This window comes from Mycolicibacterium wolinskyi str. Jessa 2025 (assembly GCF_049241375.1).
Lineage (GTDB): Bacteria > Actinomycetota > Actinomycetes > Mycobacteriales > Mycobacteriaceae > Mycobacterium > Mycobacterium wolinskyi.
In genome coordinates this window covers 3454579-4368220 of sequence record NZ_CP185960.1, presented here as the reverse complement: position 1 = coordinate 4368220, position 913642 = coordinate 3454579, and the positions used below count along the sequence as shown (strand labels likewise).

Genomic DNA, 913642 nt, shown 5'->3' with positions numbered 1-913642 from the left:
GGCACCGCCCGGTCGAGACCGAGCAGCAGTGCGTCACCGGCCAGCGGTCGATCCGAGAAGCAGCGGAATTCGTTGCCGCCCACCTCGTTGCGTTGCGTGACCGGTTCGCCGCCCTCCGCCATTGTCGCGACCCGGCCGCCGTCGAGTGAACACGGGATGATCTCGAGTTTCTCGGTCGTCGAGAAGACGATCGGTTCGTCGAGATCGGTGCGGTCGGTGCTCACCTCGGATTCTTCGCGCACGGTGATGGGCTGCTGTTGCGGAGCCGACAACCAGAAGGTCGCCTCGCCCTGCGCGGCCCCGGGCGGGCGTAGTTCCAGGCCGAGCAATTCGAGGAACTTGATGTAGTTGCGATCCGGAACCCGGTTGAGCCGGTAGATGAGCTGGTCGACCATCATGGCGAACGTTTCGATCAGCGTGATGCCCGGATCGGAGATGTTGTGGTCCGACCACTCGGGACAGCGTCGGTGGACCAGCCGGCGGGCGTCGTCCACCAGGCTCTGGAACGTCCGGTCGTCGAGATTCGGTGCGGGCAGCATCGTCACGCCTCATTCAGCTGGTAGACGGGTGGCAGTTCGCCGGCCCCGGGAGCGCCGGCCTCGTCGGGGATGACGTAGAACGGGAACACCAGGTTGCGTTCGTCGTTGTAGCCGCGGATCCGGTACCCGACGTCGATATGGGCCATGCCGAGATCGCCCCGGTCGAACAGAACCTTGACGTCCTCGACGTCGATGCGTGGTTCCCACACTTCCAGGGCCCGGCGAACGTCGTTGGCAATCGCCGCGAGTGTCGCATCGTTCATCGGTGAGAACAGGTGATCCTGTATGCGACAGCCGAATTCCGGACGCATGGGCCGCTCGCCGGGAGCTGTCCTGATGATGATCTCGATGGCCTGTTCGATGTCGCGGACATGGGTGGCCAGGCCGATCGCATTGGTCGGGTCGATCTGCAGCGGGAAATTCCAGCCCGCCCCGATGAAATCGTTGGTGAGATCACTCATTGTCAGCCTCCGATCAGGACGGTGGGACAGCCGGGTGGAAGGATCGGCGCGCCACATCCGGTCATGTCTCCGACGCGGGCGGCCGGCATCCCACCGATCAACACCGTCGGGCAGCCCGGCGGGAGGACCGCGTTGGGCGGGTGGGGTACGACCCCGGGAAACGCGCATGCATGAGTGGTTCCGACGACTGCGGCAGGCATGCCGCCGATCAACACGGTCGGAACGCCCGGCGGACCGATGGTGCCGGGGTGTGCGGTCAGATCGCCGACGCGTGCGGCTGGTGGCATGGCCACTGCTCCTCTCAGTTGATCTTGACCGGTGCGCCGGTGATGACAGTGGGCCCACCGGCTTTGAACTCGCCGGCCGCCTTGGCCGCGACCTTTACCGTGGTGCCCTTGAGCGACAACGCCACCTGCGTCTCGACATCGACGGCTCCCGCCCCGCCCGACACCGCGACGCCGTTGGTCGCCGTAATGGAGATCTTCTTGCCCTTGAGTTGCAGGTCAGAAGACGCGGCGTCGACGACGATGCCCTTCTTGCCTTCGATCAGGATGCTGCCGTCACTGTGTACGACGATGCGGGTGCCCACCGAGTCCAGGGTCAGCTTGAGCTTGCCGTCGCCGGTCTCGGCGGTGATGCCTTCGGTCTTGCCGTCCTCGTCGAGAAGATCCAACCGGTGACCGTTGCGCGAGATGAGCGAGCGGCGGTTGACCGCCCCGGATCCGGAGTCGATCAGACTGGGCCCCTTGGTGTTCACGGTGTCGACACCGTTGTAGAGACCGCCGAGCACATACGGCCGTTGCGGATCCTGTTGTTCGAACGCCACCAGCACCTCGTCGCCGACTTCGGGGATGACCATGGCGCCGCGGTCCTTGCCGGCACCGAGTTGCACGGTGCGCGCCCAATCGCTGACGTAGTCATCGGACAACCAGGGGAACGTCAACTTGACTCTGCCCTGGTGGGTGGGATCGTTGGCGTCACTCACCACGGCGACGGCCACCCCCGCCGCCGTCGAGGCGCGCCCGCCCGCCGCGGTCAGGCCGTACAGACTGCGTTCCTGGCGGCCCGTCACCGAGAACGCCGTCGTGTAGCCACCATTGGCCGGGTCATAGCGGTGCCGCGCCGAGGTGATGGTGTACTTGCCGTCGAACGGTTGCCCCGCGTTGTCGATCTTGATGCCGACGTTGGCTCGCAGCTTCGGATTACCCCTTGCGACGGCGTCGATCTCGGCGAACGAACTGCCGATCTCCTCGGTGAGCGCGGCCGCGGCGGTGTCGGCCTCCGACTGCGTACGGTATGCGACGTCGGAGGCGACATAGCGCGGATCGCCGAACGGCTTGGCCACGTCGGCGGGCTTCATGGACGGCAGTTCAACGCTTTTCGTGCCCGCAGGCACGGTGCTGACGATCTTGCGTTTCTGCGCGACGTCCCAGCCGCGCACCTCGACCTCGGCCACTTGTTCGGCGGCGGTGATCACCGAGCGGAACCGCAAGAGGTCGGTACCCAGCCTCAGCACCAACGGATCGGTGTCGTGGGCGTCCTGCGACGGCGCCCGGTTCGCCTCTTCACGCGGACGGAAGCTCAGCTTGTTGTCGCGCACCGTCAGCTCGTAGCCGATGCGCCGGGCCATCGAGTCGAGAAACTCCCAATCGGTCTGGCCGAACTGTCCCAGGTGGTCGAAAACCGTTTTACTGGATTCGATTTCGCCCGCCGCGATCTTCGTCCGCTGCGAGATCTGAGTGACGGCATCCGACGCCGTGGTCTGGGTGTACGACTTGGTGTGGCGGCCACGGAACAACCGGTGCGCCGGATCGTAACCGCGGATGACCGTGAACGATCCAGGCCCACCGACCTCGGCCTCCAGCGATGTCACCTCCGCCTCGATCAGCTTCTCCGGCGTCTCGGTCTGTGTGCTGGAGATGGTGATCTTGACCTTCGTGCCCATCTTGACCTTGGACTTCTCGATCACGATCCGGTTGGGGTCGCGGAACCGCAACATGAACGCGTCCGGAAGCCGCAGGCTCGAATCGACGTATGCCGACGTGAGCAACGGGCTGATGTCGTCGGGCAGTGCGGTGCCGTCGAATTCGATCAGGAACGACGCTGCGGTGGCCATGCCGATCAGCCCGCCCTGGCCGCGAGCGCTTCGAGCCGCGGCAACTTGAGCCGGGTTCCGTTGGGCACCCGCATCGGGTCGTCGATGTCGTTGTAGGCCGCCAGTGGCCGCCACAGTTGCGGATCGCCGTACTCCCGGTAGGCGAGCAGTGCCAGCGAGTCGCCGGTGACCATCGTGTGGACGTCGTCAGCCCATTGCGAACCCGACGTGGGGTTCTGCTTCGGATCCGGCGTGACGTCGATCTCCTCCAGGTTGATCGAGCAGGTCGCACGGATCGGGACACCGTTGGCGGCGAAGCGGGTGTACTTGGCCTGCACCTGGCTGATGTATGCCGCGAAGCTCTTCACCTGGCCCCAGTTGAAAACCACCAGAAACGGCATGGCCTTATCGCCTTCGGTGCACGGGACACAACAGCTGAACAGTTTGTCCACCGATGCGACGACATCGACGCCGTCTTTCGCGGTGGCGTCGAAGTACAGCTCGAGGCTTAGCTTGCACGGTTCGGACCCAGAGAACTCGGGCGGTCCGGCTTTCTTCTCCTTGGTCGGCTTGCGTTCCCACTTGGCCGATTTGGTGATCGAGACCTCTTTGGGGTTGAACTGAAAGGTGACCTTGTCCTTGAGCGAACCCAGCTCCGGCTTGCCGCCCTTGACATGCTTGGGTTCCCAGAGCTCCAGGAATGCGTACTGCGGTTGCGCCCAGGTATCCGGAGCGCTGTCACCCTTACGCTCGGGCGGCGGCGCCTTGAGCGCGATCGTCTTGTCAGCCATTGGCCGTGCCCTTCTCCGGAGTGAAACCGTGGTGGGCGATTTCGAGGGTTTCGGTGAACACCTTGGGAGAGTCCAGGTTCAGGCTGGGCCCGGTCCATCGGACCGGTACGACACCTTCGAGTTGCCAGGTCATCACCGGATTTCCCGCGGCGTCCATGGCTTTGATCTCACCGGTGGTCGGCTTGAGGCCGTTGAGTGCCTTGACGATCCATTTGGTCAGCTTCTCGCTGTCAGGACCGATGGGTCGGGTCAGCTTGATGTTGCTGTACTTCATCCGCGTCGGCAGTTGCCAGACCAAGCCGTTGTTTCCGCCCTCCTCGCGCTGCTCCATGACCACCTCTAGACCGAAACCCTCGCAACTGCTGAACTTTCCGACATCGGTCTTGTCGAACTTGACCGCGAAGCAGACGCCGACGAAAACCTCGTCCTTATCCTCGGGCGGCAGTTTTGGTGGGCTCATCGGTCCGGTCTCCTCTCCCCACAAGCGCTCATCGGCCGAGGTCCATGAGGACACCGGCCCGCTCGCGGTCCAACCACAGTTCTGCGCGCAACCGTGCGGCCAGCGGGTCGTAGAGCCGGTTCACCAACTCGTCGACGTCGGGGGCGGCCGCCGCCGGGGCGCCGAGCGCCGGGGCGGCCGTCAGTGTCGGCGCGGCGGCCGGCGCGGCGGTCGAAAGCGGTTCGGGATCGACTACCGGTGCCGGCTCAGGAGCAGATTCCGTGGTCTCTCGTTGCACGCTCGGCGGCGCGAAGGTGATGGTGTTCGTCGTGGCGTCATAGCTCGGCCCGTCGGGCGGTGCTGTGCTGAAATGTTTTTCATGTGACGGAGCATCGCCGGACTGCCGGCCGCCGTGTGCCGTGACCGTGGGTGCGCGCTCGAATCGGTCCGGTGACGTCCCGAACATCCGCTGCAGGCCGACCGGGCGAGGGCTGTGGAAGACGTCTGAATGTTCCCGCGCCGGTGCCGGATCGGCGTTGCGCTGAACGTCACTGCTTCGGCGGACGGGCGGCAGCACCACGAGGCGCCTGCCTGCGGCAGTCGACCGCTGAATCACCGGCGGCGCCGGGAACCGAGTCGCACTGCTGTGCTGCGGGGCGGCCGCGGGCTGCGGCGCGGGGTGAGCGACGGGAAGTGTCACACGTTGTACGACGTCGGGTTCGGTCACGCTGGAGGCGCGGGGCGCGGGGTCTGGCCGATCGGCTGCGAGAAACTCTGGCGACTCACTTTTTTCGGGTGGGTAGTCGATGGGCGCCGAGGGCAACGGGAGCTCTACATGGACATCAGCGGGCGTTGGCAAGGGCTGGACGGATGACTGCTCGCCCGCGGTGGGGAGCGGTGGACGTGCGGGCGCTTCGGTTGCGGACCGTTGCACGGTCGGCGATTCGAGACGTGCCGCGGCGGTCGGCTCCTTCCGGCTCATCGGGCGGGTCTGGACGACCGGAAGGCGCTGCACAGGGACTGAGGAAGGCTGCGCGGCACGCGGCGAAGCACCCCCCGAAGTCGTTGTGCTGCGCGGCTCATCCGGTGCGGCGGCGATCCGGTGGACGGCGACCGGGGGCGGTGCGCTTGTGGGGTCCGGCGCAGGCGTGGCCGCAGTGACCGGTAGTGCGGAATGCTCGGCGGCCGGTTTCGCGGGCGGGCCGGCGTCGATCGATACCACGGGCGGCGGCGAAGGCGCCGGCGTGGCGGGTTCGGCGGGCGCGTTCTCGACGGCGTCGGGTATCGGGGTGCGCTGGATCGCCGCGACGTCCCGGATCGTCGGCGTGCTGTCGGGTGGATCGCCGGACACACCGATGGATACATCCTCGGGTGCCGTCACGGCGGGACGGGTGGCGGTGACGGGTGGGTTCGGCTCAGGCGAGGTCAGTGTTCGGAGCACCGGCAAGGGCGAACGGGTGGTGAGGCGCTGGACCGAGGACAGAGTCCGCAGCGGTGGGGCCGCCGCGGTACGCGGATGCGTTACCGGAAGTGGCTGGACCACAGGAGAACTGACAGCGCCATCGGATGGCGTCCGCTGAACCCGCGCCGACGGGACGGACGGTGTGGCGTCGGGCGCGCTCACCGCCGGAGGTTCAGGTTGCGGACCGGCCGGCACTGCGGGCTCGTCGGCCACGCCCAACGTCCGGCGGTCGTCGGGATCGGTGGCCTCGACCATCGTCTTCGGCTCCGCATGGGCAACGTCGGTGGCGTCGACCGGATATACGTGCGCCGCAGGCTCATCGGTCGCGGCGACATCATCGGCGGCGCGCTGCACAGCCGCCACGGTGCCGACTCGGGCGCGCTGGACGGACGGCAACCTGGGGGCCCACGTCCTGGGCGCCGATTGTGCCGGTGTCGGCGCGTTCGGGGTGTTGACCGCGCTTCGTGCCAGCTCCAGTACGGGCAACCCGTCGGTGTTCTCCGCCGCCAGGAGTTGGACCGGCCGGGTGAATCCGGGGTTCTGGGAGGTGGTCAGTGACTCGGTGAATCCGGCGAACTGTGCGGTCGATTCGAGCCCGACGGTGCGTTGCATGGGCGCCAACCGTTGCCAGGACGGTGTCGGAGGTGTCGCTGCCGGGGGCGGGACGGCGGCCTGCGCCGCAACCGAATCCGCCGATCTCTTCCAGGGCCACCACTTGGGCATCGGTGCCTCCCTTCAGTTCTGCGTGGCGAGGTTGCACGTCAACTGCACGAATCTGCGACGGTCCGCATGCTCCAGGTCGAGTACCGCGTCGAGTTGCCAATGCAGGTGATAGGCGAGGTAGGAGACTTCGTTGTAGAGTGCGTCGACCCCGCACGTCACGATTCCCCCAGGCGACTCCCGGCAACATCGACGGCGAAGTCGTTGCTGCAGTGCGGGCATGTGACTCTGGCGTGGGTGTGGCCGTCCTGATTGATCCGGCGGTACAGGTCTTGCAGGAAGGCCAGGTCTGACGCGAACAGGTTCTCGATCACTCCGCCGTGGACGTCCTCGATCTCGCCGATGCGGGTGACCACGCGGCTGATCAGTACCACCGCAAGGTAATTCGGGCTCTCACGAACGCGGTCATCGCGTTGTGAAACCAGCTCGTCCCTGGCGGTGGCCAACCGCATGACGCCGTGGCGGTGGACGGCGCCTGCCGGGTCGACATAGCCGCGGGGCAGTACGAACGGGAATTCGGTTCGCAGTTGGGTTGTCTCGTCGGCGGAAGGCATCTGCCCCGGCGCGTCGGCCAGGGCAGAAGTCCCGTGAATGTTGCCTCTGCGCATCAGGCCGGTTCGCACTTCTCGTACGTCAACACGAGCTTCTCGGTCATGACGCTCGTGTCGCCGGCTTTCATCGAACTCAGCTCGAGGCTCTTCGGCCATGCCGCGGTGAGGTTGTAACGCTTGACTTCCTCACCCTCGTAGTCGAAGACGATGATGGAACCGCCCTTGCGAGCGTCCTTCATCTTGCCCAGCTGTGAATCCTTGACCCACTTCTCGAAACCGTTGTCCTTGGTCAGCGGGCGGGTCAACGTGCATTCGCCGGCTTTCCATCGTCCCGGCAGCTTCTTCACGTTGTATTTGCCGTCCTTGGCCATGTTCGATTTGTATTCGATGACGTCCTGCTCCATCTTGAGGCCGGTCACCTCGGTGATGGCCTTGATCTGTATGCCGTCGAACTCGAGTCCGAATGAGTGGCCTACCGAGCTGTCGTCGTCCTGTAGCGCCATGGTTGTCTACCCTTTCCTTCGGTGTGGCTTACTCGGCGACCAGGCTGGTTCCGCCGGAGTACTGCGACAGGCGGAAGATCACGAACTCGGCGGGTTTGACCGGCGCGACGCCGATCTCGCACACCACCTCGCCGGCGTCGATGCCTTCGGCCGGGTTGGTCTCGTCGTCGCACTTGACGTAGAAAGCCTCGTCCGGAGTCAGACCGAACAGCGCCCCTTTACGCCATTCGTTGACCAGGAACGCGCTGATGGTGCGGCGGATCTTGGCCCACAGCGAGTAGTCGTTCGGCTCGAACACCACCCAGTCGGTGCTGGTGAGGATCGACTCTTCGAGATAGTTGAACAGCCGCCGGATGTTGATGTACCGCCAGGCCGGATCCGACGACAGGGTGCGTGCGCCCCAGACTCGGATACCACGACCGGGAAACGCGCGAATGCAGTTGATGCCGACCGGGTTCAGCAGATCGTGTTCCCGGCGGGTGATCGAGCTCTCGACATCGATTGCACCGCGGACGATTTCGTTGGCCGGAGCCTTGTGCACGCCGCGAGTGTCGTCGTTGCGGCCCCAGATGCCCGCCACGAACCCCGAGGGCGGCAGGTACGTGCCGCCGCCGGTGGTGACCCATGGCCAGTACAGCGCCGCGAACTTGGAGTCGTAGCGTGCCTTGTCCACTCGCCATTCCTTGATCTGCTGCGCGTTGAGGCCCGGCGGCGGGTCCAGGATCGCCATCCGGTCACCCATCAGCTCGCAGTGGGCGATCATCGCCGTCTGCACCGATTGCACGGTGTCCAGATCGATTGCGCCGCGCTGGTATGCGCTCAGCAGGTCCGGCATGCAGACCATGGTGATCTCGTCGATGGTCTCCAGGCCCGCGACACCGCTGCGTTCTTCGACGTTGCCCACATAGTCGTCGCTGCTGAGCCGCTCGGGCGCAGTGGCCACGGCAACGTCCTCCGGTGCCGCCAACGCGATCTGCATACCTGCGTGCAGGTCTTCGGCCGGCTTGCCGGGGATCTGCTCGACCTTCACCGTCTGCGACGCGGCGTTGACGACGGTGGCGACGTTGTTCTTACCGCGCGCCGTGGTGACGTTGGGGAACTCCTCGACGACCTGACCGTCGCGATGCACGACGAGCTTGACCCCGCTGGGCTGTTCCTCGCCCTCGTTGTGGAAATTGCTGATCTCGACACGCAACCGGTCGGGCGGTGTGCTCGGGTCGAGCGCGAGAATGCGGTAGTTGGCCAACACGGCCTGCGGAGTCGCTTCCAGCTGCGGTTGGTTTCCCGCCGAACCGTTTTCGCCTTCGCCGTCCCCGATCCGGACGATGTACGAATTGCCACCGCCGTTCTGGAAGTAGGCCGCGACGGACTCGGCCAGGCAGGCGCCCTCGATGGCGTTGCCGAAGGTCTTCTTGTACTGGGTCCAGTTGCTGATCAGCGTGGGCTTGTTGAACGGACCTTTCTCGGCAAGGCCGATGAACGCCGCAACAGCGGTGCCCACGCCTTCGATAGGCCTTGAGCCGGAGTCGGTTTCCTCGACATAGACACCCGGCGACAGATACGTCGGCATTGCGCCTCCTCGGTGGTCTCGATGGGCTGGCCACGATCGTGCGCTGGTTCGGCGGGCGAGACGAGGAGCGCGGGGACTGCCGCTTGGGCACCGCATCGTGCACTTTGAGGCAGTCCCGCGTTCGCGCCTTGCCAACCACCACCGCACACCGGATCGTTGACGTACAGACGCGAGGGAAGCGGGGCAGCATGCGAACCCACGACAGCGATCACACCCATGCATCGGAGTTGCGCCCGAAAGCATCTCGGCTGGAGGAGCCGGAATCGGTGATGGCGATGCGGGCGGCCTTGTCGGGCCGGCTCGACGTCGCAGGCCCGGCCGGCGTGGCCGGGCTGCAGCGGGTGGCGGGCAACTCCGGTGCGTCCGCGTTGATGGATGAGGACCGCTCACCGGTGCACAACGTCATCGGCTCGGGCGGTTCGCCGCTTCCGGCCGACCTGCGCACCGACATGGAGGGCCGCTTCGGCCATGACTTCGGTGACGTGCGCGTGCACCATGACGGCGCGGCACACGATTCGGCCAAATCGGTGAACGCCCAGGCGTACACCGTGGGGTCCGACATCGTCTTCCAGAGTGGGAAATACGATCCGGCCTCGGACGCGGGCAAACACATGATTGCCCATGAGCTGACGCACGTCGTTCAGCAGCGCAGCGGGCCTGTCGACGGTACCGACGCAGGCGGCGGCGTCAAGATCAGCGATCCGTCGGACCGCTTCGAGCGCGAGGCCGTCGCCAATGCGGACCGCGTGATGGCGTCGCCGGCACCGGCCGCCGCACCCGCCGGTGCGCAACGGGTCGCCGAGAACGGCTCGGTACAGCGCCAGGAGGAGCCGGCCGAGGAAGAAGAGACGGCACAGACCTTCGTGCAACGCCAGGACGAAGAAGCCGAAGAAGAATCGGCCTGAGCAGAGTCGGCGAATCGAACATGACGGAGCCGGCTCGGGCCGCACGGCCGGTCAACGACGCACTGACGGAGGGCCGTAGGCGAGCGGGGCCTGCGCGACCCAACGGCGGTCCGGCCGGTCTGGCGGCGCTGCAGCGGGCGGCCGGGAATGCGGCGGTCAACGCGCTGCTGATGGGAAAGCTCAGGGCACCGGGCAAGGGCGAAATCGACGCTGCCCTCAAGGAAATGCGCCGTGACGAGCCGGCCATCGACACGGTCGAGAAAGGTCTCAAGGCGGCCAGAGCGGTCGGGGTGCCCGTCGAACTCGAAGGTCCGAAACCGCCGCCGTCGGCGCTCGCGGTCACGACGACGGGTTTCGGGCCGGCCGCGGTGGCGCCGAAGAAACCGGTGCCGCCGCCCAAGCCCGTACCCGCCAAGAGTCCACTCGGCAAGGCCGCGGCGAAGCCCGCCAAGCGGACCGGCGGGGGAGGTGGGGCTCGCCCGGCGGCGGCGCCGAAGGCTGCCGCGGGTACCGGCGCATCGGGTGGGGCGACTCTGTCTGCCGATCAACTGCTGCAACCGCCGGTGGCCCCGAAATCGGTCAAACCGGGTCAGGATCCGGCGTTCACCGCCGTGACCGCGAACGTGAAGTCCTTCGCCAACGAGAAGCGCGCGCATCCGCCGGCGGCCGCCAAAGCCAAAGAGGCACAGGACGCCGCGCTCGCGCCGACCGACGACATCGCCGGCCAGGCGAAGGCCGCCAAGGTCGACACGATGGACGCCCAGCAGGCCGGTTCGTTCGACAAGAAGGCGTTCATCGCGGCGGTGTTGGCGGCGATCGAGGCCAAGTCTCCGAAGACGCTGAGCGAGGCCGACAACTACGCGAAGTCAGGCAAGGCCGGCGAAGTCAAAGGCGATGTCAAGGGATTGGTGACCCAGGGCAAGGAGAGCCAGGAAAAGGACATCGAAACGGCCACCGCGGCAGCGCCGGACACGTCCAAGGCTGTCGCGAAACCGGTCACGCCGATGGGACCGGAACAGCAGGGCCCGGCACCGGCCATCCCGGCGAGCGGTGCGGTGCCGAAACCGGCGCCGCCCGAACAGCTCAACCTCGAAGCCGGCAAGCAGCAGGCCAACCAGGAGATGGCCGACGCCCAGGTCGACGAGAAGCAGCTCGCCGAGTCCAACGAGCCGGACTTCCAACAGGCTCTGGCCGACAAGAAAGAGGCTGCCGCACACGCCGATACGGCTCCGGGCGCGTTCCGCAAGCAGGAGGCCGACGTCATCGCCCAGTCGAAGACCGAAGCCGCCGCGGAGACGAAGGCCGGTGTGGCCGGTATGCAGGGTTCGAAGGCGGCCGCGTTGGCCAAGCTGGTCGCCGACAAGGGCAAGACGAAGTCGAAGGACGAGGCGAAACGCGCCGAGGTCACCGCCCGTGTCCAGTCCATCTTCGCCGCGACCGAAGCCGACGTGAAGAAGATCCTGGACGGCATCGACCCCAAGGTCGAGAAGGCGTTCGAAACCGGCGAAGCCGACGCCCGCAAGACGTTCGAGACCTACGTCGCGGCGAAGATGTCGGCCTACAAGAAGGACCGCTACAGCGGGTGGCTCGGCGGATTACGTTGGGCCAAAGACAAATTGGTCGGCATGCCGGACAAGGTCAACAAATTCTACGAGGCCGGCCGCGAGCTCTACCTCAAGCAGATGGACAACGTCATCTCGCGGGTGGCCGACATCGTCGGCAACGACCTCACCGCGGCGAAGAAGCGCATCGCCACCGGCAAGGCCGAGATCGCCTCCTACGTCAAGAGTCTGCCCGCCAATCTGCAGAAGGTCGGCGCCGAGGCATCGAAAGAGATCAACGACCGCTTCGAACAACTCGAAGACGACGTCAAATCCAAGCAAGACGCCGTCGTCGACACCCTCGCCACCAAGTACGTCGACGCCCGCAAGGGCCTCGACGAACGCATCGAGGAACTGCAGGCCGAGAACAAGGGTTTGGTCGACAAGGCGATCGGCGCGATCAAGGCCGTCATCAACACGATCCGCAAGCTCGCCGCGATGCTCATGGACACCTTGGCACGGGTTTCCAGTGTGGTCGGCGACATCATCAAGGCCCCGGTCCGCTTCCTGGGCAACCTGGTTGCCGGCGTCAAGGGCGGCATCATGCGGTTCAAGGACAACATCCTCGAACACCTGCGCAAAGGCCTGATGACGTGGTTGTTCGGCGCGTTGGCCGAGGGCGGCGTCGAGCTCCCCGACAAGTTCGACCTGCAGGGCATCATCAAACTCCTCGCGTCGCTGTTCGGCCTGACCTGGCGCAACATCCGCAACCGGCTGGTCAAGCAGATCGGTGAGCCGGCGATGGCCGCGATCGAGAAGGGCGTGGAGATCTTCCGCACGATCGCCACGGCAGGTGTCGCCGGCCTGTGGCAGATGCTCGTCGACAAGCTCGGCGACATCAAGGAGATGATCCTCGAACAGGTCAAGGACTTCGTGATCACCCGGATCATCACCGCGGGCATCACGTGGCTGATCGGTCTGCTGAACCCGGCTGCGGCATTCATCAAAGCCTGCAAGCTGATCTACGACGTCATCATGTTCTTCGTCAACAACGCCGAGCGGATCATGAAGTTCGTCAACACGGTGATCGACTCGGCCGTCGACATCGTCAAGGGCAACGTCGGGGGTGTCGTCGCCAAGATCGAGGACGTCCTCGGTCAGATGGTGCCGATCCTGATCGGCTTCCTCGCCAGCGTCATCGGCATCGGCGGCATCGGCCAGAAGATCCGCGAGATCATCGGCAAACTTCAGAAACCCGTCAACAAGGCGATCGACTTCGTCATCAAGACCGGACTCAAGCTTGCCGGCCCGATCATCCGCGGGCTCAAGGGGATTGGCGGCAAGGTCAAGGCAAAGGTCGCCGCCGGTAAGGCGTGGGTGAAGGGCAAGGCCGAGGCGGGGAAGAAGTGGGTCAAAGGCAAGGTTGAGGCTGGCAAGACGTGGGTGAAGGGGAAGGCTGAGGCTGGGAAGAACTGGGTCAAAGGAAAACTGGTTCCACTGAAGGAAGTCGCTCCGTTCAGTGCCAAGGGCAAATCTCACGAGGTGATGGTGCAGGCAGACAAGCCGGAGTCCATCAAAATCACGGTTGCTTCGGCTCAGCGACGGGCGGTAGGTCGAGCCATGGACATCGCCATGGAGGTCACCGACATTGATACCTTGGCGGCCGCCAGAGACAGAGTCGCGGCTGCCCGAGGTGACGTCGATGCCAGAGAGAAGGCGCTCCGTAACCTGGCGCGCGAGGTAATGCTGAGATCCGCTAGCGGAGACCGTTTGCCACGGGAACTTCTGCCGGCGGCGCGGGGTTTGGCCGAGGCGATCGCGAAGTGTTGGGACATCATCGGTTACGACGGTGAAGCAGTGAGGCGCCAGGATCGTCGCGATGAGGCCGGAGAGGTCGGTGATGTGCACCGGCATTCGAGGAAGGGAAGCGAGTACGACCCTGCCAAGGCAGGACGGTTGCACGACGTTTCTCGCCTCGAAAGCGAACACGTGGTGCCATGGTCGTGGATCCAGCGCATCGTCGGCACATTGTTCCGGCTCGGGGCAGTTCCGCCGCAGGCAACGCAAGAGGCCCGCGCTGCGGTCCCGGCACGCCCTGCGACTGCGACTCGTCCCGCCACTCCTGCTCGTCCGGCCACACCGCTCGTCGAGGGTTCATTGGTGTATCCAAGGATGACGACCGTGATGATCTATGAGCGGGCGGCCGAGCTCAAGACCTCCCAGCTCGAGAACAACGATAGGGCCTTCCACGACTGGATCGGGAGCATTGACGCGGCGGAGGCGCGTCGCACTCTAGCTGAGCACTTGCCCGCGTTGGTGAAATCGCGTATGCAAATCATTTCAAGCGCAACCACTGTCTACGTTGCAAAGGTACTGCGCGAGGATGGGATTGCCATTCCCGAGCGGCCGGACCAACGTACTGTCACGCGTGCGGCGGCAGCGCAGTTGGCCGAAATCTTTGCCGCCGTCCGAGAGGCGCGGAGCAGGTCGTAGTCAGAACTGAGCGGGGTTGTGGGATCATCTTCCGAACGTGATTGGTGTATTACTCGGGGAACTCGATAGTGGGATATCCGTCGAACCGATGCCGAAGCACCATACAAAGTGCTCTCGATTCCACACTGACCCATTCTCCATACGCGATATCGCCGCCGACACTACTTTCCGAGAACGGGTGGCACTGCCTTAACTGACACACCGCACGCCACACTCGTCGACGCCACGCCGAACTACGCTATCCAGCCTCGCGCCTGGCCTGATACCCAAGCGTCATGGGGCGCTGCAAACTCGCGACGCGTTGCTCCGCTCGACCTGCGCTGCGATGACTGCGATGGCCCGCAGCACGTCGAGGTGGTGCGGAATGAAACTCCATGAGGTGGTCGCCTTATCCGGTTTGCGCTGGCACTGCACTGGACAGATCGTCACTCGCGGAGTCCACTGGAGCGATGAGGCGACATAAGCGGGTGCCGGCGGCGGGCCGATCGGTGAACCGCCGATCGGCGGTGATGGCCGCGGCGGTCCGCATTCCGGGCACGTTTTCTTGGCAGGCCGGACTGCTTGCCCGAGGACCGTCGCGAACGCAGACGCGGCTCGTGACGGATCTGCAACGTACCGTCGGCAACGCCGCCACCGGCCAACTGCTGACCGCGTCACCGGAGCCGATCCCCATCGTCCACAACGGCGGCCCGAGCGTCTCCCTGCATGGCGACACAACTGCGGCGTTCGACGGCGGAACGTCGAAGTGGACGCCGAAATCGATGAAGCGTGCGAAGAGTTGCACCGAATGCCCCGAGGACGACCCATGTCTGCATGCCGTCGGCACCTTCAACGTCACGTACAAGGCCGACGTGACGATCAAGATGCCCGACGTCCCCGACGGCCTCACCGCGTGCCAGGAACGCCGGGTCCGGGCGTTCCTGCGTGACGTGCTCGGTCCGCATGAGCGTGAGCATGCCCGCCGGTTCCGCACGTACGACGGCACCACGACGCATCGCATCGACTTCACCGGCTGCGGAACCACGGCGCTACAGGAGCACCTGCAGGAGACCCACGACAAGGAAGAGGCCAAACGCCACACCGATGCCGAATCACTCTCCGCGGCAATCGATCCCTTCAACAAGCCGATCGATCTCGACTGCACCGACTAGTTGTCCTGAGGTGTGATATCGCCGGTGATAGCGCACTTCCAACACGAACTAGGACCGCCTCCCGCGACACGCCCGAAAGCTCAAGAAACAAGGCCCGGCTGCGCCATGACCCGGCCCACAAAGGCCTTACGTTGCGTGGCCACAACGTAGGGGCAGGGCATCGACACCTCGTAGCTCACCTGCTCGATCCGCGGTCCTGGTGGCGGCGGCCCGGCACCGACGTAGCTGCCGCACCCGGTTTCGGGTGTGCCGGTGTAGCCGGGCGGACACACGCACGTGCCGCTGGCGTTGCGGCTGCTGATCCCCGGACATGGGCTCACGCAACTGCCGTTGTAGAGTTCGGTCCCCGCCGGGCAGCCACAGGTGCCACCGGCGCCGCGCACCTGGTCCGACGGGCACGGGCTCACGCAACTGCCGTTGTAGAGTTCGGTCCCCGCCGGGCAGCCACAGGTGCCGCCGGCCCCGCGCACCTGGCCTTCGGGGCAGGGTGAGACGCAGGTGCCGTTGTAGAGCTCGGTTCCGGCGGGGCAGCCGCACGTTCCGTCGCTTCCGCGGACCTGTCCTTCGGGGCAGGGTGAGACGCAGGTGCCGTTGTAGAGCTCGGTTCCGGCGGGGCAGCCGCACGTTCCGTCGCTTCCGCGGACCTGTCCGTCCGGGCAGGGTTCGGGTTGGCAGGTGCCGTCGCTCCCACGCACTTGACCGTCGGGGCAGGGTTCGGGTTGGCAGGTGCCGTCGCTGCCGCGCACTTGGCCGTCCGGGCACGGCTCCGGCTGGCAAGTCCCGTTGGCGTCGCGAACCTGTCCTTCCGGGCACGGCTCGGGTTGTGGCGACGTCACTTTCGGCCCGGTGGGGCACGTGGCATCGGCCGCAACTGTGCTGCCGTCCGGGCATTGCCTGGTGCGTGGCGCGATCCTCGGCTCGGGGCACATCTGATCGGGTGCCACGGTGGTGCCATCGGGGCACTGTTTCGGTGGCGGAGGCGGATTCGGCGCACACGGGCCGTCGGGAGGCGGCTGGTGCGATTGTCCCGGCGGGCAGACCTGCGTGCGGAACTCGTTGACGGGGAAGAACGAGATCTCCTCGACACGCCAGCCCTCAGGGCTCTTCTTGGCGACCACCCGCTCGATTCGCATCGTATTGCTTTCGAGCTCTTTGCCGTCCGGCGTCTTGACCGTCTGTGTGACCACCACGGCGCGCTGCACGGTGTCCGGCTTGTCGGCGGGATGTTCCCCGGCAACCAGCAGCGCATCGGCGGTGACCTCGGCCTTCTTGGCCTTCCACTCCTGCCACCAGACGCTGTTGCCGCGTTCGAGGGTGTCCTTGCCCGCCCGAAGTTCAGCCCCGAAGTACGGCAAGGCACGGTTGTACGCGTCCAGCGTCGACCCGTCCCGCACGGGGTACCAGGTGAACATCGTCTCGAGGCCGTTGACGATCGCGTCTTGAGCCTCGGCGGGAGCGGTCTCGTCGGAGTCGGTACCGCCCGGCTCAGGTGCGTCGCCGGACGGGCCGCACGCGGCGACCACGAACACCGCGGCAGCAAGCAGGACGGCAAGAATTGCCTGCCCGCGCCGCCGCCTGCGGTGCCGACAATCCGCGTGGCGTCCCATGCCGTCTCCTCGCACCGGTATGTGTGCTGTCCCATCATTGTTCGGTCTGGTGTCAGTCACCGCGACGTCCGTTGGTGCGGTCGTGGTCGGCTGGTAGGGCAGTACTGGTTGACCGATCGGGCAAACCCGTCCCGCGGGCGATGACGAATCGTCGCATGCGGCGGGACACTGCTCAGTGCAGCCGTACATCCGTGCTGCCGTTGCCGCGACGAAAGATGAATGATGACAGCCCTCGTCACGATCTCCAGGAGAGCTTTCCTGATCGCGTTGTGTGTCAGCGTCGCGGCCATGCTGATCACGCCCGCACCGCCGGCCTGGGCGGCCGGTGTGTGTGCACGCAACGGAAAACCGTTGGCGGACGGTACGTACACCACCACGTCGGGATTCGGGCCACGCGGCAACTCCATCCACCAGGGCGTCGACCTCGCGGGCAGTGACGGCACCGATATCTTCGCCGCGATGGACGGGACGGTCGCGGCCGCCGGGCCGGCCAGCGGATTCGGTCAATGGATCGTGATCGACTCACAGACCCGCACCGGCCTGGTCTCCACCGTCTACGGGCACATGTACCCCGACGGCGTACTGGTGCGCCAGGGAGCGCCCGTCCGCGCAGGCGACCACATCGCCGAGATGGGCAACAACGGCCAATCCACCGGCACCCACCTGCATTTCGAGTACTGGGAGGGCGGCCGGCTCAGCCACGGCCAGGCGGTGGATCCGGCGTTCATCCTGAGCGGTCAAGCGGTGTCGGCGAATCAATCGACCGCACAACAGGCTTCGTCCGCGGCAGACTGCCGAACCGGCGTCCTCAAGCCCGGCCTGGTTCCCCCGGCGTTCGTGCCCTGGCTGCTCAAGGCCGGTGTGATGTGTCAGGGCATCACCGCCCCGCTGCTCGCGGCGCAACTCGAGGCCGAGAACGGATTCCGGCACGGCCCGACGGCACCCGTCTCGTCGACCGGAGCGCAGGGGCCTGCGCAGTTCATGCCAGGGACGTGGAAAACCTGGGGTAAGGACTACGACAACAGCGGCCCGCCGCCGGATGTCAACAGCATCGCCGACGCGGTGATGTCGCAGGGCGCGTTGATGTGTGAGAACTACCGGTTGTGCGCCGCAGGAGTCGCGGACGGTTCGCTGGCCGGTGATCCCGTTGCCCTCGCGCTGGCCGCCTACAACGCCGGATTCGGTGCGGTGCAGCGCAACGGCGGCATGCCGTCGGGAGGCGAGTACACCACCCAGACGCAGCCCTACGTCTACAAGATCATGCAGCGCGCCAAGGCATTTGAGGCGAGCCCCGGTCTCGGCGGCATGCCGCCCGAGTCGGTGCCGATCACCGGTGGCCCGACGACGATCGTCGACGCCGCTACCGAATTCAAGGGCAAGAAGTGGGTGTGGGGCGGAGGCGGGGTGGACGGGCCGACTCGAGATGGTTTCGACAGTCCGGGGTTGACCTACTACGCCGTCGTGCGTGGTACGGGCGGCAAGGAGGTGCTGCCGCGCACCGCCGATGAACAGTGGAACGTGGGCAAGGAGATTGCGCTGGCCGAGGTGCAGCCCGGCGACTTGATCTTCAGCGGCTGGGACCGGCATGACCGACCCTCGCACGTCGGGATCGCCCTCGGAAACGGCGAGATGATCCACGCGGACCCGGCTCGCGGGGTTGTCATCGCCGAGTTCTATCCGGAGTCGAAGGCGCGGCGGGTGTCATGAAAAAGCTAGTTGCCGTAATTGTCTGCCTGACCATCGTCGTCATCGGGCCGGTCACCGGCTGCCGGCTGGATCCGCTACCGATCGATCAGGTGGCCAGCGTCGACCTCAGCGACCCTGATCAGGTCATCGCCGATGCTCTGACCACGATGTTCACCTGGCGCCCGACCCAGGACGAGTCTCCCGACACGGCCTATCGGCGCGCGGCGGCCTATCTTGCCGGTGATCTTGCCAAGCAGGGCGAGCAGACGACCACACCGGGACCGGGATCGCAATGGGATCAATGGCGTTCCGATGGTGCGAACGTCACCGCCAAGGTCTATTTCCTGGCCGACGAAACACCACCGAACTCAACCGATGTCACCCACCGGGTGGTCGTGGTGGTGCAGTCGATCGCGACGTTGGACAACCGGCTCATCGACGAGATACGCCACACCGCATGGGTGACCGCGAAGCGGTCGAACAACGGTTGGCGCGTCACCAGTATCGAGTTCTGAGGGGGAATCCCGGTGTTGTTCAGTGGTGGACGGATTGTGGTGGCGGCCGCGGGCGCCATTGTCCTCGTGATCGTCGCGATCTACGCGGTCCGTTCGGTGTGGTGGGATCCGACCTCGAAATCGGCATCGATCACTCCGTCGACGTCGGTGTCCGGCAGTGGCGCGAGCACGTCCGAAACCGACGGCTCGGGCGGCGGTGACGGCTCAGGTGACGGGTCGGGTGGGGGATCAGGTGGTGACACGGGCGGCGGCGGTGACAGCGGCGCAGGCGGGGGAGACTCCGGTGGCGGGGACAACTCCGGTACGTCGAGTGGGCACCCGCCTTTCACCGCGACAACCGAACAGGTGAAGCGGTTCCTCGGCACGGTTTTCGTGGATGCCGAGGTGCCTCGTGTGGAGGGTGGCAATCCCGAGGTGGCCGCGGTTTTCAATGACGAGATGGATGCGGCGCTGCAGGCGCAGGCGGACTCGGTGACGGGCGGAAGCCTGGAGGGCCGTCCCGGTAGCGAGGTGCGGATCGGCGAGCGGGTACTCAGTGGTGTGCTGCGGACCGCGGCCGTCGACTTGGCCGAGGCGCAGTCGATGCCGTTGGCCAGCACCGTCGTGGTCGATTCGGAAAGCGGGAGTCTGATCACCTTGTCGTCGCTGTTCAACGACCTCGACGAAGGCTTGGCCCGCTTGCAGGAGGAGTCGGAGACGCTGGGGCCGAGCACCGACCTGGGTGACAGCTTCGATGCCTCCGGTTTGGAGCCGACCGAGCAGATGTTCGGGCGATGGTCCGCCGAATCATCCGGCATGCGGGTGTTTTTCGAACAGGGCGTGGTCGGTCCGATGGCCGCCGGCATCGTCGAGTTGACCATACCCTGGGACAACCTCAGCGACATCATGAAGCCGGGTGTGGCCGATATCGTCGCGAGCTGAATCCAGATCGCTCCCGGCCTACGCCGTACTGCGTTTGATGCAGAACCCGCCGATGATCCCGATGATCGCTCCGACCACCACCAACGGCACACCGTAGGCGGGACCGCCCGATTCGAGCCTGCTCATCGCAAACGCGACGTAGAGCACCGTCAAGGCGCCGGCAAGGAACCCGGACACGATCGTATAGCGGCCTGAGGCACTGAGGATTCCGAGGAGCATCACGCCGGCCAGCACGAGGATCAGTGCCCGCGTCACGGGTTGGCTCACCATCATCCATGTTTCGATGGTTGTCGGTGCGATCTGGCCCTTGTCGTCGAAGATATCCTGCAACCGCCCCAATTCACTGGCGGCATAGTTCCTTCCGCTCAGGAACCAGGGTCGGAACGCACCCAGCACCATGATGAGCCCGCCCAGCAGGGTGGCGGCCAGCCGGATCAACGGCAGGATCTCCGACATGGACTGGGTGAAGCGGCCTTGATCTTCGACGGCTCCGGTGCCGTCTTCGGCGCGAACGGTGAATTCCCGGGAAACCTCTTTCCCGGCCCCGGGCAGGTTGCCCCAGAGCCGAAGGGCTGCGGTTGCGATCGACCCCGGTGCGACGTCGAGGCGCGAGGGGGTGAAGGTGAAGCGCAGCGCCGCTTCGGGATCGGTTCCCGACAGCCAGGCGCTCAGCGGCAGCGCGCCTTTGGTGTTGTCCAACGTCACCCGGAACCGGCCCCGCCGGCGGTTGCGGACCGACACGTGTTCGGGCTCCAGGCGCAGCTGCGCCGTGGTGATCGGAGAGGTGCTGGCGGACTGCACGAGAGACCCGGTGGCTTCGCTCTCGTCGGTGCCGTCGTTGCAGAGCACCACGATGGGGCGTTCGGCTTCCTCGCCCGGATGGGGCAACGGTGCGCGCACGCTGGCCAAGATGCGGGCCTGCTCGCCTGCCCGCACGTACAGCTGCGGTTGGGAGAAGGAGAAGCGCACCACACCTTCCGGGTCGCGCCCGGCGAAGACCAGCCGCCGGTCCTTGCTGCCCCGCCGGTTGTCGACGAGGATCGCGATCTCGGCCGACGTGGCGTCCCGGATGCGGGTCACGGTGCGTTCCAACCGTAGCCGCACGGGGCTGTCGGCCGGGGCCTGGGAGCGTTCCTGGACGACGTTGACGATCGTTTCCACGATCCCTTGGTCGCTTGCCGCGGTCAGTTTGAGCGAACGGGGCGCCTGCTGCCCGTAATCGATCGGTGGCGCGTCGAATCGGACATCGACGAACATGAACCGCCGTGGCGGGACTTCGACAGTGGTCTGCCGGAAATTGAACCGCACCACACTCTCCGGGTCGGTTCCCGTCAGTGAATACCGCTGAGGGTAGTTGCTTCCACTGTTGTCGAGCCGCAACCGGAACCGGCCGCTGGTGTGGTCACGCAACCGGACCACTTGGGGCTCCGCAGTCATCGTGATGGGCCCGCCGATCCGTGGCACCGTGATGACGAGTTCGGCATCGGCCCGCTTCGCCGGATCCTCGACCGAACAGATCTGGATGTGAAGCCGGAAGCGTTGCACATAAACGTCGAAACCGTCGCGGATGGTCAACGAGACCGTGGTGACGCTTTCTTCGTCGGTCAGCACCCGGATCTCGGGGTGCTTGATCTCAAGCCATTCCGGTGCTCGCGGCGCGACGACGGTGTAACCGTCCACGATCGACGACCGGTTGCGGATGCGGATGTCTACAGTGCCGCCGGTGTGTGGATCGAGTTCGACATCGGGACTTTCGACCGTGACCGTCGGTGCTTCGGCGGGCCGTCGATTCGGTGTGGTTGGGCGCCTCGGGGTGGGCGGCGATGCCGTGTGCCGGAGTTGGTCGCGTGACACGGCGGGGAACTTCTGGCTGTGCGTCTCACGGACTATGGGTGTCGACGCCGTGAGCGGTGCGCCGTCGAGTGAGGCGACCCCGGCGTCCCATCCCAGGTAGAAGTCGCACTTGGTGCAGAACTGTGCGTCGGCGGCATTCTCCGCGCCGCACTGCTCGCAGTGGTGCTCAGTCATTGGCGGTCCCCTTCGCATTCTCGCCGCGCTCGTGGGTGGGCAGTAGCCGGCCGAGTTTCCGGTACTCCTGATGGATGGCTGCGCCGATGTGGTCGGCGCCGATGGCCGAGCCGGACTCGGCGGCCAGGTAGGCAGCCGTGATAGCCGCCGATCGAATATTGCCTCCGGACAACGGAAATGAGTTCGCGTAGCCGTGCAGCCCGAGGTCACCGTGCGTGGGAACCGGTGCGGCCAGGCAGTGTTGCCACAGCGCGAGTCGCGCCGACTCGTCGGGAAGTGGGAAGTCGACGACCATGTCGAGCCGTCGTGTGAAGGCGTCGTCGAGGTTGGCCCGCAGGTTCGTCGCGAGAACCGCCAGGCCGTCGAACGTCTCCATCCGCTGGAGCAGGTAGGCGCTTTCGATGTTGGCGTAACGGTCGTGCGCGTCGCGCACCTCGCTGCGCTTGCCGAATATCGCGTCGGCCTCGTCGAACAACAACACCGCGCTCACCCGCGACGCCTCGGTGAATATCCTTTCGAGGTTCTTCTCGGTCTCGCCGATGTACTTGTCGACGACCGTCGCGAGGTTGACGGTGTAGAGGTCCAGACCGAGATCGCCCGCGATGACTTCGGCAGCCATCGTCTTGCCGGTGCCGGAGTCGCCGGCGAACAGTGCGGTCACGCCGGTCCCACGCCCGCCGCCCGGGCGCATACGCCACTCCGACAACACGATCTCGCGCGTGCGTGCCCGGGTGGTCAACTCCCGCAGTTGTTTGAGCGTCTTGTCCGGCAATACGAGATCGCGCCACGATACGGCCGGCTCGATACGCCTGGCGAGGTGTTCGAGACCCGCCGCGTTCTGCGTGCGGGCGCCGCGGCGCAGCTCGCGGTCGCTGGGCACGCCGCCATTGGAGCGGGCCAGCGCTTCGGCGGCCGTGATCGCCGCTGACACCTGGCGAGGCCCGAAGACATACTGTGCCGCGATATCGGCGACGTCGACGGACCCGACGAGCGGACCGAGGGCACGCCGCCAGAGTTCGCTGCGTTCACCGACCGTGAACCTTGCGGCCTCCGCGATCAGTGGTACGCGATCCGACCAGTTCGGGTCCCAGGCCGACGTCCCGGTGAGCACAACCGGCACCGGCATCCTGGCCAGCTGGAAGACGACGTCGGCGGTATCGGCGCCGAGCGCGTCGATCGGGGAGACCACGAGCGCCGCGCCGCGCAACAGCGCTTCGCGGCCCAGCACGGAAATGGCGTCGTGCACGTCGCCGTTCGCGGCCAATCGTGCTGCGTCGCAGACCATCACGCTCAAACCGGCCGCCCCAAGTGCGTCGGTGGCGATCGCCGCACCCGAATCGTTCACCGTCTCGCGCAGATAGCACAGTCGCACGCCGGACTTGAATGCCTGTGCCAGTTCCCGGGATTGTGCGCAGTGATGGCCTTGAGGCGTGACCAGGACGCCGGACAGCGCCGCATCGGGCGTGTCATCGCCGAGCAGATACGCGGTCACGCGGTCCGGCACCCGCATGGCGCGGGTCAGGAACGGCCGGTCGGCGTCGTCGATCACCACGAGCGAGTTGTCGACGAGCGCCGATCCCGGCGACAGCATCGCGCGGGCCGCGGCATCGAGTGGCGAGAGATCCGAGAGCTCCAGTGCCAGGCCTACGGTCGCGCGGCGGCGAGTCACATCGTCGTTGAGGTAGCCGTACAGCTTTTCGAAACGAGTGTCGAGATCGGGCAACTGGCAGATGATGAGGAACTCGACCTCCAGCTCGCACAGTCCGGCCGAGCGGGCCAGCACCCGCAGCCGGAGTTCGACCCCGGCGGCTTCCGCGGCATCGGCGCGCTCCTCCAGGGCGTCGCGCAGCGACTCACTCACGGGTGGCGGGGCGGGCGTGGGGGAGAGCAGCGCGTCGACGACGTCGTCGCTGAGGTACAACCCCCGGAACGGATCGTCGGGCGCCGGATCGTGGCCGCGGCGGTGCGCGACCAGGGTGCGCACGCGTTCCTCCACCAGCATTGCCCGGCCGAGCAGGTAACGCGTGCTGTCCAGAGGCATGTCCATCGGCGGACCTACTGCCTACGCTGACGCTTGCGGACCCGCACGGCGCCGGGTGCGGGTTCCTGACCGAAGGCCGGGTCGCCGACGGCACGGCGCTGCGTGGATTCCTGGCCGACCGAGGCATCTATCCGGTTGGTGCGCAACCGCGGTGGACGCTCGACCGGAGGCCCGGCGACGAACGAGCGGCCGGTGTCGGTGGGTGCCGTGACGACGATGTCGAGTGACGGCTTCAACTCGCCGCCCAGCGCAGTCCACACGTCGGCGAAAGAACGGTCTTCCGGTGGCGGGAGGGCCACCGTGACCGGAACCGGAAGGCCGAGTGCGGCAATCGAACCGGTGAGGACGTCGGCCGGCAGTGCCTCATAACGCAGAAAACAGCTCAGCAGGGCGGCCAGCAGTTGGTGTTCGTCCTCGGGGCGCTGTGTCCAGGCCGCCACGAGATAGGACAGTTTGAAGTATCGCGGTGGCAGATGGCGTGCGGTGACCCGGTTTCCGTCGTACTCGTTGAGCAGGCCGCGCTCCCGGCGCCGCAGGTCCTCGCGGATGTCGTAGAGATACACCCCGATCGTGGGGGCGTTGCGGCGGCTCGCCCAATCCTTGGTCGGCGCATCGAATTCTACGTCGACCTCGGTCGGGTCGACGGCTTCGCGCTCGATGAGGGTGCGCAGCGCGTGATCGACTTCAGGTATCACTTGCCCATCGTTCCGTGGAGTCGGTTGTCGGCCTACGAGCGTGTGTTCCGTTGGGAAGGCACTGGTTCCTGCCCCATGGGGCAGGGCTCAGCGCACCACCATGCATCGGATCAGATGAGACCTTCACGTACCGCGTACGCGACGGCGTGGGAGCGGTTGCGCAGCTGCAGCCGGGTGGTGACATCGTGCAGGACGTTTTTCACCGTGCGCTGGCTGTAGCACAGCTGGCGGGCGATCTCGTTCGTGTCGTGGCCGTCGGCGATCAACCGCAACACTTGGATCTCCCGATCCGAAAGCCCGGTGAACGTCAATCCGCGTGGCGAAAGCACTTGGCGCTGAAGCCGTCCCACCTGGCCGAGCAGATTGCCCAGGAGGTCGGGCGGAATGACACCCTCACCCGATGCGACCTTCTGGACGGTGCGCACCAGCAGATCCGGCGTCGCCTCACCCCGGCGAAGCAGACCGCTCACCCCGACCTCCGCGGCGCTGACGACGGTGCTGTCGTCGATCGTGCTCATCACGAGGACGGTGTGGGCCACCCCAGCTTTCTTGAGTGAGCGCAGAATTCGGATGGTCTCGTCGTCGAGGGCGTCGGCGACGGCGATGCCGACGTCGACACCGGCGAGATCACCGGCTTCGACGACATCGACTTCAGGGCGCATCCGTAGCTGGCTGATCACCCCCGCCTGCAGGATGGGATCGTCGGCGTAGACATATGTGGACACTCGGCGCTGCATGGCAGTTCCCCTTCGGGCGGACGGTCAGTTGCCGATGAGTATCCGGAAGGGCATCAACGCTGACTCAACAAGATTCACGCGATTTCTCAACAAACGCTCAACGGGATCTCGGCCATACGTCATCGACGTCAGGCATCGACGCAGGAACATGCCCGGTTCCGGCGGGGCCGAGGGCGCACGCCCATGTCGCGGCACGCGTTGTCCGCGTTGGTTGTTCGGCGTCGGGCAGACCGGCGGACCCACTCAGTAGACCGTGTCGATGGTGCTCGACAGGCCGTTGTCGCAATTCACGGTGACGCGGAACGTCGAGCCTGTCGCGGGTCCGTCGGGCGCGATCCGCGTCTCCGCCGAACCGGCCACGGTGAAGGGGTAATCCCGCCGGTAGCCGATCGCCGTGGCGGTACCCGACACGGCAACGGACGTGAACATGCAACCCACCGGCTTGTCGCTGTTGACAATCGCCACGGTGGCCGTGCCCGGTTGGTCGAACCTGAACACCAGCTGGGGCGGTGGCGGAGGTGGTGGCGCCGGCGGCGGTGCCGGAGCGGGAGCGGGCTGCGGTGCCGGGCGGGGTACCGCACGGCGCGGCGCGGGCGCTGGGGCGGGCGCCGGTGCGGGTGCCGCGGCCGGGGGCGGCGGTGCCGGCGGCGGCGGTTCCCACCACTCGCTCGTCGCAATGAGCGAGAAGCTCGACGACCCGGCGCTCGCGCCGGTCGTGACGCCGGGCGCGGTGCCAGGCTCGCCCGGATCGGTTACGACGCTTCCGACCGCGGCGATCAACGCCGCGAAGCCGGCCGCCATGCCGACGCGCCGGCACCACGGCGGGAGCAGCAGTGTCTTCCCCGGCGCGAGCTCGTCGTCGATTTCGGCGTCCATGGCTACTCCTTCGGTGCGTACGCGGTGGTGTGGGCGGCCGGCACGAGAACGTGACGCGGACGCGCTGCACCGCACTGGGACGACATGTCGAAAGTGTGCGCGCCGGGAACCACGCCGACGCGAGTAGCGCAATACTCGAATTTCGATCCGCTGCTCGCGCCGGGCGCATGTTCCTGGGAGTTCACGGCTTGATCGCGGTCTTCTGGACGATCACGCCGGTCGCGGCCTTCAACGCATCGGCATCGGCCTCCGGCCCCTCGGCATTGAGCTGCAGTACGTAGAAACCGCTCGCGTTCTCGATGACCACGGTGTTCTGGGCGATCATTCGGGTCACGCCGTTCTTGGTGTACGAGCCGCCGAGCCTGGACGCGGGGTAGCCACTGAGGGTACTCACTTGACCGTCTCCGCCCTTGTAGCCTGGCAGGTTCCTGACCTCGCCGGGCGCGACCGACAGCAGCTTGTACGGGTCGGCATCGCCCGTCAACTTCACGAGGGTCGCGATGATCTTGGGCGGATCGTTGGGATCGGTCGGTGCTTTGGCCACGATCCCGCCGTACAGGCCCTCGGCACCTTCGGGAATCGGTGTCCAGCCATCGGGTACCGGCAGGTCGATCGTCGGCGCTCCCGGTGTGCCGCGGGAGACCGTCGTTTCCTGGAGGTTGCTCTTCGCGATGTAGTCGGCGATCGTCTCGTTGCCCGAATCCTGGACGGGTGTCGCGGGCGTCGATGTGGGTGCCGCCGGCGTCGACGTGTTCGGCGACTTGGAGCTTTGAACCACGGTGAACACGATCAGGCCACCGATGAGGATCACACCGATGATCGCGACACTGGCGAACCAGGTGCTGGTTTGCCAGCGTCTTCGCAGCCCTGCAATGGCGGCCGAGATTCCGGTGGCCTTGCCTCGCGGCGACGGTTGCGGTGCCGATTCTCCTTCTGCCGGCGCGGGGCCCGATGAAAGAAACTGGGGTGCTTGGCGATTCGGATTGGTGGGGGAGCGCCTGTGGGTGGCCGCCGCCGGATCGAGGTGGGCGCCCCGCCGCTTCGGCCGATCGTGTTCGGTCGGGGGAACGCTGAGCGGTCCAGACTCGGTGGGCGGCAACGGCGGCTGCGGCAGGGGGCGAGTCATCGGGGTCGTGATGGCGCCCTGGGCGGCGCGCGCCAAGTCCACCGTTGTCGGGTACCGCTTCTCGGGGTCTTTGGCCATCCCGGTGGCGATCACCGCATCGAATTCGGCCGGCACACCCGGGTTTGTGCTCGACGGCCGCGGCGGCGGCGCGGTGAGGTGGCCGGCGACTTGGCTTTCCACGCTGTCACCGGGAAAAGGCCGACGGCCGGTCAGGCTCTCGTACAACACGCAGGCCAACGCATAGATGTCCGCGCGGGCATCAACGTCTGACACCCCCAACCGTTCCGGTGCCATGTATTGCCACGTGCCGATCACTGCACCGGTGGTCGTCAACCCCGTCTCGCCTGCGGCGCGCGCAATCCCGAAGTCGATCAGGTAGGCGAAGTCGTCCTCGTCGAGCAGGATGTTGGACGGCTTGACATCTCGATGCACCAACCCGATGCGGTGCGCGGCGTTGAGTGCCTTGGCGACTTCTCCGATGATCCGCACCGCACGTGCGGGCTCCAACGGGCCGTCCGCGGCGATCACGCTCTGCAGGTCGCGCCCCTCGATCAGCCGCATGTCCACATAGAGGCGTCCCTCGATCTCGCCGAATGTGTGAATCGGGATCACATGAGGGTTGTTGAGTCCGGCGGCCGCGAAAGCCTCCCGGCGGAAACGCTGCTCGAACGCGGGATCGGAGGCGAGGTGCGCCGAGAGAACCTTCACCGCGACCATGCGGTTGGTCACGGTGTCGAAAGCCCGCCACACCTTGCCCATTCCGCCGCCGCCGAGCGACTCGAGCAACCGGTAGCGGCCGAACGGGGTACCTTCCTCCATCAGCCACCTCCCCGTCGACAGAGCACCGGACGAGGCGGGGCAGGTAGGGCTCTGTACGCCCTACTGCGGCTCATCGTGGGCCTGCCACGGCCGAGGTCAGAATTCAATGCTGGTCACCCGCCAGCCGTCGTCCGATTTGGTGGCGGTAACCCATGCGGTATGGCGGATCTCGTCGATCAGCCTGTTGTCCTCGGTCAGCGCGGACTGCACGACCACGACGACGCGATGCATCTGGTCGGTCTCGTTCGGCGGTGTTTCGTCGACGACGAAGTAAGCCTGCGCGGCGACGGTGGCGTTGTCGAGGCGCCACTGATCCCATTGTGATCCGGGACGGGGCTCGGTTGCGGTATCGGCCTGTTCCACCAGATCGTCCGAAAGATAGATTGCCGCCCGCTGATACGCGGCGTTGGGGGAGGCATCGCGACTGGGATGCCACGTGAACATGGTCTGCACGGCATTCGCGATGACCTGATCGGGGTCGCTGAGGTCCACGTTGGCCGAGCTGGCGACCGGCAACGGGTCCAGTGCGCACCCACTCGCCGGTACGAGGACGAGGAGCGCGGCGAAAACGCCTGCGAGGATTCGGCGTTTCATGTCGCCCGCCGAGCGCGCGACCCCGGGTAGAAGTCGGCTGTCACGACTCCGCGATCCGGATCGGCGTGAATCATCTGGCCGTTGCCGATCGCGATTCCGACATGGGACGGCCGCACCCGGGCGTCGCCGAGAATGCCGCCCAGACGCGTTTTCCCGATGCCCCAGCCACTGAACACCAGATCACCGGGCTGGACCTGGTCCAAGGGCACCTCCTTGCCGAAACTCCACTGCTCGTCTGTCGTGCGCGGCAGCACCACCTTTCCGTCGGTGCCTCGATTGACCGCGAAGAACGTCAGGCCCGCACTGTCGAACCCGTCACGGGTCGGACCGTCGAAACTGCCGCCGCCCCAGACCCACTTCTTTCCCTTGAACTTGGTGGCGGCCTCGACGATCGCTCGGTTGCCCGGTGTCGGTCCGGCCGGAACTTGGATCTGAGGCGCGCCGCCGAACGACGGTGAGGCCTCAAACGCCCTGGCGCGCTGCATGATCGTGTACACGTAGGGCTGCGTCTGGATGGTGTAGTCGCCGCCGGACGGCATGCCATGGTTTCTCTGGACTGCCCCGAAACCCGCGTTGTATGCGGCAAGCGCGAGCGCGACCGGGTCGCCGGTGATCGAACCGCTCTTTATCCCGTCCGCGCAGAGTTTGTAGTTCTCGCACATCAGCGCACCCTGGGCCATCACCGCATCCGCGATGCTGTTGACGTCCGGCGGCGGGCCGCTGTTGTCGGCATCTTTGCCCCACACCGCCCACGTGGCGGGCATGAACTGGGCCGGTCCCTTGGCGCCGGTCGGCGATATGGGGGCGTTCGCCCCGTGCCGGAAACCGTTCTCCGCCTCCAATTGTGCGGCCAGCAGCGGCGCCGTGATCCCCGGGCACAACGCGCCCGCCCTGAGAAGCCACGGGACGAACTCCGGTGGAACCACGCCCGGCTTGCGTACTCCGGTCTTGCAATCCGCCGCGGCAGAGACCTGCTGGCCCGCCGTCGCATCCGCGGGCAGGCTCGGCCCGTCCAACACGAACGACGGGTCGACCGCCTGGCCCTGGGTCAGGCGGCCGCCCTCCCAGTACTCGAAATGCAGGTGCGGGCCGGAGGATTGGCCGTTGTTACCGACCTCGCCGATATGTTGGCCTTCCTTGACGGCCGCGCCTGGCTGTACCAACACACCGTCGGCGTACATGTGGCCGTAGACGGTCGACACCTTGCCGGTGCGGGTTTGCGAATCGACGACGATCCACTCGCCGAACCCGCTCGCCGGACCGGCCGCCGCAACGGTGCCGTCCATGGCGGCGAAGATGTCGGTACCTTCGCTTGCCGCCAGGTCCACGCCCTGGTGCATCGAACTTCCGCGTGGCCCGAACGGTGAGGTCAGGGTGAAGGTTCCGTCGGCGAGCGGCTTGCCATTGGATGCGCAGACTCCGGCGGCCCATGCCGAATTCGGCGGGGTGACGAACACCGTGACCAGACACACGCAAAGCGCGACCGGCATGATCCGCGTGCGCATCGTGAGCCGGACTGTCATGGTGAATCTTTCGTCGCCGTCAACGAATTCGACAACACGCCAGTGCGGCGTGCATGAAGTGAGTGTCGCGTCGCGTCGACGGCGTGTCACCCACCCGGCGGGGGTTTTGCCCGTTAGGTCAGCCAGAAGTGCCCGTGTGGCCGTCGCCCAGCGTCGATACAAGCTGAACAATGAGGGACACCGTGCGCCACGAGGGTGTTCGACGTGAGGAGCGCGAGGAGGCGGTATGAGGCAGCGACGCGTCCTGCTGGCCATTGCCGTGCTGTTTGCGGCGATCTCGCTCGTCGTCGTCGGTTGCGGTGGGTCCCAACCGGATTCGGGCTCGGAGCACACCGGTACCGACAACGATGAGCTCGTCCTGTCCGAGGCGGAGAACGTCATCCTCAAGGCGATCAAGACCATGTTCACGTGGTCGCCGGCCCGCGACGATTCGCCGCTGGACGGCTACAACCGTGCGCTGCCGCTTCTCGGCGGTGAACTCCTGGACATCAACATCGAACTGGGCAACAGCGTGCGGGTTCAGGAGTGGAAGGACGCGAAACTGGAGGTCATGGCCGACGCACTGCTCGTGCCGAGCGAACACCCGAAGGACACCCCGGACACCGTCGAGCGTGCCGTGATGCTGACCCTCACAGCGACGGCGCCCGACGGCAAGCTGATCTCGTCCATCACCATGCGAGTCGAGCGGGTCGTGGCCAAGAAAAGTCCCGAGGGTTGGCGCGTCGAGGATGTCAGCTTCTTCCCGGAGAAGGAGATTCGTACCCAGGCGCAGATCTGCCCGCCGGGGCAGTCGAACCAGCCACCGCCCGATGGGCCTTGTGTACCGAACCCGCCGCCCCCCGCCAAGCACTGCCCTGACGGCGCCACAGTCGCCCAGGATGAGGTCTGCCCGCCTCCACAGGGTGGACCGGAAACCAAGCAGTGCCCCGACGGCACGTCGGTCCCGGCGAGTGGGCCATGCCCGCAACGACGACGACCGAAGCGTGCCCCGAGGGTGCACCGGGGTCTTCGCTCGAGGTCAGGAGTATGACGGAAGTAGCGGACCAGTAAGACAATTCGTCAACGCAAACGGCGGACCGGATGGTATCCGGTCCGCCGTCTGAACGAATGGTGATCTAGTCGAGGTAGTCGCGCAGTACCTGCGAACGGCTCGGGTGGCGCAGCTTCGACATGGTCTTGGACTCGATCTGGCGGATGCGCTCGCGCGTGACGCCGTAGACCTGGCCGATCTCGTCGAGCGTGCGCGGTTGCCCGTCGGTGAGGCCGAACCGCAGCCGCACCACACCGGCCTCGCGCTCCGACAGCGTCTCCAGCACCGACTGCAGCTGATCCTGCAGCAGGGTGAAGGAGACGGCGTCGACAGCCACGACGGCTTCGCTGTCCTCGATGAAGTCGCCGAGCTGGCTGTCACCCTCGTCGCCGATGGTCTGGTCGAGTGAGATGGGCTCACGCGCGTACTGCTGGATCTCCAGCACCTTCTCCGGCGTGATGTCCATCTCTTTGGCGAGTTCCTCAGGGGTGGGCTCGCGGCCCAGATCCTGCAGGAGCTCGCGCTGGATGCGGCCCAGCTTGTTGATGACCTCGACCATGTGCACCGGGATACGGATGGTGCGGGCCTGGTCGGCCATCGCGCGGGTGATGGCCTGCCGGATCCACCAGGTGGCGTACGTCGAGAACTTGTAGCCCTTGGTGTAGTCGAACTTCTCGACCGCGCGGATCAGACCCAGGTTGCCTTCCTGGATGAGGTCGAGGAACGCCATGCCGCGGCCGGTGTAGCGCTTGGCGAGCGAGACCACGAGGCGCAGGTTCGCCTCCAGCAGATGATTTTTCGCGCGATCGCCGTCGCGGCAGATCCACTGCATGTCGCGGCGCTGCTGGACCGGCAGCTTCTCACCCTTTTCCGCGAGCTCGGCCAGCTTCTGGGTGGCGAACAGGCCGGCTTCGATGCGCTTGGCGAGCTCGACCTCTTCCTCGGCGTTGAGCAGTGCGACCTTGCCGATCTGCTTGAGATAGGCGCGCACCGAGTCCGCGGAGGCGGTGAGCTCGGCATCCTTGCGGGCCTGCCGCAGCGCCTCGGACTCCTCCTCGTCCCACACGAAGTCGCCGGACGCCTTGTCCTTCTCGGACGGCTCGGCGATCTCGTCGTCGGCGGCTTCCGGCTTGGCCGCGGCAGGGGCATCGCCCTCGGCAGCGTCCTCTTCGCCCTCGTCTTCGTCGTCGGAGTCCTCGACGGTCTCGTCGTCGGTGTCGAGGTCGTCGAGTTCGAGATCGGTGTCCTCGACATCAAGATCCTCGCCGGGCTCAGCTTCGAGGTCGTCGGTCACCTCAAGGTCGTCGGTGGCGGCGTCCTCGGGCTTGGTGCCGGGAGCCTTGGCCGCCCGCTTGGCCGGGGCCTTCTTGGCGGGCTTGGCGCCTGGCGTCTTGGCCGCAGTGCTCTTGGCTGCCCGCTTGGCTGGGGCCTTCTTTGCGGGGGTCTTGGTAGCGGTGCGCTTCACCGGCTCGTCGGTTGCCGGGCTTGCCTTTGTCGCTGCCACGTACACCCTTTCGGTCTTGCGTATTTCCGATGGGCATGGGCATACACCACCGGAAGCGTCGTCTGTCGAATGTTGGCGTTGTTATCGGCTGGGATACTCGCCGCTATTCGGTAGGCGGCCGCCGATGACCATTGTAACGACAGTGTGTGGTTTCACCGCGCCGAGCGGCAAATTTCGGCACGTCGGCCGGCCGTCGAGCCGTTGCTACTGCGCGGTAGCCGTGACGTCGACAGCCGAGGCCATGGCGGCACCGACGATGCCCGCGGAGTTCTGCAGCGCCGCGGCCACCACCGGCGTCCGGTTCTTCAGCAGGGGCAGCCACTTGTCGGCTTTGCGGCTGATGCCACCGCCCGCGATGAAAAGATCCGGCCAGATCGCGTTCTCGATGGCGATGAGGACCTTGGTTACCTCTTCGCTCCAGCGCTCATAGCTCCAGTCCTTGCGCTCCTTGACCGAGGAGGCCGCCCGGTGCTCGGCTTCCTTACCCCCGACTTCGAGGTGACCAAACTCCGTGTTGGGCAACAGAACACCGTTGTGGATCACGGCCGATCCGATGCCGGTGCCGAACGTGAGCAGCACGATGACACCGGTGTTGTCCCTGCCTGCGCCGTGTTTCTCTTCGGCGAGGCCGGCGGCGTCGGCGTCGTTGAGCACGGTCACCTGCTGCCCGTCGAGCGCCTTGCTGATGACCTCTGCCGCGTTCACCCCGATCCAGCCCTTGTCGACGTTGGCGGCGGTCCGGACGATCCCTTCGGTCACGACGCCCGGGTAGGTGACACCGACTTTGCCGGTCCACCCGAACTCACGGACGACGGACACCACTGTCTTCGTGACCGCTTCCGGCGTTGCCGGCTGCGGCGTCTCGAGCTTGAACCGCTCACCGATCAGCTGGCCGGTGTGGAGGTCGACGATGCCGCCCTTGACGCCGCTGCCACCGACATCGACACCGAATGCGCGGCGTCCGGGGTCGCCGTCGGTGGTGGGATCAGCCGCGGTCGACTCGGGTGCAGTCATGGGATGCTCCTTTGTGGGACAGGCAATTGCGTGGCTGGTGAGCAGGCTCGGGGGTGAACTGGGGCGACGCGCCTCACCCTAGTTGTTCGTGAACGCTCGTGCGGGCGGTCCCGCATCCCGGCGAGCGACTTTTCGGCGCAAACGTGTTGCGATAGTGCGGTGACTGAAAACAGTGCCGACTCAGCCCGCCTGCGTGATGTTGCCGAGCAGCTGGCAACCGAAGCCGCAGAATTTGTCCGACGCCGTCGTGGCGAGGTGTTCGGTGCCGCGTCAGCCGCGCCCGAGTCGTCGGAGGCGGGGGATGGCGCGGGTCCGATTCGTTCCAAGAGCACTCCCACCGATCCGGTGACCATCGTCGACACCGAGACCGAACGGTGGCTGCGGGAACGGCTGGCGGTACTGCGCCCGGGCGAACACGTGCTCGGTGAGGAAGAGGGTGGCGAGGAGGACGGACGGGACGGTGTGAGTTGGGTCATCGACCCGATCGACGGCACCGTGAACTTCGTCTACGGCATCCCGGCGTACTCGGTGTCCATCGCCGTCCAGCGCGACGGCCGATCGGTGGCGGGCGCCGTCGCGAACGTCGCCGCGGGTGAGGTGTTCTCCGCGGCGTTGGGTCACGGCGCTCAGGTGCGCAGGGGTGATGTCAGCACGCCGCTGCGATGCAGCGCGGCCGACGATCTGTCGATGACGCTCGTCGGCACCGGCTTCTCGTATGTCGCCGACAAGCGCAGGCGCCAGGCGCAGGTGCTGGCCGAGATTCTGCCGGTCGTGCGCGATGTGCGCCGGTTCGGCTCGTGTGCCCTCGACCTGTGCATGGTTGCCGCGGGTCAGCTGGATGCCTATTACGAGGAGGGCGTCAACGTCTGGGACTGGGCGGCAGGCGCGCTGATCGCGGCCGAGGCCGGGGCGACGGTGTGGTTGCCGACCGGATCCGGGCCGGGACGCCTCGGGGCGTGCGCGCCGGGCGTCGCGGACGCGTTGCGCGCCGCCTTAGCAGGCGCCGGTATGGATCTTTGACAGCAGCTCGGTGTCGGCGGGCGCGGTGGCGTCGGGCCGCAGGCTGGCCAGTACGGCGTTGATGTCGTCGCTGCTGCTCAGTTCGGTGAACTCGGTGCCCAGCGCCAAATCGACTGTGGCGTCGGGCCTTTCATCCTGGAACAGCTCGGTGCACGGGGCCACCAGCCAGACGGCGGCAGCGGCGGCGCGCCCGGTCGGACCGAACCGGATCTGGCCCTGGCATTCCAGCCGGACGCTGGAGTAGATCGCGTCGTTGGCCGCCTCGGGCTGGGCGAAGCCGAGGTCGCGCAGTTGACCGGCGATCTCGCCGGCCTGCCCGCCCTGGCCGCTGGCGTTGAGCACCCTGATCTTGGTGTCGGCGAGCGGGGCCGGAGTGACTTCGATCATGTCGGAGCCGGCCACCTGCTGACCCAGTTTCGGGGTTGCCGGATCCGTCGCGGGTGGCGGCGCGTTGCACACCGTGGCCTGCTGGACATCGGCCGGCTGGTTGAGGGCGATGATCCAGACCATCAACGTCACCACCGCAAGTGCGATGAGCAACACAATGCTGGGGGCAAAGTTGCGCCGACGGAACGGTCGACCGTGCCGGTCGAAAGCGGTGCCTTCGGTGATTTGCGAGACCACCCCTGCACTCTAAGGCCAAGGTCGCCGGGTGCGGCGCCGGAGCTCAGGCCGTAATGTGATGTAAATCACACTGAAACGTGTGGCAATACGGGCACGAATCATTTGGGGAATGCGTTCGACGCTGGTACAAAGCTCTGCTGCAAGGTAAGGGAGGGGACACAGACGATGGCTACCGACTACGACGCCCCGCGGCGCACTGAGACCGACGACGTTTCCGAGGACTCGCTCGAAGAGCTCAAGGCGCGGCGTAACGAGGCGCAGTCCGCCGTGGTGGACGTCGACGAGTCCGAGACCGCCGAGTCATTCGAGCTTCCGGGTGCCGACCTGTCCGGCGAGGAACTGTCGGTTCGGGTGGTCCCGAAGCAGGCCGACGAGTTCACCTGCTCCAGCTGCTTCCTGGTGCATCACCGGAGCCGGCTGGCCAGCGAGAAGAACGGTGTGATGATCTGCACCGACTGCGCAGCCTGAGGGCTGCTCAGCCGCTGCAGCCAGATTCGCGGCTCAGCCGCTGCAGCTAGATTCGCGGCTCAGCCGCGGAGCGCCGAGAGCAACCGGTCCGGATGTCTGGTACTGACCAACCAGTACGGGGTGGGGTCATCCGGATCGTCGAGAACCAACAGCACCATCGGGCCGACCCAGGCCCGGTGCACGACGTAGGCAGCGGGATCCAACTGGCGGCCCAGCGCGGCGGATTTGGCCGACCGCGGCACCTCGGCGGTGCGCGAGATCACGCTGGTCGGCAGGTGTGCCTGGCCGACCCAAACCTCGGTTTCGCCGCCCGGTCGGCTGACCACGCGCAACTCGGTCTTGCTGAACCACATCAGCACAGCCGCCGCGACCGGGAACAACACCGCGTAGGGCACCCATTTCGGCATACCCGACACGCCCATGCCCACCTCAAGAGCGATGATTCCCGCCAGGATCGCTGCGGGCAGCGTCCACCACCAAGGCACCCACAACCGCTCGCGATAGCGCACGGTTTGGGTGGTTGCGCGCGTGTCTGACACGCGGCTCAGAGTAATCTGTGACGTCGTGTCCAACTCTCTGGCGGTCGTCCGATTGGATCGCGAACTCCCGATGCCCAGTCGCGCGCACGACGGCGACGCGGGCGTCGACCTTTACAGCGCGCAGGATGTCGAACTGGCTCCCGGGCAGCGGGCGCTCGTGCCCACCGGGGTTGCGGTGGCGATTCCGCACGGCATGGTGGGGCTGGTGCATCCCCGGTCGGGTTTGGCTGCGCGCGTGGGACTTTCGATCGTCAACAGCCCGGGCACGATCGATGCCGGGTACCGCGGTGAGATCAAGGTTTCGCTCATCAACCTCGATCCGGAGACGCCGATCGTGGTGAACCGTGGCGACCGGATCGCCCAGCTGCTGGTGCAGCGGGTGGAACTGCCCGAACTGGTCGAGGTCACCTCGTTCGACGAGGCAGGCCTGGCCGACACCTCCCGTGGCGATGGTGGCCACGGTTCCTCCGGCGGACATGCGAGTTTGTGATGGCATTCGGAAAACGCAAGAGCAATGAAACGACGAGCGACCAGGGCAGTGACACGCCCGGCAACGAACGAATCGAGCCTGCTGTGACGGACGAGACTGACGAGGATTTTGACGGCCCGTTCGACATCGAGGACTTCGACGACGCGGCCGTCGCCGCGCAGGGCCGGCTGGACCTCGGATCGGTCCTGATCCCGATGCCCGACGGCGGCCAGGTGCAGGTGGAACTCAACGAGGCCGGCGCGCCGAGCGCGGTGTGGGTCGTGACGCCCAACGGCCGGTTCACCATCGCGGCCTACGCCGCGCCCAAGAGTGCGGGGCTGTGGCGGGAGGTCGCCGGTGAGCTGGCCGATTCGCTGCGCAAGGACGCCGCGTCGGTGGCCATCCAAGACGGCCCGTGGGGCCGCGAGGTGGTCGGCGCCGGCAATGGTGGCGTGGTCCGGTTCATCGGCGTCGACGGTTACCGGTGGATGGTGCGCTGCGTCGTCAACGGTTCGCCCGAAACCATCGACGCGCTTGCCGAGGAGGCTCGGGCATCGTTGGCGGACACCGTGATCCGGCGCGGCGACACGCCGATGCCGGTGCGCACGCCGTTGCAGGTCCAGCTGCCCGAGCCGATGGCCGCGCAGCTGCGCGCCGCCGCCCAGGCCGCGGCGCAGCAAGGGCAACAGCAGGCGCCGCCACAGGAGCAGCCCCCGGCCGAGCCCGCGGCCCGGCGGAGCGCGCAGGGTTCGGCGATGCAGCAGCTCCGCACCATCACCGGGGGATAGGGGCGCCGCTCACGCCTCCTGCAGGGCGGCGACGCACGCGGCGCCGAGGACGCCGGTGTCGACGCCCATCTGCGCCAGGGTGACGGTGCGCAGCGCCGCACGAGGCACTGCGGCGACCCATTCGAACCCGACCTCGGCCGGGTGTACCGGATCGTCGGTGGCCACCGCCACCCCCATGGGCACGGCGAGCCGCTCCAGCTCGGCGCAGCTGGGGGCGTCGTACCCGGCGGCCTCATCCATGGCCTGAGGCAACGTGGGCCACTGGCCCACCCACGAGCGGGTCAGTTCGTCGGCCAGCCAGGCCGGGCTGGACTCGCGCATCTGCGCGACGGTGGCCGCAAGCCCGTCCCGGCGCAGTAGGTGGGCCGATTGACGCGCCAGCAACGCCGCAGGAGCGTTCTGCGGGGAACCCATCCAGGGCGGCAGTGCGGCCAGCACGGCCACGGCCCGGCTGGGATGATCCAGTGCCCATCTGGTGGCGACGACGGCGCCGATGGACACCCCGCCCACCGCGATCGGACCCGACCGGGCCGCGTCGTCGAGCGCGTCCAGGTAGCCCGCTACGAGCCGGTCCGGCTGTGGCGGCGGAGTCACCACCATCGCGTTGACGTCATGCAGCGCAGCCGAAAACGCCCGGTAGACGTAGTCGTCGTCGGACCCGGTTCCGGGAAGTAGAACGGTGGTGACACCGCGCAGAATGACGCTCATCACATGATCGTGCCTGGCTCGTCAAATTACCGGCGTGCCGACACACACCCCGCGTGGCATTCGGGGAATAAGAGGTCTACCGTGGCGTTGGTTGGGTGGATCCACGGTGGATCCGCGAAAGGTCAGGAGAGGACCATGGCTACGGCCGAAGGGTATCTGCGCCGGCTGACGCGACGCCTGACGGAGGACCCCGAGCAGCTCGATGTCGAAGAGCTCAGCGACGAAGCGGCCAACACCGGCGCGCAGAAGGCGATCAATTGCCAGCGCGGCCAGGAAGTGACGATGGTCGGGACCCTGCGCAGTGTCGAATGCAACGGCAAAGGCTGTTCTGGCGGCGTCAAAGCCGAACTGTTCGACGGGACGGACACGGTGATGCTGGTCTGGCTGGGACAGCGCCGCATCCCCGGTATCGAATCGGGCCGCACCCTGCGGGTGCACGGCCGCGTCGGCAAGTTGGAGAACGGTACGAAAGCGATCTACAACCCGCACTACGAAATTCAGAAGTGAGCCAGGCCGAAAACGGCCCAGGTAACGCACCCCCAGGCCCCACGAGCGAGCCGGAACCGACATCCGCGCGGCCGAGTACCGGGGGCCGGGCGATCCTCGACCAGATGGGCGGCGTGAGCGGCCTCATCTACTCCACGCTGCCGGTGGTCGTATTCGTGCCGGTGTCATCGGCATTCGGGCTGATGCCCGCGATCGCGGCCGCCCTCGGCGTGGCCACCCTGATCCTGATCTGGCGCCTGATCCGCCGGGATTCGGTGCAGCCCGCGATATCCGGCTTTTTCGCAGTGGGCATCAGCGCGCTGATCGCCTATCTGGTGGGGGAGTCGAAAGGCTATTTCCTGCTTGGCATCTGGACATCGCTGCTGTGGGCGGTGGTGTTCGGTGTCTCGGTGCTGATCCGCCGGCCGGTGGTCGGATATGTGTGGGGCTGGGTCAATTCGCACGACCGGGGCTGGCGTGACGTCCGCAAGGCGGTGCTGGCCTTCGACATCGCCACCATCACCTGGGTGCTCGTGTTCGCGTCGCGGTTCCTGGTGCAGGAGTACCTCTACGACGCCGACGAAACGGGTTGGCTGGGTTTCGCCAGGATCGCGATGGGCTGGCCGCTGACGGCAGTCGCCGCATTGGTGACGTATCTGGCCATCCGCACCGCGCAGCGTGCTCTGCATGCCCACCAGGCGGCTCAGACCGCCGACTGAGTGGCTTCAGCGCGACGCGGGGCGCAGCAACAGTTCCCGCAGTTGGTCTTCCACCTCGGTGACCGCCACGAACAGGAGTTCGTCGCCGCCCTCGAGCGGTTCGTCGGATTCGGGCACGATCACCCGTGCCCCGCGCAGAATGGTCACGAGCGCCGCGTCGCGCGGCAGCTCCAGGCGCTTGACCGGCTTACCGCCCCACGGGGTGTCGTCGGGCAGCGTGATCTCGACGAGGTTGGCCTGGCCCCTGCGGAATTCCATGAGCCGCACCAGATCGCCGACGGCGACAGCCTCTTCCACGAGTGAGGCCAGCATGCGCGGCGTGGACACCGCGACGTCGACACCCCAGTTCTCGTCGAACAGCCACTCGTTGCGCGGATCGTTGACTCGCGCGACCACCCGGGGCACCGCGAATTCGGTCTTGGCCAACAGACTCACGACGACGTTGACCTTGTCGTCGCCGGTGGCCGCGATCACGACGTCGAATTCCTCGAGCCGTACCGACTCCAGCATCGTGAGCTCGCATGCGTCGCCCAGGCGCCAGTGCGCGGCGGGGATGGCATCGACATCGATGTGGTCGAGGTTGCGCTCCAGCAGCGTCACCTCGTGATTGCTCTCAAGGAGTTCGCGGGCGATGGAGCGGCCGACGGCCCCGGCCCCGGCGATCGCTACCTTCATCGACGCCACTCCTCACGTTCGTGGTCGGCGCTCATCGTTCGGACTCCAGGTCTTCACTCGGCGGCAGTGCCGCGATGGCGAGTGCTTCGGCGATGTGACCGGCGACCGCCGCGACATAGACCTGATCGCCGGCCTGGATGACGGTTTTCGCGTCGGGAAGATGGCCGCTGCCGAACCGGATCATGAACGCCACGCGCCCGCCGGTGGCGGCCTCGAGGTCGGTCACCCGTCTGCCGGCCCAGCCCTCGTGCAACGGAAGCTCGGCGACGCCGACACTGCCCGAGGGATCACGCCATTTGGTGGTCTCGGTTTCCTTGGTCAGCACGTTGAGCAGGCGGTCGGTGGTCCAGGGCACGGTCGCGACGGTCGGGATGCCCAGCCGCTCGTAGACGGCCGCACGTTTGGCGTCGTAGATGCGCGCCACGACACGTTCGACGCCGAAGGTCTCGCGCGCGACCCGCGCCGAGATGATGTTGGAGTTGTCGCCGGAGGACACCGCGGCAAACGCGCCGGCCTCTTCGATCCCGGCCCGCAGCAGCACATCGCGGTCGAAACCCATGCCCAGGATCCGCTCGCCGGGAAACTCGGGGGACAACCGGTGAAATGCGGTGCTGTCCCGGTCGATTATGGCGACGTCGTGGCCAATTCTGGCCAGGCTGTCTGCGAGGGATGCGCCCACGCGGCCACATCCCATGACAACTACACGCACCAGACGGTCCTTTCCGGCAGCAGAAAGATCAAGCTATCTCAACCCGTGCACTGACGAACGCTACAGCTTTCTGACACCCGTTCGCCTTCGGGCTTACTCTTGGCACTCGTGTCCAAGCTTTCGACGGCAGCGCGCCGGTTGGTCCTGGGGCGGCCGTTCCGCAGCGACAAGCTGTCCCACACGCTGCTGCCCAAGCGGATCGCGCTGCCGGTGTTCGCCTCCGACGCGCTGTCCTCGGTGGCGTACGCACCGGAGGAGATCTTCCTGGTGCTGTCGGTGGCCGGGCTGACGGCTTACTCGATGTCGCCGTGGATCGGCCTCGCGGTCGCCGCGGTCATGCTCATCGTGATCGCGAGTTATCGCCAGAACGTGCATGCCTACCCATCAGGCGGCGGCGACTACGAGGTCGTGACCACCAACCTGGGTCCGACCGCCGGCCTGACGGTGGCCAGCGCACTGCTCGTGGACTACGTGCTCACGGTCGCGGTCTCGATGTCGTCGGCGATGTCGAACATCGGTTCGGCGGTACCCTTCGTGGCTCAGCACAAGGTGATTTTCGCGGTCGTCGCGATTCTGTTGCTGGCGTCGATCAACCTGCGCGGAATCCGGGAGTCCGGCACCGCATTCGCGATCCCCACCTACGCATTCATGTTCGGCATGTTCATCATGCTCGGCTGGGGCCTGTTCCAGATCTATGTGCTCGGCCATCCGTTGCGCGCGGAGTCGGCCGGATTCAAGATGCACGCCGAACACGGCGAAGTCCTCGGTTTCGCGCTCGTGTTCCTGGTGGCGCGCGCGTTCTCGTCCGGTTCGGCCGCGCTCACCGGCGTCGAGGCGATCAGCAACGGCGTGCCCGCGTTCCGCAAGCCCAAGTCCCGCAACGCGGCCACCACGCTGCTGCTGCTCGGCCTCATCTCGGTGACGCTGTTCATGGGCATCATCATGCTGGCCAAGGCGACCGGCGTGCAGATGGCCGAACGTCCGCACGAACAACTGGTCGGCGCGCCGCCCGATTACCACCAGAAGACGCTCATCGCGCAGCTCGCCGATGCGGTGTTCCACGACTTCCCGATCGGCCTGTACCTCATCGCCGGTGTCACCGCGCTGATCCTCGTGCTGGCGGCCAACACCGCGTTCAACGGGTTCCCGGTGCTGGGCTCGATCCTGGCGCAGGACCGGTTTCTGCCGCGGCAGCTGCACACGCGAGGGGACCGGCTGGCATTCTCCAACGGCATCCTGTTCCTGGCGTTCGCCGCGATCGCGTTCGTCGTGGCGTTCCGCGCCGAGGTCACCGCACTGATCCAGCTCTACATCGTGGGCGTGTTCGTGTCGTTCACGCTCAGCCAGATCGGCATGGTGCGGCACTGGACCCGGCTACTGCGCACCGAAACCGATCCGGCGGTCCGCAGGCACATGATGCGCTCGCGGATCATCAACGCCATCGGGCTCACCGCGACCGGTGCGGTGCTCGTCGTCGTTGTGGTGACGAAGTTCCTCGCCGGGGCCTGGATCGCGATCCTGGCGATGACGGCGCTGTTCGTGTTGATGAAGGCCATCCACAAGCACTACGACACCGTGGCCCGCGAACTCAACGCGCAAGACGAAGGCGAAGAAGGCGACATCGTGCTGCCGAGCCGCAACCACGCGGTGGTGTTGGTGTCGAAGCTGCACCTGCCGACCAAACGCGCGCTGGCGTATGCGCGTGCCACCCGGCCCGATGTGCTGGAGGCGATCACGGTCAGCGTCGACGACGCCGAGACCCGGGCGCTGGTGCATCAGTGGGAGGACAGCGATATCAGTGTGCCGCTCAAGGTCATCGCGTCGCCGTATCGCGAGATCACCCGTCCCGTGCTCGATTACGTCAAGCGGGTCACCAAGGAGTCACCGCGAACCGTGGTCACGGTGTTCATCCCCGAATACGTCGTCGGGCATTGGTGGGAGCAGGTCCTGCACAACCAGAGTGCGCTGCGGCTCAAGGGCCGCCTGTTGTTCATGCCGAACGTCATGGTGACATCTGTTCCGTGGCAGCTGAATTCGTCGGAGCGGCTCAAGGCGCTGCAGCCGCAATCGGCGCCGGGGGATGCTCGCAGGGGATTCTTGGAGTGAACGAACTGACACTCACCACCGGGCCCGCGGCCAACGGTGGCAGTTGCGTGGCCCGCCACGAGGGCCGGGTGGTGTTCGTGCGGTACGCGCTACCCGGTGAGACCGTGCGCGTTCGGGTCGTCGACGAGCGCGGATCTTATTGGCGCGCCGAGGTTGTCGAGGTCATCGAGCCATCGCCGGATCGCGTCGATTCGCTGTGCCCGATCGCCGGCGTGGACGGTGCGGGCTGCTGTGACCTGGCGTTCGCCGATCCGGCGGCCACACGCCGGCTCAAGGGCGCTGTCGTCGCCAACCAGCTGGAGCGGCTCGGTGGGTACCACTGGCGTGACGAGGACGCGGCCGCCGCCGAATCGGTTGGTGCGTCCGGGGCGACGGGGTGGCGCACCAGGGTCCGGCTGGACACCACGGCGGACGGGCGCGCGGGTTTTCACCGGTATCACAGCGCCGAGCTCGTCACCGATCTGGGCTGTGCGCAGTTGCCGGACGGTCTGATGACGGGTTTGGCCGACACCCGGTGGGCCGGCGGTGCGCAACTGCACATCGCGCTGGATTCCGATGGCGTACGACACGTGGTGCAGTCGGGGCCCAAGAACGGCCGCAAGAGCCCGACGCGCGTGGTCGAGGGCGATTACGAGGCCGTGCAGCGGGTCGGGCAGCGCGTATGGCGCGTGCCGGTGACGGCGTTCTGGCAGGCGCACCGCGATGCCGCAGCGCTCTACAGCGAGCTGGTGGCCGGCTGGGCGCAACTGCAACCGGGGATGACCGCGTGGGATCTGTACGGCGGCGCCGGGGTTTTCGCCGCGGCATTGGCCGAGCGCGTGGGCGAGAGCGGTCGCGTGGTCACCGTCGACACGTCGCGTGGCGCATCGCGCTCGGCGCGCACCGCGCTGGCCGACCTGCCGTGGGTCTCGGTCGTCACCGACTCGGTGCGCCGGGCCCTTTCCGGGCAGGACCGGCCCGCCGATGTCGCGGTGCTCGACCCGCCGAGGACCGGGGCCGGCCGTGAGGTGATCGACCAGCTCGCCGGCGCCGCGGTGCGCAGGATCATCCACATCGGTTGCGAGGCCGCGTCATTCGCCCGCGACGTCGGGCTGTACCTCAGCCACGGTTACGCCGTCGAGGAGATCCGGGTGTTCGACTCGTTCCCGCTCACCCACCACGTGGAGTGCATCGCGGTGCTGACCCGTTAGCCGACAGCGCCCCGGTGCGAGCGATGCCTGCGGCGCAGGACCGGACTGTATGGCGTGGGGTCGATGTCGGGTCGCCTGCCGTCCATGAGGTCGGCGAGCATCCGGGCCGAACCACACGCCATGGTCCAGCCGACGTTTCCGTGCCCGGTGTTGTAGTACAGGTTGTCGTGGCGGCCCAGCCCGATCAACGGTGGGCCGTCGGGCGTCACGGGACGTAGCCCGGTCCGGTAATGGGCACCGGCCCAATCGATCGCGCCCGGGAACAGGCGGTCGCCCGCGGCCAGGATGCGGGCGTAGTCCGCGGGCGCCGCGCTGCGGTCGTATCCGACGAACTCCGCAGTGGCCGACATCCGCAGCTCGCTGCCGAACGGTGACCACGCCACCATGTAGCGCTCGTCGATGCCGCCGAGCGCCGGCGCCCGGTCCGGGTCTTTGATGGTCGCGGTGACGCTGTAACCCTTCGCCGGATACACGGGCAGGTACACCCCGATGTCACGGGCCAGTAGCGGGCTGGCCGATCCGGCGGCCAGCACGACGGCGTCCGAGCGAACAACACCGTCTGCGGTCCGCATGCCGTTGATGGTCGACCCGTCGGTGGTCAGACCGTCGATCGCGGTGGACAGGTGGAACTCGACGCCCTGTCGGCGAGCGGCAGCGGCCAGCGCCGTGGAGAACTTGTGCGGGTCTCCGGTGCCGTCGGACGTGTCGTGGATCGCCCCGGCGAACTCACCGGCGGCGTGGCGCAGGGCCGGTTCGACCGCGGCGATCTGCTCGGGATCGAGCGCCTTCTGCTGACGACCGTGATCGCACAGCAGCGCCGATCTGCCTACCGCGTCGGCGAATTCGGGCTCACTGCGGTACAGGTGGAGCACGCCCTTGTCGGTCTGGTTGAACTCAAGCCCTTCGCGATGGGCGATCTCGTCGAGCAGTCGTTGGCTGTAGCGCGCGAGTTCGAATTTCGCCAGCGTGTTGGCACGTGACCGAGACGGTGTGCACTCACGCAGGAATCGAAGTCCCCACCGGGCCAGGGCGGTATCGGCCCGCCGCACCCTGATGGACGTCTCCCGGCCCGCCAGCGAGCGCAGCAGCATCATCGGCGCACCCGGCGATGCCCACGTGTATGAGTGTCCCGGCGCGATCAGACCGCCCGTGCTCGCCGAGGTGTCGGTGGCCACTTGGGGTCGCCGGTCGTAGACGTGGACCTCATGCCCACGCTCGGCCAGTGCGTGCGCGGTCGCGACGCCCACCACTCCTGCCCCGATGACAGCTACCTTCACTTCGAACTTCCTCCTTCGACTGCACTTTGGTCAGAACTGTTGTCGCGCAGCACCTCCTGGACGTAGAAGCGCCAGCCGAGAAATCCGACCCACAGGGTCACGACGATGACCAGGACGGGTATGCCGTAATACAGCAGGTTGAGCATCATGCGGGTTCTCCTTGTGCGACGAGGGCCGGTTGGTGCCGGCGTGGATAGCGGTTGGCGGTCGCCGCGGCGACGACGATGTAGACGACGAGATTGGCCAACACGCCGGGGATGAGGCCGTCGGCGAGTCCGAACGGTGCGTCGAGCCCCCACTGCCACACCGCGGTCACGAGAGCACCCGCGGCGATCGCCGACAGGGCGGCGGGCGCCGAGCGGATCCCGAACAGGACCGCACCGAACAGCGGCACGATGATGGTGGGCGCCCACAGCGCGTAGCTGTAGAGCAGCGCGTCGACGATGGACGGCACACTCAGCGCGAAAGTCGTTGCGGCGGCGCCGACTATGACACTTGTGGTGCGTTCGACCGTGAGGCGCCGTTTGGGCGGCAAGGGGTCGACGCGCATCGGCTGGTAGACGTCCTTGGTCAGGACGACGGCCGTGGAATTCAGATAGGAACTCGCGGTGGACATCACGACGGCCAGCAGCGCCGCGATGACCAATCCCAGGATGCCGACCGGCATCAGTTGCATCACCACGGTCGGCAGCGCTTCGTCGGTCTTGATGTCGGGGTAGAGCACGAGCGCGATCAGCCCGATCGACGCGGCCGTGAAGTAGAAGCAGAACGAGAAGAATCCGGCCATGGTGTAGCCGATCTTGGCGTGGCGCGAATCGGGCGTGGAGAACGTGCGCTGTGCGTACGGCGGCACCAGCGTCTCGCCGAGCAGTAGCGCCACGAACAAGGTGAGGAATTTCAGCGGCGTGTAGTCGCCGAGCAGCGTGAGATGGTCGGCGGGCACCTGGTCCAACAGCGAGGCCGGGCCGCCCACCGCGTGCAACCCGATCAGCAGTGCGACCGGCAGGAAGACGCCGAGGAAGACGAACTGCAGCATGTCGGTCTGGATCACGGCCCACGCCCCGCCGAACGACGAGTACAGCACCACGACGCCCATCCCGATGATCACCGCCGGGCCGGTCGGGACGTCGAGGGTCGCGTTGACCACGGTTCCGATCGCCAATGCCTGAGCGCCCAGGATCCCCGAACACAACGCGAGGGACAGGATTCCGGTGACCACCCTGGCCGCCTTGCCGTAGTGCTCGTCCATCACGTCGCCGAGAGTGTGGGCACCGCGGTAGTTCTTCAGCCGAGGGGCGATGAACAGCCCGACGAGTACGGTCTGAATTCCGAACGCGCAGAACGCGAACATGTAGACGTAGCCGTCGCGCATCGTCGCACCGGCGACGCCGATCGATGCGCCGCCGCCCAGGAATGCGGCCGCGAGGCTGCCGAAGAACACCGGCCAGACGATCCGGTTGCCGGCGACCGCGAAGTCGTCGGGATCCTTGATCCGCTTCATGGTCTGCAGCCCGATCACGACCAGCAGCGCGAAATAGCCTGTGAGCAAAGCCCAGTCGAGTGGTGTCATGTGAACTCCTTGCCGAATTCGCACCATCGTATGGAGCAAACGTGACCTACGTCTCTAGGCGATGTGCCTAAACTGTCGTTAACTCTGGGAGAGCAATTAGGCGGATTGCCTAGTGTGGTGAGTGGGAGGTCAGGTGCTCGGCCAAGCTCTGGCGCAGCAGATCGCCAACGAGATCACCGACGTGATCGGTTACAACGTGATGATCTCCGACGAGTCGGGGATCGTGGTCGGTAGCGGTGACACCTCGCGCATCGGGCAGTTCCACGAGGCGTCGGTCGAGGTGATCCGCAGCCGCCGGACGATGACACATTCCAGCGCAGACGTCCAGAATCTGGTCGGTACGTTGCCCGGGGTGACCACCCCGCTCGTCATCGACGACGTCGTGGTGGGCACTGTCGGGCTGTCCGGCCCGCCCGAGGAGGTCGAGCGATTCGGCCTCGTGGTGAAACGGCAGACCGAGATCCTCATGCAGGAGGCCGCGCGCATCGGTTCCCGGGTCACCCGCGAGCGCGCGGTGACCGAGCTCTTGCGCGATGTGTGCGAGTGGCACCACTCGCGTATTCCGGCTGCCCAATTACTGCGTCGGGCAAGGACTCTCGGCCACGATCTGACGCTGCCCCGCCGAATGGTGTTGGTCGCATCGGAGGATCCCGACGGTTCGCGGTATGAAGTCGATTCCGCCCAGCTGATGCGGCACACCGAGGCGGTGTTCAACTCCACGGCCGATCTCATCGCGCCGCTCGCGGGTACGGTGATCGCGGTCGCGACTCCGGATGATCCGGACGGTGGCGAGCGATCCGTGCTGGAGCGCTGTGAGGAACTCGTCGCGGTGACCCGCACTCAGCACCTCGGCACCCGGGTGGCGATCGGGTCGGCGGCTTGCGGCGTCGAGGAGCTGAACGTCTCCGCCCGCGACGCCTTCGACGCCATGCAACTCGGTTCCGTGGTCACCGGTCAACAGCCGATCCGTCACATCGAGCACTTCCGGCTGCAGCAGGCGCTGTCGGTCGTACCGATCGATTCGCGCACGCGACTGACCGAGAGCCTGCTGCGTCCCCTACTGCACGACCGCGAGTGGCCCACCTTGCGCGCAACGCTGATCAGTTGGGGCGACTGCGCATTCAACGTCACCAAAGCAGCGGCGGCCATGCATGTGCACCGCAATACACTGATCTACCGGCTCGACCGAGTGGCACGACTTCTCGGGCGCTCGCTCGACGAGGCGGGCCTGGCGGTGGCGCTCTACGTGACGTGCATGATGGACCAACTCGGCCGGGGCCCCAACGCCACTCGGCTGTGACGTGCCGCGCGCCCGGCTCGTCGGTTCAGTCCTGGTTGTTCGGCCCGATGGTCGGGGTGGGGTAGTGGGCGTAGGTGGTCTGATTGCCGCCCGCGGCACGGGACTGATTCATCGCCTTCACCGCGAGGTCGACGAGGGCATCGACGACCTGTTCGGCCGGAAGTTCGGTCAGCGGCCGCAGCGGGCTGCACGCGGTTCCGATGCTCGCGGTCAGCCGCATGGGCGTGGTGCTTATCGCGATCCGGATCCGATTCACCAGGGGCGAGGGGTCATTGGTCTTGAAGACGTCGGCGATCAGGAACTCGCTGTCGGACACATGCGCGAGCGGGACCCGATGGCGCACGGTTTCCCGCATCGCCTGCCCGACCGCGACGCGCGCGTGCAACGTACTGTGCGTCCCGTCCATGTCGCTGAGCAGCGACATGTCGTCGATGCCGACCGCGAGGATCACGACATACTGGTCATCGTGGCGGCTGTGCGAGCCCAGCATCGTCGCCGCGTGGATGTCGAACGCCTCCCGGTTGAGCAGGCCCGTCAGCGGATCGATCTCGTCGGGGTGCTGAACGTTGTCGTGGTCCATCAGCCCGACGGCCATCCGGCACATCGCCGACGTCGTCACGATGACGAGCGCCGACACCACCGCTCCACAGATGCCCAACCAGATATCAGTCATCGCCACCCGGACGGCCAGGTAGACGACGACGATGCCCGAGGCCAACCAGGTCAGGATCAGCACGCGTCTGCTGTGTAAGAACGCCGCATACGTGGTGATCAGGCTGAACGCGGCGGTCCCCAACAATCCGACGACCGGATCGGCCAGCAATGTGCAGATCACTGCGATACCGCCCGTGCCGATCCCCACGACCAGCCAGGACTGCGTCCGACTCGGCCACTGTCTGCGCCACCACCACCAGGCCATCAGCAATCCGCAGGCGCTCACCCCGATCTCGAGGTAGCGCCCGACGCCTGTCGGGCCGGCCGGCGTGCCGAGCAGCAACAGCGGGACGACGCCCAAGCTGATGATCGTCACCGCCACGATGTGACGCATCCGGGTGCGCTGGCCCTGCGCGGCAAGCAGGGCAGTACGCGCGTAGTAGTTGTCGAAAGGACTCAATCCGCACCCCGGAGTAATCGATTTCGTAGTACACCCTACGTAATCACGACGCGATCGGTTTATTGCCCTTTTGGCTTCGTCCAACCGATTTCGTAGGCGCCGAATTTTTCGCGCCGGTAAATCAACGCAGCGACGCGGTCACCTCTTCAGGTTTGGGCTGCTCAGCCACCAGCCGCCGGATCGGTTTGAGCGCGATATCGACGCTCACGATCCGCATTGCGAGCTCGCGCAGCACGGCGAGTCCGCGGCTGTGCTTGAACATGAGTCTGGCCAACTGACGGGAGTTGTCCTGGGCCGCCTGCACGCGCGGGCGTTGCGTGCGCTCGTAGGCGCCCAATACGTCGGCGAGCCGGTGACCGTCGATGTTGTTCAGCATCCGGCACAGGACCCACGCCGATTCCATCGCCATGCCGGCCCCGATGCCGGCGGTGGGCAGGAACCCCGCCGCGGCGTCACCGAGCAACACCGTGCGCCGCGTCGTCCAGACCGGGGCCCGGCAGTCGGACAGCGACCAGTAATAGGGATCGCGTGCGGCGGCGACGGCGTCGAGCGCGGCATCGATCGGCGCGTCGACGACACTCAGCGTCTTGCGGAATTCTCTGACGAACGCGGCCGGACCGGCATCGGTGTCCGACCGGGGACCGCCCAGGAACACCCCGACCGCCCCGGCGACCGGGTAGAGGCCCGCGAAACGGCCTGCGCCCCAGAGTTCTTCACCGCGCGACGGCGGAACGGACCGTTCCGGTGCCCAGGCCACCCAGCCGCCCCATCGCGTGTCGACCACGTCGACCGGCGGCCGGCCAGCACCAGATCGCGGGTTCGTGAACGGATGCCGTCGGCGATGACGACGAGATCGAATTCGAGACGGTGGGTGTCGCCCGCTTCGGCGATGGTCACGTGCGCGGCCGATTCCGTCTCGGCGATCGCCGTGACGGTGGAGTCCAGCGTGACCGGACACTGCGCGCCGCTGAGCACATCGATCAATGCCCCGCGAGAGATGCCCCGATAGTCGCCAGAGCTGCCGAGCACGCGGCTCATCGAGTCGACGCGCATGAGCCGGCCCGTGTGGGCGCGCATCCCGTAGTCCTCGAACGGCACGCTCGCGGCGCGGTATGCCGCCCGTGCGCCGAGGTCGTCGAGTGCGGAATCCGCGATCGGCATCAGGGCCAGCATGTACCCGGGCGGTGCGCCGTCCGGTGCGCGCTCGATCACCACCGGATGATGACCGGCTCTGCGCAGCAGGCCGGCGGCGGTGAGCCCCGCGATGCCCGCTCCGACGATCAGGATTCGCAGCTTGTCCGCGGTGGCCGAACGATATTGCTCTTGGAGCGTTGTGGAGGTGAGCACAGAAATCCTCTCGAATCGTTCGAGCGCGACGCTACCATTCTGTGTACCAGGTGGTCCAGTCTAATATTGGCTCGTGCACAGTGGTCGGTTGAACCGGATGTCCGGCGAGCGACGCCGCCGTTTGGTCGATGTAGCAGCGGCAGAGTTCGCGTCGGCCGGCTATCGCGAGGCCTCGTTGAACCGGATCATCGCGAAATGCGGCATGAGCAAGAGTTCGTTCTATTACGTCATCGAATCCAAGGACGAATTGTTTGAATTCGTCATGGCCGAATTACTCGGCGGGCTCGCGAATGCCGTCGAGATCCCGGAACCCGAGAAATTCCGCGGGCCGGACTACTGGCCGCGGGTGGAGGCTTTCTTCGCCCACCTCGTCACGGTGTCGCAGCGTGAGGAGTCCGCGCTGACGCTGGGCCGGATGTTCTACAGCGACGCGCCCGGCGGCGATGCGTCGGCAGGAATGCTCGCGGCGGTGCGGCAGTGGGTGGAAGAGGTGCTGCGGGTCGGCCGAAGCTGCGGCGCCGTCCGCGCGGATTTGCCAGAAGCATTGCAGTGCAGCGTCGTTCTGCGGATTCTGCAGGTCTTCGACGAGTGGACCGTGGCCCATTTCGACGAGGTCGGCCCGGAAAATCTCGATGGGCTCGCGGCCGCGCAGTTCGCGACGGTCAGGCGCGTACTGGAGTCGTCCGCCTGTTAGCGTGATCGGCAGGGTGTGCCGGGAAGCCTGGTCGGCGCCATTGCACGCTGCCTACGGGAGCCCGCCATGACCAGTCCACCTGACCGCACTCGTCCCAGGCTGCTCACCCGCACGACGTGGCCGGAGTGGCAACGCGTCTCCGAGCTGCTGCGTGCTGAAACGGTCGGCGGCGCACTGCTGCTCGCCGCCGCTGCCGCCGCACTGGTGTGGGCGAACTCGCCGTGGTCTGCGTCCTATGACCGGTTGTCGAATTTCGTCATCGGTTGGGAGTCGCTGCATCTGGAACTGAGCGTCTCGGCCTGGGCGGCGGACGGTCTGTTGGCCATCTTCTTCTTCGTCGTGGGTCTTGAGCTCAAACGCGAGTTCGTCGCGGGGGATCTGCGCGACCCGGCCCGCGCGGCGCTGCCGATCGCCGCCGCTGTCGGCGGTATGGCGGCGCCCGCCGCGATCTTCATCGGGATCAACCTGTTCGCGGGCCAGCCGGAGAACATCGACGGCTGGGCCGTGCCGATCGCCACCGACATCGCGTTCGCGCTCGCGGTGCTGGCCGTCCTGTCCACCCATCTGCCGTCGGCGCTGCGGATCTTCCTGCTGACCTTGGCCGTGGTCGACGATCTGCTGGCGATCATCGTCATCGCCGTCTTCTACACCGACCACCTGTCCGTCGGGCCGCTGCTTGGCGCGGTCGTGCCGATCGCGCTGTTCGGCCTCGCAGTCCAGCGTGGACACCGGCAGTGGTGGATCCTGGTACCTCTCGCGGTGGTCGCGTGGGCGCTCGCGCATGCCAGCGGTGTGCACGCCACGGTGGCCGGGGTGCTGCTCGGCTTCACCGTGCCGGTGCTGGGCCGACACGCCGCCGCCGAACGCTTCGAGCATCGGCTGCGGCCGCTCTCGGCCGGGGTGGCGGTCCCGGTGTTCGCGTTCTTCGCTGCCGGGGTGACCGTCGGAGGCCTGTCGGGATTCGCTACCGCGCTCACCCATCCGCTGACGATCGGCGTGATCGCCGGCTTGGTGCTCGGCAAACCCATCGGCATCTTCTGCACGACCTACCTGCTCGCCAGATTCACCAATGCGAGCCTCGACGAGGACCTGGCCTGGCGCGATGTGTTCGGCGTCGCATTGCTCGCCGGCATCGGCTTCACGGTGTCGCTGTTGATCGGCGAACTCGCGTTCGAAGACAGCCCGGTCGCCGACGCCGACGTCAAGATTGCGGTGCTCACCGGGTCGGTGGTTGCCGGTCTGCTGGCCGCTGTCGTGCTGATCTCCCGCAATGTCGTTTACCGGCGCATCCACATTCTGGAGACCACCGACGCCGACAGCGACGGAGTGCCCGACATCTACCAGCCTCGGCAGGACTGACCCCGTGATCCGTGCGTAGACTGACGGGATGCTTGAACAGGTCCGCGGCCCCGCAGATCTGCAGCACCTGTCGCAATCACAGCTAAGTGCATTGGCGCAGGAGATCCGTCAGTTTCTGATCCACAAGGTCGCTGCAACCGGTGGGCATCTCGGCCCGAATCTGGGCGTCGTCGAACTCACTCTGGCGTTACACCGGGTGTTCGATTCGCCACACGATCCGATCATCTTCGACACGGGGCATCAGGCCTACGTGCACAAGATGCTGACCGGCCGCAGCCAGGATTTCGACACGCTGCGGATGAAGGACGGTTTGTCGGGCTATCCCTCGCGTGCCGAGAGTGAGCACGACTGGGTGGAATCCAGCCACGCCAGTGCCGCGCTGTCCTACGCCGACGGGCTGGCCAAGGCCTTCGAGCTGACCGGGCACCGCAACCGGCACGTGGTGGCCGTCGTCGGCGACGGTGCGCTCACCGGCGGCATGTGCTGGGAGGCGCTCAACAACATCGCCGCCGCAGGCCGGCCGGTCGTCATCGTCGTCAACGACAACGGCCGCAGCTACGCGCCGACCATCGGCGGGTTCGCCGACCACCTCGCGGGCCTGCGGCTGCAGCCCGGCTATGAGCGGCTGCTGGAGGAAGGCCGCAAGGCGGTGCGCGGCCTGCCCGTCGTCGGCGAGTTCTGCTACCAGTGCATGCACAGCATCAAGGCCGGTATCAAGGACGCGATCGCCCCGCAGGTGATGTTCACCGATCTCGGCCTGAAGTACGTCGGGCCGATCGACGGCCACGACGAGCACGCCGTCGAGAACGCGCTGCGCCACGCCAGGGGTTTCAACGCGCCGGTGATCGTGCACGTGGTCACCCGCAAGGGCATGGGTTATCCGCCTGCCGAGAACGACGAAGCCGACCAGATGCATGCGTGCGGCATCATCGACCCCGAAACCGGGGTGCCCACCAAGGCGGCCGGGCTCGGGTGGACCTCGGTGTTCTCCGAGGAACTGATCAAGACCGCCGCCAAGCGTCGCGACATCGTGGCGATCACCGCGGCGATGCCGGGGCCGACGGGGCTGAGCGCGTTCCGCGAGAAGTACCCGGACCGGTTCTTCGACGTGGGTATCGCCGAGCAGCACGCCATGACGTCGGCGGCCGGCCTGGCCATGGGCGGCCTGCATCCCGTCGTCGCGATCTACTCGACGTTCCTCAACCGCGCGTTCGATCAGCTCCTGATGGACGTCGCGCTGCACAAACTGCCGGTCACCCTCGTGCTCGACCGCTCCGGCGTCACCGGCCCGGACGGCGCCAGCCACAACGGCATGTGGGACCTCTCGGTGCTCGGCATCGTCCCGGGTATCCGGGTCGCTGCGCCCCGGGACGGTTCGCGGCTGCGTGAGGAACTCGGCGAGGCGCTGGCCGTGAACGACGGGCCGACGGCCATCCGGTTCCCCAAAGGCGATGTCGGCGAAGACATCCCGGCCGTCGAGCGCCGAGGTGGAGTCGATGTGCTCGCCGCACCCGCGGCCGGGCTGACCGACGATGTGCTGCTGGTCGCGGTGGGCTCGTTCGCGAAGATGGCACTCGCCGTGGCCGAGCTGCTGCGCAACCAAGGCATCGGCGTGACCGTGGTGGACCCGCGCTGGGTGCTGCCGGTTCCCGAGGCCATCGCCGAACTGGCCCGCGCGCACAAGCTCGTGGTCACGGTCGAAGACAACGGTGTGCACGGCGGTATCGGCTCGTCGGTGTCGGCCGCGTTGCGCCACGCCGAGATCGATGTCCCGTGCCGAGACCTGGGCCTGCCGCAGGAATTTCAGGACCACGCCTCGCGCGGGGAGGTGCTCGCGGAGGTCGGCCTGACCGATCGGCACATCGCCCGTCAGATCACCGGCTGGGTTGCCGCGATCGGCGCACCGGTGGCCGAGGACGAAGTCAGCAACCGTCTCGACTAGCGGCGGGCAGTCACCGACCACATGCACATCAGCAGATTGGTCTTCCCGACGGGCGGCCTCGACACGTTCGTCGACGACATCGTCACGTGCGAACAGACCGGCTTTCACGGTGCCTGGGTGCCCCAGATCTTCGGTTGGGACGCGCTGACGGCGCTTGCCATGGCCGGCGGAAGAACCACGTCGTTGCGTCTGGGGACGGCGGTCTTGCCGGTCTACCCGACGCATCCGGTGGTGCTGGCGCAGTCGGCGATGACGACGCAGGCCGCGGTGGGCGGCCGGTTCACGCTGGGGCTGGGAACATCGCACCGGTTCGTCGTCGAGAACGTGTGGGGCATGGACTTCGACCGGCCCCGGCACCGGATGGCCGAGTTCCTCCGGATCGTGGTGCCCGCCATGGCCGGCGACGATGTCGAGTTTCGTGGTGAGGAGCTCAGCGCCACCACGCTGCGGCCGCTGGAGCTACCGGGCATCGAACCACCCGACATCGTGCTGGCCGCGATGGGCCCGGCGATGCTGCGGCTGGCCGGTGCCCACGCCGACGGGACGGTGACCTGGATGACCGGGGTGCGCACGATCACCGAGCACATCGTGCCGACCATCGCCGCGGCCGCCGAACACGCGCAGCGTCCGGCGCCGCGGGTGATCGCGGGACTGCCGGTTTGTGTCACGGACAACCCAGCCGCGGCCCGCGACGCGGCACGCCGGGAGTTCGCGGCCTACAACGACGTGCCGTCCTATCGCGCGATGCTCGACCGGGAAGGCTTCACGCATGCCGGAGACGCGGCGCTGATCGGGTCGGCGGATGAAGTGCTCGACCTCATCGGGGAAGTGGCCGGCGCAGGCGCTACGGAGTTGTGCGCCAACATCTTCGGCAGTCCCGACGAGCGGGCCGCCACGATCGAGGTGCTCGGCCGGGGTCTCGGCTAGGCGTCGTCGGGTTTGTCGCGCATGTGGTCGGCGTTGCGGCGCTGCAACCGCAGTACGAAGATGGCGGCCGCGAGCACGAGCACCAGACCGCCGAGCACACCGACCTGAACGATGGCCCGGGCGAACTCCGGGCCCTTGTCGAGCAGCTTGGCCGCGTCCACCGACAGCACGACGATCTCCTTGATGCAGGCGAGTATGCCGACGATCAGGAACGGCTCGGCGACGAGTTCGCGCGACCGCAGCGATGTGCGCACCGCGTAGAGAAGCTCGACGAAGATGAAGACCAGCAGCAGGCCGTCGAGCAGCTCCAGCATGATGGTCGTCGCCGGGTTGTCGCGCAACCGCAGGATGACGTTGACCTGAGCGACGATCAACACGACGCACCCGGCAAGCAGGAGCACGGCGATCGACCAATAGACCGTGTCCTCGGCGATCCTCAACACGCGGTCGGCGAACCGCTCCCGCTCCTGTTCGCCCTCGGTGTCTTCGCGCGTCGCCACCACACAGACGTTATTGCAGTCCGGTGGTCGCCATACCGGAATTGACGCCCGTGCCGACGGCCGGTGGTTCAGTCGGTCTTGAGTGCTGACGACAGCACCGGCACCGTGAGTTCGCGTTGCCACGGCCGGACCTGATTGGCCACCAAGAATTCCTCGATCGCCGTCGCGACGTCGGCCACGGGTTGCCAATCCCAGCACAGGCGTCGAACCACCTCGGGCGTGATGAGGTTCTCGGTCGGCACCGACACCCGTTCCGACAGTTCGGCAAGCGCCGCCCGCGCCGCCTCAAGCCGCGCCGCGGCTTCCGGTTTGCGCCGCGCCCAGCGCGCCGCCGGGGGCGGTCCGTTCGGGGCCTCCGCGGTCTGCGGCGGGTCGGGATTCTCGCGCGCCCGCTTCAGCGCGTCCAGCCAGATCTGGGCGCTGCGCCGTTGTTTGGACCCACCGAAGATCGGCAGCGCCGTCAGTTCGTCCACGGTTTTGGGATCGACGGTCGCGGCGTTGACGATCGCGGCGTCCGGCAGGATCCGGCCGGGCGCGATGTCGCGGCTGCGGGCGATGTTGTCACGTGTGGTCCAGAGCTCGCGTACGGCCGCCAGCGCCCGGGGGTTGCGGACCTTGTGGATTCCTGACGTGCGCCGCCAGCGGTCCCGCCGGGTGGGTGAGGCGACGTAGGTTCGCAGATACTCGAATTCCTGTGCCGCCCAATCGGTTTTGCCCTGTTCTTCGAGCACGGCGGCGATCGCGTCACGCAGTTCCAGCAGGACCTCGACATCCAGTGCGGCGTAGTTCAGCCATTCCGCGGGTAGTGGCCGCTTCGACCAGTCGGCGGCGCCATGGCCTTTCATCAGCTGCAGGCCCAGCAGGCGCTGCACCATCGCGGCCAGGTTGACCCGCTCGAATCCGGCGAGCCGGCCCGCCAACTCGGTGTCGTACAGTTTGCCCGGGCGTAAGCCGATCTCGGCCAAGCACGGGAGGTCCTGGTCGGCGGCGTGCAACACCCATTCGTCCTGGGCGAGCGTCGCCGAAACCGGCGCGAGTGCGTCGATGGGGGAGCCGCCGTGATTGACCGGGTCGATCAGCGCGGTGCCTGCCCCGGAACGGCGGATCTGAACGAGGTATGCCCGGTTGGAGTACCGGAAACCTGACGCGCGTTCGGCGTCGATGGCGAACGGGCCGCTGCCGCGGGCGAGAACCGCTGCCGCAGAAGAGATTTCCTCGGCCGTGACGCACACGTCGGGCACGCCGTCGGCCGGCGCCAGCAGCGGGGTCGCGTCGGCCTCGACAGGCTCGGTCTGCTCGGTGTCCCCGTCGGTCATCTCACGCGCGGGTGCGGGAACTCAGGTCGGTCACGCCGGCCGGCGGCAGGCCGGCGGCGTGCTCGAGAACTTCACAGAACGCCTCCACGTGCGGGCCCAGCTCCAACGTGGTGGCCGTCCACGACGCGCGCAATTCCAGCTGATGCGCTCGCGGCGGGCCGGAGATGTCGCCGTAGCGCACCGAGGTGGTCGCGGTGACCGTTCCGCCGAGCGCGGTGACGTGCTCGGCTCGGGTTTCCAGGGCATCCACCAGCCAACTCCAGGCCACCTCCGGCAGCAGCGGGTCGACAGCTTCGCTGGAATCCAGGTCGGCCTGGATGTAGGCGACCAGTCGCATGGTGCCGTCCCAGGCTTCGGCCCCGTCGGGGTCGTGCAGCAAGATCAACCGGCCGAATGCGTCACCTTCGGACCGCTCGGGAACGATCGTGGTCTCCGGATGCCGGACCTCGGCGCCCAGGGCGTAGCTGTAGGGCGCCAGCCGCTGCGGCGGACGGATCGGGCCCAGCTCGATTTCCGGCCGCACGGTGGTGGCATTCATCGCCGCCACCGCCGTCCGGAACTGAGCCGGTTCGGCAGAGGTCACGGCGTTTGACGCTAGCCGATGTGGCCAGGACCGTGGGCAGGCGCGCCGTAATAAGGCGCCTCAGAGCGCACAACAGCCCCCGAAATGGGCTCATGGCACCATAGGAGCCGATGAATACCCGCCGGGAGCTGCCCTCCTCGCCCTATTTGGCCGCCGTCAGCGGCCGCACCCCGCACCGTGTGCCGGTGTGGTTCATGCGCCAGGCCGGCCGGTCTTTGCCGGAATACCGGGAGCTGCGCGCGCAGCACCGGATGCTGCAGGCCTGCTTCGACCCCGAGCTGGTCTGCGAGATCACGCTGCAACCCGTGCGCCGCCACGGGGTGGATGCGGCCATCTTGTTCTCCGACATCGTGGTGCCGCTCAAGGCCGCCGGTATCGGGCTGGACATCGTGCCCGACGTCGGGCCGGTCATCGACAACCCGATCCGCACCATCGCTGACGTCCAAGGCATGAGGCCGCTTGAACCGCAGCAGGTTTCACCGATTTCCGACGCCGTGAAGCTTTTGGTCTCGGCACTGGGCGACGTGCCGCTGATCGGATTCGCCGGGGCGCCGTTCACCCTCGCTTCCTATCTCGTGGAGGGCGGCCCGAGCCGTCACCACGAGCGCACCAAGGCGATGATGCTCGGTGAGCCGGCGACCTGGCACGCCCTGATGTCGGCGCTCACCGACCTCACCATCGCGTTCCTGCAGGCCCAGGTCGACGCCGGCGTGGATGCCCTTCAGGTGTTCGACTCCTGGGCGGGGACGCTCTCGTTGGCCGATTACCGCAGCTACGTGTTGCCGCACAGCAGCCGGGTGTTCGCCACCATGGCCGCCGCGGGGGTGCCGATGACTCATTTCGGCGTCGGAACCGCCGAACTGCTCGGCGCGATGTCCGAGGCGCTGGGTTCGGCGCCCGCCAAGGTGGTCGGCGTAGATTGGCGGACCTCCCTCGTCGACGCCGCCGCACGCGTCGTGCCCGGCACCGCACTGCAGGGAAATCTCGACCCGGTCGTGTTGCTTGCCGGCTGGCCCGTGGTGGAGCCCGCGGTGCGCCAGGTGGTCGAGGACGGCAGGCGTGCGGTCGCGGCCGGGGCCGCGGGTCATGTGTTCAACCTGGGGCACGGTGTGTTGCCGGCATCCGATCCCGGCATCATCACCGAGGCGGTGACACTGGTGCACTCACTGTGAGTGCCGCGTATTGCGTTGTCGGCGGCGGCATTTCCGGGCTCGTCGCGGCCTACCGGTTGCGGATGGCGGCGGGGCCGCACGCCGACATCACGTTGTTGGACCCGGCCGACCGCCTCGGTGGCGTGCTGCGCACCGAGCGGGTCGGCGGACAGTCACTCGATGTCGGTGCCGAGGCGTTCGTCGCCCGGCGCCCCGAGATGCCGGCACTGCTCGCCGAGCTCGGCCTGGCCGGCCGCCAGATCGGCACCACGGGCGTGCGCCCGCTCATCTACAGCGGCGCTCGGCTGCATCCTTTGCCGCAGGGCACGCTGCAGGGCATACCCGCGCAGGCCTCGTCGGTGCTCGGGTTGGTCGATGACGCGACCGTGGCCCGCATCCTCGACGAACGCGCCCGGCCATTCAGCTGGCGGCCCGGCGCGGACCCAGCGGTCGCCGAACTTGTCGGCGACCGCTTCGGGCAACAGGTCGTGCAGCGATCCGTCGATCCGCTGCTGACCGGGGTGTATGCCGGCTCGGCCGCGACCATCGGGCTGCGGTCGGCGGTTCCGACCCTGGCCGCCGCGCTCGACCGGGGCGCGCGCAACCTCACCGAAGCCGTGCGCGACGCGCTCGGGCCGCCGGTCACCGGTCCGGTGTTCGGTGCGCTCGACGGCGGCTACACCGTGCTACTCGAGGAACTGCAGCGGCGGGCCGGCGTGCGGTGGGCGCAGGTGGCCGCCGTCCGCGTCGACCGTGGAACCAGAGGCTGGGAAGTCCTCGACGACGAAGGCACCAGATGGCGCGCCGACGGGGTGGTCCTGGCGGTCCCGGCGCCCGGCCTGCCCAGGCTCATCGAGCACGTCGCGCCCCGCACCGCGGCGGCGGCCCGGCGGATCCGCGTCGCGTCGGCGGCCGTCGTGGCCCTGGCCCTGCCGGGAGGCACGCCGTTGCCGCAGCAGTCAGGGGTGCTGGTCGTGAGTGGAGAGCGCTTGAACGCCAAGGCCGTAACGCTGACATCGCGTAAATGGGGACGGCGCGGAAACGTCGAACTGCTGCGGTTGTCGTTCGGCCGCTACGGCGACGATCTCGCGCGCAGTACCGGCGACGAGGACCTGCTGGCGTGGTCGATGCGCGACCTCCAGACCCTGTTCGGCATCGCCGTGGAACCAGTCGATTGCCACGTGCACCGCTGGATCGATGCCATGCCGCAATACGGTCCCGGGCACGCCGATCTGATCGCCGAGCTACGGGCCGGCTTGCCGCCGACGCTCGTGGTCGCGGGCGGTTATCTCGACGGCATCGGGGTGCCGGCCTGTGTGGGGACGGCCACCCGAGCGGCCACCGCACTCGTGAACAGCGGCGTGGCACGATAGGCGTATGGCCAAGCTCGACTTCGACGCACTCAACTCCACCATCCGCTACCTGATGTTCTCGGTCTTCACGGTGAACCCGGGAGAGCTGGGCGAGGACCGCGCCGACGTCATCGACGAGGCCGCCACCTTCTTCAAACAGCAGGAGGAACGCGGCGTCGTGGTCCGCGGCCTCTACGACGTGGCCGGGTTCCGGGCCGACGCCGACTTCATGATCTGGACACACGCCGAGAAGGTCGAGGCGCTGCAGGCGACGTACTCCGACTTCCGCCGCACCACCGCGCTCGGCCGAGCCAGCGACCCGGTGTGGAGCAACGTCGCACTCCACCGGCCCGCCGAATTCAACAAGAGCCACATCCCGGCATTCCTGGCCGGCGAAGATCCGGGCAACTACATCTGCGTGTACCCGTTCGTGCGGTCACTGGAGTGGTACCTGCTCGAAGACGAAGAACGCCGCCGCATGCTCGCCGAGCACGGCATGGCCGCCCGCGGCTACAAGGATGTGCGCGCCAACACCGTGCCTGCGTTCGCGCTCGGCGACTACGAGTGGATCCTGGCCTTCGAGGCGCCCGAACTGCACCGGATCGTCGACCTCATGCGTGACCTGCGGGCCACCGACGCCCGCCGCCACGTCCGCGAGGAGACGCCGTTCTTCACCGGCCCGCGCGTAAGCGTCGAAGACCTCATCGCCAAGCTGCCGTAGTTTCGGCGCGGGCACGCGCCTGCGGTTGCTGCGCTGCTGGGCCGGCGTTTGTCACGCTAGCGTGGCTGTTGGCCTCGGTTGTCACGCTGGAGCAGCGGTGGGTGCGTGGGTCTCCGCACGCATCCCACGCTGGGCCGCGTTTGTCACGCTGGCGTGGCTGTTGGGCTCGTTTGTCACGCTAGAGCAGCGGCGGGGCTGTGGGTCTCCGCACGCATCCCACGCTGGGCGGCGTTTGTCACGCTAGCGTGGCTGTTGGCCTCGGTTGTCACGCTGGAGCAGCGGTGGGGCCCTGATTCTCCGATGGCATCCCACGCTGGGCCGCGATTGTCACGCTAGCGTGACGCTCGGCGTCGACAGCCACGCTAGCGTGACAAAGGCACGCCCCAACGCACGCACGCCCCCACGCACACGCACGCGAACGAAGGCCCTCAGCCCTCGGCAGGCACCAGCTTCAGTGAGATGGAGTTGATGCAGTAGCGCTGATCGGTCGGCGTCGGGTAGCCCTCGCCTTCGAACACGTGCCCGAGGTGGCTGTGGCAGTTGGCGCACAACACCTCGACACGGCGCATTCCCAGCGAGTTGTCGGACCGCAGAATGACCGCGTCGGAGTTCGCCGGATCGAAGAACGACGGCCACCCGCAATGGGATTCGAACTTCTCGCTGCTGCGGAACAGCTCGGCACCACAGGCCCGGCATTCGTAGACGCCCTCGGTTTTGGTGTCGGTGTACTCCCCGGTGAACGGCCGTTCGGTGCCGGCTCGGCGCAGTACGGCGAACTCTTCGGGGGTGAGCTTCGCACGCCATTCGTCATCGGTCAGTTCCAGCTTGGGACCGGGAATCGTCATATCCCCAAGTTACGTCCGGGGACTGCAGCGCGCCAGATCGGCCGGCGATAGCCTGCGGTATGCGCGGTGCATGGATCAGCCGGCCCGGTGAGATGGTCGTGGCGGGCTCGTTCGGGGACATCGCGGTGCACCACCATCCCGCGGTTCAGCTCGCGGTAGGGCTTGACGGCGCGTTGTCGATGGTCGCCGACGACGGTTCAGCGCAGCAGTGCCGGGTTGCGGTCGTCGCCGGTGGTGCCCGGCATGCGCTGCGGTCGGCCGGAGCGAGCGCCGCCTTGTCCGTGTATCTGAGCCCGCAAACCCCTACTGCCGCAGCGCTTCACGCGCTCAGCACCGCCAACGGCGCGGTGCCGGGAGTTTGGGCGATCGACGACGACGAACTCGTCGAATCGGTCGCAACGGCGGTACACAACGACGACCTGTCCGCAGCCGCCGACCTCGTGATCGCCGACCTGCTGGCCCGGGCCGACGCAGAAACCGGCAACGCGGTGCACCCGCAGGTGCGGCAGGCGATCGAACTGCTCGCGGCCAGAATGCCGAACCGTACCGACCTGAGCTCCGTCGCCGGCGAGGTGGCGTTGTCGCCCGACTACCTCGGGCGGCTGTTCAAGAAGCAGACCGGGGCCTCGTTCGCGGCGTCGGCCCGCTGGACGCGGTTGCTGGCGGCGCTCGAGCACTTGTCGCAGGGGGCTTCGATCACCGATGCCGCGCACCGGGCCGGTTTCGCCGACGGCGCCCATGCGACGCGGGTGTGCCGCGAGCTCACCGGAATCGCACCCAGCGATGTGTTGCGCGCGTTGACCGCACGCTGATCGGACGGATCTGTTCAAGCGCCGGGCGCTCGGGCGCGTGATGCTCGATGTCGAACACCGACAACCGGGAGCCGATATGCCAGCGATGTCACGAGTCGAGCGTGCGTTCTGCAAGGGAATGTTGTGGCGGGGCAGCGGCAATGCCGTGCTCGGCAGCCTGCCGACCGACCGGCTGGGGCGTGACGTGCTCGAAATCGGTTCGGGCAGCGGCGATATCGCAGCCCGACTGCGTCAGGCGCGCCCAGATCTCGCCATCACCGCGACCGATTTCGATCCCGTCATGGTCCGGGCCGCGACCGGGCGCCTGCGCCGGTATCCCGACGTCACGGTCCAGACCGCCGATGCCACCGACCTACCGTTCGCCGACGCTTCGTTCGATTCGGTGCTCAGCTGCCTGATGTTGCACCACATCGTCGAGTGGGAGAAGGCGATCGCCGAGATCGCCCGCGTGCTGCGCCCGGGCGGGGTTTTCGCCGGCTACGACCTCGTGCGCAGCCCGCTGGCCACCACGATCCACCGGCTCGACCGCTCGCCGTTCCGCCTCGTGAATCCCGGCGAACTCGAATCCGTGTGTGCCGAACACGGATTGACGATGCGGACGCAGACCCGGCTGGCCGGCCAGGTCATGCAGTTCGCGTCACACTGACTCGGTGGCGCGGGCCCGGCTCAGCCACGGCGGATCGATTCCCTCGTCGAGCCGGCCGTCCTGTTTGGCGTCGAGGTAGCGGAAGTACAGCACGCAGAACACCACCACGAGCATCAGCGACCAGCCGTAGGTGATCTTCATGTACTCCAGGAACCGCCCGGTGGTCGGCCAGTGCCCGAGCAGCCAGCGGTCCATCGTCATGAACCCGTAGATCGCGAGCCACGCCGGCCAGTTGCGGATCACCGAGTTCGGCAGCACCACCGTCATCAGGAACGGGAACAACATCATCGAGTAGTAGCCCTGGCCCAGGGACAGCACCAGGAACGACGCGATCAGCAGCACACCCGAGGACGTCAGCATCCAGAACAGCGGATCGCGTTCGCGGTAGTGGCGGTACAGCAGCCACAGGCTGCCCACCGCCAGCAGCAGGAAGACGATGCGCAGCAACAGGATCAGCCACATGGGTAGCCCGTAGTAGATGCCGTTGCCCAGGATCGAGCTGTTGAAGTAGTCGCGCGTGGACAAGATGTAGGGGACGGTGTTGCGCACGAACCCCATGGGGTCGGAGACCAGCGGCCAGGCCACCGCGTTGAACAACACCGGCACACCCAGGGCCGTGATGAACGTGTAGAACTGCCGGTTGAGCAGCGGCAGCAGCAGTAGCGGCGCCAGTGAGGGTTTGACCACGAGCGTCAACCCGATCGCGACACCGGCGAGGAGCTCGTTGCGAACGCCGCCGGCCAGCAGCCAGCGGAAGAACAACACGCCGCACAGCAGGATGCAGCCGTTGATGTTCGTGAACACCAGGGTGTTGGTCACCGATTCGGTGCAGAACATGGCCAGCAGCAGCGCGGGCATGGCCACCGAGGTGAACGAGTACTTGAACAGCCGGACGAGGAAATACGCCGCGAGGATGATCGCGACGGTGTTGAAGAAGATGAACCAGTACCGCGACGCGTCGACGGGCAGGTAGCCGAACGGTGCGAGCAGCAGCGTCCCGCCGGGTGGGTACAGGTAGTGCGGATCGACGTACTCGAAGTGCTCGTTGTAGATGTCGAGCCCGAGCTTGAAGTTGATCACCGCGCGGTACACCGGTCCGAAGTCGTCGGTGATGTATCCGTTGGTCGCCAGCACGTAGCTGCGATGAATGATCGACAGAATCGCGACCGGCCACAGCACCGAGCGCAGCACCGTGGCGATGCCGGGCGGGGAGGTGCGTGGACGGAACGCGTTCAGAAGACCGGTACTCATGCGATTAGTCGTGGAATCTGTCGCCGCCACCAGCGAACCGTACACCGACCGATATTCGGCCAGGCGTCAGGCAGGACAGTACGTGTCGGTCTCCGGAGCTTTGCCGCTTTCGAGGTATGCGGTCACCGGCGGCAGCGCACACGGGCTGTAGATGGATGCGCCGTGGCCGATGCCCTGCCACATCACGCGCCGGTTGGTCGCGCCCGCGTTGATGATCGTCGCCGCGACGGCCGCGACGCCTTCGTTGCCGACGATCGGGTCGTTCTGCACACCGAGCAGCAGCACCGGCGTCTTAAGATCCTTGGGTTCTTCCGGAGCCGAACCGCTCGGCCAGTTCAGGCACTTGACGAGATTGAGCGCACCGACGGCACCGAATTGCGGGTAGAGCTTGCCCCAGGCGACGACGAGCTCGCGGACGCGGTCGGGGGTGGGCCGGTTCAGCGCGTCGCTGCAACTGTTGACGAACTGACCGTCGGTCTGGCGGAGATCTTCGGCCTTGGTGATCAGGTCGGTGATCGGGTTGGGGTCGCCGTCGCGGGCCGCGGCCAGCGCCGCGGCGAGGTTGTTCGTCGCGGCGACGCGGTCACCCTGCGGGAATCCCAGGCTGGTCGCGATGGCCTCGGCCAAGGTGGCCACCGAAGCCCCGCCCGGGCCGCGGCCGGCCCTGGCGTCCGCGAGCAGCGAGTCGACCACACCCTTCGGGTCGGGGCCGAGCGGGCAGTTGGTCGCGATGCACTGTGCGGCGAACGCGTCGAGCGCGGCCTGCTGGCCCTTGACGCGCTGTTCGGCGGCGGCCTCGGCGCCGATGGCGAGCGGCAGGGGCGAGTCGAGGATCAGGCGCGAGACCTTGTTGGGGTGCGAGCCGGCATAGGCCAACGCCACCTGTGCGCCGTTCCCGACGCCGAGCAGCGCCAGCGTGGGGACGTCCCAGGTGCTGCGGAGCCGTTCGAGATCCTCGGCGGCGTGCGCGTTGTCGTAGGCGGAGTCGCCGGGGGCGATGGTGTCGGTGCAGCTCGTCGTGGCGGTCACGGTGATCGCGCCCAGATTGGCGACCGGATCGTCACCGGCCTGGAACTGCGCCTGGTCCAGCATCTCCTGGCGGTCGTAGAGGTCGCGGCAGTCGATGGCACCGGACATGCCCATCCCGCGGCGATCGACGGCCACGATCGGATGGGCTTTGAGCACGTCGCTGCCCGAACGAGACAACCACACCGGCAGCTGGGCCGACGACGGCAGGTCGGAACCCGTCGTCATCACCAGCGGTCCGGCGTCCTGCGGGGTGTCGGCGGACCGCGCCTGCACCACGCCGATCGGGAGCGTTCCGGTCGCGCCTTCGATGGGGTCGAGATCGGCGTCGTAGGTCGCGCACTCCAACGTCACACCGGGCACCGGCTGGACACCGGCGCCGCCGAACAGTCGCGACGTGCAGTCCTGCCACCCGGTCAAATCGTTCTTGGGCTTCTCGATGGCAGGCGGTCCGGCCGGGGCGTCGGAGGTCGTCGCGGGCTGGCCCTGCGGGTGCGCGCCGGAATCGGTGGCATACCTGGGGTCGACGGCGAACATCGGCGTGCATGCGGTGAGCAGTGCCGACACGGCAACTGTCGACACGCTCAGGGCCCTCACCAGCTGATGACGCATGCTGACCACAGTAGCGACAGGTCTCTGTTCGTCAGCTCCGGACGTAACGCGTGTACAGATAGCCGTCGTCGTCGGTCAGCAGGTGCGCCGGCCGCATCCGGGTGTGTGTCTGACCGGGGCCCGTGGCGATCCGCCGCGCGACGCCACCGACGAGCACGGGCGCCATCGTCAGGCACAACTCGTCGAGCAGGTCCTCTTCGATCAGCAGGCTCAGCAGCTGCGGGCCGCCCTCGGTGAGCACCCGAAGCAACTTGCGCTCGGCCAGCACGCGCAACGCCGTGGCCGGGTCGACCCGGCCGGGGTCGGAGCCGGAGGCGTCGATCACCTCGGCGACCGCACCCAGTCGGCGCCGCGCGTCGGCGACGGTGTTGGCCGCGGTGAGGATGAGCGGCGCGACCTCGGTGCGGGTGAAGAACTTGGCCTCGTGGTCGAGGTCGGCGGACGCGGTGACGACCGCGATCGGGGGCACCTCGGCCTGGCCGCGGCGTTGGCGGGCCTGGCGTTGTTCGACGCTGAGCTGTGCGCCCGAGTAGTTCTCGATGCGCACCGTCGCCGCGCCGACGAGGATGACGTCGGCGGCGTCGCGCATGAGGTTGAACACCGCGCGGTCGCCGGCGCCGGCCAACCCGCCGGCCTTGCCGTCATCGGTGGCCCCGCCGTCGAGGCTCGCGATCATGTTGCCGCGTACCCAGCAGCGTTGCAGGTTGTCGGGATAGGCGTAGAAGTCGCGCAGGCGGCCATCTGCGGCCGAATCGACGGCCCCGAGCACTGTGAGCTGTGTCCCAGCGGCGTCGTCGGACATAAACAGAATTTGAGCACGTGGCTACGCTGCCTGCATGCACGGGTCCAGCGGCGTCGCCCATCTCGCCGATCGTCATCCCACGGTCACGCCGGAGCGGTTGGTCGCACAGCTAATTCCACCGCCGACCTTCGCCGACGTCAGCTTCGACAGTTACCGGCCCGATCCGGCCGAGCCGTCGCAGGCCGCGGCGGTGCAATCGTGCCGCCGGTTCTGCGAGCAGGCGGCCGAGCGCCGGGCGGGCAAGAAGAAGCTGTTCGGCAAGCGCGAGGTGCTGCCCGGCGTCGGGCTGTATCTCGACGGCGGGTTCGGTGTCGGCAAGACGCACTTGCTGGCCTCGACGTACTACACGCTCTCCGCGGCGGGCGATGCTCCGACGGCGTTCGCGACGTTCGGTGAACTCACCCAGCTGGCCGGCGTGTTCGGTTACAACGAGTGCATCGACCTGCTCGCCGATTACGTGGTGGTGTGCATCGACGAGTTCGAACTCGACGACCCCGGCAACACCACGCTGATCTCGCGGCTGCTGTCGGCGCTCGTGGAGCGCGGCGTGTCGATCGCGGCAACGTCGAACACGCTGCCCGAGCAACTCGGCGAGGGACGGTTCGCGGCGCAGGACTTCCTGCGGGAGATCAACACGCTCGCGCAGATCTTCACCACGGTGCGCATCGAGGGGCCCGACTACCGGCACCGCGATCTGCCGCCCGCGCCCGAGCCGCTTTCCGCCGACGCGGTGGCCGAACGCGCGGCCGCGGTCGACGGTGCGACCCTCGACGACTTCGACGCGTTGTGCACGCATCTCGCGACCATGCACCCATCGCGCTATCACGCGCTGATCGAAGGGGTGACCGAGGTGTTCATCACCGGCGTGCATCCGATCGAGGACCAGAGCGTGGCCCTTCGGCTGGTCGCGCTGACCGACCGGCTGTACGACGCGGGCATCCCGGTGTTGGCGTCGGGCACGAAACTCGACACGATCTTCAGCGCGGAGATGCTCGCCGGTGGTTTCCGCAAGAAGTACCTGCGGGCGACCTCACGGCTTCTGGCGCTGACGGCTGCGGCGCAGCAGGCCAATTAGAGCGTGCGCACCATCACGTAGTCGTTCTCGACACCGGCGCCGAGCTGAAAAGTCTTGGTGCCCTTGATGTTGAAGCCGTGCTTGGCGTAGAACCGCTGAGCCCGCACGTTCTGCTGGTTCACGCCGAGCCACACACAGCTCATGCCCGCGTCGGCGGCCCGCTTCAGCGTCTCGGCCATCAACGCCGCAGCCGCGCCCGCACGGTGGTGATCGGGCAGCACGTAGATCTTGGACAGTTCGAGCGCCGGGCGTTCGGTGACCGCACGCTGCACATCGTCGTCGGCAGGCACGCCGTGAATCAGCATGGCGTAACCGGTGATCGCGTCGCCGTCACGCGATACCAGCACGATCCGCTCGGGGTCGGACAGATAGCCGGCGAAGCGTTGCGCCGAAAGGTTCTCGGCGATGAACGCAGCGATGTTGTCCGGTGTCGCCGACGGGGGACAGGCCAGCGGGAAGGTGGCAGCCGCGACGGCGGCGAGTTCGGGAAGGTCCGCGCGCGTCGGAACCTCGACCGTCACCTCACACAGACGCTCATCGGTCACGCCCCTACGGTAGCGGCGTACCCGGCTGCCACAGATTCCACTGCGCGAGGTGCTCACCGGTCTTCGTGTTGACGAGCACGACGTTCGTGACGAGCGCGCGGTAGACGTCCCAGTACACGTCACCGCTCACGGTGGCTCCCGGCGGGGCGTTGCGCAAGGCGTCCTCCAACGCGTTCGGCGCGTCGGTGTGCTTGGGCGGGTAGGCGTCGGCGTAGGGCGTGACGCCGTTGAAGGTGAACGCCAACGCCATCACGTACGGGTTCGGGGCCTCGATGGTGGTGATCGTGACCGGCGCCCGCCACGGGCTGCCCTGAGCCCGCCAACGGGGCGAGCCGTTCCAGCCCCAGCCGGGCGGAACCTCACTGGCAAGCACGTCGTGCACGGTGACGTCGGCGACGATGCCCTTGAAGTCGACCCGCAGCGTTTCGCCGATCCGTCCGATGGGGGTGGCATCGGCGGCGGCCGACGGCGCCGCCAGCAGGCCGGCGGCGACCGTCAGCACAGAAACCATGAGTGCGAACCAGCGAGGCATGCCAGGCATGATCGCACAGACTGAAACGTGTTACAGCCAGTTGGCCGTCAGGCCCATGGCCCCACGCCGCCGACCTTGTCGATGCGGATTCGCGTGAGCCAGCCGTCCGGCGCGTCGTCGGGCGGGAACTTCGCATCGGGGTTGGCCAGGGTCTGGGCGAGGTTCTTGAGCAATTCCTTCGCTCCACCCTCGACGACGCGTGCGGTGCCGTTGATCGCCAGGTACGGCCGCATCACCTGCCCGACCTTGCCCGGGTCGACGATCGTGACCGCGACCCGAGGATCACGGCGGACGTTGCGGACCTTCTTGTGCTCGGCCAGGTGTGCGGTGACCAACTCGTCACCGTCGGGTGTGGACTGCAAGGCCACCCACACGAGGGTGACCTGCGGGCTCCCGTCCGGATTGAGGGTGACGAGGGTGGCGTCGGCTCCCGCTCCGATGAACTCGCGCGCGGCGTCGTTGAGAATCACGCTTCCTTCTACAGATGCGTCCGTGGTTTCATTCCCCTTCTTTTTTCATGAACGGTTCCAGCGCCGCGGCGAGTTCGGTCTCGAAACGCTCGGCATCCACGCCCAGTCGGTGAAGCGGGCCGTCGTCGGGTTCGGCTTCCATCAACGCCAGCAGGATGTGCTCGGTGCCGATGTAGTTGTGGCCCAAGCGAAGTGCCTGGCGGAACGTCAGCTCCAGTGCCTTCTTGGCGGCGCTGCTGAAAGGGATGAGTGCGCCCGCGTCTCCGGTCGACGGCGGCAGCGTGACCGTGGCACGCACGGCGTCGGCTTCGATGCCCTGGTTGGACAACAGCTTGGCCGCGAGCCCGTCGGGTTCGGCGAACAACGCCAACAACAGGTGATCGGGCGTGATCTCGGGGTTCCCGGCATCGTGGGCCAGGTTCTGCGAGACGACCACGACGTTGCGGGCCCGCGGGGTGAAGCGGCCGAATCCGGCGTTGGGATCGAGTGCGGCGGGATCGAAGTCCGGGACTTTGGGCACGAATCGCTTCTGGGCGGCCTGCTTGGTGACGCCCATGCACTTGCCGATCTCGGTCCATGACGCTCCGGAGCGCCGGGCCTGGTCGACGAAATGTCCGATGAGGTGGTCGGAGATCTCGCCGAGTGCGTCGGCGGCGATGACGGCGTCGACGAGCTGTTCGAGGGGTTCGGTGTGTGCCTTCTTGATGGCGCTGATCAGGTCATCGAGGCGGACGGGATTGCTGATTTTCACGGGTTCGACCATGTCGTCAACTTTAGGTTGACGATCATATTTCGTCAACCAAAAGTTGACGCTCGTGCGTCGCTCCGGTCGATCCGGCGGATCGGGCAAGATAGCGCCGGTGAACTTCGAAGAGCGCGTGATACAGCTGCTGAGGCCGGTGCTTCGGCCGGTGATGCGGGTGCTGTCGCTGCGCACCATCGTCATCGTCGCTGCGCTCTCGGTGGTCGTCACGGTGCTGACGCTCGGCACCTGGGTGTGGATCGGTGTCACCAACGACCAGTACAGCCAGCTCGATCGCCGGCTGGATTCCCTGAGCAGCCTCGGCGACGTGAGCACCCTGCTCAACACCGCCAGAGTCGACACCGACGAGTCGACGCCCGACGACGGCGGCCTGGTCCGCACCGCGCACATCGGCGGTATCACCGTCTCGGTACCCAGCGACATCGTGCTGCCGCAACTCGAGAACGGCTACGCCAACACCACGATCGACGGCGTCGAGTACCGCGTCCGCACGTTCAACGCGGGCCCGGCGTCCATCGCGCTCGGCGCGCCGTTGGCCGAAACCCAGCGCCGCATCGACGAACTGCACCTGCGGGTGGTGTTGATCTGTGCGGGCGTCATCGGCAGCACCGTCGTCGTCGGCTGGGTGATCTCGCTGGTGATGATCAATCCGTTCCGGCTGCTCGCCCAGCAGGCCCGGGCGATCAACGCGCAGTCCAATCCCGACGAGGTCCAGGTGCGCGGCGTCCGTGAGGCGGTCGAGATCGCCGAAGCCGTCGAGGGCATGCTCGCCCGGATCGGCAACGAGCAGGAACGCACCAAGGCCGCACTGGAATCGGCGCGCGACTTCGCCGCCGTCGCGTCCCATGAGCTGCGTACGCCGCTGACCGCGATGCGCACCAATCTGGAAGTGCTGTCCACGCTGGACATGACCGCCGAGCAGCGCCAGGAGGTGATCGGCGACGTGATGCGGACCCAGAGCCGCATCGAGGCCACGCTGACCGCGCTGGAGCGGCTCGCCCAGGGCGAGCTGACGACGGTCGAGGACTTCGTGCCGATGGATGTCACCGAACTGCTCGACCGTGCCGCGCACGACGCGCTGCATACCTACCCGGGTCTGCGGGCCACGCTGATGCCGTCGCCGACCGTGCTGATGCTCGGCATGCCCGCCGGCCTGCGTCTGGTGATCGACAACGCCATCGCCAACGCCGTCAAGCACGGCGGCGCGACCGAAATCCGGCTCAGCGCAGTGAGTTCCGCCGACGACGTGCAGATCGTGGTCGACGACAACGGGTCCGGGGTGCCGGAAGCCGAACGTGCCGAGGTGTTCGAACGGTTCGCGCGCGGGTCGACGGCGTCGCGTTCGGGCTCGGGCTTGGGCCTGGCCCTGGTGGCGCAGCAAGCCGAATTGCACGGCGGCACAGCTTCGTTGGAGGCCAGCCCGCTCGGCGGCGCGCGGCTGTTGCTGCGGCTGCCGATCATCCGATCGCGCGTGGAGGACGCCCCGTTCTGAGCCGGTCTCAGCAGTCCTGGTTGGGCATCCGCGCCAGGAGTTCGTCGAGGAATCCACTGGCCTCGCGACCGGCCCGCTCGACGTCACCCGCCGCGATCGCCTCGATCAGCTCGTCGTGCGAGTACCGTCCGGCGGGCACGGCGCTGGCCGTCGCGACGCTCGCCATGATCACCTCGGTCAATCCGCGGTAGAGCTCGATCAGCACGCTGTTGTGCGAGGCCTGCACGACCGCGAGGTGGAACTCGGTGTCGGTGCGGGCGAATTCGTCAGGGTCCGACGTGTCGCGGCGGTCCCAGTAGGCGCGGAGTTCGGCCAGATCCTGCTCGGTGCGCGCCTGTGCCGCGAGCCGCGCGCCCTCCATCTCCAGGCAACGCCGAACCTGCAACACCTCACGTAGCTCCGAGCCGCACAGCCGCCGCAGGGCTCCGGATACCTCGCTCGTCGCGCGTACATAGGTGCCATCGCCTTGACGAACTTCCAGGATCCCGCTGTGGGCGAGCGCGCGGACGGCCTCGCGGACGGTGTTGCGCCCGACGCCGAGCGCCTCGACGAGTTCGGGCTCCGTCGGGATCTTCGCGTTGACCGCCCATTCGCCCGAGCTGACCAGGGCGCGGAGCTGTTCGATCACCTGGTCGACCAGGCCGGTTCGGCGGGTAGTGACGAGGGGCACGTCAAAAGCCTTTCATCCAATCATGGGATGTATGGCACCATAGCCGAGTGAATCGGAACGTGCGCAGCGAATCCCTGGACAGCTACGAGCACGATCTCGAACTCGAGCTCGACGGGGCCGCCGAGCTCCGGCCCGGCGCGATGGCGGCGGGCGGGGCCCTTCTCGTCGTCGCCGTGGTCCTCACCGCGCTCAACCTGCGGCCGGCCATCACCAGCGTCGGGCCCGTGTTGGGCGAGATGCGAGAGTCGCTCGGCGCGTCGGCCGTATGGGCCGGCGCGCTCACGACGCTGCCCGGGCTGTGCTTCGCCGCCGCCGGGCTCGCCGCACCCTGGCTGGCGCACCGGATCGGTTTGGGTCGCGCGATATCGGTGGCCATGGCCGTCCTGAGCGTCGGCCTGCTGGTGCGGGTGCTCGACGGCCCCTATGTCGTGATCGGCGGCACGCTCGTCGCGACGGCCGGGATCGCGCTCGTGAACGTCCTCATCCCGGTCGTGATCAAAGGGTCGTTCCCGGCCCGGATCGGTCTGATGACCGGCATCTACACCGCCGCTTTGCAAGGCGGTGGCGCGCTTGGCTCCGCCGTGACCCCGCCGCTGGAGTCGGTGTTCGGCAGCTGGCGCGGTGCGCTGGGCAGCTGGGCGACCCTGGCCGTGCTGGCGCTGGTCTTCTGGCTGCTCGGCTCGCGTGGCATCACCACCGCGAGAACCGCGGACTCGTCGTCGGGCGGATCGGCCCGATCCCTTATGCGCAGCTCACTGGCCTGGACCGTGACGTTGTTCTTCGGCTGCCAGGCGTTCTTGGCCTACGTGGTGATGGGCTGGTTGCCCGAGGTGTTCATCGACAACGGTGTGAGCAAGAGCGATGCCGGGCTGCTGGTCGGATTGGCCTCTGTGCTCGCGGTGCCGATCAGCCTCTTCATCGCGCCGCTGGCCGCACGCCAGTCGAACCAGAGCTGGTGGATCGTCGGCCTCGGAGTGGTCGGGTTCGCCGGCATGATCGGCCTGCTGGTCGACCCCGGTGCGGCGCCCCTGCTGTGGAGCGTGCTGGTCGGGCTCGGCATGAGTGTGTTCTCGTTGGCGCTCACCGTGATCGCGCTGCGGGCCCGCAACGCCGAGGACACCGCCCGGCTGTCGGGAATGGTGCAGGGCTTCGGCTACCTGCTGGCCGGTATCGGCCCGTTCCTGTTCGGGTTGCTGCACGAAGCCACCGGCGGCTGGACCGTGCCGTGGGCGATGGTGCTGGTGGTGTATCTCGTGCAGATGGTCGCGGGCGCGCTGGCGGGCCGCAACCGCTACGTGTGAGCCACAAGCCTGGCTTGTGAGCCCACAACGACGTCGTGACTACCAGCCACCGGGTTACCGCAGCAGCATTGACGAGGTGAGCACCGAACTCGCCCTGCGTCCCTTCCATACCGCGCTGTATGCCGAACTCGACGACACGAAGACGGCGTTCGGCCATATCACGCCCAATTGGTTCGCGTCGGTCATGGGGACGGGCATCGTCGCGACCGCCGCCGCCACCCTGCCGGTGCACGTGCCGGGTCTGCATGAGTTCGCCACCGCGGTTTGGCTTCTCGCGGCCGTGGTGCTGGTCGCGTTGACCGCGGCGTTCGCCACACACTGGATACGCCACCGCGAGCAGGCGAAAGCCTATGCGGCCCATCGGATCATGGGCCAGTTCTACGGCGCGCCTGCCATGGCCCTGCTCACTGTGGGTGCCGGTGCCATGCTGCTCGGCCCGCCCGTGATCGGCGAATCGGCGGCGCTGGCCGCCGGCGTGGCACTGTGGTTCGCCGGGACGACGCTGGGACTGGTTGTGAGCGTGTGGCTTCCATTCGTCATGATCACCGGCCACGATCACGCTCAGGTGGACGCGGTGCCCGCGTGGATGATGCCGGTGGTTCCGCCCATGGTGTCGGCCTCCACCGGGTCGCTGCTGCTCGGTCACCTCGGTGCCGGGCAGGCCGGGATGACCCTATTGGTCGCGTGTTACGCGATGTTCGGCCTGAGCCTGCTGGCCGGCTTCATCACGCTGACGATGGTGTATTCGCGGCTCGTGCACGGGGGCATCCCCGAGGTGCAGGCCATTCCCACGGTCTGGATCGCGCTCGGGGTCGTCGGTCAGTCGATCACCGCCGCCAATCTTCTTCCCGCGCATGCCGGTTCGGTGCTGACCGACCCGTCCGCGCTGTCGGCACTGCATGCCTTCGGCGTCGTCTACGGACTGGTGATGGGTGGGTTCGGGGCGTTCGTGTTCTGTCTGGCCGCGGCGTTGACCGTGCACGGCGCGCGTCGCGGGTTGTCCTTCACACTGACCTGGTGGAGCTTCACATTCCCGGTCGGCACGTGCGTGACGGGTGCGTCCGCGCTGGGAGTGGCCACCGGCGCGGTGGCGGTGTCCGGGCTCGCGGTGGCGCTGTACGCGCTGTTGCTCGGTGCATGGGCGACGGTCGCGACGCAGACGCTCAAAGGCGTGGTGTCCGGGCGGCTACTGCGGGGCTGAACTCACCGCGTCGCGGCGATATGGCTGAGCAGATCGCGCACGGCTCCGGCGGGTGGCGTGCGCCCGCCCAGCCAGATGGCGCGCAGTTCGCGGCGCAGATCGAGCTCGGCGACCGGCACCGCGCGCAGCCGGCCAAGGGTGAGGTCGTCCTCGACCGCGAGCCGGCTCATCACGGCGGGGCCCGCGCCGGCCAGCACCGCCGCACGCATGGCTGCCGCAGACGACAATTCGATCGCGGGATCCGCTTGCTGCACATCGTCGCCCAGCGCTGCGCGTAACGCGGTGCTCAGCGCATCCCTGGTGCCCGAACCGACCTCGCGGGACACCAGGGGAGTGCCGTTGATCTCCTCCGCGCCGACCGCTGAGCGGCGGGTCCATTTGTGGTTGGGAGGGACCACCACCACGAGCTCGTCTCGCGCCACCACACGGCTGTGCAAACCCTTTGGGGTGCCCGGAGATTCGATGAATCCCAGCTCGGCCGAGCCGTCCCGGACCGCTGCGATCACCTGATCGCTGTTGGCTGCGGTGAGGATCACCTCGGGTGCCCGAACACCACGCCGTTGCGCGTCGGCCTGCAGCGACACCAGCCAACGAGGCATGAGCTGTTCGGCGATGGTCAGACTCGCGGCCACGGTCAGCCGATTGTGGCTCTCGGTGCGCATCGCGGCCAAGCCGGCGTCGACTCGTTGTGCCACGTCGAGCAACTGGTCGGCCCATTCGGCGACCACCACGCCCGCGGGGGTGAGCTGCGATCCGCGCGTGCTGCGCCGGACGAGTTGAACACCGGTCTGAGCCTCGATCGAGGCCAGCCGTGACGACACGGCCTGCTGGGTCAGTCCCAATTCCCGCCCCGCGGCGCCCAGGCTGCCGGTCCGCGCAATGGCCAACAACACCTCGAATGCCGCCAACTCGGGCATTCGCGCACTCAGGGCCACGGCTCGAATCGTAACGCAGGTCACAAATCCGGCTTGTGACGAAGGGGAGGTTGTCACCGATGGTGAACCGTGGTGTAGTCTCGCCGTCGTGACTATCGGTGTGTGTGCCAGCTATTGGCGCTTTATCAAGGCTCCGGGCGGAGCCGATAAAGCGCAGCACTAAGCACGCATCCACCCGGAGCCCAGGCAGTGACCACCAGGTTGCTGCCTTTCGTCATTCAAGGGCGCCGGACATCCACCCAGGTGCCCACCACCAGGAAGGCACCCGAACATGAATCTGGCGCAGATCGCCAACCCGCCCGCGACGTCGGATCGGCGAATCCGCAGCTTCAGCGCCATTCCCAGCCCGCACGACGTGCTCACCGAGTTCCCGCTGGGCGCCCGGCGCGCCGAACGGGTCGCCCGCGACCGCGACGAGATCGCCGACATCCTGGCCGGACGCGACGACCGACTGCTGGTCGTGGTGGGGCCGTGCTCGGTGCATGACCCGGCCGCGGCGCTGGAGTACGCGAGCCGCCTGGTCAAGGTCGCCGACGAGCTCAAGGACCGGCTCAAGGTTGTGATGCGGGTGTACTTCGAGAAGCCGCGCACGACGATCGGTTGGAAGGGCCTGATCAACGATCCGGGCATGGACGGCACGTTCGACGTGGCCCGCGGTCTGCGTATCGCCCGCCAACTGCTGCTCGACATCATCGATATCGGACTCCCGGTCGGGTGTGAGTTCCTGGAGCCGACCAGCCCGCAGTACATCGCCGATGCCGTGGCGTGGGGCGCGATCGGCGCCCGCACCACCGAATCCCAGGTGCACCGGCAGCTGGCGTCGGGCCTGTCGATGCCGGTCGGGTTCAAGAACGGCACCGACGGCAACATCCAGGTCGCGGTGGACGGTGTGAAAGCCGCTGCCGCTGAACATGTTTTCTTCGGGATGGACGATCTCGGGCGCGGCGCCGTGGTGAGTACGGCGGGTAACGAGGACTGCCACGTGATTCTGCGCGGCGGGACCGACGGGCCCAACTACGGCACCGAATCCGTGTCCGATGCCGCAGCGAAGCTGTCGAAGGCCGGGTTGCCCGGTCGCGTCGTGATCGATTGCAGCCACGCCAATTCGGGCAAGGACCACGTGCGCCAGGCTGTCGTCGCCACTGAGGTCGCCGCCATGGTGCGCGACGGTGCGCCGGTCAGCGGCGTGATGCTGGAGAGCTTCCTCGTCGGCGGAGCCCAGGCGCCCGAGGCGCGGCCGCTGACCTACGGGCAGTCGGTCACCGACAAGTGCATGGATTGGGCGACAACGGATCTGGTGTTACGCGAGCTCGCCAAGCGGCCTTAAGTACCGCTCGGCTGCGCGTATTTCGCGGCGTTACGGTCGAATTTCGGCGGTTTGGTGAAGTCGAGTTCGATGAGCACCTCGCCGTGCGGGTCGTGCGGCGCCCGGGTGACCACTACGGCGGTACCCGGGCGCGGCACCCGCTTCGTGGTGGTGACCATGTTCGCGGTGACGCGCTGCGCACCGGATTCGGCGGCGAATTCGACCACCACCGTGAACAGCGGCCGGCTGTCACTCCAGCGCTCGAGAAAGGTGACATCGCGCAGGACACCGGGTATCCGGATGCCGTGTTGGCGCATCGAGGCCATCCACGCCTGACGTCTGCGGGTGTAGCGGATGCCCGCCCACGCGCTCGTCGTGGCGATCGCCGCGCCGGCCCAACACACGACGCTCGCCACGGCGATGATCCCGCCATCGAATCCACCGACCCACAGCGCCACGATCAACAGGCCGACGCCGACCCCGGAGAACGCGGGTATCGCCGCGATCCGATTCGCCGTGGTTCGCTGCCCGAATCTGTCGCGGGCCTCGTCGGCGGTCAGGCCGATGAGCAACCCGGGCAGGAAGGTGTACAGCACAGTGGCGACCCACTGCCACACCGCCGGGGGGTTCTGCTCCCGCACACCGTAGAAGAACAGTGCGGCACCTGCGCCGGACGGTATCCACAACACGAACGTCACCACGGCGAAAAAGCCCAACATTCCCGCAGCGTCGAGGGGGGGTGCGGTGATCCGGTTGCCCTTCTCGCTGACGGAGAAGTGCGGCAGGGTGTCCTCCCAAGCGGGACTCTCGATCGCGGAAGAGATCTCGCTGGTCATACGCGTCTCCCTTCACTTCCGATGGATGAGCCACCCACCTTGCCAGCAGCTGCGGCAACCGGAACGCCGCGACCGCCCAATCCCGGCGATTCTCACGAAAAGCTCACAGGTTCAACATAGTTCGCTGCAGGTATGCGGCCGAAGGTGTGAGCACTGTGGTGAGGAAGAGACGAGAACGCGAGTGGCCGGGCCGGCCGCGCGACGTGTGGGCCGAGGCCTCCCGGCGCCACGGCGTGCCATCGCTGCCGCGACCGGAGGTCCCGAATTGGCGCGATATCGAGGTGTTCGGCAGTCGCGTGCTGCTGCATCCCGCGACGCCGTCACCGCCGGCCACGGTGGGATTCGGTGCTTTCACGGCGTTGCTTGCCCTGCTCGCGTGGTGGAAGGGCCATCCCACACTGCTCGTCGGCGCGCTCGGGGTCACCGCCGCGATACTCGTGTCCGTCGGCTGCTTTTGGATGTGGTGGGTACCGGCCCGCCAGGAACGACGGCTGTCTCGTACCCACGCTCGCGCGTTGGACTACGGCGTCGGCGCCCACGCGTACCGAACGCGTTTCACGCGGCCGGAGGAAAGCAGTCAGCCGAGAACGACGTCCTTGCTGATCGACGAACGCCTGCCTACTTTCGCCGCGAGCCGCCTGCAGCATGCGGTCCGGGATTGGCTGGCCCGCGTCACGGCGGACGCGGCGATGAACGCCGAGGCGGTGCACCTGCTCGGCCGCCGATGGGTGGTCCCGATCACCGAGATCTTCGGGCCCGACGCGCACGGCGGCTGGTTGGTGATCGACCAAGGTGAGGACGACACGCCGTGGCGGCTGCTGATCGATCGGCCGGACGGCCCCGAGGAGTACTTCTACGACGAGGTCATGGCGATCGACGGGCCGCCCGGGCGGCTTTATCTCGACGGGTTTTAGCGGTCGTCCGACGGTGCGTCGGTGTCGGCGCTCCATGTGCCCGGCATCATCGGGACCGCGGTACCGCTGCCGTACGAATCCTCGGCCAGTGTCGTCAGCCCGGCCGGGTTGGTGGCGGTGGATTTGGTTGCGGTTCCGGTGAATCCGAGATTGCCCGCGCCCCGGCTCGACGCGGCGGCAGCGGCCCGCTCGGGCGGGGGAGCAGAGCCGTCGTCGTCCATGCTCAGGTACTCGTAGCGGTAGCCGCGTTCCTTGACGTCGGCGCCACGTCGCTTGCGGCTCTTGGACCTGTCGCGAGCGACCGCCGACGCCGCCGCTGCCGCGGACGCGGCGGCGCTGTTCGAGGAATGCGCCACATCGACTGCGCTGCTTCGCATCGACGGGCCGAACCCGAAGCCCGGACCGTCACCGCCCACGGCGTACGCACTGGTTTCCACGCCGGTGACTGTCGAGGTCGGCGCCGGGGCGGTGGCGACCGTGGGCGATGCAGGCGACGGAGGGGCCGGCGCGCTCGCGGGCACCGACGGTGACGAGGGCCCGGGCAGCGCGGCCACCGGGGCCGGCTCAGCGGGCTGGTTGACCGCCTCGGGGGCCGGCGCGTCGATCGGTATGTTGTAGTTCTGCGCAAGGCCGATGAGCCCGAGCAGGCCCAGCATGGCCGGAGACACCGCGCCGATCACCGCGGCATACAGCGGGGTGCCCAGCACGGCGAAGGTTGCCGCGTACGCACCGAGGAAGAACACGTTGATGTACGTGGTGAACAGCAACGACGGATCGGCGATGATCTCGGCGAGGATCTGGGGAATCCGCCACGGCTGCAAGATCAATTCCTTGAGCTGGACATACATCCCGTGGAAATGCTCGGAGTTCTCGGCGAGCCACTTCTCGATGGGGTCCTCGAAGGTCAGGGCAAGCCCCGACTCGGTGGCCCGCGCCTGTGCGGCCGTCTGCATCAAAGTGGCTGATGCCGTTGCCGTTTCGCTGACACCGGGGGTCAGCACGAACGGCGCCACCGTGGTCTGTGGTGCCGACGTCACAGCCACTTGCGAGGTGGCCTGGTACACGGTCATCGTCGTCGCGGCCTGAATCCACATCCGGATGTAGTCGGCCTCGTTGACCGCGATCGGGATCGTGTTGATTCCGAAGAAGTTGGTTGCCACCAGAACGCCGAGGGTGGCTCGATTGGCCGTGAGTTCGGCCATGGTCGGCATCGCAGCCAGCGCCGCGCTGTAAGACGCTGCCGCGGTTTCGATCTGGGCCGCGACACCGGCGCTCGCCGCGCTGGTCTGCGTGAGCCACGCCAGGTACGGGACGTGTGCCGCCGCGTATCGCTCGGCGCTCGGACCCTGCCACGCCCCGGCTTGAACCGTGCCCAGCACAGTGCTGAGTTCGGCTGCCGCGGAGGCATATTCGGCGCTCAGTGAATTCCAGGCGCCGGCCGCGGCCAGGAGTGGGCCCGGCCCCGGCCCGCTGCTGAGGAGCGTGGAATGTACTTCGGGGGGCAGCGCCATCCACACCGGGGCGGTCATCGCCGGTCTCCTCTCCATCGCTTTAGCTAGTGCAACTCAACAAAGTTCGGTTAGCGTAAGCTAACTTACCGAAATTTGCGGAGAAATTGGCTCCTCCGCAAATTCACACGTAGATCAGCGTCGGTATGTCGACAGGTTGTGTGCGAGTTCGTCGAACAGCGCGTGATTCAGCCGGAACGCGACCTTGACCTCATTGACGACGGCTTCAGCCTCGCCGGCGCTCAGGGCGAGGCCGTCCAGGCGAGCCCGGTAGGCGTCCTTGTACGGCTTGGGCCGCATCGGGAAATCGTAGAAACTCAGGCCGGCCCCGTTCAGGCCGAACGTGCGGTCGAGTATGCGGCCGATGGCCTGTCCGCCCGAGAGGTCGCCGAGGTAGCGGGTGTAGTGATGGGCGATGAGTGAGCCGGCCCAGGAACTTTCGGCAATTCGGCCGCAATACTCGCGTGTTGCAGGTGAGTCGACCACGCGTTCGGTGTCGGGCGCCCAGTGGTCGAGGTCGGCGTCGATGGCGCTGAGCCGCTCCAGCGCCGGGTCGTAGACGGCGGCAACCAAGGGGTCGGCGTGGTGGGCGCGTACGGCGTCCTCGAGTGCGCCGTAGATGGCGCGCAACCGCACCAGGTAGTCGACGTAGCCCTGTTCGTTGACGCGGCCGCTCAGCAATTCCGACATGAACGAAGACTGCTCGGCGGCGTCGTGCTCGGCCTGTGAGTTCTCGCGCATCGCGGCGGACAACGATCGGATGGCCTCGGGGACAACGGCGCTCGGCATGCTTCGCTCCAGGTGAGTTTTAACGACAGATTGTCAACATGATGCCGACAATCTGTCAGAAAACCTAGCACCGCATCGCACGGCGTGGGGGTTTACCTTTTCGCGCCCAACGCACGCAGGACGAATCGTTCGATCGCCGCCACCGGCAGATGCCGTGGCGCAAGGCAGGCGTGGATCAGCGACATCGTGGCGGTCTCGTCCTCCACGACGAACTCTCCCGCGGCCACACCTTCGGTCAAGATCTCCCGGAGTACCTCTTCCACCACCACCACGTGCTCGCGGATCGCCAGCATCGCGTCCTCTGACAGGGCGCCGTAGAGGTGAACGCCCATGCCCATGTGGAATTGCTGCCCGGCGTCGAGCTGGTGGCGGATGTAGACCGACAGGCGTTCCCGCGGATTGTCGGCCTCGGCCAGCGCGGCCCGAAGTCCTTCGAGATACCGGCTTGTCTCATGGGACGCGAACGCGACCACCACGGCGTCCTTGTCGGGGAAGTGGTGGTAGATCGCCGTGCGCCCGATACCGGCCACGGCGGCGAGCTTGGCCATCGTGATGGCGTCGAAACTGTGGTCGGCCATCAGCGTGGCGAACGCGGCGAAAACACGCCGCTGGACCTGCTCGCGGTGTTGTTCAACCGATGCGGCGCTGATCCTGGGCACGCTCGACTCTAACGCCGGCCGCAGCCCGTGAAGCTGTGGGTTCGACACGCCGCCCGGGCGTGTCGTGGGTCCAGCCCGACAACCCTGTCTTCGTTGCGATAACGCACTTACGACTCCGGCGTGATCCGCGCGGCCAGCATGGTCGTCCACTCGGTGAGGTACTCGTCGTCCGGGGTGTCCGCGGCCTGGAAGAACATGGCCGTCGCACGCTTGCCGAGCAGTGCGTTGATGCCGAGGGTGGCGATGGTTCGGCTCTGCGCGGGCTCCAGATCGGCGGCCCACCCGTGGATCCAGTCGTCGAGTTCGGTGTAGAGCCCGTCGACGAGCGCGGCGTAGGCATCGTTGAGGCGCGACGAGCGATCCGATGGTGTGCGCGCGGCGATCTGCAGGAGCTGGCTCTCCTCATCGATCACATTGAGCAGGTATCTGCCGAGCAGGGTCAGCTCGGTTCGCAGATCGCCGAGTCCGGCGAACATCGCCCGGATGTCATGCATCGCTCGCCTGCGGTCCAGCTGGCGGTCGATGCCCGCCTCGAGAAGGGATTCCTTGGATTTGAAGTGGTGATAGAGCGCGCCCGAGCCCGCCGCCAGGCCGGCGGCCGCTTCGATCTGCGCGACGCTGGTCGCCCGGTAACCCTGCTCGCTGAACAGCCGCATCGCCTCGGTCACCAGGCGGTCCCGGGTCGTCGTCTCCGTCATTGACCGCCCCAAAGTGTTCACTTAGTATCGTCAAGTGAACACTTTAGCAGGGTGAGGGAGGCTCGATGGCGGATCCAGACCGCGCGGTTCCCCGGGGGCGGGTCCGTCGCACGATGCCGCTGGCGGGCTTCACCGCTCGCGCTGCCGGAGGGCGCGTGGTGGCGGCGCTGCGCAAGCAGGCCGGCGATGCCGGCGCCGTCGACCGCTTCCACGAACGCACGGCCGAGCGGTACGCCGAGTTGCTCGGGCATTCCAAGGGCGTCCTCATGAAGGCCGGTCAGATGGTGTCGATGGTCGACGCGACCGCGGTGGGTTTCGGCGAGCTGTCGCCCTACCAACGGGCGCTGACCCGGTTGCAGGGCGACGCCCCGCCGATGGATGCCCGGTTGGCTCGCGAGGTGGTCGAGGCCGAACTGGGCCGCGCTGTCGCCGACGTGTTCGCCGACTTTTCCGATGAGCCGATGGCCGCGGCGTCCATCGGCCAGGTGCACCGCGCGACGATGCGCGACGGGCGTGAAGTGGCCGTCAAGGTTCAGTATCCGGGTGTGGCAGAAGCGATTCGCGACGATCTCGCCAATGCCGAGTTGCTGACCACCTTCGTCCGCTTCATGAACTCGACGGTCCCGGGATCCATGCCCGATCTGCGCCGGGCGTCTCAGGAGCTCACCGAACGGATCTCCGAAGAACTCGACTATCGGCACGAGGCCGCCAACATCACTGCGTTCAGCGAGCTGTACCGCGATCACCCGTACATCCGGATCCCCGAGGTGGTACCGGAGGCCTCGGGCGACCGGGTGCTGACCATGACGTACCTGGATGGCATGGACTGGGCGGAGGCGCTGACTGCGGACCAGGACCTGAAAAACTGCTGGGCTGAGGTCATCTCACGGATGCTGACCGGTTCCTATCGCCACTCGAACCTGTTCCATGCCGATCCGCATCCCGGCAACTATCGGTTCCGCACCGACGGCACGGTGGGGTTCGTCGACTTCGGTTGCGTGAAAGTGCTTCCATGCCAACGTCGCTGGCAGATGTTGCGGATGGCCCGCGCCGTCGTAGAGGGCCGCAAGGAAGATCTGCGCGACGTAATGGCCGAATCCGGGTTCCTCGCCGAGGATTCCACGTTGACCGCCGATGAGGCATACCAGTGGTGGTCGACGCTGATGCACGAGTTGCTGATTCCCCAGCCCGTCACCTATACCCGGGAGGCGTCTGAACGTTCGGTCCGGTCGCTGCTCGATGTGCGCGCCACCGATCATCCCGTGCGTCGCATGTCGGTGCCGGCGGACTTCGTGTTCTTCTCCCGGCTGAACCTGTCGATGAATTCGATCTTCACCGCATTGGGAGCGACGTTCTATGCCCGAGCATCGCTCGATGACATGGACGGCGTGATCGAACCCGTCTCGGACCTGGGCAAGCAACACATTGCCTGGGTCCGCCAGCGCGGCTTGCCGTTTGGGATGGATCACCATGACGAGCAGTGAGGTGGTCACGGCCCGGCTGCCGTGGGATGCCGCGGACCCGTACCCGTTCTACGAGACTTGCCGCGGCCGCGGTGACGTGGTGTGGGACGATGTCGCCCACGGCTGGCTGGTCCTCGGGTACGAGACCGCGCGACAGGTGCTCGGTGGCGAGGCGTGGACCAGTGACCCGATGGCGAACCCGATCGCCCGCGCCAACATGGATCCGATCAGCCTGCAGTTCTCGGGCCGGTCCATGTTGATCGCCGACGGTGCGACCCACCGAAGGCTGCGGGGATCGGTACGTGACGTGTTCACGCGTACGTTCGTCACCGGGCTCGCCGAAGGGGTCGACGCGATCGCGTCCGCGGTCATCGACGAACCCGCGCCCGACACCGAATTCGACTTCATGTCCCAGATCGCGCTGCCGATCCCGATGGGAGTCGTCGCGGAATGGCTGGCGCTGGATCCCCGCACCGCGGACTTGCTCGCCGAGCTCTCACCGGCGATCATCCGGATGCTCGGCACCTTGGCCGACACCGACGAGACCCGGGCCGGAGCGGCCGCGGCCGCCGAACTGATGGGGGAGTTCCTGCCGCTGGCCGCCGACCGCAGGCAACATCCCGGCGACGACCTCCTGAGCTTCATCGCGGGCGATCCCGATCTCGAACTCGAGGACGTCGTCATCACCGCGATCCTGATCGCCGTCGCCGGACACGAAACCACGGCAAACCTCTTGGGTGCCGGGCTCATTCGCTTACTCACCGAACGCCCAGACGGAACCCGGCTGGCCGACCACATCGACGCTGCCGATCCGGCAGTCATGACCGAGCTACTGCGCCTTGACAGCCCCGTCCAAGCGGCACTACGTACCGCGACAGAAGGCACCCAGATCGGTGACGTCACGATCGAGGCGGGGGCGACGGCACTCATCGTGGTGGCCGCCGCCAACCGCGATCCACAGGTGTTCGACGATCCCGGTGAATTTCGTCTCGACCGAACCGGGCCCGCCCCATTGACTTTCGGCTACGGCGCGCACCACTGTCTCGGTGCGAGCTTGGCCCGGCTGGAGATCAGCACAGCGCTCCCGAAGATCCTCGCCCGTCGGCCCAGGCTCGTTGGCGCGCCGGTCTGGCGTGATACTCCGGCGATCCGCGGGGCACTGCGCATTCCGATGGTGTTTGACGCGTAGGTTTTCCCGGACTCGACGAAGTCGGTCAATCGGCGGCGCTTTCCGAGCTGGATTCGGCGCCCGGTCGGATGATGAAGATCAGGACCACTGCGTCGTTCTCGCCGACGTTGCGCAGTGAGTGGTTCTGCGCCCCGGATATGGTGGCAATGTCCTTCGTGCTGAGATTGAGGGTGCCGCTCTCGGTTTCGATGGCGATCGTGCCTTCCAGCACGACGAATACTTCTTGGCTGGTCGGACCATGCGACGCAAACGGACCGGCACCCGTCTTCGGTGGAAAAGTGAATCTGACGATTTCCACGCCCGGCGTAGTCGGAAACAGCGACTCCCGTCGCACACCGGTGGATCGTTCGGTGATCCCGGGCTGAGGCCCGCGTGCCACATCTGCGCCGCTCGCTGTCTGGGCATTGCCGATCATCTGACCCAGACTCGTCCCGAGTCCGTCCGCAATCTTGACCGCGATCTCCAGGCCGGGTGTTCTCTCGCACCGTTCGATCTTCGACAACGCCGCGCGGGACACCCCGCTCTTCGCGGCCAGGGCATCGAGAGTCAGACCAGCGCGGAGGCGCATCTTGCGGACCTGCTGGCCAAAGGCGACGTCGTCGTCCATCAGATGCGCCGCTTTTCGCGCGCCCAGCTCGTCGGCGCGACACTCGCCGGCCGGCATAGGTGCTCGGGATGGAGATCGGGCATGCTCGGATAGTAAGCGGTCGCACGTGTCACGCGGCACGGGGAGCACCGGGTGTGTGTCCGCTGACCGACACTGTGGAAGTGCCGGGTCTCAGTCACGGCGCTCGATGCCCGAAGCCAGTGCAGGTGCTGAGGCCGGTACATCGGCCGGGATCGCCTGTGCCGGAACGGGCTTGCCGGTATGGGCTACTCCGCTTATCCGTGGAGCGACCACCCTGGCGCCGACCAACAGCGCGGTAACACCGCAGTACGCCAGGGTGAGTGAGCCCGGCAAACCGAACTCTGCCGCCACCCGATTGAGCGCGATCGCGGACACGGCTGCGGCGGCCGCGCCGATGATCCCGAACAGTGCTGAGCCGAGCGAAGGCCTCGAAACGAACACTCCTCCGAGGGCGACACATGTCAAGAAGCCGTTCAAGCCGAACAGTCCCAGGCTGATCTGCATCGGGTCCACTCCCACCGCGATCGCCGTGAGTGTCGCGGTCGCTGAGCCGAGTACGGCCAGCACAGCGTTCTGCCAGCAACAAAGAACGATGCCCGTGAGCACCAGGGCGGCGGCGGCGAGGTGCGGGGCAAAGAGGACTTGGCCGATGCCGTGGCTGACGGCGGTGGTGAATCGGGTGTCCACATCGGCGTCGTAGGGCAGCGCCACGACTTCCTCGACGCCGGGCGTCGACGCACTCAACGGACCGTCCTTCATCGATTGCGCAGCGAGCAGAAGGCCAATCACCAGGATATTGAACGGAAGTGCGACGGGCGGCAATCCCCAATGGTTCGCCATCAGGTGCATCAAGGCGGCCATGAGCACCGTCGAGAGCGCCGCGCCGCAAACGATATAGCCGACGACGACGAGGCTCCAGTTCGTCGAGAGGAAGATGGCGAAGCCACCGCCGACCAATGCGCCGTTGTAACCATAGAGGCCGGCTCGAATGTCGTCCCTGGCGATGCCGAGCACCAGCGCGGACAAGGTCGCTGCCAGTCCGCCGACGCCGACAGCGAGCGCCAGCCAGGGCGACACGGTGAATGCGGCTGTGGTGAAAAGCAAGCCGCTGAGCGGGTTGTTGGCGAAGCCCGTCATACCGATGCCGCGTAGGGTGGCGTCGCAGCAGCCAATGATGGGATGGTGAACCAGTCGTGCGGTCAGCGCCGGCATCGTTCCCGTACACGCCGAACCCATCGTGACGGACCGTTTGCGCAGGGCGGTGATGGAGCTCATCACGAATCCTCCGCATGAGCGTGCAGAAGTCGGCCATCACGTTCGAGAACCACTTCGCACAGCCGGCCGACCTGCGTGAGAAAGACGTCGGCGAACGGTGCGCCAACCAATTGGACACCACGAAAGTCCGTCGTCGACAGCTTGTTCGGCGAGACGACCAGGGCCGGGTGACCGGTGTGGTTGAACAACGACGTCAGCCGAACCATCGCCGTAGTCGCGAACGTGGGGGCACCGTCGAGGTCGATTTCGTATTGCGTCGCGCCGGGGATGTCGACGAGCAAGGTCGGGAGCACCAGGACGTCGCATCCGGACAGCTGGGCGTCGATGTCGCGGGTGATCTGCGCTCGCTGCGATTGTGCCTGCAGATAGCGGCGCCGGGTCTGGTCGGTCTCTGCGTTCCACAGAAAGTCATGTAGCCCAGGGCCATAGCGCGCTTCCTCGCTGCCGAAGCGCATCCCGTGGTAGGACGTCATCTCGCTGAGCAGCACGACGCTGTGGATTTCTGCCACTCGATCCAAATCGGGTAGTTCGACGTCGACCCGGCGCATCCCCGCATGTTCAAGGGCCGCAACCGATTCCTGAAACCGGGCCTCGGCGTGGTGGCCGAAGAATCGCAGATTGGTCGGCACGCCGATCGTGATCTGCTCGGGCCGGGGCAACCCTTCGTCGGCGATCAGATCTATCCCCGGCACCAATGCGTCCAGCACGATCGCTGTATCCGCGGCATGGCGGGCGAGGATGCCGACATGGTCGAGCGTATGCGCAAGCGGCACCACCCCGTCGAGCGGCAGGAGCGACCGGGTGGGTTTGAGGCCTGCGACCTGGCAGCAGTGCGCCGGGATCCGGACACTGCCGCCGGTATCGGTGGCGATATCGGCGAAGGACAAGCCGCGCCGGACCGCAACCGCCGAACCGCAACTGGAACCGCCGGCGGTCAGGGATTCGTCGACGGGGTTGCGCACCGGACCCGTGGTGGTCAGGGCGAATTCGTCCAGCGCGGTCTTTCCGACGATCACCGCCCCCGCCTGTCGCAGTTGTCGCACCACGGGTGCGTCCTCGGTTGCGCGGTGACCGCGCAGGACCGCCGATCCCGCCTCCCATTGCATCCCGTCGACGGCGATGATGTCTTTGACGGACATCGGTACGCCGTCGAGCAACCCGCGGTGGGCTCCGTTCTCGAACCGTGTGGCCGATCGCTCGGCAGCAGCTGAGGCCGTTTCGGCATCGGTGGCCACGAATGCACCGAAGCGGTTGTCTGCTTGGATGCGTGCCAAGGTGGCTCGGGTGATGTCAACCGGCGACACGCGACCCGACAGGTAGGCCTGGTGCAGTTCGGCGATCGAAACCTCGAGAAACTCGTCGGCGCGAGCGTTTTCGGTCATCGATTCACGTCCTCTCCGGATGCGGCCCAGACTTGCCTGCCCCCGACCCAGGTTTGGCGCACCGAAGCCGTCGCGACGGCGCTCGGTTCGTCGATGATGTCGGCGTCGAGAACCGTGAAGTCAGCGAGCATTCCGGGTTTCAGCCGCCCCTTCAGGTGTTGTTCGCCGCAGGCAGCAGCGGAACCGGCCGTGTAGACCGTGACGGCTTCAGGAGCCGAAAGTCGTTGGTTCTTACCGTGAATCGTGCCGTCGGTGGCCGAGGCGCGGGTCAACATCGATTCCAGCGCGACGAGTGGGGACGCGGGCGTCGTCGGGTAGTCCGAGGAGCCGCCGATCGTGACCCCGGCGTCGAGGAACGCTCGGTGCGGCAGGATCTGTGCGGTGCGGTCGGCCCCGTAGTACTTGACCATGTGGCTGGCATGTTGGCGGATAGCCCCGCTGAACGGCACAGCGATGGTGCCGGTCTTCGTGAGCCGCTTCAGAAGTTGGTCGTCGACCATGCTGCAGTGCTCGATCCGGTGGCGGATCGGGCTCTCCGGGCTCTCGGACCGGGCAGCCTCGATGGCGTCGAGCACCTCGGCGATGGCCCGGTCCCCGTTGGCGTGGACACAGATGCGGTTCCCCGAACGGTGTACGTCGCTGACCAACTTGTTGAAGGCCTGCCGGTCCACCAGTTGCAGTCCGTTGTCGCGGCCGGTTCCGCTGGCATAGCGCTCACTGCACAGGCATGTCCCGCCGCTGAGTGCGCCGTCGTACATCACCTTGATCCCGACAAGGCGCATATGTTCGTCGCCGAATCCGGAACGCAATCCGAGCTGCCGCACCGATTCGAAATACGTGCTCCACAACAGCATTCCCACCCGCGGCGTCAGACGACCGGTTTCCCGGGCAATCGCATAGGTCTGCCATATCCGCGGCGTGACGATCGCGTCGCAATACGACGTGATGCCCAGCGAGTGTAGGTAGGTGTTCTCCTCGACGAGCGCCGCGACGAGCTGCTCTTGATCCAGGTCCGGGATGAACGGTTGCTGTCCGGTTCCTGCCCAGTACGGGTTCAGGAAGGCCTGCTCGATCAACCACCCATCCAAGCGGCCGGCCGCATCACGGCCGTACTCTCCACCGACCGGATCGGGCGTCGTCTCGTCGACCCCCAGCAGTTTCAGCGCAGCACTGTTCACCACGGCGATGTGCCAGTTGAACAGCACGACGGTGATCGGTTTGGTGGCCGAGATCCGATCGAGCATGTCTCGGTCGAGTCGCGGTGCACCGGCCGGCAATCGGTTGGGGTTGAAGCCCTGCGCGAAGATCCACTCTCCATCAGGTGTGGTCTGCGCCCGTGAGCCGACGATGGCGATCAAGTCATCGATGCTGTGCACGACGGCGGGGGACACGTCCAGCCGCAGCCGCGTCTCGGCGGTGACCGAAGGATGGCAGTGCGCGTCGTTGAAGCCGGGGAGGATGTAGCCGTCGGCGATCTCGATGACCTCGGCATCCGGGTGCGCGGTGCGCAAATCCGCAAGCCGCCCGGTGGCCTGGATGCGGTCCCCGACGATCGCCATCGCCTCCGTGTCGGGACCGTCGAGAGTGGTGATTTTCTGTGCGGCGACGATGAAGGGCCGCAAGCTGTTCGTCAAGATGTCTCGTCCTAAGGTCGTCGGTCTGTCAGGCGTTGTGGCCGTGCTTCGGTGCGACTGCGACAGCGTCGATCTCAACGGCCAGGCCGCCGAGCAGCGCGCTCACCTCGATCGTGGCGCGGGCGGGTCGAAGTTGTCCGAACGCCGCGCGGTAGGCCTCATTCATCGATGCGTAGTCATCGAGCCGCGCGAGATAAACGGTGGTACGCAGGACGTCGTCGAACGTGGCGCCGAATCCGTCCAGCACGGTGCGCAAATTGTCGAGCACGACCGTGGTCTGCTCTTTGGCGCTCAGGTGCGTCAGCGGCTCCGAGGTGGCGGGATCGAGCGCGAGCTGTCCGGCGCAATAGATCAACCCGCCCCCTACCTTGGCGTGACTGTATGGCCCCAGCGGAGTGGCGATTTGGTCGGTGGACATGACTCCTCCTCGATGCTGCGATTGGTGACACTTCAGAATTCTTCTATTGGAGAATCACCATACTGGAACGTGGTGATGGTTCCAAGGGGATTCCGTCAGTTGGTGTCGAAGCAATCATGTTGTCGGCGATATGCGCCGTCAGTTCAGCATGATTCGCGACGGATGCACGCTGCCGCCTCGGGGTGTTGGTGAGGTTGACGGTCCAACCGCGCGAGCAATAGTCTCCAAAAGAAGAAACGACGATGGCTGTGTGCCAGGGCCCGCACCTATCAACGAAGCAGCGTGGCCGTCGACGAAGGGACTGAACTGTGGACAGGCTGACGATGCGCACATCCGAACGGCGCTCCGGGATCACCGTGCGGCCCGTGGCAGCCGCGCTGTGCTTGGCCGCGGGTCCCGTGATCGCGCTTGCCTTCACCAGGTTCGCCTATACCTTGCTGCTTCCGCCCATGCGCGCCGATCTGGACTGGAGTTTCACGGTGGCCGGGGGAGTCACCACCTCGAATGCCGCCGGATACCTACTCGGTGCCGCCACGACGGGATTGGTCGCCCGCAAACTCGGCGAGGTTCGCAGCTTCGCCGCCGGCATGGCGCTGGGTGCGGTCACGCTCTTGTTGACGGGACTGACCGCGAATTACCTTGTGCTCACGGTGATCAGAGCCGTCGGTGGCTATTCGACAGCTGTCGTGTTTGTCGTCGGTGCCACGCTTGCCGCGAGGATACGCGTGTCTTCGCCCAAGGAGGGCTCGCGCATGGTCAGCATCTACATGTCAGGTGTAGGCGCCGGAATCGTGTTGTGTGGCATAGTGATCCCGCTTCTGCTCGCTCGCTTGGGCGATGCCGGCTGGCGTGTGGGTTGGCTCATTCTAGGGGCTGTCGGAATCGTGTTGGTGCCGTTGGCCGTCTACGGCACCCGTCAGTGTGAACTCGTCGCAGCCCAGCCGGCCAGGATCGGCCCGGTGGCCTTGGGATTGGGTCGGCTTTTCTTGTGGTACGCGCTCTTTGGTGCCGGTTACGTCACGTATATGACCTTCGTGGTCGCCCTTCTCAAGGAAGCCGGGCTGTCCGGCAGGGCGATCGCAGTGTTCTTCGTTCTCCTGGGCGTTGCGTCCATCGTCGGGAGCCTGTTCGTGTGGGGCCGGGTCATTCATCGGTTGAGCACGCACGCCGCGCCCGCCGTGGTGAGTGGCGTTGTCGCGGCGGGCATCCTCCCGGTGCTGTTCACTGAGAGCATCGCGGGTGCGTTTGTGTCGGCGGCCGTATTCGGAATGGCCTTCATGGCCGGCCCTGCTGCAGTGACCGTCGTCGTGAAACGCACACTGCCTGCCTCCGTCTGGACAGCGGCCATCGCCGCGCTCACGGTGGCATTCTCGCTCGGGCAGGCCGTCGGGCCGGTGGTCTCGGGGATGGTTGCCGACAGCAGATGGGGGATCGAAGGTGGACTGTGGAGTTCGTTCGCGCTGCTGATACTCGCTTCCGTCGGAATGCTGACGCGTCGGCGGGCTCGCGCCAACGGCGTCCGGTGAATGCTCAGACGGTCGCTACGGTCTCGGCCTCTCGGCGTGCTTGATGAAGTCGGCCATCAACGCTGCCGCCTGCGCGGCAACGGTTTCGAGATGGAAAAGCTCGCTGTGATATCAGCACCCCTGTTGTCGGCGGCGGCAGTCACGGGTTTCTCTGCGCTCAGCGGGCCGGTACGTGGTAGAGCACGATGTAGGTTGTGCGGCCTTCGGCGCGGGGGACCAGAACGTCGATCTTGCGGCCACCTTCGTATTGGTAGCAGGAACCGTAACTCGCTCTGTCTATTTCGACACCTGCAAAACTCAGGATGTCGTCGTCATAGCCGCCCATCAAAGGTGGGGAGTCGAATGTCTTGGTCTTCACGTTCTTGCATGTCTCGTTGATTACTTGTTCGCGAGGAGCGGCAAAACTCACCAGGGCTTTGGCGCGGAAGCGTTCCAACGGCGGTTTCACCACCTGCACATTCTGGGCGTCAGCAGGCAGCTTCAGGTTGAAGTAGCCCATGATGTCACGGGCTTCGTCTAACGACGACAGTTCCGCGGATGTGGTCGTTGTCGGCGTGCTGGTCGGAAGATCCTGTGCACCCGTGCATCCGGCCAAGACCGTGAAGGCGACCAAAAGCACGCCGGTCACCAGTCGTGCTCTATCCCTCACGGTGAATCCCGGTGCTGCCAACCATAGTGAACTCCTGCGCGTATCCGATGAGGTGCAAACGTGCCAACTGTGCGTCGGTGATGGGCGTCCCCATGATCTGCGTTTGTTTCCCGATGTCCCAGTTATACCGGTCCCGAATGTTCACGTCGGTGTCCATTGAGTACGTCCATTGCCCACCGGGCTCCGTAGGCGGATAGACGGTTACTTGGCCCGTCAAGTTGTAGTCGAAGTTGCCGCAGGCCAGGAACCAATCATGCTCGGCGCCAACACTGTTCTCTCTGGCAGAAATGCTGTTCCAATCGGTGTTGGCGGGGAATGTCAGCGGGCCCAGTCGTGCGACCCATTTCCCGCCGGTTAGCTGCACGCAGCTTCTCAGCCAACACTTCTCCCACGTCCGCCAGGTTTGCTGGCCGTCGCGGTTCGTGCCGGTCGTCGCGTCCGAGCTGGTCAGTGCACTTGTTTGGCAACGTTTGTCAACGTAGTCAGTAGAATTTACATCCATTGTCTAGCAACTACTTTCGGCGACGTGCAGCGGCCTACATTAGGGGTTATGAGGAAGGCGCGCACCGCCGGTCAGGCTCTGCGTGCGCCGCTTGACGCCGATCTGGCGGCGCGTGGTCCTGGCTGGGAATGGACTGCGTTTGACCTGGAGGTGGTGGAGTCGGCTGTCCGCCATGCCGACGCGCCGCCCAGCTGCAACGCGCGTATGACCGGGAGTTGGCTGGGAGTCACCGTCTGTGTCGGCGTTGGCGCGGCTGGCTGCTGAGGTAGGTCATCAGGAGCGGCGGGTGGTGGAGTTGGTGGCGCAGTTGACGGTACCGGATGAGGCGCCGAAGGCGCGCCAGCAGTAGGCGGCTGCGAATGCCCGGTGGAGCCGGACGCGTCAGCGAGAGGCGGCGCGGGTGGGTCCGCGTCCGGTGCGGCACCAATGCCAGATCCGAGGGCCCCGGTGCACCGTCACCGCCACCCAGGTCGACTACATCGCCAACGTCGCCAACGGCGGCACCGACGACCTCGACAACCTCCAATCCGCATGCAAGTCATGCCACGACGACAAGACCGCACGCGAAGCACGAGGAGCACGCGCATGAACAGGGGTGGGGGAGCCCTCCCCCTGGGGTCGGCAGCCGGCCGGTAGGCACTGCTGAATCTGCTGGCCGCATGCATAAACGCACCGATTTGATTGGAGGACATCACGGCTAGATCAGCCGCCGCCCGGCGCGTACTGCGTGAACTGGGCAAAGAGCTTGAGGAGGCTAGTGAGCAGGTCGGCGAAACGGTCGAGTTGAGTGCCTCAGAACGGGCTGTTTTGGACCTGATTTTGGACGATTTTGACCGAATTTCGGACCTGAAAGAGGCGTACGCGGCGGCGGTCGAGTCTGGGGAGACGAAGCTGCAGATCAAGGTCTCGACGGAGCTGCGGTTGCTTGAGCAATCCGCGGCGCGGCTGTTGAAGCAGATCGAGACGGACTTGCCGGCGGCTGAAGACCAGACGACGGTGAAGCAACGCGCGGCGGCGAATGTTCGGTGGGAGCGAGATAGGTTCCGGCGTGGCGCGCGTTAGGCGGGGTGCCGGTGCGGCCGGCCCTAAGCGGTATGTGTTGCCGGGGTCGTATGAGGTTGGGTTGCGGTGGCAGTGTGAGCGGGCGACGGAGCCGGACCCGCGGCTGTTCTTGGGGATCGATGATGAGTCTCGGCGGCGTTGGGACCGGATGGTTGAGGACGGGCTGGACGCGGCTGACAAGCTGTTCCGGGAGCGCTGCAGCTGGGGATCCGGTGGTTGTGCCGGCGACGCTGATCGGAGGGCGGTCTATCCCGCTGCCGCGGAACCATCCGATTCACCGGGCGGCCGCGAAGGCATTCACAGTCCACCCGGACGACACTGTGGAGCCTGCTTAGTCGCTGGGTTCTCCAAAGTTGTGGCCCTTGGCGCGCAGCAGTCCCGCGAGCCTGCCTTCCCAGCCAGGGCGGTGGATAACGCGGTCATAGCGAGCTCCGGAATCGGCGAGCAGATCAATGCGGGTGCGCTGGCTGAGTTCCCGCCAATCGTCGTACATCAAATAGAGCGCGTTGCCGTAGTCGAGGCACTCCAAAGCCATCAGGTTGTCACGGAATTGGAAGCCGAAGTAGCGGCTAAATTCGCCGGCGCCAACAACAACCTTTTTCGGCTTCATCGCGAACGCGAGATCGTAGCGCTCGGACATTCGTCGAGCCCGGGTTGTGCTCGGGTCAATTTGGAGGCGTCGGGCGACTTCAGCGAAGGTCAGCGGTTCCCGTTCCCCGACGGGCAGGAATTCCCAGTCGATCTTCTGCTGGCGTAGCCAGTCGGCGGCGGGGATGTCGGTCGGGACAATTGAGACGTGGCCGCCGACGTTTTCCCTGAGTAGCGAGCAGGCCATCAGTAAGTCTCGTTCGGCTAGGTCGTCGCGGTCGAACACTCGGTCCACGAAGAAGCCCAGGCGCACCCGGTCGGAGGTGGGCTCCCCAGCAGCGATGTCGATCGCAAATCGTTGGTTGTACCACGTTTCCCGCTGATACACCTTCCGCACGCTGTAGTAGGTGTGGTAACCCCTATTCGGGTCACCGAAATTCGGTGTGCTCCAGGCGCTTACGGTCTTTTCAACCTTTGGCAGGTCTCTGCGAATGACGGCTCGGCCTTCGACGTTGTACTTGGACCAGCGGCCTTGTCCGGGTGGCGGGATCACCGGCTCACTGGGGCATTTCAAGCCGTGGTGGTCCCAAGTGACGCCGAGGTGGTTGAGCGCTCCGGACCCGATGTCGGCGCGGGAGTAGTCTCGGCTCTTTCCCACTCTGAAGTTGGTCGATGCGCTGCCGCGAATTTGATCACGGATGAATGTTGGCACTTCTTTGTAACCCGACATGTTTGCCTGTCGCCCCCCGACTAGCGTGTCGATTTTGTTTGCGGTGCAGCCTAGCGGTGATGGCAATCAGCGGTGGGCGGTTTCCCCGAAACAGACCGCTCCAGCTATCGCGCAAGGCTGGAGGAAAAAGCCGCGACGCCGACGTCCCCCGGCGCGGCTGAGGGTCGATAATGCTCAACTATGTCGCCGACGCCGAGCCCACCGTCACCAACAATCCCACCGCGGGACCCGAACGTCGTCGTCTCACTTTCCCCGCCACCACCTGACTTGCCGGCAACGGTCGACATCTCGATCCCACCGGAAACTTGGGACAGGCTACTTCCCGCTCCAGAGCCGTCGAAGTGCCCAACGGAGGGACTCGGACGCTTCTTCTGCGAGCATGGCGAAACTTTCAGCCACTTAACAGGTGGCGTGTCGAGCATCATCACGGCAGTGGCCGTGATCGTGGGCGGAATTTGGGCATATCGCCGGTACGTTCGCGGCCGCATCTACAACCCACGATCTGCGATTGAGGTTAAAGCCCAGTGGCATATTCTCGACAGCGTTGGCCACGTCCTCCAGGTGCGGATAGGTGTCACCAATATCGGTGCATCCAAGCTAGAGCTCGTACCATCCGAGACCGGAGTAGAGATCGACTTTCCGGCCGAGTCGCAGACGACCGCAGAGCACCGGACGTCGGATGAGTGGTGGGCCGATATTCGGTGGGATCCCGTGAAAAAGTTGGAGGGCCAGGACCAGGCCCGAGCCTTCACGATTCTCACCAACCATGCGTTCATCGAGCCCAGCGAGCGGGTTTTCGATGACCTGCTGCTCAATTTGGGTCGCGAACCGACGATCGTGAGGATTCGGGCCCAGCTGTGCTGGGAGGGCTCCGGATTTCTATGCCAAAATAGGTGGTTATACGACTATGTAGACCAGATCGTCCCGCCAGGGACGGCAATCTACGACGATTGCAGCGGCACTGACAAAGTTGATGTTGGGTCAGGAGGTGACCGAGTTGAGTGATAAGACACAGCGGGAATACGAGATCCGCAAGCGGACAGACGCCGTGATCCCGAACATCAGCGCCGGTAAGCCGCAAGGTAAGGGGCCGGAGCCCGTAGACAAGAAGGCGCGAACGCCCAACCGCGCCTGACGCGGCCCACGAATCGCAACTGGCTAATGCGCGATTTCTGCGCAGAATCGTCCTGAACTGTGTGATGCCATCACACAGTTCGCCGCGTTAGTAGCTCGACAGCCTTGGGCCTGGATGGCCGACCATTGCCGCTCCAGTTGTAGCTGCCAGATGCTCTCCCGGGCAACCTCGTCGTAGTGATCGCCCAGGAGTTCTCGGTCAACTTGAGTCGCGCGTTGATAGTCGGCAGCGTCACCGTCACGATTGCGAAGCCACGCGGCGGCGATGTAATCAGCGAACGTGGCTCCGTCGGTATCCTCACCGTCAAGGATTGGCAGAGGCCACTGTGCACGGGCTTCGGCCCACGGCCCTGCGAAGGTGATGAATGCGTTGTCGCACGGTTTGCCACACCATCGCGTATACCCAAGGTGTCCGTCAGTGGGCTCGATGGTGACCGAAACAGGTTCACTGCCGCCGCGCATAGACGCGGCCACGGCATGCCCAGCTTCGTGGTGGGTGGTGATCGCGCGTTCGTCCACGCCGACCATCATCTGCCAGGTTCCGCCGGCACTAGCGGCACTAGCTTGAGCACCCTACCCGGGGGCCGGCGGTCATCCATGACTCGCTCGTACGCGGGCCGCAGCGCCGCGGCGAGTGCGATCACCTCATGGGTTGTGAGGTCGGAAAACCTGACCATGCTGATGAGCTTCTTGGCCTCATCCTCGACGCTGCTGCGGGCCAAACCAAGCATCTGGTCGACGTTCAGATCGGACATCGCTCACACCACCTCCTTTGCACGATGATTCGCCGAAATAAGACTGAGGACCGGCCTATCTGAATCTGGTCGCTCCGGGTGGCCATCCGGTGGCGGCTCGGATGCGCGACGAGTTCGGCAGCGCTGACATCGTCGAAACACAGGTTGTCGGTAGAAGTCGACCTCGCACATAAAGTCTTCGCGCACAAGGCCAAGCAACTGGTCGGGGCTCATAGGTCGGGCTCTTCCCGGACAAGCCGAAGCTTTGCGAATGGCTGCTGGGCGGTGCTGGAACGGCCGACGACGCGGCTAAAGGGCGGCGCAAGCACGGCGACCACGCCCATAAGCTCGGGCATCTCCAGATTCCCGTACGTGAGTGCACCGAGGAACTGTTTAAGTTGAGTGGTTAGCCATGGGCGCAGGCGCTCGGCCGCGTCGGCGTCGTCGGGCAGATACGCGAACATGGAGCCGATCTGCGCCAGAGCCCTCTGCTTTTCAGCGGCCAATGGTGACAACCCATCTGGACGCCTCATAGCCGCACCGCCGTGTGTGCGTCTTGCCAGCTACTACGGAACGTGCAGTGCGTGCATTCCTGGACCCTCCAACGCTTCTCCCGTGCTTCACACGCAGCCGAATATGCCCGGTAGTGATGAGTGCATGTGGTGATTCGTTCACAGCCGTGAATGTTGAGCAACAGGGTCGCTGGTCGCTTGCAGGCTGCTCCCGATTTTGTGTGCGCTGGCATGGAATGCGACGGTCCCACGCGGCAATAATGTCGTCGAAAGCCGTTGTGTCGTTGGCAGGCTGATTGCTCATCACTGCACCCAACCGTCGATCAGTGCTGCGGACTCCAAGAGCAGGGCGGCGAGCTCGCGCGCCTGGTCACTGTTGAGCCCGCCTTCATCGGCCCAGTCGATGTCGATTCGGACATGAGGGTCAATGATCCGTCCGTCGCCGGCTGTTGCGCGTCGCACCAGAGGACTAGTTCGTGATCTGTCACGCCGCAACTGGGTGCGGACACAACACGGATCGGTAGTCCGTCTTTGGCGGTCTCCCAGATATCGCCGAAGTCAGCGCTGAGGGGCAAGAATGTCTGGCGCGGTGATTGATGTGGTGGCGGTCATGGCGTGCACTCTCCTCGGTGGGTGTGACACCGAGACGCCTTCGACGATTTGGCACGCCGCCCAGATTGCGGACCTGAAACCGCTGGTAGAACGTGGTGCGCGATACTGGGATTGAACCAGTGACCTCTTCCGTGTCAGGGAAGCGCTCTCCCGCTGAGCTAATCGCGCTGGTCGAAACTTTTTGGAGGTGGAGACGGGAATCGAACCCGTGTGCACGGCTTTGCAGGCCGTTGCCTCACCACTCGGCCACTCCACCGCGGGGGTTGATGCCTTTCGCACCTTCGAGCGGATGACGGGATTCGAACCCGCGACCCTCACCTTGGCAAGGTGATGCGCTACCAACTGCGCTACATCCGCGCGCCACGAGCGAGATCGTCGCCCGTCGCGAAGCAGAACACTAGTCCACTGAGGCGTGCAGACACAAATCCCCATTACGGGCGGGGAACGAGCGCCCAAAATCAGTGTTTCAGAACCGGTCGTACCCATCGCGGGAATTCGCAAAACCACGGCCCGTCACCGAGTCCCGGCCGGCGATCCCGGAAGCGGAGGTTTCGCACCGCAGTGCTCCGGCCGTCCGTGGGTCGCCGTACGCGACGGCTCGCTGGCGCCGAGGATGCAACCCACGGGCGGCGGCGTGAAGGCCGGGAGTTCGTCGTTGTGGCGTTCGGCCGATGTCGGGCGCCGGGCCCTGACTGCCACTGGGGGCGCGGCCCGTCGGATCGGTCGAGCTGTGGCACCCCAACACGAGCGGGGGAGCAACCGATGAAGGGCGAGGCGAGTATGAGAAACGCCATTTCGGCGGGTCTTCGATGCGCGGCGACGTTCGTGCTTGGCAAACCGTATGACATGGCCTCGCGGATATCGATTCTGGCCGCGCCGGTCAAGCGTGCTAGTCTTCGACGTCGTTCCCCGGTCTCGTAGCTCAGTGGGAGAGCGTCCGCCTCACACGCGGAAGGTCGCTGGTTCGAACCCAGCCGGGACCACTCAGTTCGCCTCGATCACCTGCCACTCGGCAGGTGTGATCCCTCGTTTCATGCAGTGCGATATCGCATGTGATATCGCACTTCAAAGTCGTATGCCGCCTCGAAAACTCGCCTGAAGACGACGAAGCCAAGCCAACGACACACAGCGCTTCCTGACGGAGCGTTGTCGGCCGGATTCGGTAGGGTCCTCCGACGTGACTCAGAGCTTGCCCGTCGTCAGATCCGTTACCGCCCGCCTGGCCGAGGAACTCGCCGTGGGGGAGCGTCAGGTCGCGGCGGCCGTCCAGTTGCTCGACGAGGGTTCGACCGTGCCGTTCATCGCGCGGTACCGCAAGGAGGTCACGGGCAGCCTCGACGATGGTCAGCTGCGCACCCTGGAGGAGCGCCTGACTTACCTGCGTGAGCTCGATCAGCGGCGTGAGGCCGTGCTGGCTTCGATCGAGGAGCAGGGCAAGCTCACCGACGAGCTCAAGGCCGCGCTGCTGGCCGCCGACACCAAGGCCCGGGTCGAAGATATCTACCTGCCCTACAAGCCCAAGCGGCGCACCAAGGCCCAGATCGCCAAGGAGAACGGGCTTGAGCCGCTGGCCGAGCGCCTGCTGGCCGACCCGACGCTGGTACCCGATGAGGTCGCCGGCGAGTTTCTCAACGAGAACGTCGCCGATGCCGCCGCGGCGCTGGAGGGCGCACGTCACATCATCATCGAACGGGCCTCCGAGGATGCCGAACTCGTGGGCGCCACCCGCGAGAAGTTCTGGGCCGACGGTTCGCTGCGCACGGCGCCGGCATCCGACGAGGCAGCGAAAAGCCCTGCCGCCCAGAAGTTCCGCGACTATTTCGAATTCTCCGAGCCGCTGGAGAACATGCCGTCGCACCGCGTGCTGGCGGTTCTGCGCGGCGAGAAGGAAGAGGCGCTGTCGCTGACCTTCGACGGCGGCGACGACGAGACGTACCAGGCGATGATCGCCCAGTCGCTGGGCATCGACATGACCAAGAACGCCCCGGCGACGCCGTGGCTGGCCACCACCGTGCGGTTGGCGTGGCGCGCCAAGCTCATGATCTCGGCCTCCGTCGACGCGCGTATCCGCCTGCGGCAGCGCGCCGAGGAGGACGCCGTCGCGGTGTTCGCCCGCAACCTCAAAGACCTGCTGCTGGCCGCGCCGGCGGGCACCCGCACCACCCTCGGGCTGGACCCGGGCTTCCGCACCGGGGTCAAGGTGGCCGTCGTCGACGCCACCGGCAAGGTCGTCGACACGTGCGCGATCTTCCCGCACCAGCCGCAGAAGCAATGGGATCAGGCGAAGGCCACGCTCGCCGCGCTCGTCGCCCGCCACAACGTCGAACTGATCGCGGTCGGCAACGGCACGGCCTCGCGTGAGACCGACGCCCTGGCCGCCGAACTCATCTCCGACATTCGGGCCGCCGGTGCCAACGCCCCGGTCAAGGCCATGGTCAGCGAGGCCGGCGCGTCGGTGTACTCGGCATCGGAGTACGCGGCCCGTGAGCTGCCGTCACTCGACGTCACGCTGCGCGGCGCGGTCTCGATCGCGCGCCGCCTGCAGGATCCGCTGGCCGAGCTCGTGAAGATCGACCCGAAGTCGATCGGCGTCGGCCAGTACCAGCACGACGTGACGCCGGGCTCGCTCGCCCGCAGCCTCGACGCCGTCGTCGAGGATGCTGTGAACGCGGTGGGCGTCGATCTCAACACCGCTTCGGTGCCGCTGCTCTCGCGGGTGTCCGGCGTGACCGAATCGCTCGCCGAAGCCATCGTCGCGCACCGCGAGAAGACCGGCGCGTTCCGCAGCCGCAAGGCGCTGCTCGACGTTCCACGTTTGGGCCCCAAGGCATTCGAGCAGTGCGCAGGCTTCCTGCGGATCCGCGACGGCGAGGACCCGCTCGATGCATCGGGTGTGCACCCGGAGTCCTATCCGGTGGTGCGGCGAATCCTCGACCGCTCGAATGTCAGCCTCGCCGAACTCATCGGCGACGAGCGAACCCTGCGGTCGCTCAAGCCTGCCGAGTTCGCCGACGACCGGTTCGGCATCCCGACCGTCACCGACATCTTGGCTGAGCTCGAGAAGCCGGGACGTGACCCGCGTCCCGCGTTCTCGACCGCGACCTTCGCGGCGGGCGTGGAGAAAGTCGCCGACCTCAAGGTCGGCATGGTGCTCGAAGGCGTCGTGACCAACGTCGCGGCCTTCGGCGCCTTCGTCGACGTCGGTGTGCACCAGGACGGCCTCGTGCACGTCTCGGCGATGGCCGATCGTTTCGTGTCCGATCCGCACGAGATCGTGAAGTCCGGCCAGGTGGTCAAGGTCAAGGTCGTCGACGTCGATGTGGACCGCCAACGGATCGGGCTGAGCCTGCGGCTCAACGACACCCCGGAACGCGGCCAGGGCAAGCGCCCGGACCGCAACGACCGTGGCGGTCAGCCCCGGCGCGACGGCGGCGGCAACCAGGGCCGCGGGGACCGGCGTAACCAGAACCGCGGCAACAATTCCGGCCGCCGGGAGTCGAACAAGCCGATGGGCTCGATGGCCGAGGCGCTGCGCAACGCCGGTTTCGGCAAGTAGCGGCTACGGCGTGGGTTCCGGAGTGTGGTCGCGGTTGCGCCACGACCGGTAGCCACGGTGCGCGGCGAAGGCCCCGATGATCGCGGTGACGCACCACACTCCGATGGCGGTGTAGGCCAGCGGGGCTGACAGGTCGCCGATCGACGCGCCGAGCGCGGTATAGACGAACGCCCGCGGTACGGAGCCGATGAACGCGCCGACGGCCATCTGCCACAACGGAACCCCGAACGCGCCGAACGTGTAGGACGCCAGCGCATCGGAGATGCCGGGAACGAAGCGCTGCCCGACGACGGCCCACAGCCCGCCCCGTTCGATCTGGCGGTCGAGACGGTCGGCCCGCTCGGCCCCGAGCAGTGCCCGCGCGCTGTCACGGCCGGCCCGCCTGCCGATGAGGCTCGCGATCACCGCCGTGCCCACCGTCGCGCCCAACGTCACAAACGTGCCGAGAACCGGTCCGAACAGCACACCGCTGCCCGCCGCCAAGATCGGGCCCGGCACGAACAGTGCGCCCAGGACGGCCGACACGAAAACGTAGGTCAGCGGTGCGACCGGGCCGGTCGCCGCAACCGTGGCGCGAACGTCGTCGACATCGACCACTCGCGCCACGGCAACCAGGTAGAACAGGCCGAGCAGAAACGCCGCGAACGCCGCCAGGCGCAGGATGTGGCGCCGTCGGTCGATGGGCGCGGATTCGTCGGTGTCAGACATGCTGCCGACGATTCTTCCGTATCGGCCGAATCAGTGCGGTGTGGCCAAGCCCAGGTGGTCGCGCAGGGTCGTGCCCTCGTAGTCGGTGCGGAATACCCCGCGTTCCTGCAGCAGCGGCACCACCTTGTCCACGAACGGGTCGAGACCGCTGGGCGTGACGTGCGGCACCAGGATGAAGCCGTCGCTGGCGTCTTCCTGCACGAGCTTGTTGATCGTCTCGGCGACGGTCGCCGGAGAACCGATGAAGTTTTGCCGCCCGGTCACCTCGATGATCAGTTCGCGCGTGGTGAGCTTCTCGGCCTCGGCCTTGGCCCGCCACTCGTTGGCGACGGCGATCGGGTCGCGATGCATCCGCACGCTCGCCCGGCCCCGCGCGATCGTGTTCTCGCCGACGACCGGATCGACCGACGGCAGCGGACCGTCGGGGTCATGGTCGGACAGATCGCGGTTCCACAGCTGTTCGAGAAATTTGATCGCCGTGGCGGGTGACACCTGTGCCAGCCTCACCTCGTGCGCGATCTCGGCGGCCTCGGCGTCGGTGTCGCCGAGCACGAACGTCGCGGCGGGCAGGATCAGTAGCTGATCATGGCGGCGGCCGTACTTGGCGAGCCGCCCCTTGACGTCGGTGTAGAACTGCTGACCGGCCTCGAGCGTGCCGTGCCGGGAGAAGATCGCATCGGCGGCGCGGGCCGCGAAGTCCCGGCCGTGGTCGGAATCCCCGGCCTGGAAGATCACCGGCCGGCCCTGCGGACTGCGCGGAACGTTGAACTGCCCGGCGATGTCGAAATGCGCGTCGCGGTACGAGAATTTCCCCGCACCCGGGTCAGAGAGGAAGACGCCGCGATCCTTGTCGACGACGATCTCGTCGCCGTGCCACGAGTCGAACAACGTGTGCGCGGCGGCCAGAAAACTCTCGGCACGTTCGTAGCGCTGCTCCTCGGCGAGGTATCCGCCACGCCGGAAATTCTCCCCGGTGAACGCATCCCATGACGTGACGACGTTCCAGGCGGCCCGCCCGTCGGAGAGATGGTCGAGCGAGGCGAACTGCCGTGCCACTTCATAGGGCTCGTTGAACGTCGAGTTGATGGTGCCGGTGAGGCCGAGCCGGTCGGTCACGGCGGCCAATGCGGCAAGCACCGTGAACGTGTCGGGCCGGCCCACGACGTCGAGGTCGTAGATCAGCCCGTTCTGTTCGCGCAGCCGAAGCCCTTCCGCCAGGAACAGGAAGTCGAACTTGCCGCGTTCGGCGGTCTGCGCGAAGTGCACGAACGAGCTGAACTCGATGTGGCTGCCCGATGCCGGGTCGCTCCATACCGTGGTGTTGTTGACGCCGGGAAAGTGCGCGGCGAGGTGAATTTGCTTGATGGGCTTGCTCATCGGTTGTCCTAGGCAGTGGCGTAGCGGTTGGCGGGGCGAGGCAAGCCGAGCAGGCCGCGCAGGGTCGGGGCGTCGTAGGCTTCACGGAAGACGTTGCGCCGCTGCAGTTCGGGCACCAGGGCCTCGGTGATCTGACGCAGATCGTGGGGGAGCGTGGCGGGGCGTAGCCGGAAGCCGGTCAGCCCGGCCGCATGCCATTCCTGCAGTAGATCGGCCAATTGTTGTGGAGTGCCCGCGAAGATCTCGGCGTCACTGCGGTATTCGGAACCAGCGAGCTCATCGAGCCGGGCTCGTCGCGCCGCCGCGTCCGCGGCGGTGGCGTCCAGGAACACCACCAGATCGGCGAACACCCGGACCGGATCGGAAGCCGCTCGCGCCGAGCTGATTTCGTCGACAAGAGCAGCCGTCTCATCGGCACTGTGCGGCGTGATGAAGCCGACGTCGGCGCTCGACGCGATGAGCCGGTAGGCGTGGTCGACGTGACCGAGCGCGGCCACGATCGGCTGGCCCTGCGGCGGGCGCGGGGTGATCGAGGGACCCTTCACCGAGAACTTGGCACCTTCGAAATCGATGTAGTGCAGCTTGTTCCGGTCGATGAACCGGCCGGTGGCGACGTCGCGAATCTCGGCGTCGTCCTCCCAGCTGTCCCACAACCGGCGCAGCACCTCCACGTAGTCGGTGGCCTCGCCGAACAGTTCCTCGGACAGCTCGGGCGAACGCTCGGGGATGTCGCGTCGTCCGAAATGGGCGGCCGCATCGCGGCGGGCCGATACCTGCACCCGGATGCCTGCGCGTCCCGTGCTCACGTAGTCGAGCGTCGCGATGGCCTTCGACAGATGAAACGGCTCGGTATGGGTGACGATGGCCGTCGGGATCAACCCGATGTGGTTCGTGCGGGGTGCCACGCGTGCCGCGATCAGTACCGCGTCCAACCGGCCGCGCACCCGGTCGGTGCGGTCGTCGGCTCGCCACGGGTGGTCGGACTGCAGCGTCAGACCGTCTTCGATCGTGACGAAGTCGAGCAGGCCACGTTCGGCCTCGGCGACCAGATCGGTCCAGTAGTCGTGCTTGAACAGGTCTGCGGGCCGGGCGTCGGGCTCGCGCCAGGAAGCTGGGTGCCAACCCGTGCCGTCGAGTGCGACGCCGAGGTGGACCGGAGGGGATTCTGACACAGCCGTTCCTCGCTTTCGTGCGTGGTTTCAGCGGCAACGTGTGTGGTGGCGGGCCCATTCCCGCGCCATGTGCCCGATCTGTCCAGTCTGGCGCGATGTGCTGGGCTTTCAAGAGATCAACGCATGGTGATTCAGTTCGAGCGCGGTGCGGCCGGGTCCGCCGCGGCGGCGATCACGCTGTCGAGCACCTCACGCGAGGTGATCAGCTCGCGGATGGACCGGTCGAGGCGCGTCCGCTCGGCAGAGAGCTCGGTGAGCAGGCGCGGGGTGGCCTGAGGTGCCGGGCCGCCGTCGTCGCGCATACACGGCAGCAGCGACGCGATGGTGCGGCTGGTCAGGCCCGCGGCATACAGCTCCTGGATGCGGATCACCCGATCGACGGCCCGTTCGGAGTATTCGCGTTGCCCGCCGGGCGTCCGGTCGGAAGCCAGTAGGCCTTGCTGCTCGTAGTAGCGCAGAGACCGCTGGCTCACCCCGGTTCGACGCGCTAGTTCGCCGATACGCATACGCCAGTTATACCGCCGCGGCTTGACTCTCACATTGGTGTCAACTCGTACCGTGCGGCATGACCACACCGCCTTTCGACTACAGCCCCATCACCGAACGCGCGCCGATCACCTGGCCCAACGGCGCCCGCGTCGCGGTCTACGTAGGCCTCAACATCGAGCACTTCCTCATCGACCACCCCTCCACGAGCATTTGGCCCGGAACCGCCGATCTGAAGCCGGATGCGCTCAACTACGGCTGGCGTGACTACGGCGCCCGCGTGGGCATATGGCGCACGATCGAGAGCCTCGACCGGCACGGCGTGCGTCCCAGCGTGCTGCTGAACTCGGCCGTCATCAAGCACCATCCGCAGATCGTGGCCGCCGGCCTGGAACGGGACTGGGCGTGGCTGGCGCACGGCCGCACCAACTCGATCCTGCACACCGATCTGGATGTCGACGAGGAACGCCGGGTCCTGGCCGAGATCGCCGGCGACATCGCGGATGCGACCGGCCGGCAGCCACGCGGCTGGATGGGGCCCGGCCTGACCGAGACGCACAACACGCCGAAACTTCTGGCAGAGTTGGGTTTTCACTATGTGCTCGACTGGACCAACGACGACCAGCCCTATCCGCTCACCACGCCCGGCATGATCAGTGTGCCGTACTCAGTCGAGCTCAACGATCTGCTGATCTTCGGCAAGGGCATCACCGGACCCGAATTCGAACAGATGGTGATCGACCAGTACGAACAACTGCACGCCGATTCCGCCACCAGTGGCCGCGTGTTGGCGTTGGCGTTGCACCCGTTCGTGATCGGCCAGCCGTTCCGGCACAAGTACCTCGACCGGGTGCTCAAATACCTTGCCGCGCAACCCGACGCCTGGCTGACGACGAGCGACGAGATCGCAGCACACGTCCGGCCTAGCCTGCTGAGCTGACGGCGTCCACGCTCGCCGCGGAGAAGCGGCCGCGCCAGTAGCGGGCCGGATGCCGATCGGGAAGGGCAGGGCCGGCGCCGAAGAGCCTGTCGCGCAGAGTGCCTGGCGCATACTCGGTTTGGGCCAAGCCACGAGCCTGCAGCTCGGGGACCACATGGTCGATGAAATCCTCGAAGCTGCCGGGTGTGGTGATGTAGCGGATGTTGACCCCGTCGACGCCCGCGTCTTGCCATTGCTCGAGCGTGTCTGCGATCTGCTCCGGCGTTCCGATGATCCTGGTCGATTCCTGCTGCTGGCGCACCAGGTCGGCGATCGTCGGATTGGTGCCGGGCGGCGCGGCCGCGATCAGCGCTTCGATGGTGCTGCGCGTGCCCTGGACAGTGGGGGCCAGGTCGCCGATCGGGGTGTGATGATCCAGGCCGCCCAAGTCGACGCCGATACCGCCGCTGCGATGCGCGATCAGCCCGTCGACGCTCAGGTAATCGTCGAGGTCGGCGGCGCGGGCCTTGGCCTCGGCTTCGGTCGAGCCGACCACGAAGGACAGGCCCTGGAAGAACTTGATGTCATCGCGGCGCCGCCCCGCCGCGACCGCCCGGTCGCGGGTGTCGTCGATCACCACACGAGCCCCTTTCGGTGACACCGCGTTGATGAACACGCCCTCGGCGTGCCGGGCCGCGAACGTGCGCCCGGCCGTCGAGGTTCCGGCCTGGAAGATCACCGGTGTGCGTTGCGGTGACGGAAAACTCAGGTGCGGACCTTCGACTCGGTAGCGCTTGCCGACATGATGGATCTTGTGGACCTTGTCGGGGTCGGCGTGTACGCCACGTTCACGGTCCCGTATGAGCGCACCGTCATCCCACGACCCTTCCCACAATTTGTAGACGACTTCGGTGTACTCCTCGGCCCACTGGTAGCGCTCGTCGTGTTCCTCACGTTCGAGCAATCCGAAGTTGCGCGCCGAGTTCTGCAGGGCGCTGGTGACGACGTTCCAACCGATCCGTCCTTTCGAGGCGTGATCCAACGTCGATATCTTGCGTGCGAACGAGAAGGGATGGTCCTGCAGCACCGAGCTCGTGATGACGAGGCCGAGATGTTCGGTCGACAGTGCCAGCGCCGAGATGATCGCCGACGGATCGTGGTTGGGAATCTGCAAGCCTTCGCGCACATACGTTTCCCACCCGCCGCGGTAGTCGTCATAGAGTCCGACGACGTCGGCGAAGAACACCGAGTCGAACTTCCCGCGTTCCAGTAGTTTGACCAGATCCACCCAGACATCGAGCTGGTCGAATTCGATGCTGCGGTTCTCGGGGTTGCGCCACGAGCCGTATGAGACATGGGTTGCGGTGTTCATGGTGAAGGCATTGAGGATCAGCCGCGGTCGGGTCATGTTGTCCGACACTAGGAGCCGGTGTCCCACCCGGGAACGGTTTGTCTCAGCGGGCGTCAAACATGTCGGGAAGCGCCTGCGGCGCTGTTCTCCCGCACGCGGTCGTAAAAGGATTTCGGTGTGGTCCCGTTCAGGACGAAATCGCCGATGATTCTGGGCTTGTAGATCACCGGGTTGTGTGAGGCCAGTGTGCGGGCGTTACGCCAGTGCCGGTCGAGGCTGGTGCCCTCGCGGATGGCCGACGCGCCGCCCGCGTTGAAGATCTGGGCGCCCGCGTCGAGCACCGCCTCGATGATGGTGACCTGCGCCGCCGACACGTCGATGAAATTCCGGGCGTAGGCCTCCTCGGCGTCCAGCCCGGCGGCCGCCACCTGGTTGGCACGTTCCAGACTGTTGGCGACCGACACCAGCAAGGCGTCGGCTGTCTGCGCGTGGCGGTAGAGGTGGCCGAGCACGGCGAGCACCTCGGGGTCCTCGGTGGGTTGTTCCGACAGCGCATGCAGGTTGGTGCGGACCCGGGAGCGGATCAGCGCGGTCGCGTCGTCGACGACGTTGCGGGCGATGCCGGTCAGGTTGGCCAGATGCACGAGCTGCACGAACGCCTGTATCGAGCGCAGGTTCTGTTTGGAGCGGCCGAGTCTGCCGTTCTCCTGCACCGGCACCGCATCGAAACGTGTTGTCCCGCTTCCGGTGAGACGCTGTCCGATGCCATCCCAGTCGTCGTCGTGGGTGACGCCGGGGTCATGGGCATCCACGACCGCGAAGGTGACCTTGCCGGCGTCGGCATCGTCGGGATCCTCGACCGCGACCGCGACGCGGATGTAGTCGGCATAAAGCGCACCGGTCGAGTAGTACTTCACGCCTGAGACGACCGGCCGACCGGCGACGTGGTGCAGCTTGGTGGTCGGCAGGAAGTCCGGGCTGTCGTCGGCCGGCTCGGACTGTGCGTTGCCGAAGATCGCGCCGTTGGCGATGCGGCGCAGCCAGTGGGTGCGTTGTTCGGGGGACGGGGACTGCCGCAGAATCTCGACGGTGGTGAAATGGCCACGCAGGATCTGCGGCACATTCGAATCGGCCCGGCCGGCCTCGGCGAGCAGTTCGAACAGCGTGGGCAGGTCGACCCCGAAGCCGCCGTGTTCCACCGGGACCCGCAGCCGCCCGAATCCGGCGGCAGCGAGTGCCTGAATCTCCTCGTACACCGGTTCGTCGGTGTGGCTGCGGGAAGCGGCCTTACCGGCCAACTGGTCGAAGATCCGGCGGAACTGGGTGAGGCTGGACTGAAATGCTGCGGACACGGTGCGCCTTTCGATCGGAGGGTGTTACGACATGAGTCAGGCCACGACCGATGCGGCCGCCGCAGTCCGTGGATCACGCAGTCCGAGGCGTTCGCGGATGGTGGACCCGTCGTAGGCGGTGGGAAAGGCTCCGGAGTGTTGCAGTAGCGGCATGACCGTACGGTTGAATTCGGCGATGCCGTCCGGCAGCACCGGGATGTGGATGTTGAAACCGTCTACGGCACCCGCGCTCCACCAGTCCAGGATGGTGTCGGCGACGTCTTCGGGAGTACCGATGGCCAGCCGGTGCCCGCCCTCGACCCGGCGCACCAGCTGCCGGGGAGTGATCTCCTCTGCGGCAGTCAGTTCGGCGAACGATCGCACGAATCCCACAGGCCGAGACTGATCTTCGGTGTAGTCGAACAACTTCGGATCGAGCGCGCGGTCGGGGTCGAGCCGGTCGGTGATATCGAACAGCGCCGCCCGCTTGAAGAAGTCCGCGATCAGTCCGTCTTCACCGTCGGACCCGTGCAGTGCCTCATGCTTGCGGTACGCCTCGTCGCGCGTGTTGCCGATGATCGCCGTCAGACCGGGCATCAAGCGAATGTCGTCCGGATCCCTACCGTGTACGGCAGCCCGGTCCCGTAGCTGTGCCTTGTAATCGAACGCGGCCTGCTTGTGCAGCAGTGAGGCATAGACGATGTCGGCGTGTTTCGCGGCCAGATCGACTCCGGCCTGCGACGCACCGGCCTGAGAGATCACCGGGTGGCCCTGGGGTCCGATCGGCACATTCAACGGCCCTGCCACGTCGAAGAATTCGCCGTGGTGGTCGATGCGGCGTGCGGTGGTCGAATCCCAGACGGTGTCTGATGGCGCCGCGCCCCCGGGAGTGTCCCAGCTGAGCCAGAGCTTCTTGACGACCTGGAGAAACTCGTCCGCCCGACGGTATCGTTCGGCCCGAGGCGGTAGCGGCGCGGCCGAGAAGTTCGCCGCGATGTCCGGATTGAAGCTGGACACCACATTCCAGATCACCCGGCCACCGGAGATGTGGTCCAGCGTCGCGAGGCGGCGCGCGAGGTTGTAGGGCGAGTTGTACGACGAGGACGCGGTGAGCAGGAATCCGATGTCGGGCACCGCTGCCGCGATCGCCGAGAACAGCACTGTCGGATCGAAACTGTGCAGCGGCCGTGCCGAGTTGTCGCGTTGCAGCGCAGGGTGATCAGACACGAACACGATGTCGAAGACGCCGTCGTGCGCCAACTGGGCCGACCGGAGATAGTGGTCCCAGTCGCTGAACCGACTCCATTTCGTTCCCGGCCATGCCCATGACCGCGCTGCCGATCCGGTGCTGTTGACGGCCACGCTGAGGAACAGTCGTCGCTGGGTCACGAGATTCTCCTGTCGGACAGCGCGGCGAGTTGACTGCGCAACCGGTGTCCAGGTGTCGCATCGAGCAATGCGCGGGTGTAGTCCGAACCCGGGGCGGTGAAGATCCTGTCCGTCGGCCCGGTTTCCACGACGCGGCCTCGTCGCATCACCGCAACATGGTCGGATATCGAGCGCACGACTTCGAGGTCGTGGGAGATGAACAGATACGTCAACTCGAGCTCGCGTTTGACCTCTTCGAGCAGATCGAGAATTCGCCCTTGGGTCACCACGTCCAGCGCCGACAATGCCTCGTCGAGCACCACGATGGGGGAGCGAGGCGCCAGGGCACGCGCGATCGCGACGCGCTGCTGTTGCCCGCCGGAAAGTTCGCGCGGCTTGCGGGCGGCGAAGGAACCGGCCAGTCCCACCTGATCGAGCAATTCGGCGACTCGGCGTCGGCGGGCCGCACGGTCGCCGAGCCCGAACGAGCGCAGCGGCTCAGCCACGATCTGCTCGACTGTGAGCCGAGGGTCGAGCGCCACCTGTGGATTCTGTTGTACCAGCTGGATTTTGCGCCATACTCGGCGCTTGGCCTGCCGGCGGAGACGGGTTACCTCGTTGCCCTCGATGAAGACCTGCCCGGAGTCGGGACGGGAGAGCCCGAGGATCAGTCGCGCCGTCGTCGACTTTCCCGATCCCGACTCGCCGACCAGTGCGAAGGTGCTGTTTCTGGTGAGGGCGAAAGTGACGTCGTCGACAGCCTTGAAATGTCCGTTCGGTCCGTGTGTGAAGGTCTTGGTGAGATTTTTCACCTCGACGAGAGGTGCCGCAGGTTCGACCGGCACATTGGGAACCGGTGTGTTGGCGTCGCCGAGACCGAATGCGCCGCCGATGAGTTGGCGCGTGTAATCGTGCCCCGGCCGCAACACCAGATCATCGATCGGCCCGTTGTCGAGCACCTCGCCGTCACGCATCACGATCGCGCGGGTGGCGTGATCGGACGCGACGGCCAGATTGTGTGTCACGAACAGCACTGCCACCCCGGTCTGCCCGGTGAGCCGGTCGAATACCTCGAGGACCTGCTTCTGCACGGTGACATCGAGGGCCGAGGTGGGCTCATCGGCAATAAGCAGCGTGGGGTGCAGCCCGAAGGCGATGGCGATGAGCACCCGTTGTTTCATGCCACCGGACAATTCATGCGGGTACTGCCGCAGGCGTTGTGCGGGGTTATCGATTCCGACCAGATCGAGTAAGTCGACGGCCTTGGCCCGCAATTCCGCCCGCGACAACCGCTTTCCGCCGGGGTGCAGCCGGAAGACCTCGGTGAGTTGGCGCCCGATCGGTTGTACGGGATCCAGCGATGTGGCCGGGTCCTGGGGTACCAGGGCCACAGCCTTGCCGCGGAGTTTGACCAGATCGCGTTCGCGCAGGCCGGTGAGCTCGCGGCCGGTGACCCGGACCGATCCGCTGTCGACGCGGGCGCTGCCCGGCAGCAGGCCGATAGCCGCCTTGCTCAAAGTTGTCTTACCTGACCCCGACTCACCGATCACCGCGACCACTTCGCCGGGTTGGATTCTCACGTTGACTCCGCGTACCGCGGGTTGCGACGCGCCGTGATATGAGATAGTCAGGTTCTCGATCTCGAGCACCGGCTGCGCGGCTGAGTCGGCGGTGTGTTCGGCAGCGACCGGCAAGGTGGTCGTCATGTTGTTCTCCTCGTCAGATCCGGAAGCGACGCTGCAGGATTCGGCCGGCGCGTGATACTGCCAGGACTGCGATCAACACGACGATCCCGGGCAGGGTGGTCAGCCACCAGGCGTTGGCCAAGTAGTCACGCCCCTCCGACAGCAGGGTGCCCCACTCCGGTGTCGGCGGTAGTGCGCCGTACCCCAGGAAGCCCAGGCCGGCGATGTTGAGGATGGTCGAGCCCAGTTCCGTCGGGATCAGGGCAACGATGGGTCCGGCCGAGTTCGGTAGGACGTGGCGGAACAGCACCGCCGCCGGTTTGGCGCCCGAAACCCGTGCAGCCTCAACATATTCGAGCTGTACGACGCGTAATGCCTCCCCTCGGGCGACGCGCGCGAACGGGGCAACCGCGGCGATGCCGACGCCGATGGCGACGTGCGTCGTACCGGGGCCGAAGGCTGCGACCACACACAGCGCCAACAGAAATCCCGGAAGCGCCAACAGAACGTCGACCAGTCGCATGACAACCGCGTCGACCGCGCCGCGCAGTACCCCTGCGGCCACTCCCAAGATGGTGCCGACGACAAGGCCGATCGATGTCCCGATCAGAGCACCGTGCACGGTGTTGCGGGTGCCGTGCACCACGCGAGTGAAGGTGTCGCGGCCGGCTCGATCGGTGCCGAACCAATGCTCAGGGCCGGGTGGAAGGAACTTCTGGCTGCCATCGCCGACGAGGGGGTCGTGGCTGGTGAACCACGCCGGGAAAAAGGTCCACAAGAGGACCGTCGCCAGTACGGCGACAGCCAATATGGTGGCAAGGTTGTTGGCGCTGAACCGAGTTCGGCGATTGGTCGCCGACGGTCGGGTCGGCGGAGAGAAGGTTACCGTCATCCTCGCGCCCCGCCCGTCGTCAGCAGGATCCGCGGGTCGAGCGCGGGGTAGAGCAAGTCGATCACCAAGTTCACCACGACATAGACCCCGGCGATGATCAGGATGAAGCCCTGGACGAGTGACACGTCTTGTTGCGATACCGCCGTCTGCAGTACGCGTCCGATCCCTGCCCGTGCGAATACCGTTTCGGTGACGACCGCACCGCCCACCAACGTGCCCAAAACCGTTCCCGCCACGGTCAGTCCGGGACCGGCGGCGTTACGGACCACATGTCGCCAGAACACCCAGTGCTTGCCCGCGCCCTTGGCGCGTACCACATCGACGAAGTCGCTGTGCGCTACGGTCTCGACGCTCTTGAGCAGCACCTGCGCCAACGCCGCAGACAGCGGCAGACCCAACACGAGTGACGGCACCAGAATCGACAGGAACGTGCCATCCGGAAATGCCGAGATCCAGCCCAGCCGGAAGGACAACACATTCAACACCACGATGCCGACCCAGAACACCGGCGCGGCCGCGAACAGCGGCGGAAGCAGGACAACCAAGGACCGCAGCCAGCGGCGACTCGTCAAGGTCGCGGTGGACACGATCGCCGTCGCGATGAGCACGGCCGCTGCGAACGCGGTCACGGTCAATCTAAGGGTCGGCAACGCCGCCTCGCCGATCGCCTGCGTGACGGTTTGACCGGTGCTCATCGAATATCCCAGAGTCCCGCGAACGACGTGACTCAACTCGATGAAGTACCGCTGCAAGACTCCGTGGTCGTAGCCGTAGTAGAGCTTCATCTGCTCGACGGTCTGCGGGTCGATCACGCCGGTGTCATCGGCGGCGAACATGTCGATCGGATTGGACGGAAGCAAAGTGATCGCAACGAAGGTCAGGGTGTAGGCCAGCCACAGCACAACCACCGCTTGCGTGATACGCCCGACGAGATACCGGGCGAACAGACGCGTGCGCGGGCTACTCAAGCCGGCCAATGTGGTCTGGCCCCGGCCGAGGACTTCTTCGACCTCCTGGACGGCCGTCATCCGGCTTTCCAGGCGTTGTAGAAGTCCGGGTACGTCTGCGTCTGAAATGTCACGTGTACGTTCGGTGACGCGCCGAAGGTCTGGGCCTCCTCGAAATAGGCGATCACGTAGGAACCCTTGATCAGCGCCTTCTGCTGTTCGATCTGAACGGCTTTGAACTCGGCGTCGTCGCGGGCCTCGAGCTCGCGGGCGTAGAGCGCGGTGAGCTCGGGCGACGATCCGAGCAGCGCCGTATTGCCCTCACCGCCGAAGCTCTGCCCGAGGGAAATGATCGACGTCCGGCTCACCACGATCGGGACGGTGACGTCGTTGTTCGCGGCCGCCGCGAACGACGGGTCGTTGCGGACATCGAGCACGATGCCGAGTTCCTTGCGCCACTGCTGGGCGATGTACTCCCACGCCGGTCCGAGTGCCACCTGCTGGGCGCTCTGGGGCACCGTCAGGTGCAGTTGCTTGCCGTCCCTGGCGCGGATGCCGCCGGGCCCTTGACGCCACCCCGCCTGCTCCAACAGGTCACGCGCCTTATCCGGGTTGTAGGAGAACTCGCCGGTGAGGTCGATGGCATTGGCATTGTTGACATTGAGGATCGATATCGGCGGAGGATAGCTCGGGGTGAGCGCGTCACGACTCAAACCGTCACGATCGATACCCAGCACCAGTGCCTGCCGCACCAGCGGGTCCTTCGTGAACTCGTTGTCCACGCGCAGGCCAGCGTAGTTCGACGTACCGAGCGGGGGACGGTAGAGCAGCAACTGGAAGCCGGCCGCCTGGATCGCTGCCTCGTCGGACGGCTGGATCCCCCGAGCCACATCCACTTGGCGAGACGTCAAAGCGCCGGTGCGCAAACCGCTTTCGGGAAGAACTTTCCAGACGATCTCGTCGAGGTAGGCCTCGCCCTGATTCGGTGAGCTCGCCGGTGCCCATTTGTAGCCGGGGCGCCGCACCAGCACCGCGGACTGGTTCGGTACCTGCGACTTGAACACGAACGGTCCTGCGCCCACATGGTTTTCCGGCCTTCCGGCCTCCTCGAGTTCCAAGCCGACGGTCTTGGCGCCGAGGATGGGCGAGTTCAGTCGGGTGGTGTCGATCAGAAACTGCTGATTGGGTTTGGACAGGACGACGGTGACCGTGTCGCCGTCGACCTCGACATGGTCGTATCCGCGGGAGAGCTGCTGGTGCACCGGAATCCGCAACTTTTCGTTGCCCCGGCCGTAGAGTTCGTAGTTCTGGGCGACGATCTCCGGGGTGAGCTCCGTGCCGTCGCTGAACGTGATGCCCCGGCGGATCTTGAAACTGAACCGCGTATTCTCGTCGTTCTTGGTCCACGACTCGGCGACCCACGGCTGCAACTGCTTCTTGTACGGATCGAAGTAGAGTAGGAACACATTCGTGTGGAAGGTCAGATTGCCCGCGCTGTAGGTGCTCAGTTTCTGGGCCTGCCAGCTGGTCACCGCTTCGGTATCCGAAAAGGTCAGCGTGCCACCGCGAACCGGATCGCCCGAAGGTCCGGTGGGGCCTGCGCCCGACTGAGAGGTTCCGCTACCAGGTCCACCGCACGCGGCGAGGAGGCCGGATCCGAGGGCGGCGGCGCTTAATCCGAGAAATACTCGGCGGTCGAAGAGCAAGGTCATCGGATCGGCGTTCCTAATCTGCGTTGATGGCGGTCGGTTATGCGGCCACGACGGGCCGCGCGAAGCGCGCACAACAACATGGACCGGTCACAGTGCACAGTCTTTCGGCGTGGCCGACCGCAAACAACGCACTCTCGCTACGCAATTGATTGACCTCAACTTAATTGTGGTCGGGTGCATCATCCACGCCGGCTTACCGCGCGAGGTCGGCCAGTTGGGCGTTTCGGACATCGGCGCTCTGGCCTTGGACGAGCAGGAAAAGCGCTGAAAGCGCGTACAACTGCGCGGTGTCGTCGAGCGCGATCGCGTGCCCGGACCTCGCCACGACGAGGGCGCGGGTGATGGTGGCGAGTGCCTCACCGACCGCGACCTTGGTCCCGACTCGCTCTGTGATGCGGTGCCGCTCGTCGCCGGCCGCCTTCGCCTCGTCGGCAAGCCCATAGGCGTCGGCGCGCAACGCGTCGACACGTGGACGCCAGACCTGGCCGATTCGCCGTACCTGGGGATCCGGTGCACCGTCGAGTTCGTCGAGCACGGTCGCCGCCAGGCCGAAGTACTGCGGACGGGTGTCACCTGAGTTGGCGAGATCCTCTGTGCGCCAGTCTGTGAGCGATTGCGTGAGGATCACTTCGGACGATGGGACGAAGACCTCGTCGAGCGTCACCCGCTCGGTGCGGCTCCCGGCGACCGCACCGAGTTCGAGACGGGTCGCTCGGACCCGGTCACTGATCGGGACGAGGGCGGTGACCACGGTCTCGGTCGACGCTTCGACGGCGGCGACCGCGAGCACCGTGTTCAGTCCCCAACCGCTGACCCACGAGATCGTGCCGGTGAACGTCCAGCCACCGTATGTGCGCGAGGCGGCGATGTAGGAGCGCGGGTACCGCCGGACGTCGCTGATCGCCGCGCCCAGCAAGACGCGTCCGGCGAGCGCGTCGCGCGACAGGTCGGACAGTTCGGCACCCTTCTGGTAGGCCAGGGTCAGGCGTCCGACCATGGGTGCGTGTTGTGCCCACACCAGCCAGGTGTTGAAGCATGATCCGGCGATGATCTCGTGAAGCCGGCGGTCGCCCGCCGTCCCGATTGCCGCACCGCCGAACTCCGTAGGCGCGGAATGATTGAACAGACCCAGGCCGGCGAGTTGGGTGAGCTGCGCGGAGGTGACGCCGTCGCGGTCGGTTTGCAGCGCGGCGGGGCGAAGCACGTCATCGGCGTGCGCCTTGACTCGTGTGATGAACGGGTTCGCGTCGCTGGCGGTCACCGCGTCTGCCGATGACGTCACGGTGGATTCGACGGAAGTCACTCATGTCCTATCTGTGTGCGTCGGCGGATTCGGGTGGACGGTTCCCAGTGCAAGAAATCTACCGCGGACGAAATCTGTTGATGTGCTTGTGATCAGCGTGAACCGAATCGGTGTATCGCGGGTCGTGGTCTGGTTTACTACTCGAAGTATCGGGGTGGCTGGTGCGTGCTCACGTCTCGACGCTGCTGCATGTCTTGCCAGACGGGATGAAGCTTGGCCGGCATCGGTCTGACCATCGACGGTATCCGCGATCGAATCCGCCCTGCCGGCCTCTTTTGCGCGCTCCACAGCCGAACACGAAAGGCACCAGACACCCATGTCCTACGGAACGTTCGAATCGACGTACGCCGCGGCCGACGCGCGGTACGAGAACATCCCGTATCGGCGGTCCGGTCGGTCGGGTCTCGACCTGCCGGCGTTCTCGTTCGGACTGTGGCAGAAGTTCGGCACCGACTATCCGTTCGAAACGCAACGCGAAATCATGCTGCATGCTTTCGATCTCGGCATCACCCATTTCGACAATGCCGACCGCTACGGTCCGCCGCATCGCGCTGCACAACAGAACTTCGGTAGGGTGCTTGCGAAGGACCTGTCGAGGTACCGCGACGAACTCATTCTCTCCACGAAGGCCGGCAACGCCATCGGCCCGAGTCCGTACCTCAAAGGTGGGTCACGCAAGTCGTTGTTGACGTCGCTCGACCACAGCCTGCGCGACCTCGGCACCGATTACGTCGACATCTTCTACAGCCACAGCCCTGATCTCTCGACACCGATCGACGAGACTGTCGGAGCACTGGTATCGGCGGTCAACCAGGGCAAGGCCCTCTACGTCGGCATCTCGAACTACACGCCGGACCGGGCGCACGAGGTGGCTGTGCTGCTCGCCGACGCCGGTGTGCCGCTGCTGATCCACCAGCCGCGGTATTCGATCTTCGATCGTCGCATCGAACAGAACGGCCTGCTGCAATTGGCGGCTGACGATGGTTTCGGGCTGGTCGTGTATTCGCCGCTGGCGCAGGGTCTGTTGACGAACAAGTACCTGGAGTCCATTCCGGCGGGTGCACGCGCGGTCAACAGCACCTTCCTCAAACCCGACGTGATCACCGATACCTATCGGCAGCGCACGTCCGAACTCAACAAGATCGCCGAGTCGCGTGGCCAATCACTGGCCCAGCTCGCGCTGCAGTGGGTGTTGAGGAACCCGACTGTGACCTCGGCGCTGGTGGGCGCGAGCTCGACGTGGCAGCTCGATCACAATGTCAAGGCGCTCGACTTCCCGGCGTTCACCGACGAGGAGCTGGCCCTCATCGACGAGCATGGCGTGCACGGAACCGGATTGAGCCTGTGACCATGCCGAAACTGGTGCTGAACTCAGTGATCCGGCCCATCGGATTCACCCAGGGCGGCTGGCGGCACCCGGACGCCACACCGCAGCGCGCGCTCGACCTGAGCTATTACCAGGAGTACGCGCGGATCTCGGAGCGAGGTTTGTTCGACGGCCTTTTCGTGGCGAACACCCCTGCCGCCAGAAGCAATGACTGGACCACGCTGTTCTCGCCGCTCGAACCGGTTTCACTATTGTCGGCGCTGGCATCCACCACCAGCCACATCGCGCTGATACCGACCCTGTCGTCGACGTTCAACCACCCTTACAACGTCGCGCGCCAAATAGCCACGTTGGATCACCTGAGCAGCGGGCGTGCCGGCGTCAACATCGTCACGTCCGGATCGCTCGACGCTGCGCAGAATTTCGGGTACGACGAGTTGCCCGGACATGGCGAGCGATATGACCGAGCCCATGAGTTCCTCGATGTGCTGTATCAGCTGTGGGACAGCTGGGATGCCGACGCGCTGGTTGTCGACAAGGAAGCGGGTGTGCAGTCAAAGCCGGGCAGCGTCCGACCGATCGGCCACCGCGGCAAACACTTCGCCGTTCATGGCGCACTGGATGTGCCGAGGTCTCCGCAGGACCGGCCGTTGGTCTTTCAGTCCGGTTCGTCCGCGCCTGGCCGCCGACTCGCCGCGGCCTACGCCGACGCGGTCTACACCGCGCAACGCACCATTCCCGAATCCAAGGCGTTCCGCGACGAGTTGCACCGAACCCAGACACGGCTGGGCCGCATCGGGCCGCTCGTGAAGGTGCTGCCCGGGCTCATCCCGATCGTGGCCAGCACCGACACCGAGGCGCACGAATTGCACGACGAGATTAGCGCTTTGAACCCGCCTGAGCGCTCCATCGGAATCCTCGAAGAACGGCTCAAGGTCGACCTGACGGGTATCGAGCTCGATGAGCCGTTCCCGGTTGACCGGCTTCCACCGGTGGACAGCCTGGCTGGGGAGCGCAGTTTTCACGAGATCGTGCGCAGCCATGCCGATGCCGGGGCGACCCTGCGCGACATCCTGCGTATCACTGATTCGGGCAACGGGCATCTACGTTTCGTCGGCTCCGCCGAACACGTCGCCGACGAGATCGAACAGTGGTTCACCGACGGCGCGGTCGACGGTTTCAACGTCAATCCGGCGATCACGCCAACCGGGCTGACGGACTTCGTCGATCACGTCATACCGCTGTTGCAGACCAAGGGAATCTACAAGCGCGAGTACGCCGGCGGTGGTGCACGGTCGGCATTCGCCTAGACACGCGCGTTCATGGCTTGAGCTGCTTTCCGAACTTGAATTGCCATGCGAGCCATCCACTGAGTGCCACGGCCGCCGCGACGACGATGGATAGTGCGACCGGTGCTGCCAGGTCGGCTTGCCCGACCATTCCATGACGCATCGCTTGTACCGCGTAGAACACCGGGTTGAAGTAGTTGAGTACGCGCCAGGCCGGAGCGAGGTCGTGTACTGAGTAGAAAACGCCACCCAGAAAGCACAACGGCTGCACCACCAGTGTCTGCATCGCGGCGACATGTTCCTGGGTTTTGGCGGTCAGGCCGGCTTGTAGCCCGGCTTGTGCCGCGAGAACCAAAACCGCGATCGCGGCTACGGTGAAGTATCCCGGGCGTGCCAAGTGGATTCCGGTGAGCAGCAGGCCCACGATCAGGATCGCCGCCGCGATCAGAGCCCCGCGCACCATTGAGCCGAGCAGCAGGGCAAGCTGCATCTCCCACCAGCGCAACGGACTGGCCAGCACGGCGTTGACGAATCGGTCTTTGCGCGCCTCGAAAAGCGAAGCGGTGCCTTGGATGTAGCCGGCGGTGACGACCGCCAGGACGACCAGGCCCGGCAGGATGAACTGGTCGTAGGTCAGCCCGCGCACGTCGTCGATACGACTGCCCAAGGCGACACCGAAGACGAACAGGAACAGCAGCGCGGCGAGCACCTGTCCGAGGATCGTGTAGTACCAAACCTTCAGATATCGGACTATCTCGCGCTCCAGCAGCCAGGTGAACGCCGGACGTTGCGCCTGATAGGCCCGGTCATACGGGGTGAGTGGGGTTGACACCAACCAGTTCTCACTCACTGTGCGCCTCGGCCGAGCGATGCCGACATCGCCCGGTTGTAGACCTCGGCCAGATCGTTGGCACCGAACTCCGCGCGCAGCCCTGCCGCGCTGTCGCGCGAGATCACCCGGCCCGCTCGGATCAGAGCAACTTCATCGCACAATGCCTCGGCTTCTTCCAGGTAGTGCGTGGTGAGCAGAATCGTGTGACCGATCCGGTGCAGATCCCTCATGTAACCCCACAAATCCGACCGCAGTTCCACGTCCACACCGGCGGTCGGCTCGTCGAGGATGAGCAGTCGCGGTCGGTGAATCAACGCCCGTGCCACCAAAAGTCGGCGCTGCATACCGCCGGACAGCGAATACGGGCGTTGACGCGCCTTGTCTGCCAGTCCGAGCAGCTCGAGCAGGTCGTGTGCGCGTCGGGTGGCCTCACGGCGTCCGAGCCCGTAGTAGCCGGCGTGGTAGATGAGAACTTCGATGTTGGTCAGGAAGCGGTCCAGGTTCACCTCTTGCTCGGCCAGGCCCACCAAGGCGCGTGCAGTGCGAGAGTCGTTCGGATGACCGAAGATCCGGATCTCGCCAGCGGTCGGACGCAGCAGGTTGCAGGTCGCCGAGATGAGTGTGGATTTGCCTGCACCGTTGGGGCCGAGCAGTCCGAAGAACGCGCCGTCGGGAATGTCCAGGTTCAGATCATGTAGCGCGGTGAACCCGGAACGATAAGTCTTGCGTAGGTTTCGGACTTCGAGAGCAGGTGACACAGAAGCAAACTACCCGCACCGGCGGGGACCTGTCGCATGGATATAGCCCGAACTACAAATCTCGATGATCGAAACCCGTGGCAACGAATAGTTAAGCCACAGCACACTATTCCCGTAGTCGAACCTGGTTGATCTGCGGTCGGTCCGGACTCAGACTCGTGCCGAAGCATCACGACTCCTAAGGACCGCCGATGACGACAGTCGAAACAGCCACCATCACCGCCGACGAACTGCACGATCTGGTTGGTGGGGAAGCCGAGTACGCGCTTCTCGACGTCAGGGAACCGGCTGTGACTGCCGCGCAGGGCTCGATACTTCTCGCGGTGTCGGTTCCGTTGAGTGTGCTGGAGCTGCGGGTGCACACACGGATTCCGCGATTGTCGACGCCGGTGATCGTGTACGACGGGGGCGATGATCATCTTGCCGACCGTGCCGCGGGACGGCTGGCCCAGTTGGGTTATACCGATGTCCGCGTCCTCGACGGCGGACTCCGGGCCTGGGCCGCTTCCGGCCACAAGGTGCAGTCCGGAGGTGACCATGTCATCGGGCAGGCCTTTGGCGAGTGGATCGAACACGTCTATCAGACACCGCATATCACGGTCGCCGAGTTCCGTGAACGCGTCGCGGCGGGGGAGGATGTCGTGCTGCTCGACAGCAGGCCGATCGGCGAGTTCGAGAACCACAGCCTGCCGGGGGGCGTCTCCATCCCCGGCGCCGAGCTGGTTTACCGGGCTGCTGAGGTGGTGAAGTCTCCCGATTCGTTGGTGGTGGTCAACTGCGCGGGCCGCACCCGCAGCATCCTCGGGGCACAGGCGCTGATCAACGCCGGGTTGCCCAACCGGGTCGTCTCACTCGAAGGGGGTACCCAGTCCTGGGTGCTGGAGGGCCACCAGCTTGATCACGGTGCCTCCGTGGCGGTTCCCGCTCCGGGCGATGGGGCCGCTGAACCAGCCAAGCAGGCGGCGGCCCGATTCGCCGAACGGTTCGACATCAAGCGCATCGACAAGGGCACCCTGCAGCAGTTCCGGGACGAGGCCGATACGCGGTCGTTGTACGTGCTGGACGTGCGCACACCGGAGGAGTTCGACGCGGGCCATCTCGCGGGTTCGCGTTCGGCTCCCAGTTGGGACGTGGCGCCGTGGACGTTCCGTCATGTCGGGACCCACAATGCCCGCATCGTGTTGGTCGACAACGACACCGTACGCGCGACCGTCGCGGCCTCCTGGATCACCCAGATCGGATGGGGTGACGTGTTCGTGCTGGACAACGCCTTCGACAATGAGCCGCTCGAAACCGGTCTGTTACCAATTGCTTTCGACATTCCGCAGGACGGCTACCGCGTGATCGATGCCGCGGCGCTCGACGCTGCCCTCGGCGATTCCGCCGTCGTCGACCTGTCCTTGAGTCCGGCTTACCGCGCAGGCCACATCCCCGGTGCGCATTTCGCGATCCGGGCACGGTTGGCCGCTGCGGACATCCCGGGCACCGGGCCGATCGTGCTGACCTCCGAGGACGCGGTGCTGGCGCGATTCGCCGCCGCGGACCTGGCGGCCGAAACCGACCGCGATGTGGCGGTCCTCGATGGCGGTACGCAGGCCTGGCGGGCCGCTGGGCTGCCGCTGGAGTCCAGAACCGAGAGCTGGCTGCACGACGCCGACGACGTCGTGCCGTCGGGTTGGCGCGAAACCGACCCGGAGCGACGCAAGGCCGGTTTCCGCCGCTACCTGTCCTGGGAGCTGGGGTTGGTCGCCGAACTCGAGCAGGACGACACCGTGCCGTTCCGGAAGTTCGACTGACGTGCGTAATCCTAGGCGCGTATTGGCAGCGGCCCTCCTGGCTGCGGTGACGGTGATTACCGGCGCGTGTGGCGGTGGTGGGACCGTTGCCGGCAAGAGCGCCGAACTGAAATGGGCCATTGGCATACCGACCAGCTGGGATCCGGTTACCTCGCAAATCGGCTGGGACATCTTCGGTTTGCCGCTGGCCTACGAGGGCCTCACGGAGATCGACCAGGATGGCAAACCCAAACCCGGCCTGGCGGAACGTTGGGAGTACAACGCCGACGGCACGCAGGTGACATTCCATCTGCGGCCTGGCCTGAAGTTCAGCGATGGCACGACGGTCAACGCCGAGGCGGTGAAGTTTCACTTCGACCGTGCAAAGACCCAGAAGAACTCCCGGTCCAAGGATCTGATCGAGACAATCCAGTCCGTCGACGTCGTCGACGACCTCTCCGCCCGTTTCAATCTGGCGCAGACCGACTACCAGGTGCCACTGCTCGTCGCGGGCCGTCCGGGGCTGATCGCGAGTAAGCAAGCGGCCGGCAGTGATCCGGCAGCACTCGACACCAAACCTGTCGGCGCGGGGCCGTTCGTGCTCCAGGAGTTCATCCGAGACGACCACGCAACCCTGGTGAAGAACCCCGATTACTGGAACGCCGACGCGATCAAGATCGACAAAGTGACGATCTACGAGAAGCCCGACCAGGCAACCGTCGTGGCATCGGTGCAGACCGGGGTCTACAACGTCGCCTACGCACTACCCGCCGCTGCCAAGAACGCCGAATCGCAGGGACTGCCGGTCGAGTACACCCAGACCGGCCAGGTGTACGGGGTGATCGTCAACAACAACAAGGCTCCGTTCACCGATCCGAAGGTGGTAGAGGCCCTGCGGTACGCCTTCGATCGGCAGGAATTCGTCGACAAGAGCACCTTGGACACCGGCCAGGTCACGAATCAGCCGTTCCCCCTGCGGTACCCGCAGAACGACAACGGCTTCGCAGAAGCTTGGCCCTATGATCCGGAGAAATCCAAACAGCTTCTGGCCGAAGCCGGTTATGCTCCCGGCGAGGTCAAGGTGCAGCTGTACAGCCAGGACGCAGGCGGCGTCCCTGAGCTCCTGCAGGACCAGCTCGCGAAGGCGGGATTCGACACCACCATCAAGATGATCACCTCGGCGGAGAGCAACCAACTGGTCCTCGTGAAGCGAGAGCCCGCGCTCGCACTGAACACCTCGACGGGGCGTGAATCGCCAGTACAGGCTCTGTTGTCCTTCTACGGTCCGGCCGGACTGATGAATCTCAGCGCGCCCTATGCCACGCCTCGCTTCGAGGACGCTCTTGACCGGTTGCGCAGCACCCCGCTGGACGCACCGGATTACGACACCGTGCTCAAGCAGACGGTGCGGATCGCGGCCGAAGAATCGCCGCACAACTACCTGTTCGACATCCCGTGGACGTTCATCAAATCCGACGGGGTGTCCGCGCTCGACGCGCGGCAGGGGCAGATCCGCTGGGAGGGCGTGACGATTCAGTGATTGGAGCTAGCCGCTGGCTGATGCGGCCGGTCCGGCTGCTGGCCATCGCTGTCGTGGTGTTCCTGTTGGCCAGCATCGTCACCTACGCGCTCGGGGTGGTCAGTGGCATCAGCCCGGCCGCGTTCGTCGCCGGCGACGACGCGACAGCCGAGGACCTGGCCCGGATCAGTCACGAATGGGGGCTGGACCGCCCGATCGTCGTGCAGTACTTCGACTGGTTGACCGGTCTATTCCGCGGTGACCTCGGAACGTCATGGTCGAACGGGCAGTCCGTGTCAGAACTGCTGGCGCAGAAGGCGCCGATCAGCCTGAGCGTGGCGCTGCTGGCCCTGGCGATCGGCATCGTCGGTGGCGTGGGGCTCGGTGTCGTGGCCGCGTTTCGTCAGCACGGCGCCGTCGACCGCGCCATCACCTGGGTGGCCTCGGTCGGCACCGCGGTTCCGGCGTTCGCGATCGGCGTGCTGCTTATCCTGGTGTTCGCTGTCGGATTCAAGTGGTTCCCCGCCGGGGGATACGTTGCCTTCCAGGACGATCCCGGCCAATGGTTGTGGACCATCACCCTGCCTGCGCTCGCATTGAGCTTCGACACCATCGGCGATCTGGCGAGGCAGGTGCGTACCGGCCTGATCGGTGCGCTGGACGGCAACTACGTGACCGGGGCGATCCTGCAGGGCTTCTCGCGCCGCCGGATCGTCTTCGGTCAGGTGTTCCGCAACGGGATCGGCCCGGCACTGAGCATCCTAGGATTGAAATTCCCCACATTGCTGGGCGGGGCGGTCATCACCGAATCGGTGTTCTCCATGGCCGGTTACGGTGCCTACACGGCCAAGGCTGCTCAGGGCGGCGATCTGCCGGTGGTCCAAGGCGCCCTGATCATTTCAATCGTGGTGGTGCTCGTGTTCAACACCCTGGTGAACATGCTGCTTGATCGGTTCTCCCCGGATCGACGGGGAACGTTATGACGTGGCGCGCCGCGCTTCGCCGGGCAGACCGCACTCTTGGCGTGTTCGGCTGGACCAGTGTGGGTATCTGTGCAGCAGTGCTGGTCCTGGCGATCTTCGGGCCTGCGTTGGCACCACACGATCCGCTCGCGCTGGCCGACGACATTCTGGCAGGCCCGTCTGCCCAACATCTGTTGGGCACCGACTATCTCGGACGTGATGTGCTGAGCCGAATCCTGTACGGGTCGCGACTGTCGGTGTTTTCCGCACTCGAGGTCGCCGTTGTCGCGTTCCTCGTGGGCGTACCCGCCGCGGTACTCTCCGTGTACTCGCATCGGGCGGTCGAGTGGATCAGCCTGCGCGTGATCGACACGCTCATCGTGGTTCCGTTCCTGGTGTTCGCGGTGGCGGTGACCCAGTTGGTCGGCAATGGCCTGCATCAGGCGATGATCGTCGTCGGCGTCCTGACCGCACCCCTGTTCTACCGGGTGACGCGGGCAGCCTGCCTGGTGGTCGGCCAGGCGGACTACGTCCAAAGCGCAAGGCTTTACGGTGCGTCCACGGGCTATCTGGTTCGAGCGCACATCCTGCCGAAGATCATCCAACCGGTACTGATCGCGGGCGCCAACACCGTCGCGACCGGTCTGATCATTGTGTCGAGCTTGACGTTCCTCGGGATCGGCATCGTTCCACCGGCGCCGACCTGGGGCGGTGCGATTTCCAGCGACCTGGGGTATCTGGGCCAGCGGCCGTATTCGCCGATCGTGCCGACGATCCTGATTGCGGCGACCGTCGTCGCGCTCAACGGGCTCGCCGATATCGCCCGTCAGCCCGGCGGCCGGGGGCAGGTGTCGAGCGGGCTGCATCTGATGCGGGCCCGGGGCAGTGTGCGGCTGGCAACGAAAGAAGAGGTGGCGCATGGCTGATCCGCTGCTGTCTGTCAACGGACTGGCCGTGACCACGGTCGGCGGCGAGCCGGTCGTGTCCGACATCGGATTCAGCGTGGGTCCCGGTCAGATCGTTGGAGTGGTCGGGGAATCGGGCAGCGGAAAATCGGTGACCTGCAAGGCTATTCTCGGCCTTCTGCCGCAAGGTCTGCAGATCGGCGCGGGCGACATCAACCTGGCCGGACACCACGTCCTGACGTACGGTTTCGACGAGTGGCGCTCGCTGCGCGGCAGCTTGATCGCGGCGGTATTCCAGGACCCCGGATCGTATCTGAACCCGAGTGTGCCAGTTGGCAGGCAACTGGCGACCGCGCTGCGGGTGCGCTATGGGTTGCGTCGGCGCGAAGCGGCTGCCCGTGCGCAGGAACTGCTGACCGAACTGGGCCTGGGGCCTGAGTCGGGGGCGGCGGCGAAACTGCCCCGCGAGCTTTCGGGCGGCATGCTGCAACGGTCGGTGCTGGCCATCGCGCTGTCGGGGCGGCCGGCGTTGCTGATCGCCGATGAAGTGACGACCGCGCTCGACGTGTCCGTGCAGTCCGAGGTGCTGCAGGTGTTGTCCGCGCGGCGCGACGCGACCGGGATGAGTGTCGTGTTCGTCTCACACGATCTGGCTGTCGTGAGCTCGATCTGCGACACCGTACTGGTCATGCGGGACGGCGGCATCGTCGAATCCGGTGCGACGGCAGCCGTTCTGCGAAATCCGCAGCACCCCTACACCCGACTGCTGATCGATGAGCACCGACGGTACGGGATCGAGCGCTACACCACCTCCGAGGACGCCGATGAGCCGCGTTACGCCACTGCTTGAAATCTCCGACCTGGAGGTGAGTTACGGCCGGGACAACGTGTTGAACGGGATCGGGCTGCGGATCGGACCGGCCGAGATCGTCGGTCTCATCGGTGAGACCGGATCGGGGAAAACCACACTGTGCCGCGCCATCCTCGGATTCGCCAAGGCACGCGGCGGCGCGGTGCGATTCGATGGGGTCGAGATCAGTGCGCTGGCCGGTCGCCGATTGCGGAAGTTCCGCTCGAGCGGGGCAATTCAGTACGTCTATCAGGACCCGCTCGCCAGTCTCGACCCGGACTGGACGGTCGGTCGATCTGTGGTCGAACCACTCGTGCTGGGTGCGCCGATACCTACCGGAACCAGCCGCCGGGAACGAGCCGAGCAGGCATTCACCGAAGTCGGGCTCGACATCGCACTGCTCGGACGGAAACCCGCGGAGTTGTCCGGCGGCCAGCGCCAGCGAGCGGTTATCGCCCGTGCCCTGACCACCCGGCCGCGGTTACTGTTGTGCGACGAGCCCGTGAGCGCGCTCGACGCGAGCAACCGCATCCTCGTACTCGAACTGTTCACGGTCCTGCGTGAACAGTACGATATGTCGATCGTGTTCGTATCTCACGATATTGGATCGATCGCCGGTACCTGTGATCGCCTGGCTGTGCTGCACGACGGGGTGATCGTCGAAGACGGTCCAGCTCGAGATGTCGTCCGGTCCCCGTCAAGTGCCTATGCGCGCAGGCTGATCGCCGACGTGCCAGCGCTGCGGTAGTTAAGTCCTCGGTGAACAGTTCTCGTAGACCGAGACCGTTGTTCAGTGTGGTGACGGCGTCGACTGTGATCGCATGACGATCGACATTCCAGTCCGCAACGACTCGGCGCCAGTCGTATTCGGATCACCAGCCCTGTATGAGCTCATCGAGCAGATCGGCGACGGCGTCATCGAGCGCGACGACCGTGACGAACCACCTTTTGCGAAGTTCGAGCTGATCCGTCAGGCTCGTTTGGGCGCGTTGCGGTTGCCTGTTGATGCCGGCGGTGGTGGTGCAAGCCTGCGTGAGCTTTTCGAGGTGGTCATCAGTCTTGGCGAGGCCGATCCCAATGTGGCGCACAGCCTTCGCAATCACTTCGGCACGGTAGAGAACCTCATCCGGCGTCCGCGGGTCGAGGACGAGCGTTGGTTCGACCGCGTCCGCGCCGGCGATCTGTTCGGCGTGTCGGCAACGGAGCTCGGTACGGCCCAAGCCGGTAGTCCGGACTACCGGTATGCCACCGCTATCGCCGAGACGCCGGACGGATTGCGCCTGTCCGGCACGAAGTACTACAGCACGGGGAACCTGTACGTTGACTGGCTCGTGGTCGCAACCACCGACCAGCACGGCAAGACTGTGCGGTTCATCATTCCGGCCGACCGTGCGGGCGTCATCCTCGAGAATGACTGGGACGGTATCGGTCAACGGTTCACCGGCAGCGGGACAACACGTTTCGTCGACGTCGAGGTTTCCGACGACGATTTCTTCGCGCCAGGCGGTTTCGGTGGTGACCTACCGTACAAGGGCACGTTCCCGCAGCTCTACCTCACCTCGGTGATTGCGGGCATCCTGCGCCGTGTCGTCCGCGACGCCGCAGAGCTGGTCCGGGCAAAACAGCGGACGTTCTATCACGCGGCCGCCGACAACCCGGTCGATGACCCGATCCTGCAGCAGAGCATCGGGCTTCTCTCCAGTCAGGCGTTTGCCGCGCAAGCGCTCGTGCTGTCGGCGGCCGAGGCTCTCGGCGCGGCCACCGACGCACATGACCGTCTCGACGCGGAAGAGGCGCTGTCGTTGGAGGCGACCTTACAGGCGGCGAAGGCCAAGGTCGTCGTCGACGAGCTGGCGAACCGCGCAGCATCGGAGCTGTTCGATGTCGGTGGTGGATCGGCCGTTCGCCGCAGCGCTCACCTCGATCGGCACTGGCGCAATATTCGCACCATCGCGGCCCACAACCCAAAGACGTATAAGGCGAAGGCCATTGGGGCACATGAGATTACCGGTGAGCCGTTGCCGCGCGGCGGGTTCTTCTGATGGCGCCGAGGCGTGAGTACCTGAACCTGGTGTTGTTCGATCGGCCGAACGGTTGGTCAGACAAACAGCGGGCGTACGGTTCGTCGCCTGGTTCGGCCTTCGCCCGGATCGTGGATTACGCCCAGCAGGCTGAGCGCGCGAAGATCGACGCGTTCTTCAAGGCTGATTTCCTCGGGTTCAACAAGAACAACATCATCAATGATCCAAGCCTGCTCGGTGAACCGCTTGCGGTCTCGGCGGCACTGGCCTCCGTCACCGAGCGGATCGGGTTGGTGGTCACGGCCTCCACGTCGTTCTTCGAGCCGTACAACGTCGCCCGCCAGATCGCGACCCTGCACAACGTCAGTGGCGGCAGGGCCGGTTGGAACGCCGTCACCTCGTTTAACGGCGAGGTGAATTTCGGTCCGGCCACGTTACTTCCACCGACCGAGCGCTACGCGCGCGCGGCCGAGTTCATCGACGTGGTGATCAAGCTGTGGGACAGCTGGGCCGTGGACGCGCTGTCGTTCACCGATGGCCAGGCGCCCGTCGTGGATCCTACGAAGATTCGTGACATCGAGCATGTCGGCGAGTACTACTCGGTCGAGCAGGCGCTCGACGTGTCGCGACTCGTCGAGGATCTGCCGGTCGTATTCCAGGCCGGAGCATCCGACGACGGTATCCGTTTCGCGGCAAGGTTCGGCGAGGCGGTCTTCGTGGCAACACCCGACCTGCCGCACGCCCGGACCTACTACGACAAGATCAAGGAACTGGTCGTGGCGGGCGGCCGTCATCCCGACTCGCTCAGAGTACTGCCAGGCATCCGCACCTATGTCGCCGACAGTGAGCAAGCGGCGCTCGATGAGTACCGGGAGGTGTTCTCCGAGCCGAACTTCTATGCCGACCGGTTGAAGTTCCTCAATCGCGAAGCGCCGTTCTTCGATTTCGACGGTCTCGATCTCGACGATGTCATTCCGGCAGAACGGATTCCTTCCCGGGAGACGCTTGCCACCAGTAACCGACGGGTCAGCCGCGGGTTGCTGTTGCACGACCTCGTCACCGAGGTGGACAACATCACACTGCGTCAGTTCCTCCAACGCATCCGTGGCAGTGGGCATTTGGATGTCATCGGCACACCCGAACAGGTCGCCGACGTGTTCGCGGAGTGGTTCACGTTGCGCGCCAGTGACGGGTTCACCCTCCACGGTGGCAATTCCTTCGACCGCTTGACCGACGAGGTGATCCCGCTACTACGGGACAAAGGTCTGGTGCGCAACGATTATGAAGGCCATACCCTGCGCGAGAACCTCGGGCTGGAGCCTTACCACGTCAGACTTGGTTGAGCGCGGTGGCGCCGATGGCCTCGAGGACGGCGTCGGTGTTGGGCGGGTGAAGTGAACCCGTCCGCACGTCGCGGAACAGACGCTCGAGTTCGTGGCGCTTGGACACGGACGCAGCACCGACCACCTGCACGGCGATGTCGACGACCTCCCTGGCGGTCGCGGTGACGAACTCTTTCGCGGCCAGCGCGCGCAACGGCGCCCACGTACCTTGTACATCGTCGGGATCGCTCACCGACTCCACGAACGCCGCGGCGGCTTCGAGTTTGATCTCGGCCTGCGCAACCTGGCGCTGCACTGCCGGTTTCTGGGCATGTCGGGAAATATCCTCTCGCAGTGAGGTTCTCGCCTGCGCACCCAGTATCGCCAGATCGAGCGCGCGACGTGCGATGCCCAGGTAGACATTCGACAACAGCGGCAGATACCAGGCCAGCAGCAGTCCGATGTAGTCGGGGTAGACCGGTCCCACCGGGTGTACGGCGACGGTCTTGTGGGCCGCGGCACGCGCATCGTCGAACACGGTGTCGTGGCTGGCGGTTGCGCGTACACCCAGTGCATTCCAGGTCTCCTCGACGTGGACGCCGGGGTCGTCGCGGTTGACGAAGGTATGCACGATGACCGGGTTGTCGGGATCGGAGTCGTCACGGGCATGAATTCCGATCTGGTTCCATACCGGCGACAACGAGGTGAACACCTTGCGGCCGGTGATGAGGTAGCTACCGTCCGCCTGTGGGACCGCGCGGACTTGGGCGTCGTCGAGGCCGACATCGTTACCAGGCTCGCCGTGGCCGGCGGCGAAGATCTGTCCTGCGGCGATGTCGGCAAGCAGCCATTCCACGTCCGCGACGCCACGCGCTGTCGCGGTGGTTGCGGACCCCGCCCAGTACAGATGCATGTTGACGGCAAGGGCCGTGGCCGGCGCCCAGTACGCGAGCCGGCGTTGCTCGCGGGCCACGTCCCGCAGCGTCAGCGCAGACCCGCCGAACTGCTCAGGTAGCGGAGCCTTGAGATAGCCGACCTTGGTCAGCTCGGCGAAATCTTCGGAGAAAAAGACGTTCTCGGCGTCGTAGCGCGCCGCGCGGGTGTGGAACCGGCGGTAGTCCTCGCCGGTGAAGAAGCGACTCCGGAAGTCGTCGGCCAGCGGGCTCGTACCGCTGACCACGATGGGCTCCGCCGCGGGGTGGTCGGTGCTCGGCGCAACGGTATGCGGGTCGGTGACGGTCATAGTTTCGATGATGTCGACACCCGGCGTGGGCGCCAGGTTTGCGGTCGCACAGATTGTTAGTTGGGTGGGTGGGTGGGCCACGGCCGAAGCCGCTGCGCAGTGTGAGCTCGCAGCGTCGATGCGCTGCCTGCGCTGCCGCTCCCGATAATTATGTCCAGCCTGATACCGGCAGGCGGTTCATCGATTGTCCAATTCCGGCAGGACCCTCTGACAGTGGCTGCAGTGGCCGAAATCCTATGGTCAGAGCACAGTTCGGAAGATCGGCGCACGGTGGATTTAAGGGCTATCCGGGCTGCGAAGCGTTGTTAGTTTCGAGCGGTCTGCGACAAAGACAGGAGGTCGACATGTCACATCCGACGAACAGTGACGACGGTCTTTCGGTCATCACGTCCGCCGTAACCGATCGGAGCTCACGCGGGATCGCCAGCGCTGTTGAGCATCTCATCCGGAATGGCGCACTGCCACAAGGCATACGCCTGGCCACGGTTCGCCGGATCGCTCGAGCACTTGAGGTCAGCCCGGCGACGGTGTCGATCGCGTGGACCGAATTGCGCCATGGTGGCTGGCTTCACACCGACCGGCGCCGCGGCACCTTGGTCAACACCCTCTCGGCCGGATGTGAGCGTCCCTGGTCGGACTACCCGTTCGACGAGCACCTGCCGGACCCGCTGCTGTTGCCATCGATCGATGATGCGTTCGCCGCGGCCGCTGCGTCCCGGCGAGCCGATCATGACACTGAAGCGGTCGAGCCCGTACTTCTCGCCGCGGTCACCGCAACTTGGCCCTTCCCAGCGCCGAGGTATACCGTCGCCAACGGCGGTTACGAGGGCACGCTTCTGACGTTGCGAGCGACGGTGCGACCTGGCGGTGCGGTCGCCGTCGAATCGCCGACAGCACCCCGTATCCTCGAAACACTGCGGGCGGTGCGCGCGACCGCCATCCCCGTGCGGGGCGACGCGCACGGTCCCCGGCCGGAGGCGTTGCAGCAGGCGTTGTTCAGCCGACCCGACGCCGTCCTCTATCAGCCACGGTCCCAGGTGCCGACCGGGTCCGCGCTCACCCGCGACCGTATCGGCGAACTAGCGGCGGTTCTTGCCTCCGCTCCTGAGGCGGTAACGGTCATCGAGGACGACAACATCGGGCCCGCCAGCAGCCAGCCCGCCCGGACTCTGGCCGGCAGTCATCCGCATCGCCATGTCCTCATCCGCTCCTATTGCAAGGCCTACGGCATCGATATTCGGACGTGCGTCATCTCAGGACCAGAGGAAGTCGTCGCACGCATCGACCGCATCCGCAGCCTCGGCATGCTGGCCACCAGTCGCATGTTGCAAGGCGCCCTGGCTCACCTCATCGGCGACGAGAACACCGAACGACAACTGCGTATAGCTCGCAGGCGTCACCGTGACCGCCGAAGCATGTTGGCAGAGGAACTACGCGAGCACGGCGTGGACGCTCGAGGTGGGGGAGATGGACTGGCGCTGTGGATCCCGGTCCACGACGAACGACATGCGCGCCGTGAACTCGCCGATCACGGCATCAGGAGCGGATCCGGTGCTGCGTGCGGCCCTGGCAGGGACGCACAGCCACACATCTGGATCGGCACGGGCCAACTGCCCGATGCCCCAGCACGTAACGCCGAACTCGCGGCGCTGCTGGCCGCCGCTGCGCACGGTCGGGGAAACCGACTGGCCACGGCCAACTGAGTAGAGGAGACATGTTGCCACTCAACAGCATCCGTGACTACCTTCCGTACAAGCGGGCTGCCCGCAGTCGGCTTGTCGAGCAGATACGCAGCGGTGGCACCGATCCGGTCGGCATATCAGCGCGCGTCACCGTCGCGGGGGCCACCGGAGTCAGGCGTATCGTCATTCGGCAGCATCAGGTCATAAGCGACAGCTCACCGGATTACGCGGGCTACGACCTCGGCCCAACATCCCCAGAACTTCAGCTGGGTGTACTGGGCAGCTGCATCGCGCACACCGTGCTCATTCATGCCGCTGAGCGGGGCGTACTGCTCGACTCCGTCGACGTGGATGTCAATGCCGAGTTGGATCCCCGTGGCGGAGTCGACGGCTTCGACGACGCGACAAAACAACCCACGAACCTGCGCTACGTCGTGCATGTGGAGTCGCCGGCCGCCGCAGCGGAGGTGCAAGCACTGATCGCTCACGTCGACGCGGTGTGTCCGGTGCTCAATTTGATACGAACACCGGCCCGCGTGGAGAGCCGGTTACGGCTGACCACGAGTGGAGCGTCGTCGTGACCCTACGGCTGGGATTCCTCACCCACGTCACATCCGGGCGTACTCCTGCCGAGTCGCTGCACATCGCGCTCGACTTGTTCCAGGCGGCGGACGAACTCGGCTATGACACCGGTTGGGTGGCCCAGCATCGATTCGGCGATCCCGATGGTTCCCTGCCCACACCGCTGACGTTCCTCGCCGCCGCCGCCGCGACGACCAGCCGGATCAACCTCGGCACGGCGGTCGTGGTGCTGCCCACCGACGATCCCATTGCGCTCGCCGAACAGGTGTACGTGGTGGATCAGATCTCCGGCGGACGCGTGGAGCTCGGAGTCGGAACTGGCGGACACGTGGAGACATTCGCTGCAGTCGGTGCTGATATCTCGCACAAGCAAACGGCTTTCACCGAGAAACTCAGCACGCTCACCTCAGTGCTCCGTGGTGACCCGATCAACGCCACTACCGCGCGCCTACACAGCTCCGCAGCGGCGATCACCGGCCGGATATGGGAGTCGACGACCAGCACCGCCGGTGCCCAGCGGACCGGGCGCAACGGCAACGGGTTGTTGTTGGCGCGCAGCGTGTACTTCTCCGACACCGCCACCGACGAGCATCAATTACCGGTCGTCACGCAGTATCGCGACGCGTTGACCGATGCCGCGCCTCGTATCGGAGTCTCGCGAACCGTGTACCCGGCAGCCGATAGGCGCACGTCGACAGCTGACCTCGCAGATGGTCTGAATCGATATGTGGCCCAGATGGTCCGAGAAGGACACTTCCCGGCCAACCGGAGCACTGAGGATTACTTTTGCCGATCGCTTGTGCATCACGGCCACCCCGACGAAGTTGTCGAGAGCCTGGTGGCCGACCTGATCGTGCCGCATGCCACGGAGCTGATCTGCCAGACCGCTCCGGGTACCGTCCATCCCGACAAGGTTCTGGCCGCACTGGAACTCACCGCGGTCGCGGTGGCACCGCAGTTGCAGCAGCGGCTCGTCGACAAACGGCCGGCGGTGACGCCGTGACCGCGCCCCGGCTCGGATTCTTGACCCATGCGTCATCGGGTAGCACGGACCACGAGATCATCGCCAACACCATCGAGGTGTGTGTGCAGGCCGAACGTCTCGGATATCACTCGGTGTGGTTGGCGCAGCATCATTTCGGTGCCGAACGGGGCGTCGTGCCCTCGCCGTTGGTGTTGCTCGCGGCGATTGCCGCGCGTACACAACGGATCCGACTGGGCACCGCGGTCATCACCCTGGCCTTGGAAGACCCCATCAGGGCGGCCGAAGATGCCGCGCTCGTCGATCTGATCAGCGGTGGGCGCGTCGAACTCGGCCTCGGTTCGGGTGCGCATCCGCCGACGTTCACCGCAATGTCGCGCGATTTCAGCAGGCGCGCTGACGATTCCAATGTCAATGCCGGTGTTCTGGTCTCCGTGCTGTCGGGTGATGAGCTTCCCGGAGGGGCCGTGCTCACGCCGCGGGCGCCGTCGCTGGCGCACCGCATCTGGCGCGCCACGACGACCAGGAAGGCGGCATGCGCTGCCGCGCAGCTGGGCCAGGGTATCTTGCTGGCCCGGTCCTGGCCGTTGGACAACCGGCCGGTCGGAGAATTCCAGCGTCCGATCGCAATCGAGTACCGGCACGTCAGCACCGTGAACGGCCACGTTCCCCGCCTGGGCGTCAGCAGAACCATCCTGCCCGATGCGGACGCGGCCGCCCGCGCCCGCGCGGCCGCCGACGTGCGTGACTGGGCACGAAATGAGAACCTGCCGCCCGAACTGAACGATTGCGACGACGACGAGGTGTTGGCGCGTCATGGTGTCATCCACGGTTCGCGCGAACACATCAGCCAGGCGCTGGCCGCCGATCCCACGGTAGGTTTGGCCACTGATCTGCTGGTGCAGTTCCAGCCCACCCATCTGACTGTCGAGGCTTCGATAGCCGCGTTGGCCACCATCGCCGACGCGGTTGCGGCATTGCAGGCATCGGTGACGTCGTGATCGACATTCAAAGCGTCAACAAGGTTTTCGCTCTCGGCTCTTCGACCGTCGACATCCTCGACGACGTCTCCCTACAGGTTCCCCGCAGCTCCATCACCGGCGTCATCGGGCCCAGCGGTGCAGGAAAGACCACCTTGTTGCGTTGTGTCAACCGGCTTGAGACTCCCGACAGCGGCGACATCGTCGTCGACGGCACGACCGTCACCGGTCCATTGAAGAACCGTGAGGTCATCGCGTTGCGTCGCAAGATCGGGATGGTGTTTCAGTCGTCCAGTCTGCTGGCACATCGCACCGCCGCAGGCAACATCGCCTATCCGCTTGAAGTGCACGGCGTGGACAGGGCCCGGCGCCGGCGGCGCATCGATGAACTGCTCGATCGGGTGGGATTGAGCCGCCATGCAGGTTCCTATCCAAGCGAACTGTCCGGTGGACAGCGTCAACGCGTCGGCATTGCCCGTGCTCTTGCCTTGAATCCTCCTGTCCTGCTCGCCGATGAGGCGACGTCGGGGTTGGACCCGACGACAACCGCTTCAATTCTTTCGTTGCTGCGAGAGTTGCGGGACGACCTCGATCTGACCATTCTCCTGATCACGCACGAGATGGACGTCGTCCGCCGTGCCTGTGATCGGGCGACTCTGCTGCGCGACGGGCGGGTCATCGATGGCGGCGTGGTTTCCGACCTTGCCGCGGACCCCGACTCCGAACTCGGGCGCCAGCTGTTCGCAGAGCCCATGACCAGGCTCGGCGACGACGATGAGGTCGAACTGTCGGTTCGACTGGGCCGGTCGTCGACCGGCGAGGAGTGGTTGGCCGAGTTGACGGTCGCGGTCGGGGTGCGCCCCAAGCTCATGGCCGCCTCGATCGAGGCGATTGGCGGTCGCACGGTGGGTGTCGCGCGGATCACCGTCCCGGCCGACGCGGAACGTGATTGCCGCAAGTGGCTGTGGGCCAACGGGATACATGTGCAGGAGATGTCGGCATGACCGAAGTGGTGGCTTTGGCGCTGGGCTCCACTCCCATTCAAGAACTACCAGAAGTGTTGTGGCCGGCGTTCGTCGACTCACTGGTCATGACTGGTGCATCCTTCGCGCTTTCGGTGATCATCGGCGTTCCGCTAGCGCTCCTCCTGGTGGTCACTGCGCCTGACGGGCTGCGCCCGTCCCGCGTGACCAACGCCGTACTCGGTTGGGTGATCAATGTCGGCCGGTCGCTACCGTTCATCATCCTGCTGATCGCCCTGATCCCGGTCACCCGACTGTTGGTCGGCACCGCCATCGGGGTGGCGGGTGCGCTCGTCCCGCTTACGGTGGGTGGCGCTGCGTACTTCGCGCGCTTGGCCGAGGCCGCGATCCGTGAAGTGCCGCGCGATGTTGTCGATGTGGCGCTTGCATCGGGGTCGACGCTGTTACAGACGACGCGAAAAGTGCTGCTGCCCGAGGCGCTTCCCGGGCTGCTGTCGGCGGCGACGGTACTGGCGGTCGGAACGCTGGCCTTCTCGGCGATGGCCGGCGCGGTGGGTGCTGGCGGCCTCGGGGACCTCGCGATCGCCTACGGTTATTTGCGATTCGACAACACCGTCATGTTCGCCACCGTCATTCTGCTGGTCCTGATAGTGCAGGCCATTCAAATCAGTGGCGACTTCGCCGTGCGCCTCGCTTCCGCTCACCGTTGACGTTTCTCCTCATACTGAAAGGCACAACACATGTTTCGTCAAACCACGAGATTCGCCGTAGCGGCCATCGCGATCACCCTCGCTGGCAGCCTCGGCGCATGCGGATCCGACGGCTCGGAGCCAGGCACCGCAGCACTGAGAGTCGCCGCGGCGCCGGATCCCAAGGGCGACATCACCAAAAAGGTCATCGAGCTTGCCAAGTCAGAAGGCATCGACCTGGAACTGGTCACCACCACGAACTCGGTCAACGATCACCAACTACTCGAAGATGGTGACGTCGACATAGACTTCAACAGCCATGTGCCGTGGTTCAACGACCAGGTGGCCACCAACCACTTCAAGCAGACATTCGTCGAGACTGTGTTCCTCACGCCCACGGGTTTGTACTCGGACAAGCACAAGTCGCTGGCCGACCTGCCCGATCACGCCAAGATCGCCATCAGTAAGGACGTACCCAATCAGGCTCGGTCGCTTGGGTTTCTGCAAAGTGCCGGCTTGGTCACGCTCTCGCCGGGCGGTGACTTGAGTACTGTCACGCTCGAGAACGTGGCCGCCAACCCGAAGGACCTTCAGTGGGTGCAGGTCGATCTGGAAGCGACACCTCGCACCTTGCCCGATGTCGACGCCGCGGTCATTCTGGGAACCGTGGCGACCGCATCGGGCCTAAAGCTCGAGGACGCCCTCGCCAAAGAACCCGCAAACAATCCGCTGTGGGCGATCGGTGTGGTGGCGCGTACCGAGGACATCGAGAAGCCGCAATACAAGCGAGTTTTTGAGCTCTACAACTCAGACGAGGTCAGGCAGTTCATCCTCGACACATACCCTGACGGTCAGGTGATCCCGGCGTTCGGCGCACCGGTGGGCGGTGCATAGCGAAGACCAGTTCGCTGTCCTCCCGACGTCACCTCGGTCCTGCCACCAGATTCGGCGGGATACCGCCGTCGGCATACGCGGTGAGTTGCCGCAGCGCGATCGCCCACGCCCGGTCCCAGGCCCCGCCGGTGCTCCCGCCAACGTGCGGAGTCAGCAGCAAGCCCGGTGCCGACCACAGCGGATGATCTTTCGGCAACGGCTCGGGATCGGTGACATCGAGTGCGGCACGCAGGCGCCCGGCTTTCAGTTCCGCCAGCAACGCCTCGGTGTCGACGGCGGCGCCCCGGCCCACGTTGACGACCACCGCACCATCGCGCAGCGCGGCGAGGAATTCGGCGTCGATGATGTGATAGGTGGATGCGTCGGCGGGCAGCATGGACACCACGACGTCGGCGCGCGGCAAAAGGCGCTCGACGGCGTCGTACGCGTGCACGCCGGGTCTGGCGCGGCGGCCGACCAGCGCCACGTCGGCGTCGAACGGTGCCAGTCGGGATGCGAGATTCACCGCCAAGTCGCCGGCACCCAGCACGACAACCCGTTTGCCGATCAAGGTCTCGGTGACCTTTGGCTGCCAAATGCTCTTGGTCTGTTGTTCTAAGAAGAACGGCAGGTCGCGGTAGATGGCCAGGAGCGCGGCGACCACCCATTCTGCCGACGACCCGCCGTGCGCCCCGCGCGCGTTGGACAGCATGACGCCGTCGGGCAGGTGCGGCAGCCACTGGTCATATCCGGCGTTGAGAGTCTGCACGAGCCGCAGGTCGGGCAACTCTACGAATCGGGCACCGACAGCGGCGGCCGATTCGTAGCCGACCACGACGACCGTGGCGTCCGCGTGCCCGGCCGGCCACGGTTGGCCGGGCTCGTAGCGGATCGCCTCGAGATCTGTCGCGGTCTCCAGCACCTTGACCCCGAGGTCGTCTGGAACAAGAACTTTCACGGTTCTTCCTGACGGAGCGGTCACCAGCGGCCTCGATGCACGACCTCGTCGAACGGACGACGATCGGGTTTTTCGATGGGCTTGAACGGCCGGTCGGCTGGATACCCGACGCCGAGCAGATAAGAGACGATGTGATCTTCGGGGACTCCGAGGATCACGCGCGCCTTGTCCTGGTCGCCCACCGAGGAGTGGCCGGTACCGATGCCGAGATCGGTCGCGGCGATGGTCATCGCGAGCGTGGCCTGCCCGAGGTCGTACTGGTCGATGAGTTTGGTGCGTTCGTCAGGTGGTTGTGGGACGACCAACGCGATCGCAGCGGGCGCCGACGCGATGTGGCCTGCGCCGCGCCACACCGTCGAGAGTTCCTGGAGTTGAGCGCGATCCGTGACGATGACGAAGTCCCAGTGCTGGCGATTGGATGCCGACGGTGCTCGCCATCCCGCCTCGACGATCCGGTCCAGATCATGGTCGGCTATCGGGTCCGGGAGGTAGGTTCGTACATTTCTCCTGGCGCGTATCGCATCCCACGTTTCCATTGCATCCTCCGTAGTGTGATTTATCGCGGATTCTTCTCGCCGGCCTCGACGGCGACGGTCAGTCGGTTCTCGGCGGGCGCCACCGGGCACGTCGCGTAGTCGGTGAACGCGCACGGCAGATTCGAAGCCCGGTTGAAGTCGAGTTCCACTGTCCCGTCGGCATCGGGCGGGGCGATCGACAGCGACCTGGCCGCGGGATAGGTCGTCACCCCGCTGGTGGCGTCGGTGAACAAAACCTGAAGGTCTCCCGATGGGCGACCGAACGCGACGACTCGGTGGACCGCACCTTCCAACTCGAAATCGATGAATCCGACGGCGTTGTGGTGATGCTCGAGCCCTTCTACCACGGCGCCGGTGGTGATCGTTTGCGACTGCGGATACGGCGTGAAGGTGCCGGTGACCTGCCAGCGCGGGCTCGGCGGGTAGGTCGGAATGCCCCGGTAGGACTGCAGATGTGGCGACTTCGGGTCGTGGACCCGCAGCGCGACCGATCCGGTGCGGCGGATCACCTCGATGCGGCGGTCGCCGGCCTCGACGAGAAGACCCGGGGCGCCCTCGGCCGGTTCGAGGCGGTCGGTGCCCTCGACCCCTTCGACGAATACCGCGTCGGCGTCGGCGCGCCAGCGACCGGGGAGATCTCCGATCTCCTCGAATTCATCGGTGAGCCAGTACAAACCGGTCAGGCTGACCCAACCGAGTGGATCGCCGTAATAGCGTTCGCGCTCGGCATGCCAGTCCTTCCAGGCGGTCTCGAATGTCGTTGCTGCTGTCATGGTTGGTACGCACCTTCCTTCACGTGGTGTTGTGCTGCCAGGGGCCGGCTGGGGATCTTCTCGCGGAGCACCGGCGCAACATCGGCCTGGAACAGTTCGAGGCTTTGCCTCTTCTGCGCCGCAGTCACCCCGTCGGTATCGGCGCTCAGATGGATCACCTCATGCCCCAGCTGTTCGTGGTAGCGCCCCACCTTGTCGATGACCTGCTGTGGGCTGCCGACGAGCGCCGAGCTCCGGTCGATGAAGTCCTCGATCGATTCGAACACCACCGGAAGCCCGGCCCGCCGCGCGAAGGCCAACCGGGTCTCGAACACGGGTCGGTACTCATCGGCGGCCCGCTGCGATGTCGGCGCGATGTGGAAGCCCGCGGTGCCCGCTCCGATGAGTGCGTCCTCGGGGTTGTGACCGTAAGACGCCCATTGCCGGCGGTAGTGACGTACGAGTTCGGCATAGGGCTCGATCGGGTAGGTGACGTTGGCCGAGAAGAGGGGATCACCGTGGCGTGCAGCGAGGTCGACCGAATCCCGGCTGGTGGCGCTGCCGTGCCAGATACGGATCTTGCGCTGCAGCGGCCTGGGAAGTGCCTTCGCGTCGGCAAGCGGAGGACGGAACCGGCCCGACCACGTCACGTGCTCGCTGTCCCACAGCGCGCGGAACAACTCGTAGCCCTCACGGTTGCGGTCCCACTGATCGGCGGTGGTCACCTGGAACAGTTCGGCTTGTGCTGCGCCGTTGCCTTTCCCGATGATCAGTTCGAGCCGCCCGCCGGACAAGTTGTCCAGCGTGGAGTAGTCCTCGAACGCGCGCACCGGGTCGAGCAGGCTCAACGTCGTCACCGCGGTGAACAACCCGATCGTCGAGGTTTTTGCCGCGATGTTGCTCAACACCACCGGCGGTGAGGACGAGATGAACGGATCCTCATGACGCTCACCGACCGCGAACCCGTCGAAACCCAGTTCTTCGGCGAGTACCGCGGCGTCGATGACTTCGCGCAGCCGATCCGCCGGGCTCTTTTTCTCACCGGTGACCGGGTCGGGGTGATGCGCGATCAGGGTGAGCAGCAGGAACTTCACGGATGACCTCCCGCTACGGGCAATCGCACAACCATGTGTGATTCAACGCCTGCGGCGGCGTCTTAGTCCCGCAGCGGCGAAGTGCCGAATGTGGACAGCTCGCGTCACTTGTTCGTCAATCCCCGCTGCCAGCCGGTGACTCGCCATTCGACGCCGGTCATCACGGCGTTGACAAGCACCCCGATCAAGCCGAGGGCGAGGATCCCGGCGTACATCTGCGGTGTCTGATACCGCAGCGCGGCGTTGTTGATATATATGCCGATGCCCTGCGCTCCGCCGACGAGTTCGGCGGCGACAAGGGCCGTGAAGGCATTGGCCGACGCCAGTCGGATGCCCGGGAAGATCGCCGGGACCGCGGCGGGCAGGATCACGTGAACGAAGGTGTACCACCGTCCCGCACCGAGCGCTCGGGCCGAGTTCAAGAGTTGCCGTTCCACGCCACCGACCGCGCCGACAGCGTTGACGAAGATCGGCCAGAAGCACGCCCAGACGACGATGGCGATCTTGGATTCCTCGCCGATTCCGAGGAATACGACGAACACCGGCAGCAACGCCAGAAGTGAGAGATTCCTGAAGAACAACAGGACCGGTTCGGCGAGCGTCTGAAAGAACTTGAACGAACCCACGACGATGCCGAGCCCGATGCCCGCAACCAGTGCGATCGTGAATCCGGTCAAGGCGCGTTGCACGCTGGGCAAGATCTCTGAGCTCAGCGTGCCGTCTACAAGTCCGTCGACGAAGGCCTTGACCGTGTCCTGCGGCGTCGCCAGGTACATGTCGCTGACATAGCCGGTCGCAACGACCAGCCACCAGACGAACAGGAACGCCGCCAGCCCGATTGCGCCGCCGATGAACCTGCCGTACTTGGTCAGCCACGGATTGGGCGTCTTGGCGTCGTCCTGGTCATCCTGGGTGCTCGCCTCGTCAAGAACCGCTGCCAATTCGCACCTCCTCTTCCAGGATCCGCGACACACGCGCCCGGATATGCGCGAAGTCCTCCGAATTGCGTACATCGCTGTCGCGCGGACGAGGTAGGTCGATGTCCACCAACGTTTTCACCTTGCCCGGGGCCTGCGTCATGACCGCGATCCGGTCGGATAGGAAGATGGCTTCGTCGATCGAGTGGGTGACGAACAGGATGGTCTTCTTCGTCTCGCCGCCCTCCCATATGCGTAGTAACTCGTCTTGTAGGAATTCGCGGGTCTGCGCATCCAACGCCGCGAACGGCTCGTCGAACACGAGGATTTCGGGCTCGTAGGCGAGCACACGCGCGATCGCGACGCGTTGGCGCATGCCGCCGGAGAGTTGATGGGGGAGCCGGTTCGCGGCGGCTTCCAGACCCACGGTTCGTAATACGGTGGCGGCCCGTTCGCGGCGTTCTACCTTCGGTACCCCGCGTATCCTCAGGCCGGCTTCGACGTTCTTTTGCGCTGTCAGCCAAGGGAATAACCCATACCCCTGAAACACGACACCGACGGTCTTGTTGACGCCATCGACCTTCTTGCCGTCGATGAGGACTGTGCCCCTGTTATAGGTATCCAGGCCGGCCAGGATGTTGAGGAACGTGGATTTGCCGCAGCCGCTCGGCCCGAGCAGTGAGACGAATTCACCGCCCTTGATCTTGAGGTCGAACCCGTCGAGCACAGTGGTGCGTTCCGCGGCCGGGCCCGAACGAAGTTTCGGGTAGCGCTTGGTGATTCGCTTGGCTTCGATCTTCCAGGTCGTGTCGACCGGCTGCGGGGCATTCGGTTCGGTACCCGGTTTGGTGAGAACGTGCTGGGTCATGTCAGGTGACTTTCCTAGAAGGGATCACTTCTGGTCTTCGAGCCCCGAGATGTCGACCAGGTGTGTCTTGAAGACCCCGTTGTTCTGCTCCTGGTCGAGGATTGTGGTGTTGTGGTCCTGCGTCTCCAGCAGGTCGGCGGACTTCGCATAGGGGTTGAACGCGTTGGTCGCGATGTCTTCGGGCTTCAGCTTTTCCGATCCCGGCAGTGGTTCGCCCACTTCTTCGACGAGATCCCACCACAACTGCAGGCTGGCCTTGTCGAGAAGCGCGTTGGGCGCGTAGTGCCAGTTGGTGGTTTGTTCGACGGGGTATCCGGTTGTCTTGCCTGCGATCTCGGCGGATTCCTTGGGATGGGCGTTGGCCCAGTTAGCCGTCTTAGCGATGATGCCGACGAGCTCACGAGCGGCCTCGGGGTGCTTCTGCAGCCACGCGTTGCTCGCGACATATGGGGCCTGGCCGCCCAGCGGCCCCCAGTCATCAAAGGAGGTGAAAGCCTGGGTGAACTTGTCGGGCTGGCTCAGCAGAACTCCGACCAACGGTGGGTGGAACACACCGAGGTCGACTTCACCGCGTTCGATCGCCGGGGCGATGAGTTCGTTCTTGAGTTGCAGGAATTTGACCTTGCCGAGGTCGACGCCGTTCTTCTTCAAGTAGCGCTTGATCACCAGGTCGGTGCAGCTGTTGAAGTCCGATAGGCCAATGGTCTTGCCCTCGATGGCTTTCAGATTACTTTTCGTGATGTCCGAGCCGGCTTTGGTGAAGTAGGCCATATGAGGCTCGTCGGGGAGATCGAGCATGCTCGATGCGATCGCGGTGAACTTGAAGCCCTTCACCTTGCCGTCGATGTCGTTGTTGAACATGCCGGTCGCGATATCGATGGCGTTCTGATCGAGCAATTGCACGGCGGGAACCGCGGTCGCGGGCCCGACGTATTCCGGGCGGACACCGGCGTTCTCGAAATACCCCAACTCGTCGGCTATTCGGACCAGCGACAGTTCGGTTGTCGATTTGGCGAATCGGAACTTCACCACGCCGTCGTCATTCTTACCGCTGCAGCCGGACAGCAGCACAGGGGGGACAAGGGCAGCTGCCCCCAGCGCGATCGCCGATTTGCTGAATAGGCGCTTGATTCCGGATATCACGCGCGCACCTCCGCTGTACTGTGACCGCTGATCGGGACTATGCGGCCAATGCAATTGCGACGCTAAACTTCCCGGCAATTGCCAGCTACGGATTTATTCAGCGTGAGCGCAGCTGTGCCGGCCGAACCGCCGGCGATGAGCCGGATATCAAGCGCTGCCAGGCGAACCGTTTCCGCGAAGGTCTCGGACAAGCTCGGCGAGGTCAGCGCGCTGGATGGCAGCCGGATCGTTGCACACCGCGCGCAAGTGCCCGTACACCTCGAGGGTGATCAGCCCGTGGATGCGGCCCCACACTCGCAAGGTGAGCGCGGCCAGCGCCGGCGAGGCGTCGGGTATCTCGGCGCGCACCTTCGCCACATAGTCGGGCGGGAACTGGGACCACCTCGCGGTCCTGGACAGGTCCGGGTGTGCGGGCGAAACCTCTTCTGCGACCAGACGGTTGAGCCCACCGCAGATGCGTCGAGCCGCTCGCACTCCTGGCCCGTCGAGTGGCGGTACGTAGCCGGGAACAGGGTCGCCGTAGATGAGTCGGAACTCGGCGGGATGGGTCGTTGCCCACTTACGCAGGGCAATACCCCAAGCAACGAGCCGCGAGCCGCCGCTCCGCTGACTGTCCCGGGCGCTCTCAAGCGTGTGCGCCAGGTCGGTGGTGATGTCATCGACCAGCGCGGTGATCAGGTCATCGCGGGTGGGGAAGTAGGTGTAGATGGCTCGGGCAGTCATGCCCATTTCGGCTGCGATCCCACGCAGTGAGATGCCACCGGCGCCGTATCGGGTCAGCTGTTGCAGGGCGATCGTCTTGATCTCCCCGGAGGTCTCGGCGCGGAGACGCTCGCGCCGTGTCACTGGTTTCGGTCGGCTGGTCGGCACCCGCTGATCCTAGCCGTGACATAAAGAAGCTGCGATGCAGAAGTACACGGCGTGTACTAGCGTGATGGGTGAAAGGAGTTCGTATGATCATCAGCGCCCAGCGTTTCAGCTTCAAACCCGGCGTCTGCGAGAACGACAAATCTCGGGCTTTGGCGGCGGTAGCCGCTCTGGCAGAGGCGGAGCCGGTCGAGTTCGCTTTCGTCGGAAGGGATCTTGGTGATCCTGCCGACGGTTTCACCCACGGTTTCAGCATCGGGCTCGCCGATCTCGATGCGCTGGAACGCTACTTCGACCATCCACTCCACGCGGCCGCGGACCGGGCTTTGCTGCCACTGTTGCAGAAGACGGTCGGCACCGGACTCTCCGACGACGATGATGCCGATCTGAGAGCGAAGATTGTCGAACTGCATCAGCGCAGGGTGCAACGTGATCCGGAGTACCTCGCGCTCCTGAGTGCGATCCCCGAGATCGCACTACTTCACCAAACGCGGTCGGTGAAGTAGTGGCCTCCGCCTATCTCATTCACATCGATCCGATCGGTGGATACGGCAACCCGGACGGTATGGCGCAGTACGCCCAACGTGTCCGGGAGATCGTTGAAGCGTTTGGTGGCACCTACCGCCTCAGGCACCGGGAAATCCGTGTCCTGGAGGGCCCTTGGGACCGAGACTATATGACGCTCATCGAGTTTCCTTCGATGAGCCGCTTGATGGAGTTCTACGAGTCCGAGGAGTATCGGCCGTGGCTGGAGCTTCGGAAGAACGCGGGCGAAGGGGATCTCATCGCCGCCGAAGGCTGATACCCGGTCATGAAACCGTGGGCGGCCGCCCAATCAGTAGTTGATCGCACCCAGCAAGCCACCGCCTGCGGCGACCGCGTCCCCGGTGATGCTCACGCTGCGCGGCGAAGCAAGGAAGGCAACGACGTCAGCCACCTCGGCCGCTTCGACCACCCGCCCGATCGCGTTGTTCGCGATGCGCTTCTCGTATTCACCGACCGCCAGGCCAGCCTTCTCCGCGGCCGCCAGATAGTCCAGTGACTTGCTCTCCGTGCGGGTCTGGCCCGGGTGTACGACGGTGACGTTGATCCCGTGCGGCCCAAGCTCGTCGGCAAGGTTCTTCGTCAGCGCAGCGACGCTGACGTTGCGAATGCTGCGTACGATCGAGTGCGTCTGTCGGTAGCCCAGGCCGCTGATGTTGATTATCCGGCCCCAGCCCTGATCGATCAGATGTGGGGCCACTGCCCGCGCGGTCCGCAGGTATCCGACGACTTTCACGTTGACGTCGCCCCAGAAAGCCTCGTCGGTCGTACCTGCCAGGTCGGGGAATGCCGAGCCGATTGCCTGGTTGGACGCATTGTTGACCAAAATGTCCACGCCGCCGAGTTCGGCGACGGCATGGGCCACCAGCGCCTTGACCGATTCGTCGTCGCCGGTGTCGGCGACAACCGGAATGGCCCGCCTGCCACTGCGTTCGGCGACTTCGGCGGCGGCCTTCTCCAGGGGGTCCCGGGTGCGTGCGGCGAGTACGACGTCGACTCCCTCGGCCGCCAGTGCATGGGCGATGGCAAGCCCGATTCCCTTGCTGCCACCGGTGATGATCGCCCGCTTGCCGGTCAGCTGTAAATCCATCATCTCTCCTTGTTGTGCGTTGGTTGGGTTTTCACCGGGGAGTCAGAGGTGTCGGCCGCGATACTCAGAAGAATGCTCCGTTCGGGAGCGCTGCACCGGTCAGCTCGTGGGCGCCGATGGCCCTGGCCTTATAGGTCTTCGGATTGTGCGCGGCGAGCGTACGGATGTTTCGCCAGTGCCGGTCCAGGTGCGAACTCCGTCGCGCGGCCGTCCCGCCGCCGACGTCGAACAGGTCACCCGCGGCACGCAGGGCCACTTCGTCGACGACCACTTTCGCCTTGGCGGCACGCAGCGCAGCGCGCAACGACAGATCGGGCTCGGCGGCCGTGCCGTGTGCGCCATAGGCCTCCGAGAGCGCATCGGCGGCCGACGTCACCAGGGCTTCGGCCGCGAAGGCCTGGCTGGACAACAGGCCGACGGTCTGCTGCAGGATTGGATCATCGACGGGATTGTCAGATGCGGCGTGATAAAACGTCCGCTGCTTGTTACGGACGAGAGTTGCGGCGTCGCGTGTCACCCGACGCAGGATCCCGGCGATCACAGCGGTGAGATACAGCTGGGGAAACGTCGCCGAGTACGGAAGCTCGCCGTACAGGGTGCCGCGGCTGAGGAAGTCCTTGTGGTCGACGGAAACGTTGTCGTAGTTGGTCGTACCGCTTCCGGTGAACCGCTGACCGATTCCGTCCCAATCGCGTTCGAGGGACACACCTTCGCGATCGGAGGGAACGACCACTCGAACCGGATTGCCGTCGGGGCCAGTCGCGCTGACGACAAGGTAATCGGCGTACAGGTTGCCGGTGCTGTAGAACTTCGTGCCGGTCAGACGCAGACCGTCGGGGCCGTCGAGGATTGTGGTCTCGAACTCCCGGTTGCGCCGGCCGGCCTGCTTGCCGCTGAGCTCGGTCGTCGATGTCCCGAACAGCTTGCCGGCTCGTATTTCGTCCAGCCACCTGCTGTCCGAACCGCCGTTCTGGCGCAGTAGGCCCTCGGTGAAATTGAAATGATTGCGCACACTGTGGGCGACATTGGGGTCGGCCTCCCCGAGCGCGATGACCGTTTGAAACAGCTGGGTCAGCGTCGCGCCTCCACCACCCGCCGCTGCCGGAAGCCGCAGCGCGCCGAGTCGCGCCGCGCGGATGGCTTCGAACTCCTCGAACGGATGCCGATCCGCCTCGTCACGTTCGACGACACCGGCATCGAGGTAAGTCAGCAGCGCTTCCAGCCCGGCTGAACCGACGGTCACGGGTTCGTCGAAAACCGGTGACTGGGTGGGTTTCTCACTGACAGCGGGTGCGGTGATGGTCATCTATGGTCTCTCTCGTCGTCGAATGGGCATCAGGGTTCGAATGGCACCTGGGCCGAGATGAATTTTCCGTGGTACGTGGTCGTCAGGTACTGCGCCACCTCCTTGCTCTCCAACGCGTGTGCCAGCGCCGACACGCGGGGGTCACCCGCCAGCCGTGACGGGGCAACGAGGACACGGGCATACGGGTTGCCGGGCCCCGGCTCGATGGCCAGTGCGTCCCTGGCCGGTACCAGACCGATGGACGTGGCAGTGGTCGGGTCGAGCACGACGGCGTCGTAGTTGTCGTATATGTCCTTTGCGAACTCGGTGAAGTCGAGTCCCCGGATGGCCAGGTGCCGTTGTGATTCGAGAATATTGGCCTCCGACACCGACAGGTCTGCGATCGTCAGCCCGCCGAATCCACGATCGAGCTTCACGAGATCCACCGTTTGCAACAGATACAGACTCCGCGCGAAGCCGGCCTTTGTCTGAGGCACCGCGACTTCTGAACCGTGCGGCAGGCTCGTTCCGGTGATCTGGTCGGCGACCAGATTCGAATTCACCCAGTCCTCGGTGGGTTCGAGGTCCTTGAACTTCGAAGAATAGAGAGCATATGGTGCGACGTCGACCCTGGAGACGATGCTGAGCGTGTTGTGGCCGTTGCTCTCCTGGTTGCCGAGAAAGGCCGGTTGGGTCTGGTAAAAGGCAAGATCGGCCTTGCCGTCGACGACCTGGCCGTTGGCGTCAGCCGGAGCGTCCAGCAATTCGAGTTTGACATCGCCCGCCAGCTTGACATTCGTGATGAACTCCAACACGTCGCGGTAGCCCTCGCCGCCTACCTGAACCCGTAACACATCACCTGAGGTGCTCTCGGAGTACGTGACCGGTGTACCGTCTGCGCATCCAGCGATCGCCGCGGCTACCGACACCGTGGCGACGAGTGCCGCAACCTTGCGAAAAGTCCCCTGTAGCAATGTCATTGACTCTCCATCGGGCCGGGTCTAGAACACCTGGTAGAAGAATGACGCCAACTTCGGCCCGCTTCCGTCGTCGAAGCGGATTGTCATCTTCCACCGTCCTGGGGCAGGCACGATAAGGCCCGAGCTCCGCCACACCACCGTGCCGTCCGCACTGCGCCCCTCCCTGAGTTCCACTGGTAATCGCGCGACATTGGCTTGAGTCGAGGACAATTCGGCGCTGACCTCCGCATCTGGCACTGCGGCGGGTTTGGTGATCGCCACCACCTGACTGCCGCGACGGATGGTGTCGATATCAACCTCCAGCACAGCCGATTCGCCGAAGTCGAGCCTCGTGGCCACGTTCCTGGTGTAGCTGTCGCGGGCCGGCGTCAATGATGAGAGCAAGGACGTCGCACCGATGATCGAGACGGCAAGTGCGGTTTCGATCAACACGACGGGCGTGCGGCCGGCAGGCCGTGTGCGCAATGAGCGATACGCGATATAGCCGACGGCGATAGTGACTGCCACCAGACCGACTTTCACCAGAAGTGCGATGCCGTAAGACGTGGTGAACAACGCAGCGACCGGCCGCACCTGCAGGGTCGTCAGGACGGCGCCCGCGATGAGCGCCACGACGACATGGCCGGCGGCCACCCGATGCCACTGCCTCAGTTGCCGAACAGTACTCTGCCCCACAAAGATCAGCGTCAGGCCGCCGAGCCAGACGGCAATCGCGTACACGTGTACTACGGTGGCCATGAACGGCAACGGCCACAGGTTGGTCGAGCCGCCGTGGCCGCCGAGGGTGACCGCGATGAGAGCCGTTGCGGCCTGCAGGTATCCGAGAGTCAGGGCCAGATGGCCGCGGCTGGGTGGGCGAACGAACGTGGTCACCGCAAGGACGGCCGCAAGTACCAGGGCAATCCCGAACGGTGTGCGTGCGATCGTCGAGAACGCGGACCAGGAGATGTCGGTGAGCGCCCCGGCCTGCTCGGTGGCCAGCACGGCGAACCGGCCGATCAGTCCGACTGTCAGCAGGCCGGCGCTGACTCGGTACACGACCCGGAATCGCGGTGTCCTCAATGTGTCCGGCCATGCCCAAGAGGCGGCCAACAACAGGCCTGCCGAACCCGTGGTGCCCAGATACACCAGTATTTTGATCGGAAGCAGTACCGATCGACTTATCGCCGATGTCGGACCGGCCTGCGACCAGTCACCCTGTTCGGTCACCGAGCCGACCGTGAACCGGATCGACAGGGATACGACGTGAGTGTCGGGGGACACCACCCGTGCGGTGGCCAGGTATGCGCCGTCGGGCAGTGTCTCGGGCAACTGCACCACGATGCGTTGGTGTCCGGCTTCCAGGTGCGGCGACGCCAGCGGGTACCGCGTGCCGTCGACGTCGATGACTTGCACGGAGCCTTCGACGAGGGTGACGGGTTCATTGAGGTCGAAGGACAGCACGAGCGGGGACGAATCCAGTTGTGCTCCATCACTTGGTGCGCTCCTCACCACGCTGGCGTGTGCGGAAGCAGGGCCCGCCGTCCACAACAGACCCACGGCCACCGCGACCATCACCAGTCCCCACACGACGGTGCGATAGGTGCAACGATGCTGATATCCGGTTCCCATACGCCCGTCACGTGCCCGCGGCACACTCCTAGGACCTGGTGCGGCGCGCCGTGACCACCAACGCGGCGGCGGTGGCGAGCGCGATCAGGAGGCTCGCCACCGACGTGGCATGCCAAGCCCACGATTCCTGGCCGGATGACTGTGCGGCCACCAGGGTGGTGTCTGCCGACGCGTCGTGATGGCCGGGACCGGCCTCGGCAGAAGTCGCGCTCGTCGCCGATTCCGGTGGGGCACCGTGCCCGTCGCCCGCATGGCTGTGGCCGGCTTCCGCGGGCGCCAGAGCCACCACAGGAGCAGGTTTCTCCGGTTCGCTGTCATTGTCGACGGCGATCTCGTTCCACGACACCACCGAGCCGTCGCTGTAGGTCTGATCTGACAGCAGCGCAACGGAATCCACATTCTCCGGCCATGGTCCTGCCGAGAAGGCGAACTCACCGAACTCCGACGGCCGCAGGCCGCCTGCCTTGTCGATCGCTTGCCAGGTAATCCTCGATACCCGCTGTCCGTCGCCCGACGGCGTGGTCTCCACGGCGGCCCTCCATCCGGGAATCGGCAAGGTACGGGCCGAGGTGAGGTGGACGTTGTCCGGCAGGGTCACTGTCAGACCGGTGGTGGACGCCTGTGCCGACTCGCTCGGCACGATCAGCCGCACGATGCCGTAACCACCCTGTGGTGGCTGTTGTCCTTCGTCCACCCGGACATGTGCTGCCGCCGGAGCGGCGGACAGGACGGCGCCCACGCCGACAAGTGCGCAAACGACAAGTAGGCGAAGCGTTTTCGGTGTCTTCGGCATGGTGTTCCGATCTGGTTATTTGTTGGTGAGGCCGAGTTGCCAGGCGGTTACTCGCTTTTCGACGCCGGCGAGGATGAGGTTCAGCGTGACCCCGATGAGGCCCAGCACCACGATCCCCGAGTACATCGCCGGGATCTGGTACCCCTCTTGACTCGATCGGATGTAGATGCCGATGCCCTCGGTGGCACCGAGGTACTCGGCGGCGACCAACGCGGTGAATGCGTAAGACGCGGCGAGCCTGATGCCGGGGAAGATATTGGGGACCGATGCCGGCAACACCACTCGGGTGAAGATGTAGGCACGCCCCGCGCCGAGCGTGCGTGCGGCATTGAGCAGGATATTCTCGACGCCCTTCACTGCGTTGACGGTGCTGATGAATACCGGCCAGAAGGCCGCCCATGTGACGATCGCGACTTTCGACTGTTCACCGATGCCGAAGAACAACAGGAATACCGGGAACAAGGCGAGGATGGACAGACTCCGAAAGAACAGGAGAACAGGGTCGAATGCCTTCTCCAGGAACCGTACCGAGCCGACCAGGATGCCCGACACAACGCCGAGGCCCACCCCGATGAGGAAACCCGACAGGCCGCGGCGCAGGCTTGGCCACACCTGCTTGCGGAGATCGCCGTCGGCAGACAGGCCTTCGACGAGCTGCTCGAAAACCTTCTGCGGCGGCGTGAGGAACTTCGGATCCAGCAGTCCGGCAACAGTTGCCAACCACCAGGTGAACAGGAACAGTGCGACACCGACAGTCCCGTAGAGGTACTTGTCGTACTTGGCCAACCATGCCCTCCACAGCGGGGGAGGCGGCGCGCCGGAGGCGGACGCGGTACGGGGCGGCCGTGACTCTGCGTCCGGTGGCGCAGCAGTTTCAGTTGTTACCAACTTCAACCTCTTCCTTGAGGATTTGGGCGACCTGCCCGCGGATCCGGCCGAATTCCGCGCTTGCGCGCGAGTCGTCATCACGCGGTCTCGGCAGGTTCACGTCAATGAGGTCCTTCACCGCGCCCGGACGTTTGGTCATCACCGCGATGCGGTCCGAGAGGAAGATCGCTTCGTCGATCGAGTGGGTGACGAAGAGAATTGTCTTCTTGCGCGCACCCGATTCCCAGATCCGCAACAGTTCGTTCTGCAGGAACTCGCGGGTCTGGGCGTCCAATGCGGCAAACGGTTCGTCCAGGACGAGGACTTCGGGGTCATACGCCAGCGATCGCGCGATGGCAACCCGCTGGCGCATACCGCCGGACAGACGGTGTGGAAGGTGATGGGCGAAGTTCTCCAACCCAACGGTTTTCAGGATGCGGTCGGACGTCTTCTTGCGCTCGGCGGCGGGAATCGAGCGCACCTTCAACCCCACCTCGACGTTCTTCTGGACTGACAGCCACGGGAACAGGGCGTAGCTCTGGAAGACTACGCCGACGTTCTTGCTGACCCCTCGGACCGGGGATCCGTCCAGCTGCAGCTCGCCGCCGTCGTAGCTCTCCAGGCCGGCGAGAATGTTGAGGAATGTCGACTTCCCGCAGCCGCTCGGACCGAGCAGCGAAAGGAACTCGCCTTCGCGGATATCGAGGTCGAAGTCCCGGAGGACCTCGGTCGCGGTGGTTCTGGTGTCCCCGGAACCCTTGCCGATGTGCGCGAATTCCTTGTGAAGCCCGCTGGCCTGAATCTTGACTGCGGGCTCGCGAACCTCATCACCGAGAAGATCGGGCTGTGCCATATCTACCTCTACTCGATCAGATTTCGGTGTCCGTGAGGACCTCGGTGTTGTCGGCCTGCGACTCGATCAGGGCCGGCGACTTCGCGTACGGGTTGTACTCGTTGGTCGCCACGTCCTCGGGCGTCAGCTTCGCCTCTTCGGGCGTCAGCGTGCCGACGCGCTCGGCAAGGCCCCACCAGAATCCCGTCTGTTGTTTGTCGAGGATGAGGTTGTTGGCGTAGTAGTGCTTGGTGACCTGTTCTTTCGGTAATCCGGTCAGCTGAGCGACTTTGTCGCGGTACTCGTCGGGATGGGCGTTGGCCCAGTTGGCCACCTTTGCGAGGATGCCGACGAACTCCTTGGTCTGTTCTGGGTATTTCCGAATGAACTTGCCACTGGCGCTGATCGGTGCGAGTCCGCCGTCCTCGCCGGAGTTGTTGAAGTCGGAGAAGGCGACTTTGAGCGCCGAATCGGTGCGTAGCGCACCGTTGAGTGGCGGATGTATCACCGCCAGATCCACCTCGCCCTGCTCGAGGGACTGCGGCATCTGGCTCTCGGACTGCGTCAGGAATTTCACCTTGGTGATATCGACGTCGTTCTTGACGAGGTAGTCCTTGAGAATGAACTCAGCGCAGCCTTTGAGGGAATTCAGCGATACGGTCTTTCCCTCGAGTTCCTTCAGATTGTCCGGTCCGATCGCGGAATCCGCGCGGGTGAAGTACTCCATGTGCGGCTCGTCTTTGGTCGTGTAGGTGCGCGACGCGATGACCTTCAGATCCACCCCAGCTGCCGCAGCCGACAGCGATCGGTTGAACATGTAGGACGCGAATGTGATGTCCCCGGTGCCGAGCAGTGCAGGTATCTGCCCCGAGTCGATCGCGCCGACATATTCTGGACGGATACTGGCCTTGTCCCACAGTCCGAATTCGTCGGCCAGCTTCACCAGTGACGGCGCCTTCGGATCCTCGGACCACTTGAAGTAGACGGGGTTGTTCGGGTCGGCCGGCACGACCTGTTCGGCTTGCGCCGACTCAGCGGAGTCACTCGACGAGCACGCCACAAACGTGGTCGCCGCCAGCGTCGCAGCGATGAGCGTGATGGCGCCGCGGCGGAATCGGCCGTACAAAGCGGCCTGTGCCTTGAGCATGGGTACCTTCCCTGAGCTGATGGGTTGTGTAGGATTCATGGTCGAGCGGGTATCGCTGGGCGACAAGAAATTTCGGCTACCGAAACGCTTAAGTTCAGCTTCAGTATCGGGTGATCGTGCAGAGCGAGCTGCGAGTGTGCCGAGAGTCCGGTGCGGCAGATGATCCGCCATTGTCACGAAACAGCGCCGGAGTCAGGGTTCTCAACGAGGGTCTCGCGGCGATGCACTCATTCAAAATGCGCCTCTGTCCGTGCGCGTGTGATGAGTTCGTCGGCGTGGGGCCCAGGCCGGTCGTCAGTGTGCAGGCGCGGGCTGTCGCAGAAGCGGTAGTAGTAGGTCACCGATCCTGCCGACTTCGGACATGTACGGCGTATCCGACAGGACGAAGTGGGTGACACCGAGTTCGGCGTAGCGCTGCAGTGCGGCACCGACATCGGCGGCCGAACCGACGAGCCAGGTGGTTCCGGCGCCGCCTCCGCCATAGCGGCCGGGCGTGGTGTAGAGGCAGGTGTCGAGAACCTCGCCGCGTTCGGCGAGGTCGAGAAGACGTTGTTGCCCCACGGCAGCACCCTGCCTGCGGCCGTGTAGATCGGGCCGCCCCGCGATCGAGGCGATCTTGGCTTCGGCGTCGCGCCAGGCCTGCTCGGTGGTGTCGCGGATCAGGGTGGTCACCCGTAATCCGAATTCGAGCGGAGCGTGTTCACGACCGACCTTGTCCGACAGCGTCTTCAACCGGTCGATACGCTCGGCGATCCCGTCGAGGGCTTCGCCCCAGAACAACTGCACGTCCGCTTCGGCAACCGCGACGTGTTCAGCGGCAGTCGAGGCGCCACCGAAGTACAAACGGGGGTGGCGGCCCTGCTCGGCACCGAATACTCGGGGGGCCACCGTCGAATGTTCGACGCGGAAGAACTCGCCGTCGAAACTGACATCTTCCTCACGCCACAGGCGGCGAACCACCTGTAGGAACTCTCTGGTGCGGTCGTACCGACGGGACTTGTCGAATTCGCCGTCACCGTATGCCGCCAGGTCGTCGGTGCCGCTGACGATGTTGATGAACAGCCGACCACGGCTGAGCTGATCGAGTGTTGCCGCCGCACTGGCGAAGTGGGCGGGATGCCAGTAGCCCGGCCGGATCGCCACGAGTGGGGTGAAGGTGGTGGTGCGTGCCGCGATCGCGGTTGCGACGGTGAAGGTGTCGGGCCGACCCCATCCCGTGCCGATCAAGGCGCCTGCCCAGCCGTGCTGCTCGGCCCGGAGCGCGAGATCGACCGAGTAGTCCAGGGTTCCCCAGCCGTCAACCGTGTCGTCGCCGCGATGCCCGGGCTCGACGGTGTTCGGGACGTACCAGAGAAATTCGTGGCCGAGCCCGTCGGTCGTCGTCATCAGGCTCCCTTCGCGGCATGGAGATCGGCAAGAACGAGGTCTCTGGTGATCGCCTGAGACAGCCGTGGCACGCCATCCGCAAGCTCGGAATGTCGCCGACGGGGCGGCCGAAACTGACGTTCGCGCCGATGCTGAACACATGGATGTCGGCGAGCCACGGCGCCGATCCGGGAAGCTTTTCGGTGAACTCGTATCCGGGCCCCAGATACGGTGCCACTCCGAGGATGTCGTTCTCGAGTCCTTCCGGTGGTGTGTAGACGTCCCTCCACAGCGCGATGTGCGGCGCGATGGTCGCGAGTTCGGGACGTGTGGACGGGTTCTGCTGGTAGCCCGTTCCGGCGATCACATAGTCGAACGTGCGCACGCCGTCGGCCGCGTCCACTCGTACGCGGCCGCGGTGCTCGGAGGCAGATGACCACGCGGCCGACACGTGTAGGTGGTAGTTGTCGAACGCTGCTGCGCGGGTGACCGAATCCTCCGGGACGTTTGCGCCCTGCCGGGCCGCCTTGACGCGCTGCTCCCAACGCTCGGCGTCACTGAGGAGATGGAACACGTCCTGTACCAACGGGTTGGGTCGGTTGGCGAGATTGGCGACGACGACAGCGGGCCGGCGGGTGTACACGTGCACCTCGCCCGCACCCGCCTCCAACGCCGTCGCCGCGGCGTCAAAGGCCGAGGCCGCAGCACCGAGCACGGCGACACTCTTGCCGCGCAGTGAGTCGAAGTCGATCGCGTCGGCGGTGTGTGCCCACAGCGCCGGGGGCAGGTCGCGAAGTTCGGCGGGGACGTAGGGACCCCCGGTGCCGGACACGCCTCCGGCGAGGACCAGTTTACGGGTGGTTTCGGTCCATCGATGGCCGTCCTGCTCCAGAGTCAGACGCAACCCCGTCTCGCCGGGTGCGATGTCAGTGACGCGGACGCCGCGGCGAACCTCCACACCGACCTGCTCACGGAACCAGCTCAGGTAATCCGCCCAGTCGGATGTGGCGATGCGGTCGATGTCGTCGAAAGCCGCTGTCCCGTAGATGCTTTCGAACCAAGCGCGAAACGTCAGTGCGGCATTGCCCAGCTCGGGACCCGAGATGGTCTTGCCCGTCCGCAGCGTGCGCATCCGTGCACGGGACTGCCAGGCCAGATCTGACTCCTGTCGGCCCGCGTCGATGACGGTTACGTTCGCCACCCCGGCCCGTAGCAGGGCATGAGCCGTGGTGATGCCGGTCTGTCCGCCACCGATGATGGCCACATCGTGGTCGACGTCCTCGCGCGCCGCGATCCAGTTGTTGCCGTCGAGCCCGAGTAACCGCAACGATTCCTTCGCCGCGATATCCGCGGTCGCAATGCTCAGATCCTGTGTGGTCATCGGGACACCGCCTCGGCGAGTAGATGGGAATTGGAAGGCCGGGCGAGCCCGTAGTGTCCACGCAACGTCGAAGCGGAGTACTCGGTGCGGAAAAGGCCGCGCGCCCGGAGAATCGGTACGACATGGTCGACGAACAATTCCAGGCCGGACGGCAGCGTCGGCGGCATGATGTTGAAGCCGTCGGCCGCACCTCCCTGGTACCACTCCTCGATCGTGTCGGCCACCTGCTCGGGTGTGCCCACGAATGTGCGGTGACCGCGGCCCCCGCCGAGACGTCCGATCAATTGCCGCACGGTGAGGTGTTCCCGACGGGCTAACTCGACCACCAGCGTGTAACGGCTCTTGGCGCCTTCGATCGCGTCTTCGGGTAGCAGCCGGTCGGGCAGTTGTTTGTCGAGTTCCAGATCATCGAGCGGGATCCGCAACGTGTTCGCGAGTTGCCGGTGCGCGTACTCGGGCACGATCGCCTCTTCGAGCTCGCGGTCTTTGGCTGCTGCCTCGCCCTCGGTGCTGCCGATCACCGGGACGATACCCGGCAGGATCTTGACGGTGTCGGGGTCGCGCCCGGCCGCGACGGTACGGGATTTGAGATCGGCGTAGAACGCGCGGCCTTCCTCGATCGTCTGCTGCGCGGTGAACACCGCCTCGGCATACCGTGCGGCGAATCCTTTGCCGTCCTCGGACGAGCCTGCTTGGACCAGAAGAGGATAGCCCTGGGGCGAGCGGGGAATGTTCAGCGGGCCTTCGACCGAGAAGTACTCGCCGCGGTGTGCGGGCGGGTGGATCTTCGATTGGTCACCCCACCGACCTGTCGATTTGTCTGCGAGGATCGCATCGTCTTCCCAGCTGTCCCAAAGCTTTTGCGTCACCCGTACGAACTCGTCGGCCCGCGCATACCGGGACGCGTGATCGGGCAACTCGCTCAGTCCGAAGTTGCGAGCCGCTTCCACGGTCGCGGTGGTGACGATGTTCCACCCGGCACGCCCGTTGCTCACGTGGTCGAGCGAGGCGAGCCGACGAGCGAGGTTGTAGGGCGAGTTGTATGACGTCGACGCGGTCGCGATGAGGCCGATCCGCTCCGTGACGCCTGCCAACGCGGTCAACAGGGTCAGTGGTTCGAGCACGCCGAGCGGCCTGCGCCCGACGTCACCGTTGAGCTGCGGACTGTCGGCAAGGAAGAGCGAATCGAAGGTGCCGCGTTCGGCGATGGTGGCCAGCTTGACGTAGTGCGAGACCGTGGTCGCCGCGAACGGGTCGCTCTCTGGCAGACGCCACGACGCCTCGTGGTGGCCCGTGCTCATGAGGAACGCATTCAGGTGTAGCTGACGTCCGCTCATTTAGGTGACCTCCAGACCGGATATGGTGAAATCTGTTGACTGGTCACAAGTTATCGACTCGATGCTGATTAAGCTCCTAACATTCGCTACGAGAATGGTGTAGCGGAACTGCGCCTATGCCGCGTGGCACCCGGCGTCAGGAGGCGACGCTCAGTGCCTCGTCGGATTGTGCATGCATGGCCTCGTCCGCGATCGTCCGCAGTGTCCGCAGGATCAGCGCGATGTTGGGGTCACGTTGCCGCCCGGCGCGGACCACCGCACTGACGGTCCGCCCGCCGAGATCCAGTCCCGGCAGGATGAGACCTGCCAACTTCGCCGGGACCGACAGGCGGGGCACGATCGCCGACGCGACCTCGGTTGCCGCGAGGTCACAGATGTTCTGCGCTCCGATCAGCCGGTGTTTGACCTGTGGTGTGAAACCGGCGCTTTCGCCTGCCCGCATGACCGCGGCGCCGAGGCCGGAATTCTGGGGGCCTGTCACCCATGGTCCGTCGGCCAGTGCTGCAAGACCGTTCTTGCGAACCCTCAAGTGGGTATGCGTTGGCGCCAACAGCACGAGGGGCTCGAACAGCAGCGGCACGGCATTCAGACCGCCTGGTGAATCCTGACCGACGAAGTCGTACTGGCAGGTGATCGCGACGTCCACCTCGCCTTGGCGGAGCAGGCGGATGGCGGCCGAACTCGACTCTTGCTGCACCTGCACCCGTAGATCCGGCGCTTCGCCACTGAGCCGTTGCATGAGCGGAACAGCCAGTGTCGGAATCCCCATGTTGAACGTGGCGATCGCGACCTGCCCGGAGACCCTGTCCCTGGTTTCGGCGACGGCGCTCATGGCTTCGTCGACCGCGACCAGAACACGACGCACGTGCTCGGCGAGCACCTGGCCACTACGGGTCAGCCCCAGAGTTCGGCCGTCGCGCCGGAACAGGACCGCACCCGCCTCTTTTTCGAGCACGCGAAGTTGTTGAGAAACGGCAGAACTCGTGATGTTGCGCCGCTCGGCCACGGCGGTGACCGAACCCAGGTCAGCCAGGTCGGACAGCAGCATCATGCGGCGTAGATCCAACATCAAACACTCCCCGCGGTGGCTTTTGCCCGGAGTGGGTTGGCGATCGGCGCGATTGACATGGGAACCTCATCAGCTTGATGCGAGACTTGCGGCTGGACACAACTGCCCGGCAGCGTGTCGATCAGAGTGGCGCGCGCACAGCTTGTGACGGGCGGGCCCGAAGCAGGGTCAGCGACAACAGATCGCGCTACAGTCGCGCATGAGATCGACGTGCAGTGACGTGATGAGGTCCGTCGAGTTCACAAGACGAAATGATGGCAGACAAACATTGGCGGGCGCAGCCGCGCTACGCCCACCTCTTACATGGTCGGCGGCCTGAACTGGGCTTATGCCGTTGCACCCGCAGGAATCACAGCGGTTGTAATTCCAGCGTCATCAAGGCACGTCGCGTCTCGACAACTGCGGGATTGCGGCGACGTTAAGCCGCGCTGAAACGTTCCGGTAGCAGAAGACGGTTGTTTGTGCTGACGGCCGAACCGACGCTGACCAGAGCGAGGCGGACCGCCGCTCGCCAGACAACACCTCGACACAGGAGTCAGCCCAGATGACCGACCTCTCCGAACGAGCTACCGCAACCAGCCCCCGCACCGACACCGGCCTGGACGTCGTTCCCCTTGCCGGCTACATCGGCGCAGAGATCCGCGGGGTCGATCTCCGTAGCGATCTGGAGCCCAGTGTGGTCGAGGAGATCCGGAGTGCGCTCCACACCCACAAGGTGATCTTCTTCCGCGACCAGGAGATCGGCCACGCCGAACAGGTCGCGTTCGCGCGGCGGTTCGGCCGCGTCACCCCGGCCCATCCGCATGAAGAGGAGCCGCCGGAGGGTTTTCCGGAGATCCTTCCGATCGACAGCCGTCGCTACGAGCGTCACCTCGGCCGCAAGCGTACGTCGTACGACAACAGCTGGCATACCGACGTGACGGCACTGGTGAACCCGCCCGCGGCCTCGATCCTGCGTGCCCACATCCTGCCCCCGTACGGCGGCGACACGGCATGGACCAATCTGGTCGCCGCATACGAGAACCTGCCGAAGGAACTGCGCGACTTCGCCGACAAACTCGACATCAAACATCAGTTCAACACCAGGGCGGTTGCGGGCAGCCAGCGCGACCGCAAAGTCCGGGAGGCCAACCTCGTCGCATACCACCCCGCCGTCAGGGTGCACCCCATCACCGGTGAGCGGGCCCTGTTCGTCAGTCCCGGGTTCACGCGTGGTGCCCGGGAGATCCGTGGCTTCAGCCCATCTCAGAGCGAGGCGATTCTCAAGCTTTTCTGGGAGGAAGCCACCCGAACCGAATTCACTGTGCGGTTCCGTTGGGCGCCTGGCAGTGTCGCGTTCTGGGACAACCGGGCGACGGCACACCTGGCCATTCCGGACGCCGGCCATCTCGATTACGACCGCGTCCTCTACCGTGTGACACTCGAGGGGGACATACCCAAGGGCGTCGACGGCCGCGAATCCGAACTGGTGTCCGGCGAACCGTTCCACGGCTCCTGAATCCACCTGCCTGCAAAGAGAAACGGATCATAATGTCAGTCGCGCTACCCAGCACAGACCATCGACAACTAGGCGCGTACGGGCCGGTCGTCTCGCCAATCGGGCTCGGCTTCATGAGCTTTCGCACGGGCGCCGGCCCCGAAGACGAGAAGCAGGCCAAAGAACTCGTCGACACGGCCATCGATCTCGGTGTGACCCTGTTCGACACCGCCGACGTCTACGGTCCCGAGTTCAGCGAGATCCTGCTCGGCAAGGCGATCCGCGGACGACGGGATTCCCTCGTCATCGCAACGAAGTTCGGTAATGCCCTCGACCGGGACACCAACCCGGATGCCCGTGCGCTCGACGGCAGGCCGGAGTATGTGCGCACCGCGATCGAGGGCTCGCTGCGCCGCCTCGGAATCGACCACGTCGACCTGTACTACCAGCATCGCGTGGACCCCGAAGTGCCCATCGAGGACACCGTCGGCGCCCTCAAGGAACTCGTCGACGCGGGGAAGATCCGCCACATCGGATTGTCGGAGCCCGGCCCGCAGACGTTGCGACGCGCGCACGCCGTACATCCGATTGCCGCGATCCAGAACGAATGGTCACTGTTCACCAGGGATATCGAAAAGGACACCGTGCCGATCGCGCGCGAACTCGGCATCGGCATCGTGCCGTACTCCCCGCTGGGGCGCGGCTGGCTGACCGGTCGGGTGCGTACCACTGCCGACGTCAAGGGCGTCCAGAGCCGGCACCCACGGTTCGGTGCCGACGTGTTCGACCGTAACCGTGCCCTGGCCGACAACGTCGCCGCCGTCGCGGCTGAGATCGGGGTGCAACCGAGCCAGGTTGCCCTGGCCTGGGTACTGTCACGCGGACGGGATGTCGTGCCCATCCCCGGTACCCGGCATGCCGAGTACTTACGGGAGAACATCGGCGCCTTGAGCGTCGAGCTCACCGCAGAACATCTCGAACGGCTCGACACCATTGCCGAAGGGGTGGGTGGCCACCGGTCCATCCGGCCCGAGCACCTGGGCACCGAGGCTCCGGCCGCGCCCTGACCTCGTGCCGAACGTGAAGAAGATGGCGAGATTCCCGAGAAATCCCGCCATCTTCTTCACACTGGGCGCCGACCGAATCAGAAGAATCCGCTGTCGGGAAGCGGCGCCCCGTTCACGGCGATATCTCCGAGGACGCGGGCCTTGTACACGGTCGGGTTGTGGGAGAACAAGGTCCGCAGATTGCGCCAGTGCCGGTCGAGGTGTGCCGTCGAGCGGGCTGAGGATGCCCCGCCGACGTCGAAGATCCGCGAGGCCGCGCGCAGCGCAGGTTCTTCGATCGCGACCTTGACCCGTGCGGCCGCGATCGAAGCCTTGGCCTCCAGCGCAGCGTCGATTCCGTTGACCCGGGCGGCGTCCAGCGCGGGTGCCAGTTCTGTTGCGGCGCGCAGAACCACCGCCTCGGCGGCGTACGCGGCCGCGTCGATCTCGCCGACGATCTCGAGCAGTTGCGGGTCGCGCGCGGGGGCGTCGGCGGTCGCGAATGTGTAGGTACGGTGCCGCTCTCGTACGAGTGTTGCCGCCTCGGACGCGACGCTGCGCAGGATCCCCGCCGCGATCGCGTGCAGGTACAACTGCACCAGGGCACCACGCGCCCGGTCGACACCCACGTTGGTACCCAGCGCCAGCACCTCGTCGTCAGACACCGCGACATCCTCGAAGAGGGTTGTCCCGCTACCGGTATGACGTTGGCCCACGCCGTCCCAATCGTCGAGATGAACGACCCCGGTGCGGTCTGCGGGGACCACAGCCGCAACCGGCGCACCGTCTTCGTTCTCGGCCGTCACCCGAAGATAGTCCGAGAACTGAGCGCCGGTGCTGTAGAACTTCCGGCCGCGTAACCGCAAACCGCCGGCTTCCCGAATCAGTTTGGTGTCATAGCTCTGGCCGCCGACGCTGCGTGTGCTCTGTTCGGAGCTCACCCCGCCGATCAGGCGGCCCTCGGCTATCACGGAGATCCACCGTTGCTTGGCCGCGGTGACCGGGACACGCTGCAGCTCTTCGACGTTCGCGAAGTGCACGCGCAGAATGTGGGCCAGGTCGGGATCAGCCTCGGCCAGAGAGATCAGGAACTCGAAGAACTGCGGCACCGTGTAGTCACCGCCGCCGTACTCCGCGGCCAGGCGCACCGCGCCCAGTCGGTTCTCACGCACGAGTTTCAGCCCGAGGCCGGGTGGTTCGTTGCCACCCTCATTCAGACGGCGGCGGTAGTCTGCGGCAATCTCGCCGAAAACGGTCATTGTCAGTCCTTTCCGGGGCCGGCAGGCGCGGACCCATCGATCCAGGTGTCGTAAAACCACGGCACCGAGTTGGCGGCGTTGGCGAATCCCCGCACCCGCGGCGCGACGGCGAAGATCTGGGTGTCCTCCAGCAGTGGAATGGAGTACGCGTTGTCGATCACGTAGTTGTTGTATTCCTGCAGCAACTTGAGCCGTTGCGCCGGGTCGGTGGCGCTGATCTGGGCCCGCAGCAGGCGGTCGATCGTCGGGTCAGAACCCTCCAGCGCATACAGATCACCGCCCTCGCTGTCGTAGTTCTGCCACAGACGCACCGGGTCGGCGGTAGGCCATCCGTTGCGGCGCAAGCCCACTGAGTCCTCGATGCTGGCGGTCGGATAGTTGGCGAAATCGGTCTGGCGGATCACCAACCGGATGCCGATCCGTCGGAGCTGGCGTTGGATCAGCTCGTACATCGGTTTGGCCGTGTGGTCGTAGACGTCGACATAGATCTTCACGGCGAGTTCCTGGCCGTCCTTGGTCCGGTACCCGTCGTCGTTGATGTGCGTCCACCCGGAGGCCTCGAGCCGGCGAACGGCCTCGGCCGGGTCGTAACGCACCGCGTCGCTGCGGTCGGTGTAGCCGGGAAAGTTCTTGGTGACGATGTTCTGGGCGGGCTTCCAGTTGTCGGTGTAGAGGGTGTTCAGGATCTCGTCACGGTCGATGCCGAAGCCGATCGCCTTGCGGACGTTGGTGTCCCTCAGAAACGGGGCAGTCTGGCGGACGTCGAGAGTGTTGGCCAATCCCGGTGTTCGCAGCCCGCGCACGTCGAAACCTTCTGCGGCCAGCAGGCGTTCGTCCGGCGGCTGGGAGTAGCGGATCGCATCTGCTTGACCGGCCCGCAAAGCGCCGACCCGCACACTGTCCTCGGTGACCGGAATGACGGTGATGGTGTCCAGGTACGCCTCGCCCTGGTGAGGCGCGGTGGCTGGTGCCCAGTTGTAGCCACGTCGCTTCGACAGGACGATCTGCTTGTCCGGGATCTCGGAGGTGGCATAGAACGGTCCGGATCCGATCAGGTTGGTGACGACCGACTGCTGCTCCTTGCTGGCGTCGATCGTGGCGTCGGCGACCAGCCCGGCGGTGTTGAGCGTCAGGACGGCGATGAACGGCGCGTAGGGCTCGGCCAGCGTGACGCGGACGAGGCGGCGGCTGTTGTCGGCCGTGACCGATTTGACCTTGGGAAAGTAGGTATTTCGCGTGATACCTTTGGCTTTGTCGCCGTTGGCCTGCCAGTCCAGGTTCCGCCGCACCGACTCGGCATCCAGCACCTGGCCGTCGCTGTAGGTGACGCCCTCGCGGATGGTGAACTCGTAGATCAGGTGGGAATCGTCGACGGTCCAGCGTTCGGCGATCCAGGGTACGAACTCGAAGGTCTTCGGATCCTGATACACGAGTCGATCCAGCATCTGGTCTTTGAGCAGGCTGTTCTGCCAGTAGCTGACCTGGATCTGAAGGGATGCCGGGGCTTCCGCGTCCAGATAGGTCAGGTGGCCGCCGCGGGTGCCCGCCGGGGCCGGCTGTTGATCGGGGTCGGAGCCGCAGGCGACCAGCCCGGACGTGACGACCGACACCGCCGCCACGAGGGCGGCCACTCGTCGCCGGGTGCTCATGCCGCTCGCGCCGGCGCGCCGGGAATCGCGTCGAGCAACCGCCGGGTGTAGGCCGCGGCCGGTGCGCTGAAAACCTGTGCGACAGGCCCGGTTTCCACCAGCCGTCCGTGCTCGAGCACGCTGACGGTGTCGGCGATCTGACGCACCAGGCTGAGGTCGTGCGAGATGAACAGGTAGGTGAGTGCCAGTTCACGCTGAAGTTCGATGAGCAACTCCACGACCTGTGCCTGCACGGTGACGTCCAGCGCCGAGGTGGGCTCGTCGAGTACCAGGATCGGCGGATGAAGTATCAGGGCCCGGGCCAGAACAACGCGTTGGCGTTGGCCGCCGGAGATCTCGCGTGGCTTGCGGTCGGCCAGTGTCGCCGGGAGCCCGACTCGGTCGAGTGCGTCGGCCACCTCGCGGCGCCGTTGCGACCGCGACCCGATGCGGTTGATGCGCAATGGCTCTGCGACGGCCTCACCGATCGTGAACCGGGGGTCGAGTGCTGCCAACGGATTCTGATGCACCATCTGTAGCGTGCGGGCCTGTGCTCGCTGCCGCACCGGATCCAGCGGGCTACGCGGCTCCCGCACGACGCCGTCGACCCGGACCTCACCTGAGTCGAAGTCGGTGAGGCCGGCCAACACCCGCGCGGCCGTGGTCTTACCGGAACCGGACTCTCCGACAAGCGCGTGGATCGACGCGGTTTCGACGTCGAAGGATACGGAGTCCAGTGCGCGAGTTTCGCCGAACTGTTTGACCAGTCCACAAACTTTCAAGATGGGTTCGGCGGTAGGTTGTCGCGAGATGGAAGATCGGGCGTACTTGTCCGGGGACAGTGCCGGTGCGTCGGCGATGAGCTGACGGGTATAACTATCCTGTGGCGCGACCAACACTGTTGTCGTCGGCCCGGTTTCGCGGACCTCACCGTCACGGAGGACAACGACGTGATCGCTGTGATGCTCGGCGAGGGCCAGGTCATGCGTGATGAACAGAACCCCGAGCCGGCGTTCTCGCCGGAGCTCGTCGAGCAGCTCGAGGATGCGTTGTTGCACCGTGACGTCGAGGGCAGAGGTCGGTTCGTCGGCAATGAGGAGACGGGGTTCGCCGGCGATGGCGATGGCGATGAGCACACGTTGCAGCTGCCCACCGGACAGCTGATGCGGGTAGTGCCTGGCCCGCCGCTGCGGCTGCGGGATACCGACGCGTTCAAGTAGTTCGACCGCGCGCATCTGTGCGTCGCGGCGGTCGGCGATCCGGTGGACCGTGAGCACCTCCGCGATCTGGTCGCCGACCCGCTTCAAGGGGTCGAGTGAGCCGAGCGGATCCTGTGGCACGAACCCGATCGTGGTGCCGCGTAGTTCCCGCCACTTCCGTTGGGAGAGTGCGGTCACGTCCTGATCGCCGATGCGGATCTCCCCAGCGGCCACCCGGCCGTTGTCGGGCAGGAGTCCCTGGACGGCGCGCGCGATGGTCGACTTGCCCGATCCCGATTGGCCGACCAGGGCGACAACCTGGCCGGCTCCGACGTCGAGCGAGACATCGCGCACCACACCCGATTTGGTGCCGTAGTCGATCGTCAGCCCGGAAACCGCCAACAACGCAGTGGAACTCATATTTCAGCCAATCTTTATTCGGACGAGGTGGGCGAGCCTGGACAGGCTCATGACCGTCAGCACGATCGCGATGGAAGGAAAGAACACCAATCCCGGTGCCGAGTTGATGTAGTTGCGGCCCTCGGAGATCAGCAATCCCCATTCGGGCTCCGGGGGCTGAGCGCCGTAGCCCAGGAAGCTCAGTGACGCGATGGCGAGGATGGCGGTGCCGAACTGCAGCGCCGCCAGGGACAGCACCGCCGAGTAGGAGTTGGGCAGGACATGGCGGAACAACAACGCCAGGTGCCCGGCCCCGAGGTGTTCGCTCGCCTCGACGAACGGCAGGTTCCGGATCTCGAGCACCTCGGACCGGGCAAGCCGCGCGAACACCGCGATCGAGGAAACGCCGACGGCGATAGCGGCGTTCACCGTGCCGAACCCGAGCGCGACGATGATGGTGATCGACAGCAGCAGCGTGGGAATCGACAACAGGACGTCGACGATGCGGCTGATGACGCTGTCGGTGGCGCGCCCGAAGTACGCGGCCAGCAGGCCGAGGATCGTTCCGACCACCAAGCCGATCACGACGGCGATGAAGGAACCTGCAATGGTCGCCCCGGTACCCGCGACGACACGGCTCAGCAGGTCTCGGCCGATGTAGTCGGTGCCGAACGGGTGGGCCAGGCTCGGACCCGCGAGCGGCAGTTCCGGATTCTCCTGCAGTGGGTCGTATGGGGCGATAGCGCCCGGGGCGACGATCATCGCGGCGACAAGCACCAGGAAGAGCAGGGGCACGAGGTCGGCGATCCCGACGTCGATGCGCCTGATTCGGGGGACCCGAATTGCGGGGAGTGCCTCGGTGAGTGTCATGCGGCGGCCAACCGTGCCGCGCGCGGAATCGACCGCTCGATACGGGGATCGATCAGCGGATAGAGCAGATCCACAATGAGATTGACGACGACGAACGTCACCGACACCGTGATGACCACGGCTTGGATGATCGGTGTGTCCTGGTTTCGCACTGCGGTTTCGGTGAGGTATCCGATACCCGTGCGGTTGAAGATGGTTTCGGTGATGACTGAGCCGGCCAACAGTTCACCGACAGTGATAGCCACGATGGTCACGGTGGGAATAGATCCGTTCTTGAGAAGGTGTCCGAAGACGATGCGGTCGTTGCCAAGGCCTTTGGCCCGCAGCACCTCGACGTAGGGTTGGCCGGCTGCATTGCTGAGCCCCTGAATCAGGACCTGGGCGATGGGAGCGGCCACGGGTAACGCCAACGGGAGCGCCGCGAGCACCGTCGACGCGAGGCCTTCGTCGCGCACTGCCGAGACCCAACCGAGGCTGAACGAGAAGACCTGCAGGGCAACGAGTCCGGTGACGAACACCGGAATGGACAGAAACGCCGGCGGCAGCGCCCGGGCTGCTTCGCGAACCGGTGGCCAGGGTGCGAACACCGCGCCGAGGGCGATCGCGAAGCCGAGCAGCGCAGCGAGGACGAAAGCCACGCCGGCAAGTGCCAACGTCGACGGCAGCGCATGGGCCATCAACCGCGACACGGACTGCCCGCTGTTGAGCGAGTAGCCGAGATCGCCGGTGAACAAGCGTTGCACCGACACCCCGAACTGCACGATCGCCGGGTCGCTGAGCCGATAGTAGTCACGCAAAACCTGTGCGTCCTGGTCGGAGATGGGGTTCTCCGGATTCGATATCTGCTGCTCGATAGGATCGCCCGGCAGCACGTTGAGGACGAAAAACACTGCCGTATACGCCAGTACGATCACGATGACGGACTGGGCGATGCGCCGCAGCGTGAAGGTCAACACCTCGGGAAAGCTATTGCCGCGATCGCCCGCCGGCAAGGATTCATACCTTTAGGAACTTTAAGCCGACGCTTCAGCTGAGCTTAACTGTCGTGCGGCAATTGAATTTTCGTTGATCGCAACGGTTGTCCAGGCCGACCGGGTCAGTAGCGTATGCGCCATGGCTGTCTCACTGTCGGTCGGAGTCGAGGTCACCGGGGACGGGCTCGATGACCCAGGTTCCGACACCACGACACGCGGTATCGCCGCACTGGCCCGACGACTGGAATCCGCGGGGGTGACCTACTGGGTGATCGGCGCGCAACGTGGTGAGGCGCCCGACGCCGCCTCGGTGAGCCTCGACCCGTCGCTCATTGCCACGGTGGCAGCACGCCATAGCACCACGCTCGGACTGGTCGTCGCGGCCGCGGGCCATCGCGACCACCCGTACAACCTCGCCCGGCGGTTGGTCTCGGTCGACCACGCAGCGCAGGGCAGGGTCGGCTGGTTGGCGCTGGACTTCGACCACACCATCGCACTCAACGCGGCCACCGACACCTGGACGGACGCCCGACTCGATCGACACCACACCGCAGATGTGATGTCGGCCGTGCGAACCCTTTGGCGCACATGGCCATTGGATTCGGTCGTGGGGGACCGGGTGAGCGGTGTCTTCACCGACGTGACGCGGATCCGGCGCGCAGATGTGCGACGCGGATATGACATCGCCGGGCCACTCAACGTCCCCGGTTCGGTGCAGGGCGACCTGCCGGTATGGCGGCAAGCGCACGCCGGTGAGGCCGCCGAGGGCGCGGATCTGCTCGTGGTGGAAGACGGTGAGCCCATCCCGCGCGACCGCGCCACAGTGGTGCGGCTGCGAACGGGCGACGGCATCGGTGCGGCACTCGATCGGCTCGCACGGTCGGCGGTAGCAGCCGGCGCGATACTGCGCCTGACGCCCGACGAACTGCCCGACGTTCTCGACCGCGTGCTGCCCGATGCGCGGGCGCGGGGGATCGTCGGCCCGGCCGGTGGGGCCACGCTGCGCGAGCGGCTGAGATTGCCAGTGCCGGTGGCCCCGGATCTGAGCGGCCACCCCACCGTATTCGCCACCGTTCCCAATCCGGGAGGACGCCTGTGACTCGCATCGACCGTGAGCTGATCCTGAACGTCAACGTGCTCAACGTCGGCATCCACACCGGCTCGTGGCAGCGCAGCAGCGAAGCGGCGACCGCGTTCGCCGATCCGGGCTACTACGTGCGGATGGCACACATCGCCGAACGGGGACGGCTCGACGCACTGTTCCTCGCCGACGGCCCGGCCCTGCGGGAACACCCGGCGCTGCGTCCGTCGCAAGCGTTGGAGCCCAGTGTGATTCTGGCTTCGGTAGCGGCCGAGACCGAACACCTGGGTCTCATCGGAACCCTGTCCTCGACGTTCAACGACCCGGTCGAGCTCGCCCACCGGCTGCTGGCGCTCGACGACCTGTCCGGCGGGCGTCTGGCGTGGAACATCGTCACCACGTACTCACTGCCCGCGGGGGGAAACTTCGGCCTCGCCGACTATCCGGACCGGCCGACGCGATACCGGCGGGCCGCGGAGTTCGTGGACGTGGTGCGTGCGCTGTGGCGAGATGCCGCCGATCCGAGTGGACGCGGTATCGATCACCACGGCGAGTTCTTCACTGTCGTGGGGTCCTTGCCGCAGGGGCCGTCACCGCAGGGATACCCGCTGCTGGTGCAAGCCGGCGGGTCACCGCAGGGTCGCGAGCTGGCCGGCCGGGTCGCCGATGCGGTGTTCAGCGCCGAACTCGACCTGGGCGCGGGCATCGACCACTACCGGTACGTGAAGGACGTCGCCGTGGCGCACGGCCGCCGGCGCGGTGACGTCAAGATCCTGCCTGGACTCATCACCACGATCGGCAGCGACCGCGCCGAGGCCGAGCGCCGCTACGACGAACAGAACGCGCTTCTACCGGTCGGCCACGATCTGGAGCGGCTGTCGCAGGTACTCGGCGAGGACCTCTCGGCACATCCGCTCGACGAACCGGTTCCTGCGCGCCTGCTCGGTGAGGTTGCCGATCCGGCGAAATTCGGTGCCTCGCTGGGGTTCCGGGAATCGGTGGTGCGGCTGATCGAGAGCCGCAACCTCACCCTCCGCGAAGCGGTCCGGGAGTTCAGCGGCGCCGGGCACCGGGTGATCGTCGGGTCACCTGCCGACGTCGCGGACACCATCGAACGATGGTTTCTGGCAGGCGCGGCCGACGGCTTCAATCTCATGCCCGATGTCTTTCCCGACGGTCTGGAGATATTCGTCGACGAAGTGGTCCCGCTACTGCAACGGCGCGGGGTGTTTCGCACCGAGTACACGGAATCGACTCTGCGGGAACGGTTCACCGGCTACGCCTATCCTGTCGGCGTGCCCACCTTGGTGACAACGCGCTTCGCGTAGTCGTCCGGCGCGGCCGGCGCTTTGGCTTGCGCAGCCCACGTCGTAAGTTGGTGCCCATGGACACGCCTGTCGCCGTCGTCACCGGAGCAAGCCGCGGGGCGGGTCGCGGGATCGCCGCGGCCCTTGTCGCCCGAGGCTGGCGGGTCTATGGCACCGGCCGCACGGTGACCGATGCCGGTGGGGTGGTGCCGATGCAGGTCGACCACGCCGACGACGAAGCGGTTGGTGCGATGTTCGATCGTGTCGCCGCCGAATCCGGCCGACTGGACCTGTTGGTCAACAACGCCGCCGTGATCAGCGACGACCTTGTCGACCCGAAACCTTTCTGGCAGAAGCCGATCGAGCTCGCCGACGTGCTCAATGTCGGGTTGCGCTCGGCGTACGTCGCGTCGTGGTTTGCCGCGCCGCTGCTGACTGCCAACGACAGAGGGCTGATCGCGTTCACGTCGTCGCCCGGTTCGGTGTGCTACATGCACGGGCCGGCGTACGGCGCCCAGAAGGCCGGTGTGGACAAGCTCGCGGCCGACATGGCCGTCGACTTCCGCGGCACCGGGGTGTCCACGGTGTCGATCTGGATGGGCATCCTGCTGACCGAGAAACTGCGGGCCGCGTTCGCCGGCCATCCCGACGCGCTCGCCAAGACCGCAGAGCACGCCGAAACCCCGGAATTCACCGGCTATCTGATCGATGCGCTCTACCGCGATCCGGAGGTGTCTGACCTGTCCGGGCATACGGTCATCGGCGCCGAACTCGCGCACCGCTACGGCCTCACGGACGAGGCTGGGCGCGTGCCGCCGTCGCACCGCGACATGCTCGGCGCCCCGCGCGAACCCAGCTCCGTCGTGGTGAGGTGAGCGCCCGTGGCCCAGCGTGATCGCGACGAATCGGGGCGTCCCCGCAGCGCACGTCCGCGCGACGCCCTCGGCCGGCCGCTTCCACCCGGAAGCGAGGGAGTTCCCCGTATCCCGGACGATCTGGAACTGGAGCCGGCCGAGACGCTCGCGTACGCCCAGGACCTCCTGAACCGCGGATTGGCGTTCAACGCGCACGAGGTACTCGAGGCGGCCTGGAAGAACGGCCCCGACGACGAGAGAGCGCTGTGGCAGGGACTGGCCCAGCTCATGGTCGGCGTCACACACGTTCAGCGCGGCAACGTCAACGGGGCGATCGCGCTGCTGCAGCGCGCGGCTGACCGACTTGCGCGCACGGGCCTGCCCGCGCCGCACTCCATCGACGCGGCGGGTTTGATTGCCTACGCCCGCGCACTCATCGACGATCTCCGGGCCGGCATCCCGATCGCGCCGACCCGCCTGCGGCCGCCGCTGACCGTCGACTAACCCCGCCGAAAACCGGTGTGGCTGCGGATCAGCGGCAACGTCGCCAACGTCGCGAAGCCGGGCGCGGCCTCACACACCTCTGGAACGGCGTTGAGCACCTGCATCGCGGTCGCGACGTTGGCCGCCCGGACATGCTCGGCCATCGTCGCCTCACGGGTGAAGCTCGCCAGACTGAAGAAGTGCGTCTGCATGGACGGGTCGCCTTCGATGGTCAGCGTCCAACCGTGCTTGGGGCGCGGCCAATGATCGGGATATTCGTTGCCGACCGTCCACAGCGTCTCGATCTCCACGAGCGGTTCACCGGCACGCACCCCCACCCAGTTCCACCGTTGTCCGGCCGTCGTCCCCGCACGCAGCACATGGTCGAAGATCTGGTGGTCGGCGCGTGCGGCCACCGCGTCCACCGACGACGTCACCTCGTCGATATCGGCGCCCAGCGCATCGGCCAGCAACCACACCTGTTCGGTGAACAGCTCGTTGTTGAATGCCAGGAACTCGGTGGCGTCAACGCTGATGTCCTCGACCGGCTGCCCGAACGACATGTTGTCGAACGTGATCGACGTGCTGTCGTAATCCGACCAATCCGCACGCTCCTGCAGCGTGATCTTGTCGATCGTGCGGCTCATACCCGACAGCACCAGCGGCAGCGCCCCGGACAGATTGCCCGGGTTCAGTCCGCTGCCGTGCACCGTCGTCCCGCCCGCCGTGCAGGCGGCCAGCAGCCGGTCCCGGTCGGCCTGCGGCAGCCGCCGTGGATGGAACAGAAACGCGGTCGTCACCACGTTCTTGCCGCTGGCCAGGATCGCGCAGACGTCATCGAGGCTCGTGATCCGCGGGGTGTATACGACGCAGTCGGCGTCCAGCGCGAGGATCGCCTCGGTGTCGGTGGTCGCCGCGACACCGACGGGAGCGCCGCCCAGCAGCTCACCGGCGTCCATCCCGTTCTTGCCCTCGGAGTACACGCGCACCCCGACCAGCTCCAGATCCGGTCGGTCGTGAAGCGTCGCCGCGAGTGTCTCGATGCCCACCGCACCCGTGCCCCACTGAATCACCCGGTATGCCATACGTTTCCGCCTCCGATGCCGCCGCCCTGCGATAGTTCGACAGGCTAGCCAATTTCGGTCGCGGTGTGGGCCGGTCTGAGGAATCCGGCGATTACGTGCGGAGTAATCGAACATCGGCGCCCGGCCCGGGCATACTGACGCCGTGGCCGACAGTCATGCCAAGCCCCCGATTCTGTTCCTTCACGGTGTTTTCGGCAGGCCGGCGCTGCTCGCGCCGTGGACCCGGTTCTTCGAAGCGGCCGGATACGAATGTCATACGCCGACGCTGCCGGGGCGTGATCCCAGTGACGACGCCGTGCTGACCCGCACCGGAATCCAGGACTGCTACGAGGTGGCGCTGGCAGCCTATGACGAGTTGTCCGAGCCGCCGGTGGTGATGGGGCACAGCATGGGCGGGCTGCTGACCCAGAAGATCGCCGAGGCACGCAGCCCGCGTGCCGCGGTACTGCTGGCCTCCATCCCGCCCGGCACGTTGTGGCCGCAACTGCGCCCCCTACCGCACCTGTTCCCACTGATGCCGAAGATCCTGGCCGGAAAGCCGTTTCTCCCGTCGCCGAGAACCATGCGCGAAGTGCCCTTGAGCACGCTGCCCGCCGCCGAACAGGAGGAGCTGATTCCGCAGCTCGTACGTGACTCCGGGCGCGTGTTCCGTGAAATGTCGATGGGCGCACCGGTGACCAAGGTCGACGCGAGCGCGGTCACCTGCCCGGTGCTGTGCGTCAGTGCGGGATCGGATCGCAATGTGGCCCAGTGGATTTCGCGTCGTATTGCCGCCCGTTACGGGGCTGAGCACCAGATCCATCCCGACAAGCCGCACTGGATCATCGCGCAGTCCGCGCTCGACGAGGTGGCGCCACCGGTGTTGGCGTGGCTGCAACGGACCCTGCGGGTGGCCGCATGAGTATTCGCGGCACCCGACGCGGTCTGGTCACGCGCAGTGCGGTGGGCCTGAGCGCGGCGGAGGCGTTCGTCCTGATCGCGATCGCCACCATCCTGATCACGCGGCTCTACCTGGAATTGACCGGCTACCCGCAGATCGGCGGCGGCAACCTGCACATCGCCCACGCGTTGTGGGGCGGCGCGTTGATGATGGTGGCCCTGCTGATCGGGTGGATGATGCTGGGCTTCGGCGCCCGCATCGTATGTGTTGTATTGGGCGGCATAGGGTTTGGCCTGTTTCTCGACGAAGTGGGCAAGTTCGTCACCAAGGACAACGACTACTTCTACGGCCCGGCCGCGGAAATCATGTACATCCTCGTGATCCTGATTCTCGTCGGGGCGCGCGTGTTGCGCGGATTCCGGCCGCTCACCGCGCGGGAATGCCTGGCGTCGGCGGCCTCGATCGCCGCCGACGGGGTCGCGCGGGGACTGGCCGATCACCGTCGGGAGATCGGGTTGACGCTCGTCGAGCAAGCGCTGACGCGCGGCGCCACCGCGGCCGAGGTCGAACACATCCGCGCACTACTGATCGCGGCCGATCACGCACCCGACCGCCTGTACCGGTTGCAGCGCCGGCTGCCGCAGCTCGTGCCCGGCTTCTTCCGCAGCCCGCGCTGGGTGCCGGTGGTGGGCTGGCTGATGGTGGCCGGTGCCGTCGCGGGTGTGTTGTTCGGCGCGCTCGGCCTCGTCGTCGGCGACTACTTCTACGACGACCACAACATCACCTTCCGGCTCGCCGGCGCGAGCCCCGCGTCCATCATCCTGTTCGTCACCGCGGTGCTGACCGCGATCCTGGCCGTGCCCGCGATGATCGCGCTGCCCCGCACCGACGCCATCTGGCCCTTGCGCTGGCTGCGCAACGCCGCGCTCACGTTCACTTTTCTCAACGCGCTCGTCGACTTTGCGACAGAAGGATTTGGTGCCCTGCTCAACATGTCGATCGGGCTGTTCACGCTGGCGATCCTGTCGTATCAGCTGGACCGCGCCGTCGTTGCTCGCGCGCCACGCGAGCCGGTCGCTGCGCCTTGACCGCCGTTGTCACGTTGGAGTGGCGGTCGGCCTCGAATGCCACTCCAATGTGACAATGAGGCCCGGTTCAAGCGTGCGGGGCTGCGGTCGACGCCGCTGACAAGCGGGCTACGGTATGGATATGACCGGCCACGGACTCCTCGTGGGCCGCTACGAACTGCGCCGCGTCTTGGGCTACGGCGGAATGGCCGAAGTCTGGGACGGCTGGGACCATCGACTGGACCGCGCCGTCGCCGTCAAGATGATGCATCGAGCGGTTGCCGCGCAACCCGACACCCGGCGACGTTTCGAAAGTGAAGCTCGTGCGGCCGCGAGGTTGTCGCACCCGAACATCGTGGCAGTGCACGACTTCGGCGAACAGGACGGAACACCGTTCATCGTGATGGAGCGGTTGCCGGGCCAAACGCTCGCTGACGTCATCGCCCAGGGACCGCTTTCGCCGCAGCGCGCGGGGGCGGTACTGGTCGACGTGTTGTCTGCACTCGCGGCTGCCCACGGCGCCGGCGTGCTGCACCGCGACATCAAGCCGGGAAACATCCTGGTCGCTGCCAACGGAAGTATGAAGGTCGCCGACTTCGGCATCGCAAAGACCGCCGGCGACGTTCAGACGATGGCGGGCCAGGTGGTCGGAACGATGGCCTATATGAGTCCCGAGCGCATCACCGGTGCACCCGCGTCGGTGAGCGACGACCTGTACGCCGTCGGCGTGATGGGCTACGAGGCGCTGGTTGGCTTCCGAGCCTTCCCGCAGGACACGCCCGGTGCCGTGGTGCACGCGATCATGGACAACCCGCCGCCACCGTTGAGCGTCGTTCGCCCCGACGTCGACCCCGCCCTGGCCGGGACGATCGATCGAGCCATGGCCCGCGATCCCCGACATCGGTTCGGCAGTGCCGAGGACATGCGTTCGGCCCTCGCCGGCAATGCCGTGGCGGCCTTCGCGGGCCCGGCCATCGCCGGCGGGCCACCTCGCCCGGCCACCAAGGTCTTCACCCAAGCTCCGATGGCTCCGGCCGCCACCTACTTCGTGCCTGCGGCGCCGAAGCGCAGAATTCCGGCCAGGACGCGCAAGATTCTCGCCGCCGCGGCGATCATCGCCGCCTTCACGGTGTCGGTGCTCGCCGTCGCGATGGACTCGTCTTCCACCCAGGCGCCTGACCCCGTCAGCACCAGCACCTCGGTGCCGACTCCGAGCAGCGCTCCGCCTGCGCCTCCGCCTCCGGCACCTGTTGTCGATCACCCCCGAAATGAGGGCAACGGCAAGGGCGAGGGCAACAAAGACCACAAGAAGAATCCTGGCCATGGCGGCGGAAACGGCAAGGGCGACAAGGAGAAGCGCGAATAGCGTTTGTCCCGTCATTGTCACGCTGGAGTAGCGCGCGGGCTCGGTAGTCACTCTGGTGTGACAATCGTTGGCGCGCATGGGTTTCCCGCTCGTCATTGTCACGCTGGAGTGGCGTGCGGGGTTGGCGGTCACTCTGGTGTGACAGTCGCGGGCGCGCACGGGTTTCTGCCCACCATTGTCACGCTGGAGTGGCGTGCGGGGTTGGCGGTCACTCTGGTGTGACAGTCGCGGGCGCACACGGATTCCCGCCCACCATTGTCACGCTAGAGTGACGCCCGGCTTCGGCAATCACTCTGGCGTGACAATCATTGGGGCACGCGGAAGCCACAGCCCACTCAGTCGCGCACGCTGACCCGGCCGACTCCCCAGATGTCGTCGCAGTACTCGGTGATGGCCCGGTCCGACGAGAATTTGCCGCTGCGCGCCGAGTTCAGGATCGACATTCGCGTCCAGGCATCGGTATCGCGCCACACCGCCGAAACCCGGTCCTGGCAGGCGATGTACTCGGCGTAGTCGGCCAACACGAGGAACGGGTCGGAGTTGCGCAGTGAGTCCACGATCGGGCGCAGCACCTCGGTGTCCCCGCCGGAGAACTGGCCGAGTTCGATGAGCCCCAGGACGGCCGCCAACTCGTCGTTGGTGGTGATGTAGTCGGCGGGACGGTAGCCCTGTGCCTTGACTCGTGTGACGTCGGCTTCGGTCAGGCCGAACAGGAAGAAGTTCTCGGCTCCGACCTCGTCGCGCATCTCGACGTTGGCGCCGTCAAGCGTGCCGATCGTCAACGCGCCGTTGAGCATGAACTTCATGTTCCCGGTGCCCGACGCCTCCTTGCCCGCGGTCGAGATCTGCTCGGACAGATCGGCGGCGGGGTAGATCAGCTGGGCGTTCTGCACGTTGAAATTGGGCACGAACGCGACCTTGATGAACTGGTTGACGGCCGGGTCGGTGTTGACCGTGTCGGCAACGGCGTTGATCAGCTTGATGATTCGTTTGGCCAGGAAGTAGCCGGGGGCCGCCTTGCCGCCGAAGATGAAGGCGCGCGGGCTGATTGCCAGGCCGGGGTTCTGCTTGAGCCGGTGATACAGCGTGATGATGTGCAGGACGTTGAGGTGTTGGCGCTTGTATTCGTGGATGCGCTTGACCTGAATGTCGAACAGCCAGTCGGGGTTCAGTTCCACGCCGGTGGTGGCGTGCACGTAGTCGGCCAGCCGAGCCTTGTTGGCGCGCTTCACCGCACGCCAGCGCGCCCGGAACGTCGCGTCGTCGGCGTACGCCTCCAGTCCCCGCAGCTTGGTCAGATCGGTCAGCCAACCCTGGCCCACGGTCTCGTCGAGCAGGTCGCGCAGCCCCGGATTGGACAGCGCCAGGAACCGGCGCGGTGTCACGCCGTTGGTCTTGTTCGAGAACCGCTCCGGCCACAGCTCGTAGAAGTCTTTCAGCACACTGGCTTTCAACAATTCGGAGTGCAGTGCCGCGACGCCGTTGATGGCGTGGCTGCCGACGGTGGCGAGGTGGGCCATCCGCACGCTCTTGCCGTTGTCCTCACCGATCAGCGACATGCGTCGCACTCGGTCCTCGTCGCCGGGGAACGCGGCCCGCACCTCGTCGAGGAAGCGCCGGTTGATCTCGTAGATGATCTCGAGGTGGCGGGGCAGGGACTCGCCGAACATCGCCAGCGGCCAGGTTTCCAGGGCTTCCGGTAGCAGCGTGTGGTTGGTGTAGCCGAAGGATGCGACGGTGATGGCCCACGCCTCGTCCCAGCCGAGGCCGCGCTCGTCGACGAGCAGCCGCATCAGCTCGGCCACGCCGATCGACGGATGAGTGTCGTTGAGCTGCAAGGCGAACCGATCGGGCAGCTCGTGCACGGAGACGTCGGCCAAATCATCGAGGATGTGCAGGACATGTTGCAGCGAGCAGGACACGAAGAAGTACTGCTGGAGGAGACGCAGCCGCTTGCCTGCCTCGGGCTCGTCGTTGGGGTAGAGCACCTTGGTGACGGTCTCGGAGTTGACCTCGTCTTCGACGGCCCGGTAGTAATCGCCGGTGTTGAAGGCGTCGAGGGCGAACGACTTGACGGCCCGAGCGCTCCACAGCGTCAGCACGTTGCACGTCTTGACGCCGTAGCCCTGGATCGGGGTGTCGTATGCGACGCCTTTGAGCACCCGTCCCGGCACCCACCGGACGCGGTCGTGACCGGCGTCGTCGACGTAATGCTCGGCGTAGCCGCCCCAGTAGACGAGGTAGCTGACGTCGGGTTTGGCGATCTCCCAAGGGTTTCCGGCGTCGAGCCAGTTGTCGGTCTTCTCGACCTGCCAGCCGTCGTGGATCTCCTGGTCGAAGATGCCGAACTCGTAGCGGATGCCGTAGCCGATCGCCGGGCGCTCAAGCGTGGCAAGGGAATCGAGGTAGCAGGCGGCCAGTCGCCCCAGACCGCCGTTGCCCAGTCCCGGTTCCTCTTCGCACGCGAGCACCTCGTCGAGGTCCTGGCCGAGTTCGGCCAGGGCGGCGCGCGCGGCCGATTCGATCTGCAGGTTGAGCAGGTTGGCGCCGAGCTGCGGACCCATCAGGAACTCGGCCGACAGGTAGCAGGTCACCTTGCGGCCGAGATCGAGTGACGTCTGCGTGGATACGACGCGGTTGTCCTGCATGCGGTCGCGTACGGCGAGCGCGAGTGCCCGGTAGTAGTGCTCGGGCCGCAACGCGGCAGCCGGGCGGCCGATCGAGTAGCGCAGATGGTCGACGATGCCGCGGCGTAACGCGTCAGCCGACAGGCCCGTGCGGCTGTGTTCGTGAACGGGTGCGGAAGGCGCGACATCGGTCATAGCGCGCAGCTTGGCAGTGCCGAGTGCACGCCAGGCGGGGGATGGGCATCAGGCAGATGAACGCCGTTAGACCGCCGTCAGATATCTGCCGGTGACGACGCGTTGCGCGAGCCGGGTGACCGGCCCACCAAGCTTGCTCCACCACGTCGCAGGCCGTGAGAACGCCGCGATCTCGGCATAAACCGTGTCGGTCGCGGGGTCGTAACGCACCGAGAACAGTTCTTCACCGGATTCCGGATGGCCTGGCAACGTGCCGTACGCGAAGCCGCGGCGGTCGGGCTCAGGACCTGATTCGGAGAGTACGTAGACCACCCGGCACGGCGCCGGGATCGGCCCGAGCCGCACCAGCAGTTCGGTGCCCACCTCCGCCACGTCGCTGGTGGTCTGCACGCCGAGTCCGGCTCCGCGCTGCATACCCCAGCGCAGCACCGAGTCGCCGGCGCGCTCGAACCGCTCCCGGCCGGATCCGATCACCGCCGAGGCACGAGCGTGGTGGTAACCGTCGGGCATCACACCGGCGGTGGCCCCCACTTCGGGATAGGTCAACGCCAGCCCGGCGAGGTCGCTCAGTTTCACACCCACCACCATGGCACTTCGCGCGTGGTCGGCGACAGGCAATACGGTGGCGGTGTGGCCTCCGACTCCGACCTCGCCGGCAACCATCCTGGCGGCGGCTTCAACCCGCCCGAGCCGACCGATCGTGGCGGACCCGATTACGGCCGGTTCGTGGAGGCCGTGCGGACCCTGCAAGACCATGCCAGGGCAGCCGATGCGCCCGACGATGTGATCACCGAGGCCGCCAACCTGATCGAGAAGGTCTCGGCGTTGCTGGCCCCGTACGATGCCGACGAGTGGAACTCGCCGTCGGGCCGACGCATGGACCTGCCCAACCGCGGCAACGTCAGCTCCGTGCCGGTGCACCTGGACGTGACGGCCGACAACCAAGTCACCGGAACCGCGTCGTTCCGGCGGTTCCACCTCGGCCGCAACGGTGCGGTACACGGCGGCTGGCTGGCCCTGCTGTTCGACTCGCTGCTGGGTTTCACCACTGCCAAACTGACTCGCAGCCCGTATCAACGCACGGGTTATCTGCACGTCAACTACCGCAAGATCGCGCCGATCGAGAAGGAACTGCAGGTGGAGGCTGGTATCGACCGGATCGAGGGTCGCAAGATCTTCGTGACGGGCCGGTTGTGCGACGGCGCTGACGTGCTCACCGAGGCCGAGGCCCTGTTCGTGCGGCTCAAGCCGGGGCAGCCATGAACATCTCGGAGGCCAAGCGCGCGTGGGCGAGCTGGCGTGACCGGCTTCGCGAGCGGCGGATGGTGAACTTCGCCTATCGCATCGTCGTCGGCGTGGTGGGCACGGTCGTGCTGTGTGCCGGCATCATCGCCATTCCGTACCCGGGGCCGGGCTGGGCCATCGTGTTCCTCGGGCTCGCGATCCTGGCCACCGAGTTCCGCTTCGCCCAAGTCGCGCTGCATCACGTCCGGCTCCGCTACGACGCGGTGATGGAGTGGTTCGGCCGGCAGCACATCGCTGTCAAGGCGCTGAGCGCGGCTTTCACCGCACTGGTCGTGGTCGTTAGTTTGTGGGGATTGGGCGCCCTCTATTTCATGGGCGACCTCGTCGGGTTCGAACCGCCGTGGCTCAAGAGCCCGCTGGGCATCGGGTCGTAGCGGTAGTACCTGGCAGAAGTACGTCGATAACCCCCGATAGCATTAGTCGCGATCACCCGATCTTTCGAAGTCCGCGCACCGTACAGGAGAGTTCCGATGACCGCCGTCGCCAGTTCCGCCCCAGCAGCCCCTATCCGGGTGCCTGCCGGGACGACCGCGGGCGCGGCGGTTCGCGAAGCGGGGCTGCCCGGCCGTGGCGCCGCCGACGCCATCGTGGTCGTCCGCGACGCCGAGGGACGGTTGCGCGACCTATCGTGGGCGCCTGACAGCGACGTCGAGGTGACGCCGGTGGCCGCCGACACCGAGGACGGCCGCAGCGTCATCCGGCACTCCGCGGCCCACGTCCTGGCGCAGGCCGTGCAGGAACTGTTCCCGCAGGCCAAACTCGGCATCGGCCCGCCCATCACCGACGGCTTCTATTACGACTTCGACGTCGCCGAGCCGTTCACGCCCGAGGACCTCGACAAGCTCGAGAAGCGCATGCGCCAGATCGTCAAGGACGGTCAGCTGTTCTCGCGGCGCGTCTACGAGTCCAAAGACCAAGCGCGCGAAGAGCTTGCCAACGAGCCATACAAGCTCGAACTCGTCGACGACAAATCCGGTGACCCCGACGTCATGGAGGTCGGCGGCGATGAGCTGACCGCCTACGACAACCTCAACGCCCGCACCAAGGAACGGGTCTGGGGAGATCTGTGCCGCGGGCCGCACATCCCGACCACCAAGTACATCCCGGCGTTCAAGCTGACCCGCAGTTCGGCGGCGTACTGGCGCGGGAACCAGAACAACGCGAGCCTGCAACGCATCTACGGCACCGCATGGGAGTCGCAGGAGGCCCTCGACCGCCATCTCGAGCTCATCGAGGAGGCGCAGCGCCGCGATCACCGCAAGCTCGGCGTCGAACTCGACCTGTTCAGCTTTCCCGACGAATTGGGTTCGGGCCTACCGGTTTTCCATCCCAAAGGTGGCGTGGTGCGCCGCGAGCTCGAGGACTACTCGCGGCGCAAACACCTTGAGGCGGGCTACGAGTTCGTCAACACCCCGCACATCACCAAGGAAAACCTGTACATCACGTCGGGCCATCTGGAGTGGTACGCCGACGGCATGTTCCCGCCCATGCACATCGACGCCGAGTACGACGCGAACGGCGAGGTGCGCAAGCCGGGTCAGGATTACTACCTCAAGCCGATGAACTGCCCGATGCACCACCTGATCTTCCGCTCGCGGGGGCGGTCGTACCGCGAACTGCCGTTGCGGCTCTTCGAGTTCGGCTCGGTGTACCGCTACGAGAAGTCGGGCGTGATCCACGGCCTGACCCGCGTGCGGGGCATGACGCAGGACGACGCGCACATCTACACCACGCGCGAGCAGATGCGCGACGAGCTGAGCTCGCTGCTGCGCTTCGTGCTGGACCTGTTGAGCGATTACGGCCTCGACGACTACTACCTGGAGCTGTCGACCAAGGACCCGGAGAAGTACGTCGGCTCCGATCAGATCTGGGAGGAGGCCACCGAGACGCTGCGTGAGGTCGCCGAAGCCTCCGGCCTCGATCTGGTGCCGGACCCGGGTGGCGCGGCGTTCTACGGACCGAAGATCTCGGTGCAGGTCAAGGATGCGCTCGGGCGCAGCTGGCAGATGTCGACCATCCAGCTCGACTTCAACATGCCCGACCGGTTCGAGCTGGAGTACACCGCCGCCGATGGCAGCCGGCAGCGCCCGGTGCTGATCCACCGCGCACTGTTCGGGTCGATCGAACGGTTCTTCGGCGTGCTCACCGAGCACTACGCGGGCGCGTTCCCGGCGTGGCTGGCACCGGTCCAGGTCGTCGGGATCCCGGTCGCCGACGCGCACGTGCCCTACCTGGAAGAGGTTGCGGCGCAGTTGAAGTCGCGTGGCGTCCGGGTCGAGGTCGACTCCAGCGACGACCGGATGGCGAAGAAGATCGTCAACCACACCAACCAGAAGATCCCGTTCATGTTGCTCGCCGGCGACAAAGACGTCGAGGCCGGCGCGGTGAGCTTCCGATTCGGTGACCGCACCCAGATCAACGGCGTGCCGCGCGACGAGGCCGTCGAGGCCATCGTGAACTGGATCGCCGGCCGGGAGAACGCGACGCCCACCGCCGACCTGGTGAAGGTAGGCGCTCCCGAGTGACCGAGGACGAGCGCACGATCGTCGACCGCGGCGTCGGCGACCCCGACCACTTGCAGCGCCTGTGGACCCCGCACCGCATGAGCTACATCGCCGAGGCCCCGATGAAAAAGCGCGGCGAGGGCGGTGGTTCGGCCAGTTCGTCTCAGCCGTTCACCGACATCCCCGAGATGTCCGACGAGGACGGCCTCATGGTGGCGCGCGGTGAGCAGGTGTATGCCGTGCTCAACCTGTACCCGTACAACCCGGGCCATCTGATGGTCGTGCCGTATCGGCGGGTGTCGGAGCTGGAGGATCTGACCGACGCCGAGAGCGCCGAGCTGATGGCGTTCACGCAGAAGGCGATTCGCGTGATCAAGGCGGTGTCGCGCCCGCACGGTTTCAACGTGGGCCTGAACCTGGGGACGTCGGCGGGCGGGTCATTGGCCGAGCATCTGCACATGCACGTGGTGCCGCGATGGGGTGGTGACGCCAACTTCATCACCATCATCGGCGGCTCCAAGGTGATCCCGCAGCTGCTGCGCGAGACCCGTGAGCTGCTCGCGACGGAGTGGGCTCGTCAGCCGTGAGCAATTTCTACCTCATGACCCGCGCGGCCTACGTCAAACTGTCCCGGCCGGTGGCCAAGGCCGCGCTGCGTGCCGGGTTGACGCCCGACATCGTGACGTTGGCGGGCACCGCGGGGACGGTGATCTCGGCGCTCACCCTGTTCCCGATCGGGCAGTTGTGGTGGGGCGCGTTCGCGGTCTGGATCTTCGTGCTCGCCGACATGCTCGACGGTGCGATGGCCCGCGAACGCGGCGGCGGCACCCGCTTCGGGGCGGTGCTCGACGCGACGTGTGACCGCATCGCCGACGGTGCGGTGTTCGCCGGGTTGCTGTGGTGGGCCGCGTTCGGGCTCGACAGTGCGACGCTCGTGGTGGCGACGCTGATCTGCCTCATCACGTCACAGGTGATCTCCTACATCAAGGCCCGCGCCGAGGCCAGCGGGCTGCGCGGCGACGGCGGCCTCATCGAACGTCCGGAGCGGTTGGTCATCGTCCTCGTGGGCGCCGGGCTCTCCGGGGTTCCGTTCCTGCACATGCCATGGCTTCTGCACGTCGCGATGTGGCTGCTCGCCGTGGCCAGCGTCGTCACCCTGCTGCAGCGGCTGCACACCGTGCGGATCTCACCGGGCGCGATGGACCCGCTGCAACCGGCGTCACCCAACAACGGCGAGAAGCCGGAGACGAGCGAGCCGTGAACACCCCCGGCCGCATGCCGCTCGGCGAGCACGTGACGGACTTGGGCTACGCGGCTGGTTGGCGGCTGGTGCGGGCGCTCCCGGAGCGCATGGCGCGCAACATGTTCGGGGCGGGCGCCCGGTACGCCGCACGCAACGGCGGACCGGCACAGCTCCGGAAGAACCTCGCGCGGGTGACCGGTGTTTCGCCCGCCGAGGTGCCCGACGCGCTGATGCGGGCTTCGTTGGCCTCCTACGCTCGCTACTGGCGGGAGGCGTTCCGGCTGCCGACCATGGATCACCAAGTTCTGGGCAAGCAACTCGATGTGCTCGATATCGAGCTGGTGTGGGCGGCGATCGAAGCCGGCCGCGGTGCAGTGCTTGCCCTGCCGCACAGCGGCAACTGGGACATGGCCGGCGTGTGGCTCGTGCAGAACTACGGCACCTTCACGACCGTCGCCGAACGACTCAAACCCGAATCCCTGTACCACCGGTTCGTCGCTTATCGGGAAAGCCTCGGATTCGAGGTGCTGCCCCTCACCGGCGGCGCGCGGCCGCCGTTCGAGGTGCTCGCCGAGCGGCTGACCGACAACCGCGTGATCTGCCTGATGGCTGAACGCGACCTGACCCGCAACGGCGTGCCGGTCGATTTCTTCGGCGAAGCCACCCGCATGCCCGCCGGCCCGGCCAAACTGGCCATCGAAACCGGTGCCGCGCTGCTGCCGGTGCACTGCTGGTACGAGGGCGACGGGTGGGGGATGCGCGTCTATCCAGAACTCGATACGTCGTCGGGGGACGTCATGGTGGTGACGCAGGCGCTGGCGGACCGCTTCGCCGACAACATCGCCGCCTATCCGGCCGACTGGCACATGATGCAGCCGCAGTGGCTCGCCGATCTGTCCGATGAACGACGCGCCCGGTTAGGCACCTGAGCGATGCGTATCGGGATGGTCTGCCCATATTCGTTCGACGTCCCAGGCGGCGTGCAGTCCCACGTCTTGCAGCTGGCCGAGGTCATGCGCGAGGGCGGGCACTACGTAAGCGTGCTTGCGCCGTCATCGCCCCACGTCAAACTGCCCGACTATGTCGTGTCGGGTGGCAAGGCCGTACCCATTCCGTACAACGGCTCGGTGGCGCGGCTGCGGTTCGGCCCGGCCACGCATCGCAAGGTCAAGAAGTGGATTGCCGATGGTGCGTTCGATGTGCTGCACCTCCATGAGCCCAATGCCCCGAGTCTGTCGATGCTCGCGCTGCAGGCCGCGGAGGGCCCGATCGTCGCGACCTTTCACACCTCGACCACAAAATCGTTGACGCTCAGCGTATTTCAGGGGATCCTGCGCCCGTACCACGAGAAGATCGTCGGCCGCATCGCGGTGTCCGATCTTGCCCGCAGGTGGCAGATGGAGGCGCTCGGGTCCGACGCGGTGGAAATCCCCAACGGCGTCGACGTCGGATTCTTCGCGGAAGCCCCGCTGCTCGACGGTTATCCCCGGCCTGGTCGCACCGTGCTGTTCCTGGGCCGGTTCGACGAACCCCGCAAGGGGATGGCGGTGCTGCTGGGGGCGCTCCCGAAACTGGTCGAACGGTTCAGCGACGTCGAGATCTTGATCGTGGGCCGCGGCGACGAGGACGAACTGCGCGAGCAGGCCGGTGAGCTCGCCGGGCATCTGCGGTTCCTCGGCCAGGTCGACGATGCCACCAAGGCCGCAGCAATGCGCAGCGCCGACGTCTACTGCGCGCCCAACCTCGGCGGGGAAAGCTTCGGCATCGTGCTCGTCGAGGCGATGGCGGCGAGAACTGCCGTCGTGGCAAGCGAATTGGATGCGTTCCGGCGGGTTCTCGACGACGGTGAGGCCGGCAGGCTCGTGCCGATCGACGATGCCGACAGCCTGGCAGGCGCGCTGATCGAGATCCTCGACGACGACGCGGTGCGCGAGCGCTACATCGCACGGGCGGCCGATTGCGTGCACCGCTACGACTGGTCGGTGGTTGCCGGGCAGATCATGCGGGTCTACGAGACCGTGGCCGGCTCCGGAGTCAAGGTGCAGGTGAGCGACTAGATGTCGGCGTGGATCGTGATCACCGTCCTGGTGGTGCTGCTGGTCGTGCTCCTGCTGATCGCCGGCTGGGCCTACCAAACCGCCAACCGCCTGGATCGCTTGCACGTCCGCTATGACCTGTCCTGGCAGGCACTCGACGGCGCACTCGCCCGCCGCGCGGTGGTGGCGCGGGCCGTCGCCACCGATGCCTATGCCGGAGGTCCGGAAGGCAAGCGGTTGGCCGCACTGGCCGATGCCGCCGAACGTGCGCCCCGGTCGGCGCGCGAGGCCGCCGAGAACGAACTGTCCGCGGCGCTGGCCGGAGTCGATCTCGCGGCGTTGCCGGTGGCGCTCGTCGCCGAATTGGCCGACGCCGAGGCGCGGGTACTGCTCGCTCGTCGCTTCCACAACGACGCCGTGCGCGACACCCTGGCACTTCGGGAGCGCACCGCGGTCCGCATGCTGCGCCTCGGCGGAAGGGCAGCGCTACCAACCTATTTCGAGATCGCCGAGCGTCCAGAGGCGCAGGCGGGCCCGAACCCGGTCAGCCGCCGCACATCCGCGCGCGTGGTGCTGCTCGACGAAACCGGCGCGGTGCTCCTGCTACGCGGCAGCGACCCGGCCCACAACGATCCGCACAACCCGGCGCCGCGGTGGTGGTTCACCGTGGGTGGCGCCGTGCAACAGGGCGAGGACCTGCCGGCCGCGGCGGCCCGCGAACTGTTCGAGGAAACCGGGCTCAAGGTGCAACCGGCCGACCTGATCGGGCCGGTGTGGCGGCGCGACGCGGTCATCGACTTCAACGCATCGGTGATCCGCAGTGAAGAGCTGTTCTTCATCTACCGCACGCACCGGTTCGAGCCCTCGGCATCGGGCCGCACCGCACTCGAGCGGCACTACATTCACGGTCACCGCTGGTGCGATGCGACAATGATCGCCGAGTTGGTTGCCGGCGGGGAGACTGTGTATCCGCTTCAACTGGGTGAGCTGCTGGCTTCGGCCAATGAACTGGCCGAGCAGTCGCTGGTGAACGCGCGTGGATCCGCGCTGCAAGCCATCCGGTGATTGCGGATTTAATGGATTTGGCGGCTCCACTACACTGAATCAGTAGAAATCTGGAGGAGATAGCAGTGGAAACCGCGGCGCAAAACGGTTCAAACAACCAGACCGGAACCGCGCGTGTTAAGCGTGGCATGGCTGAGATGCTCAAGGGCGGCGTGATCATGGACGTCGTCACTCCGGAGCAGGCTCGCATTGCTGAGGGTGCGGGTGCGGTGGCGGTGATGGCGTTGGAGCGGGTGCCTGCCGACATCCGCGCCCAGGGCGGGGTGTCGCGGATGAGCGATCCGGACATGATCGAGGGCATCATCGACGCGGTCACCATCCCGGTGATGGCCAAGGCCCGCATCGGCCATTTCGTGGAGGCCCAGATCCTGCAGAGCTTGGGTGTGGACTATGTCGACGAGTCGGAGGTGTTGACCCCGGCCGACTACACCAACCACATCGACAAGTGGAAATTCACCGTGCCGTTCGTGTGCGGGGCGACCAATCTGGGTGAGGCGTTGCGCCGGATCACCGAGGGCGCGGCGATGATCCGCTCCAAGGGCGAGGCCGGCACCGGCGATGTCTCCAACGCGACGACGCACATGCGCAAGATCGGCGGCGAGATCCGCCGGCTGACCTCGATGAGCGAGGACGAGTTGTATGTGGCGGCCAAGGAACTGCAGGCCCCCTATGACCTGGTGGTAGAGGTGGCGCGGGCCGGCAAGTTGCCGGTCACGTTGTTCACCGCCGGTGGCATCGCCACGCCGGCCGATGCGGCGATGATGATGCAGCTCGGTGCCGAGGGGGTGTTCGTCGGGTCGGGCATCTTCAAGTCGGGCAACCCCGCGCAGCGGGCGGCCGCGATCGTCAAGGCCACCACGTTCTACGACGATCCCGATGTGTTGGCCAAGGTGTCGCGCGGTCTGGGTGAGGCCATGGTCGGCATCAACGTCGAAGACATCGCCCAGCCCCACCGCCTCGCCGAACGCGGCTGGTAAACAACTCACGTGGCGATCGAAGAGATCCTCGACCTGGAGCAGCTCGAGGTCAACATCTATCGCGGTGGAGTGTTCAGTCCGGAATCCGGCTTCTTGCAGCGGACGTTCGGCGGCCATGTCGCCGGACAGTCGCTGGTGTCGGCCGTGCGGACGGTCGACCCGACGTTCCAGGTGCATTCCCTGCACGGCTATTTTCTGCGGCCAGGGGATGCCAGGGCGCCGTCGGTGTACACCGTCGAACGCATCCGCGACGGCGGCTCCTTCTGCACCCGCCGGGTGAGCGCGATCCAGCACGGCGAGACGATCTTCACGATGTCGGCGTCGTTCCAGACCGACCAGACCGGGATCGAACACCAGGACGCCATGCCCGAGGCTCCGGCACCCGACGATCTCCCGGGCTTCCGGTCCGGGGGAGCGTTCGACGACGCCGGGTTCGCGCAGTTCGCCGAATGGGACGTCCGGATCGTGCCGCGCGACCGCGTGCAGCGGCTGCCGGGCAAGGCGTCACAACAGCAGGTGTGGTTCCGGCACCGCGACCCGCTGCCCGACGATCATGTCCTGCACATCTGCGCATTGGCCTACATGAGCGACCTCACGCTGCTCGGCTCGGCGCAGGTGAACCATCTCGACGTGCGCAAGCACTTGATGGTCGCCTCGCTCGACCACGCCATGTGGTTCATGCGGCCGTTCCGCGCCGACGAGTGGCTGCTCTACGACCAGTCGTCGCCGTCGGCCTGCGGGGGCCGCTCACTGACGCAGGGCAAGATCTTCAACCGGTACGGCGAGATGGTCGCAGCGGTCATGCAGGAGGGGCTGACCCGCTTCAAACGAGACTTCACACCCGAGGCCAAATGACCGCCCACGTGGGGGTGCTCGCGCTGCAGGGCGACACCCGCGAACATCTGGCCGCGCTGCGCGAGGCCGGCGCGGAAGCGTCGACCGTGCGTCGGCTCGCCGAACTCGAGGCCGTCGACGCGCTGGTGATCCCCGGCGGGGAGTCCACCGCCATGAGTCACCTGCTGCGTGAGTTCGACCTACTCGAACCGCTTCGGGCCCGCATCGCCGAGGGCCTGCCGTGCTACGGGTCGTGCGCCGGGATGATCCTGCTGGCGACCGAGATCGCCGATGCCGGCGTCGAGGGCCGGGCCGCACTGCCGCTCAAGGGTATCGACATGACCGTGCGCCGCAACGCTTTTGGCCGGCAGGTCGACTCGTTCGAAGGTGACATCGACTTCATCGGGCTCGATACCCCGGTGCACGCGGTGTTCATCCGGGCGCCGTGGGTCGAGCGCGTCGGGCCCGACGTGCAGGTGCTCGCGCGCGCGGCCGACCACATCGTCGCGGTGCGCCACGGCTCGATGCTGGCCACGTCGTTTCACCCGGAGATGACCGGCGACCGCCGGATCCACAAGCTGTTCGTCGACTCGCTCTGAGTTTCCCGGCCGGGGCGGACCGAGGAGTGACCATGAGGCGCTACGCCAGCAGCGGCAGGTATTACTGGAAGACGCCGGGGGAGGGCGCCTGGCTCCCCAGGGAGTGGTCCTACACGCCGGACGAGTTCGATTCGGTGTCGGTTCTGACCACCACGGAGCGGATGAGCCGGTGGTTCATGAGAACGCTTCTTCGCGCCGATGCCTTTGCCGAGCGCGTTGCGAGAGAGCGGCTCGCGATGACGGCAGTGCGCCGCCACGAGCAGGCACATGCCCTGAGCCGCGCGGGCAGTCGGACCCGTAACGCCACTGTGGTCACCGTTCACGACTCCGGGATCGCCGTGGATGCACGCTCGTCGCCCACGGCACAGGCGATCGCGGACGCCGCCGTGGTCACGGTGGGGATCGAGATCGATGGCACACGGCGGGACGCGGTCACGCTTCTTCCGCGGACGGTTGCGATCGCACCTGCGCAGGAGTTCCTCGTGGTCGATCACCCCGATGACCCGATCCCGCTCTGGGTCGGCCGATAGCGCCGAGGCCGACGCAGTGGTCGATCCGCGGCTCGTGAGCCGACCCTTGTGTCGGTTTCGACGAGTCAGGGCCGGGCGCCGCGTGACCAGCCACGTAGACTGGTCAACCGGAGTTTCAGCAGAAAGAGGAGCACTACCTGCATGAGCGGCCATTCCAAGTGGGCCACCACCAAGCACAAGAAGGCCGTCATCGATGCCAAGCGCGGCAAGATGTTCGCCAAGCTGATCAAGAACATCGAGGTCGCGGCCCGCGTCGGTGGCAGCGACCCAGCCGGCAACCCCACGCTGTACGACGCCATCCAGAAGGCCAAGAAGTCTTCGGTGCCCAACGACAACATCGAGCGGGCGCGCAAGCGTGGCGGCGGCGAAGAGGCCGGCGGCGCCGACTGGCAGAACATCACCTACGAGGGCTACGGCCCCAACGGCGTCGCGGTTCTCATCGAGTGCCTCACCGACAACCGCAACCGCGCGGCCGGCGAGGTGCGCGTCGCGATGACCCGCAACGGCGGCAACATGGCCGATCCCGGTTCGGTGGCCTACCTGTTCTCCCGCAAGGGCGTCGTGACGCTGGAGAAGAACGGTCTCACCGAGGACGACGTCCTGATGGCGGTGCTGGAGGCCGGTGCCGAGGAGGTCAACGACCTCGGCGACTCATTCGAGATCATCTCCGAACCCACCGACCTGGTGGCCGTGCGAACGGCTCTGCAGGACGCGGGCATCGACTATGAGTCGGCGGAGGCGAGCTTCCAGCCGTCGGTCACCGTTCCCGTCGACCTTGAGGGCGCACGCAAGGTGCTCAAGCTCGTCGATGCGCTGGAGGACAGCGACGACGTCCAGGACGTGTACACCAATATCGACATCCCGGACGACGTCGCGGCCCAGCTCGACGAGGAGTAACCGCTCAGCCGACGGCCTCGGCGATCGGCGTCGACCCGGCGATGAGCTCGAATGTCCGTCCGGCGGTGTCCGGCGCGTCGAGGACCGCGAGCAACACCCGCGCGACGTCTTCGCGGGCGATGCTGCCGCGTCCTGTCGACTCTGCGATCGTCACGTTCCCGGTGCCGGGCTCATCGGTGAGCGAACCCGGACGCACGATCGTCGTGCGTAAACCGCTGCGCGCGCGGACATTTGCGTCGGCATCCGACTTCGCCCGCATGTACGCCCGGAACACCTCGTCGTAACTGTCGTCGAGCGATCGGTCGTCGGCCGAGATCGCCGAAACCATCACATACCGCTGCACCCCGGCGGCCTCGGCGGCATCGGCCAGCAGGATCGCGGCGTCCCGGTCGACGGTCTCCTTGCGGGCCGCCCCGCTGCCCGGCCCGGCGCCCGCCGCGAACACCACGGCATCGGCGCCGCGCACCGCCTCGGCCACCTCGTCGACCGAGGCCTGCTCCAAGTCCAGCACGACGGCCTGCGCGCCCGCCGCTTCCAGATCGGCGACCTGGGCCGGGTTACGGATGAGCCCGGCCACCGAATCACCCCGCTCGGCCAGCAGCCGCTCGAGGATCATGGCGATCTTTCCGTGTCCACCAGCAATCACGACGCGCATTGGACCGAGCCTACATAGACGCGTGTCCCTGCCACGGGGCGTCGCCCGGCCACGCTAGGCTCTCGAACAGATGTTCTGACGAAGGGGTATGCGTGCGGGTGATGGGTGTCGATCCCGGGTTGACGCGCTGTGGTCTCTCGGTGATCGAGAGCGGCAAGGGCAGGCATGTCATCGCGCTCGACGTGGACGTGGTGCGCACCCCTGCGGACGAGCCGCTGCAGAAACGCCTGCTGGCGATCAGTGATGCCGCCGAATATTGGATGGACACCCACCGCCCCGACGTGATCGCCATCGAGCGGGTCTTCTCGAACCAGAACGCCAACACGGCGATGGGTACCGGGCAGGCCGGCGGGGTCATCGCGCTCGCCGCCGCAAAACGCGACATCGACGTGCACTTCCACACGCCGTCCGAGGTCAAGGCCGCCGTGACGGGCAACGGGCGAGCCGACAAAGCTCAGGTGACCACAATGGTCACGAAAATCCTTGAGCTGCAGCAGAAGCCGACTCCTGCCGACGCCGCAGACGCCCTCGCTCTTGCCATCTGCCATTGCTGGCGCGCGCCCATGATCGCGCGGATGGCCGCCGCCGAGGCCATGGCCGCCGAACAACGGCGCAAGTACCAGGCCAAACTGAAGGCGGCCCGATGATTGCCTCGGTGCGCGGCGAAGTCATCGACATCGCCCTCGACCATGCCGTGATCGAAGCCGCGGGCGTGGGCTACAAGGTGATGGCCACCCCGTCGACGTTGGCGACGCTGCGGCGGGGCACCGAATCGCGGCTGGTCACCGCGATGATCGTGCGTGAGGATTCGATGACGCTCTACGGCTTCGCCGACGGCGACGCCAGAGACCTGTTCCTGACACTGTTGGGGGTCTCGGGGGTGGGGCCCAAGATCGCGCTCGCGACGCTGGCGGTCCACGATCCGCAGGCGTTGCGACAGGCGTTGGCCGACGGCGACGTGACCGCGCTGACCCGGGTGCCCGGCATCGGCAAGCGTGGCGCCGAACGAATGGTGCTCGAACTGCGGGACAAGATCGGCCCGGTCACCCCGGGCCCCGGTCTCGCGGCCGGTGGCCATGCCGTCCGCGGCCCGGTCATCGAAGCGCTTGTGGGGCTTGGCTTTGCGGCCAAACAAGCGGAGGAGGCCACCGACAAGGTACTGGCCAACGATCCCGAGGCCACCACGTCTGCGGCGCTGCGTGCGGCGCTGTCCATGCTCGGTAAGAAGTAGCTCATGGGTCGCTTCGAGGACGATGACGCCGCCGCCGAGGACCGCGAGGTGTCCCCGGCGCTGACCGTCGGTGAAGGCGATATCGATGCGAGCCTGAGGCCGCGGTCGCTGGGGGAGTTCATCGGCCAGCCGCGCGTGCGCGAGCAGCTGCAGCTGGTTCTCGAAGGTGCCAAGAACCGCGGTGGCACACCCGATCACATCCTGCTGTCCGGTCCGCCCGGCCTGGGCAAGACATCGCTGGCCATGATCATCGCGGCCGAACTGGGCACGTCGCTGCGGGTGACCTCCGGGCCCGCGCTGGAGCGGGCGGGCGACCTGGCCGCGATGCTGTCCAACCTGGTCGAGCACGACGTGCTGTTCATCGACGAGATCCACCGCATCGCCCGGCCCGCCGAGGAGATGCTGTACCTCGCGATGGAGGATTTCCGCGTCGACGTCGTCGTCGGAAAGGGTCCCGGCGCCACGTCGATCCCGCTCGAGGTTGCCCCGTTCACCTTGGTGGGCGCCACGACCCGGTCGGGGGCGTTGACCGGCCCGCTGCGCGACCGCTTCGGGTTCACCGCGCACATGGACTTCTACGAGCCCGCCGAGTTGGAGCGCGTGCTGGCCCGGTCGGCGGGCATCCTCGGGATCGAGCTCGGGGCCGAGGCCGGTGCGGAGATCGCCCGGCGCTCGCGCGGAACACCGCGCATCGCCAACCGGCTGCTCCGCCGGGTCCGCGACTATGCCGAAGTACGCGCCGACGGTGTCATCACCCGCGACATCGCCAAGGCCGCGCTGGAGGTCTACGACGTCGACGAGCTCGGCCTCGATCGGCTCGACCGGGCCGTATTGTCGGCGCTGACAAAAAGTTTCGGTGGCGGGCCGGTGGGCGTCTCGACGCTGGCGGTTGCGGTCGGGGAGGAAGCCACCACGGTGGAGGAAGTGTGTGAGCCGTTCCTGGTGCGTGCGGGGATGGTCGCCCGCACGCCTCGCGGCCGCGTCGCCACCCCGTTGGCCTGGACTCACCTGGGCATGCGGCCACCGGTTACCGGGCTCGGCCAGGCCGGCCTGTTTGAATGACGAGCATGGTCATCGCCGGATTGGTGTTCGCCGCCCTCGCCGCGCTTCTGCATGTCTACATCTTCGTGATGGAGTCGCTGACCTGGACCTCGCCGCGGACACGGGCGACGTTCGGCACAAGCCGGCAAGAGGCCGAGGCCACCAAGGAACTCGCGTTCAATCAGGGCTTCTACAACCTGTTCCTGGCGATCGTCACGGCAATCGGCATCGTCGCGGTCACGTCGGGTCATGACGCGGTCGGCGCGGCACTGGTGTTCGCCGGTGCCGGGTCGATGGTGGCCGCGGCCCTGGTGCTATTGACGACTTCGCCCGACAAGGCCCGGGCCGCGATCACGCAAGGCGCACTTCCGTTGATCGCGGTCGTCCTCGTCGCCGTGGGACTGGCCGTCTAGCCCAGCCCTGATTCTTGCGTGGAAGCTGTTGTGGCAAAACCGAACACATACTGATTGGCCGCGGTCCTGGTGGGACCGCGGCCGCTCAGGGGGAACTTCCCTTGTGGGGAAGGCTGTTACAGCAGGCCGAGCTGCTGCAGGTTGGTGATGTACTTGACGATGATCGGCGCCGAGATGTGCGGGATGTCCTTGTCTGGCCCGATCTTGGCTTCCTGCACGGCAGCCCGGAACACGTCGGTCGGTGCGCCGGCACCGAGCATCGGATGTGACGGCTGCTGGTAGTTGTGCAGCAGCGGCAGCAACGATGCCTGACGTTGCTTGTCCGGCAAGGCGCGCAGCGCCGTCTCGAACCGCTCCAACCACGTGGCGTAGTCGTCGATCCGATGCACCGGGTAGCCCGCCTCGATCAGCCAGTCCACGAACTCGTCGAGGCCGATGCCGTCGTCGTAGGGGTTCATGACGTGGTAGGTCTCGAATCCCGTCGTGACGTGGGAGCCGAGCGTCGAGATCGCTTCGGCGACGAACTCGACCGGCAGCCCGTCGTAGTGCGCGCGTTGCCGGTTGCCAACCAATCCACCTGGGCCGTCGAGTTCGTAAAAGGACTTCGGCGCGATGCCGGTGGCGACGAGGCTCAGCATCATCCTGGTGAACATGTCGGGCAGGTTCAGTTGGCCGGAATACGTTGTGTCCGCGAGGATCATGTCGCAGCGGAACACCGAGACGGGCAGCCCGCAGAGGTCGTTGGCCTCGCGCAGCAGGACCTCGCCGGCCCACTTGCTGTTGCCGTAACCGTTGGCATAGGAATCGTCGACCTGACGCGTCGGGCTGATCACGCGAATGTCGGCGTCCTCGACGAACTCACCGGGCTTGATACCCCAGCCCACGCCGATCGTCGAGACGTAGACGAACGGCTTGATCTTGGTGGTGAGCGCGATGCGGATGAGTTCTGCGGTGCCGAGCGCATTGGGCCCGAACAGCTGGCTGTAGGGCAGCACGTGGTTGACGAGCGCGGCCGGGTCGACGATCAGGTCGACGGTGTCGGCCAGCCGCTGCCACGTGTCGTCGTCCAGCCCGAGGTTGGCCTCGCCCTTGTCGCCGGCGATGACCTCCAGGTGGTCGGCGGCCAATTCGCGGTAGTGCGCAAGCAGTTTCGGATCGCCGCTGTCGAACGTGGCGTCCAGGCGGGCGCGTGCGTCCTCATCACTGCGGGCGCGGACCAGGCAGATGAGCTTGCCGTCGACCAGGTCCATGCGCTCGAGCCATTCCAGGGCCAGATAACGGCCGAGGAATCCGGTGGCGCCGGTCAGCAGGACCGTGCGCACCTCGGTGCCGGCCTTCGGCAGGTTGGTGGCCTCGGCCAGCGTGGCCGCGTCGATGAACTTGTCGAGGGTCAGATCCCGTGCGTGTACCTCGGTCGCGTCGCGGCCGTGCACCGACGCGTAGGTCGGACGCTTCGAGCCGTGGCGTTCACCGTCGATGTAGGCGGCGATCCCGGCCAGATCGGTGGCCGGGCTGACGATCACGCCGACCGGCACGTCCACGTCGAAGATCTCGTGCAGCAGATTCGAGAAGGTCAACGCCGACAACGAATCTCCGCCCAGATCGGTGAAGTGCGCATCGGGCTGCAGGTCGTTCGCGGCAGCACCCAGCAGGGCGCCGGCGGCGCGGCTGACGGTGTCGATCACCGGTCCGGTGGCGCCGTTGCGGCGCAGTTCGCGCAGTTCGTTGGCCTGCCCTTCGGCGAGATCGGTGTAGAGCTGTTCGAGCCGATCGCCGTAGTGTGCCTTGAGTTTCGGCCGGGCCAGCTTCCGGATGCCGGTCAGCAGGCCGTTCTCCAGCGTGAAAGGCGTTGTCTCCACGATGAAGTCACGCGGGATCTCATACGACTGCAGACCGGCGGCACGCGCCGCATCCTGCAGGGAGTCGCTGATCGCGGCCTTCGGTGTGGCCGGGTCGGTCGGGACCACGACGGCCAGCAGGTACGGCCGGGCACTGTTGCCGTAGATGTAGATCTGGCGGACGAGCGGGCTGTCGCCGAACACCGCCTCCAGCTTGGACACCGTGACGAACTCGCCCTGCGACAGCTTGAGCACGTTGTTGCGTCGGTCCAGGTACTCGACCTGGTCCGGGCCGAGCTCGGCAACGATGTCGCCGGTGCGGTAGTAGCCGTCCTCGTCGAACATCTCGGCAGTGATGTCCGGACGCTTGTAATAGCCGGGGAACATTTGCTCGGACTTGACGAGCAACTCACCGCGCGGGTGCGGCCGGTCGGTGCGGAAGTAACCGAGATCGGGCACGTCGACCAGCTTGTAGTCGATCACCGGCGGGCGCTGGATGTGGCCGTCGACGAACACCGATCCGGCCTCGGTCGAGCCGTAGCCCTCCAGCAGATGCATGTCGAGCAGGGTTTCCACCCAGGTCTTCATCTCGGCGGAGATGGGTGCGGAGCCGGTGAGTGCGGACACGAACCGGCCGCCGAGCAGGTTGTCGCGCACCTCGGCCAGAACCTCGGCCTCCGAGCCTGCGCCGCGCTGGTCGACCCGGCTCTGATATTCACCGAACAGCATGTCCCAGATGCGGGGCACGAAGCTGAGCTGGGTGGGGCGGACCAGGGCGAGATCTTCGAGGAAGGTCGAGAGGTCGCTGCGCGCGGCGAAGTATGCGGTGCCGCCGGTGCTGATGGTGCCGTACAGGATGCCGCGGCCCATGACGTGGCTCATCGGCAGGAAATTCAGTGTGATCGCCGGCAGGACGGATTGCTTCTCGTCCCAGCTGGCCTTCGAGGCCATCCGCCACATGTTGGCGACCTTGCTTTCCGGGTACATGGCGCCCTTCGGCGTGCCGGTGCTCCCCGACGTGTAGATCAGCAATGTCAGCGGATCGGCTTGACCCGACACGTACAACGGAGCATCGGCGAGCGAGCGCCCGCGGTCCAGCACATCGGCCATCGTTTCGACGACGATGTCGGTCCCGGCCAGCTTGGCCTTGGCCGCCTCGAATGCCTCCCGCTGGTCGTCGACCTCGGGCCGGTAATCGAAGACCACCAGGCGCGCCGGTGCGGGCCCGGCTTGGATGAGTTCGACTGCGTCGTCGAGGAAGTCGACACTCGACGCGATCAGTTTGGGCTCGGTTTCGGCGACGATCGGGCGCAGCTGGGCAACCGGCGCGCTGGTCTGCAGCGGCACCGACACCGCGCCGAGCTCGATGAGCGCGACGTCGATGGTGGTGTAGTCCACGCTGGTGAAGCCGAGAATCGCGACGCGATCGCCGGGCTTGACCGGATGGTTGTGCCACGCGTTGGTCACGGCCTGGATCCGCCCACCGAGCTGGCGGTAGGTGATGGTCTCGAAGCGGGGCAGCAGTTCGGCCCGGGTGCGGCCGTTCGGTTCGGTGACGAGTTCGACGGCGCGCTGACCCAGCGCGGGGCGGTCGGCGTAGCCGGCCATGATCTCTTTGACGACGGCGGGCAGCCGGAGGTTCGGATTGTCGGCCGCCGCGGTCACGGCCTCGCTGGGCCTGGCCTCGGCGAACTGTTGATCGGTGCGGTAAAGGTCGGCGAGCCGGCGTTCGTAACGCTCTTCGCGTGTTTCGATCGACATAATTGGTCCCCTGAGCAAATCAACTTTTATGTGTCGGCGCTTCGCGGCGCCTATGAATTACTACGTTAGTAAAACTAAATATATTTCGAGATGCCAGTTCCGATGCTGCGAGATGCGTCACGCCCGCCGTGGCTGCTCGACTCTGCGGTGAAGGCGGGAGAATCCGAGGGGACCGCACCCTCACCGCAGAGTCGAAGCAGACCGTGCTCACAGCAGGCCGAGCTGCTTCAGGTTGGTGACGTACTGCACGATGACCGGAGCGGTGACGTGGGGGATGTCTTTGTCCGGCCCGATCTTGGCCTCCTGGACCGCGGCCCGGAACCGATCGGTCGGGGCCAGTGCGCCGAGGACCGGATGCTCCGGCTTCTGGTAGTTGTGCAGCAACGGGAGCAGCGAGGCCTGACGCTGCTTGTCCGGCAGTGCCCGCAGCGTGCTTTCGAAGCGCTGCAACCACTCGCGGTAGTCGGCGATGCGCTCGATGTGGTAACCCGCGTCGATCAGCCAGTCCACGAACTCGTCGAGGCCGATGCCGTCGTCGTAGGGGTTCATGACGTGATAGGTCTCGAATCCCGTCGTGACGTGGGAACCGAGCGTGGAGATGGCCTCGGCGATGAACTCCACGGGCAGTCCGTCGTAGTGCGCGCGTTGCCGGTTGCCGTCGGTGTCGAGTTCGTAAAAGGACTTCGGCGCGATGCCCGTGGCGACGAGGCTCAGCATCATCCTGGTGAACATGTCGGGCAGGTTGAGCTGGCCGGAATAGGTCGTGTCGGCCAGGATCATGTCGCAGCGGAACACCGAGACGGGCAGCCCGCAGAGGTCGTTGGCCTCACGCAGCAGCACCTCGCCGGCCCACTTGCTGTTGCCGTAACCGTTGGCGTAGCTGTCGTCGATCTTGCGAACCGGGCTCATCACGCGGACGTCGGCGTCTTCGACGAACCTGCCCGGTTCGATCTGATCGCCCACGCCGATGGTCGACACGTAGGTGTATGGCTTGATCTTCGTCGTCAACGCGATGCGGATCAGCTCTGCGGTGCAGAGCGCATTGGGCCCGAACAGCTCGCTGTAGGGCAACACGTGGTTGACGAGCGCGGCCGGGTCGACGATCAGATCGACGGTGTCGGCCAGCCGCTGCCACGTCTGCTTATCGAGGCCGAGGTCTGCCTCACCCTTGTCGCCGGCGATGACCTCCAGGTGGTCGGCGGCCAGATCGCGGTAGTGCGCAAGCAGTTTCGCGTCGCCGACATCGAACGTCGCGTCCAGGCGCGCTCGCGCGTCCGCGTCGGACTTCGCCCGCACGAGGCAGATCACCTTGCCGTCGACAAGGTCCATGCGCTCGAGCCATTCCAGGGCCAGATAGCGGCCGAGGAAGCCGGTCGCGCCGGTCAGCAGGACCGTACGGACCTCGGTGCCCGCCTTCGGCAAATGCGGTGCGGCCGCGAGCGACTGGCCGTCGATGAACTTGTCGAGCGTGAGGTCGGCCGCGGCCACCTCGGCCGTGTGCCTGCCGTGCACGGAGGCGAAACTCGGACGCTTGGTGCCTTGACGCGCCGACTCGATGAAGGTCGCGATGGCGGCCAAGTCGTTGGCCGGGCTGACGATCACGCCCACCGGCACGTCGACGTCGAAGATCTCCCGCAGCAGATTCCCGAAAGTCAACGCCGACAGCGAATCACCGCCCAGATCGGTGAAGTGCGCATCAGGCTGCAGATCACTCGCCGCCGCACCGAGCAGGGCGCCGGCCGCACGGCTCACCGTTTCCAGCACCGGGGCGTCGGCACCATTCGCGCGCAACGCGCGCAGTTCACTGGCCTGGCCATCGGCGAGATCTGCGTAGAGCTGCTCCAACCGGTCGGCGTAGTGTGCCTTCAGTTTCGGCCAGGCGAGTTTGCGGATACCGGTCAGCAGTCCGTTCTCGAGTGTGAAAGGTGTTGTCTCCACGATGAAGTCGCGTGGGATCTCATACGACTGCAGGTCCGCTTCACGCGCCACCTGCTGCAGTGACTCGGCGATCTGGCTCTTGAGCTCTGCCGGCTCGTAGCGGTTCACGGCGGTTTCGGTCGGCACGACGACCGCGAGCAGATAGGGCCGGGCGCTGTTGCCGTAGATGTAGATCTGGCGCACGAGCGGGCTGTTGCCGAACACCGCCTCCAGCTTGGCCAGTGTGACGAACTCGCCCTGCGCGAGCTTGAGCACGTTGTTCCGCCGGTCGACGTACTTCAGCTGATCGGGCCCGATTTCGGCCACGATGTCGCCCGTCCGGTAGAAGCCGTCCTCGTCGAAGACGCCTGCGGTGATCTCCGGGCGCTTGTAGTAGCCGGGGAACATGTTGTCGGTCTTGACCAGCAACTCGCCCCGCGGGTAGGGCTGATCGGTGCCGAAGTACCCCAGGTCCGGCACATCGACGAGTTTGTAGTCGATCACGGGCGGGCGCTGCACCTGGTCGTCGAAGAAGACCATGCCCGCCTCGGTCGAGCCGTAGCCCTCCAGCACATGGATGTCGAGGAACGTCTCCAGCCAGGCCTTGAGTTCGGGTGAGATGGGCGCCGAGCCGGTCATGGCCGAGATGAATCGGCCACCGAGCAGATTGTGCCGCAGGTCGTCCATGACCTCGGTCTCGACCGCGGCACGGTCGCCGTCGTCATGGAGGCGGGAGTCCACCCGGCTCTGGAACTCGCCGTGGATCATCTCCCAGACCCGCGGGACGAAGTTCAGTTCGGTGGGCCGGACCAACGCCAGGTCTTCGAGGAACGTCGAGAGGTCGCTGCGCGCGGCGAAGTAGCAGGTGCCGCCGGCCGCGAGTGATGCGTAGAGGATTCCGCGGCCCATCACGTGGCTCATCGGCATGAAGCTGAGGTTGATCGAGGCCGTCGTGGGGCCGAACCAGGCCTTGCTGTTGCGGCGCCAGAACCTCGCGACGGCGCTCTGCAGGTACATCGCCCCCTTGGGCGCGCCGGTGCTGCCGGAGGTATAGATCAGCAGTGCCAGCGGATCGGCCTCGTCGGACTGCGGGGCAGGCGCCTCGGGCAGGGCGCGGCCACGCTCTTCGAGGTCGGACAGGAGGTCGATGGCGACCGGGCTGCCCGCCGCGGCGAGCCGGGCTTTGGCGGCAGCGAGTGCGTCGCGATGGTCGTCGACCTCGGGATGATGGTCGAACACGATGAGTTGGGCCGGTGCATGGGCGGTCAGGGCCAGTTCGACGGCGTCGGCCACATAGTCGACGCTCGCCGCGATCACGCTCGGTTCGGTTTCGACGACGATGGGCGCCAGCGCGGCGGCCGACGAACTCGTCTGAAGAGGCACCGAAACCGCGCCGACCTGTCCGAGCGCGGTGTCGATCGCGGTGTAGTCGGCGCTGGTGAAGCCCAGGATGGCGACCCGGTCGCCGGGTGCGACACCCGACGCGTGTAGTGCCGCGGCAAGCGCGCTCACCCGACTCCACAGTTCGCCGTAGGTGATCGTGTCGAACCGGGGGAGAAGCCGCGCGGTCGTCCGCCCACTGGCCGGGTCGACGACGAACTCGACGGCCCGCTCACCGAGGGCGGGCCGGTCGGAATACCCCTTCAGTACGGTCCGGACGATCTGTGGCAATCGCAGCCCCGGTTTGTCGACTGCGGCAGTCACCGACTCGCTCGGGATGGCGGCAGCGAACTGCGGGTCGGTGGCGGTCAATTCTGCAATGCGGCGTTCCAGCCGCTCTTCACGCGTATCAGTCGACATCACAAAGTCCTCTTGGAAACAGCTAATTTTGAACGGCGCGACGCTGCGCCCAACGTCTACTACGTTAGTAAAACTAAACTTATTTCCAGATCTGCTGCCACGCGGCTGTCAATGTGCTGTGAATTCGGGCCGATCTCGAGCGGGATCGCAAATGTCCTGTTAGGCAGCCGAATTCGGTTGAACCGGATGGCGTCAGTGGATTGCCGGCACCGCCCCCGCCGGGCTCCGGCGCCCGGCTAGCGCCTCGACTGCCGCAACCGGATCGGGCACCGCGATCAGCAGATCGCGCGTCGCGGCTAACGCTGCCGGCGACGGCTCGACACCGCCCACCGCATCGGCAAAGTCCAGCAGGTGCACGGTGGCCTCCATCATTGCGACCTCGGCCACCACCGCAAGCGTGGTGCTGCCGACGATCGGATATCCGATGACGGTCTGCGCGGGACGAGACATCTCGGGCATCTGCCGCAGCCTGCTCGCGCACTCGGCGAACCGGGCGGCGGCGACCCGCGGTGTCAACGCCGACGCCTCGGACACCGCTCGGTCCGCGATCTGATCGGCCGTGGTGTTGGCAACGCCGTCCGGCTCGTTGAAGATCCGCAGCATCGCGGCAGCGTCGGTGACCGCCGCAGGCCCCGCCACGGTGGCGGCCGCGAGCGATTCGAACGTGGTCGGCTCCGGGCAGACGTGTGCCACGAGCGCCTCGACCTGCCACGGGACACACCGCGTGGCGGTGCGCCACTGCGCGTCGGTGAGTTCGGCGCACCGACGGCCCCAGCGTTCCCAGGCGTCGGCGAGCACATCGCGCAGTGTCACATCAGCGAGGCGCATTTCTCCAGCCTAAGAGCGTTACGCCTCGGTTCGGTGTGGGTACCCAGCCGTACGACAAAGGAGGCATCATGACCGAATTCGATACCCGTCGTGGCGGCAGGATGCGGATGCCGCGCAGCCGTGGCGCCGCGAGCGGGTTCCTGCTGTTGGTGCTCGGAATCTGGGGAGCGTTGATCCCCTTCATCGGACCGTACTTCGACTTCGCCTTCACCCCGGACCAGCCGTGGACCTGGACGATGGGGCGCGGTTGGCTCGAAGTGCTGCCTGGTGTCGCAGCTGCCGTCGGCGGACTGTTGCTGCTGGCCTCGGGTAACCGGGCGACCGCCATGCTCGGCGGCTGGCTCGCCGTGGCGGCCGGCGCCTGGTTCGTGATCGGTCGGGCATTGGCCGGACCGCTCGGCCTGGGCGACGCGGGCATGCCCGTCGCGGTCACCGAAGCCAAGCAGGTGTCACTCGAGTTGGCCTACTTCTCCGGCCTGGGTGCGCTGATCGTGTTCCTCGGTGCCATGGCGCTTGGTCGGTTGTCGATCCGCAGCATCCGTGACATCGAGTACGCGCAGCGGCCCGTCGTGACGGAGCCGGTGCCGGCAGCGGCCGTTCCGGCCGGCGATGCGGCGCCCACGACCGCGGTGCCCGCTGCGCCGAAGCGTCGCGGGCTGGGCGGCCTGTTCGGTCGGCGCCACACCCACGCGCACTAGAGGTCGCGCAGGATCAGCTCGAGCACATCGAGCCCTTCGATGAGCAGCTCGTCGCTGATCGTGAGCGGCGGCAGGAACCGCAGCACATTGCCGTAAGTGCCGCAGGACAACACGATCACCCCGGCGGTGTGGGCGCCCGCGCACAACGCCTTCGTCAGCTCGGCATCGGGTTCGGTGGTGCCGGGCTTGACGAGTTCCACGGCGATCATCGCGCCGCGTCCACGTACGTCGCCGATCCGGTCGTCCTCGGCCTGCAGGCGCCCCAGCCGGTCCTTCATCAGCTGCTCGATCTGCTGCGCCCGGGCGACGAGCCCGTCGGATTCGATGGTCTCGATAGTGGCAAGTGCGGCCGCACACGCGAGCGGGTTGCCGCCGTACGTGCCGCCGAGGCCCGACACGTGCGGCGAGTCCATGATCTCGGCGCGTCCGGTGACCGCCGACAGCGGCAGTCCGTCGGCGATGCCCTTCGCCGTGACGATGAGGTCGGGGTCGATGCCTTCGTGTTCGCAGGCGAACATCGCGCCGGTGCGGGCGAACCCGGTCTGCACTTCGTCGGCGATGAACACGACGTCGTTGCGACGACACCAGTCGAGGAGCGCGGGCAGGAATCCGTCGGCCGGGACGATGAAGCCGCCCTCGCCCTGGATCGGCTCGATGATGACCGCGGCCAGGTTGTCGGCGCCGATCTGCTTGTCGATCACGCTGATCGCGCGGCGCGCCGCGAGCTCACCGTCCGTGGCGAGTTCCTTGCCGAACTCGGCATCGCGGAACGGATAGGACAGGGGAGCGCGGTACACCTCGGGCGCGAATGGTCCGAAACCATGCTTGTAGGGCATCACCTTGGCGGTGAGCGCCATCGTGAGGTTGGTGCGGCCGTGGTAGGCGTGATCGAACGCGACGACGGCGGGTTTGTGGGTGTGTGAGCGGGCGATCTTGACGGCGTTCTCGACCGCTTCCGAACCCGAGTTGAACAAGGCCGAGCGTTTCTCGCCGCGCACCGGGGTGAGCCGGTTGAGGTGCTCGCAGACCGCCACATACTCCTCGTACGGCGTCACCATGAAGCACGTATGGGTGAAGTCGCCGGCCTGTGCGCGCACCGCCTCGACGACTCGTGGCGAGGCGTTGCCGATCGTGGTGACGGCGATGCCGGAGCCGAGGTCGATCAGCCGGTTGCCGTCGACGTCCTCGACGATGCCGCCACCGGCCCGCGCGGCGTAGACCGGCATGGTGGTGCCGACCCCGCGGGCGACGGCCGTGGTCTTACGGTCGATGAGGGCCTGGGAGTTCGGGCCGGGGATGGCGGTGGCCAGGTGACGGCTCTGTTCTAGATGGCTCAACACTGACTCCTGCGAACGGACGGCGGCGCGGTGAGATGGAGCGCGTTTCGAGCCTAGTCGCCACCGTTCGGCATCAATCGGTTTTGCCTTCGATCATGATTAGGCACCGGCCAGGCATGGCGATTAGTGTCGCTAACAGCTGCTCAAGGAGACGGGGCCCTCGGCGCTGCGCTGGGGCAATGGCAGACTGGACAACTACGAGGTGTTGGGCCCGCGCGTCCGGACACCGTATATACGACTCGAAACGAAAGACAGTGCTGCCATGGATCTGGTCATCTTCCTGCCCCTGCTGATCATCATGGGCGCATTTATGTTCTTTGCGTCGCGCCGGCAGAAGAAGGCGATGCAGGCCACCATCGACCTGCACAACTCGCTGCAGATCGGCGACCGGATCCACACCACGTCCGGTCTGCAGGGCACCATCACCGGCATCACCGACGACAACATCGATCTGGAGATCGCTCCCGGGGTCGTCACCACCTGGATGAAGCTCGCGGTCCGGGACCGCATCGAGTCCGACACCGACGATTCCTATGACGACGATGACGCGACTCCCGCGGCCACCGAGCTGACCGAAAGCACCGGTGTGACCGACACGGACGGTCTGAAGAAAGACTGACAGCAGACCACACAGGACAAGCACGTACCCTTTGCGGTGCTGACGAACTGATCTCAAGGAGACCTAAGCAACGTGGCATCGTCTTCGGCGCCGGTGCACCCTGCCCGCTACCTGACGCTCTTTCTGGTGCTGCTTGTCGGCGTCTACCTACTGGTGTTCCTGACCGGTGACAAGCAGGCCAAACCCAAACTCGGCATCGACCTGCAGGGCGGTACCCGGGTCACGCTGACCGCGCGCACCCCGGACGGCTCGGCGCCCACCAGGGAAGCCCTGAACCAGGCCCAGCAGATCATCAGTGCCCGCGTCGACGGCCTTGGTGTGTCCGGCTCAGAGGTCGTCATCGACGGCGACAACCTGGTCATCACCGTGCCGGGCAACGACGGCAACGAGGCGCGCAACCTCGGACAGACCGCCCGCCTGTACGTGCGGCCCGTGATCCACGCGATGGCGGCCAAACCGCCCGCCGCGGACAACGGCCAACCGCCGGCCGGAGCACCCGCGGCGCCAGGCGCACCCGGTGCGCCCGGCGGACTTCCCGGCCTGCCGGGCGGCCTGCCCGGAATGCCGGGGATGCCAGGCCTGCCCGGGATGCCACCGATCCAGCCGCCGCCGGGAGCCCCGCAGGAAGCGCCGCCCGCGGGATCGCTGCCCGCCGAGGCACCGCCCGCCGGCGAGCAACCGGCACCGCAACCTCGGCCCTACCCGCTGGAGCCGGCACCCGGTGAGCCGACCCCGGCCCCGGCACCCGGTGAACCGGCACCCGCACCGGGTGAAGCGCCTGCCCCCGCACCCGGCTCGCCCGCACCCGATGCGCCGAAGCCGAATGAACCGAAAGCCGATCTGGCGCAACGGATTGCCGATGAGAAGCAGCTGCGGCAGAGCACCGACCCGTCGATCCAGATCCTGGCCCTGCAGTTCCAGGCCACGCGCTGTGGTGAGGACGATGTGCTGGCCGGCAACGACGACCCCAACCTGCCGCTGATCACGTGCTCGACGGACGGGCAGACGGTCTACCTGCTCAACAAGTCGATCATGAGCGGCGAAGAGATCCAGAACGCCACGTCCGGCCTGGACCAGCAGCAGGGCCAGTACGTCGTCGACGTCGAGTTCAAGAGCGGCGGCGCCAAGACATGGGCGGACTTCACCGCCGCGAACGTCGGCACCCAGACGGCGTTCACACTGGACTCGAAGGTCGTCAGCGCCCCCGAGATCCGTGAAGCCATACCGGGCGGAAACACTCAGATCACCGGCAACTTCACCGCCGATTCGGCGCGCGAACTGGCCAACGTGCTCAAGTACGGCTCGCTGCCGCTGTCCTTCGAATCCTCGGAGGCCGAAACGGTTTCGGCGACGCTGGGCCTGTCGTCACTGCGGGCCGGCCTAATCGCCGGTGCGATCGGGCTCGCGGCCGTGCTGCTGTACTCGCTGCTGTACTACCGCGTTCTGGGCCTGCTCGTCGCGCTGTCCCTCGTCGCTTCCGGCGCAGTGGTCTACGCGATTCTCGTGCTGCTCGGCAGGTACATCGGCTACACGCTCGACCTGGCCGGTATCGCCGGTCTGATCATCGGTATCGGTACAACGGCGGACTCGTTCGTGGTGTTCTTCGAACGCATCAAAGACGAGATACGCGAAGGGCGTTCGTTCCGGTCGGCGGTGCCGCGAGGCTGGGCGCGTGCCCGCAAGACCATCGTGTCGGGTAACGCGGTCACCTTCCTGGCCGCCGCGGTGTTGTACTTCCTGGCGATCGGCCAGGTGAAGGGCTTCGCGTTCACGCTGGGCTTGACCACGATCCTCGACCTTGTCGTGGTGTTCCTGGTGACCTGGCCGTTGGTGTACCTGGCGTCCAAGTCGCCGACGATGGCCAAACCGGGACTGAACGGACTCGGCGCGGTGCAGCAGATCGCGCGGGAGCGCCGGGAGGCTTCGCATGCGACCGCGGGACGGGGATAAACAGATGGCCGCCAAGAACACAAAAGCAACCGAAACCGACACCACCGACACCGCAGTGGAAGCGCCAGGCATCGAGTCGACCGCGGCACTGCCCAAGCACGGATTCTTCGTCCGCCTCTACACCGGAACCGGCGCGTTCGAGGTCATCGGCCGCCGCAAGCTCTGGTACACGGTCAGCGGGATCATCGTCGCGATCTCGATCGCGGCCATGGTGTTGCGCGGCTTCACCTTCGGCATCGACTTCGAGGGCGGCACCAAGGTGTCGATGCCGACGGCCGGTGCTCAGGGCACCATCACCGTGCAGCAGGTCGAAGACGTCTTCAACAAGACGCTCGGTCGCGCGCCGGAATCCGTCGTGACGGTGGGTAGCGGCGGCTCGGCCACGGTGCAGATCCGCTCGGAGACGCTGTCCAACGAGGAAGCCGAGAAGCTGCGCACCGCGCTGTTCGACGCCTTCCAGCCGAAGGGCAGCGACGGGCAGCCGAGCAAGCAGGTGATCAGCGACTCCGCGGTGTCGGAAACGTGGGGCGGGCAGATCACCCAGAAGGCATTGATCGCGCTGGTGGTGTTCCTGGTCCTCGCGGCCATCTACATCACCTGGCGCTATGAGCGCTACATGGCCATCGCCGCGCTGGCGACATTGGTGTTCGACCTCGTCGTCACCGCTGGTGTCTACGCACTGGTGGGATTCGAGGTCACGCCTGCCACCGTGATCGGCCTGCTGACGATTCTCGGTTTCTCGCTGTACGACACCGTGATCGTGTTCGACAAGGTCGAGGAGAACACCAACGGCTTCGAGCACACGACCCGGCGAACGTTCGCCGAGCAGGCCAACCTCGCGGTCAACCAGACGTTCATGCGATCGATCAACACGAGCCTCATCTCGGTGCTGCCCATCGTGGCGTTGATCGTCGTGGCGGTCTGGCTGCTCGGTGTCGGCACCTTGATGGACCTGGCGTTGGTTCAGCTCGTCGGCGTCATCGTGGGCACCTACTCGTCGATCTACTTCGCGACCCCGCTGCTGGTGTCGCTGCGCGAACGCACCGAGCTGGTGCGCAAGCACACCCGGAAGGTGCTCAATCGCAGGCAGCCGGGCAAGGCCGGTGCGACGAAGTCGGCCCAGCCGGCCACCGCCGAGTCGGACGACGTCGAGGACTCCGACAGCGAGCCGGTCAGCGCCGGAGCCGGTCAGCCCGCCGCGGCCAAGCCCGCACCGGGAGCACGTCCGTCGCGGCCGTCGACGTCGAAGACAGGTCGTCCGTCCGGTAAACGAACCACCCGGCGGTAAACCGGATGGCTCATCACGGGGCCATCGCCCGAGTGCGGACAGCCGCGACGGTGATGACGCTGTCGCTGCTGGCCGGCATCGGTCTCTCGGCGTGTGCGGGCGGATCGGCCGATGAGATCGACTACGCCGTCGACGGCACGCTGACCACCTACAACACCAACACCGTGGCGGGTGCGGCCTCGGGCGGGCCACAGGCGTTCGCACGGGCGCTGACCGGTTTCACCTATCACGGGCCCGACGGCCAGGTCGTTGCCGATCACGACTTCGGCTCGGTGTCGGTGGTGGGACGGGCGCCGCTCGTGCTCGACTACGTGATCAGCGACAAGGCGGTCTACTCGGACGGCAAGCCGATCACGTGTGACGACCTCGTGCTGGCGTGGGCCGCGCAGTCGGGCCGGTTCCCCGGATTCGATGCGGCCAGTCGGGCCGGCTACCGCGACATCGGTTCGGTGGACTGTGCGCCGGGCCAGAAGCGTGCCAGGGTGTCGTTCGCCCAGGACCGCGGGTTCCTCGACTACGGCCATCTGTTCTCGGCGACGTCGCTCATGCCGTCGCACGTCATCGCCGACGAACTCGGCGTCGGGGACGGTGGCGTGACGACCGCGCTGCAGACCTCTGATCTGGTCGCGATCGAGCGCATCGCGCAAGCCTGGAACACCACCTGGGATCTGAAGCCCGATCTCGACCTGAAGCGGTTCCCCTCGTCCGGTCCGTACCGGCTGGACTCGGTTTCCGAGGACGGCTCGGTCGTGCTGGTGGCCAACGACAAGTGGTGGGGCACCCCGCCCGTCACCAACAAGATCACCGTGTGGCCGCGCGGCGCCGACATCCAGGAACGCGTGAACGAAGGGGCGTTCGACGTCGTCGACATCGCGACCGGCTCGTCCGGTCTGCTCAACCTGCCCGACGACTACGTGAGCACCGACACCCCGTCGGCCGGCATCGAACAACTCATCTTCGCGCCCGGCGGTCCGCTCGGTGCGACGCCCGCGCGGCGTGCCGTCGCATTGTGCACCCCGCGCGACGTGATCGCCCGCAACGCCGAGATGCCGATCGCCAACGCTCGCCTGAGCCCGGCCGTCGAGGACGCGTTCAGCGCGGCCGAGGGAGTCGCCGAAGCCGGCCAGTTCAGCGTCGCGAACCCCCAGGCGGCCCGCGAGGCGATCGACAACCGGCCGCTGACGGTTCGCATCGGGTATCAGACACCCAACGCGCGACTGGCCGCCACGGTCGGGGCGATCGCGAAATCCTGTGCCGCGGCGGGTATCACCGTGCAGGACGCCGGGTCTGAGACGGCGGGCCCGGTGGCATTGCGCAACAACGAGATCGATGCGCTGCTGGCCAGCACGGGCGGCGCCGCGGGCAGCGGATCCTCGGGTTCGTCGGCGATCGACGCCTACACACTGCACTTCGGCAACGGCAACAACCTGCCCGCGTACAACAACGAGCGCATCGACGGCATCATCGACGCGCAGGCTGTGACGTCGGATCCGAAGGAGCTCGCGCGGCTGGTCGGGGAGGGCGCACCGATCCTCTGGTCCGACGTCCCGACCCTGCCGCTGTACCGCCAGCAGCGCACCGTGCTGACATCGACGAAGATGTACGCCGTGAGCAGCAATCCGACCCGATGGGGTGCCGGCTGGAACATGGACCGCTGGAAGTTGTCGCGATGAGCCTGGACGAGGGAAGACTCGCGGAAGTCTCGAAGCTGATCGCGTCGATGACCCGGGAGGTCGCCGACTTCCCCGAACCCGGTGTTCAGTTCAAGGACCTGACCCCGCTGCTCGCCAGTGCGGACGGATTGCGGGCGGTCACCGATGCGCTCGCGGCCACCGCCAACGGCGCCGACCTGGTGGCCGGGCTGGATGCGCGCGGCTTCCTGCTGGGGGCGGCGGTCGCGACGCGGCTCGGCACCGGTGTGCTCGCGGTCCGCAAAGGCGGCAAGCTGCCGCCACCGGTGCACAGTGCGACGTACCAGCTCGAGTACGGCAAGGCCACGCTGGAGATCCCCGCCGAGGGAATTGACATCACCGGCCGCAACGTTGTGATCATCGACGATGTCCTGGCCACCGGCGGCACCTTGGCGGCGGCGGCGCGCCTGCTCACCGATGGCGGTGCGAACGTGACGAATGCGGCGGTGGTGCTCGAGCTGACCGCTCTGGGCGGTCGGGAGGCAGTGGCACCCCTCGCAGTTAGCAGCTTGCACACGGTGTGAGGGATATCCTCGAAATCTCAGGTGAACAGTAGGAGGTGACGACGATGGCCGACGACCCCGGTACCGGCCAGGCCGTGCAGTCTCCTCCCGCGCTGCCCGAGATCATGCCGCCCGACACGGCCAAGACCAGCGCCTCGCGCCGGGTACGGGCCCGGCTGGCCCGCCGGATGACGGCTCAGCGCAGCGCGGTCAACCCGGTGCTCGAACCGCTCGTCGCGGTGCACCGCGAGATCTACCCGAAGGCTGACCTGCAGCTGTTGCAGCGTGCGTACGACGTCGCCGAGCAACGGCACGCCGACCAGCTCCGCAAGTCGGGCGACCCCTACATCACCCATCCGCTGGCGGTGGCCAACATCCTGGCCGAGCTCGGGATGGACACCACCACACTGGTGGCCGCGCTGCTGCACGACACCGTCGAGGACACCGGCTACACCCTCGAAGCGCTGACCGCCGAGTTCGGCGCCGAGGTGGGACATCTGGTCGACGGTGTCACCAAGCTCGACAAGGTCGTGCTGGGCTCGGCTGCCGAGGGCGAGACCATCCGGAAGATGATCATCGCGATGGCCCGCGACCCGCGGGTGCTGGTGATCAAGGTCGCCGACCGGCTGCACAACATGCGCACGATGCGGTTCCTGCCGCCCGAGAAGCAGGCGCGCAAGGCTCGCGAGACGCTGGAAGTCATTGCGCCCCTTGCTCATCGGCTGGGCATGGCCACCGTCAAGTGGGAGCTGGAGGATCTGTCGTTCGCGATCCTGCATCCCAAGAAGTACGAGGAAATCGTGCGGTTGGTCGCCGACCGGGCGCCTTCGCGCGATACCTACCTGGCCAAGGTGCGAGCCGAGATCGGCGTCGCGCTGTCGGCCATGAAGATCAACGCCGTGGTGGAGGGCCGTCCGAAGCACTACTGGTCGATCTATCAGAAGATGATCGTCAAGGGCCGGGATTTCGACGACATCCACGATCTGGTCGGCGTGCGCATCCTGTGTGACGAGATCCGCGACTGTTATGCCGCGGTGGGCGTGGTGCATTCGCTGTGGCAGCCGATGGCCGGTCGGTTCAAGGACTATATCGCCCAACCGCGCTACGGCGTGTACCAGTCGCTGCACACCACCGTCGTCGGCCCCGAGGGCAAGCCGCTCGAAGTGCAGATCCGCACGCGCGACATGCACCGCACGGCCGAGTACGGCATCGCCGCGCACTGGCGCTACAAGGAAGCCAAGGGCCGCAACGGCGTTCCGCACAGCCACGCCGCTGCCGAGATCGACGACATGGCCTGGATGCGCCAGCTTCTCGACTGGCAGCGGGAGGCCGCCGACCCGGGTGAGTTCCTGGAGTCACTGCGCTACGACCTCGCGGTGCAGGAGATCTTCGTGTTCACCCCGAAGGGTGATGTCATCACCCTGCCGACCGGCTCCACCCCGGTCGATTTCGCCTATGCCGTGCACACCGAGGTCGGCCACCGCTGCATCGGAGCACGCGTCAACGGCCGGCTCGTCGCGTTGGAACGCAAACTCGAAAACGGCGAAGTGGTCGAGGTTTTCACGTCCAAGGCGCCGAACGCCGGGCCGTCGCGCGACTGGCAGACCTTCGTCGTGTCGCCGCGGGCGAAGGCCAAGATCCGGCAGTGGTTCGCGAAGGAACGTCGCGAGGAGGCCCTGGAGTCCGGCAAGGACGCCATTGCCCGCGAGGTCCGTCGTGGCGGACTTCCGTTGCAGCGCTTGATGAATGCCGAGACCATGGGCGCCCTCGCCCGTGAACTGCGCTACACCGACGTGTCGGCGCTCTACACCGCGGTCGGTGAAGGCCACGTCTCGGCACGGCATGTCGTGCAGCGGCTGCTCGCTCAGTTCGGCGGTGACGAGGCCGCCGAGGACGAGCTCGCCGAGCGGTCCACGCCGGCCACCATGCCGGTGCGCCAGCGCAGCACCGACGACACCGGCGTCGCGGTGCCCGGTGCACCCGGCACCCTGACCAAACTGGCCAAGTGCTGCACCCCCGTCCCGGGCGACACCATCATGGGCTTCGTCACGCGCGGCGGCGGAGTCAGCGTGCACCGCACCGACTGCACGAACGCCGAATCCCTGCAGCAGCAGTCCGAACGCATCATCGAGGTCGAGTGGGCGCCGTCGCCGTCGTCGGTGTTCCTGGTCGCGATCCAGGTGGAGGCGCTCGACCGGCACCGGCTCCTGTCGGACGTGACGCGGGTGCTGGCCGACGAGAAGGTCAACATCCTGTCGGCGTCGGTCACCACGTCCAATGACCGCGTGGCCATCAGCCGGTTCACGTTCGAGATGGGCGATCCCAAACACCTCGGGCATCTGCTGAGCGTCGTCCGCAACGTCGAAGGCGTCTACGACGTGTACCGCGTGACGAGCGCGGCCTGAGCCTCCTCCGCGCGGTTAGCCCCGCTCCAGGACAGCCCGTAGGAACGTCCGCGTCCGCTCGTGCTCGGGCTCGGTGAACAACTTCTCGGGCGGGGCGTCCTCGACGATGCGGCCGCCGTCGAACATCAACACGCGGTCGGACACCTCGCGGGCGAAGTCCATTTCGTGCGTGACACACAGGAACGTGATGTCGGTGCTCTCGGCGATGTCCTTGAGCAACGAGAGGACGCCCGCGACGAGCTCCGGATCGAGCGCCGAGGTCACCTCGTCGAGCAGCAGCACGTCGGGTTTCATCGCCAGCGCCCGCGCGATCGCGACGCGTTGTTGCTGCCCGCCGGAGAGTTCCGACGGATGCGCTTCGGCCTTCTCCGGCATGCCGACGAGCTCGAGCAGGCGCTGTGCCCGGTCCTCGGCCTCGTCGCGGGGAAGGTTGAGGGTGTGGATCGGTGCCTCGGTGATGTTGTGCAGCACCGACATGTTGGGGAACAGATTGAACTGCTGGAAGACCATGCCGATCCGCTTGCGCAACTGGCGTTGATGATTGTCGTCGGCAGGCACCTCGCGACCGCGTCGGATCATGTGGCTCAGGCATTCGCCATCGACGTAGATCCGGCCCTCGGTCACCTGCTCCAAGGTCATCAGCAGTCGCAGGATCGTGGTCTTGCCCGAACCGCTCGGCCCGATCAGGGTGACGAACTCGCCTGGCCGCACCGAGAAGTCGAGGCCGTCCAGCACCACGTGGTCGCCGAATCGCTTGACGACGCCGGCGAATCGGACCATCTCAGCTGCTGTATCGGACACGCCTCTCCAACCATCGAACGAGTAGGGATGCTGAGTAGCTCAGCACCAGGAACAGGACACCGGCGATCGTCATCGGTTCGACGTACCGAAACGCTTGTGAGCCGGCCTGATTGGCCACTCCGACGACGTCGAGCACACCGATCGTCAGGAGCAGCGGGGTCTCCTTGAGCATGGAGATCGTGTAATTGCCGAGCGCGGGCAACACCCGGGGAATCGCCTGCGGCAGGATCACCGCCGTCCACGTCCGCCGTGTCGGCAGGCTGAGCGCGGTCGCGGCTTCCCACTGTCCGACGGGGACGGCCTCGATGCCGGCCCGGTACACCTCGGCGGTATAGGTCGAGTAGTGCAGGCCGATCGCGATGATCCCGGTGGTCAGCGGGTCGAACTTGAGGCCGAAACTGGGCAGGACGAAAAAGAAGAAGAATATCTGCACCAGCAGCGGTGTGCTCCGGACGAATTCGATGAACGCCCAGACCGTCGTACTGACCACGCGATTGCCTACCCGGCGCAACAATGCCAGCACGAGGCCCAGCGCATACGCCAGCACCGAACCGAACACCGTGGCGATCAAGGTGATTCGCAGGCCGTCGACGACGATGGTCGGCAGCACCTCCCAGGCGTAGTCCCAATCCCAGACCATCAGCCCACCCGCCCCGCACCGGCGGGCACACTTCCGCGACCGAACCGGGTCAGCACACCGCGCCGCGGCGGCGGTTGCCTGCCGACCATTTTGGCGGCCTTGCGTTCGAGCACGCGCATGACGAAGGTGATCGCCACCGCGAGCGCCAGATAGAACAACAGCACGATCGTCCAGATGACGGCCGCGTCGGAGATGTAGTTGTTGACCAGCACTTCGCGGGCCTGGTAGGTCATCTCGTGCACGGTGATCATCGTCAGGAGCGAACTGCTCTTGAGCAATTGGATGAACAGGTTGTTGAAGGGCGGAACCATCTCGACGAGGGCCTGCGGCAAGATCACTCGCCGCATCCGTTGTGCGGGTGTGAAATTCAGTGCGACACACCCTTCGTACTGAGCGCGGGGCACGGCCTGGATCGCGCCGCGGACGATTTCGGCTCCGTAGGCCCCGTGGTTGAGCCCGAGCACGACGATGCCGGCGGCAATCGGAACGATCTGATAGCCCACGAGGACCGGGAGCACGAAGTAGATCCACAGCAGCTGGACGACTTCGGATGTGCCCCGCCAGATCTCGACGTAGATGCGGGCGAGCGTGCGCACGATGCGCGATTTCGACAGCATGGCCAGGCCGGCGAGGAACGACAGCACGGCGGCGATGACGATGCCGCCGAGCGTTGCCTCCACCGTCAGCAGCAGGCCCTGGGCGATGGTGTCGACGAAGAAACCGACGTTGTCGAACATCAGGCCGGCCTCAGGCGGCCGCGCAGAGCTTCTCGGTGGTCACATCCTCAGGCACTTGGTTGTCGGCGGTGAAGCCGAACGGGGCGACGATGTCCAGCCAGGCGCCGCTGTCCTGAAGCTTCTTCAGTTCGGTGTTGAACTGCTCGACCAGTTCGTCGTCGCCTTTACGGAACACGAACCCACCGGCCTGGATCTGCTCCTCGCCGTCGACAACCGGGACAAAACCCTTGGTGACCTCCAGCGGGGCGCCGGGATTGTCGGCGAGCATCCGGCGCAGCGAGATATCGGTCAGCGCACCGCAGTAGGCCCGCTGGTCACGCAACGCCTGGAACATCTCGGGTTGACCCCGATAGGACTGAATGTTTCCCGGCGGGATACCCAGATCCTTGGCGACGGCCTCCTCGACGGTGCCCGACAGCACTGCCAGCGCCACGCCCTGGGCCTTGACGTCGTCGAAATTGTTGATTCGCTGCGGGTTTCCGCGTGGCACGAGCAGTGCCGTCGGCGTCACGTAATCGACCGCCGAGAACTGGGCGTTCTGGCAGCGGTCGGGCAGGATCGCCATCCCGGCGGCCACCATGTCGTATTGGCTGGCGTTCAGTGCGGGGATGAGTTGGCCGAACTCGATCTGGGTGGCATCGACCCGATCGATTCCCATCGCCTTGAAGACCGCCTTGGCGACCTCGGGCGCCTCGCCGGTCACCGTGCCGTTCTGGGTGTACCCGTAGGGAACCTCACCGGCGATGCCGATCTTGATGGCCCCGGCATCCTTGATCCGCTGCAATGTGCCGCCATCACCCGCCTGTGGCACCTTCGAACAACTTGCCAGCAGCGCGGGCGCCCCCAGTGCGAACGCGCCGGCCGCGCCGCCCGCGCGCAAGAAATCTCGTCGTGTCCAGCTCATGCTCAGTCCTTGTCGTATCCACACGTTCACACTCGTATCGACCACAGTTCGATCTGAACGTATGCAAATCGTGCGGGCAGGTCAAAACCCCGCGCGGTTCTGGACGCGAACAGGTGGGCCGGACCGGTGCCGGAGCAAATACACCGCCGCGCCGAGCACCAGGATCGCCAAGGCGATGCCCGCCGCGATCACCGCCGCCCGTACGCTCGTCAAAAACATTGTGGGAGGCAGGGTTTCGGGTGCCGAGGATTCGTAGGTGAGCGTTACCGGCAATGAGCCCGACGTCAACAGACTGGCCACTTCGCGTGCCGAATCGGCGTCGAAGTTGCCGGTGATCTGTGTACGTCCGCCCGGTATCGCTTCCATGATCTCGGGTGCGCTGACGACTCGCGTGTCGAGGGTGAACGCGGTCTGGGTGCCGACGTTGGCGGCGGTGAACTCGGCCCAGTCGCGGGCGGCCGACTCGTCGAACTCCACGTCGACGACGTATTCGCCGCTCGCCGAATCGCGATCGGATTCGGCATGACGGATCTGGTCACCGCCCAGCACCGACTTGTCGAGCAGGTACACCGTCCTGCCGTCCGCCGAGCAGGTGACCAGCGGCAGGTTCGGGTCGTCGTGGCCGGCCAGCACATCGTCCTCGGCGCAGCGGGTGGACTGAAACTGCAGGGAGAGGATCTGGATGCTCTCGTCGGTACTCTGCCGGAGTTGCTTCTCGTCGGCGATCTTCTGTGCGTTGCCGGGCGCGGGTGGTGTGGTTGCAGGCGCAGGCGTTTTCGGATCTTCGACCGCCATCGCGTGGATGACGGGCCGCACGAAGAGCTGCCCGGTCGCGAAGACGTCCCGGATGTCGTCGGTGTTCAGGTCCCGACCCGGCACCGTGACCTCGACGCTCTCGCCGGACGCTGCGGTCCGGGCGCCCGACATGCCGAGCGTGTTGAGCCGTTCCTCGACGATCTGCGGCACGCGCGCGATGGCGTCGGGGGAGGGCGGCCCACCGTCTTGCGTCTGCATCGCGAAGGTCAGCCGGGTCCCTTCGCGTGCCTCCCAGACACCCTTCGTCAAAAACACCACCAGCAGGTACCCGAGCACGAGCACCATGAGCACGAGCACCACGACGGCCCGCGCCGGGCCGCTGGCGGGCGCGGGACCGCTGGGTGCTGTGCGACGCACAGTCCAACCCTATGCCGACGTCGAGGCCGGGATCAGTCCAACAGGGCTGAGGTGATGGTCACCGGCGTCGCGGGCTTGCCGTCGTCGCCTCCGCCCTCGATGCCGCCCGCCGCGATCCGGTCCACCGTGGCCAGGCCGGTCTCGTCGACCGTGCCGAACACCGTGTACGTCGGCGGCAGCAGCGAATCCTCGTACACCACGAAGAACTGACTGCCGTTGGTGCCGGTGCCCGCGTTCGCCGACGCCACCGTGCCACGCGGATACACCACGGGTGTGCGCAACGCGGGGTCGGAGAGCCGGTACTGGTTCGTCGGGTATTCGTTGGGGAACTGGTAGCCCGGCCCACCCATACCGGTGCCCGACGGATCACCGCACTGCAGCACCGACAGCTCACCGGCCGTGAGCCGGTGACAGGGGGTGTCGTCGAAGAAGCCCTGCTGCGCGAGGCTCGCGAAATTGTTGACCGTGCACGGCGCCTGACCGTTGGCCAGATCGATGCCGATGTTGCCGCGGTCGGTGGTGATGCTGGCGGTGACGATGGCCGGCTCGGTTGGCACGGTGCCGGTACGCGGCGGCGTGGCGGGCTTCACCGCAGGTTCGGTGGTCGCCGGGTATTGGCAGTTGGCGCCGAGGTTGGGTGGCGGATCGAACGCCGGGAGTGCGTTACCCGGCGACGCGCTGCGCGTGCCCTCCCGGGGCAGATTGTCGGCGGTCTGCACCAGCGCCACGGCGAAAATCACCATGAGCACCACCAACAGGATGGACAGCGCCGTCAGCGCATAGCCGACAACGAGTCCCGCGATCGCCATGCCGCGGCCCTGCTCGCCGTTGCGCTTGATCTGCGACAGCGAGATGTGCCCGAAGACAATGCCCAAGGGCGCGAACAGGAATGCGCACACCAGCGACGCGATGGCCATGCTGTTGGTGCGCGGCGGCGGATACCCGACCGGATAACCGGGATGGCCCGGTGGGTATCCGCCGTACGGTGGCGGCGCTGACAAGGTGATCGATCAGTCCAGCGCGACGGACTTCAGCTGAACATCGAGCGCCGGTTTGCCGTCCGGTCCGCCGCCTTCGACCCCCGCCGCGGCGATCTTGTCGAGCGTGGCCAGGCCGGTGTCGTCGATCTTGCCGAACGCGGTGTAGCCGGGCGGCAGCTGCGAATCCTTGTATACGAGGAAGAACTGGCTGCCGTTGGTACCCGGGCCGGCGTTGGCCATGGCCACGGTGCCGCGCGGATACACGACCGGCTGCTGCAGCGCGGGGTTGTCCGGCTGGTACTGGTTCGTCGGGTACTCGTTGGCGAACTGGTATCCCGGTCCGCCGGTGCCGGTGCCCGTCGGATCGCCGCACTGCAGCACCGAGAGCCCGCCGGTGGTCAGGCGGTGGCACGGGGTGTCGTTGAAATAGTTCTGTCCGGCCAGGCTCGCGAAGCTGTTCACCGTGCACGGCGCCTTGGCGTTGTCGAGCTGCAGGCCGATGTTGCCCTGCGTGGTGACCACGCTGACGCTCACGTTCGCCGGGTCGGTGGGGACCTTGCCGGTGCGCGGGGGATTAACCTGCTTGCTGGCTTCCCCGGCGGCCGGGTACTGGCAGTTGGCGCCGAGGTCGGCCGGGGCCACGAACGCGGGCAGCTGGCCGTCGGCGGCCGGCTGTGCCGGAGCGTCGGCGGGCGTCGTGGTGGCAGCGGACGCGGTGGTGCTGTTGGAATCCTTGCTGGTGATCACGAACGTGGCCACGACGGCGCCGATGACCACGACGGCGGCCACGGCAGAGCCGACGATCGTGTAGATGCGTCGTTTGCGTTCCTGGGCTGCGCGACGCTCCAGCTGGCGTTCCAGCTTGCGCTTGGCCGTCGCACGCCGTTGTTCGTTGGTCGGCACTGCGGCAGTCCTCTCCCTCGTGTGCATGTCATGGGTAATTCGAGTCGGCAACGAGTGTGCCAGGCGATGCTGAGCAAAGCCCTAACGACCCGCATGAACATCCGGCGCGAAGTTTGGCCATGGGAAACTGGCACTGTGTTGATCACCGGATTTCCGGCCGGGATGCTGGCGTGCAACTGCTACGTCCTGGCCGAGCGTCCCGGAGCCGACGCGATCATCGTCGACCCCGGTCAGCGGGCCATGGGCCCGTTGCGCCGCATCCTCGACGAGAACCGCCTCACTCCGGCCGCGGTCCTGCTCACCCACGGGCACGTCGATCACATCTGGTCCGCGCAGAAGGTGGCCGACACCTACGGCTGCCCGGCGTACATCCACCCCGAGGACCGGTTCATGCTGACCGATCCCATCAAGGGGTTCGGGCCGCGGCTGGCCCAGCTCGCGTTCGGAGTCCTGTTCTCCGAACCCAAGCAGCTGGTCGAGCTGGACCGGGACGGCGCCTCGGTCGAACTCGGGGGCATCACCGTCGCCGTCGACCACACGCCGGGGCACACTCGCGGGTCGGTCATCTTTCGCGTCGCCGGCGGGCAGGAGCGCGGCGACCGGGGCTTTGGCACCGCAGGCCCGTCGGACGTCGTGTTCACGGGCGATACGCTGTTCCGGTCCTCGGTGGGACGCACCGATCTGCCCGGCGGCAGCGGACGTGACCTGCTCGGGTCGATCGTGACAAAACTGTTGGTGCTCGACGACGACACCGTGGTACTACCGGGACACGGTCCGCGCTCGACGATCGGGCACGAACGCCGCACCAACCCATTTCTCGAAGGTTTGACTCTGTGACTGAAGGTTCTTCGTCGGTGCCGTTCCAGGCGCCCAAGGGTGTTCCCGACTACCTGCCGCCGGAGTCGGCGCAGTTCGTCGCGGTCCGAGACGGTCTGCTGGCCTCGGCCCGCCGCGCGGGGTACGGCGACATCGAGCTGCCGATCTTCGAGGACACCGCCCTGTTCGCCCGTGGCGTCGGCGAGTCGACCGATGTGGTCTCCAAAGAGATGTACACCTTCGCCGACCGCGGCGACCGGTCGGTGACGCTGCGGCCCGAGGGAACCGCGGGCGTCATCCGCGCAGTCATCCAGCACCGCCTCGACCGCGGGGCACTTCCGGTCAAGCTCTGCTACTCCGGGCCGTTCTTCCGGTACGAGCGGCCTCAGGCCGGTCGCTACCGTCAGTTGCAGCAGGTCGGTGTCGAGGCGATCGGCGTCGACGATCCCGCACTCGACGCCGAGGTGATCGCCGTCGCCGACGCCGGATTCCGCTCGCTCGGCCTCGACGGCTTCCGCCTGGAGCTCACGTCACTGGGCGATGACACGTGCCGGCCGGCCTATCGGGAACTGCTGCAGGAGTTCCTGTTCAAACTCGACCTCGACGAGGAGACCCGGCGGCGCGCCGAGATCAACCCACTGCGCGTGCTCGACGACAAACGGCCACACATCCGCGAGATGACCGCCGACGCGCCGCTGATGCTCGACCACCTGTCGGATTCGGCCAAACAGCACTTCGCGACCGTGCAGGCCCACCTCGACGCGCTCGGCGTGCCGTACGTGATCAATCCGCGGATGGTGCGCGGGCTCGACTACTACACCAAGACGACGTTCGAGTTCGTGCACGACGGTTTGGGTGCGCAGTCGGGCATCGGCGGCGGCGGCCGCTACGACGGGCTCATGCGTCAACTCGGCGGCCAGGACGTGTCGGGCATCGGCTTCGGCCTCGGCGTCGACCGGACGCTCCTCGCACTGCAGGCCGAGGGTAAGACCGCCGCGGGCGTCGGCGGGGTGGAGGTGTTCGGGGTCCCCCTCGGCGACGCCGCCAAGCTCGAACTGGCCAAGCTCGCTGCTGCCCTGCGGGCCGGCGGGGTGCGGGTCGATCTCGCCTACGGCGACCGCGGCCTCAAGGGCGCGATGAAAGCCGCCGACCGGTCGGGCGCCAAGTATGCGCTCGTCGCCGGCGACCGCGACATCGGGGCAGGCACCGTCGGCCTCAAAGACCTGTCGACCGGCGACCAGGTCGACGTCGCCGCCGATTCCGTTGTCGCCGAGGTCCTTTCCCGCCTGTCCCGCTAGCCCGGGATCACCCCGCACCGCGAGCGACCGTGTCTGTACGCCGACACGCCGTGATCGGCGTACATCCACGGTCGCTCGCGCGGGTCGTGCGCCTAGAGTGAAGCGACTCGACTGCGGAGGTGCCATGTCATTGATCGCGCTCGAAGAACACTTCGCCTGGGATCCGGCCAGCGCGGGCAACGTCGTCGGGACCTGGCTGCGCTCCAACAACCCGGTGGCTTACGAGCGGCTGTACGACCGGTCGACATTGCGCCTCGAGCAGATGGACGCCGCCGGGATCGACTTCCAGATCCTGTCGCTGTTCGACCCGGGAGTGCAGGACGAGACCGACGTCGCACGCGCAATTGACCTGGCCCGCCGCGCCAACGACGACCTCGCCGAGACCGTGCGCGAAAACCCGCACCGATTCAGCGGTTTCGCGACACTCGCGACCCAGGATCCGGCGGCCGCTGCGGCCGAACTCGAGCGCGCCGTCACCGACCTCGGCCTTCTGGGTGCATTGATCAACGGCCACTGCCGGGGACGCTATCTCGACGATCCCGCGTACGAGGCACTCTTCGCGCGTGCGCAGGAACTGGGTGTGCCGATCTATCTGCATCCCACGACGCCGCATCCCGCCGTGATGGATGCGTGGTTCGCCCCGTACGTCGACGACGGCCTGCACCTGGCCTCGTGGGGCTTCGCCGCGGAGACAGGCACGCACGTGTTGCGGCTCATCTACTCCGGGCTGTTCGACAAGTTCCCCGGCCTGCAGATGATCATCGGCCACCTCGGCGAGATGCTGCCGTTCGCGGCCTACCGCGTCGACCGGTACTACGGGCTCGGCGGGGACGGCGGATCGAAGCAGCGGCTGCGACGGCTGCCGTCGGAGTATCTGCGCAGCAATTTCCACGTCACCACGAGCGGCAATTTCTGCCCGACGGCCTTCCGGTGCACGCTCGATGTCATGGGCATCGATCGGGTGATGTTCTCGGTGGACTATCCGATGGATGACAACATGGACGGCGCCCGCTTCCTGGCGGACTACCCGATGGATGACGCTTCACGCCGAAAAGTCAGTAGTGAGAACGCGATACGTCTCTTCGGCGGCCGGTTGCCCGCACATCTGGGCACCTAGAGCTCGAACACCTGGCCGTCGCGGGCGACGGTGACCTTGCCGGAGTAGTTCTTGGCGATGGCATCGAGCCATTGGGAGTCGGGCAAGTCGGTGGGCGAGTAGTGGCTCAGCACAACATGTTTGGCATTGGCCGCCGCGGCGACCTCGCCGACCTGCTCGGCCGAGGTGTGCGAGCTCTTCAAATAGTTCGGCGGAAACCTGTTGTGGTAGTAGGCGTCATCGAGACTGTATTGCGCCTCGTGCACCAGGATGTCGGTGTCCTTGGCGAGAGTGATCAGATTCTCCGACTTCGTGGTGTCACCCGAGAACGTGATGGACCTACCGGATTTCAGGTCGAAGCGGAAACCGAAGGCCGGGTAGACGTCATAGTGGGACACCAAAGTCGCTGTCACGGTGACGTTGTCGTCCGACATCACCGGGAACGGCGCGGTTTTCGGTGACCTGTTGCGGTAGTCCGAACCCGGCGGCACCGTGATCTCGACGACCTCGATCAGGTCTTGGATGTCATCGATTCCCATGTCGCGGATGAAGATGTTGCTCGTGTAGGCGTATGCCTGCAGCAGTGCCTTGCTGGTGGCGGCCAGCCCGGGTGCGGGGTTGCCCGGTTCGATCGTCGCCGGGTCGTGGTCGCCGACCTGGCTCGGTGGCAAGCCACCGGCCGGGCCGGGACCGTAGACGGTGACCGGCGCCTTTCCGAGTGCCGCCGTGTAACCGCCGGAGAGAAAGAAGCTGTAGTAGTCGACGATGTGGTCGGTGTGCAGGTGGGTGATGAACATGCTCTTCAGATCGTTGAACGTGAAGCCCGCGTCGGCGAACGCGTTCATCGAGCCCAACCCGCAATCGATTTGATAGACGTCACCGCCGATTTTGATCGCTGACGAGATCCCGGTTTTGTTCGGGACCGGCGGCGGACCGGCCTGGACGCCAAGCGTGACCAAGGCATTCTCGGGCATCGTGGGGGCTGACTTCGGCGGTTCTGCCGAACTGCACGCCGATGTGCTGAGAATCGCGCCGCCGATCACCGCCGACATCGAGGCCGTCAATATGGAGCGTCGGGACAGTGAACCGGGACCTTGTGCGTCGTGACCACCGCAGGCGCATTCCACGCCCGTCAGGCTAACGGGTCTGGGCTTTGCTGGAGCGACTTCGCACGGGCTCGATCTCTACCGGCCGTGCACGACCGCGGTCAACACTTCGTCAAGGTTTCCGACGCCGCCACCGAACGGATTGCCGCGCTTGAGCACTCGCACACCCACCGGCGTCGCCGCGACCAGCTTGGGCGAGCTGGATGTCAATTGCATGTGCCGCTCGAAACGCACCTGATCCAGCGGCGCGATGATCTGGCCGGCGCCGTCGCGGTACACCCCTTGGGCTCGGTCGAACACCGCCACCGGGGTGAAGGTGCTGAGCGGAGCGAGCCGGCGGCGACGCAGCGCCCGGGCGGTGGCCACCAGACCCACACCGGCCAGCAGCCCGACGCCGAGCAGGACGGCGCCGGCGACAACCGATGACGCGGCCAACGATCCAGCCGCGGCCATGATCATCGACACCACGCCGAAGCCGCCGCACACGAGCGTCAATATCAACAGGACGAACGCGAAGATCTCCGACGGGCCGTTGCCGCGGTCGACGACAACGACGTTGGGCCCGTCCTCAGCGACGACCAGACCGCCGGTCTCGGCGAGGATTCGAGGCTCGCCCATGGTGTTCATGGCCGAAGTGTGCCCCTCGTGCGCTGCGAGCGTCCGTGAAATGCCGAGGATTTACGGCGTGTCGGCGTACAGACACGGTCGCTCGCGGTGCAAGGGGTGCAGCACGGGAAGCGGAACTAGATGGCCATGGCGGCGCGGACGTCGGCCTCGGAGGCCGAGCCGCCAGTGCCGCTGGATGTGATGCGGCCAGACTCGAGGATGTAGTACCGCTGCGAGGATTCCAGCGCGAAGCCGATGTGCTGTTCGACCAGCAGAACCCCGAGATCACCGCGGGCGGTCAGCGCCGTGATGGCCTGCTCGATCTCGGCGACGACCGACGGCTGGATGCCCTCGGTCGGCTCGTCGAGGATGAGTGTCTTGGGGCTGGTGATGAGTGCCCGGGCGATCGCCAACTGCTGGCGCTGACCACCGGACAGCAGACCGGCCCGCCGGGTCAGCAACTCTTTGAGCGCCGGGAACAGATCGAGCTGCTCATCGATGAGAGCCTTGCCGTTCTTGCGGCCATCGGCGACCACTTGCAGGTTCTCGGCGGTGGTCAGTTGCCCGAACGACTGCTGGCCCTGGGGGACATAGGCCAGGCCGCGCGCGACGCGTGCGCTCGGCCGGAGCTTGGTGATGTCCTCACCTTCGAAAAGGACCTTGCCCGCAGTGCATTTGAGCAGCCCGACGGCAGCGCGCAACAGTGTGGTCTTGCCGGCACCGTTGTGCCCCATCACCGCGGCGACACCGTCGGACGGCACCTCGATGCTGGCGCCGTGGATGACCTCGGAGCGGCCGTAACCGGTTCGGACGTCGACGAGTTCGAGCATCAGGCAATTCCTTCCACGCCCGCGGCGGCCGTGCCCAGATAGACCTCTTGCACTTTCGGGTTGGCCTGGACTTCGGCCACCGAACCTTCCGCGATGACCTGTCCGCGGGCCAGCACGGTCACCGAGGTCGCGAATGCACGCATGAAGTCCATGTCGTGTTCGACGACGACGACCGTGCGTTCGGCGCCGATGCGGCGCAACAGGTTTCCGGTTTCCTCACGTTCTTCGGTGCTCATGCCGGCGACGGGCTCGTCGAGCAGCAGCACGTCGGCGTTCTGGACCAGCAGCATGCCGATCTCCAGCCATTGCTTCTGCCCATGGGCGAGAATCCCCGCCGGCTTGTCGGCCAGATGGGTCAACCCGATGGTGTGCAATGCCTGTTCGATCACCGGCAGCACGCCTTTGCGCTTGCGCATCAGCGTCCACACCGACCGGCCCGCACCCGCGGCGATGTCGAGGTTCTGCAGCACGGTCAGCTGCTCGAACACGCTCGCGGTCTGGAACGTGCGGCCAACCCCACGCCGGGCGATCTGGTGCACCTTCTTGCCGAGCAGTTCCACGCCCGACTTGTTCACCGAACCGAACGCCGGGACCAGGCCGGTGATCGCGTCGATCACCGTCGTCTTGCCCGCCCCGTTGGGTCCGATCAGGAATCGAAGGTCGCCCTGGAACAGGGTGAGGTCGACGTCGCTGACGGCTTTGAATCCGTCGAATTCGACTGTCAACCCGCGTACTTCGAGGTACTGGGTGCCCATGCCGACATTGCCGCCCTCGACGGGTTCCTTGCCCGCGGTGCTCGCTTCGACCTCGGTCATGAGCTGGCGCCCACCTTTTCTGTGTCAGGGTCCGAGTCGGGGACTTTGTCCGACGGCGCGTCGGCCTTGGCTCTGCGCCGACGTTTGAGCAGTACCCCGAGTCCGGCCAGTCCAGCCGGGAAGAACCCGACGACGACGATGAACAGCAGTCCCTGGGCATAGGTCCACTCGGACGGAAAGCGTTCGGAGAACAGTGTTTGCGCCCATGCCACACCGATCGCGCCGAGCACCGGACCGAGCAGCGTGGTACGGCCGCCGATCGCGACGCCGATCAGGAACGCGATCGACGGCACGATCCCCACCTGTGAGGGCGCGATGAAGCCGACGATGGGCGCGAACAGCGCACCGGCGATGCTCGCGAACAGCGCGGCCAGCGTGTAGGCGACGACCTTGATGTTGGCCGGGTCGTAGCCCAGGAATCGCACGCGTTCCTCACCGTCGCGCACCGCGACCAACAGTTCGCCGTAGCGGCTGTACATCAACTGTCGGACGACGGCGACCACGATCAGCAGGGTCGCGGCGGCGATGAAGTACAGCATCTGCTTGTTCACCGGGTCGTTGAGCGTGAAGCCGAAGAACGTGCGGAAGTTGGTGAGCCCGTTGCTGCCGCCGATGCTGGTCTGACCGACGAGCAGGATCGCCAGCGCCGCCGCGAGCGCCTGCGACAGGATCGCGAAGTAGGCACCCTTGACCCGTCGCTTGAACACCCCGAAGCCCAGCAGTGCGGCGATCCCGGCCGGGATCACCAGAATGGCCAACAGCGTGAAGGCGGGGGAGGCGAACGGCGTCCAGTAACCCGGCAGTTCGCGCACGCCGGCGATCTGCATGAAGTCCGGTACGCCGTCGCCGCGGATCTGCGCGTCGGCGATCTTGAGGTGCATGCCCATCATGTAGCCGCCGAGTCCGAAGAACACGCCCTGCCCGAGGACGAGCATTCCGCCACGGCCCCAAGCCAATCCGATACCGACCGCCACGATGGCAAAGCACAGGAACTTGCCGAGCAGGCTGAGGCGGAAATCCGAGAGCACCGCCGGCGCCACTCCGAAGAGCAGTACCGCTGCGACACCGAAACCCGCCCATGTTTGCCAGCGTCCAAGGATGGTCATACGAGACTCCTTGTCCGAACGGTGAACAACCCCTGCGGGCGCACCTGCAGGAAGATCACGATGATCACGAACACAATCACCTTGGCCAGCGACGCCGTGGTGCTGTATTCGATGAACGAGTTCAGGAAGCCGAGCGCGAGCGCCGCGATGACGGTGCCCTTGATCTGGCCGAGACCGCCGACGACCACCACCAGGAACGCGTCGATCAGGAAACTCTGCCCGATGGTCGGGCTCGTCGAGCCGATCAACGTCAACGCGACACCGGCCACGGCCGCGAGCCCCGACCCGATGAAGAACGTCGTGATGTCGGTCTTGCGCGACGAGATGCCGCTGGTCTCGGCGAGGTCGCGGTTCTGCACGACCGCCCGGATACGCCGGCCCATCGGGCTCGTCTTGAGCACCGTGGCCAGCACCGCGACGCACACGATGGCCAGGATCAGGATGAAGATGCGCGTCTTGGGTACGACGGCACCGAGGATCTCGACACCGCCCGACAGCCATGACGGGGCGACCACGTTGACTGCGGGGGCGCCGAAGATGTCGCGGGCGATCTGCTGCAGGATCAGGCCGACGCCGAAGGTCACGAGCAGGGTGTCCAGCGGCCGGTCATACATGCGCTGGATCAGCGTGACCTCCAGCAGTGCGCCCATCGCGCCGCCGACCACGAATCCGACGAGAAGCGAGATCAACAGCGATGCACCGGCATTGGAGATGATCTGCTGAACCACGTAGGCGGTGTAGCAACCGGCCATGATGAACTCACCGTGCGCCATGTTGATGACGCCCATCTGGCCGAAGGTCAAGGACAGGCCGAGCGCCGCCAGCAACAGGATCGAGCCGAGGCTCAATCCCGTTGCCAGCTGGCCGATCAGAATATCCATGGCCCGCTCAGCCGGACAGCCCGGCGGCCCACGGGTAGGACTTCAAGTACGGGTCCGGCTCGATCGGGCCCTTCGACTCCCAGATGGTGTAGATCAGGCCGTCCGGGCGGATCTCACCGATGCGGGCGGTCTTGGTGATGTGGTGGTTCTCGCCGTCGATGGTCACCTTGCCCTCGGGGGCGTCGAAGGTCACGCCGTCGGCGTTGTCCTGAATTGCCTTGACGTCGAACGACTGTGCCTTTTCGACGGTGTTCTTCCAGAGATAGACCGACACGTAGGCCGCTTCCATCGGGTCCGAGGTCGGCTTCTTGGGATCCTTGACGAAGTCCTTGTAGGCCTTGACGAATGCCTTGTTGACCGGGGTGTCGATGGTCTCGTAGTAGTTCCACGCCGTCAGCTGCCCGGTGATGTTCTGGACGCCGATGCCGCCGACCTCTTCCTCGGCGATCGACACCGACACCACCGGCATGTCCTGCGGGGTCAGGCCGACGTTTTTGTACTCGCGGAAGAACGCCACGTTGGAGTCACCGTTGAGGGTGTTGAACACCGCATCGGCGTTGGCGCCGCGCACCTTGTTGACGATCGTGGAGAAGTCCGTCGATCCCAGCGGGGTGTAGTCCTCGCCCTTGATCTCGATGCCGTTCGCCCCGGCGTACGCCTTGATGATGCGGTTGGCCGTCTGCGGGAACACGTAGTCGCTGCCGACCAGGTACAGCGACTTGACGCCCTTCTCCTTGAGGTAGTCGAGTGCGGGCACGATCTGCTGGTTGGTGGTGGCGCCGGTGTAGAAGATGTTCTTGCTCGATTCGAGGCCCTCGTACTGCACCGGGTAATACAGCAGGGAGTTGGCGCTTTCGAAGACCGGCAGCATGGCTTTGCGGCTCGACGACGTCCAGCCGCCGAACACCGCGGCGACGCAATCGCTGCTGATCAACTTCTCGGCCTTCTCGGCGAACACCGTGGGCTCCGACGCACCGTCCTCGCCGATGAGCTCGATCTGCTTGCCCAGCACACCGCCCTTGGCGTTGATCTCGTCGACAGCGAGTTTGATCGAGTCGCGGACCGTCACCTCGGAGATGGCCATCGTTCCCGACAGTGAGTTCAACGAGCCGACCTTGATCGTGGGCCCGGACGTGTCCACGCATGACTCAGCATTTGCTGCGTCGGTTTCGCTTGCCCTGCTTCCGCATCCGGCCAATAGCAGGCTGGCGACTGCGATCACGCTTCCGGTGGCTAACGCCGATCTGCGGAACGTGGCACGTGCTGGTACTCGCATGAACAACCTTTCCCAATGATTGCAGCGCTTTTCGGCCGATGCGATCGGCAGCGCCGCAGGAGGCTAAACACACTGTGCGGGTGTCGAATCGGGACGTTAGAGCGCCGGTGTTACTGAGAAATGTCTGTATGTGACGAACAAATTAACCTCTAGCTAGACGGGCGTTGGTTTGCCGTTTTCACGTAACTCCACGACGTCTTTCGCGACGCCCGTGCGCTCATTCGTCGCACCTGTAACAAGCCGGTAGCCTGCCTCGATATGACGAACATGCGAAAAGTGACAACCACGGTCGGTGCGGCGGTCGTTCTGGCGGCCGCGGGTATGGCGGTCTCCAACGCAACGTCGTATGCGGAGCCGGAGGCAGGCGGTCATCAGGTGCGCTACACGCTCACGACGGGCGCGCCCTACGATTTCGATCTCTACTATCTGGCGACTCAGCCTCCGAGCAAGGAGGCCTATGACGCGGATCCCTACGCCTTCCTGCAGAAGGCTGAGGTGAACGTGGTCCCCGAGGCGCCGTGGGTCTTCGAGACCACGCTGGCCGATCCGCAGTGGGCCATCTTCACCGTCGCCAGCACCACGCACGGCGGCCGGGGCGCACCCAACGCGCACTGTGAGATCGCGGTCGACGGCCAGGTCGCGGTCCAGAACGATCATCCCTACAGCCCGCGGTGCCAGCTCGGGCAGTGGTGACACGCCGCTGACCGGCGCGCCCGCCGGCACGGTGAGTTGACAAACGCGTCGAACAAGTGTTCGATAAGAGGCATGCGAGACGGTGCCCGGGTACGCGATCAAGCCATGCGCTCCGGTCGCACCGTCTCGATGTGCTTCGTGCTCCGGCGCCCCAGGCGTCCGGGTACGGTCTGACTGGGCAGCGCCCACGGCGGGCGCCGGTGCCGTACCCGAAACCGCGGCACCGGCGCACCCAGTCTTTCTAACTGGTCGGGCGGCCCTCCGCCGCCGTCACGGCGGCCGAGATGAGCGCCGCCAGCGCTGCGGGCGCCTCGACGTGCGCCAGGTGGCCTTGGTCGGCAAGGGGCACCACCGGCGCCTGAGGCAGCGCGTCGGCGAACGCGGCGAACGCGGTGCCGTAGGGTGCCTGACCCTCGTTGCGGGTGCCCAGAATCAACCTGACCGGCATGGGAAGCGTTCGGTAACGGTCCAGCGCCGGGCGGTGCGTGTTGATCGCCGCGAGTTCCTCGGCCAGCGGTCCCGCGAGCGGGCGCAGGACGGCCCAGGCGGGGCTGCGGCGCAGTTCGGCCACATAGTCGGCGGAGAATCCGGATACGTCGGTGTTGACGAGCGTCACCGCGCGGTCGAGATCCCCGGCGGCGATGGCTTGGCGGAGCGGTTGCACGACGTCGGGTGCGAACGGCCGGCTGACCGGTTCGTAGGCGGTCAGCGAGACGATCCGCTTGCACGTCAAGGCGGTCTCGAGCGCGATCAGCGCACCGTAGCTCCAGCCGAACAGATGGATATCGCCGAGCGCATCGATGATGTGGCGCAGGTCGTCGACCTCGACGCGCACCGAGTAGTCGGCTCCGAGCGGACCGCTCGGATATCGACCGCGGCGATTGACCGTGATCACGGGGTTCGGCAGGTCGATCGAGTCGACCACCGGGCGCCACGTCGCCGCGTCGGCCATCACTCCGGGCACCAGCAGGATCGGTGTGCCGGTGCCCGGGCGGACGTCCGCGGTCAAAGCCGTACCGGCATGGTCGAATACGAGGTTCTGCACATCTGTGCGCGTGAAAGTCATTGCGGTGTACGTCCGATCGTGAGTAGGGGGCGCTTGTCGCCGGCGTAGAAATCGTTGCCTTTGTCGTCGATGACGATGAATGCCGGAAAGTCCTCGACCTCGATCCGCATGACTGCCTCCATGCCCAGTTCGCCGTACTCGAGGACCTCGGTCGCCTTGATGCAATCCTGGGCGAGGCGTGCGGCAGGACCGCCGATGGAACCCAGGTAGAACCCAGCGTGTCGGGCACACGCGCGCCGCACAACCTCCGACCGATTGCCTTTCGCGAGCATCACGAGCGATCCGCCGGCGGCTTGGAACTGCTCGACGTAGGAGTCCATGCGCCCGGCCGTGGTGGGCCCGAACGAACCCGAGGCGTAGCCATCGGGTTTCTTCGCCGGCCCCGCGTAGTAGACGGGATATCGGCGAAGGTATTCCGGTATCGGTTCACCGGCCGCCAGGCGCTCGCGGATCTTGGCGTGTGCGAGATCTCGTGCCACGACCAGCGTGCCGGTCAATGACACTCGCGTGCCGACCGGATGAGCCGCCAGTTGTGCACGGGTGTGGTCCAGTGACTCATCAAGGTCGATGCGCACGGCCTCGCGGTCGGTGTCGATGCCTGCGGCATCCGGCAGGAACTGTGCCGGGTCGGTTTCGAGCTGTTCGAGAAACGCCCCGTCACGGGTGATCTTGCCGAGCACGTGGCGGTCGGCGGCGCACGACACCGCCACCGCGATAGGCAGTGAGCCGCCGTGGCGGGGGAGGCGGACGACACGCACGTCGTGGCAGAAGTGCTTGCCGCCGAACTGTGCGCCGATGCCGAGACGCTGGGTGGCCGCGAGCACCTGCTGCTCGAAGTCGAGGTCCCGAAAGCCGTTGCCTGCCGGTGATCCCGCCGTGGGCAGGGTGTCGAGGTGGTGTGCGGATGCGAGTTTGGCCGTCTTGAGCGCGAATTCGGCACTCGTCCCGCCGATCACGACCGCCAAGTGGTACGGCGGGCAGGCTGATGTGCCGATCTCGGCCGCCTTGGTCACGACGAAGTCCAGGAGGCGGTCGCGGTCGAGGAGGGCAGGCGTCTGCTGGAACAGGAAGCTCTTGTTCGCGCTTCCGCAGCCCTTGGCGATGAACAGAAATCGGTAGGCATCGTCGCCGTCGGCGAGAATCTCGATCTGTGCGGGCAGGTTGGTGCCGGTGTTGCGCTCATCGAACATCGACAGCGGCGCCAGTTGTGAGTAGCGCAGATTGAGGGTCGTGTAAGCCCGGGCGATGCCGCGTGAAAGGTGTTGCGCATCAAGGCCGTCGGTGAGTACATGGCGGCCCCGGCTCGCGTGGATGATGGCGGTCCCGGTGTCCTGGCACATCGGCAGCACCCCGCCCGCGGCGATGTTGGCGTTGCGCAAGAGTTCCGTGGCCACGAAGCGGTCGTTCGGCGACGATTCGGGGTCGTGGAGTATCGCCGCGATCTGGCGAAGATGACTGGTCCGCAACAGATGCGACACATCGCGGTAGGCCTCGAAGGCGAGTTGTTCGAGGACGTGTGGGCTGATTTCGAGGAACGTCCGGCCCGCGGCATGTACTGTGCCGATCGCATCGGGCTCGGTGTCGAGCCGCCGATACTCCGTGTCGTCGGGGCCGGTCGGCAACAGCGGGGTGTAGTCGCCGGTCATCGTTGCGCTCGTTCGACGCGGTCCGCGAGCGCGAACAGGAAGTGCTCTCGGCCCGGTGCGGTGATGAGTTGCAGGCCGACGGGCAGCGCCGCCACCGTGCCGGCCGGAATACTCAGTGCCGGATGGCCGGTGAGATTCCACGGGCTGGTCAATGACAGCAGGGCCGACCGCACCTCCACTGCCTGACCGTCGATGACGTGGGCGCGCCTGCCGAGATCAGTGGCCACCGTCGGCACAGTCGGCATGGCCAGCACGTCGAACCGGCCGAGCAGTTCGACGATCTTGGTGCGCAACATGTTTCGCGTACGGTCCGCGCGGACGTACTGCCACGCCGGGGTGTCTCGGCCGCGGATCAACCGTTCGACGACCTCGGGATCGATGTCATCTCGGTGATCGGCGAGGGCGTCGGCGTGTTCGGTGTAGGCCTCGCTCGCCTGCAACACGCTCAGCACCGAGAACAGTTCGCCTGCCCGGAACGGGAGTTCGGTGTCGACGGCGCTGATACCGGCCTGATCCATCGCAGTGCGCACGGTTGCGACGATCGCCGGGTCGGTGGGTCCGATGCAGGTCGGGTCGATCCACGCGAGCAGGGGGCTGCGGGGGTCGGGATCGGGCGCGCGACCGGCCATCGCCGCGTAACCGGCCGCCGCGTCGGCCGCGGTGCGGGCGAAGACGCCCACGTGGTCCAGCGACGCGGCGAGCGGCCGGACGCCGTCGATGGGTATCGCCCCGTACGTCGGCTTGAACCCGACTATGCCGCAGAGTGCGGCGGGCACCCGTACCGAGCCCGCCGTATCGGTTCCGACGGCCAGTGGCACCATGCCCGCCGCCGTCGCCACTGCGCCGCCACCGCTGGACCCGCCGCTGATCTTGTCGGTATCCCAAGGGTTTCGGGATGCTCCGTGCAACGATCGGTCGCCGGTGGCTCCGTACGCGAACTCATGCAGGACGTTTCGTCCCACGATCACCGCACCCGCCGCGCGCAGCCGTGCGATGCACGTGGCGTCCGCATCGGCGGGGTGGTCGGCGTGCACCGCCGACCCGGAGGTGGTGATCTGGCCTTCGACGTCGATGAGGTCCTTGACGGACACCGGGATGCCGTGCAGCGGGCCGTGATCCAACCCGCGAGCAAGGTCTGCGTCAGCCTGACGAGCGGCGGCCAGCGCCGCGTCGGCGTCGACGGTGGTGAACGCGTTGAGTATCGGGTTGAGGCGGGCGATCGCGGCCAGGCTCTCCTCGACGAGTTCCACGCTGGTGGTGCGGCCGGCACGGAGATCCGTTGCGAGCGAGCTGATATCGCGCTGGCGGAAGTACCCGCTCAATGCGGCGGTTTCGACTAGGTCGGTCATATCAGATTCCTGGAAGTAGTTGCAGCGGCGGGATGATGACAGACGTGGCGACTGCCATGGCTGCCACATTGCCGATGAAGGGGTGAAAATCGGTTGGCAGCCGGGAGGAGATCGCCGCTGCGAGAGGTGGGCTCAGCAGCGCGCCCAGCACTGCCCCGGCGACTATGGAGACCGCTGTGCCCTCATAGGCGAGCACACACGCCGGGGCGACGGACACGACCGGCACGAACGTGGGGTAGAAGGGCTTTCGGGCCCACTGCCCGCGCCACAATGTCACGGCGATGATCGCGGTGATCGCCTGGGCGGCCAGGATCTGCGGTAGGAGACCCGATCCGTAGGCCACCATTGCCGGGTTGAGCAGATAGGCGAGGACGACACCGGCGATCAGGCCGAAGCTCGCCCACTCACTGCCGAAGAACTGCGCTTCGGAGAAGTCGGCCAGGCAGCGACGCAAAAGCCAACTCGGCCCGCGCTTTTGAGCGCCTGTACCGACATCTTTCACCGCGGGCGCGCGTTGCAGGTGCAGCGGGGAGGGCAACCAGGGCAGGTGACGGCACAGCGTGAAGGCGATCACCGCAGCGACCGCCATCCCAGCGGTTATTCCGACTACGGGTGGGAGGGTCAGCCGCGAACAGAGGTCGGTGCCAAGCACCGACAGCGGAGGCGTGATCAGGCCGCCGAGCACGCCTCCGGTCAGCACAGTCTTGGCCTCGGCGCCGAACATCAGCACCACGGTGGGCGATACCGAGACGAACGGGACGAACAGCGGTTGCCAGGTGCCTTCGGACAGCGTCCAGCCCCACACAAGATTGCTGATGGCCACTCCCAGTAGTGAACTCGCGAGGGTCGCGACCCACAGTCCGGATCCGCAGGCTTGGGCGAACCCCTGACAGGGGCGGCGTTTGACCTGTAACCGGTGCGCCACCACACCGCCCGCGAGCAGGCCGGCGCCGGCCAGTGCGCTCCCGTAGAAGTTGGGTTCGCTTGCCGCGGCGGCGATCATGTCGAGCATCGGTGCGACGACGTGCAGGCTGCCGGTCCACAACAGGGCGGCCAACAGACAGATGGCGGCGACGAGTGGCCACAGCGGAAGGGCGGCACTGTGGGGACGCGTCGAGGGCGCGGTTGCCATGTCGGCGCCTCAGCGGGGGAGTGCCGTGCCGCCGCGGTATCCGAGCAGCTGATCGTAGAGATCGGTGCGGCGGTCGCGGTGAAGATCGTTGAACTGGTTCCAGATCGGTGCACCCCGCGACGCGGTGATGTCGATGTCGGCGTAGAGGATCGTGTCTTCGTCCGGCCCGGCGATGCGGTCGATGGGCCATCCGTTGGTCCCCGCGATCAGTGAGTTGCCCATGAAACCGGAGGTGCGTTCGGTGCCGATCCGGTCCGCGGTCGCGATGAACACGTTGTTGACATGCGCGGCCGTCATGGTCAGGTACGCGGCCATGCAGGTGCCGCTCGCGTCGTAGAGCGGCGGCGGGGTCCACACCCACCCGGTGGGGATGCAGATGATATCGGCGCCTTGCTGCGCGACGATGCGCGCGGTTTCGGGGAACCAGATGTCCCAGCAGACCAACAGGCCGATCCGGCCGATCTTGGTGTGGAACACCGGGTAGCCGAGATTGCCGGGGGAGAAGAACAACTTCTCCTCGTTCCACAGGTGGGTCTTGCGGTACTTGCCGATGTACCCGTCGGGCCCGACGAGGACTGCGGTGTCGAATAGTTCGACTCCGTCGAGTTCGGGCAGGCAGCCCACGATGTACACGTCGTGCGTCGCGGCGAACTCGACCCAGCCCGCCACGGTCGCGCCGGACGGCACCGCCTCGGCGTGGGCGTACGCCTCGTCGCGTGATTCGAAGGTGTAGCCGGTGGTGGCCAGCTCGGGCAGCACGATGAGATTGGCCCCTTCAGCTACTGCCGCGTTGAGGCGTTCGTACACCGCCTCGGAGTTGGCCTTGAGGTTCTCGACGCCGACCTGAGGATTGAACTGCACGACGGCCACGCGTGCCGGACTGTGCCGATGGGTCTCTTGCGATGCGTCTTGATCAGGCATGACGGTCCCTTTTCTGTTGACGGGCTGGTCGATGTAGAGCTGTGCGACACGTTCGATCCGATTTGCCCGAACGTTCGGGCCGAACGTTCGGGCTATACTGCTCCCGAACGCGCGCCACTGTCAAGGGTTGGGGTGGCGGACATCGGACAGCAAACAGGAATGCGGGAAGTGGCCAAGTCGAAACAGGCGACCTTGCAGTCGATCGCGGACGATCTAGGTCTGCACGTGTCGACCGTCGCGCGTGTGCTCAACGGCATGCGGCAGGGCGAGCGCGCGGCGTCGGGCGCCACCGCTGAACGGATTCGCAAACGGGCCGCGGAGGTGAATTACCGGCCCAATCCGCATGCGGCCAGCTTGCGCACGCGCCGGACCAACCTCATCGGCGTACTCGTGCCGCGGCTGAGCGACGTCGTACTGGCCACGGTCTACGAGGGCATCGAATCCGCCGCATCCGCGCGGGGTTTGACGGCGTTCGTGGCAAACACTCAAGACGAGCCTGCCGATCAGCGCAAGCGGATCGAGATGATGCTCGACCGCCGGGTCGACGGCCTGATCCTCGGCGACGCCCGCGCCGACGACCACACCGTCCTCGAAGAGCTGAGGCGGCGCGAAGTGCCGTTCGTTCTGGTCAACCGGAGCGTGGCCGGATATCCCGCGGCCACCTGCGACAACTATCTCGGTGGGCGGTTGGCCGCCGAACATCTGCTGGAGCTCGGGCATCGCGACGTCGGGGTGATCGCCGGCCTCGCGCACGCCAGCACCGGAATCGACCGGCCCGCCGGTTTCGTCGACCGGTATCGCGAGGCGGGTATCGAGGTGCCCTCCGACAACATCGTGTTCTCGGGGCTCGACAGCCACGGCGGCCATTACGCCGCGGACCGGCTGCTGGCCGGGCCGACGCCGCCGACGGCCCTGTTCGCGGTCAACGATTTCGCGGCCATCGGCGCGGCCGGCGCGATCCGCAACCATGGGCTGCGGGTGGGCGAAGACGTGTCGTTGATCGGGTTCAACAACATCGCGCTCACCGCCGAGCTGCATGTCCCACTCACGTCGATCGAGTCGCATGCGTTCGACATGGGGCGCGACGCGGTGCAATTGCTGACAGAGGCGCTGGCCGGCCAGGACCCGGATCAGCTCCGCACGACACCGGTTCTCGTGGCGCGGGAGTCGACCCGCGCGGCTTGAGCGCCCGGGGCGTCGCCTTGACTTCGACGTCGAACGAATGTTCGATGGACGTGTGCGGTGGGATCGACAGGCCGTCAAGGTTGACGACGGTGCGCTGCCCGGCCTGCAACGGGTCGGATTCGTGCGCAGCGTCCGCTCGCCGCAGTTCGAGGGCATCACGTTCCATGAGGTGCTGTGCAAATCGGCGTTGAACAAGGTGCCCGCGGCGTCGGCGCTGCCGTTCCGCTTCACGGTCAACGGCTACCGCGGCTGCAGCCATGCGTGCCGATACTGCTTCGCCCGCCCCACTCACGAGTACCTCGATCTGGACTGCGGCACGGACTTCGATTCGCAGATCGTCGTCAAGACCAATGTTGCCGAGGTCTTGCGCCGCGAGTTGCGGCGGCCGTCGTGGACGCATGAAACGGTGGCCCTCGGTACGAACACCGACCCCTATCAGCGGGCCGAGGGCCGGTACGGGTTGATGCCCGGAATCATTGGCGCGCTGGCTGATTCGCACACCCCGTTCTCGATCCTCACGAAGGGCACGCTGCTGCGCCGCGACCTCGGGCTGATCGCCGAGGCGTCGCGACGTGTCGACGTCAGCATCGCGGTGTCGCTGGCGATCGGTGAGGCCGACCTGCACCACGACATCGAGCCGGGTACGCCGACGCCGCAGGCCCGCCTGGGCCTGATCACGGCGATCCGCGAGGCCGGTCTGGACTGCCACGTCATGGTCGCGCCGGTGCTGCCATATCTCACCGACTCGGCCGATCAGCTCGACGCCTTGCTCGGTCGCATCGCGGCCGCCGGAGCCACCGGCGTGACGGTGTTCGGACTCCATCTGCGCGGTTCGACCCGGGGCTGGTTCATGTCGTGGCTCGCGCGCTCGCATCCCGAATTGACGTGGCGTTATCGCGAGTTGTACCGGCGCGGCGCATATCTGCCCGCCGAGTACCGCGACGCGCTGCGGGCTCGAGTGCAGCCGCTGATCCGCGCACACGGATTGGCGGCCGGTCCGCGGGCGATGCCACCCGCCCGGGTTCTCGGTGAGCGCGCGCCGGAGCCGGTCCAGCAGACCTTGTTCTGAGTTTCCCGGCGAGCAGACGCGTGGGTACCCGAAATGTGCTGGAAATGGGTACTTTAGCGTCTGCTCGCGGGAGGAAGGTCAGGTCTTGTTGCGCTTGACCTGATTGAACGGCACGCCGCGGTCGGCGGCGAATTCCCGGGGGAAGCCGAGAATGCGTTCCCCGATGACGTTGCGGGCCATCTCGGAGCTGCCGCCGCCCAAAGACCCGGTCTGCCGCGACAGGTAACGCACGCCGATGTCGAGCATGCCGCTGAGTTCGTCGCCCTCGTCGACGACACCGGCGGTGCCGGCGATGGCAAGTGCGGTGTCGACCTCGAGCTCGGTCGTTTCGGCGTGGAAGAGGCGGATCAGCGTGCCGGCATTCGGTGGCAGCGAACCGTTTCCGATGGCGCGGCCCACGTGGTCGATGAGTTGCTTCTTCACGATTCGCCGTGCCAGGGCGCGTCCGGCGAGATCCTGTACCCGCGCGTCGTCACCCTGCCCGGTGGCCTCGGCCAGACCGACGTGGTCGGGCGGCATCTCGTTCGCGTTCTCCGCGCCGGTGCCGCTGGCGAACTCCGAGCCACCGCCGACGGCCCGGCGTTCGTGGTGGAGCTGGCGCGAGGCGACCGTCCAGCCGTCGTTGACCTCGCCGACGACGGCGTCGGCTGGAAGCTCGAGCCCATCGAAGAACTCCTCGCAGAATTCCTCATTACCGTTGACTTCCTTGATGCGCCGCATGGTGATGCCCGGCGCGGCGAGCGGCACCAGGAACATCGTCAATCCCTCGTGTTTGGGGACCGTCCAATCCGTTCGGGCCAACATCAACCCGTAATCACCCGCGAACGCGCTCGTGCTCCACGTCTTGGCGCCGTTGATCACCCACGTGCCGTCGTCGCGGCGGTCGGCGCGGGTGATGATGCCGGCCAGGTCCGAGCCGCCGTTCGGCTCGCTCAGCAGCTGAACCAGGATCTCGTCGCCACGGATCGCGGCCGAAATGCGTTCGCGCTTCTGCGTTTCGCTGCCCATGTCGAGAATGGTTGCGGCGCAGATGGTGAACGACGGCGTGTTGAGGATCAGCGGCATCTCGTAACGGACACACTCGTCGTTGAATGCCTTCTGGTACGCGTAGTCGAGGCCGAGACCGCCGTACTCCCGCGGGAAGCAGATGCCCGCGAAACCACCTTCGTACAGTCGCTTCTGCAGTTCCTTAGCCCGCTCCCACGACTCGGCTTCCGCGCGCACCGCGAACGGGGGATTGTCCGGATCGATCGGCGGCATGTTCTCGGCCAGCCATTGCCGCGCACGACGAGCGAACTCCTCGACGGACTCCGTGGTCGCGCTCGTGCTCACGGTCTCGGTCATGCCCCAACCTCCTCGACTGCGCGGTTCCTTCGGCTCACTGCGTACACCGCGCGATGGTGGTCCTCGGGTGACCCGAACATGGCGCGGTAGAGGGCAACTCGGCGAAGGTAGAGATGCAGGTCGTGCTCCCACGTGACCCCGATGCCACCGTGCAACTGGACGCAGTCCTGCAACATCACCGGAGCTCGTTCGGCCACATAGGCTTTTGCGACGCTGACCAGCAGCTCGGCGTCAGGTGAGCGGCCGCCGACCGCGGCGACTGCTCCGGCGGTGGTGGCCCGGCAGGCCTCGAACCACATCTTCATGTCGGCCGCACGATGCTTGAGCGCCTGATAGGACGCCAAGGGCCGCCCGAAGCTGTGCCGATCGAACAACCACTGGTTGGTCATGGTCAGGACGGCGTCGAGGATCCCGACGATCTCGGCGCACTGCAGCACGAGTGCGATCTGGCGCTGCCGTTCGATGATCGCCTGCGTCGCATCGGCACTGCCCACCACTGCGGCTTCGCCGACCTCAACCCCGTCGAACTGTACGCGCGCGTACTGCTTGACCATGTCGACCGACGGCTGCGGGGTCACCGTCACGCCCGGGGAATCGGTGGGCACGACGAACTGTCTCAGTCGACCGTCGCACCGGGCGGGCACGAGCAGCGCATCGCTCTGCTCGCCGGCTTCGACCCGGTCCTTGGTGCCGTCGAGGCGAAATCCCGAGGGGGTGCGGGTCGCGGTCGTCTGAACCGAATCTTCCTGCAATGCCGAGAACGGTTGGCGCGGTTCGTATGCGGCCCATGACGCCACGAGCTCGCCGGAAACCAGCGCCTCGATCGTCTCGTCGTGACCGTCGGGTGCCTCGACCAGCGCGGCCAGCACAACGCTGACGGGGTGTAGGGGACCCGGCGCGACACTACGGCCGGCCTGCTCGGCGAGCAGCGCGAGATCGGCGACGCCGTCACCCGAGACGCTGCCTCCGCCGAGTTCTTCGGGAACCAGCAGACTGGCCCAGCCGAGTTCGGCGGCCCGCTGCCACCATTCGGCATCGAACGCGATGCCGTCGGCGTGCAGTTGACGCACCCGGCCCAGTGGGACTTCCTTTTCCAGGAACGCCTGCGCAGTCGAGGTGAACAGCATCTGTTCCGGGTTTGCCACGTCGGTCATGAATTCGGCTCAGCCTCTTTGTGAATGGATGTGATCAGGCGATGACGAGGGCCGGGACATCGGGTTTGTAAACCTTCTTGCTCGGTACCTTGAACAGGTCGACCAGGTTGCCGCCCATGACCTTTCGGATGCCCGCATCATCGAGGCCCTGTGCTTCCAGATCGCCGACCAGGTTGATCGGGTCCGCCAAGCCCTCGGGGTGCGGCCAGTCGGAGCCGAAGATGATGCGGTCGATCCCGCACAACTCGGCCATCTTCTTGAAGTCGTCTTCCCAGAACGGCGCCACGTAGACACCGCGCTTGAACGCCTGGATCGGATCCTCCGGGAACTCCTGCGGCATCTTCGAATACACGTCTTTGAACTGGTAGAACAGGTACGGCACCCACGATGCGCCGTTCTCGATGGACAGTATCCGCAGATCCGGATTGCGGGTCAGTGCGCCGTGGCAGACCAACGCGGCCATGGTGTCCTCGATGGGGCGCTTGCCCATCGCGACCATCCGGAACGCGGTCGGGCGGAAGGGCAGGAACTCGTCGGCCGGTTCCCAGTCGTTGAGATATTGCGCGTAGCCGCTGTCCGAGGCGTGCATGCACACCGGGATGCCGGCCTTGACGCAGGCGTCCCAGAACGGATCGAACTCCGGCAGACCGAGCGAGCGGGTTCCGCGATAGCCGGGCACCGGCGCGGGGCGGACCAGTACCGTTTTGGCCCCGCGCTCCAGGCACCACTCGAGCTCGGCGAGTGCGCGGTCGACGACGCCCAGATTGATTACGGGAGTTGAGAAGATGCGGTTCTCGTAGTTGAACTGCCACGTCTCGTACATCCATTGGTTGAGTGCGTGGATGATGTCGAGAATCAGGTCGGGATCGTCTTTCAACCGTTCCTCGACCAGACTGGCCAGCGTCGGGAACATGATCGTGTAGTCCAGGCCCAGCCCGTCGAGGACCTCGAGGCGCGCCTGCGGATTGCGGAAGGCGGGGATGGCCTTCATCGGCTTGCCCATCACCTCGCGGAAGCTCTTTCCGCCGCTGCCGTGACGGAAGTACTCCTCCTGTGCGCCGGGGCGTGCGACGACCTCGAAGGTCGGGTTCGGGATGTAGTCGCTGATGTGGTTGCGGACGACGATCTTGGTGCGGCCCCTGACATCGATGTAGTCGATGACGCCTTTGCGGTTGTCCGGGAGGAACTGCGTGAGCGCTTCCTTGGGCTCGTAGAAGTGGTTGTCGGCGTCGAACACCGGATAGTCGAGGATGCGTGACGGCACGTTCGCCTCCTGTGAGAGGGCTGTTATCGAATCTGGTAATGACGTTACCACGCTGTGACCAGCGCAGACGAGACCCGGCGTGGATTCGTTGAGGAAATGGAAAAGTGCTGGTCAGCGCGGTGAAGCGGGGTTCGACAAACCCGTCACGCAGAATTCGTAAATGTGGTGGCCCTCGATCGGCACGCCGTTGAGTGCCACGCCGAGTGACCGTAACCGCATGGCACCCAGAACCGACTGCATGATCAGCGCCGCCGTGGCCTCGACCGCAAGGTCCGGGCGGAACGCGCCGGATTCGATGCCGCGGCGCAAAATGTCCTGGAAGAGGTCGTGCAGCGGCGTGAGCACGCGCGCGTATTCGCGCGGCAACGACTCCGCCAGATGGTCGTTGTAGAACGTCAGTCCCCGGTTGATGCTGTCCTGGGTGCTCGACGCCGCCGGGGTCGTGATGCGCTCGATGAGCGCTCGGAGCGCCTCGGGTCCCGGAAGGTCTGCGGTGTCGGAGCGCCACCGCCGGGTCGACTCGGCCATGATCTTGTCGATCAGCGCGAGGAGTAGCTCGTCCTTGGTCGAAAAGTGCTGGTAAAACGACCGAAGTGAGGTTTTCGAGCGCTCGACGACCTCCAGCACCGTGAAGTCTGTGCGCCCGGTTTCGCCCAGTATGGCCAGCGCCGACCTCATGAATCGGCCGGCCCGTTCCTCGCTGTCGGCGCGCGCGCTGCCCGATGGTCGTCCGGCCGGCCTAGCCATTGCGGCACCACCTCCGTCATGCTGCACTGTGGAGAATGACGTTACCGTTTCTGTAGAAGCTATAGGCGGCTTGTGATCACTGTGTTCCGACAACCGATCGGGTCAGCCCGATGACCGAGTGGTTTCTGTTCCTGCCACAAGTGCGAATGGGGATCGGCGACATCGTCGAGCGTGCGCGGGCCGCCGAGGCAGGCGGGTTCGACGGCATCGCGTTCATCGACCACCTCGAACCGCCCGGTGCGACGAGCCAGGGCATCTGGGAGGCAATGACGGTCGCGACGTGGGTCGCCGCGCACACCGAGCGGTTGCGCATCGGTCATCTGGTGTTGTGCGACGCGTTCCGGCATCCGGCAGTGCTGGCCAAGCAAGCCGTCACGCTGTCGGCAGCCTGCGACGGCCGCTTCGAACTCGGGATGGGATCGGGTTCCTGGCCGCAGGAATTCGAGAAGTTCGGCATCGCCGATGGCGACGACGCATCGGCGCGGGTGCACAGGCTCGGCGAAGATCTCGCGCTGCTGCGCCGGTACTGGGCCGGCGACGACGCCGGTGATCCCGTCCAGCTGCCCCGGCCGCCCCACCGAATTCCGTTGGTGCTCGGTGGAACGGGTAAACGAACGATGGAACTCGTGCGGACGTACGCCGACTGGTGGAACATTCCCTCGCACCAACTCGACCGTCTACCGCGACTGCTGCCGACGGTCGGCTCGGCGCGCGTATCCCTGCAGCAGATGGTCGGATTCGTCGGCCGTGGCGCCGATCGCGCAGCGGTCACCGAACGCAGCACGCGGCTGTTCGGGCATCTCGGCGACGGGTTGATCTGTGGGGACGCCGCCGAGATCGCCGAGCATTTCGGCGGGCTGACGGCGCAGGGCGTCGAACGCTTCTACGTGTGGTTCGCCGATTTCGCGGCGCCACAGACCATTTCCGAATTCGCCGACACCGTGATCAATGCCTGACAGAAAGGACACATCGATGACCACCGAATCCGCCGAGGCGCCAGTGGAGTCCACGCCGTGGACGCTGCAGATGCTGCTGGACCTGTTCGATGCCGAGCCGGCAGGGGATGACCGTTTCATCGCGCAGACCGGCATCGCCGGGGCCGACGAGCGGCAGGTGGTCGAGGGCACCCAGATCCTGGCCGCCGCGATCGTCGCTGTGGCGAAACGGTTCCCGGAGAAGTCGGTGCGCACCGCACACGCCGTGTTCGCCCGTGCCGTCATGGTCGGGCCGCCGGTGGAACTCGACATCGACGTGATCAGCGAAGGCCGGTCCACCGCCACCGCGGTGGTCGCCGCATCGCAGAACGGCAAGCGGTGCATCACCATCACCGTGTTCACCGATGTGCCCTCGGGTGACGTGATCCGCCACCACCTCCCGCGTCCGGACGTGGCCGCACCCGCAGACGCCAACGAGTCGCCGATGCCGATGACCGGGCGGCAGCTGAGGCTCGTCGACGTCGTCGATGTCAACAGCCCGGATGAGGTCGGACCGCCCGAGCTCTACGCGTGGCTGCACTACGACCCCATCCCCACCCGTGACGACCTCGCCAAGGCGCTGATCGCGTATTTCACCGGCCACCTGGGTATTTCGACGACCATGCGTGCGCACGAAGGCATCGGCACCGCGCAAGCACATCTGACCGTGTCGACCGCGCCCATGACCGTCACCGTCAGCTTCCACGAACCCGTTCGCTGGGACGGCTGGATTCTCTACAGCCACGAGAGCACCCAGGTCGGTTCCGGCATGTCGTACGTGCGCGGCGCGGTGCACACCGAAGAAGGCGAGCTCATCGCGTCGTTCAGCCAGGACGCGTTGATCCGGCCGTTGCGCACAACCGACACGAACATCTCGGCGCATTCGCGGTTGTGAGTTGCCCGCGCGACCAGACGCGGAGGTACCGGAAGAATCCCGATCCGGGGTACCTGAGCGTCTGCTCGGCGTGGTTCAGATCTTCAGGTAGCCCTTGTCGGCCGGGATCTGGGCGGCGGTGACCAACGACGACGCATCGCCGGCAAGCCACACCACGATGTCGGAGATCGTGTCCGGCGGAGCCAGCGAGTCGGTCGGCAGCGCGCCGGGGGAGAAGCTGTGGATGTAGTTGGGATGGTCGGCGAAGACCTGGTACATCGACACGTCGTTGCCCATCGGGGTGTCGGTCCCGTACGGGTGCACGGAGTTCACCCGGATCCCGAACTCGCCCAGTTCGACTGCAAGCGAATTCGTCAGTCCGACAACGCCGAACTTGCTCGCGCAATAGTGCCCACAGCCCGGGACGGCCTTGATGCCGGCCGCCGAACTGATGGTGATGATCGACCCGCCGTTGCCGGCGGCGATCATCGGCGGCACCACGGCCTGCACGGTGTTGAACACTCCGGTGAGGTTGACGTCGAGGATGTCCTGCCACTGCTGGGCAGAGATCTCCCACAGTCGACCCCAATTGAGCACACCCGCGTTGGCGACGACGATGTCGAGCCGGCCGAACTGCTCGATGGCGTCGGCGACCACGCGGCGCTGCCCGGCGGCGTCGCGCACGTCGACCTCGGCGGCGAGAATCTTGCGGCCCTCGTTCTCGACGAGTCTGACCGTCTCGGCCAGGTCGTCCGGGGTGGCGGAGGGATATCCGTTGTGCTCGGCTACGGGGGCGCACGCGTCGATCGCCACGATGTCGGCGTCGGCCCGCGCCAGCCGCACGCAGTGCGACCGGCCTTGCCCGCGGGCCGCGCCCGTCACATAGGCGACCCGGGCTGCCAGTGGGGTATCGGGTGTGCTCATGCGTGCTGCTCCTCGCGCGCTGATACGGATGGGCGGCAAGTTCGGGAGAACCGATAGTCCGACAACGGGGAGTGGCGCGCGAATCGCCGTGAGCCGGTGATGGTCTGGGGCCGGTAGTACGTCGTGTCGTGCTGTGAGTTGACGAAATAGGTGTTCAGCCCGGACGTGGCAGTGTAGTAGAGATGGGCGACCCGTCCGTCTCGATGCATCCGCTGGTTCCAGGCGTTGAACGCATCCTGGCTGACCTCGACCACGCCGGCGCCGCGGTGGCGGGCCTCGTCGATGATCCGTACCGCGTGCGCGGCCATGGTCTCGACGTAGTCGGGCCAGGCGAATCCGACGAATCCGAGCGGACCGACGATCTCCCACCGGTTGGGCAGCCGGGGATGAGCGGTGCCTGCGTAACTGCGGAGCCCGTGTGCCTGGTAGTACCGGGCGAGGTCGAATCCGTTGGGGCCCAGGATCGTCCCAACTCGGTACGTCTCGGGGTCGGTCCAGAGCTCGTATCCGGTTGCCAGCACCAAGAGATCGGCAGGTCGTTCCTCGCCATCGGCGGTCAGGACGCCGGTCGAGGTGATGCGCTCGATGGGGGCGGTGATCAGATGGGTGTTCGGATTGTTCAGTGCCGGCAGGAACGAACTGGAGATCACCGGACGTTTCGCCAGGATGCCGTAGTGCGGTACGAGCTTACGTCGAGTCGATCGATCATGGACGACGCTGCGCAAGAGCAGCCGGTACAGCAATCGGCACCAGCCGTCGTAGAGCGGCATGATCCGCTTCAACACGTTCTCCGGCATGCGGGAGAAGACATGCACGATCGGCGCCACCAGGAATGTGTCCATCGCAAGCCGGCCTGCGGCGTCGACTGCCCGCAGCACGCCGGGCAGTCTCAAAGCCTTTCGCATCAACGGGGGGATGTCGAAGTCGATCTTCGGCAGCACCCAGGCCGGCGTGCGCTGGTAGACATCGAGATTGGCGGCCTGCGCCGACAATGCGGCGGCGATCTGGACACCCGACGATCCGGTCCCGATCACCGCGATTCGTTTGCCCCGGGTGTCATAGGCGTCGTCCCAGGCGTTCGGCCGCAGAACGGTTCCGGCGAAGTCGTCGACACCTTCGATGTCGATGTCGGCCTTGGCGTTCACGTATCCGCCCACCGAGCTGATCAGGAATCGCGCGGTGATCGGCGAACGGCCGCGGATCTGTAGTCGCCACAGTGCATGCTCGTCGTCCCACACCTGTCGGGTCACGTCGGCGTCGGCGACGAGATGGTCGTACAGCCCGAGCGCGGTCGCGGTGTCGCGCAGGTAGCGGTAGATCTCGGGGCCCGGGGCGAACAGCCTGGTCCAGTGCGGGTTCGGCGCGAACGACAACTGGTACCACAGCGTCGGGATGTCGACCGCCAGGCCAGGGTAGTGATTGTCCCGCCAGGTGCCTCCGAAGTCGGCACCGCGCTCGACGATGACGAAGTCGTCGATACCCTTCTGCCGCAACAGATGTGCGGCAGCGATCCCGCCGGGGCCGGCACCGATGATGGCCACCTCGTAGTCGGGTTCGGTCACGGTCGGCCTCCCAGTCCGTCGATGATGTGGTCGGACACGAAACGTCTGACCGCGCGTGCGCTGTCGAGATTCACCCCCATGGGCGGTAACAGTTCGAAGCTGAACAGCAATCGCACGATCCATTCGGCCGCCCGGGCCGGCGTCAGACGGGCATCGACTTCGCCACGCGCCTGCGCGGCCCGCACAAGTGGCTTCCAGAAGTCGATCGACCGCCGCATCAGGTCGTCACCGGTGTTGCGTAGCAGAAGTACCAGGATGCTCTCGTTGATGCCGCGCGGCGGCACGGAGTCCGACTGTTGGCGATGGGCACAGATCAAAACGGCCGCCGCGGCGACCTGACCGGCAAGGCTGTCCGCGCGCTGCACCTCGACCGCGAGCGCCTCGAGGAATCCCGAGGTCAGATGCTCGAGCGCGATCTCGATCGCCCGCTCGCGGTTACCCAACGCATTGTGCACCGTGCCGCGGGACACGCCGGCGGCGTCAGCGACCGCGGTGAGACTGAATTGCCTTGGCCCCGACTGTCGTAACGTCTGAACGGTGGCGGCCAGCAGCGCTGGGGACAGCTTGCCCACCGGCTCGCGCATTTGAACACATTAACGACATGTGTTCAAAGTGGTCAATGGTCGGCTGGTGCTGTGACGTCGTGCGCGTGGTGGACGATGTCGTGGAGGTGATAGATCGCGATAGAGGCCACGGTGAACTCACTGCCGTTGCTGCGCAGCCCGCGACGCGACCACGCGTCGTCGGGCACCTGCTCGTAGGTGGCGGCCACGGCGTTGGCCGACTCGAACAGTTCGGTCGCCACGGTGGCGGGGTCCTGCGACCCGTAGTCGTCGGCGATCGCAGTGGCGTCCTGGTCCCAGTTCGGGAACTGTGGATCGTGCTCGGTGAGCATCAGCCGGACCCGGTGGTCGAATATGCGATGCACATCGCGAATGTGGCAGCCGTATTCGAGTGTCGACCACATGCCCGGCCTGGTCCGGATGGCGACGCCGGGTTGGTTGAGCCGCGGCACCCAGGCGGCGGCGTCGTCACGGATCCGGGCGGCCACCTCGGTGTGATGCACCGCCGTCGCGTCGAAACCGCATTCTGGGCAGGGCCGCGACATCACCCATGTCCAATCTTTGGTGTCGGGTTCGATGGGGGAGTTCATGAGTCAGCCAATGCCGACCGCAACACATCCAGCGGCAGGCCGCCCAGATCGAGTGCGGTGCTGTGGAACTCCCGCAAGGTCGCACCCCGCTGGAGACTCTCCTCGCGCAGCTGGTGCCAGATTCGCTGGCCGATCGCGTACGAGGGAGCCTGCCCCGGCCAGCCGAGGTAGCGGTCGAGTTCGAACCGCAGATGCTCCTCGGTCATGGCCGAGTGCGACGTCAGGAAGTTCCATGCGCGTTCGGCGTCCCAGACCTCTCCGTCCGGTGCGGTCAGACCGCAGTGCACGCCGATGTCGATGACCACGCGCGCGGCTCGGAACCGTTGTGCGTCAAGCATTCCCATCCGGTTTCCGGCATCGTCGAGCCAGCCGAGCTCGGCCATGAGGCGTTCGGCGTACAACGCCCAGCCTTCGCCGTGACCCGACACCCAGCAGGCCAGCCGACGCCACCGGTTGAGCTGATCCGACAGCGCCACGGCCCGGCCGATCTGCAGGTGGTGGCCCGGCACGCCTTCATGGAACACCGTGGTGGTTTCCTGCCAGGTGTGGAACTCGTCGACGCCGGGTGGCACCGACCACCACATCCGGCCCGGTCTGCTCCAGTCCTCGGACGGCCCGGTGTAGTAGATGCCGCCGGTCTGGGTGGGCGCGATCCGGCACTCCAGCCTGCGTAGCGGTCCGACGATGTCGAAGTGCGTACCGGACAGCGACTCCACCGCTCGGTCCGACAGGTCCTGCATCCACGCCTGCAGCGCGTCGGTGCCCTTGACGATGTAGCGCGGTTCCTCGTCGAGCCGGCGCAGCGTCTCGGCGACCGTGGCGCCGGGGTACAGCTGCTGGGCGATCGTTTCCTGCTCTGCGACAACCGCATCGAGAAGCCCCAGACCCCACTCGTAGGCCTCGTCGAGGTCGACGCTCGTGCCCAGGAACGACCGTGACAACAATTGGTAGGCGTCGCGTCCGCAGGCGTCGACCTCGCGGGCGTGCGGGGCGATGTCGTCGCGCAGCACGTCACCCAGCCGCTGGTAGGCAGCGGCGGCGGCCGTGGTGTGCCTGCGCAGTTCGCTGTGCAGGGCGGCATCGCCGGTAGGCGACTCGGCCACCATGTCGGCGAACAACTGGGCGATCTGCTGCGTTTGGGCGATGCCGCGGGTGACCTGCCGGATCGCTGGCGGGTGTCCGTTGCCGACCGTGGCACGCAGCGCACGCGCATAGCCGTCGACGCGGTCGGGCACCTTGGCGAGCCGTCGTCCGATGACGGCCCAGTCGTCGTCGGTATCCGTGGCCATCAAGTCGAATACGTCGCGCATGGTCTGGAGCGGTGATGCGATGACGTTCAGCTCACCGACATCCAGACCGGCGTCGTGCAATTCGACGGTCACGCCAAGGCGTTCGCGCAGTGCGGCCACGGTCACCACGTCGACATCGTCGGCCGGGCGCACGGTGTCCAGCTCGCGCAGTGTGGCGCGGGCGGCATCGGCTCTCGCGGCTACGCCCTCAGGCGAATAGTCGGTGACCTCGTCGTCGAATCCGGTGATCCCCAGTTCGGTTGCCGCGCAGGGATCCAGCTGCGCGTAGGTCTCGAGGTAGCGCTCGGCTACCGCGTCGACCTCGGTCTGGGCCCTACCCAAGGTCATTCGTCGCGAAGGTGTCGCACTTGTTCGGGTCGCCGGTCCGGTATCCCTCGGTGAACCACTTCTGCCGCTGTGCGGATGACCCGTGGGTCCAGGCTTCCGGATTCACCCGCCCGGTCGCCGCCTGCTGGATGCGGTCGTCGCCGACCGATGACGCGGCCGACAGGGCGTCGGCGATGTCCTTGTCGCTCAGTGGTTCCAGGAACGGCACGCCGGTGCTCTCCTGCCGGGTGATCGAGGCGTAGTGCGCCCACACCCCGGCGTAGCAGTCGGCTTGCAGTTCGGTGCGCACACCACCCCCGGTGGGGCCCTGCGGATCCTGCTGGGCACGGCCGAGCACGCCTAGCAGATTCTGCACGTGGTGGCCGAACTCGTGGGCGACGACGTACTCCTGCGCGAGTGGCCCACCGCTGGAACCGAACTGGTCGACGAGCGTCTGGAAGAAGTCGGTGTCGAAGTACGCGGTCTGGTCGACCGGGCAGTAGAACGGCCCCACGTCGCTGGTGGCCGGCCCGCAGCCGGTGTTGACCTGGCCGGTGAACAACCGCACATGCGGACGTTCGTAGCCCTTCAGCAGCTGCGACCAGACCCCGTCGACCGAGTTTCCGGTGGCCACCACGCGGCACTGCACGATGTTGTTGGCATCGGCGCCGGTCTTGCACTGGCTCAGATCGAAGCCCTGGGCCTCAGCGCCCTCGGTGCTCATTTGCTGCTGCTGCGGCATGACCGTGCCGGGATCGATGCCGAGAAACATGGCGAGCACCACGATCAACAGACCGCCGATACCGCCGCCGATCGCGATACCCCGGCCCGGACCGCGGCCGCCACCACTGCTCGAAGTGGTGCTCGTGTCGATCTGCATACCCTCGTTGAAGGTCATCGCATCGCTCCATCGCATTCGCGCCCAGGTCGTACTCGACAGCTCGGTTTAGCTTGCCACATTAGGATTCAGACGTGTCCGTCGTAGCGGAACATTCGACCATCGCCCACACCTCGCTCGGGCGACTGCGCGGCACCCTCGAGGGCGGTGTCAGCGTATGGCGAGGTGTCGACTACGCCCAGCAACCGCTCGGCCGGCTGCGCTTTGTCGCGCCACAGCCGTTGACACCGTGGTCGGACGTGCGAGAAGCCGTCGACCACGGCCCTTTGCCGCCGCAGGGCCGCTCGTTCGTCGGCGGCGGCCGCGACGATCCCAAGATCCGAGACGAAGCCTGCCTCACCGTCACGGTGTGGTCTCCCGATACGGGCGGCTCGCTTCCGGTGATGGTGTGGATCCCGGGTGGCGCGTTCGTCTACGGAGCGGGCCAGCTGCAGCTGTACAACGGCTCGCGGCTGGCGGCCAACGGCAATGTGGTGGTCGTCAACGTCACATATCGGCTGGGCGTGTTCGGCGGATTCGAACTCGGTGACCTGGGCGAGGGATTCGACGACAATCTGTGCCTGCGCGATCAGATCGCGGCCCTGCAGTGGGTGCGAGACAACATCGCGGCGTTCGGGGGCGATCCGGAGCGCGTGACGGTGTTCGGCGAATCCGCAGGCGCGACGTCGGTGTTGGCGCTGTTGGCGAGCCCGGCCGCCGACGGCCTGTTCGCCAGGGCCATCGCGCAGAGCCCGGCCCTGCCGCTGATCGCCGACCGGGAGATCCGTGCCCGGCAATCGCGCCGGTTCATGCATCTGCTGGGTGTCGGGGCCGAACAGCTCAAGGTGCTGCCGCAGCGGCAACTGCGTCGCGCGGCCGGCCAATTGCAGCTCGAGAGCGCACAGCAGACGCCCACTCTCGCGTACGGGCTCACGCACGGCGTCGACCTGTTGCCACTACATCCGATCGAAGCGGCGCGGGCAGGCAAGGTGGCACGCGTCCCGCTGATCATCGGCACCAACAGCCATGAAGCGTCGATGTTCGCGTGGGGCAAGCCGCCGATGTTGCCGACCACGCCGGAACTCGTCGACGGGTACTTCCAGCGCACGGCGCCGCACGACCGAGACCGCATCCTGTCCGCATACCCGACCTATCCTCGGCGTGCCGCGCGGGTCGCGTTTGGCTCCGACGTCATGTTCGGGGCGCCGACGTGGGCCTTCGCCGACGCCTACAGCGCGCTGGCGCCGACGAACGTGTACCGTTTCGACCACACCACCTGGACGTTGCGCGCGTTGGGTCTCGGCGCCACCCATGGCAGTGAGATCGTCCATATCCAGCACAGCTATTCGTCGTACCTGGGCCGCAAGATCCATCCGCTCGGCAGGCGCGTCCAGCCTTCGGTCGGCAGGCGCATGCAGCGCACGTGGCTCGATTTCGCGACCGACGATCTCGGCCCGGAGTGGCCGCGCTACGACTCCGACCGGCGCCGCACCCGGGTGATTCGATCGACCCGCGACGAGACCGTCGAGGACCCCGATGCCGTCCGCCGCGCGGCGTGGGAGGGCATCTACTGAGGGCGCGTCGCGTACCGCTTGTCGGTGTAGCGGCGCAGGTTGTGCAGAAAGCGCTGGAACAGCCACGCCATGATCGGTTTGCCCAGCGTCATGCCCAGGCGCCCGGCGAGCCCGCTCGGTTTCATCGCCATGACCCACGTGAGGTGGCAACCTTGGGCCGTCGGGACGACGCGGTAGTCCTCCGCGAAAGCCGAGATCGCGTTGGACGTGCTGGTGTTGAATCGGAATGCCATGTGAGAGAACGGTTCCCACGCCAGGAACTCCTCGTCGCCGACGATGTTGCCGCGCATCGTGACGGTGCGGGTGGTACCGATTCCGCGGGGTTCGGGGCTCGTCCACTCCACGTTGGTGATGACGGTCGCCCAGTGCGGCCACGAGGTCTCGTCGGCGAGCACCTCGAACAACTCCTCGGGGGTGATCGCGAGCTCTACGGTGCTGACGAAGCGGAACGGCGCTCGGTCGATGAAGTCGAGTTCGACGCGTTCACACTGGTAGGTCCGTGCCATGACTAGACACCTTAGGGCAGGGTGTCTAGTGGCGGGGCCTATCCCGGCCCGTCACTGGCCGCGGCCAGCAGCGTCACCACCACGTCACTGACCGGCGTCGGCAGGCCGTAGACCGCCGCCTTACGGGCGATGACGCCGTTGCGGATGTCCCACTCCAACGGCCGGCCCGCCTCGCGGTCGGTCAGCATCGACGTCGTGACATCGGCGGGCCCGGAGCTCAGCATCGTGAGGATCTCGTCGGGCACGCCGTCGCCGAGCGCGGCGCCGTCCGCCCGCGCCACCGCCAGGCACTCGTCCAGATAGCGACGCGCCAACGCGGCCACATCGTCGCGGCGGAACATGCCCGCGCGCCGTCCCGTCAGCACCATGAACCCGACGACGGCGTTGACCAGGAGCTTGTGCCAGGCGGCCGTGCTGAAGTCGCCGTCGAGCTCGACCGTGATGTCGGTACCGCGCAACGTCTGGGCGATGACAGCGGCCGAGGCGGTGTCGGGCAGCACGAGGCGCGTCGCGGTGCGCACCCATATCCAGCCCTCGGGCTGAGTCTCCGACGAAACCCATACCGCGGCCGGGACGACCTGCGATCCGGGACAGAACCGGCCCACCCGCTCCACCTGCTCGACGCCGTTCTGCAGCGCGCACACCACGGTGTGCTCGCCGCACAGCCGCGCCAGCCAGGCACCCGCCTGTTCGTTCTGGGTGTCCTTGACCGCCAGGAACACCACATCGACCGGACCGGCGACGTCGGCCGGGTCGGTGTGGACCGGGCCGGGTATGACGATCGGATCGCGGCCGTCGGGTCGCACCTCGACACGGTCGCGCGGGGTCCGACCGCACAGCAGTACCGGTCGGTCCGCGGCATGGAGGAACGCCGCGACAGTGGATCCGATGGCGCCGGGGCCGATGACTGCGATTGGGGAGTTCACTATCGCCAAAATAGTGGCCCGCGAGGTGTTCAGCGGACCTGTTCTGATGCGGCGTCAACGAGACGACGTGCCTGCCGTAACGCAGACTTGGTGCGCTGAGCGCTGATTTCCAGCAGTCCGTAATGAGCGTCATCCTTGATCGCGAGCAATCGCTCAAGGTCGCCGGCCAGGATGTGTCCGTCGGAAGTTATCTGTCGGAGCAAGTCCACTGCCTGTCTGTGGTCCTGTCCGCGGGAGCGCTGCCCAAGGACCGCGCAGCACGGCGCGTCTGAGGCCGCTATTCCAGCAAGGACCGCTAGCGCAGCGGCGACTCCGGGTGTCGCCAGGGAATCGCTTTCGTCTCCAACGAGTTCCGCGACCTCGATGAACGCCTTTGCCTGACCGAGCCTCGCACGGGCCTCCTGCCGACCGCATTGTTCGACGCGGCCTTTTGGTCGTGGACTCATCGGTTCGTGTCAACGTCAGCTAGGTCTTTGAGAATGGTGCCCAGATCCCTCCCTGCCAAATCGATTGCGTCACGGAGCAATGCGTCCACAAGTGGATCCTTCGCGACCACGTGCTCTGCCAATCGGTGCCGGTCGAGTTCGAAGGCATGGCAACGGTTTCCCGTCCACTTCCAGACCCGCTCGCGTAGGTCGTCAACTTGCTTGTCCCACAGCGGATCTTCATTGGGCACGTCGTCGGGACGGATCAGTAGGATGTCGATGTCCGAAGTCGCATCCCCGTCGCCCCGAGCGGCGGATCCGAACAGAGAGGCGTGAGCCGGCGGACACTGCCAGCTCGTCAGTTCGTCACCGAGGCTCCGAATCAATGTGCTGCGCAGGGCAGTTAGGCATTGCACGGCTGGCCACGTCAGATGTTCGCGATTCGCGCTGTAGAACACGGCGTTCGAGCGTTGTTCGGCGTGGACGACGCCCTGCTCGGTCAGACGCGCAAGTGCCAGTCGCACGCCATTCGGTGAGCCTGTGCCGGTCAATCGATGTACTTCGCGGCCGGTCAGCGAACGCGTGGTTCGACTCAAAACCTCGAGGACGGGCCCATCGAGTGTTGATACCACGGCGCGTATTGGATGGCTTAGGTCCACGGTGCCTCTCCACTATTGTGCACATGTGTCCATGTTTCTGCGTATGTGTTCATAATAGTGCGCAACGCTAGATTCGCCACAATGTCGTCGCCGCACGACAAAAGTCCTCCACCACTGCGGTCGGCCTTTCGCCGGTCGAGGCACCTCTTACACTGTGGCAGTTATCCCTCAAGTTCATTCACAAGGAGTTTTCGTGCTGCGCAGTCACGCCGCTGGTTCATTGCGGCCCACGGATGCGGGTCAGAAGGTGACGTTGGCGGGCTGGGTGGCGCGTCGCCGTGACCATGGCGGCGTGATCTTCATCGACCTGCGCGACGCTTCGGGCGTGTCGCAGGTGGTGTTCCGGGAAGGCGCTGTGCTCGAAGCCGCGCACCGGCTGCGCGCCGAGTTCTGCGTCGCCGTCGAGGGCATTGTCGAGGTCCGGCCGGAGGGCAACGAGAACCCCGAGATCGCCACCGGGCAGATCGAGGTGAACGCGACATCGCTGACGGTGTTGGGGGAGAGTGCGCCGCTGCCGTTCCAGCTCGACGAGAGCGCGGGCGAGGAAGCGCGGCTGAAGTACCGCTATCTCGACCTGCGCCGCGAGGGGCCGGGCAACGCAATCCGCTTGCGGTCCAAGGTGAATGCCGCCGCCCGCGCAGTGCTGGCCGAACACGACTTCGTCGAGATCGAGACGCCGACGCTGACCCGCTCGACCCCGGAGGGCGCCCGCGACTTCCTGGTGCCGGCCCGGTTGCAGCCCGGCTCGTTCTATGCGCTGCCGCAGAGCCCGCAGCTCTTCAAGCAGCTGCTCATGGTGGCGGGCATGGAGCGCTATTACCAGATCGCGCGTTGTTACCGCGACGAGGATTTCCGCGCCGACCGCCAGCCCGAGTTCACCCAGCTCGACATGGAGATGAGCTTCGTCGATGCCGACGATGTCATCGCGGTGTCCGAGCAGGTACTCAAGGCACTCTGGGCGCTGATCGGTTACGACCTGCCGCTCCCGCTGCCGCGGATCAGCTATGCCGAGGCCATGCGGCGGTTCGGCTCCGACAAGCCCGACCTGCGGTTCGGTGTCGAACTGGTCGAGTGCACCGAGTACTTCAAGGACACCACCTTCCGGGTGTTCCAAGCGCCGTACGTGGGTGCGGTCGTCATGGCGGGCGGCGCCTCGCAGCCGCGGCGCACGCTCGACGGCTGGCAGGAATTCGCCAAGCAGCGCGGCCACAAGGGGCTGGCCTACGTGTTGGTGGGCGAGGACGGCACGCTCGGCGGCCCGGTGGCCAAGAACCTCACCGATGCCGAGCGGGACGGTCTGGCCGCCCATGTCGGCGCGAACCCCGGTGACTGCATCTTCTTCTCGGCAGGCCCGGTCAAGCCCGCGCGGGCACTGCTGGGCGCAACGCGCATCGAGATCGCCAAGCGCCTCGACCTGATCGATCCGAATGCGTGGGCCTTCACCTGGGTGGTGGACTGGCCGTTGTTCGAGGCCACCGACGAGGCGACCGCGTCCGGCGACATCGCCGTGGGGTCGGGTGCCTGGACGGCCGTGCACCACGCGTTCACCTCACCCAAGCCCGAATCGGTGGCGACATTCGACACCGATCCAGGTACCGCGCTGGCCGACGCCTACGACATCGTGTGCAACGGCAACGAGATCGGCGGCGGGTCGATCCGTATCCACCGCCGCGACGTCCAGGAGCGGGTGTTCGCGATGATGGGTATCGACCACGACGAAGCCCAGAAGCAGTTCGGATTCCTGTTGGACGCCTTCGCATTCGGCGCACCGCCGCACGGGGGTATCGCGTTCGGCTGGGACCGCATCACCGCGCTGCTCGCCGGCATGGACTCGATCCGTGAGGTCATCGCCTTCCCGAAGTCCGGCGGTGGCGTCGATCCGCTGACCGACGCGCCCGCGCCGATCACTGTGCAGCAGCGTAAGGAATCGGGAATAGATGCCAAGCCCGAGAAGCTGGACAAGGCGTGACGGAGTACGACAGGGAGAAGTTCTACACGGACCGGGCCGCACTCGACGAGCTCAACCGCGGCATCGTCGAGCAGTTCCGCGCCAATGGCGGCAAGGTCGCGGGTTTCGGGGTCACAGACCTGCTTCTGCTGCACACCACCGGCGCCAAGTCGGGTGAGCCGAGGCTGTCACCGTTGGCCTACCTGACCGTCGACGGCAAGATGCTGATCGTCGGGTCCTATGCCGGTGCGCCGAAAAACCCGGCGTGGGTGCACAATCTGCGGGCCGACCCGAAGGCGCGCATCGAGGTCGGCACGGAGTCCTACGCCGTCACCGCTCGCGAACTGCCGCCGGATGAGCGCGATGCCACCTATCCGAAGATCGTCGAACTCGCTCCGGTGTTCGCCGACTACCAGAAGAACACCACGCGGCCCATCCCGCTGTTCGAGCTGATCCGGGAATAGCGGACGACGCCGCACTGCTTGTCGGTGTGTGACTGAATTCAACTCAAACGAACTGCTGAACAACCGGGCGGCGCTCGACGACGTGAACCGCAATGTCGTCGAGGAGTTCCGGGCCAACGGCGGCAAGGTAGGCGGCCCGTTCGAGGGGGTCGACATCCTGTTGCTGCACAACACCGGCGCCAAGTCCGGGCAGCGACGAGTGAGTCCGCTGGCGTCGTTCACCGTCGACGGCCGCCTGCTGATCGTGGGGTCGTACGGTGGGGCGCCGAAAGACCCGGCCTGGGTGCACAACCTGCGGGCCAATCCGGATGTCCACGTCGAGATCGGCACCGATGCCTACGACGCCACCGCTCACGAGCTGTCCCGCGATGAGCGGGATGCGCTGTACGACAAGGTCGTCGCCGCGGCTCCCGCGTTCGGGGAGTACCAGGCCAAGACCGACCGCGTCATCCCGCTGTTCGAGCTGATACGGGCTTAGCGCCGAGTGTTGGCTTGTGTGCGAGATTTCGCGGGAATGTCGCACACAAGCCAACGTTCGAGGGGTGGTTACAGCCGTTCGATGATCGTGGCGTTGGCCATGCCGCCGCCTTCACACATCGTCTGCAGGCCGTAGCGGGCGCCGCGCTGTTCAAGCGCGTTGACCAACGTGGTCATGATGCGTGCGCCACTGGCGCCCAACGGGTGCCCGATAGCGATCGCGCCGCCGTTGACGTTGGTCTTGGCGAGATCGGCTCCGGTGTTGGCCGCCCACGCCAGAACCACGGGCGCGAACGCCTCGTTGACCTCGAACAGGTCGATGTCGGACAACGTCAAACCGGCACGGGCAAGGACCTTTTCGGTGGCCGGGATGACACCGGTCAGCATGTAGAGCGGGTCCGAGCCCACCACCGTCGTGGTGTGTATCCGCGCGAGCGGCCGCAGCCCGAGGCGTTTGGCGGTCTCGCCGCTGGTGATCATCACCGCCGCGCTGCCGTCGGACAACGGTGACGAGTTGCCCGGGGTGATCTCCCAATTGATCTGCGGGAAGCGGGCGGCGTAGGCCTCGGTGTAGAACGCCGGTTTCAACCCGGCGAGGGTCTCGACCGACGTGCCCGGCCGGATGATCTCGTCGGTGGTCAGGCCGGCGATCGGCGCGAGCTCGGCCTCGAACAGCCCGTCCTTGGTCGCGCGCGCGGCCTTTTCGTGGCTGGCCGCCGAGAACTCGTCGAGCTGGGTGCGCGACAGCTTCCACTTGGCGGCGATCAGCTCGGCGCTGATCCCTTGCGGGACAAGGCCGTCCGGATAACGTGCGGCCATGTCGAGGCCGAACGGATCGCTGCCGGGCAACACCGACGTGCCCATCGGTACGCGGGACATGGATTCCACGCCCGCCGCGATCACGATGTCGTAGGCGCCCGCCAGCACGCCCTGTGCGGCGAAGCTGATCGCCTGCTGGCTGCTGCCGCACTGACGGTCCACGGTCGTACCCGGGACCGTCTCGGGAAAGCCCGCACCGAGCAGGGCGTTACGCGCGATGTTGACGGCCTGGTCGCCCACCTGGGTCACGGCGCCTGCGATGACGTCGTCGACGTGGACGGGATCGACGCCGGTGCGCGCGATCAGCTCCCGCAGGCTGTGCGCCAGGAGGTCGGCCGGCAGCACGCCGTGCAGTGCGCCGTTCGCCTTGCCTTTGCCGATGGGCGTGCGGACCGCGCCAACGATGACTGCGTCCCGGCCTGCGTATCCGGTCATCTCTGCCTCCTGAGACTCAACGCTGAGTATTCTGATGTGTACCCAGATATACCACCTGGGTATAGTTAGAACAACTCAGGGATGAGGTTGATTCCGTGGGAATGCTGCAGGGCGCCCTTGCTGACCGCGACGCCTGGTCGGCGGTGGGGCGCTGCCCGATCGAGAAGACCATGGCCCTCGTGGGGACCAAGTCGGCGATGCTGATCATGCGCGAGGCCTACTACGGCACGACGCGGTTCGAGGACTTCTGGCGACGGGTCGGCGTGACGAAGGCCGCGGCATCGGCACGGCTGTCCGACCTCGTCGAGGCCGGCCTGCTCGAGCGTCGGCCCTACCAGGAACCTGGTCAGCGCAGTCGCGACGAGTACGTGCTGACCCAGGCCGGCGTCGACTTCATGCCCGTGGTGTGGGCGCTGTTCGAGTGGGGCCGCGACCACGTGTCGAACGATTCCCCGCTGCGGTTGGCCCATGCCGGCTGCGGTGCTCGCGCGACCGTCGAAATTCGTTGCGAGGAAGGACATCTCGTGCCGCCCGACGAACTCGTCGTCAGAGTGGACCGCCGTGATTAGTCCGCGGCGTCGGCCAGATACGCCTTCACCAACGTCTTGGGCGCCTGCGCCAGCCACGCCTCGGTGATCAGCTCGGTCAGCTCGTCGACGCCGATCGCCGCGAGCCGGACGAGCACGATCGGGTAGCCGTCGAAGTGCGGCGTGGTGAAGTACACCGCGGGATTGTCGGCGATCAGCGCGAACTTGACGCCCTCGTCGGCCACCCGGGCGCCGAGAATGTCGCCGTCGGGCGCGTCGGCGCCCAGCGCCGCGTAGTCGGCCTTGCGTAGCGGACGCTCCCACACCACGAGCTTCTTGCGCACCCGCCAGGTTCGGGGCGTCGGCTCGCCGGTCTCGGGAAGATCTGCCGCGATGCGCGCCACGTCACCCCAGTCGGCCACGCTCTGAACGTTACTCTCGGCGCGTGCTGCACCTACGTGTGATCGCGCCGGTCGAGTTGCGCAATCCGATACTCAACGTGCTCGAGCGCGAAGCCGGCGTCACCCACATCGTGATCCACCCCGGAGCGGCAATCGAACCCGCAGGCGACGAGATCACGGCCGACGTCGCACGGGAGGCCGTCAACGAGGTGGTGGAGCGGCTCAAGTCGCTCGACGTCCACCACGAGGGCGCCATCACCATGGAACCGCTCGACACCGTGCTGTCGAGCGCGGCCTATCACGCCGAGGACGAGGCCGACGGGGACGCCGCGGACGCGGTGATCTGGGACGAGCTCATCTCCCGCACCCGCGAGGAATCCCACCTCAACGTCACGTACGTGATGTTCCTGTGCATCGCGTGCATGCTCGCGGCGGTGGGCGTGATCACCGACTCGCCCGTCACGGTTGTCGGTGCGATGGTGGTCGGCCCGGAGTTCGGCCCGCTCGCGGCGCTGGCGGTTGCGCTTGTGCAGCGCAAGATGTCGCTGGCGCGCCGTGCGGCCGCGGCGCTGTTGATCGGCTTCCCGTTGGCGATGATCGTGACGGCGGGCGCGACGCTGGCATTCGAGGCGTTCGGCTGGGTCACGCTGACCAGCACGCGAGAACTGGAGGGGGTCGACTTCATCTTCCAGGTCGGCCCGTTCTCGTTCGTCGTCGCGCTACTGGCCGGTGCGGCCGGGATGTTGTCGCTCGTATCGGCGAAATCGGCAGCGCTTGTCGGCGTTTTCATCTCGGTCACCACCGTGCCCGCCGCCGGTTTCGCCGTGGTTGCCGCGACGGTCGGGGACTGGGACATCGCCGGTCAGTCCGTCCTGCAGCTCGTGGTGAACCTCGTCGGCATCACGCTCGCGGGTCTTCTGGTGCTCGCGGTGTATCGCCGGTCGCGGGTCACGAGGGGCGCCCGTCAGAGGTGACTGATGCCGAGCCCGACGAAAAAGACCCCGACCAGTCCGGCGATCACGCCGACCACGAGCCGGTGATGGGTCCGCATACCGGCGTAGATGCGTTCGACGGCTGAGCGTGTGGGCTCGGGCGCGAGCCAGAAGCTGATGAGCGGCACGATCGCCGCGCCGAACCCGACGAGATTGAACACCACCAACGCGGCCAGCTGCTGCCCGACGCCGGCGCCCGATGTGAGCACCGCGGCCATCGCGGCCAGGTAATACGGCGTGGGAAATCCATTGCTGAGGCCCAGCAACGCAGCGGCCCACGCCGCTTCGCCCCGCAGCGCCGCCTTGATGCTCTCGGGCAGCTTCGAGACGACGGGCAAGGAGTCGAGCGTCGGCGGCGCCACCGGACCCGACCCGGGTTCGCCGACGGCGGCAGGCACGGCGGCCCGTCGTCCGCGAACCCGGTTCGCCAGACGCTCCAACACCCCCGCCGCCGACAATGCGGCGATCACCAGCGCGGCCACCCCGATGCCGATCTCGACGGCGGGCGGAATCGTGGCGCCGCCCGCAGCCGTCTCACGCAGGACGAACACCACCACGGCGCCCACCACGACGTTCACCGTGAACCCGACCACGACGAACGGCAGCAGCAGCCGCGCGGGATGCCGTCGCGACAGCATGTAGGCAACCACGCCGATCCGCAGTGGGTCGGTTCCGGCCACCGCGGCCATCACCAGCACCGTGCTCCACATGGCGGGTTGCCACATCCCTTCGGTCAGTCGTCTTTCTCGGTGAATTGAACCAGCGCCGCCAGGAATGAGCCGGATCGGCACGGCCCGGTCGGGTTCGCCGGCGACGAAACTCCTGCGCAATGCGGGGGAGGCCACCTTGTGATGGGATCTGCGGATGGGCATCAAAGTGGCGCTGGAGCACCGCACCAGCTACACGTTCGATCGGCTGGTGGACGTGCACCCGCACGTCGTCCGACTGCGTCCCGCGCCGCACTCGCGCACCCCGATCGAGGCGTACTCGTTGACGGTGGAACCCTCCGACCATTTCATCAACTGGCAGCAGGATGCCTTCGGTAATTACTTGGCGCGCTTGGTTTTTCCCAGCCGGGCGCAGAATCTCACCATCACGGTCGGATTGATCGCCGATCTCAAGGTCGTAAACCCGTTCGACTTCTTCATCGAGGACTACGCCGAGACCTTCCCGTTCGAGTACCCGGCGACGCTGCTCGAAGACCTCAAGCCGTACCTGCGCCCGGTCGACGAGACAGGCGAGGGCTCCGGGCCGGGGGAGCTCGCGGCGGCCTGGGTGAGCAATTTCACGGTGCCGGCGGGTACCCGCACGATCGACTTCCTCGTGGCGCTGAACCGGGCTGTCAACGCCGATGTCGGCTACAGCGTCCGGATGGAGCCCGGAGTTCAGACACCGGATCTCACACTGCGCACCGGCATCGGTTCCTGCCGGGATTCGGCGTGGCTGCTGGTGTCCGTCCTACGGCAGCTAGGCCTCGCGGCGCGGTTCGTCTCCGGCTACCTGGTGCAGCTCACCTCGGACGTGATGGCTCTCGACGGACCGTCGGGGCCTGCCGCCGATTTCACCGACCTGCACGCCTGGACTGAGGTGTACGTTCCCGGTGCCGGCTGGATAGGCCTCGATCCGACCTCCGGCCTCTTCGCGGGTGAGGGTCACATCCCGTTGTCGGCAACCCCGCATCCGGACTCCGCGGCGCCGATCACCGGTGCGACCGGACCGTGCGAAGCCACGATGGAGTTCTCCAACGTGGTCACACGCGTGCACGAGGACCCGCGGGTGACATTGCCCTACACCGAGTCCGCGTGGGCCGCAATCCTGAAGCTCGGCGCCGAAGTGGACCAGCGGCTGGCCGCCGGCGACGTCCGGCTCACGGTCGGCGGCGAACCGACATTCGTGTCGATCGACAATCGGGTCGACCCCGAGTGGACGACCGCGGCCGATGGCCCGCACAAACGCGAGCGGGCGTCGGTCTTGGCTGCACGGCTCAAAAAGACATGGGCGCCAAACGGACTCGTTCAACGCAGCCAGGGCAAGTGGTATCCGGGAGAACCGCTGCCGCGATGGCAGATCGGCTTGTTCTGGCGCACCGACGGCCGTCCGCTGTGGAACGACGACACACTGCTCGCCGACCCGTGGAGCGGCGAGACGCCCGCCGTGCCCGCCGACGCCGGGCTGAAGATCCTGTCAATGTTGGCCGCCGACTTCGGACTGCCCGACACCCAGGTCCGGCCCGCCTACGAGGACGCGCTGAGCCGGCTGGCCGAATCCGTCCGCAGGCCTGCAGGCGATCCGGTGAGCGACCAGGATGATCTGGCCGATGACACACCCGATACGCGGTCGGCACTGCTTGCCCGGCTCGAGGCTTCCGTCGACGAACCGGCCGCCTACGTGCTTCCACTGCACCGCCGTGACGACGGCACGGGCTGGGCGAGCGCGGACTGGAAGCTGCGGCGTGGCCGCATCGTCCTGTTGGAGGGCGATTCGCCTGCCGGCCTGCGGCTGCCGCTGAACTCGATCAGCTGGCAGCCCCCACGGCCCACCTACGACACCGACCCACTCGCGCCACGCGGAGCGCTGCAGGCCGATCCCGCTGCGGCGGTCGTCGAGGACGCCGACAACGCGCCCACCACGGCCCTGGTCGCCGAGATCCGGGGCGGACTGCTCTATCTGTACCTGCCGCCGACCGACGCGCTCGACGATTTCGTCGACCTCGTCAGACGGATCGAGGCCGCCGCGGCCGAGACCGGCACGCCCGTCGTCATCGAGGGTTACGGACCACCATCCGACCCACGCATCACTGCCGTGACGATCACGCCGGACCCGGGCGTCATCGAAGTCAACGTCGCACCGTCCGTCAGCTTCGCCGAACAGCAAGCGCAGCTCGAGACCCTGTATGAAGAGGCTCGGAAGGCCCGGCTGTCCACCGAATCGTTCGACGTCGACGGCACACACGGTGGCACCGGCGGCGGCAATCACATCACGCTGGGCGGCATCACCCCGGCCGATTCGCCCCTGCTACGCCGGCCCGACCTGCTGGTGTCGTTGCTTACCTACTGGCAACGCCATCCGGCACTGTCCTATTTGTTCGCCGGCCGGTTCGTCGGCACGACGTCACAGGCACCGCGCGTCGACGAGGGGCGCTCCGAAGCCCTCTACGAGCTCGAGATCGCGTTCGCCGAAATCGCCCGGCTCACCGCAGGCAGGGCGGCGAAGCCGAGCCATCGTCGCCCCGCAAGCGGTTCTCCGTGGGTCGTCGATCGGGCGCTGCGCCACCTGCTGACCGACATCACCGGCAACACCCACCGCGCCGAGTTCTGCATCGACAAGCTCTACAGCCCCGACAGCGCACGCGGGCGCCTCGGTCTGCTGGAGCTGCGAGGCTTCGAGATGCCGCCCCACTTGCAGATGGCGATGGTGCAGTCGCTCCTGGTGCGTTCACTTGTGGCGCGGTTCTGGGACGAGCCGCTGAGGGCTCCGCTGATCCGGCACGGTGCCAACCTGCACGGGCGTTATCTGTTGCCGCACTTCCTGATTCACGACATCGCCGACGTGGCCGCCGACTTACGGGCCCACGGCATCGAATTCGACACCAGCTGGCTCGACCCGTTCACCGAGTTCCGGTTCCCCCGTATCGGCACTGCCGTGTTCGACGGGGTGGAGATCGAACTGCGCGGTGCGATCGAACCCTGGAACGTCCTCGGCGAGGAATCGACCGCGGACGGCACCGCCCGCTATGTCGACTCGTCGGTGGAACGCGTCCAGGTCCGGCTGATCGGGGCCGACCGCCACCGCTACGTCGTGACCGTCAACGGCCATCCGATCCCACTGCTGGCCACCGACAACCCCGACGTCCAGGTCGGCGGGGTGCGGTTCCGGGCCTGGCAGCCGCCCTCGGCCCTGCACCCGACCATCACCGTCGACGGGCCGCTACGCTTCGAGCTCGTCGACACCGCAGGAGAAGCCTCGCGAGGTGGGTGCACCTATCACGTCGCACACCCTGGCGGACGCTCGTACGACAGCCCGCCGGTCAACGCCGTCGAGGCCGAGTCGCGCCGGAGCAGGCGATTCGAGGCGACCGGATTCACGCCAGGCCGGATCGACATCTCGGACATCAGGGAGAAGCAGGCGCGCCAATCGACCGATGTCGGCGCACCGGGCATCTTGGACTTGCGCCGGGTGCGTACCGTGCTCCACTGATGGTTTTACGTGCAAGCTCACCGGAGCCCGTCCCGAGCGTCGGTGTGAGCAACGACGCCGACGGCGTGCTGGCCGGTTATCGCAGGACGCGGGCGCAGCAGGCGCTTTTCGACGTCCGCGGTTCGGGCGTAGGTTCGGGCTACGACGAGTTCGTCGATGTCGCGGGCAACGTCCGGCCGACCTGGCGCGAGCTGGCCGAGTGCGTCGCTGAGCGCGGCCGCCACGGCCTCGACCGCCTGCGTGCCGAGGTGCGGGCCCTGGTCGACAACGACGGCATCGACTACATCCAGGTCGACCGCCACGGTGAGGTCGTCACGGATGGCGACGGCACCGCGATGCCCGGCCCGTGGCACCTCGACGCGCTCCCGCTGGTGATCTCGACGCAGGACTGGGATGTGCTGGAAGCCGGCCTGGTGCAGCGTTCCCGGATCCTCGATGCGGTGCTCACCGACCTGTACGGGCCGCGCCGCTCGATCACCAGTGGTGTGCTTCCGCCGCAGCTGCTGTTCGCCCACCCCGGCTATGTCCGGGCCGCCCGTGGAATCGTGGTGCCGGGGCGACACCAGCTGTTCCTGCACGGCTGCGACGTCAGTCGCGGCGCCGACGGCGCGTTCGTGGTCAACGCGGACTGGACGCAGGCACCGTCGGGCGCCGGCTACGCGTTGGCCGACCGGCGCGTCATCGCCCACGCAGTACCCGACCTCTACGAGCGCATCAGCCCGCGCCCGGCCTCGCCCTGGGGCCAGGCCCTGCGGCTCGCGCTCATCGACTCCGCACCCGAAACCGCCGAGGAACCGGTCGTCGTGGTGCTCAGCCCCGGCATCCATTCCGAGACAGCCTTCGACCAAGCGTATCTGGCCGGGCTGCTCGGCTTTCCGCTCGTGGAGAGCGCCGACCTGGTGGTGCGCGACGGCAAACTGTGGATGCGCTCACTGGGGACCCTCAAGCGCGTCGACGTGGTGCTGCGGCGCGTCGACGCCGATTATGTCGACCCGCTGGATCTGCGCCCGGATTCCCGCCTCGGCGTCGCCGGACTCGTCGAGGTCTTGCGGCGCGGTGCGGTCACGGTCGTCAACACCTTGGGCAGCGGCATCCTGGAAAGCCCTGGGCTGCAGCGCTTTCTGCCCAAGCTGGGCGAACTGCTGCTCGATGAGACACCGCAACTCCAGACCGCCCCGATGTACTGGGGCGGCATCGATCTGGAACGTTCGCATCTGCTGACCAAGCTGCCGACACTGCTGATCCGCTCGATCAGCGGCGGCGCACCAATCGTCGGGCCGGAACTTTCGGTGGCGCAACGCGAAAGGCTCGCGGCGCGGATCGAGGCCAGCCCATGGCAGTGGATCGGACAGGAGCTGCCGCAGTTCTCCACCGCACCCACGGATCATCGGTCCGGGGGACTGTCGGCGGCGAGTGTCGGTATGCGGCTGTTCACCGTCGCGCAACGTGGCGGCTATGCGCCGATGATCGGCGGGCTGGGTTATCTGATGGCACCGGGTAACGCTGCCTACCGGATGAATACCGTTGCTGCCAAGGATGTCTGGGTCCGGACGCCCACCCGGGTGACAGCTGAGCGCATCTCCGCCCCGGTTGATCTCGCCGCGCCGGCGATGACGCCGAGTCCTACGCGTGCGGTCAGTTCGCCGCGCGTGTTGTCGGACCTGTTCTGGATGGGCCGCTACTCCGAGCGTGCCGAGAACATGGCGCGGTTGCTGACCGTCACCCGTGAGCGCTACCACGAGTACCGGTACCGGCAGGAGTTCGAGGAAAGTCAGTGCGTGCCGGTGCTGCTCACGGCGATCGGGGCGATCACGGGCACCGACACCGGCGCCGCGGGTGACCACCACGAGATGATCGCGATCGCGCCGACCACGCTGTGGTCGGTCACCGCCGACAGGCAACGGCCCGGTTCCCTGGCGCAATCGGTGGAACGGCTCGGGTTGGCGGCCCGTGCGGTGCGCGATCAGATGTCCAACGACACCTGGATGGTCTTGGCGGGCGTGGAACGAGCGGTGCTGCGCGTGTCGGATTCGCCGCCCGAGTCGCAGACCGCCGGGGAGGCCTATCTCGCGACCGCGCACAGCCAGACGCTGGCCGGCATGCTCGCGCTGTCCGGGGTCGCCGCCGAATCGATGGTGCAGGACATCGGCTGGACGATGATGGACATCGGTAAGCGGATCGAGCGCGGGCTGGCGTTGACCGCACTGCTGCGGGCCACGCTCACAACGGTGCGCAGTGCGGCCGCCGAGCGTGCCGTCACGGAATCGGCGCTGGTGGCCTGCGAGTCATCGGTGATCTACCGCCGGCGCAATCCCGGGCGGATCAGCATCGCCGCGATCGCCGAACTGGTGTTGTTCGATGCCGAGAACCCTCGATCGCTGGTCTATCAGCTCGAGCGGCTGCGCACCAAGCTCAAGGCGTTGCCCGGCTCGTCGGGATCCTCGCGCCCCGAGCGCCTGGTCGATGAGATCGCCACCCGGTTGCGCCGGCTCGACCCGGCCGATCTGGAAGACGTGAACCCGGAAGGCGTCCGGGGCGAACTCGCGGACCTGCTCGACGGTATGCACGCCGGCCTGCGCGACTTGTCCAGGGTCATCACGGCGGCGCACCTGTCGCTGCCGGGCGGCATGCAGCCGCTGTGGGGCCCCGATGAGCGCAGAATGGTGCCATGACCGTTGCCGACTCCGGGGGCTCCACCCGGTGCTACGAGATCACCCATCGCACGGTCTACCGCTACTCCGACGATGTCACCAGTTCCTACGGGCGCGGATTTCTCACTCCGCGAGACCTGCCTTGGCAACGCTGCCTGTCACATGAACTGCTGATCGACCCGGAAGCGGCGGACAGTTCCACGAGCCGGGATGCGTACGGCAACGTCAGCTCGTACTTTCACGTCACCGAACGCCACCGCACGCTCAGCATCACGAGCCATTCCGTGGTGGAGGTGGACCCGCCCGCACCGGACCATTACACGGGTGCCTCAGCCAAGGCCCCGTGGGAGCTCGCCCGGCCGGTCGGTGCCGACGGCGCGCTGGCCGCCGAGTTCACCATGGACCTGCAACCCCCGGAGATCACCGACGACGTAAGGGATTACGCCGCACCCAGTTTCGGGCCGGGCCGGCCCCTCATCGAGGTGCTGGGCGACCTGACGTCGCGGATCTTCACCGATTTCACCTACCGATCCGGGTCGACGACGGTCTCGACCCAGGTCGCCGAGGTACTGCAGGCGCGGGAAGGGGTGTGCCAGGATTTCGCCCGTTTGGCCATCGCGTGCCTGCGGGCGAACGGGTTGGCGGCGAGTTACGTATCCGGCTACCTGGCCACCGATCCACCGCCCGGCAAAGAACGCATGATCGGTGTCGACGCGACGCACGCCTGGGCCTCGGTGTGGACGCCGCAGAACCAGTGGCTCGCGCTGGATCCGACCAACGACCAGATGGTCGACGAGCGCTACGTCGTCGCCGGGTTCGGCCGGGATTACGCCGACGTGCCGCCGTTGCGGGGGATCATCTACACGGACTCGGACAGCAGCGCCATCGAGGTGGCCGTTGACGTTGCGCCGTACAAGGGGGGATTACTTCATGCGTGATTTCAACTGCCCGAACTGCGGGCAGCGGCTGGCCTTCGAGAACTCGCTGTGTTTGTCATGTGGCAGCGATCTAGGTTTCTCGCTCGACGACATGGCGCTTCTGGTCATCGCCGAGCCGGAGGAGAGTGACCACGCCGGTGCCGTGGACGAACGCAAGTACCGGCTGTGTGCCAATCTCTATGTCGCGGAATGCAATTGGCTCGTTCGGGTCGGGGGTAACGCGCTCTGCGCCTCATGTTCGCTCACCCGCACCCGGCCGGCGGACACCGATACCGTTGCCCTGGCCTCGTTCGCCGTGGCCGAGCGGGCCAAGCGCCGATTGATCGCCGAACTCCACGAGCTCAAGCTGCCGATCGTCGGGCGCGATGAGGACCCCGAATTCGGCCTGGCGTTCGATCTGCTCTCCAGCGAGTTCGAGAAGGTGTTCACGGGCCACCAGAACGGCGTCATCACGCTCGATCTCGCCGAGGGCGACGACGTGCACCGCGAGCAGTTGCGGGTTTCGATGGACGAGCCCTACCGCACGTTGCTCGGCCACTTCCGGCACGAGATCGGCCACTATTACTACTATCGCCTCGTCGCACCATCGGCCGAGTACACGGCCCGCTTCGGCGAGCTGTTCGGCGACGCGGACGCCGACTACCAGCAAGCCCTGGATCGTCACTACAAGGACGGCCCGCCGGATGGCTGGGAGGACGATTACGTGTCGTCGTATGCGACCATGCACCCCGCCGAGGACTGGGCCGAAACGTTCGCGCACTATCTGCACATCCGCGACACGCTCGATACCGCGGCGGCGTTCGGCTTCGCCCCGGCAGGTGCGACGTTCGAACGAAAGGTTCTAGGCCCAAGCGGTTTCGACACGATCATCGAGATGTGGCTGCCACTGTCGTGGTCGCTGAACATGGTGAACCGGTCGATGGGCCGCGACGACCTCTACCCGTTCGTGCTACCCCCGGCGGTGCTGGAGAAGATGCGGTTCGTCCACACCGTCATCGACGAGATCACCTCGTAGCGGCCTCGCTCCGAAATGGCGGCGAACGTGCGGTTTCATCCGCGACTCGCCGGCTTGGATTCAAGCGGTGGCTGCAACGAATGTGGACGGGTCTGACAGTAGTCGGTGGAGTTCTTCGGCGGGGGTGCGCCATTTGTGGCGTTTGCGGGGTCGGGCGTTGAGTTCGGCGGCGACCTGGTCGAGCCAGCCGGGGCCGTAGAACGACAGGTCGGTGCCTTTGGGGAAGTACTGGCGGAGCAGGCCGTTGGTGTTTTCGTTGGTGCCGCGTTGCCAGGGACTGTGGGGGTCGCAGAAGTAGATCGGCAGGCCGGTGGCTTCGGTGATCTTGGTGTGCAGCGCCATTTCGCTGCCTTGGTCCCAGGTCAGCGAGCGGCGCAGAATCTCGGGTATCTCAGGGACCTTGATCGACATGGCGTTGGCCAGGGTGGCGGCGGTGCGGTCTTTGGGCAGGTGCAGCAACACGACGAATCCGGTGGTGCGCTCGACCATCGTGCCGATCGCTGAGCCTGAGGCGGTACTGCCCAAGATCAGATCACCTTCCCAGTGCCCGGGGATCGCGCGGTCGTCGGCTTCCTTGGGACGATCTGCGATATTGATCATGCCGGCCTTGAACCGATCTCGATCTTCTATCGGTTTGCGGCCCTGTGCTTTTCGCCGAGTTCTGCCGGTGCGCAGCGCGGTCTTGACCAGTCTCGCCAGCTCCCCGCGGGGTTGGACATAGAGGGCTTGATAGATCGTTTCGTGTGACACCCACATCTCCGGATCGTCGGGGAAATCCTGGCGCAGCCGGTTGGCGATCTGCTCGGGACTATGGCCCAGCTTCAAGCGTGCCACCACTTCAGCCAGTAGTCGCGGACGGGTATCGAGGTGGCGTGATTTGGGACGCTTGAGATTGGCTTCGGCGGTGTCTTGCCCCACCCGCGCCCGGTATCCGGCCTCGGTCTTACCGCGATCCATCTCCCGGCTAATCGTGTCGGGGTGGCGTTGCAGCACCCCGGCTGCCTGGGCTGGTGAGTGCCCGGTTTCCAGGAGTTGCTCTAACCGGCAGCGCTCGATAAAGGCCATCGGGCCCTTCGGCGGTGACCGATCGGACTCGAGGCCAACAGGCATCGGTGTTCGTGGCACGAATCCAGCCTGTTGAACCCAGCGCCCCGCGGTGTGTTCCGACACGCCGGCGATTACCGCGGCCTCAGCCACCGTGGCCGCTGAATGCAGCGCCTGCCAGAAGCTATCCCGCGCGAGCTGCGAATATCGCCTGCCATAGTGCTTCGGATTGGTCTCATAACCCGCGTCCTTGGCCCACTTGCGGCCCGTCGACCCATGCACCCCAGCAACCGTGGCCGCCGCCGTCGGCGACAGCCCCGAATTCACCGCCTCCCAGAACCGCTCCCGCACCCAATCTGCCAACCCGCCGCCCGGCGGTACACCACGACCACGAAACCCCGTCTGGAAACCCATAAAAGCAACACCCTTCGAATCAAGGTGTTGCAGCCACCACTTGAGTCTGAGCCGGTGACCGCGTATGACTCCGCACACTCGCGAGTCGTAGGTCAAGCGTGCGGTGTGCCGCCGAGCATCGCGTGGGCGAGACGCGCCAGTGCGCCGGCGATCTCGTCGACGCTCAGACCACGGGAGCGTTGATGCTGGAAAATCTCCGCGGCGAGCGGTGCCAGCAGTATGTCGACGAGGTGATCCGGCTGCTCGACCTGTGCCTGTACGAGCAGCGAGCGCACATGTGCCGTCCAGAAGTCGTATGCGCCGGCGGCGAACCGGGCGCCGCCCACTTCGGCGCCGAGCGCGAAATCCACATGCGCCTCCAGTAGCTCGACCATGGCGGCGTAGAACGCCGAAAGGCGATCGGCCGGGGGCGCGCCGGGCCCCAATGGTGGCTCGCCCGATATCAGCTCCTGCTGAAGGGTCCGTTCGTGTTCGTCGAGCAGGGCCACGGCGATGGCCGCGGTACTGGGATAGCGCCGGTAGAGCGTGCCGCGCCCCACCCGTGCCGCTGTCGCGATCTGATCCATGGTGACGCTGCGCGGGTCATGCGTGGCGAACACCTGCGCGGCGGCGGAGAGGATCTTCGCCCGATTGCGCGCGGCGTCGGCGCGTTCGGCCGGGCCATCGGCAGTGTCGAGCAGATCTCTACCGACATCCATGTTCGCACTGTAGTCGATCCCGGAATATCTGGACATGTTGTCCGGTTAGATGGAGCGTCGATCCGGACACCCTGTCCAATTCACTCGGAGGATGCTCATGACCACGCTGCTTCATCTGGACTCCAGCGCGCGCAAACAATCGCTCAGTCGTCGGTTGGGCGCCGAGTTCGCGCAGGCCTGGCGCGCGGCGGTCGGCAATGGTCACTACGTGTACCGGGATGTGGCGGCCGAGCCGATCCCGTTGATCGACGACGGCTGGGTGCAGATCTGCGACGCTGTTCTTGCCGCGGGCGCCACCGACCTGGATCGGCTTCCGGAGTTGGTCCGCACACCCGCACAGGCCGATGCCTGGCGCATCGTCGAACCCCTGCTGGCCGAGGTGCGAGCCGCCGACATCGTCCTGATCACCAGTCCCATGTACAACTACTCGATACCGGCGTCCCTCAAAGCCTGGTTGGACCAGGTGACCTTTCCGCGGATGTCCTTGGCGCCCAGACGATTCGTCGTCGTGACCGCGCGCGGCGGCGCGTACTCGCCCGGCTCACCCAAGGAGGCGTTCGACTATCAGGAGCGCTACCTCCGGGACTTCTTCGCCGGGCACTTCTCGGTCACCGACACCGTCTTCATCAACGCCGAACTGGCCAACTCGCATTCGGACCCCGCGCTGGCGCGATTGCGTGCCGCGCACGACGAGTCGCTGACGGCGGCGTTGCAGGCGGCGCGGGCGCTGGCCGTGGAGTACGCGAAATGAGTTGGCTGGTACTGGGTTTGGCGGGCCTTGTGGAGATCGCGTGGTCGCAGAGCATCAAGCCCACCGACGGATTCACCCGCCCGCTGCCGACCTTCTTGTGTGTCGTCATCGGTGCGTTGTCGGTGTACCTGCTGTCGCTCGCGATGCGCACACTGCCGGTCGGCACTGCCTACGCGGTGTTCACCGGCATCGGTGCCGTCGGGGCGATCGTCCTCGGCGTACTTGTGCACAAGGATCCGCTGAGTGCCGCACGCGCACTTGCGTTGTCGATGATTGTCGGCGGCATTGTGCTCGCGCGCTTCACCACACCGGGCTGAGCCCAGGTCACCTCAGGAAGTGGCTGCCAAGTAGGCCCGCCCGCGTGGCGACACCCGGTAGCCGACGTCGAGGCTGATCGTCAGGCCCAGCCCCTTCAACTGGCGCACGCGCCGTTTGAACCTCGGCACGTCGAGGCTCACGCGCGCGGCCAGATCCGGCGCCCGCACGGCCTCGTTGGCCGCGATCATCCCCAGGTACCGGCGCGTCCACGGGCCGTCGGCACTCGCCGCGTCCCAGCGGTCGAGCCGCGCGGTGATCGCCTCGACGGCAGCATCGTCGAGCGCGTCGTCGGCGGCGAGGTCGGGTCGCTCGTCGGGGCCGAGGTAGGAGACCGAGATGACGTAGGTGTGCGCGGCAGGCCTTCGGTCGAGCTCGGCTTGCGCGCTTTCGGCGTCGGGATATCCGGCTGAGCGGGCCTGCTCGGCGCTCACGCGGTAATTGCCCGGGAATTCGGCGACGTCGTCGATGCGGATGGTTCCCGCGACGGTGCGCTGGGTACCGCCGACCTTGGCGCGTGGCGCATCCCACCTGCGCAACACCAGGGTGATCGTGCCGTCGGCGATGCCTTCGGCCGTCGTGCGGGTTAACAGCACGGTCACGATCGTATGTCGCAACACCGATGTCGGCTGGTGCGTTCCTAGGATCGGCCGGGTGACTGATCGCTACGGTTCTGACGTCCTCGCCCGAAACCCGCACACTCCGAAGCGGATCCGTTCCACCGAGCAACCGGTCGAGATGGGCATGGTGGTCGAGGATGCCCAGAGCGGTTACGTCGGTGCGGTCGTGCGGGTGGAGCAGGGGCGCGTGGAGCTCGAGGACCGTCGCGGCAAGGTCAGGGTGTTCCCGATGGGACCGGGGTTCCTGATCGACGGCAAGCCCGTCGTGCTCACCGCCCCGAAGCGGTCGGCGGCGCCCGCGCGGACGGCATCGGGTTCGGTGGCCGTGCCGGGCGCCAAGGCCCGTGTCGCGCTGGCCAGCCGGATCTATGTCGAGGGCCGCCACGATGCCGAACTCGTCGAGCAGGTGTGGGGCGCCGACCTGCGGATCGAGGGTGTGGTCGTCGAATACCTGGGCGGGGTCGACGATCTGGCCGGGATCGTGGCCGAGTTCGAACCCGGCCCCGGGCGCCGGTTGGGCGTGCTGGTCGACCATCTGGTGACCGGATCGAAGGAAGCCCGCATCGCCGACGCGGTCCGCCGCGGACCCGGCGGTGAGCACACGCTCGTGGTCGGCCATCCGTTCGTCGACATCTGGCAGGCCGTCAAACCGGCCCGGCTCGGCATGACGGCGTGGCCGGTCATACCGCGCAGCATCGAGTGGAAGCACGGCATCTGCGACGCACTGGGCTGGCCGCACCGCGACCAGGCCGACATCGCGCGCGCGTGGCAACGGATCCGCGGCCAGGTGCGCGACTGGAACGATCTCGAGCCCGCGCTGATCGGCCGGGTGGAGGAGCTGATCGACTTCGTGACGCAGCCGACGAGCTAGCGCCCGGGTGGTGTCAGGCGTGGTATGCCTGAGACGTGTCCGATAGTTTGTTCGATCTGCCCGGTGACGCCGACCTGACCGGACCCGGCGGCGCGGCACCCGTGGCGGCGCCGCTCGCGGTCCGGATGCGCCCGGCGAGTCTCGATGAAGTCGTCGGACAGTCACACCTGCTGCAGGCCGGCTCGCCGTTGCGCCGCCTCGTGGAGGGCTCGGGTGCGGCGTCGGTGATCCTCTACGGTCCGCCGGGAACCGGGAAGACCACGCTCGCCTCGCTCATCTCGCAGGCGACGGGGCGTCGGTTCGAGGCGCTGTCGGCCCTGTCTGCCGGCGTCAAAGAGGTCCGCGCGGTGATCGATTCGGCACGGCGTGCCGCCATACACGGTGGCCAGACCGTGTTGTTCATCGACGAGGTGCACCGCTTCTCCAAGACCCAGCAGGATGCGCTGCTCGCCGCGGTCGAGAACCGGGTGGTACTGCTGGTCGCCGCGACGACGGAGAACCCGTCGTTCTCCGTCGTGGCGCCCCTGTTGTCGCGGTCGCTGATCCTGCAACTGCAACCGCTGACCGCCGAGGACATCGGCACCGTGGTGCGTCGCGCGATCGCCGATCCGCGCGGGCTGGCGGGTGCGGTCGAGGTGACCGACGAGGCAGTCGACCTGCTGGTCCAGCTGTCGGCCGGCGACGCGCGACGTGCGTTGACCGCGCTCGAGGTGGCTGCCGAAACAGGGGAACGCGTCACCGTCGAGACCATCGAGCAGTCACTCGATCAGGCCGCGGTGCGTTACGACCGCGACGGTGACCAGCACTATGACGTCGTCAGCGCGTTCATCAAATCGGTGCGGGGCTCCGACGTCGACGCGGCGTTGCATTACCTGGCCCGGATGCTGGTGGCGGGGGAGGATCCCCGGTTCGTGGCGCGCCGCCTCATGATCCTCGCGAGCGAGGACATCGGGATGGCCGATCCGACGGCACTCCAGACGGCGGTTGCCGCCGCGCAGACCGTGCAGCTGATCGGCATGCCCGAAGCGCAGTTGACGCTCGCGCACGCGACCGTGCATCTGGCCACCGCGCCGAAATCGAATGCCGTGACAACTGCGCTGGGCGCCGCGATGAACGACATCCGGTCGGGCAAGGCGGGGTTGGTCCCGCCGCATCTGCGCGACGGCCACTATTCGGGAGCGCAGAAACTCGGCAACGCGGTGGGCTATCGATATTCGCACGACCATCCCGATGGCGTTGTACCCCAACAGTATCCACCGGACGACCTGGTTGGCGTCGACTACTACGAGCCGACCGGGCGCGGCGTCGAACGCGAGATCTCCACGCGGCTGGAGAAACTTCGCGCCATCATTCGCCGCAAGCGCTGAGCACCTGGCAGGCCGTCCCGAAAACTGCTCTTGACACCTACCAAAACGCCTTCTACGTTGGTAGTCAACCAACTCATTGATCAACTCAAAGGTTGATATGGAGCGTGATGACGATGCCGATGCGCAGCTGGACCGTGCCTTCATGGCGCTCGCGGACCCGGTGCGACGGTCCATCGTGGCGCGGCTGTCGCGCGGCCCGGCGACGGTCAACGAGTTGGCTGCGCCGTTCGACATCACCAAACAGGCTGTGTCCAAACACATCCAGGTACTGGAACAGGCGGGTTTGGTCACCCGCAGCCGCGACGCGCAGCGCAGGCCGGTCCATCTCGACGCGGCAGCGCTGGAAGGGCTGACCGCATGGATCGACCGCTATCGGCTCAACGCCGAACGCAGTTATCGCCGGCTGGATGACCTGCTGGCTCAGATCTCACCGAAAACCGACACCACTCAGGAGAAGAAGAAATGACCAACGCACTCAACCTCAATGCTCCGGTCGACACCCTGGCCATGGACTTCACCAGGGAGTTCAATGCCCCGGTGGCGGCATTGTTCCGCGCGCACGCCGAGCCCGACCTGGTCAAGCAGTGGCTGGGGCCGCACGGCCTGGAGATGCAGATCGAGCGGTGGGACTTCGAAACGGGCGGGGGTTACCGCTACGTGCACTCCGACCAATCCGGCGAGTACCGCTTCAACGGGGTGTTCCACACCGTGCGGCCCAATGAACTCATCATTCAGACGTTCGAGTTCGAGGGCGCGCCGGACATGGTGAACATCGAGTTCATGTGGTTCGAGGACCTCGGCGGCGGGCGTAGCTCGTTGCGCGGCCGATCGATCTGCCCGAACACCGACGCGCGTGACGCACTGCTCTCCTCGGGGATGGAGGGTGGCATGGTCGAGGGCTACGACAAACTCGACGCGCTGCTCCCCACGATCTGACAGTCGTTTCGGCGCAGCCGGTTTCGTCGGAAATGACTCTGGACATGCGACGGTCCCGGCCGCAATGCAAGCCGGGACCGTGCGCGTCGAGTGGTCTGTGATCAGCGAAGCAGGCCCGAGCGTCGACCGCCCATGATTCCGGTACGTCGGCGACCCATGAGTGCCGCAACGAGGGCGACGCCGAGCGCGGCGACGATGACCTGGACGAGCAGCTCGAGCCAGTCGATGCCGTTGGTCACAGTCGGTATGCCCAGCGCACGTGCGATCGCGCTGCCGATGAATGCCGAGACGATTCCGACCAGGATCGTCACGAGGAATCCGATGGGTTGTCTGCCGGGAACAACTAAGCGGCCGATCACGCCGACGACAATGCCGATCAAGATCGCGCTGATGATGCCGGTGATGGTCATTTCTCCTCCAGAGCTGGTTGGGCTGGAGGGGAGATACCCCGGCTCGGCACCGCCCAAACGGAACCGTCAATTGTGAATCTGTTCTCGGTCAGGCCATCTCGGGAACGCGCAGATGGGCCAGGACGAGTTCGAACTCGCCGACGTCGAGCTGGTCGGCGCCGAGGTCGCGCAACCGGGCCGTGCGCAGCGAGCGGGCCTGATCGCGGTTCCGTTCCATCGCCGCCGCGCTGTCGAACGTGGCGGAGGACACCGCCCGGCCGGAACTGCGGTCAAGCATCAGGCTGGCACTGCAGAAGCCCTCGAGTTCCTCCAGTGACGGCAACACGGAGTTCCGGTAGAACTCGATAGCCCGGTCGAACTGTTCGGGGCGGGCTCGCAGCCAGGTGGCCCGCACACAGGCGCCCGGCCCGGTGTACTGCTCGCGGTGAACCACCGCGATCTCCCACTCGTCGACCGTCGCGCTGCCTTCGAACACCTCGACCGCACGATGACGAATCGGCGCCAGGATCGGCGCGCTCGCGTGCATGGCTTCCTCGGACCGCCACGCCGACGTGGCGATGCACCGACCGGATTCTCGATCGACCATCAATGACAGGCCGACACAGCCGGCCACGGCGTCGAGGGCCGGCATGACCTCGTCGCGGATATGCGCGATACCTGCGTTGATGGCCCGCTGGTCCGGGCCGTCGTGCGCCGTGATCGTGGTAGAGCGTGCGAACACGGTCCACCCCTTTCCTGCCAGGGCAGCGCCCCGGTGGCGCCACCGGTCCAACCACTACCTTCCTCCGCTACTTCGCAGGTGGCAATGGGTGCGGCACCGCCTCGTAGGCTGAGTGGATGGACACCAACCTGATCGACGTCGACACCTCGCGGCGGCGCATCGTCGATCTCACCGGCGACGTGCGCAGGTTCTGCGGGACGTACCGCGACGGGCTGTGCAATGTGTTCGTTCCGCATGCGACCGCCGGTGTGGCGATCATCGAAACCGGCGCCGGGTCCGATGACGACCTGGTCGACGCCCTGGAGCGGTTGTTGCCGCGTGACGATCGCTACCGACACGCCCACGGCTCGTTCGGCCACGGTGCCGACCACGTGCTCCCGGCCCTGGTGTCGCCGTCGGTGACACTGCCGGTGCAGGCCGGCGAACCGCTGCTGGGAACGTGGCAGAGCGTCGTGCTCGTCGACCTCAACCGGGACAACCCGCAGCGTTCGGTCCGGCTGAGTTTTCTGGCGGCATGATGCGCACGGTGGACGGGGTCGTTGCCCTGTTCAGGGCGAATGCGCTGACCGGTAATGTAAGGCGGTCGAAATAGTCGCGGTCAATCAGCACGGTGACTATTCCGGCCTCATTGCGGACCATTGAGACCAACTCGACCATCTACGACACGAGGATATAAACGACGTGCAGACACACGAGATCAGGAAGCGCTTCCTCGATCATTTCGTGAAGGCGGGCCACACCGAGGTGCCCAGTGCCTCGGTGATCCTCGACGACCCCAACTTGCTGTTCGTCAACGCCGGCATGGTGCAGTTCGTGCCTTACTTCCTCGGTCAGCGCACGCCGCCGTGGAACCGCGCGGTCAGCGTCCAGAAGTGCATCCGGACCCCCGACATCGACGAGGTCGGCATCACCACCCGGCACAACACGTTCTTCCAGATGGCCGGCAACTTCTCGTTCGGCGACTACTTCAAGAAGGGCGCCATCGAGCTGGCCTGGACCCTGCTGACCAACCCCGTCTCCGAGGGTGGATACGGATTCGATCCGGAAAGGCTCTGGGCCACCGTCTATCTCGACGATGACGAGGCCATCGGCCTGTGGCAGGAAGTGGCCGGGCTGCCGCTCGAGCGGATCCAGCGCCGCGGCATGGCCGACAACTACTGGTCGATGGGCATCCCCGGGCCGTGTGGACCGTCGTCGGAGATCTACTACGACCGCGGCCCCTCCTACGGCGTCGAGGGCGGCCCCGAAGCCAACGAGGACCGCTACATCGAGATCTGGAATCTCGTGTTCATGCAGAACGAGCGCGGCGAGGGCACGTCGAAGGAGGACTTCGAGATTCTCGGCCCGCTGCCGCGCAAGAACATCGACACCGGCATGGGCGTCGAACGCGTGGCCTGCCTGCTGCAGGGCGTCGACAACGTCTACGAGACCGACCTGCTGCGCCCGGTGATCGATCTGGTGGCGGGCGTCGCCCCCCGCGGCTACGCCCAGGGCAACCACGGCGACGATGTGCGCTACCGCATCATCGCCGACCACACGCGCACCGCGGCGATCATCATCGGCGACGGCGTCAGCCCGGGCAACGAGGGCCGCGGCTACGTGCTGCGCCGCCTGCTGCGCCGCATCATCCGCGCCGCCAAACTGCTCGGCGTCGAGCAGCCCATCATGGGTGACCTCATGACCACGGTGCGCGACGAGATGGGCCCGTCCTACCCGGAACTGGTGACCGACTTCGAGCGCATCAACCGCATCGCCGTCGCCGAGGAGACCGCGTTCAACCGCACCCTGCTGTCGGGTTCGCGCTTGTTCGACGAAGCCGCCGCGGCGACCAGGAAGTCCGGCTCGACGGTGTTGTCCGGCAATGACGCGTTCACCCTGCATGACACGTACGGATTCCCGATCGACCTCACCCTCGAGATGGCCGCCGAGGCAGGCCTGTCGGTGGACGAAGAGGGTTTCCGCGGTCTGATGGCCGAGCAGCGTCAGCGCGCCAAGGCCGACGCCGCTGCGCGCAAGCAGGCGCACACCGACCTGACCGCGTACCGCGAACTGGTCGATGCCGGCCCGACCGAGTTCACCGGATTCGACGAATTGACCTCCGAGGCAAGGATTCTCGGAATCTTCGTGGACGGCAAACGCGTTCCGGTGGTGTCACACGACGGGCTGGAAGCCGATCGCGTGGAACTGATCCTGGACCGCACGCCGTTCTACGCCGAGTCGGGTGGCCAGATCGCCGACGAGGGGGCGATCAGCGGGACCGGTGCGTCCGGGACGGCCAAAGCCGCCGTCACCGACGTGCAGAAGATCGCCAAAACCCTGTGGGCGCACCGCGTCAACGTCGAATCCGGCGAGTTCGTCGAAGGCGACACCGTCACCGCGGCCGTCGACCCGAAGTGGCGGCACGGCGCGACCCAGGGGCACTCGGGCACCCACATGGTGCACGCGGCGCTGCGACAGGTGTTGGGGCCCAACGCAGTTCAGGCCGGTTCGCTGAACCGCCCGGGCTACCTGCGCTTCGACTTCAACTGGCAGGGTTCGCTCACCGAGGATCAGCGGACGCAGATCGAAGAAGTCACCAACGAAGCCGTCGAAGCCGATTACGAGGTCCACACGTTCAACACCGCACTCGACAAGGCCAAGGCCATGGGTGCGATGGCGTTGTTCGGCGAGAACTATCCCGACGAAGTGCGGGTGGTCGAGATCGGCGGGCCGTTCTCCTTGGAACTGTGCGGCGGAACCCACGTCCACAACTCGGCGCAGATCGGCCCGGTCACGATTCTCGGCGAGTCGTCGGTGGGCTCCGGCGTGCGCCGCGTCGAGGCATACGTCGGGTTGGAGTCGTTCCGGCACCTGGCCAAGGAACGCGCGTTGATGGCGGGGCTGGCGTCGTCGTTGAAGGTGCCCTCCGAAGAGGTGCCTGCCCGCGTCGCCAACCTCGTCGAGCGACTGAAGGCGGCCGAGAAGGAACTCGAGAAGGTGCGTCTGGCCAATGCGCGTGCCGCGGCCGCCAACGCCGCAGCCGGGGCAGAGGTCGTCGGTAAGGTGCGTCTGGTGGCGCAGCGGATGGCCGGGGGGATGTCGGCGGGCGATCTCCGCAGCCTCGTCGGTGACATCCGCGGCAAGCTGGGCTCAGAACCCGGAGTCGTCGCGTTGATCGCCGAAGGCGACAACGACACCGTGCCGTTCGTGGTGGCAGTCAACCCGGCCGCGCAGGATCTCGGGTTGCGCGCCAACGAGCTCGTCAAGCAGCTCGGCGCGGCGGTCAACGGCCGCGGCGGCGGCAAAGCCGATCTGGCACAGGGTTCGGGTAAGGGGGCAGCGGGTATCGACGCGGCATTGGCCGCGCTACGCGCTGAGATCGGCCGGGGTTAACCCGTGGCCAGCACCGACGACCGGCTGCCGGACCGTCCAGGGGATGACGACCCCGGACGCGGCCGGCGGATCGGCATCGACGTCGGCACGGTGCGCATCGGTGTGGCCACCAGCGACCCGGACGGCATCCTGGCCACGCCCGTCGAGACGGTCGCGCGCGACAAGCGCGACAAGTCGGGCAAACATGTGCGCCGGTTGGCCGCGTTGGTCAGCGAATACGAAGCCGTCGAGGTGATCGTCGGATTGCCTCGCACACTGGCCGACCGGGCCGGAACCTCGGCCCACGACGCGATGGACCTCGCCGATCTGCTCGCCGGCCGGATCGCGCCGATACCGGTACGACTGGCGGACGAACGGCTCACGACCGTCTCCGCGCAGCGGTCGCTGCGCGAGGCCGGCATCAAGGCCAAAGGACAGAAAGCGGTGATCGACCAGGCCGCCGCAGTCGGCATTCTGCAGAACTGGTTGGACCAGCGGCGCGCGACCCTGGCCGCGCGCGGAGAGGGCACGGATGGCTGAAAAGTGGGGTGCCGAGCGAGCGCAACCGGTGTCGGTCGGTCCACCGAGGCGTGGCATGAGCCGTGCCGAGCGGGCGCGGCAGGCGCGCAACAACCGCAAGCGTCGCCTGGCCAGGGGCCTGTCGCTGGCGCTGCTGATCATGGTCGCGGTCGGCGCGGTGTTCCTTGGCTCCAAACTGTGGCACGGCATGTCGGGCAGCGGCAGTGATTACGCGGGTGAGGGCGTGGCCGACGTCGTGATCCAGGTACACGACGGTGACTCGACGACCGCGATCGGCGAGACGTTGCAGGACCACAAGGTGGTCGCCACGGTCAAGGCGTTCGTCGACGCCGCGCAGGGCAACGAGGCGATCTCGGCCATCCAGCCCGGTTTCTACAAAGTTCGGACCGAGATTCCCGCCGCGAATGCCGTTGAGCGACTGGCGGATCCCGAAAGCCGCGTGGGCAAGCTCACCATCCCCGAGGGACGTCAGCTCGACGACATCACCGACGTCAAGACCAATGCCGTCACAGCGGGCATCTTCAGCCTGATCTCGCAGGCCTCGTGTGTGGAACTCGACGGCGAACAGCGCTGCGTGTCGGTCGACGACCTGCGCGCGGCCGCCGGGTCGGCGCCGCCCGCCGCGCTTGCGGTGCCGGAATGGGCGACGGGTCCGGTCACCGCGATGGGCGGCGATCATCGCCGGCTGGAAGGGCTGATCGCTGCCGGCACGTGGAACGTCGACCCCGCCGCCTCGGCGCAGGACATCCTCACGACGCTGATCTCCACCAGCAGCACGATGTACACGCAGGGCGGACTGCTCGACACCGCCGCGGCGATGAACATGTCGCCGTATCAGATCCTCACCGTCGCTTCGCTGGTGCAGCGCGAGTCCAAGCCGCAGGACTTCGCGAAGGTGGCCAGGGTCATCTACAACCGGCTGGCCGATCACCGCAAACTCGAATTCGACTCGACCGTGAACTACTCACTCGACCGGCAGGAAGTGGCGACAACCGATGCCGACCGTGCTCAGGTGACGCCGTGGAACACCTATGCGAGCGAAGGGCTTCCGCAGACACCGATCTGTTCGCCAGGAACCGACGCACTGGTCGCGGCCGAACATCCCGCACCCGGTGACTGGCTGTACTTCGTGACCATCGACCTGCAGGGCACGACACTGTTCACGCGGGATTACGACGAGCATCTGGCGAATATCGAACTGGCACAGCAAAACGGTGTCCTCGACAGTGCCCGATAGGCGGCCCGCCGCCGTGCCCGACGGTGCTCACAAGGCCGCGGTGCTCGGCTCGCCCATTGCCCACTCGCGGTCACCGCAGCTGCATCTGGCCGCGTATCGCGCGCTGGGCCTGACGGATTGGACGTACGAGCGCATCGAGTGCACCGCCGAGCAGCTTCCCGGGCTCGTCGCCGGGCTGGGCCCGGAATGGGTCGGCCTGTCGGTCACCATGCCCGGCAAGTTCGCCGCACTGCAGTTCGCCGATCAGCACACCGACCGGGCCCGGCTCGTGGGGTCGGCCAACACCTTGGTACGAAACCCATCCGGCGGTTGGCGCGCGGACAACACCGACGTCGACGGCGTGATCGGCGCGCTCGGGACGGCGGGTGAGTCCGCCCTGGTGGTCGGGTCCGGCGGCACCGCGCCGGCCGCCGTCGTCGGATTGGCTGAGCTTGGCGTACAACGGATCACCGTGGTGGCGCGGGACGGCGGCAAGGCCGAGCGGCTCGTGGACCTCGCCGGACGATGCGGCGCCGAGGGCAGTTGGTGCGACATCGGAAGCCCCGGGCTGACGGACGTCGTGGCCGCCGCGTCGGTTGCGGTCAGCACCATTCCGGCCGACGCCGCCGCCCGGTATGCGCCCACGTTGGCCACGGTGCCGAGACTGCTCGACTCGATCTACGATCCGTGGCCGACGCCGTTGGCGGCCGCGGTCGAGGAGGCGGGCGGTGAGGTGATCAGTGGCCTGCACATGCTGCTGAACCAGGCCTTCACCCAGGTCGAGCAGTTCACCGGGAAGCCGGCGCCCAAGGACGCGATGCGGGCGGCGCTACTCGGCTGACGGTGACGGCGCGAACGTGCCGCGGTGATATGTGCTGTGCACGTACTCCTTCGAGCCGACGAGCCGCGCCAGCGGCGTGCGGACAGTACCGTCCTGCGCCACCATCTCCGCGATGGCGGCGAGGTCGTAGACCGGTCGCCAGCCCAGCGCCGCGCGGGCGCGGGCGTTGTCATACACCCGATCCAGGCGGGTGGGAAAGCGCCAGCCGCGCTGCGTCCACACCTGCGCCGCCCGCGGCACCCGGCGGGCGAACACCGCAGCCGCATCGGTTCTCAACTGCGGCAGGTCTTCCCGGCTGAACGGTGTGCTGGCCGAGATGATGTAGCGGCCGAATCCGACGCGCCCGGCGGCATCGGCGGCCAGCAGATGCGCGCTGACGGCATCCTCCAGGGCGACCCGACGTGACGCGAACTCGTCGGCTTTCACATTGTCGTCACTGCGTGCCTCGTGGGCGCCGGGCATGTCGTCGGACTCCGGGAAGAACCGGGCGACGCGCAGCACCACGGCAGGCAGGCCCTGGTTGCGGTGGGCCAGCTGACACAGGTCTTCGGCAGCCGCCTTGGTGACGCCGTACATGTTCTTGGGCACCGGCACCACCGATTCGTCGATCCAGGCTGCCGGTTGCGTTGGCCCGGGGACCAGCGCATCGCCGAACACCGTTGTCGAAGAGGACATCACGAACGCCCGCACCCCGGCGGCAGCGGCTGCGTTCAGCAGCGTCAGCGTGCCGCTGACGTTCGTGTCGATGAACGCCTGGCCCGGTACGAAGGCCAACTGCGGTTTGTGCATCGTCGCGGTGTGCAGCACGACGTCCACACCGGCCATGACGTCGCGTACGACGTCGACGTCCGTCACCGATCCGACCACATCGGTCCACTCGGAGGGGCGGATGTCCAGGCCGACGACGTCGGCGTCGCGCTGCCGCAGTGTTCGGACGATGCCTTCGCCCAAATGACCCGAACTACCCGTGACCAGTGTGCGCATGAATTCGACGGTGCCACAGCGCGCAACCGAATTTTCAGTTGTGCCGGGCCGTAGGGTGACGGGCGTGACCGAACTTGCGCGCCCACCCCGGATCGGGGTGGTGTTTCGACCCGACTTCCGTCCAGACACGTTGATGCACAGCGCGAAATGCGTGCAGCGCGGCGCAGACGAGCTCTGGCTGTGGGAGGACTGCTTCCTGCAAGGCGGCATCGCTCAGGCTGCCGTTGCCCTCGCGGCCACCGACACCCTCACCGTCGGCCTCGGCGTCCTGCCAACCCCGCTGCGCAACGTGGTGTCGACCGCCATGGAGATCGCGACCCTGGCGACCATGTTCCCGGGCCGCATCCGGGTCGGAGTCGGCCACGGCGTCCAGAGCTGGATGCATCAGGCCGGGGCCGCGGTGTCATCGCCGCTCACACTGCTGCGGGAATACGTCAGCGCGCTGCGGGATCTGCTGGCCGGTCGATCGGTCACCGTCGAAGGGCGCTACGTCCGTCTGGACGGCGTGCAACTGGAGTGGGCACCACAGGCGCCGGTCCCGGTGCTGATCGGCGGGACAGGACCCAAGACATTGCAACTTGCCGGCGAGATCGGCGACGGCGTCATCGTCGACAGTGCAAACACCGTTGACTCGGCCCGGGCAGCGCTCGACCAGGTCGCCGCCGGGCGGGCCAGGCGGGACGACGCAGGCCCATTCGCCACGGTGCAGTACCTGGCATGTGCGCCCGGACCCGACGGGCGGCGCCTCCTCGCCGAAGAAGCCGAGAAGCGAGACCTGCCAGAAGACAGCTACGGCGTCGGCGGAACCGTGGACGAGATCGCTGGGGCGGTCGCCGCCTATCTCGGGCAACCGGAGCACACCGTGGTATTGCAGCCCGTTGGACCAGATGTGGACATGGACGCGTTCGCCACGACCGTGGGTGAGGTCGTCGCGCACATTCGCGCCACGGACGGTCGCTGAGCGCCGTTAGCCTCGGTTGGTGGGGGTGGTGATCGCCGGGGTCGGCTGGCTCGTGGCATTGAGCGCATACGACATTCGCCGGCGGCGGCTGCCGAACTGGCTGACGCTGCCGGGCGCGGTGGCGATCCTCTGTGCCGCGACGTGGAGTGGCCGCGGCAGTGCCGCGTTGGCCGGTGCGGCCGCACTCGCTGCCCTCTACGGCATCGTGCACGTCATCTCCCCGCGAGCGATGGGCGGCGGGGACGTCAAACTCGCACTCGGCGTTGGTGCGATGACGGGGGCATTCGGGCTCGACGTGTGGGTGTTGGCGGCCTTGGGCGCGCCGATCCTGACGTCGGTGGTGGCGCTCGTCGCGCTGCTACGCGGCAACGCGACCGTCCCGCACGGCCCGTCGATGTGTCTGGCCAGTGCGGCCGCCATCGGATTGGTGCTCGTGTAGTCGAGCGTGAACTTGTTGTCGAGAATCGGCCGAAAACTCGCAAACAAGCTCACGTTCGGCGCAGGCGACCACGGATTTCCGGAGGCAAAACCCGACGTGGGAGAATGACAGCCGTGTTGCGTTGGACCACAGCTGGTGAATCCCACGGCCGCGCCCTGGTGGCCATGCTCGAAGGGATGGTCGCCGGCGTGCCCATCACCTCGGATGAGATCGGGGCACAGCTGAAGCGCCGTCGTCTCGGGTATGGCCGGGGCGCCCGGATGAAGTTCGAGCAGGACCAGGTCACGATGCTGGCTGGGGTCCGCCATGGGCGCACGCTCGGCGGGCCGATCGCGATCGAGATCGGCAACACCGAATGGCCGAAGTGGGAGACCGTGATGGCACCCGACCCGGTCGATGAAGCCGAACTCGACGTCGCGCGCAACGCCCCGCTGACCCGCCCGCGGCCCGGTCATGCCGACTACGCGGGCATGCTCAAGTACGGGTTCGACGACGCCCGCCCGGTGCTGGAGCGCGCGAGTGCCCGCGAGACCGCGGCCCGCGTCGCGGCAGGCACCGTCGCCAGGGCATTCCTGCGTGAAGCCCTCGGCGTCGAGGTCGTCTCCCACGTCATCTCGATCGGCGCCTCCGAGCCCTACGACGGCCCGCCGCCGCAGTACTCCGACCTGGCGGCCATCGACGACAGCCCGGTCCGCGCGTTCGACAAGGACGCCGAAGATTCGATGATCGCCGAGATCGAGGCCGCCAAGAAGGACGGCGACACGCTCGGCGGCGTGGTCGAGGTCGTCGTCGACGGCCTGCCGGTGGGCCTGGGTTCGTTCACGAGCGGTGACAACCGTCTCGACAGCCAGCTCGCCGGGGCCGTCATGGGCATCCAGGCGATCAAGGGTGTCGAGATCGGCGATGGCTTCGAGACCGCCCGCCGCCGCGGCAGCGTCGCCCACGACGAGATGTACCCGGGACCCGACGGTGTGCTGCGCTCGACCAACCGGGCCGGCGGCCTGGAAGGTGGCATGACGAACGGCCAGCCGCTGCGCGTCCGCGCCGCGATGAAGCCGATCTCGACGGTTCCGCGGGCGCTCGCCACCGTCGACATGGCCACCGGTGACGAAGCCGTCGCGATCCATCAGCGCTCGGACGTGTGTGCGGTGCCCGCCGCCGGTGTGGTGGTCGAAACCATGGTCGCGCTCGTGCTGGCGCGCGCCGCGCTCGAGAAGTTCGGCGGGGATTCGCTCGCCGAGACCCGTGCCAATGTCGACGCGTACCTGCGCGCGGTCGCCGAGCGCGAGCCGGCGGCGCAGGCGTTGGGCTGATGGCGCCCAAGGCGGTACTGATCGGCTTGCCGGGTTCGGGCAAGTCGACCATCGGCCGCCGCCTGGCCAAGGCGCTCGACCTGACGATGCTCGACACCGACGCCGCCATCGAGGAGACCACCGGCCGCACCATCGCCGACATCTTCGCCAACGACGGCGAGCGCGAGTTCCGCCGCATCGAAGAGGAAGTCGTGCGGTCCGCGCTCGAGACGCACGACGGGGTGCTGTCGCTGGGCGGCGGCGCCGTCACCACACCGGGAGTGCGCGAGGCGCTCGCCGGCCACACCGTCATCTATCTGGAGATCAGCGCGGCCGAGGGCGTTCGCCGCACCGGCGGCACCACCGTGCGGCCACTCCTCGCGGGCGGTGACCGCGCGGAGAAGTTCCGAGCGCTGATGTCGCAGCGCGTGCCGATCTACCGGCGCGTGGCCACCATGCGGATCAACACCAACCGGCGTAATCCGGGAGCGGTGGTGCGCACGATCGTCTCCCGGCTGGAGAACCCGCAGCCGCCGAAAACCGCGGCGAGCAAACCCCGGCGCAGGCGCCGCCCGCCGTGGCGACGCGGCCCGGCGTCCGACGGTGACGGCAAGGCCGGATCCAACGGCACCGCCAAGAACAAGCCCATGCCCACCCCCGCGGCCCTGGCCGCGCGCAACGCGGAGCGACACATTGACTGAGCCCGTCATCGTCGAGGTCAAGGTTGACCGGCCGTACCCGGTCGTCATCGGTACCGGGCTGCTCGGTGAGCTGGGCCGGACGCTGGAGGGCAGGCACAAAGTCGCGATCCTGCACCAGCCGGTGCTCGCGCAGACCGCCGAGGCCATTCGAAGCCACCTCGCGGACAAGGGAATTGACGCTCATCGCATCGAGATCCCGGACGCGGAATCGGGCAAGGAGTTGCCGGTCGTCGGGTTCATCTGGGAAGTGTTGGGCCGCATCGGAATCGGCCGCAAGGACGCCCTCGTCAGCCTCGGCGGGGGAGCGGCGACCGATGTCGCCGGATTCGCCGCCGCCACGTGGTTGCGCGGCGTGGACATCGTGCATGTGCCCACCACGCTGCTCGGCATGGTGGACGCCGCGGTCGGCGGGAAGACGGGCATCAATACCGATGCCGGTAAGAACCTCGTCGGCGCGTTCCATCAGCCCGCCGCGGTGATGGTCGACCTCGCGACGCTGGAAACCTTGCCGCGCAACGAGATTGTCGCCGGGATGGCCGAGATCGTGAAGGCCGGGTTCATCGCCGACCCGGTGATCCTCGACCTCATCGAGGCCGACCCGGAGGCCTCGCTCGACCCGACCGGATCGGTGCTGCCGGAACTGATCCGCCGCGCGGTCGCCGTCAAGGCCGAGGTTGTCGCGGCCGACGAGAAAGAGTCTGCGCTGCGCGAAATCCTCAACTACGGCCACACTCTGGCGCACGCCATCGAGCGGCGCGAGCGCTACAAGTGGCGTCACGGTGCCGCGGTGTCGGTAGGCCTCGTGTTCGCCGCCGAGTTGGGCAGGCTGGCCGGCCGGCTCGATGACGAGACCGCCGACCGGCACCGGTCGGTGCTCACCGCGCTGGGCTTGCCCGTCAGCTACGACGGCGACGCGCTGCCGCAGCTCATGGAGTACATGGCCGGGGACAAGAAGAACCGGTCGGGGGTCTTGCGGTTCGTCGTGCTCGACGGGCTGGCCAAGCCCGGCCGGCTCGAGGGCCCGGATCCGTCGCTGCTGGCGGCTGCCTACGCGGAAGTGGCGCGGGACCTCAGCTAGTGAGGGCTCCGCGCCACCGACGGTGACCGCAGGTCAGCTCTGGCGCGGCTGCTCCGGGTAGTCCACCGGCGTGGTCCGGGTGGTGTCGTCGGCGCCGTTGGCGCTGACCGCGGCGAATACGTCGGTGTCGGCACGGTCGTCGTTGGCATGGCTGCCGTGATGGCGAACCACCTGAGGCGTGTGCCGGTCCACCATCCAGCGCCCGATCGTCACCCCGGCGACCGCGACCAGGAACACCAGCAGCGCGGTGAACGCGGCGAACGTCGTGAGCTCGTTGAGCAGCGCCTCGGTGTAGATGCTCTTGTAGAACAGCCCGACGAACCACGACACCAGGCCGCTGAGGATCCCCGCGCACAGGCCGGCCAGCAGCCAGGTCATCGCCAGGTCGGCGCGCCGGTCCGGGTCGGGATTGCTGCGGGCATCGGCACGTCCGTCGAGCAGACCCCAGATGGCGACGGCGATCCCGAAGATGACGAGCAGCGCGACGCTGAACCAGATGGCGTTGCCCGGCGAGGCGTTGATCAGTGCTCCTTGCAGTAAGCGCACGATGACCATCGCCGTTGCGAACACCACTCCGCGCAGTAACCACTTGCTCATGGGGGCACAGCGTAGCGAGTAGCGTCACAGACCGTGACTATTTCCCAGCGCAGGGAGCGATTGCGGCAGCGGCTCATCGCCGCCGACCTGGACGCGATGCTGGTAACCGACCTGGTCAACGTGCGTTACCTGTCCGGATTCACGGGTTCGAACGCCGCTCTGCTGGTTCGTGTCTCCGACGAAACGCCGGTGCTCGCCACCGATGGGCGCTACCGGACGCAGGCGGCTCACCAGTCGCCTGACGCCGAGATCGTCATCGAGCGGGCATGCGGGCCGCATCTGGCCGCGCGGGCCGCCGCCGACGGTGTCCGCCGGCTCGGTTTCGAAAGCCATGTCGTGACGGTCGATGTCTTCGCGGCGCTGACCAAGGCCGCCGGTGACGGCGTCGACCTGGTCCGGGCGGCAGGTGCGGTCGAGGCGCTGCGGGAGGTCAAGGACGCGGGCGAGATCGCGATGCTGCGCCTGGCGTGTGAAGCCGCCGACGCCGCGCTCGCCGATCTGATCGAACAGGGCGGGCTGCGGCCCGGGCGCACCGAGAAAGAGGTGCGTCGCGATCTCGAATCGCTCATGCTCGACCACGGCGCCGACGGTCCCTCGTTCGAGACGATCGTCGCCACGGGCGCCAACTCCGCGATACCGCACCATCGGCCCACTGACGCGGTGCTGGCGGTCGGAGACTTCGTGAAGATCGATTTCGGTGCGGCAGTCGAGGGCTATCACTCCGACATGACCCGCACGTTCGTACTCGGGCAGGCCGCGCAGTGGCAGCGCGACATCTACGACCTCGTGGCGACCGCGCAGCGGGCCGGCCGTGAGGCACTGGCGGCCGGCGTCGTCCTCAGCTCGGTCGACGCGGCGTCGCGCGACGTCATCGCCGACGCCGGCTACGCCGAGTACTTCGGCCACGGGCTCGGGCACGGCGTGGGTTTGCAGATCCACGAAGCGCCGGGAATCAACTCCGCGGCCGCCGGTACACTGCTTGCTGGCTCTGCGGTGACCGTCGAGCCAGGTGTCTACCTGCCAGACCGCGGCGGCGTCCGTATCGAGGACACGCTGGTCGTGCCCGGCGGCGAAAGCGCCGAGGGCTTCGGCAGTGGCACCGGCGGTGACACCGCCGCGCCAGAACTGCTTACCCGGTTCCCCAAGGAACTGGCCATCCTGTGACAGAAAGCTAGGAGCTACACCGACCATGGCATCGACTGCCGACTTCAAGAACGGTCTCGTCCTGCAGATCGACGGCCAACTGTGGCAGATCGTCGAATTCCAGCACGTCAAGCCAGGCAAAGGCCCGGCGTTCGTGCGGACGAAGCTGAAGAACGTCGTGTCCGGAAAGGTCGTCGACAAGACCTACAACGCCGGCGTCAAGGTGGAGACCGCCACCGTCGACCGGCGTGACGCGACCTACCTGTACCGCGACGGCAGCGACTTCGTGTTCATGGACTCCGAGGACTTCAACCAGCACCCGCTGCCCGAATCGCTCGTCGGTCGGGCGGCCGGGTTCCTGCTCGAGAGCCTGCCGGTGCAGATCGCATTCCACGACGGTGTGCCGCTGTACCTCGAGCTGCCGGTGTCGGTCGAACTCGAAGTCACCCACACCGAGCCCGGCCTGCAGGGCGACCGCTCGAGCGCGGGTACCAAGCCCGCCACCATGGAGACCGGTGCCGAGATCCAGGTTCCGCTGTTCATCAACACCGGCGACAAGCTCAAGGTGGACACCCGCGACGGCAGCTACCTCGGCCGGGTGAATGCCTGACCGTCGTGGCGACCGGGGCCGCCATCAGGCCCGCAAGCGCGCCGTCGACCTCCTCTTCGAGGCCGAGGCACGTGGCCTGACCGCGGAGGCGGTCGCGGATGCCCGCGCCGCGCTGGCCGAGGACGAGCCCGACGTCGCGCCGCTCAACCCGTACACGGTCACGGTCGCACGCGGGGTCACCGAACACGCCGCCCACGTCGACGATCTGATCTCCGCGCACCTGCAGGGCTGGACCCTGGAGCGCCTGCCCGCCGTGGATCGGGCGATCCTGCGCGTTGCGGTATGGGAGCTGCTGCACGCCGAGGACGTACCGGAACCGGTTGCGGTGGACGAAGCGGTCGAGTTGGCCAAGGAGTTGTCGACCGATGAGTCGCCCGGGTTCGTCAACGGTGTGCTCGGCCAGGTGATGCTCGTGACGCCCCAGATCCGGGCGGCGTCGCGGGCGGTGCGAGGCGCGGGAACACCGGAGAGCTAACTGATGCCGCGGCGTCGTGGACGTGCGCGGGCGGCGCTGATTCGCGCGGTCGCGTCGCTGGCGGTGCTGTCGTTGGCGGGTTGCTCGGCATCGCCGTCCGCGGCGCCACCGGAAGCGATGCCGGCGACGCCGCAGGCCGAGTTGACCACCACCGCGCTGAGCGTGTCGGCGGTCAAGCCGCCGGTGCGGCTGGCCGGCAGCGACGGCCGGACGCACGTCGAGTACGACCTCGTTCTGCAGAACGTGTTCAGCGCACCGGTGACCGTGACGTCGATCGAGGTGCTCGGTGCCGACGGCTCGGTGTTGCTCGCGTTGGACGGACCCGACGTCGCCGCGGTCAGCAGCACGCTGTTTCCCGGATCGCCGAGTGCCGTCGTCCCCGCAGGCGGTGCACTGGCCGCCGTGATCGATCTGGCGATCGCCGCCGAGCAGGTGCCGGAACGGATCACTCACCGAATCCGATATGAGCCGGGCTCGTCGCCTGCGGCCGCGATCATCGGTACGCGCGAGATCAGCGGACCGGAACTCACCGTGGACAGCCGCGAACCCACGGTGATCTCGGCGCCGCTCAAGGGAACTCAGTGGCTCAACGCGAACGCCTGTTGTGCGCCCGGCGCCTCGCACCGCGCAGCTCGACTTGCGGTGGGCGGCAACGCGATCAAGAAGGCCGAGGAGTTCGCGGTGGACTGGGCGCAGGCCAGAAACGGCCGGTTGTTCGACGGGGACGGCAGCCGGAACGTTCAGTGGTACGGGTTCGGTGCCGACGTACTGGCGGTTGCCGACGGAACCGTCGCGTCGACCTTCGACGGGTTGCCCGATCAAACCCCGGACACCCCGGCGACCGGTCTGCGCGGCCCGCGGGATTACACGGGAAACCATGTCTCGCAGCAGATTGCGCCCGGAGTGTGGGCGATCTACGGCCACCTGCAACCCGGCAGTATCACGGTGCGGACGGGCGATCAGGTCAAGAAGGGGCAGGTGATCGGCAAGCTCGGCAGCTCCGGCAATGCCAGGAATCCGCATCTGCACTTCCAGTTGTCCGATGGTCCGGAGATCACCACATCGAACAGCTTGCCGTTCGCACTGGGCTCCTATTGGCTCGCGGGCACCGTCGATCCCGGCCGGCTCGCCGGTGCGTTCGGCGACAACGGTGCACCGGAACCGCTGAAGGTCACCGGCCCGGGCCGCCAGGAGCTCGGCACGTACCCGTTGGCGTACACGGTCGCGAACCTGGGTTACTGACCGTCTCGCCACACCTCGTCGACGACGTCGAGGAACCGCTGGGCCGTCGGCGGCGGTTTCGGCCCGGTCCAGGCGATGGCCATCGGAACCCCCGGCGCCCCAACCACTTCACGGAACACGACGCCCGGCCGGCTCGCGGCCGCCACCCCGCGAGTGACGAAACCGATGCCGGCGCCCGCGGCGACGAGGCCGGCGAGCGTCGTCACCGGGGTGGCTTCCTGCACGATGTCGGGTTCGACCCCGGAACTGCGGAAGCAGCCGACGAGTTTGTCGAACAACACCGGACCCACGCTTCGCGGTGCGGCCAACAACGCTTCACCGGCCAGATCCCCGAAACCGATCGTCGTGTGCCCGCACAGTGGATGGTCGGTCGGCAACGCCAGCACGAGTGGTTCGTCGGGAAGTTCCCGGCACCGCAAATGCGTTCGCGCCAACGGTGGATGCAGCACACCGACATCGATCTCGCCACGGTCGAGAGCCTCTTCGACCGCGGGCGAGTTGAACTCGACCAGATCGATCGTGATGTCGGGGAAGGTGCTGCGGAACCGCTGTACCGCCCGCGGCAACCGGGTGTAGGACGCGACGACCGTGAAGCCCAGGCGCAGACGCCCGTGCAGGCCTTGCTCGGCCCGCCGCGCGACATCGATCGCGTGTTCGCCGTGGGCCAGCATGGCGCGCGCGGGCGCCAGGAATGCCAGCCCGGCCGCGGTCAACCGGACGCCGCGACGGTCGCGGTCCAACAAGGTGGCACCGACATCGCGCTCGAGCGTCTTGATGCGTTGACTCAGTGCGGGCTGGCTGAGGTGAAGGTCGGTGGCCGCCTGGCCGAAATGCAGCGTTTCGGCCACGCGGATGAAGCACTCGACCGACCGCAAGTCCATACTCGTGATCGTATTCGCCTATCACAGCCCTTGAACTACCGATTGATACTGAATCAGCCGTCGCCGAGGCTGGTGGCATGCCCGCATTGCGCACCTCCGTCATCTGCCTCACGGTCGTCGCCGCCGCAGCCTGTGCCACGCCACGAGAAGAGGAGCCGGCGGTCACGATCGAGCGACTCGTCGCCCTGTCCGACGGCGACCACCTGGCGAGCACGTATGCCGACGGAATCCTGGCTCCCGTCTCGGCGGGCCATCGAGACCTACTGAGCACCGTCAGCGTGCGGGACGGCGTCGTGGACACCGCGCACGTCGAGGTTTCGAATTCGGTGACGGCCGCGCCGGAAGTGCTTGCGTTGTCGCCCGACGGCACAACGGCATTCGTTGCCGAACGGCTCAAACCCCGCAACGTCGGCGATACCAAGGCCCAGCAACTGGCGCCCGGTGACCGGCTCTTCGCGGTGAACATCTCGAACCGGCAGGCGCCGGTGATCGGCGACGTCGCCACGATCGCGCCATCGCCCGAGGCGCTTGCCGTGCATCCGGACGGCAGCCACGTCGCGGTGGTGTCGAACACGGCGGATTCGTCGCTGCTGCAGTTCATCTCGTGGACGCCGGACGGCTTCGGAGCAGTGGAGCAATTCGATCTGGCCGCCCTCGGGGTACCCGGCGAAGCCGGTAAGCCACGTGGCGGCGTGACCGCGACCAACGTGCACTGGCATCCGACCGGCCGTGCGCTGGCCGTCAACATCGACAGCCAGAACCGCGTTGCCTTCTTCACGGTCGACACGTCCGTTCCCGGCGGGCCGGCCGTGCATGCGTGGGGCGAACCGGTCGCCACCGGAGTGGATCCGTTCGTGGGGCGGTTCACGCCCGATGGACGTCACTACCTCACCTCGGACTGGGGCCGCGATCTCAGCACCACCGACCTGAACAAGCGGTTGCCCACCGGTCGCTCCACGCTCAGCGTGATCCGGGTGGGCGATCCCGGCGCGGATCAGCCGCGGAAAGTCGGCACCGCGGAGTCTGACAAGTCGGCGGAGGGGTTGGCGATCAGCCCAGACGGCCGCTGGGTGGCCACGGTGAACATGCGTGGCACCGCCGTACCCGCCGGATCGCCGCTGCACGACGACCACGCGACCGTCAGTCTGCTGCGACTCGACGGCGACACCGGCGAACTGAGCAAGGTCGGCGACTACCACCTCGACGGCGTCCTGCCGGAGGGCGGCACGTTCGACGCCACCGGGCGGTACTTCCTGGCGACCGTGTACGAGGGCCGGCCCGGCGGTAACGGTTCGGGGGTGCAGGTGTACCGGGTCGGTTCGGCCGAGGACCCAGGACTGACTGCAGTGCAACGCATCCCGCTGCCGCACGGAGTGCATCACGTGGTGGCCGGCTGAACCCGCCCGTCGGGGCCGCTCGGCAGGCAGGGCAGATTTACGCTCAGCCGGATTGTAAATTCTTTTCGAGTCCCAGGTGGCGCAATACTCCTGCGGTGCCGGGGTTTGGGCTGGTGGGCGTCAGTGGCAGGCGGCGCAATCAGTTAACCTGCGCCGACGCCGGATTCGCCGCGCTGCGCCATCCGTGGAACCGCCCTTACCGTTTGATGCGTGTCGCAGCCCGATGCACAACCTGTTTCGTTGCCGGTCCGCCGTCCCCGCGCCGACCGGGCACGCCAGGTTGCCGACGTCCTACGGCACCAGATCTACGACGGCGCCTACGATCGCGGACTGCCCGCCGAGGCTGAGCTGGCCGCGGAGTTCTTCGTATCCCGCAACACCATCCGGGAAGCGCTGGCCGTACTGAAAAACGAGGGGCTGATCGAGCGCGGCACCAAGGTCGGCACCCATGTGGCGGTCCGCAAGTTCGACCACGGGCTCGACGCGCTCGTCGGCCTCAAGGAGACGTTCAAGGATTACGGTGAGGTCCGCAACGAGGTGCGCGCCGTGCAGCGACTGGCCGCCCCGCCCGCGGTGGCCCGCAAGCTCGCGCTGGAACCCGGCGCGCAGGTCGTGTTCGTCGAGCGGTTGCGCTACCTCGGCGATCTTCCACTGTCGCTGGACCTGACCTATCTGGCACCCGACATCGGTGAAGCGGTGATCGCGTTCCCGCTCGAGACCAACGACGTCTTCGCGCTGATCGAGCGCGTCAGCGGGCAACGCCTGGGCGGCGCAACCTTTGCGCTGGAGGCGGTTTCGGCAGACCCGCACTCCGCGGCCACCCTTCAGGTGCCGAACGGCTCGGCACTGTTGATGGCCGAGCGGCTCACGAGCCTGGACGACGGCAGGCCCGTCGACCTCGAGTACATCCGGATGCGTGGTGACCGGATCACCATGCGCGGCAACCTCTTTAGGAGCGACACATGACGCTGGTCAACCAACGCGCCGACGTCCCGGTGACAATCGACGAGTCACTGTGCATCGAGGGTTGCACGTTGTGCGTCGACGTGTGCCCACTGGATTCCCTTGCGATCAAGCCGGAGAACGGCAAGGCCTACATGCATGTCGACGAGTGCTGGTACTGCGGGCCGTGTGCGGCCCGCTGTCCAACCGGAGCCGTCACCGTCAACATGCCCTACTTGATCCGCTAGAGGACCCCGTGAAAACAGCCCTGATCGCCCTCACCGCCGGCCTCACGCTCGCCACGGCCGGATGTTCGCTCGACTCCGCGACGCAGTCGGCCGACACCGTCGACGTCGTCATCGGATACCAGTCCAAGACCATCAACACCGTCACCGCGGGAACCCTGCTGCGCGCGCAGGGATACCTCGAGCGCCGCCTCGGCGACATCACCGCGAGCACCGGCACGAAGTACAACGTGACGTGGCAGGACTACGACACCGGAGCGCCGATCACCGCGCAGATGGTGGCCGAGAAGATCGACATCGGATCGATGGGCGACTATCCCATGCTGATCAACGGGTCGAAGACGCAGGCCAACGAGCGCGCCCGCACCGAGATCGTGTCGGTCACCGGGTACAACCCCAAGGGCGCGCTGAACATGGTTGTGGTGACACCGGACTCGCCGGCTCAATCGTTGAGAGACCTGGCCGGAAAGAAGGTGTCGGCGAGTGTGGGTTCGGCCGGGCACGGCATGCTCGTCCAAGCACTGGAGAAGTCCGGCATCGATCCCAAGACTGGTGTCGAAGTGCTCAACCAGCAGCCGCAGGTCGGTGCGTCGTCTCTGGAATCCGGCCAGGTTCAAGCGCTTTCACAGTTCGTCGCCTGGCCCGGCCTGCTGGTGCACCAGGGCAAGGCCAAACTTCTCTACGACGGCGCCGAGCTGGACTACCCGACGTTGCACGGCGTCGTGGTCCGCCGGGCGTACGCGGCCGAGCACCCCGAGGTGCTCGACGCCTTCCTCCAGGCGCAACTCGACGCCACCGACTACCTCAACGCCGAACCGCTCGAGGCGGCCCGCATCGTCGCCGAGGCCAGCGGCCTGCCGCAGGAGGTCGTCTACCTCTACAACGGGCCCGGCGGCACGTCGTTCGACACCACACTCAAGCCGTCACTGGTCGAGGCGCTCAAGGGTGATGTGCCGTACCTGAAGTCGATCGACAACTTCGCCGACCTCGATGTCGCGGGTTTCGTGCAGGACGGTCCGCTGCGCGCCGCGTTCGCCGCGCGCGGACAGGACTACGACAAGGCGCTGAACTCCGGCGCCAATCCTTCGGTGCTGAGCGGGACCGATGCGGTGTGCAAGACCGCCGTCGACAACCCAGCCACCGCAAGCGAGTTGTGGCTCGACGGATCCGACTCCACCACGCCCGCGGCAACCCCGACCTGCCTGCTCAAGGCGATCCGCGAGGCCGAGGGCGGCGGCAGCAAGGTGCGGGCGGCTTACGTTCCGGATGCTGAGCTCGGCACCCGTTGGTTTGCCGACAAGGCGGTCTGGGTTCGAGCCGGCGCCGAATACCTGCCGTTCGGTACTCCGGCCGGTGCGCAGCGATACACCGCCGCCCATCCCGGCAGCGTCGTCGTCGACTATTCGCAGGCATTGGCCGGTGCGGTATGACGACCGCTGAAACCGTCCTCACCGGGGTCTCCGACCTGCCGGTGGCCGAGCCCGCCGCACCACGGCGCCGCACCGCGTCGGCGTGGCCACGCCGGCTCGTGCGGCTCGCCTCGGTGATCACCGCCGTCGTGCTGTGGCAGTTGTTGACCGCCAACGACATTCGGCTCGGGCTGCGCTTCGACACCTTGCCGACCGTCACCGAGATCACCGCGGCGCTGGTGAATCGGCTCGGCACGCCGGAGTACTGGCTGGACCTCGGCCAGTCGTTGATCCGCATTCTCACCGGATTCGGGCTCGCCGCCGTCGTCGGCGTGGTGACCGGAATCCTGCTCGGCCGGTCCGCCCTGTTCGCCGACATCTTCGGCCCGCTCACCGAACTGGCCCGGCCGATCCCGGCGATCGCGATGGTGCCGGTGGCGATCCTGCTGTTCCCGACCGACGAGGCCGGGATCGTGTTCATCACGTTCCTCGCCGCCTACTTCCCGATCATGGTCAGCGTCCGGCACGCGGTGCGCGCGCTGCCCACCATCTGGGAGGACTCGGTGCGCACACTCGGCGGCGGGCGCCTCGACGTCCTGCGCCAAGTCGTGTTGCCCGGAATCCTGCCGGGGCTTTTCGGTGGCCTGTCGGTCGGCATGGGGGTGGCCTGGATCTGCGTGATCTCGGCCGAGATGATCTCGGGCCGGCTCGGCGTCGGATACCGGACGTGGCAGGCCTATACGGTGCTGAACTATCCCGACGTGTTCGTCGGCATCATCACGATCGGCATCCTCGGGTTCGGCACCGCCGCGGCGGTGGAACTCATCGGCCGCCGCGCCACCCGCTGGTTACCGCGCGGAGAGGAGGGCGCACGATGAGCGCATCCGCCACCGAGGTCGCCGAGGGCATGCGATTGGAGCTCGACGCGATCCGGCTGTCCTACACCGACACTCCGGTGATCGATGGGCTGAGCCTCACCGTGGAGCCGGGGGAGATCCTGGTGCTGACCGGCCCGTCCGGGTGTGGCAAGTCGACGCTGCTGCGCGCGTTCACCGGGCTCCTGCGTCCGGATGCGGGCCGGGTGCTCGCCGACGGCGAACTCGTCACGACGACGTCGCGGGATCGCGGCATGGTGTTCCAGGACAGCGCGCTGCTGCCGTGGCGGACCGTGCGATCCAACATCGAACTCGCCCTTCAGCTTCGCGGCCTGCCCAGGCAGGGCAGGCGCGAGCGCGCCGAGCGGTGGATCGCCGAGGTCGGGCTGACGGGGTTCGCCGACTTCCTGCCGAAGAGCCTGTCCGGTGGTATGCGCCAGCGTGTGCAGCTCGCCCGGGGACTGGCCGGTGCGCCACGCGCGGTGATGATGGACGAGCCGTTCGCGGCACTCGACACCCAGACGCGTGCCGCCATGCAGCGGCTGTTGATCGACACGTGGCGCGCGCACCCGACGACGATCGTCTTCGTCACGCACGACGTCGACGAGGCGTTGATCCTCGGTGACCGGGTCGCGGTACTCGGCCGGGCCGGGCAACCGCTGCGGGCGCTGATCGAGGTGCCGCAACCGCGTAGCGCCGACCCGTCCACGCATTCGGCCCTCCGCGCCGAAATCATTGCCGCACTGGAGCAATCATGACCGAGCTGACCGCACCCGACGTGTCCGACGCCGTCCGGCTGGACTGCGATGTCCTGGTGATCGGGGGTGGAACCGCGGGGACGATGGCGGCGCTGACGGCCGCCGAGAACGGCGCACAGGTACTCCTGCTGGAGAAGGCGCATGTGCGGCACTCCGGGGCCCTGGCGATGGGCATGGACGGCGTGAACAACGCCGTCATCCCCGGCAAGGCCGAGCCGGAAGACTACGTCGCCGAGATCACCCGCGCCAACGACGGAATCGTCAACCAGCGCACCGTTTACCAGACCGCGACCCGGGGCTTCGCCATGGTGCAGCGACTGGAGCGCTACGGCGTCAAGTTCGAGAAGGACGAGCACGGCGAATACGCGGTGCGCAGGGTGCACCGGTCCGGCTCCTACGTGCTGCCGATGCCCGAGGGCAAGGACGTGAAGAAGGCGCTCTACCGGGTGCTTCGGCAGCGTTCGATGCGCGAGAAGATCCGCATCGAGAACCGGTTCATGCCGGTGCGGGTGCTCACACAGAACGGCCGCGCGGTCGGCGCCGCCGCATTCAACACCCGTACCGGCGAATTCGTCACCGTGGCGGCCAAGGCCGTGATCCTGTCGACCGGTGCGTGCGGGCGGCTCGGGCTGCCGGCGTCGGGATATCTCTACGGCACATACGAGAACCCGACGAACGCCGGCGACGGCTACGCGATGGCCTACCACGCCGGTGCGGAACTCTCGGGTATCGAGTGCTTCCAAGTCAATCCACTCATCAAGGACTACAACGGACCGGCGTGCGCCTATGTGGCCAATCCGTTCGGCGGGTATCAGGTCAATGCGCTGGGGGAGCGGTTCGTCGATTCCGACTACTGGTCGGGCCAGATGATGGCCGAGGTCAAGCAGGAGATCGAATCCGCACGCGGACCCATCTATCTCAAGGTGAGCCACCTTCCCGACGAGACCCTCACCGCACTGGAGAACATCCTCCACACCACCGAACGGCCCACCCGTGGCACGTTCCACGCCAACCGCGGGCACGACTACCGGACCCACGACATCGAGATGCACATATCCGAGATCGGTTTGTGCTCCGGGCATTCCGCATCCGGCGTGTGGGTCGACGAGCATGCCCGCACCACCGTGCCCGGGCTGTATGCGGCAGGCGACCTGGCGTGCGTGCCGCACAACTACATGATCGGTGCGTTCGTCTACGGTGATCTCGCCGGCGAGCACGCCGCGTCGACACTGTCCGATGTGGTTGCGCCGACCGGACTTCCGGCCGATCAGATCGCCGAGGCACACGAGTTGATCTACCGGCCGCTGCGTCACCCCGACGGTCCGCCGCAACCACAGGTCGAGTTCAAGCTGCGCCGCTTCGTCAACGACTACGTCGCGCCGCCGAAGACGGCGACCAAGCTGTCGATCGCGGTGCAGACCTTCGAGCGGATGGTCGGCGAGATCGCGGAGATCGGCGCGCGGACGCCACACGAATTGATGCGCGCGGCAGAGGTGTCGTTCATCCGGGACTGCGCGGAGATGGCGGCACGGTCGTCACTGACCCGGACCGAGTCGCGGTGGGGGCTCTATCACGAACGCGCCGATCTTCCCGAGCGGGATGACGAGCAGTGGCGCTACCACCTGAACCTCTACAAGGGTGCCGACGGCACCATGCAGTTCGTCAAACGCCCGGTGGCACCGTATTTCGTGCCCGTGCCGGGGCTGGAACACCTGCCGTCGGATCATCCGGTCACCGCGGTCGCCCAGCCCGATCTCTACGGTGGGCGGGCACCCGCCGCGGAGCGCTCCCGGGTGCGCACCGACGGTGGGGCGCAACCGCCGTCGCCGCGCATCGCGGCCGTGCTGGCGCTTGAGGAACCGGCACTGGCCGACCTGGCGCGTTTCTTGGCCGACCCGGACCCCGGGGTGCGGCGCACCGCGGTCGCCACGCTCGTCGAACACCTGCCCGATGGTTACCAGGTGGCGTTGGTCGACGCGCTCGCCGACGACGACCCTGCGGTGCGCCAGGAGACCGCAGAAGCGGTACGCGAACTCGTCGAGGTACTACCCGAACCTTCGGTGTTCGCCGTTCGGTTGGCCTCGCCGGATCCGGTGGTGCGGGCGGCGTCGGTATACCTGCTGAGTTCACGGCGCGCAGGCACCCGGGTCGCGTACCGGTCGGCCGTCACCGATCCCGACCACCGCGTGCGGATCGAGGCGGTGCGGGCACTGGTGTCGGTCGACGATGACGCCGGCGTGGCCGAGGCCACCCGCGACGAGAACCGGGAAGTGCGGATCGCCGCGGTCGGCGGGCTGGCGACGTTGCGCAGCGGCGGCCACGCGGTGCGGAACCTGCTGCACGACCCGGATCCGTTGGTACGCGCGGCAGCGCTCTCCTCGCTCGGTGCGGTGGGGTGCGCGGACGACGACGTGGCCAGTGTCGAGAAGGCACTGACCGAGTCGGCCTGGCAGATCCGGCAGGGCGCGGTGCGGGCGTTGGCAGGCGCCGATCCGGCAATCGCGGTGCCGACGCTGGCGCGGGCACTGTCCGATCAGCATCTGGATGTCCGCAAGGCAGCGGTGCTGAGCCTGAGCCGGTGGGCCGACTCGCAAACCGCGGCCCGTGACGCACTTGCCGGTGCGCTCGACGACGGCGACGCCGACGTTCGCGCCTACGCACGCCAGGCGCTGGCCCGCGCCGGCTGACGGCAGCCCGACCCGCGGCAGCGAAGTTTGTCATTACTTTTGCTAACGACCCGCGGGCACCTTAATCTCGATGAGTGAGTCTCGTCTGGCCGCTGACCGGGCGGCTGGAGGAGGCGCGGCTCATCGACGCCGCGCTGTCCTCGGCCGATCTGTCGGGAATCGTGATTCACGGGGCCGCCGGAGTCGGCAAGAGCCGAATCGCTCGTGAGGCGTTGGGTGCCGTCGCGTCCAGCGGTCATGAAACTCGTTGGGCCGTAGGAACATCGGCGGCCAGGAATCTCCCGTTGGGGACATTCGCCAGATGGGTCGGTACGGCTGACGCCGACAACGTCGCTCTCGTGGGCCGGGTGATCGAGGCGATGACGGCGACGTCGAACGGTCGATCCGTCGTGGTCTGCGTCGACGATGCCCATCTGCTAGACGACCTGTCCGCCTTCGTACTGCATCAGATCGTTCAGCGCGGGGCCGCCAAGATTCTGTTGACCGTTCGGGACGGCACCACGGTTCCGGCTTCCGTCCACGAGGTGTGGAGCGGCGGGGAATTCGAGCGGCTCGACCTGCAGCCGTTGTCGCGCGACGAGTCGATCCGGCTCGTGCACGCCGCGCTCGGTGGGCCGCTCGACCCCGACGCGGCAGGCCGGCTGTGGCGGATGACGAGGGGCAACGCACTCTACCTCCGCAACATCGTCGAGCAGGAGGTCGCGCAGGGCCGGCTTGCCGGCCGGCAGGGATATTGGCGGTGGATCGGCGATCCGGTGATACCACCGGGTTTGGTCGAGCTGATCGAATCGCGCATCGGTGCGCTGCCGCCGTCGGTCGGCGAGGTGATCGATATTCTCGCCGTCGCCGAGCCGATCCAGTTGAGCTTGCTGACATCTATCGCCGCGAGTTCCGCGGTGGAAGAGGCCGAGGCCCGTGGGCTTATCACGCTGGATGCCATCGAAAGTGGCGTCGAGGTGCGCGTCGCGCACCCGCTGTATGCCGAGGTGCGTCGCAAACGCGTACCGGGCACGCGGTTGCGCAGGCTGCGCGGTCTTGTCGCCACCGAACTCGCGCACTGCGATGACCGTGACGCCATGCGCGTCGTCGTACATCGGGCGACGCTGACCTTGGACTCGGATCTCAAACCCGATCCCGAACTGCTGACCCGCGCTGCGCAGGGCGCGGTGTGGTTGTCGGACTTGCCGCTCGCGGACCGGCTGGCCGCGGCGGCCGTGCGCGCGGGCGGGGGAGTCGAGGCCAACTTCATTCAGGCGCACGCCTTGTCGTGGCTGAGCAGAGGCGAGGAGTCCGACGCAGCGCTGGACGCGATCCGTACCGCTGACCTCACCGACGACGGCCGTGCGCGCCTGGCGTTCCTGCGGGCCTCCAACGAGTTGTGGTCATTGGCCGACCCGGTGCGGGCGAAACGGCGTATCGATGAGGCATCGGCCTCGATACCCGACGATGCGCGCGCGTGCGTCGATGCCTTCTATGCGGTACACGGAGCCGCTGTGGGCACGCCCGAGACGGCCGCGGCCGCTGCGGCGGGACTGAATCTCGAAGCGCTGCCGGGCATCGTCGGCGCGGTGACCGGCTGGGCCGTCGCTGTTTCCGCCGGCGACGCCGGGCGAACGCAAACCGCGGTGGCCGCCGCGCACCGCGGTTACCGCATCGCCGACAGCTCGTTCGACGCTGCCCACATGCGGTTCGTGATCGCCGACGGCCACATCGGCGCCCTGCTGCTGGCCGGACAGATCGCCGAGGCCGAGCGCGAAGCCGACCGGCAGCGGCGACAGGCTGCCGAGTTGCCCGGCGTCGCACAGTTGTTCGGTACTGCGCTGGCGGGCCGGGCGGCCCTCGGCGCCGGCCGGCTCGACGTCGCGTCGGATCTTCTGCACCCGGTTGTCGAGCTGATGGCGGCGGCCGGCGAAACCAACGGTTTCGGCTATCGCTTCCGGCTGCCGTGGTCCCTGGCTCTGGCGATGCGGGGCCGAGCCGACGACGCAACGCTCGACGAACTGCATCGGTGTCGACACCCGAGCTGGCAATACCTCGGTTACGAGGAGGCGCTGGTCCGGGCGTGGGTGTCGGCTTCGCAGGGTGCGGTGTCCGAGGCCGCCGCCGCCGTGCGGGACGGTGCCGAGAAGGCCAGGGCCAACGGGCAATTCGCCGCCGAGGTGCTGTGTCTGCAGACCGCGACCCAGTTCGGCGACCACACCGGAGCCGACCGGCTGCAGGAATTGACGACGCTTGTCGAGGGGCCGCGGGTAGGCGCGGCCGCGGCGTTCGGCCACGCACTCAAGCACGACGACGCCGATGGCCTCGCCGCCGTCGTGGATCTGTTCGAAGCGATCGGCGATGCCGTGACGGCGGCCGATGCGGCAGCTCACGCGGCCGTGGTGTATCGCAGGAAGGATATGCGCGGATCGGCACTCGGTCTGGCCACTCGCGCCGCCGAGCTGGCCGCTCGGTGCGGCGGCGCGGTGACGCCGATTCTGCTCGCCGCGATGGAACGGCTTCCGCTCACCGAGCGTGAACGCGAGATCGCGATGCTCATCGGTGGCGGGCTGTCGAGCCGGGCGATCGCCGCGCGGCTGAACCTCTCCGCCCGTACGGTCGACGGGCACATCTACCGAGCCATGGCGAAGACCGGGGTGGCCACCCGTGCCGAACTCGCGGCCCTCGTGCGGCGTAGGCACGCTTGATTCGAGTATCCCGCTACTCGCTCGGTCCTGCCCGGTCGACCGCATGCTGATCACATGACCGACCGCCGCGACGCCAGGGAACAGGCATTACGGGTTCTGCCGCTGCCGTACTCCCTCGCGTTGCGGTTGCGTGATGCGGGTGTCGCTCCCGAGGTGGTCAGCGAGTACCTCAGCGTCGACGAGTCGGCGCTCGACGGCTTCTACCGGATCGCGGAGGCGAAGCTGGCTGCTGCGCTGACGCGCGGCCCGAAAGTCGATTCGGGTTGACCGTGCACGGCTACCGCCGTCGGCGGCCGGAGTAGTCGGGCAGCTCGATGGATTCCGCCACGGTGAACCACTTACGTTCGGCGAACGGCCGAAACGGAGGCCGCTGCATCCATTTCATCACTTGCGCGGTGATGGCGATGTCGGTCCGCGTCTTCGGCAGATACCCGTCGATACCGTTGCTCAGGTGCTGGCAACGACGGATGTAGGGCCGCATGGTCTCCTCATAACGGGCCAGCGCACCCGGGATCGCAGAATCGTCGAGTGCGGCGGCCGGCCCTAGCTCGCCGGCCAACACATAAGCGCCCACCAGTGCGAGGCTTGTGCCCATACCCGACAGTGGGGATGCGCAGTATCCGGCGTCACCGACCAAGGTGACCCGGCCCCGCGAGATCGTCGGCATGTGTATCTGCAGGAACGCGTCGAAATAGAAGTCGTCGGCCGCTGCGGCCGCATCGAGCAACTGCCGGCACTGCCAGCCGGCGCTGCCGAAATGTTCTGTCAAAAGCCGCAATTGCTCGCGAGGATCGCGCCGGTCGTAGTCGATCGGCCCCGATCGGAAAGCCAGACCGGCCTTGCATTGCGCCGGGTCATGCGACGGCCGCATCGATGCATTCAGGCCTGGCTCCTGATACATGAGATATCAACCGTCAAGTCCGACCGTGTCGGTGGCGGTGAACCACGCGTTGTAGCCGCCCAGCGGGGTCACAAACTGTTCCTCTGGCCCGAAGACCAGTCTCCGTACGGCCGAATGCGGTCCATCGGCACCGACGATCAAGTCCGCGGTCACCTTGGTTCCGTCCGTGAGGGTGGCTTCGGACTCGTCGATCGCGGCGATGCGGGTGCCGAAACGGTATTCCGCACGGGTTTTGGTGGCGTTGTACAGCACCTCGACCAGGTCGCCGCGCAGGATCTCGAGCTTCGAGACCACGCCGTTGCCGTTGAACGCTTCGACCGGCATTTCCGCCCGGCGCTTGCCATCGCCCCGGACCCAGGCGATGCCGCGCTGTGCGAGCGCCCGGCTGTGCATGTCGCCCAGCAGACCCATCCGGGTGACGACGTCGCGGCCCGCGCCCCGCAGGTCAACCGTCTGGCCTCCGGGTCTGATTCCGTGCGCCGACTCCACAAGTATTGTTCGATAGCCGAATTCGGTCAGCCAGTAGGCGAGTGCCGGGCCGGCGACCCCGGCGCCGCTGATGAGTACCGTGCGCTGGTGGTCCATGAAGCATGAGCTTAGGTGTCCGGACTACGCCGAGACCGCGCCGCGGGGGTGTGGCGCGCCCCGCGACTTCGACCCGTTCATGGCTGCCAAACCTTGGTCGCTCGCCGTGCGATCCAGGCCAGGCACGCACTGGCGAGGTAGCCGAAAATGCCCATGACCAACAGCAGACCCCACGCCGCGGCGGCATCGAAGCGCTGCTGGCTTTCCAGAAGCAGCCGCCCGACACCGGCCCCCGGCCCGAAGATGTCGACCAGCAGTGTGATGATCAGGGCGATCGCCGCGGCGACGCGGGTTCCCAGCAAGATGCCGGGCACGAGGGACGGGATGACGACCTTGGTCCACCGTGGCAGCGGCGCCAATCCCAGAGTCCGCGACATCTCCAAACGGACCGCTGGGACGGTGCGCATCGCCATCGCGGTGTTGAGCAGGATCGGCCAGTAGGCGACGAGGGCGACAGCGAGCACGCCGCTCAACTGGGTTGGCCCGACCACGAGGACGACGACGGGGACGAGCGCGGCGCCGGGGACGGCCGCCAGGAAGTCGATTGCCGGCGTGAGTGCGCGGTCCATGCGCCGTGAGGCTCCGATCATCGCCCCCGCCGCGGCCCCGACGACAGCTGCGCACGCGAGACCGAGCAGAAACGTCGTGAGCGTCTGGGTGAGCGCCGGTGCCAGCGTGCCGTCGGCGCCCATGCGGCGAAGGGCCGTCAGCCACACCGCGGGCGGCGGAAGCGACCACGAGTCGCCGTCCGCCGTGATCTGCCACACGACCAGGAGAGCGACGACCGGCAGGAGTCCGTGCGGCGGGGTCACCGGTTGCGCGGCGGCCGGAGCGGCCGTGACGGCAACCTGACCGCCTGCGACGGCCGGGTCGCCCGGCTGCACCAGCCGAACAGCGTGTCGCAGCGTGCCGTTGAGCGCATACCCGATGACGCCGCAGACCAACGCATAGGCCCACATACGCGCCGGCGCAAGCGCATTGAGCGATTCGACCAGGCCGCCGCCGAGGCCCCGCGGATACATCACCATCTCGGCGACGATGGCGACGAGCAATGTGATCACCGCGGACAGCCGCGCCCCGACCAACCAGGCCGGCAGTACGGCCGGGACGACGATCTTGCGCAATGTCGCCGCGCGGGAAAGATGCAGCATGCGCGCGACGTCGTACTGACGCGGAGATACCGCCGCGACGCCTGCGGCGGTCGTCAGCAGCATCGGCCAGAGTGCGGCATAGACCGCAAGCGTCAATTCGGTGGTCGCGGCGGGTCCGAGCATGAGGACCGCGACCGGGACGAGGCAGACGGCAGGGATCGTCCGCAGGAAGTCGATCGAGGCCATGACACAGCCCCGCACGGTCGCGAAGAGCCCGATGGTCAGGCCCAGCGCGCCGCCCACCGTCAGAGTGATCGCCGACGCTGCGAGGGCGACGCCAAGGGTGTGCGTCACATCGGCGGCCAGCTCGCCGGTCCGTGCCAGGGACACCAACGCGGACAAGACTTCCCGCGGCGAGGGTAGGTACTCGTAGTCGAGTAACCCGCTCGACGAGAGCAGCTGCCACACCGCGATCGCGATCAGCGGCACCGCCGTGCCGACGCCGGTCGTGCGGCTAGGCATCCCCGCCTCGCAGCGCCTGGCCGAGCAGATGACGCACGCGCAGATAGCGCGGTAGTTCTCGAGTTGCCAATTGATCTCGGGGGCGCGGTATCTCGGTGTCGACCGCGAGCGTGATGCATCCCGGATTTCCGCTCAGGACCAGCACCCGGTCGCTCAGGTAGATCGCCTCGTCGAGGTCATGGGTGACGAAGACGACAGTCGCGCCGGTCTGGCACAGCACGTCGAGGAGGACGTCCTGGAGCGCGGCTTTCGTGATCGCGTCAAGGGCCCCGAACGGCTCGTCCATCAGAAGGGTTTTGGGTTCCAGGGCCAGCGCGCGGGCGATCTGCACGCGTTGCGCCATTCCGCCGGACAATTGCCAGGGATACTCGCCACTGCGGTCGTCGAGGCCCACCATGCGCAGCGCGCGGGCAACTTTCACCCGGCGCTCGTCTCGTCCGGTGCGACCCTCGAGCCCGAGCGCCGCATTGCGCGCGACGGTGCGCCAGGGCAGCAGCGCATTGCCGTAGTCCTGGAACACCATCACGACGTCTGCCGGTGGACCGGTCACGAGCTGCCCGGCCAAAGTCACTGTGCCCGTTGTCGGTTGAAGCAGACCGCCGAGAACGCGAAGCAGAGTGGTCTTGCCGACCCCGGAGCGGCCGACGACACCGACCACTTCGCCGGCCCCCACGTCGAACGAGACATCGGCCAGGACAGCGCGCGAACCGCCGCGTGCCGGTAGTTCGACCCCGACGGCGTCGACCCGGTACACGGTCGGGCTCACGGGCCTTGCCAGACCAGGGTGTTCACATCGGGATCGGTCTTCGTCGAGCCGACCGCTTTCGAGATCGTGATGTAGGGCGCCAGCTCTCGCGGAGTCATCTCGATCGTCCAGTCGGGCAGCTGTGCCCGGTCCAGGACGGCCGGCGGAATCTTGAGCCAGGTTTCCATGAGCGCGCGTGCCTCGGCTTCGTCGGCGTCGAGGTATGCGGTGGCCTCGCTCAGCGAATCGCGCCACGCCGCAATCATTTTCGGGTTCTCGCTGGCGAACGTCCGTGATGCCAACCAGACCGAAGTCATCGCGGTGTCCACCGTGCCGCCGCTGGCGTCGCGAACCGCTTCGACGACCACGTCGTCGTGCACCCGGAAGCCGCGCGCGGCAATTGCCGCGCTGAACGGGATCGTCGCGACAGCCGCGTCGACGTGGCCGGCCTGCAGTTGATCGCCCATGGTGGCGAACGGCATCTGGATCAACCTGACATCGCTCGGGTCGACGCTGTTGCGGTCGAGCAGATACCGCAGGGCGTCGGTGATCATGCCGGTGAGTGAGGGCACCGCGATGGCCTTACCCGCGAGCTGCGCCAAACTCTCGACCCGCGGATCCCTGGTGATCCACACGGCATTCGGCCGTTCCCGCGACTGGCGCTGCAGGCCCGCGATGATCTGCAAGTCGAGATGCTTCTCGGCTCCGATGAGCAGGAGCGTCGGCACGCTCATCACGATGTCGTACTGCTCCTTGGCGAGCGCAGCCATGAACGCCGGAAGGTCCTGCCCCTCGGTGAGTTCGATCTGCAGACCGTGGCGTTCGAACATGCCTCTCGTCAACGCGACGTGCGCCGGTAGTGTGCTGCCGACCGGAAACAACGCGACCCGAATCCGGCTCAACCCACTGTCGGCGCGATGCGGCGCGTCGTCGACACACCCGCCGAGCACAAGCACGCCCGCCGCAATCGCAAACAGCAAGCGCATGGCGTTCGTCCGGCGTCGCATCGGCTTGTGGGCTCCCGTGTGGTCCGCTGCCATCGGAAATCTACAGCTATCGCCCGCGCCACGAGGAGTTAAGCGGGAGCGACACGGCAAAACGCACACGGACTGTTGCGAAGTCAACGAATGCAGGTGCCCGCCGCGTGGCCGTTCGTCGACGGCGCAGCGAATTCCGCCACCCGCTCACCCCGCGGGTGTTGTCATAGATGACATGGTCCAACGAACGGGGGGGACCGCGACAGCCTTGATGCCCGAAGTGTCGACCGAAGACTTATCCGCCGGCGAGCATCCCGTGCTCTTCGACCGCGAGGACGATCTTGCCGCGCTGGATCGTGCGCTGGCCGAGGCCTGCTCCGGCGCGGGCGGGGTACTGCTGATCGAAGGTCCGGCGGGAATCGGCAAGACCGTACTGCTCGACGAGCTTCGCCGACGTGCGTCCGGATTGTCGATGACAGTCCTCGCCGCGCGCGGTGGCGAGCTCGAGCGCGGGTTCGGATTCGGGGTCGTGCGCCAACTCCTCGAAACTGTCCTGGTCGCCGCCGACACCGCCGAGCGAGACCGGTTGCTGGCCGGCGCGGCGCGCCTGGCCCAATCCGTGTTCACCGACGTCCCGACGGCGGAGAAGACCGGAGACATCGCGTTCGCGACGCTGCACGGCCTGTACTGGCTCGTGGTGAACCTGACCGAGCGCGGGCCGCTGGTGCTGGCAGTCGACGATGCCCAATGGGCCGACGAACCGTCGATCCGGTTCTTCCTTCATCTCGCGCACCGGCTCGCGGGACTTCCGGTGGTGCTGGCCCTGACCGTGCGCAGTGAGGCCGACCGACACCGCGACGACCTGAGTTCCCTGATGCTCGAAGCGCGTCCACCGGTGCTGCGTCCCCGTCCGCTCGGCGATTCAGCGGTCACCCGTCTCGTGCGGGCGAGCCTGGGCACGGGCGCGGACGCGCAGTTGTGCAGCGCCTGCGCGCACGCGACCGGCGGAAACCCGTTTCTGCTGTCCGAACTGCTCGGTGAGTTCCGCCGCGAGGGCAGACCCGCGAGCGACATCGACGCCGCCGTCGTCGACCGGCTGGCCCCGGAGCGGATCGCGACCGCCGTGCTGCTGCGTGTCGGCCGGCTCCACCCGCAGGCGACCGCGTTGGCCCGCGCGGTGGCGGTGCTCGGCGAACAGGCGCGGTTGGCGTTCTGCGCACAACTGGCCGACATCGAGCCACGCATCGCGCCGACGTTGGCGGCGCGTCTCGTCGATCTCACCGTGCTGGTGTCCGGTGATCCGCTTCGTTTCGTCCATCCGATCGTGCGGACCGCGATCTACGAAGATCTGACCGCTGCCGAGCGGGCCGGCCTGCATGCCCGTGCGGCACGTCTACTTGCTGACCACCACGCCGATCGGGGTGCGATCGGCGTGCATCTGCTGGCCACCCCACCGAGCGGCGAGCGGCAAGTCGTGGCGATGCTGCGCGAGGCCGCGCGGTCGGCCCTGGCCGGTGGCGCCCCCGACACCGCGGCAGCGCTGCTGCGCCGCGCACTCGACGAACCGCCCGACGCGACCGACCGTCCGCAGGTGCTGTTCGAGCTCGGCAACGCCGAGCACGAAATTGGTGACCCCGCGGCGAAGGGACATCTCGCCGAGGCCGGAGCGAGCACAGCCGATCCCCTAACGCGCGCACGTGCTTTCACCGCACTCGCGTGGACCACCCACACCGATGTGCTGCGCCAACGTGAGCAACTCCCGCACTATGAGCGTGCGGCAGCAGAGGTCGCACCCCGTGACCGCGAGCTCGCACTGCAACTCGAAGCCGCCAGGCTCGGTGCCCTCATGGTGAACCCGGACCTGCCGGTGAAATTCGAAGCCGAAGCCGCGCGATTCCGGGACCAGCCGGTGATCACCGCGGCCGAATGCCTGTTGCGGTCGTTCGTCGCCCGCAGCGCACTCGAAACCGGGCCGGTCTCCGTCGCAGGCGATCTCGCCGAGCAGGCCGGTTCGCACCCCGCTCTGGTCAGCCAGGGCGGTCATCCCTTGTGGCGCACCAATGTCACGATCTGTCTGGTCGAAGCGGAACGCTACGAGGTCGCCGAGCACATCCTGACCCGTGCCATCCGGCACGCCGAGCGCAGCGGCTCGCCACAATGGCTGTCGCGGGCGTTGTGGCTGCGCGGACTGGCTCGGCATCGCCGCGGCGACCTGCGCTCGGCCGAGGCCGACGCGCGCAGCTCGGTCGATCTCCACGGTCCGTCGGCGGACTACCGCGCGGCACCCGGGCTAGTGGTGGTGATCGAGTCACTGGCCGATCAGGGGCGCGTCGACGAAGGAGACGCACTGCTCGCGGCGAGGGGCATGGACGGCGAGCTCGCGCCCATCCTCTTCTCGGTGCTGCCGTTGCTGTCCCGCGGCAGGTTGCGTGCCGCGGCGGGCGACCACGAACGCGCACGTAAGGATCTGATGGACGCGCTGCTGCGGATCGAGGAGAGCCGCGGGATGTTCCCGTGGGCCAACGATGCGCAGGTCGCCCTTGTGCCGGTGTTGCTGGCACTCGGCGACGACCGTGCCGCCCACACCGTGGCCGAGCAAGCGCTCGCGGCCGCTGAAACTGCGGGATCATTTCGGCGCCTCGGTGGTGCGCTGCGCGTGTGCGGACTCGTCACGGGCGGCGAAGAGGGGCTGGACCTCCTGCGCCGTGCGGCGGACACGCTGGCCAGATCGCCCGCGGTGCTGTGGCGGGCACAGGCCTACATCGATCTCGGCACCGCGCTGCGGCATGCGGGGCACGCCGTCGCGGCCCGGACTGCCCTGCGCGACGGGATGGAGCTCGCGCATCGGTGTGGCGCGATCTCGCTCGCGGACCGAGCTGAGGCAGAACTGCGCGCCGCGGGCGGGAGGCCCCGCCGTCGTGCGGGCACCGGCGCCGACGCGTTGACGCCCAGCGAACGCCGGGTCGCCGAGCTCGCCGCGCACGGCGTCAGCAACAAGGAGATCGCGCAGTCGCTGTTCGTGACGCTGCGAACCGTCGAACTGCACCTCTCCAACGCCTACAGCAAGCTCGAAATCCGGTCTCGGCATCAGCTTGCCGCCGCCCTCGGCGGCTGACCCGGAAAAGACTTCGGTCGATACTGCGGGCGCACCCTATGTCGGCGACGTTTGCCCAGCGCAACACTGACCGTGTGTCCCACAGCCAGCCGTGGATGACCGGCGGAGCGTGGGATCGCCGGAAGGACACCGCAATGGGTTACGCAACGTACATCGGCCGTGTCGGCGGGTTGGCGATCGCGCTCGGAGTGGGCGTCGCCATTGCCACCACCCCGGGCATCGCCTGGGCCGACGAATCAGATCCGAGTCCCGGCGGCGAGTCGACCACCGCGTCGGAGTCCCAGCCGGATCCCGCCTCGACCTCGGAGTCGGCAACCGGGTCGACCAAAACCGAGAAGCCGAAACCCAAGGTGGTGTTCGGCAACACCGATGGCGGCCGTACGTCGAAGAAATCGGCGGAGGATACGGCCCGCGGCGAAACCGCCCCGACGGCCGGCGCGTCCGCCCCGGTCGACAACACCGACCCGCAGCCGGAGCCGAAACGGGCCACTGAGGACGACGACGACGACAAATCGCGGTCGAGGAACACACCGGATACCGACGCGACCGGCGTCTTGAGCACTCGCAGATCCGGTTTGCAGCAGCACACATCGACCAGACCGCCTGCCGCGCCGCGGGGACAGGTCGTCCGGCGGGCCGTCGTGAACAATTCCCCCGATCCGCACCCGCCGTCGAAAAATTCTGCGCCCCAGGAGTTCACGGCCGAGCCGGCACAAACCTCCTCGGCGCCGCAGGCCGAAGCAGTCGCGGTGCCGAAGACCGTGGCCGCACCCGAAGATCGGCCCGTCAGTCCGGTCAACCGCGTCGTGCTGACCGTGCTGGGCGTGGCTGGCGCCGACCGACTGGCGACCAACGGTCCGCTCACCCCGGTCGAATCACCGTTCGGCCTGGCCATGATCGCCTTGGCGCGTAAGCAATTCGAACAGGACGAAAAAGCACTCCAGGTGGCCGGACTCGACTACCGAACGGTGTCGACCAGCCAGACCATGGAAAACCGGCAGGCGCTTGTGGCCGCGGACAATCTGGCGCCGGTAACCTCCGGGACACCGACGGGAGTCGTTCCGGATCAAACCACCGGCGTCGTTGTCGGTTCGCTGAACGTCTCCGACCCGGACGGCGACGCACTCACGTACACCGTCACGGGGGCGCCCGCGAACGGGACCGTGTCCGTCGACGATGCCGGCACCTATACCTACACTCCGACCGCGGCCGCTCGGGTGGCCGCCGGGCAGACCGCGGGCGGGGACTATGACACGTTCACCGTCACCGTCAGTGACGGGCAGCACGCCACTCCGGTCGCGGTATCGGTTCCGGTCTCCTCGACCCAGCCGCAGCTCGACCCGACGATCACGGGCCTGGGTATTAACCCCTCGGCGGTCGTCGTCACGACCGGTGGCGACCGGTTGTATGTGGCGAACACCGGTAGCAACACGATATCGGTGATCGACGCCCGCACCGGCCGATTGATCGACACCAACCCCACCGTGGCCGGCGTCAACGCCATCACGGTCGGCTCGTCGCCGAGTGCGCTGGCAATCAACCAAAACGGTACTCGGTTGTATGTGGCCAACACCGGCAGCAACACGGTTTCGGTGATCGACACCTCGACGTACCGGGTGATCGACACGAATACCGCGGTGGCGGGGACGAATTCGATCTCGGTGGGTTCGGCGCCGAGTGCGTTGGCGTTGAGTGCGGACGGCAGCCGCCTGTACGTCGCGAACCGTACCAGTAATACCGTATCGGTGATCGATACGTCGACGTACCGGGTGATCGACACGAATACCGCGGTGGCGGGGACGAATTCGATTTCGGTGGGTTCGGCGCCGAGTGCGTTGGCGTTGAGTGCGGACGGCAGCCGCCTGTACGTCGCGAACCGTACCAGTAATACCGTATCGGTGATCGATACCTCGACGTACCGGGTGATCGACACGAATACTGCCGTGGCGGGCACGAATTCGATCAACGTAGGGTCGTCACCGAGCGCGCTGGCCCTCAGCCCCAATGGCACCAAGCTCTACGTCGTCAACACGGGGAGTGGCACCGTCTCGGTGATCGACACGGCCACCAATGTCCGAATCGACGCCGATCCGACCAGTTCGTCCCTCGACATCCGGGTGGGCGGCGCCCCGACGTCGGTCGCGTTGAGTCCCGACGGAAGCCTGGCCTACGTCGCCAACGGTCCCGACACCATCTCGGTGATCAACACCAAGACGAACACCGTCGCGCGTACCGTGACGATCGACCCGACCGCCGAGTCGGGCGGCCACGTCATCGCCGTGGACGCGGACGGCACGGTTTATGTCACAGACGCATTCGACCGCAATGTACGCGTCGTATCACTGGCCAATGTCAACACCGCGCCGCAGTCGACGGCCCAGCCCACGGTCGGAAGCCCGAATCCGGACACCGGCACTGTCGCCGGGCTGCTCTCGGTCAGAGACATCGACGGTGACCCGCTCAGCTACGGCACCGTCACCGGCCCGGCCAACGGCACCGTGGTCTACGACGCGGCGACCGGGGCATACACCTACACGCCGACGCAGGCCGCGCGCGAGCAGGCCGCGCGTTCGGCCACCGAGGACTACGACCACTTCACCGTCGCCGTCAGCGACGGGCGTGGCGGCGTCACGAATGTGGCTGTCACCGTGCCCATCTCGCCGAAGGCCGCCGCTGCGCCGGAGGAACTCGACGTCGACACCAGCCCGATCACGGTCAGCAATCCCAACGGCGTGGCCGTCGTCGACAACCGTGCCTACGTGATCGGCACCGACCCCTACACCGGCTATGGCGTGGTGTCCGTGGTCGACACCGCCAACGGCGAACTCATCACGACCATCCCGGTGGATTACGGATCGACTCGCATCGTGGCGAGCCATCCCGACGATGACGAGCAGCGGGTCTATGTGGCCAACTTCGACACCGTGTCGGTGATCGACGCCGACCCGACCAGTGCCACCTACAACACCGTCCTGGACACCATCGCGGTTCCCACGCAATGCGGCGAGTGCTACAACGGCGTCTGGGATGTCGCGGTCAGCCCCGACGGTGACCGGGTCTACGCGGCGCGTGGTGACGGCACGGTCTCGGTGATCGACGCCGACCCGACGAGCGCGACCTATCACCAGGTGATCTCCACTACGCCAGTCGGGTTCTTCGACGGCGACCTGGAGATCAGCGAGGACGGGGACCGGCTCTATGCGGCCACCGGGTACAGCGACGGCGTCGTGGTCCTCGACAGCTCGACACTGCAACCGATCACCACGGTTGACGTCGGACCCGAGTGGGATCTGGATTCGATGCGGAGCGAGACGACCGACGTCACCTACCACGTCGCGGTCAGCCCCGACGGCACGCAGACTTATGTCACTCAGCGGGTCCTCGTGGTGGAGCGCGGTGTCGGAGGACAAACCAGCGGATGGTTCGTCACCGATTCCATGGGACGCAACTGGCTGGTCCGAGATCACTACAGCGCGGTTTCGGTGATCGACTCCGATCCCACGAGCGCAACGTACAACACGGAAATCGCGCGAATCACGGTCCCGGACGGGGCGTATGACGTCGCCTTCAACCACGACGGCAGCCGCGCCTACGTCACCCACTCCGACGGAAAGTCCGTCACGGTGATCGACACGGCGACCAACTCCGTGGTCGGCACGTTCAGCACCGATCAGAACTCGGCCACCGGTTCCCGGACGATCGCGGTCGGCTCGGACAACACGCTCTACATCGCGGATTACTACGACAACTCATTGTATGCCAGCGTGTTCGGGACGGTGCTCTGATGCGCCTGACGTGGCCACTCACCGGCCGGGCCGAGGAGATGGACGTGGTCACCACCACGCTGTCGAGCGGGGACCACCGCGGGGTCGTCATCCGCGGCGCCTACGGTGTGGGGAAGACGCGGCTCGCACGGGAGGCCGTGGCGGCGTCGAGCAGATGCGAAACCCGTTGGGTGGTCGGCACATCGTCGGCACGGGTGTTGCCGCTCGGCGCGTTCACGCAATGGCTGGGGTGGCCCGCCGGCGGGCGCGACCGGCAGGCGCAGGATGTCGTCGAGGCACTGACCGACGTACCTGACGGCTGCACCGTGATCGTGGCGGTGGACGACGCCCATCACCTCGACGACATGTCCCTGGTCGTGCTGCGTCAGATCATCGCGCGCCACCACGCGAGAATCCTGCTCACCGCGCCCACCGATGCGACGATCCCCGAACCGGCACAAGAGATATGGCGATCCGGCCAGTTCGTCCGACTCGACCTCCAGCCGCTGTCGCAAGCCGAGTCGACCCGGCTGGTGTCGGCGGCGCTACGGGGTGAGGTGGATCCCGATGCCGCCGCGCGACTGTGGAAGCTCACCCGGGGAAATGTGCTGTACCTGCGCAACATCGTCGAACATGCGGTTTCGGACGGCAGTTTCAGCCGCGTCGACGGATGTTGGCGGTGGACCGGTGCGACGATTCTGCCGCCCGGCCTCGCCGCGACGATCGAGATGCGGATCGGCGCACTGCGCGAAGCGGTCGGCGAGGTACTCGACGTTCTGACCATCGGCGGGCCGATCGAGCTTGCCGCGCTCGGACGGATCACCGACCCTGCCGCCGTCGAGGAGGCCGATGCTCGCGGCCTGGTCACCCTCGACGACATCGACGGCCGCGTGGAAGTGCGGGTGGCCCACCCGATGTACGCCGAACTGCGCAAGAGGGGCACTCCGTTCACGCGCCTGTGCCGGCTGCGAGGCATGCTCGCCGCCGAGCTGGGCTCCGTGCCGGATCAGATGTCGAGCGCTTGATACGTGCGGCGCACGAACTTCGGTTGTGCGGACTGCAGTTTCGCGAGCGACGTGTTGCCCGAGATCGCGGCCGCGTCCACCGACATGTCCGGATGGTTCTGGATCAGGTAGATGAGGATCAGGTCGGCTGACGGATCGGCTTGCCACCACGTGCCGTAGGCGCCCGGCCAGCTGAAGGTGCCGAGCCCGCCCGGCCCGAACAGCTGGCGGGACTTGGCGGGATCGGTGACGACCGACAGGTTGAGCCCGAAGCCGCGGCCGACCCAGAACGGTGCTCCCAGAAACGGATACTGCTTCTGCTCGGCGGTGAGTCGGTCGGTGCGCATCAGCCGCACCGATTCCTCCGACAACACGCGGACACCATCGACGGTTCCGCCGGACAGCAGCATCCGGGCGAACTTCAGGTAGTCGTCGGCCGTCGAGAACAAGCCGGCGCCGCCGGTGCAGAACGGTGGATCGGTGATCGGCGGAGGCCCCATCACATCGTGGGTCAACGTGTTGTCGGCCGTCAGCTTGTACATCGTCGCCGCCCGACGCCGGCCTGCCGCATCGACCGAGAATCCGGTGTCGGTCATGCCCAGCGGTTCGAAGATGCGCTCCGCGAGCACCTGCGCCAGCGGCTTGCCCTCGATCCGGGACAGGGCGATGCCGAGCACGTCGGTGGAGTGGCTGTAGGTCAGGCGGTCACCGGGCTGGTGGGCCAGCGGCAGCTTGGCCACCTCGCCCAACCAGCGATCCTGGTCCTGGCGCAGCGACAGCCGCCCGTAGGCCGACGCCAGCGGCCCGAGTACCGAGAACACATAGGCCAGCCCGCTGCGGTGGGTCATCAGATCGTCGATCGTGATCGGCCGCCGAGCCGGTTCGGTCCGGTCCAAGGGGCCGCGCGGTTCCCGCAGCACGCGCATGTTCGACAGCTCCGGCAGCCACTTGGTCACCGGGTCGGTGAGTGCGACCTTGCCATCCTCGACAAGCGCCATCGCGGCCGCCACGGTGACAGGTTTGGTCATCGACGCGATCCGGAACACGGTGTCGCGCTGCATCGGCAGCCGGGCCTCGACGTCGCGGTTTCCCAGCGCGTTGACCTGTACCACCTTGCCCGCGTGCCACACCATGGTGACCGCACCGGCCAGCAGGCCTGCGTCGATCGCCTCCCGGATGGACGCTTGATTGCCGTCGAGGTTCACCCGGGCCAGGGTAGTCAGCCGCGGTCGTGACCGGTGCGGCGCCAGCGTCGGCGTGCCCGCACGACACTCGACCAGTCCTGATAACCGAGGCGGTGGGCGATCTCGTAGTGCGGAATGGTCCGGTCGTGCAGGAGATTGTGGGCGACGCTGCGACGGACTTCGTCCAGAATCGCCCGGAACGTGGTGCCCTCGTGTTCGAGGTGCCTACGCAATGTTCGCGGCGCGTAGTGCAGGTGCAGCGCGACATCCTCCAACGTGAGGTCGAGCGAAGACTGGTCGAGGAGGTGCGCGCGTACCCGCGCGGCGACTCCGGTGTGGTGCAGCCGCTCCGCGCGGATGCGTTCGCACTGCGTGACCATCAGCTGGGTGGTGTGTTCGTTCGCCATGGGCGGCACGAGGTCGAGATATCCGGCGTCGTAGACGATTTCGTTGCGGCCGCATTCGAATGACACGGGCACTCCGAAGTGGTCCAGGTAGATCGCCTGCGAATCAGCGCGGGTGACCGGCGGGAAGGCGAACCGGATCTCGCGCAGTGGCACCGCGTCGAAGTCGGGGAAGGTGTCCCGTTGTATCTGCATCACGGCGGTGAGATCCCGTTCGACGACGAAGCGCCGGATGCTGTCGGGCATGTCGTCGGCCTCGAAGGCGAGTACGTACTGGTCGTTGGGGTCGATGCGGGCCGTCATGGTCGAGAACGCGAACGTCAGCATCGCGTAGTAGAGCCCACGGTGAACCGTGTCCCGGACGCTGGCGGACGCGGCGAGCAGATAACCCAGATATCCGTACGCGGTGAGGTGATATCGCCTGCCCAGGTCGACTCCCAGCCCGGGCCGATCGCCTGCGACGGAGACCAGATTGCGGATGACGGCAAGCTCCTGACTCGCCTCGACGATCGTGTCGACATCGGCCAGTGCGGCCACCGTGAGATGCGAACCCGACAGCAGCGACTCGGCGGCGATGCCGTGTTCGACGGCCCACTCGCACATGATCTGCACCGAGACCGCGGTGCGCGGGTGGTCCCAGGGATCGGTGATGGCCGCAATTACCCGGTTGGTCGATTGCAGGACCGGCGAAGCAGGTAAGGCACCCTGATCTGCGAGAGCGCCGCTGCCCGAGGTCATGTGCGTCAGTTTTGCCGACCACCCGAGCCCCGTCAACGACCGCGGCACTGCCTCGAAGTGGCCGGAAATGTTGCGTTGTGGCCGGGTCTGTTCTGTCGAGACCCGCGACCGCCGCTCTACCGTCCGAATAGTGATTCACGTCTCACCTGCCATGGAAATGTGATAGGTCGCACGAGGGAAGAAGGTCAGATGAGAGTGAAGGCCGCGGTCGTCGAAGAGGTCGGCGCGCCCTGGACGATCTGCGACGTCGAGCTCGGCGACCCGGTGGCCGGGGAGGTTCAGGTGCGCCTGGCCGCCTCCGGCCTGTGCCATTCCGACGCGCACGTCGTCGCCGGCAGCAGCCCCGTGCCGTTCATGCCGGTTCTGGGTGGGCACGAGGGTGCGGGCGTGATCACGAAGGTCGGGCCGGGCGTGAGCGGCCTGGAAGTCGGCGATCACGTCGTGCTCGCGTTCATCCCGGCGTGTGGAACGTGCCCGTCGTGTGCCACCGGGTTGCAGAACCTGTGTGACGAAGGCGCGGGCCTGCTCACCGGGCAAGCCGTCGCGGACAAGACCTACCGCGTCACCCGTGACGGGCAGCCGGTCATCCAGATGTGCTTGCTCGGCACGTTCGCCCCGTACGTGACGGTGAGCGAGGCGTCGGTCGTCAAGATCGAGAAGGACGTCCCGCTCGACGTCGCGGCGCTGCTCGGCTGCGGTGTGTCCACCGGTTGGGGCTCGGCCACCGAGATCGGCGACACCCGGCCGGGGGACACGGTCGTGGTGATGGGCGTCGGCGGGGTCGGCATGAACGCCGTGCAGGGTGCGCGGTTCGCCGGCGCCCGGTTCGTCGTCGCGATCGACCCGGTCGACCTCAAGCGCAAGAAGGCCATCGAGTTCGGGGCCACGCACACGTACGCGTCGGTCGAGGAAGCCGCGGCCGAACTGCCGGACCTCACGTGGGGCAAGATGGCTCAGGTCTCGATCATCACGGTCGGTGAGATCAAGGGTGAACACGTCCAGCAGGCGCTCAGCCTGACCGGTAAGGGCGGCCAGGTGATCGTCACGGGCATGGGCGATTTCACGCAATCGACGGTCGACCTCAACCTGTTCGAGCTGACACTGCTCCAGAAGCGGGTCCAGGGAGCGGTTTTCGGCGGTGTCGGCCCGCGCACCCAGATTCCCAAGCTCCTCGATCTCTACCGGTCGGGCAACCTCAAACTCGACGAGCTCGTCACCACCCGCTACCGCCTCGAAGACATCAATCAGGGCTACCAGGACATGTTCGACGGCAAGAACCTGCGTGGCCTCATCGTCTACTCCGACACCGACTACTGAACCGAAGAGGTCACCGATGAAAAACCATGACACCAACTACATAGACGGCAAGTGGACCGTCTCGAGCGGAACGGCGCGCATCCCCGTCACCAACCCGGCCAACGACGAGGTGATCGCGGAGGTGGTGGCCGGTACGGCCGCCGACGTCGACGCTGCGGTCGCCGCCGCTCGGGCGGCCTTCCCGGGCTGGTCGGCGACACCCGTCGGGGAACGTGCCGACTACCTCACCGCGATCGCGGGCAAACTGACCGAACGCGCAGAAGATCTGGCCCGCACGATCTCCGCCGAAAGGGGTTGTCCCATCTCGATTTCCCGGGCGGTCCAGCTGCCGCTGCCGATCAACAGTTTCGCCGAGGCCGCGAACATCGTGCGCGACTACGAGTTCGAAGGGGAATACCGCGGGTCGACGATCGTGCGCGAGCCGTTCGGTGTGCTCGGTGCGATCACACCGTGGAATTATCCGCTGCACCAGATCGCGCTGAAGGTGGGCTACGGTCTGGCCGCCGGCAACACCGTCGTCGTCAAGCCCAGCGAGGTCACCCCGCTGTGCGCGATCGCGTTGACTGAGATTGTCGACGAGATCGGCTTGCCGCCAGGTGTTTTCAACATCGTGTTCGGAACCGGTGCGGAGGTCGGCGAGGCGATCGTCGGGCATGACGACGTCGACATCGTGAGTTTCACCGGATCGACCCGCGCGGGCAGGCGAGTGCAGGAGGTCGCCGCCCGCACGGTCAAACGCGTCTCGCTCGAACTCGGCGGCAAGAGCCCCAACATCATCCTCGACGACGCCGATCTGCAAGCGGCCGTGCCGGCCTCGGTGAAGTCGATGATGCTCAACTCCGGACAGACCTGCTCGGCGTTGACCCGCATGATCGTCCCGCGCGACAGACTGGCCGAGGTGGAGGCGCTCGCGAAGGCAACCGCCGAGGCGCTTCCGGTCGGCGATCCCGCCGAGGACGGGACTGCGTTGGGCCCGTTGTCGTCTCGCGCACAGCAGAAGCGGGTGCTCGGCTACATCCGCACCGCGATCGATGAGGGGGCTCGCTTGGTCGCCGGCGGTGACACCGACTCCGATGCCCCCGGCGCATTCGTCCGGCCGACCGTGTTCTCCGATGTCACCGAGGACATGACGATCCACAAGGAGGAGGTCTTCGGCCCGGTTCTCGCGATCGAGGCCTACGACTCCGAAGACGAGGCGGTGCGCATCGCCAACGCGACCGATTACGGACTGGCAGGCGCGGTGTGGTCCGGGTCGACGGACCGGGCCGAGAAGATCGCGCGCCGCATCCGCGCGGGCCAGGTGCAGATCAACGCGGGCGCATTCAACGCCAACGCGCCGTTCGGCGGATACAAGCAGTCCGGGAACGGACGCGAGGCCGGGCTGTTCGGCCTCGAGGAGTTCCTCGAGGTCAAGTCGATCCAGCGCTGACCCGCGACAGGCTGGAGAACATTTATGCCCGTGGAGCCAGCAGATCGGCGACGGCGTTGCCGTGGCCGGCTACCACGGGTTCGAGCTGGCCTGATCAGCGGCGCTGAGCCTGCAGCAGCCAGAACGACGCGTCGGCCCCGTTGTGGGGCAGCGTCGTCGTCTCGGTGGTCAGCGAGGTGATGTCCCACCCCGCGTCGCCCAGCGTCGTACGTAGCGTCTCCTCCGAAACCGTCGGCGCACCCCAGTCGGGCTGCTGCAGGTTGGCGTCGGAGAACGCGCCGAGCAGCAACGTGGCACCGGGCCGGGTGGCCCGGTGCACGGCGGCGGCGTAGCTGCGCTTGCCGTCGTCGTCGAGGCAGTGGTACATCCCGCTGTCGATCACGGTGTCGAAGGCGTCGTCGTACCCGTCGAGGCGCGTGGCGTCGGACACCGCGAACGTGATCTTCACGCCCGCGTCGGACGCGCGGCGCTCGGCGGTGATCAGCGCCGTCGGGGAGATGTCGAGTGCGGTGACCTCGTAGCCCTGCTGCGCGAGATAGATCGCGTTGTCACCAAGACCGCAGCCGATGTCGAGCACATGACCGTGCACCAGACCGGCTTCGGCCCAGGCGACGACATTTTCTTTCGGCGCCTTGGTATCCCAGGGCGGCGTGGTGATCGGCGGCACACCTTCGGCGGGGCTCTCGCCGCGGTACAGGGCATCGAAGTCGAACGGGGAACCGGGGGATGTCATTTTCGTCAGGATAGTCGCGCTCTGTTAAGCTGCCCGGCAGTTCGACGTCCTTTAACGATCCGTCCAGAGAGGCGGAGAAGGAGGTCAGGGTCTCACCATGGGCTCTTCAGGTACCGACCGGGAATTGCTGTCCGCGGCGGACGTCGGCCGGACAATTTCCCGCATCGCCCACCAGATCATCGAGAAGACCGCGCTGGACGATCCCGCGGAGCGGGCGCGCGTGGTGTTGCTGGGCATCCCGACGCGCGGCGTGATCCTCGCCACGCGGCTCGCCGACAAGATCAACGAGTTCGCCGGTGTCGAACTGCCGCACGGTGCGCTCGACATCACGCTCTACCGCGACGACCTCAACTTCAAGCCGCCGCGTCCGCTCGCGTCGACCTCCATCCCGGCCGGCGGCATCGACGACGCCGTGGTCATCCTTGTCGACGACGTGCTCTACTCGGGCCGCTCGGTGCGCTCGGCGCTCGACGCGCTGCGCGACATCGGCAGGCCCCGCAGTGTCCAGTTGGCCGTGCTCGTCGACCGCGGCCACCGCGAGCTGCCCATTCGCGCCGACTATGTCGGCAAGAACGTGCCGACCTCACGCAGTGAGAGCGTCCACGTGCTGTTGACCGAGCATGACGACCGTGACGGGGTGGTGATATCCAAGTGAGTGCTCGGCATCTGTTGTCGGCGGCGGATCTCTCCCGCGACGACGCAACCGCGATCCTCGACGACGCCGACCGCTTCCGCGAGGCGCTGCTTGGCCGTGAGGTCAAGAAGCTGCCCACGCTGCGCGGCCGCACGATCATCACGATGTTCTACGAGAACTCGACGCGTACCCGGGTCTCGTTCGAGGTGGCGGGCAAGTGGATGAGCGCCGACGTCATCAACGTCAGCGCCTCGGGATCGTCGGTGGCCAAAGGCGAGTCGCTGCGCGACACCGCGCTGACACTGCGGGCGGCAGGCGCCGATGCGCTCATCATCCGCCACCCGGCTTCGGGTGCCGCGCAGCAGCTCGCGGAGTGGACCGCCGAGGAGGACGGCGGCGGGCCTTCCGTGATCAATGCGGGCGACGGCACCCACGAGCATCCGACCCAGGCCCTGCTCGACGCGCTGACGATCCGGCAGCGGCTCGGCGGCATCGAGGGCAAGCGGGTGGTCATCGTCGGCGATGTCCTGCACAGCCGCGTGGCCCGGTCCAACGTGACGCTGCTGGCGACCCTGGGCGCCGAGGTGGTGTTGGTCGCACCCCCGACGCTGTTGCCGACGGGCGTCGCCGACTGGCCGGTGTCGGTGTCCTACGACCTCGATGCCGAACTGCCCGCGGCCGATGCGGTGTTGATGCTGCGCGTGCAGGCCGAACGGATGAACGGCGCGTTCTTCCCGTCCGCACGCGAGTACTCGGTGCGCTACGGGCTGTCGGAGAAGCGGCAGGCCATGCTGCCGGACCGCGCGGTGGTGCTGCACCCCGGCCCGATGCTGCGGGGCATGGAGATCGCCTACCCGGTGGCCGATTCATCGCAATCGGCGGTGCTGCAACAGGTTTCAAATGGCGTCCACGTGCGGATGGCGGTGCTGTTCCATCTGCTGGTCGGCGCAGACCGGGAGGCGATCAGCGTATGACCGCGCAGAGCAGAGGTAACACGGTGTTGATCCGCGGGGTGCGGCTCTACGGTGAAGGTGACGCGGTCGACGTGTTGGTCGACGACGGTCAGATCGCCGAAATCGGTGCCGGGCTGGCGATCCCGGACGCGGCCGAGGTCATCGACGCTACCGGGCAGGTGCTGTTGCCCGGGTTCGTCGACCTGCACACCCATCTGCGCGAGCCCGGCCGCGAATACGCCGAGGACATCGAAACCGGCTCCGCCGCAGCGGCATTGGGTGGGTACACCGCCGTGTTCGCGATGGCCAACACCGATCCCGTCGCCGACACCGCCGTCGTCACCGACCATGTCTGGAACCGCGGCCAACAGGTCGGCCTGGTCGACGTGCACCCCGTCGGTGCGGTGACCGTGGGACTCGAGGGCAAGCAGCTCACCGAGATGGGCCTGATGGCGGCAGGCGTCGGTCAGGTGCGGATGTTCTCCGACGACGGTGTGTGCGTGGACGATCCGCTGGTGATGCGCCGGGCGCTGGAATACGCCACCGGGCTGGGAGTGCTCATCGCCCAGCATGCCGAGGAGCCGCGGCTGACCGTCGGCGCGGTAGCGCACGAGGGGCCCAACGCCGCCAAGCTCGGCCTCACGGGCTGGCCGCGTTCTGCCGAGGAGTCGATCGTCGCCCGCGACGCGATCCTGGCCCGCGATGCCGGGGCCCGCGTGCACATCTGCCACGCCTCCACCGCAGGCACTGTCGAGTTGCTGAAATGGGCCAAGGCGCAAGGTATTTCGATCACCGCCGAGGTGACACCGCACCACCTGCTGCTCGATGACACCCGGCTCGCGAGCTATGACGGGCGCAACCGGGTCAACCCGCCGCTGCGTGAGGCCGGCGACGCCGAGGCACTGCGTCAGGCATTGGCCGACGGCGTCATCGACTGCGTGGCCACCGACCACGCACCGCACGCCGAGCACGAGAAGTGCTGTGAGTTCTCGGTCGCGCGCCCGGGCATGCTGGGTCTGCAGACGGCGCTGTCGGTCGTGGTGGAGACCATGGTGCGGCCCGGCCTGCTCGACTGGCGCGGCGTGGCCAAGGTGATGAGCGAGGCGCCGGCCGCCATCGTCGGCCTGCCCGACCAGGGCAGGCCACTGGAAGTGGGGGAGCCGGCCAACCTGACGGTGGTCGACCCGGACGCGACCTGGACCGTGGCAGGCACCGAGTTGGCCAGCCGGTCCGACAACACGCCGTTCGAGTCGATGGAGCTGCCCGCCACCGTGACCGCGACGTTGTTGCGGGGGCGGATCACGGCGCGTGACGGGAAGTGTGAACGGTGAACACCCCCACGCTGATCGCCTCATTGGTGATGGCTGCGGTGCTGGCGCTGCTGATCGCGTTCTTCATCCGGCAGATGATGCGCGGCTGGTTGCACCGGGCGCAGCGGCAGGCCGAGCTGATCGGCACCCTGCCTGCGCTGCCCGATACCGTCGGGCAGTCGACCGTGCCCGCCACCAAGGGTCTTTACGTGGGCAGCACGCTGGTGCCGCATTGGAACGACAAGGTCGCCGCCGGTGATCTGGGGTTCCGTGCCAAGGCGGTGCTGACGCGCTACCCCGAGGGAATCATGATGCAACGCAGTGGGGCCGGACCGATCTGGATTCCCGCCGAATCGATCACCGCGATCCGCACCGAGCGTGGCATCGCGGGCAAGGCGCTCACGTACGACGGCATTCTGGCGATCCGGTGGCGATTGCCGTCGGGCGCCGAAATCGACACCGGCTTCCGCGCGGACAACCGCGCCGAACTCGACCGCTGGCTGGAGGAAAAAGCATGACAACGCGCAATCAGGCCGTCTTGGTGCTCGAGGACGGTCGCGTCTTCTCCGGCACCGCGTTCGGCGCGATCGGACAGACATTGGGCGAGGCGGTGTTCTCCACCGGAATGTCGGGCTATCAGGAGACGCTGACCGATCCGAGCTACCACGGCCAGATCGTCGTCGCGACCGCGCCGCAGATCGGTAACACCGGCTGGAACCGCGAGGACGGCGAAAGCCGTGGCGACAAGATCTGGGTCGCCGGGTACGCGGTACGTGATCCGTCGCCGCGTGCGTCGAACTGGCGCGCCGACGGCACCTTGGAGGACGAGCTCGTCGCGCAGGGCATCGTCGGCATCGCCGGTATCGACACCAGGGCGGTGGTGCGCCACCTGCGCACCCGCGGGTCGATGAAGGCCGGAGTGTTCAGCGGCGATGCGCTGGCCGAACCCGACGAGCTGTTGGAGCGCGTGCGCAGCCAGCCGTCGATGCTCGGCGCGAACCTGGCCGGCGAGGTCAGCACCGAAGCTACATATGTGGTGGAACCCGAAGGCACGCAACGCTTCACGGTCGCGGCCGTCGACCTCGGCATCAAGACGAACACGCCGCGCAATTTCGCGCGCCGCGGCATCCGCAGCCACGTGTTGCCGTCGTCGGTGACCTTCGAGCAGATCGCCGACCTCAAGCCCGACGGGGTTTTCCTGTCCAACGGGCCGGGCGATCCCGCGACCGCCGACCACATCGTCGAGGTGACCCGCGAGGTACTGGGTGCCGGGATCCCGTTGTTCGGCATCTGCTTCGGAAACCAGATCCTCGGCCGGGCCCTGGGCCGGTCCACCTACAAGATGGTGTTCGGCCACCGTGGCATCAACATCCCGGTGATCGACCACATCACCGGACGTGTCGCGATCACCGCGCAGAACCACGGGTTCGCCCTCGAAGGCGAAGCGGGGGAGACGTTCGACACCCCGTTCGGCGCGGCCGAGGTGAGCCACACCTGCGCGAACGACGGTGTCGTCGAAGGCATCCGGCTCGCCAACGGCCGGGCGTTCTCGGTGCAGTACCACCCCGAGGCGGCGGCGGGCCCGCACGATGCCAACTACCTGTTCGACCAGTTCGTCGACCTCATGGCGGAGGACAAGCGATGATCTGCTCGGCGAGCGACCACTTTTGTACAGATTTTCGCGGCGTGTCGTGTACAGACACGGTCGCTCGCGGTGAGGGGAACCAGTAATGCCACGTCGCTCTGATCTCAACCATGTGCTGGTCATCGGGTCGGGCCCGATCGTGATCGGCCAGGCCTGCGAGTTCGACTATTCGGGCACTCAGGCGTGCCGTGTCCTGCGTGCCGAGGGCCTGCAGGTGAGCCTGGTCAACTCGAACCCGGCGACCATCATGACCGACCCCGAGTTCGCCGATCACACCTATGTCGAACCCATCACGGCCGCGTTCGTCGAGAAGGTCATCGCCCAGCAGGCCGAGCGTGGCAACAAGATCGACGCGGTGCTCGCCACACTCGGCGGGCAGACCGCGCTGAACACCGCAGTCGCCCTGCATGAGGGGGGCGTGCTGGAGCGTTACGACGTCGAACTCATCGGCGCCGACTTCGAAGCCATCCAGCGCGGCGAGGACCGGCAGAAGTTCAAGGACATCGTCGCGAAGGTGGGCGGCGAATCCGCCCGCAGCCGTGTGTGTTTCACCATGGACGAGGTGCGCGAGACGGTGGCCGACCTCGGCCTGCCCGTGGTGGTGCGGCCCAGCTTCACGATGGGCGGGCTCGGTTCGGGCATGGCGTACTCGGCTGAGGATGTCGAGCGGATGGCCGGCGACGGGCTCGCCGCATCGCCGTCGGCCAACGTGCTGATCGAGGAATCGATCTACGGCTGGAAGGAATTCGAGCTCGAGCTGATGCGCGACGGCCGCGACAACGTCGTGGTGGTCTGCTCGATCGAGAACTTCGATCCGATGGGCGTGCACACCGGCGATTCGGTGACCGTGGCGCCGGCGATGACGCTGACCGACCGCGAGTACCAGAAGATGCGCGATCTCGGTATCGCGATCCTGCGTGAGGTCGGCGTCGACACCGGCGGCTGCAACATCCAGTTCGCGGTCAACCCGAAAGACGGGCGGCTCATCGTCATCGAGATGAACCCGCGCGTGTCCCGCTCGTCGGCGCTGGCGTCGAAGGCCACCGGTTTCCCGATCGCGAAGATCGCCGCGAAGCTGGCCATCGGCTACACGCTCGACGAGATCCTCAACGACATCACCAAGGAAACCCCGGCCTGCTTCGAGCCGACGCTGGACTACGTCGTGGTCAAAGCGCCGCGGTTCGCGTTCGAGAAGTTCCCCGGCGCCGACGCGACCCTGACGACCACGATGAAGTCGGTCGGCGAGGCGATGTCGCTCGGACGCAACTTCATCGAGGCGCTCGGCAAGGTGATGCGGTCGCTGGAAACCAGCCGCGCCGGGTTCTGGACGGCCCCGGATCCCGAGATCTCCGTCGAGCGGGTGCTCACCAATCTGCGGACGCCGATGGACGGCAGGATCTATGACATCGAGCTCGCGCTGCGGCTCGGCGCGTCCGTCGAACAGGTCGCCGAGGCGTCCGGCGTCGATCCGTGGTTCGTTGAGCAGATCGCGGGCCTCGTCGCGTTGCGCGCCGAGCTGATCGACGCGCCGGTGCTCGACGAGGAGCTGTTGCGCCGGGCCAAGCACAGCGGCCTGTCCGATCGCCAGATCTCGGCGCTGCGGCCCGAGCTGGCGGGTGAATCGGGTGTGCGCGCACTGCGTCAACGGCTCGGAATCCACCCGGTGTTCAAGACCGTCGACACGTGCGCCGCGGAGTTCGATGCCAAGACGCCGTACCACTACAGCAGCTACGAACTCGACCCCGCCGCCGAAACCGAGGTGGCGCCGCAGACCGAGAAACCCAAGGTGCTGATCCTGGGCTCCGGTCCGAACCGCATCGGGCAGGGCATCGAGTTCGACTACAGCTGCGTGCATGCGGCGACGACGTTGAGCCAGGCAGGTTTCGAGACGGTCATGGTCAACTGCAACCCCGAGACGGTCTCCACCGACTACGACACCGCCGACCGGCTGTACTTCGAGCCGCTCACGTTCGAGGACGTGCTGGAGATCTACCACGCCGAATCCGTGTCGGGCGAGGGTGGACCCGGTGTCGTCGGCGTCATCGTGCAGCTCGGCGGGCAGACTCCGCTCGGCCTCGCCAAACGCCTTGAGGAGGCGGGCGTTCCGATCGTCGGTACGAGCCCCAAGGCCATCGATCTGGCCGAGGACCGCGGCGCGTTCGGTGAGGTGCTGACCACGGCCGGCCTGCCCGCGCCGCGGTTCGGCACCGCCACGAGCTTCGAGCAGGCCCGTCGCATCGCCGCCGACATCGGCTATCCGGTGCTGGTGCGGCCGTCGTACGTGCTCGGCGGGCGCGGCATGGAGATCGTCTACGACGAGCAGACCCTGCAGGGCTACATCACCCGGGCCACGCAACTGTCGCCGGAACACCCCGTGCTCGTCGACCGGTTCCTGGAAGACGCCATCGAGATCGACGTCGATGCGCTGTGCGACGGCACCGAGGTCTACATCGGCGGCATCATGGAACACATCGAGGAAGCCGGTATCCATTCCGGCGATTCGGCGTGCGCGCTGCCGCCGGTGACATTGGGCCGCAGCGACATCGAAGCGGTGCGCCGCGCGACCGAGGCCATCGCGCACGGCATCGGTGTGGTCGGGTTGCTCAACGTCCAGTACGCGCTCAAGGACGACGTGCTCTACGTCCTTGAGGCGAATCCCCGGGCGAGCCGCACCGTGCCGTTCGTGTCCAAGGCGACCGCCGTTCCGCTGGCCAAGGCCTGCGCCCGGGTGATGCTGGGCGCCACCATCGCGCAGCTGCGCGAGGAGGGTCTGCTGACCGAGACCGGGGACGGTGCGCACATTCCCCGCAATGCCCCGGTCGCGGTCAAGGAGGCGGTGCTGCCGTTCCACCGGTTCCGCAGAGCCGATGGCGCACAGGTGGATTCGCTGCTCGGCCCGGAGATGAAATCGACGGGCGAGGTGATGGGCATCGACCACGATTTCGGCACGGCCTTCGCCAAGAGCCAGACCGCCGCGTACGGATCATTGCCTGCCGACGGCACGGTGTTCGTGTCGGTGGCCAACCGCGACAAGCGTTCGCTCGTGTTCCCGGTGAAGCGGCTGGCCGATCTGGGCTTCCGGGTGCTGGCCACCGAGGGCACGGCGGAGATGTTGCGCCGCAACGGCATTCCGTGTGACGAGGTGCGCAAGCACTCCGAGGAGCCCGTCGACGGCGACACGCGTCCTTCGGCGGTGGACGCGATCCGGGCCGGCGAGGTCGACATGGTGATCAACACGCCGTACGGCAATTCCGGCCCGCGCGTCGACGGTTATGAGATCCGGTCGGCGGCCGTGTCGATGAACATCCCGTGCGTCACCACGGTGCAGGGTGCGTCCGCCGCGGTGCAGGGCATCGAGGCAGGCATCCGCGGCGACATCGGCGTGATGTCACTGCAGGAACTGCACAGCGAGCTGGAATCCCGATAGCCATGGCAGGCTTTGGGCAGCGACTGGCCGACGCGGTGTCGGCCCGCGGGCCGTTGTGTCCCGGGATCGACCCGCATCCGGAGCTGCTGCGGGCGTGGGGTCTGACGACCGACGCGTCCGGTCTGGCCGCGTTCTGCGACATCTGCGTGACGGCGTTCGCGGACTTCGCGATCGTCAAACCGCAGGTGGCGTTCTTCGAGGCCTATGGCTCCGCCGGTTTCGCCGTGCTCGAGCACACGATCACGGCGTTGCGCGATGCCGGTGTGCTGGTGCTGGCCGACGCGAAACGGGGAGACATCGGTTCGACGATGGCCGCCTATGCCGCGGCGTGGGCCGGTGACTCGCCGCTCGCGGCCGACGCGGTGACCGCATCGCCGTACCTCGGATTCGGGTCGCTGCAGCCGCTGCTGGACACCGCCGCCGAACACGGCCGTGGGGTCTTCGTGCTGGCCGCCACGTCGAATCCGGAAGGCGCGAGCGTACAACGTGCCGTCGCCGGGGCGCGTACGGTCGCGCAGTCAATCGTCGATTCGGTTTCCGAGGTCAATCACGCCGCGAACGACGCCATGGGCTCGGTCGGAGTGGTCGTCGGCGCGACAGTCACCGAACCACCCGATCTCAGCACGCTCGGCGGTCCCGTCCTGGTTCCCGGAGTCGGCGCCCAGGGCGGCCGCCCGGAGGCGTTGGGCGGACTCGGTGGCGCCAAGACGCTGCTGCCCGCGGTGTCGCGTGAGGTGCTGCGCGCCGGCCCGACAGTCGGTGACCTGCGCGCCGCGGCCGAGCGCATGCGGGACGCGGTCGCCTACCTGGCCTGACGGGCGCGCCACACCCACACGATCAGGACGGCGACGATCGTCGAGATCGCGGCCAGCGCACTGCCCGCCAGCAGGAAGAATCCGGCGACATCGCCATGGTCGCGGTATTCGTGGACGACCTTCTGGAACGCCGCGTCAGAATCGGCGCGCTCGAAGACGTAGTCGCCGTCGATGGATTCCGGCCGGCTGATGTCGTTGCTCCACCGGGTGAGGTAGGCGCCCGACTCGAGGTAGGGCCGCATGGTGTACGCGACCGATTCGGCCGCGACGGGGCCCGCGAACTCCAGCGTCGGCCGCTCACCCGCGACCGGGTATTCCACCGGATCCATGCGGTGCTCGGCGATCACGTAGAGGTCGACGGCCTGCGGCACCTTCGCCGACCGGGACAGCCGCATCGGGTACACCACCTTGCTGGAGGCAAACGAGAGCCGAAGCGGCTGCAGGTTTCCGGTGAGCTCGGCTCCCGCGGTGTCGGGCGTCAACCGGATCGCGACGATCTCCCAGCCGTCGGCGACATAGGGGGCGATGTTGCGCGACAGGTCGGGCGGTTGCGGAAAACCGTTGTCGGCCAGCCAATCCGCCAATGCGGCCGGATCGTCGGCGGCCAGTCGGGTGATCGAGAACGGCCCGATGCGCTGCTGGCCGAGCACACTGACGTCGGCGCCGGCGGGCGCTCGGTCGGCACCGCCTTCGGCAGCCGCGAAACCGCCCAGCCAGCCGAACGTCGGCCACCACGAGTCGCGGTATTCGATGCGCGGCGCAGTCAGCCGCGCCAACTCCTCGAACACCGCACCGTCCCCGGCGGTGACGTGGGATGCGGTGGGCACCGGCATCACCCACGCCGCCTTCTGCGAGCCGCCACGCACGTTGAACGACATCAGGATGTCCTGCGTGGTGCCGTCCCAGGTGATGAGCGCGCGTTCGTCGACGACGGCCGCGTCGTCGTTGTCCGGTATGTAGGCACCGCAGCCACATGCCCACGCCGGTGCCGCGATGTTCGCGCTCAGACCGACGAACACCATGACAAGGAGGGCACGCAGCATCCGGGCCACGTCCCAGATCGTATGGCCCGACGCGCGTCCGTACGTAGCGCCAGGCCGGCGAATCGGCAGCGCAATCGCCGTGGCGCTACGTACGACGCGATGTCAGTCGAGTGAAAGCCCTTCGATCACAGCGGGATCCAGATCCCGAACAACCAGAAGCCCCAGTTGTTGAAGCCCGGGTTGAAAATCGGGGTGACCCAGTGCCCGTTGTAATTGAACGGCTGATGGTCGAAGCGGCCCTGGTCGATGCCGCGCCAGGCCAGGTTCGGTGGGGGAGGCGGGGGCGCGTCCCAGTGCCCGCCCGGACCACCGGGGCCGCCAGGGCCACCCGGACCGGGACCGCCGGGTCCACCTGGGCCGCCCGGCCCGGCACCGCCGGGGCCACCCGGACCAAAACCACCGGGCCCGCCGGGTCCGCCGGGTCCGCCGGGGCGATCGGGACCGCCGGGCCCACCCGGACCGGGCCCACCCGGCCCACCCGGTCCCTGACAATTGCCGAAATCACACGACGGCCGACCGGGTTGTGCTGCCGACACCCCGGCGCCGAGCGCCAACGGTGCCGCGCCCAGCGCGACGATGAGGGCGGATGCACAGGTCAGACGCTTGATGTTCATGTCCAGCTTCCCTTCGAGCGGGTGAGGTACCCGACCGAGCGAAGGCTATTTAGCTCAGCTGTGTATTCCCTATGCGTGGCTTAGGTGACCGCTAGGCGCCACGACCGGTGATTTTTGACGTGTTCGTCACCCTCCGACACGCCCGACACGCCGTGACCAGCGAAAATTTTCTTGTCGCGGCCCGATGACGGACCCGTGCCGGTGGCCGTCGCGGTGGCGGCGTAGCCGACCGTCGATCGCGGCATGCTCGAAAACCCTTGACCTGCAGGGATATCCGCGAACTCAGGCCGATTCGGCCGCTTCGGCCGGGTCATCGCGGCCGATTTCGGCGGGGCCCCGGAGCGCACTACACGCTGGGCTTTTAGCGCCGTAACCAGGGGGTGGGGTTAGCTTTCGTCGGCCGGCGTGGGTACGGTCGTCGTCGCTGGCTGGTTTGCACTCCAGCCGAAAAAAACAAGTGATGGCCAAAGAAGTAACTGCCAGGAGACGGAGGAACCCGTGGCCCTTCCCCAGTTGACCGACGAACAGCGCGCGGCAGCGTTGGAGAAGGCTGCTGCCGCACGTCGAGCGCGAGCTGAGCTCAAGGATCGGCTCAAGCGCGGCGGCACCAACCTCAAGCAGGTGCTCACCGACGCCGAGACCGACGAGGTCTTGGGCAAGATGAAGGTCTCCGCTCTGCTGGAGGCCCTGCCCAAGGTCGGCAAGGTCAAGGCCCAGGAGATCATGACCGAGCTGGAAATCGCCCCGACCCGCCGCCTGCGTGGCCTCGGTGATCGCCAGCGCAAGGCCCTGCTGGAGAAGTTCGACCAGTCCTAAGGCGCAGAGGTTGAGCGCCGGCCGGGGGGTCGGGCATCGCGCGACCGACGAGCCTGTCACCAAGGCTCCCGTCGTGGTGTTGTCCGGCCCCTCTGCCGTCGGGAAGTCGACCGTGGTCCGCTGCCTGCGGGAACGGCTTCCCGACCTGTATTTCTCCGTCTCGGTCACCACGAGAGCCCCGCGGCCGGGAGAAGTCGACGGTGTCGATTACACCTTCGTCTCGCCCGAACGGTTCCAACAGCTGATCGATGACGGAGCACTGCTCGAATGGGCGGAGATCCACGGCGGTCTGCACCGGTCGGGAACGCCGGCCCAGCCCGTGCGGGACGCGACGAACGCCGGCCGCCGGTGCTGATCGAGGTCGACCTCGCCGGCGCCAGGGCGGTCAAGCAAGCGATGCCGGAGGTGATCTCCGTCTTCCTTGCCCCGCCCAGCTGGGACGAACTAGTCAGCCGATTGTCCGGGCGCGGCACCGAGACGCCCGAGGTCATGGCCAGACGGCTGGAGACCGCGCGGGCCGAAATGGCCGCTCAGTCCGACTTTGACCAGGTCGTGGTGAACCGTCAGTTGGATTCGGCCTGCGCCGAATTGGTATCCTTGCTGGTGGCCAGCCGATGACTGACTGCGCCGGGACCGAGATCGTCGGATCCGCGAGCCACCAGCACGCTGTTCACAAGCATTTTCGCCATAACCGCCAGGAGACTTTTTCGTGAGCACCCCGCACGCCGACACGCAGCTGACCGCTGTGGACGACTTGGGTATCGATTCGTCCGGTGTCAGCGCCTACGACACGCCGCTGGGCATCACCAATCCGCCCATCGACGAGTTGCTGGACCGCGCGTCGAGCAAGTACGCGCTGGTGATCTACGCCGCCAAGCGAGCACGCCAGATCAACGATTACTACAACCAGCTCGGTGACGGCATCCTCGAGTACGTCGGTCCGCTGGTCGAGCCCGGCCTGCAGGAGAAGCCGCTGTCGATCGCGCTGCGCGAGATCCACGAGGACCTGCTCGAGCACACCGAGGGCGAGTAGCCAGGCCGGGGCCGGCTCGTGAGCGCACGTAAGCGAATCGTCGTCGGCGTGGCCGGCGGTATTGCCGCCTACAAGGCGTGCACCGTCGTCCGCCAACTCACCGAGCTCGGGCACTCCGTCCGAGTCGTCCCCACCGAATCCGCGTTGCGGTTCATCGGAGCCGCGACGTTCGAAGCCCTGTCGGGCAACCCCGTGCACACCGGCGTCTTCGACGATGTGCACGAGGTTCCGCATGTCCGGATCGGGCAGGAAGCCGACCTCGTCGTCGTGGCGCCCGCCACCGCGGATCTGTTGGCCCGGGCCGTCGCAGGCCGGGCCGACGACCTGCTGACCGCCACGCTGCTCACGGCGCGATGTCCGGTGCTGTTCGCCCCGGCCATGCACACCGAGATGTGGTTCCATCCGGCGACGCGCGAGAACGTCGCCACCTTGCGCCGTCGTGGCTCGGTCGTCCTCGAGCCCGCCTCGGGCCGGGCTCACCGGCGCCGACAGCGGCGCGGGCCGGCTGCCCGAAGCCGAGGAGATCACCACACTCGCCGGCTTGTTGCTCGAGCGTGGCGATGCGCTGCCCTATGACCTGTCCGGCGTCAAGGCACTGGTGACCGCGGGCGGCACACGCGAACCCATCGATCCCGTGCGGTTCATCGGCAATCGCAGTTCCGGCAAGCAGGGCTATGCCATGGCTCGCGTGCTGGCCCAGCGGGGCGCCGACGTGACGTTGATCGCGGGCAACACCGCGGGTCTCATCGATCCCGCCGGCGTCGATGTCGTGCACATCGGTTCGGCCACCCAACTTCGTGACGCGGTGTCCAAACATGCCCCCGGCGCGAACATCCTGGTGATGGCGGCCGCGGTTGCCGACTTCCGGCCCGCGCACGTCGCCACCGCCAAGATCAAGAAGGGCGCCTCTGAGCCGAGCTCGATCGATCTCGTTCGCAACGACGACGTGCTCGCCGCCGCGGTCCGGGCCCGCGCCGACGGTGAATTGCCAAACATGCGCGCGATCGTCGGATTCGCGGCAGAGACCGGCGACGCGAACGGCGACGTGCTGTTCCACGCGCGCGCAAAGCTCAAGCGCAAGGGCTGCGACCTACTGGTCGTGAACGCGGTGGGCGAGAACCGCGCGTTCGAAGTCGACCACAACGACGGTTGGTTGCTGAGCGCCGACGGGTCCGAGGCGGCACTCGAGCACGGGTCGAAGACACTCATGGCCACCCGTATCGTGGATGCGATCGCGGCGTTCCTGCAGAACCACGGCAGGTGATCCGGTGATCACATCAAGGTGCGGGTAAGGCTTGCGCGATAACGTCCCACACGCTTGGGTTCAACTGGGCGGGGATATAATTCGCCTGACTAAATAGTTTTGTAGGCTTCGATACGGGTTTGACGGAAGGATGCGGACCGTGAGCAAAGGTCGCCTGTTTACCAGTGAGTCGGTAACCGAAGGGCACCCCGACAAGATCTGTGACGCGATCAGCGACTCTGTGCTCGACGCGCTGCTGGAGCAGGATCCCAAGTCGCGGGTCGCGGTGGAGACCCTCGTCACCACCGGCCAGGTGCACGTCGCGGGCGAGGTCACGACCTCCGCTTACGCCGACATCCCGAAGATCGTGCGGGACCGGATCCTCGAGATCGGCTACGACTCGTCCACCAAGGGCTTCGACGGCGCGTCCTGCGGCGTCAACATCGCCATCGGCGCGCAGTCGCCCGACATCGCGCAGGGCGTCGACACCGCGCACGAGACACGGGTCGAAGGCAAGGCCGACCCGCTCGACCTGCAGGGAGCCGGCGATCAGGGCCTGATGTTCGGCTACGCCATCGGTGACACCCCCGAACTCATGCCGCTGCCGATCGCGCTGGCGCACCGCCTGGCCCGCCGGCTCACCGAGGTGCGAAAGAACGGCGTGCTCGACTACCTGCGCCCGGACGGCAAGACCCAGGTCACCATCCAGTACGACGGCCGCACACCGGTGCGGCTGGACACCGTGGTGCTGTCGACCCAGCACGCCGACGGCATCGACCTCGAGGCGACGCTGACGCCCGACATCCGGGAGAAGGTCGTCAACACCGTGCTCGCCGACCTCGGTCACGAGTCGCTCGACACTTCCGACTACCGCCTCTTGGTCAACCCGACGGGAAAGTTCGTGTTGGGCGGCCCGATGGGCGACGCCGGCCTGACCGGTCGCAAGATCATCGTCGACACCTACGGCGGCTGGGCCCGCCACGGCGGCGGCGCCTTCTCCGGCAAGGATCCGTCAAAGGTGGACCGTTCGGCCGCGTACGCGATGCGCTGGGTGGCAAAAAACGTCGTCGCAGCCGGGCTGGCGGAGCGCGTCGAGGTCCAGGTCGCCTACGCGATCGGCAAGGCGGCCCCGGTCGGCCTGTTCGTCGAGACCTTCGGCAGCGAGACCGTCGACCCGGCCCGCATCGAGAAGGCCATCAGCAGCGTGTTCGATCTGCGCCCCGGCGCGATCATCCGCGACCTCGACCTGTTGCGCCCGATCTACGCGCAGACCGCGGCCTACGGCCACTTCGGCCGTACCGATATCGAGCTGCCCTGGGAGCAGACCAACAAGGTCGACGAGCTCAAGGCTTCGGTCTAGCTCGACCAGACGCTTAGGTACCCCGGAATGCGCATTCCGGGGTACCTAAGCGTCTGCTCGCCGGGATGACTACGCCGTGAACGCGTAATCGTCCAGCGGGAAGCGACGGCTGCGCCAGTAAGCCTCGAAGGTGGTGGCGGGCCGGAGCGGCACATCGCCGTTACGGTCGAAGTAATAGCTGTTGGCGAGCGAACAGCTGTCCTGCCAGAAGATCTGGCGGTGCCGCTTGCGCATCATCTCGGCGAAGTACCGGTCGTTGGCCTCCTGTTTCACCTCGACACGGCGGGCCCGGCGACGCTCGGCACGCTCGATGCACCGCACCAGATGGTGCGTCTGGGCCTCGATGAGCGCGAAGTACGACGACCCGACGTAGCCGTATGGCCCCATCACCGTGAAAAAGTTGGGGAACCCCGGGATGCTCACGCCTTCGTAGGCCTGCATGCGGTGCTGCTCCCAGAACTCGCTCAGTGACCGCCCGCCCGATCCGACGATGTCGAAGGTCAGGGCGTCGACGTCCATCACCTTGAATCCGGTGGCCAGGATGAGGACGTCGACGTCGTGATGCTCGCCGTCGGCGGTGGCGGCCCCGGACCCGGTGATCTTGTCGATGCGCTCGGTGACCAGTCGGACGTTGTCCCGGTTGAAGGTCGACAGGTAGGTGTTGTGGAACCCGGGTCGCTTACATCCCACCGCATACCGCGGTGTGAGTTTGTCGCGCACTTCCGGATCGCGTACCTGCTGGCGCAGGTACGCCCGGCCGGCTGCCCCCGCCCGCTTGGCGAACGGGTTGATCGTGAAGTACTGCGCGGCCAGCGGGAAGGTGAACTCCACATACGCCTGGCTGATCAGCCGGTGCAGTGTCCGGCCGCCGGGTAGCCGCATCAGCCTGCGCGCCACCGGCGGGATCGACACGTCGAACTTGGGAAAACACCAGATCGGCGTGCGCTGAAACACCGTGAGCTGCTTGACCTTCGGCGCGATCTCCGGGATCACCTGGACCGCCGAGGCCCCGGTGCCGATGATCGCGACGCGCTTGCCCGCCAAGTCCACGGTGTGATCCCAGCGAGCCGTGTGCACCGTCGTCCCGGCGAACGAATCCACGCCGTCGATCTCCGGCAACTTCGGGATCGTCAGCACCCCGCTGGCGTTTACCAGGTACCGCGCCGTCAGAACTTCGCCGTCCTCCAGCCGAACCCGCCACAGACTCGCGTCGTCGTCGAACTGCGCGTCCGACACCTTGGTGTTGAACCGGATCTTGGGGCGCAACCCGTACTTGTCGACGCATCGGTCGGCGTATGCCCGCAGCTCGGGACCCGGCGCATACGTGCGCGACCAGTCCCGCGACTGTTCGAACGAGAACTGGTAGGAGAACGACGGAATGTCCACGGCGATACCGGGGTACGTGTTCCAGTACCAGGTACCGCCCGCGCCGTCGCCTGCCTCGACGATCAGATAGTCGTGGACGCCGGCCTTGTCGAGTTTGATCGCGGTGCCGATGCCGGAGAATCCGGCCCCGACGATGAGGGTGTGAAAGTCGGGCATCAAGCCACCTCCCGGCTGCGTCCGATCATGCGGACGCCGTGTTTGGGTCGCAATGTCAACGTAGCCTCCATCTCCACCGAGTGGCCAGGATCGAGATCGAAAACGAACCGTCGGCTCATGATCGCGGCGATCAACACCATCTCCATCAGGGCGAAACTCTGGCCGATGCAGATCCCGCGTCCGCCGCCGAACGGCAGGTAGGCCGACCGCGGCCGGTTCTTGGTGGCGTCACCGAGAAATCGGTTGGGGTCAAAGGTTTCCGGATCGGGCCACCATCGCTTGTTGTGGTGGATCTGGTGAATCGGGATGATGACCGTCGTGCCGGGACGAATGCGGTGGCCGTCGATCTCGTCGGGCTCGACCGCCTCGCGCGCGATGATCCACACCGCGGAGTGACAACGCTGCGACTCCTGTAGACACGCAGTGGTCCACGGCATCCGGGGTCAGGTCGCCGGCCGTCGGACGGCCTGCTCCCAGCACGGAGTCCACCTCGGCCAGCATCCGGTCCGGGCGTCGGGGTGGCGTGGCATCAAGTACTAGAACCACGACATCGCGTTGGCCGTTGTCTCGTGCCCCGCGAGCATGAATGTCAGCGCTGCGTCCCGGACCCGCTGCCGGGGCCAGGTTCCATTGTCCGCGCTGAACAACACGTTGAGCAGTTAGGCCGATTCGGTGGGGTGGGAGAGGCGCTCGTCAAGCACGGCGTTCACCGCGGTATCCAGGGCCAGGGCGATGCGCTGGCCTTCGCGCAGCGGCGGCGGCAGCGCGATCCCGGAATACGTGCTTGCCGCCATGGCGTCGTAGACCGGGCGGGGGAGCAGGCCCAGTCGGGCCAGCCTCTCGGTGCGCCTGAGCCCGCATGTGGTGAGGTCTCGCATGCTGTGCACGATCGGTCCGAAATCCTGGCTGAACAGGGCGTTGGACACGACCCGCAGAGTGGTTTCCACCATGGCGGCATGCATGTCGAACCGGACACCGTCACCGCCTTCGGCGAGCTTGTCGGCGGCTCGCGCGATCGGGGCGATCATCAGGTCGACGATGTCGTTGAGATGGCGGCGCGCGAAGGTCGGGTTCAGCGCGGCAAGGTGGCCGGCCCAGGGGTCGCCCTCGTCGGTCAGGAGGTTGATGCCCGCCGCCGCCCGAATCGGCTCGTACTCGTTGGATTTGACGTAACGTAGGCGCGCTCGGTGCAGAACGTGGTCGACGTAATCGGGATGTGAATTCGAGACGAAACGTCTTCCTGCACAACGGAACCGGCTGATGTCGCGGCCCTGGGTCCGGGCCAGGAAGCCGCCCTCGGTGCTGAATCCGACCCGTGATGGCCTCACGGGTCATCGTCCACGTGCTCGGTCGTGCCGCCGGCGCCGCCATGAATCCAGCGTATGAGTGACAGGGCCGGTGAAGAATGGGACTATCGGGGACAGAGTTGGGATTTTGGGACAAGGCTGGGAGCCATGGCCAGAACCGGGTTCATCGTGGTCGGCTGATGTCTGCCAACGGATACACGCCACCCGGGTGCTGTGCGAGGTCGCCGGAGAGCGGGGCGTCGCAGCCGCGCAGGTCCTGGCCGCCGAGACCTAGGGCCTCGGCCTGGTCTCGTTCATCAATCATGAGATCCCTCTCGGTCGCCAACACGCCGTCGCATCCGGTTGCTCTTTAACCATCCCAAAGGGCTGGCCTTAGGGTTTGGGGTACCAGTCGGGGATGTTGTCGGGTGTGCGGGGGAAGGCTTTGAGGTCGTCGAGGTAGAGGGCGTCATCGAGGCCGCCGATGGCTTCCCAGGTGGGTTGTGTCATCCAGTCGTAGGTGAAGGTGGCGGTGCCGGTTTTGGGGATGGTGACTTGGGCGGTGAGCCAGGCGCCGCGCTGCGGGTCAGCGGTCGCTTCCCGAATAGCTTCCAGTGCCATCGACGCCCGCATTGAGACCTTCGGCCCGCGAGCGCTGCTGTCCCAGGTTGGTGTGATTCCGAGGGTGCCGATATTGCCGCAGATGTCCAAGTTGATGATCGTCCAGTCGTCGCCGGGGGGTTCGCGTCCCGGACCGCTTCGACGAATGCGTCTTCCTCAGCACTCATGCTTTGCTCCTCGTTTCTGATCCTGGTTGGTTCCGAAGTTGGCCATGGTGTTGCACGCGCACGTGATGCGCGTGGTCAGTAGGGCTCGGTGAGTTGCCATGGCCACCATGACGGGGTGCCGGTGGGGCACAATTCGGTTGGGACGGGCGACCATTGGGAGTTGATTGCGTAGACGACCATGACCGGCGTGACCAGAACGGCAGCGGTGACGGCGACGTATATCGACCAGTTCCGCTCGACGAGCACGTGAACAACCGCGTAGGTGATCGCGGTGACAGCGACGGTGAGGACGGCAGGAAATAGCAGAGCGAAGACGATCAAGCCATCACCTGGGGCGCCGTCTGGTCTGCAGGTACTCAGCATGTCGGACGCAATTCCCACGGAGACGCCGTAGGCGAGGAGGCCGAGGATTGGGCTTAGGACAAGTCCGGCCAGGACACTGACCCACCGTGGCACTATCTGTGCAGGTGCGTCGGAGGTCACGCCGGCACGGTACCCCTGCGCATTTGTCACGTCTTGGTTTCTGAGGCCCGGTTTGCGATTGGTGGGTTTGCTTTGGTTGATGAGCGGGATCGGGCTGGGCGTACGGCGTTGCACTATGCAGCGGCCGACGATGAACTCGATGTTCTCCGCGGGCTGATTCGTGAGGGTGCTGAGGTCAACGCCCGCGACGATGCGGGTTGGACTGCACTGCATTTCGCAGCGGATCGCGGCAACCTGGATATCGCGGAGGAACTGGTCCGTGCCGGCGATGATGTGAATGCGACGAATAACCGGGGGAGAGGGGGCCACTCTTTTTGACGGCGATGGTGGGGAAGAGGGGAAGCGCCACCTTGGTTGCCGACCTGCTACTGGATAAAGGGGCGGATCCTCACCGGAAGAATTGGTATGACCACAGCCCTGTGGAGTTCGTTGTCGATATGAATGATGACGAACCGATCAAGATTTTGTTTGTCAAACGTGGAATCCAATGTCCTGACGTGTGACCGGGCACCGTGTGATCGTGCAGGGCAGGCGGGAGACCGATGCTCGTTACTGCCGTAGCCGCGTTGTCGCGATGAGGGGCCGCCCCCACAGTCGGAGTATCTCATTTGCAGTGGTGATGGTTGCCGCCAGATCGTGGCTTCCGTCGCTGATCCCGGCGGCGAGTAGCTGCGGTGGTACTCGCCCCGCGTCGAGCAGGATCCGCCACTCCGCCAGCCCGATTGACAGGTACTCAAGGGCGGGAAAATGGTTGAGCTGCAATGGGTCAGCGAGTGTGCCCGGGTTGGCGTCGATGGTGCGGATCCGTGGGTGATCGAGCAGTGGACCGAGGTCGGCGGGTATGTCGAGCGTGCCGAGGCTGAGGACTTCGAGGTCGACCTTCTGAGCTGCGTCGGCGATCGTGTTCCCGGGTCCGTCGTTGATGTAGGCCGTGCCCGCGCGGCTGGAGGGGCCGGTGTCGTCGCCTTCGCGGCCATGCACGAGCAGGTCGGTGAACGATTCACCCAGGTATGTCGCCCCGGCGTTGTATTCATGGTCCAAGAAGATGACCTGGCCTCGGTACCCGTTCTGGGCGGGGGCGAGGTCGGCGGCGTAGACGTCGCCGTACCCGTCGTGGCCGACGGGAAACCACAGCGGTGTCGCGGCCAACGGCTGGATGCGGCCCGCCGGATCCGGGCCGAGTGTGTCCCATGCCCCGAACTGCCAATCCAGCATGCGTTTTTCGGGCAGGTAGTAGTGCCGGAAGTCGGTGTCATCGAGGGGGACGATCTCCATGCCGTAGAAGCCTGCGTCCTCGCCGAGGATGATCTCCCCGCTGCCGGCGGTCAGGTAGATGGCTTTGACCTCGTCGGTCAGCGGCACTCCGAGTTGCGCTTCCACCGCCGCGACCTGCTCGGCAGTCGCTGGTGTGGCGTCGGGGATTTTCTCGGCGATGAGCCGGGACAGTGCGGCTGGGTCGGCGCTCGGTGCAGGGCCGGCGGTCACGGTCGGGTCGGGTTGTCGGCGGTAGAGGGCGGGTAGGGCGCCGTCTCGCAGGACGAGACTGCGGACTATGTGACCGCCGTGACTTGTGATGCAGTCTGGTATCTCGATCAGATCGACTTCGCGGGTACCTGAGCGGCTGGACCGCAGAATGACACCCATGCGCTCGACGTCGAATCGTTGGGCTACGGTGGATATCTCGTCAAATACGTCGTGACCGGACAGATCGCCCAACTCCGGTGACTTGCCATCCAGGCGATAGGACCCACCCATTGAGCCCTTTCCGACTGTCCCGGTGAACTCCACAAGATCGACGTCGGGCGGCGCGTCCTGCAGCTGTGCTTCAAGGGCAGGAAGCCAGATGGACAGTTCACGGATACTGGACACGCGCCGAAGTGTAGAGCCGAAAACGTCTGCAGCACGGCACTTCCAGAAAGCTCACTGCACACGCCGAGCCTGTGCGACGCGTCCACGAGTGGGGTGTCGGCGCCGACCGCGAGGCTCGGGTCCATGGCAGAGAGCCGTCTGCAGCGGTGCGACGCCGCTAGAGCGGTATCCGGCGTAGCCGCCATGGCGGTGGCCTATGGGGCGGCCAGTCCTGAGGATGCCGGGGTACGACCTTCGTCCGGTTGACATCGTTCAGATCGTTAGCCGCCGGATGAACAATGCAGTAGCTGCCCGAGTCCAAGAATCATGGCGCGTTGGATCCGACCCTCGGTTCTTTTCGAGCGGAACTCGCCGCGGACTTGGCCGAAATTGCTGCGGGCGCGGATTGGACGAAGATCAGGGTTCGCTGGGTCGATCTCGAGGAAGGTGAACTCCAGATCACTACGGAGCTGCGGAATGGGGAATTACGCTCCCTCGAATATGATGGCGACGAATATGCCGACTTGATATTCAAGAGTACTGATTTATTGGGGACAATGTTGCCGCGGGGAGACGGACGTTGGTTGGCTTACAGCGTTGGCCGGCACGGCGAGTTCGAGTTCTTTGAATGACTGACACGTCGGGCTGTGGTCCCTTGTGCCGCACTTTGATCGGTTTAAGTCGGCGATATGGTGGCGGCGTTGTTACCGGTAGGGCCCGTTGTTGGGATCAAGAGCGTGTGGGGATGGGGTATCGGGATGTTCGGGTTTCTTCGCCGTCGCGCTGACGGAGCCGGGCGGCGTGAGTCCCGCTTGCCGGGTCTGCTGGCCGGCTATCCGCCGTATCTGACCCCGTTCCCCGGCGAGCCTGGGTCTTTGAGCCTGCAGCAGTGCCAGGAGAACTTGCGGTATCTGCTCGATGTGCGTGAGCGCCGGTTGGAAATCGCGGCAGATCTGTTGCAGCAGTTTGGTATTGATCTGGACGCGGGTTTGTCGGCGGAGGATCCGCGCGGGTTCCTGCAGTCTCTTGATCAGTGGGCTCGCAGTGAATGGCCCACCGCCTACACACCCACGTTCTCCGATCGCTTCAAGGTTTGCTTAGCGCGGCGCAAAGAGGGCGAGCACATTGTGCTCGCGATGCTGATGGACATCGCTCTCGTGCTCGGCGAAACGGTGGTTCGTCAACGCCCGGAATACAGTTGGCGTCTGGATCTCGACTCGAAGAATCACGACTCGATCAGCTATCAGCGTGTCGTGATGGCCAAGGATCAGATCGATCCGGACTGGGAGGAGACGCTGCTGGACTTCGAATACCAATGTATCGGCAGCTTCGGCAAATTCGGCCGAGATACTCCCGGCAGCCATCCGCTCGGATACGCGGCACAGGTGGCCATCGAAGGCGGTTACGACCGGGTGGAGGTACGTCCGGCCCGCGTTGAGGCACCTGAGCCCGCGAGATTTCTCGGCCCCGTGGTCTATGACAAGGCGAAATATCAGAGTCACATCCTGGTTGATGAGGGAGGCTTCGACGAGGACACGGCCGATGAGCAAGCCGCGGTACCGGGTGCGTTCTACTTCGGCTGGCTAGCCTCGCGGGGGCTGCTCAATCCGACATGGGCCCGTGGCTTTCGCATGCGGCGCGATACCGCCGCCTACAAAGCCGGCCGCACGACCGCGGTGGACCTTTGGACGGAGTACGCCGATCGCTGCTTGATCGATTACATGCTCAGCGACCAAGCTAATGCGTTCACTCGTGACTACTACAACAGCGACCAGAACGGGTACTACGACGACCTTGCGGTCCTCGCCAAGGGCTTGCCGTCGTTGAGTCACTTGCCCTATTCCTTCGAGACCCAAGCGCGCGTCGACGCCGTCCTCGACCAGCGCTACGAACGATGGAGTTCAGCGCGATCCGGATGAATCGCAGCGCTCTCAGAATCGGCACCAAAAGCCGCTGAGGAGTGGGTTATTCGCCAAGCAACTCGGTTACGTGGCCGAGGTATGTCTGAGCCAGACAACCCAAATCGCCCAGCGTCCGGTTAGGCGCTCAGCGGTGCAGCGCCTCGCGCAGTGCCGCGAGCCCACGGTCGAACGCCTCGGTGGCCGCGGGGACGACCCCGGAGTAGCCGAGGTAGCCGTGTACGAGGGTTTCGGCGTTGTGCAGTTCCGCCGCGACGCCCGCGGCGGTCAGCAGCTCGGCGTAGCGGGCACCGTCGTCGCGCAGCGGATCGTGCCCGGCGACCGCGATGTAGGCGGGTGGCAACCCCGACAGGTCCGCGGCCCGAGCCGGCACCAGCGTGGCCGGGGGATCGGAGAGGTCGACGTGACCGGCATACCAGCGCGAGAAGCCCTTGACGGCGTCGAGCGCGAGGATCGGGGCCTCGGCGTTCTCGCGGAACGACGGCAGCGTGGTATCCCACGTCGTGGCCGGATACCACAGCAGCTGGAAGCGCAGCGCCGGTCCGCCCGCGTCGCGCGCGAGCTGCGCGACGACCGCGGAGAGGTTGCCGCCTGCCGAATCCCCGGCGACCGCCATCCGGCTCGCGTCGGCGCCCAGTTCCTCGGCATTGGCGGCGACCCACTGCGTCGCGGCCCACACGTCGTCGACGGCTGCCGGATACGGATGCTCGGGCGCCAGCCGGTAGTCCACCGACACGACGACGGCTTCGGCGCCGACGGCGTGCCGCCGTGCGGTGTTGTCGTAGCTGTCCAGGTCGCCGACCGACCAGCCGCCGCCGTGGATGAACACCACGACCGGCAGGGCCACGCCGGCCGGAGTCGGCGGCCGGTACACCCGCACGGGGATCGGCCCGGCGGGGCCGTCGATCACGCGATCCTCGACGTGCAGTTCGGGATGGATCTCGCGGCGGGGCAGCTCACTGAAACGTCGCCTGGCCTCCTCGACACCGTCCTTGGTGGTGAGTTGGAAAGGCACGACCTGCAGTACCTTCAGCAGAATGGCATCGACGGCCGGCTTGGTAACAGACACACGGACACGGTACGCACACCGCGCGACGGTGCTGCTGTGGGTTGCCGCCGCGGTCGTCGCGGCCGGGTACGGCGTCTTCCTTCTCGTCACGGCGCTTCGGCTGCCCGCGGGCACCGACCTCACCGGGCAGTTCCCTGGCCAGCCGGCCGTCAAAGCCCTCGCCGCCGTCCTGTTGGCCGTCGCGGCGTTCACGCATCCGATCCCGCGCGAGCGTCGGTGGCTGGTCGGGGCGCTGATCTTCTCGGCCGCCGGTGATTTCCTGCTCGCGATGCCGTGGTGGGAGCCGTCGTTCGTGCTCGGTTTGGCCGCCTTCCTGGTGGCGCACCTGTGCTTTTTGGCCGCGTTGTTGCCATTGGTGACGCGCACGACGCCGCGGTTGGTCGCCGTCGCGGTCACCGTGGTGGCGTGTCTGGTGTTGCTGGCGTGGTTCTGGCCCCGACTGATCGAACAGGGCATGGCCATCCCGGTGACGGCCTACATCGCGGTTCTGGGTGCCATGGTGTGTACGGCGCTGCTGGCCCGACTGCCCACCGCGTGGACTGCGCTGGGCGCGGTGTGCTTCGCGGTCTCGGACGCGATGATCGGGATCAGTGAATTCGTGCGCGGCGACCAGCTCCTCGCGGTCCCGATCTGGTGGGCGTACGCCGGGTCGTTGCTGTTGATCACGGCCGGATTGTTCTTCGGCCGGACGTCGGCGCCGTCTGCTACATCTGCGCCGTGACCATCACCCGGCGCGCCGCCGAGCACGAACCCATCGCCCGGGTGCTGCCGATGTTGTCGGTGCCGCACCTGGACCGGGAATTCGACTATTTGGTGTCGGCGGAACAGTCCGATGATGCCCAACCGGGCGTGCGGGCCCGGGTGCGCTTCCACGGCCGGCTGGTCGACGCATTCATCCTGGAGCGCCGATCCGACACCGACCATGACGGCAAGCTCGGTTGGCTGGACAAGGTGGTGTCGGCCGAACCCGTTCTGACTGCCGACGTGCGGCGGCTGGTCGACGCCGTCGCCGCGCGCTATGCCGGCACCCGGCCCGACGTGCTGCGGCTGGCCGTGCCGCCCCGCCACGCCACGGTCGAGAAGCAAACTCCGCCTGAGCCGCAACCGATTCCGGCGATCGACGTTGATCCGAGCGGGTGGGCGCGGTACGGGCGCGGTGAACAGTTCCTGACCGCGTTGAGCGACGGGCGAGCGGCCCGCGCCGTCTGGCAGGCACTGCCGGGCGAGCAGTGGCCGCAGCGGCTCGCCGAAGCCGCGGCGGTGACCGTCAACGCGGGCCAGAGCGTGCTCGCGATCATGCCGGACCAGCGTGACGTCGACGCGTTGCATGCGGCCGCGATCGCTCATCTTCCCGAATCCCGGGTGGTTGCGTTGTCGGCCGGACTCGGCCCGGCGCAGCGGTACCGGCGTTGGCTCGCGGTGCTGCGCGGCCAGGCCCGCGTGGTGATCGGCACGCGCAGCGCGGTGTTCGCCCCGGTTGCCGAGCTCGGGCTGATCCTGGTGTGGGACGACGGCGACGACAACCTCGCCGAACCGCGGGCGCCCTACCCGCACGCCCGTGACGTCGCGATGCTGCGCGCCCACCAATTGCGTTGTGCGGCAATGATCGGCGGCTATGCACGCACCGCGGAGGGCCAGGTGCTCGTGCGGACCCGGTGGGCGCATGACCTGGTCGCGACGCGGTCCGTGGTGCGCGCGGCGGCACCGCGCGTCGTCGCGCTGGAGGCCAGCAACTACGCCCAGGAGCGCGATCCGGCCGCACACACCGCACGGCTGCCGTCGATGGCGCTGCAGGCCGCCCGCACGGCGCTGCAGGCCGACCGTCCGGTGCTCATCCAGGTGCCGCGCCGCGGTTACGTACCCGCGCTGGCGTGCGCGCGGTGCCGCTCCGTCACCCGGTGCCGGCATTGCACCGGCCCGTTGTCGTTGCCCGACCGCGACAGCGCCGCGGCGCAGTGCCGATGGTGCGGGCGAGCGGAACCCGCGCTGCGATGTGCGCGCTGCGGGTCGGACGCCGTCCGGGCGGTCGTGGTCGGGGCACGTCGCACCGCAGAAGAACTCGGCCGGGCTTTTCCCGGCACCGCGGTGATCACGTCGGGCGGGGACGCCGTCGTCGGCACCGTGGAGGACAAACCGGCCCTCGTCGTCTGTACCCCGGGCGCCGAGCCGGTCGCCGACGGCGGCTACGGCGCAGCGCTGCTCCTCGACGCCTGGGCGCTGCTGGGCAGACAGGATCTGCGCGCCGCCGAGGACACGCTGCGGCGCTGGATGGCGGCCGCCGCCCTGGTCCGGTCCCGCGGCGACGGCGGGGTGGTCGCAGTGGTCGCGGAGTCGGCCCTGCCGACCGTGCAGGCACTCATCCGCTGGGATCCGGTCGGCCACGCCGACGCCGAACTCGACGGCCGCGACGAGGTGGGTCTGCCGCCGGCTGTTCACATGGCAGCCGTCGACGGGCCAACGCCGGCGGTCATGGCGCTACTGGAGACGGCGCAGCTGCCTGCGGCCGCCGAACCACTCGGACCCGTGGAACTGCCGCCCGGCGCCCGCAGACCGCCCGGCATGGCCGCCGACGCCGAGGTGAGTCGGATGCTGGTCCGGGTGCCGCGCGACGGCGGTCTCGAATTGGCGGGCGCGTTGCGGCGCGCGACCGCGGTGCTCAGCGCACGCCACGATCAGGAGCCATCTCGAGTGCAGATCGACCCGTTGCACATAGGGTGAGGCGGACACCTCACCCGGTATCGGTGAGTGGCGAGCGGGAGGCTGCGATGCGACGGGCGTTGGCGTGGCTTTTTACGTTGACGCTCATTGGTTTTGGGTTGCTGTGGCCGCTCGGGTTCGGCGGCGGCGACGATGAGCGGGCCGACGCGCCCGACCCGGTGGTGATCACCGACTACCAGGCCGAGTTCCAAGTGGACGCCGACGGACGGCTGCACGCGGTGGAGACCATCACCGCCGACTTTCCCAGTGGGCGCCACGGCATCTTCCGGCACTGGGATGTGGCCAATCAGAACAACCCCCGACTGCGGCAGGAGCCGGACATCACTTCGGTGCGGCTCGACGGGCGGCCCGCGCCCTATCAGCTGCAGTGGGCCGGCGACAAACGGTTCCAGGTCGCGAAGATCGGTGATCCCGACGTGACGCTCGACTGGGGCAGCCACGTCTTCGAGATCCGTTACACGATCCCCGGCGTGCTGGATCCGGGAAGCGTCGGCGCCGACAAACAGTTCGCCGAATCCACCGGCGATCCCAACTCGCGGTCGGTCTTCTACTGGAACGTCATCGCACCGGCCTGGAACAACACGATCGAGCGGGCAGAGATCTCGGTCACCTTGCCCGCCGACATCACGGGTGCCGAGTGCAGCGTGGGGACCGGGGTCGGCCGCGGATGCCGGGACCTGGGCGTCAGTGGCAACACCGTGCGCATGCAAGCGCTGGATCTGCGTCCGCATACGCCGGTCACGCTGCGGGCCGGCGTCGATGTACCCACGCCGCCACAGGTGAGCTTGCCCTGGCCGCACACCTGGGACCGGATCCTGGGACGGTCGTTGACCGCGGTGCTGTGGGTGGCCGGGTTGTCGGTCGCGCTCGGCCTGCTCGCCTATTTCTGGTCACGATCCACGAGCGAGCCGACACCCGGATTTCCGCTGCAGTATGGACCGCCGGATGGGCTCGGGCCGGTGCAGACGGAGTACATCCGCACCGAGAGTGTCCCGAAGAACGGACTCACCGCCACACTGCTCTATCTCGCCGAGCGTCGACTCGTCGAGTTGCGGCAGGTCAGCGACAAGCAATGGAACGTTCGCGGGCTCGCCGAGCCAGGGGCGTGGGCTGACGTCGACCCCGTCAGCGTCGCAGTGGGGTCCGCGCTCAAGGTGATGCAGCCCGGTGCCGAGTTCGCGGCCAAGCGCACCGTCAAGTCCGGGCAGAAACTCAGCAGGGCGAAGACGGACATGACCGCCGCGGTGAAGAAGTGGGCGTTCGACGGGGGTCTGCTCGTCAACCGTCGCAAGGAGCTCTGGGTGCGCACCGCGAACGCGTTCGCGTTTTTCGCCGCGCTCGGCGGATTCTGGCTGTGGTTCGGCATTCCCGTCACCATGTGGGGGCTGCCGTTCGCGGTCTTCTTCGTGCTGTCGGTGCGTTCATGGCAGGACGGTGTGGGAACGCGGCGAACCCTCGCCGGGCGGGATCTGTGGTCGCGCGTAGGCGGCTTTCATCGGCTGCTGTCCACCGACTCCGCCGAGACACGCTTCGATTTCGCCGCCCGTAAAGATCTCTACCTCGCCTACGTTCCTTTCGCGGTGGCGGCCGGCACGGCTGCACTGTGGGCCAAGAAGTACCACGACAGCATCGGCACTCCTGCGCCTCAACCGGATTGGTACAGCTCGACATCGCAGTCCAGCTGGGATTCCACCGGCGGAGGAGGCGGCATGGACTTCGACAGTTTCGAATCGGCGTTGTCGTCGTCGATCGGCGCCTACACCGCATCGCAGTCGTCGTCATCCTCGTCGGGTGGCGGCGGGTCGAGCGGCGGGTCGAGCGGCGGGTCGAGCGGCGGCGGCGGTGGTGGCGGCGGGGGAGGAGGCGGCGGATCGTGGTGACTCTGGCGTTGATCGTGATCCTGGTACTGGCGGTGTCGGTCCTCATCGGTTTCGTGGTGGGGCACAACAAGCTTCGCGCCGCTGATGTCCAAGTCGCCGAGGCATTGGCCGGCATCGACGTGGAACTGAGCAGGCGGGCGGCGCTGATCCCAGCTCTCGTACATACCGTGCAGACCTTCGCGGCCCATGAAAAGGCGGTGCTGGGCCAGGTCAGCGCCGCCACAGCCGCGCTGACGAGGGCGACGGGCAGCACATCGGTGGCGCGGCGAAGCGCGGCCGAAACGGAACTCGACGATGCCATCGCCGAAGTGCTGGCATTGAGATCGGCCTACCCTCAGCTCAATTCGTCGAACAACTTTCTCGATCTCCAGGACGACCTCGCCGACACCGAGAACAAGCTGGCGTTCGCGCGCCAGTACTACAACGACGCCGTCAGCCAGTTGAACCGCCTGATCGCAGCGATCCCCTGGATGTATGTCGCACGGCTGGCCGGAGTGGAGGAGCGTGAGTTTTACCGGATGCCGCGCCGCTGAGTGACTGATTCGCCACACCTGCCCCGTGTCGGGCGGACGTAGGCCCCAAACTCGGCGTCCGCTCACCCACAATGGGCGCTTCGGTACGGAATCGAGTGCCTGCAGGGGGCAGAAGAGTCTGGTGGTGAGAATGTCCGTGGAGTTGGTGGCGGCGCGCGCAAGGCTGGGGCTCGCACCGTTGACGGTGCTCGAACTCAGCCCTCCCGATATGGTCAGTTGCGCCGCGGCGGCCGGGTATCACGCCGTGGGCCTGCGCCTGATTCGGGCGACGGCCGACGAACCGCAGCGTCCCACGATCGGCATGACTCCACTGATCCGCCAGACCCGCGAGCGGTTGGACGACACCGGCATCGAACTGCGCGACATCGAAGTGCTGCGGCTCACACCGACCACCCGGGTCCGCGCTGACTTCGAAGCGTTCCTGGAGACCGGTGCGTACCTGGGAGCCGGCGAAATCCTGGTCGCCGGCAACGATCCCGACATGAGCCGTGCCGCCGACAATCTCGCCGAACTGGCCGAGCTGGCCGATGGCTACGGGCTCACGCCGAACGTCGAACCCATGCCCTACAACGATGTTCGCGACGTCACCGAGGCCGCCTCGCTCATCGAGCGCGCCGGGCACCGCAACATCGGCCTGCTCATCGACCCCATCCACTATTACCGGGGGCACAACGCGCTCGCCGACCTCGCCACTCTTCCCGCGTCATGGTTCCGCTACCTGCAGATGTGCGATGCGCCCACCGAACTACCCGGCAGCACTGAGGATTTGGTGTACCAGTCACGAGTGGCGAGGTTGCTGCCCGGTTCCGGGGGCCTCGACCTGCTCGCGCTGTTGCTCGCGATGCCGCCGCATACGCCCGTCAGTGTCGAGGCGCCGGTCGTCGCTCCTGGCGTTCCCGCGGTCGAGCGCGCAAAGGCGGCGCTGCACAGCACGTGCCGGGTCCTCGAACTGGCCGACCGGATCCGCGACGACTACGTGGACGCCGACACGCCCGTCGTCCGCGCCGGGTGACCGTCGAGCCTCAGCGCCTGCCCGGTGCCGTCGAGCTGTCGGCGATCCCTAGACTGGTTCGGTGCGTCTCGTCTTCGCTGGTACTCCGGAGCCGGCACTGCCGGCACTACGGCGACTGATCGAATCGCCCAACCACGATGTGGTTGCGGTGCTCACTCGTCCCGATGCGGCGGCCGGCCGACGCGGCAAACCCGCGCCGTCTCCGGTGGCACGGCTGGCCATCGAACACGACATACCCGTGTTGCGGCCCGCCCGCCCCAACGACGACGAATTCGTCGCCGAGTTGCGTGAGCTCGCGCCGGACTGCTGCGCGGTGGTGGCCTACGGCGCGCTGCTGAGCCAACGGCTGCTCGCCGTCCCGCCGCGCGGCTGGATCAATCTGCACTTCTCGTTGTTGCCCGCCTGGCGCGGGGCTGCTCCGGTGCAGGCCGCGATTGCCGCGGGGGATTCGGTCACGGGAGCCACGACGTTTCTCATCGAACCGGCGCTTGACTCCGGCCCGGTGTACGGCGTGGTCACCGAAACCGTGCGGGACACCGACACCGCGGGCGAACTCCTTGACCGCCTTGCGATTTCGGGAGCCATGCTGCTGGAGACCACGCTGGACGGGATCGCCGACGGCTCGCTGACCGCGGTGCCGCAGCCGGCCGACGGCGTCACCGTCGCACCCAAGATCACCGTCGAGTCGGCCAGGGTGCGCTGGGACCTGCCGGCACACGTCGTCGACCGCCGGATCCGTGCGGTCACACCGAATCCGGGGGCGTGGACGATGATCGGCGACCTGCGGATCAAGGTCGGCCCGGTCACCGTGGCGGAATCCGCAGATCCGTTGCCGCCCGGCGCCATCCGCGTGGGGCGCAACAGCGTCGAAGTCGGAACGGGTTCGTATCCGGTGCGGCTCGGTCAGATTCAGCCGCCGGGCAAGAAGCTCATGAACGCCGCCGACTGGGCTCGCGGTGCGCGTCTCGACGAATCGGTGCACGCGTCATGACCAGACCACCGAACCGCCCGCAGCGCAAACGCCCGCCGCGGCGCAAACCGCTCGATCCGGCCCGGCAAGCCGCCTTCGACGTACTGCGTGCGGTGTCGGAACGCGATTCGTACGCCAACCTCGCGCTGCCCGCACTGCTGCGCGAACGCGGCATCGAGGGCCGTGACGCGGCGTTCGCCACCGAGCTGGCCTATGGCGCGTGCCGGACCCGCGGTCTGCTCGACGCGGTCATCGAACGCGCGGCCGGGCGACCACCGGAGCGGATCGATCCCGTATTGCTCGATCTCCTTCGGCTCGGCACGTACCAGTTGCTGCGCACCAGGGTCGAGCCGCATGCGGCGGTGTCGACGACCGTCGAGCAGGCGGGCATCGAATTCGATTCGGCCCGTGCGGGTTTCGTCAACGGCGTGCTGCGCACGATCGCGTCGCGTGACGAGCAGTCCTGGACCGATGAACTCGCGCCGTCCGCGGCCGCCGATCCGGTCGGGCACGCCGCATTCGTCCATGCCCATCCGCGGTGGATCGCGCAGGCGTTCACCGATGCACTCGGCGCCGAGGCCGGGCAGCTCGATGCGTTGCTGGCCAGCGACGACGAACGGCCCGTGGTGCACCTCGCAGCGCGGCCGACCGCGCTGACCGCCGAGGAACTGGCGGCGCAGACCGGCGGAACCGTCGGCCGGTATTCGCCGTATGCGGTGTACCTGTCGGGTGGCGATCCCGGCCGGCTGAGCGCGGTCCGCGAAGGTGCCGCGCAGGTACAGGACGAGGGCAGCCAGCTCGTCGCCCGTGCACTGACGCTCGCCGAGGTCGATGGGGCCGACGACGGTCGCTGGCTCGATCTGTGCGCGGGGCCGGGCGGCAAGACGGCCCTGCTGGCCGCGATCGGCAAGGCATCGGGAGCGCACGTCACCGCGGTGGAGCCGGGGGAGCGGCGGGCCGATCTGGTCGAGCAGAACACCCGCGGCCTCGACGTGGACGTGCACCGCGTCGACGGGCGGGAATCCGGCCTGCAACCCGGCTTCGACCGGGTGCTCGTCGACGCGCCCTGCACGGGGCTCGGCGCGCTGCGCCGCAGGCCCGAGGCACGTTGGCGACGTCAGCCGGGCGATGTCCCTGGACTCGCGAAGCTGCAACGCGAACTGCTCTCGGCAGCGATCAAGCTGACCCGGCCCGGCGGGGTCGTGCTGTATGCCACGTGTTCGCCGCACCTCGCCGAAACCGTCGGAGTCGTGGCCGATGCGCTGCGGCGCCACCCGGTGACCGCGCTGGACACCCGGCCGCTGTTCGACCCGGTCGACGACCTCGGCGACGGCACCCACGTCCAGCTGTGGCCGCACCGGCAGGGGACCGATGCGATGTTCGCGGCAGCACTGAAAGTAGATTAGCCACATGGCTGAACCGCTCATCGCGCCCTCCATCCTGTCCGCGGATTTCGCGCGGCTCGCCGACGAGGTGGCCGCGGTGTCCGGCGCCGACTGGCTGCACGTCGACGTGATGGACAACCACTTCGTGCCGAACCTGACGCTCGGCCTGCCGGTGGTCGAGTCGCTGCTCAAAGTCACCGACATCCCGATGGACTGCCATCTGATGATCGAGGACCCGGAGCGGTGGGCGCCGCCGTACGCCGAGGCCGGCGCGTACAACGTCACGTTCCACGCGGAGGCCACCGACAATCCCGTCGCCGTCGCCCGTGACATCCGCGCGGCCGGCGCCAAGGCCGGTCTCTCGGTGAAGCCCGGCACCCCACTTGAGCCGTATCTGGAGATCCTCCGGGAGTTCGACACGTTGCTGGTGATGTCGGTGGAGCCGGGTTTCGGTGGCCAGAAGTTCATCCCCGAGGTCTTGGCGAAGGTCGGCACGGCACGCCGGCTCGTGGACTCCGGTGAGCTCACGGTCGTCGTCGAGATCGACGGCGGCGTGAACGCCGATACGATCGCGCAGGCGGCCGAGGCGGGAGTCGACTGCTTCGTCGCCGGGTCCGCCGTCTACAGCGCAGCCGATCCCGCCGCCGCGGTGAAATCCCTGCGGCAGCAGGCCGCAAGCGCCTCCAAGCACCTGACACTGTGACCGCTGAGCCCGAGGCCGCCATGCGGCTGGCCATCGAGCAGGCCGAGCGGGTCAAGGGTTCGACATATCCCAATCCGCCGGTGGGTGCGGTGATACTGGACGCCGACGGGCAGGTGGCCGGGATCGGCGGGACTCAGCCGCCGGGCGGGCCGCACGCCGAAGTGATGGCACTGCAAGGCGCCGGGCACCGGGCCGCAGGCGGCACCGCGGTCGTCACGCTCGAACCGTGCAACCATCATGGCCGCACCCCGCCCTGCGTCGATGCCCTTGTGGCGGCAGGGGTTTCGCGCGTCGTCTACGCCGTCGGCGATCCGAACCCGGTCGCGGCAGGCGGCTCGGCACGGATGGCCGATGCGGGCATCGAGGTCACCGCCGGGGTGCTGGCCGACGAGGTTTCCCGAGGGCCGTTACGCGAGTGGCTGCACAAGCAACGCACGGGGCTCCCTCACGTGACGTGGAAGTTCGCCACGAGCGTGGATGGGCGCAGCGCCGCGGCCGACGGATCGAGTCAGTGGATCACCAGCGAGGCCGCACGGGCCGATGTGCACCGCAGGCGCGCGGTCGCCGAGGCCATCGTGGTGGGTACCGGCACCGTCTTCTTCGACGATCCGGCGCTGACGGCAAGGCTGCCCGACGGCACCTTGGCCGACCGCCAGCCGCTGCGCGTGGTCGTGGGCGAGCGCGAGGTCTCGTCGGATTCCAAAGTGCTCAACGATGATTCGCGCACCATGGTGATCCGCACCCACGACCCGCACGAGGTGATCCGGTCGCTCGCCGACCGCACCGACGTGTTGGTCGAGGGCGGGCCGACATTGGCGGGCGCATTCCTGCGGGCCGGTGTGGTGAACCGGATCCTGGCGTACGTCGCGCCGATTCTGCTCGGCGGGCCGATCACCGCAGTCGACGACGTGGGTGTCCTCAGCATCGCCCACGCGCAACGCTGGCGGTTCGACGGGATCGAGGCGATCGGCCCCGACGTCTTACTGAGTCTCGTACCCAACTGACAGGCGCCGACGGCCCGGTCGACACCGGTTTTGCGGCCGGTGCCTCGGTACACTCGTACCAAAGCGCGTTCACTGCCGACATGCGCTGGGTGAACACGAGCAAAGGAAAACGAGCGTGACTGCACTGCAGGACTGGCTCAGTATCTCCCCGCTAACGCCACGCGCGGTCCGCAGCCTGGTGTGCGCTCCGCTCCGTGTCGTCCTGCCCGGCAAACGACCGCAAACCGGCGAAGAGCTGCCGCGGCTCCTGCGCCCCGGTGTCGAGCGCTGCTGACCTTGTCAGGGCGCGCGGTGCCGACCCGGCGGCTGCTGACCCGGTAACCGAACCGTCTCATCGGTCGACTGGGTCGGAAGTGCCTGCGTCGGAAGGTCCAGCAGCTCGGTGGGCGCATCGTCGGAATCCGCGTCGTCGCGGCGTGGCCCGGAAGGCGGTTCGACGTCGTCGGCATGCTCGTGGCGGGCGCTGATCAACAGGCCCAACACCGCGCCGATGATGCACACGACGGCGGCGATCAAGAAAATGTCGCCGTACATCATCACGTACGCCTCGCGATACCGTTCGGCCTGTGCGGACAGCCGCTCGGCCAGCGACATCGGACCGGCGTTGTTGGTCGCTGCCAGGGTCGCCAGGTGTTGGTTGAACCGGTACAGACCCCACGCCGACAGCGCCGCGATGCCGATCAGCATGCCGATCATGCGGGCGACCACCACGAGCGCGGACGCGATGCCGTGCTGTGCGGGCGGAACCACGCGCAACGTCGCCGAGGTCAGCGGGCCGATCACCAGGCCGAGCCCGAGACCGACGATCGCGAGGTCGGTGTCGAGCACCGGCAGGCTGAACAGGCCCAGGTCGTGGCGCGCCGACAACACGTCGATCGACCAGTGCGACACCAGCCAGAAGCCGCCGGCCGCGATCACCAGACCGATGAACGCGACGGCCCGGTCACCGATCCTGGTGGCCAGCCAGCCACCGAACAGCGCGCCGATGGGCAATGCAATCAAGAACCGCAGCAACAGGAACGCCGCTTCGTTCTGATCCTGACCGAGCACGCCCTGACCGAAGAGCTCGACGTTGACGAGGGTGACCATCAACGCCGCACCGGCGCACAGCGAGGCGCCGAGGGCCGCCAGGAACGGCCGGAAGTGCACGCCCGCCGGCTCGATCAGCCGGGTCTTGGCGACCTTCTCCCACGCGAAGAACGCGACCGTTGCGATCAACGCACCGGCCAGAACCGGCAGACCCCAGCTGGGCAGCACCTGCTTGCCGTCGGGTTCGGGGTTGTAGAGACCCACGACGGCCAGGCCGAGCGCGATCGCCAGCAGCACACCGCCGACGACGTCGACCTTTTCCGGGGGTTGGTCTTTGTCCCGTGGCGGCAGGCTGAAGTGGATCATCACCATCGCGATGACGGCCAGCGGCACGTTGACCCAGAACACCGCCTGCCAGTGGCTGAACAGCCAGACCAACGTGATGCCGTAGACCGGGCCAAGGACCGCGCCCAACTCCTGCGCGGCACCCACCCCGCCCAGCACCCCGGCGCGGTTACGCGCCGACCACAGATCGGCGGCCAGGGCCAGCGTGACCGGCAGCAGCGCACCGCTCGCGGTGCCCTGCACGATGCGGCCGATGACCAACGTCGTCAGATCACCCGACAGCGCGGTGATCACCGATCCGATCGCGAAACCGGCCAGCCCCACCTGGATCAGCATCTTGCGGCCGAACCGGTCGGACGCGCGGCCGAGCAGCGGCATGGCGGCGATATAGCCGAGCAGGTAACCCGTGATGATCGGCGTGACCTGCTGGATCTTGTTGATCGCGATGCCGACGTCTTTCATGATGTCGACCATGATCGTGATCACGACATAGGTGTCGAGGGCGCCGAGCAGCACGGCGAGGCTGCCCGCGCTGATCGCGATCGTGCGGTTTCCGCGGGATGTCACCGCGTCAGCGGTCCGCATCAGGGAGCGGGCTTGGTGACAGTGACCTGCTTACCCCAGTCCGACAGGGTCATCGTGACGCTGTTTCCTGGCGTGGGCTCCAGCTTGGCCTGCAGCAGGGTGTGCTTGTCGTCATCGGTGATCCACGCGGTGCCCGGCACCGGACCGCTTGCCTTGAGCTGCGGTGCGATCTTGTTGACGGCGTCGGCGCTGACGTTGCCGGTCACGCGGACACCCTCGGTGCCGTTGATCGACTCACGGCCCTCGGCCTTGGCGTCGCTGAAGTTCGCGAGCACGTTGGCCAGGCCGGTGTCGGGGTTGAGGATGGCCGAGACGTCGTAGATGTTGGCGGCCGCGCCGTAGTTCGACAGCGGGTCACCGGGCGTGAGCGCGGCGTACAGATTGCCGTCGGCGACGACGAATTGCGCGTCGGCGATCTTCTGGCCGAACGCGATGAGATCTGCGGTGCCCTGGGCGGCGACTGCCGGAGCGTTGGTCAGGTCACCGTCGAGTTTCTCGACCGGCAGCCCTTCGATCGTGCCCTGCACGGTCAGCAGCAGGTGCACGCTCTGCTGGCTCTTGGTCGCCGCCGAGGACTCCTGCAACAGCGTCGTGGCGTCGGGAAGCGGAGCGTCGGACGTCTTCTCCGACGACGAGCACCCCGCGATGAGCGCAACGGAGGTGAAAAGAACGGCGAGCAAGGATTGGACTGCGAAGCGTGGGCGCGTCTGCATGACTGCATCGTAGAGGCTTGCCGCGACGAACTGTCTTTTCGCTCCTCACGTGCGCGGCCGTCTTTTCGCTCCTCACGTCCTCATCCGTTTTCTCCAACCGGTCACCGACTGAATACTCTGGTCTTCGTGTTCACCGGAATCGTTGAAGAGCTGGGCGTCCTCGTCGACAAGGAGGACCTCGCCGATGCCGCGCGGTTGGCCATCCGCGGGCCCATCGTGACCGCCGACGCGCGGCACGGGGATTCGATCGCGGTGAACGGCGTGTGTCTGACCGTCGTGGACATCCGGCCCGACGGGATCTTCACCGCCGACGTCATGGCCGAGACCCTCAACCGGTCCAGCCTGCAGAAGCTCGAGGTCGGCGGCCGCGTCAATTTGGAACGTGCCGCGGCCGTGAACAGCCGCCTCGGTGGACACATCGTCCAGGGGCATGTCGATGGCACCGGACATGTGATTTCGCGCACGCCGTCCGAGCATTGGGAGGTTGTGCGGATCGGCCTGCCCGAGGCGCTGTCGAGGTATGTGGTCGAGAAGGGTTCGATCACCGTCGACGGGGTGTCGTTGACCGTCTCCGGCTTGGGCGACGACTGGTTCGAGGTGTCGCTGATCCCGACCACGCGTGAGCTCACCACGGTCGGCCACGCGGACGTCGGTGCGCAGGTGAACCTCGAGGTCGACGTCATCGCCAAGTACGTCGAGCGGCTGATGAGCCGTACCGCTCAGTAAGAGCTGGCAATAACTGCTGGTTTTCGGTGGTTCATACTGGAGTCGACGACGATGGTTCCACGTATGGAACGTCGCACTGAACAGGCAAGGTGGCGCAGATGACCAGGCTCGATTCCGTCGAGAGGGCGATAGCCGATATCGCGGCGGGCAAAGCCGTGGTTGTGATCGACGACGAAGACCGCGAGAACGAGGGCGACCTCATCTTCGCCGCCGAGAAGGCCACGCCCGAATTGGTCGCGTTCATGGTGCGCTACACGTCGGGTTATCTGTGTGTGCCGCTGGACGGCGAGATCTGCGATCGCCTGGGCCTGTTGCCGATGTACGCGGTCAACCAGGACAAGCACGGCACCGCATACACCGTCACCGTTGACGCGAAAAAAGATGTGGGAACCGGCATTTCGGCCTCCGACCGGGCGACCACGATGCGTGCCCTCGCCAACCCCGACACGGTTGCCGACGACTTCACGAAACCCGGCCACGTGGTGCCGTTGCGCGCCAAGGACGGTGGTGTGCTGCGGCGCCCCGGCCACACCGAGGCGGCCGTCGACCTCGCTCGGCTGGCCGGTCTGCAACCCGCGGGTGCGATCTGCGAGATCGTGAGCCAGAAGGACGAAGGCGACATGGCGCGCACCGACGAGTTGCGCGTGTTCGCCGACGACCATGACCTGGCGCTGATTTCGATCGCCGACCTCATCGAGTGGCGGCGCAAGCACGAAAAGCACATCGAGCGCATCGCCGAGGCGCGGATCCCGACCCGGCACGGCGAGTTCCGCGCCGTCGGGTACAAGAGCATCTACGAGGATGTCGAGCATGTCGCCCTGGTCCGCGGCGAGATCGCCGGGCCGAACAGCGACGGTCACGACGTGCTGGTCCGCGTGCACTCCGAATGCCTGACCGGTGACGTGTTCGGATCGCGGCGCTGCGACTGCGGCCCGCAGCTGGACGCCGCGATGGCGATGGTCGCACGCGAAGGGCGCGGCGTGGTCCTCTACATGCGCGGGCACGAGGGCCGCGGCATCGGTTTGATGCACAAGCTGCAGGCCTACCAGTTGCAGGACGCCGGCGAGGACACCGTCGACGCCAACCTGATGCTCGGATTGCCCGCCGACGCACGCGATTACGGCATCGGCGCACAGATCCTGGTCGACCTCGGTATCCGGTCGATGCGGCTGCTGACCAACAATCCGGCCAAGCGCGTCGGACTGGACGGCTACGGCCTGCACATCATCGAGCGGGTGCCGCTGCCGGTGCGGGCCAACGCGGAGAACATCCGCTACCTCATGACCAAGCGGGATCGCATGGGCCATGACCTTGTCGGCCTGGACGACTACGACGAAGCGGTGAGCATGGACGATTACGACGAGGCGGTGTACCTGCTGGGGGACCGCCGCCCGCCGAGTGCCGAGGGTGTGGCGGATAAATGAGTGGGGGCGCAGGCGTTCCCGAACTGCCGCAGATCGATGCCTCGAATGTGAAACTGGCGATCGTGGCCAGTACGTGGCACACCAAGATCTGCGATGCGTTGCTCGACGGTGCGCGCAAGGTTGCCGCCGATGCCGGCATCGCCGAGCCGACCGTCGTCCGCGTGCTCGGTGCGATCGAAATCCCGGTGGTGGCCCAGGCTTTGGCGGCCACCCATGACGCGGTGGTGGCGCTCGGTGTGGTGATCCGTGGCCAGACACCGCATTTCGACTACGTGTGCGATGCCGTCACGCAAGGACTGACCCGGGTGTCGCTGGACGCGTCGACCCCGGTGGCCAATGGCGTGTTGACGACCGACACCGAAGAGCAGGCGCTCGATCGGGCCGGCCTCCCGTCCTCGACCGAGGACAAGGGCGCCCAGGCGGCAGCGGCCGCACTGTCGACCGCACTGACCCTTCGTGAGCTGCGCGCCCGCGCATGACCGGTCAGATGACGGCAGACACCTGGGACGTCGAGATCCGCCCGTACCGCACACCGATTTTCGCCTACGGGGCGGCATTGATCATCTTCGCGGCCCACGTCTCGGTGGGCGCGTTGCTCAAAGTGGGGTCCACCGGCGTCGTCTTTCGCACTGCCGATCAGGTGGCGATCGCGTTGCTCGGTGCCGTGATCGCCTGTGTGGTGCTGATGTTCGCCCGGCCCCGGCTGCGGGTCGGACCGTCGGGCGTGGCGGTGCGCAATCTCGTCGGCTATCGGACCATCCCATGGTCCGACGTCGTCGATGTCTCGTTTCCGCGGGGCGCCCGCTGGGCCCGCGTGGATCTGCCCGACGACGAGTACATCCCGGTGATGGCGATCCAGGCGATCGACAAGGGACGCGCGGTCGACGCGATGGACAAGGTCAGGGAGTTGGTCGCGAAGTACCGCACCGGCCTCAGCTGACCCGCAGCGTCATCGCCAATTCTTCGGCACCGGCCGATGATTCGGTGTCGGCCACATCGAAACCGAGGCTCTCGTACACGTAGCGGGCCGCTGCGTTGTCGGTCGCGACCCGCAGTTTGACGGTCTGGACTCGCCGGCCGCGCGACCAGTCCACGGCCGCGCCGATCAGCCGATGCGCCAGGCCGTGTCCACGCGCCGCCGGATCGACCCACAACGAATACAGGTACATCGTGTGGGCGTTCTGCTGCTGCGCGCCGATGAGGCCGACCGCTCGCCCGTCGACCGCCGCGGTGAATTGAGCGTGATCGCGTAGTCTTCGGCGCCACTGTGCGGCAGTGAATCTCGATTCGCGGCGATAGTGCTGGTCGTCGACCCCCAGCGAGTCGGCCAGCGCACGCAACCGCAGGACGGCGAACAGTCGCCAGTCCGCCTCGGTGAGTCGGATCACCCGGTACGTCATGGGCGTGTGGGTCAACCCGGGTCGCCCATCACCAGACCCTCGCGGCGCGGGTCGGCACCACCGATCCAGCCGGGCTCGGCGCGCACGATCGCCGAGAGACCGCTGGACTGATCGGCGAGGTCGACCTGATGGCCCAGTGCGCGTAGGCCCTTCACGAGCGGGTCGTGATCACCTGGCAGTCCCGGCGGGCCGGAGGTGTTGATGTTGGGATGTTCGCCGCCGATGTTCGTCTTGGGTGTGTTGGCGGCGCCGAAGTCGACCATCGACACCGCCTGCTGCGGGTCCAGGCCCCAATCAACAACGCCGACAACGGTTTTGACGACGAACTGAATGATGACCGAACCGCCGGGGGAGCCCAGCACGGCGTAGAGCGGGCCTCTCGACCCGGGCGGGCCGGCCGTGCCCTTGTCGAACATGAGGGTCGGCGCCATGGTGCTGCGTGGCCGTTTGCCGGGCTCGACCCGATTGGGCACCGGCGTGCCCTCGGGACTGACCGGTTCGGCGGCGAAATCGGTGAGCTGATTGTTGAGCAGAAATCCGTCCACCATGTGGAACGAGCCGAACGCGGATTCGACGGTCGTGGTCAGCGAGGCCGCGTTGCCGTAGCTGTCGACGACGCTCACCTGACTGGTGCCGTGCTCGCGTTGCGGCGGTGCGGTGATGGGTGGGCCGAAGTTGCCCGGCTGTGCGGTACCCATGGTGCGCTGTTCGGAGATCAGCGCGGCCCGGCCGGTGAGGTAGGCGCTTCCCAACAGTGTGTCGGGCGAGCCGCCGGGCAGCGCGACGAAATCGGTGTCGGCGACGTAGCGGTCGCGGTCGGCGTAGGCGAGCCGTTCTGCTTCGGAGATCAGGTGGACGCCCATGACGGTGGGCCGCCCGCCGTTGAGATCGATGTCGGTCGGCTTGTGGTTGCCCATCGCGAAGTGTTCGAGCACACCGAGCGTGGCGGCCACCGCGATGCCACCGGACGAGGGCGGTGGCATGCCGCAGATCTCGCGGCCGCGGTACGGCGTGCACAACGGTTCGCGCTGTTTGACGGTGTAGGCGGCGAGATCCTGTTCGGTCAGCATGCCCGGCGTGCGGCCGCCTGCCGGGTCGGCGGTGGCCGCCACGATCGCGCGCGCGATGTCGCCGCTGTAGAACGCCTGTGCCCCATCGGATGCGATGGCGCCCAGGGTTTTCGAGTACGCCGGGTTGGTGAGGCGGGTACCCACCGGCTTGGGGCTGCCGTCCGCATTCAGGAAGTAGGCGGCCGTCGCGGGATCGAGCCGGAGTTCGGTCGCAGAGTCCTCGATCGCCGCCGCCAAGCGGGGGCTGACGTCGAAACCGCGGTCCGCCAGGGAGACGGCCGGGTTGAACAGTTCGCGCCACTCCTTCTTGCCGTACTCGCGGTGCACCTCGTCGAGCAGGCGCACGATGCCGGGCACGCCGATCGAGCGGCCCGACGCCCGGGCGTCGGGCTTGGGCTCGGTGCGGTCCGTGTCGGAGATCCAGCGCAGGTAGTTCTCGTCGGCAGCGGCAGGGGCGGTCTCGCGGCCGTCGTAGGCGCGTACCGCGCCGGAGGCGGCGTCGTAGTACAGGAGGAATCCGCCGCCGCCGATACCGGACGACTGTGGCTCGACCAAGCCCAGCATGGCCTGCGCGGTCACGAGCGCGTCGGCCGCCGTGCCGCCGTCGCGCAAAACCTTGCAGGTCGCTTCGGTGGCCAGTGGATTCGCGGTGGCGACCGCGTATTTGGCGGTGCGCACGGCCGTCATGTCGCTGCGGTAGCCGGTCGCGACCTCCGGTCGGGTGGCGAGGTCGCGGCTCGTCGGAGGCGGGGCGGGGACAGGTGCCGGCGGGGCCGACTGCGGGGGTGAAGCTTCCGGTGGCTTGGGCATCGGTGTGCCGTTGGACACAATCTCGCACGGGCCCGCAACGGTGCGGGCCGGCCGTTCGGGGCCGTCGGCGCACCCCGCAGCGATCAGCACGACACCGCTGAGCAGGGCGATGACCGACCGTGTGGACGCCAGCAATCGCACCCCTCGACGGTAGCGGAGTTCCGTCGGATCGCGGCAGTAACCTGGAAACCGTGCCCGATCCAGCGACGTACCGGCCGGCGCCCGGGTCGATACCAGTTGAGCCGGGGGTGTATCGGTTCCGGGATCCGCACGGTCGGGTCATCTATGTCGGCAAGGCCAAGAGCCTGCGCAGCAGGCTGACGTCGTACTTCGCCGATCTTGCCGGTCTCGCCCCGCGCACCAGACAGATGGTGATGACCGCGGGCAGCGTGGAGTGGACGGTCGTCAATACCGAAGTCGAAGCGCTGCAGCTTGAGTACAACTGGATCAAAGAGTTCGATCCGCGCTTCAACATCCGTTATCGCGACGACAAGTCGTACCCGGTGCTCGCGGTCACCCTCAACGAGGAATACCCCCGGCTGATGGTGTACCGGGGGCCGCGCCGTAAAGGTGTCCGGTATTTCGGCCCGTACTCCCATGCGTGGGCCATCCGGGAAACTCTCGATCTGCTCACCCGGGTGTTCCCGGCGCGGACCTGCTCGGCCGGAGTGTTCAAGCGTCACAACCAGATCGACCGCCCGTGTCTGCTCGGCTACATCGACAAGTGTTCGGCGCCGTGCGTCGGCCGGGTTACCGCGCAGCAGCACCGCAAGATCGTCGAGGATTTCTGCGACTTCCTGGCGGGCAAGACCGACCGGCTCGCCAGGGATCTCGAGCAGCAGATGGCAGCCGCCGCCGAGGAGTTGGATTTCGAGCGGGCGGCGCGGCTGCGCGACGACATCTCCGCGTTGAAGCGGGCACTCGAGAAGCAGGCCGTGGTGTTCGGCGACGGCACCGACGCCGACGTGGTGGCATTCGCCGACGATGAACTCGAGGCCGCCGTACAGGTCTTCCATGTGCGTGGCGGCCGGGTGCGCGGCCAGCGCGGGTGGATCGTCGAAAAGTCGGGCGACCCGGAACAATCCGGGCAGGACCAGTTGGTCGAGCAGTTTCTCACCCAGTTCTACGGTGAGCAGGCCGAACTCGGTGGCGCGGCCGACGAGGCCACGAATCCCGTACCGCGGCAGGTGCTGGTTCCGGTGTTGCCGCCCAATGTCGACGAGTTGGCCACGTGGCTGTCGGGCCTGCGCGGTTCGCGGGTGAGCGTGCGAGTTCCCGTCCGTGGTGACAAACGGGCGCTCGCCGAGACCGTGCAGCGCAACGCGCACGAGGCGCTGGCCCAGCACAAACTGCGACGGGCCGGCGACTTCAACGCGAGATCGGAAGCGCTGCAGAGCATTCAAGACACGCTCGGGCTGGCCGATGCGCCGCTGCGTATCGAATGTGTCGACATCAGCCATGTGCAGGGCACCGACGTCGTTGCGTCGCTCGTCGTGTTCGAGGACGGGCTGCCCCGCAAATCCGACTACCGCCATTACGCGATCCGCGAAGCCGCGGGTAACGGCCGCTCCGACGACGTCGCCTCGATCGCCGAGGTGACCCGGCGACGTTTCTTGCGTCATGTGACCGATTCCCAGCCCGACACCGGCGGTGAGCAGCGTCGCAGACGGTTTGCCTACCCGCCCAATCTGTTCGTGGTGGACGGCGGTGCGCCGCAGGTCAACGCGGCCGCCGCGGTGCTCGACGAACTCGGCATCGACGACGTCGCGGTGATCGGGCTGGCGAAGCGACTGGAGGAAGTGTGGGTACCCTCTGAGCCGGATCCGGTGATCTTCCCGCGCAACAGCGAAGGCCTGTATCTGCTGCAGCGGGTGCGCGACGAGGCGCACCGGTTCGCCATCAGCTTCCACCGCAGCAAGCGATCGAAGCGCATGACGGCGTCCGCGCTCGATTCGGTTCGCGGGCTCGGCGAGCATCGGCGCAAGGCGCTGGTGACGCATTTCGGTTCGGTTGCCCGGCTCAAGGAGGCCACGGTGGAGGAGATCACGGCGGTGCCGGGCATCGGCGTGGCGACCGCGCGAGCCGTGCTTGAGGCGCTCGGCGGGCCGCCGGGCGAACCGGGAAGTGAGCCGCAGGCGCAGCGGGAGGGCGTGCCGGGCGAGTCCGGGTCGGGTGCTGAGGTGAATGCCGAGGCGAATTCGAACGCGCCCGCAATGGTTATCGAGGATGATCGACGCAGGGTGATGACGGGGTCGGGGATGAACGAGCGCGAGCAACAGGCGGACCGCACGTGAGCGGAGACCTTCACGAGAACGGTCCCGATACCGGGATCGCCGAAGGGGACGAGGAGTCGGGTATCGACGTCGTTCTGGTCACCGGACTGTCGGGTGCCGGGCGTGGCACGGCGGCAAAGGTGTTGGAAGACCTCGGTTGGTATGTCGCCGACAATCTGCCGCCCGAGCTCATCGCGCGGATGGTCGAGCTGGGGCTGGCGGCCGGGTCGAGGATCACCCAACTGGCCGTGGTCATGGATGTGCGCTCCCGGGGGTTCACCGGTGACCTGGACTGGGTGCGCCACGATCTGGCCACGCGCAACATCACCCCACGCGTGCTCTTCCTGGAGGCCTCCGACGACATCCTGGTGCGCCGGTATGAGCAGAACCGGCGCAGTCACCCACTGCAGGGCAACCAGACCCTGGCCGAGGGGATTGCCGCCGAGCGGGCGATGCTGGCGCCGGTGCGAGCGGGCGCCGATCTCGTGATCGACACGTCGAAGCTGTCGGTGCCCGCGTTGCGGGAGAGCATCGAGCGCGCGTTCGGCGGGGAGACCGTCGCCTATACCAATGTCACGGTCGAATCGTTCGGCTACAAGTACGGCCTGCCGATGGATGCCGACACCGTGATGGACGTGCGGTTCCTGCCGAACCCGCACTGGGTCGACGAACTGCGTCCGCACACCGGTCAACATCCCGACGTGCGCGACTACGTGCTCGGTCAGCCGGGCGCCAAGGATTTCCTCGACACCTACCATCGGCTCTTGGACGTTGTGATCGCGGGATACCGCAGGGAAGGGAAGCGCTATATGACCGTCGCCATCGGCTGCACCGGCGGTAAACATCGCAGTGTCGCGATTGCCGAAGCACTGGCGGAGCGGTTGCAGGGCGGTGACGGGCTCACGGTGCGGGCGTTGCATCGGGATCTGGGGCGCGAGTGACGCCCCGAAGCCGAGCGCGCGTGAGGATCGCAGCGAGGTACGAGCGAGGACCGGAGCGCGTGGGAGGCGAGCAATGAGCCCGCGCATCGTCGCGCTGGGCGGCGGCCACGGGCTCTACGCCACGTTGTCGGCCGCTCGGCGGCTCACCCCACACGTCACCGCGGTGGTGACGGTCGCCGACGACGGCGGCTCGTCGGGCCGGCTGCGCGGCGAGCTCGACATCGTCCCGCCTGGCGATTTGCGAATGGCCTTGGCGGCGTTGGCATCTGACAGCCCGCACGGGCGTCTTTGGGCCACCATCATCCAGCACCGGTTCGGTGGCAGTGGCGCGCTCGCCGGTCATCCGATCGGCAACCTGATGCTCGCCGGCCTCAACGAGGTGCTGGCCGACCCGGTCGCCGCGCTCGACGAGCTGGGGCGGATCCTGGGTGTCAAGGGCCGCGTCCTGCCGATGTGCCCGATCGCGCTGCAGATCGAGGCCGACGTCGCGGGTCTGGAGGCCGATCCGCGGATGAGCCGGGTGATCCGCGGTCAGGTGGCGATCGCGACGACGGTGGGCAAGGTGCGCCGCGTCCGGCTGCTGCCGGGCGATCCGCCGGCCACCCGGCAGGCCGTCGAGGCGATCATGGCGGCCGACCTCGTCGTGCTGGGACCTGGTTCGTGGTTCACCAGTGTGATTCCGCACGTACTGGTGCCGCAGCTGGCGGCGGCGCTGCGCGCGACGACGGCCCGCCGCGCGCTCGTGCTCAATCTGGCCGCCGAACCCGGTGAGACCGCCGGGTTCTCCGCCGAGCGTCACATCCACGTGTTGGCCCAGCACGCCCCCGATTTCACGGTGCATGACATCATCGTCGACGCCAGCAGAGTGCCCAGCGACCGCGAACGTGAGCAGCTCAGCCGCACGGCTAACATCCTCGAGGCCCGCGTCGAGTTTGCTGACGTGTCTCGACCTGGTACACCTTTACATGACCCGGCGAGGTTGGCCGCGGCTCTGGAGGGGGTCCGGTTGCGCGCAATGGCACCAGGCCGGAGCGTGCAGGAACCGACCGTTCCCACGCCCGCCGCCAGGTCGGTCGACGTCACGCGTCAGGAACCGGCACCGAACAGATCGAGAGGGGACGAGCCGTGGCGATGACAGCCGAGGTGAAGGACGAGCTGAGCCGCCTCGTGGTCAACTCGGTCAGTGCGCGCCGCGCCGAGGTCGCGTCCCTGTTACGCTTTGCCGGAGGGCTGCACATCGTCGCGGGCCGGGTGGTCGTGGAGGCCGAGGTCGACCTCGGCATCATCGCGCGCCGGTTGCGCAAGGACATCTACGACCTCTACGGCTACAACGCGGTCGTGCATGTGTTGTCCGCCAGCGGTATTCGCAAGAGCACGCGGTACGTGGTCCGCGTGGCCAATGACGGTGAGGCACTCGCGCGCCAGACCGGTCTGCTCGATTTGAGGGGCCGCCCGGTGCGCGGGCTTCCGGCCCAGGTCGTCGGCGGGAGCGTCGGCGATGCGGAGGCCGCGTGGCGGGGCGCGTTCCTGGCGCATGGCTCGCTCACCGAGCCCGGTCGCTCGTCGGCGCTCGAGGTCAGCTGCCCGGGACCGGAGGCCGCGCTGGCTTTGGTGGGTGCCGCACGGCGGCTCGGCGTCAGCGCGAAAGCCCGGGAAGTCCGGGGGAGTGATCGCGTTGTGGTTCGCGACGGCGAGGCGATCGGCGCATTGCTGACGCGGATGGGCGCCCAGGACACGCGTTTGACGTGGGAGGAACGGCGCATGCGCCGGGAGGTCCGGGCGACGGCCAATCGGTTGGCCAACTTCGACGACGCCAACCTGCGTCGCTCGGCCCGCGCCGCGGTGGCCGCGGCTGCCCGGGTCGAGCGGGCGCTGCAGATCCTCGGCGACACGGTGCCCGACCATTTGGCGGCGGCGGGCAAGCTGCGGGTCGAGCACCGGCAGGCCTCGCTGGAGGAGTTGGGTCGGCTCGCCGATCCGCCCATGACGAAAGACGCTGTGGCGGGGCGTATCCGGCGACTGCTGTCGATGGCCGACCGCAAGGCCAAGCAGGACGGGATTCCCGATACCGAGTCGGCCGTGACACCGGATCTGCTCGACGACGCCTGATCGGCCCACGGAAAACCCAAGCGTCGCAGGTGGTCAGAGCGACAGCAGAGCCCAGCCGACGCCGAACACGGTCACCAGCGACACGACGGTGAGCGGGATGCCGAAGCGCATGAACGTCGCCGTCGAGTAGCCGCCCGGCCGCATCACCATGAGGTTGGACTGGTGGCTGAACGGGTTGAAGAACGTGAACGAGATGCAGGTGCCGACCGTGATGAGGAGCAGCACCGGGTCGAGGCCGGTGCTGGCCGCGATCGTCAGGACCACCGGTGTCAGGATCGATGCCGCGGCGGCGTTGGTGACGATGTTCGTCAGGATCGTCGTACCCACCGCGATGACCAGGACCACGAGTGCCGTGCTGTCGCCGGACAGTTCGAGGATGGCTGCCGAGATGTAGCCGCCCAGACCGCTGTTGACGACGATGACGCCGAGCCCGATGGATCCGGCGATGATCGCGAGGATGTTCCAGTTCAGCGCGCGCACGGCCGATCTCGGCGTCAGCACGCCGGTGAGGACCATCAGCACCGCACCGGTGACCGCGGCGAGTTCGACCGGGGCGATCCCGAACGATCCGGCCAGGATGACGGCCGCCAGGATTCCGAGCGCCACCCACGTCTTGCCGGTCTGGGGAGCCTTGCCGGTGGCCTGCTGCCACAGTGCGACCAGGGGACTGTCCGCGAGGACGTCGGCTGAGCTCGCGGTGACCAGGCAGAGTGCGCCCGGCTCGGCGGGGGCGTCGCGCAGCCGCTTGTCGGTCTGGGCCGCGACCACCATGATGTCTTCGTCTTCCTCGAGTTCGCGGATCGTGGCCTGCTCGTTGTCGGCGACCGCGACCAGATAGAGCCGTTGCGGGGACAACCCGAATCGTGGGCTGCCCCAGAGCATTCGGACGCCTGATTCGGTCGCCCGGTACACGAGGACGTCGTCGACCTCAAGCACCGAATCCGCCCCGACGGGCTTGCCCCAGCGAAGCACCTCCTGCAGCGCGAACTCGGGGGTGGTGTGGATGCCGAGTTCGGCAGCGGTCCTGCCGACCGCGATGGCGCGCGCCGAGATGGGAATCTCGGCCTGCCACGACAGGTCCCGCGCGGCGACCTCCGATGTGCCACGCAGCATCCGCGGCGCCGTCAGGAGCAAGACGACCCACCCGACGAGCGCGACCGGGACCGCGACCGGCACGAACGAGAACATCGACAGTTCGACGCCAGCGGGTGCGGCCAGGGCGGCGATGAGCAGATTGGAACTGGTGCCGATCAGTGTTGCGGAGCCGGCGAGCGTCGTGGCATGGGCGATCGGCAGCAGCACGCCGCGGGCCGGCACACCGGACTGCTGCTGCAGTTCTTTGGCGGCCGGGATCAGCATCGCGACGATGGGGGTGGTGTTGATGAGCGCCGAGACGAACCCGACCGGCGGGATGAGACGGCGAAGCGCCTGGCCTGGCGTGCGCACGCCGGTGAGCAGGCGATAGGTCACCCGCGACACCACCCCGGTGTGCAGAACCCCTTTGGCGATCACCAGCATCGCTGCGATGGTGATGACGCCCGCATTGCTCAGACCACCGAAAAGCTCACCGGGAGTGGCTATTCCAAGAAGGCCCGCCGCGACCAGGGCGCATATCAGGGCCAGGACCGCAGGTGCTCGGCCGGTCGTCATCGCGATCAACGTGAGGACGACGATCACCGCAGCGACGAATGCCATGTACCGCATTCTCGGGTACTGCCGACCGTCGCGCCGACTCACAGCGTTCTCATAACGACTGATATTCAGATAACAGCTACTATCTGAATATGCCTCACGACGAAGATCAAAAACCCCGGCGGCTGACCCGCGCCGAGAACCAGGCCCGCACTCGTACGCTGTTGCTCGACGCGGCGGCGCGCACCTTCGCCCGCAAGGGCTATGCCGCGGCATCGGTCGATGAGATCGCCGCGACCGCCGGGTTCTCCGTGGGAGCCGTCTACTCGAACTTCTCGGGCAAGGAGCAACTGTTCTCCGAACTGATGGCCGAGCGCGCATCCGGCCGCATCGACCAGGTGGTCGACACGCTCGCCGAAGGCCGACGGGAGACCGGGGAACCGTTGCGGGCGCTGGGGCGGATGCTGATCGAGATCGCCGACAAGGACATCGAGTTCGAAGCGATCCAGTCGGAGTTCTGGCTGCAGGCGGTGCGCAACCCGGACGCGATGCAGATCCTGGTGGATCGCTCGGCACGCACACTCGCCTCGGTGCGCGACATCGTCGCGGAAGCCTTGGAGCGCAACAATATTGATGACAGCGTCTCTCCGGATGCGTTCGCGGTCGTGGTGCTCGCGTTGTTCCAGGGGCTGATCCGGCAACGCCGCATCGACCCGGACCGGGTGCCCGAGGAACTGTTCGGGCAGGCCCTGGCCTGGCAGATCGCGGGCATGCCCAAAGCCTCGGCGGGGCGGGGATAGCCGATGGTCGACGCAATGCGAATCGGGCTCTACGCGATGCCCGCCTTCTTCGTCCTCATGGCGATCGAGTTCCTCAGCTACCGCTTCGACAAGGACAATCCTCGGCCGCGGGCCGGCATCTCGTGGCGCGACAGCTCCACCAGCCTGTCCATCTATGCCCTCGGCTATCTCGTCCGGCCGTTGGAGCGTTTCATCGAGGTTCCGATCGTGGCGATCGCGGCGGCGTTCGCGCCGATGCAGCTATCGGCCGCGCACTGGTGGGTCTGGGTCGTCGCGATCATGTCAGCCGACCTGGCCTATTACGTCAAACACCGGATGTCTCACCGCATCCGGCTGTTCTGGGCGGCGCACAGCGTGCACCATTCCAGCCAGCACTTCAATCTCTCGACGGCCGTGCGCCTGCCGTGGCTCATCCCGGGATCGTTCCTCAGCTCGATCGTGTACGTGCCGCTGGCGCTGATCGGCATCCCGGTCTGGTTGATCTTCCTGTCGCAGGCCACCGTGCTGCTCTACCAGTTCCCGATTCACACCGAGCGCATCGACCGGCTGCCGCGGGTGATCGAGTTCCTGTTCAACACGCCTTCACACCACCGCGTGCACCACGGCGCGAACAACCCGTACCTGGACAAGAACTACGCGGGCATCCTCATCGTGTGGGACCGCATGTTCGGCAGTTTTGCGCCCGAGGACGAACCCGTGCGCTATGGGCTCACCAAGAACATCGACACGTACAACCCGGTCAAGGCCAACTTCCACGAATTCGCCGCGATGGTCGGCGATGTCTGGCGGGCCAGGACCTGGCGCGGGCGTCTCGGCTACCTGCTGCGGCCGCCGGGCTGGCGGGAAGACCCCGATACCGCCGGCGCTGTCGTGAGCGAGCCGGATACGCATGAATTCTCACCGTCCGGGCAATCCAAGGTGGCGTCGGCTCCGAATCCCTGATGTCGGACCGTGGTACTCGGCTGTGCTCACGAGAAGGGACCGCGTCGTGCTTCAGCAGATACCGAGGCCCATCAGCCGGCTGATCCAAGCTGCGCGTGCCGTGATCGGCTGGCGGGTGGGCACCGAAGAACCGCCGTATGAGGCGGAATGGTTGGCCGGCGGCGTGGCGACCGCCTGGTTCTACGACCCACCATGGACGGTTCCGTTCCTGCGTCGCAACGAGATCGCGATCCCGGTGGGCACATAACCATGGAGCGGGTGTTCACGACGGTGATCGACGCGCCGCGCGACGACGTGTTTTCCTGGCACGCGCGTCCCGGTGCGTTCGAGCGGTTGTCGCCGCCATGGCAACCCGTGCGCATAGTCTCCGAGGCCGAGTCGCTGGCCGACGGCCGGGCGCGCCTGGCGCTACCGGGCGGGTTGCGCTGGGTGGCCCGGCATCGTCCGGAATTCTACGATCCGCCACGGTGTTTCGTCGATTCGATCAGCAGCGACGGGATCGCGTCGCTGCCGGTACGCGTCGTGGCCCGGTGGACGCACACCCACGAGTTCGAAGACGCCGGTGATGGCCGGACCCGGATGATCGACCGGGTCGAGACGCCGGTGCCGGCATTTGCGCTGCGTCCCATGTTCGCCTACCGGCATCGCCAACTCGCGGCCGACCTCGCGGCGCACCGTGCCGCCGGCGAGCGGGGCCAGGGATCGGTGACGGTCGCGATCACCGGATCGTCCGGCCTTGTCGGTTCGGCGTTGTCGGCGTTTCTGACCACCGGTGGGCATCGCGTCATCAAGCTCGTGCGACATCCTGCGGCCAATACCGACGAGCGCCAGTGGAATCCGGCAGATCCCGACCCGGAGCTGCTGTCGGGCGTGGATGCGCTGATCCACCTGGCGGGCGCCTCGATCGCCGGCCGCTTCACCGCCGAGCACAAGCGGGCGATCCGCGAGAGCCGCGTCGGCCCCACCCGACGGCTCGCCGAGCTTGCCGCCCGGACCGCTGACGGCCCGGCGACGATGGTGTGCGCGTCGGCAATCGGGTTCTACGGCAACGACACCGGTGAGAACCCGGTATCCGAGGACAGCGAGCGGGGCGATGGCCTTCTCGCCGAGGTCGTGGCCGACTGGGAGGCGGCCACCACACCTGCCGCGGCCGGCGGATTGCGGGTCGTGCAGGTGCGGACCGGAATCGTGCAATCTCCACGGGGCGGAGTGCTGCGCGCACTCTATCCGTTGTTCGCGCTCGGCCTCGGCGGCCGGATCGGCGACGGCACTCAGTGGTTGTCGTGGATCGGCATCGATGACCTGCTCGACGTCTACCACCGCGCGTTGTGGGACGACGGCTTGTTCGGACCGGTGAATGCCGTTGCCCCCGAAGCGGTTCGCAACACCGACTACACCCGCACCCTCGCCCGGGTCCTGCGCAGGCCGGCGCTGCTGCCGGTGCCCGCGTTGGGTCCGAAGCTGCTGTTGGGCGACGAAGGTGCGCGTGAGCTCGCGTGCGCCAGCCAGCGCGTCGTGCCGGTCAGGCTCGAGCGCGCGGGCCACCGATTCCGGCACGCCACCCTGGAGGACGGGCTGCGGCATGTGCTCGGCCGCACGCGTGCGGATTAGTCGCCCGACTGTGCGGCCAGCCCCGTGCACATCGCGGTGAGCAGCCGCGTCAACGTCGGCCCGAACTCGAAATCGAACTCGGGCGGCACCGCCGGTTCGGTCGCGTAGGCGTCGACGAGATCGGCAGGCGGGTGCACCACCTGCCACAGCGTGCCAGCCAGCGCCGTCGCCGACGACAACATGTCGGCCGCGCCCTGGCGGCCGAGGGCGGGCAGCGCACGATCGATCGCCTCGGCGATCGACATCACGGCGGGGTAGGACTGTCGTTTGACCTTGACGACCTGTTCGGGTTTCACCTCGTGTTCGAGGTGAAGTGGCAGATAGGCCAGCAGATCGCAGAACAGCACGTCCTGCAACAGCCCGCCCACGAGCGCCTCGGCGACGCGGGCCGGCGATACCGGGCCCGGAGCGGCCAGGCTCTCGCACACCGCGGCCGACCAGCGGCCCCAGCCTTCGGCCGCGAGGTGCAACAGGATGTCCTTGTGCGAGGCGTAGTACCGCCGCACCGCTGAGTGGTGGACCCCGGCGCGATCGGCTACGGCGGTCAAAGTCACTGCCGCCACGCCTGATTCGAGGGCGAGCGACCGGGCCGCCTCCATCAGCGCGGCCGCCCGCGCGCGCTTGTTCTCCGCGGTGCGGGCCCTCTTGAAGGTCACCGGTTCCACGGGCCGAACCATAACGGAAGGTATGGCGCGGTGGGTTCCTCCGACAGGCCTCCGACGAACCGTAGTCGCCGTTACGCACGTCGTGTGCGTTAACCTCTTCGGGTAGCCAACCCTAAGTTGAAGGGGACCGACGATTCTCACGACTCTCAAGCGGGCGTGGATTCCGCTGGTGATGGCGGCTGTCATCGCCATCGGCGGGTTCGCTGTCACGAAGATCCGCGGCATCTTCGGTACCCAGCAATTGCCCACCTATGCCGGCAGCATGTCCGACGACCAGAAGAACGTGTCGGACCCCAAGCGGGTCGTCTACGAGATCTTCGGCCCGCCCGGAGCGGTGGCCGACGTCAACTACATCGACGACGACGGCGAGCCGAACCAGGTCGACGGCGTGGCCCTGCCGTGGTCGGTCGAGATCGTCACGAACGCGCCGTCGATGACCGGCAACGTGCTCGCGCAAGGCAACAGCGATTTCATCGGCTGCCGCATCTCCTCTGACGGCGAAGTCAAAGACGAACGGACTGCACACGACGTGAACGCCTACATCTACTGTTTCGCGAAGTCCGTATGAGCAACCACGCTCAGCGCGACATCACCCGGCCGACGTTCCTGGCGCGGTGGATCCGGCGGCTGTCGATACCGATCATCCTCGGCTGGTTGCTCGTCGTCGCGGTGATGAACCTCGCCGTACCCCAGCTCGAACAGGTCGGCAAAGAGAACGCGGTATCGCTGAGCCCGCACAACGCCCCGTCCATGCAGGCCATGACGAACATGGGCAAGCTGTTCGAGGAATCCGACTCCGACAGCGTCGCGATGATCGTCCTCGAAGGCGAGCAGGAACTCGGCGACGAGGCGCACGCCTATTACGACCAGCTCATGGAACGGCTCAAGGCCGACACCAAGCATGTGCAGCACATCCAGGATTTCTGGGGCGACCCGCTGACCGAGGCCTCCGCCCAGAGCACCGACGGCAAGGCCGTCTACGTGCAGCTCAACCTCGCGGGCAACATGGGCGAGGCACTGGCCAACGAATCGATCGATGCCGTGCGCGCGATCACCGGGGAACTGCCACCGCCGCCGGGCATCAAGGTGTTCGTCACCGGGCCCGCCGCCCTGCAGGCCGACCTCAACCACGCCGGCGACGGCAGCATGGTCAAGATCACCCTGCTGACCTTCGCGGTGATCATCACGATGCTGCTGTTCTTCTACCGGTCGATCGTGACCGTCGTGCTCGTGCTCGCGATGGTGGGTGTACAGCTCGCGGTGGCCCGCGGTGTCGTGGCGCTGCTCGGCCACCATCACATCATCGGGCTATCCACGTTCGCGGTGAACATGCTCGTGGCACTGTCGATCGCGGCGGGCACCGACTACGCGATCTTTCTGATCGGCCGCTATCAGGAAGCGCGCACCAAGGGCCTCGACAAAGAGCCGGCCTACTACGAGATGTTCCACGGCACAGCACATGTCGTGCTCGGATCGGGCCTCACCATCGCCGGTGCGACGTACTGTCTGACGCTCACCCGCATGCCGTACTTCCAGACCCTCGGTGTCCCCAGTGCGGTCGGCATCGTCGCCGGCGTGCTCGTCGCGCTCACCCTCGGGCCGGCGATCGTCACCGTGGGAAGCCGGTTCGGTCTGCTGGAACCCAAGCGCGCCATGCGGATTCGCGCGTGGCGCCGGGTCGGCACGGTCGTCGTCCGCTGGCCCGGGCCCATTCTCGTCGCGTCGCTCGCGCTCGCGCTGGTCGGTCTGGCGGCTCTGCCGGGCTACAAGACCAGCTACGACGACCGCAAGTACATCCCGCAGGACATACCCGCCAACGAGGGATTCCAGGCCGCCGACCGGCATTTCAGTCAGGCCAGGATGAACCCCGAGATCCTGCTCATCGAGGCCGATCACGATCTGCGCAACTCGGCGGACTTCCTGGTGGTCGACAAGGTGGCCAAGGCGGTGTTCCGGGTGCCGGGTGTCGCGCGGGTGCAGACCATCACCCGACCCGAGGGCACGCCGATCGAGCACAGCTCGATCCCGTTCCTCATCAGCATGCAGGGCGTCGGGCAGATGCAGAACATGAAGCTCATGAAGGACCGGATGGCCGACATGAAGACTCAGGCCGACGAGATGGGCAAGACGGTCCAGACCATGAAGACCATGTACGGGCTGATGACGCAGCTCACCGGCGTCACCCACGACATGGTCGGCCAGATGAACGAACTGCAGGGCACCATTCACGACTTGCGGGACAAGATCGCCGATTTCGACGATTTCTTCCGCCCGATCCGCAACTACTTCTACTGGGAACCGCACTGCTACGACATCCCGGTCTGCCACTCGATGCGCTCGATCTTCGACGCGATGGACGGCGTCGACACGATGACGGCGACCATGGACAAGGTCATGGTCAACATGACCGAGATGGACGCGCTGATGCCGCAGTTGCTCGCTCAGATGCCGTCGATGATCGCGACGATGGAGAGCGTGCAGCAGATGATGCTGACGACGTATGCCACCATGTCCGGCTTCTACAACCAGATGGACGAGTTGAGCAAGGACTCGACCGAGATGGGCAAGGCATTCGACGCCGCCAAGAACGACGATTCGTTCTATCTGCCGCCAGAGGTGTTCGAAAACCCCGACTTTCAGCGCGGGATGGAATCCTTCCTGTCCCCGGACGGCAAGTCGATTCGCATGATCATCTCGCACCGCGGTGAGTCCTCGACCCCGGAAGCGCTCGCGCGGGTGGAGCCGATCAAGGTCGCGGCGATCGAGGCCGTCAAGGGCACGCCGCTCGAAGACGCGCGGATCTCGCTCGGCGGCACCGCGGCGACGTTCAAGGACATGGCCGACGGTTCGAAGTACGACCTGCTGATCGCGGGCATCGCCTCGCTGTGCCTGATCTTTTTGATCATGCTGCTCATCACGCGGGCACTGGTCGCCTCGATCGTGATCGTCGGCACCGTGTTGCTGTCGCTCGGCGCGTCGTTCGGCCTGTCGATCCTGATCTGGCAGTACTTCGTCGGTATCGACCTGCACTGGATGGTGCTCGCGATGTCGGTCATCGTGCTGCTGGCCGTCGGGTCCGATTACAACCTGCTGTTGGTGTCACGGTTCAAAGAGGAGATACCCGGCGGATTGAAGACGGGCATCATCCGCGCGATGGGCGGCACCGGCAGCGTGGTCACCGCCGCGGGCATGGTGTTCGCGTTGACGATGGCGGCGATGGTGGTGAGCGATCTGCGGGTGCTTGGGCAGGTCGGCACGACGATCGGGCTCGGCCTGCTGTTCGACACCCTGGTGGTGCGGTCGTTCATGATGCCCGCCATGGCCACCCTGTTGGGCCGGTGGTTCTGGTGGCCCATCAACGTGCTGCGGGTACGGCAACGGCAGCGCCCATTGCCACCGCCGCGCGAACCGGTTGCCGTCGGCGCGTCGACCGATGACGCCCCGACGACGGAGCTGCCCAGGCAGCATCCGGGACCGTCGGGAGCTTGACCCGGCTACGGTGAGGCGATGAGCACCTTGCGGGTGGGCGTGGTGGCACCGGATCCGCCGTTCAACGGGATGGCCACTGGGCCTGGGCGCGCCGGTCTGGACATCGACCTGATCACCGCGATCGCGGAGAGGCTCGGCGCCACAATCGAATTCGTCGACTACACCGGCACCGATTTCGACGGTGTTTTCGACGGTCTCGGCACCGGCACCTACGACTGCGTCATCGCGGGCACCACGGTCACCCCGCAGCGGGAGCGGATGGCGGCGTTCGCGCCGCCGTACCTGATCTCCGGGCAGGCGCTGGCGGCCGACACCAATCGCTTGCCGCATGTACGGTCCGTCGCTGACCTGGCCGGGCTGACCATCGGCGTCCAGCGGGGTGATACGAGCCAGCCGATCGCCGAGCGGCTCGTCGCCCAGGGCCGGGCGGCCCGGGTGCGCGTCTACGACTACGGCGACATCCGGGCGGCGCTGGAGGATCTGACCACCGGCGGTTGCGATGCGGTCATGAAGCTGGCACCGGTACTCACCGAACTGGTCAAGCCGCTGCCCGAGGTGGAGGTGGTGCAGCGCAGGCTGTCCACCGAGGAGATCGCGATCGCCGTATCCCGTGCCGATACCGAACTGCTCGACCGGATCGCCGCTGTTCAGAGCGAATTGGAGGGGGACGGCACGCTGCAGCAGATTCGCCGGCGCTGGCTCGGCAACCCGTTCACCGATCAGCACCTGGCCGCGCTTTGACCGGGCTTCTGACCACACCGCACGAGCCGGTGAAGGCACCACTAGGCTGGCTGACGAGCAGTGACCGGCAACTTTCCCTCGACAATTAGGAGAGACACGTGACCATCCGGGTAGGCGTTAACGGCTTCGGCCGCATCGGACGCAACTTCTACCGGGCCCTGGCGACGCAGAAGGCCGAGGGCAAGAACACCGACATCGAGATCGTGGCGGTCAACGACCTCACCGACAATGCCACCCTCGCGCACCTGCTGAAGTTCGATTCCATCCTGGGCCGGCTGCCCGAGGACGTCAGCCTCGAGGGCGACGACACCATCGTCATCGGTGACACCAAGATCAAGGCCTTGGAGGTCAAGGAAGGCCCGGCGGCGCTGCCCTGGGGTGACCTCGGCGTCGACGTCGTCGTCGAATCCACCGGCATCTTCACCAAGCGCGACAAGGCCCAGGGTCACCTGGACGCGGGCGCCAAGAAGGTCATCATCTCCGCGCCCGCCAGCGATGAGGACATCACGATCGTGCTCGGCGTCAACGACGACAAGTACGACGGCAGCCAGAACATCATCTCCAACGCCTCGTGCACCACGAACTGCCTCGGCCCGCTGGCCAAGGTGCTCAACGACGAGTTCGGCATCGTCAAGGGCCTGATGACCACCATCCACGCCTACACGCAGGACCAGAACCTGCAGGACGGTCCGCACAAGGACCTGCGCCGCGCCCGCGCCGCCGCGATCAACATCGTGCCCACCTCGACCGGTGCCGCCAAAGCCATCGGCCTGGTGCTGCCCGAGCTCAAGGGCAAGCTCGACGGCTACGCGCTGCGGGTGCCGATTCCCACGGGCTCGGTCACCGACCTGACCGCCGAGGTCTCCAAGGCCGCGAGCGTCGATGACATCAACGCCGCGTTCAAGGCCGCCGCCGAGGGTCCGCTCAAGGGCATCCTCAAGTACTACGACGCGCCGATCGTGTCGAGCGACATCGTCACCGATCCGCACAGCTCGCTCTACGACTCGGGCCTGACCAAGGTGATCGACAACCAGGTCAAGGTCGTGTCCTGGTACGACAACGAGTGGGGCTACTCCAACCGCCTCGTGGACCTGACCGCGCTGGTCGGCAAGTCTCTCTAGTCGCGATGGCTGTCCGCACACTCGAAGATCTTCTGAACGAGGGCGTCGAGGGCCGGGGCGTGTTGGTGCGCTCCGACCTCAACGTCCCGTTGGACGAAGACGGAACCATCACCGACCCGGGACGCATCATCGCGTCGGTGCCGACGCTGAACGCATTGGCCGAGGCCGGTGCCAAGGTCGTCGTGACCGCACATCTCGGCCGTCCCAAGGGCGGCCCGGATCCCAAGTTCTCGCTGGCGCCCGTCGCCGCGGCACTGGGGGAGAAGCTGGGCCGCCATGTGCAACTGGCCGGTGATGTGGTCGGCACCGATGCGCTGGCACGCGCCGAAGGCCTGACCGACGGCGACGTGCTGTTGCTGGAGAACATCCGGTTCGATCCGCGCGAGACCAGCAAGGACGACGCCGAACGGCTCGAGTTGGCGAAAGCGCTGGCGGGCCTCGTCGAGGGTGCCGACGGTTCACCCGGCGCGTTCGTCTCCGACGGCTTCGGTGTGGTGCACCGCAAGCAGGCGTCGGTGTACGACGTCGCCACCATTCTCCCGCACTACGCCGGGACCCTGGTGGCTGCCGAGGTCAAGGTGCTCGAGCAGTTGACGAGCTCGACCGAGCGGCCCTACGCCGTCGTGCTGGGCGGCTCCAAGGTGTCCGACAAGCTCGCGGTCATCGAGAACCTGGCCACGAAGGCCGACAGCCTGATCATCGGCGGCGGGATGTGCTTCACATTCCTTGCCGCGCAAGGGGTTTCAGTCGGCACCTCGCTGCTGCAGGAGGAGATGATCGACACCTGCCGCAAGCTGCTCGAAGACTACGCCGACGTGATCCACCTGCCGGTGGACATCGTGGTCGCCGACAAGTTCGCGGCTGACGCCGAGCCGGAAACGGTTGCCTGCGATCGCATTCCGGACGGCAAGATGGGCCTGGACATCGGCCCGGAGTCGGTCAAGCGGTTCACCGCGCTGCTCTCGAACGCCAAGACGGTGTTCTGGAACGGCCCGATGGGCGTGTTCGAGTTCCCGGCGTTCTCCGCGGGCACCAAGGGTGTCGCCGAGGCGATCATCGGCGCCACCGGCAAGGGCGCGTTCAGCGTCGTCGGCGGCGGCGATTCGGCCGCGGCGGTGCGTCAGCTCGGCCTGCCCGAGGACGGGTTCTCGCATATCTCCACCGGCGGTGGGGCATCGCTGGAATACCTGGAAGGCAAGACCCTGCCCGGCATCGAAGTACTGGAGTCGTAGAACCATGGCCCGTAAGCCGCTCATCGCCGGCAACTGGAAGATGAACCTCAACCACTTCGAGGCCATCGCCCTGGTCCAGAAGATCGCATTCGCCTTGCCGGACAAGTACTTCGACAAGGTGGATGTGACCGTCATCCCGCCGTTCACCGACCTGCGCAGCGTGCAGACGCTGGTCGACGGCGACAAGCTGCGTCTGACCTACGGTGCCCAGGACGTGTCACAGCACGACTCGGGCGCCTACACCGGTGAGATCAGCGGTGCGTTCCTCGCCAAGCTGGGATGCACGTACGTCGTGATCGGGCATTCCGAACGGCGCACCTACCATCACGAGGACGACGCCCTGGTGGCCGCCAAGGCCGCCGCGGCGTTCAAGCATGGCCTCACACCCATCGTCTGCATCGGCGAGCATCTCGATGTGCGCGAGGCGGGCAACCACGTCGAGCACAACGTGGAGCAGCTGAAGGGCTCCCTGGCCGGGCTGTCCAAGGAACAGATCGGCAAGCTCGTGATCGCCTACGAGCCGGTGTGGGCCATCGGTACCGGGCGCGTGGCCAGTGCGGCCGACGCCCAGGAGGTCTGCAAGGCGATCCGCGACGAACTCGGCAATCTGTCGTCACCCGAGGCGGCGGCCGGCATCCGGGTGCTCTACGGCGGGTCGGTGAACGCCAAGAACGTCGGCGAGATCGTGGCCCAGGGCGACGTGGACGGCGCGCTGGTCGGTGGGGCATCGCTGGACGGCGAGCAGTTCGCGACGCTGTCGGCGATTGCCGCAGGCGGTCCGCTGCCGTAACCCCGCGCGGGGTTACGGCAGGCTCACCAGGTATTCTTGCGGCCATGGAATTGGCGCTGCAGATTGTCCTGGTCGTGACCAGCGTGCTGGTCGTGCTCTTGGTTCTGCTGCACCGTGCCAAGGGTGGCGGTCTGTCCACCCTGTTCGGCGGCGGCGTCCAGTCGAGCCTGTCCGGATCCACGGTGGTGGAGAAGAACCTGGACCGCCTCACCTTCTTCGTGACAGGCATCTGGGTGGTGTCCATCATCGGCGTGGCGCTGCAGATCAAGTACAGCTGATCCGAAACGTACGAAAAGCCGCCCCGGTCGCAACCGGGGCGGCTTTTGTATCTGCTCGGAGTCAGTAGTCCGAAGCCGACCCGGCACCGGGCTCACCCAGCAATGCGCGCGAGCCCGAGACACCCAGGCGGGTCGCGCCCGCTGCGATCATGGCCCGTGCCTGCTCGAGGGTGCGTACGCCGCCGGATGCCTTCACCGCGAGTCCGTCTCCATGCACCGTGCGGTACATCAGCTCGACCGCGTGAACGCTCGCGCCGCCGGCTGGATGGAAACCCGTCGAGGTCTTGACGAAGTCGGCGCGCGCTGCGACCGCCGCGCGGCACACCCCGACGATCTCGTCGTCGGTCAAGGCGGCCGACTCGATGATCACCTTGAGTATCTTCGTCGCAGGCACGGCGGCGCGTACCGCCGCGATGTCGGCTTCGACGCGGTCGAACGCCCCCTCTTTGGCCGCACCGACATCGATCACCATGTCGATCTCGTCGGCGCCGTGCAGCACCGCCTCGGCTGCCTCGGCAGCTTTGACCGGCGAGGTGTGCTTTCCGCTCGGAAACCCGCACACCGCGGCGACTTTGAGTCCGGAGCCGGCGGGTATGCCGATCGGCAGCATAGATGGCGACACACAAACCGAATAGGTGCCCAGTGCCACCGCCTCGGCGATGAGTGCTTCGACGTCGGCTGCGGTGGCTTCCGGCCTGAGCAGGGTGTGATCGATCATCGCGGCGACCTCGGCCACGGTCGGTTGGGTCTCGATTGTCATCGGATGGGCCCTTCTGTCGATGGTGGGGTTCAGGCGCTCTTGGCTTGACGGTCGAGGATGTAGTTCATGATCAGGGCGGCGACCAGGATCAGTCCTGTCACGAGCATCTGGAAGAACGAGCTCAACCCCAGCAGGTTGAACAGGTTGCGCAGCACCGACAGCAGTAGCACCGCGATGAATGTGCCCATCACACCGCCCTTTCCGCCGAACAAACTGGTTCCACCCAGCACCACGGCGGCGATCGCATCCAGTTCCAGCCCGGTGTTGGCGGTGGGTTGACCGATGGTGAGCCGGGCGGTGAGCAGCACTCCGGTCAACGCGGCCAACCCTCCGCAGATCACATATGCCGCAGTGGTGATGCGCTGCACCGGTAGCCCCGACAGCCGTGCCGCTTTGGCGTTGCTGCCGACGGCGTAGACGTGTTCGCCGAATGTCGTGCGGCGTAGCACCAGACCCACGATCACGGTGGTGGCCACGAAGATGAGCCCGACGACCGGAATGCCGGCCACGGTGCCGGCACCCAGAAACCGCAGGCCGACCGGGATCTCCGCGGTTGTGGGCGTGCCATTGGTGGTGAGAAACGTGAGACCGCGAATGCTCTGCATCCCGGCGAGCGTCACCATGAACGCCGGTAGGGCCAAGTAGGCGCTCAGCCCGCCCATGATCCCGCCGAGACAAAGCCCGCTCAGGATCGCGATCAACATGGCCAGCGGCCAGGCGATCCCCAGTCCGATGAGGATCGCGACCAACATTCCTGACAGTGCCGCAACGCTTCCCACCGAAAGATCGATACCGGAAGTGAGGATCACGACCGTCATGCCGATCGCGACGATGCCGGTGAGGCTGGACTGTTGGAGCAGATTCGCCAGGTTCTGCGACGTGAGGAATTGCGGGGCGGTGATGGAGGCCACGACGAACAGCGCGACGAAAATGAACAGCAGATTGAACCGCACGATGATGTTCTGGCGCCGCGTCCGCGTGGTGACAGCCGTGGTCGACGACGCGTGGGGAGCGGGGCCATGGAGGAGTTCAGTCATTGTCCTGTCTTCCTGTGACGACGCAGCGGGCGATGTCCGCCGGTGATGTGGTTCTGGGGTCGTAGGCCGCGATGTTCCTGCCTTCGTGCATGACCCAGATCAGGTCGCAGTTCTCGGTCAACTCGTCCATCTCGCTAGATGCCATCAGGACGCCGACACCCGCCTCGGCCAGTGCCTGAACCTGTTCGAACAGATCGGCTTTCGCCCCGATGTCCAGCCCGCGGGTGGGTTCGTCGAGAAGCAACAAGTCGATCCCGCGGGCCATCCACTTGGCCAGCACGACCTTCTGCTGATTGCCGCCGGAGAGTTCACCGACCGGCTGGTCGATGCTGGAGAACTTCACGCCGAGGCGTTGCAGCGGCGGCGTGCACAGCGCTCTGGCGGCTTTCATCGGGTTGATGCCGAACGGTGCGAGCGCGGCGATGCCGGCGTTGCGCAGGATCGACTGCTCGAGGAACAGGCCCTGGCTCTTGCGGTCCTCGGGAACCAATCCGATTCCGGCCAGAACCGCGCTCCGGGGTGTCAGGTGGGTGATGCGCTCGCCGTTCAACGTCAGGTCGAGCTCGGCGCGGCGGTCGCCGAACACGGTCGCGAGCAATGTGGAACGACCCGCACCGCCCAACCCGGCCAACCCGATGATGTCGCCGCGCCGCACCGCGATGCCGGACACGTCGATCAAGCCTGGAATGACGGCACGACGAATCTCCAGCAGCTCGGGTCTCTCCACGTCTGCGCGTGGTTTCCTGGGCGGGAGGCATTGCAGGTCGCGGCCGATCATCGCCTCTACCAGTTCCTCTTTGGTCACGGTCGCGACGTCGAACACTCCGACGGTGGCGCCGTCGCGCATGACCGTCGCACGGTCACCGATCGCTTTCACCTCGTCGAGCCGATGCGAGATATAGATCACCGATTTCCCTGTGGCGGTGAGCTCGCGAATCACGCGGAACACTTCCGTGAGATCGTGATCGGTCAGTGTAGCGCTGGGTTCGTCCATGACGATGATGCGGGCATCGGCGGTGAGTGCCTTGGCGATTGCGGTGAGCTGCTGATCGGACACGGACAGATTCGCGACCACATCAGACGGTGCGAAGCACCCACCGACTCTGGCGATGGCCGCCGCTGCCAGCCGGTCTCGTTGTCGGCGTGCGACGAATGGGCCGCGCAGCGGTTCGTGGCCCAGAAAGAGGTTCTGCGCCACGGTCATATCGGGGATGAGGTCCAGTTCCTGGTAGATGGTGCTGATGCCTGCGCGCACGCCATCAATCGGTGAGCCGAACGAGACTTCCTCGCCGTCCAAAGTGATCGTTCCGGAATCTGGCGTATAGGAACCGGACAGGATCTTCATGAGAGTGCTTTTGCCGGCGCCATTCTCACCGAGAAGGCAGTGCACTTCGCCCCTGGCGACCTCGAGGGTCGCGCCGTCGCACGCCTTGGTGCCGGGGAACGCTTTCACGATGTTCTGCATCTTCAGCGCGGCCACGCTCCCGGTGCCGCCGGCGGGCCCAGGTAGCGTCGATTCCACGTTGTGGCTGGTTGTCATGTCATTGCTCCAGCACGGCCAGTGCCGTGGGTTCGTCGGTGATCAGGACCGAACACAGACCGCTGTTGAGGGCGCCGTTGACGACAGGCACTTTTCGCGCGCCTGCGGCGACCGCGATGGCACAATTGGCGTTCTTGACGTCGTCGAGGCTGAGACCTACTGTGCGCCTGTCGATGTCGTCGTACGCGATCTCACCGGTCTCGGTGATGTAGTGGGCCAGGATGTCGCCGCAGGCCCCGGCTGATTCGAGTTGAGCGAGTTCGGCGGGTGTGACGGCCCCCGACTCGACCAGCACTGAGGTCGGCCCGAGCGCTCCCAGCGAGAACAAGAGTGCCTCTGCCCTACGGGCGCGGCTCAGCACGTCCTCCACGAAACCCTCGGCGTAGAGCGCGTCACGCGTTTCGATCCGCTCGACGATCGCGGGCACCGGCAACAGGGTCGCCCGGCCATTTCCGCTGTGGGCAATGCCCGTCACGATATTCGCGGCCTTCGTAGGATGCACCGATCGGCTCACCCCGCCGTTGGCCTGAATGACCTCGATACCGCTCGTCCAACCGGCCGGAAGCACCGCAGCTATCTGCTGCAAGGTGTTGCCCCATGAGACGCCCAGGGTGGTGATCCACGACGAGTTCGACTTCAGGTAGTTCGCCGCGGCGGTCGCGATGTGACGCCCGGCGGTGTCAGGTGTTTCCGGACCCGGCACGACCACGCACTCGCGAAGACCGAACCGGCTGCGCATCTCCACTTCGAGATCGGTGCGACGCGCCTGCGGATGCACGATCCGGATTTCGACGAGGCCCGCCCCGCGAGCCTCGTCGAGAAGTCGCCCGACCTTCCACCGGGTCAGGTGGAGTTCGGACCCGATGTCTTCCTGAGTGCGGCCCTGCTCGTAATAGCACTGTGCGACATAGAGCAGCAGGTCGGTGTGACTCTTGCCAGTGATCGAGCGCATCAGGGCTGTCCGTTCTTCGCGCAAGCGCTCATCATCACCGCACCACCTGGAATGCGGCACGCCCGCCCTGCGCCTTACTCGGACCGCCGTCGGCGGCATCACACATGATCGGACGCAGCACGGCGGTGAGCCGCTGATAGTCGTCAAAAGTTTTCTCGTAGACGGCGATTCGCTTTGGCTCGGGCTCCATCATCCGGACCTTGGGGGCGAACAGCCGAGACCCGGCGCGCAGGCTCGGAACGATTCCTGCCGCGGTCGCCGCGATGACCGCACAGGCCCGCAGGGTGAGGTTCTCACCGATCACGAGCTCGGCGGGCCGACCGAGCACATCGACCGTGACTTGCTGCCACAACGGGTTTCGCTCGATGCCACCCGAGAAGACAAGGCGGGCACACGGGACCCCGGACCGTTCGAACGAATCGATGACACTGCGGGTCCCGCACGCGACAGCTTCGACCATCGCCCGGTACAGTTCCGCCTTCGTGGTGCCCAGCGTGAGCCCGATGACCGCCCCGCGAAGGCGGGCCTCCCGGTGCGGTGTCCGGTTGCCCATGAAGTAGTCGAGGGCACGTAAGCCGTGCGAAGCCGGGTCGACCGCGCCGGCCTGGTCGATCAGCGCCGGGAGATCGCCGCGCGGCACGCCCATGATCGATTCGCCCGTCCATTTCAGCACCGAACCGCTGGTGACCTGACCACCCTCCACCAGCCACTTATCGTGGTTCAGTGCATCGGGATACGGGCCCCACACCTCGTTGGAGGTGGTCGGTCGGTCTACTTCGGTGACGATGGCCGACGACGTGCCGGACACGATGGAGACCAACCCGTCCACGTTGCCGCCGCAGGCCAGGAGTGACACATGGGCATCGATGCCGCCGACCGCGACGACCGGTCGGTCTTCGATGCCCAGATCGGCAGCGGCAGCCTCCGTGAGGGTGCCCGCGACACCGCCCACGGGGACGATCTCATCCGGAAGCTTCCCGATGAGGTCGTCCATTCCCAACGCGGCATAGAGTTCGGCTGGGAAACGGCCCTCGATCGTGTCGTAGTTGTATTTGCACACGGCATTCATCTGCGACCCGACCCATCGGCCGGTGAGCCGGAAGGTCAGGTAGTCGACGGCCTCGACGATGCGCGCGGCCGACCGGTACGCGTCCGGGTCGTTCTTCTTGAGCCACATCGCTTTCGGCAGAAGCCATTCTGCGGCATCCGATCCGCCTGACCACTCGAGGATCGGATGCTGCAGACTCAGTCGCGCGGTTTGCTCAGATTCCGCGGCACCGCGCGCATCCATCCATAGGATCGCCGGGCGCAGCGGTGTTCCCGCCGCGTCGACAACCGCCACTGTCGAGGCGGTGGTCGACGCGGCGATCGCGATGACGCGGCCGGCGATCCGGCACGTCTCGCTGTCCAACAGCTGACGAGTCGCGGCGGTGATCGCGGCCCACCAATCCCGCGGATCCTGCTCGGCCCAACCAGGTCGCGGGTGGTGTGTCGAGTAAGGGCGGTGCGCCGTGCCCAGCGGGGTGCCGTCCTCGGTAAAGGCGCCGATGCGCGCGCCCTCGGTGCCGAGGTCGATCGTCAGGAGTATTCCCATGTGTCAGTCCTCGTTCGGCAGAAACAGAACTTTCGACGAGAAGATCGAGCGGTCGCCGAGCCGCTGCATCATCTGCGGTAGCTCCGAAAGTGGCAGCTCGTGGGTGATCATGAACTCCCACTTGAGTTTTCCTTCAGCGAGCATCTGAGCGGAGGTACGCCATTCGTCACCGGGGAACGGTGCCGAGAACGAGTTCCACGAGCCGTGCAGGCTCGTCTCCTGCCGCATGAACTGGTTGAAGGTGTCCTTATCCAGGGTTACCGGTGCGTGCGGGATACCGACGAAGACCGCGTGTCCGTGCGGACCGGTGAGATTGGCCGCCATATCGGCTGTCGCGGGAACTCCGGCGGATTCGAGCACGACATCGAAGCCACGGCCGCCCAAGGCGCGCGCCTCCTCGACGCTCTGCACGGCGTGGGTGGCACCCGCCTCGCGTGCCATGTTTGCCTTCTCCTCGCTCAGGTCGATCGCCACGATCTGACCGGCGCCGTGCAGCTTTGCCCATTGGATCGCGAAAAGTCCGATCGGGCCCGCGCCGATGACCAGGACACGGTGTCCGGCGCGCAGGTCGGTCTTCCACAGCCCGTGCAGCGCGATCGCGGCGGGGTCGAGCATTGCAGCGGCGCGCGGATCGATGCCCGCGGGCAGTTTCAGCAGATTGCCTGACGGACTGACGACGTATTGGGCGTAGGCGCCGTCGGATCGGCTTCCGAAGTAGTCGTAGTTCTCGCAGAGGCCGAATGAGCCTTTGGCGCAGAAGTCGCATTGCCGGCACGGGATGAGTGGGGGCACCGATACGAGTTCGCCGATGTCGAATCCATCGACGCCATCACCGAGTTCGGCCACCCAGCCGGAGAACTCGTGCCCGCAGATGATCGGCATGATGTAGCCGCCGTTGCGCAGCATTCTGGGGATGTCGGAGCCGCACACACCGCAGGCGGCGACCTTGAGCAGTACCTCACCCGGCCCGGGCCTGGGCACTTGTGCCTGTTCGACCCGGATGTCTCCCGGCGCGTACATCACTGCCGCAGTCATGTGCGTGGGCAGAGCCGGTTGTGTCGCCGCGGTTGTCGGGGCGGGTGCCTCGGTCGTCATTGAAGGCTTTTCTCCTCGTGTGTGGTTGTCAGTCGCTTGAGTTGGTCGGCTATTCGGCAGCAAAAGTCGATTGGCTGACCAGCGAGGGTGCGCTCGACTTGTCGACCAAACCTGTTCCGGCATCGACGAACTCGGGGACGGACTCACCGCGGGCAACCTTGGCTGCCGTCTGGATGGCGAGCTTTCCCTCGGCGTTGGGGTCGTTGAGTGCGGTGGCGATGTACTGGTCGCCGTCGGCGATGGCGCGCACGGCTTCCATCAGGCCGTCCACCCCGAAGACTTTGACGTCGGCGCGGTGGTTCTCGGTCAGAACCTGAAGAGCGCCAAGCGCCATATCGTCGTTCTGGGCGTAGACGGCCTTGAGGTCGGGATGGGCTTGCAGAAGGTCCTGCATCGCGGTGACCGCTTTGGATCTGGTGTAGTCGCAGTACGGACCGTCGATGACCGTGATGTTGGGCTGCGCCGATACCGCAGCCTGGAATCCGTCGTGCCGGTCTCGCGCTACCGCGCCACCCGCGTCGCCCTGGATCTCGATGATCTTGCCCCCAGCGGGCCCGAGTGTGTCGACGGCGGCTTTGCCGACAAGCTGGCCCATGGCTTTGTTGTCGCGGCCGACGAAAGCCGCCGCGCCTGATTCGACCGGGCGGTCGACGGTGACGACCTTGATGCCTGCCGCTTCGGCGGCAGCCAGGGATGGCGTGATGCCCTTCGGGTCGACCGGGTTGATCACCAGCACATTGACGCCCCGGGTGATCAAATCCTGGACGTCGTTGTTCTGCTTGGTCACATCGCCGTTGGCGTCGGCGTAGAAGAACTCGTCGCCCTGCGCCTGAGCTTCGGCCTTGGCTGCGTCGGTGAGCGCGACGTAGAACGGGCTCTGCTGCGTGGCCTGGCTGAAGCCGATCTTCAGGGGTCCGTCGGTGACCGTGGTGGTCTGGGCAGCGTTGTCACCGGGCACCGAGCAACCGGTGAATGCCAGTGCCATTGCGGCCCCGAGCGCGATTCCCGAGAGGGCTTTTGCGAAGCTCACTTTTCCTCCTAGCTGTGCGCGTCAGTCGTTTAGCTGCGCATGACGCTCATCACGTTATGAACGGGAATGTGAGGACGTCAACATATGCGCATATTTTTGCTCATGTGAGCAAGCGCGCTCCGATGGCCTTGGCCACGGAGGGGCTGCCCGGACCTGCACCCGCGTCTGATGACCCCGATACTTGACCCATGGTTGACGGCCCCGACACCACCCTCGAGCCGATCGGATCGGTACACCGCACCCCGGTCGGGCGTGACGCCACCGAGCCGATGCGCGAAGACATCCGGCTGCTCGGCGCGATCCTCGGCGATACCGTGCGTGAGCAGAACGGCGAAGCGGTTTTCGACCTCGTGGAGCGGGCGCGGGTGGAGTCGTTCCGGGTTCGCCGCTCCGAGATCGACCGTGCCGAGCTGGCCGGGTTGTTCGCCGGGATCGACATCCACCGCGCGATCCCGGTGATCCGTGCGTTCACCCACTTCGCGCTGCTCGCCAACGTCGCCGAGGACATCCACCGCGAGCGCCGCCGTGCCGTGCACGTGGCGGCCGGGGAACCGCCGCAGGACAGCAGCCTGGCCGCGACGTATCTCAAGCTGGATTCGGCCGATCTGGACGCCCACGCCGTCGCCGATGCGCTGACCGGCGCCCTGGTCTCGCCCGTCATCACCGCGCACCCCACCGAAACCCGGCGCCGCACGATCTTCGACACGCAACACCGCATCACCGAACTCATGCGCCTGCGCCTGCACGGCCACACGCATACCGAGGATGGGCGCGACATCGAGATCGAGCTGCGCAGGCACATCCTGACGTTGTGGCAGACCGCGCTCGTGCGGTTGTCGCGGCTCAAGATCTCCGACGAGATCGAGACCGGCCTTCGCTACTATCCGGCGGCGTTCTTCCAGGTCATCCCGCAGGTCAATGCCGAGGTCCGTGATGCGCTGCAGGCCCGCTGGCCCGGCACTGAGCTGTTGACCGAACCGATCCTGCGGCCGGGTTCGTGGATCGGCGGTGACCGGGACGGCAACCCGAACGTGACGGCCGACGTGGTGCGGCTCGCCACCGGCCGCGCCGCCTATACGGCATTGGCGCACTACTTCACCGAGATCACCGCGCTGGAAGAAGAGCTGTCGATGTCGGCGCGGCTCGTGAAGGTGACCGACGGCCTGACCGCACTGGCTGACGCCTGCCACGAACCGGCACGTGCCGATGAGCCGTACCGCAGAGCGCTGCGTGTGATCCACGCCCGGCTCACCGCCACCGCACAGCAGATTCTCGACGAACAACCCGAACACCAACTCGATCTGGGTCTCGACCCCTATCCGACCCCGGTCGAGTTTCTCGCCGACCTCGACACGGTCGACGCGTCACTGCGTGCCAACGGCAGCGCGGTAGTGGCCGACGACCGGCTGGCCCGGCTGCGAGAAGCCGTGCGGGTCTTCGGTTTCCATCTGTCCGGCCTCGACATGCGGCAGAACTCCGAAGTGCATGAGCAGGTGATCGCCGAACTGCTGGCCTGGTCGGGAGTGCATAGCGACTATGCGTCGCTGCCCGAGGCGGACCGGGTCGAGTTACTTGCGGCCGAGATCTCCACGCGCCGTCCCCTCATCGGGGAGGGCGCCGACCTGTCCGAGTTGGCGCGCAAGGAACTGAGCATCGTCGGTGCCGCGGCGCGGGCGGTCAAGGTCCTCGGCCCGCAGGCGGTGCCCAACTACATCATCTCGATGTGCCAGTCGGTCTCGGACATGCTCGAGGCCGCGGTGTTGCTCAAAGAGGCCGGCCTGCTCAATCTGACCGGGCCGCAACCCTATTGCCCGGTCGGTATCGTGCCGCTGTTCGAGACCATCGACGATCTGCAGCGCGGCTCGTCGATTCTCGAAGCGGCGCTGGACCTTCCGGTGTACCGCACGATGGTGGCCTGCCGCGGCAGGCACCAGGAGGTCATGCTCGGCTACTCGGACTCGAACAAGGACGGCGGCTACCTCGCGGCGAACTGGGCGCTGTACCGCGCCGAGCTCGACCTCGTCGAGTCGGCGCGCAAGACCGGAATCCGCCTGCGGCTCTTCCACGGTCGCGGCGGAACCGTCGGTCGCGGCGGAGGGCCCAGCTACGACGCCATCCTCGCCCAGCCGCCGGGAGCGGTGAACGGTTCACTGCGGATCACCGAGCAGGGCGAGGTGATCGCGGCCAAGTACGCCGAGCCGCGGATCGCGCACCGCAACCTCGAGACACTGCTGGCCGCGACGCTGGAATCGACCTTGCTCGACGTCGAGGGGCTGGGGGAGGAGGCCGAACCCGCCTACCGGGTGCTCGACGAACTGGCCGCCCGGGCGCAGCGTGCCTACGCCGAATTGGTCCACGAGACACCGGGTTTCGTCGACTACTTCAAGGCGTCGACACCGGTCAGTGAAATCGGTGCGTTGAACATCGGCAGCCGCCCCACCTCGCGTAAGCCCACCACATCGATCGCCGATCTTCGCGCCATCCCGTGGGTGCTCGCATGGAGCCAGTCCCGCGTCATGCTGCCCGGCTGGTACGGCACCGGCACGGCATTCGAGGAATGGGTCGCCGAGGACGACTCCAGGCTGGCGGTCCTGCAGGATCTCTACGAACGCTGGCCGTTCTTCCGCACCGTGCTGTCCAACATGGCGCAGGTGCTCGCCAAAGCCGATATGGGTCTGGCCGCCCGTTATTCGGAGCTGGTCGACGACGAGGACCTCAGAGCCAGGGTGTTCGACAAGATCGTCGCCGAACACGACCGCACCATCCGGATGCACCGGCTGATCACCGGCCAGGACGACCTGCTGGCCGACAACCCGGCACTCGCGCGTTCGGTGTTCAACCGCTTCCCCTACCTCGAACCGCTCAACCACCTGCAGGTCGAACTGCTGCGGCGGTACCGGTCCGGCGACACCGACGAACTCGTGCAGCGCGGAATCCTTCTCACGATGAGCGGGCTGGCCACCGCGCTACGCAACAGCGGTTAGCCAACCGCCGCCGCGAACCGGCGCCGGAACACGATCAGCAGCAGGACCGCGGCGGTGGTGAGACCCGCGGACAGGCCGAGCCACATACCCACTGCCTCGAGGTCGGCGACGTAGGCCAGCAGCAGGCCGACCGGGAACCCCACGACCCAATAGCCGACGATCGTGATCACAAAGCTCGATGACGTGTCATGCAGGCCCCGGAGCAAGCCGATACCGATGTTCTGGGCCGAGTCGACGAACTGCTGGAACGCGGCCACCGCGAGCAACGCCATGGCGATGACCAGAGCGGCGCGGTCACCGGTGTCCATGAACAGCCCGAGCACCTCGGTCGGAATCGCCAGGTAGACGAGCGCGACGACGGCCGCCACCGCCGCGCCCTGCCCATAGGCGAGCCAGGCGATCAGGCGACTCTGCGCGGCCTCGCCGAGTTCCACCAGTCGGCTCACGAGAATCGAGGCGCCGTGGGATATCCCGACCGACACCTGAAAGACGATGTAGCTCAACTGGTTCACCACGGAGTGGGCGGCCAGGGCGGGTGCACCGAACGTGCCGATCACGACCGCTGTCACCGAGAACAACCCGGCCTCACTGCCATAGGTGCCTGCGATGGGAATGCCGAGACGCAGGATCTGCTTCACCGCGGGCAGCGGCGCGCGGTGCACGGCCACGCTGAAGTACGGCGCCAGCTCGGGGTCGGCCCGCACCATCGCGGTGAACGCCACGAACGTCAGCAGGTACACCAGCGACGTCGCGGCGCCGATGCCCGCAAGACCCATCTCCGGCAGCGGGCCGGGGCCGTAGATGAGCGCGGCGTTGAGCGCGACGTTGAGGGCAACCGAAGCCAGGGTGATCAGCAGAAGCGCCTTCGGGCGCCGCATGCCGACCGTGAACTGCCGGACCACCTGAAACCACAGGCACGGCACCAGACCCGGCGCGAGCGCCGCCAGCATCGGCAGCGTGCCGTCGAGCACGGCGGCGTCCTGACCCAGCCAGCGCAGCAGATAGCCCAGGCCGATCAGGGCGAGCCCTCCGACGATTCCGGCGACCGTGGCGACGAGGAAGCTGGCGCGGACCAGATCACGCGTCTCGTCGCCGGACGCCTGCGCGGTGGTCTGGTCGCGTTCGGACCGGCTCGCGGCGGCCGAGACCAAGTTGCCGACCGACGTCAGCAGGCCGACGCCCATCGTGCGGAGCTGATTGAACAGCGTGATGGACAAGCCACCCGCGGCGAGCGCGGCCACGCCGAGCGGGCCCATCATCACCAGGTCGGTGGTGGTCAGCGCAACCTGCGCGAGTTGTGTCAGCGCGATCGGCCCCGCCAGGCGGGTGAGTTCGCGTCCCGTCGCGGCGACCGTCATCGCACAACACCGTATAACCCGGGGCCCGCGACACGTTCGACCCTGTCGGCGTGCCGAGGTTAGGCGAACTTAAGCTACGGGGACAGCAGTGCAGCCGGCGCGGGTGGAAACGGCGAGGGGGAACTCAGTTGCCGCAGTTGAACCGCAGGTCGTTTATCGGGGCATCACTGGGATTGGGAGCGGCGGTGACCCTCGCCGCCTGCGGGGCGAATTCGTCGACCCCCGGACCCGGTGGCGGTGAACCCAAACCGGGCGGAACCCTTCGTATCGGCGCGCTAGGGCAGGCATCGAACGTGGTGTCGGATCCCTTCGGGCTGCTCGCCAACGACTCCGACATGTTGATCATGTCGCTCGTATACGACCCGCTGACGGTTCCGGCGAGATCACCGAACGTCACCGGCCGGCTCGCGGCCTCGTGGACCACCGACGCGCAGCAGCAGGCGTGGACGTTCACGCTGCCCGAAGCCGCGACATTCCACGACGGCAGCCCGGTACGACCCGCCGACGTGGCGTGGTCGCTGAAGACCCTCGGCGAGATGACGCCGTGGAAGGTACCGGTCGATCTGAACTCGATCGTGCCGTCCGGTGCGCGTTCGGTGACCATGCGCGCTCCGACGCCCAACAGCCAGCTTCCGTTGCTGCTGCGGCTGATGACGTTCACCGTCAAAGAAGGCAGCACCGATCGGTCGGATTTCATCGGCACCGGACCGTTCCGGATGGAACCCGGCAGTTACCGCGACGGCAACGCCACCCTGGTGCGAAACGACACGTGGCATGGCGACAAGCCGCTGCTGGACCGCATCGTGGTGACGCGGTTCGAGTCGACCGATGCGCTCGCGAACGCGATCATGGGCGGCGAGATCGACGTGGCCTCCAGCGCCGGCCCGTTGGCCGCGCGCACGGCATCGGCGCGGCCCGATCTCATCCTGGTCCGTCGGCCCAACGACCTGTCGATGCCGATCGCCATCCGCACGTCCGACGGACCGTTCACCGATCCGCGCGTACGCGAGGCGATCCGGCTGGGTGTCGATCGGCAGGCGATGATCGAGCAGGTGCTGTCCGGCTACGGCAGTGTCGGCAACGACGTGCTGGGGACGGGAGATCCGACGTACGTCGACCGGCCGCAGCGCGCCCGCGACGTGACGCGGGCCAGGCGCCTGCTGGCCGAAGCACGCTTCGACACGGCGCGAACCTATCCGCTGATCACCAAACGCGAGGTGTTCAACGAGGTGGAGGCGGCGCAGTTATTCGCCGCGCAATTGCAGGACATCGGACTCAAGATCGCCGTCGAGGTCAAGGAATCGGCCGACTTCTACGACAACTACTGGGCGAAGCCGTCGGCGCCCTTGGCGACCGCGAGCTGGCCCACCAACGACTCGGTGATGTTCTTCGCCAGCAAGGTCCTCAACTCCGAATCCACCAGCAACGAAACCGCTTTCAAGGATCCGGAGTTCGATGCGGCATACCGTGCCGGGCTGGCCGCCGCCCCGGATTCGGCCGACTACCGCGACGCGTCGACCAACCTTCAACAAATTCAGTTCGACCGCGGTGGCTACGTGCTGTGGGGGATGGCCGACGGTATCGACGTGGCCCGCTCGAACGTCCGCGGGCTGCCCGAGTTGCCGGGTTGGGGCCGGGCCCAGCTAGAGAACACGTGGCTCGAAACCTAGCCCGCGCCGCGCGGCCCGCCGCCGCGTTGCTCAACCGTACGGCGATGCTGGTGGTCGCGTTGTTCGCGGTGATGCTGGCGATGGCGTTGTTGCCGGGCAACGGGGTGCGCGCATTGCTGGGCCGTGACGCCACCGAAACCCAGGTGCGTGCACGGGAAGCCGAACTCGGACTGGACCGTCCGGTCGTGGTGCGGTTCTGGGAGTGGTTGTCGGGGCTGGTGCGCGGAGATTTCGGCACGACACTGCGCGGGGAGCCGGTGGGTGACCTGCTGGCGGCGAAGGTGCCGAACTCGCTGGTTCTCACCGGTGTCGCGCTGCTCGTGACGGTGGTGGTGGCTACGCTGCTCGCGGTCTACTGGACCAGCGGTGAACGGCCGGTGTTCCGGCGCATCGCATCGGTGGGCACGATCGTGGTGATCGCACTGCCCGAGTTCGTCGTCGCCACGATCGCGATCCTGGTATTCGCCTTGGCGCTCGACGTCCTGCCCGCCGCGACCGTTCAGGATTCCGCGGGCGCCCCGCGCGATCCGTCGATGTACATCTTGCCGGTGATCGCCCTGGCGCTCCCGCAGATCGGCTGGAACACCAGGGTTTTCGTGGCCGCGATCCGGGAGGCTCGGTCGCTGCCGTACGTGCATGCCGCCGAACTCGACGGTGTGGGTGAGGCGGCGCTGTTCGTCCGGTACATCGCGCCGCGGGCGCTGCCGACGATGATCGCCTCACTGGCGACGACCGTGGGCATGATCGTCGGCGGTTCGGTGGTGGTGGAGTCGCTGTTCAACTTTCCCGGTGTCGGTGCGGTGGTCGCCGGTTCGGTCAACACGCGTGACGTCAACGTCGTTGCGGCGGTGGTCGCCTGCACCGGCGTGGTGATCCTGCTGATGCTGCTCCTCGCCGACGCGACGCGGGCCTGGGCGAAGGCACGTGCGGAATGACCCGGCAGCGTTGGGCTTTGGCCACACCCGCGGTGGCGGTGCTGATCGTGGTCGCCGTGGGTCGACTCATCGCGCCCGATGTCGAGGGCCGCGGCTCCGGTGTGCCGTTCGCGCCGCCGTCGGCCGCGCACTGGCTCGGAACGGACGCGCGCAGCGAGGATGTGCTGGCCAAGCTTGCCGCCGGTGGCTGGACGCTGGCCTGGATCGCAGCCGTCATCGCGGTCGGTGTGACGGCGCTGGCGGCCGCCTTGGGCGGTCTTGTCGCGCTGCGGCCGCGTTACGCGGCGACGGTCGGCTGGATCACCGACGCGACGATGCTCGTGCCACCGGTCCTGTTCATGCTGCTGGTCCTGGTGTCCTGGCCGCAGGGTGGGATATGGGCGTTGATCGTGCTCGCGGTGGTGATCGGAACGCCCTACACGACGCGTGTTCTCGCGGGCGCGGCGTCATCCGTCGCGGCCAGCGGTTACGTCCAGGTGGCCGAGGCAGCAGGAGAGCGGTTGCCGTATCTCGTGTTCGGGCAGGTGTTGCCCAACTTGCGCGACACCATCGCGACGCAGTTCGGGCTACGTTATGTCGAGGCCATCTATGTGGTGAGCACCGCGGCCTTCCTGCAGCTCATTCCCGCGGTCGGCGGGGCGAACTGGGCCGTCATGGTGCGCGAGAACGCGTCGGGGGTGCTGCTCAACCCCGCCGCCGTCGTGGCTCCCGCCGTGGCGATCGCCGTGCTCGCGGTGTCGGTCAACATCGCGGTCCTCGTGCGCAACCCGCAATCGGGGGAACGGTCATGAGTGTCGTTGCCGCCAGCGCGCTTACGATCACCGCGGCATCCGGCCGAATCCTCGCCGGGCCCGTCGATCTGGATCTCGAAGCCTCGACGGTGACCGCGCTCATCGCGCCGTCGGGAGGCGGCAAGTCGCTCGTGTGCCGAAGTCTGGTGGGCGATCTGCCGGCGGGCACGACACTGAGCGGCGGCCCGCGAGTCGGCGACATCGAGGTCGCCGCGCTCGATCGCCGTGCGCTGCGCGCCTTGCGGCGCAGCCGGATCGCCTACGTGGGTCAGGATCCCGGGTCCGCACTCAACCCCGCCGCGACCGTGACGAATCTGCTCACCGAACTCGCCCATCCCGACGCGCCTTCCGTGACCGAGCTATTGGACATGGTGCAACTCGACCACGGGTTGGCGACACGTCGGGCGGTACGCCTGTCGGGCGGCCAGCAGCGCCGGGTCGCCCTCGCCCGTGCCATGTCCCGGCTGACCCCGGTTCTCGTGCTGGACGAACCTTTCACCGGACTCCACCGGCCCCTCCGCGACGACATCGCCACGCTCATCCGCAGCTGGGCGAGCGACCGCCGGGTCGCCGTCCTCGTCACCGCACACACGACCCGCACGGCAGCGACGGTTGCCCATCACGTCGTCGAACTCGGCGCGGCCGCCGTCCCCGCACCCGTGCGCGATACGCCGAAACGCCCGCCCACCGGGCGCGACGTCCTTGAGGTACGCCGGCTCACGGTGACGTTCGGCGCCCACCGGGTTCTCGACGAGGCAGGCCTGACCCTCGGGGCCGGATCAGCCGTCGCGCTGATGGGCGATTCCGGTGCCGGGAAATCGACGTTCGCCCGGGCGCTGACCGGTCAGGTCGTCGCGGACGGCGGCGAGATCGTGCTGGGCGGAACGGCTTTGGCGCAGCCACTGAACCGCCGGTCACGATCGGACAAGATGGCGATCCAACTCGTGCCGCAGGACCCTGCTGCCACGCTCAACCCGAGGCGAACCGTCGGCGCGACCCTCAACCGGGCGCTGCGCAGCAACGGACATCGGGGCGCGGTGGCCGATGTGCTGGCCCGGGTGGGGTTGCCCGACGACTTCGCCCAGCGCTACCCGCACATGCTGTCGGGTGGCCAACGCCAACGTGTCGCGATCGCGCGCGCCCTCGCATACGCGCCGAAAGTGTTGGTGTGCGACGAGATAACGTCGGCGCTCGACCCCGCCGCGGCCGCGACGGTGATGGACGTGCTGGAACGGGAAATGGACCGGGGCTTGGCCGTGCTGATGATCACCCACGACGCCGAGCTGGCGGCGGGCAACTGCGTACGCACGGTCCGGCTGGCCGACGGCCGGCTGTCTACAGATGAGTACGGTCGCGAATCGCCTTGACCACGCCGCGAACCGCATTCTCGGTGACCGCGAGCGGCGACATCACAGCTTCACCGATCCCGACGATGACCTCCACGCGATCGACGATGGCCTCCAGTCGCTCCACCACGCCGATGAGCCGTGGCGCGAGTTCATCGATGCGGGTGATCGTGGCGTTGAACCGGTCGAGCGTGGCGTCGAGACCGCCGGTGGACTTGTTGAGATCGACCAGTGTGTTGCTGAGATCGGTCAGCAGCGTGTCGACCTGTTCGACGGTCATGTCGGCATTGAGCGCAGCCTGCGTCAGGGTCTTGATTCGCTGCCGTCCCGAGGCCGGGCGAACACGGCCGTCCCCTTTGTCTGCCATGTCGAACAGTATGGCGGTAGGGAACCGAATGCGGCCCCAGCGCGTCTGAATTGCTGTGCGGCAATTCTGCGAGCTTCGATCCTGGCGTCGTGATCGGGCGGACGCCGACCGCGACCCGGCCGACTATCTGGCCGGCTATGCCGAGGCGCTGGCCGACTGGCACACCGATCACGGCGCAGCCACCGGGGACTGATCGAGGGTGCTACAGCTTGGCGGCCGCGGCCTCGTCGAGCAGCCACACCGTCTTTTCCCGCCCGATCCCGCCTGCCGCGGGCACGTCGACCGGATCGGCACCGCCGACGGCGGCGGCCACCGCATCGGCCTTGGCCTCGCCGGACACCACCAGCCACACCTCCCGCGCGCTCTGGACGGCGGGCAGCGTCAACGAGATTCGCCGAGGCGGCGGCTTGGGGGAGTCGGTGACACCGACCACGAGCCGTGCGGTCTCCCGCACCGCGGCGGTGTCGGGGAACAGCGAGTTGATGTGCCCCTCACCGCCCATGCCGAGCAGATGTACGTCGAACTCGGGCCCGGGGGCGTCGAAGTTGGCCGCGAGCAGCTGCGCGTAGCCCTCGGCCGCGGCGTCGAGGTCGTCGCCGAACTCACCGTCGCTGGCCGCCATCGCGTGCACGTTGACGGCCGGGATGTCGAGGTGGTCGAGCAGCGCCTCACGGGCCTGCTTGTCGTTGCGCTCGTCGTCGTCCTGCGGTACGAAGCGCTCGTCGCCCCAGTACAGGTGCACTTTCGCCCAGTCGATCTCGGAGCTCCGCTCGCCGACACGCTTGAGCATGCCGATGCCGGTGCCGCCACCGGTCAACACGATCGTGGCCTGGCCTCGCGCGGTGATCGCCGACTTGATGGCCTCCACCAGCCGGTCCCCGGCGGCCGCCACGAGCGCCGCGGTGTCGGGATAGCGTTCGATGACTGTGTCGCTCATACGTATTGGACCTTGTCGATGCCTTGCAGTGCGTTGCGGTAGATCTCGTCGGCGTCGAGCCGCCGCAGATCCTCGGCCAGACATTCCTTGGCCTCTCTGCGGGCCAACGGCAGTAGCGAGTCCGGGCGCCCGGTGCGGCTCAGCGTCGCGGTGATGCCGGTTTGCGGCCGCACCAGCGTGACGGTTTCGCTCGGCCGCGTGAGCTCGACCTTCAACTCACCGACCGCCCGGGTGACGGGCCCGTCGATCCGGTTGGCCAGCCAGCCGGCCAGGATGTCGAGTGCGGGCTCACCCTTGAGCCCCGACACCACTGCCGACGTGATCGGCTCGTGGGGCGGCTGGTCGACCGCGGCGGCCAACAGCGCCCGCCAGTACGTGACGCGGCTCCAGGCCAGATCGGTGTCGCCCGGGGTGTAACCGGCCAGCCTGCTCTTGATGCAGGCCAGCGGATCGGCGCCGTTGGTGGCGTCGGTGATCCGGCGGATCGCCAACTTGCCCAACGGGTCCTGTGCGGGCACCTTCGGCGCCACGGCGGGCCACCAGGCCACCACCGGGGTATCGGGCAACAGGAAGGGCAGCACCACGCTGCTGGCATGACCGGACAGTTCACCGGACAGCTTGAGGACGACGACTTCGCCGGCACCCGCGTCGTGACCGACGCGCAGCTGCGCGTCGAGGCGCGGCGAGTCGGCGTTCGGGTCGCCGGGGACCACGACGATCACGCGGCATGGATGCTCGCGGCTCGCGAAATTCGCGGCCTCGATGGAATCCTCGACGATGTCCTCGGTGTCCGGCGCGATGACGAGCGTCAACACCCGGCTGAGGGTGAGTGCGCCGCCCTCTTCGCGCAGCCCGGTGATCTTCTTGTTGACGTTGTTCGTGGTGGTGTCGGGCAGGTCGACAATCATCTCTAGGGACGCCTCCATTCCCGGCCCGTGCGGCGCAACATCTCATCGGCTGACGGCGGACCCCACGTACCCGATTCGTATGGCTCGGGTTTGCCGTTGGCCGCCCAGTAGTCGAGCACGGGATCGAGGATCTCCCAAGACAATTCGACTTCGGCGTTGACCGGGAACAGCGACGGTTCGCCGAGCAGCACATCGAGGATGAGCCGCTCGTAGGCCTCTGGTGAGTCCTCGGCGAACGCCGACCCGTACGAGAAATCCATGTTGACGTCGCGGACTTCCATCGCGCTGCCGGGCACCTTGGAGCCGAAGCGCAGGGTGATGCCCTCGTCGGGCTGCACCCGGATCACCAGGGCGTTCTGGCCCAGTTCCTCGGTCATGGTGGCGTCGAACGGCAAATGGGGTGCCCGCTTGAACACCAGCGCGATCTCGGTGACCCTGCGGCCCAGGCGTTTTCCGGTGCGAAGGTAGAACGGCACGCCCGCCCAGCGCCGGGTGTTCACCTCGAGGGTGATCGCGGCGTAGGTCTCGGTCGTGGAGTCCTTGGCGAAGCCCTCCTCGTCGAGCAGGCCCACCACCTTCTCGCCGCCCTGCCAGCCCGCGGCGTACTGACCGCGTGCGGTCGTCTCGTCCAGCGGCTCGGCGAGCTTCACCGCGGACAGGATCTTGATCTTCTCGGTCTGCAGCTCGTGCGGGCTGAAGCTCACCGGCTCCTCGAGCGCGGTGAGGGCCAGCAGCTGCAGCAGGTGGTTCTGGATCACGTCGCGCGCAGCGCCGATGCCGTCGTAATAGCCGGCGCGGCCACCGAGACCGATGTCCTCGGCCATCGTGATCTGCACGTGGTCGACGTAGTTGTTGTTCCAGATCGGTTCGTACAGCGCGTTGGCGAAGCGCAACGCCAGGATGTTCTGGACGGTCTCCTTGCCCAGGTAGTGGTCGATGCGGAACACCGACTCCTCCGGGAACACGCTGTTGACCACCGAGTTGAGCTCACGGGCGGTCTTGAGGTCGTGGCCGAACGGTTTCTCGATGACCACGCGGCTCCAGCGGCCGTCGCGCGGCCGGGCGAGGCCCGACTTGCGCAGCTGCTCACACACGAGCGGGAACGCGTTCGGCGGAATCGACAGGTAGAACGCGTGATTGCCGCCGGTGCCGCGCTCGATGTCCAGCTTGTCGAGTGTCTCGGCCAGCCGGCCGAATGCCGCCTCGTCGTCGAAAGTGCCCTGGACGAACCGGAATCCCTCGGCCAGCCGGTCCCAGACCTCCTGGCGGAACGGCGTGCGGGCGTGCTGCTTGACGGCGTCGTAGACGACCTTGCCGAAGTCCTCGTCGGCCCAGTCCCTGCGGGCGAACCCGACGAGCGCGAACGACGCGGGCAGCAGCCCGCGGTTGGCCAGGTCGTAGATCGCCGGCATCAGTTTCTTGCGGGCCAGATCGCCGGTGACACCGAAGATCACCACGCCGCACGGCCCGGCGATCCGCGGCATCCGCTTGTCCCGCTTGTCGCGCAGCGGATTACGCCACGCGACCTCGGGCTTGTCGTTGACCGCTGTCATTTCTTCGCGGCGTCGAGTTGACCCTGGGTTGCGTCGAGCAGTTCCTGCCACGACTTCTCGAACTTCTCGACGCCCTCGTCTTCGAGCACCTTGAACACGTCGGGCAGGTCGATGCCGATCGCGGCCAGTTTGTCGAAGGTCTCCTGAGCCGCCGCGGCGGTTCCCGAAACGGTGTTGCCGGTGATCTCGCCATGGTCGGCGACGGCCTCAAGGGTCTTCTCCGGCATGGTGTTCACGGTGTTGGGTGCGACGAGCTCGGTGACATAGAGCGTGTCGGAGTACTCCGGGTTCTTGACACCGGTCGACGCCCACAGCGGACGCTGTACGCGGGCACCGTCGGCCTTGAGCGTGGCGTAGCGGTCGCCGCCGAACACCTCTTCGTAGGCCGCGTAGGCGAGCCGGGCGTTGGCGACGCCGGCCTGCCCGCGCAGGGCGAGGGCGTCGTCGCTGCCGATCTTGTCCAGCCGCGCGTCGATCTCGGTGTCCACCCGGGACACGAAGAACGATGCGACGGAATGGATCTTGGACAGATCGTGGCCCGCCTCCTTGGCCTTCTCGAGGCCGGCGAGGTAGGCGTCCATCACCGCACGGTGCCGTTCGACCGAGAAGATCAGCGTGACGTTCACCGAGATGCCTTCGGCGATGACCGCGGTGATCGCGGGCAGGCCGGCCAGCGTCGCCGGGATCTTGATCAGCAGGTTCGGCCGGTCGACGATCTTCCACAGCTCGATCGCCTGCAGGATCGTCTTGTCGGTGTCGTGGGCGAGGCGGGGATCGACCTCGATCGACACACGTCCGTCGACGCCGCCCGACGCCTCGTACTGCTTGGCCAGCACGTCGCAGGCGTTGCGCACGTCGTCGGTGGTGACGGTGCGGATCGTGGCGTCCACGTCGGCGCCCCGCTCGGCGAGTTCCTTCACCTGCGCGTCGTAGGCGGTGCCCTTCGACAGCGCGGCCTGGAAGATCGACGGGTTGGTGGTGACGCCCACAACGCTGCGGGTGTCGATCAGGTTCTGCAGGTTCCCGGTCTGGAGCCGGGCACGGGAGAGGTCGTCGAGCCATACGGATACGCCCGCGGCACTCAGCGCCGCGAGATTCGGGTTCTGAGTCATGATTCGCCTTCTCTACTAGTTCTCGATCAGTTCTCGAGCGATCGCTCCGCGGCGGCCACCACAGCCTCTGGGGTGAAACCGAACTCGCGGAACAACGTCTTGTCGTCGGCGGATTCGCCATAGTGCTCTATCGAGACGATCTCGCCGGTGTCGCCGACCAGCTTGTACCAACTCTGGGCGACGGCTGCTTCCACGGCCACCCGGGCCGAAACAGCCGGTGGCAGCACGCTGTCGCGGTACTCCTTGGGCTGCGATTCGAACCATTCGACGCACGGCATGGACACGACTCGGGCGTTGACGCCTTTGTCGGCGAGGATCTTTCGCGCCTCGACGCACAGCTGCAGCTCCGAACCGGTGCCGATGAGGATCACGTCCGGCTCGCCGTCGCCCGGCCCGCCGAGCACGTAGCCGCCCTTGGCGACGCCATCGGCGTCGGTGCCCTCCAGCACCGGGATGCCCTGGCGCGTCAGGATGAAACCGACCGGGCCGCTGCCGTTGCCGCGCGCGATGATGCTGCGCCACGCGTACGCCGTCTCGTTCGGGTCACCCGGCCGCACCACCGAGAGGTTCGGGATGGCCCGCAGCGCCGCCAGGTGCTCGATCGGCTGGTGGGTGGGCCCGTCCTCGCCGAGGCCGATCGAGTCGTGGGTCCAGATGTAGATGGTGTCGATGTCCATCAGCGACGCGAGTCGCACGGCAGGCCGCATGTAGTCGGAGAACTGCAGGAACGTACCGCCGAATGCACGCGTCGGCCCGTGCAGGACGATGCCGGACAGGATCGAGCCCATCGCGTGCTCGCGGATACCAAAGTGCAGCACCCGGCCGTACCAGTCCGCGGTGAAGTCGTCGGTCGAAATCGACGGCGGCCCAAAGGATTTGACGCCCTTGATGGTGGTGTTGTTACTGCCCGCGAGGTCGGCCGACCCGCCCCACAGCTCGGGCAGCTTCGGCGCGACGTCGTTGAGCACCTGGCCGAACGCCGCGCGGGTGGCCAGCGGCTTGGAACCGGGCTCCCAGTAGGTCAGCTCGGAATCCCAGCCCTCCGGCAGCTCATTGGCCAGCAGCCGGTCCAGCAGCGCCTTTCGCTCGGGCTCGCGTTCGGCCCACGCGTCGAAACCGCTCTGCCACTTGGCATGTGCCTCCTGGCCGCGGTTGACCAGCTTGCGGGTGTGCTCGATGACCTCGGGCCGCACCTCGAAGTTCTTGTCGGGATCGAAGCCGAGGATCTTCTTGGTTGCGGCGACCTCGTCGGCGCCGAGCGCCGACCCGTGCACGCCACCGGTGTTCATCTTCGTCGGCGCCGGGTAGCCGATGATCGTCCGCAGCGCGATGAACGACGGCTTGTCGGTGACCTTCTTGGCCTCGGCGATCGCCTTCTCGATCCCGACGACGTTCTCGCCGCCCTCGACCTCCTGCACGTGCCAGCCATAGGCGCGGTAACGGTCGGCGACGTTCTCGCTCAGCGCGATGTTGGTGTCGTGCTCGATCGAGATCTGGTTCTGGTCGTAGAACACGATCAGGTTGCCGAGCTGCTGCGTGCCCGCCAGCGACGACGCCTCGCTGGTCACGCCTTCCTCGATGTCGCCGTCGGAGGCGATCACGTAGACGTAGTGGTCGAACGGGCTCTCGCCCCACGGGGTGTCGGGATCGAACAGCCCGCGCTCGTAGCGCGAGGCCATCGCCATGCCGACCGCGGAGGCCAGCCCCTGCCCCAGCGGGCCGGTGGTGATCTCCACCCCCTTGGTGTGGCGGAACTCGGGGTGTCCTGGCGTCTTGGACTTGAACGTGCGCAGCGACTCGATGTCGCTGAGCTCGAGGCCGAAGCCGCCGAGGTACAGCTGGATGTACAGCGTCAGGCTGGAGTGCCCGCACGACAGCACGAAGCGGTCGCGGCCCAGCCAGTGGACGTCACTCGGATCGTGGCGCAACTGGCGCTGGAACAGCGTGTAGGCGAGCGGAGCCAGGCTCATGGCCGTTCCGGGATGGCCGTTGCCGACCTTCTGCACCGCGTCAGCCGCCAGCACCCGGACGGTGTCGACCGCGAGGCTGTCGAGGTCGGTCCAGTCATCGGGGTGGTTGGGCTTGGTGAGAGCGGTGATCTCTTCGGCCGTGGTCACGTGCTCGCTCCTCATTCAGATAATTCGCGCTTGACTTGCTGCTACTTCAAACACCCTAGTGCGGGGGACTCATCCGCCGCAGACTGGTTGTGCACGATTCGGGCTCCGTTCACCTCGGGCGGCCGCACGATTGGACCCTGCGGTGTGGAGCCCGTCGGGTCGCCGTCTACCATCGTGTGTAGTAGAAGCCACGTGACGCCACCCGAGGAGTTATTTGCGTGAGCATCCGCGAGCGCCGGCTCATCGGTGAGGCGCCCAGCCGAATAAGGTCCACGTTCCTGGCCTATTTGGCGCTGACGAAGCCGCGTGTGATCGAGCTGTTGCTGGTCACCGCCATTCCGGCGATGCTGCTGGCCGACCGTGGAACGGTCGATCCGCTGTTGATCCTGAACACGTTGGTCGGCGGCATGCTGGCGGCAGCCGGGGCGAACACGCTCAACTGCGTGGCCGACGCCGACATCGACAAGGTCATGAAACGCACCGCGCGGCGGCCGCTGGCCCGAGCGTCGGTGCCGACGCGGCACGCGCTGATCTTCGGTTTGGTGCTGTCGGTTGGCTCGTTCTGCTGGCTGTGGTGGACCACCAACCTGCTGTCGGGCCTTCTCGCGATCGCGACGATCCTGTTCTACGTCTTCGTCTACACGCTGCTGCTCAAGCGCAGAACGTCGCAGAACGTGGTGTGGGGCGGGGCGGCCGGATGCATGCCGGTGATGATCGGCTGGTCGGCGGTCACCGGCACGATCCAGTGGCCGGCACTCGTGATGTTCGCGATCATCTTCTTCTGGACACCGCCGCACACCTGGGCACTCGCGATGCGCTACAAGGACGACTACAAGGCGGCCGGCGTGCCGATGCTGCCCGCCGTGGCCACCGAGCGTCAGGTCACCCGGCAGATCCTGATCTACACCTGGCTGACTGTGCTGACCACGCTGGTGCTGGCGCTGGCCACGGGCTGGCTGTACGGCGCGGTCGCGCTGCTGGCCGGTGCGTGGTTCCTGGTGATGGCCCACCAGCTGTACTCCGGCGTCAAGCGTGGCGAGCCGGTGAAGCCGCTGCGCCTGTTCCTGCAGTCGAACAACTACCTGGCCGTGGTGTTCTGCGCCTTGGCGATCGATTCGGCGCTGGCGCTGCCGACGCTGTTCTGATCTGCGCCGAGACTACGGTTCTTGACGGTCATCGACCGATTTCCGTCAAAACCCGTAGCCTCGGCGAGCTCAGTGTCACGGCACGAGCACGATTGACCCGACCGTCTTGCGGCCCTGCAGGTCGGTGTGCGCGCGGGCGGCCTCGGCCAAGGGGTATTTCCCGCCGACCGTGATCGTGATCGAACCGTCCGCGATCGCGTTGATCAGCTCGCCTGCCCGCCACGAGAACTCGTCGGGGGTCCGCGTGTGGTGGGCCAGCGTCGGGCGGGTCAGGAACACCGAACCGGCGGAGTTGAGCCGCTGCGGGTCGACCGGCGGCACCGGGCCGCTTGCGGCGCCGAACAACGCCAGCGTGCCGCGCACCGCGAGGCTGGCCAGGCTCGCATCGAACGTCGACGCCCCGACGCCGTCGTAGACCGCGGCCACGCCCGCGCCTCCGGTCAGCTCGCGGATGTTGGCGGCGAACTCATCGGGATCCTCGGGGTACTCGAGAACCTCGACGGCGCCGGCCTGCCGCGACAGTTCGGCCTTCTCCGGTGTCGAGGCCGTCGTGATCACCCGGGTGCCGATGCTGGTGGCCCACTGGGTCAGGATCAGGCCGACACCGCCTGCTCCGGCGTGAACCAGGATCGTGTCGGTGGGCTGCACGGCGTAGGTGGACTTGATCAGGTAGTGCGCGGTCATGCCTTTCAGCAGGGCCGAGGCAATCGCTTCCGGCGCGACCCCGTCGGGCACGTAGGCCACGAAATCGGCTGGTGCGACGCACATGTCGGCGTAGGCGCCGACGGCGTTGGCCGTGACCACCCGGTCGCCGACCGCGAGCGCGGCCACGTCGTTGCCGACGGCCATCACGGTGCCGCAGACTTCGGTGCCCACGATGAAGGGCACCTCACGCGGATAGAGCCCCGAACGGAAGTACGTGTCGATGAAGTTGACCCCGATGGCCTCGGCCTTGATCAACACCTCGCCGGGCCCGGGGGAGGGCTCGGGCCGCTCGACATAGCTCAGGACTTCGGGTCCGCCGGTCTCGGCAACTTCGATGGCATACACGCCCCCTATCATCCACACCTATCATCACGGGAGTGAAGCTCGCCCGTCCGGATCTGTTCCATCCCCGCATCGTCTTCGCCGGTTGCGCAGCGCTGCCGGAGGGCGACGGCGACGACGACGGACTCGTCGCCGCGCTGCGCGAACGCGGTCTCCACGCGCGCTGGCTGGCCTGGGACGACCCGGCCACATCGGAGGCCGATCTGGTGATCCTGCGGGCGACGTGGGACTACACCGACCGGCTCGACGAGTTCCTGTCGTGGACCCGGTCGGTGCGCAACCTGCTGAACGCACCCGAACTCGTCGACTGGAACACCGACAAGCGGTACCTGGAGGATCTGCGGCGTCTCGGCGTGCCGGTCGTGCCGACGCAGTACTTCAACGTCGACGAGCCGGTACGGGTGCCCGCCGGTGAGGTGGTGGTGAAACCGGCCGTCGGCGCAGGTTCGGCCGGTGCCCAGCGCTTCGTCGATTCGGTGGCGGCCGCCGCCCACGCGACGGCGTTGCAGGCCCAGGGCAAGGGCGTGCTCGTCCAGCCCTACGACCCGAGAATCGCCGACGGTGAGACCGCGCTGGTGTTTCTCAACGGCGAGGAGTCGCACGCGTTCACCAAGGGCCCGATCCTGCCGCCGGCCGGGCGCACCCCGGAGTTCGACGACTCGGGAACCTATGCCGAGGAATCGCTGTCCCCGGCCGACCCCGAGGACGAGGTGTGGCGTGTGGGCCGCCTCGCGATATGGGCGGTGACGCGGCTGTTCGACATCGAACCGGAGGACTTGCTCTACGCACGGGTGGACGTGATCGGTGGACCCGAGGACCCGAGGCTGCTCGAGCTCGAACTCGTCGAGCCGTCGTTGGGTTTCCGGCAGCTGAAACAGAGCGACCGGGCCGACGCCGAACGGGAGTTCGCGATCGGCGTCGAATCGGCGCTGGAGCGGTTCGGGCTGGGACCGCTCTCGCACCGGCGCGGATAGCCGAGCGACGCTCAGTCCACCCGCACCCCACTCGTCACGTCGAAGCGGTGGACGTCGGTCCCCGAGAGTTCGACCGCGACGCCCGGGGTGACCTCGCTCAGCGCGGCGGCTTCCACGACGCTGGTCAGCAGTTGGTCTGCCGCACGCACGGTGACGATGGCGCGGGGGCCGAGGAGCTCGACCAGTTCGACGGTGGCCCCGCCGTCCGCGGCAGGTGTCACGATCAGGTCGTCGGGCCGGATCCCGACGGTCACCGCCGCCGCGTCCGGTCCGGGAACCCTGATCCGGACCCCGGATTCGGTGCGTAGTTCGCCACCGCTCACCGCTCCGTCGACGAGGTTCATCTTCGGGCTCCCCACGAACGTCGCGACGAACGTGTCGGCAGGCCGCCGGTAGACCTCTTCGGGCGGGCCGGCCTGCGCGATGCGGCCGTCGCGCATCACCACGATGCGGTCCGACAACGTCATGGCCTCTTCCTGGTCGTGGGTCACGTACAGCGACGTGATGCCGAGTTGGCGCTGCAGCCGCAGTAACTCGGTGCGGGTCTCCACCCGAAGTTTGGCGTCGAGATTGCTCAGCGGCTCGTCGAACAGGAACACGGCCGGTTCGCGGATGATCGCGCGGCCGATCGCGACACGTTGCTGCTGACCGCCGGACAGGTCCTTGGGTTTGCGGGCCACCAGGGCGCCCAGCCCGAGCGACTCGGCGATCGCGTCGGCCCGCCTCAGTGCCTCAGAACGCTCGATCCGCTTGGCGCGCAACGGGAATGCGATGTTCTCGCGGACCGACAGATGGGGGTAGAGCGCATAGTTCTGAAACACCATCGCGATGTCGCGTTCCTTGGGTTCCAGTCCTGTCACGTCCACCAAAGAGACGACCATCGAACCCTTGATGGTCGAATATGTCCTCGGACGTAGGGATTCCTCGCCTGTGTGGCGGCCTGGATCCGTGAGGGTGGCCGTTTCGATGATCTCGAACAGTTCCGTGTGCTTGGCGCTGGCGATCGGTTGTCTTTCGGATGTGTCCAGGAGGATGCGCTCGAACAACGCCTGGTTGAAGTCGCGACGGAGATTTCCGGGCGCCTGTGCGTACGCGGTAGCGCACTGGCTGATGAGCTGCAGCACCTTATCGATCATGGTCGCGTAGTCGATGGCAGCGGAGTTGAGTAGCGTCTGCTGCTGCTCGATCTGAGCTAGCTGTGAAGCGAGCGCGGTCTGCTTGTCGCGGGCGATGTCGCGCGGAACGGTACCGTCCATCGCCAGTTCGGCCCACTTGAGTCGCTCGCGCTTGATGTCGGCGACGCGACGTTGTAGCAGAGTCCGCTCTTGTGAGGATTGGGCGTCGTGCGCTGTCAGATCGTCGAGGAGGCCGGCCCGGATTGTCTCCAGGCTTGAGGCGGGGATTTTCGTGCCGGCCCACAACGACACGACGGCTGTTTCGACGCGTTCATCTGTCATGTAGGGGAGGTCGCAGCCGTTCTTGCGGTTGTGCCGGCCGCCGCAGAACCAGTAGGCGTATTTGCCGCCGTGCCTGCCCGTGGAGATGGCGTAGAGCAGTTTCGCGCCGCATCGACCGCAGTACAGTGAGCCGGCCAGGTAGTGCTGTCGCCGGTAGGACCGCTCACCGGATTGACGGTGTGCACCGAGGATCTGTTGCACGTGCTCGAATGTCGCTGTGTCGATGAGGGGTTCGTGTTTGCCGGGGTATTCGACGCCTTCCCAGCTGACGTAGCCCAGGTAGTAGCGGTTGCGCAGGACGTTGTGCAGCTTGTTCGCGGGGAGCGGCCGCGCGGGTCGCTTCGCGGTCGAGCGTTGGCGCAGTCCCCGAGATTCAAGTGCGTCGGCGAGGTTGTGCAAGCTCCAGTCGCCGGTGGCGTACTGCTCGAAGGCCCACACGATGTGTGGTGCGCGTTCTGGATCGGTACGCACGGTGCGGATTTCGTGGCCGTCGATGGTCTCGCGAACGTTGAGGTAGCCGATCGGTGCGACGGTGGGCGTGCCGCCGTTCATCGCTTTCTGTCGCGCACCCTTGGCGACTTCGTTGGCGAGGTTTCGGCTGTAGAACTCGGCAATGCTCGACATGATGCCGTGGAGAAGTAGCCCACTCGGTGTTGTGTCGATGTTCTCCGTGACGCTGACGAGTGCACAGGCGGCGGCCTGGAGCGCCAGGTTGATTTGGACGTCGTCGGCGCGGTTTCGCGCCAGGCGGTCGACTTTGTGGACGATGACGTAGGTCGTTGGGTTCTGCGCGATGTGGGCCAACATGCGTTGGAGCGCCGGGCGTCCGATGGATCGCGCCGATTCGCCCGCGTCGACGAACTCTTCTACGACGCTCGCGTCCAACGATTCTGCCTTGCGCCGACAGGCATCTCGCTGCGCGGGGATGGAAAACCCTTCGGCTTCGTTGCCGCGTGTTGCTTGCTCGCGGGTGCTGACACGTAGGTAGATGACGGCTGTCTTCAAGGCGTCTCCTGTCTTGTGGTGACTGCTGCTGGCGCATGATTTGTGGCCGCGGAGCGGACTTGGCGGTCGACTCCATGCACTCATCGACTTGCCGGCTATTTCTGACGGCTACGAACTTCTTCAGGGTCGCGGTTGTCTTCGGGGCTTTAGAACGGCAGGTGGCAAAAGCGCGCGTGTACTCGTATATGCGTCCTTTCAATGCGCTGATAGTGTGGACACGACCTGAGTTATTCGTGACTCATAGGTTCAATGAGATTTACTATGTAAGGATTTAGCCGGCTGAAGTACTGCATGTAAAGGGGAAGCGAAGTCAGGATGCTGTAGCTCAGGCTATCGAATCCTTGGGGGACGGGACAAAGGTCCGACAACTTCGATCTCCACGCCCCCATATTGCGAGGCTTGCTCATTTCGCTCTCATTAAAGAATACTAGGACATGCTCGACTCCACCGTTTCTCCAATCTTCGACTAGATCGTCGAACTTGGCGGAGAAGGTTGTAGCTTCATCGACAAACGAGTGGATTATGACTACAACATCACCATGTGCATGGAATACTTGGGACTCAATCCGGAAGTCAGTGTCCTCGTCGTAGCCATACTCGGTAAAGATGGGCGAGGTCCATTCATAAGTCGAATAGAGTTTGCCTTTGACGATGGTAATCGTCCCGTTTCCAGCATCAATAACATCGGGCGATACAGGCTGCTCCGCGAGTTTCTGAAATCTGTATGTATTGAGAAGGTCATGGACGATACTCTCGAATAGTGTAGCGTCTGGCTTGTGGAAAGTTGTCCGTAACGGATCGAGTCCATGCCCGAGTGCCTTACCGCGGAACAGTGGGTGGTCGATACGTAGGCTCTGGTGCCGTACCATTTTCTTCAGTGCATTTTCAATGGTTGAGCTGGCCGCTATACGTAGCGTGACGGTTTGTTGTGCCTCCGTCGTCATCTCGCGTAATCTCTGAGCGCCAATTTGTTCGTCCACGAGGACACGTACATCCTCAAGGTAGTATTGATCAACAGTCGCGACATATGCGACCAAGTAGACGGGCTCCGGCGCGCTATACCAGTAAGCAACATGATCCAGGCTGAGTCCTTTGACGGGAATATAACTCGCCTTGGCGTAGGAGTCAGCGGTAAGCGATGCCGACTGGATTCCTTTGCACTGCATCCAGACCCGCTGCGAGCCTAAGTGCTTTTCGGATGATTCGCCGGGCTTGTAGAGGTGCACTCCAAGGTCCAGTGCCGCGACGTCTTTCTCATAATCAATTATGGCACCGTGTGGGGAAAGTATGGCCTTTAATTGATATAAGTATTGATCCTCAAGTATGTCTGCCGCGCCAATCTTGATTTCGTAGTCGGGGATTATCTCGTAAGCCATGTTATTATTATCGCACGCGATAATTGTTGTCATGAGTTATCCGACACCTCCAGTAATATTAGTGTCATGACGGCTGCGTTTGACGGCTACGTAGCCAAGCACGTGCGTGTTTGTGCGTGCTCGTAGTTGTGTGATAACAGAGGTCAGAGAGTGTCTGTCGCTTAGCATTTTGCTCCTCTTAAGCAGGGTGTCGAGGGTTCGAGCCCCTCCTGGCCCTCCAGAGATGATTGATGTCCTGGTGACAACGGATTCGGCAATTGACGGCTGAATTTGACGGCTACGGGCACTGCCATCGGATGTAACGAGTAGCGCTTGACCAAGTCGGTCGAGCGCTGTTTGTTGTGTGGCGGCGTTTGCGTGTTGGTAGATCTGCTGTGTGGTTGAAATGTGGGCGTGGCCGAGAATTAGCTGCGCATCGCGTGCTGGCACGCCGAGGTCTTTGAGCAGGGTGGCGGTCATGTGCCGTAGATCGTGGACGCGTATGCGGCGCAGTCCAGCCCGTTCACGAAGCGCGTGGAATGCCCGCACGAAGTTGCGCGGCCAGAGTGGCGAGCCGGCGGTCGTCGTCACCACCAGATTCCATGTGTTGGCTTCAGCGTTTTGTCGCGCTTGATGTCGTGCCAGCACCGTCCGCAGTATCGGTACCAGTGGCAGGTCGCGCTTGCCTGCACTGGTTTTCACCGGACCGACCTGGAGCTGTCCGCCGATCTGTTGGAGTTGTTGGCGGATATGAATTTCGTTGCGGTCCCAGTCGACATCGCTCCATCGGAGGCCGAGCATTTCACCGCGGCGCAGTCCGAGGATCATCAACAGGAGGTAGGCCGGGAACAAGGCGTCGTTTCTGGCTTGTGCGAGGAAGCGTGACGCTTCAGCGGCAGTCCAGGGTGTGCGGTCCTTTTTCTCCCATGCGGGGAGTTCGACCAAGCGAGCGACGTTGCGGGTGACCAATTCTTCGCGCATGGCGCGGGTGAGTGCGGCGCTCAGGACGGTTCGTGTGGCGCGCACCGTTCGAACCGAGTGGCCGTCGGCCAGTTGTCGGTTCAGGATCATTTGCAGTTCGGCGACGGATAGTCGCAGCAGCGGCTTCATGCCGAGTCGGGGTTTGAGGTGGTTTCTGATTACTGACTCGTAGAGTTCAATTGTCCTTGGTCGCAATGTGAGCGGTGCCACTTCGCGCATCCAGTAGTCAAGGTATGCCGCGATTGTCCATGATCGCTCCGGTACGGGCACGCCGCGCTGCGAGGTGGCCAGATATTCGTTCAACCGCGTGTGGGCTTCGCTTCGCGTTTTGCCGTAGACCCGTATGCGGCGGCGCCCTCCGCTGGCGGTCGGCAGGTATGCGGCGCCTTCCCATCGCCCGTCTTTTCTCCGGTAGATGGTGCCTTCGCCGGTCGGTCGCCGCCCCGTCATGGGGCTTCTCCAGCGTGGCGCAGGGTGAGGACGAAGCGGTCGATTTCGGCGCGTGCGACAAAGCGGCGGCGGCCAATTGTCACGGTCGCGAGACTGCGTTGGTGGATAAGGCGGTAGAAACTCCAGCGGCTGATGCGAAGTTGGTTGCATGCTTCTGGGACCGTCAACAGTTCCTCGTGTCGATCCGTGAGTTCGAGCTGTGACAGGTAGTGCGCCAACTGCGTGTCATCGAGCGCCTGGCCGTCAGCAAGTCGAAGTGCCGATTCGCCAAGAATCCGGAGGAGCCGGCGTGTTTGGGCGTCAAGGCTGGCAGTGTCAGAGGGGCTGCTGGCCCGGTGTTGCTTGATGTGGTCGGTGTTCATGCCGGCAGCGCTCCTTCCTCCGCTGAATCGCTGCGGGTATCTGGCGGAGGCAGTTCGACTTCGTTGTCGGCGATGAATGGCAAGGGTGCGGGCAGGTGGCGCAGGTGGTGGTGTTGGACGAGGCCGGTTTGTGTGAGTCGTCGCCCGATGGTGGTTTCGCTGACTTGGAAGGTGTCGGCGAGTTCGCCGGTGGTGCGGATGCCGTTGTCCCACAGGGTTTTAAGGAATGTGCGCGGTACGAGCAGGCAGCCGGCGAAGTAGTCGGCGACTTGTTCGGCTTGGGCGTCGGGGCTGGTGCGGCGGGTGCCGCGGTAGAGCATTGTTTGTCGGCCGTGGTCGATGATGTGTTTGAATTCGTGGGCCAGGGTGTAGCGGATGCGGGTCGGCGATTCGGCGCGTGAAAGCTGGATGACCCAGACTTGGCGGTTGGCGTCCCAGAAGCTGGCGCCCCAGACGAGCTGGCCGATGTATTCGACGGTGATTTTGGGTAGGTCGCTGATGATCTCGGTGGGGACGGGTCCGGCGGTGACGCCGCGCAGTTTGAGCAGCCGGTTGGCTTGGCGTTCGGCGATGCGCAGGGATTCGGCGAACGGTATGCGTCCGTGCGTGGGGATGAGGCTGCGCAGAGTGCCCAGCACGCTCCTGGTTGTTGGTTGTTGATGCTGATCCACGTACCCTCCTTCCACCCTGTGGGGTTGTTGTCTCGTTTGTTGTTCGGTTGCTATTCGTCTTCGCCGTCGACCGGTCCGCCGCGCTGGTCGAAGCTGATGCCGTAGCGCCGGGCGACATCGGTGAAGTGGGCTTCGATCTCGTTGACCGCGGCTGGTGGCAGTTGGCGGTATTTGGTGCGCAGGTAGGGGCGCATGGTCGGCAGTTCCTGCGCGGCTACCCAGCCGGCAGCGGCGAACAGGTCGCTGGCCGGGATACCGAGCGCGTCACCGATTGCCTGCAGTGTCTCGGCCTTGGGGCTGACGGTCGTGCCGGTCTCGATGTGCCAGACCGTTGCGACATCCAGACCGGCGCGCCGTGCCAGTTCGGCAACGCTGAGTCCCAATGCTTGTCGCTTGCGCATCACGATGTCAGTCAGCCGGGTGTGCTGTTTCGGTGTCATTTGCGTTGCCTCCGTTCATATTTCCCATTTTACGTCCGTTCATTGAATTGGTTCAATGCCAATTGACAATTTGACAACGTAAATCCATTGGCGGACAAAGGATTCCCTTTCCTTCCTTTGCCTTGCAGGTGGTCAGGTGCTGCTGTCGAACACCCAGACCCCGCCGCTGGGATCGGGCGTCACGTAGATGGCACCGGATAGCGTCATGTCGCGGGCCATGGCGGCGGTGTCGATGCGGGCGTAGGGCTGTATGGCCTCGGGCAGTTTCTCCAGTTCCTCGGTGTAGCCGAGGTCGTCGGCGACCTGTTCGGCGTAGTCCTGGACGGAGTCGTAGTGGCCGAGGTAGGCCTCGGCGAAGTCGTCGAACCGTTCGGGTTCGGCTTCGTGGACATCAGCCCAGGCTGAGAAGGCGTCGCCATGTTGGCGGATGCCGCGTGCGATGCGGGCGACCAGTTCGAGCGAGTCGTATTCGTGGATGCGGCAGACGCCGAACTGTTCGTAGTCGTGGATGGCGAATTCTTCGGCGTCGGGCTGGCGTGAGGTCGCCAGCATCGCGGCGACGTCGGCGTGCAGCTGGGCGGGGTCGCGGGCGGCGTCGATCCATCGGCCGTGCAGGACGCCGTTGTTGTAGTCGGCCAGGCTGGCCACATAGATGGCCGGCGACGGTCGCGGCTCGTTGTCATGTTCAGGCCCGGTGTCCGGCTCGTGGTCTGGATGCGGTGTGGGTGGTTGGTCATGCATGCTCACCTCCTTTCGTGGCATTGGTTGTTGTCGGCCCGGGCGGGAAACAGCGAGCGCGGTTGGCGCTCAAGGCTGTTCCCGCCCGGGACCGATGAGAGCAGGCCGTATCCGGCGCTGCTAGGTGGCATCGCCTCCCTTCTGAGTGCGGCGCACGGGCCGCGCTCCCTCAGCACCGCTGCTCGATGCGTCGGCATCGAACAGGGTGGCGATGGCCTGCTGGCGGGCCGCTGCTTCACGCTCGATTTCGGCGCGTGCGGCGGCTGCCCGGCTTTTGAGATCGGGATCGTCTTTGGCGCGAGCGATGTGCTCGGCAATGGCGATCTGAATCTCGTCGGTGATCGTGCCCTCGCGCAGCTGGGCAATGAAGCTCAGCTGCGCGTGCACGTCCGGCTTGAGCCGGATGCCAAGGGTTTTAACACCCTTGACGGTGTCGTCCGGTGTGGACATAGCGACCTCCTCGGTGCGCTGCGGCCGGTAAACGCGGGCTGCGTTTACGGGGACGGCCGCATGACACCGACGAGGCCCCGCACTCATGCGGCAGCCTCCGCGTCCGTGGGCTCATGGCGTGGACCCGACCGGTTCTCGGCGATCCGCTGCCGGGCCAGGGCGGCAAAGTCGGGGTTGAGTTCGATGCCGAGCCAGTCGCGGCCGAGATTGTCGGCGGCGACGGCGGTGGTGCCGCTGCCAATGAACGGGTCAAGCACCAGTCCGGGCTCTGGGTCCGCGCGGCAGTCGCATGTCGGGCCGAGCGCACCGCGTACCGCGGTGGCGCCGAGCGTGCGTACGAGGCGACGGCGCCAGGGACGGCGGCAGGTGTGGCAGCGGGCTTCGGGGCAGCCAGCGGTGATGGCGCGGGTGGCGAGGGACAGCGGGAAGGTGGCGTGGTGTCCGCGGTAGCCGGCGGTGGCCATGGTCCAGACGTCGCCGGGATTCTTGCCCAGCGGGTGGCCGACCCGCCCGGCGGCTTTGAGCGCGTCCAGGCCGGTGGCGGTGTCGCTGTTGGGTCCGCGCCAGCCTTCGGGCGGCCGGGTGACCGTGTACGGGCGGCCAAGGCGGGAGCGGTGCGGCACGCGGATGGCGTCGAGGTCGAAGAAATAGCACGGTTGTTGGGCGAGGACGTAGACGTATTCGTAGGTGGCGGCCAGCCGGTCGGTGACGCTGATCGGCATGGGATTGGGTTTGGCCCAGACGATCTTGTTGCGCAGGATCCAGCCTGAGGCGTGCAGCCGCAGCGCCAGGCGCTCGGGGCCCAGCAGCAGGCTTTTGCGCGGCGCGCCCTGCGACGGATGGCTGGCGTAGGTGTCGCCGAGGTTGAGCCACAGGGTGCCGGTCGGGACCAGTACGCGGCGGGCTTCGGTCAGGATGGCTGCCAGCCGCCCGACCCACTGTTCGACGGTGGGTTCCAGGCCGATCTGGTTGTCGTGCTGGTAGTTGCGCAGCCGGAAGTACGGCGGACTGGTCAGCACCATGTCGACCGACGCGTCGGGCAGACGGCGCAGCTGATCGAGCGCGTCGCCGACCAGAATGTCGCCGCGCGGCGCGACAGTGAACCGAGCGCGGTTCATTGCTGACCTCCGTGCTGCAGTGTCGGGATCAGTTGCTGGGGCGCGATAACGCGGAACAGGCGCGGCGGCAGGGTGCGGTCGGCGGCGATGGCGTCGCGCAGGGCGGCGCGGCGGGTCTCGGCCTTGCCGGGGTTGCGGTGGGTGACGCTCCAGATGACAACCGGGAAGCCGCCGCTGTCGTGTTGTTCGATGCCGCTGCGCCGGTAGGCCTCGTAGTCGTGGCATTTGCGCAGCAGCGTCGGCAGGCTTTCGGTGCCCAGGTCGACCTCGATGAACCAGGCGCGCACCAGGTCTTCGCCCGCGCCGGTCTCGGCGGACAGGTCGGCCTTGAGGAGCTGCGCTGCGCCACCGGCCCCGGGATAGCGCCGCCACGCGGCCGGTTCGACCGTGCAGGCCTCCAGCTCCAAGGCACCGCGGCGGTCCGCCCCGATCAGCTCGAGGTGGGTGTCGGCGACGGCCAGCCGGTGGCGCACGAACCGCTCGCTGGGTTCGCGAGGCCGCCGCGCGGTGCGGCCGGTGCGGCCGCGCAGCAGTTGGTCGCCGACGACATCGACGTAATGGATCATGCCGTCCGACCCGGCGCGCACGCCGCCGATACGCCGTTCCAACGCGCCGAGCAGTCGCCACTCCCGCAGGCGCTCCAGGGTGCGGCGGGCGATGCGCGGACCGGACGTGGCGGCATGGTCGGCGAAATGCAGGACCGCGATCTGGCGGCCGGTCAGGAATTGGTGTTCGGCGACCGACCGCAGGATGGCATGGTCGCGGTCGCTGAGACGCGACGCGAGGGCAGCCAGGTCGGCGGATCGGGTACGGTGCGGCGCGGCGGACGGTGTGGTGCCCCGTGGGGCACCATCATTCGCCGACCCTAACCGGTCCGCTACGGAATCTGCCTGCGGAGATTGAGGGGCAATGGCTGCTGCGATCGGGTGAGCGATCGGGTGACTGCCGGTCGTCGCTTCGCCACCGCCCCTTCCCCCAACCCAGTGCTTCGTGGTATCCGGCACGGTCATTGCGCTGCCCTCCGACGGCGCGGCTGGCCGATCTCGCTGTCCGGGCCACCAGTGGTGGCGGTGTCGAGCAGGGCGGCAAAGCCGGCCTCGATCTCGTCGAGCGGTTGGCCGTAGCGCTGCAGGCTGCGGCGGCGGATGTCGTCGGGGTCGCTGGTCGGTTCGGGCGGGCGGCGGGTAATCCCCGAGGCCCAGGGCTGCACGGTGTTATTGCGGACCAGGCTGGCGTAGACGTGGTGGGCGGGCAGACTGCTGAAGTCCTCAGGCGTGAGGACGGATTGGCCGGCGGCCATGTCCTTGGCGTCCCCGGCGTGCAGTTGAAAGCAGATCCGCGAGCGGGCGTTGTTTTTGAAGGCGTCGAGCATCGCGGGCGGCAACTGTTTTTGGTACTGGTGGGCCAGATGAAAGCCAGCGCCCAGGCTGCGGGCGGTCGCCAAGGCGTCACCCAGGTCGGTGGGCAGTTTCAAGTAGTCCTGGACTTCGTCGATGTAGATCATCACCGGATCGCGGCTGGCTTCCGGGGTGCCGGCGCGTTCGCGGATGGCCTGCCACAGCTCGGCCAGTACCAGCGCGCCGAGCAGCTGGGCGTTTTCGGGGCCGAGGACCCCTTTTTGCAGGGGCACCAGCAGCACCTTCTTCTCCCGCAGCACTTGGCGGACATTGAATTTCGGGTCACGCTGGGCCAGCACCGCCCGCAGCTGTTTGCTCAGCAGCGGGCGCAGCTTGTTGCTCAGCGGCGCGACCGTCGAGGCCAGCGCGTCGGGCGACAAACTGTCGAACCACTGCCAAAACGGCCCGGCAGCGAACGGGTCGTCGCGGATCGCCTGCTGGGTCAGCGAGCGGCGAAAACCCGGATTGGTCAGCAGCAACGGCAGCATCACCAGCGAGGCGTCACGGCGACGAGCCAGCACCTCCAAGCAGTTGCGCAGGATGTCAGACGAGCGGGGGCCAAGACTGTCGCCGTAGAGCACCTTGAAGGTGCCGAACAGACCGTCGGCCACCACGTCGGAAGTGCGGCCGTAGCGGTGGCGGCCATCGAGCGGATTGATCCCGACCGGCGCTTCGGACAACGGATCAAGCAGCACCACATCGTCGCGGCGCTCGGCCGGGATACGGGCCAACACATCGGCGACCAGGTCTTTGGGTTCGATCACCACCACCGGACGACCGGCCGTGAGGTCCTGCACGATCAGGTTAAGCAGGGCCGTGCTCTTGCCGACGCCGTTGGGGCCGATGACCCAGGTGTGGCGCAGCGCATCGGTGACGTTGTAGCCGATGGCCGAGGTGGTGCCGGGCGCGCTGGCGTCGGCGATCACCCGGACACCGGCCGCCACTGCCGGGGTCGGCCGGACCGGGCGGGGGTGGCGCGGCGGCTGCCCGGGAAGCGGTTCGTCGCGGTCGTTGATCGGCCAGCCTGACAGCCGCGCCACTTCGGTGACGGTCAACGGCTGCGACGGGGTGAACCCCGACCAACTGGCGCGCGGCCGGTTGAGCCGGTCAGGCTTTTCCAGCCGCAGCCGCAGGTGCACACCCGGCGCTTCGACCGTCCCGATAGCCGCCGCCAACCCGAGCAGCAGCACCCGGCGGCGCTCAGCCGTGGCCGCGTGCACGCCGATGCGCAGCGTCGCGGCAAAGGCGTGCTGGCTTAGCTTGCGTACCAGCGCCTGGCGGGCCTCGCCGTCGCGTTCGACTCGGACACCGTGCAGCAGTTTTGACACCACCGGTTGATCGGCGCGCTGCGGCCGGGTCGGAGCCAGGCGGGGCTGGCGGCGCGGGCCGAGCACGATCTGGATGGCGAGCCGCTCGCCGCGCCCGACGCTGGTCAGGGCGTGCAGGATGGAGCGGCCCGAGGCCAGCGCGTCCGAGGGCTCCAGCGGCCGCGCGGTGGTGCTCAGGCGCAGCCGGCGGGCCGTGTTCACCCGTTGCCGGTCGCCGGGATCGGCACTGGTGACCACGGCTCCGGCGACCAGCTGTTCGACGGATCGGCGCACCGCTTGGGCGTGGCGCAGTTGGCTGCCCACCAGATATTCGACGCCGCTATCGTCGGCGCGGGCCTCCAGAATCAGTTGCGGTGCATGCCGTTCAGCGGCCCAGTGGCGCAGCAGGCCGAAGGCCGTCAGTTCGGGCAACTGCTGGAGGAAAAACAGCTGCTGCCAGACCAGCGAGCCCGCATGCAGGGGCGTATCGGGTGGCTCAGTCATCGCTCACCTCCGCAGGATCAGCGGCGGCGGGCGGATCGGCCGGTGGCTCGGTCTCGACGGTCAGCGCGGCCTGGTCTGCCTTGGCTTCGGCGTCCAGTTCGGCTTCGCGCAGGGCGAGGGCGATGACGGCGCGGCTGAGCTTGCGCAAGTCGGGCGGATCACGGCGGACACTGCGAACACTGATGTGCCGCTCGGCTTTTGGCCGTCCGCGCGTGCCGCGGCGATAGTTGGGGCGTCCGGTTTTCGACATAGCTGTCCTCCTTTCTGAATTACGCGATTTGATGACGATGAAGCTTTGAACGAATTCAAAGCGCGTCGGGACTTACTATCGTTTGAATTGATTCAAAGCTCAATAGCGTTGGCGCATAACACAACACCGACCGGAACGAAGGCTCTCGGGAACAAATCGCACTGTCTCACCACCGATCCCGCCATGTACGAAATACAACAACCGCGCCGATCACCAGCCCGACAAGCGCCGCGATCCCCACCACCAGCAGCAGCGTCGGCAAGACCGCTTCAAGCAGCGAGGCCGCGCAGTAGAGGGCGAACGCGGCGATCAGCAGACTGACGCAGCCCCCGACCAGCCGGTCCAGCCAACCCCCGCCCCCGCTCATAAGGTACCGCCGTGGCGCAGCTCGTCCAGCAGCCCGTGATCGAAACCAGCTGTCACGCAGCCGGTCACGAAGCGGCGTTGATCGAGCGGGAAGCGCTGCGCGAACGCCTGCACGTAGGCCTGTCCGGTCAGATCGGCGTGCAGCAGCCGCCACACCAGCGACCCCCGGGCGTGTCCGGCCGCTTCGAGTTCGCCGAGGTGCCACAGCGACAGCTCCAGCTCATCGACCAACCCGAAATCAAGCCGGCGCCGGACGTGATTGACGTCGTGCCAAAACCGCAGCGCCCCATTGACTTCCGGACGCCGGTAGATCACATCGTCACTGTTTTCCGACGAGATCGGCAGCGGGCAGCCCGTCGCGAGGCTGCGGGCGTACGCCGCGGTCAGCGCCGGATAGCTGTTCGGCGCATCCGGCACCAGCACGTAGCCGAACCCCACCTCGTCTTCCGTCTGCCGGGCCGCCTGCTCGATGAACCGGCCCAACACTTCGCTCGCCTCGGACAGCTCACCGCCGCTAGCCGCCTGGCGGTCATTGACGGCGGTCACCTCCCGGCCTCCACCCGGATCTGCCGCTCCGTGGCGGCATAGCTCCGCACCACGCGTACCAGACCAGGCAGCGCCGCCACCAGGATGGTCACTGCCACACGGCATTCGCGGGCCCAGGAGCGGACAGCGGAACGATGTGCCAGCAATCGGTCCAGCCCGACCAGCACCAGGGCGTAGACGGCATAGGCCGCCACGCAAACAACGATCAATGTCAGCAGCGGGCTCATCACGACGGCCACCGTTCCAGCCAGCCCAGCGTGTCCCCGGCAATCGCTGCCAGGTGCTGGTGCACGTGCCCGGTGCTGGCCGGAGCCATGTCGCGGTGCACCGAGACCACGGTGTGCAGATCGGCCAGCGCCGCCGTGATGATCTGGACGGCCCGGCGGGCCACATGTTCGGCGACCACCGGGTGGTCACCTTTCGGGACGACGCTCCGCTGCTCGTGCGGACGCCGCGACGGGCCGGTCACAGCCGACCAATCGCGCTGGCGACGCTCATCGTGAACTGGTCCACCAGCAGGTTCGTCCGTTCGGCGACGCGGGGATCACCGCCGGACTGGCACTCAGCCTCACGGCTGAGCGCACCGACCAACTGGACACCGATCATGGTGACGAAGCCTTTCGCCTCGACATAGGTAGCGGTCGCCAGGCCGCGGGTCAGTTCTGCGTTCTGCAGACGACTCAGTTGATTACTTTCGTTGCGCGAAAACCCGTCTGGCGCTTCAAAGGCCAGGCTCGTGGACGGGCGGAGTGATGGGACTGACATGGACCTTCCTTTCGATCTCGACCGACGCGGAATGTCCGCGTCGGTCCAAACCGTAGGATTGGATCGACTCGCTGTCGTGAAGAAAAAGTGATAAGACGGCCATGGTGGATCACGGCACGCGCGATTCTGCGCTACTTGAGCAGGTACTGGCGGAGCTGAAGCAACTACGTGCGATGAAGGGCTCGCTGCGTCCGGAATCGATAGTTCAGTTCCCGTCGCTCTACGGCCTTGCGTCCCAAACAAATGCCATCGACTGCTGGAGATGGCTTGACGAGATGGCGCGCTCCGGGACGCGCCGCAACCACTTCATTGAGGCTGCTCGGCTGTCTATCTTTGGCGAAGGAGCCGATGTGTTGGCGCGGCTGACCAACGCCGGTGAAGCTCTTGAACGGGACCAGCGCACGATTCGAACCTGGAGCGATCGTGGGTTGCCGGAACTGGCGCAGACCCTGGTAGATGCGAGCTATCTCGCGGGGTCGCGTGCGATGCATTTCGTCGATATGCAATGGGTGCCCGACATCGCCAGCCCATCGGGCTCGGCGCTGCGCATCTTTTGGTGTGGTCACGAGTACCTCCGCGGCGAAGGTATCGGGGTGTATACGTGTAATCCGTCACTTACCTCGGAGGAGGACGACTTCACGTCACTGGGTGAATGCTTGAGTCAGCTGAAACCGACCTGGCAGGAGCTGATTCCAATCCGCGGTGCCTTCACCGTGTACTGCCGTTTGTACCTTCACCTGCCGGCTCCGAGTCCTTCAGACGGCAGCGTCCTGACCTTCAAATTCGGCAAGCAATCAACACAATTCGTACGGATCACAAATCTGCCCGAAATCCACGGATACACGGTGCGGGCCTCGATCTACAGGCAGGGGGTCAGTTTCTGGTTCGACCGCGATGTCGGTCGAAGCGCTGACGATTTCGATTGGGGCGCACCGATTTTAATCGGCAGCGATGTCTCTCGCGCAGCTGGCGGATGAGAAGCACCAGACAGCGACCACAAATGCGATGTCGACCCCTGTACTGTCCGAGTTGCGGATCCACAATCTTCTCTTGCGCGCAGCACGTGAGAGCTCCGTAGACATCGTCATAAAACCGCGCGATGGTGTCTTCCGGCGACGCCAGCTGCAACCATGTCTCGCGGACCGGAAACCGTCTCGATGCCGACGTGCACGCGACTGACCCGCGAAAAACGAATCCGTAGGGGTACGGGTACATTCTTCGAGTCAATCGACGGTTAAGATGTTCGTCGATCATTACTGCAACGAGGTTGAGTCGTAACGCTGCGTGGGACGACGGATGAGAACTGCGAGCCGACTGTCTTGCCAAATAGTGCGCTGTAGGCAAATCGCGTCCAAGCGGGTTACGAGCGGCGCAGCAATCATGTCTGTAGTAGCCAACACGCGTTCGGTGTACTACAGTGATGGTTCCTCAGGCAGACTGCGTCATGGATCGGAAGTTAATGATGCTAGTCGAAACACCGTTAGAGTTATGTCTACGTCTATGTCTAGATACTAAAGGGACGCACTCTCGTCTCATATTTTATACAGCATACGCCTGCACACTTCATGTATCCCTACGCTAATATGAGCTGAGGTGGGTCATTACCAGAAATAGGCTATTCTTGTTTGGTTCGGGGAATTTCGCACTGGGCGGAGTTCTAGGCATCCGAGACCTCGGCGATACGACCGATATCGTGTTAGTTACTCGGACTCCGCGCAGCGAGAAATCTCAAAAGCAGATTGACGCTATCAGAACACAATCAGGGTATTGCGTCAAACCGGAGGGCGAAGAGCATTCATTCTTTGTTCCAGTGGAGCATGTTCTGTTCTTTGATAATGAATCCGATTTCCGCCGATTAACTGAGCTTGTGCGCGACACCGGGGTCGTAATAATCGGGACATCGGTGGGCAAGGGTCCTCAACCAGAAATTGCCGCGCAGATTGCCAGGCTTATTAGTGCGCTCGGCGATCTCGACGGCCCTCCATTCGTAGTCTTTCGATTCGAGAATGAACTGGCAGCATGTTGGGATGAGGAGACGTTTACCGACGCTGGACGTCGCATATACATGCCTCAGCTGGTAGTTGACCGGATATGTCGCAACATGGATGTTGTGTTTGACTCGGAGTCAGGTCGACCGACACTGTTGGTCGAACCAGAGTCCTACCGGCGTATCGATTGTGCACTTCCGGATTTCGGCAGCGAGTTGAGAGGCTGGACTGAACAGATTCGTCATTTCGTCGAAAGCATGCAAATTCGTGTACAGACAGATATTGAGTCCTACAGTCTTCTGAAGGCATGGAATATCAACGGCGCCCAAGCCGTATTATGCGCCTATGCGCAATACGCTGGGTACGAGGAATTGCAAGACTATTTCGGCGGGATAGAACATAGCAGGAACATCCTCGCCAACATATGCGAGGAGTACCTCGAAGCCTCCCTCGCACTCTTGCCGGAAATTCCGGAGGATGAAGTAATCGCGTTTTCAAGGTCCAGTTTCAACCGACTGCTGTCTGCCAAAGATCGAGTCGGAGGAATCCTTCATCAATGGGAATCCGACATCACCGCGCACCAACGAAAGTTGGAGCGACGAGTGGGACTAGTGATTAGCTACCTCGACAGCGTAGACCGAGTCGTGGTAGCTCGGGGGTACAAGCTACTGGTCGATCCGCCCCCCAAATTCCGGCGGCTTCTTGAGTAGGTACTTCAGTCAACGACGACGGGTTATTGAGATTGATCTTTAAAAAACTGCCCCTTGCTCGCACGAATGCGGGCGATGAGGTCCAGTCGCGCCGGCGGTAGCGACGAAAGGTCCGGCGGGGGCAACTCCTCCGCGTATTGGAGGATTCTCGCGGCGCTCTCGCGGATCGCGGCCGGGATATCCGAAACAACCACAGCTTCCGACTCGGTAGGGTCAGTCGGTACCATGGGCCGGTCCTCCTCGTTGCCTGAGCTTGGCGTTAGGTGCTCCAAGTAGACATGATCTCCGTTAAAGTTTCTAGGCTCCATGATAACACTTACCAGACCGTTACACAACCGTAACCTTTCATGTAATGGTTATCTGGTGGAATTTAGCCATGCGGATTGATCTCATTTATAAAATCCCATTCGAGTCCGTGTTCGCGTTCGAGAAAATCGAGTGAGTTAAATAGTTGTCCGGATATGTGGTAAATATCACGCACCACGTATGTCAGTTTGTCGTGTAACGCTACGGTCACGCCTAGCGCTTCACGAGGAGTGATTCGAAAACGCACCGAGAGATTCATAACAAACCGCATAATATGGTTTGGTACGTCAGCGTACTCAACCTCTATACCGACGCGTGACAAGCTCTTGATGCTGAAGAGTTGAGCCGCAAATATGCCGACAGGCGTGGATTCTTGCACACAGATTGTCTGAAACTTGGCGAAGTGGTCATGGTGATGGCAGCGTTCGGTCGCCGTGCTGATTAGACGATGGTGATCGAGTCCCAAAATCTTGAACGATGCGGGTCTGTGACGTGCCCTTGCCAGCACTGGACTTTGCATGTGAAGAAAAACTTCACGCAACGCCCAATAGTCGAACAGCACGAACGGCCTCTCGTTCTAGGCTAGGAGCCTTCAACCTGAAAATATATGCGCCACATCGCGAATCATGGCTGGCGATAGTCGCCGGGTAGTAGTTTTTCTGCCGTCGGTCGTCGCCTTTCATCTGGTACAAGTAGAAGGCCGAAACCGACGTCGACTAGATGCATTTGGGTCCGAGGTCGGAGGCTAAACCTGTCGACTATCATGCGCGGAAGGGGCACTCGAATATCATCATCGAGTTCACAAGCCAGAACTCCATCAATTAGGTCATAATTTGCGGTCGATGGTTGCGCGAGGTGAGTCGTAAGCGACCGGAGCTGCCTCTTGAATGATTCGGCGGGTGATTCGACTGCTTCGTCCTCGCCCGTGCTTTCACTCTCGGCGCTCACTTACCATCCTCGTCTCCGATAAAATCATACAAGTGCAGATGAGCTTTGATAGCGTCGATTGGATGGTTGTACGGGTCGATTGTTCCGTGAATTACTAGGACCAGCGCATCGGGGTCCCCGCTTCTTTTCAAGATCTTTGACAGAGCAGACAACGACATTGCCGCAGACTGCATAATGCTGAGTCCGGTGCTTTCACTTATCTCCTCGACCAGTCGCGCAGTTTTGCTGTTGACCTGCCGAATTATTTTCTGTCGAATATCGGGTTCGAGTGGCGCGTCGCGCGGACGTTCGCGATATGCGGACTGCGTTCGGATGTACTCGGCGGTGTCACCGAGTCGGTCGTCGTCGCGCGGTGTCGACGTCACTTCGCGCCAACCAGCACAGGGGGACGCGATTTGCGGCTCATGATTGGCCTCCTGCTCCAGGTGCGGATCGACACATTGGTCGGATTTCTATGGGGGATGCTGTGTCGATGACAGACGACATCTCTTCTCCATCTCGAAAGTTCGAATGCGCAGCGTATCGATTGTATGTGAAGTGAAGTGACGGAACACGCTATCGAACCTGTTCCCTAAGCGGCTTCGGTGATCGCGGCTGGCGTGCCGCCCTTTGGCATGCCGAACCAGCGGACCTTGGCGAGTCCCCGTTTCTGAGTCCGTTCTTGGAGTCGGTTGGTGTCATTCACAGCGGTTGATGATGTCCGTCATGGTCCGGTGCCGCCGCCCTGGCGGGCGCGTGCCAGAACACGATGCCCCCGTTACCGAGACGAAAATGCGGCAGGCCTACTTCGCCCAGCCGTCCTGGCGGTGGATTCGCACGCGATGATCACGGCTTCGCAGGTGACGATGCGATCGCCGTGGTCCGCGTATCGCTGATATAAGTCGTGATTGGTTGATTCTAGGCAACGTTTCTGATGGAGCTAAGCATGGATAGAAATGCAGCGGCTTCACCGGAAAGCCACGCGTCGAAGTTGCGCCTCCGCTTCTGCGCGTAGTAGATGCGGCCGCGACGGATATCAAGAACGGCCGGGCGGCCATGGCTAGATGGAAACATCTGCTCCATTATGCGGACGGCCGCCTGCACTGCGTCGCGGGAAAGTTCGGCCTCCTTGAAGTACGGCCAAATTAGAGTTGTGTCGGTGCGCTGCTTCCAAGTGAACTGCGGCGACACACGCACGTCGAGTCCTTCGGCCTGCCAGTGCTGCGGCAAGGAGAACACTGCCAAATTCTTGCCTCGACGCCAGCGGGTCCAACCGGCTTCGAGCGCCTCGTAGTGCGTCCGGCGGCGCGGAGAGCATTCGGCGGCGGCCCGCTGGACGCGACGAACATCGTCGGCATTGGCGATGCCTTCAGCGATGGCCAGACGGATCTGTCGGTAAAAGTCACGGCCGGGCTCGTAGCTGCCGAACTCGTTGTCGATGACGTTCTGCACGGCGGCGATCCGGCCGCTGGCAGTGGCTGTCGCGAAGTCAACGAAGCCGCCCAGGGTGATCTCCGTGGCGAGTGGTTCGGTCATCGACCTACCCTTTCGGGAGATACGGGACCGTTACATGTGCGCTCTCTCGCATTACCCTGCGTGTCGGCTTGCGCGATGGGCCGGCTGGCACCCGGTTTCTTGACGTCGGATTCGCCACCCGGATTCGGCGCGGCATGTCGTCTATTGAGCGTCTTGCTCTTCGCCACGAATGTGCTCCTTGCACTGATCGGCACGGTTGTTCCGTCATGGCGAAGTCCAAGGTCGGGCAATCGGCGGGTTGCCGTTACCCCCAGCGCGCGCTGGTGTTACCGTCGAGGTCTGCCCTGGCAAGCAGCCAAGAAGGTTCCAGACCAAGGACTCCGGTCCAGGCCACCTTGGTCTGGACTTCTTGGATCATATGTCCTGGTAACGACGAAATAGCGGACCTGCAACGGCTCGGACACCGAGTCGCTGGGGATAGCCTGTAGATTGCCCGCGCTCAACCGGGGGATAGATATCCATACATGCAGGTCAGCGGACCGACTACTGAGAGTTACATCAGTGTAGTTCGGTGTGCATAAATTCCTGGGACGCCGAGTCGCGTCGGCGTGTCGCGCGATTCCGCTTGCGAGCGGTTTCGCGTGCTCCGGCCCATGAGCCCTGTGTGTGCCCCTGAACGATCAGAAGAGGAAGAAACCCACGCGAATCAAGACATGTGCTGCCAGAAGTTCACGTCCATGTCATTCCGCAGGACCCACCTCATGGCAGCTCCTGCGGCTGGCCATTCAGCAGAGCCGCTACAACCGAGTCGAGCCGGTAGTGGTCGTATTCCGCCTCGATGCCTGCTACCCGGCGACGTGCAACGTCGGTCAGATACCAGTACAAGGTGCGCGATCCGTCGGGGCCGTGTTGCTGTGCCAGACGTCGTGCGTCGTCAATCGGAAATAGCCATGCCAAGTCCCGGGACAGGTCGACACCGGCCAGCCACTGCGCTTTGCATGCGTCCGGGAAGATCCACGCCAGCGTTGGATGACCGCTACCGCCGGCTGGTGCGGGGTTGAGCACTGATTTAACTTGAACTGTCGCGGCTTCCTGAGCGCCGGGCACGTACATCACCAAATCGATGCCAGAGTCGGTGGTGAGCCGAGCGCTGTCGATGCCGCGCTTGAGTAGCTGGTACTGGATGAACAACTCGCCCGCGGCACCGATGGCCTGCGTTCCCAGTTTCGCCGAGGTCGTCACGGCCGGTTCCCTTCAATCATGTATCGAGACAGCGCGTGGTGCGGGCCGTCGAATCTAGTTCGTGTCGTTGCGGGAGAACGTCTTTCGATCACGTTCGCGCGGGCTGCCGGGGACATAGAACTTGGCAAACCAGGGCTCGGGCCGGTTCGAGATGGCGGTCGGTTTCTGCAGCAGCAGTGGGTGTCGGGGTGTGGTGTTTCGGCGGCGGCCTTCGGCTTCGCGCATGCGGTTGCGGAAGTTGAGGTGGTCGAACACTCGGATTGCTTCGATGGCGTAGGCGATGGCGACGCGTTGATCCTCGATGACGATCAGGTGGTCGCCGTTGTTGCGCTCACCGGCCGGCGAAAAGTTGCTTGACCCGGTGTAGACCTTGGCCGTTGGCTTGTCGAAATCGATGACGACGAATTTGTGGTGGATGTTGATGCCTTTGCCGCCCGACCATTCTGATTTGAATGGCTCGGGGGCATGTTCGGACAGGTAGGCGAAGTCCACCAAGCCGGTTTCGCCGCCCGGCTTTTTGATTTCCATCCCGCCGCTCTTGTTGACCACGCCGTAGCTGAAAAGCGGCTTGTCCATGAGGCGGTCGAGGGCCTGGCGCACCGCCCCGGAGGTGGTCTGGTTCATGAAGGCGAACGAGTACAGCACCGAGGAGGTGGCCTGGTCGATGTCGCCGCCCACCGGTGCCAGGGATAGTTCGGGCTGGGTATGGGGGGAGAAGCACAGTCGCACGGTGGGCCGGTTGGGGTGCTGCACGGTGTGCCAGACCTTGGCGAAATCGGTGGCGGCGAAGCCGGCCATGTCGGTGAATGCCAACGCGAACATGTCAGAGAACAAGCCGGCGATGGCGGTATCGGTGAAGACGTACATGTTGTTGGCCTGGATGTAGAGGCCGCGGAACGAGAAGTTGGTCGAGCCGCCGAGGACTCGGTGCGGTAGGCCGTTGCGATGGGCGATGAACACCTTGTTGTGCTGCAAGTTTTTGAAACGGCCGCGGTGGACGTTCTTGGTGCCGGCGCTACGCCGCAGCCGAGCTGCGGCCTTGGTTTCGGCGCTGGCGCGTTCGCCGTGTTCGGCCGAATCGTCGATGATGATGCGCAGCCGGGAGCCGAGTTGTTCAAGGCGGCCGACGATGTCGGGTTCGTTGAGGTCGTAGGCCATCGCGTCGATGGTCACGGCGTTATCGGCGATGGCGTCGTCTAGGAACTCGAACAGCAGCTTGGAGGCTTCAAATCCGAGCCATTCATAGATGTTTTCGCCTCGGCTGGCGATCTCGGCTTTGCGATCGGCGAACGCCAGTCCTTGGCTGGCCTCGGCGGGCAGCAGGTCCTCGTTGGCCAGTCCCAACGAGACCTTCTTGTCTTCAAATGCTTGCGATGATGCGAAGTTTCGGGCGAACCCGATATCGAGGAAGCCGTCGATGGTGACGGGGCCGAGGTCGATCGGCAGTTCGATCTGGAGTCCGGCGACGAGCTGGTCGTCGCTGGGCATGTGCATCTTGGTGATCCGGTAGGTGTAGAGGCCGGGGCGCGGCTGCCACGGGAAGTGCACCCACCGGTAGGTCTGCAGCGGGGCTTCGGTGGTGGGATGGGTGCGGTCGCCGTTGACCGGATCGGCTGGATTGAACGACAGCCGATTATGCAGTGTTGCGAACTCGGTGCCGCCTGGCTCGCGGTACGCGACGGCGAACCCGACAAAATCCGGTTCGGGGTCATCGACGTCAAAGCCCAGCAGACACATCGACTCGCCGCGCCAGAGCCTGACCCGGAAACCGGCAACCTCGTTGAAACTCGACGTCGCGTTCATGACCGAGCCCCCATCCCCGCCGAGTGCCGCAATCCGCCGTACTCGTGCTGTCCGCCCCTACGACTGGGGTCAGGATAAAGTCACCGGCGCGATGGGCCGCGTGAAATCACACAACAGCTCGGTTAACGGTGGGAAAACAGCGAAATTCGTCGCCGGCTATCTCGATGATCGCGTTCGTTGTCCCGGTTCGGGCTCATTTCAGGTGAACGCTGCAGCCGGACGGCGCGTGTTAAAACGGACCGTGCCTTGTGCAATAGTAATAATGAAAACGTCTGGCGCCGGGAGATGTCGGACCCTTCGGGGACACTGCGGGCATGAATCTTCTCTCCAGCATCCCCGGCATGATCGTTTCCACGTCCGTCAGCGTCATGGTTGCGGCATTGCTGAGCTACGGCGGCAAGTGGGTGCGGGATAGGACCGTGACTCGTCGTGAACGGCGACAGATACTTGACGACCAGGACTTGGCTGATCGGCTGCCGGTGGGCTCAACCGGCCGAAAGCACCTTGAGGCCGCGATTCAAGAACGGGTCATCGCGCTCTCTTATCGTTCGGCGTTCAGCACGGCGTCCGCGGCCATATGGGGCGCAGGCTTGGTGGTGCTTGCTGTGCTTGCCCTGCAGATTCTGGCGATTGTTCGCTCCGATGTGCCGAACAAAATGGAGCTTGTCGTCCGGCAATCGGTAATCACGGCGATCTTGTTTGTGGTGCTTGAATTTGTTTTTGTCGCTGCTGCGGTGTGGGATCGGAATGCGATAACGCAGCGTCGTGCGACGTACTTTACGACCGGCGAGTACCCGAACATCTTCGACGTCGAACGCGGCGCGATCCGGCGCGCGTTGAAGAGGAGAGTTCGTGGTGTGGTCACGGCCGTTCGCTCATTGCCTCCACTTCGCGGTTTCCGCTCGATCGACTTCGGGGACGTTTTTCGGCGTTCAAGGACATCGCCAGAGTCTTCGTGAACGCAGGTTCATGTCCTACAGCCCGCTCAGCAGTTCCTTCACGGCGTCGATGACCAACCATGCCGTCTCACTGCTGATCTCCCACCCGCTTCGTCCTCCATCACCGATATAGACCCAGGTCATTGGCGAATCGTCGCTTCCGTGCATGGCGACGCTGATCGTGATGCCCACCGCCTCCTCGCCGCGCGGCAGTTCGATCGCCGCGCCGCTCGCGCCGATGGCATCCATCCATGGACGAGTGCCGTCCTGGCGGCGTGACACCAGTGCGATACCGGGCACCAGCGCGGTCCGCGAGACGTGGCGACGATTGTCGGCGCCGTCCAGTTGGTCGTGGTCCGCGACGCACCAGGCCGGGCAGGATTCGGGACGTTCGTTGTCGTGGTCGCCGTTGGGCATGGGTGCCGCCTCTCGTCCATCCGGTCTGCGCAGATGGCGAGACCGGCGTTGCCAGCCGGCCGGGTCTGGCCGGTTCGGGAGGGCGAGGATATCCGAGGGCGGGCCGGTTGGGAAGGCGCAATTCACGGCCGATTCCTGTTGTTAGGCAGCAGGTTTCGCGAATGCAGCCGGAACGAAACATGGCCACGCGGATCAGAGTCGATCGGTACGCCACTCGTCGCGACCTGTGGCCCGCGTGGCTGCCATGCGGGCCACGCGGCGTGCCGTGGTGCTTCATCCTGCTGGATTCGTTCCGGGCGGCTAGGATTGCACCTAGCAAATACTGCTGGCGTTGCCGCAGCTTGCGATTCCTCGGCGTGGTGGCTGGACAAGTGCGCGCATACGGTCAGTACCACCCGGGGGTATTTGAGCAATGGCAACCCGCATCCTCATTCTCTCGTTCTGGCTCATGGTGGCCGTCGTTGGCTACGCCGACGGGCTGTTCTGGTTGGCGGCTCTGAGCTTGGTGGCCTTCGTGATCAACGCTGCCATGGCTGCCAGCCGATGGACTGCCACCCGGCCTGGCCGCGTATAAGGGCCTGGCCCGACCGTCGAGCGAGACCGCGCCGTCCGTGATGCAATCAAGTCGCGAACGATGCCTGGGGTCTAGGGAGGTGGCGCGCGTGCGGGTCGGTGAGACGCAGCAGGCCATTGCCGAACTCGCCCGGCGCGACGGCATCGAGTTGGTCGCGCAGTCAGTGCCGTGGCTGAACCGGCGTGGGCATCTGGGCCTGCCGGAGGGTGCTGTCGACCGGGCGGTCGTCTCTGCGCTGGAGCGGATGTACTGCGGGCTGGGCGGCGACCTGGCGCTGCTGGCGAGCGCACCGGACACGCCGCTGCGCGGGGATTTCCAACATCCCGATACGGGCACGCTGATCGAAGTTGATGAGTCACAGCACTTTACGTCGTTTCGGCTGCAGACGTTTGCCCTGTATCCGGCAGGCACGCCGCTCGGCTTTGACGTCGGCCATTACCTGGCCACCTGTGGGCTGTGGCGGCGCTCGGCGGACGGCTATTTTCGGGCTAAGGCGGCGCGTGGGTTTGGGGCTGGGGGTCGTCAGCGGCAGCGGGCGTACTACGACGCGCTGCGCGACCTGGCTACTCCGGCGATGGGTCTGCCGCCGCTGATCAGAATTGAAGTCGCTGACGGTGATCCGGTTGATGCCTATCGCCGCCACCGCGATCGGCTGTGTGCCGCGCTCGGTGTGTAGCTCCAGCGGATACCGCCTGCGGTCGGCAGACGTGGCCGAGACGTCGCTGTGCTCGGATGCCTCGCCGATGAAGCCGCCGCCCTGGCGGGAAACGCAAATAAACCGACAGGGCGGCGGCGGAATTGGGCTGGAGAGTAGCCCAGCTTTGAGGATAACGACTGCCCTGCTGGGCTGCAGGTGGAGGTTGGCGTGGAGAGCCCCGTCACCGATCGGAGAGCAGGGCGATGACACCGAGGACCGTGACTACAAGGAGCATGCCGATGCCGACGCCTAACGCGGCCGCGACCTTGCTCAGCAGTTCGGTGGACAGGGCGATGAAGCTGAGCACAGTGAGTGGCGCGAGGCAGACGATCCAGCCTTTGGCCGAGCGTGGTTGGAGGCCGAGTTTGACGGCCGCGATACTGAATGCCAGTGCGACCAGGGCGGTGCTGGCGATCCAGATGAGAACTGCCGCGCCCGGGCTGGCATGTTCGTAGAGTGCGGTAAGCCGGTCCCATGACCACCATGCGGTCAGCACGGCGACGATCGTTGAGCCGGCCGCAAGCGCCAGGCTGGCGGTCGGATCGTCTTCGTGGGTCACGTCTGCGGCTGCCAGGATGGCGATCCGGATCGCGGTCACCAGCAGAAAGGCCGCGAGCAGCGCCAGCAGCCAGTACCCACCCCACTGCATGGTGCTCCATTGGTGCGTGTCTTGGTAAGAGTCGAGTTCCCCGTACATGATCCGCACGGTAGCGGCATGGACCGACAAGTTTCGGTCTCGTGGCGGTTCGCCGGATCAGTCTCGGTGTATCGATATGTGTCACGACCGGCGTGTATCAGCTATCGCACGGCCAGTCGAAGATGATCGGCAGTCCCGGCGGGTGGAGGCCGCGCGGGAACTGCCGATCACTGGGGGAGACCGCTGATCTGGGGCGATTCCGCCACAATCGCCGGATCAGCGGCAGGGCCAGGGAGGAGGGGTTTCGCAAACTGGCCCTGGCGTCAATACTAGCTGCAGGGGCCGTTAGCTGCAGGTGATGACCCCGGCCTTGCCCGCTTGTCCCTTGGAGCAGATGACCCCGGCTTCGCCATCGATGACCGGCAGCTCCGCCGGATTGCCGTCCTTGACGAAAATCGGTGCGCCGCTGGAGACGTCGCCGCCCAGGACGGCCTGCTGCTCGGCGATGCGTTCCTCGCCGACGCCGCTCATCACTTCCCCCCGCTCACCGCTGCGGATGATCGGCGTACCCGGCGAGGCCGGGTCGTCGTCGGCACTGGCGCCGGTTATCGGCGTGAGTGTGGTCACGGCGGCGGCGATGCCGAGGACGGTCACGGCGCGGACGATGGCGGTCCGCCAGGCCCTTTGACGGTCGTTCTGGGCGGTGGCGCGCCCGGTTTTTGGGCGCGCGGAAGTAAGCGTGGCCTGCACGGCCACCCTCCTTTCTCCCCTGGTCAGGGGGCAAAAACAACGGTTTAGAACCCGTCCTGGTGGCCGGTCAGGCCATCGTAAGGGTCAATACGTCCTAGTGCAATAAATATCGGATTGAAACGACCAGGATTAATACGTCGCAGTACAATCAACCTAAGAGCTGTGCGCTCTGGCCTATTTGGTATAGGCCGTATGGGGTTGAGACATGCCCGCCGACCGCGCCAAGGAGGCGCAAAGCGACACCACCCGTCTCTTCGGCGAACGGGTGCGTGAGCGACGCCAAGAACTGGGCCTGAGCCAAGAGGCCGCCGCCGACCGCATCGACATCCACTGGAGCGCGCTCGGCAAGATCGAACGCGGCCAGCGCAGCCTGCGCCTAGAAACCATCCTCAAGATCGCCGCCGGACTCGACATCGACGCCGGGAAACTGATCAGCGGGCTGCCGCTGGCGGAAGGGTCGTCGTCTACGGATTAGGGCCTGGCGGTCGCAAATCGTGTCGAACGTGCCATCCGATCGGGCATCGTGAGAGCTGAGACCGTCGCTTGTGGTGATGACAGAGTTCTCCCGAAGGCGGAAATTCGTGAATCCGGCACCCAGCCGGGAATGGTAAATTGTGCTCCAGCAAACTGACAGGTGCGCCGTCTTGCATTGCGGGGGTGGTTTCGATGGCGAAAGATCTGCGGGTTGACGTGGACGCCTTGCGTATGGCTTCTGACCATGTTGACGTGGCGGCTGATGGTCTGCGGACTGATCACGGCTCGGCGAACGAACGCATCGGGACAGCCCAGACCGGCTGGATTGGTGCGAGCGGGGCTGCCTTGGCCGCTGCAGCCACCAAGTGGGAAGAAGAGTCGGCCGCCCACTACGCCGACATCATTGGGCACGCCGCCGATCTCCGGTCCGCCGGTGCGCGTTATGTGACGACCGATGACGATGGGGCCACCGATATCGAGGGCACTGCCGCGGCTATGGGGCTGTAGATCGTGACAGTGTCGTTGTCCGATGTTCAGCAGTGGGATCCTGAACAGATCGATGAGGTGTCCGACGCGCTGGCGCACCGGGCTCGCACCAGCGGCCAAACCGCTGAAACCTTGCGCAATTTGCAGGTTTTCGAGAAGTGGGACGGCGATGCCGGCGAGGCGGCCAAGCAAGCGATTGAAAAGTCAGCGACGAAATTGGAGGTGTCCGCCAAGGACGCCTTCCTGGTTTCGATGGGTGCGCAGAAGGCCGCCGAGGACGCGCGGACGGTCAAGAATGATCTCAAGAGCATTCTGGATGATGCGGCCGCGTCGCCGGCTGTTCAGATTGACATGGCAACCAACACGGTGACGCCGCCGGATACAACTGGGTGGGAAGAGGAAGAGGTCAACGCACTCGCGGACAAGATCGCCGACCTCGAAAACCGGATTGTGGCGGTACTGGCTGCAGCCGAGGAGACCGATGGCGATTTGGCGCGGGTACTGACGGCCGCAACAGGTGGGGATCCAGAGCTTCCAGGTGAACAGGGCGCCGAGGACGCGCAATCCATGCAGGACGGACAGCTGACTCCTGAAGAATCGGCGCGGCTGGAGGAGAACACCACGCTGACGCCGGAACAGTTGGATGCCCTGGCGCGCGGCAATCTGGTGCTGCCGGCCAGTCAGCTGGAGTATCTGAATCAGTTGTCGCGTTCGCTTGACGGCAAGAGCACCGAGGAAATCCGACAGCTCATGGATGACCTTGGCGTAGACGGGGACCGGTTGCAGGATGCGTTGCAGCTGGTGTCCAACGAGCACGTCAGCGCGGCGGGCGCGGACGCGTCACTCAAGCCGGGCGATGCGGGATATGTGCCGCTAAAGGGTAGTTTCGACGCGCTTCCCGAGGCGATGCGGCGCGATCTGACCAAGTACCCGTTGCAGTGGGAGAATTCGCCCCTGGGTGCCTACCCGAAGGCGCGGCCCGAGTTGCTTGACCTCGCCTCGATCGTGGAACGAGGCAATCCGGCACTGCAGCAAGGCTCATCGCTGGATCAGGCCATGCTCAAACAGTCCGAAATCATGCTCAATGAAACGACGAAACTCCCCTCACAGGACTTGGTGCCGTTCGCCAAGGGCCAGGTCGATCCTGCGTTGCAGGCGATGCTGTCGGCGGCCGGACGCGATCAGATTGCGCTCCACGAGGCGCTGCTTGGCGCGGACGGCCACACGCCGAACGACAAGATGATCGAGAACCTGTTTACCCGGCAATGGGGTGACGACGGGGCCGCTGCTTCCGGTCTGTTGACCGGCCTTGCGCCGGTTGCCAATCCCGCCGATTTGACGGATCCCACCCAGGTGGCGCAGGCCACCCGGGCAGGAGAGATCATGCATGCGGTCGACTATTGGGCAGGAGACAACGCGCCCAAGCTGCTCAACATCGACGGCACTGACGGGCAATCGCTGGGGCAGGTCAATCCCGAACTCGCCAAGGGCCTTGCAGAGGCCAACGTTCCCTATATCGACGACATGCTCGGTAACAAGCTCGACAAAACCCTCGGCTTCGATCCGCTCGATGACCTGATGAACCCGGAGATGCCAGTAACCCGTGATCTGTTTGCGGTGATGGACACCAACAAGGAAGCCGCTGGGATTCTCAACGCCCAGGCGTATTTGAACGGCATCCAGTATGAGGACAACTTCGAAAAATCCATCATCGATGGCGGAAGCATCGATGTGGCCGACTTGCATTCGGCGGGCACCATGCGGGGAGTGATCGACACGGCGGCCAACATCGCCGACAACGACGCGATTGCCTACGGCAACCTCCAAGAAGTGCGAGCCCATGAAAGCCGGGGCGAATGGTTCGACATGGCGAAGAAGCTCGGCGGACAAATACCCGGCGTCAAGGAACTTCTCGACAGCATCGGCAAGATGCCGGGTGACCCGATGAAGGACCTCTTCGTCGGGGATCTCCCCAAACCTGACCCAGCAAAAGGGATCACAGTCAGCACGTCCGAAGCTCTGCAGTACTCGGTAGCAACCGAACTGCTCAAGAACAACGTCGGGAACGTGAGTGCATTTTCTGAATACAACCTGGTCGATCCCGACACAGGTCAACTCAAAGAACTTAACAATAGGACGATCGGCGACTTCCGCAATGCGTTTCTCGAATACTTCACCGATATCGATCCGAAGGTGACGTTAAGCATGAATGAATATCAGACCGCTTACGGCCAAGCGCATCCCAGCGCAGACAGCCATACCGGCGAGTGAGGAACACCGCGGCGCGATGGGCGGGGATCTGCGGTGTGTTGCTGATGGCTTTGACACTTAGCTCCTGCCGCTCTGGAGAGAGTGCCCCACCGCCACCGACCGAACCGGCGTTTGCCAACTGGCCCCAAACACTGGACGGGTTCCGATTCCGCTGGACCGCAGAACCCGGCATCGACCTGCTGTCGGGCCCGGCGGTGCCACTGCGCGCCTACCTGGAGTCGCATCGCGTTGGCGATCTAACTTCCAACGTCGATGACGCGTACCCCGGTTTCAGCCGCGCGGTTCCCGCGGTGGGAAAAGCGATCGATGAGTCCTCATCCAGGCTGCCGTTCCAGCTGTGGGATATTCAGCCGGCGACCGAGCCCGCGTTGGTACACAGCCAGCCCACGCGGTTTTTTGGCAATGAGTACTTGCACATCCTCAACCTCGCGTCAACCGAGGGCGGTGGATACCGTGCCTACGTCTGCGACGGCCTCTACAACATCTTCCGCGAGAACGCTGAGCCTCACGAGTACGTTCCCGTCTACGCGCCGACTGAGGATGATCCGGATGTGGATGCTTGGGCGGTCAAAGTCTGGCGCGTGGAACTCACCGAGACACCGCCTACCCCTGACGCACCCGATGAGGTTGCGACACCCCAAAAGGGCCCCAACCCTGCGCCGCTAGGAGACGTCTTCGGACCGTGGCGCATTACCGGCGCCAGCCCTAATACGTCATGGGGAGCCACTGATGGCTCCGACGCAAATGCTGGTGCCGATCCGGCGCTTCCTCAACTCAAACAACAATGCCGCGACCGCATGCCACACGACGCCGCCCAGCGCCACGCCATCTACACCAGCCGGCTCGACACCCCGCCTACACCAGAACCGGCCGTGCCCGGCTGGCCGGACAACGTGGTATGAAACGGGATCTGCGGATAACGGCCCTTGCGCGGCTGTGCGCGGTCGTGTTGGTAGCCGCGTTAGCGGGCTGTCATAACGGATCCGCTACGCAATCCGCTGATTGGCCAGACACATTGGATGGCTTCCGATTTCGGTGGAGCGCAGAGCCAAACATCGATCTTGCATCGGGTCCCGGGGTGCCGCTGCGGGCGTATCTGGAGTCACACCGTATCGGGGACATGACTCGCAGCCCCGACGATGTCTACCCCGGATTCGATCGTGCCGTACCCGCGACCGGCAAGCCCATGAACGATCCAGGGTCCGATCTGCCGTACGAGATATGGAACATCCAGCCCGCGACTGAACCTCTGCTCGGCGACGCTCAAAAGTACTATGGAAACGAGTATTTCCATGTTCTTGATCTCGCGCCGATCGATGGCGGTTACCGTGCATACGTCTGCGACGGCCTGTACAACGTCTTCCGCGACGGCCAGAACGATGACTCGTACGTGTCAGTTATCAAACCGACGGAGAACAACGTCACACAAGGCGCGACCGACCCTGACCGCCTCGGCGTGAAACTCTGGCGTGTCGAACTCAGTGACCAGAACTCGGGCGAGGAACATCCTGCGCCCGTGGCTCTTTCCCAGAAGGGGCCGAACCCTGCGCCTGCCAATGATGTCTTCGGGCCATGGCGCATCACCGGTGCCAGCCCGGATGCGTTGTGGGGGCCACAGGACGCCCCCGACTCCACGCCCGGCGGTTGGGGAAGAGGCGATTTGTATAACGAATTCAGCCAGGAGTGCTTCGATCGGATGCCGCACGACGCGGCCCAACGTCACGACATCTACACCAACCAACTCGACACTCCGCCATCCGCAGAGCCGGCCCTGCCTGGCTGGCCAAGTAACTTGCTATAGCCAGTCGATCTCGGCTGGGTATCTGACGGTGGGTCTTCATATGCCCGTGCTCGTGCTTGTGGCCGTCATGACTGCTGCGTGCTCGCCGCAGCCAGATGACCCGACACCGCCGCCTCCCTCCGAACCGACGGGAGCGACCATGAATCCGGGAGGTCCTATGGAACCCACGCCAACGGCGTCGTCGCACCCCAAGATCCCGACCAGCCAGCAGGAAGCACAAGATACAGTCTTGCGGTACCTGCAGCAGACGCTCGATGTGCTTCCGCCTGGCAGCAGCCTGGACGGATCGCGCTACCGCATCGGCCGCACGGACAAGTACTGCGAGGACGACCCCGCTGGGCCGGATTCGCCCGTCCACGTGGAGGACTGGCGCGATATCAACCTGCCGCCCGGCATGGATTTCAACGCAGTCATCGCCCGAACCGGCGAGATCTGGCAGCAATGGGAATGGCAGGTCATCGAACGCGACGGCTTCGAGAAGCCCAACCGCTTCGGGTATTCCCCCGATGGCTACGTCCTTCATCTGGAAGCGAGGAACAAGGTCGGCGCCACGCCGTTTCTGATCGGTTCGTCGCCGTGCTACCCGGGCAGTCTGCGTGCCGATGTTCCCCGGAATCCACCACTGCTTGACCAGCAACAGCCAGCGCGCTAAACGGCTCGACGAGTGGTTTCGCGAGGCTCCGCTGGTGGGGCGTCGTGACGACAATCGGCAGCTCTAGTGGTGGCAGTCATTTGTCACCCGTCGGTTGTGGATTGATTCGGGCGAGGAAGTCCGGCAGCTGGTTCCAGCTGTCTATCCATATCGTGTTGACGTCTAAGGATCGCAAGTAGCGTTCCTTCACCGGGTTGCGCCGGCCCTGCACCGTGTAGGACGCAGGCACGTTCATCCCGTAGACCAGGCGGATGTCGTCGTGCAGCAGATTGAAATTGGGATCGCTCAGGCTGAAGCCGACAAACAAGAACGCGGTCTCCGTCATCTCACCACGGAGGAAGTCGAGCATTTCCTTTCGGTCGGCACGTGCCCTGGCATAGTCGCTCCGGGTCAAGACGATCGTGTCTGGGCGATCGATCGTCCCGTGCAATTTGACCAGATGCTGGGCGGGTCGCTCCGTGCGTCGAGCCTTGAACTCTGCCTCGGTGCTGCTGACCCGGATTTGTTGACCAGCCTCTAGGTATGCGTCCTCAATGAGCTCGTCGTAGTTCGTGGTGAACAACAGGGGCAGCCTTAGCCGAACGAGTGCCGCATGGCTCGGGGTTGTCTGGACGGATTGGTGACGCCTGCCATCGAACTGCGCACCGAGAAACTCGCGATAGTTGGCGTCACCCACCGTCTGGCGAAACAGCTGTGCACAGTCGAGCGCGCCCTCCTCGATGAAAAAGCTACGGAGTGCGTCGTGCTCTGAGGAATCGGAGTGGTTCAGGATCTCGCGGCACATTCGGCTAACCAAGAGCGGCCACGATGGCATTGGTCGGTCATCGTCATGAGGCATGAGGCCCTCATGTCGCCAATCGGGCGGCCACCAGCGGTGGCTGCCGTAGTCGAACTGAGTGCGGCTGCCTTGCCGTGCTGCGCCGAACGAGAGTCCCGCACCCAGGAAGATGAGTAATCGTCCGTCGTTCGCTACTGCCATCCGTAGGCGGTGCAGCAATCCGGCATTGCCCGGGTCGTCATACCATTCGTCCGTCACGTCTGCGATTGTGGTCGCACAAATGAACGTCTGTCTCGGATTGTGACCTATGAAGGTTACCACCCAGGTGGTTCACCTCTCGGTTAGGAGGCACTTTGTCGACGAGATGCCCGAGCTTTACGCAGGGCGAGTTCCTGTGCGCTCGGCTTGATACGAACGAGATGGCCGCCAGCAACCGCGAACGGGCACCCACTTCAAGCGCCCACACCGATGCCGTGGATGCGCCAAGGAGATCTGAGGACATGACCTAGCCAGAAAGAAAAAAACGGGACGTATCATCAGACCGGCTATGTCCTGCTTGGGACACCCGCGACGGTTTGCCTAACGATGGAGCTGTATGAGTAGTGCCAAACGAATCAGCCCGGCGATCCTCCCAGCTCTGAAGGAAGCTCTATTACAGGCATTCTGGTACAAGAACGATCTGCGCGCATTCCTGATGTCTTGTGTCAGTGAGCGAGCGATTGTCGCGCAGCTGGATTGGGGTGTGGGCGTATACAAGCGAAATATCATCGCGCAACTTGTCGATTCGCTCGCAGCGGACCAGCACAGGCATTTTGACGACCTCCTAAGTATTCTGATCGCAACATCTGAGATCAAGGACCCGTCATATCTGAAGTCTGTCGAGGACGGCGATCGAAAATACGCGGCGGCAATCGCTGCACTTGAATCGTTACGCAAGCAGGTCGAGCCGTACCTGAAGTTACGGAGTGATGCCGAGCGTGCTGCACAGCGACGGGAGCGAGACCGGCTGCAGGCTGAGGCTGATCGCGCCACCAAAGAGCAGCTGGAATCCTTGAAGGCTGATTTCTACAAGATTGTGCAGCTTGCGCCGCAAGCACGTGGATACGCGCTCGAAAAATTTCTAATCCAACTATTTGCGGTTTTCGATATTGACGCTAAAGGATCATTCAGAACAACGGGTGAACAGATCGATGGGGCGTTTACTCACGAAGGCACCGAATATATTCTCGAAGCGCGCTGGCGGGATGGCCTTACACCTGGGGACGAGCTGGACTCGTTCGAAGGAAAAGTCGGCCGTAAGCTCGATAACACCCTCGGACTGTTCATTTCCATGAACGGCTTTCAGGACACCGCGATAACTCTACATTCCAACCGGCGGTCGACATTGATTCTTATGACCGGTGCCGATTTGAATGCGGTTGTTGACGGCTGGATTGCGTTGCCTTCGTTGATTACCAGGAAGCGCCAGCATGCGGCCCGGACGGGTGAGATTTTGATCGAGGCGTACAACATGCTGAGTGGGTAGAGCCAGGCGCTGGGGGGATTAAAGCGATTTGCATCCACGGGACCAACCCATTCGCACGTGCGACCATGGATCCTCCAGGGATTCGTCATAAGAGTAAAAACCCCGGAAAGCATATTGCTTTCCGGGGTGCCTGGCTTGTGGCTGGCCAGATTGTCAGTGTGACGATACAAGGATGGCAAGAGGTATGAGACTCATTGCGATACCAGCCACACCAAGCTTCAGGGGCAGGTCAATCACGTCGCTGTATGCGCTTGTTATAGTGCCGAGGAACGTGAAAAAAACGACCATGCCGATCAGCGCCTGGGCGTCACTCATGGGGCCTCCAATACTCATTGAATTGCCCTCATCGGATTGTTGAGAGCTCCAAAGCTTTACATTCCCGGTAAGTTCTTGGAGCTCCCAACAATTTGTCGTGTTGCCGCATGAATAGTTATAGGTTATTATGTATATATAGTCAACTGGATGTGTTGAGTCGAATAGAGGGGACGTATGGGGCCCAACGATAAACCCGGACCGGAACCGACTGCTCGAAATAGCGCGCAAGCTGAAGCGCCGGACAAAACATTGAAGGACAGGCTCGTCGGAGGGGCGCTTTTTCTTGCGAGTATCTATGTCGTCGCCTGCGCAATCTGGGTTGTGATTGCCACGAGTTTCAATTGGGGCGGAGGAACACTTGCCGGCGGCGGAATGGCTTTACTCGGTATCGCGGTTGGCTCCTACGTTGCCATCTACAAAGACGCAATCGGCGCAAAGAACCTGACGAGATGGATGATTGCACGGGCTGTTTCTATCGCTTGCGTTGCTATGATTCTGGCCGCATCTGTCGATATTGACATATCGGACGACACGGTAGATGCAAGCGCGAGCCCAGTGTTCACAACGAGTTACGGCTATTACAACTACTACACCTACGGCTGCGTCTAAAATCGGTACGGATCGACGGCATTCCGCTCGACCATCCGAACCTGCGCCTTATCGTGAAGGCCATCATTAGTACGACGCAGACGATGGAGGAGCGAGCGGCCTTTCTGCAGGAGTTGCGAACTGGAGTGCCGGGAATCACGCCAGGCGAACTGTATGACTGCGGGGCATATTTCTGGCAGGACCAACCGTTCATCGCTATCACCAGCAACAACCAGCTGGCGTACCGAGTGTCCGAAGCTGCCGACCGACTGCCAACCACGCACCATGTCGACTATTGGATACCTGAGCGCACGGCACTTCCAGGCTGGCGTGTCCTCGTCCACGACGGTCCAACAAACTGGATGCCGACAGCTTTGAGTGCCCTGGCCGTTGTCCAGAGCGAGACCGACCAACCCTCACGCGCCGCCGAAACTGCTGTCTAGCAGCCGTTTCGTCTCTGGTGAGGGGTTCGAAAGCCATCCCGTTCCTTCCGTCACAAGTTCATCATTCGAACCCAACGTCAGTTGGGTTCGTTTTTGTTTAGTGGCGCTAACCAGGGCGACGTCACATGCGCGTTGGCGCTGTTCGGCGATGGCTTTTTGGCCGCGTGAGAGCCTCTCTGGGTACGGTTGCGCGCCACTGGTACCGGGTTGGTGCCAGTTGGCCGAGGAATGCGTCCTCTGGCGCGATGATCGGCCGATCCGTGCGCTCGATGATCGTGTCGGCGCCGCAGGAACTGCTCTGGCCCGGCATCGCGGCCCATGGTGTGTGCGATATCGCCGCAAAAGACCATCACGTGGGTCGGAACTCCCATGGGCGTAGCTTATGCGCGCGCTTCTGACAGCGCCCCGTCGCCGCAGCACTGAGGCGAGTCAGAGCGGCGGCGTCACGCCGGAGCCGTCTAGCAATCGGCGTTAGTGGCATCGGGCAAACTGCCGACACTGGCCTGCTCGCGACTGCACGGTGAGGTTGCTGCGCGCTCACAGCAAACATAGGATACGCTTCGTCGAGCGAGGCCATCGTCGGCCTTCAAGTAGTCGGGGGAGCATATGTCGGGGAGAATGAACCTTCGCCATGGCGCGAAGCGGATCAGTCAGCTACTTGTAGCGTGCATTGTTGTTCTGTCTTTGGTCATGGTTCCGTACGCCACGTCTGTGACGTCCAGCTATGGCATGGCGAGTGCTGTCGCAACGCCGAAGCCGGGCAAGCCGGGTGGCAACAGTTCCAAGCCGGGCGACAACAAGAAGAAAGACAAGGACGACAAGAAAAAGTCAGACAAGAAGCAATCCGATAAGAAGCAGTCGGATAAGAAACCAAGCCAGCGGCCGTCGCGAAGCACCAGCAAGGCCGGGCCGCGCGAACCGCACACCGAGTATCCGGGCCGCCGCGGAGACGGCAACTTCACGTCAGGAAATAGCGGTTTGGACGGCCGCGACGAGGAAGAACTCGGCTTCACCAACCACGAAGAACGAACTGGCCAAACAGTGATCCGCCGGAAGGTCCGGGTCACGATTACCGACAAAGACGGCGTCAAACGGACCCGCTACTACGACGGACTGGTCGAGGACCCTGATTCTGAACAGCGCCCGGGGGCGCCTCGCCGACTTATTGGTTTGGAACACAAGGTTAGGGGCGCGAACCGAACCAAGAACCAGAAGATCGTCGATGGTCTGGTTAAGGACGGCGTGCCGGCGCGCGGCAAGCTCGACGGTCAAGAGATTGAGATTGTCGACGTTGAAGACATAGAAACGCCCCGTATCCCGTCGCAGCCCCAGCCAGAACAGGCCACGCCGGCTGCCCAGGAGCTGCCGCCGCAGCCTGGACCGGAAGTGGTCCGACAGACCCCGGCCGACCCGCCGCAACCGCAACAGGTCCCGCGCCTACCGCAGGCACCGGTCGTGACAGCAGCACCCGAGGCCCCGGTCAGTCAGCCCGTCGAGGTTCCGCCGCTGCGCACCGCGCCCGAACTGCCTGCGGTGCAGTCGCCGCCGGAGGTTCCGGTGACCCGGGCGCCGGTGGAAATGCCGCCGGTGTCGGCGGCACCCCAGACACCGCTCAACATTCCCGGCATGCCGGCCACGGTGACACCGCGACCAGCCGCGCCGCCACAGATCGGGGCACCGGTGAACCCGACCGGCATGCCGCTCCCGCCGAACGTCACCATTCCCACCCCCAAACCGGTCGGTACGCCACGGCTACCGGGATGGTCCACCCCGGCACCGGGACCGGTCTTGATTCCGAACACTGCCGACCCGCTGGCCAGCCTGCGGCTGGAAGGCGAGGCGCTGCAGCGGGAATTGAACACATTGGTAGACCGCGTCGAATCACTGCAAGCGCTGCCGAACCTACAGACCACCCCGACCGCGGTGGCCGAGTTGGACGCGTTGTCACGGCTCAAGCCGCTCATCACCCAGCGTCAAGCCGCCATCGGTGAGGTGCTGGCCCATCCGCCCGCCGAGCTGACACCGCCAAAGAGCGCATGGCAAAAGACCGTCGACTTCGCCGAGGCCACCGGCGACGTGGTCGGGCGTATTGCCGTGGGCGGCCTGTCGGTCCTGCGCAATATCCGCTTCGTGCCCATCCCCTAAAGGAGCATCCCGATGACACGAGTCCTGATGTATCTCCGTGAAGTCCCGATGCGCGCATGGGCGACCGGCGCGGCCATGCTCACCGTCGCTGCCGTCGTGGGCGGATCGGTCTGGCTGGTCAACAACCAGCCTGGCGTCGATCCGGCCCACGGTTTGGACCTGGCGAAAGTGCACCAGGTGCAGTCGCAGTTTCCGCCGGGTTTTCAGGTGACACAGACCGACACCAAGACCATCACCGAGGACTATGCCAAAGAGCAGCAAGACCCAATGGAGGGAGCGACGTTCCTTCCCGCCGAATGCGCTGACCAGGCTAACGCCGCGCAGTCGATGCCGATCGGCGCGACGATTGAGGGCTTGCGAGGCGAAGGTGCTGACCGCTTCATCACCGTGGCTGCCATGAGGACACCTGACGCGTTGCCGCCCGTACCGGACATGCCGCAGTGCGACGCGGTGGTGTTCGTCCAGCCGGGCTACATCGACGGTCTGACCACCGTGGTGGGCGCGCCGTCGGTCGGCGACGGGATCGCCACCCAGGGGGTGCGGGTCAGCGCTTCTGTGACAGACGGCGACGGGCAGCGATTCGACACTGTGCAGTACGCCTACACCGCCACTCTCGACGATCACCACATCGTCGCCGTGACGATCAGTGGCACCCCGCCGCCTGGCAGCCACCGCGACATCGACCCCACACCCGCCCAACAACTGTTCACCGCCGCAGTCGCCGTCGTCCGCGCAACGTAGAACGACATCTGACCTGACATAGTGGGACATCGGCGGACGCAAGGAAGCGGAGGAGGGGGACCGTGAACACGCATGTGATGGAGTCCAACGGAGGCGAATATATCGTCTCCATGGGTAATCGCAGGGGCCGTGGAACGCTGGCCGGCTGGTTGCGCCAATTGAACGGCACGCAGCGCTGGGGCGTCATGTTGTGGGCGCTGCCACCAGGATTCGACGACAAGGTGCCGGTCAAAGACCTACCGCTCACCGAGTTCCTACAAGCCGGCGGCAGCGCAGAGGCAATGTCCCTGCAGATCAAGAAACCCGGCGGACAACAGTGGGGAGCCGACTACGTCAAGTACGCCGTCGGGCACCCGCATCCCGACGAGGAGAAGCCAGCCGTCGACGTCGAAATCACGCTTCCGCAAGAAACGTTGCGCGTCACCACATTGGAAGTCTTCGACGCCGAAGAAGCCGCCGACCTGTTCTACACCTACTACACCACCGGCGACATCCCACACGACTACACCCTGCGCCCTCTAGAGGCATACACCGCCGACCGCCGCATCATCGACATACCTGCTTAGCGGTGTCTCGTCGTCGCGAGCTTCCATGGCGCAGGCGACATGCGGGGGAGTTGAGCGGCGACGAAGGCCGATGGCGACGACGTGGCCACGTCGTAAGACGGAATTGCTGCCATCGCAACCCGTAAGGGGTTATGCCGACTGCGAAAAGTATCAAGTTTAGCTGACAAGTCGGTAAAAACTCGTGACGGCGCGCCCTCGATTAGCGACAATGGGTGTCAGCAGCTTAAGCTATCCGGGATTCCGTCCCGGCCTGAGGAGATGCCGATGAAAAATTTCGGTCTGACACCTCAGCTTGCGACGGCAGATTGTCGGCGGGTGCTGGTTAAATTACATCGATGGGATTTTCTCCGGAGTCTGCGCCAGGCGACGGTGATGCCACTATCCCATGCGGTTGCTCCGGATGCCCGACGCGACCATCTGACATGCCCGCCCTTCCGACGACGATACGTCGAGTCGCCGACCAGAAAACAGCTCTGACCAGGAATGATGGCTTGTTCCGCCCGGCTCTCTCTACTACAATTGGTAGTACATGGAGCGGAGGCAACCCCCAACCGAAGGTGTTGATATGGCTAAGCCTGCCATTGCTCCACTTGGACTGCCGGCGGACAGTCGGACTCCTTACATCCGCCGTCCTGACGAATCCGACATGGCCGCCGAGGCTCGCAATATGCTGATGGATATCGGTGTCGACGACACCGAGCGCGACGCGTTACTGGACTCGCGCTGCAAGGGGCGAATCCAGATTGAATCGAAGCTGCGGCGGGAAGAGGTCTTGGACTCGTTCCTCGACTTTCTGTCGCGTCACGCGCTCGGGCGCGGCATGCTCTCGTCCCTGCTGGACGACGGCACGATCGTGATGACCTTCTGCGTGGCCGACACCTCGGAGGAGTCCGAACAGCTTGTCCACGCGTTTGCGAAAGATGTGGCGCGGATTCTCGGCCTCGCGGAAACCGATATTGCGGAGGCGACCGTCATCGAGGTGGATGATGATCGGCTGCGCCGAGCACTGGCAGCCTTGGGGGTGCGCCGTCCCGACCTGAAACCTGTGTAGGCGCTGAGAACCCGAACCTCCCTACCAGTGTGCGATTGCTCGCCTTCGCGCTGGTAGGTATTCTCGTGCGTAGTCCACAACGGTGGGCCCCGCGAGAAGGGCGCCGACATGTCCGATATCCCGCAGAGCCAGGCGAGCCGTCTGCGACGCGAGCACAGTTTGATCGAAGCCGTTCTTGATGCATATGCCGGTCTACTGGAGTTTGCGCCTGACACGAGGCCGTCTGACCTGGGCATCAAGTCAATTGAGCCAGCAGTGTTGTGGGCGATGGAAACGCGTGGTCTCGTGAGCCTTCTCGACACCATCGCAATTCACTCGGAAGCCGCAAGAGCGCGCGCTAGAGGATATCGTCCGAGTGGCGTACATGAAGACGGATCGAAAACCATTTGGCGTCGATTCGACGCATAGCGAATTCGTTTAACTCTCGACCTCAAACTGTAGATTCACCCGTTCGTCACAGACCAGGAGTGGCGAGCCCGCGAACGGCGAGCCGAGCCCAGACGTCAAAGACACCAGACAAACGGCAGCCGAGAGCCGTACCTAATGACGTGGCCGAGTGTTAGGCATAGAACGATTCCCGCCGATGCGTAGCCGCTCGCTGGCGGTTGCAGATTAAATGGGTGATGGTCCATCGCGCCGGTGCCCAGCCGAAGCGTGGCAACATGATCCTGGTATTGCTCGATAGCTCTGGCAGCGCGTGTATCGAACTGACCGACAACACCAACGACGATGATATCGACGGATGGATCTTGTACGACTCAACACTTGTGCACGGTGGACCAATGTGGGCCGTCATCGACGATCGCATCGTCAAAAAGACCGACCTGTAGCCGCAGCCCGGATCTGGATCCTGCCAGGCGCGGCGATACGCTCCATCGAAAACGTAAGTGGCGGAAGGGATTCGTTCGAGGCCCGCGTGAGCCCGACGGTCACCACTCATCGTACATTTTCAATTTTGCAGGCCCATTCCGTCAGCTTAGGAATTCGATTCCCGCCCGAGATCCGGTGTACAGTATCGCTGCAATCGAGGGGAACGAAGCCGATGCGACAAAGGAGTTGAGGTTCATGGCCGAGCGCATAGTGCGGCAACTTATTGACGATATCGACGGCAGTGAGATCCCCGAAGGCAGCGGTGAGCGGGTCGAATTCTCCTTCCGTGGCGTCGATTACCATATCGACTTATCGACGGCGAATGTTGCCAAGTTGGAGAAGGCAATCAAACCGTACGTTCAGGCGGCCGCCAAGGTACGCGGCTCGCGGGGCCGGCGCCCAAAAACGAGCGGTGTTGCCAGCGCCCCTGCTTCCAAGGAACAACTGGCCGCGATCCGCACCTGGGCCAGAAAGAACGGCTACGACGTATCTGATCGGGGCCGGATCAAGGCCGAGGTGGTGGAGGCCTTCGAGGCGGCGCACTAACCTGCGGTCGCAAGGGGATCGCGTTGCAGGACAACGCCGATGCGGATTCGCCAGCCGCCGCAATTGACGAGTGGTGGCCGCTTCTCCATGAAGAGATTCGGCGTTGGATGGTCAACAACTTCTGGTCGCCGGTGCCAGCCTATTCGGCGGACGAGACACCCGTCTCGGCGGGCCGGGCCGGACTCATTCGCCCTGGGGCCGCCGCGACAGGGAGCTCTATCTGCCTGCCGAGGCGGCGCGCTGGATTACCCGGTGTCGCGACTTCGACCCGTTGAAACTGCCCAAAAGAGCCAGACCCACGGGCCGCGTATTTCTGGCGCGGATGGCCACATCGCCGAAGTTGTTGATTTTCTGCGTTGTCGGTTCACGTGTGGTGATTGGCTGTTTGGAGATTAGCTCGGCCAGGGGTCATTCGGTCTGCCGTCAAGTACCGGTGAAGGTACTCACCTCGTGATTGCCCGGCAGCGGTGAAGGCTTCCCAGATCAAGTGGGGGACTCTCGGTATGTCCACGTTGTCTCGTCGGGAAAGCGGACAAGGATCGTCTCGGACCAACTCAGGCGACGCCGCAGTTCTGTACTTACCGCTTGCCCCAAGCAGTCACCGCGGAATGGTCACGGATGATCGGCGGAACCCGATTTGGCGTACGCGACTGTCGGTTGGTGGCAATAGGGTATTAGCCGTGAATTGGGGATGGGGGCGGATCCGCCCCGTGGCTGCGCGTCGTTGCAACGGAGTTATTCCGGACTGCTGGTGGAGAGTTGCAGGCTTTGGCGCGGTACTCGCGATCGTGGGGGTTCCGCTGATCGTCGCCCCGAAGGCGTTTGCGGGGGCCGATCTGAATGTGGGGATGGCCATCGACATCGGCAGGCACCGCTGCACGCTTGGGTTCTTCGGGATCAACGAGCGAGACGATCGGCTGGCAGTGACAGCGGGACACTGCTCAGACCAAGTCCCGAACCAAGCGGTATATGCGGGCAACGGCGTTCAGATCGGCGAGGTTGTCGCGTGGAAGCCTGACGACGAAGACGGCCGCGGCAACCTGACCGGATCGCGGGGCTACACCGTCTTTGTCGTGTACGACCAGTTCTCGCTCGACCCATTCTTTACCGACGTGAGCCGTGGGATATCGGAGGGGGACTACGTCTCAAAGTATGGCCAGCGCACGAAGAAAACGAACGGTGTGATCGAAAACGTGAGCTACGTCAAGGACCGGCCGGATTTGGCTGTGATGTGGTCAGACATGGTGCAGCTGCCCGGTGATTCCGGGTGTGCCTGGTACACGACTGGTCCGACGATCGTCGGGATGGGATCGAGCGGTGACCAGGAGAGCGAAGGTGGCGGTGCGGGCAGCCAGGCGCAGCCTATAGGGGCGGTTATCGACATGATCCGCCTGAATCCCACAGTTTGGGGAAACAACTTCAAGGTGTGGACAACCTGAGTGCTTGCCGATGCTTGCATCGTCGCCTGCCTCTCGCGCTGTAGCCGTAGACCGGGGCTGGCGGTATTCGCTGCCCGTCAATCCCGCGTACCACCCCATGCCACGTACCTAACGAAGAGTGGTGGAGAATTCGCGACTAGGCACTCCCGGAAAGGCTGGACCCGCGAGCAATTGAACGACGATGTCAGGGAGGTTTCATGACCGTCGATGACCGTGACCGTGACCGAGCTGGAGCTGTCTGGCGCGACGGCTTCGTTGGCACGATCTCCTAACCATCTCACTTGTGCCATGGCCATCTCCACGGCATCCGAAGGGGATACCAACGACCTGTTGCGCGGATGATTCTCTCGGCTTCCCTTGGATTCAGGTGAGTGACCAACGCGGAGAACGTCAGCCATGCACAAAATGGCAATGCCATAGTCGCGGCAATAGTGATTGCGTAGCCCGTAGCGGTCATGGCGCAGACCGTAGACCTTTCTGGCGTACTGCGACACTCACCCTGTTGGCAATTCTGTCCACAACGCCGCTGAACGCCCATCCGCCCTGTGGATAACGAGCTTCTCGCCATCCTTGAACTGCAGCATGTCGGCTGTTTACCCAGGTCAGGCTGAAGTGTGGATAAAAATCCAAGTTCGTTCGGCGTGTCGTATGGTTTGCCACTTCGGGCGTGTCGCGTCAGGCATAAATGTGCTAGCGAATAGCGACAGTTCCCACCGGACTAGGTCTAGAGCCGCTCTCAATCTCGGATCATCCGGGTTGAGACCTTCAGCTTTGAGCGCTTCGCGTTCTTCGTCGTCCATACCGAGTTAGACGCTGGGGAGCGCTTGGCGGTTTCATCGAAATTCTTTGGCATGGTGGGCCATCGCCCAGTAGGTCCAGGACTGCGGACCGTCATGCGAGCGATGATCGGAACCCGTCTGTTATGGGTAATTCTTCGGTGCAGTGATTTCAAGGCCGCGCGACAGGCCCCATTGCTGAAGATTTTCCATGAGCGGGGAGCTGGCGTTCGTCAGTCGAAGCGACCCGTCCGGCCGTAAGAGCATCGGCTCGACAACGCCGAACTCACCCAGAATGTCTGCGGCGAGTGCGTGGGCAGCGATCACCGTCGCGCGTGGAGTTTGTGCTGTCAATTCATCTAGGGATGCCGAAACCGAAGCGGCATGAGTTTGTCTACCACTCAGAACAAGTGAGCCCTCAGGTTGGAAGTAGTCGACTGAGTCTTCGAGATAGCGCTTCGGCGTGCGTTCTGGGGCCATCACACGGGTGCGCATGGGCACGTCGTGAGGACCAGTCTGCTGCGGTAGCAATTGTTGCGCCTTGATTAGGCATTCTCCCGAAGCGCCGCAGTCGATCGCGCGGTGGCTCAGGAAGAGGAGCAGTTCCAAGAGCAGGTGCTCCATATGGTCCTGACGAATCTCATCGGGGTTGTTGCTCACGCTACGGGTGTCTGGTGGCGGTGACGCGAAGAACGAGGCCGCGAACCCTCCACCGTCGTAATGCAGTTCAGCGTGGGGATGTTTAGACAGGCCGTTGTACGGTCTGGTCTGCGTTGCGATTGCGCGTCGGATACCGGGTATCAGTTTGGTTTGGTGTTCGTGAAAGCATGTCTGGGCATACGGTGGGAACTCGCGGGGCCACCGTTGGATAAAGCTTTGTTCGCCGGCGAGCGCCGCCGATCCCACACCCCGCTCACCTCTCCCTCTGGGCACGATCGACACCGCGAGCCATGGCGCCAGAAAGAGGGCGATCCGCGACACGCCTTCGGCGTGGATTGTGTCCAACCGGTCGATACTCTCTGCTGCACTTGCTTGCCGGTCCCGGTAGCGTGCGGCGACCTCATACTCACTCAGGTAGTGAGTCGTGCGGCCGAGGCGGATCGGATAGTGCAACGGACCGTCGGGATGGTCTCGGACCGCGTGTGGTGCATCGGAACTGTGGGGGACGGTGATTAGCAGGTAGCCGAGCCCGTCCCCGGCCGGTATCTCGCGTATATCGACCTCATGGAGCAAGGGGCTCACTCGGTTGCCCAAAGCTTGCGAGACTCGTTCGGAGGATTTGGGTGAAACCTTGAACGGCTTGGCCTCAACGGCGCGTCCCGAACTGTTTTCGCGGACCCCGATGATGATGACTCCGCCGCGAGTGTTGGCGAGCGCTGCCACATCCTTTGCGATTTCGAAATTCTTGTCTTTGGGGTAGTCGGCTTCCTTCCAGTCGAGGTCGAGGTCCTCGACCTCTCCACGCTGGATCGCTGAATGGACCGCAGGGGCATCTAGATCGGCGATGTCGACGCCGAAGACTGAGCACAGGCGGGGAAAGCGTGGCACTGATCCAGCGTGCCAATTTGTGAACAAAGAAGTCGGTAGCGACGCCACGGTGTGACGTAGATCACATTACATCTGGGTAATGGAGTCGCAGACCGGTGGGACGCCCTTCGTGCGTGGCCGAGGCGTCTGACAACGCTCCGTGTGGTGCCCTGCAGCACCGGGATGCCGTGAGAGTATGGGGTAGTCCAGATTAGGGGGCATGAATGGCCAGCGGCTTCAAGATAAACAAGCAGGGCATCCGGCAGATGACCCGGGAGATCGAGCGGGAGTTCGCTAAGAACCCGGTTCGGGTTCCGCTGCAGGCTGATACCTCTGGAGTGCGGTTGCCGCCCGCGACGACGGTCAACAATTACAACGGTCCGGTTGTCACCGTAACTGGCGACCATGCTCAACTCGCATGGAACAACCAGGATGTCACCCAGACCCGGGCGAGCACTGAGCAGGTGGCGCCCGGGTACGAGGAATTGGCTGACCTTGTAACTCGGCTTCTGGCCAGCACGCACCGGTTTAGTCTCGAAGCTGAGGACGAGGTGGAGCTACGCGCCAACAGCGACGCAGTCCTACGCGAGGTGGTCAAAACCAACCCGGACGGAAGCTTTGTTAGACGTGGTGTCACTATGCTAAAAGGCCTACTGGCCCCCATTGCATCGGGCATCAGCAAGGCGGTCACGGAAGAGTCCGCCAGTGTGGCCCAGCAGATGATCGAGTCTTTGGGTAACGCGCTGCCGTCGTGAGGTATACCGGGTCCGGCCGCGTGTCGCCGGGCTGGACGAAGATACTGACCGATGCGGCCTCTTTTGTGTTTCAAGTCTTCGTGCGTTTCTGCCACGTACTAGTCCCGTCCCCTGTTATACAACGCCCATCGGTACATCTTGGCGTTCGCAACGGAGGGGCCAATGGCGGGTGTCGATCGGTAGCGACCTGATGCGAATCGAATCTTTCTAAATGTTTCACCAACCCATCACGTGCGTCTATGTCATAATTAACCTACTAAGCGGAGTTAACGAAGTGATAGATGCCAATTCAACGGAGCGTGCCTTGGGGCGGGATCGCGTGTGAAAGTTCGTTACTTACATCTTGAGAATTTCCGCGGCATCCAAGAGGGTGAAGTTCACTTTCAGCAGCACACTCTTCTGGTGGGCGGCAATAATGCCGGCAAGTCGACCATTTGTGAGGCTATTGATTTAGTACTCGGGCCCGAGCGGCTATATCGACGACCAGTCATAGACGAGCATGATTTTTTCCACGGCAATTACATCAATGACGAAGGCAACCCGATCACTGTACGAATCGAGGTGGTCCTCACCGGCTTGAATGTCGAGGAGCAACGTCGGTTTGGCGATCAACACCTGCGACTCTGGGATAATGCAACTGGAGCTTTCATCGATGATGAAGCTGGCGGAGCGGAACGCGCAGAGTCAGAGACAGTCGAATGGGGCCTTCCTGTTTGCTTCATCGGACGATATGACAAGGAAGAAGACGACTTTGTCGGTGATACGTTCTTCTCGCATCCAGAACCTATCGCCGATGAGACTGTTCCTAGTGATTTATCGTCGCTTGGCGGTGGTTTATCTGGCTTTCGTCGTTCACACAAGCGCCTTGTTGGCTATGTGTATCTACGCGCCCTTCGCACAGGTTCACGAGCCCTGAGCCTGCAGCGAGGATCCTTGCTCGACACCATCCTTCAGCTCGGAGGTGAAGGCTCAGCGGAAATGTGGAAGGACACTCTGAATCACTTGCAGACGCTAGACCCTGCTATTGGTGATATTCCGCAACTTCAGACGGTTCGTGACAGCATCAAAGAAAAGCTTGGCCAGTTTGTGAATCTTGCTCCGGGAGATGATTCTGCGGCTTTCTTCGCTTCGGACCTGACGCGACAACATCTACGAGAGGTTGTAAGGCTGTTTGTTGCAACTCAGCCAAGCGAACACTTGGTCCCCTATGGCCGTCAGGGGACAGGCTCGATCAACCTGCTGGTATTCGCCCTTCTGACGATTATCGCTGATCTCAAAGGGACCCACTCGGTGATATTTGCGATGGAAGAGCCTGAGATTGCGTTGCCTCCACATACGCAGCGACGAGTAACACGCTATGTCCTACAACAGATGGGCCAGGCGATCGTGACATCACACTCGACTCCCGTCATCGAGCAGTTTGAGCCTGACAGCATTGTCATGCTGCATCGAAACGGATCCAAGCTGGCGAGTGCGCTCATCGACTCGACCAAGGTCAAGCGCAAGACGTACTTGTCGAACAGGCGTCAATTCGCAGAAGCGATACTCGCGCGCAGTGTATTAGTGGTCGAAGGGTCGACCGAGGGTGTTGTTTTTCCGGCGGTGTCAACGGTTCTTGAGCGTGTCAGAGCGGGTTATACACATCTCGACTTCGCCGGTATATCAATGTTCACGTGTTCGGGCGATGGTGAGGTGGACCGATTTGGCCCGGTATTCAAGGCGCTTGGAAAAAAGACCTACGGTGCCTGCGATAAACCGAATGCAACCCCGTCAGCGGAGGTTGTCGCTAATCGTGCTGAGTTTGATCGGTTCTGGGAATCACCAGAATCAGGGATTGAGGATGTTCTCGTCAACGGCATACCAGTGCCGACGCTTCGGAAATTTCTCGACCTCGTATCAACGCGAGCGGACTACCCAACAAGATTACCGTACAACCCGGCAGCGTCGGATGATGAGATAAGCAAGCTAACGTTCAAAGTTCTGAAGGCCCGAAAAGGTGAGGCATTTGCCTACGCTGCGATGTTGATTGAGCAATGCGATACTGAGGCCGAACTCCCACAAGAGCTGGTAGCCATATTAGTAGCGATCGATGAAGATCTCCGTGCAGAGCCAGAGGCCATCCCTGCCGCAGAAGAACTCCCAGCATCGCCAGAGGGCGAATGACTTTCGAGCTGGCGGGTCAAGCGCGAGAGGCCTACGACCAAGATGGCCGGGTTATGGTGCTTGGTGGCCCTGGCTCGGGAAAAACGACTCTTTCGCTGCTCAAAACGCAGCGTCTGATACCCACGCTGGAGCCCGGTCAACAGATTCTCTTCCTTAGCTTTTCGCGAGCGGCGGTGCGCCAGGTCATGCTGCGATGTCGCGATGTCCTGACTGCATCCGAACGCACTTATATCTCGGTTCAGACGTACCACGCCTACTGCATGGACATTCTTCGCGCACATGGACGGCTGCTGACAGGCAGTCCTGCGCGGATCCTATTCCCGGACCGAGAGAAAGTTGTCAAGACAAACTTCAACGGCGACTGGAGCGACGAACGTCGCAGGCTGGCTATCGAGGAAGGCGTGTACGCATTTGATCAGTTCGCGAGCGGCGCAGCCAGTCTGATCGGCGGCGTACCGAAAGTGGCGGAACTAGTAGCCGACCGGTTTCCTGTCATCATCCTCGACGAGTTTCAGGACACGAGCGATGCTCAATGGGAACTTGTGCAAGCGCTAGCTCTCCGAAGCAACGTCATCATTCTGGCGGATCCTGACCAACGAATCTTCGAGTACGACGACAACGTCGACCCCGACCGACTCAACCATGTTCGCCAAATCCTTGGTCCAGCGGAGTTCGATCTCGGCGGAGAGAACCACCGAAGTCCCGACGCTGGAATACTCCAGTTCGCCGACGCCATCCTTCGCAATCGAACACTCCCTGTAACCTCAGATGTAATTGTTAGGACGGTCTATCCGCGGGCGCTCGAATCCACAACGCACACCTCAGTCCTATGGCTCTTCGGCGAACTTCGAAAAAAGGGGATCGAGCGACCCAACATCGCAGTACTCACACGTGCAAACTCCTTGGTTTCCGACGTGTCCAGTTGGCTTAGCAGCACGCGGACATTCAACGGCACGCAGCTCAAACCGGTGTCACATGACGTTCTCTGGGACGCAGAAGTCACAGCAGCCGCTGCGCAGGTTGTTGCATCAATACTGGAATGGCCGCTGCGCGATTCGAAGGAAGGTGTTATGCGGACACTCTCTGCGGTTGCGAATTTCTACGAAGTCAAGAATGCGCTCAAGGTGACCGCCAGCGCTGCTGCAGCGCGTGACAGTTATCGAACCAACGCCGAACTCCTGGTCGCCGGCAAGAACGTGCGACTGAAGAGTGCCAAGCAGCTCATTGCCTTAAGAGAGAACGGGTTTGAATTGCGAGGTGATCCCGCATCCGATTGGAAACTGGCTCGGGACGTAATCGCAGCCGCAGGCGTTCACGACATTATTCAGGCCGTTAGGTTCGTTCGACTGTTTGGCGCTACAGACGAGATCGGCGGTCGTCTCGCAGAGCAGTGGGATCGCTCAGGTGGCTACGACAATGCAGTCGAACTCGTACGCAGGACCCTCGACCAGGGGCGCATCACGTCAGAGCTGCGCGAACCTCAGGGCTGCATTCTGATGAACGTTCACAAATCGAAAGGAAAGGAGTTCGACGGGGTCATCATCGTCGAGGGTCATTACAGAAGCACCTTCTACGACAGGCGCGAGGATCCACCCCACATGTCTGGTCGCCGGCTCCTTCGTGTCGCGGTGACTCGGGCTCGTCACAAGGTAGTCATCGTTCGCCCCAACAGCACTCTGCCGCTGATCAACCCGTGAATTCCAGGGTCGACCTCGGGCACCAACCCATTCATAGTTGAACCGATCCAGGGCTACGAAGTCCCGGTTCGAATCATCGGCCTGGCCACAGTAACCGATCTATGTGCTCCCTCACGTACGGTTTCGATAGTTCTCCCATCAGGCCCCGGTCGCCGATGCGGATGGTTCCCGAGGTCACCGCCTCGAAGGCCGGCCAGCATCCGCAACGAGGTCGTCTTACCACATCCCGATGGGCCGACCAGGACCGTCATGCTGCCGTCGGCGAGCTCGAGGTCGAGTCCGGAAACCACGGTCGCGGCCCCGTAGGACTTGCTGACCGCCGAGAATGTCACCGCTGCCATCTTGTTCCAACCTTGCTTGTCTAGTACTTGACCGCGCCGCCGCTGATCCCCTGGACCAGGCGTCGCTGGATGAAGAAGCTGGCCACCACGACCGGGATGATCGCGATCATGATGGCCGCGCTCATGGTGCCGATCTGCACACCGCGGAACGTGTTGAAGTTCGAGATCGCCACCGGAAGGATCGCGGCGTTGCCCGGCGCCAGGATCAGCCCGTAGAACAGGTCGTTCCACGACAGCGTGAAGCCGAAGATGCCTGCGGCGCCGATGCCAGGAAACACCTGCGGCAGCACGACGAGCCGGAACGCCTGCCACCGCGTGAAACCGTCGACGCGGGCCTGCTCCTCCAACGACGGCGGTACGGCCTCGAAGAACCCGATCAAAAACCACGTCACGAGCGGCAGCACGAACGACAGATGCGCGAAGATCACCGGCGCGAGAGTGTCGGTCAGCCGCAGGGCATGCGCCATGGTCAGGAACGGGAAGACCATCACCGCGGGCGGCACGACCTGGGCGGCCAGCATGCCGAACCGGGTCAGCGATCCGCCGGCCCGGTACTTGGCGATGACGTAAGCACCCATGCTGCCGACCACCAGGCTGATGCTCACGGTGACCAGTCCGACGAGCGCACTGCGCCCGGCCGCGGCGAAGATGCCCGACTCCAGCACCGCCCGCCAGTTGTCCATGGTCGGCGAGAAGGCCAGCAGGAACGGCTCGGACATGTGCGCAGGCGTCTTGAAGCTCGCCAGCGCCACCCAGGCGATTGGGAACAGCACGAAGATGAACGCCGCCGTCAGGACGGCGATGCGCAGGGTCTCCAGCCAGCGTGGTCGGCTCATCGGGCGGAGCTTCCTTCCCGGCTGCGTTCCATCGTGCGGAACGCCACCACGATCACCGCGAGCACCAGAACCAGGACGACGAACGCCATCGCGCTGGCCTGGGCGAGGCGGAAGAACTGGATGCCTTCGAGGTACATGTAGTACTGCAGGGTCTGGGTTTCGGTGCCCGGGCCGCCGCGCGTGGTGGCGTAGACGTACTCGAACACGCGCAGCGCGTCGAGGCCGCGCAGCAGCACCGCCACGGTGAGCACCGGTGCGAGCATCGGGATCATCACGCGCCGCAACCGATAGATCGGTCCGGCGCCGTCGACCCTGGCCGCTTCCAGGGGTTGCTTGGGCATCGACTCCAGGCCCGCGAGGATCAGCAGCACCATGAACGGGGTCCACTGCCAGACGTCGATGAAGGCCAGCGTCAGCAAGGCGCGGCCGGCGCCGAAGAAGTCGTAGTCGGCGCCGACCGCGTGCAGCAGTGCGGGGATGGCACCGATCTGGTCGTTGAGCAGGAACCGGAAGATCAGGCCCACGGCGATGGGCGTGATGAACATGGGCGCCAGCACGATCGCGCGCGACAGGTCCTTGGCCCACCGTTGCTGATGCAGTGCCAGCGCGAGCGAGAAGCCGAGCACGAGTTCGACGCTCACCGCGATCAGGACGTAGATCGCGGTGGTGCCGAACGCCTCCCAGAATGCGGTGTTCGACAGCGCGTTCGTGAAGTTCGCCACGCCGACGAATCCGGGGGGTTCGCGGTCGGTGAGCTTGTAGTCGGTGACCGACAGGTAGGCGGCGTAGCAGAGCGGGAACCCGACGGCCACGCCGAACAGGGCGAGCAGGGGCATGAGCATGCCGTACTTGAACTTCATCTGCGCGTCCTCACGGAAGTGGCCGCCGGATTCCCTTCTGTCACTGCTGGATCCGCTCCGCTGCCGCCTGGGCGTCGCGCAGTGCGTCGGCGACGCTCTTGTTGCCCGCCGCGGCATCGTTGAGTTCGGTACCCACGGCCTGGATCATCTCCTCACCGCCCTTGCCCTGGCTCAGCGGCTCGGCGTTCTTGAGGATCTCGCCGACTGTCTTGTAGTAGTCGGCGCCGTATCCGTCGGCGAGGACTTTCTGGTCGGTCAGCGAACTCTGACGGATCACCGCGCCGCCGTCGGCGACTCGCTGTGCGTCGACATCAGGCGAGGTGACCCAGGAGACGAATGCCCACGCCGCGTCGGAGGCCGCGGAGTTGGCCGGGATCGCCCAGCTCCACAGGCCGAGCGCGGACTTGCCGCCAGGAATCGGGGCGAGCGCGAACTGGCCGGCTCGTTCACCCGACGCGCCTGCCGGGTCGTTGAGCGCGGGAAGGTTCCAGTTGTAGCCGATCATCGACGCGGCCTTGCCGCTCGACACCGAGCGGAACGCCTCGTCGAAGCCCCACGCGAGGCTGTTGGGCGGCGCCGCCGTGCGGTAGGTGTCGATGTAGGCGTTGAGCGCCCGGGCCGCCTGCTCGGTGTTCAGCGTCGGCTTGCCGTCCTGGTCGTAGATGGACCCGCCCGCGGCGAACAGCCAGTTGGCCCACTCCTCGAAGATCTTGTAGCCGCGCTGAGGCTGCATGGCGATGCCGGCGCGGTCCGGGGTCTTGAGTCGTTGCGACGTGGCGATCAAGGCGTCGAGGTCGGTCGGCACCTGCTGACCGGACGCCGCGAGATCGGGCTTGTTGTAGATGTAGCCGAGTGCGTAGTTGTAGAACGGCACGCCGTAGGTGGTTCCGTCGACGTCGGTGATCGCGGTGAGAGATGGGAAGAAGTCGTCGGGCCGGTAATCGGTGGTCGAGGCGATGCGGTCGCCCAGCGGCGCCAGGAACCCGGCGTCGGCGAAATCGTCCATCCACGGGTTGTCGACCACGATCAGGTCGTAGGCGGGCTCGGCAGCCTGGAACGACGACACCAACCGGTCACGCATCTGGTCGAATGTCATGGTCTCGATCTGGACCTTGATGCCCGGATACTTCTGATTGAACTGTCCGACAAGGTTTTTCACGATGTCGGTGTCGGGAACGTTTTCCATCAGCACGCGGACGGTGGCATTGGTGTCGGTCGGTATGTCGCCGAGTCCCGAAGCGCTCTGCTCATCGGGGCCACCGGTACCGGCGCAACCGGCCAGCACGAGTCCGGCGGCCATCGCGATTGCCGGCAACCAGCGGGTGGCTTTCGGCCGCGCCGGGCGCCGGCGCAACATCGGAATTTTCATGCGTTCTCACTTTCCCTTGTCCGGGTGGGATGGATCGAGCGGTGGGGGAGGAAGGCTCAATCCATGTAGGCACCGCCGTTGACGGACAGTGCTTCTCCGGTGATGAACCGGGCATCCTCGGAGACCAGGAACGCCACCGCCCGGGCGACGTCGTCGGGGGTTTGCAGGCGGCCCAGTGGCGTCGCGTCGATCCAGGACTGGCGCACGCCGTCCGGGGTCGACCCGCTGAGCTCGGCCTCCCATTCCAGTTCGCGGGATTGCATCGGGGTGGCCACGAAACCGGGGCACACGCTGTTGACGGTGATGTGATGCTCGGCGAGCTCATACGCCATCGCCTGGGTCAGGCCCAGCACGCCGAACTTGGACGCCACATAGTCGGCGAGGAACGGTACGCGACCTTGCTTGGCCGCCATCGACGCGGTGTTGACGATGGTGCCGTGCACGCCGGTGCGGATCATTGCCCGCGCGGCGGCCTGGCCGCAGTAGAAGACACCCTTGAGGTTGATGTCGAGGCTGCGGTCGAGTTGACCGGGGGAGACGTCGACGAACCTGGCCATGGCCGAGATGCCGGCGTTGCTGATCCACGCCTGCAGGCCGAGCCGGTCGGCGACGTCGTCGGCCACCGAATTCGCGAGCGCGGGATCGGTGACGTCGAGCGCGGCGGCCTCGTGCCCCACGCCCGCGAGCGCCGCGACGGTCTGTTCGGCGGCCGCTGCGTCGATGTCGGTGACGACCACGCGCCACCCGCGTTCGGCCAGTGTGGTGGCGATCGCCCGGCCGATGCCGGATCCGGCGCCGGTGACGACGGCCGTGCGGATGTTGTTCTGGGCGGTCATGATCGGGCCTTTCGAGCGATGCGATGAGAGACGGGGGTCAGTACGTCGCCGAGGGTTCGCCATTCGGCGTACGCCTCCGCGTACCGGCCGGTGTTTCGACGATCGGGCGTGACGGGATCACCCAGGGTGCGGAACGGGCCGGTGCTGTGCCAGTCGTCGAGTAGACCGATGCCGACGGCCGCGACGACTGCGGCGCCGAGCGACGCGCCCGGGTGCCCGACGATCGGGGACAGCGGTGTGTCGAGCACGTCGGCGAGAATCTGCTTCCACAGCACCGAGCGGCTTCCGCCGTTGGTGACGAGCGCGCGTTGCAGCGGCACCCCGATCGAGGTGAACACCTCGGTGTGGTGTTTGAAGCCGAACGCGATGGCCTCGAGTACCGAGCGGTACATGTCCGCCCGGGTGTGGGCCAGGTCCAGCCCGACGAAAGCACCGCGCAGATCGGGGTCGTGCAGCGGGCTCTTCTCACCGAGAAAGTATGGGAGACACAGCACTTCGGCCGGTGCGCGGGAGGCGGCCTCGTCGTCGAGCGCGATCAGGTCGACACCGCCGGACAGGGTCTGGAACCACCGGATCAAGCTGCCGCTGGTTGCCATGCAACCGTTGGGCAGCCAGCGACCCGGCACCGGGTGCGCGTCGAGATACAGCCGTGCGTCGATCACCGGACTGTCGCTGGCGGCCAGGATGTCGCCCGCGCCGCCCAGTTTCACGAGCCAGTCGCCTGGTGTGTTCACCCCGGCGGCGTACGCCGACAGCACGTGGTCGGCGCCGCCGACGATCAGGGGCAGGCCCGCGGGCAGGCCCGTGGCTTCCGCCGCGTCGCGGCTCAACTCGCCGGCCCGGGTGCCCGGTGCGAGGACCCGCGGCACCAGATCGGCTTTGAGGTCGGCGGCTTCGAACATCGGGTCGAAGCGGACCCCTTCGACGGTGCCAAGGCCCGATTCGATGGCCCAGTTCAGCTCGACGTGCGGGGTGGCGCCGAGGGCCATCAGGACCCAGTCGTACGAGCCGACGAGATGCGTTGTGGCATCCCAGGTCTCGGGTTCGTGTCGGCGCAGCCACATCGCGGTGGGCGCAACCGACTGCTGGGTGATCGCCGATCCCGTCGCGGCCAGGACGGCCTCGGCGTCTGATGCCGCCTTGAGCTGCTCGATCTCCGCGGTGGCGCGCGCGTCGTTCTGCAACATGGCGCGCCGGACGGGCGAGCCGGCGTGGTCGACCGGCACGACAGCCGGAACCATGCCCGTGGTCGCCAGCGCGCCCACTTCCTGCGGGGGAACACCGGACTGCGCGAGCACCTCGCGGATTCCGCTGTGCACGTTGTCCAGCCACTGCGCCGGATCTGCCTCGGCGTGGCCGGGGGCGTCGGCGTGGAGCCGAGTGTCGCGGGAGGCCTGCGCGACGATGCGCGCCTCGCCGACATTGACGAGCACGGTCTTGGTCCCCGTGGTGCCGATGTCGACGCCGATCGTGAACTCCGGCATGCGGTCCTTTCTCTGTGGCCTGTGGCGGTTGCGCGCAACCTCGCCGCGGTGGCATTACAGTACCCCGTGGCTGTTAGATTCTCACAGGTTATGTGTGACAATCACGTAAAGTCACGAAAATCTGTAGTCTGACTGTGATTTGATAACACTCGATGTGACACAGTCTGCCGAACGACGATCCGAGAGGCTTCCCAATGACCAGTTGGCTCGATGAGGTGTTCGCGGTGCGAAAGCCCGTGATCGCGATGCTGCACCTGGCCGCGTTGCCGGGCGACCCCGGCTTCGATTCGGCTGCCGGCATCCGCGCGGTGGTGGACCGCGCGCGCGGTGAACTGGCGGCGTTGCAGGAGGGCGGCGTCGACGGCGTGATGATCTCGAACGAGTTCAGCCTGCCGTATCTGACGCAGACCGAACCGATCACCGCGATCACCATGGCCCGGGTGATCGGCGAGTTGCTGCCGGACTTCTCGGTGCCCTACGGCGTGAACGTGCTGTGGGACGGGCGGGCGTCCATCGATCTGGCGGTGGCAACGGGCGCGCAGTGGGTCCGCGAGATCTTCACCGGTGTCTATGCGAGCGATTTCGGCTTGTGGGACACCAACGTCGGCGCGGTCGCGCGACATCGCCACCGCATCGGCGGCGACGGCGTCAAACTGTTGTTCAACATCGTTCCGGAGTCGGCGGTCTATCTGGCCGACCGCGATCTGGCCTCGGTCACCGCCACCACGGTGTTCGCCACCCGGCCGGACGCGATCTGTGTGTCCGGGCTGACCGCGGGCGCGTCGACCGACTCGCAGGCGCTACAGGTGGTCAAGAACGCCGCCGGTGCCGTCCCGGTGTTCGTCAACACCGGCGTGCGTGCCCACAACGCCGCCGACCAGCTGTCCATCGCCGACGGCGCGATCGTCGGAACGTATTTCAAGGAAGACGGCGTGTTCGAGAACCGGGCGGTGGCCTCGCGTGTCACCGAGATGATGAACGTGGTCAAGGATTTCCGTAAGACGCTATGAGTGAGGAGCTGCGGGTCCTGGCGGTCGAGGCGGCACAGCGCGGCGCGGCCGTCTGCCTGCGCCAGCTCGGCGATCCGGTTTCGGCCGAGACGAAGACCGCCGCGGGCGACGTAGTCACCGCCGTCGACCGTGCCGCCGAGGAAGCGGTGCGGGCGGTCCTGTTGAGCGCGCGCCCCGACGATTCCGTGCTCGGTGAGGAGCTCGCCGAGCATGTCGGTGCCGGACCGCTGCAGTGGGTCATCGACCCGCTCGACGGCACCACCAACTTCACCCGCCGCATTCCGTACTTCGCGACGTCGGTCGCCGTACGCGCGGTTGCCGACGGTCGCTGGCTGGCCGGCGCGGTCTCGGCGCCGGCGCTCGGTATGACGTGGAGTGCAGCGAAAAACCTTGGGGCCATTGTTGATTCGGGTGCCGGACGGGAACGTTTGCCGCTGCCGCACGTGACGACGACCGCGCGGCTCGTCGGCACCGGGTTGTCTTACGACCCGGGCCACCGCAGGCGTCAGCTACGTGAACTCGGCGCGCTCATGACCGAGTACACCGATATGCGCCGGTTCGGTGCGGCAGCGGTCGACCTGTGCCTGGTCGCGCAGGGCAGCCTCGACGCGTTCGTCGAGGACGATCTCGCCGTGCACGACTGGGCGGCGGGTGCGCTGATCGCCGAGGAGGCCGGCGCCGAGGTGCGGCGTCCTGCCGGACGAGACGGCGGGGTGTCAGCGCGCTGGAGTTGACCGGACGGCGTTGACGCACAACACCTCGACCCCGGCCTCGCGCAGTGCTTCGACGGTCGGATGGGTCGGCGATCCGTCGGTCACCAGAACCGAGATGTCCGACACCGGTGCGACATTGATCAGCTGCACGCGGCCGAGCTTGGTGGCGTCGGCCGCGACGATCACCCGGTCGGCCGACCGCATCGCCGCCTGTTTCACATTGCCTTCCTCGCGGTGGTACTCCGACGCGCCGCGCCTGCCGTCCACGCCCGCGATACCCATGACATAGGTGTCGCAGTTGTAGCGCAGGTAGAAGTCCTCGGCCTCGGCGCCGATCAAGCTCAGCTCGCCGGGGCGCACCTTGCCGCCGGTCAGCAGGACCGTGGTGCCGGGTTCCTCGGCCAGTTCGACGGCGACGAGCACGCTGGGCGTGATCACGGTCAAGCCGAGGTCGCGTCCTTTGAGCGCGCGCGCCACGGCCAGCACGGTGCTGCCGCTGTCGAGGATCACCGTCTCCTGCGGGGTCAGAAGATCGGCGACCGCGCGGGCGATGTGCAGTTTCTCGTCCGCGGATTCCGCTGCCCGGGAGGCGAACGACGGCTCGGTCGACTTACCGCCGAATGCGATCGCGCCGCCGAGCACGCGGCGGGCGATGCCTTGGTCTTCGAGCCGCTCGATGTCACGGCGGATGGTCATCGCCGAGACGCCGAACTCGTCGGCCAGCGACGTGAAGTCGACTTCGCGGTCGGTGTGGATGCGGGTGGCGATCGCCGCCCGGCGGGCGTGGGCGCTCAACCCTGGGGACATGGTGACAGCGTAAGGCACTTCTGTGAATCCATCACATCAATCACAGGTTTGCGCGCGATGTGTCGGTGTCGCTGTGATCACGCAACAGTGTCGGTAGGGCGACGCTCCCGCATCGACGCCCACAACGCGGCGGTGGCCGCGGTGCACAGCGCCGCGCCCGCGACGTGGACAGCGACGAGCGCCGCGGGCACACCGGTGAAGAACTGCACGGCACCGACGAGGCCTTGCGCGCACACCAGGGCGACCAGCACGCCGAGGCGCACCATGACCGGCCGGGCCGCGCGCACCGCGGCGAGCCCGAATCCGAGCGCCACCACGAGCGACAGGTAGGCAACGAGAAGCGACGAGTGCATGTGCACGAGCGTCAGAATCTCGACTTCCAGGCGCGGTATCACCCGATCCAGGCTCTTGTCGCCCGCGTGCGGGCCTGCGCCGGTCACCAGGGTTCCCGTCACGAGGACCGCTGTCAGAGCCACGCCGGACAGCGCGGTCAGCTGACGCAGCGGCTTGGGAACCCGAGTCGCCGCCACGCCCGAATCCGGTTCGCCCACCTTGACGTAGAGCAGCACCGCCAGCCACACCATCGCCATCGAGGCCAGCAGGTGAATGGCCACCGTCCACCACAGCAGACCGGTCAACACCGTGATTCCGCCGATGACGGCCTGCACCACGGTCGAGGCGGGCATGAGCCAGGCGTAGACCAGCACCTCGCGGCGGCGCCTGGCCCGGGTCACCGCAAGCACCGCGGCCGCGGCGGTCAACACCACCAGGAACGTGATCATGCGGTTGCCGAACTCGACGGCTTGGTGGACGACGGCGACCTCGGCGTGCGGCACCGGGGTGAAGCTGCCCGGGAAACACTGTGGCCAGGTCGGGCAACCCAGGCCGGACGCGGTGACCCGGACGATCGCGCCGGTGACCGCGATACCGCCCTGGGTCAGGATCACCAGGAACGCGATGATCCGCTGGACCCGGAGACTGGGCACGGGCAGCAGGTCGACCAGACGCAGGAAAAGTCGTCCGACGGGCACGGCCTGATCGTAGATGACGACGAACTACAGGTTGTAGTAGGGCTGCCCGTTCCGCGGAACTGCATCCCGGTCGCTACCACGCGATGTCAACGACCGGGAATGCAGTTCCGCGGCGGGCGCGGGTCAGGTGAAGCGGAACCAGCGCAGCGCGCAGACCGCGGCCACGGCGCCCCACACCGCGAGCACGGCCAGGCCGAACCAGTCCACCGAAAGCGTCATCGCCTGCGTCAGCGACTCGGTGAGCGCACCTGACGGGGTCAACCGGGCGGCCCAGGCCACCGCGGTCGGAATCGCCTGTCCGTCCTGGCCCTCGAGCGTCAGTGCGCCGAGTCCGGCGAACACGAACCACAGCAGGTTGGCCAGTGCGAGCACGATCTCCGAACGCAGCGTGCCGCCCAGCAGCAGTCCCAATGCAGCGAATCCGGCGGTGCCGAGGGCGATGATCAGGGCGCCGAGCGCCAGGCCGGCCAAAGGCGGCCGCCAGCCGAGGGCGACGCCGATGGCGCCGAGCAGGATCGCCTGCAGGAAGACCACCGCGACCACCGCGAGCGACTTCCCGGCGATGATGCCCCACACCGGAAGCGCGGTCGCGCCAAGACGTTTCAGCGCGCCGTAGCGGCGGTCGAACGCCACCGCGATCGCCTGCCCGGTGAACGCCGTCGAGATCACCGCGAGCGCCATGATCGCGGGCGTGAACGTGCCCGCGCGGTCCTCGCCGAAGGAGCCGAGCGGCAACAAAGTCAGGCCGATGAGCAACGTGATCGGGATGAACATCGTCAGCAGCAGCTGCTCACCGTTGCGCAGCAGCAGGCGGAGTTCCAGGCCGAACTGTGCGGCCAGCATCTTCTGGACCGTCGCGGGCCGAGGGTCGGGCGTGAAGGTGCCCGGCGCGAATCGGTCGGTCGCCATCGTCGGTTCTGTCACGGCCGTAGCTCCCGTCCGGTCAAGTCGAGGAACACGTCTTCCAGGCTGCGTTGCTCGACGCGCATGTCCGTCGCGAGGACGTTGAGCCGCGCACACCACGCCGTCACGGTCGCGAGCACCTGCGGGTCGATGTGTCCCTCGACCAGGTATTCGCCCGGTGCGGTCTCGGTGGCCTTGTAGTCCTCGGGCAGCGCCGAGATCAGCAGCGACAGATCGAGTTTGCGCGGTGCGCTGAACCGCAGCTGGTTCTCGGCCCCGCTGCGCATGAGCTCTGCGGGCGTGCCGGTGGCCACGGCCACCCCGTGGTCGATGATCACGATCCGATCCGCGAGCTCCTCGGCCTCGGTCAGCTGATGCGTGGTGAGCACGACCGTGACACCGTCGCGGCGCAGCGAATCGATCAACTCCCACACCACGATTCGCGCATGGGCGTCCATACCGGCGGTGGGCTCGTCGAGGAACACCAGTTCGGGCCTGCCGACGACGGCGCACGCGAGTGCCAGCCGCTGCTGCTGTCCGCCGGACAGCCGTCGATAGGTCGTTCGCGCGGATTCGGTCAGGCCGAGGGTGTCCATCAGCCACGCCGGGTCAAGGGGATTGGCCGCATAGGACGCGACCAGGTCGAGCATCTCGCCGGCGCGCGCCGCGGGGTAGCCGCCACCGCCCTGCAGCATGACGCCGATCCGTTCGCGCAACCGGGCGTTGTCGGCGACGGGATCGAGGCCGAGGATCTCGATGCTGCCCGCGTCGGCGCGGATGAACCCTTCGCACATCTCGACGGTCGTGGTCTTGCCCGCGCCGTTGGGGCCGAGCAGCGCCAGCACTTCGGCCCGCCGGACCTCCAGGTCGAGTCCGGACACGGCCGTCGTCGACCCGTACTGCTTGGTGACGCCGCGGAGCAGCACGGGGGTTTCGCCGCGCGGGGAGCCGGCGGGGTCGGACGAGGTCACGGGGATTCAGCGTAGGCGTCGCGGTGTTCAGTTCGTGCCGCCGGTGGGCTTGTCGCGGGCTCGGGTGACGCACGCCACGGTAGCCGCCGGTAGGTCAGCCCGATGAGGATCAGCACGATGAGGGCGCTGGCAAGGGTCGCCATGACGATCTGAAAGAGCGTGAACCGGTCCCCGTTCGCCGTCGGCCCGAAGATGCCGACCACGAGCGTGATGGCGATGGTCGCGCCGCGGAAGCCCGGCCGGGTGGCCCATGCGGCGAGCGGGATGATCGCCCACAGCAGGTACCAGGGCTGCACCACCGGGAACAGCAACACCGTGCCGCCCAGCGCGACTCCCAGTCCGCCGACGGGATGCAGGCGGCCGCGCAGCACCGCGAACAACAGCCAGGTGACCAGGATCGAGATCATGAACACGCCGATCGCACGGGTGAGGCCGAGTACCGCGGTCGTGTGGTCCCCGAGCCCGAGCAGAATCCCGACCTGACCGGTTCCGAGCGCCAGCAGCGTCGGCGGGGACATCCAGCTGCGCACCACGTTGGCGGTGCCGAGCGTGAACAGCCAGCCGAAGCCGAGGCCGCTGGCCCATCCGATCACCGCCATGACCGCGAGCGACAGCGTGCCGAGGGACGTGCCGGCCAGCAGAAAAGCCTTGAGCGTGCCGCCCCAGCGCCAGGCCAGCGCCATGGCGACGAATCCCAACGCCAACAGCGACGGCAGCTTGACCTGGGACGACATCGCGATCAGCACAGCGCCGAGCACCAGCGTCGCCATCGGCAGCCAGCGTGCCCAGTCGGTGCGGGTGTTCGGCCAGGCGAGCGGCCGGGGCAACAGAGGCTGGGCGGCGTCGATCCCACGCAGCGCGAACTCCGTGCCGGCCAGCATCAGGCCGAGCATGAGCGCCTCGTTGTGGATACCCGCGACCAGATGCATGAACAGCAGTGGGTTGCACGCGCCGAGCCAGAGCGCGCTCACCTCGGCGACCCCGCAGCGCCGGGCCAGCCGCGGCGTGGCCCACACGATCAGGCCCACGCCGGCCAGCACGACGAGCCGGTGGCACAGCACCGCGGCCACGATGTTCTCGCCGGTCAACGCCGATATGCCCTGGCCGATCCACAAGAAGAGGGGGCCGTAGGGGGCGGGTGTCTCGCGCCACAGGTTCGGCACCGAAAGCGTGAACACGTGATCGAGGCCAAGCCCGGTGGCCGGGCCGACCCGGTACGGATCGAGGCCGATCAGCGCGATCTCGCTCTGGGCCAGGTACGAGTAGACGTCGCGGCTGTACATCGGCGGCGCCAGCAGAAGCGGTATCGCCCACAGCAACAGCGTCCGGTCGAGCTGGCTGCGGGACATCCGGCGCGAACCGAGTGCGAACCGGCCCAGCATGAGCCACGCCAGCGCCATCATCACCGCACCGGTCGTCGTCATGGTCAGCGACACCGTCTGGATGCGCGACGGCAGGTTGAGCAGCCGCACGCCGAAAGTCGGATCCTGCACGACGGGACGGGCCCCGGCCCCAAGAGCGCCGATCGCCATCAGGACGGTCCCGGTGGCCCCGAACAGCCGGGTGCGGCGCAGGGCGACGACTTCGGCGTCGTTGAGAGGTGACCCGACCGTGCGTTCGTCGCCGTGCCACCGGGCGATCGACGAGCTGAAGGACGACAGGCGGCTGGCCATCACAGCAGCGTAACCGTCGGCCCAGGACGCTCCCGCCGGGCAAGGGTGGCCCCCGTCACGTAAGGGTGCCCTTGCTAGAACCGTTCACGGAATTCCGTCACAATGGTGTTGTGAAATTACGTCCGGACGATCCGCGCGCGGCTGCGGCCGTCGTGCCCGTTTCGGACGGACAGACCCGCCGGGCCATCATCCAGCTGCTACTGGAAGGCCCGATCACCGCAGGTCAGATCGGAGACCGGCTCGGAATCTCCGCCGCGGGCGTGCGCAGGCATCTCGATGCGCTGATCGACGCCGGCGACGCCCAGGCCAGCGCGGCCGCGGCGTGGCAGCACAACGGCCGAGGCCGGCCGGCGAAACGCTACCGGTTGACGGCGGCCGGGCGGGCGAAGCTCGGCCACACCTATGACGACCTGGCGGTCGCCGCGATCCGGCAGCTGCGGGAGATCGGCGGAAAAGACGCGGTCCGGACGTTCGCGCGCCGCCGCATCGACACGATCCTGGCGGGAGTAACCGGCGGGTCCGATGACGTTGCAGAGACTGCCGACCGCGTGGCCGACGCCTTGACCAAGGCCGGTTATGCGACCACGACGACGCCGGTGAGCGGACCGGTCCACGGTGTGCAGATCTGCCAACATCACTGTCCGATCTCGCACGTCGCCGAGGAGTTCCCGGAGCTGTGCGAGACGGAGAGTGAGGCGTTCGCCGAGATCCTCGGCACGCACGTACAGCGCTTGGCGACCATCGTCAACGGCGATTGCGCCTGTACCACCCACGTACCACTCGACACAGACAACTCGACAGATGTTCGGGGAACAGCCCGCCCCCGGACAACCACTGCAATCAATCAAGGAGCGGCGAAATGACCATCACGCCCGATACGCCACTGACCCAGGAAGAGACGATCGCCTCGCTGGGCAAGTACGGCTATGGCTGGTCGGACTCCGATGCCGCGGGCGCGAGTGCGCAGCGTGGCCTGTCCGAGGCGGTCGTGCGTGACATCTCGGCCAAGAAGAACGAGCCCGAGTGGATGCTCGACATCCGGCTCAAGGCACTGCGCACGTTCGACAAGAAGCCGATGCCGAACTGGGGTTCCAACCTCGAGGGCATCGATTTCGACAACATCAAGTACTTCGTGCGCTCGACCGAGAAGCAGGCGGCCTCGTGGGAGGACCTGCCCGAGGACATCCGCAACACCTACGACCGGCTTGGCATCCCCGAGGCCGAGAAGCAGCGTCTCGTCGCCGGCGTGGCCGCGCAGTACGAGTCCGAGGTCGTCTACCACCAGATCCGCGAGGACCTCGAGGCGCAGGGCGTCATCTTCCTCGACACCGACACCGGTCTGCGCGAGCACCCCGAGATCTTCAAGCAGTACTTCGGCACCGTGATCCCGGCCGGCGACAACAAGTTCTCGGCGCTGAACACCGCGGTGTGGTCGGGCGGTTCGTTCATCTACGTGCCGCCGGGCGTGCACGTCGACATCCCGCTGCAGGCCTACTTCCGGATCAACACCGAGAACATGGGCCAGTTCGAGCGCACACTGATCATCGTCGACGAGGGTGCCTACGTGCACTACGTCGAGGGATGTACGGCGCCGATCTACAAGAGCGACTCGTTGCACTCGGCCGTCGTCGAGATCATCGTCAAGCCCGGTGGGCGGTGCCGCTACACGACCATCCAGAACTGGTCGAACAACGTCTTCAACCTGGTGACCAAGCGCGCCAGGGCCGAGGCGGGCGCCACGATGGAGTGGATCGACGGCAACATCGGCTCCAAGGTCACGATGAAGTACCCGGCCGTGTGGATGACCGGTGAGCACGCCAAGGGCGAGGTGCTCTCGGTTGCCTTCGCCGGCGAGGGCCAGCACCAGGACACCGGCGCCAAGATGCTTCACCTGGCGCCGAACACGTCGAGCAACATCGTGTCCAAGTCGGTCGCACGCGGTGGCGGCCGCGCGTCCTACCGCGGCCTGATCCAGGTGAACAAGGGCGCACACGGATCGCGGTCCAGCGTCAAATGCGATGCGCTGCTTGTCGACACCATCAGCCGCAGCGACACCTATCCCTACGTCGACATCCGCGAGGACGACGTGACGATGGGTCACGAGGCGACGGTGTCCAAGGTCAGCGAGGATCAGCTGTTCTACCTGATGAGCCGCGGCCTGACCGAGGACGAGGCCATGGCGATGGTGGTGCGCGGCTTCGTCGAGCCCATCGCCAAGGAACTGCCGATGGAGTACGCGCTCGAATTGAACCGGCTCATCGAGCTGCAGATGGAAGGTGCGGTCGGTTAAGTGGGCGAGCTAACTACTGCGGTCGAGGGAACCAACAAGGGCGAGCTGTTCACATCGTTCGACGTCGACGCCTTCGAGGTGCCCGGCGGTCGAGACGAGCTGTGGCGGTTCACCCCGCTGAAGCGGTTGCGCGGCCTGCACAACGGATCCGCCCCGGTGACGGGTAGCGCCCTGATCGAGGTGTCCGAGCGGCCCGGCGTCACGGTCGAGACCGTGGAGCGCGGCGACGAACGTCTCGGCCAGGGCGGGGTTCCCGCCGATCGGGTTGCCGCGCAGGCATATTCGTCGTTCGGGCACGCGACGATCGTCACCGTCGGCCGCAACACCCAGGTCGAAGAGCCCATCGAGATCACCGTGAGCGGCCCCGGTGCGGGCTCCACGGCATACGGTCATCTGCAGATCCGGGTCGACGAACTGGCCGAGGCCGTCGTGGTCATCGACCAGCGCGGCAGCGGAACCTACGCCGACAACGTCGAATTCGTGATCGGCGACGCCGCGCAGCTCAAGGTCGTGTCGATCGCCGACTGGGCCGACGACGCGGTGCACGTCAGCATGCACCACGCGACGCTCGGCAAGGATGCGGTGCTGCGCCATTTCGCGGTCACCCTCGGCGGCGACGTCGCGCGGTTGACCGGCCGGGTGCGGTTCTGCGCACCGGGTGGCGACGCCGAGCTGCTGGGCCTGTACTTCGCCGACGACGGCCAGCACTTCGAATCGCGCCTGTTGGTCGACCACGCGCAACCCAACTGCCGCTCACACGTCACGTACAAGGGTGCGCTGCAAGGCGATCCGGATACCGACAAGCCCGACACCCACACCGTGTGGGTGGGCGATGTGCTGATCCGCGCCGAGGCGACCGGCACCGACACCTACGAGGTCAACCGCAACCTGGTGCTCACCGACGGGGCGCGGGCCGATTCGGTGCCCAACCTCGAGATCGAGACCGGGGAGATCGTCGGCGCCGGGCACGCCAGTGCGACCGGACGTTTCGACGACGAGCAGCTGTTCTACCTCCAGGCCCGGGGCATCCCCGAGGACCAGGCCCGGCGACTCGTGGTGCGCGGGTTCTTCGGCGAGCTGATCCAGAAGATCGCCGTGCCCTCCGTCCGCGAGCGCCTCACCGAGGCCATCGAACACGAACTTGCGCTAACCGAAGGAATCAAGCACTGATGAGCACACTGGAAATCAAGGATCTCCACGTCAGCGTCGCGTCCGCCGAGGACGGGACCGACATCCCGATCCTCAAGGGCGTCGACCTCACCGTGAACTCGGGGGAGACCCACGCGCTGATGGGCCCCAACGGATCCGGCAAGTCCACGCTGTCCTACGCCGTGGCCGGCCACCCGAAGTACACCGTGACGTCCGGTTCGATCACGCTCGACGGGCAGGACGTCCTCGAGATGTCGATCGACGAGCGGGCGCGTGCCGGTCTGTTCCTGGCGATGCAGTACCCGGTCGAGGTTCCCGGCGTTTCGATGTCGAACTTCCTGCGCACCGCGGCCACCGCGGTGCGTGGCGAGGCGCCCAAGCTGCGGCACTGGGTCAAGGAGGTCAAGGCCGCGATGGACGACCTCGACATCGACCCGGCCTTCGGCGAGCGCAGCGTCAACGAGGGATTCTCCGGCGGTGAGAAGAAGCGCCACGAGATCTTGCAGCTGTCGCTGCTCAAGCCGAAGATCGCGATCCTCGACGAGACCGACTCCGGCCTCGACGTCGACGCGCTGCGCGTGGTGAGTGAGGGCGTCAATCGCTACGCCGAGGACACCCACGGCGGCATTCTGCTGATCACGCACTACACGCGGATCCTGCGCTACATCCGTCCGCAGTTCGTGCACGTGTTCGTGGGCGGCCGGATCGTCGAGTCCGGGGGACCGGAGCTCGCCGACGAACTCGAAGAGAACGGATACGTGCGCTTCACACAAGCCGTCGGAGCGTGACATGACTGCATCTGCGCAGACTTTGGATCTCACCAGGATCAGGGCCGACTTCCCGATCCTCAACCGGGTGATGCGCAGCGGAAACCAGCTGGCTTACCTCGATTCCGGCGCGACATCGCAGAAGCCGTTGCAGGTGCTGGACGCCGAGCGGGATTTCCTGATCACGTCGAACGGCGCCGTGCACCGCGGTGCGCACCAGCTGATGGAGGAATCCACCGACGCCTACGAGCAGGGTCGCGCCGACATCGCGGCCTTCGTGGGCGCCGATTCCGACGAGCTGGTGTTCACCAAGAACGCCACCGAGGCCATCAACCTGGTGGCATATGTGCTGGGGGACAAGCGGTTCGACCGGGCCGTCGGGCCCGGCGACGTCATCGTCACCACCGAACTCGAGCATCACGCGAACCTGATTCCGTGGCAGGAGCTCGCCGAGCGGACGGGTGCGACGCTGCGTTGGTACGGCGTCACCGAGGACGGCCGCATCGACCTGGATTCGCTGCAGCTCGACGAGCGGGTGAAAGTGGTGGCGTTCAGCCATCATTCTAATGTCACCGGCGCGATCGCCCCGGTGGCCGAGCTCGTCGCGCGGGCCAGGGCGGTCGGCGCCCTCACGCTGCTCGACGCCTGCCAGTCGGTGCCTCACCAGCCCGTCGACGTCCATGCGCTCGATGTCGACTTCGCCGCGTTCTCCGGGCACAAGATGTTGGGCCCCACCGGGATCGGCGTCCTCTATGGGCGGCGCGAGCTGCTCAACGCGATGCCGCCGTTCATCACCGGCGGGTCCATGATCGAGACCGTCACGATGGAGAAGACGACCTACGCGCCCGCACCGCAACGCTTCGAAGCGGGTACACCCATGACGTCGCAGGTGGTCGGATTGGCCGCGGCCGCGCGGTATTTGACCGATCTCGGCATGGCCTCGGTCGAGGCGCACGAGGCCGCGCTCGTCGCCGCCGCGCTGGAGGGTTTGCAGGGCGTGCCGGGCGTGCGCATCATCGGGCCGCAGTCGTTGGAGCATCGGGGATCGCCGGTGAGTTTCGTGCTCGACGGTGTGCACGCGCACGACGTCGGGCAGGTCCTCGACGACGAAGGCGTCGCCGTGCGGGTCGGGCACCATTGCGCCTGGCCGCTGCACCGCCGGTTCGGCATCGCCGCGACCGCACGCGCGTCGTTCGCGGTATACAACACGCTCGACGAGGTCGACCGGATGGTCGCCGGTGTCAAACGGGCGGTGGAGTTCTTTTCGTGAGAATGGACCAGATGTACCAGGAAGTGATCCTGGACCATTACAAGCATCCCCATCACCGAGGGCTGCGGGAACCGTTCGGCGCCGAGGTGTACCACGTCAATCCGACCTGTGGTGACGAGGTGACGTTGCGGGTCGCGCTGTCCGACGACGGCGAGACGGTCGACGACGTCTCCTACGACGGTCAGGGTTGTTCGATCAGCCAGGCGGCCACGTCGGTGCTCACCGATCAGGTGATCGGCCAGAGTGTCGGCGACGCACTCAAGACCGTCGCCGCATTCACCGAGATGATTTCCTCGCGCGGCAACGTCGAGGGGGACGAAGATGTACTCGGGGACGGCATCGCATTCGCCGGTGTCGCGAAGTACCCGGCGCGGGTGAAATGCGCGCTGCTGGGGTGGATGGCTTTCAAAGATGCGTTGGCGCAAGCCAGTGAGGAGACCGACGATGAGCGACACCGAAGCGCCTGACCAGGAGTTGTTGGCCGACGTCGAAGAGGCGATGCGCGATGTCGTGGATCCCGAGCTCGGCATCAACGTCGTCGACCTCGGGCTGGTGTACGGACTGAACGTCGAGCAGGGCGACTCCGGACCCGTCGCGCTCATCGACATGACGCTGACCTCGGCGGCGTGCCCGCTGACCGACGTGATCGAAGACCAGTCCCGCACCGCTCTGGTCGGCGCAGGCCTGGTGAACGAGATCAAGATCAACTGGGTGTGGAACCCGCCGTGGGGCCCGGACAAGATCACCGATGACGGCCGCGAACAGCTGCGGGCGCTCGGTTTCACCGTCTAGCAGCCGGTAGGCCCGTCACAATGGCCGGGTGGTCACGATCCCGGCCTTCGTCTGGCATGGCGGTTTCGTCTACCGGGCGCTGATCACCGGTCTGAGTGTCGGTCTGTGCCTCGGTGTGCTCGCGTGGCTTGATTCGGGCTTCTTCCTGGCCGGCGCGTTGGCCTTCGTCGTCGTCGGCATCTTCTACGGCACCTGGATGCCGATGAGGATGGCCCGGTACTGGCCGATGGCACAACAACTCGACGGCGCTCAACGGGTGGCACTGGTCCGTGCCGCGCGTCGCGGCATTCGCCTCGACGACTCACGGCTCGCCGAGGCCGCCACGGGTTACCGGCAAGGTATGCACGCGGCCGTCGAGGCGGCCCGGCCGCTGCGGTGGTTGCTGTTGCTCGTGCTGGGCGTCGCGGTGGCGACGGCAGTGTGGGATGCCATGTTCGGTTCGATCGGCAACGCGGTGGTGTCGTTCGTCTATCTGGTGTTGCTGTTGGTCGAGATCTTCTGGTGGCCCAAGCGTCAGGCGCAATTGCTGGCCAATGTCGATCGCGCCTGTGGATAACTAGTGAATTCGATGCCATTGCCGGGCTGCTCTGTCGGGTGGCGTCACTAGCTTCCTGCTCGACGGCGACAGTCGAAGTCGCCGCACGATCAGAGGAGTACTGCCATGCCGACCGACATTGACCTGCTGCGCACCGCGTGTGAGCGCGACCTCGGTGATCCCGAGCTGTGGTTGAGCTCGATCAGTTACCCAAATTCGTTGGCGCTGTGCGTGATCGACGCCATCTACTCGACCGGGGCGCGGTATGTGACCGTCGAAAAGGTGGTCGGCCGGTATCGAGATCACCGGACCGCGCAAGGCGGTGATGCCGACTCCGACGGTCTCACCGAACTCTTGGCCACGATGCGCGAACTCGGCGGTCCCGATCCATGGGCCTCGCAGATCGGCAATCGGCGGCCTACGTCCAGCGCGGCGAACGCGCCGCTGAAGGCCCAGGCCATCGCCGAAGTGGCCGAAGCGCTTGTGGCCCTTGGTATCGACACGACCGACGATCTACGCGCTGTCACCGCGGATGACGAGCGCGGTGCACGGGCCAGGGCGGCGTGGTGCGCCACACCCGGACAACGTTCGGGCCTTACGTGGGACTATGCGCTCAAGCTCGCGCGGATACCCGGGGCGAATGCCGGCCCGGTGGTGGTCGGCTATGTCGCACGTGAGATCGGCACGGTCGACTCCGCCGGTGCGGCGGAGTTGATTCGCGGGGTGGCCGAAGCTGCGGGCTGGAACGCGATCGAACTCGACCATGCGATCTGGCGATTCGAGTCAGGGCGTCCGCACCAACGGGCTTCCTGAACGGGCACCCGCCCCAGCGTGGGGGCCGTGTACGCGCGACGGCGGTTTCGCGTGCATGGCCCCCACGCTCGACGGAAAAACCGGTGGGGAGCACCCCGCCCGAGTGCTACCGTCACGGCATGTTCGTGACGCGCGATTGCTGTTCGCCGGCCGGGATGCACCGTGCATCCGCGGCCGCGTTGTCGTGCGTGGTTGCGGCCGAGCGCAAGTCGGGCGCCCTCGGAAAATCTCATACACATCTCAATAACTCTGTTTGCCCTGCCAGGTACGTCGGCTGACGTTCCGCTGCCGCGTTGCGCCCAATTGCATTGGTCATCAAAGAATTTCGCGAAATATTCCGCTTTACCGCACGCGGTCGGCATAGCAGTATCTAAGCGGATCGTGCTGCGCCACAATGCCTGCGGTCCAGAGCGGTGCACCGGAGAACGAGAGGAGGCACACCGTCATGAAGGAACTGACCGTCGACGTATACAACGCCGATTACCGTGTGCTGTCCCGGATTCCGTGGCAGGAGGCCGTGCAGCTCATCCTGCGCGATGCGGTGTACATCATCGACACGCACGACCCGGCGGTGCACATCCACAGCCCGTCGCTGGTGATCGAGCTGCCGATGTCGGTCGCGCTACGTGAGTACGTGCACATCCCGTACCGGCCGACCGATCGGGCGACTCGCGTCGGGGTGCTTCGCCGGGATCGCCACACCTGCGTCTACTGCGGCGGGCGGGCCGACACCGTCGATCACGTCCTGCCGCGTAGCCGCGGCGGGTCGGATCACTGGCTCAACCTGGTCGCGGCATGCCAGCCGTGCAACGGCCGCAAGGGTGACCGGACGCCGGGCGAGGCCGGAATGTCGATGATGCGTGAGCCGTTCGAGCCCAAGCAGCCCGACGTCTTCGGTCAGGCGCCGGTGCTCGTAGCGGTCTGACAGCTCGGTGAGCGAGGTTGCTCACCGAGCTGTCCATGGCGGTCGTGGTGTAACGGCAACACAGTGGTCTGTGACGCCACAGTCGATGGGTTCGAGTCCCTCCGGCCGCCCCAAATCCCTGTAGCCCAATTGGAAGAGGCGCTGGATTCAGAATCCAGTGGTTGTGGGTTCGACTCCCTCCAGGGATACCAACCGATATCACGGTCCTCGGTGCACCCGACCGATTACCTGACTAAGGTCAGAGAATGTCGTCGGACATGATCGCGCAGGTGCGCAGGTTCAACCGGACCGTCACTCAGCGGGCCGGGGTGTTGTACGAGAATTACCTGGCCAGCGGCCGGTCCCTCGGGCAGGACCGCGTGTTGTGGGAGATCGGCGCGGACGGCTGCGATGTCCGCGACCTCCGGTCGCGACTCGATCTGGACTCCGGGTACCTGAGCCGGCTCCTGCGTGCCCTGCAGCGCGACGGGCTGATCACGGTCGAGCCCCAGGCCGACGATCGGCGGGTGCGCACCGTCTGGTTGACACAGGCCGGACGCAGCGAGCTTCAGACACTGAACGCACGTTCCGACGACGCCGCGGCCGCGATCCTCACACCCCTCACGGCCACCCAGCAGACTCGGCTCGTGCAGGCGATGGCCGAGGTCGAGCGGCTACTCACCGCCTCGACCGTGCGAATCGCCGAATGCGATCCGCGCCGGCCCGAGGCCAGGTTCTGCCTCGACACCTACTACGCGGAGCTCGCCCAGCGGTTCCCCGCAGGCTTCGACCCCGCGGTGAGCCCCGTCGCCGATGAGGAGATGACGCCTCCCGCCGGCCTGCTGCTCGTCGCATCCCTGCACGGACAACCGGTCGGCTGCGGCGCGCTGATCTGGTATCCGGATGCAGTGGCCCTGGTCAAGCGGATGTGGGTGGCGCCGAGCGCCCGCGGGATCGGTCTGGGCAGGCGCATGCTGTCCGAACTCGAGTCCAGGGCCCGCGATCACGGCGACCGGCTCGTGCGTCTCGACACCAACGCCGCGCTCACCGAGGCGCTCAACCTGTATCGCACCTGTGGTTATCGCGAGGTCGCTCCGTTCAGCGACGAGCCATACGCGAATCACTGGTTCGAGAAATCCGTCGCAGAAAGTGTGTAACGCTTCGGGCACTTACACGCACTGAGAAATCGTCAGACCCCGGAGAGGATCGGCGATGGTCGCGACGGTAGACGAAACGGCACTGATCCAAGCGCTGCGCAACGGCGACGAGACGGCTTTCGCGATGCTGGTCGATCAGCACACGCCCGCGATGCTGCGGGTCGCACGCGGCTACGTACCGAGTGCCGAGATTGCGGAGGAGGTCGTGCAGGAGGCGTGGATCGCGTTGATCAAGGGCATCGGGAAGTTCGAGGGCCGATCGTCGCTACGGACGTGGCTGTTCACGGTGATGATCAACATCGCCAAGTCCCGCGGCGTTCGGGAACGACGCGACGCCGATGCGGAGATCGCGGCGTTCACCGGTACCACGGTCGACCCGGCCCGGTTCCGCCCTGGTTCAGATCCGTGGCCCGGGCACTGGAAGGCGGACGCGGCGCCATCCGCGTTCCCGGAAACAACGGAGGGTTCGCTGCTGGGCACCGAACTCATGGAACTCGTACGTCGCGAATTGGAGAAGCTGCCCGAGCGTCAGCGCATGGTGGTGACCTTGCGTGACATGCTCGGATTCGACTCCGCCGAGGTGTGTCGACTACTCGACCTCACGGTCGCCAATCAACGGGTGCTCCTGCACCGCGGGCGTGCCGCCGTGCGGCAGGCACTTGAGGACTATCTGCAGGAGGTGTCATAGCGATGGACTGCAACGAACTCGTCGAGCTCGTCACGGCTTATCTCGACGGTGCGCTCGATCCCGACACCCGGGTGCGTTTCGACATGCATCTGCTGGAGTGCGACGGCTGTGAGCGCTACCTGCAGCAGTTCCGCGAGACCGTGCGTACCGTGGGCCGGATCACCGACGACGAGATCGATCCGCGCTTGCGCAACCGTCTGCTCAACGCATTCAAAGACTTTCAGTGAGTGGTTGACGGCGGAATGCGCGGGTACCCCCGCCGAAACAGCGCTAACCAGCCTGTTGTGACCGTACGGTGGGGAACAGCCCGTCCCACCCCGGCGTTAGGACAAGTGTGAGCACGCAAGACATCACCGCAGAACAGTTCAACGACACCATCAACGACAACGAGATCGTGCTGGTGGATTTCTGGGCGTCCTGGTGCGGGCCGTGTCGTGCGTTTGCGCCGACGTTCGCGGCCTCGTCCGACAAGCATCCCGAAATCGTTCACGCCAAGGTCGACACCGAAGCCGAGCAGGCACTCGCCGCGGCCGCCGATATCCGGTCGATCCCGACGTTGATGGCGTTCAAGAAGGGCAAGTTGGTTTTCAACCAGGCCGGGGCACTGCCGCCAGCCGCGCTGGAGGACCTGGTCCAGAAGATCAAGGAATTCGACATCGACGCGGCCGTCGCTGCACAGGACGAAGCCCAGCAGTCCTGACCGCCGAAATGGCATGCTTCGCCGAGGGCTGACCGGGGCGGCGCGCTAACGTGCTTGTCCGTGACTGACGACAACCACTTCGTCCTCGTCGATCGTGCACGGCCGGACGTCGCCCTGGTGACTTTGAATCGGCCTGAGCGAATGAACTCCATGGCGTTCGACGTCATGGTTCCGCTCAAACGCGTTCTCGAAGAACTGCGCTACGACAATTCCGTGCGCGTCGTGGTGCTGACGGGCGCCGGGCGCGGCTTCTCTTCTGGGGCCGATCACAAATCGGCCGGCTCGGTGCCACACGTCGACGGGCTCACCCGGCCGACGTACGCACTGCGCTCGATGGAGCTGTTGGACGACGTGATCCTTGCGCTGCGTAGGTTGCATCAACCGGTGATCGCAGCTGTCAACGGCGCCGCGATCGGCGGTGGGCTCTGCCTTGCCCTGGCATGCGACATCCGGGTGGCCGCCGACGGCGCGTACTTCCGCGCGGCGGGCATCAACAACGGACTGACCGCGAGCGAGCTCGGGCTGTCCTATCTGTTGCCACGCGCCATCGGTGCGTCGCGGGCATTCGAGATCATGCTCACCGGCCGGGATGTCGACGCCGACGAGGCACAGCGGATCGGATTGGTGTCGCGGTCGGTGCCCGACGACGAACTGCTCGACACCTGTTACCAGATGGCGGAGCGCATCGCGGCCTTCTCCCGGCCGGGAACCGAATTGACCAAGCGCACCTTGTGGAGCGGACTGGACGCTTCGAGCCTCGAGGGGCACATGCAGGCCGAAGGCCTGGGACAGCTCTATGTGCGCCTGCTGACCGCGAACTTCGAGGAGGCCGTGGCGGCCCGCGCCGAAAAACGCGCCCCGATCTTCACCGACGAACGCTGAGCGGCGGCGTCACCGGCTCACCGGCCTGCGGATCTCAGCGCGCGCCGCGGTGATCGCGTCGACCACGGCGCCGATGTGCGGTTCGCGCACGATCGAGTGATGGTCGCATTCGACGACGCGAAAGTCCATGTCGCCGGTGAGGATTCGCTGCCACAGCCGTGGGTCGTCGCGGTTGAGGTGGCTGAGGATGAGCAGGCTGCGACCGGACCACGGCGCAGGCCGGTGCCGGTAGCCGGTGATCATCCCGACCTCCTCGGTCGCCAGCGTCCTTCGCCGATGGCCGCCGAACAACAAACCCGCCAGCGGTATCTGTTTCTGCCGTGCCCACCAGGTGGCGAACGTGTTCGCATCGTCGGTCTGCAGTGTCACGGTCGCGCCGGGCAGGTCTTTACGGGCGTCACGCGCGACCCTCGGCGACAGCCAGGGGTCCAGCATCGCCACCAGTTCGACCTTCTCACCTTCTGCTTCGAGCTGCCGCGCGGCCTCCAACGCGATGTGAGCACCCAGTGAGTGCCCGACGAGGGTGTACGGGCCGTGCGGCTGGATGCGGCGAAGATCCGCCAGATGCCGGCTGGTGGCCCGGCGGATGGACCAATCGGGGAACGTGCCCCGGTTGAGTCCGCTGGGTTCGAACGCGTACACCGCGGTTTCTGCGCTTACGCGTTCGGCCAGCGGCAGGAAGCACAGCGACAGCGCTCCCGCGCCGGTGAAGCAGAAAAGAGTCGGGCCGACGGTGTTCCCGGAGATCGGCCGCAGCGGCACCGTCGTCGGATTCAGCGGTCGGCGGTCCTGCGGTGTTCGTACGGTGTGGTCGTCGGCGAGTCGGCCGGCGAACGCCGCGAGCGTCGGCGCCATCGCCAGGTCGGCCGGTTTGAGCCAAATGCCTTGCGTCTTCTTGAGTATTTCGAGCATCCGGATGACGGACAGGGAGTCGCCACCGAGTGCGTAGAAGCTGTCGGTTCGGCTGATCTCGTCTACTCCGAGCACCTCGGCCCACAATCGCGCGACGGCGGCTTCGCGTTCTCCTCGGGGCGGATCATGCGGCGCGCGAACCGGTTTCGGCAAGGCCGAGCGGTCGACCTTGCCCCGGTCGCCACGGGGCAGCGCGGGCAGGATGACGATGTTGGCCGGGACCATCCACGGCGGCAGGTCACGGTGCAACCTCGTCCGCAGATCTGCGACGGCGGGCGTCCTGGTTGTCGCACTGGGCGCGACGTAGGCCGTGAGAGTGGGGCTTTCGGTCGAGCCGATGACGACGACTTCGCGGATGTCGTCGTACGACGACAGTGTCGCCTCGATCTCGCTCGGCTCGACGAGGTATCCGCGGATCTTGACGGTACTGCCGGCACGTCCGGACAGCACCAGATTGTCCTGCCCGTCCCACCGTCCGACATCACCGCCGACATATGTGGTGACGCCGTCGTGGTGGTGGGCGAACGTGGCGGCGGTGGCGACCGCGTCGAGATAGCCCGGCCCGAGATAACGGGAGCTGATGGAGACGGCCCCGTTGTCGTCGATATCGATCCGCTTGTGCGGAGCCGGGATTCCCACCGGGACGACGCCGCGGGGAAGCGGCGCGTTCGGCACGATGTCATAGCTGGCGATGGCCAGTGTCTCGGTGGATCCCGCCCAGTTGGTGAACACCGCGTTGGGTGTCAGCTCGCGAGCCAGCTTGATGTGTCGCACGTGGGTGGGTTCGCCGGTGGTGACGACCCGGCGGACGTCGGGCAACGTGGCACCACGAGCCGCGGTGTGCAAGGCGTCGACGAAAGACGGCGTGCACGTGATCACCTCGGCGCCCGAGTCGCGGATACGGTCGAACGCGTCGGCCGCGCTGTGCTCGCGCGGGTCGATCCCGACGATCTCGGCGCCTCCCACGAGGCAGCCGATCAACACATTGAGGCCGCCGGCGAAGCTGATGGGCATGCAGAGCGCGACTTTTCGGCCATCGGCGAGACCGAATCGGTCGTTCAACAGTTGTGCATCGGCCAGCCAGATGCCGTTGGTGTGCAGGACGGCCTTGGGCGTACCGGTGGAACCGGACGTGAACTGGATGCTGGTGATGTCGTCGAGGCTGGGGCTTTCTTCCGGTTCGGCAGACGCCGTAGAGGCGGGATCGCCGGGGCTGTCGAACGGTTCGTCGGCGGTGAACACCTCGTATCCGTGCTCGGCGAGAATCGCTGTGATCTTTTCCACACGGTTGTCGGGCGTGGCTCGATCCACCGCCACCACGGCGATTTTCGATGCAAACATACCCAGGATCTTCGAAACGGTCGGTGCGGCGAGGTCGGCGGTGACGAGTGCCGCGCGCGGTCGGGTACCCGCCGGTGTGGCCACGGTCTGGGCCTGGACTGCGGCCAGCAGATGGCCGTAGGTGACGGTGTGGGTCGCGGTGCGGAGAGCGATCCGGTCTGGGCGGCTGCGCGCGGTCGCCTCGAAGTGGGCAGGCACCGAGCGGTGTTCGATGGGGCGCTCGGCCGGCACGCGCACCGGAACGGACGAGTCGGTGGGCGAGGCGCCGCGGACTGCCCGGGCTCGAGCCGCTGACAGGCGACGTGCCATGCCGGCGCAGACGACCGTCAAGAAAATGATGGCCGTGGTGATCACGGCAAGTGCTTTGATCCACGGCGCGCCGCCCGATATCTGGGAATTGGCGTCGCCGGTGTGTCTCAACCGGCTCATAACGTACGACGTCCTTATCGCTCATCGTGACGTGAACCCGCTCCGGCGTAACGTTCGGGTCCACTCGGGTGGGACGGAGGACCGCCCGAATGCTCAATGGTGAGGTAGGTTAGCCTAGCCAATGTTGTCATGCGCGCTGTGGGGCGGTTCACGAAAGTGCCGCGCCCGGCGCTGTCTGCCGACCCTGCCGTGCATGAAATACCGTGGCGCCCAAGCTGCTTCGAGTCCCCCCGGCGCGCGGGCCCGATGCTCGGCCGATGTACGCGGACGCATTGGCGACCCATGGTGCGGTCGAGGTACCCGACCGATCCGGCCGCTGGGGCGTTATTGTCTACACGCGCAGTGGTCGACTCATTAGATATCAGGATGACGAAAACCACTCGACGTGTTCGACCGATAGTTTGCTAGAAGGTGAGGTGCGGTGTCGGCCAGTGGTTGATTCCGCTCTGAACTGGGCATCTGACACATGTCAGCGGTACACGGAAAGTATTGCTGGAGTGGAGATTTGCCGACAACTTAGCCTCTTTGCGGCCCTGGGATAGCACTCGCGAAGCCTTGAGGGCTGTGCTACGTTCCCAAAATTGATTTTGCTATGGCCCGCTGTGACCCCAGGCTGACGGCTCTGGGCCAGCGATAAGGAAGCGCAACGTCGCGCCATGCCGAGGACATGAGCACGTGTGAAAGAGGTTTGGACCCTGTGGTTGATGAGCAGCCAGTGACTCCGATCGCGGTCGTAGGCATGGCTTGCCGGCTGCCCGGCGCCATCGAGTCGCCGGCAGAGCTGTGGGATGCCCTGTTGCGTGGCGCCGATCTGGTGACCGAGATTCCGCTCGACAGGTGGGACGCCGACGAGCATTACGACCCGGAGCCAGGGGTCCCCGGACGCTCGGTGTCGAAATGGGGCGCATTCCTCGACGACATCGCCGGGTTCGATGCCGAGTTCTTCGGTATCAGCGAACGCGAGGCGACGGCGATCGACCCGCAGCACCGCCTCCTGCTCGAGACCGCGTGGGAAGCCGTCGAGCATGCGGGGATGGACCCGGCGACGCTGGCCGGGACGCGGACCGGCGTGTTCGTCGGCATGACGCACAGCGACTATCAGCTACTGGCCGCTGATACCCCCGCGATCGTTGGGCCGTACGGCTTCACCGGAAGCAACTACAGCATGGCCTCGGGCCGGATCGCCTACCACCTCGGCGTGCACGGACCGGCGTTCACGGTCGACTCGGCGTGCTCGTCGAGCCTGCTTGCGGTGCACATGGCGTGCCGCAGTCTGCACGACGGCGAATCCGACCTGGCACTGGCCGGTGGCGTCTCCCTGACGATCGAACCGCGCAAGGTCGCGTCCGGATCCGCGCAGGGCATGCTGTCGCCGACGGGACGCTGCCACGCATTCGACGTCGACGCCGATGGCTTCGTATCCGGCGAAGCCGCGGTGATGCTGCTGTTCAAGCGGTTGCCCGACGCCTTGGCCGATGGCGACCCGATTCTCGCCGTGGTGCGGGGCACCGCGAGCAACCAGGACGGTCACACCGTCAACATCGCCACGCCGTCGAGGGCCGCCCAGGTGATGGTCTACCGCGACGCGCTCGCCGCGGCGGGTATCGATCCCGCCGGCATCGGCTTCGTGGAGGCACACGGCACCGGCACGCCGGTCGGCGACCCGATCGAGTACGCGAGCCTGGCCGAGGTGTACGGAACCGCGGGCCGGTGCGCGCTCGGATCGTCGAAGACGAACTTCGGGCACTGCCAGTCGGCGTCGGGGGCGCTGGGCCTGATGAAGGCGGTGCTCGCGCTGCAGCACGGCGAGGTGCCGCCCAACCTGCATTTCAACCGCATGCCGGACACGATGGCCGAGATCGCAACGGGCCTGTTCGTACCGCAGGCGGTGACCTCCTGGCCCGTCGAGGCAGACCACCCGCGCCGTGCGGCGGTCTCGGCGTACGGTTTGTCGGGCACGAACGTGCACGCCGTCCTCGAGCAGGCACCGGTGCGCGACGTGCCGCGGTTGATCGATGGCGACCTGGACGGCGATGCCGCCAACGGGCTCACGGCCCCATGGCTTTTCCCGCTGTCATCGACGTCGGCAGAAGGGTTGCGCCACACCGCAACTCGCCTGGCCGACTGGGTCAGCGCCAATGCGGACGGTCTCGAACTCCGCGACCTGGCCTACACCCTGGCCCGTCGCCGTGCGCACCGCACGGTGCGGACAGCTGTGCTGGCAAGCACCGCAACGGAACTCACCAGCCGGTTACAGGAGATCGCGGCCAGTGACATGCCGTTTCCGCCTGCGGCGAACGGGTTGGGCCGCGATTCGGTCTGGGTGTTCTCCGGCCAGGGCTCGCAGTGGCCGCAGATGGGTTCGGCGCTGCTGGCCACCGAGCCCGCCTTCGCGGCGGCGATCGCCGAACTCGAGCCCCTGATCGCCCGGGAATCCGGCTTCTCTGTCACCGAGGCGATGTCGGCCGCCGAGAAGGTGACGGGTATCGACCGCGTTCAGCCGACCGTTTTCGCGGTGCAGGTCGCGCTCGCCGAGACCCTCAAGAGTTACGGTGTCCAGCCCGGTGCGGTCATCGGCCATTCCATGGGTGAGGCCGCGGCGGCCGTGGTGGCCGGCGCCCTCACGCTCGAAGACGGCGTCAAGGTGATCTGCCGACGCTCGCGGTTGATGCAGACCATATCGGGCTCGGGCGCGATGGCCACCGTGGAACTACCGGCCCAGCAGGTGCTGTCGGAACTGGCTGCCCGTGGCGCCACCGACGTCGTCCTCTCGGTGATCGCCTCCCCCCAGTCGGCGGTGGTCGGCGGGGAGAAATCGACGATCCGCGCGCTGGTGCGGGAATGGGAAGACCGCGGTGTGATGGCGCGTGAGGTCGCGGTGGACGTCGCCTCACACACGCCGCAGGTCGATCCGATCCTCGACGCGCTCGAAGAGGTGCTCGAGGATCTGTCGCCCGCCGAGCCGACGGTCCCGTATTACTCTGCGACGCTTTACGATCCGCGCGAGCCCGCCGACTACGACGCCTACTACTGGGTGGACAACCTGCGCCATGCGGTGCGGTTCTCCGCTGCGGTGCAGGCCGCCCTGGAGGACGGCTTCCGGGTGTTCGCCGAACTCTCGCCGCACCCGCTGCTTCTGCACGCCGTCAGCCAGAACGCCGCCGCGCGCGACGTCCCGGTCGCCGCGCTGGCGACGTTGCGACGCGAGCAGGAGCTGCCGCACGGTCTGCGCGACGTCTTGGCCGATCTGTACAGCGCAGGCACCGCACCCGACTTCACCGCGCTCTATCCCGACGGTGCGCTCGTCGACGCACCGTTGCCGGCATGGACGCGGCCACAGCTGATCCTCACCCGCACCACAAGCGAAAACGCCATGGGCGGTTCGACTCTCGCCATCCATCCGTTGCTCGGCGCGCATGTCCGGCTTCCGGAGGAACCCGAACAGCACGTGTGGCAGTCCGAAGTCGGGACGGCGGCGCAGCCCTGGCTCGGTGACCACCAGGTGCACAACGTCGTGGCCATGCCCGGCGCGGCGTACTGCGAGATGGCGATGGCTGCCGCGCGCACTGTGTTCGGTGACGACGCCGAGGTGCACGACATCACATTCGATGAGATGTTGCTGCTGGACGAGGTGACGACGCTTTCCGCAGTCGGATCGGTGAACGCCCCCGGCGCCATGAAATTCGAGGTGGACACCTTCGCGGAAGGAGCGCGGATCCGCCGCGCGGCCGCGACCTTGCGCGCGTCCACGGATCAGCCCGAACCCTGGGCCTACGACATCGCAGCACTGCAAGCCGATCACCCGGTGCGGCTCGACGGAGCCGCCCTGCGCAGCTGGTTCGACGCGCGGGGCATCCAGTACGGCCCGGCGTTCAGCGGGTTGACGGCTGCCCACAGCGCGGAGTTCGGCGCCACCGTGCTCGCCGAGGTGGCGCTGCCCGGCCCGATTCGTTCGCAGCAGAGCGCATATGGGATCCACCCGGCGCTGCTCGACGCCTGCTTCCAGGCGGTCGGGGCCCACCCAGAACTGCAGGCCGACCCGTCCGGGGCCATCATGCTGCCACTCGGCGTGCGCAGGATCCGGGCATATGGCGCGACCCGCGACGCGCGCTATTGCTACGTCACGACGACGGCCATCACCCTCGCCGAGGTGGAAGTCGACATCGACGTCCTCGACGGGAACGGCGCCGTCCTGCTGCGGATCACCGGCCTGCGCCTCGGCACCGGTGTCGCGACGAGCACTCAACGCGAACGCGTGTTCAACGATCGGCTGCTCGCCATCGATTGGCACCGCAAGGATTCGCCCGAGCCCGACGCCCTCGATGTCGGCGGCCGCTGGCTGCTGATCAGCACATCTCGTGAGGCTGACGAGATCGCCGCAACGCTGGCCGACGCGCTGCACAAGCACCGCGCGGAGGTGGCCACCACGGCGTGGGGCACCGGCGACGACCACGCCGAGCAGGCCGCCAAACTGCGTAACCGCTTGTCCGCACACGCTTTCTCGGGTGTCGTGGTACTGACGTCAGATCAGGGTGGAGACCCGTCGGCGCGCACCGCCGAACTCGGGGCGGATTCGGTTTCGCATGTCGTACGGATCGCGCGCGAGCTGGCCGAGATCCCCGGCGAGCCCGCCCGGTTGTACGTGCTGACGCGCAACGCCCAGACCGTCGTCGACGGGGACGTCGCCCGACTCGAACACGCCGGGTTGCGTGGCCTCATGCGCGTGCTGGGTGTCGAGCAACCGGCTCTGCGCGCTACTCAGATCGACATCGACGGTGCCACCGACGTCACTTCGGTTGCGGGCCAGCTGTTGTCGGGTTCCGATGAGGACGAGACGGCGTGGCGCGACGGCGCATGGTACGTGGCCAGGCTCAGCCAGGCTCCGCTGCAGCCCGGCGATCGCCACACCAGAACGGTCGCCCACGACCGCGACGGCCTGCAGGTGCGCATACGCAAACCCGGCGACCTTGAGTCGATCGACCTGGTCGCGTTCGACCGAGTTCCGCCCGGCCCGGGCCAGATCGAGGTCTCGGTGGCGGCATCCAACCTCAACTTCGCCGATGTGCTCGTCGCCTACGGGCGGTACCCGAGCTTCGAAGGCAGGCTGCCGCAGCTCGGCGCGGACTTCGCCGGTGTGGTGACGGCCGTCGGGCTCGGTGTCACCAATCACCAGGTGGGCGACCGGGTGGCCGGCCTGGCTGCTGACGGCGCATGGAGCACCTTCGTGACCTGCGATGCGAACCTCGCCGTCACGTTGCCATCGGCGGTGCCGACCCGCACCGCGGCCGCTGTGCCGAGCGCACACGCGACCGCGTGGTACAGCCTGCACGAGCTGGCCCGTATCTCCGCGCGCGACAAGGTGCTGATCCACTCTGCGACCGGTGGCGTCGGCCAAGCCGCCATCGCCATCGCGCGGGCGGCCGGTGCCGAGATCTTCGCGACGGCGGGCAGCCCCGGACGCCGAGAAATGCTGCGCGATATGGGCATCGAACACGTCTACGATTCGCGGTCCACGGAGTTCGCGGATCAGATCCGGCGCGACACCGACGGCTACGGCGTCGACATCGTGCTCAATTCGCTGCCCGGTGCGGCGGCGCGGGCCGGCTTGGAACTGCTGTCGTTCGGCGGCCGATTCGTCGAGATCGGCAAGCGCGACATCTACGGGGATTCGAAGCTGGGCCTGTTCCCGTTCCGGCGCAACCTGTCGTTCTACGCGGTGGATCTGGCGCTTCTGACGTTGACCGATCCGGACAGTGTCCGGCGCTTGTTGGAGACCGTCTTCCAGCAGATCGCCGATGGTGTGCTGCCGCTACCAGAAACCACGCATTACCCGATGAAGGACGCGGCCACCGCGATCCGGGTGATGGGTGCGGCAGGCCACACCGGCAAGTTGGTCCTGGATGTACCCGAGGTCGGGCACACCAGCGCGACCGTGCCCCCGGAAGCGGTCGTGCCGTTCCGCGGCGACGGTGCCTACATCATCACCGGCGGCCTGGGTGGACTCGGGCTGTTCCTCGCCGAGCGGCTGGCCGACTCGGGATGCGGCCGCATCGTCCTCAACGGACGGTCGGCGCCGACCCCGGCGGCCCAGCTTGCGATCGAGGCAATTCGCAAGGGCGGCACCGAGATCGAGGTCGCACTGGGTGACATCAGTTCGGCCGCCTCGGCCGAGCACGCCGTGGCGGTGGCGACTGCGACCGGGATGCCGGTGCGAGGTGTCCTGCACGCGGCGGCGGTCGTCGAAGATGCGACCCTGCCCTCGATCACCGAAGAGTTGATCCGCCGCGACTGGGCGCCGAAGGCGATCGGCGCCTGGAACCTGCATGACGCCACGGCCGATCAGCCGCTGGATTGGTTCTGCGTTTTCTCGTCGGCGGCCGCACTGGTCGGTTCGCCCGGGCAGGGGGCCTACGCGGCGGCCAACAGCTGGCTGGATGCGTTCACGCGGTGGCGCCGTGCACAGGGGTTGCCGGCCAACTCGATCGCTTGGGGTGCGTGGGCCGAGATCGGCCGCGGCACAGCGGTCGCGGCCGATACCGCGATGGCGATCGCGCCCGACGATGGCGCGTACGCGTTCGAGACGCTGCTGCGGCACAGCCGCGACTACGCGGGCTACGCACCCGTGGCAGGTGCGCCCTGGCTCGTCGAGTTCGCCCAGCGGAACAAGTTCGCGGAGGCGTTCCGGGATCTCGGCGGCGCCAAGCCGTCCGGCAGCGGATTCCTCAAGGAGCTCAAAGAACTGCCGCGCGACGAAAGGGAAGCTCGGCTGCGCAGGCTGATTTCCGAGCAGATCAGCATCATCATGCGGCGCACCGTCGATCCCGACCGGCCGCTCGCGGAATACGGTCTGGATTCGCTCGGCGTGCTGGAGGTGCGGACCAAGATCGAGGCCGAAACCGGAATCCGGGTCAGCACAACCGATATCACGACGGTGCGCGCCCTCGCCGAGCATCTGGGAATGGCATTGGCGGAGGACGCCGTCGTCGTGACCACGCAGTGAACGCCGGAACTGCAACCGGTGATGCCGCACGCCGCGGCGCGGACGGAGGGGAGGGTGCATGGTCGCGTTGAGGGCCATTGACGACTGGATCGGCGAACCCGGGCATGTGGTGTCCTGGCATCCGTCGCCGGCGACGCAAGCCAAGGTTCGCGACGCACCGATCAGTCCGGTCCCGGTGAGCTACCAGCAGGAGCAACACATCCGGACGTTCCGCCGGCACCGCTCGGCCGGTGCCGACATGGCTCGGCTCAACACCCCGGCCTGGGATATGCCGGGCCGGTGTGACCTTCGCGCGATGAGCCACGTCCTGAACGCGTACATCCGTCGGCACGACACCTACCACAGCTGGTTCGAGTTCACCGCCGACGACGAGATCGTGCGCCGGACGATCAAGAACCCGCGCGACCTGAAATTCGTGCCGACCGAGCACGGCGAGATGACAGCGGCGCAATGGCGCACACACGTCCTCGCCACCCCGGACCCCTTGCAATGGGACTGCTTCAGCTTCGGGATCATCCAGCGCAAAGACCATTTCACGTTCTACATCAGCGTGGACCACGTCCACACCGACGCGATGTTCATGTGCCTCGTGCTCGTCGAGATCCACATGATGTACGCCGCGCTCGTCGGGGGCGACACCCCTATTCCGTTGGAGGAGGCGGGCAGCTACGACGATTACTGCCTGCGCCAGCGGCAATACACGTCGGCGCTCACCCTCGAATCACCCGAGGTTCGGGAGTGGATCGCCTTCGCCGAACGCAATGACGGCACCCTGCCGTACTTCCCGCTGCCGCTCGGTGATCTGTCGGTGCCATGGGGCGGCGACATGATCACCGTCCAGTTGCTCGACGCGCAGCAGTGCCACCGATTCGACGAGGTGTGCACGACAGAGGGTGTTCGGTTCAGCGGGGGAGTGCTCGCGTGCGGGGCGTTGACCGAGCATGAGTTGACCGGCGCATCGAACTACTACGCGATCACGCCGACCACCACGCGGCGCAGCCGCGCGGAGTTCATGACGACCGGCTGGTTCACCGGGCTTGTCCCGGTGAGCGTCCCGGTGGATGCGGCGTCGTTCGGCAACACGGCCCGCGCCGCCCAGGAATCGTTCGATTCGGGGACCGAACTCGCCCACGTGCCATTCGACCGGGTGATGGAGTTGGCGGCAGGCCGCATGGGATTGCGAAGCCCCGGGCCCGGTGTGCAGATGCTTTCCTATCTCGACGCCGCACTGCCACCGCTGTCCCCGGCGATCATCGCCGAGTGGGAACGGATGAACGGAAAGATCTACTGCGACAACCGATCTGCTGATCAAGTCGGAATCTGGGTGAATCGGTCGGCGCAGGAGGCCGTCGTCACCGTCGCGTTCCCGGACAATCCGGTCGCCCGCGAATCGGTTCAGCGCTATGTCAACGTCATGAAGCAGGTGTATCGGCGCGTGGCCGAGGGCGGATCGGCCGCACAGTCGCTGATCGGCCGCCACGGTGCGGGCCGCCATCATGCTGCGTCGCATGGGTTGTCGCGGGTTCTCGGCGGCTGACGGTGGCGATCGCGACATCACCCACGGTCGGCGCGGGGGAGACGAACAAACGTGCCGCGCACGGCGACGACCGGTTGACCTACCTGGACCAGGCGATGTACCTCGGCTTGCGGGCCACCGGCCAGGCCGCGGTCATGCAGTGCGTCTGGATATACGAGCATCCCGTCGATCTCGACGGGCTGCGGCGGTTTCACCGCAACTTCGGGTCCGGGCTCGCCGGCAGGCGGATCGAACCCTCGGCGTTGCCGTTCGGCCGCCATCGCTGGGTGTCCTCGCTCGGGCCGCCCGCCGATATCGACATCGCCGAACATGCGCGCCCGCGAGATGAACTCGGCGACTGGCTCGATGAACGGGCCGCCCTGCCCGTCGACCCCGAGTGGGGGCCGGGCTGGCATCTCGGGGTGTTGCCCATGACGGACGGTTCGACGGCGATCAGTCTGGTCGGTTCGCACTGCCTCGGCGACGGTGGCGGTGCCCTGCTGACCGTGCTCGAAGCGGTCACCGGCAACGTCCGCGATCTCGGTTACCGGCAGCCGCGGTCCCGGACCCGCAGGCAGGCTCTCGCCGAGGACACCCGCCAATTCCTGCACGACTTCCCCGAGGTCGGCCGAACCCTCGTCGCCGCAGGCAAATTGGCGCTGCGGCGGCGCAAGGAGCGCGTCGCCGCGGCGCCGGCCCGCAAACCGCCGGTCACGCAGTGGGAGGACAACCGGCACGTGCGCGTGCCCGCACTGACGGCCTTCGTCGACCTCGCCGATTGGGACGCGCGGGCGACAAGCCTTGGCGGCAACACGTATTCGCTTCTTGCCGGTTTCGCCGCCAAACTGGCCGAGGCGATGAACCGGCGCGCCGCCGACGGCAAGGTTCCGCTGATCATTCCGATCAACGATCGCACCGACCTCGCCGACACGCGCGCCAACGCCGTGAAACTGGCCAATGTCTCAGCCGATCCGGACGGCGTGACCCGCGATCTGTCGGCACTGCGTTCCGACATCAGGCAGAGCCTGCGGAAGCTGGACGATACGCCGGACGAGGCCATGGAACTGTTGCCGTTGGTGCCGTTCATGCCCAAGCGTGCGGTCAAACACGCCGCGGAACTCGCCTTCGGATTCGCCGAGCAGCCGGTGTCCTGCTCCAATCTGGGAGACCTGCCTGCCGAGATCGGCCGCGCCGACGGCACGGACGCCGAATACGTGCTGCTGCGCGGCGTCGACCAGCACATCACGCGCCGAGTGCTCGAACAACGCAGCGGGCTGCTGACCGTGGTGGGTGCGCGGATCGGCGGGCGCATCTCGATCACCGTGGTCGGCTACGAGCTCGGAGCGGCCAACACCCGAGCCCGCCTGCGCGGCCTGGTCGAACATACGCTGTCGGAGTTCGGCCTGTCCGGTGTGATCATCTGACATGGACGACAACCGGCTCGAATATCTCGACCAAGCCACCTATCTGTCGCTGCGCGCGACCGGCCGCGCGCAGCTCGCGCAGTCGGTGTGGGTGTACGAGCGTCCGCTCGATTACGCGGGGCTCAAGACCTTTCACCAGAATTTCGGATACGGCCTGGCGGGCAGGCGTATCGAGCACTCGGCGCTGCCGTTCGGCAGGCACCGGTGGGTCTCGTCGGTCGGTCCGGCAACCGAAATCGACATCGCCGAGGACGCCAGACCGCGCACCGCACTGAGCGATTGGATCGACGAACGCGCTGAGCAACCGGTCGATCCCCAGCGCGGGCCGGGCTGGCACCTCGGTGTGCTGCCGATGACCGATGGCTCCACGGCTGTCAGCCTCGTGGGCTCGCACTGCCTGTTCGACGGACTCGGGTTCTTGCAGACGATCGCCGACGCGGTCAACGGCACCGTGCGCGACTTCGGTTACCCGCCACCGCGATCGCGCACCCGTCGTCGCGCGATCATCGACGACGCCATCCAGACTGCACGCGACCTCCCTGCGCTCGGCGGTGCGCTGGCCGCGGGTGTGAAGCTCGCGCGCGCGGCACGTCACGAGCAGTCCGCATCGGCGTCGCCCGCCGCCGTGTCGCCCGGCGCGACGGGTGTCGACGACCACAGCGGAATCGTCGTGCCGACCGTCACGGTATTCGTCGACATCGCGGCCTGGGACCGGGCGGCCGAAGAGCGCGGCGGCAACAGTCACTCCCTGCTCGCCGGGTTGTCGGCGCGGCTGGGGACCCGGCTGAACCGGCGCCGGGCCGACGACGGGACCGTGGCACTGCTGATCGCGATCAGCGACCGGGCTCCCGGCGACACCCGCGCCAACGCTCTGCGGTTCGCCCGGGTGAACGTCGAAGCGGCCACCGTCAGCACCGATCTCAAGACGCCGCGGGCGGCGATCCGGTCGGCACTCGCCGAATTGCGCGAGACACCGGACGAGACCTTCGCACTGCTGCCGCTGACACCGTTCATCCCCAAGCGTGCGGTGAAGCGGATGGGCGCCATGGTGTTCGGCGACCTGCCGGTATCGTGCTCCAACCTCGGCGACGTCGACCCGGCGGTGGGCAGGGTCGACGGCACCGACGCCGACTATGTGATGTGGCGCCCCGTCGACCAGAACGTCAAACGCGCTCAAATCGAGGGGGCCGGAGGACAACTCGTCCTCGCGGCAGGCCGGATCACCGGAAAGATCAGCATCTCGGTCGTGGCATACCAGCCGGGTGCGCCCAACACGAAGGCGTGGTTGCGGACACTCGCCGGTGAGGTGCTCGACGAGTTCGGGCTCACCGCCGAGATTGTCTGACCGGGCTGCGGCCCTTGCGTACCGCCGCCTCGAGTAGATCCGCCGCGGTGGCCACGGCGACCTCGGGTGCGGTCATCCGCTCGGCGACCTCGCGCGCGCGGGCCAGGTAGCGGGGCTCGAGTACCGTTCTGAGGCCTACGCGCAGCGATTTGGGGGTCATCTCCGAAAAACGTTGTGCCGTGCCGACTTCGAGTCTCTTCACCTGGGCGGCCCACAGCGGCTGCTCGGCGCCGACCCATAGCACGAAGGTCGGTATCCCCGAGCGCAACCCGGCCGCGGTGGTGCCCGCACCGCCGTGATGGACGAGTGCACGGCATCGCGGGAAGACCGCCGAGTGGTTGACGGTGCGCACGATCTTCACGTGCTCGGGCACGTCGGCGCCGTCGACATCCCATACACCGGAACAGATCAGCGCCCGCTCACCGAGCGCCGAGCAGGCATCGGCGATCATCGCGACTGCGGCGGACGGCGATTGCACGGGCATGCTGCCGAACCCGAAGTAGATGGGTGGCGGGCCTGCCGCGATCCATGCCGAGACGTCGTGATCGGCGTCGGTGTGGAGTTGCAGTGTCAGACCGCCGATGACGGGACGCACACCGCGCCACGCCTCGGCCAGCCCTGGAAAGAACTGTGGGTCGTAGGCCTGTATCTCGAGGGCTCCGGCGTCGAGGATGCGCCCGATCGCCCGGCCGCTCGACTTCGGCAACCCGAGATCGCGGCGCTGCACATCTTCGGCGTCTTTGATCAGCCGCCAGTGCAGCCACTCGGCGGCGGGCCACACCGACCGGACCAGGCGGCCGGGAAGCGGCACCGGCAGTATCTGGGTGTTGGCCCGGAACGGGAAGTAGTGCAAAGCCGCAAGCGGAAGGCCGAGGTGTTCGGCGACGTTGGCGGCCACTTCTTCGTAGGTCGTGGCGGTGAGAATGAGATCGGCGCCGTCGGCAACCTCGACCAGGGTTCGGCTCATGTCCTGCCAGCCCTCGGTCGTGTAGTCCTTGAGCTGACGCAGCGCGGTGAGCGGATTCTGCAGCTTCCACGACTTCCGGAAGATCTCGGCCTCGAGCTGCTGCTGTGAGTCCACGCCGTAGGAGGCGACCGGACCGAGACCCGTCGCCTCGACGAACGACACCAGGTTCGGCGGAACCGCCATCCGCACATCGTGTCCGCGGCGCACACATTCGAGTGCGAGTGCCGTGCAGGGCTCGATGTCGCCACGGGTGCCGTGCGCGGCAATGGCGAACCTCATCCGTTGCTCCGCGGCATGACCCGATTAGACCATGGGCAGATCGGGCGAGCCGGTGTCAGGTGGGACGCGGCCGTGCCGGGAAGCGGTGGGTCCGGAGGGCACGAGAGCGCGTGGGGAGAACCCACTGACGATGCCCCTCCCATGTAGCTTTGGGGGATGATTCGGCGCGCCTTCTCCAGCGGCGTGCTCGCTCATGGCGGGCTTCCCGCCCTCGGCCGAATGATCGTCCGCCACCCGGTTTTGGTGATCATAGCCTGGGTCGCGACGGCCTTGGCGCTGTTCCTCGCGGTGCCTCCGTTGGCGGTTGTCGCGCAGCGCAACCCGCCGCCGTTCCTGCCGTCGGAGTCGCGTGTGCTGATCGCCGGCGAACAGATGAAGGCGGCATTCAGCGAAGCAGGCTCGGACAACGTCGCTGTGGTCGTTCTGAGCAACGAAAACGGGCTCACCCCTGCCGATGAAGGCGTATACCGGGCAGTCGTCGAGAAACTGCGCGCCGACACGACCAACGTCGAATCCACGCAGGACTTCGTCACCATCCCCGAGTTGCGGCAGGTGATGACAAGCGAAGACAAAAAGGCGTGGAATCTGCCGATCAACCTGAAGGGGACCATGGGTACCCCGTCGGGACAGGCTGCCTATCGCGCGGTCATCGCTGAGGTCAAGGAAGTGACGGCGGGCACAACGCTGACCGCCAACATCGTCGGCGCGGCGGCGACGTTGGACGACGTCAACGCTATCGGGGCGCGCGATCAGATCGTCATCGAACTCTCGACCGTGATCACGGTCCTGCTGATCTTGATTGTGGTGTACCGCAACCTCGTTGCGATGTTGATGCCCATCCTCACCATCGGGGTATCACTGGTCGTCGCCCAGCAAGTCGTGGCCGCACTCGGCGAGCTCGGCCTGGGGCTCGGACCCCAGACGATGGTCCTGATGACCGGCATGATCATGGGGGCGGGCATCGACTACGCGGTGTTCCTGTTCAGCCGCTACCAGGAGCTGGTGAAAACCGGCCTGAAATCCGACGACGCGCTCGTCGAGGCCCTGCGCACGATCGGCGAGGTGATCGCGGGCTCGGCGGGCACGGTGGCGCTGACATTCCTCGCGTTGTCCTTCGCGACGCTTGGCGTGTTCTCGACGATCGGCCCGGCTCTCGCGGTCACGATCGCCGTGGGTTTTCTGGCCTCGATCACGTTGCTGCCCGCCCAGATCGTGCTCGCCGGGCGGCGCGGCTGGATCAAGCCACGCAAGGGCGAGGGGACGCGCCGGTTGTGGCGGCGGTCCGGGGTAGGGATCGTGCGCAGGCCCGTGATCCATCTGGCGGGCAGCCTCACCGTGCTGGTCGCGCTTGCCGGTTGTGCCGTGTTCGTGAAGTTCAACTACGACGACCGCAAGACCCTGCCGGCCGATGCCGAGAGCAACCTCGGATACGAGGCGATGAACCGGCATTTCCCGATCAGCACGACGCTGCAGCAGTTCATCCTGATCCAGTCGCCGGATCAGGACCTGCGGACGCCGAAAGCGCTCGCCGACATGGAACAGCTGGCGACCCGGGTGAGTCAGGTGCCGGGCATCGACATCGTGCGGGGTATCACCCGCCCGGCCGGTGAAACCCTCGAGCAGGCGCGGGCCACGCATCAGGCCGGTGAGGTCGGCGGAAGACTTCAGGAAGCGTCGACCACGATCAGCCAGAACGAGTCGAACCTGAGCAGGCTCAGCGGCGGCGCCGATCAGCTCGCCGACGTCCTCAACGAGGTCCGCAACGGGATCATCGGGGCATTGGGCAGCGTCCGCGGGCTAGCGAGCGCGCTCGGCGACATGGAGTCCCAGCAGGGCGGCGCCACGACGCTCGAGGAGATCGACAAGACGGCCACGCTGGTGGGCAACATGCAGTCGCTCGGGGACTCCCTCGGCGTGAACATCTCCCGGATCACCGACCTGTCCACGTGGGCCGGCCCGGTCGCCAACGGCCTCAACACGAGCCTCACGTGCAACACCGACCCGGAATGCGTCGCGGCCCGCGGAGACCTCCAGCGCATCGCCAACGCACGGGACGATCCGGCGATACAGAGCATCGCCGAGCTCGGCAGGCAACTGGAAGGCACCCGAGGCACCGACACCGTGTCGGAGTCGCTGCGGACCCTCAACACCAATCTGACGACCGCGACGGCGGCCGCGCGCGAGCTCGGCATCGATTCGCCCAGCGGCCTGCAGAGGACCCTCGACAGTGCCCTGCAAGGGGCCAACACCCTGGCCGACTCGAGCCGCCAACTCGCAGAAGGCGTACAGCTGCTCGTGGACCAGACCCGGCAGATGGGCGGCGGCCTGGACCAGGCCTCGGCGTTCCTGCTCGCGATGAAGCGCGACGCCGCCGACCCGCCCATGTCGGGCTTCTACATCCCGCCCCAGGTGCTGACGCAGGACGAGTTCAAGAAGGCCGCGCAACTGTTCGTGTCCGAGGACGGTCACACCGCGCGTTATCTGGTGCAGACCGCGCTGGATCCGTTCGGCACCGAAGCGATGGACCAGGTTGCCGACATCATCAAGGCCGGCGAGAGTGCGCGCCCCAACACGACCCTGGCCAACGCCGAGATCTCGATGGTCGGTTTCTCCGCGGTGAACCGCGACATCCGCGACTACTACAACGGCGACATCCAGTTCATCGTGATCGCCACCCTCATCGTGGTGTTCCTGATCCTCGTGCTGCTCCTGCGGGCGCTGGTCGCCCCCATCTACCTGGTGGCGTCGGTGATCCTGTCCTACGCGTCGGCGGTCGGGATCGGCGTGGTGCTGTTCCAGTTCATCCTCGGCCAGCATCTGCACTGGAGTGTGCCGGGCATGGCGTTCCTGGTGCTCGTCGCGGTCGGCGCGGACTACAACCTGCTGCTGATCTCACGAATACGCGACGAATCGCGCCACGGCGTGCGGTCCGGGGTCGTGACGACCGTGGGTGCCACCGGCGGCGTCATCACCTCTGCCGGCTTGATCTTCGCGGCGTCGATGCTCGCCCTGACCGTCAGCAGCATCACCACGATCGTCCAGATGGGCTTCATCATCGGTGTCGGGTTGCTGCTGGACACGTTCCTGGTGCGGACGATCACGGTGCCTGCCGCGTGCGTGCTGATCGGCAAGGCGAACTGGTGGCCCGCCAAAACCACGCCCGCGCAGCGGAAAGCCACCGCGGTTCACCGGCCGAAGACCGCGTCGGCCGGGCCGGTGCGTAAGCCCGCGACTCCCGACGACGATGACGATGACGACAGTGCGCTACAGACCTGTGAGTTCGCCGCGGCAACGCACGCGGCGAGCGTCGTCGCCGACGCGTGGAGCGACGAATCGCGCAACCGGTAGCGTCACCGCCCGGCGCGGTGGACTATCCCGAGCCGCCCGATTCCGCGGCCGCCCGGTAGCCGCGGACCGCCAGCGGGCCGAATATCGCGAGCAGAACGGCCAACCACGCGAAACACACGAGCAGTGACCACCCGACGGGTTCGCCCTCGGCGAGCGCTCGCATCGAGTCGACGACGGGTGTCAACGGCTGGATCTGGATGATGGGCTGCAGCCACGCGGGGAACAGCTCGACGGGCGCCACCCCGCCCGTGCAGAAGGCCATGCCCGTCGCCGCGGTGCCCAGCAACGTCAGCAGCGCCGCGCTGCGGGTCGAGACCGCAACGGTGACAACGATTGTCGCGAACACGACCGCGACCAGCACGGGAATCAGCAGGAACGCGATCAAGGCCGGCAAGCCGCCGTCGAAGCGCAGACCCAGCAGCATGCCGATGCCCAAGATGATGACACCGGCGCCGAGCGTCCGTGCCGCCTCGGCGAGTAACGTGCCGGCCAGAAAACTGCCGCGATTCACCGGCGAGACCCAGAATCGGCTCAACAGCCCGCTGTCGCGTTCGGTGGGTATCTGGAAACCCGCCCCGATGGTCGCCATCATCGCCCCGGCCACCGTGCACATGGGAACCAACGCGGTGAGGTTGTCGGCTCCGGTCAGGCGCACCATCGACTTGCTGACCAACAGGTAGTAGGTCACCAACAACAGTGCGGGCAGCAAGAGCGACTGCATCGGCACCAGCGGGTGGCGGCGCCAATGGGTCAACAGGCGGCCCGCGAGAATCAGGCTCGCGGTCCACGAGGAGGTCCGCGGCGGGGAATCGACGCTCATCCGCGCCGCCGTTGCAATCGCACCGCGATGGTTCCGAACACCACGAGCAGACCCAGGCACCAGGCCAGCGTGATCGTCAGCTCCGTACCTACGACGTGGCCGCCGGCCAAGCCGCGCAATGTCGAGGTGATCTGGGAGACCGGCTGGTTCTGTACGAACGGTTGCACCCAGTCCGGGAACGAGTCGGCCGGAGCCAGGCCCGTGGACACCAAGACGAGCAACAGTTGCGGGAACAGGAGCAACTGTCCCGCGCCCACGCGGTGGGCCCAGGTCCCGGTCGCGTCCGCGCCCAACGACAGACCGAGCGCCAGTATCAGTGGCATCAGCAGGAATACGGCCGTCCACAGAACGCCGCCGGTGAACCGGAAACCGAGGGCATACGCGGTTATCACCGTCGCGACGAGCGCAAGGCTGCCGCGGATCAGCGCGTACACCATCCTGGCCGCCAGTGGAGCCAGCGCCGAAATGGGTTGGGTGCGTAGCCGCATCGTGAATCCGGAGGACTGCTCCCAGGCGGCCCGGTCCGCGGCGGTCACGGTACCGAGCAGCATCGCCTGAATGATGGTGGCGGGCAGTACGTATTCGGTGTAGCTCATGTCGCCGGTGTCGATGACGTTCTGCAGAGCGAAGTTCAGGCCGAGCAGGGTCAACACCGGTGCGAGAACGCCGAGCAGTAGATCGAAGTCGCGCAACGCAACCTGCAACACCCGCTCGGTGAGGGCGGGAACGGCTGTCATGGTGTGAGTGCCGGGGGAGTGAGGTGCAGGAAAACCTCGTCGAGCGACGGTTTGCGCAGCGAGATGTCGATGAGCTCGACGCCGAGCTGGTCGAGACGGCGGAACACCTCGCTGAGGGTGCCGACACCGTCGGCCGCGCGCACCGAGACGGTGTTGGTCTCCTCGTCGGCGTCGATCTCGTCGATGTCGGCCAGCACGGCCGCGACCCGCGCGACGTCCGCGGTGCGCACGAGGGTGACCTGGCAGTAGCTGGTTCCGATCTGGCCCTTGAGATCATCGGCGGTGCCGCTCGCGACCACCCGGCCGGAGTCGAGGATCACGATCGAATCGCTCAGGATGTCGGCCTCTTCCAGATACTGCGTGGTGAGCAGCACGGTGACGCCCTGCGCCGCGAGCGACGACACCAGTGCCCACACCTGCCTGCGGCTTCTGGGGTCCAAACCCGTTGTCGGCTCGTCGAGGAACAGCACCTTGGGCGGCACCACGAGCGCGACCGCGATGTCGATCCGGCGTCGCATCCCGCCGGAATAGGTTTGGACCGAGCGGTCGGCGGCGTGCTCGAGATCGAACTGGTCGATCAACTCGTCCGCGCGCTCCCGGGCCTGCCTGCGGCGCAACCCGTGGAGCCGGCCGAACAGGGTCAGGTTCTCACGTCCGGTCAGCAGCTGGTCCAGGCAGGCTTCCTGTCCTGTCACACCGATGTTCTGGCGCACCAGCCCGGCCTGGGTGACGACGTCGAAGCCCGCGACGAGCGCCCGGCCGGACGTCGGCTGGATCAAGGTCGACAGGATCTTGACGGTTGTGGTCTTGCCCGCCCCGTTGTGACCGAGCAGCGCCAGGACCGATCCGGTCGGCACCGAGAAGCTCACGTCGTTGAGTGCCGCCACTCCTTGGTAAGCCTTGGTGAGGCCGCTCAGTTCGATCACGCGACCCCACCTTGCCGAAACCGCCAAAACCGTTGGGCCGGCGCCATGTTGCCGCCGTCGCGCATGGTCGGCATCACCGGATCGCCTCCCATTCTCTACTCACCGATTTTCTGAACAGGAACACCGAGACCGAATTGCTGAACCATTTCCAGAGCAGCCGCGGCCAACCGATGGAATGTGCGCGCCGACCGGAGTGGTAGACGGTCAGTTGCCGGGCGAAGTGCGTACGCCCGATGCGCGACAGCCTGCGAAACAGGTCCATGTCCTCGGCGGCCACGAGTTTCTCGTCGAAGCCGCCCACCGATCGGAACGCCTCGGCAGTGATCATCTGGAACTCGCCGCCCGCGGCGCCGACCCGAAACACGTTGTTCTGCAACAGGAACTGCAGGCCCAGCATGGTGAAGACGTACTTGTCCGCCGCGGTGCTCACCTCCGGCAGGACCCGGTACTTTCCGGTCAACGCCACGAGGCCGTCGATCGACCGGAAGGCCTGGCCGGCCACTCGGAAGAACTCGTTGACATCGGGCACGATGACGTCGGCGTCGAGGAACACGAGGAAATCACCGCGGGCGACCGCGGCACCGGCGTTCCTGGCTTCGGCGATCGTCTGCCGATGGGGCTTGTCGTGGACGACCACGGTGTCGGTGTACTGGCGGCAGATGTCGACCGTCCGGTCGGTACTGCATCCGTCGGAAACGATGATCTCGTGCTCGCCCGCGTACTCCGACAGACATTCGAGGGTCTTCCCGATCGTCTCTTCTTCGTTGAGCGTCGGGATGACGAACGAGATCATGACAACCCGACCGATCGCACCGGGCGGCCCGGGCTGGACTGTTGATACATCGGCTGCGTACCGTCCCGTCAGCCGTCGACGCGGGTCAACGCATCGGTCCGGTACAGCTCGGCGCATTTCTGCCTGCGGATCTTGCCGCTCGTGGTGATCGGCAGCGATCCGCGGGACACCAGCGCCAGATCTGCCGGCCCGATCCCGTGCGCGTTGGCGATCGCGGCCGTCACCTCGGTCTTGAGCGCCTCGTGTTTGCCGGCGTTCTCGGGGTCGTTGCCCTGTTCTTTGACCTCGATGATGACGACCAACTGCTCGGTGCCGTCCCGGTCGACCGAGATCGCCGCGACCCGGCCCTTCGAGATCGCGCTGACGGTGGCCTCGATGTCATCGGGATAGTGATTGCGCCCGCGCACGATCAGCAGATCCTTCAGCCGGCCGATGATGAACAGTTCACCTTCCGAGATGAAACCCAGATCGCCGGTGCGCAGCCAGCTTTCGGCCGGGGTGCCGTCCGACGGGTTGTCGATCCGGCCACCGAAGGTGTGCGCGGTCTCGTCGGTCTTGTTCCAGTAGCCGAGGCAGATGTTGTCGCCGCGCGTCCAGATCTCGCCGATCGAGCCAGCGCCGCATTCGCGCCGGGTTTCGGGATCGACGATGCGCACCGCAGGCGACTCGGGGGTGCCGTAACTGATCAGCGGGGTTCCGCCGTCAGCCCGCTCGGCCTGGCCCTGTGAGAGTTTCTCGGGCTCGAAGGTCACCACCGTCGGGCTCGAACCGGGCGCATGGGTGGCGACGTACAGCGTGGCCTCGGCGAGGCCGTACGACGGCCGGATCACGGTGTCCGACAGGTTGAACGGGGCGAATCGCTGCGCGAATCTGCGGACCGTGACCGGCTGCACGCGTTCGGCCCCGCTCATGATCGCGAGCACGTTGCCGAGATCGCCGCCGGCCATGTCCTCGTCGGTGGTCCGCGCGGCGGCAAGGTCGAATGCGAAGTTCGGGGCCGCACTCAGGCCCCACTGCCGGTTGCTGAGCAGCTGCATCCAGCGTGCCGGGCGGGTCAGGAACGCGATCGGGCTGGTGAACACCGTTTCCCAACCGCCGAGGATCGGTGCGCAGATACCCAGCAGCAAGCCCATGTCGTGATAGAAGGGCAGCCAGGAGACCACCGACGTGCCCGGCGGGGCCACCTTGCCGTGATCGGCGAAGAAGTACGTGGTCATCTGCTCGAAGTTGGTCGCGAGGTTGAGGTGCGACACCATCACGCCCGCCGGGATTCTCGTCGAACCCGAGGTGTACTGCAGGTAGGCGAGTTCGGGGCATTCTTCGCGGCGGCGGGTGACCCGGCGCCGGGTATCGAGGTCGAGTTTGTCGATCTCGATGATCGCCGGCGCGGGGCGCCCGTCGACGCTTGTGGCATACGGCCGGACATCGTCGACGATGGCCGACGTGGTCAATATCACCGTCGGTGTCGCGTCGGCGAGCACGGCGGTGACTCGCTCGTCGCTCACGCCGGGCATGGGCACTGACAGCGGGACCGCGATGAGGTTGGCCTGGAGTGCGCCGAGGAAACCGACCACGTACTCCATGCCCTGGGGCGCGAGGATCACCGCGCGGTCGCCGAACTCGGCGCGCTCGCGGATCTCGTCGGCCAGGTTGACTGCCCGCCGATGCAGCTGCGACCACGTCAGGCTCTCGGGAACGCCTTCCCAAGCGGTGTCGTAGTTCATGTACGTGAACGCGACATCGTTGGGCTGTATGCTCGCGCGCTCCCTCAGGACGGCAGGGATTGACGACTCGATGACTATGCCCCTCTCATAGCTCTCCGATGCACGACCAAACGAGCTTAGGCGAACGGATCTGTTTGATGTGCCCTCTACCCGATGCCCCCCTTGGCCGGTGAGGTTTGTCTCAGGAAACGCTGTCCAGGCCGCCATCGCAAGTCGGCAAACTCCTGTGCCGGCGTCACAGGCCCGGAAACCGAGTTGACCAGGCGCGGTCTTTGGAGTGGACTGGACGCCGCTAGCCTGGAGGGGCACATACCGGCCGACGGCCTGGGACTACTCTTCGTGCGCCCGCTGCTGCGAACTTCGAGAACGCTGGGGCGGCCCGTGCCGAAAAGCGACTCCCAGCCTTGACCGGACAGCCAGCAGATCCGGGAAACCCGAGGATAGGAGCAGAGCAGCGTGATCACCGCAACGGACCTGGAGGTCCGCGCCGGCGCGCGCACTCTGCTGTCCACCGAGGGCGCGGCGCTGCGCGTCCAGCCCGGCGATCGGATCGGCCTGGTCGGCCGGAACGGCGCGGGCAAGACCACGACGATGCGCATCCTCGCCGGCGAGGGCGAACCCTATGCGGGCTCGATCTCGCGCACCGGGGAGATCGGTTACCTGCCACAGGATCCCAAGGAAGGCGATCTCGACGTGCTGGCCCGCGATCGCGTGCTGTCCGCGCGGGGCCTGGACACGCTGCTCGCCGACCTGGAGAAGCAGCAGGTGTTGATGGCCGAGGTCGCCGACGACGCGGCCAGGGACAAAGCGGTGCGCCGCTACGGCCAACTGGAGGAGCGCTTCTCCGCACTCGGCGGCTATGCGGCCGAGAGCGAGGCGGGCCGCATCTGCGCGAGCCTCGGTCTGCCGGACCGCGTGCTCACCCAGCAGTTGCGCACGCTGTCGGGCGGCCAGCGCCGCCGTATCGAACTCGCGCGCATCCTGTTCGCCGCGAGCGACACCGGCTCGGGATCGGCCACCACACTGCTGCTCGACGAACCGACCAACCACCTCGACGCCGACTCGATCGGCTGGCTGCGGGACTTTCTGCACAATCACACCGGCGGGCTCGTGGTGATCAGCCACAACGTCGATCTGCTGGCCGAGGTCGTGAACCGGGTGTGGTTCCTCGACGCCGTCCGCGGTGAGGTCGACGTCTACAACATGACGTGGCAGAAGTACCTCGATGCCCGCGCCACCGACGAGCAGCGCCGCCGTCGTGAGCGCGCCAACGCCGAGCGCAAGGCGTCCGCGTTGCGTGCCCAGGCGGCCAAGATGGGCGCCAAGGCGACGAAAGCCGTTGCGGCGCAAAACATGTTGCGTCGAGCCGATCGCATGATGGCATCGCTGGACGAGGAACGGGTCGCCGACAAGGTCGCCCGGATCAAGTTCCCGACGCCGGCTCCGTGCGGCAAGACGCCGTTGGTGGCCAAGGGCCTGACCAAGAACTACGGGTCGCTAGAGGTCTTCACCGGCGTCGATCTGGCCATCGACCGGGGTTCGCGCGTCGTCGTGCTCGGGCTCAACGGCGCTGGCAAGACGACGCTGTTGCGGCTGCTCGCCGGGACCGAGAGCCCCGACGCGGGCGGGCTGGAACCCGGCCACGGCTGCAAGATCGGCTACTTCGCCCAGGAGCACGACACGCTCGACGACCACGCCACGGTGTGGGAGAACATCCGGCACGCGGCTCCTGACACCGGTGAGCAGGATCTGCGTGGCCTGCTCGGCGCGTTCATGTTCACCGGTCCCCAGCTCGATCAGCCGGCGGGCACGCTGTCGGGTGGCGAGAAGACCCGGCTGGCGCTGGCCGGCCTGGTGGCCTCGACGGCCAACGTGTTGCTGCTCGACGAGCCGACCAACAACCTCGACCCCGCGTCCCGTGAACAGGTGCTCGACGCGCTGCGCAGCTATGTCGGTGCGGTCGTGCTGGTGACGCACGACCCGGGCGCCGCGGAAGCGCTCGATCCGCAGCGGGTCGTGCTGCTCCCGGATGGCACCGAGGACTTCTGGTCGAACGACTACCGCGATCTCATCGAACTCGCCTGACGCGAAAACTCAAGACCCGTCTCGCTTTCGGCCGCGTAAATCTAAGACGTTGGACAAATCCGCCCATCGGTGTGTGACTGCTTCCTAGGGTGGGTATGCGTCGGGACATCGAGAGCGGGGAGATGTCGATGAAGGAAACGAACAAGACCCGGGACGAGCTGTTGAACGAGTTGCGCCGCGCCTACGAGGGGGGTGCCAGCATCCGCTCGCTGGTTGCTAGGACCGGTCGGTCCTACGGCTCGATACACAGCTTGCTGCGGGAGTCCGGCACCACGATGCGCAGCCGCGGTGGGCCCAATCACCGCACCAAGACGCGGGCCTGACTCACTGGCTCGTCGGCTGCTGCTGTCGCACCGAGGCTTCCACCAGATCGAGTACGGCGCTGAGGTTCTTCGGGTCTTCACCTGAGGCCAGCCGGGCGACGAGGCCGTCGAGCACCAGGTCGAGGTAGATGTGCAGCACTGCGCTCGGCACATCGTCGCGCAGGCGTCCGGCTTGCTTCTGCCGGCGTAAGCGCTCGGTCGTGGCTGCCGACAGCTCGGCTGAGCGTTCCGCCCAGCCCTGGTGAAATGCCGGGTCATTGCGGAGCTTTCGCGCGATCTCCAGCCGGGTGGCCAGCCAGTCGTACTGCTCGGGCTCGGCCAGCAGATCACGCATGACCTGGATCAGGCCTTCGCGCGCCGCGACGTCGGCCATGCGTTCGGCGTCCTCGCGGGCCAGTTCGAAGAACAAGGTGTCCTTGTCCTTGAAGTGGTGAAAGATCGCGCCGCGCGACAGCCCGATCGTCTGCTCGAGCCGTCGCACGGTCGCACTCTCGTAGCCGTATTGGGCGAAGCAGCGCCTGGCGCCGTCAAGGATCTGACGGCGCCGGGCTGCGAGATGGTCGTCGGTTACCCGGGGCAACGCGTTACCTTCTGCCGGTCCGCCGGACCTACTTCGCCTTCAGCATGTTGCGCAGCACGTACTGCAGGATGCCGCCGTTGCGGTAGTAATCCGCCTCGCCGGGGGTGTCGATGCGGACCACCGCGTCGAACTCCACCTTGGAACCGTCCTCCTTGGTGGCGGTGACGTGCACGGTCTTGGGCGTCTTGCCGGAGTTGAGTTCCTCGATCCCGGTGATGTCGAAGGTCTCGGTGCCGTCCAGCTTGAGGCTGGCGGCCGACTCGCCGGCGGGGAACTGCAGCGGGATGACGCCCATGCCGATGAGGTTCGAGCGGTGGATGCGTTCGAACGACTCGGTGATGACCGCGCGCACGCCCAGCAGCGTGGTGCCCTTGGCCGCCCAGTCCCGCGACGAACCGGAGCCGTACTCCTTGCCGCCCAGCACGACCAGCGGGATGCCGGCCTTCTGGTAGTTGACCGAGGCGTCGTAGATGAACGCCTGCGGGCCACCGGGCTGGGTGAAGTCGCGGGTGTAGCCACCCGAGACATCGTCGAGCAGCTGGTTGCGCAGCCGGATGTTGGCGAACGTACCGCGGATCATCACCTCGTGGTTGCCGCGCCGCGACCCCAGCGAGTTGTAATCCTTGCGCTCGACGCCGTTGGCGTCGAGATACTGCGCGGCCGGGGTGCCCGGCTTGATCGCGCCTGCCGGGCTGATGTGGTCGGTCGTGACCGAATCGCCAAGCAGCGCAAGCACTCTGGCGCCCTTGATGTCGGTGACGGGCTCCGGCTCGGCGGGCATGCCGTCGAAGTACGGGGCCTTGCGGACGTAGGTCGACGACTCGTCCCACTCGAAGGTGTCACCCTCCGGAGTGGCCAGCGAACGCCAGCGGTCGTCGCCCTTGAACACGTCGGCGTAGGACTCGGTGAACATCTCCCGGTTGATCGAGGACGCGATGGTCTCCTCGATCTCTTGGGCCGATGGCCAAATGTCCTTGAGGAAGACGTCGTTACCGTCTTGATCCTGGCCGAGCGGGTCGGTCTCGAAATCGAAGTCCATGGTGCCCGCGATGCCGTAGGCGATCACCAGCGGCGGCGACGCCAGGTAGTTCATCTTGACGTCGGGGGAGATACGGCCCTCGAAGTTGCGGTTGCCCGAGAGCACCGCGGTCACCGACAGATCGTTGTCGTTGATGGCCTTGGAGATCTCGTCCGGCAGCGGGCCGGTGTTGCCGATGCACGTGGTGCAGCCGTAGCCGCCCAGGTAGTAGCCCAGCTTCTCCAGGTACGGCCAGAGGTTGGCCTTGTTGTAGTAGTCGGTGACCACCTGCGAGCCCGGCGCCATGTTGGTCTTGACCCACGGCTTGGTGCTCAGGCCCTTCTCGACGGCCTTCTTGGCGAGCAGCGCCGCGCCGAGCATGACCGACGGGTTGGAGGTGTTGGTGCACGACGTGATACCCGCGACGACGACAGCCCCGTGATCGAGCACGAACTCACCGCGCTCTTCGGAGCGGACGGTGATCGGCTTCGACGGCCGGCCCTCGGAACCGTTTGCCGCGGACGGACGTACGTCCACCGCGCCGTCGTCGGCGAACGACAGCTTGGCGGGGTCGGAGGCCGGGAACGATTCCTCGACCGCCTCGTCCAGTTGGGTGTGCGGCGTCGGGAGGTTCTCCTCGACGTAGTTGTGGATGTCCTTGCGGAAGGCGTTCTTGGCATCCGACAGCTCGATGCGGTCCTGCGGGCGCTTCGGGCCCGAGATCGACGGCACCACCGTCGACAGGTCCAGCTCCAGGTACTCGGAGAACACCGGCTCCTTGTCCGGGTTGTGCCACATGCCCTGCGTCTTGGCATAGGCCTCGACCAGCGCGAGCTGCTGCTCGCTGCGCCCGGTCAGCCGCAGGTAGTTGATGGTCTCTTCGTCGATCGGGAAAATCGCTGCGGTGGAACCGAATTCGGGGCTCATGTTGCCCAGGGTGGCGCGGTTGGCCAGCGGCACCTCGGCCACGCCCTTGCCGTAGAACTCGACGAACTTGCCGACCACGCCGTGGCGGCGCAGCATGTCGGTGACGGTGAGCACGACGTCGGTCGCGGTCACGCCGGGCTTGATCTCACCGGTCAGCTTGAAGCCGACGACGCGGGGGATGAGCATCGAGACGGGCTGGCCCAGCATGGCGGCCTCGGCCTCGATACCGCCGACGCCCCAGCCCAGCACGCCAAGGCCGTTCTCCATGGTGGTGTGGCTGTCAGTGCCCACACACGTGTCCGGGTAAGCCTTGCCATCGCGCACCATGACGACGCGGGCCAGGTACTCGATGTTGACCTGGTGCACGATGCCGGTGCCCGGGGGGACGACCTTGAAGTCGTCGAACGCGCCCTGGCCCCAGCGCAGGAACTGGTAGCGCTCGGAGTTGCGCTCGTATTCGAGTTCGACGTTGCGCTCGAAGGCGCCTGCGTTGCCGAAGACGTCGAGGATGACGGAGTGGTCGATGACCATCTCGGCGGGGGAGAGCGGGTTGACCTTGTTCGGGTCGCCGCCGAGGGCGGCCACGGCCTCGCGCATGGTGGCCAGGTCCACGATGCATGGCACACCGGTGAAGTCCTGCATCAGCACGCGGGCCGGGGTGAACTGGATCTCGACGCTCGGCTCGGCCGAGGGATCCCAGTTGGCGATGGCCTCGATGTGGTCCTTGGTGATGTTGGCGCCGTCCTCGGTGCGCAGCAGGTTCTCCGCGAGCACCTTGAGGCTGTAGGGAAGCTTCTCGGTACCGGGCACCGCGTCTAGGCGATAGATTTCGTAGCTCTGGTCCCCGACGGTCAGGGTGTCACGGGCACCAAATGAGTTAAGGGACGAATTTTCCGTATTCTCGCTGCTCACATCAACTCCCGGCTCAATCTCGCCGCGACGGGCTGTGTCTGCGGCGTTCCGATGTTAACAGTACGCTTGTCCTGCAATGCGCTCCAGGGCGGGGTCCAGTCTTCCCTTCCCGCGTGGCGCCTGCCACCCGGTTCGGGTGAACTCGCGACTGTCACGCCCGAGTGGCAACCGGCGCCGACGGTCACGCTGGCGTGACAACGGGCGCACGGGACGGTGACGATGCCGTCGCGATCGCCGGTGTGGATTCTCGGGGCGGTGCGGGCACGGGTACCTTGCCTGTGTGACTGGACCGCACGTCATCCCGTTCCTCCCGGCATTCATCCCGGTCGAGGTGTGCGAAACCGTCGGCATCGATCCGGGTCAGCCCGACGGCGTGGCTCAGTGCATGGCGGCGGTGCAGGCCGATGTTCGCGACGACGGCGTGAGTGCGCCGGCCGCAGTCGTCGACGGGCTGCGGCAGGTGGTCAGCGACGCGCGCCAGCAGGGCGTCGACCTCAAGATCGTCGTGTTGCCGAGGAATCCGGGCATCGATACGCCGTTGCGGGATATCGCGACCGAGGTCGGCCAGGCCAATCCCGGGTCGACCGTGTTGGCGTTGAGTCCGTCATTCGCCGGTACTTACAGTCCGACGCTCGATCGGGTGACTTTGGAGGCCGGTCAGGACGTGGCAAAGACCGGCAACCCGGTCCTTTCTGCGCAGAATTTCGTCGGCGAGATCACGACCCCGGATTTCCCGTGGACGGCATTGACGATCGTGCTCGTCCTCGGCGTCGCCGCGGCGGCCGTCGGCACCCGCATGCTGCAGGTTCGCAGCAAACGATCGGCCGCGGCGCAGCCGTCGGACGCCACTCGGTGACGCCCGAAGTGCGCATCGAACATTAGTTCGGAAATTGTTCGAATATCACTAATTGGTCACACTCCTCGCAATTACATTATTGTAATTTGTGACTAAAGTTTCTTTAGCGTCACCTGTGACGTACGGTGCAATCGGTACCAATTGTTGTAGTTGTGCTTCGTGTGACTTCTGCGCATAGGCGCCGAGCAAATCTGCCGGTAGGCCGACGTTGAGCCATAGGAGACTTGAGTCGAATGAGACGCACCGCTCGCGGACCGCGCACTCGCGGCGCAGATCGGACCTCTCCGTCCCGTCTGTATGCCCGGATCTTCGCGGTGCCGCTGACGCTCGGCATGCTGCTGGCGACAGCGCTGTCCGGCGGTGGCCCAGCGGTCGCCGACCCCGGTGGTTCAGACCTCGCGACCTTGGTCGCGGCCGTCGCCAATGCCGATCAGAAGTTGCAGGAGCTGGGTGCGGCGATCCAGACGCAACAGGAGACCGTCAACAAAGCGATCCTCGATGTGCAGACCGCTCGCGACGGCGCGGCGGCCGCGCAACGCGAGGTCGAGGCGAGCCAGCAGGGCATCGCCGACGCGAACGCGGCGATCGAGGCCGCCCAGAAGCGGTTCGACACGTTCGCGGCGGCGACCTACGTCAACGGGCCGTCGAGCTCGTACCTGACGGCGGCGGATCCCGGCGACATGGTCAGCACCGCCGCCACCGGCCAGGCCCTGGCGGCCAGTGCCGACCAGGTGATCGCGGATCTGCAACGTGCCCGCACCGAGCAGGTGAACCGCGAGTCGACGGCCCGGCTGGCCAAGCAGAAAGCCGACCAGGCGACCATCGACGCGCAAACCAGCCAGGACTCCGCGGTGTCGGCGCTCAAGCAGGCCCAGCAGACGTTCAGCACGCAACAGGGTGAACTGCAGCGGTTGACCGCCGAACGGGCCGCGGCCCAACGCCGGCTCGACCAGGTGCGCACGGTCTCGGCGGCGTCCGGTGCGCCGGCGCGCGCACCCCAGCCCGCCCCGCAGGCCGCGGCGGGGGACTGGGACCGCGCACCGGGTGCGCCCGTCCAGGCCGGCCAGAACTGGGACACCGCATGGGATCCCACGCTGCCCGCGATCCCCAGCGCGTTCGTCAGCGGTGACCCGATCGCGATCATCAATGCCATCCTCGGCATCTCGCAGACCTCGGCTCAGGTCACCGCGAACATGGGGCGGACGTTCCTGCAGAAGCTGGGCATCCTGCCCACCCCGAGCGGCTTCACCAACGGTGCGATCCCGCGGGTCTACGGGCGCCAGGCCATGGAGTACGTGATCCGCCGCGGGATGTCGCAGATGGGTGTGCCGTATTCGTGGGGCGGCGGTAACGCGGCCGGACCCAGCCGCGGAATCGATTCGGGCGCAGGCACCGTCGGCTTCGACTGCTCGGGCCTGATGCTCTACATGTTCGCCGGCGTCGGCATCAAGCTCGACCACTACTCCGGGTCGCAGTACAACGCCGGACGGAAGGTCCCGTCGTCACAGATGCGTCGCGGCGACATGATCTTCTACGGACCGAACGCCAGTCAGCACGTCGCGATGTACCTCGGCAACGGGCAGATGTTGGAGGCGCCCTACACCGGATCGCACGTCAAGATCTCGCCCGTCCGCACCAGCGGCATGACGCCATACGTGACTCGGCTTATCGAATACTGATGGGATTACCTTGCGTTCCTTCGTCTTACGTTGCCTGACCGTCATCGCGGCACTCGCCGTCGCGGGAATCGGACTGGTGACCCCGGCGGGCGCCGCGCCCGACGACGGTCAATGGGACCCCACGCTGCCGAAGCTGATCAGTGCTGGCGCGCCGGGTGACCCGCTGGCGATCGCCAACGCATCGTTGCAGGCGACCGCGCAGGCCACCGAGGTCACGATGGGGCTGGGGCGCAAGTTCCTGGCCAGTCTCGGACTCGTCAACGACGCGCCGACGAGCGTTGCCGCCGGCAGTGTCCGAGGACCGCAGGCCATCGAGTACGTGATCCGGCGCGGCGGCACGCAGATGGGCGTGCCGTACTCGTGGGGCGGCGGCAAGCCCAGCGGCCCGAGCCGTGGCATCGACTCCGGGGCCAACACGGTGGGCTTCGACTGTTCGGGTTTCACCCAGTTCTCGTACGCGGGCGTCGGCGTGTTGATCCCCAAGTACTCGGGCGATCAGTACAACACCGGCCGCAAAGTCCCGGTGGCCCAGGCCAAGCGCGGCGACCTGTTGTTCTGGGGGCCGGGCGGCAGCCAGCACGTGGCGATGTACCTCGGCGGTGGCCGGATGATCGAAGCATCCGGCAGCGCGGGCAAAGTTACGGTGAGCCCGGTGCGCACATCGGGTTTGCAGCCCTACGCGGCCCGCATCATCGAATCCTGAGGGGAAGCTGAGCAGTTCCGGCCAGCGTCGACGGATTCCGAGGTGCCTGGAATAGTTGACTGCGGGCACCTGATTGCCCGGCTGAGTACAACCGGCAAGACCAGCGTTTTGCAGATCACGACCGTGGGAGGAAGTTGATGACGTCACCGAGTGGACCGCCGCAGGGCGCCGGAGGGTATCCCGGTTCGGGCCCCGCGCCGGGCTATCCGCCCGGGCCGACCGGCTCCCATGCCGCGCAGGCCGCCCCGCAGGCAGCCACCAACGGTGGTCTGCAGGCCGAGGTGCACACCCTGGAACGCGCGATCTTCGAGGTCAAGCGCATCATCGTCGGCCAGGACCAACTGGTGGAGCGCATGCTCGTCGGTTTGCTGGCCAAGGGGCACGTGCTTCTGGAAGGTGTGCCGGGCGTCGCCAAGACCCTTGCCGTCGAGACGTTCGCCAAGGTCGTTGGCGGGACATTCGCCCGTATCCAGTTCACGCCCGACCTGGTGCCCACCGACATCATCGGTACGCGCATCTACCGGCAGGGCAAGGAAGACTTCGACATCGAGCTCGGCCCGGTGGTGGTCAACTTCCTGCTCGCCGACGAGATCAACCGCGCGCCCGCCAAGGTGCAGTCGGCGTTGCTGGAGGTCATGGCCGAGCGCAAGATCTCGATCGGCGGCAAGACCTTCCCGTTGCCGAGTCCCTTCCTGGTGATGGCCACCCAGAACCCCATCGAGCAGGAGGGCGTGTACGCGCTCCCGGAAGCCCAGCGCGACCGCTTCCTGTTCAAGCTCAACGTCGACTATCCGTCGCCGGAGGAAGAGCGCGAGATCATCTACCGGATGGGCGTCAAGCCGCCCGAGCCCAAGCAGATCCTCGCGACCGGCGACCTGCTGCGCCTGCAGGACATCGCGGCCAACACGTTCGTGCACCACGCGTTGGTGGACTACGTGGTGCGCATCGTGACCGCGACGCGCGAGCCGGAGAAGTTCGGCATGCCTGACGCCAAGGCGTGGATCGCCTACGGCGCGTCCCCACGTGCCTCGCTCGGCATCATCTCGGCGGCGCGTGCGCTCGCGTTGGTGCGCGGCCGTGACTACGTCATCCCGCAGGACGTCGTCGAGGTCATCCCCGATGTGCTTCGCCACCGCCTGGTGCTGACCTACGACGCACTGGCCGACGAGATCTCCGCGGAGACGGTGGTCAACCGGATCCTGCAGACCGTGGCCCTGCCGCAGGTGAATGCCCTTCCGCAGCAAGGTCATTCGGTTCCGCCCGCCGTTCCCGCCGCAGCTGCCGCGGCCAGCGGTCGGTGACCAGTTCCCGACGCGCCGTCGACCTTCCTTCGCTCAAACGCGGGGAGATCCGTGACCCCGCCCTGACGGCGGCGCTGCGCAAGCTCGAGCTGACGGTGCGCCGCAAGCTCGACGGTGTGCTGCACGGCGATCATCTCGGCCTGATACCCGGCCCGGGGTCCGAGCCGGGGGAGTCGCGGATCTACCAGCCCGGCGACGACGTGCGCCGGATGGACTGGTCGGTGACGGCACGCACCACCCAGCCGCACGTGCGGCAGATGATCGCCGACCGCGAGCTGGAGACCTGGCTCGTCGTCGACGTGTCGGCGAGCCTTGACTTCGGCACCACCGGCTGCGAGAAGCGCGATCTGGCGGTGGCGGCCGCCGCCGCGATCGCGTTTCTCAACAGCGGTGGCGGCAACCGGATCGGCGCGATCATCGCCAACGGCGACACGATGCGCCGGGTTCCGGCGCTGAGTGGCCGGGTGCACGAGCAGGAACTGTTGCGTGCGATCGCCACCACGCCCAAGGCTCCCACCGGTGTCCGGGGTGATCTCGCCGCCGCGATCGACGCCCTGCGCCGGCCCGAGCGCCGTCGCGGCATGGCGGTGATCATCAGCGACTTCCTTGGGCCCATCAACTGGATGCGACCGCTGCGGGCGATCGCGGGCCGTCACGAGGTGCTGGGCATCGAGGTGCTCGACCCGCGTGACGTCGAGCTGCCCGACGTCGGCGACGTCATCCTGCAGGACACCGAAACCGGGGTGACCCGGGAGTTCACCATCGACGCGCAACTGCGCAGCGATTTCGAACAGGCCGCCGCCGCGCACCGTGAAGAGGTGGCCCGCACCCTGCGGCGCTGCGACGCCCCACTGCTCACCCTGCGCACCGACCGGGACTGGATCGCCGACGTGGTCCGGTTCGTTGCCAACCGGAGGCGCGGCGCCCTGGCCGGTCACTAGGCCGGTCCGTCCGGTGTCGAGGACACGAAACTGAAATGGCAAGTAGCACATGACTTTACCGTTACTCGGTCCGATGAGCCTGTCGGGCTTCGCGCACGCATGGTGGTTCCTGTTCCTCATCGTGGTCGCGGGCCTCGTCGCGCTCTACATCGCCGTGCAGCGTGCGCGCAAGCAGCGCATCCTGCGGTTCGCCAACATGGAGCTGTTGGAGAGCGTGGCGCCCAAGCAGCCGACCCGCTGGCGCCATGTGCCCGCGATCCTGCTGGTGTCGTCGCTCGTCCTGTTCACGATCGCGATGGCCGGTCCCACCAACGACGTCCGGATCCCGCGCAACCGTGCCGTGGTGATGCTGGTGATCGACGTGTCGCAGTCGATGCGCGCGACCGACGTCTCACCCAGCCGCCTGGTCGCCGCGCAGGAGGCCGCCAAGCAGTTCGCCGATCAGCTGACCCCGGGCATCAACCTCGGGCTCATCGCCTACGCCGGCACCGCGACCGTGCTCGTGCAGCCGACGACGAACCGCGAGGCCACCAAGAACGGGCTCGACAAGCTGCAGCTGGCCGACCGCACGGCCACCGGTGAGGGCATCTTCACCGCGTTGCAGGCGATCGCGACCGTCGGTGCGGTGATCGGTGGCGGCGACGAACCGCCGCCGGCCCGGATCGTGCTCATGTCGGACGGCAAGGAGACGGTGCCGTCCAACCCGGACAACCCGAAGGGCGCGTTCACCGCCGCCCGGACCGCCCATGACCAGGGTGTGCCGATCTCGACCGTGTCGTTCGGCACCCCGTACGGCTACGTCGAGATCAACGATCAGCGCCAGCCGGTGCCGGTCGACGACGACATGCTCAAGAAGATCGCGCAGCTGTCGGGTGGTGACGCGTTCACCGCGTCGAGCCTCGAACAGCTCAAGGCCGTGTTCACGTCGTTGCAGCAGCAGATCGGCTACGAAACCATCAAGGGCGACGCGAGTGTGGGCTGGCTGCGCCTGGGTGCGCTGGTGCTCGCGTTGGCCGGCGTCGCGGCGTTGCTGATCAACCGCCGGTTGCCCGGATAGGTGGCGGCCGACCGAATGTGCGCAGGCGGTGAGTCTCCGGCGTAGATCCCGCCGCTACGGCACACTCGATGCCGTAACCGCACGGTCGAGCTACGCCGAGCGCGCTCCGGTGTCGATTTCGGGGAACCGCAGGCCGCACGTTAAGTTGACGGTGATGACTGCGGACGCGAGGAGCAGAGAAATTACCGTGACCGACAATCCAGCCGAGACTGCGGGTGAATCCGCCGCGGGCCGTCCCGCTTTCGTATCCCGATCCGTGCTGGTCACCGGTGGAAACCGGGGTATCGGCCTGGCGATCGCGCAGCGGCTGGCCGCCGACGGCCACAAGGTGGCCGTGACGCACCGCGGTTCCGGGGCGCCCGAGGGGTTGTTCGGCGTCGTGTGTGACGTCACCGACAACGAGGCCGTCGACCGCGCGTTCAAAGAGGTCGAAGAGCACCAGGGTCCGGTCGAGGTTTTGGTGTCCAACGCAGGCATCTCCAAGGACGCATTCCTCATGCGGATGACCGAGGACCGGTTCACCGACGTCATCGACGCCAACCTCACCGGAGCGTTCCGGGTGGCCCAGCGCGCATCGCGCAGCATGCAGCGCAAGCGCTTCGGCCGGATCATCTTCATCGGTTCGGTGTCGGGCATGTGGGGCATCGGCAACCAGGCCAACTATGCGGCGGCGAAGGCAGGCCTGATCGGCATGGCCCGCTCGATCTCGCGCGAACTGTCCAAGGCGGGGGTCACCGCCAACGTCGTGGCACCGGGTTACATCGACACCGAGATGACCCGCGCGCTCGACGAGCGGATCCAGGCGGGCGCGCTCGAGTTCATCCCGGCCAAGCGGGTGGGCACCGCCGAGGAGGTCGCGGGCGCGGTCAGCTTCCTGGCGTCGGAGGACGCGAGCTACATCGCCGGCGCGGTCATCCCGGTCGACGGCGGCATGGGCATGGGCCACTAAGAGAGAAAAGGACTTTCACATGGCAGGCTTTCTAGAAGGCAAGCGCATCCTTGTCACGGGGATCATCACCGATTCCTCGATCGCGTTCCACATCGCCAAGGTCGCGCAGGAGGCCGGCGCCGAACTGGTGCTGACCGGCTTCGACCGGATGAAGCTCATCCAGCGCATCGCCGACCGGCTGCCCGAGAAGGCCCCGCTGCTGGAGCTCGACGTGCAGAACGAGGAGCACCTGGCGACGCTGGCCGACCGCATCACCGAGGTGATCGGCGAGGGCAACAAGATCGACGGCGTCGTGCACTCGATCGGCTTCATGCCGCAGACCGGCATGGGCGTCAACCCGTTCTTCGACGCGCCCTATGAGGACGTCGCCAAGGGCATCCACATCTCGGCGTACTCGTACGCCTCGCTGGCCAAGGCCGTGCTGCCGATCATGAACCCGGGCGGCGGCATCGTCGGCATGGACTTCGACCCGACGCGCGCGATGCCTGCCTACAACTGGATGACGGTGGCCAAGAGCGCACTCGAATCGGTCAACCGGTTCGTCGCACGTGAGGCGGGCAAGGTCGGCGTTAGGTCGAATCTCGTTGCGGCCGGGCCGATCCGGACGCTGGCGATGAGCGCGATCGTGGGCGGTGCGCTCGGTGACGAGGCCGGGGCGCAGATGCAGTTGCTCGAGGAGGGCTGGGATCAGCGTGCCCCGCTCGGATGGAACATGAAGGACCCGACTCCGGTCGCCAAGACCGTGTGCGCCCTGCTGTCCGACTGGCTGCCCGCCACGACCGGCACGGTCATCTACGCCGACGGCGGCGCCAGCACGCAGCTGCTCTAGTCAGCGACGACATGGAACTCGATGCCGTTCTGCTGTTGTCCTTCGGCGGTCCGGAGGGCCCCGAGCAGGTGATGCCGTTCCTCGAGAACGTCACGCGCGGCCGGGGCATCCCGACGGAACGACTCGCCGAGGTGGCCGAACACTATCTGCACTTCGGCGGGGTTTCCCCGATCAACGGCATCAACCGCGCGCTGATCGAGCAACTGCGTCTGCAGGTTCCCGACCTGCCCGTCTACTTCGGCAACCGCAACTGGGACCCGTATGTCGAGGACACCGTTGCGGCCATGCGGGACAACGGAATCCGGCGGGCGGCCGTTTTCACCACATCGGCCTGGGGCGGATACTCGAGCTGCAAGCAGTACGTCGAGGACATCGCAAGGGCCCGCGCAGCGGTCGGCGACGGCGCCCCCGAACTGGTCAAGCTGAGGCAGTACTTCGACCACCCGCTCCTGGTGGAGATGTTCGCCGACGCGATCGGCGCCGCCGCGCGGTCACTGCCGGACGATCTGCGCGACGAGGCCCGGTTGGTGTTCACCGCGCACTCGATCCCGATCGCCGCCGACGAGCGGCACGGCCCGCGGCTGTACAGCCGGCAGGTGGGCTATGCCACCCGGTTGGTGGCGGCCGCGGCGGGCTTCGAGAAGTACGACCAGGTGTGGCAGTCCCGATCGGGCCCGCCGAGCATCCCCTGGCTGGAGCCCGACGTCGCCGACCACCTGAGCGCGTTGGGCGAGCGGGGGACTCGGGCGGTCATCGTGTGCCCGATCGGCTTCGTCGCCGACCATATCGAGGTGGTGTGGGACCTCGACTACGAACTGCGGTTGCAGGCCGAAGCGGCGGATATCGCATTCGTGCGGGCCGCCGCTCCGAACGCCGATCCGCGGTTCGCCCGGTTGGCGGCCGGACTCATCGACGAACTCCGCAGCGGTGCCGAGCCGCAGCGGGTATTTGACCCAAATCCGGTGCCGGGCTACGGATTCAGTGTGAACGGGGCGCCTTGTGCGCCGCAGTGCTGCGGCGGTCCGGCCTAGCTCGGCGCCCTAGTCGCGCCAGGCCGACCGCAGTATCGCGTTGAGGGCGGCCAGCCGTGCCGAGCGCACCACAAGTGCCAGCGGCCGCAACGCGTCGCCCGCGATCTGCACCTCCGACGAGCTCTGCAGCCCGATCGGCATCAGCCCCGAGCTCACCGCGATGATCGCGTCGACGTGCGCCGCGGTCTCCAGCACGCGGACCGCCCGCGTGGGTGCGTGGTCCGGGATGCGGTGCAGGCGGTTGGCCTCCAGGATCTGCTCGACCATCCCGCGCGGATCCTCGACGTCGATTCCGACGCCCGCGCGTAGTGCGCCGAGGGTTTCGGCGGCCGAGCGGACGGCCGCGCGCAACTCGTACTCGGCCTCGCCGAGGTCGAAGTACTCCGCGACGGGCATCGTCGGAACGGAGTACACCGTCCAGGACAGCGCCCGCGGTTCGGGTTCGAACGCCGACGCCATCTCCACGTCGTCGAGTTCGAAATACTCGAATTCCGGTACGAGCCCGACCCCGTCGAGTTCGTCGTGGGTCACCATCACGGCTTCCCCGACCGCGAGTGCGTCCCGCTGGAACTGCGTACCCGCGGGCAGGCCGCGCACGTCGCCGGGAACCGGCTGGGCAACCGTGATCGCGGGCATCGACGTGCCGCCGCCCACGGCGGTGCGCAGCGTCTGCAGCAGCGACACCGAACCGGAGTCCTCCAGTTCGGGCCACGGCAAACCCGTGCGGGCGGCCGCACCGGAATCGTAGGCGGTCACAGAATGCGTTGGCGCCCATTGCGATAACGCATCCAGAACATCGTCAGGCGCGGCGGCACCCGCGAGCCAGGCGTTGACCCACATCGACAGCGTTGCACTTGGACACCACATGATGCTCGCAGTGTAATTGTCGGCCGCCGATCAGGCCGGATTCGCTAGGGTGGGCGCATGCCCGTTCCGCTGATCTGGCTCATCCTGGCGCTGGTGCTCGCCGGGGCTGAAGCGCTGACCGGCGACATGTTCCTGCTGATGCTGGCGGGCGGCGCATTGGCGGCAACCGGTTCGAGCTGGCTTCTGGATTGGCCGATCTGGGCGGACGGCCTGGTGTTCCTGGTGGTTTCGGTGTTGCTGCTGGTGCTGGTCCGTCCCGCGCTGCGGCGGCGGTTCGAGGCGGGCAAGGGGCTGCCGGAGCCGGTGAAAGCACTTGAGGGCAAATCCGCTCTGGTGCTCGATCGGGTTGCGCAGCACGAGGGCCAGGTCAAGCTCGACGGTGAGATCTGGACCGCCCGGCCGCTCAACGACCACGATGTGTACGAACCGGGTGACCACGTGACGGTGGTCCGGATCGACGGCGCGACCGCGGTTGTCTTCAAGACGCTTTGACCTCAGGAGGGAATCCCCATGGAAGGTGCAGTAGCGGGCCTGGTCCTGCTGATCGTGCTCGTGGTGTTCGCGATCATCATCGTGGCCAAGTCGGTCGCACTCATTCCCCAGGCCGAGGCGGCGGTGATCGAGCGACTGGGACGGTACAGCAAAACCGTGTCGGGCCAGTTGACGCTGCTCGTGCCGTTCATCGACAAGATCAGGGCCCGGGTGGACCTGCGTGAGCGCGTGGTGTCGTTCCCGCCGCAACCGGTGATCACCGAGGACAACCTGACCGTCAACATCGACACGGTCGTCTACTTCCAGGTGACCAATCCGCAAGCGGCCGTATACCAGATCAGCAACTACATCGTGGGCGTCGAGCAGCTCACCACCACCACACTGCGCAACGTGGTCGGCGGTATGACGCTCGAGCAGACCCTGACGTCGCGCGACCAGATCAACGGCCAGCTGCGCGGTGTGCTCGACGAGGCGACCGGGCGATGGGGTCTGCGGGTTGCTCGCGTCGAACTGCGGGCCATCGATCCGCCGCCGTCGATCCAGGAATCGATGGAGAAGCAGATGAAGGCCGACCGCGAGAAGCGCGCGATGATCCTGACCGCGGAAGGTGTGCGCGAGTCGTCGATCAAGCAGGCCGAGGGCCAGAAGCAGTCGCAGATCCTCGCCGCGGAAGGTGCCAAGCAGGCCGCGATTCTCGCCGCCGAGGCCGACCGCCAGTCGCGCATGTTGCGGGCGCAGGGCGAGCGCGCTGCCCAATATCTGCAGGCGCAGGGCCAGGCCAAGGCCATCGAGAAGACGTTCGCGGCCATCAAGGCCGGCCCACCCCGGAGATGCTGGCCTACCAGTACCTTCAGACGCTTCCGCAGATGGCCAAGGGCGAGGCCAACAAAGTGTGGCTGGTGCCAAGCGATTTCGGAGCTGCGCTGCAGGGGTTCACCAAGCTGCTGGGCGCGCCCGGCGAGGACGGCGTGTTCCGCTACACGCCGTCGCCGGTGGACGAGGATCTGCCCAAGCCGGAGGACGACAGCGACGAGGTCGCCGACTGGTTCTCCACGGACACCGATCCGGAGATCGCACAGGCGGTCGCCAAGGCGGAGGCCGAAGCGCGCAAGCCCACTCCGCCGCTCGGTTCGGCACCGGTGAATCCGTCGCTGGGGGTTCCGCCTTCGCAGGAATTGCCCGGCGGTGCACACCGGGCGGAGTAGGAGTTGACGCGCGGCGCCGCCTGGTTAGCGTGAAACCATGGCTGTCCCCAAGACATATGCTGCGCTGGCCGCGATCCAGGCGGGTGACGCCGCCGCGTGCGCGTTCAAGGCGCCGCCCATCGTCAAGGCCTTCGACGATCTCGGTGTGCCGCCGCGGATCCGGTGGATTTTTCCCGTGATCAAGTCGGCATCGGCGGTGGGTCTGTTGGCCGCCGGGCGCTACCCGGCGCTCGGCCGGCTGACCACGGCGCTGCTGACCGTGTACTTCGTACTCGCCGTGGGAGCCCACATCCGGGCCCATGACAAACCCGTGAACGCGATACCGGCAGCCGGCTTCGTCGCGACCTATGCGGTGCTGACCGCCAAGGGCACCGGCCGGGCCACCTGAATCAGCTGGAGAAGGCCTCTTCGGCCGGAGCGTCGGCCGCCCGGTTCTTGCGCTGCTCGCGCCGGTGACTGCGGACCTCGAAGACCAAACCGGCCACCCCGAGCGCCGCGGTGCACAGCGACACCACGAACAGCATCGGGCTGACATTGCCGGTCAACGCGTCACCCAGGATGACGACGGCGGCCGTGCCGGGCAGCAGACCCACCACCGTGGCGAGGGTGTACGGCACCACGCGCACCGCCGACGCGCCCGCCGCGTAGTTCAGCACCGAGAACGGCACTGCCGGGATCATCCGCGTCGACAGGACCACCGGCCAGCCACGCTGGCGCAGCCGCGCATCGAGTGACTCCACCCGCGGATGCGATACGAGCCGATTGAGCTGCAGCCCCGCGGCCCGGATCAACAGCAGCGCCAATACCGCGCTGACCGTGCTCGCGACCACCGCGAGCGCGACGCCGGTGGCCGGCCCGAACAGCAGCCCCGCTGCCAGTGTGAAAGCCGTGCGGGGAAACGGGAACACGGTCACCACAATGTGCGCGCCGAGGAACGCGAGCGGGAACCACGGACCGACCGACGTGGCCCAGTCCCGCAGCTGCATGGCGGTCGGCAGCGGCACGAGCAGCGCGACTGCGACGAGAATCACAATGCCCGCAAGAAGCGCCAAGATGCGCCGCGTCGAGAGCTGCGAAGCCGTCGTGATTACCGCAGCGCGCACGGTACGCAGGGTGCTGACTACGGCTTTCACGCCTACCAAGACTACGGGTCGCGGGCAGGCGCCCCCATCGCGCAGCGCCGTGAGTCCGCTGACCGGCGGTCAGAGCGGTGACGGCGATCATTTAGCCTGAGGGGCAAGTGGGTAGGTCACACGCTGCGACAACAGGAGATGCGGGTGTCTTTACAGGGGTCAAGCGCGATCGAAGCGGATCGCGACCAGTGGCGCACGGCGGTCGCCGGTGTGCTCGCCAAGAGCAGTCGGCGCGAGCCGGCGGACTTGGGGCCGGAGCCCGAACGGCTGCTCGATTCCCCGACCTACGAGGGCTTCGCGATCCGGCCGCTGTACACGGGCCTCGACGAGCATGCCGAGCCCGCGCTGCCCGGCCAATGGCCGTTCATCCGCGGCGGTGACGCACTGCGTGATGTGAAGTCGGGTTGGAAGGTCGTCGAGGGATTCCCGGCCGTCCCCGGCACCGGCGTGGACACCGTCAACGGCGCGGTGCTCGTGGCACTCACCGAGGGGGCGAGCGCGCTCGCCCTGCGGATCGGCGGGGACGACGGCATCGCGCCCGCCGAACTCGACCGCCTCCTCGACGGTGTGTTCCTCGACCTCGTGCCGGTGATCTTCGAGGCCACCGATGAAGACCTGGCCGCGACCGCCGACGCGGTGCTGTCGCTCGTGGCCGGTCTGGACGACGACCAGCGCTCGAGATTGTCGATCGACCTGGGTGCCGACCCGCTGACGGCTCCACTGTCCGGCCGGCCCGCGACCGACGACGCCGACGTGCTGGGCACCGCCGCGAAACTCACCGCCTACTCGGGTGGGGTGCGTGCCGTGACAGTCGACGGCCCCGCGTTCCACAACCTCGGCGCCAGCGCCGCCTGGGAACTCGCGGGCTCGGTCGCCGCCGCGGTGGAATACCTGCGACTCCTGACCGACGGCGGGTTGACCACTCCGGATGCGTTGCGGCAGATCAGTTTCCGCTATGCCGCCGACGACGACCAGTTCATGACGATCGCCAAGCTGCGAGTCGCGCGACAGCTGTGGGCGCGGGTCGCCGAGGTGCTGGGTGCCGCCGATGCCGGGGCCGCCCGGGTCCATGCGGTGACCTCGCTGCCGATGATGACCCAGCGTGACCCCTGGGTGAACATGCTGCGCACCACACTGGCGGCCTTCTCGGCGGGGGTCGGGGGAGCCGACACCGTGCAGGTGCATCCGTTCGACGCGGCGATTCCGGGTGGCCTGGACGGGACGTCGACGAGTTTCGCCCGGCGCATCGCCCGCAACACCCAGTTGCTGCTGCTGGAGGAGTCACACATCGGCCAGGTGCTCGACCCGGCGGGTGGCTCGTGGTTCGTCGAGGATCTCACCGCGCAACTGGCCCGGCAGGCGTGGACGCATTTCCAGGACATCGAGGCGCGCGGCGGATTCGTGGCGGCGCGCGACCACATAGCGGCCCAGATCGCCGAGATCGCCGCACGGCGCAGCGCTGACATCGCGCACCGCCGTACCGCGATCACCGGTGTCAACGAGTTCCCGAATCTCGCGGAAAAGCCGCTGGCTCAAAGTGATTCAGCTTCTTCGATCGCCCGGTACGCGGCGGGCTTCGAGGCGCTGCGAGACCGCTCCGACGCATTCCTGGCCAAGACCGGGGCGCGGCCACAGGTGCTGTTGCTGCCGCTCGGCCCGCTGGCCGAACACAACATTCGCACCACGTTCGCGTCGAACCTGTTGGCCTCTGGCGGTATCGAAGCGGTCAACCCCGGCACCGTCGACGCGGCCGGAATCGCGGCCGCGGTCGCGGACGCGGGTGCGCCGTCGGTCGCCGTGCTCTGCGGAACCGATACCCGCTACGGCACCGATGCCTCGGCGGTGGTCGCGGCGGCGCGCGCCGCAGGCGTCCGCGAGGTTCTGCTCGCGGGCCCGGAGAAGGCGGTCGCCGAATCCGATGCCAAACCCGACGGATACCTGACCGCCAAAATCGATGCGGTCGAAGCGTTGTCGAACCTGCTCACCGGACTGGGGGCCTGACATGACCGCAACCACGGGATCTGAGATCCGCAGCTTCGCCGACGTACCCCTCGACGGAGACGGCGCGGCTGCCCCCGCGACGCCGGACGCGGTCGACGCGCAGGTGGCCGCCGCGGCCGCCGCGCACGGGTACGCCGCCGAGCAGTTGACGTGGGCCACGCCGGAAGGCATCGACGTCAAGCCGGTGTATGTCGCGGCGGACCGGGACGCCGTCGTCGCGGCGGGCTACCCGCTCGACAGCTTCCCGGGTGCACCGCCGTTCGTCCGCGGGCCCTATCCGACGATGTATGTCAACCAGCCGTGGACCATCCGGCAGTACGCCGGTTTCTCCACCGCGGCGGAGTCCAACGCGTTCTACCGTCGCAACCTCGCCGCGGGACAGAAGGGCCTGTCGGTCGCCTTCGACCTCGCCACCCACCGGGGTTATGACTCCGACCATCCCCGGGTGCAGGGTGACGTCGGAATGGCAGGCGTGGCAATCGATTCCATCCTCGACATGCGTCAGCTCTTCGACGGCATCGACCTGTCGACGGTGTCGGTGTCGATGACCATGAACGGTGCGGTGCTGCCGATTCTGGCGCTGTACGTCGTGGCTGCCGAAGAGCAGGGCGTGCCACCCGAGAAGCTCGCCGGGACCATCCAGAACGACATCCTCAAAGAGTTCATGGTCCGCAACACCTACATCTACCCGCCCCAGGCGTCGATGCGGATCATCTCCGACATCTTCGGCTACACCAGCGCCAGGATGCCGAAGTTCAACTCGATCTCGATTTCCGGCTATCACATCCAAGAGGCCGGGGCCACAGCGGATCTGGAGCTCGCCTACACGCTGGCCGACGGTGTCGAGTACATCAAGGCGGGGCTGGACGCCGGCCTCGACATCGACAAGTTCGCACCGCGGCTGTCGTTCTTCTGGGGCATCGGCATGAACTTCTTCATGGAGGTGGCCAAGCTGCGCGCGGGCCGGCTGCTGTGGAGCGAGCTGGTGGCCCAGTTCGACCCGAAGAGCGACAAATCGCTGTCGTTGCGCACGCACTCGCAGACCTCGGGGTGGTCGTTGACGGCCCAGGACGTGTTCAACAACGTCGCCCGTACGTGCATCGAGGCGATGGCCGCCACCCAAGGCCACACCCAGTCGCTGCACACCAACGCCCTCGACGAGGCGCTCGCGTTGCCGACCGATTTCTCGGCCCGCATCGCCCGCAACACCCAGCTGCTGCTGCAGCAGGAGTCGGGCACGACCCGACCGATCGATCCGTGGGGCGGCTCGTACTACGTCGAGTGGTTGACGCACCAGCTCGCCGAGCGGGCCCGCGCCCACATCAAGGAGGTCGCCGAGCATGGCGGCATGGCTCAGGCGATCAGCGACGGCATCCCGAAGCTGCGTATCGAGGAGGCCGCCGCCCGCACCCAGGCCCGTATCGACTCCGGCGCCCAGCCGGTGATCGGCGTGAACAAGTATCAGGTTGACGAGGATCAGGAGATTGAGGTCCTCAAGGTCGAGAACAGCCGGGTGCGCGCCGAACAGCTCGCCAAATTGCAGCAGCTGCGCGCCGATCGGGACGAAGCGGCGACGCAGGCCGCGCTCGCCGAGCTGAGTCGGGCCGCCGCGGCCACCGGTATTGCCGGCGAGGACGGATTGGGTAACAACCTGTTGGCGCTCGCCATCGACGCGGCACGGGCCAAGGCGACGGTCGGGGAGATCTCGGACGCGCTGGAGAAGGTGTACGGACGCCACCAGGCGGAGATCCGTACGATCTCGGGGGTCTACCGTGACGAAGTTGGGAAGGGCAGCAACATCGCAAGCGCTACCGAGCTCGTCGAGAAGTTCGCCGAGGCCGATGGGCGTCGGCCGCGCATCCTGGTGGCCAAGATGGGCCAGGACGGGCATGACCGCGGTCAGAAGGTGATCGCGACGGCGTTCGCCGACATCGGCTTCGACGTCGACGTCGGCTCGCTGTTCTCCACCCCGGACGAGGTGGCGCGTCAGGCGGCCGACAACGACGTGCACGTGGTGGGCGTCTCGTCACTCGCCGCCGGACACCTCACGCTGGTACCGGCGCTGCGTGACGCGCTCGCCGAGGTGGGCCGGCCCGACATCATGATCGTCGTCGGCGGCGTGATCCCGCCCGGTGACTTCGACGAGCTGTACGAGGCAGGCGCGACCGCGATCTTCCCGCCCGGCACCGTGATCGCCGATGCGGCGATCGGCCTGCTGCGCAAGTTGGCCGAGCGGCTCGGCTACCAGTTGAGCTAGGGGTATGCCTACCGTCCCCGAACTCGCCGACGCCATCCGTGCGGGTGACCGCGCCGCCCTGGCGCGGGCCATCACGCTCGTCGAATCCACTCGGGCCGACCATCGTGACCAAGCCCAACAGCTTTTGCTGCAGTTGACGGCCGATGCGGGCAAGGCACTGCACGTCGGAATCACCGGGGTGCCCGGCGTCGGTAAGTCGACGACCATCGAAGCGCTCGGCATGTATCTGATCGAGGCCGGGCATCGCGTGGCCGTCCTGGCCGTCGATCCGTCGTCGACCCGCACGGGCGGGTCGATTCTGGGGGACAAGACGCGCATGGCGCGGCTGGCGGTGCACCCCGAGGCCTATATCCGCCCCTCACCCACGTCGGGCACGCTCGGCGGGGTCGCCAAGGCGACCCGCGAGACCATCGTGTTGCTCGAGGCGGCCGGCTACGACGTCATCCTGGTCGAGACGGTCGGCGTCGGACAGTCGGAAGTCACGGTGTCGAACATGGTCGACACCTTCGTCTTCCTCACGTTGGCCCGCACCGGAGATCAACTCCAGGGCATCAAGAAGGGCGTGCTGGAACTCGCCGACATCATCGTGGTGAACAAGGCCGACGGTGAGCACGCCGTCGAGGCCAAGGGCGCCGCGCGCGAACTCACCGCGGCGATCAGGCTCATCTATCCACGCGAAACACTATGGCGACCACCGGTTCTCACCATGAGTGCGGTCGAGGGCACCGGATTGCCAGAGCTGTGGGACACGGTGCTCAAACACCGTCGGGTGCTCACCGAAGCCGGAGAATTCGACGCTCGCCGCCGTGCGCAGCAGGTCGACTGGACGTGGACGATGGTGCGCGACACCGTTCTGGACCGGTTGATGTCGCACCCCGAGGTCCGCAGTATCCGGGCCGAGGTGGAACGCCGCGTGCGCGAGGGTGAACTCACCCCGGCGCTGGCCGCACAGCAGATTCTGGACGCGGCGAACTGACGAACGCCGGTCTCGACCGCCTACGCTGATCGCAGCGACTGCGCCGAGCGAAAGGCTGGACCAACCCGAATGACGAAGTCGAGATCCCGCTTGCTCATCGTCACCGCGGCAATCGCCGCCGCGGCATTGACCGGCTGTGGCGGTGCGGCGCAGGTCGACAGCCCACCGACGGTCGCCAAAACGAAACTGCAGTCCCTGGCGAAAGCCGAGCTGGAGGCCGCCGCAGGCAAGAAGGCCAAGTCGGTCGAATGTGAGGACGGCATCGCAGGCGTTGTCGGCGAGACCCAACGCTGCGTGCTGACGGCGAAAGACGGCACCAAGATCGGGCTCACGGCGACGGTCAAGGGCGTCGAAGGCGAGGGCGAGGATGCCAACGTCAACGTCGATTTCAAGGTCGACGACAAGCCGATCGGATGACGCCGTGGCCTAGCGCGCTTAACGGATAGGTAACGCATGGAGAATTTGCCGGGGGTCCAGGTAAATTCAATAGTGTGACCGATCACAATCGGGGGCGCGGCGTGGCACTCCCAGCGGGCGTCGAGGGCGCGGCGGACCGCAGTTTCGCGTGCACCGTCCGCGGATTCGCCCAGTTGTTCCCGGGCCGCCGGTTCGGTGGCGGTGCGTTGGCGATCTATCTCGATGGTGAGCCGGTCCTCGATGTGTGGACGGGATACTCCGACCGCGCCGGAACTCTGCGGTGGACAGCCGACACCGGGGCCATGGTTTTCTCGGCGACCAAGGGCATGGCCTCCACGGTGATACACCGGCTCGTCGATCGCGGATTGATCGAATACGACACCCCGGTGTGTGCGTACTGGCCGGAATTCGCCGCGAACGGCAAGGCCGACATCACGGTGCGAGAGGTCATGCGCCACCGGGCCGGGCTGTCGCAGCTCAACGGTGTCAGTAAGGCCGATCTGCTGGACCACCGGACGATGGAAGCGCGCATCGCTGCCACGCCCGTCAATCGCCTGCTGTACGGAAAGTCCGCCTATCACGCCCTGACCTACGGGTGGCTGATGTCCGGGCTGGCTCGTGCGGTGACAGGTCAGGACATGCGGGCGCTGTTCCGGACCGAGCTCGCCGAGCCGCTGCGCACCGACGGTCTGCACCTCGGCCGGCCACCGGTCGGCGCGCCGACCCGGGCGGCTCAGATCCTCGCGCCGCAGCGCACCTGGCCCAACCAGGTTTTCGATTTCATCGCGCCGAGGGTCGCCGCGTTGGAGTTCTCCGGGTTTTTCGGGTCGACGTATTTTCCCGGCGTGATGTCGCTGGTGCAGGGGGACACCCCGTTCCTCGACGCCGAGATTCCAGCGGCCAACGGGGTGGCGACCGCGCGCGGGCTGGCCAAGATGTACGGGGCGATCGCCAACCGTGGTCGGTTCGATGGCGCCGAGTACCTCTCGCAGCGCACCGTCGCCGGGCTCACCGGCCGGCCCAGCTTGCGCCCGGATCGAAACCTTGTGGTGCCCTTGGCTTTTCATCTCGGGTACCACTCTGTGCCGTTCAGTGTGATGCCGGGATTCGGTCACGTCGGGCTCGGCGGCTCGGTCGGCTGGGCAGACCCGGCCAGCGGGCTGGCGATCGGGTACGTCCACAACCGCCTGCTGACGCCGATGGTGCTGGACATGGCCGCGTTCGTCGGCCTGAACGCCTTGATCCGAAACGATGTGGCCCGCGCGCGCAAGCGGGGTTACCTTCCCGTTCCCGAACTCGGCGCGCCCCCGTACGAAGTACCCAGGCCCGCCGCCGGCTGACGCCCGGCAGCGCGTCCAATGGGCCGCCCCGCGCTCTCCAGCGAACTAACCCCATGGCCGTCAGCCACTTGATGGGCGGCGTCCCGGCTAGTTAGTGTCCCGAACTAGTGATCTGAGTCACAGTCATTCCCAGTTTTGGGAATGACATGTCGAATGTGGGAGAACTGTCCTTCGTTAACGTGATCCAATTTGCCGTTGACGTAAATTGTGACGCGCACCACCGTTTCCGTGCGGTCCGGATGCCGCTCGGGATGGCCGGAGCGCCCACGGTCGTGACCGTCATGGGCATGGGGTCAACCATTGCGCTCAGGGTGATTTGTGACGCATCGCACCAGTTCAAGCCTCCGACTCTCACTGACGCCGTATTAGCTGCAATTGCGGCTCGTTTACCTTTCACAAAAGTAAAGAAATAATGGACAAAAGATGTAAATGATGATTACTCGACGGGATCCGATGTTTGCGCCGCCTTTGCCAGCTAACTGTCTATGTGAAGGCTATGGATATCCGGAATGGGGGCGCGAAATGGTGGTGCGACGTGCTAAGAATGGACGTCATGACAGCATGTATTGTCAGAATTGACGTCGGCTCGCCATGGCGCTAGGCATGGTATGCGGGCCTTCCTGCGCTGGTGGATCAACGCTACAGTGTTGGGCTACAACGATTTTCGCCTTGGGGGAGACGAGACAGAACGCGTCGTGTGCGGGTGGGGGGTCAAACTGGCATATCCGACGGTGTCCGGAAGATAAGCGTGTAGGGGGCGCCTGATCGTCACTTTTGCGATCAGATGTTTCCAACATCGTGGCTGACCGAAGCGTTACGCTACGCACGCGAGTTGGCAACAACTCCTGACTGGATACGGGCATCCGGTAGCGTGCGTCGATGCAGACGTAGCGAACATTTTTCCGCGTTTTATGTTGTCCATCGATGCTTTGCCCATCGATCACATCGAAAGAGGTGAGCCGACTTGGCCGATACTTCTGTCACCCCGATTGCCGTGATCGGTATGGCCTGTCGGCTGCCGGGTGGGATCGAGTCTCCCGATCAGCTGTGGGAGGCGCTGCTGCGGGGTGAGGACCTCGTCACCGAGGTTCCGTCCGACCGCTGGGACGTCGAGGAGTATTACGACCCCGAACCGGGGGTCGCCGGCCGCTCGGTCTCCAAATGCGGTGCGTTCCTGGATGACGTCGGCGGGTTCGACGCCGACTTCTTCGGCATCAGTGAACGCGAAGCCATCGCCATCGACCCGCAGCACCGGGTGCTGTTGGAGACCGCATGGGAGGCCGTCGAACGGGCCGGGTTCGATCCCGCGTCGCTGGCCGGTTCCAAAACCGGCGTGTTCGCCGGCGTGACACACAATGACTACGCCTACCTCGCGGCCGACACCGGCTCGCTCGAGGGGCCGTACGGCTTCACCGGCACGAGTTTCTCGCTGGCGTCAGGCCGGATCTCCTATGCGCTCGGTGCGCACGGGCCTGCGGTGAGCGTCGACACCGCGTGTTCATCGGGGCTCACGGCCGTGCACCTGGCCTGTCACAGCCTCCTCGACGGGGAAAGTGACCTCGCCTTGGCCGGCGGCGTGTCGGTGTTGCTTGAGCCGCGTAAGGCGGCATCCGGTTCAGCGGCGGGGATGTTGTCCCCGAGCGGGCGCTGCCGTGCCTTCGACGTCGGCGCCGACGGGTTCGTCTCCGCCGAAGGCTCGGTGGTCGTGGTGCTCAAACGACTGGCCGACGCCCAGCGCGACGGCGACCGCGTGCTCGCCGTGATCCGCGGGGTCGCGAGCAATCAGGACGGCCACACGGTCAACATCGCAACCCCCTCGCGCGATGCGCAGGAGTCGGTCTACCGAGCGGCGCTCGACGTCGCGGGTGTCGACGCGGCGACGATCGGCATGGTCGAGGCTCACGGCACCGGAACCCCGGTCGGCGACCCGCTCGAATACGCCAGTGTCGCCGCGGTGTACGGAACGGCCGGTCCGTGTGCGCTGACCTCGATCAAGACGAACTTCGGGCACCTGCAATCCGCGGCGGGCACGCTCGGTTTGGTGAAGGCCGTGCTGGCCGTACAGCACGGCGTCATTCCGCAGAATCTGCACTTCACCGCGCTGCCCGACGAGATGGCCGCAGTGCAGACACAGCTGTTCGTGCCACAGGAGGCGACGAAGTGGCCGACCAACGGCGGTCAGCCGCGTCGCGCAGCGGTGTCGTCCTACGGTCTGTCCGGTACGAACGTGCACGCCATCGTCGAGCAGGCGCCCGAGGGTTCCGCGGCCGACACCGCTCCCGCGCCGCAGGCACCGGCCGTGCCGATGGTCTTCCCGATCTCGGCGAGCTCGCAGGAGGAACTGCGCCGGACCGCAAGGCAGCTCGCCGAATGGGTGACGGCCAAGCGCGTCGGTACGGCCGAAGGGCCCGCGTTGTCAGATTTGGGATACACCCTGTCGCGCAGGCGGGGCCACCGCACGGTCCGAGCGATGCTCACCGCGACCGACGCGGATGAGCTGGTGGCCGCACTCAACGAGGTCGCAGACGGCGACACCGTCAGCGAACCGGCGGTCGGCCAGGGCGACCGGGGTCCGGTCTGGGTCTTCTCCGGCCAGGGTTCGCAATGGGCCGCGATGGGCAGCGAGCTGCTCGCCAAAGAGCCGGTGTTCGCGGCGACGGTCGCGCAGCTGGAGCCGTTGATCGAAGCCGAGTCCGGGTTCTCGGTCACCGAAGCGATGTCGGCCGCCGAGACGGTCACGCGAATCGACCGCATCCAGCCCACCATCTTCGCCGTGCAGGTCGCCCTCGCGATGACCATGAAGTCGTACGGTGTCGTGCCGGGCGCGGTCATCGGCCACTCGATGGGCGAGGTCGCGGCTGCCGTGGTGTCCGGTGCGCTCTCCCTCGCCGACGGCGTGCGCGTCATCTGCCGTCGCTCCAAGCTGATGCTGCGGCTCGCCGGTGGCGGAGCCATGGCGTCCGTCGAACTTCCTGCCGCGCAAGTGCTTTCGGAACTCGCGGCGCGCGGCATCTCGGACGTCTCCCTGGCGGTGGTCGCCTCTCCGCAGTCGACCGTGCTGGGTGGCGACGCGGAGTCCATCCGCAACCTGGTCGCCTCGTGGGACGAACGCGGTGTCATGGCACGCGAGATCGCGGTCGACGTGGCATCGCACTCGGCGCAGGTCGATCCGATCCTCGACGAATTGGGTGAACAACTCGAAGAGCTCACGCCGAGCGCGCCGACGGTGCCGTATTACTCGGCGACGTCCTACGATCCGCGCGACGTGGTCGAACTCGACAGCTGGTATTGGGCCGACAACCTGCGCCACACGGTGCGATTCGCGGCAGCGGTCCAGGCCGCACTCGAGGACGGTCACCGAGTCTTCGCCGAACTGTCGCCGCATCCTCTGCTCAACCACGCCGTCGACCAGACGGCCCGCAGTCTCGACATTCCGCTCACGGTGCTGGCCGCGATGCGGCGCGAGCAGGAGCTTCCGTTCGGGCTGCGCGGCCTGCTGGCGGACCTGCACTGCGCGGGCGCCGCGGTCGACTTCTCGGTGCTGTATCCCGATGGCCAGGTGACCGACGCGCCGCTGCCGACCTGGACCCATCGCCAGTTGCTGCTCGACCGCGACGGCCATGAGAGCGGTCGAGGGGCCGCCAGCGTCGTGGTTCACCCCTTGCTCGGCTCGCACGTCGTGCTGCCCGAAGAGCCCGAACGCCACGTGTGGCAGGGCGAGGTCGGCATCGACGCGCAGCCATGGCTGGCCGATCACCAGGTGCACAACGTCGCGGTCCTGCCCGGCGCCGCGTACTGCGAGATGGCCCTGGCCGCCGCGCATACCGTGCTCGGTGACGCCGGCGAAGTCCACGACATCACGTTCGAGGAGATGCTGCTGCTCGACGAGGAGACACCCGTGTCCGCAGCGGCCGCGGTGATCTCCGAAGGCGTTGTCGACTTCGCCGTGCAGACCTACCGCTCCGGTGAGCTGACCCAGCGGGCCACCGCGACGCTGCATGCGGGTGCGGCGGGCGAAGACGCCCCGGTCCGCGACATCGATGCGCTTCGCGACGCGCATCCCGAACGGGTCGAAGGTGAGGATCTGCGTTCGGCGTTCCAAGCCGCAGGCGTCCATCACGGTGCGGCGTTCGCCGGGCTCGCGGCCGCCCATACCGGCGACGGTGGCACCGTCCTCGCCGAGGTCGCGCTTCCCGGCCCGCTGCGCTCGCAGCAGGGCGGCTACGGCGCCCACCCGGCCGTGCTGGACGCGTGCTTCCAGGCCGTGGTGGCCGATGCCGGCGTGCAGGCCGTGGCCAACGGCAGCCTGCTGCTGCCGCTCGGCGTGCGCCGGTTGCGGTTGCACAACACGACCCGCCACGCGGCGTTCTGTCTGGTGCGCGTCACCGGCACCGACGCGTCCGGCGTCGAGGCGGACCTCGAGGTGCTGGACGAGAACGGCACGGTCCTCGTCGAGGTCGAGGGTCTGCGGCTCGGCACCGGCATGTCGGAGAGCGGCCGCGCCGACCAGGTGCTCAACGAACGTTTGCTGACGATCGACTGGCTGCAGCGTGATGTGTCGGAACCCGAGCACGACCAGCCGGGCGTCTGGTTGGTGATCGACCGGGGTGCCGATCGGGATGCCTTGAGCGCCAACCTCGTCGCGGCGCTGAAGGCAAAAGGCGCCGATTGCACCGTGGTGCCCTGGACCGACGCGGACAAGCAGGCGACCGCGAGCCAGATCGCCGCGCTGCGCGACGAAGCGCTCACCGGTGTCGTGATCGTCGCGGGCCCGGCATCGGCCGAGGTCGACTGGCAGACCTGCCGGCGGGGCGAGCAGTCCGTGCACGATCTGGTGCACATCGCTCAGGCGCTCGTCGACGCGCACGGTGAATTGCCTCGGATGGTCGTGCTGACCCGCAATGCGCAGCAGGTGACGGACGGCGACGTCCTCAACATGGAGCAGGCGGCATTGCGCGGCCTCATGCGAGTCATCGCGATGGAGTATCCGCACAGTCGGGTCACCCAGGTCGACATCGATTCCGAAACCGATGTCGAGTTGGTGGCCAAGCAGGTGCTCAGTGACTCCGCGGAAGACGAAACCGCTTGGCGCCGAGGCAAATCGTATGTGGCGCGGCTGTGCCCGGCGCCGCTGCAGGCCGACGAGCGGCTGGGCAAGGTGATCGACAACGACCGCGAGGGCACGCGCCTGCAGGTACGGAATCCGGGTGACCTGGAATCCCTGGAACTCGTGTCCTTCGATCGGGAAGCACCGGGCCCCGGACAGATCGAGGTTGCGGTCAGCACGTCCAGCATCAACTTCGCCGACGTCCTCGTCGCATTCGGGCAGTGCCCGAGCTTCGAGGGCCGGCTGCCGGAGCTCGGAACGGATTTCGCGGGCGTGGTGACCGCAGTCGGACCGGGCGTGACGCGACACAAGGTCGGCGACCGCGTCGGCGGCGTGTCCGGCAACGGTTGCTGGGGCACGTTCGTCACGTGCGATGCCGACCTGGCCGTCACCCTGCCCGACGGTCTGTCCGAGGCGCACGCGGCCGCGGTGGCCACGGCCGCGGCGACCGCGTGGTACAGCCTGCACGACCTGGCCCGGATCACGGCAGGCGACAAGGTGTTGATCCACTCGGGCACCGGTGGCGTTGGCCAGGCCGCGATCGCGATCGCCAAGGCCGCAGGCGCCGAGATCTACGCCACCGCAGGCAGTGACCAGCGGCGGCAGCTGTTGCGCGACTGGGGAATCGAGCACGTCTACGATTCGCGTTCGGTGTCGTTCGCCGAGGAGATCCGCCGGGACACCGACGGGTACGGCGTCGACATCGTGCTCAACTCGGTCGTGGGCCCGCTGCAACGCGCCGGCATCGAATTGCTGGCGTTCAACGGGCGATTCGTCGAGATCGGCAAGCGCGACATCTACGGCGACACCAGGGTCGGGCTGTTCCCGTTCCGGCGCAACCTGACCTTTTACGCGGTGGACCTGGCGTTGATGTCGGTGACGCATCCCGGGATCATGCGGTCACTGTTGGAAAAGGTCTTCCAGCTGACCGCCGACGGGTACCTGCCGATGCCGCGCAGCACGCACTACCCGCTGGCCGATGCGGCCACCGCGATCCGGGCGATGGGCGGTGCGCAACACACCGGCAAGCTCCTGCTGGACGTGCCCCGTACCGGTCAGAGCACGGTCGTCGTTGCGCCCCAAGATGTTCCGGTGTTCCGGGAGGACGGCTCCTACATCCTCACCGGTGGTCTCGGCGGTCTCGGCCTGTTCCTCGCCGAGAAGATGGCCGCCGCGGGCTGCGGCCGGATCGTGCTCAGCTCCCGCAGCCGGCCGAGCGCGCAGGCGCTCGAGATCATCGAGTTGATCCGTGCCGCGGGTGGCGACATCGTGGTCGAGTCGGGTGACATCGCCGAGGACGGAACAGCCGAGCGGCTGGTCGAGGCCGCGACGGCCACCGGGCTGCCGCTGCGCGGTGTCGTGCACGCTGCTGCTGTCGTCGAGGACGCCACGTTGACGAACATCACCGACGACATCATCCAAAGGGACTGGGCGCCAAAGGTGTACGGCGCCTGGAACCTGCACGAAGCTACGGCGTCGCTGCCGCTCGACTGGTTCTGCGTGTTCTCGTCTGCCGCGCCGCTGGTCGGTTCGCCCGGGCAGGGTGCGTACGCCGCGGCCAACAGCTGGCTGGATGCGTTCACCTTCTGGCGGCGGTCGCAGGGGCTGCCCGCCACGACGATCGCGTGGGGCGCCTGGGCCGAGATCGGCCGGGGTGTCGCGATGGCGGCGGGGGACAACTCGATCGCACCCGACGAAGGCGCCTACGCCTTCGAGTCCCTGCTGCGATATGAGCGTGCATACACCGGATACGCACCGATCATGGGCGCGCCGTGGCTCGTGGCGTTCGCCGAACGGACCCCGTTCGCCGAGATGTTCAAGTCGGCCGCGCAAAGTGGGCCACAGGGATCGAAGTTGCGGGCCGAACTGAACACCCTGCCTGCCGAGGAGTGGCCGACACACCTGCGTCGGGTCATCTCCGAGCAGGTGAGCCTGCTGCTTCGCCGTGCGGTCGATCCGGACCGTCCGCTGCCGGAATACGGACTGGATTCGTTGGGCAACCTCGAACTGCGCACCCGGATCGAGGCGGAGACCGGTGTGCGCATCAACTCGATGGACATCACGACCATCCGGGGCCTCGCCGATCACCTGTGTGAGCGGCTCGCCGGCCAGGAACCTGCCACGGCGGCTTCGTGATCGCCCTCGGCAGTGGGGAATTGGTGAACATTGAGCGGGGGCCGGACATCGGGAGAGAAGAGTGCTGTTAGGTCCAGTAGAGATCGCGTCGATCGACGAATGGACACCTGAGCCGGGTTCGCTGATCTCCTGGCAGCCGACGGAGGCCGCGCTGGCCAAGGCGCGGGAGGCACCGGAAAGTCCGGTGCCAGCCAGCTACATACAGACGCGCCATCTGCGCAGCTTCGTCGAGCAGGGCAGCCGGGGTGTCGACCACTCGCGCCTGTTCATCGCGGCGTGCGACATGCCGGGTCGCTGCGACATCCGCGCGATGACGTATGTCATCAACGCGCACCTGCGCCGGCACAGCACCTATCGGAGCTGGTTCGAATACCGTCGGGCGGATGACCCGGGCACCGCGGACACGGTCGTCCGGCACACGATGACCGACGCCGCCGACATCGAGTTCGTGCCCAAGCGTCACGGTGCGGCCGATGCCGCCAAGCTGCGCAGCCAGGTGGCCGCGACGCCGGATTCCTTGCAGTGGGACAGCTTCCGGTTCGGTGTGATCCAGCGGGAAGACAAGTTCACGTTCTGGTCCAGCATCGACCACCTGCACGTCGACGGCCAGTTCGTCGGTGTCGGGCTGCTGGAATTCCAGGCGATGTACTCCACGCTGGTATCCGGTGCCCCGCCTCTGCAATTGCCGGACGCAGGCAGTTACGACGAGTACTGCCTGCGCCAGCGCGAGTTCACGTCGTCGCTCACGCTCGATACACCCGAGGTGCAGACCTGGAAGTCCTTCGCCGAGAAGAACAATGGGACGTTTCCGGTGTTCCCGCTGCCGCTCGACGACGGATCGCCGTCGGAAGGCGGCGATCTGGTCGCGGTGAAGCTGATGGATCGGCAGCAGACCGAGCGGTTCGAAGACCTCTGTGTGGCTGCCGGATCCCGTTTCATCGGCGGCCTGTTCGCGGTGGTCGCACACGCACTCCACGAACTCACCGGCCTCGATACCTACTACGGGTTGACGCCGATCGATACCCGCACGCCGGATGAGCTGACGACCCAGGGCTGGTTCACCGGCCTGATACCCGTCGTCGTCCCCGTCGCGGGCGCGTCGTTCGCCGACAGCATCCGCGCCGCCCAACGTGGCTTCGACACAGGCAGATCCGCTGCGCTCGTGCCGTTCGAGCGGGTGGTCGAGTTGGCCCCGCATCTGACGCCCCCACAGCCGCTGTTCCCGATGCTGAACTTCTTCGACGCCAGTTCCGGCCCGATGGCCCCGTTGCTGACGAATCTGCAGGAGGGCGTCCGGATCGCCACGCTCAGCGATGGCCGCGTGACGTATCCGCTGAGCACCCTTGTCGGGCGGTTCAACGAGACGTTCGCCACCGTCGTGTTCCCGAAGAACCCGGTGGCGCGCCAGTCTGTCGACCGGTACGTGGCTGCGCTGCAAGAGGTCTGTGACCGCGTCACGGGCGGGCGCGACGTGCTGGTCGCGGCAACTCGAAATGAGGCTGAGGGACAGCCCGTGCGCTGACCGAGCGGACGGGATGGACGGACGCGTCAGCGTACTATTTTGAGGGTCAGCAGAGTTATCAGGCGGTTTCGAGTGGCGCGGCGAACGGATCCGGCCGACGCGGAGGTCGGCGTCTTCGCCCGGCTCGGCGACGTCATCGTCCGTTTCCCATGGGCGGTCATCGCGCTGTGGCTGATGCTTGCCGTCTGTCTGCCCGTCGTGTCGCCGACATTGAAGGAGATGGCCGAGCGGCGGCCCGTCGCAATCCTTCCCGAGGACGCTCCGGCGATGGTGGCCAGCAAGCAGATGCTGACGGCCTTCCAGCAAGCGGGTACCGACAGCTTCGTCGTGGTCGTGTTGACCAACGACGACGGTCTGAGCAAGTCCGACGAGGCCGTGTACCGAAAACTCGTGGACGCGCTGCACCGCGACACCGGTGACGTGGCCAAGCTCCAGGACTTCCTGAGCGCACCCCCGCTGCGCGAGGTCATGACGAGCAAGGACAACAAGGCGTGGTTGCTGCCGATCACGTTGCCCGGCACGCTCGGAACGCCGCAGTCCAAGGAGGCCTACGCGCGGGTGGCCGAGGTGGTCGAACGCGAAGTCGTCGACACCGCTTTGACCCCGCACATGACCGGGCCCGCGGCCACCGTGGCCGATCTGAACGCCGTGGGGGAGCGCGACCTCAAGGTGATCGAGACCGCGATCACCGTCCTCGTGCTGTTCATCCTGCTGATGATCTACCGCAATCCGGTGACCATGGTGGTGCCGCTGGCGTCGATCGGTGTCGCGGTGGTGGTGGCGCAGGCCGTGGTGTCCTGCGCCGCGTTGTTGGGCCTCGGTATCGCCAACCAGACGATCGTGTTCATGAGCGGCATGATGGTGGGCGCGGGCATCGACTATGCCGTGTTCCTCATCAGTCGCTACCACGACTACCTGCGCCAGGGTGAGAGTTCGGACGACGCGGTCCGAAAAGCGTTGACCTCCATCGGCAAAGTGATCGCGGCGTCCGCGGCCACCGTCGCCGTGACGTTCCTCGGCATGTCGTTCACCAAGCTCGCACTGTTCTCCTCGGTGGGGCCCGCGCTGGCGATCGCCATCTCGGTGGCGTTCCTCGGTGCGGTCACGCTGCTTCCCGCGGTGTTGACCATCGTGGGGCGGCGAGGCTGGATCGCGCCACGACGTGATCTCACGACGCGCTTCTGGCGACGCTCGGGGGTACGGATCGTGCGCAGGCCCGTCGCGCATCTCGTCGCGAGCCTGATCATCCTTGCCGTGCTGTCGGGGTTCGTGCTGACGACGAGCTACAACTACGACGACCGCAAGGCATTGCCGGCCAACGCCACCAGTTCGCAGGGATACGCCGCACTGGAACAACACTTCCCGCTGAACTCGATCGTTCCGCAATACCTGGTCATCAGCTCTACGAAAGACCTTCGCGAACCGCAGGCCCTTGCCGATCTCGAACAGATGGCCCAGCGGGTCAGCCAGTTGCCGGGGATGGGACCGGTCCGGGGTATCACCCGGCCCACCGGTGAGCCGCTGGAGCAGGCGAAGATCTCCTACCAGGCCGGCGAGGTGGGAAAACAGCTCGGCGCGGGATCACAGCAGATCGTGGACCGCACAAACGATCTCACGCGGCTGAATTCCGGCGCCGATGCGCTCGCCGACAGCCTTGGCACGGTCCGGGGACAGGTCAGCCAGGCGATCAACCAGGCCAGGGGCATGCTCGACACGCTTGCGGCGGTCCAGAACTCGGTGGGCGGCAGCAAGACGTTGCGTGACCTCGACAACGCGACGAAGTTCGTCAACAACATGCGATCGCTCGGCGAGTCGATCGGGGTGAACGTGACCAACCTGTCCAACAGCTTCGAATGGATCGGGCCGGTTCTCAACGCACTGAACGCGAGCCCGGTATGCGATGCCGATCCCGGTTGCGTCACCGCGCGAAATCAATTGGTGAGGCTTTCGGTTGCGCGCACCGACGGCACCTTCGACCGGCTCGCCGAGCTCGGCCGGGAACTGCAGTCGACACAGGCCGCGCAGTCGCTGGCCACCACGACGGCCAATTTGCGGCGGGCACTCAACACCGCCTCGAGTGCGATGCGCTCATTGGGGTTGAACAATCCGAGCAGTGTGCGGTCCCGGCTCGACAACGTGCAGGACGGGGCCGACAAGCTCGCCGACGCCAGCAGGCAGGTCGCCGACGGCGTGCAGCAGCTGGTGGGCGAGACCTTGAAGATGAGCGGCAGCCTGGCCGAGGCGTCGGCGTTCCTGATGACGCTCAAGCAGGACGCGGGCACGCCCGCCATGGCCGGATTCTATGTTCCGCCAACAAGTTTCGGGATCGAGGATTTCAAGAAGGCAGCGCAGCTGTTCATCTCACCGGACGGTCACTCGGTCCGGTACCTGCTTCAGACCGATCTGAATCCGTTCAGTGTCGAGGCGATGGACCAGGTGAACGAGATCATGGACACCGCCCGTGGTGCGCAGCCGAACACCGAGCTCGCGGACGCCTCGGTGTCGGTCGTGGGGTTCCCCGTGATCCTTCGAGACACCCGCGACTTCTACAACCACGACATCCGGTTCATCGTCGTGGTGACGATCCTGGTGGTGATGCTGATCCTGGTGGTCCTGCTGCGAGCCGTCGTGGCGCCGATCTATCTGATCCTGTCAGTGGTCGTCTCATACCTGGCGGCCCTCGGCATCGGCACCCTCTTCTTCGAATTCCTGCTCGGGCAGGAATTGCATTGGAGCGTACCGGGTTTGACGTTCATCATCCTGGTGGCAGTCGGAGCCGATTACAACATGCTGCTGATATCGCGGATCCGGGAGGAATCCCAACCCGGTCTGCGGCTCGGTGTGATCCGCACCGTGGGGGCCACCGGCGGGGTGATCACCGCGGCCGGGCTCATTTTCGCCGCCACGATGTTCGGTCTGGTGTTCAGCAGTATCAGCACGATGGTGCAGTCCGGATTCGTCGTCGGCGTGGGCTTGCTGCTCGACACCTTCCTGGTGCGGACCATCACGGTGCCCGCCGCGGCGACCTTGGTCGGAAAGGCCAACTGGTGGCCGTCACGGGCGGACGCCGTGACCCACGGCCACTGACCGGGACTGATCTTCGGCGCGTCAGCGCTTCTTCTTGCCCTTCGGCAGCAGCGGAATGCCCTTCTTGGGAAGCGGCAGGCCGTTCTTCGGAAGCTGAACGCCGTTCTTGGGCAGGAGATTGCGAACCTGGTTGGCGATGTTGACCGCGTTGACGGCGTTGGACGCGACGTTGGTCGCGGTCGAAACGGCGTTGATGGGAACCGAGATCGGAGTCGCGATGTTGCCCGGTGCGATACCGCGGAGGTCGGCGAGCCGCACGCCCGGTTCCACCGGCGGCGGTGGCGGACCGTAGGCGCGATTGACCATCGGCGTCAGGTACCGGTTGAGTTCAGCGGCCATTTCCGGTGACATTCCGCCCTGGCTCAGGTACTCCACGAGCGGAAGCTGCTCTGCCGGAATGAAATAGGTCGTGGTGGTGGCGCCCCGGCTGTTGGTGGCCACGGTGACGTTTTGTGCCGGGATGCTCGCGGGATCCGAGAACGCGGTCGCGGTGTGGGACGTACCGCCCGCAACGAGAGCGTTGGCCAATGCCAAGAGGTTTCCGGGCCGATCCAGCGGATCGCTGAAGATGTCGTACTGGGCGACGACTTCCACCGTGTCGTACTGGCTCTCGACCGGCGCGGGGACGGTGTAATCGAGGACGGGCACCGTGGTGCCGGGGCGGAACCACTTGGTGAACAGACGATCGGGATTGCCCGTCTTGACGAAGGTCAGGTTGTCAGGGGCGGGCGCGGTGGGATCGTTCGCGAGGCGCGCCTGCTCGGCGTTGAGGGCCAGCACACCCTGCGACAGCCCGGTCACGGTGACATTCCCGTCGGCGCTGCGAATGCGCGAATCGAGGCTGTTGGTGCCGTCGGCGACCGACTGTGCGAGCGTCGGCGAGTTCTCGCCGGTGAGCGGCCACAGGCTGCCGGGATAGGGAACGACTTCACGTGTCGCGCCGGCACTGTCGTAATAGTTGGCGCCGATCGCGGGTTGCGTTGCGGGGTCGAAGTGATACAACGTGCGTAACGCCGGGTAGGGCGAGGGTGCCGTTCCCGGCACGATGAACGCTGTTTCAGCCGATGCCACACCGCTGCCGAATGCGGTGACCGAGCCGACCAGTCCCGCGGCGACGGCGGCCGCGAACAGTCTGTTCATGCGTCCTCCTGACAGTGGGCAAGAGTGATCGCCCGGCAAATTTGCATCCTTGTGATCGTAACCCGTGTCGTCGGCAGGATCGAGCCCCGTTTGTCATCGGATGTGCCCTTGTGGGCGTAAGCGGAGCGGGTCGCCTGGATCGCACCGGGAATGCGTTCGGTATCCGCGATTGCAGCAAATCCGTTGGCGCTGTGGCCGGGATCGGGCCAACGCTGTCACATGTGGGCAAGCCCGATCGCGAGCATCAGGCATCCTCCCGCGGCAACGACTACGGCCATGTCGCGCCGCGGTCGGTTCTGTAACCACTCGTGAAAAGCCGACAGCAGGGCTTGAGTTCTCTTGGGCGCGGCGATGTATCCGATCAGCGGAATCTCGACCAACGTGAACGCAACGACGTTGAACAGCAGCAATGCCTGCGCCTGGGCGATCGGCGCCTCCCCGGAAGCCAGGATCACCGCCATCGCGCCCATGAAATTGGCTGAGGGCAAAGCGGTTCCGAGGCCGCTCACCCATGCGACCCACAGCGAGTCGCCCCCGAGGATCGAGCGCATACGGGTCGACAGCCGATTGCGCCGCCGCGGTGGATCCTCGTCGTACGCGGTTGGTCCGGGGCCGGCCGAGGCCCGTGCCGGGCGCCTGCGCAGCCCGCGCATAGAGATGTCGGTGGCCAGTGCCACCGCGATGACAAGGGCGACGATGCCGACGGTGATCTGTACCGACGGGACGGTGAAACGTCCTGATGCCAGCGGCGTGGAACGGAGGACGAACAACACGATGAGGCCGACGCCCATGCCCATGGTGAATCCGCCGCACAGGAACGCCAGCAGTTGCAGCAGTGGGCGCGGCCGATTGAGCATCAGGACCGCGAGTCCGATCCGGATGGGTTCGAAGATCACCGCGAAGGCCATGACCAACACGGTTGCCCACATGACCAAGCACCGTACCCCTCGCGTCGAGTGGCTGCGCCATGTTGCCGCATGGGCCGAATGAAACTGCGTATCCCACCGCAGTTTGCGGGTCTCGCACCCGCATGACGGCGCCGTAGGCGCGTGCGGTCTGCCCTGGAATGGTTTGTCCAGTGTGTGCGCGCATCCCGGTCTTGGCGGAAGTTGTTCGGACAACCTCGAATTCGTTGCGATGACGACGCAACGGCGATGAAACGCGTCGCGAAGACCGGTTCAGGTGTTTTGGGTATAGGCGAGAATCTGGTTGCTGGCCTAGGGTACTGATTTGAGGTCCGTCGGTCGCGCTTTCCGGGGGGAGTCGCGCACGGTGCAGCAGGCGAAGGAGACGAATGTTCGGCGAAGACCTGCGCATACCGCGCGTCGACGATGACGGCGAACGTTCACGTCGCCATCGAAATGTGAAGCCGCGCCGACGTGGAACGCCGGCCATCGGACGCCCCGTCGCGGCGGTTTGTCGTGGCGCATAAGCCGTCGTCATATCTCGTGCTGGCGTCCCAGCGCAGCGGCAGCACCCTGCTGGTCGAATCACTGCGCTCGACAGGACTTGCCGGAAAACCGGAGGAGTTCTTCCAATACCAGCCGTGGACGAGCCGGGCGCCTCAGCCGCGGGAGTGGTTCGCCGGCGTCGAGGATGAGTCGATACTGCGCCTGCTCGACCCGTTCGATCCGGGAACGCCAGACCTTGCCCCAGCGCAGATTTGGCGCGAGTACGTCCGCACGGTCGGCCGGACTCCGAACGGTGTTTGGGGCGGCAAGTTGATGTGGAATCAGACTCCGTTGCTGCTCAACCGTGCCAAAGACCTGCCGGATCGGTCCGGAGACGGGCTGCGAGCAGCGATTCGCGATGTGATCGGCGAGGAGCCCTTGTTCGTCCATGTTCATCGCCCGGACGTGGTCTCACAAGCGGTTTCCTTCTGGCGCGCGGTACAGACGAAGGTGTGGCGCGGCAGGCCGGAGCCCATCCGCGACGCGCACGCGCAATATCACGCCGGGGCGATCGCTCACCTGGTGCGCATGCTGCGCGCGCAGGAGGAGCGTTGGCGCAGCTGGTTCGCCGAGGAGGGCATCACGCCCATCGAAGTCGCGTATCCCGTTCTGTGCAGCGACTTCACCGGCGTGGCCGGTTCCATCATGTCCGGGTTGGGTCTCGATCCAAAGCTGGCGCCCGGTCCGGCGTTGGAGCGGCAAGCCGATCGGCGTTCCGACGAGTGGGCGAACCTCTACCGGGACGATGCGTCGAAGTGGGGCCTGCCGACCTGATCGCATCGGTCGCGGTGTCGGCGGTCCCGTGTCAGTCACCGGCAGGTCTTTGCCGGAAAGCCTTGTGGGCGTTGCCAGGACGGTTGTGGCACACCGAGTGGCCGCGCACATGGGTGAAGCTGTGGGGAACATAAATTGACGAAGACGTTATAAAATGCCTACTCGGTTCACCATTCTTGCGACTTGCCGTGGCCCATTCTCCGAACGCGGCCGCCCCGGCCGCGACGGTGGTACCAGCGGCTTCAGAGCGTTACTCCGGCATGCGCATAATCGTCGTTCTAGATCAAACGACGTGCGCCGTCCGCGAACGGGCGGCCATTGATCATCTTCGCGCCGGAGACGGAATCAGCGTGAGTAATTCCCTTGCGGTTCCTCGACAAGCGAGCGGGCCGGTGAGCGGCGCTCGACGCCGCGGGGCTGGATCATCTGGCACAGCGCTCGCCGCGGCAGTGTGCCCCTTGACGCCGTGCGGAGTCTTTGGGGGCGAGGCGCGAGCAAACTGTTCATCGCCGGCAGGCCGCCCGCTGACGAGGTTGGTATGCGCGTGGCATCTCCGCATGCCGAATCGATCATCCGGAATTGCTCAGCGGTCCGCTGTGCACCGCAATTGCGCATTCTCGCGTCAATGCGAATTGATGATCCGGCAATGTCCTGCAACGCCGGAATTGCCACGCTCTCGTTCGGAAACGAATATCGGAGGCATATTCGTGGCGCGGCGAAATCGGCGGGCGATTTGTGATTCGGCGGGTCACTAGATCGTCCGACGCGTGATTGCGCGATTTGTCCGTGGCAGTGTCGGACACCATTAGTTGGTGTGTCGGAATCTTGGGGCTCTCCCGTAACGCCCGTGCTCACAGCCTTGCTTTGCCTGAATCGCACCGGTGGCGCGGTGGCCGACCACGTGATCAGGGTCAAGATCATCGGAAGGCCAACATGAAAACGTCAGTTCTCGGTTTCGGCCGGGCAAACGCCCTTCGGCCCGTACGTCTCCTCTTTTCGCCGGTTCGGCGTTTTGTAACATCCATGCAAGCAGGAGCCGGTAGTCTCCCAATTCCTATGGTCCTCTGGTTAGGTGTGACACAGTGAGAACTTCGCGTCACAACGACGTGCGTGAATCCACGGAAGCAAAACCAGAGCAGGAGAGGCAACGGCCGGCATGTGTCGGTCAGATGGCGAGATGGTGATCCCTGCTGATGCGCGCGGAGCGAAGCGTGGTCGTGGACCTGTCGCGGCATGAAGGGGGCGCCGGAATCTTCCGGCAAGGGGTCGCTCGATTGAACGCCTGTTCGAAGGAGGCTGTGTGTTCGGGATAGCGACGATCGACGAGTGGGAGCCGAGCAGGGGTTCTGTCGTCTGCTGGCATGCGTCGCCGGCGTCCTGCGCCAAAGCGCTGCAGGCCCCCGTGAATCCCGTGCCGCCCAGCTATCAGCAGACCCAGCACTTGCGCCGCTTCGCCGACCACGCGGCCCGTGGACTCGACATGTCCCGGCTGATGATCTTCACGTGGGACATACCCGGCAAGTGTGACGTCCGGGCCATGACCTATGTCCTGAACGCCCACCTGCGCCGCCATGACACCTATCGCAGCTGGTTCGAGTTCGACGACCCCGACAACATCGTGCGCCACACCATCACCGACCCTGCGGACATCGCCGTGGCACCGCAGCGGCACGGCGATCTGAGTCCCGCCGAATTACGCGAGCACATCCTCACCACACCCGATCCGCGGCACTGGGACGGCTTCCGCTTCGGGGTGATCCAGCGCAAGGACCACTTCACCTTCTACGCGAGCATCGCTCACCTGTACATCGATCCGATGATCATGGGCGTTCTGTTCGGCGAGATCTACATGATGTACGGCGCACTGGTCCAGGGTGCGGCACCCGTGCAGTTGCCGCAGGCGGGCAGCTATGAGGAGTACTGCCTGCAGCAACGCGAGTACACCGCAGCACTCACCCCGGATTCGCCCGAGATCCGCGCGTGGATCGACTTCGCCGCCGACAACGACGGCACCCTGCCTGCCTTCCCTTTACCACTCGGCGATCTGTCCGTGCCGTGTGACGGTGACACGATGACCGTCTCGGTGCTCGACTCGCGCCAGACCGAACGCTTCGAATCCGCTTGTGTGGCAGGCGGTGCCCGCTTCAGCGGCGGGGTGTTCGCATGCGCGGGCCTGGCCACGCAAGAACTCACCGGCGCGGACGCTTTTCATGTCATCACACCGACCGACACACGGACGACCCCGACCGAGCTCGTCACCACCGGCTGGTTCACCGGCCTCGTCCCGGTCAGCGTCCCGATGCCGTCGATGTCGTTCCCCGAAGCCGCACAGGCAGCGCAGGAATCGTTCGATACGGGCACCTACCTCGCCAAGGTGCCCTTCGACCGGGTCATGCAGCTGGCGCCGCCGAATCGGGGTATCAAGAGCCCGCGGCCGGGCAACTTCGTGATGTCGTTCCTTGATGCCAGTGTCGCGCCGCTGTCGACGGTCGCGAGCTCGGATCTGAACTTCCAGATCTACAACGAAGGCCGTGCGTCGCATCAGGTTTCGATGTGGGTGACCCGGCTCAAGCACGAGACCGTGGTGACAGCGCTGTTCCCGGGTAACTCCGCGGCGCGGAAGTCGGTCAGTGAGTTCATCGAGACCATGCGATCGGTGTACGCCCGCGTCGCCGACGGTCGCCCGACCGCGGCATACGCGCAGAACGTCGCGGTATAGCTCAGGCGTCCAGGCGGGCGAACTGATCCTGGCGGTACTGCTCGACACAGGACGCCCGCCGCACCTTGCCGCTTGTCGTGATCGGGATCGAGCCGGGCGGGACCATCACCAGGTCGGTGACCTTGAGCCCGTGTGATTTGGAAATCGCCGATGTGACATCGCGTTTCACCGAATCGAGCCGCTGCAGGGCTTCCTCTTCGGAGTCGCCGCGCTTCTTGTGTTCGATGATCACGACCAGACGTTCTGTCCGGTCATCCGGTACCGATATGGCTGCCACCCGGCCCCGGCTGATCTCCTGCACGGTCGCCTCGATGTCGTCGGGGGAGTGGTTGCGGCCGTACACGATCAGCAGATCCTTGATGCGCCCCATGATGTAGAGCTCGCCGTCCGCGATGAAGCCCAGATCACCGGTGCGCAGCCAGGGGCCGGCGGGCGTCCCTTCGGAGGGGTTGTCGATCGTGGCCCGGAATACGCGGTCACTGTCCTCGGGGCGCTGCCAATAGCCCAGTGCGACATTGTTGCCGTGCACCCAGATCTCACCTGTGGCGCCATCCGGCCGCTCGGTCCGGGTGTCCGGGTCGACGACACGCACGATGGGCGATGCGGGCAATCCATAGGCGACAAGCGGGCTGCCACTTGAATTTTCGGTGGGAACCGCCTGACCTGCCGACAACTTGTCCGCATCGAAGTTCGTGATGCGTGGCGGTTCACTCGGTACACGCGTCGCGACGTATACCACCGCCTCGGCAAGACCGTATGACGGTTGGATGGCCGCGGCGGGGAAGTTCAGCGGGGCGAAGCGTTCGGTGAACCGCCGCACGGTCGCCGCGTGCACCCGTTCCGCGCCGCTCAGCAGGTACATCACATGGCCGAGGTCGAGACCGGCCATGTCCTCGTCCGAGGTGCGTCCGAGCGCGAGTTCGAACGCGAAGTTCGGTCCGGCCGAGACGGTTCGGGAATGACTGGCCAGCAGTTGCATCCATCGCGCCGGTCGCTGCAGGAACGCGACCGGGCTGGTCAGCACCGTCCGGATGCCGCCGAGGATGGGCACGCAGATGCCGAGCATCAGTCCCATGTCGTGGTAGAAGGGCAACCACGACACGAACGTGGTGTCGGCAGGCGCGACGTTGCCGTGGTCGCCGAAGAATCCGGCCATCATCTGCTCGAAGTTGGCCGACAGGTTGCCGTGTGAGATCTCGACACCAGCGGGGCGCCGCGTCGAGCCCGATGTGTACTGCAGATAGGCGATCTCGGGACGGCGCACGCGAGCGGGGCGCGCCCCTTTCTTGTCGAGGTCGAGAGCGTCCACTTCGATCACGACGGGCCGATTGCCGTTCGCGTTCGCGTATTCGCGGACGGTCGCCGACACCGCCGACGTGGTCAGGACGATGGCCGGGGACGTGTCGTCGAGAACCGAGGTGGTGCGCTCGTCGTGGGCTCCACCGTGCGGCACCGAGAGCGGCACCGCGATGATGCCGGCTTCGAGCGACGCCAGAAACGCGATCAGGTATTCGAGGCTCTGGGGTGCCAGGATCACCGCACGGTCGCCGACAGTGGCGTTGGCCCCGAGTTCCTGGGCCAGGTTCAGGGTCCGTCGGTACAGCTCGGCCCAGGTCAGTGTGAGCTCGACGCCATTCCAATCCTGCTCGTAGTCCACGAATGTGAAGGCGATGTCGTTGGGTTGGAGACTCGCCCGCTCACGCAACACGGCGGGGATGGATGACTGGCTCATGGGCGCCCTCTCGAAAACTCCTGCCCGGAAATTGACCAGCCGGGCATAGGCACATCGGAGCTTACCGGTTGCCCAATTTGCCGGTGGCGTACTACAGGTGGCCGGCGACGAACGAGGCGGCTTCGGCCGTCGCCCCGATCTGGACGTAAGCGCCGTGTACCGGCAGGTTGACGCCATTCGAGCACACGGGGTCGCCGATGGCGCAGAGGTCGATGCTCTTGTCTGCGTAGCGCGAGTTCGTCTGCGTGAACGAAGCTCTCCCGGATTTTCGGGCCGGGTTGCCGAACAGCGCGACCGCCGCGACGCGATCGGCGACGGCCGGGGGCAAGGGCGCCGAATACCCCCAGGCGGCGCCATCGGTACCGGTGACGAGTTCGATGACGTTCGCCCCCTGCGAGAAGCCGGCGAGGACGAATTCCGTTCCTGGACAATCGACGATCATTGTCTGCAGGTGTGCGTTCACGTCGTTCGCGCCCAACGTGGAGGAGTTGCCGAAGTCGATTCCTGCGGGGTAGTTCACTGCATACACCCCGATCGTCTTCGTCGGTACGTTCGCTCTCAGGGAATCGACGAAGGCCTGGCCGACCACGCCGATGCCGGGCGGTGCGCCGGTGCCCCTGGCGAACACGACCTCGACGTCGGGGCATGAATCCGCATGCGCCGACGGCTGATTCGCGGCGAGACCGGCCATGAGCAAGCCCACCACGGCAATCTTCGTCAGATTCCTCGACACCCGATGATCGTCACACACGCACATGCCCGACGGGGGTCAACGTGGCGGTTCGGCCGCTGCGCTCACCGCCTCGCGTCGGTGAAGACCCGTGTCTTCAACCGCCACGAGTGCGCGGCGGACAGCGCGAAGACCGCGCCGCACGTGCACGCGAACAGCCACACCATGCGGCCGTTCTCGATGGGCTGCAGTTGCGGCACGAACGCGGTGACGATCCGCACGACGCACGCGAGAATGCCGCTGACCGAAGCGAACAGGTAGATGTTGGCGATTCGCCGGGACCGGGGGTCGCGGCGCAGGATCAGCATCGCGCGGACACCGTAGCCCAGCAGATAGATGAGCATGCCGCAGAGCAGCGCCCAGTAGACGTTGAGCCAGAAATCGGTGGGCACCTGGAAGAAGTCCGGGCGGTACACGGCCGCGCCGTTCCCGAATGTGAACGCGGCGAGCAGCAACGGGATGCACACCGTGGCGGGGCGCTCGACATACTGCTTGAACGAGTGCTGCATCCCGTAGTCGTCCTGCAGCCGGCCCAGTGCGTTGTAGACCACCGCCGATGCCGCGACGATGTAGCAGTCGTGGCCGATGTAGTCCTCGACGTTCCACTTGCCCGTGAGGTGATAGAGCAGCTGTCCGACGGTCTCCGACGCGAACGGCGACATCAGCAGCACGGCCAGGCCCTGCAGCGCGATGTTGAGGGTGGCGGCGACCTCCCACCGGCAGGTCCAGGTGACTCGCCTGATCCACAAGCTCCACATGATGCAGAGCAATGTGATGGCGATGAGTATGGCTACGGACATCAGATTTTGCCTCGGGCGGGTTTGCGTTTCAGCAAATCGTATGGCTAAAGGGGTGGCGCATCCGGACGGGGGGACAGCTCGGAGAGCTTCTTGGGTCGGCTCACCCGAGTCGCGGTCTCGACCGGCGCCACGGTGACGGGCGCTGATTCCATGTAGTGCCAGACCTCCTGCCGGCTCATCAAGCCGAACCGGATCTGCAGGTCGGGGTAGCTGAGGTGGAACCGGTCAGCGACCTGGCGCAACTCCTCGGCGTTCGGATAGTCGGCTTCCTTGATGCGCCGGTAATACGTACTGCTCGACACACCGAGGGCGGTGTAAATCGCCTTGGCGTCGATCTCGCCGTCCAGCAGGTAGTCCAACAGGGCTTTGAGTTGCCTGCCGTTCTCATCGGTGCGGGGCACTACCACACCATAAACCCCACTGTCGATCTCGGGCATCACGAACCGGAATGTCTGTGGCTGTTCCTTAATTGACAGGCGTGTAAGAGTTCTGGCACTACTCTCCCATTTTTGGGACAGTATGGCTAGCGTTGACGGCATGGCTGCTCCTCTATTGACCGGCGCGTCGGGCGTGACGTGCTGGATTGCTGATCACGCCACCGCCACGCCACCCCGTCCCGTCGACCTGTCGACGACCTCGAATGTCCTCGACAGCGTCCTCGCCGCCGAACTCCACGGCGCGCGGGCCGCGATGGGATGCGCTGCCGAAGACATCCTGGTGGCGGCATTGGGACGTACCGTCGCGCGGGTGATCGGTGACGGAATCCTCGTCGTCGATGTCGACACGCACGACGGCGCATCGCGCCGCGTCGCCGTGCCGTGCGTATCGCAACGCGGCCTGTCGGGGTCCGAACTGCTGGCCACGGCTCGCTCGGCGACGACCGGTACCGCCCCCATCGGGGCTGCCGTACGCATCGGTTACGGCGAAGGCGTCTTCGCCGAGCCCGGCGAGTACCTGTTGGAGCTGCGCGTGCACCCCGGTCCGGCCGGTGGGCTCACGGTCGACTGGTCGTTCGACGTCCGCAGTTTCGATGCCTACACCGTCGAGGAGTTGGCCGAACAGTTCCCGTCGGCGCTCATCGAGGTGACGTCCGGTTAGCCCGGGCAACCCGATTTGCGTCGGCCTTTAAACTTGATGCATCGGCGCTGATCCGGCCATCACCGGGGAGCCTTCGGAAGAACGGCCGCGGCGGGTCTCGTCCCGCCCGGCCAAGTAGAACCGAACGGGTGGGCCCGTCATCGCCCGACAGTTGAGCGGCGCGCATTCTGCGCGCAAGCGGGGTGGTACCGCGGCGCTCGCGCACCGGCGCGACGTCGTCCCCGTGCCGAACTTCAGGCACAGGAGACGAAGCCAGTGACCGCCTATCCCAAGCCGGCCGCACCGAACTTCCCCGAGCGGGAGCTCGAGGTGCTCGACTACTGGGCCCGCGACGACACCTTCCGGGCGAGTGTCGAGCGGCGCGACGGCGCCGAGGAGTACGTCTTCTACGACGGGCCGCCGTTCGCCAACGGCCTGCCGCACTACGGCCATCTGCTGACCGGTTACGTCAAGGACATCGTGCCGCGCTACCGCACCATGCGCGGCTACAAGGTCGAGCGGCGATTCGGCTGGGACACCCACGGGCTGCCTGCGGAGCTGGAGGTCCAGCGCCAGCTCGGCATCACCGACAAAGCCCAGATCGAAGAGATGGGCATCGAGAAGTTCAACGACGCGTGTCGTGCCTCGGTGCTCAAGTACACCGACGAATGGCAGGCCTACGTGACCCGGCAGGCCCGTTGGGTGGACTTCGACAACGACTACAAGACCCTCGACCCGTCGTTCATGGAATCGGTCATCTGGGCCTTCAAGCAGTTGTGGGACAAGGGTCTGGCCTACGAGGGCAACCGCGTGCTGCCGTACTGCTGGAACGACGAGACCCCGCTGTCCAGCCACGAACTCCGCATGGACGACGACGTCTACCAGAGCCGCCAGGATCCGGCGCTGACCGTCGGCTTCCGGGTCGAAGGCGGCGAGCTGGATGGCGCCTACCTGCTGATCTGGACCACCACACCGTGGACCTTGCCGTCGAACCAGGCTGTCGCCGTCAACCCCGACGTGACCTATGTGCAGGTCGAGGGTGCCGACGGCCGTCGGTACGTGCTCGCCGAGGCCAGGCTTGCGGCGTATGCCAGGGAGTTGGGTGAGGAGCCCAGGATCGTCGGCACATATTCCGGGCGCGATCTGCTCGGCATCCGCTATCTGCCGCCTTTCCCGTATTTCATGGGCTCGCCCAACGCTTTCCAGGTGTTGCGTGCCGAGTTCGTCAGCACCGAGGACGGTACGGGCATCGTCCACATGTCGCCGGCATACGGCGAGGACGACAAGGCCACGGCCGATGCCGCCGACATCGTTGCCGTCACGCCCGTCGACTCCAAGGGCCGTTTCGACGAGACCGTGCCGGACTACGCGGGACAGCATGTGTTCGACGCCAACCCGCAGATCATCCGTGACCTCAAGAACGGCGACGGGTCCGCGGGAGTCAACGGTGCGGTGCTGCTGCGCCACGAAACCTACGAGCACTCCTATCCGCACTGCTGGCGTTGCCGTAATCCGTTGATCTACCGCGCCGTATCGTCGTGGTTCGTCCGCGTGACCGAGTTCCGGGACCGGATGGTCGAGCTCAACCAACAGATCACCTGGTACCCCGAGCATGTCAAGGACGGCCAGTTCGGCAAGTGGCTGCAGGGCGCCCGGGACTGGTCGATCTCACGAAACCGCTACTGGGGCACCCCGATTCCGGTGTGGAAGTCCGACGATCCGGCCTACCCGCGGATCGATGTGTACGGCAGCCTCGACGAACTCGAACGCGACTTCGGAGTACGGCCGACGAACCTGCACCGGCCCTACATCGACGAACTGACCCGCCCCAATCCCGATGACCCCACCGGGAAATCGACCATGCGCCGTATCGAGGACGTGCTCGACGTGTGGTTCGACTCCGGTTCGATGCCTTACGCGCAGGTTCACTACCCGTTCGAGAACCAGAAGTGGTTCGACGGCGTGAGCGGCAACGGCGATGCGGCAGGAGCAGACGCGCACTTCCCCGGAGACTTCATCGTCGAGTACATCGGCCAGACCCGCGGCTGGTTCTACACCCTGCACGTGCTGGCGACGGCGCTGTTCGACAAGCCGGCCTTCAAAACCTGTGTGTCGCACGGCATCGTGCTCGGCAACGACGGCCAGAAGATGAGCAAGTCGCTGCGCAACTACCCCGACGTCAGCGAGGTGTTCGACCGCGACGGGTCCGACGCCATGCGGTGGTTCCTGATGGCCTCGCCGATCCTGCGCGGCGGCAACCTCATCGTGACCGAGCAGGGCATCCGTGAAGGTGTCCGCCAGGTACTGCTGCCGCTCTGGAACGCCTACAGCTTCCTGGCGCTGTACGCACCCGAAAAGGGCAAGTGGCGTACGAATTCGGCGAATGTGCTCGATCGCTACATCCTCGCCAAGCTCGCGCAGTTGCGCGACGACCTCACCGCCGCGCTGGACGTCTGCGACATCTCGGGGGCCTGTGACGAGCTGCGGCAGTTCACCGAGGCGCTGACGAACTGGTATGTGCGCCGGTCACGTTCGCGCTTCTGGGAAGAAGATGCCGATGCCATCGACACGCTGCACACCGTCCTCGAGGTGACGTGCCGGCTGGCCGCGCCGCTGCTGCCGCTTGCCACGGAAGTGATCTGGCGTGGCCTGACCGGTGAGCGCTCGGTGCACCTGACCGACTGGCCGGAGGCCGGCGTGCTGCCCAAGGACCCGGATCTGGTCGCGGCGATGGACCAGGTGCGCGAGGTGTGCTCGGTGGGGTCCTCGCTGCGCAAGGCCAAGAAACTGCGCGTCCGCCTGCCACTTCCCAAACTCACTGTGGCGGTGGAGAATCCGGACAGTCTGGCCCCGTTCGCCGAGCTGATCGCCGACGAACTCAACGTCAAGCAGGTCGAATTGACCGACGATGTCCCGGCCTATGGACGGTTCGACCTGGCGGTCAACGCGCGGGCGGCAGGCCCGCGTATCGGCAAGGACGTCCAGGCTGCGATCAAGGCGGTCAAGGCGGGGGAGGGCGTGGTGAACCCCGACGGCACGCTCACCGCGGGCCCGGTGGTACTGCAGCCCGAGGAGTACACCTCGAAGTTGGTTGCCGCCGACCCGGAGTGGACCGCTGCGTTGCCTGACGGTACGGGCCTGGTGGTGCTGGACGGCACGGTGACCGAGGAACTGGAGGCCGAGGGCTGGGCGAAGGACCGGATCCGCGAACTGCAGGAGCTGCGCAAGTCGACGGGGCTTGAGGTTTCGGACCGGATCTTCGTGCAGATGTCGGTACCGGCGGACTACCTGGCGTGGGCACGCACCCACCGTGACCTCATCGCGGGCGAAATCCTGGCCACCAGTTTCGAATTCACCGATGTCGCCGACGGAGCAGAGATAGGCGACGGCGTCCGGGTGGAGATCACGAAGGCGTGACCGCGGGGGTCAGCCCCGGCTGACGCGCGCTGACCGCGATCCGAGCGACACCTCGTCACCCGGGCGCAGTTGGCGGCCGCGCCGCAGCTCCACGTCGCCGTTGACCGTCACCAAACCATCGGCGATCGCGGCCTTGGCGTCGGCGCCGCTGTCGATCAGCGCGGCGAGTTTGAGGAACTGCCCCAGGCGAATCGACTCGTCGCTGATCGGCACGTCATCCGGCTCCATGCTGGTCAGGCTAACGCTTTAGCATCGGCAGTCATGGAGGGCGCCGCATTCGGGGTTGCGAGCGGACGCTGGGTCCTGCACCTGGACATGGATGCGTTCTTCGCATCGGTCGAGCAGCTGACCCGGCCGACGCTGCGCGGACGGCCCGTGCTGGTCGGCGGCCTGGGCGGGCGCGGCGTCGTGGCCGGCGCGAGCTACGAGGCCCGGCGCTACGGCGCACGCTCGGCGATGCCGATGCACCAGGCCCGCAGACTCGTCGGTGCCCCCGCCGTCGTGCTTCCACCGCGCGGCGCGGTCTACGGCGTGGCCAGCCGTCGGGCGCTCGACACCGTGCGCAGTGTCGTCCCCGTACTCGAACAACTCTCGTTCGACGAAGCGTTCGGCGAGCCGGCCGAACTGGTGGGTGCCGGCGCCGCCGATGTCGAGATGTTCTGCCAGCATCTGCGCGCCAAGGTACTGGCCGAGACCGGTCTGGTGGCCTCCGTCGGCGCGGGCTCGGGCAAGCAGATCGCCAAGATCGCGTCGGGGCTCGCCAAGCCCGACGGTATCCGCGTCGTGACTCGCGACGAGGAGGCCCTACTACTCGAAGGCCTTCCGGTGCGCCGGCTGTGGGGGATCGGCCCGGTCGCCGAGGAGAAGCTGCACCGGTTGGGCATCGAGACCGTCGGCGCGTTCGCGGCACTGTCGGACACCGAAGCCGCCAGCGTGCTCGGCACGACGATCGGCCCCGCACTGCACCGGCTGGCCCGCGGCATCGATGACCGGCCGGTGGCGGAACGGGCCGAGGCCAAGCAGATCAGCGCGGAATCGACGTTCCCAGAAGATCTCACGACCCTGGCACAGCTGCGGGACGCCATCGGCCCGATCGGTGAGCACGCGCATCGGCGCCTGGAGAAGGACGGCCGCGGGGCGCGCACGGTGACCGTCAAGCTGAAGAAATCCGACATGAGCACGCTGACCCGGTCCGCCACGTTGGCGTACGCGACCACCGAGTCGGCCACACTCATCGGTACGGCGCGCCGGCTGCTGCTCGACCCTGTGGAAGTGGGTCCGATTCGCCTTGTCGGCGTTGGCTTTTCGGGATTGACCGACACCAGGCAAGAATCGCTGTTCCCGGATCTGGAGCAGCCGCAGGAGATAGCGGACACGCACCAGCCGGCGTACGCGGCCGATCCCGGCGCGCCGGCCGCGCAGCCCGCGTCCGTCTGGCGGATCGGTGACGATGTCAGCCACCCCGACCACGGGCACGGCTGGGTGCAGGGCGCCGGCCACGGCGTGATGACGGTGCGGTTCGAGACCAGGGCGTCCGGACCCGGGCCTGCGCGCACGTTCGCCGAGGACACGCCGGGGTTCACGCGCGCCAATCCGGTCGACAGCCTGGACTGGGCCGACTACCTCGACGGCCTTACCGACTACCAGAGCATGCCGTAGCCTGCCGACAGGATGAAGCCGTGCCGGCCGTAGGTCTTGCACGTCACCGTGCCCTGGTAGCCGACACCACAACTGGCTCCCCAGTTCTCCAGCCGGTGCCCCTCGGGCAGGACGTCGACGTCGCGCGTGAACGACGGGTGGTCGGAGAACCGGTACGTCGCGGCGACGCCGCTGTTGACCACGGTCTGGTTCATGCCGGGCGGCGCGTCGATCGGCACCGCATCGCATCCCACCGGGCCGCCGTTGGGTCCGATGCCACAGGCCCGGCCGTCCGGCGTCTTGAAGAACACGCCGTAGAAGTCGGTGGGCGAGCTGTAGTGCCCTTGCGCGATCGGATAGCGGTCGATGTCGTCGGCGCCGACCGGCGGATCGGCCGCGGCGGCCGGTGCCGCGGCAAGCCCCAACAGGCCGATCGCGGCAACTGCGATGAAGTGTTGGCGCATAGGTTTCATTGAACCGGCGACGTCAACCCCAGACATCCACGATCTCGGCAACCGGCCGGCCGGAAGCCAGTGCCGCCATCAACAAGACCCTGGCCTGTGCCGGCCTCAGCCGCGACATCACCACCGCCCCGGCGTCCACCAGGTCCCGGCCAGGCCCGTACTCCGGGCGGACCGGCCCGTCGGGCACGCGGGTGGACACCGCGACGACGACGCCGCCGCGACAGTGCCGTCGAACTCCGTCGATCAGCGACGTGCCGGCATTGCCCGAGCCCATCGCCTCCAGCACGATGCCGCGGGCCCCGGCCGCCACACCGGCGTCCAGTGCGGCGGTGTCTGCGCCGGGGTAGGTGGCGACGGTGTCGACGCGCGGCGCATCCGCGGCAACCAGGGCGCCGAGGAAGGGACGCGTCTTCTGCGCGGAAACCTCCAACCCGTCGCGGTCGACGGTTCCCAGGCGGCTACCGGTGAACGCGGCAAGGTCGCTCGTGGACCGCTTGCGCATACCGAGGGGCTGCCACACCGCGCCGGCGAAGCTCACCACGACGCCGAGACCGCGGGCCCGCGGGCTGGACGCCACCACCAGCGCGTCGCGCAGGTTGGCCGGTCCATCGCTGTCCGGCGCGTCGGAGCCGCGCTGGGCGCCGGTCAGGACGACGGGCACACTGCCGGCATAGGTGAGCTCCAGCCACAGCGCGGTCTCTTCCATGGTGTCGGTGCCGTGGGTCACCACGACGCCGTCCGCCGTTTCGGCAGCCGTCGCGACGGCGGCTCGGATACGGTCCCACTCGGCCGGCCCCAGCAGTGCGCTGTCGACCGTCATCAGGTCGATCACCTGCACGTTGCCCGCGGTCGGCAGGCCCGCCATGAGGTCGGCGCCATGGAGCGTCGGACGCCGTACGCCCGCGCTGTCGGTGCTGGTCGATATGGTGCCGCCAGTGGTGATCACGACGATGTCAGCAGCCCGGGTCACGGTCGCGATTGTTCCGCACCGGCACTTTGGGATGATGGGGGAGTGACTGATGAAACGTCAGGGCCGGCGGAGCCGGTGACCGACGCACCCGGGGATGCCGAATCCCCTGCACCGCCCAGGCGTCGGCTACGCCTGCTGCTCACGGTCGCCGGAGTGGTGTTGTTCCTCGACGTCGTGACCAAGGTGCTCGCGGTGCGGCTCCTGACGCCCGGTCAGCCGGTGTCGATCATCGGAGACACCGTCACGTGGACCCTGGTGCGCAACTCGGGGGCGGCGTTCTCGATGGCCACCGGCTACACCTGGGTGCTGACGCTCATCGCGACCGGTGTGGTGATCGGAATCGTCTGGATGGGCCGGCGGCTCGTATCGCCATGGTGGGCGATCGGGCTCGGCATGATCCTGGGCGGCGCGACAGGCAATCTGGTCGACCGGTTCTTCCGGTCACCGGGCCCGCTGCGCGGCCATGTCGTCGATTTCTTCTCGGTCGGCTGGTGGCCGGTGTTCAACGTGGCCGACCCGTCGGTGGTGGGTGGCGCGATCCTGCTGGTGGCGCTCTCGCTGTTCGGGTTCGATTTCGACACGGTCGGTCGCCGGCGGCCGGATGCGCCGTCGGGTGCGGATGCGCAGCCCGCCGACCCCCCGGCGAAACCCGCCGGTGAGGTCGCCCAAACCGACGAATCGAGCACGGTCGGCCGCCAGGCCGAGCCCTCATAGTGGCCACCCGGTCGATGCCGGTCCCTGAGGGGCTGGCGGGCATGCGGGTCGACGCGGGCTTGGCCCGGTTGCTCGGCCTGTCCCGAACCGTCGTCGCGGCGCTCGCCGAGGAGGGCGGTGTCGACATCGACGGGGCACCGGCCGGTAAATCGGACAAGCTTGTCGCCGGGGCCTGGCTCGAGGTACGGCTACCGGAAGCGCCTGCACCGGTGGAGAACACCCCGGTCGACATCGAGGGCATGGAGATCCTGTACTCCGACGCCGACATCGTCGCGGTCGACAAACCCCCCGGGGTGGCCGCGCATGCCACGGTCGGCTGGCACGGCCCGACGGTGCTGGGCGGTTTGGCGGCCGCCGGCTTCCGGATCAGCACGTCGGGCATCCACGAGCGCCAAGGCATCGTGCACCGGCTCGATGTCGGCACGTCGGGCGTCATGGTAGTCGCGTTGTCGGAGCGCGCCTACACGGTGCTCAAACGCGCGTTCAAACAGCGCACGGTGGACAAGCGCTACCACGCGTTGGTGCAGGGCCACCCGGATCCGTCGAGCGGGACCATCGACGCGCCCATCGGCCGCCACCGCGGCCACGACTGGAAGTTCGCGGTCGTCGAGGGCGGCAGGCACAGCGTCACCCACTACGACACGCTCGAGGCGTTCCAGGCCGCGAGCCTGCTCGACATCGAACTGGAGACCGGGCGCACCCATCAGATCCGCGTGCACTTCGCGGCGCTGCACCATCCGTGTTGTGGTGACATCACCTACGGCGCCGACCCGACGCTGGCGAAAAAGCTTGGGCTCGAACGACAGTGGCTGCACGCCCGGTCGTTGGCGTTCGCCCACCCCGCCGACGGTCGCCGGATCGAGATCACCAGCCCGTACCCCGCGGACCTCCAGGACGCACTCGACAAACTACGGAACCACCAGCTGTGAGCGACAGGCGGCGGTCCGGACTCCTGTTCGGCACGGGTGCCTATACCTGGTGGGGCCTGTGCCCGGGATTCTTCCTGCTGCTGCTTCCGTCCGGGCCGCTGGAGATCCTCGCGCACCGCATCGTGTGGAGCGCGGTGTTCCTGTTCCTGGTGGTCCTCGTGGCTCGCCGCCTCGGCGATCTGCGCAGGCTCGGCGGGCGGACGTGGTTGCAGCTGGCGCTCGCGTCGGCGCTGGTGTCGGTGAACTGGGGCGTCTACATCTACGCCGTCACGCACGCACATGTGGTGGACGCCGCGCTCGGCTACTTCATCAACCCGTTGCTCAGTGTCGCGCTGGGCGTGCTCGTGTTCCGCGAGCGCATCACGCGCTGGCAGCTCGTCGCGCTGCTGCTGGCGGTCGCGGCCGTGGTGCTGCTGACCGTCGAAGTCGGCGCACCGCCCTACATCGCGTTCGCGTTGGCGTTCAGCTGGGCTTTCTATGGGTTGGTCAAGAAAGTGGTCGTTGCCGACCCGCGGGTCTCCGTGGCGGTCGAGACGCTGATCGCACTGCCGATCGCCGGGGGCTATCTCGTCGCCCTGCAGGTCCTGGGCCAGGCGAACTTCGTCAACCACGGCACCGGTCACGCGTTGCTGCTGCTGTTGGCCGGACCGGTGACGGCGATTCCGTTGTTGCTGTTCGCGGCCGCCGCACAACGACTGCCGTTGGTCACGCTCGGGCTGTTGTTCTATCTCAACCCGGCGCTGCAGATGGCCTGGGGCGTACTGATCGGGCACGAGCCCATGCCGGTGGGCCGCTGGATCGGTTTCGCGCTGATCTGGCTCGCGTTGGCGATCATGGCGGTCGAGGCGTTGGCCCGCAGATCGCGAAGATCCGAAGACTCCGCGTCCGAGATTGTCGATCGGGTGGAGCCGGAATCGTCATCACGGTGACAGGCCGACAACGACGACCGCCGGCGCGCCCTGTCAGTCGCCGGGATTAGCGCCCAAGTTTGCCGGAAGGTCTATGTTGACGCCTCCGTAGCTATGTCATAGCGTTTGCTCATGACTGAAGCTGGGGGGCTTCGGCCCAGCCGCGGACCCGGTAGGCCGGTGGGTGCGGATTCCGCGCAGACACGGGCGACCATCAAGCGCGCGGGTTGCCAGATCATCAACGAACGCGGTTATGCGGCCTTGACCTTCCAGGAAATCGCCAAGCGCACCGGGCTCAGCAGGCCCACGTTGAACTACTACTTCGCGACCAGGGCCGCGCTGTACGACTCGCTGGTCGAGGATGCCGCGGGTGTCGTCAATCGGTGCATCGACCAGGCCGGAAAACACGACGCACCGCTGAACCGCTTGGGCGCCTTGGTCGATGCGCTGGTCGACGTGTGGCATCGCGACCCGACGATGGTCGCGTTCCTGGTGAGCGCGCGACTGGAAGCCGGACGCAATCCCGCTCTGCCGAACGCGTCGGTTTCGGCGGTCCGGGGTTTCCTCGACGACGTTGTCGAGCACGCCATCGCGCGCGACGAACTGCCGCCGCACACCCAGCCGGGACCGATCGCCGAACTTCTGCACGCGATCCTGTGGGGTGTCGGCGCCTGGGCGGGATGCGGGCGTGTTCCGAACCCTCGATTGATAACCAGGCAACTTGATCAAGTACTCGGCAGGGGATTGCTGGCAGACGCCGAACGGGGAATCTGAACAGCCGGCAAAGACACGCGATCCGACACGCCCGGATGTGTCGGTGGGGCGCAATAGACTGGCGTGCCTATGAGCGGTTCATCTTCGCGGTCCTTCGTGCACCTGCATAACCACACCGAGTACTCCATGCTGGACGGCGCCGCGAAGATCACCCCGATGCTGGCCGAGGCGCAGCGGCTGGGCATGTCCGCGATCGGCATGACCGACCACGGAAACATGTTCGGCGCCAGCGAGTTCTACAACTCGGCGACCAAGGCCGGGATCAAGCCGATCATCGGTGTCGAGGCCTACATCGCCCCCGGTTCCCGGTTCGACACCAAGCGGGTTCAGTGGGGTGATCCGAGCCAGAAGGGCGACGACGTCTCGGGCAGCGGCGCCTATACGCACATGACGATGGTCGCCGAGAACGCCACGGGCCTGCGCAACCTGTTCAAGCTGTCGTCGCTGGCCTCGTTCGAAGGACAGCTCGGCAAGTGGTCGCGCATGGACGCCGAGCTCATCGCCGAACACGCCGAGGGCATCATCGCCACGACCGGCTGCCCGTCCGGCGAGGTGCAGACGCGGCTGCGGCTCGGCCACCGGCAGGAGGCGCTGGAGGCCGCCGCGAAGTGGCGCGACATCTTCGGCAAGGAGAACTTCTTCCTGGAGTTGATGGACCACGGCCTCGACATCGAGCGCCGGGTCCGCGAGGGCCTGCTGGAGATCGGGCAGAAGCTCGGCATCCCGCCACTGGCGACCAACGACTGCCATTACGTGACGCGCGAAGCATCGCAGAACCACGAAGCCCTGCTGTGCATCCAGACCGGCAAGACGCTGTCGGACCCGAACCGGTTCAAATTCGACGGCGACGGCTACTACCTCAAATCGGCCGAGGAGATGCGGGCGCTGTGGGACTCCCAGGTGCCGGGCGCGTGCGACTCGACGGTGCTCATCGGCGAACGCGTGCAGTCCTACGCCGAGGTGTGGGAGCCGACCGACCGGATGCCGGTGTTCCCGGTGCCCGACGGGCACGATCAGGCTTCCTGGCTGACGCACGAGGTGACGGCAGGTCTGCAGCGGCGCTTCCGCGGTGACGCGGTGCCTGCCGAGTACACCGAGCGCGCGGCCTACGAGATCAAGGTGATCTGCGACAAGGGCTTCCCGTCCTACTTCCTGATCGTGGCCGACCTGATCAACTACGCGCGTTCGGTGGACATCCGGGTGGGCCCCGGCCGTGGCTCGGCAGCCGGGTCGCTGGTCGCCTACGCGCTGGGCATCACCAACATCGACCCGATCCCGCACGGGCTGCTGTTCGAGCGCTTCCTCAACCCGGAGCGCCCGTCCGCCCCCGATATCGACATCGACTTCGACGACCGCCGCCGCGGCGAGATGCTGCGCTACGCGGCCAACAAGTGGGGCAGCGACCGGGTCGCCCAGGTCATCACGTTCGGCACGATCAAAACCAAAGCGGCGCTGAAGGACTCGGCACGTGTGCACTACGGGCAGCCGGGCTTCGCGATCGCCGACCGGATCACCAAGGCACTGCCGCCGCCGATCATGGCCAAGGACATCCCGGTGTCGGGGATCACCGATCCGAACCACGAGCGGTACAAGGAAGCCGCCGAGGTTCGGGCTCTGATCGACACCGATCCGGATGTGCGCACCATCTTCGAGACGGCGCGTGGCCTGGAAGGCCTGGTCCGCAACGCGGGTGTGCACGCGTGCGCGGTGATCATGAGCTCCGAGCCGCTCATCGACGCGATCCCGCTGTGGAAGCGGCCGCAGGACGGCGCCATCATCACCGGCTGGGACTATCCGTCGTGTGAGGCCATCGGCCTGCTCAAGATGGACTTCCTGGGGCTGCGCAACCTGACGATCATCGGTGACTGCATCGAGAACATCAAAGCCAACCGCGGCATCGACCTGGATCTCGAGACGCTGCCGTTCGACGACCCGGCGGCCTACGAACTGCTGGGCCGTGGCGACACCCTGGGCGTGTTCCAGCTCGACGGTGGCCCCATGCGGGATCTGCTGCGCCGTATGCAGCCCACCGGCTTCAACGACATCGTGGCAGTCCTGGCGCTGTACCGCCCCGGCCCGATGGGCATGAACGCCCACAACGACTACGCCGATCGCAAGAACGGCCGACAGGCCATCAAACCGATCCACCCCGAGCTGGAGGAGCCGCTCAAGGACATCCTGGCCGAGACCTACGGCCTGATCGTCTACCAAGAGCAGATCATGTTCATCGCGCAGAAGGTCGCCTCCTACACGATGGGCAAGGCCGACGCGCTGCGTAAGGCCATGGGTAAAAAGAAGCTCGAGGTGCTCGAAGCCGAGTACAAGGGCTTCAAGGAGGGCATGACCGCCAACGGATTCTCCGAAGGCGCGGTGAAAGCACTGTGGGACACCATCCTTCCGTTCGCCGGCTACGCGTTCAACAAGTCGCACGCCGCCGGCTACGGTCTGGTGTCCTACTGGACGGCGTACCTCAAGGCGAACTATCCCGCCGAGTACATGGCCGGTCTGCTCACGTCGGTGGGTGACGACAAGGACAAGGCCGCGGTCTACCTGGCCGATTGCCGCCGGCTCGGCATCACCGTGCTGCCGCCCGATGTCAACGAGTCGGTGCAGAACTTCGCCTCGGTGGGCGACGACATCCGGTTCGGGCTCGGCGCCATTCGTAACGTGGGCGCGAACGTCGTTGCGTCGCTTATCAATACCCGTACCGAAAAGGGCAAGTTCACCGACTTCTCGGACTATCTCAACAAGATCGACATCGCCGCCTGCAACAAGAAGGTCACCGAGTCGCTGATCAAGGCGGGCGCGTTCGATTCGCTCGGGCATCCGCGCAAGGGCCTGTTCCTGGTGCACACCGACGCCGTCGACTCGGTGCTCGGCACCAAGAAGGCCGAGGCGATGGGTCAGTTCGACCTGTTCGGCGGGGATGGGGCGGACACCGACACCGGGTACTCTGCGTTCGCGATCAAAGTGCCCGAAGAGGAGTGGGAGGACAAGCACAAGCTGGCGCTCGAACGCGAGATGCTCGGCCTGTACGTGTCCGGGCACCCGCTCAACGGCGTCGCGCACCTGCTGGCCAATCAAGTCGACACTCAGATCCCGGCCATCCTCGACGGTGACGTCGCCAATGACGCGCAGGTTCTGGTCGGCGGCATCCTGGCCTCGGTCAACCGACGGGTCAACAAGAACGGGTTGCCCTGGGCCTCAGCGCAACTCGAAGATCTCACCGGTGGCATCGAGGTGCTGTTCTTCCCGCAGACGTACTCGTTGTTCGGCGCCGAGATCGCGGACGACGTGGTGGTTCTGGTCAAGGCGAAGGTCGCCGCACGCGACGACCGGATCGCGCTGATCGCCCACGAACTGGTGGTCCCGGACTTCACGAGCGCCCAGGCGGACCGGCCGCTCGCGGTGAGTCTGCCGACCCGGCAATGCACGATCGACAAGGTGAGTGCGCTCAAACAGGTGCTGGCCAACCACCCGGGCACCGCGCAGGTGCACCTGCGGCTGATCAGTGGCGAGCGGATCACCACGCTCGAGCTCGATCAGTCGCTGCGGGTCACCCCGTCGTCGGCGCTGATGGGCGATCTCAAGGCGCTGTTGGGCCCGGGCTGCCTCGGTTAGGCGGCGCCTCACCCGTCGAGGTCGATGCGGACGATCGCGCTGTCGGGCCACACGTTCCGATCGCGGGCACGCCGCAGCTTTTCGCGCAGCGGCAGATCGCGGTGCACGTTGGTGACGCCGGGGATTTTCAGCACCGGCACGATGTTCCATTGCCAGCCGTAACGGCGATGCAGGGCCCGGTTGCCGCGTTGCGCCGCGGCGCCGGTCAGCACGGTGGCGCGTCCGGTCACCCGATCTGTGCCCGTCACGCGGCCCTTGTAGTCGCATGGCACGAGTTCGACATCGGGCCGCGCCGTGATCCGTCGCGTCTTGGGCCCGATCTTGGTGCGGAACAACATCGTTCGGCCCTCCAGCACGAACCAGATCGGGGTGTCGACGGCTGTGCCGTCGCGGCGGTACGTGCGAAGGAGTGCGTAGCGGGACCGGCGCAGGGTGTCGAGCGTGCTTGCGGTGAGTGGCATGTGTCCAAGTCAACGACTTAGAGTTGACTCTAAGTCAAGCCCTGGATCGAGGAGGTCCCGATGACCCTGACGATCGGGGAGGTGGCGCGTCGTACGGGCGTCGCGCAGACGACGCTGCGTTACTACGAGCGGGTCGGTCTCATCCCGCCGCCCGAGCGCGCCGGCGGCCAGCGGCGCTACCAAGAATCGGTCCTGGTGCGGCTTGAGGTGATTCGGCTGTGCAAGGCGGCCGGCTTCTCACTCGACGAGATCACCGTGTTGCTGGCAGACGTCACCCCAGGCCGGCCGCGGGCGCGGGCCCTGGCGGAGGCGAAGCTCACCGAGATCGATGCGCAGATGCGGTCGCTGGCTCGTGCCAGGGACATCATCGAATGGGGTATGAAGTGCACCTGCCCGTCAATTGACGCGTGCACGTGCGGAATTCACGACGCTGTGCCGGCCTGAGCGCGCACCCCACGGACGACGCTCACAAGCTCGGCAAGCATCGCCGGGTGCGGGTCGGGTGCGCCGATCCGGAGGATGACGTGCCGCGCGCCCGCCTCGACATACCGGCTGAGCCAGTCCGCGCATTCGGCGACCGACCCACCGTGGTACGCCTGAATCCCCCGCATGACGTCCAACGGCTGACGGTAGTAGGCGCGGGCGTAAGAATCGAGTTCGGCGTGCGCACGGGCCCGGTCGGCGTTGATGTTGACGGTGGCATACAGGGCAGGCGTCACCGATCGCGTGGCCCGCTCGCGGATTCGGCCCCAGGCTCGGGCATACGCGCCGGCATCGGGCAGGTACGGCAGCCAGCCGTCGTAGTGGTCGGCAACGCGCGCGATCACGCCATCGGTGTCACCGCCGGCCAGCCACAGCGGTGGACCACCGGGCCGTGCCGGTGGTAGCGCCCCGTCGAGATCGTCGACCTGCCAGTAGCGGCCGGTGAATCGACCCGTGCCGGTCCATGCCTGCCGCCATAGAGCGACGGCCTCGTCGAGCCGAGCGGCCCGCGCGCTGAATGGCATTGACACCGCATCGAATTCACGTCGGCTCTCGGGAACAGGTGCGCCCGAACCGAGCCCGAGCACCAGACGCCCACCGGACAACTGGTCGACGGTCGCGGCCTGCGCCGCCGTCAACAGCGGCGGGCGCAGGGGACCGATCAGCGCCGCCGTACCGAGAGTGATCCGGCTCGTGACCGCACTGACAGCAGCGAGCAGTGACAGCGGTTAGACCCGGGTGCGGGCGAGCAGGGAGTCGCCGGTCCAGACCGAGTCGAAACCGTAATCCTCTGCGGTACGAGCGAATTCCACGAGTCCTGCGGCGTCGTGCCGCCCGGTCATGGCAGTTTCGCGGCTGGGCAGCATGACTCCGATGCGCAACGTCACGCTTTGACGATCACTCGAGTCCGTTCCGCCGTCGATTACCCCGCGGGTAATGGCAGCAACGCAGCGTCACGCCACCACGTCGACTTGTGCGTTCGGCCCGGTGGTCTCCTTGACCCAGACGATTACCGTCACAAGGGTGATGGCTGCGGCGAGCATCAAATAGAAGGCCGGCGCGGGCGTGTAGCCCGACACCGCCGTGAGCCAGGCTGCGATGTAGGGCGCAGTACCGCCGAGCAGGCTGACCACGATATTGTACGGGATCGCGATCGCACCGGTGCGGATGCGCGACGGGAAGAGCTCAGCCATGCTGGCGTTGACCGCGCCGTCGTACGCGGCGAGCGGCAGTCCGAGGACCACCATCGCGAGCACCGCCAGCACGGCGTTTCCGAGGGTCATCAGGACGAGTGCGGGCCAGGCCAAGGCGATCAGACCGGCAGCGCCGAGGATCATCACCGGCTTGCGGCCGACCCGGTCCGACAGCAGCCCTGCCACCGGAATGCACAAGGCCACCACCGCCATACAGATCGTCGACGCTGTGAACGACTCGGCCGCGCTGAAGTGAAGAGTGCGGCTGAGGTGGCTGACCATGTACGTCTGCAACACCCAGTGTGCGACGCCTTTGAGGACAATCACCCCACCGAGGATCAGCATCGCCTTGCGGCCGGTTCGAAACGTCTCCTTCAGCGGTGACGCGGCGACCTCGCCGGATTCTTCGAGCCGGATGAACTCCGGTGTGTCATCGAGTCTCATCCGGAGATAAAGCCCGGCGATCCCGAGCGGAAGGGCGATCAAGAACGGAATACGCCAGGCGAACTCGGTCAACTGTTCGTCGCCGAAGAACAGGGTCAGAATCAGTGCCAGGCCGGCCCCCGCCACGAATGCGACGAATCCGATGCTCGCCCCGAAGCTCGTGTAGAAGCCGCGCCGGTTTCGGGGCGCGTACTCGAAGAGCAGGCCTACCGAGCTGGACGTTTCACCACCCGCGGCGAATCCCTGTACCAGACGCGCCACGATGAGCAGCATCGGTGCCAGCGCACCGATGCTCGCGTAGGTCGGCAGCACGCCGATCGCGAACGTGGCGACGGAGGTCACGATGACGGTGATCGCGAGGACGCGGTTGCGGCCGATGCGGTCTGCGAGCGGACCGAAGTAGAGGGCGCCGAGCGGCCGGATCGCGAACCCGACGGCAAAGATGGCGAAGGTCGACAGGATGGCCGAGGTCGGGTCGCCCTTCGCGAAGAAGTTGGCGGCGATGACAGATGACAAAGTTCCGTAGATACCGATGTCGAACCACTCGACGAAGTTGCCGATCGTGCCGGCGATCAGTACCCGCCGGGAGGGAGTTGTCGCCGGTGCGGCGTCGGCGTTGAGGTCGGTCGGGGCTGGCATGTGAACTCCGTCGTTCGTTGTCATGGATGTGAGGGGACAGTCGGGGTGTGGCCCAAGTAGCCGAGACTCGCGCTCACGGAGTCAGCGGCCTCGATGACGATTGCGCCGAGGGCCGCCTCGCGCTCGGACAAGCTGATGGCGGACAGGGCGCCCGACACCGAAAGCGCCGCGACGATTTCGCCGGTGTGGTCTCGGACAGGGGCGGCGATACAGGCGCGGCCCAGCGCCAGCTCCTCGACTTCGGTCGCGTAACCGCGTGTGGCACAACGCCGTAGATCGTCGTCGAGCGCATCGTGATCAGTGATCGTGCGGCTGGTGTAGGCCGCCAGTGGCCCGGCGCCGAGTAGCTCAACCCGGTAGGCGCGGGAAAGCTCAAGTATCAGGCACTTGCCCATTGCCGTCGCGTACAACGGATTGCGTTGCCCCAGAAGCGAATAGGACTTGTGCGCAAGCGGCCCTTCCACGTTCTGCAGATAGAAGAGCGAGTCGCCGCGGCGGACCGCGACATTGGCGCCGAGGCCCAGCTCCCAGGCAAGTCGCTGCGTGACGGCCCTGGACTGCCGGTAGACCGGCTCATTGTTGAGCGCAACCCCGGCCATCGCAATCACCGCCGGGCCCAGCTCGTAGAGCTGGCTGACCGGATCGCGCTTGACCAGCTCCACCGTTTCCAGCGTCGCCAGCAGTCGCGATGCCGTCGAGAGCCCGAGGTCCAGCGCGGAGGCAACATCCGAGACCCGGAGGGCGGGGCTTCTTCCGGTGAACAGTCGGAGCACCGCTGCTGCTCGTTCGACGCTCTGGTTTCCACTTTTCTCCACTGCCATGCGCCAAATAGTGGCAGTGAGTTGCATCATATGCAAGCCTCTTGCAAGGATGATGGCCGTCAATGAGATGGAACGGAGTTGCCGGTGCGCATTGCCGAAGTGACCACCTACGTGTTGAAACAGCGAGGTGAGCGGGCCTACCTGGGCGCCATGGACGACGGCGCGGAGCTCACCGCCGAGGAGGGCTACGTGGTGCGCAAACCATGGCGAAGCCTGTATTCCGGCCGGTTCGAGACCATGCTCGTCGCGGTGCGAGCGGACGATGGGCAGGTCGGCTGGGGGGAGGCACTGGCGCCCGTCGGCCCAGAGATCCCGGCCGCGGTCGTCGACCGGTTGATCGCACCACAACTGGTCGGCCAGGACCCACGGCAGGTCCGCCCGATCTGGGAGCGCTTGCGCAACCTGATGCGCGAACGGGGTCACCTCGGCGGGCACCAGGCCGACGCGCTTGCGGCGGTCGACATCGCGCTGTGGGACCTGCACGGCAAGGCCACCGGGCTCTCGGTCAGCCAGTTGTTGGGCGGGGCGCACCGCGAGCGGGTGCCCGCATACATCTCCGGCCTACCTGAACCGACGGACGAGGGCCGGGCCGCGCTCGCAGCCCGTTGGGAGCAAGCCGGCGCGCGGATGGTCAAGCTCGCACTGGGCAAGGGGGTGGGGGCCGACCTCGCGACCTTCGACGCGGTCGCGGCGGCGGCCCCCGGCCTGCGTATCGCCGTGGACGCACACTGGGCGTACCGGATCGGCGAAGCGGTCACCCTCGGCCGCGAACTCGACTCGCGGGGAGCGGTGTTCCTCGAGGCGCCGCTGGCCCCGGAAGACGTTGCCGGACACCGCGAGCTGGCTGAGCGGATCACGACGCCGATCGCAGTCGGTGAGTCCATGCGCCATCGCTACGAGTTCGCCGACTGGCTTACTCGCCGTGCGCTGCGCATCGCACAGCCTGACGTCGCACGTACCGGAATCACGGAAGCCGTCGCGATCGCCGAGCTCGCATCGGCATTCCACGTCCCGCTCGCATACCACCACTCGGTCGGGTTGGGTATCGCGCTCGCGGCCGGAATACATGTCAGCGCAGCCACGCCCGACTGCCCGTACTTCGAATTTCAGCCGGACACCGTGCCCGTCGCGCAGCGGATCCTGCGCACGCCGATAGATGCCGGCCCGACCGGGTTCGCGGTACCCACCGACCCCGGCTTGGGCATCGACGTCGATGTCGACCTGGTAGCCCATCTCGCAAAGGAGAACTGAGCAGTGCACACATCCCGGCTCGCCCCCACCGGTCTCGTCCCTATTCTGGCAACACCGTTCGACCCGGACGGACAGCTCGATCTGGCGTCGCTGAGGTCGCTCATCGAGTTTCAGATGCGCTGCGGCGTGGATGGTCTCGCGGTCTTCGGGATGGCCAGCGAAGGATTCGCCCTCACACGTGCCGAGCGTGCCGCGATCCTGCGTGAAGTCCGTGCGGTCGCCGGAAGTGAACTTCCGCTCGTCGCCGGGGTGAACGCCACCAGCACCGTCACGGCACTCGAGATGGCCGAAGAGGCCGTCGCAGGGGGTGCCGACCATCTGATGGTGCTTCCGCCGTACCTGGCCAAGCCGTCGCAGGAGCAGGTGTGGGAGTTCTTCACCGAAGTGGCGGCCACCGCGGGCGTTCCCGTCATGGTGCAGGATGCCCCCGGTGTGACGGGGGTCAACATCGATGTCGCGCAGATCGTCAAGCTCGCCGCGGTTCCGGGAATAGCGTCGGTCAAGGTGGAAGCCCCTCCCACTCCGGTGAAGATCGCCGCCATCGTCGCGGCTACGGCGACGGACTTCGCGGTCCTCGGCGGTCAGAACGCTCAGGACCTGATCGAGGAGTACGACAACGGTGCGGTCGGCACCATGCCGGCCTGCGAGTTCTCCGACCATCTGCGTGCCGTGCTCGACGCTTTCTCGGCGGGCAGGCGCGCCGAGGCTCGTGCCGCGTTCGACCGGCTGCAGCCACTGATTCGGTTAGGCGTGCGCCCTGGTCAGGCCTGGTCGGTGCACAAGCACGTTCTGGTGCGGCGGGGGATCATCGCCTCGGAAAGGGTACGGCTGCCCGCCCGGCCACTTGACGCCGTCACCCAGAAGGCGCTCGATGAGGTGCTCGCCGGGCTGACAATCGACGCAGATTGCTGAGCTCACTCGGCCAGATCAGAACCGGTAACACAGAATTCGCGCCTTGCGGGCCGCCGTTTTGCTTCTCGCGCTGAGCCTGGTGGCCACGCGTAGCCAACCCGGGAACCGGTCGACTTCGGGAGCGCGGGTGAGGCTCGCCTCCTCGATCAGGCTCAGTCTCGGGTTCCAGGTCTCCGGGTGGTGTGCGTCCTTGAATCCCGGATAGCCCCACTGGCTTCCGACGTCCTTGAACATCTTCTGCGGATACAGCTTGATGGCCGCACGGCTCACCCAGCCGATGCGTCCGTAGTCGTTGAACGCCAGTTCACCAGAAGCGAAGTGGTCTGTGACGGTCCGCAGGACGCTCACGATGACCGGCTCGCTGAGAAACGCGAACAGGCCGTCGGCCACCACCATGGTGGGGCGGTCGGCCGGGATGCCGGCCGGCCACCGGTTGTCGGCGAGCGACGCGGCTATGCAATGCGAATGCGCATGCGGCGGAAGAACCTGCTCGCGTAACGCGGTGATCCCGGGGAGATCGACGTTGTACCAGTCGACCGTGTCCGGCGGTGATACGCGATACAGACCGCTGTCGAGCCCGCCACCGAGGTCAACCACAACCGCGTCCGGGTGTTCGACGACGAATGCGCGCACCCGGTCGTCGAGCATCTTTGCGCGGAGCGCGGTTTGGCACACCACGCTGGTCTGGACTCCGAGGCCCGCGAAGTCGTAGTCGATCTGACCGACGACGTCGGCGGCGAGCGTATCGCCGAGGATCGGCCGCGCCCACTGGCTGTCGAGTGCGCGGGCATAGACCGTGAGAAATGCCGTCTGCTCGACTGGTGACAAGTGCGCGGTTGTAAGTCCCATAGGTCAGAACCTACACCTCATCGTCGACTGAACGGTGCGCCTAATCTGTTCAGCCCCTTGGGATTACACGATCCACCTACTCCGGAGAGGATGAGGGAGCGCCGGGCTGGCCTACCCTGTACACATGCGGAGCCGACACATCAGCGTGTGGATCGAAGCCTCACCCGATGCGGTTTACGCGTTCGCCGCCGATCCGCACCAGATGACGCGGTGGGCGGCCGGGCTCGCCCAAGGCGGCCTACGCCTCACGGCGGACGGATGGGTCGCCGATTCCCCGATGGGGGAGGTGAGCGTCGAATTCACACCGCCCAACGCTCATGGCGTGCTCGACCATGTCGTGCGATTGCCGTCGGGCGAAACGGTCTACAACCCGATGCGGGTGTTACCTGCCGGTGTCGGGGAGGCGCGGTGCGAGGTGGTGTTCACAGTGCGGCAGCGACCAGGGATGTCCGACGAGGAATTCGACGCGGACGCCGCAGCGGTGGCCGCTGACCTGGAGACGCTGCGCGGCCTGCTCGAAAGTTAGCGGTCCGACGACGAGAAGGTGCCGAGGGCCAGCCACACCACGGTGGCGGCCGCGGCGCCCGACAGGACCGCGGGCGCGGCGCTCAAGGTCGCGAGACCCACGAGAAGCAAAACGATGGCGCCGACGGCGAGGGCGATGACCTTGTAGGCAGGCCAGGGCACCCCGGCGATGGAGATCTCACGGTCGGCCCGGGAGGTGGCGCTGCGAAAGTTCCCGGCTGCGGTCATGTGTACAACGATAGCTCGCAAGAATGATTTCGGCCAGCCGAAACCCTGAATGAGGATCATCACTTCAAGTTGTGAGCCTAGGCTGGCGTCATGCCTCTGACCGGAGAATATGAGCCGAGTACGTCGGATTGGGCCAGGGAGAACGCGGAGACCTACATGGCTTCCGGCGGCACCCAGGGCACCGAATTGCAGGGCAGGCCGGTGATCCTGCTGACCACCGTCGGCGCCAAGACCGGCAAGATCCGCAAGACGCCGCTCATGCGGGTCGAGCACGACGGCGAGTACGCGGTCGTGGCCTCGCTGGGTGGCGCACCGAAGAACCCGGTCTGGTACTACAACGTCAAGAAGAACCCGCACGTAGAACTGCAGGACGGTGCCGCCGTCGGCGACTACGAGGCCCGCGAGGTCTTCGGCGACGAGAAGGCCGTGTGGTGGGAGCGCGCGGTGGCGGCTTTTCCCGACTACGCCGATTACCAAACGAAGACCGAGCGCCAGATTCCGGTGTTTGTCCTGACCCCGATTAAGTGAAATCGCTGGCCAGTGGCACTATTGATCGGTGACTGCCGAACTGAGCAAAGACTCCCGAGTGGCGCCGCTGACCGCGGCTGACATCGACGAGGCTGCTCAGCGAATTTCGGGTGTGGTTACCCGCAGCCCCCTGCAGATCAGCGAGCGGTTGTCGGAGGCCACCGGCGCGACCGTGTATCTCAAGCGCGAAGACTTGCAGGCCGTGCGCTCGTACAAGGTGCGCGGGGCGTTCAACCTGATGGCGCAGCTGTCGGCCGATGAACTCGCCGCAGGCGTGGTGTGTTCATCGGCAGGCAATCACGCGCAGGGCTTCGCGATGGCCTGCCGATCGATGAAGACCCACGGCCGGGTGTATGTGCCCGCCAAGACCCCGAAGCAGAAGCGCGACCGCATCCGCTATCACGGTCGCGAGTTCATCGAGCTCATCGCCGTCGGATCGACTTATGACCTGGCCGCGGCCGCCGCACTCGACGACGTCGCGCGAACCGGCGCGACGCTGGTTCCGCCGTATGACGATGTGCGCACGATGGCCGGCCAGGGCACCATCGCCGCAGAGCTGCTCGACCAACTCGACGGCGAGCCCGACCTGGTGATCGTGCCGGTCGGTGGCGGCGGCTGCATCGCCGGTATGACGACCTACCTGGCCGAGCGCACGACGGGCACCGCGGTGCTCGGCGTGGAACCCGCCGGGGCCGCGTCGATGATCGCCGCACTCTCGGCCGGTGAGCCGGTGACGCTGGAGCATGTCGATCAGTTCGTGGACGGCGCGGCCGTCGCGCGCGCCGGTGCTCTGCCGTACGCCGCTCTCGCCGCGGCCGGAAACATGGTGTCGATCACCACCGTCGACGAGGGCGCGGTCTGCACCGCCATGCTCGACCTGTACCAGAACGAGGGCATCATCGCCGAGCCCGCGGGTGCGCTGTCGGTCGCCGCGTTGTTGGAGGCCGACATCGAACCCGGATCGACGGTCGTGTGCCTGATCTCCGGCGGCAACAACGACGTGACCCGCTACAACGAGGTGCTGGAGCGCTCACTGGTTCATCTGGGCCTCAAGCACTATTTCCTCGTCGATTTCCCTCAGGAGCCTGGGGCGCTGCGTCGCTTCCTCGACGAGATCCTCGGGCCCGGCGACGACGTCACGCTGTTCGAGTACGTCAAGCGCAACAACCGGGAGACGGGCGAGGCGCTGTGCGGCATCGAATTGAGCTCGGCGGCCGATCTGGAAGGTCTGCTCGCGCGCATGGAGGCGTCGGACATCCACGTCGAGCTGCTCGAGCCGGGTTCGCCGACGTACCGCTATCTCACCTGAGGTCAGGTCCCGCTCAGTCGGTCGACAACGGGTTGACCGTTCGCAGAATCGCGAAACTGTGCCCGCCGAGTACCGTCATCCCCGATTCCGTACCGGGTTCGTCCCACGCCAGCACCACCTCGCCGGTGACCGGGATCTTGACGGCCTCGGCGCCGAGGTTGCACGCGATCGACAGGGCGCCGCGCTGCATGACGATCCAGCGCTGTGCCTCGTCGAACTCGATCCGCATGTGATCGAGCCACGGGTCGGCCAGATCGGGCTCGGTCTTGCGAAGGGCGATCAGGCGGCGGTAGATGGTGTGCAACCTGCCGTGCTCGCCCTCGCCGACCTCGTCCCAGTTCAGCTTGGACCGTTGGAATGTCGCCGGATCCTGCGGGTCGGGTATCTCGTCGGCATCCCAGCCGTGTTCGGCGAACTCGGCCTTGCGGCCCTCGGCGGTCGCGCGGGCCAGCTCCGGTTCGGGGTGGGAGCTGAAGAACTGGAACGGCGACGACGAACCCCACTCCTCGCCCATGAAAAGCATGGCGGTGTAAGGCGATCCGAGTGCCAACGCGGCTTTGACGGCGAGCTGGCCGAAGGTCAGTCGCTGGGACGGGCGGTCGCCGACCGCGCGGTTGCCCACTTGGTCGTGGGTGAGGGTGTAGGCAAGCAGCCGGGTGGCCGGGATGGTGGTGGTGTCGAGTGGGCGCCCGTGTCTGCGGTGCCGGAACGACGAATACGTCCCGGCGTGGAAGTAGCCGTTCTTGAGCGTGGTCGCCAACGTCTGCAGTGAGCCGAAATCGGCGTAATAACCTTGCCGTTCACCCGATACCGCGGTGTGGATGGCGTGGTGGATGTCGTCGTCCCACTGCGCGGTCAAGCCGTATCCGCCGCGGTCGCGCGGCGTGATCAGGCGGGGATCGTTGAGATCGCTCTCCGCGATCAGGGACAGGGGCCTGCCGAGTTGCTCGGCGAGCGTGTCGGTTTCGGCGGACAGTTCTTCGAGGATGTGGATCGCGGTGTTGTCCATCAGGGCATGCACGGCGTCCAATCGCAGTCCGTCGGCGTGGAAGTCGCGCATCCAGCGCAACGCGCACTCGATGATGTAGGTGCGTACCTCGTCGGCGTCGGCATCGGACAGGTTGATCGAGCTTCCCCACGGATTCTCACCGGCGGAGAAGTAGGGGCCGAATCGCGGCAGGTAGTTGCCCGAGGGGCCCAGATGGTTGAACACCGCGTCGATGAGGACGCCGAGTCCGCGGGCATGGCACGCGTCGATCAACCTGACGAGTCCGTCCGGGCCGCCGTACGGTTCGTGCACCGCGTACCACAGCACCCCGTCGTAGCCCCAGCCGTGCGTTCCGCTGAAGGCGTTGACGGGCATCAACTCGACGAAGTCGACGCCCAGATCCACCAGGTAGTCCAGCTTTTCGATCGCGGAGTCGAACGTGCCCGCCGGAGTGAACGTGCCGGTGTGCAGTTCGTAGATCACCGCACCCGCGATGGACTTACCCGTCCACCCCGTGTCGGTCCAGGCGGCCGGAGCGGGCTGCCACAGTTGGGAGCGTTCATGAACGCCGTCGGGCTGGCGTGGTGAGCGCGGGTCGGGCAGCACCTTCGGATCGTCGTCGAGGACGAATCCGTACCGGGCGTCGTCGCGGCAGGCCACCTCGGCGCGCCACCACCCGTCGTCCGACCGGGTCATTTCGTACACGGTGCCGTCGACGTCGAGCCGGACGTTGCGCGGGTTCGGCGCCCACACGGCGAATTCGGTCATGGTTCGCGCTCCAGCAGTGCGACCGGCAGGTTCGCGAACAGGTCGGCCGCGAGTACCGTTCCCGTCCACCGTTGCCCGCTGAGGCGGTCCAGCCAATCTCCGTCAGGAAGAGTCAAACCCGTGTCGCCCCAGCCGGTTTCGGCCAATCCGACGGTCCACCGGCTGACAGCCACGACGACGTCGGCGCCGCGCTGGTAGGACACCAGATGCGGCGCTGCCGTACCGGCGGCCTGCAACGGCGTGTACCCGGCGGAGCGGAAGATGTCGGGCCGTTCGCGGCGGAGCCGCAGCGCGGCGCTGGTCACCCGGATCTTGGGATCGGTGAACTCCTGCAGTGCGATACGGCGGGCGGCGTAGTCGACCGGACGACGATTGTCCGGGTCGACAAGACTGTCCTCGGCCAGTTCGGTGCCCTGGTAGACATCCGGGATGCCCGGAGCGGTCAGTTGGATGAGCTTCTGCGCCAGGCTGTCACTGCGCGCGTGCTCGTCGAGTTGGGCGACGAGTTCGGTCAACCCGGCGGCGACCGGTCCGTCGAGCACCGAGTCCAGCCAGCGGTGAATCTCGTCCTCGAATGCCGAATCGGGGTCGTGCCATGACGTTTCGGTGGCAGCTTCGCGCATCGCCTTCTCGGCGTAGGAGTGCAGCCTGGCACGCAGCTCGGTGGTGACCTTGCCATCGGCCGGCCACACCCCGAAGATGTTCTGCCACAAGAACAACGCGGTCGCGGCATCCGGCGGGGGAGCGAGCGCGGTCCACTGGTCGATCAACTCCGACCACAGCGTCGGGACCTGGGACAGCACGCCGATGCGGGCGCGGACGTCCTCACCGCGCTTGGTGTCGTGAGTGGTCAGCGTCGTCATCGCGGTCGGCCACATGGCCGCGCGGGTGGCGGCCCGCTGATGGAACTCGGCTGCGGTGACGCCGAATCGTTCGAGCTCACCGCCAACCTCGTTGAGCGACACCAACCGGGCATCCCGGTAGAACAGGCAATCTTCGATCGCTTTCGCGGTCGCTGCGCCGCACAATTGGTTGAACCGTGCCGACGCTTCGGCGCTCGTCGACAGTTCGACCGCGATGGCGGTCAGTGACTCGGCGAGTTCCGGTGCCGCCGAGCCGGTTTCCGCGAGTGCGACCGGAAGGACGGCCGACAGTGCCGGATAGTCGGACCGGTACACGCCGATGCGGCCGACGAGCGTGGCGATGGCCTGCGCGAGCGCAGGGTCGTCGTCGGCGGTCTTACCCGAGATGAAGCCGGCACAGCCGATTCAGTTCGCTCCGCAGGGTGTTGGTGACCGCAGTCGTCTTGAGCTGCTGTTCGGACCCGGGATCGAGGTCGGCGCACAGCTCCGTCAGCGCGGGTGCTCCGCTGGGATCGACGAGCAGGCCACCGATTTCACGGAGGGCGTCGTATCCCGTGGTGCCCGCGATCGGCAGTGCGGGATCCAGGGCTTCGTCGGTCGCCAGGATTTTCTCGGCGACGATCCACGCGGACGGGCCTACCAGATCACGCAACCACGTGAGATATCCGGCCGGATCGGTCAAACCGTCGGGATGGTCGATGCGCAGGCCGTCGACCAGTCCTTCGTCGAACCAGCGTTTGACCTCGACGTGGGTCGCGTCGAACACGGCCCGGTCTTCCTGGCGGAGCGCTGCCAGTGAGGTGATCGAGAAGAACCGGCGATATCCGCACACGCCGTGTCGCCATCCGATCAACCGGTAGTGCTGGCGGTCATGCACCTGTTCCCCGGTGCCCGAACCCGTTCCCGGGGCGATCGGCAAGGTCAGATCGCCCAACCGCAGGACGTCGCCGTCCACGGCGAGATCGGCGACATCGTCGTCGGAACCCAGGATGGGCAGCACGATTCGGCCGTTGTCGAGGTTCCAGTCGATATCAAAGAAGGAGCAGTAGGCCGACTCCCGACCATGGGTGAGCAGGTCCCACCACCAGCGGTTCTGCCGCGCATCGGCGACGCCGACGTGGTTGGGCACGATGTCGACGATCAGGCCGATGTTCCTCTTGTGCGCGGCCTCGGAGAGTCGGCGCAGTCCGTCCGGCCCGCCGAGCGCGGCCGAGACCGTCGTGGGGTCCGTGACGTCATAGCCGTGGGTGGAACCGTCGGCGGCGGTCAGGATGGGCGACAGGTACACATGCGATACGCCGAGCTCGTCGAGATAGTCGAGCAGATTCACGGCGTCGTCGAATGTGCAACAGTCCCCACGCATCTGTAGGCGATACGTGGAGAGCACCGGGCGCGTCATCGGTCAGGCCGTCTTACGCAGCACGAGAAGTGACCGGGCCTGCAGTGAGATCTTGTCCCCGGCTGCCACGACCAGATCCGAATCACCGGTCGGGTCTGCGGTGTCGAGATCGGCGGTCCACTCCGCGGCATAGTCGCCGTTCGGCGTGATGAAGTCCTGTGCGTGGTCATTGGCGTTGAAACACAACAGGAACGAGTCGTCGACCACGCGTTCGCCGCGGGCGTTCGGAGCTTCGATGGCGTCGCCGTTGAGGAACACCGCGACGCAGGTGCCCAGGCCCGTACCCCAGTCCTCGGGCGTCATCTCGGTACCGGACGGCGTCAACCATGCGATGTCGCGCACCTGGTCTCCGCTGCGGATCGGCTTGCCCTCGAAGAACCGGCGGCGCCGGAACACCGGGTGTCGCTTGCGGAATTCGACCACCTTGCGGGTGAACGCCAGATGGTCGGCGTTGGTCTCACACAGCGACCAGTCCATCCACGAGATCTCCGAGTCCTGGCAGTACACGTTGTTGTTGCCCAGCTGGGTTCGGCCGATCTCGTCGCCGTGCGCGAGCATCGGCGTGCCCTGCGACAGCATCAGCGTGCCGATGATGTTGCGCATCTGTTTGCCGCGCAGCGCGAGGATGTCGGGGTCGTCGGTCGGCCCCTCCACACCGCAGTTCCAGGAGCGGTTGTGGCTTTCGCCGTCGCGGTTGTCCTCGCCGTTGGCCTCGTTGTGCTTCTCGTTGTACGACACCAGATCGTTGAGCGTGAAGCCGTCGTGGCAAGTGACGAAGTTGATGCTCGCACTCGGGCGCCGGCCCGTCGCCTCGTAGAGGTCCGACGATCCGGTCAGCCGGGATGCGAATTCGCCCAGGGTTGCGGGTTCCCCCCGCCAGTAATCGCGCACAGTGTCGCGATATTTCCCGTTCCACTCGGTCCACAAACCTGGGAAGTTGCCGACCTGGTAGCCGCCCTCGCCGACATCCCACGGTTCGGCGATCAATTTCACCTGGCTGACCACCGGATCCTGCTGCACCAGATCGAAGAATGCCGACAGCCGGTCGACGTCGTAGAACTCGCGCGCCAGGGTCGAGGCGAGGTCGAACCGGAACCCGTCGACGTGCATCTCGAGCACCCAGTACCGCAGCGAGTCCATGATGAGTTGCAGGGTGTGCGGGTGGCGCGCGTTGAGGCTGTTTCCGGTGCCGGTGAAGTCCTTGTAGAACTCCGGCTGGCCGTCGAGCAGCCGGTAGTAGGCGGCGTTGTCGATGCCACGGAAGTTGATCGTCGGGCCGAGGTGATTGCCTTCGGCGGTGTGGTTGTAGACGACGTCGAGGATGACCTCGATACCCGCGTCGTGGAACGCTTTGACCATGGTCTTGAACTCGGCGACCGCACCGCCGGCGTGCCGGTTGGCCGCGTACTGGAAGTGCGGTGCAAAAAACCCAACGGTGTTGTAGCCCCAGTAGTTTCGCAGCCCCAGGTCCAGCAGCCGGTGATCGTGCATGAATTGGTGTACGGGCATCAGTTCGATCGCGGTGACGTTGAGCGATTTGAGGTGCTCGATGATCACCGGGTGAGACAGGCCCGCATAGGTGCCGCGCAGTTCCTCGGGAATCCCGGGGTGCGTCTGGGTCATCCCCTTGACGTGCGCCTCGTAGATGACGGTGTCGTGGTAGGGCGTCTTCGGGGCGCGATCGGAACCCCACTGGAAGAACGGGTTGATGACCACGCTCGTCATGGTGTGACCGAGTGAATCGACCCCTGGCGGGGTGCCGGTGCCGGCCGGTTCGGCGGTCAAGTCGTAGGAGAACAGCGCCTGACAGAAGTCGAAATCACCGTGGAACGATTTGCCGTACGGGTCGAGCAGTAGCTTGCTCGGATCGCAGCGGTGGCCGGCACCCGGATCCCACGGGCCGTACACGCGAAAGCCGTAACGCTGGCCCGGCGTGACCGTCGGCAGATAGGCGTGCCAGACGTATCCGTCGACCTCGTCGAGGTTGATGCGCTCCTCGGAGCCGTCCTTGGCGATCAGACACAACTCGACGCGCTCGGCGACCTCGGAGAACAGCGAGAAGTTGGTACCCGCCCCGTCATAGGTGGCGCCGAGCGGGTATGCCTCGCCCGGCCACACCGTCGACATGGGCTCGGGTAGGGAAGCCGACGTCATGGCTGCGTCCACCACCCGGTGGCTGCTGCCATCTGGCGACCCAGTTCATTGGTCATGGTGCGCATATAGGTCGTCGAGAGATGGTGAGAATCGTGGTACAGCAACACATTTCCCTCCACCACACGGCAATAGTCCTTACGGCACACCGCATCGCTCATGTCGAGCGGCTTGAGCAACGGGAACCGCCCGACGAAATCCAGTGTGGGGTTGTGGTCGGAGAGTACCTTGGACCGCTCGATGCCGCAGGAGATGGCGTCGCCGCCGTTGGCCAGGCAGTCCGCCGGGAAATACGGCTCGCCGTTGCGCACGAGCCACGGGGTGTCCCGCATTGCGAGAATCGGAATGTTGTTCTGCGACAACGTCTCCCAAATCCCCACGTATGTGCCGGGCATCACATCGCCCGGCTTGATGTTCCACGGTCGCGTCGAGGTGGTGAACACGAAGTCCGGGTGGTCGGCGATGAGTTTCGCCATCACGCGCTGATTCCACTCACGGCACTTGGGGTAGGGCCTGTTGTCGCCCATCACGAGCGGGTTTTCCTCGGTGGTCAGCGGGCAACCCATCTTGAGGTAGGTGACCACCTTGAAGTTGTGCAACCGGCCGAGCAGGTCGAGCGCGGTGATCCAGTGTTCGGCATGCGAGCCGCCGGCAAGGGCGATGGTGCGGGCCGCATTCTTGTCACCGTAGGTGCAGTTGATGACACCGATGTTGTTGAAGTCGCTGATGCAGCCGTCGTTCGTGGAGGCCGGCAGGTCGTTCTTGGCCTCGAGCACCGTCGGTCGCATCGGCAACTTCGGCACGCGCACGTTGTTGAGCAACGCCCGGGCGCCCGGATAGTCGCGCGCGGACAGGCCCGACAGTTCCTTGCCGTTCGCGCGCTGCACGGTGACGTGTTCGCGCCAGGTGAACGACGTGGCGGTGAGCGCCACACCGAGCAGCGCGACGATCGAGCCGAGCACGATCGTCGGGCGGCGCAGGCGCGCCCGCAGCGGGATCGCGGGCGCGGGCGCCTTCGCGGTCTGTGCGCGTAGTGGCTCTTCGATGTAGCGGGTGGTGAGCCAGGCCAGCACACCCGAGACGAGCAGCACGATCGTGCCTTCGAGGAAATTGGCGTGCGTATGGCCCGAATACGACAACCAGAAGATCAGCAGCGGCCAGTGCCACAGGTAGAGCGAGTAGGCCATCGCGCCGAGGGACACGAACGGTTTCGTCGCGAGCATCCGGTTGGGAGCGGGCAGCCGGTCGTTGTCCGAGCGGTTGGCGGCCGACAGGATGAACAGCACCGTGGCGCCCACCGGAACGAGCGTCCATGGGCCGGGAAAATCTTTGACGCCGTCGATGAACGCGCCGCACGACACGATCGCGGCCAGCGACACGACGGCGATCACCGTCCGCAGCCACATCGGCCACCGCACGAAACCGACGACGGCGCCGGCGAGCGCACCGAGCAGCAGTTCCCAGGCGCGCGCGAAGCTGTTGTAGTACGCGGTCGCCTGGTCGGTGTTGTGCGCGATGATCGCGTACACGAACGACGCGATCGTCAGCGCGGTCAGCACGACGATGAATGCCGTCCGAAGGTGCCGCCCGAACAGCCGGCGGCACAGGAAGGCGAACCCGAAGATCAGCGCGAGGAACGCGATGTAGAACTGTCCCTGGACCGACATCGACCAGATGTGCTGGAGCGGACTGACTGCCTCACCGGCGCGAAGGTAGTCGGCAGCGGTGTTCGCCAGCTCCCAGTTCTGGTAGTAGCCGAGGCTTGCCAGGCTTTGGTCAGCAAACGCCTCCCAGCGAGTTTCCGGCTGGATGAGAATCGTCAGAACCGCCGATGCCGCGAGCACGACCACCAATGCGGGCAGCAGTCGCCGCACGAGCCTGACGACCTCCGACATCGGCCAGAGCGAAGCCCCAGGCGTCAGTGCGGTCCGCAGGATCTTGCCGCCGAAGAAGAACCCCGACAACGCCAGGAAAACATCGACACCACCGGAAACCCGGCCGAACCAAACGTGAAACACCGCGACGAGCGCGATGGCGATACCGCGAAGACCGTCGAGATCGTGTCGGTAGAAACCCGACTTCCGGGTGCCCATGGACGCGGGGGTGGCGCGCGATGTTTCGCTGACAGGCGCCGGCCGGGCGGGGGCAAGGGTCATCATGATCGAGGTCAATTTACCTAAGAACAGCCTGCCGCTCATATTTCGGATGCCTGCACCAAACTGTGTGAGCAAAGGGATAGGCTCCCGGTCTGTGGCCGACCTGACCCCGGCGCAGATCAGTGCCATCGACAGCGCACATATCTGGCACCCCTACAGCACCATCGGCGCGGAGGCGTTGCCGCCGGTGGTGGCGGTCGGGGCGAAGGGCGCCTGGCTGACGGTGATCGATCCCGACGACGGCCGGCCGATCGATGTGCTCGACGCGATGGCGTCGTGGTGGACTGCCGTGCACGGGCACGGTCATCCGGTTCTCGACGGCGCGATCAACCGTCAGATGGCCACCATGAACCACGTCATGTTCGGTGGTTTGACGCACGAACCGGCGGCGCGGTTGGCCCAGCTCTTGGTCGAGCTCACGCCCGCCGGTCTGGAGACCGTGTTCTTCAGTGACTCGGGATCGGTGTCGGTCGAGGTCGCGGTCAAGATGGCGCTGCAGTACTGGCGCAGTCTGGGGCGCGGCGGCAAGCATCGCCTGATGACGTGGCGCGGCGGCTATCACGGCGACACGTTCACGCCGATGAGTGTGTGCGATCCCGACGGCGGCATGCATTCGTTGTGGACCGACGTCCTGGTCGCTCAGGAGTTCGCACCGCCGGTGCCCGCCGAGTACGACCCGGCCTACATCGCGGCGTTCGAGCGGCAACTCGCCGAACACGCCGACGAACTCGCCGCGGTGATCGTCGAACCCGTCGTTCAGGGTGCCGGCGGGATGCGGTTTCACGATCCGCGATACCTGTCGGATCTGCGGGCGATCTGCGATCGCCACGACGTCCTGCTGATCTTCGACGAGATCGCCACGGGTTTCGGCCGCACCGGTGAGCTTTTCGCCGCCGAGCACGCCGGGGTCAGCCCGGACATCATGTGTGTCGGTAAGGCGCTGACCGGTGGCTACATCACGTTGGCGGCCACATTGTGCACGGGGCGGATCGCGCAGACGATCAGCTCGGGGCAGCCCGGGGCCCTCATGCACGGCCCGACGTTCATGGCCAACGCGCTGGCCTGCGCGGTGGGAGTGGCCGCGGTCGAGCTTCTGATCCACAGCGACTGGCGTACCCAGGTTCGTACCATCGAAGCGGGGCTGCGCGACGGTCTGGAACCGGCGCGGGAGTTGGCCGGAGTCGCCGATGTCCGGGTGCTGGGGGCGATCGGCGTCATCGAAATGGCCGAACCCGTCGACATGCGCGTCGCGACCGCGGCGGCGTTGCGGCACGGCGTCTGGCTACGACCTTTCCGCAACCTCGTCTACGCGATGCCGCCCTACATCTGCACGCCGGCCGAGGTCGAACAGATCACCGCCGCGATGGTCGGCGTCGCTCGTGCATTAACCTGAACGGTGTTCAATGGTCGGCCAGCGGACTGTTTCGCGCGGGCTGTCCGCATTCGGCACTGAGGAGCACCAGGTGACACGCACAGGTCTTTCTCCGCTGGCCTGGCTGGCCGACGTCGAACAACAGCGCCGCGAGGCGGGGCTGCGACGTGAACTTCGGACGCGCCCGCCGGTCGGTGCGGAGCTGGATCTGGCATCCAACGACTACCTGGGGTTGTCCCAGCATCCCGATGTGCTCGACGGCGGCGTCGAGGCGCTGCGGGTCTGGGGTGCGGGCGCAGGCGGTTCTCGACTCGTCACGGGCAACACCGAGTTGCACGAGGGTTTCGAGACTGCGTTGGCGTCCTTTGTCGGGGCCGAATCGGCGCTGGTCTTCTCATCGGGCTACACCGCGAACCTCGGTGCCTTGGTCGCGTTGTCCGGTCCCGGGTCGCTCGTCGTTTCGGATGCGCTCAGCCATGCCTCGCTCGTCGACGCGTGCCGGCTGTCACGCGCCCGGGTGACGGTGGCCGCGCACCGCGATGTCGCCGCCGTCGAGGCGGCGCTCAGCGCACGCACCGAAGAACGCGCCGTGGTCGTGACGGAATCGGTGTTCAGCGCCGACGGGGTCCTCGCGCCGCTACGTGAGCTGCACACGGTGTGCCGGCGCCACGGGGCCTTGCTGCTCGTCGACGAGGCGCACGGTCTCGGTGTGCGCGGTCCCGGCGGGCAGGGCCTGCTCCACGAGGTCGGTCTGGCCGGAGCGCCCGACGTCGTGATGACGACGACGCTGTCAAAGGCGCTGGGCAGTCAGGGCGGGGTCGTGCTCGGTCCGGAGGCCGTGCGCGCACACCTCATCGACGCGGCGCGACCGTTCATCTTCGACACCGGGCTCGCGCCCGCCCCGGTCGGTGCGGCCTGGGCGGCACTGCGGGTGCTCATCGCCGAGCCGCAGCGGGCCCGGGCCGTGCTGGCCCATGCCGCCGAACTGGCCCGGATCGCAGGTGTGGCGGCGCAGCCCGACTCGGCGGTGGTGTCGGTGATCCTGGGGGAGCCCGAGGTCGCGGTGGCGGCGGCCGCGGCGTGTCTGGACCGCGGTGTCAGGGTCGGCTGTTTCCGTCCGCCGACCGTTCCCGCGGGAACCTCCCGGCTGCGATTGACTGCGCGGGCTTCGCTGTCGCGCGAGGAGATGGATCTCGCGGGGCGTGTGTTGACCGAAGTGCTTGCCACCGCGCGCGTGGCCGACGAGGAACCGATGTGACCGTCCTGGCGATAACCGGCACCGACACGGGTGTTGGTAAGACCGTGACGACCGCGGCGTTGGCGTGTGCAGCCCGACTCGCCGGTCTCGATGTCGCCGTGGGAAAGCCCGTGCAGACCGGGACGATCGACGGCGACGACGACCTCGGCGAGGTGCGCAGGCTGTCCGGGGTGACCGAATTGCACGGCGGCTGGCGCTATCCCGAACCGCTGGCTCCGGTGGCCGCCGCCGAGCGGGCCGGGCTGCCGCTGCCGACGCGTGCCGAGCTGGTCGCGGGGATCCGCGCGGTGGACGCTCCCGGGCGTCTGACGCTGGTGGAGGGCGCCGGGGGGCTTCTGGTGGAGCTGGGCGCCGACGGTGTCACGCTGCGCGATGTCGCGGCAGATCTCTCCGCGCCGGTCCTCGTGGTCGTCTCCCCGGGGCTGGGCACCCTCAACCACACCGCATTGACTTTGGAATCCCTCGCCGGGCAGAACATTCCGTGTGCCGGACTGGTGATCGGCGCATGGCCGGCCGACCCCGGCGTCGCCGAGCTCGGCAACCGCGAGGCGCTCGGCGAGCTGGCCCCGGTGCGTGCGGTGCTCCCCGCGGGGGCTGGGAGCATGAGCGCCGACGAGTTCACCGCGGTGAGTTCAGCGGCTTTCGACCGCTCATGGATCGAAAGCCTCACGTAGATGGTGCACTCGGTCGAGCTCGTCTTCGACGCGGACACCGAGGCCGCCGTGCGGCACATCTGGGACGGGCTGCGCGATGCCGGTATCCCGAGTCAGGCGCCAGGCCGGCCGCACGCGACGTTGACCGTCGCCCAGCACATCGACGCCGCCGCCGACGCGGTGCTGCGGCCGCTGACCGATCGATTTCCCATACCGTGCCAGTTGGGCGCCACGCTGATCTTCGGGCGGTCCGCGGCTGTGTTGGCCCGGCTGCTCGTGCCGTCGCCTGCCCTGCTCGACGTCCAGGCCGAGGTCTACCGGGCCTGCCTACCGCTCGTGTCGCCCGCCGCGCTGCCGCACACCGAGCCGGGGCAGTGGACGCCGCACGTCACGCTGGCCCGGCGGGTCGCGCCCGCCAAGCTCGCCACGGCGCTGCGCATCGCGGGTCGTCCGGCCGAGATCGTCGGAACCGTCGTGGGGTTGCGGCACTGGGACGGTGACAAGAAAGCAGAGCACCCGATCGGCTGACATCCTGGTTGGCATGGACCGGATTGGCATCATCCGCACCGAGGCGCAGCGCCTGGCCGACGTGCTGTCCGAAACGGACCCCGACGTGCGCTGCCCGACGTGCCCGGATTGGAATGCGGCCGACCTGCTGTGGCACCTCACCGAGGTGCACTATTTCTGGGCCGGGATACTGGCCCGCAACGTCTGCAGCGAAGCCGATCTCGCATCTGTCGAGCAATCCAAACCCGCCCGGCCCGAGACGGTCGCCGATCTCTTGGTGTTGCGGGAGAAGGCCACCGCAGCGCTGCTGAGGCAGCTAGAGGAACTCGGCGACGACGCCGTGCGCTGGTCGTGGTGGGAGCCCGATCAAACCGTCGGGTTCACCAGGCGCATGCAGACCTACGAGGCGACGATGCACCGAGTGGACGCGGAATTGGCCGCGGGCCTGCCGATCAGCGCGATCACGGCCGAGGTGGCGGCGGGCGCGGTGGACCACGCGGTCGACGTCATGTGGGGCTGGCAGCCCGCCGACACGACGCATGAGCCGCACGCCGTGGTCGAGTTCCTCGGCACCGACACCGGGCAGCGCTGGCTCGTCGAGGTCGGCCGAGCCGGCGACTGGCCGCGCGCGGTGCGGGCTCGCGACACCGCAACCCCCACCGCGACGGCCCGCGGCCCGGTTGCCGATCTGGCGCTGTGGACGTGGGGACGCGGTGGAGAAGTCGAACTGTCCGGGGCACCGGAATCGTTGACAGCACTGAGCGCGGTGGTGTCCAACGGCGTGCAGTGACGCGCCGCCAGGTCAGTCGAAGCTGCGCTCGATCACGTCGGCTTCGGTGCCGCCCTGCACGCCGAGACCGTCGACGAGCAGCCGCAGCCCGAACGCGAACTGCCGGTTGGTGTCACGGACGAACACGGATTGCTCGTCGGTGAGCGCGCCTGCGGCGTCCCACTGCAGCCGGGACTGTTCGTCGACGGTGAACCCCAGCACGTAGTAGATCACCGTGCGAGCGGCCAATTCGGCGTCGTCCACGGCCACACCGGCCTCGTGCGCGGCGTCGGTCAGCTGCGCGACGATGCCGGCAGCTGTTGCCGATTGGCCGGCCGCGAAGCTGGACGACACCAATTCCGCGCCGTCGGTGTGGGAGAGCAACGCGTCGCGCAGCGTCGTGCAGATCGCCTGAACCCGATCACGCCAGCCCAGTCCGGCGGCGTCGACACGCGCGGGTTGCAAGATATGGTCGGCCACCGCGCCGAGCAGTTCCTGTTTGTTGGCGAAGTGCCAGTACAACGCCCCGGGACTGACGCCGAGCTCACGCGCCAGGCGCCGCATCGTCAGATCGCCGACGCCGTAGTTGTCCAAGATGGCCGTCGCCGCTGCCACCACGTCGGGTTTGTGGAGTTGCACACCATTACCCTAACCTGAACGGTGTTCAAGGTCGGCACCGCCGACGAGTTCAACGTCGACGACCCGCAGGAGGAAAGCCGGTGACGCAGGCAACCGTAGATGTCTTGGGTGTGGCCCGCGAGCAGGTTCTGGAGCGCGGCGTAGGCCTCGACCAGGACCAGACGCTGCAGGTGCTGCAACTTCCCGACGATCGGCTCGACGAGCTGCTTTCGCTCGCGCACGAGGTCAGGATGAAGTGGTGCGGCCCCGACGTCGAGGTCGAGGGCATCATCAGCCTCAAGACCGGCGGCTGCCCCGAGGACTGCCACTTCTGTTCGCAGTCCGGGCTTTTCGCCTCGCCCGTGCGCAGCGCGTGGCTCGACATCCCGAGCCTGGTCGAGGCCGCCAAGCAGACCGCCAAGACCGGTGCCACGGAGTTCTGCATCGTGGCCGCGGTTCGTGGGCCCGACGAGCGGCTGCTCTCTCAGGTCGCCGCAGGCATCGAAGCCATCCGCAACGAGGTCGACATCCAGATCGCGTGTTCGCTCGGCATGCTCACCGAAGACCAGGTGCAGCGACTGTCGGACATGGGCGTGCACCGCTACAACCACAACCTGGAGACGGCCCGCTCGTTCTTCACCAATGTGGTGACCACGCACACCTGGGAGGAGCGCTGGGACACCCTGCGCATGGTCCGGGAAGCCGGTATGGAGGTCTGCTGCGGCGGCATCCTCGGCATGGGTGAGACGCTCGAGCAGCGGGCCGAGTTCGCGGCCAACCTCGCCGAGCTGGATCCGCACGAGGTCCCGCTGAACTTCCTCAACCCGCGCCCCGGCACGCCGTTCGGCGATCTCGAGGTGCTGCCGGCCTCGGAGGCGCTCAAGGCCGTGGCCGCGTTCCGGCTGGCGTTGCCCCGGACCATGCTGCGCTTCGCGGGCGGGCGTGAGATCACCCTCGGTGACCTCGGCGCCAAGCAAGGCATCCTCGGCGGCATCAACGCCGTCATCGTCGGGAACTACCTCACGACGCTCGGCCGTCCGGCCGAGGCTGACCTGGAGCTCCTCGACGATCTGCAGATGCCGATCAAGGCTCTCAACGCCAGCCTGTAGAACAGGGTGGTGATGATCGACGAATCTCCGGCGTTGCCCGCGCCCGTCGGCGCAGGCGTTTACAACGTCTACACCGGTGGCCCGGCGGGCAGCGCGCTGCCCACCACGGCCCAGCTCGGGCTGGAACCGCCGCGGTTCTGCGCCGAATGCGGCCGCCGGATGATCGTTCAGGTGCGGCCGGACGGTTGGTGGGCCAAGTGCTCCCGGCACGGTCAGGTGGATTCGACCGAACTCGAGACACAGCGGTGAGCGTCTCCAACGAGACCCAGAACGCGGCGGTCGCCGAACCCGCCGAGGTCACCGACGGCCCGCGTGTCTCGCGCCTTCGCGCGGTCATGATCGTCATCGCGGCCCTGGCGGTGGCCGGCGCGCTGCTCGGTGTGTTGTGGGCGTGGCTTGCGCCCGCGATTCACGGTGTGGTGGCGTTGACTCGCAGTGGCGAGCGGCTACGGGCCTACCTCGGCAGTGAATCCGATCATTTCTTCACCGCGGCGTTCATGTTCTCGGGCTTGCTCGTGGTGCTCGCCGTCGTGTCGGCAGTTGCGTTGTGGCAGTGGCGGGTTCACCGCGGGCCGGTGCTGGTCGGTGCGCTGGCCGCCGGCTGCGCCGCCGCGGCCGCAACGGCCGCCGGCGTCGGGGCTGTACTCGTGCACTGGCGTTACGGCACCGTCGACGTCGCCGCCGCGCCCGTGACACCCGAACATCGGGTGCATTACGTCGTCGAGGCGCCACCGGTGTTCTTCGGGCACACGCCGTTGCAGATCGCCGCGACCATCCTGTTCCCGGCGGCCATCGCGGCGCTCGTCTACGCGCTGCTGGCGGTGTCGACCCCGCGCGACGATCTGGGCGCGTGGCCGCCCGTCGAGACGCCGCCCTTCCCGGTGCTTCCGCCGCCGGTCACTCCGCAGGCGTCCTGACCGGCGCGGGCTCGAACAGCTCGATCGGGTTTCCGTCCGGATCGCTCAACTGGATCTGCCTGCCACCCGGGCCGACTTCGAGGTCGTTGCGGAATTCGATTCCGCGCCCGTGCAATTCGCCGATCGCGGAATCGAGGTCTTCGACTTCGAGCACGATCCGATTGAATCCGCCTGGAGTCTGAGTCTGACCGTCGGTCAGCGGACGGGCTCCCGAACTCCCCGGCCCACTCAGCCACAGCGTGAGTGAGCCGCTGGCGATCGCCGCGAATGCCGGTGCGGGCTGCCGCAGCAGTTCGAAGCCCAGATGCTGGGTGTAGAAGCCGACTGCCCGGTCGACATCGGCGACCAGGTAGCGGACTGCTCCGGTGCTGAACATGCCTGCAGCATCGAACCGATCGCCGGCCGGTGTATTGAACGAAATTGACCTATTGGCGCAGTGCGAGGTGATCGTCCTTGCTCATGAGATTTCGCCCGCGAAAGTGCTGCACAGGGGTGAGGCCGGAGAAGCGGCGGAACTCGCGAATCATGTGGGATTGGTCTGCGTAACCGTGCGCGAGCGCGAACCCCGGCCAGTGCGGCAGCGATTGCGCGGACATCACGTGGTGGTGTGCGTGCCGGAACCGTCGCACCCGCGCGAAGCGCTTCGGGGGTACGCCCACCTGTTGCGTGAACAGCTGGACCAGCCGCCGGTGACTGAACCCCACCTCGCGCGCGAGCGCCGCGATCGGGGGATGAGGCGTGCCGTAACCGAGTGCATCGACCGTGAACGCCACTTCAGGGGTCAATGTGGTCCGGTTCGCCGGGAGTGCGAGCAACGCCGACTCCAGAATCGCGAAGCGCTCGGCGTCCGATCCTGCCTCGCAGAGTTCGGCGCGAATGGTGTCTGCTGCGCCGTTCCACAACGCATGAAGGTCGACATGGCTGTCGAGCAGGTCGGGTGGCGAAAACCCGAGGACCGTGCGTGCGCCGCCGGGCTTGAAATGCACACCGACCATCGCGGTGTGCATGCGCGCGTCGATGTCGAACGGGGTGGTATACGGGCCGGCCAGCACGGTGCCCGAAAAGCGTTGGCAACCTTGGTTGTTCGTGACCGCTATGGTGTCCGCACCGAGGTTGACGACGAGTTCTGTGGTGCCGGTCGGCAGGATTCGCTCGGCCGAATGCCGCGGTCCGTCCGCAATGCACCACAGGTGGTCGACGCTGTCGCGCAGGGCCACCGCCGGAGTATGTCGGGTGTAGCGCATCTACCCGCCATTGTGCCAGCGGCCCGCGGAGATCAGAGCGGGCGGCGCCCGATCGCGCGACCGGTGGCCACCTTGAGCGCGATCCGTCCGAGCCGGGCCATCCCGACATAGGTCATCGGGTTGAGCAGTGTCGGCCACTTGGTGCGCACGAGGTGCTCGCTGAGCGGCCGGCCGGCGAACCGGTCGGTCAGCCACCGCAGGGCCATCGGTGCCGACATCGGGTGCAGCAGCAGGTGCTCGCTGAACAGGTCGCGGTGATACGTCACGTCCGCACCCCCGGCCAGATACGCGTCGGCCAGTTCGTCGATGTCGTCGACCGAGATCAGCTCGTCGTGAACCGCCTGGATGATCAGCACGGGCGGGTTCGGGGTGGCGACACCGAGCTTGATGTCGTCGAACACCTCGGTGACCTCGGCACTGTCGAGGATCTGCTCGAGCGGTAGGTCGACGAGATCATCCATGTCGGTGCGCGCCAACCGCACGACGGCCTCGACGGTGCTCATGTCGTGGAGCCGCCGCAGCAGCTTGCGCCCCTCGGTGGTCGCGTGTTCGGCGATGACGCGGTTGAGGCCCGGGTAGGTGTCGGCGAGCGCGGCCACCACGAGTGCGGGCAGCCCGGAGAACACCGTGCCGTTGAGACGGCGGAACGTGTGTCCGAGATCGCCGACGGGCGAGCCGAGCACGGCCCCGACGATGTTCAGCTCCGGTGCGTAGGAGCCGCTCATCTCCGCCGCCCACGCGCTCGCCAGGCCGCCGCCGGAGTAACCCCACAGTCCGATGGGGGATGCGTCGGTCAACGACAGCTGTTCGCAGTTCAGGGCCGCGCGCAGGCCGTCGAGCACGTGGTAGCCGGGTTCGTACGGCGTGCCCCACATGCCGTCGAGACCCTCGTGGTCGGGCACCGAGACAGCCCAGCCTTCGGCGAGCGCCGCGGTGATGAGCAGGAACTCGAGCTGGGCCAGCGAACCGATCGCCTTGGCGTGCCTGCGCAGGGCATACGACGGGAAGCACCGATTCGAGATCGCGTCGATCGCGCATTGGTAGGACACGATCGGGCAGTCGGGCTTGGCGTCGGGCGGCACGATCACCGTCGTGACGGCCGCTTCCGGAGCGCCATGGCGGTCGGTGGACCGGTAGAGCAGCTGGGTGGCATGAAACCGCTGCGGGATCAGGCCGAGAAACGCCACCTCGACGTCGCGGCTGCGGAGCACGGTGCCGGGCTCGGCGTGATGGAAGCCCGCGGGCGGCAGGTAGAACACGTCGTCGCCGGGCAATTGGGGCCGGGCGGTGCGATCGAGCTCTTCGTGCGGTGCGCAGCCGATCCACTCGGCTCCGGTCGCGTTGGCGGCACTGCCCAAATCCATCCCGGCATTGTTACTTAAGAAGGGTCTAAGAATCCAGTCGACTCACCCGGGCGGGCGAAGAGCCGCGAACTCGTCGGTGACGCGGTAGCGCGATTCGGTGAACCCGTAGAGGGCCGCGGGACGCCCGCCGCTGCGCCCGGAGCGGGCGGTGGTGCCGGTGCGGGTGATGACGTTGCGCCGCTCGAGCACCCGCTGCAGGTTGGTCGCGTCCACCTGGTAGCCGAGTGCCGCGCTGTAGATGTCGCGCAGGGTGGATATCGCGAATTCCTTTGGCGCCAAAGCGAAGCCGATATTCGTGTACGACAGTTTGGCGGCCAGCCGGGTGCGTGCGTGTTCGACCATGGGCGCATGGTCGAAGGCCATCGGCGGAAGGTCGTTGACGTTGTGCCAGCGGGTGTCCGACGGTAGGGCCGGGGTGGCGGGGGAGGGTACGAGTCCAAGGAACGTCGACGCGATCGTGCGGACGCCGGGGATGCGGGCCGGGTCGGAGAACACCGCGAGTTGTTCGAGGTGAGCCAACTCACGGAGGTCGACTTTCTCGGCCAGCTGGCGCCGCACGGAGCTCGTCAGATCCTCGTCGTCGCCGAGCCGTCCGCCGGGCAATGACCACTTTCCGCGCTCCGGTTCGAGTGCCCGTTGCCATAACAGCACGTTAAGCGTGGATTGCCGGGAGCTGAGGTCGCGAACCTGGAACACGACGGCGAGCACTTCGTGCGCGGTGTTACCATATGGCATGTTTTCGATTATAAGTCGAAAACCTGACTTCATGAGGAGGCCGCGGTGACGGTGCTCAACGGAATGCTCACGACGGACCTCGCGGACCGGATTGTGGATGGCCCCGGCGGCTATTCGGGTGTCGCGGGCGACGAGCAGTGGGCGGCCGAGATTCGCCGACTGGTGGAGATGCGCGGCGCCACGCTGCTCGCACACAACTACCAGCTGCCCGCGATCCAGGATGTCGCCGATCACGTGGGCGATTCGCTGGCCCTGTCGCGGATCGCCGCCGAGGCACCCGAAGACACCATCGTGTTCTGCGGCGTGCACTTCATGGCCGAGACGGCCAAGATCCTCAGCCCCGACAAGACGGTGCTGATCCCGGATCAGCGCGCGGGCTGCTCGCTGGCCGATTCGATCACCGCCGACGAACTCGCGGCCTGGAAGGACGAGCATCCCGGCGCCGTCGTCGTCTCCTACGTCAACACCACCGCGGCCGTGAAGGCGCTCACCGACATCTGCTGCACGTCCTCGAACGCGGTCGAGGTGGTCGCGTCGATCCCCGAGGACCGCGAGGTGCTGTTCTGCCCCGACCAATTCCTCGGGGCGCACGTCCGGCGCGTCACCGGCCGCAAGAACCTGCACGTATGGGCCGGGGAGTGCCACGTGCACGCCGGGATCAACGGCGACGAACTGGCGGCCCAGGCTCGCTCGCACCCCGATGCCGAGCTGTTCGTGCACCCCGAATGCGGCTGCGCGACGTCGGCCCTCTACCTGGCCGGTGAAGGTGCCGTGCCCGAGGAGCGCGTCAAGATCCTGTCCACCGGCGGAATGCTCGACGCCGCCCGCGAGACGCACGCCCGGCAGGTGCTCGTCGCGACCGAGGTCGGGATGCTGCACCAATTGCGCCGGGCCGCACCGGAAGTCGACTTCCTCGCGGTCAACGACCGGGCCTCGTGCACGTACATGAAGATGATCACGCCTGCCGCGTTGCTGCGCTGCCTCATCGAGGGCGCCGACGAGGTGCACGTCGACCCCGAAACCGCCCGGCTGGGCCGTGCCAGCGTGCAGCGCATGATCGCGATCGGGCAGCCCGGCGGCGGAGAATGAACTCCCAGCGATTCGCGTGCGGCACGTCGACGCTGTGGCAGCAGCGGGCCGATGTCGTCGTGATCGGCACCGGTGTCGCGGGGCTCGTCGCGGCGCTGGCCGCGCACCGGCGGGGGCGGCGTGTCGTCGTCCTGAGCAAGGCGCGCGAAACCGCGACCTTCTATGCCCAGGGCGGCATCGCCGTCGTCCTGCCCGACAACGATGATTCGGTCGACGCGCACGTCGCCGACACCCTCGCTGCCGGTGGCGGACTCGGTGATCCGGATGCGGTGCGGTCCATCGTCGCCGACGGCCATGCCGCCGTCGCCGACCTTGTCGCCGACGGGGCCCGATTCGACGAAACCGCAGCCGGCCGTTGGGCTTTGACGCGCGAGGGCGGACACACCCGGCGCCGGATCATCCACGCGGGCGGTGACGCGACCGGAGCCGAGGTGCAGCGTGCCCTCGACCTGGCCGCGGCGACGCTCGATATCCGGCGAAATCACGTCGCGGTGCAGATCCTGCAGGACGACACCGCGGTGACCGGCGTGCTGGTGCGCAACGAGGACGGCCCGGGCATCGTGCACGCCCCGTCGGTCATCCTGGCTACCGGCGGCCTCGGCCACCTCTACGCGGCCACCACCAACCCCGCCGGTTCGACCGGCGACGGTATCGCGCTGGCGCTGTGGGCGGGCGTCGCGGTGAGCGACATCGAGTTCATCCAGTTCCATCCCACGATGCTGTTCGATGCCGACGCCGGTGGCCGGCGGCCGCTGATCACCGAGGCGCTGCGCGGTGAGGGCGCGATACTTGTTGACTCTCAAGGGAACTCGGTGACCGAAGGGGTGCACCCCATGGGTGACCTGGCGCCCCGCGACGTCGTTGCCGCCGCGATCGACGCCCGCCTCACCGAGACCGGCGATCCGTGCGTCTACCTCGACGCGCGGCGCATCGACGAGTTCGCGCGCCGGTTTCCCACGGTCGCCGCGGCGTGTGCGGCCGCGGGTGTGGACCCGACCCGCGAGCCGATCCCGGTGGTGCCTGGCGCGCATTACAGCTGCGGTGGCGTGGTCACCGACGTCCACGGCCGGACCGAACTGCCCGGATTGTTCGCGGCGGGTGAGGTGGGTCGGACGGGCATGCACGGGGCTAACCGGCTGGCCTCGAACAGCCTGCTCGAAGGCCTTGTGGTGGGCCGACGCGCAGGCAGGGCCGCGGCCGACCATGCGGTGCACGCCGGCTCCGTGCGGGCCCGGGCCCCCCAGGACCACCGTCGCGACATCGCCGACCGAACGACCTTGCAACGCGCGATGTCCACGCATGCCTCGGTGGTCCGCGACGCCGCCGGGCTGAGCCTGCTGAGCGCGACCCTCGACGTCGCGCGGTCGGCAGAACCGCTCAGCCGCAGCAGTTTTGAAGACGCCGCACTCACCATGACGGCACGCGCGGTGGTGAGCGCCGCGTTGGCCCGCGCCGAGAGCCGCGGTTGTCACCACCGGGCCGACTTCCCCGGCACTAATTCGACCCAGGAGCATTCGTTGACGGTTCGCACCGACGGCGGCCAGATCGCCGTCGAGATCCCATCGGGGGTGTGCTGATGGCACTTTCGGAATCTGAGTTCGTCGAAGCCAAGGCGGTCGTCGCCCGGGCACTCGAGGAAGACCTGCGCTACGGCCCCGACGTGACGACGCTGGCCACGGTCGCATCGGACGCGGTGACCACGGCATCGGTCGTCAACCGCGAACCGGGCGTGATCGCTGGCGTCGACATCGCGCTGCTGGTCCTCGACGAGGTGATCGGGGCGAACGCGTACCGGGTCCTGCACCGGGTCGACGACGGCGCGCGGCTGGATGCCAAGTCGCCGATCCTCACCGTCGAGGCACCCACTCGCGAACTCCTGACCGCCGAACGCACGATGCTCAACCTGGTGTCTCACCTGTCCGGCGTCGCGACCGCGACCGCGGCCTGGGTCGACGCGGTGGCCGGCACGAACGCCAAGATCCGCGACACCCGTAAGACGCTTCCCGGCTTGCGAGCACTGCAGAAGTACGCGGTGCGGGTCGGTGGCGGTGTCAACCACCGGATGGGCCTCGGTGACGCCGCCCTGATCAAGGACAACCACGTCGCCGCGGCGGGGTCGGTGCTGGCGGCACTCAAGGCCGTCCGCGCCGAAGCGCCCGATCTGCCGTGCGAGGTCGAGGTGGACTCCCTCGAGCAGCTCGACGACGTGCTCTCGGCGGACGTCGAGTTGGTGCTGCTCGACAACTTCCCGGTGTGGCAGACCCAGATCGCCGTGCAACGCCGGGATTCGCGGTCACCCAGGACGTTGCTGGAGTCCTCGGGCGGGCTGACCCTGGCCAGTGCTGCGGAGTACGCCGGCACCGGTGTCGATTACCTCGCGATCGGCGCGCTCACCCACTCGGTGCGGGTGCTCGACATCGGGCTCGACATCTGACCGGGTTCGGCTAGGCGGGCGCGCTTCGCCGCACCAGGGACAGGACCACTGCCGCGGTCGCGAACAATCCGGAGAACACGCGGTTGAGCACCGTTTGTTGGCGCGGCGTGTGCAGCCACTGCAGCAAGCGGACCGCCAGCCCGGTGTAGAGGCCCATCACGACGAGGTCGACAACGATCATCGTCACCCCGATCGCCAGATACTGCGGCAGCAGCGGAGCGGTCGGCACGACGAACTGCGGCAGTACCGCGAGGAAGAACACCAGGCCTTTGGGGTTGGTGGCATTGACCAGAAACCCGCGCACGACCAGGGCCAGGCGGCCGCCCTCGGTGGACTTGCCGACCTGTTCACGCAGGTCGAGCGTCGCGGTCCGCCATTGCCGCACGGCCAGGTAGACGAGGTAGGCGACCCCGACCCATTTGATGATGTTGAACGCCAGCAGCGAGCCGGCCACCGCCGCGCCGAGGCCAACGGCCACGAGCGTCAGCTGCAGCATCAGGCCGATCTCCAAGCCGAGGATGCTCCAGTAGCCGCGGCGTACGCCGTGCGTGAGGCCCGTGGCCATCGACTGGATCGCCCCGGCGCCCGGGGACACGCTGATCACGATCGCCGCGCCGAAGAACGCCAGCCAGACTTGCCACGCCATACGTGCAGTCTGGCAGCGGCGTCAAACGATATCGGCGACGAACACCCCGGTCCGGCGGGCGCCGATGCGCGCGATCCGGGGAAGCGACGGATCGTCGGTTCCGGCGGGCAGCACCCTGGGATTGGTGATCTTGACGTCGCCGCGGAAAAGGTGGACGTCCGCCTCCCCGGCCGCGAGGACGTTCTTGACCCAGTTGGTTTTGCCGTGGGCGAGCAGGACCGCGAGCACGTTGCCCTTGCGGTAGCTCGTGACGATGGTCTCGTACGGGGTTCCCGACGTGCGACCCCGATGCTTGATGACGGTGAAGCCGGGCAGGCGTTTCGACAGTGGTCGCATGGCCGGATTCATGTACTTGATCTGCAGGCGTTCCAGCCAGGGCGGAACGAGCATCGGCACGCCCGGGGCGTGGTTGGGGTGGTCTTTGGCGGACATCGCGGGCTCCGTTCGCAGGTCTTGCGGCCACCCTACGGTGGCTGCGGCTCGGTGGATTTTTATTCAGGTGGACTGATCAGGGACAATTGACGCGATGGCCGAGTTTCAGATGTCCCGTATCGACCTGCGCAACCGCGCGTTGAATGCAGCCCAACTCCGTGCTGCCCTGCCGCGCGGTGGCGTCGACGTAGACGCCGTGGTGCCCAAGGTGCGCCCGATCGTCGAGGCGGTCGCGCAGCGTGGTGCGGCTGCGGCCTTGGAATACGGCGAATCCTTCGACGGTGTCCGCCCGGACACCGTGCGGGTGCCGGCCGCGGCCCTCGCGCAGGCACTTGCCGAACTCGACCCGGCCGTGCGCACCGCGCTTCAGGTGTCGATCGATCGCGCGCGTGCCGTCCACGCCGATCAGCGCCGTACCGACACCACCACAACGCTCGCCCCGGGCGCGACCGTCACCGAGCGTTGGGTTCCGGTCGAGCGGGTGGGGCTCTACGTGCCCGGCGGCAACGCGGTCTACCCGTCGAGCGTCGTGATGAACGTCGTGCCCGCCCAGACCGCAGGGGTGGACTCGCTGGTGATCGCAAGCCCGCCGCAGGCCCAGTTCGGCGGGCTGCCGCACCCGACGATCCTGGCCGCGGCCGCGCTGCTCGGCGTCGACGACGTGTGGGCCGTCGGCGGAGCGCAAGCGGTCGCGCTGCTGGCCTACGGTGGCACCGACACCGACGGCACCGAGCTGGCACCTGTCGACATGATCACGGGGCCGGGCAACATCTACGTGACCGCCGCGAAGCGGATCTGCCGCTCCCAGGTGGGAATCGACGCCGAGGCCGGTCCGACCGAGATCGCCATCCTCGCCGACCACACCGCCGATCCGGTGCATGTCGCCGCCGATCTGATCAGCCAGGCCGAGCACGATGAGATGGCGGCCAGCGTGCTGGTCACCGACAGCGTCGCGCTTGCCGAGGCCACCGACCGCGAACTGGCCAACCAACTCGCCACCACGGTCCACGTCGAACGCGTGACGGCGGCGCTCACCGGCAAGCAGTCGGCGACGGTGCTGGTCGACGACATCGAAGCCGGCATCCGAACCGTGAACGCCTACGCCGCCGAGCACCTCGAGATCCAGACCGCCGATGCCGCCGGTGTCGCGGGCCGGATCCGTTCCGCCGGTGCGATTTTCGTCGGGGCATGGTCGCCGGTGAGCCTCGGCGACTACTGCGCCGGTTCCAATCACGTGCTGCCGACCGCGGGTTGTGCCCGGCATTCCAGCGGGTTGTCGGTGCAAACCTTCCTACGCGGCATCCACGTCGTCGAGTACGACGAAGCAGCGCTCAAAGACGTGTCCGGCCATGTGATCACGTTGTCCAAGGCCGAGGATCTGCCGGCGCATGGTGAAGCGGTGCGACGGAGGTTCGAGCGGTGACGGGCACAAAGGATGTGACGCTGGCCGACCTGCCGTTGCGGGACAACCTCCGCGGCAAGTCGCCCTACGGCGCACCGCAATTGCAGGTTCCGGTACGGCTCAACACCAATGAGAACCCCCACCCGCCGACTCAGGCGCTCGTCGACGACGTCGCCGCGTCGGTGCGCGAGGCGGCGGCCGAACTGCACCGCTATCCCGACCGGGACGCGGTCGCGTTGCGTACCGATCTGGCGGCATACCTGACCGCGGCGACGGGTACGCATCTCACGGTGGACAACCTCTGGGCGGCCAACGGTTCCAACGAGATCCTGCAGCAGCTTCTGCAGGCGTTCGGCGGTCCGGGCCGCAGCGCGATCGGCTTCGTGCCCTCGTACTCGATGCACCCGATCATCTCCGACGGCACCCAGACCGAATGGTTGCAGGCCGCGCGGTCAGACGATTTCAGCCTCGACGTCGACGTCGCCATCGCGGCCATCAAGGACCGCAGGCCCGATGTGGTGTTCGTGACCAGCCCCAACAACCCTTCGGGACAGAGCATTCCGCTCGATGACCTGCGTCGGGTCCTCGACGCGATGGCAGGCGGCATCCTGATCGTCGATGAGGCCTACGGCGAATTCTCGTCGCAGCCCAGCGCGGTGGCCCTGCTCGACGAGTACCCGGCCAAGCTCGTGGTCTCCCGCACCATGAGCAAGGCGTTCGCGTTCGCGGGCGGGCGGCTCGGTTATCTGGCCGCCGCGCCCGCGGTGATCGACGCGCTGCTGTTGGTGCGGTTGCCCTATCACCTGTCGGTGCTGACACAGGCTGCGGCGCGCGCCGCACTGCGCCACGCCGACGAGACGCTGGGCAGTGTCGCCAAGCTCGCGGCCGAACGCGACCGGGTCAGCGCCGAGTTGGCGCGGCTGGGGTTCCGGGTGATCCCGAGCGACGCCAATTTCGTCCTGTTCGGTGAATTCACCGATGCCCCCGCCACCTGGCAGCGTTACCTGGACGACGGGGTGCTCATCCGTGACGTCGGGATCCCCGGCTACTTGCGGGTGACCATCGGCCTGGCGGACGAGAACGACGCATTTCTGGCCACCAGTGCCGAAGTGGCCAAGACCGAACTCAACAGCCCGGTAGGAGCATCGTGAGCCGTCGCGCGAAGGTCGAACGCAAGACCAAGGAATCCGACATCGTCGTCGAGCTCGACCTCGACGGCACCGGTGTCGTCGACATCGATACCGGCGTCCCGTTCTTCGACCACATGCTCACATCGCTCGGCAGCCACGCGAGCTTCGATCTCACCGTGCACGCCAAGGGCGACATCGAGATCGAGGGGCATCACACCGTCGAGGACACCGCGATCGTGCTGGGGCAGGCCCTCGGTGAGGCGCTGGGGGACAAGAAGGGCATCCGCCGGTTCGGCGACGCGTTCATCCCGATGGACGAGACGTTGGCACACGCCGCTGTCGACGTCTCCGGCCGGCCGTACTTCGTGCACACCGGTGAGCCCGAATTCATGGTCGAATTCACGATCGCCGGATCGAGCGCGCCGTACCACACCGTGATCAACCGGCATGTGTTCGAGTCACTGGCCTTCAACGCGCGCATCGCCCTGCACGTGCGCACGCTATACGGCCGCGATCCGCACCACATCACCGAGGCCCAGTACAAGGCCGTGGCGAGGGCACTGCGTCAGGCCGTCGAGTTCGACCCTCGGGTCACCGGCGTTCCTTCGACCAAAGGCACGCTGTGACAAAGAAACTCGTGGTGCTCGACTACGGATCGGGCAACCTGCGGTCCGCGCAGCGGGCGCTTGAGCGGGTCGGAGCCGATGTCGAGGTGACGGCCGACCCGGGCGCCGCCGCAGCGGCGGACGGCCTGGTCGTGCCCGGCGTCGGGGCGTTCGAGGCGTGCATGACCGGGCTGCGCTCGATCGGCGGCGAGAAGATCATCGCCGATCGGCTGCAGAACGGCCGTCCGGTGCTCGGGGTGTGCGTGGGTATGCAGATCCTGTTCGCGCGGGGCATCGAGTTCGGGGTGGAATCCGTCGGTTGCGGGCAGTGGCCCGGATCGGTCACCCGGCTGGATGCGCCGGTGGTGCCGCACATGGGCTGGAACGTCGTGGACGCGCCCGAGGGCAGCACGCTGTTCAAGGGCCTCGACGCCGCCACCCGCTTCTACTTCGTCCATTCCTACGCCGCACAGGAATGGACGGGACGATCCGAAGCCCTGGTGACGTGGGCTACGCATCACGTGCCGTTCATCGCCGCCGTCGAGGACGGCGCCTTGTCGGCGACACAATTTCATCCGGAGAAGAGTGGCGACGCCGGTGCGACGCTGCTCGCGAATTGGGTTGAGGGACTGTGAGTTTGATTTTGCTCCCCGCTGTCGACGTGGTCGGCGGTCAGGCGGTACGGCTCGTTCAGGGCAAGGCTGGCAGCGAGACCGATTACGGCTCGGCGTTGGAGGCCGCAGAGGCCTGGCAACGCGATGGTGCCGAGTGGATTCACCTGGTCGATCTGGACGCCGCGTTCGGCCGGGGCAGCAACCGTGAACTGCTCGCCGAGGTGGTCGGCAAGCTCGACGTCGACGTGGAGCTGTCCGGCGGTATCCGCGACGACGATTCGCTCAAGGCAGCCCTGGCGACAGGTTGTGCCCGGGTCAACATCGGCACCGCGGCGCTCGAGAACCCGCAGTGGTGCGCGCGGGCCATCGCCGAGTACGGCGACAAGGTGGCGGTCGGACTGGATGTCCAGATAGTCGACGGCGCCCACCGGCTTCGCGGCCGCGGCTGGGAGACCGACGGTGGCGACCTGTGGGAGGTACTGGAACGGCTTGACCGCGAAGGCTGTTCGCGGTTCGTCGTCACCGACGTCACCAAGGACGGCACGCTGACCGGACCCAATCTGGAGCTGCTGTCGGCAGTGGCCGGCCGTACCGACGCCCCGGTGATCGCGTCGGGCGGCGTTTCGAGCCTCGACGATCTGCGGGCGATCGCGACGCTCACCGGAAGCGGCGTGGAAGGCGCGATCGTCGGCAAGGCGCTCTACGCCGGGCGATTCACGTTGCCGCAGGCGTTGGCCGCGGTCAGCGGATAACGGCGGTGGGGGAACTGGAGACTTCAAAGCTCGCCGCATTGGTCGCCACCGCGGCCGAGATCCTCGACGCCGCTGCGGTTCCGTTCGTCGCCGGGCACCGCGCCGACTCCGCTGTTCGCAAGCAGGGCAACGACTTCGCGACCGAGGTCGATCTCGCGATCGAGCGGCAAGTGGTGCGGGCGCTGACCGAGGCGACGGGAATCGGGGTGCACGGTGAGGAATTCGGCGGCGAGCCAATCGACTCGTCGCTGGTGTGGGTGCTCGACCCGATCGACGGGACGTTCAACTATGCGGCCGGTTCCCCGATGGCTGCGATCCTGCTGGGACTGTTGGCGGACGGCGAACCCGTCGCCGGCTTGACCTGGCTGCCGTTCATGGGCCAGCGGTACTCGGCAATCGTCGGCGGTCCCTTGGAGGACAACGGCGTGGCGCGGCAGCCGCTCGGCTCGCCCACACTCGCCGATTCCATCATCGGTATCCAGACGTTCAACATCGATTCGCGGGGGCGGTTCCCCGGCCGTTACCGCGCGGCCGTACTCGCCAACCTCAGTCGGGTCTGCTCGCGGGTGCGCATGCACGGGGCCACCGGGGTGGACCTGGCCTATGTGGGTGCCGGAATCCTCGGTGGCGCAATCAGTTTCGGGCACCACATCTGGGACCATGCGGCCGGAGTCGCGCTGGTGCGGGCGGCCGGCGGCATCGTGACCGATCTGGCGGGCGAGCCGTGGACCGTCGAGTCGAAGTCGGCGCTGGCCGCCGCGCCCGGCGTGCACGAGAAGATGTTGGAGATCGTGAAATCGGCTGGGAATCCGGAGGACTACCTGTGAGCGTCGTATCCGATGTCGCCACGAGGGTGATCCCATGTCTGGATGTCGACGCCGGCCGGGTCGTCAAAGGCGTGAACTTCGAGAACCTGCGCGACGCGGGCGATCCGGTCGAACTCGCAGCCGCCTACGACGCCGAGGGGGCCGACGAGCTGACCTTCCTCGACGTGACCGCCTCGTCGTCGGGCCGGGCCACCATGCTCGAAGTGGTGAAACGGACCGCCGAGCAGGTGTTCATCCCGTTGACGGTCGGCGGTGGCGTGCGTTCGGTCGACGACGTCGATGTCCTGCTGCGTGCCGGTGCGGACAAGGTTTCGGTCAACACCGCCGCGATCGCGCGGCCCGAACTACTCGCCGAGATGGCCCGGCAGTTCGGCTCGCAGTGCATCGTGCTGAGCGTCGACGCCAGGACGGTGCCCGCCGGTGACGCGCCGACCCCGTCCGGCTGGGAGGTCACCACGCACGGCGGCCGCCGCGGCACGGGTATCGACGCGGTCGAGTGGGCCACGCGGGGTGCGGAACTCGGTGTCGGGGAGATCCTGCTGAACTCGATGGACCGCGACGGCACCAAGGCCGGATTCGATCTGGAGATGCTGCGTGCGGTGCGGGCGGCGGTCGGGGTTCCGGTGATCGCCAGCGGTGGTGCCGGTGCGGTGGTTGATTTCGCGCCAGCTGTGCAGGCCGGCGCCGATGCAGTCCTGGCCGCCAGTGTGTTCCACTTCCGGGAACTGACCATTGCCCAGGTCAAGGCGGCGATGGCGGCGGAAGGGATCGTTGTGCGATGAGCGCTTGCGCGAATAGCCGAGGGATGCGATGAGTCTCGATCCGAAAATCGCCGCTCGGTTGAAGCGGAATGCTGACGGACTGTTCAGCGCGGTGGCGCAGGAACGTGGCACCGGCAAGGTTTTGATGGTCGCCTGGATGGACGACGACGCACTGGCCCGCACGCTGGAAACCCGTGAGGCCACTTACTTTTCCCGGTCCCGCGGTGAGCAGTGGGTCAAGGGCGCGACGTCCGGGCACACGCAGTACGTGCACTCGATTCGTCTGGATTGCGACGGCGACACCGTGCTCCTGGAGGTCGACCAGGTCGGTGCGGCCTGCCACACCGGCGCACACACATGCTTCGACGCCGACCTGTTGTTGGGTGGCGAACCGACGGGATAGCCGTCGCGCAGAATCGAGTTCGGTCAGAACGGTGGTGGTCTGTCCAATTCGATGTTCAGTCGGCGTTCGGCATTGATGCGCTGGTCGCGGGTTTGCCGACGGGTTCGTGCGCGCGTCGGCATCTTGACCACACGGTCGGCGTTGGGTGCTGGTAGCGGCCCCGCGGGCGGCGGCGGTGTGTGGGGTTTCCAGTGGGGGAACAGAATTTGGCTGAACGGAGCAGTGTGCGACGTGTGGCCAGTGGGAGCGGTCCAGGTGTGGCTGCCGTCGGGATGTTGCACATCGGTCCAGCCGTCAACGCCGGTGTGAAAGGTCTTCAGCAGGTGATGGTTTCGGCATTTGGCGCCGAGGTTGCCCGGATGGGTGGGACCGGCCGGCCACGCGACGGCATGGTCGAGGTCGCAGTACTGCGCCGAGACACCACATCCCGGGAACTGGCAGGTCAGGTCCCGCATCCGTACGAACGCCGCCAAACCTGACGAGGGCCGATAGTGCGCCTCGTCGCCAAGTGCGCCGGCATCTTTGAGAGACTTCACTGCGGCCCCGGTGGCGATCAGCTCGGCCAACATGGGGGCGGGCACGATGCCGCCGCCGAGCAGCACACCCGGCCCACCCGATACCGCGGGCACGGAATCGGCGGCACGCTCGGCGACATCGGGTTCGCCGTGTAACAGCGGGTCTCGGGGCGCGGCGGGGGGACTGGCAATGTTCTCGGGTTGCGGATCCTCAACGCCGCGCGGTTCCAGCGCGTCGCCGTCGTCGCCCGCATTCTCGGTTTGCGAAACGTCAGCCGACGACGTGCTCTCGTCGCTGCTGGGCGAGGACGTGGGTAACTCGTCGGTGAGCACGTAAACCACCACGCTGCCGGCCCGGGGATCGACCCCGGCCGCGGCGCAGTCAGGGCTGCCGCACAGACAGGTCAGCCGATCAGCTCCGGCTCCGAGCGCGCCCAAGGCATCTGATCTGCGTTGGGCCATGGTTCGCGGGTCGCCGTCACATACGCCGCACGCCATGTCGATGAGCCGCTGTTTCAGAATCGCCCCGTCGATCCTCGACAACCGGCCCCAGATCGACACAGTGCCCGCGGGATCGTCGGTGTCGCCGAAGTTCACGTCGCGGCTGCGAGCCGCAGTGCGCGTCCGGCGTACCGCGGCAGGATCGAACTTCTCCACCCACACATCGATGGCTTGCTCGACCTTGGTGGCCGATAGTGTCCCGTAGCTCGTGGCGGCACCGGCCAACGCGGTGTCGATCAACGCGAGGGCTTCGGTGTCGACCACGAGTTGGGTGCGCCAGGTGATCGTGGCAACGACTTTCGCGGAGATATGGCCCTGCCCGAACACCGCCGCCACGTTCGGCAGACGGTCACGTAGCGCCTCGGCGATGCGCATTTGCGTCGAGGCGGCCCGGCGACCGAGATTGCACGCCGCACTGACCGCCGCGGTAGCGCACTCCCAGCCATCGATCGCGCGGTGCGCAGAGGCGTCGTCCTCGTCATCACAATGACGAGCCACGATCTCACCGATGGCTGCCAGCCGCTCCGCGGCCGAAATGGCCTCAGCACGCGTGCGTTGCGCGAGCGCGTCGATCAGCGCCGCGTCGGTGAGGTCACCGAGCGACGTGTTATGTCTCAGGACATCGGTGACAGTTCTGCATCAGGACATCGGTGACAGTTCGGGTCGTCTTGGTGGTGACACTTCTGCCTTGAGGCTCGGGCGGTGGCTGTCAATGAACCTATCGATCCTCGTGTCCGCCTCGCGATCTCGCAGTGGCCCGATGATGCACCCCGCGGCGCGGTATCGACGTTCTGCGCCGAACACGGCATCTCTCGAAAGTCGTTCTACGAGTTACGCAAACGCGTCAAGACCGACGGGCCGGCCGCCGTACTCGAGCCCAGAACCCGACGGCCGAAGTCGAGCCCGTCGGCGCTGACCGATGAGGTCAAACAACAAGCCGTGGCGGTGCGGGCCGCCCTGGAAGCTTCCGGCCTTGACCACGGGCCGATCAGCGTCCATGACAAGATGGGTGCGCTCGGCCTGGGTCCAGTGCCCTCGGTCGCATCGCTGGCCCGGATTTTCCGCCGGGAAGGTGTGGCCAAGGCCGAGCCGAAGAAGAAGCCCCGCTCGGCGTGGCGGCGGTTCGTCTATCCAGCCCCGAACGCTTGCTGGCAGCTCGACGCCACCGGGTACGTGCTCACCGGTGGACGCCAGTGTGTGATCTTCCAACTCATCGATGACCACTCCCGCTACGCCGTCGCCTCCCATGTGGCCTGCAGCGAAACGGCCGAGGCTGCGATCGCGGTGTTCGACAAAGCTGTCGCCGCCCATGGTGTGCCGCAAAGGCTGTTGTCGGACAACGGAATCACGCTCAACCCTTCACGGCGCGGATACCTGGGCAAGCTTGTCGAACACGTCTCGAGGCTGGGTGTCGAGGCGATCACCGGCAAGCCCTACAAGCCGACCACCCAGGGCAAGAACGAACGCTTCCACCAGACCTTGTTCCGCTACCTGGACAAGCAACCGCTGGCTAACACGCTGGCCGAACTGCAAGCCCAAGTCGATGCGTTCGACGACATCTACAACACCGAACGCCCCCATCAGGGGCTGCCCGGGCGCGTGACACCCCGCACGGCTTGGGAGTCCACGGCGAAGGTACCGGCCCCACGCCCCAAACACGATCTGCCCTGGTTCGTCCCACTCGCCCCGAAGCCCAAGCGGCCAGCACCGCAGCCACAGGACCTGCCCGCCGGGACCCACATCATGACGCTGAGTACCGCCGGCACGGTCAGACTCGCCGGCGTCACCTACAAGGTCGACGGACGACTGGCCTGCCAACAAGTCCTGGTCGTCACCAACGCCGAGAGCATCATCGTGGCCGACCTGGACGGCGAAGTCCTCATCGAGCACACCCGACCCCAAGCCGGAGTGAAATACGTCGGCAACGGACGCCCCCGCGGCCAACGCCCGAAGAGTGATGAAACGTCACCGATGTCCTGACACATCAACTGTCACCGATGTCCTGATGCAGAACTGTCACCGATGTCCTGAGACATCACAGGTCACCGAGCGACGGGAGCGTGCGCGATTCGAACACATGTTCGATACTACTCGCGTTTCCACAGCGCAGCAACGCTTTTGCCACAGTGCGCGACTGTCGCCGGCCAGGTGGGCAACAGAAGAGCGTAGGACCACCGCCACATGTCCTTCCGGGACTTTGTCGGTGCCGTCGGCAACAATGACGGGGTGACTGACACCGCCGACGCTCGCAAGGTACGCGGTGCATTCTTCACGCCCGACGCCATCACGGCCTATCTCGCGCAATGGGCAGTGCGATCGGCCGAAGACCGTATCTTCGAGCCGTCGGCCGGTGATGCGGCGTTCCTGGTGGCGGTCACCCACCGATTGCGTGAGCTGGGGGCGGCTGAGCCGGAGGTCGACGGCGTCGAGATCCACCCGGCCAGTGCCGCGACCGCGCGGCGACGGGTGACCGAGGCCGGCGGACGGGCCCGGATCCGCACCGCTGATTTCTTCGGCGTCGATCCGCGTCCGGAATATGCGGCGGTGATCGGCAATCCGCCGTACATCCGGTATCAGGACTTCCGCGGACAGGCTCGTGCACAGTCGCGGCGCGCCGCGCTCAAAGCCGGCGTCACACTGTCCGGTCTCGCGTCGAGCTGGGCGGCATTCACGGTCCACGCCGCGCTGTTTCTGCGGCCCGGCGGCCGGATGGCGCTCGTGCTGCCTGCCGAGCTACTCAGCGTCAATTATGCGGCGGCCGTGCGGAAATTCCTGTTCGACCGGTTCGCCAGCGTCGAGTTGGTGATGTTCGACGAGCAGGTGTTCCCGGAAGCCGAGGCCGATGTCGTGCTGCTGCTGGCCGACGGTTTCGACGGCGGCCCGTCGGGTCATGCCGTCATCCATCGGGCTCGCAATGCCGAATCGCTGACATCCGAGCTCGTGCAACGGAATTGGTCACCACGCGATCCGGCGGACAAGTGGATCAGCGGCCTCGTCGGCAACGGTCCGGTCGATGCACTCCATGCACTGCACACCGCAGGCGATTTCACGCTGCTCGAACACTGGGCCGACACCACGCTCGGCATGGTCACCGGCAACAACGGTTATTTCGCCCTGTCGCCGGCCCGGGTACGTGAGCTGGGGCTGCGGCCGGCCGATGTGCTGCCGCTGTCTCCGCCGGGCAGCGCCCATCTGCGCGGCCTCACGCTGTCGGCCGACCAGCTGGCACGGCTGGGGGAGGACGGTAAGTCGATCCATCTCTTCCGGCCCACGGGAGCGCTGTCGGCCGCCGCCAAGCGGTATGTGGAGGCCGGGCGTGCTGCCGGGGTGCATCTGGCCTACAAGTGCCGGGTCCGTGAGCCCTGGTATCTGGTGCCGCTGGTCGAGCCGGCCGACCTCTTGCTGACCTGTATGAACGCCGACACCCCACGCCTGGTCACCAACCGGGCCAAAGCGCACCACCTCAACTCCGTGCACGGGGTGTACCTGCGCGACGGACTCAGCGGGTTGGGCCGCGACCTGCTGCCGTTGGCCGCACTGAACTCGGCGACCCTCTTGCATGCCGAGATGGTCGGCCGGTCCTACGGTGGCGGCATCCTGAAAATCGAACCGCGCGAAGCGGATCGGTGGCTGGTGCCGGCGCCGCAACTGATCGCCGAGCGCAGCTCGCAGCTGCGGGATGTCAGGCGCCGGGTTGCGGCGCTGTTGAGCCGGGGCGAACTGCTCGACGCGGTCAGGATCGTCGACGATGCGCTGGGCCTGGATAGCCGCGTACCGTTGGAATCGGTTCGCAGCGCTCACGATTCACTGGCCACCCGGCGGGCGGTAAGGTCACGGCGTGCCCGCTGAACCGTCGACCAAGGCGACCGCGTGGGCGATATTCGATCGCATCGTCGCGGATGCCGCACCGGCAGGCCGGCACTCCAATCCGTGGGTGCACAGCGACGGCGGGCCGGCCTACGTGCCCGACTTCCGGGTACTGCGCAAACTGCTCGGGGTGCCGTTGCACCTCAATGCCCCTTCGACAACCGGGGTGCCGGCGTTGGCGCTCGACGTGTGGCTGTCCTACGAGCTCCGCCGGGCCGGCTTCGAACCGGACGCCGTGTGGCCGCGGCCCACCGATCCACGCATCATGCCGAGCGCCATCGCCAACCTGCTCGAGGCCCTGCCGCAGAAGGAACGCGTGCTGATCGAACAACGTCTGCGGCGCTCGATGAAGGGTGTGGCGGGGTCCAGCGCGAGCGTGCTCGGAAAGCACTACATGAAGCAGGTCGACGTGGTGATCTCGGACTGGGACACCGGGCCCGAGCTTCTCATCAGCACCAAACGCATGGATTCGAGCTTCGGCAAGAACGCGGCCAACCGCGTCGAGGAAAGCTACGGCGACGCCAAGAATCTGAGATTGCGGCACCCGCTGGCCGCACTCGGATTCGTCTACGGTCTGCGGTCGACCATCCTCAACACCGAACCCGAGAAGGCCGAATGGCTGATCGACCTCTTGGGCAAGCTCGGTACCGAGGACGACGCGTATCACGCGGTCGCGTTGGTGATGATCGACTACGACGCTGAAGTGCCCCGCGAAGACGACGAGGTCGACAGCATCGAAAAGGCGGAACCCGACACGCTTTTCGAAATCGTCGATGTCGAGACGGCTGCGGTCGATGAGGCGCTGGCGGCATTGCCCGACATCGCCATCCGCCACGACGCCGTCCCGCCGCAGCTACAGCCGGCGCGATTCCTGGCGACCATGGTGTCGCGCGTTCTCGACATCTCACCGGTGACCAGGCACCGGGAAGCGCGCAGGCGCCGCAACACCCCGGGCCAGGCGCCCTAACGGATCCGCGGCCCGGGCTTCGCTCGGGCCGTCCACCGGCCGTCCTGATGGCCGACTGTCACGGGATGCGCGAACGCCGTCGTCACATGATCGGTGGTGACCGTGTCGAGAGCCGGGCCGCTGGCAACCGTTCGCCCATCGGCGATCAGCAGCGCGTGGGTCGTGCTGGTTGGCAGTTCCTCCAGATGATGCGTCACGAGTATCGACGCCATGTCGCCATGCGTATCATCCAGTGTGTCAAGGGTTTCCAATAGCTGTTCACGGGCGGCAACGTCCAGCCCCGTGGTGGGTTCGTCGAGCAGCAGCAACTGCGGATCCGAGATCAGCGCGCGTGCGATGAGGGCACGCCCGCGTTCGCCCTGCGACAGCGTCGGCCACACCGCATCGACTCGCGCCGACAGCCCTACGGTGTCGATTAGTTCCTCGGCCCGGCGCACCTGGTCGGCGGTCGGTGTCCAGCGCGCCGCGGTGTCGATGGTTGCGGTGATACCGGTCAGCACCACCTCGCGCACGCTCAGCGGATACTGCAGGCGGTGACGCGGGTTGACATGACCGATCGAGCGACGCAGCACCGTGAGATCCGTACGGCCCATCTGTCCGCCGAGCACCCGCACGATGCCGGTCGTCGGAAAGGTCACGGCCGCACAGAATCCCAGCAATGTGCTCTTGCCCGCCCCGTTGGGACCGAGCAGGGCCCAGTGTTCGCCGGCCTGCACGGTCAACGAGATGCCGTCGATGATCTGCTTGCCGTCGCGACGGAATGTCACGTCGTCGAGTTCGAGGACCGACGTCATGCGAAAGACTCCTTCAATGAGCTCAGGTGGGTTCTGCTGGCCGCGGCGGCGGCTTCGGGATCTCTGGCGACGATCGCGTCGGCCAGCTGCTGGTGCAGGGCGTGGTCGCAGGGTTCGGACGCGATGGGTTTGATCTTGAGCATGTCGATCATCGCGAGCCGCAGCCTTGGCAGGAAGGCATCGAACAACTGCGTCAGCACATCGTTGTGGGCGGCGGCGATGACCGCGCGATGGAAGGCCATGTCCGCGTCGACGTGATCGGGTACCGACTGTCCGACCACGCCGCGGGCCACCAGCGTGCGTCTGATGGTGCGCAGGTCCGCGGGGGTCCGTCGGGTCGCGGCCAGGGCCGCCGCCTCGGCCTCGATGGCGATCCGTGCTTCGATCACCGACACGATCGTCGAACGCCGCAGCACGGTGTCCCAATCCTCGGCGACGTCGAGTGCGGTGACGAAAACGCCGGCTCCCTGCCTGCTGTCCAGCACCCCCTTGCCGGCGAGCTCGCGGATCGCTTCGCGCAATGTCGAGCGCCCGACACCGAGCTGGGCGGCCAGCGTGGTCTCACCCGGCAGCCGATGGCCGAGCGGCCACTCGCCGTCACGGATGCGGGCCAGCAGCAGTGACGCGGTTTGCGCTGCCAGTGGATGGCGCTGGACCTGGGCGGGCATGCCTGAACCTCTCTACTTGTCTGAGGAGTTGTGTATAGTCTAGCCATCATGACGCGCGTCCTTCTCCTTAGCCGCCGCGGCGGGGCCTGAATCGACCGGCCCCCTGCCGTGGGGCTGTTTCGCGCCGGTCGAACTCCAACCGACCGAAAGCGGCCTCATGACCATTTCTGCTTTTCCCACCATCGACACCCCGGCCGGTGACGTCCCGGCCGCCGCGCCGGCGTGGAACCGGCAGCGGCATTCCCAGATGCCCTCGCACCGCTACGCGAGCGTGTACGACCGCGTCGAAGTTCCACTCACCCAACGGGTTTGGCCCACCGCCCGGATCACCGCCGCGCCGTTGTGGGTACCGGTGGATCTGCGCGACGGTAACCAGGCCCTCGCCGAACCGATGGATCCCGCCCGCAAGCGCCGGTTCTTCGAACTGATGGTGGCCATGGGCTACAAGGAGATCGAGGTCGGCTACCCATCGGCCTCACAGACCGACTTCGACTTCGTCCGGGTCTTGGCCGAATCCGACATCGCGCCGCCCGACGTGACCATCGTCGTGTTCACCCCGGCACGCCGCGATCTGATCGAGCGCACGGTCGAGTCGATCGCAGGCATCCGCAACGACGTCGTCATTCACATGTACACGGCCACCGCCCCGACGTGGCGTGACGTGGTGCTGGGCAAGGATCGCACTCAACTGCGCGAATTGATCCTGGCCGGCGGGCGTGACGTCCTGGAATTCGCCGGTGATCTGCCCAACGTCCGGTTCGAGTTCTCGCCCGAGGTGTTCAACCTCACCGAGCCCGACTATGTGCTCGATCTGTGCGACGCGATGACGGAACTGTGGCAGGCCACGCCGCAGCGTCCCGTGATCCTGAATCTCCCGGCCACGGTCGAGGTCGCCACGCCGAACGTCTACGCCGATCAGATCGAGTACATGCACCGCAACGTGTCTCGCCGCGACAGCGTGATCCTGTCGGTGCATCCTCACAATGACCGGGGCACCGGCATCGCGTGCGCGGAGCTGGCGGTGCTGGCCGGTGCGCAGCGCGTGGAGGGGTGCGTGTTCGGCAACGGTGAACGCACCGGGAACGTCGACATCGCGACCCTGGCGTTGAATCTGCATGCGCAGGGCGTGGATCCGATGATCGACTTCTCCGACATCGACGAGATCGCCAGGACCGTCGCGCACTGCACACGGATGCCGATCCACGAACGCCATCCCTACGTCGGGGACCTGGTGCACACCGCGTTCTCCGGCACGCACCAGGACGCGATCAAGAAGGGAATGGCCGAGCATCGCGAACGCGCTGCGGCAATGGGTCGCGAGGAACGTGAAATCGATTGGCGCGTACCCTATTTGCCGATCGATCCGGCCGACATCGGGCGTAGTTACGACGCCGTGATCCGGGTGAATTCGCAGTCCGGCAAGGGCGGCATCGCCTATCTGCTGCTCACCGAGTTCGGAATGGACCTGCCCCGGCGGTTGCAGATCGACTTCGCGCGTCATGTGCAGGGGCACGCCGACGAGAGCGGCGCCGAGATCACGGCCGCTGAGCTGTTCGACCTGTTCGAGGCGGCCTACCTGGAGTCGGGCGGTCCGGTCGAACTCAAGGATTGGCACACCGGTGGCGACGGCGCCGAGGCCGTCACCGAGTTGACCCTCGTCGCCGATGGCCGCACGGTGTCCAGCACGCACCGCGGGATCGGGCCGGTGGACGCACTGACGGCCGCGCTGGCCGACATCGGACGGCCGATCGAAGTGCTCAGCCTGACGCAGCAGTCGATCGGCAGCACCGCGGTCACCTACCTGGAGTACCGCTCCGACGGTGACACCGGCTGGGCGTGCGGTCGCAGCGATTCGGTGCTCGCGGCGTCGATGGCCGCGGTGCTGCGCGCCGTCAACGCGCCTTGAGCACCTCCAGCGCCTTGTCGGCGTGGGTGTCCATGCTGATCTCGCTCGAGATCACCTCGAGGACGGTGCGGTCGGTGTCGATGACGAACGTGGTCCGCTTGACCGGCATGAGTTTGCCGAGCAGGCCACGCTTCACGCCGAACTGGCCGGCCACCTTGCCGTCGGCATCCGACAGCAACGGGTAATCGAAGCGCTGGATGTCGGCGAACTTGGCCTGCTTGGCGACCGGGTCGGTGCTGATGCCGACCCGGGTCGCGCCGGCGGCGGCGAACTCCGCGGCCAGATCTCGGAAGTGACAGGCCTCTTTGGTGCATCCGGGCGTCATCGCCGCCGGATAGAAGAACAGCACGACGGGGCCGTTGGCGAGCAAACTTGTCAAGCTTCGGATTGTGCCGGTCTGATCCGGCAGTTCGAACTCGGCGACGGTGTCACCCGTTCTGATAGGTGTCATGGCCGCCCACGCTACGCCGTCTGGATGCCAGCACGGTGCCGGCGGTCTGGGAGGATTGAACCGTGCAAATCACCGCCAACGGGGCCGCCGGCTCGCTCGCAGTCACCACGTCCCGCGAGGACTTCCGGGCGCTGGCTGCTGAGCACCGGGTCGTGCCCGTCACCCGCAAGGTGCTCGCCGACAGCGAGACGCCGCTGTCGGCCTACCGCAAGCTTGCCGCCAACCGCCCCGGGACCTTCCTGCTGGAATCCGCGGAGAACGGCCGGTCGTGGTCGCGCTGGTCGTTCATCGGTGCCGGCGCGCCGTCGGCGTTGACCGTGCGCGACGATCAGGCGGTATGGCTGGGAACGGCGCCCAAGGGCGCACCCAGCGGCGGCGATCCGCTGCAGGCCCTCGCCGCGACGCTGGAGTTGTTGAAGACCGAGTCCATGGCGGGGCTGCCGCCGCTGTCGTCGGGACTCGTCGGATTCTTCGCCTACGACATGGTGCGCCGGTTGGAGCGGCTGCCGCAGCTCGCCGTCGACGATCTCGGGCTGCCGGACATGGTGCTGCTCCTCGCCACCGACATCGCCGCCGTCGACCACCACGAGGGCACCATCACCCTGATCGCCAACGCGGTCAACTGGAACGGCACCGACGAACGCGTCGACTGGGCCTACGACGATGCCGTCGCGCGTCTCGATGTGATGACCAAGGCGCTCGGCCAGCCACTGCCGTCGGCCGTCGCGACCTTCAGCCGCCCCGCGCCCGCGCATCGCGCCCAACGCACGGTCGAGGAGTACACCGCGATCGTGGAGAAGCTCGTCGGCGACATCGAGGCCGGGGAAGCGTTCCAGGTGGTGCCCTCGCAGCGGTTCGAGATGGATACCGCCGCCGACCCGCTCGACGTCTACCGGATGCTGCGGGTGAGCAACCCCAGCCCCTACATGTACCTGCTGAACGTGCCCGATGCCGATGGGGGACTGGACTTCTCGATTGTGGGCTCCAGCCCCGAGGCGCTCGTCACGGTCAAGGACGGGCGCGCCAGCACGCATCCGATCGCCGGGACCCGGTGGCGCGGGAGCGACGAGGAAGAAGACGTGCTGCTCGAAAAGGAGCTGCTGGCCGACGAGAAGGAGCGCGCCGAGCACCTGATGCTCGTCGACTTGGGCCGCAACGACCTGGGCCGGGTGTGCCGGCCGGGCAGCGTGCGGGTCGAGGACTACAGCCACATCGAGCGCTACAGCCACGTCATGCACCTCGTGTCAACCGTGACCGGCGAGCTTGCCGAGGGCAAGACGGCGCTGGACGCGGTGACGGCGTGCTTCCCCGCTGGAACGCTGTCGGGGGCGCCGAAGGTCCGGGCGATGGAGCTCATCGAAGAAGTCGAGAAGACGCGCCGCGGGCTGTACGGCGGTGTGCTCGGCTACCTCGATTTCGCGGGCAACGCCGATTTCGCGATCGCGATCCGCACGGCATTGATGCGCAACGGCACCGCCTATGTGCAGGCCGGCGGGGGAGTCGTCGCCGATTCCAACGGGCCGTACGAGTACACCGAGGCGTCCAACAAAGCCAAGGCCGTGCTGAACGCGATCGCCGCCGCCGACACCTTGGCCGAACCATGATGCGGGTAGCGCAGGTCTTGCTCGTCGTCGCGGCCCTGGGGCTCTGGGTGGCCTCGCGCATGGACTGGGTGCAGGTGAGCTCGTTCGACGGGTTGGGGCAACCCAAGAGCACCGACCTCAACGGCGCGACCTGGTCGACGGCGTTGATCCCGCTCGCCTTGCTGGTGCTGGCGGCCGCGGTCGCGGCACTGGCGGTGCGCGGGTGGCCGCTGCGCCTGCTCGCGGTCCTGGTGGCAGCCGCGAGCGCAGGCATGGGTTACCTCGCGATCAGCCTGTGGGTGATCAAGGATGTCGCGGTGCGCGCCGCTGACCTGGCGTTCGTGCCCGTCGCGCAGCTGACCGGGACGCAGCGGTACTACGGCGGCGCGGTCATCACGCTGGTCGCTGCGGTGTGCGTGCTCGCGGGTGCGGTGCTGCTCATGCGGTCGGCGAAGGGCGCGCAGCGCCGGGTGTCGACGCGCTACGCCGCGCCCGCCGCCCGCCGGGCCGCGACCCGGCAGGATTCCGACGAACCGCTGTCGGAGCGAATGATCTGGGATGCACTGGACGAAGGTCGCGATCCGACCGGCGACCAGACCGATACGGACAACAAGGGTCGGTGACAGATGAAGGTGCGGCGGCGGTTACCCTTCGAGGGAGGTCAACCGGGATCGTCCCGGTCACACCGGAAAGGAATCGACGGGCGATGAGTTCGGCCACAGTGCTCGACTCCATCATCGAAGGAGTCCGTGCCGATGTTGCCGCCCGCGAGGCCGTGACAAGCCTTGCCGAGATCAAGGAGCGGGCGAAAGCCGCACCGGCACCGTTGAACGTGATGGCCGCGCTGCGCGAGCCGGGCATCGGTGTCATCGCCGAGGTCAAGCGGGCAAGCCCGTCGCGCGGCGAGCTGGCCAACATCGCCGATCCGGCCGAGCTCGCGCAGGCCTACCAGGACGGTGGCGCACGGGTCATCAGCGTGTTGACCGAACAGCGGCGGTTCAACGGCTCACTCGACGACCTCGACGCGGTGCGCGCAGCGGTGTCAATTCCGGTGCTGCGCAAGGATTTCATCGTCAAGCCGTATCAGATTCACGAGGCCCGCGCGCACGGCGCCGACATGCTGTTGCTGATCGTGGCGGCGCTGGATCAGTCGGTGCTCGAATCGCTGCTGGAGCGTACCGAGTCGCTCGGGATGACCGCTCTTGTCGAGGTGCACACCGAAGAGGAGGCGGACCGGGCGTTGCAGGCCGGTGCCACCGTCATCGGGGTCAACGCGCGCGACCTCAAGACGCTCGAGGTCGACCGCGACTGCTTCGCACGCATCGCGCCCGGCCTTCCGAGCAACGTCATCCGAATCGCGGAGTCCGGCGTTCGCGGCACCGCCGACCTGTTGGCCTACGCCGGCGCGGGTGCCGATGCCGTGCTCGTCGGCGAAGGTTTGGTGACCAGCGGGGATCCCCGCAGCGCGGTCGCCGATCTGGTCACCGCCGGCACTCACCCGTCCTGCCCGAAACCGGCTCGCTAATCGGCCATGAGCCGCTTGCACGAAGAGACAAACTGATGGCGGATCTCGCCGGCCCTGAACTTCCGCGCTCGAGCGCTGGGGTGGCCGAACGCACTGTCCACGATCCCGACAACCGCGGGCATTTCGGTTCGTATGGCGGCCGACTGGTGCCCGAGGCGCTGATGGCCGTGATCGAAGAAGTCACCGCGGCCTACGAGAAGGCCCGGGGCGACCAGGCTTTCCTCGATGAGCTCGATCGGCTGCAGCGCCACTACAGTGGCCGCCCGTCGCCGCTGTACGAGGCAACCCGGCTGTCCGAGCACGCCGGCGATGCACGTCTCTTCCTCAAGCGGGAAGACTTGAACCACACCGGATCTCACAAGATCAACAACGTGCTGGGCCAAGCCCTGCTGGCCAAGCAGATGGGCAAGACGCGCGTCATCGCCGAGACCGGGGCCGGCCAGCACGGGGTGGCCACCGCGACGGCCTGCGCGCTGCTCGGGCTAGAGTGCGTGATCTACATGGGCGCAGTCGACACCGCGCGCCAGGCGCTCAACGTCGCTAGGATGCGTCTGCTCGGCGCAACCGTGGTCGCGGTGCAGGCCGGGTCGAAGACCCTCAAGGACGCCATCAACGAAGCGTTCCGGGACTGGGTGACCAACGCCGACGAAACCTACTACTGCTTCGGCACCGCGGCCGGGCCGCATCCGTTCCCGCTCATGGTGCGTGACTTCCAGCGGGTCATCGGGCTTGAGGTGCGGGCGCAGATCCAGGAGCAGGCCGGCCGGCTTCCCGATGCCGTCACCGCGTGCGTCGGCGGTGGTTCCAACGCGATCGGTGTCTTCCACGCGTTCATCGACGACCCAGGCGTTCGGCTGATCGGCTACGAGGCCGCCGGCGACGGCGTCGAAACCGGCCGCCACGCCGCAACTTTCACAGGTGGGACACCCGGCGCGTTCCAGGGATCGTTCTCCTATCTCCTCCAGGACGAGGACGGCCAGACCATCGAATCGCACTCGATCTCGGCCGGCCTCGACTATCCCGGAGTCGGACCCGAGCACGCCTATCTCAAGGACATCGGACGGGCCGAGTACCGGCCCGTCACCGATTCCGAGGCGATGGACGCCTTCTCGTTGCTGTGCCGGACCGAGGGAATCATCCCGGCCATCGAATCGGCGCACGCGCTGGGCGGCGCCCTCAAGCTAGGGCAGGAACTGGGCTCTGGAGCGATCATCGTGGTGAACCTGTCCGGGCGCGGGGACAAGGACGTCGAAACGGCGGCCAAGTGGTTCGGCTTGCTCGACGAAGGGGAGTCCTGATGAGCCGGCTGGCCGAACTGTTCGACACCTGCCGCGCGGAGGGCCGCGCCGCCCTGATCGGCTATCTGCCCACCGGGTTCCCCGATGTGCCGACGTCGATCGCGGCGATGACCACGATGGTCGAATCCGGTTGCGATCTGGTCGAAGTCGGCGTGCCCTACTCCGATCCCGGCATGGACGGGCCGACGATCGCCGCAGCCACCGAAGCCGCACTGGCCGGCGGTGTCCGGGTGCGCGACACCCTGGCCGCGGTTGAGGCGATCAGCAACGCCGGCGGTCGTGCGGTCGTGATGACCTACTGGAATCCCGTGCTGCGCAAAGGAGTTGACACCTTCGCCCGCGACCTGGCCGCGGCAGGCGGCTACGGGTTGATCACCCCGGACCTCATCCCGGAGGAAGCCGACGAGTGGTTCGCGGCCTCCGAGGCGCACAAACTGGACCGCATATTCCTGGTTGCGCCGTCCTCGACCCCGGAACGGCTCGCCGCCACGGTGCAGGCTTCCCGCGGATTCGTCTACGCCGCATCGACGATGGGCGTCACCGGTGCGCGTGACGCGGTGTCGTCGGCCGCCCCCGAGTTGGTGCGCCGGGTGCGCGAGGTGTCCGACATCCCGGTCGGCGTCGGGCTCGGGGTGCGCTCCGGTGAGCAGGCCGCCCAGATCGGTTCCTACGCCGACGGCGTGATCGTCGGTTCCGCCCTCGTCTCGGCATTGCAGAGCGGACTCGATTCCGTCCGCGCACTGACCGAGGAACTGGCCAACGGTGTTCGGCAAAGGATTTCGGCTTGACCACAACCGTGCTCGCATACCTGCCCAGCCCCGCACAGGGGGTGTGGCATCTGGGGCCGGTGCCGATCCGCGCGTACGCGCTCTGCATCATCATCGGCATCGTCGCGGCGTTGATCATCGGCGACCGACGCTGGCAGGCGCGCGGCGGCGAACCAGGCGTCATCTACGACATCGCGTTGTGGGCAGTGCCGTTCGGCTTGATCGGCGGCCGGCTCTATCACGTCCTGACCGACTGGAACACCTATTTCGGCCCCACCGGCAAGGGCCTCGGGGCGGCCTTCCAGGTGTGGGAAGGCGGCCTGGGAATCTGGGGCGCGGTGGCGCTGGGTGCCCTGGGCGCCTGGATCGCCTGCCGTTTGCGCGGAATTCCGTTGCCCGCGTTCGGGGACGCGATCGCGCCCGGCATCATCCTGGCCCAGGCGATCGGCCGGCTCGGCAACTATTTCAACCAAGAACTGTTCGGCCGGCCCACGACACTGCCGTGGGGGCTGGAGATCTACGAACGGCTCAATGCCGCCGGGGGCCGTGACGAGCTCAACGGGGTGTCCACCGGCCAGGTCGTCGCCGTGGTCCACCCCACGTTCCTGTACGAACTCCTGTGGAACGTCCTGATTTTCGCCCTGTTGATCTGGGCGGACCGCAAATTCAACCTGGGTCATGGGCGGTTGTTCGCGCTCTATGTCGCCGGGTACTGCGTCGGCCGATTCTGGATCGAGCTGATGCGCAGCGACTTCGCGACCGAATTCGCCGGTATCCGGGTCAACACGTTCACGTCGACGTTCGTGTTCATCGGCGCGGTCGTCTACATCATGCTTGCGCCCAAGGGCCGTGAAGATCCGGCAACCCTTGCCGGCAAGCGCGCCGAGACCGAGGAATCACCGGTCGACGAGGTCGGCAAGGAATTCGTCACCGCGGCTGCAACAACCGGCGTGGTGGCAGCGGCCGCCGTCGCCGGGAAGAGTGAGGCCGACGACGCCGCAGCAGTCGGCGACACCGATGCCGACCATATGCACACGGACGAAGTCGTCACGGACGACAGCGTCGATGCCGCCGCGGCAGTCGAGCTCAAGGCCGTCGCCCCCGAGCCCGACCACGAGGATTCGGTCGAACAGCTCGATGAGGACGAGGTCACCGAAGCTACGCCCGAGGTCGGCGTGGCCGAGGCGACCGAGCTGGACACCGAAGGTGCGCCCGCCGAACCCGAAGCGGAAGAACAGACCGAAGGAGAGCCTGACTCCGACGAGACGGACGCGGCCGAGCCGCCTTCCGAGGGCGACGAAGAACCCAGCGAGGACGGCGAGCCGGAGGTCGAGGGCGCACCCACTGCAACGGAAGCAGAAGACGAGTCCGCTGAGATCGCCGAGTCCGACACCGAGGCCGACGAGTCCGCGCTCGACACCGAGGGCGCACCCGCCGAGCCCGAGGCGGAGGCCGAGGCCGCCGCGTCGCAGGAGTCCGACGTAGAAGCCGACGCCGAGGCGACCGAACTCGATACCGAGGCCGCACCCGCCGAGCCGGAGGCGGAGGACGAGGCGCCTGAGGCGGCTGAGTCTGTTGAGCCGGATGGTGAGGCCGAGGTGTCCGACGTCGTCGCGGAGTCGTCCACCGAGACCGAAGACGAAGAGCCGGCCGGCGACGCCGAGGCCGACGCCGAGGCATCTACGGACGGCGAAGCGGAGGGCGAGCCCGCCGCTGACGAGACCGGCGAGCCCGCAGACGTCACCGAAACCGTCGACGAACCCGAGCAGACCGAGCCGGAAGACGAAGAGCAGACCGCCGAGCCCGAGGCTGAGCCCACTGAGTCGACTGAGCCGGCCGAGGAATCCGCGCCGGCCGCCGAGGCCGAGCCCACGGAGGCACCTGCGGACGGCGAAGCGGAAGACGAGCCCGCCGCTGATGACGCCGGCGAGCCCGCAGACGTCACCGAAACCGTCGACGAACCCGAGCAGGCCCAGCCGGAAGACGAAGAGCCGGCCGCCGAGGCTGAGGCCGACACCGAGGCACCTGCCGACGGCGAAGCGGAAGACGAGCCCGCCGCTGATGACGCCGGCGAGCCCGCAGACATCACCGAAACCGCCGACGAATCCGAGCAGACCGAGCCGGAAGACGAAGAGCAGACCGACGAGGCCGAGGCTGAGCCCACTGAGCCGGCCGCCGAAGCGGCTACATCAGACGAGGCTGAAGCCGAAACCCCCGTCGCGCAGCCTGCTTCCACCGAGGACGTCGCAGCGCCCGAGCAGGTTCAGCCGGAGGGCGGGCGTTTTCGTCGGTGGTTGCGCCGCAACCGATAACGCCCGACGCTCTGGCATGCTGGCAACATGACCGATCCAACGCAGCCCGGTGGCACCGCTGACGGCGCATCGTCGCCGCCTCCATATCCTCCGCCTGCGGGTTACCCGCCGCCGCCACCTCCGGGGTATCAACCACCTCGGGCCGGCTATGCGCCCGGTTTCGGCGACCCCATCGCCCCGTACGGCCGCCATCCCGTCACCGGCGAGCCGTACTCCGACAAGTCGAAAGTCACCGCAGGCGTCCTTCAGTTGATCGGGCTGATCGGATTCGTCGGCTTCGGCCGGATCTACCTCGGTCAAACCGGGTTGGGTATCGCCCAACTGCTGGTCGGCCTGGTCACATGCGGGATCGGCGCATTCATCTGGGGCATCGTCGACGCGATTCTCATCCTGACCGACAAAGTCCGCGACCCGCAGGGACGACCGCTTCGCGATGGAACCTAGTAGCGCCCTCGGGACGAAGTCCGCGCGCTACGGCGCGCTGGGAGCGGGCGCGGTACTCGTTGGAGGCCTCGCCTATATCGGTCTGGGCGATCCCCATCGTCCGGGTTTTCTCTTTCCGCCGTGCCCGTTCAAGGCGCTCACCGGGTGGGACTGTCCGGCATGTGGCGGCCTGCGGATGACGCACGACCTGCTGCACGGCGATATCGGCGCGGCAGTGGTCGACAACGTGTTCTTGCTGGTCGGGCTGCCGTTGTTGGCGGTATGGATCGTGGCGCGATGGCGTATGGGCCGCAGGCCGTTCCCCGCCCCCGCTGTGGTGGTTGTGCTGCTCGCGATCGTCGCCTGGACCGTCGTGCGAAACGTTCCGGGGTTCCCGTTGGTGCCGACTGTGATTGCGGAGTAGTCGCCGACCTGCGCTGATACACTAGAAATTCGGGCCGGTGCAGTCCCGGGACCAGCAAGTTCCAGACTGCGGAGGTGCGAGCCAGTGCTCTTCTCGGCATTGCCAGACGCGCAGGGTCTCTACGACCCTGACAACGAAGCCGACTCTTGCGGCGTTGCCATGATCACCGATATTCAAGGCCGCCGTTCCCACGGCATCGTGTCGGACGGGTTGATCGCACTCGAACATCTCGAGCACCGTGGCGCGGCCGGAGCCGAACCGAACAGCGGCGACGGCGCCGGAATTCTCCTGCAGTTGCCGGTCGAGTTGCTGCGCGAGACCGTCGATTTCGAGCTGCCGCAACCGGCCGCCGACGGCGACAACACGTTCGCCGCCGGTATCTGTTTTCTGCCGCAGGACCCGGTCGCGCGCAACGCCGCCCGCGATCGGATCGAGGCCATTGCCGCCGAGGAAGGCCTGGAGGTACTGGGCTGGCGGGCACTGCCGGTCGACCCGGACGGTGCCGGCATCGGGACGACGGCGCTCGGCTGTATGCCGTACATGGCGCAGTTGTTTGTCGCCGCCCCCGAGGTCGCGGGCAGCCGGCCGAGCGGCATCGAACTGGACCGCCGGGTCTACCCGTTGCGCAAGCGGGCCGAACAGTCCGACGTGTACTTCCCGTCGCTGTCGAGCCGCACCATCGTCTACAAGGGCATGTTGACGACCCTGCAACTGCCCCAATACTTTCCGGACCTCCGTGACGAGCGGTGCCAGAGCGCCATCGCCATCGTCCACAGCCGCTTCTCGACCAACACGTTCCCGTCATGGCCACTGGCCCACCCGTTCCGGTTCGTCGCCCACAACGGGGAGATCAACACCGTGCGTGGCAATCGCAACCGCATGCATGCCCGCGAGGCCATGCTGGCAAGCGCGCGGATCCCGGGCGATCTGAGCCGCCTGTCGCCGATTTGCACTCCGGACGCATCCGATTCGGCGTCCTTCGACGAGGTTCTGGAGTTGCTTCATCTCGGCGGCCGCAGCCTGCCGCACGCGGTGCTCATGATGATCCCCGAAGCGTGGGAGAACAACACCACGATGGATCCGGCCGAGCGCGCGTTCTGGCAGTACCACGCGTCGTTGATGGAACCGTGGGACGGGCCCGCCTGTGTCACATTCACCGACGGAACCGTCGTCGGTGCGGTGTTGGATCGCAACGGTTTACGGCCCGGACGATGGTGGCGCACGGTCGACGACAAAGTCATCCTCGCCAGCGAGAGTGGTGTGCTCGACGTGCCATCCGGCGAGATCGTCGCCAAGGGGCGGTTGCAGCCCGGCAAGATGTTCCTGGTCGACACCGCGGAAGGCCGCATCGTCTCCGATGACGAGATCAAAGAGCGGCTTTCGTCGGCCGAACCCTACGGGGAGTGGTTGCACGCCGGGCTGCTGGACCTCAAAACCCTGCCCGATCGGGCCAGGGTCCAGCCGAACCATGAATCCGTCGTGCGACGTCAGATCGCGTTCGGCTACACCGAAGAAGAGCTGCGGATACTGCTGACCCCCATGGCCGCATCGGGCGGGGAGCCGCTCGGTTCGATGGGCACCGACACGCCGACCGCGGTGTTGTCATCACGGTCGCGGCTGCTCTACGACTACTTCGTCGAACTGTTCGCACAGGTGACCAATCCACCTCTGGACGCCATTCGCGAAGAGGTCGTCACCTCGATGGCGCGCGTGATGGGGCCCGAGGAGAACCTGCTGGAGCCCACGGCCGCATCGTGTCGGCAGATCGTGCTGCGGTGGCCGGTGCTCGACAATGACGAACTCGGCAAGATCGTCCACATCAACGATGACGGTGAACACCCTGGCCTGCGGACCACCGTGCTGCGGGCGCTTTACGACGTCGAGCGCGGCGGGGAGGGACTGGCCGAGGCGTTGGAGGACCTGAGGCTGCGGGCCTGTGAGGCGATCGCCAAAGGCGCTCGCACATTGGTGATCTCCGACCGGGATTCCGATCACACCCGGGCGCCCATTCCGTCGCTGTTGGCCGTCTCTGCCGTGCACCATCACTTGGTGCGCACCAAGGAACGCACCAAGGTGGCGCTCGTGGTGGAGAGCGGGGATGCCCGCGAGGTGCACCACATCGCGATGCTCATCGGATTCGGTGCGGCCGCGGTCAACCCGTACCTGGCATTCGAGTCGATCGAGGACCTCATCCGCGAGGGCGAGCTCACCGGGATCGAATCGGCCACCGCGGTGCGCAATTACGTCAAGGCGCTCGGCAAGGGCGTGGTCAAAGTGATGAGCAAGATGGGCATCTCCACGGTCGCCTCCTACACCGGCGCCCAGGTGTTCGAGGCGATCGGCCTGGACCGCGAGGTCGTCAGCGAGTACTTCGCGGGCACGACGAGCCAACTCGGCGGTGTCGGGCTGGATGTCCTCGCCGAGGAGGTCAAGCTCCGGCATCGACGCGCCTACCCGGAGAACCCGACCGAACGCGTGCACCGCCGGCTCGAGGTGGGCGGCGAGTACGCGTTCCGGCGCGAAGGTGAGCTTCATCTGTTCACCCCGGAAGTGGTTTTCCTGCTGCAACATTCGACCCGTACCGGGCGCCATGACGTCTTCGCCCAGTACTCCGAGGAGGTCGATCGGCTGGCTCGCGAGGGCGGGGCGCTGCGCGGCCTGTTCGAATTCAAGAAGGGGCTGCGCCCACCGGTTCCACTCGACGAGGTGGAGCCGGTCGAGTCGATCGTCACGCGGTTCAACACGGGAGCCATGAGCTACGGCTCGATCTCGGCCGAAGCCCACGAGACCATGGCCATCGCCATGAACAATCTCGGCGGGCGGTCCAACAGCGGTGAGGGCGGCGAAGACGTCGACCGGCTCTACGATCCGCGCCGCCGCAGCGCCGTCAAACAGGTGGCGTCGGGACGTTTCGGCGTCACCAGCGATTACCTCGTCAACGCAACCGACATCCAGATCAAGATGGCCCAGGGCGCCAAGCCCGGCGAAGGCGGCCAGCTTCCCGGCTACAAGGTGTATCCCAACATCGCCAAGACCCGGCATTCGACGCCGGGGGTGGGCCTCATCTCGCCGCCGCCGCATCACGACATCTACTCGATCGAGGATCTGGCCCAGCTGATCCACGATTTGAAGAACGCCAACGCCAACGCGCGCATCCACGTCAAGCTGGTCAGCAGCGTTGGCGTCGGAACGGTGGCGGCGGGGGTCTCCAAGGCGCACGCCGACGTGGTGCTCATCTCCGGGTACGACGGGGGCACCGGTGCGGCGCCGCTGACATCGCTCAAGCACGCCGGGGCGCCGTGGGAGATCGGCCTGGCGGACACCCAGCAGACGTTGGTACTCAACGGTTTACGGGACCGCATCACCGTGCAGTGCGACGGCGGCATGCGGACCGCACGCGACGTGATCGTGGCGACGCTGCTCGGCGCGGAGGAGTTCGGCTTCGCCACCGCGCCTCTGGTCGTCTCGGGCTGCATCATGATGCGCGTCTGCCATCTGGATACCTGCCCGGTCGGCGTTGCCACGCAGAATCCCGAACTGCGCGCCCGGTTCAACGGAAAGCCGGAGTTCGTGGAGAACTTCTTCACGTTCATCGCCGAGGACATCCGGCGCTACCTCGCCGAGCTCGGTTTCCGCAGCATCGACGAGGCCGTCGGGCATGCCGAGGTCCTCGATACGGCACCGGGCGTGGCGCATTGGAAGAGCCGCGGGCTCGACCTCAGCCCGATCTTCGCGATGCCCACCGATGCGCACGGCGGCAAGCTCACCCAGCGCCGCCGCCTCCGCGCGCAGGACCACGGTCTGGAGCAGGCGCTGGACCGCACTCTGATCCAGCTCGCCGAAGGTGCCCTCGAGGATGCGCATCCGGTTCGCCTGGAACTGCCCGTCCGCAACGTCAACCGCACGGTCGGCACACTGCTGGGCTCTGAGGTCACGCGCCGTTTCGGCGCGGCGGGCTTGCCGGACAACACGATTCACATCACCCTGACCGGATCCGCCGGCCAGTCGATCGGGGCGTTTCTGCCGCCCGGGGTCACCATCGAGCTGATCGGCGACGCCAACGACTATGTCGGCAAGGGGCTTTCCGGTGGGCGCGTGATCGTGCGCCCACCCGACGACGTGCTGTTCTTGCCAGAGGACAACGTCATCGCGGGCAACACCTTGCTCTACGGCGCGACGTCGGGGGAGGTGTTCCTGCGCGGCCGCGTCGGAGAGCGGTTCTGCGCGCGGAACTCCGGGGCGCTGGCCGTCGTCGAGGGCGTCGGTGACCACGCGTGTGAGTACATGACCGGCGGTCGCGTCGTCATTCTCGGCAAGACCGGGCGCAACCTGGCGGCCGGTATGTCGGGTGGCATCGCCTACGTGCTCGGGCTGGATCCGGCGCGGGTCAACCCCGAAATGGTGCAACTGCAGCGCCTGGAGCCAGAGGACCTGGCCTGGCTGCACGACGTCGTCGCCAGACACGCTCAACACACGGGCAGCACCCTGGCCACCTCGATCCTGTCCGACTGGCCAAGGCGCAGTGCCCAATTCACGAAAGTCATGCCCACCGACTACCAGCGCGTGCTTCAGGCCACCCGGATGGCCAAGGCCGAGGGACGCGACGTAGACAGCGCGATCATGGAGGCCAGCCGTGGCTGATCCGACCGGATTCCTGCGAGTACCCAAGATCGAGGCCGCCAAGCGGCCGGTCGACGAACGCGTCGGCGACTGGCGCGAGGTGTACGAGCGCCAGGATCCACACGAACGTGCCGGGGAGGTGTCGCAGCAGGCGCGCCGATGCATGGACTGCGGAATTCCGTTCTGTCACTCGGGGACTGCGGGCTGTCCGCTGGGCAACCTGATCCCGGAGTGGAACGACCTGGTGCGCCGGGGACGGTGGGACGCGGCCAGCGATCGCCTGCACGCCACCAACAACTTCCCGGAGTTCACCGGACGGCTGTGTCCGGCGCCGTGTGAGGCGGCCTGTGTGCTGTCGATCGCCGAGGAACAGACCGGCGGCAGCGTGACGATCAAACGCATCGAACAGACCATCGCCGACCAAGCCTGGATGGACGGCACCGTGGAACCGCAACCCGCCGCGATCTCGACGGGGAAGAGCGTCGCGGTGGTGGGATCGGGCCCCGCGGGTCTGGCTGCGGCCCAGCAACTTACGCGTGCGGGTCATGACGTCACGGTCTATGAGCGCGACGACCGGCTCGGCGGCCTGCTGCGCTACGGCATCCCGGAGTACAAACTCGAGAAGTCGGTCCTCAACCAGCGGTTGGCTCAGATGAGGGCGGAGGGCACCCGGTTCGTCACCGAGTGCGAGGTCGGCGTCGACGTGACCGTCGAACAGTTGCGAAACCGCCACCAGGCGGTCGTGCTCGCCGTCGGTGCGTTGCGGGGCCGCGACAACGACGTGCCCGGACGCGAACTCGACGGGGTGCACCTGGCCATGGAGCACCTCGTGCCTGCCAACCGGGAGTGCGAAGGCGATGGCGCCTCACCCATTTCCGCTGCGGGCAAGCACGTGGTGATCATCGGCGGCGGCGACACTGGCGCCGACTGCCTCGGAACCGCCCACCGTCAGGGTGCGGCCTCGGTCACACAGTTGGACTACAACCCCGAACCGCCAGAGGCCCGTGACGAGACACTCAGCCCATGGCCGACCTGGCCGCTGGTGCTCCGGACATCCCCGGCTCACGCGGAGGGTGGCGCGCGGCATTTCGAGGTCGCCGTGCAACGGTTCATCGGCGACGACAAGGGCCACGTGCGGGCCGTTGAGATCGCCGAGGTGCGGGTCACGCGCGACGCCGACGGCCGCAGGCAGATCACGCCCGTAGGGGATTCACTGCAGATACCGTGCGATCTCGCTCTGCTCGCGATCGGTTTCGAAGGTGTCGAACACATGGCGCTGATCGATGACCTGGGACTCACGCTCAACCGGCGGGGCGCGTTGAGCTGCGGGTCGGACTGGCAGACCGACGCGCCGGGCGTGTTCGTCTGTGGGGACGCGCACCGCGGAGCGTCACTCGTGGTGTGGGCGATCGCCGAAGGGCGCAGCGCGGCGCACGCGGTCGACTCCTTCCTCATGGGCGAGTCCGACCTGCCGTCACCTGTGCGTCCCGGAGCCCTCCCGCTGTCCGTCGTCTGAATCGATCAACGACTATGCTCAGGAGACGTGAGCAGACGCGGAAAGATCGTTTGTACGCTTGGCCCGGCCACTGGCACTGACGAGACCGTCAGGGCCCTGGTCGAAGCCGGGATGGACGTCGCACGGCTGAACTTCAGCCACGGCGACTACACCGACCACGAGGCCGCCTACAAGCGGGTTCGGGCGGCCTCGGACGCCACCGGTCATGCGGTGGGCATCCTGGCCGACCTGCAGGGACCCAAGATCCGGCTGGGCCGATTCAAGGACGGCCCGACGTACTGGGCGACCGGCGAGACCGTGCGCATCACCGTCGACGACTGTGAGGGAACGCACGACCGGGTGTCGACGACCTACAAGCACCTCGCGGCCGACGCCGCGAAGGGTGACCGGCTGCTCGTCGACGACGGCAAGGTCGGCCTCGTCGTCGACCAGATCGACGGCAACGACGTGGTCTGCACCGTCACCGAGGGCGGTCCGGTCAGCAACAACAAGGGGTTGTCGCTGCCGGGCATGAACGTCTCGGTCCCCGCGCTGTCCGAGAAGGACATCGACGACCTCGAGTTCGCGCTGCGGCTGGGCGTCGACCTGATCGCGTTGTCGTTCGTGCGTTCGCCCGCCGACATCGAGCTCGTCCACGAGGTGATGGACCGCGTCGGCCGGCGCGTACCGGTGATCGCGAAGCTCGAGAAGCCCGAAGCGGTCGAGAACCTCGAGGCGATCGTGCTGGCCTTCGACGCCGTCATGGTCGCCCGCGGTGACCTGGGCGTCGAGCTGCCGCTGGAGGAGGTGCCGCTCGTGCAGAAGCGGGCCATCCAGATGGCGAGGGAGAACGCCAAGCCGGTCATCGTCGCGACGCAGATGTTGGAGTCGATGCTGGAGAACTCGCGGCCGACCCGGGCCGAGGCCTCCGACGTGGCCAACGCCGTGCTCGACGGCGCCGACGCCGTGATGCTGTCCGGCGAGACCTCGGTGGGCAAGTACCCGCTGGAGGCGGTCAGGACGATGGCCCGCATCATCAAGGCCGTCGAGGACAACTCCGTGGTGGTGCCGCCGCTGACCCACGTCCCGCGCACCAAGCGCGGCGTGATCTCCTATGCGGCCCGCGACATCGGCGAACGGCTCGACGCCAAGGCGCTCGTCGCGTTCACCCAGTCGGGCGACACCGTGCGCCGGCTCGCGCGCCTGCACACCCCGCTGCCGGTGCTGGCGTTCACCGCACTGCCGGAGGTCCGCAGCCAGCTCGCGCTGACGTGGGGCACCGAGACGTTCATCGTGCCGCAGATGAAAAGCACCGACGACATGATCCGGCAGGTCGACAAGTCGCTTCTGGACCTCGGCCGGTACAAGCGCGGTGAGCTGGTGGTCATCGTCGCGGGTGCGCCTCCGGGCACAGTAGGCTCCACGAATCTGATCCATGTGCACCGCATCGGGGAGGACGACGTCTAGCGCTGCGACAAGGGGCGCACGAAAAGGAGCTCAGTGTCACACTCGGATTTCGCGGAGCTGCTGGCGGTTCTCGATCTCAATCGCATCGACGACAACCTGTTCATCGGCTCGCATCCGAGCAAGAATCCGGTGCGCACCTTCGGCGGCCAGATGACGGCGCAGGCGTTTGTCGCGGGCAGCCGGTCGCTTGACCACAAGCTGGCCCCGAGCGCGTTGTCCGCGCATTTCATCGCAGGGGGAGACCCCGAGAAAGATCTGGAGTTCCACGTCGTCCGGTTGCGAGACGAACGTCGTTTCGCCAACCGGCGCGTGGACGTCATGCAGGATGGCCAGCTGCTGACCACCGTGATGTTGTCGTACATGAACGGTGGCCGCGGGCTGGAGCACAGCGTCCCCGCGCCGGACGTGCCGCATCCGGACACCCTGCCCAAAATCGACGAACTACTGCGCGGCTATGAGAAGACCGTGCCGTTGTTCGTCGAGGCGCTGCGTCCGATCGAATGGCGCTACACCAACGATCCGGCGTGGGTGATGCGCGACAAGGGTGGCAAGCTCGACCACAACCGCGTGTGGCTCAAGACCGAGGGCTCCATGCCCGACGACCCCGTGCTGCACGCGGCCGCGCTGGTGTACTCGTCGGACACCACCGTGCTCGACTCCATCATCACCACCCACGGGCTGTCGTGGGGTTTCGACCGGATCTTCGCGGTGACGATGAACCACTCGGTGTGGTTTCACCGCTCGATCCGATTCGACGAGTGGGTGCTGTACTCGACCGCGTCGCCGGTCGCCGCCGAATCTCGCGGGCTCGGTACGGGGCACTTCTTCGACATATCGGGCGCGCTGTTGGCGACCGTCGTCCAGGAAGGCATCGTCAAGTACTTCCCGGGCGCGAAGTAGCGGCGCTCAGCGCGTAGGCGTCGGGGTGACGCCGAACTCGTCCTCGAGACGATCCTGGAAGGTCTCTTCGCAGCGCTGCTGGGCGGCCTGGTCGTTACCGGCTTCCTGCATGCAGCTGAGGTAGTCCCGGCCGCCGATGTCTTCGAACCAGCGCCCGCCGAGACTCGCCCATATGCCGATGAACACGAGTGACAGCACGACGGCGATGGCGCCCAGCACGATTCCGGTGATCGCCACGCCACCGTTGGTGGCCTCGCCGCGCTTGGCGCGGCCATGCCCGATGAATCCGAGCACCACCGCGATCGCACCGAGCACCACTCCGCCGATCACCGACCACACGAGGACCAGCCCGATGATCGCGGTGACCAATGCCGCGATGCCCAACCCGTTGTTGGGCCCCGTCGAGGGCCGGTACGGCTGCTGCGGCGGATAGGCACCGTAGGGCGGTGCAGGCGGATAACCACCGGGATAGGTGCCGTAGGGGTACTGCGGAGACGGCGGCGGAGGTGGCGGGGGTGGCGGGGGTGGCGGGGGTTGGGCCGGTGGAGGTGCGTCCGACCCGGGCACGTCGGCTCGCTCGTCGCTCATGTGTTTGAGGCTACTCGCCGACGGCGGCGCCGAGTTGTGGACAGCGAATCACCGGGCAGTCGGTGTCGGCCGGGAGGTGATGGGTGGCCACGACGACGGTGCGGTCGGCCGGCACCAACGCACCGGGGGTGAGCAGGTCGGTCAGGAACTGTTGGCCGTCAGCGGCATCCAGGTTCTCGGTGGGCTCGTCGAGCAGGACGATGGGGAAATCCGAGACGAGCACCCTGGCCAGCAGCAGACGGCGACGTTGACCCGCAGACACCGCCGCCGCGCCGCCGACCAGAACGGTGGACAACCCGTCGGGTAATCCGCTGAGCCAGTCCGTCAGGCCCACGCGGTGCAGCGCCTCGACTAACTCGGCGTCGGTGGCGTCACCGCGGACCACCAGCAGGTTGTCTCGCACCGTCGTCTCGAACAGGTGCGCGTCCTCGGCGAAAAACGCTGCCCGGCACGAGGATTGGTTGAACCTCTCGGCCATCGCCATCAACATCGTCGTCTTGCCGGAGCCACTCGGTCCGATCACGGCGAGCCGGCCGCCCTGGGGCAGGTCGACCGCGGGCACCCGCGGCCGTCGGCGACCGAGACTGTCCGGTGCGATCAGATCGTGCAGGCGTCGTGCCGCGATCCGTGACCGGGTGAGCTGCACCGCGGCGTCGGGCAGCGCCGCGGTCGCCTCGAAGGCCGACAGCGGCAACAACATCAGGATCGCCACGGTCGTCGGTGCGACGGCAGGCGCCAGCGCGATTCCCGCGATCGCAGCCCCGAGCACGCTGGCGCCGATCGCCGCACTCGGCATCGCCCCCGCGACAGCGGCCGGGGCAGCGGCGCGGTCGGCGGCATCGCCCCAGTTGCGGTGGTGGCGTTCGGCGGTCGTGATGATCTCATCCAGGCGACCGCTCACGCGCAACTCCGGCGCGTATTCCAGGGCGAGCATCGTCGCGGTGTCGCGGCTGGCCCGATGTTGTGCCGCAACGGATTCGGCAGCGGACACCGCACGGGCAGCGACTGCGGGCGCCAGCACCCCGGCGACCAGCAGGCACAGCGCGAGAACCACGGCGGCGACGGGGGAGATGATGGCGATGACCCCGACGGCGGCGCAGCTGAGTACGGCCGCCACCACAATCGGTAGCAATGCGCGCACGAGGACGTCGGACAGCTCGTCGACGGACGCGCCGACGCGCGCCACCAGTTCGCCGCTCGGCAGCCGCATGGCGTCGTCGGCCGGTGCGTCGGCGAGCTTGCGGTACAAGCCGGTACGGGCGTTGGCCGCGGCCCGCAGTGCGGTGTCGTGGGACGCGAGCCGCTGGCAGTACCCGAGCACGCCGCGCGATATGCCGAGCGCACGCACCGCGACCACGGCCACCGTCAGATCCAGGATCGGCGGCATCTGCCAGGCGCGTGTGATCAACCACGCGGAGATACCGGCCAACGCAAGCGCGCTGCCCAGTGACAACACCCCGAACAGGCTCGCGAGCAGGAACCGGCCGACCCGCGGCCGCAGCAGGTCGACGGTGAGCCGAAACAGCGGATCAGCGCGGTACAAGCAGATCACCTACCGCCAATTGCCGGTCGCCGATCGCCAATACGGGATCACGGTGCCCGACCACCAATACGGTCGCGCCCGCGCGGGCCCTGGCCACGATCGCGGCGAGCACGCGTGCCTCAAGATCGGCATCGAGGTGCGCGGTGGGCTCGTCGAGCAAGAGCACCTGCGCCGACGAGCCGAGCACCCGGGCCAGGCCGAGTCGCTGCCGTTGTCCCAGCGACAATCCGACACCGTCACGGCCGAGCCGCGTCTGCAAACCTTCGGGCAGGTCGTCGAGCACATCATCGAAACCGGCGTCGCGGCAGGCCTTGTCGAGATCGCGGATGGGGCCGAGCAACTCGAGGTTGTCGCGCAACGTGCCGGGTATCAACACGGGACGGTGCGGCAGCCAGGCAACCTGACGCCACCACGACGGCAGATCGAGCTCTCCGACCTCGACGCCGTCGATATACACCTTGCCCCAAGGCAATTCGGCCAGACCGAGGATGGCCTGCAGTGCGGTGGACTTACCGGCGCCATTCGGTCCGGTCAGCACGGTGACCTGGCCCGGCCGGATCGCACCGTCGAGACGGTCGACGGTGATCGTCGGTGCGGACGACGCGGGCCTGCGGGTCTCACCGGCGGGCAATTCCGGCGGCGTACACAATCCGAACGCCTGCTCGGCTGCCGTCTTTCCGTCCTGGGCGGCATGGAACGCGGCGCCGACGCGCCGCAGCGGCCAGAACACTTCGGGCGCTAGCAGCAGTGCGGTCAGACCCGCGGCGAGCGTCATGTCGCCGTACACCAGCCGCAGGCCGACACTGACCGCCACCAGGGCCACACCGAGGGTGGCGAGTAATTCGAGGACGAAGGACGACAGGAACGCGATCCGCAGAGTCGCCATGGCCGAACGCCGGTGCGCAGCCGAGAGTTCGGCGATGCGCTGGGCGGATCCCGCTGCCCGACCGACTGCGCGCAGCGTCGGGATGCCCGCGACGAGATCGAGCAGCCGGCCCTGCAGCGTCGTCATCGCCGCGAGCGAGGCCGCCGAGCGTTCGGCGGTGAGCAGCCCGATCAGCACCATGAAGATCGGAATGAGCGGCAACGCGATCAGCACGATGGCCGCGGCCTGCAGGTCGTAGCAGGCAATCACGACGAGCGCCGCGGGCGTGAGGATCGCGGCCAGCACGACGGCGGGTAGGTAGCCGGTGAAGTACGGGCGCAGGCCGTCCAAGCCACGCGTCACCACAACGGCGGCGGCATCGCGCTCGCCAGCCAATTCCCGTGGCGGCCGTGCGGTCACCGAACGCAGCACCTGGCTGGACAATTCACCGATGACGGCGGTGGCGCCACGCTGCGACAGGCGTCCCTGCAGCCACTGCGCGAGCGTCCGCAACAGCCACAGCGCCGCGAGTGTCACGAGTTCGCCGGCCCAGTCGGCCGGCCCGTTCGGGTTGGTGACGACGCCGGAAACGATGTGCGCCAACACCACAGCGGACGCGATCGTGGTGCCCGCGATTGCCACACCACATGCCACGGCGGCCACGAGGTAGCGCCGCAGCGCCGTCGTGGATGCCGTGCCGCCGCGAATGCCGAGCGCGCGCCAGAGGTTCAGACCGACCGCCGGGTGAGTCCGATCGGGTCCGGAATCCGCTCGGCAGAGATCCGCTTGCTGAACACCCAATACGTCCAGCCCTGGTACACGACGACCAGCGGAGCGAAGATCAACGCGGCCCACGTCATGATCTTCAGCGTGTAGGGGGACGACGATCCGTTGTAGATCGTCAGGCTCCAGTCCGGATTGAGCGATGACGGAACAAGGTTCGGGAACAGCGAGCCGAACAACAGGATCACGGCGGCCGCGACGACGATCGTGGTGTAGGCGAACGCCCAGCCCTCGCCTCTGCGGCTGTAGACCCGGGTGACTGCGGCGATTTGCGCGATCACCGCCACGGCAAGCACGTACCAGGTCCAGCTCTTTCCGTACGCCAGCTGTGTCCACAACCCGAACCCGGCAACCAGGGCAGTGGCGGGGATGGCCAGCAGCCCGGCGAACCGGAACGCGTCGCTGCGGATGGTGCCCGAGGTCTTGAGTGCGACGAACACCGCGCCGTGCAGTGCGAACAGGGCACCCGTGGCAAGGCCGCCGAGCAAGGTGTAGGCGTTGAGCACGTCACCGATCGACAGGTGCATCTGTTTGTCGGCGTCGACCGGCATGCCGCGCACCAATCCGGCGAACGCCACACCCCACAGGATCGCGGGCACGAACGAGCCGATGGCGATACCGATGTCGGCCCATCGCCGCCAGCCGGGATCGTCGATCTTGCCGCGCCATTCGATGGCGACGATGCGCACGATCATCGCGCACAGGATCGCCAGCAGCGGCAGGTAGAGCCCGGAGAACACGGTCGCATACATCTCGGGGAACGCCGCGAACATGGCGCCGCCCGCGGTGATCAGCCAGACTTCGTTGCCATCCCACACCGGGCCGATGGTGTTGAGCGCGGCGCGTCGATAGGGCTCGGAGTCCTCGCCGCGCTGTTGGGCGGCGCGGCCGAAGAACGACATGAGCATGCCGACACCGAAGTCGAACCCCTCGAGGATGAAGAATCCGAGGAACAGAACGGCCAGAAGGATGAACCAGAGTTCTTGCAATCCCATCGATTCGCTCCTCAGTAGGCGAACGACAACGGCGCGACTTCGTCGGCGTCCGGTGGGGTCGGCGGCGCGGGTTCCGAGTCGTGTTCGAGCGGGCCTTCCACGACGTAACGCCGGAGCAGGAAGAACCAGATGACCGCCAGCACGGCGTACAGCAGCGTGAAGGCCACCAGCGACAGCAGCACCATGCCGGCCGAATGACCGGATACCCCCTGCGCGACGGTGAGCCGGATGTCTTGATCGCCCGTCGGATTCGGCACGACGACCCAGGGCTGCCGGCCCATCTCGGTGAACACCCAGCCCGCGCTGTTGGCGAGGAACGGGGTGGGGATGGTCAGCAGCGCGAACCAGCCGAACCAGCGCTGATTCGGGATCCGGCCGCCACGGGTGAGCCACAGCGCGGCGAGCGCGAACAATCCTGGGACAGCGAGGAATCCGATCATCGCCCGGAACGACCAGTATGTGACGAACAGGTTGGGGCGGTAATCGCCCGGGCCGAACTTCTGCTCGTACTGTTCCTGGAGGTCCTTGACGCCCTCCAGATGGACGTCGCTGAACTTGCCCTCGGCGAGGAACGGCAACACGTACGGCACTTCGATCAAATGCGTGACGCTGTCGCAGTTGTTGTGCGTGCCGACGGTGAGAATCGAGAAGTCCGGGTCGGTTTCGCTGTGGCACAGCGATTCCGCCGAAGCCATCTTCATCGGCTGCTGTTCGAACATGAGCTTGCCCTGCGCGTCGCCGGTGAAGAACAGCGCGACCGCGGCCACCAGCGTCACCCAGCAGCCCAGTATCGTGGCCGGCCGGTACATGGTGACGGCGTCGTGTGGCGAGTCACCGCCGACACGATGGGACCGCACCATCCACCACGCGCACACGCACGCGACGAAAACCCCTGCGGTCAAGAACGATCCGGCCACGGCATGGCTGAACGCCGCGATGGCCGTGTTGTTGGTGAACAACGCGACGATGCTCGTGAGCTCGGCGCGGCCCGTTTCAGGGTTGAACCGGGCACCCACCGGATGCTGCATGAACGAGTTCGCCGCGATGATGAAGAAGGCCGACATGTTCACGGCCATCGCGACGATCCAGATGCAGGCCAGGTGCACGAGGCGGGGCAGACGCGTCCAGCCGAAGATCCACAGTCCGATGAAAGTGGATTCGAAGAAGAACGCGGCCAGGCCCTCCATCGCGAGCGGGGCACCGAAGATGTCGCCGACGAATCGCGAGTATTCGCTCCAGTTCATGCCGAACTGGAACTCCTGCACGATTCCGGTTGCCACGCCGATCGCGAAGTTGATCAGGAACAGCTTCCCGAAGAACCGGGTCAGGCGGTACCAGCTGTCGTTGCCCGTCACCACCCAAATCGTCTGCATGACGGCGATGAGCGGCGCCAGGCCGATGGTCAGCGGGACGAATATGAAGTGGTAGACGGTGGTGATTCCGAACTGCCACCGTGATACGTCCAATGCGTCCATCTGACCCCACTTCCAAGGTCGCTAGGTCAACCTACGACAAAGTGTAGTAGACATTCGGGGTGCCAACCAGGTTCGGTTCATGACGGGCAGCGTGTGTTAGCTCACCGCAGGCGCGGAAGGAGACGACGGCGACTGCAGGGCCGAACCCAACTTCTTCGCGCCGCTACGGATACCGAACGCCGAGATGACCTCGAAGACACCCAGCACGATCAGCCAGGCACCCACGACGATCGCCAGCGTGGCCAGCGATTCGAACGGTGCCGCGAGCATGACCACGCCGGCCAGCAGGCTGATCACACCGAAGAAGATCTCCCAGCCACGGCCGGGCAGCGTCGGATCGCTGATCGCCGACACCGCGGTGGCCACGCCACGGAACACGAATCCGACGCCGACCCAAATTGCCAGCAGCAGAATCGAATCCTGCAGGCTGCGGAAACACAGCACGGCCAGAATCAGCGCGGCCGCGCCGCTGATGAACAGCAACACGCGTCCGCCGGCCGTCACGTGCAGGCTGAACGCGAAGACAACCTGGGCGATGCCGGTGATCAACAGGTAGGCGCCGAAGAATATGGCCGCCACCAGAATGGTGATGCCCGGCCACACCAAGACGAGAATTCCGAGGATGATCGCGAGGACCCCCGAAACCAGCGTGGCCTTCCACAGGTGCGGCAACAGGCTTGGGGGAGCGGTGGTTTCCATGCAGGCAGTTTGGCACAAACCACATGGGCGAACGCGTATTTTACGGTACGGCTGTGGCGTCGTACTGCGGTCGTTAATGTTCCGTTACCGGCACTGCGTGCCGGGGCCATGGCCGTTAACGTCATCGGCTGCAAGTAGACAGGGACAGAGAGAAGAGGAACCGTGTCTAGTGGATGTGAAGCCCGTCAGGGTAAGTTCTGGCGAGTCGCAGCGGTGTTTGCCGCAAGCCTCGCGCTCACGTTGACGGGATGTGCGAGTGGCGGCGGGGGCGGTGAGGACGCGGCCGAGACCACCACCAGCGCCGCTGCCGAGAAGGTCGACGCGATCGCGGACACGGTGCCAGGTCCCATTCGGGAATCCGGGAAGCTGATCGTCGGGGTCAACATTCCGTACGCGCCCAACGAGTTCAAAGATCCCAGCGGCAAGATCGTCGGCTTCGACGTCGATCTGATGAACGCGATTGCCGCGACGCTCGGTTTGACCGCGGAGTACCGCGAATCCGATTTCGCGAAGATCATCCCGTCGATCCAGGGCGGTACGTACAACGTGGGCATGTCGTCGTTCACCGACACCAAGGAGCGGGAGAAGTCCGTCGACTTCGTGAACTACTTCAATGCCGGGATCCAGTGGGCGCAACGCCCGGATTCGCCGATCGATCCCAACAACGCCTGCGGCAAGAAGGTCGCCGTCCAGGCGACCACGGTCGAGGAAACCGAGGAACTGCCCGCCAAGAGCAAGGCCTGCACCGACGCGGGCAAGCCGCCGATCGAGATCGTGCCGTTCGACGGACAGGATGCGGCCGCCAACGCGGTGGTGCTCGGCCAGGTCGACGCGATGTCGGCGGACTCGCCGGTGACCGCGTATGCCATCAAGCAGAGCAACGGCAAGCTCGAGCCCGCGGGCGAGATCTTCGACTCCGCCCCCTACGGTTGGCCCGTCCAGAAGGGTTCGCCACTGGCCCAGTCGCTGCAGCAGGCGCTCGATCACCTCATCGAATCAGGGACCTACAAGGAGATCGCCGCGAACTGGGGCGTCGAGAGCGGGATGATCGAGAAGGCCACGATCAACGGCGCGGTCAACTGACCGAGGCGATGACCGCTTTGCGCGAAGAGCAGAAAGCACGGTTGCAATGACTGATGTCGACACGTCGTCACCCGCTGCCCCGGCAGCAATCGACGCTGTTCCGTTGCGTCACCCCTGGCGGTGGGTGGCGGCGGTCGTCATCGTCGTCCTGGTCGTGTTGTTCCTCTACGGCGCGGCCACCAATGACGCGTACGGATGGCCGACCTACTTCGAGTACCTGTTCAACGAGCGGGTCCTGACGGTAGGTGTGTTGAACACATTGCAGCTGACCGTGTACTCGATGGTGCTCGCGATCATGCTGGGCGTGCTGCTCGCGGTGATGCGGTTGTCACCCAATCCCGTATTCCGGTGGGTGTCATGGGTGTACCTGTGGATTTTCCGCGGCACTCCCATCTACGTGCAGCTCGTGTTCTGGGGCCTGATCCCGACGATCTACAAGAACATCCAGCTGGGCGTGCCGTTCGGGCCGTCGTTCTTTCACCTCGATCTGCAGAGCCTGTCGATTCCGTTCCTGCTCGCGATACTCGGCCTGGCCCTCAACGAGGCCGCCTACATGGCCGAGATCATCCGCGCGGGAATCACTTCCGTCCCGGAGGGGCAGTCGGAGGCATCGACCGCGCTGGGCATGTCGTGGACGATGACGATGCGGCGGACGGTCCTCCCGCAGGCCATGCGCGTGATCATCCCGCCGACGGGCAACGAGGTCATCAGCATGCTGAAGACCACGTCGCTGGTCACGGCGGTGCCCTTCACCCTGGATCTGTACGGGATCACGTCCCGTGAGATCGCCGCGCGCACCTTCGAGCCGGTGCCGCTGCTGTTGGTCGCGGCGACCTGGTATCTCGTGATCACGAGCGTCCTCATGGTCGGCCAGTACTACCTGGAGCGGTATTACTCCAGAGGGGCGTCGCGCAAGTTGACCAGCAAGCAACTGGAGGCGCTCGCCAAGGCGCAGATGGGAGAGCCGCATCCATGACGCCGATGGTCAAGGCCGAGCAGGTGTGCAAGAACTTCGGCGCCCTCCAGGTGCTCAAGGGCGTCACCCTGGAGGTCGGCAAGGGCGAGGTGCTGTGCATGGTCGGGCCCTCGGGTTCGGGTAAGTCGACGTTCCTGCGGTGCATCAACCATCTCGAACAGGTCAACGCCGGGCGCCTCTATGTCGACGGTGAGTTGATCGGCTATCGCGAGCGCGGTACCAAACTGCACGAGATGCCACCCCGCGAAGCGGCCAAGCAACGCCGCGACATCGGCATGGTGTTCCAGCACTTCAACCTGTTTCCGCATCGAACGGCGCTGGAGAACATCATCGAGGCGCCGGTACAGGTCAAACGCGTCAAGAAGAAGGACGCGGTGGCCCGGGCCAAGGATCTGCTCGATCAGGTCGGCCTGTCGGCCAAGGCCGATGCCTACCCGGCCCAGCTTTCGGGCGGCCAGCAGCAGCGGGTGGCGATCGCGCGTGCGTTGGCGATGAGTCCGAAGCTGATGCTGTTCGACGAGCCGACCTCGGCGCTGGACCCCGAACTCGTCGGTGAGGTGCTCGGAGTGATGAAAAAGCTCGCCTCAGAAGGCATGACGATGGTCGTGGTCACGCATGAGATGGGTTTCGCCCGTGAGGTCGCCGACAAGCTGGTGTTCATGGACGGCGGGGTGATCGTGGAGAGCGGTGAGCCCCGCGAGGTCATGAGCAATCCGAAACACGAACGCACGAAAGCCTTCCTGTCGAAGGTGATGTAGCTTCGATTGCGTGGCTTCGACGCGCTCAGCGGTATTCGTCTCCGCCCCCGAACTCCGTGAGCTCATCGCTGCGGCCGATCCGGTCACGGTGCTCGATGTGCGCTGGACTCTCGCCGAACCCGACGGCGAGCAGGCGTATTTGGCCGGCCACCTCCCCGGCGCCGTGTACGTCTCGCTCGAGTCCGAGCTGGCCGACCATCGGGTACCGGGCCGCGGCCGCCATCCGTTGCCGTCGGGCCGCGACCTCGAGGCGGCGGCCCGGCGCTGGGGTGTGCGGACCGGCGTGCCGGTGATCGTCTACGACGACTGGAACCGGGCGGGGTCGGCTCGCGCGTGGTGGGTGCTCACCGCCGCGGGGATCGCCGACGTCCGCATACTCGACGGCGGCTTGGCGGCCTGGACCGCCGCGGGCGGCCCGCTGGAGACCGGCCCGGTCACCCCCGAACCCGGAGACGTCCACGTGGTGCACACCGACCTGTATGCCGGGGCACGCCGCACGTTGACCCCCGAACAGGCAACGTCCGGCGTAGATGTCCTGCTCGACGCGCGGGCACCCGAACGGTTCCGCGGCGACGTCGAGCCCGTGGACGCGGTCGCCGGCCACATCCCCGGCGCGACCAACCTTCCGAGTACGGGGCTGCTCACCGACGACGGCGCGCTGCTTCCCGACGCCGAACTCCGGGCGTTGCTGGCCGATAACGGCGTGACCGGTCGTGGCGCCGTAGGTGCGTACTGCGGCTCGGGTGTCACGGCGGCCCTCACTGTGGCGGGGCTCGCGGCGGCCGGGGTGGACGCCGCGTTGTACCCGGGTTCCTGGTCGGAGTGGAGCTCCGATCCGGATCGGCCCGTTGCGCGTGGAGCGCAGTAGTTCTTCGGCTCTCGATCGGTGCGGGTTGGGCGCACTCGGCGACTTTATGCTGAGCAAATGCAGCCGCGACCCGACCCGGTTACGCCGCTGTGGCGCGCTGCGCAGGTGTTTCGCCTGCTGAGCTGTATCTACGCGCTCGGCTTTCAGATCGCGGTCAACGGGGACCTGGAGCGGCAGGCGCTCGGGTGGGTCCTGTGCGCGGTTCTGATCGCCTGGAGCATCGCGTGCGCGGTCGCCTATCTGAAGGGTTTCGGGCGGCGCACCGCGTGGGTGATCGCCGAGATCGCGGTCGTCGTGGTGTTGATGTTGTCGACGGAGATCGTCGCGACCGATCAGTGGGTGGCCGACAATCAGTCGTGGCCGACCACGCTGTGGGCCACCAACGCGACGATCTCGGCCGCCCTGCAGTTCGGCCCGGTGGGCGGCATGGCCACCGGGCTTGCCGTGATGGCCACTGCCGCAGCATTGAAGGGCTATGTCAGCGTCAACCTCGGCCGCAACGCCACGATCGTCATCGAGTTGGCCGTGGGCCTCGCGGTCGGAATGGCCGCACAGACCGCGCGCCGGGCGCACGCCGAGCTGGAACGGGCCGCCCGGCTGGCGGCAGCGCTGGAGGAACGGGAACGACTGTCCCGGCGCGTGCATGACGGGGCGATCCAGGTACTGGCCCTGGTCTCCCGGAAGGGTCGTGAAATAGGTGGCGAGACAGCGCAATTGGCCGAACTCGCCGGGGAGCAGGAACGGGCGCTACGCCGCTTGGTGAGTGCGACCGATGCCGAGGCGGGTCCCGGCGCCGGCCCGCTGACCGACATCGGCGCCATGTTGCGCACCAGGGCGTCCGACCGGGTTTCGATCAGCCTGCCCGCCGAACCGGTCCTGCTCGAACATGCCACGGCCACCGAACTGTTCGCGGCCGCCGAGAACGCGCTCGACAATGTGGCTGCCCACGCGGGTCCCGACGCCCGCGCCTTCGTGTTGCTCGAGGATCTCGGGGATTCGGTGACACTGAGTATCCGTGACGACGGGGCAGGCATTCCGGACGGCCGGCTGGCCGAAGCCGAACGACAGGGCCGGCTCGGGATCTCGAAATCCATTGTCGGCCGGATGGATTGGCTGGGCGGCAGCGCGCAGCTGACGACGGGACCGGATTGCGGCACCGAATGGGAGCTGACTGTGCCTCGTCCGCGGAAGGGGGAGTGATGTCTGACGGCGGACTGAGAGTGATGGTCGTCGACGACCATCCGATCTGGCGTGACGCGGTGGCGCGCGATCTTGCCGACGACGGGTTCGACATCGTGGCGACGGCAGACGGGGTGGCGTCGGCAGGTCGGCGCGCCGGCGTGGTGAAGCCCGATGTCGTGGTGATGGACATGCGGCTGGCCGACGGCAGCGGTGTACAGGCCACCACAGAAGTGCTTGCGGTGTCGCCGTCGTCGCGCGTACTGGTGTTGTCGGCGTCCGACGAGCGCGACGATGTGCTGGAGGCGGTCAAGGCCGGTGCCACCGGGTACCTCGTGAAAAGCGCGTCCAAGGCGGAGCTGGCCGCAGCGGTGCGGGCCACCGCGGAAGGCCGCGCGGTGTTCACCCCCGGCCTGGCCGGACTGGTCCTGGGTGAGTACCGGCGCATCGCGCAACGGCCCGATGACGGGCCCGCGACACCGACGCTCACCGAACGCGAGACCGAGGTGTTGCGTTACGTGGCAAAAGGCTTGACGGCCAAGCAGATCGCCACCAGGCTGTCGCTGAGTCACCGCACCGTGGAGAACCACGTGCAGGCGACGTTCCGCAAGCTGCAGGTGGCCAACCGGGTCGAGTTGGCCCGTTATGCGATCGAGCACGGCCTGGACGAGTAGTCCTACTCATCTCAACGCGTCGATCTGCTGCCACGCTGACACCATGACCGAACCGCAGCGTGCAGTCATCGCCCGGTTGTCGGCGGATTTCGCCGCCATCTCCGCGTATATGGCCAGGGCATCAGCAGACCTGACCGAGCTCGATCGGTTACTCGCTTCGCGGCCAGCTCCGGTGGCGCCGCACTGGGTTCCGGCGCAGTACCCGGTGTTTGCGCAGCCGCAGCCACCCGCGTATCCACCGGTGGCACCCCCACCGCAGCCGCAACCGCGGCCCGAGCGTTCGGAAGGCTGGATCGGCAAGGCGCTCGCCGTTGCCGGTGTGGCGGTCACGCTCATCGGCGTGGTGCTGCTGCTGGTCCTGGCCGCACAGGCAGGCATCCTGCGCCCGGAGTTCCGGGTGGCCGCAGGCGCGGCCTTGGCAGTCGCGTTGATCGCCGCCGCGCATTGGCTCTACCGCAGGCCGGGCGGCCGCGTCGGCGCCATCGCGTTGGCGGCGACCGGTATCGCGGCCGCGTATATGGATGTGATCGCCGCGACGACGATCTACGACTGGTTACCGGCCGGGGCCGGACTTGCCCTGGCGGCCGGCATCGGCGGCGGCGGTCTCATGCTGGCCAGGCGCTGGAACTCCGAGCACCTCGGCCTGCTCGTACTGGTGCCGTTGATCGGGCTGGCCCCGGTGATCACCGACGGCATCACGCTGCTACTGATCGGGTTCATGCTCGCACTCACCGCGGCGTCGCTGCCGGTGCAGTACGGCCGGGACTGGGTTTGGATGTACGCGGCGCGTACTGCCGCGAGCACGGTCCCGCTGATGCCCGCGCTGGCTTCGGCCGCGTTCGGCAATCGCGATGATCTACCACTGGCATTCGCGTGCGCGCTGGCCGCCGTGCTGGCGATCGCCGGTGGTCTCGTGCTGTTGCGAGCCACGGCCAAACCTGCCGCGATGGCCGTGCTCGCAGCCCTGGGAGTGGTTCCGCTGCTGTGCGTTTCGGCCTGCATCGATCGAGTGCTCGCGGCCTTGATGATCGGCGTGCTGGCCGCCGGGCTGCTGGCGGTCGTGGCGCTCGGTGATCGATTGCCCGGAGTGGTGCCTGCCGTGCGTCGCGTGTGGGGCGCACTGTCGGCGGTCGCGGCACTGATCGCGGTGATCGTCGCGTTCGACGGCGTGGTGGCCGGGCCGGTGCTGTTGGCGATGGCGATCGTGGTCGCGGTCATCGGCAGGCGCGATGTGCTCGCCCGATGGCCGGCCATCGGGTTCGGGCTGTGCGGCGGCGCGTTCTACCTGGGCTACGCACCGCCACACATGTTGGCCCATGCAACGGAAACGACTGGCGGGGTGGCGGTTTCGGTGCTGATCGCGAGCATTCTCGTCATCGGCGCGACGCTGGCGATCGGGTGGCCGTTGGCGCAGGCGTCGGATGACGACACGGTTCGCGTGTTGTGGATCGCGGCGGGCGCGGCGATCGGATATGCGGTCACGACGTTCACCGTCACGGCCGGTGTGCTCATCGGCGGTACCGGCGGTGGGTTCTTCGGTAGTCACATGGCGGCGACCATCTGCTGGATCGCGGCGGCGGCGGGCCTGTTCACGTACGCCGCCCGGCGGCCGAAGAATCGGCGTTCATCGGCGATCGGTGCGGGCCTGGTGCTCGTGGCGGCGGCGATGGCCAAGTTGTTCCTGTTCGACTTGGGCACGTTGGCGGGCATCTTCCGGGTGGCGGTGTTCATCGTCGTCGGTCTGGTGTTGCTGGGCATGGGGGCCGGGTACGCGCGTCTGCTCAGCCAGCAGAACGAGCCCGGGCCGGGCCAGGCGCCCTCGGCGTGATGCTTGCCACATCGTGTCTAATCTGGATTGATTCCAGATTAGGCGTTGTTGAAAGTGGCATGAGTACACGTCGAACCGAATCGGAAATCCAGGGCTACCAGGCCTCTGCTGAGCTCAGCAACAACCTGCAGCAGGTTCTCGTCGACCTGATCGAACTGGCACTCCAAGGCAAACAGGCACATTGGAATGTCGTCGGCACCAACTTCCGGGACCTGCATCTGCAACTCGACGAACTGGTCGACTTCGCTCGCGAAGGCGCCGACACCGTCGCCGAGCGGATGCGCGCGCTGGACGCCGTGCCGGACGGCCGTTCCGACACCGTCGCGGGCGGTACGAGCCTGCCGGAGTTCCCGGCCTACGAGCGCAGCACCGATGAGGTCGTCGATCTCATCGCGACCCGGGTCTACGCGGCGGTCGACACCATGCGCAGGGTGCACGACGACGTCGACGCCGAGGACCCGAGCACGGCCGACATGTTGCATCAACTGATCGACGGGCTGGAGAAGCTCGCCTGGCTGATCAAGTCGGAGAACCGCAAGATCTAGTTGAGGGTCGGGCGAACTGCCGAGGCGGTGTCCGCTTCGCGGGTGACCTCCAGCGATGCGCGCACCGCCTCGTCGTCCCGCCGGCCGACGAGATACCAGGTGCGCATGACGCCCTTGCCCTTGACTTCGACTTCGCCGCGTTCCTCGAGGAGGAACGTGGGAAGCAGGCGGTCATACACGTCCTGCGGCACCTGGATTCGGCCTTCGACGTCGGTCGTCTCCATGCGCGATGCGACGTTGACGGCGTCGCCCCAGACGTCGTAGAAGAACTTTCGGGCTCCGACCACCCCGGCGACGACGGGGCCTGCGGCCAGGCCGATCCGGAGGGGAACCTCGCGGCCGTGCGGATCTTTCAGATCGGCGACGGCCTCGGCCATGTCGAGTGCCAGGCAGGCCAGCGCTTCGACGTGATCGTGCCGGGGCTGCGGCACCCCGGCGACGACCATGTACGAATCACCGCTGGTTTTCACCTTTTCCAGGCCGTGGCGATCCACCAGGGCATCGAGATCGGTGTAGAGGCGGTCGAGAAACCGCACGAGATCGGTCGGCGTGGTGTCACTGGCTCGCTTGGTGTAGCCGGCGATGTCGGCGAACAGTATCGAAGCGTCGTCGTACTTGTCGGCGATGATGGTGCGCGACGGATCCTTGAGACGGTCCGCGATCGTCGCGGGAAGTATGTTGGCCAACAGCTTTTCGGAGCGCTGGTACTCGGCCTCCATCGCCTCCTCGGCGCGACCGATCTCGCGAAGTGAGTACCAGACCGTCGCGACCACCATGACCGCGGCCGAAACCGTCGACATGATGAACCCGACCGTCAGGGTCCACGGCGGGCCGAGTCCGCGATCATCGGGCACGAGCAGCTCGAGCGCGATGGTGGCCGCGACGCCGAACGCCACCAGGAATGCGGCCAGCACGATGCGTTCGATGCCCAGCACGAGGACGACAAGCGACGCCGCCACCAGGAAGTAGAACTGCAGCCCCGATCCCGTGCCGATCTCGTAACACAGCAGGGTCACCGAAATGTAGGCGATCGCGAAGAACGTCAGCGGCGCAATGAGTTCGCCGAACCGGTAGAGCAGCGGCACCAACACGAACAGCGTCGCGAAGGCCAGATTGAGCAAGCCGAACTGCCAGATCTGCCCACCGATCGCGAGTTGGAAGACGCCGAACGCGGCCGAGACCGCTGCGGCGATCCACGTGGCGATGGTCAGTACGCGCAGTCGGCTGGCGACGCTCTCGGCGTAGTGCCGAGTGCGGGCGGGCACGCGGTTGTCCAGCGCCAGCTCGGGCATGCACACCGAGCGCCGAAACTCGCTGACCACCACAGACGCAAGCGTATCGCCGCGAAGACGCGCGTCGGCCGACATTCGTGAAGACGGTCACACCGCCTCTACCACGGTCCAGCAAACTCTTACGGCCCTGGATGTGTCAGAATGGGTTCTTCCAGTGAGTGCGGCGTGGGGCGTCGCTGATCTCCCGGGGGACTTTGAGCGTGGACCGTACGTGGATGCGCAATACGGCCATCGGCTGTGCCATCGCCTGTGGCGCCATGGTGGCGGGGCCCGGTGTCGCCGGTACGGCAGTTGCGTCAGCCGATCTGTTCGGCATCGACCTCGACATTCTGGACATCTTCGATCACAAGGACAAGAAGAAGAAGTCCGATCACGGCGCCAAGGTCGGCGCGCAACAGAACGGCGGATCGAAGAAGACCGGGGGACCGGGCAACGCGGGCCCCAAGAAGGCGGCCCGCCCCGATCCTGGTGGCGCTAGCCAGTCCGCCGCGTCGGCCGACCGCGCGCCCGAGTCGGCAAACGCACCGGAATCGGTGACGTTCGGCGGCGCGGGCCAATCGCCGCCCGCCGCCGTCTCCGGAGACGGTGGTGGCGGCGGCGGTGTGCCGACCAACAGCAACATCGGCCGGGCACCCAACCTGGCACCGGTGCCGACGACGCCGAGCAGCCGCGGCATCGTCATCCGGGCCACTCCTCCCGCCGCGCCCGCTGCACCCGCTGCGCCGGCGCCCGTGGCTCCGGTTGCACCCGCTCCCGTCGTCCTGCCGCCGGTACCGATTGCCCTGCCGCCCCTGCCCGCTGCACCGTCCCGTGGTGGCGCGCCGTCCGCGCCGGCAGTCCCCAGCCCGAACGCACCCGCGGTCGAGCCGCCGAGCGCCCCGCCGCCGGCATCGAATCCGTCTGCACCGCAAGCGATTCCGGATTCGTTCCGGATCGGCTACGCGGATTACCTGCGGACCGCGAGCACCTCGGACCTGCTGTTCGCAGTGTTGCCAGGGGTCGCCGGATTGGCGTTGCTCACCGCCGCGGGTGGCGCGATCGGCTTCCGTCAGGCCCGCGCCGCGCAGACGCTCCCGTCACCGCAGATCGCACGATTCCTGCCGTAGCAAGCGGGTCACGACACCAGGGCCGCGACGGCATCGACAACCACCCGGCGTTGCGCGTCGGGTGAGGCGATGTCGACCGCGGCGTCGAACTCGGGCGTATTCGAACTCCAGAAGCCCGACAGGTGCAGCACCAGTCCGAGCAGCACGCTGGGTGCGAATCGATCGGGAAGTGTGCCCGCACGTTGCGCGGCGCTGATCGCCTCGATCTTCGCGGTGTTGCTCGCCACCACGATCGGAAGCAGGTCAGCTGTGCTGGCGCGCTCCAGTCGATACCACGTGGCGATGCGCTGTACCCAGGGCCTGCGCCGGTACGAGTCGTACAACCGGCCCGCGTATTCCGGCAGGTCTGTCGCGTCGATGGGCACTTCGTCGAGGGTTACGCGGCACATGTCGTCGAACACCGCGTCGAACAGGCCGTCCTTGTTGCCGAAGTAGTGATAGATCTGGGCCTTGTTGGACTGGGCCGCGGCAGCGATGCGGTCGACGCGGGCGCCGGCGATGCCATACGTCGCGAACTCGTCACGGGCGGCCTCGAGGAGGCGCTGTCGGGTGGCTTCGGCATCTCGCACCATGTTCACAGCTTATCAACTGACTGTTTAGTTGACAGCAGGCCGAGTCGCGCGTTGACTGGCCTAGTAGTCAACAAACTAGTTAGTTAGAAGGTGGCCATGTCTGGTTCCCAATCTCTCGTGTTCCTGGTCAGTGGGGCGTCGCGCGGCCTCGGCCTGGAGATCGTGCGCGCGGCCCTCGCTGCCGGGCACCGCGTCGTCGCCGGCTCGCGCGGCAGCTCTGCACTCGACGAGCTTGCCGGTGACCGCCTCGTGGTGGTGCCGCTGGACGTCACCGACGACACTGCCGTCGAGGAGGCCGTCGCGGCTGCGGTGGACCGCTTCGGGCGACTCGACGTTCTGGTCAACAACGCCGGCTATGCCAACCTCGGTGCGATCGAAGACGTCGACCTCACGGATTTTCGCGCCCAGATCGAGACCAATCTGTTCGGTGTAGTGCGGCTGACTCAGGCGGCGCTGCCGGTGATGCGCGCGCAGCGTTCGGGCCGGATCATCCAGGTGTCCTCGGTGGGCGGGCGACTCGCGACACCGGGACTCGGCGCGTACCAGTCGGCCAAGTGGGCGGTCGGCGGTTTCTCGTCGGTGCTCGCGCAGGAAGTCGGCCCGTTGGGGATCACGGTGACCGTGCTCGAACCGGGTGGGATGCGCACCGATTGGGCGGGATCGTCCATGGCGATCGCCCCGATACGGCCGGAGTACGCCGAGACCGTGGGGGCGATGGCGGCGCGGCACGGCTCGGGAGAGGTGACCGCGGCCAGCGATCCGGTCAAGGTCGCAAGGCTCGTGCTCGACGTCGTCGGACTTGAGGACCCGCCGCTGCGGCTGCTGGTCGGCGCGGACGCCTACAAGTACGCCACCGCGGCCGGACGCGACCTACTGGCCTCCGACGAGAAGTGGCGCGCGCTCAGTGAGTCGACGACGGCCGACGACGCGTCGGCCGCGCAATTGGATCCGCTGGGGCAGCGGTGATGAGTGCCCTCGGTGAGATTCGAACTCACACTGTACGGGTTTTGAATCCGTTTCCTCTGCCAGTTGGGATACGAGGGCGTGCGCACCGTTCGGTGCCGCGGCCTACCACCATAGAGGATGCCCCCGCGGTCGCTCATCGGTGCCCACCACGACACAATGTCTTCCATGACCGGGTCATCGACAGACTCTGACAAACCGCGCCGCGTGCTCGTTGCCGAGGACGAAGCGCTCATCCGCCTCGACCTCGCCGAGATGCTGCGCGAAGAGGGCTATGAGGTCGTCGGTGAGGCCGGCGACGGGCAGGAGGCCGTCGAGCTCGCCGAGAGCCTGCGGCCGGATCTCGTGATCATGGACGTCAAGATGCCGCGTCGCGACGGTATCGACGCCGCGTCGGAGATCGCCAGCAAGCGCATCGCGCCGATCGTGATCCTCACCGCGTTCAGCCAGCGCGAGCTCGTGGAACGGGCGCGTGACGCCGGGGCCATGGCCTACTTGGTCAAACCGTTCAACGTCACCGATCTGGTTCCGGCCATCGAGGTGGCGGTGAGCCGGTTCGCCGAGATCGCCGCACTGGAAACCGAAGTCGCGACTCTGTCGGACCGGCTGGAGACACGCAAGCTCGTCGAGCGCGCCAAGGGCCTGTTGCAGAGCAAGCACAAGATGTCCGAACCCGAGGCGTTCAAGTGGATTCAGCGCGCCGCGATGGACCGTCGAACCACAATGAAGCGTGTCGCGGAGGTGGTTCTCGAAACGCTGGAGGACCCTGCGGACGGGGCTCCGTCGAGCTAGCCGAATACCCGTCAGCTGTAACAACTGCGTTTCCGTCAATTGGTTCCTGCTGGTCATCCAAGCGACAGCCGCGCTTCAATTCCTCAACATCCCGCACTACGGCCGGTCGTTGGCTATGTTCTACCCGAAGCATCGACGCCGGCCCCCGCACGGGTGTCGGCGTCGGCGCCGCTGACAACACTGACCCGGAGGTGAAGCGTGCGCAGTCGCGTGGCACGGAAAGCATTTGCTCTCGGTAGTGCGGGTGTGGTTGCACTTGCCATTGCCGGCTGCAGCCAATCCACACCTGAGGAAGAAGCAGCCCAGACCAATTTGAGGATCGTCGAGAAAGTCCAGATCGACGAGAACGGCGCCGAGGTCAAAGCTGCCGAGGGTGTTGCCCCCGCCGATCCCGCCGGGGACGGCAAGGCCACCTGCCCGCCCGTGATGATCGCGATGATGGGTGCGCTCAACGGACCGGACGCTGCGCTCGGCATCAACATCAAGAACGGTGTGCAGCTTGCGATCGACAAGCACAACGCCGCCAACCCCGGTTGCCAGGTGCAGCTGAAGACCTTTGACACCGAAGGGGATCCGCAGAAGGCCACCGGTGTGGCCCCGCAGATCGTCGACGAACCGTTCATCATCGGTCTGGTGGGGCCGGCGTTCTCCGGCGAGACCAAAGCCACCGGTGACGTGTTCAACCAGGCCGGGCTGGTGGCCACGACGGCCTCTGCCACCAATGTCACGTTGAGCGAGAACGGCTGGCGGACGTTCTTCCGCGGCCTCGCCAACGATGGTGTGCAGGGTCCATCGGTGGCCAATTACCTGAAGAACACGCTCGGCCACAAAAAGGTGTGTGTGGTCGACGACAGCACCGACTACGGCCTCGGTCTCGCCGAAGCCGTGCGCCAAACCCTTGGGCCGGTTGCCGATTCGGCATGCAACATCTCGGTCAAGAAGGGCGACAAGGACTTCTCGGCGGCGGTCACCCAGATCAAGGGTGCGGCACCCGAGTCGGTGTTCTACAGCGGCTACTACTCCGAGGCCGCGCCGTTCGTCCAGCAGCTCAAGGACGGCGGTGTCGAAACGACGTTCGTCAGCGCGGACGGCACGAAGGATCCCGAGTTCGTCAAGCAGGCCGGCGAATCGTCGAAGGGCGCGCTGCTGTCGTGCCCGTGCGGTCCGGCGACCGGTGCGTTCGCCGACGAGTACACCCAGAAGTTCGGCCAGGAGCCCGGCACGTACAGCACCGAGGGCTATGACCTCGGCACGATCCTGCTGAAGGGCATCGATTCCGGCGCCATCACCCGGGACGCGCTGTTGAATTACGTCCGCAACTACGACGGCCAGGGCGTCGCCCGTAAGTACCAATGGACCGACAAGGGTGAGCTGACCACCACCCTCATCTGGATGTACGACGTCCAGTAGTCCACCAGACGAGACGCGTCCGAGGCCGCAACAGGGACTCGGACGCGTTTCGTTTCACCTCGCTGATCAGGGAGCCGCCACCGGATGATCCATCAGTGCGTCGACCAGTACGTCTGCCTGGCTGACAACATCAGCTTCAACCTCGAGGGCTTGCGAAACGGCTTCTGGCAGTTGACGATCGACGGCCTCTCCTGGGGTGCGATCTACGCGCTGGTGGCAGTGGGATACACGCTGGTGTTCGGCGTGTTGCGGCTCATCAACTTCGCGCATTCCGAGATCTTCATGCTCGGCATGTTCGGCGCCTACTTCTGCCTCGACGTGATCCTCGGCTTCACGCCGAGCGGCAACGCCTACAACAAAGGCATCGCGCTCACCGTGTTGTATCTGGCGATCGCCATGTTGTTCGCGATGCTGGTGTCGGGATCGGCGGCCGTCGGCCTGGAATTCATCGCCTACCGCCCGCTGCGAAAACGCAACGCGCGCGCGTTGACGTTCCTCATCACGGCGATCGGCATGTCGTTCGTGCTGCAGGAATTCGTGCACTTCGTGTTGCCGAAACTGCTCAAGGGCTACGGCGGAAGCAATGCGCAACAGCCCATCACCCTCGTTCAGCCGAAGACGCAGTTCACCATCTTCGGCGCGACGGTCTCGAACGTGACGCTCGTGATCATCGGCGCGGCACTGGTGTTCGCGGTGCTCACCGACATCGCGATCAACCGCACCAAGTTCGGCCGCGGCATCCGCGCGGTCGCGCAGGATCCGACCACCGCGACGCTGATGGGCGTCTCGCGCGAGCGGATCATCATGACGACGTTCCTGATCGGCGGGCTTCTGGCCGGGGCCGCGGCGCTGCTGTACACCCTCAAGGTGCCGCAGGGCATCATCTATTCGGGTGGATTCCTGTTGGGCATCAAGGCATTCTCGGCCGCGGTGCTCGGCGGCATCGGCAACTTGCGCGGCGCGCTGTTGGGCGGTCTGCTGTTGGGAATCATGGAGAACTACGGGCAGGCGGTGTTCGGGACCCAGTGGCGCGACGTCGTCGCGTTCGTTCTGCTCGTCCTGGTTCTGCTGTTCCGGCCGACGGGCATACTCGGTGAGAGCCTTGGGAAGGCGCGGGTATGAGCGACAAGCACACATCCGAAACCAGCAGCCCGGTCACCAGGACGCTGTTGGCGCCCGGTGACGTCCTCCGCGACTCGTGGTCGACATTGCCGCGGGTGGCCAAGTGGGGTGTCGGCGTCGTCGGCTTCACGCTGCTGGGCCTGCTGCCGCTGTTCACCCCGAGCTTTCTGAACACCCCTGGCATCAGCTTCGGCGGCACGATGGCGCAGTTCGCGATGATCGCCATCATCGCCATCGGCCTCAATGTCGTCGTCGGCCAGGCCGGCCTGCTTGATCTCGGCTACGTCGGTTTCTACGCCGTCGGCGCCTATACCGTCGCGTTGCTGACGAGCCCGGACAGTCCGTGGAACAAGATGGGGCCCGACGGCTTCTTCAGCAAGGACTGGGCGTGGCTGTCGTGCGTTCCGCTGGCGATGGCCGTGACCGCGCTGGCCGGCCTGATCCTCGGCACGCCGACCCTGCGGCTGCGCGGTGACTACCTGGCCATCGTCACTCTCGGCTTCGGCGAGATCATCCGGCTGCTCGCGGACAATCTGTCCGACATCACCAACGGGTCGCGTGGCCTCAACCAGGTCGCGTACCCGCGGGTGGGGGAGAGCGAGACGCTGCCCAATGGTGTGTTCTCCAGCGGTAACTCGACCGGCGTGGCGAACTACGGCACGTGGTGGTTCTGGCTCGGCCTGGTCTTGATGGTCGGCATCCTCCTTCTGGTCGGCAACCTGGAGCGCAGCCGGGTGGGCCGCGCCTGGGTCGCGATCCGCGAGGACGAGGACGCCGCAGAGGTGATGGGCGTCAACACGTTCCGGTTCAAGCTGTGGGCGTTCGTGATCGGCGCCGCGATCGGCGGGCTGTCCGGCGCGCTGTACGCAGGCCAGGTCCAGTATGTCGCGCCGCCGACGTTCAACATCATCAACTCGATGCTGTTCCTGTGCGCGGTCGTGCTCGGCGGGCAGGGCAACAAGCTCGGCGTGATCTTCGGCGCGTTCATCATCGTCTACCTGCCCAACCGGCTGCTCGGTGTGCACTTCCTCGGGATCAACATGGGCGACCTGAAGTACCTGTTCTTCGGGCTCGCCCTGGTGGTGTTGATGATCTTCCGGCCGCAGGGCCTGTTCCCGGTACGCCAACAGCTGCTGACGTACGGCAACTCGGCGCGCCGATTGTTGCGGGCGACGCCGGTCAAGGAGGGGACGTCGTGACCGAACCGCCGCAAGTGGCCGAAGAGACGATCGAAGAACTGGCGGGCGTCCACCGCGACATCAACGCCGCCGAAGGCGAGGTGCTGCTCGAAACCCACGATCTCACCGTCAAGTTCGGTGGGCTCGTGGCGCTGGACGCCGTCACGTTCAACATCCGTCGTGGTGAGATCCTCGGCCTGATCGGCCCCAACGGCGCAGGCAAGACCACCTGCTTCAACGCCATCACGGGTGTCTACCGGCCCAGTTCGGGCTCGGTGTCGTTCGACGGCGCGCCGTTGGGCAGGATCAAACGGCACCAGATCACCCGGCGCGGTATCGCCCGCACCTTCCAGAACATCCGGTTGTTCGGTGAGATGACCGCGCTGGAGAACGTCATGGTCGGCACCGACGCGCGCCACCGCACGTCGGTGCCCGGTGCGTTGATCCGCTCGCCGCGGCACCGTCGCGAGGAGAAGTCGGCGATCGAACGGGCGGCGGCCCTGCTGCATTTTGTGGGCATCGCCCACCGCGGTGAGGAGAAGGCGAAGAATCTGCCGTACGGCGACCAGCGCCGGCTCGAGATCGCCCGCGCGCTGGCCACCGAACCCAAGCTGCTGTGCCTCGACGAGCCTGCCGCCGGGTTCAACCCGAGCGAGAAGGCCGCGTTGATCGACCTGATCCGCAAGATCCGCGATGACGGCTACACCGTGCTGCTGATCGAGCACGACATGCGTCTGGTGATGGGCGTGACCGACCGCATCGTGGTGCTGGAGTTCGGCCGCAAGATCGCCGACGGCTTGCCCGCTCAGATCCGCGAGGATCCGAAGGTCATCGCCGCTTATCTGGGGGTGCCCGATGACACCGTCTGACACTATGTCCGACCCGCAATCCGGATCCGCCCGGCCGGTCCTGCTCGAGGTGCGCGACGTCGTCGTGCACTACGGCAGAATCCAAGCGCTGCACGGAGTTTCGCTCGTGGTTCACGAAGGTGAACTCGTCACGCTGCTCGGCTCCAACGGGGCGGGCAAGACCACCATGATGCGGGCCATCTCGGGCCTTCGGGCGCTGACATCGGGTTCGGTGTGGTTCGAAGGACGTGACATCTCCCGGGTCAAGGCGCACCGCCGCGTCGCCGACGGTCTCATCCAAGCACCGGAGGGTCGCGGCGTGTTCCCCGGCATGACCGTGCTGGAGAACCTCGAAATGGGCTGTTACGGACGCAAATTCGCCTCCAAACAGGAACATGCCGAGCGTCTCGATTGGGTGCTCGAGACGTTCCCGCGGCTGGCCGAACGGCGGACTCAGGTAGGTGGCACGCTCTCCGGCGGGGAACAGCAGATGCTCGCGATCGGCCGGGCCCTGATGGCCCGCCCCAGAGTGCTGCTCCTCGACGAGCCGTCGATGGGATTGGCGCCCATGGTGATATCGCAGATCTTCAAGATCATCGCCGACATCAATGCACAGGGCACCACGGTCCTGCTGGTCGAGCAGAACGCGCAACAGGCACTGAGCCGGTCGGACCGGGCCTACATCCTCGAAACCGGCAACGTCACCCGCACCGGTAACGCCAAGGAACTGCTGCAGGACGACAGCATTCGCGCGGCCTATCTCGGCGTCGCCTGACCGCAGCGTGATGGTTCTCAAATCGATCCTGCTGTTCGTCCTGGCGGCGGTGCTGGAGATCGGCGGCGCCTGGCTCGTGTGGCAGGGGGTACGCGAGCACCGCGGCTGGCTGTGGATCGGTGCGGGCATGATCGCGCTCGGCGCCTACGGCTTTGTCGCGGCATTTCAGCCCGACGCCCATTTCGGGCGGGTCCTGGCTGCCTACGGTGGCGTGTTCATCGCAGGCAGCTTGGCGTGGGGCATGGTGGCCGACGGCTTCCGGCCCGACCGGTGGGATGTCGCGGGCGCGCTCGTGTGCCTCGTGGGCGTCGGATTGATCATGTACGCCCCACGCTGACGCGGTTCAGGCCAGATGTGCGCAGTCGTCGTCGAGGTCGTGGCGGCTCAGGCCCATCGGGGTGACAACCGGCACATCACCGGCGGCCACGACCTGACGGGTGATCGGGGTCAAGGCACCGAACAGTCTCTCGACCTCGTCGTCGGTCAGCGTGTCCAGTGCGCGCAGCGCCAATGCGTCGGTGCGATCTTCGACGGCCTGCTTGGCCGCGCGGCCGCTTTCGGTGAGCTCACCGTCGCCGTCCAGCCAACCGCGTTGACGCAGTGACTCGGAGTAGTGCTGCCACTGTTCGTCGTCGTAGTCGCGGCTGCGCATGATCATGTCTCGCGGCACCCGGCCCGCCGCGGCGTGCAGCACGTTGCATTCCCGGCCGCTGATGCCTTCGGCCGCAAGCACCGCGACATGCGCGTCGCCGCGCTGCTCGCGCAGCAGGGTGACGGCCTGCCAGAGCCTGGCTATCGGATCGTCGGGCCAGTCCAGCGCCAGGTTGGCGGCATAGAGCGGACGGCCATCGAGAGGAGCCGACCGCGCGGCTTTGGCCGCTAGTTCGGCCGCCGTCCGGGTGGCGTCGCCATCCGTCACACCGGACCGCCGCAACGCTGCCACCGCGGATTCGAGGCGGACCGCCAGAAGCGTTGCCGGAGAGGCGATGTCCCAGGCGGCCGGCAGCGCCTTCGCCACACGTTCCGCGGTGAAGTTGTAGAACACCGCCGTGACGACTTCGGGCGGCACGATCCCGAACGGCGCCGACCGTGCGGCGAAATAGCCCATCCAGAATCCGCGATAGCCCAGCGACTCCAGTGCGGAGCGGGACTCCGGGGCGAAGTACGTGACAGCGTGTACCGGTTCCAGGCGGTCGAAGAAACGACGCGCCAGCGATGGCGTGCGACCCACGCCGTCAGTTAACCACTGCCGTCATCACTGTCGGCGACCGCGGTCGCCGCCTCGTCGATGATCGCGCGCATGGCGCGTTCGGCCGCGTCCTCGTCACGCAATCGGATGGCGCGCGCGACTTCGTCGTGGAGTTCGATCGCCGCCGGGTTGGGGATCTCGGGCATCATGCCGTGGTGGGTGCGGCCCGTGAGCACCTCGGCGACGACGTCGTTGAGCGCGCGGAACATCTCATTGCCGCTGGCCTCGAGCAACGTGCGGTGAAAAACCTTGTCGGCCAGCAGATACGCTTCCAGATCCCCGGCTCGCCCGTGCACCACCATGTCGGACACCGCGGCAGCCATGATGCGGCATTGATCGGGATTGGCCCTGCGCGCCGCCAGTGCCGCGGCCGCAGGTTCGAAACCGCGGCGCAGTTCGGACAGCGACACGAGTTGCGCGGCGCGATCATTGGATTCCAGGCGCCACCGAATCAGCCTGGGGTCGAAGACGTTCCAGCTCGTGGCCGGCCGGATGGTGATCCCGACCCGGCGGCGGGATTCGATCATGCCCATCGACTCCAGCACGCGGATCGCTTCACGCGCGACGCTGCGCGACACGCCGTACTGGGCGCCCACCCCTTCGAGGGTTAACACGTGTCCGGCGGGGAATTCCCCGGACACGATCGCGGTGCCGAGCGCCGTCAACACGTTGCCGTGCAACGCGCCGACATTAGAGGGCAAGGACACATATACATCCTGTCATACGGTTGAGCGATGAGATAAAAACAGATCAAAGCGAGATTCTCTTGCAATGATCTGACTTTTAAGCCATGCTGTGTGACGACAAGCACAACAATGAGGTGGAGCGGATGGGATCACCAATCGTCGTCATGGGCGTATCCGGCTCGGGGAAATCAACCGTCGGAGCCGCCCTGGCGCAGCGTCTACGCGTGCCGTTCGGGGATGCAGACGATTTCCACCCACCCGCCAACGTCGCCAAGATGACGGCCGGCCATGCCCTCGACGACCAAGACCGTTATCCGTGGCTCGAGGCGATCGGAGAGTGGCTCGCGGACCACGAAGACGGCGGCGTCATGAGCTGCTCGGCGCTCAAACGCAAGTACCGTGACCAACTTCGGCGGCACTGCCCCGACGTCCAGTTCCTGCATCTCACCGGATCTCCTGAGGTCATCGGCCGCCGCCAAGCCAGCCGCCCGGGACACTTCATGCCCCCGAGCCTGCTGGCATCCCAGTTCCAGACCCTTGAGCCGCTCGACCCCGATGAGGCGGGTATCGCCATCGACGTCGACCAGAACATCGACGCCATCATCGACCGTTACGTCACCCAAACCGCCACCCGCTCAACCGAACAGGAGAACCGATGAACTCCGCCCTCAGCTCTCTGGCGGCCGATCCCGAACTGGCACAACCGGTCGCCGCGGGGTGGCAACTGGTGTTGGCCGCGCTGGCCGGTATCGCGTTGATCGTCGTACTGATCACGATCACCAAACTGCATCCGTTTCTCGCCCTGATCTTCGGCGCGCTGGCCGTCGGAGTGGTGGCAGGCGAGAACGTCGGCACGGTGCTGGAGTCGTTCGGCGACGGATTCGGTAGCACGGCAGCAAGTGTCGGCATCCTCATCGCACTGGGCGCGATGTTCGCCAAGCTTCTCGCCGATTCCGGAGGCGCCGACGAGATCGTCGACACGATCGTCGGTCACGCCTCACCCCGCGCCTTGCCGTGGGCAATGGCGTTGGTGGGCGCCATCATCGGCCTGCCGATGTTCTTCGAGATCGGCCTGGTCCTGTTAATGCCGGTGATCTACCTCGTCGCGCGCCGTTCGCAGCTGTCACTCATCACCGTCGGAATCCCGGCACTGGCCGGCCTCTCGGTCATGCACGGCCTGGTGCCGCCCCACCCCGGCCCGCTCACGGCCATCGGCCTGCTGAACGCCGACCTGGGCGTCACGCTGGCACTGGGTGTCCTCGTGGCCATCCCGACGCTGATTCTGGCGGGCCCGCTGTTCGGTACGCTCGCCGGCCGCTGGGTGGTACTTGAGGCCCCGGACCGGTTCACCACCACCGAGGCGTCGTCTTCCGGCGGCGGCACCACTGCGGCAGCCGCCGGGCCCGGCCCGGGCACAGCCACCGAGACGAAGGTTCGGCCGAGTTTCGGCATCACCATCTTCAGTGTTCTGCTGCCGGTCGCGTTGATGATGGGCAAGGCGCTCGCCGACATCTTCATCGAGGACGAAGAGAACCCGGTGCGGGTCGCGTTCGACATCCTCGGCCGTCCCTTGATGGCGCTGCTGATCGCCGTCGTCGTCGGAATGTTCACCCTCGGCCTCGGCGCCAAGATGACGCGGGATCAGATCGTCAAGAGCGTCGAGACGTCGCTTCCACCGGTGGCGGGCATCATCCTGATCGTCGCGGCGGGCGGCGGTTTCAAGCAGGTCCTGGTCGACACCGGAATCGGAACCCTGCTCGCCGAGTGGGCCAAGGGCGCCAACGTTTCGGTGATTCTGCTGGCGTGGGTCCTGGCGGTCCTGATCCGACTGGCGACGGGCTCGGCGACGGTCGCCACGATCACGGCATCGTCGCTCATGCTCGGGCTCGTCGAGGGCATGAGCACCGGCGAGGTCTCGTTGGTCGTGCTTGCCGTCGGCGCCGGCTCACTGTTCTTCTCCCACGTGAACGACGCCGGGTTCTGGCTGGTCAAGGAGTACTTCGGGATGTCGGTCGGCCAGACGATCAAGACCTGGTCGATCATGGAGACCGTCTTGTCGGTGGCCGGCCTGATCTTCGTGCTGTTGCTCGGCCTGGTGATCTGACCACACGTACGGCGAGGCCCCCGGTCCCACCGGGACCGGGGGCCTCGCCGATACCGGCTGTCAGCGCCTGACGACCTGGGTGCCGCCGGCGAAGTCGTCGTGCTTGCCCTGCTTTGTGGGGCTGCCGCTCACGGTCACCGCGATCACGATGATGGCGACGACCCCGAGGAACCCGCCCACGAGCGGGATGATCGGCAGCAGCGTGAACGCATTGCGGATCGCCGACTGCGCCGCGGTCGGCTTCGGTGCCCCACCCGGTCCCCGCACCGCCAGCCCGAGCACCTTCTTGCCCGGCGTCCAACCCTGGGTCACTTCGAAACCGACGAAGTACATGAACATCAGGAGCCCGGTGAACAACCCCGTGACCCAGTAGCTCGACAGCGAATCGGTGAAGAAGGCCAAGAAGAAGGCCACGATGCCGACGACGATGCCGTCGATCACGCGCGCGAAGAAGCGCCGCGCCAACCCACCCGGCGCCTGCGCGCCGTACGGGGGTTGCGCCCCGTACGGCGGCGGATAGCCACCCGGTTGTCCGTAGGGTCCCGGTTGCGGCTGGAAATCACCCGTTGTCATGCCTCAAAACTACCGGTCACCGCCGCTGATCGAGCTGGCTTCGCGCCCGGTCGGCGAGCGTCGCGCTGCGTTCGCGAGCGGTCTCCGCCAGTTCGGGTCCACGTTCGCGGGCGACGTCGGCCAGTACCGCGCCGCGCTCGCGGGCGGCATCGGCCAGCACCCCGCCACGCTCACGTGCCACATCGGCAAGGGCGGCGCCGCGTTCACGTGCCGCTTCGGCCAGTTCCGGCGCGTGCTCGCGGGCAACCTGCGCGAGTTCGCTCGCCCGCTCGCGTGCGACGTCGGCGAGCTCACGTCCCCGTTCCGCACCGACCGCCAGGCCGTGACCGATCTTCTCGACGACCGGATTGTCGGCGAGCGAATCACCCGCCGCGGCCCCGGCCGGGAGTGCCGCCGCAACCGTCGCGGTGACCTTCTGCGCGGCGTGACGTCCGCGCCAGGCCAGTCCCGGCTTACCCGCGGTGTCGGCCGCGGCGATGATCAGTCCGCCGATCAAACTGACATCGGTGAGGAAGGCTTTCCGCTCATCGGCCGCCCGCTGCGGATCGGTCTCTTTCCAAAAACTGTGTGCGCCAAGGCTGCCGGGAACCACGCTGAGAGCCAGCGCGGCAGCGGTCAGGCGGGGGAGCCTGCCGGTGGCGAGCAACAACCCGCCCGCGACCTGAACCATCCCGTTGACCCGGGCCACGGTTTCGGCATTGGTCGGCACATTCGGCCCAACGGGAGCGGGCAGCATGCTCAGCGCGCCCAGCGTCGGCCGGGCGGCGTCCGCGGCGGGCTTCGGACTGCGCAGGGCATCCACTCCACGCGCGATGAACGTGGCCGACAACATGGGTCGAGCGATTCTTCGGATCAACATGCGGGTAGGGATTCCCCGAATGCGCCCGTGCAAACCTGAGCGGCCACGTCATAGCCGCCCTGCTCACCGAGTGAATTCATCACCCGCACCGACACCGGGATCAACACGCAGGCCACGACCCGTCCGATGGGGGTAGCTTCTCAGGCGTGTCTCTAGTTGCCGGCATCGATTCCTCGACCCAGTCCTGCAAGATCGTCGTCTGCGACGCCGAGAGCGGCGCGGTCGTGCGCTCAGCCTCCGCGCCGCACCCCGGCGGAACCGAGATCGATCCGCACCGGTGGTGGGACGCACTACAGACCGCGGTGAGTGCGGCAGGCGGCCTCGACGACGTCGCCGCGATCTCGGTCGGCGCGCAGCAGCACGGCATGGTGTGCCTGGACCGAAACGGTCAGGTCGTGCGAGATGCCCTGTTGTGGAACGACACCCGCTCGGCGTCCAGCGCCGCCGATCTCGTCGAGGAGCTCGGCGGGGCGGCCGAGTGGGCGAAAGCCGTCGGCGTGGTGCCGGTGGCCTCGATCACCGCGACCAAGTTGCGCTGGCTCGCCGACAACGAACCCGAGCATGCGGATGCGACGGCCGCGGTATGCCTGCCACACGACTGGCTGAGTTGGCGGCTGTCCGGCTCGACCGACCTCGCCGATCTGCGTACCGACCGCAGCGATGCGAGCGGCACGGGCTACTTCTCGGCCGAGACCGACACATACCGCCCCGACCTGCTGGAACTCGCCATGCGCGGCAGGAGGCCTGCCGTGCCCGCGGTCGTCGGCCCGCGTGATGCCGCCGGGCGGCTGCCCAACGGGGCCGTCATCGGTGCGGGTGCCGGCGACAACGCCGCGGCGGCGTTGGGTCTCGGTGCCGGACCGGGTGACTGCATCGTCTCGCTGGGGACCTCGGGCGTCGTCAGTGCGGTGGGCAGCGCAGCCCCACACGATGCGGAGGGCATCGTCGCCGGGTTCGCCGACGCGACCGGCAGACAGCTGCCGTTGGTCTGCACGCTCAACGGCGCCCCGGTGCTCGCCGCGTCGGCCGCGATGCTGCGCGTGGACTTCGACGAGTTCGACCGCCTGGCGCTGTCGGCGCCACCGGGCGCCGAAGGGCTGACGCTGGTGCCGTATCTGGAGGGGGAGAGGTCCCCGAACCTGCCGCGGGCGCGCGGTGCGCTGCATGGGGTGACGGTGGGAAACTTCAACTCCGCCAACGTGGCTCGGGCCAGTGTGGAGGGTCTGCTGGCGTCGATGGCGTACTGCATCGACAAGATCGTCGGTTACGGCGTCGACATCGAACGCGTCATCCTCGTCGGCGGAGGTGCCCGTTCGGAAGCGGTCCGCCGCATCGCCCCGGCGATCCTGGGCCGCCCGGTCGAGGTGCCACCGCCCGGCGAGTACGTGGCACTGGGAGCCGCGCGGCAGGCCGCCTGGGCACTGGCCCAACAAGATTCACCGCCGTCCTGGACGCCCGGTCTGGTCACGCCGTACACCGCGACACCGACCCCACAAGTCGTCGAACAGTATCTGGCGGCGCAGCCGCTGACATTGGGGCAGTGACCGATTGAAGTAGTCGACTACGCGTGCGGGCCGCCGGGCCGCGGCTCGACACTGGGCATCGGAAGCGCAGTTCCGGTCCAGTGAGGAGCCACGATGACGCCACCGGCCACGGGCGAGGCCCTCATGACCCGTCAAGCCGTCACCACCGCTACCGCGGCGGTCACGGCGACCTGCTTCGAGAACTGCAGTCCGTTGCGTACCCGGTGCCCGGGACCGGCCGCTCGCTTGTCGTGCGATGAGGACGGCTGCTGGACGGCGGTGTGCCGGGCACGATGAACAATGGGGGTCGTGGACACGCGGCGCCTTCGTTTGTTGCTGGCCCTATCCCGCCTCGGCTCGATGCGGGCCGTCGCGGATGCCTTTTCCCTGACAACGTCGACGGTGTCGCAACAGCTGGCGGCGTTGGCCAAGGAAACCGATACCCAACTCATCGAACCCGACGGGCGCCGCGTGCGTCTCACGCCGGCCGGGCAGCGCCTGGCCGACCACGCCGTCACGATTCTCGCGGCCGTCGATGCCGCGCGGCTGGATCTCGATCCCGACGCGGAACCGGCGGGCACCTTGCGGGTGGGAGGGTTCGCCACCGGGATCCGGGTCTCGCTGCTGCCGATCCTCCACGACCTCGCGGACACGCACCCCAACGTCGACGTCGTCATCAGTGAGCACGAACCGATCGAGGCATTCGAGCTACTCGTCAACGACGACCTCGACCTGGCGCTGACATACGAATACGATCTGGCCCCCGCATCTCCGGACGCCGTGCTCGAGTCGGTCGCACTGTGGTCGACCCCATGGGGTCTCGGGGTGCCCGCCGACGATCCCAACACCGTCGCCGATCTGCTCAGCTATTCCGAACGGTCGTGGATCGTCAACTCCCGCAACACCGCTGACGAGGATGCCGTCCGCACGTTGGCGTCGCTGGCCGGGTTCACCCCGCAGATCGCCCACCAGATCGACAGCCTCGACCTCGTGGAAGATCTGATCTTCTCGGGCTACGGCGTGGGTCTGCTGCCGACCACCCGTCCGGCACGCGACGGGGTCAAGGTGCTGCCGCTGTCCGACCCGCACGTCGTCCTCACGGCGTTCGCGTTCACCCGGCGCGGTCGGTCGACCTGGCCGCCGTTGCGTCTGGTGCTCGACCGGCTGCGGCCGGCCGATCACAGACCGCTGCCGCTCAAGAGCTGGCCCCGGCCGACCGCGGCGGGCGCGTGAGTGCGACGATGCGCGAATGACCGACGCCGCGGCCCACTTCACGCGATCCGACCAGGACCGGTTCGAGCCGACCCGGTTCGCCCAGAGCCACTGGGGCGAAGACCACCTCAACGGCCCGGCGCTGGTCGGTCTGGCGGCTCATGCGCTCGAATCGGCGTTCGGCGTGCCCGAGTTCCTGCCTGCCCGGTTGACCGTCGACCTGTTCAAGGCCGCCCGCGGCGTACCGACGACGACGAAGGTCGCGTTGATTCGCGATGGCAGGCGCGTGCGGAACTCGGAGTGTGAACTCGTCCAGGACGGCGTCACGGTCGCGCGCGCCACGCTGGTGCAGTACCGCCGGTCGTCGGCGCCGCAGGGCGAGGAGTGGGTGTCCGACGCGCGGTTCGAGCCGCCGGCCGAGGTCGACGGTGAGCCCATGACGTACATGGGCAGCGACGCGAACGGGTGGAGCCGGGCGATCGCCGACCACCAGAACACCTCGCGCAAGCGCTTCATGAACCGGACCATCACGGTGGTGGAGGGTCAGCGGAACTCGCCGTTCGTGCGGGCCGCGATGTCCGCCGAGGGCACCAGCCTGGTCACCAACCTCGGTACCCACGGCGTCGGCTACATCAACGGCGATCTCACCGTGGCGCTGTCGCGGTTGCCGCTGGATGAATGGGTCGGCGTGCAGGCCGACGCGCACTGGACAGCCGACGGGATCGCCGTCGGCTCGTCCACGCTCTTCGACCGTGCCGGTGCGTTCGGGACCGGTCTGGTCACCGCGGTGAGCAATCCCGCGGCGCAGATCGACTTTGCCAACGACCCGTTTCCGGACCGCACCGCACCGAGGTGACCCACCGCTTGGGGGCGGCGTCGTAGGGTTGTCGGCGTGGACTTGCTGCTCGGAATCGACATGGGGACGGGGAGCACCAAAGGCGTCCTGGTCGACGCGTCGGGCTCGGTGATCGCGACCGAAACCGTCCCGCACTCGATGGACCTTCCCCGGCCCGGCTGGGCCGAGGTCGATGCGGAACAGCTGTGGTGGCGCGAGGTTTGCCAGATCAGTTCCGCGCTGATGGCGCAGCTGCCGAGCGGCGGCAGGCTCGCCGGCATGTGTGTGAGCGGCGTGGGCCCCTGCCTGGTGTTGTGCGACGACGCCATGCGGCCGTTGCGTCCCGCGATCCTCTACGGCATCGACACCAGGGCGTCGGCCGAGATCACGGCGCTCACCGACGAGCTCGGCGAAGCCGCGATCCTGCAGCGCGCAGGCACGCTGCTGTCGAGTCAGGCGGTGGGCCCCAAGCTGGAATGGGTGCGCAATCACGAGCCCGACGTGTTCGAGCGGGCGACGGGTTGGTACGGGTCGAACTCGTACATCGCCGCGAAGCTGACCGGCGAATACGTGATGGATCACCACACTGCCAGCCAGTGCGATCCGCTGTACGCCACCCGCGAGTTCGAGTGGAATGTGCCGTGGGCGCAACGGATTTGCGGTCACCTGCCACTGCCGCGGCTGGTGTGGCCCAGTGATGTGGTTGGCACGGTGACCCCGCAGGCGGCGGCCGCGACCGGCGTTCCGGTCGGCACCCCGGTGTCGGCGGGCACCGTCGACGCCTACTCCGAGGCGTTTTCGGTCGGCGTCCGCCGGCCGGGCGATCAGATGCTGATGTACGGGTCGACGATGTTTCTGGTACAGATCATCGGCGAGTACCACAGCGACCCGGCGCTCTGGACGACGACGGGCGTCGAGCACGACACGTTGGCGCTGGCCGCCGGAACCTCGACTGCGGGAAGCCTGATCGGCTGGCTGCAGACGGTGACCGGCGGCGCGTCCTTCGATGAGTTGATGGCCGAGGCCGGCAGCGTGCCGCCGGGCAGCGAAGGCCTACTCGTGCTGCCGTATCTGGCGGGGGAGCGCACACCGGTCTTCGATCCGCAGGCGCGCGGCGTGGTGGCCGGGTTGACGCTGCGCCACGGGCGCGGCCATCTGTTCCGGGCGGCCTACGAGGGCATCTCGTTCGGCATTCGCCAGATCTTGGAGCGGTTCGACGACGCGCACACGGGCGCCCGCACGGTCGCGGTGGGCGGCGGGCTCCGTAGCCCGATCTGGGCTCAGGCGCTCAGCGACATCACCGGACGTCCGCAGTTGGTGCCCGAGCAGGCGATCGGGGCGAGTTACGGCGATGCGCTGCTCGCGGCGATCGGCGTGGGACTGGTTGCGCCCGACACGGATTGGGCCAAGATCGCGACGGAGATCAAACCCGATGCGCGGTACCGCGGTCTGTACGACGACCTGTACGCGACCTGGTGCGAGTTGTACCCGGCAACGAAAGACCAGGTGCACCGACTGGCGGCTCAGCCCATCGTGTAGCCGCCGTCGACGGGGATGTCGACGCCGTTGACCATGCTGGCGGCATCCGAGGCGAGCCATACCACCGCATCGGAGACTTCATGCGGTACGGCGAAGCGGCCCAACGGAATCCGGGCGATCATCGGGGCGGACTTGGCTTCGTCGCCCCACACCCGCTGGCCCATCTCGGTGAGCACCACAGTCGGACACACCGAATTGGCGCGGATGCCGTGCGGCCCGAGCTCGCGCGCGAGCACCTTGGTGGCCATGACCAGGCCGGCCTTGGATGCGCAGTAGGCATAGTGGTCGGGCAACGGCGCTAATGCCGCGGCCGAGGCCACGGTGATGATCGAGCCACGGGTGCCGGCGGCCACCATGGCGGCACCGACCGCCGACGCGAGCAGCGCGGGAGCGCGCAGGTTGACCGCGATGGTCGCGTCGAACAGCGCCGGATCGGTGTCGATCACCGGCTGCGGATGCGATATGCCGGCATTGTTCACCAGCACGTCGAGACCGCCGAACGCGTCGGCGGCCCGGCCGGCCAACTCCAACGGGCCATCGGCGTGCGCGAGATCGATTGCCTCGGTGTGCACTTCGACGCCGAACTCGTCGGCCAGGCCGGACCGTGCGGCGTCGAGCTCGCCGGCGTCGCGCCCGCTGAGTACGAGCCGGGCTCCGGCGGATGCGAAGGCTCTGGCGATGTCGGCGCCGATGCCTTTCGTGGCGCCGGTGATGAGGGCGCGTTTGCCGTCGAGGCGCAGCGCGCCGGCGTAACGCGGGTCGGCGAGAGTTGTCACTTCGACTCCGTGGTCTCGAGGATGGCGGCCGCAGTCGCCGGATCGGTCACAAGCTGGTTGAAATATCCGCCGCGGGCTCCGGCGATGATCGACTCGACCTTGTCCTTGCCGATGGCCACCGCGATCGTCACCGGAACATGGCGCAGCGCTTCGAGTTCCACCGCGATGAGCCGGTCGCTGCCGTCGAACTCGACGGCTTCGCCTGCGCGGTCGAAGAATCGCGAACACACGTCACCGACCGCCGACCGCAGCGAGCTCGACTCGGTGGGCACGAACCTGGGGATGTCCGAACGCATCAGCGGCGGCGCGCCAACCCCCATCAGTGCGCAGCGCGCCCGCGGCCACAGGTTCAGTACCCGCTGGATGCTCGGGTCGTTGATCAGTGACGGATACAGATCGGGTCCGGGCAGCGCGGGAGCGAACAGATAGTTGGGCCTGCCGTTGACCCGGTTGGCGACGAGCCGGGTGATCTCGTTGGTCTGGTACCACTCCTCGGGCTGATCGTTTCCGCCGACCGTCGGCGCGACCAAAACGCCCGGCAGGTCGACGAGCTCATACTGCGCGACCTCGTAGACCGTGCGGCCCGACGACACCAGCAGCACGTCGCCGGGCAGAAGGCCGGCGGCCGACAACGCACGCCCGACAGCGGGGGCCAGTGCCCCGCCCATGACGTCGACATGGGTCCGGCCGGGGCCGGGATGCGGCAGCGGATGGCTGAGGAAAACAGTGTTCAGCGCCAGGGCGCGGGTTAGCTGTGCGGCGATATCGCCGGTGCCGAGGCCGTCCGGAGGTACGACCTCGATGCGAACGATTCCTCGCCGCTTGGCTTCTGCGAGAAGGCGACTGACGGTTGCCCGGCTCGTGCCGAGCTGGGCCGCAACTTCGGCCTGGGTGGCTTCCTCGTTGTAGTACAGCTTTGCTGCGGCATACAGCAGGGAGGCCGGGAAATGGCCGGATTCAGCGTCGGGCGGCGAGCCGTCGACATTGGCCTGCGACGTTGGCTGGGCGGACCGGGGCACGCCATCGAGTATGGCACTGAACATCTGTTCGCGGTCAAGATTCTCTGAACATCTGTTCTGGACATATGTGCATAGGTTGGTTAATGTGACTGCAACCACAGTTCGAAAGGTGCGCTGGAATGTCCCAACAGATTCCCGAAAAGATGCAGGCAGTGGTGTGTCACGGCCCGCACGACTACCGACTCGAAGAGGTCGCGGTACCGCAGCGCGGTCCGGGCGAGGCGCTGATCCGCGTCGAAGCGGTGGGCATCTGCGCGAGCGATCTGAAGTGCTACCACGGCGCGGCGAAGTTCTGGGGCGACGAGAACCGGCCGGCATGGGCCGAGACCATGGTGATCCCCGGCCACGAGTTCGTGGGCCGGGTGGTCGAACTCGACGACGAGGCCGCCCAGCGGTGGGGCATCGCGGTCGGCGACCGGGTGGTGTCCGAGCAGATCGTGCCGTGCTGGGAGTGCCGCTTCTGCAAGCGCGGCCAGTACCACATGTGCCAGCCGCACGACCTGTACGGCTTCAAGCGCCGCACGCCGGGCGCGATGGCCAGCTACATGGTTTATCCGGCAGAAGCCCTCGTGCACAAGGTTTCTGCCGACATTCCACCCGCCCACGCCGCGTTCGCCGAGCCGCTGTCGTGCGCGCTGCACGCCGTCGAGCGGGCCCAGATCACGTTCGAGGACACCGTGGTGGTCGCGGGCTGCGGACCGATCGGCCTCGGCATGGTCGCCGGCGCCAAGTCCAAGAACCCCATGCGCGTCATCGCGCTCGACATGGCCCCCGAGAAGCTCAAGCTCGCCGAGCGCTGCGGTGCGGACCTGACCATCAACATCGCCGATCAGAACGCCGAGCAGATCGTCAAGGACCTCACCGAGGGCTACGGTGCCGACGTCTACCTCGAGGGCACCGGCCACACCTCGGCCGTGCCCCAGGGCCTCAACCTGCTGCGCAAGCTCGGCCGCTACGTCGAATACGGCGTCTTCGGCAGTGACGTCACCGTCGACTGGAGCATCATCAGCGACGACAAGGAACTGGATGTGCTCGGCGCACACCTCGGCCCGTACTGCTGGCCTGCCGCGATCAAGATGATCGAATCCGGCGTACTGCCGATGGATCAGATCTGCACCCATCAACTGCCGCTCACCGATTTCCAGAAAGGCCTGGACCTGGTGGCCAGTGGGAAGGAATCGGTCAAGGTCTCCCTGATCCCGGCATAGCAGAAGGCATCAACGCAATGAGGCGAGAATTGCATGCAAAGGGGCCGCAGCTGTCGCGGCGAAACATGTTGGCCGCCATGGGTTTGGCCGGCGCTGCTGCCGCGAGCCTGCCGGTTCTGTCGGCCTGCGGCATCGGTGGCCGGAACAGCGCACCCAACGGCGCGGGTGAGGTCACCGGCGGATTCGACTGGAAGAAGGCGTCCGGGTCGACCCTCAACATCCTGCAGACCCCGCACCCGTACCAGCTGTCGTATCAGCCGCTGCTCAAGGAGTTCACCGAGCTCACCGGTATCGACGTGAACGTCGACCTGGTGCCAGAGGCCGATTACTTCACCAAGCTCAACACCGAACTGGCCGGCGGCACCGGCAAACACGACGCGTTCATGTTGGGCGCCTACTTCATCTGGCAGTACGGCCCACCGGGGTGGATCGAGGATCTCAACCCGTGGCTGCAGAACAGTTCGGCCACCGCGGCGGACTACGACTTCGAGGACATCTTCGAGGGCCTGCGGACGTCGACCCGATGGGACTTCACACTCGGTCACCCGCTGGGCAGTGGCGGGCAGTGGGCCATCCCGTGGGGCTTCGAGAACAACGTCGTCGCCTACAACAAGAAGTACTTCGACCAGCGCGGTATCCGGCTGCCCGACAATTTCGACGATTTCATCCAGCTGGCAATCGATCTCACCGACCGCTCGGCCAACCGCTACGGCATCGCCACGCGCGGATCGAAATCCTGGGCGACCATCCACCCGGGCTTCATGACCCAGTACGTGCGCGAGGGTGCGGTCGACTACACCTTCGACGGCACCGACCTGGTCGCCGAGATGGCCAGCGACAAGGCTGTCGACTTCACCCGCAAGTGGATCGAGATGCAACACAAGGCCGGCCCGACGTCGTGGACCACCTACGACTATCCGAACGCCACCGGTGATCTCGGCGACGGCAAGGCCATGATGGTCTACGACGCCGACAGTGCCACGTACCCGAAGAACAAGCCCGGCGCCAGCGCCGAGGCGGGCAACCTCGGGTGGTATGCCGGCCCGGCCGGACCCGACGGCAACTACAAGACCAACCTGTGGACGTGGAGTTGGGCCATGAACGCCAACTCCCGCAACAAGTTGCCGGCCTGGCTGTTCATCCAGTGGGCCACCGGCAAGGAGTCGATGAACAAGGCCGTCGAAGGCGGCATCTACGCCGATCCGGTCCGAAAGTCCGTGTTCGACACCACGTTCAAGCGGGTCGCGGCCGACCAGGCCGGCTACCTCGAGGCGTTCGAAACCGTGATCGGGTCGTCGAAGATCCAGTTCACGCCGCAGAAGAAGTTCTTCGACACCACCAAGGACTGGGCGGTCGCCTTGCAGGACATCTACGGCGGCGACGACGCGGCCTCGCGCCTGCGCAGCCTGGCGAAGACCAACACCTCCAAGGTCAACCTCTAGGAGCCGGCGATATGACAACGCAGACATCGAAGGCGCCCGAGGCCACCAGAGAGACCGGGCCCGGGGGCGCGGGCCGCACCCTGCCGGAGGTCCCGTCGTGGCGCCGCAAGCTCCGGCCGTACCTGTTGTCGATCCCCGCCCTGGTGATCGTCATCGGCATTCTCTATCCGTTCGTGGTCGGCGCGTACTACGCCTTCCTGAACTACGCCGCGGTCAATCCCGACCCGCATTTCGTGTGGTTCGAGAACTTCAAATCCGTACTGGGCGATCAGATCTTCTGGCAGAGCGTCAAGGTCACGGCGATCTTCGCGGTCGTGGCGACCGTGATCGAAACCGTGCTCGGCGTCGGCCTGGCGCTGCTGCTGAACCGGTCCTCGATCATCGGCAAGATCTTCGAGAAGGTCCTGATCCTGCCGCTGATGATCGCGCCGGTGATCGCGGGCGTGATCTGGAAGCTGATGTTCAACCCGCAGTTCGGCATCCTCAATCACGTTCTCGGCCTGGGTAACACGTTCGACTGGCTGTCCTCGACCAATGCGCTGTGGTCGGTGATCCTGGTCGACCTGTGGATCTTCACCCCGTTCGTGGCGATCCTCGTCCTCGCAGGCATCCGGTCGTTGCCGAAGGAGCCGTTCGAGGCCTCCGAAGTCGACGGCGCGTCGTGGTTCTACATGTTCCGCAAGCTGATGCTGCCGATGCTGTGGCCCTACATCCTGGTGGCGGTCATCTTCCGGTTCATGGACAACCTCAAGGTGTTCGACCACATTTACGTGCTGACGGCCGGCGGACCGGGCGTGGCCACCCGGACCCTGCAGATCGGCGCATTCGAGGACTCGATCATCAACCTCGACTACTCCCGCGGCAGCACCTACATGCTGCTGCTGTGGATCATCGTGTTCATCACCGCGCGCTACCTCGTGAGCGTGCTTGGCAAGGCGCAGCGTCGCGCTGCCGGAGCGGAGTCGTAGCCATGGCTTCAAAGTTGTCGTTCAGCAGGCCTGAGTTGCTTCCCGGCCAGAAGCGGTGGTCGATCGGCGCGGTCGCCGCCGACGTCGGTCTGGTGTTCTGGTTCGTCTTCTCGTTGTTCCCGATCTTCTGGATGCTCATGCTGGCACTGAAGAACGCCGAACAGCAGACGACGACGTACTTCTCGTTCAGCCCGACGTGGTCGAACTTCGCCACCGTGCTCTCCGACAAGGGCACGCAGATGACGAGCGTGGACTTCAAGGCCTCGTTGGTGACGAGCCTGCTGAACTGCGGTGGCGCGGTGATCGTTTCGCTGGTCATCGGCATCCCGGCCGCCTACGCGGCGGGCCGCTGGCAGTACAAGGGGTCCAACGACCTGATGTTCCAGATGCTTTCGTTCCGGTTCGCGCCGGAACTGATGGTCATCGTCCCGCTGTTCGTGATCTACAACCAGATCGGTCTGTTCGACACCAAGGTCGGCATGATCTGGGTTCTGCAGCTCGTCACCATGCCGCTCGTGGTGTGGATCCTGCGGTCCTACTTCCAGGATCTGCCCGAGGATCTCGAGCAGGCCGCACTGCTCGACGGCTACACCCGGCGGCGGGCGTTCCTCATGGTCGCACTGCCGATCGTGCGGCCCGGCATCGCCGCGGCGGCCCTGCTGGCGTTCATCTTCGCGTGGAACAACTACGTGTTCCCGCTGATCCTGGCGGACAGCAATGCCGGCACGGTAACCGTCGCGATCACCAAGTTCCTCGGCGGCGGTGGGCAGGCGTACTACAACCTGACCGCCGCGGCCGCCATCATCGCCGCGCTACCACCGTTGATCCTGGCCTTGACCATTCAGCGGTACCTCGTGCGCGGCCTGTCGTTTGGGGCGGTGAAGGCCTGATGGCAACCGTATCGATCGCCGGCGTGCGCAAGTCGTTCGGCAAGACCAAGGCGGTGGACGGCCTGTCGGTGGACATCGCCGACGGCGAGTTCTTCGTGATCCTGGGGCCCAGTGGCGCAGGGAAGACGACGACCCTCAAATCGGTGGCGGGCCTTGTCGACATCGATGAGGGCTCGGTGCACATCGGCGGCACCGACGTGACCCGCGTGGAGCCCTACCACCGCAATGTGGCGATGGCCTTCGAGAGTTACGCGCTGTATCCGCAGAAGACGGTCGCGGAGAACCTCGCGTCCCCGCTCAAGTCCGGGCGTACGGGCAGGTATACCGAGGCTCAGCGCGCCGAGCGCATCGACCAGGTCACGACGACACTGGGAATCAACCACCTGCAGAAGCGCTTTCCGCGTGAGCTCTCCAACGGCCAGCGTCAGCGTGTCGCGCTGGGCCGGGTGCTCGTCCGCCCCGCCGACATCTACCTGCTCGACGAGCCGTTGAGCCATCTCGACGCCAAGCTCCGCGCCGCGATGCGTGCCGAACTCAAGCAGCTCGGGGCGATGAGCAACACCACCACGATCTACGTCACGCACGACTACCAGGAGGCACTGGCGCTCGGTGACCGTATCGCGGTCATGCGCGAGGGCAAGCTCGTGCAGATCGGCACGCCGGACGAGATCTGGCGCAGGCCGGCGGACACGTTCGTCGCAAAGGCGTTGGGGCAGCCCGAGATCAATCTGCTCGACGGTGTCGTCGACGACGGCCAGATCCGGCTCGGTGACGGATCGCTCGACATCGCGGTACCCGCCGGTGTCGAGTGTGACCGGGGTGACCGGGTCCGCGTCGGCCTGCGCCCGTGCGATCTGCATGTCACCAGCGGCGAGAGCTCGCTGCGTGGTCGGGTGCTGCTCGCCGAACGACTCGGCCGCAACATCGAGCTCACCGTCGACATCGGCGGCACGCAGCTCATCGCACTGACATCGGGCCGGCACGGCGTGGGTGAAGGCGACGACGTCCGGCTCAAGGTCGCCGAGTCCGACATCCACGTGTTCGCCGCCGGCAGCGGTGACACGCCCAGACTGGGCCGCGCACAAAGCGATTCCCCATTGGAGGCAGCACAGTGAGTACGACGGCCACCGCCACGCGACCGACGCAGACCGCCCAGAGCCTCACCCTGACCAACCTCGTCAAGACGTACTCGTCGCGGGGCCGGGAGAGCTTCCAGGCGGTCAAGGGCATCGACATGGCCATCGAGCCGGGTGAGCTCGTGGCGCTGCTCGGCCCGTCGGGTTGCGGCAAGACCACGACGCTGCGCATGATCGCCGGACTTGAGACGGTGACCAGCGGCTCGATCCGGATCGGTGACCGCGAGGTGTCACAACTTCCGGCCGCCAAGCGCGGTATCGGCGTCGGCTTCGAAAGCTATGCGCTCTATCCGCCGATGTCGGTGCGCGAGAACCTGCTGTACGGGTTGAAGGCCCGCAAGGTCAAGGGTGCCGAGGAGATGGTCGCCTCCATCAGCCGCCGTCTGGAGATGGACGACATGCTCGAGCTGCGGCCCGCCGGCCTGTCGAGCGGTCAGAAGCAACGGGTGGCGCTGGCCCGCGCGCTGGTGCGTAACCCACCGGTGCTGCTGCTCGACGAACCCTTGAGTCACCTCGACGCGTCGGCCCGGCAGCGCGTGCGGCGCGAGCTCAAGGTGCTGCAGCGCGAATTCGGCTACACCACAATCGTCGTCACGCACGACCAGGTGGAAGCGCTGTCGCTGGCCGACCGCCTGGCGGTGATGGATGCCGGCGTGGTACAGCAGTTCGGCACACCCGACGAGGTGTTCGACGATCCGGCCAACCTGTTCGTGGCGGAGTTCGTCGGCGAACCGCAGATCAACGTGCTGCCCGGGGTCGCGCGGGTGGACAACGGCAAGACCCGCGTCGAGATCGGTTCGGGCGCCGGGGCTCTGGAGACCACGGTCACCGGCGTGGCCGACGGTACCCGCGTCACCGTGGGCATCCGCCCACAGGACTGCGCACTGCGAACGGGCGACGGCAGCGCGGGCATCCGCACCACGGTGGCCTACTTCGAGCACCTGCTGGAATTCGGCCTCGCCACCACCACCATCGCCGGCATCGAAGAGGGCATCGTCGTGCAGACGCCCGCGGCGGAGGACTACGAGCCCGAGCAGCAGGTCATGGTGACAGCGCCTCCGGAGCGGGTCTACCTGTTCGACATCGAGTCAGGAAAGCGGTTGCGATGACGAAGTTGTTCAACGATCCCGCGCGATTCACCGAGGACATGCTCGTCGGGTTCCTCGACGCGAACGCACGCTATGTCACCGGCGTGCCCGGTGGCGTGGTGCGGGCGCACCGCACGCGACCGGGCAAGGTCGCGGTCGTGATCGGCGGCGGTTCGGGCCATTACCCGGCGTTCTGCGGCACCGTCGGACCGGGTTTCGCCGACGGCGCCGTCGTCGGCAACATCTTCACGTCGCCGTCGGCCGAAGAAGCCGCCTCGGTCGCACGCGCCGCGCACGGCGATGCCGGGGTGCTGCTCACCACCGGCAACTACGCCGGTGACGTGATGAACTTCGGATTGGCCGTCACCCAGCTGCGCAGCGAGGGCATCGATGCCCATTACTTCGCCGTCACCGACGACATCGCGAGCGCTCCGCGCGGCGAAGAGGCCAAAAGACGCGGTATCGCAGGCGATTTCACGGTGTTCAAGTGTGCGAGCGCGGCAGCCGAGGAAGGGCAGGACCTGGCCGGCGTGATCCGGGTGGCCGAGGCCGCGAACGCGGCGAGCCGCACGCTGGGCGTGGCGTTCGACGGTTGCACGTTGCCCGGCGCCGACCACCCGTTGTTCACCGTTCCCGAGGGACACATGGGTCTCGGGTTGGGGATCCACGGTGAGCCCGGGGTCGCGGACGAGGCCATGCCCACCGCCGCCGGGCTGGCCGCGACCCTGGTCGACGGTGTGCTCGGCGACCGGCCCGACGCTCCCGAGAAGCGAATCGCGGTGATCCTCAACGGTCTCGGCCGCACCAAGTACGAGGAACTGTTCGTCGTATGGGGTGAGGTGTCGCGCCTGCTCCGCGAGCGCGGCTACACCGTGGTCGATCCGGAAGTCGGCGAACTGGTCACGAGCCTCGACATGGCCGGCTGTTCGCTGACCGTGATGTGGCTCGACGAAGAACTCGAGCGGTACTGGACGGCTCCGGCCGACACGCCGGCGTACAAGAAGGGCGCGGCGGCGCAACCGCAATCGGGGCAACTGCGTTCCGATCAGGACACCGAGACCGTTTCAGCCACAACGCCTCTCAACGAACTGTCCGACGACGACGGCCGAAAAGGGGCGCGGCTTGTCGCGCGCGCCCTCGATTCGATGGCCACGGCCTTGGCCGATGCCGAGGAAGAACTCGGCCGCATCGACGCGATCGCCGGTGACGGCGACCACGGCCGCGGCATGGTCAAGGGATCATCGGCGGCCCGCGAGGCCGCTGCTGCCGCCGTCGCCGACGGCGGGGGACAGGGCTCGGTGCTCGCTGCTGCCGGAAAAGCGTGGGCCGCCAAGGCCGGTGGCACCTCCGGTGTCCTGTGGGGCGCCCTGCTCACCGCGCTCGGGACCCGGCTGGGTGACACCGGACGGCCGTCGGCAGCCGATGTCGCGGCCGGAATGCGCGACGGTTATGACGCGTTGATCCGCTTGGGCGGCGCCGCGCCGGGTGACAAGACGATGCTGGACGCCTTGCTGCCCTTCGTCGAGGAGCTGGAGCGGCGCGTCGCCGACGGTGAGTCATGGCAGGACAGTTGGCGAGCCGCCGCCGAGACGGCCACCGAAGCCGCCCGCGCCACCGCGGAGCTGCGCCCCAAGGTCGGGCGAGCCCGGCCGCTCGCCGAACGCAGTGTGGGCACTCCCGATGCCGGCGCCACGTCGCTGGCACTGTGCGCCCGCACCGTCGGCGATTGCTTGACCCTCACGACACAAGGAGACAACTGATGGCGTTACGGATTGTCGTCGGCGCCGACGATGCCGGTTACGAGTACAAAGAAGCGCTCAAAGGCGATCTGGCCGCCGACGATCGGGTGAGCGAGGTCATCGACGTCGGCGTGGGCTCTGACGAGGACACCGCATATCCGCACGTGGCGGTGGCGGCGGCGCGCCTGGTCGCCGAGGGCAAAGCCGACCGGGCGCTGCTCGTCTGCGGAACCGGTCTCGGCGTTGCGATCAGCGCCAACAAGGTGCCGGGCATCCGCGCGGTGACCGCCCACGACAGTTTCTCGGTGGAACGGTCGGTGTTGTCCAACAACGCACAGGTGCTGTGCTTCGGGCAACGGGTCGTCGGTCTTGAGCTGGCGCGCCGGCTGGCCCGCGAATGGCTCGGTTACGAATTCGATCCGGCCAGCAAGTCCGCCGACAAGGTGGAGGCCATCTGCGGATACGAATCCGTGGCGAAGTAGGGCGCGCACGGCCCGCGTTTCGCGCGGGCCGATTCCGGCAATACCACTGCGGTGGCCGACGACGACCTCCAATTCTCGCGTGAGCTCTTGCAGGAACTGTTGTGGGCGTACGGCCCGTGCGGCCAGGAGGACGCCGTCCGGGACGTGTGCCGACGCGAACTCGAACCGTTTGCCGACGAGACGTGGGTCGATGCCGCGGGCAACCTCATCGGGTTGATCCGAGGTGAGCACGGGTCGCCGCCGGCGCGGGTCATGGCGCACATGGACGAGCTCTCCATGCTCGTCAAGCGCGTCGAGCAGGACGGCACATTGCGTCTCACGCCGCTCGGCACGATGTATCCGGCCAATTTCGGCCTCGGACCCGTCGCGGTGCTGGGCGCCCAGGACCAGTTCTGCGGCGTGTTGTCATTGGGTTCCGAACACACGACGCAGGAGAGCCAACGGATCTGGGCGACGAAACCCGACCAGGGAGACAAGGCGCTCGACTGGCCTGACGTCTACGTCTTCACCGGCCGGACACCGGACGAGTTGACCGGCGCGGGCATCGGTCCGGGCACGCGAGTGTGCATTCACCGCAGCAAGCGGACATTGATCGATGTCGGCGGCTTTCTGGGCTGTTACTTCATGGACGACCGCGCTGCGGTGACCGCACTGCTGCAGGCGGCCCGGGCGCTCGGCGAACCGGGACAACGCCCGGCAGGTGATGTGTACGTGGTGTTCACCACGGCCGAAGAGGTCGGCGGCGTCGGCGCCCTACACGCCTGCCGGACTCTGCCGGGGGACCTGACGCTCGCACTCGAAGTCGGCCCGACCGAGGCCGAATACGACACCACGATCGAGGGCGGTCCGATCGTCGCGTACAGCGACGCGCAGTGCGTGTACGACAAGGACGTCGCGGACCGCCTGATGGAAATCGCCGCCAAGTTGGGACTGTCGCCGCAGGCCGCGGTTCTCGGAGCGTTCGAGTCGGATGCATCGCACGCCAAGGCCTCTGGCCTGTCACCACGGGCGGGCCTGCTGTGCCTGCCGACCCTCAGCACGCATGGCTACGAGGTGATTTCGCGCGACGCGATACCCGCGATGACCGACGTGCTCGTCGAGTTCCTGCGCTAGGGCTTCACCGCCGGAACACGATCCAACGCATCGCGCTGTACATGTAAATGGCTTCGCAGCCGCCCGCGACGATGCGGGCCAGGTGATATTCCACTCCCAGGGCCGCCAGCGCGCTCGAGACGCCCAGGATGAACGCGAGGTAGTTGATCACGACCACCACGACGTACACCGTCATCTGCGGGCCGACCGCGGCGTGGGAGCGAAAGTTGAAGATGCGGTTGAGGAAATACGCCAACCCGAACGCGCACGCGTAGCCGACGGTCACCGCGATCGGCAGGGGAACGTGGAATCCGCCGTGCAGCACCGTCAGGATCACCAGGTCCACGCCGAACGTGAAGCTGTTGATCAGCACGAAACCCAGGAATGTCGGTGCGACAACATTTTTCAGCCCGAAAGGCAAGCGGTCGACGATCTGGACGCAGAATCGGTGGAACCGCTCAACCGGCGGCACCGGACTGGGTTCGACCCGCACACCGGCACCCTGCCATGTCTTGGTGTCGGGTAGATGATCACGACACGAACTGCAGGAGACTGTCGATGTCAGTTGACGAGGCTTCCCGCAGAGTCGGTGCCGTGCACGGCCCAGAAGCCTGGGCGTGCGTCACGTAGCCGGGCACCGATCCCCGCGTCGTCGAACGACCGGCGGACGTCCTCGGGCGTCTCGCTGTAGAGCGACCAGCCTTCGCAATGGACGGGAACGACGATCGACGCCCCGATGAGTTCGGTGACGGCCGCGGCGCGGTCGGCGGTCAAGGTGAGTGCGCGACCGGAGTTCTTAGTCGGTACGCGAGCGGCACCGGTGTGCAGGATCGCGACGTCGACAGCCGGGAAGCGGTCGGCGATTTCGCGCACCGGCGCGATCGAGGCGTTGTCTCCGCTCACGTAGACGGTGGGCAGGCCGTCGTACTGCAGGACGAATCCGGTCACTTCGGTGTTGATGTTGCCGTATTCGTCGCGATCACCGTCGGACGGGCCGTGTTGTGCGGGCACGGCGTAGACGGTGACCCCGGGACCGCTGTCGGCGCCACGGACTTCGGTCGAGGTGAACGCGGCCAGTCCGTGCGCATTGCCGCCGAGCCGTCCGGCGGCTTGTGGACCGGTCAGGATCACCGGGACGGTCTGGGCGAAGGTTCGGCCCGCGTGGTCGAAGTTGTCCGGGTGCAGATCGTGGCTCAGCAGCACCGCGTCGACAGCGCCGAGTTCCGCCGGGCTCAGCGCCGGCCCGATTTCCTTGCGGTAGGCACCGTATTCGCCCGGCGGGTCGAAGGTGGGTTCGGTGACGAACCGCAATCCGCCGTAGTCGATGACCGCAGTGGGGCCGCCGATGACGCCGATGGCCAGCAGGTGCCGTTGCGAACTCATCGGCAGCGCGCGGTGATCATCGGCTGTCATGAGATCAGCCGATCCGGCTCGACGGTGTGCCGATCGACGGCCTGCAGCAGCTCACGCGACGTCGCCTCGCGCGCACACGCCAAGAACCGCGCGATCGCGGGTGTCTCGACGGCGTCGCGCCTGCGGACGAATACCGTTTGAGCGCGCGCGATTTCGGGTGGCGGGTGATGCACTGTGAGCGTCGACGCCAACGGTGAGGCGGTCACGACTGCAAGCGGCAGCAGCGTCGTGCCCATACCGGCGGCGACACACCCGAGAATGCCGTCCAGGTTTGACAATTCGAGGATGCTCGGCGCCGGAAGGTCACGGTCTTCGTACAGTTTCTCCAGTCGGCCACGATAGGCACAACCGGCCTTCAGCACGAGGATCCGCGGTGGGCACCGACGCATGAGTGCGCCGTCGAGATCAACCACCGATGCATCTCCGACCACGACGAGCTGCTCGAGAAAGACCGGTTCGGCGGCGAGTTCGGGATCTCGGACGGGGCCGCACACGAAGGCACCGTCCAGCCGCTGGTCGAGTACCTGCCCGATGAGCGCGTCGGTCGTGTCGATCGACAGCGTCAAGTCGACCTTCGGGCAGTCGGCGCTGAAACTGCTCAGAACTTTCGGGAGCCGCAGCCCCGCGGTGGACTCCATCGACCCGATGGAAACCCGTCCGCTGGGGTCGCCCTCGTCCCTGACGACCTGGGTCAGTTCCCGCATGAGCTGGGTGATCCGCTCGGCATAGGGCACCAGCAGTTGCCCAGAGGCGGTGAGCGTCATGCCGCGGGCGTGGCGCCGGAAGAGCACGACGCCGAGCTCGTCCTCAAGCGCCCGTATCCGTGAGCTGACGTTCGACTGGACCGTGAGCAGCTCCGTGGCCGCCCGGGATACTCCACCGGTGCGGGCTACTGCCAGGAAGAAGTTGAGGTCTGCGACGTCCACACTCAGTCCCTTTCCTCGGCCCTGGCCGGGCTTGCCTCACTCAGTATGCTCCCGGGCCGATCACTTGACCCCGCGACTGCGGTGGCCTGGTCTTCGAGTTCGCGATTGCGAAGCTTGAGCACCCGGATCTCGTCGAGCAGGTCGGCCCGGGCGAGCCGTAGCCGCTCGTGAACGGAAGCTTCGTCATACAACGGCGGAATGTTTTTGCGGCAGTTGACATCTGTTGCCTCGACCCGGATGACGATCGCACGGTGACCGCGTGCCTGCCTGTCATCGACCGCGAGAAGCCCATCGACGAACTCCGGCGAGTCTGCGCGTTCGACCACGGTCGCTCGCCCGAACACCTTGACTCTCAGCCGGGTCGGGTAGTCGATGAAGAACAGCGCGGTGCGGTTGTCGGCATCGAGATTGCCGATGGTTACGAACTGTTCGTTGCCGACGTAGTCGGCGAAAGCGATGGTCGCGCTGTCCAACACCCGGACGAAGCCGGGCGGGCCGCCCCGGTGTTGCACATACGGCCAGCCGTCCGGAGTCACGGTGGCGATGAAGAAGGACCGGGCTGCGACGACGAGCGCCCGCGTCCGTGAGTCGAGGCCTTCGACGGACCCGATGTCGTCGCCGTCGGCGCGAAACCGCCCGTATGTGCCGATGCTGCCCGCCGCCTCCTGGCGTTTGGCGACCGGTGCCGTGAACGCGATGGAACCGTACCGGCTGGGGGAGGGCGCCGACGTCATCAGCTCGGCTCCGGTACGGCGAGTTCGCCGGTGACGTACTGGGCCTTGCCGAAACCGAACGACCAGTCCTCGGGTCCGTTCTCCGCGATGCCGACGAAGATGTCGTCGCCGCGGACTCCCACCGCCTCCAGTTGCGCGGCGATCTCGGCGTAGAGCCGTTCCTTCGTCTCGATGGAACGCCCGCGCTGCGTGAAGATCTGGATGATCACGGTGTCCGGCGAGCGGTCGAACCCGAGGCCGGCGTCCAGCGCGATGATCTCTCCGGGGCGATGCGGGGTGATGACCTGGAACCGGTCACGCTCGGGGATTCCGAGTACCGCGACCAGGCTTCGGTGGATGGCATCGGCGACGTTTCGGATGTGTTCGTTCCCATGGTGGTTCAGCAGATCGATACGAACCAGTGGCATTCGACTCTCACTTCCTGTTCGGTTCGTGCCTACAACGGAGACATCCGGGTGGGCGCAGATGTTCCCGCGACGTCGTTCGCCGCCCACGCGCGGGCCACGATCGGACTGGCGTGGCCGCGCCGCAGGAACACCACGAAGATCACCGCGGTCACCGCGGTGACGGCGATCGGATAGATCAGACCGGCCATGGCGCTGTCGAGTGACGTGTTGAGCGACAGCGCGATGAGTGGGGTGAATCCACCGAACACGCCAGTGCCCAGGTGGTAAGCCAGGGACAGTCCGGTGTAGCGGATCTGCGGTGGGAACAGCTCGGTCAGGAACGCCGCCACTGGTCCGTAGATCGCCGCGACGAGCACGACCTGCAGGGTCAGCGCCACGACCATCGACACTTCGTCTCCGTCGATCGCGGCCTGCCGTACCCAGGCGAACAGCGGATAGCAGCCGGCTGCGGACAACACCAGGCCGGTCAGGATGACCGGTGGCCGGCCGATCCGGTCGGACAGCCACCCGAAGACGACGAAGAACGGGGTGGCGACCACGAGGGCGATTCCCACGCACAGATTGGCGGTGAGGAAGTCGACCTGGAGGATGCTCTGGAGGAAATAGAGCGAATAGAACTGGCTGGTGTACCACGCCACGCCCAGCCCTGCGGTCACACCGAAGAGCACGGTCAACAGCAGGATCAGTGTGGGCCGTTGTGCGACAGCATCTTTGACCGGCGTTTGGGACAGGCGACCGTTCTGCCGCATTTCCTCGAATACCGGCGACTCGTGCATCTTCAGCCGGACCTTGAGCGAGAACAGCACGAGGACGGCAGACAGCAGGAACGGTATGCGCCACCCCCACGCCTCGAACTGTTCCTCACCGACGATCAACCGGCACAACACGATCACACCGATCGACAGGACAAGACCGCCCGTGGCGGTGGTCTGCAGAAAGCTGGTGACCGCACCGCGCCGTCGTTTGGGTGCATGCTCGGCGATGTAGATCGCCGCGCCGCCGTACTCGCCGCCGATGGCGAGGCCCTGGAGCAACCGCAGCAAAACCAACAGGAGTGGCGCAGCCAGGCCGATGTGCTCATAGGTGGGCAGTAGTCCCAGCAGGGTGGTCGCGCCACCCATGATGAGCAGTGTCGTCAAGAACGTCTTCTTCCGGCCCACGCGATCGCCCATTCGACCGAAGACCACCGCGCCGATCGGGCGCACGACGAAGCCGGTGCCGAACGCCGCAACCGTCACCAGGAGCGCCGCAGCGGTGTTGCCCTCAGGGAAGAACATCCCGGAGAACACCACCGCGAGACTGCCGTAGATGTAGAAGTCGTACCACTCGATGAGCGTGCCCAGGCTTGAGGCCGTGACGATCTTCCGTAATTCCCGCGCCGAAGCCGGCCGGTCGGGTGAGCGTTTATCTGCCATGGTTTCCATTCGAGAAATACGTGAATTCGTCATTGCTGTGGCGGAACAGAACGGCCGAGAATGTCGGCTGCCGTGGTGACCATGTGGTCGATGATCGATTCCGCTGATTCGACGGCGGTGATTTGGCCGATGACTTCACCGACGATGACATTGGCGATGTCGTAATTGCGCGATTCGACGGCGGCGCGGAATTCTTCACGGCGGCGCGCGAGATCATCGCGCAGGCCGGGCTCGTCGCCATGCCAGCGCCGCAGGAAGTCGTTGCGCAGCACGCGGCCGGTGTAGGGCGCGGGCCATGGCTTGTCGCGGACGATGTCGAACGCGTTCTGCCGGATCGTCTCATCGCCGGTGGCCCCCAGTGCGCGGGCCTGCGCGGCCTGCGGGATGGCCGCCTCGGCGGCCGCCCAGAAGCGGGTGCCGACCACTGCGCCGTCGGCGCCGAGCGCCAGGGCGGCGGCAAGGCCGCGACCATCACCGATTCCACCCGCGGCGAGCAGCATCACCTCGGGCGACTCGCGCGCCAGCAGATCGGCGACTTCGGGGATCAGCGTGAATGTCGACCGGGCTGCGGTGCCGTGGCCGCCGGCCTCGCCGCCCTGCGCGACGATGACGTCGGCTCCCACCTCGATCGCGTGGCGAACCTGCTCGATGTCATGGACCTGACACATCAGCGGGATACGCGCGGCTTTGATGGCTGGGGCGTGGGGAGCGGGATCGCTGAACGACAGGAACACGGCGGCCGGTCGCTGCTCGATGACCGTGTCGAGCAGTCCCGGTTGCCGCTCCATCGACCACGTGATGAAGCCGACGCCGATCTCCGCGCCGGAGACGTGGTCGAACTGTTCCTTCAGCCAGATCTCGTCGCCGTAGCCGCCGCCGAGAATGCCGAGGCCGCCCGCTTGCGAAACCGCATTGGCCAATCGCCAGTCGGCAACATAATCCATGGGAGCGAGAACTACCGGATGCAGAATCCCGAATTTCTCTGTGAATCGATTCTTCAGCCGCATCTGTCCCTCCAATATTTCTGCGGTGTTACGGCTCACATTTGGCGCGTAATTCACGGTAGGGCCGTTTGCGACACCAGCACCAACGGTTTATCGGGAACGCAGCGTTCTCCGGAGCAGAACGCTCAGCCGGCCCGGGCGTCGCAAGAGGCGGGCACCCCACACTGTTCGTGATTCCTGAACGGTATATCCATGAAAATCACGTGGACGTGAACGGTCCGGGTGTCTTTCAATGCAGGAGTGACTTCCACCCCGGCCCGCAGCGGCGCCCTCATGGCGATGGGATCCATGGCGTGCGTGCAGGTCGGCCTGGCGTTGGCCGTGTCACTGATCGACGACATCGGCGCCGAAGGCGCAGCCTGGTTGCGCCTGGTCTGGGCGGGGATCCTGATGCTGGCGATCGTGCGCCCGCGCCGCACCGCCTTCACCAGATCGACGTTCGGGGCCTGCGTGGTTCTCGGCGTCGTGACCGCAGGCGTCACGTTGTTGTTCATGGCCGCGCTGTCGCGCATACCGCTGGGCACCGCTGCCGCCCTTGAGTTTCTGGGCCCGCTCGGCGTCGCGGTCGCGCACGGGAAGGGTCGCAGCCGGTTCGTGTGGCCCGGCTTCGCGGCAGCGGGCGTCGTGCTGCTCACCCAACCCTGGTCCGGCACAGTGGATCCCATCGGGGTGCTCTACGCGCTCGGTGCCGCGGTGTGCTGGGCCTGCTACATCCTGCTGACCCAACGGGTGGGCGACGAAGTCGCCGGGATCAACGGTTTGGCGGTGTCGATGCCCGTCGCGGGAATCGTCGCCACCGTCACGGTGGGGCCGTCGGTGTTCGGCCGGTTGACTCCCGAGATAATGCTCATCGGAGTGGGTCTCGCCATTCTCCTGCCGGTCGTCCCGTTCGCCCTGGAAATGCTCGCGCTACGGAAGTTGACGACGGCCGCATTCGGCACGCTCATGAGCCTCGAGCCGGCCTTCGCGATGGTGGTCGGACTGGTGATGCTGCATCAGGTTCCTGGGCCGGCCGCGGTGGTCGGAATCTGCTTCGTGGTGGCCGCGGGCATCGGCGCGGCCCGCACCGGGGCGCGTAACCTGCCCGTGCCCGCCGAGGTCGGTTGATCGGGCTACTCTGGCGCAAATGGCACGTGGAATCTTCAATTCACCGGTCGTGCGCTGGGTCAACTCGGCGGCCGTCGGCCTCACTCGCGTCCCCGTATTGGGCCGCTTGGTGGGGGACAACGTGGTGGTCATCCGATATCAGGGACGCCGTTCTGGCCAGACGTTCGAGACTCCGGTCTCGGTCCGGCGCGACGGCGATCAGGCGACCATCCACGTGATGGCGCCCGACAACAAGAACTGGTGGCGCAACTTCCTCGGCGAAGGTGGTCCGATCACTTTCCTCAACCTCGACGGCCGCGAGCGCACCGGCCACGCGGTCGCCCACCGCGACGCGGAGGGCAAGGTCGCGGTCACCGTCCAGCTCGACGCCCCCTGACGCCGAGCAGACGCGCACGTACCCGAGAACGCGCGTTCCCGGGTACGCGGGCGTCTGCTCGCGCGGACTCAGACGTCGATGCGCTTGCGCCGGTAGAGCGTTCCCGCAGCCAGCAACAGCAAGCTGATCACGAGGATCGCGGTGGCGAGCACATTGATCTGGGGCGGCACGGCGGCCTTGACCGCGGCGTTCACGTACAGCGGATAGGTGACCGCCGACCCGCTCACGAAGTACGTGATGATGAAGTCGTCGAGCGACAACGCGAATGACAACATCGCAGCCGCGACGATGCCCGGAACAATCAGCGGCAGCGTCACTTTGAAGAACGTACGGGTCGGGCTGGCGCCCAGATCCATCGACGCGTCCTCGAGCGTCCAGTCGAATCCACGTACCCGGGCCCGCACCGTCATCGCGATGAAGCTCACCTCGAACGCGATGTGCGCGATGAGGATCGTGGTGTAGCCCGCGGCCCAGCCGAGGTCGAGAAACAGCGTCAGCAGCGACGCACCCATGACCACCTCGGGGGCGGTCAGCGGCAGCACCAGGAAGGTGTCTACGGCTTTCTGTCCCCGAAACCGTTGGCGCACCAACGCAATCGCGACGAGCGTGCCGAGCACGAGCGCTACCGCGGTGGATACCGCGGCGATGTTCAGGCTCAGCTTGAGCGCCTCGGTCAACGCCGGATATTTGAACGGGTCGGCCCAGTTCTCGAGCGTGAAACCCTGCCACGTGTAGTTGAACTTGCCGGCAGGCTTGTTGAACGAGAACAGCACGATCACGAAGATCGGCAGGAACAGGTACAGCAGCACCAGACCGGCGACGATCCGCAGGGACAGATCGCCCCATTTCGGCGATCCCTTGACGGTTTTCGGCGGGGTGGCCTCGCCCGTGGCCTCGGCCATCGCGGTCGCGGTCATACCAGGTCCTCCGTGCCCAGGGCCCGCGTGTAGAGCAGCACACCGACCAGGATGATCGCCATCAGCACCATGCTCAGCGCGGCCGCCGCCGGATAGTCCTTGACGACCAGGAACTGTTTCTGGATCACGTTGCCGATCATCGTGGTCTGCGTACTCCCCAGATAGTCGGCGTTGATGAAGTCACCGGCAGCCGGGATGAACACCAGCATGCTGCCGGCCAGCACGCCCGGCATCGACAGCGGCAGAATCACTTTGGTGAAGCTGCGGGTGTTCGACGAGTACAGGTCCTTCGAGGCCTCGATCAGCCGCGGGTCGATCTTCTCCAGGCTGACGTAGAGCGGCAGGATCATGAAAATGATCCAGTTGTAGGTCAGGCCGCCGATGACCGCCCAGCTCGTCGACAACAACCTGCCCTCGTCGGGCAGCAGGCCGATCGCACCCAGCGCACTGACCACCCAACCGTCATCGGCGAGGATCGTCTTCCACGCGATCGTGCGGATCAGGAACGTGACGAAGAACGGCAGGATCACCAGGCCGAGGATCAGGTTCTTGAAGCGGCCCGCCTTGAACGCGATCACATAGGCCAGTGGGAACGCAAGGATCGCGCACAACACCGTGGCGACCAGTGCGTAGCCGAACGTCCTCAGGATCTGGTCCTGGTACTCGCTGAACGCGTGCAGGTAGTTACCGAAATTCCAGTCGAAGGTCAGCGTCGGCAGGTACACCGAGCCGCCCGACGACGACAACGACGTGCGTGCCAACGAGAAGAACGGCACGACGAAGAAGATCCCGAGATACACCAGGGCCGGCAGGATCATCAGGTACGGAGCGATCTTGCTCCGCTGCCGGCTGCTGGTGGCTACACCCGCCACCCGGTCAGGCCCCGGTGACGGCGGTGTACATGGTGTTGAACTCCTGGGTCTGCTCGTCGGTCAGCGCCGCCCAGGACTTGAGGTTGTTCGACATCTCGGCGGGCGGGTTGATAAGCGGGTTGCTCGCGATGGCCGGGTCGATCTTGGCCAGTTCGTCGGTCATGTCCGAGAGCACGGGCACGAACTGGGTGAACGCGATGAGCTTGGCGTAGTTGGCCCGGTCGTAGACATAGTCGATCCAGGCCTCCGCGGCCTTCTGGTTCTGCGTGGTGTAGGGGATCACCATCGTGTCGATGAACCAGTCGCCGCCCGACTCGGGCACCACGAACTTCAGGTCGGGGTTGTCGGCCTGCAACTGCACGACGTCGCCCGAATAGGCTTGGGCGACAGCGATGTTGCCGGCCGCGAGGTCGTCGGCGTAGTCATTGCCGGTGAACCTGCGGATCTGCCCCTTGTCCTTCTGCTCGCGAACGAAATCGACGGCCTTCTGGACGGATTCGCTGGTGGGTTCCTCGACGGAGTTGCCCTGCCACTGCATGATCATGCCGAGCCCATCTTGGACGTCGGAGAACAGGCTGACCCGGCCCTTGAACGCGGGATCCCACAGATCGTCGATCTTGGTGATGTCGCGTCCGGTCGCGGCCCGGTTGTAGGCGAGCCCGACCATGCCGGTCATGTACGGCGCGGTCACCTTGCGGCCCGGGTCGACCTTCGAGTTCAACAGGTCCTGGCGCAGGTTCTTCTTGTTGGGTACGCGGGATTCACTGATCTCGTTGAGCCACTGGAGGCCGTTGAGCCGGGCCGCCATGAACTCGGTGGGCACGACGAGATCCGCCCCGATGTCCTGCTTGCGCGACAGCGGTTCCTTGACCTTGGCGAACCACTGCTCGTTGTCGTTGAAATCCTCTTTGTAATCGACCGTCAGGCCCGACGCGGTCTGGAATGCCGCGACGAATCCGTCGGCTATGTACAGCGGCCAGTTCGAGATCCGCACCGTGCCGCTCGCCGGCGAACCGTCGTCGGGTGCGGCCGAGGTCGTCGGCGAACTGCTGTCGCCGCCCGAACCGCAGGCGGCCAGCACGGTCGGCCCCAGGGCCAGGGCTGCGGCGGCCGCGGCGCCTCCGCCGAGGAATCGCCGCCGGGTTGTGCGGTTGGCGGCCAGTCGGGCAAGCAGTCGGGGATCGGTGTTGTTGGGCATGGGCGACCTTTCTGGGATTCGGGCGCGTGTCGTCAGAGGGGGAGGGGTGCGCGATCGGCAATCGCTATGAGTCGTCCAGCATCTCTTCGAGATCTTCGGTCGTGGGGATGTCGGCCGCCGGCAGGACGCGCGATGCGTCGGGGGCCCAACTGACATGGACCCGATCGCCCGGCCGCAACAGCGGCAGATCCTGTTCGGCTCCCACGTGGGCGATGATCGCCGAATCATCCGGGGCGGCAAGGGAAAGCCGCACGACCGGACCCTGGAACGTCAGGTCGGTCACGGTCGCCGGGACCGTGGCGACGTCGCCGGTCGGCGCATCCATCGACACGCGTACCCGCTCCGGGCGGATCATCAGCGTCGCGTGGCCGCCGGATTCGATCGCGGTGTCACCAGGCTTCGCCTTCAGCGTGGTGCCGAGTACCTCGACTTCGACGTAGTCGCGGTTGATCCGGCCCGTCTGCCTGCCGGGCCACAGGTTGGCCTGGCCGATGAAGCTCGCGACGAAGACCGTCGCCGGGCGGTCGTAGATCTCGGTCGGACTTCCGATCTGCTCCACATTTCCCGCATTCATGACCGCGATCCGGTCGCTCATGGTGAGCGCCTCTTCCTGGTCATGCGTGACGTAGATGAACGTGATCCCGACCTCGCGCTGGATGCGCTTGAGCTCGAACTGCATCGCATGGCGCAGCTTGAGATCGAGGGCGCCCAGCGGCTCGTCGAGCAACAGTGCGCTCGGGTAGTTCACCAGGGCTCGCGCCAAGGCGACCCGCTGCTGCTGGCCGCCCGACAGCTGGCCGGGCTTGCGTTTGGCGAAATCGGTCAGCCGCACGATCTCGAGCAGCTCGTCAACGCTGCGCTTGATCTCGGCCTTGTCCTTCTTCATGCTGCGCGGCCCGTACGCGACGTTGTCCCACACGGTCATGTGGGGGAACAGCGCATAGTGCTGGAACACGGTGTTGACGTTGCGCTTGTGCGGCGGGACGCGGGAGACGTCCACCCCCTCAAGCCGGATCGCGCCCTCGGTGGGGCTCTCGAAGCCGGCGATCATGCGCAGCGTTGTGGTCTTCCCGCATCCGGACGGGCCGAGCATGGAGAAGAACTCGCCCGAGGCGATGGAAAAGTCGGCGTCTGCCACCGCCACGTAGTCGGCGAAGCGCTTCGTTACGTGGTCGATCTCGATGACGGCGTTGCCGGGCGTGCGTGGTGCGCCATCCTGTCCGGTCGGGTGGTCGACGGCAGTGGTGTCTGGGCCGGTCAGCGTGGTCCTCCTCAGGTGCAGCCGTGGTGGCTGTGCGTAAACAATCGCGGATTCAGTCGACCTTCGCAAGCGATTCCGCAACGATTTAACATTTCTACAATGGAATCCTTCGTTTGGCAGCGGTTTGGGCACGAGAAACCGCTGTGAAGGACGCGAACACCTACGGCAGGCGCTGACCAGCCTGCGGGCTACGGAATGGGTGGACTTGCTGTATCAGTTTCGCAGTCCGCCGGCCAGGGACGGCGGGAAACTGTCGAGTAGCTCAGCCCCACTCGTGGTTCATGGCGCGCGACTCCGACAGGTTCTGCATCGAGTCGCGATGCCGATCCGGCGCCCGGGAAACGGCGATGAGCGCCATCGCGAGCCCGGCGGTGACCGCGCCCGCGACGAAGATCGTCACGAAGCTGGCTTCGGTGGGAATCGCGCTGTGGCCGAGCAGCACCGCGACCACCGCCGCGGCGCTCGAGCTGCCGATCGTGCGGGCGATCGCGTTCATGCTCGTGGCGACGCCGGTTTTGCCGGCATCGACTTCGCTCACCACGAGTGCGGGCAGTGCGCCGTAGCCCAGGCTGATGTACGCGTTGGCCAATACCCCGGCGACGATGACCTGCCACGCGCGGTCGTGCGCGACCGCGAGCATCGCGAACCCGGCGATACCTGCCAGAGCGGCGACCACCAGAACCCGCCGGGCACCGAACCGGTCGATGAACCGGCCGCTGATGAGGGCCACCAGGAAGCCCGCGAGTGCTCCCGGCAGCAGGAAGTAGACGCTCGCCTGAAGCACGTTGGCGCCGAACCCGTACCCCGCGGCTTCGCGCGAGATCTGCACGAACTGGGTCAGGCCGAGGAATGCGAAATACAGCCCCATGCCGACGAACACCGTCGCCAGGTTGGTCAGCAGTATCGCTCGTTTCGCCAGCATCCCGGTGGACACCAACGGATGCGCGGCCCGTCGCTCCCAGAACCACCAGGCGACGAGCACGACCACACCGCCGGCGAGAAAGGCAACCGTCATCGGCGCCGCCCAACCCCACGAATTGCCCTGGGTCACGGCGAGTAACACCGCGGACAGTCCGCAGGCCAGGCCAAGGGCGCCGAGCCAGTCGATCGTGCCGCGCGCGGTGGGTTTGCGTGCCGGCACGGCGAGGACGGTGACGACGATGACCACGGCGGTGAACCCGGTCGTCAACCAGAACACCCGGTGGTAGCCCGCGTCGCCGGCCATCAACAGACCGGTGACGACGAGACCCATCCCGCCGCCGAACCCGAGGGTGCCCGACAGCACCGACATCGCGCTGACGAGCCGGTCCTCGGCGAGTTCTTCGCGGAGGATCGCGATGCTGATCGGATAGAGGGCATACGACGCCCCTTGCAGTACCCGGCCGAGGATCAGCATCGGCACGGATGCGGTGGCCGCGGCAAGAACCGAACCGGCAAGCACCACGATCAGGACGGCGAGCAGTACGCGCTTCTTGCTGTACAGGTCGGCCAGCCGGCCAATCAGCGGCGTCGCGGCGGCGGCCGCGAGCAAGTTGGCCGTGACCGCCCAACTCACGGCGACCGACGAGGCATGCAGCTGGGCGGCGATGACGCCGAGTACGGGAACCACCGCGGTCTGCAGTACGGCGACCGTGAGGACGACCAGGCTGAGCCCGGCGACCAGAAGGGCGGGACGCGGGTGCGGGGCGTCGGTGGCCGGGGTCGACGGGCTGGCTTCGGTACCCGTCATGGCCTTCTCATGGCCCCAGCCACGTCCCCTCCGATCGTTAGCTCATCTTGATGTTTCTCGATTATGGACCGACGGGCCATGACAGGGCCAATCCACGGTGAGGTGAGCGACCGGTGGTCATCTCGGCCGTGATCGAATACCTCCATGTCTTTGGGATCCAGTGCGCTGAACGCGTCCACCTTCAGCGGGCGCAGGCCGTCCGGGGCCGGCGATCTGACCGTCGAGACCCATGGCATCGCACCCGTCGGCGCCGATGACCGCTACGGGCACCCGGCCCGGTTGTTCACCGTCTGGTTCGCCCCGCAGGTCAACATGACCGGCGTCTTTACCGGGACGCTGGCGATCGCGCTCGGTCTCGGATTCTGGCTGGGGCTGCTGGCCATGGTGATCGGGACGGTGCTGGGTTCGCTGGTGGTCGCGTATCTGTCGACGTGGGGACCGCGCACCGGAGCAGGACAGCTTCCCAACTCCCGCATGGCATTCGGTGGGTTCGTCGTGGTGCCGGGGATTCTGCAATGGGGTTCGTCGATTGCCTGGGACGCGCTGGTCGGGCTCTTCGGCGGGGAGGCCCTCGCCACGCTGCTGGGCATCCCGTTCTGGATCGCAGTTCTCGTCGTGCTCGCAGTCCAGGGCGTGGTGGGCTTCTTCGGCTACGAGTTGATCCACCGGCTGCAGGCGGTGCTGACGGTCATCCTGTTCGTCACCTTCGTGGTATTCGCGGCCAAGCTCGTCAGTGGGCACGACATCGTCGCCCCGGCAACGGTGCACGGCGCCGACCTCGTGGGGGCCTTCGTCTTCGAGGTCACGATCGCGCTCAGCCTGGCGATCTCGTGGGCGAGCTATGCCGCCGATTTCAGCCGCTACCTGCCGGCGAACTCGCCGCGGGTACAGGTGTTCGGGTACACCTTCGCCGGAATCGCGTTGGCTTACACGTTCGTTCAGGGCATCGGGATCGCGGCGGCCGCAGCTATCGGCGAACACACGGCAGCCGGGGTGCAAGCGGTCATGGGCGGTGGCCTGCTCGGGGGGCTCGCGTTACTGGTGATCGCGCTGGCCGCGATCGGCTCGGGCGTGATGAACGACTACAGCGGGTCACTAGCGTTGCAGACCATCGGTATTCGGGTTCGGCGTCCGGTGTCGGCCGTGATCGTGACGGTGCTCGCGTTCTTCCTGATCCTGTGGTTGCATGCGGCCGACACCGCCACTCGCTTCACCGATGTGCTGCTGCTGGTGAGCTACTGGATCCCGGCGTTCGTCGCGGTTGTCGTCGTCGACTGGGCGCTCCGTATCGGGGGCCGCGCCACCATCGACCCGGCCACCGAACCCACCGGGCGGCGCGACGCGGTCGCGGCGCTCATCGCGTTCGTGCTGGCCTATCTGATCGCCATGCCGTTCATGAACACCACGCTGATCCAAGGCCCGGTGGCCGTCGCGTGGCATGGCGCCGACATCGCCTACTTCGTCAATTTCGTTGCCGCACTTGTTCTCTACGGTGGCTACCGCTGGCTGGCCCGACCAAGGAGTCGTCAACCACAGCCGTGAGCCTCAGCACCGCGGAACCGCCCGGATCGCGAGAAATCCGGTGGGCTGTGTCGAAAGGCGTTGATACGTCTCTGGATCAAGCTCGCCGGCGCGCCGTGTCGGTCGTGGTTCGCGCAACTGCTCGATGAGGAAGCCGGCCTGCCGCAGTTCCTCGCAGGTCTGCTCGAGCGGCGACAGCCAGTACCGCACCTGCCAGCCCTTGCTCCATGTCTCTTCGATGACCCTGGGCTCGAAGTAGTTGCCGCCGTGCCGCAGCCAGTCGCCGGTGGGATGCTGCCGCGACAATACGAGCGCGCCGCCGGGCCGCAGCACCCGGTGAAACTCCCGCAACGCGGCGGGCCGGTCGTCGAGATACTCGAGCGCGAGTGCGAACAGCACGAGATCGACGGACCGATCGGGCAGCCAGTCGAGCGGTGCGCTCAGATCATGCACCCGGAAGTCACCGTCGGGAACCCGCTGCCCGGCCAATTCGACCATGCGCGGGCTGATGTCGAGACCGATCACGCGCGCACCCCGCGACACCAGTTCCTCGGCGTAGAGACCGGGGCCGCACGCGGCGTCCAGGACGGTACGGCCGTCGACGTCACCGAGCAGGGCCAGACAGGCCGGTCGGTCATAGTGGGCGTTGTAGAGTCCGTCGCGCGCGTGGTCGAGGAACTCGTCGGCGAATACGTCGTATTGAGGCTGGGGTCCTACCATCTCGGGCACCTGCCCAGTGTGCACTCTCAGATCGGGTGCGCCGCAAACCACTCCACGAGGAGGTCTGCGATGGCGTCGGACTCCTCTTCGGGCAACCAGTGCGATGCGCCGTGCAGCGTCTCGAATCGGTATGGCCCGGCGACGTATTTCGCGGTGTCATGGGCAGGCTTGGCGGTCACCGCGATGTCGTGGTCACTCCACACGTACAGTGTCGGGACCGTGATCTTCTGCCGCGCGCCACGGGGATCGGTCAGGGACAGCGGCATGGCCCGGTACCAGTTGAGGGCGGCGGTCAGCGCACCAGGCTCCGTCATCGCGCGCGTGTCGCGCATGGCGACTTCGCGGGACTGTCCGCTGCGCCGCAGCGATTTTCGCAACGGCTCACCGCGGCCATCGCGTCCCAGCATCATTCGCTCGGGCAGTCGCGGCAACTGGTTGAGATACATGTACCAGGACGCCAGGCCCTGCCGGCTTGTCGGCATCGAGCGAAGGAAGGCAAGCGGGTGGGGCACCGACAGGGCCGAAAGCGACGCGAGCCGGGCCGGTGCCTGCGCCGCGACACCCCACGCGACCGCCGCGCCCCAATCATGCCCGACCAGATGAACGCGGTCTGCGCCGCCGGCGTCGATGAGTGCGAGCACGTCCCGGACAAGTTCGGTCATTCGGTAGTCCCGCCGCCGCGTCGGGCGCGCACCCGGTGAGTAGCCGCGCTGATTGGGCGCCAGGCAGCGGTAACCCGCTGCGGTCAACCGCGCGATGATGGCGTCCCAACTGCTGTTCTGCTGTGGAAAACCATGCAGCAGTACGACTACCGGGCCATCGGCCGGTCCCGCGTCGATCAGCTCGAACACCAGCTCACCGCGGCGATACTGCTCCATGTACGGCCCCTTCACTCGCGAAGACATCTCGACGATGTGTCGGCAGCGTACCGCCGGGTTCGGCGCGTGGACGGACGTCGCGGTTCAGTCGAGGTCTTTTGTGAAGTACACGCGGGAAAAGCCGTCTCTGATGGCTCGATCGACTTCGAGGTAACCGAGGTGCGGATAGAGGGTGAGATTCTCGGTCATGGCGGCATTCGTGTAGAGCCGCACCTGCGCGTAGCCGAGGCGTCTGGCTCGGCATTCGGCGTGTTCCAGCAGTCGACGCCCGTATCCCCGTCCTTGTGCGGCGGCGGCGAGTGCGACCGTCTCGATCAGCAAGTGATCGTTGCGGTCCTCGGCCACCAGGACGCCGATGATGTCGGCATTCTCGATGAGTACGGTGACGTGTTGATTCGCGACCACCGTTCGGTAGTCGGCCACCATCGGCGCCGGTTCGCGGCCGATGCGGGCGGTGTAGCGGCTGAATGCCTCGTCGATCACGCGTTCGATCGCCGCGACATCGGCGAGGGTCGCCGTGCGCAGAACGGCGTCGTCTGGCATGGCGCCCAAACCTACCCGACCGGCGTCGGCCTCCCGCGAGGAAACGGGTGGGGGCGGCTCGTTGCCGCCCCCACACCCACGCTCGATTACAGCGGAATCCAGGTGCCCAGGAACCAGAAGCCCCATCCGCGCCCGTCGGCGGCGGGCATGGGCGTCACCTGATGGCCGTTCCAGTTGAACGGCTGGTGGTCGGCGCGCCCTTGGTCGATTCCCCGGTGATTCCAGTCGACCGGTGCGGGGCCGCGGTCATTGCGATTGTCATTGTGCTGGTTGCCGCATTGCTGGTTGCCGGGTCGGTTGCAGTCCGGCCCGGGTTCTGCGCTTGCCGTTTGCAGGCCGAGGCCGAGCAATCCGGCAAGGCCGATTCCGGCGGCCAGCGTTGACACACCCATCGTGCGTTTGAAAGTCATTGCTCCACTCCGTTTCTGTCCATGCGGCGATCCAGCCACACGTGGAATGAAGTTATGGAGGCGCGATGGGTTTGCCCTGTGTCGGTCATGTGCCCTGGCTGTGCAACCGGTAACGGTTCGAAAACGTCTGCTGTCAGCGTGATCGAGGATTCGGCGCGATCAGTCCTTCGCCGGGTCGGATGTGCAGGTGGCAAGGAACGTTTTGCCGTCCTGGGCCGCCACGTCCGCGGCGGTGAGCCAGCCGATGTCCTGGAACCAATAGGCGTCGGTACCGTGCTGTGTGGAGCCGGTGACGACTTGCGTGAGATCGGACGTCGAGCCCCAACCATCGCGGCTCGCCGAGATCACCATCCGCAACGAGCGTGCGCTGCGCCAGTCGAAGCCGTCCGGAAGTGGTTCGGATATCTCTAGCCCCGGATACGGGCCGCCGAGGGTGAGGTGCTCAACGTGGGCTCCCTCGTTTGTGGGTGAGGTGAGCACCAGGTCGGCACGGTCGGCTTGATCGGGATTGAAGGTGAGTGCCAGCCGCGTCACACCCGCGCACGGCGAGCCCGTCCAGATCCGGAGCTGACCGTCGGTGACGCGGGCGCCGAAGGCCGGCTGCAGCGAGGGAGCGAATTGCGCGCTCGGGCTCCAGTCGTCGTTGCCGCCGCAGGCGGTCACGGCCGCGGCGACCACCAACGCTGCAACGGATGCGCGGCCGATCAGTTGTAACCCCCGTCCGATAGCCCGGCGTCTTCCTCGAGGCCCCGGCTGTCAGTGAGGAGTCTCCACCCCATGCCGAGGTGCTCGTGTTCAGCCCACTGCTGCGAATGCCGCTCCTCGTGGTGCAAAAGCCTATCCAAGTCGAGCGACCCCTCGTACGGCTTGCCGTTGTCGTCGGTGTACCAGGCGCGTCCGGATTCGACGATGTCTTCGAGCTGGGCAGCCGGATCCGCCGGGTCGTCGATGTTGACCATGAACGTGTCGCCCCACGCGGTGCCGCCTTTCGCGCTGTACAGGTCCTGGAGTTCGTTCCCGCCGAGTCCCATCATCATGCCGTTGGGTGTCGTGACCAGACGCCCGCCGTTGCCGTGGACGAATCCGACATCGTCGTTATAACTCCAGCTGTTGTCTTCCTGACGGTCGATGATCCGCTGAACTTCATCGGCCGAGTACGGCGTCTCGGCGAAGTCGTTCTTGACTCCCGGCCTTCGGCCTGCGTCTCCGTAATCGGTTCCCGCGTTGAGGATGTAGGTCATCAAGACCGCTTTGCGTGCGTCGTCGCCGCTGATGTCGTCGGGAAGCAGGAAGAACGACTTGCCGTCCGTGTCCTTGATTTCCTTCATGCCGTCGAAGATCTCGAAGTCCTCGGGTGTGATGCCGTGTCGCCGGGCGATCTCGACGAGTACCTCGGGTGCGATGCCCTGGCGTTCGGCATTCGCCAACCACTGCGCGTAATAGCCGGTCGGAGGCGGTCCTGTGAGCAGACCCGCTTCGCGCAGCAGTCGTTCGTATTCCGCCGAGTTGGGCTCTCTGGTGGAGTTGAGCTTGACCGAAAGACCCTGTTTGTCACGATTGATCTGATCGGCAACCGCCTGATCGGAGTTCCACCACTTGGTCGCGGCCGACTGGATTGCGGTGGCCCGGTTCTCGGCGTCTTCCTTCTTCTTCGGATCCGGGGGATCGGTCGCGGGGTAGGTGACGCTCAGGTCGTCGTTGACGGTGAATCCGGCCGCTTCGGCCGAGGAGATTTTCGAGCGGACATCGTTGAGGTTGGGGATGACGGGGTCGTTCATCAAGTTGGTCGCGGCGTCGGCCATCGCGTCGATGGCCTGCCGCAGGTTGTCGATGGCCTGACGGTCGTTGGCGGCCATCGAGATCGCCGCGGTCGCCGTGGCTCCGGACCAGCTCTGACCGCCGGGGTTGCGGATGTTGCTCTGGTACGTTTCGGCGGCGGCGACGAGATCAGCCGCCGATTGCTTCCAGGATCGCGCCATACCGAGCACGGTCTCGGGCCTGGCAGCGTCGATCTGTTTGCGTGTCACCACCGCGCCGACTCCTTATCGCTAGAACGTTCAGTCCGGTGGGAGCAGGCTTCCGGTGCGGATGATGACCCACCCGCGATTGTCATCGGCATCCCGGAAGAGGGTTCGGGCTTGATCCACCAAGTAGCCGACTTCGGTGAACCGATCGGCCACCGTGCCCTGCAATTCGCGAATGGTCTGCGTACTGACCGGCCTGGCCGCCACCAGAGATGGCATGTCGACGGCGGGGTCCGGCGTCGACGTCATCGAGGGAATCTCGCTGGTCCGCTTGAGTGAACCGCCAAGGCGGTTGAGGTCGACCGACAGCCGGCCCAACGCGGCCAACTCAAGTTCCAACGGATCTGCCACTGTGCCCCCCGCATGCACCGACCACGTCTGTCGAAACCACCGTAACAAGCAAATGGCGTCAACGGAATCGTAAACCGTTGTGGCAATACAGAAGCGATCGCACCGGCGCTATGGTGATCGACGAAAAGGGGGCCGCTACACGTGTTTGGATCGCACATGCGTCCGGTGGGGGAGATCGAGCTGTCTGACCTCGCCGCGCTCGGCCGTCTCGCCGGTCACGAGAGCCTGCCCTACCCGTTCGCGCACACCCGAACACCGGACCGCGGCAGTGAACGCCGTGATTCGGTCGAAGACAGCCTCGCGAACGGTGACCTCGCCCAGTTCCGTGAATGGACCGACGCATACGTCGCGGCCGACATCTGGTTGACCGGCCGGGTACATCACCGTGATGCAAGCATTGCCGACGGCCGCATCCTCGGCTTCCGAGGCCGCGACACCGGCTATCTCGCCCGTCAGCGCTCCGACGATGTCGTCGAGATTTTCGCAGTGCCCGCCGAGGACCTGGGCGCCGAGGGCGCGGGATTGGTCGGCCTCCCCGCCCCGGGGGCGCATCCACGGATCGTCGTGCCCGGCTACGTCGGATACTTCGACGGGCCGGCCGATGCCGCAGTCGCCGGAGACGACAGTGAGGGTGTGGGGTCTGTGCTCACCGCCGTCAAGCGACCGCCCGCGCCCGATCACCACACGATCGCCGACGACGAAGTCGCCGCCATCGCGATCATCCAGTCGCGCTGCCAACCGGCACGCGAGTGGGGCGTCGACTGGACCAAACCCCTCGTCGCGTGTCTGCACATCGAGGGCGACGGCAGCTACGTCTATGCGCCGGACTTCAGCCACGCCGTCCCGGTCGCTGAGTCGGACCTCGCCGGCCGGGTCGATCGGCTGATCTCCGCTGACATCGCGCTTCTGGCGCACCTGCGCGGCACCGACTTCTGAATAGCATTGACTCCCAGCTCGATTCACTTGCCTCGACGGGCGACACCCCGACGCGGTGCTGTGAAAACCGGTGTTTGCCAGTCGATCACATGTCCCCGATGACGGGTGATGTCGAGTGCCATGGTGAGCTAACGACGAGATAGCGCCGCAACGTTGCTATCCCGCAACGGCAGTTGCACGTCACCGCTCATTGTTGTACCAATCATCAGGGCACTTGGGGGAAGGACGACTATGAGTAGCTTCGCGCCCGACGTAACTCCTGGGCGCTGGTTGACTGCCGCCGAAGTCGCACGCGCGTCGAATCTGAGGGAAGACCTCGTCGAGCGCTTCCTGCCGGCGATGGAGCCGCCTAAGGCGCTCTACAGCGGTGACCTCGTCTCCATCGCGCGATTCGTCAAGCAGCTCACCGACCTCGGCACCCCGGCCGCGGCCATCGAGGTGGCCGTCGCGGAACTTCGCGCCCGACCTGACGCCGCGTTCAAGGTCGCGCTCGGAAGTGGCAGGCATCGCGCGTCTTTCGACGCAGGCAAGCGCCGCATCTGGATGTCGGTCGGCGCGACCGTGATCGCCGCGGTGCTCGTCGGCGCCATCGCGACCACGTTCTTCGGGACAGACGACACGGAGTCGACGACAGCAGCCCCCGTCACCGAGACCAAACCGGTTCCCGCAGCGCCAGTTGCGCCGACTGTCATGCATTTCGCCGCGATTCCGGCGAAGGCTGATCCGGTGTGCGGCCAATGGGAGCGGGCGTCCGCCGCATACGGAGCCAAACTGCAGGCCTGGGTCAAGACCGATCCGCGCGTGCCCGCGACACGTTGGTCGCCAAAACAGCGGTCGGTCACCATGGCGGTCATCCCGGTCATGCGCGAGGAGGCGGCAGGCCTGCGGCAGTTGGCCGACAAGGCCCGCGATCCGCTACTCGCCGACCTGTTGCGCGGCCAGGCGATGTACGAAAGTGCATACGCGGATCGGCTGCCGCATTTCCAACCGGGTGACCACGCGCTCTGGAAGGCCGCGAGTTCGTTGAGTGGTTCGGTGAAAGCAATTTGCTCTGCGGTGAAATGAGCAAATCGTTCGACGCGCGGAGGTAGGCGTTCGAGCGTTTGAAGCGCCCGGTTCGGGGTATTCGCCTGCAACATGCAGAAGCGAGGCCCGATGAACGAGGTGGTGTCTGACCGAGCCAGTCGCAGAGTGCGCCTGGCCCACCATGTGATTGAGCTTTCCGATGGGCACAGGGTTGGTATCTCGGTCGGTGGCAGGGGGATTCCGATGGTGTTCCTGCACGGCTTGGGGTTGAGTCGGAGGTCGTATCTACGCCTTTTGAGCCGGGTCGCGGATCTGGGCTTTCGGGTGGTGGCGATCGATGCCGCAGGCCATGGCGAGACCGAGGACTTACCTTGCGCCGCAGATGAGTTCACCGATCGAACAGAACTGGTGCTTCGAGCGCTGGACAGTCTGGGCATCGACCGGGCGATCTTCGCGGGCCATTCGATGGGCGGCCGCATGACGATTCAACTCGCCGCCGTCGCACCCGATCGGGTGCTCGCGGCGATCCTGTTCAATCCTGCCGCGGGCTCGGCGTTCGATGCGGCTATCTCATCGGTCCTGCATTCGCCGAGGCAGATGCTGCGCGCCGTGGCCGGCGCCGCGTATGACATGTACCGCGATCCTTTCGCGATGAAAGTCGGTGCGATCGCCAGGTATCTACGGATGGCCAGGGCGGTCACCATGGGACACGCACTGGCACCGACGGGCTTCACCGGTGCGGCGCGATCGCTGCTGCGGTCGGGTGCTTGCACCACGCTCCTGCACACACTGCGCGATCGCGCGATCCCGACGATCGTGTTGCACGGTGAGGACGACGCGATCGTGCCGTTCGAAAATGCCTGCGACATCGCCGAAGACGCGAACGCCACGTTGTATCGGGTCCGCGGAGCGTGCCACTCCTGGCTGATTGCCAAACCCGCTCACGGTGCCGACGCGGTGCGGCAGCTACTCGATGGTGCGCTCGGGGAGGCACTTCGCGACCTCGCACCGACGCTCGGCATCGAGGATTGGCGCGATGTGCGCGCATGGGACGAGGTGCTGATCAAACCCGATGCGCGAGTGCGCGAGATGTGTGGCCGGCGAGTCGTTCTCGGATACCTCGAACGCGAGCGAGTCGAGATGAACCTTGTGCGTCGCGCCGTCCTGCAAGACGTTCTTGCCGCATCTGCTCCACGCCTGCTCGGCCATGCCCGTCCGGCCTGAGCGTCACGGCAGCGCGGCGATGAGGGCGTCGGTGACCTCGGTGGTGGACGCGTGGCCGCCGAGGTCCGCAGTCCTGGTGTCCGCGTTGGCCAAGGTGGCCTCCATTGCCACCAGGACGTCATCTGCCGCCGACGTGTGGCCGAGGTGTTCGAGCATCATGGCCGCCGACCAGACCGCGCCGACCGGGTTGGCGATGCCCTTGCCCGCGATGTCGGGGGCCGAGCCGTGTACCGGTTCGAACATCGACGGATAGTGCTTCGTGGGGTCGAGGTTGGCAGACGGCGCGATGCCGATCGACCCGGCCACGGCGGCCGCGAGGTCAGACAGGATGTCCCCGAAGAGGTTTGACCCGACCACGACGTCGAACCGCTCGGGTTGCAGGACGAATTTCGCGGCCAGGGCATCGATGTGTTCGCTGTCGACGCGGACGTCGGGATGGAGGGCGGCACGCTCGGCGACCACCTCGTCCCAGAACGGCAGGGTATGAACGATGCCGTTGGACTTGGTGGCCGACGTGACGTACCCGCGCCGGGTCTTGGCCAATTCCAGTGCGTAGTCGGCGATGCGGCTCACCCCTGCCCGGGTGAACACGGATTCCTGCACAGCCATTTCCTCGGGGAAGCCTCGGTTGAGCCGGCCACCGATTTCGCTGTACTCACCTTCGACGTTCTCGCGCACCACGACGAAATCGACGTCGGTGGCGTTGCGCAGGGGACTGCTCACACCGGTGAACACCCGGATGGGCCGCAGGTTGACGTACTGGCGAAAGGCGCGGCGGATGGGGATCAGCAGGCCCCACAGCGATACGTGGTCGGGCACACCGGGCCAGCCCACCGCGCCGAGCAGAATCGCGTCGAAGTCCCGCAAGGTGTCGATCGCGTCGGCTGGCATCATCGCGCCGGTCCGCTCGTAGCGCTGGCAGGACCAGTCGAATTCGGTGAACTCGAGATCTGTTGAGTGACGGGCGGATACGGCGTCCAACACGGCTCGGGCGGACTCGATGACCTCCCCGCCGATCCCGTCGCCGGGGATGACCGCGATTCGTTGTCGGGCCATCAGCTGCCGAGACCGATCAGGGCAATCATCAGAGGTAGGAACACGATGATGAGGATAGCGCCGGCGATGTCGAACGTGACGCCCGAGCGGATCATCGTCGTGATCGGTACGGCCCCGGAACCGTAGGCGATCGCGTTCTGCGGCGTCGAGACCGGCAGCATGAAGCCGAACGACGCGGCGAACGTGGCGGCGAGCGCGGGAACGAACGGGTTGACGCCAGCGGCGACCGCCACCGGGATCACGATCGGCACGACGACGGCCGCCGAGGCGGTGTTGCTCGTCGTCTCCGAGACCACGATCGCCAGCAGCACGGCGAAGATGGTGATCGCGATGATGCTCGACAGCCCGAGGGCATCGGCGACCGATGTGCCGATCGTCTCCGCGAGACCGGTGTCGGCGAGCAGGGAGCCGAAGATGATGCCGGTGCCGAAGAGAACGATTGTGCCCCAGTCGATTGCGGCGGCATCGCGCCACCGCAACGTGAATTCGCGGCTCTGCCAATCGGTCGGCAGCAGGAACAGCAGCGCGGCGCCGAACACCGCGACGGTGCCCTCGTCCAGACGTTCACTGATCGTGCCGTAGATGTCAGAGTCATTTCCGAAGATCAACGCGATCACGCCGGGGAAGATCCACAACGTCACGGTGACCGCGAACGCGATCAGCGTGTTCTTCTCCGCGCGAGAGAAGCGGCCCATTTCCTCGCGTTCCCGTGCGACATACTCGTCGACACCGTCGATGTGTTTGATCTCCGGCTTGTTGAGTTTGATCAGCACCAAGGCGAGCACCAGGAACATCAAGAGGCAGATCGGTGCGGCCATCAACGACCATTGGGCGAAGCTGATGCGCTCACCGGTGGCCTCCTCGATGAGGCCGCGGCCGATGAGGTTCGGTGGGCTGCCCACCGGCGTCAGCAGACCACCGACGCTCGCCGCATAGGCGAGCATCAGCATGATCGCGGCGCCGACCTTGAGTCGGAGCGGATCGAAGTCGGGTTCGACCTTGCCCTGCTTCTGGAGCAGTTTTGCGATGACACCCAGGATGCCCAGCGCGGTGGGCAACAACATGGCCACGGTCGCGGTGTTGGACACGAATGCCGACAGCAGGCAGGTGATCGCCCCGAACGCGATGATGACGCCGGTGGTGGAACTGCCGGCGCGGGGGAGCGCGAGGATCCGGAACGCGAACCGGCGTGCGAGACCGTGTTTGAGCATCGCCTGAGCCAGGATGAACGCACCGATGAACGTGAAGATGGTGGACGAACCGAACGGGCCGAGCACGTCGTCGACCGGGGCCACGCCGAGGAAGACGACCACGGCCACACCGAGCAAGCCGCCGATCGGGATCGGCACCGCTTCGGTCACCCACAGCACGATCACGCCGAGCAGGACGCCGGCAAGTGTCTGTTGTTGAGGCGGAATGTTCAGCGGGAGAAGCAGAAACACGATCGTCACGACGGGTGCGAGGAACAGACCGATCGTGCGCCGCGCCTTCTCGAACCGCTCTTCGGCCGGTGTCAGTCTCTGCTCACCTAGGCTGCGATAGGTCGCACTGCCGAGCAGTGCCTTGTCGACATCGGTTCTGGTAACCGGTTCTTTCGTGGTCATGACGCCCCCTGCCCGCAAGTAGAGACACGCGGTGTGGTCCGGGTCACATCGCGTGCACTCGGGATTCCCGTACGTACGTGGATCTAATCCTCGGATCGGGCGCGTTGCTCAGCGGAGCGTCTGAGCGTCGAAGTGTTTCGAGTGCTCGCAGGGGGTACTTCTCCCGATGTGTCGCACATCAGACGGTGGGGAGCGGTATACCTTCTCCTCATCCTTTTCGCCGGCTCGTGGATCGGGCAGTTCTTCACGCAGATGGCCGAATACACCAGCACGCAGCAAGCCCATGGCCAGCCGTTCGAATGGTCCGGTTACTGGCCGGAGTTCTTCGCCAGCACCTTCGAGAACTGGCAGAGCGAGTGGCTGCAGCTCGTGTTCCAAGCCATCCTGCTGCTTGGCGCCAAACACTGGATCTTCCGGGTGGACGCCGAGGACCTGGAACGCATCGAGGCCAAGATCGACGAGCTCAAGGACGCGGCGGGGCTACCCACCCCGCCCCCCAGGTGACGGGAGAGCGAAAACCCCTGTACGGGGCGGCGATTCGCCCGTCACGCCCGCGCGGCGGCCACAGCGTCCCGTTCGATACGGCGCTGCTCGTAGTAGGACGCCTTCGCGTCGACCAGCTCGAGGAACTGGCCCAATTGGTCTCGTGCCCGGGCGCCCTCGCCGGTGAAGTCCTCACGTTCGAAGATCTTCCAGAACCGCAGCACCGGCCGCAGCACGTCGTCCAGATGCGATCGGAGATCGTAGATTCCGGCTTTGGCGATGGTGAGTGCGTTCTCGGCGAAACCTGGCATGGTGTTGCCCGGCATCTGAAAGTTGATCACCTCGTTCGCAACGGCCTCCATGGTCGCGTTCGGTGCGACGTCGAGCGCGGCCGCGACGAGATTTCGATAGAAGACCATGTGCAGGTTCTCATCGGCCGCGATGCGGGTCAGCATCTGCTCGGCGATCGGGCATCCGGCCGCCCGGCCGGTGTTGCGATGGCTGATCCGGGTGGCCAGCTCCTGGAACGAAACGTAGGCCAGCGCCTGGAGAACAGTCTTGTTGCCTGAGTCGTAGCCGGCGACCGTGTGTTGCATCCGAAGACGCTCAAGGGCATCCGGATCGACACCGCGCGTGACGACAAGGTAATCGCGAATAGCGATGCTGTGGCGCCCTTCTTCGGCAGTCCACTGGCCGACCCACTGGCCCCACGGTCCATCAAGGCCGAACCGGACGGCGATCTCGCGGTGATAGGAGGGCAAGTTGTCCTCGGTCAGGAGATTGACGACCAGCGCGGCCTTCGCTACTTCGTCGAGCTGTGAATCCTCGGGCGTCCAATCCTCGCCGCCCAGCAGCGCGAAGTCACGGCCACGGCTCCACGGCACATAGTCGTGCGGATTCCACGGTTTCGCCTGTCCCAGGTGCCGGTTGAGGTTGGCCTCGACCACCGGCTCCAACTCCGTCAACACCGCGTCTTGAATCGTGACCATTTTCGTTCTCCCCGTAGTCAGAAGCCCTACTTACGTCACCGTAGGTTACGGTAGCGTAGGTTTCCCGTCGGGTCGAGACCCGAAACCACATTTCTTTCGAGCGACTTGCCACCGCCGGCCCTGACCCTCGGCGTTTCATCCCCGTCAATAACTGGGTATACCGAGCCATCGCCCCGCACGATCACCTAGCCGCAGGAGGATGGACGATGAGCATGAGCGCGAGGCCGGTTCACGGCGCGTTCGACAGAGCAACGGACAGCAGCGCTTTCGAGTACACGGCGCGCGCCGGATTCGCCGCGAGCGGAGTTCTGCATCTACTGGTCGCCTACATCATTCTGCGCATCGCGTTCGGTTCGGGCGGCAACGCCGACCAGTCGGGTGCACTCGCGGCTCTGGCCAACCAGACCGGCGGGGCTGTCATGTTGTGGGTGACGGCAGTCGGTCTGCTCGCGTTGGGTCTGTGGCGGGTCGCCGAAGCCGTGATCGGATCGAAGCCCGGCGAGAGCCGCGGCCCGGGGCAGGATGACAACCCGGCATGGAAGCGCGCCAAGGCGATCGGACTCGCGATCGTCAACTTCGCGATCGCATTCTCCGCGGCCCGCTTCGCGACCGGGAGCGGCCAGTCCAGCGGTCAGCAGAACTCGGGGATCTCGGCACAGCTGATGCAGTCCGGCTGGGGCAAGTTCGTGCTGATCGTCGCCGGGCTCGCGGTGGCCGTGGTCGGCGGCTACCACGTCTACAAAGGTGTCTCGAAGAAGTTCCTGAAGGACCTCCGCGTCTCGGGAGGCACCGGGATCACGGCAGTCGGCATCACCGGCTACGCGGCCAAGGGGGCGGTACTGGCCGGCGCCGGCCTGCTCGTGATCGTGGCGACGCTGCAGGCCGATCCGGCCAAGGCCTCGGGTTTGGATGCCGCCGTCAAGACGCTGGGCCAGGCACCGTTCGGCAAGTTTCTCCTCGTCGTCGCCGCGGTCGGCATCGCCGCGTTCGGCGTGTACAGCTTCGTGCGCAGCCGCTACGGGCGGATGTAGTCCGTAGCGGGCAGAACTTTGCCGGGGTTCATCAGCCCGCGCGGATCCAACAACGTCTTGATGTCGTGCATGAGGCCCAGTTCGCAGCTGTCCTTGTAGTCGGCGACGATGCCGGCCTTGGCCTGTCCGAGCCCGTGTTCGGCGCTGATGCTGCCGTTGAAGGTCGATATCTGGTCGTAGATGACACCGGCGAGGTCGGCTGCCCGCGCACGGAAGACGTCGTCATCGGATCCCGGCGGCTTGCTGAGGTTGTAGTGCAGATTGCCGTCGCCGACGTGTCCGTAGGTCACGATCCGAATGCCGGGGACAATCTTGTCGAGTGCTGCATCGGTGCGCGCGACGAACTCGGGGATACCGCTGACCGGCACCGTGACGTCGTGTTTGAGGCTTGGCCCCTCGTGATTCTGAGCCTCCGAAATTCCTTCTCGCAGTGCCCACAGCGCAGCGGACTGAGCCGCCGATGACGCGACCACGGCTTCGGCGACCAGATCATGCTGCACCGCGCGTTCCAAAGCGAGTTCGAACACCTCATCGAGCCCGGCATCCGGCAGCGCGTCGCTCAACTCCACCAACGCAAACCACGAATACTGCCCGTCGACCGGGTTCCGTACGCCCGGTGAATGGCGCACGACAAATTCCACGCTCTGGCGCGACATCAGCTCGAAGCCGGTCAACCGGTCTCCGGCGACATCGCGGAACACGCCGATCAGGTCGACCGCGGCCTGCGTCGTGTGCATCGCGATCCATGCTGTCGCGCGGCTTCGCACCGCGGGAAACAGCTTGAGCACCGCGGCCGTGATGATGCCGAGCGTGCCTTCGGCGCCGATGAAGAACTGCTTGAGGTCGTAGCCCGTATTGTCCTTGCGAAGCCCGCGCAATCCGTTCCAGATGCGACCGTCGGCGAGTACCACTTCGAGCCCGAGGGTGACATCGCGCATCGTGCCGTAACGCAGCACCGCGGTTCCGCCCGCATTTGTCGCGAGGTTGCCACCGATCGTGCAACTTCCTTGTGCGCCAAGGGAAAGCGGGAACAGCTTGCCGACCCCCGCGGCGGCCTCCTGCACCGACTGCAGGATCGTGCCTGCGTCGACGGTGATGGTCTGGTTCGCGACGTCGATATCGCGAATGCGGCGCATGCGAGTCAGCGACACAACCAGTTGACGTCCGGAGGAGTCCGGGACGGCCCCGCCGCACATCCCGGTGTTGCCGCCTTGTGGAACAACCGCGACGCCTGCCTGGTGGCACAGCCGCACGACTTCGGCGACCTCCGCGGTGTCAGCCGGCCGCACGACGGCCATCGCATGGCCCGCATAGGCACGCCGCCAATCGGTCAGGTAGCCGGCCATCTCGGCGGGGTCGGTGATGATTCCGGCGGGCCCGACCACGTCGCACAAGCGTCCGACAAGCTCAAGGGTTGCGACGTCGGCGCGCGAATCGGTCACGACCCGAGATCGTAAAAGCCTCGAAAGACCCGTGTCCAAGTCGATTTGGGCATCCGCCAATACCGATCGAGTATGGGTCGATGCCGAGAGCGGCTCGGTTCAGATGATCGGCGGCTCCTCGGGCCTGCGCAGCCGCAGCCACCGATAGCCGTAGGGTTGCAGCCCCAGCTTGACTCGGCAGCCGGCATCGAGTTCGTGCTCCGAGAGGCCGTCGAGGAGGTCGACGAGAATCGAACCCGGCGGTACATCATCAAGTTGGACGGGCACCAGGCAACCGTCTCCGCCGAAGTTGTGTAGCGCCACCATCATCCAGCCGGACTCCTCGCGGCACACGTGGGCCAGCACCGCGGGGTTCGGTTGCTCGAGAATCTCCAGCGTCGACCAGCCGATCTCCGGCTGCTGACGGTAGGTGTAGATGAGATTTCGCATGAACCACCAGAACGATTCGTGATCGTGGCGCTGGTCTGCGGCATTGATGCGCTGCGGTCCGTAGAGGCCATCGGGCAGCCGACGGCAGAGGCGGCGTTTGTCCGCCTTCGAGAAGCCGCCGTTCACATCCCCGGTCCATTGCATCGGTGGGCGGACGGCGAATCGTCCTGGCACATCCAAGTTCTCGGCCATGCCGATCTCTTCGCCGTAGAACAGGACGGGTGTGCCCGGCAACGAGAACGCCAGCGAGTACGCCATCTTCATGCGCCGGGTGTCGCCACCGAGCATGGGCGGCAGTCGGCGACGGAGTCCGCGACCGTACAGCTGCATGTCCTCGTCCGGGCCGAACGCGTCGAAAACCTCCTTGCGCTCGTCCTCGCTCAGCTTGTCGAGCGTGAGTTCGTCATGGTTGCGCACGAAATTGGCCCACTGGCTCGTGATGTCGAGATGCGGCCGCTGCTGCAGCGTCTTGGCGAGCGGGCCTGCCTCGCCGCGCGCGAGCGAGAGGTAGAAGTTCTGCATCCCGATGAAATCGAACTGCATGTTGAGCCCGTCGCCGTCGGGCCCGCCGAAGAACGTCTGCTGGTCTTTGTAGGGCACATTGACCTCGCCGAGCAGAACGGCGTCGCCGAGCCGCCGGGTCACGAAGTTGCGCACGTCGCCGAGGTATTGGTTGGGATCGAACACTCCCGGGCCGCCCGGGAGAGTGTCCTTGGCGAACAGGAAGGGCACCGCGTCGACCCGGAAACCCGACACGCCGAGCTCCAGCCAGAAGCCGAGCGTGCGTGAGATCTCTTCCTGCACTTTCGGATTCTCGACATTGAGGTCCGGTTGGTGCTTGTAGAAATGGTGCAGGTACCACTCGTCGGTCTTCGGATCGAGTTCCCAGAGGCTGTCCTCCTGGTCGGGAAAGACGACGTCCTTCGAACTCGACTTGGGCTCGGTCGCGCTCCACACGAAGTAATCCCGATACGGGTCATCCTTGCTGCGGCGAGCGGACTTGAACCACGGGTGATGATCCGACGTGTGGTTCATGACGAAGTCGATGATCACGCGAATCCCGCTCGCCTTGGCCGTGCGCACCAACTCGACGAAGTCTCCGAGGGTTCCGAGCCGCGGGTCCACGCCGAAGAAATCGGTGATGTCGTAGCCGTCGTCTTTGCGGGCGGTCGGATAGAACGGCATGAGCCACAGGCACGTCACGCCGAGGTCGAACAGGTACTCGATGCGTTCGGTCATGCCCCGGATGTCGCCGGTGCCGTCGCCGTTCCAGTCGTAGAAGGTCTCGATGTCCGCGCAGTAGAAGACGGCGTTTTTCCACCACAGGTCACCGGTGTCGGCGCGTCTCATGCGCTCACCTCCTGCGGCGCGGTGGGGGAGAATTCCGGCAGGACGTTTTCGCCGAATGCGTCGATGAAGCCGCGCTGCTGTTGTCCGACGAAATGCAGATAGAGCTCGTCCCAGCCTTGTTCGATGTACTCGTGCAGCCATTGCCGGTGTCGGGCCAGGTCGCCGGACACGTTGACCGACTTCTTCACTTGGTCGGGGGTGACGTATTGACTGACGGCGTCGAACGCGTCGACCGATTCGAGGTCCCAGCAGATCGGCGGACTGAACACATTGCTGCGCCACTGGTCGTGTGCGATCGCGAGGGCTTGGTCATCGGTGGGCGCCCAGCTGAGGTGGATCTGCAGGCGGGCCGGGCCACGGCCACCGGCCTCGCGGTACGCGTCGAGCACCTTCCGCAGCGTGTCCTTCGACTGGTTGACGGTGACCAGGCCGTCGGCCCACGCGGCGTGACGTGCTGCGGTCTCCGGCGTGACGGCGGGTCCGACGAGGTCGGGGACCTTATCGGGCAGGGTCCACAGCCGGGCCCGGTTGACGTGCACATGACCGTCGTGGCTGACCTCCTCACCGCTGAGCAGGCGCCGGATGACGTCGACACATTCGACGAGGCGCTGATCGCGTACGTCCTTACGCGGCCACGCGTCGCCCGTCACCCGCTCGTTGGACGCCTCGCCCGACCCGAGTGCCGCCCAGAACCGCCCGGGGAACATCTGTGCCAGCGTGGCGATGGCCTGGGCGACGATCGCGGGGTGGTAGCGCTGTCCAGGAGCGTTGACGACGCCGAAGGGCAGGTGGGTGGTGGCCAGCGCGGCGCCGAGGAAAGACCAGGCGAACCCCGACTCGCCCTGACGCTCGCTCCATGGGCTGAAGTGGTCGGACGACATCGCGGCGGTGAAGCCGGCCTGCTCGGCGTGCTGCACGTCGAGTAACAGTTGCGCGGGGCTGATCTGTTCATGCGAACAGTGAAAGCCGATGACGGTCATGGGCACGGGGTACCCGTTATTGACCCGTGCGTCGCACCGGCCGGGGCGTCAGGGGAATGGAATCGGGGGAATCGCCGATGGCAGCTGCATCACGCGACCGACCTGACTGCCGGCCGCCTTGTCGTGATGAGGTATGCGCTGCCGAGAATCAGGAGACTCCCGACCATTTGCCACATCGACGGCACCTGCCCGAGGAAGGCCGCCCCGAGCACCAGAGCGCCGATCGGCGTCAACAACAGCAAGGCCGAACTCACCTCGGCACGCAGTAGCGGACTGCCCAGCGCCACAAGCAACCAGCCCAGCACCTGGCCCGTAAACGCGGTCAGCACAAGCCATCCCATCGCTCCCCAGCCCGGCATGAGTGTGACACCGCCCCAGAGTGCGCCGCCGGCCAGCGCAGCGATCGTTGCGGACGCCATGATCGTCAGGTACGACTGGACCGGCGGTCGGTCCGGACCTCCGCGGCGAAGCAGAAACAGGAAAACCGAGTAGCACACGGCGGCCAGCGCCGCGTGCACCGTACCGGCGACAGGCGCCGTCCCGGTCACGCCGGTCTCGAGGATTCCCCCGGTGAGAACCGTTCCGACAACGACGACGGGCAACAGTCCGACGAAGTGACGGCTCAGCGACTCGCGGTCGATGAGCCGGGCGAGCAGTGGCACGATGACAACCTGGGTGTTGACCAGTACCGCGGTAATCCCAACGCCCACCTCGTAAATCGCCTGCGTCCACAGGAGTGCGTCCGCCGCGAACAGAACGCCCGCAGCCGCCGCCCACCCTTGCTGCCGTGTTGTCGGCACGCCGCGGCGACGCCACTCGACGACAGCCAGCGGAGCCAAGAGGGGTAGAGCGAAAACGCACCGGAAGAACGAAGCCGTGCCAGGGGAGGTCGCGGACAGCGCCACGAACAGGCCGGACGCCGAGACTCCGAGGGCACCCAACGCGGTGGTCAGCGCGGGCCGATCCGTGACCATCGCCCGATCGTAGGAATCGCGTCGCGGCGCACGCATCTCAATTATCACGAGCACCGCAGGGTATATGTACGCGTGGTCGGGGTACACGAAGTTGTGCCTCAGACACTTGAACTGACGATTCATGACCCGCGAACCGGTGACCTCGTCGCGCAGTTGCCGGTCGCCGGCCCTTCCGAATGCGCGGCAGCGGTCGCACGAGCCACCGCCGCGTCGAGCAGTTGGGCGCGAACACCGGCCGCCGAACGCGCGGCCGCCCTCACCGTGGCGGCGGCATCGGTGAAAGCTGCGGCAGACGAACTCGCCGAACTCAACGAACGCGAGACCGGAAAGCTGCGCCAAGACGCTCTGGGTGGTGTCGAAGCGGGCGCGGGATCGCTTGTCCAGTACGCCGAACTCGGGCCGCTGCACCGCGGTAGGACCCTGCACGGCGGTTGGTCTGCCACCGATTTCATGGTGCCCGAGCCGCGCGGCGTGGTCGCGGTGCTGACGCCGTGGAACGACCCGGTGGCAGTGGCGGCGGGATTACTCGGCGCGGCACTGGTGACCGGAAACACCGTGGTACACAAGCCAAGTGAGCGGTGCCCCAAGACGGGCCGCCGGTTCGCCGAGTTGCTCGCCGAACATCTTCCTGACGGTGTGCTGGAGATCGTCGACGGTGACGGCAGCGTCGGCGCCCGGCTCGCCGATGCCGACGAGATCGACGTCGTGGCCCATGTGGGCAGCAGCGCGACCGGCCGTGCCATCGCGGAAGCCTGCGCGCGGCGGGGCGCCAAAGCACTGTTGGAGAACGGCGGCAACGATGCGCTCATCGTCGATTCGGGGGTGGACCCGGCGTGGGCTGCCCAGCAGGCTGCGCTGGGCGCGTTCGCCAACGCGGGTCAGATCTGTGTGTCCGTAGAGCGCATATTCGTGGTGGCCGATATGGCAGATGCGTTCACCGATGCTCTGGTCGGCGAAGCGCGCGAGTGGTCGGGCCGCATCGGACCGCTCGTCGATGAACGCCAGCGCGAGATCGTCTGTCGGCATGTCGACGACGCGGTCACCCGCGGGGCGCGAGTGCTGGCTGGGGGAGAGCCAAGTAGTGGCCCCGGCACGTTCTACCCGCCCACGGTGTTGGCCGACTGCAGCACGGACATGCTGGTGTTTCAGGAAGAGACGTTCGGCCCGATCGCACCCGTTCGCACAGTGCCGGACTTCGATACCGCCCTCGCGGAGGCAGCGGATGACCGTTACGGGCTGTCGGCTGCCGTGCTGACGCCGGACATGGCCCATGCCCAGGAGGCGTGGCGGAGCCTTCCGGTGGGAACCGTGAAGATCAATGACGTGTTCGGGGGCGCTCCCGGCGGCGCGTCTCAACCGCGCCGAGCGAGCGGCAGCGGATTTGGCTTCGGCCCGGAATTGCTCGATGAGATGACCGCGGTGAAGGTCGTGCACTGGTCGCCACCTCCGGAGGCGTCCCGATGATTTCGATGAACTGGAAACCGCCCCGGGTGGGAGCGTCCTAGCGTGCCGACCGTGACCGACGCGGTCCTGGTCCTCGCGTCGAACGAACCCCCCGGCTTGTTGCCCGCCCGCCAACAGATGGCGGTGTCACTCGGATTCCACATCATCCTGGCGTGTTTCGGGGTGGCCTTCCCGGCGATGATCTACGTGATCCACCGCCGCGGCATCGTCCGCAATGACTCGGTGGCATTGGGCCTTGCGAGGCGGTGGGCCAAGGTGTCGGCGGTGTTGTTCGCGATCGGCGCCGTCTCCGGCACAGTGCTGAGTTTCGAGATGGGATTGCTGTGGCCAGGCCTGATGAGCCGGTTCGGCGATGTGCTCGGCCTGCCGTTCGCGTTCGAGGGGCTGTCCTTCTTCATCGAGGCGATATTCCTGGGTATTTACCTCTACGGCTGGGACCGTCTGCCACCTCGACGGCACCTGGCGATGCTCATCCCGATGGCGATCTCGGGCGTTGTCGGCACCTTCTGCGTCGTGTCGGTAAACGCATGGATGAACCACCCGGCAGGGTTCGACATCCAGGACGGTCGGGTCACCAACATCGACCCGTGGGCGGCCATGTTCAACGAGGGCGTGTGGCTGCAGTTCCTGCACATGTGGGTTGCGGCGTTCATGGTGGTAGGGCTGACGGTTTCCGGCGTCTACGCCGCCGGTCTGCTACGCGGCCGCGACGACGCGCATCACCGTCTCGGATTCCGGGTGCCCTTCGTGTTCGCGAGCGTCGCGGCCCTTGCGCAGCCACTCATCGGTCACGTCCTCGGGATGCGCATTCACGACACCCAACCGGCGAAGCTTGCGGCGTTCGAACTTGCGCCGAAGACCGAGGGTCCGGCGCCGCTCCGCTTAGGTGGTCTCCTGATCGACGGCGAGGTGCGGTGGGCGTTCTCCATACCCCGCCTGGGTTCGATCATCGCTCGCAATTCGTGGGATGCGCCGGTGCCTGGGTTGGACACGGTGCCCGCGACCGACCGGCCGCCGGCCAACATCACCCACCTTGCCTTTCAATCGATGGTCATGATCGGCACGCTGCTGGCTGCGGCGGTGGTGTTGTTCTGGGTGGCGCGCTGGCGCGGTTGGGATTTGCTCAAGGCCCGATGGTTCTTGTGGTTCGCCGTCGTTGCCGGCCCACTCGCCATCGTCGCGGTCGAATGTGGTTGGACCGCAACCGAAGTAGGTCGTCAGCCCTGGACCGTATGGCAGATTCTCCGCACCAGCGATGCCGCCAGCATGAGTAGCGGATTGTGGTGGAGCTATGTGGGCGTGCTTGTCTTCTACCTCGGGATGGCGGTGGGCGCGTATGTGGTCTTGAGATCTATGGCGCGGCGCTGGCGTAGCGGCGAGGAGAACCTGCCCAGCCCGTACGGTCCCGCCGCAGTTGTCAGCAAGCGGCAGTCGGATGGGCGGGATTCGGGGCCATGACACTCGCGGACCTCGTCGCCGTTGCGATGTTCGTCGGTGTGATCGCCTACGGACTGTTCGGTGGAGCCGATTTCGGCTCAGGTTTCTACGATCTCACCGCTGGGCGCGGGGAAATGGCCGGTGAGTTGCGCGAACTGGTCGATCACAGCATCGGACCGGTGTGGGAAGCCAACCACGTGTGGTTGATCTATATCTTGGTGATCTGGTGGACCGGATTTCCCCGGTCCTTCGCGGCTGCCACGACCACGCTCTTCATTCCGTTGATCTTGGCACTTGCCGGAATCGTCTTGCGGGGAGCCAGTTTTGTGTTCCGCAAGTACGCGGCCACCTACCGGCAGGCCAGGCTGTTCGGCGCAATATTCGCGGGATCGTCGTTGATCACCCCGTTCTTCTTCGGCACGGTCGTCGGGGCGCTCGCCTCTGGACGCGTACCCGCCGGGGGATACGGCGACCGCATTGGCTCATGGGTTAATCCGACGTCGTTCGTCGGTGGAGCCCTTGCGATGGCAACCTGTGTGTTCTTGGCCGGTGTGTTCCTGACCGCCGACGCCCAACGGTCCGGAGCCGACGCACTCGCCGAGCGGCTGCGCATCCGCACGATTGCCGTCGGAATCGTCGCCGGTGCCATCGTCTTCGCGGGGCTGTATCCGGTTACGCACGATGCCCCTATCCTGAGCTCGGGCCTGCGCGGCGCCGCCGCGCCGTTGTTGGTGATTGCCGCGGTCGCGGGCCTCGCGACGCTCGCGTTGCTGTACCTGAGACGGTTCTCGATAGCGCGGATCCCGGCCGCGGGTGCGGTGGCCGCGGTCATCGCGGGCTGGGGTGTGGCGCAGTACCCGTGGATGTTGGTCGGCCAGATGACCATCGCTCAAGCCGCGGGCGCACACCCGACCATGGTCGGGCTCCTCGTAGTGGTCGGTGTCGCGTGCGTACTCGTTCTTCCGGCGTTGGGTTACCTCTTGTGGCTCACACAAACGGAGGTGTGGTCGCGCCACTGATCAGCGCGGGCCGCGACGGCAACGCTCACGCAGGCGGGTAGGGCAGCGAGAACTCGTCGGCCAGCAGACTCTGCACGATGATCATGGCGGCCTCCGCCCCTGCCGCGATGGCGCCGGCAAGGTATGGCTGCTCGGTGCATGGATCACCGGCGGCGAAGACGGTGTGCACGGTGGTGCGGTGCAGTGCATCCACATCGAGCGAGTCGGGCGCCGTCGGGCCCGCACTGCACGCCGCACCGAGTTGCGTGGCAAGGCCGGAACGCTGGCGCAGCGGCGCCTCGACGAGCAGTCCATCGCGTTCCAGGCGGCTGCCGTCGGCGAACGCGATCGCGGTCAATTCGCCGTCCTGGCCGATGAGTTCGACGATCCGGCGCTCGTCGATATCCACCTTGGCCGCTGCCAGCCGTCGCCTCTCGCCATCGGGTAGATCCGGTGCTCCGTCGGTGAGGAGCACGACGTCGTCGCTCCATCCGCGCAGCATCAACACTGCGTGGACGGCGTCGTCACCGGCGGCGAGCGCGGCAAGTCGTTTGTCGCGCATCTCCCAGCCGTGGCAGAACGGGCATTGGAACACCGATTTGCCCCAAAGCTCGTCGAGTCCGGGCAACTCGGGCGGGCAGTACCGCATGCCGGTGGCCAGCAGTACCCGTCGGGCGGCTATCGTCTCGCCGCTGTCCAGCTCGAGCACATGCCGGTCGTCGACGGTCTTGCCACTGATGACCTCGCCTGCGACGTACTGCACGCTCGGATATTCGGCCAGCTCCCGACGGCCGGTCGCATACAGCTCGGCGGGTGGTCGGCGGTCGTGGCCCAGCAGCCCGCCGATCGCGCGTGCCGACTGGTTGCTCGGTTCTCCGGCGTCGACCACGAGGGTTCGACGACGCGCGCGGCCGAGCACCAACGCCGCGCTCAACCCTGCCGCGCCGCCACCCACGACGGCGCACTCCCACTCGTCCATGCCCGCATACGTTGCCTCGAACAGGCAGATCAAAACGCGTGTGTCGTGAGCTCCTGGTCAATTCAGCTGCGAGCTCGCCGTCGTAGCAGAATGCTACACTCGTTTCATACTGCTACAGCGGGAGGCTGTCATGACCGAAGCCCCAGACCGGGTGACACGATTCGCCGCGGATTTGATGGACAGCGCGGCGGCCGAAGGTGCTCGTCAGAGCCGGTCGGCCAAACAGCAACTCGACCACTGGGCTCGCGTCGGGCGGGCCGTATCGAGCCAGCAGAGCGCCGCGCGTCGTCGGGTTGAGGCAGCCCTGGCCGGGGAGATGCCGCTGCGTTCGCTGACGGTAGAGGAAGGGGTCGTGTTCAACGCCGAGATCTCCGCGGCCATCGAAGAGAGCTTGGGCCGGGCCGACTACGGCAAGACCCTCGCCGCCCGTGGAATCACGACGGTCGCCATCGGCGATGACGGCGAGATCGTGCAGTACCGTCCCGACGGCACCACGACACCGCTGACGCACCAGGGGTGAAGCGCCTCGACCTCGTCGTCGGATCCAACGGCGCGGGCAAGTCGACCTTCATCGAACTGACCCTCGCTCCGCTGTTGCCGGGCAGTCCCGTCGTCAACGCTGACGAGATCGCCAAGCGCCGCTGGCCGGATTCGGCGGCGACACATGCGTACGAGGCCGCCGCGGTCGCCGCCGAAACGAGAGCCAAACTCATCGAGCGGGGCGAATCCTTCATCGCTGAAACCGTTTTCTCGCACCCTTCCAAGTTGGACCTCATCGGTGACGCACACGCAGCCGGATACATCGTCGTCCTGCATGCCGTCTTGATCCCTGAGGATCTCGCCGTGCTACGCGTGCGACACCGGGTCGAAGCCGGCGGCCATGACGTGCCTGAGCACAAGATTCGCGAACGCTATCAACGGCTTTGGGATCTCGTCGCGACCGCGGCAGCGCGGGCGGATTCCGCGACGTTCTATGACAACAGCACGCTGAAAGGTCCCCGCATCGTGGCACAGATCGCGGGCGGATTCATCGTCGGTTCGCCGGCCTGGCCGACATGGACACCGGCGCCACTAGTCGCGCAGTGGCCCTGCTGAGCGGTGGATGGTGCGTCGTCATGTCGGCACCTCCACCCAGGTAGCGGATTGAGACGAGGTGATCACCGCGTCCACCAGTGCGGCCGCGCGCAGGCCGTCGGCAAACGTGGGCAACCCGTCAGGAGCCGACCCGCCGATCGCGGCGTAGGTGTCCGCGACAAAGGCGTTGAAGCAGTCCTGGTAACCCTGCGGGTGGCCGGGCGGAAGCAACGAGTAGCGTGTCGTCGCCGCAGACGACGCAGGCGACCCGCGATGCAGCGTGAGGTTGCCGTCCATGCCGCCGACGAACAGGTTCTCTGGATTCTCCTGGTCGAAACCGTATGCGGCGTCGGCACCGTCGAGCGAGATCCTCAGTGCGTTTCGCCGGCCGATGGCCGTCTGGCTGGCCAGCATCGACCCCGCGGCGCCCGCGTCGGTATCGAACAGCACCGTTGTCACCGTGCCGCTGGCGGTCGTGCGTGCCAGCAGTCGGGTGATTCGGTGCCCGGTGGTGAATTCGACGAGATCGCACCAGTGCACCCCGATGTCGGCGAATGCCCGGTAGGCGCCCCCTTCGGTGTCCTCACCGCGCCACCCGGCGGACGCGCCGCCGGCTTGCCAGTCCTGCAGATAGGCCCCGTGCAGCAGATGCAGGGGACCGGGCTCGCCGGCGGCGACGCGAGCCCGGGCCTCGCGAATCGCTGGGTAGAACCGGTACACGAAGGGGACCGTGGCCACCTTTCCCTTCGCCTGGGCGGCCAACGAACGCGCATCGGAAAGTGTTGTTGCCAGCGGTTTTTCGCAGACCACCGGCTTGCCGGCGGCAATCGCACGCCGGGCCAACGGCACGTGCAGCGAATTCGGTGTGCAGATGTGCACGACCTCGACATCGTCCGAATCGATCAGTTCCTCGGCCGTGGCGGCTGCACCGAGGGCGCCCAGTCGATGAGCGGCCTCGGCCGAGCGCTCCGCCGTGGAGGCCGCAACCCTCGTCACCAGCCCGCCGGCGGCCCGTACGGCATTGGCGTGCACCGCGCCGATGAAGCCGGCACCGATAACCCCGGCGCGCAGTTGCTCAGTCACTGTTTCCCTCCAGGCCGTCACTAGGTTCCCTGGTCGACCAGGTCGAACACCACGAAAGCCTCGGAAAAGGGTTGGGGCGTAACGCCCATCGGGCCGAACGGGTGGTCGAGTACGAATATGAGGTACAGCAGCAAGGCGAGCAGCATGGTGACGGCGCTGACGAGGATGATGTGAGCACGGTTGTCAGCCAACCGCATGAAGCTCGTGAGCGCGATCAGCACGAGCCCGCCGAAGACCAAGGCGCACCACAACAATGGTGGAATCCGTGGCTTCGCATCCAAGATTCGTGCGCTGCGAATCGTTGACAGCTCCGTCAGCTGGCTGAGGAACGGCTGGTTGATCGCACTGGTCGCTTCACTGGGCTTGCCACTGCCGACGATGCGGTACATCGCCGTGAGCGCCGCCCGGCCGTCGTTGCTGATATTGCCGAACTCATTCTTGCCCCACTCGGGTCCTTGCATCGCGGTCGCGTACTTGCGGATCTGTGCGCGAACCTCGGATTGTTCGGGCTGCGGCATGGCGACGGTCTGGCGGTACATCGTCTTCAATATTGACGCTTCTGTCGCGACATTTGTCTCGGCCGAGAGATACTGCTGCCAGCCGACGACGACGGTAAACCCAAGAACCGCACCGTAAATGAGGCCGACGACGGTGAGGAACGGCGACAGGATCGAGTTGTGTTCCGGTCGCGCGTCACGGGCAATGATGCGGCTGGCGATGAGCACACTGCCGACCGCGATGATCACTCCGCCGACGATCACGACCGCCAGCAGCAGCCACGCGCCGATCAGCCCAAAGTCGCCCATGGTGCGTAAGAATGCCAGCGAATGCGGCGGCGCGGCGGCGCATTGCGTGTTCCCACGTGATGACTTTCGACGGTCTTACTTCGGCCGCCGGCTGTCTTGCGCCAAACCCTGTTCGTCGGCAAAGAAGTCGACGAGCCCGTATGGCGCACGCGCACCGAGGCACAGATCCAGGGTCTCGCGGGCGTCGACGGCCGACGCTGCACTGCGGGGGAACATCTCCTGCTCGTACACCGCGAACGCCGTATCCGCGTCGTCGGGATGGGTGGCGATCGCGAGCGCCAGACGCGCGCCGTCGAGCATGGCCAGGTTTGCTCCCTCGCCGCCCGGAGGGCTCAGGTGTGCCGCGTCTCCGATCAACGTCACGCCAGGCACGTGATCCCAGCGGTGACCGTCTGGGAGCGCGTACAGCGGCCGTGCCACCGGACCTTCATCAGCCTCGATCAGCAGTGCGGTGAGTTCGGGTGCCCACCCAGCGTATTCACGGGCCACACTTGCGATGGCCGCAGACGGATCGGTGAAGTCGATACCGGCGGCCCACTCGAGTGGTCGGTTCAGTTCCAGGTAGCCGTGCAGCACGCCGCGTGGTTCGCGGTGCGCGGTGATTCCGATGCCCGGGGCGAGCGCATACATCGCTCCGGCTCCGACTGCCTTGGCTGCCAGGGGATGTCGCACGTCTGCGTCGTGCAGGTAGGTCTCGACGAACGTCGTGCCGATATAGCTCGGCACGGCACCGGAGACCAGTCGGCGGACTCGTGACCAAGCGCCGTCAGCGCCGACCAGCAGATCGGTGGCGACGGTGTGCCCGTCCGCGAACGTCAGCTCGTGGCGACCTCCGCCGAGCGCACGCGCACCGGCGAGCTTGCGCCCCCACGACACGGTGCCATCGGGCAGCGATGCCAGCAGGAGCCGGCGTAGGTCGCCGCGAAGCACCTCGGGTCGATGACCCGCGCCGTCGTCGGGCTGTTCGAACAGTACGGTGCCGTGCCGGTCAAGGATGCGGGCGGCCTCTGCGCCTTCGTGGATGATGGCGCGGAACTCGGCCGTGAGTTCGGCGGCGTCGAGTGCCACCTGCCCCGTCTCGGCGTGGATGTCCAATTGGCCGCCTTGGGTGCGGCTGCCAATCGATGGTTCGGCCTCGTAGACGGTGCACGCGATGCCGTGGACCGTCAGCACCCGGGCGAGCATCAGCCCGCCGATACCCGCTCCCACGATCGTCACCGTCATCGTTTCCACCTCTCGCCGTCTTTGGAACGATGTTCCAAACTCCATATTGGAACTGCGTTCCAGAGATGTCAAAATGACGAGGTGGCACACCGAGTCCGCGACTCCTCCCGACGAACCGATGCGCTGTCGCATGAGCGCATCATCGACGCGGCGGTGTCGCTGCTCGACGCCGACGGCGAGGATGGCTTGACCTTTCGGCGGCTCGCCGATGTGTTGCGGACCGGGCCGGGCGCGATCTACCACCACGTGGTCAACAAGGACCAGTTGCTCAGTGACGCAACGGATGTCGTCGTGAACATCGGCGACGCCGCGTTCCTCAGCGACAGTGACGGCGACGCCGCCACGCACGCGGCGGCGATCCGGTCGATCGCAGAAGTCGTCTTCGATGCCGTCGACGCCCACCCGTGGGCGGGAGCACAGCTCGCGCGCGGACCGCTGCAGCCGGCCATGCTGCGGATATTCGAGGCCGTAGGCCGGAGGGTCGTCGCGCTCGGCGTGCCGGATTCCGCGGCGTTCACATGCGTGACAGCGGTGACCAACTACATGCTCGGGGCCGCTGAACTGAACGCCGCAAATGCGCGCGTCGTTGCGCCGGGTAAGGACCGCAGCGTCCATCTGTCGGCCGCCGCGACCGCATGGGGGAGTCTCGACCCAGCCGACTACCCGTTCACCCGCGCGGTCGCCGAGCAGATGCGCGAGCACGACGACCGGGAACAGTTCCTCGACGGCATCGATCTGATCCTCACCGGCATCGTCGCGATGGGTGACAAGAAGCGCACCCGCTGATCCGGACGTGAACCTACCGCCGAAGCGACCGCGATAGCCGCCATCGTCGACGAACCCAGCTGAGGGGGACCGTCAGAGGACCGGCGCGGGTGGCGCGAGCCGGCCGACGACAAACGCCGCGGCTTGAGCGGCCATTCCGTTCATGCCGTACTGGCCGTGGGCGAGGCTGGACCCGTTTGGAGCATCGCCACTGCACACGGTGTCGCCGACGGCGCAGAGCACCAACGATTTGCCGGCATACAGAGGACCGACATCGATGGCCGGTACGCCGTACTTGATCTGCGCTTGACCGGAAGGCTTGCCGAACAACACCACGGCATCGACATGGTCGGCGAGGTCGGGCGCTATCGGCACCGGCGCCGCTGTGGGAGGCACGCCTTGCGGTACGAGACCCGATGTGGTCAGCGCCGCGACGGCGGCTCCTTGCGAGTATCCGCCGAGAACCATCCTGGTATTCGGGCACACGGACAGCACGCCTCGTACATGGTTGGCGAGGTCCCGGATGCCGTCGGCGACGTTGAGTTCGAATTCGAGGCCGCTGCCGAAATTACTGCTCGCCGGATAGTTCACGCCGTATACGCCGACGGTGCGTGGAAAGGCCTGCGACCTCAGGTTGTCGACGAAACTTTGTCCGACGTTCCCGACGCCGGGCCACTCGCCGGTGCCTCTGGCGAATGCCACGCCGATGTCCGGGCATGGCTCTGCCGTCGCGGCGGGCGTGCCCGTCCACAAACCCGCCAGCGTTATGACAATCGCTCCCCAGGAGCGCCACCGGGTCAACAGGCCACCGCCCACTCACGCCTCCCCAAGACCACGTCCTCGCACGGCGCCGGCCGACGCGTGCCCCCGAGGCGTAACACTAGGCGCTGTCCATCCAACTTCGGGTGAGAACGTCCTTCAGTTCTCTTTGAATCTTGGGCGAGCAGGTGTTGGCCGATCGGTAGCTGACAACGTGTCCCGTGCGGGTAGCAAAAATCCCTTTCTTGTTCGGGCGTGAATCTCTTAGCATTCGGCCCGTGCTATCCCGCCCGGTATCGATTGATGACGAAGAGATCGCCAATGTGGTTGCTGCGCACTGGTTGCCCCAGATCACCGATATCAGTTATCTGCCATGGGGTTTCGGTGCGTACCACTGGCGGGCGAACGGCGGCGGTACCACGTTGTTTGTGACGTTGGACCACTTGGAACCCCGACACACCGGATCTTCTCTTGAGGCTGCCTACGCCGGGGCCGCTGCGCTGGCCGCCGCTGGTTTGAACATGGTGTGTGCACCGCTGCCGGCAGAGTCTGGACAGTTCACCGTCGGTCTCGAAGCTTGCGCGCTCAGCGTGACGCCGTGGCTGCCGGGCAGCAGCCCGACCGAGGCGCAGGCCCGCGAGCCCCAACATGTCCGCGACGTGGTTCTGGCTTTGGAGGCGCTGCATCGGGCCGTTCCACCTGAGGGGCTGCGGCCATGGACCCCGCGGGTCGGGCTTTCGTTCGCCGACGAGTTGCGAACTCGCACCCGCGAGCCCTGGACGAGCGGCCCGCTCGCAGAGAAGGCACGACTGGCTCTTACCGCGCACATTGAACAGATCCAACGCTGGACGGAGCGCTACCTGGAGTTGGCGGAGACAGCATGCTCCCGGCGCGACACATGGGTGCCGACACATGGCGAGCCGCACAACGAGAACCAGGTCGTGACCGCCGACGGCGTCCGGCTGGTCGATTGGGAGTCATTGGCTCTTGCACCGCGCGAACGGGACTATGCCGACCTACCCGCTGCGGTACACGGCCTTTTGCGGCCCGACCCCGCGATGCTAGAGCTCTTCTCGCTGGACTGGCGACTCTCCGAAATCGCCGAGTACACAAGATGGTTCACCGCTGCGCATATCGGCTCCGAAGACGACCACACCGCTCTGGAAGGGTTGTACGAAGAATTGACCGGGGCCGGGAGTGAACCTAAGCCACTCGCCAAATCTGTACCGCCACAACAGAATACGTCACAGTGACGAATTTCGCCCCGTGGCCGGCTTTACGGAAAGGGGATGGGCGGGATCGCAGAAGGCAGCTGGATCTGAGGAATCGCAGCAGGCATCTCGATCTGGGGTACGTCGGCCGGAAGTTGCGCCCGCGGGATCTCACCAGGCAGTTCCACGTCGGGAACGGCGCTCGGCAACGGCACCGGTGGAATATCGTTCGGATACGGGAACGGTGGCATGTTAGCCGGGACCGGCAGTGTTGTCACGGGATCATCCGATGCGACCGGTCGTCCCGGATCGGCCGAGCAACCCGAGAGCATCGTCCCGGCTATCAGCGGCAGGAGCAGCACAACTCGCCACCGAGTCCGTCTCACCCCAATAGACATCTGGTCAGCCCCTTGCATTCACTGACGACGCTATCACCGACTGAATACTCGACGTCGTCGCGGAGCCTCGTTCCAAAGCCCAGCGGGCCCAAATCACCTGCAGTGCAATCGATTCTGTCGCATGGGCACCAGGCGGGAAAACGTCACAGTGACGTAATGGCAGGATAATTGCCGAGAGCGATGAGGGACGTCAGTGGTCGTCGCCACCGATCGACTGTCAGTTCTCACTTGACCCGAAGAATTCTCACTTGATCTGACACAACGGCGCGCCTTTCTCATGTGATCTGATATAGCCGGTACCGTCCTAGGCATGTCGATGCTGGCCACGGGTGCTGTTGTCGGTGGCTGCTGCGATGCGGTGTTCGAGATGGCCGACGCCAGTGGGGTTTCGCGCCTGCCGGTGGAGCTGGCTCATGGGATCCGGTTCGATGTCGACTGTGAACCGATCCGGTCGTTTCCTTCGTTTCGTGGGCAACGGAACTTTCCCGGGCTGTGGTGGTTCGCGACGACGCGCAGGCACATCGGTTACGAATCATGGGTTGAGCGTGACCAGCTGATGGCATTGGATGCTGATCCTGAAACCGTTGGCGTTGCCTGCCAACCGTTTCGACTGCGATGGCCCGATGGTCGTCATCATGTACCCGACTACTACGCTCGCAGATCCGACGGCACGGTCACGATCGTTGATGTCCGCCCCGATGACCGGATTCTTGAGTCTGATGCGGAGTTGTTCGCTCGCTCGGAGGCTGTGTGCATTGCAGCCGGATGGGAGTACCGGCGCGTCGGCGTATTGGACGCTGTGCTGGCAGCGAACCTGCGGTGGCTTTCGGGGTACCGACATCCGCGCGTGTTGCGCCCTGGTGTTGCGGCAGAGCTTTTGAGTTGTTTCGCCCGCGAGCGGCCGCTTCTGGAGGGCGCGGTGGCGGTGGGCGATCCGCTTGTGGTGCTGCCTGTGCTGTTCCACCTGCTCTGGCATCGACGCTTGGTGGCCGATCTGTCCCGGACGGTGCTCGACGAGCGGACAGCGGTGAGCGCGGCAGTGTTGTGAGCTCCTTACGAGGCGGTGTGATCCGTGAAGGTGATGAAATCCGTTTAGGTTCACGCAATTTCACGGTCGCAAGTCTGGCGGGAGGATCGGTACGGCTCATCGACGCTGTTGGTGAACGTACAACTGTTCCCCTGTCGGCGGTGCTGGCCGATTCGACTCTGGAGGTGCTGGCGGGGTCACGACCGGTGTTGTGGTCTGTTGAGGCGCTCGAAGGTGTGCCCGCGGAGGTCGCTGATCGGGCACGGTGGTGGGAACAACACATCGTCGAGGTGTTGACCGGGCGCCGACCCGAGAGTCCGCCGGGGCAGCCAATTCGTCCGGAGTTCGATCCGGCGGTCCGGTCCTTACGCCAGAGGGAGCTGGCCAAGCTTGAGGAGCTGCGGGCCGCCGGCCGCGATCTGGCGTTGATCACTCTGCAACGTCAGCGATCCCGCTACGAGGCTAAGGGCCTTCTGGGATTGGTTGACGGCCGCTATCTCGCCAAACGTCCGGTGTTGGGCCGTGTCGATGAGCGTGTCGTTGCCGTGGTCCGACGTCTCATCGACAACGAGACCGAGCTATCGACCGGCACGGTGAGCAGGCTTCAGCGCAAGTTGGAGAAGGCGCTGCTGGCCGAGTACGGTCCCGACGACGCCCCGAAGGTCCCGTCCCAAGCCACGTTCTACCGGCTCGTCAAACGCTTGGAGGAAGGCAAGCACACCTTCGGTTCCGCCCGTACCCGCCGGTCATTAGCCAAACAACCCGACGGCCCCTTCGGCGCGGTAACCGCTGCCCGTCCTGGTGAAATGGTGGAAATCGACTCCACCCCGCTGGATGTGCGGGTGGTCCTTGATGACGGTGTGGTCGATCGGGTGGAGCTGACCGCGATGGTCGACAACGTCACCCGCTCGATCCCGGCGGCAGTTCTGCGGCCCACCACAAAGGCCGTCGATGCCGCGCTGCTGCTGGCCAAGGCGTTGACCCCAGAGCCGATGCGCCCGGGTTGGTCCGATGCGTTGCGGTTGTCACGCTCGGTGTTGCCGCACCGGCGTTTGACCGATGTCGATCAACGGCTCGCCGACGCCGCGGCTCGCCCGGTGATCGCTCCCGAGACCATCGTCTGTGATCACGGGAAGGCGTTTTTCTCCAAGACATTTGAGCAGGCGTGCTGCTCACTGGGTATCAACCTGCAACCCGCTCATCCGGATCAGCCGACCGACAAACCGAAGGTGGAACGCACCCTGCAGTCGGTGGGCACATTGTTCGCCCAGTACGTCGCCGGGTACGTCGGCTCCAGCGTGGAACGTCGCGGTAAGAACGCCGACCAGGACGCCGTGTGGTCCCTGATGGAACTGCAGGCGTTGCTCGATGAGTGGCTCGTCGCGGTGTGGCAGAACCGGCCCCACGACGGACTACGGGATCCGGTGACCCCGGGCAAAGCGCTTACTCCCAACGAAAAGTTCGCGGCCCTGGTCGAAGTCGCTGGTTACGTCCCGGTGCCGCTGAGCGCTGATGACTACATCGAGTTGTTGCCCGCGACGTGGCGGGTCATCGGCTCAGCGGGTATCCGGGTCAATCACCGGACCTACGATGCCCGGGCCCTGAACCCGTACCGGCGAGTCGACTCCGGGGTTCGGTCCCGCAACGGCCGGTGGGAGGTTCACTACGACCCCTACGACGTCGCTCAGATTTGGGTTCGCAACCATCACGACGACGGTTGGATCACCGCGACCTGGACGCACATGCGCACCGCCGCGGTGCCGTTCGGGGACACCGTGTGGAAGCAGGCCCAAGCGATCGTCGCGGAAAGGGGTGCAGATCCGGTGACTGAAGCCGAGATCGCAGCGGCGGCCGACGCCCTGCTGGATCGTGCCGAACGTGGCCCCGACGCCCGGCAGAGCCCGCCAACAGCCCGGCGCGCAGTAGCCAGGGCCCGGTCCATCCCCGAGCCGTCCTGGCCACGCCCCACCAGCGCCGAGGACACCAATGAAAGCCAGAAACCGCCCGAGGTGAGCACCGACGGGTTCGAGAACTCCGATGATGACGATCTCGCTGATGTCATCCCGTTGCCGGTGTTCGACGCACGCAAGGAGGCCGAACAGTGGCATTGGTGAGTCCGATCAGTCAACTCGAGGAACGGCGGCAACCAACAACCACCCTGGAGGGGTGGCGACGGTTCATCGACGCTGACCGGCCTGAATTCACCTTGCTTCCCGATCAGGACTGGTCAGATCTCGACAATGCTGATCGGATCGCCTACAACGAGGCCAGGGTGGCCCATCATTCCGAGCTCGTCGTGGTGACCACCTCGGCGATCCAGAAGATCACCAACGAGGGCCAGCTGCTCACTCTGCTGAACCAACGCGAGATCGGCGCGCGGCGGGGGCTGATCGTCTCCGGCGGCGCAGCCACCGGAAAGACCACCGCGATCAAACAACTCGGACGGTTTCACGAACTTCGGGTCCGCAGCCGCTACTCCGACAAAACCCGTATTCCCGTCGTCTACGTGACCGCTCCACCGAAGGGCTCCGCGCGCAAGCTTGCCATGGAATTCGCCCGCTTCCTGGGGCTTCCGCCGGTACGACGAATGAACGTCACCGATATCGCCGACGCGGTGTGCCAAGTGCTCATCGACGCGCGCACCGACATCGTGGTCGTCGACGAGATCCATAACCTGAACCTCGATACCCGTGCCGGGGAAGAGCTTTCCGACCACCTGAAGTACTTCACCGAACACTTACCCGCGACCTTCGTCTACGCCGGCATCGATGTCGAACGCTCCGGGGTGTTTACCGGTACCCGAGGCCGCCAGCTGGCCGGGCGCTGCGGTGTCATCAACACAGCCGCCTTCCCATACGGACAGGAGTGGCGGGCTCTGGTCGCCGCGATGGAGGGAACCCTGCGACTGCACCGGCATGAGCCAGGTACGCTCGTGCGCCAGACGAAATACCTGCACCAACGGACCGGCGGAATGATCGGGAGCCTCGCCCACCTCATCCGCTCGGCAGCCATCCGGGCAATGCTGGACCACACTGAACACATCGACCGCCAGGGCTTGGACAGCGTCCTCATCGACTACGCAGCTCAGGCCTCAGCCCAACGCAACGCTGGATAGCGATGATCAACGACTGGCCCCGGCTGCCACCACGACCGCTTCCGCAGCCAGTCACCGCATTTCGCGATGAGACCGTGCACTCCTTCACCACCCGACTCGCCCACGCCAACCGACTCTCACCCCAAAGTCTGCGCGACTACGCCGCACGCGAAGGCCACTACGTTGACCCAGACCGCCTCGCCCGACTCAGCGGCTACCCACGACACGTCCTCTGCGGCCGATTGCGGGGCCTGACTGTCGATGAACGTGATCTCACCCGCCAGCGGGCACGTGCCCGACCAATCTGCCGGTTCTGCTCAGCCAGGCGAGGGGTGCCAGAGCCCATTCACTGCTGGCTGCCCGACCACCTCACCGTCTGTCATCGCCACGGCTACTGGATCGGCCCTTCCGCCCAGCGATGGGACGACCAGATGTCACTGAAACACCATCCAGCTGTTGCCCAAGCTTCTAGGGCGCACCGTGCCCTGGCCAAGCGCAACACCTCCGACATTGTTGAGCTGGCGATCAATGATGCGTCACGGATAGTGCTGCGGCAGCGCCGATTCCGACGCAGCGACGGTCTCGGCGATAGCGCAGCCACCGGTATCGCATTACGGGGGCGATGGGCCAGCATCTCAACTGTCGACCTGCACATCGTCACCTACGTCGAAACAGTCCGGATGGCCACCGTCATCATTGACCATCGGCCACAATTGGTGAACCGATCCGGTAATCCCAGCCTCGCGCGCATAGCTGTTCTGGCGGCCGCGAATGCAGTGTTCGGCGCCGAGGCAGAGACGGCGACCGCCGCAGCCCTCGACGGCTGGCTAAACAACCAGCAGATCATCCGGGAGTCCCGATGATCACGACCGAGATCCGATGCGTGACGTTCGATGTAGGCGAGACATTGGTTGATGAGACTCTGATGTCGATCAAACTCGCTCAGGTACTCGGAGTGTTTGTCTCTCAGACAGAAATTCTGCAGGATGGAACGGTCAGCGCGGAAGTGCGTCGATGATCGCGTCAACCACTTCAACAGTCTTCGCAGAACCGCCGATATCGCGGGTACGGACTCCGCTGGCGATCGAGCTCTCGATCGCCTGTCGGACGGATTGCGCTTCGTCGTGTAACCCGAAGTCGTCCAGCATCATTGCCGCGCTTGCGATAGCTCCGATGGGATTACACACACCAAGACCGGCAATGTCAGGCGCCGACCCGTGCACCGGCTCGTACATGCTGGGGAATCGCTTCTCCGGGTTGAAGTTGGCGCTCGCCGCAAGTCCAAGGCTGCCTGCCATCGCGCTGCCAAGATCAGACAAGATGTCAGCATTGAGATTGGAGGCGACAACAACCGATAGATCCTCCGGCCGAAGTACAAACTTGGCCGCCATGGCGTCGACGAGGACGCTCTCCGTCTCGACATCGGGGTACTCAGCCGCAACCCGACGGAAGACTTCGTCCCACAGAACCATTCCATACTGCTGGGCATTGCTCTTGGTCACACTGGAGAGCTTCTTCCGAGGACGCGACCGCGCCAGATCGAACGCGAATCTGATGATTCGGTCGCATCCTCGTTCGGTGAAAACCGAGGACTGCACCGCGACTTCGCCCAGCTCGGCGCGAGGAGCGAAGTTCCTGCCACCGATACCCGAGTACTCACCTTCGGAGTTCTCGCGCACCACAACCCAGTCGAGGTCACGACCCTCGGCATTGCGCAGCGGCGTCTGCACACCTTCGTAGAAGGTCACCGGCCGGACATTGGCCCATTGATCAAATCCTTGACAGATTGCCAGGCGCAACCCCCACAGCGTGACGTGATCGGGCAACGACGGCCACCCGACGGCGCCGAAGTAAATGGCGTCGAAATCCTTGAGTTGTACAAGACCGTCGTCGTCCATCATGCGACCGTGCTGCCGATAGTATTCAGAACCCCAAGCAAACTCGGTCCACTCGAAGAAGAACCCGCTGTCCGGGCGATCAGCGATCGCGTCGAGAACACGCCGGCCGGCCTCAACAACCTCGGTTCCGACTCCATCACCGGGGATGGCGGCGATACGAAAAGTGGTGGTGCCCATGTGTCTCCATCGGTTGATGCGGTTGAATACCTCGATTTAAGCTCACCGTGATGGAGGCGGTCCAAGACCGGTTTCCGATGCGGGCTATAGGCGCCGTCTATCTCATGACTCGTAGGGCGAGGCAGAAAACTCCACGGCGTCCTTGACGAATGCGGCCGCGGCCGCAGTCAATCCCGCGTCACGATGCACGATCGAGATTTGGAGTGAGGTTCGGGGTAGTAGTTCACGAACTGTCGCGCCCATTCCGGTGGCCAGCGGTGCCCACGCGTCCGGCAACACGGCATGACCTAGGCCCGCGAGAACCATTGGCAATATGGATGTTCGGTGAGCCACCTGCACCGCAATGTCCACGTCGACGACGCTGTTGCGAATCTGTTCTACGAGGTCGCGCATCATGCTCTCGCCACGGGAAACCACCATCCGTTGCCCTTGGAAATCGTTCCAGTGCACGGATGATCCATTGTCGCCCAACGGGATATCGGGAGGGGAAACCACGATGAACGGTTGCGCCTGTAGCGGAACCTCAGGCAAGCCACGCAGATACGGTGGAGTCGCCGTTCCGAGCAGGCCTATCTCCGCGCGACCGTCTATGACCGCTTCGATGACCGCCTCGGCGGTGAACACACCATCGATGTCGAGGAGCACGCCGGTGGCAAGATGAGGCCCGCGCGTTCGCCGCCCGGGACCTGTCGGGCACCGATTACGTCTACCTGTGGGTGGACGGCATCCACCTCAAGGTCCGCCTGGACCAGGAAAAGCTGTGCTTGCTGGTGAAGCTGGGTGTGCGCGCTGACGGCCGCAAAGAACTGGTGGCGATCACCGACGGCTACCGCGAATCGACCGAGTCGTGGGCTGATCTGCTGCGCGACTGCAAGCGACGCGGCATGACCGCCCCGGTGCTCGCGGTCGGCGATGGCGCACTCGGGTTCTGGAACGCGGTGCGTGAGGTGTTCCCGGCCACCAAAGAGCAGCGGTGCTGGTTTCATAAGCAGGCTAATGTTCTTGCCGCGCTGCCGAAATCAGCGCACCCGTCGGCGTTGGCGGCGATCAAGGAGATCTACAACGCCGAGGATATCGACAAGGCCCAGCTCGCGGTCAAAGCCTTCGAGGTCGACTTCGGGGCCAAGTATCCTAAAGCGGTCGCCAAGATCACCGACGATCTGGACACCCTGCTGGAGTTCTACCACTACCCGGCCGAACATTGGATTCACCTACGCACCACGAATCCGATCGAAAGCACCTTCGCCACAGTGCGTTTGCGCACCAAGGTCACCAAAGGCCCGGGATCACGCGCGGCCGGACTGGCTATGGCCTACAAGCTCATCGACGCCGCCGCGGCCCGCTGGCGCGCCGTCAACGCCCCACACCTGGTCGCTTTGGTCCGCGCCGGCGCGGTCTTCCACAAGGGAAAGCTGCTCGAACGCCCCACCGAGATCACCCCAACACAGCCGCCCACCGACGGCGCCGAACAACCCGGAACGGAGGTCGCCTGAACAACCCGATCCACAGGTATTGACAATTTCTCCATGTGGCCAGCGGTCAAAGCCATGCTGCACAGCGTCTATGACCAACCGGACGCACCCGCGGTGGCCGCGCAGTTCGACCGGCTCATCGACTACGTCACCGACAAACTGCCCGCCGTGGCCGACCACCTGGCCGCTGCACGCGAAGACATCCTTGCCTTCACCGCATTCCCCAAAGACATCTGGACCCAGATCTGGTCCAACAACCCCGCCGAACGACTCAACAAAGAGATCCGCCGCCGCACCGATGCGGTCGGCATCTTCCCCAACCGCGACGCCATCGTCCGCCTCGTCGGCGCCGTCTTGGCCGAACAGAACGATGAATGGGCCGAAGGCCGCCGCTACCTCGGCCTCGACATCCTGGCCCGCTGCCGCCTAACCACCATCACCAACGACAACCCCGAAATAGGAGCCGACGACATGCCCGCACTCACCGCTTAACACACCGGATCACGCAGCACTACACCACTTCCCGGGACTTGACCCGAAGTGCTTTGACTACTCCCGTGATTGCGGTGGGCTGTCCCTGTTGCTCTATGACGTTACGACCTTGTATATCGAGGCTGAATCGGAGGATGAGCTGCGCAAGGTGGGGTTCAGCAAAGAACGGCGGGTCGACCCTCAAATTGTGGTCGGACCGCTGGTGGATCGCAGTGGTTTCCCTTTGGAGATCGGTTGTTTCGAGGGAAGTACCGCCGAGACGACCACTCTGGTGCCGATTATCGCCGGCTTCGTCGAACGCTGACGAGGCTCAGGGAAACTCCCCAGTTGTGCTCGGCGAAAATCCCCACCTATGAGCGGTCCTCACTGTAGCGGTTGTCGGGTTCCGGTGGTCGTTCTACGCAGTTTTTCTGCTCGGGCGTTGTGGTCGCGTAGGCGGTAGGAATCACCGTCGAGGTTGAGCACGACGGAACGATGCAAGAGGCGATCGAGCATCGCTGCCGCGACGGTGTTATCGCCGAGCACCTCACCCCATGATCCGACGCCTCGATTGGTGGTCATCACGATTGACGTTTTCATATAGCGTTGGGAGACGACCTGAAACAACGCTGCTGCCGCCTCGCCGGGCAGCGGCAGATAGCCCAGTTCGTCAATCACCAGCAACGTAGGACCAGCGTAGAACCGCATCGTGGTCGCCCATCTACCTTCGATCGCGGCGCGATGACACCGGGCAGCGAGGTCGGCAGCAGTGGTGAAATAGGTGCGATACCCGGCATACGCTGCAGCCCTTGCCAATCCGACCGACAGATGGGTCTTGCCGACCCCCGGCGGGCCGATCAGCAACACGTTCGTTGCGGTCTCGAGGTAGCGACCGGTGGCCAGCTCATCGATGACCTTGCGATCAACGCCGACGGCGGCGTCGTAATCGAAATCCTCCAGCGAGGCAGGGGTGGGCAGGCAGGCAAAGCGCAGTCGACCCGCCAGACGTCGCGCTTCGGTGGCCTGCACTTCGATCGAGAGCAGCCGGTCCAGGGCGGCGGTCATCGACAGGTCCTCTGCCGATGCCTGATCCAGCACCGAGGGCAACGCCTCGGCCGCATCGTGCAGTTTCAGCACTGCCAGATGCCCACGCAGACGTTGGTATAGGCTCGCCGATTCCGCGGTATTCGGAGGGGGTAAACGGTCGCCAGATCCGGTTGTGGTGCGTGTGGTCATGACAGGGTGTTCCTTCCGTGGGCGGCGCGCTCGTAAACCGAAAGATCGTAGAGAGCCGCAGGTTCGGTATCGGACTGTGTTGTGCTGGGAGGTGATTGGGCCTCAGAGCTGATGGTGGTGGTGGGGTCTGCGCGGTCGATACGCAGTACCGCGGCCGCGGCAAGAGCCTCGGGTCCTGGTGGGATACGTTCCTTGCGGCGATGCGGCCGTCCGGTTTTCGCCCCCGCCATCGCGGCCTGCTCCAAGGCGTAGACGTGGCCGTGATCGCGCACCATCGCCCCGGTCCCATCGGCGGCCAGACGGTGCCGGGCGATGGTGATCCCCGAAGCGGTGACCACATCGATGACGCCGGCGCCGAGGACCTCGGTGATGTTCACCCGCGCCGAGGCGAGCTCTGGGGGCACCGAGTACCGGTTGCCGCGATAGGAGATCAACGCCTGCCGCGATACCACCCGCTCGCAGGACATGATCGCCGGATAGGCTCGCGCCGGCATCGGATGCAAGCCCTCGCTGCCGGCCACGGTCGCCACAGTGGCTTTCCCGTCGGCGGTGGGCCGCAACCGGGTGTCACCGCGCAGCCGGCAGAACTTGTCGAGACTTTCCTGCGCCTGCTCAACAGTCACATCGTCTGGCAGTGTCCGCCACCAGCGTTGGGCGGCAGTGTGATTGGACTTCTCCACCGCGCCTTTGCGGTTGCCTCGCCGCGGTGGGCAGATCGCGACCGACACCCCGTAATGCTTGGCCACCCCGGCGAAGCTGGCCGTCACCTTCCCCGACTCCGGGTGACAGACCGTGGCCATCCGATCAAAACGCCACACCCGGCTCACCCCGCCCAAGCCGCGGCAGACCCGGTCCAGGCCCTCGATGACCCTGGGCTGGGTCATCTCCGGGGCCAGCACGCCGCGCCACTTGCCCGAGCACGCCAGGGTGCCGACGAACAAGTGCGCCATCGACCCCCATCCCCACGCCGCCGGAGGAATTGTCAATACCTGTGGATCGGCGTGTTTCAGGCGACCTCCGTTCCGGCTTGCTGATCGCCGTCTGAGGGCGGTGTCGGTGGGGTGATTTCGGTGGGGCGTTCGAGCAGTTTGCCCTTGTGGAAGACCGCGCCGGCGCGGACCAGGGCGACCAGGTGTGGTGCGTTGACGGCACGCCAGCGGGCCGCGGCGGCGTCGATGAGCTTGTAGGCCATGGCCAGACCAGCCGCACGTGATCCCGGCCCCTTGGTGACCTTGGTTCTCAAACGTACTGTGGCAAAGGTGCTTTCGATCGGATTTGTCGTGCGTAGGTGGATCCAGTGCTCGGCGGGATAGTGGTAGAACTCCAGTAGGGTGTCCAGATCGTCGGTGATCTTGGCGACCGCCTTGGGGTACTTGGCCCCGAAGTCGACCGTGAAGGCCTTGACCGCGACCTGGGCCTTGTCGATATCCTCGGCGTTGTAGATCTCCTTGAGCGCCGACAACGCCGACGCGTGCGCTGATTTCGGCAGGGCGGCAAGCACATTGGCTTGCTTATGAAACCAGCACCGCTGTTCTTTGGTGGCCGGGAACACCTCGCGTACCGCTTTCCAGAAGCCGAGTGCGCCATCGCCGACGGCGAGCACGGGTGCGGTCATGCCGCGTCGTTTACAGTCGCGCAGCAGATCAGCCCACGACTCGGTCGATTCCCGGTAGCCGTCGGTGATCGCCACGAGCTCTTTGCGGCCGTCCGCGCGCACGCCGAGCATCACCAGCAGACACAGCTTTTCCTGGTCCAGGCGGACCTTGAGGTGGATGCCGTCGACCCACAGGTAGACGTAATCGGTGCCCGACAGGTCCCGGGCGGCGAACGCGCGGGCCTCGTCCTGCCACTGGCTGGTCAGCCGGGTGATCGTGGTGGCCGAGAGCCCGGCACCCGAGCCCAGGAACTGCTCCAGAGCGGGGGTGAAGTCGCTGGTGGACAGCCCGTGCAGGTACAGCAGCGGCAGCACTTCGCTCATCTGCGGTGACTTGCGTGCCCAGGCCGGCAGGATCGCCGAGGAAAACCGTTTCCGCTCACCGGTGTCGGGGTCGACGCGTTTGTCGTTGACTCGCGGTGCTTTCACCTCAACTGCCCCGGCTGCCGTCAGCACCTCGCGGGCCTGGTGATAGCCGTTGCGGACCACCAGCCGATGCCCCTTCTCATCGAGCTGATCGGCGAACTGGGCCACGTAGGCGGCGACCTCAGCCTTCAACGCGGCGGCCAGCATCTGACGGGCGCCGTCGCGGACGATCTCGTCCAACAACGACCGACCAGCACCGCCAGTGCTTTCGTTGGCCTCGATGGCATCGTGAACTACGGTGAGCATGGGCGTACCTTCCCGAACCAGCGCGCCAACGCCGGCTCATGATCGGACCTTCGGATATTCAGATCATCCTCGGGAAGGTGCGCCCACTTTCACGCCCCCTCACCGAGGCTCATCCACAGGTTCTGATCATTGCTCACGCCGCCGGTGGGTTCGGTAGATCCAGCCAATCCCATTGTGTCTCTTCACCGGGCGGATGTTCGATGACGGCGTTAGGTCGCTCGGTCGCGGTCAGGCAGGCCTGGCACACCGGGCGCAGCTTGCGGTCGCGGATCTGGCGGGTCACCGTCTGATACGACATCGTGTACCCGAGCTCTTCGAGTTCATCGCACAGCGTGCGCACCCAGAGGTGCGGATCGTCGAGCAAACGTGCGGTGATGTAAGCGACGAACACCTCGAACGCGTCCACCGCGGAGCGTTTGCGCACTCCAGGGGTGCTGGTGCCGTTCAGATACGCCCGGACGGTCTTGCGGTCACGCTTGGTATGCCTGGCGATCGCCGAGATCGTCCAGCCTCGTTTGCGCAGGGCATGTACTTCCACATCTTCCTCCCATGTCAGCATGAGAAAGCGGGTCTCCTTTGATAGCAGATGCGTGGTCAGAGACCATCAGCATCAAGGGAGACCCGCCCTCATTGGCGGTGCCACACAGGTGGGGAATTTCAATGAGCGTTACTGGGGAATTTCAGCGAGCGCCGTCAACGCCACGGCCTCGCCGGCACACCGCTGGTGGTGGCTGCTGATGCCGGGATGCTCTCCGCGGCGAACCTCACAGCCCTCGATGAGCTGGGGCTGTTGTTCATCGTCGGCTCCCGAGTGACCAAGGCGCCCAAAGACTTAGAGTCCCACTTCCAGAGCAATGATCAGAACCTGTGGATGAGCCTCGGGATGGGGGCGTGAAAGTGGGCGCACCTTCCCGAGGACGGTATGAAGGCCTCTGGGAAAAACTCCACGCCACGCTGCCGAAACTTCCTCCGTCGAGATTCAGATCGTCAAATCTTGGCGGAGGATCGACGAGAGTGCCTCGAGAGGGATATGGGTTTGAACGGCCCCGCCGTCCATCGACCACACCAACTGGTTGTGTGGCATCGGGTTCTCGCGCGACATCGGTCGATCAGGCATGAAAAGAATCAGTTCACTCGATGTCAACGCAAATGCTCGGTAATTCTCTGAGTAGCCTGAGCCATCAACCTGCGGTTCGAACCGGTCGACGATGAAAGGGTATGCGCCGACAACGTGTGGCGGCCGTGCCGTGGCGAGCGATTCTTCGAGAAACGGCCGGGCCAGGGGCGGTAAGGCCGTGAGCGGGTCGATTCCGGGCTTGAACAGGTCGGCAAGCGATAGTTGATTGCCGGTGCCGAGGTCAAAAACGAAACTCCTGACAGCATTGTTTGCGTTGTTGCCTACGGTCTGCTGAGTCTCGCGAAATACGACGGACCTCAGAGCTCGATGGGAGTGCGCGCTGTAGTCTATTGAGACATCGCTAGCACGAACCATGCTCGAACCCGCTGTGCGCCAGGACAAGACGCGATCACGCAAATACTCTACGATTGGTGGCCCCATGTGCGGATGGCCGACCAGGTCTTGTGGAACCACAACTTTCAGAGCGAGGACAGCTTCCCGTTGCGAACGAATGAAGGTCGTACAGTTGTCGTCCTGCGCTTCCCATTGGCCTCCGAACACCGCGTTGCACAGGGTGTCGGCGTGAGCTGATGATGCGCCGGCAACCGCAGTGACGCATGCAATAGCGAGCGCGATCCGTAAGCCAGTTGTACCCATTGCGCTACTTGATATCCACTTTACTTGCGAGCCAGCGGTTATCGATGCGTTCGAGAACGATCGTAACCCGGCTACGGTCGATCCGCGGCTCTGGGTTGACTGCATTGCTTATTGATTGATCTATGAAGAGGAGCACTTCCACCTTGTCAGGGGTGACTGACTTGACCGCTGAATCCACGACCACGCCGTGGCTTACAGCTTTGTTGTCGATAAGCAACTGCCGAAGTTGGGCAGCCGACTGGGTGTAAAGATCCTTGAACTCGCCAGTTGCACCCTGGAGTACCTTCGCGTAGTTCTCATCGACCTTGGCGCTGTCGATACTCGTCAGGGTAACCCCATAATCATTGGCAACTGCGAGTGCTTCACGACCCGTCGCGACTAGATCGTGTTGGCGTTTGACCTGCCACCCAAAGAAAGCCGCCGTGCCCACTGCGAGGAGCAGCGCCACTAGCAACACGGCGCCGATGAGGGTCGTCCGGGAACCCCGACCAAGCCGACTCTCGGTAGCAGGGTCGTCTAGGTCGACAGATTGGTGTTGATCATCGGGATCGTCCGTGGGATCAACGCCTGTCACCTCACCTGCATCGTGGTTCTCGGGTGATTGATCGACGTCCTTGTCGCCGGAACTATGCTCATTCTCGTCACAGTCGTTGCTCCCGTTGATCTGATCGAACACATCCTTGGTTCTGGTCCGGCTGAACATCGTGCCTCCTATGCGTTTTACTTCGGCGGTGGCGCCAGGTTCTTGGGCGGCCCCCCATAGGGTGTCGGGATAGTGTTGGGCCCCACGGGTGCTGGGTCGGTGGTTGCGAGGGGATCGTGGCCTGGCGGTGGCCGATCAGTGTCGTCGCCGGGAGGCCGCGGCGCATTGCGCGCGCCCCGAATAAGTACCGCGGGATCAGGATTATTGCAGTACGTATACCTGTACGGCTCGGGAAAGTCCGCCTGTGATGGGGGACGTCGCGGCAGGTTGTAGTCGCAGGAATAGCGTGGGTAGGGGTCGACGATCTCCCAGACTCCTCCATCGCGGAAAGTCGACGCTACCGCATCGATCACCGAACCCCGTTGCTCCAGTGGCGGGAACAGAGCTTTGAGCGCAGGTACCCTCACATAGGACAACTGCGCGATGGTGGTCAGGTTGCCGAGCAACTGGACCATGGTTTCGGAGTTGTCCGCAATGACAGCGTCCAGAGCGGTGAGTGGCCGACTTCCCGTACCGACCAATTGACGGTAGCCCCCCTCCATCCGGTTGGCTCCCGCTACGATTTCACGGACGTCCGTCGCCGTTTCGAGCAGCTCGGAATTGGCGTCGGACACCATCGTGAAAATCGTACGGCTATTGCGAATGACCCGAACGGTTTCTGGGAGGACAGAATCCAGTGTCGAAATGAGGAAAATTCCGCCATCGAAGATGGCCGAAAGCTTCTCCGGTCCTGCCGCCCCTACGCCCATCTCCTTCGTCATTGCTGAGAGCTTCGCTGGATCAAGCTGTGCAAGAAGGCCTTCAGCGTCTGTCACCAGACGATGAAACTGCACGGGGATGTCAGTCTGAGTTGCGCTGACCGTGTCGCCGTCACGAAGGAACGGCCCGGTACCGTTTGCGGGCCGGATGTCTAGGTACTGCTCGCCGGCGGGAGAAAGGCCGGAGACCCGGAACGCCGCGTCCTTGGGAATCTGGAGGTCTGGGTCGATCTCGATCTCGGCTACCACTCCATCGCCATCGACTTGTACAGCAAGGACTTTGCCAATCTGGACGCCTCGCAGTGTCACATCTTGACTGGCGAGGAGCCCGCCTGACTCTGACAGCTGAATGCGCAGACCAACTGTCGCGCGGACCGGATTGTATCCGAACGTACCCAACGATATGTAGCCGAATGCAGCAGTGAGAGTGAGGAACAGGCCCGCAAGAGCGACCGCTGTACGACGGGCGCGTATGGCTTGCACTGAGTCGACGGCGGCACCGGCGCATCGCTGGAAGATATTCGGCACGCTCATCGCTGAGGCCCGTAAATTCTATTCAGCAAGAGATTCCATTGATACCGCAAACTACCGATCATCGCATGCCAGTCGGTGCCGTCCGGACCGTGCGTCATCGGATCACCTGGATAGTTCATATCTGGTAGAGCGCCAAGTGCGATCTGTTCTACGTCCCCTGCGGCATGGAGGTTGGCGCCGGAGGTCAACTTGAGAAGCCTTGGGACGATTCGATTGATGGTCGTCAGCGACGTGTTGGGGTCGATGCTTGCGTCGTTGAATGCGTCACTCAGCCTATTCAAGTCGGCAATGAGGCTGCGGGAATCAGTGCCTTGTAACGACGGAAATCGCGATAGTTGCCGCGTAGTGCGGGCAACAGAACCGATCAAAGTCACGATCTGATCGCGGTTATCGGAGATCACTGCGATCGCTGGATCTGCAGCTGCGAGCGCAGCATTGATCGTGTGCTGACGTGCGGACAAGCTAGACGCCAGTTCGGATGTGCGGTGCAGGGCCTCTGTGATCTCATCTGAGCGTGCGTTGAGTTGTGCAATCAATCTGTTCGACTGATGGAGCAGGTCGGCGATCTTCGTTCCACTGTCCCCGACGGCCGAGCCGGCGCCGTTGAGGATGTGGGTTAAGCTGCGGATCACCCCGCCATTGACAAGCACAGCAGCTGAACTGAGCAACTCCTCGACGGTGGCACCAGCCGATGTTGCAGCCAAGGGAATGACGTCTCCGTCGGCCAACGGTGTGCTAGCCGACTGTTGGTCCGGATGAGGCTGGACTGCGACGAAGAGATCGCCGAGGGGCGTGGCCGACCTAAGCTCAACGGTTGCGCCGTCGTAGATCGAGACGTCCTCACGTATGCGCATAGTTATCTGTGCGGTGAACTCCTTGGCTTGAATCTTCTCAACCACGCCGATGTCAGCGCCACCGACCTTCACCTTCGCATGAGCCGGCAAGTTTAGTGCATTAGTGAAAACCGCAGTCAACGTGTAGGTCTCGCCACCTACTGAAGGAGAACTCAGCGGGAGGCTTTCTAGTCCGGACGAACAACCGGACAAGACCGCGATCAGCCCGATAGACAGTACGTTGCGATAGCGGCGAGTTACGTGGGTGCCCAGCAGAGACGTCATTTCTCCACTCCCGCCATGAGTTCCAGCATTCCGGTGAGGCCGAAATCGGGTCCGTAGTCGCGGAGTGTGCCTGTGGCGCAGCCGAGCTGTTTGAGGCCGATGAGATTACACATTTCTTTGCTGAGCTGGCTGTCGAAGAGAATCTTGTCGGCGAGGGCGTGCAGTCGGACGGCGCCATTGTCGACGTCGATGGCATTCCAGACGTTGTCGAGTGTCATTGGCGCGAGGTTGAAGAACTCTGCGACCTCACGTTGGTAGTCGACCAGTGCTTGGGTGATGGCCCTTGAGTCGGCGGCAGTCGTCTTCAGTCCGTCACGTCTGGATTCCAGCACCGATGCAACTTGCATCAGAATTTGGTTGATCTTGGAGCCCGTCGTGCCAGTGCCTAGGCTTTCGTCGGCCAGGATGTCGCTGAGCTGGTGCACGTTTGATCCGAACTCTCGGATCGTCTGCTCGTTCTCTGCGGCGGATTGCGTGAGTATGTCGAGGCTGGTGGCAATCGTATTAATGTTCTCTTTGGTGCGGGCCCCGTGATCGGTCTCGAGCCGTAGGGCTGATGACAGTTCGCTCAGCGTGCTCTTGAGATCCTCACCGTTGTCCGTCGCGATCTGCGCGCCGACATTCACCAGATCGGCCAACGGCCCAGAGCCCTCGCCGTTTCCGCGGAGGGCGACTGCTAGCCGGTCGATCATGGCAAGTGTCCTGTCGAATTCCACGGGAGTACGGGTACGCCCGAGGCCGATGACGTCTCCGTCGCCTAGCTTCGGACCTCCGCGATAGGGGGGCGTAAGTTCAACATGTCGGTCTGTGAGAATCGACGTGGACACAGTGACTGCCTGAACATCAGCGGGTATGTCGACCCCGTCGTCGAGCACGAGCGTGACTTCGACGGAATCACCCTTCGTCGTGATGCGGTCAACATGTCCGACCTGCATACCTAGCACAGCAACGGTGTTGCCTTCGTAAAGCCCGATCGCGTCCTCGAAATGAGCAGTCACCGTGATTGGTTGGGTGCCAGCGCGGTTGGTTATCAAAGTCGTGGCAACGGCGAGGGCGGCGGCAATCACGGCAGTGAGCCAGACCAATGTCCTTCTACTCATGCGCAATCCTCGAAATACTCGACCAATCCGAATTGTTCGGCACGGCCGCTGATTGCGCACATCCATGAGTCGATGAGTGGGCCGGATGAAAATGTTCCATCGATTCCGGTGCCACTCCCCGTAGCGTTGGCGATGTTACGCATGGCGATCGGGAGGGCCTGCAGTGTATTGCGGAACAGCGCGTCATGCTCGGCGATCATTCGCGTGAAGTCGCGCACACTGTCTAGCATTTCGTTGAGAGCGTGCTCGTCCGTCAGGATTCGGGATAACGTGTGCGCCAAGGCAGTCGTGCCTTCGAACAGTCGTTCAATGGCCGCGCGACGAGTCGTGATCTCGCCGATCAGGTCTCGACCTTGCAGGACGAGCATCCCCAGGTTGGCTTTCTGGTCCCTGATTGTTGCGGCGAGCTTGTCGGTGCTGGAGAGTAGTGTGCCAATCTGACCCCGCCGATCGGAGATGATGCGGGACAGCGACTTCAGATTCCGCAGTGCGTCAGGCAACGCTTGAGGAAGACCGTCAAGGCTGCGCGACACAGTGGTCAATGAGTTGGCGATTTGATCGGCATCAACCTGATCGAACGTCGTTGTGGCATCGGCTAAGGCAGTCTGTAGGTCATAAGGCGCCGACGTATTGGAGAGAGGGATCGTGTGGCCTTGGAGGCTGCCCGAACGGCCGGGAGTCAACTCGATGTAGCGGGACCCCAGTAGGGTAGTGAGTTTGATAGCCGCCTTCGTATCGCTGCCCAGGTAGACGCCCTTGTCGATCGACAATCTCATCTCAACCCGATCGCCGGCCAACGTGAGGGCATCGACATGGCCGACGGAGATACCGGCGATGGTTACCGGGTCGTCCTCGCGTACAGAGGCTGCTTGAGCGAATTCGGCACGATATATCGTCTTGCCGAGATTCAATGCGCCCGTTAAGGCAACTGCGCCCACTACCGCAACCATGACGACCAGTGCGACCGTGCCGATGGCAATCTTGTTGTAGTCCTCAATGGGGCGCGTGAGGCTTAGGCGCCCGAGTGCTCGTCTGATGATCATTCTGGACCTACCTGCAGATCGGGGTGTTCTTGATGGTGTTGCCGGGGGTCGCAGCTCGCACGATTCGAGGGACGAGCCGACCGAGGAAATCGAAGATCGTTATATTCATGTCGCACGCATACACGTCGACGTAGGCACCGGATTGCATAGAGCGAGCGACACCTTTAAGCATGGCTGGCAAATTTGCGCCGAAGTATGAGAACCGCTCACGAGCGTCGGCGGTGAGGTGTGCGGAGAGGCCGGGCTCTCGTGTCATCATTGCGCTGAGGTCTGGCTGTATGCTGGCCGATATCGCCCCAAGTCTGTTCACAGTTGTGGCGATAGAACCGACCGCTGCAGCCAAATCTGCGCGCCGGTTCCCCAGCCCTACCATCAACTCGCGGGTATGGGTGATGATCGATTGAAGATTGGCGTTTTGGTTCGCCAGCATGGTCATCGTGTTATTCAGATTGGCGATGACCTCGCCCAGGAGCTGATCGGGGCCAGCGAACAGCTCAGCCAGAGCGGATGTCTGCGTGATCAATGCAAGGACCGAGCCACTATCCCCTTGCAAAGCTTGAATAATTCCGTTGGTGAGATTTTCTACTTGACTCGGATCGAGCAGTGCGAAGAGCGGTTCAAATCCACGCAATAGGTGAGTAATGTCAAATGATGGCTCGGTTTGCTCGACGGGTATCTGACCGTGATCACCGAGGATGCGCCGACTAATGTCCTGGCCAGGAGACAGGCCCATATAACGCTGTCCGACGATATTTTGGTAGGTGACGGATGCAACGGTGTCGGTGTAAAGGGTTTGCTCCCGCTGGACGCGGAACGTTACTTTTGCCAGGGCATCTTTCTCCAGTGAGATTTCATCTACACGGCCGACGCGTACACCCGCGACTCGAACGTCATCTCCAGGATGTAGGCCGGCGACATTCGTGAATATCGCCGAATAGGTAGCGACTGGCCCGCTGACCTGGCGCAGCAACGTCACAGATACGAGCCACGTGGCCGATATGCACAAAACCAGAAAGATGACAAGACCGATCGATGACTTTCGGATGCTCAATCTTCTACCTTCCTGTGTCCGGAGTGATGTGTACCGCCGCGCCCCGCAACACCGGTCCGAGTAGAAGTTGAACTGCCGAATCGGCCTCGCGGCCTACTACTTGGCTCAACTGGGAGTTCTCGGCGACGCTGCCGACCGGGCCGACACTCCCTCCGTACTCCTGTTCGTAATTCTGTGGCAGCCCGAACGTTTCGGACGAGGCCTCCTCGGGCTTATCAGAAGGAGTCGTAATCACTGTTTCTGGGGCCGATGCTTCCGTGGGCGCGAGCGAACTGCCGGGATCTGAGATTGGCGGGCCAGGGGTGGGGTGAGCGCTCGGAGGAATCCCGCCAGGTACGTCGCCGGCGTGCCGAACCGAATCACGCGGTGGAGCAAGATTCGGTCGATTCTCCGTGATCCCATTCGGTGGTGGGATTCCCATTGATCCTAATGCCGGCAACAGATCGGGCGCAGTCGGTACCTCTGGCGCTGTTTGACAACTTGGCCCCTCGAGTTCTCCGTAACGGGGGCAATCAGCGCGGACGTATTGTCGGAAAGGCGCCAGACTGACGATTGCCTTGATGACGTAGTTGTGTCTTTCGGTGTCGTAATTGGCCTCGACGCGTTCGGCCATTCTCGTCATCCTGGTTGCGATCGGTGTGAATTCATCGGAGTTGTCGGCGAGCGTGCCGATAACAGGGGTCAACTGGGTGGTAATGGCAATAAGACGGTCGGTGTGGTTATCGAACGCCTCACCAAGTGTTGTAGTCGTATTGGTGCCTGCCGAGATCAAGTTAGTCAACTGAGATCGCGTTTCGGTCAGTGCACGCATGGGTGCGATCGCCTCGTCGAGAGCGTCGCTCAGAACTGGCTCAGCTTGTCGTAGCGCATTGGCCGCAGTCGCGAGTGCCGATATGGTGGTGGGGTCATTGTTATCGCCGACAACATTATTCAGCTGCGTAACAATGTGGTGGAGGTCGCTGCCCGCCGCACGGATGCTACTGCCGCGGCTTTCGGCCGCGCCGCTGAGAGCTGCGAGCACACCGATGGTGTTGTCGTTGTCATCTCGGCTCACTGACTTGAGTAATTCGCGAACTTTGGTTAACAAAGACTGGAACAAAACCGTGGGTAGGGTGTGATCCTCGCGTATCACTGAGCCAGAGCGCAGCGGAGACAGGTCCAGCCCGTTCGAGACCAATTGCACCGACGAAACCGCGAAGACGTTGGACGGAACAACTCGCGCCGTGACCGTGTCGGGGATGCTGGATGCATGATTGGGTTTGAGGTTGATTCGAACAATGTACGGTCGTCCTACGCCGGAAAGCTCGACGTCGCTAACTTCGCCTACAAGTACGCCTCGAAACTTGACATCTGACTTCGCAGGAAGACCGTCGCCCACGTTCATCAGCTCAGCGGTCACACGAACTATGTTGTCGAGCCTTCCTTGAGACTTCATGAGACACAACGCGATGACGCTACCGATGACGGTGAGAAAGCAAACTCCCGCGACGAACAGACGCCGATTGGATGGGCCGCGGGAGTCAGTGTCGAAGGAATTTGTCACGCTACCCTCCGAACCTGGCGCCAGAGTCGACGCTCCAAAGCGCCATAGTGAGAAGCATGTTCACGATGATCACGACAGTGATGCTGGCGCGCATCGCCCTCCCGGCGGCGACACCGACGCCGGCTGGGCCACCGCTCGCGTAGTAGCCGTAGTAGCACTGCATCGTGGATGCTGCGAAGACAAACACCACGGCCTTGACCACGGCAAAGAAGACGTCACGTCCGCTTGCACCCAGACTGAAGTAGTGCATATAGGTACCGACAGAGTGGTCGCTTACCGCCGCCGCAACCATTTCAGCCGAAACGTACGCCGCCGCAAGACATACGAGAAACAGCGGAACGGCGGCTGTGACAGCCGCGGCCACTCGGGTTGTTACCAGGTATGCAACTGAGTTGACGCCAAGGGTGTCAAGGGCATCGATCTCCTCGTTGATGCGCATTGCGCCTAATTGTGCGGTAAATCGACAGCCTGCCTGGGTCGCGAATGCCAACCCAATCATCACAGGCGCCAGCTCACGGGTACCGACAAACGAGGAAATCAGCCCGGTGGCTGGGCCCAGCCCAAGCAGATTCAAGGCGTTGAATCCCTCCACGCTGATCAGCGCGCCCGCTGTGGCGCCCAACACGATCGCAACGCCTATGGTCCCGCCACCAACCACAATCGAGCCGTTGCCCCAGCTGATATCGACCAGTACCCGCGTGAACTCTTTTCGATAGCGGCGCACGACAAGGGGGATCGATAACAGGATGTTGCGGAAGAAGTAGCTGATGTGGCCGGCTTTTGCCACGACCAGTCCTGCGACGAGCGCGGAGCTTGCCACCATCTGCGTCACTGGCGGGCGGAACCGGGTGGGTGCCGTCATGGGCTAGAAACTCGCTTTGGGGAAAACGATGATATACAGCTGGGTCATGACCACGTTGACAGTCATCAGTAGCAGTATCGACTCGACGACTGCTGCGTTCACCGAGTTGGCGACTCCGGCGGGCCCACCGCGAGTGCTCAAGCCTTTGTGGCAACTCACGATCGCCACAATGGCGCCGAAGACCACTGCCTTGGCGAGCGCCAACAGCAAGTCGCCGATCGTTGCGAACGAGGAGAACGTCGCGACAAAAGATCCCGGCGTGCCGTTTTGCATGTAGACGTTGAATGTGTAGCCGGCGAGGAAGCCTACAAAGCTGGTTAAGCCAGTCAGTGCTATTCCCACAATGATCACAGCCGCAAAACGCGGAACTACCAGGCGGTGGATCGGCGAAACTCCCATCACCGTCATCGCGTCGATCTCTTCACGCATCGTTCGGGATCCCAGGTCTGCGCAGACTGCCGAACCTACCGCGGCTGCCAACAAGACAGCTGCAACGAGTGGCGCACCTTGGCGGATGACTGCGAGCCCTGTGGCAGCTCCCGCCAGCGACGTTGCGCCCACTTGTCCTGCCAACAAGCTGAACTGGATCGCCAGTGTTACACCGATCGGAATCGTCACGAATATTGTTGGGACAAAGGCTGTTGAGGCCATGAATGCGGCCTGCTGTATGAACTCTCGGAACTGGAAGCGGCGAGCGAGTGCATCGGTGAACAAGCACTGAACAGTGCGCACCGCTAGTACGGCCTGTCCGCCCAATGTCCCCAACGACATCAACGGGTGGGACGCAATGTACCTGCGCGCCCCATCCGCAACCTCGCCTATGGCATCGCGGGTTCCCGTTGTCGCGGAGCCGGATTCGGAGAATGTCATAGGAAGCCGCAGCGTAGACCAAACGGGGTGGAAGTGAACATTGTTGGATCCTCCTGATTGCTACGCGGGGCATCAATGCCTGCGCGTCGGGGACGTCCGCGAGACCAATTGCCCGAGTACCGACCGTGCGTACGGTTAGTATGCACAGGTGCTGTTGGGCATGCAAGCGTTACGGCAAATATCTACATGCTGGAACCGCCGCGACTTTGATCCGCCTCGGCGGGGGTGAATGCTGTCGACCTCGGAGTGGCGCCGACATTCGGGCTATGCCAAGGAAGGTCTAGAGTTTGGCTTCAGCGGTGACAATTACATTCGAAACGTAGTGTCCCGGGCTCTGTTGCAAAAATCGTGAAGCTTGAGCATGCTTGGCGGAGATTGGACGGACGGAACGATGACGGATTTCAAGTGGCGCCATTTCCAGGGTGATGTGATCCTGTGGGCGGTGCGCTGGTATTGTCGCTATCCGATCAGCTATCGCGACCTTGAGGAAATGCTGGCGGAACGCGGCATTTCGGTCGACCATACGACGATCTATCGCTGGGTCCAGTGCTACGCCCCGGAGATGGAGAAGCGGCTGCGCTGGTTCTGGCGGCGTGGCTTTGATCCGAGCTGGCGCCTGGATGAAACCTACGTCAAGGTGCGGGGCAAGTGGACCTACCTGTACCGGGCAGTCGACAAGCGGGGCGACACGATCGATTTCTACCTGTCGCCGACCCGCAGCGCCAAGGCAGCGAAGCGGTTCCTGGGCAAGGCCCTGCGAGGCCTGAAGCACTGGGAAAAGCCTGCCACGCTCAATACCGACAAAGCGCCGAGCTATGGTGCAGCGATCACCGAATTGAAGCGCGAAGGAAAGCTGGACCGGGAGACGGCCCACCGGCAGGTGAAGTATCTCAATAACGTGATCGAGGCCGATCACGGAAAGCTCAAGATACTGATCAAGCCGGTGCGCGGTTTCAAATCGATCCCCACGGCCTATGCCACGATCAAGGGATTCGAAGTCATGCGAGCCCTGCGCAAAGGACAGGCTCGCCCCTGGTGCCTGCAGCCCGGCATCAGGGGCGAGGTGCGCCTTGTGGAGAGAGCTTTTGGCATTGGGCCCTCGGCGCTGACGGAGGCCATGGGCATGCTCAACCACCATTTCGCAGCAGCCGCCTGATCGGCGCAGAGCGACAGCCTACCTCTGACTGCCGCCAATCTTTGCAACAGAGCCAGGTTCGCCGCCCGCAGCGTCTCCTCCCGCACATACCACTCCGAAGTCCAGGCCAGGATGTCGTAGGAGATGCCGGAGGCCTCCGCCATACGGGTGAGACCCAGGTTGGTGGAGTAGGCCAGCAGCACCGCGATGAGGTTGCGCTTCAACTCCGGGGTGCGGGACTGCTTACCGCCGGCGTGGGTGAAGCAGTCCAGGTAGCCGGTGCGTTTGTCCAGCTCGATCAACAGCGACACGATCGGCGCGAACGGCAGCATCTCCGTCAACTCCTGCTTCAACGCCACCGCTTCGGCCGGAACGTCTTCTGCCGACAGCGGCGAGACCACCAGGTCACCGGCCTCATCGAGACGGACCGGGCCGTCGCCGTCGGCGAGCACCTTCTCCAACTCGCTCATAGCGTCGTGCAGCTCGTCGGTGGCGGTCGCCAGGGCGCGGGCCGGATCAGCGGACTTGCCGACCAGGCGGCAGAACTCGTCACGCTGCGGCTCCCACGCCTGCGGGGTCAGCAGGTAAGCGGCCGGGTCGGCGTAGCGGCGCGACCCCGGCACGAACACGTCGCCGCTGCGCAACCCGTCCCGCAGCCCCAGCAGCACGCACAGCTCCCAGTAGTGCCGATAGGCGGTGGTGTTGCCGGCTTTGCGGGCCTCGTCGAGGTAGCCGCGCCACTTCGTCGGCACGAACCCCGTCGGCGCGTCGTCGGGCACCTTGCGGGTACCGGTCGCATTCAGCTCCCGCAGCATGTGCACCCCGATCAGCAGCTCGATCGCCGCGGTGCCGCCGGCGAACCGGACTGTCGACAGCACCTGCGGGGTGAACTGCCGCAGATAGGAGTACGAGCTGTCCAGAGCGGCCAGGTGCCCGTGATCGCGCGGCAGCCGAGGTTTGGCCTGCGCGACCGCGGCCCGCAACCGCTCCCATCCGATCCGATCGCCCCGGATCAGGCCGCCGATCTCCTCGTCAGGGATCTGCGTGTCGGTGATGATGGCCAGCAAGTCGTCGAGCAACCCCTGCCGATCCTCTCCGGCCTTACCGCGCTCGGCGAGCTCGTCGCGCATCCGGCGTTCGGCTTTGCTCAACCTGGCCGAGATCGCCTGATCGAACAGCTGCACCACCTCGTCGAGCACATCGGTGGCCGACTGAGCCAACACCGTGAGCAGGATCGGGTAGCGGCGTTGCGGATCCCGGCGTTCCAAGGCTTGGCCCGTCAAGCGTCGGCCCACAGTCGCCAGGAACCGCCGCCGCTCCGCCGGCAGCACCGACATATCCAGCTCATCCGCGCCCAGGTTGCGCAGGAACACCAGCTTCTCGACCTCGGCCTTCACCGCGGTCGCCGACGCCTCCACCGGGCCGGTCGACAACCACCGCAACCGCGACATCCCGATAGACGGGTCGGCGACCAGCAACGCATCCAGTTCCTTACACCGCTGCGGCGTGAACTCGCGCGCCAACCGGTCATAGGTCTCCCGCTGCGCCTGCGTGCGAGCATGCGCGACCCGGCGGACCACCGTGTCCGGGCCCGGCCGGATCACCCGCGCCGAGATCAGGTACTCACACGCCAGCCGGAACAACAGCGTCGGCGAATCGTGCTCCATCGCCCGCGCCAGAAGGAACTCATCCAGCTCCTTCAACTCCATCGACCCGGCAGGCCGCCACCCCAGATACTGGGCCACCAGCCGCACATGCTCGGTCCGCGTCTGCGCCCGCTTGCCATACGAACGAAGCTGCACCGCATCGACATTCAGCTGATCCGCCAACCGGGCCACCGCCACCGGCGGCGCCGACGACACCTTGTCCGGCACGAACCCCAGCCACGGCAAGGTGCACAACGCCACCGCCAGGCCCAGACGGACCGCAGGGCCCCTGCCCTGCGGAGCAACGAACGCCAGATCCGCCGGGGTCAGCGTGAAGTACCGGAACAACTCCTCACGACTGATCTCCGGGAACTCCCGCAGGCGCTGCAACTCCTCGTCCGCGAATACCCGCGTCGCCACGAACCCCAGCCTCCAAAACGCCGACCAACCTCATCGGCAGCCAAGCCAAGCACCAACCACCCCGGCCCGCAGCCCGAACCGAGAAATCACCGCCGACCAGGCGCTACGCGAACCTCGTTGTTTTTTGCGCCATTACTACCGGGACCCCATGTGGGCCCCAGCGCCGGGTGAAGCGCAGGTTGACGATGCGCCGCTCACGTCGTTTCGGCAACCGCAACGGACTGCGATGCGGCCGGCTGGGCCGGTCTACCATCGCTGCTTCGCCACCGTCGCGATAACGGTCGGCCCATTTCTTGGCTGTGGCCACCGAACATTGGAACCGCTCAGCCGCGCGCCGCAAACTCCAGCCCTGATCAACAACCGCCTGCGCAAGCCGCAACCGCCCACGAGGAGTCAACGAAGCATTAGCGTGGACCATGAGGACCTCTCGGTAATCGGATGTGCGTGTTTGGTAACCACACCGATACCGGAGGTCCTCACCTACTTCCGCTCACCACGCCGTTCACAACCTGTCTGGGAGTTACACCTAGGGCGCTCACGACGGCGTCGTAGTCCGGCGCCAGGTCGTACTTGCTCTTGGCTGTCTCGACGTTCGCCGCGTGGCCGTCGCCGAAATAGAGCGGCCCGGCGATCCGTACGCCTTTGCGCCAAGCGTCGAAAAAGGCTTCTTCGTTGTAATACACAGTGCTCACGGGGCGTCCTCCCTGATGGTGACGGCGATGCGGGCGGCGGTCACACTTCACGGACCTCGATCAGGTTTCCGAGTCCTGCGAAGTCGTCGATATTGCGCGTGTAGAGCGTGGCCGAGTGCGCGTGTGCGGTGGCCGCGATGAGTAAATCCATCGACCGGGCACGGGGTCGGCGTCCCGCGTCGACTACGGCAGCCGCGATCTGGCCGTAGCTGGCGGCTACCGCTTCATCGAGCGGGAGTGCGTCAAATGTGCGTTGCAGCAGCAGGAGTCGGCGGAGGCGCTCGGCCCGGTCATCGAGGTTCTTGGCCACGAGAACCCCGAAATGCAGCTCAGCCAGGGTCACGCAGCTGATTGCGAGCTCGCCGTCGATCGGGCCGACGTCGGTGGCGATCACCACGCTCGTATCGAGCACCGCCCTCACGCGGACGCCCAAGGGTCACGCACGTCCTGAGCGATGCGGTCACGGTCGGACTCCCACGTAGAGTCCGCCGGCCCAGCAAACAGATCCGTGATATCGGCCCATTGGCGCCAGGCTCGTGGCCTGGCCGTTACCAGCCGGGCCGCTGGTCTGCCCGCCACGGTGATGGTGATTTCCTCGCCCTCTTCCACGCGGCGCACGAGGTCGGATGCGTCCTGGCGTAGTTCACGCAGGCCTACGGTGTTCACCACACAAGGGTAGCACAAGTGCTACGTCGCGATTTGGCTCCGGCGGGAATGGCCAACAATTCAAATCCATCAAACCGAACAACCGAATGCGGATGGGCTACAGACTCGCGTATGGCAAGTCCCCGGAGAATCGCAGGACAGGGCACAGAATGGGGTCATGCGGGCCGAGTGGGAACACGACGATGGGGCGGGACGGGTTGTCGCACACCATGAAGACGAGGTCTTGGTGCTGACGTGGTGGCCGGCAAATCACACCTCAAAGTCCAAGGGCGGCATTGAGATGGTGAGGTTCGATCCCACTGCTGAGATGCTGCGCATCTTCCCAAAGACGTTCTTCTTGGGTAACGAGGGTCAGCAATTCCAGCAAGTCAGCGAGGTCCAGATCGACACCGGGGTGTGGGCCTGGGAGCCCTATGATCCGGTCAGCGAAAACGTGTACCGAGGGGAAGCGGAACTCGTTGGCCTACCGGATGGCTTTGGGAAGATTTTCCAGTACGGGCTAGGTTTCCCCCGACAATATCGCGGCATCATTTATGCAATCGAGGACCACACAGAGTGTGATGTTGTCCGATTCGGTGCGTCCGATTGCGAGGGGTCGAATGGCAACGTTTTTTGCCTTGGACTTGATCGATTCGCTGAATATAAGCACACCGTGGACCTCACTATCCGCCGAGCGCGAGTTGTCGCCACCCGCATAATCGAGACGGAGTCTTTCAACTCGATAGCCGGTACGCTGGGTAAAGCCCGCGTGGCACCCACACTCGGCAGGCATCCGACAATTCAAGCGATTACCCGTGCGCTCACCGACGATGTCCCACTCGATACTGACGACCGGGCGGCTCTCGTCGGGCGCATGTCAGCGGAGTCGCGGACAGTGGCTCGGGAGGATCCGCCGGCCTTCGGGAGGCTGCGTCAAGACATTGATCTAGTGACCCTCGAAGTCCTGATCGAACAGTTCCGTGGTGGGCTGGAAGGCAAGGCGGCAGGTAGCGAGTCGTGGTGGCAAAAGTTCTTCAAAACCAACACCTTTGCTCTACAACAGCTGTTCGCCGCACCGGTTGCCCTGTATAAGGACCAAGCTCATGTACGAGTAACGAACGCGGGTGGCGGAGGAGGTCGAATCGCAGATTTCGTCCTCGTCAACACGGTTGCGAGGAGTGTCGTTGCGGTCGAGATCAAAACCCCTGGCACTAAACTCATCGGGCCCATATATCGTGGTACGGGCGGCGGTGAAGTATATCTTCCGCATAAAGAGCTTTCAGGTGCTGTTGCGCAAATTCAAGCGCAACTAGAGTCCGTCATCACAGATTTTCCAGAAATAGTCAAGCATTCGCCCGATTTAGAGTCGGTTGATACCACAAACGTTCGTGGAGCAGTCATAATCGGCAAACTCGATTCCCTCGCCGAAGAAGAACAACGAGAGTCCTTCGCCCGGTATCGCACACGGCTTCTTGGCGTAGATGTACTCACCTTCGACGAGATATACCACCGACTGTGCGGATTGCACGCGATGCTCAGTAATGAGCAAAGTGGAGTCCAAGATGCCTCTCATAATTCGTAGCTCCTGGGACTCAATCGTATGACGTACGCGAGTTCCCTCAGGAGCCCAGTTTCCCCTGGTGCTGCGCCCAGGTGAGGCGATCGAGGGGGGTGCCCGGCAGACTTGCCGGGGTAGGCGTGGTGGTAAGTGCTTTTTCGATCGCTCCTTCGATAGGCGTTCGAGGGTCTTGCGGCGGGGCGTGCTTGTCGAGATCACCTGACACAGCTTCCCTGGGGGCGCGGTTGATGGTGATTTTGACGGGTACCGCGAGCTCTAAGGCAGCTAGCTGCACTTCAATAGCTTCGGTCAGTCGCCCGGCATACTCGGCGTACTCGCGGCGTTGCTGTTCTTCGAGCGCGTCGATCATCGCTGAGATGTCTTGCATTGCTTGCTCATATGCGATTTCGCCGCTGGTGAGGTCGCGGCGGTTGGCCTCTGCGGCGAGCTCAGTCAGCAGAGCCTCGTCGGTGGGGTCGCCGGTCCAGCCACGGTAGTCGATGGCCAGGTAACCGTTGTCGTCCACGTTGATCCACTTCACGGAGGCGATACGTGGGTCGTCGGGAGAGAAGGGACCAGGTGGTAGGTCGGTCGGTAGGGGCACCTGGTTGGTTCGGCTATCCACTTCCGTGATCGCGTCGCTGTAGTCGTCGTCGCTGCTGTCGTTGAGATAGATCAGAATGCTCTCTACCCACAAATCGATGGCCACCGGTTCGGTGCGGTGCCTCAGCAGGTCTTTGTCGTCGAATGCTGTGGCCTGCAGCATTTGCCGAACTCGGTCGGCCTCCCACGATCCTGGTCTGCCGGCGAGCGCTTCTTCGGCGCTGCCCACGTTGGCCGCCGCGCCCGCGACGGCGAGCGTCACGAATTCAGCCCAGTCGATGGGCACTGACGCGCTCGGGTCTGGATCGGTCTCCCATTGACCGGTGTCGTTACGCCGCGAGAGCTGGTTGGTCAGCCGGGTCGCTTCGGTCAATACGGCGATGGCGTCAGCGAGGACCTCGTTGTAGGGACGGGGCGCGTCAGCCGACCCGTCGAGGTATCCGGTGTCAAACAGTGCGGCCGACAGGACTTCACGGTACGGGCGGCCGATAACCCGTGCTGTCGCAACAAGATTGGCATGATCTGGCAGTCGCCGTGTCCCATGCGTCCGCCACTTGCGTAAGTTCTCCCGCGTGACCCCGATGCGGCGGGCGAGCTCAGACTCGCTAGCCCCGTGAGCAGCGCGGTATCGGTCGATCAGCGCGCCAAGACGCGAAGTTGCCATGCCACCAAGTGTCGCGCGGACCGCCAGCCCGAGTCAACTATGAGTTATCAGACCTGCCAACTGTTACTGGTAACCCTCAGTATTCGATTCAGCCGTAATCCGGTGATTGTTGATATCGATAGGGTCGGCAGTTTCGGGATGGGCGGCTGGCAGCAGCTGTGATGGACTCACACTTGGCAAGCCCTTTGGGCTCTTGGTTAACCGTCCACGGAATGTTTGCTGGCGACTGTTTCGCGCCGCGCCCGTACATCCCATCTCGTCAAAAATCGATATGCGTGCAGCAGGGAACTTCTGCCACAATCTGCCGATGGCACAGTCCAGAGTGCGACTCCGCTCGGCGACCGCTGACGATCACGCTTTCGTCGTCGAGATGGCCCGCCATGCCTGCATTATCGAAGACTGGCCACTTCCTGACCCCGGTGACGGCGAAGTGCTCGAATTGCTCCCACCTGTTGGCATCGTGCCGATCCTTGCCGAGGATCACAGCGCGATCGCTATCGGTGCGGTGTGGACGTACCATAGCAATCCGCCATTGCGCACTGATGCGGCCGGGTCGCCATTGCCGGAACTCTGCATCGCTGTCGCACCAGGCTCGCGGGGAGCCGGCATCGGCGGCTTGCTTCTGGATGCACTGTTCGCCGAGCTTTCGCCACATGCAGAAGCAATGTGCACTAATGTCCATGTTCGCAATCCGGCCAAACATCTGTACGAGCGCAAGGGATTTCGCGTGGTGGGCCAAGGCAATGGACCCCTCGGCATCGCTATGATCAAAGATTTGCGATGAAGGGCCTACGCGTGGATGCCGCGTTCTCGTTGGTCTAGGTTCGGATTTTGCGCGATGATGCCATGTGTGCCGACTTTGATCCCGCCGGCGATATCCGCTGTCTCCTCATCCGTCGTTGTCGGTGGGCTCTATTGCGTTGCTCCGACCGTGGCGACTGTCTGACGCTCGCGCGGTCGTGGACGCCTTCAATGACCCCGAGATCCAACGCTGGCATGTGCGGCGCGCCGATTCTGAGGACGAAGCGCGCCAGTGGATTAGCGAGTGGCGTGACGGGTGGACTGCAGAGGCTCAGTTGAATTGGGCGCTGGTTGACCGCACCAGCGATTCATTGACCGGCCGTATTTCGCTCAAATGCGTGGATTTGCACGATGGTTCAGCTGAAGCGGCGTACTGGATGGCGCCAGCGTGGCGTGGACGAGGACTCTGTTCTCAAGCCCTTACTACTTTGTGTCAGTGGGCATTCCGTGAAGTCGGTTTCCAGCGGATTGGGTTGGAGCATTCGGTCGCCAACCTCGCCTCTTGTCGGGTTGCGGAGAAGGCCGGGTTTCGCGTGGAGGGCATCCGGCGGAGTGCTGCGTTGCACGCTGACGGCTGGCACGACATGCACGTGCATGCGCTTCTGGCCGGTGATACGCAGGACCGCCGGTGATGAGCGCTGCTTTCGGTCGAGTGGATGCGTTGGACTTCGTCGCGGCGCGGATTCCTGTCTTCGACGGTCAGCGTTGCCCGAGGATCGCGATCGACGGGCCCGACGGTGCCGGCAAGACCCATTTCGCGGACGCACTAGCCGAACTTCTACGAGACCGACAACGACCAGTCGTCCGAGTATCACTCGACGACTTTCACAACACCCGCGAGGTTCGGTACCGGCTGGGCCGTAGTTCGCCTGAGGGGTTCTGGTCAGACTCCTACAACTATCGCCAGTTCTATACCGATGTCCTTGTCCCGTTTCGGCCCGGCGGATCTCGGCGATACCGCACCGCCTGCCATGACGTCACCACTGACACGATTCTCATGCCGGAGCCGCAGCTGGCCGCCCCGGGCACAGTGCTCGTGGTGGACGGAATCTTCCTGCACCGCAACGAGCTTGCCACTAGCTGGGACCTATCCGTGTTCCTCGATGTTCCCTTCATCGAAACCGCACGAAGGATGGCCTTGCGAGATGGAAGTAACCCAGACCCGGACCATCCCACCATGCGGCGCTATGTTGAAGCGCAGCGCCGCTACTTCCGAGAATGCAAGCCTCAGGATCGAGCGACGATCCTGATCGCAAACAGCAACCACGAATCGCCAGTAGTACTCCGCGGGTAACCAAACGAACTGCGAGCACGCGCACCCCCCGCTGCCTTCAGAGGTGATCGGGGCCCAGTGGCTTGTCCACAGAACGGGCAAGGTGTTAGCAGTGTCGGCTCTCGACCAGATATCGAGTCCTACCGATCGAAAGGTATTTTAGACTGGTCTCGAGCTGCCTGTTCGCCGTGAGACAGTGGTGTCGTGGGGGATAGTGCGGGTGAAGGTACTCGCTCGGCTTTTGTTCGTTTTTGGGTGGCTGCGGCACTCAGTTCCATCGGGTCGGCGATCTCTGCGGTCGCGATGCCCGTCTTGGTCGTCCAGTTGCTCGGTGCCAGCCCATTCGAGGTTGGCGTGGTCAACGCCGCACAGTTTGTTCCGTACGCGGCCCTTGGACTTGTCGCCGGGGTGTATGTCGACCACTGGCGCCGCAAACCTGTGCTGGTGTGGGCCAGCGTGGGGCGTGCTCTGAGGAATTGTCAATACCTGTGGATCGGCGTGTTTCAGGCGACCTCCGTTCCGGCTTGCTGATCGCCGTCTGAGGGCGGTGTCGGTGGGGTGATTTCGGTGGGGCGTTCGAGCAGTTTGCCCTTGTGGAAGACCGCGCCGGCGCGGACCAGGGCGACCAGGTGTGGTGCGTTGACGGCACGCCAGCGGGCCGCGGCGGCGTCGATGAGCTTGTAGGCCATGGCCAGACCAGCCGCACGTGATCCCGGCCCCTTGGTGACCTTGGTTCTCAAACGTACTGTGGCAAAGGTGCTTTCGATCGGATTTGTCGTGCGTAGGTGGATCCAGTGCTCGGCGGGATAGTGGTAGAACTCCAGTAGGGTGTCCAGATCGTCGGTGATCTTGGCGACCGCCTTGGGGTACTTGGCCCCGAAGTCGACCGTGAAGGCCTTGACCGCGACCTGGGCCTTGTCGATATCCTCGGCGTTGTAGATCTCCTTGAGCGCCGACAACGCCGACGCGTGCGCTGATTTCGGCAGGGCGGCAAGCACATTGGCTTGCTTATGAAACCAGCACCGCTGTTCTTTGGTGGCCGGGAACACCTCGCGTACCGCTTTCCAGAAGCCGAGTGCGCCATCGCCGACGGCGAGCACGGGTGCGGTCATGCCGCGTCGTTTACAGTCGCGCAGCAGATCAGCCCACGACTCGGTCGATTCCCGGTAGCCGTCGGTGATCGCCACGAGCTCTTTGCGGCCGTCCGCGCGCACGCCGAGCATCACCAGCAGACACAGCTTTTCCTGGTCCAGGCGGACCTTGAGGTGGATGCCGTCGACCCACAGGTAGACGTAATCGGTGCCCGACAGGTCCCGGGCGGCGAACGCGCGGGCCTCGTCCTGCCACTGGCTGGTCAGCCGGGTGATCGTGGTGGCCGAGAGCCCGGCACCCGAGCCCAGGAACTGCTCCAGAGCGGGGGTGAAGTCGCTGGTGGACAGCCCGTGCAGGTACAGCAGCGGCAGCACTTCGCTCATCTGCGGTGACTTGCGTGCCCAGGCCGGCAGGATCGCCGAGGAAAACCGTTTCCGCTCACCGGTGTCGGGGTCGACGCGTTTGTCGTTGACTCGCGGTGCTTTCACCTCAACTGCCCCGGCTGCCGTCAGCACCTCGCGGGCCTGGTGATAGCCGTTGCGGACCACCAGCCGATGCCCCTTCTCATCGAGCTGATCGGCGAACTGGGCCACGTAGGCGGCGACCTCAGCCTTCAACGCGGCGGCCAGCATCTGACGGGCGCCGTCGCGGACGATCTCGTCCAACAACGACCGACCAGCACCGCCAGTGCTTTCGTTGGCCTCGATGGCATCGTGAACTACGGTGAGCATGGGCGTACCTTCCCGAACCAGCGCGCCAACGCCGGCTCATGATCGGACCTTCGGATATTCAGATCATCCTCGGGAAGGTGCGCCCACTTTCACGCCCCCTCACCGAGGCTCATCCACAGGTTCTGATCATTGCTCTCGGCGGGCGATAGGTGTTGCGGTCCATGTAGGCGAGATCTGAGGGGGAGTAGTCGGTCATGACGCGACTCCACTCAAGTCTTTTCGTTTTTCGTACTGATCACGTTTGTACTTATTTCGACAAGGCAAGCAGATCTGACCACTACCATTTGACCGGATATTTTCTGGCACCCATGGGTGGATTCCAGCCTTGCAGTACTCGCGCGCAGCGTTCTTAGCTCTCATGTATGCACTGAGTTCACCGCGCGCTATGTTCTCCTGCTGCGTCACAGGTTCGAGGTGATCAGGGTTGATACAGTCGCGAACTCGACACAGGTGGTCAACCTGGTGATTTTCCGGGATGTCGCCGACAACCAATTGATACATGACTCTGTGTGCATAGCGTCGGATTGGCTGGTGCGAAGGGGTCCAACCAATGACGACCTTAGCGTAGCCATCGTCGCTAAGGGTGGATGCCCAGCGTAGACATTCGCCATCTGCATATATGCGTTCAATCAGGCGATGAAATAGTATTTCGGACGCGTTCTCGCCGTGACGAAGTCCCTTTGATTGCATAACTCAACTCCTTATTTAATTGTGTAATTCAATTATGCAGTATTAATGCGGTTAATTCAATAGTGAAATAGCCAACTGTGGATAACTCTAACGGCAGATAAGATGTGACGGCAGTTTTTGCTACTGTCTCCGTCATGGTTTCGAAGCCCGACGAGCGCGAGCGCAACAAGCAAGAGATCGAGCGCATGCTTGCCGAGCAGAAGGATCGCCGCGATTTCCAGCTCAAGCTGCGCGACCAACGGATTGCGCTGATGGCCGTCGTCGCGACCGCAGTACTCGGTGTAGTCGGCAGTATCACGACGTACTTCGTTGCGGTTAATCAGGCGGACACGCAAGCAGACCAGTCGGCAGCCGACTTCAGGCGTGAACAGCAGATCACGGCCTACTCGGAGTTCCTGACATCGACAGACGAGTTTGGGGCGGTTGAGGGTGACTACCTGCTCGCCATCGACCGATGCAGAGAAGGAACATCCGCAACCCAGCTCCCGCGCTACGACGATCTAAACGCCAAGTACCAGAACGCAGCTCAGAAGAACAACGTCATCCACATCATCGGGTCCGCCGATACCCGAGTAGCAGCCGACAACTTGTTGGTGTTCCTCAGTACGTTGCAGAACAACACGTTTATTCAGTGTGAAAACCTGCGGAAGTCACCGCCGGATGAATCGTTGAACGATGCCGTGTACGGGTTTCGGGATGACCTCGCCGCCAAGCAGATTGCGTTCTCTGAAGCTGCGCGCAAGGATCTGGACATCAACTGAAAACAGCCCGCGTGGACTCCACACGGGCTGTTGGGTTACAGCGAGTTACTTCGGCCCGACCGGAATGTCAGGACTGCACACCACGACGCCGTTGATCCGGTCGCACCCAACGGTGCCCATGTCAGCGACTTTGGGCGGGGGCTTTGGCTGAGAACCTTCTGGGACGATCCAATCGGCCCATACGTTCGCGGGGTCAGTGGAGTACGAACCTGGGCGGAACTCGCCCATGATGCGGGGGATGGACATCGGCGCGGCGATAAACAGCCCTGGCGTGGAACCTGGCTTGGCGCAAGTGATGTCCGGTGAGCCGATGATGGGCATTGCGACGGTGCCTGGGCTCTTGTTGTCGCAGATCTGCTGGACGGTCCAGGTGTAGTCGGCGTGAGCAACCGGCGCCAGGCCTATCGCCACACAGACCGCGCCCGCACCGACGACCAGTGCTTTCATCCCCATTGTTTCCCCATGTTCTCGGAATCGGCTCGCGTAGCAGGTCGCTGGGCTGTAACCGGAATAGCAGCGTATCCCGCTGGGAGGTTGCTGTGAAGGCCTCTGGCGAATATGTAGGCCATACGTATGACGGCCAGTGCGAGGACGAAAACCACAGTTAGATCATCATTTCTAGGATCATGCGATTGTCGTTGTAGAGTGCACAATCATCCTTGACGTGAACCCGGCGATTGTTGCCACATCTTCTGTCTGTGCCGTCAACCTGTGGAAAACTCTGCGTTTTAGTGCGCCGCTGGCCGTAGTGGTAAATCTTGCCGTTTTATGGTCTAGCAGCCGTGAATGTACATGCAAGACAACAAATTTGACATTCTCTCCATACGCAGAAACTTCGAGATATGGTGTAGTACTGCGCCACCCCTGTTGCGACGGCCTGATCTTACTTCGCGCAAGCTACCTTCCAAGTTCTGCACTATGACGCACTATGACTTGAGCGGCATCAGCACGCCCATGATGTCATGCTCGGATCCTTCGTTTCGAAACACGACGGGCTTGAGCTTATCGTGAACCTCCAGCGTGATTGATTGCTCATCCTTAAAGATCTTGAGCAGCTGTACGAGTAGCTTTGGATTGACTGTGACGACTACCTTCGCTTCGTCGGTGTTCGGGATCAGTTGCTTGTAGTCCGGGAAGCTTCCCTCGATGGGGTGGTCATTGAAATTCTGAGTATGTTCTAGGTCTGTGACCGTGACGCCATCAGAGCCCACGTGTGCGTAGCTTAGAATCGGTAAATGCTTATGCTTCTTTATCGCCTTCGCGACAGCATCTGCGGTGGATGACTGAAGTAGCGTTTCTTTTGCATCCGTCGATCCGTCAATATTCGGAAAGTCTTCGATGTCCTGCATTGACTCACGAATCTCAGATAGTATGTATCCGTCCGTTGCCACTGCCACTACCTCATCCTTCTCAACCGTGATTTTTATGGCGTTGAGTACGGGCCTGGTCCTATCAGTGCTAGCTGTGTACCTTGCCTTTAAATGATTTTTGCTTATGAGCATTGAATTCTCCTGTGTTATTAATAGTTATAATGCCTCGCTATCGTGGATACGATCTAGACGAACTCCGTGCCGCTTGGGAAAGCGGTCGGTTCACGACGGCTCCCGAAGTGATGGAGTACCTCGGGATCGACGGTCGCCACTTGCGCGGTGTCCAGGCGACAATCCGCAGGTACTACGGGCGCCGGCCCCGTCGAGCCGCGGACTCGATCAGAGAAGATCCGATCAAGCGGGCGGTCATCAACCATCTTGTCGAGGTCAATCACCTGCGCCGCGACTACTGCGGTATATGCCAGACGTACTGCGGCAGTGAGGTCTATCTGCGGCAGCTCAACCATATGGATGAGCGGCTAGACAGTGTTGTGGTGGTGGGGAAGTGCTGTAAACGAGCGGGTGACTACTAGTCGCGGTGCGGTGTTGGGTTAGGTAATGGCTTCGGTATATGACTCTCGCCGCTCGCGTCAAAGCCCAACACACGGGGCTGTGGCTTCACCCGCACCCCATCGCCGATCTTCTTTGCATACGCCGAAGATATATAGGTAATGCTCGGTATGGAGTCGCCCTTACGGCTTCGTATCCCGTACTCAATACCACCGTCGAGATACCGGACCTCTGCAACCACAATGCCTTTGAAACCAGTTGTGATGTCTTCGGCTTCGTCACCGAGACCGACCGTCTTGGTCATTCGATGCCTCCAAAATCTCCCCGCTCTTCGTGCATCCTGTAATGCCGACGCCAACAGACCGCCATCGCCGCAACGAATATCCAAGAGCCGAAGCTGAAGGCGCAACCAAGGACTAGGTGATCGGTAAACAAGGTCAGGTAGAGGCCGATGAGTGCGATGATGATAGTGAGCTTTCGCCACGTTCCCTCGAGGAATTGTCAATACCTGTGGATCGGCGTGTTTCAGGCGACCTCCGTTCCGGCTTGCTGATCGCCGTCTGAGGGCGGTGTCGGTGGGGTGATTTCGGTGGGGCGTTCGAGCAGTTTGCCCTTGTGGAAGACCGCGCCGGCGCGGACCAGGGCGACCAGGTGTGGTGCGTTGACGGCACGCCAGCGGGCCGCGGCGGCGTCGATGAGCTTGTAGGCCATGGCCAGACCAGCCGCACGTGATCCCGGCCCCTTGGTGACCTTGGTTCTCAAACGTACTGTGGCAAAGGTGCTTTCGATCGGATTTGTCGTGCGTAGGTGGATCCAGTGCTCGGCGGGATAGTGGTAGAACTCCAGTAGGGTGTCCAGATCGTCGGTGATCTTGGCGACCGCCTTGGGGTACTTGGCCCCGAAGTCGACCGTGAAGGCCTTGACCGCGACCTGGGCCTTGTCGATATCCTCGGCGTTGTAGATCTCCTTGAGCGCCGACAACGCCGACGCGTGCGCTGATTTCGGCAGGGCGGCAAGCACATTGGCTTGCTTATGAAACCAGCACCGCTGTTCTTTGGTGGCCGGGAACACCTCGCGTACCGCTTTCCAGAAGCCGAGTGCGCCATCGCCGACGGCGAGCACGGGTGCGGTCATGCCGCGTCGTTTACAGTCGCGCAGCAGATCAGCCCACGACTCGGTCGATTCCCGGTAGCCGTCGGTGATCGCCACGAGCTCTTTGCGGCCGTCCGCGCGCACGCCGAGCATCACCAGCAGACACAGCTTTTCCTGGTCCAGGCGGACCTTGAGGTGGATGCCGTCGACCCACAGGTAGACGTAATCGGTGCCCGACAGGTCCCGGGCGGCGAACGCGCGGGCCTCGTCCTGCCACTGGCTGGTCAGCCGGGTGATCGTGGTGGCCGAGAGCCCGGCACCCGAGCCCAGGAACTGCTCCAGAGCGGGGGTGAAGTCGCTGGTGGACAGCCCGTGCAGGTACAGCAGCGGCAGCACTTCGCTCATCTGCGGTGACTTGCGTGCCCAGGCCGGCAGGATCGCCGAGGAAAACCGTTTCCGCTCACCGGTGTCGGGGTCGACGCGTTTGTCGTTGACTCGCGGTGCTTTCACCTCAACTGCCCCGGCTGCCGTCAGCACCTCGCGGGCCTGGTGATAGCCGTTGCGGACCACCAGCCGATGCCCCTTCTCATCGAGCTGATCGGCGAACTGGGCCACGTAGGCGGCGACCTCAGCCTTCAACGCGGCGGCCAGCATCTGACGGGCGCCGTCGCGGACGATCTCGTCCAACAACGACCGACCAGCACCGCCAGTGCTTTCGTTGGCCTCGATGGCATCGTGAACTACGGTGAGCATGGGCGTACCTTCCCGAACCAGCGCGCCAACGCCGGCTCATGATCGGACCTTCGGATATTCAGATCATCCTCGGGAAGGTGCGCCCACTTTCACGCCCCCTCACCGAGGCTCATCCACAGGTTCTGATCATTGCTCGCGTGCTCTGAGCCTGGGGCTGGTTCCAGTTCTGTGGTTGGCCGGCAGTCTGCAGATGTGGATGCTGGTCGTCGCGTTGCTGGCGTTCGGGGCGTTCTCGGTATTCGGGTTCGCCGCCACGCAATCATTGCTTCCCCGACTGGTACCGACGGGACAATTGGTTGCGGCGAACGCGCGTCTCGATCAGGCCGACGCTGCCGCCCAAACCCTCGGCCCGGCGATGGGCGGTGGACTCGTGGGCCTCTTGGGCGCTCCCGCGGCCATCGTCGTCGACGCGATCAGTTACCTCGTCGAGGCTGTGCTGATTGCGAGCGTCCATGCCCCCGAACCCCAACCAGAACCACGCTCGCGCCACCTCCGTCACGAGATCGGCGAAGGCCTGAAATGGACTTACCGCCACCGGACTCTCGGTCCGCTGGCAGTGTCGACACACATATGGTTCCTCGCCAACGGGGCAGCGATGACAGCGCTTTCCCTGCTGGCCCTGCGCTCCATGGGGTTCACCCCCTACGCATTCGGAATGCTATTGACGGTCTTCGGTGTCGCGAGTCTGATCGGGGCCTCGTTGGCACCGTCGACCGGTGACCGAATAGGGGTGGGACGGGTGATCATTCTGGCGCGCACCGCATACCCGATCACGTGGCTGCTCGTGGCCTGCGCCCCTGAATCCAGTTTGGGCGATGCAGTGATTTTCGTTGCGTTGGGATTCCAAGGGATCGCAGCCGGCATCGAGAATGCCAACGAGATGGGCTACTGGCAGACGCTTACACCGGACCGGCTGCTCGGGCGCGTGAACGCCACGAGGCGCTCCATTAATCAGACGATGGGCGCTTTGGGAGCGGTCCTGGGCGGCTTGTGCATCGGCGCCTTCGGTGAGCAATTCACGCTCGCTACCGCTGTCGCTGGTTTCGCGGTCGCAGCGGCCATTGCCGCGTCATCAGCGCTTCGAAGACACGGCAGCTAGGTGGAATACGTCTCACACCAATGCAAGTCGCGCCTCGGTGGGGTGATTCCGCTGTATTCGGTGCGATCGGTCTGTCTGCTGGATCGGCGCTCAGAGATGGGGTCGTGGAAGGCTCGTGGAGTCATCGATGGGTATCGGCGGCTTGGGTGCGGCTTGAGGTCGTTTACGGTGTCAGCTAGGAGATCGGGATTTCGGATTCATCGCCGTCCTCGACATCGTGAATTGTCGCGTTATCGTCCTCGCGTAAACGTCGAGCCCAGCGTTGATAGGCCGATTGCTGCGAGATACCCAGGGCCTCACCTATTTTCGCCCAAGATACGCCGGCCAGATGCGCCTGGAGCACTACGTCGGTGAGCTGCGTTTTGGCTGCTTTAGCTGTCGCGCGCGCCTGACCGAGGGCGTTCGTGGCCACCTGGACCGCGCCGCGGGCGTCGTCGAATGCGGCCGCCGCGGCTCCTAGTGACTCAATGTGGACGTCGTAGGGCCGAACCGGGGGATCGAGGTCGAACAACGTGGGCTCGGAGGTATCCGTGTCCGGTTCGTCTTTGTCGTCGGTGGGGCAAACCTGCGGAGAGTCGGTCGTCATGGTTCGTCCAGGTGGTGTTGTCGGAGTGTGCTTCCGATCGGTGGCGGATGCGTACTGCGCCCAGGTGTTGCCGGCTTCGGCGGCGTGTTTTTGGGTGACTTGGTCGCTGTAGCCGAGCATTTCGGCGACGACCGGTGGCGGTATTTGCGATACGAGTTCGCGAAGGGCTCTGTTGCGTGAGCCCAGCAACTCGATGCCGAGCCATCGAAGCCGATGCATGATTGATTGCGGGTCGAGGTGACGGCCAGCCCGGCTGCTGGGAAACAGCCAGGGCGTGGCGATGGCTCCGCCGGTGGTGCGTTGATTGGGCCGGTTGTAGAGGTGATGGTGCAGCTGGGAGGCGAACGGCTCGGGCACCGGGGTGGGTTCTTTGCCCAGCGCGATACGGGTCTCGGCGCCTACCCGGATGACAGCGGTGGTCTGCAGGCCGGCGATCTTCGTCAACGGCTGCGCGTAGAGCAGCAGCAGGATTCCAGCGATCCGGTAGGGAAGACTCTCGGAGTCGCCGGTGAGGAGTTCTTTGAGCCACGCGAGGCGCTGGTCTTGGGTGATGGTCGGGGATGTTCTGGCTTGTCGGTGCTCGATGGTGATTGAGGTGTTGATCTTGCTGCGTTTGGCCCAGACGAAGAACGTCCGGATCGAATGGCGGGTGGTCGGACCTGAGGCCAGGTATTCATCGACGTCCTGCTGGCTGCAGGTTGAAGCGGTGCGGTCGTGGGTCTGCTCGAGCCAGGTCAGGAATTTGATGGTTTCGGTGATCTCTTGTTGTGCTGCGCGTTTGGGTCCGTCGGTTCCTTGGCCGGGCTTGGACTCGCTGCGCAGGCGGCGCAGGTGGTGCCAGGTGGCGAACTGCTCCACGGGTCCTCGCACTGTCGGGGAGTCGATGGCGTCGAGTTTGGTGGCGAGCCAGCGTTCGAATCGTGCGAGGTGTTCGTCGCGTGGTGGGAGGAGGTGGTGGTGCACCAGCATGCTGCGTAGGTGTTCGATGTGTCGGCCCGGGCCGGCGGTGTCGAGGCCGTCGTGGGTGAGGGGTATTGCGCCGGAGGTGATTCCGCCGAGGAGCTGCAGTACCTGGATGTTGCGCTTCCAGGTGAGGATGCTTTCGGGCCGGTCGACGCCGCAGAGCACTTCGAGGAGGGTTTCCATGGCGGCCGGGTCGGCGGGATGGTGCAGCAGGATTTTGCACAGGTCGTCGCGTAGAGCGCATCGTGCGCATTCGCCGCGGCGGTGGATTTCGCCTTCGTGGCCGCAGGTGCGGCAGGCGTAATCGCCGGGGATGGCGGCGCAGGTCAGGCAGACCGGCCGTGGGTCGGTGCGGTTGAGGCGGCCGGGAAGGACGCCGTCGTGCCCGCAGTTGGGGCAGATGCCGTGGGTGCGCATCGCAGTGTAGAAGCAGCTGTGGCACAGCTGATCGCCGGGCCAGTAGACGCGCAGTGTGTTGGCCTTGCGATGGCAGCGGCTGCATTCGTAGTGACCGGTGGTGACGGGTGGGCGTCCGCGGCGCCTGGATCGTGGCTTGGGATTAATCGGGGCCATCGGTGATGACCCGCGCCCGCCGTGGCCGGACCGACTTGTTGAGTTCGACCACGTTCGGCGGCGGGGTAGCGGCTGCCCCGGATGCGGTCTTCCGGCGTCGGACGTCGGTGGCAGTGACGGTCACCAGGTCCTCCACGCCACAGCCGAGGATGTCGCATAGCGCGGCCATCAGTTGCAGCGAAACACGTTCGGGCCGTTGGTGGACAACACGGTAGACCTGGGGTCGGGAGAGCTGAATGCCACGTTCGGCCAGGCGGGGGATCAGGTCAGTGCTGTTGTGCATGCCATGCGCGGCCATGAGCTCGGCGAGGCGCCAGGTGTAGTCGACTTCGCGTTTCATGATGATTCTTCCCCGAAGGAGAGCGCATCTTTGACGGTCTGATCGAGCATGCGGCGCAGTGTGCGGGTGCGGTAGTCGCTGGATACACCGGTGTAGAGGGATGTGGTGCTGGCGACATCGTGGCCGGCCTGGTCTTGGACGAATTTGGCGTCCCAGCCGTCCTCTATGAGGTGGGTGATGTGCGAGCGGCGAAACGAATGCAGATCCAGTCCGGCCGGCAGATCCAGTTCGTCGCAGTAGCGCCGGAAGCGGCGCAGCAGGGTGGTCTCAGCGATCAGGCTGCCGCGCTCGCTGGGGAACAGGTCAATGCTGTCGTCGATATACGGTTGGCCGTGGGTGAGCCAGTCGGCGATGACTTCGGGTGTCCAGTCGAACACCGTGAACACGGTGCGCCGCTTCGGCGGTGAGCCTTTTTTGGCCTTGCCGTACCGGATCAGAACCGCGCCATAGCGCCCGAATTCGGCGGCGTGCGGATTGCGCGAGAAGTCGACGGTCTGCAGGTGTCGCAGTTCATTGAAGCGCAGCCCGTAGGAGTAGGCCACCTTGAACATCACCGAGTCGCGGTAAGCCGGCAGCCAGCCCTTCTTACGGGCATTGGCAATCAGGGACACTTGCTCGTCGGCATGATCGAAGAAGTCCTGCAGCTCCTTTTTGGTGAAGGGCCGCTTGAGCGGATTCTGCTCGTTGTCTTGGACGTGGGCAGCGGTGTTCCACTCGAAGAACACTTGCGCAGGGTGAGTGCCGAAGCGCTGCTCGCATACCCGATCCCAGCCGTAGTCCGGATCAGCGATGTACGAGCAGAACAACCGTAGGCCGTTCTGGTAGCCGCGCACGGTCGATTGCGCCCGGCCTTTGATGCCGCGCAGATCGGCGAAGAACTCTTCAACCATCGCCGGTGTCCAGGCCCAGGGGTACTCGTTGCAGTGGTCGATGAAGCGGCGCACCAGGGCGATGCGCTTGCTGATGGTCTCGTGGTCGAGGTTGCGGCACAGTTGCTGGTTGCGCCAGCCGTCGAGCATGTCCTCGACGGTTTGGGCCTCCGGATGCAGCAGCGGAACTGACCCGACCAGAACCACGCGACCGCTCTTGTCGACGGGCAATTCAGCCTCCCAGGACGTCTCATCTGATGCATCATTGAATCATCTAATGAATCATTACCACATCGCCGCAGGTAGGTCCATCGCAAAACGAACGTTCGCCGATGCGTGTCGCGGCGGCCAGCCGGAGAGGGGGTCATGCATACTCGTTCGCATCCACCGAAAACCCCTGGTGTCCAGGCTGTTTCATCCATGGGTACCGGGTCGGTAGGCGAGAGTCACACGATTGCTGCGTGATTCATCGGATGAAAATGCAGTGATTAGGTTGACGTAAGATACGTTATCGGCCTTTAAGGCATGCGAGTTTCATTTAGTGAAAGAACTTGCACCCCTGGACGACTGGCTCGATTGTCCTGGTTGTGACGGGTGTCGGTCGCCGCTGCAGCGCCCCTGATCGACCTTGGGTCTTGCGCAACGGGCCAGCTCGACGTAAGTTTCAATCACTTAATGATTGATTCGGATGTTAGGTGACGACGTTGCGAGCTTCAACGAGCGACCACTGGCATCCGGTCGGTGTGAGTTGTTTTGCGGCACCGCCCCCGCCACTGCGTGGACCGGGGTTATTGCGTCACAGTGACGAATTGCGTTCGAGGGCAAGACTATTCGGATCGCAACTCAAGTCGTCGCCAAGCCGGTTGCCGAGATCGTTCGACCATCGTCATGGCTGAGGAACTGCCCGGGTTCATTCCCCACATCCTGCGTGCCGACGATGTTTCGCTCCTGCGTGCCGATGAGACCGTGTTCAATGCGATGGTCGATGGCTGGCGGGCGCAGATGCTGGCCCGAGGCTTGGCCGTCGACACGATCATGACGCGCGGTCGACTGATTGCCCGGTTCGTTGAGTTCACCAACGAGTATCCGTGGCGGTGGCGCCCAATTGACGTGGACCAATTCCTGGCCGAATTCCGATCGCAGGAAAGACCGATTGCGCTATCTACGTTGCGGACCTACAGCAATACGATTTCGATGTTTTGCTCGTACGTCTGCGACAGTAGATACGGCTGGGTTGCATTCTGCGAGAAGCAGTTTGGCGATGTTCCGTCGCAGATATGCTTCGAGTGGAACACTCCGCAACACACAACCGATGATGCTGTTCCACCGGGCCGCCGAGCGTTCACCAAGGCCGAGTTGCAGCACCTATTTGACGTCGTAGATGATTTTGTCGACGAAGCGCACCGCACAGCGTCCAAGCGGTGGGTGACGGCCCTGCGGGATTCGATCGCATTCAAGGTCGGCTACGCCTATGGGCTGCGCCGCCGCGAACTGGTCATGCTGGACCTGACGGACTTCGGGCCCAACCCTGCCGCAGCGTTGAGACCATGCGTTCGAGCTGGGGCCTTCCCAACAGCTCGGCTCGCTCGCTTTCGCTCAACGCCAATTCGGTCGGATCGATGATGAGATCGGCGTTGGACAGCTCGCCGAGTTCGCGAAGTTCGACCGGTGTGAATTTCATCTGCGCGGGGCCGCGTCGGCACAGCAGATAGATGTCGGTGATGGCGCTGGAGCCAAGTGCGGTGACGACCCGGTCGGGCACGTCGGTGGCGGCGATCTCCTCGGCGCTGCGCGCGAGCACTCGCGCGACATCGAGGGCGACGTTGCCGGCCCCCACCACGGCCACGCCCCGACCGTGCAGTGGGAAGTTGCGGTCGGCGGCGTCGGGATGTCCGGAATACCAGCCGACGAATTCTTTGGCCGCAAAGCTGCCCGGCAGGCGGCTACCGGGTACGTCCAGCACTCGGGCGTCTTCCGCGCCAAAAGCGTAGATGACGGCGTCGTAAAATCCTCGCAACTCGTGTCGGCTGATATCACGGCCGACAGAGACGTTCCCCAGAAAACGGACCGTGGCTGAATGGGCGGTGAAGGGTGCGCCCAGAACGCGGGCGACCGACTTGATCTTCTGGTTATCCGGCGCGACTCCGTACCGGACGAGCCCGAACGGCGAGGGCAGCCGTTCGAACACGTCTATCTTCACCGGGTGACCCGACTCCACAAGTTCGGTCACCGCGTACAGCCGGCCGGCCCCGCACCCACCACAGCGATGCGTGCCGGTCCGCGGGCCTCGCCGCCGGGGGCGACGGTGTGCGTCACGCCGACCTCGGAGCGTGCTGACCGGTCTGGCTGCGCGTCAGAGCCGTACATCGATGTGGGGAACCGCATCGGAGGCTAATTGTCATCACGTTATTGAGGTACCTCTTCCCGTTCTCTTCTTCCCGTCCGGCGTACAAAACTCCTGGTCCGTGGCCAGTGAACTGGCAAGACTGCTTGCCGATGATCGGCGGTGCGACAGAATCCAGGAATCGTTTTCCTTGCCAGCGGTGTGGGTATGACCTATGATCATAGTGCTTAATGACATGAGTCACATCAACGATGACTTGTGTCAACACCGACAACGGCGACGGGGCCCTTCGATCGACACAACAGTCTGGGCAGCCGGCGTCGACGCGCGGATCAAGATCGATGTGATTAGGTCGACGAAGGGAGTTTCGTGAAGACTCGGGCAGCCGTGCTCCATGGGCAGAACGAGCAGTTCAAGGTGCAGGAGGTGGATCTCGACCCGCCGGGCCCGCACGAGGTGCGGGTGCGCCTGGCGGCGACCGGCCTCTGCCACAGCGACTACCACCTGGTGACAGGCGATCTTCCGATGCCGTATCCGGTGATCGGCGGCCACGAAGGGGCCGGGGTCATCGAAGAGGTCGGCGCCGAGGTCACGGCGGTCGAACCGGGCGATCATGTGGTGTTGTCGTTCATCCCCGCGTGTGGGCACTGCCGCTCGTGTGCGGTCGGACACTCCAACCTTTGCGACCTGGGTGCCAACATCCTGGCCGGTCCGCAGCTCGACGGGACCTACCGATTCCACGTGGGAGCGCAAGGCGCTGGCCAGATGTGCTTGCTGGGAACGTTTGCCGAGCACACCGTGGTGCCTGATGTTTCCGTCGTCAAGATCGATCGGAGCGTTCCGCTGCGCACCGCAGCCCTGATCGGGTGCGGCGTGCCCACCGGCTACGGGGCGGCAGTCAACAAGGCCAAGGTGCGGCCCGGTGAATCCGTGGTCGTCTGGGGCGCCGGGGGAATCGGCATGAACGCGATCCAGGGGGCCGCTACGTCGGGCGCCCGCGTCGTCGTGGCCGTCGAACCGGACGAGGCCAAGCGCAAACTCGCCTACGAAGTGTTCGGCGCGACACACGTCGTCGATCCGACCGCCGTCGACCCGGTCGACGCGGTGTTGGAGGCCACCTGGAACAGGGGGGCCGACGTGTCCATCGCCACGCCCGGCGTTCTGACCCAGGCGATCCTCGCACAAGCGCTGCAGGCGCTGGGGAAAGGCGGGCGGGCCGTCCTGGTCGCCGTGCCGCCCGCCGGCGCCGACCACCTACCCATCGCTCCCTTCGACGTTGTGATGTTCGAACGCCAGATCCTGGGCACCGTGTATGGCAGCAGCAACCCGTTCTCCGACATTCCCCAGCTGATCGACCTCTATCAATCCGGCAAATTGAAACTCGATGAGCTGGTGACCAACACCTACTCGCTTGATCAAATCAACGAGGGGTACGAGGCCATGCTCGCGGGTCGCAACATCCGCGGGTTGGTCATTCTGTCGGACGACTAGCAGCCCAAGTGGAGAGCTGATTCCGCCCTGCAGTGCAAAGTTGTCTCGGCCACGGCCGCGACGCAAAACCGATAGCCGTTCGTGAAGATTGGAGCGAATTCAACAATGACGACACAACAGCGCAACACCGATATCGATGACGAACGACCCACGCGGCTCAACGCCGAAGCGGCCGACAAGTTCATCGAGCATCTGAGCATGCACGACCGGGAGGTTCAACGCCACCGACTGGCGATCTACGACCGGATGCGTGAAGCATGCCCGGTCGGGCACTCCGTCGAACACGGCGGCCACACCCGAATACCGGCTGGATCCCGACAAGCCACCGGTGTGGCACACCGGTGACACCTGGGGTGTGAAGTCTTTGCCGGTGATCTTCGAGGCCAGGTCGTGACGAGTCCCGTGACCAGCAAATCCGCAGAGGTCACCGTCGATCTCAACCGGTGCATGGGCCATGCCCGCTGCCACTCACTGGCACCTGCGGTTTATGGCCTGGACGACGAAGGAAAGTCCGTCGTGATCGTCAATCCCGTTCCGCCAGAGTTGGTCAACGAAGCAGAGGAAGGCGCGCAGGCGTGCCCCGAACACGCGATCACAGTTCGCTACCACGATTGACAGCTCGTCACCAGCTGACCAAAACCGTCTTACAACCAGCAAAGCGAGACCCAAGATGACAATGACGGCACCGCTGAAATCCGATGTGCGATGGCGCTTCGAGCAATACATCGGCGGGACATGGCGTCCCTCCGTCAGTGGCAAACGCAGGCAGGTCATCGACCCGGCCACCGCGACCGTCGTCGGCGATGTCGCCGACGGAGGGATCGCCGACGTCGAGGCGGCGGTCGCGTGTGCCCGCACGGCCTTCGACGAGGGCCCCTGGGCCGGCCTGGACGTGCGAAGCAGGGTCCGAGCGCTGCAGCCAGCCATCGACTACCTGGTCGAAAACCAGGACGCCCTCCTGGAAGCGGAAATCGCCGAATGCGGATCTCCGATCAAGACGGCGAGCGCTCTGCACGTCGGATTCGCCTTGGCCCACAGCCAGTACTTCCTCGATATGGCCCCAAGCGTGCGTCTGGAGCAGCCATTGGGGTTCCATTCGCCGCCGTTTAGCGTCAGTCACGTCGTACGGGAACCCGAGGGCGTCGTCGCGGCCATCACCCCGTTCAACTTCCCGCTCTTGTTGGCCGTGTGGAAAGTCATTCCCGCACTGCTGATGGGCAACAGCGTCGTGCTCAAGCCCAACCCACGCACGCCGCTGTCGGCGATGCTACTGGCTGAAGCATTGTCGCGCACAGATCTTCCCCCCGGGCAATTCAACGTCGTCACCGGGGACGTCGAAGTGGGCCAATACCTCGTCGAAAGCGCTCTGGTGGACCATGTCACGTTCACCGGCAGCACCGGGGTCGGGCGGAGCGTCGCCGCCGGGGCTGCGCAAACGTTGAAGAACGTCACCCTAGAGCTCGGCGGAAAGTCGCCGTCAGTCATCCTGCCCGACGCTGACTTCGATCTCGTCGTCGACGGCGTGCTGTTCGGCGTCAACTTCTACGCCGGGCAGTGCTGTGAAGCGGGCAGCCGGGTCTTCGTGCCACGCGGGCGCGAAGAGGAACTCATCGACCGGCTGGTGCGGCGGGCCGCCACGATCAGACTCGGAGACACGCGCAACCCGCAGACCGACCTCGGCCCGGTGATCTCGGCCGAGAAAGCCGCCGAGCTGGAGCGCGTCGTCAATGACGCCGCGGCCGCCGGCGCCACAGTGGCGTGTGGTGGTCGTCGTGCCGACATCGGCGACGGCTACTTCTTCCAGCCGACAGTGATCCACAACGTCAACAACGACATGCCGATCGCCCGTCAGGAGCTTTTCGGCCCCGTGCTGTCGGTCATCGGGTACGACTCCGTCGACGACGCGGTGCGCCTGGCCAACGACACGATATACGGCTTGGCAGCGACGGTGTGGTCCACCAACATGGTCAACGCCTACGAAATCAGCCGCCGGTTACGCGCCGGCACGGTCTGGATCAATGACCACCACCAGTTGCGCCCCGACGCACCGTTCGGCGGATACCGGCAAAGCGGCATCGGCCGCGAACTCGGAGACGACGGATTCCTCGATTTCACCGAAGCCAAACACATCTACATGAGCCTGACGAATGATCGCCAGTCGCGCTTCTGGTCCCTAATCCTGCCCGCTGAGGAATAGGAGCGGGGGCCGCCCACCGCCTAGCGTCGCCGACCGCGGTGCAGGTGTCGCTTCCCGCTGGCCCGGTCGACCAACACCTCGTCGGCCAATCATCGTCAGCAACCGCTTCGCCTCGTCCGCGCCAATTCGCTACCCGGCCCTGCAGCGTGTTAACCGCTGTTAGCATTGCTGTTGGCCGCGGTGGGACCACGCGAGTTCAGGGCACAAGCAGGCGACGCCGGCCCATGTGGTTTCACCCAAGAGGAAGGGGCACGGTGAGCGGAGCGATCGTTACTCAACGGACTCGGGGAAGCGAACGTCGTGAGCGGATTCTGGCCGCGGCCGCCGAGCTCATCGCCGAGCGGGGATATCACGCCGTGTCGATGACGGATCTCGGTGTGGCGGCTGGAATCGTGGGACCGGGAATCTACCGGCATTTCGACAGCAAGGCCGCCGTGCTCGCGTCGCTGTTCGAGCGGGTGATCGACGCGCTGCTGGAGCGGGCCTCGACCATCGTGGACCAGGCTCGTGATGAGCGTGAGGCGTTGACTGGGCTGGTCGCCGACCATGTCTCGCTGGTGATCAACGATCGGGAGCTGGCGATTGTCTATTACCGCGAGTTGCATAACTTGTCCGATGAGCAGCGGCGCCGCCTGCGACGTAAGCAGCGACTGTATCTCGAGGAATGGGTGCACGTGGTCGCGGAGTTGCGGCCGGAGCTTGATGAGGCCGACGTCCGCGCGGTCGTACATGGTGCGATCGGCGCGATCCAGTCGATCCTTCACTACCGCGACACCGGCCTGCCCCCCGAGCGGGTCGCTGCCCGTCTGGCCGCCATGGGTTACGCGGTGCTCGGGGCATAGCAGCCAGCGACGACCTGCCCAGGATTGTGAACGATGACTAACATTTGTGCGTGTGACGGTGTGCGTCGGGACCGCGACAGGAGGAACACAGCCATGGCCGAGGCGCCGGGGGCCGTTCAGCGGCAGGCCTGGGTCGACGGCGTGTTGCCGCCGGTCGAGCAGGTGCGACCGGGATTGTGGTCGATCCCGGTGCCAATCCCGGACAATCCGTTGCGATACGTGCTGGTGTATGCGTTCGAGCTGCCTGACGGGGTCGCCATCGTCGACGCCGGCTGGGACACCGAGGAAGCGTGGACGGCCCTCGTCGAGGGACTGTCCAAGGCCGGATGCGACATCACCGACGTCTCTGCGGTGCTGATCACGCACGTCCACCCCGACCACTACGGATTGGCTGGGCGGGTGCGCGAGCATTCCGGAGCATGGGTCGGGGTGCACCCGGCCGATGCCGCGGTGTTGCCCACCCGCTACGGCGAGGTAGAACCTCTCGTGGCGAGTATGCGGGACCTCTTGGTGGACTGCGGGGTGCCCGAGGTCGAGTTGGACGAACTGAGCTCGGCGTCGCTTGGAATCCGGCAGTTCGTCCGGCAGGCCGAACCGGACCGGTTCATCGACGATGGCGATCGTCTCCCGTTGCCGGGCTGGAACCTGCGCGCGATCTGGACGCCCGGCCATTCGCCCGGGCATCTCTGCTTCGCCGAGCCCGACCGCAGGCTGATGCTGACCGGCGATTGTGTGTTGCCGCGGATCACCCCGAACATCTCCGTGCATCCCCAGCAAGCCGCCAATCCCCTCGCCGACTTCCTCGCCTCGCTGGCCAAACTGCGTGGATATCAACCCGACGAGGTGCTTCCCGCCCACGAATACCGCTTCGACGCGTTCACAACCAGGCTGGACGAACTTTTCGCCCATCACCGCACGCGCCTTGGTGAGATCGAACGCGCGGTGGCCGACTGCCCTGGGGCAACCTGCTGGCAGATCACCACCCGCCTGGGGTGGTCGCGGCCCTGGGCTCAGGTACCCAACTTCATGCGCCGGGCCGCCAACGGTGAAACACTGGCCCATCTGGCGCTCTTGGCGGCAGAGCACCGCGTAGAACCGATGCGTGACACCGTCACCACATGGTGGCCGAAGCAGTGACCCGCGATCCTGTATCCGACGGCCTCGACATTGCGCCTTCAGGCACCGCCCATGTCCGTGGCTGTGCCGTCAGCTCCGACAACACCACAGGCGTGAGGCCGACGGCCGATGTACCGTGTCGCTTCGATGTGCGGGATCTGGCCCGCTCTGGCTACCCGTAGTCGGCGACCACGACGGTGCGGTCGAAACTGTTCTCCGACCACACGCCGATGTGAGTGTGGGCGCAATCGGACATGATGGCGAGATATGCCGCGTTGTCATACCACCGGCTAATCAACTCCACACCGCTGATCGCTAGGGCCGGATTGATCGCCACCGTTTCGGCCACCCGACCCTGGAAACCGGCTGCGTCGGCGCGGTCTTGCGGCGTCGAACCGTCAGACCCGATATCACCGTTGAGGTCGCGATTGTTCAGCACATCCCGGGCGTGCCATTCGGCGGCACGTTGCAGTTGCGGGATGATCGTGACGTCGTTGGTGCAGCCTGCCTGGTGCTGAATGGTGTACACGTTGGCGACCACCGCGTCGTTGAGTCGTTTGTTGTCGCCGTGTGCGATCGGCATGCCAACCACAGCACCGACGGCGACGACCACCACGGCCGGCACGGTCAACAGCAAATGCCGCATGTTCATCTCCTCGACGTCAGCCGTCATCTCTAGGCGGCGGCCAGTCGTGTGCAGCCGAGTTCCTCAGGCGCCAGATCAACGCCGGGCAGAGTTCGTTGACCGACTGGGTGATCAGATAGGAGGCCTGATAGTCGTCGGCGGTGTGGAAATCAGCCTGCAGATCGCCGATAAGCTGCCCGTAGCCTTCGCCGCCGGACAGCTTGTCGCAAATGCCGTAACCGTAGCCTAAGGCCGCGTCGGCGTTCGGAAAGCCGTAGCCGGGCCGCACGGTCACGTTGACCAGATAGGCCACCGGGTCGGCATGAGCGTGAGGTGCCTGCGCAGTTGCCACACCGAGCCCTGCCGCCCAGCACATCGCCATGCATACGGTCTGAATGTTGCGCGGCGCTGTGAATCGAACCCCGATCATGTTGTCAAATCGGCTCGAATTGGGAAATGAGCCATCGGCCATCGTGTTTGTCCAGCGTCACTCGCACGCATGAGGTGGTGCTGGTGGGTGCGTCCGTGCCGACGATGACGGTCTGGTTGACAAAAACAAGGACGACCGCGTGGTTCGCGGTGGCCGACACCGACGCCGCGGCCGGAACGTTGGCGACCGCGGAGATCTGTTTTTGCTTCGCCCCGGGGATCACCACGTCATGTGTTAGCGAGGCATAGGAATCCTTGAATTGTCCTGTCAGTCGGTTTTGGGCGGCGGTCAGATCCTTCTCGGCGGTGTCGGGCTTGTAGGACAGCATCGTGATTGTTCCGTCGGTGGCGGCCCGCACGGACTCGACGCTGGCAAGCTGGGCCTCACGCAGGGAACCGACCTGCCATTTCAGCCCGCCGGCGGCCGCGGCCAGCAGCAGCGCGAGGCCGGGCAGCATCCCGTAGGCGAGCACACGTGACCAGCGGATGCTTCGTTTCATCGTAGCCGGCGTGTGCTCGCAGTCGTCCTCGGTCGCGGTGGGTGTTTCCTGGGCCGAGTCGGTGTCGGTGGGATCGCCGGTACGACGCGATTTCGGCCACCTCACGGCACGAACTCCACGTTAGACACCTTGGGCTGATCGCCGACTTGCTGCACGAAGATGCGCATCCGCCAGGCCCGTGGCCGTTGGTCGGGCACAGCGGCATTCGTCGTCTTGACGGTCACGGCGACGAGCACCTGGGCGGTGCCCGCGGTCTTCGACTCCAGCGCGGCCTCGGTGACCGTGCCGATGGTGGTCGATTTGGTCTGTTTGACCACGGCGATGAACGGCTGTGATCGCTTCGTGAAGTCGTCGTAGAACTGCCCGGTTGCCCCGTCGATGATGCGGCGCACATCGGCGTCGGCGTTCTGCCAATCGATCGTCGTCAGGTTCAGCGCCGCCTGCCTGCCCACCTGCACATACGCATTTCGCTCGGTCTGCGCCTCGTGCAGGTGGTGGAGACGAAATCCCAGCCATCCCGCCAGCGTCGCCAGCGCGATGACGACGGCCACCCCTACCAGCATCGCGGCCCGCAGCGGCGAGCGGGTCGTCCTCGGCTCGCCCGGGGGTGCGGTGTGTGTGTCCTTGCCGTCGGGTCCGCTGCTGGCGTCTTCGGCGGTGCCGGCATCGCCGCCATGCGTCGGTTCAGCACCGATCGGCGCGGACGCGGCGCGTTCATCCGGCATGAGCGTCGAGGTGCGGCCGGCGGTTCTCAGCTGCCCGGTGGTGTCAGCATCGTCTGCCACGTCTTCTCCTTCGGGCCGGTCTGCGCGAGGTCGGATTGGGTGTATTGCTGGCCATCGGGTCCGATGTAGGTGCCCGTGGCGGGGTCGTACTGGGCGGCCGCTACCGGTGGTGGGGGTGGGCTCACGGCAGCGGGAGGCGGCGCTCCGGTCGGCGGTGATCCGGGAGCTCCCTGGGGGATGTCCTGCCCGGACAGGGTGGCGTTGGGGTCGCCCTTCCAGTTGAAGCCGTCGTTGAGCGGCACATACTGCTCGTCGCTTTCGCACATTCGCACCGTGGGTGCGCGTTTGCCGGGGACGGTCTCGCAGGGGATGTTGCGCGCTCCGCGGACGTTGAACGGTGAATCTTGGGGCACCCGGCAGTACACGTCGCCGGCGGGACGCTCCGGGCTGTCCTCGAAGGACGGTGGACGCCGTTGCTGGGTGGGTAGGAATCCGGTGGTGCAGGCCGGTGGGAGGTTGATGTTGAGGTTGAAGCTGATCCACTCGCCACGGTAGTCCTGCTTGGTGTTGGCGTTGGCGACGACACTTCCGCCGCGGATCGCTGCGGCTTGCGGCAGCAGCACGAGGAGTTGTTCGAGGTCGTTTCGGTAGGTGAGGGCGACCTGGCCGACGCTGACCAGGTTGGCCAGCAGGATCGGCAAGGTCGGCTGGAACCGCTCGAAGAGTTGTCGCACCTCGCCGGCGGCGGGGCCGCCGTGGTCGATGATTCCGGCCACCGCGTTGTCATGGGTTTGCAGTTCGGCGGTGACCGTGGCCAGGTTGGCCGCCCATGCCTGGATCGCATCGGAGGTATCGGTCTGCGAGTCGAGCACCGGCTGGGACTGGTCGATCAGCGACGTCAGTGAGTCGAGGTTGGCGCGGGCGTCGATCGACAGCCGGGTGGAGGCCCTGACCAGCCGGGCCAGTTCTGGGCCCAGCCCGCCGACGGCGGTGTATGCCTCGTCTACGGCGGTGTTGAGGTTATCCCGCGGTATCGCCCGCAAGCCGGTGTTGACGGCGGTGAGCAGCTTGTTGATGTCAGGTGGCACGGAGGCGTCCCGCAGCGGGATGACGTCGCCGTTCTTTAGCGGCGGTGCGGTGTCACTGCGGGGCAGCAGGTCGACATATTGTTCACCGATCGCCGACTGGCTGTGTACCTCAGCTTTGACGTCGGAGGGGATGTCGATGCCGGATTTGAGCGACAGCACCGCGGCCACACCGGTGTCGGTGAGGTGCACCGACTGCACCCGCCCCACTTCGGTGCCGCGGTAGGTGACGTTGCCGGTCGCATACAGCCCGCCGGTCTGCGGCAATTCCATCGTCACCGTGTACCGGCCGACACCGAAGAGCTTGGCCGGCAGCTTCATGACGTGCAGCGTCATCAACGAGATCACGACGACGGCAAGCACCGTCAAGATGGCCAGCTGAACCTTCACGCGTTTGTGCAAATACATTTAGCGTCCCTGGTCCCAGCGGTACGGAATGATCAGCGGGTTGGATTGGGTGTAGGGGCTCGGGAGTTGCCCGATGGTGCGGCCCCATTGCAGCTCCAGCTCGGTGAGGTTGCCCTCCCAGCGCGTACCGGTGAAGAGCGCAGAGTCGATGCGGCTGAGCGTGAGGTCAACGATCAGGCTGAGGTTGCCGTAGTCGCCGCGCATCCACTTCTCGACGGTTTCGTTGGGGAACGGATAGGTCGTGTAGAGGCTGAGCGCACGTGTCAGGCTGGGGCCGGCGTTGGCCAGCGCTTCCAACACCGGCCCGATGTCCTTGAGTTCCTTGACCAGATTTTCTTTGGTCTGGTTGACCGTGTCGACGGTCAGTGCGCTGAACTTGCCGAGCTGATCGGCGGCCTCGATGAGGTTGTCCCGCTCGCTGTTGAGCTCGGCCAGCGCATCGGGGATTTTGCGCAGCGCGGTGTCGAGAACGGGTTTGTTGTCGGCGAACTTGCCGACCAGGGTGTTGAGGCTGTCCGTGGCCGCGATGATGTCACCGGTCTGGTCATTGGTGAGGGTGGCGAATTTGTCGAGTTGCTCGATCATGCTGCGCAGGTCGTGTTCACGCCCCCGGAACGCGGTGGAAAACGCCCGGGTGATGTCCTGGACTTGGCCCAGTCCGCCGCCGTTGAGCAGCATGGAGATCGCGGCCAGGGTCTGTTCGGTGGTCGGGTAGGCTCCCCCGCGCGCCAACGGGATCAGCGATCCGTCACGCAGTTTGCCGTCCGGTGGCGCGTCCGCTGGCGGGGCGAGCTCGACGTGCAGCGAACCCAGCAGGCTGGTTTGGCCGAGCTTGGCGGTCGCGTTGGCGGGCAGGTCGACGTCGCCGTTGAGCCGCATGCTCACCAGGGCATGCCAGCCTTGACGCTCGATTCTCGTCACGGTGCCGACGGTCACGTCACCGACCTGCACGCGGGAGTTCGGTTGGATATTGCTGACCTCGGGCATCTGCGCCTGCACGACGAAGGAACCCGGCCCGGCGCCCTCGGTGCCGGGCAGTGCAAGCGAGTTCAGCCCGCGCCAGCCGCAGCCGGGCAGCCCGGCCAGCGTGAGGATGATGAGCAGTTTCACCGCGACGCGGGAGGATTGTCGCGCTGTCATGAGCCGCCTCCGGGGGGGACCATGAGGCCGGGGAGGCCATCGGATGGGTTGGTGGTGACCGGCGTGGGCGGCGCGGCGGCATCCGGCGCAGCAGCCTCGGCGGCCAGCGGCGCAGGCTCGGGCGGGTGGGGCGCGGCCGCCTCGACGGGGGGCGGCACGTAGTCGGGTCGCATCCAGTCCTCGCTGTAGGTGACCTCGTTGGGCCGTGCCGATGCCCCGACGATGAGGTTTTCGCCCAGTGGCGGGAAGTTGTACTGGCGGTTCTTCACGATCGGTGCGAGGTACTGCACGCACAGTTTCGCCGCCTGTTCGGCGCCGAGACGGGAGGCCGCTTGGATCGCGCCGCACAGGAAACTGATCGGGTCGGCGAAGTTGTTGACCGCGATGGCGCCGGTCATCGTACCGCCGGCCGGTTCGTAGATGAAGATGAAGTTCTGCAGCGTCGAGGGCAGGATGTGCAGGGTTTGTTTGATGTCGTCGAGGCTGTCGACCATCGCCGTGGTGACCGAGGCCAACTTGTCCGAGGTGGTGCCCAGCGCATCGCGATTCTCCGCAACGAAACTCTGCACATCGGCGACCACGTCGTTGAGCATCCCGGCCGCCCGACCGACCTTGTCCGGATCGTCGGCCAACAACCCTGTGACGGCGGCCAGGTTCTCATTGAGCTGTCCGAGCAGGCCACTGCTGTCGTGCAACGCCGACACCAGCGTCGCCAGGTTTTTCAGGGTGGAGAAGATGTCGTCGCTGTGGTCGCCGAGGGCCGACAACGCCTGCGACAGTTTGACGACGGTGTCGCGGATGTTCGCACCTTGGCCGCGCAGGTTGGCGGCCGCGGTGTTGATGAACGCGCCCAGCGTGCTGACGCCTCCGGGCTGGGTGGGCCGCAGCAGTTCGGTCAGCCGCTCAACCTGCGCCCGGAAGTCGTCCCACTCGACCGGGACCGCGGTGCGGTCCTGCGGGATCACCGCGCCGTCGCGCATCACGGGTCCGCCGGTGTAGGCGGGGGTCAGCTGGATGGCGCGCCCGGTCACCAGTTGAGGCGACAGGATGACCGCCTTGGCGTCGGCGGGAACCGAATATTTGCGGTCGATCCAGAAGGTGACCTTGACCCGCTGCGGCTGCGGTTCGATCGTGGCGACGCGCCCGACGGGCACACCCAGGATCCGCACATCGTCGCCGGCGAACAGGCCGTTGCTGTTCTGGAAGAAGGCGACCACCGTGGTCTTGGCCGCCGCGCCGGTGCGGCCGAGGGCGACGAATAGCCCGCTGACGAGCACCGCCACGAGGACGGTCGCGGCGGCTGCGCGGATGAGACGCGCCCTGGTCATGGCTGTCCTCCGGGTTGTGCGGGCACCTCACCCGGTGCTGGCACGTAGACCGGGGAGGGTGTCGGCTCGGGTGTGTTTTGCACGCCGGGCGGCGGCGGTGCGGGCGGTCCGGGCGGGGGTCCACCTGGCGGCGGGGCCGGCGGGGGCTCCCGGTACGGATAGCGCGGATCACCCGGCTTGCCCGTGATCGCGTCGGGCAGCGTCAATCTGGGTTCGCCGCCCTGCCCGGTCCGCGGGTAGGGCACCGGCAGCGCCGGGGTTGCGGGCTGGCCGGTGGGGGGGTCGATACGCTCGGAGGGCAGCACGGTGGCCGGGTCGAGCCCGAGATCGGAGAACGCAGCGTCGACGAAGGGCTGCACGAACTGGCCCGGGAGCAGGTTCGCCAGGTATGCCTTGAAGAACGGCCCCGATGAGACGGCTTCGCCCAGCGAAAGCGCGTAGGCGTTGAGCCGCTTGGAGGGCTGGGGAGTGTCGGAGCCTGAGCGGACGGCCCGTGGGCCGAGAGGGGTCGTCCTGGCATACGAGTCCGTCCCGGACTGGGCGACCGGGATCGCGCTGGCTCGGTTGGCCCCCGAGGAGGAACCGTGAACTTACCCCTGGACCAGGTCATCCGCCGGGTCGTCCGGGATCCGGAGTTTCGTTCTATTGCGGAAGAGTCGGGCCAGCTCGCGGCCGACCTCGCAGGCGTACGGCTGGCCGATCTTGCGGCCGTCCTGGAGGGCGACCTGGTCACCCTCCAGCAAAGGGGCGCCCACCCACTGCTGATCATGCAGCTGGCCGGCGCGCTCAGGATCGATCCGATGCGGCGCTTCGCCGCCGAACAGACTGCCCATGACTTAACCACGGAGGGACGATGAACATGATGAACATTACGGTGGACCTCGAGCGGTGTGAGGGCTTCGCCTCGTGCGTTGTGACCGCGCCCGAGCTCTTCGACCTCGATGACGAGCGAAGCGTCGCCGTCGTTCTGGAGCCTGTTGACGGTGGCCCCCGCACCCGCGCCTTAGCGCTCGAGGCCGCCGCGAGCTGCCCGATGCGGGCCATCACCGTCTCCGACCCCCTGGTGGACGAACCATCGCTGCCGCGGCGCGGCCGGTGACCGACGGAGTTTCGCCGGACGCGGTGGCAACCGCGGTCGAGAACGAACCCCGTCGGGCGGCGGTGGCCGGTACGCCCTGTGCCCCGGTTCGTGAACGTGCTACCACCGACGTTAGCGGCCGGCTGCGCCGTTCAGCAGGTTCTCTCCGCTCGCGCTCTCGGTTGGAGGGGTGGCAGCCGCAATGGCCGATCGCTGAGCGGGTCAACGACCACGTTGTCAGACCGGGCGACTCGCGATCCGGGGCTCGATGCCAGCATCCCGGGCTGCCACGCGTACAGCATTTGGTCGCCGCGGCGGGCATATCGTTGACGCCCAAGAGGATACCGGCCTGCCTTCCTGCCGCACCTCGGGCACTGGCCCAGTCGGCTAGATGTACTGACCACGGAGGTTGTGTCTCCGGTCGGCATGGCGAGATGAAATGAGGAAGACCTCCGTGTGAGGTGTGAAAGCGACCAAGCAACCACACCCACAACGGAGGTCTTCGTGTCCCACGCTAACGCGACCTTGACGCCCACGGGAAGACTGCGCCTGGCCCGGTGTGTCGTCGAAGACGGCTGGCCCCCGGCCCGAGCTGCGGAACGGTTCGGTGTCTCGGTCACCACGGCCCGACGCTGGGCCAGCCGGTATCGCGAGCAGGGCAAGGCCGGCATGGTTGACCGCTCCAGCCGGCCGCACACCTGCCCCCACCGCACCCCGCGTCGTCGGGAGCGCCGGGTGATCGGCCTGCGCGTATCGCGCCGGTGGGGGCCAGCCCGAATCGCTTACCACCTGGGAATGCACCCCTCGACGGTGCACAAGATCCTGTCCCGCTTCGGGTGCGTGCGCCTGGCGTTCACCGACCCGGCCACCGGCGCCCCGGTGCGCGCCACCAAGCGACGCCCGCAGCGCTATGAGCACGCCGCACCGGGCGATCTGGTGCACGTGGACATCAAGAAGCTCGGACGCATCCCCGACGGCGGCGGGCACAAGTTCCTCGGCCGCGCCAAAGGATGGTCCCGGGCCGTTCGGCGAAGGTCCTCACCGAGTGGCTCAACGCCCGCGACCAGGCATTTCGAGACCGAGTCAAGGTGGTCACGATGGACGGGTTCGCCGGCTACCACTCCGCCGCAGCCAAGGCCGTGCCCGCAGCACGCACGGTGATGGACCCGTTCCACGTCGTGCATCTTGCCGCCGACAAGCTCACCGTGTGCCGCCAACGCATCCAGCAGGCCACCACCGGGCACCGGGGCCGCACCGGCGATCCGCTGTACGGCATCCGCAGGACGCTCAACACCCGGGCAGGGCTGCTGACCGACAAACAGAAAGTGCGCTTGTTCAAGGCGTTCACCGCCAACGATGCGCACGCGGCGGTGGAGGTCACCTACGGCGTCTACCAGCGACTCATCGCCGCCTACGAGGCCTCGGGCAAGCGGGAGGGCAAGATCGCGATGTACAAGCTCCTGCGCTCGATCCGGACCGGGGTGCCCACCGAGCTGCCCGAGCTCGCCCAGCTCGGCCGGTCGCTATGGAAGCGGCACCGCGAGATCCTCGCCTACTTCGACGTGGGTGCCTCCAACGGCCCCGTCGAGGCCATCAACGGCAGGCTCGAACACCTCCGCGGAATCGCCCTGGGCTTCCGCAACCTCAAGCACTACATCTTGCGGTCACTGATCCACTCCGGACAGCTTCAGGATCGGATCAATGCACTCTGAATCCGGAAGGGCCCTTTCTATTGACAGTCGATGCGGAGGCGCGTAGCTTTCAGGCACACGCAGAAGAGATTTCTACTGGCCAGAACTACCACGTCGGTAGGGGTCGAACTGCGATGAATTGTTCAATCGTTACAGTGCACAGAAAGGCGTTACCCGTGCCAAGCTCTTCAATCACCCAGAAGTTCCATACCGTCGATGTGAAAGGGGTTCAGACGCGTTATTTCGACGACGGCCAGGACAAGGATCCGATCCTCCTCATCCATGGGGGGCATTTCGGGTTCTTCATACCGGTCGGAATCGAATCCTGGGGCAACGTTCTAGAGGATTTCGGCGAGTACGGCCGTGTCCTCGCGGTCGACAAACTCGGTCAGGGCGAGACTGGTCTCCCGCTGAATGACGAAGACTGGACTGTCGACGCGGTCGCCGAACACGTTGCGAACTTTGCAACTCAGTTGGGGCTCAAGAACCTGACCCTGGTGGGTCACTCGCGCGGCGGCATGACGGCGGTCCTTCTCGCGTTGAAGTACCCTGAGATGGTAAAGAAGCTGGTCATCATCAGCAGTGCGACTGCGGCACCGGCGCCGCCCGTCGGAACCGACATGGACTTCTACGAGCGAGTCGAAAGGACTGCCCCCGGAGGTTCGGCCGAGTTGATCCGTCACTATCATGCTGCCCAGGCGGTTAATGAGGGAGATCTGCCCGAGGACTACATCGGGATCGCCACAAAGTGGCTCGAGAGCGAAAAGCAGCTCGACGCTGTCGCCGGATATGCACGCAATGCGGAGGAGCACTGGTTGCCTAGCCTCAGCGAGGGCAGGCGCTGGGTTCAGGAACGGCTTGCCGACGCAGGAATCCCGGTGCCGACGCTGGTTGTGTGGGGAGTCAATGATCGATCGGCGCCGGTGTCGATGGGTAAGGGGCTCTTCGATCTGATCGCTGCCAACACCCTGGATAGCTCGCTCTATCTCATCAACAACGCTGGTCATCACGTGTTCAGTGACCAGCGCGAAAAGTTCAACGCCGCGGTTGGTGCGTTCATCTCGCTTTAGTAGCAATCTGGCGGCGGGGATCGGTGCGCTTCTCGGCCCCACGGTGGCCGGATACCTCTGGGAGGCCTCGGTGCAACTGCCACTCATGATGGGGATCGTCGCAGGTTCCGTCGCCGTCGTCCCCGCGGCCTTGTTGATCAGGTTTCCCCCGTTCGCGGCCAGGCCTTCTTCACCCACTGGCAGGGATGTCCGTCTGTGGCGACGACCCGGTGTCAACGCTGCCTGCTGGATGAACACGGGCGCAGGGGTTTGGAAAAGCCTTCTGGACTCCTACGTCCCTTTGGCCCTGTCCCTGGCAGGCCAACCGGCTGCAGTCATCGGTATCCTGCTCTCCATCGCCAACGCCACCGTTCTCGTCGGTAGTACCGCCAGCGGGTGGGTCCGGCGCCGGGGCGTCAGGGCGTCTCTGGTCATCGGGATGATAGCTACAGGGCTGGGACTGGCCGCAGTGGGACCGTTCGCCGGTCTGACCGCCCCGGTGGCCATTGCCCTGGCCATCTCCGGCATCGGTGCCGGGGTCCTGCAGACCGTCGGTCCGGCCATCGCAGCGGAGAAGGTGCACCCAGAAGAACGCGGAGACGCCCTCGCATTGACGGGCACTTTCCGCGCCACGGCGCTCTTCCTCTCACCGCTGGGCATGGCCGGGCTGGTCACCCTCGTTCCGGTGACCGCGGCCCTGCTGGCCGCGGGCCTGCTCATCATCACCCCAGCTGCAACCACCTGGAGATCCAACAAAGATGTCGACTGACCGACACAGACCCCGAGGCTCGCGCTATTTGCCTCCGGTGACAAGAAAGCAAGACGTTTCGACGAGAGGCTGTCCATGACGACGAAAACCCATCCGAGCGATGACCCCGCAACGGTCCCGAGGCTCCGACTGCGGCACGGGCATAGCATTCCGCATCTGGGCCTGGGCACCTGGCCACTGGTGGGGGAAGAGTGCGAGACGGCCGTCCGCTACGCCATTCAAAGCGGCTACCGGCTCGTCGACACCGCGTTCCAGTACCGCAATGAAGACGCGGTGGGACGCGGTGTCCGCACTGCCGGCGTTGCGCGTGAAGAGCTGTTCGTCTCCAGCAAGTTCAACAAGGAGTCCCACAGCGTCGACGGTGTGCAGAGGGCCTACGACCGCAGTCTCCAAGCCTTGGGCCTGGACTACCTGGACATGTTCATGTGCCACTGGCCCGTGCCGGCCTTGGACCAGTACACCGAGGCATGGAGAGGCCTCGTCAAGCTCTTGGACGAAGGCCGTGTCAAAGCGATCGGTGTCTCCAATTTCAAGCCGGACCATTTGGAGAAGGTCATTGCCGCGACCGGCGTGGTTCCTGACGTGAACCAGATCCAGCTCAGCCCCGATCTCGCACGGCTACCCCCGCGGGCAGTGCACCAGGACCTGGGCATCATTACCGAGGCCTGGAGCCCTATTGGTCGCGAATCGGGACTGCGTGACCACCCCATCGTGGTGCAGATCGCGCAACGGACAGCAAAGAGTCCGGCGCAGGTTCTGCTCCGCTGGCACGTCCAGCAAGGAATCGTCCCGATCCCGCAGGCCGCCAAACCCGCATGGCTGGTCGAGAACATCTCGGTGTTCGATTTCTCCCTGACTGCCGAGGAAATGGCCGCCCTGGCGAGGCTGGACCGCGGAGAGAACGCCGCCCGCGACTCCGACTCCCCCGAAAACGGCCACTGACCCTTGCCGCACCCACCCGTACCTGGCACGAAGAGTGGGAGGGGTTGACGTAGATCACAAAATGCGGAAACCTCTTCACGACAGAGTGGACCTCTGCTCTACAGACTGACTGATCGATGATCGAGAAGGAGCTCTCCCATGGCAGACCATCACGGCGTCCTCGAGGACGTACGGCGGGGCATGATCCCTGCACATATCTACAACGACAAAGAGCTCTTCGAACTCGAGAAGGAACGTCTCTTCAGCCGCAGCTGGCTGTTCGTCGCCCACGAGTCGGAGGTCCCCGAGGCTGGTGACTACGTGGTCCGCAGGGTCCTCGAGGACTCGTTCATTATCTCTCGGGACGAACAGGGCCAGGTCCGGGCCCTGTTCAACATGTGCCTCCACCGGGGCATGCAGGTGTGCCGGGCGGAGATGGGCAATGCCTCCCACTTCCGTTGCCCGTACCACGGTTGGTCTTACCGCAATGACGGGCGCCTCGTTGGCCTGCCGTTTCACAAGGAGGCATACGGCGGGGAGGAAGGCTTCAAGAAGAAGGGCCAGACCTTGTTGCCTGCTCCCTCGCTGGCCACGTACAACGGTCTGATCTTCATCAGCATGGACCCGGATGCCGAGCCCCTGGAGGAGTTCCTGGGGGACTTCAAGTTCTACCTGGACTACTACACGAAGCAGAGCGCGGACGGCATCGAGCTGCGTGGCCCTCAGCGTTGGCGGGTCAAGGCGAACTGGAAGATCGGGGCCGAGAACTTCGCCGGGGACATGTACCACACGCCCCAGACCCACACCTCGGTGGTGGAGATCGGCCTCTTCCGCGAGCCCAAGGCGGAGAAGCGCAAGGACGGCACCACGTACTGGGCTGGCAACGGTGGCGGCACCACTTACAAGCTGCCCGAAGGTGGCCTGGAGGAGCGCCTGCGCTACGTGGGCTACCCGGACGAGATGATCGCCCGGATGAAGGAGCAGTGGACCCAGGAGCAGCTCGACGTGGTCGGCAAGGACGGGTTCATGATCTCGGCGGCCTCACTGTTCCCGAACATGAGCTTCGTCCATAACTGGCCGCGGGTCGAAGAGGGCTCCGACGAGGTGCTCCCCTTCATCTCTATCCGCGTGTGGCAGCCGATCAGCGAGAACGAGACGGAAGTCCTCTCGTGGTTCGCCGTCGACAAGAACGCGCCGGAGGAGTACAAAGCGCTTTCCTACAAGGCGTATCTCATGTGCTTCGGCAGTGGCGGCATGTTCGAGCAGGACGACGTCGAGAACTGGGTGTCCCTCACCAATACTGCCGCCGGCTCCATGGCACGGCGTCTGCTGCTCAACAGCCGGATGGGCATGCTCGAGAACGGCGAGAACGTCGTCGAGGCCCTGTCCCCCGAGGAATACTCGGGACCCGGCGCCACCCGTGTCGGCTACAGCGAGTACAACCAGCGGGAGTTGTTGCGCCGGTGGGCCGATCACCTCGAACGTCCGGTAGAAGCCGCAGCGCAGGTGCACGTGGGCTCGGACCCGGTGCAAGCGCCACCGGCCGCCGGATCGGGGCCCGCCCGCCCGGCCTGCGGCAGCGCAGAGACCGCGCCCGCAGCAACCCTTCACGAGGAGGTCTGATCATGAGTGTTGGAACGGCACACGAGAACGAGAACTTGACGCTGTCCGAACAATCGGCGCTGGGAGCCCACGCCCCGCGTACTCAGCGGACGGGGCAGACCCTGCCTTTCAACGATGAACTTCACCTGGAGGCGCATCGTTGGCTGGTCGATGAGGCGTACCTGTTGGACGCCCAGGACTACGACGAGTGGCTCTCCCGGATCGCCGATGACGTGCACTATCTCATGCCCGTCCGCGTCACCACTGCCCTGGGCGCCGGATACTCCACCTCACCGGGGATGGCGCACTGGGACGAGAACAAGTACTCGCTCAGTCGCCGCGTGGCACGCTTCGCCACCGAGCACGCGTGGACCGAAGACCCCCCATCACGGCTGCGCCACTACATCACCAACGTGCGCACCTTCCGCACCCCCGACCCGCAAGAGATCATCGTGGACTCGGCGGTTCTTCTCTTCCGCAGCCGTGGTGACGTCGGGGAGTCCTCCACTGTCTCGGCAGGACGCGAGGATCTCCTCCGCCGTACCTCATCCGGGTCCGGGTGGGAGCTGGCCCGTCGCACCATCATGGTCGACGAGTCGGTCATCCGCATGCAGAACCTGGCGATCTTCCTGTGAAACTGGAATGGGAAGGCGAGGAGGAAGACCGCCTCGCGGCGATCCAGGCCACCGAGGAACGCCGCCGGCTCGAAGAGCACGTCACCGGCAAGCCGATCGTGATCGCTAACGAGTTCTCGGAGGTCCAGGTCACCCGCATCGAGACCCGCAACGGTTCGCGGCTGATGATTCAATCTCCTCGTTCGGGCCAGTGGGTAACGCTCTGTCCGCTGGAACTGGAGTCCCTGACCTGGCAGGCCCCGGCCACGTTCTCGGCCATGATCGGACACCCTTTCGGGCCGCTCGTGGCCGAAGACGAATAAACACCCCAACCGCCAGAGCACCACCGTCTCAAGCTAAGGAGTTCGACCATGCCCGTTGTAAAAGCCGATCTGCAGGCCTGTCAGGGATACGCGAACTGCGTCGTCGGAGCCTCTGACTACTTCGACCTGGACGACGACGGGATCGTCGTGCTGCTCCAGACCGAAGTCCCCGAAGCCGACCGCGCCCGCGTCACCGAAGCCGCGCGCAGCTGCCCGGTCTCCGCACTGGTGGTAGAGGACGCATGAGCCCGGGCACCGTCGTCGTCGTCGGGTCCTCCATTGCCGGGGTGCGCACCGCGCAGTCCCTCCGGCTGGAAGGCTATAAGGGGGAGATCATCCTCGTGGGAGAAGAGACCGAACTTCCCTACGATAAGCCGCCATTGTCGAAATCCGTTCTTGCGGGATCCGCCGACGAGGACTCTATCCGGCTGCTGACACAGGAGCAGGCCGATGCCGAGGACATCCAACTCTTGCTGGGGCACCGCGCTGTCGATCTGGACGTCGCCGAGAACCTGCTGAAGCTTGAAGGGCATGACCCCCTTCGCTACGACAACCTCGTCATTGCCACCGGAGCATCACCCCGGCCCTCTCCCTGGGGCCAGTCTCCAGGGATTCACGTGCTGCGCACCCTTGAGGACGCCCGCGAACTACGTGGGGACCTTCTCCGGGGTGGGGCGCTGGCCGTTATCGGGGCAGGGTTCATCGGCGCCGAAGCGGCAGCCACCGCCCGCGGCCTGGGATTGGAGGTCACCGTCATCGACCCGGTGCCCGTGCCCATGAGCCGCCTCTTTAACCCTGAGATCGGCCAGTGGTTCGCAGACCTTCACCAGGACAACGGGGTCGACACCATGTTCGGCACCGGAGTGGAAGCTATCGAAGGCGAGGAGGGCAACTTCTCCCTCCACCTGACCAACGGTGAGAGCGTTCAGGCGGCCACCGTGCTGATCGGTATTGGCGTCATCCCCAATGACTCCTGGCTTAGCGCATCCGGCCTGCTGGTGGACAACGGGGTCGTGCTCAACGAGTACTGTCAAGCCCTCGACGCTGCGAACGTGTACGCCGTCGGCGACGTAGCCCGCTGGCGCCACCAGAAGCACGGCGAGGACGTCAGGACCGAGCACTGGACTAACGCGGTGGAACAGGCCGCCTGCGTGGCCTACAACATCATCCATCCGGAACAGCCGCGCGCCTACACGCCCATTGAATACGTGTGGAGCGACCAGCACGACTGGAAGATCCAGGTCGTGGGACGCGTCGGAGGCAATGTCGACCACGTCCTCATCGGACACCCGCAGGTCCACGGCAAGTTCGCCGCCCTCTACACCATCGACGGCACCACCGTCCGGGGCGCAGCCATCGTGAACTGGCCCAAAGCCCTCATTGCCTGCCGTCTGGGCATGGCCAGGGGCATCACGGTGCAGGATCTGCGCGCCAAGCTCGAACCCCAGTTGGAGCCACCGCCGAGGAGGGCGTCATGACACCCGGAAACTTGCTGCCCCAGACCGAGAGCGTCAGCCGGGAACGTATCGCCCTCGCCTGCCGGGTCTTGGCCCATCGGGGCCTTGCAGATGGAATCTTGGGTCACATCAGCCTGAAAATTACCGACAGCACATTGCTGGTGCGCTGTCGCGGCCCGTACGAACGCGGACTGGCGTATACGCAAGCCGAAGACATCCGCATGGTGGACCTCGACGGCAATCCCGCCGCCGACGGCGAGCTCGCGGGCGGATACACGGTCCCCAACGAACTGCCGCTGCACACCGAGCTCTTCCGGCGCCGCCCAGACATCCGGGCTGTCGTTCACGCCCATCCCCCGCGAGTGGTTGCCGCCGACCTGGCAGGGCTTGCAGTACGCCCCATCGTAGGGGCGTACGACATTCCCGGAGCCCGCCTCGCCGCCAACGGGGTGCCCGTCTATCCCCGCGGAGTACTCATCCGCGACCGTCGGCTCGCCACCGAAATGGCCGATGCTATGGGAACAAGGCCCGTTGTTGTGCTGCGGGGCCACGGCCTCACCAGCGCGGCCGAAACCGTCGAGCAAGCAGTTCTCCAGGCCATCAGCGTGGACGGCCTGTCCGGGTTGGCACTGCAAGTGACTTCGGCTGGTGGGCACCTCGTCGATCTGCCCGACGCCGATATGGCCGAACTGCCCGACCTCGGAGGAGCATTCAACACAGAGACTGCTTGGAGACATGAACTCGCACGACTTGGTGAGCCTCGTTGATGGCCTGCGCCCTAGCTGTAACTCCCAGACAGGTTGTGAACGGCGTGGTGAGCGGAAGTAGGTGAGGACCTCCGGTATCGGTGTGGTTACCAAACACGCACATCCGATTACCGAGAGGTCCTCATGGTCCACGCTAATGCTTCGTTGACTCCTCGTGGGCGGTTGCGGCTTGCGCAGGCGGTTGTTGATCAGGGCTGGAGTTTGCGGCGCGCGGCTGAGCGGTTCCAATGTTCGGTGGCCACAGCCAAGAAATGGGCCGACCGTTATCGCGACGGTGGCGAAGCAGCGATGGTAGACCGGCCCAGCCGGCCGCATCGCAGTCCGTTGCGGTTGCCGAAACGACGTGAGCGGCGCATCGTCAACCTGCGCTTCACCCGGCGCTGGGGCCCACATCGCATCGCCGCTTACCTGCACCTGCCACGCTCGACCGTTGAGGCGGTGCTGCGCCGCTACCGGATGCCATTGCTGCGGCACCTGGACCAAAACACCGGGTTACCGGTACGCCGGCCCAAACCCCGCCGCTATGAGCACCCGGCTCCCGGCGACTTGGTCCATGTCGACGTCAAGAAACTGGGCCGCATCCCCGACGGGGGCGGCCATCGCAAGCTGGGTCGCCAAGCCGGCCGGCGCAACCGCTGCGGCATGGGATACACGTTCTTGCACCACGCCGTTGATGACCACTCCCGGCTGGCCTACTCCGAGGACCTCACCGACGAACGCAAAGAAACCGCCGCGGGATTCTGGAAACGCGCCAACGCGTTCTTCGCCGACCACGGCATCACCGTCAAACGAGTTGTTGACCGACAATGGATCCTGTTACCGGTCAAAGAATTTCGCTGAAGCGCTCGGCCCCGACATCACCCACAAGAGGACCCGGCCCTACCGGCCACAGACCAACGGCAAAGTCGAGCGATTCAACCGCACCCTGACCACCGAATGGGCCTATGCGCAGACCTACCGCTCTGAGGCCGAACGCGCCGGAACCTACCAGCACTGGCTGCATCACTACAATCACCACCGACCCCACACCGGCATCGGCGGAATGACACCAATCGAGCGCCTACGCGTTCACAACCTACCCGTGAAGAACACCTAGCCGGACAGAGACTGAACCCCCGGTCAGTAACATGAAGCTCATGTCCGCATCACGGGCGGAGGACGACTCCAGATACGGCCCTCCTCCGCAGTACCCCATCGAATCCGTCGACAACGCACTCCGATTGTTGCTGCTCTTCGAGACTCGGCCGAGCATCCGGCTCACCGATGCCAGCAAGTACCTCGGAGTGGCGTCATCTACGGCCCATCGCCTCATGGGGATGCTCCTCTACCGAGGTTTCGTACGGCAGAACCCTCAGACCAAAGCGTACGAACCCGGACAAGCACTCAGCTCCATCGCCTTCGCCATACGGCGCCACGTCGACATCGGAACGCTAATTCGTCCAGCAATGGAAAGGGTATTCGAGGCAACCGGAGAGACGGTGCACTTTGCCGAGCTCAAAGGCTCGAACGCACACTTTCTGGAGGCCATCGAAAGCCAACGTGCCGTCCGCGTTGCCTCACGTCAAGGTGCGATGCTTCCTGCCAACTGCACTGCAACGGGCAAAGCAATGCTGAGCCTACTCACCACGGAACAACTGCATGCCCTGTACCCGTATGAGGAGCTCCCGGGTCTCACCAAGGGATCTATCATTTCCCGTTCCGATCTGGAGCGTGCCCTCGAAACGATTCGGCAAACCGGGTACTCAACGAGCCAGGAAGAAAGCGAAGACGGCGTCATGTCAGTCGCTGTTCCCATCACCAGCCCGAGCGGAGGATACTACGGGATCAATGTATCCGTGCCCGCTCACCGCATGACTGAACAACTCCGCACAGAACTCGGAGCTATGCTCCAGACAGCCGCCAAAGAAATCCAGAACTTGCTCGTTTAAGGATCTCGACGGCCGGTGACGGTGGTGCTGTGGACAGGACCACCTCAGGCCAGCGGCGATTCCAGAGAGTCGATTCTCCGCAGTCGGAGCCCGAAGAAGAAGGAAATGACCACGGCGACGGTTGCCATAGTGACGAGCATCGCCCAGGTCAGTGTCGAGTTACCGAGGCTAACCCGGGTGATTCATGGGAATCTGCGGATCGCTGGGCGAAAATAGACCGAAGTGCTTCCTGAACAGGGGAAACTGGGACTTGTCTAAGGTTCCATGTTCTCCAGCAGAAAGCACTCGGTAGGTGAAGCGTACTTCGTGGTCGGCCGGTCTGTCCGTTACTGCAGATGGTGTCGGGGTGGTCTCGCATGCCGGGGCTATCGTGCCTCGACTTCTGGCTGATCAGGTCGGTCTGACCGCCGAGCTGTCAGGGGCCATGGCTCGCCGCCGGTTCATCCCGATCCACGATCGCGGCCGGGTGTTGATCGATACCGCGGTGATGCTCGCCGATGGCGGCGAGTCCATCTCCGACATCGGCGTCCTGCGCCACCAGTCCGGCGCCCTGGGCCCAGTGGCGTCGGCGCCGACGGTGTGGCGCACGCTCGATGAGGTCACTGCCGGCAAGCGCAAGAAGATCCAGGTGGCGCGGGCTCGCACGCGGCGGCACGTGTGGTCCCACCTGCCCGGCGGAGTGCCCGCATCGGCGTGTGCGGGGCGGGATCTGGGATCGACGGTCGTGCTCGATGTGGACGCCACCATTGTGGTCACTCACAGCGAGAAGGAGCTTGCTGCGCCGACGTATAAGCGCACGTTCGGGTACCACCCGATCGGCGTGTGGTGCGACAACACAGAAGAGTTCCTCGCCGCGAGCTTGCGCCCAGGCAACGCCGGGTCCAACACCGCCGCCGACCACATCGACGTCCTGGGCCAGGCAATCGCGCAGATCCCCGCCAGTCATCGGCGTGATCTGCTGATCCGCTCCGACGGTGCCGGCGCCTCCCACGACCTGATCGACTGGATCACCGAGCAGAACCGCGTCCGTGGTCGACAGGTGGAGTACTCGGTCGGCTTCTCCATCACTGCCCCGATTCGCCGGGCCATCGCGACCTGCCCCGAAGCCGCGTGGGGACCAGCGCTCAACCCCAACGGGGACATTCGTGACGGGGCCGACATCGCGGAGCTGACCGGATTCCTCTCCCAACGGATGCTCGCCAAGTGGCCAGACGGGATGCGGGTGATCGTGCGCCGCGAGCGGCCCCATCCGGGTGCTCAGTTGTCGATGTTCGAGGAGATCGATGGATGGCGCTACCAGGCTTTTGTCACCAACACCACCGCCACGGGTCAGCTGCAATTCCTCGAGGCCAGGCATCGGGCTCACGCCCGGGTCGAGGACCGGATACGCCACGCCAAGGACACCGGGCTCGGGCGGCTACCTTCGCGGGGGTTCGCGCTCAACCAGGCCTGGCTCGTCGCGGTGATGATCGCAGCGGACCTCGTTGCCTGGACGCGGATGCTCGCTTGCACCGGCGAGGCCGCAGTCCTGGCGTTGTGCGAGCCCAAGGCACTGCGCTACCGCTTCCTTCACGTGGCAGCCCGGCTGGTCCGCAGCGGCCGACGGCGAAAAGTGAAGATCCCGGAAACATGGCCCTGGGCCGTCGCGATCGTCGCTGTGTTCAACACGATCGCCGCGATCCCCAAACCAGCCTGACCTCACATGCCCGCCCACGACATCACCACCCGGGGACCCGCCCACCGGCAGCGCCAGCCGGCACACACGCACGCCCACCCACGAAATCGATCCCGCCGTCACCCGACAGCAGCAGTCACACCGGCCCGTGAATCAGCGGGGCTAAGGGCCACCCCGGTGAGCACGGGGCCGATGGTATTGCCGATGTACGTGCCGGTCTGGACAATGCCGGTGGCCGCTGCGGTGGCCCCAGGCGCCATGTGCGAGATGAGGAAGTGCACCAGACCTGGCCACCCCCACCCCAGGCCCACCGCTAGCAGGACACCTACCACGTAGCTCCAGGTGGTGGGGATCGCCATGAGTGAAAGCCCGACGGCGCAGACGATGAGTGCTGTCTGGATCAGAGAAAGTGCTGACACGCCGCCTCGATCGACGACTCCGCCAATGACGATACGGGTCGCGGCTCCTAAGGCGCTGCCGACGGCCAGAATCACACCAGCCGGGCCGACTGCAATCCCCCGCTCCAGCGCGCCGATCACGGCAAAGGCCACGGCGGACGTAACGGCACCGCCCGCGAACATCGTCATCGCGGCCATCAGCACCAACGCCGAACGCATCTGGGTATCCCATTGCCCCGCCGGCCGGGTCGTACCCATAACGACCGGCATGGTCCGGGTCCGGGCCACGGGGACCAGTACGAGCATGCCCAGTACAGCCATCAGCAGGAAGGCCATGGACCATCCCAGAGTCAACGCAACCAACGGGATCGAAACGCCGGCGACCAACCCCGTCACAGGGGCCGCGGCCTGTTTCACCCCGAAGGCCAGCCCGCACGAGGCGGCTGGGATGTGCGTGACGAGCAAGTGGTTGGAGGAAGGGTGCCCGAGACCGTTCCCGAGTCCCCCCAGGGATGCCCATACAATTAGCCACGGCCACGCAGAGATCCAGGACGCGCTGCCGGTCAGGCTCACGACCGCCAGAAGCAAGGCGGCGATGCCCATGCCTTTCTCGCTGAGCACACGACCAATCACACCGGTGCACGCGGAGGTGAGGGCGGCCGCAGCCCAGTAGACCCCTACCGCCAGGCCGATCCCGTAGGCCGGGACGCGGATTGTTGCGGTGATCTCCGTGGCCAGCGCCCCAAGGAGAAACACCGGCATGTTTGTTAAGACAGTCACCAGTACGGCCACAGCCAAAGCGGCGAATCCACGGCCCGGATGTCTCACGCGCTGTGACCTGCCACCGGGGCATCCGATGCCGCATCCATCTCCGGCACGCTGCGCTTACGCACCCGTGGGCAGGGCGGTAAAAAGTTCATGGCTGGCATTCCTGCCCTTCCAGGTCAAGGCTGTGGTGCGAGCAATACCGCTTCTGAAGTGCCCCGGGTTTGATGGGCACATTGGTGTGCCCCGGGTTTGATGGGCACATTGGTGTGCCCCGGATTCCGTGGGGTTCGATTTTTTGAATTCTCATGCCTCAAGTACGACTTCGCCGGACATCGGTCTAGATGGGTCAGCGTCGGCCCCTGTGTCCCTCTAGCCCGCGTCAGATCTCCTTCCCATCACCCGCCTGACGCCAGTTCCCGGCCGATACCGAACGCCGCGGCCTGGAGGACTCCGGCGAGGCGGGTCCTGTCCCTCGTCAAGCGGGGAACCACAAGACCCAGGGATGCGACGACCGCGGTGTCTCGAAGCACGGGGACGGCCACCGAGCACGCCCCGAGGGACATCTCCTCGACCGTTGTCGCATACCCATGGCGCCGCACCCGAGCCAGCTGCTGTCGCAGGAGCCCGGGCTGGGTCACCGTGAACGGCGTCATCCGGGTCAACGAGCCGAGCGTCTCGGCGAGCACGTCGTCGGGCGCGTGCGCGAGCAGCACCTTCCCAACCGCCGTGCAGTGCAGCGGCAGTCGGGAGCCGACGGTGCTGACGATCGGGACGGACGCCGTGCCGGACAGCCGGTCGAGGTACAACACCTCGGCGCCCTCGCGCACCGCGAGGTGCACGGTGGCCAGCGTCGCGCCGTACACGTCGTGGAGGAACGGCTCAGCGATCTGGCGCAGGCCGGTCTGGGTCGGCGCCAGTAGTGCGAGCTCCCAGATCCGGCGACCCACCACGTACTCGCCGGTCGGCCGCCGCACCAAGCCGCCCCAGGTGGCCAGTTCGGCCACCAATCGGTGAGTGGTCGGCAGCGGTAGACCCGCCCGACGCGCAATCTGGCTCAGCGTCATCGCCCGGTGCTCATCGTCAAAGGCGCCGAGAACGGTCAGCAGGCGCGAGGCGACACTGGCTCCCGGGTCGGAGGTGTTGCCGGCCATCGTCGCCCTCTTTCACTCAGTGAACGATATAGCTCGAAGCGTACGCCCCGGCCACCTACCGTCGGGCTGGTGAGCACTCCTGACCTATCGACCCAAGCCGAGATCAGCGCCGAGATCGCCGACCTGTCCGCCGGCACCGACCCGTCCGCTATCAGGCCCCGCCTCGACTACTCCCCGTACCGCAGCAGCCTCCTGCGGCATCCGACCAAGGATCTGCACCAGGTCGATCCGGAAGGCGTCGAGTTGTGGTCTCCGTGCTTCAGCCACCGGGACGTCGATCCACTCGAGGCCGATCTGACGATTCAGCGCTCGGGCGAGCCGATCGGCGAGCGCATCACGATCTCCGGCCGGGTCGTGGACGGCGACGGACGCCCGGTCGCGGGCCAGCTGGTCGAGATCTGGCAGGCCAACGCCGGAGGACGCTACATCCACCAGCGTGATCAGCACCCTGCGCCGCTCGACCCGAACTTCACCGGCGCCGGGCGGTGCCTGACCGGTGCGGACGGTAGCTACTCATTCCAGACGATCAAACCGGGTCCGTACCCGTGGCGGAACCACCGCAATGCGTGGCGTCCCGCCCACGTGCACTTCTCCCTGTTTGGCACCGAGTTCACGCAGCGCATCGTCACGCAGATGTACTTCCCGGGCGATCCCCTGTTCGCGCTGGACCCGATCTACCAGTCGATCACCGACCAGGGCTCCCGTGACCGCCTCGTCGCCCGCTACGACCATGACCTGACGCGACCCGAGTGGTCGACCGGCTACCGGTGGGACATCGTGCTCACCGGAGCCCACCGCACCTGGACCGAGAACAACGACGACAAGGACCACGCATGAGCCCCCGCCTGCACCCCACGCCCGGCCAGACGGTGGGCCCGTTCTTCCACTACGCACTCCCCTATGACGGCGACTCCGAACTGGTGCCTGCGAGCAGCCCGGGTGCGATCCGGTTCCACGGCCGCGTGCTCGACGGTTCTGGTGCGCCGGTCCCCGACGCGCTGGTCGAGCTCTGGCAGGCGGACGCGTCCGGCGCGATCGTCCAGCAGCCGGGCTCGTTGCGCCGCGACGGTTGGACGTTCACGGGCTGGGGCCGGTCGTCGACCGACAACGCCGGCCACTACTCGTTCTCGACGATCGCGCCGGGTGGGGTCGACGGGGGCGCACCGTTCTTCGCGCTCACGGTGTTCGCGCGTGGCCTGCTCGATCGGCTCTTCACACGCGCATATCTGCCGGGACACGAGGCCGCCCTCGCTGCGGACCCCCTTCTCAGCAGCCTCGAGCCGGACCGTCGCGCGACGCTGGTCGCGGAGGCCGATGCGCAGGGACATGCGTTCGACATCCGTCTGCAGGGCCAGGGCGAGACCGTCTTCCTGACGTTCCCGGGCCACGGGGCGGCACACTGAACGCCATGACCGACCTGTTCTGGCCCGGCGACGAGCGCGCCGGCGACCTGATGAGTGCTGAGGCGTTGCTCGCCGCCATGGTCAGGGTGGAGTCCGCGTGGCTGGACGCTCTCGTGGCCTCCGGGCTCGCGCCGTCCGCCGCCGCCACCGACCTCGCCCCGCTCGTCACCGTCGACGACCTGCCGCACATCGCGGCGGCAGCCGAGGGCAGCGGCAACCCCGTCGTCCCGCTCGTCGGCCTGCTCCGCTCGCGGGCGCCGCAGCCCGCCGCCACCTGGCTGCACCGCGGGCTCACCAGCCAGGACGTCCTCGATACCGCCCTCATGCTCGCGCTGCGCGATGCGCTCGATCGCCTGATCGACGAGCTGCGCGCCCAGGTGACCGCGCTCTCACGCCTCGCCGCGCAGCACGCCGACACGCCGATGGTCGGTCGCACCCTGACCCAGCACGCCGTCCCCACGACGTTCGGCGCCGTCGCCGCAGGCTGGCTCGACGGCCTGGTCGACGCCGCCGATCTGGTCCAGGACGCCCGCTCCCTCCTGCCGGTGCAGCTCGGCGGGGCGGTCGGCACTCTGTCGGCGGCCACCGAGCTGGCGAACCTGCGGGGGCACGAGGATCCCCAGGGGACCAGCGCCGACCTGGTCGCCAGCACCGCCGCGGCCCTGGGGCTACGGGAACTCCGCCCGTGGCACACCTCGCGGGCGACGGTCACCCGGACGTCCGACGCGCTGGTCTCGTGCACGGACGCCTGGGGACACGTCGCGACCGATGTCGCGACGCTGGCGCGGACCGAGATCGGCGAGCTGGCCGAGCCGACGGCCGAGGGCCGCGGTGGCTCGTCGACGATGCCGCACAAGAACAACCCGATTCTTTCCGTACTGGTGCGCCGCGCAGCCCTGGGAGCCCCCGCTCTGGCCGCGACGATGCACCTCGCCTCCGCCACCGCGGGCGACCAGCGCCCGGACGGCGCGTGGCACGTCGAGTGGTCGACCCTGCACATGCTCGGTCGACGCAGCGTCGTCGCCGCGTCCCAGACCACCGAGCTGCTGCAAGGTCTGCACGTGGACGCCGAGCGCATGCGCGCGACGCTCGACCGGTCGACCGACAGCGTGCTGGCCGAGCGCCGCACGATCGCCGGGCTGCTGGACAAGACCGCCGATTCCGACCCGACCACCTACCGCGGGTTCTCCGAGGACCTCATCGTGGGCGCCGTGGAGCGGGCCCAGACCTTCTTGGAGGAGAACGAGTGACCGTCCCTCGCATCACAGCCGTCCAGCTCGGCGGTTCACCCGCCATGCCCCTGCTCGTCCTCGGGCCCTCGTTGGGCACGTCGGCTCAGTCACTGTGGGCGCGCTGCGCCGCCGGCCTCACCGATCGCTTCGAGGTCCTCGCGTGGGACCTGCCCGGGCACGGATCCAATGTCGGTTCGGCCGAGCCGTTCACGATGGCCGAGCTGGCCGCCGGTGTCCTCGAGATGGTCGACGACGTGGTGGCCCAGCGCGACACGTTCGCCAGCACTTTCACCTACGCGGGCGACTCGGTGGGAGGCGCCGTCGGGCTGCAGCTGCTGCTGGACGCACCCGCGCGCATCGACTCCGCTGTCCTGCTGTCGACGGGCGCACGGATCGGCGAGCCGGATGCCTGGCGGACACGGGCCACGTCCGTGCGCGCGTCGGGCACCCCGTCGATGATCGAAGGGTCGGCCCAGCGTTGGTTCGCACCCGGATTCCTGGAGCGGGAGCCGGAGATCGGCGCAGCCCTGCTGCACGACCTGCGGGACGCCGACGACGAGGGCTATGCGCTGGTGTGCGAGGCGCTGGCGGGCTTCGACGTCCGTGACCGCCTCGGCGAGATCGAACCGCGAGTGCTGGCGGTGTCGGGTCTGCTCGACGTCCCCACTCCGCCGGCCGATCTCGCGGCTATCGCCTCCGGAGTCCGGAACGGGCGGCTCGTCGTCCTCGACGGCGTCGCGCACCTGCCCCCGGCCGAGCAACCGTCCGAGGTCGGCCAACTCATCCGCGATCACGCGAACGCGGGGCAGGCGGTTGCCGCTCCCACGACCGTCGCCGGGGTGCGCGACGCCGGCATGGCGGTGCGCCGGGCGGTCCTGGGCGACGCCCATGTCGACCGCGCGACCGCGGCGATCACCGATCTGACCGCCGACTTCCAGGATTTCATCACCCAGTACGCCTGGGGGTCGGTGTGGACGCGTCCGGGTCTTGACCGGCGCAGCCGCTCACTCATCACGCTGACCGCCCTGGTGGCCCGCGGCCATCACGAGGAGCTGGCCATGCACGTGCGGGCCGCGCGTACCAATGGGCTGACCAACGACGAGATCAAAGAGTTGCTGCTCCAGACGGCGATCTACTGCGGCGTGCCCGATGCCAACGCGGCCTACCGCATCGCCCAGCGCGTGCTCGACGAGCTGGACCACCCCGCTTACTAGGAGACTGCTGCACAATCCTCGTGGCAGGAGCCCGGTGTGGTGGCTGGCGTGAAATCCTGTGGCTATGCAGGGTTGTGATTGTGACTTTCGCGGGTAAGTGGCGGTGGCGGTGGTCTACGGACGTTTCGCGGCGGTCTCACTGGCGAGTGGTGGTCACCCGGGCGCGCACTAGGTGTTCTTCACGGGTAGGTTGTGAACGCGTAGGCGCTCGATTGGTGTCATTCCGCCGATGCCGGTGTGGGGTCGGTGGTGATTGTAGTGATGCAGCCAGTGCTGGTAGGTTCCGGCGCGTTCGGCCTCAGAGCGGTAGGTCTGCGCATAGGCCCATTCGGTGGTCAGGGTGCGGTTGAATCGCTCGACTTTGCCGTTGGTCTGTGGCCGGTAGGGCCGGGTCCTCTTGTGGGTGATGTCGGGGCCGAGCGCTTCAGCGAAATTCTTTGACCGGTAACAGGATCCATTGTCGGTCAACACTCGTTTGACGGTGATGCCGTGGTCGGCGAAGAACGCGTTGGCGCGTTTCCAGAATCCCGCGGCGGTTTCTTTGCGTTCGTCGGTGAGGTCCTCGGAGTAGGCCAGCCGGGAGTGGTCATCAACGGCGTGGTGCAAGAACGTGTATCCCATGCCGCAGCGGTTGCGCCGGCCGGCTTGGCGACCCAGCTTGCGATGGCCGCCCCCGTCGGGGATGCGGCCCAGTTTCTTGACGTCGACATGGACCAAGTCGCCGGGAGCCGGGTGCTCATAGCGGCGGGGTTTGGGCCGGCGTACCGGTAACCCGGTGTTTTGGTCCAGGTGCCGCAGCAATGGCATCCGGTAGCGGCGCAGCACCGCCTCAACGGTCGAGCGTGGCAGGTGCAGGTAAGCGGCGATGCGATGTGGGCCCCAGCGCCGGGTGAAGCGCAGGTTGACGATGCGCCGCTCACGTCGTTTCGGCAACCGCAACGGACTGCGATGCGGCCGGCTGGGCCGGTCTACCATCGCTGCTTCGCCACCGTCGCGATAACGGTCGGCCCATTTCTTGGCTGTGGCCACCGAACATTGGAACCGCTCAGCCGCGCGCCGCAAACTCCAGCCCTGATCAACAACCGCCTGCGCAAGCCGCAACCGCCCACGAGGAGTCAACGAAGCATTAGCGTGGACCATGAGGACCTCTCGGTAATCGGATGTGCGTGTTTGGTAACCACACCGATACCGGAGGTCCTCACCTACTTCCGCTCACCACGCCGTTCACAACCTGTCTGGGAGTTACACCTAGATCCTCAGAGCAGAGTGGACCAGTAACTCCAGAACCGCACCAGGCACAACAGGATCACCGCGGTGAACCACAGCGCCACGATCGACCAGCGCCAGGTGTGCAGCCCGCGCAGCACGGCGTTGCCGCGCTGCGGCTGCACCGCGATCGTCGTCACCACGACCAGCAGCGGGATGGTCATCGACCACACCACCATGCAGTACAGGCACAGCGCGCCGATGGTGAACACGCTCTGGTAGATCAGCCAGTGCACGAACACCGTGCCCAGCAGCGTGCCGACCGCCAGCCCGGCCCAGTACCAGCGGGGCAGCTGAACCCGGGCCACCGCGAGCACCCCGGTCACCAGCACGACGGTGAACGACACGATGCCGATCAGCGAGTTCGGGAAACCGAACACGGCGGCCTGCGGGGTGACCATCACCGAACCGCAGGACAGCACCGGGTTGAGGCTGCACGTCGGCACGTAGGCCGGGTTCTTGAGCAGCTCGACCTTCTCGATGGTCAGCGCCAGCGCCGACGAGAGGCCCACCACGCCGGCGATCAGGACCCACAGCGCGCTCAGCCTCCCGACGTGCACCCCACCGTGCTCGGGGCTGTCCGGCTCGGCCGGGGACACCTCCCCTGGCGCGCTCACGCTCATGGAGCGGGAGCGGGAGCGGGCGCCGGGGTCGTCGGATCCGGATTCGGCGGCGGCGCACCGGCGTCGAGCACGGGCAGGTCACCGACGATGCTCCTGATCTCGTCGATCAGCGCGTCGGGGGTCGTCGGCTTGTAGTCCTTGCCGTTGATGCGGATGGTCGGGGTGGCCTTGACCTCGGTCGCCTTGGCCATGCCCTTGACCATGTCGTCGTAGCGGCCCTTCTCGATGCAGTTCGGGACGTCGCCGACGACGCCGGCCTGGCGCGCCACCTCGGTCAGCCGGGCCTCGTCCGGGAACGGGCCGACGCCCTCGGGCGGCTGCTGGGCGTACAGCGCGGCGTGGAAGCGGCGGAACGCCTCGGTGTCGGCTTCGGCCACGCAGTAGGCGGCGTTCGCGGCGCGGGTCGAGTACCCCTGGCCGGCCCGGTCCAGGATCGAGACCATGTAGTAGTCGGCCGCCACGGCGCCGCTGTCGATCAGCCGGTTGATCGTCGGGCCGAAGGCCTTCTCGAAGTTGCCGCACGCCGGGCACAGGAAGTCCTCGTAGAGCGACAGCACGGCCTTGGGCTCGCCGTCGTCACCGGTGATGACGTCGCTGGACGCCACCCGGATCGGCTTGGCCTCACCCTCGCCGGGCTTGTCCTCCTTGGTCATGACGATGTAGAGCACCAGCGCGACGGCGAAGATCACGACGATCGCGGTCAACCCGATCTGTACGGCCAGATTGCGTTTCTTGTCGGCCGCCTTCAGGTCGTACTTCGGGGTCTTCTTCGGTTTCGAGGCCACGGGGACAAGCGTACCGGCGGCGTTTTCGCGGCCCGTCAGACGCCGCGCAGACGGGTGCGCAGCGCGCTGATCATGTCGGCGACCGCGGCCGCGCAACCGCCCCCGATCGGGAACATGTTGGCGAAGCCGTGGATCAGCGCACCGGCCTGCCGCAGGTCGACGGCCACCCCGGCGGCGCGCAGTGCCTCGGCGTAGGCCACGCCCTCGTCGCGCAGTGGGTCGAAGCCGCCGGTCAGCACCAGTGCAGGCGCGAGCCCGGACAGGTCGTCGGCCAGCAGCGGTGACACGACCGGATCGGTGATCTGCACCGACGCACCGGTGACGTACTTGTCGGCGAACCACTCGATGTCGGCCTTCGTCAGGAAGTAGCCGGAGGCGAACAGGGTCTGCGACCGGGTCTCGCCGCTGGGGTTGGTCCACGGGTAGATGAGCAGTTGCAGCGCCGGTTGCGGCACTCCTTCGGCGCGGGCGCGCTGGGCGACGACGGCGGCGATGTTGCCGCCGGCGCTGTCCCCGCCGACCGCGACGCGGTCCGGGTCGGCACCGAGTTCGGCGGCGTGCTCGCGCGCCCAGCGGTAGGCGGCGAACCCGTCGTCGGCGGCGGCGGGCGCCTTGTGCTCGGGGGCCAGCCGGTAGTCGACCGACAGCACGTGCACCCCGGCGTCGCGGCAGATCAGCCGGCACAGGTCGTCGTGGCTGTCGAGGTCGCCGATCACGAAGCCGCCGCCGTGGAAGAACACCAGCAGCGGGGCGGCCGTGTCGGCGGTGGATGTGGGCGGAACGTAGTGGCGGGCCGGGATCTCACCGTCCCCGCCGGTCACGGTGAGATCTCTCACCGCGGCCACCGGGATCGCCTGCCGGAACCCGCCGGACAGGTCGCGCAGCTGCGCCCGCGCCGCCGCCACGTTGTTGGTGCCACCGTCGATCCCGACCAGCTTCTGCCCGGCGAGCATCAGCTGCACCGTGGTGTCGAGGGTGTTGCCGTCCACCGTCACCGTGCGGCCCGCCAGCAGCAGGCGTTTCACCGGGTCGGGGATGCGCGGCAACGCGCGCAGGGTGACACCCGCCATCGCGGTGACGAGCGCCTCCTTGCGTCCCGGGCTGTACGCGCCGTCAGCTGGCAGACTCGCAGTCATGGCATCTCCCTTGATCACGCTGAATGACGGTAATGCGATCCCCCAGGTTGGACTCGGAGTTTGGCAGACGCCGCCGGAGGCCACCGAGCGCGCGGTTGCCACGGCGCTGGAGGCGGGCTACCGGCACATCGACACCGCCGCCGCCTACCAGAACGAACGCGAGGTCGGGCAGGCGCTGGCCAAGTCGGGTCTGCGCCGCGAGGACGTCTACATCACGACCAAGCTGTGGAACGCCGACCAGGGTTATGATAGCACGCTGGCCGCGTTCGACAAGAGCATGGAGCGGCTGGGCCTGGAGTATCTCGATCTGTATCTGGTGCACTGGCCGATGCCGAAGACCAACAAGTACGTCGACACCTTCAAGGCGTTCGCCTACCTGCGTGACCAGGGCCGGATCCGCTCGATCGGGGTGAGCAACTTCGAGCCCGAACACCTGCGCACGCTGATCGACGCCACCGGCGTCGTGCCCGCCGTCAACCAGATCGAGCTGCACCCGCTGCTTCAGCAGCAGGAGCTGCGTGAGGTACACGCCGAACTGGGCATCGCCACCGAGGCGTGGAGCCCGCTGGGGCAGGGATCGCTGCTGGCGAATCCGACCGTCACCTCAGTCGCGGAGGCGCACGGACGCACCCCGGCGCAGGTACTGATTAGGTGGCATATCCAACTCGGCAATATAGTCATCCCGAAATCGGTGACCCCCGAGCGGATTGTGAGCAACTTCGACGTGTTCGACTTCGAGTTGAGCGAGCAGGACATGGCGTCGATCTCGTCGCTCGGCGATGGCACTCGCCTGGGTCCCGACCCGAGAAATTTCGAGTTCACAGGGTAGGTGACATGACCTCCTCGTCCATTCCGACGGTCACGCTCAACGACGACAACACCATGCCGGTGCTCGGCATCGGCGTCGGCGAGCTGTCCGAGGCCGACGCCGAGCAGGCGGTGCTGGCGGCGCTGTCGGCCGGTTACCGACTGATCGACACCGCCGCCGCGTACGGCAACGAGGCCGCCGTCGGCCGCGCGGTACGCAAGTCCGGGGTGCCCCGCGAGGAGATCTTCGTCACCAGCAAGCTCGACGTCCGCGACCAGGGTTTCAAGAGTGCGCAGGACGCCTGCCGCAAGAGTGTCGAGGAACTCGGTCTCGGCTACGTCGACCTGTACCTGATCCACTGGCCCGCCGGTGAGCAGGGCAAGTACATCGACAGCTGGGGCGGGCTGATGAAGAACAAGGAGCTCGGCGACGCCAAGTCCATCGGGGTGTCCAACTTCCACGAGGAGCACCTGTCGAACGTCATCGACCTGTCGTTCTTCACCCCCGCGGTCAACCAGATCGAGCTGCACCCGCTGCTCAACCAGGCGCACCTGCGCGAGGTGAACAAGGGCTACGGGATCGTCACCCAGGCGTACAGCCCGCTGGGCGTGGGCCGGCTGCTGGACAACGAGACCGTCGTCTCGGTGGCCCAGGCGCACGGCAAGACCCCGGCGCAGGTGCTGATCAAGTGGAGCCTGCAGCTGGGCAACTCGGTCATCACCCGGTCGAGGTCGCCGGAGCACCTGGCGGCCAACCTCGAGGTGTTCGACTTCGAGCTCACCGACGACCAGATGGCCGCGCTCAACGGCCTGGACGACGGCACCCGGTACCGCCCGGACCCGGAGACGTACACCGGCTAGTTGTTCTTCACGGGTAGGTTGTGAACGCGTAGGCGCTCGATTGGTGTCATTCCGCCGATGCCGGTGTGGGGTCGGTGGTGATTGTAGTGATGCAGCCAGTGCTGGTAGGTTCCGGCGCGTTCGGCCTCAGAGCGGTAGGTCTGCGCATAGGCCCATTCGGTGGTCAGGGTGCGGTTGAATCGCTCGACTTTGCCGTTGGTCTGTGGCCGGTAGGGCCGGGTCCTCTTGTGGGTGATGTCGGGGCCGAGCGCTTCAGCGAAATTCTTTGACCGGTAACAGGATCCATTGTCGGTCAACACTGAGGAATTGTCAATACCTGTGGATCGGCGTGTTTCAGGCGACCTCCGTTCCGGCTTGCTGATCGCCGTCTGAGGGCGGTGTCGGTGGGGTGATTTCGGTGGGGCGTTCGAGCAGTTTGCCCTTGTGGAAGACCGCGCCGGCGCGGACCAGGGCGACCAGGTGTGGTGCGTTGACGGCACGCCAGCGGGCCGCGGCGGCGTCGATGAGCTTGTAGGCCATGGCCAGACCAGCCGCACGTGATCCCGGCCCCTTGGTGACCTTGGTTCTCAAACGTACTGTGGCAAAGGTGCTTTCGATCGGATTTGTCGTGCGTAGGTGGATCCAGTGCTCGGCGGGATAGTGGTAGAACTCCAGTAGGGTGTCCAGATCGTCGGTGATCTTGGCGACCGCCTTGGGGTACTTGGCCCCGAAGTCGACCGTGAAGGCCTTGACCGCGACCTGGGCCTTGTCGATATCCTCGGCGTTGTAGATCTCCTTGAGCGCCGACAACGCCGACGCGTGCGCTGATTTCGGCAGGGCGGCAAGCACATTGGCTTGCTTATGAAACCAGCACCGCTGTTCTTTGGTGGCCGGGAACACCTCGCGTACCGCTTTCCAGAAGCCGAGTGCGCCATCGCCGACGGCGAGCACGGGTGCGGTCATGCCGCGTCGTTTACAGTCGCGCAGCAGATCAGCCCACGACTCGGTCGATTCCCGGTAGCCGTCGGTGATCGCCACGAGCTCTTTGCGGCCGTCCGCGCGCACGCCGAGCATCACCAGCAGACACAGCTTTTCCTGGTCCAGGCGGACCTTGAGGTGGATGCCGTCGACCCACAGGTAGACGTAATCGGTGCCCGACAGGTCCCGGGCGGCGAACGCGCGGGCCTCGTCCTGCCACTGGCTGGTCAGCCGGGTGATCGTGGTGGCCGAGAGCCCGGCACCCGAGCCCAGGAACTGCTCCAGAGCGGGGGTGAAGTCGCTGGTGGACAGCCCGTGCAGGTACAGCAGCGGCAGCACTTCGCTCATCTGCGGTGACTTGCGTGCCCAGGCCGGCAGGATCGCCGAGGAAAACCGTTTCCGCTCACCGGTGTCGGGGTCGACGCGTTTGTCGTTGACTCGCGGTGCTTTCACCTCAACTGCCCCGGCTGCCGTCAGCACCTCGCGGGCCTGGTGATAGCCGTTGCGGACCACCAGCCGATGCCCCTTCTCATCGAGCTGATCGGCGAACTGGGCCACGTAGGCGGCGACCTCAGCCTTCAACGCGGCGGCCAGCATCTGACGGGCGCCGTCGCGGACGATCTCGTCCAACAACGACCGACCAGCACCGCCAGTGCTTTCGTTGGCCTCGATGGCATCGTGAACTACGGTGAGCATGGGCGTACCTTCCCGAACCAGCGCGCCAACGCCGGCTCATGATCGGACCTTCGGATATTCAGATCATCCTCGGGAAGGTGCGCCCACTTTCACGCCCCCTCACCGAGGCTCATCCACAGGTTCTGATCATTGCTCGTCAACACTCGTTTGACGGTGATGCCGTGGTCGGCGAAGAACGCGTTGGCGCGTTTCCAGAATCCCGCGGCGGTTTCTTTGCGTTCGTCGGTGAGGTCCTCGGAGTAGGCCAGCCGGGAGTGGTCATCAACGGCGTGGTGCAAGAACGTGTATCCCATGCCGCAGCGGTTGCGCCGGCCGGCTTGGCGACCCAGCTTGCGATGGCCGCCCCCGTCGGGGATGCGGCCCAGTTTCTTGACGTCGACATGGACCAAGTCGCCGGGAGCCGGGTGCTCATAGCGGCGGGGTTTGGGCCGGCGTACCGGTAACCCGGTGTTTTGGTCCAGGTGCCGCAGCAATGGCATCCGGTAGCGGCGCAGCACCGCCTCAACGGTCGAGCGTGGCAGGTGCAGGTAAGCGGCGATGCGATGTGGGCCCCAGCGCCGGGTGAAGCGCAGGTTGACGATGCGCCGCTCACGTCGTTTCGGCAACCGCAACGGACTGCGATGCGGCCGGCTGGGCCGGTCTACCATCGCTGCTTCGCCACCGTCGCGATAACGGTCGGCCCATTTCTTGGCTGTGGCCACCGAACATTGGAACCGCTCAGCCGCGCGCCGCAAACTCCAGCCCTGATCAACAACCGCCTGCGCAAGCCGCAACCGCCCACGAGGAGTCAACGAAGCATTAGCGTGGACCATGAGGACCTCTCGGTAATCGGATGTGCGTGTTTGGTAACCACACCGATACCGGAGGTCCTCACCTACTTCCGCTCACCACGCCGTTCACAACCTGTCTGGGAGTTACATCTAGCGGCCTCTACCCCGGCGCCAACCTTCGTGATGAAGGGCAAGAGTCTTATCTGTAACGGTTGAGGGGTGTGTAGGACTGTTCCCCACGTGGTTCTCAGCGCGGTTTGACGTCGTAGGTGACAGTGTTATCTGTAACGGTGTCACCCACGTTGGGGTGGTACGTCTCTGTGTTGTCGGCTGGAGGGCTTGGCCAGCCCGGTGAGTCGGGTCAGTGCGGTGAATCCGTCGTCGGTTCCGGGCCAGTGTGCGCGAACGGTGTCGAGGCCGGCGCGGCGGACGACGCTGCGCAGGACGGCGGCGACGATGATGGCGTCGTCGGCGTATCCGAGCACCGGGATGAAGTCGGGGATCAGGTCGATCGGGATCGCGAGGTAGGCCAGCAGCAACCCGAGGCGGACGCGGATCCCGCGCGGCAGGGTGCTGTCGCCGGCGAGGCGACGCACCAGCCGCAGCACGTCGGGCAGGATGCGCACCGCCTCGCGCAGTAGCCCTCCCCGCGGCCGGAGAATTGCCAGTGCGACCAGCAATGCCAGCCAGGCGAATAGGAGTGCGCCGCCAACGCCGATGAGGAGATCCCACCCGAATGAGCCCGTCACGATTCGTGCGCCACGTGCAGCCGCTGCGAGGTGCGCGCATCGGTTTGCGCGGATGTTTCGGCCTGCAGGGCAGCGTCCTCAAACGCTGCCAGCTCAGCAGCCGCGGCGTCGACGGCTGCGCGGGCAGCGTGCCCACCGGGGGCCGTGAAGTAGTCACGGGCGGCGATCTTGGCCAGCCAGCTGCGGAACCGGTCCAGGTCGGCTTCGGACTCCTCGACCTCGGCGTAGGTGAGCCGTCCGCGAGCGCGTTCATCGGCCAGCTCCTGGCGCAGCGCCGGGAGCCGCTCCAGGACTTCGGCGTACTCGCCGTCGCGGGCGGCGTTAAGCTCGTCGATCACGGCCTGTTCGTCGGCGGGATCGACGAAGCTCATCGGTAGGACGCGGGCGGTGCCGCCGTGGTGATGGATCCGATCGGCCAGCCGCCGCACTTCGCGGACCACATGTGCGTGGGCGGGCAGCAGACACACCGATTGCTGCAGATATAAGGCACCGAGCGAGCGCAGTTTGCGCCACACCTGCACCCGCAGCGTGCCCGCCGCGCCAGCAGTCGACACGCTGATCACCAGCCAATCGAGTTCGTCGCCCCTAGCCACAATGAGATGTTACACCCGTAACATCATGCTGATACAGCAGCTACGCGGGCTGAGGTATCTGGTGGCCAGCAGCTGCACCCAACCTCGCTGCGGCAGCCGTGAGATTGATCCCGTTGACGCGGTCAGCGTGTATGCCCCAAGCTGTCGACGTGGCCCAGATCAGCGAAACGCTGTTGATCGACCAGGTCGTGGCGCGGCTCACCGCCAGCTACGCCGACCTGCCGCCGGACCATGTGGCCGGCGCCGTGCGCAGCGCGCACGCCCGGTTCGAGCAGAGCCCGATACGGGAGTTCGTGCCGCTGCTCGTCGAGCGGCATGCCCGCGCCGAGTTGTCCCGCAGCGCCGGTCTGCTTACCTGGTCGTCCTAGGCGTCAGCGCAGGCCCGCCCCGCTTTGCACCGCTCAGCGGCACCAGATCGAGATCGCGACCACCCAAACCGATCAGCTCCGTGGTTGGGTAGCGGTCAGAGGTGTGCCGGCCCGGGCCCTGCCGCAGCGGGGAATCGCTCCTCGATCGCATCAAGCAGGCGTTGCAGCGCGTACTGTTCCTGCTCGCGATGCCGGATCTCCCGTCTGATGCGGTGGACCTGGTTCATCTCGCCGCGCAGTTGATACTTGGCCAGCGCGGCCTCGTGGGCCGCCATCCGGTCAATGAGCAGCTCACGCTGGCGCGAAAGCTCACCCCGGTAGTAGTCGGCCTGGCGAACATCCGCGGCTCGCGCGGCTGCGATGTCGTGGTCTGAGACGGTGGACGTGCTCATCTGGCACACCGTAACCGAGCACCAGACCATGCGCGCGGGCAACAACGAGCCAAAAAGCTCCACCGCCACCCGTTGCACCGCGGGCCAGGAACTGCGGCGTTCAGCTCGTCGACGCGTTCACCAACGCCAACCGCGCCGGCATGACATCGCCCCACAGACGCAGCGCCACCGCGCGATGCTCCCGATTCCCACCCCGGATTCTCGGACCGCACAGGCGATCTCGTCGAACGCGTCCCGCTCAGAACACCCACGCCATCCGATCAAAACGCCGATCGCTACATCGATCACTCGGCGTGACGACGGGTCCGCACCCCGGCCCAACTGGCTCACCTCGTCCACCCTTTCCGCGCCGGAATCATCTCGATCAACCCTGTGTACCCCCGGGCTATGAACAACAGCCACCTCGCAGAAGAACAAACTCGCGACGCCGAACCCGGCGATCGCGGTGCTCAGTCATCTCTTCCTCCGACGCCCCCGGGAGGTCCAGGCAGGTACGACGCCGACCACTTATGCCAACCGTTGGCCTGGTCGACGCCATCACCGATTCTGATCCGACAGACGAACTCGCCTGCTTCGTGGGCGATCACATTGATCTGCTCCCGGAGGTAATTTAGAACCTCGCTTGCTGTCCGATCCGAAGGGACGAACAGGTGGACCGTTTTCCACATTTCCTCCACCAGGCTCCCTTCGCCCCCTCCACCGCACCGATCGCCGCGGTCGGCCCAGCGCAACGCCCGTCGTCACAGTGCACACCATGCACGCTGACTGCACCCGCAACCGTGAAAAGGCGACCTGATCATCGGTGACATAGACGACGGCCGGGCCAGCGTCCAATGCCCACGTTGCGGCGCCCCAAGTCGCCGACCCTGTGAAACGGTGCGCCCGGGCGCCAGTCTCGTCGGCTACCACCGCGAGCGCGGCTACCGCCACGATGAGCTCCTCGACCTGGGCTACATCAAGTACACGCTCGTCAACGAATCCACCCAGCACCCACTTTTCCTGTGGCGCCGCCGGACACAACGCCCGATCATCCGCGACGGCTACCGCCAGTCCGACTAAGGCCGGGCACTACGGCTCAACTAGTTCGAGAAGTCGTCGGCAACATGTGTCGCACGTGTCGCTGAAAGAGCAGACGTTCTACACATGTAATCTACGTTGCTACCAGCAAGAACACGCCAATTGTTCATCTCATTACAGATAAGCGGTCGCGGTGAGGCGGTCAACAATCGCGGCTAGCACGGTTTTCGATGTCCCCTCGCGCGACACCATCTAATCATGCCGAATCAACCAGCGGCGTTGGTGAATGCTACAGCCAGATCGGCGTGCCACGGCACCGACACCTCGTCGCTATCCGGAGCCTGGACCGTTTGTCTTCCCGAACCAGGAGTCTGCGACCGCAACGCAAGGCCATACGCAAGTCGGTGAAGGCGATTACTCAGCCTGCCGGGCGCGCTGGACCCTGAAGAGCTTTACTTTGCCGCTCACGCCTTTGAGCCGGCGTGCGCCCATCGACGACCAGGTGAAGTCCGCAGCGTTGCCGACGGCCTCGCGCGTGGAGTCGGCGACCGCCACCGTCCCCGGCCGCGCCGCTGCCGTTACTCGACTGGCCACGTTGACAGGACTGCCGAACCAGTCGCCCCCGCGTGTGATCGCCAGTCCGGAAGCCACGCCGATCCGCAAGCGCGGCAAGCCATTTGCTGCCGCGTCGTCAGCCAAGTCGAGGATTGCCCGCAGCAATGGCGCCGGATCGAAGCACATGAGCATCACGGCGTCACCCACCGACTTCACCAGCCGCACCGGGGTGACCGCTACGTGCTGGGCCGATTCGGCGAGCCGACTGGCAACGCGTTCAAGCTCCAGAGGTGGCAGCACCTCCCCCAATTTGGTGAAGCCGGCAACATCAGCGAACGCCACCGTTACCTGGTGGGCCCCGGGTAATCTTCCGGCAGCCCGCTCAGCGGCGCTCACGGCCTCAACCTGGAACGAAGTGCGAAGTTGCATAAACAATAGGTCTTCGATCAGCGGTCCGAGGTGAGGCGCGGATCGACGCGCCAGCTGCTCGACCGCCTGCGCCAGCTCGATTTCACTTGTCCCCGGCCGCAGGAGGGTGTTGAGGGCCGCATCGCGCATCGTCGCGGCGGCACCCCAGTCCCGCGATCAGCATGCGCATCACGGCAACCGTTTCGTCCGGCTCGACGCCCATGTCGAGGAAGAATTTCGCGTGCGCGATCGCTTTTCCGTCGGCGCGCAGCAGTACGGCTGCGTCGGGGTCGTCGATCCTCGGCCTTCCGACCGCGCCGTAGAGGCGCTGCAGGAGGTCCAATTCGATCCCTGTGGATTCGCTGATCTCACGCGCGGACACATAGGTCCCGTCGTCGCCGAAGATCGTGTTCGCGGGCAGCAGTAGAGGCGTAGCGAGCGATCTACGTATCTCGTCGAGGGGGTAGCCTTTTCCGATCAGCCATGTGACGAGGTCGGCACGCTCTTCGCGGGCTTGGCCCTCAAGGCCGTCGAGCATACCAAACTCCTCGATGTCGTGGTTAGCTGCCATACCGCAAACGTACTGCTCGATGCATCGCCTACCGCATCGATTCGCAGCGCCACAAGTCGACGGGTGCGTTCGGACAACTTCGCGAAACTTCGCGCTCGGTCCATGCGGAACCGGGCTTCCGAATCAGTGAGGTATTTGCACGCCAAATATCGCCACGGCCCCACGAGCAACTTGGGCATAGCCCGATATCCAACGGTGACTCGCAAGAATTCCCGGGCGTCGGCCACGACCGGCCACCCCGTCTGGCGCTTGGGATGATCTCCACACTTTTCGGGCGTCGCGATCACATCGCCTCCACGGCCGACCCGGGTTGCCGCTACACGGGATCCTGAACCGTGACTCGGTCCCGTTGCTTGTCGACATCGCTAACAGGTGCAGAGGTTGACCGCGGGCCCGCCATGCCAAGATCCCGCCGAGCGGGATACCCATTGACCTGCTATAGAGTTGGCTTACGTCCCTCGTCCGCCGGTGACTGACCATAGCCGATCGCGCGAATGACCACAGAACCGACAACGCCGGGCTATCCGTGACGCCGCCCCACACTCCCTTGAGTTGACCACGAGACTACGCGAGGCAATGACTTGCGAGTCACGTCAGCGAATTCTCGTGCAATTCAGTATGATTTATATCAGAGGGCTGCAGGCTGGAGCTGAAGCTCCGCCCCACGTCACGCCAAGCAGGGCATAGGAGCGGGAGTGGACAGCGATATCGACCAGGCGGCAAACACATCTGAGATACCGCATGCAGCGCGCCGCTATACAAGAGTACCCAAGGCGTCAGATATTCTGGCCGACCGGCTCCGCGCAAAAATCCTCGGCCGCGCGATGCGGCCCGGCGACCAACTGGCTTCGGAAGCGGAGTTGATCTCCGGAGAGGGCTTTAGCAGAGGCACCGTGCGAGAGGCGCTGCGCCTGCTCGAATCCGATGGTTTGATCGAAATCCGCCGAGGCCCACGCGGTGGCATTCGGGTAACTCGTCCCGACCTGCGGCAGATCAGCAGATCCGTTGCGCTCCTACTGACCCTCGCTGAAACCTCAACCAGAAAGTTCTACGAGTTCCGCAAACTCCTCGAACCCGCTATTGCCGCTATGGCAGCCCGGTCGGCCACCGACGAGCAGCGCGGCTGGCTACTCGCGATCGCTGACGCCACATCTCGAAACGGCTCATGGGAACCATCGGTGGAGTTCCACGAGGCTCTCGCGGTTTGCAGCAACAACGAGGTCTTGCGGCTCGTCATATCGATGTTCGAGCAAGAGTTGTCGTGGCACGTCCCAGGTGAGTCGCTCACCGAGCTAGACATGGAGGATACCCGCCGGGCGCACCAGAGCATCGCGCGTGCGGTGGCTGCCGGCGACGCCGACCGCGCGTCGAGCGCAATGCAACGTCACCTGAACCAGTTCGAGCGAATGCTCGACACAAACGGCCGCCTCGACGAGCCGCTGCTCCCCCGAGAGCGTTGGCTCCAGTGACGCCGACCCCCTCGCTCGTCACCGTTTTCACAACGCGCTTACGGGGCATCAGGCAGCGAAGCCATCCACCGATGCATGCCCAACACGCAGCCCGCGTCGCGTCCCTGGCTTGGCAGGGTTGATGCAGACAACAATGATCTTTATTGACTGGGCTCGTCATCGAGGAGATGGACGGCTTGGGCGGTGTAGGTTAGACAGCCCGGCGCGGTGGCGCATCATGTCGCGAATTGTGATGGCTGACTTGCCGTTCGCGCCGAACTCGGGCCAGTATTCGGCGACCGGCACGTCGTAGGAAGCAATCCCCGGTCGACAAGCCGACGGATGACCGTGGAAGCCAATCCCTCTGTCGCTGAAAACGCCATCGCGCCGGTGTTGGCCGCCGACGGTACGCTGCCATGACGATCGGCCCCACCCGATCCACACATCAACAACCGGTCTGCCATCGAGGTATACCGGCAGCGCGCCCGAGACTGTCAAGTTAACGGTGTAACTCGTTGTTGTAGTGTTACTTTCGTTCTGGGGTTAAACGTCCGGGGAAGGCGATCTCGAACGCGTTGAGGGGTGCCTTCCAGCGGTTGATCCAGCGTTGTCGGCCTTTGCCGGTCGGGTCGAGGCTCATGATCGCCAGGTAGACGCACTTCAGGGCGGGCCTGCTCGGTCGGGAAGTGCCCTCGGGCGTTGACGGCCCTGCGGATGCGCGAGTTCAGGCTTTCGATGCTGTTGGTCGTGCAGATCACGCCGCGGATTTCCTTGTCGAAGGCCAGGAATGGCACGAACTCGGCCCACGCGTTGTCCCACAGCTTGACGATCGCCGGGTAGCGCTGGCCCCAGGTCTCGCTGAACGCGACGAATGCATCCAACGCCGCCGACTCGCTTGCCGCGGTGTAGACCAATTTGAGATCCTTGGCGATCGCCGCCCAGTCCTTCTTGGGGGTCGGGGAGCAGATTCTCGAAATCCGGCGCTAAGGATTTACGGCAGATAGTAGCGTACTATCTGCCGTAACTCGTGAGTCGTCCTGCCGCGATGGTCGTTCCGGAGATGGGCGACTCCGGAAACTATCTGCCGTAGTGCTGAAGGGCGGTCGGGGTGGGATCGGTGAGCTCGCTACCGGCGCGGGCCGCCGGGATCCGGCTGGCGGACGCGACGCGGACCTTTCTGGGCACGATCGCGGCGGTGAACACCCGCCGCGCCTACGCCTCGGCGTTGGATCGGATGGTGCGCGACTTCGGCGCGGACGGCGATGTCGGGTTGTTGAACCCGGATCGGGTGTCGGGGTGGTTCGACTACGTGTGGGGCGACAAGGCCCCCAAGACCTACAACCTCCGGCTGACCGCGGTGTCGGCGGCGTGCGCCTACTGACGCGATCAACAGTGGCTGACCGGCGATCCGGTGTCGCGCCTGCGGGCGCGGCCGAGTGCGCCGGACAACAGCAAGGCGATGACCGCCGCCGAGGTTGCGGAGCTGCTGGGCATGGACGCGGCCCTGCGCGAGCGGGTGTTCTGGTCGATGCTGTATGAGTCCGCCGCGCGGGCGGAGGAGATCCTGAATCTCGACATCGAGGACCTGGACACCGTGAACCGATGCGCCACGGTCACCCGCAAGGGCGGCGCCCGCGAGGTGATCTATTGGCAGACCGGCACCGCACGGCCGCTGCCCCGGCTGATCGCCGGACGGAAGTCCGGGCCGCTGTTCCTGACCGACCGCAAAGCCAAGCCGTCGGTCGCCAAGACCGACACCGACAACTCGACCGGCCGCGCCCGACTTTCCTACCGCCGCGCCGCGACGCTCCTCGAGGAGCACACCGAAGGGATGCGACGCGGACCGTTCACGCTGCACCAGCTGCGGCACTCGCGACTGACCCACGCCGCAGAGAAGGGCGCTTCCACGCCGATGCTGATGGCGTTGAGCGGACACACCTCGGTGCGCAGCCTGGTCAAATACGCGAAGGTCTCCGCCGAGGCGCTGGGGCGCTGGCAGGCCGAGACCGATCCCGCTGCGCGGCGGCGCTCCCGCTGAATCTCTCAGTAGCTGACGGTGACGAGTTCCGGCGCGTGTCTGCGTATCTTGTTCAGCACCTTGACTGTTCGGCCCGAGCGCATCTGCTCGAGGGGGGCCGAAAGAGACCAATCAAGTGCGGCACCGTCGATGGGTGTGGTCTTCCGCGTCCGGGAACTCATAGCCGCTGCCGGGCGTGCGTGGTCGTGGTGTTTGTCGGATCCGGCGGGGGCACGGCCGAGAGTAGGGCCGTGAGGTCGCGCGAGACCTCGCCGGGGTTGGAACAGCCGTGGGAGATGAGCGCGCGGGAGCGCGGCTTCGGTCAGGCCGTATCGGATATGGACGGCGTCGTGGTGTTGCAGGATCGCCAACGTGTGGATTCCACTGGCGATCAGGCCACCGAACTGGCCGTCCTGCGCCGCCGCCCGGTCGATGTGAAACCACTGGGGATCCCAGTGGGTGGCGAAGTCGACGAGTTCGGCCTCGGTCACCGTGTGTGAGCCCAAGTCGAAACGCTGGCCGATGCCCAGGTCCTCGGCGTATACAAGGCGTGTGTGCTCATGGTGCGATCCCACCTGCACGCCGACGGGTTTCACCGCGGCGCCATGCGGATCGCGCCGTCGAGGCGGATGGTTTCGCCGTTGAGCATCGGGTTGGTCACGATCGCCTCGACCAGCTGCGCGTACTCGGCGGGGTCGCCGAGCCGGTTCGGGTGCGGCACCTGCTGTCCCAGCGAAATCTGAGCCGCCTCGGGCAGCGTGCCCAGCAGCGGGGTCTTGAACAGGCCGGGCGCGATGGTGTTCACCCGGATCAGCAGCGACGCCAGGTCGCGGGCGATCGGCAGGGTGGCGCCGACGATCCCGCCCTTCGATGCCGAGTACGCGGCCTGTCCGATCTGCCCGTCGAAGGCCGCGACCGAGGCGGTGTTGACGATCACGCCGCGCTCGCCGTCGACGGGCTCGTTCTGCGACATCGCGTGCGCGGCGAGGCGGATGACGTTGAAGGTTCCGGTCAGGTTGACCTTGACGATCTTCTCGAATTCGGCCAGCGGGAACGGTCCGTTCTTACCGACGGTCTTGACGGCGTTGCCGATGCCGGCGCAGTTCACGGTGATTCGCAGTGAGGACTCCGCGTTGGCGCGCTCGACCGCCTCGGTGACCGCGGCCTCGTCGGTGACATCCGCCGGAGCGAATTCCACGGTGTCGCCGAGAGCAGCCAGCGCATCCGTGTTCGCGGTGGGCAGGTCGACGGCGATTACCCGGGCGCCCGACTTGGCGAGGGCGGTGACGGTGGCCAGTCCGAGGCCCGAGGCTCCGCCGGTGACGAGTGCGTTGGTTCCGGTGATATGCATGAATACTCCTGACGAAATAGGTTGAGAACATCGGGTTTTTGACAAAGTGAGGTGTGACTGACGCAGTGGTGTCACTGCGCGAAGGTCAACCTCATAAGGCGCGGCCGATGAGTTCCTTCATGATCTCGTTGGTGCCGCCGTAGATCTTCTGCACGCGGGAAGCGGCGTACATCTGCGCGATCGGGTACTCCATCATGTAGCCGTAGCCACCGAAGACCTGCAGGCAGCGGTCGACGATCTCGCACTGCTTGTCGCTGCCCCACAGCTTGGCCATCGACGCGGTCGCCGCGTCGAGGGTGCCGTCGAGGTGACGCTGGATGCAGTGGTCCATCAGGGTCTTGCCGGCCAGCACGTCGGTCTTGCACTCGGCGAGTACGAACTTCGTGTTCTGGAAGTTCAGGATCGGCTTGCCGAAGGCGTGACGTTCCTTGGCGTACCTGATGCTCTCCGCCACCGCGGCCTCGGCCACCGCGACACCGCCGACACCGAGGATCAGCCGCTCACGCTGCAGCTGACCCATCAGCTGGTAGAAGCCCTGCCCCTCGACGCCGCCGAGCAGATTCGCTGCCGGCACCCGCATGTCGGTGAACGACAACTCGCGGGTGTCCTGGCCGTGCTGGCCGATCTTGTCCAGCACCCGCCCACGCTCGAACCCCGGAAGATTCTCCGTCTCCGCGACGAGCAGCGAGATACCCTTGGAACCTTGGCTCGGGTCCGTTTTGGCGACGATGACGAGCAGGTCGCAGTGCGACGCGTTCGAGATGAACGTCTTCGAGCCGTTGATCACGTAGTGGCCGCCGTCGCGAACCGCGGTGGTCCGTACGGCCTGCAGGTCCGAGCCGGTGCCGGGTTCGGTCATCGCAATGGCGAGGACGCTCTCACCGCTCGCACATTTCGATAGCCAGCGCTTCTTCTGGTCCTCGGTGGCATAGGCGGCGATGTAGTGCGCGACGATCGTCGAGTGCACGGCGAAGCCGAACGCGGTGTCGTGGGCGTAGGCGATCTCCTGCTGCACGATCGCCTCGTGGCCGAAGTTGCCGCCCCCGCCGCCGTATTCTTCGGCGATGTCGAGGCACAGCAGTCCCGCGGCGCCGGCCTTGGTCCAGAACTCGCGGTCGACCTGGTGCTGCGCGGCCCAACGGTCCTGGTTCGGGGTGGCTTCCTTGCGGAAGAACTCGGCGGCGTGCTTACGCAGCAGCGCCTGATCGTCGGTCTCCCACGGGGAGCGGTAATCGGGGAACAGCTCGCTCATGATCGGTCCTACTTTCCGGTGAATTCGGGGGCGCGCTTGGCGAGGAACGCGGCCTGGCCCTCGCGGCTGTCGGCGGAATGGATGGCAACGTGAAAGTTGCGCTTCTCGTGCTCGAGTCCTTGCGCCAGAGAGGTTTCCAGGGCCTGGAGGGCGGCATCCTTGGCCAGCGCCACCGCGAGCGGTGAGTTGGCGGCGATCCGCTGCGCCATGGCGACCGCCGCTTCGAGGGCGGTGCCGTCCGGGACGGTCTCGGCGACGATGCCGGCCGCGCACGCCCGCTGTGCGGACAGGAAGTCGCCGGTGAGCAGTAGGGCCATCGCCTTGGACTTGCCGACGGCCTGAATCAGGCGCTGGGTTCCGCCGCCGCCCGGGATCACGCCGAGCTTCACCTCCGGGACACCGAACTTGGCGGATTCGCCGGCGATGACGATGTCGCAGGCAAGCGCCAACTCGCAGCCGCCGCCGAGTGCGAGGCCCTCGACCGCAGCGAGGACCGGCTTCGGGAATCGGCCCAGGTCGGCCCAGATGGTGCCGCCCAGCGCGGCTCGATCGCCGAGCAGCGACTGGTCGCGAATGGCGTCGAAATTGGTGATGTCGGCTCCGGCGCAGAAGATCCCGCCGGCGCCGGTGAGCACGATGGCACGGATCTCGTCGTCGTGCCGAGCCGCGACGAGCTCGGTGTTCAAGGCGGTGAGCACCGCCTCGTTCAGACTGTTGCGAGCCTTGGGCCGGTTGATCTCCAGGATCAGGAGGTGGCTGTCGCGGGCCGTGCGTAGCGGGGCGTTGTCGGGGTTCATCGGACGTCCTCGTAGACGTTGGTGTGCGCGGCGCGCATGGCCTTCTTGTCGAGCTTGCCGACGCTGGTGCGGGGCAGCTGGTCCAGATACAGGACGGTCTCGGGCAATTGCCATTTGGCGAATGCATCGGCGAGCAATTCGTGGATCTCCGACAGTGGAAGTTCCTGCCCGTCGGTCGTCACGACGAGTGCTACTGGACGCTCCTGCCACTTCGGGTGCGGGACGCCGATGACGGCCGCCTCGGCGATCTTCGGATGGGCAACGAGTGCGTTCTCCATGTCGATGGAGGAAATCCATTCGCCACCCGACTTGACCACGTCCTTGATCCGGTCGGTGATCTTCAAGTAACCATTCGGGTCGATGGTCCCGACATCGCCGCTACGCCAATACCCGTCGAGGAACTTGTCGGCGTCGTCGTCGAGCTTGTGATAGCGCTCGATGATCCACGGTCCGCGCAGCAGCACTTCACCCTGACTCGTGCCGTCGTGCGGGAGATCGTTGCCTTCCGCGTCGACGATCCGGATGTCGATGCCGTTGACCGGCAAACCCTGCTTACGCTTGAGATCCCACTTCTCCTCGTCCGAGATCACACCGCGCAGCGAGGGCTTCAGTCCCCGGTTCACCGCGACCAGAGGGGTGGTCTCGGTGGCGCCGTAGGCGTGGATGACGTCGGCTCCAGTGATGTCGTGGAAGTCGCGCATCAGCGACAGCGGCGGCTCGGTGGCACCGGACAGCAGCCGCGCGCGGGAGAAGTCCGGTGCGACCGCAAGCGTCTTGATGTAGTTCATCATGGGCTGGAAGATCGCCGGCGCACCGTTTGCGACGGTGACTTGCTCCGCGATCATCGCGTCCACGAGGACGGATGTGTCCTCGGCGATGTAGCGACCGGGCAGCACGATTTTTGCGGCACTGTAGGCGGCCGCCTGGGGTAGGCCCCAGCCCTGGCCGTGGAACATCGGCGTGATGAGCATGACGGCATCGTCGCTGCTCATCCCGAGTCCGGCGACCTCGGCGAGGGTGTGCAGGTAGATGCCGCGATGCGAGTAGTAGATGCCCTTGGGCCTGCCGGTGGTGCCGGTGGTGTAACACGCGCTGTAGGAGGAGGTTTCGTCGATGACCGGCCAGTCGATCTCCGGGCCGGCGTCCGCGAGCAGGTCCTCCCAGTGCACCGCGTGCGGGAGCGTGGTGGTGATGTCGGCCAGCGGCTTATCGGTCATCACCACCCACGTCTTCACGTTCGGCGTATGCGGTGCCAGCGCCTCGGCAACCGGAAGCAGCGACTCGTCGATGAGGACCACCGATGCATCACTGTGTCCGGTGACGTAAGCGAGATCCTCTGGCGCCAAACGCAGGTTCATCTGCAACATCACGGCAGCGAGGCCGGGAATCGCCCAGTACAGCTCGTAGTGCCGCTTGCTGTTCCAGTCGAGGATCCCGACCACATCGCCCGGCCCGACGCCGATCGAGCGAAGTGCATTGGCACTTCGTTGGATTCGCGCGTAGGCATCGGCGTAGGTGTACCGGTCCCAGCCGCCGTCCGCGGTGCGGTACACGATCTCCTGCTCGGGATAGGTGCGCGCGGCGTGCCGGATGATGGTGGTGGTGTTGAGTTGATAGTGGTCGCCGTGGGTGGAGGGCAGGCCCCTCACGATCTCGTGGCTCATGACGTCCTCAGATGCGTTCGATGATGGTGGCGTTCGCGGTGCCGGTGGCCTCGCAGACGGTCTGCAAGCCGAACCTCTTGCCGGAGCGTTCGAGTTCGCAGAGCAGGTCGGTGAGCATCCGGGCTCCGGTCGAGCCCAGCGGGTGGCCGAGGGCGACGGAGCCGCCGTTGACGTTCAGCTTGTCGTCCGGGACGCCGAATTCCCGTTGGAAGATCAGCGGCACACCGGCGAAGGCCTCGTTGACCTCGAACAGGTCGATCTCCTCGACGGCCAACCCGCTTCGGCCGAGCGCCTTGTGGGCGGCGTCGAGGATCGCGGTGAACTGGATGATCGGGTCGGCGGCGGCGACCGACAGCGCGCGGAACCGGGCGCGTGGGATGAGGCCGTTGCGCTCGGCGTACTCGCGGTCGGCGATCAGCAGCGCGGCCGCGCCGTCGCTGATCTGCGAGGAGTTGGCCGCCGTGGTCCGCCCGTCGGCGCCGAACACGGCTTTCAGGCTCGCCATCTTGGCGGGGTCGATGTGCTCGCGGATGCCCTCGTCCGAGTCGATGACCGGACCGGTCGGGTCGTCGGGGTCGGCGGTGATCGGCACCATCTGGTCGCGGAACTTCCCGGCCCGCGTCGCGGCGTGCGCCCGCTCGTGGCTGCGAGCGCTGAACGCGTCCAACGCCGCTCGGCTCAGGTCGAACCTCTCGTTCATCAGCTCCGACGACGGGCCCTGCGCCATCAGCCCACCGTCGTAGCGGTCGAGTTCGCGCGGGCTGTACTGCGGGCCGAGCGGCGCGCCGGGCAGGAACGCCGGAGGCATCGGCACCCGTGACATCGACTCGACGCCGCAGGCGATCACCAGGTCGTGGGAACCCGCCATCACCGCCTGGGCGGCGAAGCTGACCGCCTGCTGCCCTGAACCGCACTGGCGGTCGATCGTCACCGCGGGGACCGACTCGGGCAGCCCGGCGGCGAGCACCGCGTGGCGGCCGAGATTGCCCGACTGGACATCGTGCTGGATGACGCAGCCGGTGATGACGTCCTCGATCGCGGCGGGGTCGACGCCGGCGCGGGCCACAAGCTCCCGCAGCGTCTGCCCGAGCAGGTCCACCGGATGCCATGCGCTGAGGATCCCTCCGCGACGGCCGACCGGGGTCCGGACCGCGCCGACGATAACGGCCTCGCGAACACTCATGACAAAGCTCCTTGTGCTGAATTACGGGGTGCCGAATCGCGGATTCCGATCAGGGGAATGTCGAGGCGCTTCGCGACCTCCTCCCATTCGCGCGTCGGCTTGGAAAGAAACGTCTGCTCGAGCTCCTCCTGGGTGCCCTCGACACCGAGACCGGCGCGGGCGCGCTCCCAGAAGTGCGGCTCGAGCGCGGCCAGCGCGACGTGGCCGTCGGAGCTGGAGTAGATCCGGTAACCGGGATGCGCCCCGCCGAGCGGCGCGCCCGCTCCCATCAGACCGTGCCGAACTGCGGCGCCGGCGTCGGCGGCCGCCTGTTCGAGGACGACCCGCTCGCGGTGTCCCACGCCGGACTCCGCGGCCACGCGCAGGGCGAGCAGGGCCGCGGACACGGCGCGCTCGGCGCCGAGCAGGTCGGCCACCGGGACGGTCGGCATCGTCGGCGGCTGGAGAGTGCCGTGCAGGGCCTGGTACGTCAGGTCATGGCCGGGCTGCTCCGCCGCGATCCCGTCGTGCCCGACGATCTCGATATGCGACAGGTGCGGATTCGCCGCGGTCAACTCGTCCAGGCCGAGCTTGACCAGCGCCGAGGGGCGCATGGCGGTGAGCATCAGGTCGGCACGCGACAGCTCGCGCGCCGCCACCGCCCGATCAGCGGGGTCCTTGAGGTCGAGGGTCACGACCCGCTGGCCCACAGTGAGCTCGTCGTACCACGTCGGCGCCACGGCCCGCAGCGGGTCGCCGGCCGGCGGTTCGATCTTGGTGACGGTGGCGCCCAGCGCCCGTAGCCGCGCGGCGGCGAGCGGGCCCGGCAGATTGATCGCGAGCGACACCACCTGCACGCCCTGCAGCGAACTCGACTGCGACATCATCAACCCCTTTTTGACTATACTGATGTATAGCCATTAATGCGCATGTACTGTCTAATGTCAAGGGTGTATGCTTTTTTCCCTGATAGGAGGCAATTTCTGTGACCGACCCCCGCGCCAGTGACGAGGACCTCACCGCGAAGGCCCGCATTCGCAACGCCGCGCTCGACCTCTACGCCGAGCGCGGCGAGGATCGCGTCTCGATGCGCGCCGTCGCCGCCGCCGCCGGGGTCGCCGTGGGATTGGTGCAGCACCACTTCAAGACCAAGGACGGGCTACGCGTCGCCGTCGAGCAACTGGTCGTCGACTATTACGCTCTGGCGATCGCCTCTGTGCCGGACGAGGGCGCCCCAGCGCAGGTCGCCGCCGCTCGAGACGAGGCGGTGCGGCACATGCTCGCGACGCATCCGACGGTGGTGAACTACATCCGGCGCGCTGTGCTCGATCCGCAGGGAAAGAGCGAGTTACTCGAGCGGCTGACCGACCTGAGTCGCAGAGAGATCTCCAAACTCCGCTATTCGGGCAAGACCTCGACACGGCGATCCGAGTCCTCACAGGTCATCGGGCTGATGGTTCGTCAGCTGGGGCAGCTGCTCATGCAGCCGATGATCGATGACATGTGTGACTTCCTCGACCGGACGGGCGTGCCGCACAGCGACAAACTGACGCTCTCCGTGACCGTAATCTAGCGGTAGTTTGTTGGGTCAGGTCGGAGGTAGAGGTGCAGGCCGTGGCCTGTTTCGCGGCTCAGGAGAGACTTCCGCCGACATGCGTCGTCAGGTCCTGAGCGGTCATCCGCCACCCTTCGACTCGCGCTACTCGTCGTCGTCGGCGTCCGGGTCGCGCAGCGGTCGGTGAACTCCGCTGGGGTCGGGCAGGTGGAAGCTGTAGTGCCCGTCGATGCCGATGTGGGCGCGCACGAACGCCGACAATCGCTCGACATCGGTGTCGAGCACCGGGTATCCGCCGGCTCGCAGCGCGGCGAGGGCGCGGTTCTCGTAGACGGTGTTCCACACGACGACGCAATTGAGCACCAATCCCAGCGCCGAGAGCTGGTCTTCCATGCCCTCGTAGTAGGCGCGGGTCATCTCGCCCTTGCGGCCGTGATAGATCGTGCGCGCCAGGTCGTGACGACCCTCGACGAGATTGGACTGGGCCTTGCCCTCGCGCCGGTAAGGTTCGTCGTCGGCCAGGCGCAGGATGTGCAGGGTCTTGAAGATCCGCCCGAAATGGGCGATGGCCTGGCCCAACGCGGTCGGCTGCCCGTCGCGGGAGATCATCCTGGTGACCTCGTGCGCCGACACCTCACCGGAGTGGATCGACACCGCGATCCGGCACATGTCCTCCCAGTGCGCGGCGATCTTGGCGGTGTCGATCACCCCGCGCGCCGCCTTGTCCAGCGGCCCGTAGTCGGCTCGGGCGTCGATGCGCCACAACCGCTGATCGGGCAGGTTCGCCAGCTGCGGCCGGTACTGGCGGCCGATCAGATGCAGCAGTCCGAACACGATGTCGGAATACGACCCGGTGTCGGTGATGATGACCTCCGGAATCCGCCCGCCGTGCTGGGACACGATCACGTCGATGGTGTGCAGCGAATCGCGAGGTGTTCCGCGCAGCACCTTGCCTGCCAGCCCGGCGGACTGGTCGTTGAGCATGTTCAACCAGGTGATGCCCAGTTTCCGGCCGAAGTACTTCGGGTTCGGGCGGGCGTTATGGGTGCGCACGGGCACCACGAACCGCATCCCGTCCACCGAGGCGACCAGCCCGCCGCCCCACGCTTGGGCCAGGGGGATGTCGGCCTGGGCGTCGACCAGCACGGCGTTGGCCGCCTCGATGGTCTCGGCCCGCACGTAGCACTGGTCGACGTGCAGCAGCCGATCCCTGGTCAGGGCGTCGACACCAGGCGTTGTCACCGGTTTGAACCCGACGTTCATCGCATAGGAACAGAGCACGGCCGCCACCGACAAGCCGAGGTCGGCGACGCGGGCCTCGTTGCCCGAGGTGTGGGTGAACGCCTCGGTGAAACCGGGATGCCAGCTCATCACCTCCGTGACCAGTTCCGGCAGGTCCACACGCGGGATCATCGCCTCCACCCGGCGGCGCAGGTCGACCAGCGACGCGGGCTCGGCCTTGGCGTCCAGCGCGGCGACGTGCAGTTTGCCGTCGGCGTCGATGCTGGCTGGGGTGTCCTCGCCCAGCCGTGCGGCCAACTCCCGATAAGCGGTCTCCAACGCCGTCGCGTGATCGGTCAGCAGCTGCGTCGGCGCGGCGGGCAGGCCCAGCGCGTTCATGCCGGCGTCACGCGCAGCCTCCCAGGCTTCGCCTGCCAGCAGGTGCGCCCGCGGGTCGCGCCACCGCGACGAACGCACCGCGAAGATGCTGCGGTGCTTGAGGTGTCGGTGGAACTGTTCCAACACGCAGATCGTGTAGGAGTTCCGGTCGACGGTGCCCTCCGGTCGGCCCGGCGTGTAGATCAAGCGCTTCCACGCGCCGACGATCAAGTCGTGGTCGACCTTGCGGGCGTCCAGCAGGTTTGCCGGGATCTTGCCCGACGACCTGGATGTCAGCAGCTCGGCGAGGGTCTTCATTGCCGCCAGGACGGCGGCGCCGTCACTGGTCGCGCCGAACTCGATCGTGTCCATCAGCATCGACAGGAACGGGCGGACCGTGGCGAACTTGCCGGCCAACTCGATCAACCGCTGCCCATCCAGCTCCGCGTCGTCGGCGGGCACCAGCTCGTCGACCGCCTGGACCGCGTGCCGCAACTCGGCCCGGGTGACGGTCTTCTCGATCATGTCCAACACCACGCCCAGCCCGACGTCCTGGTTGACCTCGACCATCTCCAGCAGCACCTTCACCGCTGCCGCGAGCTTGCCTGCGTTGCGTGACACCCTCGGATAGCGACGCAGCTTCTCCTCGCGAGACTCCCGCTCGGCCTTGGACAGAAGCTTCGTCGTCATCAACATGTCGAAGGTCTCCAACACGTCGTCGACCGCCCGCGCGCTCAACACAACGACCGTCGCGGCCAGCACCGCCAAGCGCTGCTCACGCGTGGGCAGCCGCCGCAGCGCGGCGGCCTTGCTCGCCAACCCGTAGGTCGCCAACCCCGTCAACCGACGCGGCGGGATCGCCCTCACGTCGATGCTGTCCACCCCGACCGCTTGCAGGTCGACAACCCTGCGCAGCGCCGCGAGCATCCCCTTCGACGACGCCTTGAACACGCCCTTGCGCAGCCGCTCCAGCTCGCTGACCTTCTGCCCGCCCTCCGCAGGAACCTCCAGCAGCCGCAACAAGGCAGACGCGGACTCCGAGGTCAGCTGCTCGCCGAGCTGGCGCCACAACCGGGCGTCCGCCGCGTTGCGGCCGTCGCCGATCAGCCGCTCCAACGTGGTGATCCCCGGCAGCAGCGCCTGACGCTTCCGCAGCCATGTCACTGCGTCGCCGAAGATCGCCTTCGGTCCGTCGCCGGTCATCCACGCCTGGTCGACGATCCACGACGTGAGCTCCGACTCCATCTCGCCGAACGGCTTGAGTCCGTACACCTGCTGGATTTCCCAGGCGTGTTCGAGCTTGGTCTTCTCCCGATCGGTGTACCGCTTCACCATCGACGGATCGGAGATCTCCAACTGCTCGGCCAGATACTCGATCAACGCGGGCGGGACATCCAGCGGATCAGCCAGGAACATTCCCAGGTGACGCACCGTCACCACCTGCACCGCGAACCCCAGACGGTTGTAGTCGCGCCGCCGCGCAGCGATCAGCCGCCGGTCCTCGTCATCCAAGTAGCAGTAACGCTCCAGCTCCTGCCGAGACAACGCACCGAACCGGCCATAGCCGCCCTCATCAGTCACGACGACATGAAATCACCTACAGCGCAAGGTCGCTCGGCGATTGCCCCTTAGCGCCGGATTTCGTCAATCTGCTCCCCGACCCCCTGGTCGCAGACCGCCGGGGACCGTTCAACGATGTCTCCGGCGAGCCGATCGCCGTGGCCAGCACGCACTAGTAGGGACCTCCATGAAAATCCTCGTCGCCAACGTCAACACGACGGTTTCGATGACCGATGCGATCGCCGAGTCGGCGCGCGGCGTCGCGTCACCGGGTACCGAGATCGTCGGAATCACACCGCGTTTCGGTGCGGACTCGTGCGAAGGAAACTTCGAGAGCTATCTCGCGGCCATCGCAGTCATGGACGCGATCACGTCATATCCCGAGCCGTTCGACGCGGTGATCCAGGCCGGCTACGGCGAGCACGGCAGGGAAGGTTTACAGGAGTTGCTCGACGTCCCGGTGGTGGACATCACCGAGGCAGCCGCGTCGACAGCGATGTACCTCGGACACAAGTACTCGGTCGTCACCACGCTCGACCGCACCGTCCCACTGATCGAAGACCGTCTCAAGGTCGCGGGACTCGACGCGCGATGCGCGTCGGTGCGGGCGTCCGGCCTCGGTGTGCTCGAACTCGAGTCGGATCCGGAACGGGCCGTCGAGGCGATCGTCCACCAGGCGCGCGAGGCCGTCGAAAACGATCACGCCGAAGTGATCTGCCTGGGCTGCGGCGGTATGGCCGAACTGGAAGAGAAGGTGAGGGCCGCGACGGGTGTCCCAATCGTCGACGGAGTCCGCTCGGCGGTCACCATCGCCGAAGGGCTGGTCCGGATGGGTTTGTCCACGTCAAAGGTGCGGACCTACGCGACTCCGCGCGAGAAGAAGGTCATCGGCTGGCCTTTTCGGTTGTAGGCCAACGACATACACGACACCGGGCGCCTCAGAAGAGGCGCCCGGTTCGACGCGTCAGAGCATGATCTGGCGGTTGACGTCCTTGTACAGCAGGTATCGGAAGTTCGACGGCCCGCCCGCATAGCAAGCCTGCGGGCAGAAGGCGCGCAGCGAGAGGAAGTCGCCCTCCTGAACCTCCACCCAGTCTCCGTTGAGGTGGTAGACGGCCTTGCCCTCGAGCATCAGGAGGCCGTGTTCCATCACGTGGGTCTCGGCGAACGGAATGGTCGCACCGGGCTCGAACGTCACGATGTTGACGTGCATGTCGTACCCGAGGTCCTGCGGGTCGAGCATGCGCGTCGTGCGCCATTTTCCGTCGGTCCCCGGCATGGCTGACGGTGCGATGTCCCGCTCATTGCCGAACTTGACCGACACCGTGTGGCCCTCGATGGCCTCATAGCGCTTGCGGATCCAGACGAACGTCGCATCGGCGTCCCCGTCGTTGTGGGCCGACCAGTCGGTGCCTGCCGGCAGGTAGGCGAAGCCGCCCTCGGTGAGGGTCTGGGACTGACCTGCCGCGTCGACGGTGAGCGCACCCGAGGTGACGAACAGGAAGCTCTGCACCTCGGGCTGCGGCTCCGGTCGCTTCGCCCCGCCGCCCGGCTTGACCTCGACGATCGCTTGGTAATACGTCGTCGCACCACCGGCGACCGGTCGGTTGATGATCCATGCGCGGGTATCGGTCCACTCCGGGAACACCGAGGTGACGATGTCCGAGAGAACACCGCGCGGGATCACCGTGTAGGCCTCGGTGACGATGGCGCGGTCGGTCAGCAGATCGGTCTGCGGGGGCAGGCCGCCGCGGGGCGTGTAGTACGACGCAGTGGTCACTGATTGCTCCTGGTTGTGCGGCCGAGCGCGATGTCGCGCACGGTGGACGTGGGGAGATCGGTGGCGGTTTCGATCTCGTCGGCGGTGAGGGCGCCGCACACGCTGCCACGATGGATCACGTTCGCCAGTGCGCGGGCGGTGGCCGGCTCATCCATGACGGTCGAGTCGAGTCGGTGAACGTAATTGCGCAGGCGCGTCGCGGCGGACGCGAAGGCGCCGCGGTAGAACGCGTAAGTCGCCAGGTATCGCGTGACGAGCTGAGCGGGGTGCATGTCCCAGCCCTGGTAGATGCCGCGTTCCAGATGGCGCCGGACCAAGCGCGCGTGCAGCTTCCACGCCATGGCGACGTTGTCGGGGTCGCCGACCGGCAGGATGTTGGTCGAGCCGTCGGACAGGTGAACGCCGGTGCCCGCCACCGCGAGTTGCATGACGTTCTTGGCGTGGTCTGCTGCCGGATGTGCCATCGATTGGTACGCGGCCGCGATACCGAGGGACGCCGAGTAGTCGTAGGTCCCGTAGTGCAGCGAGCTGACGCGCCCCTGGCCGGCGTGGATGAACTCGGCAACGGGTGCGCGACCATCGGAGCCGAGGATCGCCTGCGGTGTCTCGACCTGCACTTCGAAGCGAATGCGGCCATCCGGCAATCCGTTCGCACGTTCGAGTGCGCTCGCGACGACGACCATGGCCTCGACCTGGTCGACGGACGTCACCTTGGGAAGGGTGAGGGTGAGGCCGTCGGGCAGGCCGCCGGACTCCACGAGTCCGCTGACGAACATGTCGAGCGTGCGCAGTCCGCGCGCACGGGTGCCTGCTTCGAAGCACTTGAAGCGGGTGCCGACGAACGGCGTCGAGGTGCCTGCGTCGAGCGCGACCCGCAGTGCGGCGACCGCCTGTGCGACATCGGCGTCCTCGGTCGCATCGTCGAAGGTGCCGTAGCCGTCCTCGAAGTCGATGCGCAGGTCTTCGATCGGCTCGCTGGTCAGCTTGTGCTCAACGAGGGCTGCGAGCGTCTCGGGCGCACAGTCGGTTCCGCCGCTCGCACCGACGAGTACAGCGACCGCGTCCAGCCCGCCCGCGTCCTTCGCGGCTGCGAGCGCGGTGGAGCCCCAGTCGGCGGGCAGCGCCGCCGAGTATCGGTTGCCCGGGACATAGACGGTGTGAACCGGCTGGCGACGGCCGTCATCACCGGGGTATTGGTTCGCCAGGTGCGCGTCGGCGGCCGAGAGCCGGCGATCGACGTCGGCCAGCACCGCATCGTCGAGGCGTCGTGTCACGGGCGTCCCTATCCTCTCCGGAAGTCTCTGTGAAAACAGAATTCCACAATGCGGAGTTTAGCGTGAGGTTATCGACGCATGATTTCCTGATCTGTCATCCAAACAAGTTTCCGTATTGCGGAAACAAAGTTGGGCATGTTGGATGAAAGACAGATCGTCGACCAGGAGTGGACCGCATGACGGAGAAGTCGGGCGGCGTGCAGTCGGTGGAGCGCGCGTTCGAGTTGATGGAATTGATCGGACGTGCCGGAGGAGAGTGCTCGCTGACGGAGTTGTCGGCAGAGTCCCCGTTGCCGCCGCCGACAATTCACCGTCTCCTGCGCACGTTGGTCGGACTCGGCTATGTGCGTCAACTGCCCAATCGTCGCTACGCACTGGGGCCGAGGCTGATCCGGCTCGGTGTAGTGGCGAACCGCCAGCTGGGCGCGGTCGCCGCCCCGGTGCTGCAGTCGTTGGTCGACGAGCTCTCGGAGACGGCAAGTCTCGCTGTACTCGACGGCGACATGGTGATCTACACCGGGCAGGTTCTGCCTCCGACGCTGATGGGGACGGACAGTGAAGTCGGCAAGCGCGTCGGTCTGCACACAACCGGTGTGGGCAAGGCGGTTCTGGCTGAGTTGGATGATGCGCGCATTCTGAAATTGGTCACGCAGTCTGGATTTCCCGCACCGACCGAGAACAGTGCGTCGACCCTTTCTGCGGTGTTCGCAAACGTCGAACGTGTACGTGTCGACGGCTATGCGATCGACAATGAGGAGTTCGAGATCGGTGTGCGCTCCGTCGCGATGGCGGTGCCCGGCGCTCCGACGCCGATGGCGATCGGCATCTCCGGGCCCTCGGCTCATGTCAGTGAGGATTTGATCGCTCGAGCCGTTCCCGCACTGAAGAAGGCGACCGGCGTGATCTCGGAAGCCCTGATCGGGGCGAGGGAGCGGTAAACCTTCACACCTGCGCGGAGATTCTTGCCGACCGCGAGACGACTTAGTCCGCCCCTTCGCGGACATCCTTTCCCTGTTCGGCGAACGCCTTGAAGTCCTGCATGTGTTGCTGCGACTGTTTACGGAAGGCACCCGGCATCAGAAGCCCCACCAACCGCATCAGCACGTTGCTGAACCGGTATTCGCTCTCGCTTTCCCAGAGCGTCGTCTCCGGACTGGCTTCGGTCAGTCGATCGCGCACGACACTCCACATGCCCGGGCCCACGATCTCTCGGTCGAAGTGAACGACGGCCTCTTTGGGGATCTCATGCAGGTCGGCTGGATCCCGGCGGGTGATCGTTTCGGTACATTCGATCGTCCGCTTCCCCGACTGCATCACGACCCGCGACTTGGTTCCGAGCTGTCCATGTATCCCGCTCACCGGCTCGTGCAACACCATCCCTCGCAGCCACTTGGGTATATGTGCCGGGTCGGCGAGCAGCTGAGCCACCGTGTCCCGCGGCAGAGCGATCTCGATCGAGTTGGTGTACTTCATCGCGCACGTTCCTTCCGGGCGTGGGACAACATGCTGCAATCACTTATCGCGCTGCGGTCTCCGGAATAAATTACGGCCCGGATCAACTTGGCCCAGGAGTCGCCCTTCCCCGACTCAGGAGCATCCACATGACCCGTCCCGTTCGCGTCGCCGTGCAGGTCCAGCCCGGCGGTGCGCCCGACTACCGCACGTGGCGCGACGCCGTCCTGGCCGCCGACGACCTCGGCGTTGACGTGATCTTCGGTTACGACCACTTTCACCGCCCGGCGATGAAAGGAATCGTCGACGGCAAACCCATCATGTTCGACGAGCAACCCGACGTTGCCAACTTCGAGGGCTGGACCGCGCTCGCGTCATGGGGTGAGATCACCTCGCACGCCGAGATCGGGCTCCTGGTCACCGGCGTCGGTTACCGCAACCCGGACCTGCTCGCCGACATGGCGCGCACCGTCGACCACATCAGCGGCGGCCGGCTCATCCTCGGCCTCGGCGCCGGCTGGTACGAAAAGGATTACACCACCTACGGTTACGAATTCGGCACCTTCAGCTCCCGGTTCGATCTGTTCGACGAGAGCCTGATCCGCATCGAGAACCGGCTGGCTGCTCTGATCCCGCCGCCCGTGCGCAAGCTGCCGATCCTCATCGGCGGCACGGGGCCCAAGCGCTCACTGCCCGCCGTTGCCCGGCACGCCGACATCTGGCACGCGTTCCAAGACCTCGACGCGTTCCGCAAGTCGAGCGACCGCGTCGACGAGCTGGCAGCGACGTTCGGCCGCAACGGGGCCGATATCGAACGCTCGACGTTGTGGGAGAACGCCGAAAGCGCCGATGCCTTCCGCGAAGCCGGCGTCACGTTGTTCCAGACCGAGCTCACCTCCGACAACGGATACGACCTCACGTCCCTCAAGCAGGTGCTGACATGGCGAGACAACGGGTGACGGGCTAAGCGATACTCACCGGGCTCAATCAGGTCTGATCCCCCGCCGCTTCTCCTGGTGCTGACACGGGACCGATTACGCAGTAATCGAATACCTCATCACGCACACTAGGTGTCGCACCCGACGCCATGGAGGAACGATCTCGGAATGAGCCCCGCCGCCGAATTCGACTACGTCATCGTGGGAGCAGGCAGTGCGGGCTGCCTGCTCGCCAATCGGCTCAGCGCCAACCCTGACCACCGGGTTCTCCTGATCGAAGCCGGCGGCAAAGACAACTGGTTCTGGATCAAGGTGCCGGTGGGCTATCTGTACACCATTGCCAACCCCCGCACCGACTGGTGCTTCGTGACTGAGCCCGATCCAGGTCTCGCCGGGCGCAGCATTATCTACGCGCGGGGCCGGGTGATCGGCGGCTGCTCGTCGATCAATGCCATGATCCATATGCGCGGGCAGGCAAGCGATTACGAGCTATGGGCACAGGCCACCGGTGACGAACGATGGCTCTGGGGTGGCCCGGACTCCCCTGGTGAAACGCTGGCAATCTACAAAGAGTTAGAGGACTACTTCGGCGGAGCCGATGAATGGCACGGCGCCGGCGGGGAGATCCCCGTCCAGCGGCCGCGGGTGCGCTGGAAGATCTTGGACGCGTGGCAGGCCGCCGCTGCCCAGGTGGGCATCGCGCCGATCGACGAATTCAACCGGGGCGACAACGCCGGCAGCGCGTACTTTCATGTCAACCAACGGCGTGGCCGTCGCTGGTCGATGGCAGATGCATTCCTGCATCCCATCGCGCACCGTCCAAATCTCGCGGTCTACACCCAGACCCAGGCGTTGCGGCTCCTCATCGATGACCAGGTTCACGAGGATCAGCGACGCGGTGCCTGGACCACGGCTCAGCGCCGCGCCACCGGCGTGCGGCTCCTCAAGGATGGCCAGATCATCGACATCCAAGCCCGCCGGGAGGTGATCCTGAGCGCCGGAGCGATTGGGTCGCCGCATCTCATGCAGGTCTCGGGTCTGGGCCCAGCAGAGCTGCTGAGCCGGCATCAGGTGCCCGTCGCCGTCGATCTGCCAGGAGTGGGTGAAAACCTCCAGGACCACCTGCAGCTTCGAACGGTCTACCGCGTCCAAGGCGCCCGGACGAGGAATTGTCAATACCTGTGGATCGGCGTGTTTCAGGCGACCTCCGTTCCGGCTTGCTGATCGCCGTCTGAGGGCGGTGTCGGTGGGGTGATTTCGGTGGGGCGTTCGAGCAGTTTGCCCTTGTGGAAGACCGCGCCGGCGCGGACCAGGGCGACCAGGTGTGGTGCGTTGACGGCACGCCAGCGGGCCGCGGCGGCGTCGATGAGCTTGTAGGCCATGGCCAGACCAGCCGCACGTGATCCCGGCCCCTTGGTGACCTTGGTTCTCAAACGTACTGTGGCAAAGGTGCTTTCGATCGGATTTGTCGTGCGTAGGTGGATCCAGTGCTCGGCGGGATAGTGGTAGAACTCCAGTAGGGTGTCCAGATCGTCGGTGATCTTGGCGACCGCCTTGGGGTACTTGGCCCCGAAGTCGACCGTGAAGGCCTTGACCGCGACCTGGGCCTTGTCGATATCCTCGGCGTTGTAGATCTCCTTGAGCGCCGACAACGCCGACGCGTGCGCTGATTTCGGCAGGGCGGCAAGCACATTGGCTTGCTTATGAAACCAGCACCGCTGTTCTTTGGTGGCCGGGAACACCTCGCGTACCGCTTTCCAGAAGCCGAGTGCGCCATCGCCGACGGCGAGCACGGGTGCGGTCATGCCGCGTCGTTTACAGTCGCGCAGCAGATCAGCCCACGACTCGGTCGATTCCCGGTAGCCGTCGGTGATCGCCACGAGCTCTTTGCGGCCGTCCGCGCGCACGCCGAGCATCACCAGCAGACACAGCTTTTCCTGGTCCAGGCGGACCTTGAGGTGGATGCCGTCGACCCACAGGTAGACGTAATCGGTGCCCGACAGGTCCCGGGCGGCGAACGCGCGGGCCTCGTCCTGCCACTGGCTGGTCAGCCGGGTGATCGTGGTGGCCGAGAGCCCGGCACCCGAGCCCAGGAACTGCTCCAGAGCGGGGGTGAAGTCGCTGGTGGACAGCCCGTGCAGGTACAGCAGCGGCAGCACTTCGCTCATCTGCGGTGACTTGCGTGCCCAGGCCGGCAGGATCGCCGAGGAAAACCGTTTCCGCTCACCGGTGTCGGGGTCGACGCGTTTGTCGTTGACTCGCGGTGCTTTCACCTCAACTGCCCCGGCTGCCGTCAGCACCTCGCGGGCCTGGTGATAGCCGTTGCGGACCACCAGCCGATGCCCCTTCTCATCGAGCTGATCGGCGAACTGGGCCACGTAGGCGGCGACCTCAGCCTTCAACGCGGCGGCCAGCATCTGACGGGCGCCGTCGCGGACGATCTCGTCCAACAACGACCGACCAGCACCGCCAGTGCTTTCGTTGGCCTCGATGGCATCGTGAACTACGGTGAGCATGGGCGTACCTTCCCGAACCAGCGCGCCAACGCCGGCTCATGATCGGACCTTCGGATATTCAGATCATCCTCGGGAAGGTGCGCCCACTTTCACGCCCCCTCACCGAGGCTCATCCACAGGTTCTGATCATTGCTCCGCCCGGACGGTCAATACGTTGTACCGGAATTGGATCACCCGTGGCGGCATGGGACTTCAGTACGTGACGCTGCGGTCAGGACCCATGACCATGCCGCCCTCCACGCTGGGGGCTTTCGCGAAAAGCGACCCGGCGCTGGCCAGTCCCGATTTGGAGTGGCACGTGCAGCCGTTGTCGCTGCCCAAATTCGGCGAACCGCTACACCGTTTCGGCGCGATCACACCCTCCGTCTGCAATCTGCGACCCAGCTCGCGCGGCCATGTACGCATGGCCAGTGCAGATCCGCTGAGCCACCCGAAGATCTCCTGCAACTACCTGTCCACCGACGCCGATCGTCAAATCGCCGTGCGCGGCCTGCGGATGACCCGCCAGATCATGGCGGCGCCGGCCCTCGCCCGCTACCGCCCGGAAGAGGTGCTTCCCGGTCCACAACTGACGAGCGACGAAGACCTGCAGCAGGCCGCCAGTGAACTCGGCACAACGATCTTTCACCCGGTGGGCACGTGCGCCATGGGAGCCTTTGACACACAAGGTCTTCCGCGGTCAACTGCCACGGTGCTGGACACCGACTGTCGCGTATATCGCGTCGCCGGCCTTCGAGTGGTCGATGCCTCGGCGATGCCTACCATCACTTCCGGCAACACGAATGCGCCGGTCATGCTGATCGCAGAGCGCGCGGCGCGAGCGATCCTGGGTTAGTCGGTCTACACCAATTGGATAGCTGCTCAACCCCTTTCGGGTTACTTCCTCCGCTTCGGCCGTCCGATCATGCGCAGGATCAAGGCGACCGCGTCCTCCGAGTGGGCTGATGGATTCAGAATTTCTTGCAGGAGCAGGCCACGAATCGCGGCAATGGCGACAGTCGCCATGCTCAGCGCTCGCTCGGACTCGTGCCCCTCGCGTTCCGCGAGCGAGGCCAGCATCGTGGTCAAGTCGTCGAGTGAATCGATGAACTCATGAAAATCCCGTGGGTTGTAGGCAGCGAGTCCTACGACGTGAAAGAAGCCGCGGATGCGCGACAGCTGCTCCGGGCGAGTGTAGGTATGCCAGATCGCCACGACGAGATCGTCAAATGTGCCCTCCTCGGCGGTCCTCAGAAGCACCTCGTTGTCACGAGATCGCTGCGCCGTGAGCATGGCCGCCAAGACGCCTGAGAGTGACCCGAAGTGGTATCGCAGCAGGGCGTGGCTGGTCTCAACCCTCGCCGCGACCTCACGCAGCGACACCTCCGGCGAGGGAAGGTCGTCCCCGAAGGCGTCGAGAAGCCGCGCCAGAAGACGGTCGCGTGCGTCGCCTTTGCGTTCCGCGCTTGACACGGCCATTCGCACAGTTTATCCATTGGATAAGATTTTTCCAATGGATAAGAACTGCCGAGGATGCCGCGCTGCGACGTCGGCCGAGTTGTGAAGGACCTTCAATGAGCTCCATGTGGCACGGCTGTCTCGCCGACACCGACTATTTCGAGATGAGTTCCAGCGGTGGGTATGACTACGGCATCTGGGTGACCACGCCACCGGGCTATGACCGCGCCTCGACGCAGGCGCCTGTCGTGTATGTGCTCGACGGGAACTGGGCTGTGGGCATGACGGCTCCGCTCATCGTCACCCAGATGGACCCCATGCAACGGATCCAGCCCTACATTCAAGTCAGCGTTGGCTACGCGGGCGAGGAAGCGCAGGACTGGGATCGGCTGCGCAACAGGGACTTCGTGCCACCCGGCGAGCCCATCGCCAACGAGCTCATCGATGCCGTGGAGATGGGAGTCCAAGCGGGCGCGAGGACACCCGAGGAAGCCGACGCCTATCTCGCACAATTGCGCGACACCCACGCCGATGTATTCCTGAGTTTCCTTACCGCGGAACTGCACCCGCGGATCGAACACGACTATGGCACGGCCACAAGCGGTCACGGCCTTTTCGGCTACTCCTACGGCGGACTGTTCACTCTCTACGCGTGGCTCACCGGCAACCCCCTCTTCGAGAGCATCGGAGCGGGCAGCCCCGGCGTCGTCGCTGACGACAGTCAGATCTTCGCCCAGCTCCACGAGATGGGCGGCAGCCGGCGTGCCGCCAAGCTTCACGTGACCCTCAACGACCGAGAACTTCTCGGGGACCTAGCCGTCTACCAAAGCCTCGCCAAGAACACCGCCACGGTCCTCCACCACCTCACCTCACGCAGCGAAGCGGTCACGAGCGAGATCCTGCACGAAACACACGTCACTGGCTTACAGGCGTCGTTCCTCAGTTACCTCAGGACCTGCCGTTGCGTGTAAGGCGTGACCGTCACTGATATGTCGAAGCCACGCGCTCGCAAAAATGGGCCGACATCGCCGAAACCATAGCGTCGTGAGGCTGTTGCAATGAGCCGTCGGCTGTCCCCTCACCCATTCGGGTCAGCTCTGGGGTACAGTGCGGCCAGCGCGAAAAACGACCGCTCACACGGTCGCCCGCACGGTTGTCGAGCCCCACGGTCTCAGCGACCCAGCGTCTTCTAACCGAGCAGTCCGACTCCGGTCGGGCCGTGACAGAGGAGCGCTGAATGTCGTTGTCAATCGCAATCATTGGGGCCGGGCTTGGTGGCCTCGTCCTGGCCCGCTCACTGCATCAGCACGGAATCAGCGCCACCGTCTACGATGCCGAAGCCTCATCCTCAGCTCGTTCGCAAGGCGGCCTTCTCGACATCCATCCACCCACCGGGCAGGCGGCACTCCACGACGCCGGTCTCTACAACGCGTTTCGATCCCTCATCCGCTCCGGCCACGATGCCAAACGCATCACCGACCGCGACGGGACCATCGTGTTCGACTGGCCGGGGAGCAGCTTCGGCGCCCGGCCCGAGGTGGACCGCGGCGAACTGCGCAACATGCTGATCACTGCGCTTCCTGCCGGCACGATCTGCTGGGCACACAAAGCGACCGGTGTGCTCGCCGTCCCTGGCCAACGTCCGAAAGTGCGCTTCGCAGACGGCTCATCGGTCACCGCGGATATCGTGGTGGGCGCTGACGGAGCCTGGTCGAGGGTGCGTCGAAGTGTCTCCGGCGTCGAACCCGCTTATACGGGCACCTGCTTCATCGAGATCGGCTCTCCCCCTGGACAACTCCTATCTCATGAGAGTGCGCAGATCATCGGTCGTGGCACCCTCATGGCAGTAGCTCCCGGATTAGGCATCTTGGCCCACCACAACGCTGACGGCGCGCTCAGCGGCTATGTCGCCGTCAACACGACGCTCGAACAGATTGCCTCTCTGGACAATTGTGGCCCGGCCGCGATGCGGGCAGTGCTTGCCCAGCGCTTCGAGCGCTGGGCCCCAGCACTTGTCACGTTGGTTCTGGACAACCTCGGTGATCCTCGATTACGTCCGATTTACGCGCTACCCATTGCACATCGTTGGAACCGGGTGTCCGGAGTGACGTTGATCGGGGATGCGGCGCATCTGATGTCGCCGTTCGCCGGGGAGGGCGCCAATCTCGCCATGTTCGACGGCGCAGCGTTGGCCCAGCAGATCGCAGCCCAGCGCGATGACGTCGAGAGCGCGCTGTCTACCTACGAACATGCGCTCTTTCCGCGTAGCGCCGAAGTCGCTCAGCGCAGCGCGGACAACCTACGGAGGTTCTTCGGTCCTGACGCACCACGCAGCACCGTTGACCTGTTCGTCGACCTGCTCAGGTGATCCACTTCAGCGACGTCTACAGCCCGGACGGCACGACCTTGCCGTTGACCGTCACCTCGACATCGCCAGTCTTTGTGTTGAACGCGATCTGGCCGTGATCGAACGTCTCTACGAGCAGATCGCCGACGGGGTTCTCGTCGCTGGTGGGGGCACCCAGCGGACCGACCGAGCCATTTTCACCGGTGATCGCAGGTACACCGTCCGCATCGCGTGGGATATTCCAGGCCTCCCGAATCTTCCCCCAGGTGATGTAGGCAGGCGTGCCCACCTCGCCGTTCTTGGCGGTGATGACGCCGCCCTGGAACTGCTGGAACAGGACGCCGCTCTCCCGCGCCCCCGCGTTGAAGTCACCGGTAAGTGGCTTGCCCAGAGCGTCCTTCTGGCTCTGCGTTGCCGACGAGTACTTGATTGCGATCGGTCCGGTCAGCGTGACCTCGACGTCTCTCTCCCCGATGAGCTTCACTTCGGCCGGCGGCGGGGCTTCAGTGGAAGTGGCGATCAACCCGACCTGAGGCGACTGCGACGCGTCGATGCCCTGGCCATTGCTGCAACCGACGGTAATCAGGGCAACGGCGGCCAAGCCGACGACTGCCGTGCGGCGGTATGCGATCGTCCTCATGAGTTTCCTTCGCGTCGTCCTGGTGTGAGTCAAGTTGCATCTAATCCCGCTCGGCCGGGACTATAACCGAACCACTTGAGTGGCGCAGGTGATCGCGGTCCTCTGGGCTGTGCACGCAGACCTGTCGGCCACCGCTCCCCCTTTCTTTTCGCCTGCAGCTCAGACGTTTCCACGCACCGAACTTGTCGTACCCCCCTGCGACAATGAGGTTATGTCGTCGGAGCCAGCATCTTTCGCCGCTGAGGGGTCACCCTGCGAGCGGTTGGAGGTGTTGTTCGGCGAGGTCGCGCAGTTGTGCGGTCAGCGCAACGCCATCGATGCGCGCCTGGTCGAGATTGTCGCCGAGATCGAGCGTGACGAGCTGTGGGGCGCCACCGGGGCCCGGTCGATGTCGGCGCTGGTGGCCTGGAAAACCGGTGTGACACCCCGTAACGCCGACACGATGATGGCGGTCGCGCGACGCCTCGACGAGTTCCCGCGCTGCGCCGAAGCAATGCGCCAGGGTCGGCTGTCCCTCGATCAGGTCGGGGTCATCGCCGAACGTGCCGAGCCTGTCAAGTTGTTTGTGTAAGTGAGTGGTCGGTCGGGTTATAGGTAGGGGTTGATGCGGTCGGGGTAGACGATGGCGAGTTGGCCGAGTGCTTGTTTCCAGTTGGTGGTGACTTGGCCCTCGATCAGGCGGCTGGGTGCGGTGCGTTCGTTGGCCGGTTTTCCTCGTTGCTTTTCACGTTCTCGGGCGCGTTTGTCTTCGATGGTGCAGATGGCCAGCCACAGCAGCTTGACCACGGAATCGTCACCGGGGAAATGGCCACGGTTTTTGATGATTTTGCGCAGTTGGTAGTTCAGCGATTCGATGGAGTTGGTGGTGTAGATGACCCGGCGCACCATCGGGGGAAACGCCAGGAACGGAGTGAACCGTTCCCAAGCGTTGCGAAACGCTGCAACGGTATGCGGATTTTGTTGTCCGAGTTCGGATTTAGCGAAATCGTCGAGCTCAGCCAGGGCGGCCTCGGCGTCGGTGGCCTGGTAGATGGGTTTGAGTGCGGTGGCGACCTTTTTGCGCTGGTTATAGGACACGAACCGCATCGCGGTACGGATCAGATGCACCACGCAGGTTTGCACCGTGGCCGCCGGCCAGGTCGCTTCGATGGCCTCGGGAAAGCCGGTCAGCCCGTCACAGCAGACGATAAGCACATCGGCCACGCCGCGGTTGGCCAGCTCTGCGCACACTCCGGCCCAGAATTTCGCGCCTTCGGCGGCTTGCACCCAGATGCCCAGGACGTGCTTGATGCCGTCCATATCGACACCGACGGCGATATGAGCGTGCTTGTTACGCACGTGGGCGCCGTCGCGGACCTTGACGACCAAGGCGTCGAGGTAGATCACCGGGTAGAACCGTTCCAGCGGCCGGCGCTGCCAGGCCATGACTTCATCGCTGATTTCATCGACGATCTTCGACAGCGTCTCGCGGCTGATCTCGGTGCCGATCGTGGTAGCCAGGTGGTGTTCGATGTCGCGCAGCGTCATGCCGCCGGCATACAGCGAGATGATCATCTCATCTAGCCCGCCGAGACGGCGAGAACCCTTGGGTACCAACGTCGGTGAGAAAGTTCCCTCGCGATCCCGCGGGATCGACAGCTCAACGTCGCCGACCTGAGAGGCCACCGTTTTCGGATACGAACCATTGCGCGAATTGGGCAGCAAACTGGCCTGGGGATCACCGCGTTCATAGCCGAGGTGATCACTGAGCTCGGCCTGCAAGCCGCGTTCGAGACCAGCTTTGATCAGCTGCTGAATCAGACCGTCATGGCCCTCGAGCTCGACCTCGCCAGAATCGATCTTGGCGAACAAATCATCGAGAGCACCAGAGGCCTTGAGCTTGTCAGTCGCCGCTTTCATCTCACGACGCCGCTGCTCACGAACTTCAGGATCAATCACAATCATCAGTGTCGACTCTCCGTCAGGACACCACACCCCTTACACAAACCATCTGACACCTCCACGTGCCGCCGACGGATCCGATGCGCACTACGCGCACCTGGCCGCCGCCGCCACCGTCACCCAACTGCGCACCGCCGTCAAACTCGAACCCCACCCCGACCCGAAACCCCAGCCCGAACCCAAACGCGAAATCACCAAAGACGTCCACGACGACTACACGACCTACCGCATCACCCTGCCGCGGGTCGAAGCCGCGAAACTCGACACCGCCATGCAGTCCCATCACGACGCCCAGATCGCCGACTGGAAACGCGACCACGAGAACTGCGAGCAGGCCCCGCCGTTCCCGAACACCGTCGATGCGTTCATGAGCCTGATCGAGGCGGGCTGGGACAGCGACGTCGCGGCCCGGCCCCACGGCCAACACACCACCGTCGTGGTGCACCTCGATGTCGACAAGCGTGTCGCCGCCCTACATCTGGGCGCCCTCTTGACTGACGAAGAGCGCCAATACTTGACCTGCGATGCCACCTGCGAGGCCTGGTTCGAACAACACGGCCACGTCATCGGAGCAGGACGGGCCACCCGCACCGTCAACCGCCGGCTACGCCGCGCCCTGGAACATCGCGACCGCTGCTGCGTGGTGCCCGGCTGCGGCGCCACCCGCGGCCTGCACGCCCACCACATCATCCACTGGGAAGACGGCGGACTCACCGAACTGTCCAACCTCGTGCTGGTCTGCCCCTACCACCACCGATCACACCACCACGGCGAAATCACCATCACCGGACCCGCCCACCAACTCATCGTCACCGACCACGCCGGGCGGCCCCTGCGCGGCGGCTCACTCGCCCAACCACCAACCACACCCCCACCCGCAGTACCACCCTGCCCCGGACCCACCGGCCAACGCGCCGACTGGTGGTGGTATGAACCCTTCCAACCACAACCACCACCGACGATGAATTAGGTCGGCCATCGAAGCGGTTCGATGAGCCTGCTTGCTGCTCTTACAATTACTCGCCAGCTATAGCGCGGTGCCGACGGCTCGGCTGTACAAGTCTGCGGCCGCGCTCATCGCGGCCTTGACGGTGTTGTAGTAGTGAGTTCCGACGCCGCCGTGGTTCTTGAACAGTTGTGGGTTCTGCGCGAGGGTGGCCGCGAGCACTGTGTCACTGGTGATGCGGTACTTCTTGTACGCCTCGGTGAACCGAACGATGAACCGGGCGATCGCTTTGTTGGGGTCTTGGCGTTCGGCGACGGTGCCGAAACTTGCTTTCTCCTGGAACAACCCGATGACCTCATCCGCCGCAGTGCCCGGGCCGCCGTAGGCCTGCACACCGCCGGACACGGTCGGCCGAAATCCGGACTCGATCTTTGCGGTCGCGATGATGGTTTTGATCTGGTCTTCGCTGAGCCCGGCCGCCTTGCCTTGGGTCACAATGGCTCTGACGATGTCTTGCGGGCTGGAGTCTTTGGTCACGACCACTGGTGGGTGGGGAGTAGGGGCGGGCGGGCGGATTACCGCCCCACCCGCCGACGGTGGATTGAGGGCGACCGCCGGGCTCTCGTGCATCGGAGGAAGAAGCAAGGTGGCCGCACCGAGGCCAACAGCCACAAAAACGGTGGCGAGGACTTTCTTTACTTGCTTCTGGTCTCCGAACGCCCCGATCGGCAGGACGGCTTTCGGCATGGTTCAGCTCTCTTCTGTGGGGTTTGAATTTGTGGATCCGTGTTGGACCCGCCCCCCACCACCCCGCTCTCGGCTGAGAACCGGGATGGACTGCGCACTGGCCTGCCGGGTTGGCGCTCGACGCCGACCCGGCGCGTGCAACTCAGCAGAAGTTTGCTACCAACGGCAGCTGCGGCACCGCGAGAAAATCATCCCGCCGCCGACACATCGCACCCGCAGCAACAACCGCCCCTGTTTGCTTTGATGTGGTTTGCGTCACGTTGCCTGGCATTACCGTCCAGTCACAGTTAGCGGAGAACTGTATTCGAACATCCCGAATTCACCAAAACTCCAGGACAGGATGCGTGAACGGCGACACATCTCCGCATGATCCATAGAGATTTGCCCGTTTGCCGACCGCCTATCGGCCGGACAATACTTAGCCCTTGCGCTAAGTATTGCAGCGGTGAATACTTAGCCTTGTGGCACAGTATTCGGCCGAACTCGACGAGGTCTTCCTCGCTCTGGCAGACCCGACCAGACGGGCGGTGATTCACCAACTCGGGCGCGGACCGGCCAGCGTTGGAGATCTGGCCAGCGAAGCCACGATGACACTCCCCTCGTTCATGAAGCACGTGCGGACGCTCGAGTCGACCGGATTGATCCACACGGCGAAAGCTGGCCGCGTGCGCACCTGCCAGCTCAACCGGGAACGGCTAGCGGTCGTCGACGACTGGCTGGCGCAACAGCGGCGCATCTGGGAGGAACGCACCGACCGGCTGGAGCAGTTCGTCACTCACCCCAAGCAGAAGGACAAGACATGAACCCTGATCTCGACCTCAGTGTTGAACGGATCATCCGCGCGCCCCGCAAAGCGGTGTGGGAAGCCTGGACCAGCCCAGACAGCTTGGCACAGTGGTGGATTCCGGCGCCGACGGTCTGCCGCGTCGAGCGCTTGGAGGTTCGTCCAGGCGGCGCGTTCGTGACTCGGATGAGTGATGACGGCGCGGAGTTTGTGCCGCATCTGGATGCGTGCTTCTTACTCGTGGACGAGTTCGAGCGTTTGGTGTTCACCAATGCCGTTGACAGCGGGTGGCGCCCCGCGAGCCCCGCTCCCATCTCGATGACGGCCGAAGTCACCATGTCCGACCATGCGGACGGCACCAACTACCGCGTCGTCGCACGCCACGGCGACCCAGCAGCGAGGAACCTCCATGTCGAGCTCGGTTTCGCCGAGGGTTGGGGCACAGTCGCCGATCAACTCGCGAGATTCGCGGAGAGCATGCGGTGAGTCACGCCGGAAGTTGAGCATATGAGCGTCGGTTTGCCCCTAGTAGCGAGACGCCTGCGGTCCATGTGACGGTACTGGCATGACAATCTTCGTCATCGACGCAGCGGTAGCCATCGACCTCGCCGCCGGCGGCGCGACCATTCCACCGGAGCACGGTCTGGCCGCTCCCACCCTGCTGCGTTCACAGGCGCTCGCCCTCGTCTACGAATCGGTGCACCGCGGCGAAATCGACGAACGGACGGGTCGGAAGGTGCTCGACGACATTCGCGGGTTGCGGATCCGGCTTCTCGGCGACCGGGTATTGCAACACCGCGCATGGCGGATAGCCGACCGACTGAACTGGCCGGACACCTATCAAGCCGAGTACATCGCGCTGACTCAGCTGCAGGGGGACGCACTCGCCACCGCGGACGAGAAACTCGCCGCCGCAGCACGCACATTCGTCGAAACTGTGCCTCCGGCAGAGATTCTGCGGCCGTAGAGTACCCAGTGAACTTCTCATGACTCTTTGTCGTCATGGGTGAAGCGTTCCCAAGCGGACTGGCGTGTCACGCCCAACGCCGCGGCGATCCGAGACCACGCCACTCCGCGCTGCCGAAGCTCGCTCACACGGGCGCGCAGATCTGCCTCGACATTGGCTGTCGTAGCTGCCACCCGAGGAATCTCGTCCAGCAATTCGTCGTCGGAGTACTCCTCGCGATCCTTCAGCGGAGGCATGTCCTGATCGCGCCGATCCTCCAGGATCGCAACGCATTTGAATACGCAATCGCCGCAGATATACACACCCAGACCGCTGATCAACTTGTCGACCTGACGTGATTCACGACCGCAGAACGAGCAGTACATCACTGCCGACACGGCTTTCCCCATGTCTTCACCCCCTCGAATTGTCAGGGCCACCCTGACGCGATGTTGTCAGGGTAACCCTGACGGCGATGGTCTTCAAGGCCAGCATGCTTGAACGCCAGGCCTGACCGCTGACTGTCCCGAACGTGGAGGATGTGATCTTCCGAAGCCAGGGTCTACAGATTCGTGGTATGGCACTGTGAGGCTGTGGCGGAGGTTCCGCGCCGACCGCTGAGTCGTGGCGCGAAATTGGCGGGGCTGTCGCTCGGGGCGGCCGGGCGGGCAGTGGTCGGGTGGGGTCAGCGATTGGGCGGTGCCGACGCGGAGCTGATCGCCGAGCGATGGGCTGCCCGCAATGCGGAGCAGATCTTCGCAGTGCTCGGGGAGCTCAAGGGCGGAGCCATGAAGTTCGGCCAGGCCATGAGCATCTACGAGGCGGCAATACCCGAGAGATACGCGGAACCGTATCGGCAAGCGCTGACCCGTTTGCAGGCCGAGGCCCCGCCCATTTCGGCCACCCGGATACATCGGATGCTCGCCGCGCAGTTGGGCACACGCTGGCGTGAGCGGTTCGCCGAGTTCGACGATGTGCCCGTCGCGGCCGCCAGCATCGGCCAGGTACACCGGGCGATATGGCATGACGGCCGGCAGGTGGCGGTGAAAGTCCAGTACCCAGGCGCCGATACCGCGTTGCTTTCCGACTTGCGTCAACTCGGCCGGTTCAGCCGGCTCGCCGAGCCGTTGTTTCCCGGGTTGGCAGTGCAATCGGTGATCGAGGAACTGTCGGCCCGGATGACCGAAGAACTCGACTATCGACGCGAGGCGGACAATCAGCGCGCCTTCGCCGCTGCCTTCGCCGAAGACCCGCAGGTCGTAGTGCCTCGCGTCGTAGCATCGGCCCCCAAAGTACTGATTACCGAATGGGTCACGGGCCGACCCTTTTCCGAGCTGATGAGTGACGCCGATCAGGCCACCAAAAACCATGCCGCTCGACTGCTGTTCGAATTTTGCGGTGCATCGATGGCGCGGCTCGGGTTGTTGCACGCCGATCCGCATGCCGGGAACTACCAACTGACCCCGGACGGCAGGCTCGCGGTCATCGACTTCGGAGCCGTCGCCACCGTCCACAAGTCCGCCTTGGTCTTCCTGGACGATATCCGCCTGGCCGAACTTGCCGAGTCCGTACAGCTGGCCGACATCCCGGACCCGGAGTTGCAGGCGCTGGTGCTGTCTGAACTCGCCAAGGCGCTCAATGCCGTCGGCTTCAGTGATTCAGGCACCGAGGTCAAGCCCGAAGACGTCATGTCGTACTTTGGCCCGTTTACCGAACCCTTACTAGCACAACGCTTTCAGTTCAGTCGGCGTTGGCTGCGAGACGTGGCCCCGCGTGTGCCGGGTCTCGCGAGGGGCCCCGCCTTTCTCGGCGGCGCGGTTCTCACCATCCCCGCAGAACACACGCTGATGTTCCGAACCATCGCCGGCATCCTCGCCGTTGCCTGCCAGCTCGAAGCCGAGGTGCCATTACGCGAAATCGTGACCCGCTGGTATCCCGACTTTGAAAAGCCAAAGATCCCAACGGACCTCGCCGATGCACTGGGAATCATCTGACGCTCGCAGCCAGCATTCCCTGCGTCCCGATCTGAATCGCGCTCGTCGAAACAACTACCACGTTTAGGCGATGGGGCCCTTCAGCGGTTAAGTGTGAACGTGAAGTCCCGTACTCGCGTGCCGCTCAACGGAACTGACGACATGATCCTCCCTGCGGCAACCAATCTCGCGACCTCGGACTGCCGAAGGCCGAAGCCGTCCGCGATCAGTTTGATGGGCCGGACCGGGATGCGCGCGGCGAAGCGAACTGACACATCGATCACGGAGTCGTCGGGACGATCCGCTTCGTCGATATCCACCCGCCAGGCGCCGTCCCAATCGAGTGCTATGCGGTTCCGGCGCAGGATTGCCGGGTCCTGGAGCAACTCATGTGCGAGCGCAAGGTCGTTGTCATGCAACCTGTCGAGCGGCAGTCGCACCGATCGCACGTGCACGCGCTCCAAGACCGAGAGTTTTGCAGTGTCACCACACCCCGTACAAATCGCAAGGAGCCAGACGTCAATGCGTTTGTGGTGGGCGTTGACGCGAAATTTGCCGGTTGTGCGGAACCGCTCGGAACGGCACGCGTGGCAGCGGCGGACAATGAGCGGCAGGCGAATGGGCACAATGGCCCAGATTTTGGGCACGGGGAACACACCTGTAAGTGAGAGTCGAGCAACAACGAACGGCGCTGCGCCAGATAGCGACGCGCGACCGATCAGCCTCGGACAAGTCTCACAAGGTGTACAACGGCATGCTCTCCCATTAGATGATTCGGTTCGGCAGGATGCTAGCGATGTGAAGGCACTTCCGCCAACGGTTTTCGGAGCACAGGACCGCGCGTACCGGAGTCGTTGACCGTGATTTCGAGCTGAGTCGGTTGCTCAGGCTCCGACGGCTGCCAACCAGTCGCTGTAGAAGAGCGCGACGCCGAGGCCGCACGTAATGGCGGTGACGAGCCACAATCGAATGGTCAGCGTGTTCTCCGGCCAGCCCATGAGCTCGAAGTGGTGATGGAGCGGGGTCATGCGAAACACCCGCCGGCCGGTGGTGCGGAACGCTGCGACCTGAATGACGACCGAGGTCACCTCGGCGACGAACAATGCGCCGAGGATGATGGCCAGGATCTCGGTGCGACTGGTCACCGAGAGCCCGGCGATGATGCCGCCCAAAGCCAGTGAGCCCGTGTCGCCCATGATGATCTTGGCGGGTGCGGCGTTCCACCACAGGAATCCGATGCAGGCGCCGGCGGTCGCCGCCGCAACGAGCGCCAGATCGAGCGGATCACGGACGAGGTAGCAACCGGGCCCTGGCGTGATCGAACATTGGTTTCGGAACTGCCAGAAGGTGATGAGCACATAAGCAGCCGTCACCATCGACATGGCACCTGCGGCGAGCCCGTCCAAGCCGTCGGTGAGGTTGACGGCATTGGACCAAGCAGAGACGACGACGATGCAGAACAGCACGAAGACCACGGGCGTCAGCGTGAACACGGCGATGTCGCGGACATAGGAAAGCTCGACGCTTCCCGGCGTGAGACCGTCGGTGTTGCGGAACTGCAGCGCGAGCACACCGAAGAGGACCGCTGCGATCAGTTGCCCAGCGCTCTTGGCCCGCTTGTTCAAGCCGAGATTCCGTGAGCGCCGCAATTTGACGTAATCGTCGGTAAAGCCGACCGCGCCCAGCGCGGTGGCCAGCCCGAGGACGAGCAGCCCAGACGCCGACGGGCCTGCACCACCGAACGCGAGCCCGATCAGATTCGTGCTCAGATAGCTTGCCCAGATCGCGGTCAGGATCGCCAGGCCACCCATCGTGGGCGTTCCACGCTTGCGCTGGTGACTCTCCGGGGCTTCGTCACGGATTTCCTGGCCGAACCCCAAGCGGGTGAACATCAGGATCAACAGAGGGGTCAGTACAAGCGCGACCACCATGGCCAGCCCTGCGGCGATGAGTATCTGTGTCACAGACCGACGCCGCCTGCCGGCGTGCGGTTCGGCCGACGGCAGCTACGCCGCATCTGATTCCCCCATCGGGCCAGTATGGCGGAACGCCCCTACCCCAATGACAATGGCCTCTCAGCGATGAGCCGAGAATTCTCCGCGGCTGGAGCACTTCCATGTCACGTGCTTCACCGCTTCCCGGGCCGCCGCGCCGGCTCGAACGGGGCGAGGAGGGGCCGTGATTGGTCGCTTCGACACCAGCATCATCGTCCCCTGACCGGCGATTGCTCTGTCTCGGTTGCGCGGCGATGAGTCACGGTGCGCAGCGGAGTCTAAACAGGCATGACGATCACAACGAGAGTGCTGAGTGTGTCGGTTCCGGTGTCTGATCAGGACGCCGCGCTGAAGTTCTATACCGAGGTGCTGGGATTCGAGCTCCGCACGGACGTGGAGGTGTGGCCGGGTGCGCGCATGGTCGAGGTCGTGCCGCCGGGCACGAATGTCTCCCTGGTCCTCCTGCCGCCCGACAGCCAGATCCCGATCGCGATCCGGATGGGCACCCCCGATGCACAACAAGCTCACGACACAGTTCGCGAAGCCGGAGTGACCCTGCACAACGCGGAGCTCGTCCGTATCGAGGGAATACCGGCGATGTTCTCCTTCACCGACCCCGACGGCAACGGCTTGGTCTACCTGGAGGACACGAAAGGACCACGATCATGATGACGAAACCGCAGCCCTTGAACATCACCTTCACCGCTCGTCTCGGCAAAGTGCGTCCAGGAGACACCTGGACCTGCGTGCAGCTACCTGACTCGGCGACGATCTTCGGCACCCGAGGTCTGGTCAAGGTCGCCGGCACCATCGACGGCCAGCCCTTCACCGGAGCGTTCATGGCCCTGGGCGACGGGACCCACAAACTTCCGGTCGCGGCCGCCATCCGCAAGGCCATCGGGAAAAGCGACGGTGACGACGTCGAGGTCCACCTCGCCGAGCGGTTGAACTGATTCGGCCCCCTAGCAAGGTATTCCAGTGGGATAAGTGAGTGGCTTACGCCCTCGCGGGTAGTTCGACCGTGATGCACAACCCGCCGGCGGGCCGGGGCGCGAGGGTGAGGGTGCCGTCGTGTGCTTGCGCGATGCTGTTGACGATCGCCAGGCCGAGGCCCACGCCGTCGTGATCGGCGTGGATGCGTTCGGCGCCCCGCTGAAACGGTTCCACGAGAGTCGAAACCAATTGTGGGGACAGCTTTTCGCCGGTGTTCTCGACAGTCAGCACAACGCTGTTGGCGCGGACGCCGGTCCTGACCCATGCGGTTCCGGACTGAGGAAGGTTATGCACGATCGCGTTGTGCAACAGGTTGGTTGCGAGTTGCAGGAGGAGCGCGGGTGACCCGGTGGTGGGGGCAAAGTCGGCGGAAATCTCGAGGGTCACGCCATGCCGTTCCGCGAGAGGCAACAGCGTTTCCGCGGCTTCTTCGGCGATGAGCGATACGTCGACAGGCTCTCGGGCGAAGGACCGTTGATCGGCGCGGCTGAGGAGCAGCAGTGCTTCGGTGAGGTCAATTGCCCGGGTGTTGACGACGTGGAGGCGTTCGATCAGTTCGCCGGTGTCACGAGTGCGATCCTGACGGGCCACGTCGAGCAGCGTCTGCGTAATCGCCAGCGGTGTGCGCAGTTCGTGAGAGGCGTTGGCGGCGAATCGCTGTTGTTCGGCGACGTGGGCTTCGAGCCGTTCGAGCATGGTGTCGAAGGCGTCGGCGAGTTCGCGTAACTCGTCTTTGCGTCCGGGCAACCGGATACGGTGCGAGAGTGAGCCTTTCGAGGCCAGCCGGGTCGCGGCAGTGATGCGCGTCAGGGGCGCAAGCATCCGGCCGGCCAGCAGCCACCCGCCCACGAGACCGAACACGAGGAGAAACGCCATCACGGCGGCGGCTCTCGGAGCGAAAACGTGCAGGAGTCTGGACCGGATGGGAAAGACATCATTTGGGAACTCGATGTCAGTGCTGCCCGGGATGATCATCATCCGGTCCGGCACATACCGCAGCAGAAATACCCACACGGCGGCGAGCAGCAAGGCGCCGGCGAGCATGAGGAATCCGGCGTAGCTCAGGGTGAGCTTGAGGCGAAGGCTCAATCCTGGCGCTCTATCCACGGTCGGCTCCTTCGCGCCCGGTCCCGGTGTCGATGCGGTACCCGACACCGGGCACGGTCGCGATGATCCATGGCTCGCCGAGGCGCTTGCGCAGCGCGGAAACGGTGATGCGCACGGCGTTGGTGAACGGGTCTGCGTTCTCATCCCACGCCCGCTCCAGGAGCTCTTCGGCGCTGACGACACCACCGTCGGCGGCGACGAGAACCTCGAGCACCGCGAACTGTTTCCGGGTGAGCGCGACGTAACGGCCGTCGCGGTAGACCTCGCGGCGGAACGGATCGACCCGCAGTCCCGCGACCTCCCGCACCGGCGGCCTGCTGTGCGCGCGCCTGCGGTCGAGCGCCCGAAGCCGCAGCACGAGCTCACGCAGGTCGAACGGCTTGGTCAGATAGTCGTCGGCGCCGAGCCCGAACCCCGAGGCCTTGTCATCGAGCCGGTCCGCGGCGGTCAACATCAGGATCGGCGTGCCGCTACCCGAGGCGACGATGCGTTCGGCGATCTCGTCGCCGGAGGGGCCGGGAATGTCGCGATCGAGGACGGCGATGTCGTATGAATTGATGCTCAACAACTCCAGCGCGGTATCCCCATCACCGGCGATGTCGGCGGCGATCGCCTCCAGGCGTAGACCATCGCGGATCGCCGTTGCCATGTAGGGCTCATCCTCGACCACCAACACACGCATCCTCTAAACCTACGAGCCGCCGGATATCCTCGGCATATCGAAAATCGCATACGCGCTGACAACATCACCGGGCGTTGACTGGCGGCCATGACAAAACACAACTCAGCACACACCCACCGACCGCTCGTCACCCTCGCCATGACCGCCTTGATCGGCTCGGCTGGTTTGGCCATCGCCGCGCAGGCTGTCGCTGACCCTGACAGTCGAGATCAAGCAGTGAAGTACTCCGAGTGCATGCGGGCCAACGGCGTCGCGGACTTCCCGAACCCGAACGCAGACGGCGCGATCCCCTACGGCGGAGTCTCGGTGTCAAAGGCGACGTGGGTGAACGCCGTCGGTGCGTGTGCGAACCTGCAGCCGCCGGGCTGGTCGACCGACGCACAACGCACTCCCGCCCAGCAGGACGCCGCACTCAAATTCGCTCAATGCGTGCGCGACAACGGGGTTCCGGACTTCCCTGACCCGGCTACTGCACGTGACCCCCTCATCGACACCTCGAAGATGCGCGGTGATGTCAGCGCCCGCAGCATTCCCGAACTTCAGCCGGCGGTGGAGGCCTGCCACAGCTTCTTCACGGCCGCGCTGCCAGGGCCACTGGGAACCGGACAGCCGGGCTGACAAACGTACATGCTGCGGAACGGCCGTGCCGGTAGCGACCAGTCGCTGCCGGCATGGCCGCCGTTGTCGTGTGTGAGGCCATCGCGGTTCACGGCCCATGCTCAGCGCCGTCGCCGCGGCGGCACTATTTGGCGGCATATGGCGAGGTGCGGGTATCAGCTCAACGTGTGCACCGGCTCAGCCCTCCAGCACGGTCACGACTCTCTCGGCTGTCTCCTTGGCGGACCTGGGGTTCTGCCCCGTCACCAACCGACCGTCGACCATGACGTACGAAGTGAAGGGAATGAGGCCCTTCCCGTACCGGGCGCCGCGCTTCTTGATCTCTTCCTCTGCGTTGTAGGGCACCAACTTGTCGACCCGGGCCAACACCTCCTCCGACCACGCAAACCCTGTGAGCCTTCGTCCGGCGACCAAGAGCGATCCGTCCGACAGAGTGGTGTTGAGCAGTCCGCAATAACCGTGACAGACCGACGACACCACTCCGCCACGCTCGAAGATCTCGCGGGTGATGCGTTGCAGGCCCTCGCTGTCGGGAAAGTCGAACATGACCGCGTGCCCACCGGTGAAGTAGATGGCGTCGAAATCCGCGGGGTCGATCTCAGCGGGTGATGCGGTATTGGCCAGCAGTGCCATCTTCGCGTCGTCGGCTCTCCACGCCTTCGCGGTCTTGTCGTAGTTGGGAAACTTCAACGAGCGTGGCTCCAGCGGTGAAGGGCCACCGTTCGGGCTGACGATTTTCTGTTCATAACCCGCGTCGGCGAACACGTGATAGGCGTGAGTCAGCTCCGACAGCCACAGCCCGGTTGGTTCGGATGGGTCCTCGTAGTGTGCAACGTTGGTGACAACGTTCAGGATGCGCTTGGTCATGGTCGCAGAGTTCCCGTTGACGGACATGAGGACACCAGACACCGAACGGTTATGAGCTGCTCGACTCCGACCGAACGGTCGGGAATGCACTACTCGCCGGGTGCTGACCTGCTCTTCAAAGGCGACGCAAGTTTGGTTCTTTTCGGCGCCGCGATCAGAGGACAGTCCCCGCTTCGCGGCAAAAGCGGGGTTCTGCAGCGCATTTCGATCGCCGTCGGACTCGGATGGCTGAGCTCATTGTCGCTTCGCGGCTTACGCCGGGTTACCGTGTGGTGAAAGCGCGCGGTTCGCGGGTGACGGCTTACGATCGTATTTGGTGAAAGCGTTGAACATGCCGATCCCGCAGGGCCGTGGCTGCCGGTCGCGCCCGGCTACCGACGCGGCATCCCTCGCTGTGAGGTGCCGGTGACCGTAAACGACGACCTCGACTCGCTCCACCGCCTGCGGCCGGAGGAATTCACCGCCCGGCGCAAGGAACTCGCGGCCGCGGCGCGCAAACGCGGTGACACCGAGGGCGCCAAGGTGATCGCCGCGGCGCGACGACCGACAGCCGCGGCGTGGGTGGTGAATCTGCTCGCGCTGACTGACGCGACGGTGGTCCCGAGATTGACCGAACTGCACGACGCCCTACGCGCCGCGCACACCGAGATGGACGGACAACGGATCCGCGAACTGTCCACGGCACAGCGGAAACTTGTACAAGAGCTCTCCCGCGCCGGCTTTGCGGCCGCCGAGCTGCGCGACCCCACGGCGGCGTTGCGCGACGACGTCACCGCCACGCTGCAGGCCGCGGTCGCCGATCCCGAGGTCGCCGCGCGTTTGGGCCGATTGTCCAAAGCCGAAGAGTGGTCGGGCTTCGGTGACTTCGGAGCATCCGCCGCGGTGGTCACTCAGACCCGGCCGGGTACCCCGCCCGCCGCAGCACGGATTACCCCACAATCGTCGACGAAGAAGCCCTCACGCCCGAACGTCGCCGCGGTCGAGGAGGCCCGACGCAAGCGCGACGCCGCCGATTCCGAGCTCAACGAGGCGCGCGCCGCGCACGACGACGCGCTCGCCACCGTGACCGAGCGCAAGGACAACGTCACGACAGCACGCAGGCGCTACGAGAAACAGCTCGAGACCCTCGCCGCCGCCGAGCGTGACCTCGAGGCAGCCGCTGCGCAGCTCGACGATGCGCAGCGCTCGGCCGACAAGCTGCAGAAGAGAGTCCGAACCGCCGAATCCGCTCTGATGCAAGCGCAATCGCGACTGGACCGCCTCGCTGACGGGTGAACACGTCTCGGTACCGATGAGTTTTCGATCGACCGTCGGTCAGTACGGTATGTCTGACACCATGAGATCGACGCGCACGATCGACGCGCCGGCCCAAACCGTATTCGACGTGCTGGCCGACCCAAGCACACATCAGGCGATCGACGGAACCGGCTGGGTGCGGGAGCCGTTCGACGGCAAGCGGCTGACCGAAGTCGGCCAGATCTTCCCGGATGGCGATGTATCACGACAACTACGGGGGCATGCATTACGAGGTGGCCAACCGGGTCGAGGTCTTCTCCCCACCACATGCGATCGCGTGGCTGCCTGGCCAAGGCACCGACGACGCCAACCTCGACTTCGGCGGCTGGTTCTGGCGCTATGACCTCGATCCTGTCGACAACGATCGGACAGAGGTCACGCTGACCTACGACTGGTCAGCGGTGCCGTCGACCGTACGCGAACAAATCGCGTTCCCGCCGTTCGACCGGCAACACCTCGACAACTCGCTCAAGCACCTTGCCGAGCTGGCACAGAGCCGGGTGTAAGCCGCCTACCCATAACCGCGCGTCCCGCAACGGCGCGCCGTCAAAGATGTAGCCCGGAACGAGAATCTCGGACATACTGACCCTGTCGATGCCGAACCCGCGCTGAATCCGCGCGGCGCGCATTCTCCTCGGTCATTCCCGACACCGGACGTGTCGTCCCGCGGTTCGAGCTTCACCGCGCGTGTCATCAATCCCGAGCTTGAACCCCATGACCCCACCACACCATGAATGGAGTGAAAGCCGATGACTACCAACGTGATTACCGTCGGAACCGAGCGAGCGATCATCGAGAGCATGCTCGACCGCAACCGCGCGGCGCTCATCGAGACCGCGCGCGGACTGTCTGAAGTCGATGCCCGCCGACGACTCGTCGCATCGCTGACGACACCGATCTCGTTGCTCAAGCACGCTGCTGCCGCGGAACGGATTTGGTTCCAACGGTTCTGGGCAGGACTCGACGAATCCGAGTGCGATGGGTACTCACGCCGTGACGAGGGCACCTTCGCCGTCGCCGACAACGAGTCGCTGGCAGACGTCATCGCCGAATTCGAGCGGGCAAGCCAACGCTCGCGATCGATCGCGGCGCGATTCGACCTGGACGACACCAAAGACAACCCACGCGAAGGCACGGTCAGCATGCGATGGACCCTGCTCGCGATGATCGAAGAGTTCGCCAGGCATGCAGGCCACGGCGATATCCTCCGCGAGCAGATCGAGCACACCGCACGTCAGCAGCCGAGGTGACGATCGCTGGATAACTCCAGACACCGGCGGGCGTTCTACGAGAAGACAGCCATTTCCACCATGTCTTGAGAACGCCGCACAGGAGGAGAACAGCATGAGCTTGGACAACATTTCACACCTCGGTACGCAGGGTGTCGACGAGTTGGTGCCATCGCGTTATGCGGTACAAGTGGGTGACATCGAAGTGCTCGTGATCAGCGACGGGGTGCTGCCGATCACCGCATCGACGTTGGCCACCAATGCCGACTCTGCCGATCTCGCGGCCTGGCTGGGCCACAACTTCCTGCCGACGGACGTGGTCGATTGGCCGCTGAATGTGGTCGTGGTGCGGAGCGGTGACCGGACCATCCTCGTCGACGCGGGGCTGGGACTGGAATTCCCGGGATTCCCCCGGGCCGGGCAGACGATTCGGCGGTTGGAGGCCGCCGGCGTCGACCTCGGATCGGTTACCGACGTGGTGCTCACCCACCTGCACATGGACCACGTCGGTGGCCTGCTCGCCGACGGGCTGAAGGACCGCCTACGTCCGGACCTGCAAGTCCACACCGCCGCCGCCGAGGCCGAGTTCTGGGAGGCGCCTGACTTCTCCCAGACCACGATGCCGCAGCCGATTCCCGATGTGCTTCGCTCGACCGCTTCGCGGTTCCTCGACGAGTATCGCGGGAACCTGCGGACGTTCGAGTCGGAGTACGAGGTGGCGCCGGGGGTGCTCGTGTCTCGGACCGGCGGTCACACCCCCGGACACAGCATCGTCCGCCTGGCGTCCGGCGACGACCGGTTGACGTTCGCCGGCGATGCCGTGTTCCAGGTCGGCTTCGACGAACCGGATTGGTTCAACGGTTTCGAACACGACCCCGAGGAGGCGGCCCGAGTTCGCGTGCGCCTGTTGCGCGAGCTCGCGTCGACCGGCGAGGCGTTGGTCGCCACTCACCTGCCGTTCCCGTCCGTCTGCCGGGTGGCGGTCGCGGGCAACGCTTTCCGCTACGTGCCAGACGTCTGGGATTATTGAAGCCGGATGGGCGATACCTCCCGGCGAAGGCACCGCACCTCATTTGACCGTTGCGTCAAAATCAAAGTCTCCGTGGGGTTTTGACCGCCAACTCCGGATATTTCCGCCCAAATCCGCGGCGAAGCTGCGAGCATGTCCCGTGACACTTTCGCGAACGGCGAATTCACCCTCTGGGTCCGGATGAAGGAGCGGCAGATGAGCGTAGGCGGATCGCTGGTGAGGATTGCCGCCGGGGCCGCAGTTGCCGGAGCGGCCGCGATGGGTGCGATCGCGGCCGCGCACGCCGCACCCGTCGGCGCGGGCGCCGACGGAAACCCCGTCCCCCTTCGTCCCCTCTCCGTCCAGGAGGATCCGGCATGCGGGTGGTTGGGGTGGCGGCATCCGCTCTGCGGAGGAGGCGCATTCGAGACGCCGGCGGACGATGGGATACCGGGAGACAACGCAGCGGAAGGCGGCATTCCGGCCCCCGCGATGGTGCCCAACATCGACGGTAGCCTCAGTCCCCCTGGCACGCCGGGGGCGATCTGAGGGGCCTGTGCCGGTCTGACACCTGCGCTGGCGAAACCAGTTGTCCGCGTTGGCAAGGTAGGCCTACGGTCAGCCTATGCCCGCTGACACACCGACCATTCTGGCCACCAGCGGCGGCATCGGTTACGGCAGACGCACCCGATTCGCCTTCACTGCGCTGACGGACTTCGCCGTCGAGCTGTCCGGTGTGACCGGCCGTGCCCCGCGACTGTGCTTGCTGGCCACGGCGATGGGTGACGACAAGGCCGTCTTGCACTACCTCACCGAGGCGGCGCAGGAGCGCGGATTTGCCGTCTCGCATCTGTCGCTGTTCCCGATGCCGAACGTCGACGACATCGCCGCGCACCTGCTCGAGCAGGACGTGGTGTGGGTGTTCGGCGGCAGCGTCGCCGGCCTGCTGGCAATGTGGCGGTTGCACGGCGTCGACGCCGCCCTGCACGCCGCCTGGCAGGCGGGTGTCGTCCTGACCGGCATTTCCGCTGGATCCATCTGCTGGCATACCGGCGGCACAACCGATTCGTTCGGGCCTGAGCTCCAGCCTGTGACCAACGGGCTCGGGTTCGTCCCGTACGCGAACGGTGTCCACTACGACGTCGAAGAGCAGCGGCGGCCGCTGCTGCAACGGCTGGTCGGCGAGCGCGTCCTGCCCGCTGCGTATGCCACCGACGACGGCGCCGGTGTGCTGTACCGCGGCCGCACCTTCGCCGAGGCGGTCGCCGAAAATGACAGTGCGGGAGCATATTTCGTGGAGAGCGTCGACGGCACGGTTGTCGAGACAGCGCTCGACGTCCGGAGGCTGTGAGAATGGTCAGCCTTCGGCCGGCGACAGCGGACGACTTCGAGTTCTTCTTCGAGCTGCACAAGCAGACCCTTGGCCCCTACGTGGATCAGGTCTGGGGTTGGGACGATGACGTCCAGCGCGCCCACCTCCAACGCACCATGAACCCCGAACGCACCCAGGTGATCGTTGCCGACGGCATCGACATCGGCAGGCTCAACGTCGAAGACCAGCCCGGCGAGGTGTTTCTCGGCCTCATCGAGATCGCCCCGCCCTATCAGGGCCGCGGCATCGGCGCAGAGCTCATCGAGACCCTGCTCGACGACGCCTTCGCGCGGGGCAAACAGGTGCGACTCAATGTTCTGAGAGTCAACAGCCGGGCCTACCGGCTCTACCGCAAGCTCGGCTTCCGTGAAGTGAGCCGCGACGACACCGCGCCCGAGATCCGCATCAGCATGCTGGCGAAACGCCCGGAGAGCCGGCCACCTGCGTTTTAGGTGACTTCCCGAAACCCGTCGCGAGATTGGCAGCGCCTGATATCGGGAACCTCAGAGTATGGCCGAACGCGATGCTGGGGACGAACCCACGCGGGTAGACGAACAACCCGGCGCCGAGCAGACGCAGGAAAAAGCTCAGGCACCCCACCCGGACGACCTGCGCAAGCCGGATTCCCCGGATGACCTCACCAAAGCCTCCTGGTGGTACGTGCTGCGGAAAACCGCGCGGGAGTTCAGCGCCGACCAGTGCACCGACCTGGCCGCCGCACTGACGTACTACGCGGTGCTTTCCCTGTTCCCCGCGCTGCTGGTGATGGTGTCACTTCTGGGCGTGTTCGGTCAGGGCCAGCGCACCACCGACGCCATGCTCGAGGCGGCCGGTGACGTGGTGCCCGCGTCGGCGCTCGACCTGCTCAGACAACCCATCGAGCAGGTCGTCGAGAGCCCGTCGGCGGGAGTCACCCTGCTTGTCGGCGTGCTCGGCGCGCTGTGGTCGGCCTCTGGCTATGTTGGCGCGTTCGGTCGTGCGATGAACCGCATCTATGAGGTCGGCGAGGGTCGTCCGGCCTGGAAGCTGCGTCCCCAACAATTGCTGCTGACCTTGGTGGCGTTGATCTTGGCGGCCGCGGTGGCGTTCATGCTCGCGGTCAGTGGACCCGTCGCCGAAACGCTCGGCAACATCATCGGTCTCGGCTCCGCCGCACAGACGGCGTGGGCGATCGCCAAGTGGCCGGTGATCCTGGTCTTCGTCATGCTCGCCGTGGCGATCCTGTACTACGCCACGCCCAACGTTCAGCAGCCCAAATTCCGTTGGCTCAGCATCGGTTCAGCCGTGGCGATCGTGGTGTGGGTGATCGCATCCGTCGGGTTCGGCTTCTACGTCAGCAACTTCGGCAGCTACAACAAGACCTACGGGGCGCTTGCCGGCGTCATCGTGTTCCTGCTGTGGCTGTGGCTCACCAACTTGGCCCTGCTGTTCGGCGCCGAACTGGACGCCGAGCTCGAGCGCGGGCGACAGCTTCAGGCGGGCATACCCGCCGAACGTGACCTCCAACTGCCACCGAAAGATACGCGCGTCATCGAAAAGAACGAGGCCGCCGAGGAGAAGTACGTCAAACTCGGACGGCGGCTACGCCGCGGGCGTGGTTGATTGCGCTCAGGCGGCTCGATCAGTTTCGGGTCGGTTCCCGGTCTGTATCGGTAGACGCGGTCGACACCGCTGACCTACCGGCCCCATCTCCATGCGTGACCCGCGTCGACGCCCGGTCTTCACCTCGAACTCAACCGCGCAAGAACGCGAGGACGGCAAGCACACGGCGGTGTTGCTCCTCGTCGGGCGGCAGCATCAACTTGGTGAAGATGTTGCCGACGTGCTTTTCGACCGTGGCATCGCTGACGCTTAACGTGCGCGCGATGTTCGTGTTCGATCGGCCTTCTGCCATCAACGCCAGCACTTCCCGTTCGCGCTGGGTCAACTCCCCCAGTGGGTCGTCACGGCGCCGCAGCAGAAGCTGGGCGACCACCTCCGGGTCGAGCACGGTGCCACCGGAGGCCACCCGGTCGACGGCATCGAGAAACTCGGCGATCGCTGCGACCCGGTCCTTGAGCAGGTAGCCGACCGCGCCGGCGCGGTCGGCGAGGAGGTCGTCGGCATAGGACAGCTCGACGTACTGAGACAGCACGAGCACCGGTGAGCGCGGCACTCGCCGGCGCGCTTCGACCGCGGCCCGCAGACCCTCGTCGGTGTGGGATGGCGGCATCCGGACATCGACCACCGAGACGTCGGGCCGGTGGTCCTCGACCGCCTGGACCAGCGATGGACCGTCACCGACCGCGGCGACCACGGCATGGCCGTTCTCGGTCAGCAGCCTGACGAGTCCTTCGCGAAGGAGCACTGCATCGTCGGCCACGACCACTCTCAGCACGGCAGCTCCACCTTGATTTCCGTCGGCCCGCCCGGCGGACTGACCACGCTCAGCGTGCCACCGGTTGCGCGGACCCGGTCGGCCAGCCCCGAAAGTCCATGCCCTTTGGCCGCGTGGGCGCCGCCGTCGCCGTCGTCGATGATCTGAACGCCAAGGCGCCCCGGCACTTTCGCCACTGTCACCCAGCAGTTCATTGCGGCACTGTGTTTGGCCACGTTGGTGAGGGCCTCGGCGACCACGAAGTACGCGGTGTTCTCCACCGCCGCGTCGAGTCGGCCGCTCGGCGCGCCGAGCTCGGCGTCGACGGCGAGTTCGACCGGCACTGTGCACCGGCCCGCCAGTGCCGCCAACGCACTGGGCAACCCGCGGTCGGCGAGCACCGGCGGTGCGATCCCCCGCGAGAGCGCCCGCAGCTCGTCGAGGGTGTCTCGGGTCTGGGCGATCGCCTCATCCAGCGTGCCACCGAGCGCGGCCGGATCGCTGTCCAGCTGCTGCCGGGCTCGGGCGAGGTCCATCGCCAGGCGGACAAGCCGTTGCTGCGGACCATCGTGAATATCGCGTTCCAGCCGCCGCAGCGCGGTCGCCTCGGCAGAGACCGCGGCAGCCTTCTGGTCGGTCAGCACGGTGATGGTTTCGCGCATCTCGGCCAAGCTGGTCAACAAGGCGCGGCTGAAGGCTGCCGAAACGAGCGCGCAGCCGCGTACCACCGCCGGCAACGTGATCAGGCATATCAGGCCGATCGCGGTCTGCAGCCCGATCCGGGCGAACGCGCTGTCGCCCAGACCGATCAGTTCGGCCAACGAGTTATTGTCCGGACCGCGCGGAATTGCCCAGTCCCACAGTATGTTCGACGTCCCGCCGAGCGCTGCCGCCCACCAGGCGACGACGATGCAAAACGTCGCGACAGCGATCGGGAAGTGCGCGATGCAGTGCAGCAGGTCCAGCCAAGACTGGGTCTGGCGCAGCGGGTTGACGATCCGTTTCCAGACGCCCACGCCGGGTTCGGAGATGCGATAGGCCGGCCTGCTCGCCGGCCGGTGCAACACCGCAGGGAGGCGCAACCGTTCCAGATCCGCGAAGAGACGTCCCGCCAACAGGGTCGCGGCGAGGACGGGAACGCCGACGACGATGACCAGTGTGCCGAGCCCCGCCGAGATCCCGGTGACCGCGACGACGAAACCCACTGTGGCGAGCGGGAAGCCGACGAGGACGTAGACAGTGTCGACGCCCAGTTGACGGATGAAGCCCACGCGTTCGGGCGGCGCGGTGGAGGCGGCGGTCACCTCGTCGACGTTAGGCGCTTTTCCGGATCGGACCGATCCAGTGCTCCAGTGTCTTTCTGGTAGGGCTGTCCCTACCACGAGGCCTACCGGAATAGCCCGCACGATGCGGCTGTAGCGTGGCGACCGTGAATTCCTCTCGTGTGTCATCCTCGGTCGCGCTGCTGGGCGGCGCCGCCGCGATCGCCATGACGCTCGCCGCGTGCGGATCCGACCCGGCCACTCCATCGGCGAGCACACCCTCGGTCGCCAACGTTGCGACGTCCACCGTCGGCGAAACGCCGGCCGCCGCGAGCACATGCCCGACGGCAGCCCCCGACAGCGCGGCGGCACCCGAGTGGACCCTCCCCGGAGCCACCGGCAGCGTCGCGGTAACCGGATCCACCGATGCGACGGCCCCCAACGTCAAGGTCGAGGCACCGTTCAGCGTGGCGGAGACCCAGGTGAAAACGCTGCAGGCCGGCAACGGGCCGGTCGTCGCAGATACCGCGACGGTTTCAGTCTGCTACATGGGCGTCAACGGACGTGACGGCTCGGTGTTCGACAGCAGCTACGAGCGCGGCGCCCCGGTCGAGTTCCCGCTCGACGGCGTCGTGCCCGGATTCCAGAAGGCCATCGCCGGACAGAACGTCGGGTCGACTGTGGCGGTCGCGATGACCTCCGCCGATGGCTACCCAGAGGGCCAGCCGGCCGCCGGAATCCAGAAGGGTGACTCGCTCATCTTCGCGATCAAGATCCTCGGCGCTTCCTAACCGGTTGCCAACGGTCTGATCGGCTCCCGTCACTGGGACAATGCAGGCATGGTCGAGCAGAGCATCTGGATGCGGAAGGTCGAGGCCGATCCCGGCCATTCGCAGTGGTATGTCGAACGCTTCCGTTCCCTGGCCCGGGCCGGTGAGGATCTCGCCGGCGAGGCGCGCCTCATCGATGCGATCGCGCCCCGCGCAGCGCGCATCCTGGACGCCGGGTGCGGCCCCGGCCGGTTGGGCGGCCACCTGTTCGAAGCCGGCCACGACGTGGTCGGTGTCGACGTCGACCCGGCACTCATCGAAGCGGCTGAGCAGGACCATCCCGGGCCACGCTGGCTTGTCGGCGACCTCGCCGAGCTCGACTTGCCCGCGCGTGGCATCGCCGAACCGTTCGACGTCATTCTGTCGGCGGGCAACGTCATGACGTTCCTCGCGCCGAGCACGCGCGTCCAGGTGCTGGCCCGCCTGCGCGCCCATCTTCGGAGCGACGGGCGCGCGGTGATCGGCTTCGGCGCCGGCCGCGAGTACGCGTTCGACCAGTTTCTCGACGACGCCGCCGCGGCCGGATTCACGCCCGATCTGCTGTTGTCCACCTGGGATCTGCGACCGTTCACCGACGACGCCGATTTCCTCGTCGCGATCCTTCGCCCGGCCGCCTGACGCTGCTCGCCATTCCCTAGCAGTCGAACACTGACCAGCAGATGTCGTTGCGCAACCGCTGATCGTCGAGGACGAGCTCGCGAATCGCCTCGGGAAGCTGCTCGCGTTGCCACCGGCACTCAAGTCGGCCCGCGGCCTCACCGTCGTCCGGCACGGCAGCACGCACGGCTTTGATCGCGTATGCCGCCGCACCGAGGTCGTGCGCAGCCACGTGCGCGACCGCCCCGGCTTGGCCTGCCGCGTAGGCGGCGTGCCGTGGCGCGCCGCGCAGATCTCTGGCCGCTCCCATCGCGTGACCACCTGCGGCGCGCGCCTGCAGCATCGTGACCTCGCCGCGCACCCAGGCGCGGATCTGCTCGATCGCCTGGCGCGGCCGTAGGTCGTCAGGACGGGCCGACTCGAACAGGTGAAGGACGTGTTCGGCGCACGAGGCCGCCCACAGCGCGAGGAGGCGATGATCCGAATCGGTGAGAGTCCCGCCGCGCCTTATCGTCACCAGGCGAGGGTCCCTGACCTTCGACAGAATCATCTGAACCGTCCATGCGTGTGTCGAATGCGTTCGCGCTCAACCATCTTGCTTCGCCAACCGCATGCAACACAATCACCGGCCGAAGCTGCCGTGTCGACATCGATAACGCGGCCGGCAACCCGTTCCAGCCGCTCGGCGATGTAGCGTTCGGTATGGCGGAAAGTGAAGCGGCGACCCGAGGGCCGCGTCGTCGGATGCGTCCTGCAGTTCCGATCATGGACGACGGCGACTCGACGGGTGGCTTCTTGATTCCGGTCCCGGCGCGATGAGCGCTGTCGGCCAGCCGCTCACCCTCGCGTGCGGCCAGACGCTCGCCAATCGGCTGATGAAGGCAGGGCTCAGCGAGCAGCTGAGTGATCGTGAGCATGCACCGACGCGCGAACTGGAGCAGCTTTATGACCGCTGGGGTCGCGGCGGATGCGGTTTGATGATCACCGGCAACGTGACCGTGGACCGGCGACACATGGCCGAACCACGCAACGTCGCCATCGACGACGACTGCGATCGCGACCGCCTGCGCCGCCCAACGCGGGGGCAGGATCATCTGGATGCAGCTCAATCACCCTGGACGCCAAGCCAATCCACTTGCCGGGCGCACGCGGCCGGTCGCGCCGAGCGCGGTGCCGCTCAGTGTTCCTGGTGCACCACGACCGCGCTCGCTCACAGCCACCGAGATCGAGGCGACTGTGCAACGCTTCGCGACGGCGGCAACGATCGCCAAGGAGGCCGGGTTCGACGGCGTCCAGTTGCACGGCGCGCACGGTTACCTGATCTCGCAGTTCCTCTCGCCGCTGGCCAATGTGCGCGACGACGATTGGGGCGGTGATCCCGACCGCCGCATGCGCTTTCCAGTCGAGGTTCTGCGCGCGGTCCGTCGCGCGGTCGGTGATGAGTTCGCCGTCGGGATCAAGCTGAATTCGGCCGACTTCCAGCGCGGAGGCTTCACCGAGCACGAATCCCAACAAGTCGTCGCCCGGCTCGCGTGCGAGCGCATCGATCTCATCGAGATCAGCGGCGGCACGTTCGAGCAGCCCGCGATGATGGGATCCGTCACGCGGCAGAGCACCCGCGAGCGGGAGGCGTACTTCCTGTCCTACGCCGAGCGGGTTCGCCGCCATGCCGGCACGGTGCCGCTCGCGGTCACCGGCGGCTTCCGGTCCCGTGGCGCCATGGAGCAAGCACTCACCGAAGGTGCGTGCGACGTCATCGGAATCGGCCGCCCGCTGTGCATCGACCCCGATGCGGCGCACCAATTACTCAGCAACGCCGACCACTACGCACCGGCCGGGACGCCACGTGTCACGGGACGCGCACTGCTCGGCCGCATGATCGACCTGCACGCCGCTGATGCACTGCTCGACGTGCAGTGGCACACCGACCAGATCCACCGGATCGCCGCGGGCCGCGAGCCCGACCCGAAAAGACCATGGTGGTTCAGCATTGCCACGACCGCGCGCCGCAACGGTCTGGCCGCCATTCCACGTCCGGGCCGAAGCTGACCGAACGGCCGCTCACGACGGGTCGATGCGAATCTTGTAGCTCTGCGGCCAGTCCTTGCCGCTGATGAGGAAGTCTTGGCCGGCGATGTGGGCGATACCGCTGACGACCTGCCGGGGTGTGCGGTCACCGGAGTTCCACAGGCCGGACACGTCCATGGCGAGATTCACTGCGCCGGTCGCGGGGTCGATGCGGACGAACTGGTCGTCGGGCCATGCCGCGGCCCACACCTGGCCGTCGACGCAGTCGAGTTCGTTGAGCCCGTTGACCGGCGCGCCATCGCGAGTCACGGTGACGCCACCGGTCTCGGCGAAGCTCGCGGGGTCGTGAAACGACAAGCGGTCGGTGCCGTCGCTGCTGATCAAGCGGGAACCGTCAAAACACAGCCCCCATCCCCCCACCTCCATGGGGACTTCACGTATCGGCTCGAACGTGGCTTTGTCCCATTCGATCGCAACACCGTTCTGGTAGGTCAGCTGCCAGATGCGGTCGCCGACAACGGCAATCCCTTCACCGAAGTAGTCCGGGGGTAGGTCGGCAGATCGAATCACCCGGCCGGTCTCCGGATCAACCTGGCGCAACTGCGATTTCGCGACCTCGCCGGTGGCCTCGTACAGGGCTGGCCCGTCGAACTCGAGACCTTCGCTATAGGCGCCGGGGTCGTGCGGCACGACGCCGACGACGTTCGGCGTGATGACCGGAACGGCATCGGCCGCCGCGTGTGGCGGTGACACCGAAGCCGTCGCCGCAACCCCAACCGCCGCCGCCATTCCTTTGATCACTGCGCGAAGCCACATCACTCGGTTCTATACGGTCTCGGTCGCATTGGCACGTCAGGCACGGGCAGCGGTGATGCGGTGCAGGGTCCGGCGTCCCACCCGGCTCAGCGCTGGATGAGAACTGGCGTAGTACCACACCAGACCCATCGCCTGCTGGAACGCCCACGCCCGTCCCCGCTGCCAGACAAGCTCGTCGCACGCGAGGCATTCACGGAGAACGGTGCGGGGGCGGTCTTCCAGCAGATGCCAACCACTCACCAGATCGAGTGCCGGATCAGCGGGCGCCAGGCCGCCGACATCGAGCACGCCGGCCAGGCGACGGTCCTTCGACACCAGGATGTTGCCGGGAATCAGGTCTCCGTGGCTCATCACGTCGGCGTCCGCGCCGCGTGGTAGCTCACGCATCTCGTTCCACAACCGGCGCAACGCGGCCACGTCGAGCAGCCCTTCGCTGCGCTCGAAACATGTGTCCATCCACGCGTCATGGTCTTTCAGTTCTCCCCCGCGGCCATGCCCGCTGAACTGCTTGCCGCACGTATCGATGCTGCGTACGCCTGCGATGAACTCCGCCAGATCGGTCGCAAAGCCGATCGAGCTCCCGGCATCCCGATTCGCGGCGTCAACACCCGGGACCCAGGTCTGCACCGACCAGGGCATCGGATATCCGTGCCCAGGCTTCCCCAGGGCGACCGGGGCAGGGGTCGCGAATCGGGTCCGACCCCGTAGTTCAGCCGCGGCCCGGACTTCAGTGCGCAGCAATTGCCATGCCGCTTCGGTGTTTTCGTGTTGCAGCAAGAACCGCGCCGCGAGACCGCGCCCGATTCGGTAGATGGCGTTGACCGTGCCGGTTCGGGCGACGGGGGCGATACGCCGACCGCGCCACGCGGGAAACTGCTCATCGACCAACGAACGCACCGTCGCCACGGTGATCGGTAGTTGGCCGGCGTGGATATCCACGATCCCACCTTGGCCGCCCTGCGACACCACGGCAAACCAATATCGTGGGGTGCCGCTCGCGACGTGTGGGCGTTACGGAGCAGGCGGTGGCGGCGGTGCGGGCGCCGGTGCACCCGGCGTGTTGTATTCGTATCCGGGCGGCGGCGGCCCGTCCAACGGGTAGTAACCGGGCGGTAGCGGCGGACCTTCAGCGCCCGGACCGGCGTTGGGATCTGGCGCGGTGACCGGAGTTTCCGAGCCGGGCGCGTTCATCGACACGTAGCCGGGCGGCAGCGGCGGCGGCGGGCCGGCTCCCGGTGGCGGTGGCGCGGCAGGCCCGGTGGGCCCTTGCAGGTCGTAGGGGTTCTGCGCCTGGTGCCACAGATCCCTGAGTGTTCCGAGCGGGCCGGATCCGTATTGGCCGGAGCCGTATGCCGGGTTGGCCATCTCGGGTACCGGTGGTGGACCGGCGGGTGGTGGCGCGGGGGGTGGTACCGCTCCATCAGGCGGCAGCACGACCGGTTGGCCGGGCGCGGCAGCCGCCGGATCCGATGGTGGCGGCACAGGAGGCGCGGGCTCCGCTGCCGCAGGAACCGCCGCGGCCAGCACCGCGCCGGCAACGGTGACACCTGCAATCGCGAACTTCGCCGCGCTGAGGGACAAGGTGGCGCGCTGCCTTTCGGCCATGAATCCGGCGGTCCTCTCTGTCACGCCCACTGGTAACCGATCGAGAGCACCGAGCGAGCCGAGCGTAGAGGCATCGTCGCACACATCGACCGGGTACCACCATGCGACGAACATGCGAAGGCACCCTGCCACAGGATCGTTTCGATTGGCTAAGCTTTCAGTGTTCGATCGAGTTTCCGAGCACCGAGGTGGGCATCATGTATTTGACCAAGGCGGCATTGGCCACTGTTGCGGCTGCAGGTGCGATCGCTGTGACGGCCATCGGCCTGGGCTCGGCCACCGCGAGCGCCGACCCCGTTCCCCCGCCGGGGGCCCCGAAGAAGCCGGCCGAGTCCTGGCAGGGTCACCCGATGGTGTGGGCGCAGCTGCCCGCGGGTGGGCACTGGGGGGTCTGGGTCAACGGAGACTTCCTGCCGTTCACCTGAGCGGCTGACTCAGCTACCGGGCGCTGTCGCCCAATAGCGGGAATCGCCCGTCGTCGCCCCAGTCGATGACGCACCATCGGATGTGCACCCAACGAAGGGCGGGCACCCGTGGGCACTCCAGAACGTGCGAAGTGGGACCCAACATTCGTCCGGCAGGTGACAGCGTGGCTGCGACCGATGGCGCGGTGCTGGTTTCGGCCGGAAGTCCGCGGGATTGACCGGATACCCGCCGATGGGCCAGCGCTGGTCGTGAGCAACCACTCGGGCGGCATGATGACGCCCGATGTCCTGATCTACGCCCCGGTCTTCTATGACCGGTTCGGATACGACCGACCGTTGCACACACTGGCTCACTACGGCGTCCTGATGGGCCCGTTGTCGTGGGTGATGAATCGGCTGGGCGTCATCGAGGCCAGCCCGGAGAACGCCGCGGCGGCGCTCGGCGCCGGTGCGGTGGTCCTGGTGTTTCCCGGCGGCGATTACGACTCCTATCGGCCCACCTTCGAGGCCAACACCATCGATTTCAACGGTCGGACCGGCTATGTGCGGACCGCGATCGAGGCCGGTGTTCCGATCGTCCCCGCCGTCTCGATCGGCGCGCAGGAGACTCAGCTGTTCCTGAGCCGGGGTCATCGGCTCGCCCGTCGGCTGGGTCTCAAACGCATCCGGATGGAGATTCTCCCCGTCAGCGTGGGCCTACCGTTCGGCCTGACTGTGTTGTTACCGCCCAACCTGCCGTTACCGGCCAAGATCGTGGCAGAGGTGTTGGAACCGATCGACATCGAGAGCCAGTTCGGGTCATCGCCGGACATCGATGAGGTCGACCGCCACGTGCGGGCGGTCATGCAGGACGCGCTCGATCGCCTGTCTGCCGAGCGCCGTCTTCCGGTACTCGGCTGACGCTTCCCCACCACGGCAATCGACGGCTCAGTCCCAACCCTTCGTGAGACAGTGGGCGCATGACATCTGCGTCAAATCACGACCTCGCCGTGCGCATGGCGGAACTGGCGCGTGACGTCGCCGCGCCTGCCGCGCTCGAGGACGTTTTGCGGACCACCACGAAGGCGGTTCTGGATCTGGTGCCGGGCGCACAGTACGCAGGCATGCTTCTGCTCGGTACCGGGGGCAAGTACGAGACGCTCGCGCCGACCTCCGATCTCATGTACGAACTCGACCACATCCAGATCTCGACCGGCGAGGGCCCGTGCGTACAGGCTGCCGTGGGGGATTTGATCGTGCGGACCGACGACTTCGAGCACGAGCAGCGCTGGCCGGTCTATACGCCGAAGGTCCTGGAGCTCGGCGTTCGCAGCTCGTTGTCCTTCATGCTGTACACCACGCGGCGAAACGCCGGTGCATTGAACATGTTCTCCAGTGAGCCGCATGCCTTCGACGCGGAATCGGAGGCCATCGGCTCGGTGTTGGCCGCCCACGCCGCCGCGGCGATCGTCGCCGGAAGGCATGGCGAGCAATTGCAGACGGCACTCAGCAGCCGCGACCTCATCGGTCAGGCCAAGGGCATGATCATGGAGCGCTACAACGTCGACGCCGTCCGCGCGTTCGAAATGCTGCGTCAGCTGTCCCAGTCGAGCAATGTCAAGCTGGTCGACGTCGCCAAGCAGGTCATCGAGACCCGCAGCGGCAGCTGACTCCGCCGACAAGGTCAGCATGCCCCGCGTATTGGTCGTCGGGTCCGGCTTCGCCGGGCTGTGGGCCGCCATCGGCGCGGCTCGACGGATTGACCAGCTCGGTCGGCGTGTGGACGACATCGAGATCACGGTGCTCACCAACCGGCCGTTTCACGACATTCGGGTACGCAACTACGAAGCCGACCTGTCGGAGTGCCGAATCCCGCTCTCGGCCGTGCTCGACCCGGTAGGGGTGGGCCACGTCGTGGCCGACGTCACCGATATCGACGTCCATGGGCGTACCGTCACAGCGCAGAACACTGGTGGGACAACGACATTCGACTATCACCGGCTGGTGCTCGCGGCAGGCAGTCAGGTGGTTCGGCCCGACGTACCGGGGCTGCGGGATCTCGCGTTCGATGTCGATACCTTCGACGGCGCTACTCGACTCGACGCTCACCTGACCCGCTTGGCCACCGGCCCGACGCGTCCGGGCATCGCCACCGCCGTGGTGATCGGTGCGGGGTTGACGGGCATCGAAACGGCATGTGAGCTTCCTCGGCGGTTATCGGACGTGTTCGCCGGCGCCGTGCACCCCCGCGTTGTCCTCGTGGACCACAACCCCCTCGTTGGCTCGGACATGGGCGCGTCCGCACGCCCGATCATCGAGACGGCGTTGTCCGACAACGGAATCGAGACACGAACGGGGGTCGCCGTTACCGGGGTCGACAAGGACACCGTCACACTCTCGTCCGGCGAAGTCGTCGTTGCGGCGACCGTGGTGTGGTGTGCGGGTATGCGTGCCAACCCGTTGACCGCGCAGCTGCCCGTGACGTTGGATCGGCTCGGCCGAGTACCGGTCGATGACTACCTGCGCGTCGAGGGCGTTGCCGATGTCTTCGCCGCCGGCGACGTTGCCGCCGCGAAGATGGACGACGAACACATGTCGGTCATGTCGTGTCAGCACAGCAGGCCGATGGGCCGATACGCCGGTTACAACGTGATCAGCGATCTGGTCGGCGAGCCGATGCTGGCACTGCGGATCCCCTGGTACGTCACGGTTTTGGATCTAGGGCCGGCCGGGGCGGTCTACACCGAGGGGTGGGACCGACAGGTTGTCGCAACCGGCGCGGAAGCCAAGGCCACCAAGACCACGATCAACACCGCGCGGATCTATCCGCCATTGACAGGCAGCCGGCAAGCGTTGTTCGCCGCTGCGGGACCCGAACTGCAGTCCCGGCCGGCGCATGGGTGATGGTTCGCGCGTCAGTGAGAGGTGGCACGTCGCAGTTACCCGCCGGGCGTCGCGAACACGAACAGCGCCATGAACGCGACGTTGATGAAGAAGGTGGCTTCGACGAGCCCGACGGTGATGAGAAACGGTGTGAAGAGCCGTGATTGCGCCTCCGGTTGCCGTGCGACGCCGGCGATGAACTGAGACCCGGCGATGCCGTCACCGATTCCGGCGCCGATCGCGCCGCCGGCCAGGGTGATGGCTCCGGCCAGTAGTGCGTTACCCATGAGTTCTTCGGTCGCCATCAGTGCTCTCCGTCGTCGAGATGCGTTTCGGCGTAGGCCAGCATCGCGTCCCGCAGGTATTCGGGCAACCGCGCATCCTGTGCCTCGTAGTGGGCGCGAAGTTCCGATGGTTCGTCGAGCGCCTGCGCGAGTTCGATGTAGCCGGCCTTGGTCGGTGTCCATAACTTGCGCTGCAGGGCCAAGTCATCGTCGAGCACCGCGAATGTGCGCGGATCGTCCGCCGCGACACCGGCACGCAGCAGCTCCACCATGCGTTGTTCCACTTGTACGCCTTCACGATTGAAGGCCTCGAAGTCGTCCGAGGACCACTCGGCGATGTTGCGTTTCACCTCCGCCAGTTCGGGCTGGTTCGTCTCACCGGTATGTGCGATCCGGCGTGCTTCGAGTTCGGCTATGTACTCCGGGGTGATCTCGAACCCATCGAAGAACCGTTCGGCGGGCATGTCAGTTCCTTCCTCGAGATGTTTGATCGTGGCGGCGACGGTGGCGGCGAGCCGGTCGATTTCACCGCGCTGTTCCAGAAGTCGTTGGTGATGGCGACGCAATGCGACAACCGGGTCGTCCTCGGCGTCGACGACAGCGCCGATGCTGGCCAGATCGAGGCCCAGCTGACGCAAGAGCAGGATCTGCTGCAGCCGCAACAGCTGTTCCCGCTCGTAATAGCGGTATCCGTTCGCACCGATCCGAGCCGGATTCAGCAATCCGATCTGGTGGTAGTACCGCAATGTCCGCGAGGACACCGAGGACATCCGGGCAACCTGCTGGATCGACCAACTCATGAGATCCACGCTAAAAGCTGACGCAACGTCAATGTCAAGATCTGCTCAGAACGGTCCGTACGGATCGCCCGATTTGGATCGGTAGCGGTCGCAACGCGATTCACTTGTACACACGCGGACGGACGCCGCACAGCAATCCTTGGGCACCAGGAGTACTCGATGAACACGATGACGCGCCAGGCCGGCATCGGCCTGGCCTCACTGATCGGGGCGACAGCCCTGGCCGGGTGCTCGGCGGGCACGCCGGATGCCGAGCCGCCGGTAGCGCCCACGGTCAGCGCGCCACCGGCGAGTGCCGGTACGCCGGCGCCCGTGGCCGATTGCGCCACCAATCCGTCGACCGCGCCGGTGCCGAGCGTCGAGCCCTACGGAACGGTACCGGATGCGGCACGAATATCGTTGACAATCAAAGGTATTCCGTCCCATACGGTCACCGCGGGCGGCCCACCGACCGAAGTCGAAGTGACGCTGTGCAACGACTCGGCCATTGCCTATCCGCAGGTCGGCGTGGTCCTGGTACTCAGCCACTGCAGCTGTGCGCCGGGCCCGCTGTCGATTCCCACGGGTTCGGTGGAGCGATTTGACGATGCCGCAGCAAACTGGGTCCCCGTCACGCCCGCCACTGCGGGCACGGGCATGGATTTTGTGGCCGGCTATTCGAACGTGCACGAGTTGCCGAAAGGGAAGACGACCACCATGCGGTACCGGATCGCGCTCGACGCATCGATGACCGCGGGTGAAGGCGGCGTCGAAGCGGTTGCCGTGACGCCGGAGCCGCTCAATCAGATCGGCAGCGCCGAGCTTTCCTTCGCCGTCGTGACCTAGTCCTGTCCCCGAATGCCGGGCCTTCAGTGGACGTACAACTCGAGCTGCATGTTGTCTGGATCGCGGATCACGATGGTCGGTCCGTAGCCGACGTCGATGATCCCGGTATGGACCACGTTCTTGTTCTCGAGATGAGCAACCCACCGTCGCAGCTCGTCGATATCCGCGACCCGAAACGCCAAGTGATCGAGCCCTGTTCGACGCTCGTTGAACGCGCCGACCGCCCCGGTGCCGTCGTGGGTGACCACGGTTAGCGCGACGCCGGACGGGTGCACGAGCGATCGGGTCTCGAAGCTGTCGGCTTGCGTGCGATTCACGAGAACGAAGCCGAACACATCCTGCCACCAGTCCGCCGAGCGGTCGCAGTCGGAAACCGTCAGATCAATGTGTGAGATACCCATGAGGTCCGGCATTGCACGCATGTCGCGAGGCATGTTGGGACCACCCTCTCACCTGTATGAACGTGGCGACGTGACGACTGAAACGTATCTGTGGCCCACATCGCCGGACATGAGTAGTCGGCTACTCGATTCGGATCGGCCGGGCCCAGGCGCTCACGCGCGTTGCTGCCGGAATGCCCGGCGATAAGCGCCCGGTGTGGTGTGTACGGCGGATTGGAAACGGCGTCGGAGATTGGTCGCCGACGACAAGCCCACGCGGATCGCGATCGTATCGACCGGCAGATCGGTCTCTTCCAGCAACGCTCGCGCGGCGTTGATCCGTTGGGTCAGCAGCCATTGACCAGGGCTGGTGCCGAGTTGCTCGATGAACCGACGGGCCAGTGTGCGTGAGGAGACGTGAAGATGATTCGCCATGTCCTCCAAGGTGATCGGCTCATCGAGCCGCCCGCTCACCCAGTCCAGCAGTTCGGCCAGGGACGGTGGCGGAGTCGCCACGGTAGGCGGGGCCGCGTATTGAGCCTGGCCACCTTCGCGGTGTGGCGGCATCACCAAGTGCCGGGCGACGTGTGCCGCGTAGGCCGCCCCGTGGTCCTTGCGGACCAGATGCAGGCACAGGTCGATGCCCGCGCCCGCGCCCGCGCTTGTCGCGACGTCCCCGTCGTCGACGTACAGCACGTCCGGATCGACCTTGATGCGGGGAAATCGTTCTTGCAGCTCGGCTGCCTTGGCCCAGTGGGTGGTCGCCGGTCGATCATCGAGCAGACCGGTCTGGGCGAGTGCGAATGTGCCGGTGCAGATCGTCGCAATGCGGCATCCGCGCTCGTGCGCCCTCGTGAGTGCACGCCGCACATCGGCGGACAGCGGCGCGTTCACCGGTCGCCAACCGGCGATGACGATCGTGTCGGCGGTGTCGAGCGCACCGAGCCCAGCTGAAATCGTCATCGCGTACCCCACCGGCGTCGCCACAACCCCGGGTCGTTCGGTACACACGGTGAGCTCGTAACGAGCCGGATCCGTATCCCGCTGGACGCCGAAAACCTCTGTCACACAAGCAAGCTCGAACGGACCCTGCGGCGGGCTCACCAGCGCCGCCACCCTATGCGCGGTTCGGTCGACCATGGCTAGATAGTACCGGTAGATGTCTATTCAGACACTGGTCATGTCTGCCTGGCCGGACCACCATCGAGGTGTGACAGTGACGAACAACGGCCCGGACATGCCGGGCTATGTCTGGGCCTCGGTCACCGATGCAGGCGTGCGGGAGCTGTTCCCGGGAATTCGGCTGCGCTCGCTGTGGACGGGCGAGGACGGCGCGTCAGCGCATGTCGTCGAGATGGATCCCGGCGCGAGCTGGGTCGGCAAGGACATCCACGAGCCCGGCCCGGAAGAGGTCTACGTCGTCTCCGGGACGTTCAACGACGGCGTGCGCGATTACCCGGAAGGGTCGTTCATCCACGCCCCCGCAGGCTCCTGGCACATCCCCCAAACAGTCACCGGCTGTACGTTATTCGTCTTCTATCCGGAAGGGTGACACCGGCGGGGCACCGTCACCGCCAGAACAGGTGATGCGTCACGCCGCTCGGGCTCGGCACGACGTCGTGGTGGAACCGGTCATCCAATTCTTCGGGCGACTCCCACAGCCGCGACCCGGCGCCGATCTCGATCTGTGACACCGCCACATGGAGGGAGTCGACGAGGTCGGCGTCGAGGAATTGCCGGATGGTGGTCGCCCCGCCGCCGAGCCGCACATCCTTGCCCTGCGCGGCCTGCCGGGCTTGCTCGAGAACGGTGGCCGGGTCACCGTTGACGAAGTGGAATGTCGTGTCGGAGAGCGTGAAAGACGGACGCTCATGGTGGGTCATCACGAAAACCGGAGTGTGGAACGGCGGCTCGTCACCCCACCAGCCCTGCCATTCGTGATCACGCCACGGCCCCCGGTGTGGGCTGAACTTGTTGCGGCCCATGATCTCTGCCCCGATGTTATGGGTGAAGTCCCGCGTGAAGTAGTCGTCGAGGCCGCGACTGCCGCCCGGGTCGGTGCGGTTCGGCCAGCTCGCCGTCGCACCTGCCCACGCGAACATGTCACCCGGATCGGCGTCCCCGAAGGGACGCTCGAAACTCTGGTTGAGGCCGGCGCCGAAACCGTCCCGCGAGACGTTGAAGTTCTGGACTCTGAGCAACTGGGGCACGCATTCCTCCTGATGGGTCGGCGACAACGAGTAGACCTCGCGGCCCGCCGAAACTCATCGCGGCGTTTGATCCGGCGAGCCGGCACCCGGTCCGGACTGAACTTCCGGAGGTGGTGTCGGCGCGTCCCATGCCGACCAGGTGTAGCGCTGCTCGGGCATGGAGTCGCTACCGAGCATGAACGCCCGGTGGTAGCGGCCGGCCCGGGCGATGGTGGCCAACCAGGTGGCGACGGTACTGACACGATTGCGCACCCCGGTGAGGAACGCGATGTGGATGAAGCCCCACGCGAGCCATCCGACGAAACCCGCCACCCGCACGGGCCCGACTTGGAGCAGGGCGTTTCCCCGGCTGATGTATGCCGCCGAACCGAGATCGCGATAGCGATACGGCCGTCGCGGCTTGCCCTCGAGTTCGCGCCGGATGCACGCGGCGACGTGCAGCCCGCCCTGCATTGCGTTTTCGGCGACTCCCGGCAGCTTGTCGCGTCCCACCAGATCACCGACGACGAAGACCTCGGGATGTCCGGGGACCGACAGATCGGGATCGACTTCGATGCGGCCGGATCGATCGGATTTGGCTCCCAGCACCTCGGCGATGTGCCGGGCGAACGGCACCGCCTCGACGCCTGCCGTCCACAGGACGGTTCGTGCCGCGTGGACTTCGTCGGGGCCGCCCGCCTTCGGCGACACCGTCACCCCGTCGCGCCGAACATCGGTGACGTGCACACCCATGCGCATCTCCACGCCGAGCTTCTGCAGCGTGCGAGTCGCTTTCTCCGCCAGATCAGGCGCGAAGCTCTTCAGGACCCGGTCCCCGCCATCGCACAACAACACCCTGGCTTCTTCTGGCTCGATGCTGTGGAACTCGTTGGCCAGCGTTCGAGTCGCCATTTCGCGGATCTGTCCGGCCAACTCGACCCCGGTGGGGCCGCCGCCGGCGACCACGAACGTGAGCCAGGCATCGCGGTCGGGTCCGGGCGGCAGCGTCTCGGCGATCTCGAACGCGGTGAACAACCGCTGGCGGATGCTCAGCGCATCGTCAAGGGTTTTCATACCCGGTGCCCACGCCGCGAACTGAGCGTTGTTGAAATAGGACTGCTGCATGCCTGCGGCGATGACGAGCACGTCGTAGTCAAGGGTGAAAGTCGTTTCATCGGGCCGTCGTGCGGTGACCGTACGCGCCCCGGGATCGAGTTCGACCGCCTCACCGAGCAGTGTTCGCACATTGCGGTGGCGCGCGAACTCCTCACGCAGCGGACGGCTGATGTGCCCGATACTCAGTGTCCCGGTTGCGCACTGGTACAGCAGGGGCTGGAAGAGATGGCCCGCCGCACGATCGAGCAGTGTCACGTCGACGTCGACGCGGCCGAGTCGGCGCGCGCAGAACAGACCGCCGAATCCCCCACCGATGATCAGCACTTTCATGCGTCCGTTGCTCATCGATACGAGGCTAGTACGCGAGTCGCGGGAGAAAGCGGTGTCACAGCGGTGCGCCCTGCTGCATCTCATGGTCGTCCACGTCACCACAAGGAGGAGAAATCCATGGATGCCCGACTCAATTTTCTCGCCACAGACCTCGCGGCCCAGTTCAGCAAGCGGTTCCACGGTGTCGGTCTGGTACTCGACCAATCGACGTTGCCCAAGGCCACCCGGGAATTGGTCAGCCTCCGGGCCAGTCAGATCAACGGATGTGCGATGTGCACCGACATGCACACCAAAGAGGCGGCGGCAGCAGGCGAATCCGCGGTGCGCCTCAACCTGGTGGCTGTCTGGCGGGAGGCCACGGTGTTCACCGAAGCCGAGCGGTCCGCGCTCGCGCTCACCGAGGAAGCGACCAGGATCGCCGATGCTTCGCACGGCGTGTCCGATGAGACCTGGTCGGAGGTACGCAGGCATTACGACGACGAGCAGCTCGCCGCACTGATCTGCCAGATCGCGCTCATCAACGCGGCCAACCGGATGAACGTGATAGTCCGCACCCCGGCGGGCTCATACGAGGCCGGAATGCTGGCGAGCATGTCGCGGTAGTCGACGCGATGGCCTAGGCCGCACGTCGTGCCGGCCTAGGCCCCCGCGAAGCAGTTGCGGTAATCGCTCGGCGTGGTGTGCAGCTGGCGGACGAAGTGGTGGCGGTACGTCACCGCGGATTCGAAGCCCACCCGGGTGGCGATCTGCTCGATCGACAGCGAAGACGATTCCAGCAGCGCAAGACTCGCCTGGATGCGCTGTTCGATGAGCCACTTGATCGGCGTGGTGCCCGTTGCTTTCGCGAACTGGCGCAGATAAGTGCGCCGCGACAGTGCCGATTGGGAAGCCAAGTCGTCCAGAGCAATTGGCGAATCCAGATGGCTCAGTGCCCACTCCATGCTCGCGGCGATCCGCCCGTCGGCCGCCGGCTCGGGCACCGGACTGTCGATGTACTGGGCCTGTCCGCCGGCGCGATGTGGCGAGATCACCAACCGCCGGGCGATGTCGTTGGCGACGCGCACGCCGTGATCTGACCGCACGATGTGCAAACACAGATCCAGCCCGGCCGCACAGCCCGCGCTCGTGAGCACGCCACCACCATCGACATAGAGCGGAGCCGGATCGACATCGATCTCTGGGTACTTCTGTTGGAGGAGATCCACGTAGATCCAGTGCGTCGTGGCCTGCCGGCCGTCGAGTACACCCGCGGCCGCCAGTGCGAATGCTCCGGAACAGATCGACACCAGCCGCGCGCCTCGATCGTGGGCCGCTCGGATCGCATCGGTCAACGCCGGCGACAGCGGTTCGGTCACGTCTCGAACACTCGGGATTATCACCGTGTCGGCGGTCGCCAAATCGGACAGCCCATACCCGGCATGCACCGTGGCGCCGCCGATCATGCGTACGTCCGGGGTCTCGGCACACAACTTGATCGAGTACCACGGCCGTGGGATGTCTGCTGAGAACCTGCCGGACAGTTCGGTGATCCCGAAGATCTCGGCTGCCAGACCGGACTCGAAACCCGACATTCCGTCATAGGCGAGGATTGCCACCTCATGCATGTCACTATCTTAAAGAATGACGGCTCTAGTGCCACTGTTTGATGCCGCGACGCCGGGCGACGATCGAGTCATGTTTTATCGACGCACATCCCGATGGAACCGATTGCGCCAGCGACCCGGCTTCCGGCTCATTGCGGCGCTCATAAGCGGAGTCCACGCGGCCAACGGCATCGCACACGGCGTGCAACCGCCACCGCAGTCACCGGTTCGCGCATCGAATCCGCGTGCCGGTTCAAGGGCTGAAACCGTTGCCCCACAGGGTTGTTAGCCGCCGCGCGTTACCGCTCTTCGTCGTGCCCCGGCGAGTCCTGCGGCGGGTCGTTGGCACTCGCGGTATCCGGTTCGTCATCCGGCGCGGGCTCCAATGCGACGCTTCGTGACCGGGGCCTGGCGGTGCCGGTCAACTGGGGACCGTCGGCCGGCCGCAGCCGCACCACCCGGCCCACCGCCCGGCGCAGACCCGGCGGTCCCTCGATCCGGAAGAAGTCGCCGATCCGCCCGGCCCCGTAACGCAACGGGGAGCCGAGCAACTCGCCCATCACCACGCCGGCGCCAAGGGCCAGCGCGGTCGCCGCTGCCGCCAACAGCTGGGCCAGACCGTCGTCGAAGCGGTCGTCGACCGCGAAGTAGAACACCGCGCGAAAGACCGCCATACCCGGCAGCATCGGCGTGATGCCGGCGGTCGAGGTCACCAGAGCGGGCGCCTGCCTGCGGATCGAGATCAGCGTGGCGAACAAGCCGACGCCCACGGCGGCGATACCGGTCGCGACAACCTGGCCGAAGCCGGCCGCTCCTAGACCGATGAGCACCAATTCGGCGAGACCGGCCGCGAGCCCGGCGGGGATCACCGAGCGCAGTGGGGCGTAACTGGCGATCGTGAGACATACGCCTGCCAAAGTCGCGCCCACGACCGCTAGCGCTATCGGCAATGGCCGGTGCGGCGTCACGAAGGTCTCGGTCGCGTCGACATGGAGCTGTATCTCGATGCCTGCCACCGTCGCGATCTGCAGGCCCGCCAGGATGCCGACGACGATGCCCGCCGTCATGAACAGCGCGTCACTGAGCCGCGCGACCGCGGTGATCATGTGTCCGGTGAGGGCGTCCTGCATCGAGCCCACCAAGGTCAGACCGGACAGCAGCATGACGATCCCGGTGGCGACGAGCGCGGTCAGCCCCTCGCCGGTGAACAGGTACGCGGCCACCGCGACCAGGGTCGCGAGCGCTGCGCCGACCACGTTCTGGAAAAAGAACGGAGTCCCCATCCGGTTGAGCACCCGGCCCACTCGATCGATGGCCGCCGACGTCACGGCGGCCACCAGACACGTCAGCCAGCTGCCACCGAGGAGCATCGCGATTCCGAGCGCGAACCCCGCCCACCCGGCGGTGGCCAACCAGCGCGGGTACGGATGAGGCCGCTCGGTCAGCTCGTCCATGGCTTCGTGCGCCTGCTCGACCACGACGCCACCGGTCGTGATGTCGCGGACCAGCCGGTCGAGTTCGGCAAGGCGCGTGTAATCCGTCGATCGCGTGCGCACCGCCCGCATGATGGTCACCGGTGGGCTGTCGGCGGTCGGCAACGCCGACACGATGATCGTGGTGAACGTGATGTCGACGACGCAGTCGGTGAGCTGGTACGCCTGGGCCACGTCCTGGGCCGTCGCGACGACATCCGCGGTACCCGAACCCGACGACAACATCACCTCGGCGAGCCGGATGGTGAGGTCGAGAACCTTCCTCGTGTGCAGGTCACCCATCCCGGCGGAATTGCGGCTCCGCTGGCCGGCAACGGGGGCCGGGTCGCGCTGCCCGCGCAGCGCGACCCGCAGACCACGACGGAAGCGGGCGGATCCGCCCGACAAATCTTGCGCCATCGACAAGCACGATACTGAGGCACGTCGCGAACCCGTATCCCACGCGCCGCATCGCTTCGATCTCGTTGTTTTGCAACGTCTTTCGACAAAGCCATGTCGACGCCGCATAACTTGATCGAGTTTGGGTAACCAGTTCGGGCATGACGCCGCGATCGCACGGTCGGCTGTGGTCAGCCGCTGCCCAGATCCCGCACGACATCGGCTCGATCGACGACAAACACTTGACTGCGTCCAAATCTGCGCGTGTTATTGGCGATATGCCCACCAGGGCGGAGTTCGAAGCTCAACTGCGTACGAGCGACCTACGGGTCACGCGCCCCCGGGTCGCTGTGCTCGAGGCCGTACACGCGCGTCCCCACGCCGACACCGAAACACTCTTCCTGGCAGTGCGGGACAGCCTGCCCAAAGTCTCGCGTCAGGCCGTCTACGACGTCCTACACGCACTGACCACGGCCGGGCTCATCCGGCGAATCCAACCGTCGGGGACGACCGCGCGTTATGAGTCCCGGGTCGGAGACAACCACCACCACGTCGTGTGCCGCGGTTGCGGGTCCATCGCCGACATCGACTGCGCCGTCGGTGAAGCACCCTGTCTCACCCCCGCCGACGACGACAACGCCCTGGATGGCTTCGTCCTCGACGAGGCCGAAGTCATCTACTGGGGTCTGTGCCGGGAGTGTTCGGCGACAGGCCCTTGATCACAGCCCGTTACACCAACCACCCGGAAGGATTTTGCTGTGTCATCCGATACCTCCGATAGCCGCCCGCCGACCCCGGACACCAAGACCGCAAGCACGAGCGAGAGCGAAAACCCGGCCATCCCCTCGCCGACGCCGAAGGCGCACGCTCCACTGACGAACCAGGACTGGTGGCCCGATCAGATCGACGTGACACGGCTCCACCCGCACGCACCTCAATCGAACCCACTCGGCGACGACTTCGATTACCGCAAAGAGTTCGCCAAGCTCGACGTCGACGCGCTCAAGGCCGATCTCATGGCGCTCATGACGCAGTCACAGGACTGGTGGCCGGCCGACTACGGCCATTACGGCGGCCTGTTCATCCGGATGAGCTGGCATGCGGCAGGCACGTACCGCATTTTCGACGGCCGCGGCGGCGGCGGTCAGGGCATGCAGCGGTTCGCGCCACTCAACAGCTGGCCGGACAACGTGAGCCTGGACAAGGCGCGCCGGCTGCTGTGGCCGATCAAGCAGAAATACGGCAACAAGATCTCGTGGGCGGATCTGTTGGTATTCACCGGAAACGTCGCCTTGGAGTCGATGGGATTCCAAACCTTCGGGTTCGGCTTCGGCCGCGAAGACGTCTGGGAGCCAGAGGAAATCCTGTTCGGTGAAGAGGACACCTGGCTGGGCACCGACAAGCGCTATTCCGGCGGCGAGCGCTCGCTCGCCGAACCGTACGGCGCGACCACCATGGGTCTGATCTATGTCAACCCCGAGGGCCCGGAGGGCGAGCCCGATCCCCTCGCGGCCGCACACGACATCCGCGAGACGTTCGGCCGGATGGCGATGAACGACGAGGAAACCGCTGCGCTGATCGTCGGCGGTCACACGTTCGGCAAGACCCACGGTGCCGGCGACGCCGACCTCGTCGGGCCCGAACCCGAGGCGGCCCCGATCGAACAACAGGGCCTCGGCTGGAAGAGCTCCTATGGCAGCGGCAAAGGCAAGGATGCGATCACCAGTGGGCTGGAGGTCGTCTGGACGCCGACACCGACGAAGTGGGACAACAGCTTCCTCGAAACCCTGTACGGATACGAGTGGGAGCTGACCAAGAGCCCGGCCGGGGCCTGGCAGTTCACCGCGAAGGACGGTGCGGGCGCGGGCACGATCCCCGACCCGTTCGACGGGCCCGGCCGCGCGCCGACCATGCTCGTCACCGACGTCTCGATGCGAGTCGATCCGATCTACGGACAGATCACGCGCCGCTGGCTCGAGCACCCCGAAGAGCTGTCCGAGGCGTTCGCCAAGGCCTGGTACAAGCTGTTGCACCGCGACATGGGCCCGATCTCGCGCTACCTGGGCCCGTGGATACCCGAGCCCCAGCTGTGGCAGGACCCGGTTCCGGCCGTCGACCATGAACTGGTCGACGATCAAGACATCGCGGCATTGAAGGCCAAGGTGCTCGACTCGGGTCTGTCGGTGCCCCAACTCGTGAAGACCGCGTGGTCGTCGGCGGCGAGCTACCGCAACACCGACAAACGCGGCGGCGCCAACGGGGCCCGGCTTCGCCTTGAGCCTCAGAAGAACTGGGAGGTCAACGAGCCTGCCGAGCTCGCGAAGGTACTGCCGGTGCTGGAACGGATCCAGCACGACTTCAACGGCTCAGCGTCCGGTGGCAAGAAGATCTCCTTGGCCGATCTCATCGTGCTGGCCGGCTCGGCAGCCGTCGAGAAGGCCGCCAGAGACGCGGGGCATGACGTCACGGTGCCGTTCACTCCCGGCCGCACCGATGCGACCCAAGAGAACACCGATGTGGATTCCTTCGCGGTGCTCGAACCGCGAGCCGACGGTTTCCGCAATTACGTGCGTCCCGGCGAGAAGGCGCCGCTGGAGAAACTCCTGCTCGAGCGCGCCTATTTCCTGGGCGTCACCGGTCCGCAATTGGCCGTGCTCATCGGCGGCCTGCGCGCGCTCGGTGCCAATCACGGCGGCAGCAAGCACGGCGTGTTCACCGATCGCCCAGGGGTGTTGACCAACGACTTCTTCGTCAACCTGCTCGACATGGGGACGGAGTGGAAGGCGTCGGAGACCGCGGAGAATGTGTACGAGGGCTTCGACCGGGTTTCGGGAGCACCGAAGTGGACCGCGACCGCGAACGACCTTGTCTTCGGCTCACATTCGGTGTTGCGCGCCGTCGCCGAGGTGTACGCGCAATCGGATGCCGGCGAACGCTTCGTCGCCGACTTCGTGAAGGCGTGGACCAAGGTCATGAACAACGACCGATTCGACGTCAAGCAATAGCGTCACCTGTCAGCGCGGCCGACACCCCGGTGTCGGCCGCGTTGTCTTCGCGTATCGGCGGCCGAATCGGGTACTCACAGCTACCAGCGAGCAGCGATGACGGAGCGTGATCGAGATGCGGGTAGTGGTGGTCGGCGCGACCGGCAATGTGGGCAGCAGCGTGGTCGAGGTTCTGGCAGCCGATGAACAAGTGGACTCGATCGTCGGGATCGCGCGTCGCCGGCCGACCTGGCAGCCACCGAAGACGACGTGGGTTCAAGCGGATGTCTCCCGCGATGACCTCGACGGTCAGTTCGCGGGCGCGGACGCGGTGATTCATCTCGCGTGGATCTTCCAGCCGACTCACGACGAGCTCGCGACGTGGCGCAACAACGTCCTCGGCAGCATTCGCGTGTTCGACGCGGTCGCGCGAGCAGGCGTCCCCGTGTTGGTGTACGCGTCCTCAGTCGGTGCGTACTCCCCCGGCCCCGACGACGTCGGCGTCGGCGTCGGCGTCGGCGTCGACGAATCATGGCCCACCCATGCGCTTCCCACTGCTGCGTACGGACGCGAGAAGTCGTATCTGGAACGCGTGCTCGACGGCTACGAGCGTGATCACGCCGATATCCGCGTGGCCCGCATGCGGCCGGGATTCATCTTCAAGCGCGAGGCGGCAACCGAACAGCGGCGCCTGTTCGGCGGTCCGTTGGTGCCCACCAGCTTGATCCGCCCGGCGCTGTTGCCGGTGGTCCCCGACCTGCCGGGCTTTCGCTTGCAGGCGCTGCATTCGCGCGACGCCGCGCATGCTTACCGACTGGCGCTCATCCGTCCCGTGCACGGCGCATTCAACCTCGCGGCCGAGCCAGTGCTCGACGCACACACGCTGGGCGAGATCCTCGGCGCACGACCGATCAAGTTGCCGATCCCGCCGATCAGGGCGGCCGTGGCGGCGGCGTGGAATCTTCATCTGCTGCCGGCCAGCCCGACACTCGTCGACCTCGCCCTTAGCCTGCCGGTCATGGACACGGCACGAGCCCGCAGCGAGCTCGGCTGGACGCCGACAATTTCGTCGCTCGACACCATTCGCGAATTTCTCGAAGGGCTGCGCGACGGGAGCGGGATGGATACACCTCCGCTCGATCCGAAAGCCGGTGGCAGATTTCGGTACAGGGAACTGGCAACCGGCGTCGGGCAACGCGCGCGGATGTAGCGGCCGCCATTCGCCGCCAGTAGCGCTCATCGACCACGAACACTCAAGGGTCCACGGTCCGTCGCGTGGCTTCATGCTGAATCTGCGGCCCGGGACCGCCGGGCAGCCCTACGGGGAGCCTTGGAGGCGGGCATGGACGTGTACGAAGCGGTTACGACTCGGCGGGCGGTGCGTGGTTTCACCGATCGGCCCGTCTCCAAGGACGTGCTGGCACGGGTGCTGACCGCCGCCGCGTGGTCACCCTCAAGCTCCAACACCCAACCCTGGAACATCTACGTCGTCACCGGCGCACCCCTGGCCGAACTCAAGAAACGCGCCACCGAACGCGTCGCCACCGGCGCCGACTGGGATGAACGCGAATACACCATGTACCCGCACGACATGCCCGCGCCCTACCGCGACCGCCGCGCCGCCTTCGGCAAAGAACGCTACAGCGCCCTCGGCGTCGCCCGCGACGACTGGGAAGCCCGCCAACGCGCCGCCATCGCCAACTGGGACTGCTTTGGCGCCCCCGCCGCCCTGTTCTGCTACATCGACCGCAACCTCGGCCCCGCCCAATGGGCCGACACCGGCATGTACCTGCAGACCGTCATGCTGCTGCTGCGCGCCGAAGGACTGCACAGCTGCCCCCAGATGGCGTGGTCGCAAGTTCGCCAGACCGTCGCCGACGTGCTGTCTCCTCCGGACAACCTCATGCTCTTCTGCGGCATGTCCATCGGCTACGAAGACCCCACCGTCCCCTACATCCGCACCGGCCGCGCACCCCTCGACGAAACCGTCACGTTCGTCGACGGCTAGCAGTGAAAACTGCTGGGCGCGAACGTCATCGCTGAAAGCGCACGTACCGGTCGACGGACGCCGCATCGGCCGCGGAGTAGGTGACGCTGTCGACCTGGTTGCCCTGATCGTCGACCAGCAGCAGGTTGCCGCCGCTGTTGCCGAGTTGCACACCCGTGCCGTCGAGGACGACGACCGCCGACGTACCGCCGACCAGCGTGACATCCAGCTTGGTCTCCCGGCCATTGCGGTCGACGATCCGCCAGCCGTGCAACGGCGTCGCAGTGGTCGCAAAACTGCCGATGACAATCGATTCCGCACCGGGATCGGCACCCGCCGGATTGATCAGGGCCCGTTCCAAGTAGGCCGGCGCCGCTGCCGCCGGTGTGGGCACTCCCGGTTGACCGGTGATCAGCCGCGACAGCGGTTGCGCGCCGGGAGCCGCGGCGCCGGCCGCATCGGTCGGCACGCGCTGCGTCTGAAAAGCCAAGAACAGCCCCACGATTCGGTCCGGGAATGCCAGCAGCAGGCCGCCGTCGTGGAATGCACCGTTGTCGCCGGCGTGGGTGCCGACGTTGCCCTGGTTCATGTGGATGTCGTGGATCCCGTGTAAGCCGTCGGTGTTGCCGAATTCGGCGTCGATCGGCTTGTTCAGATTGCGGTCGAATTTGGCGCCGAATGCGTACAGCTCGCCGGTGGCAGCTTTGCACTGGTTGAGGTAGAGGACCAGCAGATCTTGGAGGTCATCGGCGTTGGCGTTGCCACTGGGCGGAAGGGCACGACCAAGCGTGAAGTCGAACATCGGCGCCTTCACGTAGTCGAGTGACGCTGTCGAAGTGGCAGGCCGCACCGTGAAGCCCGACGCCAGGCCGGACAGACCGCCCAGGACGGGATGGCCGACGAGCGGGTCCACGACCCAGAACACCACTTCGCTGCCGTCGTTGGATTGCACGTTGACCGCGACACGCCATGGCTGCCCGGAGTCGTCGATCGCCCGGATCTGGAGATGCGGGGTGGAATCGTCATCCTCGCGGACGAACCGATCGGGCCGAGCTCGTAGCACACCATAGTTGAGCGCCATGGCCGTATCCCTTCTCGTCTTCATGTGACTCGAACGGGCACAATGGATTCCGCTGAGCCCACCACGACCGTATCGAGACAGCGTCGCTCAGGCACGCGTAGCCGACTACCCGAAATCCGGGCGCGCTTCGATCGATACCGGGCAACCGTTCCCGTCGTCGCCCGCCCTCAGGCGTAGAGCGTTTCGAACTGCTTGATCGAGCGCTCGATGTCGCCCTTGACCGCGCGGGCGGCGACCGATCCGATGGGCCCGAACAGCGGTGGACCACCTAAGTCGATGGTCACGGCGAACGCACATCCCGACGCCGTGGGCTTCACCTTCATCTTCAGTCCGTACTTGGTCCCGCCTACGCCCTTACCGGTGACTTCGAGCAGTTGCGGCGGGTCGATCTTCTGCACCGTCCACGTGACGCGGTTGCGCATACCCTTGGCGCCCGCGACGCCGACGAGCGTTGTGCCGACAGTCAGCTCCGTCGGCACGTCACTACGCCAGCCCTCATGCATCACCAACCAGTCGCCGAGCCCCTCGAGATTCGACGCGTGTTCCCATGCGCTCTCCGGACTGATCGGCAGTTCGCGAGTGAGCTCCAGCTTGGCCATGCGTTGGATGCTAATGCCGCGACATCCGCGTATCACCGAGGGTCGCAATCAGGTTGTCAGCACCATGCGGTAGCGGGCACGACCCTCCTCCATGGCGGCGTACGCGTCGGCCGCGTCCGCGAGCGGTCGCTCTTCGATCATCGCGCGCACGCCCGACACCACCGCGAAGCGCATCGTCTCTTCGACGTCGCGTGCGGTACCCGACGGATGCCCGGAAATGCTCAGCGCGGGCTGGATCAGTTGCGCCGGACTGATGGCCAGCGGGTCGGTCGCAACGCCGACGGCGACCAGTTCGCCGCGCGGCGCCAGCCCGCCCACGGTGTCGGCCATGGCTTGCGAGTTGCCTGCGGTCGCCAGCACCACCGCGGCACCACCGAGCTTTTGCAGCTGCGCACTGACGTCCTCGGCTCTGGAGTCGATGTAGTGACGCGCACCGAGGGCCCGGGCGTCGGCTTCCTTGTCGCGGCCGCGCGCGATGGCGACCGTGTCGAAACCCATTGCGTTGGCGAACTGCACGCCGAGGTGGCCCAGGCCGCCCACCCCGAGCACCGCCACCAGATCACCGGGCAGGGCATGCGTGTGCCGAAGCGCGTTGTAGGTGGTCACGCCGGCACAGCCCATCGGGGCGGCTTCGGCGAACGAGAGTTCGTCGGGGATCCTGGCCAGCGCATTGGCCGGGGCGGTCACCGATTCCGCATAGCCGCCCGGGTAATGCAAGCTGGGGATCTGTCCGTTCTCGCAGTGGATGAACAACCCCTTGCGGCACGGGATGCACTTGCCGCAGGCACCGCCGAACCAGCCGATCGCCACCCGGTCCCCCACCGCGAATTCGTCTACGCCGGGCCCAGTTTCGGCGACGGTCCCGGCGATCTCATGACCGGGCGTGAGCGGAAAGCTGACGCCGGGAAAACCACCGTTGACGATGGCGCGGTCGGTACCGCACACGCCGCACGCGGCGACGGCGACGCGAACCTGGCCCCGTTCGGGCGGAACGGTCTGCGCGTCAGCCAGTTCCAAGTCGCCACCGGTGGACTGGACGTGAACCGCTCGATGAGTAGACATGGGCATCCTTACCGTCGCCGTCGATGTACTCAGTCATCTTCATCCGCGAATCGCCACCTGGCTAGGTGGTGCGTCAGCCACGGTTTCAACCGAGGATCAGGGGAAGCCTCGCGGCCAGCTCACCCAGCGCGGACACTTCCGTCGCGGTCGGTGCACGCCGGCCGGTGCCCACCAGCAAGGCGTCCGTGTCGGACAACGAGGCGGGAAAGCGCGCCCCGGCGATCTCCTCCAACATCCTGCGCGACTCGGCGAGCCCGGCCGCCGGTGGCGGCCCGGCCGCCGGGAGATGCGCCACGAGATCGAGGTGGTGCAGTGTCCACTCCATGACGTAGGCCCGCAGATACTCGCCCACCTCGAACACCTCGTCGCGCGTGCCGACCCGCAGATCGGGATCGGCGAGCACCGCCGCGCGCCCCGCAGCCGCGCCGAGGTCGTCCAGGTGGAACTTGAGCAGCCACGGCTCTTCGTAAGCCGCGGCGAGCCGCACGGTCACCGCATCGAGCGGATCATCACCGGACGGCGGTGTCGACGAAACCTCCCAGTAGGTCACCGCGTTGCGTGTCGGTTCCCGGTCGGTCGGTGTCACCAGGGTGATGAGGATGTCCTGCGCGTCGATGATCAGATGACACACCAGATCTCGCACGAGCCAGCCCGCACACCCCGATGGTCGCGCGAAGTCCTCGTCCGCGAGGCCGGCCACCGCCGTACGCAGCGCCGCCCACGACTCCGAAAACAGGTCCACCACCGCAAGCTAGCAGCGCGCCCCACGCGGTGTGCGCTTGCGCACAGTTTGCGGGCGCCGATTTGGTGTACAACTCTCCCCTTTGGGTAGAGTTGCGGTCCGGCACCAGGAGTTTGTGGCCGTTTGTCGCACGGATGCCGAGTGGCCGGTGAAAACCGTTCCCGGGAAACGCCTTTCGCGCAATGACGCGCTATCTGGCAAGAGATCGATCTCGCTGCGCTCGCAGCGGCAGAACGGAGTTGTGGTGGTGGCGCTGCCCGGGACGACGAACCCGCGTGAGGAACAATCGGTGCTGTCTGCCTTGAAGACCCCGCGGCGGTTGCGAACAGAGGTGCTTGCCGGGCTCGTGGTGGCCCTGGCGCTGATTCCCGAGGCGATCTCGTTTTCGATCATCGCCGGCGTGGACCCGCGCGTCGGCCTTTTCGCGTCGTTTACGATGGCCGTCACCATTGCGATCGTCGGTGGCAGGCCCGCCATGATCTCGGCGGCGACCGGCGCGGTGGCGCTCGTCGTGGCGCCACTCGTGCACAGTCACGGGCTCGACTACCTCATCGCCGCCGTCATCCTCGCCGGCGTGCTGCAGTTGGTGCTCGGCGGCCTCGGTGTGGCGAAGCTGATGCGGTTTGTCCCCAGGAGCGTCATGGTGGGCTTTGTCAACGCACTTGCGATCCTCATCTTCATCTCGCAGCTGCCGCACCTTCTCGGCGTGCCCTGGTTGGTGTATCCGCTCGTCGTGGTCGGCATCGCGATCATCGTGGTGCTTCCCAAACTGACCACCGTGATTCCGGCGCCACTCGTCGCGATCGTCCTGCTGACCGCCGCCTGCTTGGGATTCGGATGGTCGGTGCCGAATGTCGGCGATGAAGGTGACCTTCCGTCGAGCCTGCCTGCGCTGTTGTTTCCCGACGTACCGCTCACCCTGAACACATTGGCGGTGATCGCGCCCTACGCGCTGACCATGGCCGTCGTTGGACTCCTGGAATCGTTGATGACCGCAAAGCTGGTCGACGACATCACCGACACCCACTCGAACAAGTCCCGTGAGGCTCTCGGGCAGGGTGTGGCCAACATCGTCACCGGCTTCTTCGGCGGCATGGGCGGTTGCGCGATGATCGGCCAGACCATGATCAACGTCAAGGCGTGCGGCGCGCGGACCCGGATCTCGACCTTCCTGGCCGGAGCCCTACTGCTCGGACTGGTCGTCGGCCTTGGCGACATCGTCGCCCAGATCCCGATGGCCGCTCTCGTCGCAGTCATGATCATGGTTTCGGTCGCGACGCTGGATTGGCACAGTGTCAATCCGAAGACCTTGCGGCGCATGCCGAAAAGCGAGACGGCTGTCATGGCCGCAACCGTCGCGGTGACCGTGGCCACCCATAATCTCGCCTACGGTGTCGTGGTCGGCACGCTGGCCGCGATGGTGCTGTTCGCGCGGCGGGTCGCTCACCTGACCGATGTCGTCGAGGTGGCTCACCCAGACGCGGACACCCGGGTCTACGCGGTCAAGGGTGAGCTGTTCTTCGCCTCCAGCAACGACCTCGTCTACCAGTTCGACTATGCCGGTGATCCGGAGAACATCGTCATCGACATGAGCGAGGCGCACATCTGGGATGCCTCGACCGTTGCCACCCTGGACGCCATCACCACCAAGTACGCGGCCAAGGGAAAGAATGTCACCATCATCGGCATGAATGACAACAGCGCCGAACGTCACCGCAGGCTCAGCGGTCGCCTTGCCGCGGCGCACTAGGCCGAGTGCATGACGACCGGCGACCCGAAGGAAGAGCGCCTGCAGATCGGCGAGGTGGCGGCACGCACCGAGCTCTCGATCAAGACCATCCGGCATTACGACGAGGTGGGACTGGTCACGCCGTCGGCTCGGTCCGCCGGCGGCTTTCGGTTGTACACGGCCGCCGACGTCGACCGCCTGCTCGCGATCCGCCGCATGAAACCACTCGGTTTCACCCTCGATGAGATGCGCGAACTGCTCGCCGCCCTCGAAACGGTGCATGCGCCTGCCGCGTCGAAAAGCGAACGCGCACAGGCCCTTACCTACCTGGCCGAATGTCACGCCCGTGCGCGCGAAGCGTGCGACAAGCTCAGCCGGCAACTCTCCTACGCACGCGAGCTGACCGCTCAACTCGCCGACTACCGCAACGAGTGAGGCGGCACGCGCTCAGTTTTCGACCGCCGTCCAGTCATATGGCAAGAACTTGCCGTCGAACGTGACGACCACCCGGTCGCCGGCGGGGTGCGGCTTGCGTTGCACGTCGAGACTGAAGTTGATCGCGCTCATGATGCCGTCCCCGAACTGCTCGTGTATGAGTTCCTTGACCGCACCGCCGTAGACCTGGAGCGCTTCGTAGAAGCGGTATATGGTCGGATCGGTCGGTACTGCCGTCGGCAGGCCGCCACGCATCGGTACCGCCGCGAGAATCGGGATCGCCGATTCGTCCAGACCCAGCATGTCGACGATCACCTTGCCGCACTCGGCAGGTACCGGATGCTGGCCGAGCAGCGCGGCGACCGTCCACACCACCGGTTTGTCGATCGCGTCGGCCAACTCCTGCCAGGTGAGCCCCTTGAGCAGCCGGGCCGCGACGATTTCGGCTGTTATCTCGTCTCTTGTCATCTGCTCAGCATGCCCCAGTCACGCGTTGGCTTCAGCGGGGAGCTTGAACTCCTCGGGCGCCGCAGGCCGGTTCCAGTCGCTGCCGGTCCTGGCATGCGTCGCATAGAGGGTCAGACCGACGAACGCCAAGCCGCCGACGAGATTGCCTATCAGTGTTGGGATCTCGTTCCAGATCAGATAGTCGGCGACCGAGAAGTCACCGCCGAGCATCAGACCGGACGGGAACAGGAACATGTTGACGATGGAGTGTTCGAACCCCATGTAGAAGAACAGCATGATGGGCATCCACATCGCAATCACCTTGCCCGACACCGAGGTCGACATCATCGCGGCCACGACGCCGGTGGACACCATCCAGTTGCACAACACCCCGCGAATGAACAGTGTCAGCATGCCTGCCGCGCCATGCTCGGCGTAACCGACCGTCCGGCTTGAACCGATCTCCCCGAGCCGCTGGCCCACCTCGTTCGGGTCGACGGTGAATCCGTAGGTGAGGATGACGGCCATCATCACCGCGACGGTGAACGCGCCGGCGAAGTTACCGACGAACACCAACGACCAGTTCCGCAGCATCGAGCGCACGGTGACGCCGCGCCGTTTGTCCAGCAGCGCGAGCGGAACGAGGGTGAAAACACCTGTCAGAAGGTCGAATCCGAGAAGGTAGAGCATGCAGAAGCCGACCGGGAACAACACCGCGCCGAGCAGCGGATTGCCCGTCTGCACGGTGATGGTGACCGCGAACGCCGCCGCCAGCGCGAGAATCGCACCGGCCATGTAAGCGCGGATCACGGTGTCCCGGGTGGACATGAATGCCTTGTTCTCGCCGGCATCGATCATCTTCGTGACGAACTCGGGCGGATTGACATACGACACGGTCAGCGTCCTTCCTGCTCATACGTGCGCGAAGCTGATCGCTCCCGACGTGCACAGCTGGCTCACGGTCGGTGGACCTGCTCACATAGGTGCTGCGCCAGTCTGGCAACCGGTTGTGTCATGAATGTGAATCGGCTGACAGGATCACGTCACATCCTCTTCACTCCCGCCGGACGCCGATTGTGAGCAGTCGCCGGTCGCAGCGACACGCCGCGTCAGTGTGTGCCCAGCGTCCCGTCGAGGTATTGGGAACGGCAGGCCCGCCGCGCCAACTTGCCGCTCGTGGTGCGCGGTATCGCCCCGGCCGGGAGGAAGCGCACCTCGCGGACCGTCAGCCCGTGTCGATTGGCGACCTCGGCTTCGATGGCCGATATCGCCGGGGCGGGGTCGGCACGCCCGGTGCCCGCTGCGCGTTCGGCGATCACCACGAGCTGTGCACCGTCGTCGGCGGGTACGGAGAAGGCCGCGACGTAGCCGCGACGCACCAGCGACGACGCATCGGCGACCGTGGCCTCGATGTCGTGCGGGTAGTGGTTGCGGCCGCCGATCACCACCAGATCCGCGATCCGCCCCGTGACATAGAGTTCGCGGTCGAGGTAGACACCGAGGTCGCCCGTGCGCAACCAGGTGGCGTCAGGGGGCGAGCCGTCGGCGTGGCCGCCCGTCGAGAGTCGGGAACGCAATACCGCGCCGAACGTCTTCCGTGTTTCGTCGGGCCGGCCCCAGTATCCGCGGCCAATGTTGTTGCCGTGCAGCCAGATCTCCCCCACGGCGCCGTCGGGAAGTTCCTCGGCGCGATCAGGATCGACGATCACCGCCCACTGGCTGCGGGCGACCTGGCCGCACGACACATGGGCAACCGCACCGACCGCGTCGGCCGCTACCGGCACCGCGTGCCCTTCGGCGAGTCGCTGGCGGTCGAAGTAGACCACCGATGCCTGCGCGGCGGGAGCGATCGTCGAGACGAACAGGGTGGCCTCGGCGATGCCGTACGAGGGTTTGAACGCGGTCGGCGGCAAGCCGTAGGGCGCGAACGCCTTGTTGAACGTCGCGATCGCGGTGGGGCTGACCGGTTCCGAACCGATGATGAGCACCACGTTGCTGAGGTCGACGTCCGCGCCCTGGTCCGGCACCCCGCGCTGAGCCGCCCACTCGTAGGCGAAGTTCGGCGCCGCGGTGATCACCCGGCCGTACCGCGACTCCGCCGACAACGCCTGAATCCAGCGCTGCGGCCGACGCACGAACGCCGTGGGCGACATCAGCGTCGAGTGCCCGCCATAGACGGCCGGGAAACCGATCATCGAAAGGCCCATGTCGTGGTAGAGCGGTAACCAGCTGAGGCCGTGGGTGTTTCGGTTCAGCAAGTCGATCGAGAGGATCATCTGCAGCAAGTTCGTACCGACCGCCCGGTGGGTGATCTCGACACCGACCGGGGGCCGCGTCGAACCCGAGGTGTACTGCAGATGCGATACGTCGTCGACGTCGACGGTTACCGGCTCGAACGCCTCGCCGACGGCGTCGGGGATTTCGTCGATGATGACGACTTGCGGGCGCCGGCCGGCAGGCAATTTCGTCAGGAAGTCCTGCACCGCCGTGTTGGCGGCCGCGGTGGTCAGGATCGTGCTGGGCTGTGCGTCGCCGAGCGCGGTTTCGAGCCGCTCGGCGTGGCCCTGTAGCTCCGGGGCGAACAGTGGTACCGCGATCGTCCCGGCCTTGATGGCGGCGAAGAAGCCCACAACGTAGTCAAGGCCCTGCGGCGCGAGGATGGCGACTCGGTCACCGCGTTCGGCGACCCGCTGCAGGTGCGCGCCGACGGCGCGCAGCCGGACCCCCAGTTGGCTCCACGTCAGCTCGACGGGTTCGCCCTCGGAATGGCTGTAGTCGAGATACCGGTAGGCCACCGAGTCGCCCACGTTGTCGACATTGCGGTCGATGAGAGATATCAGGGTGGTGCCCGGCGGCAGCACGATGCCGCCGGCGGCATCGAGGCAGTCCTCGATGCGCAGCAGGCCGGTCGGAGCCTCGTATTCATCGCGGGAGGCGCTATCCATGACCGCAGTTTAGGTCGCGGCGCGGCACTCAGATCGGACCGGACAGGCCGGCAAGGATCGCGCGCGCGACGCGCCGTCCGTGGGCCTCGCGGTCGGGACCGGTGACGTCCTGAAGGTGAAATGCCCAGTGCGCCTCGAAAAGACAGGCCAAACCGTACGCGGCAGCGCCGATCGCCTCCCGGTGGGCCGTGGGGTACTCGTCGGCCAGCTGCTGCTCAAGATCGGGCAGCCACCGTCCGGTCCACAGTTCGCGCAGCCGGTCGCGCACCTGGTGATCGCGTGCGGCCAGCGCCACCAACTCATTCCATACGACCAGATCGTCGCGGCTGCGGTAGGCGCCTGGCGCGAACATCGCCTCGATCCGGCGTGACACCGGCAGATCGCTGTCGGCGCGCAGCATTCCGGTGCCGTAGGCGGCGACGGCTTCGTCGACGAACGCCCGCAGCAGACCGTCGCGAGTGCCGAAATAGTGCAAGACCAGAGTGCGCTGCAGCCCCGCTTCTGCGGCCACCATCGACAGAGTGGTACTGGCCAGGCCTTCGCGCGCGACCACCACGGCGGTCGCCCTGAGAATCTCGGCGATCCGCTCCGGCGCCTTGCTCGGCCGCCCGACTTTGTTTACTGTCATGACAGTCAGCTTATAGGGCGGGGGCAGCAGATGCGGGTATTGGCGCTCGGCGGTGCGGGTGAGATGGGGACGGCGGCGGTGCGCGTGTTGGCCGACGACCCGAGGGTGAGTCGCCTCGTCGTGGCCGATCGCGACGAGCAACGCGCCTCGGCGGTCGCGATGGCGCTGGGCGGCAAGGCGTCAGCACGCAAAGTGGACGTGACCGACCGGGCAACGCTGTTCGATGCGATGCGCGATTGCGATCTCGTGGTCAACACCGTCGGCCCGTTCTACCGGTTCGGCGCACCGGTGCTGGCCGCGGCGATCGAGGCGGGGCGCGACTACGTCGACATCTGTGACGATCCGCAACCCACACTGGACATGTTGGCGATGGACGGGCGCGCACGAGCGGCCGGCGTGACCGCCTTACTGGGCATCGGCGCGAGCCCGGGAATCGCGAATCTGCTCGCGGTCGTGGCCGGGCGCGAGCTGGACTGCGTTGACTCGTTGCTGACGGGATGGAACATCGGCGAAGCGCAGCCCGACCCGACCACCCATGCCGAGGCCAGTGCGGCGCTTCTGCACGGCATCCGCCAGATCACCGGCACCATTCCGCTGACCCGCGATGGCGCGCTCGCGTACGAGCCCGCCCTGCAGCGGGTCCGGTTCACCTATCCCGGCATCGGCCCCGGCGAAGGCCGCAGCTTCGGCCATCCGGAGGCCGTGACGTTGCCGCGGGCGTTCCCGGAGCTGCGCGACAGTACCAACATCGTCGTCGGCAACCGTGCCGCGCTGGCCGGCCTGTCATTGCTGCGAGCGGCCGTCGACCGCGGGATTCTGTCGCCGAATCGTGCTGCGCGCCTGGCCGGTTGGGCCGAACGGCACTTTCCCGCCAATCCGGTAGACATCATCACCCCCGGCGGCATGCCACCGCTGTTCGCGATCGCCGCCGGCCGACGCGACGGCAGGCCGGCCTCGGCAGCCACTGCCCTTGCCCAGATTCCGGGGCTCTCGATGGCGGCGAACACCGGCATACCGCTTGCCGTCGCGGTGCCGATGGTCGCGGACGCGGCGCGACCCGGAGTCCACACTCCTGAGAGCCTGCTCGAACCAGACGCGTTCTTCAGTGCACTCGCCCCACACTGCATCGGGCACCCCGCCGCCACGGCAATGACGGCGACCACCCGCTCATGGGACAGCAAGGAATCCGCCGCCGATGCGTTGAACACCTCGCTGCTCACCGCGTTCCTAGCGCCGCCCACCCGCGCCGGGTTTTGATCACCCGCGCGCGAGTACCGCGGCCAACTGCTCGAAGGTGAGTGTCCAACCGCTGTGGAAGTTCTCGAATTCCTCTGGCGGCAGCAGGGAATGCTCGATCGACATCAGAGTCTCCTCGTCGCCGACCGGCTCGAACGCGACATCGACGACGCTGACGGCAGTGGGATCTGCCCAGTCCGAATTGCTCCACGTGAACCGCAGCGCGCGCGGACGGTCGATCGCCAGGAATTGGCCGGTGATGAGAACGCTTGTGCCTGAATCGTCGACGTCGAAACTGACCTTCCCACCGACGTGAGGCTCAATCGTGATGGCCACGCAGCGCACCGGGCGCGGACACATCCAGTCGGCCAATGACTCCGGATCGAGCCATTGGTCGAACACCACGTGCGGTGGGGCGGGCATGACGCGCTGAACGTGCACCGTCGCCGCGTCGGTCATCCGGATTGCCCCTTTCGCCGCAGCCGCGCCGCGAGCGCGTCCGCTCGTGTCGACCAGAAGTCCGTCTGTTCGTTGATCCATTGCTGCGCCATCGTCAATCCATCCGGTTTCAGAGACAACCAGTGCTCGCGGCCGCGGATCTCGCGTTGCACGAGCCCTGCCGATTCCAACACCCCGATGTGGCGGGAAACGCCGGCAAATGTCATGGGCAGCGGGGCGGCCAGATCGCTGATGCGGGCATCGCCCTCGCGCAGAGTCTTCAAAAGCCAGCGTCGGGTCGGATCGGCTAGTGCCGAATACGCCCGGTCCAACACCTGATCTTCAACCACATTGTTGACTATAGCGGGGCGCATGTGTTGTGCTGGAGACAGTTATTAAACGGATCTGTTGAATGTTGAGATGACGGAAGGACCACACATGAAGACCCCTCCGATCGTGTCGGCGCCGGAATGGGACACCGCGCTGCAACAGATGCTGGTCAAGGAGAAGGAGTTCACCCGCGCCAGGGATGCGCTGGCCGCGATGCGTCGGCGGATGCCGTGGACGCCGGTGGAGAAACGCTACGAGTTCGAGGGGCCCGAGGGCACGGTCTCACTACTGGACCTGTTCGCGGGCCGGCGCCAGCTGATCGTGTACCGGGCCTTCCTCGACCCGGGTGTCGACGATTGGCCCGAACACGGCTGCGTCGGCTGTTCGTTGATGGCCGACCACATCCCCAACCTCGCGCATCTGAATGCCCGCGACACCACGCTCGTCTACGCCTCCCGCGGGCCGCAGGCCGACATCCAGCGGATCAAAGCGCGGATGGGCTGGCAGCATCCCTGGTACACGATGGTGCCCGGCCCGGACGGCGCCTTCGACGTCGACTTCGGCGTCGACCAATGGCACGGCACCAACGCCTTCATCCGCGACGGCGATCAGGTGTACCGCACGTACTTCATCGACAACCGCGGCGACGAGGCCTTCGTCAACACCTGGAACTTCCTCGACATGACGGCGCTGGGCCGTCAGGAGACGTGGGAGGACTCACCGGAGGGCTACCCGCAGACCAAGCCCTACGAGTGGTGGTCGTGGCACGACACGTACGCCCAGCACGAGCCGTCGCGGTGGTTCGGCGATCCAGATTCCGACGATCCGAAAGATCCGCGCCCGCCGCGTACCGAGGGATGTGATTCCTGTGGCAGTCACTGATGCGGTGCGGGCCGTCGGCCACTACCAGGAGACGAAAGACCGCATCGTCGAGCTTGTTTCGGAGTCCGACGCGGCGTGGAGCACCGCCGTTGCGGCATGTCCTGGCTGGTCGGTACGTGACGTGGTCGCACATATGACCGCGGTGGCCGAGGACTGGGTGAGCGGCCGCCTGGCCGGGGCGCCCACCGACGAACAGACTGCCGCGCAGGTGGCCCGATTCGCCGCCTTCGACACGGCAGGCATTCTGACCGCGTGGGACGATGCGGCCTCGGCGTTGGCCCGCAAGGCCGACAGCGACGGGCTCAAGCCGCCGCTCGGTGACATCGTCGTCCACGAGCACGACATCCGTGCCGCTCTGGGCCGGCCGGGGGCACGAGATTCGGACGCGGCACGCAGTGTCTGCGACCAGTTGCTCGCCAACCTTTCGACCCCGGTGCCGCTCGTGGTGGCGGTGGAGGATGCCGAGTATCGCAGCGGGCCGGACTCGGGTGCCGAGATACGGCTCGACACAACGCGTTTCGAGGTGTTGCGGTGGCGGACGGGCCGCCGGAGCCGGGCCCAGCTCGCCGCGATGGACTGGTCCGGTGACCCTGCACCCGTGCTCGATTCGCTGTATCTGTTCGGCCCCGCCGACGCCGACTTCATCGAGTAGCCGAACCGGGCGCCCTACACATCGGAGAAGATGGGCGGGTGACTCAACCGCCGCTGACCCTCCCCGCACTTCTCCACCGCAGCGTGAGGGAATTCGGCCAGGCCACATATGTGGTTACGCCGACGGACAGCCTGACATACGACGAGGCCGAGCAGCGCTCGGCTCGTGCGGCCCGGTGGCTGCTGCGTGCGGGTGTCGGCAAAGGCACCCGGGTCGGCCTGTTCTTCGCCAACGGCGCCGACTGGATCGTCTGGTGGCTCGCGGTGTCGCGGATCGGGGCGGTGGCCGTCCCGTTGAGCACGCTGTACCCGCCGGCCGAGCTCGCAAAAGTGTTGCGGTTGGCCGATATCGGGATGTTGGTCGCGCCCCCGCTCGTGCTCAACATCAACGTCGCCGACCGGTTGGAAGCCGCACTGCCCGAGCTCGCCGCCGCGCAGTCCGACGTGCTGGCCGTAAGTGCCGCGCCCTACCTGCGCCGCGTCGTGTTCACCGGCGATACCGGCCGCCTATGGGCCGGCCGATGCGACGACGATGCCGTGGTGCCCGACAGCATTCTGAGCGCCGTCGAAGCCGAGGTCTCCCCCGCCGATCTCGCCGTCATGATTCACACCTCGGGGTCGACCGCCGATCCCAAAGGTGTCCTGCACACCCACGGCACCCTGGCGCGCCAAACCTCGACGTGGCCGAGCGCCATCCGGGCGATCACCCATTCGGACACCGAGGCACGGATCCTGTGCGCCATGCCGTTCTTCTGGATCGGTGGGCTTCTTGCGGCGACGGGCGCGCTGCACGAACCGGTCACCATCGTCGTGCTGCCGAAGCTCGACGCCGAGACCGCACTCGACCTCGCCGAGCGGGAACGCATCACCGGCATCGTCGGATGGCCCGCGTTCACCCAGCGGTTGCGCGAACACCCCACGTTCGACAGCCGCGATCTCAGCAACGCACCGATGTTGCGCGAAGGCCCGCTCGATATCGCGATGACCGATGTCCCCGACGGGTTTCCGGTGCACCGCACGATGACGGAAACCGCGGGCGGCTTTGCGTTCACGGAGATGAGCATCGTCGATGACGACGGCCAGCCGGTCCCGCCCGGCGCCACGGGTCAACTGCTCGTCCGAGGCGTCGGAGTGATGGCGGGTTACAACAAGCGCGAACGGTCCGACACGTTCGATGCGGACGGGTGGTACCACACCGGCGATCGGGTTTACCGCCGCGACGACGATCCGCGCGTGTTCTACGTCGGCCGCACGACAGACCTCATCAAGGCCGCCGGGGCGAACGTGTCACCGCTCGAAGTCGAGGCGGTGGTCGGCGGTCTCGCCGAGGTGGCTCAGTGCATCGTCGTCGGAATCGACGACCCGCAACGCGGCGAGGAGGTGTGCGCAGTGATCGTGCCCGCCACGGAGCTCGATCTTCGCTCGGTCGCCGAGTACACGCGTGCACAGCTTTCCGCCTACAAGGTGCCCACCCGCTGGGTGCTCACCACAAGCGACCGGATCCCGACCCTGCCGAGTGGCAAGTTCGATCGGAAAGCTCTGCGGCAGTTGATCATCGACGGCTCACTGACATCGACTCGGGTTGGCGCGACGCGAGGTTAATCCGGATCGATCAGCCGCCGGAAACCTGCGGCTGCATGGACCGAAGCCCCGGCGGCCCTGACCCGTTCGGCCAACGTGCTGTCCGACGTCACGACGGTGATGTCGGCGGGCCGTGAATCGCTTGTCACCAGGCGCACGATCTCGTCGTCGGCGGAGTTCGCCGCTGCCTCGGGCGCATTGGCGATGTCGATCACGGCCGACTCGATGGGCGGCGAGACCGGCGACTCGAACACCACCTGTACGCTTCGGCCTTCCGTGGTTGCCCAGCGCTCCAGCCGATCGACCAAGCGAGCCATCGCGCCCCGACGGTCTTTCCACCAGCCGTCCGGGCGAGAGCCGATCACATTCATGCCGTCGACGATCCAGCGCATACCGGCGACGATACGGGCAACCCGCCGGGTTACCGCCTCGCTTCCGCGTCGGCCATCCGCCCACTCGTCGTCACGGCGTTGCCGACATCAGGTTCGATCGCGATGCGAAGGCCCGCGTCGAACCCCGGTTCCCCGACCCGAAAAGTCCACTCGTCGCGACTACCGGGAAGCCGACGCGCCCGCTGCACGATGGCTGACCGGTCGCCGGTGACGGCCATCTCGTCAAGCCGGTCACGGGTGTACGGCTCGCGAGCCGAAAGGAATCGCTCGCTCGTGTGAACGAACATCGCCACGCCGTCGTTCGGGAAGACCTGCACGTAGTACTGCTTGACGAAAACCTTGTTGTCGGAGAAGCCGATTCCGCGCGTATCGCGCTCGCCCACATAGATGTCGAGGCGGAACACCAGTCCCTGGCAGGCATTGTCCGGTTTCACGCGCGCGTCGATGTAACCTTCCCAGATCAGCCGGTCGGGTCCGGCCCAGCCGGTGGTCCGGTCACCGGGTGCGGACAGCGCCTTGGTCAGCTCCCCGGCCAGGTCGGGCGGCCCGTCGCTGAGATCCTTCTCGTGAAACGGCCCGTAGCAGTTCTCGGCCGCGGCGCTCTGATGGAAGAGCTCGAAGTCGACACCGCGCGGCTTGATCGAGACCCCGAAGTAGAACTCGCTGCGTCCGAACCAATCTCTCCCACGTTCGATGTTGGCGTCGTCCAGCCACAGCCGCACCCGATGGGTGCCGTGGAAGAAGCGCATCGCGATCTCGTACGATTCGCGCGACGTCACCAGTGAGTCCGCCCCACCGTGGCACTTGTGGATGAATGTGCGCGGGGCGCCGGGCAGTTGTGCGGCGGACTGTTTCACCAACCCGTCACTGCGGTTGTGCTGCAGGGTGCCCTCGTCGAGCAGACTGGAGATTCGGTTGGCAAGTGACGCGGCGGCGCCGTACGCACGGTAGTTCGTACCGACGACCGTGAGTATCCGTTCGACCGGGAACCACTTCTCTACGTTGAGGAAGTCCGTTTTGTCCGGGTTGAACGCGACGAGCTCATCGGCCGCGTTCTCGGCATCCGGAAGTGACTTCAGGAACCATCCGGGGAAACGCTGAAACGCGATGCCGCGGTGCGGGGTACCGAGTGTCACGATCCGATGGATCAGGCGGCGAGCCGTGTCCGTCTCTTCGTTGTGCAACTCCGCGAGCGCCTTACGCACGACGAGACCGCCCATGCTGTGCGCGACGATGTCGACGCCGTGGAAGGTGTCGCCCTTTATCGTCGCGGCACGTTTGATCAGTCGGATCAAGCGCGCCAGACCTTTGCCGTAGCGTTCCATCGCGCGCGGCGACAGGTCGTAGTAGCGGTAGATCCAGATCGTGCCCGCCGTTCCCTCGGCCAGCACGCGCTCGGCCATCTGCGGATCGATGACAACCGTTCCGCTGACCTCGTCCTCGGTGAAGCCGCCGGGGTCGTCGGGGGCTTCGACATCGCTTGAGTAGTAGCCGATGACGTTCGTCGCGTCGGTGTACGGGTACTGCTTGGATTTCAGCGCCCGCAGCAGGAACCCCTCGTAGATGAAGTTGTCGCCGCGTTTCTTTTCGTAGACCGTGCCGTCGTTGAAACCCTGGTAGGCGTTTGCTCTTTCGTCGTTGACATCGACGCCGCCGAACCCGCGGACCAGGATCAACGGGCGCGGTCGGACGGCGTCTTCGGATGATTTCCCGTTCGGCGAGATCGCCTCGACCGGCAGTGTCATCGCGGGTGCCCTTTCGGTGCTGGCAGAACGTGCTGGTGAGGCAACCTTCGCGGATACGCGGCGGGTCGGCGTGAGTAGTCGACTACCTCTTTTCGCCAACTTTTCTCGGGCCCGGTGTCACAAACCCGGCCCGGCCGGTGTCTTGTGGGTGCAACAGTCGACACGCACGAGACAGGAGCCACCGAACCATGACCGCGGAAAGCCCTTCGGATCCGGCCACCGAGGCATTCGTCGCCCATCGCAACGTGCTCTTCACAGTCGCGTATGAGCTGCTCGGGTCGGCGGCGGACGCCGAGGACGTCCTGCAGGAGACGTGGTTGCGGTGGGTGGACGTCGACCTCGACACCGTGCGCGACCACCGCGCTTACCTGGTCCGGATCGCCACGCGGCAGGCCCTCGGGCGGTTGCGCACCCTGAGCAGGCGCAAAGAGTCCTACGTCGGCTCTTGGTTGCCCGAGCCGTTGCTGACCGCGCCGGACGTCGCCGAGGACGTCGAGTTGGCCGACAGTGTTTCGATGGCGATGATGCTCGTGCTGGAGACCCTCATGCCGACCGAGCGGGCCGTGTTCGTGTTACGCGAGGTGTTCGCGGTCGATTACGACGAGATCGCCGAGGCGGTCGACAAGAGCCCGGCCGCGGTACGGCAGATCGCCCACCGGGCACGCCAGCATGTCGCGGCCCGCCGGCCACGGGAGATCGTGTCGGCTGCCGAAACCCGCGGGGCGCTCGCCGCGTTCCAGCGGGCGGTCGAAACCGGTGATCTGCAAGGCTTACTCGACATCCTGGCGCCCGACGTCGTGGCAATCGGCGACGGTGGCGGCCTGAAGCAGGCCTTCCCGCGGCCCATCGTCGGCGCCGACCGGGTGGCCCGCGTGTTTGCCTCCGGGCTACGCAAGTTCGCCGCCGACATGTCGTTCGAGCCGATCGAGGTCAACGGCCACCCGGCCCTGCTCGCCCGGATCGACGGCGAGCTCGACGGTGTGGTGGCGCTGCGCATCGAGGACGGGCTGATCACCGGCATGTACTACGTGCGCAATCCG

General features: G+C 66.1%; 851 protein-coding genes, 7 tRNA genes and 34 pseudogenes (2 of these 892 running past the window's edge). 465 read left to right on the top strand and 427 right to left on the bottom strand.

Annotation, left to right across the window (positions count from 1 at the left end):
* The 11 genes in view from ACOI2T_RS21445 to ACOI2T_RS21395 are tightly spaced (at most 28 nt apart) and all read right to left on the bottom strand, a layout consistent with a single transcriptional unit that may run on beyond the window.
* Nucleotides 1–539, bottom strand: the 5' portion of a protein-coding gene (locus tag ACOI2T_RS21445) for a putative baseplate assembly protein (RefSeq protein WP_409503685.1). The gene continues 1429 nt to the left of window position 1, outside the view; 539 of the gene's 1968 nt are visible here — the first part of the coding sequence; its start codon is at nucleotides 537–539; its stop codon lies off the left edge, out of view.
* Between the two features lie 2 nt (nucleotides 540–541).
* On the bottom strand, nucleotides 542–1000 hold the full coding sequence (locus ACOI2T_RS21440) for a gp25 family contractile injection system sheath assembly initiator (protein WP_067851181.1): 459 nt from the start codon (nucleotides 998–1000) through the stop codon (nucleotides 542–544).
* Nucleotides 1001–1002: 2 nt separating this feature from the next.
* Nucleotides 1003–1287 (bottom strand): PAAR domain-containing contractile injection system baseplate protein, encoded by a 285-nt coding sequence (locus ACOI2T_RS21435; RefSeq protein ID WP_409503474.1) that lies wholly within the window; start codon nucleotides 1285–1287, stop codon nucleotides 1003–1005.
* Between the two features lie 14 nt (nucleotides 1288–1301).
* Nucleotides 1302–3116: a VgrG-related protein gene (locus ACOI2T_RS21430; RefSeq protein WP_067851185.1), complete on the bottom strand. Its 1815-nt coding sequence runs from the start codon at nucleotides 3114–3116 to the stop codon at nucleotides 1302–1304.
* A 5-nt stretch (nucleotides 3117–3121) separates the two neighbouring features.
* The gene (locus tag ACOI2T_RS21425; protein ID WP_067851187.1) at nucleotides 3122–3886 is read right to left on the bottom strand and encodes a CIS tube protein; all 765 of its coding nucleotides are present in this window, start codon (nucleotides 3884–3886) and stop codon (nucleotides 3122–3124) included.
* A complete protein-coding gene (locus tag ACOI2T_RS21420; protein WP_067851189.1) occupies nucleotides 3879–4346 on the bottom strand; it encodes a phage tail protein in 468 nt (155 codons plus the stop codon). Before ACOI2T_RS21420 ends, ACOI2T_RS21425 begins: the two co-directional genes overlap by 8 nt.
* A gap of 28 nt (nucleotides 4347–4374) precedes the next feature.
* Entirely contained in the window at nucleotides 4375–6510 is a 2136-nt protein-coding gene (locus tag ACOI2T_RS21415) for a hypothetical protein (protein ID WP_409503473.1), read from the bottom strand.
* Between the two features lie 12 nt (nucleotides 6511–6522).
* Nucleotides 6523–6669, bottom strand: coding sequence for a DUF6760 family protein (locus tag ACOI2T_RS21410; protein WP_409503472.1), 147 nt, complete (start codon nucleotides 6667–6669; stop codon nucleotides 6523–6525).
* On the bottom strand, nucleotides 6666–7130 hold the full coding sequence (locus ACOI2T_RS21405; RefSeq protein ID WP_409503471.1) for a hypothetical protein: 465 nt from the start codon (nucleotides 7128–7130) through the stop codon (nucleotides 6666–6668). Before ACOI2T_RS21405 ends, ACOI2T_RS21410 begins: the two co-directional genes overlap by 4 nt.
* Nucleotides 7115–7561, bottom strand: coding sequence for a phage tail protein (locus ACOI2T_RS21400; protein WP_036437200.1), 447 nt, complete (start codon nucleotides 7559–7561; stop codon nucleotides 7115–7117). The genes ACOI2T_RS21405 and ACOI2T_RS21400 overlap by 16 nt, the downstream gene beginning before the upstream one ends.
* A 28-nt stretch (nucleotides 7562–7589) precedes the next feature.
* Entirely contained in the window at nucleotides 7590–9131 is a 1542-nt protein-coding gene (locus tag ACOI2T_RS21395) for a phage tail sheath family protein (RefSeq protein WP_067851194.1), read from the bottom strand.
* Nucleotides 9132–9319: 188 nt separating this feature from the next.
* Here ACOI2T_RS21395 and ACOI2T_RS21390 point away from each other — a divergent pair, with 188 nt between their 5' ends.
* From ACOI2T_RS21390 to ACOI2T_RS21380, 3 genes are all read left to right on the top strand, one after another.
* Complete coding sequence (locus ACOI2T_RS21390; protein WP_409503470.1) at nucleotides 9320–10036, top strand: eCIS core domain-containing protein; 717 nt, start codon at nucleotides 9320–9322, stop codon at nucleotides 10034–10036.
* 20 nt (nucleotides 10037–10056) lie between these two features.
* Nucleotides 10057–14070 carry a phage tail protein gene (locus ACOI2T_RS21385; protein WP_409503469.1) on the top strand — a complete coding sequence of 1338 codons (4014 nt, stop codon included), beginning with the start codon at nucleotides 10057–10059 and terminating at the stop codon, nucleotides 14068–14070.
* Between the two features lie 449 nt (nucleotides 14071–14519).
* The gene (locus ACOI2T_RS21380) at nucleotides 14520–15221 is read left to right on the top strand and encodes a hypothetical protein (protein ID WP_409503468.1); all 702 of its coding nucleotides are present in this window, start codon (nucleotides 14520–14522) and stop codon (nucleotides 15219–15221) included.
* An 80-nt stretch (nucleotides 15222–15301) separates the two neighbouring features.
* Here ACOI2T_RS21380 and ACOI2T_RS21375 read toward each other — a convergent pair whose 3' ends face one another.
* Entirely contained in the window at nucleotides 15302–16828 is a 1527-nt protein-coding gene (locus ACOI2T_RS21375; RefSeq protein WP_409503467.1) for a hypothetical protein, read from the bottom strand.
* 219 nt (nucleotides 16829–17047) lie between these two features.
* On the opposite strand from ACOI2T_RS21375, the gene ACOI2T_RS21370 reads away from it, so the two are divergent.
* Genes ACOI2T_RS21370 through ACOI2T_RS21360 form a run of 3 tightly spaced genes read left to right on the top strand, consistent with a single transcriptional unit; the run spans nucleotide 17048 to nucleotide 19950 of the window.
* Entirely contained in the window at nucleotides 17048–18535 is a 1488-nt protein-coding gene (locus ACOI2T_RS21370; protein ID WP_067851202.1) for a peptidoglycan DD-metalloendopeptidase family protein, read from the top strand.
* The gene (locus ACOI2T_RS21365) at nucleotides 18532–19029 is read left to right on the top strand and encodes a hypothetical protein (RefSeq protein ID WP_067851204.1); all 498 of its coding nucleotides are present in this window, start codon (nucleotides 18532–18534) and stop codon (nucleotides 19027–19029) included. The genes ACOI2T_RS21370 and ACOI2T_RS21365 overlap by 4 nt, the downstream gene beginning before the upstream one ends.
* A gap of 12 nt (nucleotides 19030–19041) precedes the next feature.
* Nucleotides 19042–19950 (top strand): RsiV family protein, encoded by a 909-nt coding sequence (locus tag ACOI2T_RS21360; protein WP_409503466.1) that lies wholly within the window; start codon nucleotides 19042–19044, stop codon nucleotides 19948–19950.
* A gap of 18 nt (nucleotides 19951–19968) precedes the next feature.
* Here the strand turns inward: ACOI2T_RS21360 and ACOI2T_RS21355 are convergent, their stop codons facing one another.
* The 8 genes from ACOI2T_RS21355 to ACOI2T_RS21320 form a co-directional block, all read right to left on the bottom strand.
* A complete protein-coding gene (locus tag ACOI2T_RS21355) occupies nucleotides 19969–21978 on the bottom strand; it encodes a hypothetical protein (RefSeq protein ID WP_409503465.1) in 2010 nt (669 codons plus the stop codon).
* Nucleotides 21971–24025 carry an ATP-binding protein gene (locus ACOI2T_RS21350; RefSeq protein WP_409503464.1) on the bottom strand — a complete coding sequence of 685 codons (2055 nt, stop codon included), beginning with the start codon at nucleotides 24023–24025 and terminating at the stop codon, nucleotides 21971–21973. The genes ACOI2T_RS21355 and ACOI2T_RS21350 overlap by 8 nt, the downstream gene beginning before the upstream one ends.
* A gap of 8 nt (nucleotides 24026–24033) precedes the next feature.
* Nucleotides 24034–24714, bottom strand: coding sequence for a Pvc16 family protein (locus ACOI2T_RS21345; protein ID WP_409503463.1), 681 nt, complete (start codon nucleotides 24712–24714; stop codon nucleotides 24034–24036).
* Between the two features lie 110 nt (nucleotides 24715–24824).
* Nucleotides 24825–25451 (bottom strand): response regulator transcription factor, encoded by a 627-nt coding sequence (locus tag ACOI2T_RS21340; protein WP_067851214.1) that lies wholly within the window; start codon nucleotides 25449–25451, stop codon nucleotides 24825–24827.
* A 243-nt stretch (nucleotides 25452–25694) separates the two neighbouring features.
* Nucleotides 25695–26327 (bottom strand): hypothetical protein, encoded by a 633-nt coding sequence (locus ACOI2T_RS21335; RefSeq protein WP_409503462.1) that lies wholly within the window; start codon nucleotides 26325–26327, stop codon nucleotides 25695–25697.
* 181 nt (nucleotides 26328–26508) lie between these two features.
* Nucleotides 26509–28272 carry an LpqN/LpqT family lipoprotein gene (locus ACOI2T_RS21330; RefSeq protein ID WP_409503461.1) on the bottom strand — a complete coding sequence of 588 codons (1764 nt, stop codon included), beginning with the start codon at nucleotides 28270–28272 and terminating at the stop codon, nucleotides 26509–26511.
* Nucleotides 28273–28368: 96 nt separating this feature from the next.
* Entirely contained in the window at nucleotides 28369–28866 is a 498-nt protein-coding gene (locus ACOI2T_RS21325) for a hypothetical protein (RefSeq protein ID WP_409503460.1), read from the bottom strand.
* Complete coding sequence (locus ACOI2T_RS21320; protein ID WP_409503459.1) at nucleotides 28863–30389, bottom strand: peptidoglycan DD-metalloendopeptidase family protein; 1527 nt, start codon at nucleotides 30387–30389, stop codon at nucleotides 28863–28865. The genes ACOI2T_RS21325 and ACOI2T_RS21320 overlap by 4 nt, the downstream gene beginning before the upstream one ends.
* Before the next feature lie 226 nt (nucleotides 30390–30615).
* On the opposite strand from ACOI2T_RS21320, the gene ACOI2T_RS21315 reads away from it, so the two are divergent.
* Nucleotides 30616–31419 carry a hypothetical protein gene (locus tag ACOI2T_RS21315; protein WP_409503458.1) on the top strand — a complete coding sequence of 268 codons (804 nt, stop codon included), beginning with the start codon at nucleotides 30616–30618 and terminating at the stop codon, nucleotides 31417–31419.
* Nucleotides 31420–31504: 85 nt separating this feature from the next.
* Here the strand turns inward: ACOI2T_RS21315 and ACOI2T_RS21310 are convergent, their stop codons facing one another.
* Together ACOI2T_RS21310 and ppgK are read right to left on the bottom strand one after the other, a co-directional pair.
* Nucleotides 31505–32923: an RNA polymerase sigma factor gene (locus ACOI2T_RS21310; RefSeq protein ID WP_409503457.1), complete on the bottom strand. Its 1419-nt coding sequence runs from the start codon at nucleotides 32921–32923 to the stop codon at nucleotides 31505–31507.
* Between the two features lie 204 nt (nucleotides 32924–33127).
* Nucleotides 33128–33937 (bottom strand): polyphosphate--glucose phosphotransferase, encoded by an 810-nt coding sequence (ppgK, locus tag ACOI2T_RS21305; RefSeq protein WP_409503456.1) that lies wholly within the window; start codon nucleotides 33935–33937, stop codon nucleotides 33128–33130.
* Nucleotides 33938–34096: 159 nt separating this feature from the next.
* On the opposite strand from ppgK, the gene ACOI2T_RS21300 reads away from it, so the two are divergent.
* Nucleotides 34097–34957 (top strand): inositol monophosphatase family protein, encoded by an 861-nt coding sequence (locus tag ACOI2T_RS21300; RefSeq protein ID WP_409503455.1) that lies wholly within the window; start codon nucleotides 34097–34099, stop codon nucleotides 34955–34957.
* On the opposite strand, the gene cei is transcribed toward ACOI2T_RS21300, so the two are convergent.
* Nucleotides 34931–35581 (bottom strand): envelope integrity protein Cei, encoded by a 651-nt coding sequence (gene cei, locus ACOI2T_RS21295; RefSeq protein ID WP_409503454.1) that lies wholly within the window; start codon nucleotides 35579–35581, stop codon nucleotides 34931–34933. The genes ACOI2T_RS21300 and cei overlap by 27 nt on opposite strands.
* A gap of 165 nt (nucleotides 35582–35746) precedes the next feature.
* Here cei and ACOI2T_RS21290 point away from each other — a divergent pair, with 165 nt between their 5' ends.
* The gene (locus tag ACOI2T_RS21290) at nucleotides 35747–36049 is read left to right on the top strand and encodes a DUF4193 domain-containing protein (protein ID WP_067851231.1); all 303 of its coding nucleotides are present in this window, start codon (nucleotides 35747–35749) and stop codon (nucleotides 36047–36049) included.
* A gap of 59 nt (nucleotides 36050–36108) precedes the next feature.
* Here ACOI2T_RS21290 and ACOI2T_RS21285 read toward each other — a convergent pair whose 3' ends face one another.
* On the bottom strand, nucleotides 36109–36588 hold the full coding sequence (locus tag ACOI2T_RS21285; protein WP_067851232.1) for a DUF3093 domain-containing protein: 480 nt from the start codon (nucleotides 36586–36588) through the stop codon (nucleotides 36109–36111).
* A gap of 25 nt (nucleotides 36589–36613) precedes the next feature.
* Between ACOI2T_RS21285 and dut the strand changes: the two genes are divergently transcribed.
* Nucleotides 36614–37078 carry a dUTP diphosphatase gene (gene dut / locus ACOI2T_RS21280; RefSeq protein WP_067851235.1) on the top strand — a complete coding sequence of 155 codons (465 nt, stop codon included), beginning with the start codon at nucleotides 36614–36616 and terminating at the stop codon, nucleotides 37076–37078.
* The gene (locus ACOI2T_RS21275) at nucleotides 37078–37845 is read left to right on the top strand and encodes a DUF3710 domain-containing protein (RefSeq protein WP_085141940.1); all 768 of its coding nucleotides are present in this window, start codon (nucleotides 37078–37080) and stop codon (nucleotides 37843–37845) included. The genes dut and ACOI2T_RS21275 overlap by 1 nt, the downstream gene beginning before the upstream one ends.
* A 9-nt stretch (nucleotides 37846–37854) precedes the next feature.
* Here the strand turns inward: ACOI2T_RS21275 and ACOI2T_RS21270 are convergent, their stop codons facing one another.
* Complete coding sequence (locus ACOI2T_RS21270) at nucleotides 37855–38553, bottom strand: alpha/beta hydrolase family protein (protein ID WP_067851239.1); 699 nt, start codon at nucleotides 38551–38553, stop codon at nucleotides 37855–37857.
* A gap of 135 nt (nucleotides 38554–38688) precedes the next feature.
* On the opposite strand from ACOI2T_RS21270, the gene ACOI2T_RS21265 reads away from it, so the two are divergent.
* Nucleotides 38689–39060 carry an OB-fold nucleic acid binding domain-containing protein gene (locus tag ACOI2T_RS21265; RefSeq protein ID WP_067851241.1) on the top strand — a complete coding sequence of 124 codons (372 nt, stop codon included), beginning with the start codon at nucleotides 38689–38691 and terminating at the stop codon, nucleotides 39058–39060.
* Nucleotides 39057–39758 (top strand): DUF3159 domain-containing protein, encoded by a 702-nt coding sequence (locus ACOI2T_RS21260; RefSeq protein ID WP_067851243.1) that lies wholly within the window; start codon nucleotides 39057–39059, stop codon nucleotides 39756–39758. Before ACOI2T_RS21265 ends, ACOI2T_RS21260 begins: the two co-directional genes overlap by 4 nt.
* A 6-nt stretch (nucleotides 39759–39764) precedes the next feature.
* Here ACOI2T_RS21260 and ACOI2T_RS21255 read toward each other — a convergent pair whose 3' ends face one another.
* Together ACOI2T_RS21255 and ACOI2T_RS21250 are read right to left on the bottom strand one after the other, a co-directional pair.
* Complete coding sequence (locus ACOI2T_RS21255; RefSeq protein WP_067851245.1) at nucleotides 39765–40433, bottom strand: potassium channel family protein; 669 nt, start codon at nucleotides 40431–40433, stop codon at nucleotides 39765–39767.
* Nucleotides 40434–40464: 31 nt separating this feature from the next.
* Nucleotides 40465–41142, bottom strand: coding sequence for a potassium channel family protein (locus tag ACOI2T_RS21250; RefSeq protein WP_085141946.1), 678 nt, complete (start codon nucleotides 41140–41142; stop codon nucleotides 40465–40467).
* A 99-nt stretch (nucleotides 41143–41241) separates the two neighbouring features.
* On the opposite strand from ACOI2T_RS21250, the gene ACOI2T_RS21245 reads away from it, so the two are divergent.
* The gene (locus ACOI2T_RS21245) at nucleotides 41242–43248 is read left to right on the top strand and encodes an APC family permease (RefSeq protein WP_409503453.1); all 2007 of its coding nucleotides are present in this window, start codon (nucleotides 41242–41244) and stop codon (nucleotides 43246–43248) included.
* Nucleotides 43245–44438 carry a class I SAM-dependent RNA methyltransferase gene (locus ACOI2T_RS21240; protein WP_409503452.1) on the top strand — a complete coding sequence of 398 codons (1194 nt, stop codon included), beginning with the start codon at nucleotides 43245–43247 and terminating at the stop codon, nucleotides 44436–44438. Before ACOI2T_RS21245 ends, ACOI2T_RS21240 begins: the two co-directional genes overlap by 4 nt.
* Here the strand turns inward: ACOI2T_RS21240 and ACOI2T_RS21235 are convergent.
* The 3 genes from ACOI2T_RS21235 to ACOI2T_RS21225 are packed head-to-tail and all read right to left on the bottom strand — an operon-like array spanning nucleotide 44435 to nucleotide 47285.
* Nucleotides 44435–45715 carry a D-amino acid dehydrogenase gene (locus ACOI2T_RS21235; RefSeq protein WP_409503451.1) on the bottom strand — a complete coding sequence of 427 codons (1281 nt, stop codon included), beginning with the start codon at nucleotides 45713–45715 and terminating at the stop codon, nucleotides 44435–44437. The two genes, ACOI2T_RS21240 and ACOI2T_RS21235, sit on opposite strands and share 4 nt — an antisense overlap.
* Nucleotides 45712–45864, bottom strand: a complete 153-nt coding sequence (locus ACOI2T_RS21230) for a hypothetical protein (RefSeq protein ID WP_165765877.1) — start codon at nucleotides 45862–45864, stop codon at nucleotides 45712–45714. Before ACOI2T_RS21230 ends, ACOI2T_RS21235 begins: the two co-directional genes overlap by 4 nt.
* Nucleotides 45861–47285 carry a sodium:solute symporter family protein gene (locus ACOI2T_RS21225; RefSeq protein ID WP_085141954.1) on the bottom strand — a complete coding sequence of 475 codons (1425 nt, stop codon included), beginning with the start codon at nucleotides 47283–47285 and terminating at the stop codon, nucleotides 45861–45863. Before ACOI2T_RS21225 ends, ACOI2T_RS21230 begins: the two co-directional genes overlap by 4 nt.
* Nucleotides 47286–47418: 133 nt before the next feature.
* Between ACOI2T_RS21225 and ACOI2T_RS21220 the strand changes: the two genes are divergently transcribed.
* Nucleotides 47419–48585, top strand: coding sequence for a CdaR family transcriptional regulator (locus tag ACOI2T_RS21220; protein WP_409503450.1), 1167 nt, complete (start codon nucleotides 47419–47421; stop codon nucleotides 48583–48585).
* Between the two features lie 25 nt (nucleotides 48586–48610).
* Here the strand turns inward: ACOI2T_RS21220 and ACOI2T_RS21215 are convergent, their stop codons facing one another.
* The 3 genes from ACOI2T_RS21215 to ACOI2T_RS21205 form a co-directional block, all read right to left on the bottom strand.
* Entirely contained in the window at nucleotides 48611–49699 is a 1089-nt protein-coding gene (locus tag ACOI2T_RS21215) for a GGDEF domain-containing protein (RefSeq protein WP_409503449.1), read from the bottom strand.
* Nucleotides 49700–49820: 121 nt separating this feature from the next.
* Nucleotides 49821–50354 (bottom strand): FAD-dependent oxidoreductase, encoded by a 534-nt coding sequence (locus tag ACOI2T_RS21210; RefSeq protein ID WP_421874239.1) that lies wholly within the window; start codon nucleotides 50352–50354, stop codon nucleotides 49821–49823.
* Nucleotides 50279–51046: an FAD-dependent oxidoreductase gene (locus tag ACOI2T_RS21205; protein ID WP_421874236.1), complete on the bottom strand. Its 768-nt coding sequence runs from the start codon at nucleotides 51044–51046 to the stop codon at nucleotides 50279–50281. The genes ACOI2T_RS21210 and ACOI2T_RS21205 overlap by 76 nt, the downstream gene beginning before the upstream one ends.
* Before the next feature lie 73 nt (nucleotides 51047–51119).
* Between ACOI2T_RS21205 and ACOI2T_RS21200 the strand changes: the two genes are divergently transcribed.
* From ACOI2T_RS21200 to ACOI2T_RS21185, 4 genes are all read left to right on the top strand, one after another.
* Complete coding sequence (locus ACOI2T_RS21200) at nucleotides 51120–51740, top strand: TetR/AcrR family transcriptional regulator (protein WP_409503447.1); 621 nt, start codon at nucleotides 51120–51122, stop codon at nucleotides 51738–51740.
* Between the two features lie 66 nt (nucleotides 51741–51806).
* A complete protein-coding gene (gene nhaA, locus ACOI2T_RS21195) occupies nucleotides 51807–53099 on the top strand; it encodes a Na+/H+ antiporter NhaA (protein ID WP_409503446.1) in 1293 nt (430 codons plus the stop codon).
* A gap of 28 nt (nucleotides 53100–53127) precedes the next feature.
* Entirely contained in the window at nucleotides 53128–55041 is a 1914-nt protein-coding gene (dxs, locus tag ACOI2T_RS21190; protein ID WP_067851266.1) for a 1-deoxy-D-xylulose-5-phosphate synthase, read from the top strand.
* A 21-nt stretch (nucleotides 55042–55062) separates the two neighbouring features.
* Nucleotides 55063–55968: a TIGR03564 family F420-dependent LLM class oxidoreductase gene (locus ACOI2T_RS21185; protein ID WP_409503445.1), complete on the top strand. Its 906-nt coding sequence runs from the start codon at nucleotides 55063–55065 to the stop codon at nucleotides 55966–55968.
* On the opposite strand, the gene ACOI2T_RS21180 is transcribed toward ACOI2T_RS21185, so the two are convergent.
* From ACOI2T_RS21180 to ACOI2T_RS21170, 3 genes are all read right to left on the bottom strand, one after another.
* Nucleotides 55965–56468 carry a phosphate-starvation-inducible PsiE family protein gene (locus tag ACOI2T_RS21180; RefSeq protein WP_409503444.1) on the bottom strand — a complete coding sequence of 168 codons (504 nt, stop codon included), beginning with the start codon at nucleotides 56466–56468 and terminating at the stop codon, nucleotides 55965–55967. The genes ACOI2T_RS21185 and ACOI2T_RS21180 overlap by 4 nt on opposite strands.
* Nucleotides 56469–56536: 68 nt before the next feature.
* Nucleotides 56537–57784 (bottom strand): HRDC domain-containing protein, encoded by a 1248-nt coding sequence (locus ACOI2T_RS21175; protein ID WP_409503443.1) that lies wholly within the window; start codon nucleotides 57782–57784, stop codon nucleotides 56537–56539.
* 1 nt (nucleotide 57785) lies between these two features.
* Nucleotides 57786–58322 carry a DUF3000 domain-containing protein gene (locus tag ACOI2T_RS21170; RefSeq protein ID WP_234790894.1) on the bottom strand — a complete coding sequence of 179 codons (537 nt, stop codon included), beginning with the start codon at nucleotides 58320–58322 and terminating at the stop codon, nucleotides 57786–57788.
* 155 nt (nucleotides 58323–58477) lie between these two features.
* Here ACOI2T_RS21170 and hemE point away from each other — a divergent pair, with 155 nt between their 5' ends.
* From hemE to hemQ, 3 genes are read left to right on the top strand one after another with little or no spacing between them, the layout of a single operon-like run.
* Nucleotides 58478–59539, top strand: coding sequence for a uroporphyrinogen decarboxylase (gene hemE, locus ACOI2T_RS21165; RefSeq protein ID WP_067851274.1), 1062 nt, complete (start codon nucleotides 58478–58480; stop codon nucleotides 59537–59539).
* The gene (locus tag ACOI2T_RS21160) at nucleotides 59536–60891 is read left to right on the top strand and encodes a protoporphyrinogen oxidase (RefSeq protein ID WP_409503442.1); all 1356 of its coding nucleotides are present in this window, start codon (nucleotides 59536–59538) and stop codon (nucleotides 60889–60891) included. The genes hemE and ACOI2T_RS21160 overlap by 4 nt, the downstream gene beginning before the upstream one ends.
* A 4-nt stretch (nucleotides 60892–60895) precedes the next feature.
* Complete coding sequence (gene hemQ, locus ACOI2T_RS21155) at nucleotides 60896–61591, top strand: hydrogen peroxide-dependent heme synthase (RefSeq protein ID WP_409503441.1); 696 nt, start codon at nucleotides 60896–60898, stop codon at nucleotides 61589–61591.
* Between the two features lie 428 nt (nucleotides 61592–62019).
* Here the strand turns inward: hemQ and msrB are convergent, their stop codons facing one another.
* The gene (gene msrB, locus ACOI2T_RS21150; protein ID WP_067851280.1) at nucleotides 62020–62436 is read right to left on the bottom strand and encodes a peptide-methionine (R)-S-oxide reductase MsrB; all 417 of its coding nucleotides are present in this window, start codon (nucleotides 62434–62436) and stop codon (nucleotides 62020–62022) included.
* 59 nt (nucleotides 62437–62495) lie between these two features.
* Between msrB and ACOI2T_RS21145 the strand changes: the two genes are divergently transcribed.
* Together ACOI2T_RS21145 and ACOI2T_RS21140 are read left to right on the top strand one after the other, a co-directional pair.
* A complete protein-coding gene (locus tag ACOI2T_RS21145; RefSeq protein ID WP_409503440.1) occupies nucleotides 62496–63248 on the top strand; it encodes a helix-turn-helix transcriptional regulator in 753 nt (250 codons plus the stop codon).
* A gap of 76 nt (nucleotides 63249–63324) precedes the next feature.
* Entirely contained in the window at nucleotides 63325–63894 is a 570-nt protein-coding gene (locus ACOI2T_RS21140) for a class I SAM-dependent methyltransferase (protein ID WP_067851443.1), read from the top strand.
* Here ACOI2T_RS21140 and aftC read toward each other — a convergent pair.
* From aftC to ACOI2T_RS21125, 3 genes are read right to left on the bottom strand one after another with little or no spacing between them, the layout of a single operon-like run.
* Nucleotides 63886–65190: an arabinofuranan 3-O-arabinosyltransferase gene (gene aftC / locus ACOI2T_RS21135; protein ID WP_067851285.1), complete on the bottom strand. Its 1305-nt coding sequence runs from the start codon at nucleotides 65188–65190 to the stop codon at nucleotides 63886–63888. The two genes, ACOI2T_RS21140 and aftC, sit on opposite strands and share 9 nt — an antisense overlap.
* A 21-nt stretch (nucleotides 65191–65211) precedes the next feature.
* Complete coding sequence (locus tag ACOI2T_RS21130) at nucleotides 65212–66783, bottom strand: alpha/beta hydrolase (protein WP_409503439.1); 1572 nt, start codon at nucleotides 66781–66783, stop codon at nucleotides 65212–65214.
* Nucleotides 66784–66814: 31 nt separating this feature from the next.
* The gene (locus ACOI2T_RS21125; protein ID WP_409503438.1) at nucleotides 66815–67585 is read right to left on the bottom strand and encodes a pyrimidine reductase family protein; all 771 of its coding nucleotides are present in this window, start codon (nucleotides 67583–67585) and stop codon (nucleotides 66815–66817) included.
* A 34-nt stretch (nucleotides 67586–67619) separates the two neighbouring features.
* On the opposite strand from ACOI2T_RS21125, the gene zapE reads away from it, so the two are divergent.
* On the top strand, nucleotides 67620–68660 hold the full coding sequence (gene zapE / locus ACOI2T_RS21120) for a cell division protein ZapE (RefSeq protein WP_409503437.1): 1041 nt from the start codon (nucleotides 67620–67622) through the stop codon (nucleotides 68658–68660).
* Here the strand turns inward: zapE and ACOI2T_RS21115 are convergent.
* The 4 genes from ACOI2T_RS21115 to ACOI2T_RS21100 are packed head-to-tail and all read right to left on the bottom strand — an operon-like array spanning nucleotide 68657 to nucleotide 70970.
* Nucleotides 68657–69205 (bottom strand): GNAT family N-acetyltransferase, encoded by a 549-nt coding sequence (locus ACOI2T_RS21115; RefSeq protein WP_409503436.1) that lies wholly within the window; start codon nucleotides 69203–69205, stop codon nucleotides 68657–68659. The genes zapE and ACOI2T_RS21115 overlap by 4 nt on opposite strands.
* A gap of 4 nt (nucleotides 69206–69209) precedes the next feature.
* Nucleotides 69210–69737 (bottom strand): hypothetical protein, encoded by a 528-nt coding sequence (locus ACOI2T_RS21110; protein WP_067851290.1) that lies wholly within the window; start codon nucleotides 69735–69737, stop codon nucleotides 69210–69212.
* A 47-nt stretch (nucleotides 69738–69784) separates the two neighbouring features.
* A complete protein-coding gene (locus ACOI2T_RS21105) occupies nucleotides 69785–70207 on the bottom strand; it encodes a PPOX class F420-dependent oxidoreductase (protein WP_067851292.1) in 423 nt (140 codons plus the stop codon).
* A 28-nt stretch (nucleotides 70208–70235) separates the two neighbouring features.
* Nucleotides 70236–70970 (bottom strand): Clp protease N-terminal domain-containing protein, encoded by a 735-nt coding sequence (locus ACOI2T_RS21100; RefSeq protein ID WP_409503435.1) that lies wholly within the window; start codon nucleotides 70968–70970, stop codon nucleotides 70236–70238.
* A gap of 151 nt (nucleotides 70971–71121) precedes the next feature.
* Here ACOI2T_RS21100 and ACOI2T_RS21095 point away from each other — a divergent pair, with 151 nt between their 5' ends.
* Nucleotides 71122–72462 carry a sensor histidine kinase gene (locus tag ACOI2T_RS21095; protein WP_409503684.1) on the top strand — a complete coding sequence of 447 codons (1341 nt, stop codon included), beginning with the start codon at nucleotides 71122–71124 and terminating at the stop codon, nucleotides 72460–72462.
* A 7-nt stretch (nucleotides 72463–72469) separates the two neighbouring features.
* Here the strand turns inward: ACOI2T_RS21095 and ACOI2T_RS21090 are convergent, their stop codons facing one another.
* Nucleotides 72470–73132, bottom strand: a complete 663-nt coding sequence (locus ACOI2T_RS21090) for a FadR/GntR family transcriptional regulator (protein ID WP_409503434.1) — start codon at nucleotides 73130–73132, stop codon at nucleotides 72470–72472.
* Nucleotides 73133–73179: 47 nt separating this feature from the next.
* On the opposite strand from ACOI2T_RS21090, the gene ACOI2T_RS21085 reads away from it, so the two are divergent.
* Together ACOI2T_RS21085 and ACOI2T_RS21080 are read left to right on the top strand one after the other, a co-directional pair.
* Nucleotides 73180–74433: a CynX/NimT family MFS transporter gene (locus ACOI2T_RS21085; RefSeq protein WP_409503433.1), complete on the top strand. Its 1254-nt coding sequence runs from the start codon at nucleotides 73180–73182 to the stop codon at nucleotides 74431–74433.
* Nucleotides 74434–74509: 76 nt separating this feature from the next.
* Nucleotides 74510–75634 (top strand): TDT family transporter, encoded by a 1125-nt coding sequence (locus ACOI2T_RS21080; protein WP_409503432.1) that lies wholly within the window; start codon nucleotides 74510–74512, stop codon nucleotides 75632–75634.
* 2 nt (nucleotides 75635–75636) lie between these two features.
* Here the strand turns inward: ACOI2T_RS21080 and ACOI2T_RS21075 are convergent, their stop codons facing one another.
* A complete protein-coding gene (locus tag ACOI2T_RS21075; RefSeq protein ID WP_409503431.1) occupies nucleotides 75637–76569 on the bottom strand; it encodes a LysR family transcriptional regulator in 933 nt (310 codons plus the stop codon).
* A 271-nt stretch (nucleotides 76570–76840) separates the two neighbouring features.
* On the opposite strand from ACOI2T_RS21075, the gene ACOI2T_RS21070 reads away from it, so the two are divergent.
* The gene (locus ACOI2T_RS21070) at nucleotides 76841–77896 is read left to right on the top strand and encodes a 3-deoxy-7-phosphoheptulonate synthase (RefSeq protein ID WP_409503430.1); all 1056 of its coding nucleotides are present in this window, start codon (nucleotides 76841–76843) and stop codon (nucleotides 77894–77896) included.
* Here ACOI2T_RS21070 and ACOI2T_RS21065 read toward each other — a convergent pair.
* Nucleotides 77893–78711, bottom strand: coding sequence for a hypothetical protein (locus ACOI2T_RS21065; RefSeq protein ID WP_409503429.1), 819 nt, complete (start codon nucleotides 78709–78711; stop codon nucleotides 77893–77895). The genes ACOI2T_RS21070 and ACOI2T_RS21065 overlap by 4 nt on opposite strands.
* A gap of 158 nt (nucleotides 78712–78869) precedes the next feature.
* Between ACOI2T_RS21065 and ACOI2T_RS21060 the strand changes: the two genes are divergently transcribed.
* Entirely contained in the window at nucleotides 78870–79625 is a 756-nt protein-coding gene (locus tag ACOI2T_RS21060) for a hypothetical protein (protein ID WP_409503428.1), read from the top strand.
* Here ACOI2T_RS21060 and ACOI2T_RS21055 read toward each other — a convergent pair.
* The 4 genes from ACOI2T_RS21055 to ACOI2T_RS21040 all read right to left on the bottom strand — a co-directional run bounded on the left by ACOI2T_RS21055 (nucleotide 79622) and on the right by ACOI2T_RS21040 (nucleotide 83279).
* Nucleotides 79622–81154 carry a PPE family protein gene (locus ACOI2T_RS21055; RefSeq protein WP_409503427.1) on the bottom strand — a complete coding sequence of 511 codons (1533 nt, stop codon included), beginning with the start codon at nucleotides 81152–81154 and terminating at the stop codon, nucleotides 79622–79624. The two genes, ACOI2T_RS21060 and ACOI2T_RS21055, sit on opposite strands and share 4 nt — an antisense overlap.
* Before the next feature lie 114 nt (nucleotides 81155–81268).
* Nucleotides 81269–81922 carry a biliverdin-producing heme oxygenase gene (locus ACOI2T_RS21050; protein WP_409503426.1) on the bottom strand — a complete coding sequence of 218 codons (654 nt, stop codon included), beginning with the start codon at nucleotides 81920–81922 and terminating at the stop codon, nucleotides 81269–81271.
* Nucleotides 81923–82014: 92 nt separating this feature from the next.
* The gene (locus ACOI2T_RS21045) at nucleotides 82015–82581 is read right to left on the bottom strand and encodes a TetR/AcrR family transcriptional regulator (RefSeq protein WP_067851456.1); all 567 of its coding nucleotides are present in this window, start codon (nucleotides 82579–82581) and stop codon (nucleotides 82015–82017) included.
* A 107-nt stretch (nucleotides 82582–82688) separates the two neighbouring features.
* The gene (locus ACOI2T_RS21040; RefSeq protein ID WP_409503425.1) at nucleotides 82689–83279 is read right to left on the bottom strand and encodes a TetR/AcrR family transcriptional regulator; all 591 of its coding nucleotides are present in this window, start codon (nucleotides 83277–83279) and stop codon (nucleotides 82689–82691) included.
* A gap of 65 nt (nucleotides 83280–83344) precedes the next feature.
* Between ACOI2T_RS21040 and ACOI2T_RS21035 the strand changes: the two genes are divergently transcribed.
* Together ACOI2T_RS21035 and ACOI2T_RS21030 are read left to right on the top strand one after the other, a co-directional pair.
* Complete coding sequence (locus tag ACOI2T_RS21035) at nucleotides 83345–84763, top strand: ABC1 kinase family protein (RefSeq protein ID WP_409503424.1); 1419 nt, start codon at nucleotides 83345–83347, stop codon at nucleotides 84761–84763.
* A complete protein-coding gene (locus ACOI2T_RS21030; protein ID WP_409503423.1) occupies nucleotides 84750–85931 on the top strand; it encodes a cytochrome P450 in 1182 nt (393 codons plus the stop codon). Before ACOI2T_RS21035 ends, ACOI2T_RS21030 begins: the two co-directional genes overlap by 14 nt.
* A gap of 25 nt (nucleotides 85932–85956) precedes the next feature.
* Here the strand turns inward: ACOI2T_RS21030 and ACOI2T_RS21025 are convergent, their stop codons facing one another.
* The 5 genes from ACOI2T_RS21025 to ACOI2T_RS21005 all read right to left on the bottom strand — a co-directional run bounded on the left by ACOI2T_RS21025 (nucleotide 85957) and on the right by ACOI2T_RS21005 (nucleotide 91268).
* Complete coding sequence (locus ACOI2T_RS21025) at nucleotides 85957–86595, bottom strand: helix-turn-helix domain-containing protein (RefSeq protein WP_409503422.1); 639 nt, start codon at nucleotides 86593–86595, stop codon at nucleotides 85957–85959.
* 114 nt (nucleotides 86596–86709) lie between these two features.
* Nucleotides 86710–87771 (bottom strand): urea transporter, encoded by a 1062-nt coding sequence (locus ACOI2T_RS21020; protein WP_409503421.1) that lies wholly within the window; start codon nucleotides 87769–87771, stop codon nucleotides 86710–86712.
* A 62-nt stretch (nucleotides 87772–87833) separates the two neighbouring features.
* A complete protein-coding gene (locus ACOI2T_RS21015; protein ID WP_409503420.1) occupies nucleotides 87834–89216 on the bottom strand; it encodes an amidase in 1383 nt (460 codons plus the stop codon).
* Nucleotides 89213–90850 (bottom strand): amidohydrolase, encoded by a 1638-nt coding sequence (locus tag ACOI2T_RS21010; RefSeq protein ID WP_409503419.1) that lies wholly within the window; start codon nucleotides 90848–90850, stop codon nucleotides 89213–89215. The genes ACOI2T_RS21015 and ACOI2T_RS21010 overlap by 4 nt, the downstream gene beginning before the upstream one ends.
* A 28-nt stretch (nucleotides 90851–90878) precedes the next feature.
* Complete coding sequence (locus ACOI2T_RS21005; protein WP_409503418.1) at nucleotides 90879–91268, bottom strand: RidA family protein; 390 nt, start codon at nucleotides 91266–91268, stop codon at nucleotides 90879–90881.
* Nucleotides 91269–91591: 323 nt separating this feature from the next.
* Between ACOI2T_RS21005 and ACOI2T_RS21000 the strand changes: the two genes are divergently transcribed.
* Complete coding sequence (locus ACOI2T_RS21000) at nucleotides 91592–92794, top strand: YbfB/YjiJ family MFS transporter (protein WP_421874217.1); 1203 nt, start codon at nucleotides 91592–91594, stop codon at nucleotides 92792–92794.
* Nucleotides 92795–92951: 157 nt separating this feature from the next.
* On the opposite strand, the gene ACOI2T_RS20995 is transcribed toward ACOI2T_RS21000, so the two are convergent.
* Both ACOI2T_RS20995 and ACOI2T_RS20990 read right to left on the bottom strand, forming a co-directional pair.
* Complete coding sequence (locus tag ACOI2T_RS20995; RefSeq protein WP_409503416.1) at nucleotides 92952–93422, bottom strand: hypothetical protein; 471 nt, start codon at nucleotides 93420–93422, stop codon at nucleotides 92952–92954.
* A 10-nt stretch (nucleotides 93423–93432) separates the two neighbouring features.
* On the bottom strand, nucleotides 93433–93807 hold the full coding sequence (locus ACOI2T_RS20990; protein ID WP_409503415.1) for a hypothetical protein: 375 nt from the start codon (nucleotides 93805–93807) through the stop codon (nucleotides 93433–93435).
* A gap of 538 nt (nucleotides 93808–94345) precedes the next feature.
* On the opposite strand from ACOI2T_RS20990, the gene ACOI2T_RS20985 reads away from it, so the two are divergent.
* Nucleotides 94346–94534 (top strand): HNH endonuclease, encoded by a 189-nt coding sequence (locus ACOI2T_RS20985; RefSeq protein ID WP_409503414.1) that lies wholly within the window; start codon nucleotides 94346–94348, stop codon nucleotides 94532–94534.
* Nucleotides 94535–94626: 92 nt separating this feature from the next.
* Complete coding sequence (locus tag ACOI2T_RS20980) at nucleotides 94627–95007, top strand: hypothetical protein (protein WP_409503413.1); 381 nt, start codon at nucleotides 94627–94629, stop codon at nucleotides 95005–95007.
* Nucleotides 95008–95338: 331 nt separating this feature from the next.
* Here the strand turns inward: ACOI2T_RS20980 and ACOI2T_RS20975 are convergent, their stop codons facing one another.
* A complete protein-coding gene (locus ACOI2T_RS20975; RefSeq protein ID WP_409503412.1) occupies nucleotides 95339–96325 on the bottom strand; it encodes a hypothetical protein in 987 nt (328 codons plus the stop codon).
* A 411-nt stretch (nucleotides 96326–96736) separates the two neighbouring features.
* Here ACOI2T_RS20975 and ACOI2T_RS20970 point away from each other — a divergent pair, with 411 nt between their 5' ends.
* Complete coding sequence (locus tag ACOI2T_RS20970; RefSeq protein ID WP_409503411.1) at nucleotides 96737–97330, top strand: hypothetical protein; 594 nt, start codon at nucleotides 96737–96739, stop codon at nucleotides 97328–97330.
* A complete protein-coding gene (locus ACOI2T_RS20965) occupies nucleotides 97323–97460 on the top strand; it encodes a hypothetical protein (RefSeq protein ID WP_409503410.1) in 138 nt (45 codons plus the stop codon). Before ACOI2T_RS20970 ends, ACOI2T_RS20965 begins: the two co-directional genes overlap by 8 nt.
* Before the next feature lie 23 nt (nucleotides 97461–97483).
* Here the strand turns inward: ACOI2T_RS20965 and ACOI2T_RS20960 are convergent, their stop codons facing one another.
* From ACOI2T_RS20960 to ACOI2T_RS20930, 7 genes are all read right to left on the bottom strand, one after another.
* Nucleotides 97484–97978, bottom strand: coding sequence for a hypothetical protein (locus ACOI2T_RS20960; protein ID WP_409503409.1), 495 nt, complete (start codon nucleotides 97976–97978; stop codon nucleotides 97484–97486).
* A gap of 8 nt (nucleotides 97979–97986) precedes the next feature.
* Entirely contained in the window at nucleotides 97987–98214 is a 228-nt protein-coding gene (locus ACOI2T_RS20955; protein WP_409503408.1) for a hypothetical protein, read from the bottom strand.
* 209 nt (nucleotides 98215–98423) lie between these two features.
* A complete protein-coding gene (locus ACOI2T_RS20950; RefSeq protein WP_409503407.1) occupies nucleotides 98424–98699 on the bottom strand; it encodes a hypothetical protein in 276 nt (91 codons plus the stop codon).
* A 309-nt stretch (nucleotides 98700–99008) separates the two neighbouring features.
* A complete protein-coding gene (locus ACOI2T_RS20945; RefSeq protein ID WP_409503406.1) occupies nucleotides 99009–99167 on the bottom strand; it encodes a hypothetical protein in 159 nt (52 codons plus the stop codon).
* A 243-nt stretch (nucleotides 99168–99410) separates the two neighbouring features.
* Nucleotides 99411–99485 (bottom strand) — tRNA-Val (locus ACOI2T_RS20940).
* 14 nt (nucleotides 99486–99499) lie between these two features.
* Nucleotides 99500–99573 (bottom strand) — tRNA-Cys (locus ACOI2T_RS20935).
* A 28-nt stretch (nucleotides 99574–99601) separates the two neighbouring features.
* Nucleotides 99602–99674: transfer RNA gene (locus ACOI2T_RS20930), tRNA-Gly, on the bottom strand.
* Nucleotides 99675–100228: 554 nt separating this feature from the next.
* On the opposite strand from ACOI2T_RS20930, the gene ACOI2T_RS20925 reads away from it, so the two are divergent.
* Nucleotides 100229–100300, top strand: a tRNA-Val gene (locus ACOI2T_RS20925).
* Nucleotides 100301–100494: 194 nt separating this feature from the next.
* Nucleotides 100495–102873, top strand: coding sequence for a Tex family protein (locus ACOI2T_RS20920; protein WP_409505571.1), 2379 nt, complete (start codon nucleotides 100495–100497; stop codon nucleotides 102871–102873).
* Between the two features lie 3 nt (nucleotides 102874–102876).
* On the opposite strand, the gene ACOI2T_RS20915 is transcribed toward ACOI2T_RS20920, so the two are convergent.
* The 4 genes from ACOI2T_RS20915 to ACOI2T_RS20900 form a co-directional block, all read right to left on the bottom strand.
* Entirely contained in the window at nucleotides 102877–103581 is a 705-nt protein-coding gene (locus tag ACOI2T_RS20915; RefSeq protein WP_409505572.1) for a TVP38/TMEM64 family protein, read from the bottom strand.
* A 30-nt stretch (nucleotides 103582–103611) separates the two neighbouring features.
* Nucleotides 103612–104958 (bottom strand): NtaA/DmoA family FMN-dependent monooxygenase, encoded by a 1347-nt coding sequence (locus ACOI2T_RS20910; RefSeq protein ID WP_409505573.1) that lies wholly within the window; start codon nucleotides 104956–104958, stop codon nucleotides 103612–103614.
* An 8-nt stretch (nucleotides 104959–104966) separates the two neighbouring features.
* Entirely contained in the window at nucleotides 104967–106130 is a 1164-nt protein-coding gene (locus ACOI2T_RS20905) for an LLM class flavin-dependent oxidoreductase (protein WP_409505574.1), read from the bottom strand.
* Nucleotides 106131–106261: 131 nt separating this feature from the next.
* The gene (locus ACOI2T_RS20900; protein WP_067851338.1) at nucleotides 106262–106636 is read right to left on the bottom strand and encodes a MerR family transcriptional regulator; all 375 of its coding nucleotides are present in this window, start codon (nucleotides 106634–106636) and stop codon (nucleotides 106262–106264) included.
* A 59-nt stretch (nucleotides 106637–106695) separates the two neighbouring features.
* Here ACOI2T_RS20900 and ACOI2T_RS20895 point away from each other — a divergent pair, with 59 nt between their 5' ends.
* Nucleotides 106696–107556 (top strand): polysaccharide deacetylase family protein, encoded by an 861-nt coding sequence (locus ACOI2T_RS20895; RefSeq protein ID WP_409505575.1) that lies wholly within the window; start codon nucleotides 106696–106698, stop codon nucleotides 107554–107556.
* Here the strand turns inward: ACOI2T_RS20895 and ACOI2T_RS20890 are convergent.
* The 8 genes from ACOI2T_RS20890 to ACOI2T_RS20855 form a co-directional block, all read right to left on the bottom strand.
* On the bottom strand, nucleotides 107540–108943 hold the full coding sequence (locus ACOI2T_RS20890; protein WP_409505576.1) for an LLM class flavin-dependent oxidoreductase: 1404 nt from the start codon (nucleotides 108941–108943) through the stop codon (nucleotides 107540–107542). The genes ACOI2T_RS20895 and ACOI2T_RS20890 overlap by 17 nt on opposite strands.
* Before the next feature lie 56 nt (nucleotides 108944–108999).
* Nucleotides 109000–110238: an acyl-CoA dehydrogenase family protein gene (locus tag ACOI2T_RS20885; protein ID WP_409505577.1), complete on the bottom strand. Its 1239-nt coding sequence runs from the start codon at nucleotides 110236–110238 to the stop codon at nucleotides 109000–109002.
* A gap of 36 nt (nucleotides 110239–110274) precedes the next feature.
* On the bottom strand, nucleotides 110275–111606 hold the full coding sequence (locus ACOI2T_RS20880) for an NtaA/DmoA family FMN-dependent monooxygenase (protein ID WP_409505578.1): 1332 nt from the start codon (nucleotides 111604–111606) through the stop codon (nucleotides 110275–110277).
* Nucleotides 111603–113291, bottom strand: coding sequence for a nickel ABC transporter ATP-binding protein NikE (nikE, locus tag ACOI2T_RS20875; RefSeq protein ID WP_409505579.1), 1689 nt, complete (start codon nucleotides 113289–113291; stop codon nucleotides 111603–111605). Before nikE ends, ACOI2T_RS20880 begins: the two co-directional genes overlap by 4 nt.
* Nucleotides 113292–113304: 13 nt before the next feature.
* Nucleotides 113305–114162 carry an ABC transporter permease gene (locus ACOI2T_RS20870; protein ID WP_409505580.1) on the bottom strand — a complete coding sequence of 286 codons (858 nt, stop codon included), beginning with the start codon at nucleotides 114160–114162 and terminating at the stop codon, nucleotides 113305–113307.
* Nucleotides 114159–115190 carry an ABC transporter permease gene (locus ACOI2T_RS20865; protein WP_409505581.1) on the bottom strand — a complete coding sequence of 344 codons (1032 nt, stop codon included), beginning with the start codon at nucleotides 115188–115190 and terminating at the stop codon, nucleotides 114159–114161. The genes ACOI2T_RS20870 and ACOI2T_RS20865 overlap by 4 nt, the downstream gene beginning before the upstream one ends.
* Nucleotides 115187–116821, bottom strand: coding sequence for an ABC transporter substrate-binding protein (locus tag ACOI2T_RS20860; RefSeq protein ID WP_409505582.1), 1635 nt, complete (start codon nucleotides 116819–116821; stop codon nucleotides 115187–115189). Before ACOI2T_RS20860 ends, ACOI2T_RS20865 begins: the two co-directional genes overlap by 4 nt.
* A 193-nt stretch (nucleotides 116822–117014) precedes the next feature.
* On the bottom strand, nucleotides 117015–118124 hold the full coding sequence (locus ACOI2T_RS20855; protein ID WP_409505583.1) for an acyl-CoA dehydrogenase family protein: 1110 nt from the start codon (nucleotides 118122–118124) through the stop codon (nucleotides 117015–117017).
* Between the two features lie 316 nt (nucleotides 118125–118440).
* Here ACOI2T_RS20855 and ACOI2T_RS20850 point away from each other — a divergent pair, with 316 nt between their 5' ends.
* Both ACOI2T_RS20850 and ACOI2T_RS20845 read left to right on the top strand, forming a co-directional pair.
* Nucleotides 118441–119472 carry an aldo/keto reductase gene (locus ACOI2T_RS20850; protein ID WP_409505584.1) on the top strand — a complete coding sequence of 344 codons (1032 nt, stop codon included), beginning with the start codon at nucleotides 118441–118443 and terminating at the stop codon, nucleotides 119470–119472.
* 2 nt (nucleotides 119473–119474) lie between these two features.
* Nucleotides 119475–120761, top strand: coding sequence for an NtaA/DmoA family FMN-dependent monooxygenase (locus tag ACOI2T_RS20845; RefSeq protein WP_409505585.1), 1287 nt, complete (start codon nucleotides 119475–119477; stop codon nucleotides 120759–120761).
* A 10-nt stretch (nucleotides 120762–120771) separates the two neighbouring features.
* Here ACOI2T_RS20845 and ACOI2T_RS20840 read toward each other — a convergent pair whose 3' ends face one another.
* Together ACOI2T_RS20840 and ACOI2T_RS20835 are read right to left on the bottom strand one after the other, a co-directional pair.
* Nucleotides 120772–121572: an ABC transporter permease gene (locus ACOI2T_RS20840; RefSeq protein WP_409505586.1), complete on the bottom strand. Its 801-nt coding sequence runs from the start codon at nucleotides 121570–121572 to the stop codon at nucleotides 120772–120774.
* Nucleotides 121573–121586: 14 nt separating this feature from the next.
* Entirely contained in the window at nucleotides 121587–122330 is a 744-nt protein-coding gene (locus tag ACOI2T_RS20835) for an ABC transporter ATP-binding protein (protein ID WP_409505587.1), read from the bottom strand.
* Nucleotides 122331–122521: 191 nt separating this feature from the next.
* Between ACOI2T_RS20835 and ACOI2T_RS20830 the strand changes: the two genes are divergently transcribed.
* The 8 genes from ACOI2T_RS20830 to ACOI2T_RS20795 all read left to right on the top strand — a co-directional run bounded on the left by ACOI2T_RS20830 (nucleotide 122522) and on the right by ACOI2T_RS20795 (nucleotide 131705).
* Nucleotides 122522–124126: a rhodanese-like domain-containing protein gene (locus ACOI2T_RS20830; protein WP_409505588.1), complete on the top strand. Its 1605-nt coding sequence runs from the start codon at nucleotides 122522–122524 to the stop codon at nucleotides 124124–124126.
* A 22-nt stretch (nucleotides 124127–124148) separates the two neighbouring features.
* Nucleotides 124149–125645: an ABC transporter substrate-binding protein gene (locus ACOI2T_RS20825; protein WP_409505589.1), complete on the top strand. Its 1497-nt coding sequence runs from the start codon at nucleotides 124149–124151 to the stop codon at nucleotides 125643–125645.
* Entirely contained in the window at nucleotides 125642–126607 is a 966-nt protein-coding gene (locus ACOI2T_RS20820; RefSeq protein ID WP_409505590.1) for an ABC transporter permease, read from the top strand. Before ACOI2T_RS20825 ends, ACOI2T_RS20820 begins: the two co-directional genes overlap by 4 nt.
* Nucleotides 126604–127512 carry an ABC transporter permease gene (locus ACOI2T_RS20815; protein WP_409505591.1) on the top strand — a complete coding sequence of 303 codons (909 nt, stop codon included), beginning with the start codon at nucleotides 126604–126606 and terminating at the stop codon, nucleotides 127510–127512. Before ACOI2T_RS20820 ends, ACOI2T_RS20815 begins: the two co-directional genes overlap by 4 nt.
* The gene (locus ACOI2T_RS20810; protein ID WP_409505592.1) at nucleotides 127505–128341 is read left to right on the top strand and encodes an ABC transporter ATP-binding protein; all 837 of its coding nucleotides are present in this window, start codon (nucleotides 127505–127507) and stop codon (nucleotides 128339–128341) included. The genes ACOI2T_RS20815 and ACOI2T_RS20810 overlap by 8 nt, the downstream gene beginning before the upstream one ends.
* Entirely contained in the window at nucleotides 128316–129089 is a 774-nt protein-coding gene (locus tag ACOI2T_RS20805) for an ABC transporter ATP-binding protein (RefSeq protein WP_409505593.1), read from the top strand. Before ACOI2T_RS20810 ends, ACOI2T_RS20805 begins: the two co-directional genes overlap by 26 nt.
* Nucleotides 129090–129162: 73 nt before the next feature.
* Nucleotides 129163–130383 carry an acyl-CoA dehydrogenase family protein gene (locus tag ACOI2T_RS20800; RefSeq protein WP_409505594.1) on the top strand — a complete coding sequence of 407 codons (1221 nt, stop codon included), beginning with the start codon at nucleotides 129163–129165 and terminating at the stop codon, nucleotides 130381–130383.
* Nucleotides 130383–131705: an NtaA/DmoA family FMN-dependent monooxygenase gene (locus tag ACOI2T_RS20795; RefSeq protein ID WP_409505595.1), complete on the top strand. Its 1323-nt coding sequence runs from the start codon at nucleotides 130383–130385 to the stop codon at nucleotides 131703–131705. The genes ACOI2T_RS20800 and ACOI2T_RS20795 overlap by 1 nt, the downstream gene beginning before the upstream one ends.
* Here the strand turns inward: ACOI2T_RS20795 and ACOI2T_RS20790 are convergent.
* Nucleotides 131692–132927: an acyl-CoA dehydrogenase family protein gene (locus tag ACOI2T_RS20790; RefSeq protein ID WP_409505596.1), complete on the bottom strand. Its 1236-nt coding sequence runs from the start codon at nucleotides 132925–132927 to the stop codon at nucleotides 131692–131694. The two genes, ACOI2T_RS20795 and ACOI2T_RS20790, sit on opposite strands and share 14 nt — an antisense overlap.
* A gap of 344 nt (nucleotides 132928–133271) precedes the next feature.
* On the opposite strand from ACOI2T_RS20790, the gene ACOI2T_RS20785 reads away from it, so the two are divergent.
* From ACOI2T_RS20785 to ACOI2T_RS20755, 7 genes are read left to right on the top strand one after another with little or no spacing between them, the layout of a single operon-like run.
* Nucleotides 133272–134630 (top strand): aminotransferase class I/II-fold pyridoxal phosphate-dependent enzyme, encoded by a 1359-nt coding sequence (locus tag ACOI2T_RS20785; protein ID WP_409505597.1) that lies wholly within the window; start codon nucleotides 133272–133274, stop codon nucleotides 134628–134630.
* An 11-nt stretch (nucleotides 134631–134641) separates the two neighbouring features.
* Entirely contained in the window at nucleotides 134642–135190 is a 549-nt protein-coding gene (locus ACOI2T_RS20780; RefSeq protein WP_409505598.1) for an OsmC family protein, read from the top strand.
* Nucleotides 135187–136194 (top strand): LLM class flavin-dependent oxidoreductase, encoded by a 1008-nt coding sequence (locus ACOI2T_RS20775; protein WP_409505599.1) that lies wholly within the window; start codon nucleotides 135187–135189, stop codon nucleotides 136192–136194. Before ACOI2T_RS20780 ends, ACOI2T_RS20775 begins: the two co-directional genes overlap by 4 nt.
* Nucleotides 136191–137174 carry an LLM class flavin-dependent oxidoreductase gene (locus ACOI2T_RS20770; RefSeq protein ID WP_409505600.1) on the top strand — a complete coding sequence of 328 codons (984 nt, stop codon included), beginning with the start codon at nucleotides 136191–136193 and terminating at the stop codon, nucleotides 137172–137174. Before ACOI2T_RS20775 ends, ACOI2T_RS20770 begins: the two co-directional genes overlap by 4 nt.
* Nucleotides 137171–138157 (top strand): methionine ABC transporter ATP-binding protein, encoded by a 987-nt coding sequence (locus tag ACOI2T_RS20765; protein WP_409505601.1) that lies wholly within the window; start codon nucleotides 137171–137173, stop codon nucleotides 138155–138157. The genes ACOI2T_RS20770 and ACOI2T_RS20765 overlap by 4 nt, the downstream gene beginning before the upstream one ends.
* Complete coding sequence (locus tag ACOI2T_RS20760) at nucleotides 138154–138846, top strand: methionine ABC transporter permease (protein WP_409505602.1); 693 nt, start codon at nucleotides 138154–138156, stop codon at nucleotides 138844–138846. Before ACOI2T_RS20765 ends, ACOI2T_RS20760 begins: the two co-directional genes overlap by 4 nt.
* Before the next feature lie 30 nt (nucleotides 138847–138876).
* Nucleotides 138877–139719 (top strand): MetQ/NlpA family ABC transporter substrate-binding protein, encoded by an 843-nt coding sequence (locus ACOI2T_RS20755; RefSeq protein ID WP_409505603.1) that lies wholly within the window; start codon nucleotides 138877–138879, stop codon nucleotides 139717–139719.
* 28 nt (nucleotides 139720–139747) lie between these two features.
* On the opposite strand, the gene ACOI2T_RS20750 is transcribed toward ACOI2T_RS20755, so the two are convergent.
* The 8 genes from ACOI2T_RS20750 to ACOI2T_RS20715 all read right to left on the bottom strand — a co-directional run bounded on the left by ACOI2T_RS20750 (nucleotide 139748) and on the right by ACOI2T_RS20715 (nucleotide 146836).
* Nucleotides 139748–140656 carry a 2-hydroxyacid dehydrogenase gene (locus ACOI2T_RS20750; protein ID WP_409505604.1) on the bottom strand — a complete coding sequence of 303 codons (909 nt, stop codon included), beginning with the start codon at nucleotides 140654–140656 and terminating at the stop codon, nucleotides 139748–139750.
* Nucleotides 140657–140676: 20 nt separating this feature from the next.
* The gene (locus tag ACOI2T_RS20745; RefSeq protein WP_409505605.1) at nucleotides 140677–141192 is read right to left on the bottom strand and encodes a nitroreductase family protein; all 516 of its coding nucleotides are present in this window, start codon (nucleotides 141190–141192) and stop codon (nucleotides 140677–140679) included.
* A 20-nt stretch (nucleotides 141193–141212) separates the two neighbouring features.
* Nucleotides 141213–141965 (bottom strand): DUF1684 domain-containing protein, encoded by a 753-nt coding sequence (locus ACOI2T_RS20740; protein ID WP_409505606.1) that lies wholly within the window; start codon nucleotides 141963–141965, stop codon nucleotides 141213–141215.
* The gene (locus ACOI2T_RS20735) at nucleotides 141962–143038 is read right to left on the bottom strand and encodes an LLM class flavin-dependent oxidoreductase (RefSeq protein ID WP_409505607.1); all 1077 of its coding nucleotides are present in this window, start codon (nucleotides 143036–143038) and stop codon (nucleotides 141962–141964) included. The genes ACOI2T_RS20740 and ACOI2T_RS20735 overlap by 4 nt, the downstream gene beginning before the upstream one ends.
* A gap of 104 nt (nucleotides 143039–143142) precedes the next feature.
* On the bottom strand, nucleotides 143143–143979 hold the full coding sequence (locus tag ACOI2T_RS20730; protein ID WP_409505608.1) for an ABC transporter permease: 837 nt from the start codon (nucleotides 143977–143979) through the stop codon (nucleotides 143143–143145).
* A complete protein-coding gene (locus ACOI2T_RS20725; RefSeq protein ID WP_409505609.1) occupies nucleotides 143963–144823 on the bottom strand; it encodes an ABC transporter ATP-binding protein in 861 nt (286 codons plus the stop codon). Before ACOI2T_RS20725 ends, ACOI2T_RS20730 begins: the two co-directional genes overlap by 17 nt.
* A 24-nt stretch (nucleotides 144824–144847) precedes the next feature.
* Complete coding sequence (locus tag ACOI2T_RS20720; RefSeq protein WP_409505610.1) at nucleotides 144848–145966, bottom strand: ABC transporter substrate-binding protein; 1119 nt, start codon at nucleotides 145964–145966, stop codon at nucleotides 144848–144850.
* Nucleotides 145967–146113: 147 nt separating this feature from the next.
* Complete coding sequence (locus tag ACOI2T_RS20715; protein WP_409505611.1) at nucleotides 146114–146836, bottom strand: TetR/AcrR family transcriptional regulator; 723 nt, start codon at nucleotides 146834–146836, stop codon at nucleotides 146114–146116.
* Between the two features lie 83 nt (nucleotides 146837–146919).
* Here ACOI2T_RS20715 and ACOI2T_RS20710 point away from each other — a divergent pair, with 83 nt between their 5' ends.
* A complete protein-coding gene (locus ACOI2T_RS20710; RefSeq protein ID WP_409505612.1) occupies nucleotides 146920–147339 on the top strand; it encodes a Dabb family protein in 420 nt (139 codons plus the stop codon).
* Nucleotides 147339–147635, top strand: a complete 297-nt coding sequence (locus ACOI2T_RS20705; protein WP_085142063.1) for a DUF1330 domain-containing protein — start codon at nucleotides 147339–147341, stop codon at nucleotides 147633–147635. Before ACOI2T_RS20710 ends, ACOI2T_RS20705 begins: the two co-directional genes overlap by 1 nt.
* A 33-nt stretch (nucleotides 147636–147668) precedes the next feature.
* Here the strand turns inward: ACOI2T_RS20705 and ACOI2T_RS20700 are convergent, their stop codons facing one another.
* The 12 genes from ACOI2T_RS20700 to ACOI2T_RS20645 all read right to left on the bottom strand — a co-directional run bounded on the left by ACOI2T_RS20700 (nucleotide 147669) and on the right by ACOI2T_RS20645 (nucleotide 161133).
* Nucleotides 147669–148466: an SDR family NAD(P)-dependent oxidoreductase gene (locus tag ACOI2T_RS20700; RefSeq protein ID WP_409505613.1), complete on the bottom strand. Its 798-nt coding sequence runs from the start codon at nucleotides 148464–148466 to the stop codon at nucleotides 147669–147671.
* Nucleotides 148467–148530: 64 nt separating this feature from the next.
* The gene (locus ACOI2T_RS20695) at nucleotides 148531–149772 is read right to left on the bottom strand and encodes an acyl-CoA dehydrogenase family protein (protein WP_409505614.1); all 1242 of its coding nucleotides are present in this window, start codon (nucleotides 149770–149772) and stop codon (nucleotides 148531–148533) included.
* 29 nt (nucleotides 149773–149801) lie between these two features.
* Complete coding sequence (locus ACOI2T_RS20690) at nucleotides 149802–150731, bottom strand: MetQ/NlpA family ABC transporter substrate-binding protein (protein WP_409505615.1); 930 nt, start codon at nucleotides 150729–150731, stop codon at nucleotides 149802–149804.
* Between the two features lie 21 nt (nucleotides 150732–150752).
* Nucleotides 150753–152342 carry a copper resistance CopC/CopD family protein gene (locus tag ACOI2T_RS20685; RefSeq protein ID WP_409505616.1) on the bottom strand — a complete coding sequence of 530 codons (1590 nt, stop codon included), beginning with the start codon at nucleotides 152340–152342 and terminating at the stop codon, nucleotides 150753–150755.
* Between the two features lie 28 nt (nucleotides 152343–152370).
* On the bottom strand, nucleotides 152371–153081 hold the full coding sequence (locus ACOI2T_RS20680; RefSeq protein ID WP_409505617.1) for a YcnI family copper-binding membrane protein: 711 nt from the start codon (nucleotides 153079–153081) through the stop codon (nucleotides 152371–152373).
* 69 nt (nucleotides 153082–153150) lie between these two features.
* Complete coding sequence (locus ACOI2T_RS20675) at nucleotides 153151–153921, bottom strand: ABC transporter permease (RefSeq protein WP_409505618.1); 771 nt, start codon at nucleotides 153919–153921, stop codon at nucleotides 153151–153153.
* Between the two features lie 88 nt (nucleotides 153922–154009).
* Nucleotides 154010–154855: an ABC transporter ATP-binding protein gene (locus ACOI2T_RS20670; RefSeq protein ID WP_409505619.1), complete on the bottom strand. Its 846-nt coding sequence runs from the start codon at nucleotides 154853–154855 to the stop codon at nucleotides 154010–154012.
* A gap of 16 nt (nucleotides 154856–154871) precedes the next feature.
* A complete protein-coding gene (locus tag ACOI2T_RS20665) occupies nucleotides 154872–155981 on the bottom strand; it encodes an ABC transporter substrate-binding protein (protein ID WP_409505620.1) in 1110 nt (369 codons plus the stop codon).
* 294 nt (nucleotides 155982–156275) lie between these two features.
* Nucleotides 156276–157367: an LLM class flavin-dependent oxidoreductase gene (locus ACOI2T_RS20660; RefSeq protein WP_409505621.1), complete on the bottom strand. Its 1092-nt coding sequence runs from the start codon at nucleotides 157365–157367 to the stop codon at nucleotides 156276–156278.
* Nucleotides 157279–158727: an NAD(P)-binding domain-containing protein gene (locus tag ACOI2T_RS20655; RefSeq protein ID WP_409505622.1), complete on the bottom strand. Its 1449-nt coding sequence runs from the start codon at nucleotides 158725–158727 to the stop codon at nucleotides 157279–157281. The genes ACOI2T_RS20660 and ACOI2T_RS20655 overlap by 89 nt, the downstream gene beginning before the upstream one ends.
* Entirely contained in the window at nucleotides 158724–160064 is a 1341-nt protein-coding gene (locus ACOI2T_RS20650; RefSeq protein WP_409505623.1) for an LLM class flavin-dependent oxidoreductase, read from the bottom strand. Before ACOI2T_RS20650 ends, ACOI2T_RS20655 begins: the two co-directional genes overlap by 4 nt.
* A gap of 136 nt (nucleotides 160065–160200) precedes the next feature.
* Complete coding sequence (locus tag ACOI2T_RS20645; protein ID WP_409505624.1) at nucleotides 160201–161133, bottom strand: LysR family transcriptional regulator; 933 nt, start codon at nucleotides 161131–161133, stop codon at nucleotides 160201–160203.
* A gap of 544 nt (nucleotides 161134–161677) precedes the next feature.
* Between ACOI2T_RS20645 and ACOI2T_RS20640 the strand changes: the two genes are divergently transcribed.
* Nucleotides 161678–162631, top strand: coding sequence for a TauD/TfdA dioxygenase family protein (locus ACOI2T_RS20640; RefSeq protein WP_409505625.1), 954 nt, complete (start codon nucleotides 161678–161680; stop codon nucleotides 162629–162631).
* Between the two features lie 32 nt (nucleotides 162632–162663).
* Nucleotides 162664–163677, top strand: coding sequence for an aldo/keto reductase (locus ACOI2T_RS20635; RefSeq protein ID WP_409505626.1), 1014 nt, complete (start codon nucleotides 162664–162666; stop codon nucleotides 163675–163677).
* Between the two features lie 77 nt (nucleotides 163678–163754).
* Here the strand turns inward: ACOI2T_RS20635 and ACOI2T_RS20630 are convergent, their stop codons facing one another.
* Genes ACOI2T_RS20630 through ACOI2T_RS20610 form a run of 5 tightly spaced genes read right to left on the bottom strand, consistent with a single transcriptional unit; the run spans nucleotide 163755 to nucleotide 170003 of the window.
* Nucleotides 163755–164915: an acyl-CoA dehydrogenase family protein gene (locus tag ACOI2T_RS20630; protein ID WP_409505627.1), complete on the bottom strand. Its 1161-nt coding sequence runs from the start codon at nucleotides 164913–164915 to the stop codon at nucleotides 163755–163757.
* Between the two features lie 2 nt (nucleotides 164916–164917).
* Nucleotides 164918–166564, bottom strand: a complete 1647-nt coding sequence (locus tag ACOI2T_RS20625; RefSeq protein WP_409505628.1) for an ABC transporter substrate-binding protein — start codon at nucleotides 166562–166564, stop codon at nucleotides 164918–164920.
* Complete coding sequence (locus ACOI2T_RS20620; protein WP_409505629.1) at nucleotides 166561–168162, bottom strand: dipeptide ABC transporter ATP-binding protein; 1602 nt, start codon at nucleotides 168160–168162, stop codon at nucleotides 166561–166563. The genes ACOI2T_RS20625 and ACOI2T_RS20620 overlap by 4 nt, the downstream gene beginning before the upstream one ends.
* A gap of 3 nt (nucleotides 168163–168165) precedes the next feature.
* Nucleotides 168166–169011 carry an ABC transporter permease gene (locus ACOI2T_RS20615; protein ID WP_409505630.1) on the bottom strand — a complete coding sequence of 282 codons (846 nt, stop codon included), beginning with the start codon at nucleotides 169009–169011 and terminating at the stop codon, nucleotides 168166–168168.
* Nucleotides 169008–170003 (bottom strand): ABC transporter permease, encoded by a 996-nt coding sequence (locus ACOI2T_RS20610; RefSeq protein WP_409505631.1) that lies wholly within the window; start codon nucleotides 170001–170003, stop codon nucleotides 169008–169010. The genes ACOI2T_RS20615 and ACOI2T_RS20610 overlap by 4 nt, the downstream gene beginning before the upstream one ends.
* A gap of 121 nt (nucleotides 170004–170124) precedes the next feature.
* On the opposite strand from ACOI2T_RS20610, the gene ACOI2T_RS20605 reads away from it, so the two are divergent.
* The 4 genes from ACOI2T_RS20605 to ACOI2T_RS20590 are packed head-to-tail and all read left to right on the top strand — an operon-like array spanning nucleotide 170125 to nucleotide 173731.
* On the top strand, nucleotides 170125–171084 hold the full coding sequence (locus ACOI2T_RS20605; protein ID WP_409505632.1) for an LLM class oxidoreductase: 960 nt from the start codon (nucleotides 170125–170127) through the stop codon (nucleotides 171082–171084).
* Nucleotides 171085–171119: 35 nt separating this feature from the next.
* On the top strand, nucleotides 171120–172394 hold the full coding sequence (locus tag ACOI2T_RS20600; RefSeq protein WP_409505698.1) for an NtaA/DmoA family FMN-dependent monooxygenase: 1275 nt from the start codon (nucleotides 171120–171122) through the stop codon (nucleotides 172392–172394).
* 56 nt (nucleotides 172395–172450) lie between these two features.
* Entirely contained in the window at nucleotides 172451–173248 is a 798-nt protein-coding gene (locus tag ACOI2T_RS20595; RefSeq protein ID WP_409505633.1) for an SDR family NAD(P)-dependent oxidoreductase, read from the top strand.
* Between the two features lie 6 nt (nucleotides 173249–173254).
* Complete coding sequence (locus ACOI2T_RS20590) at nucleotides 173255–173731, top strand: DUF309 domain-containing protein (protein ID WP_067851392.1); 477 nt, start codon at nucleotides 173255–173257, stop codon at nucleotides 173729–173731.
* Here ACOI2T_RS20590 and ACOI2T_RS20585 read toward each other — a convergent pair.
* Complete coding sequence (locus ACOI2T_RS20585; protein WP_409505634.1) at nucleotides 173728–174795, bottom strand: NAD(P)H-dependent amine dehydrogenase family protein; 1068 nt, start codon at nucleotides 174793–174795, stop codon at nucleotides 173728–173730. The two genes, ACOI2T_RS20590 and ACOI2T_RS20585, sit on opposite strands and share 4 nt — an antisense overlap.
* 142 nt (nucleotides 174796–174937) lie before the next feature.
* Between ACOI2T_RS20585 and ACOI2T_RS20580 the strand changes: the two genes are divergently transcribed.
* The 3 genes from ACOI2T_RS20580 (at nucleotide 174938) to ACOI2T_RS20570 (ending at nucleotide 178108) form a co-directional block, all read left to right on the top strand.
* Nucleotides 174938–175696, top strand: a complete 759-nt coding sequence (locus ACOI2T_RS20580) for an alpha/beta hydrolase (RefSeq protein WP_409505635.1) — start codon at nucleotides 174938–174940, stop codon at nucleotides 175694–175696.
* A complete protein-coding gene (locus ACOI2T_RS20575) occupies nucleotides 175693–176763 on the top strand; it encodes a hypothetical protein (protein ID WP_409505636.1) in 1071 nt (356 codons plus the stop codon). The genes ACOI2T_RS20580 and ACOI2T_RS20575 overlap by 4 nt, the downstream gene beginning before the upstream one ends.
* A gap of 121 nt (nucleotides 176764–176884) precedes the next feature.
* The gene (locus ACOI2T_RS20570; protein WP_409505637.1) at nucleotides 176885–178108 is read left to right on the top strand and encodes a serine/threonine-protein kinase; all 1224 of its coding nucleotides are present in this window, start codon (nucleotides 176885–176887) and stop codon (nucleotides 178106–178108) included.
* Nucleotides 178109–178443: 335 nt separating this feature from the next.
* Here ACOI2T_RS20570 and ACOI2T_RS20565 read toward each other — a convergent pair whose 3' ends face one another.
* The gene (locus ACOI2T_RS20565; protein WP_409505638.1) at nucleotides 178444–180930 is read right to left on the bottom strand and encodes a glycogen/starch/alpha-glucan phosphorylase; all 2487 of its coding nucleotides are present in this window, start codon (nucleotides 180928–180930) and stop codon (nucleotides 178444–178446) included.
* 66 nt (nucleotides 180931–180996) lie between these two features.
* On the bottom strand, nucleotides 180997–181506 hold the full coding sequence (locus tag ACOI2T_RS20560) for a DUF1990 domain-containing protein (RefSeq protein WP_085142231.1): 510 nt from the start codon (nucleotides 181504–181506) through the stop codon (nucleotides 180997–180999).
* 54 nt (nucleotides 181507–181560) lie between these two features.
* Here ACOI2T_RS20560 and ACOI2T_RS20555 point away from each other — a divergent pair, with 54 nt between their 5' ends.
* The 13 genes from ACOI2T_RS20555 (at nucleotide 181561) to ACOI2T_RS20495 (ending at nucleotide 192920) form a co-directional block, all read left to right on the top strand.
* On the top strand, nucleotides 181561–182193 hold the full coding sequence (locus tag ACOI2T_RS20555; RefSeq protein WP_409505639.1) for a PaaI family thioesterase: 633 nt from the start codon (nucleotides 181561–181563) through the stop codon (nucleotides 182191–182193).
* Entirely contained in the window at nucleotides 182190–182609 is a 420-nt protein-coding gene (locus ACOI2T_RS20550) for a TIGR02611 family protein (RefSeq protein WP_067859938.1), read from the top strand. Before ACOI2T_RS20555 ends, ACOI2T_RS20550 begins: the two co-directional genes overlap by 4 nt.
* Before the next feature lie 96 nt (nucleotides 182610–182705).
* Nucleotides 182706–184760, top strand: a complete 2055-nt coding sequence (thrS, locus tag ACOI2T_RS20545) for a threonine--tRNA ligase (protein ID WP_085142102.1) — start codon at nucleotides 182706–182708, stop codon at nucleotides 184758–184760.
* On the top strand, nucleotides 184757–185326 hold the full coding sequence (locus ACOI2T_RS20540) for an ATP adenylyltransferase (protein WP_067859921.1): 570 nt from the start codon (nucleotides 184757–184759) through the stop codon (nucleotides 185324–185326). Before thrS ends, ACOI2T_RS20540 begins: the two co-directional genes overlap by 4 nt.
* Nucleotides 185323–186000 (top strand): phosphatidylinositol phosphate synthase, encoded by a 678-nt coding sequence (pgsA, locus tag ACOI2T_RS20535; protein ID WP_067859924.1) that lies wholly within the window; start codon nucleotides 185323–185325, stop codon nucleotides 185998–186000. Before ACOI2T_RS20540 ends, pgsA begins: the two co-directional genes overlap by 4 nt.
* 14 nt (nucleotides 186001–186014) lie before the next feature.
* The gene (locus tag ACOI2T_RS20530) at nucleotides 186015–186911 is read left to right on the top strand and encodes a phosphatidylinositol mannoside acyltransferase (RefSeq protein ID WP_067859941.1); all 897 of its coding nucleotides are present in this window, start codon (nucleotides 186015–186017) and stop codon (nucleotides 186909–186911) included.
* 3 nt (nucleotides 186912–186914) lie between these two features.
* Nucleotides 186915–188039, top strand: coding sequence for a glycosyltransferase family 4 protein (locus tag ACOI2T_RS20525; RefSeq protein ID WP_409505640.1), 1125 nt, complete (start codon nucleotides 186915–186917; stop codon nucleotides 188037–188039).
* On the top strand, nucleotides 188040–189083 hold the full coding sequence (locus tag ACOI2T_RS20520; RefSeq protein WP_409505641.1) for an NUDIX hydrolase: 1044 nt from the start codon (nucleotides 188040–188042) through the stop codon (nucleotides 189081–189083).
* A 128-nt stretch (nucleotides 189084–189211) separates the two neighbouring features.
* Complete coding sequence (gene pdxS / locus ACOI2T_RS20515) at nucleotides 189212–190060, top strand: pyridoxal 5'-phosphate synthase lyase subunit PdxS (protein WP_421874179.1); 849 nt, start codon at nucleotides 189212–189214, stop codon at nucleotides 190058–190060.
* A gap of 9 nt (nucleotides 190061–190069) precedes the next feature.
* A complete protein-coding gene (gene tesB, locus ACOI2T_RS20510; RefSeq protein WP_409505643.1) occupies nucleotides 190070–190915 on the top strand; it encodes an acyl-CoA thioesterase II in 846 nt (281 codons plus the stop codon).
* Complete coding sequence (gene pdxT, locus ACOI2T_RS20505; protein ID WP_409505644.1) at nucleotides 190912–191493, top strand: pyridoxal 5'-phosphate synthase glutaminase subunit PdxT; 582 nt, start codon at nucleotides 190912–190914, stop codon at nucleotides 191491–191493. Before tesB ends, pdxT begins: the two co-directional genes overlap by 4 nt.
* Nucleotides 191494–191525: 32 nt before the next feature.
* Entirely contained in the window at nucleotides 191526–192023 is a 498-nt protein-coding gene (locus tag ACOI2T_RS20500; protein WP_409505645.1) for a hypothetical protein, read from the top strand.
* Nucleotides 192024–192164: 141 nt separating this feature from the next.
* On the top strand, nucleotides 192165–192920 hold the full coding sequence (locus ACOI2T_RS20495) for a YebC/PmpR family DNA-binding transcriptional regulator (RefSeq protein ID WP_067844965.1): 756 nt from the start codon (nucleotides 192165–192167) through the stop codon (nucleotides 192918–192920).
* Nucleotides 192921–192924: 4 nt separating this feature from the next.
* Here ACOI2T_RS20495 and ACOI2T_RS20490 read toward each other — a convergent pair whose 3' ends face one another.
* A complete protein-coding gene (locus tag ACOI2T_RS20490; protein ID WP_067844967.1) occupies nucleotides 192925–193575 on the bottom strand; it encodes an SDR family oxidoreductase in 651 nt (216 codons plus the stop codon).
* A 92-nt stretch (nucleotides 193576–193667) separates the two neighbouring features.
* Between ACOI2T_RS20490 and ruvC the strand changes: the two genes are divergently transcribed.
* From ruvC to ACOI2T_RS20470, 4 genes are read left to right on the top strand one after another with little or no spacing between them, the layout of a single operon-like run.
* Complete coding sequence (gene ruvC, locus ACOI2T_RS20485; protein ID WP_085142118.1) at nucleotides 193668–194222, top strand: crossover junction endodeoxyribonuclease RuvC; 555 nt, start codon at nucleotides 193668–193670, stop codon at nucleotides 194220–194222.
* The gene (gene ruvA, locus ACOI2T_RS20480; RefSeq protein WP_409505646.1) at nucleotides 194219–194806 is read left to right on the top strand and encodes a Holliday junction branch migration protein RuvA; all 588 of its coding nucleotides are present in this window, start codon (nucleotides 194219–194221) and stop codon (nucleotides 194804–194806) included. Before ruvC ends, ruvA begins: the two co-directional genes overlap by 4 nt.
* Nucleotides 194807–194809: 3 nt before the next feature.
* Nucleotides 194810–195868, top strand: a complete 1059-nt coding sequence (gene ruvB / locus ACOI2T_RS20475) for a Holliday junction branch migration DNA helicase RuvB (RefSeq protein ID WP_067844971.1) — start codon at nucleotides 194810–194812, stop codon at nucleotides 195866–195868.
* 5 nt (nucleotides 195869–195873) lie between these two features.
* Nucleotides 195874–196260 (top strand): DUF1304 domain-containing protein, encoded by a 387-nt coding sequence (locus tag ACOI2T_RS20470; protein ID WP_409505699.1) that lies wholly within the window; start codon nucleotides 195874–195876, stop codon nucleotides 196258–196260.
* A gap of 116 nt (nucleotides 196261–196376) precedes the next feature.
* Here the strand turns inward: ACOI2T_RS20470 and car (ACOI2T_RS20465) are convergent, their stop codons facing one another.
* The 3 genes from car (ACOI2T_RS20465) to ACOI2T_RS20455 all read right to left on the bottom strand — a co-directional run bounded on the left by car (ACOI2T_RS20465) (nucleotide 196377) and on the right by ACOI2T_RS20455 (nucleotide 204404).
* Nucleotides 196377–199859: a carboxylic acid reductase gene (gene car / locus ACOI2T_RS20465; RefSeq protein ID WP_409505647.1), complete on the bottom strand. Its 3483-nt coding sequence runs from the start codon at nucleotides 199857–199859 to the stop codon at nucleotides 196377–196379.
* Between the two features lie 207 nt (nucleotides 199860–200066).
* Entirely contained in the window at nucleotides 200067–203576 is a 3510-nt protein-coding gene (gene car / locus ACOI2T_RS20460; RefSeq protein ID WP_409505648.1) for a carboxylic acid reductase, read from the bottom strand.
* Nucleotides 203577–203768: 192 nt separating this feature from the next.
* Entirely contained in the window at nucleotides 203769–204404 is a 636-nt protein-coding gene (locus ACOI2T_RS20455) for a maleylpyruvate isomerase N-terminal domain-containing protein (protein WP_409505649.1), read from the bottom strand.
* A 68-nt stretch (nucleotides 204405–204472) separates the two neighbouring features.
* Here ACOI2T_RS20455 and ACOI2T_RS20450 point away from each other — a divergent pair, with 68 nt between their 5' ends.
* Nucleotides 204473–205102 (top strand): hypothetical protein, encoded by a 630-nt coding sequence (locus ACOI2T_RS20450; protein ID WP_409505650.1) that lies wholly within the window; start codon nucleotides 204473–204475, stop codon nucleotides 205100–205102.
* Here the strand turns inward: ACOI2T_RS20450 and gabT are convergent.
* Nucleotides 205099–206439, bottom strand: coding sequence for a 4-aminobutyrate--2-oxoglutarate transaminase (gene gabT / locus ACOI2T_RS20445; protein ID WP_409505651.1), 1341 nt, complete (start codon nucleotides 206437–206439; stop codon nucleotides 205099–205101). The two genes, ACOI2T_RS20450 and gabT, sit on opposite strands and share 4 nt — an antisense overlap.
* Before the next feature lie 262 nt (nucleotides 206440–206701).
* Here gabT and yajC point away from each other — a divergent pair, with 262 nt between their 5' ends.
* The 6 genes from yajC (at nucleotide 206702) to ACOI2T_RS20415 (ending at nucleotide 214895) form a co-directional block, all read left to right on the top strand.
* Entirely contained in the window at nucleotides 206702–207058 is a 357-nt protein-coding gene (yajC, locus tag ACOI2T_RS20440) for a preprotein translocase subunit YajC (RefSeq protein ID WP_067844979.1), read from the top strand.
* A 72-nt stretch (nucleotides 207059–207130) separates the two neighbouring features.
* Nucleotides 207131–209008, top strand: coding sequence for a protein translocase subunit SecD (gene secD / locus ACOI2T_RS20435; protein ID WP_409505652.1), 1878 nt, complete (start codon nucleotides 207131–207133; stop codon nucleotides 209006–209008).
* Between the two features lie 4 nt (nucleotides 209009–209012).
* A complete protein-coding gene (gene secF / locus ACOI2T_RS20430; RefSeq protein WP_409505653.1) occupies nucleotides 209013–210296 on the top strand; it encodes a protein translocase subunit SecF in 1284 nt (427 codons plus the stop codon).
* A 5-nt stretch (nucleotides 210297–210301) separates the two neighbouring features.
* Complete coding sequence (locus ACOI2T_RS20425; RefSeq protein ID WP_409505654.1) at nucleotides 210302–211969, top strand: ABC transporter substrate-binding protein; 1668 nt, start codon at nucleotides 210302–210304, stop codon at nucleotides 211967–211969.
* Nucleotides 211966–212511, top strand: a complete 546-nt coding sequence (locus ACOI2T_RS20420) for an adenine phosphoribosyltransferase (protein WP_085142242.1) — start codon at nucleotides 211966–211968, stop codon at nucleotides 212509–212511. Before ACOI2T_RS20425 ends, ACOI2T_RS20420 begins: the two co-directional genes overlap by 4 nt.
* 44 nt (nucleotides 212512–212555) lie before the next feature.
* Nucleotides 212556–214895: a RelA/SpoT family protein gene (locus tag ACOI2T_RS20415; protein WP_409505655.1), complete on the top strand. Its 2340-nt coding sequence runs from the start codon at nucleotides 212556–212558 to the stop codon at nucleotides 214893–214895.
* 15 nt (nucleotides 214896–214910) lie between these two features.
* On the opposite strand, the gene ehuA is transcribed toward ACOI2T_RS20415, so the two are convergent.
* The 7 genes from ehuA to ACOI2T_RS20380 all read right to left on the bottom strand — a co-directional run bounded on the left by ehuA (nucleotide 214911) and on the right by ACOI2T_RS20380 (nucleotide 221033).
* The gene (gene ehuA / locus ACOI2T_RS20410; RefSeq protein WP_409505700.1) at nucleotides 214911–215675 is read right to left on the bottom strand and encodes an ectoine/hydroxyectoine ABC transporter ATP-binding protein EhuA; all 765 of its coding nucleotides are present in this window, start codon (nucleotides 215673–215675) and stop codon (nucleotides 214911–214913) included.
* A gap of 1 nt (nucleotide 215676) precedes the next feature.
* On the bottom strand, nucleotides 215677–216336 hold the full coding sequence (gene ehuD, locus ACOI2T_RS20405; protein WP_067844989.1) for an ectoine/hydroxyectoine ABC transporter permease subunit EhuD: 660 nt from the start codon (nucleotides 216334–216336) through the stop codon (nucleotides 215677–215679).
* Nucleotides 216336–217073 carry an ectoine/hydroxyectoine ABC transporter permease subunit EhuC gene (gene ehuC / locus ACOI2T_RS20400; protein WP_409505656.1) on the bottom strand — a complete coding sequence of 246 codons (738 nt, stop codon included), beginning with the start codon at nucleotides 217071–217073 and terminating at the stop codon, nucleotides 216336–216338. Before ehuC ends, ehuD begins: the two co-directional genes overlap by 1 nt.
* A 10-nt stretch (nucleotides 217074–217083) precedes the next feature.
* A complete protein-coding gene (gene ehuB / locus ACOI2T_RS20395) occupies nucleotides 217084–217977 on the bottom strand; it encodes an ectoine/hydroxyectoine ABC transporter substrate-binding protein EhuB (protein ID WP_409505657.1) in 894 nt (297 codons plus the stop codon).
* 81 nt (nucleotides 217978–218058) lie between these two features.
* The gene (locus ACOI2T_RS20390; RefSeq protein WP_409505658.1) at nucleotides 218059–219150 is read right to left on the bottom strand and encodes a preprotein translocase subunit SecD; all 1092 of its coding nucleotides are present in this window, start codon (nucleotides 219148–219150) and stop codon (nucleotides 218059–218061) included.
* A 32-nt stretch (nucleotides 219151–219182) separates the two neighbouring features.
* Entirely contained in the window at nucleotides 219183–220151 is a 969-nt protein-coding gene (locus ACOI2T_RS20385; protein ID WP_409505659.1) for a peptidylprolyl isomerase, read from the bottom strand.
* A 9-nt stretch (nucleotides 220152–220160) separates the two neighbouring features.
* Nucleotides 220161–221033: a peptidylprolyl isomerase gene (locus ACOI2T_RS20380; RefSeq protein WP_085142142.1), complete on the bottom strand. Its 873-nt coding sequence runs from the start codon at nucleotides 221031–221033 to the stop codon at nucleotides 220161–220163.
* Between the two features lie 135 nt (nucleotides 221034–221168).
* Here ACOI2T_RS20380 and ACOI2T_RS20375 point away from each other — a divergent pair, with 135 nt between their 5' ends.
* From ACOI2T_RS20375 to ACOI2T_RS20365, 3 genes are all read left to right on the top strand, one after another.
* The gene (locus ACOI2T_RS20375; RefSeq protein WP_409505660.1) at nucleotides 221169–221870 is read left to right on the top strand and encodes an MBL fold metallo-hydrolase; all 702 of its coding nucleotides are present in this window, start codon (nucleotides 221169–221171) and stop codon (nucleotides 221868–221870) included.
* On the top strand, nucleotides 221867–223147 hold the full coding sequence (hisS, locus tag ACOI2T_RS20370) for a histidine--tRNA ligase (RefSeq protein ID WP_409505661.1): 1281 nt from the start codon (nucleotides 221867–221869) through the stop codon (nucleotides 223145–223147). The genes ACOI2T_RS20375 and hisS overlap by 4 nt, the downstream gene beginning before the upstream one ends.
* A gap of 124 nt (nucleotides 223148–223271) precedes the next feature.
* Nucleotides 223272–224264 (top strand): amidohydrolase family protein, encoded by a 993-nt coding sequence (locus ACOI2T_RS20365; protein WP_409505662.1) that lies wholly within the window; start codon nucleotides 223272–223274, stop codon nucleotides 224262–224264.
* Here the strand turns inward: ACOI2T_RS20365 and ACOI2T_RS20360 are convergent.
* A complete protein-coding gene (locus ACOI2T_RS20360) occupies nucleotides 224261–225217 on the bottom strand; it encodes an MBL fold metallo-hydrolase (RefSeq protein ID WP_409505663.1) in 957 nt (318 codons plus the stop codon). The genes ACOI2T_RS20365 and ACOI2T_RS20360 overlap by 4 nt on opposite strands.
* Between ACOI2T_RS20360 and ACOI2T_RS20355 the strand changes: the two genes are divergently transcribed.
* The gene (locus tag ACOI2T_RS20355) at nucleotides 225195–225350 is read left to right on the top strand and encodes a hypothetical protein (protein ID WP_409505703.1); all 156 of its coding nucleotides are present in this window, start codon (nucleotides 225195–225197) and stop codon (nucleotides 225348–225350) included. The genes ACOI2T_RS20360 and ACOI2T_RS20355 overlap by 23 nt on opposite strands.
* A 77-nt stretch (nucleotides 225351–225427) precedes the next feature.
* Here ACOI2T_RS20355 and ACOI2T_RS20350 read toward each other — a convergent pair whose 3' ends face one another.
* From ACOI2T_RS20350 to urtA, 6 genes are all read right to left on the bottom strand, one after another.
* Nucleotides 225428–225976, bottom strand: a complete 549-nt coding sequence (locus tag ACOI2T_RS20350) for a hypothetical protein (protein ID WP_409505664.1) — start codon at nucleotides 225974–225976, stop codon at nucleotides 225428–225430.
* A 116-nt stretch (nucleotides 225977–226092) separates the two neighbouring features.
* Entirely contained in the window at nucleotides 226093–226785 is a 693-nt protein-coding gene (gene urtE / locus ACOI2T_RS20345) for an urea ABC transporter ATP-binding subunit UrtE (RefSeq protein WP_067845002.1), read from the bottom strand.
* Complete coding sequence (gene urtD / locus ACOI2T_RS20340; RefSeq protein ID WP_409505665.1) at nucleotides 226785–227600, bottom strand: urea ABC transporter ATP-binding protein UrtD; 816 nt, start codon at nucleotides 227598–227600, stop codon at nucleotides 226785–226787. Before urtD ends, urtE begins: the two co-directional genes overlap by 1 nt.
* Nucleotides 227597–228706, bottom strand: coding sequence for an urea ABC transporter permease subunit UrtC (gene urtC / locus ACOI2T_RS20335; protein WP_409505666.1), 1110 nt, complete (start codon nucleotides 228704–228706; stop codon nucleotides 227597–227599). Before urtC ends, urtD begins: the two co-directional genes overlap by 4 nt.
* Nucleotides 228703–229587, bottom strand: coding sequence for an urea ABC transporter permease subunit UrtB (gene urtB / locus ACOI2T_RS20330; RefSeq protein WP_067845008.1), 885 nt, complete (start codon nucleotides 229585–229587; stop codon nucleotides 228703–228705). The genes urtC and urtB overlap by 4 nt, the downstream gene beginning before the upstream one ends.
* A 7-nt stretch (nucleotides 229588–229594) precedes the next feature.
* Nucleotides 229595–230863 carry an urea ABC transporter substrate-binding protein gene (gene urtA, locus ACOI2T_RS20325; protein ID WP_409505667.1) on the bottom strand — a complete coding sequence of 423 codons (1269 nt, stop codon included), beginning with the start codon at nucleotides 230861–230863 and terminating at the stop codon, nucleotides 229595–229597.
* Between the two features lie 258 nt (nucleotides 230864–231121).
* Between urtA and ACOI2T_RS20320 the strand changes: the two genes are divergently transcribed.
* Nucleotides 231122–231556, top strand: coding sequence for an Rv2576c family protein (locus tag ACOI2T_RS20320; RefSeq protein WP_067845012.1), 435 nt, complete (start codon nucleotides 231122–231124; stop codon nucleotides 231554–231556).
* 241 nt (nucleotides 231557–231797) lie between these two features.
* On the opposite strand, the gene ACOI2T_RS20315 is transcribed toward ACOI2T_RS20320, so the two are convergent.
* From ACOI2T_RS20315 to ACOI2T_RS20295, 5 genes are read right to left on the bottom strand one after another with little or no spacing between them, the layout of a single operon-like run.
* Nucleotides 231798–232622 carry an alpha/beta fold hydrolase gene (locus tag ACOI2T_RS20315; RefSeq protein ID WP_409505668.1) on the bottom strand — a complete coding sequence of 275 codons (825 nt, stop codon included), beginning with the start codon at nucleotides 232620–232622 and terminating at the stop codon, nucleotides 231798–231800.
* On the bottom strand, nucleotides 232619–234268 hold the full coding sequence (locus ACOI2T_RS20310) for a FumA C-terminus/TtdB family hydratase beta subunit (protein WP_409505669.1): 1650 nt from the start codon (nucleotides 234266–234268) through the stop codon (nucleotides 232619–232621). Before ACOI2T_RS20310 ends, ACOI2T_RS20315 begins: the two co-directional genes overlap by 4 nt.
* Entirely contained in the window at nucleotides 234265–235617 is a 1353-nt protein-coding gene (locus ACOI2T_RS20305) for an amidase (RefSeq protein WP_409505670.1), read from the bottom strand. The genes ACOI2T_RS20310 and ACOI2T_RS20305 overlap by 4 nt, the downstream gene beginning before the upstream one ends.
* Nucleotide 235618: 1 nt before the next feature.
* The gene (locus ACOI2T_RS20300) at nucleotides 235619–236749 is read right to left on the bottom strand and encodes a hypothetical protein (RefSeq protein WP_409505671.1); all 1131 of its coding nucleotides are present in this window, start codon (nucleotides 236747–236749) and stop codon (nucleotides 235619–235621) included.
* Between the two features lie 9 nt (nucleotides 236750–236758).
* Nucleotides 236759–237670, bottom strand: a complete 912-nt coding sequence (locus tag ACOI2T_RS20295; RefSeq protein WP_409505672.1) for a nitrilase family protein — start codon at nucleotides 237668–237670, stop codon at nucleotides 236759–236761.
* Between the two features lie 168 nt (nucleotides 237671–237838).
* Between ACOI2T_RS20295 and ACOI2T_RS20290 the strand changes: the two genes are divergently transcribed.
* Nucleotides 237839–238855, top strand: coding sequence for a LacI family DNA-binding transcriptional regulator (locus ACOI2T_RS20290; RefSeq protein ID WP_409505701.1), 1017 nt, complete (start codon nucleotides 237839–237841; stop codon nucleotides 238853–238855).
* 52 nt (nucleotides 238856–238907) lie between these two features.
* On the top strand, nucleotides 238908–239924 hold the full coding sequence (locus ACOI2T_RS20285; protein WP_409505673.1) for an Rv2578c family radical SAM protein: 1017 nt from the start codon (nucleotides 238908–238910) through the stop codon (nucleotides 239922–239924).
* 78 nt (nucleotides 239925–240002) lie between these two features.
* Here ACOI2T_RS20285 and ACOI2T_RS20280 read toward each other — a convergent pair whose 3' ends face one another.
* From ACOI2T_RS20280 to ACOI2T_RS20265, 4 genes are all read right to left on the bottom strand, one after another.
* Nucleotides 240003–241268, bottom strand: a complete 1266-nt coding sequence (locus tag ACOI2T_RS20280) for an acyl-CoA dehydrogenase family protein (RefSeq protein WP_409505674.1) — start codon at nucleotides 241266–241268, stop codon at nucleotides 240003–240005.
* On the bottom strand, nucleotides 241265–242422 hold the full coding sequence (locus tag ACOI2T_RS20275; RefSeq protein WP_409505675.1) for an acyl-CoA dehydrogenase family protein: 1158 nt from the start codon (nucleotides 242420–242422) through the stop codon (nucleotides 241265–241267). Before ACOI2T_RS20275 ends, ACOI2T_RS20280 begins: the two co-directional genes overlap by 4 nt.
* Before the next feature lie 34 nt (nucleotides 242423–242456).
* Entirely contained in the window at nucleotides 242457–243686 is a 1230-nt protein-coding gene (locus ACOI2T_RS20270; protein ID WP_067845028.1) for an amidohydrolase family protein, read from the bottom strand.
* A gap of 111 nt (nucleotides 243687–243797) precedes the next feature.
* Entirely contained in the window at nucleotides 243798–244433 is a 636-nt protein-coding gene (locus ACOI2T_RS20265; protein WP_409505676.1) for a TetR/AcrR family transcriptional regulator, read from the bottom strand.
* A gap of 110 nt (nucleotides 244434–244543) precedes the next feature.
* On the opposite strand from ACOI2T_RS20265, the gene ACOI2T_RS20260 reads away from it, so the two are divergent.
* Together ACOI2T_RS20260 and ACOI2T_RS20255 are read left to right on the top strand one after the other, a co-directional pair.
* On the top strand, nucleotides 244544–245389 hold the full coding sequence (locus ACOI2T_RS20260) for an LLM class flavin-dependent oxidoreductase (protein ID WP_409505677.1): 846 nt from the start codon (nucleotides 244544–244546) through the stop codon (nucleotides 245387–245389).
* 16 nt (nucleotides 245390–245405) lie between these two features.
* Nucleotides 245406–246302 (top strand): acyl-CoA thioesterase, encoded by an 897-nt coding sequence (locus ACOI2T_RS20255; protein ID WP_409505678.1) that lies wholly within the window; start codon nucleotides 245406–245408, stop codon nucleotides 246300–246302.
* A 75-nt stretch (nucleotides 246303–246377) separates the two neighbouring features.
* On the opposite strand, the gene ACOI2T_RS20250 is transcribed toward ACOI2T_RS20255, so the two are convergent.
* Genes ACOI2T_RS20250 through ypfJ form a run of 6 tightly spaced genes read right to left on the bottom strand, consistent with a single transcriptional unit; the run spans nucleotide 246378 to nucleotide 252434 of the window.
* Nucleotides 246378–247205, bottom strand: a complete 828-nt coding sequence (locus tag ACOI2T_RS20250) for a mycofactocin-coupled SDR family oxidoreductase (protein WP_409505679.1) — start codon at nucleotides 247203–247205, stop codon at nucleotides 246378–246380.
* Nucleotides 247202–248767 carry a flavin-containing monooxygenase gene (locus ACOI2T_RS20245; RefSeq protein ID WP_409505680.1) on the bottom strand — a complete coding sequence of 522 codons (1566 nt, stop codon included), beginning with the start codon at nucleotides 248765–248767 and terminating at the stop codon, nucleotides 247202–247204. Before ACOI2T_RS20245 ends, ACOI2T_RS20250 begins: the two co-directional genes overlap by 4 nt.
* Nucleotides 248764–249351 carry a TetR/AcrR family transcriptional regulator gene (locus ACOI2T_RS20240; protein WP_409505681.1) on the bottom strand — a complete coding sequence of 196 codons (588 nt, stop codon included), beginning with the start codon at nucleotides 249349–249351 and terminating at the stop codon, nucleotides 248764–248766. The genes ACOI2T_RS20245 and ACOI2T_RS20240 overlap by 4 nt, the downstream gene beginning before the upstream one ends.
* 32 nt (nucleotides 249352–249383) lie before the next feature.
* Nucleotides 249384–249920, bottom strand: a complete 537-nt coding sequence (locus ACOI2T_RS20235; protein WP_409505682.1) for a DinB family protein — start codon at nucleotides 249918–249920, stop codon at nucleotides 249384–249386.
* Nucleotides 249917–251557 (bottom strand): DUF885 domain-containing protein, encoded by a 1641-nt coding sequence (locus ACOI2T_RS20230; protein WP_409505683.1) that lies wholly within the window; start codon nucleotides 251555–251557, stop codon nucleotides 249917–249919. Before ACOI2T_RS20230 ends, ACOI2T_RS20235 begins: the two co-directional genes overlap by 4 nt.
* A complete protein-coding gene (gene ypfJ / locus ACOI2T_RS20225) occupies nucleotides 251544–252434 on the bottom strand; it encodes a KPN_02809 family neutral zinc metallopeptidase (protein ID WP_409505684.1) in 891 nt (296 codons plus the stop codon). The genes ACOI2T_RS20230 and ypfJ overlap by 14 nt, the downstream gene beginning before the upstream one ends.
* A 74-nt stretch (nucleotides 252435–252508) precedes the next feature.
* Between ypfJ and ACOI2T_RS20220 the strand changes: the two genes are divergently transcribed.
* Nucleotides 252509–253987, top strand: a complete 1479-nt coding sequence (locus ACOI2T_RS20220; RefSeq protein ID WP_067845046.1) for a carboxylesterase/lipase family protein — start codon at nucleotides 252509–252511, stop codon at nucleotides 253985–253987.
* On the opposite strand, the gene ACOI2T_RS20215 is transcribed toward ACOI2T_RS20220, so the two are convergent.
* Nucleotides 253981–254493: an SRPBCC family protein gene (locus tag ACOI2T_RS20215; RefSeq protein WP_067845048.1), complete on the bottom strand. Its 513-nt coding sequence runs from the start codon at nucleotides 254491–254493 to the stop codon at nucleotides 253981–253983. The two genes, ACOI2T_RS20220 and ACOI2T_RS20215, sit on opposite strands and share 7 nt — an antisense overlap.
* Nucleotides 254494–254531: 38 nt before the next feature.
* Nucleotides 254532–255419, bottom strand: coding sequence for an oxidoreductase (locus ACOI2T_RS20210; RefSeq protein WP_409505685.1), 888 nt, complete (start codon nucleotides 255417–255419; stop codon nucleotides 254532–254534).
* A gap of 122 nt (nucleotides 255420–255541) precedes the next feature.
* Here ACOI2T_RS20210 and ACOI2T_RS20205 point away from each other — a divergent pair, with 122 nt between their 5' ends.
* Nucleotides 255542–255691 carry a hypothetical protein gene (locus tag ACOI2T_RS20205; RefSeq protein ID WP_409505686.1) on the top strand — a complete coding sequence of 50 codons (150 nt, stop codon included), beginning with the start codon at nucleotides 255542–255544 and terminating at the stop codon, nucleotides 255689–255691.
* A gap of 170 nt (nucleotides 255692–255861) precedes the next feature.
* Here ACOI2T_RS20205 and ACOI2T_RS20200 read toward each other — a convergent pair whose 3' ends face one another.
* On the bottom strand, nucleotides 255862–256476 hold the full coding sequence (locus tag ACOI2T_RS20200) for a nucleotidyltransferase domain-containing protein (RefSeq protein ID WP_409505687.1): 615 nt from the start codon (nucleotides 256474–256476) through the stop codon (nucleotides 255862–255864).
* A 220-nt stretch (nucleotides 256477–256696) separates the two neighbouring features.
* Between ACOI2T_RS20200 and aspS the strand changes: the two genes are divergently transcribed.
* The 3 genes from aspS to ACOI2T_RS20185 are packed head-to-tail and all read left to right on the top strand — an operon-like array spanning nucleotide 256697 to nucleotide 259393.
* Nucleotides 256697–258472, top strand: coding sequence for an aspartate--tRNA ligase (gene aspS / locus ACOI2T_RS20195; RefSeq protein WP_409505688.1), 1776 nt, complete (start codon nucleotides 256697–256699; stop codon nucleotides 258470–258472).
* Nucleotides 258469–258915, top strand: a complete 447-nt coding sequence (locus ACOI2T_RS20190) for a nitroreductase family deazaflavin-dependent oxidoreductase (RefSeq protein WP_409505689.1) — start codon at nucleotides 258469–258471, stop codon at nucleotides 258913–258915. Before aspS ends, ACOI2T_RS20190 begins: the two co-directional genes overlap by 4 nt.
* Nucleotides 258916–258967: 52 nt before the next feature.
* Nucleotides 258968–259393 (top strand): nitroreductase family deazaflavin-dependent oxidoreductase, encoded by a 426-nt coding sequence (locus ACOI2T_RS20185; RefSeq protein ID WP_409505702.1) that lies wholly within the window; start codon nucleotides 258968–258970, stop codon nucleotides 259391–259393.
* A 68-nt stretch (nucleotides 259394–259461) separates the two neighbouring features.
* Here ACOI2T_RS20185 and ACOI2T_RS20180 read toward each other — a convergent pair whose 3' ends face one another.
* Nucleotides 259462–260646 carry a thiolase family protein gene (locus ACOI2T_RS20180; protein WP_409505690.1) on the bottom strand — a complete coding sequence of 395 codons (1185 nt, stop codon included), beginning with the start codon at nucleotides 260644–260646 and terminating at the stop codon, nucleotides 259462–259464.
* Between the two features lie 101 nt (nucleotides 260647–260747).
* On the opposite strand from ACOI2T_RS20180, the gene ACOI2T_RS20175 reads away from it, so the two are divergent.
* Complete coding sequence (locus tag ACOI2T_RS20175; protein ID WP_275083114.1) at nucleotides 260748–261215, top strand: winged helix-turn-helix transcriptional regulator; 468 nt, start codon at nucleotides 260748–260750, stop codon at nucleotides 261213–261215.
* Here the strand turns inward: ACOI2T_RS20175 and ACOI2T_RS20170 are convergent.
* A complete protein-coding gene (locus ACOI2T_RS20170) occupies nucleotides 261212–261595 on the bottom strand; it encodes an MmcQ/YjbR family DNA-binding protein (RefSeq protein WP_409505691.1) in 384 nt (127 codons plus the stop codon). The two genes, ACOI2T_RS20175 and ACOI2T_RS20170, sit on opposite strands and share 4 nt — an antisense overlap.
* A 23-nt stretch (nucleotides 261596–261618) precedes the next feature.
* Between ACOI2T_RS20170 and ACOI2T_RS20165 the strand changes: the two genes are divergently transcribed.
* Nucleotides 261619–262548, top strand: a complete 930-nt coding sequence (locus ACOI2T_RS20165) for a DUF389 domain-containing protein (protein WP_409505692.1) — start codon at nucleotides 261619–261621, stop codon at nucleotides 262546–262548.
* Here the strand turns inward: ACOI2T_RS20165 and ACOI2T_RS20160 are convergent.
* Nucleotides 262539–263276 carry a GAP family protein gene (locus ACOI2T_RS20160; RefSeq protein ID WP_421874151.1) on the bottom strand — a complete coding sequence of 246 codons (738 nt, stop codon included), beginning with the start codon at nucleotides 263274–263276 and terminating at the stop codon, nucleotides 262539–262541. The genes ACOI2T_RS20165 and ACOI2T_RS20160 overlap by 10 nt on opposite strands.
* A gap of 154 nt (nucleotides 263277–263430) precedes the next feature.
* Between ACOI2T_RS20160 and ACOI2T_RS20155 the strand changes: the two genes are divergently transcribed.
* From ACOI2T_RS20155 to ACOI2T_RS20140, 4 genes are read left to right on the top strand one after another with little or no spacing between them, the layout of a single operon-like run.
* Nucleotides 263431–266763 (top strand): transglutaminase family protein, encoded by a 3333-nt coding sequence (locus ACOI2T_RS20155; RefSeq protein ID WP_409505694.1) that lies wholly within the window; start codon nucleotides 263431–263433, stop codon nucleotides 266761–266763.
* A complete protein-coding gene (locus ACOI2T_RS20150) occupies nucleotides 266763–269435 on the top strand; it encodes a circularly permuted type 2 ATP-grasp protein (RefSeq protein ID WP_409505695.1) in 2673 nt (890 codons plus the stop codon). Before ACOI2T_RS20155 ends, ACOI2T_RS20150 begins: the two co-directional genes overlap by 1 nt.
* Nucleotides 269432–270352, top strand: coding sequence for a transglutaminase family protein (locus ACOI2T_RS20145; protein ID WP_409505696.1), 921 nt, complete (start codon nucleotides 269432–269434; stop codon nucleotides 270350–270352). Before ACOI2T_RS20150 ends, ACOI2T_RS20145 begins: the two co-directional genes overlap by 4 nt.
* Nucleotides 270345–271367 carry a zinc-binding metallopeptidase family protein gene (locus tag ACOI2T_RS20140; protein WP_409505697.1) on the top strand — a complete coding sequence of 341 codons (1023 nt, stop codon included), beginning with the start codon at nucleotides 270345–270347 and terminating at the stop codon, nucleotides 271365–271367. The genes ACOI2T_RS20145 and ACOI2T_RS20140 overlap by 8 nt, the downstream gene beginning before the upstream one ends.
* 60 nt (nucleotides 271368–271427) lie before the next feature.
* Here the strand turns inward: ACOI2T_RS20140 and ACOI2T_RS20135 are convergent, their stop codons facing one another.
* The gene (locus ACOI2T_RS20135; protein WP_421874146.1) at nucleotides 271428–272825 is read right to left on the bottom strand and encodes an IS30 family transposase; all 1398 of its coding nucleotides are present in this window, start codon (nucleotides 272823–272825) and stop codon (nucleotides 271428–271430) included.
* Nucleotides 272826–272917: 92 nt separating this feature from the next.
* Nucleotides 272918–273523, bottom strand: a complete 606-nt coding sequence (locus tag ACOI2T_RS20130; protein ID WP_409504683.1) for a TetR/AcrR family transcriptional regulator — start codon at nucleotides 273521–273523, stop codon at nucleotides 272918–272920.
* Between the two features lie 97 nt (nucleotides 273524–273620).
* On the opposite strand from ACOI2T_RS20130, the gene ACOI2T_RS20125 reads away from it, so the two are divergent.
* Both ACOI2T_RS20125 and ACOI2T_RS20120 read left to right on the top strand, forming a co-directional pair.
* Nucleotides 273621–274274 carry an FMN-dependent NADH-azoreductase gene (locus tag ACOI2T_RS20125; protein WP_409504684.1) on the top strand — a complete coding sequence of 218 codons (654 nt, stop codon included), beginning with the start codon at nucleotides 273621–273623 and terminating at the stop codon, nucleotides 274272–274274.
* A complete protein-coding gene (locus tag ACOI2T_RS20120) occupies nucleotides 274271–274591 on the top strand; it encodes a DMT family transporter (RefSeq protein ID WP_085141809.1) in 321 nt (106 codons plus the stop codon). The genes ACOI2T_RS20125 and ACOI2T_RS20120 overlap by 4 nt, the downstream gene beginning before the upstream one ends.
* A 12-nt stretch (nucleotides 274592–274603) precedes the next feature.
* Here the strand turns inward: ACOI2T_RS20120 and ACOI2T_RS20115 are convergent, their stop codons facing one another.
* Nucleotides 274604–275185, bottom strand: coding sequence for a hypothetical protein (locus ACOI2T_RS20115; RefSeq protein ID WP_409504685.1), 582 nt, complete (start codon nucleotides 275183–275185; stop codon nucleotides 274604–274606).
* 58 nt (nucleotides 275186–275243) lie between these two features.
* Here ACOI2T_RS20115 and ACOI2T_RS20110 point away from each other — a divergent pair, with 58 nt between their 5' ends.
* The 4 genes from ACOI2T_RS20110 (at nucleotide 275244) to ACOI2T_RS20095 (ending at nucleotide 278383) form a co-directional block, all read left to right on the top strand.
* A complete protein-coding gene (locus ACOI2T_RS20110) occupies nucleotides 275244–276080 on the top strand; it encodes a DUF3097 domain-containing protein (RefSeq protein ID WP_409504686.1) in 837 nt (278 codons plus the stop codon).
* A gap of 35 nt (nucleotides 276081–276115) precedes the next feature.
* Nucleotides 276116–277447 (top strand): replication-associated recombination protein A, encoded by a 1332-nt coding sequence (locus ACOI2T_RS20105; RefSeq protein ID WP_409504687.1) that lies wholly within the window; start codon nucleotides 276116–276118, stop codon nucleotides 277445–277447.
* A gap of 97 nt (nucleotides 277448–277544) precedes the next feature.
* Nucleotides 277545–277913, top strand: coding sequence for an ArsR/SmtB family transcription factor (locus ACOI2T_RS20100; RefSeq protein ID WP_409504688.1), 369 nt, complete (start codon nucleotides 277545–277547; stop codon nucleotides 277911–277913).
* Nucleotides 277910–278383 (top strand): SRPBCC family protein, encoded by a 474-nt coding sequence (locus ACOI2T_RS20095; RefSeq protein WP_409504689.1) that lies wholly within the window; start codon nucleotides 277910–277912, stop codon nucleotides 278381–278383. The genes ACOI2T_RS20100 and ACOI2T_RS20095 overlap by 4 nt, the downstream gene beginning before the upstream one ends.
* Before the next feature lie 101 nt (nucleotides 278384–278484).
* Here ACOI2T_RS20095 and ACOI2T_RS20090 read toward each other — a convergent pair whose 3' ends face one another.
* Together ACOI2T_RS20090 and ACOI2T_RS20085 are read right to left on the bottom strand one after the other, a co-directional pair.
* Nucleotides 278485–278793 carry a GlsB/YeaQ/YmgE family stress response membrane protein gene (locus tag ACOI2T_RS20090; protein ID WP_067845082.1) on the bottom strand — a complete coding sequence of 103 codons (309 nt, stop codon included), beginning with the start codon at nucleotides 278791–278793 and terminating at the stop codon, nucleotides 278485–278487.
* Nucleotides 278794–278881: 88 nt separating this feature from the next.
* Nucleotides 278882–279514, bottom strand: a complete 633-nt coding sequence (locus ACOI2T_RS20085; RefSeq protein ID WP_067845084.1) for a hypothetical protein — start codon at nucleotides 279512–279514, stop codon at nucleotides 278882–278884.
* 116 nt (nucleotides 279515–279630) lie between these two features.
* Between ACOI2T_RS20085 and ACOI2T_RS20080 the strand changes: the two genes are divergently transcribed.
* The 5 genes from ACOI2T_RS20080 to ACOI2T_RS20060 all read left to right on the top strand — a co-directional run bounded on the left by ACOI2T_RS20080 (nucleotide 279631) and on the right by ACOI2T_RS20060 (nucleotide 285462).
* Complete coding sequence (locus tag ACOI2T_RS20080; protein WP_409504690.1) at nucleotides 279631–280032, top strand: secondary thiamine-phosphate synthase enzyme YjbQ; 402 nt, start codon at nucleotides 279631–279633, stop codon at nucleotides 280030–280032.
* A 163-nt stretch (nucleotides 280033–280195) separates the two neighbouring features.
* Nucleotides 280196–282886 (top strand): alanine--tRNA ligase, encoded by a 2691-nt coding sequence (alaS, locus tag ACOI2T_RS20075; RefSeq protein WP_067845088.1) that lies wholly within the window; start codon nucleotides 280196–280198, stop codon nucleotides 282884–282886.
* Nucleotides 282887–282889: 3 nt separating this feature from the next.
* The gene (ruvX, locus tag ACOI2T_RS20070; protein WP_409504691.1) at nucleotides 282890–283405 is read left to right on the top strand and encodes a Holliday junction resolvase RuvX; all 516 of its coding nucleotides are present in this window, start codon (nucleotides 282890–282892) and stop codon (nucleotides 283403–283405) included.
* Nucleotides 283398–284642: an endolytic transglycosylase MltG gene (locus ACOI2T_RS20065; RefSeq protein WP_085141822.1), complete on the top strand. Its 1245-nt coding sequence runs from the start codon at nucleotides 283398–283400 to the stop codon at nucleotides 284640–284642. Before ruvX ends, ACOI2T_RS20065 begins: the two co-directional genes overlap by 8 nt.
* On the top strand, nucleotides 284632–285462 hold the full coding sequence (locus ACOI2T_RS20060; RefSeq protein WP_409504692.1) for a shikimate dehydrogenase: 831 nt from the start codon (nucleotides 284632–284634) through the stop codon (nucleotides 285460–285462). Before ACOI2T_RS20065 ends, ACOI2T_RS20060 begins: the two co-directional genes overlap by 11 nt.
* Here ACOI2T_RS20060 and ACOI2T_RS20055 read toward each other — a convergent pair.
* A complete protein-coding gene (locus tag ACOI2T_RS20055; RefSeq protein WP_409504693.1) occupies nucleotides 285451–286446 on the bottom strand; it encodes an NAD-dependent epimerase/dehydratase family protein in 996 nt (331 codons plus the stop codon). The two genes, ACOI2T_RS20060 and ACOI2T_RS20055, sit on opposite strands and share 12 nt — an antisense overlap.
* A 64-nt stretch (nucleotides 286447–286510) precedes the next feature.
* Here ACOI2T_RS20055 and ACOI2T_RS20050 point away from each other — a divergent pair, with 64 nt between their 5' ends.
* The 5 genes from ACOI2T_RS20050 to aroB all read left to right on the top strand — a co-directional run bounded on the left by ACOI2T_RS20050 (nucleotide 286511) and on the right by aroB (nucleotide 290917).
* Complete coding sequence (locus ACOI2T_RS20050) at nucleotides 286511–287407, top strand: LLM class flavin-dependent oxidoreductase (protein ID WP_409504694.1); 897 nt, start codon at nucleotides 286511–286513, stop codon at nucleotides 287405–287407.
* A 19-nt stretch (nucleotides 287408–287426) separates the two neighbouring features.
* Complete coding sequence (locus ACOI2T_RS20045) at nucleotides 287427–287846, top strand: prepilin peptidase (RefSeq protein ID WP_409504695.1); 420 nt, start codon at nucleotides 287427–287429, stop codon at nucleotides 287844–287846.
* Between the two features lie 113 nt (nucleotides 287847–287959).
* A complete protein-coding gene (aroC, locus tag ACOI2T_RS20040; RefSeq protein WP_067845097.1) occupies nucleotides 287960–289159 on the top strand; it encodes a chorismate synthase in 1200 nt (399 codons plus the stop codon).
* Nucleotides 289159–289839, top strand: coding sequence for a shikimate kinase (locus ACOI2T_RS20035; protein ID WP_067845099.1), 681 nt, complete (start codon nucleotides 289159–289161; stop codon nucleotides 289837–289839). Before aroC ends, ACOI2T_RS20035 begins: the two co-directional genes overlap by 1 nt.
* Complete coding sequence (gene aroB / locus ACOI2T_RS20030; RefSeq protein WP_085141824.1) at nucleotides 289832–290917, top strand: 3-dehydroquinate synthase; 1086 nt, start codon at nucleotides 289832–289834, stop codon at nucleotides 290915–290917. Before ACOI2T_RS20035 ends, aroB begins: the two co-directional genes overlap by 8 nt.
* A 33-nt stretch (nucleotides 290918–290950) precedes the next feature.
* Here the strand turns inward: aroB and ACOI2T_RS20025 are convergent, their stop codons facing one another.
* Nucleotides 290951–291514 carry a B-4DMT family transporter gene (locus ACOI2T_RS20025; protein WP_085141826.1) on the bottom strand — a complete coding sequence of 188 codons (564 nt, stop codon included), beginning with the start codon at nucleotides 291512–291514 and terminating at the stop codon, nucleotides 290951–290953.
* Nucleotides 291515–291547: 33 nt separating this feature from the next.
* On the opposite strand from ACOI2T_RS20025, the gene ACOI2T_RS20020 reads away from it, so the two are divergent.
* The 4 genes from ACOI2T_RS20020 to ACOI2T_RS20005 are packed head-to-tail and all read left to right on the top strand — an operon-like array spanning nucleotide 291548 to nucleotide 294984.
* Entirely contained in the window at nucleotides 291548–292678 is a 1131-nt protein-coding gene (locus ACOI2T_RS20020) for an aminopeptidase P family protein (protein ID WP_409504696.1), read from the top strand.
* Between the two features lie 25 nt (nucleotides 292679–292703).
* Nucleotides 292704–293267: an elongation factor P gene (gene efp, locus ACOI2T_RS20015; RefSeq protein ID WP_067845106.1), complete on the top strand. Its 564-nt coding sequence runs from the start codon at nucleotides 292704–292706 to the stop codon at nucleotides 293265–293267.
* Complete coding sequence (gene nusB, locus ACOI2T_RS20010) at nucleotides 293260–293742, top strand: transcription antitermination factor NusB (RefSeq protein ID WP_409504697.1); 483 nt, start codon at nucleotides 293260–293262, stop codon at nucleotides 293740–293742. Before efp ends, nusB begins: the two co-directional genes overlap by 8 nt.
* A 3-nt stretch (nucleotides 293743–293745) precedes the next feature.
* Nucleotides 293746–294984 carry a M23 family metallopeptidase gene (locus ACOI2T_RS20005; protein ID WP_409504698.1) on the top strand — a complete coding sequence of 413 codons (1239 nt, stop codon included), beginning with the start codon at nucleotides 293746–293748 and terminating at the stop codon, nucleotides 294982–294984.
* Here ACOI2T_RS20005 and ACOI2T_RS20000 read toward each other — a convergent pair.
* Nucleotides 294978–295865 carry a LysR substrate-binding domain-containing protein gene (locus ACOI2T_RS20000; RefSeq protein ID WP_409504699.1) on the bottom strand — a complete coding sequence of 296 codons (888 nt, stop codon included), beginning with the start codon at nucleotides 295863–295865 and terminating at the stop codon, nucleotides 294978–294980. The two genes, ACOI2T_RS20005 and ACOI2T_RS20000, sit on opposite strands and share 7 nt — an antisense overlap.
* A 77-nt stretch (nucleotides 295866–295942) precedes the next feature.
* Between ACOI2T_RS20000 and ACOI2T_RS19995 the strand changes: the two genes are divergently transcribed.
* The 9 genes from ACOI2T_RS19995 to ACOI2T_RS19955 all read left to right on the top strand — a co-directional run bounded on the left by ACOI2T_RS19995 (nucleotide 295943) and on the right by ACOI2T_RS19955 (nucleotide 307132).
* The gene (locus tag ACOI2T_RS19995) at nucleotides 295943–297262 is read left to right on the top strand and encodes a lactonase family protein (RefSeq protein WP_409504700.1); all 1320 of its coding nucleotides are present in this window, start codon (nucleotides 295943–295945) and stop codon (nucleotides 297260–297262) included.
* Between the two features lie 210 nt (nucleotides 297263–297472).
* Nucleotides 297473–298228, top strand: a complete 756-nt coding sequence (locus tag ACOI2T_RS19990; protein ID WP_409504701.1) for a GntR family transcriptional regulator — start codon at nucleotides 297473–297475, stop codon at nucleotides 298226–298228.
* Nucleotides 298225–298452 carry a 4Fe-4S dicluster domain-containing protein gene (locus tag ACOI2T_RS19985; RefSeq protein WP_067845118.1) on the top strand — a complete coding sequence of 76 codons (228 nt, stop codon included), beginning with the start codon at nucleotides 298225–298227 and terminating at the stop codon, nucleotides 298450–298452. Before ACOI2T_RS19990 ends, ACOI2T_RS19985 begins: the two co-directional genes overlap by 4 nt.
* A gap of 8 nt (nucleotides 298453–298460) precedes the next feature.
* Entirely contained in the window at nucleotides 298461–299879 is a 1419-nt protein-coding gene (locus ACOI2T_RS19980; RefSeq protein WP_409504702.1) for an ABC transporter substrate-binding protein, read from the top strand.
* Nucleotides 299876–300736, top strand: coding sequence for an ABC transporter permease (locus tag ACOI2T_RS19975; protein ID WP_409504703.1), 861 nt, complete (start codon nucleotides 299876–299878; stop codon nucleotides 300734–300736). The genes ACOI2T_RS19980 and ACOI2T_RS19975 overlap by 4 nt, the downstream gene beginning before the upstream one ends.
* A complete protein-coding gene (locus ACOI2T_RS19970; RefSeq protein ID WP_409504704.1) occupies nucleotides 300733–301491 on the top strand; it encodes an ABC transporter ATP-binding protein in 759 nt (252 codons plus the stop codon). Before ACOI2T_RS19975 ends, ACOI2T_RS19970 begins: the two co-directional genes overlap by 4 nt.
* The gene (locus ACOI2T_RS19965; protein ID WP_409504705.1) at nucleotides 301488–304178 is read left to right on the top strand and encodes a fumarate reductase/succinate dehydrogenase flavoprotein subunit; all 2691 of its coding nucleotides are present in this window, start codon (nucleotides 301488–301490) and stop codon (nucleotides 304176–304178) included. The genes ACOI2T_RS19970 and ACOI2T_RS19965 overlap by 4 nt, the downstream gene beginning before the upstream one ends.
* A 74-nt stretch (nucleotides 304179–304252) precedes the next feature.
* The gene (locus ACOI2T_RS19960; protein WP_409504706.1) at nucleotides 304253–306865 is read left to right on the top strand and encodes a helix-turn-helix transcriptional regulator; all 2613 of its coding nucleotides are present in this window, start codon (nucleotides 304253–304255) and stop codon (nucleotides 306863–306865) included.
* 54 nt (nucleotides 306866–306919) lie between these two features.
* Nucleotides 306920–307132 carry a hypothetical protein gene (locus ACOI2T_RS19955; protein ID WP_409504707.1) on the top strand — a complete coding sequence of 71 codons (213 nt, stop codon included), beginning with the start codon at nucleotides 306920–306922 and terminating at the stop codon, nucleotides 307130–307132.
* Between the two features lie 10 nt (nucleotides 307133–307142).
* On the opposite strand, the pseudogene ACOI2T_RS19950 reads toward ACOI2T_RS19955, so the two are convergent.
* The 4 genes and pseudogenes from ACOI2T_RS19950 to ACOI2T_RS19935 form a co-directional block, all read right to left on the bottom strand.
* Nucleotides 307143–308351, bottom strand: a pseudogene (locus ACOI2T_RS19950) (FAD-dependent monooxygenase).
* A 77-nt stretch (nucleotides 308352–308428) separates the two neighbouring features.
* On the bottom strand, nucleotides 308429–309964 hold the full coding sequence (locus tag ACOI2T_RS19945) for an ABC transporter permease (RefSeq protein ID WP_409504708.1): 1536 nt from the start codon (nucleotides 309962–309964) through the stop codon (nucleotides 308429–308431).
* Nucleotides 309957–310730 (bottom strand): ABC transporter ATP-binding protein, encoded by a 774-nt coding sequence (locus tag ACOI2T_RS19940; RefSeq protein WP_409504709.1) that lies wholly within the window; start codon nucleotides 310728–310730, stop codon nucleotides 309957–309959. The genes ACOI2T_RS19945 and ACOI2T_RS19940 overlap by 8 nt, the downstream gene beginning before the upstream one ends.
* Entirely contained in the window at nucleotides 310727–311695 is a 969-nt protein-coding gene (locus tag ACOI2T_RS19935) for an ABC transporter substrate-binding protein (protein ID WP_409504710.1), read from the bottom strand. Before ACOI2T_RS19935 ends, ACOI2T_RS19940 begins: the two co-directional genes overlap by 4 nt.
* A 262-nt stretch (nucleotides 311696–311957) precedes the next feature.
* On the opposite strand from ACOI2T_RS19935, the gene ACOI2T_RS19930 reads away from it, so the two are divergent.
* The 3 genes from ACOI2T_RS19930 to ACOI2T_RS19920 all read left to right on the top strand — a co-directional run bounded on the left by ACOI2T_RS19930 (nucleotide 311958) and on the right by ACOI2T_RS19920 (nucleotide 319590).
* Nucleotides 311958–314801: an ATP-binding protein gene (locus ACOI2T_RS19930; RefSeq protein WP_409504711.1), complete on the top strand. Its 2844-nt coding sequence runs from the start codon at nucleotides 311958–311960 to the stop codon at nucleotides 314799–314801.
* A gap of 134 nt (nucleotides 314802–314935) precedes the next feature.
* Complete coding sequence (locus ACOI2T_RS19925; RefSeq protein ID WP_421874126.1) at nucleotides 314936–318586, top strand: beta-propeller fold lactonase family protein; 3651 nt, start codon at nucleotides 314936–314938, stop codon at nucleotides 318584–318586.
* Complete coding sequence (locus ACOI2T_RS19920; protein WP_409504713.1) at nucleotides 318586–319590, top strand: ATP-binding protein; 1005 nt, start codon at nucleotides 318586–318588, stop codon at nucleotides 319588–319590. The genes ACOI2T_RS19925 and ACOI2T_RS19920 overlap by 1 nt, the downstream gene beginning before the upstream one ends.
* Here the strand turns inward: ACOI2T_RS19920 and ACOI2T_RS19915 are convergent.
* Both ACOI2T_RS19915 and ACOI2T_RS19910 read right to left on the bottom strand, forming a co-directional pair.
* Entirely contained in the window at nucleotides 319572–320774 is a 1203-nt protein-coding gene (locus ACOI2T_RS19915; RefSeq protein ID WP_085141847.1) for a serine hydrolase domain-containing protein, read from the bottom strand. The genes ACOI2T_RS19920 and ACOI2T_RS19915 overlap by 19 nt on opposite strands.
* 14 nt (nucleotides 320775–320788) lie before the next feature.
* The gene (locus ACOI2T_RS19910; protein WP_409504714.1) at nucleotides 320789–321895 is read right to left on the bottom strand and encodes an AraC family transcriptional regulator; all 1107 of its coding nucleotides are present in this window, start codon (nucleotides 321893–321895) and stop codon (nucleotides 320789–320791) included.
* Between the two features lie 189 nt (nucleotides 321896–322084).
* Here ACOI2T_RS19910 and ACOI2T_RS19905 point away from each other — a divergent pair, with 189 nt between their 5' ends.
* Entirely contained in the window at nucleotides 322085–323212 is a 1128-nt protein-coding gene (locus ACOI2T_RS19905; protein ID WP_409504715.1) for an NDMA-dependent alcohol dehydrogenase, read from the top strand.
* 16 nt (nucleotides 323213–323228) lie between these two features.
* On the top strand, nucleotides 323229–324641 hold the full coding sequence (locus ACOI2T_RS19900) for an aldehyde dehydrogenase family protein (protein WP_409504716.1): 1413 nt from the start codon (nucleotides 323229–323231) through the stop codon (nucleotides 324639–324641).
* 94 nt (nucleotides 324642–324735) lie between these two features.
* Here the strand turns inward: ACOI2T_RS19900 and ACOI2T_RS19895 are convergent, their stop codons facing one another.
* On the bottom strand, nucleotides 324736–325374 hold the full coding sequence (locus tag ACOI2T_RS19895; RefSeq protein WP_409504717.1) for a class I SAM-dependent methyltransferase: 639 nt from the start codon (nucleotides 325372–325374) through the stop codon (nucleotides 324736–324738).
* A 97-nt stretch (nucleotides 325375–325471) separates the two neighbouring features.
* On the opposite strand from ACOI2T_RS19895, the gene pyrR reads away from it, so the two are divergent.
* From pyrR to pyrF, 7 genes are all read left to right on the top strand, one after another.
* Entirely contained in the window at nucleotides 325472–326029 is a 558-nt protein-coding gene (gene pyrR / locus ACOI2T_RS19890; protein WP_067845136.1) for a bifunctional pyr operon transcriptional regulator/uracil phosphoribosyltransferase PyrR, read from the top strand.
* Nucleotides 326026–326982 carry an aspartate carbamoyltransferase catalytic subunit gene (locus tag ACOI2T_RS19885; RefSeq protein WP_067845137.1) on the top strand — a complete coding sequence of 319 codons (957 nt, stop codon included), beginning with the start codon at nucleotides 326026–326028 and terminating at the stop codon, nucleotides 326980–326982. The genes pyrR and ACOI2T_RS19885 overlap by 4 nt, the downstream gene beginning before the upstream one ends.
* The gene (locus ACOI2T_RS19880) at nucleotides 326979–328292 is read left to right on the top strand and encodes a dihydroorotase (RefSeq protein ID WP_085141852.1); all 1314 of its coding nucleotides are present in this window, start codon (nucleotides 326979–326981) and stop codon (nucleotides 328290–328292) included. Before ACOI2T_RS19885 ends, ACOI2T_RS19880 begins: the two co-directional genes overlap by 4 nt.
* The gene (locus ACOI2T_RS19875; protein ID WP_409504718.1) at nucleotides 328289–328789 is read left to right on the top strand and encodes a PH-like domain-containing protein; all 501 of its coding nucleotides are present in this window, start codon (nucleotides 328289–328291) and stop codon (nucleotides 328787–328789) included. The genes ACOI2T_RS19880 and ACOI2T_RS19875 overlap by 4 nt, the downstream gene beginning before the upstream one ends.
* On the top strand, nucleotides 328786–329916 hold the full coding sequence (gene carA / locus ACOI2T_RS19870) for a glutamine-hydrolyzing carbamoyl-phosphate synthase small subunit (RefSeq protein ID WP_409504719.1): 1131 nt from the start codon (nucleotides 328786–328788) through the stop codon (nucleotides 329914–329916). Before ACOI2T_RS19875 ends, carA begins: the two co-directional genes overlap by 4 nt.
* Nucleotides 329917–330001: 85 nt before the next feature.
* A complete protein-coding gene (gene carB / locus ACOI2T_RS19865; RefSeq protein WP_409504720.1) occupies nucleotides 330002–333343 on the top strand; it encodes a carbamoyl-phosphate synthase large subunit in 3342 nt (1113 codons plus the stop codon).
* A gap of 2 nt (nucleotides 333344–333345) precedes the next feature.
* Nucleotides 333346–334158 carry an orotidine-5'-phosphate decarboxylase gene (gene pyrF, locus ACOI2T_RS19860; RefSeq protein ID WP_409504721.1) on the top strand — a complete coding sequence of 271 codons (813 nt, stop codon included), beginning with the start codon at nucleotides 333346–333348 and terminating at the stop codon, nucleotides 334156–334158.
* Here the strand turns inward: pyrF and ACOI2T_RS19855 are convergent.
* Both ACOI2T_RS19855 and ACOI2T_RS19850 read right to left on the bottom strand, forming a co-directional pair.
* Complete coding sequence (locus ACOI2T_RS19855; protein ID WP_409504853.1) at nucleotides 334146–335201, bottom strand: DUF2330 domain-containing protein; 1056 nt, start codon at nucleotides 335199–335201, stop codon at nucleotides 334146–334148. The genes pyrF and ACOI2T_RS19855 overlap by 13 nt on opposite strands.
* Before the next feature lie 125 nt (nucleotides 335202–335326).
* The gene (locus ACOI2T_RS19850; RefSeq protein WP_409504722.1) at nucleotides 335327–335815 is read right to left on the bottom strand and encodes a hypothetical protein; all 489 of its coding nucleotides are present in this window, start codon (nucleotides 335813–335815) and stop codon (nucleotides 335327–335329) included.
* Nucleotides 335816–336313: 498 nt separating this feature from the next.
* Between ACOI2T_RS19850 and mihF the strand changes: the two genes are divergently transcribed.
* From mihF to metK, 5 genes and pseudogenes are all read left to right on the top strand, one after another.
* A complete protein-coding gene (gene mihF / locus ACOI2T_RS19845) occupies nucleotides 336314–336631 on the top strand; it encodes an integration host factor, actinobacterial type (protein ID WP_003894434.1) in 318 nt (105 codons plus the stop codon).
* 10 nt (nucleotides 336632–336641) lie between these two features.
* A pseudogene (gene gmk, locus ACOI2T_RS19840) lies at nucleotides 336642–337249 on the top strand (guanylate kinase).
* A gap of 91 nt (nucleotides 337250–337340) precedes the next feature.
* On the top strand, nucleotides 337341–337664 hold the full coding sequence (gene rpoZ, locus ACOI2T_RS19835) for a DNA-directed RNA polymerase subunit omega (RefSeq protein WP_067845155.1): 324 nt from the start codon (nucleotides 337341–337343) through the stop codon (nucleotides 337662–337664).
* Nucleotides 337665–337682: 18 nt separating this feature from the next.
* A pseudogene (gene coaBC, locus ACOI2T_RS19830) lies at nucleotides 337683–338928 on the top strand (bifunctional phosphopantothenoylcysteine decarboxylase/phosphopantothenate--cysteine ligase CoaBC).
* A 139-nt stretch (nucleotides 338929–339067) separates the two neighbouring features.
* Nucleotides 339068–340267: a methionine adenosyltransferase gene (gene metK, locus ACOI2T_RS19825; RefSeq protein ID WP_067845808.1), complete on the top strand. Its 1200-nt coding sequence runs from the start codon at nucleotides 339068–339070 to the stop codon at nucleotides 340265–340267.
* Nucleotides 340268–340336: 69 nt separating this feature from the next.
* On the opposite strand, the gene ACOI2T_RS19820 is transcribed toward metK, so the two are convergent.
* The 5 genes and pseudogenes from ACOI2T_RS19820 to ACOI2T_RS19800 form a co-directional block, all read right to left on the bottom strand.
* On the bottom strand, nucleotides 340337–341809 hold the full coding sequence (locus ACOI2T_RS19820) for a flavin-containing monooxygenase (RefSeq protein ID WP_409504724.1): 1473 nt from the start codon (nucleotides 341807–341809) through the stop codon (nucleotides 340337–340339).
* Nucleotides 341809–343180, bottom strand: a pseudogene (locus ACOI2T_RS19815) (cytochrome P450). Before ACOI2T_RS19815 ends, ACOI2T_RS19820 begins: the two are co-directional and overlap by 1 nt.
* Nucleotides 343181–343279: 99 nt before the next feature.
* A complete protein-coding gene (locus ACOI2T_RS19810) occupies nucleotides 343280–343420 on the bottom strand; it encodes a hypothetical protein (protein WP_409504725.1) in 141 nt (46 codons plus the stop codon).
* Between the two features lie 68 nt (nucleotides 343421–343488).
* The gene (locus tag ACOI2T_RS19805) at nucleotides 343489–343716 is read right to left on the bottom strand and encodes a hypothetical protein (protein ID WP_409504726.1); all 228 of its coding nucleotides are present in this window, start codon (nucleotides 343714–343716) and stop codon (nucleotides 343489–343491) included.
* A gap of 242 nt (nucleotides 343717–343958) precedes the next feature.
* Entirely contained in the window at nucleotides 343959–344204 is a 246-nt protein-coding gene (locus tag ACOI2T_RS19800) for a hypothetical protein (RefSeq protein ID WP_409504727.1), read from the bottom strand.
* Nucleotides 344205–344399: 195 nt separating this feature from the next.
* Here ACOI2T_RS19800 and ACOI2T_RS19795 point away from each other — a divergent pair, with 195 nt between their 5' ends.
* Nucleotides 344400–344684, top strand: coding sequence for an ankyrin repeat domain-containing protein (locus tag ACOI2T_RS19795; RefSeq protein WP_421874112.1), 285 nt, complete (start codon nucleotides 344400–344402; stop codon nucleotides 344682–344684).
* A 231-nt stretch (nucleotides 344685–344915) separates the two neighbouring features.
* On the opposite strand, the gene ACOI2T_RS19790 is transcribed toward ACOI2T_RS19795, so the two are convergent.
* On the bottom strand, nucleotides 344916–346235 hold the full coding sequence (locus ACOI2T_RS19790; RefSeq protein ID WP_409504728.1) for an SMI1/KNR4 family protein: 1320 nt from the start codon (nucleotides 346233–346235) through the stop codon (nucleotides 344916–344918).
* Nucleotides 346236–346549: 314 nt separating this feature from the next.
* On the opposite strand from ACOI2T_RS19790, the gene ACOI2T_RS19785 reads away from it, so the two are divergent.
* Both ACOI2T_RS19785 and ACOI2T_RS19780 read left to right on the top strand, forming a co-directional pair.
* A complete protein-coding gene (locus ACOI2T_RS19785) occupies nucleotides 346550–346846 on the top strand; it encodes a hypothetical protein (protein ID WP_409504729.1) in 297 nt (98 codons plus the stop codon).
* A gap of 180 nt (nucleotides 346847–347026) precedes the next feature.
* On the top strand, nucleotides 347027–348133 hold the full coding sequence (locus ACOI2T_RS19780) for a DUF7832 domain-containing protein (RefSeq protein WP_409504730.1): 1107 nt from the start codon (nucleotides 347027–347029) through the stop codon (nucleotides 348131–348133).
* A gap of 127 nt (nucleotides 348134–348260) precedes the next feature.
* On the opposite strand, the gene ACOI2T_RS19775 is transcribed toward ACOI2T_RS19780, so the two are convergent.
* Nucleotides 348261–349202 carry an alpha/beta hydrolase gene (locus tag ACOI2T_RS19775; protein WP_409504731.1) on the bottom strand — a complete coding sequence of 314 codons (942 nt, stop codon included), beginning with the start codon at nucleotides 349200–349202 and terminating at the stop codon, nucleotides 348261–348263.
* Between the two features lie 34 nt (nucleotides 349203–349236).
* Here ACOI2T_RS19775 and ACOI2T_RS19770 point away from each other — a divergent pair, with 34 nt between their 5' ends.
* The 10 genes from ACOI2T_RS19770 to ACOI2T_RS19725 all read left to right on the top strand — a co-directional run bounded on the left by ACOI2T_RS19770 (nucleotide 349237) and on the right by ACOI2T_RS19725 (nucleotide 359681).
* On the top strand, nucleotides 349237–349923 hold the full coding sequence (locus tag ACOI2T_RS19770; RefSeq protein WP_421877357.1) for a lysoplasmalogenase: 687 nt from the start codon (nucleotides 349237–349239) through the stop codon (nucleotides 349921–349923).
* Between the two features lie 50 nt (nucleotides 349924–349973).
* Nucleotides 349974–351920, top strand: coding sequence for a primosomal protein N' (locus tag ACOI2T_RS19765; RefSeq protein WP_409504855.1), 1947 nt, complete (start codon nucleotides 349974–349976; stop codon nucleotides 351918–351920).
* A gap of 47 nt (nucleotides 351921–351967) precedes the next feature.
* Nucleotides 351968–353800, top strand: coding sequence for a DUF2207 domain-containing protein (locus ACOI2T_RS19760; protein ID WP_409504733.1), 1833 nt, complete (start codon nucleotides 351968–351970; stop codon nucleotides 353798–353800).
* Nucleotides 353794–354333, top strand: a complete 540-nt coding sequence (locus ACOI2T_RS19755; protein ID WP_409504734.1) for a LemA family protein — start codon at nucleotides 353794–353796, stop codon at nucleotides 354331–354333. The genes ACOI2T_RS19760 and ACOI2T_RS19755 overlap by 7 nt, the downstream gene beginning before the upstream one ends.
* 130 nt (nucleotides 354334–354463) lie before the next feature.
* Nucleotides 354464–355345, top strand: a complete 882-nt coding sequence (locus ACOI2T_RS19750; RefSeq protein WP_409504856.1) for a sugar phosphate isomerase/epimerase family protein — start codon at nucleotides 354464–354466, stop codon at nucleotides 355343–355345.
* A gap of 61 nt (nucleotides 355346–355406) precedes the next feature.
* A complete protein-coding gene (fmt, locus tag ACOI2T_RS19745; protein ID WP_409504735.1) occupies nucleotides 355407–356336 on the top strand; it encodes a methionyl-tRNA formyltransferase in 930 nt (309 codons plus the stop codon).
* On the top strand, nucleotides 356333–357721 hold the full coding sequence (locus ACOI2T_RS19740) for an RsmB/NOP family class I SAM-dependent RNA methyltransferase (RefSeq protein WP_409504736.1): 1389 nt from the start codon (nucleotides 356333–356335) through the stop codon (nucleotides 357719–357721). Before fmt ends, ACOI2T_RS19740 begins: the two co-directional genes overlap by 4 nt.
* A gap of 4 nt (nucleotides 357722–357725) precedes the next feature.
* On the top strand, nucleotides 357726–358403 hold the full coding sequence (rpe, locus tag ACOI2T_RS19735) for a ribulose-phosphate 3-epimerase (protein WP_409504737.1): 678 nt from the start codon (nucleotides 357726–357728) through the stop codon (nucleotides 358401–358403).
* A 20-nt stretch (nucleotides 358404–358423) separates the two neighbouring features.
* Nucleotides 358424–359407: a bifunctional diaminohydroxyphosphoribosylaminopyrimidine deaminase/5-amino-6-(5-phosphoribosylamino)uracil reductase RibD gene (gene ribD, locus ACOI2T_RS19730; protein ID WP_409504857.1), complete on the top strand. Its 984-nt coding sequence runs from the start codon at nucleotides 358424–358426 to the stop codon at nucleotides 359405–359407.
* Between the two features lie 115 nt (nucleotides 359408–359522).
* Nucleotides 359523–359681 carry a hypothetical protein gene (locus ACOI2T_RS19725; RefSeq protein WP_165765999.1) on the top strand — a complete coding sequence of 53 codons (159 nt, stop codon included), beginning with the start codon at nucleotides 359523–359525 and terminating at the stop codon, nucleotides 359679–359681.
* Nucleotides 359682–359686: 5 nt separating this feature from the next.
* On the opposite strand, the gene ACOI2T_RS19720 is transcribed toward ACOI2T_RS19725, so the two are convergent.
* Nucleotides 359687–361366: an MFS transporter gene (locus ACOI2T_RS19720; protein WP_409504738.1), complete on the bottom strand. Its 1680-nt coding sequence runs from the start codon at nucleotides 361364–361366 to the stop codon at nucleotides 359687–359689.
* The gene (locus tag ACOI2T_RS19715; RefSeq protein ID WP_409504739.1) at nucleotides 361366–362079 is read right to left on the bottom strand and encodes an LppX_LprAFG lipoprotein; all 714 of its coding nucleotides are present in this window, start codon (nucleotides 362077–362079) and stop codon (nucleotides 361366–361368) included. Before ACOI2T_RS19715 ends, ACOI2T_RS19720 begins: the two co-directional genes overlap by 1 nt.
* 126 nt (nucleotides 362080–362205) lie before the next feature.
* On the opposite strand from ACOI2T_RS19715, the gene ACOI2T_RS19710 reads away from it, so the two are divergent.
* From ACOI2T_RS19710 to ACOI2T_RS19695, 4 genes are all read left to right on the top strand, one after another.
* Complete coding sequence (locus ACOI2T_RS19710) at nucleotides 362206–362805, top strand: riboflavin synthase (RefSeq protein WP_067845178.1); 600 nt, start codon at nucleotides 362206–362208, stop codon at nucleotides 362803–362805.
* A 98-nt stretch (nucleotides 362806–362903) separates the two neighbouring features.
* Complete coding sequence (locus tag ACOI2T_RS19705) at nucleotides 362904–364229, top strand: bifunctional 3,4-dihydroxy-2-butanone-4-phosphate synthase/GTP cyclohydrolase II (RefSeq protein ID WP_067845179.1); 1326 nt, start codon at nucleotides 362904–362906, stop codon at nucleotides 364227–364229.
* Nucleotides 364226–364708, top strand: coding sequence for a 6,7-dimethyl-8-ribityllumazine synthase (gene ribH / locus ACOI2T_RS19700; RefSeq protein ID WP_067845180.1), 483 nt, complete (start codon nucleotides 364226–364228; stop codon nucleotides 364706–364708). Before ACOI2T_RS19705 ends, ribH begins: the two co-directional genes overlap by 4 nt.
* 8 nt (nucleotides 364709–364716) lie before the next feature.
* Nucleotides 364717–365169, top strand: a complete 453-nt coding sequence (locus tag ACOI2T_RS19695; protein ID WP_067845821.1) for a PH domain-containing protein — start codon at nucleotides 364717–364719, stop codon at nucleotides 365167–365169.
* On the opposite strand, the gene ACOI2T_RS19690 is transcribed toward ACOI2T_RS19695, so the two are convergent.
* Together ACOI2T_RS19690 and ACOI2T_RS19685 are read right to left on the bottom strand one after the other, a co-directional pair.
* Nucleotides 365162–365629, bottom strand: coding sequence for a GNAT family N-acetyltransferase (locus ACOI2T_RS19690; protein WP_409504740.1), 468 nt, complete (start codon nucleotides 365627–365629; stop codon nucleotides 365162–365164). The two genes, ACOI2T_RS19695 and ACOI2T_RS19690, sit on opposite strands and share 8 nt — an antisense overlap.
* A gap of 11 nt (nucleotides 365630–365640) precedes the next feature.
* The gene (locus ACOI2T_RS19685) at nucleotides 365641–367650 is read right to left on the bottom strand and encodes a gamma-glutamyltransferase family protein (RefSeq protein ID WP_409504741.1); all 2010 of its coding nucleotides are present in this window, start codon (nucleotides 367648–367650) and stop codon (nucleotides 365641–365643) included.
* A 50-nt stretch (nucleotides 367651–367700) separates the two neighbouring features.
* On the opposite strand from ACOI2T_RS19685, the gene uvrC reads away from it, so the two are divergent.
* From uvrC to whiA, 4 genes are all read left to right on the top strand, one after another.
* The gene (gene uvrC / locus ACOI2T_RS19680; RefSeq protein WP_409504742.1) at nucleotides 367701–369803 is read left to right on the top strand and encodes an excinuclease ABC subunit UvrC; all 2103 of its coding nucleotides are present in this window, start codon (nucleotides 367701–367703) and stop codon (nucleotides 369801–369803) included.
* A 35-nt stretch (nucleotides 369804–369838) separates the two neighbouring features.
* A complete protein-coding gene (rapZ, locus tag ACOI2T_RS19675; RefSeq protein WP_110775169.1) occupies nucleotides 369839–370723 on the top strand; it encodes an RNase adapter RapZ in 885 nt (294 codons plus the stop codon).
* A gap of 73 nt (nucleotides 370724–370796) precedes the next feature.
* Nucleotides 370797–371858, top strand: coding sequence for a uridine diphosphate-N-acetylglucosamine-binding protein YvcK (gene yvcK, locus ACOI2T_RS19670; RefSeq protein ID WP_409504743.1), 1062 nt, complete (start codon nucleotides 370797–370799; stop codon nucleotides 371856–371858).
* Complete coding sequence (gene whiA / locus ACOI2T_RS19665; RefSeq protein ID WP_110775168.1) at nucleotides 371855–372832, top strand: DNA-binding protein WhiA; 978 nt, start codon at nucleotides 371855–371857, stop codon at nucleotides 372830–372832. Before yvcK ends, whiA begins: the two co-directional genes overlap by 4 nt.
* Before the next feature lie 33 nt (nucleotides 372833–372865).
* On the opposite strand, the gene ACOI2T_RS19660 is transcribed toward whiA, so the two are convergent.
* Nucleotides 372866–374527: an SLC13 family permease gene (locus ACOI2T_RS19660; protein ID WP_409504744.1), complete on the bottom strand. Its 1662-nt coding sequence runs from the start codon at nucleotides 374525–374527 to the stop codon at nucleotides 372866–372868.
* Nucleotides 374528–374616: 89 nt separating this feature from the next.
* Between ACOI2T_RS19660 and ACOI2T_RS19655 the strand changes: the two genes are divergently transcribed.
* From ACOI2T_RS19655 to ACOI2T_RS19640, 4 genes are read left to right on the top strand one after another with little or no spacing between them, the layout of a single operon-like run.
* A complete protein-coding gene (locus ACOI2T_RS19655) occupies nucleotides 374617–375264 on the top strand; it encodes a TetR/AcrR family transcriptional regulator (RefSeq protein ID WP_409504745.1) in 648 nt (215 codons plus the stop codon).
* A gap of 3 nt (nucleotides 375265–375267) precedes the next feature.
* A complete protein-coding gene (locus ACOI2T_RS19650; protein WP_409504746.1) occupies nucleotides 375268–376206 on the top strand; it encodes a sterol desaturase family protein in 939 nt (312 codons plus the stop codon).
* A gap of 46 nt (nucleotides 376207–376252) precedes the next feature.
* Nucleotides 376253–376453 (top strand): hypothetical protein, encoded by a 201-nt coding sequence (locus tag ACOI2T_RS19645; RefSeq protein WP_409504747.1) that lies wholly within the window; start codon nucleotides 376253–376255, stop codon nucleotides 376451–376453.
* 2 nt (nucleotides 376454–376455) lie between these two features.
* A complete protein-coding gene (locus ACOI2T_RS19640) occupies nucleotides 376456–377817 on the top strand; it encodes a TIGR01777 family oxidoreductase (protein ID WP_409504748.1) in 1362 nt (453 codons plus the stop codon).
* Here the strand turns inward: ACOI2T_RS19640 and ACOI2T_RS19635 are convergent.
* Nucleotides 377814–378482 (bottom strand): TetR family transcriptional regulator, encoded by a 669-nt coding sequence (locus ACOI2T_RS19635; protein ID WP_409504749.1) that lies wholly within the window; start codon nucleotides 378480–378482, stop codon nucleotides 377814–377816. The two genes, ACOI2T_RS19640 and ACOI2T_RS19635, sit on opposite strands and share 4 nt — an antisense overlap.
* Nucleotides 378483–378654: 172 nt before the next feature.
* Here ACOI2T_RS19635 and ACOI2T_RS19630 point away from each other — a divergent pair, with 172 nt between their 5' ends.
* The 7 genes from ACOI2T_RS19630 (at nucleotide 378655) to secG (ending at nucleotide 386133) form a co-directional block, all read left to right on the top strand.
* Complete coding sequence (locus ACOI2T_RS19630) at nucleotides 378655–379050, top strand: MmpS family transport accessory protein (RefSeq protein WP_374214022.1); 396 nt, start codon at nucleotides 378655–378657, stop codon at nucleotides 379048–379050.
* Nucleotides 379047–381971: an MMPL/RND family transporter gene (locus tag ACOI2T_RS19625; RefSeq protein WP_409504750.1), complete on the top strand. Its 2925-nt coding sequence runs from the start codon at nucleotides 379047–379049 to the stop codon at nucleotides 381969–381971. Before ACOI2T_RS19630 ends, ACOI2T_RS19625 begins: the two co-directional genes overlap by 4 nt.
* 18 nt (nucleotides 381972–381989) lie before the next feature.
* The gene (locus ACOI2T_RS19620; RefSeq protein WP_409504751.1) at nucleotides 381990–382712 is read left to right on the top strand and encodes an ABC transporter substrate-binding protein; all 723 of its coding nucleotides are present in this window, start codon (nucleotides 381990–381992) and stop codon (nucleotides 382710–382712) included.
* Between the two features lie 98 nt (nucleotides 382713–382810).
* A complete protein-coding gene (gap, locus tag ACOI2T_RS19615) occupies nucleotides 382811–383833 on the top strand; it encodes a type I glyceraldehyde-3-phosphate dehydrogenase (protein ID WP_067845209.1) in 1023 nt (340 codons plus the stop codon).
* Nucleotides 383834–383838: 5 nt separating this feature from the next.
* A complete protein-coding gene (locus ACOI2T_RS19610; protein WP_409504752.1) occupies nucleotides 383839–385065 on the top strand; it encodes a phosphoglycerate kinase in 1227 nt (408 codons plus the stop codon).
* 4 nt (nucleotides 385066–385069) lie between these two features.
* Entirely contained in the window at nucleotides 385070–385855 is a 786-nt protein-coding gene (gene tpiA, locus ACOI2T_RS19605) for a triose-phosphate isomerase (protein WP_409504753.1), read from the top strand.
* 44 nt (nucleotides 385856–385899) lie between these two features.
* On the top strand, nucleotides 385900–386133 hold the full coding sequence (secG, locus tag ACOI2T_RS19600) for a preprotein translocase subunit SecG (RefSeq protein WP_067845215.1): 234 nt from the start codon (nucleotides 385900–385902) through the stop codon (nucleotides 386131–386133).
* Between the two features lie 61 nt (nucleotides 386134–386194).
* Here the strand turns inward: secG and deoC are convergent, their stop codons facing one another.
* Genes deoC through ACOI2T_RS19565 form a run of 7 tightly spaced genes read right to left on the bottom strand, consistent with a single transcriptional unit; the run spans nucleotide 386195 to nucleotide 394141 of the window.
* Nucleotides 386195–386893, bottom strand: coding sequence for a deoxyribose-phosphate aldolase (gene deoC / locus ACOI2T_RS19595; protein ID WP_409504754.1), 699 nt, complete (start codon nucleotides 386891–386893; stop codon nucleotides 386195–386197).
* Between the two features lie 29 nt (nucleotides 386894–386922).
* On the bottom strand, nucleotides 386923–387930 hold the full coding sequence (locus tag ACOI2T_RS19590; protein ID WP_409504755.1) for an ABC transporter permease: 1008 nt from the start codon (nucleotides 387928–387930) through the stop codon (nucleotides 386923–386925).
* Entirely contained in the window at nucleotides 387923–389470 is a 1548-nt protein-coding gene (locus ACOI2T_RS19585) for a sugar ABC transporter ATP-binding protein (protein WP_409504756.1), read from the bottom strand. Before ACOI2T_RS19585 ends, ACOI2T_RS19590 begins: the two co-directional genes overlap by 8 nt.
* Nucleotide 389471: 1 nt before the next feature.
* Entirely contained in the window at nucleotides 389472–390422 is a 951-nt protein-coding gene (locus tag ACOI2T_RS19580; RefSeq protein WP_409504757.1) for a sugar-binding transcriptional regulator, read from the bottom strand.
* 34 nt (nucleotides 390423–390456) lie between these two features.
* Nucleotides 390457–392016 carry an FGGY-family carbohydrate kinase gene (locus ACOI2T_RS19575; protein WP_085145679.1) on the bottom strand — a complete coding sequence of 520 codons (1560 nt, stop codon included), beginning with the start codon at nucleotides 392014–392016 and terminating at the stop codon, nucleotides 390457–390459.
* A 3-nt stretch (nucleotides 392017–392019) separates the two neighbouring features.
* Nucleotides 392020–393111 (bottom strand): galactitol-1-phosphate 5-dehydrogenase, encoded by a 1092-nt coding sequence (locus ACOI2T_RS19570; RefSeq protein WP_409504758.1) that lies wholly within the window; start codon nucleotides 393109–393111, stop codon nucleotides 392020–392022.
* A 49-nt stretch (nucleotides 393112–393160) separates the two neighbouring features.
* Nucleotides 393161–394141 (bottom strand): substrate-binding domain-containing protein, encoded by a 981-nt coding sequence (locus tag ACOI2T_RS19565; protein ID WP_409504759.1) that lies wholly within the window; start codon nucleotides 394139–394141, stop codon nucleotides 393161–393163.
* Between the two features lie 188 nt (nucleotides 394142–394329).
* Between ACOI2T_RS19565 and ppc the strand changes: the two genes are divergently transcribed.
* Nucleotides 394330–397125, top strand: coding sequence for a phosphoenolpyruvate carboxylase (gene ppc / locus ACOI2T_RS19560; protein ID WP_409504760.1), 2796 nt, complete (start codon nucleotides 394330–394332; stop codon nucleotides 397123–397125).
* On the opposite strand, the gene ACOI2T_RS19555 is transcribed toward ppc, so the two are convergent.
* Nucleotides 397122–398483: an MATE family efflux transporter gene (locus ACOI2T_RS19555; protein ID WP_421874091.1), complete on the bottom strand. Its 1362-nt coding sequence runs from the start codon at nucleotides 398481–398483 to the stop codon at nucleotides 397122–397124. The two genes, ppc and ACOI2T_RS19555, sit on opposite strands and share 4 nt — an antisense overlap.
* 185 nt (nucleotides 398484–398668) lie before the next feature.
* On the opposite strand from ACOI2T_RS19555, the gene ACOI2T_RS19550 reads away from it, so the two are divergent.
* From ACOI2T_RS19550 to ACOI2T_RS19535, 4 genes are read left to right on the top strand one after another with little or no spacing between them, the layout of a single operon-like run.
* Nucleotides 398669–400153 (top strand): ABC transporter substrate-binding protein, encoded by a 1485-nt coding sequence (locus ACOI2T_RS19550; RefSeq protein WP_409504762.1) that lies wholly within the window; start codon nucleotides 398669–398671, stop codon nucleotides 400151–400153.
* The gene (locus tag ACOI2T_RS19545) at nucleotides 400138–401088 is read left to right on the top strand and encodes an ABC transporter permease (protein ID WP_409504763.1); all 951 of its coding nucleotides are present in this window, start codon (nucleotides 400138–400140) and stop codon (nucleotides 401086–401088) included. The genes ACOI2T_RS19550 and ACOI2T_RS19545 overlap by 16 nt, the downstream gene beginning before the upstream one ends.
* Complete coding sequence (locus ACOI2T_RS19540) at nucleotides 401085–401879, top strand: ABC transporter permease subunit (RefSeq protein ID WP_409504764.1); 795 nt, start codon at nucleotides 401085–401087, stop codon at nucleotides 401877–401879. The genes ACOI2T_RS19545 and ACOI2T_RS19540 overlap by 4 nt, the downstream gene beginning before the upstream one ends.
* On the top strand, nucleotides 401876–403246 hold the full coding sequence (locus ACOI2T_RS19535) for an ABC transporter ATP-binding protein (protein WP_409504765.1): 1371 nt from the start codon (nucleotides 401876–401878) through the stop codon (nucleotides 403244–403246). The genes ACOI2T_RS19540 and ACOI2T_RS19535 overlap by 4 nt, the downstream gene beginning before the upstream one ends.
* Here ACOI2T_RS19535 and ACOI2T_RS19530 read toward each other — a convergent pair.
* Nucleotides 403215–403592, bottom strand: a complete 378-nt coding sequence (locus tag ACOI2T_RS19530) for an ATPase (RefSeq protein ID WP_067845238.1) — start codon at nucleotides 403590–403592, stop codon at nucleotides 403215–403217. The genes ACOI2T_RS19535 and ACOI2T_RS19530 overlap by 32 nt on opposite strands.
* Before the next feature lie 55 nt (nucleotides 403593–403647).
* Between ACOI2T_RS19530 and ACOI2T_RS19525 the strand changes: the two genes are divergently transcribed.
* The gene (locus tag ACOI2T_RS19525) at nucleotides 403648–403785 is read left to right on the top strand and encodes a hypothetical protein (protein ID WP_409504766.1); all 138 of its coding nucleotides are present in this window, start codon (nucleotides 403648–403650) and stop codon (nucleotides 403783–403785) included.
* A gap of 9 nt (nucleotides 403786–403794) precedes the next feature.
* Here the strand turns inward: ACOI2T_RS19525 and pgl are convergent, their stop codons facing one another.
* The 5 genes from pgl to tkt are packed head-to-tail and all read right to left on the bottom strand — an operon-like array spanning nucleotide 403795 to nucleotide 410219.
* Nucleotides 403795–404529: a 6-phosphogluconolactonase gene (pgl, locus tag ACOI2T_RS19520; protein WP_085145669.1), complete on the bottom strand. Its 735-nt coding sequence runs from the start codon at nucleotides 404527–404529 to the stop codon at nucleotides 403795–403797.
* A complete protein-coding gene (gene opcA / locus ACOI2T_RS19515) occupies nucleotides 404526–405437 on the bottom strand; it encodes a glucose-6-phosphate dehydrogenase assembly protein OpcA (RefSeq protein ID WP_067845242.1) in 912 nt (303 codons plus the stop codon). The genes pgl and opcA overlap by 4 nt, the downstream gene beginning before the upstream one ends.
* Before the next feature lie 2 nt (nucleotides 405438–405439).
* On the bottom strand, nucleotides 405440–406990 hold the full coding sequence (zwf, locus tag ACOI2T_RS19510; RefSeq protein WP_409504767.1) for a glucose-6-phosphate dehydrogenase: 1551 nt from the start codon (nucleotides 406988–406990) through the stop codon (nucleotides 405440–405442).
* A complete protein-coding gene (tal, locus tag ACOI2T_RS19505) occupies nucleotides 406987–408102 on the bottom strand; it encodes a transaldolase (RefSeq protein ID WP_409504768.1) in 1116 nt (371 codons plus the stop codon). The genes zwf and tal overlap by 4 nt, the downstream gene beginning before the upstream one ends.
* Nucleotides 408103–408128: 26 nt before the next feature.
* A complete protein-coding gene (gene tkt, locus ACOI2T_RS19500) occupies nucleotides 408129–410219 on the bottom strand; it encodes a transketolase (protein ID WP_085145720.1) in 2091 nt (696 codons plus the stop codon).
* Between the two features lie 218 nt (nucleotides 410220–410437).
* Between tkt and ACOI2T_RS19495 the strand changes: the two genes are divergently transcribed.
* On the top strand, nucleotides 410438–411364 hold the full coding sequence (locus tag ACOI2T_RS19495; protein ID WP_067845249.1) for a heme o synthase: 927 nt from the start codon (nucleotides 410438–410440) through the stop codon (nucleotides 411362–411364).
* A gap of 75 nt (nucleotides 411365–411439) precedes the next feature.
* Here ACOI2T_RS19495 and ACOI2T_RS19490 read toward each other — a convergent pair whose 3' ends face one another.
* Nucleotides 411440–412414 (bottom strand): quinone oxidoreductase family protein, encoded by a 975-nt coding sequence (locus tag ACOI2T_RS19490; protein ID WP_409504769.1) that lies wholly within the window; start codon nucleotides 412412–412414, stop codon nucleotides 411440–411442.
* 32 nt (nucleotides 412415–412446) lie between these two features.
* On the opposite strand from ACOI2T_RS19490, the gene ACOI2T_RS19485 reads away from it, so the two are divergent.
* Entirely contained in the window at nucleotides 412447–413385 is a 939-nt protein-coding gene (locus ACOI2T_RS19485) for an ATP-grasp domain-containing protein (protein ID WP_409504770.1), read from the top strand.
* A gap of 11 nt (nucleotides 413386–413396) precedes the next feature.
* On the opposite strand, the pseudogene ACOI2T_RS19480 reads toward ACOI2T_RS19485, so the two are convergent.
* The 18 genes and pseudogenes from ACOI2T_RS19480 to ACOI2T_RS19395 form a co-directional block, all read right to left on the bottom strand.
* Nucleotides 413397–414251: pseudogene (locus tag ACOI2T_RS19480) on the bottom strand (ABC transporter ATP-binding protein); the annotation flags it as partial.
* 615 nt (nucleotides 414252–414866) lie between these two features.
* Nucleotides 414867–415931 (bottom strand): annotated as a pseudogene (locus tag ACOI2T_RS19475) (recombinase family protein); the annotation flags it as partial.
* 143 nt (nucleotides 415932–416074) lie between these two features.
* Nucleotides 416075–417223 carry a hypothetical protein gene (locus ACOI2T_RS19470; RefSeq protein WP_409504989.1) on the bottom strand — a complete coding sequence of 383 codons (1149 nt, stop codon included), beginning with the start codon at nucleotides 417221–417223 and terminating at the stop codon, nucleotides 416075–416077.
* Between the two features lie 36 nt (nucleotides 417224–417259).
* Nucleotides 417260–418633 carry a tyrosine-type recombinase/integrase gene (locus ACOI2T_RS19465; protein ID WP_409504988.1) on the bottom strand — a complete coding sequence of 458 codons (1374 nt, stop codon included), beginning with the start codon at nucleotides 418631–418633 and terminating at the stop codon, nucleotides 417260–417262.
* A complete protein-coding gene (locus ACOI2T_RS19460; RefSeq protein ID WP_409504987.1) occupies nucleotides 418630–418995 on the bottom strand; it encodes a helix-turn-helix domain-containing protein in 366 nt (121 codons plus the stop codon). The genes ACOI2T_RS19465 and ACOI2T_RS19460 overlap by 4 nt, the downstream gene beginning before the upstream one ends.
* Complete coding sequence (locus ACOI2T_RS19455; RefSeq protein WP_409504986.1) at nucleotides 418992–419666, bottom strand: ImmA/IrrE family metallo-endopeptidase; 675 nt, start codon at nucleotides 419664–419666, stop codon at nucleotides 418992–418994. The genes ACOI2T_RS19460 and ACOI2T_RS19455 overlap by 4 nt, the downstream gene beginning before the upstream one ends.
* 50 nt (nucleotides 419667–419716) lie before the next feature.
* A complete protein-coding gene (locus ACOI2T_RS19450) occupies nucleotides 419717–420106 on the bottom strand; it encodes a helix-turn-helix domain-containing protein (RefSeq protein WP_409504985.1) in 390 nt (129 codons plus the stop codon).
* Between the two features lie 132 nt (nucleotides 420107–420238).
* Entirely contained in the window at nucleotides 420239–420847 is a 609-nt protein-coding gene (locus tag ACOI2T_RS19445; RefSeq protein ID WP_409504984.1) for an antirestriction protein ArdA, read from the bottom strand.
* 117 nt (nucleotides 420848–420964) lie between these two features.
* Entirely contained in the window at nucleotides 420965–421294 is a 330-nt protein-coding gene (locus tag ACOI2T_RS19440; protein ID WP_409504983.1) for a hypothetical protein, read from the bottom strand.
* 83 nt (nucleotides 421295–421377) lie between these two features.
* Entirely contained in the window at nucleotides 421378–422412 is a 1035-nt protein-coding gene (locus ACOI2T_RS19435) for a DNA-methyltransferase (protein ID WP_409504982.1), read from the bottom strand.
* Complete coding sequence (locus ACOI2T_RS19430) at nucleotides 422409–423422, bottom strand: replication-relaxation family protein (protein ID WP_409504981.1); 1014 nt, start codon at nucleotides 423420–423422, stop codon at nucleotides 422409–422411. Before ACOI2T_RS19430 ends, ACOI2T_RS19435 begins: the two co-directional genes overlap by 4 nt.
* Nucleotides 423419–425620 carry a type IV secretory system conjugative DNA transfer family protein gene (locus tag ACOI2T_RS19425; RefSeq protein ID WP_409504980.1) on the bottom strand — a complete coding sequence of 734 codons (2202 nt, stop codon included), beginning with the start codon at nucleotides 425618–425620 and terminating at the stop codon, nucleotides 423419–423421. Before ACOI2T_RS19425 ends, ACOI2T_RS19430 begins: the two co-directional genes overlap by 4 nt.
* Nucleotides 425613–425870, bottom strand: a complete 258-nt coding sequence (locus ACOI2T_RS19420) for a hypothetical protein (RefSeq protein WP_409504979.1) — start codon at nucleotides 425868–425870, stop codon at nucleotides 425613–425615. The genes ACOI2T_RS19425 and ACOI2T_RS19420 overlap by 8 nt, the downstream gene beginning before the upstream one ends.
* Nucleotides 425871–426036: 166 nt before the next feature.
* Nucleotides 426037–426237 carry a hypothetical protein gene (locus ACOI2T_RS19415; protein WP_409504978.1) on the bottom strand — a complete coding sequence of 67 codons (201 nt, stop codon included), beginning with the start codon at nucleotides 426235–426237 and terminating at the stop codon, nucleotides 426037–426039.
* On the bottom strand, nucleotides 426234–426782 hold the full coding sequence (locus ACOI2T_RS19410) for a hypothetical protein (protein ID WP_409504977.1): 549 nt from the start codon (nucleotides 426780–426782) through the stop codon (nucleotides 426234–426236). Before ACOI2T_RS19410 ends, ACOI2T_RS19415 begins: the two co-directional genes overlap by 4 nt.
* Nucleotides 426779–427009 carry a hypothetical protein gene (locus ACOI2T_RS19405; RefSeq protein WP_409504976.1) on the bottom strand — a complete coding sequence of 77 codons (231 nt, stop codon included), beginning with the start codon at nucleotides 427007–427009 and terminating at the stop codon, nucleotides 426779–426781. Before ACOI2T_RS19405 ends, ACOI2T_RS19410 begins: the two co-directional genes overlap by 4 nt.
* Nucleotides 427009–427188 (bottom strand): hypothetical protein, encoded by a 180-nt coding sequence (locus ACOI2T_RS19400; protein WP_409504975.1) that lies wholly within the window; start codon nucleotides 427186–427188, stop codon nucleotides 427009–427011. The genes ACOI2T_RS19405 and ACOI2T_RS19400 overlap by 1 nt, the downstream gene beginning before the upstream one ends.
* Nucleotides 427189–427247: 59 nt before the next feature.
* On the bottom strand, nucleotides 427248–427547 hold the full coding sequence (locus ACOI2T_RS19395) for a hypothetical protein (RefSeq protein WP_409504974.1): 300 nt from the start codon (nucleotides 427545–427547) through the stop codon (nucleotides 427248–427250).
* 101 nt (nucleotides 427548–427648) lie between these two features.
* On the opposite strand from ACOI2T_RS19395, the gene ACOI2T_RS19390 reads away from it, so the two are divergent.
* Entirely contained in the window at nucleotides 427649–428524 is an 876-nt protein-coding gene (locus ACOI2T_RS19390) for a hypothetical protein (RefSeq protein ID WP_409504973.1), read from the top strand.
* A 644-nt stretch (nucleotides 428525–429168) separates the two neighbouring features.
* Nucleotides 429169–430245, top strand: a complete 1077-nt coding sequence (locus tag ACOI2T_RS19385; protein WP_409504972.1) for a hypothetical protein — start codon at nucleotides 429169–429171, stop codon at nucleotides 430243–430245.
* Nucleotides 430246–430615: 370 nt separating this feature from the next.
* Here ACOI2T_RS19385 and ACOI2T_RS19380 read toward each other — a convergent pair whose 3' ends face one another.
* From ACOI2T_RS19380 to ACOI2T_RS19360, 5 genes are all read right to left on the bottom strand, one after another.
* Nucleotides 430616–431113, bottom strand: coding sequence for a hypothetical protein (locus tag ACOI2T_RS19380; protein WP_409504971.1), 498 nt, complete (start codon nucleotides 431111–431113; stop codon nucleotides 430616–430618).
* 382 nt (nucleotides 431114–431495) lie between these two features.
* On the bottom strand, nucleotides 431496–431864 hold the full coding sequence (locus tag ACOI2T_RS19375) for a hypothetical protein (protein WP_409504970.1): 369 nt from the start codon (nucleotides 431862–431864) through the stop codon (nucleotides 431496–431498).
* 532 nt (nucleotides 431865–432396) lie between these two features.
* Nucleotides 432397–433014 carry a hypothetical protein gene (locus tag ACOI2T_RS19370; protein ID WP_409504969.1) on the bottom strand — a complete coding sequence of 206 codons (618 nt, stop codon included), beginning with the start codon at nucleotides 433012–433014 and terminating at the stop codon, nucleotides 432397–432399.
* A gap of 699 nt (nucleotides 433015–433713) precedes the next feature.
* Nucleotides 433714–434196: a carbohydrate kinase family protein gene (locus ACOI2T_RS19365; protein WP_409504968.1), complete on the bottom strand. Its 483-nt coding sequence runs from the start codon at nucleotides 434194–434196 to the stop codon at nucleotides 433714–433716.
* A 54-nt stretch (nucleotides 434197–434250) separates the two neighbouring features.
* Entirely contained in the window at nucleotides 434251–435999 is a 1749-nt protein-coding gene (locus ACOI2T_RS19360; RefSeq protein ID WP_409504967.1) for a phospholipase D-like domain-containing protein, read from the bottom strand.
* Between the two features lie 314 nt (nucleotides 436000–436313).
* Here ACOI2T_RS19360 and ACOI2T_RS19355 point away from each other — a divergent pair, with 314 nt between their 5' ends.
* Complete coding sequence (locus ACOI2T_RS19355; protein WP_409504966.1) at nucleotides 436314–436958, top strand: hypothetical protein; 645 nt, start codon at nucleotides 436314–436316, stop codon at nucleotides 436956–436958.
* 15 nt (nucleotides 436959–436973) lie between these two features.
* On the opposite strand, the gene ACOI2T_RS19350 is transcribed toward ACOI2T_RS19355, so the two are convergent.
* Nucleotides 436974–437354 (bottom strand): DUF6907 domain-containing protein, encoded by a 381-nt coding sequence (locus tag ACOI2T_RS19350; RefSeq protein ID WP_409504965.1) that lies wholly within the window; start codon nucleotides 437352–437354, stop codon nucleotides 436974–436976.
* A 412-nt stretch (nucleotides 437355–437766) separates the two neighbouring features.
* Between ACOI2T_RS19350 and ACOI2T_RS19345 the strand changes: the two genes are divergently transcribed.
* Both ACOI2T_RS19345 and ACOI2T_RS19340 read left to right on the top strand, forming a co-directional pair.
* On the top strand, nucleotides 437767–437928 hold the full coding sequence (locus ACOI2T_RS19345) for a hypothetical protein (RefSeq protein ID WP_409504964.1): 162 nt from the start codon (nucleotides 437767–437769) through the stop codon (nucleotides 437926–437928).
* A gap of 88 nt (nucleotides 437929–438016) precedes the next feature.
* Nucleotides 438017–438604, top strand: coding sequence for a DUF7255 family protein (locus ACOI2T_RS19340; RefSeq protein WP_409504963.1), 588 nt, complete (start codon nucleotides 438017–438019; stop codon nucleotides 438602–438604).
* A 202-nt stretch (nucleotides 438605–438806) separates the two neighbouring features.
* On the opposite strand, the gene ACOI2T_RS19335 is transcribed toward ACOI2T_RS19340, so the two are convergent.
* Together ACOI2T_RS19335 and ACOI2T_RS19330 are read right to left on the bottom strand one after the other, a co-directional pair.
* Nucleotides 438807–439322, bottom strand: a complete 516-nt coding sequence (locus tag ACOI2T_RS19335) for a hypothetical protein (RefSeq protein WP_409504962.1) — start codon at nucleotides 439320–439322, stop codon at nucleotides 438807–438809.
* Nucleotides 439323–439607: 285 nt separating this feature from the next.
* Nucleotides 439608–440012, bottom strand: a complete 405-nt coding sequence (locus tag ACOI2T_RS19330) for a hypothetical protein (RefSeq protein ID WP_409504961.1) — start codon at nucleotides 440010–440012, stop codon at nucleotides 439608–439610.
* A gap of 205 nt (nucleotides 440013–440217) precedes the next feature.
* Here ACOI2T_RS19330 and ACOI2T_RS19325 point away from each other — a divergent pair, with 205 nt between their 5' ends.
* The 6 genes from ACOI2T_RS19325 (at nucleotide 440218) to ACOI2T_RS19300 (ending at nucleotide 445696) form a co-directional block, all read left to right on the top strand.
* Nucleotides 440218–440487 carry a helix-turn-helix domain-containing protein gene (locus tag ACOI2T_RS19325; protein WP_409504960.1) on the top strand — a complete coding sequence of 90 codons (270 nt, stop codon included), beginning with the start codon at nucleotides 440218–440220 and terminating at the stop codon, nucleotides 440485–440487.
* A gap of 191 nt (nucleotides 440488–440678) precedes the next feature.
* Complete coding sequence (locus tag ACOI2T_RS19320) at nucleotides 440679–440993, top strand: WXG100 family type VII secretion target (protein ID WP_133060171.1); 315 nt, start codon at nucleotides 440679–440681, stop codon at nucleotides 440991–440993.
* Between the two features lie 3 nt (nucleotides 440994–440996).
* The gene (locus ACOI2T_RS19315) at nucleotides 440997–443243 is read left to right on the top strand and encodes a TPR repeat domain-containing protein (RefSeq protein WP_409504959.1); all 2247 of its coding nucleotides are present in this window, start codon (nucleotides 440997–440999) and stop codon (nucleotides 443241–443243) included.
* Between the two features lie 35 nt (nucleotides 443244–443278).
* Nucleotides 443279–444145, top strand: coding sequence for a hypothetical protein (locus tag ACOI2T_RS19310; RefSeq protein WP_409504958.1), 867 nt, complete (start codon nucleotides 443279–443281; stop codon nucleotides 444143–444145).
* Nucleotides 444146–444363: 218 nt separating this feature from the next.
* Nucleotides 444364–445044 carry a hypothetical protein gene (locus tag ACOI2T_RS19305; protein WP_409504957.1) on the top strand — a complete coding sequence of 227 codons (681 nt, stop codon included), beginning with the start codon at nucleotides 444364–444366 and terminating at the stop codon, nucleotides 445042–445044.
* A gap of 229 nt (nucleotides 445045–445273) precedes the next feature.
* The gene (locus ACOI2T_RS19300; RefSeq protein ID WP_409504956.1) at nucleotides 445274–445696 is read left to right on the top strand and encodes a hypothetical protein; all 423 of its coding nucleotides are present in this window, start codon (nucleotides 445274–445276) and stop codon (nucleotides 445694–445696) included.
* Between the two features lie 76 nt (nucleotides 445697–445772).
* On the opposite strand, the gene ACOI2T_RS19295 is transcribed toward ACOI2T_RS19300, so the two are convergent.
* On the bottom strand, nucleotides 445773–446732 hold the full coding sequence (locus tag ACOI2T_RS19295) for an SIR2 family NAD-dependent protein deacylase (protein WP_409504955.1): 960 nt from the start codon (nucleotides 446730–446732) through the stop codon (nucleotides 445773–445775).
* A 337-nt stretch (nucleotides 446733–447069) separates the two neighbouring features.
* On the opposite strand from ACOI2T_RS19295, the gene ACOI2T_RS19290 reads away from it, so the two are divergent.
* Complete coding sequence (locus tag ACOI2T_RS19290; RefSeq protein WP_409504954.1) at nucleotides 447070–447999, top strand: hypothetical protein; 930 nt, start codon at nucleotides 447070–447072, stop codon at nucleotides 447997–447999.
* Nucleotides 448000–448152: 153 nt separating this feature from the next.
* Here the strand turns inward: ACOI2T_RS19290 and ACOI2T_RS19285 are convergent, their stop codons facing one another.
* Entirely contained in the window at nucleotides 448153–448314 is a 162-nt protein-coding gene (locus ACOI2T_RS19285; RefSeq protein ID WP_409504953.1) for a hypothetical protein, read from the bottom strand.
* Nucleotides 448315–448488: 174 nt separating this feature from the next.
* Here ACOI2T_RS19285 and ACOI2T_RS19280 point away from each other — a divergent pair, with 174 nt between their 5' ends.
* The 8 genes from ACOI2T_RS19280 (at nucleotide 448489) to ACOI2T_RS19245 (ending at nucleotide 456703) form a co-directional block, all read left to right on the top strand.
* Nucleotides 448489–448923: a hypothetical protein gene (locus ACOI2T_RS19280; protein WP_409504952.1), complete on the top strand. Its 435-nt coding sequence runs from the start codon at nucleotides 448489–448491 to the stop codon at nucleotides 448921–448923.
* A gap of 1133 nt (nucleotides 448924–450056) precedes the next feature.
* Entirely contained in the window at nucleotides 450057–451490 is a 1434-nt protein-coding gene (locus ACOI2T_RS19275) for a hypothetical protein (RefSeq protein ID WP_409504951.1), read from the top strand.
* Nucleotides 451491–451502: 12 nt separating this feature from the next.
* Nucleotides 451503–452231, top strand: coding sequence for a DUF5642 family protein (locus ACOI2T_RS19270; protein WP_409504950.1), 729 nt, complete (start codon nucleotides 451503–451505; stop codon nucleotides 452229–452231).
* Nucleotides 452232–452341: 110 nt separating this feature from the next.
* Complete coding sequence (locus ACOI2T_RS19265) at nucleotides 452342–452797, top strand: hypothetical protein (protein ID WP_409504949.1); 456 nt, start codon at nucleotides 452342–452344, stop codon at nucleotides 452795–452797.
* A 565-nt stretch (nucleotides 452798–453362) separates the two neighbouring features.
* Complete coding sequence (locus ACOI2T_RS19260; RefSeq protein WP_409504948.1) at nucleotides 453363–453848, top strand: hypothetical protein; 486 nt, start codon at nucleotides 453363–453365, stop codon at nucleotides 453846–453848.
* Nucleotides 453849–454468: 620 nt separating this feature from the next.
* Complete coding sequence (locus ACOI2T_RS19255) at nucleotides 454469–454678, top strand: hypothetical protein (protein WP_409504947.1); 210 nt, start codon at nucleotides 454469–454471, stop codon at nucleotides 454676–454678.
* A 235-nt stretch (nucleotides 454679–454913) separates the two neighbouring features.
* A complete protein-coding gene (locus ACOI2T_RS19250; protein WP_409504946.1) occupies nucleotides 454914–455264 on the top strand; it encodes a histone-like nucleoid-structuring protein Lsr2 in 351 nt (116 codons plus the stop codon).
* A 710-nt stretch (nucleotides 455265–455974) separates the two neighbouring features.
* Nucleotides 455975–456703, top strand: coding sequence for a chymotrypsin family serine protease (locus ACOI2T_RS19245; RefSeq protein WP_421874063.1), 729 nt, complete (start codon nucleotides 455975–455977; stop codon nucleotides 456701–456703).
* Nucleotides 456704–457623: 920 nt separating this feature from the next.
* Here ACOI2T_RS19245 and ACOI2T_RS19240 read toward each other — a convergent pair.
* Nucleotides 457624–459027: an AlbA family DNA-binding domain-containing protein gene (locus ACOI2T_RS19240; RefSeq protein ID WP_409504944.1), complete on the bottom strand. Its 1404-nt coding sequence runs from the start codon at nucleotides 459025–459027 to the stop codon at nucleotides 457624–457626.
* 203 nt (nucleotides 459028–459230) lie between these two features.
* On the opposite strand from ACOI2T_RS19240, the gene ACOI2T_RS19235 reads away from it, so the two are divergent.
* The 3 genes from ACOI2T_RS19235 to ACOI2T_RS19225 all read left to right on the top strand — a co-directional run bounded on the left by ACOI2T_RS19235 (nucleotide 459231) and on the right by ACOI2T_RS19225 (nucleotide 463621).
* Entirely contained in the window at nucleotides 459231–459761 is a 531-nt protein-coding gene (locus tag ACOI2T_RS19235) for a hypothetical protein (RefSeq protein ID WP_409504943.1), read from the top strand.
* A gap of 321 nt (nucleotides 459762–460082) precedes the next feature.
* On the top strand, nucleotides 460083–461924 hold the full coding sequence (locus tag ACOI2T_RS19230) for an ATP-dependent nuclease (RefSeq protein ID WP_409504942.1): 1842 nt from the start codon (nucleotides 460083–460085) through the stop codon (nucleotides 461922–461924).
* Entirely contained in the window at nucleotides 461921–463621 is a 1701-nt protein-coding gene (locus tag ACOI2T_RS19225) for a UvrD-helicase domain-containing protein (RefSeq protein ID WP_409504941.1), read from the top strand. Before ACOI2T_RS19230 ends, ACOI2T_RS19225 begins: the two co-directional genes overlap by 4 nt.
* Nucleotides 463622–463766: 145 nt before the next feature.
* Here ACOI2T_RS19225 and ACOI2T_RS19220 read toward each other — a convergent pair.
* The 6 genes and pseudogenes from ACOI2T_RS19220 to ACOI2T_RS19195 form a co-directional block, all read right to left on the bottom strand.
* A pseudogene (locus ACOI2T_RS19220) lies at nucleotides 463767–463962 on the bottom strand (ATP-binding cassette domain-containing protein); the annotation flags it as partial.
* A 20-nt stretch (nucleotides 463963–463982) separates the two neighbouring features.
* Entirely contained in the window at nucleotides 463983–464798 is an 816-nt protein-coding gene (locus ACOI2T_RS19215; RefSeq protein WP_409504772.1) for a carbohydrate ABC transporter permease, read from the bottom strand.
* A complete protein-coding gene (locus ACOI2T_RS19210) occupies nucleotides 464795–465658 on the bottom strand; it encodes a carbohydrate ABC transporter permease (protein ID WP_409504773.1) in 864 nt (287 codons plus the stop codon). Before ACOI2T_RS19210 ends, ACOI2T_RS19215 begins: the two co-directional genes overlap by 4 nt.
* A gap of 40 nt (nucleotides 465659–465698) precedes the next feature.
* The gene (locus ACOI2T_RS19205; protein ID WP_409504774.1) at nucleotides 465699–467027 is read right to left on the bottom strand and encodes an ABC transporter substrate-binding protein; all 1329 of its coding nucleotides are present in this window, start codon (nucleotides 467025–467027) and stop codon (nucleotides 465699–465701) included.
* 56 nt (nucleotides 467028–467083) lie between these two features.
* Nucleotides 467084–467863, bottom strand: coding sequence for an SDR family NAD(P)-dependent oxidoreductase (locus tag ACOI2T_RS19200; protein ID WP_409504775.1), 780 nt, complete (start codon nucleotides 467861–467863; stop codon nucleotides 467084–467086).
* Complete coding sequence (locus ACOI2T_RS19195; RefSeq protein ID WP_409504776.1) at nucleotides 467860–469347, bottom strand: FGGY-family carbohydrate kinase; 1488 nt, start codon at nucleotides 469345–469347, stop codon at nucleotides 467860–467862. Before ACOI2T_RS19195 ends, ACOI2T_RS19200 begins: the two co-directional genes overlap by 4 nt.
* Nucleotides 469348–469541: 194 nt before the next feature.
* Here ACOI2T_RS19195 and ACOI2T_RS19190 point away from each other — a divergent pair, with 194 nt between their 5' ends.
* Both ACOI2T_RS19190 and ACOI2T_RS19185 read left to right on the top strand, forming a co-directional pair.
* Nucleotides 469542–470357 carry a BtpA/SgcQ family protein gene (locus ACOI2T_RS19190; RefSeq protein WP_409504777.1) on the top strand — a complete coding sequence of 272 codons (816 nt, stop codon included), beginning with the start codon at nucleotides 469542–469544 and terminating at the stop codon, nucleotides 470355–470357.
* Complete coding sequence (locus ACOI2T_RS19185; RefSeq protein ID WP_409504778.1) at nucleotides 470354–471091, top strand: inositol monophosphatase family protein; 738 nt, start codon at nucleotides 470354–470356, stop codon at nucleotides 471089–471091. Before ACOI2T_RS19190 ends, ACOI2T_RS19185 begins: the two co-directional genes overlap by 4 nt.
* On the opposite strand, the gene ACOI2T_RS19180 is transcribed toward ACOI2T_RS19185, so the two are convergent.
* The 5 genes from ACOI2T_RS19180 to mptB form a co-directional block, all read right to left on the bottom strand.
* Nucleotides 471074–471877 carry a DeoR/GlpR family DNA-binding transcription regulator gene (locus ACOI2T_RS19180; RefSeq protein WP_067845264.1) on the bottom strand — a complete coding sequence of 268 codons (804 nt, stop codon included), beginning with the start codon at nucleotides 471875–471877 and terminating at the stop codon, nucleotides 471074–471076. The two genes, ACOI2T_RS19185 and ACOI2T_RS19180, sit on opposite strands and share 18 nt — an antisense overlap.
* Nucleotides 471878–471954: 77 nt before the next feature.
* The gene (locus tag ACOI2T_RS19175) at nucleotides 471955–472908 is read right to left on the bottom strand and encodes a COX15/CtaA family protein (protein WP_409504779.1); all 954 of its coding nucleotides are present in this window, start codon (nucleotides 472906–472908) and stop codon (nucleotides 471955–471957) included.
* 123 nt (nucleotides 472909–473031) lie between these two features.
* Nucleotides 473032–473817, bottom strand: coding sequence for an ABC transporter permease (locus ACOI2T_RS19170; protein ID WP_067845267.1), 786 nt, complete (start codon nucleotides 473815–473817; stop codon nucleotides 473032–473034).
* A gap of 11 nt (nucleotides 473818–473828) precedes the next feature.
* Complete coding sequence (locus ACOI2T_RS19165) at nucleotides 473829–474782, bottom strand: ABC transporter ATP-binding protein (protein ID WP_409504780.1); 954 nt, start codon at nucleotides 474780–474782, stop codon at nucleotides 473829–473831.
* A complete protein-coding gene (mptB, locus tag ACOI2T_RS19160) occupies nucleotides 474779–476455 on the bottom strand; it encodes a polyprenol phosphomannose-dependent alpha 1,6 mannosyltransferase MptB (protein WP_067845271.1) in 1677 nt (558 codons plus the stop codon). Before mptB ends, ACOI2T_RS19165 begins: the two co-directional genes overlap by 4 nt.
* Nucleotides 476456–476565: 110 nt before the next feature.
* On the opposite strand from mptB, the gene ACOI2T_RS19155 reads away from it, so the two are divergent.
* The 17 genes from ACOI2T_RS19155 to ACOI2T_RS19075 all read left to right on the top strand — a co-directional run bounded on the left by ACOI2T_RS19155 (nucleotide 476566) and on the right by ACOI2T_RS19075 (nucleotide 488402).
* The gene (locus ACOI2T_RS19155) at nucleotides 476566–477318 is read left to right on the top strand and encodes a helix-turn-helix transcriptional regulator (protein WP_165765998.1); all 753 of its coding nucleotides are present in this window, start codon (nucleotides 476566–476568) and stop codon (nucleotides 477316–477318) included.
* The gene (gene sufB, locus ACOI2T_RS19150) at nucleotides 477315–478745 is read left to right on the top strand and encodes a Fe-S cluster assembly protein SufB (RefSeq protein WP_067845273.1); all 1431 of its coding nucleotides are present in this window, start codon (nucleotides 477315–477317) and stop codon (nucleotides 478743–478745) included. Before ACOI2T_RS19155 ends, sufB begins: the two co-directional genes overlap by 4 nt.
* Complete coding sequence (gene sufD / locus ACOI2T_RS19145) at nucleotides 478746–479915, top strand: Fe-S cluster assembly protein SufD (protein WP_067845275.1); 1170 nt, start codon at nucleotides 478746–478748, stop codon at nucleotides 479913–479915.
* Nucleotides 479915–480682, top strand: coding sequence for a Fe-S cluster assembly ATPase SufC (gene sufC / locus ACOI2T_RS19140; protein ID WP_067845276.1), 768 nt, complete (start codon nucleotides 479915–479917; stop codon nucleotides 480680–480682). Before sufD ends, sufC begins: the two co-directional genes overlap by 1 nt.
* 1 nt (nucleotide 480683) lies before the next feature.
* Nucleotides 480684–481931 (top strand): cysteine desulfurase, encoded by a 1248-nt coding sequence (locus ACOI2T_RS19135; protein ID WP_409504782.1) that lies wholly within the window; start codon nucleotides 480684–480686, stop codon nucleotides 481929–481931.
* Entirely contained in the window at nucleotides 481928–482398 is a 471-nt protein-coding gene (gene sufU / locus ACOI2T_RS19130) for a Fe-S cluster assembly sulfur transfer protein SufU (RefSeq protein ID WP_067845281.1), read from the top strand. The genes ACOI2T_RS19135 and sufU overlap by 4 nt, the downstream gene beginning before the upstream one ends.
* Nucleotides 482376–482723, top strand: coding sequence for a metal-sulfur cluster assembly factor (locus ACOI2T_RS19125; RefSeq protein WP_067845283.1), 348 nt, complete (start codon nucleotides 482376–482378; stop codon nucleotides 482721–482723). The genes sufU and ACOI2T_RS19125 overlap by 23 nt, the downstream gene beginning before the upstream one ends.
* Nucleotides 482724–482751: 28 nt before the next feature.
* Nucleotides 482752–483279 (top strand): hypothetical protein, encoded by a 528-nt coding sequence (locus ACOI2T_RS19120; RefSeq protein ID WP_409504783.1) that lies wholly within the window; start codon nucleotides 482752–482754, stop codon nucleotides 483277–483279.
* Nucleotides 483280–483384: 105 nt separating this feature from the next.
* Nucleotides 483385–484071 carry a DUF8548 family protein gene (locus tag ACOI2T_RS19115; protein WP_409504784.1) on the top strand — a complete coding sequence of 229 codons (687 nt, stop codon included), beginning with the start codon at nucleotides 483385–483387 and terminating at the stop codon, nucleotides 484069–484071.
* Between the two features lie 445 nt (nucleotides 484072–484516).
* A complete protein-coding gene (locus ACOI2T_RS19110) occupies nucleotides 484517–484996 on the top strand; it encodes an HNH endonuclease (RefSeq protein ID WP_409504785.1) in 480 nt (159 codons plus the stop codon).
* A 38-nt stretch (nucleotides 484997–485034) separates the two neighbouring features.
* Nucleotides 485035–485109: transfer RNA gene (locus ACOI2T_RS19105), tRNA-His, on the top strand.
* Nucleotide 485110: 1 nt separating this feature from the next.
* Nucleotides 485111–485187, top strand: a tRNA-Leu gene (locus tag ACOI2T_RS19100).
* 54 nt (nucleotides 485188–485241) lie between these two features.
* On the top strand, nucleotides 485242–486132 hold the full coding sequence (locus tag ACOI2T_RS19095) for a bifunctional helix-turn-helix transcriptional regulator/GNAT family N-acetyltransferase (protein WP_409504786.1): 891 nt from the start codon (nucleotides 485242–485244) through the stop codon (nucleotides 486130–486132).
* Between the two features lie 55 nt (nucleotides 486133–486187).
* Nucleotides 486188–486820 (top strand): RNA polymerase sigma factor, encoded by a 633-nt coding sequence (locus ACOI2T_RS19090; protein ID WP_409504787.1) that lies wholly within the window; start codon nucleotides 486188–486190, stop codon nucleotides 486818–486820.
* Between the two features lie 2 nt (nucleotides 486821–486822).
* Nucleotides 486823–487047, top strand: coding sequence for an anti-sigma factor family protein (locus tag ACOI2T_RS19085; RefSeq protein ID WP_409504788.1), 225 nt, complete (start codon nucleotides 486823–486825; stop codon nucleotides 487045–487047).
* A 107-nt stretch (nucleotides 487048–487154) separates the two neighbouring features.
* Nucleotides 487155–487520: a thioredoxin gene (gene trxA / locus ACOI2T_RS19080; protein ID WP_409504789.1), complete on the top strand. Its 366-nt coding sequence runs from the start codon at nucleotides 487155–487157 to the stop codon at nucleotides 487518–487520.
* A 54-nt stretch (nucleotides 487521–487574) separates the two neighbouring features.
* Nucleotides 487575–488402, top strand: a complete 828-nt coding sequence (locus tag ACOI2T_RS19075; protein ID WP_409504790.1) for an enoyl-CoA hydratase — start codon at nucleotides 487575–487577, stop codon at nucleotides 488400–488402.
* 9 nt (nucleotides 488403–488411) lie between these two features.
* On the opposite strand, the gene ACOI2T_RS19070 is transcribed toward ACOI2T_RS19075, so the two are convergent.
* A complete protein-coding gene (locus tag ACOI2T_RS19070; RefSeq protein ID WP_409504791.1) occupies nucleotides 488412–491084 on the bottom strand; it encodes an alpha/beta fold hydrolase in 2673 nt (890 codons plus the stop codon).
* A 667-nt stretch (nucleotides 491085–491751) separates the two neighbouring features.
* Between ACOI2T_RS19070 and pks2 (ACOI2T_RS19065) the strand changes: the two genes are divergently transcribed.
* The 4 genes from pks2 (ACOI2T_RS19065) to ACOI2T_RS19050 are packed head-to-tail and all read left to right on the top strand — an operon-like array spanning nucleotide 491752 to nucleotide 502369.
* Nucleotides 491752–498084, top strand: a complete 6333-nt coding sequence (gene pks2, locus ACOI2T_RS19065) for a sulfolipid-1 biosynthesis phthioceranic/hydroxyphthioceranic acid synthase (RefSeq protein ID WP_409504792.1) — start codon at nucleotides 491752–491754, stop codon at nucleotides 498082–498084.
* Between the two features lie 58 nt (nucleotides 498085–498142).
* Nucleotides 498143–499621 carry a condensation domain-containing protein gene (locus ACOI2T_RS19060; protein WP_084356484.1) on the top strand — a complete coding sequence of 493 codons (1479 nt, stop codon included), beginning with the start codon at nucleotides 498143–498145 and terminating at the stop codon, nucleotides 499619–499621.
* A 2-nt stretch (nucleotides 499622–499623) separates the two neighbouring features.
* Nucleotides 499624–501024, top strand: a complete 1401-nt coding sequence (locus ACOI2T_RS19055) for a hypothetical protein (RefSeq protein ID WP_409504793.1) — start codon at nucleotides 499624–499626, stop codon at nucleotides 501022–501024.
* Nucleotide 501025: 1 nt separating this feature from the next.
* On the top strand, nucleotides 501026–502369 hold the full coding sequence (locus ACOI2T_RS19050) for a hypothetical protein (RefSeq protein ID WP_409504794.1): 1344 nt from the start codon (nucleotides 501026–501028) through the stop codon (nucleotides 502367–502369).
* On the opposite strand, the gene ACOI2T_RS19045 is transcribed toward ACOI2T_RS19050, so the two are convergent.
* Nucleotides 502350–503615 (bottom strand): glycosyltransferase, encoded by a 1266-nt coding sequence (locus ACOI2T_RS19045; protein WP_409504795.1) that lies wholly within the window; start codon nucleotides 503613–503615, stop codon nucleotides 502350–502352. The genes ACOI2T_RS19050 and ACOI2T_RS19045 overlap by 20 nt on opposite strands.
* A gap of 156 nt (nucleotides 503616–503771) precedes the next feature.
* On the opposite strand from ACOI2T_RS19045, the gene ACOI2T_RS19040 reads away from it, so the two are divergent.
* The gene (locus tag ACOI2T_RS19040) at nucleotides 503772–506963 is read left to right on the top strand and encodes an MMPL/RND family transporter (RefSeq protein ID WP_409504796.1); all 3192 of its coding nucleotides are present in this window, start codon (nucleotides 503772–503774) and stop codon (nucleotides 506961–506963) included.
* A 22-nt stretch (nucleotides 506964–506985) separates the two neighbouring features.
* Here the strand turns inward: ACOI2T_RS19040 and ACOI2T_RS19035 are convergent, their stop codons facing one another.
* The 5 genes from ACOI2T_RS19035 to ACOI2T_RS19015 all read right to left on the bottom strand — a co-directional run bounded on the left by ACOI2T_RS19035 (nucleotide 506986) and on the right by ACOI2T_RS19015 (nucleotide 512041).
* Nucleotides 506986–507783 carry an ABC transporter permease gene (locus ACOI2T_RS19035; RefSeq protein WP_165765997.1) on the bottom strand — a complete coding sequence of 266 codons (798 nt, stop codon included), beginning with the start codon at nucleotides 507781–507783 and terminating at the stop codon, nucleotides 506986–506988.
* On the bottom strand, nucleotides 507780–508520 hold the full coding sequence (locus ACOI2T_RS19030; RefSeq protein WP_067845316.1) for an ABC transporter permease: 741 nt from the start codon (nucleotides 508518–508520) through the stop codon (nucleotides 507780–507782). The genes ACOI2T_RS19035 and ACOI2T_RS19030 overlap by 4 nt, the downstream gene beginning before the upstream one ends.
* Complete coding sequence (locus ACOI2T_RS19025) at nucleotides 508517–509446, bottom strand: efflux ABC transporter ATPase subunit, DrrA-related (RefSeq protein ID WP_085145639.1); 930 nt, start codon at nucleotides 509444–509446, stop codon at nucleotides 508517–508519. The genes ACOI2T_RS19030 and ACOI2T_RS19025 overlap by 4 nt, the downstream gene beginning before the upstream one ends.
* Nucleotides 509447–509519: 73 nt before the next feature.
* Nucleotides 509520–510239 carry a glycosyltransferase gene (locus ACOI2T_RS19020; RefSeq protein ID WP_067845320.1) on the bottom strand — a complete coding sequence of 240 codons (720 nt, stop codon included), beginning with the start codon at nucleotides 510237–510239 and terminating at the stop codon, nucleotides 509520–509522.
* 68 nt (nucleotides 510240–510307) lie between these two features.
* Entirely contained in the window at nucleotides 510308–512041 is a 1734-nt protein-coding gene (locus tag ACOI2T_RS19015) for an AMP-binding protein (protein ID WP_409504858.1), read from the bottom strand.
* A 150-nt stretch (nucleotides 512042–512191) separates the two neighbouring features.
* Here ACOI2T_RS19015 and ACOI2T_RS19010 point away from each other — a divergent pair.
* The 3 genes and pseudogenes from ACOI2T_RS19010 to ACOI2T_RS19000 all read left to right on the top strand — a co-directional run.
* A pseudogene (locus ACOI2T_RS19010) lies at nucleotides 512192–512373 on the top strand (enoyl-CoA hydratase); the annotation flags it as partial.
* A 46-nt stretch (nucleotides 512374–512419) separates the two neighbouring features.
* On the top strand, nucleotides 512420–514048 hold the full coding sequence (locus tag ACOI2T_RS19005) for an ABC-F family ATP-binding cassette domain-containing protein (protein WP_409504797.1): 1629 nt from the start codon (nucleotides 512420–512422) through the stop codon (nucleotides 514046–514048).
* Between the two features lie 128 nt (nucleotides 514049–514176).
* Nucleotides 514177–514371 carry a helix-turn-helix domain-containing protein gene (locus ACOI2T_RS19000; protein WP_067845859.1) on the top strand — a complete coding sequence of 65 codons (195 nt, stop codon included), beginning with the start codon at nucleotides 514177–514179 and terminating at the stop codon, nucleotides 514369–514371.
* Nucleotide 514372: 1 nt separating this feature from the next.
* Here the strand turns inward: ACOI2T_RS19000 and ACOI2T_RS18995 are convergent, their stop codons facing one another.
* On the bottom strand, nucleotides 514373–514951 hold the full coding sequence (locus tag ACOI2T_RS18995) for a TetR/AcrR family transcriptional regulator (protein ID WP_067845326.1): 579 nt from the start codon (nucleotides 514949–514951) through the stop codon (nucleotides 514373–514375).
* Between the two features lie 28 nt (nucleotides 514952–514979).
* Entirely contained in the window at nucleotides 514980–517808 is a 2829-nt protein-coding gene (locus ACOI2T_RS18990) for an aconitate hydratase (protein ID WP_409504798.1), read from the bottom strand.
* Nucleotides 517809–518088: 280 nt separating this feature from the next.
* Here ACOI2T_RS18990 and ACOI2T_RS18985 point away from each other — a divergent pair, with 280 nt between their 5' ends.
* The 9 genes from ACOI2T_RS18985 to ACOI2T_RS18945 all read left to right on the top strand — a co-directional run bounded on the left by ACOI2T_RS18985 (nucleotide 518089) and on the right by ACOI2T_RS18945 (nucleotide 527154).
* Nucleotides 518089–518664 carry an Rv1476 family membrane protein gene (locus ACOI2T_RS18985; protein ID WP_085145634.1) on the top strand — a complete coding sequence of 192 codons (576 nt, stop codon included), beginning with the start codon at nucleotides 518089–518091 and terminating at the stop codon, nucleotides 518662–518664.
* A gap of 233 nt (nucleotides 518665–518897) precedes the next feature.
* Nucleotides 518898–520343, top strand: a complete 1446-nt coding sequence (gene ripA, locus ACOI2T_RS18980; RefSeq protein WP_409504799.1) for an NlpC/P60 family peptidoglycan endopeptidase RipA — start codon at nucleotides 518898–518900, stop codon at nucleotides 520341–520343.
* A 10-nt stretch (nucleotides 520344–520353) separates the two neighbouring features.
* A complete protein-coding gene (gene ripB, locus ACOI2T_RS18975) occupies nucleotides 520354–521046 on the top strand; it encodes an NlpC/P60 family peptidoglycan endopeptidase RipB (RefSeq protein WP_067845334.1) in 693 nt (230 codons plus the stop codon).
* A gap of 137 nt (nucleotides 521047–521183) precedes the next feature.
* Nucleotides 521184–522347, top strand: coding sequence for a chaperone MoxR1 (moxR1, locus tag ACOI2T_RS18970; RefSeq protein WP_067845335.1), 1164 nt, complete (start codon nucleotides 521184–521186; stop codon nucleotides 522345–522347).
* Nucleotides 522344–523288, top strand: coding sequence for a DUF58 domain-containing protein (locus ACOI2T_RS18965; protein WP_067845336.1), 945 nt, complete (start codon nucleotides 522344–522346; stop codon nucleotides 523286–523288). Before moxR1 ends, ACOI2T_RS18965 begins: the two co-directional genes overlap by 4 nt.
* Before the next feature lie 49 nt (nucleotides 523289–523337).
* Nucleotides 523338–524345, top strand: coding sequence for a VWA domain-containing protein (locus tag ACOI2T_RS18960; RefSeq protein ID WP_067845337.1), 1008 nt, complete (start codon nucleotides 523338–523340; stop codon nucleotides 524343–524345).
* A gap of 154 nt (nucleotides 524346–524499) precedes the next feature.
* Nucleotides 524500–525294 carry a 3-oxoacyl-ACP reductase FabG1 gene (gene fabG1 / locus ACOI2T_RS18955; RefSeq protein WP_275082528.1) on the top strand — a complete coding sequence of 265 codons (795 nt, stop codon included), beginning with the start codon at nucleotides 524500–524502 and terminating at the stop codon, nucleotides 525292–525294.
* 19 nt (nucleotides 525295–525313) lie between these two features.
* Nucleotides 525314–526123 (top strand): NADH-dependent enoyl-ACP reductase InhA, encoded by an 810-nt coding sequence (gene inhA, locus ACOI2T_RS18950; protein WP_085145631.1) that lies wholly within the window; start codon nucleotides 525314–525316, stop codon nucleotides 526121–526123.
* A gap of 11 nt (nucleotides 526124–526134) precedes the next feature.
* Nucleotides 526135–527154 (top strand): ferrochelatase, encoded by a 1020-nt coding sequence (locus tag ACOI2T_RS18945; protein ID WP_409504800.1) that lies wholly within the window; start codon nucleotides 526135–526137, stop codon nucleotides 527152–527154.
* Between the two features lie 9 nt (nucleotides 527155–527163).
* Here the strand turns inward: ACOI2T_RS18945 and ACOI2T_RS18940 are convergent, their stop codons facing one another.
* Nucleotides 527164–528021, bottom strand: a complete 858-nt coding sequence (locus ACOI2T_RS18940; protein ID WP_085145629.1) for an Rv1486c family protein — start codon at nucleotides 528019–528021, stop codon at nucleotides 527164–527166.
* Nucleotides 528022–528078: 57 nt separating this feature from the next.
* Here ACOI2T_RS18940 and ACOI2T_RS18935 point away from each other — a divergent pair, with 57 nt between their 5' ends.
* The 3 genes and pseudogenes from ACOI2T_RS18935 to ACOI2T_RS18925 all read left to right on the top strand — a co-directional run bounded on the left by ACOI2T_RS18935 (nucleotide 528079) and on the right by ACOI2T_RS18925 (nucleotide 530106).
* Nucleotides 528079–528513, top strand: coding sequence for an NfeD family protein (locus tag ACOI2T_RS18935; protein WP_409504801.1), 435 nt, complete (start codon nucleotides 528079–528081; stop codon nucleotides 528511–528513).
* A gap of 18 nt (nucleotides 528514–528531) precedes the next feature.
* Nucleotides 528532–529718: pseudogene (locus ACOI2T_RS18930) on the top strand (SPFH domain-containing protein).
* A 37-nt stretch (nucleotides 529719–529755) separates the two neighbouring features.
* The gene (locus ACOI2T_RS18925; RefSeq protein ID WP_409504803.1) at nucleotides 529756–530106 is read left to right on the top strand and encodes a DoxX family protein; all 351 of its coding nucleotides are present in this window, start codon (nucleotides 529756–529758) and stop codon (nucleotides 530104–530106) included.
* Between the two features lies 1 nt (nucleotide 530107).
* On the opposite strand, the gene ACOI2T_RS18920 is transcribed toward ACOI2T_RS18925, so the two are convergent.
* Nucleotides 530108–530851, bottom strand: a complete 744-nt coding sequence (locus ACOI2T_RS18920) for a TVP38/TMEM64 family protein (protein WP_067845345.1) — start codon at nucleotides 530849–530851, stop codon at nucleotides 530108–530110.
* Nucleotides 530852–530989: 138 nt separating this feature from the next.
* On the opposite strand from ACOI2T_RS18920, the gene mutA reads away from it, so the two are divergent.
* From mutA to ACOI2T_RS18880, 8 genes are all read left to right on the top strand, one after another.
* Complete coding sequence (gene mutA, locus ACOI2T_RS18915; RefSeq protein WP_409504804.1) at nucleotides 530990–532852, top strand: methylmalonyl-CoA mutase small subunit; 1863 nt, start codon at nucleotides 530990–530992, stop codon at nucleotides 532850–532852.
* 1 nt (nucleotide 532853) lies between these two features.
* Complete coding sequence (gene scpA / locus ACOI2T_RS18910) at nucleotides 532854–535109, top strand: methylmalonyl-CoA mutase (RefSeq protein ID WP_421874037.1); 2256 nt, start codon at nucleotides 532854–532856, stop codon at nucleotides 535107–535109.
* A 4-nt stretch (nucleotides 535110–535113) separates the two neighbouring features.
* Nucleotides 535114–536085, top strand: a complete 972-nt coding sequence (meaB, locus tag ACOI2T_RS18905) for a methylmalonyl Co-A mutase-associated GTPase MeaB (protein WP_409504805.1) — start codon at nucleotides 535114–535116, stop codon at nucleotides 536083–536085.
* Between the two features lie 69 nt (nucleotides 536086–536154).
* Complete coding sequence (locus ACOI2T_RS18900) at nucleotides 536155–536502, top strand: DUF4333 domain-containing protein (protein ID WP_409504806.1); 348 nt, start codon at nucleotides 536155–536157, stop codon at nucleotides 536500–536502.
* Between the two features lie 74 nt (nucleotides 536503–536576).
* Nucleotides 536577–537842, top strand: a complete 1266-nt coding sequence (gene lipL / locus ACOI2T_RS18895) for an esterase/beta-lactamase LipL (RefSeq protein WP_409504807.1) — start codon at nucleotides 536577–536579, stop codon at nucleotides 537840–537842.
* A gap of 1003 nt (nucleotides 537843–538845) precedes the next feature.
* The gene (gene pks2 / locus ACOI2T_RS18890; protein WP_421877352.1) at nucleotides 538846–545085 is read left to right on the top strand and encodes a sulfolipid-1 biosynthesis phthioceranic/hydroxyphthioceranic acid synthase; all 6240 of its coding nucleotides are present in this window, start codon (nucleotides 538846–538848) and stop codon (nucleotides 545083–545085) included.
* A 61-nt stretch (nucleotides 545086–545146) separates the two neighbouring features.
* A complete protein-coding gene (locus ACOI2T_RS18885; protein WP_409504809.1) occupies nucleotides 545147–546607 on the top strand; it encodes a condensation domain-containing protein in 1461 nt (486 codons plus the stop codon).
* Nucleotides 546608–546679: 72 nt separating this feature from the next.
* A complete protein-coding gene (locus tag ACOI2T_RS18880) occupies nucleotides 546680–549694 on the top strand; it encodes an MMPL/RND family transporter (protein ID WP_409504810.1) in 3015 nt (1004 codons plus the stop codon).
* A gap of 21 nt (nucleotides 549695–549715) precedes the next feature.
* On the opposite strand, the gene ACOI2T_RS18875 is transcribed toward ACOI2T_RS18880, so the two are convergent.
* Both ACOI2T_RS18875 and ACOI2T_RS18870 read right to left on the bottom strand, forming a co-directional pair.
* Nucleotides 549716–550834, bottom strand: coding sequence for a PE-PPE domain-containing protein (locus tag ACOI2T_RS18875; RefSeq protein ID WP_409504811.1), 1119 nt, complete (start codon nucleotides 550832–550834; stop codon nucleotides 549716–549718).
* A 215-nt stretch (nucleotides 550835–551049) separates the two neighbouring features.
* The gene (locus tag ACOI2T_RS18870; protein WP_409504812.1) at nucleotides 551050–551763 is read right to left on the bottom strand and encodes a GAP family protein; all 714 of its coding nucleotides are present in this window, start codon (nucleotides 551761–551763) and stop codon (nucleotides 551050–551052) included.
* 492 nt (nucleotides 551764–552255) lie between these two features.
* Between ACOI2T_RS18870 and stf0 the strand changes: the two genes are divergently transcribed.
* Together stf0 and ACOI2T_RS18860 are read left to right on the top strand one after the other, a co-directional pair.
* The gene (gene stf0 / locus ACOI2T_RS18865) at nucleotides 552256–553059 is read left to right on the top strand and encodes a trehalose 2-sulfotransferase (RefSeq protein ID WP_409504813.1); all 804 of its coding nucleotides are present in this window, start codon (nucleotides 552256–552258) and stop codon (nucleotides 553057–553059) included.
* 1300 nt (nucleotides 553060–554359) lie between these two features.
* Nucleotides 554360–555778 carry a condensation domain-containing protein gene (locus ACOI2T_RS18860; protein ID WP_409504814.1) on the top strand — a complete coding sequence of 473 codons (1419 nt, stop codon included), beginning with the start codon at nucleotides 554360–554362 and terminating at the stop codon, nucleotides 555776–555778.
* 1 nt (nucleotide 555779) lies between these two features.
* Here ACOI2T_RS18860 and ACOI2T_RS18855 read toward each other — a convergent pair whose 3' ends face one another.
* From ACOI2T_RS18855 to ACOI2T_RS18840, 4 genes are all read right to left on the bottom strand, one after another.
* On the bottom strand, nucleotides 555780–557510 hold the full coding sequence (locus tag ACOI2T_RS18855) for an AMP-binding protein (protein WP_409504815.1): 1731 nt from the start codon (nucleotides 557508–557510) through the stop codon (nucleotides 555780–555782).
* 91 nt (nucleotides 557511–557601) lie between these two features.
* The gene (locus ACOI2T_RS18850; protein ID WP_409504816.1) at nucleotides 557602–558243 is read right to left on the bottom strand and encodes a cutinase family protein; all 642 of its coding nucleotides are present in this window, start codon (nucleotides 558241–558243) and stop codon (nucleotides 557602–557604) included.
* A gap of 62 nt (nucleotides 558244–558305) precedes the next feature.
* Nucleotides 558306–559040: a hypothetical protein gene (locus ACOI2T_RS18845; protein WP_067845370.1), complete on the bottom strand. Its 735-nt coding sequence runs from the start codon at nucleotides 559038–559040 to the stop codon at nucleotides 558306–558308.
* A gap of 44 nt (nucleotides 559041–559084) precedes the next feature.
* The gene (locus ACOI2T_RS18840) at nucleotides 559085–559441 is read right to left on the bottom strand and encodes a DNA-binding protein (RefSeq protein WP_067845372.1); all 357 of its coding nucleotides are present in this window, start codon (nucleotides 559439–559441) and stop codon (nucleotides 559085–559087) included.
* A 136-nt stretch (nucleotides 559442–559577) separates the two neighbouring features.
* Here ACOI2T_RS18840 and ACOI2T_RS18835 point away from each other — a divergent pair, with 136 nt between their 5' ends.
* Nucleotides 559578–560138 (top strand): polyketide synthase, encoded by a 561-nt coding sequence (locus ACOI2T_RS18835; RefSeq protein WP_409504817.1) that lies wholly within the window; start codon nucleotides 559578–559580, stop codon nucleotides 560136–560138.
* 255 nt (nucleotides 560139–560393) lie between these two features.
* Complete coding sequence (ileS, locus tag ACOI2T_RS18830) at nucleotides 560394–563534, top strand: isoleucine--tRNA ligase (protein ID WP_409504818.1); 3141 nt, start codon at nucleotides 560394–560396, stop codon at nucleotides 563532–563534.
* Nucleotides 563535–563543: 9 nt separating this feature from the next.
* On the opposite strand, the gene ACOI2T_RS18825 is transcribed toward ileS, so the two are convergent.
* Nucleotides 563544–563762 (bottom strand): RNA-binding S4 domain-containing protein, encoded by a 219-nt coding sequence (locus ACOI2T_RS18825; protein WP_085145612.1) that lies wholly within the window; start codon nucleotides 563760–563762, stop codon nucleotides 563544–563546.
* Nucleotides 563763–563795: 33 nt separating this feature from the next.
* Here ACOI2T_RS18825 and ACOI2T_RS18820 point away from each other — a divergent pair, with 33 nt between their 5' ends.
* Complete coding sequence (locus ACOI2T_RS18820) at nucleotides 563796–565193, top strand: DNA polymerase IV (protein WP_409504819.1); 1398 nt, start codon at nucleotides 563796–563798, stop codon at nucleotides 565191–565193.
* On the opposite strand, the gene ACOI2T_RS18815 is transcribed toward ACOI2T_RS18820, so the two are convergent.
* Both ACOI2T_RS18815 and ACOI2T_RS18810 read right to left on the bottom strand, forming a co-directional pair.
* The gene (locus tag ACOI2T_RS18815) at nucleotides 565175–565636 is read right to left on the bottom strand and encodes a hypothetical protein (protein WP_409504820.1); all 462 of its coding nucleotides are present in this window, start codon (nucleotides 565634–565636) and stop codon (nucleotides 565175–565177) included. The genes ACOI2T_RS18820 and ACOI2T_RS18815 overlap by 19 nt on opposite strands.
* 22 nt (nucleotides 565637–565658) lie before the next feature.
* Nucleotides 565659–566606: an asparaginase gene (locus ACOI2T_RS18810; protein WP_409504821.1), complete on the bottom strand. Its 948-nt coding sequence runs from the start codon at nucleotides 566604–566606 to the stop codon at nucleotides 565659–565661.
* Nucleotides 566607–566648: 42 nt separating this feature from the next.
* On the opposite strand from ACOI2T_RS18810, the gene lspA reads away from it, so the two are divergent.
* The 5 genes from lspA to dnaE all read left to right on the top strand — a co-directional run bounded on the left by lspA (nucleotide 566649) and on the right by dnaE (nucleotide 573552).
* Nucleotides 566649–567320: a signal peptidase II gene (lspA, locus tag ACOI2T_RS18805; protein ID WP_067845391.1), complete on the top strand. Its 672-nt coding sequence runs from the start codon at nucleotides 566649–566651 to the stop codon at nucleotides 567318–567320.
* Nucleotides 567321–567334: 14 nt separating this feature from the next.
* Nucleotides 567335–568249 carry an RluA family pseudouridine synthase gene (locus tag ACOI2T_RS18800; protein ID WP_198538805.1) on the top strand — a complete coding sequence of 305 codons (915 nt, stop codon included), beginning with the start codon at nucleotides 567335–567337 and terminating at the stop codon, nucleotides 568247–568249.
* Nucleotides 568246–569178 (top strand): EamA family transporter RarD, encoded by a 933-nt coding sequence (gene rarD, locus ACOI2T_RS18795; RefSeq protein ID WP_409504822.1) that lies wholly within the window; start codon nucleotides 568246–568248, stop codon nucleotides 569176–569178. Before ACOI2T_RS18800 ends, rarD begins: the two co-directional genes overlap by 4 nt.
* 111 nt (nucleotides 569179–569289) lie before the next feature.
* Nucleotides 569290–569931, top strand: coding sequence for a TetR/AcrR family transcriptional regulator (locus ACOI2T_RS18790; RefSeq protein ID WP_409504823.1), 642 nt, complete (start codon nucleotides 569290–569292; stop codon nucleotides 569929–569931).
* Between the two features lie 69 nt (nucleotides 569932–570000).
* Nucleotides 570001–573552, top strand: a complete 3552-nt coding sequence (gene dnaE / locus ACOI2T_RS18785; protein WP_067845407.1) for a DNA polymerase III subunit alpha — start codon at nucleotides 570001–570003, stop codon at nucleotides 573550–573552.
* 8 nt (nucleotides 573553–573560) lie between these two features.
* On the opposite strand, the gene ACOI2T_RS18780 is transcribed toward dnaE, so the two are convergent.
* Nucleotides 573561–574013, bottom strand: coding sequence for a PPOX class F420-dependent oxidoreductase (locus ACOI2T_RS18780; protein WP_409504824.1), 453 nt, complete (start codon nucleotides 574011–574013; stop codon nucleotides 573561–573563).
* Between the two features lie 60 nt (nucleotides 574014–574073).
* Between ACOI2T_RS18780 and ACOI2T_RS18775 the strand changes: the two genes are divergently transcribed.
* A complete protein-coding gene (locus ACOI2T_RS18775; protein WP_409504825.1) occupies nucleotides 574074–574457 on the top strand; it encodes a MerR family transcriptional regulator in 384 nt (127 codons plus the stop codon).
* Here the strand turns inward: ACOI2T_RS18775 and ACOI2T_RS18770 are convergent.
* From ACOI2T_RS18770 to ACOI2T_RS18755, 4 genes are all read right to left on the bottom strand, one after another.
* Nucleotides 574436–575182 (bottom strand): LLM class flavin-dependent oxidoreductase, encoded by a 747-nt coding sequence (locus tag ACOI2T_RS18770; protein ID WP_421877349.1) that lies wholly within the window; start codon nucleotides 575180–575182, stop codon nucleotides 574436–574438. The genes ACOI2T_RS18775 and ACOI2T_RS18770 overlap by 22 nt on opposite strands.
* Nucleotides 575183–575224: 42 nt before the next feature.
* Entirely contained in the window at nucleotides 575225–575383 is a 159-nt protein-coding gene (locus ACOI2T_RS18765) for an LLM class flavin-dependent oxidoreductase (RefSeq protein WP_409504826.1), read from the bottom strand.
* A gap of 66 nt (nucleotides 575384–575449) precedes the next feature.
* A complete protein-coding gene (locus ACOI2T_RS18760) occupies nucleotides 575450–576772 on the bottom strand; it encodes an MFS transporter (protein ID WP_409504827.1) in 1323 nt (440 codons plus the stop codon).
* Between the two features lie 20 nt (nucleotides 576773–576792).
* Nucleotides 576793–577593, bottom strand: a complete 801-nt coding sequence (locus ACOI2T_RS18755; RefSeq protein WP_409504828.1) for an IclR family transcriptional regulator — start codon at nucleotides 577591–577593, stop codon at nucleotides 576793–576795.
* Between the two features lie 84 nt (nucleotides 577594–577677).
* Here ACOI2T_RS18755 and ACOI2T_RS18750 point away from each other — a divergent pair, with 84 nt between their 5' ends.
* Both ACOI2T_RS18750 and ACOI2T_RS18745 read left to right on the top strand, forming a co-directional pair.
* On the top strand, nucleotides 577678–578844 hold the full coding sequence (locus tag ACOI2T_RS18750; protein ID WP_421874025.1) for a mandelate racemase/muconate lactonizing enzyme family protein: 1167 nt from the start codon (nucleotides 577678–577680) through the stop codon (nucleotides 578842–578844).
* A 3-nt stretch (nucleotides 578845–578847) separates the two neighbouring features.
* On the top strand, nucleotides 578848–579756 hold the full coding sequence (locus ACOI2T_RS18745) for a dihydrodipicolinate synthase family protein (RefSeq protein WP_409504830.1): 909 nt from the start codon (nucleotides 578848–578850) through the stop codon (nucleotides 579754–579756).
* Between the two features lie 15 nt (nucleotides 579757–579771).
* Here ACOI2T_RS18745 and ACOI2T_RS18740 read toward each other — a convergent pair whose 3' ends face one another.
* Nucleotides 579772–580605: a class I SAM-dependent methyltransferase gene (locus tag ACOI2T_RS18740; protein ID WP_409504831.1), complete on the bottom strand. Its 834-nt coding sequence runs from the start codon at nucleotides 580603–580605 to the stop codon at nucleotides 579772–579774.
* Nucleotides 580606–580729: 124 nt separating this feature from the next.
* Between ACOI2T_RS18740 and ACOI2T_RS18735 the strand changes: the two genes are divergently transcribed.
* The gene (locus ACOI2T_RS18735; RefSeq protein WP_409504832.1) at nucleotides 580730–581131 is read left to right on the top strand and encodes an SRPBCC family protein; all 402 of its coding nucleotides are present in this window, start codon (nucleotides 580730–580732) and stop codon (nucleotides 581129–581131) included.
* Here the strand turns inward: ACOI2T_RS18735 and ACOI2T_RS18730 are convergent.
* A complete protein-coding gene (locus tag ACOI2T_RS18730) occupies nucleotides 581128–581358 on the bottom strand; it encodes a hypothetical protein (protein WP_409504833.1) in 231 nt (76 codons plus the stop codon). The genes ACOI2T_RS18735 and ACOI2T_RS18730 overlap by 4 nt on opposite strands.
* 90 nt (nucleotides 581359–581448) lie before the next feature.
* Here ACOI2T_RS18730 and ACOI2T_RS18725 point away from each other — a divergent pair, with 90 nt between their 5' ends.
* Complete coding sequence (locus ACOI2T_RS18725; protein ID WP_409504834.1) at nucleotides 581449–581886, top strand: nitroreductase family deazaflavin-dependent oxidoreductase; 438 nt, start codon at nucleotides 581449–581451, stop codon at nucleotides 581884–581886.
* Nucleotides 581887–581914: 28 nt separating this feature from the next.
* Nucleotides 581915–583195: a threonine ammonia-lyase IlvA gene (ilvA, locus tag ACOI2T_RS18720; RefSeq protein ID WP_067845439.1), complete on the top strand. Its 1281-nt coding sequence runs from the start codon at nucleotides 581915–581917 to the stop codon at nucleotides 583193–583195.
* Nucleotides 583196–583208: 13 nt separating this feature from the next.
* On the opposite strand, the gene treZ is transcribed toward ilvA, so the two are convergent.
* The 4 genes and pseudogenes from treZ to ACOI2T_RS18700 form a co-directional block, all read right to left on the bottom strand.
* Nucleotides 583209–584951, bottom strand: coding sequence for a malto-oligosyltrehalose trehalohydrolase (treZ, locus tag ACOI2T_RS18715; protein WP_409504835.1), 1743 nt, complete (start codon nucleotides 584949–584951; stop codon nucleotides 583209–583211).
* A pseudogene (gene treY / locus ACOI2T_RS18710) lies at nucleotides 584948–587213 on the bottom strand (malto-oligosyltrehalose synthase). Before treY ends, treZ begins: the two are co-directional and overlap by 4 nt.
* A 3-nt stretch (nucleotides 587214–587216) precedes the next feature.
* Nucleotides 587217–589367, bottom strand: coding sequence for a glycogen debranching protein GlgX (gene glgX / locus ACOI2T_RS18705; RefSeq protein WP_409504837.1), 2151 nt, complete (start codon nucleotides 589365–589367; stop codon nucleotides 587217–587219).
* The gene (locus ACOI2T_RS18700; protein WP_409504838.1) at nucleotides 589364–591523 is read right to left on the bottom strand and encodes an acetyltransferase SucT; all 2160 of its coding nucleotides are present in this window, start codon (nucleotides 591521–591523) and stop codon (nucleotides 589364–589366) included. The genes glgX and ACOI2T_RS18700 overlap by 4 nt, the downstream gene beginning before the upstream one ends.
* A gap of 91 nt (nucleotides 591524–591614) precedes the next feature.
* On the opposite strand from ACOI2T_RS18700, the gene ACOI2T_RS18695 reads away from it, so the two are divergent.
* The 5 genes from ACOI2T_RS18695 to ACOI2T_RS18675 all read left to right on the top strand — a co-directional run bounded on the left by ACOI2T_RS18695 (nucleotide 591615) and on the right by ACOI2T_RS18675 (nucleotide 596100).
* Nucleotides 591615–592913, top strand: coding sequence for an adenosylmethionine--8-amino-7-oxononanoate transaminase (locus tag ACOI2T_RS18695; protein WP_409504839.1), 1299 nt, complete (start codon nucleotides 591615–591617; stop codon nucleotides 592911–592913).
* Between the two features lie 70 nt (nucleotides 592914–592983).
* The gene (locus tag ACOI2T_RS18690; protein WP_409504840.1) at nucleotides 592984–594150 is read left to right on the top strand and encodes an 8-amino-7-oxononanoate synthase; all 1167 of its coding nucleotides are present in this window, start codon (nucleotides 592984–592986) and stop codon (nucleotides 594148–594150) included.
* Nucleotides 594147–594824: a dethiobiotin synthase gene (gene bioD, locus ACOI2T_RS18685; RefSeq protein ID WP_409504841.1), complete on the top strand. Its 678-nt coding sequence runs from the start codon at nucleotides 594147–594149 to the stop codon at nucleotides 594822–594824. The genes ACOI2T_RS18690 and bioD overlap by 4 nt, the downstream gene beginning before the upstream one ends.
* Nucleotides 594825–595331 (top strand): 2'-5' RNA ligase family protein, encoded by a 507-nt coding sequence (locus ACOI2T_RS18680; RefSeq protein WP_421874017.1) that lies wholly within the window; start codon nucleotides 594825–594827, stop codon nucleotides 595329–595331.
* A gap of 13 nt (nucleotides 595332–595344) precedes the next feature.
* Nucleotides 595345–596100, top strand: a complete 756-nt coding sequence (locus ACOI2T_RS18675) for a maleylpyruvate isomerase family mycothiol-dependent enzyme (RefSeq protein WP_409504843.1) — start codon at nucleotides 595345–595347, stop codon at nucleotides 596098–596100.
* Between the two features lie 12 nt (nucleotides 596101–596112).
* Here the strand turns inward: ACOI2T_RS18675 and ACOI2T_RS18670 are convergent, their stop codons facing one another.
* Entirely contained in the window at nucleotides 596113–596718 is a 606-nt protein-coding gene (locus ACOI2T_RS18670; RefSeq protein WP_409504844.1) for a TetR family transcriptional regulator, read from the bottom strand.
* Nucleotides 596719–596798: 80 nt separating this feature from the next.
* On the opposite strand from ACOI2T_RS18670, the gene bioB reads away from it, so the two are divergent.
* The 3 genes from bioB (at nucleotide 596799) to ACOI2T_RS18655 (ending at nucleotide 598723) form a co-directional block, all read left to right on the top strand.
* On the top strand, nucleotides 596799–597806 hold the full coding sequence (bioB, locus tag ACOI2T_RS18665; protein ID WP_067845458.1) for a biotin synthase BioB: 1008 nt from the start codon (nucleotides 596799–596801) through the stop codon (nucleotides 597804–597806).
* A gap of 12 nt (nucleotides 597807–597818) precedes the next feature.
* On the top strand, nucleotides 597819–598055 hold the full coding sequence (gene bsaP / locus ACOI2T_RS18660; protein ID WP_067845884.1) for a biotin synthase auxiliary protein BsaP: 237 nt from the start codon (nucleotides 597819–597821) through the stop codon (nucleotides 598053–598055).
* Between the two features lie 86 nt (nucleotides 598056–598141).
* A complete protein-coding gene (locus ACOI2T_RS18655; protein ID WP_110775163.1) occupies nucleotides 598142–598723 on the top strand; it encodes a DUF2567 domain-containing protein in 582 nt (193 codons plus the stop codon).
* Here the strand turns inward: ACOI2T_RS18655 and ACOI2T_RS18650 are convergent.
* The 4 genes from ACOI2T_RS18650 to ACOI2T_RS18635 are packed head-to-tail and all read right to left on the bottom strand — an operon-like array spanning nucleotide 598704 to nucleotide 602039.
* Complete coding sequence (locus tag ACOI2T_RS18650; protein ID WP_085145588.1) at nucleotides 598704–599099, bottom strand: VOC family protein; 396 nt, start codon at nucleotides 599097–599099, stop codon at nucleotides 598704–598706. The genes ACOI2T_RS18655 and ACOI2T_RS18650 overlap by 20 nt on opposite strands.
* A 49-nt stretch (nucleotides 599100–599148) precedes the next feature.
* Nucleotides 599149–599967 (bottom strand): AraC family transcriptional regulator, encoded by an 819-nt coding sequence (locus tag ACOI2T_RS18645; RefSeq protein WP_409504845.1) that lies wholly within the window; start codon nucleotides 599965–599967, stop codon nucleotides 599149–599151.
* 32 nt (nucleotides 599968–599999) lie between these two features.
* Entirely contained in the window at nucleotides 600000–601331 is a 1332-nt protein-coding gene (locus tag ACOI2T_RS18640) for a lipase family protein (protein ID WP_409504846.1), read from the bottom strand.
* Between the two features lie 42 nt (nucleotides 601332–601373).
* The gene (locus tag ACOI2T_RS18635) at nucleotides 601374–602039 is read right to left on the bottom strand and encodes an NUDIX hydrolase (protein WP_409504860.1); all 666 of its coding nucleotides are present in this window, start codon (nucleotides 602037–602039) and stop codon (nucleotides 601374–601376) included.
* Nucleotides 602040–602129: 90 nt separating this feature from the next.
* On the opposite strand from ACOI2T_RS18635, the gene nadA reads away from it, so the two are divergent.
* The 3 genes from nadA to nadC are packed head-to-tail and all read left to right on the top strand — an operon-like array spanning nucleotide 602130 to nucleotide 605589.
* Complete coding sequence (gene nadA, locus ACOI2T_RS18630) at nucleotides 602130–603155, top strand: quinolinate synthase NadA (RefSeq protein ID WP_165766000.1); 1026 nt, start codon at nucleotides 602130–602132, stop codon at nucleotides 603153–603155.
* Nucleotides 603152–604732 carry an L-aspartate oxidase gene (locus ACOI2T_RS18625; protein WP_409504847.1) on the top strand — a complete coding sequence of 527 codons (1581 nt, stop codon included), beginning with the start codon at nucleotides 603152–603154 and terminating at the stop codon, nucleotides 604730–604732. Before nadA ends, ACOI2T_RS18625 begins: the two co-directional genes overlap by 4 nt.
* Entirely contained in the window at nucleotides 604732–605589 is an 858-nt protein-coding gene (nadC, locus tag ACOI2T_RS18620; RefSeq protein ID WP_409504848.1) for a carboxylating nicotinate-nucleotide diphosphorylase, read from the top strand. Before ACOI2T_RS18625 ends, nadC begins: the two co-directional genes overlap by 1 nt.
* 10 nt (nucleotides 605590–605599) lie before the next feature.
* Here the strand turns inward: nadC and ACOI2T_RS18615 are convergent, their stop codons facing one another.
* Together ACOI2T_RS18615 and ACOI2T_RS18610 are read right to left on the bottom strand one after the other, a co-directional pair.
* Entirely contained in the window at nucleotides 605600–606235 is a 636-nt protein-coding gene (locus ACOI2T_RS18615; RefSeq protein ID WP_085145584.1) for a LysE family transporter, read from the bottom strand.
* Between the two features lie 21 nt (nucleotides 606236–606256).
* Nucleotides 606257–606667 carry a nitroreductase family deazaflavin-dependent oxidoreductase gene (locus ACOI2T_RS18610; RefSeq protein ID WP_067845890.1) on the bottom strand — a complete coding sequence of 137 codons (411 nt, stop codon included), beginning with the start codon at nucleotides 606665–606667 and terminating at the stop codon, nucleotides 606257–606259.
* 94 nt (nucleotides 606668–606761) lie between these two features.
* Here ACOI2T_RS18610 and hisD point away from each other — a divergent pair, with 94 nt between their 5' ends.
* From hisD to hisI, 8 genes are read left to right on the top strand one after another with little or no spacing between them, the layout of a single operon-like run.
* On the top strand, nucleotides 606762–608090 hold the full coding sequence (hisD, locus tag ACOI2T_RS18605; RefSeq protein ID WP_409504849.1) for a histidinol dehydrogenase: 1329 nt from the start codon (nucleotides 606762–606764) through the stop codon (nucleotides 608088–608090).
* On the top strand, nucleotides 608087–609220 hold the full coding sequence (locus ACOI2T_RS18600) for a histidinol-phosphate transaminase (RefSeq protein WP_409504850.1): 1134 nt from the start codon (nucleotides 608087–608089) through the stop codon (nucleotides 609218–609220). The genes hisD and ACOI2T_RS18600 overlap by 4 nt, the downstream gene beginning before the upstream one ends.
* A complete protein-coding gene (gene hisB / locus ACOI2T_RS18595; RefSeq protein WP_067845475.1) occupies nucleotides 609217–609825 on the top strand; it encodes an imidazoleglycerol-phosphate dehydratase HisB in 609 nt (202 codons plus the stop codon). Before ACOI2T_RS18600 ends, hisB begins: the two co-directional genes overlap by 4 nt.
* A complete protein-coding gene (gene hisH, locus ACOI2T_RS18590) occupies nucleotides 609822–610439 on the top strand; it encodes an imidazole glycerol phosphate synthase subunit HisH (protein ID WP_409504851.1) in 618 nt (205 codons plus the stop codon). The genes hisB and hisH overlap by 4 nt, the downstream gene beginning before the upstream one ends.
* Complete coding sequence (priA, locus tag ACOI2T_RS18585) at nucleotides 610436–611170, top strand: bifunctional 1-(5-phosphoribosyl)-5-((5-phosphoribosylamino)methylideneamino)imidazole-4-carboxamide isomerase/phosphoribosylanthranilate isomerase PriA (RefSeq protein ID WP_067845477.1); 735 nt, start codon at nucleotides 610436–610438, stop codon at nucleotides 611168–611170. Before hisH ends, priA begins: the two co-directional genes overlap by 4 nt.
* Nucleotides 611167–611997, top strand: coding sequence for an inositol monophosphatase family protein (locus ACOI2T_RS18580; protein ID WP_409504861.1), 831 nt, complete (start codon nucleotides 611167–611169; stop codon nucleotides 611995–611997). The genes priA and ACOI2T_RS18580 overlap by 4 nt, the downstream gene beginning before the upstream one ends.
* Complete coding sequence (gene hisF, locus ACOI2T_RS18575; protein WP_409504852.1) at nucleotides 611994–612779, top strand: imidazole glycerol phosphate synthase subunit HisF; 786 nt, start codon at nucleotides 611994–611996, stop codon at nucleotides 612777–612779. The genes ACOI2T_RS18580 and hisF overlap by 4 nt, the downstream gene beginning before the upstream one ends.
* Nucleotides 612780–612807: 28 nt before the next feature.
* Nucleotides 612808–613161 (top strand): phosphoribosyl-AMP cyclohydrolase, encoded by a 354-nt coding sequence (gene hisI / locus ACOI2T_RS18570; protein WP_085145579.1) that lies wholly within the window; start codon nucleotides 612808–612810, stop codon nucleotides 613159–613161.
* Nucleotides 613162–613184: 23 nt separating this feature from the next.
* Here hisI and ACOI2T_RS18565 read toward each other — a convergent pair whose 3' ends face one another.
* Nucleotides 613185–614675, bottom strand: coding sequence for an HNH endonuclease signature motif containing protein (locus ACOI2T_RS18565; protein WP_421874008.1), 1491 nt, complete (start codon nucleotides 614673–614675; stop codon nucleotides 613185–613187).
* A 204-nt stretch (nucleotides 614676–614879) separates the two neighbouring features.
* Here ACOI2T_RS18565 and ACOI2T_RS18560 point away from each other — a divergent pair, with 204 nt between their 5' ends.
* The 3 genes from ACOI2T_RS18560 to ACOI2T_RS18550 all read left to right on the top strand — a co-directional run bounded on the left by ACOI2T_RS18560 (nucleotide 614880) and on the right by ACOI2T_RS18550 (nucleotide 619011).
* Nucleotides 614880–616157 (top strand): integrase core domain-containing protein, encoded by a 1278-nt coding sequence (locus tag ACOI2T_RS18560; protein WP_421874006.1) that lies wholly within the window; start codon nucleotides 614880–614882, stop codon nucleotides 616155–616157.
* Between the two features lie 201 nt (nucleotides 616158–616358).
* A complete protein-coding gene (locus ACOI2T_RS18555; RefSeq protein WP_409506122.1) occupies nucleotides 616359–618026 on the top strand; it encodes an N-6 DNA methylase in 1668 nt (555 codons plus the stop codon).
* A complete protein-coding gene (locus ACOI2T_RS18550) occupies nucleotides 618016–619011 on the top strand; it encodes a hypothetical protein (RefSeq protein ID WP_409506121.1) in 996 nt (331 codons plus the stop codon). Before ACOI2T_RS18555 ends, ACOI2T_RS18550 begins: the two co-directional genes overlap by 11 nt.
* On the opposite strand, the gene ACOI2T_RS18545 is transcribed toward ACOI2T_RS18550, so the two are convergent.
* On the bottom strand, nucleotides 619008–619805 hold the full coding sequence (locus tag ACOI2T_RS18545; RefSeq protein ID WP_409506120.1) for an ABC transporter ATP-binding protein: 798 nt from the start codon (nucleotides 619803–619805) through the stop codon (nucleotides 619008–619010). The genes ACOI2T_RS18550 and ACOI2T_RS18545 overlap by 4 nt on opposite strands.
* Nucleotides 619802–620473 carry a FadR/GntR family transcriptional regulator gene (locus ACOI2T_RS18540; RefSeq protein ID WP_067845498.1) on the bottom strand — a complete coding sequence of 224 codons (672 nt, stop codon included), beginning with the start codon at nucleotides 620471–620473 and terminating at the stop codon, nucleotides 619802–619804. The genes ACOI2T_RS18545 and ACOI2T_RS18540 overlap by 4 nt, the downstream gene beginning before the upstream one ends.
* Before the next feature lie 157 nt (nucleotides 620474–620630).
* Between ACOI2T_RS18540 and ACOI2T_RS18535 the strand changes: the two genes are divergently transcribed.
* Nucleotides 620631–622379 (top strand): 2-isopropylmalate synthase, encoded by a 1749-nt coding sequence (locus ACOI2T_RS18535; RefSeq protein ID WP_458127395.1) that lies wholly within the window; start codon nucleotides 620631–620633, stop codon nucleotides 622377–622379.
* Here the strand turns inward: ACOI2T_RS18535 and ACOI2T_RS18530 are convergent.
* Nucleotides 622366–622830: a peroxiredoxin gene (locus tag ACOI2T_RS18530; RefSeq protein ID WP_409506119.1), complete on the bottom strand. Its 465-nt coding sequence runs from the start codon at nucleotides 622828–622830 to the stop codon at nucleotides 622366–622368. The genes ACOI2T_RS18535 and ACOI2T_RS18530 overlap by 14 nt on opposite strands.
* 62 nt (nucleotides 622831–622892) lie before the next feature.
* Between ACOI2T_RS18530 and ACOI2T_RS18525 the strand changes: the two genes are divergently transcribed.
* The 12 genes from ACOI2T_RS18525 to ACOI2T_RS18470 all read left to right on the top strand — a co-directional run bounded on the left by ACOI2T_RS18525 (nucleotide 622893) and on the right by ACOI2T_RS18470 (nucleotide 639644).
* Entirely contained in the window at nucleotides 622893–624434 is a 1542-nt protein-coding gene (locus ACOI2T_RS18525; protein ID WP_067845503.1) for an anthranilate synthase component I, read from the top strand.
* Nucleotides 624431–625036 carry a TIGR02234 family membrane protein gene (locus tag ACOI2T_RS18520; protein WP_409506118.1) on the top strand — a complete coding sequence of 202 codons (606 nt, stop codon included), beginning with the start codon at nucleotides 624431–624433 and terminating at the stop codon, nucleotides 625034–625036. Before ACOI2T_RS18525 ends, ACOI2T_RS18520 begins: the two co-directional genes overlap by 4 nt.
* Before the next feature lie 83 nt (nucleotides 625037–625119).
* A complete protein-coding gene (trpC, locus tag ACOI2T_RS18515; RefSeq protein WP_067845511.1) occupies nucleotides 625120–625938 on the top strand; it encodes an indole-3-glycerol phosphate synthase TrpC in 819 nt (272 codons plus the stop codon).
* A gap of 35 nt (nucleotides 625939–625973) precedes the next feature.
* A complete protein-coding gene (gene trpB, locus ACOI2T_RS18510) occupies nucleotides 625974–627236 on the top strand; it encodes a tryptophan synthase subunit beta (protein ID WP_409506117.1) in 1263 nt (420 codons plus the stop codon).
* A complete protein-coding gene (gene trpA / locus ACOI2T_RS18505) occupies nucleotides 627236–628024 on the top strand; it encodes a tryptophan synthase subunit alpha (protein WP_067845515.1) in 789 nt (262 codons plus the stop codon). The genes trpB and trpA overlap by 1 nt, the downstream gene beginning before the upstream one ends.
* Nucleotides 628021–630315 carry a prolipoprotein diacylglyceryl transferase gene (gene lgt / locus ACOI2T_RS18500; RefSeq protein WP_409506116.1) on the top strand — a complete coding sequence of 765 codons (2295 nt, stop codon included), beginning with the start codon at nucleotides 628021–628023 and terminating at the stop codon, nucleotides 630313–630315. Before trpA ends, lgt begins: the two co-directional genes overlap by 4 nt.
* A 27-nt stretch (nucleotides 630316–630342) precedes the next feature.
* Complete coding sequence (locus tag ACOI2T_RS18495) at nucleotides 630343–630759, top strand: TM2 domain-containing protein (RefSeq protein WP_409506115.1); 417 nt, start codon at nucleotides 630343–630345, stop codon at nucleotides 630757–630759.
* The gene (locus ACOI2T_RS18490) at nucleotides 630749–631162 is read left to right on the top strand and encodes a DUF2752 domain-containing protein (protein WP_409506114.1); all 414 of its coding nucleotides are present in this window, start codon (nucleotides 630749–630751) and stop codon (nucleotides 631160–631162) included. Before ACOI2T_RS18495 ends, ACOI2T_RS18490 begins: the two co-directional genes overlap by 11 nt.
* 84 nt (nucleotides 631163–631246) lie before the next feature.
* The gene (gltB, locus tag ACOI2T_RS18485; RefSeq protein WP_409506113.1) at nucleotides 631247–635803 is read left to right on the top strand and encodes a glutamate synthase large subunit; all 4557 of its coding nucleotides are present in this window, start codon (nucleotides 631247–631249) and stop codon (nucleotides 635801–635803) included.
* Nucleotides 635796–637298 carry a glutamate synthase subunit beta gene (locus ACOI2T_RS18480; RefSeq protein ID WP_409506112.1) on the top strand — a complete coding sequence of 501 codons (1503 nt, stop codon included), beginning with the start codon at nucleotides 635796–635798 and terminating at the stop codon, nucleotides 637296–637298. The genes gltB and ACOI2T_RS18480 overlap by 8 nt, the downstream gene beginning before the upstream one ends.
* 27 nt (nucleotides 637299–637325) lie before the next feature.
* On the top strand, nucleotides 637326–638744 hold the full coding sequence (gene pyk / locus ACOI2T_RS18475; RefSeq protein WP_409506111.1) for a pyruvate kinase: 1419 nt from the start codon (nucleotides 637326–637328) through the stop codon (nucleotides 638742–638744).
* A 33-nt stretch (nucleotides 638745–638777) separates the two neighbouring features.
* Entirely contained in the window at nucleotides 638778–639644 is an 867-nt protein-coding gene (locus tag ACOI2T_RS18470; RefSeq protein ID WP_409506110.1) for an acyl-CoA thioesterase II, read from the top strand.
* Between the two features lie 6 nt (nucleotides 639645–639650).
* Here the strand turns inward: ACOI2T_RS18470 and ACOI2T_RS18465 are convergent, their stop codons facing one another.
* From ACOI2T_RS18465 to ACOI2T_RS18440, 6 genes are all read right to left on the bottom strand, one after another.
* Nucleotides 639651–640232 carry a DUF4190 domain-containing protein gene (locus tag ACOI2T_RS18465; protein ID WP_409506109.1) on the bottom strand — a complete coding sequence of 194 codons (582 nt, stop codon included), beginning with the start codon at nucleotides 640230–640232 and terminating at the stop codon, nucleotides 639651–639653.
* Between the two features lie 10 nt (nucleotides 640233–640242).
* A complete protein-coding gene (locus ACOI2T_RS18460; RefSeq protein WP_409506108.1) occupies nucleotides 640243–641775 on the bottom strand; it encodes an ATP-binding cassette domain-containing protein in 1533 nt (510 codons plus the stop codon).
* Complete coding sequence (gene cydD, locus ACOI2T_RS18455) at nucleotides 641762–643318, bottom strand: thiol reductant ABC exporter subunit CydD (protein ID WP_409506124.1); 1557 nt, start codon at nucleotides 643316–643318, stop codon at nucleotides 641762–641764. Before cydD ends, ACOI2T_RS18460 begins: the two co-directional genes overlap by 14 nt.
* Nucleotides 643319–643368: 50 nt before the next feature.
* On the bottom strand, nucleotides 643369–644418 hold the full coding sequence (cydB, locus tag ACOI2T_RS18450) for a cytochrome d ubiquinol oxidase subunit II (RefSeq protein ID WP_409506107.1): 1050 nt from the start codon (nucleotides 644416–644418) through the stop codon (nucleotides 643369–643371).
* Nucleotides 644419–644429: 11 nt separating this feature from the next.
* Nucleotides 644430–645893, bottom strand: a complete 1464-nt coding sequence (locus ACOI2T_RS18445) for a cytochrome ubiquinol oxidase subunit I (protein ID WP_067845533.1) — start codon at nucleotides 645891–645893, stop codon at nucleotides 644430–644432.
* A 96-nt stretch (nucleotides 645894–645989) separates the two neighbouring features.
* On the bottom strand, nucleotides 645990–646592 hold the full coding sequence (locus ACOI2T_RS18440) for an HdeD family acid-resistance protein (protein ID WP_067845539.1): 603 nt from the start codon (nucleotides 646590–646592) through the stop codon (nucleotides 645990–645992).
* Between the two features lie 162 nt (nucleotides 646593–646754).
* Here ACOI2T_RS18440 and ACOI2T_RS18435 point away from each other — a divergent pair, with 162 nt between their 5' ends.
* The 8 genes from ACOI2T_RS18435 to ACOI2T_RS18400 are packed head-to-tail and all read left to right on the top strand — an operon-like array spanning nucleotide 646755 to nucleotide 654503.
* A complete protein-coding gene (locus ACOI2T_RS18435) occupies nucleotides 646755–647675 on the top strand; it encodes an ABC transporter substrate-binding protein (protein WP_409506106.1) in 921 nt (306 codons plus the stop codon).
* Nucleotides 647676–647721: 46 nt separating this feature from the next.
* Complete coding sequence (locus tag ACOI2T_RS18430; RefSeq protein ID WP_409506105.1) at nucleotides 647722–648651, top strand: amino acid ABC transporter permease; 930 nt, start codon at nucleotides 647722–647724, stop codon at nucleotides 648649–648651.
* Nucleotides 648648–649409 carry an amino acid ABC transporter ATP-binding protein gene (locus tag ACOI2T_RS18425; RefSeq protein ID WP_409506104.1) on the top strand — a complete coding sequence of 254 codons (762 nt, stop codon included), beginning with the start codon at nucleotides 648648–648650 and terminating at the stop codon, nucleotides 649407–649409. The genes ACOI2T_RS18430 and ACOI2T_RS18425 overlap by 4 nt, the downstream gene beginning before the upstream one ends.
* Nucleotides 649410–649419: 10 nt before the next feature.
* Nucleotides 649420–650277: a sulfurtransferase gene (locus tag ACOI2T_RS18420; RefSeq protein WP_409506103.1), complete on the top strand. Its 858-nt coding sequence runs from the start codon at nucleotides 649420–649422 to the stop codon at nucleotides 650275–650277.
* Nucleotides 650278–650334: 57 nt separating this feature from the next.
* Nucleotides 650335–651477, top strand: a complete 1143-nt coding sequence (gene macS, locus ACOI2T_RS18415; protein ID WP_409506102.1) for a MacS family sensor histidine kinase — start codon at nucleotides 650335–650337, stop codon at nucleotides 651475–651477.
* Nucleotides 651477–652130, top strand: coding sequence for a response regulator (locus tag ACOI2T_RS18410; protein ID WP_067845576.1), 654 nt, complete (start codon nucleotides 651477–651479; stop codon nucleotides 652128–652130). Before macS ends, ACOI2T_RS18410 begins: the two co-directional genes overlap by 1 nt.
* A gap of 43 nt (nucleotides 652131–652173) precedes the next feature.
* Entirely contained in the window at nucleotides 652174–653958 is a 1785-nt protein-coding gene (locus ACOI2T_RS18405; protein ID WP_409506101.1) for a DUF2339 domain-containing protein, read from the top strand.
* A 59-nt stretch (nucleotides 653959–654017) separates the two neighbouring features.
* Nucleotides 654018–654503 carry a Dps family protein gene (locus ACOI2T_RS18400; protein ID WP_409506100.1) on the top strand — a complete coding sequence of 162 codons (486 nt, stop codon included), beginning with the start codon at nucleotides 654018–654020 and terminating at the stop codon, nucleotides 654501–654503.
* On the opposite strand, the gene ACOI2T_RS18395 is transcribed toward ACOI2T_RS18400, so the two are convergent.
* Entirely contained in the window at nucleotides 654500–655795 is a 1296-nt protein-coding gene (locus tag ACOI2T_RS18395; RefSeq protein WP_409506123.1) for an adenylate/guanylate cyclase domain-containing protein, read from the bottom strand. The genes ACOI2T_RS18400 and ACOI2T_RS18395 overlap by 4 nt on opposite strands.
* A gap of 215 nt (nucleotides 655796–656010) precedes the next feature.
* Between ACOI2T_RS18395 and ACOI2T_RS18390 the strand changes: the two genes are divergently transcribed.
* Nucleotides 656011–656901 (top strand): hypothetical protein, encoded by an 891-nt coding sequence (locus ACOI2T_RS18390; protein ID WP_409506099.1) that lies wholly within the window; start codon nucleotides 656011–656013, stop codon nucleotides 656899–656901.
* Nucleotides 656902–656909: 8 nt separating this feature from the next.
* Here the strand turns inward: ACOI2T_RS18390 and ACOI2T_RS18385 are convergent, their stop codons facing one another.
* Nucleotides 656910–657473, bottom strand: a complete 564-nt coding sequence (locus ACOI2T_RS18385) for a TetR/AcrR family transcriptional regulator (protein ID WP_409506098.1) — start codon at nucleotides 657471–657473, stop codon at nucleotides 656910–656912.
* 96 nt (nucleotides 657474–657569) lie between these two features.
* On the opposite strand from ACOI2T_RS18385, the gene ACOI2T_RS18380 reads away from it, so the two are divergent.
* Nucleotides 657570–658439: an SDR family NAD(P)-dependent oxidoreductase gene (locus tag ACOI2T_RS18380; RefSeq protein WP_409506097.1), complete on the top strand. Its 870-nt coding sequence runs from the start codon at nucleotides 657570–657572 to the stop codon at nucleotides 658437–658439.
* Between the two features lie 4 nt (nucleotides 658440–658443).
* Here the strand turns inward: ACOI2T_RS18380 and ACOI2T_RS18375 are convergent.
* Nucleotides 658444–658517 (bottom strand) — tRNA-Leu (locus ACOI2T_RS18375).
* 87 nt (nucleotides 658518–658604) lie between these two features.
* On the opposite strand from ACOI2T_RS18375, the gene ACOI2T_RS18370 reads away from it, so the two are divergent.
* The 7 genes from ACOI2T_RS18370 (at nucleotide 658605) to ACOI2T_RS18340 (ending at nucleotide 664898) form a co-directional block, all read left to right on the top strand.
* Nucleotides 658605–659228 (top strand): two-component system response regulator PdtaR, encoded by a 624-nt coding sequence (locus ACOI2T_RS18370; protein ID WP_067845624.1) that lies wholly within the window; start codon nucleotides 658605–658607, stop codon nucleotides 659226–659228.
* Between the two features lie 198 nt (nucleotides 659229–659426).
* Complete coding sequence (locus tag ACOI2T_RS18365; RefSeq protein WP_067845625.1) at nucleotides 659427–660638, top strand: branched-chain amino acid ABC transporter substrate-binding protein; 1212 nt, start codon at nucleotides 659427–659429, stop codon at nucleotides 660636–660638.
* A gap of 84 nt (nucleotides 660639–660722) precedes the next feature.
* Nucleotides 660723–661760, top strand: a complete 1038-nt coding sequence (locus ACOI2T_RS18360) for a branched-chain amino acid ABC transporter permease (RefSeq protein ID WP_085143512.1) — start codon at nucleotides 660723–660725, stop codon at nucleotides 661758–661760.
* Nucleotides 661757–662959, top strand: coding sequence for a branched-chain amino acid ABC transporter permease (locus ACOI2T_RS18355; RefSeq protein ID WP_409506096.1), 1203 nt, complete (start codon nucleotides 661757–661759; stop codon nucleotides 662957–662959). The genes ACOI2T_RS18360 and ACOI2T_RS18355 overlap by 4 nt, the downstream gene beginning before the upstream one ends.
* On the top strand, nucleotides 662956–663807 hold the full coding sequence (locus ACOI2T_RS18350; RefSeq protein WP_409506095.1) for an ABC transporter ATP-binding protein: 852 nt from the start codon (nucleotides 662956–662958) through the stop codon (nucleotides 663805–663807). Before ACOI2T_RS18355 ends, ACOI2T_RS18350 begins: the two co-directional genes overlap by 4 nt.
* 4 nt (nucleotides 663808–663811) lie before the next feature.
* On the top strand, nucleotides 663812–664561 hold the full coding sequence (locus tag ACOI2T_RS18345; protein WP_409506094.1) for an ABC transporter ATP-binding protein: 750 nt from the start codon (nucleotides 663812–663814) through the stop codon (nucleotides 664559–664561).
* Nucleotides 664562–664571: 10 nt separating this feature from the next.
* Nucleotides 664572–664898 (top strand): YnfA family protein, encoded by a 327-nt coding sequence (locus ACOI2T_RS18340; protein ID WP_067845904.1) that lies wholly within the window; start codon nucleotides 664572–664574, stop codon nucleotides 664896–664898.
* Between the two features lie 6 nt (nucleotides 664899–664904).
* Here ACOI2T_RS18340 and ACOI2T_RS18335 read toward each other — a convergent pair whose 3' ends face one another.
* Complete coding sequence (locus tag ACOI2T_RS18335) at nucleotides 664905–665792, bottom strand: SCO6745 family protein (protein ID WP_409506093.1); 888 nt, start codon at nucleotides 665790–665792, stop codon at nucleotides 664905–664907.
* 8 nt (nucleotides 665793–665800) lie between these two features.
* A complete protein-coding gene (locus ACOI2T_RS18330) occupies nucleotides 665801–666517 on the bottom strand; it encodes a FadR/GntR family transcriptional regulator (protein WP_409506092.1) in 717 nt (238 codons plus the stop codon).
* A 122-nt stretch (nucleotides 666518–666639) separates the two neighbouring features.
* On the opposite strand from ACOI2T_RS18330, the gene ACOI2T_RS18325 reads away from it, so the two are divergent.
* Entirely contained in the window at nucleotides 666640–667155 is a 516-nt protein-coding gene (locus tag ACOI2T_RS18325) for a gluconokinase (RefSeq protein WP_409506091.1), read from the top strand.
* Nucleotides 667152–668600 carry a GntT/GntP/DsdX family permease gene (locus ACOI2T_RS18320; protein ID WP_409506090.1) on the top strand — a complete coding sequence of 483 codons (1449 nt, stop codon included), beginning with the start codon at nucleotides 667152–667154 and terminating at the stop codon, nucleotides 668598–668600. Before ACOI2T_RS18325 ends, ACOI2T_RS18320 begins: the two co-directional genes overlap by 4 nt.
* Before the next feature lie 60 nt (nucleotides 668601–668660).
* Here ACOI2T_RS18320 and ACOI2T_RS18315 read toward each other — a convergent pair whose 3' ends face one another.
* The gene (locus ACOI2T_RS18315; protein ID WP_409506089.1) at nucleotides 668661–669173 is read right to left on the bottom strand and encodes an RDD family protein; all 513 of its coding nucleotides are present in this window, start codon (nucleotides 669171–669173) and stop codon (nucleotides 668661–668663) included.
* 16 nt (nucleotides 669174–669189) lie between these two features.
* The gene (locus ACOI2T_RS18310; protein ID WP_409506088.1) at nucleotides 669190–670032 is read right to left on the bottom strand and encodes a DoxX family protein; all 843 of its coding nucleotides are present in this window, start codon (nucleotides 670030–670032) and stop codon (nucleotides 669190–669192) included.
* Between the two features lie 146 nt (nucleotides 670033–670178).
* Here ACOI2T_RS18310 and xylB point away from each other — a divergent pair, with 146 nt between their 5' ends.
* The 5 genes from xylB (at nucleotide 670179) to ACOI2T_RS18285 (ending at nucleotide 675141) form a co-directional block, all read left to right on the top strand.
* Nucleotides 670179–671576 (top strand): xylulokinase, encoded by a 1398-nt coding sequence (gene xylB / locus ACOI2T_RS18305; protein WP_409506087.1) that lies wholly within the window; start codon nucleotides 670179–670181, stop codon nucleotides 671574–671576.
* A gap of 93 nt (nucleotides 671577–671669) precedes the next feature.
* Entirely contained in the window at nucleotides 671670–671852 is a 183-nt protein-coding gene (locus ACOI2T_RS18300; RefSeq protein ID WP_275082534.1) for a hypothetical protein, read from the top strand.
* A gap of 12 nt (nucleotides 671853–671864) precedes the next feature.
* A complete protein-coding gene (locus tag ACOI2T_RS18295) occupies nucleotides 671865–672788 on the top strand; it encodes a LysR family transcriptional regulator (RefSeq protein ID WP_409506086.1) in 924 nt (307 codons plus the stop codon).
* Between the two features lie 16 nt (nucleotides 672789–672804).
* The gene (locus ACOI2T_RS18290; RefSeq protein ID WP_409506085.1) at nucleotides 672805–673623 is read left to right on the top strand and encodes an acyl-CoA thioesterase domain-containing protein; all 819 of its coding nucleotides are present in this window, start codon (nucleotides 672805–672807) and stop codon (nucleotides 673621–673623) included.
* 36 nt (nucleotides 673624–673659) lie between these two features.
* Nucleotides 673660–675141: an FGGY-family carbohydrate kinase gene (locus tag ACOI2T_RS18285; protein WP_409506084.1), complete on the top strand. Its 1482-nt coding sequence runs from the start codon at nucleotides 673660–673662 to the stop codon at nucleotides 675139–675141.
* Here the strand turns inward: ACOI2T_RS18285 and ACOI2T_RS18280 are convergent.
* Nucleotides 675126–675917 (bottom strand): SDR family NAD(P)-dependent oxidoreductase, encoded by a 792-nt coding sequence (locus ACOI2T_RS18280; RefSeq protein WP_409506083.1) that lies wholly within the window; start codon nucleotides 675915–675917, stop codon nucleotides 675126–675128. The genes ACOI2T_RS18285 and ACOI2T_RS18280 overlap by 16 nt on opposite strands.
* Nucleotides 675914–676936 carry a sugar-binding transcriptional regulator gene (locus tag ACOI2T_RS18275; protein WP_409506082.1) on the bottom strand — a complete coding sequence of 341 codons (1023 nt, stop codon included), beginning with the start codon at nucleotides 676934–676936 and terminating at the stop codon, nucleotides 675914–675916. The genes ACOI2T_RS18280 and ACOI2T_RS18275 overlap by 4 nt, the downstream gene beginning before the upstream one ends.
* Before the next feature lie 119 nt (nucleotides 676937–677055).
* Between ACOI2T_RS18275 and eltD the strand changes: the two genes are divergently transcribed.
* The 9 genes from eltD to ACOI2T_RS18230 are packed head-to-tail and all read left to right on the top strand — an operon-like array spanning nucleotide 677056 to nucleotide 687002.
* The gene (gene eltD, locus ACOI2T_RS18270; RefSeq protein WP_409506081.1) at nucleotides 677056–678144 is read left to right on the top strand and encodes an erythritol/L-threitol dehyrogenase; all 1089 of its coding nucleotides are present in this window, start codon (nucleotides 677056–677058) and stop codon (nucleotides 678142–678144) included.
* 17 nt (nucleotides 678145–678161) lie between these two features.
* Nucleotides 678162–679586 carry an ABC transporter substrate-binding protein gene (locus ACOI2T_RS18265; RefSeq protein WP_067845659.1) on the top strand — a complete coding sequence of 475 codons (1425 nt, stop codon included), beginning with the start codon at nucleotides 678162–678164 and terminating at the stop codon, nucleotides 679584–679586.
* An 11-nt stretch (nucleotides 679587–679597) separates the two neighbouring features.
* Nucleotides 679598–680554 (top strand): carbohydrate ABC transporter permease, encoded by a 957-nt coding sequence (locus tag ACOI2T_RS18260; protein WP_067845661.1) that lies wholly within the window; start codon nucleotides 679598–679600, stop codon nucleotides 680552–680554.
* Nucleotides 680555–680556: 2 nt separating this feature from the next.
* Nucleotides 680557–681444: a carbohydrate ABC transporter permease gene (locus tag ACOI2T_RS18255; RefSeq protein ID WP_409506080.1), complete on the top strand. Its 888-nt coding sequence runs from the start codon at nucleotides 680557–680559 to the stop codon at nucleotides 681442–681444.
* Complete coding sequence (locus ACOI2T_RS18250) at nucleotides 681444–682559, top strand: ABC transporter ATP-binding protein (RefSeq protein WP_067845667.1); 1116 nt, start codon at nucleotides 681444–681446, stop codon at nucleotides 682557–682559. Before ACOI2T_RS18255 ends, ACOI2T_RS18250 begins: the two co-directional genes overlap by 1 nt.
* Nucleotides 682556–683689 carry an ABC transporter ATP-binding protein gene (locus ACOI2T_RS18245; RefSeq protein WP_409506079.1) on the top strand — a complete coding sequence of 378 codons (1134 nt, stop codon included), beginning with the start codon at nucleotides 682556–682558 and terminating at the stop codon, nucleotides 683687–683689. Before ACOI2T_RS18250 ends, ACOI2T_RS18245 begins: the two co-directional genes overlap by 4 nt.
* The gene (gene derK, locus ACOI2T_RS18240) at nucleotides 683686–685428 is read left to right on the top strand and encodes a D-erythrulose 4-kinase (RefSeq protein WP_409506078.1); all 1743 of its coding nucleotides are present in this window, start codon (nucleotides 683686–683688) and stop codon (nucleotides 685426–685428) included. Before ACOI2T_RS18245 ends, derK begins: the two co-directional genes overlap by 4 nt.
* Nucleotides 685428–685889 (top strand): D-erythrulose 4-phosphate isomerase DerI1, encoded by a 462-nt coding sequence (gene derI1, locus ACOI2T_RS18235; protein WP_067845676.1) that lies wholly within the window; start codon nucleotides 685428–685430, stop codon nucleotides 685887–685889. Before derK ends, derI1 begins: the two co-directional genes overlap by 1 nt.
* 51 nt (nucleotides 685890–685940) lie before the next feature.
* A complete protein-coding gene (locus tag ACOI2T_RS18230; protein ID WP_409506077.1) occupies nucleotides 685941–687002 on the top strand; it encodes a M42 family metallopeptidase in 1062 nt (353 codons plus the stop codon).
* A gap of 4 nt (nucleotides 687003–687006) precedes the next feature.
* On the opposite strand, the gene ACOI2T_RS18225 is transcribed toward ACOI2T_RS18230, so the two are convergent.
* From ACOI2T_RS18225 to ACOI2T_RS18195, 7 genes are all read right to left on the bottom strand, one after another.
* Nucleotides 687007–687474, bottom strand: coding sequence for a GtrA family protein (locus ACOI2T_RS18225; RefSeq protein ID WP_409506076.1), 468 nt, complete (start codon nucleotides 687472–687474; stop codon nucleotides 687007–687009).
* 68 nt (nucleotides 687475–687542) lie between these two features.
* Entirely contained in the window at nucleotides 687543–688394 is an 852-nt protein-coding gene (locus tag ACOI2T_RS18220) for an MBL fold metallo-hydrolase (protein ID WP_409506075.1), read from the bottom strand.
* Nucleotides 688391–689320 (bottom strand): LysR substrate-binding domain-containing protein, encoded by a 930-nt coding sequence (locus tag ACOI2T_RS18215; RefSeq protein ID WP_409506074.1) that lies wholly within the window; start codon nucleotides 689318–689320, stop codon nucleotides 688391–688393. Before ACOI2T_RS18215 ends, ACOI2T_RS18220 begins: the two co-directional genes overlap by 4 nt.
* 2 nt (nucleotides 689321–689322) lie before the next feature.
* A complete protein-coding gene (locus tag ACOI2T_RS18210) occupies nucleotides 689323–690054 on the bottom strand; it encodes a pyridoxamine 5'-phosphate oxidase family protein (RefSeq protein WP_409506073.1) in 732 nt (243 codons plus the stop codon).
* Nucleotides 690054–690461 carry a tautomerase family protein gene (locus ACOI2T_RS18205; protein WP_409506072.1) on the bottom strand — a complete coding sequence of 136 codons (408 nt, stop codon included), beginning with the start codon at nucleotides 690459–690461 and terminating at the stop codon, nucleotides 690054–690056. The genes ACOI2T_RS18210 and ACOI2T_RS18205 overlap by 1 nt, the downstream gene beginning before the upstream one ends.
* Before the next feature lie 29 nt (nucleotides 690462–690490).
* Nucleotides 690491–691876 (bottom strand): MFS transporter, encoded by a 1386-nt coding sequence (locus tag ACOI2T_RS18200; protein ID WP_409506071.1) that lies wholly within the window; start codon nucleotides 691874–691876, stop codon nucleotides 690491–690493.
* A gap of 29 nt (nucleotides 691877–691905) precedes the next feature.
* Nucleotides 691906–692883, bottom strand: coding sequence for an NAD(P)H-dependent flavin oxidoreductase (locus ACOI2T_RS18195; protein WP_409506070.1), 978 nt, complete (start codon nucleotides 692881–692883; stop codon nucleotides 691906–691908).
* Between the two features lie 237 nt (nucleotides 692884–693120).
* On the opposite strand from ACOI2T_RS18195, the gene ACOI2T_RS18190 reads away from it, so the two are divergent.
* Both ACOI2T_RS18190 and ACOI2T_RS18185 read left to right on the top strand, forming a co-directional pair.
* The gene (locus ACOI2T_RS18190) at nucleotides 693121–693987 is read left to right on the top strand and encodes an EamA family transporter (RefSeq protein ID WP_409506069.1); all 867 of its coding nucleotides are present in this window, start codon (nucleotides 693121–693123) and stop codon (nucleotides 693985–693987) included.
* Between the two features lie 19 nt (nucleotides 693988–694006).
* Entirely contained in the window at nucleotides 694007–694363 is a 357-nt protein-coding gene (locus ACOI2T_RS18185) for a nitroreductase/quinone reductase family protein (RefSeq protein WP_067845700.1), read from the top strand.
* 68 nt (nucleotides 694364–694431) lie between these two features.
* Here the strand turns inward: ACOI2T_RS18185 and ACOI2T_RS18180 are convergent, their stop codons facing one another.
* The 5 genes from ACOI2T_RS18180 to ACOI2T_RS18160 all read right to left on the bottom strand — a co-directional run bounded on the left by ACOI2T_RS18180 (nucleotide 694432) and on the right by ACOI2T_RS18160 (nucleotide 700340).
* Nucleotides 694432–695280, bottom strand: a complete 849-nt coding sequence (locus ACOI2T_RS18180) for an ABC transporter permease (protein WP_085143491.1) — start codon at nucleotides 695278–695280, stop codon at nucleotides 694432–694434.
* Nucleotides 695277–696152, bottom strand: a complete 876-nt coding sequence (locus ACOI2T_RS18175; protein ID WP_085143490.1) for an ABC transporter permease — start codon at nucleotides 696150–696152, stop codon at nucleotides 695277–695279. The genes ACOI2T_RS18180 and ACOI2T_RS18175 overlap by 4 nt, the downstream gene beginning before the upstream one ends.
* 4 nt (nucleotides 696153–696156) lie before the next feature.
* Complete coding sequence (locus ACOI2T_RS18170) at nucleotides 696157–697350, bottom strand: polyamine ABC transporter substrate-binding protein (protein WP_409506068.1); 1194 nt, start codon at nucleotides 697348–697350, stop codon at nucleotides 696157–696159.
* A gap of 64 nt (nucleotides 697351–697414) precedes the next feature.
* Nucleotides 697415–698533, bottom strand: coding sequence for an ABC transporter ATP-binding protein (locus ACOI2T_RS18165; protein ID WP_067845922.1), 1119 nt, complete (start codon nucleotides 698531–698533; stop codon nucleotides 697415–697417).
* A gap of 340 nt (nucleotides 698534–698873) precedes the next feature.
* Nucleotides 698874–700340: an MFS transporter gene (locus ACOI2T_RS18160; RefSeq protein ID WP_409506067.1), complete on the bottom strand. Its 1467-nt coding sequence runs from the start codon at nucleotides 700338–700340 to the stop codon at nucleotides 698874–698876.
* Between the two features lie 144 nt (nucleotides 700341–700484).
* On the opposite strand from ACOI2T_RS18160, the gene ACOI2T_RS18155 reads away from it, so the two are divergent.
* Nucleotides 700485–701882 carry a purine-cytosine permease family protein gene (locus ACOI2T_RS18155; RefSeq protein WP_409506066.1) on the top strand — a complete coding sequence of 466 codons (1398 nt, stop codon included), beginning with the start codon at nucleotides 700485–700487 and terminating at the stop codon, nucleotides 701880–701882.
* Nucleotides 701883–701885: 3 nt separating this feature from the next.
* Here ACOI2T_RS18155 and ACOI2T_RS18150 read toward each other — a convergent pair whose 3' ends face one another.
* The 7 genes from ACOI2T_RS18150 to ACOI2T_RS18120 form a co-directional block, all read right to left on the bottom strand.
* Complete coding sequence (locus ACOI2T_RS18150) at nucleotides 701886–702581, bottom strand: class I SAM-dependent methyltransferase (protein WP_234790768.1); 696 nt, start codon at nucleotides 702579–702581, stop codon at nucleotides 701886–701888.
* Nucleotides 702582–702607: 26 nt separating this feature from the next.
* Nucleotides 702608–703459, bottom strand: coding sequence for an alpha/beta fold hydrolase (locus ACOI2T_RS18145; protein ID WP_409506065.1), 852 nt, complete (start codon nucleotides 703457–703459; stop codon nucleotides 702608–702610).
* Nucleotides 703460–703543: 84 nt separating this feature from the next.
* Nucleotides 703544–704002, bottom strand: a complete 459-nt coding sequence (locus tag ACOI2T_RS18140; protein ID WP_409506064.1) for a GNAT family N-acetyltransferase — start codon at nucleotides 704000–704002, stop codon at nucleotides 703544–703546.
* A gap of 86 nt (nucleotides 704003–704088) precedes the next feature.
* Nucleotides 704089–704412, bottom strand: a complete 324-nt coding sequence (locus tag ACOI2T_RS18135; protein ID WP_067845723.1) for a hypothetical protein — start codon at nucleotides 704410–704412, stop codon at nucleotides 704089–704091.
* A gap of 159 nt (nucleotides 704413–704571) precedes the next feature.
* Complete coding sequence (locus ACOI2T_RS18130) at nucleotides 704572–705090, bottom strand: hypothetical protein (protein ID WP_409506063.1); 519 nt, start codon at nucleotides 705088–705090, stop codon at nucleotides 704572–704574.
* Nucleotides 705091–705116: 26 nt separating this feature from the next.
* Entirely contained in the window at nucleotides 705117–706439 is a 1323-nt protein-coding gene (locus ACOI2T_RS18125; protein ID WP_409506062.1) for a WXG100 family type VII secretion target, read from the bottom strand.
* A 30-nt stretch (nucleotides 706440–706469) separates the two neighbouring features.
* The gene (locus ACOI2T_RS18120; RefSeq protein ID WP_409506061.1) at nucleotides 706470–706787 is read right to left on the bottom strand and encodes a hypothetical protein; all 318 of its coding nucleotides are present in this window, start codon (nucleotides 706785–706787) and stop codon (nucleotides 706470–706472) included.
* Nucleotides 706788–706943: 156 nt separating this feature from the next.
* On the opposite strand from ACOI2T_RS18120, the gene ACOI2T_RS18115 reads away from it, so the two are divergent.
* From ACOI2T_RS18115 to ACOI2T_RS18105, 3 genes are all read left to right on the top strand, one after another.
* Nucleotides 706944–707723 (top strand): hypothetical protein, encoded by a 780-nt coding sequence (locus tag ACOI2T_RS18115; protein WP_409506060.1) that lies wholly within the window; start codon nucleotides 706944–706946, stop codon nucleotides 707721–707723.
* Nucleotides 707724–707954: 231 nt separating this feature from the next.
* Complete coding sequence (locus ACOI2T_RS18110) at nucleotides 707955–708788, top strand: ESX-1 system-associated protein (protein ID WP_409506059.1); 834 nt, start codon at nucleotides 707955–707957, stop codon at nucleotides 708786–708788.
* A 255-nt stretch (nucleotides 708789–709043) separates the two neighbouring features.
* A complete protein-coding gene (locus ACOI2T_RS18105) occupies nucleotides 709044–709973 on the top strand; it encodes an alpha/beta fold hydrolase (protein WP_421877186.1) in 930 nt (309 codons plus the stop codon).
* Between the two features lie 3 nt (nucleotides 709974–709976).
* On the opposite strand, the gene ACOI2T_RS18100 is transcribed toward ACOI2T_RS18105, so the two are convergent.
* Nucleotides 709977–711029 (bottom strand): tartrate dehydrogenase, encoded by a 1053-nt coding sequence (locus ACOI2T_RS18100; RefSeq protein ID WP_409506057.1) that lies wholly within the window; start codon nucleotides 711027–711029, stop codon nucleotides 709977–709979.
* Nucleotides 711029–712633 carry an SLC13 family permease gene (locus ACOI2T_RS18095; RefSeq protein WP_409506056.1) on the bottom strand — a complete coding sequence of 535 codons (1605 nt, stop codon included), beginning with the start codon at nucleotides 712631–712633 and terminating at the stop codon, nucleotides 711029–711031. The genes ACOI2T_RS18100 and ACOI2T_RS18095 overlap by 1 nt, the downstream gene beginning before the upstream one ends.
* A gap of 168 nt (nucleotides 712634–712801) precedes the next feature.
* On the opposite strand from ACOI2T_RS18095, the gene ACOI2T_RS18090 reads away from it, so the two are divergent.
* On the top strand, nucleotides 712802–713137 hold the full coding sequence (locus ACOI2T_RS18090; protein ID WP_067845749.1) for a DUF6766 family protein: 336 nt from the start codon (nucleotides 712802–712804) through the stop codon (nucleotides 713135–713137).
* A 41-nt stretch (nucleotides 713138–713178) separates the two neighbouring features.
* Here the strand turns inward: ACOI2T_RS18090 and ACOI2T_RS18085 are convergent, their stop codons facing one another.
* Nucleotides 713179–714105 (bottom strand): acyl-ACP desaturase, encoded by a 927-nt coding sequence (locus ACOI2T_RS18085; RefSeq protein WP_409506055.1) that lies wholly within the window; start codon nucleotides 714103–714105, stop codon nucleotides 713179–713181.
* A gap of 206 nt (nucleotides 714106–714311) precedes the next feature.
* On the opposite strand from ACOI2T_RS18085, the gene ACOI2T_RS18080 reads away from it, so the two are divergent.
* Entirely contained in the window at nucleotides 714312–715136 is an 825-nt protein-coding gene (locus tag ACOI2T_RS18080; RefSeq protein WP_409506054.1) for a DUF1206 domain-containing protein, read from the top strand.
* Here the strand turns inward: ACOI2T_RS18080 and ACOI2T_RS18075 are convergent.
* The 4 genes from ACOI2T_RS18075 to ACOI2T_RS18060 form a co-directional block, all read right to left on the bottom strand.
* A complete protein-coding gene (locus ACOI2T_RS18075) occupies nucleotides 715121–716578 on the bottom strand; it encodes an FAD-binding oxidoreductase (protein ID WP_409506053.1) in 1458 nt (485 codons plus the stop codon). The genes ACOI2T_RS18080 and ACOI2T_RS18075 overlap by 16 nt on opposite strands.
* A 99-nt stretch (nucleotides 716579–716677) precedes the next feature.
* Nucleotides 716678–718357, bottom strand: coding sequence for an alpha-amylase family protein (locus ACOI2T_RS18070; RefSeq protein WP_409506052.1), 1680 nt, complete (start codon nucleotides 718355–718357; stop codon nucleotides 716678–716680).
* Entirely contained in the window at nucleotides 718354–719337 is a 984-nt protein-coding gene (locus tag ACOI2T_RS18065) for a TIGR03885 family FMN-dependent LLM class oxidoreductase (RefSeq protein ID WP_409506051.1), read from the bottom strand. Before ACOI2T_RS18065 ends, ACOI2T_RS18070 begins: the two co-directional genes overlap by 4 nt.
* Before the next feature lie 89 nt (nucleotides 719338–719426).
* The gene (locus ACOI2T_RS18060) at nucleotides 719427–720311 is read right to left on the bottom strand and encodes a DMT family transporter (RefSeq protein WP_409506050.1); all 885 of its coding nucleotides are present in this window, start codon (nucleotides 720309–720311) and stop codon (nucleotides 719427–719429) included.
* 93 nt (nucleotides 720312–720404) lie between these two features.
* Here ACOI2T_RS18060 and ACOI2T_RS18055 point away from each other — a divergent pair, with 93 nt between their 5' ends.
* The 3 genes from ACOI2T_RS18055 to ACOI2T_RS18045 are packed head-to-tail and all read left to right on the top strand — an operon-like array spanning nucleotide 720405 to nucleotide 724231.
* On the top strand, nucleotides 720405–721775 hold the full coding sequence (locus ACOI2T_RS18055; RefSeq protein ID WP_409506049.1) for an aldehyde dehydrogenase family protein: 1371 nt from the start codon (nucleotides 720405–720407) through the stop codon (nucleotides 721773–721775).
* A 51-nt stretch (nucleotides 721776–721826) separates the two neighbouring features.
* Nucleotides 721827–723233, top strand: coding sequence for a cytochrome ubiquinol oxidase subunit I (locus ACOI2T_RS18050; protein WP_409506048.1), 1407 nt, complete (start codon nucleotides 721827–721829; stop codon nucleotides 723231–723233).
* Nucleotides 723230–724231, top strand: coding sequence for a cytochrome d ubiquinol oxidase subunit II (locus ACOI2T_RS18045; RefSeq protein WP_409506047.1), 1002 nt, complete (start codon nucleotides 723230–723232; stop codon nucleotides 724229–724231). The genes ACOI2T_RS18050 and ACOI2T_RS18045 overlap by 4 nt, the downstream gene beginning before the upstream one ends.
* A gap of 25 nt (nucleotides 724232–724256) precedes the next feature.
* On the opposite strand, the gene ACOI2T_RS18040 is transcribed toward ACOI2T_RS18045, so the two are convergent.
* On the bottom strand, nucleotides 724257–725189 hold the full coding sequence (locus tag ACOI2T_RS18040; protein ID WP_409506046.1) for an NAD(P)/FAD-dependent oxidoreductase: 933 nt from the start codon (nucleotides 725187–725189) through the stop codon (nucleotides 724257–724259).
* A gap of 130 nt (nucleotides 725190–725319) precedes the next feature.
* Here ACOI2T_RS18040 and ACOI2T_RS18035 point away from each other — a divergent pair, with 130 nt between their 5' ends.
* A complete protein-coding gene (locus ACOI2T_RS18035) occupies nucleotides 725320–725709 on the top strand; it encodes a TA system antitoxin ParD family protein (RefSeq protein ID WP_409506045.1) in 390 nt (129 codons plus the stop codon).
* Nucleotides 725706–726284, top strand: coding sequence for an ATPase (locus ACOI2T_RS18030; RefSeq protein WP_409506044.1), 579 nt, complete (start codon nucleotides 725706–725708; stop codon nucleotides 726282–726284). The genes ACOI2T_RS18035 and ACOI2T_RS18030 overlap by 4 nt, the downstream gene beginning before the upstream one ends.
* Nucleotides 726285–726302: 18 nt before the next feature.
* Here ACOI2T_RS18030 and ACOI2T_RS18025 read toward each other — a convergent pair whose 3' ends face one another.
* The 3 genes from ACOI2T_RS18025 to ACOI2T_RS18015 form a co-directional block, all read right to left on the bottom strand.
* Entirely contained in the window at nucleotides 726303–727346 is a 1044-nt protein-coding gene (locus ACOI2T_RS18025) for a Gfo/Idh/MocA family protein (protein WP_409506043.1), read from the bottom strand.
* A gap of 20 nt (nucleotides 727347–727366) precedes the next feature.
* Nucleotides 727367–728092: a bestrophin-like domain gene (locus ACOI2T_RS18020; protein WP_409506042.1), complete on the bottom strand. Its 726-nt coding sequence runs from the start codon at nucleotides 728090–728092 to the stop codon at nucleotides 727367–727369.
* A 135-nt stretch (nucleotides 728093–728227) separates the two neighbouring features.
* On the bottom strand, nucleotides 728228–729376 hold the full coding sequence (locus tag ACOI2T_RS18015; protein WP_409506041.1) for an FAD-dependent oxidoreductase: 1149 nt from the start codon (nucleotides 729374–729376) through the stop codon (nucleotides 728228–728230).
* Between the two features lie 81 nt (nucleotides 729377–729457).
* On the opposite strand from ACOI2T_RS18015, the gene ACOI2T_RS18010 reads away from it, so the two are divergent.
* The gene (locus ACOI2T_RS18010) at nucleotides 729458–730162 is read left to right on the top strand and encodes a TetR/AcrR family transcriptional regulator (protein ID WP_409506040.1); all 705 of its coding nucleotides are present in this window, start codon (nucleotides 729458–729460) and stop codon (nucleotides 730160–730162) included.
* A 72-nt stretch (nucleotides 730163–730234) separates the two neighbouring features.
* Here the strand turns inward: ACOI2T_RS18010 and ACOI2T_RS18005 are convergent, their stop codons facing one another.
* Nucleotides 730235–730957, bottom strand: coding sequence for a cutinase family protein (locus tag ACOI2T_RS18005; protein ID WP_409506039.1), 723 nt, complete (start codon nucleotides 730955–730957; stop codon nucleotides 730235–730237).
* A gap of 221 nt (nucleotides 730958–731178) precedes the next feature.
* Between ACOI2T_RS18005 and ACOI2T_RS18000 the strand changes: the two genes are divergently transcribed.
* On the top strand, nucleotides 731179–732153 hold the full coding sequence (locus ACOI2T_RS18000; RefSeq protein ID WP_409506038.1) for a phosphotransferase: 975 nt from the start codon (nucleotides 731179–731181) through the stop codon (nucleotides 732151–732153).
* Between the two features lie 23 nt (nucleotides 732154–732176).
* On the opposite strand, the gene ACOI2T_RS17995 is transcribed toward ACOI2T_RS18000, so the two are convergent.
* Complete coding sequence (locus tag ACOI2T_RS17995) at nucleotides 732177–732389, bottom strand: hypothetical protein (RefSeq protein WP_234816743.1); 213 nt, start codon at nucleotides 732387–732389, stop codon at nucleotides 732177–732179.
* A gap of 565 nt (nucleotides 732390–732954) precedes the next feature.
* Here ACOI2T_RS17995 and ACOI2T_RS17990 point away from each other — a divergent pair.
* The 4 genes from ACOI2T_RS17990 to ACOI2T_RS36420 all read left to right on the top strand — a co-directional run bounded on the left by ACOI2T_RS17990 (nucleotide 732955) and on the right by ACOI2T_RS36420 (nucleotide 737493).
* Complete coding sequence (locus ACOI2T_RS17990; RefSeq protein WP_421877343.1) at nucleotides 732955–733557, top strand: TnsA-like heteromeric transposase endonuclease subunit; 603 nt, start codon at nucleotides 732955–732957, stop codon at nucleotides 733555–733557.
* Nucleotides 733558–733697: 140 nt separating this feature from the next.
* A complete protein-coding gene (locus tag ACOI2T_RS17985) occupies nucleotides 733698–735650 on the top strand; it encodes a TnsB C-terminal domain-containing protein (protein ID WP_409506036.1) in 1953 nt (650 codons plus the stop codon).
* Nucleotides 735638–736651 (top strand): TniB family NTP-binding protein, encoded by a 1014-nt coding sequence (locus tag ACOI2T_RS17980; protein ID WP_409506035.1) that lies wholly within the window; start codon nucleotides 735638–735640, stop codon nucleotides 736649–736651. The genes ACOI2T_RS17985 and ACOI2T_RS17980 overlap by 13 nt, the downstream gene beginning before the upstream one ends.
* Nucleotides 736652–736962: 311 nt before the next feature.
* Nucleotides 736963–737493: a hypothetical protein gene (locus ACOI2T_RS36420; protein WP_479681028.1), complete on the top strand. Its 531-nt coding sequence runs from the start codon at nucleotides 736963–736965 to the stop codon at nucleotides 737491–737493.
* A gap of 132 nt (nucleotides 737494–737625) precedes the next feature.
* On the opposite strand, the gene ACOI2T_RS17970 is transcribed toward ACOI2T_RS36420, so the two are convergent.
* Together ACOI2T_RS17970 and ACOI2T_RS17965 are read right to left on the bottom strand one after the other, a co-directional pair.
* The gene (locus tag ACOI2T_RS17970; RefSeq protein ID WP_409506033.1) at nucleotides 737626–738705 is read right to left on the bottom strand and encodes a tartrate dehydrogenase; all 1080 of its coding nucleotides are present in this window, start codon (nucleotides 738703–738705) and stop codon (nucleotides 737626–737628) included.
* A gap of 102 nt (nucleotides 738706–738807) precedes the next feature.
* A complete protein-coding gene (locus ACOI2T_RS17965) occupies nucleotides 738808–739350 on the bottom strand; it encodes a LysR substrate-binding domain-containing protein (RefSeq protein WP_409506032.1) in 543 nt (180 codons plus the stop codon).
* Nucleotides 739351–739352: 2 nt separating this feature from the next.
* Between ACOI2T_RS17965 and ACOI2T_RS17960 the strand changes: the two are divergent.
* From ACOI2T_RS17960 to ACOI2T_RS17950, 3 pseudogenes are all read left to right on the top strand, one after another.
* Nucleotides 739353–740198: pseudogene (locus ACOI2T_RS17960) on the top strand (IS256 family transposase); the annotation flags it as partial.
* A gap of 15 nt (nucleotides 740199–740213) precedes the next feature.
* Nucleotides 740214–740669: pseudogene (locus ACOI2T_RS17955) on the top strand (transposase); the annotation flags it as partial.
* 46 nt (nucleotides 740670–740715) lie between these two features.
* A pseudogene (locus tag ACOI2T_RS17950) lies at nucleotides 740716–740970 on the top strand (IS1634 family transposase); the annotation flags it as partial.
* Nucleotides 740971–741032: 62 nt separating this feature from the next.
* On the opposite strand, the gene istB reads toward ACOI2T_RS17950, so the two are convergent.
* The 4 genes and pseudogenes from istB to ACOI2T_RS17930 form a co-directional block, all read right to left on the bottom strand.
* A complete protein-coding gene (istB, locus tag ACOI2T_RS17945) occupies nucleotides 741033–741884 on the bottom strand; it encodes an IS21-like element helper ATPase IstB (RefSeq protein ID WP_064899591.1) in 852 nt (283 codons plus the stop codon).
* Nucleotides 741881–742861 (bottom strand): annotated as a pseudogene (locus ACOI2T_RS17940) (Mu transposase domain-containing protein); the annotation flags it as partial. The pseudogene ACOI2T_RS17940 and the gene istB, both read right to left, overlap by 4 nt.
* A 29-nt stretch (nucleotides 742862–742890) precedes the next feature.
* The gene (locus ACOI2T_RS17935) at nucleotides 742891–744210 is read right to left on the bottom strand and encodes an IS256 family transposase (protein ID WP_064961518.1); all 1320 of its coding nucleotides are present in this window, start codon (nucleotides 744208–744210) and stop codon (nucleotides 742891–742893) included.
* A 136-nt stretch (nucleotides 744211–744346) separates the two neighbouring features.
* Nucleotides 744347–744769 (bottom strand): annotated as a pseudogene (locus ACOI2T_RS17930) (IS21 family transposase); the annotation flags it as partial.
* A gap of 168 nt (nucleotides 744770–744937) precedes the next feature.
* On the opposite strand from ACOI2T_RS17930, the gene ACOI2T_RS17925 reads away from it, so the two are divergent.
* Nucleotides 744938–745105 carry a hypothetical protein gene (locus ACOI2T_RS17925; protein WP_165608724.1) on the top strand — a complete coding sequence of 56 codons (168 nt, stop codon included), beginning with the start codon at nucleotides 744938–744940 and terminating at the stop codon, nucleotides 745103–745105.
* Between the two features lie 84 nt (nucleotides 745106–745189).
* Here the strand turns inward: ACOI2T_RS17925 and ACOI2T_RS17920 are convergent, their stop codons facing one another.
* The 10 genes from ACOI2T_RS17920 to ACOI2T_RS17875 all read right to left on the bottom strand — a co-directional run bounded on the left by ACOI2T_RS17920 (nucleotide 745190) and on the right by ACOI2T_RS17875 (nucleotide 755566).
* Nucleotides 745190–745984 carry an RsiV family protein gene (locus tag ACOI2T_RS17920; RefSeq protein ID WP_064895154.1) on the bottom strand — a complete coding sequence of 265 codons (795 nt, stop codon included), beginning with the start codon at nucleotides 745982–745984 and terminating at the stop codon, nucleotides 745190–745192.
* Nucleotides 745985–745988: 4 nt separating this feature from the next.
* The gene (locus ACOI2T_RS17915; protein WP_064895156.1) at nucleotides 745989–746687 is read right to left on the bottom strand and encodes an Rv1363c family protein; all 699 of its coding nucleotides are present in this window, start codon (nucleotides 746685–746687) and stop codon (nucleotides 745989–745991) included.
* 17 nt (nucleotides 746688–746704) lie between these two features.
* Nucleotides 746705–747979 (bottom strand): MlaD family protein, encoded by a 1275-nt coding sequence (locus ACOI2T_RS17910; protein ID WP_081281629.1) that lies wholly within the window; start codon nucleotides 747977–747979, stop codon nucleotides 746705–746707.
* Entirely contained in the window at nucleotides 747976–749097 is a 1122-nt protein-coding gene (locus tag ACOI2T_RS17905) for an MCE family protein (RefSeq protein WP_064895159.1), read from the bottom strand. Before ACOI2T_RS17905 ends, ACOI2T_RS17910 begins: the two co-directional genes overlap by 4 nt.
* Nucleotides 749094–750197: an MCE family protein gene (locus tag ACOI2T_RS17900; RefSeq protein ID WP_064895162.1), complete on the bottom strand. Its 1104-nt coding sequence runs from the start codon at nucleotides 750195–750197 to the stop codon at nucleotides 749094–749096. The genes ACOI2T_RS17905 and ACOI2T_RS17900 overlap by 4 nt, the downstream gene beginning before the upstream one ends.
* Nucleotides 750194–751240 (bottom strand): MCE family protein, encoded by a 1047-nt coding sequence (locus tag ACOI2T_RS17895; RefSeq protein ID WP_064895163.1) that lies wholly within the window; start codon nucleotides 751238–751240, stop codon nucleotides 750194–750196. Before ACOI2T_RS17895 ends, ACOI2T_RS17900 begins: the two co-directional genes overlap by 4 nt.
* Nucleotides 751241–751247: 7 nt before the next feature.
* Nucleotides 751248–752291, bottom strand: coding sequence for an MCE family protein (locus ACOI2T_RS17890; protein WP_064895165.1), 1044 nt, complete (start codon nucleotides 752289–752291; stop codon nucleotides 751248–751250).
* Between the two features lie 4 nt (nucleotides 752292–752295).
* Complete coding sequence (locus ACOI2T_RS17885) at nucleotides 752296–753690, bottom strand: MlaD family protein (protein WP_234788453.1); 1395 nt, start codon at nucleotides 753688–753690, stop codon at nucleotides 752296–752298.
* 145 nt (nucleotides 753691–753835) lie between these two features.
* Complete coding sequence (locus ACOI2T_RS17880; RefSeq protein ID WP_064895167.1) at nucleotides 753836–754696, bottom strand: ABC transporter permease; 861 nt, start codon at nucleotides 754694–754696, stop codon at nucleotides 753836–753838.
* A gap of 3 nt (nucleotides 754697–754699) precedes the next feature.
* On the bottom strand, nucleotides 754700–755566 hold the full coding sequence (locus ACOI2T_RS17875) for an MlaE family ABC transporter permease (protein WP_064895169.1): 867 nt from the start codon (nucleotides 755564–755566) through the stop codon (nucleotides 754700–754702).
* A 391-nt stretch (nucleotides 755567–755957) separates the two neighbouring features.
* Here ACOI2T_RS17875 and ACOI2T_RS17870 point away from each other — a divergent pair, with 391 nt between their 5' ends.
* On the top strand, nucleotides 755958–756722 hold the full coding sequence (locus tag ACOI2T_RS17870; RefSeq protein ID WP_001389365.1) for an IS6-like element IS6100 family transposase: 765 nt from the start codon (nucleotides 755958–755960) through the stop codon (nucleotides 756720–756722).
* A 44-nt stretch (nucleotides 756723–756766) separates the two neighbouring features.
* Here the strand turns inward: ACOI2T_RS17870 and ACOI2T_RS17865 are convergent.
* From ACOI2T_RS17865 to ACOI2T_RS17845, 5 genes and pseudogenes are all read right to left on the bottom strand, one after another.
* A pseudogene (locus ACOI2T_RS17865) lies at nucleotides 756767–758767 on the bottom strand (DUF4158 domain-containing protein); the annotation flags it as partial.
* 142 nt (nucleotides 758768–758909) lie between these two features.
* A pseudogene (locus tag ACOI2T_RS17860) lies at nucleotides 758910–759185 on the bottom strand (leucine zipper domain-containing protein); the annotation flags it as partial.
* A gap of 58 nt (nucleotides 759186–759243) precedes the next feature.
* A complete protein-coding gene (locus tag ACOI2T_RS17855; RefSeq protein ID WP_064895183.1) occupies nucleotides 759244–759459 on the bottom strand; it encodes a hypothetical protein in 216 nt (71 codons plus the stop codon).
* 40 nt (nucleotides 759460–759499) lie between these two features.
* Nucleotides 759500–759871, bottom strand: coding sequence for a PIN domain-containing protein (locus ACOI2T_RS17850; protein WP_234788563.1), 372 nt, complete (start codon nucleotides 759869–759871; stop codon nucleotides 759500–759502).
* A gap of 5 nt (nucleotides 759872–759876) precedes the next feature.
* The gene (locus tag ACOI2T_RS17845) at nucleotides 759877–760125 is read right to left on the bottom strand and encodes a type II toxin-antitoxin system Phd/YefM family antitoxin (RefSeq protein WP_025997238.1); all 249 of its coding nucleotides are present in this window, start codon (nucleotides 760123–760125) and stop codon (nucleotides 759877–759879) included.
* A gap of 157 nt (nucleotides 760126–760282) precedes the next feature.
* Here ACOI2T_RS17845 and ACOI2T_RS17840 point away from each other — a divergent pair, with 157 nt between their 5' ends.
* Nucleotides 760283–761686 (top strand): Shedu immune nuclease family protein, encoded by a 1404-nt coding sequence (locus tag ACOI2T_RS17840; RefSeq protein WP_016895289.1) that lies wholly within the window; start codon nucleotides 760283–760285, stop codon nucleotides 761684–761686.
* Between the two features lie 37 nt (nucleotides 761687–761723).
* Here ACOI2T_RS17840 and ACOI2T_RS17835 read toward each other — a convergent pair whose 3' ends face one another.
* A complete protein-coding gene (locus ACOI2T_RS17835; RefSeq protein WP_016895290.1) occupies nucleotides 761724–762929 on the bottom strand; it encodes a helix-turn-helix domain-containing protein in 1206 nt (401 codons plus the stop codon).
* Between the two features lie 307 nt (nucleotides 762930–763236).
* Between ACOI2T_RS17835 and ACOI2T_RS17830 the strand changes: the two genes are divergently transcribed.
* The 4 genes from ACOI2T_RS17830 (at nucleotide 763237) to ACOI2T_RS17815 (ending at nucleotide 765534) form a co-directional block, all read left to right on the top strand.
* A complete protein-coding gene (locus ACOI2T_RS17830) occupies nucleotides 763237–763713 on the top strand; it encodes a GNAT family N-acetyltransferase (RefSeq protein ID WP_157835606.1) in 477 nt (158 codons plus the stop codon).
* Between the two features lie 175 nt (nucleotides 763714–763888).
* A complete protein-coding gene (locus tag ACOI2T_RS17825; RefSeq protein WP_016895292.1) occupies nucleotides 763889–764362 on the top strand; it encodes a GNAT family N-acetyltransferase in 474 nt (157 codons plus the stop codon).
* 20 nt (nucleotides 764363–764382) lie between these two features.
* Entirely contained in the window at nucleotides 764383–765024 is a 642-nt protein-coding gene (locus ACOI2T_RS17820) for a nucleoside/nucleotide kinase family protein (RefSeq protein WP_016895293.1), read from the top strand.
* Nucleotides 765025–765207: 183 nt separating this feature from the next.
* Nucleotides 765208–765534 (top strand): MFS transporter, encoded by a 327-nt coding sequence (locus ACOI2T_RS17815; protein WP_421877157.1) that lies wholly within the window; start codon nucleotides 765208–765210, stop codon nucleotides 765532–765534.
* Here the strand turns inward: ACOI2T_RS17815 and ACOI2T_RS17810 are convergent.
* The gene (locus ACOI2T_RS17810; RefSeq protein WP_064961518.1) at nucleotides 765507–766826 is read right to left on the bottom strand and encodes an IS256 family transposase; all 1320 of its coding nucleotides are present in this window, start codon (nucleotides 766824–766826) and stop codon (nucleotides 765507–765509) included. The two genes, ACOI2T_RS17815 and ACOI2T_RS17810, sit on opposite strands and share 28 nt — an antisense overlap.
* 192 nt (nucleotides 766827–767018) lie before the next feature.
* Complete coding sequence (locus ACOI2T_RS17805) at nucleotides 767019–767327, bottom strand: HNH endonuclease signature motif containing protein (RefSeq protein WP_421877340.1); 309 nt, start codon at nucleotides 767325–767327, stop codon at nucleotides 767019–767021.
* A gap of 323 nt (nucleotides 767328–767650) precedes the next feature.
* Between ACOI2T_RS17805 and ACOI2T_RS17800 the strand changes: the two genes are divergently transcribed.
* Nucleotides 767651–768277, top strand: a complete 627-nt coding sequence (locus ACOI2T_RS17800) for a hypothetical protein (RefSeq protein WP_409506535.1) — start codon at nucleotides 767651–767653, stop codon at nucleotides 768275–768277.
* A 45-nt stretch (nucleotides 768278–768322) separates the two neighbouring features.
* Here ACOI2T_RS17800 and ACOI2T_RS17795 read toward each other — a convergent pair whose 3' ends face one another.
* Both ACOI2T_RS17795 and ACOI2T_RS17790 read right to left on the bottom strand, forming a co-directional pair.
* Complete coding sequence (locus ACOI2T_RS17795) at nucleotides 768323–768730, bottom strand: hypothetical protein (RefSeq protein ID WP_421877155.1); 408 nt, start codon at nucleotides 768728–768730, stop codon at nucleotides 768323–768325.
* A 473-nt stretch (nucleotides 768731–769203) separates the two neighbouring features.
* A complete protein-coding gene (locus ACOI2T_RS17790; RefSeq protein ID WP_409506537.1) occupies nucleotides 769204–769779 on the bottom strand; it encodes a beta clamp domain-containing protein in 576 nt (191 codons plus the stop codon).
* Between the two features lie 29 nt (nucleotides 769780–769808).
* On the opposite strand from ACOI2T_RS17790, the gene ACOI2T_RS17785 reads away from it, so the two are divergent.
* Nucleotides 769809–770180 (top strand): hypothetical protein, encoded by a 372-nt coding sequence (locus ACOI2T_RS17785; RefSeq protein WP_421877152.1) that lies wholly within the window; start codon nucleotides 769809–769811, stop codon nucleotides 770178–770180.
* On the opposite strand, the gene ACOI2T_RS17780 is transcribed toward ACOI2T_RS17785, so the two are convergent.
* Together ACOI2T_RS17780 and ACOI2T_RS17775 are read right to left on the bottom strand one after the other, a co-directional pair.
* Entirely contained in the window at nucleotides 770177–770461 is a 285-nt protein-coding gene (locus tag ACOI2T_RS17780) for a hypothetical protein (RefSeq protein WP_409506538.1), read from the bottom strand. The genes ACOI2T_RS17785 and ACOI2T_RS17780 overlap by 4 nt on opposite strands.
* A 221-nt stretch (nucleotides 770462–770682) precedes the next feature.
* On the bottom strand, nucleotides 770683–772002 hold the full coding sequence (locus ACOI2T_RS17775; RefSeq protein ID WP_064961518.1) for an IS256 family transposase: 1320 nt from the start codon (nucleotides 772000–772002) through the stop codon (nucleotides 770683–770685).
* Between the two features lie 196 nt (nucleotides 772003–772198).
* Between ACOI2T_RS17775 and ACOI2T_RS17770 the strand changes: the two genes are divergently transcribed.
* Entirely contained in the window at nucleotides 772199–773101 is a 903-nt protein-coding gene (locus ACOI2T_RS17770; protein ID WP_421877149.1) for an MFS transporter, read from the top strand.
* A 631-nt stretch (nucleotides 773102–773732) separates the two neighbouring features.
* Here the strand turns inward: ACOI2T_RS17770 and ACOI2T_RS17765 are convergent.
* From ACOI2T_RS17765 to ACOI2T_RS17750, 4 genes and pseudogenes are all read right to left on the bottom strand, one after another.
* Nucleotides 773733–775067 (bottom strand): annotated as a pseudogene (locus ACOI2T_RS17765) (hypothetical protein); the annotation flags it as partial.
* Nucleotides 775068–775209: 142 nt separating this feature from the next.
* On the bottom strand, nucleotides 775210–775563 hold the full coding sequence (locus ACOI2T_RS17760) for a helix-turn-helix domain-containing protein (protein WP_043988411.1): 354 nt from the start codon (nucleotides 775561–775563) through the stop codon (nucleotides 775210–775212).
* Nucleotides 775560–776663, bottom strand: coding sequence for a tyrosine-type recombinase/integrase (locus ACOI2T_RS17755; RefSeq protein WP_232004317.1), 1104 nt, complete (start codon nucleotides 776661–776663; stop codon nucleotides 775560–775562). Before ACOI2T_RS17755 ends, ACOI2T_RS17760 begins: the two co-directional genes overlap by 4 nt.
* Before the next feature lie 1264 nt (nucleotides 776664–777927).
* Nucleotides 777928–778632 (bottom strand): FAD-dependent oxidoreductase, encoded by a 705-nt coding sequence (locus ACOI2T_RS17750; RefSeq protein ID WP_421877144.1) that lies wholly within the window; start codon nucleotides 778630–778632, stop codon nucleotides 777928–777930.
* A gap of 513 nt (nucleotides 778633–779145) precedes the next feature.
* Here ACOI2T_RS17750 and ACOI2T_RS17745 point away from each other — a divergent pair.
* From ACOI2T_RS17745 to ACOI2T_RS17720, 6 genes are all read left to right on the top strand, one after another.
* Nucleotides 779146–780267: an NDMA-dependent alcohol dehydrogenase gene (locus ACOI2T_RS17745; RefSeq protein WP_047040138.1), complete on the top strand. Its 1122-nt coding sequence runs from the start codon at nucleotides 779146–779148 to the stop codon at nucleotides 780265–780267.
* Between the two features lie 105 nt (nucleotides 780268–780372).
* Nucleotides 780373–780612: a hypothetical protein gene (locus ACOI2T_RS17740; RefSeq protein WP_064895177.1), complete on the top strand. Its 240-nt coding sequence runs from the start codon at nucleotides 780373–780375 to the stop codon at nucleotides 780610–780612.
* A gap of 57 nt (nucleotides 780613–780669) precedes the next feature.
* The gene (locus ACOI2T_RS17735; RefSeq protein WP_064895175.1) at nucleotides 780670–780882 is read left to right on the top strand and encodes a ferredoxin; all 213 of its coding nucleotides are present in this window, start codon (nucleotides 780670–780672) and stop codon (nucleotides 780880–780882) included.
* 61 nt (nucleotides 780883–780943) lie between these two features.
* Nucleotides 780944–782464: an aldehyde dehydrogenase family protein gene (locus tag ACOI2T_RS17730; RefSeq protein WP_047040141.1), complete on the top strand. Its 1521-nt coding sequence runs from the start codon at nucleotides 780944–780946 to the stop codon at nucleotides 782462–782464.
* A gap of 254 nt (nucleotides 782465–782718) precedes the next feature.
* Entirely contained in the window at nucleotides 782719–783306 is a 588-nt protein-coding gene (locus ACOI2T_RS17725) for a TetR/AcrR family transcriptional regulator (protein ID WP_421877140.1), read from the top strand.
* A gap of 93 nt (nucleotides 783307–783399) precedes the next feature.
* Nucleotides 783400–784443 carry an MBL fold metallo-hydrolase gene (locus ACOI2T_RS17720; protein WP_047040146.1) on the top strand — a complete coding sequence of 348 codons (1044 nt, stop codon included), beginning with the start codon at nucleotides 783400–783402 and terminating at the stop codon, nucleotides 784441–784443.
* A 154-nt stretch (nucleotides 784444–784597) separates the two neighbouring features.
* Here the strand turns inward: ACOI2T_RS17720 and ACOI2T_RS17715 are convergent.
* From ACOI2T_RS17715 to ACOI2T_RS17680, 8 genes and pseudogenes are all read right to left on the bottom strand, one after another.
* Nucleotides 784598–785005: pseudogene (locus ACOI2T_RS17715) on the bottom strand (CAP domain-containing protein); the annotation flags it as partial.
* Nucleotides 785006–785084: 79 nt separating this feature from the next.
* On the bottom strand, nucleotides 785085–785429 hold the full coding sequence (locus tag ACOI2T_RS17710) for a DUF732 domain-containing protein (RefSeq protein WP_047040178.1): 345 nt from the start codon (nucleotides 785427–785429) through the stop codon (nucleotides 785085–785087).
* A 52-nt stretch (nucleotides 785430–785481) separates the two neighbouring features.
* A complete protein-coding gene (locus tag ACOI2T_RS17705; RefSeq protein ID WP_232530501.1) occupies nucleotides 785482–786081 on the bottom strand; it encodes an Rv1363c family protein in 600 nt (199 codons plus the stop codon).
* Nucleotides 786078–786761 carry an Rv1363c family protein gene (locus ACOI2T_RS17700; RefSeq protein WP_047040148.1) on the bottom strand — a complete coding sequence of 228 codons (684 nt, stop codon included), beginning with the start codon at nucleotides 786759–786761 and terminating at the stop codon, nucleotides 786078–786080. The genes ACOI2T_RS17705 and ACOI2T_RS17700 overlap by 4 nt, the downstream gene beginning before the upstream one ends.
* A complete protein-coding gene (locus tag ACOI2T_RS17695) occupies nucleotides 786728–788194 on the bottom strand; it encodes an MCE family protein (RefSeq protein WP_047040150.1) in 1467 nt (488 codons plus the stop codon). The genes ACOI2T_RS17700 and ACOI2T_RS17695 overlap by 34 nt, the downstream gene beginning before the upstream one ends.
* On the bottom strand, nucleotides 788195–789334 hold the full coding sequence (locus tag ACOI2T_RS17690) for a virulence factor Mce family protein (RefSeq protein WP_047040152.1): 1140 nt from the start codon (nucleotides 789332–789334) through the stop codon (nucleotides 788195–788197).
* A complete protein-coding gene (locus ACOI2T_RS17685; RefSeq protein WP_047040154.1) occupies nucleotides 789331–790662 on the bottom strand; it encodes a virulence factor Mce family protein in 1332 nt (443 codons plus the stop codon). The genes ACOI2T_RS17690 and ACOI2T_RS17685 overlap by 4 nt, the downstream gene beginning before the upstream one ends.
* A pseudogene (locus ACOI2T_RS17680) lies at nucleotides 790659–791117 on the bottom strand (mammalian cell entry protein); the annotation flags it as partial. The gene ACOI2T_RS17685 and the pseudogene ACOI2T_RS17680, both read right to left, overlap by 4 nt.
* Before the next feature lie 129 nt (nucleotides 791118–791246).
* On the opposite strand from ACOI2T_RS17680, the gene ACOI2T_RS17675 reads away from it, so the two are divergent.
* The 16 genes and pseudogenes from ACOI2T_RS17675 (at nucleotide 791247) to ACOI2T_RS17600 (ending at nucleotide 804557) form a co-directional block, all read left to right on the top strand.
* Nucleotides 791247–791519, top strand: a complete 273-nt coding sequence (locus ACOI2T_RS17675) for a hypothetical protein (protein ID WP_006897065.1) — start codon at nucleotides 791247–791249, stop codon at nucleotides 791517–791519.
* Entirely contained in the window at nucleotides 791516–791761 is a 246-nt protein-coding gene (locus ACOI2T_RS17670) for a ferredoxin (RefSeq protein ID WP_006897064.1), read from the top strand. Before ACOI2T_RS17675 ends, ACOI2T_RS17670 begins: the two co-directional genes overlap by 4 nt.
* A gap of 483 nt (nucleotides 791762–792244) precedes the next feature.
* A pseudogene (locus ACOI2T_RS17665) lies at nucleotides 792245–792751 on the top strand (helix-turn-helix domain-containing protein); the annotation flags it as partial.
* Nucleotides 792751–793452: pseudogene (locus tag ACOI2T_RS17660) on the top strand (ISL3 family transposase); the annotation flags it as partial. The pseudogenes ACOI2T_RS17665 and ACOI2T_RS17660, both read left to right, overlap by 1 nt.
* A gap of 155 nt (nucleotides 793453–793607) precedes the next feature.
* A complete protein-coding gene (locus ACOI2T_RS17655; protein WP_016895393.1) occupies nucleotides 793608–794501 on the top strand; it encodes an alpha/beta fold hydrolase in 894 nt (297 codons plus the stop codon).
* Nucleotides 794449–795249, top strand: a complete 801-nt coding sequence (locus ACOI2T_RS17650) for an MFS transporter (RefSeq protein ID WP_324614540.1) — start codon at nucleotides 794449–794451, stop codon at nucleotides 795247–795249. Before ACOI2T_RS17655 ends, ACOI2T_RS17650 begins: the two co-directional genes overlap by 53 nt.
* A gap of 75 nt (nucleotides 795250–795324) precedes the next feature.
* Nucleotides 795325–796191, top strand: a complete 867-nt coding sequence (locus ACOI2T_RS17645) for an aldo/keto reductase (RefSeq protein ID WP_006897059.1) — start codon at nucleotides 795325–795327, stop codon at nucleotides 796189–796191.
* A 138-nt stretch (nucleotides 796192–796329) separates the two neighbouring features.
* The gene (locus ACOI2T_RS17640; protein ID WP_006897058.1) at nucleotides 796330–797793 is read left to right on the top strand and encodes an aromatic-ring-hydroxylating dioxygenase subunit alpha; all 1464 of its coding nucleotides are present in this window, start codon (nucleotides 796330–796332) and stop codon (nucleotides 797791–797793) included.
* A gap of 2 nt (nucleotides 797794–797795) precedes the next feature.
* Complete coding sequence (locus ACOI2T_RS17635; RefSeq protein ID WP_006897057.1) at nucleotides 797796–798407, top strand: 3-phenylpropionate/cinnamic acid dioxygenase subunit beta; 612 nt, start codon at nucleotides 797796–797798, stop codon at nucleotides 798405–798407.
* Entirely contained in the window at nucleotides 798404–798709 is a 306-nt protein-coding gene (locus tag ACOI2T_RS17630; RefSeq protein ID WP_006897056.1) for a hypothetical protein, read from the top strand. Before ACOI2T_RS17635 ends, ACOI2T_RS17630 begins: the two co-directional genes overlap by 4 nt.
* Nucleotides 798710–798757: 48 nt before the next feature.
* Complete coding sequence (locus tag ACOI2T_RS17625; protein WP_006897055.1) at nucleotides 798758–798955, top strand: ferredoxin; 198 nt, start codon at nucleotides 798758–798760, stop codon at nucleotides 798953–798955.
* Entirely contained in the window at nucleotides 798952–800187 is a 1236-nt protein-coding gene (locus tag ACOI2T_RS17620; RefSeq protein WP_006897054.1) for an NAD(P)/FAD-dependent oxidoreductase, read from the top strand. The genes ACOI2T_RS17625 and ACOI2T_RS17620 overlap by 4 nt, the downstream gene beginning before the upstream one ends.
* Nucleotides 800184–800933: a 3,4-dihydroxyphthalate decarboxylase gene (phtC, locus tag ACOI2T_RS17615; protein WP_006897053.1), complete on the top strand. Its 750-nt coding sequence runs from the start codon at nucleotides 800184–800186 to the stop codon at nucleotides 800931–800933. The genes ACOI2T_RS17620 and phtC overlap by 4 nt, the downstream gene beginning before the upstream one ends.
* 123 nt (nucleotides 800934–801056) lie before the next feature.
* Nucleotides 801057–802029: pseudogene (locus ACOI2T_RS17610) on the top strand (IS481 family transposase).
* Nucleotides 802030–802060: 31 nt separating this feature from the next.
* A complete protein-coding gene (locus ACOI2T_RS17605) occupies nucleotides 802061–802861 on the top strand; it encodes an IclR family transcriptional regulator (RefSeq protein WP_016895390.1) in 801 nt (266 codons plus the stop codon).
* Nucleotides 802862–803153: 292 nt separating this feature from the next.
* Nucleotides 803154–804557, top strand: coding sequence for an IS1380 family transposase (locus ACOI2T_RS17600; protein WP_006897051.1), 1404 nt, complete (start codon nucleotides 803154–803156; stop codon nucleotides 804555–804557).
* A 98-nt stretch (nucleotides 804558–804655) separates the two neighbouring features.
* Here the strand turns inward: ACOI2T_RS17600 and ACOI2T_RS17595 are convergent, their stop codons facing one another.
* A complete protein-coding gene (locus ACOI2T_RS17595; protein WP_064895053.1) occupies nucleotides 804656–805696 on the bottom strand; it encodes an MFS transporter in 1041 nt (346 codons plus the stop codon).
* Nucleotides 805697–806097: 401 nt separating this feature from the next.
* Nucleotides 806098–806853 carry an IclR family transcriptional regulator gene (locus ACOI2T_RS17590; protein WP_016895386.1) on the bottom strand — a complete coding sequence of 252 codons (756 nt, stop codon included), beginning with the start codon at nucleotides 806851–806853 and terminating at the stop codon, nucleotides 806098–806100.
* 69 nt (nucleotides 806854–806922) lie between these two features.
* On the opposite strand from ACOI2T_RS17590, the gene pcaH reads away from it, so the two are divergent.
* From pcaH to pcaDC, 4 genes are read left to right on the top strand one after another with little or no spacing between them, the layout of a single operon-like run.
* Nucleotides 806923–807690 carry a protocatechuate 3,4-dioxygenase subunit beta gene (gene pcaH / locus ACOI2T_RS17585; RefSeq protein WP_006898356.1) on the top strand — a complete coding sequence of 256 codons (768 nt, stop codon included), beginning with the start codon at nucleotides 806923–806925 and terminating at the stop codon, nucleotides 807688–807690.
* The gene (gene pcaG / locus ACOI2T_RS17580) at nucleotides 807687–808256 is read left to right on the top strand and encodes a protocatechuate 3,4-dioxygenase subunit alpha (RefSeq protein ID WP_006898355.1); all 570 of its coding nucleotides are present in this window, start codon (nucleotides 807687–807689) and stop codon (nucleotides 808254–808256) included. Before pcaH ends, pcaG begins: the two co-directional genes overlap by 4 nt.
* A gap of 5 nt (nucleotides 808257–808261) precedes the next feature.
* Nucleotides 808262–809506: a lyase family protein gene (locus ACOI2T_RS17575; RefSeq protein ID WP_016895385.1), complete on the top strand. Its 1245-nt coding sequence runs from the start codon at nucleotides 808262–808264 to the stop codon at nucleotides 809504–809506.
* The gene (gene pcaDC / locus ACOI2T_RS17570) at nucleotides 809503–810702 is read left to right on the top strand and encodes a bifunctional 3-oxoadipate enol-lactonase/4-carboxymuconolactone decarboxylase PcaDC (RefSeq protein WP_016895384.1); all 1200 of its coding nucleotides are present in this window, start codon (nucleotides 809503–809505) and stop codon (nucleotides 810700–810702) included. The genes ACOI2T_RS17575 and pcaDC overlap by 4 nt, the downstream gene beginning before the upstream one ends.
* A 168-nt stretch (nucleotides 810703–810870) precedes the next feature.
* On the opposite strand, the gene ACOI2T_RS17565 is transcribed toward pcaDC, so the two are convergent.
* From ACOI2T_RS17565 to ACOI2T_RS17550, 4 genes are all read right to left on the bottom strand, one after another.
* Entirely contained in the window at nucleotides 810871–811842 is a 972-nt protein-coding gene (locus tag ACOI2T_RS17565; RefSeq protein ID WP_043988055.1) for an IS481 family transposase, read from the bottom strand.
* Between the two features lie 116 nt (nucleotides 811843–811958).
* Nucleotides 811959–812591 carry a vitamin K epoxide reductase family protein gene (locus ACOI2T_RS17560; protein WP_003889255.1) on the bottom strand — a complete coding sequence of 211 codons (633 nt, stop codon included), beginning with the start codon at nucleotides 812589–812591 and terminating at the stop codon, nucleotides 811959–811961.
* The gene (locus ACOI2T_RS17555; RefSeq protein WP_047041144.1) at nucleotides 812588–813376 is read right to left on the bottom strand and encodes a DsbA family protein; all 789 of its coding nucleotides are present in this window, start codon (nucleotides 813374–813376) and stop codon (nucleotides 812588–812590) included. Before ACOI2T_RS17555 ends, ACOI2T_RS17560 begins: the two co-directional genes overlap by 4 nt.
* A 35-nt stretch (nucleotides 813377–813411) precedes the next feature.
* The gene (locus tag ACOI2T_RS17550; protein ID WP_047041146.1) at nucleotides 813412–814512 is read right to left on the bottom strand and encodes an alpha/beta hydrolase; all 1101 of its coding nucleotides are present in this window, start codon (nucleotides 814510–814512) and stop codon (nucleotides 813412–813414) included.
* Between ACOI2T_RS17550 and ACOI2T_RS17545 the strand changes: the two genes are divergently transcribed.
* Together ACOI2T_RS17545 and ACOI2T_RS17540 are read left to right on the top strand one after the other, a co-directional pair.
* Entirely contained in the window at nucleotides 814511–815341 is an 831-nt protein-coding gene (locus tag ACOI2T_RS17545) for an aldo/keto reductase (protein ID WP_040634844.1), read from the top strand. The genes ACOI2T_RS17550 and ACOI2T_RS17545 overlap by 2 nt on opposite strands.
* A 5-nt stretch (nucleotides 815342–815346) precedes the next feature.
* Nucleotides 815347–816180, top strand: a complete 834-nt coding sequence (locus tag ACOI2T_RS17540; RefSeq protein WP_003889251.1) for an aldo/keto reductase — start codon at nucleotides 815347–815349, stop codon at nucleotides 816178–816180.
* On the opposite strand, the pseudogene ACOI2T_RS17535 reads toward ACOI2T_RS17540, so the two are convergent.
* The 5 genes and pseudogenes from ACOI2T_RS17535 to ACOI2T_RS17515 all read right to left on the bottom strand — a co-directional run.
* Nucleotides 816177–816497 (bottom strand): annotated as a pseudogene (locus ACOI2T_RS17535) (integrase core domain-containing protein); the annotation flags it as partial. The gene ACOI2T_RS17540 and the pseudogene ACOI2T_RS17535 sit on opposite strands and share 4 nt — an antisense overlap.
* A gap of 16 nt (nucleotides 816498–816513) precedes the next feature.
* On the bottom strand, nucleotides 816514–817833 hold the full coding sequence (locus tag ACOI2T_RS17530; RefSeq protein WP_064961518.1) for an IS256 family transposase: 1320 nt from the start codon (nucleotides 817831–817833) through the stop codon (nucleotides 816514–816516).
* A gap of 128 nt (nucleotides 817834–817961) precedes the next feature.
* Nucleotides 817962–818645: pseudogene (locus ACOI2T_RS17525) on the bottom strand (helix-turn-helix domain-containing protein); the annotation flags it as partial.
* 251 nt (nucleotides 818646–818896) lie between these two features.
* The gene (locus tag ACOI2T_RS17520; RefSeq protein ID WP_047040634.1) at nucleotides 818897–819352 is read right to left on the bottom strand and encodes a YkvA family protein; all 456 of its coding nucleotides are present in this window, start codon (nucleotides 819350–819352) and stop codon (nucleotides 818897–818899) included.
* Nucleotides 819349–819945 (bottom strand): Chromate resistance protein ChrB, encoded by a 597-nt coding sequence (locus ACOI2T_RS17515; RefSeq protein WP_052773270.1) that lies wholly within the window; start codon nucleotides 819943–819945, stop codon nucleotides 819349–819351. Before ACOI2T_RS17515 ends, ACOI2T_RS17520 begins: the two co-directional genes overlap by 4 nt.
* Nucleotides 819946–820094: 149 nt before the next feature.
* On the opposite strand from ACOI2T_RS17515, the gene ACOI2T_RS17510 reads away from it, so the two are divergent.
* On the top strand, nucleotides 820095–820313 hold the full coding sequence (locus tag ACOI2T_RS17510) for a three-helix bundle dimerization domain-containing protein (RefSeq protein ID WP_232530499.1): 219 nt from the start codon (nucleotides 820095–820097) through the stop codon (nucleotides 820311–820313).
* A gap of 95 nt (nucleotides 820314–820408) precedes the next feature.
* Here the strand turns inward: ACOI2T_RS17510 and ACOI2T_RS17505 are convergent, their stop codons facing one another.
* Entirely contained in the window at nucleotides 820409–820705 is a 297-nt protein-coding gene (locus ACOI2T_RS17505) for a hypothetical protein (protein ID WP_131721944.1), read from the bottom strand.
* Between the two features lie 117 nt (nucleotides 820706–820822).
* Nucleotides 820823–820993 carry an ANTAR domain-containing protein gene (locus ACOI2T_RS17500; RefSeq protein WP_327083887.1) on the bottom strand — a complete coding sequence of 57 codons (171 nt, stop codon included), beginning with the start codon at nucleotides 820991–820993 and terminating at the stop codon, nucleotides 820823–820825.
* 504 nt (nucleotides 820994–821497) lie between these two features.
* On the opposite strand from ACOI2T_RS17500, the pseudogene ACOI2T_RS17495 reads away from it, so the two are divergent.
* Nucleotides 821498–821581: pseudogene (locus ACOI2T_RS17495) on the top strand (hypothetical protein); the annotation flags it as partial.
* Nucleotides 821582–821764: a hypothetical protein gene (locus ACOI2T_RS17490; protein WP_047040625.1), complete on the top strand. Its 183-nt coding sequence runs from the start codon at nucleotides 821582–821584 to the stop codon at nucleotides 821762–821764.
* A gap of 372 nt (nucleotides 821765–822136) precedes the next feature.
* Here ACOI2T_RS17490 and ACOI2T_RS17485 read toward each other — a convergent pair.
* Nucleotides 822137–823256: pseudogene (locus tag ACOI2T_RS17485) on the bottom strand (adenylate cyclase regulatory domain-containing protein).
* Nucleotides 823257–823951: 695 nt separating this feature from the next.
* On the opposite strand from ACOI2T_RS17485, the gene ACOI2T_RS17480 reads away from it, so the two are divergent.
* Nucleotides 823952–824725 carry a FadR/GntR family transcriptional regulator gene (locus tag ACOI2T_RS17480; protein WP_075909486.1) on the top strand — a complete coding sequence of 258 codons (774 nt, stop codon included), beginning with the start codon at nucleotides 823952–823954 and terminating at the stop codon, nucleotides 824723–824725.
* Nucleotides 824726–824911: 186 nt separating this feature from the next.
* On the opposite strand, the pseudogene ACOI2T_RS17475 reads toward ACOI2T_RS17480, so the two are convergent.
* Both ACOI2T_RS17475 and ACOI2T_RS17470 read right to left on the bottom strand, forming a co-directional pair.
* Nucleotides 824912–825190: pseudogene (locus ACOI2T_RS17475) on the bottom strand (serine hydrolase domain-containing protein); the annotation flags it as partial.
* A 40-nt stretch (nucleotides 825191–825230) separates the two neighbouring features.
* Nucleotides 825231–825654, bottom strand: a pseudogene (locus ACOI2T_RS17470) (transposase); the annotation flags it as partial.
* A gap of 167 nt (nucleotides 825655–825821) precedes the next feature.
* Here ACOI2T_RS17470 and ACOI2T_RS17465 point away from each other — a divergent pair.
* Nucleotides 825822–826085 carry a site-specific integrase gene (locus ACOI2T_RS17465; RefSeq protein ID WP_225330463.1) on the top strand — a complete coding sequence of 88 codons (264 nt, stop codon included), beginning with the start codon at nucleotides 825822–825824 and terminating at the stop codon, nucleotides 826083–826085.
* 30 nt (nucleotides 826086–826115) lie between these two features.
* Nucleotides 826116–826742, top strand: coding sequence for a tyrosine-type recombinase/integrase (locus tag ACOI2T_RS17460; protein ID WP_011331207.1), 627 nt, complete (start codon nucleotides 826116–826118; stop codon nucleotides 826740–826742).
* 5 nt (nucleotides 826743–826747) lie between these two features.
* On the opposite strand, the gene ACOI2T_RS17455 is transcribed toward ACOI2T_RS17460, so the two are convergent.
* The 7 genes from ACOI2T_RS17455 to ACOI2T_RS17425 all read right to left on the bottom strand — a co-directional run bounded on the left by ACOI2T_RS17455 (nucleotide 826748) and on the right by ACOI2T_RS17425 (nucleotide 833831).
* On the bottom strand, nucleotides 826748–827317 hold the full coding sequence (locus ACOI2T_RS17455; RefSeq protein ID WP_019346206.1) for a MaoC/PaaZ C-terminal domain-containing protein: 570 nt from the start codon (nucleotides 827315–827317) through the stop codon (nucleotides 826748–826750).
* Nucleotides 827314–828072, bottom strand: coding sequence for a 3-hydroxyacyl-CoA dehydrogenase (locus tag ACOI2T_RS17450; RefSeq protein WP_011331213.1), 759 nt, complete (start codon nucleotides 828070–828072; stop codon nucleotides 827314–827316). Before ACOI2T_RS17450 ends, ACOI2T_RS17455 begins: the two co-directional genes overlap by 4 nt.
* A gap of 91 nt (nucleotides 828073–828163) precedes the next feature.
* Nucleotides 828164–829324 carry an acyl-CoA dehydrogenase family protein gene (locus ACOI2T_RS17445; protein WP_011331214.1) on the bottom strand — a complete coding sequence of 387 codons (1161 nt, stop codon included), beginning with the start codon at nucleotides 829322–829324 and terminating at the stop codon, nucleotides 828164–828166.
* 8 nt (nucleotides 829325–829332) lie between these two features.
* Nucleotides 829333–830121 carry an enoyl-CoA hydratase/isomerase family protein gene (locus tag ACOI2T_RS17440; protein WP_011331215.1) on the bottom strand — a complete coding sequence of 263 codons (789 nt, stop codon included), beginning with the start codon at nucleotides 830119–830121 and terminating at the stop codon, nucleotides 829333–829335.
* Nucleotides 830118–831785: a long-chain-fatty-acid--CoA ligase gene (locus ACOI2T_RS17435; protein ID WP_011331216.1), complete on the bottom strand. Its 1668-nt coding sequence runs from the start codon at nucleotides 831783–831785 to the stop codon at nucleotides 830118–830120. The genes ACOI2T_RS17440 and ACOI2T_RS17435 overlap by 4 nt, the downstream gene beginning before the upstream one ends.
* Before the next feature lie 7 nt (nucleotides 831786–831792).
* Nucleotides 831793–832968: a thiolase family protein gene (locus ACOI2T_RS17430; protein WP_011331217.1), complete on the bottom strand. Its 1176-nt coding sequence runs from the start codon at nucleotides 832966–832968 to the stop codon at nucleotides 831793–831795.
* Nucleotides 832965–833831 (bottom strand): CoA transferase, encoded by an 867-nt coding sequence (locus ACOI2T_RS17425; protein ID WP_011331218.1) that lies wholly within the window; start codon nucleotides 833829–833831, stop codon nucleotides 832965–832967. The genes ACOI2T_RS17430 and ACOI2T_RS17425 overlap by 4 nt, the downstream gene beginning before the upstream one ends.
* 101 nt (nucleotides 833832–833932) lie before the next feature.
* Here ACOI2T_RS17425 and ACOI2T_RS17420 point away from each other — a divergent pair, with 101 nt between their 5' ends.
* Complete coding sequence (locus tag ACOI2T_RS17420) at nucleotides 833933–834520, top strand: TetR/AcrR family transcriptional regulator (RefSeq protein ID WP_011331219.1); 588 nt, start codon at nucleotides 833933–833935, stop codon at nucleotides 834518–834520.
* Nucleotides 834521–834646: 126 nt separating this feature from the next.
* Here ACOI2T_RS17420 and ACOI2T_RS17415 read toward each other — a convergent pair whose 3' ends face one another.
* A complete protein-coding gene (locus ACOI2T_RS17415; RefSeq protein WP_011331220.1) occupies nucleotides 834647–837682 on the bottom strand; it encodes a Tn3 family transposase in 3036 nt (1011 codons plus the stop codon).
* Nucleotides 837683–837848: 166 nt separating this feature from the next.
* On the opposite strand from ACOI2T_RS17415, the gene ACOI2T_RS17410 reads away from it, so the two are divergent.
* Nucleotides 837849–838571 (top strand): aspartate/glutamate racemase family protein, encoded by a 723-nt coding sequence (locus ACOI2T_RS17410; protein WP_409506502.1) that lies wholly within the window; start codon nucleotides 837849–837851, stop codon nucleotides 838569–838571.
* 54 nt (nucleotides 838572–838625) lie between these two features.
* Here ACOI2T_RS17410 and ACOI2T_RS17405 read toward each other — a convergent pair whose 3' ends face one another.
* Both ACOI2T_RS17405 and ACOI2T_RS17400 read right to left on the bottom strand, forming a co-directional pair.
* Nucleotides 838626–839441: a bifunctional allantoicase/(S)-ureidoglycine aminohydrolase gene (locus ACOI2T_RS17405; RefSeq protein WP_409506501.1), complete on the bottom strand. Its 816-nt coding sequence runs from the start codon at nucleotides 839439–839441 to the stop codon at nucleotides 838626–838628.
* Nucleotides 839438–840715 carry a DUF6986 family protein gene (locus tag ACOI2T_RS17400; RefSeq protein WP_409506500.1) on the bottom strand — a complete coding sequence of 426 codons (1278 nt, stop codon included), beginning with the start codon at nucleotides 840713–840715 and terminating at the stop codon, nucleotides 839438–839440. The genes ACOI2T_RS17405 and ACOI2T_RS17400 overlap by 4 nt, the downstream gene beginning before the upstream one ends.
* Nucleotides 840716–840891: 176 nt before the next feature.
* Here ACOI2T_RS17400 and ACOI2T_RS17395 point away from each other — a divergent pair, with 176 nt between their 5' ends.
* Nucleotides 840892–841653, top strand: coding sequence for an IclR family transcriptional regulator (locus ACOI2T_RS17395; RefSeq protein WP_409506499.1), 762 nt, complete (start codon nucleotides 840892–840894; stop codon nucleotides 841651–841653).
* Nucleotides 841654–841696: 43 nt separating this feature from the next.
* Here the strand turns inward: ACOI2T_RS17395 and ACOI2T_RS17390 are convergent, their stop codons facing one another.
* A complete protein-coding gene (locus tag ACOI2T_RS17390) occupies nucleotides 841697–842188 on the bottom strand; it encodes an SRPBCC family protein (RefSeq protein WP_409506498.1) in 492 nt (163 codons plus the stop codon).
* A 128-nt stretch (nucleotides 842189–842316) separates the two neighbouring features.
* Between ACOI2T_RS17390 and ACOI2T_RS17385 the strand changes: the two genes are divergently transcribed.
* The gene (locus ACOI2T_RS17385) at nucleotides 842317–843126 is read left to right on the top strand and encodes an LLM class F420-dependent oxidoreductase (protein WP_409506497.1); all 810 of its coding nucleotides are present in this window, start codon (nucleotides 842317–842319) and stop codon (nucleotides 843124–843126) included.
* Nucleotides 843127–843273: 147 nt separating this feature from the next.
* Nucleotides 843274–844293: pseudogene (locus ACOI2T_RS17380) on the top strand (GMC family oxidoreductase); the annotation flags it as partial.
* Between the two features lie 8 nt (nucleotides 844294–844301).
* On the opposite strand, the gene ACOI2T_RS17375 reads toward ACOI2T_RS17380, so the two are convergent.
* Nucleotides 844302–845621 (bottom strand): IS256 family transposase, encoded by a 1320-nt coding sequence (locus ACOI2T_RS17375; protein WP_064961518.1) that lies wholly within the window; start codon nucleotides 845619–845621, stop codon nucleotides 844302–844304.
* Between the two features lie 136 nt (nucleotides 845622–845757).
* On the opposite strand from ACOI2T_RS17375, the pseudogene ACOI2T_RS17370 reads away from it, so the two are divergent.
* A pseudogene (locus ACOI2T_RS17370) lies at nucleotides 845758–846456 on the top strand (GMC family oxidoreductase); the annotation flags it as partial.
* Between the two features lie 41 nt (nucleotides 846457–846497).
* Here the strand turns inward: ACOI2T_RS17370 and ACOI2T_RS17365 are convergent.
* Nucleotides 846498–847079 (bottom strand): TetR/AcrR family transcriptional regulator, encoded by a 582-nt coding sequence (locus ACOI2T_RS17365; protein WP_409506532.1) that lies wholly within the window; start codon nucleotides 847077–847079, stop codon nucleotides 846498–846500.
* A 95-nt stretch (nucleotides 847080–847174) separates the two neighbouring features.
* Between ACOI2T_RS17365 and ACOI2T_RS17360 the strand changes: the two genes are divergently transcribed.
* Complete coding sequence (locus ACOI2T_RS17360) at nucleotides 847175–848029, top strand: alpha/beta hydrolase (RefSeq protein WP_409506531.1); 855 nt, start codon at nucleotides 847175–847177, stop codon at nucleotides 848027–848029.
* Nucleotides 848030–848295: 266 nt separating this feature from the next.
* Nucleotides 848296–849426: an FAD-dependent oxidoreductase gene (locus tag ACOI2T_RS17355; protein ID WP_409506530.1), complete on the top strand. Its 1131-nt coding sequence runs from the start codon at nucleotides 848296–848298 to the stop codon at nucleotides 849424–849426.
* Nucleotides 849427–849442: 16 nt separating this feature from the next.
* Here ACOI2T_RS17355 and ACOI2T_RS17350 read toward each other — a convergent pair whose 3' ends face one another.
* Nucleotides 849443–850045 carry an LGFP repeat-containing protein gene (locus tag ACOI2T_RS17350; protein ID WP_409506529.1) on the bottom strand — a complete coding sequence of 201 codons (603 nt, stop codon included), beginning with the start codon at nucleotides 850043–850045 and terminating at the stop codon, nucleotides 849443–849445.
* Between the two features lie 211 nt (nucleotides 850046–850256).
* On the opposite strand from ACOI2T_RS17350, the pseudogene ACOI2T_RS17345 reads away from it, so the two are divergent.
* Nucleotides 850257–850592 (top strand): annotated as a pseudogene (locus ACOI2T_RS17345) (DUF222 domain-containing protein); the annotation flags it as partial.
* 41 nt (nucleotides 850593–850633) lie between these two features.
* Here the strand turns inward: ACOI2T_RS17345 and ACOI2T_RS17340 are convergent.
* Entirely contained in the window at nucleotides 850634–851944 is a 1311-nt protein-coding gene (locus ACOI2T_RS17340) for an IS256 family transposase (RefSeq protein ID WP_409506543.1), read from the bottom strand.
* 106 nt (nucleotides 851945–852050) lie between these two features.
* On the opposite strand from ACOI2T_RS17340, the pseudogene ACOI2T_RS17335 reads away from it, so the two are divergent.
* Nucleotides 852051–852956: pseudogene (locus ACOI2T_RS17335) on the top strand (HNH endonuclease signature motif containing protein); the annotation flags it as partial.
* 57 nt (nucleotides 852957–853013) lie between these two features.
* On the opposite strand, the gene ACOI2T_RS17330 reads toward ACOI2T_RS17335, so the two are convergent.
* Complete coding sequence (locus ACOI2T_RS17330; protein ID WP_409505815.1) at nucleotides 853014–853679, bottom strand: hypothetical protein; 666 nt, start codon at nucleotides 853677–853679, stop codon at nucleotides 853014–853016.
* Nucleotides 853680–854140: 461 nt separating this feature from the next.
* On the opposite strand from ACOI2T_RS17330, the gene ACOI2T_RS17325 reads away from it, so the two are divergent.
* From ACOI2T_RS17325 to ACOI2T_RS17315, 3 genes are all read left to right on the top strand, one after another.
* Entirely contained in the window at nucleotides 854141–854482 is a 342-nt protein-coding gene (locus ACOI2T_RS17325; protein ID WP_409505814.1) for an ArsR/SmtB family transcription factor, read from the top strand.
* Nucleotides 854479–854949, top strand: a complete 471-nt coding sequence (locus ACOI2T_RS17320) for an SRPBCC domain-containing protein (RefSeq protein ID WP_409505813.1) — start codon at nucleotides 854479–854481, stop codon at nucleotides 854947–854949. Before ACOI2T_RS17325 ends, ACOI2T_RS17320 begins: the two co-directional genes overlap by 4 nt.
* A 79-nt stretch (nucleotides 854950–855028) precedes the next feature.
* The gene (locus ACOI2T_RS17315) at nucleotides 855029–855430 is read left to right on the top strand and encodes a type II toxin-antitoxin system VapC family toxin (RefSeq protein ID WP_409505812.1); all 402 of its coding nucleotides are present in this window, start codon (nucleotides 855029–855031) and stop codon (nucleotides 855428–855430) included.
* A gap of 17 nt (nucleotides 855431–855447) precedes the next feature.
* On the opposite strand, the gene ACOI2T_RS17310 is transcribed toward ACOI2T_RS17315, so the two are convergent.
* Nucleotides 855448–855849 (bottom strand): ClpX C4-type zinc finger protein, encoded by a 402-nt coding sequence (locus tag ACOI2T_RS17310; RefSeq protein WP_409505811.1) that lies wholly within the window; start codon nucleotides 855847–855849, stop codon nucleotides 855448–855450.
* A 252-nt stretch (nucleotides 855850–856101) separates the two neighbouring features.
* Between ACOI2T_RS17310 and ACOI2T_RS17305 the strand changes: the two genes are divergently transcribed.
* The gene (locus tag ACOI2T_RS17305) at nucleotides 856102–857403 is read left to right on the top strand and encodes an ABC1 kinase family protein (protein WP_458127394.1); all 1302 of its coding nucleotides are present in this window, start codon (nucleotides 856102–856104) and stop codon (nucleotides 857401–857403) included.
* Between the two features lie 80 nt (nucleotides 857404–857483).
* Here ACOI2T_RS17305 and ACOI2T_RS17300 read toward each other — a convergent pair whose 3' ends face one another.
* Together ACOI2T_RS17300 and mraY are read right to left on the bottom strand one after the other, a co-directional pair.
* Nucleotides 857484–858029 (bottom strand): DUF1062 domain-containing protein, encoded by a 546-nt coding sequence (locus ACOI2T_RS17300; protein WP_409505809.1) that lies wholly within the window; start codon nucleotides 858027–858029, stop codon nucleotides 857484–857486.
* Between the two features lie 237 nt (nucleotides 858030–858266).
* Nucleotides 858267–859346, bottom strand: coding sequence for a phospho-N-acetylmuramoyl-pentapeptide-transferase (gene mraY / locus ACOI2T_RS17295; protein ID WP_409505808.1), 1080 nt, complete (start codon nucleotides 859344–859346; stop codon nucleotides 858267–858269).
* Between the two features lie 318 nt (nucleotides 859347–859664).
* On the opposite strand from mraY, the gene ACOI2T_RS17290 reads away from it, so the two are divergent.
* On the top strand, nucleotides 859665–860045 hold the full coding sequence (locus tag ACOI2T_RS17290; protein ID WP_409505807.1) for a VOC family protein: 381 nt from the start codon (nucleotides 859665–859667) through the stop codon (nucleotides 860043–860045).
* Complete coding sequence (locus ACOI2T_RS17285; RefSeq protein WP_409505823.1) at nucleotides 860045–860329, top strand: DUF1905 domain-containing protein; 285 nt, start codon at nucleotides 860045–860047, stop codon at nucleotides 860327–860329. The genes ACOI2T_RS17290 and ACOI2T_RS17285 overlap by 1 nt, the downstream gene beginning before the upstream one ends.
* A 43-nt stretch (nucleotides 860330–860372) precedes the next feature.
* Here ACOI2T_RS17285 and ACOI2T_RS17280 read toward each other — a convergent pair whose 3' ends face one another.
* Together ACOI2T_RS17280 and ACOI2T_RS17275 are read right to left on the bottom strand one after the other, a co-directional pair.
* A complete protein-coding gene (locus tag ACOI2T_RS17280) occupies nucleotides 860373–861476 on the bottom strand; it encodes a sensor histidine kinase (RefSeq protein WP_409505806.1) in 1104 nt (367 codons plus the stop codon).
* Nucleotides 861469–862158 (bottom strand): response regulator transcription factor, encoded by a 690-nt coding sequence (locus tag ACOI2T_RS17275; RefSeq protein WP_409505805.1) that lies wholly within the window; start codon nucleotides 862156–862158, stop codon nucleotides 861469–861471. The genes ACOI2T_RS17280 and ACOI2T_RS17275 overlap by 8 nt, the downstream gene beginning before the upstream one ends.
* A gap of 87 nt (nucleotides 862159–862245) precedes the next feature.
* Here ACOI2T_RS17275 and ACOI2T_RS17270 point away from each other — a divergent pair, with 87 nt between their 5' ends.
* Nucleotides 862246–862776 carry a hypothetical protein gene (locus tag ACOI2T_RS17270; protein ID WP_409505804.1) on the top strand — a complete coding sequence of 177 codons (531 nt, stop codon included), beginning with the start codon at nucleotides 862246–862248 and terminating at the stop codon, nucleotides 862774–862776.
* Between the two features lie 177 nt (nucleotides 862777–862953).
* On the opposite strand, the gene ACOI2T_RS17265 is transcribed toward ACOI2T_RS17270, so the two are convergent.
* Nucleotides 862954–863643, bottom strand: a complete 690-nt coding sequence (locus ACOI2T_RS17265; protein WP_409505803.1) for a type 1 glutamine amidotransferase domain-containing protein — start codon at nucleotides 863641–863643, stop codon at nucleotides 862954–862956.
* 405 nt (nucleotides 863644–864048) lie between these two features.
* Between ACOI2T_RS17265 and ACOI2T_RS17260 the strand changes: the two genes are divergently transcribed.
* The 8 genes and pseudogenes from ACOI2T_RS17260 to ACOI2T_RS17225 all read left to right on the top strand — a co-directional run bounded on the left by ACOI2T_RS17260 (nucleotide 864049) and on the right by ACOI2T_RS17225 (nucleotide 870151).
* Entirely contained in the window at nucleotides 864049–864918 is an 870-nt protein-coding gene (locus tag ACOI2T_RS17260; RefSeq protein ID WP_409505802.1) for a hypothetical protein, read from the top strand.
* 49 nt (nucleotides 864919–864967) lie between these two features.
* A pseudogene (locus tag ACOI2T_RS17255) lies at nucleotides 864968–865445 on the top strand (SRPBCC family protein).
* 243 nt (nucleotides 865446–865688) lie between these two features.
* Nucleotides 865689–866189: a DinB family protein gene (locus tag ACOI2T_RS17250; protein WP_409505801.1), complete on the top strand. Its 501-nt coding sequence runs from the start codon at nucleotides 865689–865691 to the stop codon at nucleotides 866187–866189.
* Between the two features lie 94 nt (nucleotides 866190–866283).
* Nucleotides 866284–867198 (top strand): MBL fold metallo-hydrolase, encoded by a 915-nt coding sequence (locus tag ACOI2T_RS17245; protein ID WP_067855639.1) that lies wholly within the window; start codon nucleotides 866284–866286, stop codon nucleotides 867196–867198.
* A 195-nt stretch (nucleotides 867199–867393) separates the two neighbouring features.
* A complete protein-coding gene (locus tag ACOI2T_RS17240) occupies nucleotides 867394–867726 on the top strand; it encodes a hypothetical protein (protein ID WP_409505800.1) in 333 nt (110 codons plus the stop codon).
* A 76-nt stretch (nucleotides 867727–867802) separates the two neighbouring features.
* Nucleotides 867803–868528, top strand: coding sequence for a Type 1 glutamine amidotransferase-like domain-containing protein (locus ACOI2T_RS17235; RefSeq protein WP_409505799.1), 726 nt, complete (start codon nucleotides 867803–867805; stop codon nucleotides 868526–868528).
* 2 nt (nucleotides 868529–868530) lie between these two features.
* Nucleotides 868531–869001 (top strand): GNAT family N-acetyltransferase, encoded by a 471-nt coding sequence (locus tag ACOI2T_RS17230; RefSeq protein WP_409505798.1) that lies wholly within the window; start codon nucleotides 868531–868533, stop codon nucleotides 868999–869001.
* Nucleotides 869002–869059: 58 nt separating this feature from the next.
* Nucleotides 869060–870151 (top strand): YihY/virulence factor BrkB family protein, encoded by a 1092-nt coding sequence (locus ACOI2T_RS17225; RefSeq protein WP_409505797.1) that lies wholly within the window; start codon nucleotides 869060–869062, stop codon nucleotides 870149–870151.
* 130 nt (nucleotides 870152–870281) lie between these two features.
* Here the strand turns inward: ACOI2T_RS17225 and ACOI2T_RS17220 are convergent, their stop codons facing one another.
* Both ACOI2T_RS17220 and ACOI2T_RS17215 read right to left on the bottom strand, forming a co-directional pair.
* Complete coding sequence (locus tag ACOI2T_RS17220; protein WP_067855950.1) at nucleotides 870282–870923, bottom strand: response regulator transcription factor; 642 nt, start codon at nucleotides 870921–870923, stop codon at nucleotides 870282–870284.
* On the bottom strand, nucleotides 870920–872209 hold the full coding sequence (locus tag ACOI2T_RS17215) for a sensor histidine kinase (RefSeq protein ID WP_409505796.1): 1290 nt from the start codon (nucleotides 872207–872209) through the stop codon (nucleotides 870920–870922). The genes ACOI2T_RS17220 and ACOI2T_RS17215 overlap by 4 nt, the downstream gene beginning before the upstream one ends.
* A gap of 140 nt (nucleotides 872210–872349) precedes the next feature.
* Between ACOI2T_RS17215 and ACOI2T_RS17210 the strand changes: the two genes are divergently transcribed.
* Nucleotides 872350–872958: an FKBP-type peptidyl-prolyl cis-trans isomerase gene (locus ACOI2T_RS17210; RefSeq protein ID WP_067855660.1), complete on the top strand. Its 609-nt coding sequence runs from the start codon at nucleotides 872350–872352 to the stop codon at nucleotides 872956–872958.
* 48 nt (nucleotides 872959–873006) lie between these two features.
* Nucleotides 873007–873615: a class I SAM-dependent methyltransferase gene (locus ACOI2T_RS17205; protein ID WP_409505795.1), complete on the top strand. Its 609-nt coding sequence runs from the start codon at nucleotides 873007–873009 to the stop codon at nucleotides 873613–873615.
* Nucleotides 873616–873631: 16 nt separating this feature from the next.
* Here the strand turns inward: ACOI2T_RS17205 and ACOI2T_RS17200 are convergent, their stop codons facing one another.
* The gene (locus ACOI2T_RS17200; protein ID WP_409505794.1) at nucleotides 873632–874144 is read right to left on the bottom strand and encodes a putative immunity protein; all 513 of its coding nucleotides are present in this window, start codon (nucleotides 874142–874144) and stop codon (nucleotides 873632–873634) included.
* 548 nt (nucleotides 874145–874692) lie between these two features.
* Here ACOI2T_RS17200 and ACOI2T_RS17195 point away from each other — a divergent pair.
* On the top strand, nucleotides 874693–875643 hold the full coding sequence (locus ACOI2T_RS17195) for an oxidoreductase (RefSeq protein WP_409505793.1): 951 nt from the start codon (nucleotides 874693–874695) through the stop codon (nucleotides 875641–875643).
* A gap of 12 nt (nucleotides 875644–875655) precedes the next feature.
* On the opposite strand, the gene ACOI2T_RS17190 is transcribed toward ACOI2T_RS17195, so the two are convergent.
* The 3 genes from ACOI2T_RS17190 to ACOI2T_RS17180 all read right to left on the bottom strand — a co-directional run bounded on the left by ACOI2T_RS17190 (nucleotide 875656) and on the right by ACOI2T_RS17180 (nucleotide 878043).
* Nucleotides 875656–876438: a glutaminyl-peptide cyclotransferase gene (locus tag ACOI2T_RS17190; RefSeq protein WP_409505792.1), complete on the bottom strand. Its 783-nt coding sequence runs from the start codon at nucleotides 876436–876438 to the stop codon at nucleotides 875656–875658.
* Between the two features lie 36 nt (nucleotides 876439–876474).
* Nucleotides 876475–877371 (bottom strand): aminoglycoside phosphotransferase family protein, encoded by an 897-nt coding sequence (locus ACOI2T_RS17185; protein ID WP_409505822.1) that lies wholly within the window; start codon nucleotides 877369–877371, stop codon nucleotides 876475–876477.
* 78 nt (nucleotides 877372–877449) lie between these two features.
* A complete protein-coding gene (locus ACOI2T_RS17180; RefSeq protein WP_067855959.1) occupies nucleotides 877450–878043 on the bottom strand; it encodes a hypothetical protein in 594 nt (197 codons plus the stop codon).
* Nucleotides 878044–878240: 197 nt separating this feature from the next.
* Here ACOI2T_RS17180 and ACOI2T_RS17175 point away from each other — a divergent pair, with 197 nt between their 5' ends.
* From ACOI2T_RS17175 to ACOI2T_RS17160, 4 genes are all read left to right on the top strand, one after another.
* Complete coding sequence (locus ACOI2T_RS17175) at nucleotides 878241–878468, top strand: hypothetical protein (protein WP_067855962.1); 228 nt, start codon at nucleotides 878241–878243, stop codon at nucleotides 878466–878468.
* Between the two features lie 75 nt (nucleotides 878469–878543).
* Nucleotides 878544–879368 (top strand): 1-acyl-sn-glycerol-3-phosphate acyltransferase, encoded by an 825-nt coding sequence (locus tag ACOI2T_RS17170; RefSeq protein ID WP_067855676.1) that lies wholly within the window; start codon nucleotides 878544–878546, stop codon nucleotides 879366–879368.
* Nucleotides 879369–879427: 59 nt separating this feature from the next.
* Nucleotides 879428–880117 (top strand): GAF and ANTAR domain-containing protein, encoded by a 690-nt coding sequence (locus ACOI2T_RS17165; RefSeq protein ID WP_085150368.1) that lies wholly within the window; start codon nucleotides 879428–879430, stop codon nucleotides 880115–880117.
* 19 nt (nucleotides 880118–880136) lie between these two features.
* On the top strand, nucleotides 880137–881351 hold the full coding sequence (locus ACOI2T_RS17160; RefSeq protein WP_085150369.1) for an NAD(P)/FAD-dependent oxidoreductase: 1215 nt from the start codon (nucleotides 880137–880139) through the stop codon (nucleotides 881349–881351).
* A gap of 35 nt (nucleotides 881352–881386) precedes the next feature.
* Here the strand turns inward: ACOI2T_RS17160 and ACOI2T_RS17155 are convergent, their stop codons facing one another.
* Nucleotides 881387–881635, bottom strand: a complete 249-nt coding sequence (locus ACOI2T_RS17155) for a F0F1 ATP synthase subunit C (protein ID WP_067855685.1) — start codon at nucleotides 881633–881635, stop codon at nucleotides 881387–881389.
* Entirely contained in the window at nucleotides 881635–882414 is a 780-nt protein-coding gene (locus ACOI2T_RS17150) for a MerR family transcriptional regulator (RefSeq protein ID WP_409505791.1), read from the bottom strand. Before ACOI2T_RS17150 ends, ACOI2T_RS17155 begins: the two co-directional genes overlap by 1 nt.
* Nucleotides 882415–882582: 168 nt before the next feature.
* Here ACOI2T_RS17150 and ACOI2T_RS17145 point away from each other — a divergent pair, with 168 nt between their 5' ends.
* A complete protein-coding gene (locus ACOI2T_RS17145) occupies nucleotides 882583–883239 on the top strand; it encodes a hypothetical protein (RefSeq protein WP_409505790.1) in 657 nt (218 codons plus the stop codon).
* Between the two features lie 23 nt (nucleotides 883240–883262).
* Here the strand turns inward: ACOI2T_RS17145 and ACOI2T_RS17140 are convergent, their stop codons facing one another.
* Together ACOI2T_RS17140 and ACOI2T_RS17135 are read right to left on the bottom strand one after the other, a co-directional pair.
* Nucleotides 883263–883661: a VOC family protein gene (locus ACOI2T_RS17140; protein WP_409505789.1), complete on the bottom strand. Its 399-nt coding sequence runs from the start codon at nucleotides 883659–883661 to the stop codon at nucleotides 883263–883265.
* Nucleotides 883662–883793: 132 nt separating this feature from the next.
* Entirely contained in the window at nucleotides 883794–884759 is a 966-nt protein-coding gene (locus ACOI2T_RS17135) for a GlxA family transcriptional regulator (protein ID WP_409505788.1), read from the bottom strand.
* 97 nt (nucleotides 884760–884856) lie between these two features.
* On the opposite strand from ACOI2T_RS17135, the gene ACOI2T_RS17130 reads away from it, so the two are divergent.
* Nucleotides 884857–885171 (top strand): cupin domain-containing protein, encoded by a 315-nt coding sequence (locus ACOI2T_RS17130; RefSeq protein ID WP_409505821.1) that lies wholly within the window; start codon nucleotides 884857–884859, stop codon nucleotides 885169–885171.
* Nucleotides 885172–885187: 16 nt separating this feature from the next.
* On the opposite strand, the gene ACOI2T_RS17125 is transcribed toward ACOI2T_RS17130, so the two are convergent.
* Nucleotides 885188–885829, bottom strand: a complete 642-nt coding sequence (locus ACOI2T_RS17125; RefSeq protein WP_409505787.1) for a dihydrofolate reductase family protein — start codon at nucleotides 885827–885829, stop codon at nucleotides 885188–885190.
* A 54-nt stretch (nucleotides 885830–885883) separates the two neighbouring features.
* Complete coding sequence (locus tag ACOI2T_RS17120; protein ID WP_409505786.1) at nucleotides 885884–887269, bottom strand: NAD(P)/FAD-dependent oxidoreductase; 1386 nt, start codon at nucleotides 887267–887269, stop codon at nucleotides 885884–885886.
* A gap of 102 nt (nucleotides 887270–887371) precedes the next feature.
* Between ACOI2T_RS17120 and ACOI2T_RS17115 the strand changes: the two genes are divergently transcribed.
* Entirely contained in the window at nucleotides 887372–887857 is a 486-nt protein-coding gene (locus tag ACOI2T_RS17115; protein WP_409505785.1) for a carboxymuconolactone decarboxylase family protein, read from the top strand.
* 35 nt (nucleotides 887858–887892) lie between these two features.
* Here ACOI2T_RS17115 and ACOI2T_RS17110 read toward each other — a convergent pair whose 3' ends face one another.
* Together ACOI2T_RS17110 and ACOI2T_RS17105 are read right to left on the bottom strand one after the other, a co-directional pair.
* Nucleotides 887893–888858: a helix-turn-helix domain-containing protein gene (locus tag ACOI2T_RS17110; RefSeq protein WP_085150384.1), complete on the bottom strand. Its 966-nt coding sequence runs from the start codon at nucleotides 888856–888858 to the stop codon at nucleotides 887893–887895.
* Nucleotides 888859–889136: 278 nt separating this feature from the next.
* Nucleotides 889137–890729, bottom strand: a complete 1593-nt coding sequence (locus ACOI2T_RS17105) for a threonine/serine exporter family protein (RefSeq protein ID WP_409505784.1) — start codon at nucleotides 890727–890729, stop codon at nucleotides 889137–889139.
* A 257-nt stretch (nucleotides 890730–890986) separates the two neighbouring features.
* On the opposite strand from ACOI2T_RS17105, the gene ACOI2T_RS17100 reads away from it, so the two are divergent.
* The 4 genes from ACOI2T_RS17100 (at nucleotide 890987) to ACOI2T_RS17085 (ending at nucleotide 895700) form a co-directional block, all read left to right on the top strand.
* Nucleotides 890987–891427: a Fur family transcriptional regulator gene (locus ACOI2T_RS17100; protein WP_085150635.1), complete on the top strand. Its 441-nt coding sequence runs from the start codon at nucleotides 890987–890989 to the stop codon at nucleotides 891425–891427.
* 39 nt (nucleotides 891428–891466) lie between these two features.
* Nucleotides 891467–893713 (top strand): catalase/peroxidase HPI, encoded by a 2247-nt coding sequence (katG, locus tag ACOI2T_RS17095; RefSeq protein WP_409505783.1) that lies wholly within the window; start codon nucleotides 891467–891469, stop codon nucleotides 893711–893713.
* A gap of 115 nt (nucleotides 893714–893828) precedes the next feature.
* Complete coding sequence (locus tag ACOI2T_RS17090; protein WP_409505782.1) at nucleotides 893829–894902, top strand: NAD-dependent epimerase/dehydratase family protein; 1074 nt, start codon at nucleotides 893829–893831, stop codon at nucleotides 894900–894902.
* Nucleotides 894903–895034: 132 nt separating this feature from the next.
* Nucleotides 895035–895700 (top strand): nitroreductase, encoded by a 666-nt coding sequence (locus ACOI2T_RS17085; RefSeq protein ID WP_409505781.1) that lies wholly within the window; start codon nucleotides 895035–895037, stop codon nucleotides 895698–895700.
* 25 nt (nucleotides 895701–895725) lie between these two features.
* Here the strand turns inward: ACOI2T_RS17085 and ACOI2T_RS17080 are convergent, their stop codons facing one another.
* The 4 genes from ACOI2T_RS17080 to ACOI2T_RS17065 form a co-directional block, all read right to left on the bottom strand.
* Entirely contained in the window at nucleotides 895726–896760 is a 1035-nt protein-coding gene (locus tag ACOI2T_RS17080; protein WP_409505780.1) for a DUF2278 family protein, read from the bottom strand.
* Between the two features lie 167 nt (nucleotides 896761–896927).
* Nucleotides 896928–897359: a type II toxin-antitoxin system Rv0910 family toxin gene (locus ACOI2T_RS17075; RefSeq protein ID WP_409505779.1), complete on the bottom strand. Its 432-nt coding sequence runs from the start codon at nucleotides 897357–897359 to the stop codon at nucleotides 896928–896930.
* Nucleotides 897360–897407: 48 nt separating this feature from the next.
* Nucleotides 897408–898421 carry an alcohol dehydrogenase catalytic domain-containing protein gene (locus tag ACOI2T_RS17070; RefSeq protein WP_409505778.1) on the bottom strand — a complete coding sequence of 338 codons (1014 nt, stop codon included), beginning with the start codon at nucleotides 898419–898421 and terminating at the stop codon, nucleotides 897408–897410.
* An 85-nt stretch (nucleotides 898422–898506) separates the two neighbouring features.
* The gene (locus ACOI2T_RS17065) at nucleotides 898507–899163 is read right to left on the bottom strand and encodes a maleylpyruvate isomerase N-terminal domain-containing protein (RefSeq protein ID WP_409505777.1); all 657 of its coding nucleotides are present in this window, start codon (nucleotides 899161–899163) and stop codon (nucleotides 898507–898509) included.
* A 247-nt stretch (nucleotides 899164–899410) separates the two neighbouring features.
* Here ACOI2T_RS17065 and ACOI2T_RS17060 point away from each other — a divergent pair, with 247 nt between their 5' ends.
* Nucleotides 899411–900913, top strand: coding sequence for a SulP family inorganic anion transporter (locus ACOI2T_RS17060; protein ID WP_409505820.1), 1503 nt, complete (start codon nucleotides 899411–899413; stop codon nucleotides 900911–900913).
* Nucleotides 900914–900922: 9 nt separating this feature from the next.
* On the top strand, nucleotides 900923–901327 hold the full coding sequence (locus tag ACOI2T_RS17055) for a MerR family transcriptional regulator (RefSeq protein ID WP_409505776.1): 405 nt from the start codon (nucleotides 900923–900925) through the stop codon (nucleotides 901325–901327).
* Nucleotides 901328–901339: 12 nt separating this feature from the next.
* Here ACOI2T_RS17055 and cynS read toward each other — a convergent pair whose 3' ends face one another.
* The 4 genes from cynS to ACOI2T_RS17035 all read right to left on the bottom strand — a co-directional run bounded on the left by cynS (nucleotide 901340) and on the right by ACOI2T_RS17035 (nucleotide 905347).
* On the bottom strand, nucleotides 901340–901795 hold the full coding sequence (cynS, locus tag ACOI2T_RS17050) for a cyanase (RefSeq protein ID WP_409505775.1): 456 nt from the start codon (nucleotides 901793–901795) through the stop codon (nucleotides 901340–901342).
* An 18-nt stretch (nucleotides 901796–901813) separates the two neighbouring features.
* Nucleotides 901814–902668, bottom strand: coding sequence for a formate/nitrite transporter family protein (locus tag ACOI2T_RS17045; protein ID WP_409505774.1), 855 nt, complete (start codon nucleotides 902666–902668; stop codon nucleotides 901814–901816).
* A gap of 215 nt (nucleotides 902669–902883) precedes the next feature.
* Nucleotides 902884–904719: a fatty acyl-AMP ligase gene (locus ACOI2T_RS17040; RefSeq protein WP_409505773.1), complete on the bottom strand. Its 1836-nt coding sequence runs from the start codon at nucleotides 904717–904719 to the stop codon at nucleotides 902884–902886.
* A 28-nt stretch (nucleotides 904720–904747) separates the two neighbouring features.
* Nucleotides 904748–905347: a TetR/AcrR family transcriptional regulator gene (locus ACOI2T_RS17035; RefSeq protein WP_409505772.1), complete on the bottom strand. Its 600-nt coding sequence runs from the start codon at nucleotides 905345–905347 to the stop codon at nucleotides 904748–904750.
* 30 nt (nucleotides 905348–905377) lie between these two features.
* Between ACOI2T_RS17035 and ACOI2T_RS17030 the strand changes: the two genes are divergently transcribed.
* The gene (locus ACOI2T_RS17030) at nucleotides 905378–906604 is read left to right on the top strand and encodes a saccharopine dehydrogenase family protein (RefSeq protein ID WP_409505771.1); all 1227 of its coding nucleotides are present in this window, start codon (nucleotides 905378–905380) and stop codon (nucleotides 906602–906604) included.
* Here ACOI2T_RS17030 and ACOI2T_RS17025 read toward each other — a convergent pair whose 3' ends face one another.
* Together ACOI2T_RS17025 and ACOI2T_RS17020 are read right to left on the bottom strand one after the other, a co-directional pair.
* Nucleotides 906605–907042 carry an SRPBCC family protein gene (locus ACOI2T_RS17025; RefSeq protein WP_409505770.1) on the bottom strand — a complete coding sequence of 146 codons (438 nt, stop codon included), beginning with the start codon at nucleotides 907040–907042 and terminating at the stop codon, nucleotides 906605–906607.
* Nucleotides 907039–907371, bottom strand: a complete 333-nt coding sequence (locus tag ACOI2T_RS17020) for an ArsR/SmtB family transcription factor (RefSeq protein WP_085150402.1) — start codon at nucleotides 907369–907371, stop codon at nucleotides 907039–907041. Before ACOI2T_RS17020 ends, ACOI2T_RS17025 begins: the two co-directional genes overlap by 4 nt.
* A gap of 88 nt (nucleotides 907372–907459) precedes the next feature.
* Between ACOI2T_RS17020 and ACOI2T_RS17015 the strand changes: the two genes are divergently transcribed.
* The 3 genes from ACOI2T_RS17015 to ACOI2T_RS17005 are packed head-to-tail and all read left to right on the top strand — an operon-like array spanning nucleotide 907460 to nucleotide 910486.
* The gene (locus ACOI2T_RS17015; RefSeq protein ID WP_409505769.1) at nucleotides 907460–908233 is read left to right on the top strand and encodes a DUF899 domain-containing protein; all 774 of its coding nucleotides are present in this window, start codon (nucleotides 907460–907462) and stop codon (nucleotides 908231–908233) included.
* Nucleotides 908220–908885 carry a maleylpyruvate isomerase family mycothiol-dependent enzyme gene (locus tag ACOI2T_RS17010; RefSeq protein WP_409505768.1) on the top strand — a complete coding sequence of 222 codons (666 nt, stop codon included), beginning with the start codon at nucleotides 908220–908222 and terminating at the stop codon, nucleotides 908883–908885. Before ACOI2T_RS17015 ends, ACOI2T_RS17010 begins: the two co-directional genes overlap by 14 nt.
* A gap of 38 nt (nucleotides 908886–908923) precedes the next feature.
* Nucleotides 908924–910486 carry a class I adenylate-forming enzyme family protein gene (locus tag ACOI2T_RS17005; protein WP_409505767.1) on the top strand — a complete coding sequence of 521 codons (1563 nt, stop codon included), beginning with the start codon at nucleotides 908924–908926 and terminating at the stop codon, nucleotides 910484–910486.
* Here the strand turns inward: ACOI2T_RS17005 and ACOI2T_RS17000 are convergent.
* Together ACOI2T_RS17000 and ACOI2T_RS16995 are read right to left on the bottom strand one after the other, a co-directional pair.
* Nucleotides 910483–910857 (bottom strand): NYN domain-containing protein, encoded by a 375-nt coding sequence (locus ACOI2T_RS17000; RefSeq protein WP_067855751.1) that lies wholly within the window; start codon nucleotides 910855–910857, stop codon nucleotides 910483–910485. The two genes, ACOI2T_RS17005 and ACOI2T_RS17000, sit on opposite strands and share 4 nt — an antisense overlap.
* 29 nt (nucleotides 910858–910886) lie before the next feature.
* Nucleotides 910887–912602: an esterase/lipase family protein gene (locus ACOI2T_RS16995; RefSeq protein WP_409505766.1), complete on the bottom strand. Its 1716-nt coding sequence runs from the start codon at nucleotides 912600–912602 to the stop codon at nucleotides 910887–910889.
* A 188-nt stretch (nucleotides 912603–912790) separates the two neighbouring features.
* On the opposite strand from ACOI2T_RS16995, the gene ACOI2T_RS16990 reads away from it, so the two are divergent.
* Nucleotides 912791–913642, top strand: the 5' portion of a protein-coding gene (locus ACOI2T_RS16990; protein WP_409505765.1) for an RNA polymerase sigma-70 factor. It continues 45 nt past the right edge of the window; the window shows 852 of its 897 coding nt (coding positions 1–852); its start codon is at nucleotides 912791–912793; its stop codon lies beyond the right edge, outside the window.

What these genes read in the sequence shown, in the direction of transcription:
- ACOI2T_RS17435 (WP_011331216.1), bottom strand. Translation starts at nt 831,785, where the DNA reads ATGAGCCACGAGATCGTGAGGGGCCTGCCCTCCACCCACGGCGACCAC.
- ACOI2T_RS17190 (WP_409505792.1), bottom strand. Translation starts at nt 876,438, where the DNA reads ATGTGGCTTCGCGCAGTGATCAAAGGAATGGCGGCGGCGGTTGGGGTT.
- ACOI2T_RS19470 (WP_409504989.1), bottom strand. Translation starts at nt 417,223, where the DNA reads ATGGCTTACGAGATAATCCCCGACTACGAAATCAAGATTGGCGCGGCA.
- derK (WP_409506078.1), top strand. Translation starts at nt 683,686, where the DNA reads ATGACGAAGTTGTTCAACGATCCCGCGCGATTCACCGAGGACATGCTC.
- ACOI2T_RS20785 (WP_409505597.1), top strand. Translation starts at nt 133,272, where the DNA reads ATGTCACATCCGACGAACAGTGACGACGGTCTTTCGGTCATCACGTCC.
- ACOI2T_RS18140 (WP_409506064.1), bottom strand. Translation starts at nt 704,002, where the DNA reads ATGCCAGACGACGCCGTTCTGCGCACGGCGACCCTCGCCGATGTCGCG.
- ACOI2T_RS17565 (WP_043988055.1), bottom strand. Translation starts at nt 811,842, where the DNA reads ATGGTCCACGCTAATGCTTCGTTGACTCCTCGTGGGCGGTTGCGGCTT.
- ACOI2T_RS19045 (WP_409504795.1), bottom strand. Translation starts at nt 503,615, where the DNA reads ATGAGGTTCGCCATTGCCGCGCACGGCACCCGTGGCGACATCGAGCCC.
- ACOI2T_RS19210 (WP_409504773.1), bottom strand. Translation starts at nt 465,658, where the DNA reads ATGAAGTTCAAGTACGGCATGCTCATGCCCCTGCTCGCCCTGTTCGGC.
- ACOI2T_RS21005 (WP_409503418.1), bottom strand. Translation starts at nt 91,268, where the DNA reads ATGTCCACCGACCAAATCGCCACTCCGCTGGGGCCATACAGTCACGCC.
- ACOI2T_RS17330 (WP_409505815.1), bottom strand. Translation starts at nt 853,679, where the DNA reads ATGCCGAAAGCCGTCCTGCCGATCGGGGCGTTCGGAGACCAGAAGCAA.
- ACOI2T_RS17770 (WP_421877149.1), top strand. Translation starts at nt 772,199, where the DNA reads ATGCTGGTCGTCGCGTTGCTGGCGTTCGGGGCGTTCTCGGTATTCGGG.
- ACOI2T_RS19855 (WP_409504853.1), bottom strand. Translation starts at nt 335,201, where the DNA reads ATGCTGCGTGCCCTCCTTGTCATGGTGTTCGTCGGTCTGAGCGCGAAC.
- ACOI2T_RS19265 (WP_409504949.1), top strand. Translation starts at nt 452,342, where the DNA reads ATGGGTAATCGCAGGGGCCGTGGAACGCTGGCCGGCTGGTTGCGCCAA.
- ACOI2T_RS19450 (WP_409504985.1), bottom strand. Translation starts at nt 420,106, where the DNA reads ATGACACCGAAACAGCACACCCGGCTGACTGACATCGTGATGCGCAAG.
- ACOI2T_RS18845 (WP_067845370.1), bottom strand. Translation starts at nt 559,040, where the DNA reads ATGTCCGTAGCCATACTCATCGCCATCACATTGCTCTGCATCATGTGG.
- ACOI2T_RS19405 (WP_409504976.1), bottom strand. Translation starts at nt 427,009, where the DNA reads ATGAGCCCGCTGCTGACATTGATCGTTGTTTGCGTGGCGGCCTATGCC.
- pks2 (WP_409504792.1), top strand. Translation starts at nt 491,752, where the DNA reads ATGAGCACGTGTGAAAGAGGTTTGGACCCTGTGGTTGATGAGCAGCCA.
- ACOI2T_RS21035 (WP_409503424.1), top strand. Translation starts at nt 83,345, where the DNA reads ATGGCGGATCCAGACCGCGCGGTTCCCCGGGGGCGGGTCCGTCGCACG.
- ACOI2T_RS18320 (WP_409506090.1), top strand. Translation starts at nt 667,152, where the DNA reads ATGAACTCCGCCCTCAGCTCTCTGGCGGCCGATCCCGAACTGGCACAA.
- ACOI2T_RS19655 (WP_409504745.1), top strand. Translation starts at nt 374,617, where the DNA reads ATGCCTCACGACGAAGATCAAAAACCCCGGCGGCTGACCCGCGCCGAG.
- ACOI2T_RS19805 (WP_409504726.1), bottom strand. Translation starts at nt 343,716, where the DNA reads ATGGCACTGGAAGCTATTCGGGAAGCGACCGCTGACCCGCAGCGCGGC.
- ACOI2T_RS19820 (WP_409504724.1), bottom strand. Translation starts at nt 341,809, where the DNA reads ATGCCCGACTTTCACACCCTCATCGTCGGGGCCGGATTCTCCGGCATC.
- ACOI2T_RS18625 (WP_409504847.1), top strand. Translation starts at nt 603,152, where the DNA reads ATGAACTCCCAGCGATTCGCGTGCGGCACGTCGACGCTGTGGCAGCAG.
- ACOI2T_RS18675 (WP_409504843.1), top strand. Translation starts at nt 595,345, where the DNA reads ATGGACCGGATTGGCATCATCCGCACCGAGGCGCAGCGCCTGGCCGAC.
- ACOI2T_RS20760 (WP_409505602.1), top strand. Translation starts at nt 138,154, where the DNA reads ATGACCGAAGTGGTGGCTTTGGCGCTGGGCTCCACTCCCATTCAAGAA.
- ACOI2T_RS18395 (WP_409506123.1), bottom strand. Translation starts at nt 655,795, where the DNA reads ATGCCCGAGCTGGCGCTGGACAACCGCGTGCCCGCCCGCACTCGGCAC.
- ACOI2T_RS19290 (WP_409504954.1), top strand. Translation starts at nt 447,070, where the DNA reads ATGAGTAGTGCCAAACGAATCAGCCCGGCGATCCTCCCAGCTCTGAAG.
- ACOI2T_RS20360 (WP_409505663.1), bottom strand. Translation starts at nt 225,217, where the DNA reads ATGCCCGAGAATGCCTTGGTCACGCTTGGCGTCCAGGCCGGTCCGCCG.
- ACOI2T_RS20025 (WP_085141826.1), bottom strand. Translation starts at nt 291,514, where the DNA reads ATGAGCAAGTGGTTACTGCGCGGAGTGGTGTTCGCAACGGCGATGGTC.
- ACOI2T_RS17225 (WP_409505797.1), top strand. Translation starts at nt 869,060, where the DNA reads ATGGCCGAACGCGATGCTGGGGACGAACCCACGCGGGTAGACGAACAA.
- ACOI2T_RS18445 (WP_067845533.1), bottom strand. Translation starts at nt 645,893, where the DNA reads ATGGACGCATTGGACGTATCACGGTGGCAGTTCGGAATCACCACCGTC.
- ACOI2T_RS17025 (WP_409505770.1), bottom strand. Translation starts at nt 907,042, where the DNA reads ATGACCGACGCGGCGACGGTGCACGTTCAGCGCGTCATGCCCGCCCCA.
- ACOI2T_RS17165 (WP_085150368.1), top strand. Translation starts at nt 879,428, where the DNA reads ATGACATCTGCGTCAAATCACGACCTCGCCGTGCGCATGGCGGAACTG.
- ACOI2T_RS17100 (WP_085150635.1), top strand. Translation starts at nt 890,987, where the DNA reads ATGCCCACCAGGGCGGAGTTCGAAGCTCAACTGCGTACGAGCGACCTA.
- ACOI2T_RS20665 (WP_409505620.1), bottom strand. Translation starts at nt 155,981, where the DNA reads ATGCTCAAGGCACAGGCCGCTTTGTACGGCCGATTCCGCCGCGGCGCC.
- ACOI2T_RS21435 (WP_409503474.1), bottom strand. Translation starts at nt 1,287, where the DNA reads ATGCCACCAGCCGCACGCGTCGGCGATCTGACCGCACACCCCGGCACC.
- ACOI2T_RS19465 (WP_409504988.1), bottom strand. Translation starts at nt 418,633, where the DNA reads ATGACGGGGCGGCGACCGACCGGCGAAGGCACCATCTACCGGAGAAAA.
- ACOI2T_RS18345 (WP_409506094.1), top strand. Translation starts at nt 663,812, where the DNA reads ATGTCCGACCCGCAATCCGGATCCGCCCGGCCGGTCCTGCTCGAGGTG.
- ACOI2T_RS17350 (WP_409506529.1), bottom strand. Translation starts at nt 850,045, where the DNA reads ATGAGGACGATCGCATACCGCCGCACGGCAGTCGTCGGCTTGGCCGCC.
- ACOI2T_RS20150 (WP_409505695.1), top strand. Translation starts at nt 266,763, where the DNA reads ATGGTTTTACGTGCAAGCTCACCGGAGCCCGTCCCGAGCGTCGGTGTG.
- ACOI2T_RS20795 (WP_409505595.1), top strand. Translation starts at nt 130,383, where the DNA reads ATGGCGCCGAGGCGTGAGTACCTGAACCTGGTGTTGTTCGATCGGCCG.
- ACOI2T_RS21365 (WP_067851204.1), top strand. Translation starts at nt 18,532, where the DNA reads ATGAAAAAGCTAGTTGCCGTAATTGTCTGCCTGACCATCGTCGTCATC.
- ACOI2T_RS17895 (WP_064895163.1), bottom strand. Translation starts at nt 751,240, where the DNA reads ATGATCATCAGACGAGCACTCGGGCGCCTAAGCCTCACGCGCCCCATT.
- ACOI2T_RS20080 (WP_409504690.1), top strand. Translation starts at nt 279,631, where the DNA reads ATGGACACCAACCTGATCGACGTCGACACCTCGCGGCGGCGCATCGTC.
- ACOI2T_RS19170 (WP_067845267.1), bottom strand. Translation starts at nt 473,817, where the DNA reads ATGGCGACCGACCGATTCGCGCCGGGCACCTTCACGCCCGACCCTCGG.
- ACOI2T_RS20870 (WP_409505580.1), bottom strand. Translation starts at nt 114,162, where the DNA reads ATGACGGTAACCTTCTCTCCGCCGACCCGACCGTCGGCGACCAATCGC.
- ACOI2T_RS20315 (WP_409505668.1), bottom strand. Translation starts at nt 232,622, where the DNA reads ATGACTTTCACGCGCACAGATGTGCAGAACCTCGTATTCGACCATGCC.
- ACOI2T_RS21325 (WP_409503460.1), bottom strand. Translation starts at nt 28,866, where the DNA reads ATGAAACGCCGAATCCTCGCAGGCGTTTTCGCCGCGCTCCTCGTCCTC.
- ACOI2T_RS20055 (WP_409504693.1), bottom strand. Translation starts at nt 286,446, where the DNA reads ATGCGCACACTGGTCACGGGTAGTTCGGGTCATTTGGGCGAAGGCATC.
- ACOI2T_RS19460 (WP_409504987.1), bottom strand. Translation starts at nt 418,995, where the DNA reads ATGAACACCGACCACATCAAGCAACACCGGGCCAGCAGCCCCTCTGAC.
- ACOI2T_RS17685 (WP_047040154.1), bottom strand. Translation starts at nt 790,662, where the DNA reads ATGACCAGGGCGCGTCTCATCCGCGCAGCCGCCGCGACCGTCCTCGTG.
- ACOI2T_RS19740 (WP_409504736.1), top strand. Translation starts at nt 356,333, where the DNA reads ATGACCAGACCACCGAACCGCCCGCAGCGCAAACGCCCGCCGCGGCGC.
- tal (WP_409504768.1), bottom strand. Translation starts at nt 408,102, where the DNA reads ATGACTCAGAACCCGAATCTCGCGGCGCTGAGTGCCGCGGGCGTATCC.
- sufB (WP_067845273.1), top strand. Translation starts at nt 477,315, where the DNA reads ATGACCATCACGCCCGATACGCCACTGACCCAGGAAGAGACGATCGCC.
- ACOI2T_RS19440 (WP_409504983.1), bottom strand. Translation starts at nt 421,294, where the DNA reads ATGTCCACACCGGACGACACCGTCAAGGGTGTTAAAACCCTTGGCATC.
- ACOI2T_RS18080 (WP_409506054.1), top strand. Translation starts at nt 714,312, where the DNA reads ATGAGCATGAGCGCGAGGCCGGTTCACGGCGCGTTCGACAGAGCAACG.
- ACOI2T_RS17430 (WP_011331217.1), bottom strand. Translation starts at nt 832,968, where the DNA reads ATGAGTGTTCGCGAGGCCGTTATCGTCGGCGCGGTCCGGACCCCGGTC.
- ACOI2T_RS21070 (WP_409503430.1), top strand. Translation starts at nt 76,841, where the DNA reads ATGAATCTGGCGCAGATCGCCAACCCGCCCGCGACGTCGGATCGGCGA.
- ACOI2T_RS19280 (WP_409504952.1), top strand. Translation starts at nt 448,489, where the DNA reads ATGGGGCCCAACGATAAACCCGGACCGGAACCGACTGCTCGAAATAGC.
- ACOI2T_RS17035 (WP_409505772.1), bottom strand. Translation starts at nt 905,347, where the DNA reads ATGACAGTAAACAAAGTCGGGCGGCCGAGCAAGGCGCCGGAGCGGATC.
- whiA (WP_110775168.1), top strand. Translation starts at nt 371,855, where the DNA reads ATGACAGCCGAGGTGAAGGACGAGCTGAGCCGCCTCGTGGTCAACTCG.
- ACOI2T_RS19325 (WP_409504960.1), top strand. Translation starts at nt 440,218, where the DNA reads ATGCCCGCCGACCGCGCCAAGGAGGCGCAAAGCGACACCACCCGTCTC.
- ACOI2T_RS17360 (WP_409506531.1), top strand. Translation starts at nt 847,175, where the DNA reads ATGAGCTCCATGTGGCACGGCTGTCTCGCCGACACCGACTATTTCGAG.
- ACOI2T_RS18095 (WP_409506056.1), bottom strand. Translation starts at nt 712,633, where the DNA reads ATGACCACGAAAGAACCGGTTACCAGAACCGATGTCGACAAGGCACTG.
- ACOI2T_RS21355 (WP_409503465.1), bottom strand. Translation starts at nt 21,978, where the DNA reads ATGACTGAGCACCACTGCGAGCAGTGCGGCGCGGAGAATGCCGCCGAC.
- ACOI2T_RS21395 (WP_067851194.1), bottom strand. Translation starts at nt 9,131, where the DNA reads ATGCCGACGTATCTGTCGCCGGGTGTCTATGTCGAGGAAACCGACTCC.
- ACOI2T_RS18755 (WP_409504828.1), bottom strand. Translation starts at nt 577,593, where the DNA reads ATGGCAGTGGAGAAAAGTGGAAACCAGAGCGTCGAACGAGCAGCAGCG.
- ACOI2T_RS19690 (WP_409504740.1), bottom strand. Translation starts at nt 365,629, where the DNA reads ATGACGTACCGGGTGATCCGACTCACCGAGGCGGACTGGCGACTGTTC.
- ACOI2T_RS18780 (WP_409504824.1), bottom strand. Translation starts at nt 574,013, where the DNA reads ATGCCACTCACCGCAAGCACGCTCGACACCCTGCGCCGGTCCCGCTAC.
- ACOI2T_RS19650 (WP_409504746.1), top strand. Translation starts at nt 375,268, where the DNA reads ATGGTCGACGCAATGCGAATCGGGCTCTACGCGATGCCCGCCTTCTTC.
- dxs (WP_067851266.1), top strand. Translation starts at nt 53,128, where the DNA reads ATGCTTGAACAGGTCCGCGGCCCCGCAGATCTGCAGCACCTGTCGCAA.
- ACOI2T_RS17195 (WP_409505793.1), top strand. Translation starts at nt 874,693, where the DNA reads ATGCAGCTCAATCACCCTGGACGCCAAGCCAATCCACTTGCCGGGCGC.
- ACOI2T_RS19620 (WP_409504751.1), top strand. Translation starts at nt 381,990, where the DNA reads ATGAGCACCTTGCGGGTGGGCGTGGTGGCACCGGATCCGCCGTTCAAC.
- ACOI2T_RS20655 (WP_409505622.1), bottom strand. Translation starts at nt 158,727, where the DNA reads ATGACCACACAGGATCTGAGCATTGCGACCGCGGATATCGCGGCGAAG.
- ACOI2T_RS17575 (WP_016895385.1), top strand. Translation starts at nt 808,262, where the DNA reads ATGACCGACCTGTTCTGGCCCGGCGACGAGCGCGCCGGCGACCTGATG.
- ACOI2T_RS19640 (WP_409504748.1), top strand. Translation starts at nt 376,456, where the DNA reads ATGGAGCGGGTGTTCACGACGGTGATCGACGCGCCGCGCGACGACGTG.
- ACOI2T_RS17140 (WP_409505789.1), bottom strand. Translation starts at nt 883,661, where the DNA reads ATGCGTGCAATGCCGGACCTCATGGGTATCTCACACATTGATCTGACG.
- ACOI2T_RS20830 (WP_409505588.1), top strand. Translation starts at nt 122,522, where the DNA reads ATGACGACAGTCGAAACAGCCACCATCACCGCCGACGAACTGCACGAT.
- ACOI2T_RS18655 (WP_110775163.1), top strand. Translation starts at nt 598,142, where the DNA reads ATGATCGTCATCGCGGCCCTGGCGGTGGCCGGCGCGCTGCTCGGTGTG.
- trpB (WP_409506117.1), top strand. Translation starts at nt 625,974, where the DNA reads ATGGCGGATCTCGCCGGCCCTGAACTTCCGCGCTCGAGCGCTGGGGTG.
- ACOI2T_RS17390 (WP_409506498.1), bottom strand. Translation starts at nt 842,188, where the DNA reads ATGAAGTACACCAACTCGATCGAGATCGCTCTGCCGCGGGACACGGTG.
- efp (WP_067845106.1), top strand. Translation starts at nt 292,704, where the DNA reads ATGGCATCGACTGCCGACTTCAAGAACGGTCTCGTCCTGCAGATCGAC.
- ACOI2T_RS17230 (WP_409505798.1), top strand. Translation starts at nt 868,531, where the DNA reads ATGGTCAGCCTTCGGCCGGCGACAGCGGACGACTTCGAGTTCTTCTTC.
- ACOI2T_RS17595 (WP_064895053.1), bottom strand. Translation starts at nt 805,696, where the DNA reads ATGCCGGTGTTTCTCCTTGGGGCGCTGGCCACGGAGATCACCGCAACA.
- ACOI2T_RS19935 (WP_409504710.1), bottom strand. Translation starts at nt 311,695, where the DNA reads ATGCGCTTGCTGTTTGCGATTGCGGCGGGCGTGCTTGTGCTCGGCGGG.
- ACOI2T_RS19415 (WP_409504978.1), bottom strand. Translation starts at nt 426,237, where the DNA reads ATGAGCGGGGGCGGGGGTTGGCTGGACCGGCTGGTCGGGGGCTGCGTC.
- urtE (WP_067845002.1), bottom strand. Translation starts at nt 226,785, where the DNA reads ATGCTCGAACTCGTCGACGTCCGAACCGGTTACGGCCGCTCCGAGGTC.
- ACOI2T_RS17875 (WP_064895169.1), bottom strand. Translation starts at nt 755,566, where the DNA reads ATGACATTCTCCGAATCCGGCTCCGCGACAACGGGAACCCGCGATGCC.
- ACOI2T_RS17645 (WP_006897059.1), top strand. Translation starts at nt 795,325, where the DNA reads ATGACGACGAAAACCCATCCGAGCGATGACCCCGCAACGGTCCCGAGG.
- ACOI2T_RS17000 (WP_067855751.1), bottom strand. Translation starts at nt 910,857, where the DNA reads ATGCGCTGGATCGTCGACGGCATGAATGTGATCGGCTCTCGCCCGGAC.
- ACOI2T_RS19630 (WP_374214022.1), top strand. Translation starts at nt 378,655, where the DNA reads ATGGCGGCTGTCATCGCCATCGGCGGGTTCGCTGTCACGAAGATCCGC.
- thrS (WP_085142102.1), top strand. Translation starts at nt 182,706, where the DNA reads ATGACCGCCGTCGCCAGTTCCGCCCCAGCAGCCCCTATCCGGGTGCCT.
- ACOI2T_RS20235 (WP_409505682.1), bottom strand. Translation starts at nt 249,920, where the DNA reads ATGAACTCCCCCATCGAACCCGACACCAAAGATTGGACATGGGTGATG.
- ACOI2T_RS21425 (WP_067851187.1), bottom strand. Translation starts at nt 3,886, where the DNA reads ATGGCTGACAAGACGATCGCGCTCAAGGCGCCGCCGCCCGAGCGTAAG.
- ACOI2T_RS19995 (WP_409504700.1), top strand. Translation starts at nt 295,943, where the DNA reads ATGCCCGCATTGCGCACCTCCGTCATCTGCCTCACGGTCGTCGCCGCC.
- treZ (WP_409504835.1), bottom strand. Translation starts at nt 584,951, where the DNA reads ATGACCGAATTCGCCGTGTGGGCGCCGAACCCGCGCAACGTCCGGCTC.
- ACOI2T_RS19955 (WP_409504707.1), top strand. Translation starts at nt 306,920, where the DNA reads ATGACCGACCGCCGCGACGCCAGGGAACAGGCATTACGGGTTCTGCCG.
- ACOI2T_RS18265 (WP_067845659.1), top strand. Translation starts at nt 678,162, where the DNA reads ATGAGGCGAGAATTGCATGCAAAGGGGCCGCAGCTGTCGCGGCGAAAC.
- ACOI2T_RS18800 (WP_198538805.1), top strand. Translation starts at nt 567,335, where the DNA reads ATGCCGGTCCCTGAGGGGCTGGCGGGCATGCGGGTCGACGCGGGCTTG.
- deoC (WP_409504754.1), bottom strand. Translation starts at nt 386,893, where the DNA reads ATGACAATCGAGACCCAACCGACCGTGGCCGAGGTCGCCGCGATGATC.
- ACOI2T_RS19965 (WP_409504705.1), top strand. Translation starts at nt 301,488, where the DNA reads ATGACCGAGCTGACCGCACCCGACGTGTCCGACGCCGTCCGGCTGGAC.
- ACOI2T_RS21170 (WP_234790894.1), bottom strand. Translation starts at nt 58,322, where the DNA reads ATGAATGCCACCACCGTGCGGCCGGAAATCGAGCTGGGCCCGATCCGT.
- secG (WP_067845215.1), top strand. Translation starts at nt 385,900, where the DNA reads ATGGAATTGGCGCTGCAGATTGTCCTGGTCGTGACCAGCGTGCTGGTC.
- ACOI2T_RS21430 (WP_067851185.1), bottom strand. Translation starts at nt 3,116, where the DNA reads ATGGCCACCGCAGCGTCGTTCCTGATCGAATTCGACGGCACCGCACTG.
- ruvA (WP_409505646.1), top strand. Translation starts at nt 194,219, where the DNA reads ATGATTGCCTCGGTGCGCGGCGAAGTCATCGACATCGCCCTCGACCAT.
- ACOI2T_RS18400 (WP_409506100.1), top strand. Translation starts at nt 654,018, where the DNA reads ATGAGTACACGTCGAACCGAATCGGAAATCCAGGGCTACCAGGCCTCT.
- ACOI2T_RS17775 (WP_064961518.1), bottom strand. Translation starts at nt 772,002, where the DNA reads ATGCTCACCGTAGTTCACGATGCCATCGAGGCCAACGAAAGCACTGGC.
- ppgK (WP_409503456.1), bottom strand. Translation starts at nt 33,937, where the DNA reads ATGACTGCACCCGAGTCGACCGCGGCTGATCCCACCACCGACGGCGAC.
- ACOI2T_RS18200 (WP_409506071.1), bottom strand. Translation starts at nt 691,876, where the DNA reads ATGGCAGATAAACGCTCACCCGACCGGCCGGCTTCGGCGCGGGAATTA.
- ACOI2T_RS18490 (WP_409506114.1), top strand. Translation starts at nt 630,749, where the DNA reads ATGGAACCTAGTAGCGCCCTCGGGACGAAGTCCGCGCGCTACGGCGCG.
- ACOI2T_RS17240 (WP_409505800.1), top strand. Translation starts at nt 867,394, where the DNA reads ATGAGCGTAGGCGGATCGCTGGTGAGGATTGCCGCCGGGGCCGCAGTT.
- ACOI2T_RS17800 (WP_409506535.1), top strand. Translation starts at nt 767,651, where the DNA reads ATGGTTTCGAAGCCCGACGAGCGCGAGCGCAACAAGCAAGAGATCGAG.
- ACOI2T_RS21330 (WP_409503461.1), bottom strand. Translation starts at nt 28,272, where the DNA reads ATGGAGGAAGGTACCCCGTTCGGCCGCTACCGGTTGCTCGAGTCGCTC.
- ACOI2T_RS17530 (WP_064961518.1), bottom strand. Translation starts at nt 817,833, where the DNA reads ATGCTCACCGTAGTTCACGATGCCATCGAGGCCAACGAAAGCACTGGC.
- ACOI2T_RS21275 (WP_085141940.1), top strand. Translation starts at nt 37,078, where the DNA reads ATGGCATTCGGAAAACGCAAGAGCAATGAAACGACGAGCGACCAGGGC.
- ACOI2T_RS20215 (WP_067845048.1), bottom strand. Translation starts at nt 254,493, where the DNA reads ATGGCACGGACCTACCAGTGTGAACGCGTCGAACTCGACTTCATCGAC.
- ACOI2T_RS20120 (WP_085141809.1), top strand. Translation starts at nt 274,271, where the DNA reads ATGAGTTGGCTGGTACTGGGTTTGGCGGGCCTTGTGGAGATCGCGTGG.
- ACOI2T_RS18440 (WP_067845539.1), bottom strand. Translation starts at nt 646,592, where the DNA reads ATGGAAACCACCGCTCCCCCAAGCCTGTTGCCGCACCTGTGGAAGGCC.
- ACOI2T_RS20845 (WP_409505585.1), top strand. Translation starts at nt 119,475, where the DNA reads ATGCCGAAACTGGTGCTGAACTCAGTGATCCGGCCCATCGGATTCACC.
- ACOI2T_RS21385 (WP_409503469.1), top strand. Translation starts at nt 10,057, where the DNA reads ATGACGGAGCCGGCTCGGGCCGCACGGCCGGTCAACGACGCACTGACG.
- nhaA (WP_409503446.1), top strand. Translation starts at nt 51,807, where the DNA reads ATGACCAGTCCACCTGACCGCACTCGTCCCAGGCTGCTCACCCGCACG.
- ACOI2T_RS20490 (WP_067844967.1), bottom strand. Translation starts at nt 193,575, where the DNA reads ATGCGCGTCGTGATTGCTGGTGGACACGGAAAGATCGCCATGATCCTC.
- ACOI2T_RS20265 (WP_409505676.1), bottom strand. Translation starts at nt 244,433, where the DNA reads ATGGCTAGGCCGGCCGGACGACCATCGGGCAGCGCGCGCGCCGACAGC.
- ACOI2T_RS18070 (WP_409506052.1), bottom strand. Translation starts at nt 718,357, where the DNA reads ATGAGACGCGCCGACACCGGTGACCTGTGGTGGAAAAACGCCGTCTTC.
- ACOI2T_RS17505 (WP_131721944.1), bottom strand. Translation starts at nt 820,705, where the DNA reads ATGAGCACGTCCACCGTCTCAGACCACGACATCGCAGCCGCGCGAGCC.
- ACOI2T_RS20425 (WP_409505654.1), top strand. Translation starts at nt 210,302, where the DNA reads ATGGCTCATCACGGGGCCATCGCCCGAGTGCGGACAGCCGCGACGGTG.
- ACOI2T_RS17970 (WP_409506033.1), bottom strand. Translation starts at nt 738,705, where the DNA reads ATGGGCACCACCACTTTTCGTATCGCCGCCATCCCCGGTGATGGAGTC.
- ACOI2T_RS18815 (WP_409504820.1), bottom strand. Translation starts at nt 565,636, where the DNA reads ATGCGCCAACACTTCATCGCAGTTGCCGCGATCGGCCTGTTGGGGCTT.
- ACOI2T_RS20635 (WP_409505626.1), top strand. Translation starts at nt 162,664, where the DNA reads ATGTCAGTCGCGCTACCCAGCACAGACCATCGACAACTAGGCGCGTAC.
- ACOI2T_RS19110 (WP_409504785.1), top strand. Translation starts at nt 484,517, where the DNA reads ATGAAGGAACTGACCGTCGACGTATACAACGCCGATTACCGTGTGCTG.
- ACOI2T_RS20605 (WP_409505632.1), top strand. Translation starts at nt 170,125, where the DNA reads ATGGCTGTCTCACTGTCGGTCGGAGTCGAGGTCACCGGGGACGGGCTC.
- ACOI2T_RS17145 (WP_409505790.1), top strand. Translation starts at nt 882,583, where the DNA reads ATGACGCGCCAGGCCGGCATCGGCCTGGCCTCACTGATCGGGGCGACA.
- ACOI2T_RS17695 (WP_047040150.1), bottom strand. Translation starts at nt 788,194, where the DNA reads ATGTATTTGCACAAACGCGTGAAGGTTCAGCTGGCCATCTTGACGGTG.
- ACOI2T_RS21350 (WP_409503464.1), bottom strand. Translation starts at nt 24,025, where the DNA reads ATGGACATGCCTCTGGACAGCACGCGTTACCTGCTCGGCCGGGCAATG.
- ACOI2T_RS18060 (WP_409506050.1), bottom strand. Translation starts at nt 720,311, where the DNA reads ATGGTCACGGATCGGCCCGCGCTGACCACCGCGTTGGGTGCCCTCGGA.
- nadA (WP_165766000.1), top strand. Translation starts at nt 602,130, where the DNA reads ATGCTCACGACGGACCTCGCGGACCGGATTGTGGATGGCCCCGGCGGC.
- ACOI2T_RS18410 (WP_067845576.1), top strand. Translation starts at nt 651,477, where the DNA reads ATGTCTGACGGCGGACTGAGAGTGATGGTCGTCGACGACCATCCGATC.
- ACOI2T_RS19225 (WP_409504941.1), top strand. Translation starts at nt 461,921, where the DNA reads ATGACTTTCGAGCTGGCGGGTCAAGCGCGAGAGGCCTACGACCAAGAT.
- msrB (WP_067851280.1), bottom strand. Translation starts at nt 62,436, where the DNA reads ATGACGATTCCCGGTCCCAAGCTGGAACTGACCGATGACGAATGGCGT.
- ACOI2T_RS21270 (WP_067851239.1), bottom strand. Translation starts at nt 38,553, where the DNA reads ATGAGCGTCATTCTGCGCGGTGTCACCACCGTTCTACTTCCCGGAACC.
- ACOI2T_RS19135 (WP_409504782.1), top strand. Translation starts at nt 480,684, where the DNA reads ATGACTGCATCTGCGCAGACTTTGGATCTCACCAGGATCAGGGCCGAC.
- ACOI2T_RS17590 (WP_016895386.1), bottom strand. Translation starts at nt 806,853, where the DNA reads ATGGCCGGCAACACCTCCGACCCGGGAGCCAGTGTCGCCTCGCGCCTG.
- ACOI2T_RS20095 (WP_409504689.1), top strand. Translation starts at nt 277,910, where the DNA reads ATGACCAACGCACTCAACCTCAATGCTCCGGTCGACACCCTGGCCATG.
- ACOI2T_RS19985 (WP_067845118.1), top strand. Translation starts at nt 298,225, where the DNA reads ATGACGCTGGTCAACCAACGCGCCGACGTCCCGGTGACAATCGACGAG.
- ACOI2T_RS17720 (WP_047040146.1), top strand. Translation starts at nt 783,400, where the DNA reads ATGGCCGAGGCGCCGGGGGCCGTTCAGCGGCAGGCCTGGGTCGACGGC.
- ACOI2T_RS21020 (WP_409503421.1), bottom strand. Translation starts at nt 87,771, where the DNA reads ATGCCGGCGCTGACCGCACGACTGGTTCACCATCCCATCATTGGCTGC.
- ACOI2T_RS18945 (WP_409504800.1), top strand. Translation starts at nt 526,135, where the DNA reads ATGGAACTCGATGCCGTTCTGCTGTTGTCCTTCGGCGGTCCGGAGGGC.
- ACOI2T_RS21265 (WP_067851241.1), top strand. Translation starts at nt 38,689, where the DNA reads ATGGCTACGGCCGAAGGGTATCTGCGCCGGCTGACGCGACGCCTGACG.
- ACOI2T_RS19070 (WP_409504791.1), bottom strand. Translation starts at nt 491,084, where the DNA reads ATGAGCCGGTTGAGACACACCGGCGACGCCAATTCCCAGATATCGGGC.
- ACOI2T_RS18260 (WP_067845661.1), top strand. Translation starts at nt 679,598, where the DNA reads ATGACAACGCAGACATCGAAGGCGCCCGAGGCCACCAGAGAGACCGGG.
- ACOI2T_RS20725 (WP_409505609.1), bottom strand. Translation starts at nt 144,823, where the DNA reads ATGACCCAGCACGTTCTCACCAAACCGGGTACCGAACCGAATGCCCCG.
- ACOI2T_RS17155 (WP_067855685.1), bottom strand. Translation starts at nt 881,635, where the DNA reads ATGGCGACCGAAGAACTCATGGGTAACGCACTACTGGCCGGAGCCATC.
- ACOI2T_RS19050 (WP_409504794.1), top strand. Translation starts at nt 501,026, where the DNA reads ATGGACGACAACCGGCTCGAATATCTCGACCAAGCCACCTATCTGTCG.
- ACOI2T_RS20520 (WP_409505641.1), top strand. Translation starts at nt 188,040, where the DNA reads ATGTCGGCGTGGATCGTGATCACCGTCCTGGTGGTGCTGCTGGTCGTG.
- ACOI2T_RS17830 (WP_157835606.1), top strand. Translation starts at nt 763,237, where the DNA reads ATGGCACAGTCCAGAGTGCGACTCCGCTCGGCGACCGCTGACGATCAC.
- ACOI2T_RS17120 (WP_409505786.1), bottom strand. Translation starts at nt 887,269, where the DNA reads ATGAGCAACGGACGCATGAAAGTGCTGATCATCGGTGGGGGATTCGGC.
- ACOI2T_RS20005 (WP_409504698.1), top strand. Translation starts at nt 293,746, where the DNA reads ATGCCGCGGCGTCGTGGACGTGCGCGGGCGGCGCTGATTCGCGCGGTC.
- tpiA (WP_409504753.1), top strand. Translation starts at nt 385,070, where the DNA reads ATGGCCCGTAAGCCGCTCATCGCCGGCAACTGGAAGATGAACCTCAAC.
- trpC (WP_067845511.1), top strand. Translation starts at nt 625,120, where the DNA reads ATGAGTTCGGCCACAGTGCTCGACTCCATCATCGAAGGAGTCCGTGCC.
- ACOI2T_RS19555 (WP_421874091.1), bottom strand. Translation starts at nt 398,483, where the DNA reads ATGACGGTCGCCGCGACGGGACGCGAACTCACCCGCCTGGCGGGGCCG.
- ACOI2T_RS19660 (WP_409504744.1), bottom strand. Translation starts at nt 374,527, where the DNA reads ATGGCATTCGTCGCTGCGGTGATCGTCGTCCTCACGTTGATCGCGATG.
- ACOI2T_RS18520 (WP_409506118.1), top strand. Translation starts at nt 624,431, where the DNA reads ATGATGCGGGTAGCGCAGGTCTTGCTCGTCGTCGCGGCCCTGGGGCTC.
- ribD (WP_409504857.1), top strand. Translation starts at nt 358,424, where the DNA reads ATGCGGCTGGCCATCGAGCAGGCCGAGCGGGTCAAGGGTTCGACATAT.
- ACOI2T_RS19590 (WP_409504755.1), bottom strand. Translation starts at nt 387,930, where the DNA reads ATGACTGAACTCCTCCATGGCCCCGCTCCCCACGCGTCGTCGACCACG.
- pgl (WP_085145669.1), bottom strand. Translation starts at nt 404,529, where the DNA reads ATGAGCGACACAGTCATCGAACGCTATCCCGACACCGCGGCGCTCGTG.
- ACOI2T_RS17130 (WP_409505821.1), top strand. Translation starts at nt 884,857, where the DNA reads ATGCCGGGCTATGTCTGGGCCTCGGTCACCGATGCAGGCGTGCGGGAG.
- ACOI2T_RS19195 (WP_409504776.1), bottom strand. Translation starts at nt 469,347, where the DNA reads ATGCCGGAGTTCACGATCGGCGTCGACATCGGCACCACGGGGACCAAG.
- ACOI2T_RS19715 (WP_409504739.1), bottom strand. Translation starts at nt 362,079, where the DNA reads ATGCAGACGCGCCCACGCTTCGCAGTCCAATCCTTGCTCGCCGTTCTT.
- ACOI2T_RS17135 (WP_409505788.1), bottom strand. Translation starts at nt 884,759, where the DNA reads ATGGTCGACCGAACCGCGCATAGGGTGGCGGCGCTGGTGAGCCCGCCG.
- ACOI2T_RS17915 (WP_064895156.1), bottom strand. Translation starts at nt 746,687, where the DNA reads ATGTTCAGCCGGACCAGAACCAAGGATGTGTTCGATCAGATCAACGGG.
- ACOI2T_RS19425 (WP_409504980.1), bottom strand. Translation starts at nt 425,620, where the DNA reads ATGACTGAGCCACCCGATACGCCCCTGCATGCGGGCTCGCTGGTCTGG.
- ACOI2T_RS20180 (WP_409505690.1), bottom strand. Translation starts at nt 260,646, where the DNA reads ATGACCGGATACGCAGGCCGGGACGCAGTCATCGTTGGCGCGGTCCGC.
- ACOI2T_RS20495 (WP_067844965.1), top strand. Translation starts at nt 192,165, where the DNA reads ATGAGCGGCCATTCCAAGTGGGCCACCACCAAGCACAAGAAGGCCGTC.
- ACOI2T_RS18740 (WP_409504831.1), bottom strand. Translation starts at nt 580,605, where the DNA reads ATGGGACTTACAACCGCGCACTTGTCACCAGTCGAGCAGACGGCATTT.
- ACOI2T_RS17625 (WP_006897055.1), top strand. Translation starts at nt 798,758, where the DNA reads ATGCCCGTTGTAAAAGCCGATCTGCAGGCCTGTCAGGGATACGCGAAC.
- ACOI2T_RS17085 (WP_409505781.1), top strand. Translation starts at nt 895,035, where the DNA reads ATGGACGTGTACGAAGCGGTTACGACTCGGCGGGCGGTGCGTGGTTTC.
- ACOI2T_RS21095 (WP_409503684.1), top strand. Translation starts at nt 71,122, where the DNA reads ATGCGGGTGCTGTCGCTGCGCACCATCGTCATCGTCGCTGCGCTCTCG.
- ACOI2T_RS17090 (WP_409505782.1), top strand. Translation starts at nt 893,829, where the DNA reads ATGCGGGTAGTGGTGGTCGGCGCGACCGGCAATGTGGGCAGCAGCGTG.
- ACOI2T_RS18110 (WP_409506059.1), top strand. Translation starts at nt 707,955, where the DNA reads ATGAGTAGCTTCGCGCCCGACGTAACTCCTGGGCGCTGGTTGACTGCC.
- ACOI2T_RS17040 (WP_409505773.1), bottom strand. Translation starts at nt 904,719, where the DNA reads ATGGATAGCGCCTCCCGCGATGAATACGAGGCTCCGACCGGCCTGCTG.
- ACOI2T_RS18040 (WP_409506046.1), bottom strand. Translation starts at nt 725,189, where the DNA reads ATGGACGAGTGGGAGTGCGCCGTCGTGGGTGGCGGCGCGGCAGGGTTG.
- ACOI2T_RS18775 (WP_409504825.1), top strand. Translation starts at nt 574,074, where the DNA reads ATGACCCTGACGATCGGGGAGGTGGCGCGTCGTACGGGCGTCGCGCAG.
- pdxS (WP_421874179.1), top strand. Translation starts at nt 189,212, where the DNA reads ATGGCTGAGATGCTCAAGGGCGGCGTGATCATGGACGTCGTCACTCCG.
- ehuC (WP_409505656.1), bottom strand. Translation starts at nt 217,073, where the DNA reads ATGTTCGACAACGTCGGTTTCTTCGTCGACACCATCGCCCAGGGCCTG.
- ppc (WP_409504760.1), top strand. Translation starts at nt 394,330, where the DNA reads ATGGTTGACGGCCCCGACACCACCCTCGAGCCGATCGGATCGGTACAC.
- ACOI2T_RS17030 (WP_409505771.1), top strand. Translation starts at nt 905,378, where the DNA reads ATGCGGGTATTGGCGCTCGGCGGTGCGGGTGAGATGGGGACGGCGGCG.
- ACOI2T_RS19900 (WP_409504716.1), top strand. Translation starts at nt 323,229, where the DNA reads ATGAAAAACCATGACACCAACTACATAGACGGCAAGTGGACCGTCTCG.
- pdxT (WP_409505644.1), top strand. Translation starts at nt 190,912, where the DNA reads ATGACCGCCCACGTGGGGGTGCTCGCGCTGCAGGGCGACACCCGCGAA.
- ACOI2T_RS17620 (WP_006897054.1), top strand. Translation starts at nt 798,952, where the DNA reads ATGAGCCCGGGCACCGTCGTCGTCGTCGGGTCCTCCATTGCCGGGGTG.
- ACOI2T_RS18425 (WP_409506104.1), top strand. Translation starts at nt 648,648, where the DNA reads ATGACGCCGATGGTCAAGGCCGAGCAGGTGTGCAAGAACTTCGGCGCC.
- nadC (WP_409504848.1), top strand. Translation starts at nt 604,732, where the DNA reads ATGGCACTTTCGGAATCTGAGTTCGTCGAAGCCAAGGCGGTCGTCGCC.
- pyrF (WP_409504721.1), top strand. Translation starts at nt 333,346, where the DNA reads ATGGCAGGCTTTGGGCAGCGACTGGCCGACGCGGTGTCGGCCCGCGGG.
- ACOI2T_RS18255 (WP_409506080.1), top strand. Translation starts at nt 680,557, where the DNA reads ATGGCTTCAAAGTTGTCGTTCAGCAGGCCTGAGTTGCTTCCCGGCCAG.
- ACOI2T_RS18790 (WP_409504823.1), top strand. Translation starts at nt 569,290, where the DNA reads ATGACTGAAGCTGGGGGGCTTCGGCCCAGCCGCGGACCCGGTAGGCCG.
- ACOI2T_RS20305 (WP_409505670.1), bottom strand. Translation starts at nt 235,617, where the DNA reads ATGACCGACCTAGTCGAAACCGCCGCATTGAGCGGGTACTTCCGCCAG.
- zapE (WP_409503437.1), top strand. Translation starts at nt 67,620, where the DNA reads ATGCACGGGTCCAGCGGCGTCGCCCATCTCGCCGATCGTCATCCCACG.
- ACOI2T_RS17265 (WP_409505803.1), bottom strand. Translation starts at nt 863,643, where the DNA reads ATGACCAAGCGCATCCTGAACGTTGTCACCAACGTTGCACACTACGAG.
- ACOI2T_RS18150 (WP_234790768.1), bottom strand. Translation starts at nt 702,581, where the DNA reads ATGGTAGGACCCCAGCCTCAATACGACGTATTCGCCGACGAGTTCCTC.
- ACOI2T_RS18370 (WP_067845624.1), top strand. Translation starts at nt 658,605, where the DNA reads ATGACCGGGTCATCGACAGACTCTGACAAACCGCGCCGCGTGCTCGTT.
- urtC (WP_409505666.1), bottom strand. Translation starts at nt 228,706, where the DNA reads ATGACCATCCTTGGACGCTGGCAAACATGGGCGGGTTTCGGTGTCGCA.
- ACOI2T_RS21040 (WP_409503425.1), bottom strand. Translation starts at nt 83,279, where the DNA reads ATGACGGAGACGACGACCCGGGACCGCCTGGTGACCGAGGCGATGCGG.
- ACOI2T_RS17445 (WP_011331214.1), bottom strand. Translation starts at nt 829,324, where the DNA reads ATGAGCGAGCTGTTCCCCGATTACCGCTCCCCGTGGGAGACCGACGAT.
- ACOI2T_RS20745 (WP_409505605.1), bottom strand. Translation starts at nt 141,192, where the DNA reads ATGGAAACGTGGGATGCGATACGCGCCAGGAGAAATGTACGAACCTAC.
- ACOI2T_RS19020 (WP_067845320.1), bottom strand. Translation starts at nt 510,239, where the DNA reads ATGATCTCGTTCGTCATCCCGACGCTCAACGAAGAAGAGACGATCGGG.
- ACOI2T_RS21125 (WP_409503438.1), bottom strand. Translation starts at nt 67,585, where the DNA reads ATGTCCGACGACGCCGCTGGGACACAGCTCACAGTGCTCGGGGCCGTC.
- ACOI2T_RS17160 (WP_085150369.1), top strand. Translation starts at nt 880,137, where the DNA reads ATGCCCCGCGTATTGGTCGTCGGGTCCGGCTTCGCCGGGCTGTGGGCC.
- ACOI2T_RS19200 (WP_409504775.1), bottom strand. Translation starts at nt 467,863, where the DNA reads ATGACCGCCCAGAACAACATCCGCACGGCCGTCGTCACCGGCGCCGGA.
- ACOI2T_RS17805 (WP_421877340.1), bottom strand. Translation starts at nt 767,327, where the DNA reads ATGTATCAATTGGTTGTCGGCGACATCCCGGAAAATCACCAGGTTGAC.
- ACOI2T_RS18100 (WP_409506057.1), bottom strand. Translation starts at nt 711,029, where the DNA reads ATGGCCCGACAACGAATCGCGGTCATCCCCGGCGACGGGATCGGCGGG.
- urtD (WP_409505665.1), bottom strand. Translation starts at nt 227,600, where the DNA reads ATGACCGAGGTCGAAGCGAGCACCGCGGGCAAGGAACCCGTCGAGGGC.
- ACOI2T_RS20295 (WP_409505672.1), bottom strand. Translation starts at nt 237,670, where the DNA reads ATGCCTGATCAAGACGCATCGCAAGAGACCCATCGGCACAGTCCGGCA.
- ACOI2T_RS20470 (WP_409505699.1), top strand. Translation starts at nt 195,874, where the DNA reads ATGGTCATCGCCGGATTGGTGTTCGCCGCCCTCGCCGCGCTTCTGCAT.
- ACOI2T_RS20205 (WP_409505686.1), top strand. Translation starts at nt 255,542, where the DNA reads ATGAGCGTCATCCTTGATCGCGAGCAATCGCTCAAGGTCGCCGGCCAG.
- ACOI2T_RS20570 (WP_409505637.1), top strand. Translation starts at nt 176,885, where the DNA reads ATGACCGGCCACGGACTCCTCGTGGGCCGCTACGAACTGCGCCGCGTC.
- nikE (WP_409505579.1), bottom strand. Translation starts at nt 113,291, where the DNA reads ATGACGACCACCTTGCCGGTCGCTGCCGAACACACCGCCGACTCAGCC.
- ACOI2T_RS19260 (WP_409504948.1), top strand. Translation starts at nt 453,363, where the DNA reads ATGGCTAAGCCTGCCATTGCTCCACTTGGACTGCCGGCGGACAGTCGG.
- macS (WP_409506102.1), top strand. Translation starts at nt 650,335, where the DNA reads ATGCAGCCGCGACCCGACCCGGTTACGCCGCTGTGGCGCGCTGCGCAG.
- ACOI2T_RS18935 (WP_409504801.1), top strand. Translation starts at nt 528,079, where the DNA reads ATGCCCGTTCCGCTGATCTGGCTCATCCTGGCGCTGGTGCTCGCCGGG.
- ACOI2T_RS21340 (WP_067851214.1), bottom strand. Translation starts at nt 25,451, where the DNA reads ATGCAGCGCCGAGTGTCCACATATGTCTACGCCGACGATCCCATCCTG.
- ACOI2T_RS21185 (WP_409503445.1), top strand. Translation starts at nt 55,063, where the DNA reads ATGCACATCAGCAGATTGGTCTTCCCGACGGGCGGCCTCGACACGTTC.
- ACOI2T_RS16995 (WP_409505766.1), bottom strand. Translation starts at nt 912,602, where the DNA reads ATGACACTGCCGGTCGAGGCGATCTCGCCGAACGGGAAATCATCCGAA.
- ACOI2T_RS20575 (WP_409505636.1), top strand. Translation starts at nt 175,693, where the DNA reads ATGAGTATTCGCGGCACCCGACGCGGTCTGGTCACGCGCAGTGCGGTG.
- ACOI2T_RS18035 (WP_409506045.1), top strand. Translation starts at nt 725,320, where the DNA reads ATGACCGAAGCCCCAGACCGGGTGACACGATTCGCCGCGGATTTGATG.
- ACOI2T_RS20860 (WP_409505582.1), bottom strand. Translation starts at nt 116,821, where the DNA reads ATGACCTTGCTCTTCGACCGCCGAGTATTTCTCGGATTAAGCGCCGCC.
- ACOI2T_RS19430 (WP_409504981.1), bottom strand. Translation starts at nt 423,422, where the DNA reads ATGACCGTGCCGGATACCACGAAGCACTGGGTTGGGGGAAGGGGCGGT.
- ACOI2T_RS19880 (WP_085141852.1), top strand. Translation starts at nt 326,979, where the DNA reads ATGACCGCGCAGAGCAGAGGTAACACGGTGTTGATCCGCGGGGTGCGG.
- ACOI2T_RS17290 (WP_409505807.1), top strand. Translation starts at nt 859,665, where the DNA reads ATGACGATCACAACGAGAGTGCTGAGTGTGTCGGTTCCGGTGTCTGAT.
- ACOI2T_RS19760 (WP_409504733.1), top strand. Translation starts at nt 351,968, where the DNA reads ATGCGACGGGCGTTGGCGTGGCTTTTTACGTTGACGCTCATTGGTTTT.
- ACOI2T_RS19345 (WP_409504964.1), top strand. Translation starts at nt 437,767, where the DNA reads ATGGCAACCCGCATCCTCATTCTCTCGTTCTGGCTCATGGTGGCCGTC.
- ACOI2T_RS17235 (WP_409505799.1), top strand. Translation starts at nt 867,803, where the DNA reads ATGCCCGCTGACACACCGACCATTCTGGCCACCAGCGGCGGCATCGGT.
- ACOI2T_RS20975 (WP_409503412.1), bottom strand. Translation starts at nt 96,325, where the DNA reads ATGTCGGGTTACAAAGAAGTGCCAACATTCATCCGTGATCAAATTCGC.
- ACOI2T_RS19445 (WP_409504984.1), bottom strand. Translation starts at nt 420,847, where the DNA reads ATGCATGACCAACCACCCACACCGCATCCAGACCACGAGCCGGACACC.
- ACOI2T_RS18820 (WP_409504819.1), top strand. Translation starts at nt 563,796, where the DNA reads ATGGAGGGCGCCGCATTCGGGGTTGCGAGCGGACGCTGGGTCCTGCAC.
- derI1 (WP_067845676.1), top strand. Translation starts at nt 685,428, where the DNA reads ATGGCGTTACGGATTGTCGTCGGCGCCGACGATGCCGGTTACGAGTAC.
- zwf (WP_409504767.1), bottom strand. Translation starts at nt 406,990, where the DNA reads ATGACAGCGGTCAACGACAAGCCCGAGGTCGCGTGGCGTAATCCGCTG.
- ACOI2T_RS20890 (WP_409505576.1), bottom strand. Translation starts at nt 108,943, where the DNA reads ATGACCCGACCGCGGCTGATCCTCAATGCCTTCACCATGAACACCGCA.
- ACOI2T_RS17560 (WP_003889255.1), bottom strand. Translation starts at nt 812,591, where the DNA reads ATGAGCGTGAGCGCGCCAGGGGAGGTGTCCCCGGCCGAGCCGGACAGC.
- ACOI2T_RS18735 (WP_409504832.1), top strand. Translation starts at nt 580,730, where the DNA reads ATGCGGAGCCGACACATCAGCGTGTGGATCGAAGCCTCACCCGATGCG.
- ACOI2T_RS20585 (WP_409505634.1), bottom strand. Translation starts at nt 174,795, where the DNA reads ATGGCATACCGGGTGATTCAGTGGGGCACGGGTGCGGTGGGCATCGAG.
- ACOI2T_RS17175 (WP_067855962.1), top strand. Translation starts at nt 878,241, where the DNA reads ATGTATTTGACCAAGGCGGCATTGGCCACTGTTGCGGCTGCAGGTGCG.
- ACOI2T_RS17450 (WP_011331213.1), bottom strand. Translation starts at nt 828,072, where the DNA reads ATGCATATCACCGGAACCAACGCACTCGTCACCGGCGGAGCCTCGGGC.
- ACOI2T_RS17150 (WP_409505791.1), bottom strand. Translation starts at nt 882,414, where the DNA reads ATGAGTTGGTCGATCCAGCAGGTTGCCCGGATGTCCTCGGTGTCCTCG.
- ACOI2T_RS18530 (WP_409506119.1), bottom strand. Translation starts at nt 622,830, where the DNA reads ATGACACCTATCAGAACGGGTGACACCGTCGCCGAGTTCGAACTGCCG.
- ACOI2T_RS19930 (WP_409504711.1), top strand. Translation starts at nt 311,958, where the DNA reads ATGCCCGAAGTGTCGACCGAAGACTTATCCGCCGGCGAGCATCCCGTG.
- ACOI2T_RS20135 (WP_421874146.1), bottom strand. Translation starts at nt 272,825, where the DNA reads ATGGGTTTCCAGACGGGGTTTCGTGGTCGTGGTGTACCGCCGGGCGGC.
- ACOI2T_RS20350 (WP_409505664.1), bottom strand. Translation starts at nt 225,976, where the DNA reads ATGAACACCATGGGCGAGCCTCGAATCCTCGCCGAGACCGGCGGTCTG.
- ACOI2T_RS19395 (WP_409504974.1), bottom strand. Translation starts at nt 427,547, where the DNA reads ATGTCAGTCCCATCACTCCGCCCGTCCACGAGCCTGGCCTTTGAAGCG.
- ACOI2T_RS17365 (WP_409506532.1), bottom strand. Translation starts at nt 847,079, where the DNA reads ATGGCCGTGTCAAGCGCGGAACGCAAAGGCGACGCACGCGACCGTCTT.
- ACOI2T_RS18925 (WP_409504803.1), top strand. Translation starts at nt 529,756, where the DNA reads ATGGCTGTCCCCAAGACATATGCTGCGCTGGCCGCGATCCAGGCGGGT.
- ACOI2T_RS17640 (WP_006897058.1), top strand. Translation starts at nt 796,330, where the DNA reads ATGGCAGACCATCACGGCGTCCTCGAGGACGTACGGCGGGGCATGATC.
- ACOI2T_RS20630 (WP_409505627.1), bottom strand. Translation starts at nt 164,915, where the DNA reads ATGACCGTTTTCGGCGAGATTGCCGCAGACTACCGCCGCCGTCTGAAT.
- ACOI2T_RS17635 (WP_006897057.1), top strand. Translation starts at nt 797,796, where the DNA reads ATGAGTGTTGGAACGGCACACGAGAACGAGAACTTGACGCTGTCCGAA.
- ACOI2T_RS17410 (WP_409506502.1), top strand. Translation starts at nt 837,849, where the DNA reads ATGAAAATCCTCGTCGCCAACGTCAACACGACGGTTTCGATGACCGAT.
- ACOI2T_RS17385 (WP_409506497.1), top strand. Translation starts at nt 842,317, where the DNA reads ATGACCCGTCCCGTTCGCGTCGCCGTGCAGGTCCAGCCCGGCGGTGCG.
- car (WP_409505647.1), bottom strand. Translation starts at nt 199,859, where the DNA reads ATGTCGATCGAAACACGCGAAGAGCGTTACGAACGCCGGCTCGCCGAC.
- dnaE (WP_067845407.1), top strand. Translation starts at nt 570,001, where the DNA reads ATGAGCGGTTCATCTTCGCGGTCCTTCGTGCACCTGCATAACCACACC.
- ACOI2T_RS21130 (WP_409503439.1), bottom strand. Translation starts at nt 66,783, where the DNA reads ATGCGTCATCAGCTGGTGAGGGCCCTGAGCGTGTCGACAGTTGCCGTG.
- ACOI2T_RS18405 (WP_409506101.1), top strand. Translation starts at nt 652,174, where the DNA reads ATGACCGAACCGCAGCGTGCAGTCATCGCCCGGTTGTCGGCGGATTTC.
- ACOI2T_RS20895 (WP_409505575.1), top strand. Translation starts at nt 106,696, where the DNA reads ATGACCACACCGCCTTTCGACTACAGCCCCATCACCGAACGCGCGCCG.
- urtA (WP_409505667.1), bottom strand. Translation starts at nt 230,863, where the DNA reads ATGCGAGTACCAGCACGTGCCACGTTCCGCAGATCGGCGTTAGCCACC.
- ACOI2T_RS18045 (WP_409506047.1), top strand. Translation starts at nt 723,230, where the DNA reads ATGACACTCGCGGACCTCGTCGCCGTTGCGATGTTCGTCGGTGTGATC.
- ACOI2T_RS18380 (WP_409506097.1), top strand. Translation starts at nt 657,570, where the DNA reads ATGTCTGGTTCCCAATCTCTCGTGTTCCTGGTCAGTGGGGCGTCGCGC.
- ACOI2T_RS19035 (WP_165765997.1), bottom strand. Translation starts at nt 507,783, where the DNA reads ATGAGCGTCGATTCCCCGCCGCGGACCTCCTCGTGGACCGCGAGCCTG.
- ACOI2T_RS18220 (WP_409506075.1), bottom strand. Translation starts at nt 688,394, where the DNA reads ATGACAGCCGATGATCACCGCGCGCTGCCGATGAGTTCGCAACGGCAC.
- ACOI2T_RS20650 (WP_409505623.1), bottom strand. Translation starts at nt 160,064, where the DNA reads ATGAGCGGACGTCAGCTACACCTGAATGCGTTCCTCATGAGCACGGGC.
- ACOI2T_RS20640 (WP_409505625.1), top strand. Translation starts at nt 161,678, where the DNA reads ATGACCGACCTCTCCGAACGAGCTACCGCAACCAGCCCCCGCACCGAC.
- ACOI2T_RS20670 (WP_409505619.1), bottom strand. Translation starts at nt 154,855, where the DNA reads ATGGCACAGCCCGATCTTCTCGGTGATGAGGTTCGCGAGCCCGCAGTC.
- ACOI2T_RS20695 (WP_409505614.1), bottom strand. Translation starts at nt 149,772, where the DNA reads ATGACCATCACCGCACCCGCTGTCAGTGAGAAACCCACCCAGTCACCG.
- ACOI2T_RS18465 (WP_409506109.1), bottom strand. Translation starts at nt 640,232, where the DNA reads ATGAGCGACGAGCGAGCCGACGTGCCCGGGTCGGACGCACCTCCACCG.
- ACOI2T_RS19285 (WP_409504953.1), bottom strand. Translation starts at nt 448,314, where the DNA reads ATGAGTGACGCCCAGGCGCTGATCGGCATGGTCGTTTTTTTCACGTTC.
- ACOI2T_RS17275 (WP_409505805.1), bottom strand. Translation starts at nt 862,158, where the DNA reads ATGCGTGTGTTGGTGGTCGAGGATGAGCCCTACATGGCAACGGCGATC.
- ACOI2T_RS17910 (WP_081281629.1), bottom strand. Translation starts at nt 747,979, where the DNA reads ATGAGCGTGCCGAATATCTTCCAGCGATGCGCCGGTGCCGCCGTCGAC.
- ACOI2T_RS19320 (WP_133060171.1), top strand. Translation starts at nt 440,679, where the DNA reads ATGGCGAAAGATCTGCGGGTTGACGTGGACGCCTTGCGTATGGCTTCT.
- ACOI2T_RS18315 (WP_409506089.1), bottom strand. Translation starts at nt 669,173, where the DNA reads ATGACAACGGGTGATTTCCAGCCGCAACCGGGACCCTACGGACAACCG.
- ACOI2T_RS17440 (WP_011331215.1), bottom strand. Translation starts at nt 830,121, where the DNA reads ATGAACCCCGACAACGCCCCGCTACGCACGGCCCGCGACAGCCACCTC.
- ACOI2T_RS19905 (WP_409504715.1), top strand. Translation starts at nt 322,085, where the DNA reads ATGAGAGTGAAGGCCGCGGTCGTCGAAGAGGTCGGCGCGCCCTGGACG.
- ACOI2T_RS20955 (WP_409503408.1), bottom strand. Translation starts at nt 98,214, where the DNA reads ATGTCCGATCTGAACGTCGACCAGATGCTTGGTTTGGCCCGCAGCAGC.
- meaB (WP_409504805.1), top strand. Translation starts at nt 535,114, where the DNA reads ATGCCTACCGTCCCCGAACTCGCCGACGCCATCCGTGCGGGTGACCGC.
- ACOI2T_RS18185 (WP_067845700.1), top strand. Translation starts at nt 694,007, where the DNA reads ATGGCACGTGGAATCTTCAATTCACCGGTCGTGCGCTGGGTCAACTCG.
- ACOI2T_RS17730 (WP_047040141.1), top strand. Translation starts at nt 780,944, where the DNA reads ATGACGGCACCGCTGAAATCCGATGTGCGATGGCGCTTCGAGCAATAC.
- hisD (WP_409504849.1), top strand. Translation starts at nt 606,762, where the DNA reads ATGGCCGAGTTTCAGATGTCCCGTATCGACCTGCGCAACCGCGCGTTG.
- ACOI2T_RS19090 (WP_409504787.1), top strand. Translation starts at nt 486,188, where the DNA reads ATGGTCGCGACGGTAGACGAAACGGCACTGATCCAAGCGCTGCGCAAC.
- ACOI2T_RS20255 (WP_409505678.1), top strand. Translation starts at nt 245,406, where the DNA reads ATGACCACCGAATCCGCCGAGGCGCCAGTGGAGTCCACGCCGTGGACG.
- ACOI2T_RS17780 (WP_409506538.1), bottom strand. Translation starts at nt 770,461, where the DNA reads ATGACCAAGACGGTCGGTCTCGGTGACGAAGCCGAAGACATCACAACT.
- ACOI2T_RS20365 (WP_409505662.1), top strand. Translation starts at nt 223,272, where the DNA reads ATGTCATTGATCGCGCTCGAAGAACACTTCGCCTGGGATCCGGCCAGC.
- ACOI2T_RS20625 (WP_409505628.1), bottom strand. Translation starts at nt 166,564, where the DNA reads ATGAGCACCCGGCGACGAGTGGCCGCCCTCGTGGCGGCGGTGTCGGTC.
- ACOI2T_RS18900 (WP_409504806.1), top strand. Translation starts at nt 536,155, where the DNA reads ATGACGAAGTCGAGATCCCGCTTGCTCATCGTCACCGCGGCAATCGCC.
- ACOI2T_RS20850 (WP_409505584.1), top strand. Translation starts at nt 118,441, where the DNA reads ATGTCCTACGGAACGTTCGAATCGACGTACGCCGCGGCCGACGCGCGG.
- nusB (WP_409504697.1), top strand. Translation starts at nt 293,260, where the DNA reads ATGCCTGACCGTCGTGGCGACCGGGGCCGCCATCAGGCCCGCAAGCGC.
- ACOI2T_RS21000 (WP_421874217.1), top strand. Translation starts at nt 91,592, where the DNA reads ATGCGCACATCCGAACGGCGCTCCGGGATCACCGTGCGGCCCGTGGCA.
- ACOI2T_RS21100 (WP_409503435.1), bottom strand. Translation starts at nt 70,970, where the DNA reads ATGGTCGAACCCGTGAAAATCAGCAATCCCGTCCGCCTCGATGACCTG.
- ACOI2T_RS20450 (WP_409505650.1), top strand. Translation starts at nt 204,473, where the DNA reads ATGACCGAATTCGATACCCGTCGTGGCGGCAGGATGCGGATGCCGCGC.
- trpA (WP_067845515.1), top strand. Translation starts at nt 627,236, where the DNA reads ATGAGCCGGCTGGCCGAACTGTTCGACACCTGCCGCGCGGAGGGCCGC.
- ACOI2T_RS20700 (WP_409505613.1), bottom strand. Translation starts at nt 148,466, where the DNA reads ATGGATTTACAGCTGACCGGCAAGCGGGCGATCATCACCGGTGGCAGC.
- ACOI2T_RS17080 (WP_409505780.1), bottom strand. Translation starts at nt 896,760, where the DNA reads ATGGCGCTCAACTATGGTGTGCTACGAGCTCGGCCCGATCGGTTCGTC.
- ACOI2T_RS19625 (WP_409504750.1), top strand. Translation starts at nt 379,047, where the DNA reads ATGAGCAACCACGCTCAGCGCGACATCACCCGGCCGACGTTCCTGGCG.
- istB (WP_064899591.1), bottom strand. Translation starts at nt 741,884, where the DNA reads ATGACCACACGCACCACAACCGGATCTGGCGACCGTTTACCCCCTCCG.
- ACOI2T_RS19575 (WP_085145679.1), bottom strand. Translation starts at nt 392,016, where the DNA reads ATGGGAATACTCCTGACGATCGACCTCGGCACCGAGGGCGCGCGCATC.
- ACOI2T_RS21030 (WP_409503423.1), top strand. Translation starts at nt 84,750, where the DNA reads ATGACGAGCAGTGAGGTGGTCACGGCCCGGCTGCCGTGGGATGCCGCG.
- ACOI2T_RS18160 (WP_409506067.1), bottom strand. Translation starts at nt 700,340, where the DNA reads ATGACGGGTACCGAAGCCAGCCCGTCGACCCCGGCCACCGACGCCCCG.
- rpe (WP_409504737.1), top strand. Translation starts at nt 357,726, where the DNA reads ATGGCTGAACCGCTCATCGCGCCCTCCATCCTGTCCGCGGATTTCGCG.
- ACOI2T_RS18540 (WP_067845498.1), bottom strand. Translation starts at nt 620,473, where the DNA reads ATGCCCGCCCAGGTCCAGCGCCATCCACTGGCAGCGCAAACCGCGTCA.
- ACOI2T_RS19115 (WP_409504784.1), top strand. Translation starts at nt 483,385, where the DNA reads ATGCCGACCGACATTGACCTGCTGCGCACCGCGTGTGAGCGCGACCTC.
- ACOI2T_RS20260 (WP_409505677.1), top strand. Translation starts at nt 244,544, where the DNA reads ATGACCGAGTGGTTTCTGTTCCTGCCACAAGTGCGAATGGGGATCGGC.
- ACOI2T_RS19750 (WP_409504856.1), top strand. Translation starts at nt 354,464, where the DNA reads ATGTCCGTGGAGTTGGTGGCGGCGCGCGCAAGGCTGGGGCTCGCACCG.
- yajC (WP_067844979.1), top strand. Translation starts at nt 206,702, where the DNA reads ATGGATCTGGTCATCTTCCTGCCCCTGCTGATCATCATGGGCGCATTT.
- ruvB (WP_067844971.1), top strand. Translation starts at nt 194,810, where the DNA reads ATGGGTCGCTTCGAGGACGATGACGCCGCCGCCGAGGACCGCGAGGTG.
- ACOI2T_RS19585 (WP_409504756.1), bottom strand. Translation starts at nt 389,470, where the DNA reads ATGACAACCAGCCACAACGTGGAATCGACGCTACCTGGGCCCGCCGGC.
- ACOI2T_RS20035 (WP_067845099.1), top strand. Translation starts at nt 289,159, where the DNA reads ATGGCGCCCAAGGCGGTACTGATCGGCTTGCCGGGTTCGGGCAAGTCG.
- ACOI2T_RS17205 (WP_409505795.1), top strand. Translation starts at nt 873,007, where the DNA reads ATGGTCGAGCAGAGCATCTGGATGCGGAAGGTCGAGGCCGATCCCGGC.
- ACOI2T_RS17740 (WP_064895177.1), top strand. Translation starts at nt 780,373, where the DNA reads ATGACGACACAACAGCGCAACACCGATATCGATGACGAACGACCCACG.
- ACOI2T_RS20415 (WP_409505655.1), top strand. Translation starts at nt 212,556, where the DNA reads ATGGCCGACGACCCCGGTACCGGCCAGGCCGTGCAGTCTCCTCCCGCG.
- ACOI2T_RS17870 (WP_001389365.1), top strand. Translation starts at nt 755,958, where the DNA reads ATGACGGATTTCAAGTGGCGCCATTTCCAGGGTGATGTGATCCTGTGG.
- ACOI2T_RS20685 (WP_409505616.1), bottom strand. Translation starts at nt 152,342, where the DNA reads ATGGGAACCGGATATCAGCATCGTTGCACCTATCGCACCGTCGTGTGG.
- ACOI2T_RS20780 (WP_409505598.1), top strand. Translation starts at nt 134,642, where the DNA reads ATGTTGCCACTCAACAGCATCCGTGACTACCTTCCGTACAAGCGGGCT.
- ACOI2T_RS20740 (WP_409505606.1), bottom strand. Translation starts at nt 141,965, where the DNA reads ATGACAGCAGCAACGACATTCGAGACCGCCTGGAAGGACTGGCATGCC.
- ACOI2T_RS21055 (WP_409503427.1), bottom strand. Translation starts at nt 81,154, where the DNA reads ATGACCGCCCCGGTGTGGATGGCGCTGCCCCCCGAAGTACATTCCACG.
- pcaG (WP_006898355.1), top strand. Translation starts at nt 807,687, where the DNA reads ATGAGCCCCCGCCTGCACCCCACGCCCGGCCAGACGGTGGGCCCGTTC.
- ACOI2T_RS17810 (WP_064961518.1), bottom strand. Translation starts at nt 766,826, where the DNA reads ATGCTCACCGTAGTTCACGATGCCATCGAGGCCAACGAAAGCACTGGC.
- ACOI2T_RS17900 (WP_064895162.1), bottom strand. Translation starts at nt 750,197, where the DNA reads ATGAGTAGAAGGACATTGGTCTGGCTCACTGCCGTGATTGCCGCCGCC.
- ACOI2T_RS20865 (WP_409505581.1), bottom strand. Translation starts at nt 115,190, where the DNA reads ATGACGGCCGTCCAGGAGGTCGAAGAAGTCCTCGGCCGGGGCCAGACC.
- ACOI2T_RS19000 (WP_067845859.1), top strand. Translation starts at nt 514,177, where the DNA reads ATGAAGGAAACGAACAAGACCCGGGACGAGCTGTTGAACGAGTTGCGC.
- ACOI2T_RS19530 (WP_067845238.1), bottom strand. Translation starts at nt 403,592, where the DNA reads ATGGCAGACAAAGGGGACGGCCGTGTTCGCCCGGCCTCGGGACGGCAG.
- ACOI2T_RS19095 (WP_409504786.1), top strand. Translation starts at nt 485,242, where the DNA reads ATGTCGTCGGACATGATCGCGCAGGTGCGCAGGTTCAACCGGACCGTC.
- ACOI2T_RS20275 (WP_409505675.1), bottom strand. Translation starts at nt 242,422, where the DNA reads ATGACCGACGTGGCAAACCCGGAACAGATGCTGTTCACCTCGACTGCG.
- ACOI2T_RS19085 (WP_409504788.1), top strand. Translation starts at nt 486,823, where the DNA reads ATGGACTGCAACGAACTCGTCGAGCTCGTCACGGCTTATCTCGACGGT.
- ACOI2T_RS17905 (WP_064895159.1), bottom strand. Translation starts at nt 749,097, where the DNA reads ATGACGTCTCTGCTGGGCACCCACGTAACTCGCCGCTATCGCAACGTA.
- ACOI2T_RS17835 (WP_016895290.1), bottom strand. Translation starts at nt 762,929, where the DNA reads ATGGCAACTTCGCGTCTTGGCGCGCTGATCGACCGATACCGCGCTGCT.
- ACOI2T_RS20230 (WP_409505683.1), bottom strand. Translation starts at nt 251,557, where the DNA reads ATGACCTTGGGTAGGGCCCAGACCGAGGTCGACGCGGTAGCCGAGCGC.
- ypfJ (WP_409505684.1), bottom strand. Translation starts at nt 252,434, where the DNA reads ATGACCTTCAACGAGGGTATGCAGATCGACACGAGCACCACTTCGAGC.
- ACOI2T_RS18430 (WP_409506105.1), top strand. Translation starts at nt 647,722, where the DNA reads ATGACTGATGTCGACACGTCGTCACCCGCTGCCCCGGCAGCAATCGAC.
- ACOI2T_RS19570 (WP_409504758.1), bottom strand. Translation starts at nt 393,111, where the DNA reads ATGACGACCGAGGCACCCGCCCCGACAACCGCGGCGACACAACCGGCT.
- ACOI2T_RS18640 (WP_409504846.1), bottom strand. Translation starts at nt 601,331, where the DNA reads ATGGATTTGGGCAGTGCCGCCAACGCGACCGGAGCCGAGTGGATCGGC.
- carB (WP_409504720.1), top strand. Translation starts at nt 330,002, where the DNA reads ATGCCACGTCGCTCTGATCTCAACCATGTGCTGGTCATCGGGTCGGGC.
- ACOI2T_RS19355 (WP_409504966.1), top strand. Translation starts at nt 436,314, where the DNA reads ATGAATCTTCTCTCCAGCATCCCCGGCATGATCGTTTCCACGTCCGTC.
- ACOI2T_RS17545 (WP_040634844.1), top strand. Translation starts at nt 814,511, where the DNA reads ATGGCATCTCCCTTGATCACGCTGAATGACGGTAATGCGATCCCCCAG.
- ACOI2T_RS20660 (WP_409505621.1), bottom strand. Translation starts at nt 157,367, where the DNA reads ATGACGACGACCGACGGGCTCGGCCACGAATTTCTCTGGTACGTCCCG.
- ACOI2T_RS20530 (WP_067859941.1), top strand. Translation starts at nt 186,015, where the DNA reads ATGCCGCTCGGCGAGCACGTGACGGACTTGGGCTACGCGGCTGGTTGG.
- ACOI2T_RS20595 (WP_409505633.1), top strand. Translation starts at nt 172,451, where the DNA reads ATGGACACGCCTGTCGCCGTCGTCACCGGAGCAAGCCGCGGGGCGGGT.
- ACOI2T_RS21175 (WP_409503443.1), bottom strand. Translation starts at nt 57,784, where the DNA reads ATGACCGACGGGGACACCGAGCAGACCGAGCCTGTCGAGGCCGACGCG.
- ACOI2T_RS21065 (WP_409503429.1), bottom strand. Translation starts at nt 78,711, where the DNA reads ATGACCAGCGAGATCTCTTCCGCGATCGAGAGTCCCGCTTGGGAGGAC.
- ACOI2T_RS21230 (WP_165765877.1), bottom strand. Translation starts at nt 45,864, where the DNA reads ATGATGCTCAACCTGCTGTATTACGGCATACCCGTCCTGGTCATCGTC.
- ACOI2T_RS19250 (WP_409504946.1), top strand. Translation starts at nt 454,914, where the DNA reads ATGGCCGAGCGCATAGTGCGGCAACTTATTGACGATATCGACGGCAGT.
- ACOI2T_RS20145 (WP_409505696.1), top strand. Translation starts at nt 269,432, where the DNA reads ATGACCGTTGCCGACTCCGGGGGCTCCACCCGGTGCTACGAGATCACC.
- ACOI2T_RS19305 (WP_409504957.1), top strand. Translation starts at nt 444,364, where the DNA reads ATGACTCGCAGCCCCGACGATGTCTACCCCGGATTCGATCGTGCCGTA.
- ACOI2T_RS18725 (WP_409504834.1), top strand. Translation starts at nt 581,449, where the DNA reads ATGCCTCTGACCGGAGAATATGAGCCGAGTACGTCGGATTGGGCCAGG.
- pyrR (WP_067845136.1), top strand. Translation starts at nt 325,472, where the DNA reads ATGGGCTCTTCAGGTACCGACCGGGAATTGCTGTCCGCGGCGGACGTC.
- ACOI2T_RS19040 (WP_409504796.1), top strand. Translation starts at nt 503,772, where the DNA reads ATGATTCGGCGCGCCTTCTCCAGCGGCGTGCTCGCTCATGGCGGGCTT.
- ACOI2T_RS20280 (WP_409505674.1), bottom strand. Translation starts at nt 241,268, where the DNA reads ATGACCGAGACCGTGAGCACGAGCGCGACCACGGAGTCCGTCGAGGAG.
- ACOI2T_RS19060 (WP_084356484.1), top strand. Translation starts at nt 498,143, where the DNA reads ATGGTCGCGTTGAGGGCCATTGACGACTGGATCGGCGAACCCGGGCAT.
- ACOI2T_RS17395 (WP_409506499.1), top strand. Translation starts at nt 840,892, where the DNA reads ATGACGGAGAAGTCGGGCGGCGTGCAGTCGGTGGAGCGCGCGTTCGAG.
- ACOI2T_RS20525 (WP_409505640.1), top strand. Translation starts at nt 186,915, where the DNA reads ATGCGTATCGGGATGGTCTGCCCATATTCGTTCGACGTCCCAGGCGGC.
- ACOI2T_RS17840 (WP_016895289.1), top strand. Translation starts at nt 760,283, where the DNA reads ATGCGGGCCGAGTGGGAACACGACGATGGGGCGGGACGGGTTGTCGCA.
- ACOI2T_RS19920 (WP_409504713.1), top strand. Translation starts at nt 318,586, where the DNA reads ATGCGCCTGACGTGGCCACTCACCGGCCGGGCCGAGGAGATGGACGTG.
- ACOI2T_RS17550 (WP_047041146.1), bottom strand. Translation starts at nt 814,512, where the DNA reads ATGACTGCGAGTCTGCCAGCTGACGGCGCGTACAGCCCGGGACGCAAG.
- ACOI2T_RS20690 (WP_409505615.1), bottom strand. Translation starts at nt 150,731, where the DNA reads ATGACATTGCTACAGGGGACTTTTCGCAAGGTTGCGGCACTCGTCGCC.
- ACOI2T_RS20710 (WP_409505612.1), top strand. Translation starts at nt 146,920, where the DNA reads ATGATCATCAGCGCCCAGCGTTTCAGCTTCAAACCCGGCGTCTGCGAG.
- ACOI2T_RS19975 (WP_409504703.1), top strand. Translation starts at nt 299,876, where the DNA reads ATGACGACCGCTGAAACCGTCCTCACCGGGGTCTCCGACCTGCCGGTG.
- ACOI2T_RS20090 (WP_067845082.1), bottom strand. Translation starts at nt 278,793, where the DNA reads ATGACCATCACCGGCATCATCAGCGCGATCTTGATCGGCATTGTCGTC.
- urtB (WP_067845008.1), bottom strand. Translation starts at nt 229,587, where the DNA reads ATGGATATTCTGATCGGCCAGCTGGCAACGGGATTGAGCCTCGGCTCG.
- ACOI2T_RS21400 (WP_036437200.1), bottom strand. Translation starts at nt 7,561, where the DNA reads ATGGCGCTACAGGACGACGACAGCTCGGTAGGCCACTCATTCGGACTC.
- ACOI2T_RS21320 (WP_409503459.1), bottom strand. Translation starts at nt 30,389, where the DNA reads ATGACAGTCCGGCTCACGATGCGCACGCGGATCATGCCGGTCGCGCTT.
- yvcK (WP_409504743.1), top strand. Translation starts at nt 370,797, where the DNA reads ATGAGCCCGCGCATCGTCGCGCTGGGCGGCGGCCACGGGCTCTACGCC.
- ACOI2T_RS20910 (WP_409505573.1), bottom strand. Translation starts at nt 104,958, where the DNA reads ATGAGCAAGCCCATCAAGCAAATTCACCTCGCCGCGCACTTTCCCGGC.
- ACOI2T_RS21380 (WP_409503468.1), top strand. Translation starts at nt 14,520, where the DNA reads ATGAGGCGACATAAGCGGGTGCCGGCGGCGGGCCGATCGGTGAACCGC.
- ACOI2T_RS20815 (WP_409505591.1), top strand. Translation starts at nt 126,604, where the DNA reads ATGACGTGGCGCGCCGCGCTTCGCCGGGCAGACCGCACTCTTGGCGTG.
- ACOI2T_RS19215 (WP_409504772.1), bottom strand. Translation starts at nt 464,798, where the DNA reads ATGAGCCGACCACGCTGGCTGGAGACCCTGCGCATCGCCGTCCTGACG.
- ehuD (WP_067844989.1), bottom strand. Translation starts at nt 216,336, where the DNA reads ATGGTCTGGGATTGGGACTACGCCTGGGAGGTGCTGCCGACCATCGTC.
- ACOI2T_RS18195 (WP_409506070.1), bottom strand. Translation starts at nt 692,883, where the DNA reads ATGCGGCTGAAGAATCGATTCACAGAGAAATTCGGGATTCTGCATCCG.
- ACOI2T_RS17110 (WP_085150384.1), bottom strand. Translation starts at nt 888,858, where the DNA reads ATGCATGAGGTGGCAATCCTCGCCTATGACGGAATGTCGGGTTTCGAG.
- ACOI2T_RS21375 (WP_409503467.1), bottom strand. Translation starts at nt 16,828, where the DNA reads ATGGGACGCCACGCGGATTGTCGGCACCGCAGGCGGCGGCGCGGGCAG.
- ACOI2T_RS18680 (WP_421874017.1), top strand. Translation starts at nt 594,825, where the DNA reads ATGGTGCACTCGGTCGAGCTCGTCTTCGACGCGGACACCGAGGCCGCC.
- ACOI2T_RS17245 (WP_067855639.1), top strand. Translation starts at nt 866,284, where the DNA reads ATGAGCTTGGACAACATTTCACACCTCGGTACGCAGGGTGTCGACGAG.
- ACOI2T_RS17075 (WP_409505779.1), bottom strand. Translation starts at nt 897,359, where the DNA reads ATGGCCAAGCTGGAGCTCACTCGCGAACTGCCGATCAGTCCGGAGAGC.
- ACOI2T_RS19705 (WP_067845179.1), top strand. Translation starts at nt 362,904, where the DNA reads ATGACCAGGCTCGATTCCGTCGAGAGGGCGATAGCCGATATCGCGGCG.
- ACOI2T_RS18700 (WP_409504838.1), bottom strand. Translation starts at nt 591,523, where the DNA reads ATGATGACCCTTGCCCCCGCCCGGCCGGCGCCTGTCAGCGAAACATCG.
- ACOI2T_RS20455 (WP_409505649.1), bottom strand. Translation starts at nt 204,404, where the DNA reads ATGCGCCTCGCTGATGTGACACTGCGCGATGTGCTCGCCGACGCCTGG.
- ACOI2T_RS18760 (WP_409504827.1), bottom strand. Translation starts at nt 576,772, where the DNA reads ATGCCAGCCCCGACCGACCTCAACGCCGACGCCGCACCGGCGACAACT.
- car (WP_409505648.1), bottom strand. Translation starts at nt 203,576, where the DNA reads ATGTCGACTGATACGCGTGAAGAGCGGCTGGAACGCCGCATTGCAGAA.
- sufC (WP_067845276.1), top strand. Translation starts at nt 479,915, where the DNA reads ATGAGCACACTGGAAATCAAGGATCTCCACGTCAGCGTCGCGTCCGCC.
- ACOI2T_RS17790 (WP_409506537.1), bottom strand. Translation starts at nt 769,779, where the DNA reads ATGCTCATAAGCAAAAATCATTTAAAGGCAAGGTACACAGCTAGCACT.
- ACOI2T_RS18290 (WP_409506085.1), top strand. Translation starts at nt 672,805, where the DNA reads ATGACCGACGCCGCGGCCCACTTCACGCGATCCGACCAGGACCGGTTC.
- ACOI2T_RS18210 (WP_409506073.1), bottom strand. Translation starts at nt 690,054, where the DNA reads ATGACGTCGGCGCCCTCCCCCAGCCGGTACGGTTCCATCGCGTTCACG.
- ACOI2T_RS19925 (WP_421874126.1), top strand. Translation starts at nt 314,936, where the DNA reads ATGGGTTACGCAACGTACATCGGCCGTGTCGGCGGGTTGGCGATCGCG.
- ACOI2T_RS18495 (WP_409506115.1), top strand. Translation starts at nt 630,343, where the DNA reads ATGACCGATCCAACGCAGCCCGGTGGCACCGCTGACGGCGCATCGTCG.
- ACOI2T_RS18325 (WP_409506091.1), top strand. Translation starts at nt 666,640, where the DNA reads ATGGGATCACCAATCGTCGTCATGGGCGTATCCGGCTCGGGGAAATCA.
- ACOI2T_RS17785 (WP_421877152.1), top strand. Translation starts at nt 769,809, where the DNA reads ATGCCTCGCTATCGTGGATACGATCTAGACGAACTCCGTGCCGCTTGG.
- ACOI2T_RS17105 (WP_409505784.1), bottom strand. Translation starts at nt 890,729, where the DNA reads ATGGCGCAAGATTTGTCGGGCGGATCCGCCCGCTTCCGTCGTGGTCTG.
- ACOI2T_RS20550 (WP_067859938.1), top strand. Translation starts at nt 182,190, where the DNA reads ATGAACATCTCGGAGGCCAAGCGCGCGTGGGCGAGCTGGCGTGACCGG.
- ACOI2T_RS19185 (WP_409504778.1), top strand. Translation starts at nt 470,354, where the DNA reads ATGAGTGAGGAGCTGCGGGTCCTGGCGGTCGAGGCGGCACAGCGCGGC.
- ACOI2T_RS20125 (WP_409504684.1), top strand. Translation starts at nt 273,621, where the DNA reads ATGACCACGCTGCTTCATCTGGACTCCAGCGCGCGCAAACAATCGCTC.
- ACOI2T_RS17180 (WP_067855959.1), bottom strand. Translation starts at nt 878,043, where the DNA reads ATGGCCGAAAGGCAGCGCGCCACCTTGTCCCTCAGCGCGGCGAAGTTC.
- mptB (WP_067845271.1), bottom strand. Translation starts at nt 476,455, where the DNA reads ATGGCCAGCCGCCTGTCGTCCTTCAGCTCGTCGATCGCCCGGTGGCAC.
- scpA (WP_421874037.1), top strand. Translation starts at nt 532,854, where the DNA reads ATGACCGCAACCACGGGATCTGAGATCCGCAGCTTCGCCGACGTACCC.
- ACOI2T_RS18615 (WP_085145584.1), bottom strand. Translation starts at nt 606,235, where the DNA reads ATGGCGTGGCAAGTCTGGCTGGCGTTCTTCGGCGCGGCGATCGTGATC.
- ehuB (WP_409505657.1), bottom strand. Translation starts at nt 217,977, where the DNA reads ATGAGCTGGACACGACGAGATTTCTTGCGCGCGGGCGGCGCGGCCGGC.
- ACOI2T_RS17055 (WP_409505776.1), top strand. Translation starts at nt 900,923, where the DNA reads ATGACGACCGGCGACCCGAAGGAAGAGCGCCTGCAGATCGGCGAGGTG.
- ACOI2T_RS20420 (WP_085142242.1), top strand. Translation starts at nt 211,966, where the DNA reads ATGAGCCTGGACGAGGGAAGACTCGCGGAAGTCTCGAAGCTGATCGCG.
- ACOI2T_RS20250 (WP_409505679.1), bottom strand. Translation starts at nt 247,205, where the DNA reads ATGAGCACACCCGATACCCCACTGGCAGCCCGGGTCGCCTATGTGACG.
- ACOI2T_RS18940 (WP_085145629.1), bottom strand. Translation starts at nt 528,021, where the DNA reads ATGTGGTGTCCAAGTGCAACGCTGTCGATGTGGGTCAACGCCTGGCTC.
- inhA (WP_085145631.1), top strand. Translation starts at nt 525,314, where the DNA reads ATGGCAGGCTTTCTAGAAGGCAAGCGCATCCTTGTCACGGGGATCATC.
- ACOI2T_RS20615 (WP_409505630.1), bottom strand. Translation starts at nt 169,011, where the DNA reads ATGACACTCACCGAGGCACTCCCCGCAATTCGGGTCCCCCGAATCAGG.
- ACOI2T_RS19350 (WP_409504965.1), bottom strand. Translation starts at nt 437,354, where the DNA reads ATGCCCAACGGCGACCACGACAACGAACGTCCCGAATCCTGCCCGGCC.
- ACOI2T_RS17200 (WP_409505794.1), bottom strand. Translation starts at nt 874,144, where the DNA reads ATGATTCTGTCGAAGGTCAGGGACCCTCGCCTGGTGACGATAAGGCGC.
- ACOI2T_RS17540 (WP_003889251.1), top strand. Translation starts at nt 815,347, where the DNA reads ATGACCTCCTCGTCCATTCCGACGGTCACGCTCAACGACGACAACACC.
- ACOI2T_RS19970 (WP_409504704.1), top strand. Translation starts at nt 300,733, where the DNA reads ATGAGCGCATCCGCCACCGAGGTCGCCGAGGGCATGCGATTGGAGCTC.
- ACOI2T_RS20175 (WP_275083114.1), top strand. Translation starts at nt 260,748, where the DNA reads ATGCTGCAGGGCGCCCTTGCTGACCGCGACGCCTGGTCGGCGGTGGGG.
- ACOI2T_RS20900 (WP_067851338.1), bottom strand. Translation starts at nt 106,636, where the DNA reads ATGCGTATCGGCGAACTAGCGCGTCGAACCGGGGTGAGCCAGCGGTCT.
- ACOI2T_RS20800 (WP_409505594.1), top strand. Translation starts at nt 129,163, where the DNA reads ATGACGATCGACATTCCAGTCCGCAACGACTCGGCGCCAGTCGTATTC.
- cydB (WP_409506107.1), bottom strand. Translation starts at nt 644,418, where the DNA reads ATGGGATTGCAAGAACTCTGGTTCATCCTTCTGGCCGTTCTGTTCCTC.
- ACOI2T_RS20160 (WP_421874151.1), bottom strand. Translation starts at nt 263,276, where the DNA reads ATGTGGAGCACGGTGCTGGTGATGGCCGCGGTGGCCGGAACCGACCCA.
- ACOI2T_RS17935 (WP_064961518.1), bottom strand. Translation starts at nt 744,210, where the DNA reads ATGCTCACCGTAGTTCACGATGCCATCGAGGCCAACGAAAGCACTGGC.
- ACOI2T_RS20755 (WP_409505603.1), top strand. Translation starts at nt 138,877, where the DNA reads ATGTTTCGTCAAACCACGAGATTCGCCGTAGCGGCCATCGCGATCACC.
- ACOI2T_RS19030 (WP_067845316.1), bottom strand. Translation starts at nt 508,520, where the DNA reads ATGACAGCCGTTCCCGCCCTCACCGAGCGGGTGTTGCAGGTTGCGTTG.
- ACOI2T_RS19235 (WP_409504943.1), top strand. Translation starts at nt 459,231, where the DNA reads ATGGCCAGCGGCTTCAAGATAAACAAGCAGGGCATCCGGCAGATGACC.
- ACOI2T_RS21420 (WP_067851189.1), bottom strand. Translation starts at nt 4,346, where the DNA reads ATGAGCCCACCAAAACTGCCGCCCGAGGATAAGGACGAGGTTTTCGTC.
- ACOI2T_RS18645 (WP_409504845.1), bottom strand. Translation starts at nt 599,967, where the DNA reads ATGCGCTACACCCGACATACTCCGGCGGTGGCCCTGCGCGACAGCGTC.
- ACOI2T_RS19205 (WP_409504774.1), bottom strand. Translation starts at nt 467,027, where the DNA reads ATGAAAATTCCGATGTTGCGCCGGCGCCCGGCGCGGCCGAAAGCCACC.
- ACOI2T_RS19810 (WP_409504725.1), bottom strand. Translation starts at nt 343,420, where the DNA reads ATGATTGATGAACGAGACCAGGCCGAGGCCCTAGGTCTCGGCGGCCAG.
- ACOI2T_RS18310 (WP_409506088.1), bottom strand. Translation starts at nt 670,032, where the DNA reads ATGTTGATCCGAAGAATCGCTCGACCCATGTTGTCGGCCACGTTCATC.
- ribH (WP_067845180.1), top strand. Translation starts at nt 364,226, where the DNA reads ATGAGTGGGGGCGCAGGCGTTCCCGAACTGCCGCAGATCGATGCCTCG.
- ACOI2T_RS19765 (WP_409504855.1), top strand. Translation starts at nt 349,974, where the DNA reads ATGTTGTCGGTGCCGCACCTGGACCGGGAATTCGACTATTTGGTGTCG.
- ACOI2T_RS21050 (WP_409503426.1), bottom strand. Translation starts at nt 81,922, where the DNA reads ATGCCGAGCGCCGTTGTCCCCGAGGCCATCCGATCGTTGTCCGCCGCG.
- ACOI2T_RS19895 (WP_409504717.1), bottom strand. Translation starts at nt 325,374, where the DNA reads ATGACATCCCCCGGTTCCCCGTTCGACTTCGATGCCCTGTACCGCGGC.
- ACOI2T_RS18535 (WP_458127395.1), top strand. Translation starts at nt 620,631, where the DNA reads ATGACCATTTCTGCTTTTCCCACCATCGACACCCCGGCCGGTGACGTC.
- carA (WP_409504719.1), top strand. Translation starts at nt 328,786, where the DNA reads ATGACAACGCGCAATCAGGCCGTCTTGGTGCTCGAGGACGGTCGCGTC.
- ACOI2T_RS17320 (WP_409505813.1), top strand. Translation starts at nt 854,479, where the DNA reads ATGAACCCTGATCTCGACCTCAGTGTTGAACGGATCATCCGCGCGCCC.
- ACOI2T_RS21015 (WP_409503420.1), bottom strand. Translation starts at nt 89,216, where the DNA reads ATGACCGAAAACGCTCGCGCCGACGAGTTTCTCGAGGTTTCGATCGCC.
- ACOI2T_RS19540 (WP_409504764.1), top strand. Translation starts at nt 401,085, where the DNA reads ATGACCCGGCAGCGTTGGGCTTTGGCCACACCCGCGGTGGCGGTGCTG.
- ehuA (WP_409505700.1), bottom strand. Translation starts at nt 215,675, where the DNA reads ATGGTCCGATTCGCCGGCGTCGTCAAGCGATTCGGCGACCACGTGGTG.
- ACOI2T_RS21440 (WP_067851181.1), bottom strand. Translation starts at nt 1,000, where the DNA reads ATGAGTGATCTCACCAACGATTTCATCGGGGCGGGCTGGAATTTCCCG.
- fabG1 (WP_275082528.1), top strand. Translation starts at nt 524,500, where the DNA reads ATGACTGCGGACGCGAGGAGCAGAGAAATTACCGTGACCGACAATCCA.
- ACOI2T_RS18115 (WP_409506060.1), top strand. Translation starts at nt 706,944, where the DNA reads ATGCGTCCGGTGGGGGAGATCGAGCTGTCTGACCTCGCCGCGCTCGGC.
- ACOI2T_RS17375 (WP_064961518.1), bottom strand. Translation starts at nt 845,621, where the DNA reads ATGCTCACCGTAGTTCACGATGCCATCGAGGCCAACGAAAGCACTGGC.
- ACOI2T_RS18960 (WP_067845337.1), top strand. Translation starts at nt 523,338, where the DNA reads ATGACTTTACCGTTACTCGGTCCGATGAGCCTGTCGGGCTTCGCGCAC.
- ACOI2T_RS19535 (WP_409504765.1), top strand. Translation starts at nt 401,876, where the DNA reads ATGAGTGTCGTTGCCGCCAGCGCGCTTACGATCACCGCGGCATCCGGC.
- ACOI2T_RS20000 (WP_409504699.1), bottom strand. Translation starts at nt 295,865, where the DNA reads ATGGACTTGCGGTCGGTCGAGTGCTTCATCCGCGTGGCCGAAACGCTG.
- ACOI2T_RS18730 (WP_409504833.1), bottom strand. Translation starts at nt 581,358, where the DNA reads ATGACCGCAGCCGGGAACTTTCGCAGCGCCACCTCCCGGGCCGACCGT.
- ACOI2T_RS19580 (WP_409504757.1), bottom strand. Translation starts at nt 390,422, where the DNA reads ATGCGCTCGATCACTGGCAAGAGTCACACCGACCTGCTGCTCTATGTC.
- ACOI2T_RS19695 (WP_067845821.1), top strand. Translation starts at nt 364,717, where the DNA reads ATGACGGCAGACACCTGGGACGTCGAGATCCGCCCGTACCGCACACCG.
- ACOI2T_RS19435 (WP_409504982.1), bottom strand. Translation starts at nt 422,412, where the DNA reads ATGAACCGCGCTCGGTTCACTGTCGCGCCGCGCGGCGACATTCTGGTC.
- ACOI2T_RS17070 (WP_409505778.1), bottom strand. Translation starts at nt 898,421, where the DNA reads ATGTCTACTCATCGAGCGGTTCACGTCCAGTCCACCGGTGGCGACTTG.
- ACOI2T_RS18355 (WP_409506096.1), top strand. Translation starts at nt 661,757, where the DNA reads ATGAGCGACAAGCACACATCCGAAACCAGCAGCCCGGTCACCAGGACG.
- ACOI2T_RS19190 (WP_409504777.1), top strand. Translation starts at nt 469,542, where the DNA reads ATGACCAGTTGGCTCGATGAGGTGTTCGCGGTGCGAAAGCCCGTGATC.
- ACOI2T_RS20915 (WP_409505572.1), bottom strand. Translation starts at nt 103,581, where the DNA reads ATGTCTGACACCGACGAATCCGCGCCCATCGACCGACGGCGCCACATC.
- phtC (WP_006897053.1), top strand. Translation starts at nt 800,184, where the DNA reads ATGACACCCGGAAACTTGCTGCCCCAGACCGAGAGCGTCAGCCGGGAA.
- eltD (WP_409506081.1), top strand. Translation starts at nt 677,056, where the DNA reads ATGTCCCAACAGATTCCCGAAAAGATGCAGGCAGTGGTGTGTCACGGC.
- ACOI2T_RS17425 (WP_011331218.1), bottom strand. Translation starts at nt 833,831, where the DNA reads ATGTCGCAGTCGAGTTCGCTGCAGGGCGTGCAGGTGGTGTCGCTCGCG.
- glgX (WP_409504837.1), bottom strand. Translation starts at nt 589,367, where the DNA reads ATGACGTCGGCTTCCCTACCCGAGCCCATGTCGACGGTGTGGCCGGGC.
- ACOI2T_RS18145 (WP_409506065.1), bottom strand. Translation starts at nt 703,459, where the DNA reads ATGGAGCAGTATCGCCGCGGTGAGCTGGTGTTCGAGCTGATCGACGCG.
- ACOI2T_RS19270 (WP_409504950.1), top strand. Translation starts at nt 451,503, where the DNA reads ATGACACGAGTCCTGATGTATCTCCGTGAAGTCCCGATGCGCGCATGG.
- ACOI2T_RS18085 (WP_409506055.1), bottom strand. Translation starts at nt 714,105, where the DNA reads ATGGTCACGATTCAAGACGCGGTGTTGACGGAGTTGGAGCCGGTGGTC.
- ACOI2T_RS21390 (WP_409503470.1), top strand. Translation starts at nt 9,320, where the DNA reads ATGCGAACCCACGACAGCGATCACACCCATGCATCGGAGTTGCGCCCG.
- ACOI2T_RS19125 (WP_067845283.1), top strand. Translation starts at nt 482,376, where the DNA reads ATGAGCGACACCGAAGCGCCTGACCAGGAGTTGTTGGCCGACGTCGAA.
- ACOI2T_RS18065 (WP_409506051.1), bottom strand. Translation starts at nt 719,337, where the DNA reads ATGACCGTCATCGGCTTTCACTGTTCGCATGAACAGATCAGCCCCGCG.
- ACOI2T_RS17270 (WP_409505804.1), top strand. Translation starts at nt 862,246, where the DNA reads ATGACAAAACACAACTCAGCACACACCCACCGACCGCTCGTCACCCTC.
- ACOI2T_RS18835 (WP_409504817.1), top strand. Translation starts at nt 559,578, where the DNA reads ATGGCTGCTCCTCTATTGACCGGCGCGTCGGGCGTGACGTGCTGGATT.
- ACOI2T_RS18825 (WP_085145612.1), bottom strand. Translation starts at nt 563,762, where the DNA reads ATGGAGCCGGATGACGTGCCGATCAGCGACGAGTCGATTCGCCTGGGG.
- ACOI2T_RS17250 (WP_409505801.1), top strand. Translation starts at nt 865,689, where the DNA reads ATGACTACCAACGTGATTACCGTCGGAACCGAGCGAGCGATCATCGAG.
- moxR1 (WP_067845335.1), top strand. Translation starts at nt 521,184, where the DNA reads ATGACGTCACCGAGTGGACCGCCGCAGGGCGCCGGAGGGTATCCCGGT.
- ACOI2T_RS20100 (WP_409504688.1), top strand. Translation starts at nt 277,545, where the DNA reads ATGGAGCGTGATGACGATGCCGATGCGCAGCTGGACCGTGCCTTCATG.
- ACOI2T_RS21255 (WP_067851245.1), bottom strand. Translation starts at nt 40,433, where the DNA reads ATGAAGGTAGCGATCGCCGGGGCCGGGGCCGTCGGCCGCTCCATCGCC.
- ACOI2T_RS17670 (WP_006897064.1), top strand. Translation starts at nt 791,516, where the DNA reads ATGAACATGATGAACATTACGGTGGACCTCGAGCGGTGTGAGGGCTTC.
- ACOI2T_RS17315 (WP_409505812.1), top strand. Translation starts at nt 855,029, where the DNA reads ATGACAATCTTCGTCATCGACGCAGCGGTAGCCATCGACCTCGCCGCC.
- ACOI2T_RS19335 (WP_409504962.1), bottom strand. Translation starts at nt 439,322, where the DNA reads ATGTACGGGGAACTCGACTCTTACCAAGACACGCACCAATGGAGCACC.
- ACOI2T_RS18555 (WP_409506122.1), top strand. Translation starts at nt 616,359, where the DNA reads ATGTCCTTCCGGGACTTTGTCGGTGCCGTCGGCAACAATGACGGGGTG.
- ACOI2T_RS17285 (WP_409505823.1), top strand. Translation starts at nt 860,045, where the DNA reads ATGACGAAACCGCAGCCCTTGAACATCACCTTCACCGCTCGTCTCGGC.
- ACOI2T_RS19420 (WP_409504979.1), bottom strand. Translation starts at nt 425,870, where the DNA reads ATGTCGAAAACCGGACGCCCCAACTATCGCCGCGGCACGCGCGGACGG.
- ACOI2T_RS21110 (WP_067851290.1), bottom strand. Translation starts at nt 69,737, where the DNA reads ATGCCTCGCTGGTTCGCACTCATGGTTTCTGTGCTGACGGTCGCCGCC.
- ACOI2T_RS21145 (WP_409503440.1), top strand. Translation starts at nt 62,496, where the DNA reads ATGCGCGGTGCATGGATCAGCCGGCCCGGTGAGATGGTCGTGGCGGGC.
- ACOI2T_RS17690 (WP_047040152.1), bottom strand. Translation starts at nt 789,334, where the DNA reads ATGACAGCGCGACAATCCTCCCGCGTCGCGGTGAAACTGCTCATCATC.
- ACOI2T_RS20130 (WP_409504683.1), bottom strand. Translation starts at nt 273,523, where the DNA reads ATGGATGTCGGTAGAGATCTGCTCGACACTGCCGATGGCCCGGCCGAA.
- ACOI2T_RS17355 (WP_409506530.1), top strand. Translation starts at nt 848,296, where the DNA reads ATGTCGTTGTCAATCGCAATCATTGGGGCCGGGCTTGGTGGCCTCGTC.
- ACOI2T_RS18650 (WP_085145588.1), bottom strand. Translation starts at nt 599,099, where the DNA reads ATGTTCAGCACCGGAGCAGTCCGCTACCTGGTCGCCGATGTCGACCGG.
- cynS (WP_409505775.1), bottom strand. Translation starts at nt 901,795, where the DNA reads ATGACAAGAGACGAGATAACAGCCGAAATCGTCGCGGCCCGGCTGCTC.
- ACOI2T_RS19850 (WP_409504722.1), bottom strand. Translation starts at nt 335,815, where the DNA reads ATGAACATCAAGCGTCTGACCTGTGCATCCGCCCTCATCGTCGCGCTG.
- ACOI2T_RS18855 (WP_409504815.1), bottom strand. Translation starts at nt 557,510, where the DNA reads ATGAGCCAGTCATCCATCCCCGCCGTGTTGCGTGAGCGGGCGAGTCTC.
- ACOI2T_RS18250 (WP_067845667.1), top strand. Translation starts at nt 681,444, where the DNA reads ATGGCAACCGTATCGATCGCCGGCGTGCGCAAGTCGTTCGGCAAGACC.
- ACOI2T_RS18170 (WP_409506068.1), bottom strand. Translation starts at nt 697,350, where the DNA reads ATGCCCAACAACACCGATCCCCGACTGCTTGCCCGACTGGCCGCCAAC.
- ACOI2T_RS21415 (WP_409503473.1), bottom strand. Translation starts at nt 6,510, where the DNA reads ATGCCCAAGTGGTGGCCCTGGAAGAGATCGGCGGATTCGGTTGCGGCG.
- ACOI2T_RS18875 (WP_409504811.1), bottom strand. Translation starts at nt 550,834, where the DNA reads ATGAACAGACTGTTCGCGGCCGCCGTCGCCGCGGGACTGGTCGGCTCG.
- bsaP (WP_067845884.1), top strand. Translation starts at nt 597,819, where the DNA reads ATGATCGACGAATCTCCGGCGTTGCCCGCGCCCGTCGGCGCAGGCGTT.
- ACOI2T_RS19180 (WP_067845264.1), bottom strand. Translation starts at nt 471,877, where the DNA reads ATGTCCCCAGGGTTGAGCGCCCACGCCCGCCGGGCGGCGATCGCCACC.
- ACOI2T_RS18610 (WP_067845890.1), bottom strand. Translation starts at nt 606,667, where the DNA reads ATGTCCGCCAAAGACCACCCCAACCACGCCCCGGGCGTGCCGATGCTC.
- ACOI2T_RS18385 (WP_409506098.1), bottom strand. Translation starts at nt 657,473, where the DNA reads ATGGTGCGAGATGCCGAAGCCACCCGACAGCGCCTCCTCGAGGCCGCC.
- ACOI2T_RS17760 (WP_043988411.1), bottom strand. Translation starts at nt 775,563, where the DNA reads ATGAAACGCGAAGTCGACTACACCTGGCGCCTCGCCGAGCTCATGGCC.
- ACOI2T_RS18340 (WP_067845904.1), top strand. Translation starts at nt 664,572, where the DNA reads ATGGTTCTCAAATCGATCCTGCTGTTCGTCCTGGCGGCGGTGCTGGAG.
- ACOI2T_RS17605 (WP_016895390.1), top strand. Translation starts at nt 802,061, where the DNA reads ATGAAGCTCATGTCCGCATCACGGGCGGAGGACGACTCCAGATACGGC.
- pks2 (WP_421877352.1), top strand. Translation starts at nt 538,846, where the DNA reads ATGGCCTGTCGGCTGCCGGGTGGGATCGAGTCTCCCGATCAGCTGTGG.
- ACOI2T_RS19370 (WP_409504969.1), bottom strand. Translation starts at nt 433,014, where the DNA reads ATGACCGAACCACTCGCCACGGAGATCACCCTGGGCGGCTTCGTTGAC.
- ACOI2T_RS19390 (WP_409504973.1), top strand. Translation starts at nt 427,649, where the DNA reads ATGGTGGATCACGGCACGCGCGATTCTGCGCTACTTGAGCAGGTACTG.
- opcA (WP_067845242.1), bottom strand. Translation starts at nt 405,437, where the DNA reads ATGATTGTCGACCTGCCCGACACCACCACGAACAACGTCAACAAGAAG.
- ACOI2T_RS21315 (WP_409503458.1), top strand. Translation starts at nt 30,616, where the DNA reads ATGAGGCAGCGACGCGTCCTGCTGGCCATTGCCGTGCTGTTTGCGGCG.
- ACOI2T_RS20310 (WP_409505669.1), bottom strand. Translation starts at nt 234,268, where the DNA reads ATGACCGGCGACTACACCCCGCTGTTGCCGACCGGCCCCGACGACACG.
- ACOI2T_RS18015 (WP_409506041.1), bottom strand. Translation starts at nt 729,376, where the DNA reads ATGACGGTGACGATCGTGGGAGCGGGTATCGGCGGGCTGATGCTCGCC.
- ACOI2T_RS21140 (WP_067851443.1), top strand. Translation starts at nt 63,325, where the DNA reads ATGCCAGCGATGTCACGAGTCGAGCGTGCGTTCTGCAAGGGAATGTTG.
- ACOI2T_RS20320 (WP_067845012.1), top strand. Translation starts at nt 231,122, where the DNA reads ATGACGAACATGCGAAAAGTGACAACCACGGTCGGTGCGGCGGTCGTT.
- ACOI2T_RS20645 (WP_409505624.1), bottom strand. Translation starts at nt 161,133, where the DNA reads ATGTTGGATCTACGCCGCATGATGCTGCTGTCCGACCTGGCTGACCTG.
- ACOI2T_RS21335 (WP_409503462.1), bottom strand. Translation starts at nt 26,327, where the DNA reads ATGGACGCCGAAATCGACGACGAGCTCGCGCCGGGGAAGACACTGCTG.
- ACOI2T_RS20065 (WP_085141822.1), top strand. Translation starts at nt 283,398, where the DNA reads ATGGCTGAAAAGTGGGGTGCCGAGCGAGCGCAACCGGTGTCGGTCGGT.
- ripA (WP_409504799.1), top strand. Translation starts at nt 518,898, where the DNA reads ATGAGACGCACCGCTCGCGGACCGCGCACTCGCGGCGCAGATCGGACC.
- ACOI2T_RS20240 (WP_409505681.1), bottom strand. Translation starts at nt 249,351, where the DNA reads ATGCGCGAGCCGGTGGGCAAGCTGTCCCCAGCGCTGCTGGCCGCCACC.
- ACOI2T_RS18545 (WP_409506120.1), bottom strand. Translation starts at nt 619,805, where the DNA reads ATGACGTCGGTCCTCGAACTCGACGACGTGACATTCCGTCGCGACGGC.
- ACOI2T_RS20565 (WP_409505638.1), bottom strand. Translation starts at nt 180,930, where the DNA reads ATGACCGATGTCGCGCCTTCCGCACCCGTTCACGAACACAGCCGCACG.
- ACOI2T_RS19610 (WP_409504752.1), top strand. Translation starts at nt 383,839, where the DNA reads ATGGCTGTCCGCACACTCGAAGATCTTCTGAACGAGGGCGTCGAGGGC.
- ACOI2T_RS18155 (WP_409506066.1), top strand. Translation starts at nt 700,485, where the DNA reads ATGTCTTTGGGATCCAGTGCGCTGAACGCGTCCACCTTCAGCGGGCGC.
- secF (WP_409505653.1), top strand. Translation starts at nt 209,013, where the DNA reads ATGGCCGCCAAGAACACAAAAGCAACCGAAACCGACACCACCGACACC.
- ACOI2T_RS20790 (WP_409505596.1), bottom strand. Translation starts at nt 132,927, where the DNA reads ATGACCGTCACCGACCCGCATACCGTTGCGCCGAGCACCGACCACCCC.
- ACOI2T_RS20810 (WP_409505592.1), top strand. Translation starts at nt 127,505, where the DNA reads ATGGCTGATCCGCTGCTGTCTGTCAACGGACTGGCCGTGACCACGGTC.
- ACOI2T_RS19910 (WP_409504714.1), bottom strand. Translation starts at nt 321,895, where the DNA reads ATGACCTCGGGCAGCGGCGCTCTCGCAGATCAGGGTGCCTTACCTGCT.
- ACOI2T_RS17920 (WP_064895154.1), bottom strand. Translation starts at nt 745,984, where the DNA reads ATGGGTACAACTGGCTTACGGATCGCGCTCGCTATTGCATGCGTCACT.
- hemE (WP_067851274.1), top strand. Translation starts at nt 58,478, where the DNA reads ATGAATACCCGCCGGGAGCTGCCCTCCTCGCCCTATTTGGCCGCCGTC.
- ACOI2T_RS18135 (WP_067845723.1), bottom strand. Translation starts at nt 704,412, where the DNA reads ATGACTTTCAAACGCACGATGGGTGTGTCAACGCTGGCCGCCGGAATC.
- ACOI2T_RS20620 (WP_409505629.1), bottom strand. Translation starts at nt 168,162, where the DNA reads ATGAGTTCCACTGCGTTGTTGGCGGTTTCCGGGCTGACGATCGACTAC.
- ACOI2T_RS18300 (WP_275082534.1), top strand. Translation starts at nt 671,670, where the DNA reads ATGACGCCACCGGCCACGGGCGAGGCCCTCATGACCCGTCAAGCCGTC.
- ACOI2T_RS17340 (WP_409506543.1), bottom strand. Translation starts at nt 851,944, where the DNA reads ATGAAAGCGGCGACTGACAAGCTCAAGGCCTCTGGTGCTCTCGATGAT.
- ACOI2T_RS20500 (WP_409505645.1), top strand. Translation starts at nt 191,526, where the DNA reads ATGAGGCGCTACGCCAGCAGCGGCAGGTATTACTGGAAGACGCCGGGG.
- ACOI2T_RS17880 (WP_064895167.1), bottom strand. Translation starts at nt 754,696, where the DNA reads ATGACGGCACCCACCCGGTTCCGCCCGCCAGTGACGCAGATGGTGGCA.
- ACOI2T_RS21025 (WP_409503422.1), bottom strand. Translation starts at nt 86,595, where the DNA reads ATGCCGGCCGGCGAGTGTCGCGCCGACGAGCTGGGCGCGCGAAAAGCG.
- ACOI2T_RS17710 (WP_047040178.1), bottom strand. Translation starts at nt 785,429, where the DNA reads ATGGCGATGTGCTGGGCGGCAGGGCTCGGTGTGGCAACTGCGCAGGCA.
- ACOI2T_RS19360 (WP_409504967.1), bottom strand. Translation starts at nt 435,999, where the DNA reads ATGAACGCGACGTCGAGTTTCAACGAGGTTGCCGGTTTCCGGGTCAGG.
- ACOI2T_RS17015 (WP_409505769.1), top strand. Translation starts at nt 907,460, where the DNA reads ATGAAGACCCCTCCGATCGTGTCGGCGCCGGAATGGGACACCGCGCTG.
- ACOI2T_RS18870 (WP_409504812.1), bottom strand. Translation starts at nt 551,763, where the DNA reads ATGTGGGCAACCGTGTTGGTCATGGCCTTCGCGGTGATCTTCGAACCC.
- ACOI2T_RS18180 (WP_085143491.1), bottom strand. Translation starts at nt 695,280, where the DNA reads ATGACCGCGACCGCGATGGCCGAGGCCACGGGCGAGGCCACCCCGCCG.
- ACOI2T_RS20300 (WP_409505671.1), bottom strand. Translation starts at nt 236,749, where the DNA reads ATGGCAACCGCGCCCTCGACGCGTCCCCACAGTGCCGCCCTTCCGCTG.
- ACOI2T_RS20155 (WP_409505694.1), top strand. Translation starts at nt 263,431, where the DNA reads ATGGGCATCAAAGTGGCGCTGGAGCACCGCACCAGCTACACGTTCGAT.
- ACOI2T_RS21370 (WP_067851202.1), top strand. Translation starts at nt 17,048, where the DNA reads ATGATGACAGCCCTCGTCACGATCTCCAGGAGAGCTTTCCTGATCGCG.
- mutA (WP_409504804.1), top strand. Translation starts at nt 530,990, where the DNA reads ATGCGGGTGTCTTTACAGGGGTCAAGCGCGATCGAAGCGGATCGCGAC.
- ACOI2T_RS18205 (WP_409506072.1), bottom strand. Translation starts at nt 690,461, where the DNA reads ATGCCACTGGTTCGTATCGATCTGCTGAACCACCATGGGAACGAACAC.
- ACOI2T_RS21225 (WP_085141954.1), bottom strand. Translation starts at nt 47,285, where the DNA reads ATGACACCACTCGACTGGGCTTTGCTCACAGGCTATTTCGCGCTGCTG.
- hemQ (WP_409503441.1), top strand. Translation starts at nt 60,896, where the DNA reads ATGGCCAAGCTCGACTTCGACGCACTCAACTCCACCATCCGCTACCTG.
- hisI (WP_085145579.1), top strand. Translation starts at nt 612,808, where the DNA reads ATGAGTCTCGATCCGAAAATCGCCGCTCGGTTGAAGCGGAATGCTGAC.
- ACOI2T_RS17795 (WP_421877155.1), bottom strand. Translation starts at nt 768,730, where the DNA reads ATGGGGATGAAAGCACTGGTCGTCGGTGCGGGCGCGGTCTGTGTGGCG.
- ACOI2T_RS18360 (WP_085143512.1), top strand. Translation starts at nt 660,723, where the DNA reads ATGATCCATCAGTGCGTCGACCAGTACGTCTGCCTGGCTGACAACATC.
- ACOI2T_RS18390 (WP_409506099.1), top strand. Translation starts at nt 656,011, where the DNA reads ATGCGCAATACGGCCATCGGCTGTGCCATCGCCTGTGGCGCCATGGTG.
- ACOI2T_RS17115 (WP_409505785.1), top strand. Translation starts at nt 887,372, where the DNA reads ATGGATGCCCGACTCAATTTTCTCGCCACAGACCTCGCGGCCCAGTTC.
- ACOI2T_RS20140 (WP_409505697.1), top strand. Translation starts at nt 270,345, where the DNA reads ATGCGTGATTTCAACTGCCCGAACTGCGGGCAGCGGCTGGCCTTCGAG.
- ACOI2T_RS19945 (WP_409504708.1), bottom strand. Translation starts at nt 309,964, where the DNA reads ATGCCTAGCCGCACGACCGGCGTCGGCACGGCGGTGCCGCTGATCGCG.
- ACOI2T_RS19720 (WP_409504738.1), bottom strand. Translation starts at nt 361,366, where the DNA reads ATGCGGACCGCTGACGCGGTGACATCCCGCGGAAACCGCACGATCGCG.
- ACOI2T_RS20805 (WP_409505593.1), top strand. Translation starts at nt 128,316, where the DNA reads ATGAGCCGCGTTACGCCACTGCTTGAAATCTCCGACCTGGAGGTGAGT.
- ACOI2T_RS21290 (WP_067851231.1), top strand. Translation starts at nt 35,747, where the DNA reads ATGGCTACCGACTACGACGCCCCGCGGCGCACTGAGACCGACGACGTT.